The sequence below is a fragment of the Mesorhizobium sp. USDA 4132 genome, from assembly GCF_056279545.1.
The window spans coordinates 1-907731 of sequence record NZ_JBWCCP010000002.1; the positions used below are offsets into that span (position 1 = coordinate 1).

The following is a 907731-nucleotide window of genomic DNA, read 5'->3' on the forward strand; positions in this document are numbered from 1 at the left end:
CGACCTGCACGCTCTGGCGCAACACGCCGAGGCTGCCGGAGACGGAGACCGTGCCGGATGCGGGCGATAGTTCGCCAGTGATCAGCTTCAAGAGCGTCGTCTTGCCGACGCCGTTGCGCCCGACAAGGCCAGCGCGTTCGGGCCCGAAGCTGAGGTTCAGATTGGAAAAAAGCGGCCGGCCGTCAGGCGTGGACCACGAAAGATTGGCAAGCGTAATGGAAGGCATGGACGGTTCCCCGAATGGCAAGGCAAAGCGGCGTTGCGTTTCGGCTGAGGTCCATGGGTCACCGTCCTGTTGGTGCTGCAGATGGCGGCTCTCTAGGCGGAAAATGCGGCGCGTTCAAGACTGGCGATCCCGGCACGTCGTTCATCGGCCGATCGCCAATAGTGCCACGGTCGCGCCCATCACCTGCACAACGGCGCCAACGATCATCGCGGCGAAAAAGCCGTTTTCCGCGCCGGCCACCGCCGCAAAGATCGCCCCGAGGGCCGCAACGCCGATCGTCGCACCCACCATGCGCGCAACGTTGATGAGGGCACCCGCCGTTCCGCCGCGATTGCTCCCGACCGCCGACACGGCGACCGCGGTCAGCGGCCCGGTCGCAAGTCCCATGCCGATCCCGGTCAGCAGCAACCCGATTTCACTCATCATGAAGAGGTCGAGCATGAAGGCAACGCTCAGGATGCCGTTGCCGACTCCGATCGTTCCCAATCCGAGGGCAATCGTGACACGCTGTCCGAAACGCTGCACCACGGCGTCCGAAAAGGGCGAAACCAGCACGAAGCTCAGCGCCATGGGCAGCAGCGCCAGTCCGGTCGAAGTAGCATCGAGCCGACCGAGCGATTGCGTCGCGAGTGGAAACAGAAACAGCGTCCCGTACATGCCGAAAGTCATGGCCGCCGTGCCAGCCATGGCGCCGGTAAAGGATCTCGAACGGAACATCGTCAGCGGCACGAGCGCCGCCTGCCCTTGCCTATGCTCGACCGCGAGAAACAGGCCAAACAACACGAAACCCGTAACCCCGAAGGCGGCCGTGAGAGACATGGTGGAATGTGGTGATTCGATCGCGGCGAGTGTCACCGTCGCCAACGACAGGATCGCCAGCACCTGGCCGCTGATGTCGAAAGATCGACCTGCCGGATCGGCGCTTTCCTCAATCGTCGCGCGCGCACTGACGGCGCCGACAAGCGAAAACGGTACGACGACGTAAAAGACGGAACGCCAACCGAAGGCATGGATCAGCAGCCCGCCGAGCGTTGGCCCGATGGCGAGCGCCAGTCCGTTGCACCCGGCCCAGATGCCGAGCGCCCGCTGCCTGGCCTGCTGGTCTGGATAGATCACCCGAATGATCGAAAGTGAGGCGGGAAGCAAGAGGGCCGCGCCAACGCCCGTCAATGCACGTGCGGCGATCAATAGCGGGGCCGTGGGAGCGACCGCGCATCCGATGCTGGCGATGCCGAATACCACGGCGCCGGAGATCAGGATCCTGCGGCGGCCGGCGAGATCGGCCAGCAGCCCGCCGGTCAGCAGCAGCACCGCGTAGACGAGATTATAGGCGTCGACCACCCATTGCAGTTGAGACACCGTGGCATCCAGATCTTTGCCGATCGGATCCAGGGCGAGATTGACGACGGATGTATCCAATTGCGCCGTGATCACGGCAAGGCAAAGTGTCGCGAGCGCGGCATGGGGCCGCCGGGGTCGCGCTTGCGATGTTTTCGAGGGGCGATCCATGGGAATTCCACGCCGACTTGATTACACCAGTCTGGCGGAAAATGGTCTTCCATCCGTCGAGGACAATAGTGCCGTGCCGGGTTTTAGCGATCCCTCAGGCCCGCTCCTCCCAGAGTTTCGCAAGCTCCACCACCGTCTTCACGGCCAGTTCCATGTCCTGGCTGCTGACGAATTCCAGCGGGGAGTGGAAAGCGTGGCCGCCGGCGAAGAGGTTGGCGCAGGGCAGGCCCATGAAGGAGAGGCGCGAACCGTCCGTGCCGCCGCGGATACTGCCGCGCACCGGGATCATGCCGGCCCGGCTGATCGCCTCGACCGCGTAATCGACGATGCCCGGATGCTGGTCGAGCACCACCTTCATGTTGCGGTACTGTTCCTTGACGGTGAAGGTGTAGGTCGAGCCCGGATAGTCGGCGATCACCTGCCTGGTGATCTCCTCGAGCACGGTCTCCTTGGTCTTCAGGCCACTTTCGGTGAAATCGCGGATGATGAAGGAGAGGTTCGCCTTTTCCATCACGCCGGACATGCCGGTCGGGTGGATGAAGCCGTCGCGGCCCTTGGTGGTTTCAGGCGTCATGTCCTTCGGCAATCTGGCGACGATACCGCCGGCGATCTTGATGGCGTTTTCCATCTTGCCGAAGGCGAAGCCCGGATGCATGGCGACGCCCTTGATGGCGATCTCCACCGCATCGGCCGAAAACGTCTCGTCCTCGATCGTGCCGGCCGTCTCGCCGTCCAGCGTATAGCCGAAATCGGCGCCGAGCTTTGCGAGGTCCACCTTGTCGACGCCGCGGCCGATCTCCTCGTCGGTGGTGAAGAGGATGCGGATCGCGCCGTGCCTGACGTCCGGGTTGTTGATGAAAAATTCGGCCGCCGACATGATCTCGGCAATGCCGGCCTTGTCGTCGGCGCCGAGCAGCGTAGTGCCGTCGGAGGTGATGATGTCGTTGCCGATCTGGTCGTTCAGCACCGGATGTTCGGACACCCGGATCACCTGGCTTTTGTCGCCGACGAGCTGGATATCGCCGCCCTGATAGTTTTTCACGATCTGCGGTTTGACGTCGGTGCCGGAAAAATCGGGCGCGGTGTCCATGTGGGCGCAAAAACAGATCACCGGCACGTTGTTCTTCGACGTCGTCGCCGGGATCGTCCCGTAGATATAGCCGTGCTCGTCGAGATGCGCATCGGTAACGCCGATCGCCAGCATTTCCTCGACCAGCAGCCGGCCGAGATCCTTCTGCTTCATCGTCGACGGCTGGGAGGGCGACTTGGCGTCGGACTGGGTGTCGATGACGACATAACGGAGGAAACGATCGGTAACGCTATCGGCCATGGGGAAATCCAAAATTGTGGAACGGAAAAATGGAGTTGTAGCGGGAGGATGAGGGTGCGTGAAGGCGGGAAATGAAGATGTGCGGTTGGACGTGATCAAGCGTCCAGCCAGAACGCCCCCTCTGTCCTGCCGGACATCTCCCCCACGGGTGGGGAGATTGGATGGAGCCGACGTCTTGCCACAAATTATACCGACAAATGCCCAAATCCGTTCGGCGTGAAGCGATGAGCACTCATCTGGCCGATCTCCCCCCTTGAGGGGGAGATGCCCGGCAGGGCAGAGGGGGGTGTCGCTTCGGCAGCTGAGTTTGCCTCCGTGCGACGTCCCTCGGCTTCTCTACCGCTGCGCCCCGATATCCGAAGCCCCGACCGAAGGTGCTGCATTGCCCCAGCTGTTGCGGACATAGGTGAGCACCGCCGCGACCTGCTCATCCGACAGCTTCCAGCCCAGCGACGGCATGGCGGGTGTCGTTTTCGCCGCGGGCGTATGCACCGCCTGGCTGCCCTGCAACACGAGGCGCGTCAGCGTCTCCGCGCTCGGCTGCTGGACGATCGAGCTGCCGGCGAGTGCCGGGAAGAGCTGGCTCGCCCCCTTGCCGTCGCCGCCATGGCAGGCGGAACAGGTGTCGTGATAGATCGCCGCCCCCACCTTCATGCGCGCATCGCTCGCCGGGATCGGCTGCGGTTTCTGCGTCGGGCCGCCTTCGGTGCTCTTCAGGTAAGTGGCGATCGCGTGCACGTCCTCGTCGGTCATCAGCGAGGTCGAGGCCTGGATCGCTTCCGCCATCGGGCCGGACGCGATCGTATGCCCGTTGGTGCCGGTCTTCAGGTACCGGACGATCTGATCCTCGCTCCAGCTGCCAATGCCGATATAGCTGCTGCCGGTGATGTTGGGTGCATACCATCCCTGCAGCGAACCACCCTGCAACGCCTCGCGCGGTCTTGTCGGCGCCGAGCGCGGTTTTCGGCGAATGGCAGGTGCCGCAATGGCCCGGCCCCTGGACGATATAGGCGCCGCGGTTCCATTCGGCCGATTTCGACGGATCGGGCTGGAATTCGCCCGGCGTGAAGTTCAGCATGTTCCAGCCCATCATCGACAGCCGGATGTTGAACGGGAACGGCAACTGGTTGGATTCGACCGGGTTGAAGACCGGATCGACGGTCCGGAGATAGGACCAGAGGTTGCCGATATCCCTGTCGGTCATCCTGGTATAGGCCGGATAGGGCATGGCGGGGTAGAGCCGCTTGCCGTCATGGCCGATACCCTTTTTCAGGGCGCTACGGAAATCCGCCTCCGTCCAGTTGCCGATGCCGGTCGCCTTGTCGGGCGTGATGTTCGGCGGAATGATCTGGCCGAAGGGCGTTTCGAGCGGCAGCCCGCCGGAGAGCGGTTTTGCTCCCGGCGCGGTGTGACAGGCGGAGCAATCGCCGAGGATCGCCTGGTAACGACCGCGGATGATCTCGTCCGCCTGGTCGGGAGCCTGGGCGAGCGCCAGGCCTGCCGAGAAGGCCGTTGCGGCAAGGGTGAGGGAAAAGACGATCCTGCTCATGCCGACACCAGAGGTTGGCCGGGGTTGCGGAGATATTGCTGGCGGATGGCATCCGCCGCGTGGAATGCGAGCGCCCCGACGGTGCCGGTCGGGTTCTTGCCGGCATTGTGGGCGAAGGCGGAAGCGCCGATGACGAAGACGTTGGCGACGTCCCAGCTCTGCAGGTACTTGTTGACGGCGCTGGTCTTGGGGTCCGTGCCCATGATCGCCCCGCCGGTATTGTGGGTGCTCTGGTAGGGCACCGAATCCCAGCCCTTCTTGCGGCGGGTATTGGTGTATTGCTTGCCGCCGAAGGCCTTGGCGATCTCCTCCATCCGGTCCGAGACCCAGTTCGACATGCGGATGTCGTTATCGGGGAAATCGAACGTGAAGCGCAGCAGCGGCCGCCCGAACCGATCCGTATAGGTCGGATCGAGATCGAGATAGTTGCCGCGGGTCGGATAGCTCGAGCCTTGGGAGGAAAAGCCGAGCGTCGACTTGTAGGATTTGACGGTCGCCTTCTTCCAGTCGCTGCCCCAGCGCGGCGTGCCGGGCGGGGTCGGGCGGGTCTGGATCGGCCGGCCGTTCGAGGGAATGCAGTTGATGCCCGCGCCGCCGACGAAATCGAGCGGCCCGTGGTCGAAGGCATCACCGTTAAAGTCGTCCACCGTCTGGCCCAGCGCCCCGGCGGCGATGAACGGATTGAAGTTCTTGTCGTCGAAGAACACCTGCGCGCCGGCATTGGTCTGGTAGCAGTAGTTCCGCCCGACGGTCCCTTCGCCGGTATTCGGATCGTAGATCTCGCCGATGCCGGAGAGCATCATCAATCGGACATTGTGGAGTCCATAGGCGCAGAGCAGCACGATATCGGCCGGCTGGAAGAACTCCTCGCCCGAGGTGTTCACATAAGTGACGCCGCGGGCGTGTTTCTTCGAGGCGTCGAGATCCACATGCAGGACTTCCGACTCCGTGCGGACCTCGAAATTCTTCTTTTTCATCAGCACCGGCAGGATGGTCGTCTGGGCCGAGGATTTCGAATAGTTGGCGCAGCCGAACCGTTCGCAGAAACCGCACATGGTGCATTGGCCCATGGCGATGCCGAGTGGGTTGATATAGTCCTTGGAGAGGTTCGCCGCCGGCGTCGGGAACGGGTGGAGGTTCAGCGACTTGGTCACCTCGGCAAACAGCGTCGGCGCATAAGTCATCTGCATCGGCGGCAGCGGATAATCGCGCGAGCGTGGATCCTCGAACGGATTGCCACCCTCCTGGATCTGGCCGTTGATATTGCCCGCCTTGCCGGAAATGCCGGCGAGATATTCGAAGCGGTCGAAGGATTTTTCCATCTCGGCACCGGTCACGCCCCAGTTCTGCAATTGCAGGTCCTGGATCCGTGCTGCGCCGTAGCGGTCCCTCAGGTGGTCGGCGATCTGGAAGTCGCTGTCCCAGAACCGCCAGGTATGGCCGTTCCAGTGAACGCCGGCGCCGCCCACCCCGTTGCCGGGCAGGAAGGAGCCGTAATCGCGCATCGGCAGCGCCGTCTGCGAGGTGTTGTTGCGCATCGTCATCGCTTCGACGACCGGCTGCAGGAAGAGATCGCGGCGGATGCCGTAGCGAAGTTCGTCCTGGGCATAACCGATGTTGAAATCGGTGGCCGTATCGCGCCACGGACCGCGTTCGATCGCCACGACGTCGAGCCCGTTCTCCGTCAGTTCATGAGCGAGGATCGCGCCTGTCCATCCAAGGCCGACAATCACGGCGTCCTTGCGAGGTAGAATAGTGGTCATATTTTTCAGTCCCTACCTGGTCATCCATTCCGTCGAGCCTGCGATCGAAACCGGAGGCAGGGGATAGGGTTGGTTGTGTTTGGAAACGTGGTCGCGGTAGTCGTATCGCGCGCCGGGAAAGCCCAGCATCTTCCACGAGGCCATGTCCTTGTTGCCGCCATAGATCGGGTCGGCGAAGAAGCCTTCCATCACGTTGGCGAGCATCAGGTTGAAGAAGGACTTGGCATCCACCTTGTTCGGCAGGGTGATCTTTCCGGCTTCGAGATCCTTGAGGACCGCGTCCTGGTCGGCGGGCGCAAGTTCGGCGAAGCGCTTGCCGCCCTTGGTTTCGCGGGTGAACGCGTTCAGCGCGGCAATGCCGGAGCGGTAGCGCTGGGCCGGCGTGTCGGACGCCTGGTACCCTTGCGTCGGCAGGCCGGGCATGAACGGGCCCTTGGTATAGAGCCGGCTCGACGTGCCGTAGGATCCCACCAGCTGGCGGTCGAGATAGAGAACGCAGCCGGCATCCTTGCCGCCGAGCGACAGATCGTCCGCCGGCACCAGCCGGTCGGCGACCGCTTCCATGGTCTGCGCCTCTTCGAGCGTGAAGAACAGCCAGCCGCCGGGCTTGACCTGTACCGGCGGATCGGCGGAGCGCGCCTCCCAGGGAAGGCTGCCGGAAATGCTGCGCGCCATGACCGGCGCGGCACCGCCGGCGAGAATGGTAAAAGCAACGGAAGAAAGGAATTGGCGCCGCGTGGGGCGCTTAAGACAGTGGGTTTCCATAGAGGACCTCCCCGGAGAGAAAAGGTCGGTGACGCGCCGAAACGACGTGCGCCGATGAGATCGAACCGAGCGGTTCAATGATTTACCTAGAGCGCGTCCAATCCGCGGCAACCCTTCTGGAACATTAAATCGTCACGGCTGCCGCTCGTCAGAAATCGCCGGCACCGAGCGAACCGCGATGTCCGAGGCGGGCGGAAATTGCCCGTGCCGCGACGAGCAGCGGTTCGGCAAAACCGTTCAGGTTTTTCAGCGACAGGCGCTGAACGGGACCGGCGATCGCGATGGCGCCGACCACGTCCGACTGGGCGTCATGGATCGGGGCGGCGATGGCGCGCATGCCGAGTTCGTTCTCCTCGTCTTCCACCGCGTAACCGAGGCGACGGATAGTGCCGAGCAGTTTCAGCAGCTTATCGGGATCGGTGACGGTTTTCGGGGTTCGGAGCGACAGAGGCGCGCCGACAAGGGCCGCAATGCGGCTCTCCGGCTGGAAGGCGAGAATTGCGCGGCCGGCAGCCGTCGCATGATAAGGCGCGCGCATGCCGATCTCGGCGCTGATGCGCACCGCCTGCCGGGAAGGCTGGACGCGGATATACATGATCTCCGGCCCGGCCGGCACGCCTAGCAGCACCGTCTCGTCCGTTTCGCTGCGCAGGTCCATCAGCAGCGTGCGCGCTTCGGTGGAAAGATCCATGCGGTTGCGCACCAGCGAACCGAGCCTGAAAAGCTCGAGCCCCAGCCGGTAGCGGCCGGTCTCGCGATTCTGTTCGAGGAAATCTTCGGCCATCAGAGTCACGACCAGGCGATGCACGGTGCTCTTGGCGATGCCGAGACGGCGAGCGAGTTCGGTGACGCCGATCTCCGCGTCGTCGCCTTCGAAAGCCTTGAGGATGCGGATCGCCATCGAGACCGAAGAGAGGCGGCCCTTTTGCTGGTCCTCGTCCTGCACACCCGTGATCTTCATGTCCCCACCGTCTTCATCTCGGTTGCCGATCCCGTGACAATCAGCCGGCCTGCATCCGGACAACGGGCGCGGTCAACGCCGCAACTACAACGGCGCCGTTGACAGCCCCTTATCCAAGGGAATATTCTGCTTATGGACCGGCGTTCCATATAGAAGAACACATGACGACGACTGAAGCAAGCGGAAACACCATCGGTAGCCGCGCGGTTTGGTGGCCCGCCAGGAACCGGGCTTACCGAACAAGGGCTTGAACCGAAAGACTGCCAAATTGGATACCCGCAAGACCGTGCCGCTGATCGTCGCATCGGCCCTCATCATGCAGCAGATCGATTCAACGGCGATCGCCACGGCCCTGCCGACGATTGCCGACGCGCTAGGCGAACCGCCGCTGGCGCTGCATTCGACGATCACCGTTTATGTGTTGTCGCTCGGCGTGTTCCTGCCCTTGAGCGGCTGGCTTGCCGATCGTTTTGGCGCGCGACTGGTGTTCTGCTCAGCGATCGCGCTGTTCACCTTCGCCTCGCTGCTCTGCGCCGCCTCGACCAGCCTCACCATGCTGATCGCCGCGCGCGCCCTGCAAGGTTTCGGGGGTGCGCTGATGCTGCCGACGGCGCGGCTGATCCTGGTGCGTTCGGTGCCGCGCGAGGAACTGGTTTCCGCCATGGTGCTGATGAGCATGCCGGCCGTAGTCGGCCCGGCGATCGGACCGCTGCTCGGCGGCTTCATCACCGGCGTCAGTTCATGGCACTGGATCTTCTGGATCAACCTGCCGGTCGGCATCGTCGCAATCATCCTGACGCTCGCGCTGATCGACAAGATCCCGCCGGCCGAACGCACCTCTTTCGATTTCCCAGGCTTCGTCTTCACCGGCGCTGGCATCGGCGCGGTCATCTTCGGCTTCGATTCCTTCGCCCGCGGCATGAATTCCAGCGCGCTGATCCTGGCTGTGGTCGGCTTTTCGCTGCTCGGCCTTTACATCCGCCATGCGCGCAACACGCCGAACGCGATCCTCGACCTGAAACTCTTCCGGTATCCGACATTCCGCTCGAGCGTCACCGGCGGTTCGCTGTTCAGGATCAGCATGGGCGCCCTGCCCTTCATGCTGCCGCTGCTGATGCAGGAGGTTTTTCACTACACGCCGCTGCAATCCGGCGCGATCACCTTCGTATCGACGATCGGCGCCTTCGGCATGCGAACCATGACGAGACGCATCCTGCGCCGTTTCGGCTTCCGCAACGTACTCTTGTGGAATGCGCTGATCGCCAGCGTGTCGATGGCGCTGCTGGCCACTTTCACGCCCGCTACGGCGCCGGCCGTCATGGTCGCCATCATCCTGCTCGGCGGCTTTTTCAGGGCCTTGCAGTTCACATCGCTGAACACGCTGACGTTTGCCGAAACGGAAGACGCGGAGATGAGCCACGCGACATCGCTGTCGCAGATGGCGCAACGCATCGCCCAGAGCACCGGCGTTGCAATGTCGGCCATGCTTTTGCACTATTTTTCCGGCGGCTCCGGGACGCTCACCAACTTTGCCTTCGCGATGTCCTTCGTCATCATCGCGATCATTTCCGCATCCTCATGCTTCTCGTTCTTCCGCCTGTCCGAGACGGCGGGCGACGTGCTTTCGGGCCGGAACAAGAAGGTCAAGGAAGAGCCGATCGCCGCCGAACAGGCCGACGCGGCGGAGTAAGAGGCCGCCGAGGTAAAAACGGACATCGCTTGTGTTAAAGCTCGCCGACATATGCCGGCGAGCCCTCCGCGGCTGCGACCCCGTTTTGTGATCGGTTGCAGCCGACGTGAGCAGACGCGCGAACGAGCCCTCGGCCAGGCAGTCCAGCTAGGACGCGCGGGCGGGCGGTTCGCGGAAACGCAATCGTTCTCTCTTCGATCGTTCAGCCCGCGAGCGGACTATTGGACGAGGGAGGCGGCGTTTCGTGTCGTTGGAGCTTTGGTCGGCTTTGCGTCGACCGGAACGATATCGACTACCTCGGAGAGCAGGAACTGCTTCGGAGAACCACAGATGGTCGCGTAGACGATCCGGTCTAATATTTTCAGGCTTTCGGACACGAATGTCCTTTGGTCGCCATTGTCGAGCACCGATACAACGTACATGTTGATCCCATAGAGGTTAGGCGCGCAGGTCATTCGCGCACCGACATTTCTAAGCCAACCATGGTTAACGCGACGTTAATGATGGAGGGCGCGCCGTGCCTAAGTAAGCCTTTCGACTATCTCTCTCCGAAACCAGCGCCTTACATTGCATCTCTTGAAACGCACCAGCCGACATGCCACGTCTCGCACCAGAAACTTTAGCCCGTAAACCTCAAGCTCGCGATGAAACCTGATCCGATCGCATCCGAATTCTTCGAAGCGCTGACCAAGGTCAGCCGCAAGATCCGTACTGCCTTCAACCAGCAGGTCACGGCGCATGGGCTGACCTATCCGCGCGCCCGCGCCCTGTTCCGCCTTGCCAAGAAGCAGAACATGACGCAGAGCGAGCTTGCCTGCGAGCTGGAGCTCGAACAGGCGACCATGGTGCGCCTGCTCGACCGCATGGAGGAGAACGGCCTGATCGAACGCCGGCCGGACCCCAACGACCGCCGCGTCAAGCTTCTGTTCCTCACGGCCCATGGCGAAGAGCAGGCGGAACTCGTCCGCTCGATTGCAGACCGGATGCGCGAGCAGATCTTCAGCAACATCGACCCCGACCAGATGCATGGCGCCGTGGCGCTGTTCGAGCGCATCACCGCCAATATAAGCGAACTGGAGGACATCGATATCCTCGCGTGAGGCGGTCGCGCCTGTTCGGTATTCTTGCCGCGGGGCGTTTTGTTGTCAGCCGACCGGATCTTTGCGCCGACGCGCATGAAACGGGTGGGCGCCACTCGCTTTCGGCCTGTAATGCTGCGGACCTCATGAACACTCGAGCTCCAACATGGCGCCATTATCGGCACCGCACGCATCGCCGCCGGGCGTCGCAACAGTCTTCAATCCCAGCCCGTCGAAGCCCTGCGGCGGGGGAAACCGGCATTCGCCGTGGACTACGCCGAAAAGACCTGCGTGTTCGTCCGCTTCCCTGGCGAGGCGTCCTCCGGTGCACCACCATCCACACCACGCTCCCCATTCCTCATTTGACGCGCCGCAGCAATCGGCTAACATTGGTGGAAACTTCAGGTATCTCCCATGAGCGTCCGCCCTCCCCAGTCGTTCCATCAGCCAGGATTCGCCAATACCGGCTTCAACGTCCTCGAATACGAGCTGATGTCCGAGCGCGCGTCAGCGCTGGGGCGGCAGGGGCTGAAGGTGGAGGAAGCGCTCGGCGCGTTGAATGCCTGGAACCCGGAGCGCGACAGCGAAGTGCTGCGCGAGAGGCTTCGCGACGATGCGGCGGATGCCGTCTGGGGGCTGTTCATCCAGCGCGAAATCTGCGGTCTTCGGAACAATCGCGACATCATCAAGCGGTATGCGATCCCGAGCGAGGTGCTTGCGAGGGTGGGGGCAGTCCGCAAGTGAAATCCGTTTCCCACGTAAAATTCGAAGTGAAATTTGAAATTGCCGGCAGGCCGCTGATCGAAGCGCTGCGGCTGAATGATGGATTTGAGCAATGTCCAGACCGGTGATCGGCGTGATCGGCAATACCCATAATGTCGAAAACCGCTTTTCCGCGCAGCTCGTCGGTGAGCAGAATCTCAGGGCGATCGCGGACGTTACCGGCGCCCTGCCGCTGATGTTTGCCGGCAACCCGAATATCACCGACATTCCGACCTTGCTCGACACCGTCGACGGCATCCTCCTGACCGGAGGCCGCGCCAATGTCCATCCGAGCCACTTCAACACCGAGCCGCACGCCCGCCACGAACCCTATGACCAGAACCGCGATGCGGTCGCCCTGCCGCTGATCAGCGCCTGCGTTGCCGCCGGCATACCGGTCTTCGGCATCTGTCGCGGTTTTCAGGAAATGAACGTCGCGGCCGGCGGCTCGCTGCACCCGGAAATCCGCGAACTGCCCGGCCGCATGAACCACCGCATGCCGCGCCTGGAAAACGGCGAAATCCACCCGGACCTGACCGTCGTCTTTGCCGACCGGCACGACGTCCGGCTGACCCCGGACGGCACGTTCGCGCGCCTGCTCGGCCGCGAGATGATCCGGGTCAATTCCCTCCACGGCCAGGGGATCGACGAGCTGGGAAACCGCATCATCGTCGAAGGCGTGGCGGAAGACGGCACGATCGAGGCGATCCGGTTTAAGGAGGCGGAAGGGTTTGCGCTGGGCGTCCAGTGGCATGCGGAATACGACCCGCAGATCAATCCCATCAACCGCGCCCTGTTCGAGGCTTTTGGCGAAGCCGTCCGGGCACGCAAGTACGCCGGCTGATATCTGCCATTCAACTTGCCGATCCGACCGCGGCGCATATAGTGCCCATCGTATTTCGGGGGATTCGGCGATGCGGGCAAACGCAAGGTATCTGGCAATTCTACTGGGGGGCTTTACCGTCCTTGGTGCCGGAAACGTCCCGGCACGCGCCGATTTTTCAGGCCCGCTCAGCCCCGGCGCCTTCGAAGCGACGCTGAACATGGGGCCGATCGCCGAGACGCTGCGCCGGCAGATGCAGCGCAAGAGCAACCAGGGCCCGGCATCCGCCACCCCAGAGACTGCCCGGCCGGTGCGGCCGGACAGTTTCCGCTACGTCCCCTCGAAAGCCCGCCGCACGGCCAATCTCGCCGGTTTCGTCGCCAAGAGCCGGGCTGCAGATCCGAAGGGTGCGGACGACCTCGCCCAGCTGGTCGCCTCCCGCGACATCATCGAGGAAATGCGGACGCCGCTCGCCAAATACGGGTTGCGGATCGACAACCTGGCCGACGCCTATACGGTCTGGTGGATCGGTGCCTGGCAGGCGACGCGCGGTTCGACCGACGATCCGAGCGAGGCGGCAACGGCTGCCGTCAAGCAGCAAGTGATGCGCACCATGGCTTCGGTTCCCGAATTCGCCAACGCCAATGACAGCCTCAAGCAGTCCATGTCGGAAGCCCTGTTCATGCAGGCGCTGCTGCTCGGGGTCGGGCTCGAACAGGCCAAGGGCAATGCCGCTCAGACCAAGGCGATCGGTCGTGCCGCCGCCGAAGGTGCACGCGGCATGGGGCTCGACCTCGCCTCGATGACGCTGACCGATGAAGGTTTCAAGCCGGCGGAATGAACCGGCCCGGTATGAACTGACCCCCGAAAGTTGGACATCAACCTTCGGGGGTCAGTTCAGTCGTCGCGGGCTTCGATGCTCCGATGATCTGCGCCGGGCTCGATACGGCGGAGCCCTCGGCGGGGAGTTGACAGGTGTCAACAAAGTCTTAATGGCGCGGCGTGGCGGCGTCATCCTTTAACTCACGTACCCCGTTCAGCGGTCTTGGCAACCGGAGAAACCAGGAATAGCCTTGGTTTCGGAAGCTTGGAGGGCGACATGACATCGAGTTTCAATGTCCGCAACGCGGGCGGTTACGAGCAACTCATGGGGCGCTGGAGCCAGAGGCTGGCACCCCAGCTGATCGATTTCGCCGGTCTTGAAGACGGAGAAAAGGTTCTCGACGTCGGCTGCGGCACCGGAAGCCTGACATTCGCACTGCCGAAGGCAGCCAATCTTTCCGAGATCGCGGCAATCGACTATTCGCCCGTCTTCGTCGAGGAGGCAATCCGCCGCAACACCGATCCGAGGATCAGGATCAGCCAGGCGGATGCCTGCGCGCTGCCCTTCGAGGACGGTTATTTCGACCGGGCGATGGCGCTTCTTGTCCTGCATTTCGTGCCCGAAGCGGACAGAGCCGTCGCCGAAATGCGGCGCGTGGTGCGGCCGGGCGGCGTGGTGGCTGCCACCGTCTGGGATCATCTCGGTGGCATGCCCGCCATGCGGATGATGTGGGACACGGTCTCGATGCTGGACGACAATGCCCGGCAGATGCGAAGCCACCATTTCTTCCAGCCGATGATGCAGCCGGGCGAGATGAAGGACAGCTTCATCCGCCAGGGCCTCGTCGATGTGGCTGAAGTCTCGCTGATGATCCGGATGGATTTTCAATCCTTCGACGACTACTGGGCGCCGATCGCCGCCGGCGAAGGACCGCTCGGCAAATATGTGGCCTCGCTCGACCCGGCGCTTCGGGCGAAAACCGACGCCGCGGTCAGGGCCGCCTACGAGGCGGGCAGGCCGGATGGTCCGCGCTCGTTCGTCTCCGTCGCCTGGGCCTGCCGGGGTGTGGTTCCCTCCGCCTGATCGCCGGACGCTGAAAGCACACCGTCCTCCCGGCATTGCCACCGGGAGAGCGCTCGTCGTCCAATCCGGTTCGACCAATCAATGCGTCGTGTTCGCCTGACCACCCTTCTTCTTCGCATCATGGGTATGGTGGCTGTCGCGTTCGCCGCCGCCGCCCGAAACGCGGCTGGTGGAACGCAGATCGTCATCGGCCGGCGGCTTCTTCACATCCAGCGGCACACCCTTTTTCGCATTGGGGGCATTTTCATGGGACGCGCCTGGCCCGCCCTGGCGGATGCTTGCGGGTGTCTTCTGCGATGTCGACATGATGAACTCCCTATCGGTCCTGCTGATAACCCTGATGGGTCGTGTTGACCTTGGTATTGCCTTGCTGGCTCTGCTTGCCGGGATCATTCGCCGCCTGGGGTTTGCCGCGCTTGATGTCGGACGTATGGACCTGTTCGCCGGAGCCCTTGTGGCTCAAGTTTTCCGAGGGCGTCGGGGGAAGTTTGCTGCTCATGAAGGGTCTCCTTTTCCTGCGGTTTCCCACTGGTCTAACCCGCAGCGAGTCACGATGTTCCATCAGACGCGTTGTTGCCGCCGGGAGTGAGGAACTCCCGCCCGCGCTCTCGCGTTCGAACAGGTTAAAGAGACAGGGAGGGCATCGATGAACGACCTTCAGGATCAGCTTGCCGACGCGATCAAGCAGGCGGCACTGCCGATAGAACGCAAATGGTGGCACACCGCCACCGTCTATCAGGTCTATCCGCGCAGTTTCTGCGATCTCAACGGCGATGGCGTCGGCGATATTCCCGGCATCACCTCCAAGCTCGACTATCTGAAATCCCTCGGCATCGACGTGATCTGGCTGTCGCCGATCTACAAGTCGCCGATGGACGACAACGGCTATGACATTTCCGATTACCAGGACATCGCCCCGGAATTCGGCACACTTGCCGATTTCGACAGGCTGGTATCGGAGGCGCGGAACCGGGGTATCGGCATCGTCCTCGATCTCGTCGTCAACCACACGTCGGATGAACATCCGTGGTTCGTCGAGAGCCGCAAGGGCCCGGGCAACCCGTTCCGCGATTTCTACATATGGCGCAAACCCGCTGCGGATGGCGGGCCGCCGAACAGCCTCAAATCCTCCTTCGGCGGGCCGGCCTGGACGCTCGATCCTTTGAGCGGCGAATATTACCTGCATCTGTTTTCGACCCGCCAGCCGGATCTCAACTGGGAAAACCCGGCGGTCCGGGGCGAGATCTACAAGATGATGAACTGGTGGCTGGAGCACGGCATTGCCGGCTTCCGCATGGATGTCATCGACTATATCGGCAAGCAGGTGGACCAGGAGATCGTCCACGACGGTCCCCACCTGCACGACTACCTGCAGGAAATGAACCGCAAGACATTCGGCGGCCGCGATATCCTGACCGTCGGCGAAACCTGGAGCGCGACCCCCGGTTCGGCTCTCCTCTATTCCGGCCGCAACCGCCACGAGCTGTCGATGGTCTTCCAGTTCGAGCACGTCACCCAGCAATGGGACGAGGTGTTCGGCAAATGGCGCTCGAAACCGTTCGACCTGGTGAAGCTGAAATCGGTGCTCGGCAAATGGCAATATGCGCTGTCCGACGACGGCTGGAACTCGCTGTTCTGGGGCAATCACGACCTGCCACGCGCCGTCTCCAAATATGGCGATGCGACCGGTCATCCGGTAGAATCGGCCAAGATGCTGGCAACCGTGCTGCACCTGATGAAGGGCACGCCCTTCATCTACCAGGGAGAGGAGATCGGCATGACCAACGTACCGTTCACCACGATCGAGCAGTATCGCGACATCGAGACGCTCAACATGCATCGCCTTCATATCGAGGCCGGTCTGTCGCCGGAGGAATTCATCAAGGGCGCCAACGAAAACGCCCGCGACAACGCCCGCACCCCGATGCAATGGAGCGCCGCGCCCTATGGCGGCTTCTCGACCGGCGTACCCTGGATCGAGGTCAATCCCAATTACCCGACGATCAATGCGGAAGCGGAAATGACCGACGAGACGTCGATCTGGAACCATTACCGCAAGCTGATCGCACTCCGCAAAGCCCACGAAGTGATCGTCTACGGCACCTATCAGAGCTGGCTCGACAGCCATCCGGACGTGTTCGTCTATTCGCGAACGCTCGACGGGGAGCGGTTGGTGGTGGCGGCCAATTTCACGGCCAGGGACCTGACCGTCGAGCTGCCGGGAGAATTGAGGATATCAGGGGAAGGCCTGATTTCGAACTACGAACTGGTGGATGCGCTTGGCGAGAGCCTGACGCTGAAGCCCTATGAGGCTTTTGCGGTTCTGGCGCGGACGGTTTGAAAAGACGCGTCACTCATCCGTGGACCAGTCGGAGGGAAAATCCATGCCCCGCGGAAGAATACGCAGGATATTGACCCTGTCCTTCTCGACGACGAACGCTATGGCGGCACTGCGTTCAAATCCTATGACACGTAAGCCGGGGTGGATATGGCCCCGGACCGTTCCGCGGTGGGGAAATGCCGAGAGGCTCATGCAGGCCGCTTCAATTCGATCGATATAGTTTCCAGCGCGCTCATGCCCTGCCTCTTGGGCAATTCTCAGGTAGATCCGCCGGAGGTCAGTGACGGCTGCCGGTCGAAACTCGACATTATGAACCACGCTTGTCGGCTTTCGCCTGGCTGGCATGGAATTCGCGAAGTTCCGCGAATACTTTGGCGGCCGGAATACTGGGGCGCGGATCGTCCATGGCTTCCTGAACCTTCAGGCGAATGATTTCGTCCAGGGCTTCCCTTTCCCGCTCGAGTGCGCGCAGAGCAGCGCGCACCGCCTCGCTGGCGGAGTCATACTCCCCCGATTCCACCATGGCATCGAGAACTTGCTGCTGTTTACCGAGTGTCAGGGTGATGGATTTGTTGGTGCGCATGTCAGCCTATCCTTTTACGCTGCCCTATCTTGCAACACGACAATGTCTTGCGCAATCTCCCGCGGGCTGGTGCCTAGCTCCTCACCCGCAGCAGCCGCAACGCATTGATCGTCACCAGCACCGTCGCCCCGGTGTCCGCGAGGATCGCTGGCCACAATCCGGTGATGCCAAGGATGGTCGTCACCAGGAAGACCGCCTTCAGGCCGAGCGCGATCGAGATGTTCTGGTAGATGTTGCGCATCGTCCGCTTCGACAGCGCGATCATCGCGGCGATGTCGCCGACCCGGCCGTGCAGCGTTGCGGCATCGGCGGTTTCCAGTGCCACGTCGGTGCCGCCGCCCATCGCGATGCCGACATCGGCGGCAGCGAGTGCCGGGGCGTCGTTGATGCCGTCGCCAACCTTGCCGACCACGTAACCCTCGCTTTTCAGCTCGCCGACGATGCGGCTCTTGTCTTCCGGCATCAGCTCGGCACGCACCTCGATGCCGAGATCCTTGCCGATCGCGGTCGCGGTGCGGGCATTGTCGCCGGTCAGCATCACGGTCCTGATGCCGGCATCGGTCAGCGCCTTCAGACCGGCCCTAGCGTCGGGACGCGGTTCGTCGCGCATGGCGATGGCACCGGCCAGGACCCCGCCGACGATCAGCACCGAGACGGTCTTGCCCTCGTCGTTGAGGCCGGTGATCCGGCGGGAATGCGCCATCGGCAGCGAGACCCGCTCGGCCGCTGCCTTGGGCGAACCGAAAAACACCTCCTGGCCTTCGACCGTCGCCGTGACACCCTTGCCGCCGAGCGCCCTGGCATCCGTCGCGGTCGGAATCTCGACCTCATCATCGGCAGCCTTGGCAAGGATAGCGACGGCGAGCGGATGGCTGGAGCCCGTTTCGAGCGCGGCGGCAAAGCGCAGCACGTCTTCCGCATTGCGGCCGAAGGCGATTACATCGGTCACCTGGGGCCTGCCGGCCGTCAGCGTGCCGGTCTTGTCGAGCGCGACGGCTGTGATCTTGCCGAGCGTCTCCAGCACCGCGCCACCCTTCATCAGCAGGCCGCGGCGGGCGCCTGACGAGAGCGATGCGGCAATTGCGGCAGGCGTCGAGATGACCAGCGCGCAGGGGCAGCCGATCAACAGGATCGCCAGGCCCTTGTAGACCCACTCGCTCCAGGACGCACCGGCCATAAGCGGCGGCAGGATGGCGACCAGAGCCGCAACCACCACGACGCCCGGCGTGTAATACCGCGAGAACCGGTCGATGAAGCGCTCGGTCGGGGCCTTGCTCTCCTGCGCCTCCTCGACCAGCCGCACGACGCGGGCGATGGTGTTGTCCTCGGCAGCCGCGGTGACGCGAATCCGCAAGGCGGCATCGCCGTTGATCGTGCCGGCAAAAACCGCGTCGTCGATGCCCTTGGCAACCGGCGTGCTTTCGCCCGTCACCGGCGCTTCGTCGATCGCGCTCTCGCCGGCGATGATGACGCCGTCCGCCGAAATGCGGTCGCCGGGACGCACGAGGATGATCGCGCCGACGGCAAGGCGATCGGCCGGTACTTCGCGGGTCTGGCCGTTTTCTTCGAGCAGCGCGTTTTTCGGCACCAGCGCCGTCAGACTCTGGATGCTTTGGCGCGCCTTGCCGGCCGCGACCCCTTCCAGCAATTCGCCGATGAGGAAGAGGAAAACCACGGCGGCGGCCTCTTCCGACGCATTGATGACAACGGCGCCGACGGCGGCGATCGTCATCAGCATCTCGATCGAAAACGGCGTGCCAGCGAGTGCTGCCATAATGGCGCGGCGGGCGATCGGCACGAGGCCGATCAGCATTGCGGCGGTGAAGATATAGGTGTCATAGGCCGGGAGGAGATGGCCGATCCCGTAAGCCACCGCCAACGCAATGCCGACCAGGATGGTCAGGCGGCCCTTGGCGGATTTCCACCACGGCCCATCCATCGGCCCGTGATCATGGCCGTGCAGGCCTTCGATTTCCGTCGTGCCGCGGTCGTGGTGGGAATGATCGTGCCCGCCGTCGTGGGCGTGATGGTGGTCGTGCGGCTGGCCGATCTCCCCCCTTGAGGGGGAGATGCCCGGCAGGGCAGAGGGGGGTAAGCCCTCGACACCGCGCCGCCGCGCATCCTCACCGGCCTTCTGACCCAGCGCCCTGAGCGAATACCCAAGCCCCACGACCTTCTTCTCGATCGCGCCGAGATCGCCGGACCCGTCGTGCTTCACCGTCATCGTGCCCGACGCAACCGAAACGGACACGTCCTCGACGCCCGGCATGCGGCGAACCGCGGTGTCGATCTTCGTCGCGCAGCTGGCGCAATCCATGCCGCCAACCTTGTATCGTGCCTGCGTGGTGGTGCTCATCGTCTCATTCCCATTGGATCGAGCCCCGTCTCTACAACCTCTAGCGACTAGAGCTGCAAGGCCCAAAATCAGAAAAAATCACTGGCGAAGCGCATTATCTTTGCTGTAAGCCATGGTGAAGACAGGGGCGTCCGGCAAAACCGGGCTGAGAAGCACCCTTAGAACCTGAACCAGATCATGCTGGCGGAGGGAGTCGTCCGGGCGTTCAACATTGCGCCCTGCGCCTGCCCCGCCGAACGAGGCAGACATGCAGACGACAATGCCCCTTGGGACCCTTGCAGAGACCCCCGGCCAGCTGCTGACGGCAATGCGAGCGAAAAACCCGCTCGTCCAGAACATCACCAATTTCGTGGCGATGAATATCGCCGCCAATGTGATGCTGGCGGCCGGCGCCTCGCCCGCCATGGTGCATACCAAGGAAGAAGCCGGCGAGTTCGCCCGCATCGCTGCGGCCCTGACGGTCAATATCGGCACCCTGTCGCCGGACTTCCTGGCCGGCATGAAGGCCGCGGCCGCCTCCGCCACAAACGCCGGCAAGCCATGGGTGCTCGACCCCGTCGCCCATTACGCCACCGCCTATCGCCGCGCCGCACTCGCCGAGCTGATGGAACTGAGGCCCACGGTCATTCGCGGCAACGCCTCGGAAATCATCGCGCTGGCCGGCAGCCAGTCGAGCGGCCATGGCGTCGACAGCGGCGACAGCGTCGCGGCAGCCGAAAGCTCGGCCATCGCCATCGCCCGGCAGCAGGCCTGCGTGGTGGCTGTTACCGGCGAGGTGGATTTCGTCACCGACGGCCGGCGTTCGGTCCGCATCCTCGGCGGCTCCGCCCTGATGCCGCGGGTGACCGCGCTCGGCTGCTCGCTCACCTGCCTGGTCGGCGCCTTTGCGGCAAGCACGGACGATCCCTTCGAGGCGACGGTCGCCGCACTCGCGATGTTCGCGGTCGCGGGCGAGGAAGCGGCCTTCACCGCCTCCGGTCCCGGCTTCTTCTCGCCGATCTTCCTCGACCGCCTCGCGGCGCTGACCGGCGAGACGCTCGATGCCCAGGCAAGGGTCGTCGCAGCATGACCAAAACCTTCGACCTTTCCGTCTACCTCGTCCTCGATCCCGATCTCTGCCGCGAGATCGGCATGGTCGAGACGGCAAGGCTTGCCGTCGCCGGCGGCACCACCATGGTCCAGCTGCGCGACAAGCAGGCGGACACGGCAAAAATGATCGAAACCGGCCGGGCGCTGAAGGCGGTACTTTCCGGAACCGGCGTGCCCCTGATCATCAACGACGACGTGGAGGCAGCAATCGCGATCGGCGCCGAAGGCCTGCATGTCGGCCAGAGCGACATGGCGGCAGTGATAGCGCGGCAGCGTGCCGGCCATGGCATGATCCTCGGCCTTTCGGTCGAGACCGAGGACCTGGCGCGGCGAGTGGATTCGTCGATCGTCGATTATGTCGGCATCGGTCCGGTGTTTGCGACCAATACGAAGCCCGACCATAAACAACCGATCGGTTTCGACGGGCTTGCGCGCATCGTCACCATGGCGCCGGTTCCGGCAGTCGCGATCGGCGGCGTCAAGGCGCAACATGCCGGCCCGGCACTCGCCGCCGGCGCAAAGGGCCTCGCGGTCGTGTCCGCCATCTGCGGCCAGCCCGATCCGGAAGCCGCCGCCCGCCGAATTGCCGCGGAAATCGAAAGGGCACGCGCATGAGCATCAAAAACGTCCTGTCGATCGCCGGTTCGGACCCTTCCGGCGGCGCCGGCATCCAGGCGGATCTGAAAACCTTTGCGGCCCGCGGCACCTATGGCATGGCGGCGCTGACCGCGCTGACCGCCCAGAATACCCAAGGGGTCACCGGCGTGCATGCGGTGCCCGCCGCCTTCGTCGCAAACCAGATCCGCACCATCTTTCTCGACGTGCGCGTCGATGCGGTGAAGATCGGCATGATCGCCAATGCCGAGATCGCCGAGGCGGTTGCCGACGTGCTGCACCCTTATCGCGATACCGTGCCGATCGTGCTCGATCCGGTGATGATCGCCAAGGGCGGTTCGCCGCTGCTGGCGCTCGATGCGGTGGATGCCGTCACCTACAAGCTGATGCCGCTCGCCACCGTCGTCACCCCCAACCTGCCCGAAGCCGCGGCGCTGCTCGGCGAGACGGTCGCCACGACCCGCGAAGAGATGGCGGCCCAGGCTGAGCGGCTGCTGAAGATCGGGCCCAAGGCAGTCCTGGTGAAGGGCGGTCATCTGGAGAGCGAAGACAGCCCGGATGTGCTGGCGGACGCCACCGGCATCCACTGGTTCGAGGGCAGACGCACCGCGACCAGCAACACCCACGGCACCGGCTGCACGCTCTCGAGCGCAATTGCCGCCGAACTCGCCAAGGGCGCTTCGGCGGCTGACGCGGTTGCGATCGCCAAGACCTATCTCGCCGGCGCCATCGCCGCCGCCGACACCCTCACGGTCGGCACCGGCCACGGGCCGGTATCTCATTTTTACGCGTGGTGGTGAGGCGGCTGGCTATTCGGCAGTCTTCTCCGCCGCGGTGAAACGCGCCTTCGCATCTTCTGCAGAGGCCGCCTTCAGCAGAGCGGCCCAATCGTCGGGCGGGTTGCCCCCGGACAGCATTTTCCGGAACACCGCATAGGCATCGGTCTTTGCGCCGTAGGTGCGCAGCGTGTTTTCGTCATTCACCCAGGCGAAGATGATGATCCTCGCTTCGCTGCTGTAGCGGAAGAACAGCCGGAAACGCTGACCTCCGAATTTTGCCCGGAACCAGTGTTTCCGGCCTTCGCCGAGAGTGCCTCCCTGGCGATAGATCGCTTGTGTTGGATCGGCCGGAATGGTCTTGAAAACCAGTTCCGACAAGGCGGCGAGCAGCTTGGCATTGGCGGTAGCCTGATAGTGTTCGGGATCCTTGTCCCTTGAGCGCTCGACGGCGAGCGTCAGCTTTTCCAGCTGATCGAGGAAGAGCGGATGCGCCAGGATGGTCCAGCCGTCGACGACCAGCATAGGCTAGAGATCGACTTCGCCGTCGATCGGCGCGTCGAGGTCCACCTTGATGCCGTTGGTCAGGGCAGTCATGCGATCAACCAAAGCCGGCGGCAGCGTCGAAAGCGCCTCCGGCCGGGCCTCCATGTCTTTGGCGAGGAACGTAAGAAAGCTATCGATCACGGGATCAGGTGCATCTGCTGCCTCCCGTAGCACCGAAACGCCGCGTTCATCGTCGACATAGAAGGCGATCCGGTCTCCGTAATCCAGACCGAGCGCCTGCCGGACGGATTTGGGAACCGTCGTCTGGCCCTTGGCGGTGATCGTGCTGACTTCTTTGAACACATTGGTCATGACAATCTCCTTTCGGTCTATCGTAAGGAAAATTCCTTACCTGATCAAGGGAAACATTGCTCGACACAACTGGCGCCGGCTGCCGGCCTTCAGCCCTTCTGGGCGGTGATCTTCTCGAAGGCGATTGCGATTTCCTGGCTGCCATAGGGCTTCTTCAGAAGCACTGCTCCTTCTACTTCCGCCTCGGCGGGAATGCGGTCGTTGCCGGTCGCGAACACGATGCCGACATCGGGAGATAACTTGCGCGCCTGCTGCGCGAACTCGCCGCCGGAGAGACCCGGCAGGCCGAGATCGGTGACCACCACGTCGAAGCTACGCTCCTCTATCATGATGATCGCCTCCTCCGCCGTCGAGGCCTCGGAAACCTCGTGGCCCAGTTCGGTCAGAAGATCGGCGGTGCTCATGCGGATCAGGAAATCGTCCTCGACCAGCAGCACGGAATAACGCGGCATGACCGGTCGCTGCCCGATCACCGGGGCGGCGGGCTTGGCCGCGAACGACGCCCTCACCCGGTTGCGATGCTGCTGGCCGTTCAGCACATGGCGTATCTTCCGCGCCAAGGCTTCGCGGGTATAGGGTTTCGACAGCAGCTCGACGCCGGAATCGAGCCGGCCGCCATGCACGATCGAGTTTTCCGTATAACCTGAGGTGAACAGCACGGCGATATCCGGCATCCGCTCGCGGGCGTGCCTGGCAAGCTCGGTGCTCTTCAGCGGCCCCGGCATCACCACGTCGGTGAACAGAAGATCGACCGGCACGCCGCTTTCGATGATACTCAGCGCACCCGCCGCGTCCTTCGCCTTCAGCACTGCATAACCGAGATCGCCGAGCAGCTCGATGACGGTGGCGCGCACCTGCTCGTCGTCCTCCGCCACCAGAATGGTTTCCGTGCCGCCGGTCACCGGGCCGAAATCGGCGTCGGTCACCAGATCCTCACTGCGCTGGATGCGCGGGAAATAGATCTTGACGGTCGTGCCCTGGCCGACTTCGCTGTAGATCTTGACGTGCCCGCCGGACTGCTTGACGAAACCGTAGACCATGGAAAGACCGAGGCCCGTGCCCTTGCCTATTGGCTTGGTCGAGAAGAACGGCTCGAACACCTGTTCCATCACCTCCGGCGTCATGCCGGTGCCCGTGTCGGTCACCGCCATCATCACATATTGGCCGGCCGGCACGTCCGCATGCTGGCGCACGTAATTGTCATCGAGGAAGGCGTTGCCCGCCTCGATCGTCAGCTTGCCGCCGCCTTCCATCGCGTCGCGCGCATTGATCGCGAGATTGAGGAGCGCATTCTCGATCTGGGTCGGGTCGACCAGCACGTTCCAGAGGCCGCCGGATCGGATCGTCTCGACCTCGATATCCTCCCCGAGCGTGCGGCGCAGCAGTTCTTCCATGCCGGTCAGGAACCGGCCGATATTGACCACCTTCGGCTCCAGCGGCTGGCGGCGGCCGAAGGCGAGCAGCTGGCTGGCAAGCTTGGAACCGCGTTGCACGCCGGCAAGCGCATTTTCCACCCGGCGGCCGGCCCGCTGGTTGCCGGCGACGTCCTTGGCGAGAAGCTGAAGATTGCCGGAGATCACCTGCAGCAGGTTATTGAAATCGTGCGCGACACCGCCTGTCAACTGGCCGAGCGCTTCCATCTTCTGGCTCTGGCGCAGCGCCTCTTCCATCTTCATGCGCTCGGAGATTTCGGAGGCGATCTTCTGTTCGAGGCTGGCATTCAGCACCTGCAGCGCCTCCTCGGCGCGCTGGCGTTCGGCGAGGTCGCGTTCCGCGGCGCGGAAAAGCCGCGCATTGTCGATGGCGATCGCCACCTGGCCGGCAGCCCCCACAACCAGCCGCTCATGCTCCTCGCGGAACTGAGCCGATTCGGCATGTCCGAAGAACAGGCCGCCGATCACCTCGCCGGAGCGCGAGATCACCGGAACCGTCAGATAGCTGCGCACCGGCAGATGGTCCTTCGGCATGCCGAAATACGGATCGTTCCGGCCGTAGCGCGGATCCGCCATGATATCGTCGGAGCGAATGACGCCCTCGCCGCTGAATGTCGGCGCGAAAACGGCCGTGTTGCGCGGCATCGGAAAATTCTCGAATGCCGACCGGGGTACGCCAGACAGCGCATAGAGCATATAGCTTTCGCCGCGGTCGTTGACCACGTTGTAGAAGAAGGCTCCGAACTGCGCACCAGTCAGTTCGACGCCGGCGTCGGTGGTCATCTGCACCACCTTTTCGAGGTCGAGTTCGGCGGAAAGTTCGGCACCGAGCCGGTTCAGCACCTCCAGATGCCGGGTTTCCTTGAGAAGCGCGATCTCCGCCTTCTTCTGATCGGTGACGTCGCTGCCCTGGATGAATATCCCGGTCGCCTGGCCGGCATCGTCGACGATCGGCTGGTAGACGAAATCCACGAAACGCTCTTCCGGCGGCAGACCGGGCCGACGCGCCAGCTTCACGCTCACACCCTGGCCGAGATGGGGACGGCCGCTTCTGCGGACCTCATCGAGCAGGTCGGAAAAACCCTGCTCGGCCACTTCCGGCAGGGCTTCGCGGATGGGGCGCCCAAGCAGGTCCCGGCCGCCGACGAGGCGCATATAGGCGCCGTTCGCCATTTCGAAAACATGGTCCGGTCCGGTCACCATGGCCATGAAGCCCGGCGCCTGATCGAACATCAGCCGCAGACGCTCGCCCTCCCCCTGAAGCCGCCGCTCGGCGCGAACCTTGGCCGTGTTCTCGACGACGATCGCCACCACGCCGAAGGGCTTGCCGGCCTCGTCATAGACCGGAGAATAATAGAGGTTCATGAAGGCGGAGGCCGGCGTGCCGGAGCGGTCGAGGACCATTTCCTGGTCGGAATAGGCAAGCGTGCCACCGGCGAAACAGACCTTCATGACGTTGTCGTTGAAGTCCGCAACTTCAGGCCAGCCCTCGCGCACCTTGCCTCCGAGGATGCCGGGATGGCGCCTTCCGGCAAAATCGGAATAGGCGTCGTTATAAATCATCACGCCGTCCTCGTTCCACAGCGTGACGATCGGGACCGGCGAACGAAGCATGAGGGAAATCGTGGTCTTGAGGCTCTGCGGCCAGGTGGCGATCGGCCCGAGCGAAGTGGCTGCCCAATTGAAAGCCGCAATAAGACGGGCCATTTCGCCGCTGTGGGAAAGAAAGGCTGTCTCGGCAGTCGAATGATTCATCATCGGGCTTTCGGCGGCGATCGGCTATGCCGTCTTACATGACAACGATCACCTGGGACAGCCTTTTTGACAATCGTCAACTAGGGTGGTGCCACCAAAAAGCCATGGGAGAAACCAGCTATTTTTGACACGATCGGGGGACTTCAGGCCAGGTCCGTGCGTGCGAAATCGGCGCCCTTGTAGAGCAGCGACAGGCCGCGGTTTTTAGCGCAGGCATAAGAGAGACAGTCGGCCAGATTAAGCTGGGCTGGGTGTCCCCTGCCCTTGCCGTAATCCCGGAATGCCCGGATCGCCAGCTCGCCATCGGCTTCCTCGATAGGAACGATCTGGATTTTCGTCTCTTTGAAGAAATCAGATAGACCCTGCTCAATGACGAGGGGATCCTCGTCGAGCTTCGTCGACAGCCTCATGGCAGTCTCGAGCACGACCAAAGCACTGGTGCAGAGGCTCTCTGCCGCTTCGATCTTGCCTATCCACTGTTGCGCATCCTCCTCCTTGGAAAAGATCGCGACGATGACGGAGGTATCGACGAACACTAATGGCCCCACATCTCGTCGATTTCATCCTTGGTCATGTCCCGCCCCTCTCCGCCCTTGATGGCATGAAGGCGATCGACGATTTTCATCACGCGTTCCTGAAGCGGCGTTTCCGCCTGCTCCTCTTTTGAAAGCTTCTCCTCAAGCGCCTCGATGACCGCCTCGGTCATGCTAACATTACGTTTTTTGGCAAGCCGCTCCGCGAGCTCTCGGGCGCGGGGATCCCGTATCTGCAGGTTCATGGCAGTCGCTCCAATCGTTGTCATGACAGATAGCACATCCGCCATGACAACGCGAGCGAAACCCTGTCAGCCGCAGCGCTCCGCCTGGGTCAATGCCGCGCTTACGCCGGAAAGCGAGAACGTGTAGCTGGTCTGCGTGCCGCGCTGGGAGACCGCTTCGAGCGTCATGCTGCTTCCCGATTTCATCGCCGCGACAAGAGCGGCATCGGCGCTCTCCTGTTTCGTCCAGCCGGAATTGCCTTTCGGCTCCAGGGCAAAGGTTCGGCCGTCTACGGTGACCGTCATCTGCGATCCGCCCTTGAGGTCGTAACCCATGATCGCCTGCGGATAAAAGCCGGATCCGGAAGGCTTTGGCGCGACGAGGAAAAAGTTGTCGCCGTGATCGACATTGGCTGGCTGCATCTGCGTCGGCGTGGTCAGCACATAGCAGGTCGTGCCGCCGTCGCCCTTGTAGGAATAGAGACCCCAGGCATCGAATTTTTTCACCATGCTCGGGGTGGGCTGGGCAAGGGCGGGTGCTGCAATTACGGAAAGAGCGAGCGCGGAAAGGGCAAAAAGCTTGATGGACAATCTTGTCTCCATGGTCGGAAATGGCAAGGGAGCCGCGGCGGCGATGGCCGCGCGCAGAAGATAGCCCATTCAAAAATCGATCGGTTATCACAAGGTTAATTGCATTGGGTGCAGGTCCCGAAATGAGGCACGCGCGAGGCCCGGATGAGACCGGATCGTGATCCGCGTGACTTTGCGCTTCCCCCGGGTTTCGGGGAAAGCGGTCAAAGGTTAATGCCCGCAGTCACAGCCCGGTCACAATCATGTCAGGCGGCCATAAATGCTGTGCATATTTGCGGTGGGTCGAAGGTGGCCGCCACGGGCCGCCTTCGATCGGCAGCTTATTCCGGCTTCATCGCGCAGATGGCGAAGCGTTCCTGGACCATGCGCTCCAGGCCACGCAGGAACGGCATCTTGCGGGCCTGGGCCCAATGGATGTCGGACAGCTTGCGGTCGACCACGATGTTGACGAAACCGGCCTTGGTCAAAAGATCGACCACCGCTTCCGCCGGCATGGCGTCCGAGAAATAGACGCGCGAGCGGATGTTCTGGTGACGCGCCGCCATGGCCGGGGTCATGTGGCTTGCGGCCGGCTTGCCGGTGATCCTCGACCAGAATTTCTGCAGGCCCTTGACCCAGGTCTCCTTGCCCATGTTGCCGTCGAGGATCAGCACTTTGCCGCCCGGCTTCAGGACTGAGAACCATTCCGCGAAAGCGGCCGGCGGATCGACCAGCGTCCAGACCAGATGCCGATTGGTGATGACATCGTAGCTGTTCTTCGGCTCCATCGTGTTTTCCGCGTCGCCGGACACGAAACGGATATCGGCGCCGCGTTTCTTCGCCTTGGCGCGCGCCTGGCCCAGCATCGCATCCGACCAGTCGAGACCGGTGACCTTGAAACCGACGTCGTTCATCAGATGCGAGATGACGGCGGTGCCGCAGGCAAGATCCAGAGCGGCGCGGCCGGTGCCATCGCCCAGATGTTTGCGGATCAGCCGCTGCCAGCCCTTGCGTTCTTCCTCCGAGAAGATTTCGTGGCCGACACTCTCGTCGAACGTCGCCGCTCTCTCCGACCAGAAGTCGCGGATTTCATCTCGGATGGAATAGTTGGAGTTCATCGAATTCATAATAGGTGCCCCGATAGTCAGACTACTTTGGAAGAGCTCTAAAACATAGAACTTGATTCCAAAAGTCATATTTCATATGCATGCGGACATTATCAGACATCGGGGGAGTTTCCAGATGAATTTCGCGAAAATGCTTGCAACATCAACGGTTGTGCTTGCAAGCCTTCTACCGTTTTCCGTGCTGGCGCAGTCGTTCACCTTCAAGGACGTCGCCGGCCGTGAGGTGAAGTTCGACAAGCCGGTCGAGCGCGTTATTCTCGGCGAAGGCCGGATGCTCTATTCGGTCGCCCCGATCGAAAAGGAAGATCCCTTCGCCAGGATCGTCGGCTGGCGCAACGACCTGTTGACCACCGACAAGGATGGCTACGACACCTATCTCGCGAAATTCCCGAAGGGCAAGGAACTGCCGTTCCTCGGCAACCTGACCGACGGCACGCTGCAGACCGAGACCGTCGTCAAGCTGAACCCGGACGTCATGCTGCTGCCGATCGGCAACAAGAAGGCCGCGGACGAGGTGAAGCTCGAGGAGATGCTGAACAAGATCGGCGTGAAGATCGTCTATATCGACTTCCGCGAACACATTCTCGACAACACCGAACCGAGCCTCAAGGTTCTCGGCCAGATCTTCGGCCACGAGGATCGCGCCACAGCCGTCGCCGCCTATTGGAAGCAGCAGATGGCCCGCGTGACCGATAAGTTGAAGGCCGCCAACCCGAAGAAGCCGAATGTGTTCATGTATCGGGCGGCCGGCCTGGTCGAGTGCTGCGGCACCTTCGGCCCGGACAATTTCGGCTTGATGGTGGATTGGGCCGGCGGCCATAATCTCGGTTCGGATTTCCTTCCGGGCTATACCGGCTCGATCAACGCCGAACAGGTCGTCGCTTCCAATCCGGATGTCGTCGTCGTCACCGGCTCGAACTGGAGCCAGACCAAGGACGCCAAGGACTTCGTGAATGTCGGCCCGAACGCAGCCCCCGCATTCGACGGCAGCCGCAAGGCGCTGGACGCCCTGATGCAGAATGCGGCTTTCACCGGCTCCAAGGCTGTCGCAGGCGGCAATATCCACGCCATCTGGCATCAGTTCTACACCAGCCCATACCAGTTCGTCGCTGTCCAGCGGATGGCAAAATGGTTCCACCCGGAGCTGTTCGCCGATCTCGACCCGGATGCGACCTTCAAGGAATTCCACGAGAAATTCCTGCCGGTTCCGTATCAGCCGGGTTACTGGATCGACGCCAAGGCGGCGAAGTAACCCGATATGGCCGAGATCGCCGCATTGCCGATCGAAGCTGAAGCCGGGCGGGAGCGCTATCGCGCCCTTGCCCGCCGCAAGCTTGTGATCCTCGCTGCCATGACAGCCGCCCTTTGTCTGTCGTTCGCCGTCGATCTCGCCTGGGGGCCGGCCCGCTACAGCCTCGGCGAAGTCGTCGCCGCGCTGATCGACCCCTCCTCCGTCTCGGCCCAGATCCGCGCCGTGGTCTGGGATATCCGCATGCCGGTTGCAGTCATGGCGATCGTCGTCGGCGCCGCGCTGTCGGTTGCCGGTGCCCAGATGCAGACCATTCTTGCCAATCCGCTCGCCAGCCCGTTCACGCTCGGCATCTCGGCCGCCGCCAGCTTCGGCGCCGCGCTGGCGATCGTCACCAGCGTCTCCATCCTGCCGGTTGCCGCCACCCTGCTCGTGCCGGCCAATGCCTTCGTCATGGCGCTGATCGCCACGCTGTTCATCCATTTCATCTCGCAGATGCGCGGCGTCTCGGTGCAGACGGTCGTGCTGCTCGGCATCGCGCTGGTCTTCACCTTCAACGCGCTGCTCGCCTTCCTGCAATATCTGGCCTCCGAGCAGGCGCTGTCGGCCGTGGTCTTCTGGACCATGGGCAGCCTTACCAAGGCGACCTGGCCGAAAATCGGCATCACCCTTGCCGTCCTCTTGATCGCGCTGCCGCTGTTTGCCCGCCACGCATGGGCGCTGACCGCGATCCGGCTCGGCGAGGACAAGGCGGCGAGCTTCGGCGTCAACGTCCGGCGCATCCGGCTCGAAACCATGCTGATCATCTCGCTGCTTGCCGCCGTGCCGGTCAGCTTCGTCGGCACGATCGGTTTCGTCGGCCTGGTCGGCCCGCATATTGCCCGTATGATCCTCGGCGAAGACCAGCGCTTTTTCCTGCCGGGCTCGATCCTGTCGGGAGCGCTTTTGCTGTCGCTCACCTCGATCGTCTCGAAGTCGATCATTCCGGGCGTCGTTTTTCCGATCGGCATCATCACGGCGCTGGTCGGCGTTCCATTCTTCTTCTCGCTCATCCTCTCGAATCGGAGCCGGTCATGGTAGCGATGCAACTGCAATCGGTCGGCGCCTATCACGGCCGCAAGCTGTTCGTGGAAGACGTGACGACGCCGGTCATGAAGGCCGGCGAGTTGATCGCCGTCATCGGCCCCAACGCCGCCGGCAAGTCGACGCTGTTCAAGCGCATCACGGGCCTCCTGAAGGGGCCCGGCAATATCGTCATCGATGGCGCGAGGACGAAGAACGCCATCACCTACATGCCGCAGGACACCTCGGCCAATGCGGTGCTGACCGTCTACGAATCGATCCTTCTCGCCCGCAAGCAGGGCCAGTCCTGGAGCGTCAGCGACAGCGACCTCTCGTTCATCGACGAAATCATGCGGGCGCTCAACATCACCGCCATCGCGTTTCGGGATCTTGGTGCGCTCTCCGGCGGCCAGCGCCAGCTGGTGTCGATCGCCCAGGCACTCGTTCGCGAACCGGAAATCATGCTGATGGACGAGCCGACCAGCGCGCTCGATCTTCACCGGCAGGTCGAAGTGCTCGATTTCATGCAGCGGCGGGCGCGCTCGAAGGGCATGATCGTGATGATCGCCATACACGATCTCAACCAGGCGCTCCGCTTTGCCGACAAGGTTCTGGTGATCGCCAACGGCCGCATGCGGGCTTGCGGTTACCCGCGCGACGTGGTCACCGTGGACATGCTGCGCAACGTCTACAAGGTCCATGCCCGCATCGAGAAATGCTCGATGGACCACGACCACGTGATCGTCGACGGAACGGCGCACTAGGCGGCCGCTGAATGTAGCGCGGGCGCGGTGTGCTGTTTGAGAACCGTCAAGCGGCATAACCGCACAGCGCGTCGGCGACAAGAAGACGCCTGCGCTTTTCCGAACTAGTGCCGGACACCCTTTTCCACGGTCAGATGCCGACCGAGAATCTCCTCGTTGGCGAGCAGATCGGCGCTGGTCCCCTGATAGACGATCGCGCCGCGATCGAGGATGACGGCGTCGTCGGAGAGCGGCAGCACCTTGCGGGCCTTCTGCTCGATGATGATAGCCGACATGCCCTCGCCTTGCGTGATCCGCTGGATCGCCGCGAGCAACTCGTCGACGATGATCGGTGCAAGACCCTCCGTCGGCTCATCGAGAAGCAAGAGCTTCGGATTGACCATCAGCGCCCGCCCGACCGCCAGCATCTGCTGCTCGCCGCCGGAGAGCTGGTTGCCGAGGTTCTTGCGGCGCTCCTTGAGACGCGGGAACATCGTGTAGACCCGTTCCAGCGTCCAGACGCCGGGGCGCGCGATCGCCGTCATGTTTTCCTCGACGGTCAGCGACTTGAAGATGTTGCGCTCCTGCGGCACCCAGCCGATTCCCGCCGCGGCGCGGCGATCGGCGCGCAGTTTCGTGACGTCGCGCCCCATCAGGTGGATCGAGCCCGAATGATGGGTGGTGACGCCGGCGAGCGTATTGACGAAGGTCGTCTTGCCCGTGCCGTTGCGGCCGAGCAACGCCAGCGTGCGACCCTCGCGGATCGTCAGGCTGATACCGGCGAGAACGCTCGCCTCGCCGTAACCCGCGACCAGTTTTTCGGTGACCAGAACCGGGGCGCTCATGCGTTTTCTCCGAGATAGACCGCCTTGACGCGCGGATCGGCGGAGATTTCCGCAACCGTTCCCTCGACGAAGACGGCGCCCGCCACCAGAACCGAAATCCGGTTGGCGAACGAAAAGACCAGATCCATGTCGTGCTCGATCAGCAGCACGGTGACGTCGGCCGGAAGGTCGGAGACGATCTGCAGCACTTCGTGCCGTTCGTCTTCGGGCACGCCGGCCGCCGGTTCGTCGAGCAGCAGAACACGGGGCTTTGATGCAAAGGCGAGCGCGATCTCGAGCAGGCGCTGCTTGCCATAGGGCAGGATCACGGTGCGCTCGCCCATGACAGAGGCCAGGCCGAAACGGGCCAGCAGGGCTGCCGCCTCGTCGACCACCTTGCCGTAACCGGCGATCGACCGCCACAGATTGTGGCCGACGCCTTCGCGCTCGGCGATTGCCAGCGCCACGGTTTCGAGCGGGGTGAACTCGTTGAACAGCTGGTTGATCTGGAAGGTGCGGGTGAGCCCGCGCTTGACGCGCCGGAACGAGGCCATTGAGGTGATGTCCTCGCCTTCGAGGAAAACCTGGCCTTCCGAAGGCGGCAGCACGCCGGTCAGGAGGTTGATCAGCGTCGTCTTGCCGGCGCCGTTCGGGCCGATCAGCGCGTGGCGGGCGCCGCGCTCCACCTTCAGGCTGACGTCATTGGTGGCAAGGAAGGCACCGAAGCGGCGCACCAGATGCCTGGTTTCGAGAACGATCTCGCTCATCAGCGGTCCTCCTTCTTCGAGAGGCGCTCGGGCAGGTATTCGACCCAGCGCGACAGCCGGTCACGGCCGACCAGCACCAGGATGACGAGCAGCATGCCGATATAGAACATCCAGTATTGCGGGGTGATCACCGACAGCCAGTCCTTGACCAGCGTGAACAGGATCGCCCCGAAGATGCCGCCATAGAGATAGCCGGTACCGCCGATGACGAGCACCAGCAGGACGTCGGCCGAGCGATGGAAGGCGAGCACGTCGGGCGAGACGAAGGCGGTCGTCTGGGTGAGCAGTGCCCCCGCCATGCCGGCAAACACGGCCGCGACCGTATAGGCGGTGACGATGCGCTTGCGCGCCGGCACGGCGACCATGGCGGAGCGCATCGAATTGCCCTTGATCGCCTTCAGCGACAGGCCGAAAGGTGAAAAGGCAATGCGCCGCATGATCATCGTGCCGATGAAGAGCACGCCGACGCAATAGAGATAACCGACCTTGCCGAACAGGTCGAACTCGAACATGCCGAGGATCGGCCCGGGCGAAAAACCGCTGAGGCCATCGGCGCCGCCGGTCAGCCAGGCCATCTGGTTGGCGACTTCCGCCATCATCAGGCCGATGCCGAGCGTGGTCATCAGGCGGGTAAGGTCGGAGCCGCGCAGGATGAGGAAGCTGGTGAGCAGGCCGAGCACGCCGGAGGCAACGCCCGCGACGATCAATCCGGTCACCGGTTCGGCGAAATAGTGCTGCGCCATCAGGCCCGCCACATAGGCGCCGAGGCCGAAGAAGGCGGTGTGGCCGAGCGAGACGATGCCGGCGAAACCGAGCACCAGGTCGAGCGATACGGCAAACAACGCGAGGATGGCGATCTCGGTGAGGATCAGCATCTTCGACGGCAGCAGGAAATAAGCGGCGATCGCGGCGATCCAGACGATGATCTCGTAGAAGCGGATGCGGCTCCGTCGCTTCATCAGCTTGGCAGCACGGGTCTCGGCTGCAGCGGTGGAGGAATTTGCGGACACGGTGGTTTCCTGAGGAAGAACGCTCATCGGCCGCCCCTTGAGAACAGGCCGTTCGGCCGCACGATCAGCATGACGATCATCAGTCCGTAGATGACGAAGGGACCGATCGCCGGCACGTAATATTTGCCGGCCACGTCGGCAATGCCGAGCAGCAGAGCGGCGAGGAATGGGCCGGAGACAGTGGACGTGCCGCCGACGGAGACGACGATGAGGAAGTAGATCATGAATTTCAGCGGGAAGTTCGGATCGAGCCCGAGGATTTCAGCGCCCATCGCCCCGCCGAGGCCGGCAAGGCCCGAACCGAAGGCGAAGGTGAGCGCGAAGACGAGCGGCACGTTGATGCCGAGGCCCATGGCGACGCGCCGGTCGTCGACGGCTGCGCGCAGCCGGCTGCCGAAGCGGGTCTTCGAGAGGATCAGTTGCAGCGCCAGCGCAAGCGCGGCGCAGACGACGATGGTGAAGAGCCGGTAACGACCGACGCCGACGCCGAACACATCCATGCGGCCGGAGAGTTCCGGCGGCAGGTTGATCAGCTGCTGCTGGCCACCTATAAAATAGTCGGTCGCGGCGATCGCCATGAACACGATGCCGATCGAGAACAGAACCTGGTCCAGATGGCTTGCCTGGTAGAGCCACTGGTAGAGCGTCCGTTCCAGCACGAGGCCGATCAGCGCCGAAACGATGAAAGCCGCCGGCAGGCACCAGTAGAAGGAGATGCCGTAGCGGTTCATCATCACCACGGTCACGTAGCCGCCAGCCATGGCAAAGGCGCCATGCGCCAGGTTGATGAAGTTCATCAGACCGAGCGTCACCGTCAGCCCGCAGGCCAGAATGAAAAGCAGCATCCCATAAGCGATGCCGTCGAACAGGATTGTAAGCATTTGGCTCTTCTTTGAGAGCGACCGCCGGCGTTTTTTTCCACCCGCGGCCGCGCGCCCGTTTACCGATCAACAGATCCTAACATTCCCACTCGGGAGACTGTGGTCAAGAACAAGGATGCCAGGATATTTTTTGCACCGGAAGCGGCGGAAGCTGTCTACCGCCGTCCGTTTGCAAAGCGCCTTACTTGGCGTCGGCCTTTTCCGGATCCTTGAGATCCTTGAACGTCTGGAACTCGACGTTCTGCAGCTCGCCGTTCACGTCCTTGACCTCGCGGATGTAGATGTTCTGAATGATGTCGCGGGTTTCCGGATCGATCGAGACGGGACCACGCGGGCTCGTCCAGGAGAGGCCCTTGACAGCTGCCATGAAGGCCGGGCCGGTGACGTCGCCCTTAGTCTTTTCGAGCGCAGCGTAGATCAGCGCCATGCCGTCGAAACCGCCGACCGACATGAAGTTCGGGCGCATGTCGGCATTGGTCTTCTTGAAGGCTGCGACATAGGCCTTGTTTTCCGGGCTGTCATGCGCCGTGGCATAAAAATGGCCGGTGATGGTGCCGATTGCCGGCTTGCCCATCGAGTTGAGGATATCATCGTCGGTGACGTCGCCTGTCGCAATCAGCTTGATGCCGGCATCGGCGAGGCCGCGGTCTGCGAACTGCTTCATGAACAGCGAACCGGCACCCGACGGCAGGAACACGAAGACCGCATCGGGCTTGGCGTCTCGGACGCGCTGCAGGAAGGGCGCGAAATCGGGGTTGGCGAGCGGCACGCGCACGGCCTCGACGATCTCGCCGCCCTTGGCCTTGAATTCCTTGGTGAACCACTTCTCGGCATCGATGCCCGGACCGTAGTCGGAAACGAGCGTCACCACCTTCTTGATCTTGTTGGCGGCAGCCCAGGTGCCGACCGGCAGCGAATATTGCGGCAGGGTGCCGGAGGTGCGGGTGATGTATTCCGACGCCTTGGTGATCGAAGCCGTGCCGGCGGCCATCACCACCGACGGGATTTTCGCCTGGGTCGCGACGGGGGCGACCGCCATGGCGAGCGGCGTCAGGCCGAAGCCGGCCAGAACCTTGGCGCCGTCGTTGACAACCAATTCCTGGGCGATGCGGCGGGTCTGGTCGGCCGTGCCGGCGTCGTCGCGGATGACGAGTTCGATCTTCTTGCCGGCGACGGTGTCGCCCTTCATCGCCATGAAGGTCTTGGCGCCGGCCGAAACCTGGCGGCCGGTCGATGCGAACGGACCGGTCATCGGCAGGATGAGGCCGATCTTGATGGTTTCCTGGGCGGCCGCCGGAATGGCAGCCAGGCAACTGAGCGCCACGCCTGCCGCTGCGATGAGCGTTCTTCTATTGAGCATGTTTCCCTCCTCCTCAGAGCGCGATATTTTCTTATAGACGCCTTGCCGGACAGCATCCGGGCTTTGAGCTCGGCCCCTGTCATAACTGGTAGCCTATATCGTAGACGGTCGATATGTCAGTCAACGGGCCCGGGTGCCTTGGCGCCCCGCCATTCTCAACTTTTTGTTAACCTCCAGAGGACGGAACACCGCGGTGCTCGCCCCAAACGCCAATCTCTCCACCTGTCTGGCGCATTTGCACACTAGCCGGCCTGTGTCTTCAGGCTTAATCAGTTCATCTGCCGGACTTATAAGTTCTGGTTATAGCGATCGATCGGCCGGGCGCTCGGACCAGGTCGGCAGAAGCTCCAGAAACGCCTGCTGTGCCGCCGTCGGCAGCCAGTCCCTTCTCGTCGTCACCCCGATCGGCCGCGACGTGTGGCTGAGATCAAAGGGCAGCGCCCGCATCAGCCCGCGGGCGATCTCCGCTTCCGCCTGAAGGCGGGAGGTGCAGCCGAGATGGTCGCTGGAATCCAGAAGCTCGCGCATCAGGATCAGTGAGCCGGTTTCGACGATGCTCTTCGGCGGCCCGCTTGCCGAACCGGTAAAGACGCTGTCGAAATACCGGCGCATCGGTGTGCCGCTCTGGTTGACGACCCAGGGGAAAGCGGCAAGCTCCTCGACGGTCAGTTCCTCACGGCCGGCCAGCGGATGCGCCTGCCCCGAAACCATGACCACCGTGTCGTGAAACAGCACCTTCTGCTCCACATCGCCGATCGGCGCCGGCACCCGAAGCGCGCCGAGCATGAAATCCACCTCGCCGCGGCGAAGAGCGCCCAGCAGGTCCGGGTAAGGCCCTTCCTGGATCTGGATCGGCAGGTTCGGGCGGATCTTGCGGAAACCGGCGATCGCCTTCGGCAGCACATAGGATTTGGCAAGCGGCGTGGCGCCGATGACGATCTGGCCGATCTCGGCCGCCGTCAGTTCCGCAAGATCCGCATCCGCCTGTTCGAGCTCGATGAAGGCAAGCCTTGCCGCCTGGGCAAGAGCATGGGCCGCGCGCGTCGCAACGATGCCGTAGGACGTCCGTTCGAACAGCGGACGCGCCGCCTCCTCTTCGAGCTGGCTGACGGCGCGATAGACCGCCGGCTGGCTGAGGCCCAGCCGGGCCGCCGCGAGCGTAAAATTCTCGGTTTCGCGGACCGCGATCAGCGATTTCAGCTGCGCGGTCGTCGCCGTCACCCGCAGTCTCGGCGACAGTTCCGACAACGCGGGATCAAGGTATGCGAAGGCGCGCTTGATGCGCAGCGCCAGGATTTCACCGGCGCCGTTGGCAAAGATCCGCTGCGGCGTGCGGGAAAACAGCGGCAGGCCGGCGGTTTTTTCGATCTTCGACAACGCCTGGGTGACCGCCGGCTGGGAGACGAAGCAGAGTTCCGCCGCCTTGGTCACCGAGCCGGTATCGACGACCGCGAGGAACGCCCTCAGATGCCTGAGGCTGTGATGCAGGATCGTGGATGACGACGCGGGCTGCGAGAAACTCATGATGGGCTGTTCTAGCACATCTGGCAGAGGTCGGAAGCGGAAGCCCCGCCCTCGACCGCGCCTCCTTGGCTGCCGCCCGTTCCTTGTCGCCCCTACCTGGTCCCGTTGGAAACGGCTTCCCGGACCGCCAGCTCGGCCATGGCGAGCGCCGCCTCGCGGGTTCTGGCGGCCGCAATGAACCGGCCGTTATGGCAGAAGCTCGCGCCCTCGACGCCGCAGGCTGCCTCGAGATCGCGATCGGTCAGGCCGGCCCAGGCCGCCGGCAGATCGGCGCGCACCTCGAAACCTTCGTCCGCTCGGCGGATGGTCGTGAGGCACCAATCCTTGTCGCGCGGGTGAACGACGAACAACAGGTGATCGGCGCCCGCCTTGACGATTGCCGGGCGGAACGGCATTCCCGTCGGCAATTCGAGAATGCGCCCCTCGCCCGTATCCACGATTGCCTGATGCACGAGCGCCTCGGCCCGCAGTTTGGCAGAGCTCTGGGCAATCCGTGCCTCGACGAAACTGCCGGCGATCGCAAGTGCCGCGTGAAAGGTGCGGTTTTCTGCTTCCGGGTCTTTTTCGTCGAACACGGGTTTCAGGGTTTCCAGGAGAGATGGCAGAGTGAGCCCGGCCAGTGGTCCCGCAATCGAGGGGCTGAGCGCGCCATTGTCCATCAGATCGATCGGAAGCACGAAGCTCGCATCGAAAGAGGCGTGCAGAGCCTCGATATGGGCCTGCGGAAGGCTGAGGGCGGCGAGGTAATCGCGGCCGTAATGTTTCCAGACCAGCCCGAACGAGCTGAAAGGCTGGCCGTCGCCGCGCAACGGCGCACCGCGCTGGTGGTGATCGAAGATTTGGGCCGCAGCGTCATAGGCGCCGCCGACATCGTAGATGACGCGGTCGGCACCAGGCGTGATCCATTCCGGCGCGCGGCTGCGAACGATCCGAGCCTTTGGGAAAAGCCGGCTCAGGACGACGCTCGATAGCAGTTCGTCGGCATGGAAGCCACCCGAATGGGTGACGAGGAAATCTGGGGTCATGCCGGGATGCGCCTTGTGGTTCGCGGAAGGTTCGTTTGCGGTCAGCACCTGATAGCCATTGCGGAACGCCTGCTCAACCCGTCATTCGCCCGTTTGAACACGTATACAGCGGCTATATGAGCATTTCAGGAGATTGCAAGGATCTCCAACTCCTGACCGCCGGCCTCGACGACATCTCCGACAGCCTTGCCCATCAGCAGCCTTGCGACCGGCGAAACGAAGGAAATCGATCCGGCCTTGGGGTCCGCCTCATCCTCTCCGACGATCCGGTAGGTCTGGACGCGCCCATCGTCGCGGCTGAAGGTCACGGTGCTGCCAAAGGCGACACTGTCGGATGAGGTCGGATCCGGGACGAGCTGGGCCGTGTGAACTCTCGCTGCAAAATAGCGCGCGTCGCGCAACGGATTTGCCTGCTGGCGCCGCCGTTCATTGATGTCCTCGATCACGCTCGCCGCGCCATAGGCCTCGCGTGCCTGCGCGAGCTGCAGTTCCAGCGCCTTCAGCCCCGCTTCCGTCACAAGGTTCGGATGCGGCGAAATCGGACGATCCGGCAGCAGGGTTTCCGAAGCGGTTTCAGAACTCTCTTCCTTGGTGAAGGCAACGCTCAATCTTAAAACTCCGTCTGTTTGCAGGGCCTCCTGCGGTAGATGAGCGGTCGCCCGCTCTTTGTCGGAACCATGCATACGACGACAATGGACGAACCGCCAAACTCGATCCATGTTCTGCGGATCTGTATTTGGACCGACTGCAAGGATTATCTTGGGCAAAGGTGTCGGAATCCCGTTTAGCCGACCGTCTTCAAGACAAACACGCTACGGAGAGCACCAATGACCATTACCATTACCGCCTTTGAACAGTCGCCCGATCGCGGCAGAGGGCTGGCGCGCGACATGCGCGTTCGCTGGGCGCTCGAAGAAGCGGGCCAGCCTTACGACGTTCGTCTTCTGTCGTTCAAGGCAATGAAGGAACCCGCGCATCTGGCACTTCAGCCTTTCGGGCAGATTCCGACCTATGAAGACGGCGATCTCGTCCTGTTCGAATCCGGGGCGATCGTGTTCCATATCGCCGAACGCCACGGCGGCCTGCTGCCGGAAGACGTAAATGCCCGGGCGCGGGCGATCGCGTGGATGTTTGCCGCGCTCAACACGGTGGAGCCGCCGATCTTCGACCGCAGCCTCGTCCGGATCCTTGAGCGTGACGAACCCTGGTACGAGCAGCGTTTGCGCGCGCTCGACGGCACCATCCGCAACCGGCTGGTCGACCTTTCCCGCCACCTTGGCGACGCCGACTGGCTCGATGGTGCGTTCAGCGCCGGCGACCTGCTGATGGTGACGGTGCTGCTCAGGTTGCAAGCATCGTCGGACATGCTGGACGCCTTCCCAAACCTCTCCGCCTATACCGCCCGCGCGGAAGCACGGTCCGCCTACAAACGTGCTTTCGACGCTCAGCTTGCGGTGTTCAAAGCGACATCGGCCGTCTGACAAATGGGTTGCCTGGGAGCACCGGCACCCGCGTGCAACTGCGATCCCCACCGACGCACATCGTGACACTCATGCGTCCCATTGGCGTATTCACTCTCAAGAAACAGCGGACTTTTGTCTATCCGTCAGGATCGCGCTCGATATAACGTCGAAAAGATGATCCGCGCGCGGCACAAGCGGAGGCTGGTCGGCGAGCCACGCCAGGGCGCTGATCAGCGCGAACAGGTCATTGCCATCCATGTCGCCTCTCGCCACGCCTTCCGCCTGCGCCCGGACAAGAAGCCGCGTGCCGGCTGCGCGCAAGCTGACGCATGAGGCGTGGAGCGCGGAGCCTTCATCAACGATTGCCGCAACCATCGGCGCAATGGCGCCCCTATAGGTGTGGGTCATCGCGATGGCCTCTCGCAGCCATGTCACGAGGGCGTTTCCGGCATTGTCCCACATTTCAAGCTCACTCGCCCTTTGCGCCGACTCGTCGAACTTCGTGCGAAGCAAGGCCTCAAGCAGCGCTTCCCGGGTCGGGAAGTGGCGATAAAGCGTGCCAAGCCCTACGCCCGCCTTGCGAGCAACGTCGCGCAACGACGCGTCGGCGCCCTGTTCGGTGACGACCTGACGCGCGACGGCGAGTAGCTGATCGTAGTTCTTTTTGGCGTCGGCTCGCATCGCATCCCTTGACAATCGGAACAGTGCTCCGGATATCAAGCGGAACAGTGCTCCGCATTAGTTAGCACACCTGCCGCGACGGAGAAAGCGATGTCGACCGAAACAATGAAAGCCATCCGGATTCACGAATACGGCGGCCCTGAAGTGCTGCGCTACGAGGATGCGCCGAAGCCGGAATTGAATCCGGGGGAAGTCCTCGTTCGCGTCCATGCCATTGGGATCAACCCGCCCGACTGGTATCTGCGCGATGGCTACAAGGCGCTTCCTCCGGAATGGCGGCCGCAAGTGCCTTTCCCGATCATCCTCGGCACGGATGTGTCCGGCGTTGTCGAGGCGGTGGCTGATGACGTCAGGGGTTTTTCCGTCGGAGACGGCGTCTACTCCATGGTCCGCTTTTTCAGCGTCGGGGAAAGCAGGGCCTATGCCGAATATGTCAGCGTGCCGGCGTCGGAACTTGCGCTCAAGCCCGCCGGCATCGATCATGCGCATGCCGCCGGAGCGCCGATGTCGCTGCTGACAGCGTGGCAGTTCATGATCTCGCTGGGGCACGATGAACCGAACCCGCTTCAGCCACATAAACATCAGCCGGTGCCGCTCGAAGGCAAGACCGTCCTCGTCAACGGCGCGGCAGGCGGCGTCGGGCACTTCGCGGTGCAGATCGCGAAATTGAAAGGTGCGCATGTCATCGCCGTGGCATCCGGCAAGCATGAGGCGCTGTTACGGGAACTCGGGGCCGACGAATTCATCGATTACACAAAAACGCCGCCCGAAGAGGTTGCGCATGACATTGATCTTGTCGTCGACGCCCTCGGCGGGCCGACCACCGGCCGTTTCCTGCGCACACTGAAGCGCGGCGGTGCGTTGTTCCCGGTCTACCCATTAGGCTTTTCCGATGCCGAGGAGGCCGAAAAGCTCGGCGTCACCGTCTCGACCACCCAGGTTCGTTCGAGCGGAGTTCAGTTAGGCGAACTCGCGCGCTTGCTCGACGACGGGACGATCCGCGTCGTCCTCGACAGCACCTATCCGCTCGCCGACACTCGCAAGGCTCATGAACGAGCCGCCAGGGGGCATATCCAGGGCAAGGTCGTGCTCACGGTCGGCGCGTGACTACGAAACCGTAAACGCATCCCATATTCCAAACGAAAACGGCGGGCCGAAGCCCGCCATTCCTGTCTGAGTGAGATCAATCCGCTTACTTGGCGTTCGGGTCCTTGATCTTCGGGAAGGTCGCGAACTCGACGTTGTAGAGTTCGCCGTTCACTTCCTTGACTTCGCGCATGTAGATGTCCTGGACGATGTCGCGGGTGGCCGGATCGATGGTGATCGGGCCGCGCGGGCTTACCCAGGTGGCACCCTTCATGGCTTCGATCAGCTTGGTGCCGTCGGTATCGCCATTGGTCTTCTTCAGCGCCATATAGGCGAGCGTCATGGCGTCATACCCGCCGACACCCATGAAGTTCGGGCGCATGTTGTTGCTGGCCTTCTTCACCTGGGCGACGAAAGCCTTGTTTTCCGGGCTGTCGTGCAGGGTCGAGTAGAAATGGCCGGTGATCACGCCCTTGGCGGCCGGACCCATGCCGTTCAGCAGGTCGTCGTCGGTGACGTCGCCGGTGGCGATCAGCTTGATGCCGGCGTCGGCCAGGCCGCGGTCGACATATTGCTTCATGAACTGCGCGCCGATGCCGGCCGGCACGAAGGCGAAGACCGCGTCGGGCTTGGCGTCACGAACGCGCTGCAGGAAGGGCGCGAAATCCGGGTTCGCCAGCGGAACGCGGATCGCCTCGACGATCGTGCCGCCTTCCTTCTTGAACTGATTGGTGAAACCCTGCTCGATGTCGATCCCCGGACCGTAATCGGAGACCAGCGTCACGACCTTCTTCAGATTGTTCTGCACCGCCCAGGTGGCCACCGGAACGGCGGACTGCGGGCCGCCCATCGAGGTGCGGACGTAATATTGCGACTGCGGCATGATCGCCGAGGTCGTCGCCGAAGTGATGATCGCCGGGATCTTCGCCTGGTTGAGAACCGGTGCAACGGACATGGCAAGCGGCGTCAGGCCAAAGCCCATCAGCATCTTGGCGCCGTCATTGACGACGAGCTCCTGGGCGATGCGGCGGGTCTGGTCGGCAACACCGCCGTCGTCGCGCAGCACGACTTCGATCTTCTTGCCGGCGACCGTATCGCCGTTCAGCGCCATATAGGCCTTGACGCCCGCTTCGACCTGGCGGCCGGTGGACGCGAACGGGCCGGTCATCGGCAGGATGAGGCCAATCTTGACCGTTTCCTGCGCGGCTGCCGGAATGGCAACGAGACCGCCCATGGCGAGACCTGCCGCAGCCATCAATGTTCTTCTGGTAATCATTCTCTTTCCTCCTCTAGACGACCTGTTCTCAAAGCTCCTCGTGACAGGCCGCGTCCTCCTTGCGGCCCCCAGCCCATCACAGCCTGTGGGATATATCGGGGACATTGGAACCAACAGTCAACGGGTGACGATAGCCTCAAATCCCAATCGCTTCCGTTTTCGTCGACCGGACGTCCTGGCCAGAAATTCCAGCTCCAGTCCGGGTTACTTTACGGATCTATGTATACAATTTCGCCGTCAACAGCGTTTCTCACGGAAAACGGCCCCTCAAATCGATCGGCGCCGATCAAAATTTGCGCGCCTGAAGAAAACCCGCATGAAAAACGGAATTCCCCACCCGGCCAGGAAAGTCGCCGGCCAGCCCTATTTCCCTCCATACCCTTATACTAGCAATAGGTCTGTATACATTGCCTGTCAATATTAGCCTTTAGCGTGACGAGACGTCAGGCCTTGTCGGCTGACCGATCCGCGACAAACCGCTCGTAACGTTCAGCCAGCAGGGCCGCCGCCTCGTCGATGAACGCGGCGTCGACATCCGGCGAAAACTCGATACGCCGAACCCTGCCGTCGCGCCTGATGCGGGCGAAAACCTTGCCGCTCCCGTCCTTAAGCTCTTTCGGCTTCGGCGCCTCCGGTTTGATCCGGCGCAACAGCCGGTCGAACAGGAACTGGAAGCGCTGATCGCTGCCGGCCGCCTGGAACCGCTGGAAATGGATCTCGTCATGGGCGGCGTTCTGGGCAGCGCCCGATTGCAGCATTTCGCCGAGCTTCATCCACCGGTCACGGCCGGCCTTTGGTGCCGGGCCGATGATGCGGATGAAGTTTTCCGGAATGCCGTCCACCACCTGCATCAGGCGCGACAATTCGCTCTTCTGCACCGCGAGCGCATCGCCGATCACCTTGCGGTCGAAACCCCGGCTTGCGAGGTTTTTGGCAAACAATCCGCGCTCGATGAAGGTGAGGTTGCGGCGTTCGGCATTTTCCTTGCCCTGCGCCAGCACCAGTTCGTCGTCGGACAGCGGCCGGACGATCGCCTTGACCTCGATCCCCAGGCGGGCGGCGGCGCGCACGCGGCGGTGGCCGTAGGCGGTCTGGTAACGGCCGTTCTTGTCCGGATGCGGGCGCAGCAGCACCGGCACCTGCTGTCCGCTCTCGCGGATGCTGTCGATCAGGGCTGCGAAATCCTCGTCATCGCGATCGTCGAGCCGCAGCCGATCCTCGATGAAAGAGGAATCGATCTTGTCCGGATGGACATTGACGACGCGTTCGCCGTCACTGAGCGCCTGGCGCAGCGCCCGCGCCTCATCCGCATCGCGGGTCATGGTGCCAAGCGACAGGCCCATCGCCTTGACGGCCCCGGATGCGCTGCGGGGCGGCGGCGCCCCCTCCCCCGCCGCAACCGGGCCGGTTTCGGCTTCGGGCATGGATTTGGTTTCAGGCGCACGGGCCGGCTCGCTCGGTGCAAGTCCTCCCGCAAACAGCGCCCTCAACTCGTTCTTGCGGCTTCCAGCCATCGTCATCGCCTTCTCTTGATGTCCTGCTTGCGCCTCACCATCCCCAGGCGGAGTGGATCAGAGCCTCGACCTCGCCGTTGACGGCATTCATTGCTTCCACGGCCCGGTCATAAGTGGTGCGGGTGAAATTCTCGCGGCCGACCTCGTAGAGCGTCTGCTTGGTGAGGCCGGCATCCGATACCGCTGTCGATTTCAGCATCGGCGCGGTCAGCACCCGTTCGCCGAACAGCGAACGCATGAAACCGACGATCTGCGCCTGCGGCCCGTCGTTCGGCTCAAACCGGGTGACGAGATAGCGCAGGAAATCGAAATTCAGGGTGCCGCCCGCCTCGCGCACCACCGACAGCAGGTCGGAGGTCATGAACAGGAACTGGTTCATCGACGCGACGTCGAGCATCTGCGGATGCACGGTGACGACGACCGAGGTGGAGGCGCAGAGCGCCGACAGCGTCAGGTAACCGAGCTGCGGCGGGCAGTCGATCACCACCACGTCGTAATCGGCCTCAACCGTCTGGATGGCCGCCTGGATGCGGGCGAAGAACAGCGGCCCGGCGTCCTGGCCTTCCTGCCGGCGTGCCAGCGCCTGCGGCGTCACATGCTCGAATTCCTGCAGCTCGATATTGCCGGGGATGATATCGACGCCCGGGAAATAGGTGCCGCGGATGATGTCCGAAAGCGGACGCTGCTCGGCATCGTAGCGGATTGCGCCGTAAAGCGTGTCGTTGCCGGTGAGATCCAGCTCCGGCTGATAACCGAACAGTGCAGAGAGCGAAGCCTGCGGATCGAGATCGATCGCCAGCACCCGGTGGCCGGTCAGGCCGAGATATTGCGCCAGATGCACGGCGGACGTGGTCTTGCCGGAACCACCCTTAAAATTGGTGACCGAGATGACCTGCAGATGTTCGCCGCGGGCGCTGTCGCGATGCGGCAGATAGGAACGCGCCTTGGCATGGTTGCCTTTGGCGAGCGCCTGGTCGGCGAGATAGTGGCGGAGCGCATTGATATCGGCGAGCGAATAGAAGCGCCGTCCGCCGGCACCGGTTTCCGGCTGGGGCCCCTCCCCTGCCAAAGACAGCTGGCGCAGGTAACCGTCGGAGACGCCGATCAGCTTGGCGGCTTCGCCGGAAGAAAAGGCTCTCAGCGTTTTCATCGAGGCCGGTGGGAAAAGCCGCTCGCGCATCGCCTTCAGCTGTTCGGACAGCGCTCGCGCATCCCTGGCGATCGCCTCGTCGGCGAGCATCCGCGGCTTGGCCGCGACGTCCGCGCTGAGAGCGCCCGATTTTTTCGCCGATACCGCCATGGGTTCTTCCTCATTCGTGCCGACCATGCCCTGCTCCTTTTTGGACCACCGGAGACAGGATAGGCCTCCGATGTGAAGCCGGGTTGACCGGGCAGCGATTCTTTTACCGATTTCTACGGTAGGCGACCGAATTAACAGGCTGAGCGCCCGGTTACGCTTAAACGGAAATTCTTCGCCTCCCGCCGTTACCAACGTGGGCGACACGGCGATTCGCGTCAAGGATTTTTTGGTTAACAAGACATTAAGCGTGGTCATCCGTCGTTTTCCCCGGCATTTGCTGGATGCAAGCATAACCTGCCGGAAACGGGCGGGGACGAAACTATTTCATCGCTCGTGCTCTCAAATCCAGGGCAATAACATCAGGGATTATTCTCAACCCCATCATCAAGTTGACAGCTGTCAACTGCCGATCGCCTTCGGATATCTTGCGGCCGTTCGTCAACCAACTGCGACGTCCGGCATGGCCGCAAGAGCCTTCTTCCGCAGCAGGAACAGCCCATAGATCGGAAGGGGAACGACGAGGGCGATGAAGAGCAGTTGGCTCCAGAACACGCCCTCCCCGCTCAACCTCAGCAGCGTGAGGCAATAGCTCCAAACCGCATGCAGCAGGATGCCGGGATAAAGCGAGCCGGTTCTGACGCGGATTGCCGAGAACAGAATGCTCAGCAGGAAGCCGAGGATCGTATCGGCAACCCCTTGTTCCCAGGCGCCGTACCAGATCCAGACGGGGAACCAGGCGATGCCGGCGAAAATGCCCGATATCCACGTCGTCTTGAGGGCCGAATAGCGGGATCGCAATCCCGCAAACAGGATGCCCCGGAACATCAGTTCCTGCGAGGCCGCTCCAAGCGTCGTCGAGACAAGCAGCGAGGATGCCAGCGCGATCGAGGGAAGGCCGGACCAGGCCGCCAGCAGCAGGAAGCAGACGGCATAAAGACCTGGCAGCCATACCAGCAGCAGCGAACGCCCGGAAATCGGCGCGGTAAGGCCGACTTCCCGGCTGTCGAACAGAGCCGACATGCCGATCAGGAAAATGACGGCGTAGAGCAATGCCTTCGGAATGGAAATGCCGCCGAGATCGAAGGAAGGCTCACCGACAAGCGCCAGAAGCGCACCTGCAAGCCACCCGATCAGCGCCCAGCCGAACAGGATCAAAAGCGACAGCCTCAAACGGTTACCGGTTATGCGCTTCATGATCCCTCCCCAGGGCAGGCGTCCCCTGACGTTTCGGTTAGACCATCAATCGCCGGCAACGGCCATAGAGGCTCACCCGCCATCCCCAAGGATCATGCGGAGGCGAGTTGACAGCTGTCAACCTGCCCGTTGCTCAAGGACGTCTGTCGAGATGCAACGTCACGTCTCAGCCCTCAATTGCTAAAACTCGAGCGACCAGGGGAAGAGGATATAAGAACCGGGCCGCTATATTCGGCCATGAGCAAATTTCCGCTTCTGGTAGTCGCCGCCTCACACGCCGCTTTCACCACGACTGGCGGCTACGCAATTGCGCCCCGCGAGTGGTACGACCCCGCCTGCAACATCAAAGGTAATGTCTCCACCAACTCCCGGGAACGAATCTTTCATGTTCCCGGACAGCTGGATTACAACGCCACTATTATTAGCAGGCAATACGGAGAGCGATGGTTCTGCAGCGAAGATGAGGCACGGTCAGCGGGCTGGCGTAAGGCTACCCGCTAAAGGGTGGGCTCGAGTTGACAGCTGTCAACCTGGCTCCGCCGCTGCCGATAACCGCGCTTCACCTTGCTGCGGACAAGCGCGACCAGCCGGCGTTCCGCCTCCTGCCGCGAGCCGAACAGATCGATGCGGAAACGCCCCTTGGTGCCGATGCGGCCCCAGTTGCGGGTGAGCGCTGCGCCATCGAAAAGATCGGGCTCGACGGTAAGCACGTAGAAGCGGGCCATGTTGCGGGCGGGGTCGCGGCGCGTGAGGAGAAGCGGTTCGCTGGTCATGCCGGCAGAATCGCAAGTCCGGATTCTGCCGTCCAACGACATGATTGAATCGATCCGGCCTCATCGATTCACGGCGCTGATGGGTTCAGCGCAGCAGCGATTTCAGAAGCCTTGCAACGCCCTTCAGCGGCTCCAGGTAACGCTCGGCCATTTCGGCCGCGGGGACGCTGGCCGCCGGCGCGCCGATATTGATCGCGGCGACCACCCGGCCGCGATCGTTTTCGAGCGGCACCGCGATCGAACAGAGGCCGAGCTCCAGTTCCTGATCGATGACCGCAAAACCCCGTTCGCGGACGCGGGCAAGCTCCTCCATCAGCCGGATGGGGTCGGTCAGCGTGCGGGGCGTGAAGGATTTGAGGTTGCTCTGTTTCAGGAGCGCCAGGCTTTCGCCGTCGGGCATGGCCGCGAGCAGGACGCGGCCCATCGAGGCGCAATAGGCGGGGAGGCGGCTGCCGGGCATCAGGTTGATCGACATCACCCGCTTCTGCGAGGCGCGGGCGATATAAACGACCTCGGTGCCATCGAGCACGCTTGCGGATGCGCTCTGGTGAACCTCCTCGGCGAGCTTGTCGAGAAAAGGCTGGACAATGTGGGGCAGGGGGGTGGCGGAGAGATAGGCATGACCGAGCCGCAAAATCTTCGGCGTCAGCACGAAGAATTTTCCATCATAATCGGCATAACCAAGTTCGGCCAAGGTGAGCAGGCAGCGGCGGGCCGTCGCCCGATCGAGCCCCGTCGCCTTCGCCACATCGGCGATCGCCAGCCGCGGCGTGGTCTCGCCAAAAGCCTCGATGACCTTCAGGCCTCGCGCGAATCCGCTGACGAAATCCGTTTCCTGCATGGTTTCTCCCTGAACCTTGTCGAGGCAATGCAAAGCAACTGCCTCCGCATTCCCGGCCCGCACGATATGTGCGATATGCGAACAAAGATCAATTACCGCACATATTCCTTGCTGTCCATCCCGCGCTGATCTATCTCTTGCCCTGAGCAAGGCGGTCACCTCCGCCGAGTATAGCGAAGGAGATATCCCGTATGGACAAGACAATCGGGAGCACGGCGGAAGCCGTCTCCGAGATCGGTGATGGCGCGACCATCATGATCGGCGGTTTTGGCGGATCGGGGGCGCCGATCGAGCTGATCCACGCCCTGATCGACAAGGGTATCAAGGACGTGACCGTCATCAACAACAATGCCGGCAACGGCCGCATCGGCATTGCCGCGATGATCGACGCGGGCATGGTCAGGAAGATGATCTGCTCGTTTCCGAAATCCTCGGATCCGCGCGCCTTCACCGACCGTTATCTCGCGGGCCAGATCGAACTCGAACTGGTGCCCCAGGGCACGCTTGCCGAGCGCATCCGCGCCGGCGGCGCCGGCATCCCGGCCTTCTACACGCCGACCGCCTACGGCACCGAACTTGCCAACGGCAAGGTAATCGCCGAGTTCGACGGCCGCCATTATGTCCAGGAACGCTGGCTGAAGGCGGATTTCGCCATCGTCAAGGCTCAGCTCGGCGATCCACTGGGCAACCTCACCTACAACAAGGCCGGTCGCAACTTTAACCCGCTGATGTGCATGGCCGCCGCCAAGACGATCGTGCAGGTGTCGAAGATCGTGCCCCCAGGCGGCATCGATCCCGAACATGTCGTGACGCCCGGCATCTTCATCGACCGCGTCGTCGAGGTCGCAGACCCGCAGCAGGAAGAAGAGCTCATCCGAGCCGGAGTGGCCTACGCCCCAGGAGCCCAGGCATGACCGTCGATACGCGCGAAGACATCAAGCTTTCCAACGCCCAGATCGCCTGGCGCGCCGCCCAGGACATAAAGGATGGCGCCTATGTGAACCTCGGCATCGGTTTTCCGGAAATGGTCGCCCGCTACCAGCCGCCCGGCCGCGAGGCGATCTTCCACACCGAAAACGGCATCCTCAATTTCGGCGAAGCGCCGGCTGAAGGCGAGGAGGACTGGGACCTGATCAACGCCGGCAAGAAGGCCGTGACGCTGAAGCCGGGCGCCGCCTTCTTCCACCATGCCGACAGCTTTGCCATGGTGCGCGGCGGCCATCTCGACGTTGCTATATTGGGCGCGCTGCAGGTGGCCCAGAACGGCGACCTCGCCAACTGGCGGGTCGGCTCCAAGGGCGTACCGGCCGTCGGCGGCGCCATGGACCTCGTGCACGGCGCCAAGCAGGTCTGTGTCATCACCGAACACGTTACCAAGAACGGCGATCCGAAATTAGTTGAAGCTTGTACCTTTCCGCTGACCGGCGTTGCCTGTATCACTCGGGTCTATACGAGCCATGCCGTCGTCGACATCGTCGAGAAGCATTTCGTCCTGCGCGAAAAGCTGGCCGGCATGACAGTCGAGGAACTGCAGGCCATGACCGGCGCGCGCCTCCATATCGATGGACCGATCGCCGATCTCGTCGTGCCGAAACTGTGAGAGAGAAGATCATGACCGAAGCCTATATCTGCGATTATATCCGCACCCCGATCGGCCGTTTCGGCGGCTCGCTCTCTTCCGTTCGTGCCGACGATCTTGGCGCCATCCCCTTGAAAGCGTTGATGGAACGTAACGCGTCCGTCGATTGGGAAGGGGTTGCCGATGTCATCTACGGCTGCGCCAACCAGGCCGGCGAGGACAACCGTAACGTCGCGCGCATGTCGGCGCTGCTTGCCGGCCTGCCGGTCTCGCTCGGCGGCACCACCATGAACCGCCTCTGCGGTTCGGGCATGGATGCGGTCATCACCGCTGCCCGCGCCATCAAGGCCGGCGAGGCCGAACTGATGATCGCCGGCGGCGTCGAAAGCATGTCCAGGGCACCCTTCGTGATGCCGAAGGCCGATACCGCGTTCTCGCGCAATGCCGAGATCTACGACACCACGATCGGCTGGCGTTTCGTCAACCCGCTGATGAAGAAGCAGTATGGCGTCGATTCCATGCCGGAAACCGGCGACAACGTGGCGATCGACTACAAAGTTTCCCGCGAGGACCAGGACGCGTTTGCCGTGCGCAGCCAGGCGAAAGCCTCGGCAGCTCAGGAGAACGGCCGCCTCGCCAAGGAAATCACCTCGGTGACCATCCCGCAGCGGAAGGGCGATCCGGTGGTCGTTGCGAAGGACGAACATCCCCGCGCAACCAACATGGAGGCGCTCGCCAAGCTCCGGGTATTGAACAAGATCGAGGGCGCGACGGTGACCGCCGGCAACGCGTCGGGCGTCAACGACGGGGCCGCGGCCCTGATCATCGCGTCGGAAGTGGCGGCGAAGAAGTATGGATTGACCCCGATCGCTCGCATCATGGGCGGCGCCACTGCCGGTGTTCCGCCGCGCATCATGGGCATCGGCCCGGCGCCGGCCACCCAGAAGCTCTGCGCCCGTCTCGGCATCTCGCCGAAGGATTTTGACGTGATCGAGCTCAACGAAGCCTTTGCAAGCCAGGGCATCGCCGTCCTGCGCGAACTCGGCCTCCAGGAAGACGCCGAACATATCAACCCGAACGGCGGCGCGATCGCGCTTGGCCACCCGCTCGGCATGTCCGGCGCCCGCATTTCCGGCACCGCAGCGCTCGAACTGTCGCTCCGCAAGGGCAGATACGCACTCGCCACGATGTGCATCGGCGTCGGGCAGGGGATCGCGGTGGCGCTGGAGCGCGTGTAGCATCCGTTTCTCACCCTCTGTCATGAATCGCGGCTGGCATTGTTGCCGGCCTCTTTATTTTGGTACTATACAGTGGTACCATTCAGCATGAAGAAACGCCATCGCGCCACGCTTGAGCTGATCTATGCAAGGCCCGCGAGCGGTTCGATCCGATGGGTGGATATCGAGGCCATGTTCGTAGCGCTTGGTGCGGACGTGACCGAGCGGGAGGGATCCCGGATCGGCGTGGTGCTGTTCGGCGAGGTCAGGGTATTTCATCGCCCACATCCATCGCCCGATACGGACAAAGGCGCGGTCGCCAGCATTCGAAAATGGCTCGAAAGCCATGGAGTGAAACCATGAGGAACGTCATCGAAATCGAAGGCCATAAAGCGGTTGTCTCACTTGATCCGGAGATCGGCATGTTTCGCGGGGAGTTCCTCGGCCTGAATGGCGGCGCCGACTTCTACTCCGACAGTCTCGATGGCCTGATGTCGGAGGGTCAAAAGTCGCTCCAGACCTTCCTTGAAATCTGCAAGGAAAAGGGGATTGAGCCTTTTCGCTCGTTTTCGGGGCGATTTAACGTCCGGCTCGATCCGCGCACCCATGAAGCGGCCGTCATCGCCGCTACCGCCAACGATCAAAGCCTCAACGAATGGCTTGCCGAGACAATCGCGACCGCAGCACGGTCGTAGTGGCACCGCTCGCGCAAGTTTGACATTGCCGCCCATTTTCACCTGACACATCGTCGCAACCGGGCGTCAGGGCTTGGGTCCGGCATCCGCAGGGCCTATATGAGACGGGCCGCAAATGCGGCGGAACCCAAGGTTTTGAGATGAGTGACGAATTGCAGGGGCGCGCGGCGCATGTCGCGGCCATCCGTGAACGCGCAGAAGCGCAGATGAAGGCGATCGGTGTCGATGATACCTTCATCGACAAGCTGGTCGATACGTTTTACGGCCGCGTGCTGACGCATCCGGAACTGGGACCCGTCTTCGACGCGCGGCTTTCCGGACGCTGGCCGGAGCATATGGCGAAAATGAAGAGCTTCTGGTCCTCCGTCGCCTTCCGCAACGGTGCCTATGGCGGAAAGCCGGTCCAGGCGCATGCAGGCGTCGCCAACATGCGCCCTGAGCTTTTCCCGAAATGGCTGGAGCTGTTTGCCGCGACACTGGATGACATGGCTCCGAGCCCCGAGGCGAAAGCCTGGTTCATGACAACGGCCGAGCGCATCGCAAAAAGCCTGACGCTGTCGCTCTTCTACAATCCGGCGCTCGACGACCCGGCGCTCAAGCAGGCCTGACGGCCGGCGGCGCCCTGGCGCCTAGAGGTCGCGGCCCGCATCCAGCGCTTCCTCGGCCTCATCGAGTGACATCCCGAAGATTCTCTTGCCGATATCGAAGCTGAAACCGGCCCTGGCGAAGGCGGAGAACTCCTTTGCCTTGCGTTTTTCGTCGAGCTCGCCCCTGCGGAACGGCCCGAAGGCGCGTTTGCGGGCAAGGATGAGGGCCGCACGGAAATCGTCCGCCTCGGCAATCGCGGCCGCCACCGTGCTGCTCGCCACGCCCTTCTGCGACAGTTTCTGGGCAATGGCCCGTCTGGACCTGCCGCCGCGCATGCCCGAGCGAGTGCTCATCTCGGCAAAGGCGGCATCATCCAGCGCCTTGTTGTCATAGGCGAATTTCACCGCGAACTCGGCGACCGCCCTGACCTGGACCTCGCCGATATCCTCGAATTTCTCGCGTGCCTTGCGCGCTATGGCATCGAAGAGCTGCTTTTCCGTGTGCATGCGCCGGTTTATGCGATAGATCGTCGAATTGCGCGCCCATGACAGCATGCGCGGCGTCGGTGCATCGGATTGCTGCGTCTCGTCGTCCAGATCCAGTTTAAGCCTCCGCCCGCTTTTACCGCCGCTTCCCGCAATGCGGCGCCGGACCTCTTACATCATGCCGCCGCAGCGAAACAATATCGTCGCAGCCGCCGCGTCATACGACCGGAGCAGCCTTCAACACATCCTGATGCACGACGATCCGGGCGTGGTAGGGGACGCGCGCATAGAGATCCATGACGTCCTGGTTGACCAGGCGCACACAGCCCGACGACGAAGCCTTGCCGATGGAAGCCCATTCCGGCGAGCCATGCAGGCGGTAGAGCGTATCCTGGCCGTTCTGGAAGATGTAGAGCGCCCGCGCACCGAGCGGGTTCTTGACGCCCGGATCCATGCCGCCGTTCTCGATGGAGAATTTCTTGAGGCTCGGCTGGCGCGCGACCATCTCGTTCGGCGGTTTCCAGCGCGGCCAGGGCTGGCGCCAGTGGATGACGCCTTCGCCCTGCCAAGCAAAACCGTCCTTGCCGATGCCGACGCCGTAACGCATCGCCGTGCCGCCGGGCTCCACCACGTAGAGAAAACGGCCAGGCGTATCGACGACCACCGTGCCTGGTAGTTCTCCGGTCGGATCGACCACGCGCTGGCGATAATATTTCGGGTCGATCTGCTTGTAGGGGATCGCCGGCAGGAGATGGCCGCTGTCCTCGACGGCGGCGTATCGGGCCTGCAATTCAGCTTCGCTCGGAGGCTCGATCGGGCGGCGGGCCATTTCCGGAACCGGAGCCCGTTCAGTGGTGGTGGCGCAGCCGGCAAGCGTCGCGGCCATCGAGACGGAGCCAATTACGAAGGCGCGCCGCGACATCTGGTATTCGCTGGTCATGGACCCAAAGATCTTTCTGAAAATCAACGTATGTCAGCTAGTAGCGGTTTCGAGCCCGGACCAGCAAGGCGCGACGCATTCACATCACGGTGACCTTTCCGTCATCGAACAGCCGGCGAATTCAATCCGTCGCCCTGGCCTCGTAAAACGCCCTGACGTCGCCTGCAAAACTCCTGCGCGAATCCGGCCTGGTGTAGAACATGTGCCCGCCGCGATAGACCTTGAGTTCGGCACGGCCGGCAGCGAGTTCGGGCGGCAGGTGGTCGATGACGTAGCGGCTGGCGCCGTAAGGTGTCAGCGCGTCGCTATAGCCGTGGGCGATCATCAGCTTGAAGGTTGGGATGACCGAAAGCAGGTCGCGGATATCGGTGCTGGCGCTGGCGAGCGAGCGCGAATCTCCGCCACGGCTGCCGTTCCACTCCCAGCGGCGGTTCACCTCCTCGTTCAGCAGCGAATAGGTCATTTCGCTCGCAAACCCGAGCTCGTTGCGGGCATAGGCGGCAAAGGCCGCGCCATAGGCGCGCGTGTAACCTTCGAGGATCGGGTCGTCGTTGCGGGTGACGGCATCTTCCGGATAGGCATCCGGCACCGCGTAGGCAGCGTCATAGGGGCTGACGATCTTTCCCGGCCCCCCCATCTGCTTGGCATAAACATCGCCCACGAAACCGCGGGTGCGGACGACGATGTCCTTCGGAATGCCGGTGAGTTCGGAAACCCGGCCATAGAGCGTATCGGCCGCCTGGCCGGTAGGGGAGGGGCCGGCAAGCCCAACGAGATAGTCACCGATGGCAAAACGCTCGGCATCGGCAAGCTTTTCCGGCGTGAACTGGTTGCGGCGCTCCATCTCGGCTGCGGCGAGCGAGGGAAGCTGAAGCGCCGCACTCAGGGGATCATCCGAATTGGCAAGGAAGCGGCCTTCGACCAGCGGCGACAGCATGATGATGCCCGAAGCCAGCATCCCCTGACTGTTCTTCAAAGACACGGCGACCTTGGCGGCGCGAAAACCGCCATAACTCTCGCCGAGCAGGTATTTCGGCGCATCGAGCCGGTTGTTCTTCTGGACGTAGAGCGCGATCGCCTTGGAGAGGCTGTCGGCATCCTGCCGCACGCCGTAATAGCCGCCGGCCGCGTCGTTGCTGGCGGCGCGGCTCCAGCCGGTACCGACCGGATCGATCAGCACGAGATCGGTGAACGCGAGCCAGCTTTCGGGGTTATCCTTCAGCCGGGGCGTCGTGCCATTGTCACCGGTTGCGCCAAATTCCAGGATCTTCGGGCCGACCAGGCCGAGATGCAGATAAGCGGAGGCGGCGCCCGGGCCGCCGTTGAAGGCGAAGGTGAGCGGCCGGCCCGACGTTCTGTTCTTCGCGATATAGGCGGTGTAGAAGATCTTCGCCGAGCGGTTGCCGTCCTGGCCGAACAGATCGAGCGTGCCGGCTGTCGCGGTATAGGGGAGATCGCCGGAAGGCGCCTTGAAGACATGTTCGGTGGTGGAATCGGCCGGGATCAGGCTGAAGATGCCACCACCGGCACCCTGCTCCGTCTGGCGGCCGCGCTCGCGGTTCTCGTCACCGCCGCGCGGCTGTTGGGCCCAGGCCGGTCCCGAAAGCACCGGCGCTGAGAGGGCAAGGACTACGGCGAGAGATGCAATCATCCGATGGAACGTCAAACTGAAATCCTCCTTGGCCAGCCGCACCCTATGTAGGGCGGCGCGCCGATCCGCAAAATTCAACTCCTATTGATCGACGGGGGCAGGAGCCTCGGCTCGTCGATTTTCAGCGTTTTCGCAGCGCGTCCTGCAAATAACGGTGCAAATCCGCAGCCGACGGTGCGGATTGCTGCGCGATCGGTGGCCACAAGCGCACATAAAATTTACGCTCGCGCCCATGATTCCCAAGGCCGTATCACAGAAGACGCCGTTTCAGCCCATGCCGGCAGCTCGCTGGGCAGGTCCCCAGACCTTTGCCGCGGACACCGCGGATGCCGCATTCATGGCGGGTGGCGCGCTCTATCCGCTCGACCAGATCGTTCGGGCCGAACCGGATTGGGCGGGCGCCTGGCGGCAGCGGCTGGCGCTGAAATGCGCGGCGGCGGCTGTACGGCTTGCGGGGCGTTCGGAAGACGAGGCCGGGCTGCGCGATGCCTGGCTGCTGCGCAGGCCGGGAGATGATCCCGGTCCCGCCGGGCAGATCCTTTCGGCCTGGAAGCGGCTTGCCTCGCGTTCGTCCGCGCTCGATGCGGACATGCTGCAGACGGTAGCCGCCATGCTCGGCATCAAATGGGACGAGCCGCTGGCAACGCTCGCGCAGGTTTTTGACGACCTCGGCCTCGCCGGATCGGCCGCGCCGTTCGCGGCCGCCGCGATCATCCGCGAAACGCACGCGATCCGCCCGGATGCCGAAGCGCTGGGCTGGTGGCTTGCCGATCTCCTTCTGGCGCAGAAGCTGCGCTGGCCCGTGCCGGTGCCGCTGCTGATGAGCCAGCGCTTTTCTTCGGTGTTCCGCGCCGAAGGCGGGCGCGGCCGCCTCCGGCCCGGCGAAGAGGGGTTCGATCGGGCGATCTGCCTTGCCCTGGTGCATGCCGCGGCCGAAGCCGGCCGGCTGGCGGCAGACATTGCCCGGCGCGCCGAGCGGCTTGCCGTTGTCACGCCAAAGCTGCGTGCGAAAGGAGCGGAGGACGGGCTACGCCTGCTGCTCTCCGATGACGCCGTGTCGGGCTCGCTGCAAACGCCGAACCTTTCCCGTTTTGCGTCGCGCAGGCTGTTCGAGCGGCTGCAGCAGCTGGAAGCGGTGCGCGAGCTTTCCGGCCGCCCCACCTTCCGCATCTATGGGCTCTGAGCATGGCGAAGCGTGCGCGGCAAATCGTCATCGACAAGGAGCTTCTCCACCTGACGCAGGAGGAGCGGCATCGCCAATGGGCGGCGCGGGTGGAGGCGGTGATCTTTGCCTCTTCCGAGCCCGTCACCCGGAAAGCGTTGGAGCGGGTCGTCGGAAAGGACTGCGATATCGAAGCGATCATCGAGGAGATCCGCGAGTCGCTCGGCGGCCGGCCTTATGAACTCGTCGCAGTCGCCGGCGGCTGGCAGCACCGTACCCGGCCGGAATTTGCCGATGTTATCCATGCCTCCGGTGCCGCCAACGCACCGCCCGCGGATCTGACCGATCACCAGGCGCTGGTGCTGATGACGATCGGCTATTTCCAGCCGGTGACGCGCGCCGAGATCTCGAAGATTTTCGGCCGCGAGGTGAGCCGCGATACGATCGCGACGCTGCGGCAGCTCGGTTTCCTCGCCTCCGGCCCGCGCAGCCCGACCCCCGGTGCGCCCTATACCTATATCACCACGCCGGCCTTCCTCACCGCCTTCGGTTTCGACACCCTGCGCGACCTGCCGGATACGGAAATGCTGGAGGATGCCGGGTTGCTGACCCGCAAGCTGCCGGTCGACGATTTCGTCGAGCCCGAACTGGAAGAAGACGACGATTAGCGGCAGCGCTTGAAATGCGCGGAAATTGCGCTCATATTGAGCAATAGATGATCAAAATTGGATCAGGACTATTCTCATGGCTCATGCTTTTGAAATCGGCGCCGCCGCTTTCCGTGAACAGCAATCCGCGCTTCTGTCGGCGCGGCGGGTGTCCGATCTGCTCGGACTGACCCAGGCGGAACTTGCGAAACTGATCGGTGTCGCCCGCAACACGCTGACGGCCAAAAGCGGCGCCCGCAAGGTCGATCTGGCGCTCTCCCCGGTCGTGCGCATCCTGGCGATGGCGAGCGAGATGGCCGGCGACGAGAACCGCGCGGCGATCTGGTTCAAGCACCAGCCTATCCCGGGTTGGGCCGGCAAGACGGCTTACGACCTCGTCGGCGAAGGCAAGGCCGACAAGGTGCTCGCCTATCTGGAGGCGGTGCGCTCCGGCGTTTATGCCTGAATTGGCCCCGGAATCAGGCATCCTCTGGCGTGCCTATGTGCCGCGCTGGGCGCATGCGCCGCTTTCCGGCGACGGCGCTGCCCGTTTTGGCGGACGCTGGAACCCGGTTGGCGCAGCGACCATCTATGCGGCGCGCGAGCTCTCTACCGCCTGGGCGGAGTATAATCAGGGTTTCGTCCAGCATCCGGCCCTGATCGCCCAGCTTCGGCTCGACGGCGCGCGGCTCGCCGATCTGACCAGCCCTGAGGTTCTGTCCGGTCTCGGTGTCGACGAGACCATCCACCGCTGCGAATGGCGAGCCGATCTCGATGCCGGCCGGATACCGGCGACGCATCTCCTCGCAGAGAGGTTGCTCGATGATGGCCGGGACGGCGTCATCTATCCGTCATTCATGTCGCCGGGCGGAACCTGCGTCGCCCTCTGGCGCTGGAACGGCAAGGACCAGCCGAAACTCACGGTCACCGACCCCGACGGGCGGTTGCCGAAAAACCCGGCTTCCTGGTTGTAGTCGGGGAAAGGGAGGTCGTTTCTTTCCCGGAGTGTCGGTTCGACTACCGGGACGACCATCGCCGCCTGACGCCACACCCACAGCTGTATGGAAAATACTCCGTTCAACCTTGGCATTTAAAATTTAGCGGAATGTAATGTTTTGGATGCATGATGGGCCGAGAGAAAGCGGTGCCCATGCAGCAGAACATCCGTATCACATCGCACGTCACGATCGTGCTGACATTGCTGACGGCCCTGACAGCGCTGCTTCTCGCCGGGTTCATGTGGCTTGCCTCGGTCAAGGTGGACGATTTCTCCTTGACCCGGCAGAAGGGCTACGTCGAACAGGGCCTCGACGAGCAGGTAAAAGCCGTACAGCATGAACTGGAAAGCGTCACCGTCTGGAACGACGCGGTCCTGCTTGTCGCCAAGGACGATCACCCATGGATTGCCGAGAATATCGGTATGTGGATGCACAAATATTTCAGTCATGACCGCACTTACGTGTTCAACGAGCGGGACGAGCTGGTCTTTGCGATGCGGGACGGCGAGGATATTGCGGCCCCGACCTTTCTCGGCGATGAAAAGGCCGTGGCGGCCTTGCGGGAAGACATCCGGGCGGTGCTCCACAAACGGACCGCACCCGGCGATTCCAATCCCCCGGTGCTTGCCGAAATTTTCGCGGAAAAGATCCTCTCGATCGCCGGCCGGCCCGCTGTCGTCAGCGCAAGGCTGATCGTCCCGAGCAGCGACGAGATCTCGCTCGACCCCGGCAAGGAATTCATCACGGTTGCCGTGAGATTCCTGGATGCCAGCGCGGTCGAGAAAATCGCCCGTTACGCCCGGATCGAGACGCTGCATTTTACCACCGACACGGCCCAATCGACTGCAGCCATTCCAGTCATCGCCACTGATGGCTCGATGCTGGGATATATGGCTTGGCAGCCCATCCGGCCGGGCCTGATGCTTATCGAGCAGATCGCTCCGGTCGGCATTGCCTGTATCGTCGTGGCCATGGGCGTGGTGATCTTTCTGGGCCGGGGGCTGCGCAAGACAACCCTCGACCTGTCCGAGAGCCGTTTGGCACTGATGCGCCATCGCGACCAGCTCGAAGAGAGCGTCAGGCTGCGGACGACGGAGATCGAGCGCCAGCGGGAGGAACTCGACAGGCTTTTGGCGCAAGAGCGGCATGTGAACGCCCTGCAGCGTCAGTTCGTCACCATGGCTTCCCATGAGTTCCGCACGCCGCTTGCCATCATCGATGCCGCGGCACAGCGCCTGTCGCGCACGAAAACAACCCAGAAGCCCGAATATGTGGAAGAGAAGTCGGCCCAGATCCGCGCCGCCGTGCTGCGCATGGTCGACCTGATGGAGAGCATCCTGTCGGCGGGCCGGCTCGAGACGGGCAAGACGACGCTGAAGCCGGAACGCCTCTCGTTGGCGGAAATCATCGAATCCTGCTGCGCCCGACAGATGGACGTTCGCAAATCCCACAGGATTCACCGGGACCTCTCGCATCTGCCGCAGACGATCCTTGCCGATCGCACAACGATCGAACAGGTCTTCACCAACCTGCTTTCGAATGCCGTCAAATATGCCCCCCAGGCGCCGGACATCCATATCCGTACCTCGACGAAGAACGGCATGTCCTATGTATCGATCCAGGATGCCGGCATCGGCATGGATGCCGAGGACCTGCCGAAGCTTTTCCAGCCCTATTACCGGGCCCGCAGCGCGACCGGGATCGCCGGCACCGGCATCGGCCTCAACCTCGTCAAGCAGATCGTCGACCTGCATGGCGGTTCAATCTCGGTCGAGAGCGTGCTCGGCCGGGGAACAACATTCACGGTGGCGCTCCCGAACAAGGGACCGCTCGCAAATCTCATCAAACGTGCAGCTTAGGGAAGAGCAGGATGATTACCGTACTATGCATCGACGACGAAGCGGATATCCGCCAGCTCATCGTTGAAGAACTGACGGACGCCGGGTTTGCAACTCTGGAGGCCGCCAATGGGCAGGAGGGGCTGGAGGCCATCCTGTCCTATTGGCCGGACATCGTCATCTGCGACATTTCGATGCCCGTCATGGACGGTCACCAGCTCCTGGCAGAAATCCAGATGAACCACGCCGAGCTTTTCAACATCCCCTTCATCCTGCTGTCGGCCTTGACCGACAAGGACAATGTGTTGACCGGACTGCGGGCAGGGGCGGCGGACTATCTGACCAAGCCGATCGATTTCGACCTTCTGCTGGCCAAGCTCGCCGGCTGCATCGCGCGCCTCGAGAACGACCGGGCGGTCGGCCGGGCACTTTGATCTCAAGGCAAGGCCAGGAAGTTCCTCTCCCGGCCCGGCTCAGGACGTAACCGCGAGTCCCAACCGGCGACCTGCCAGGAATCGGCGGATCGCCGGGTCCGTTTCGAGACCGATGGCGCGCTCATAGGCGGCATCGGCTTCCTGTCTTCGGCCGCAGCGGGAAAGCAGGTCGGCGCGGGCGGCCCAATAGGGCTGGTAGTCGGCAAGGCGCTGGTCGCCGTTGACCGCATCGAGCACCGCGAGCCCTTTTTCCACGCTTCGGCCGCTTGCGATCACCACGGCGCGGTTGACGGCAACGACCGGCGAGCCGGTCAACGCCCCCAGATGGTCGTAAAGCGTTTCGAGGATCGCCCAATCGGGCTGACGGCCGAAACGGCGGATCGCATGGGCAGACTGTACAGCCGCTTCCAGTTGATAGCGACCTATCCTTCCGCGATGACTGGCGGTGAGCAGGATGTCTTCGGCCTCGTCGATCAGCGTCCTGTCCCAGGCGGTCGGGTCCTGTTCGTCGAGCGCTACATAATCGCCGGCCTCGGTCCGCCGCGCGCCGCGCCGGGCTTCAAGATGCAGCATCAGTGCCAGCAGGCCGAGCGCTTCCGGCTCGTCGGGCAGCATCACGGCCACCAGCCGGCCAAGCCAGATCGCCTCCTCCGCCAAAACGCGGCGACGGGACGGGGCGGCAGCCGGGTCGATCCAGCCTTCGGTGAAGGCCGCATAGATCGCCTCCAGAACCGCATCCAGCCGTTCGCTCATGTCGGCGCGTTCGGGCAGGCGGAAGGCGATACCGGCGTCGCGGATCTTGGTTTTGGCACGGACCAGCCGCTGCCCCATGGTGGCCGGCGGGACCAGGAAGGTGCTGGCGATCGTCGCCGCGTCGAAGCCGAGAATGGTCTGCAGGATCAGCGGCCCACGCATCCGGGCGTCGATCGCCGGATGGGCGCAGGCGAACATCAGCCGCAGCCGCTCATCCGGGATTTCCGCCTGCTGCTGATCGGAAAGCTCGTCGGACAGCAGTTTCAGATGCTCCGCAGCAGCGGCGCGCGTGCCCCCGCGCCTCATCGCATCGAGCTGCCTTCGGCGGGCGACGGTCAGCAGCCAGGCTTCGGGATTTTTCGGAATGCCTGCATGAGGCCAATCGGAAAGCGCCGAAGCGAAGGCTTCCGACAGCGCATCCTCCGCACCCGCCAGATCGCGGGTGCGGGCGGCGAGGAAGGCGACGAGCCGGCCGTAGGACTGGCGGGCGACGCGCTCGGCCTCGCCGGAAACCTCGTCCAAAACCTCGCCGCCGCCGACCATCGGCGTCACATCACCCACATCGGGCGCACTTCGATCGCGCCGTTGATCGCTCCCGGGCATTTCGCTGCCCATTCGAGCGCGGCGTCGAGATCCGGCACGTCGATGATGTAAAAGCCGCCCAGCTGTTCCTTGGTGTCGGCATAGGGCCCATCCAGCACCTCGGTCTTGTTGCCCGTGACCCGCACCGTGCTTGCGGTCTCGGAAACCTGCAGCCTGTCGCCGCCGACAAGCGCGCCGGATTTCTTCAGCGCTTCGGCATAAGCAATATAGGGGGCGGAATGGGCGCCGCTCTTGGCGTCGGCAGCGAACAATGCTTCGTCGCGATAGATCATCAGCATGTATTTCATGGCTTTTCTCCGTGTGTGCCGCAGCCCGTCATCGGCCTGCTACACCAATGTCGTTCGAGAATAAGCCCGTTCGACACAGCCTGCGAAAAATCTATCGCCGGCCGTGCATTTTGTCAGTCTCCCTTGGGGATCTCGTCGCGCTCGCGAAGATTGCGGGCGACCAGCCGACAAAGCTCGCGGAGCTGCTGGTAGCTTTCCTGGGGCAGGAAGGAAAAGACGTCCCGCTCGACGGCATCGGCTGCCGCGTCGCAGGCCTTGATCATCCGCTTGCCCTCGGTCGTCAGGCTCATGCGCAGGATGCGACGGTTGGCCGGGTCTTCCTTGCGGGTGATGAGATTGCGGCGCTGCAGGCCACCGATCAGCTCGTTCATCGTCTGCGGCGTCACGAAGAAGCGACGCGAAAGTTCCGCTGAGGACAGTCCTTCGCGGCTGCCGATAACGCTCAGCACCGTATATTGAATGCCGGTCATCTGCAGCGCCGAAAGCGCCACTTCCAGCCGGCTGCGGACGGCATGATTTGCCTGGTTCAGGAAGTAGATCGCCCGGGGCTGCTGCATCACCCAATCGCCGGTGCTTGCTTCTTCGGGCCTGACGTCTTCAGCCATCACGATGCGGTGACCTTCTTTAAACGGTTATATGAGCGGGGTAGCGGAGAAAGTGCAACGGCACAAGTCGCGTTGCACAAAACCCTCAACTTACTGAGGCGCCGAGCCGCAGCGACAGGGACCTGGCGGCACGCAATGTGGCGGTCAGCGGCGGGGCGGAAGGCGCGATATCGAAGCCATCCTGTCGACCGAGCACGGTAACGACCGCTTTCAGATGCGCGCGATGATCGAAGACGGGCGCGGCGACGGCCGAAAAGTCCGGAACCGTGGATGGCAGCGTCGCGGCATAACCTTGGCTGCGCACCGTTGCGAGATCGGTTATGAAACGGGAGATCGAGGCCTCCGTTTCGCCGCCCTGGTGCATCATCGCGCGCAGGTGATGTTCCCATTCGGCATTCGGCAGGTTGGCCATGAAGACCCGGCCGGTCGCCGTCGGCCACAGGCGGACCAGCGATCCGACCTTGATCTCGTAGACGCTGTCGGAGCGGCCCTCGATCTTGTCGACCACGACAGGCGCATCGCCGTTCCACACCGCCAGGGTCACCGTCTCGCCGAGTTCGGCGGCAAGCTGCGAGATCACCGCGCGCGCAAGGCTGAGGAAATCGGTGCGGGAAAGCGAGGCAAGCCCGAGCTGTAGCGCCGCATCGCCGAGATCATAAAGGCCGGACAGCCGGTCCTGCGCGACGAAGCCGGTGCGCACCAGGCTGACCAGATAACCATGCGCCATGCTCGGCGTCATGCCGGCAGCAGCGGCGATGTCGTTCAGCCGCATGGCACGGCCGGCATGCTGGATCGCCGTCAGCACCTTCAGCCCCTTTTCAAGCGACTGGATGCCCGCGCCCTTGATCTCCGGGTCCTTGCCCGTCGCTTTCTGATTTCCCGACGCGTCCATGACCTCTCCGCTTGACGTCTTCTTTCATCTTTATACAATATAGCTGAACGATTTCAAGAATATTGAAATTAGCGCGAAGGATAGGGAGGAGACCTTGGCGGAATATCTGGTTTGTTCGGAGGATGAGATCGCCGATGGCGGCCGCAAGGTCGTCGCCTGCGGAGAGCGGGAAATCGGCATTTTTCGGGTGAAGGGTGCGCTGCATGCCTGGCACAACATGTGCCCGCACCGGCAGGGGCCGATCTGTCAGGGCCGCATCTATCCTCAAGTCATCGAGCCAGTCGATGAAAGGCAGGAGGTGCGGACGCTTCAATACAATGAAGAGAACATGCACGTCGCCTGTCCGTGGCACGGCTGGGAATTCAACCTGGAAACCGGCCGCAATGCCGGGCCGGCCAAATACCGCCTGCACCGCGCCGAACTGGCGATCCGGGAGGGGCAGATCTATGTCGTCCTCTGAACCCACATTACGCAACGACCCCTATGGCTGGATCGAGGACGCCACCGCCGAGATCGAGAAGGCAACGGCCGAACTGCTGGAGAACGGCGAAACATCGCGCGTCTCCGACGAGGCGGTGGCGCGGATGATGACGGCGGCGATCCGGCTTTATGTCGCGAAAAGCGACGGCGAGGAACGCACGTTCCGGCCGCTGACCGGCACCCGCGACGAAACGGTGACCGCCACCGAGGCGCTCTCCGCCGTCTCCGAAATCCTGCGCGCCCTGCATCTCGGGCCGATGGAACTGGCGCTCTGGTACCGGCGCCGGCCGGATGAACTTTGAGGCATAAATCCACTCTTTCGCCTGAGGAGAGCGAACATGGATATTTCCAACAAGGATCGCGCCCGCGAATTGCCGGTGCAGCAGATCGACGTCTTCACCGATACGCGCGACATTCTAGCCCATGCCAACCGGGCCGCCAAAAAGCGCGGCTTCGAGGACTGGTTGATCTGCGACGTGGACGCCCACCACACCGAGACGATTTCCTGGCACGAACTGGTGCAATATATCGAGGACCCGGTCATCCGCCATCAGGCGATGCTCTTCCACGACGAGAAGATGGGCACCGCCTCCTACGGCTTGAACGGCGACATGGGCCTCAAATACCAGGATGTCGGCGGCCGCATTCCGCACCAGGCCGGCATCCGCGAAAAGGTCGATGACGGGGTTCATCGCGATGTCACCCTCTCGCGCCGGGCGATGAGCGCGCTCGGCGTCGACTATATGGTGCTGTTTCCGACGCCGATGCTGACGCTCGGCCTGCATCCGCAGCCGGAAATGGAAGTCTATCTCGGCCGCGCCTATAACCGCTGGCTGATCGACAAGGTGCTCTCCAAGGACGACCGGCTGAAGACGCTCGCCTACCTGCCGTTCAACGTACCCAAGGAAGCGGAACGCACCATCGAGGAATTTTCGGGCCGGCCAGGCGTCATCGGCTTCTGCGTTCCGTCCGTTCGCCACAAGGCGGTGCACCACAACGACTACATGCGCATCTATGCGATGCTCGAGGAGCGCAACCTGCCGATCGCCTTCCACGCCGCCTATCACTGGCAGGACCAGTCGCTTGCGACCATCAACCGGTTCCTCGGCATGCACGCGCTCGGCTTCGTCTGGTGCAACATGGTCCACATGACCAACTGGATCTTGAATGGCATTCCGGAACGTTTCCCGAAGCTGAAAAGCATCTGGGTGGAAAGCGGGCTCGCCTGGATCCCCTTCCTGATGCAGCGGCTCGACGACCAGTACCTGATGCGCCCTTCCGAGGCGCCGCAGCTGAAAAAGCTGCCGAGCGAATACATGCGGGAAAACTGCTGGTATACGACCCAGCCGATGGAAACGGTGAACATGAAGGCGCTGCAATTGACGCTGGAGATGATCAACGCCGAGAGCCAGCTGTTGTTTGCTTCCGACTGGCCGCATTTCGATTTCGACCTGCCGCAGGAGATCTACGACCTGCCGTTCCTGAGCGAACAGGCGAAACGGAATATCCTGGGGCTGAATGCGGCGAAGTTGTTCAACCTGGACCCGACGGTAAGGAAGAGTTTGTAGGGACGGGAAGATTGGGCGATCGCTTGCGGTGATGTTGAGCGGCGCGGCATGTTCCCTCTGATCTCCCCCCTTGAGGGGGAGATGTCACGAAAGTGACAGAGGGGGGTGGCGCCGCAAATTCACTACGAAGAGTATGCCGCTGCACCCCCCTCTGCCCTGCCGGGCATCTCCCCCTCAAGGGGGGAGATCGGCAAGAAGCACCGTCGTAACCGCTCCATGCGCCACACGCACCACAAAGTCCAAACATCCATTCACAGGGAATCTCTCACATGACCATCACCGGAGGCGATTCCATCGTCGCATCGCTGCGCGCTCACAATGTGGACACAGTCTTCGGCATACCGGGCGCCCAGCTCTATGGCCTGTTCGACGCCTTTCAGCGTGACGGCATGCGGGTGATCACGCCACGGCACGAGCAGACCTGCGCCTATATGGCCTTCGGTTACGCACGCGCCTCGGGCAATCCCGGCGTCTATTCCGTCGTGCCGGGGCCGGGGGTGCTCAACACGGGCGCTGCGCTGCTGACCGCCTGGGGCTGTAATGAGCCGGTTCTGTGCCTGACCGGGCAGGTTCCCACCGCGTTTCTCGGCAAGGGTCGCGGCCATCTGCACGAGATGCGCGACCAGCGCGCCGTGCTTGCCGGCATCGCCAAGTCCGCCGAACGCGCCGACAAAGCAGCTGACGTTTCCACCGCTATCGCCCACGCGTTTCGCGAGATGCGTTCGCTCAAACCCGGCCCGGCGACGGTCGAAATGCCCTGGGAGCAGTTCGTGGCGGAGGGCGAGTTCGAGATCACCCGGCCGCTCGAAAACCATCCGGATCCGATAGCCGACGTGGCGATCGGTGAGGCGGCTGCTGTGATCGGCAGGGCGGAGCGGCCGATGATCTTCGTCGGGCCCGGCGCATTCGAGGCCCGTGACGAGGTGCTGCGGCTTGCGGAAATGCTGCATGCGCCGGTGGTCGGCTTTCGCTCCGGGCGCGGCGTGGTCTCCAACCGCCACGAACTCGGCCTCACCATTGCCGAAGCGCGAAAGCTCTGGCCGGTGACCGATTGCGTCATCGGCATCGGCACCCGGCTCGAGGTGCCGAGCTGGCGTTGGAAGCCGAGACCGGACGTGCCGGTGGTACGGCTGGAAATTGACGCGGAGGAACTGACCCGCACGCCGGAAGCCCTCGGCGTACTCGGCCGGGCGAAGACTTCGCTCGCAGCGCTGCTCGGCGAGATCAAGCCGCGGACGCCTTCCGACGACTGGCAGGACGCGATCCGAAAGGCGCGCGCGGAGACGGCGCAAGCCATCCAGGAAATCTCGCCACATTACGACTATCTGCAAGCGATCCGCGCAGCCCTTCCGGACGACGGCATTCTCGTCGAAGAGGTCTGCCAGTCCGGTTTCGCCTCCTGGTACTGCTATCCGGTCTACGAACCGCGCACCTTCATCTCGACCGGCTTCCAGGGCACACTCGGTTTCGGCTTTCCGACCGCGCTTGGCGTCAAGGTTGCCCGGCCGGACGTGCCGGTTGTATCGATTGCGGGCGATGGCGGCTTCATGTTCGCCGCCCAGGAGCTGGCCACCGCCGCCCAATACGGCATCGACGTCATCACCGTCGTCTTCAACAATTCCGCCTTCGGCAACGTGAAGCGCGACCAGAGCGAAGCTTTTGGCGGGCGGCTGATCGGCTCGGAGCTCAAGAACCCGGATTTCGACAAGCTCGCCGCCGCCTTCCATGTGGATTTCGCCCGGGTGAGCGCGCCGGAGGCTCTCCGCACGGCAATCGAGACTGCCATCACGCGCGGCGGGCCGTGGCTGATCGAAGTGCCGCTGTCGCTCGAAAGCGAAGTCAGCCCCTGGAAGTTCATCCACGGGTAATCCGTCGATGACGAATTCCGTTCTACATGGACGAAAAGGCCTATCGTCATGGCAGGGAGCCGTATAAAGTCGGCTCCAAGATTTCGATCCGGGGAGGGCATCGTTTCCGTGACATCAGACCAGAAAACCATCCGTATCGTTGTGCTGACGGCGGTCCTGCCGGCTTCGGTGGTCTCGGCGCTCGAAGGCATGGGCGGGCGGCAAATGTCGCTCGCGGACGTCGCCGCGGGCGGCGAGATACCGGGCGTGCAGGTGCTGGTCACCGATCCCGGCGTCGGCGCCAATGCGGATGTACTCGCAAAATTCCCGGACCTGAAGCTCGTCGCCTGTTACGGCATCGGCATCGACTCGATCCATATGCCGACCGTCAAGGCACGCGGCATCGGTATTTCCAATACGCCGGGCCTGCTCACCGAGGATGTCGCCGACTTCGCCATGGCGCTGATGCTGGCTTCCGCCCGCGATATCGTGCCCCAGACCCAATATATCCGCGACGGCCGGTGGACGACGATTGCGGCAAAGGTCCCGCTCGGCCGGTCGCTCAAGAACAAGGCGATCGGCATCGTCGGGCTCGGCCATATCGGCGCGGCGATTGCAGAACGGGCCGCTGCTTTCCGCATGCGGGTTTCGTATCATGGTCCGCGACAGAAACCTGTCCCCTATACCTTTATGCCGGATCTCGTCGCGATGGCGAAGCAGAGCGATTTCCTCATTGTCGCCAGCCGCGGCGGCGAGGACACCAGGAAGATCGTCAACCGCGAAGTGCTGGAGGCGCTCGGACCCGAGGGTACGCTGGTCAACGTCTCGCGCGGTTCGATCGTCGACGAGGCGGCGCTGGTGGAGGCGCTCAGAACCGGCAAGCTCGGCTTTGCGGCACTGGACGTGTTCGCCAACGAGCCGAGGGTTTCGGAAAAGCTGCTGTGGATGCCGAATGTCATCATGACGCCGCACCAAGGCAGCGCCACCACGGAAACCCGCCTCGCCATGGCCCTTTTGCTGGTCGAGAATGTCCAAGCGTTTTTCAAGGGAACGCCGTTGCCGACGCCGGTGGTTCCGATCGCAATCTGGGCTTTTGAACTCTAGCTTTTGGACTCTAGGGAGGACGTCACATGGCATTTCAACGTCACGTCATCGGACTGGCAGGACAGGACCAATCCGGCGAAGTCATTACCGAATTCGACCGCGCCTCGGTCACCGACGAGGAATGGGCCGTCCGCGTCGATCTCGCCGCCGCCTATCGCCTCGCGGCATTCTACGGCTGGGACGACCTCATCTACACGCATATCTCCGCCCGCGTCCCGGGCACGGAAAACCACTTCCTGATCAATCCGTTCGGGATGGCCTTCGACGAGATCAAGGCGAGCAACCTTGTCAAGATCGACCACGAGGCGAAGATCATCGGCAAGTCGGACTATCCGGTGAACGGCGCCGGTTTCGTCATCCACCACGCGGTGCACAAGGCGCGCCACGAGCTCAACTGCGTCATGCACCTGCATACCGAGGCGGGCATGGCGCTTTCCATGCTCGATTGCGGCTTGCTGCCGCTCTCCCAGCATTCGATGTTCTTCTACAACCGCATCGGTTATCACGGTTATGAAGGCCTTGCCCTCAACATGGAAGAGCAGGAGCGGCTCATCCACGATCTTGGGGTCCACAAGAACATGATCCTCAAGAACCACGGAACGCTGACCTCGGGCGAAAGCGTCGGCGAGGCGTTCGTGTGGACCTTCTGGCTGGAAAAGGCTGCCCGCGCCCAGCTCGCCGCCATGGCGGCCCAGCCGCAGGGCCTTTCGATCCCGGAAGAGAAGATCGCCGAACTGACCGCACACATGTACGAGATGTCGCCGGCAAAGCCGGGGCTCAAGGAATGGCCGGCGATGCTGCGAAAGCTGGACAGGATCGATCCCAGCTATCGCGATTGACGTCCGAAATACCCGCTTGCCGGGAACTGGCGGATCTTCCTGTCATTCTCCGCAACGAAAAAAGCCGGCGTTTCCACCGGCTTTTTTTATCTGTTTCAGCAAGGCTTACTGCTGTGGGATCTGGGCGATCGCCACGTAGTCCTTCCACTCCGCGATCGTCTTGATCATCAGAGCCTGGGCTTCGGCCGGGGTGGAGATGTAGGGATCGCCGCCCTGGTCGGCCAGGAACTTCTGGGTTTCCGGCTGCTGCAGAACGGTGTTGAACCAGCCGTTGATCTTGGTGGTGATGTCTTCCGGCGTGCCCTTGGCAACCATGGCACCCCACCAGCCGAGCTGGTCGACGTCAAAGCCCTGTTCCTTCAGGGTCGGGATGCTGGGAGCGCCTTTCATGCGTTCCGGCGAGGCGACGCCGAGAAGACGAAAACGGCCTTCGCGCTGCTGGGAGAGGGCGAAGACCGGGTCGTAGGAACCGAAGTCCATTGCGCCGCTGGTGATGTCGTTAAGCGAGTCGGCAGCGGTCTTGTACTGGACCGAAACGGTCTCGAGTCCGGCCTTCTGCTTGTAGACTTCGGCCATGACCTTGCCGGACGTGGCGTTGACGGCATAGGAGCCGCCGTCGCCCTTTGCCTTCATGGCGGCGGTCAGTTCCTTCATGTCCTTGTAGGGCGCGTCCTTGGCGACGGCGATCATGAAGGCCTGCTTGTTGATCGTGGCGATCGTCATCAGGTCCTTGCCGACGTCGATCGGCGGCTTCTTCATGATCCACATGTTGCCGGCAATCGAGTTGCCGGAGTGAACGAAGATCGTGTAGCCATCCGGCTTGGAACGCGAGGTGTATTCAGCAGCGATGTTGCTGAGTGCGCCCGGCTTGTTTTCGACGATGATCGTGGCGCCCGCGATCTTGGACACCTTGTCCGCAAAATAGCGGACGAGAACGTCGGCGCCGGAACCTGCCGGGAAGGCGCAGACGAAGGTGACCGTCTGGTCCGGATAAGCGGCCTGAGCGGGCGTAACGTTTGCAATCTGTGCGACCGCCAGCATCGCCATGGCGGCGGTGGCTTGCGCGATCTTCTTAAGCCATTTTGTCACTTTTCATCTCCTATGGCGGTTCGTAAGGGTCCCTGCGAAAGGGCCTGCCGCACTATGGCGACAGGGTCTTTCGAATCGGTTGATTAATTTTGCGGAATCTTGGCCATGGCCACATACGTCTTCCACTCCTCGACCGTCTTGGCGAGCAGCGCCTGGCCCTCTTCCGGGGTGCCGACATAGACGTCGCCGCCGAATTTCGCGAGGAAGGCGACGGTATCGGGCTGGGCCAGGATTTCGTTGAACAGCGCGTTGATCTTGTCGACCACCGGCTTCGGCGTGGCTTTCGGAACGAAAGAACCCCACCAGCCGAGCTGGTCGATATCGTAGCCCTGTTCCTTGGCGGTCGGGATGTCGGGCAGCGACTTCAGCCGGATCGGCGAACCGGTCGCCAGGATCCGGATACGCTTTTCGTTGGCCTGCGACAGGGCGAAGACGGGATCGTGGACGCCGTAGTCGATGGAGCCGCTCAGCATGTCGTTGAGTGAGTCCTTGGCGTCCTTGAAACTGATCTCGACCGGGTCGACGCCGGCTTTCTGCTTGTAGATTTCGCCAAGCACCTTGCCGGAGGTCGCAGCCGTCGCGTAGCTGGCGTTGTTGCCCTTCTTTTTCAGGGATTCCGTCAGCGCCTTCATGTCCTTGATCGGGCTGTCGTAAGCCACGACGAACATGAAGGCCTGCTTGTTGATGAAGGACGTCGTCTGCAGTTCCTTGACGACATCGACCGGCGGCGCCTTGAACAGCGACATGTTGGCCGCCGTCGAGGTGCCGGAATGGACGTAGATCGTATACCCGTCCGGTTTGGCGCGGGCGGTGTACATGGCGGCGATGTTGCCGGCGGCTCCCGGCTTGTTTTCCACGATCACCATCTGACTGGAGACCTTGGCGAACTTTTCGGCAAAGAAACGGACCAGAACGTCCGCGCCGGAGCCGGCCGGGAAGGCGCAGACGAATGTGATCTGGCCGCTCGGATAAGCGCCCTGGGCGAATGCGCCAAAGGGTGCGAGCGCCGCGACGGCGGTGGTCGCCATCATCAGGTTTCTGCGTGAGATTTCAGTGGTCATCGGCACAAGTTCCTCCCTTGAACGCCCCAGTCATTCCCATAAAGGTTCCCGTGAAGCCTGTTGCACAAGCCTCAGTTTTGCGGAATCTTCGCGAGCGCCACATAGCCACGCCACTCCTCGACGGTCTTCACAAGAAGCTCGTCGACCTCCTTCGGCGTACCTTTGTAGACGTCTCCGCCGAACTTGTTCAGGAAGGCTTCCGTTTCCGGCTTGTCGAGCACTTCCTGGAACAGCGAATTCAGCTTCATGACGATATCGTCCGGGGTCTTGGCCGGCACGAATACACCCCACCATCCAAGCTGGTCGACATTGAGGCCGTATTCCTTGATGGCCGGAATCTCGGGCGTCGACTTCATGCGCTGCGGCGAACCGACCGCAAGCAGCCTCAAGCGCCCCTCGCGCTGCTGGCTGAGCGCGAAGACCGGGTCGAGCGCTGCGAAATCGAGCTGACCGCTGGTAATGTCGTTCAGGGAATCCGGACCGGTCTTGTAGGCGACTTCGGTTGCCGAGACCCCCGCGAGCTGCAGGTAGACTTCGGCGAGGACCTTGCCCGAGGTTGCCGTCGAGCCGTAGGTGGCATCGCCGCCCTTGGCCTTCAGATGCTCGGTAAGCTGCTTCATATCCTTGATCGGGCTGTCGGCCGCGACCGCGATCATGAAGGGTTGCTTGTTGATGAACTGGACGCCGCGCAACGCCTGGGTGACGTCGATCGACGGTTTCTTGAACAGCGACATGTTGGCCGCCGTCGACGTGCCGGAATGGACGTAGACCGTGTAGCCGTCGGGTTTGGCGCGGCTGACATATTCGGCGGCGATATTGCCGTTGGCGCCCGGCTTGTTCTCGACGATCACCGTTTGCTTGGAGACCGCCGCCACCTTCTCGGAAAAGAAGCGGACCAGAACATCGGCGCCGCTACCGGCCGGAAAGGCGCATACGAACGTGATCGTGGCGCTGGGATAGGTGGATTGTGCGAACGAGACACCCGGCAGAACGGCGGCCATCGTGGCCGCCGCAAGCAGTGTGCGTCTTGTCAGTTTCAGATGTCGTTCAGTCATTGGCTCCTCCTCCAAAACTGCTGCGGAATGTGTGTTATTCCTCCTGAAACGCCTCCTCGCGTGTCTTTCGGAACTGCGGCAAGACGATCAGGCCGATCATCAGAACCGTCGCGACCAGAAGCGTCGCGGAAATCGGTCGATCGATGAAGATCGACGGGTTGCCGCGCGAAATGACCAGAGAACGCCTGAGGTTCTCCTCCATCAGCGGACCGAGAATGAAACCGAGCACCATCGGTGCCGGCTCGCAGCCGAGCTTGTGAAGGACGTAACCAAACACCGTGAAGACGATCATCAGAACCATCATGAACGGCTCGGTGCTGGTCGAGTACACGCCGATGGCGCAAAACAGCAGGATCGCCGGGTAGAGCAGCCGGTAGGGAACCGACAGCAGCTTCACCCAGATGCCGATCATCGGCAGGTTGATGACCACGAGCATCAGGTTGCCGATCCACATCGAGGCGACCATGCCCCAGAAGAGGTCCGGACGGGTGGTCATGACGGCAGCGCCCGGCTGGATGCCCTGGATGATCATCGCACCCATCATGATTGCCATGATCGGGTTCGACGGAATGCCGAGCGTCAGGAGCGGGATGAACGATGTCTGGGCGGCGGCATTGTTGGCCGATTCCGGACCTGCGACGCCTTCCACGGCGCCGTGACCGAACTTACGGGGGTTCTTGGAGATCTTCTTTTCCAGCGTGTAGCTGGCAAAGGAGGCGAGAACCGCGCCCCCGCCCGGCAGGATGCCGAGGATCGAGCCGAGGCCCGTGCCGCGCAGGGCCGCCGGAATGGAGTCCCGGAATTCCTGCTTGTTGGGCCACAGATCGCGCATGCGGGTGCTGATCGTCTCGCGCGGCGGCGGCGGGTTTTCAAGGTTGCGGATGATTTCCACGATACCGAAGAGACCGAGAACCAGCGGCAGGAAGTCGATACCCTCCCAGAGACCCGACAGGCTGAACGTGTAGCGGGTGAGACCGGTGTTGATATCGGTGCCGACGAGGCCGAGCAGCAGCCCCATCAGGACCATGGCGACCGCCTTGAGGACGGAGCCGTGGGCAAGCACGATCGCCATGACGAGGCCGAGCAGCATCAGCGCGAAATAGTCCGGCGAGTTGAACTGCTGGGCAATCGAAGCGAGCGGCGGGCCGAAGGCGGCGATGAAGACCGTACCGATGGTACCGGCGAAGAACGAGCCAAGAGCGGCAATCGCCAGCGCTGCGCCGGCGCGGCCCTTGCGGGCCATCTGGTGGCCTTCAATACAGGTCACCACCGAAGACGCCTCGCCAGGCATGTTGACCAGGATCGAGGTGGTCGAGCCGCCGTACTGCGCACCATAGTAGATGCCGGCGAGCATGATCAGCGACGACAGCGGATCGAGGCCGAAGGTGATCGGCAGCAGGATGGCGAGCGCAGGGATGGGTCCGATGCCAGGGAGAACGCCGATCAGCGTGCCGAGAACGGTGCCGATCAGACAGAACATCAGATTTTCCAGCGAGCCCGCTGCCATGAAGCCAGTTGCGAGGTGTTCAAAAACTTCCATTGCTTACCTGCCCCACCAGACGGGCATCGGCTGCCCAAGGCCATAGACGAAGATGATGACGACCAATGCCGCGGTCGTGACCGCAAAGATCACTGTCTCGACGAGATTGACGCCGCGCCGCGCATAGGCAGCGAACATGATCAGCAGGATCGAGGAAATTACCGCGCCGATCTGGGCGATCAGCAGGCCGAAGGCGGCAATCGCCAGCAGGATGAAGATGATCGGACGGAACTGGATGCGTTCGATGGCCGGGCCTTCGATCGCCAACGACTTTACCGTGACGATCACGCCGATCAGGGCGATCAGGCCGCAGATGATCATCGGGAAATAACCAGGACCCATGTTGCGGGCGGAACCGAAGGTGAGGTCCGAGCCGACAAAGAGGCCGATCGCGCCGAAAAGGATGAACAAGATGCCCGCGCCGAAATCCTGCGGACTTTTGATTACCATGGTTTCCTCCCTGAAAACCTGACTGTTGAAGCGATCTGGCCACCCTTGGGCGTCAGCCAAACCGTCATTATGCATGCTCCTCGGACCGCGCCTCGACCTCGCCACCTTGAATTCGTCTATAGGCAACTAGATTTGACTATATACAAGAGTAATCCTCTTGTCAGTCAATCGAATTCCGCTGTCCTCTGTCCACCAGATACCACAGCTATCCGGCGTTTTCGATCTTATCGCAATAATATCAGGAAACCAGATATCGCAGGTGTAATTGGTGACATTCTTTCCTGTTTTTGAACCGGGTATTGAAACTCTGAGATGTGAGCATCTTCCTCCAAGGACCTGCCCGCATGCTTCAGCGTCGCAGATATGAAATTGGTTTTTAACAAAGTCAATTATACTTTATCAAAAATAGTTGACAGGCGCGGGCGCACCGGAGAGATTGGTCGCCAGCATTTCAAAGGATACAAAATGAAGATTTCTGTTGTGGGAGGCGGAATTGGTGGTCTGACAGCGGCATTGTCGCTGCTCCGCCAAGGATTTGACGTGGATGTGTACGAACAGGCGGTCGAGCTGAAAGAAGTCGGCGCCGGCGTTCAGATCAGCGCCAATGGTACGCGAATCCTGTTTTCGCTCGGGCTCGAGGACGACATCATGTCGATCGCCGCGCAGGCGGAGGGCAAGGAGATTCGCCTCTGGAACACCGGGCAGACCTGGAAACTGTTCGACCTCGGCCCGCTGTCGATCGAGCGTTATGGCTTCCCTTACATCACCATCCATCGCAACGACCTGCACCAGACGCTGGCAGCCGGCGTGCGCCGCATCAAGCCGGATGCGATCAAGCTCTCCAAGAAATGCGTCGGGATCACCCAGGACGACAAGGGCGCGACGATCACCTTCGCCGACGGCACCACCGCCACCTCCGACATCGTGGTCGGCGCCGACGGCGTGCATTCGAAGATCCGCGAGACGCTATTTGGCCGCGACGACCCGAAATTCACCGGCATCGTCGCCTGGCGCGGCGTCATTCCGGTCGAGCGCCTGCCGGAACGCATGCTGCGCCCGGTCGGCACCAACTGGATCGGCCCCGGCGGCCACGTCATCCAGTACCTGCTGCGCGGCGGCAAGCTGATGAATTACGTCTCGGTCGTCGAGCGCGCCGACTGGCAGGTTGAATCCTGGTCGGTCGCGGGCACCGTGGAAGAGTGCCTTGCCGACTATGAAGGCTGGCACGAAGACATCCACACGATGATCAAGGCAATCGACGTGCCCTATAAATGGGCCCTGATGCTGCGGCCGCCGATGGACGATTGGACCCGCGGCCGTGTGACGCTGCTCGGAGACGCCTGTCATCCGACCTTGCCCTTCCTCGCGCAAGGCGCGGTGATGGCGATCGAGGACGGTTTCGTGCTGGCCCGCGCGCTTGCCGAGAACAATGGCAATTACGAAGCGGCCTTCGCCGGGTACGAGGCGGCCCGCGTCGAGCGCACCGGCAAGATCGTCCGCGGCGCCGAAGGTAATCTCAGCCGTTTCCACAATGCCGCGCTGAAGGATCCGAAACTCGCCGAAGACTATGTCAATGCCGAATGGCAGGAGGACAAGGTCAAGCAGCGCTACGAATGGCTGTTCACCTACGACGCCACCTCGGTGCCGGTCGTGGCGGGAACCAGGTCGCCGGAGGCGGTTGCCTAGGGGCACATTCGCAGTTCAATCTCGAAAGCCTGCTCGCCGGTTCCACCGGCCGAGCGGGCGAAGCATAATGGGTAGGACACCATGACCACCAAGGCGGAATGGCAGCGGATCCCGCTGATCGTCTCCTTTCCGGAGACCGCAAAATATACCGAGACCTACGGCTTTGCCGGCAATTCTGGCAGGGTCAACCTCGAAGGCCAGCTTCTGCGCGGCGCCGGTGCGCCGTCGAAGACGGTCTATGTCTTCATGCATCCAACCTCGACGCTGCAGCTGCTGCCGATGCCGACGGCGCTGGCGGACGCCGGCCTGCACGTGCTCTGCGCCGCAAGCCGTTATCCGAAGAACGATACCGCTCTGATCATGGAAAAGGTGGCGATCGACCTCGGCAAGTGGCTCGATTATGCCCGCGGTGAGCTTGGTTACGAGAAGGTGGTGCTGGTCGGCTGGTCGGGCGGCGGTTCGCTATCGCTGTTCTACCAGGCGCAGGCCGAGAACCCGACGATCACCCACACGCCGGCCGGCGACGAGGTCAATCTCATCGAAGCGGGCCTGAAGCCCGCCGACGGCGTGATCTTCATCGCCGCCCATCTGTCGCGTGCGGAAACCTTAACCGAATGGCTCGACCCGTCGGTTCTCGACGAACTCGACCCGGATCTGCGCGACCCGGAATTCGATATCTATTCCCCGGATTGCCCGCACCAGCCACCCTATTCGGCGGGATTCATCCAGCGGTTCCGGGCCGCCCAGATCGCCCGCAACCGCAAGATCACCCATTGGGCGCTCGACATGCTTGCGGAGCTGAAGCGCCGCGGCTCGTTCGAACAGGAACGCGCCTTCATCGTCCACCGCACCATGTGCGACGTGCGCTGGTTCGACGGCACGATCGACCCGAACGACCGGCCGATCGGCAAGAGCTATATGGGTGATCCGCGCACGGTCAATGTCGGCCCGGTCGGGCTTGCCCGCTTCACGACGCTGCGCTCCTGGCTTTCCCAGTGGAGCTACGACCTGTCGAATGCCAAGGGTCCGATGAACGCGGCGCTGATTAAGCGCTCGCCGGTGCTGCAGATCGAGAACAATGCCGACGAGGCGGTTCCGGCAACGCACAATCCGACCATCCGGGCGGCGCTGGCCACCGAGAACAAGGAATACATGACGATCCCGCACGCGACCCACTATTACCTCAGCCAGCCGGAGCTCTTAAAGGCCTGCATCGACCGGGTGATCGACTGGAGCAGGCGGCAGGGGTTGCTGGCGTGAGGATCTTGGGGTTCGCGGAGAGCGGGCTCCGGACCATCGGGAGGTTTGACCGTGCGCTTTAATGAGAAGCACCACCGTCCAGGCTGGATCGGTGGTGTGGGTGTTTCGTCCGCTTCGAGGAGCGAGGCAATCGCCGATAAGGATGACGAGCGGTACCGCATGCTCCCTCTGATCTCCCCCCTTGAGGGGGAGATGTCACCGAAGGTGACAGAGGGGGGTAGCGACAGTGCCGCAGGCGAAAACGTTGCTGAAGTGCCTAGGCGACACCCCCCTCTGCCCTGCCGGGCATCTCCCCCTCAAGGAGGGAGATCGGCCAGCCGCGCGACTTCGCGTCCCATCAGCGGTCCCGTCATCAAACGGGTGAAGGCCTCAAGCCGCAGCCGACTTCGCCGCGATCATCCCGGCCTTCTTCTTCACCCATGCCTTCATGGCGTCATGGGCTTCGGAAGCGGCCTGTTCCAGATAACCAGGCTCTTCCGTGCGCGCGGTGATTTCCAGGCGCAGGCCGTTCGGGTCGAAGAAGTAGATCGAGTTGATGAACTCATGGTCGATGACGTCGGTCGTCTTCACGCCGGCGTCCTGCAGCCGCTTCTTGAACTTCAGGACCTCCTCGACGGAATCGACTTCCATTGCGAAGTGCTGGACCCAGTCCGGCGTGTTCGGCGAGGGAAGCGGCATGACGTTTTCGCCGAGGTCGAAGAAGGCCATGTAGGAACCGTCGCCCATTTCGAAGAAGAAATGCGCGTAGGGCTTTTCTTCGCCCGTCGACGGCACCTTGTCGGCGGTCATGCAGTTGACCAGCGGCAGGCCAAGCAGGTCCTCGTAGAACTTGCGGGTCTCCTCGCCATCGCGGCAGGGGTAGGAAAAGTGATAGAGTTTGCGAAGCTTTGGCGCGTCAACCATGGTGGTTCCTCCATATCCAGGCTTGTTGCATTGGCGGTAATGGTAGGCCCTTGCCGACCCTCCCATGTCCACCTTGCAGGTGGACATGCCCATGACGGATTTATTCTCAACCCTGGAGGCGTCAATGCCTGCGCTTGATGGAGACAACGTGACCGTCATGGCTGCCCTCGTGGACGAGGTCGGCGAGCCCGGCTTCCCCGAAAAACTGCTGGAAACCCTGCGCGGCATCGCCGGCACCGATTTCTGTTCCGCCTTCCAGGCCGAGGAAGACGGGTCGCTCACCTATCTCTTTGCCTGCGGTTATCACTCGACCATCCCGGGTTTTGCCGAGCGCGCCTCGCTCGACTATGCCCGCCGTTACTGGCAGCGCGACCGGGTGACCCGCCAGATGCTGAACGGAGGCCCCGGACTTGCCAAGGTGCAGGTGGTGCGCCAGGCCTGGAACGGCATCCGCGATCCCGAATACCGCCGCGACTGTTACGAGCGCGCCCATGTGCTCGAACGCCTGACTATCTATCATTCGGAGGAGCCACGGATCTTCGCCAGCCTCTATCGCACCCGCGAAAGCGGCCCGTTCCCGCTCTCCGCCGTCGAACGGCTGGAAGCCTCCGCGCCGCTCCTGATGGCCATGGTCATCAAGCATGTGCGACTGCAGGGCCGGCCGCAGACGGCGCCCTTGCATCCGCCGCAGCAGGAGATCGCCGGGCGGCTGCTGCAGGCGGGATTTGCGCTTTCGGGCCGTGAGGCAGAGGTTTCCGCCGGCCTGCTGCTCGGCCGCACACATCGGGAAATTTCCGAAAAGGTCGGGCTCGCGCTTTCGAGCATCGTCACCTACCGTCAGCGCGCCTACCGCAAGCTGGGGGTCAGCGACCGGCGCGGGCTCGAAGCGCTTTATGAAGGTATTTCGCGCGCTTAAGCGTATTGATCAGGGGAGAAGTTTCAGATGATTTCGATCAAGGACCGCATTGCCATCGTCACTGGCGCCAGCTCGGGCATCGGCTGGGGCATCGCCAAGGCGATTGCCGCTGAGGGCGCCGTCACCGTGCTTGCCGCCCGCAGCACCGACAAGCTCGAAAAACTGGCAGCCGAGATCGAGGCCGAAGGCGGCCGCGCGTTCGTCGTGCCGACCGACGTTACCGACGACGCGCAGGTCGAAAAGCTGTTCGCCACGGTGAAGGAAAAATACGGCCGGCTCGACATCCTGATCAACAATGCCGGCATCGCCGACCATACGCCGGTCGAAAAGCTCACCAATGAGCGCTGGCACGAGGTGATCGGGGCAAACCTGCACTCGGTCTTCTATTGCAGCCGCGCCGCCTTCGTCATCATGCAGGAACAGAAGCGCGGCCGGATCATCAACATGGGCAGCCTGTCGTCCAAGGTTCCGCGCGGCCATACCGCCGCCTATACGGCGAGCAAGTTCGCGCTCGAGGGCCTCACCCGTTCGCTCGCCGTCGACGGACGCGAGCACGGCATTGCGGTCTCCATGGTGCATCCGGGCTCGACGGTCAGCTCGCTGGTTCCCGGCGTCACCGACAAGGTCCGGCCCGCAACCATGATGCCTCTGGATGTGGCCCGGATCGTCGTGCTGATGGCGACGCTGCCGGATGACGTGAACCTTTACGAGAGCATCATCCTGCCGGTCGAAATGCCGTTTCTCGGCCGCGGTTAAGCATCGGTTCAGCACGACGTCAAACGGCTTCCTTTTCGCCAGGCCCGAAATTCAAAGCCGCTTGACGCATATTCGGGTCCCTGATATCCATTTCCCCAGTAGGGAGAATTTGCTATGGAAAACCAGACCGAATCCGCCGCCGGCCAGAACAATGGCAAGTGGGGCGAATATGTTACCGTGGATTTTGACGAGGGCATCGCCTGGGTGACGCTCAACCGTCCGAAGCAGCGCAACGCCATCAACCCGGGCATCGTCTGGGAAATGAACGCGATCATGGATGCGCTGGAAGAAGACGACCGCTGCAAGGTGATGGTCGTCACCGGCGCCGGCGAATCCTTCTCGGCCGGCATGGACCTGAAAGAATATTTCCGCGCCACCGACAAGGTGCCGCCGATCCAGCGCGAACGCCTGTTCCGGGCAAACGCCGCATGGCAGTGGCGCCGGATGATGTATTTCCCGAAGCCGACCATCTCGATGGTCAACGGCTGGTGTTTCGGCGGCGCCTTCCAGTTCCTGGTCGGCTGCGACCTGGCCATCGCCTCGGAAGACGCCATCTTCGGCCTTTCTGAAATCAACTGGGGCATCATCCCGGCCGGCATCGTCACCAAGTCGGTGCTGGAGACGATGAGCTTCCGCGACGCGATGTATTACATCATGACCGGGGAAACCTTCACCGGCCAGCAGGCTGCCGACATGAAGCTGGTCAACAAGGCCGTTTCGCCGGACGAGCTGAAGGCCGAGACCCGCAAGCTCGCCATGACGCTGATCGGCAAGAACCCCTTCGTGCTGCGCCAGGCCAAGACCGCTTGCCGTTTCACCCGCGACCTCACCTGGGAACAGGCCGGCGAATACCTGATGGCGAAGTCCGACCAGACGGAACTCCGCGACCCGGAAAATGGCCGCAATACCGGCATGAGTCAGTTCCTGGACGAGAAATCCTTCCGCCCGGGCCTCGGTGCCTACCGTCGCGACTAAGAAGTGGTTCCCATGGCTGATACGATGACCACAGCTCCCAAGACGCTCGATCCGGCCAAGCCGTTCGATCTTGACCGTCTGCTGCGCCCACGATCGATCGCGATCGTGGGCGCGTCGCCGGATCCCGCCTCGATCGGCGGCGGCGTGCTCGCCAATCTCGAACTCTTCAAATATGCCGGCGACCTGCATCTCGTCAGCCGTTCGCGCGACGAGATCAACGGCCGCCCCTGCGTGAAGACCATCGGCGACCTGCCAAAGGGCGTCGACGTGGTAATCCTCATCGTGCCCCAGGTGGCGATCAAGGACTCGGTTCTTGCCTGCGTCGAGCGGGATGTGGCAGGCGTCATCGTCTACTCTTCCGGTTTCGCCGAAGCCGGCGAGGAAGGCCGCCGACAGCAGGACGAGCTTGCCGAGATCTGCCGCAAGGCGGGCATGGCGATGCTCGGACCCAACTGCATGGGCTATACCAACTATGTCGACGGCATTCCGCTGACTTTCGAGCCGGTCGACCTGCGCGGCGTCGGCGAGCGCTCGCGCGTCGCCATCGTCGCCCAGAGCGGTGCGACGGCGGCCAATATCCGCTTCGCCATGCATTCGCGCGAAATCGCGGTCTCCTACGTCATCGCCACCGGCAACGAGGCGGTGATCGCCGCCGAGGACCTGGTCGGCTGGCTGATCGAGGACAAGGACAACGCCGCCGTCGCGGTCTATGTCGAACAGGTCAAGAACCCGCAAAAGTTCCTCACTGTGGCGCGGCGCGCCCGCGAACTCGGCAAGCCGATCGTCATGCTGCATCCGGGCTCCAGCGAGCGCGGCAAACAGGCGGCGCAATCGCATACCGGTGCGCTTGCCGGCGACCATGCGCTGATGCAGACGGCCGTGCGCAACGAGGCCGTTGCGCTAGTCGAGACCACCGACGAGCTGTTCGACGTCACCGCCATCCTGGCGCGTTATCCGTCACCGCCGCCGGGCGAGGCGGGCATCGTCACCAATTCCGGCGCCATCCGCGGCCTCTGCTTCGACTTTTGCGAACGCGTCGGCCTGCCGATCGCGACGCTGTCGGACGAGGTGCACGCCGAGCTTGCAACGCAAGTGCCACCTTACGTCCATGTCGACAACCCGTTCGACATCGGCACGACGGGCTTCTCCAATCCCGGCATTTTCGGAACGTCCACGGCATCCATGCTGAAGGATCCGAATGTGGGCATCGTCTTCCTGTCGCATGCGGGCGGCTCGCCGCCGATGCAGATCAAGAAGTCGGACGCCATCATCCCGGTCGCCGCAACCGCGACAAAGCCGGTCATCCTCAACATCGTCGGCGACGACTATCCGCTCGATCCGACCTTCATGAAGGCGGTGCGCAACAGCGGTATCCCGTTCTTCCGCTCGCCGGAACGCGCCATGCGCGCCATGGCAGTGGTGATGAATTATGCGGCTGCGCTCGCCGCCACCCAGGACCGCGCCCCGGAAGGCGAACGGATCGCCAAACTGCCACCGTCCGGCCTCGTGGTCGAGTATGAAGGTAAGCGTATACTTACCGATCTCGGCATCCACATCCCGAAGGGCGCTTTGGCGAAATCCGCCGACGAAGCCGCGACGATCGCAGCCGATGTCGGTTACCCGGTCGTCATGAAGGCGCAGGCGGCCGAACTCGCCCACAAGAGCGATGTCGGCGGCGTCATCGTCAATATCGCCGACGAGCCGGCGCTGCGGGCGGCGCATGAAAAGATGTATGCCAGCATTGCCAGGCACAAGCCGGGCCTCAAGCTCGACGGCGTGCTGATCGAGGGCATGGCGCGCCAAGGCCTCGAAATGGTGGTCGGCGCCAAGCGCGATCCGCAATGGGGTCCGGTCGTGCTCGTCGGCCTCGGCGGCGTCTGGATCGAGGCTCTCGCCGATGCCCGCCTGCTGCCGGCCGATATCAGCCGCGAGCGGGCGATCGCCGAAATCCGCAAGCTGAAGGCATCGAAGCTGCTCGGAGCCTTCCGCGGCCAGCCGGCGCGCGACGTCGAGGCGATTGCCGACGTGGTCGTCAAGCTCGGCGCGCTGATGCGCGCGGAGCCTCAGATCGTCGAAGTCGATATCAACCCGCTCGTTGTCTATGCCGAGGGGGACGGGGCTTTGGCTCTCGACGCGCTATTCGTGGTGCAGTGAGGGCGTAAGCCCTCGCTGAGATTTTGGGGTGTAGCCCCTCATCCGCCTGCCGGCACCTTCTCCCCTTCGGGAGAAGGTGAATTGCCGCAATGTCTCAGATCCTCCTCTCCCCACGGGGAGAGGGTGGCCGAGCGGAGCGGAGGCCGGGTGAGGGGGTGCGACGCCGCTATTTTATTTTGGCAGTCACGAGGGAGGAAACCGTGATGCAGACCCAATCCTATGGTGAGTTGAAGCTGTTTGTGGATGGCGAGTGGCTCGGCGCGGAAGGCCGGGTGACGGAAGACGTCATCAATCCGGCAACTGGCGAGCCGATCGGCGCCCTGCCGCATGCAACCGCGGCGGATCTTGAGCGAGCCGTGGCAGCGGCCACCCGTGAATTCAAGGCATGGAAGGCAACGACTGCCTTCGACCGCGCCAAGATCATCCGCAAGGCAGCCGATATCCTGCGCGAACGGGCGAACGAAATCGGCCGGCGCATGGTTCTCGACCAGGGCAAGCCGCTCGCCGAAGCGATCCCGGAAGTCCATATCTCGGCCGACATTCTCGACTGGACCGCCGACGAGGGCCGCCGTTCCTATGGCCGCATCGTGCCGGCCCGCGTGCCCGGCGTTAAGTGGATGGTCACCAGGGAACCCGTCGGCCCCGTCGCCGGCTTCACGCCCTGGAATTTTCCGGGCGTCATCCCGGCCCGCAAAATTTCGGCAGCGCTTGCGACCGGCTGCACCATGGTCATCAAACCCTCGGAAGAGACGCCGGCGACCGTGCTCGAAATTGCCCGGGCGCTGCAGGATGCGGGCCTGCCGAACGGCGTGCTGAACGTCGTGCACGGCAAGCCGGCGGACGTTTCCGAACACCTGATCGCCGCAGACGGCATCCGCAAGATCACCTTCACCGGCTCGACTGCCGTTGGCCAGCATCTTGCGGTCCTCGCCGCGAAAGCCGGCGTCAAGCGCGCCACGATGGAGCTCGGCGGCCACGCCCCCGTGCTGATCTTCGAGGATGCCGATATCGACCACGCGATCCGCGTCATGGTGCACGCCAAATACCGCAATGCCGGCCAGGTCTGCATCTCACCGACCCGGTTCTACGTGCATGACAGCGTCCACGACAAGTTCGTCGACGGCTTTGCCAAGGCGGCTTCGGCCCTGAAGGTCGGCGACGGCCTCGACCCGTCGAGCCAGATGGGACCGCTTGCCAACAGCCGCCGCGTGCCGGCGATGGAGCGCATGGTCGCCGATGCCGTGCAGCGTGGCGCCACGGTGAAGGCCGGCGGCGAGCGCGGCAGCAATCGCGGCTACTTTTTCCAGCCGACGGTGCTGGCCGACGTGCCTCAGGACGCGATCATCATGAATGACGAGCCCTTCGGCCCGGTCGCCGTCACGGCCCGCTTCACCTCCTTCGACGAGGTGATCGAACAGGCCAACCGGCTGCCCTACGGGCTTGCCTCCTATGCCTTCACCCGGTCCAGCCAGACCGCGGCGATGGTCAGCGACGCGCTCGAGGCCGGCATGGTCGGCATCAACAACAACTTCATCTCGATGGCCGAAACGCCGTTCGGCGGCGTCAAGCAGAGCGGTTACGGCTCCGAAGGCGGCACCGAGGGCATGGACGCCTATCTCGTCACCAAAATGACCAGCCTGTCATAAGGTCCCGGACCTTTTAGGAGAACATGATGACCATTGAAGCAAGCGATCTGGGCGGAGAGAACGTCAAGGTTGAATTCGAAGACGGCATTGCCTGGGTGAAACTGAACCGCCCGGACAAGCGCAACGCCATGAGCGTCGGCCTTGCCGAAGACATGATCCGGGTGCTCGACGCGCTTGAAATCGACGACCGCGCCGGCGTGATCATCCTCACCGGCGAGGGCGACGCCTTTTCCGCCGGCATGGACCTCAAGGACTTCTTCCGCGCCACCGACGGTGTGTCGGACGTCAAGCGGATGCGCGCCTATCGCTCCACCCGCGCCTGGCAATGGCGCCTGCTGATGCACTACGCCAAGCCGACCATCGCCATGGTCAACGGCTGGTGTTTTGGCGGGGCCTTCACGCCGCTGATCTGCTGCGATCTGGCGCTCGCCTCCGAAGATGCGGTGTTCGGCCTTTCGGAAATCAACTGGGGCGTCATCCCCGGCGGCGTCGTCTCCAAGGCGATCTCGACGCTGATGAACGACCGCAAGGCGATGTATTACGTCATGACCGGCGAAAAATTCGGCGGCAAGATGGCCGAACAGCTCGGCCTGGTGAACGAGGCGGTGCCGGCTGACAAGCTCCGCGAGCGCACCGTCGAGATCGCCCGCGTGCTCCTCGAAAAGAACCCGACCGTGCTCCGCCAGGCCCGCATGGCCTACAAGTATGTGAGCGAGATGACTTGGGAGGAGTCGGCCGAATACCTGACCGCCAAGGCCGACCAGACGACGTTCGTCGATCCTGAAAAGGGCCGCGAAAAGGGGCTTTCGCAGTTTCTTGACACGAAGACCTATCGTCCGGGGCATGGGGCGTATACGCGCGAGGAGTAGTCTACGCCTCTTTTGAGGGAAGCCCCCCTCATCCGCCTGCCGGCACCTTCTCCCCGAGGGGAGAAGAGGGATTGCCGCAACGCCTCCGCTCTTCCTCTCCCCTTGGGGAGAGGGTGGCCGAGCGAAGCAGAGGCCGGGTGAGGGGACGGCACCCGCTGCCTCCAAGACTAAAACGCGAGACCCAGTCATGGACCTGAACTATTCGGACGAGCAGCTTCTGTTGAAGGAAAGCGCCGAGCGGTTCCTGAAGGATCGCTACGACTTCGAGAAGCGCAACAAGATCATCGCGTCGGGGACCGGCTTCGATGCCGGCTTCTGGTCCGAGATGGCCGATCTCGGCTGGCTGGCGCTGCCGTTTGCCGAAGAGAACGGCGGTCTCGGCGGCAGCGCGGTGGAAATCTCGCTGATCATGGAAGCGATTGGCCGGGCGCTGGTGGTGGAACCCTATCTCGCGTCGGTCATTCTCGCTGGCGGGCTGGTCGAAAAGCTTGGCTCCGAAGGGCAAAAAGCCGAGATTCTCGGCGGCCTGATCGCTGGTACGTCGCATCCGGCGCTCGCCCATGCCGAGCGGCAAAGCGGTTTTGACCTCGGCAATATCGCCGCCACCGCAACCCGCAGGGGCGAGAACTATCTCATCTCCGGTGAAAAGCCGCTGGTGCCTGGCGGGTCGTTCGCGGATATCTTTCTTGTCTCGGCCAAGCTCGATGGGACAGTGAAGTTGTTCGTCGTGCCTGGGGATGCTGACGGCCTGACCTCGACACAAGTGAAACTCGTCGATGGCAGCCGCGCCAGCGATCTTGTCCTCGACAATGTCTCCGTGCCCGCTTCGGCGCTGCTCGATGCCGCGGCAGATACGCTCTGCGAAATCGAAGCGGCCCATGACCGCGTCAATGCGGCGCTTGCCTCGGAAGCGGTCGGCATCATGGATGCGCTGCTGGACGCGACCGTTGCCTATACCAAGGAACGCGTGCAGTTCGGCAAGCCGCTCGCTGCCTTCCAAGCCCTGCAGCACCGGATGGCCGAGATGGCGGTGAAATGCCAGGAGGCCCGCGGTTCGGCATTGCTCGCCACGCTTTCCGTCGACGCGCCGCGCCCGATGCGCATCCGCGGCGTTTCCGGCGCCCGTGCGAAGATCGGCAAGGTCTCCCGCTCCGTTGCGCAGGAGGCGATCCAGCTGCATGGCGCCATGGGCTTTTCGGAAGAGATGCCGATCGGCGCCTGGTTCCGCCGGCTCTACGCGATCGAAAACACGTTCGGCACCACTGCGGACCACCTGAATCGCTATGGCGAGATCATCCGCGATCCCTCCATGCTCTCCGGCAGCCTGCTGCGCGAACCCGTCTGAGGAGATGTCCATGGATCTGTTGATGACGGAAGAAGAGGTTCGATTCCGCAACGAGGTTCGGACATTCCTCGACGCCCATCTGGACGAGGAACTCAAGCGCGCCGAGCGGCTGAATCCTAGCTTCCTCGCCGACCCCGCCATCGGTCTCAAATGGCAGGCGAAGCTCAACGACAAGGGCTGGGTCGCCCCGTCCTGGCCGAAACAATATGGCGGCACCGGCTGGACGCTCGCCGAGCGTTACATCTTCGATCAGGAATGTGAACGGGCCGGCGAGCCGCATTTCCGCGGCGCCTCGATCAAGATGATCGCCCCGGTGATCATGCGCTACGGCAACGAGGCGCAGAAGAGTTTCTATCTGCCGCGCATCCTGAACGGCGAGGATGTCTGGGCGCAGGGTTATTCCGAGCCGGGCTCCGGCTCCGACCTCGCCTCGCTGAAGACCAGGGCGGTCCTCGAAGGCGACCACTATGTCGTCAACGGCTCGAAGATCTGGTCGACGCTGGCGCATCACGCCACGCGGATGTTCGCGCTGGTACGCACCGCCGACACGGGCAAGAAACAGGAAGGCATCACCTTCATCCTGATCGACCTGACATCGCCGGGCGTCACCATCCGGCCGATCCGCTCGATCTGCGGCACGCACGAGTTCAACCAGGTCTTCTTCGACGACGTGAAAGTGCCGGTCTCCGACCGCATCGGCGAGGAAGGCGAGGGCTGGGACATCGCAAAGTACCTGCTCGAATTCGAGCGGGGCGGCGCCTTCGCGGGCGGAGTCTTGCGGGCCATGCTGACGCGCCTGCACCGGCTCGCTTCCGAGCCACTGCCGGACGGTCGAACGATGATCGACGATCCGCTGTTCATGGCGCGCTTTGCCGAGATTGCCACGGATGTCGACGCCAACGACATGCTGGAGCTTTCGGCCACGTCCAAGGTCCAGGCGGGCGGCAATCCGGGGTCGGTGCCGTCCTCGACGATGAAGATCGAGCGCAGCCGCATCCGCCAGTCGATCGCCGAACTCGCGGCCTCGATCCTTGGCCCGAATGCGTTACGCTGGGAAGAGCACCGGCCGCTGCACGAGTTGCCGGAGGAGAGCGAGATCGACGAAGAGCGCAAGGTTGCCTCCGCCGTCTATTTCAACTCCCGCTCCCAGAGCATTTTCGGCGGCAGCAACGAGATTCAGCTGGAGATCATCGCAAAGATCCTGCTGAGATGAGCGGCTTCTGAAACCATATCCCATCCAGCGCGTTACCGGCCGGAACCACTCAACCCGGAGAACGCCCGTTGGATATCATCCGCATTCTGCTCGCCTTCATCCTGCCGCCGCTCGGGGTGTTCCTGCAGGTGGGGCTCGGCCTGCATTTCTGGCTGAACATCCTGCTCACCCTCTGCGGCTGGCTGCCCGGCATCGTGCATGCGTTGTGGGTGATCCTCCGCAAATAGCGGGATCGCGCGTGTATCGACGAGGATGAGGGCTAAAGCCTCTAAGCGGCGATATCGGCGATTTCGCCTGTCTGCCAGAGGATACGCGGATCGGACATGTCGCCGCTTTCCATATCGACCTGAACGGAATACGCCGCGACGCCGACGAAGCGGTCGGCCATGGCGCGGGCGATCTTCTCGGCCGAAGCGGCATTCGAGGCCACGCGCATCTCGCCAGGCGTCACGTTGCCCCGCACTTTCTTGAACGGCAGCACGATGAATTTTTCTGACCTGGACATGGCGGTTCCTTCTTCGGCGCCACTCTGTCGATATGCGCGCCGCGAAGTCAACAGCGGCTGCCGGAAATAGCCAGCAGCCCAAGTTGACACAGGTTTGCGGCGCCGGAATAGTGGCTCGGTTTCAACGGGTCCAGTTTATGAATATTCGCTTTTTCCAACCCGCCGACGCGGACGAACTGGCCTGCCTCTTTGAGGAGATGCAGGCCTATTACGGTGTCCTCTGCCCGCCGCGCCAGGCGGTCGTGATCGGAATTCTCAACCGTCCTCCGCAGACCGAAATCCTGGTTGCTGAGACTGACCGCATTGTCGCCGCGGCGGCCTTCGCCGCCATCTATCCCGGACCCGGGCTGCAGCCCGGTTTTTTCCTCAAGGAGCTTTATGTCGCCGGGTCCGAGCGCGGCCGCGATATCGGTACCGCGCTGATGAAGAGGCTGGCAGGGCTGGCAGTCGAGCGCGGTTTCGGCCGCATCGACTGGACGGCGGCTCGGGCCAATGAGCGGCTGTTGAAATTCTATGACGAACTTGGCGGCGACCGGAAGGAGGACCGGATTTTCTACCGGCTCGAAGGCGAGAAGCTGAAGGCGCTGGCCGGCCTGGAATAGCTATCCCTTATGGCCCTGATATTGCGGCAGATCGTCGGTGATCTCGTACCAGGGCGCTTTCGAACCGACGAAGATATGGTGCGTCGGCCGGATTGTCGGGGCATCGACCAGCGTGCCCATCGCCACATGCACCCAGGCCGCCTCCCGGACCCGCGAATAGAGAAGCGAACCGCAGGTCTTGCAATGGGCGTCATGAGTGTCGGCATCTCCGTAGATCAGCAAACCATCTTCGCCCTTTACCACCGCAAACTTCTGCCGTTCGATGCCGGCGAAGGGCTTGAAGGCAGAGCCGGTGGTGCGGCGGCAATCCGAACAATGGCAATTGGCCGCATAAACGAAGGCGTCCTCCACCTCGTAGGCGACTGCGCCGCAAAAACACTTGCCGTTTAACTTCGTCATCACGTGATCCCGCCCAGATACCCGTTGATAAGCGCACTCCCGGCGCCGTCGACGCGGCCGCGGCCGCCATGGCAGATTACGTGGAGTGGCTGCGGAATAAAGGCTTATCACCGAAAGTTGAAGGGAGGCACGCGGAGCGGAGTCGCCCTGCATCGGCGCTGTGTTACAGTTTTAACCAATCGATAACGCAGTGATTGGATTGCCAATGCTTACAACACTCGCGATGCTCATCAGCCTTTCCGCCGCTGCAACCGCTCCGATGGTCGCGCAGCAAAAGGGAGGCGAAGTCGATGTGGAGCTGGTTCTCGCGGTCGATACGTCCCGCTCCATGGATTACGAGGAAGTCAGCGTCCAGCGCGAGGGTTATGTCGAGGCGCTCAAGCACAAGGAATTCATCGAGGCGGTAAAGACCGGACTGAACGGCCGCATCGCTGTGAGCTATTTCGAATGGGCCGGCGACGTCGTACCGGAATCGGTCATCGACTGGACGATCATCGAAAACGAGCAGGACGCGATCAATTTCGCCGCCAAGCTCGAGGCCCGGCCGATCGTTACCCAGCGCCGCACCTCGATCTCTGCTGCGATCGCCCAAGGGGCAACGATGATCGTCGCCAATTCCTATCGCGGTGCTCGGCAGGTGATCGACATTTCCGGCGACGGGCCGAACAATTCCGGCAATCCCGTCGTCCCGGCCCGCAACAAGGCCATGGAAGCCGGCATCATCATCAACGGACTGGCGATCATGCTGCGGCCCTCGGGCGCACCCGGCGGGCTCGACAAATATTACGGCGACTGCGTCGTCGGCGGACCCGGCTCCTTCGTGCTGCCGGTTCACAAGATCGAGGATTTTGCCGTCGCGGTGCGCCGCAAGCTGGTCCTGGAGATCAGCGGGCTCATGCCGCCCGCAATCGTGCAGAAGGCCGCCAGCAGCCAACCTTCCAGCGACTGTCTGGTCGGCGAAAAACAGTGGCAGGACCTGTTCGACCGCTGAGCGCATTTATTGCGCCTCGACACCATCCCGTGTCGCGGGGGCGCATAGACAGCCAAAGGTGTCCAATTCGCCGGACTACTCCGGTACCGCCGAAATGTAGCGTCGCGCGATCATCCAGCACGCCAGCGCCCAGGTCGCGCCGGCGCACCAGCCGCCGAGGACGTCGGTCGGATAGTGGACACCGAGATAGACCCGGCTGAAACCGATGATGAACGTCAGGAAGATCGCCGCACTGATCAGGAAGATGCGCGTCGAGCGGTAAGGCTGGGCGCGCGACAGCAGCGCTCCGAGCGTCAGGTAGGTGACGGCAGACAGCATTGCATGGCCGCTCGGAAAACTGAGGTCGCTGACTTCGACCAGATGCGGCACGATATCCGGCCGCGGACGCGCCACGCCGAGCTTCAGCAAGGAACTCAAAAGCCAGCCGCCGGCGATCGACAGGAACATGAAGAGCGCGATCGCTCTTTGCCGCGACAGGATGAGGAAGACGGTTCCCATCACCGTCATCAGGGTCAGCACCGTGACGCCGCCGAGCGCGGTGATATCCCCCATCGCGTGATTGAGCCAATAGGGGCCGAGTGGCGTCGCAAGATCCGTGGCGTCGCGCAAGGCGAGCAGGATCTTTTCGTCGAAGGCATGCGTTTCGCCCTCCAGCACCTCGTCGGTCAGCCTGAAGAAGACGAAAAGCCCGCCTGCCAGAAAGGCGACCATCATCAGGCCGATCGGCTCGAAAGCCATGACCCTTTCGACCACTTTTCGTGTCACGCGCTGATGGAATGCCATCCAAGCTCCCTGTTCAATTTCAGTTCACGACCGACTATACGATCCGATACCGGGCCTCGATCGATCCGTAGAGACGGAAGGCGAAAAGTCCGATTGCCGCCAGCCTGGTTCGTATCGACAGCGAAGGCGGGCATAGATGAAGAACCCGCCGACAATGAGGAAAATAGCACTCCGCGCCAGCAGTCCAGCGTGCAGATGCCATTGAGGACGTCCGGCGCAGGAATCCGCCTTCGAGATAGCGAAGTTATCAGCCGTTGATGCCCTTCACCCGCCTGGGCGCAACCGGCGCAAGTCGCGGTTCCGGAAATGCCGGTGCGCAAGGTCATCTCACGCGTTATCTCACGCTTGGAACAATTCGGTGACAAATCGTGTGCGGCCGCGTTGGATCATTCTTCCGCCACATGCGTTCTCCAACGCTGCCTGACCCGCTTGCATGAGTCTCAACAAGGGCGGCTGAAGAATTACAAGGAGTACAGGGATGAAGAAGATTGTTGCCGTGGCGCTCGCCGCTCTGCCGGTCGTAACCAGCGCCGGAGCCGCCTTTTCCGCCGATTTGATCACCCGCCGGGACCGCGTTCCGGTTTATGAAGAGCCGGATCAGCGCGGCGGGGTACGCATCGGCTATCTCGATTGCTCGATCGGCGGCGGCGTCGGTTACGTGCTCGGCTCCGCCAAGGAAGCCGACTGCGTCTTTACAACGGCAATCGGCAGCGAACCCCTCGACCGCTATACCGGCACGGTGCGCAAGATGGGAGTCGATCTCGGCTTCACCACACGCTCGCGGCTGATCTGGGCGGTCTTTGCCCCGACCGCCGGTTATCACCACGGTTCGCTCGGTGGCCTCTACCAGGGCGCCACCGCCGAGGCCACCGTCGGTGCCGGCATCGGCGCCAACCTCCTCGTTGGCGGCACCGCCGGCTCCATCCATCTGCAGACGGTGAGCGTCACGGGCCAGCTCGGCCTCAACGTCGCCGCCACCGGCACTTCGGTGACGCTGACGCCGGCGGGCTGAGGTTTTAAAAGCGCATTCCCTTCCCCGGAAACGGGGAGGGGCTAAAATGAGGTAGAGCATTTCGCGAGCATGAGTTCTCTCCGGCCTCTTGCTCCACGCCGTTCACATTCATACCTTAAAGAAACGGTATGGTTAGCCTTTGCAGACCCTTGCGGGGTTCCGGACCGCGTATTGCCTCATCAGGATTTGCATCATGGATCTCGAGAAAAGTTTACGGTCGGTCGTGGCCGTGCGTGCTTCAATCCCGGACAACGCCTTTACGGCCAACACTCTCGGCACCCGCCGGGAAGGTAGCGGCGTGGTGATCCGCGAAAACGGGCTGGTCCTGACGATCGGTTACCTGATCACCGAAGCCGAAGACGTCTGGCTGACGCGCCAGGACGGCCGCGTCGTGCCGGCCCATGCGCTCGCCTACGATCAGGAAAGCGGCTTCGGCCTGGTGCAGGCCATGGCGCCGCTCGATCTGCCGGCGCTCCAGATCGGCGATTCCGCCACCGCAACGCTCGGCGATCCCGTTGTCTTCGCCGATGGGGAGGGAGAATATGTGCGCGGCAATATCGTCGCCAAGCAGGAATTCGCCGGATATTGGGAATATCTGCTGGACGAGGCGATCTTCATCGCGCCCGCCCATCCGTCCTGGGGCGGCGCGGCGCTGATCGACACGGAAGGCAAGCTGCTCGGCGTCGGATCGCTGCGCCTGCAGATGAGCAAGGGCGGAGAGATCGCCGACATCAACATGGTCGTCCCGATCAACCTCCTGAAGCCGATCCTCGACGATCTCCTCAATCGCGGCGAGTTCAACCGCCCACCGCGCCCCTGGCTCGGCGCCATGTCGGCGGAAAGCAACGGTGAAGTGGTGGTCATGAGCGTCACCGAAAACGGACCGGCGGCCCAGGCGGGCCTGAAGCGGGGCGACGTGATTTCGGAGATTCGCGACGGCGAGGTCGACGGGCTTGCGGATTTCTACCGCAAGATCTGGGACAGCGGGCCTCCGGGTGCCGAAATCCCGATGCGCATCCTGCGCGATGGACGGGAGGCCTGGCTCAGGGTGAAGTCGGCGGACCGGAACGATTTCTTGCGGAAGCCGCAGTTGCAGTGACCTCTTCTCCCCAGCTTGAGAGAGAAGAGATTGATGCCGCTACCGTACCACGATCGCCCGGAAATCGTTGACATTGGTCCCGGTCGGCCCGGTATCGAACACGTCGCCAATCGCCGAAAACCCTGAAAAACTGTCGTTCCGGTCGAGCAATTTGCGGCCATCCAGGCCGCCAGCCCGCAATCGCCTCGCCGTCGTGCCGTCGACAAAAGCGCCGGCATTGGTTTCCGATCCGTCGATACCGTCCGTGTCGGCGGCCAGTGCGGTGATCTCATGCCCGTCGATCGCCAGCGCCAAGGCCAGCGCGAATTCGCCGTTGCGGCCGCCCCGACCGCCCTTCGCGCGCATCGTCACCGTCGTCTCCCCACCGGACAGCAGGACCGCCGGTTTTGCGAACGGCCGGTCGCGGAGCGACACCTCGCGGGCAAGCGCCGCATGCACCAGCGCCACATCACGCGCTTCGCCTTCGACGGAATCGGAGAGGATATAAGGCGTCACCCCATGGGCGCGGGCGACTTCGGCGGCCGCCTCCAGCGAGACACCGGCCGAGGCAATGACGAAATGATCATGGCGAGCAAAGATGGGATCGTCCGGTTCCGGCGCGTCGGCAGCCGGCGAATTCAGATGAACGATCATCGCAGCCGGCAGTTCCAGCTTGTACTGCTCGACGATCGCCAGTGCATCGTGACGCGTCGTGGTATCCGGAATGGTCGGACCGGAGGCGACGAAGGCCGGATTGTCGCCGGGAATATCCGAGACGATCAGGCTGACGACACGGGCTCTGGTCGCCGCCGCAAGCCGGCCGCCCTTGATGGTGGAGAGATGTTTGCGAACGACATTCATCGCCGAGATCGGCGCTCCCGAGGCAAGCAGCGTCTCGTTCAGGGCGATCTCGTCTTCCAGCGTCAGCCCTTCGGGTGGGGCAGGCAGCAGGGCGGAACCGCCGCCGCAGACGAGCGCGATGACGAGGTCGTTTTCGGAGAGGCCGGAAATCGTCTCGACCAGCCGTTTTGCGCCGGCGAGGCCCGCCGCATCCGGCACCGGATGCGAGGCCTCGAGTATCTCGATCGACTTCGTTTCACAGCCATAACCGTATCGGGTCACGACCACGCCGGTCAGCGGCCCGGTCCACACGCTTTCGAGTGCCGCCGCCATCTGGGCCGCACCCTTGCCGGCGCCAACGACAACGGTGCGGCCGTTCGGAGGCGGGGCGGGCAGGTGTTTTATGATGCCGGTCAGCGGATCCGCGGCCTTCACGGCAGTCCTGAACAGCGCCTCCAGCAGTTCCCGGTCCGTCATCGCTTCTCCTCCACTTCTCCGTCGCTCGCGCTCTTTCGATCACGCTCGTCAACAACCGTCAACCGGGCTTGATCGCGCCGCCCCTTTGGCGCGGAACAAAGCGAGCGAGTGTCGGTTGTCCCATGGGCTCACCAAAACGAAGGAGCGAAAAGCATGCCTGAACATCTGAAAGAAGCCGGTTACCCAGGCCAGATCGACATTGGCGGCGATAGGTCACCCGTGACTTACAAATTGAAGGCCAGAAAAGAGGATGACGGCGCGTTCCATGTGGCGGTGAGCCTCAGCGCCCCGCGCGACTGGCTGCTGAAGCACGGCTTTCGCACGGAGGCCACGCTGGTGCGCCAGGGCGGCGCCGAAATGCCGGTGCATTTCGAGGAGACGCTCAACGTCGCCGACAATATCTCGGTGACGCTGCGCGCCGATGACGCGGTGCTAGCCTCGATGGACGAATTGCGCCGCACGTTTCCAGAGCTGCGACCGACCTGAAATCGTCGGCAACTGTTTGCGCGCAGGAACCGCAGAGTATAATCGCTGGTCCGGCCGGTCGTTCAGCCGGGCATTCTTTTGACGGTTAAGGCGGCGAGATCTTGGAGAGGCTTGAACAGAAGACAGCGGCGCGATCCTGCGGCACCTGCACGCTCTGCTGCCGGCTTCCCGAAATCTCGGCGCTGGACAAGCCGCCGGACGCCTGGTGCCGGCACTGTACGGAGGGGCAGGGCTGCGCAATATATACCGACCGGCCTCAGCTTTGCCGCGATTTCCTCTGTCTGTGGATGACGGACCCGGGTGTTCCAGAGGTTTGGCAGCCGCTGACATCGAAGATGCTCGTCTATGAGCAGGGCGCGCAACTGACGGTACTGGTCGATCCGGACCATCCGGATGTCTGGAAACAGGCGCCGTATCGTTCCGATCTCAACGATTGGGCCGAGGCTGCGCAGGCGCGCGGCCATTACGTCATCCTGTTTTGCGGCGACGACGTGATGAAGATAGAGCCGGGCGTCACCGCGCCGGCATGATCTCTGCGGCGGCCTGCCGGATGGTCTGCATCAGGATCGAGAGCGGCGTGGAGGGATTTGCATCGGCACGAATGGTGAGGCCGACCGGGCCTCGGGTCTCGCTCGTATCGATCGGCAGCGTCGCCAGAAGCCCGTCCTCGATGTCGGCGGCGACCACTCCGGCGGAGATGATCCAGATCGCATCGCTCGACCGTACGAAGGCACGGCCGAAAGCGTCGGAGACGGTCTCCACCTGGGTCGGCAGGCTGGCCACGCCGTTGGCGATCAGGAACTGTTCGACCGATGGCCGGATGATCGAGCCGCGCGTCGGCATCAGCACGGGATAGTCGGCAAACCCTTCGAAGATCGATTGCTTCCCATCGAGCAGCGGGTGCCCGGTGCGGACGGCGAACACCACCTGTTCCGAGTAAAGATGTTCGAAGGACAGGCCGGTCATTTTTTCCGGCAAGGCAAGCCGGCCGACCACCAGATCGAGATCGCCGACCCGAAGCTGTTCCATCAAAACGGCATTATCTCCCGTCACGATCTTAACTCGGCTGCCGGTCTTCTCGGCGAGGAAGAGCGTCATGGCGAGCGGCATCACCCGTGTGGAGACGGTTGGGAGCGCGCCGATCCGCACCGGGGGTGCGGAATCGAACAGTTCCTGCGAGACGGAATCGATGCCCTGGCGGAGGGCCGTCAGCGCCGCGCCCGCGTGGCGCAGAAAAACCTCGCCGTAGCGGGTGATGCGGATGCCGCGGCCTTCGCGCTCGAACACGGCGACGCCCAGCGCCTCCTCGAGCTCGCGGATGGTCTTGGTGACGGCCGGCTGGCTGACATGCAGAATTTCGGCTGCCTTGACCACGCTTTTTTGGCGCGCGACCTCGACAAATGTATGCAAGTGCCGAAACTTGACTCGGGAGTTGATCAAGATCAAATAACCCTGCGGTTAGGGGATCATGCTGAAATATCATTTTACCTAACCGGAAACTAGTGCAATCTATCAAAGCGAGAGGAGGCGCTGATGCAGTTTGTACACATCAACGACATTGTGATCCATTACGACATCCAGCGCGCGGGCGACGGAAAACCCGTTATCGTGTTCATTAATTCGCTCGGAACCGACAGCCGCATCTGGCATCACGAACTGCCGAAGCTTGCCGAAGATTATACGATCCTCACCTATGACAAGCGCGGCCACGGGCTGTCCGGCCTTGGCAATCCCCCCTATTCGATCGCCGACCACGCCGCCGATCTTGCCGGCCTGCTCGACCACCTGCAGCTCAGCCAGGTCATCGTCTGTGGCCTTTCGGTCGGCGGGCTGATCGCCCAGAGCTTGTATGCCACCCGGCCGGACCTCGTGAAGGCGCTGATCTTTTCCAACACCGCGCACAAGATCGGTACGGCCGAAAGCTGGGCGGCGCGCATTGCCGCCGTCGAGCAGAGCGGCATCGGCAGCATCCTCGACGCGATCATGGAGCGCTGGTTCACCGCACCGTTCCGCAAGCCGGACAATGCCGCCTACCAGGCCTATTGCAACATGCTGGTGCGCCAGCCGACCTCCGGTTACAGCGGCACCTGCGCCGCGATCCGCGATGCGGATTTCACCGAGGCCGCCAAAAGAATCGCGGTGCCCGTGCTCTGCATCGTCGGCCGCGAAGACGGCTCGACACCGCCCGAACTCGTCAGGTCGTTTGCAGACCTGATCCCCGGCGCGCGTTACGAAATCATCGAGGGTGCGGCGCATATTCCCTGCGTTGAGGCACCCGCCGCCCATGCCGCGCTGATCCGCGGCTTCATCGAACAACTCGAGGACTAGACATGGCCGATCCTGCCGCGCCATCGGAACGTTACGCTCAGGGCATGAAGACCCGCCGCGCGGTGCTGGGCGACGCCCATGTGGACCGCGCCCTGGCAAACCAGACACCGTTCGACGGACCGTTCCAGGAAATGATCACCGAAGGCGCCTGGGGCACGGTCTGGTCGCGCCCGAACTGGACGAAGCGCGAGCGCTCGATGGTGACGATCGCGCTTCTCGCCGCACTCGGCCATCACGACGAAGTCGCCATGCATATCCGCGCAACCGCCAATACGGGTGCGACAAAGGACGATATCTGCGAAGCCCTGATGCATGTGGCAATCTATGCCGGCGTACCGGCCGCCAATCATGCCTTCAAGATCGCCAAAGCCACTTATGCCGAAATGGACGCGGACAAGGCCGCGGGAGAGCAAAAATGAAGAACACACCCCCAGAAACCACACCCTTTTTCGCCCGTGACAGGGAATGGCATCCGCCGGCCTTCACGCCGGGCTACAAGACCTCGGTGCTGCGCTCGCCGCAGCGCGCGCTGATTTCGCTCGAAGGCACCAAGAGCGAGATCACCGGCCCGGTCTTCGGCCACAACATCCTCGGCGAGTTCGATAACGACCTGATCGTCAACTATGCGAAGCCCGGCGAGATGGCGCTTGGCGAACGCATCCTGGTCTACGGCCGCGTCATCGACGAGCGTGGCCGCGGCGTTCCGGGCGCGCTGGTGGAATTCTGGCAGGCCAATGCCGGCGGCCGATACCGCCACAAGAAGGAAACTTATCTCGCTCCGCTCGACCCGAACTTCGGCGGTTTCGGCCGCACGATCACCGACGAGGACGGTGGCTACGCGTTCAAGACCATCAAGCCCGGCCCCTATCCGTGGCCGAACGGCGTCAACGACTGGCGCCCGGCGCATATCCACTTCTCGGTCTTCGGCCATGGTTTTGCCCAGCGCCTGATCACCCAGATGTATTTCGAGGGCGATCCGATGATCTGGATTTGTCCGATCGTGAAGACCATTCCGGACGAGAACGCGATCAAGGGCCTGATCGCCGCGCTCGACATGCAGAACACCATCCCGCACGACATGCGGGCCTATAAATTCGATATCGTCCTGCGCGGCCGTCGCTCGACATTCTTCGAGAACCGTAAAGAGGGCAACTGAGATGGTCCAGCCGCTCACCTACTTCAAGGAATCCGCTTCGCAGACCGCGGGTCCGTATGTCCATATCGGCTGCACGCCGAACTTTTCCGGTATTACCGGCGTCTACGACACCGATCTCGGCTCCGGCCCGATGGTCAACGACCAGACGCGCGGCGAACGCATCACCATCCGCGGTTTCATCTATGACGGCGCCAACACGCCGCTCAAGGATGCGATGATCGAGATCTGGCAAGCGGACGCCGACGGCTATTACAACAGCCCGTCGGAAACCCGCGGCAAGGCCGATCCGAACTTCTTCGGCTGGGCCCGTCAGCCGGGCGACATGGCGACCGGCGAATTCGCCTTCGAAACGATCAAGCCCGGCAAGGTACCGTTCCGCGACGGCCGCCCGATGGCACCGCATGTCACCTTCTGGGTCGTCGCCCGCGGCATCAATCTCGGCCTTAACACCCGCATGTACTTCTCCGACGAGGAAGAGGCCAATGCGGCGGATCCCATCCTGTCGCGCATCGAGCACCGGGTTCGGGTTCCCACCCTGATCGGCAAGCGTGACGGTAATACCGTCACCTTCAACATCTATCTTCAGGGCGAAAATGAAACCATATTCTTCGATATCTGAGATCGAAGAATCAGGGTTCGCCCGGGAGTAGATATGAGCGTCTCGGCTTTCGAGCATCCATTTTTGTCCGGTCTCGTCGGTGACGACGAGACCGGACAGCTGTTTTCGGTGAAAGCCGAGATCGACGCCATGCTGGCCTTCGAAACGGGCCTTGCCAAGGCTGAGGCGTCCTGCGGCGTCATCCCCGCCGAGGCTGCGGAGCGCATTGCCGCAGCCTTGCAGACATTTGAGCCGGACATGGCTGGCTTGCGAAACGGCACCGCGCGCGACGGCGTCGTTGTCGCCGAACTCGTCAAGCAGCTTCGCGATGCCGTCAGTCAGCAGGCGGGTGGCGGCGAGGCCGCCAAGCACGTGCATTTCGGCGCGACCAGCCAGGACGTCATCGACACCGCGCTGATGATCCGCCTGAAGCAGGCCTGCTCTCTGTTCATCGAGCGGCTCGCCGCCCTCGAAAAGCATTTCGATGATATCGACCAGGCATTCGGCAGCCGGAGGCTGATGGGCCATACCCGCATGCAGGCGGCAATCCCGATCACCGTTTCGGACCGTATCCGCGCCTGGAAAGAACCGTTGACCCGGCATCACCAGCGGCTGGACAGGTTTTCCGAGGCCGGTTTTGCCGTGCAGTTCGGCGGCGCTGCGGGCAGCCTCGACAAGCTCGGCGACAAGGCCGCCGACGTGCGCAAGGCGCTGGCCTGGGAACTGTTTCTGACCGACGCACCGCAATGGCAGAGCCAGCGCGACCGGCTGGCGGAGTTCGCAAACATCCTCACAATGATTTCCGGCTCGCTCGGCAAATTCGGCCAGGACGTCGCGCTGCTCGCGCTGATGGGCGGCGAAATGGAACTCGCCGGCGGCGGCGGCTCCTCCGCCATGGCCCACAAGCAGAACCCGGTGGCCGCCGAAGTGCTGGTGTCGCTCGCACGTTTCAACGCGGTACAGCTCTCCGGCATGCAGCAATCGATGGTGCATGAGCAGGAACGCTCAGGTGCGGCCTGGACGCTCGAATGGCTGATCCTGCCATCCATGGTGATCGCGACCGGCGCTGCACTAAGGCTCGCAGCGGAACTTGCCGGCAATGTCAGGTCACTGGGCAAGGGCTGACGGCATCTGCATTGAAGGACGGGCAATTCTAGTATATTTTCGAAGAAAGATACTAGACGTGCTCCGGAGGTCGTAATGACCCTTTCCTACATGACCAGCGCCTCCTTCAACCAGAACCCGAGCAAGGCCCGACAGGCGGCAAACGAAAATCCGTTGGTCATCACTGATCACGGCAAGCCGACGCATGTGCTTGTCAGCTACGAGGAATTCGAGGCCAACTGGAAGAAGCCGAAGAGTCTTGCCGAGGCACTGTATGATCCTAACGGCTCGGACCAGGATTTTGACCCTCCGCGGCTCAGTTTCGAGAATCGCGAGATCGAATTCTGATGCCATTCCTGCTGGATACCAATGTCGTCTCGGCAGCACGACGTTTGAAGAAGCAGGCGGCCGAGTTTCAGAACTTCATGGAAACATTTCCCATGAACGACGCCTTTATCTCGGCTGTCACCGTCATGGAGGTGCAATTCGGGATCCAGCAGGAAAGCAAAAAGGATCCTGAATTCGCGGCCAACCTGGCGCGATGGCTCCGATCCCATCTGCTTGTCGATTTCAGCGACCGCATTCTTCCCTTCGACACGGCGATTGCTCTTCGCACCGGCACCCTCCCCACGCCGGACAAGCGGCCGTCACCGGATGCAATGATCGCCGCGACAGCGTTGCATCACGGGCTGACCGTCGTCACCCGTAACATCTCGGATTTCGAGCCGCTCGGCGTGCCCTGCCTCAATCCCTGGACTTTTCAAGGCTGAGCCGGCGAGGCTTGCGCTCCCCTACTCCGTGATCTCGACCGGATTGCCGTCGGGGTCCGATATCACCGCCTCGTAGAACCCGTCTCCGGTCATGCGGGCCGGGGAGACGAGGATGCCCATCACTGCCGCCCTGGCGGCCATCTCGTCGACCGCCTTTCGGCTGCCGAGCGAAATTGCCATATGTGCGTAACCGGCGCGCTCCCGCGGCGCTTCCGGCGCAATCCACGGGCCGCTCATGATCTCGATCGTAGCGCCTTCGGAAAGGGTGAGGAATTTCGAGGAGAAGCCGGGGCGCCGACGGCTCTCATAGAGCGGGCTGGCGGTGGCGCCGAACATGTCTTCGAAGAACGCGACGAGCCTGTCGAGTTCCGTTGTCCAAAGCGCGACATGCGCAAGTTTCATAACTCATCTCCCTCATGCCGGCTCCCGAACCGTCGCCGCCTGTCTTTCGTCAAACGCGGCCTCGGGCCCGAGCGAAAAGACGCAACGATGCCATCTCTGGTAGTGCTGTTAAACATATCCTCAGCATTTTCCGCAATCCTTAACCATAGCGGGCCAACAGGATTTGGCCATGACCTCAAATGCAGCAATGGATCTTTCCAATGACCATTAAATTCAAGCTTGTCGCCAGCGTCGTCGGCCTTGCGCTTGCACTGGCTGCGACGACGACTGCCGCATTCATCGGAATGGACACGCTTTCGGCCCGCACCCGCGTGATCGTAGAAGATCGAATCGAGCCCATGGCGCAGATCAAGATGGTCTCCGACGCATATGCGGTCACCATCGTGGACACCGCCCACAAGACGCGCAGCGGCGCATTCAGCTGGGAACTGGGCGAACAGACCGTCCGGGCAGCGCTTGTCACCGCCGACCGCGAATGGGCGGCCTACCAGGCAACCTACCTGACCGATCAGGAAAAAAGTCTTGTTCAGCGTTACCTCGGCGCTCATACCGAAACCACCAAGGCGGTCGGCGAGCTTCTGACGATCATGGGCAAGCGCGATCAGACGGCCCTGGATACCTATGTGACGAAGCGGCTCTACCCGGCGATCGAGCCGCTTGCCGAACCGCTGAACGCCTTGACCAAGCTGCAGCTCGACGTCGCGCATAAGAGTTTCGAGGACGCGCTGAAGGACAAGGTCAGCCTCTTCGTCTGGATGACCGTGATCGGCGTCATCTCGCTGATCGTGGTCGGCTTCTCGATCCGGGTCGTGCTGTCGGGCGTCGTCGGGCCGCTGCAGCGTCTGCAGGATTGCATGCGGCGCCTCGCCGGCGGCGAACTGACGCTGACCATTTTCGGCATGGACCGCAGGGACGAGATCGGCGGGATGGCGGCGGCAGTCGAGATCTTCCGTCAGGCGGCGCTCGACAACAAACGGCTGGAAGACGAGGCCATCGAAGTCCGCAACCGGTCGGAAGCCGAGCGCATCGCCGCGCAGGAACAAGCCGAGGCCGACGCATCCCAGAGGCTCCGCGTCGCGACATCAGGCCTTGGCGGCGGCCTGCGCCGGCTCGCCGCAGGCGATCTTTCCTTCCAGCTCGACGAAGCTTTCTCGGCGGATTTCGAGGCTCTGCGCCACGATTTCAATACCTCGATCGCCCAGCTCGCCAGCACGCTGGCGCAGATTGCTGGCAGCGCCGAGGCGATCGACGGGGGAACCCAGGAAATCAGCCAGTCCGCATCCGACCTGTCGCGCCGCTCGGAGCAGCAGGCAGCTTCGCTCGAAGAGACGGCTGCCGCACTCGATCAGATTACCGCGAATGTCAGTTCCGCGTCCAAAAAAGTCGACGAGACGCGGCAGATCGCTGCGGAAGCCAATTCGTCCGCCGCCCGTTCCGGCGAAGTTGTGGCCAATGCCGTCGAGGCGATGCGCCGCATCGAGGAGAGTTCCAGCCAGATCTCCAACATTATCGGGGTTATCGACGAGATCGCCTTCCAGACCAACCTTTTGGCGCTGAATGCCGGCGTCGAGGCAGCGCGCGCCGGTGAGGCTGGCAAGGGCTTTGCGGTCGTCGCACAGGAAGTCCGCGAACTCGCGCAGAGGTCGGCGAACGCTGCCAAGGAGATCAAGGCGCTGATCCAGAACTCGACAGTCGAAGTCGGCCATGGCGTGAAATATGTCCGGGATGCGGGTGAATCGCTGAAGTCGATCGAGGGCTATATCGTCACCATCAACGGCCATGTGGACGATATCGCCCGCTCGGCCCGTGAGCAGTCGACCGGGCTTTCGGAGATCAATTCGGCCGTCAACCAGATGGACCAGATGACCCAGCAGAATGCTGCCATGGTCGAGGAAACGACGGCAGCGAGCTCCGGTCTTGCCGAAGAGGCTTCGAAACTGCGCCAGATGGTCAGCCAGTTCCAGCTCGGCGCCGGCTCGCCCCAGGCCGGGCGGCGTCGCCGCGCCGCCTGAGGCGAAGCTTGCCTGGTTCGCAGCCAAACTGGTAAGCCGTACAAAGGCGATGGAGAGGCTGCATGGCTGCGGATATCGGGCAGGGACTTTGGGATTTCGCATTGCGGCTTTATGGTGCGCCGGGTGTCGGCGAAGCCTGCCTGCTGCTTCAGGACGAAAGCGGCGTCGACGTACCGGTGCTGTTGTTCTCCGCCTGGCTGGCGAAAAATTCCGTGGCGCTTTCGCCAACAGAGGTTGCCCGCATCGACGGCCTCGTCGCAGACTGGCGCAATGAGGTGGTGAAGCCGCTCCGCGCTGTGCGCCGGCGGTTGAAGAGCGGGCCGCATCCGGCCCCCACCAAAGAGACGGAAACCTTGCGCAACGGCGTGAAGGGTGTCGAACTCAGTTCGGAAAAGATCGAGCTGGCGATGCTGGAGTCCGAAGGACAGGCGCTGATGGCAGCCGATGGTTCAACGGGCGATGCAGCTGGCAATCTCAGAAACATCGTGAGGTTTTTCCGGGGAGCGGAGCCGGATGAGAAGACCGCCGCGGCGCTCGCGGTCATCGAAAATGCGCTCGCTGCCCTTTAGGGTCGATATTGGGAGCACAAAATCATTGCTGGCCGGGTGAACCAGGACCGTCCTTCCAGCGCTTGACCATCGGCAGGTGGATGTCGAAGAGATCGAGCGCGCGGCCGACCGTCTGGGTCACCATTTCATCCAATGAGTTGGGCTTCGAATAGAAGGCGGGCACCGGCGGCATGACGATTGCGCCGTTGCGGGTTGCCTGGTCCATCAGCGCGATATGGCCGGCATGCAGCGGCGTCTCGCGAAACAACAGCACGACGCGCCGGCGTTCCTTCAGACAGACGTCGGCCGCGCGCACGATCAGCTCGTCATTGTAGCAGTTGGCGATGCCGCTCAGCGTCTTCACCGAACAGGGTGCGACAAGCATTCCGGCAGTACGGAACGAGCCGGAGGAAAGCGCCGCGCCGATATCCTTGTGATTATAGAGCACGTCGGCCAGGCTCTTGATCTCTTCGGCACTCATGTCGATCTCGTCGACCGCCGTGCGGAAAGCGGAAGGCGAGATCACCGCATGGGTCTCGACATCCTCGACCTCCCTCAAAAGCTGCAGGGCGCGAACGCCATAAACGACACCGGAAGCTCCGGTGATGGCGATGATGATGCGGCGCATGGGACTTTTCCCTGAACAATCTATTGCGACGCCTTAACGCCACTTTCCGACGGGCGCAATGCGGCGATCGTCGATTGCTCGCACGTGTTCGGCCACGGCCTTTTCCACCGGGCGGGTGCCGGCTTCGACGCGCCGGCTTTCGATCGCCGCCGCAGGGAGGCTCACGATCTTGTTCCGCATGGGCGCCAACCCGCGGGCAAGCGGATCGGCCGATGCGTGGTCGGAAACGCGGGGCTCGTGGCCACTTGATTCCGCTGCGAAAAAACTCGTCGACGCGTTCTTCGAAAAGCTTGCGATGCGAGGCGTGATGGTTGATCATGTGGCCGATGCCGGATTAGCGGAGGCTATTGCGACGGCGGCTGTTGCCGCGCCAGTCATGTCAGCTGCACCATCGGCACCTATTTCCCCTGCGGCTCCCGAAGCTGCCGGACCGTCTGTCGCGTTTGCGGCAACGGCCGCGCGGCCTTTCAGCCATATGCCCCATATCGCGGCGGCATCGTCGTCGTTATTGCCATCGCGGCTCGCGCCGCCCGATTTTTAACAGGAGGGGCTGATGTCCCGCATCACTATCACCGTCAACGGCACGCCGCAGACGCGCGAGGTCGAAGACCGGACGCTGCTCGTGCAGTTCATCCGCGAACATCTCGGTCTCACCGGTACCCATGTCGGCTGCGACACCACCCAGTGCGGCGCCTGTACCATCCATCTCGATGGCGTGGCCGTGAAGAGCTGTACGGTGCTTGCCGTCGCCGCCGACGGTTCGAAGGTGACGACGATCGAGGGGCTGGCCGAGGGCCGCAAGCTGCACGACGTGCAGCAGGCTTTCCGCGAACATCACGGCTTGCAATGCGGTTATTGCACGCCAGGCATGATCATGGCCTCGGTGGACATGATCCGCCGCCATGACGGCATGCTCGACGAGCATACCGTGCGCCACGAACTCGAAGGCAATATCTGTCGCTGCACCGGCTACCACAACATCGTCAAGGCAGTGCTGGATGCCGCCGAGAAGCATCGCGCGGCACATGCCGTCGCGGCCGAATAAGCGGGGAGGATCACGCCATGTACGCAACGACCTACCACAAGCCGAAGACCCTTGCCGAAGCCGTCGATCTCTACGCCAATTCCGATGAGCCCTCCTACCTCTCCGGCGGGCACACGCTGATCCCGACGCTGAAGAGCCGGCTTGCCGCACCCGCGCACCTGATCGACGTGCGCAACATTCCGGAGCTGTCGGGCATCGAAGTCACCGCTGACAGGGTGATCATCGGCTCGGCCACCAAGCACGCCGTCGTCGCCGCGTCCAAGGAGATCAAGGCTGCGATCCCCGCGCTCTCTGGCCTAGCCGGATCGATCGGCGACGTTCAGGTGCGCCACATGGGCACGATCGGTGGCTCGACCGCCAATAACGACCCGGCAGCCGACTATCCGGCCGCCGTGCTGTCGCTTGATGCGATCGTCCATACGGACCGCCGCGAAATCCCTGCCGAGGAATATTTCCAGGGCCTCTACACGACCGCATTGGAACCCGGTGAAATTCTCGTCCGCGTCGGGTTCAAGACCCCGGAAATCGCCGGCTACGCAAAATTCCGCAACCCGGCCTCGCGTTATTCGATGGCCGCCGCCTTCGTCAGTAAACATCGCGACGGCCATATCCGCGTCGCGATCACCGGTGCGGGCAACGAGGGCGTGTTCCGCTGGACCGAAGCCGAGGAGCTGCTGACCGTGAATTTTTCGGCCGAAGCGCTGGAGGGCCTCACCATCGACCCGTCGCGGATGATGGGCGACATGCACGCGCCGGCCGACTACCGCGCCCATCTCGTGGCGGTGATGACCCGCCGCGCGGTGCAGAACCTCGGCGGCACGCATATCCTCTGAGGACAGATGCGCTGATAGCGAAAGGCCGGCGGAGCGACACGCCGGCCAGAAACCGTCGCAGCAAGCCGAGCGACCGCATTGGGCATCTTCAAGAATGCTGGGGCGTGCCGAAGGTCGCGGCGATCCGGCCGAGCACTGCGATCAGCACCGCCTTGTCCTGACCGGCGATCTCGTCAAGACGCCGATTGTAGACGACCGCGATCGCGTGCAGCTGCTCCTGCATCCGACGGCCATTTTCGGTGAGCCTGACGCTATAGCTGCGTTGGTCGTCGGGGTTCGACTGTCGTTCGATCAGTCCGCGATGGGACAATGCCTTGAGGCTGGAGGTGAGCGTTGAGCGGTCGCGGCCGCAGATGCGGCTGAGCTCTGACGGCGTCATGCTTTCCCGTTCGGCAAGCACTGTCAGAAGCGCATACCACCCGGGCTTCAGGTCCGCCTTGCCGGCCGCCTTGGCAAAGGCCTGGAAGGACGTCTCCTGCGCCACCCGCAGATGATAGCCGATCAGATTCTGGAACATGGCTGGGACAAGCATCTCGCTTTCCGCGGATGCCGCATGGGTGTCCGGCCGCGTCGATGTTTCCACCGCCATTTTTGCACTCCTCCCAATATGGAAACTAGTAGGAATGGAGGAGCGGGGCAAGATAGTTTGATATCAAATTACCTGGCTTTGATCAATTGTCCGACAAAAGCCGGCAGACGGCAAGCAAGCAATGGACATACGGCTGTCGCGGGAACGATCTGCGGCCGGGTCGAGGCTAAGCGGAACCCGCGCCGGATGACGGCGCGGGTGAGAGCAGATCTACTCGGCGGCCTGGTATCGATCGGCAGCGGGAGAAGGTTTCGGGCCGAGCGCCGCGATCAGGGTGATCAGCACGGCGAGCGTCGCGACGAAGGCGACAGCTGCGGAATAGGGCTCCCAGCCGAAGGTCGGAGCGCCGCTGAACACGGCAGACGTTGCCGCCAGCACCACCCCGCCGCCGATCTGGAAAGCGGCGAAGAACATGCCGGAGGCAAGCCCCGACTTGTCCTCCTCGATATCGGCCAGGGCCGCGACCTGGATGGACGGGAAGGTCATGGCATAGCCGAGGCCGAGCGGGATCTGCGACAGTATGACGAGCAGGATCGGGTCGACATGGCCGACCGACAGGACCCAGAAGATGTAGCTGATCGCCTGCAGTCCGACGCCTGCCGTCATGAAACCGGTTGTGCCGCGGTTCTGGGCAAGGGTCGCGAAACGAGGCGCCAGGAACATCACGAAGGCGCCGGCGCCGGCAAAGCAGAAGCCCGTCGCAAAAGCCGACCAGCCATAGACGTCCTGATAATAGAGCGTCGCGGTGAACTGGAAGCCGATATAGGCGCCCTGATAGAGAAAGCCGACGATATTGGCATGGGTGAGCCTGGCGCGGCGGAACATCGCCAGCGGCACCATCGGGTCTTTATGGCGGGCTTCGATGACGAGGAAGCCGAGGATCAGCACGATTGCTGCCACGAGCGAACCCCAGGTGAAGACATCGGCCCAACCCGCCGAGGCCGCATTGGTGATGCCGAACACGAAAAGCAGCAGACCGGGGGTGATGGTGATTGCGCCGGCCCAGTCGAAGCCGGGACGCGGCCCGGTTCGGCGCGCATCGAGCGGCAAGGCTATCGGTGCGAGAAGCAGGGTCAGGATTGCGACCGGCGCGCCCATCACCAGCGTTGCCCGCCAGCTGATCAACGTTGCAGCGCCGCCGAGCACCATGCCGAGCACAAAGCCGGCGGCCCCGGTGGAGGCGAAGAGGCCAAGCGCCTTGGCGCGCTGTGGGCCTTCGCCGAAGACCGCCAGCAGAAGTGCCAGCGCGGCCGGTGCCGTGAAGGCTGCGGCGATGCCCTTGACAAGCCGGGCCGCGATCAGCGTCGGGCCGCTGTCGACGAACCCACCGGCGATGCTGGCCGCCGCGAAGATCGCCAGCGACCAGAGGAAGACGCGGCGATGACCGAAAATGTCGGCCACCCGGCCGCCGAGCAGCAGGAAGCCGCCGTAACCGAGCACATAGGCACTGACCGCCCATTGCAGGGAGGTGGGCCGCATGCCGAGTTCGGCCTGAATGGCGGGAAGTGCGACGCCGATTGTGGAGACATCCATCGCGTCGAGAAAATTGGCGGTGCAGAGCAGCAGCAATGCGAGCCCCGCAGCCCCTCGGAATTGAGGATTGCTCATGGGATTCTGATCCTTGTTCATGCTGCCCCCGGAGCGGGGAGGTCGAACCGGGCCGGCAGAGGAACGAGAAATTGTCCATCTTCGTGACCTATTGCAAATTGATAATTGCCATGGCACGTATTACTGGCGATGATGAATGACGCTATCCTTCGAAAGATCGACCTCAACCTGCTTCTGGCCTTTGCGGTGCTGATGCAGGAACGCAATGTCAGCCGCGCCGCCGAGCGGTTGCTGCTCGGACAACCGGGCCTGTCGGCGGCCTTGAAGCGGTTGCGCGAGGCACTGGACGACGACCTGTTCGTACGTGTCGGACGTGGCCTGCAGCCGACGCCCCGGGCGCTGGCGATTGCGCCTGTGATCGAGGACGCCCTTTCGAACATCGAACGGGCGATCCGGCCGCCGGCCGCGTTCGACCCGAAAAGCTGGGAAGGCGAGTTCCGCATCGGCATGTGCGACAATCTCGAATCGGCTTTCTTCGGCCCGCTCGCCGCCCGTCTGCGGCAGCTCTCGCCTGGATCGCGGCTGATCGGTGTCGCCTCGGAACGGCGTGACGTTTCGCGCATGCTGGACGACGGCGCCTTCGATTTCAGCGTCGCGGTGCACGGCGAGCCGCCCTCCTGGCACGTCCGCGCGCCGCTGTTCACCCAGTCGTCCGTCTGCATCTACGACCCCGCGCAGATCAAGCTCAAGGCGCCGCTCGGCCTTGACGCCTATGCCGATGCGCCACATGTCGCCGTCTCCTTCGAGGGCAATTCTTCGACCAGCATCGACGTAGCACTCGCCGGTCACGGTAAAACCCGCAGTGTCGTGGCGACGGTGCCGCGGTTCTCGGCACTGCCGACGGCGCTACGGGCCATGCCGGCCATCGCCACCATTCCGGAATCGATCGCCCGCTGCATGGCCCAGCTTCACAATCTGGCGATCGACCTGCCGCCGATCGACCTACCGGCCGAGCCGGTGAGCATGCTCTACCGACGCGTCGACCATGCGGACAGCCGTGCCTCATGGTTTCGCACCCTCTTTGTGGAGGTCGCCGGCGCGGCGCTTGAAGCCTCCGGCTGCAAGATGGGAATTTCGCAGATCGCAGCTTGAGCCCGGCAAGCGGCCGGTTTTCGGAAATCAACACATGACGGCTTGATGCCGCTTGCCCGGCATGGTCTGTTGAGGATGAATATTGAGCCGCCACAGGGTCTTGAGCCCGATTTTTCAGTGATGAGAGTGACATGAGAGACTTCGAACTACCCGGCCGTTCGCTCGCAGTCGGCCGCACTGCGATGGCCGCCACCTCACAGCCGCTGGCGACGCTCACCGCCATCGACATGCTGCGCAATGGCGGCAATGCCGTGGATGCGGCGGTTGCCGCCTGCGCCGTGCAGTGCGTCGTCGAAGCCGGCTCGACTGGCATCGGCGGGGATTGTTTCGCTCTCCTCTCGCTCAGTGGCACGGACGAGGTTCTGGCCTATAACGGGTCAGGCCGGGCCCCGGCTGCCGCAACCGTCGAACATCTCCGTTCGCTCGGCGTCACCAGCCTCACCCGCACCTCGCCGCACACGATCACCGTGCCGGGGGCGGTGGATGCCTGGACGCGGCTGGTAACCGATCACGGCCGCATGAAAATGGCCGATATTCTCGCCCCGGCCGTCAAGCTGGCGCGCGACGGCTATGTTCTGCCGCCGCGCACCGCGCACGATCTTGCCGCACAGGCAGAGATCCTGAAGGACGACCCGGCCGCAAGCCGCGTCTTCCTCGTCGACGGCAAGGCGCCGCCGGCAGGTTCGATCCAGTATCAGAAGCAACTTGCCGATACGCTGGAAGCTGTCGGCCGGGAAGGCAGGGACGCTTTTTATCGAGGCCCGATCGCGGAAGGCATGGTGAGCTACCTGAACGGCATCGGCGCGCTGCATACGCTGGAGGATTTCGCCAATGCCAAGGGCGAATATGTAACGCCGATCAAGACGACATTCCGTGGCCACGAAATCCACGAATGCCCGCCCAACGGCCAGGGCATCATCGCGCTGATGATCCTCAACATCCTGTCGCATTTTCCGGGCGAGGGCGATCCGCTGGCGCCCGAGCGGCTGCATATCGAGGTCGAGGCAACGCGCCTGGCTTACGCGGCGCGAAACCGTTTCCTTGCCGATCCGGCCAAGGTCGACGTGCCGGTCGATTACCTGCTCTCGGACGAACTTGCCTGGCAGTTGGCCGGCATGATCGATCCCGACAAGGCGATCGCGGACCTGCCGCCGTTCGACGAGGTGCCGCACAAGGACACCATATATCTCTCCGTCGTCGACAGCGATCGCAATGCCATCAGCTTCATCAACTCGATCTTCTTCGTTTACGGCAGCGGCCACATGGATCCCAAGAGCGGGGTGATGTTCCACAACCGCGGCTTCAGCTTCTCGCTCGATCCGGACCATCCGAACGCAATTGCGCCGGGCAAGCGGCCGATGCACACGATCATTCCCGGCATGGTGACGAAGGGCGGCCGTGCCGTCATGCCCTTCGGCGTCATGGGCGGCCAGTACCAGGCCATGGGCCACGCCCATTTCCTCTCAAAAGTCTTCGACTACGGCATGGACCTGCAGAGCGCCATCGACCTGCCGCGCCTCTTCCCGCTGCCCGGCACCAATCAGGTCGAGATGGAAGCCCGGCTGCGCGACACAGTTGGCCCGGAATTCATCAAGCGCGGTTTCGAGGTGAAGGCGCCGGAATCGGCGATGGGCGGCGCCCAGGCGATCTGGATCGACTGGGAAACCGGGGTGTTGAGGGGCGGCTCCGATCCCCGCAAGGACGGCATGGCTCTCGGCATCTGAGCCTGCCTGCCAATCGCATCAAGATATTTGGCCGAATATAACGCTGGCCAAAACCTCCTCTCCGAGATATCCAATGGAATATCTCGGAGAGGGATTATAGAGAGGAAATCATGAACATTGATCGTCATTCCTGGATCAGGCTCGCGGTGACATCGGCGGCAGCCGCCTTCGTAATGCTTGCCTCCTTCGCCGCTCCCGCCGCCGCGCAGGAAAAAGTCACTGTTTTTGCGGCAGCCAGCATGAAGAACGCGCTCGACAACGCCAACAAGGCGTGGGGCGCCCAGGAGGGCAGGCAAGTCACGGTTTCCTACGCGGCAAGCTCGACGCTCGCCAAGCAGATCGAAAACGGCGCGCCGGCCGATATCTTCATTTCAGCCGATCGCGACTGGATGAAATACGTCTCCGACAAGAAACTCGTCAAGGACGATACCCGGTTCAACTGGCTGGGCAACCGCATCGTGCTGGTCGCCGCCAAGGATACCGCCAATCCGGTGGACATCAGGCCGGGATTCGATCTCGCGGGATTGCTTAAAGGCGGACGGCTCGCGATGGGTGAGCCGAATGCGGTTCCGGCCGGCAAATACGGCAAGGCAGCACTCGAAAAGTTGGGCGTCTGGTCGTCGGTCGAAAAGAGCGTCGCAAGTGCCGAAAGCGTACGCGCAGCACTCGCGCTCGTCTCGCGTGGCGAAGCGCCTTACGGCATCGTCTATCAGACGGACGCAGCGGCCGATCCGGGCGTTACCATCGTCGGCTTCTTCCCGGCCGACACCCATCCGCCGATCGTCTATCCAATCGCCATTCTGTCGGAATCGAAGTCCAGGGATGCGCCTGCCTATCTCGACTACCTGAAGTCGGCCAGGGCCGCGCCGTTTTTCGAAAAGGAAGGTTTCATCGTTCTGAAGTAATCCATAAGAGCTCCAGCGAACTCATCGAAACGGCCCATTTCAGGGCCGTTTTTCGTTTCCGACGAAGCCATTCTGGAGAGCGAGCTGGTGCGGCTCAGCCCGGCCGGATTCCGATTTCAACAGACTTCACGCAGTTGTTTGTTCTCGAATCCCGAACATTCCGTTTGGAAATCATGCCCTAGCGACCTTGGACCCGCTCCCCCATCTCAAGGCCCGGAAGCAAACAACGTGCTTCCGTGTACCGTTCGACGGAACCCGAATCCCAAGCGGCTCCGTTTCAGTCAAGGAATACGATAATGAAGACAGTACTTTCCACGCTTGCCGCAGCCATGATCGCTTCGGCTTCTTTCGCTGGCGTCGCTCTTGCAGAAGGCGATTATTATCAGGGTGCCTCCAAGGGACAGGCAGCCGCCCAGACCAATGATAAGGTCGACAATGTCAGGACCGGCAGCATCGATCGGGTCCGCACCTACGACAATCGCGGCGATCAGCCGATCTTCAAGCATGAAAGCCGCGACAATCGCTGACCGCAGCTCATCCAAGATACCGAATGTCGTCCGCCAGGCAGGTCGCAAACTTCAGCCCCGGACGAACTCTGAAAAGGACTAGGACAATGAAGACTTCCATCTCCGCTATCGCCGCCATGATCGCCGCCGCTTCCTTCGCAGGCTCGGCTCTCGCCGAAGGTGACTATTATGAAGGCACCTCGAAGACGCATGCTTCCGCCCAGATCAACGGCGGTAATGTAGACGGCGTCCGCACCGGCGGCATTCAGATCCGTGACAACGATCGCCAGGAAAACCCGTCGATCTTCGGCGATACGAGCCGCGACAACCGCTAACCAATCGCGCAAAGAGACAAAGGCTTAACGGCCTTCGTCCGAGGCAATCCATCTTGTGAATGCGATGGTGCAGGGAGAGCAGCGGTCAATCCGGCGCTCTCCCACCGCCTTTTTCAGAACGCTGCCGATAACTTTCCCGCGAAGACCTAGCCATCCGATCCGTCTCGATATATCCAAGGTGATATATTGCATCGCGGCTGCGGGTGGGACAGGCGTTTGGACTGGCTGGTGCTGAGTGACGAGGAATGGACCGCAATCAGGCTCAGCCTGAAGGTTTCCTCCGTCGCGATGATCGTCAGCCTGCCGTTCGGCCTTCTCGTCGCCTATCTGCTCGCCCGCGGAAAATTCTGGGGCAAGTCGATCCTGAACGGCGTCGTCCACCTGCCGCTCATCCTGCCACCGGTCGTCACCGGTTTCCTGCTGCTCGTCCTGTTCGGGCGACGCGGCGTCATCGGCGCCTTTCTCAACGAATATCTCGGTATCGTCCTCTCCTTCCGCTGGACCGGCGCGGCACTCGCTTGCGGCGTCATGGGCTTCCCGCTGATGGTGCGCTCCATCCGGCTCTCCATCGAGGCGGTCGACCGCAAGCTCGAAGAGGCCGCAGGTACGCTCGGTGCCGGTCCCGCCTGGGTTTTCATCACCGTGACCCTGCCGCTCATCCTGCCGGGTGTGATCGCCGGCATGATCCTCGCCTTCGCCAAGGCAATGGGCGAATTCGGCGCGACGATCACCTTCGTTTCCAATATTCCCGGTGAAACCCAGACCCTTTCGTCGGCGATCTACACGTTCACGCAGGTGCCAGGCGGCGATGCCGGCGCGATGCGGCTGACGCTGGTCGCAATCGTCATTTCCTTCGCCGCGCTGCTTGCCTCCGAGTTCATGGCCTATCTGGTCGGCAGGAGGGTCGATATCGAATGACCCTCATCGTCGAGGCACAGCAGACGCTGGGAGAATTCGTGCTCGATGCGAGCTTTACGTCGGCAGGCGGCGTCACCGCTCTGTTCGGGCGTTCGGGCTCGGGCAAGACCTCGCTGGTGCGGGTGATCGCCGGGCTCTCGAAGCCTGACCGTGGCCGGCTGATGGTCGATGGCGAAGTGCTGCTCGACACCGAGAACCGCGTCTTCGTGCCAAAGCACAGACGCCGCTTCGGCTACGTCTTTCAGGAGGGCCGGCTTTTTCCGCACCTCTCGGTGCGCCAGAACCTTGGTTACGGCCGCTGGTTCGCGCCGAAGACGACGCCGCCGGAGAATTTCGACCACATCGTCGAACTGCTCGGGATCGGCGCGCTGCTCGACCGGCGGCCGGGAAAGCTATCAGGCGGCGAAAAACAGCGCGTCGCGATCGGCCGGGCGCTGCTGTCTGCGCCGCGCCTGTTGTTGATGGACGAGCCGCTTGCCGCGCTCGACGACCATCGCAAGGCCGAGATCCTGCCGTATCTCGAACGCCTGCGCGACGAAACCTCGACGCCGATCGTCTATGTCAGCCATTCGGTCTCGGAAGTGGCGCGGCTCGCCGACAAGGTGGTGATAATGAAGGACGGCCGGGTCGAGGCGGTCGGTACGCCGTCCGAAGTCCTGTCGCTGCCGTCGGCCGACCGCCGCGATGCCGGCGCGGTGCTGACCGGCGTCGTCGAGGCAATCGACATCCCGCACCGTCTGGCGACGATCCGGTTGGCACAAGCGCAGATCGTCGTGCCGAATGCGCATGCCGAAGAAGGCCGGAGCGTCCGCGTGCATATCCCCGAACGGGACGTGATGGTCGCGACCCAGCGGCCGGAGGGCTTGAGCGCTCTCAATATTCTCGACGGCGTAATCACTGCGATCGAGCCCGAAGGCGACGGCATGGCCCGCATCCGCATCCGCTGCGGCGGAGATATCGTCCTCGCCCGCATCACCGCGCTTTCCGTCGAACGGCTCGACCTGAAGCTGGAAAAGCCGGTTTTTGCGGTGATCAAGACGGTAGCGCTGGAACGGTAGCGTGGATTGATCTTCAGCAGACTGTGAACTATAGATTACACATGATCGAAGTCCGCAAAACGGCAGCTTTCTCAAAGTGGTTCGGCGAACTTCGCGACCATAACGCCCGAATGCGGATAGTTACGCGGATTCGCCGTATGGAGATCGGCAATCTGGGGGATGTAAAACCTGTCGGCGAAGGCATCAGCGAAGCCCGTATCGCCTACGGCCCCGGCTACCGGCTCTATTTCATACAGCAAGGCCAGGAGATCATCATTCTGCTTTGCGGCGGTGACAAGAGCACCCAGAGCAAGGACATCGCTTCAGCAAAACAGATGGCGAAGGAGATATGACAGTGCCTATTGAAACGACGAAATGGGACGTTCAGGACTACCTGAAGACGCCCGAAGAGCGCGTTGCCTATCTCGAAGCGGCTTTCGAAGATGGCGATCCAAAGCTTATCTCGATCGCCCTTGGCGATGTTGCCCGCTCCATGGGCATGACCACCGTCGCCAAGGAAGCGGGCATTACCCGCGAGGCGCTCTACAAGGCGCTGAGCGATAAGGGAGATCCGAAGCTCTCCACACTGCTCGGCGTCTTGAAGGCCCTCGGGCTCCGGGTCACGGTCACTTCCGCGAACGAAGCGGCATAGGGTTCGGTCCAGCAGGCGGCAGAACTGTCCTTCGAAGAAATTTTGCACACGCGTACATTTTGTCATCCCGGTGTTAAGGAGCGCCGCTAGACCACTTCCTGTTGATGATCTTCAGCGCTTCCGCAAGCCCCGGCCGACAGGTCTTTCAGGGTTCGGAAGAAGCCATTTCGCTCTTCGGGGAGTAAACCATGACTGTTCTTCCGATACTCAAATCCGCCACGCTCGCGGCCGTTCTCTTCGCCTCGACCGCGGTCTTCGCATCCGCCAAGGATGTCACCATCTCCGTCTGGTCCGGCGGTTCCGGGCCGAACGACAACTACCGCACCGATGCGTTCGACATCGCTGCCGATATTCTCGAGCGCGAAGCGGCCATCCGCGGCGAACAGCTCAACATCATCGTCCAGAAGACGCCCTATTCCGGCTGGGAAGACTTCAAGCAGGCCCTGACGCTGGCCGCAGAAGCCAAAAAGGCTCCGAACATCGTCGCCACCGGCCATGAAGACATCGGCCCCTGGGCACAGGCCGGCCTCATCGTTCCAGTCGAGAAGTTCATCGACCTCGACAGCTGGCCGATCAGCGACATCTATCCGAACCTGATGGAGATCACCTCCTTCAACGGCACCGTTTACGGCATTCCGCAGGACGCCGAATCCCGCCCGTTCTTCTTCTGGAAGCCTTACATGAAGGCGATCGGCTATTCGGATGCCGATATCGAGGCTCTGCCGGCCAAGGTCGAAAAGGGCGAATATACCCTGAAGAACGTCCTCGAAGACGCCAAGAAGATGCAGGACAAGGGCCTCGTCCAGGCGGGCTATGGCTTTTATCCGCGCACCAATAACGGCCCGGACTACTGGCAGTTCTACACGTCCTTCGGCGGCGTGATAGAAGAGCAAGGCAAGCTCGTCTTCGACAAGGCCGCGATGAAGCGCACCTACCAGTATTTCGCCGATCTCGTGAAGGCCGGCGTCACCAAGAAGAACCATATCGGCATGCCGGGCGACCAGTGGTGGAAGGAAGTCGCCACCGGCAAGGCCGGCATCTGGCACGGCGGCACCTGGCATTATGCCCGCCTCGTCAACCAGGAAGGCCTGAAGGACTTTTTCGGCAACGTTCAGTTCACGCTGACGCCCGCCGGCGAAGGCGGCAAGCCCAACACGCTGACCCATCCGCTCGCCTACCTGCTGATGGCCGGCCATACGGACGAAGAGACCCAGATCGCCGCCGACCTGATCAAGATCGCCTCAGAACCGCGCATCAACGCGCTGCATGCGATCAAGTCGGCCCATCTCGGCATCTCGCCTTCCGAAGCCAAGGTCGACCTTTATTCCGCCGACCGTTGGGCTTCCGAGGCCACCGAGCGTCTGCTGCCGCACGCCAACGCCATGCCGAACAATGCTGATTTCGGCAAGTACTGGACGATCATGTGGAAGAACCTCGAAGCATCCTGGACCGGCGCCAAGACCGCCGATGCCGCGGTCAACGATGCCGAAACCGAGCTGAAGTCGACGCTCGGCGCAGCGATCATCATCCGCTGAAGCAAGGTGCCCTGTGCCTCCACCGGTTGACACAGGGCACCAACCGATCCGGGCGAAACTCCTCGCCCCGAACTGCGGGCGGCGCTCGCTCCGCCGCCCGCATCCCATCCGTTTCCCAAGGCTTCACCCATGCGAACGTCACGAACGCTTGGACTGGTGATGATCGCGCCCGCCGCGGTCATGATCCTCCTGTTTTTCCTGATGCCGGTCGTGTTGACCGCCATCTTCGCCATGACCAACATGACCACCGCGACCGGCATTTCCGGCGGGGCCTGGCAGGTCACGCAAGGTGCCGTCAACCGCCTGAAGACCGAGATGCCGGACCTTGCGGGCGGCATTGCCGAGCCGCGCTTCGTCATCGACGAAGAGGGTCTCGTTGCCCTGGAGGCACTGAAGCTCAAGGCCGGATTCACCGCCGAGCTGCGATCCAGCCACATGGGCGAGGTCTTTCCCTCGCGGCGCGAGGCGGAGCGGGTGATCAAGGCGCTGAAGGACAGGCCTTCGACCCGCGAGGTCAAGCAGATTTCCGACCTCTTCAACCGCTCGGTTCTCAATACCCGCTTCGAGACCCGCGACGAGCTGATGGCGAACCTCAAGAAGCTCGGCTTCACGCTGACGCCAGCCGAACAGGAGACAGTCGCCAAGGCCACCTATACCGGCTGGGTGTGGACGACGGAAAACTTCCGGATCATCGGCAATTCGCCGGACATGGCGTCGATCTTCCTCAACACCGCCTTCTACGTCGCCACCACGCTGCTCGTCTTCAACGTCAGCTATGCACTCTTCCTCGCCATCACCACCCATTATATGCCGGCTTCGACCGCATCCGTCTTCCGCGCCATCTGGTTGCTGCCGCGCATCACGCCGGTGGTCATCTACGTGTTGATGTGGAAATGGCTGACCTGGGACAGCGGCTTCATCTCGATGTTCATGGGCAAGTTCGGTTATCCGCCGAAGAACTACCTGCTCGACAGCGCCTATAATGCCTGGTTCTTCGTGATCCTGATCAACGGCTTCATCGGCGCTTCGATGGGCATGCTGGTCTTCTCGTCGGCCATCAAGGCGATCCCGCAGACGCAGTTCCATGCAAGCGAGGTCGATGGCGCCAGCCGTTGGCAGCAGGTTCGCCACATCATCCTGCCGCAGCTTCGCTGGCCGATCCTGTTCGTCACCTGCTATCAGACGCTGTCGCTGCTCGCCTCCTTCAACGAAATCCTCCTCTCGACCCGCGGCGGGCCGGGGCGGGCGACCGAAGTCTGGTCGCTCGCCGCCTACCACACCGCGCTCAACAACTATACCGGCAACCTGGAATATGGGCTGGGCGCTGCCATGGCGCTGGTGCTGGTGGTGGTCGGGATCGTGCTGTCGCTCATCTACCTGCGTATCTTCCGCTACGACACGCTGATCTCCAAGCCGCTGATCGAGGATTGAGCATGGCCGAAAAACCGCAAATTTCGTCAAACACGACCTCGGCGAATTTCTCGAGCCTGCCCGTGATCCTGCTGCTCGGCCTTTTCAGCCTGCCGCTGCTGGTGATGTATGCCTATCTCTTCATCGACACGATCAGCGACACGGAAGTCGGTTCGCTGATCCCGAACGAGTTCACGCTGCGCCACTGGAGTTTCCTCTGGGAGACCAAGACCGGCAAGCCGAATATCTGGCTCGTCACGCTCAACACCTTCATCTTCGCAAGCTGCATCACCGGCGTCATCCTCACGGTCTCGTCGATGGCGGGTTACGTGCTATCTCGCCTCAACGTGCCGGCGCGCGGCTTTTTCCTCGCCGGCGTCATGGTGCTGCACGCCTTTCCGTCGGTGACACTGATCATCGCCATCTTCATCGTGCTGCAGTGGATCGGCCTCTACAATTCGCTGATCGGGGTGATCCTGGTGAAGGCGGCGATCGACCTGCCGCTCGGCATCTGGCTGATGAAGGGTTTTTACGACACCGTGCCCTGGGAGATCGAGATGGCTGGCACCGTGGACGGCGCCTCGCGCTTCACGGTCTGGCGCCGGCTGGTGCTGCCGCAGATCAAGCCGGCGGTGATGGCGCTCGGGCTGTTTTCATTCCTCACCGGCTGGAGCGAATTCATCCTGCCGCAGGTGCTGGCGCCGGGCGCCAAGGTGCAGGTCCTGTCGGTCTATCTGGCGGGCCTGATCATCGACGACAATAATTTCGATTTCGGCACCTTCAAGGCCGTCGGCGTCTTCTACGCCGTGCCGGTGCTGATCCTCTATGTCTTCTTCCAGAAGCATCTCATGAACATCTATGGCGGAGGCACCAAGGGCTGATGCGTATACTGCTCGACAAGTTTTCCAAGAGTTTCGGCTCTACCAGGATCATCGAGGACATGGATCTCGAAGTGGGCTCCGGCGAAATGCTGGCACTGCTCGGACCTTCAGGCTGCGGCAAGTCGACGACGCTGTTTGCCGTCTGCGGCATCCACCGGCCGACCTCGGGCCGCATCCTGTTCGGCGACCGGGACGTCACCCATCTGCCGAGCCAGGAGCGCAATGTCGGCGTCGTCTTCCAATCCTATGCGCTTTATCCGCATATGACGGTGGAGGAGAATATCGGCTTCCCGCTGATGGTGAAGCGGGTTGCCTCCGCCGATATCAAGAAGCAGGTCGCGGATATCGCGGCACTTGTCCATATCGGCGATCTCCTCGGGCGGCGCCCGGCGCAGCTTTCGGGCGGTCAGCAGCAGCGCGTCGCGCTCGCCCGCGCCCTGATCCGCCGGCCGGACGTGCTGCTTCTCGACGAACCGCTCGCCAATCTCGACGCCAAGCTCCGACTCGAAATGCGCTCGGAAATCCGAAGGCTGCAGAAGGAAACCGGCATCACCGCCATCCTCGTCACCCATGACCAGGTCGAGGCGATGTCGATGTGCGACCGCATCGCCATCATGAAATCGGGCGAGATCGTCCAGATCGCCACGCCGTCGCAGATGTATAACGATCCGCGGACGTCCTTCGTCGCCAGCTTCCTCGGCAATCCGCCGATCTCCTTCCTCAAGGGCCGGGCTCAGCAGGGAGCATTCGTGCTGGGTGAAAACGGTTTGCGCCTGCCGCTCGCCGCGGTCTCTGGCATTGCGGACGGCACCGCGCTCAGCCTTGGCGTCCGCCCGGAACATTTCGGCACGGCGGGCGGTGTGCCCGTCGAAGGCAAGGTCGTGTTTGCGGAAACTCAAGGCCGCGAAAATCTATACGATGTCGTTCTGCCGGACGGCTCCGTGCTGCGCTCGATCCAGCCGGTGCGCGACGATGTGAAGCCGGGCGACTGCGTGCGCTGGAACCTGGACAGCGCCTCGACCTTTGTCTTTGCAGAAGACGGACAGAGATTGTGATGGAGACTCTGATGCGCGACTTCTCCGCCTTCTTCCAGAAATACGGCTGGCCCGAGAACAAAGGCCGGCTGCCGTTCTGCATTGGCCATCGCGGTGCGAGCGGCCACGAGCGGGAGAACACGCTCACCGCCTTTCGCCGCGCGGCCGAGCTCGGCGCCGAAATGTGGGAACTCGACACCCAGATGACCTCGGACGGCGTGGTCGTCGTTTCCCATGACGATCATCTGCAACGGGTCTTCCAGCAGGACCTCCATATCTCGCAGATGACTTTTGCGGAACTGCGCGAGGCGGTGCCGGATGTGCCGAGTTTCGCGGAAGTCGCCGCGCTCGGGGCGGGAGACCGGTTGCGGCCTCTATGTCGAACTGAAACGGCCGGGCACCGGTCCGCTCTGCTGGCAGCACCTGAAGGATATGGATCAGCGTTTCGCCTGTCTCGGTTCCTTCGATACCGCGCAGGTGCGTGAACTGCGCGACCTCGGCTGTGACTACCCGCTCTCCGTGCTGATCCGCGTCGGCCATGATCCGCATGCGGCAGGCGAGATGGCCGGCGCCGACATCCTGCATCTGTGCTGGGAAAAGGCGAGCGATACGCCGCAGGAATTCGTCACCGAGGACCTGATCGACAGGGCTTTTGCCGAGGGCAACGAAATCGTGCTCTGGCACGAGGAGCGGCCGGACGTCCTGAAGGATATCATGGTCCTGCCGGTGCTCGGCATCTGCACCGACCTGCCGGACCTGATGCGGCCGAGGGAAACGAGCGGCATGTCCCGCGAGCAGCGGCGCGTCACCTCCTTCGATGTCGCCCGTGCGGCGGGCGTCTCGCGCGCCGCCGTGTCGCGCGCCTTCACGCCGGATGCCAGCGTTTCGGAAAAGACCCGGCAGAAGGTGTATCAGGCAGCCAAGGAGCTCGGCTACCGGGTCAACTATCTCGCCCGCAGCCTCACCAACAAGCGGTCCGATTTCGTCGGCCTGGTGGCGGCCGGCCTCGACAACCCGTTCCGCACCCAGCAGCTCGAAAATCTGGCCCGCGCGCTGATCGCCCGCAATTACCGGCCGATCCTGCTGCCGACTTCCAAGGAAGCGGACAGCGCGACCGTCATCGGCCAATTGCTGCATTACGCCGTTTCCGGCGTCATCATCACCTCGGACGCGCCACCCTCGCACATCTTCGAGGAATGTGCGGTCGAAGGCGTGCCGATCGTCTTGGTCAACAAGGGCGAGGATTTTCCTTTCGTCGACCGGGTCGTTTCCGATGACCGGATGTCGGGTTACACCGCGGTCGACCATCTCGTCGAAGCGGGCGCCAAGAAGCTTGCCGTCATCGCCGGCACCGCCGTCTCCTATTCCTCGCGCCGCCGTGCCGAGGCTTTTCAGAGCCGCTGCCAGATGCTCGGGCTCGATGCGCCGCTCATCCCGGTTGCCATCAATGACTACGCCCATGGGCACGAAGCGGCACAGGCGCTGATTGACCTCGGCATCGACGGGGTGTTTTCGGTCAATGACTACATGGCCTGCGGCGTCCTTGATGGCCTCGCCAAGGCCGGCCGGAGCTACGGTTCGGTCAAGGTAATCGGCCATGACGACATCCCTCAGGCAAGCTGGTCGGCCTATGACCTCACCACCTTCGTACAGCCCTGCGACGTGCAGGCGGAACAGGTGATCGATCTCCTGACCAGCCGCATGTCCGAACCGGACGCGGTCGCGCGGGTGGAATTCACGCCGGTGACGCTGATCAAAAGAAGAAGTGCATAAATGGTATCTGCATTCGATCTCTCCTCCCTGCAATCCCGCGAAAAGATCGCAATCGAGGTCGCCCGCCGGGTCGGCATGGAGGCCGCTGCCTTCCGCGCCGAAGCGCTTCCCGAAACGCTCGGTGTCGAGAACAAGGGCCTGCAGGACTTCGTCACCGTCGCCGACAAACGGGCCGAAGAAGCGATCCGCGCAGCACTGCTCGGCGAATTCCCCGACGATTCCTTCATGGGCGAGGAGGGTGGGGGGCATTCCGGAGAACGCGGTACCTGGGTGGTCGATCCGATCGACGGCACAACCAATTTCATCCGGGGCTTTCGCCACTGGGGCGTCTCGATCGCGTTCGTCTCCGGCGGCGAAATCCTGGTGGGCGTGATCTACGACGCCGCGCAGGACCGGGTTTTCCACGCGATCCAGGGTGAGGGGGCCTTCAAGGAAGGCAGGCCGATCGCAGCCGCCAAGACCAGCGATCCCAACCACGCGATCGCCATTCTCGGCCATTCCCGCCGCACCGATTTCGAGGACTATCTCGCCATCTCGCGCAAACTCTACGAGCGCGGAATCGACTACCGCCGCATGGGAGCCGCAGCGATCGGCCTCGTCCGCGTCGCCGAAGGTGTTTCCGACCTCTATTACGAACGGCACCTTTCCTCCTGGGACATGCTCGCCGGCGTACTGATCGCTTCGGAAGCGGGTGCAACGGTCGGCGTGCCGCCGCTCGATGATCTGCTTTCACGGGGCGGGCCGGTGGTTGCCTGTTCGCCAGGGCTGCAAAGCGAATTCGCCTTCCTAATGGAGATGGAAGGCTTGGCTGCCGCCCGGCAGTAGGGCAGGCAGATAGCGGCAGGGGCATCGACGCGATATAGAGGATCCGCAGCGACAACCGTCCCCTTCGCCAATCCAAACGGGGCCGGGCCGCTCCCGCCGATGAGCGCTCAACCGCCTGGCTTCACCAGCCTATATCGGTCAAGGCGAAGTCGTTGCCCTTATAGGCAACCTTGGTCCTGTACGCCTTTGCGCAGGCATAGGAGAAGCAATCTCCCATATTGAGCTTTGCGGGGTGGTTGACGATCTTGCCGAAGTCCTGGGCGGCATCCAGGGCCTTTGTCCCCACGTCTCCGCTGATCATGATGTCCCGAGCCTCCAGATCGGCAATGAACTGGTCCACCAGACGGCGAGACTCCGCCAGCATTTCGGGGGTGGCGGGCTTGTCGCGGCCACTTACCCCAGCCTTGCGGCGTGTCAGCGAAAGCGAGGCCTCCATCCTCACCACGGATGACACATAGAACGGGCCAGGATCCTGGCCGATACGGTCCAGCAACTCATCACGGTCCTGCTCTTCCGCAAGGATAGCCACGATCACGGATGCGTCGATGAACAGCATCAGTCTTCGTCCCACATTTCTTCGGTCTCGCGCTTGTGGTCGCCGGGTGCGAATGGTCCCGCAGCGCGGGCCATCGCCAGAGATTTTGCCAACCGGTCGCGAATGGGCAAGCTGGCTTTGCGGCTGGCGATCTCGTGCTTCAACGCCGTCTTCACGGCGTCTACTTTGGACGTCTTGATGAGGCCCACAAGCTCCTCCGTGAGCTTGTCGACTTCTGGGTCCTTGATGTAGAGAGGCATCTGAGCATATCCTTTGGAGGATATTATAATATCCTCGTTTTTATATCCCTGCAAGCTGGTTGCTTTTCGGCGTTATCCGCAAGGGCTAACCTATTGTTTTTATTGTTCATGTGGTTCGCTGGTATTCGGATTTCACCTCTGCTAAATGACATCATGCCATTCGAAGACAAAAAGAAAAGTCGGGTGACGCTTGTCGACGTAGCGCGGCGCGCCAATGTGTCCCGCGCCACGGCCTCGCTCGTCATCCGCAAGAGCCCGCTGGTCGGTGCCGATACGCGGGCGCGCGTCGAGGAAGCGATGCGCGAGCTCGGCTATGTCTACAACATGGGGGCTGCGCGGCTCAGGGCCGAGCGCAGCCACACCGTCGGCGTCATCGTGCCCAATCTGACGAACCCGTTCTTCGCCGAACTGCTGTCCGGCATCGAGGCGGTGATCGATTCGGCCGGCATGGTGGTGATCCTGGCCAATAGCGGGGATCTCGTCGAACGGCAGGACATGGTGATGCGGCGGATGCGCGAGCACGGCGTCGATGGCGTCATCGTCTGCCCGGCGGCCGGCACCGAACCTGCGTTCCTTCACCAGCTCGCCGACTGGGATCTGCCCCTGGTGCAGGTGCTCCGCCAAATCTCCGAGGAAGTCGATTATGCCGGTTCCGATTATGCGGCTGGCATGCGCCAGGCGGTGGATTATCTGGCATCGCTCGGCCACCGGACGATCGCTTTTGCCGTCCACGGGCCGATCCATTCCGCCTATCGCGAGCGCATCGAGGGGTTTTGCGATGCCATGCAATCGCGCGGGCTCGATCCGAACATGATCGTCGGTCTGCCGATCCAGATCGGCGAGATCGCCGATGCCGCGCATCTCCTCTTCGGCGAGGGCGAACAGCCGACGGCGGTGATCTGCTTCAACGACGTGATCGCGCTCGGCCTTTCCGCCGGTCTTTACGACCGTGGCCTGAAGGTCGGCGAGAATTTTTCGCTGATCGGTTTCGACGACGTGACCGACGCGGAGGCGATGCGGCCGAGGCTTACATCCGTTTCCACCGGACCAGTGACGATCGGCGGGAATGCGGCCCGGCTTCTCCTCGACCGGTTGGCCGATCCCATCCGCCCACCTCGCAGGGTTGTGAACGAAACGGTTTTGCATATCCGTCAATCCTGCGGGCCGGTCGCCATTTCGGCCTTGCAACAATCCCGCTAGCTTTCGGTTGACGTCCGGACGGAAAGCTTTTAGATCGATCTAAATGAACAGACGCCGCAGAGGAGTGGCGTTCTTTCGACATCATTGGGGAGGTCCCAAGTTGTACAATTTCAATTTCGAGCCCGTATTTGCGGGTTTCGACCAGCTTCTGCTCGGCGCCTGGCTGACGATCCAGCTTTCGGTGGCGGCGATGATCATCGGCCTGATTGTTTCGATCGCCTGTGCCGCGGGTAAGACTTCGGGCATTGCGCCGCTGCGCTGGGTCATCGACGCCTATATCGAGATCATCCGCAACACGCCGTTCCTGGTGCAGATCTTCTTCATCTTCTTCGGCCTGCCGTCGCTTGGAATTTTTCTGACGCCGAACAGCGCGGCGTTGGTGGCGCTGGTCGTCAATTTCGGCGCCTACGGCACGGAAATCATCCGCGCCGGCATCGAGTCGATCCAGAAGGGGCAGATCGAGGCCGGCACCGCGCTCGGCCTCTCGAAGCTGCAGATCTTCCGCTACATCATCATGAAACCGGCGCTGCGCACCGTCTATCCGTCGCTGACCAGCCAGTTCATCTATTTGATGCTGACCTCCAGCGTCGTCTCGGCAATCTCGGCCGACGACCTTGCCGCCGCCGGCAACAATCTGCAGTCGCAGACCTTCGCGAGCTTCGAGGTCTATATCGTCATCACGGTGATGTATCTCGTCATGTCGGTCGGTTTCTCGACGATCTTCTCGGCGATCGAGAAAGCCGCCTTCAAATATCCGTTGAGCCGATAGGAGCCTGACCATGCCATTGATCAGACCCTTCGGCATCAACGAATTCTGGATCATCGTGCTTGCGGCGCAGTGGACGATCGCGCTGTCGGCGATTGCCTTTGCCGGCGGCGGCATCGGTGGCCTGCTGATCGCGCTCATGCGCGTCTCGGATGCGAAATGGCTACGGCTGATCGCCACCGGCTTCATCCGCGTCTTCCAGGGAACGCCGCTCTTGATGCAGCTCTTCCTGGTGTTCTTCGGCATGAACATCCTCGGTTTTGCCATCAATCCGTGGCTTGCCGCAACCGTCGCACTCACCCTGCATGCGAGCGCCTTCCTCGGCGAAATCTGGCGCGGCTGTATCGAGGCGGTGCCGCCGGGCCAGCGGGAAGCCGCGACCGCGCTCGGCCTGCGCTATTATAACCGGATGCGCTACATCGTCCTGCCGCAGGCCTCGAAGATCGCGGTGGCGCCGACGGTCGGCTTCCTGGTGCAGCTGATCAAGGGCACATCGCTTGCGGCGATCATCGGTTTTACCGAGCTCACCCGCCAGGGCCAGATCATCAATAACGCCACGTTCAGCCCGTTCATGGTGTTCGGCACGGTAGCCGCGGTCTATTTCGTCCTCTGCTGGCCGCTGTCGGTGCTGGCACGGCGCATGGAACTCAGATTCTCCCGCGCAACGGCACGTTGACGGGACCCGAGCCGGAGGGAGGAAAGCCGGCACAACAGAAAGGGTAGGAACATGAACTTTTCCAGACGCATGGTTATGGCCGTCATCGGCGCAGGCCTGATGATGGGCGCAGGCGCCTCCACCGCATCGGCGCAGACCGTCGAAAGCATCAAATCCGCAGGCACCGTCAAGATCGGCATGCTGGTCGACTTCCCGCCGTTCGGGATCATGAACACCTCGAACGAGCCGGACGGTTATGACGCCGACGTGGCAAAGCTGCTTGCCAAGGAATTCGGCGTGAAGGTGCAGATCGTTCCGGTCACCGGCCCGAACCGCATTCCCTACCTGCAGAGCAACCAGGTCGACCTGCTCGTCGCCTCGCTCGGCATCACCGAGGAGCGCGCCAAGAGCGTCGATTTCTCGCAGCCCTATGCCGGCATCTCGATCGGCGTGTTCGGCGCCAAGGCGACCGAGGTCTCCAAGCCGGAAGACCTGTCCGGCAAGACGATCGGCGTCGCCCGCGCCTCGACGCAGGATACCGGCATCACCAAGATCGCCCCGAAGGATGCCAAGATCCAGCGTTTCGATGACGATGCCAGCGCCGTGCAGGCCCTGCTGTCCGGCCAGGTTCAGCTGATCGGCGTCTCGAACGTTGTCGCCGCCCAGATCGAAAAGGCAGCTCCCGGCCGGTTCACCCAGAAGCTGCAGCTTAGCCAGCAGGTTCAGGGCATCGCTGTCCGCAAGGGTTCGACCGAGCTGTTGACGGCTGTCAACGCCTTCATCGCCAAGGTCAAGGCCAATGGCGAACTCGGCAAGATCCATGAAAAGTGGCTCGGCGCTCCGCTGCCGGACTTCGTCGCCAACGCCAAGTAAGACCAGACCACGCCCAGAACTGAGATCGAAAGGGAGTTCCTCGCAATGACTGAGGTAAACGCAAACGCATCGGCCGCGGCCACGCGAGGAACTTCCGAACTCGCCGTCAGGATGGAAGGCGTCAACAAGTGGTATGGCGGCTTTCACGCGCTGAAGGACGTCGAACTGTCGGTCAGCCGAGGGGAGCGGATCGTCATCTGCGGCCCTTCCGGCTCCGGCAAGTCGACGCTGATTCGCTGCATCAACCAGCTGGAGACGATCCAGAAGGGCAAAATCGTCGTCGACGGCCATGACCTGACCGCCGGCGGCAAGAACGTCGATATCGTCCGCCAGGAGACCGGCATGGTCTTCCAGCAGTTCAACCTCTTCCCGCACATGACGGTCCTGGAGAACTGTACGCTGGCGCCGATGAAGGTGCGTGGCATTTCGAAGGTCGAGGCGGAAAAGACCGCTCGCAAATACCTGGAACGGGTGCGCATTCCCGAACAGGCGGAAAAATATCCCGCCCAGCTTTCCGGCGGCCAGCAGCAGCGCGTCGCGATCGCCCGCGCACTGTGCATGAACCCGAAGATCATGCTGTTCGACGAGCCGACCTCGGCGCTCGACCCGGAAATGGTCAAGGAAGTGCTCGACACCATGATCGACCTTGCGAAAGAGGGCATGACCATGCTCTGCGTCACCCATGAAATGGGTTTTGCCCGGCAGGTCGCCGACCGGGTGATCTTCATGGACCGCGGCGAGATCCTCGAAACCGCCGCGCCGGAAGAATTCTTCGGCAATCCCAAGAACGAGCGCCTGAAGATCTTCCTCGGACAGATTTCTTGACCGTTGCTGTCACTCATTGAATTTAAGGAGTTCCGGACGTGAAACCAGACATCCTGCTTGTGGAACCGATGATGCAGTTCATCGAGGACCAGCTCGACGCAGCCTATACCGTGCATCGGCTGTATGACCCCGCGCAGAAGGCAACGCTGGAAGCAGCGTTGCCGAACATCCGCGCCGTCGCGACCGGCGGCGGCACCGGCCTTTCCAACGAATGGATCGAGAAGCTGCCGTCGCTCGGCGTCATCGCCATCAACGGCGTCGGCACCGACAAGGTCGATCTCAAATTCACCCGCAGCCGCAATATCGACGTCACCACCACGCCCGGCGTTTTAACCGATGATGTCGCCGACATGGGCATCGCGCTGATGCTCGGCGTGCTGCGCCATATCGCCAAGGGCGACGCATTCGTGCGTGCCGGCAAATGGGGCAAGGAAGGCTTTCCGCTTGGGCATAGCCCCAAGGGCAAGCGTCTCGGTATTCTCGGCCTCGGCCAGATCGGCAAGGCCTTTGGCCGCCGCGCCGAAGCCTTCGGCATGGACGTGCGCTTCTGGAACCGCTCGCCGGTCAAGGACACGACCTGGAAGGCCTGCGCCTCGCCGGTGGCATTGGCGCAAGACAGCGACGTGCTGTGCGTCATCGTCGCCGCGAATGCGCAGACGAAAGACATCGTCAATGCCGAGGTTCTGAAGGCGCTCGGACCGAAAGGCATCCTGATCAATATCGCCCGCGGCAGCGTCGTCGACGAAAACGCGCTGCTCGCCGCCCTCAACGACGGCACGATCGGCGCAGCCGGTCTCGATGTCTATCTCGACGAGCCGCGCATCCGCGAAGATTTCTTCACCGCGCCGAACACGGTGCTGATGCCGCACCAGGGCAGCGCCACGGTCGAGACCCGCGTCGCCATGGGGGAGTTGGTGCTTGCCAATATCGCCGCACATCTCGCCGGCGAAAGGCCGCCGACCACCGTCAATTGAGCAATTCCAGGAAAAGTGTGAAGCGGTTTTCCGTTCGGAATTGCGCAGCGCAAAAGTGAGCCGGAGAAACAAGATGATCATCCGTCAGGCCTTTTTCGAAGGCATGATCCATGCCGGCCAGGAAGAGGCGTTCAAGACCTATGTGGCCGAGAAGCTGATGCCGATGTGGCTGGCTTTTCCGGGCATCAGGGAAGTGCGCGTGCTCTACAATATCGAGCGCGATAACGGTGCGCCGTCCTACCCGATGGTGCTGTCGACCATGTACGAAAGCCGCGAGGTACTGGCCGCGGCCTTGGAATCGCCGGTGCGTTACGAAAGCCGGGACATGACCAAGGGGCTACTGGACATGTTCGACGGTCGCATCCATCACCACGTCTTCGATCTGGCGCTGTCCTGAGTTCATCGACCGCCGGTCAACCGCCGGCGGTCTTGGTGCCTGAGCCGGGCGCGCGATAAGCGGGCGTGTTCGGCTCGAACAATTCGATCAGGTTTCCGGACGGATCCTCCAGTAAAATCTGCTTGCCGCCCGTACCCTGGATGATCTCGTTGCGGAAGCCGCAGCCGGCCAGTTTCAGGCGTTCGACCATCCCATCCAGGTCGTCGACGGTCAGATGGATGCGGTTCCAGCCGCCGGGTGCCTGCTGCTCTCCGGACGGCATCGGCGCGCCGCCGCCACCCCGCGGGTTCGGCTGGGAGAGATAGAGATGCATGTCGCCACGTGAGATTTCCGCGAAAGGCGGGGCAGGGTGCATCTCGAGCTTGAAGCCCAGGTGTACGGTGTAGAAATCGATCGCTGCCTTTACATCGTGGACGATGTATCTGAAGCATGCGGCCATTGTCTGAGCCCTCCGGTGTCAGATGGATATCCGAAAGCAAAACCTAACATTCCCGCGACGGAGGACAAGCGTCATCCGCTTGTCCTCCGCGAAAGCTGCGATCAACGCACCGCAACCGCGTAGAGGCGTGGGGAAATCCCGAAACTGCGGGTGAAGATGCGTGTCATGTGACTCTGGTCGGCAAAGCCGCTGGCCAGCGCCGCCTCCGCAAGTCCCGCCCCGCCGGCGATCAGTTTTCGCGCCAGCTGGACACGTCGCTGGATCAGGTAGGCATGCGGGGTAAGCCCCATCACCCTGTCGAAAGCGCGCAGGAGCTGGAACTGGCTAAGGCCGGCAAGGCCTGCCAGATCGGCAAGGGTGACCGCTTTGGCCGGATCGTCATCAATCCGCTCGCGCGCTGCCCGGATCGCTTGCGGTACCGGTTTCGGCTCCGGTGCGTCCCGCATCACCTCGGCCAGCAGCGTCAGCAGCAATTCCTGGCGGCGGAGTTCGGCGCCGGCTTCCTCGACGGTCATCGCCGTGAACAGCTGCCGCATCGTCGCGGCCTGTGGCGGTTGCCGCAGCACCGGATCTGCAAATTCGAAATCGCCGGGCCTGCCCTGGCGGATGTCCGCGACGGCGACGGCCATCACACCCGGATCGAAATAGAGCATCTGCCAGAAACGCCCTTCGTCCCCGATCGGCGCGCCGTCATGCACTTCGCCGGGGTTGACGGTGATGACGTCGCCCGGTCCGGCCTCCACCGGACCGCGTCCGCTTGCAGATTTCTGGGCTCCGCTCTCGATCACGCCGATGCCGTACTGGTCATGGGTGTGACGGGCGAAATGGTGGTCGGAGCGGGCCACGACCGCCTGCACGCCAGCCGTGCCGCATCGAAACATCCGAAATCCGTTTCGTCCCTTCGCCCGCATCGGCTCCTCGCGTTTCAGCCAGCATAACCCGGCTCGAGAAGATCACCAACCGGCAGCTTTGGGCCTCACCCGGCTTATAGAACGGTGCGCACCCGCCAGAGTTCGGGAAACAGTTCGACCTCCAGCATCTTCTTCAGATACGACGTTCCCGACGTACCGCCGGTACCACGCTTGAAGCCGATGACCCGTTCCACCGTGGTGACGTGATTAAATCGCCAGCGGCGGAAATAATCCTCGAAATCGACCAGCTTTTCTGCGAGTTCGTAAAGCTCCCAATAGGTGCCGGGCGCGCCATAGACCTGTTTCCAGGCCTCCAGCACCAGCTCGTTCTCAGGTCGTTTTGTGCGCCAGTCGGTTCTTGCTGCGTCCTCGCCGATATCGAACCCGCGCCGGGAAAGCAGTATCAGCGCCTCGTCGTAAAGGCTCGGGCGGGCGAGGATGCCCTCCAGCTTCTCGATGATATCGGGCCGATGCGCATGCGGCCCGAGCATCGCCACGTTGCGGTTGCCTGCGAGGAACTCGATCGCCCGATACTGATAGGACTGGAAACCGGAAGACTGGCCGAGCGAGGCGCGGAATTCCGTATATTCGCTGGGCGTCATGGTGCGCAGCACGTCCCAGGCATTGTTGAGCTGTTCGAAAATCCGGGCGACGCGGGTGAGCATCTTGAAGGCCGGCTGCGGATCATCGTTGCGGATGGCTTCGATCGCCGAGGTGATCTCGTGGATCGCAAGCTTCATCCACAATTCGGACGTCTGGTGCTGGATGATGAACAGCAGTTCGTCATGCGCCGCCGAGATCGGCTCTTGCGCGTCGAGCACCTTTTCGAGATGCAGGTAATCGGAATAGGACATCTTCTCGCGAAAAGACATTTCCGCGCCGTCTTCGCCGGGATCGTAAGGTTTCGAGCTCATAATGTCCGATATGTCTTTCGCGGTCTAGAATTCCACTTCCAACTCGACGATTTCGTCCGGTTCCGCAAGCGCCCCTTCGGTCCATTCGAGCATCAGCGGCCAGGCGAGGACAGCGTCGGCGTAGGCCGCAAGCTTCGGTTCAAGCTCGACCGCATAGGTGCGGAAACGGCTGCAGACCGGCGCATACATGGCGTCCGCCACCGTCGGCTTTTCGCCGAAAAGCCACGGGCCACCGCTCGCTTCCAGGCACTCGGCCCAGATCGTCTTGACCCGTTCCACATCCGGCCGGGCGCCGGAAAAGATTTTGAAGCGTTCGTGCCGGGCCTTGAGGTTCATCGGCAGGGCCGAGCGAAGATTGTGAAAGCCGGAATGCATTTCCCCGGAGACCGCACGACAACGGGCGCGGTCGGCGATGTCGGCCGGCCAGAGACCGGCATCCGGCGTGATTTCGTTCAAATATTCGGCAATCGCCAGCGTATCCCAGACGTTGACGCCATCATGGGTCAGCCGCGGCACCAGCACGGAGGGCGACAGGAGCAGCAGTTCCTGGCGCGCATCGTCGTTCATCTCGACCAGCACTTCCTCGAAATCCAGCCCCGCCATGCGGCACAGCAGCCAACCGCGCAGCGACCAGGAGGAATAGTTTTTCGACGAAATCGTCAGTGCCGCCTGCGTCATCAGTTTCAATCCTTGCCGGACAATCATGCGTCCGGTGACAATCTTCTCGCATCGCGAGACATATTGCACTAGCATTTTTGCACTGCCGCATTTTTGCGGTGAGCGGGGACATGTTCATGCTCTATCAGGCCTATCAATTCCAGGACGACCTCCTCGCGCCGATGCGGGATATGGCCCGACGCCTGCAACTGATGTCCTCGACCCTGTTCTTCGGCGGCGGCACCGAAATGGGCCGGCATGCTGCCGCAGCACTCGAACTGATGTCCCGCTTCAAGATTTCTCACGAGCGGCCGGAATTCGAGATCACCTCGGTGACGATCGGCAATCGCGACGTGCCGATATCAGTCGAGACGACGCTCGACCTGCCCTTCGGCCGGCTCCTGCATTTTGTGGCCGATGTCGATACGCCGCGCCCGCGGGTGCTGGTGGTCGCGCCGCTCTCCGGCCATTTTGCGACGCTGCTGCGCGGCACCGTTCAGACGCTGCTGAAGGACCATGACGTCTACGTCACCGATTGGGCCAATGCGCGGGACGTCTCTACATCCGCCGGCCGCTTCGGCATGGACGACTATGTCGATTATGTTATCCGCTTCCTGGAAGAAATTGGTCCGCGCGGGCATATCCTCGCCGTCTGCCAGCCCTGCGTCCAGGCGCTCGTTGCCGTCGCGGTGATGTCGGAGGCGAAGAACCCTGCGACCCCGCGCACCATGACGCTGATGGCCGGACCGGTCGATACCCGCGAGAGCCCGACCAAGGTCAACGAACTCGCGGTCTCGAAGCCGCTGTCGTGGTTCAAGAGCGAACTGATAACCGGGGTACCCATGGGTTTTCCGGGCAGCGGCCGGCGCGTTTATCCCGGTTTCCTGCAGCTCGTCGCCTTCATGAGCATGAACATGGAGCGCCATGTCGAGGCACATCGCAAGCTCTACCGCCACCTAGCCAAGGGTGAGACCGCCGAGGCGGACAAGATCAAGCATTTCTACGACGAATATTTCGCCGTGCTCGACATGACCGAGGAATTCTACATCGAGACCATCGACCGGGTGTTCCAGAGGGCGGAGCTGGCGAGCGGCAACTACACCCACCATGGCCGCAAGGTAGACCCGAACCATATCCGCGCTACGGCACTGCTGACCGTCGAAGGCGGGCGCGATGATATCTGCGGGCTTGGCCAGACGTCAGCGGCCCATGACCTCTGTCATTCGCTGCGCCCGCACCTGCGCCGTCATCATCTGCAGGCCAATGTCGGGCACTATGGCGTTTTCAGCGGACGCCGCTGGGAGAAGGAAATCTATCCCGTCGTCCGCAACATGATCCTCGCGATGGAATAGCGCGACGGGCGCCAGCCTTGCACCTTCGCTTGCATACGATCACCCATCTGTTGTATGCAATGAAGGGGTAGGAGAAAAAAGATGAGCAGCAGGGATCCGGTTTTCGGCTGGTGGGATGCTCCTCCGTTTATCGGCGAGCTGATCCAGTCATTGTCCGGCCGCGGCCGGGCGTTGTTCGGCCTTTCATCGCCGCCGGTGCAGAACCGCGACCTCGCCGGCCTTGCCGAGATGATCCTGTCGCGCCGCGGCGAAGTCTCCGGCGCCATTCTTGCCGAAGCCTTCCTCGAAGCCTATCGCCAGGCAAGCGTCCCGGACCGCGACGCCTTCATGCGGGCACTGCTCGACCGTTTCGGCCCGGATCGCCCGGTCCTGGACGCCGCGGCGGCGGCCTATAACGCCGAGCCAAGCGCAGAGAATATCGCGAGGCTGCACGAGGCGGCGGAGCCGCGCCGGCAAGAGCTTTTCCGCCGCATCAATTTCGCCAAGCGCGGCACCGCAACGCTGGTCGAGATGCGCGAACACCTGATGGACATGTTGGCCAAAGAACCGGCGCTGCAGCCGGTCGACCTCGATTTCTGCCATCTCTTCTCCTCATGGTTCAACCGGGGTTTCCTGATGTTGCGATCGATCGACTGGACCACGCCCGCCAATATTCTGGAGGCGCTGATCCGCTACGAGGCCGTGCACGATATCGACGGCTGGGACGATCTGCGCCGACGGCTGGCGCCGGCCGACCGCCGCTGCTTCGGCTTCTTCCACCCGCAGTTGGAAGACGAGCCGCTGATCTTCGTCGAGGTGGCGCTGACCGACCATCTGCCGGCCTCGGTCGACGCGCTTCTGGCACGCGACCGCCAGCCGCTGGAAGTGCAGCAGGCGACGACGGCCGTATTCTATTCGATTTCCAACTGCCAGCGCGGCTTGGCTGGCATTTCGCTCGGCAACTTCCTCATCAAGCAGGTGGTGAACGACCTGAAGCGCGACCTGCCGCGGCTCGAAAATTTCGTGACGTTATCGCCCATTCCGGGCTTCGGCGCCTGGCTGCGCGGCGAGAGCCGCGTCACCGACAGCGCGGAGATCGTAGAGGAAAAACAGTGGCTTATGGCACGGCTCGAAGGAGATTGGGCATCGGCCGGCGAGCGCGAACTCGACCAGATCCAGCGCGCCATGCTGCCGCTCGGAGCGCATTACCTGCTGAACGTCCGGCGCGGCAACGGTCGGCCGGTCGATCCGGTCGCGCGATTCCACCTCGGCAACGGCGCACAGGCCGAGCGGCTCAACTTCCTCGGCGACCGTTCGCCGAAGGGCATGCGCCAGTCCTACGGCCTGATGGTCAACTATCGCTACCGGCTCGGCGAGATCGAGAAAAATCACGAGGCTTATGCCGAAAACGGCCATATCGCAGCGACGCCGGCGCTGCGCAAACTGGCCCAACCGGTTTCCCAGGAGGTGTTTTGATGGCTGGTAATCTCTATGACGCGCTGCTCGGCGGGCTCGACCGGGAGGACCGGCTGCTCCTGACCGACGAGACGGTTGGCACGATGAGCTACCGCACCTTCGCCGATCAATGCGCGCGGCTTGCCGGAGCGCTTCTTGAAGCCGGCCTGCAGCCGGGCGACCGGGTGGCCGTCCAGGCGGAAAAGTCGGTCGCAGCATTGGCGCTTTATCTGGCGACAGTCAGGGCAGGGGGCATCTACCTGCCGCTCAACATCGCCTATACGCCGGCGGAAATCGAATATTTCCTCACCGACGCCGAGCCCTCGATCTTCGTCTGCGATCCCTCGAAATTCGAGGCGCTGCAGCCGATCGCCAACGCGGCCGGCGCGAAGATCCTGACGCTCGACCCAACGGGCAAGGGGACGCTGACCTATGCCGCCGCCATCGCCACGCCGATAACCGAAACCTCAGAGCGGGGCGGAGCGGATATCGCCGCGATCCTCTATACGTCCGGCACGACGGGGCGTTCCAAGGGCGCCATGCTCAGCCATGACAATCTCCTGTCAAACGCGACGTCGCTGGTCGAAAGCTGGCGGTTCACGGACAAGGACGTGCTGATCCACGCGCTGCCGATCTTCCACACACACGGGCTTTTCGTCGCCACCAACGTCGTGCTCGCCTCGCGCGCCTCAATGATTTTCCAGCCGAAATTCGACCCGAACAAGATCATGGAGGCGATGCCGAAGGCGACCGTGCTGATGGGTGTGCCGACCTTCTATACCCGCCTGCTGCAACATCCGGGGCTCAACAAGGACAGCACCGCCCATATACGCCTGTTCGTCTCCGGCTCGGCGCCGCTTCTGGCCGAAACCCACGAGGAATGGCAGGCGCGCACCGGTCACGCCATCCTCGAGCGCTACGGCATGACCGAGACCAACATGAACACCTCGAACCCCTATGACGGCCGGCGGGTCGCCGGCACGGTCGGGTTCCCGTTGCCGGGGGTCCAGGTTCGGGTCACTGACGCCGAAACAGGCGCCTCCCTCGGCACCGAGGAGATCGGCATGATCGAGGTGCGCGGCCCGAACGTGTTTTCGGGTTACTGGCGCATGCCGGAAAAGACCGCCGCAGAATTCCGCAAGGACGGCTTCTTCATCACCGGCGACCTCGGAAAGATCGACAAGGACGGTTATGTCCATATCGTCGGGCGCGGCAAGGACCTCATCATCACCGGCGGCTACAATGTATACCCGAAAGAGGTGGAGATGGAAATCGACGCCATGCCGGGCGTTACCGAAAGTGCCGTGTTCGGTGTCAAGCATCCGGATTTCGGCGAGGGCATCATTGCCGCGATCGTCCTGAAATCAGGGGCCCAGCTGACCGAACAAGAGGTCATCAAGGCGCTGGATGGCCGTCTGGCGGGCTATAAACGCCCGAAAAAGGTGACGTTCATGGCCGAATTGCCGCGCAACACGATGGGCAAGGTGCAGAAGAATATACTCCGCAATCAGTTTTCCGGAACGTTCGAGCCGACAGCCGCCGCCGCAAAATAGCAAATCGCAATTTTGGGACTTGACGGTTCATGTATACGCGTGGACTATGATTGCATACGAGCACGGAACATTTCGGGAGGAAGTGGGATGTTGCAACAGGGAAAGCCGGACAGCGCTCAGCCGCTCGTCACCGTCCACAATCCGATGGGTTATCCGCCGAAGGTCAGCCGCAAGCAGCCGGCTGACCGCCCGACAAGCCTCGACGGCAAGGTCGTCTATCTTGTCGACAGCCGCTTTGACGATTCCCTCGAGCTCCTGAAGGAGGTCGAGGCCTGGTTTGCACGCAACATGCCCTCCGTGGACGTACGGATCCGCCAGATGGCGAATACCTATTCCAAGGATGACCCACAGCTCTGGGAAGAGATCAAGGCGAACGGCCATGCCGCGATCATCGGCGTCGGCCATTGCAGCACCTGTGCACCGGCCGTCACCACCCATGCGATCACGCTGGAAACCAAATATGGCGTACCGACCGCAGCCATCCACACCGAGAAATTCGACAAGGTCGTTCGCTCCGTCGCCAAGATGGGCGGGCTTTCGCAGCAGCCGCTGGTCTTCGTACCCCAGCCGGTGATGGGCAAGACGCCGGAAGAACTGCGCGCCTATGTGGAAGGCCCCGATCCGATCAGCGGCAAGCCGGTGATGAAGGAAATCATCGAAGCCTTGACTGTTGGCCTTTCGGCGAGCGCCGAGGATGCCCAGTTCGAGCGCAGCACGCCGCGCCTCGTTGAACCGGACACGGAAGATAATCTCCACGCCGCCTTCCTGCGTAACAACTGGACCGATAAGCTGCCGATCATCCTGCCGACCGACGCCCGCGTCGCCGACATGCTGGCCGCGACCTCCCGCAAGCCGGACGAGGTGGTCGGCCACATGCAGCCGACCACCAATCGCGGCCTGTGGGAATACACGGTCGAGAAGGTCGCCGTGAACGCCGTCATGGCCGGTGCCTCTCCCGAATATTTCCCGGTCATCCTGGCGCTGGCGGCGGCTCAGGTCTCCGCGCGCGGATCGACCTCTTCTTCGGCGGCGGCGATGGCCGTCGTCAACGGGCCTGTTCGCAACGAGATCGGCATGAACTGCGGCGTCGGCGCGCTCGGCCCCTACAGCCATGCCAATGCCACGATCGGCCGCGCCTTCGGGCTTTTGTCGCAGAACCTGCAGGGCGGCTCGGTCGTCGGCGAAACCTTCATGGGGTCGCTCGGCAACAACTACACGTACAATAACCTCACCTTTGCGGAAAACGAGGAGCGCAGCCCGTGGGAGCCACTGCATGTGCAGAAGGGTTTCGACGCCCGGACGAGCACCGTCAGCATTTTCCACGGCTGCCGCTCCACCACCTTCAGCCTCGGCCTGCGCAAGGAATATTGGCGCGAGCACGTACGCGACATGCTGCTCGGCACCGACGCGATCACCGCGCCGACCCTCGTTCTCGACCCGATCTGCGCCCGGCAGTTCATCGATCGCGGCGGGTTCGTGAACAAGCAGGATCTGCTCGACTTCATCTACGAGACGGCGCAGATGCCGGCCGGCCGTTACTGGGACCTGCAGCTCGTTCAGAACTACATCTATCCGCGCGCCACCTTCGGGGAGGAACCGATGGCCGGCAAGCTGAAGCCGGGCAAGGACGAACTCGTCCATATCTTCCGCCCGCAGGATATCAATGTCGTGGTCGTTGGCGGCGAGTCCAACGGCTACTGGCAGATCTACGGCGCGCATTACCGCACCACCGTTTCCGTCGACGATTGGCGCTGACGATGAGCCCGAACGATTACGACATTGTAGTCATCGGCGCCGGCGTGGCGGGGCTTAATGCCGCCATCGCCGCGGCCCGGCACGGCGCGCGCACGATGATCGTCGACATGCTCGGCGCCGGCGGCCAGGTGATCAATGTCGACCGCATCGACAATTTCCCGGGACCTGCCGAAGGCATGTCCGGTTTCGAACTCGGGCCTATGCTGCAGATGCAGGCGGACGAGGCAGGCGTCGAATTCGCGCTCGATACGATCGAGACCATCGCAAAGACAGATACCGGTTTCCGCATCGCGGGTAGCGATCTCGATCTGACGGCGGGCGCAGTGATCGTCGCCGCAGGCTCCGCCAAGCGGACGCTCGGCATTCCGGGCGAAGCGGAATTGGAAGGGCGCGGCGTTTCCCATTGCGCTTCCTGCGACGGCCCGCTGATGCGCGGCAAGGACGTCTGCATCATCGGCGGCGGGGATTCCGCACTGGATGAGGCGCTGGCGCTGGTCCCTCATGCTGCCCGCATCACGGTCATTCATCGCGGCTCGCGCCTCCGTGCCAGCGCCGCCTTGCAGGCAAAAGCCAACGAAGCCTCCAACATCGAAGTCAGACTGAACACGGTGGCCACCGCGATCCGCGGCGAAGGCGGCGTTAGCGCCATAACCGTCCGCGATCTTTCGACGGGCGCAGAGAGCGATCTCCCCTGCCATGGGGTCTTCGTTTATGTCGGACTTGAGCCCAATACGTCTTTCCTCAGCGACACGGTAACGCTCGCGGCCGATGGCCGGATCGTTGTCGATCTCGACATGCAGACATCTGTGCCGGGCATTTTCGCGGCCGGCGACATCCGAGCCCGGTCGGTCGCGTATCTGGCGGCCTCGGCAGGCGACGGCGTGACGGCAGCAATTTCCGCGGTGCGCCATCTGGCACAGCGTCAGGGTAATACCCAACAGGCAGGACCGCGTGATATCGCGGCCGCATCGGCAGGATAGGCCCATGAATGTGCTGCTCAAAGGCAAACAGGGCAAACCGAGCGTTCGCGACGCGATCGAGCAGGATATCGTCACCGGCTTCTATTCCCCCGGCGATCGGCTCGAAGAGGCAAGTCTCGCGGCCCGCCATCAGGTGTCCCGCACGCCGGTGCGCGAGGCGCTGATCCAGCTGAGCACTATGGGCCTCATCAGAATGGTGCCCAATCGCGGCGCCTTCGTCACCCAGCTGACGATCACCGAGCTTGTCGAGATGTTCGAGGTAATGGGCGAATTGGAAGCCATGTGCGCCCGGCTTGCCGCCCGCCGCATCCGCCCGGAACAGCTGAAATTGCTCGAAGAGGCGCAGGCTGCCTGCGCCACCGCCCAACAGGCCGGCAATTCGGACGATTATTATTACGCCAACGCGGAATTTCACCGGGTGATCTACGAGGCGAGCGGCAACGGCTTTCTGGCGGAAAACGCCCATGCGCTGCAGCGACGGCTGAAACCTTATCGGCGCCTGCAGCTGCGGGTGCCCGGGCGCGTCAACAGTTCGTTGTCCGAGCACGACGAGGTGCTTGCAGCGATCCGGGACCGCGACGACGCCCGCGCCCGCGATGCAATGCGCAACCATGTCGTCATCCAAGGCGAATATTTCAGCGACTTCCTGGCGCTGATGCGCCCGGTGGAGCGCCAGCTGATCCCCGGCGAATGATGAGGAACATCGCCACCGGGATCGATTGCGGCGGAAGGAAAACGTGAATTTCTAAGCTCGGGAGGGTCGAGCTTGTTGCCGGCAATGGGCCGGATCAAAGGGAGGAGAGATCATGAAGCATGCCATTACCTATGTGGCCGGCCTGGTTCCGGCATTCTTGCTGGCAGCCGGTCTTGCCGGCGCGGCTGAAATGACGGCCGGCGAAAAGCAGCTCTACGACGCCGCCAAAAAGGAAGGTTCGGTCACCTGGTACGTCTCGCAGACGACCACCGAGTTCGCCGACGGCATGTGCGGCCTGTTCAAGGCGAAATATGCCGGCGTCGGCTGCAATGTCGTGCGCGCCTCCGGCCAGGTCATCTTCCAGCGCCTCGTGCAGGAACTGCAGGCAAAAGCGGTGCAGGGCGACCTGATGTCGACCAATGACGACGGCCAGATGCTGCAGCTGAAGGAACAGGGCGCGCTTGCCCAGTTCGCCCCGGAAAACCTCAAGGACATGGTGCCGGAGCTTCGGGCGCTCGCCGACAAGGAGAACTACTGGATTACATCCGGCGTCTCGCCTCTCGTCATCGCCTACAACACCAAGCTGGTGACCGAGGCGGAAGCCCCGAAGAACTGGACCGACCTTGCCGATCCGAAGTGGAAGGGCCAGGTGGCCATTGGTCATCCGAGCTTTTCCGGCAGCGTCGGGCTCTGGACGATCCTGATGAACGACCTCTACGGCTGGGATTTTTTCACCAAGATCGAGAAGAACAAGCCACAGATCGGCCGTTCTGTGGCCGACGGCCATAACCTTGTCGCTTCGGGCGAACGCAAGGTCGCACTGGCGCCGCTGCCGCTGATCCTGTCGGACTCGATCCTCAAGAAGGTGCCGATTGGCGTCATCTACCCGACCGACGGCGCGCTGCTGCCGCCCTCGGCCACCGCGATCATGAAGGATGCGCCGCATCCGAATGCCGCGCGTTTGTTCGAGAACTTCCTGCTCGGACCGGAAATCGCCGAATATTTCGCCAAGGACTACCGTTACCCGCTTCGGGCCGGCGTGCCGCTTGCCGAAGGCATGCGTCCGCTCAACAGCTACAAGACGAAGTCGATCGCGACGGCTGACGGCATCAAGAAGCTGCCTGAGGTGCAGGAGAAGTTCCGCGACACGTTCGGGATCTGACCCGTAATCCGGAGGCCGGCAACATCTGGCCTCCGCCCATCACGCCTGGTGGCGTGACCTGTTTCCGACGCCTCCAGTGACAAAGCGAGCGCCGATCATGACGAGTGTTTCCCATCCCATAGCCACCACCTGGTCGGACGACCAGCCGGTGAAGGTGCGTGTGCCCTGGCACCAGCGGCTGCAGCCGGCCAATCTACTCTGGCTGTTCCTCGCCGGCATCCTGGTCGTGCTGATTGTCGCGCCGATGTGGACACTCGTCGTCTCCAGTTTCACCGATGCCAAGACCGGCGGCTGGACGCTTCACAACTATGTCGAGGCCTATGGCAAGGAACGTCACATCACGGCGCTCACCAATACGCTGAAAATGGGCGCCGTCGTCGTCGTGCTGAAACTGGCCTTCGGCGTGCCGCTCGCCTGGGCCTGCACCCGCACCGATATGCCGGGCCGCAATTTCGTACGCTACAGCGTGTTCGGCGCCTTCATCATGCCGCCCTATCTCGCCGGCGTCGGCTGGATCCTGCTGGCCGGCCCCAATACCGGCTGGATCAATCGCGTCTGGCACAGCCTCTCCGGTTCCACCGAACCGCTGGTCAACATCTTCTCCTTCGGCGGGCTGGTGCTGGTCACCGCGATCGGCGGCTTCTTCCTCGTCTTCGTGCTGGTGAGCTCGGCCTTCGAGATGATCAATTCGGAGATGGAGGATGCCGCCAACATCCTCGGCGCCGGGCCGTTCAAGACGGCGATGAAGGTGACGTTCCCGCTGGTCATGCCGGCGATCATCGGCGCAGCTCTTCTGTCCTTCCTCGGTGCGATTGCGCTCTACGGCGTGCCGGCGCTGATCTCGATCCCGGCGCGCTACCCGGTCGTGGTCATCCAGCTCACCGAGTTCTTCTCGTTCCCGCTGCGGATCCAGGTGGCGGCCGCCTATTCGATCCCGCTGCTGCTGATCACCGCCGTGATGCTCGGGCTGCAGAAGCTGATCCTGCGCCGCAAGGGTTATGTCTCGGTCAGCGGCAAGGGCGGCGAGCGCCGTATCGTCAAGCTCGGCAGATGGCGCTGGGTGCTGTTTGGCTATTGTTTCTGCGTCGTGGCGCTGTCGGTGCTGATGCCGATGTTCGTGCTGCTTCTCGCCGCCTTCTCGGACTCCTGGACGGCCGGCTTCTCGTTCAGCAACCTGACGCTTTCCAACTTCCACTATGTGCTCTTCGAGCATTCCAGTTCGCAAAAGGCACTGGTCGGCAGCATCGGGCTCGGCATCGTCGCGGCGACGGTGGCGATCACGCTGGCGCTGTTCATCGCCTATATCGTGCAACGCAAGCTGATCCCCTTCTCGGGCCTGCTCGCATTCCTCGCGGTCTCGCCTTATGTCGTGCCCGGCATCGTGCTCGCCATCGGCTTTTATGCGGCTTATGCCCTGCCGCCGATCGCGCTCTACGGCACCTATACGATCATGGCGCTCGCCTTCGTCACCCGCTTCCTGCCGATCGCCTTCACCACCAGTTCGGCCGGCGTGCGCAGCATTCATCCGGAAATGGAAGAGGCGGTGCGCATTCTCGGCGGCGGGCGGGTGACGGCGCTCAGGCATGTGGTCGGACCGCTCCTGAAGCGCACGCTGGCCGGGGGCTGGCTGCTGATCTTCGTGCCGGCGGCACAGGAACTCTCGACCGCCATCTTCCTGGTCGGTCCCACCACGCGCGTCGTTTCCGTCGTGCTGCTCGATCTCAGCGAGGAAGGCGAGCTCGAAAAGCTCGCGGCGCTGGGTTCACTCTTGTTGATCATCATTGTCGCAGTCGTCGCCATCGGGATGCGTTATCTCGGACGCGACTTCATGTTGAGGAGAAGCTAATGGACGGACTTATCCTCAGGAAACTCGGTCGCCGTTTCGGCGCCGTCGATGCGGTGCTCGAATTCGACCTGCATATCAAGCCCGGCGAATTCGTCTCGCTGCTCGGCCCGTCCGGCTGCGGCAAGACGACGACGCTGCGGATGATCGCCGGCTTCATCGACCCGACCTCCGGCTCGATCGAGCTCGACGGCAAGATATTGTCGGCGCCTTCGGGCTCCGTCCCGCCGGAAAAGCGCGGCATGTCGATGATCTTCCAGTCCTATGCGATCTGGCCGAACATGACGGTCTCGCAGAACGTCGCCTTCGGCCTCAACCTGCGCAAGCTGCCGAGCGATGAAGTCAAGAAACGCGTCGGCGCGGTGCTGGAAACCGTGCGGATGAGCCATCTCGCCGACCGCTATCCGGCCGAACTTTCCGGCGGCCAGCAGCAGCGCGTGGCGCTCGCCCGCGCCGTGGTTATCCGTCCTGCCGTGCTGCTGCTCGACGAGCCACTCTCGAACCTCGACGCCAACCTGCGCGAGGAAATGCGCTTCGAGATCAAGCGCATGCATGACGAGTTCAAGATCACCTCGGTCTATGTCACCCACGACCAGGGCGAGGCGATGGTGACTTCCGACCGTATCGCCGTGATGAACAACGGCCGCCTTGAACAGATCGACAGCCCTTATGCGCTCTACAGCCGGCCGAAGACCCGGTTCGTGGCGAGCTTCATCGGCCGCACGAATTTCCTTTCGGGCAATTGCGGTAACCACATGATCGACTTTGCGGGCTTCAGTGTGCCGCTGGCGATGATCGGCGAAGAGGTTTCTGGCGGCGGCCCGATCACCGTCTCCATCCGGCCGCAGGCGATGAAGCTGTCCGCGACCGAGGCTCCCCGGGAAAAGGCCATCAACCTGCAGGGCTCGGTGCGGCAATCCTCGTTCCTTGGCGAGACCTGGGACTACGTCTTCCAGTCGACGGACAGCGGGTTGCAGTTCCGTGTCGCCGCGCCGCCGGCGGACGTCTTCGAGGTCGGCGCGCCGGCCTGGCTGCAGATTGATCCCGCGCAGATCGTGCCAATCGCGGATTGAGGCTCGCCTCGCCCGCTATTTCACATTGAAACCCATCCGCCGCACCACATCGAGCAGCACGTGCCGGCCTTTCAAGGCCGGTGCGTCGGCAATGTCGCCCGTCCGTTCTGTGAGCGAACGGATTGAGGACTGGTCGACCTTGACGATATCGACTGGGAAACGGCTCATATAGCTCAGCGACGAATAACCGGTGCCGAGCTCGTCGAGCGCGATGCGGCAGCCGAAGCGGTGGTTCTGGAGAATGCGATGAGTGATATCGACCGCCGCCATGCAGAGCGCCTGATGGCGCAAGCCGGCCTCGACGCGCTGGTGATCTTCCAGCCTGAAGCCTTTCGGTACGCGATCGGCGCGCCGGCCGGTGTCGCGACCATGTGGGGCAGGGCGGGTGCCGCAATCGCGCTTGTGCCGGCCGATGCCTCGATTGGTCTCGCCGCAATCGCCAGCGACCACGCCGCCGGCTCAATCCGCAAGGCCGCGGCAGACGTGGACCTGCGCACCCATCGCATCTGGATCGACATGCTCGATCTAACGGGAGCCGAGAGCGTCGAGCAGGTCAACGAGGCCTATCGCCGGCTCGGGTCTTTCGGACCTCGGCCGGAAACGTTCGATCGGTCCGCCTGTTTCGACCTGCTCGGCGATCTGCTGAACGAGCGTGGCCTTGATCGCGCTCGGATCGGCGCCGACCTGGAATTCATGCCGACCGCCGATTTCGAGGCCCTGAAACTGGCTTTGCCGACGGTAACCTGGACCGACGGCTCGCACGTGCTGCGCCGTCTGCGGGCCATCAAGACGCCGCGCGAGATCGAACGGCTGCGTCGTGCCGCCAAGGCTGCGGAAGCCGGGCTCGCCCGCATGGCGGCGGCAGTGAAACCCGGCGCACGGCTCACCGAACTCTCTTGCGCCTGGAAGGCGGGCGCCCAGGAGGCCGCGGCGGAAGGCGGCTTCGGGCTGAGCGGCCACTGGGACTTCATCTCGATCGGCGCCGATCTTTCGGACATGGCGGCGGTCGTGACGCCGGGCGCGCTGATCAAGGCCGATGTCGGGACGCTGGTCGACGGCTATTCCTCGGACGGCGCACGCACCTTCACCCATGGCCTTGCATCGCCACTGCCGCGCGAAATCTTCAAAGCGCTGGAAAATGCTTTTGCAGCCGGGCTCGATGAACTTCGTCCCGGCAATATGTTCGGCGCGGTGCATGCGGCCATGCTCGCCTCTATGCGCAAGGACGGCTTCGCAGACTATGATCGTGGCCATTTCGGCCATTCGGTCGGCGGCAGCGTCGGCATCGAGGAATGGCCGTTCTTCTCCGCCGGCAATCCGGAAGTCATCCAGCCGGACATGGTGGTGGCGCTGGAGACGCCGTTCTACGGGCAGGGCATCGGCGCGCTGATGATCGAGGATCAGTTCCTGATCACCGAAACGGGAGCCGAATGCATGAACACGCTGCCGCGGACATTGCGCGATCTTTCGGCAGAATAGAGCAGACGAGTAAACCGACGTTGAACCTTTGGCGCCGGTCCTGTATCGGTGTCACATCCGCGGCGGGGACGCCGGGGAAAGGACACGGGCGAGGCGGAATTTCGATCTTCGATGCTGACGAAAAAGGGAAAATACGGACTGAAGGCGCTTGTCCACCTTGCGCAGCTTGAACCCGGCAAGACCGCCTTCGTCAGCGATATCGCCCAGCAGAACAATATTTCCAAGAAATTCCTCGATGCGATCCTGCTCGAACTGCGCAAGGGCGGCATGCTGCGTTCGAAAAAAGGGCCCGGCGGTGGGTACGCGCTGTCCAAGCCCGCTTCGCAGATCTATGTCGGCCAGGCGGTCCGCATCCTGGACGGTCCGCTGGCGCCGATCCGCTGTGCCAGCAAGACGGCGTTCGAGCCCTGCGACGATTGCGACCATCCGGAAGACTGTCAGATCCGTCATTCGATGACGGAAGTGCGCGACGCAATCGCTGCGGTCCTCGATAACATGACGCTGGAACAGATGGTCGCCAAACGCTCAAGCGGCGTTCTCGACGACGCGCAGGCCGGCGGCAAATAGAATTCAACCGGGTCGCCTGACGCCGCCGCAAACCGCTGCGCCTTTTGTGCGCGGTATTCCTTCAGAACTGTCCGTTCGGCCGCGGGACGTTGCCGTTCAAGTGAAAATCGCCGATCGCGTGATGTTTCCAGCGTACCGGATCGTGCACCGTATGGGTGCGGGCGTTGCGCCAATGGCGGTCGAGGTTCAGGTCCTCCTTGGTCGCAGAAGTTCCGGCAAGTTCGAACAGACCGTTGGTCGCGTCGAGTGCTGCCTCCGTCGTCAGGATCTTTGCGGCAGCGACGGAGAGCGAGGCCTCGATCGCAGTCTCCGAGGACGGGTTGATCTGGGCGACATCGACCTTGCGGCCGGCTCGTTCCAGAACCGCGCTCGCGGCTTCCAGTTTGACAGCGATCGAGCCGGTCCGCGCAATGGTCAGCGGATCGGTACTTGCCGTCTCGATGCCGACATTGCGGATGCCTCGGGATTTGCTGCGCACGAAGCCGACCATGTCGGCAAAGGCGGCGCGTGCAATCCCCAGGTCGACGGCGGCATGCAGCAGCTGGCCAAGCGAGCCGAGTGGCGCATGCCGTTCGAAACTCCGATAGTAGCTGATGACTGAATCCGGAGAAACGTAGACGTTGTCGATCAGCACGGTGCCGCTGGCCGTGGTGCGCTGGCCGAACCCGTCCCAATCGTCGACGATCGTCAGCCCTTCCGCATCGCGCGGCACGATCGCCATGACCGCTTTGCCTTCGGGATCGAGACCGAAGATGGCCACCCAATCGGCAAACAGCGCGCCCGTCGAATAATATTTGCGGCCGGTAATACGATAGCCGACGCCTTCCGGCACAAGCCGGGTTTCGATATCGCCCGCAGCCTTCGTTCCGGACTCGGCAAGGGCATTGCCGAAATGCTCGCCGGCGAGCGCCCGCCCGAAGAAATATTTCTTCTGCTCCTCGTTGCCGGAAAGACGTAAAGCTTCGAGAATGGAGAAATGGTTCTGCGGGATCTGCCCGACGGACGCATCGGCCTCCGACAGAATGGCGATCACCTCCGCCAGGAAGGCATTCGAAATGTCGGCGCCGCCATATTCGGCGGGCACGGTTATCCCCAGCAGGCCTGACTGGGCGACCAGTTCCATCTCGTCATGCGGAAGCAGTCGCTGCCGGTCGCGGTGGCTCGACCCTTCGGCAATCCGCGCCGAAAGCCCCTTTGCCACCTCGATCGCCTGGTCCTCTGTCGCGAGGTACGGAGCCACTGCTCTGATCTTTCCTGCCAAATGGAAAACCCTGCTCATGTGCGCCTCCCGGATCAAGTCCGTCATTGAGCCACGCCACGGAGGGCGGGAGAAGGAATAAAGCTTTAATTGCACGCGTCGGACGAACTGAATTTTCTCTTTTTGGTGGCCGAAGAGAGAGTTTTGCGGATTGTCACGCCAAGTTGAGCGGAAGGAGAGAGAATTTCTCCGGGACGATGCAATCGGCGCAACAACGTTGCTTAGCATGTGAAACGGGAATGCCTACTTTAAGCCGATCAGCCGTTTCTCACCCCACAAGAGCGTCGTCCCATGGCAAGATCACTCCACCTTACCGCCTTCATGCGTCCCGTCAGCCTGCATACCGGCGCCTGGCGATATCCCGGCGCCTATGCGGATGCCAATTTCAATTTCGGGCATATCAAGTCCTTTATCCAGAAGCTGGAGGCTGCCAAGTTCGACGCCTTCTTCATGGCCGATCATCTGGCGGTGCTGAACATGCCGGCCGAAGCGCTGAAGCGCAGCCATACCGTGACGTCGTTCGAGCCGTTCACGCTGCTCTCGGCGCTGGCTGCCGTCACCGAGAAGATCGGCCTTGCGGCGACCGCCTCGACCACGTTCGACGAACCCTATCACGTCGCCCGCCGGTTCGCCTCGCTCGACCATATCAGCAACGGCCGCGCCGCCTGGAACATCGTCACCACGTCCAACCCGGATTCCGCCCGTAATTTCGGTCTCGACGAACATGTGGAGCACGGCGAGCGCTACAAGCGGGCGCGCGAGTTCTACGACGTCGTCACCGGATTGTGGGACAGCTTTGCGGACGATGCCTTCATCCGCGATCAGCAAAGCGGCATTTTCTTCGATCCGGAGAAGATGCATGTGCTGGACCACAAGGGCGAGGAACTCAGCGTGCGCGGGCCGCTCAATATCGCCCGGCCGGTGCAAGGCTGGCCGGTGATCGTGCAGGCCGGGCAATCGGAACCGGGACGCCAGCTTGCGGCGGAGACCGCCGAACTGGTCTTCTGTTCGCCACGCGATCTCTCCGCTGCCAAGGCGCTTTATGGGGATATCAAGGGCCGCATGGTCGCCGCCTCGCGCAACCCTGACCATCTGAAGATCCTGCCGGCCGCCTTCATCGTCGTCGGCGATACGATCGAGGAAGCGAAGGCGAAGCGGTCGAAACTCGACAGCCTGGTGCATTACGATAGCGCCATCGCCTCGCTGTCGATCGCGCTTGGCCACGACGCCTCCGGTTTCGATCCGGACGGTCCACTGCCGGAAATTCCGGAGACCAACGCCAGCAAGTCCGGCCGCGCCCAGGTCCTCAAACTCGCCGAACAGGAAAAGCTGACGGTGCGCCAGCTCGCCCAGCGTTACGGCGGCTATTCGGGCCTCGCCTTTGTCGGCACGCCGCAAACCATTGCCGACGAGATGCAGACCTGGCTTTCGGAAGAGGCAAGCGACGGCTTTACGGTCGTTTTCCCCTACCTGCCGCAGGGCCTGGACGACGTGACGCAGCGGCTTATTCCGGAACTTCAGCGCCGCGGCATCTTCCGCACCGACTACGAGGGATCGACGCTTCGCGACCATCTCGGCCTGCCGCGACCGGCCAACCGTTTCTTCGCCTGAAGGGGACGCAAGGGCTCTTGCAAAGATCGGCATTTCGCCAACTGCCACATTTCGGACATAATAGTTTCCATCCCGTTGACGAATTAGTATAGGGTTTTGATAGACTACATTGACCCGAGCAGGGTTTGGCCCGAAAGTGAGTGGGCATGATGTTCAACCGACCGGAGGCTGACGATGATCGCTAGTGGCTTATCCCTGTTTGGGTTTGATCTGTTCGGACTAAGCCGGCGGGCGCCGGGCAGGGCAGACACAGAAAGCACCGAGCGCACGCCGCTTGAAAAGGTGCGCGAGGATGGTGACAAAAACCGCGATCCCGATCGCGAACATTCGGAAAGCTTTTTCTGGGGCATGTATCCCGTCTATTGAGACGGTTCGTCCCGCGCGAGGCGGTTTCCTGGAACGCGTCGAAAGGCCGGCGAAGCGATCCGCTCCGCCGGCCTTTTTGTCTGGATGAAACGATATCAGGCCGTGGGCTGCTTGGTCTTGCGCAGATAGGGCAGGACCGTATCGAACGAACCGAAGCGAGTGATCGCATCCTCGTTGGAAACGGCGGCGGTGATGATCACGTCCTCACCCTGCTGCCAATTGGCCGGCGTCGCCACCTGGTGTTTGGCGGTGAGCTGGATCGAGTCGATCGCCCGCAGGATTTCGTTGAAGTTACGGCCTGTGGTCATCGGATAGGTGAGGATCAGCTTGATCTTCTTGTCCGGGCCGATGACGTAAACCGAGCGCACCGTCGCATTGTCGGAGGGCGTGCGGCCTTCCGAGCTTTCGCCCGCACCGGCCGGCAGCATGTCATAGAGCTTGGCGATCTTGAGATCGCGGTCGCCGATCAGCGGATATTCGACGTCGAAACCAGTCGCCGTCTTGATATCATTCTTCCACTTGCCGTGGCTTTCGACCGGATCGACGGAGATGCCGATGATCTTGACGCCGCGCTTTTTAAATTCTCCCTCAAGGCCGGCCATGGCGCCGAGTTCGGTCGTGCAGACCGGCGTAAAGTTCTTCGGATGGGAAAACAGCACGGCCCAGCCGCTGCCGATCCAGTCATGGAAATGGATCGTGCCCTGGGTGGTTTCGGCGGTGAAATCCGGTGCGATGTCGTTGATACGAAGGCTCATGTCTTGGCTCCCTTGAATTGTTTCTATCGATTGCGCATTTTTTGGATGGCCGGGACTCTAGCAGCCGGCCGACTAATCGGCGACCGGTATTGCCCGTTGATTATAGAGGATCTTGCGGATTCGCTCCTGCTCCTCCGGCGGCAGTTTGGTATTGTCGACGGCGAGGTTCGCGCCGACAGCAAGCCCCCGCTGGACGCCGGGCCGTGCGCTCAGGTCGTCGAACCAGCGCTTGAAATGCTTGAACTCGTTGATGTCCTGGCCCTGTACCTGCCAGCCGACCGTCCACGGATAGCTGATGATGTCGGCGATCGTAAACTGGTCGCCGGCAAGATAGGGGCGGTCGCGCAGCCGCATATTCAGCACGCCATAGAGACGGTTGGCCTCATCAGTGAAGCGGCGCACCGCGTAGGACTGGTCGCCCTCGCGATCACCCAAACGGCGGAAATGCCCGGCTTCGCCGAGCTTCGGTCCCTGGTTGGCCATCTGCCAGATGACCCATTGGGCCACTTCGTATTTAGCACGCAAATCCTGCGGCCAGAGCTTGCCGGTCTTTTCGGCGAGGTAGAACAGGATCGCACCGGATTCGAACACGCTGATCGGCGCTCCGCCGTCGGCCGGCTGGTGATCGACGATTGCTGGCATGCGATGATTGGGATTGATCTTCAGGAACTCCGGCTTGAACTGATCGCCGCGAGAAATCTGTACCGGGATCAGCTTATAGGGCGTGCCGGTTTCCTCCAGAAAAATCGAGACCTTCTTGCCGTTGGGCGTCGGCCAATAATAAAGATCGATCATTCGAGCTCCCCAGCATTTCCAATCGCGATGACAGGATACTATCCGCTTCCAAAGCCGAGGCCGACCCCGTTTGTTCCAAAATGCCGGTGCGAGAGAGTGTAGCTTTCCAAAGCAGGTGGAATTTTTGGCGAGTTCCATCATCCGCGAGATCGAAGGCGTCGACAACGGTCGCCGGGGCGAAAACATTCCCTCGGCGTTAACCCGCAGTCATCAGCGCCGGCATCAGCTCGTCTCCGGCGATCCGCCAGGTGTTGCGCCCGCTCGACTTTGCCCGATAAAGTGCACGGTCTGCGGTCTGAACAAGCGTTTCACGATCGCCGCCGGCGACACTTGCGGCGGCGATGCCGATGCTGACGCCGATACCGATTCGAAAAACCCTTGATCTGGAAAGGTGCGCTGAAGGCCGATATGCACCGTTCCGCAAGGTCGGTATCTGCCTGGCCCGTGGTCTTCACGAGGATGGCAAATTCGTCGCCGCCGAGGCGGGCCACCAGATGTCCGGCTGCGGCCGAAAGCAGCCGCTCACCGGCCATCTTCAAAACCTCGTCGCCGGCGGCATGGCCGAACGTGTCGTTAACCGGCTTGAATCCGTCCAGATCGAGGCAGTAGACGACGACAACGCCATCCTCCGCCTGCGGTTTGAGTGCCTCGTCGAGAGCCTTGTAGAATTGCATCCGGTTCGGAAGGCCGGTCAGAACATCATGATGCGCCAACCGGTTGGCCTCGGCCTCCGCCAGCACCCGGTCGCTGACGTCGGCGATCGTCAGCAGCAGCCGCCGGTCGCCACCCTCGTGGAGCAGCCTGACATAGATGAGGACATGGTGTTCCCGGCCCTTCGCCGTTCGCTGGCGCCAGACGGTGCGGGCTTCGCAGTCCCCGTCGAGATTACGAAGCCTGGCGGCGAACTCCTCACCCTGGCCTTCGGCATGCATGTCGCAAACGGCTTTGGCCAGAAGGACCGATCTCTCGTAGCCATAAAATTGAAGCGCCGCGTGATTGGCTTCAAGGATCGCAAGGCTGTCGCCGTCGCAGAGCAGCATCGGCATCGGGTTTGCCTCGAACAATTGCCGAAGCCATTCCTCGCGCTGCTTGAGACTGGTGATGTCTATGCGCATTCCAATGGCACCGCCATCCGGCGTGCGGCGATCGTCGTAGCGCAACCATCGCCCATCCTTCATTTGCCGCTCTTCCTGGGATGCGACCTGACGAAACTTGGCCATGCGTTCGCTAAGCCAGGCGTTCTGGTCCAGCACGACTTCCTGGATGCTGCCGCCTGCTAGGCTGATCTTCAAAATCTCCTCGAACGGAATCCCCGGCGTCAGGTATTCGGCGATATCCGCATAGAGTTCGGCGTATTTCTGATTCCAAAGGACGTATCGGTCCTTGGCGTCGAAGACGCAGACGGCCTGCGGCAACATCTCGATGACATATCGCAGACGAAGATTGGCTTCCCGAACGGCAAACCCGGCGGATTTTTCCGACCCGCCGACTTCTATCCAGACCACGGTGATCGGTTCACTCGAACCGGAACATGACGAAACCCTGATGTTGCAGCTTCGTGTTTCTCCCGTCCTGCTGCGCAAGAGAACCAGTGAACCATCGGGCTTGTCGAGTGGCCATCCGGCCAAGAGTTCGGCAACGTTCGTGCCATTCAGCGTGTCTGCACCGTCAAAGAGTGCGCAGGCCTCGGCATTCGCAAACATGACAAAACCCGCTGCGTTCACGACGAGCGCGGCGAGTGGACAGGATTCCAGCAAGACCATTACTTCCGCACCAAGCATAGCTTCCTCAAGCACTGCCTTTTCGACCGGAACAATTTCAGATGGGAGGTTAGCGGGAAGGATAAAATAAATCGCTAAAGTTCAAGTAGCGCATATAGGCGCTTATAAATGACAGGCATCATCCACTCCGAGGTGCTGTTGCGAGACCGTGAAAGCAATCTTCTACGTCGAGATACCCAGACCGAAATCCGGACGTATTTTAGTTAATATTAAATTATCAATCTAGTGCGACATTTTGTTCTGACCGCAATCAGGTCAAAACCCCAAGAGCCTCTGATCGGAGAGCCGCAGCATGAAACGCCCAAGCATCAAGCAAGCCCTCGTCCTAAAGCTGTCGATCATCAGTATCTTCATGATAGGTCTATCCTATGTCTCGCTCAGCACCATCTCGACGCTCAGCGCCAACGCTGAACAGATCGGGACTTTTTGGCTACAGCGGTTGATGACGGCTCGTGAGATCAAAGGTAGTTTTCTCGACCTCAAACTCGTTTACGGCCAGTACATCCTCGACGATACGGCAGAGGAACTGGGCGTCGGGAAGCGAAAAATCGATGCTGCCGTTGCCGCCGTCGACAAGGTGGTTGCCGAATATGAAAACGGTGTTCGCACGGAACGCGGGCGAGAATTGATCAATCAGATCAAACCGGAGCTCGGCAAATATCGCCGCTTGGCGGAGCAGATGATCGCGCTTGATGACGCCGGAAAAACACCTGAAGCGGTCAGGTTATTCAAGACGGATATGGAATCGCAGGCCGAGCTGGTGAACAAGGGAATAACAAACCTGGTCACCTTCATTCTCAGCCAGGCTGAAGGTTTCGTGGCGGCCAGCGATGCCTCCGCGAAGTCCGCTTTTGCATTGACCGCGGCAATCGCCGTGCTCGCGGTGCTGATCGTTCTGGCCGGCATCGTATTTGCAATCTCCGGCGTAGCCAATCCGATCCGGAGGATCACCTCCGCCATGAAACAACTGTCGGATGGCGACCTCGAAAGCGATATTCCCTATGCCGGCCGCGCCGACGAAGTTGGCGAAATGGCGGGCGCCGTTGAAATCTTCCGGCAGAATGCCCTCAATGTCGTGAGGCTCGAGAACGAAGCGGCAGCATCGCGCAGCGAGATGGAAGCGTCACGCGCTGCAGCCCAGCAGCGCGCCGACCGGGAGGCCGAACAGTTGCGCTTCGCGACCACGACATTGGGTGGAGGTCTCCGGCGCCTTGCAGCGGGTGACATTTCATTCCAGCTTTCGGAGCAATTTGCGGCCGAATACGAGACATTGCGCGAAGACTTCAACGCTTCCCTTCGGCAATTGGGGACGACGATAGGCGCGGTGCTGCAGACGGTACACAGCATAGACAATGGCACCGGCGAGATTGCATCCGGCGCCCACGACCTTTCCAAACGCACGGAACAACAGGCAGCCTCGCTCGAGGAGACGGCCGCCGCATTGGACGAGATCACGTCCAATGTCGCGATGTCGACGAAACGGACGGACGAGGCACGTAACGTGGCTCTGGAAGCCAATGTCAGTGCCCAGCGGTCAGCAGCGGTCGTATCGGAAGCCGAAAAAGCCATGCGACGCATCGAAGACAGTTCGCAGCAGATCTCGAACATCATTGGTGTAATCGACGAGATTGCCTTCCAGACGAACCTTTTGGCACTCAACGCCGGCGTTGAAGCCGCCCGTGCGGGTGAAGCGGGCAAAGGTTTCGCGGTCGTCGCACAGGAAGTCCGCGAGCTTGCCCAGCGCGCCGCTCAAGCGGCCAAGGAAATCAAAGGGCTTATCCAGAAGTCATCGACCGAGGTGGAGAACGGCGTGAAACTGGTTCTCGAAACCGGGATTTCGCTGAAGTCGATCGGCGAATACGTGGTCCAGATCAATCAGGTCATGGACGCGATTGCCACGTCGGCGCGGGAGCAGTCGACCGGGCTTGCTGAGATCAATACCGCGGTTAATCACATGGACCAGGCGACGCAACAGAACGCGGCAATGGTCGAACAGTCGACAGCCGCTGTCGCTTCCTTGTCGTCCGAGGCGAGCCGTCTGCGAAACCTGGTCAATCAGTTTCAGCTGGAGAGCAACAAGGGTACGGTCACCCAATCGCACGCTCGTTCCTTGCAGAACAACTGGCCAGTCGAGGTCACCGCTCCGCGCCGTGTCGCGCAAAGATGATACGACGCGTGTCGGATCGAACGCGCGCGAATGCGCAGTCGGCGGCTGACGATTTCCTGCATGGATTTACCGGTCATTGCCCGCTCATCCTTAACCCGCGCGAGCGGTTTCGGCTCAATATCCCAGTGTAACCGCACATGATGTCGGCCAAAAGTTGCGACGAGTTTTGGAGGACGTCGTGTTCTCAGATGCCGGTAAGACGCTCATCCAGCCAGCCGCCCACCGGAGACGCCTGCGCGTGCAAGCGCCATCAGCATTGGACCAACCGCAAACTCGCCTCTTTCGGTTCGTCGGGTCAGATCGCGCAAATAGCCACCCGCCGAATTGATCTGCTCTCCCCTCTCGAGAATGCAGGCAAGAACAGTCGCTGCATTTTCCCGTCCCATCGCCGTGCACGCCTCTTCGTAGGCCGAAGACGTGATCCCCAGCATCGTTCGAACAACGACAGCGGCAGCTATCAGGTCGCGCCAGTTGTCGATCCTGCCGCCTGGTCCATAGTCCGCGATCTGCGGGCAGGACTGCAGCACGAGCCCAAGCGGGAAGGATTGCAGGGATTTGGCTGCTGCGACCTCCGTATGGGTCGACGTTTGCCTGTTTTGCTTGCCCCCGGCTAGTTCACTCAGCGGTTCGGGATCATCCGACGACGGCACGGCACGTTTCGTCTCGAAGCGAGGTTCAGATTCATAATTGTATTTAAGATTGGAATTCTGTTTGTGGCGCTCAATTTGAGACTCACTGGCGTCGATTTTTTCCGTTTTTAACCGCATTTCCAGAAGGTTGACGATCTTCGAGCGCAGGGTCGCCATGTCATCCAGAATGGGGGAAAGGTTTTTGACTGTGGCGACACGTGGAATCCGCGCGACCAGCGTTCGGAAGATATCCAGGATCGCCCCCCAGTCACCCGGGACGCCGTCTTGGGTGGCCGCTGTGATCAGCTTTGCGACATCGCGACGGCAGACAGTCAACCGGTCCCGGGTAATCCGCAACAGCTCCCGTTCGGCAATCACCTGGGCGGCAAGGCTCTCGATCTCGACAGCACGCGCCAGAAGCGGAGCGAGGCTGAAGCCGAACGCCTCATTGATCTCTCCGGCCCTGCTGCGACGCGCATAACGTTTCCCGTTGGGGCTATCCTTTCGCAGGATCAGGCCGGCCTCGATGAGAACGGCAAGGTGTCGCCTGAGGGTCGCAGCGGTCATGCCGCGGGCTCGGAGGGAAAGCTGCGCGTTTGAGGGAAAGACCACCAGGCCTCTCGCCTCGCAGAGCTCGTCGTCCGGGTAAAAGGTCAGGAGCGCGTCGAGCACCGTCAACGCGCGATCGGTCACGCCCAGTGATGGTCTCGCTTCGCAGACCGCCCTGAACAGTTTCCATTTGTTACGGCTAATTCCGGGTTCAATCCTCTCAGCGAGCTGCTGACTTGCCAGCATGCCAAGCGACATCGCCCGCCGCCCAAAGGGCGTCGTTACATACCTGTTCTCCATCTGCCTTCACTTTCGCTAAGGCAAAAGAAATCCACTCGCCCAAACGGCGCCTAAACTCTTGACAGTGATTCGAGGAAATGCGATTCTTGATTTGCTAAGATCTGAGAAGGGCTTCCACGACTTTGTCGCTTGGGGGCCTTTTTCTTTTGCGGTTTACGCTCCTTTGTTTTGTTGGAATTCTGCAAAGAGGGTTACGAGCCTCTCCTGCACGAATTGGTCGAACCCAGGCGCCGCCTTGTTGTCGAAGACAAAGGTCGCGCTCGATGCGGTCTTCTTGAACTGGACCGGTACTCCGGAAATTTGCGCCTTGGCAGCAGGGGCTGTTGTCAGTGCCGGCCTTTTCGAGGCAAAGGCTAGAGCCCGATGGAAGCGCTCGTCGCTTGACAGCTGTCCCGAGTTGTCCGCGGACAACTGCGCCAGAACGACATCAGGCTCCACAGTCTCAAGGCGCTCGCCCAACTCCAGCCAGCGCCTGCGGCCGATCTCCGGCGCAGCACCGATGGCTGTAACCAGGGCGATCGGCACCTGCCGCGTCACGATCAACATCTTGGAGAGTGCCGCCTTATCCACTCCGAGCGCCGCCATGATAATATCGCGGGTAAAACCTCGTTGTTCGAGCCGCAAGGCAAAAAGAGCCCGCTCAATATAGGATAAATTCGTCCGGGCACTGTTTTCCTGCCCTTGGCTGACCACCAGCTGGTCATCCGTGAGATCGCGGACCACCGCCCGCACACTGAGGCCGAGTTTCTTCGCCGCCGCCAGCCTGCGATGGCCGTAGGCGACCTGATAACGGCCTTTTGCCTGCGGATGAGGCCGCACAAGGATGGGTACCTGCTGACCATGCTCGCGGATCTGCTCCACCAGCTCATTCAGCTGAACGGGGTCTATCTCCAGTCGATCCTCGACGAAGGAAGCGTCAATCAGGACGGGATCGATCTCGACGACGATCTGACCCTTGGCCAGCTGCCGCTCAAGATCGTTCGCCCGTTCGACCTTTTCGGTGATATTGCCAAGCGTCCTGGTAATCCCGCCTACAGGCGCGGAATTGCGGGCTTGTGGCACAAAACCGGCAATAGGCCGGTTGTCCCTCGGAGCGACCGGTTCGGGGCGCGTTGCGCTGGAAGAGGAAATTTCGATGAGGTTCTTTCTGGCCATCTAGCTACTTCCTTCCCCATGTGGCTCGGATATGGGCCTCGATCTCTGAATTGACGAGATTGAGCGACTCCCAGGCCCGATCGTACGTGCCTCGCACGAATAGCGATCGTTCCACTTCATACAGCGTCTGTTTCGTCACCCCGGCATCGGCGATGGCGGTCGATTTCAGCATCGCGTTCTGAAGCATGCGGTTTCCGAAAATCGCACGCATGAAGCCGGTCATCTGGCTTTGCGGGCCGTCATTGGGTTCGAATCTCGTGACGAGATAGCGCATCCAATCGTAACTCGTTCTGCCTCCCGCCCTTTCGACCACGGACATGAGCTCGCTCGTCATGGTCAGGAACTGGGACATCGACATGACGTCGAGCATTTGCGGGTGCACGGTGATCAACACGGAGGTGGCCGCGCAGAGCGCCGACATCGTCAGAAACCCGAGCTGCGGCGGGCAATCGACGACCACGACATCGTAGAGGCTTTCGATCTCGGTCAGGGCCTCGCCTATCCGCGCGAAAAACATCGTCTCCGCGGTGCCGGATGCCATTGCCTTGGGCGTCTCATGTTCGAACTCCATGAGTTCGAGATTTCCGGGGATCAGATGCAGATTGGGCGTATAAGTGGCGCGCACGATATCGGCGATCGGCCGCGGATCTTCATAACGGATCGCCCCGTAGAGCGTCTCAGCTTCTCCGACATCCAATTCCGGCTGATGGCCGAACAAGGCGGAAAGAGAAGCCTGCGGATCGAGATCGACGGCCAAGACCCGGTAGCCTCTCAGGGCCAGATATTGCGCCAGATGCGCAGCCGTGGTGGTTTTCCCGGAGCCGCCCTTGAAGTTCATGACCGATACGATTTGAAGCTTGTCGGCGCTTTTCCGGGCCGGAACATATTTCGGAGTCCCGTTTCTCTCATCAAGAACCCGGCGGATCCGGTCCATATCATCCGCGCCGTAGAGGCGGCGCCCGTTGGCGAGAGGACTTGGGCCATGGCCTTCGGCAGCGACTTGCCGGAGATAACCTTCACCGATGCCTATGAAGCCCGCGGCTTCGGCAGGAGAGAAGAACCGCATCGTCTTTTGGGAAAGAGGCGGAAAGATCTTCGCTTGATGCTGTTGGAGCTGATAGGACAGCTCCTGCGCATCTGTTGCCAAAAGTGAAGGAAGATGCTCTTGATCGTCCTGGATGACAAGACTCGGTTGCATGTGGTTTTCCCGAATAACTGCGCAATTTTTACCGAAAGCGCTCTAACTGCGCAGTTATATTATGCGCCGATTCGTTACCGATTTACAAACGCTTAACCAAACTGTCATTTTCGCTGTTTTGCTGGCCAAATTGGCATTCGTGGGCGCTCATCAGGCCGGTTGGATTTCGGGCGAGGTGGGTATCTAGCGTCGGCTCTTTGAGGCGAGTTGTCCGCGGACTACCGCTCTTGCAGATCCGCTTCTGATTGATGCCGGGCAAGGGGATATGGCCATTGCAGTATGTTTCCGTGGTGACGGTAGTCCGCGGACAACTGCGATGCTTCCGGCAGATCGAACCACGCGATCTTCGGGAGAGGAGGGCTTTTCACCTAACGATACTCTCTCGCGTTTGGCTGCTTGTTGGCCACGAGAGTGAGTGCTGCGACTGGAGCAACGTATGAGCTCACGGTCGGTAAGGCCGGCGTGGGTTGGATCCAGTCATCCGCTGTTCTCAGCCTTTGCGAGAATATCCTCGACGGCTGTTTTATCCTGTAGTCGATCTTCTTCGTGTCCGGCTTGGATTTCTTGTCCGGCGGTCTTCGGATTGGTGGGGCCGGCCAACATGGCGCGCCGACGGAGGCCGCGAAGCAGCAGATCTTTCGACGAGACACACGAACCGAGGTCATGGCCGGTATGGCCATTGCTGTCGACGACCGTATGCGTGGCTTCAACTGCTGCGCATGACGGCGAACTGATGAGCGGCAACATCACAGCTCTCGTGGATAGGTCGCTCCAATCGGAGATCTATCGGAAGACATTCCTGGTCATCGCGCGCATAAAGTACTCCCGCGATCACTCAGTCCGGCTCGGCCGCATACTATACTGTCCTGGTCCAGCCCATAAAAACGCACCCAGCTTCCCCTGCTGCTGCCGCGGAGGGACTTTGCTCGGCAGCAACAGAAAACCTCGGCGGACGCTCGATCGATGCCGCACGATTACTCGCTTGCTTTGCCGCGTGATTTCCTTTCGTCGAAGATGCGAACGGGCGATCCGCTGCCGGTTCTGCTCTCAGGGCAGTCACGAGCTTCAAAAAGGGACTGAGTTGGCAAGCCGCTTGGCTCCAACTCACTGAGGCCGGCATTCGCTCCGTGATCGCCGGATGTGCTTTACGCATGTTTCCAGGCTCGCTTTCAATTCTATTCCTGCGGCGGACGGCAGGCGAGGGAGCTCGCTGGACATTGGTAAGAATGACGAAATGTCGACCTCCCGCGGCTTTTGACTCTACCTCTCGTGACATCTGAAGGTAACAAAACGTCGGCTGGATAGGTCGACGAATCCGTATCTCTCGGGTAGAGTGGCACAAATGCCGAGGGTTCTCTTCATGCGACGAGTTTCTCTTGGAAACAGATGAAATTGCTCGCCGACGGGCCGTGCGGTTTTAATCGAAATCTGGCCACAAACCGCACTCATGATCTGAGCTTGGGCGAAATTATCTCCTGAACAGAAGTTCAAGGAGCTTCTCCGATGCTGCGCCCGCGCGAACGTTCGCCCTGGAACAGAGCGCTTAGATATGCGCTGTCTGCGCCGCGTTGATCGATGAGATGAAGCTCTTGGTGCGTTCCTGCCTCGGATTACCGAAGATAGCTTCCGCCCTGCCGGACTCGACCACTTTCCCGCTCTCTAGGAAAACCACGTGATTAGCGATCCGCGAGGCAAGGCGCAGGTCGTGCGTCGCCATCACCATCGTCGTTCCTTCGGCAGCAAGCCGGCCGAGCACGTCGATGACCTCGGCGGAAAGTTCAGGATCGAGGGCCGAGGTCGGTTCGTCACAGAGAAGAACCCGCGGCGAAGGCGCAAGCGCCCGGGCGATCGCCACCCTTTGTTGTTGCCCACCGGAAAGCTCTGACGGGCCACGCATCGGTCTTATGCGCCATTCCTACCTTGGTGAGCAGTTCGCTGGCGCGGTCATGGGCCTTTTGGCGCGGCCATTTCAGAACCGTCGTCAGTCCCTCCATGACGTTCTCGATCGCCGTTCGATGCGGAAAGAGCTGGAAGTTCTGGAAGACCATGCCGGTCTGGCGGCGGATCTTCTGGATCGACTTCCAGCCGATCTTCAGGCCGGGCTCGAAGTCGAACTTTTCCTCGCCGATGCGGACGGAGCCGGCGGTCGGAATTTCCAGCAGGTTGATGCATCGCAGCAGCGTGCTCTTGCCACCGCCGGAGGGACCGATGAGCGCGGTCACGCTTCCCTCGGGAATGCCGAGGCTGATGTCCTTCAGGATGACCGCGTCGCCGAACCGCTTTTCGATGTTGGAAAGCTCGATCATCGGTTTGACTCCATCATGCCGCCATAACGGGCGAAACGCTTTTCAAGCCTGTTCTGCAACGATGACAGCACCGAGCTCAAGACCAGGTAGATCAAGGCCGCCTCGATATAGAGGATCAGCGGCTCATAGGTCGTCGCGACAATCCGCTGGGCTGCCTGGAAGAGTTCCGGCACCGTGATCGCCGCGGCAAGCGATGTATCCTTGACCAGCGAGATGAAGGTATTCGAAAGGGGCGGCACCGCGACACGCGCCGCCTGCGGCAGGATGGTGCGGCTCATCGCCTGGCGCCATGACATGCCGATCGAATAGGCCGCTTCCCACTGCCCCTTCGGCACCGAGGAAATGACCGCGCGGATAATTTCGGAACTGTAAGCACCGATATTCAGGGTAAAGCCGATCAATGCCGCGGGAAAGGCGTCGAGCAGGATGCCGACGCTCGGCAGGCCGTAGAAGATGACGAAGAGCTGCACGAGAAGCGGGGTACCGCGGATCACCCAGACGTAAAACCGTGCGATCAGCGCAAGCGACGCCGGGCCGAACAGCCGCGTCACCGCCGTTATCAGGCCGAGGATGAGCCCGAGCAGGAAGGACAGCAATGTCAGCGGAACCGTAAAACGGACGCCCGCCCATAGGAGGGTCGGAAGTGAATCCGACATCAATTGAAGCCAGTGCGGCACGATGTGATCCTCAAAAAATGACGTCCGGCGCGGGCGCCGGACGCTCTAACAATGTAGGTCAGGAATGGGAACTCGGCAGCCTATTTGGAGACGTCCTGCCCAAAATACTTGTCGGAGATCTTCTGATAGGTGCCGTCTGCCCTGATGTCCGCCAGTGCCTTGTTGATGGCACCGAGCAATTCCGGCTCGCCCTTGCGGATGATGATGCCGGAATAATCGGCATTGTCCTGCTGCGCGGCGATCTTTACCGGCGCGTCAGGTTTCTGCTTCTTGAAATCGAGGAACGAGAGGCTGTCATTGATCGTCGCGTCGGCGCGGCGTGTCAGCACGAGCTGGATCGACTGGTCGAAGCCATCCGTGCCCACGAGTTCGGCGCCTGCCTGTTCGGCGATCTTGCCGAAATTGCTGGTCAGGGACTGAGCGGATTTCTTACCCTTGAGGTCTGCGAAACCCTTGATGTCGCTGTTGTCCTGGCGGACGATCAGCACCGCCTTGGACGCGATGTAGGGGTCGGAGAAATCATATTTCTGCTTGCGGGCTTCGGTTATGCCCACCTGGTTGATGACGGTATCGTAACGCTTGGCATCGAGCCCTGCGATGAGGCCGTCCCACTTGCCTTCGACGAACTCAGCCTTGACGCCAAGTTTTGCGGCAACGGCTTGGCCGATCTCCACGTCGAAACCGACCAGTTTGCCGCTTGCGTCATGGAAGGTGAACGGCGCGTAGGTCCCCTCGGTGCCGATCTTGAAGACGCCCGCAGACTTGACGGCGGCGAGATTTTCGCCGGCGAGGGAAGGCGTAAGGGCTGCCGCATGAATAAGGGCCGCCGCGACAATGGTTTTCAACCGAAACATTTAGGTCATCCTTTCAGCAGTGCTTGCTGGCGACTAGATGACAGAAAATAGGACGTCGGGATTGAAAGAAAACCGCAAAAAAAGCCGGCAAATGCGAATATTTTACTCAGCCGCAGTCATGCCCCAATTCGCGGACGGCTTGTAGCCAAACAAGCCTGGGTCTCACGTGCCGTGGCCCGCATCGATGCAAGGTAAGGCTGTAGATTGAAAGTTTTCGCTCGTGGCTCCGACGGTGACGCAGCGAAATCCAGCGTAAAAAAATTCTGAACGCCTTGAGCGCCTTAGCCAGGTGAGGGCCAAATTTGCGCGCAAGCACGCTCCCGCGCGGTTGACATAAATCAATGACGGCGACATCATATTCAACATGGATACGACATATTCAAATAGAATACAAGAGGAAAGCGGTGGCGTCCGCCCGCTCTCGACGGTCCTGAAGACCATGGCGGTGCTCGACGTGCTGGCCTCCAGCGCTCGCGGCATGAAACTGCCGGAGATCGCGTCGGCGATGGAGCTCTCTCGCCCCACCGCTTATCAGCGGCTGTTGACGTTGATCGAAGCTGGCTGGGTCGAGCAGGATCACGAGATGCGCTATCGGCTCACGATGCACGCCTGTCGGCTTGCCGCGGCGGCCATGGAGCAGGCCAATCTTGGAGCGCGGGTTCAGCCGATCATCGAAATGCTGGTCCACCGGGTGAAGGAGACGGCTTCGCTGGCGGTGCTCGATCGCGGACTACCGTGCATCGTCTCGCGTGTCGAGTCCCAGAGCGTGCTGCGTGCGGAACAGAAGATCGGCACGACCATGTCGCTCGAGGGTTCCGCATCCGGCCGCATCCTGACCGCTTTCGCAGACGAAGTGACGCTCGCCCGCCTGGAGGAAAGCGGCGAGCAACTGGCCTCGGAAGAGCTCCTGGGCGAGGCGCGCGCCAACGGCTACGCGCTGTCGAGCGGCTATACCCATAGCGGCGTCGTCGCCATCGCCGCGCCGATCTTCGATCTCCACGGCAAATGCACGTCGACGATCTCGCTGGTCATGCCGGAGATGCGCTTCGACCCTCGAAAGCTTCCGCGAGCCGCTTCTCGAAACCGCCCGTACCATCACGAAAATGCAGCAGGGAGAACGTTGACGGTCATGACCGCGACTTCCGAACAGGTGGCAACGCCCCGACCGCGCCCAAGCCAAGAGGTGATGAAGACCTCACGGCTGGCGGCAATCCAGCCGAGCCGGCTCAGCGGCACCCGCGCCTTCATGAACAAGATGATCCGCGAGCGCTGGGACATCTCCAATGTCCTTTTCGACGTGGACGAAAACGCCGAAGGGACCGTCGTTTATTCCATCAAGGCGCCTGACCAGGAGTTCTCGTTCATCGGCTTTTCCCGTCCGCCGAGCCGGACGGCTCGTACCGGCCGTATCATTGGCCAGGCCTGGGACATGATGGGCGCGCTGATCGAAGGGCCGGCGACCGAAATCGAGATCGAAACGGCGCGGCGGGAAATCCCCAAGCTCTATACGGGCCGGGCGACTGCCGGCACGCTGATCTGGTGTCGGTCGAACCGCTCAATGCGGGTTTTCGACCAGACGCTCGAAGCGCTTGCCGAAGGTCGCCAGCCGTCCGTCGCCGATCTTTCGAAGGTCTGCTACCTGATGCGCAATACCGGCCTTGACGGCAACGGCACGTTCGGGACGCGTTCCTTCCCGTCGCTCGGCGCCCGCCATGCGCTCGGTGGTGTCCTGCAGGCGCAGTTGCTGACCGCCTACCTGATGCGGGAATTTTCCTGCGACCTCGTCGAGCATCTGGCGGCCAAGAAATCCGAGACCGCCGTGCGCCTCGACCCGCAGCTTCGCCGCTATATCGGCGTCGGCAATGGTTCGGCGCTTGGCCTTATCTTCTTCGTCCACAAACATCCGCGCCTGATCGACGGGCTTCTGTCCGCGCGCGAAGGTGCGATTGCGATGGCCCGCGCGCTGAAGCTCGATGCGTCGGATCCTCGCGTCGCCAGACTGCTCGAACTTCTCCGCCAGGCAATCGCGTTCCGCAAACAGGACCAGATGGTCTACGAGACATTTGCCTCCAGCGCCGACGTGGCAGCCGATATCGACAAGGTGGTGGCGGCGCTCGAAGAATTCCGGCGAAGCGGCACGGTGTTTGGTCGTACGACCGATTTCCCGTTTGATGTGCTTGCCGCCGAATTCGAAACCGACCTCCTGCCGGAAGCTTTCGAGACGTTCCTCTCGTTGCTGATCGAATTGGTGCCGGAAGAAGCCGACAGGCTGTTGGCAGCCATTGATGCTCCCGACGAATTCAGCATCTCGCCAGCCGAGACGGTCGAACAGCTAATGGCGCTCGTCCATGACGAATATCAGTGGGCGCTCGATACCGACATGGCCGGCCCAGAGGCCTATAAATATGTCTGGTACAAATCGGAGACGGCGGAGGAGCCGCGCCGCGGCGCCCGCGAGGAAGTCCCCGATGCGCTAGATCTCGGCCTCGATGTTTGCGGCGGGATCCAATCCCTTTTTGCCGATCTCGGCAGGGCCCAAGGTTCGCTCAGCATCGCCCGTTTCCTGATGAAACATCCTGAACACCGCTACATGGTGGCGCGCATTCAGAGCCTGCGCGGGCGGGACTATCACACGCCTCGCGCCAACATCAACGCCGAGGCTTTTGTGCCGATCGATCTCGTGCGGCTGATGAACGTAGGGGTCCACGGCATCGACAAGACCCGTGACTTCCTCAGCCGCAACCTGCGCGGCGTGCTCTATCACGGTGCACCGACCCCCGACGATCTGCGCGCCGGCTACACCCGCACCTGGTATTACCCGGCGGAGCCTGTTCTATGACATCCTTGCATTCATCTCCCTCCATGCGCGTCATGCCCCGCGAAATGCGGCTGATGTCCGAGCGGATCTTCTCGCTGAGCAGCCTGCCCAAGGGTTTCTTCCTGACTATCGGCGACATCCCGATGTATTCGCAAAAGCTTGGTCTTGGTGGCTTCAAACTGTTCGAGCAGCGGTTCGAGAGCTTCAAGTCGGCGGTTCCCACCCGTATCGCGATTGCCTCCGAAGCCGGCAACCGCTTGACGCTCGACGCTTGCGGCGAACACGCATGGTTCGTGCTGCCGACGGCGATCGATCTTCTCGGTGAGCTCGCGGCCCGGTTCGGGTCGGCGGAACTGACCGTGACAGGGACGATGGATGTCGAGGAACTTGCGGTTGCCGCGCGTTTCGGCGGTCGATCTGGGCTTTCGATCTCCGTGTCCGGCGATGTGCTGAAGGCGGTTCCGGCCGCGGTCACCGGCGACGTTCAAAAAGACGATCCTCTTCTCTGGTCGCTTCTGGAAAGCGGTGCTGAAATCGAGAGCGATCTCTGGTGGCGCATCTATCACCTGGCAAAACAGGCGCTTGCGACCGACAGCGTCGTCTCGCGCCGCCATGCAGGTCCGATGATCGTCAACGAGGACGGCACCGTCATCGGCCGCAAGGACAACGACGACGAGACGGACGTCTCCTTCCTGTCGTCCAGCATTTCCGAACGTATGAAAGAGAGCGCGAGATCATGATCATCGACGGTTTGCAATGCGGGCATTTCGATCGCGCCGCCTTTGAATCCTTGAGGGCAGGGAATGTCGGCGGGGTCGTCAACACCTGCGGATTCTGGGAGGGCACCGTCGAGTCGATGGATTCCATCGGCCGCTGGCGCGATCTCGTGCGCGAAAACTCCGATATCGCCGAGATCGCTCTTACCGCAGACGACATCAGCCGCATTTCAGACGCAGGCAAGCTCGCCGTCATTATGGGTTTCCAGAACGCCAATCTCTTCGAAGGGCGGATCCGCTTCGTGGAGATGTTTGCCGAACTCGGCGTGCGCGTCGTGCAGCTCACCTACAACAACCAGAACGAACTCGGCGGTTCCTGCTACGAGGCCGAGGATTCGGGCCTTGCTCGCTTCGGCAAGGAAGTGGTGCGCGAGATGAACGCCGCCGGCATTCTGGTCGATTGCAGCCATGTCGGCGATCGCACGACGCTCGATGCGATCAAGGTGTCCGAAAAGCCGATCGCCGTCACCCACGCCAACGCCCAATCGTTGTTCATGCACAAGCGCAACAAGTCGGACAACGTCATTCGGGCGCTGAAGGATACCGGCGGCGTGATCGGCTGCGCTGCCTATCGCAACATCACCGGCGACGACTTCTGCGCCTCGATCGAAGCCTGGTGCACGATGGTTGCCCGCACGGTGGATATTGCCGGCATCGACTGCGTCGCGATCGGCACCGACAAGAGCCACAATTTCACCGCCCCCGATTACGCCTGGATGCGCAAGGGTCGTTGGACCCGTGGCGAGGACTATGGCGCCAGCGCCGCGGGCAAGCCGCTCAAGGCCGCGCCGCCGGAATGGTTCCAGAAGGTCGAGGACATCCGAGTGATCCCGGGCGGTCTCAGCGCCGTGGGCTTCTCGGAAGAAGAAGTCGCGAAGATCACCCACAAGAACTGGCTGCGGCTCTACGAAGCCACCTTCAGAAAATCATAAAAGAGGAGAACTGCAATGACTGGAATGAAGACATTTCTCATGCCTGACCGCCGCCGTTTCCTGAAGACGGCCGGCGCTGCGGTGACCGCTTCGCTCGCCGCTCCCTATCTCGTTCGCGCGCAGGAGAAGGTCCTCTACGTGAACACTTGGGGCGGTCCCTGGGAGGCTGCCGCAAAGACGCATCTCATCGATCCGTTCACCGCCGAAACGGGCATCCAGGTGAAGACGGTTTCCCCCGTTTCCTTCGCCAAGCTCGCCCAGCAGGTGAAGACCGGCACCTACGAATTCGACGTCACCACGCTCGGCGGCGGCGAACTGGTGCGTGCGAACCAGGCCGGCATCATCGAAAAGCTCACCGAGCCCTACAAAGGCGGCCTCTTCGAAAACGGCGTCGCTTCACATGCGTTCGCCACCGTGATGGCCTGGCGCAAGGATAAATATAAGGACACTCCGAAGACCTGGGCCGATTTCTGGAACGTCGAGAAATTCCCCGGCGGGCGGTCGCTGCAGCGTTATGCGTCGCGCGTCATCCCGATCGCGCTTCTCGCCGATGGCGTCGCGGTCAAGGATCTCTATCCTCTCGATGTGGACCGGGCCTTCAAGTCGCTCGACAAGATCAAGCCGCATATCCGCGTCTGGTGGACTGCCGGCGCCCAGTCGACGCAGATACTGCGTGACGGGGAGATCGACATGATCGGCATCTGGCACGGCCGTTATTTCGAGGCCGAGAAGGCCGGCGCTCCGGTTGCCATGACCTGGAACCAGGGCGAGATCGAACGCGCCTACTGGGTTGTCGCCAAAAAGAGCCCGAACCTTGAGAACGCCAAGAAATTCGTGGAATTCGCGACCAGTGCGAAGCCGCTTGCCGGCTTCTCCAAGGCTGCGGACTACGGTGCGCTGAACCCGGCCTCCAACCAGTTCGTCGACGCGGCGGATGCCAAACGCATGCCGACCTCTCCGGACAACTACAAGCTAACCTTCGAGCAGGACATGTCGAACTTCGGCATCGACCCGGCGGAACTCGCCGAACGTTTCGAGGAGTGGGTCGCGAGCTGATCCGCTCTCCTGGATCAACCCGACCCGCTGGCCGGCATCGCGCGGAACGACCGCGCGATGCCGCAGCGACCCTGCCTGCCATAAAAAGGGAACGGCAATGGGCATCAGCCTTTCAAAACTGACGGAAAAGACGAATATATGGCCCTGGCTGCTGCTGGCGCCGCTCGGCATCTACATGCTCATCTTTTTCGTCGTGCCGCTCGCCGAAGTGGCGATCATGAGCTTTACGGAACCGAAGGTCTCGCTGGCGAACTACCAGAAGGTCCTGACCGGAGCGCTTTACCAGCGCGTCTTTCTGAACACGTTCGTGACGGCCGCTTTCGTGACGCTCTGCTGCCTTCTGGTCGGTTATCCGCTGGCCTATTTGATGGCGCATTCCAAGCCACGCACGGCAATGCTGATCTTGCTGCTCGTCACCATGAGCTTCTGGACCAGTTTTCTCGTCCGTACCTATTCGTGGATGGTTCTGCTCGGCAATAACGGTCCGCTGATCGCCTTCCTGCAGATGATCGGCGTCGACAAACCGCCGCAGCTTCTCTTCACGCGTTTTTCCTCGACGCTCGCCATGGTGCATATCCTGGCGCCCTACATGATCATGAACGTCTATTCGGTGATGAAGAAGATCGATCCGGCGCTGATCCGCTCGGCGGAAAGCCTGGGCGCCAAAGGCTGGTCGCTGTTCCGGCATGTCTACCTGCCGCTGACGGCGCCCGGTATCGCCAACGGTTCCGTCCTGGTCTTCGTCATCTGCCTCGGGTTCTATGTGACGCCGGTTCTGCTCGGCAGCCCGCGCGAGCAGATGGTCGCCGGTCTGATCGGCCACCAGATCGAGGAGTTTCTCGCCTTCGGTTTGGGCTCCGCCATGGCGATGATCCTGCTCGTGGTGACACTCATTATCCTCACCATCTATCACCGCCGTTTCGGCCTCGACAAACTCTGGGGGTGACCGAATATGAACACGTTCATGCGCTGGGCCGGTTTCATCGTGGTGCTCTTCATTGCAGCACCGCTCGTCATCGTCGTGCCGATGTCGTTTTCGAACGCAAGCTCGCTGCAATTCCCGCCGCCGGGTTACTGGCTCGGATACTACCGGGCTTATTTCACCAGCATGGATTGGCTGATACCGACCTGGAACAGCATCCTGATCGCGACCGCCACGACCATCCTCACCATGGCCCTGGTCGTGCCCGCGACCTTCGCCTTGGTGCGCCACAAGTTTCGCGGCAAGGGATTCGCCGACCTGATGATGCTGATGCCGATGGCGGTCCCCCATATCGTCATGGCGGTCGGCTATTATTCTTATCTCGGCGATCTCGGGCTGGTGCACAGCCATCTCGGCGTCATCCTGGCACATACCTGCCTGTCGGTCCCGATCGCCTTCCTTGTCCTTTCGGCGAACCTCAAGGGTTTTGACCGGAACCTTGAACGGGCCGCGCAGAGCCTCGGCGCCAGCCCGGCGAAGACCTTCCTGCACGTCACGCTGCCGATCCTGCGGCCGGGGCTGGTCATCAGCTCGCTTTTTGCCTTCATTCAGTCGTTCGACGAGACGGTGGTGGCGATCTTCATCTCGGGCCGCGACGCAGAGACCCTGCCGCGCAAGATGTTCGACAGCATCCGCCAGGAGGCCGACCCGGTAATCGCCGTCATCTCGACGCTGCTCTTCGTCGTCGTGCTGGTCGGCATCGCTGCTCCTTATTTCGCCAGCGCGCTGCGCAGCCGCGCTCCCAGGCCGAGCCGCCCGGCCGGCGCACACTGATCCTCCCAAGGACTCCCCCCCAAGGATTTCCCATGACGAACTACCTGCAACTCTCCAACATCACCAAGACCTACGGACATTTCACGGCGCTCGACGACGTGAGCCTGTCGGTCGAAAAGGGGGAGTTCGTGACCTTCCTGGGGCCGAGCGGCTCGGGCAAGACCACGACCCTGATGATCATTGCCGGTTTCGAAAAGGCGAGCGGCGGCAAGGTGGAAGTCGGTGGCCAGTCGATTTCCGAGCTTGCGCCGCATGAGCGCAATATCGGCATCGTGTTCCAGAACTATGCCTTGTTTCCGCACAAGACGGCGGTCGAAAATGTCTATTTCCCGCTGCAGATGCGTGGCGTCAGCCGCTCGCAGGGCTTGAGACAGGCAGAGGACATGCTGTCACTCGTCGGGCTCAAGGGTTTTGGCCATCGCCATCCCAAGGAATTGTCCGGCGGGCAGCAGCAGCGGGTCGCGCTTGCCCGCGCCCTGGTTTTCGAGCCTTCGCTGCTTCTGCTCGACGAGCCGCTCGGCGCGCTCGACAAGAACCTGCGTGAGCAGATGCAGATCGAGATCAAGCGCATCCAGCGCAGCCTTGGCGTGACGACCATCTTCGTGACCCACGACCAGTCGGAAGCCATGTCGATGTCCGATCGCATCGTGGTGTTCGAGAAGGGACGTATCGAGCAGGTCGCAGCACCCCTGGATATCTACCATCGCCCGCAGACCTCCTTCGTCGCCGCCTTCATCGGCGAAAGCAACCTGATCCCGGCAATCATTACCAGCGGGGCCGTCAGAACGGCCGAGAACCCGACGCTTGGAGCCTTCCAATACGCTGGCGAAGATGCTCTTGCGGACGGCCAGAAGGTGACGCTTCTGATCCGCCCGGAGCACATCAAGCTGTCGCGCAGCCCGGTCGAGGGCCGCAAGAACGTCCGCATGATCGTCGAGACGATCGTCAACTACGGCGACAACGCCCTCGTGATCGGCCGGGCAGGGGATATTCCCATGCGCGTCAGGGTGCTCGGCGCCGATGTGGTGATCATCAGGGAAGGCGAGGAATGCTGCATCAGCTGGGCGCCGGACGCGGTCTTCGTGATCACCAAATAGATTGCACTCGAACCGTCTCGTAAACCTTAGATCAGCGAACCCTACAGCAGCTCGTATTTTTTCAGGATTTCTCTTATTTCCTCGTCCTGAGCCTCGTCTGGAAGCAGGGCAGGTTGCCTGCTCGCGCCAACTGAGTTGTCCTGGAGGTAAAGCGAGCGCTTAACCATGGCGGGCGCAAACCCCAGCGCATAAAGGTCGGTGCGGAAGGCGGTATAGATCGCCTGCTGACGCTCCGCTTCCGCAATGTCGCCTGAGTTGAAGGCCGTAACGATGCCGGCGAGCACGTGCGGCAGGGCGTTTCCGAGCCCTGATATGCAGCCGGCCGCACCGTTCTGCAGCGACCACAGGACAAGATGGTCGGGGCCGGAATAGACCTCGAAGCCGGGGTTGTCTTTCGAGACCTGGAGGTAGGCCGCCAGGGTTTCCTGGGCGCCGCCGGAATCCTTGATGCCGGCGATATTGCCGTGCCCGGCAAGCTTTGCAGCCGTTGCCGGCTCGATATGGTTCTGGGTCCGGGCCGGTATGTCATAGAGATAGACCGGCGTCTTGACCGCATCCGCGACCGTCGAGAAGTGGCGGACCAGCCCGTCCTGAGTGCAGGCGATGAAGAAGGGAGTGATGACGGCGATGCCGTCGACGCCGATCCGGTCAAACTCTTTGGCCAGTTGCACCGTCTCGAATGTGGCTGGCATCCCGGCATTGACGATGACTTTGGCGCGCCCCGCCACCTCGTCGACCACGTGTTCGGTCAGCTGGATCTTCTCTTCGTGGGTGAGAGCAGTGAAATCACCATTGGTGCCGGCGCACATGATGTTGTTGCCCGCTGCCACCTGCCGGCGCACCTGGGCGCGGGTCGCCTCGAAATTGATCGTCTCGTCCTCGTTGAAGCAGGTCACGAGTGCGACAAAGGCATTTCTGGTCATTCAATCAACTCCGCTTATCCGCCGCTCGGCGGTTTGTCATGCACGTTTGAGACGGGCTGCCCGGTGTTCGGCCTGAACATCCGGGTCCGGATCGAGGCTCGCCGCCAGGAGCGCTCTTGTATAGGCTTCACGGGGCGTCTCGAAGATCTCCCGGACTGTTCCCATTTCCACCACCTCGCCCTTCTGCATGACCATGACGTAGTCCGCGAAGTCGCGAACGACGGGCAGGTCGTGGGCGATGAAGATGAAGGAGATGCCCATGTCCCGTCGCAGCTTGTCGAGAAGCGCGATGACCTGGGCCTGCACCGATACGTCGAGCGCCGACACCGCCTCGTCGCAGACGATCAGCTGTGGTTCGAGCGCAAGTGCGCGGGCAATTGCGATCCTCTGCCGCTGGCCGCCCGAGAACTGGTGCGGATAACGGCTCATGTGTTCGGCCGAGAGGCCCACCTGCACCAGCAGTTCCGCGACCCGTTCCCGCCATTGGCGTTTCGGCAGGATATCGGGATGGATGGCCCAGGCTTCGGATACGAGCTGGAACACCGTCATGCGGGGATTGAGCGACTGGGTGGGGTCCTGAAACACCATCTGAAGGTCGCGCCGGAGCTTGTAGAGTTCCGATGGCGAAAGCTGAAAAAGATCACGCCCCTTCCACTGCGCCGTGCCGGCGTCCGGCTCGTCCAGTCTCAAAAGAACGCGGGCGAGCGTCGATTTGCCCGAGCCGCTTTCGCCGACGATCGCCATGGTCTCGCCCGCCCTGAGGTCGAACGAGACACCCTTCAACGCATCGAAGGAGCCGTAGCGTTTGCGCACGTCCCGGACGCTGAGCAGCGGCTGGCCCGAAAGCTGTGCGACGTGCATCTCGCCCTTCCCGGGGGCGGCGCCGATCAGTTTTTTTGTATAGGGATGCGTCGGGTTCTTGTAGACGTCGCGGACGGTGCCGGTCTCGACCAGCTCGCCCTTTTCCATGACGACCACCCGATCGGCGATTTCGGCCACAACACCGAGGTCATGGGTGATGATCAGCACGCCCATGCCGGTTTCCCGCTGCAACTCCTTCAACAGCGCCAGCACCTCGGCCTGGACCGTTACGTCGAGTGCGGTGGTCGGCTCATCGGCGATCAGCAGATCGGGACGCAGCGCAAGCGCCATCGCAATCATCACGCGCTGGCGCTGGCCGCCAGAAAATTCGTGCGGATATTTGCCCATGGCGCCTTCCGGGTCCGGAATTCCAACGCGCGTCAACAGGCGCAGGGCTTCGCTTTTGGCCTGTCCGGTCGGCATGCCGTGGGTCGTCATCGCTTCGCGAATCTGCCATCCGACGGTATAGACCGGGTTCAGATGGCTGAGCGGGTCCTGAAAGATCATCGCGATCCGCCGTCCGTTTGCCTCGCGGCGCGCCTGGGGCGGCATGGTCAGCAGGTCTTTGCCGTCGAGCAGGATCTGCCCGGCACTGATCCGCCCGGGCGGCATGTCGATGAGGTTCATGATCGCCGCTGACGAAACCGACTTGCCCGATCCGCTTTCACCGAGGATCGCCAGCGTCTCGCCGCGGTCGAGATGGTAGGAGATGTTGCGCACGGCATGCACGACGCCTGCGGCCGTATGGAACTCGACCGAGAGGTTTCGGACTTCCAGCAGGTGCTCAGCCATTCTTTCGGCCTTTCATTTCCAGGCGCCAGCGCTGAACGGGGTCGAGCGCGATGCGCAGCCAGTTCGACAAAAGGTTGAGCGACAAGGTCGTCATGATGATCGCCAGCCCGGGCCAGAACGAGAGCCACCAGGCATTGGTGAGATACTGGCGCCCCTGGGAAATCATCAGCCCCCAGGTGATGGCGGGCGGCTGAATGCCGATGCCGAGAAAGGACAACGCGCTTTCGGCAAGCATGACATAGGCGAAGTCCAGCGTCGCCAGCGTGGTGAGCGTCGGGAAAACGACCGGCAGGATGTGACGGAACAGGATGCGCTTCTGCGAAGCGCCCATCACCCGCGCCGCCTGCACGAACATCCGCTCGCGGATCTCCAGCACCTCGGCGCGGGTGGTGCGCAGATAAACTGGGATGCGGGTGATCGACAGGACGGCGACCAGGTTCAGGATCGAGGAGCCCAGGAGATAAAGGACGATCACCGCGATCAGCAGCGAGGGAAAGGACATGATCACGTCTGCCAGGCGCATGATCACCTGCCCGACGCGGGGCGACGAAAAGCCGGCGACAAGGCCGAGCAGCGTGCCGATGACCGACGACAGGATCACCGCGCCGGCGGCGACCATGAGCGTGTTTTGGGTCGCGACGATGATGCGGGCGAGCAATGGCCGGCCGAGAGCGTCCGCCCCCATCCACCACACCCATTCACGGCTCCAGTCGAAAGGCGCGAGGTTGCGGCCGCGGAGATTCTGCTTGGTGGCAAGTTCGCCGAGCCAGGATGGCCCGATCAGGGCAAGCACGATGACGACGAGCAGGAAGATCACCGCGCAAAGCGCGAATTTGTCGGCCCAGAGCATTCGTGCCATGCGGATCGGGAAGGAGGGCTCGTGCGCGATCGTCGTATCGGAGGTGGAAACACTCATCGTTGCTGTCCTCAATGACGGATGCGCGGATCGAGAAGCGCATAGGCGAGATCGATCAGCAGGTTCATGAGGAAGATCGCCAGCGCGGTCACCAGGATCGCGGCCAGGACGACGTTGAAATCCCGCTGCAGGATCGAGTCGATCATCAGCTTACCGACACCGGGGAAACCAAAGATCGTCTCGACCACGACGGCGCCGTTCAGCAGGCTCGCCGCCTGGTCGCCGATGACGGTGATGACCGGCAGCATGGCGTTGCGCAGGGCGTGGATGAAGATGATCGGGCCGGCCTTGACGCCTTTTGCACGGGCCGTCTTCACATAAGCGGAGGATAAGGCGCCGATCATCGAGCCGCGCACGACCTGGACGATGATGCCGAAGGGACGGACGAACAGCACACCGATCGGCAGGATCCAGTGCAGGATCGACCCGGTGCCGGATGTCGGCAGCCATGCGAGGTTTACGGAGAACACGACGATCGCGACGATGGCCAGCCAGAAGTCCGGCACCGATGCGCCTACCAGCGAAATCATCGAGGAGAGCCGGTCGAAGAAGCCGCCGGAGCGAAAAGCGGCGAGCGAGCCGACGACGATGGCCGCGGCCGTGACGAGCGACATGGTGATCACCGCAAGCCAGAGCGTCCATACGAACGCTTCCGTCACCACATCCAGCGCCGGCCGCGCCTTGCGCAGCGATTCACCGAGATTTCCGGTCAGCACGTCGCCGACATAACGTCCGAACTGCACCATCAGCGGGTCGTTCAAGCCATGAAGCTCGCGGAACTGCTGCTTCATTTCGGCCGAAGCTTCGACGGGCAGGAAGAGAGCGGCCGGATCGCCCGTCAGGCGGGACAGGAAGAACACCAGCACAAGCAGCCCGACCAGTGAAATCAAGCTCGCCACGGAGCGCTTACGAATGAAACTGAGCATGTCGCCCTCGACTATTATGGCGGCGGATGGGTACCCGCCGCCTTTGGGTCGTGATTGGAAATCCGGGAGCCGGTTTCCGCTGACTATTTGATGCCGATTTCCGACAATTGCAGCATCGAATTTGTAGCGATGGTCGGTTTGAAGTCGATACGCGGCGAAACGCGCGAGAAGCCGACCATGTGGAAGAGAAGGGCGTCGGCAACCACGTCGTCATGCAGGTAGGCGATCAGCTGTGACCAGAGCTTTACACGTTCGTCACCGACTGCCGCCGAAGCGCGCTTGATCAGGTCGTCGACCTTCGGATCGGAGAAGCCCGACTGGGTCCCCTGCGAGGCATATTTGAAGAACATGGTGAAGGACGGGTCGCCCTTGGAGTTGTCGTGCATGGCGGCGACGATGATCGGGCCACGACCTTCCTTGAAGGGCTTGGAGTAGTAGCTCTCGTGCTCGGCCACTTCGACGAACTTCAGATCGACCTTGAAGCCGACTTCCTGGAGCTGCGACTGAACCGCTTCCATGATTTCGGTGACGTTCGGGAAGTTCGCCGTGCGGGCGATCAGCGTGATCGGCGTATCGACCTTTACGCCGGCGGCCTTTGCCTCGGCGAGAAGCTTCTTGGCGCCTTCGGGATCATAGGGGAACACCTTGACGTCCGGGTTCCAGCCTTGCGTGGTCGGCGGCACCAGCGCCGTCGCAAGCACGGCTCCTTGGGGCACCAGCGTGCCGATGAACGCCTGGCGATCGATGGCCAGATTGAGCGCCTTGCGAACCCGCACGTCGTTCAGCGGCTGAATGTTGTGGTCGAGGCGCAGATAGACCGTCTCGCTGTCGAGATAGGAAAAGTCGGTCTTGGGGTCGGTCGCATCGAGCTGCGAGATCGACGGAGAAAGGTCGGCTTCTCCGGCCTTCACCATCGCTGCGCGCACGGACGGATCGGCGCGGAACAGGTAGGTGGCCTCGGTCACCTGGGGTTTGGCACCCCAGTAATCGCTGCGGGCGGCAAGCACGATCTGCTGGCCCGGCGTCCAGTTCTTCAGCGCATAGGGACCGGTGCCGATCGGCTCGCGAATGAATGCGAGCGGGGTTTCTTCCGGGACGATCGTGACCAGCGACATCAGCAGCGGCAGGATCGGCTGGGCGGGGTCGGCCTTGAAGTCGATCGTGTAGGGGTCGACGACATTGGCGCTGATTTTCATTCCACCGAAATAGCGGCGGGATTCGCAGGCGTTCTTGTCGCTCATCACGCGGTCGAAGCTGTGCTTCACATCCTTGGCGTCGAACGTCGTCCCGTTGGAGAACTTTACGCCTTGGCGGAGATGGAACCGCCAGCTGCCGTCCTGGGTCTGCTCCCATTTTTCGGCCAGGCGCGGCATGACGCCCTTCTTGCCGCGAACATCGAGCTCGGTCAGCGTTTCGCTGACGTTCTCCATGATGATACGGCCGATATTGGAACGGGTCGCCATGCACGGCTCCAGCAGATCGGCTTCTTCAGGCAGCACGATCTTGATAGGGCCGGACCCTGCGTAAGCCGGGGCAAGCGCAGATCCGAGGATCAGCGCGGTCATCAGCATCTTCTTCATGTGGTTCACCTCCCAAGTGAATATAAATTGATCAGACACCGTTCCGATCGACCTGCCGTGGCCCGGTGGATGAACGGCTGATTTGGTGATTGGCGAGCCGACCCGTGAAGGAAGACCGATGGCGATTTAGAGGCTCTATCGTGGAGCATTCGGACCTTGGACCGAAAATTTCTCCCGACGGCAGGGCCACATATTTCGCTGCACCGCGATCGCCTACTCCTCCTGTGCTATTCTCCTCCAAACCATGTTCTGTCCCGCACACTTTGTCAAATTGTTTTGCGATGTAATTTTTCGAGAAAAATTCATTCGTAAAAATACCGTTATTTTCCAGATTGTTATGTTGAGTCCGATGCTAGAAACCTGCGGCTGATGCATATTATAAAACTTGACAACTTTGTGTTTCTGGCAATTCTCAGCGCCGAGAGGAGAGCTTTATGAGCCCTGATGAAATAGCGGCAGCAATGACCGGCAAGGTACGGATGACCGCCGGCAGGCACGAAGCCTTCCTGCCTTCCCCCATGGTGCAGAACCATGCAAGCTTCCTGCATCTCCTGGCCGATGGCGCGTTGATCTGCGCCTGGTTCGGTGGCTCGCTGGAAGGAAAGTCCGACATATCCATTTTCGCGTCCGTCCTCGTGCCGGACTCGGACCTCTGGGGTCCGCCGCAGAGGCTGAGCTTCGATGACGCCCGTTCCGAGCAGAACCCGGTTCTATTTACCGCGCCCGATGGCCGGCTCCGGCTTTTCCACACGTCGCAGCCTTCCGGCAACCAGGACGAATGCCGTATCCGCATGGCCGAGATCCGGCGCGATCAAAGCGACCCGACACGGCTGGCCGCGGAGGCGGGCAGTTATCTCGACCTGCCGAAAGGATGTTTTATCCGGGCTCCGCTGACGGTGCGGGATGACGGCGCATGGCTTCTGCCGATCTTCCGCTGCGTTCAGCGGCCGGGCCAGAAGTGGAATGGAAGCCATGATACGGCGGCAATCGGGATATCCACAGATGCCGGGAAAACCTGGCGCCTCGAAGAATTGCCGCAATCGACCGGCTGCGTCCACATGAGTCCCGTCGCCTTGCCAGCAGGCGGCCATGCGGCATTTTTTCGCCGGAGGCAGGCGGATTTCGTCTACCGGAGCGAAAGCGCCGATGGCGGTCGATCCTGGTCGGTGCCCGAGGCAACGGATGTGCCGAACAACAATTCCTCGATCGCAGTTATTCGCCTGACCGATGGCCGGCTGGCGATGATCTGCAATCCGGTAAGCGCGGCTCAGTCTGGCGATCGCCGTGCTTCGCTTTACGATGAACTCGGCGAGAGTGACGAAAGACCGGATGCCGATCCTACGGGCGGCTGCGTGCCCGTCTGGGGCGTGCCGCGCGCGCCGGTCTGTGTCTGTATTTCGAATGATGGTGGGCTTAGTTTTCCAGTCCGAATTCTGATCGAAGACGGGCCGGGTACCTGCCTGTCCAACGATTCCACCGATGGCCGGAACAAGGAAATGTCCTATCCGTGGCTTCTGGAAGCGCCGGACGGGACCCTGCACATCGCCTATACCTATCACAGGCGGGCAATCAAATACGTGAGCCTGGCTTCGGGCTGGGCAGACGCGACTGACGGGAGAGTTTGATGAGCAATATCATTGGTATCACCATGGGAGACCCCTGTGGCGTCGGTCCGGAAGTAACAGTCAAGGCGCTGGCCGAGATGTCCGACGCCGATCGCTCCGCAACGCGGGTCTACGGCAATCTTGCGACGCTGGAGGCGGCGCGCGATGCGGTGGGGGTCGCGCTCGATCTCACCCCTTATGTCGTCGACCTTCCGGTGGAGGGAGCGCCTTTGCCCTGGGGACAGCTGTCGTCGGTCGCCGGCGATGCGGCGTTCCGCTTCATCGAGCGCGCCGTGCGCGATGCCGAGGCCGGTTCGATCGGCTGCATCGTCACCGCGCCGATCAACAAGGAAGCGCTCAACCTCGCAGGTCATCATTACGATGGCCACACGGGCATGCTGCGCAGCCTCACCGGTTCGGCAGCGGCATACATGCTATTGGCGTCCGACCGTCTGAAGGTGATCCATGTCTCCACGCATGTTTCCCTGCAGGAGGCCATTCGGCGTGCCACAACGGAACGGGTTCTGGCGACGATCCGCGCCGGCAACGCGCATCTGAAGCGCATCGGTTATGAACGTCCGCGCATTGCGGTTGCCGGCATCAATCCCCATTGCGGCGAAAACGGCCTCTTCGGCACGGAAGATGACGATCAGATCGCGCCGGCCGTTGCGGCCGCCCGCGCCGAAGGCATCGAGGTTCACGGTCCGATCTCCGCCGATACGGTTTTCCACCGCGCCTATTCCGGCGCCTTCGATCTGGTCGTCGCGCAGTATCACGATCAGGGCCATATCCCGATCAAGCTCGTGGCCTTCGATACGGCCGTCAACGTTTCCGTCGATCTGCCGATCGATCGCACCTCCGTCGATCACGGCACCGCGTTCGATATCGCCGGCAAGGGGATCGCCAATCACGGCAACATGAATTCTGCCATCGCCTACGCGCGCAAGCTCGTGGCGGGGGTCCGGTAAGGAACGCGTCATGGCCATTGCACCCATCACACTCCACCAGCCGCTGCGCCTCGCCGTCGGTGCCGGCACGATCAGCCAGGTTGGCGTCTGGGCTGGCGACGTCGTCTCGACCCTGGTCATTGCCACGCCGATTACGGCTGGTTTTGCCGACCGTCTGCAGTTGCCCGGCCGATTTTCGGTATTCGACGCCATTCCAGGCGAGCCGGATACCGCAACGCTGGATGCTGCGCTGGAGGCCGCCCGAAAGGCCCGCCCGCAAATGATCGTCGGACTTGGTGGTGGATCGGTATTGGATGTCGCCAAGCTGGTTGCGGCGCTGTGGGATTCCGAGCAGACCCTCGAAGACGTTGCCGGTCCCAATCGCGTCGCCGGCCGCCGCACGCGGCTTGCCCAGGTCGCGACCACCGCGGGTACCGGCTCGGAGGCCGGGATCCGCTCGCTCATCACCGATCCGGTCAAACGGACCAAGATCGCGGTGGAGAGCCCGCACATGATCGCCGATTTCGCGGTGCTCGATCCTGAGCTGACCTATTCGGTGCCTCCGGCTGTGACGGCTGCGACAGGTGTCGACGCCATGGCGCATTGCGTCGAGGCCTTCACCAACCGCCGTGCCCACCCGATGATCGACGGTTTTGCCCGCATGGGTTTTGGGCTGGTCGGCCGGTACCTGGCGCGGGCGGTGAAGGACGGGCACGATACGGAGGCCCGCGAAGGGCTGATGCTTGCTTCCTATTACGGCGGCATTTGCCTCGGCCCGGTCAATACCGCGGCCGGCCACGCGATCGCCTATCCGCTGGGCACGCGTCTCAACCTGCCGCACGGCCTGGCGAATGCCATCGTTTTCCCGCATGTCCTGGCTTTCAATCAGCCGGTCGTTGCTGCAAAGACCGCGGAAGTGGCTGCAGCATTGGGCCTTGGCGATCACCTCTCCTCGGACGAATTGCGCTCTTCAGCCTACGATTTCTGCGGAGGGCTTGGCATCCAGATGTCGCTGGCGGCTCATGGCGCCAGGCAGGAGGAACTTTCCCTCTACGCTTCGGAGGCACATGCCATCCGCCGGCTGATGGATAACAACCCGGCCGAAATGAGTGTCCAGGATGTGCTGGGTATCTATGAGGCGGCGTTTTGAAATGACGGTCATCCGGCTGTAGGCTGCCGGATGACATCTAGAGGTTTCACCGGTGCGAGGACTGAAACAGTCGCTCGCGTGAACCTTTCAAGTGGTCCAGCATCAGTTGCCGCGATGCTTCCTGGTCACCGCGAGTGATCGCATCGGCGATTGCCTCGTGCTCGCCGAACACTTTCGCGAGTCCGGTGGCTTCTCTTTTCACGGAGGCGCCGTGGAATTTCATCCCCACTGCAATGTGATCTTTCAGGGCTTCCATCGCCGTCGAGAAGTAGTTGTTCTGAGCCGCACGGGCGATGGCCAGATGGAACTGGTAGTCGGCATCTTCACGATGGGCCTGGCGGTTCGTGGCATCGCGCAGCAATTCCAAGGCCCGCTTTATCGCCGCCAGGCTCTCCTTGTCGTGACGCACTGCCGCCGCAGCCGCGGCCGCCGGCTCAAGCGTCATGCGAAATTCATAACAGTTGAGGAGATCGGCGACGTTTTCCAGCTGGCCGAATCCGAGCGGTTCACGCAGGCCGAGCGCACGCACGAAGCTGCCGGCACCGCGCCTCGAATAGATCAGTCCCTGCTCGCGCAACCGTCTCAGCGCTTCCCGGATCACCGGTCGCGACACTTCGAATTCGTTGGCTAGCTCGTGTTCGGTCGGCAACCGTTCATCCGGCTTGTATGCTCCCGACTTGATCGCGCGCAACATCCGCTCAAAGACGATATCGGGAAGGCCCTTGCGGGCAGTACCGCTCTCAAGCCCCATCGTTCAACCCTTCTCGCCCATGGCTATTCTTGCTATCTCGCACAATGTGCCCGGCGTGCCGAATCCGCCGGATTTGGCGATGATGCATTGGCCATCGATATAAGCCAAGCCAAGGCCCGGCAGACATTCGCCGAGAAGCTGGAATCTCGAGACATTCATTGCCTTCAGGACAGCCTCGGCAGTCGCCCCGCCCGACAGAAGCAGAGTGGCGGCCGGCGCCGTCATGTCTGGGACTATGCCGGCCGCCATCCTGTCCGATACCAGAAGCGGCGGATCGTCCTTTCCAGCCGGCGTGGCCTGAACCAGCGTCACGCAATGCTGGGGCGGCGCGATCTTCTCCGGGCGTCCGTTCGGCGCGGCAATATAGTCAAGCACGACCGCCTGCCGCAGTTCCTCGACTTGCGCCAGAGTGATTGGATCTCTCGAGCCGATGACAAAAAGGGCGGGGCCCGGTTTGGGGAGGGCCGGTTCGGCGGTCTGACGGCCGGTCATATGACATGCCAGCGCCTCGGCGAGACCCCTGGCGCCGACAAAAAGATCGGTCCCGGCCTCGCGGCCAATTGCCAGAGCCGCGGACATGTCTTCCTGCGAAAGGGTATCGGGAATGATGGCCCGTTCGGCATGAACGCCAAGCGCATCGGCGACATTCAGCGGCTTGTCCAGGCCGAAACCTTCGACATGTCCGGTTCGGACATTCCGCCCGAAATCGGGTATCGCCGGAGCGACCAGCGCCAGGTGAAAAGGCGTGACGTCAAGCTCGGCGGCGATATTGCCCTTGAGGCGGGAATCGATCTTCTTGAACAGAACGATGTCCGATGGCAGGCACGACAGGGCCGCCGCAGTCGCCTGCCGCGCAGCCTCCGCCCCGACTTCACGAGATCCCAGGTTGATTGAAAGAACCGCGGGCCTCATTTGCAAGGCCCACTCGATAGCCTCGGCGCTCAGCGCGATTTCAGTATGCAAACCCCTGCCGGCAAACGGCGCTGCGCAATCAAGCGCGCCAGTCAGGTCGTCGGCGAGAATAACCAGCATATTAGACCACATGATCTGTTGTTATCTTTTTTGAGCGAAATATGCTCGTATTGTCAATCGTATAACTGCAGTATTTGACAAATTCAGCCGCGGCTCGTGTGCCGGATCGACCGGCCGGGCCGTATTTTTCCGGGCCTTCACTTGCCGCAATTAGCGTCCCTAAGCCGAGCGGAATTTGCTTGTCTGACGCGGGAGGTGGAGTGCGCCCGGCCAGTAGTCTTTTTGAAATCCTGCGCTAGATTAAAATGGCACTCTAAGGCAGGGGGCTTCGGTGGCTAGACAGGGCAATGACGTTCAGCGCAGTGGCGTGGATTCGAGCGACCTTTCAGACGTGAATGTCGCGGTGATGGCGGACGAAGATGCCCGCGCCCTGCTTGAAGCTCTCCTGGCGATGAGACGAGGAGACTTTTCGGTCCGGATGCGGTCCGATATGACCGGTGTCACCGGAAAAATCGCAGATACATTAAACGATATCATCGCCGCCAACCAGAAAATGGCGGCCCAGCTCGAGAATGTCGGCCAGGTGGTCGGGCGGGATGGGCGCACCAGCACGCGGGTCAGATTTGGACTTTCCGACGGAGCCTGGGCAGACATGGAAGGGTCGATCAATACACTGATCGACGACTTGCTGTGGCCGACGACGGCGGTCACCCGGACGATCACGGCGGTCGCCAAAGGCGACCTGCTGCAGACGGTTCCGCTTGACGTGGATGGGCGACCGCTGAAAGGCGAATTCCTGCGTTCAGCCGAGATCGTCAACACGATGATCAAACAGCTGAGCGTGTTCACATCCGAAGTGACGCGCGTCGCCCGCGAGGTCGGCACGGATGGTAAACTGGGTGGGCAGGCTCAGGTTCCGGAAGTCACCGGTGTGTGGAAGGACCTCACCGAGAGCGTCAACTCGATGGCTTCGAACCTGACCGCTCAGGTCCGCAATATCGCAGACGTCACGATTGCAGTCGCCAACGGCGATCTTTCCAAAAAGATCACCGTCGATGTTCGCGGCGAAATCCTGCAGCTGAAGGAAGCCATCAACACGATGGTCGACCAGCTCCGCTCCTTCGCGTCGGAAGTGACGCGCGTTGCCCGAGAAGTCGGCACGGAAGGAAAGCTGGGTGGCCAGGCTCTTGTGCCGGGCGTTGCGGGCACGTGGAAGGATTTGACCGACTCGGTCAACGCAATGTGTGGCAACCTGACGGCGCAGGTGCGAAATATCGCCCAGGTCACGACCGCCGTCGCCCGCGGTGACCTTTCGAGAAAGATCACCGTCGATGTGTCCGGCGAAATCCTTGAACTGAAGGAAACCATCAATACGATGGTCGACCAGCTCAATGGCTTTGCCGGCGAGGTGACGCGTGTTGCCCGCGAAGTCGGCACCGAGGGCCGACTGGGCGGCCAGGCTCAGGTGCCGGGCGTCGCCGGAACCTGGAAAGACTTGACCGACAACGTCAATTCCATGGCCTCCAATCTAACGGCCCAGGTCCGCAACATCGCCGAAGTGTCGACCGCAATCGCCAATGGCGACCTGTCGAAAAAGATCACGGTCACGGTTTCGGGTGAAATCCTGGAACTCAAGGAAACCATCAACACGATGGTCGATCAGCTGAATGCCTTCGCTTCGGAGGTGACGCGCGTCGCCCGCGAAGTGGGAACGGAAGGACGGCTCGGCGGGCAGGCAAACGTTCGCGGCGTCGCCGGCACCTGGAAGGACCTGACGGAGAACGTCAACTCCATGGCCGGGAACCTGACGGCACAGGTCCGCAATATTGCCGAGGTCTCGACGGCAATCGCCAACGGCGACTTGTCGAAGAAGATCACCGTCGACGTCAAGGGCGAAATCCTGGAGCTGAAGGAGACCATCAACACCATGGTCGACCAGCTCAACGCGTTTGCATCCGAAGTGACGCGCGTCGCGCGCGAAGTGGGGACCGAAGGCCGGCTTGGCGGACAGGCGAATGTGCGCGGCGTGGCCGGAACCTGGAAGGACCTGACGGACTCGGTCAACTCCATGGCCTCCAACCTGACCGGCCAGGTGCGAAACATCGCTGAAGTTGCAACCGCCGTGGCCCAGGGTGACCTGTCGAAGAAGATTACCGTGACGGTGTCGGGTGAAATTCTGGAGCTCAAGGAGACCACATCAACACGATGGTGGACCAGCTCAACGGCTTTGCCGGAGAGGTGACGCGTGTCGCCCGAGAGGTCGGGACTGAAGGGCGGCTCGGGGGCCAGGCGAACGTTTTGGGTGTTGCCGGAACGTGGAAGGATCTGACGGACTCGGTGAACTCTATGGCCGGCAACCTGACGGCGCAGGTCCGCAACATCGCCGAGGTCTCGACGGCGATCGCCAACGGCGACCTATCACGCAAGATCACCGTCGACGTGAAGGGGGAAATCCTTCAGCTGAAGGAAACCCTCAATACGATGGTGGACCAGCTCAACCGGTTCGCCTCTGAAGTGACCCGTGTGGCGCGCGAAGTGGGTACCGAAGGCAAGCTCGGCGGCCAAGCCCAGGTACCGGGCGTTGCCGGCACCTGGAAGGATCTGACCGAGAACGTCAACTCGATGGCCTCCAACCTCACCGGTCAGGTGCGTAACATCGCGGAAGTGACGACTGCGGTCGCAAGAGGAGATCTGTCGCGCAAGATCACGGTCGACGTGAAAGGCGAAATCCTGGAACTGAAAAACACCATCAACACGATGGTGGACCAGCTCAACGCCTTCGCCGGGGAAGTGACGCGCGTCGCACGCGAGGTGGGCACCGAAGGCAAGCTCGGCGGCCAGGCGCAGGTGTCGGGCGTCGCGGGTACCTGGAAGGACCTGACGGATTCGGTGAACTCGATGGCTGGCAACCTGACGGCCCAGGTGCGCAATATCGCGGAGGTCGCCACCGCGATCGCCAATGGCGACTTGTCGCGCAAGATCACCGTCGACGTTCGTGGTGAAATCCTGCTGTTGAAGGACACGCTCAACACGATGGTCGACCAGCTTCGGTCGTTCGCGGGCGAAGTGACGCGCGTGGCGCGCGAGGTCGGCACTGACGGCCGTCTTGGCGGTCAGGCGGTGGTGCCGGGCGTCGCCGGCACCTGGAAAGACCTGACCGACAACGTCAACCTGCTTGCCGCCAATCTCACCACGCAGGTCCGCAACATCGCCGAAGTCACGACCGCTGTCGCGCGAGGCGATCTGTCGCGAAAGATCACCGTCGACGTGAAGGGCGAAATTCTCGAACTGAAGAATACCATCAACACGATGGTCGATCAGCTGAACGCCTTTGCGGGCGAAGTGACGCGTGTGGCGCGCGAAGTCGGCACCGAGGGCAAGCTCGGCGGCCAGGCGCAGGTGCCGGGCGTCGCCGGGACGTGGAAAGATTTGACCGATACCGTCAACGTCATGGCCGCCAACCTGACGGAACAGGTGCGCGGCATCGTCAAGGTGGTGACGGCCGTCGCCAACGGCGACCTCAAGCAGAACCTCACCGTCGCATCCAAGGGCGAGGTCGCCGCACTTGCGGAAACCATCAACAACATGACCAATACGCTGGCGACCTTTGCCGACCAGGTCACCACGGTGGCTCGCGAAGTGGGCGTCGAAGGCCGCCTCGGCGGTCAGGCGAACGTGCCGGGCACCGCCGGTACATGGAAAGACCTGACCGGTAACGTCAATCTGCTGGCGGCCAACCTGACCACTCAGGTCCGGGCTATCGCGGAGGTCGCAACCGCCGTCACCAAGGGAGACCTGACGCGGTCGATCCAGGTGGAAGCGCGCGGTGAAGTCGCCGAGCTCAAAGACAACATCAATACGATGATCGGCAACCTGCGCCTGACGACGGAGCAGAATACCGAACAGGACTGGCTGAAGACGAACCTCGCGAGGTTCACGAACATGCTCCAGGGGCAGCGCGACCTGACGCTGGTCGGGAAAATGCTGCTTTCGGAACTCGCGCCTCTCGTCGGGGCACATCAAGGCGTTATCTATCAGGTGGACGCTGAGGATCACCAGCCAACCCTGTCCCTGCTGTCAAGTTACGCGGACGGGGTCGGTGCGGCACATCCGCGGCGTCTGGCGTTCGGCCAGGGGCTTGTGGGGCAGTGCGCCATCGATGCCCGGCGCATTCTGGTTACCAATCTTCCCGACAATGTCGTTCCCATCAGCTCTGGCGTTTTCTCGACCCTTCCCAAGAGCGCCATCGTTCTGCCGGTTCACTTTGAAGGGCAGGTCAAGGCGGTGATCGAGCTTGCGTCGGCCGGCGAATTTACCGAGTTGCAGCTTTCCTTCCTGGACCAGCTGACGACCTCGATCGGCATCGTACTCAACTCGATCGAGGCGACGATGCAGACGGAAGGCCTGCTCAAGCAATCCCAGCAGCTTGCGACAGAACTTCAGACGCAGCAGAGGGAGTTGCAGCAGACCAACGAGCAGCTTGAGCAAAAGGCGCAGCAGCTCGAAGAACGAAATGTCGAGGTCGAGGCGAAGAACCAGGAAATCGAGCAGGCCCGCCGCGCGCTGGAAGAAAAGGCAACCGAGCTGGCGCTGACGTCGAAATACAAGTCCGAGTTCCTCGCCAACATGTCGCACGAGCTGCGCACGCCGCTGAACTCGATCCTGATCCTCGGCCAGCAGCTCGGAGAAAACCCCGACGGCAACCTCTCCGGCAAGCAGGTGGAGTTCGCAAAGACGATCCACGGGGCTGGCACCGATCTCCTCAACCTGATCAGCGATATTCTCGACCTCTCCAAAATCGAGTCGGGGACCGTATCGGTTGATGCCGAAGAGATATTCATCACCAACCTGCTGGAGATGATGTCGCGGCCGTTCAGGCATGAGGCGGAAAATCGCGATCTCAGCTACATGGTCGAGATTGGCGAAGACGTGCCGAGAAGCATCATTACCGACTCCAAGCGGTTGCAGCAGATCCTCAAGAACCTGTTGTCGAACGCCTTCAAGTTCACCGCGCAAGGCGGTGTCACGCTGAAAGTCGCGCCGGTGACCGAAGGCTGGTCGCTGGATCATTCGTCTCTCAAACATGCGCCATCGGTGATCGCCTTCGAGGTCACCGATACCGGGATCGGAATACCGCCCGAAAAGCAGCGCATCATATTCGAGGCTTTCCAGCAGGCTGACGCTTCGACCAGCCGGAAATACGGCGGCACCGGGCTGGGCCTTGCGATCAGCCGTGAACTCGCGAACCTTCTTGGCGGCGAAATCCAGCTGCGCAGCACGCCCGGCGTCGGCAGCACGTTCGTGCTCTATTTGCCGCTGACTTATGTGGGCGCCTCCCCCGCTTCTAAGGCCCTGCCGGCCCACAGCAATGTCGTGCAGCTCGCAGAGGCTGCCGCCGCACGTCGCGCCGACAAGCCCGCGGAACAGGTCGAAGACGATCGTGGCGAAATACAGCCCGGGGATGCGGTTCTGCTGATCGTCGAGGACGATCCGCATTATGCCCGCGTCCTTGTCGATCTGGCCCATGACAGCGGGTTCAAGGTGCTGGTGGCGACGCGCGGTGGCGAAGCGCTGAATTTGGCGCAGGAATACAAACCTGCCGCGATATCCCTCGACATTTTCCTGCCGGACATGCTCGGCTGGACGGTGCTGAGCCAACTCAAGCAGAGCGCGGCGACGCGGCATATTCCCGTTCAGATCATCAGCCTTGACGAGGACCGTCAACATGGCCTCACACGCGGCGCCTTCGCATTCATGAGCAAGCCGACCACGACCGACAGTCTCGGTAAAGCATTCCTGCGGCTGAAGAATTATGCGGAGCCGCGCCGCAAACGGCTTCTCCTTGTTGAAGACAGCGAGGCTGAGCGGCTGAGCGTGACCGCTCTGCTCAGCCATGACGATATCGACATCGAAAGTGTAGGCTCGGGTGCCGAGGCGCTCGCCGCACTTAAAGAGGATCCGGCCGACTGCGTCGTTCTCGATCTCACCCTGCCTGACATGTCCGGCTTCGAAGTTCTGGAAAAGATCCGTGATGACGATGACATTGCCGAGGTTCCGGTCGTGGTCTTCACGGGGCGTGAGCTCTCACCCGAAGAGGACGCCCAGCTACACACCATGGCGCGCAGCGTCGTCGTGAAAGGCGTCGAGTCGCCTGAACGTCTCCTGGACGAGACTGCCCTGTTCCTCCACCGGGTGGTGGCCGATATGCCGGCCGCCAAGCAAGCGATGCTCGAGGAACTTCACAGCTCGGACGAGGATCTGATCGGAGAGACCGTTTTGTTGGTGGACGACGACGCCCGCAATATTTTCGCACTCAGCAGTGTTCTCGAACGTCGCGGAATGAGAGTTCTGACTGCGACCACAGGCAGCGAAGCCATCGACGTCATTCAGAAGGATCGGGCCATCGCCATCGTTCTGATGGATATCATGATGCCTGGAATGGACGGTTACGAAACGACGCAGGTGATCCGCTCGGACCCCAGATTCCGACGCCTGCCGATCCTTGCGCTGACCGCGAAAGCAATGAAAGGCGATCGCGAGAAGTGCCTGGAAGCGGGTGCGTCTGATTATCTGGCAAAGCCGGTCAATACCGAACAACTGCTATCCGCGCTCCGCATGTGGTTGCACCGCTAGGGGATATGGCCATGGACCCTGTCAACATCCTTCTCGTGGACGATCAGCCGGCAAAACTTCTAAGTTATGAGGTCGTGCTCCAGGAGCTTGGTGAAAATCTGATCAAGGCCCAGTCCGGTCGAGAGGCTTTGGAGCACCTCCTGCGCAACGATATTGCCGTCATTCTGGTGGATGTCTGCATGCCGGAGCAGGATGGTTTCGAGCTCGTCAGCATGATCCGGGAGCATCCCCGCTACCAGCATACGGCAATCATATTTGTATCGGCCGTCATGATGGCCGAACCGGACCGGCTGCGCGGTTATGCGGCGGGAGCCGTCGATTACGTCTCGGTACCCATCGTTCCCGAAGTTCTGCGGGCCAAGGTGCGAGTGTTCGCTGACTTGTACCGAAAGACGAGGGAACTTGAGCGGTTGAACGCTGACCTCGAGGATAGGGTTCGCGAACGTACCGCTGAGCTCGAAGCTTCCTCCAATCAATTGCGCCAGCTTAACGAAGAACTCGAGGAACGGATTGACCAGAGGACGCGCGAGCGGGAAGAGGCGATTGCTCAACTGTTCGAGGCGCAGAAGCTGGACACGATCGGCCAACTGACCGGCGGCGTCGCCCATGATTTCAACAATCTGCTGATGGCGGTGCTGGGAAGCCTGAACCTCCTGAAGAAGCGACTTCCCACCGATGAGAAGAGCGAGCGGCTGGTCGCCAATGCGATACAGGCGGCCGAGCGTGGCGCGGCTTTAACCCAAAGGTTGCTGGCATTCGCGCGCCGCCAGGAATTGAAGCCGCACGCGGTCGATTTCGCCGAGCTCTTCGAAAACATTCAGGACCTCCTGAGCAAGGCGCTCGGACCTGGGGTGGATATCAGGAAAGATATTCCGCCACGGCTGCCGCAGTTGCTGGTCGACAGCAATCAGCTCGAACTTGCCCTCCTCAACCTGTTCGTCAACGCCCGGGATGCGATGACCGGGAGCGGCACGATCATGGTGTCCGCAGAGGAAAAAGATGTCACGCGGGCCAGCAGCCTGACTGCCGGCCGTTACGTGCGGATTTCGGTTTCCGACACCGGAGAGGGCATGGACGAAGCTACGGTGACGCGTGCGGCCGAGCCCTTTTTCACGACGAAAGGACCTGGAAAGGGAACCGGTCTGGGTCTTTCGATGGTGCACGGTCTGGCGGCCCAATCGGGCGGTATTCTGGACCTGTCGAGCGTCAAGGGAGAGGGGACGACCGTGTCCCTGTGGTTGCCGATCGCCGAAGATATTGGTGGGACGGCTCCATCGCCGGAGGCCGCACCCCAGGATGCTGCTCCCAATATGCCGAACGCGCTGACGGTACTTGTGGTCGATGACGACGCGCTCGTCAGCATGGGAACCTCGGCCATGCTGGAAGATCTTGGCCATGTCACCACGGAGGCGCCTTCAGCCGCTGCCGCACTGGAAATCCTCAACTCCGGCCGGAGGTTCGACCTCGTCATCACGGACCATGCCATGCCCGGGATGACCGGGGCGGAGCTCGCGCGCCTGATCATCGGGTCCTATCCGGGTTTGCCGGTGATCCTGGCCTCCGGATATGTCGAACTACACGAAGATCACGGGCTTTCAGATCTCTTGCGCATGACCAAACCGTTCACTCAAGAGCAACTTCAGACGGCAGTCCATCGCGCGGTGGCCGAGCGGGCGTCGGCCGCCTGAGCGCCCCTTCCGGCTCTGTGATTTTTCGCAACCCGGATATCTGCCTTGTTCAGACCGGCAGCCAACCCGCGGCGAGGGGGTGATCTGTAGCAAGCGGCAGGCGTACGATCAGGCCTTCCCTTGCCGATGCGTAGATTGCCGTAACAAGCTCGATCGAGTGATAGCTTTCCTGAAGCGATGGCAGATAGAGGTCCGGCTTCCCGGTGAGACGCGCATGGACATCCACGAATAGTCCCGGAAACCGTGGAAGGACGTCGGGTATTTCTCGGGTTGCCGCATCGATCTCGGGCTGCCGCGACGGGTCGGTGGCTTCGAATTTCCACGGTCCCGCCCCTATCTGATAGGCCTCTGCGCCTGACGTGACCGTGACGTGCTCGAAACACATCCTTAACCGCGAACTGTTTCCGGCCGCACCCAAGGTGACCGACGACGTGATCAACGCGCCCTGCGCGGTGCGCATGGAAAGCACCGCGCAATCCTCGGTCTCGATCGGATTGACGCGGGTGTCGAGGAAGGCGGCGACCTCCACGACATCTCCGACGAGATGAGTCATGAGATTGTGGATATGGCATGCATGGCTGACAAGTACGCCGCCGAGTTCGCCTTTCCATGTGCCCCGCCAGCGCTCTGCGTAATAATCGGGTCCCCGCTGCCAATGTGTCTCCAAGGCCACCACGTAAGGCCGACCCAAAAGTCCCCGGTGCTTCAATTCGTGTGCCGCCCGGTAGCCGGCGCCATAACGATACTGAAATACGGGAAAGACCTGCCGCCCCGTTCGTTCGGAAAGCTCGGCAATCCGGCGCACTTCGGTTATCGAACCGGCAAGCGGTTTCTCGCAGACGACGTGCTTTCCTGCTTCCAGGGCTGCAAGCGTCATCGGCGCGTGCAGTTGTGGCGGCAGGCAGATGTCGACCAGATCCACGAGAGGATCGGCGAAGACCTGGTTGATGTCGGGGACAGCCTGGCTGCCCGGCGCCTGTCGCGCCGCGTCCTCGGCGCGAGACAGGTTGAGATCGCAGACGTAACGGACGTCGAACAGATCAGCCAATTCGGCATAAGCGGCGATGTGCGCCTTGCCTATACCCGCGCCGATGACGGCGACCCGGACACGCTCCGTCATCGGTCTGTTTTCTCTTCTGCGACAAGTTGCGCCTGCAGTCCCAACCGCGTCGCGAGGAACGCATGAGACTGGCGCATTGCCGTCTCGGTTCGCCTTTCCACGTCGGCGGCCAGGCGGGCGAAAAACGGCTTTCCGGCGCCGCTCGCCTCGAACCGCTGCACGCCCGACTTGTCGACCAGAAAGACGTGGTCCTGACCGTCCCGACCGGCGATATCGATGTATTTGCGAAGTTCGATATAACCTTCCGTTCCCAGGATGGTCATCCTGCCGTCGCCCCAGACGGGAAGACCGTCGGGCGTCAGCCAATCGACACGGGCATAACCCCGGCCGCCGTTACCCTCTAGCAGCGCCTCGCCGAAATCCTGGAATGCAGGCCGATCCGGATTTGCGACATTGGTCACATGGGCGGAAACAACACGTGCCTCAGTCGACCCGGTATAATGGAGGAACTGATCGAACTGATGGGCGCAGATATCGGCGAGAATTCCGCCGCAGCGAGCTCTGTCCCAGAACCAATCCGGCCTCAGATGCGCATTCAAGCGATGCGGTCCGAGACCGACCGTCTGAACCACCTTGCCGATCCGACCTTGGCCAATCAGCTGGTCCGCCAGGGTGGCGCTCTCGACGGAGACACGTTCGGAAAAGGACACGGTCCAGCGTCGCCCGGTATCCGCGACGGTGCGTTGGATGTCTGCCAGCTGTTCCAGGCTGGTGCAGCCGGGTTTGTCGACCAGAACGTCCTTGCCGTGCACCATTGCCGCCACCGCGATATCGGCGCGCTCGCTGTTGATCCCGGACGACAGGACAAGGACAATGCTTTCATCGTCGAGGATGGCTTGCATCGACCGGGCCGGCAGATCCGGATAGGTTTCCTGGAATGTCTTGCGGGCTGCCTCTGGGGTCTCCTCGCCCGTTGTCCACGCTACGAGCGTGGCGCCGGCATCCAACATGCCATTGATCATGCCATAGATATGTCCATGGTCTATGCCGATGACGCCGATGCGAAGGTTATAAGCCATGGGAACTACCTGTTCAGGTGGATGCCGCGAGCGCGGAGCATGGATTGTATGTTGACCAACGAGCCCGTTTCTATGGAAGCGTTGGCAGCGATGCCGGTGAGGATGGACCAGGCGCCGGCAACATGATCGGAGGCACGGCCATAAGGATCGGGCTGCATGTTTTCCGGATCAAAGATATAACCCAGCATGACCGGATCCGCGCCGCCGTGATCCCCCGTCGCCTTTGGAACGGCAAGCTGGCGCGGAGGCTCGCCGGCCAGGTGGAGTTCGGTGGTGATCGCATCTTCGTCCGCATGGGCGCGTTTGCCGCCGAAAACCCCATGGACCTCGACATGGCGATGAGTAATGTCGCCTTTGGTGCCCTGGAACTTGATTTCCAGCCCTTCCCAGGGCGAATAGGCAGTCAGGGTGTAATTGGCGGTGACGCCTGAAGCGTAGCGGATATGCGCCTGCATCGTATCTTCGATGCCGATCTCTTCGTCGAATACGCAGAGGTCGCGGAAATAACCGTCTTCCTGCTCAGCTTCCACATAGAGCTTGCGCAGGTTTTCGTCGGCTGCAAGGTCGAGGCGGAAATCGCACTTATAGGCGACGGGACAGTCGCTGCAGCGTGGCCCGCGGCCCGCGAGGCCAAGCTCCACTGCCATTTCCGGTCGATAAAAGACGCGTCGGCCGGAGGCCAGGACTTCCGTCGGCGCGGTCCCCAGCCACCAGTTGAGAAGATCGAAATGGTGGGTCGATTTATGGACCAGGAGCCCGCCGGAATTCTCTTTCTGGCGGTGCCAGCGGCGGAAATAATCGGCGCCGTGAACCCGATCGAGGTGCCAGCGGAAATCGACCGCCGTCACGGTGCCGATCGCTCCCGATGAAATCAGCTCCTTGATCTGGGTGCGCGCCGGCGAATAGCGGTAGTTGAAGGTCACGGTGACCTTTCGGCCCGTGCGCGCCTGGGCATCGACGATCTGCTTCAGACGGCTGAGATCGATCGTCAGCGGCTTTTCGCAAATGACGTCGCAGCCGGCCTCGAAGGCACGAACGATGTAGTCGGCGTGCAGGAAATCCGGCGTTGCGACGACGACCGTATCCGGCCTCTGTTCCGCGATCAGGCGATCGAAATCGGCGGCAAGATAAGTCGCGACGCCGTTCGTCCCGGGCTTTGAGGCCGCTTGCGCCGCTTCGCCAAGGCGATGGGCGTTGCTGTCGCAAAGGGCAACGATCTCATGTTTATCGGCATAATCTTCAACGACGGAATTGCGGAACATCTGATGCCGGGAGCCGCATCCAACAATGGCGATCTTCACTGTACCTGGCTTTCTTTCTGGATGGGTTCGATGCGTTTGCCTGCGCTATCGAAATAGTGGAGTTCGGAGAGGTCGAACCCGATGGTGACCGGATCGCCCATCCGGTAGGGCGTCCGTCCGTTGTCGCTGGCCAGCAGCACCTGGCCTGAAGACAGCGCGATATGCAGCAAGGTCTCGCTGCCGAGATATTCCACCAGCCGGATCGTGCCTTCGCCCGTGACATCGCCATTGCCGACACGCAGAGACGAAGGCCGCACGCACAAAGTCAGCGCCTGATCGGCGGTCGGAAGCTCGGCAATCGAAAAGTCGGGCATGCCGGCCACCGACACAGTGGTCTTTCCGGACCCGCGGGTTGCTCTTGCCTGCAGCATGTTGATCTTCGGAGAGCCGATGAAGCCCGCTACGAAGAGGTTCTGCGGCCGTGTATAGAGTTCCTGGGGCGTGCCGAGCTGCTCGATCTTGCCACCCCGCAGGACCACGATCCGGCTTGCCATGGTCATCGCTTCCACCTGGTCGTGGGTCACATAGATCATGGTGGTGCCGAGGCGGGCGTAGAGCGAGGCCAGTTCCGCGCGCATCTGCACGCGCAGTTCCGCGTCCAGATTGGAAAGCGGCTCGTCGAACAGGAAAAGCTGCGGCTCGCGCACGATCGACCTGCCGATGGCGACGCGTTGCTTCTGCCCGCCCGAAAGTTGGCGCGGCTTGCGGTCCATAAGCTGCTCGATTTGCAGGATGCGCGCGGCGTCCGCCACCCGCCGCTCCACCTCGGTGCGCGAAACCTTGAAGTTCTGAAGACCGAAAGCCAGGTTCTTTCGCACGCTCATATGCGGATAGAGAGCGTAGCTTTGAAAGACCATGGAAAGTTCGCGCTTGGAGGCGGGCAAGTCGTTGACGACCTTTCCGCCGATCGAGATCGTGCCTTCGCTGATGTCTTCGAGGCCTGCGACCATGCGCAGGAGCGTCGACTTTCCGCAGCCCGATGGACCGACGAGAACAAGAAACTCGCCGTCGTGGATGTCCAGATTCAGCCCCTGGATGATGGACAGCGCCCCATAGCGCTTGCCGACGTTTCGAAGCGTCAATCCTGCCATGCGTCTTGTTCCCTATTTCATTCCGGAGGTGGCGATGCCGCGCACGATGAGTCTCTGGAACAGGACGAAGAAGATGACGACCGGGACCAGCGAAAGGACCGACATCGCGAACATCTGGCCATAGGCGGACTGCCCTTCCTGATCGAGGAAGAGGCGAAGCGCCAGCGGCACGGTGTAGCTCTTGATGTCGTTGAGGTAGATGAGCGGGGCCAGGAAATCCTCCCAGACCCAGATCAGCGAAAAGATCGCCGCCGTGCCCATGGCCGGCAGCGAAAGCGGCAATATGATTGCCCAATAGATCTTGAAGGGCGAACAGCCGTCGATCATTGCGGCTTCGTCCAGCTCGCGGGGCAGTTGCCGAAAGAACTGCACCATCAGAAAGATGAAAAAGGCATCGGAGGCGAGGAAGCGCGGCACCACAAGGGGCAGATAGGTGTCGACCCAGCCGAGGTTCAGGAACTGAACATATTGGGGGATGAGAACCACGTGATAGGGGATCATCAGGGTCATCATCATCAGCGCGAAAAAGAAGCTGCGCCCGGTGAAACTCAGCCGTGCAAAGGCATAGGCCGCGAACGAGCAGGAGACCAGATTGCCGATCACCGACAGGCTCGTGACGATCGCCGAGTTCACGTAGAAGACCGTGAAGGATATCGGCAGCGCGTACCAGCCTTTCGTGTAGTTCTCGAACCGAAATTCGGAAGGCCAAAGCGTCAGGCTGCCGAAAATCTCGTTTTCCGGCTTCAACGAGGAAGCGAGCAGCCAGAACAGCGGATAGAGCATCACGCATGACACGGTGATCAGGAAGATGTGCTTGAGGATTCGGCCATTGCGATCGCGTTTGTCCCGCTTCAGCCGAAGCTCGTGAGCGACGCGCGCGGCCTCATCCACCTGGATGGCGATTTCCAGATCAGTCGCGCTCGTTTTCATAGTGCACCCAATATTTGGAAGTGAAGAAAGCGATCGCGGTGAAGGTCGCTATGATGACCAGCAGGAACCAGGCAAGCGCCGATGCATAACCCATGCGGAAGAACTTGAAGGCCTCGTTGAACAGGTAGACCGTGTAAAATAGGAGGCTGTCCGCCGGCGCGCCGGTGCCGTTGGAGATGATGAAGGCGCTGGAAAAGGTCTTGAAGGAATCGATGGTCTGCAGCACCAGATTGAAGAAGATCACCGGAGCAAGGAGCGGCAAAGTGATGCGGGTGAATTGCCGCCAGCGCGGCGTGCCGTCGATTTCCGCCGCCTCGTACAGATCCCGCGGAATGCCGCGAAGGCCAGCCAGAAAGATCAGCATCGGCGATCCGAACTGCCACATGGCGAGCACGACAATCGTGAAGAGCGACGTGTCGGGATCGGTGATCCAGGAGGCTCCCTGGATACCCACCATCGCCAGAACCTGATTGACGACACCGTCGGCGGCGAAAAGTTGACGCCACAATATCGCGATTGCAATCGAAGAGCCGAGCAGGGACGGCAGGTAGAAGATGGCTCGATACAGGCCGATCGTCCGCAAGCCCTTGTCGAGCAACATGGCGACACCGAGGGCCATGATCAGGCGGGCGGGCACAGCCAGCGCAACATAGGTAAAAGTGACCTGCAGCGCTTTCCAGAAGCGCCGATCCCGGGTGAACATGTATTCGTAATTGCCCCAACCGATCCATCGGGGGGCGCTCACCATGTCGTAGCGGGTGAAGGATAGATAAAGCGACGCAAGGATCGGCCCCAGGGCGAGCAGAAAAAATCCGATCAGCCATGGGAGAAGAAACACATAGGCCGGTGCATTGCGGGAAAAAAAACGTCTCATCGAAACGACCTTGTTGTCGGAAGAGAGGCCCCGGCGGCAGGAATTGCCGGGGCCCTGATATTCCCGCACCGATTACTGGGCGCGCTCGACGATCGACTGGGCGTCTTCGATGAAGGTGCCAGCGGCTTTCGCAACTTCCACCTTGCCAAGCACGACGTCGGTGCCGGCACGCATGAAGGCGTCTCGCACCTCTCCCGCTCCCTTTGGGGCAGGCAGCGGCAGAGGACCAACCTTGCTCTGAATCGCTGCGAAGTAGTCGACCGAGAGTTTTTCGACCTCCGTAAGCTTGGGGGTCAGCGCAGCACGGATTTTTGGCGAACAGGGAATGCCACGCTCGAGACCGAGAATGCCGGTGATTTCGGGATCGTTGACCCAGGCATTCATATAGGCAATTGCGGCCTCCGTGTCCTTGGCGTCCCGGCTGAGGGACAGGAACATCGAGGGCTTGATGAACTGGCCGGGCTTGCCGCCCGCCTTGTGGGGCACCATGGCGGCACCGATCTTGTCTTTTGCCACGGACTGGATGCCGACCAGCTGGTTGGACCAGTAGTGGGACATGGCGGTATCGCCGACGGCGACGCCCGATTCGGCAATCGGCGGATCGAGAATAACGGTCTTGTTCTTGTCGCGAACGACCCCTGCCTTGCGCAGGTCGGCCCACATCTGCCACCAGCTCGCAACATCCCCGGCTGTTGCCGTGACCTTGCCGTCGGGGCTGTAGAATTCGCGACCGTTCTGGCGAACCCAGGATTCGAAGGTCTCGATCATCAGGGACAGGTCGTCCGAGCCCTTCATCTTGCCCCCGGACTTGGCTGTAATCTTTTCGCATGCCTTGGCGAAATCGTCCCAGGTCCAGTTGATCAGGTCTGCGTCGATGCCCGCTTCCTGGAAGGCGCGCGTATTGTAGACCATGACCTGGCTGTTCGAGCCGATGTTGAGGGCATAAAGCTTTCCGTCGACCCTGCCGCCATCGAGCGGGCCCTTGTCGAAGTCGGCGATCATCAGGCTCTTGCCGGCGAATTCATCGAGAGGCTTCAGCGCCCCGCGATTGACATATTCAAACAGGAACCGGTAATCCATCTGCACCAGGTCGGCCATGTTCCGGCCTGCGGTCTGGGTCGCCATCTTGGTCCAGTAGTCACCCCAGCCGATCGTTTCGCCGGAGACGGCGATGCCGGCGTTCTTCTTCTGGAATGCGTCGATAACGGCAAAGGTGCGCTTGTCGCGCTCCGGATTGCCCCACCAATAGTGGCGGATAGTGCGCGTGGCAGCAAGCGCCGGCATAGCCGGAAGCGCAGAAGCGGCTGCCGCCGCTCCTATCGTGCCCAATAAAGTTCGCCTTGTCAGTTTGGTCATTTTGTCCTCCTCCTTCTAACTCCGGAGCGTCTCGTCGGCGCCGGATGCGTTGCGGTCGTTCCATGGTTTGCCGCGCGCCGGCTCCTCCTGCCGGATACGCAGCATTCTTCTCGGCGCAGTTCGCTACACGAAGCTGCGCAAAAGTTCAGTCAGGCAGAGCATCGCCATCGCCTGCCCGTAAGGCATGGATGTCAGCTTGATCTGCCGATAGAAATCGAGATCGCCACCCATCGCCGTGCCGAAAGAAACCTGCCGGAGCTCTCCCTCCGGGCTGATGTTATCGATCACGCCTTTCATGGCTTTCTCGGCGGTCTCCAGATACTCGATGCCCAGATACCGCTTGCGCACACCCTTCATCAGACCATAGGCAAAGCCGGCGGTCGCCGAAGCTTCAAGATAGCTCGACGTATCGTCGATCAGCGTATGCCACAGGCCCGATGGATGTTGGTGGAGTTTCAGCGTGGCCGCCTGCCGGCCGAGCAGGGACACGAGATGGCGGCGGACGGGATCGCTCTCAGCCAGGTCCAGGAGCTCGATGAATTCCGGAATGGCGATGGTGATCCAGCTATTGCCGCGTGCCCAGCGAGCGCGGGCAAAATTATGATTGCCGTCGAACGTCCAGCCATGGAACCAGAGGCCGGTTTGCGTGTCGCAGAGATATTGGGCGTGCACCAGGAATTGGTATTTTGCCTCCTCCACGAATTCCGGGCGCTTGAGCACAAGGCCGATCTTGGCAAGCGGCAGCACGCTCATCATCAGCGTGTCGTCCCACATCTGCTGATCATTGACGCTGTTATAGACGATATGCTGCAGCCCACCTTCGCGAGTGCGCGGCATTTCATGCATCACCCATTCGGCCCATGTTTCCAGGTAGGGCCGCCAACGGGGATCTCCCGTCAGCTCGTAGAGATGGGCAAGCGTCAGAAACGGTGCGACGGTGTTGATGTTCTTTGTGGGGGTTCCTTCAGCAAGCCGGGCTTCAAACCAATCGACGATGATATCCATCACCTTCTGGTTGCCGGTCAGCTGCCAATATTTGAGAAGGCCAAAAAGCGCGACGCCATGGGTCCATTCCCAGCCCGCCCAGCCTTTGGTGTCGATAACCCGGCCGTCGTCGAGGCGCAGGAGGAATTCGCCGGTGCGATCCTCGATATGGACAAGGTTGTCGATCAGCCGATCGATGAGGCCGCACACATCGTGGCGCTCGATAAGATGTTGCTTTTGCCGCAGCAGCGGATGCATGCCGGACGTCCTCCACAAATATTCGGAACGATATTCCGGATTTTAAGAAATCACACTCTCCATGGCTTTTCAACCGTGTTTTTCTGTTGCACTCTGTGCCTGTTCCGCATGCTCACCTGTATCTTGACACAGGTTTTTTCAAATTCCAGAATAAGATTTCGAAAAAAATAGAACGCGCTATGTCAGAGTTGAACCCAAAAACCGAAAATGTCGCCGCCGTCCTCAAGGTTTTCGCCGTGATGGAGGCCTTGGTCGAGGGAAAGAAGGTGAGCCTTGCCGATCTCGCTCAACGAGCCATGACGTCGAAGACCACAGCGCATCGCCTGCTGCAGACCATGGTGGAACTCGGTTATGTGGAGCAGGATGCTGAGACGGAAAAATACGGCCTGACGCTGAAACTCTTCAGCCTGGGCGCTCGCTCGCTGACCGAGCAGACGGATCTGCTGCGTGTTGCGGATCAGGCGATGGGAAAGCTCTCTCGGGTAACCGGTGAGTCCGTCAATCTCGGTATTCTCGATGACCGCGACCAGAAGGTCGTCTACATCCACAAATACGATTCCGCCTACAGTCTCTCGATGAAATCGACGCTCGGGCTCCGCAACCCGCTGCACAGCACCTCGCTTGGCAAGGCGCTTCTTGCATGGCGTGACGACGACGAGATCCGGGAGCGGATCAACAAGATGGAATTGACGAAGCTCGCGCCGCGCACCATCACCGATCCGCAGGAATTGTTTGCCCAATTGCAGGCGGCCCGCAGTCGCGGCTTTGCCGAGGAGGTGGAGGAGAGCGAAGCGGGTGTGCGATGCATGGCGGCACCGATCTTCAACTATCTTGGAAAACCGATCGCAGCGGTCTCGATTTCCTTTCCGATGTTCCGGTTCGACGAAAGCCGCAAATCTGAATATACCGATCTTTTGCGCACGGCAGGGCTCACGGTCTCCGCCGGGCTCGGCTACCAGCCCGCAAAGAACTAACGCCTGGCGCTTTCAACGCCGATCGGACATTGCGGAAGCGAAGCGGCTCAAAGAGCCGCCAAGATGCCGCCATCGACGTAGAGCACTTGGCCGTTGACGAAATCCGATGCCGGAGAAGCCAGAAAGATCGCTGCACCGGAAAGTTCCTCCGGCTGACCCCAGCGGGCGGCGGGGGTGCGGTTCTTCACAAAGGCGTCGAATACCGGATCGTCCATCAGCGCGTGGTTCATCTCGGTCGCGAAATAGCCCGGGCCGATGCCGTTGACCTGAATGTTGTGATGGGCCAGTTCCGTCGCCATGCCGCGGGTCAGCATTTTCAGCGCGCCTTTCATTGTCGTGTAGGGCACGACGGTCTTGCGGCCGACCTTGCTCATCAGCGAGCAGATGTTGATGATCTTGCCGCTGCCGCGTTCGATCATCCCAGGCAGCACGGCTTGCGAGGGAAGCACTGCGCCCATCACGTGGGTGTCGAACATCCGCCGCCAGGTTTCGGCGCTCTGCTCGAGGAAGGGCGCGCGGATCTGAATGCCGGCATTGTTGACGAGGATATCGACCGCGCCGATGCCGGCGAACGCCGCCTCCGTTTCGTCGGCCCTGGTGATGTCGCAGACCATCCCCGAGGCCTCGTAACCCTCCGTCTTCAATTGGTTCACTGCTGCCGAAAGCGTCGCCTCATCGCGCCCGTTCAGCGTGACCCGCGCTCCGGCGGAGGCGAGTCCGCGTGCCATGGCAAGGCCGAGGCCGCGGCTCGAACCGGTGAGGACGGCATGGCGTCCCCGCAGATCGAAAAGTGGATGTTGGACGTTCATCGAAATTTCTCCTGCATGGCCTGAATACCGGGAAAGGCATCCATAAGATAATCGTGACGAGGTCAAGGTGCTGGATCAGACCGCGGCAATATCCTTTGTCAAGAAGCAAGGTGTCGCCGGGGCGGGTCGGGTAGGCATCGAAGATGCGGACCTTTACTATCCGCCCGGAGGTTTTATATAGATGACTAGAATTATCATGTTATGAGGCGCGCCTGAGCAGTCCGTTGCGGCGCCTGATAGTGGATATGATATTTGCAATGGCAGATGGCGAAGGATTCCGGTGTTGAGTTATTGGCATTCCATGGCTTGGCATACGGAGGGGATAAGGGTTGTCGCTCCGGTCAAGTGGCGTCGTTTCGACGGATTGGTGAGTGTCTTCTGGGAAGCCGAAAGCCAGTCGGGTGCCACAGGCTACTATTTGGCGGATGACCCGCGCATCATGATTTTCTTCAACGACGTGTCGTCTCGAATTCGCGTGTCGAACCGAGACGGCTCGCAGGGCTACCGCCCGATGACCCGCGCCGTTTATGTCCCGGCCGGCGTTCCCATGTGGACCAGCAGCGAAACCAAGCACCGATTTTCCCACCTCAACCTGCACATGCACCGGGATCGGTTGCTGCGGTTCCTGTCGCCCTCGGTTGGGGCCTCCGCCGCCTTGGCCGCGGTGCGCCGGCCGGTGGAGCTTCAGGATGTCGGCGCCATAGAGACGCTGGCGGGCCTGCTGGTCGACGAGATATCGAGCCCGGCAAAGCACGCCGTCTATGCCGAAAGCCTGGTGGGCAGCATCGTCGCCGGCCTTCTCGACATACCCGACCATGAAGCCGAAAAGGCCAATGGCAGGCTTACTCAAGCGCAGATGAACAAGCTGGTATCGCGTTTCGACGGCTCGAACGACTGCCGCTTGACCGTTGCCGAAATGGCGGCGACCGTCGGTCTTTCCGAAAGCTGGTTCTCCAACGTCTTCAAGCAGACGACGGGCAAGACGCCACTGCAGTGGCAACTCGCCAGGCGCATCGATCTGGCCAAAAAACTGCTGGTCGACAGCGATCTGGCCGTCGCGGAGGTCGCGGCCCAGCTGGGTTTCACCGACCAGGCACATCTGACCAAGGCGTTCAGGCAGATTGCCGGCGATACGCCGGCTGCCTGGCGCCGGATGCGACAGATCTGCTGATCTTCAGGCACCGTAAAGTCAACTGACACCAGCCTCTTCCGCTAAGCGACTATCGCCGACGTGTCGAAAGACCGGTGTTCGACATCGCGGGAATTGACCATAGCCCCTGCCAGCTGCCGGAAACTCACGGTTCCAACCGGCTTACCTGACGGATCGACAACGGTCACGTCGCCGTCAGGTGCAGAGACGAGCGCGCGTATCGCTTCCTCGATCGTGACATTTGCTGGAATGGTGGGCTGCTCACCCCCAGTCCGGGAACGTAAGGGAGCCATGACCGCTTCGACCTGCACGACCCGTCCGCGGTTCACTTCTTTGACGAAATTGGCCACATATTGATCCGCTGGCCTCAGGACGATGTCCTGGCTTGTACCTTGCTGTATGACCTCGCCGTCGCGCAGGATGGCGATCTGGTCTCCCAGCCGGAGAGCCTCATCGAGATCATGTGTGATGAACACGATCGTTTTCTTGATCTCGTTCTGAATATCGAGAAGAACGGACTGCATGTCCATGCGGATGAGCGGGTCGAGTGCAGAATAGGCTTCGTCCATCAGGAGGACAGGCGCATCGTTCGACAAGGCGCGGGCAAGTCCGACGCGCTGCTGCATTCCCCCAGACAGTTGATTGGGGTACTTATGCTCGAACCCCTTCAGCCCGACGCGCTCCAGCCATCTCATTGCGACGTCGATCGCTTTGGAGCGGCCGATGCCCTGAACCTCAAGGCCGAAAACGGTGTTGTCGACCACGCTCCGGTGCGGCAGCAAGGCGAATTTCTGAAAGACCATTGCCGTCTGATGACGCCGAAAGTTTCGCAGTTCGTCCTTGTTCATCTTTACGACATCCACCCCGTCGACCAGCACCTCACCCGCGGTCGGATCGATGAGGCGGTTGATATGGCGGATGAGCGTGGACTTGCCGGAACCCGACAGGCCCATAATGACCTGAATACAGCCTGACTTGATGTCCAAATTGATATCGCACAGCCCCAGCACATGGCCATGTGCATCGTTAAGCTCTGTCTTCGTTAGACCGTTGCGGACAGCATCGACATAGGCGGCGGGGTTGGCGCCGAAGATTTTGTAGAGATTGCGGATTGCGATGCCGCCCAAACCTTGCTCAGCCATGAACGATCTCCCGATGCTTCTGGAGCCGCTTGCCATAGGCCTGGCTGACCCGATCGAAGATTATGGCGATCCCAACGATTGCGAGGCCGTTGAACACGCCGAGGGTAAAATACTGGTTGGCGATTGCCTTCAGCACCGGCTGGCCAAGCCCCTGAACGCCGATCATCGAGGCGACCACCACCATCGCCAGCGCCATCATGATCGTCTGGTTGATCCCCGCCATGATGGTTGGCAGGGCAAGCGGCAGCTGCACCTTGAAAAGCTTCTGGGTCTCCGAGGTGCCGAAGGCGTCGGCAGCCTCCAGAACATCCTTGTCGACGAGGCGGATACCGAGATCTGTCAGCCGGATCATTGGCGGTATGGCATAGATCACCACGGCGATGAGCCCGGGGACGCGGCCGATACCCAGCAGCATGACGACCGGAATGAGATAGACGAAGCTCGGCATGGTCTGCATCACGTCGAGGATCGGGTTGACGACCCGCTGGACGCCGTTCGAACGCGCCATGAGTATGCCGATCGGCAGGCCGACGGCAATCGACAGGACGGTGCAGACAAAGATCATCGCGACAGTACGCATCGTGTCGGTCCACATGTCGAAATAACCGATCAGCAGGAGCGTGATCAGACAGCTCAGTACGATTTTGACACTTCGGCTCGCAAACCATGCAATAGTGAGGATGATCGCCGTGATGATCGGCCACGGGGTCTGTGTCATGAAGCGATCGGCCGCCAGCAGAAAGCTCTGCAGAGGCGAAAACATGCTTTCGATCGTATCGCCATAGGCGCGGGTGAAAGCGCGAAATCCCTCGTCGATCGCTTTCTTCAAGTTGCGAAGTGCGTCGTCATCCATATGTGGAAATTTATAAAACCATTCCATTCGGTTCCCTTTCTCTGGAAAGAGCCGTGTGAGGTCTTTTTCTTCTTTTGACGGCAAGCGGAAGGGGCGATGCGTTTGGCGCATCGCCCCAAGGTCCTGTTAGAGCGCTGCCTCGATCTTCTTGGCGGCGTCCGTTGAAACCCACTTGGTCCAGATGTCCTTATTTTCCTTCAGAAAATGCTTGGCGCCATCCGCACCGCTGGCCTGATTGTCCGTCATCCATGCCATGAGCTTGCCGATGGTCTGGTTGCTCCAGGACCGCTTTTCGAGATAGGTCATCACCTCGGGTCCTGCTTTCTCCGAAAAGGGCTTGGCGACCAGGGTGACGATCGTGTCGATCGGCCAAGAATTCGGCTTCGGATCCGGGCAATCGGCAACCGTGTTGCAACGCTTCCATTCAGCCGGGTCGTTTTTCACGCCGGCCTCAAGTTTCACCATCGGGTATTTGCCGAGCAGCGCCGTCGGCGCCCAGTAGTAAGTGGCAAAACTCTTCTTCCGCTCATATGCCTTTGCGATAGCGCCGTCCAAACCGGCTGCCGATCCGGTGTCTATCAGCGTGAACTTGGCCTTTTCCCCGCCGAACGCCTTGAACAGCTGGGTTGTCACGACGGTGCCACCCCACCCCTGAGGACCGTTGAGGATTGCGCCTTTGCTTGGGTCTTCCTCACCCGGGAAGAGTTCGGGATGCTTCAGCAAATCCGGAATGGTCTTGATGTCCGGATGCGCGTCCGAGACATATTTCGGGATCCACCAGCCCTGATTGCCGCCGTCCGGCAATGGAGATCCAACCTTCACGATCCGGCCCTCCTGCGTGCCCTTCGCAACCACGTCGGGAAGCAGGTCGATCCAGGCCTCAGGAGCGATATCAGGCTGGCCCTTTTCCGCCATGGAGGTGATGGTCGGCACGGTATCTCCAACCGTGATCTCCGCCTGGCAGCCGTAACCTTCGTTTAAGATGAACTTATCCAGATTGGAGATGACCTCCGCGCTTTGCCAGTTCATGCTCGCGATCGTGACGCGGCCGCACCCGGCGGCACTTGCCGCCGATGCGCCGGCGAACACTCCGACTAGCACGCAACCCGAAGCCAAAAGCTTATTCATAGCACTGTTCCCTTTTTTTAGCGGCTTGACGTAGAATGCGGGACGCCGCGGATACCCGATTCACAAGTGCTTGGGAGCGTCTCCCAAACTCATCGATTTCTCGAACGCTGCCGTCAGTCCGCAAGCAATCGCTCTCTCGAAACCCGCAGCGCGCATTGTCTCGATCGCGACGGCCGTGGTGCCGCGGTAATCGAGGAAGGTCTGCACGATTTCGGTGGGACAGGTCTCACGCATTTCCATGAGACGCCCCGCGCCAATGATAATCGCGTTAACGGCACGCCTGGCCATCGCGACGGGGATGCCCCGGGAGAGGGCATCCCGCATCATTGCGTCGGCAAGAAGCGCCGGAAGGGCGGGGCCGGATCCGGACAGGCCGGTGAAATAATCCATATCGGTTTCGCTGTGCACTTCATCCTGAACACCGCAGGTCTCGAACAGGGCTCGGACAAATGTGCGTTCTTCTTCACTGACCTCCGGGGTCGCGATCCACGGCGTGTAGGACCGGCGGACCTCGACCGCTGCATTCGGCAACGAACGAACGACACAGGCGGTCTGATGATGGTCGCTCAGCGAGTCCAACGGAACGCCTGCCATGACGGAAATCAGCAGCTTGCCCTTCGCATCGACGTTAAGGTCACGCCAGTCAGCGGGGCGGACGCAGAGAATGATGACATCCGAGCGGTCGGCGAGGGCCTGATTGTCCAATGTCCAGAAAGCCTCTTCGAAACGATCCGGCCGCTTGTTGCGATAAGAGAGCGACAGGTCCCGAGGCTTGACGAAGCCGGCGTCCAGCACCGCGCCGGCAAGGGCGCTGCCCAGCCAGCCGTTGCCGCCGATCACGCCAATTCTCCAGCCCCTGCCAGCTTCCACCTTGCTCTCACCCTTGTTTATAGCCGTGCCGCGCGTAGAAGCGATCGAGTTCCCGCTGTTGCGGAATCTGACCGGTGTAGATTGCGATGTATTCGGGAATGCGCTTCATACGCAGTCCGATATCCTCGGTGGACTGCATGGAGATGTAGCCGATCTGGACCAAATACGTTGTTCTCGCGCGAACGTCCGCAGGCTCTTCGTCAAAGCCGAACCGCACGAACATACGGCTCAAAGCGTCTATTCGGGCCAGATCAGCCTGCTGAACTTCAACCTGAATTTCCGGAGATTGCAGTGCCCAACTGCGAATTGCAAACTCGAACTGGGAGTCGAAGAGATCTTTGTTGAGCCAGCAATCGAAGACATTCAGCATCGCTTCCGCAAGAGATTCCGCATATGCCTCGGACTGCTTCACCAGGTTGCCTGTGTTCTTGTCCCTCCAGCGCAGTATCAGCGTGCTCAGCAGTTCCTCCCGATCCTTGAAGAACCAATAGAAGCTTGTCCGCGATAGACCCAGCTTCTTGGCAAGCGGCAGGATCTTCACCGAATCTACGCCGGATTCGAGCAGCGCTTCGTAGGCGGCTTCAAGCCAACCCTCCTGAGAACCACGCCAGCCGCCGTCATTTACCGCCTGTTCCATAGGCACTTCTTAACAAATTCATAACCGCACTTCAAGTGAAATGTACATCAATGTCAACTGTAGGTACGGCGATGTTTTCAATATTGACACAACTGTACATTCCTGTTTAGCCTTATGCGCAAAGGCCAAAACCGGAGCCCGTCGCATGTCGAACGATCCCCTCCTTCAGCCCTACACACTGAAGCATCTGACCCTACGCAACCGTATCATCGTTACATCGCATGAGCCCGCCTATCCTGAGGATGGCATGCCGAAGGAACGTTACCGTGCCTACACCGTGGAGCGGGCGAGAGGCGGCGTGGCCCTGACAATGACGGCGGGGTCGGCAGCGGTGTCGAAAGACAGTCCACCGGTCTTCAATAACCTGCTCGCTTACAAGGACGAGATCGTTCCGTGGATCCGGGAAATGACCGATGCCGTGCACGAAGAGGGCGCGGCTATCATGATCCAGCTGACCCATCTCGGCCGGCGCACCCGTTGGGACAAGGGCGATTGGCTGCCGGTGGTCGCGCCGTCCCATCATCGTGAAGCGTCGCACCGCTCCTTCCCGAAGAAGATGGAGGATTGGGACATCGAGCGTATTATCAGAGATTTCGCAGACGCAGCCGAGCGCATGAAGGCGGGCGGCATGGACGGTGTCGAGTTGGAGGCTTACGGTCACCTGATCGATCAGTTCAATTCGCCGCTCACCAATGAACTGGACGGGCCATATGGGGGCTCGCTCGAAAATCGCATGCGTTTCTGTTTCGACGTCTTCAAGGCGATGCGCGAGCGCGTCGGAGACGACTTCATCCTCGGCGTTCGCTACACGGCCGACGAATGTCTCCCCGGAGGTACTGGAAAAGCTGACGGCATCGAGATTTCGCGACGGCTGCGCGACAGCGGTCTGATCGACTATCTGAATGTGATCCGAGGTCACATCGATACGGATGCCGGCCTGACGGACGTCATTCCGATCCAGGGCATGGCGAACTCGCCACATCTCGATTTTGCCGGTGAGATCCGCGCCGCAACCCAATTTCCGACCTTTCATGCGGCAAAAATCCCGGATGTGGCGACGGCACGGCACGCCATTGCCGCGGGCAAAGTGGACATGGTCGGGATGACGCGCGCCCACATGACGGATCCGCACATCGTTCGCAAGATTATCGAAAAGCGCGAGGAGGATATTCGCCCTTGCGTCGGCGCGAATTACTGTCTCGACCGCATTTATCAGGGCGGGATGGCCTTTTGCATCCACAATGCGGCAACTGGTCGCGAGCAGACCATGCCGCATACCATTGCAAAAGCCGACACCCGCAGGAAGGTGGTCATTGTCGGAGCCGGGCCGGCTGGCCTCGAAGCGGCGCGCGTGGCCGCCGAGCGGGGTCATGCGGTCGTGGTCTTCGAGGCGGCCAACAATCCCGGCGGGCAGATCCGCCTCACCGCGCAGAGCGAACGCCGCCGTGAGATGATCAGCATCATCGACTGGCGGATGAGCCAATGCGAGAAGCTTGGTGTCACGTTTCATTTCAACAACTGGGCGGATGCTGACATGATCGTAGCGGAAGAGCCCGACGTGGTCATCATCGCAACAGGTGGACTACCGCATACCGAGGTTCTGTCGAAGGGAAATGAGCTTGTCGTCTCCTCCTGGGATATCATTTCGGGCGACGTTAAGCCGGGCACCAATGTGCTGATCTTCGACGATGCCGGCGACCATGCCGGCTTGCAGGCCGCGGAATTCATCGCCAAGACAGAGGCCAAGGTCGAGATCATGACGCCCGACCGCTCCTTCGCGCCGGAGGTCATGGCGATGAACCTTGTTCCCTACATGCGCTCGCTGCAGAAACTCGACGTCACCTTTACCGTCACCTACAGGCTGCAATCAGCGGAAAAGAGCGGCAACCAGATCATTGCCCATGTCGGCAGCGACTATGGCGGCGTTGAAAAGCAACGGACCGTCGACCAGATCGTCATCAATCACGGTACGATCCCATTGGACGACCTTTATTTCGAGATGAAGCCCGGCTCGAAGAATCTCGGTGAAGTTTCTTACGACCAGCTGATTTCCGGCGCACCGCAGACGGCCGAGCGCAATCCCGCGGGCACCTATCAGCTCTTTCGGATTGGCGACGCTGTCGCTGCTCGCAACACGCATGCAGCGATCTATGACGCATTGCGGCTTGCCAAGGATATATGAACATGGCCCGCAGCCAGGCCTTGCAGGATTTTCTGAATGCCGCGATCGTCGCGTTCGACCGGTTTGTCGAGGATTCACGGGCCCGGCAGTCACAGACGCAGATATTTGCGCACCTGCAAACATCGCTGCCGGAGCGGGTGAATATCGCAAAGCGGCTTCCGGTTTGCGGCCTGTATTTGCAGAGTGTCTTGGCGGCAAAGGCGGAGCAACCCTCGTTGAACATCTTGCTCCGGCGCTTCGCAGCGTTGGAGGCGCAGCTCGAATGGAACTGTCGCTCGACCTATGACAATTCAGCCAGCGCAAATTTTCCGATGGGCCACGCCAATACCATGATTGTCGGGCCGGGCGGTCTCGAGGACCGTCCGGACGTGTGGCTTGGCGCGACCTTGATGGCGCCGAACGTGCGGTATCCGGATCACGATCATGCACCGGAGGAAATCTATCTCGTCCTGTCGGATGGCGAATTCATGCAGGGCGATTCCGGTTGGTTCACGCCGGGCATGGGTGGCTCTTTCTACAATCCACCTGGAATCCGGCATGCGATGCGCTCGGGCGAGAAGCCCCTCTTCGCATTCTGGGCACTTTTGCCCGACCAGCGGAAACATTGAAGCAAGGTGATCGATAGTTTCTTCGGTCATCCCTGCTAGTGTTTAAGGCCTTACCGATCGACCACGAGGTCACTGAGCGGCTTCGAACAGCAGGGCAGGAATAACCCGGCATCGATCTCCCGCTGGCGGATCCCGCCATTGTGGTTCATGTCGACGGATCCGGACACCAGTTTTGATTTGCAGGTGCCACACACCCCGTTGGAACATGAAGAGGGGAGTTTCACGCCAGCTTTTTTCGCGCAGGACAAGATGGTTTGCTCGCCTGAAACATCGATTTTACGGACTTGCTTGGCAAACTCCACCGTGAACATTCTCGTGGCTGCTTCCCGGACAACCGGAAGGTCGATGTCGTCGATGACCGCAGCGTCGAAGCTCTCCTCGATATAACGGGACGACGGAACGCCGAGCCCTGCGGCAATCCCGCGGGCAGCAGCCATGAATGGCGCCGGGCCGCAGCACATGACGACACGCTCTGCAATGTCAGGTACGGCCAGCTTCATGTAGTCTGCCGAGATGCGCCCGGTAAGGCCAGGCCAATGGGCTTCGCCGGCGGTGATCTCAGGTAGGAAATGCAGGCGGAGCTGCTTTCCTCTATTCGCCAGGCAGGCGAGCTCTTCCCGAAAGATCAAGTCTTTGGGGCTTCGCGCAGCATGCATGAATACGACGTCGATGGGTTCAAAGGTATCCGCCAGTTCGCGGACGATCGACATGACTGGCGTGATCCCCGACCCGCCAGACAGAAGCAGCAGTTTCTTGGCATTGGGCCGGATGAAATGCCCGAGCGGTCCATTGCCCTTCATCATTGAGCCAGCTGTGACGTTGTCATGAAACCAGTTGGAAATCTTACCCCCTGGCACGCGTTTCACGGTGACTGAAAACGCGTTGGTGCGCTGCGGCGAGGAGGATATGCTGTAACAGCGACTTTCGGGCTCTGCGTCAATTTCGAGATCGAACAGGAAATACTGGCCGGCTTTGAAGGCGAACCTTTTTCCAAGCGAAGAAGCGAATGTGAATGTTTTTACATCGTGCGTTTCCTGGTGGACGTCGATGCAAACCAGACCCTCGTCCAAATCCCGGTTCCAGAATTCAGTTTTCTCTATCCGATCGACAGATGCGAAAGCGCTCTTAATATCCATGCGCCCGCATCCGATCGATGTACCAGGTGGCGAATTTGTCGAGGTTCGTCTCCGAGAATGGCGAATAGGGACCGGGCACATAGGCAGGGTCTTCGACGCCGGCATGGGAGCGCGCGACGAGTTCCGCGTCCTGATCCGTGGTCGCCACCCAGACATTCGTCAACTTCTCAAGGTCGTAGTGCACGCCCTCGACGGCGTCCTTGTGAACGAGCCACTTCGTGCGCACCAGCGTCTTGTCGGGCGAAATTGGAATGACTATCGCCACGATGGCATGGTCACCCATGAAGTGGTTCCAGCTGTTATGGCCCCAGAGATGCATATCGCCGAGGTCCTTGCGGGTCATCGTTCCTAAAAGTTTGGATGATGCCGCCGTGGCGTCCGGGGTCTGGGATTCGCCCGCACCGGAAATGATAAGGCGCTGCGTCCTGAAATTGGTCTCACAATCGACGAGTTGTTCGATGGCGGCGGATGGGTAGCCGTCTGCTGTCCATTGAAGGATGCGCTCTTCATAGAGAGCAAGATGCTCTTCGGCCTGCGCCCTGTCTTCTGGGCTGAGTGTCTCGGGATCGAAACCGAAATCCAGATCGACGAAAGAGACGCAAAGCTCCGGGTGGTTTGCCGAGCAATGGTAACACTCACGATTGTTCTCCATCGTCAGCTTCCAGTTGCCGTGCTCGATCACATCGGTTTCGAATGCGACTTTGGAATTGCCAATATCGTAGGGCGCCAGGCGCTCGGTCATCGCCAACTCGAGCCGAGTAATGTCCTTTGGTGGATTGTCGGCAAGGCAAACATAGATGAGGCCGCTGATCGACTTGAAGGTCACAGGCTTCAGGCTGTGACACTCTTTGTTGAAGCTCTTGCCCATATGGGGTGCATAACTCAGCTCCCCGCTGAGTTCGTATGTCCAGGTGTGATAGGGACAGACCAGCTTCGAGACGATCGTCTTGCCGGGATTGAGGAGGCGCGAGCCCCTGTGGCGACAGACGTTGTGCACGACGCGGATTTCGCCGTCATCGTCGCGCAGCAGGATCAGGCTGGTTTTGCCGATGTCGATAACCGCAGCGTCGCCGGGCTCGGGCACGTCGCATTCAAGTCCGACGCAGATCCAGTGCCGACGAAAGAAGACGTCGATATCCGCTTCGAACACGTCTGACCGGGTATACAGGCCCGCTGGCAGAACATGGCCGTCAGCACGCGCGTCCAAAAGTGACGAGATCGAAGACGCAAGTTTGTTCAGCATGAAGACCTCTTTGCCAGCTTTCGGGCAAGAGTGACCTTGCCATGCAATTCGTTCAACGGCATAAATTGTTACGTTGGCATAATGAAAAGTAATGGATTGAGGGCGGGAGCATGCAGTTTCGTAAACGGCTGCCATCCTTGACCGCGCTGCTCACGCTTGAAGCAGTTTTGCGCAGAAAGAGCTTTACCGCGGCCGCGACCGAACTTGGCGTCACTCAGGCGGCCGTAAGCCGGCAGATTGCTTTGCTTGAGGAAGAATTGGGGCAGCCAATGTTTGTGCGTAAACATCGCGCAATCGAACCTACGCCTGCGTGTCGCATTCTGGGAGCGTCGCTGGCGCGGAGCCTTTCCGATATTGCGGAGACGGTCGATGCGATCAAAACGTCCGGTCAGGATGTCGTCACAATCGGCGCGACGATCGCGTTTTCGTCTTTCTGGCTGCTTCCGCGTCTGGCCGACTTCCGTTCCCAAAACCCCGGGATCCAGGTGCGTGTCGTATCCCAGGATGAAAAGATCGATCTCGATAGCGGTGAGATAAACATTGCCATTCGCTATGGAATACCGCCGTTTAACGATGGGACGGTCATTGCTTCAAAAGACGATTTCATAACGCCCGTATGTTCGCCCGATTATCTCAAACGCAGACAACCAGGCCCGCTATCCTCGACAGACGAGTATATCGAAACTCACAGTTCCGACCCGTTGTGGTTTTTCGTGGGCTCAATGGCTCGACCAGATCGGAGCATCCTTCGATTTCAAGCCATCCCTGAGATTCAGCCATTATACCGAAACGATATTCGCTGCGTGTAATGGCCAGGGGGTAGCACTCGGCTGGGGCGCGCTCGTTCAGGCTTTTCTTGATGCCGGAACGTTGGTCACGCTGCATGATCTGACTTACAAGGCTGACGGGCGATATAATATCCTGCTGCCACTCAGGGCACGACGAACGGCTGCCAGTGACAGAGCCGTTGCCTGGCTCACGGCAGCATTGCACGCATAACCAGAAGTATTGGCACCCGGACCAGTTCTCCATGTCGTCTGAGACCCGCCAAGGGTGATTTTTACCATCAACGGCATCTTGCTCTACGAGTTCTGCGCGAATGGTCGCCGCAGCGACGGTACTCCGGCCGGCCTGGTATTGATGAAGCTCTCCTAAGAGGCGGAAAGCCGGGCCGAGGGTTACCGCCGCAGTATGGTGTCAGCGCCCCTGCCGACGCTCGCATACATGCCGGTCGTGCGGAATTCGGTGGGGTTGGTGCCGTAGGCACGGCGAAAGACCTTGGAGAAGTAGTTTGCGTCCCGGAAGCCCGAGCGGATTGCCACTTCCTTCACCGGCATGCCGTCGGTCTTGGTCAAAAGCTTGATGGCGCGCTCCAGGCGTTTTTGCAGAACGAATTCGGCCGGCGGAACGCCTTCGCTGGCGGCGAAGATACGTGAGAAATGCGCTCGGCTGAGGCCCGCGACCTTGGCTAGCTCCTCGACCGGCAGCGGATGTTCAAGATTGCTCGTGATGTGGCCGATGACATGCTGCATCGTCCGGTATTCTTCGCTGAAGATGGGATGTGAACCGAAGACGTCGTCATAGAGCGCCATGGCCGCTTCGTAGGCGATGGCCGATGCGCGGCCCGGGGTCTCCGCGCCATTGATGAGACGCAGGCTGCAATCGGCCAGATGCTCGATGGTGCGCGGCTGCAGCGTGAGGATCGGGCCGGTCACCGCGAGGACGGAGCGGTGAATGCGAAGCGCTTCGTCGCCATTCATCGAGATCCAGAAGAACTCCCATCGGCCGCCATCCTCCAGCCAATAGCGATGGTTATGCGGGACGAGAACCAACAGGGTTTCGCCTTCCTTCACTCGCAGCTCCCGGTTGTCGTACCTGAGGTTGCCGGCGCCGCCAATCGTGTGCTGGAGCACGGTGAACGGCGTCTGGCCGCGCTTGCGTCCGTCCCAATCATAGGCTGCATCCGTGCGGATCTCGTAGCCGGTGCTGGTCGGCATCGTGTGCAAAGTCTGCCGGCCCCGCGGCAACGAAACGGTCCGCATGACCGGCCCCCGCTCGATTAAATCCCGCAGCATAGAATTACCCATGAAAGCATAATCCTTCTCTGGCGGCCCCGCCGAATTTGCGCATAATCTGCCCCCGAGAGAGAGAACACCGCCAGCATCGAGGAACGGCGGGGAGGGGAATAAGCCGGATTTCTGGCCTTTTTTGGCGCTGCGCGCAAGTCCGGCGGCTATTCTTCTTCTCATCCCCAACGCCGGCATTTTCATCGCATCGAGGTCAGGATCATGAGCTTCAAAATCGCTATCATTGGCGCAGGCAGCGTCGGCTTCACGAAAAAGCTGTTCACCGACATCCTGTGCGTTCCCGAATTCAGGGATATCGAATTCGCGCTCACCGACATGAACGAGCATAACCTCCAGATGATCAAGGCGATCCTCGACAAGATCGTCGAATCCAACCGGCTTCCGACCAGGGTGACGGCAACCACCAACCGTCGCGAGGCGCTGACGGGTGCCCGCTACATCATCAGCTGCGTTCGCGTCGGCGGCCTGGAAGCTTATGCCGACGATATCCGCATCCCGCTCAAATACGGTATCGACCAGTGCGTCGGGGATACGATCTGCGCCGGCGGCATTCTCTACGGCCAGCGCAACATCCCCGTGATCCTCGATTTCTGCAAGGACATCCGCGAAGTCGCCGAACCGGGCGCGAAATTCCTGAACTACGCGAACCCGATGGCGATGAACACCTGGGCTGCGATCGAATACGGGAAGGTCGATACCGTCGGCCTCTGCCATGGTGTCCAGCATGGGGCAGAACAGATCGCCGAGGTTCTCGGCGCCAAGTCGCGCTCCGAACTCGACTATATCTGCTCGGGCATCAATCATCAGACATGGTTCGTCGATCTGCGCCTCAACGGCCGAAAGATCGGCAAGGACGAACTCGTCGCAGCCTTCGAGGCGCATCCGGTTTTCTCGCAGCAGGAGAAGCTGCGTATCGACGTCCTGAAGCGCTTCGGCGTGTATTCGACGGAAAGCAACGGCCACCTGTCCGAATACCTGCCCTGGTATCGCAAGCGGCCGGAAGAGATCACCAGGTGGATCGACATGTCCGACTGGATCCATGGCGAGACCGGCGGTTACCTCAGGCACTCGACGGAAACCCGCAACTGGTTCGAAACGGAATTCCCGCAGTTCCTCGCCTCGGCCGAAAAGCCGATCGATCCAGCCAAGCGCTCGAACGAGCATGCGAGCCATATTCTCGAAGCGCTTGAAACCAACCGCGTCTATCGCGGCCACTTCAACGTCAAAAACAACGGTATCATCACCAACCTGCCGGCCGATGCGATTGTCGAGTCGCCCGGTTTTGTCGACCGCTTCGGTATCAATATGGTCTCCGGCATCACGATCCCGGAAGCCTGCGCAGCGACCTGCATCGCCTCGATCAACGTGCAGCGCATGTCGGTGCACGCAGCCATCAGCGGCGATATCGACCTCCTGAAGCTGGCGGTCCTGCACGACCCCTTGGTCGGCGCCATCTCGACGCCGGAGGAAGTCTGGCAGATGGTCGATGAGATGGTCGTCGCCCAGGCCGGTTGGTTGCCGCAATATGCCGATGCCATTCCTGCGGCCAAAGAGCGGCTGGCCAAATCGACGGTGAAGACCCGCGATTGGGCCGGGGCGGCACGCCGCAACGTCCGCTCGATCGACGAGTTGCGCGCCGAAAAGGCGGCGCTCAAGCAGGCTGTCTGAAATTTCGGAGGATGGGCGGCGATGGGGCTCCGGGAGGGAGCCTATTGCCGCAAGCCCGCATCCGGATCGTTTGAGGAGAACCGGGGTATTGCAAAGTGCTCCGCAACAAGAGGGAGAAACGATGACAAATTTCCGCAACCTTGGCAGTCTTGCCGGACTGGCGCTGAGCGTCTCGGTCTCGGCTTTGAGCGCCTATGCCTCCGAGCCCACTGCTCCGCCCGTTCCGGCGCAGTTCCCGGCGGAAGGCAAGATCAAATACGTGTCCAGGGATTCCATTGAGGAGTTCAAGGCGCTGCCCACCTATCATGAGCCCGATTGGGTGACGAAGAACTTTGTCGACAGCGGCAAGCTGCCGCCCGTTAAGGACCGCCTGCCCAAGGTGCCGCTCGTCTTCAAGACGGAGAACATGGTGGATGGCCCCGGCGTCTATGGCGATACCCTGCGGCATGTCATCGGCGGCCGGCCTGAAGGGTGGAACTATGGCGCCGGCCAGACCCAGGGCTGGGGCGGCATCGATATCGGCCTGTCCGAGTGCCTGACGCGCACCGCGCCGCTCTTCCAGGTGGAAGCCAAGGATACCGAGCCGCTGCCGAACCTTGCCAAGAGCTGGGACTGGTCCAAGGACGGTCATAAACTCACCATGCATCTGGTCGAAGGCGCGAAATGGTCCGACGGCGTTCCCTTCAATGCCGACGACATCATGTTTTACTGGGAAGACGAGGTCATCGACCCGAATGTCTCGCCGCTCGGCGGCGGCGCATCGCCTGAAGCGTTCGGCCAGGGGACAACACTTCAGAAGATCGATGACTATACCGTCGAGTGGACCTTCAAGGAGGCTTTCCCCAAACAATATCTCTACACGATGGCCTATCCGGGCTTCTGCCCGGGCCCGTCGCATATCCTGAAGCCGCAGCATCCGAAATATTCGAAAAATACCTACGATCAGTTCAAGAATGCGTTCCCGCCGGAATTTTTGAACATGCCGGTGATGGGCGGTTGGGTGCCGGTCGAATACCGTCCTGACGACATCATCGTGATGCGCCGCAATCCATACTACTGGAAGGTCGACGAGAAGGGCAATCAACTCCCTTATCTGAACGAACTGCATTACAAGCTGTCGACCTGGGCCGACCGCGACGTACAGGCCGTTGCCGGATCCGGCGACATTTCCAACCTCGAGCAGCCGGAAAATTTCGTGGCATCGCTGAAGCGCGCCGCCGAGAAGACCGCCCCGGCACGTCTTGCCTTCGGCCCGCGCCTGATTGGCTACAACATGCGCATGAACCTGTCCGGTAACGGCTGGGGCGAGCCAGACGCGCGCGGCCAGGCCGTTCGCGAGCTGAACCGCAACGAGGATTTCCGCAAGGCGATCACCATGGGCCTCGACCGCAAGGCGATTGGCGATTCGCTGGTCAAAGGTCCGTTCACCGCGATCTATCCGGGTGGCCTGTCCTCGGGCACCAGCTTCTACGACCGCAACTCGGTGGTCTATTACCCCTTCGATCTGAATGGCGCCAAGGCGCTGCTGGCGAAGGCCGGCCTCAAGGATACCGACGGCGACGGTTTCGTGAACTTCCCCGCCGGAACCGTCGGCGGCAAGGACGTCGAGATCGTCCTTCTGGTCAACAACGGCTACGCGACCGACAAGAGCCTCGCGGAAGGCGTCATCGGCCAGATGGAAAAGCTCGGGATCAAGGTCATCCTCAATGCGCTCGATGGTCCGAAGCGCGACGACGCTCACTATAGCGGCCGTTTCGACTGGCTGATCCAGCGCAACATGCCGGAACTTGCCTCCGTGGTTCAAAACACCGAGCAGCTTGCACCTGTCGGTCCGCGCACGAGCTGGCACCACCGCGCCGGAAAAGACGGCAAACTCGACCTGATGCCCTACGAAGAAAAGCTGGTGGCTATCGTCGCCAAGTTCCAGACCAGTCAGGACAACAACCAGCGCGTCGACCTGATGAAGCAGTACCAGAAGATCGCAACCGAGAATGTCGATACGATCGGACTGACGGAATATCCCGGTGCGCTGATCATCAACAAGCGCTTCTCGAATGTGCCGGAAGGAACACCGATCTTCATGTTCAACTGGGCCGAGGACTCCGTCATCCGTGAGCGCCTGTGGGTCGCTGCCGACAAGCAGGGCAAATATGAGCTGTTCCCCGAGAGGCTGCCCGGCAAGCCGGGCGAAAAGGGCCCGATCAACTAAGAGCTCCCCTCCCAACCGAGGACTCCGGCCGCGCGTGAAGCGCGGCCGGGCAAGATCAACAAGCCGGCCGCACCGACAGGCGCGACTGGCGGCAAGGAGAAGCGAACCGTCCGATGTTACGATTCCTGCTCGTGCGCATAGCGACCGCAATCCCCGTCCTGATCATTCTGAGCATCGTGACCTTCGCGATCATCCAGGCGCCACCCGGTGACTATGCCGATTACATCCGCTCGCAGCTGATCAACCAGAGCGGCGCGTCCTTCGCACAGGCCGACGAACAGGCTCGGGCCTACCGCATCGCCCACGGCCTCGATCAACCGATGGCCATCCAGTACTTCAACTGGATCAAGGGCATCGTTACACAGGGCGATTTCGGCTACAGCATGTTCTACAACAAGCCGGTGGCCGACGTCGTCGGCGAACGCCTGCCGCGCACGCTGCTCCTGGCGCTGGTCTGCCACATCCTTGCGTCGGTGCTCGGCATCGGCTTCGGCATATGGGCGGCAACCCGGCAATATTCCTGGATCGACAGCCTGCTCTCCGGCATCTCATTTCTCGGCATGACGGTGCCGCGCTTCCTGATGGCGCTGATCATCGTCTACCTGCTCGTCTTCCAGCTCAACGTTTCTGAAATCGGCAGCTTCTTCTCGCCGCAATATGGCGGCGCGCCGTGGTCCTGGGCGAAATTCGCCGACCTTGTCAAACACGTCTGGCCGGTCGTCGCGATCGCCACCTTCGGCGGGCTCGCCTACAACATGCGCGTCATGCGCGGCAACCTGCTCGATACGCTGAACGCCCAGTATGTCGAGACGGCAAGGGCCAAGGGGCTTTCGGGCGGTGCGGTCGTCATGCGCCATGCCGTGCCCAATGCCCTGCACCCGCTCGTCATGTATCAGGGCGTCGTGCTTCCCTACATGCTGACCGGCGAGATCGAGACGGCGATCATCTTTTCGCTGCCGACCGTCGGGCCGGCGATCGTCGGTTCGATGGCCGTCGGCGACGTCTATGTGACGGCGACCTTCATGATGGTGCTTTCGGCCACGCTCATTGTCGGCAACATCATCGCCGATATGCTTCTGGCGATGCTCGACCCGCGCGTCCGTGCCTACGGAGGAGCCTGATATGCTCGCCTTCGACTCCTCCCCGCCATTGCCCCACGGGCAGATGTCCCTCGAACAGACGGCCAAGAACGCGCCGCACGGCAATGAGAGCTACACGGCGCTCGTCTGGCGCCGGCTGCGGCGCTCCTGGACCGGAATGATCGGCCTCATCCTCGTCGGATTGCTGCTGATCATGGCGATCGTCGCTGAGTTCTTTGCGCCGATGGATCCGAAGGCAACGGATGTCGGCTTTGCCCCGCCGCAGATAATGAGCTTTCACGACAAGGACGGCAACATCGTCTTCCAGCCGCGCGTCTATGGACAGACCGAGTCCGCGGAGCTCGACCCCGTGACATTTCAGCCGGTCGTCGGTCCCGACTACGACAACCCGAACCGTCTCGGCTTCTTCGTGGCAGGCGCCGAGTACCGGCTGTTCGGACTGATCCCGGCGAACCGCCATTTCTTCGGTTCCACCACCGGCCAGCCGGTGCATTTCCTCGGCACCGACAAGTTCGGCCGCGATGTGCTGTCGCGCGCCATCGTCGGCTCGCGGATTTCGCTGACGATCGCGCTCACCGTCGTCTTCATCGTCACGGTGATCGGCACCACGGTCGGCATGGTATCCGGCTATTTCGGCGGTTCGTTCGATACCTGGGTGCAGCGCTTCGTCGAAGTCGTCCTCGCCTTTCCGCAGCTGCCGCTCTATCTGGCGCTGACCTCGCTCATCCCGGTGACGGCGCCGACCAACGTTTTCCTCGGCTTCGTCATCGTCGTGATGTCGGCGCTCGGCTGGGCGCAGATGTCGCGCGAGGTGCGCGGCAAGACACTGGCGCTCGCCCGCATCGATTATGTCCGGGCGGCCATGGCCGTCGGCGCGACCGACCGGCGGATCATCTTCCAGCACATCTTTCCGAACGTCATGAGCCACGTGATCGTCGCCGTCACGCTGCATATCCCGAGCGTCGTGCTGCTCGAGTCCTTCCTCGGCTTCCTCGGTTTCGCCGTGAAGCCGCCGCTGATCTCCTGGGGACTGATGCTGCAGGATACGGCAAACTATTCCGTGATCGGCACCTATCCCTGGATCCTGGCGCCGGTCGGCTTCGTGCTCATCACGGTTTTTGCGTTCAATGCGCTCGGCGACGGGCTGCGCGACGCAGTCGATCCTTATTGAGGTGGTCCAGATGGCTCTCGCACTCGTCAACAGCTTCGCCCCGCCCATCCGCCTCGACCATGCCGGCCGTACGGAACAGCCAATCATCGATGCCCGCAACGTCGCCGTGAACTTCAAGGTCGAGCACGGCACGGTAGAGGCCGTGAAGGATATCTCCTTCCAGCTCTACCGCGGCGAGACGATCGCCATCGTCGGCGAATCCGGATCGGGCAAATCGGTAACCGCGCGCACCGTCATGGGGCTGCTGTCGAAACGCGCCGTGGTGTCGCCGCAATCGACCGTCGCCTATGACGGCGCCAATATCCTGAAATTCTCCGAACGTGAGCGCCGCAAGCTGCGCGGCGATCGTATCTCGATGATCTTCCAGGAGCCGATGAGCTCGCTGAACCCGATCTACACGATCGGCAGCCAGATCATTGAAGCCATTCGCGTGCATCGCCGGATGAGCCGGAAACAGGCCGAGGCCCGTGCGCTTGAACTGCTGAGGCATGTGCAGATTCCCGATCCGGAAGCTCGCCTGCGGCAATATCCGCATCAGCTCTCCGGCGGCCAGCGTCAGCGCGTGATGATCGCCATGGCGCTGTCGAACAATCCGGACGTGCTGATCGCCGACGAGCCGACGACGGCACTCGACGTCACCGTGCAGGCGCAGATCCTCAACCTCATCCGCAACTTGCAGAAGGAATTGCGGATGGCGGTGATCCTGATCACCCACGACCTGACCGTCGTGCGGCAGTTCTCCGATTATGTCTATGTCATGCAGCATGGCGAGATGTGCGAGCACAACATCACCGAAAAGCTCTTCGCCAATCCGCAGCATGCCTACACCAAGCACCTGCTCGCCTCCGAGCCCCGCGGCCAGGCCAATCCGCTGCCGGAGGGCTCTGACGTCATTCTCGACGCCAAGGGGGTGCGCGTCTCCTTCATGCTGCGCCATGGCACCTTCTTCAAGCCGGAGCTGAAGGAGCTTGTCGCGGTCGACAGCCTCGATCTGACGCTTCGCCGCCATGAAACGCTGGGAATCGTCGGCGAGTCCGGTTCGGGCAAGACGACGTTCGGACAGGCGCTTCTGCGGCTGAATGACACCGACAGCGGCGAAATCTATTTCGACCGGCAGCCGATCCACGACCGTTCGCGCATCGAAATGCGGCCGTTGCGCTCGCGCATGCAGGTGGTCTTCCAGGATCCGTTCTCGTCGCTCAATCCGCGCATGACGATCGGCCAAATCATCGAGGAAGGGCTTGTCGTCAACAAGCTCGGCGCGACGAAGGCCGAACGGCTCGACCGCGTGCGCGAGGCGCTCATCGCAGCTGGCATGCCGAGCAACATCCTGTCGCGCTTCCCGCACGAGTTTTCGGGCGGCCAGCGGCAGCGTATCGCCATTGCCCGCGCCATCGCGCTCGAGCCTGAGTTCATCCTGCTCGACGAACCGACCTCGGCTCTTGATCTCTCGGTTCAGGCGCAGATCATCGAACTCTTGCGCAAGCTGCAGGACGAGCGGGGCCTCAGCTACCTTTTCATCTCGCACGATCTGAAGGTCGTGCGTGCCCTCTGCCACCGGGTCATTGTCATGCAGCACGGCAAGATCATCGAAGAGGGTCCCGTCGACGAAGTTCTATCCCACCCCAAGACCGCCTACACCGAACGGCTCGTCAAGGCCGCTTTCGAGGTAGCATAATGATTGCCGAATGCCGGAGGTTATAATGGCACGAAATCCCAGGATCGCATTTATCGGAGCAGGCTCGACCGTTTTCATGAAGAATATCATCGGCGACGTCCTGCAGCGCCCGGCGCTGTCGGGCGCCACCTTCGCCTTGATGGACATCAATCCGCAGCGTCTCGAAGAAAGCGCAATCGTCGTCAACAAGCTGATTTCAACACTCGGCGCCAAGGCGAAAGCCGAGACCTATTCCGACCAGCGAAAGGCGCTGGCGGGCGCGGACTTCGTCGTTGTGGCCTTCCAGATCGGCGGTTACGAACCCTGCACGGTGACCGACTTCGAGATCCCCAAGAAGTTCGGCCTGCGTCAGACGATCGCCGACACGCTCGGCATCGGCGGTATCATGCGTGGCCTGCGCACCGTGCCGCATCTGTGGAAGATCTGCGAGGACATGCTCGCCGTTTGCCCCGAGGCGATCATGCTGCAATATGTCAACCCGATGGCGATCAACATCTGGGCGATTTCGGAGAAATACCCCGCGATCAAGCAGGTCGGCCTCTGCCACTCGGTGCAGGGCACGGCAATGGAATTGGCGCATGACCTCGACATTCCCTATGAGGAGATCCGCTATCGCTCGGCCGGCATCAACCACATGGCCTTCTATCTGAAGTTCGAGCATCGCCAGGCGGATGGCTCCTACAAAGATCTCTATCCGGATCTGGTCCGTGCCTATCGCGAAGGCCGCGCGCCCAAGCCCGGCTGGAACCCGCGCTGCCCGAACAAGGTACGCTACGAGATGCTGACCCGCCTTGGCTATTTCGTCACCGAGAGCTCGGAGCATTTCGCCGAGTATACGCCTTACTTTATTAAGGAGGGCCGCGAGGACCTGATCGAGAAATTCGGCATCCCTCTCGACGAATATCCGAAGCGCTGCATCGAGCAGATCGCCCGCTGGAAGGGGCAGGCGGAAGCCTACCGTTCAGCCGACAAGATCGAGGTCGCGCAGTCGAAGGAATATGCCTCGTCGATCATCAATTCGGTCTGGACCGGCGAACCCTCCGTCATTTACGGCAACGTGCGCAACAATGGCTGCATCACTTCGCTGCCCGACAATTGCGCAGCCGAGGTTCCCTGCCTGGTCGACGCGTCGGGCATCCAGCCGACCTTCATCGGCGACCTGCCGCCGCAGCTCACGGCATTGATCCGCACCAACATCAACGTCCAGGAGTTGACGGTTCAGGCACTGATGACCGAGAACCGCGAGCACATCTACCACGCTGCAATGATGGACCCGCATACAGCGGCGGAACTCGATCTCGACCAGATCTGGGCGATGACAGACGAGCTGCGTGCCGCTCACGGCGACTGGCTGCCGGCCTGGGCCCGCGCCAGCCGCAAGGTTCAGGCTGCCTGACCAACTCCCTCCCGGTCCAGCGCCTCAAGAAGTCTCGCGGCCTTGCCGCGGGACTTTTTGTCCTAGGACCGGAGGATCACCACGTCTGGCGCAGCGTCGCGTAGATTGCGCGACCGGGATTATAATAATAGGCGCCGCCGTCATCGTTGGCGATATGCTTCTCGTCAAACAGATTGCTGGCATTCACCTGGAGTGTCGTGTTCTCCTGGATCTTATAGGTAAAGGCGGCATCGAAGACGATGGCACCGTCCGATTTTCGGCTATTTGCGTTGTCGAAGTAATACGAACCCGTATAACGAGCCCCGAGCCCGAACGTCATATCGCCGCGGCTTCCGTTGCCTTCTACCGTATAAGTGCCCCAGATCGAGGCCAGGTGCTGCGGAACCTGGGCGAAGCGCTTGCCATCGTAGGAGCCGCCGTTCTCGACGATCTTTGAGTCGATATAGGAATAGGATGCGATGAGGTTGATATTACTCGTCACCTCCGCCTTGGCCTCGAGATCGATACCACGATGCCGGATCTTGTCGACCGTCGCCGGCAGGTACGTCGGAGCTTCATAGGTCGTGATGTTCTCCATCGTCAGGTCGTAGACGGAAGCGGTGAACAGGGCGGGGAAGGCATCCGGGCGATATTTGATGCCGGCTTCATACTGCGTGCCGAGCGTAGGCTCGGTACCCGCGCTCGGCGGCGCGACGGATTCGGCATAGCTGACATAGGCCGCAAGTTCCCCGGTGAGCTTATAGCTCAGGCCGAAGCGCTTGGTGAATTCGCTAAAGTCGCCAGACGCCGAGGTGCCTGTAAGCCGGTCTGTTTCCTTGAGGTCAAGCCAATCGTTGCGCAGGCCGATGCTCGCCGTCAGCTTGTCGAAAAAGGTCAGATCCTGCTGCAGATAGATCGCCTTGGTCTTTTGGTCGCTGGCCACGCTGGCGTACGGCGACAGCGATCCGGGTCCGCCCGAATAGACCGGATTTTGCCAGTTTATGGCCGGAGCAGCGGTGTAGAAGCTGTCATTCTTCGACTCGAACTTGTTATACTCGACGCCGAGCAGCGTACGGCTTTCCACATCGTTAAAATTCGTCTCGTAGAGCAGATGCGCATCGACGATGAATTGTTCGGATGACTTGTCGCTGCCGAAGTAATTTCGGTCAACCATGCCCGTGGGATCGTTAGCACCCAGCGCATCGTAGATATAGGCATAACCGAATCCGGTATCCGACTTGCTGTAGCGCGCGTTGGCGTTGAAGGTCAGGCCATTCCCGAAATCGTGGTCGAGCGTGACACTGTAGGTGTTCCTGTTCGTCGTATCGTAGTTGTAGTCCGGCTCGCCGAAGAAGCGATCCCTGTCGAGATTCGTCCCCCTCGGATGGCCGCCGCTGCTGGGTGTGCCGTCCTTGTCGAGATGATCGAAGACGAATGAGAGGCTCGTCGCAGCCGTGGGGCGCCAGGTCAGGCCACCCATGATGAAGTTTTCGTCATCCTGCGAGTAGTCGTACTCGGCGTCCGACCGCTGCAACTTGCCGGTCAAGCGGTATGAGAGGGTATCATTCTCGGTGATATTGTCGCCGAAGTCGAAACCGGTCTCCTTGTGGCCGAAGGAACCGCCGGTGCCGTAAATCTCGCCGAAACGTTCGCTCTTCGGCCGCTTGGTGACATAGTTCACCGAACCGCCGGGATCGGAAACCCCGAAGCCCGTCGAGTTGGCGCCCTTCAGTACCTCGATGCGCTCGAAGGCAAAGGGTTCTTCCCGGATCCCGCTCCAGGTTCTGCCGATGACTAGCCCGTCGCGATATGTAAAGGGCGTGAAACCGCGGATCTTGAAATAGTCGTAACGGTCGTCCGAACCGTAATAGTCCGTGACCACGCCGGCGGTATATTGCACGACCTGCTCGATGCTGTCCGCACCGCGCTCCCGGACTTCCTTGGACGTGATGACGGAGACGGACGCGGGCGTTTCCAGAATATCCGCCGGCATCTTGCCGACGCCGGTCGTCTTCGTCGCGACGATCGACTTCGAATCGTTGTCGGTATCGAGGCTGGCGCCGCTGCCCTGGATGACGATCGGTGCGAGTGTCGTATCGGCGTTCGAGCTTTCCTGGCCAAGCGCTAAGGTCGGCGTGAAGGCGACAAGCGCCGTGCAACCCAGAAGGACCGCATTCCAGTAGCGGATAAGGGCCGGTCTCGAGCGAGCGCTTGTTCTTTCGTTGTCCATATTCACGTTCCAGAAGTTGATTAGGCGAGAGATCGCCGAGACTGATGCCAGATCTGGGGGAATCATCCCGAACGACATCCTGGTCCGGTACGCCCCCGGGCCGCTATTAACTTGAGCATGATTGTCCAGTATTGTAAATTCTTCAAGCTTTGTAGGATCCCACGGGAATCTCAGTGCTCTTGTCGGTGCAGGCCTGGAGGGCGGTTGACGTGGCTCTCTTAACCTGAAAGTGAAAGTCCACTTGAGGTCTGCGGAGTTTGACGATGCTGCGGTTACTGCTTTCGGCCGTGAAAATGGCGGCGATAGCCATCTGGATTGTTGCGTTCGGCAGCGCCGGGGCAGGCGCCCGGGCTGCCGAAGGAACAACCTATCCCGTCACCATCAAGCATGCGTTCGGCACGACGATCATTCCCCAAAAGCCTGCGCGGGTAGCGACCGTCGCCTGGGCGAACCATGAAGTACCGCTGGCGCTCGGTGTCGTGCCTGTCGGCTTCGCCAGGGCCAATTTCGGCGACGACGACGGCGATGGCGTGCTGCCCTGGGTCGCCGAAAGGCTGGCAGCGCTCCACGCCGCCAAGCCCGTGCTTTTCGATGAAGGGGACGGTATCGATTTCGAGGCGGTCGCCGCCACAAGGCCCGATGTGATCCTGGCGTCCTATTCCGGCTTGAGCCAATCGGACTACGACACGCTGAGCCAGATCGCCCCGGTCGTCGCCTATCCCGAGGCGCCCTGGTCGACCGACTGGCGTGACATGATCCGCCTGAACAGCGCTGGCATGGGCATGGCCTCCGAAGGCGAGGCGTCGATCGCAAGGATCGAAGCCGACATCGCCAAAGTGGTTGGCGGGCATCCTGAGCTCCGGGGTAAATCCGCGATGTTCATTACCCATCTCGATGCGACTGACCTGAGCACCGTCAACTTCTATACGACGAACGATACCCGGGTGAGGTTCTTCGCGGATCTTGGTCTGAAGTCCCCCGGAAGCGTCGTCGAGGCTTCGAAGTCGGGGAAATTCGCAGGCTCTGTCAGCGCCGAGCGCATCGACGTCTTCGACGACGTCGATATCGTCGTCACCTATGGAAACCGGAAACTGCTCGATGCGCTGGCGGCGAACCCCTTGATGTCCAGAATGCCGGCTGTGGACAAGGGCGCTCTCGTCATGCTCGGCCGCAACCCGATCGGCACCGCGGCAAATCCGACACCGCTTTCGATCTCATGGGTCTTGAAGGACTATGTGGATCTGCTGTCGGACGCGGCCAGAAAACCCAAATGACGGTCGGCAGCATACGATCGTTCTCTCGGTCGCTCGTCTCTCGACGTTCGAACCGGACCCGCGGTCTCTGGCTAGCCGGATTGGTCCTCACCCTTTCCGCTCTCTGTGCGCTCTCCGTCACGGTCGGCACCCGTGAGGTGGCCTGGAGCGATATCGTCGCGGCACTCGCGGGGCGGATCGACAGCATCGGGCAGGCAGCAGTGAGCGTGCGTATCCCGAGGACCGTGCTTGCCGTACTTGCTGGAGCCGCGCTCGGGCTTGCCGGGGCAATCATGCAGGGCGTCACCCGCAATCCTCTCGCCGATCCGGGCATTCTCGGCGTCAATATGGGGGCATCGCTGGCCGTCGTGACCGGCGTGGTCTTGTTCGATATGTCCTCCGCGCAGGGTTATATCTGGGCTGCGATCCTCGGAGCCGGGTGTTCGGCGGTTTTCGTCTACACGATAGGATCGCTCGGGCGCGGCGGGGCGACGCCGTTGAAGCTGGCGCTGGCCGGAGCCGCAACGTCGGTTGCCTTCTCCTCCATGGTGATTGCCGTGGTGTTGCCGCGCGCCGATATCGCGGGCGGCATCCGCTCCTGGCAGATCGGCGGCGTGGGCGGCGCGACCTTCGAGCGCATTGTTCCGGTCCTGCCGTTTCTTGCCGCCGGTTTCGTGGTTAGCCTTCTGTCGGCGCGAAAGCTGAATTCACTGGCTTTGGGCGATGATGTCGCGGCAGGGCTCGGGGAACACGTCGCCGTGGCCCGCGCTGTCGCCTCGCTTGGTGCCATTCTCCTGTGTGGGGCAACAACGGCAGTCTGCGGGCCAATCGGCTTTCTGGGACTGGTCGTACCGCATGCCTGCCGTCTGCTGGTCGGGATCGATCATCGGTGGTTGCTGCCGTTTTCCGCGCTTGGCGGCGCTTGCCTGCTGCTGGCGGCGGATGTCGTCGGGCGTATCGCCACCAGACCTGCCGAAATCGACGTTGGAATTATCACGGCCCTCGTCGGGGCTCCGTTCTTCATCTGGATCGTCAGGCGGCAGCGGGTTCGAGAACTGTGACAGTGCTTTCCCCAACTATTGGTCTCATCGTTGAAAATCGCCGCCGGCGCACGCGCCGGCATGTTCTCGTGACAACCATTTTATTGGCTGTCCTCGTCATTCTTTTTGCGGTGACCCTGTCGCTCGGCCAGTCCTTCACGCCGCCCGGTGACGTCATGCGCGTCCTGCTCGGGGAGGATGTCGCAGGTGCTGCCTTTACGGTCGGCAAGCTGCGGCTGCCGCGCTCGGTCCTTTCCGTTCTCGCCGGACTGGCCTTTGGGCTCGGCGGCGTCACGTTCCAGCTCATGCTGCGCAATCCGCTGGCCAGCCCGGACATCATTGGCATCACTTCGGGCGCAAGTGCTGTGGCCGTGTTTGCCATCGTTGTCCTGTCATTGAGCGGGCCGATCGTTTCGGTCCTGGCGGTTGGCGCCGGCCTTGCCGTGGCGCTGCTGATCTACGCATTGTCATTCCGCAACGGGGTTGCGGGGACCCGGCTCATTCTCGTCGGGATCGGCGTCTCGGCCATGCTGGAAAGCGTCGTCGCCTATATCCTCTCCAGCGCTCCCGCCTGGAACCTGCAGGAGGCCATGCGCTGGCTGACCGGCAGCGTCAACGGCGCGCAGCTCGGCCAGGCGCTTCCGCTTCTCCTAGTGCTGGTCACATTTGGCGGACTTCTGCTCAGCCGGGGGCGCGACCTGGAGGCACTTCGCCTGGGCGACGACATGGCTGCGGCCTTGGGGGTCAAGGTGGCAAGGACCCGAATGCTGGTCATGGTTGCGGCGGTCGGGATGATCGCATCCGCGACGGCGGTGGCGGGGCCGATCGCCTTTGTCGCCTTCCTGTCCGGACCGATCGCCGCCCGGGTCATCGGACGTAACGGATCGTTGCTGATACCGGCGGCATTGATCGGGGCGATACTCGTCCTGGGCGGGGACTATGTCGGTCAATTCCTTCTGCCAAGCCGTTATCCGGTGGGTGTGGTGACCGGAGCACTCGGCGCGCCCTATCTGATCTATCAGATCGTGCGCGCCAACCGGATGGGAGGCTCGCTATGACTGTTCATTCTCTGACCGCGAGCCGGCTTTCGGCCGGTTATAACGATGCCGAAATTTTGCACGCGCTGGATCTTACGGTGCCGTCCGGCAAGATTACCGCTGTCGTCGGCGCCAATGCCTGCGGCAAGTCCACGCTCTTGCGCACCATGTCCCGGCTCATCTCGCCCAGCCAGGGGCATGTGTTGCTGGACGGCAAATCGATCCATCGTATCCCATCCCGGGAGCTGGCCCGGACACTGGGGCTACTTCCCCAGTCGCCGATCGCGCCGGAGGGCATTACCGTCGTCGATCTCGTCAGCCGCGGGCGGCATCCGCATCAAGGCCTGCTTTCACGCTGGACGCGCAAGGACGACGAAGCCGTCGAGAGTGCGCTGACGGTGACCAGAACCGTCGAGCTTGCCGAGCGGCCGGTGGACGAGCTTTCAGGTGGGCAGCGCCAGCGCGTCTGGATCGCCATGGCGCTGGCGCAGCAGACGGAGGTTCTGCTGCTCGACGAACCGACGACCTTTCTCGACATCAATCACCAGGTCGAAGTTCTCGATCTGCTGACCGATCTCAACCAGACACGGGGAACCACCATCGTGATGGTCCTGCACGATCTCAATCTCGCGGCGCGTTATGCGGATTACCTCGTCGCGATCGCCGAGGGGCGGGTGCATGTCGCCGGCAGGCCCGAGGACGTATTGACGGAAAAGAACGTGCGGCAGGTCTTCGGGCTTGAGAGCCGCGTCATTACCGACCCCACATCGGGCCGGCCGATCATGCTGCCGATCGGCCGCCATCGGATGGCGGAGGGGCAGGATCTAAAGGAGAACCGGTCATGAATGCAGTTCATCCGCTCAAATTGTCCGGCGTCGCACTGCCAAAGGATGCCGAACGCATGCTCGACGAAATCTGCGAGCACTTCATCGAGCATGCCGACGTGCAGCGGAGCAAGGACCACGCTCTGCTGAAGAGCAAGAACAGCACGACGAGCATTCGGCTGGCAGACAGCAAGCTCCTGATCGAACTGGCATGCGAGTCGCAAGCGGCGTTGCAGCTGAATCAGACGATGATTGCAGAGCACCTGTTCTATTTTGCAGGAGAGGATTCTCTTGAATTGACGTGGTCCGAGCATTCGTCCCTCGCGGTGCTGCCGAATATCCACGAGGTGACGGTCGTCTCGGCGGAGGATGTCACCCCTCACATGCGGCGGGTGAAGTTTGCTTGCGCCGATATAGCGCCGTTCGTCGGTGGCGACATGCACGTCCGCCTTCTGGTTCCCCCGAAGGGCAGGCCGCCGGTGTGGCCGGGGATCCGCCAAGACGGCCGTGTCGCCTGGCCCGAGGGAGAAGACGAACTTCTGGTTCGCATTTACACGATCCGCGCCGTCGATATCGAACGCCGGGAATTGTGGATCGACTTCCTGCAACATCCGTCCTCCCATGTGGCGACACCTGGAGCCGAATTCGCCCGCGACGTGCAGCCCGGAGAAAAAGTAGCGCTGCTCGGGCCGGGAGGAGGAAGCCTTCCGGCGGCACAGTCCATTCTTCTGGTCGGCGACGAAAGTGCTCTTCCCGCCATCGCCCGAATTGCGGCCGAGGTGACGCCGGGCACCCGGATGCAGGCCATCATCGAAGTGCGGGATGAAGCGGAGGAACAGCCGCTTCCGTCGGCGGGTTCATTGGAAGTCCGCTGGCTGCATCGGCGGAGTTATCCGGCTGGAGCCAAAGGCATTCTTGCAGAGGAAGCCAAGAAGGCGATCGCCTCCGTCGATGACGAGACCTTCGTCTGGGTCGCCTGCGAAAAAGAGGACGTCCGTTCCATCCGCGCCCTCCTGAAAAGCCGCCGGCACGACAAAAAGATGATGTATGTGGCCTGGTACTGGGAACAACATTCCGCCTGATGCTTTGTGGGGCGGGCGAGCCTTTCGAAAGCCGTCCGGCATACCTCGGCGGCCCCTCTTGAGGCTTGTCCGCCGCAATCTATATGATCTTGTTCAAGGGTTTCCACTGCAAAGGTTGAACATGACAGAACGGTTCGAAGAGGCGGAGTTTGTCGACCCTCCGCGTATCTCGAGCGGCGTGCCCGGTCTCGATACCATCCTCGACGGGGGCCTCGATGAAAACCGGCTTTATCTCTACGAGGGCCGGCCTGGCACGGGCAAGACCACGATCGCCCTGCAATTTCTGCTCGAAGGTGTCCGCCAGGGAGAGCAGGTGCTTTACATCACCCTTTCCGAGACGGAACGCGAGCTGCAGCTTGTCGCCTCCCGTCACGGCTGGTCGCTCAAGGGTATCGAGGTCTTCGAACTCGTCCCTCCGGAGACCACGCTCGACCCCGACCGCGAGCTGACGGTCTTCCATCCGGCGGAAATGGAGCTCAACGAGACGACGAAGCTCATTCTCGATCGCGTCTCCGAACTCAACCCGAGGCGCGTGGTCATCGACAGCCTTTCCGAATTGCGCCTCCTCGCTCACAGTCCGCTGCGTTATCGGCGCCAGGTCCTGGCGCTGAAGCACTTCTTCGCCAGCCGGCAGTGCACCGTCATCCTTCTTGACGATCTGTCGTCTCAACAGAACGACCTGCAACTCCATTCGATTTCCCACGGGGTCGTGCTGCTGGAGCAGTTGGCGATCGACTTCGGCGCAGAACGGCGCCGCATGCGGGTCGTCAAGATGCGTGGCATCAAGTTTCGCGGCGGCTACCATGATTTCACGATCGAGAAGGGTGGTCTCCACATTTTTCCGCGCCTCATCGCTGCGGAGCATCATCAGGCTTTCGACGACGAGTTCACCTCCAGCGGGAACAAGGAAATCGACGACATGCTGGGCGGCGGGCTCGAGCGAGGTACCAACGTCCTGTTCCTGGGGGCCGCCGGGGTAGGAAAGTCGTCACTTGCCCTGACCTATGCCTTGGCGGCGGCAAACCGCGGCGAACATGCCGTCATTTATGCCTTCGATGAGGGGCGTGGAACGCTGCAGGCGCGGGCCAGGAACTTGGGTTTCGATCTTCAAACCCATCTGGACAGCGGGTTGATCCGGTTGCAGCAGATCGATCCTGCGGAACTATCTCCAGGGGAGTTTACCGCCAACGTCCAGAAAAGCGTGGAGGTCGACGGCGCGCGCGTCGTCGTCATCGACAGTTTGAATGGCTACATGAATGCGATGCCGGACGAGCGTTTTCTGGTCCTGCAGATGCACGAACTGCTGACCTACCTTGGCCAGCGTGGCGTACTGACCATCCTTGTCCTCGCACAGCATGGGCTCGTGGGCCCGCTCGAGGCTCCGCTCGACCTGAGCTATCTCAGCGATTCCGTCATCATGCTGCGGTATTTCGAAGTGCAGGGCACCGTGCGCCGAGCGATATCCGTCGTGAAAAAGCGAAGCGGCAGGCACGAGCACAGCGTGCGCGAGTTCAGGCTGTCCGACAATGGCATCAAACTCGGGCCGCCGACGCTCGAGTTCACCGGCGTGCTAGCCGGCTCGCCGTATTTTTCAGCCGCTCCTGTAACGAGTTCAGCAGACGGAAATGATGGCGCCAGGTGAAGACCAACCAGAACCCGTTATTGTCTTTGCTCCGGTCGGCAGAGATGCGGCCGCCTCAGTCGGCTTGCTCAATCGAAGCGGCATCGCGGCAAAGGCCTGTAACGATCTTCAAAACCTCACGGGAGCACTGCAGACCGGCGCTGCAGCCGCATTTATTGCCGAAGAGGCCCTGTTCGGAAAAGATGCGAGTTTGCTTTTCAAATGGGTTGCCGACCAGCCGCCATGGTCGGATCTTCCTTTTATCCTGCTGACCAGCCGCCAGGAGCAGACCGGCATCGAGGCATGGCGGCAGAAACTGATCGATTCCTTGCGCAACGTGTCCCTTCTGGAGCGCCCGATCCAGGCTCTGACCCTTGTCAGCACGATCCAATCGGCGCTTCGCGCGCGAGCCCGACAGTTGGAACTGCGTACGCTGCTGGAAGAGCGCGAGCAGGCCGCCCAGGAACTGGAGAAGCAGGTCATCGTGCGCACCCAGGAACTCAAAGCAGCAAACGAGGCCCTGCGCGACCAGATGACGGTGCGGGCGCATGTGGAGGAGAAGCTTCGGCAAGCCCAGAAGATCGAAGCGATCGGCCAATTGACTGGGGGCGTCGCTCACGATTTCAACAATCTGCTGATGGTGATTTCCGGAGGACTGGAAATGCTCGACCGCCAGACGGACCCGGCCAGGCGAAAACGCTTGATGGACGGCATGCGCCAAGCCGCCGAACGCGGATCGGGCCTGACACGGCAGCTTCTGGCTTTTTCCCGCCGGCAGGAACTCCGGCCGCAGACAGTCGATCTCGCCCGCCAGATCGGGGGGATGCGCGAACTGCTCGACCGCAGTCTGAGGGGCGATGTCCATGTCACCCTCGAGTTCTCACCTGATCTGTGGCCCGTCGAGGTTGACGCAAGCGAGCTGGAACTTGTTGTTCTCAATCTTGCAGTCAACGCCCGCGACGCGATGCCCAAAGGGGGCACGATAGAAATCCGCGCGGAAAACGTTCCTGTCTCGGATCAAGCCGGCCCCGCCAAGGACTTCGTCTGCCTTTCCGTCAGCGACAACGGCTCCGGAATGACCCGAGAGGTGCAGGCGCGCGTGTTCGAGCCGTTCTTTACCACCAAGGACATTGGCAAGGGATCCGGCCTTGGCCTTGCGCAGGTGCACGGTTTCGTCCAGCAGTCGGGCGGGAAGATAAAGATCGAAAGCGAAATCGGCCGGGGAACGAAAATAATCCTCTTGTTGCCGCGTTCTTCGAACCAGCCTGGACCGGATCAGCACAATCTGGTCGATCTGCACGTCGCGCGGCGACGCCCGGCTTCGGCGGGCAGCATCCTGCTGGTTGAAGACGACGACGAAGTCGCGGCTCTTGTCAGTGAAATGCTGGATGATCTTGGATTTCAGGTCGTCCGTGCCGCGACGGCTGCCGCTGCTCTCGGCGCGCTTGCGAACGGGCGGCGGGTGGACCTGGTATTTTCCGATATCATGATGCCTGGAGGAATGAACGGCGTGGAGTTGGCAAAGGAAATTCGCGCCCGCCGCACGGACCTGCCGATCCTGTTGACGAGTGGATATTCCGAGGTCGCCAAACAGGCGGCAGACGCGCAAGGCATCAAGATCCTGCGAAAACCTTACCAGCTTGCCGAACTGTCAGAGGCTCTTAAAGGAGCAATATTCAAGAACGACATCAACTGATGCCGCCAGACCGTGGATTGACAAACAATGCGAGGGGAGTTTTTCGTTCGGCCGAGCGAGGTGCGTCCGGCGACATACTTTTGCCGGCGCCGAATCTATCATTCTTCTGGCTAAACTAGAAGGAAGCACAACCGGGAATAACAAATCCTTTAATTATTTCTCCTAGGATCACGGAGTTGGAGGGGTAGATGAAGGATTTTCTGGAAAGCAAAGCCGGCAGGCAGCTGGCGCAAGTGACGGCAGTCGCGATGGTTTTGCTCATCGGCTGTATAGCTTATGACGACCTGCTGCTGGAGCTGGTTCAGTCGATCAGTGCGGGAAAAGCCCATCTCATCATTATCGTACTCATCGTTGCAGGGCTTGCGAGCTTCGCCTATTCGGTGCTGCGCATTCTCGATATGCGCAGTGAAATGATGAATCGCCGGAAGGCCTTCAATGAGGCTGACCATATCGCCACGCACGATCATCTGACGAAACTTCCCAACCGCTATGCCTTCGACAGGTTCGTCCTTTCGCACCCCGATGAAAGGCAGCAGGAAACGGACGAGGATAACGGGCGGCAGACCGCAACGGTGTTTTCGATCGATCTCGACGGCTTCAAGAAGGTCAATGACCTTCTCGGCCATCAGGGCGGCGACGTCCTGCTGAAGGAAGTGTCACGGCGCATCTGCGCATTGGCTGAATACGAATGCGTCTTCCGCTTCGGCGGCGACGAGTTCGTCGCCGTGGCTCGTAATCTCTTGCCGGAAAAGGAGGAGCTCTTCGCGCAGCTGCTCATCCACTCGGTTTCCCGACCGGTCCGCATCGGCACTCTGTTGACGCAAGTCGGTGCCAGCGTCGGTTATGCGCGCCTGCCGGACCACGGTAGCTCGCTCGAGGAAGTCTGCCATCGGTCGGACGTCGCGCTATACGAGGCGAAGAGCCGAGGTCACAATCAATATTCCCTGTTCCAGCCTGAAATGCAGGAAAAGGTCTCTGAGCGCGCCAAACTCGAAGGCGACCTTCGCCGGGCCATCGACGAGGGCAAGATCGAACCCTTCTACCAGCCGCTGATCAATCTCAGGACAGGTGAACTCTGCGGTTTCGAAGCGCTTGCCCGGTGGAACAAGGACGGCGTATTCGTCTCACCGCAACACTTCATTGCCGTGGCCGAAGAGACCGGCCTCATTACCACGCTCTTCGAGCAGCTTCTGTCGAAAGCCTGCCGCGATGCGCAGCTTTGGCCGGGAACATTGTCGCTCTCCTTCAACGTGTCGCCGGTCCAGATGGAAGACAGGCTGCTCGCAAGCCGTGTTCTCCACATCCTGCAGCAGACCGGCCTACAGGCGTCCAGGCTGGAAATCGAGATTACCGAAAATGCTCTGATCGACGACCCGGACCTTGCCGCCGCGACGATCGAGCAATTCCATGCCGCCGGCATCCAGGTGGCGCTGGATGATTTCGGAACCGGATATTCAAGCCTGGCGCAGTTGGCGCGCTTCAAGTTCGACAAGATCAAGATCGACAAGAGCTTTGTCTCAAGTTTTACCCACAACGACAAGAACGCCAAAATCATCGACGCCGTGCTTGGCTTAAGCCGCAGTCTCAACCTCAAGACCACGGTCGAAGGGATCGAGGAGAACGCCCAGCTCGCCTACTTCCTTGGCCAGGGCTGCGATATAGGGCAGGGCTATATCTTCGGCAAGGCAATGCCTCAATCGGAAGTAGCCGGCTTCGTCAACAACCGTAGGCAGGCATTGAGCGCCTGAGCGAAGCCTGTCCGAGAAGAGGCGAGCGGAAGGTCCTGGCCGAGAAGTATCGGCGGTGTCGCCATCTTCAGGGCCAGGGGATTTAATGTGGCGCGGGAGCTATACGGCTGCCCGTGCCTCCGGCTCAAGCTGTGAGCGAAGCACGAAGCCGTTCTGCGGGCGCTTGAGGCCGAGGTTCTCCCGCAGGGTCGTTCCTTCATATTCATGTCGGAAAAGGCCGCGCTTGCGCAGGATCGGCACGACCTGGTCGACGAAGTCCGTCAATCCGGCGGGCAGGATCGGTGGCATGATATTGAAAGCGTCGGCAGCGCCATTCTCGAACCATTCCTGCATCGCGTCGGCAATCTGTTCCGGCGTGCCGATCACCGTTCGATGGCCGCGAGCGGTCGCAACCGCCAGATAGAACTGGCGCAGCGTCAGATTGTTGCGCGATACCAGATCGGTGACCAGCTTGAGGCGGCTTTTGTTGAGTTCCGTATCCTGCGGCAGGGGCGGAGCGGGATCGTCCAGCGAATAACCGGAGAGGTCGACGCCCTTGTAGTGGCGGGCAAGGATGTTCCAGGCGATCGAGGGGTGAACGAGCGACTGGATATAGTCGTAGTTCTCCTGTGCTTGCCTTTCGGTGCCACCGAGAACGGGGAATATGCCGGGGCTGATCAACAAGTCGTCCTGGCTGCGTCCATAACGGGCAAGCCGCCCCTTGACGTCGGAATAAAATTCCTGGGCGTCCTCGAGCGTCTGGTTGGCAGTGAAGATCATCTCGGCGGTTCTGGCGGCCAGCTCGCGGCCGGGTTCCGATGCGCCGGCCTGGACAATCACCGGATAACCCTGCACCGGACGGCCGACATTGAGCGGACCGGTGACAGAGAAGAACTGACCCTTGTGGTCGACGAGATGCACCTTGTCCGGGTCGAGATAGACGCCGCTTTCCTTGTCGCGGATGAAGGCGTCGTCCTCGTAGCTGTCCCACAGCCCTTTCACCAGATCGACGAATTCCTCGGCGCGCGCGTAGCGGTAGGCATGGGCGGGATGACCGGGGATGGAGAAGTTTTTGGAAACATCCGCGCCTGTCGTCACCACATTCCAGGCCGCCCGGCCCTTGGAGATATAGTCGAGCGAGGCGAATTTGCGCGCCAGAAGGTAGGGGTCCTCATAGGTGGTGGATGCCGTGGCGACGAAGCCGATATGGCTCGTGGTCTGCGACAGCGCGGCCCACAGGGTCACCGGTTCGAAATGGGCACCCTGCGAGGAACGGCGAAGCGCCTCCGGGTCCTTGGCGCGCTCCCAGCCGGCCGGGCTGTCGGCCACGAAGACCAGATCGAACTTGCCCCGTTCCGCCGTCTGCGCCAGTTCGCGGTAGTGATCGATATTCAGTCCCGCGTCGGCCTGCGAAGCCGGATGGCGCCAGGCTGCCACATGATGGCCCGTCGCCATGATGAAGGCCCCTAGCCGCATCTGTCTCTTCTGTTTACTCATTGACGTGTCCTCCGTTCGAGGCGTTGAGATTGAGCTGACCCTTGCTGGTCATGATGACAACTTCCGTTGGATTTCAGGCGACCCGCCGTCCGGGCGTTTCAACCCCCAGCCGGCTCAAAAGCTGGGTGCGGATCTTTGCAAAGCGTGGATCGCCATGATCGCGCGGCGTCGGCAGATCGATCCGCAGGTCCTCGATCAGATGACCTTCGTCGATAACCAGTATCCGGTCGGCGAGCGAGATTGCCTCGTCGACGTCGTGGGTGACGAGCAACACGGCCGGCCGATGTCTTGCGCACAATTCCCGCAGCAGGTCGTGCATCTTCAGCCGGGTCAGTGCGTCGAGGGCGCCGAACGGCTCGTCGGCCAGAAGCAGGGACGGCTGGCGGACCAGCGAGCGGGCAAGAGCGACCCTCTGCTGTTCGCCGCCCGAGAGCTGGTTTGGCCAGGCCGCTTCGCGCCCCTCGAGCCCGACTTCGGCCAGTGCTTTTCTGCCTGCTTCCTGCCCGGCAGCCCCCGGCAGACCGAGAGTGACGTTCTGGATCACGGTGCGCCAAGGCAGAAGACGTGCATCCTGGAAAACCACGGAAAGGTTTTCCGGAGTTTCAAGCGTGCCGGTTCCCTGGACGTCGTGATCGAGGCCGGCGAGCGCCTTGAGGAAGGTGCTTTTGCCGGAGCCGCTCCTGCCGAGCAGGGCAACGAACTCCCCTTCGGCGATATCGAGATCCACGCGATCCAGGATCGTCTTGGTGGCGAACCGGCGCACGAGGTTGCGGACATGCACGGCTCTGGATGCGGACTTCAGTTGGCTAGAGTGCGGCGCCATGAGAGGACCCTCCGTTCGAGCAGGCGGACAAGACCGTCCGAGACAAGGCCGAGCAGTACATAGACGACCAGGCCGACGAGGATGACATCGGTTTGCCCATAGTTGCGGGCGAGGTCGATCATGTAACCGAGCCCGCTGGTGGCGTTGATCTGCTCGACCACGACAAGCGAAACCCAGCAGAGAGTGACGGCAAACCGCAGGCCCAGAAGAAAGCCGGGCAATGCGCCGGGCAGCACCACCTGAAAGATGAAATCCTTCTGGCTCATGCGCAGGGTCTCGGCCAGTTCGACGTAGCGGCTGTCGATGCCGCGCAGCGCATTATGGGTGTGGATGTAAATGGGTATGATGACCGCAAGGGCGATCGTGGTGACCTTCATGCCTTCGCCGATGCCGAACCACAGGATCAGCAGAGGGATCAGAGCCAGCGTGGGGATGGCGCGCTTGATCTGAACAGGGCCGTCGATCAGTGCTTCGCCGATCCGGGAAAGACCGGCGGTGACGGCCAGGATCGTGCCGATGACCAGACCGATGCTGAGCCCAAGCAAGGCACGCGTCGCCGATGTCACGAAGTTGTCCTGCAGCCGGCCTTGCTCGATGAGCCTTCCAAAAGCCTCGACGACCGTCCAGGGCGCAGAGAGGATGCGCGGATCGATCCACCCGAGAGCCGAGCCGCCTACCCATAGCAGCACCAGCAATGCCGGCCCGATTTGAAGCCCGAATGGTATCGCCGGTCCCGGCCCCAGTCTCCGGCGGCTCCGGGACGTGACGGGCCTCGCCACGGCTGGAACGATATATGCACTTTCACGGCTGGAAGACCGGGATGATTTCGCCTCATCCGCATCCCAAATGGTTGCCATGCTTCGGATCTCCTCTTGGATGATGCAGGGGGATTACTGGCTCTTCGCCAAGGCGGCGGAGGCGGTCTTTTCGAACCGGTTGTCGAAGATCTTTTCCACGTCGAAGGGCTTGTAGCCGAGCTCCGCCGCCAGCAGGTTGATCGTCTCCTGGTGCCGCTTTTTCACCTCGTTCCAATCTCCCGAAACAACCTGCTCCCCGGTCAGCTTGACCAGATATTCGCCGTCATCCTGGCTCAGACCCTGCTGGCCGACATAATATTCCTTGATCCAGATCTCCGGATTCTTGTTCACCCACTCGGTGGCGCGTGCCCAAAGCCCGACATATTCGGCGAGAGCCGCGGCCTTCGCCGGATCGTCGAGCACCCATTGCGGTGCATAGAGATGGCCCGGATCATCACGCAGTCCGTGTTCGACGAGCGTCGCGCCATCGCCGCCGTACTGGGCGATATAACGCCTTATATAGACGCCCCCGAGCGGCGCGACATCGACCTGCTTGCTGGCCAGCGCCTTCGGATAGACATCGCCGGTGCTCGGCAGTTCGACCAGGGTGACGTCGCTTTTCTTGAGGCCTGCGGCATGGAGGGCGCGCAGAACGAGTGCTCCCTGGGCCTGGCCGGGGCTGAAGGCGATGCGCTTGCCGCGGAAATCGGCCAGCGTCTTGATGCCAGCGCCGGGCGCCACTCCGAAGCGGTAGATGGGATTGGCAATCGGGTCGCGGCGTTCGCGATAGGCGATGTTGCGAACCGGCAGGTTGTTCCAGTTGGCGAAGATCGAAGGGATTTCGGCCACCGACCCGACGTCGAGCGCCTTGGCACGGAATGCTTCCGAGGTCTGCGGGCCGCCACTGATATTGGCCCATTTGACTTCAAACGACAGTTCCTTGATCAATCCGGAGACCTCCAGCGCCTTCTGCGTCACCGGATCGCCGACCGTCAGGACCGTTCCGGGCGGCACCTTCGGAAGAAGGGGCGCGTTCGTCTGGGCCGCGACCACCCCGCTCATGGTGCCGAAGGCAAGCAGGCCGAGCAGGACCGTTCTCACAGTTTTTACCAATGTCATCGTTGATCTTCCCCTCATCGGTTGCAGGACACGAAAGTCGATGCACGGAAGGGTGGGATATTTTCTATAAAAGAAATAGACTATTTAATTTAAGAATGCGGCGGATAGTGAAATATCATCCCAACATGTCGACCGAGGACACGAGAACCGGCGACCCGGTGCGGCATTTCGTTTTCTTGCTTGGACGCTACAGGGCCTGCCCATGATACGCCGAAAGCGCCGGCACATCATCTATAAGCCTCTGCGCCAGGGTCTGCTGCGTGGCGACGTCGCCGCGATAACGTGCCTCAAGAAATTCGCGATGGACGTTCCGTGCCGCCTCGGAAGTTTCACGAAGCACGGTGCAGACGGGAACCTCTTCCGTCTTGCCTTTAACCGTGATGCGGTCGAGTTCGAAGACTGCGAAAATATCGTCCACTGCCTGTGCGGTCCTCTCACCTAGCAGCAGTGGCACGCCATAAGCCTTTGATGCGGATTCAAGTCGAGCTGCCAGATTGACGGCGTCTCCAAGCGCGGAATAGTCGAAACGGCTCGTCGAGCCCATGTTACCGACCACGCATTCGCCAGTATTGATGCCGATTCCGATCGCCAGCGGATAATAAGTCCGTCCTGCCGCCTCCGCTTCGGCCTCCAGATCGTCGTTCAGCGCCTGCATCGAGTCGAGCATATCAAGCGCGGCGGCTACCGCATGGGCCGCATGTGCAGCGTCGTCGAGCGGCGCATTCCAGAAGGCCATCAGGCAGTCGCCGATATATTTGTCGATCGTGCCGCCATGCGAAAGCGCAATATCGGACAGCGGCGTCAGCAGCCGGTTAATCAGCATCGTCAACTGTTGCGGATCGTCCTTGAGTTGCTCGGCAATGGTGGTGAAGCCCCGTACATCGCAGAACAGGATCGAAAGCTCGCGCTTCTCGCCGCCGAGCTTCAGCTTGGATGGATCGCGAGCGAGTTGATCGACCAGGGCAGGCGCCAGATATTGCGAGAAAGCTCGGATGATCTGCCGGCGGCTCTTCCGCTCCTGGGCGTAGTCGAGCGCTGCCTGTGCCGCGGTCATGCCGGCAAAGGCGAGGGACGCCGCTATAGGTGACAGGAAGACGCGGCCGAAACGCAGGGTGACGTAGCTGCCGATGAACAGCACGACGATCACCACCGCGCCGCCCGCCACCGTGTGCCAGCCCGTACCCTTCCAGATGAGCACCGCCGCCGCCACGACCGCGACCAGAAGCAGCAATTGTCTCATCGGGCGACTGGCTTCGGTGATTGATTTCTTGAGCCGCAGGTTGTCGAAAATGGTCGCCTGAACTTCGGCGCCGGCCAACAGCTTGCCGTCGTGAATCGTATGGGAGGTCGGGAAGGCGTCGGCTCCGCCATTGTCGATCGACGGTGCATTCTGCAGGCTCAGCCCGACGATGGCGATCCGGTCCTTGAACAGCCCCGGCGGCAGGAAATTTTCAGGATCCAGAGCCTGATAATAGGACACCGTCGGATAGGCGCGGGGACCGCCGAACACCTGAATAAGGCTTCCAGGCTCCGGCTGATCCACCTCGATGCCCGCGGCCGTCGCGACCACGGCGGCAAAGCCGTCGACAAAGTCCGGCATGTCCCGCAGCACGCCGTCTCGATGCAGGCCGACCGAGGCGATGCCTGTTGGCGCTTGCCTGTCGGAGAACATCTGCAGCGGCATGACCCGGATGAACTGGTCGGCCTGGTTAGAGGTTACGAGCGTCTCGTCGCCCGCCAGCACGACATCCGGCCCGAGCGTGGCGGCAAGCGCCTCGTCCTCGGCCGGCGCAGACGGTTCGGAAAAAATGATGTCGAGGCCGATCACTTTGGCGCCGGCGGCGCGCAGCCGGGAGACCAGCTTTGCATGCAGGCCGCGTGGCCACGGCCACTGCACGTTGACCTCCGCGAGCGACGGCTCGTCGATCGCCACGACGATCGGCCCTCCCTGCGCAATCGGCTCAGCCGGGACGGTCGAAAGATAGTCGAATGCCCGATAGTCGATCAGCGGCCATCCCGGCAGGCGCGTGAGGAGCGCTGCCGCAGCGAAGAAGAATGCCGCCAGAATGGCAACCTGCACGCTGCGCGACGAGAAGAAGCGCAGCGTTGAAAAGGAGAAACCGCGCCGGCCGGCCATTAGAACCGAACTTTGAGCGTGCCCCGGAAGGACCGGCCCCAACCGGGTGTGTTGCCGTTGAGCTGAATGTTCTCATCCAGAAGGTTATAGGCGGCGAGTTCTAGTTCAAACAGCTTGTCAAACGGCTCCCAGGTAAGGCTTGCATCGAGCGTCCAGAAATCATCAAGATTGAGGCCGGCCTCGTTGACGCGTTCCCCCACATAGTTTGCCGCGATTGTCGCCTTGACGTTCGCTTCGTTCACCCAGGTGAGCGCAACCTGACCAGCCCATTCGGGAATATAAGGTATTTGCCCGCCGGCAAGGGGCACGCTGCTTCGGTCGTCGGTCTCAGAATAGGCGATGGTTGAAGACAATCCAAAACCATGACCAAGCAGAAAGTTGGCGCTCAAGCTGGTGCGATTGATTGTCCCTCTATCTATATCCGCTGTGGTAGCCAGCAGAGGTATGGAAATGCTCGCATCACGAACCTCTTGATGCTGGAATTCTGCTGCAGTGAAAACATTTGGCGTCCATTCTGCATCCCAACGGACCGCGTAGACATCGGAATACCCCGTCGGATTGATGCTGGCCTGGTTCTGTTGCAACCCCACAACTCCGATCGGCGACAGCGTCGGAGTTGTCGTATCCAAACTGTTGCGCATGAAGCCCCCGCGGAGCCATTGGCCTTCGCTGGGCGACCAAGCGGCACCTATACGTGGCCCCAACCGGAATTCGCTCGTCGCGTCGTTATCGAGATATGTTCCAAATAGAGCATACTCCAACTTCAGGTCGGGACCAACCTCATGAAGAAGATCAACATAGACGCGGCCGATAGTACTGCGGTTCGACGCTTCACCCTCCGCAAATCCTCCGAACAAAAGATCTTCATCTCGTTGGAACTGGCGCGCGTCCACCCATCCCCCCTCGATCCCATATCGCCAAGTGAAATCGCCAACCGCAACATTGTGGTTTGCTGCCGCAATGTAGCTGTTTTGCTCCAGTTCGCCTGTCGAACGTCGAATAGGCAGAGGGAGGCCGAAGACATCGGCCTCCTGATAGAATTCCGAATCCCGGCGGAAACCGCTGTACATGATCGCCAAATTCACCACATCCCGGTAGCCAAGCGTATGGCTCCAACCAATTCCGGCGTTCGTCCCCCTTGCGTTAAAATCCTGCCTGTCGATGGCCGGGAGACCGAAAAAGGGATCGATATCCGGGAACTCGATATTCAAGTCGGCTTTTGAGTGGTTGAAATAAGCCACTATCCGATCGTATGGGGTCGGGCTGGCGGTGAGATAGCCGTTGCCGCCGATGACCTTATTCTCGGTGTCGAGGTCCGATGGGCCTAAGAAATCCCGGCTGTCCGGCACCTTCTGCCATTGCAAATTCCCATAGAAGCTGATCGGGAACGGCAGGTTGCTGTATCCCTGGATCTCCCCCTCACCGATATATCCGAGTTCTCCGCCGGCAGTGTTGATCCCTCCGCCGATCGAACCTTCGAAGAACGGCCGTCTCATGATGTTGGCGGAGCGCGAGCGGCCGGAAATGATATGCGGCTCGAGCATCAGGCCCTGCAGGAAGGACGAGAACGCCTGCCCGTTCGGCGCGTTGGTGATGACGTTGTCGCCGTAGAAGTAGTTGTTGACGAAGGGGTTGGCGCTGCCGTGGATGCTCTGGTCGATATAGGCGGTGCCGGCGAACGGATCGAAGGCGGCGTCGCTGTAATATTCGCCCCAGGCGTTCATGCCCTGCAGTCGGAACGCATCGTTCAGCGTCGACCCGGCCTGCTGGTTGGCGCCGAGCGAGGTGAAATCGCCGCCGCGGGCTTTGGAGCGCTTGAGATATTCCTGCGCGTTGCGGATGGCGCCTTCCGAATCGTAATTGTCGATCGCGATTGCCGTGCGCAGGGCGGATATTATCGGATCGTTATCGTCGAGCCGTTCGGCATTTTCCGTCGCCTGCTCGGCCGGCACCCGGTCGCCTTTTTCGTAATTCGCGGCCGCAAGCAGCAATTGCGCTTGCGAATAGGCCGGATTGGCCACGCTTGCCGCGAGCAGGTCGTCGACGGCCTTGTCCAGCTCTCCGGTCTGCAGATAGTAGCGACCGCGCGCCACGAGCGTGATGTCGAAGGCCGGATCGATGGCGAGCGCTGTGTCGATCTCGCGCTTGGCATCCTCGATCCGGCCGATATCAAGATAGAAGATCGCCAGGTTGGAATGGGCGAGCGGGTCCTGCGGATCGAGCTCGATCGACTTCTTGAAGGCGGCTTCGGCCTCGCGGTTGGCGTTTCGTGCGGCCTGGATGTTGCCGATCGCGTTCCAGGTCGTCGAGCCCCCGGGTGCGACCTTGATGGCCGCTTCGAGGTCGGCGAGCGCGCCCTGATAATCGCCCTTGAAGCCCGCGCGGAAATGCGAACGAGCCTCGAGCGCCGTCGGCTCAGCGGGATCGATCGCAAGCGACCGGTTGAGCGCCTCCTCCGCCTGGGCGCGATCGTTCAGCAAGACCGCAAGCCAGCCGCGATAGGCAGGCAGTTCCGGATCGTCCGGATACTGGCGCTCAGCCTCCTTGAGGACCTTGATTGCCGCCCCCAGGTCCTGCAGGAAGCCGAGCGCGTAGGCGCGCAGAAATGCGCCGTCCGGTCCCCCCACCTGCGGCGGCAGTGCTTCGACCCGGTTGGGATCGGCAAGCGCCCGGGCATAATAGCCGCCGTAAAGTGCGATGCCCCGTCGTTTGGAATCCAGGCCGCGCTGCGCCTTCTCGAACAGCTTCGCGGCTTCCGCATAGCGGGTTTCGCTTGCGGCGAGGACTGCCTCGATCAATGTCACTCGGGCCTTCTGCGAGGCGGAAAGCCGCTGGCCCTTGGCCTTGGCAAGCGTCTGCCGCGCCCGCTGGCGACCCTCGAGCGAAAGCTGGGCCTCGGCAAGCGAGACCCAATCCTCCGCGCTGCGCCGTTCGGCGGGGATCGCCGTGATGCGATCGGCATTGCGGCGCATTTCGGCAACCGGTTGGGCTGACGGCGGCATCCGCTCGAATGCCTGGCGCGGCGGCAGGAAGAACAGCATCTGCTCGCGGTCGTCGGAATCGACGATGACGACCTTGTGCGGCGCCTGGCCGATCGAGGCGACGGCTCCCTCGCCCTGGCGCACTTCGACGCTGCCCTGCGGATTGCTGAGCTGCACGATGCCCTCGAGGACGTTGAGCGAGGTTTGGTCGCCCTTGACCGTCATCGTCCAGTCGGTGCCACGGATCGCCGCGGCCGCCGCCGGCGTCTCGACCCGGACACCAGGCCCGCCGCGTTCCGCGCGTGCCCAGATGGTACCGGACTGAAGCTCCAATATGGTGTCGGCGCTGGTGCTGGCGGTGATCTGCTTGACAACCAACGAGGAATTGCGGCCGAGCCGGACCTGCGTCCGATCGGAAAAGAGGATCGCCAGCTGGCCGGTCGCATTGGTACGCAGCACGTCGCCGGTGACGAGGTCTTGCTTCAGGTCGACGAACTGCCAGCTGGACACGTCGATAAAGCGGACTTCCTCGCCTGCCTTGCGCGCAATGACTGCCCCGGCAGGCTGCCCCGATCGTTGCACAGGCTCTGCCGCTGCCGGCGACGCTAGTCCGCCAGCAAGTATAGGCAGCGCGACCGCTGCAAGATAAAAACGATTGATCGCCCCCGACATGCTTCACCACTGCTTTTAAACCTGGCAAGTGTCAAGATAGCCTTTAGAAACGGCATTGCTTTTCGGCCAGAGTGTATTAACAGGGAAACAGTTCGGAACTGAGGAAAAGCAAGTTGAGCGACTTCGACAGCGCGCCGATCGAGATGCTCGAAATGCCGATGGCGTCCGGTGAGATCACTGAAGAGTATTTCAATCACGTCCGTAAGATAAACGACGTGTTTTATGACCAGATCAAAATATCCGATCAGAAGGCTGCCTATATTTTTACCTTCATGCTGGCATTTTTGATCTCTTCGAGCGAGGGGCGCGGCGTCTTCACCTTGGCGCGGTATACCGGGGGCACGTGGCTTGCGGTGGTTGTTTCCGCATTGCTCGCCATCGCGTCAGTTTCCTCAATTCTTTCAGCCATCCTCGTTGTGTTGCCTCGGCGGGTGGCGAAATCCACCTCGCTTTTTTGGGGGACATGGCCGCAGCACCGGGCAATATTCGAGCACGCGGCGCAGCGCAGCGACGTCGGTTATCTTTTCAAGGAATACCTGGACAATGCCGACGTGTTGTCCCTCATCGCCCGGCAGAAGTACCGATGTGTCTCCTATGCATTCCGCGGGATGCTCTTCACGGTAGTTTCATACGTCCTGCTTCTTCTGATCACCTGAAGGACGATGTCCAAGCCTGCCCCGAGCGCAAGCCCGATGGTTCCGGCCCCCGATTGCGGCCGCCACGATGAGGCCAGGCTTTGTGCCGCGCGGCAGTTCGCGCTCTTCAGGAAGAAGTCCCGTGTAGCGACTGGATTTCTCGCAGGCGCCAGGCGCGCGGTGTCTCCCCGGTCTGCTTCAGGAAAAAACGCGAGAAATAGGCGGGATCGGCAAAGCCGAGGCGATGACCGACTTCCTGTACGGATGCGAGCGAGAAGACGAGCTCGCGCTTCGACTCCTCGATCAGCTTGGCGGCGATCAGATCGTGCGCCGTACAGCCCGCCATCGACCGGACGATGCGGTTGAGATGGGTCAGCGAGATGCCGAGTTCGTCCGCGTAAAAGGATATCGGCTTATGCGAGCGGAAGTGCTGCCGGATCAGGCCGCCCAGCATCTCCATCCGCCGTTCGCCTTCGTTCGCCGGGAGCTGGTTGAGGTCGTCGGCGCGAGAGATGCGCGCCGTCAGCCTCAGCGCGAGCTTTACATAGGTAGCCAGAAGCTCATTGCGCCCGCTGTTGCGGTGGTCGAATTCCTCGCCAATTCGTTTCACTGTTTGCATCACGTAGGCAGCATCGGCGTTCGACGGGTCGAGCGGGGTGAGGTGCGGTGTGGCGAGCCATTCGCCGAAGCGGCTGCGCTCCCCCGGCGGATGGTCCAGATGAGAGCTCAGGATCGTGACGACCAACCCCTCGATATCGCGGGAGAACCGGAAGCCATGGTTGAGGGCAGGGGGAACAGTGACGATCGACGGCGGGCGGATGGCATGCGTCTCGGTGTCGAAGGTCGCGTCGCCCGATCCCGCCTCGATGTACAGTATCTGAAAGAATGACTCATGCCGATGCAGGCGGATTTCCCATTGGTGGCGGCTGCTTCTCGCCTTGATGGTTTCGCAATGCAGCCAGAAATCATGCCGCTTGCCCGGATCCTCTCCATATAGCTGGTAGGTCGGTATGTGCCTGTTCATCGGATGCCTCCGGTCGCAATGTTCGGTTTGTCCAATTTTTTGGCTTGAATGTCCATTGCCGCCAACGCGGAAGCCGAGCACAATTTACCAAAACAAAAACATTCGGGAGGAGACGCATGAGAACGCAGGTCGCCATTATCGGCTCTGGACCGTCGGGTCTCCTGCTCGGCCAGCTTCTGACGGAAGCGGGTGTCGACAACATCATCCTCGATCGTGTCGGCAAGGAGTACATCCTCGGCCGCGTCCGCGCCGGCGTGTTGGAGGAAGGCACGGTCGAGCTGATCGACCAGGCCGGGGCCGGTGCCCGGCTGCATGCCGAAGGTCTGCCGCACGAAGGTTTTTCGCTCGCCTTCGACGGGCGCGACCACCGGATCGATCTCCATGGGCTGACCGGCGGCAAGCGCGTCATGGTCTATGGCCAGACCGAAGTGACCCGCGACCTGATGGAACGTCGCGAGGCAGGCGGAGCCCAGACGATCTATGAAGCCGGCAATGTCACGCCCCATGATTTTGACACCCGCTTACCCTTCGTCACCTACGAAAAGGACGGCAGCACGCATCGCATCGACTGCGATTTCATCGCCGGCTGCGATGGTTCTCACGGCCCCAGCCGCAACGCCGTGCCGAAAAGCGCAATCCGCGTTTTCGAGAAGATCTATCCGTTCGGCTGGCTCGGCATCCTAGCGGAGGTCGCTCCGGTCAACCATGAACTGATCTATGCCAATCACCCACGCGGTTTCGCGCTCTGTTCGATGCGCTCTGCGACCCGCAGCCGTTATTATCTCCAGTGCGCGCTCGATGAGAAGATCGAGGACTGGAGCGACGACCGGTTCTGGGACGAGCTTCGCCGCCGCTTGCCGGTGCATCACGCCGAAGCGCTGATCACCGCGCCGTCCTTCGAGAAGTCGATCGCACCGCTGCGTTCGTTCGTTGCCGAGCCGATGCGGTTCGGCAACCTGTTCCTCGTCGGCGACGCAGCCCATATCGTGCCGCCGACAGGAGCCAAGGGGCTGAACCTTGCCGCAAGCGACGTGCATTACCTCTTCGACGGCCTGCGGGAGCATTATTTGGACCATTCCGATGCCGGCATCGACGCCTATTCCGAAAGAGCATTGGCCCGCGTCTGGAAGGCAGTGCGCTTCTCCTGGTGGATGACGACGATGATGCATCGTTTCCCCGATACGGGCGAATTCGATCAGAGGATCCAGGAAGCCGAGTTGGACTATCTGACGCATTCGCGGGCGGCCTCGACGGCCCTTGCAGAGAACTATGTGGGCCTGCCTTTTTAAGGACGCGCGCCCCACGAAATCGGCAATCAAGAGGCTTTGGTTTTTCGTGGCGGGCCTGCTTAAATTTTTTTCGGATTCCCTCTTGAATCGAAAATCGCTCAAAACCAGATCATTTTCGTCGGCAGCCTAAAAGGGGCCGATCGAACCGGAGGCGCAGGTTTCCGACGCGTCTCCATTCCATGTTGCTTTACGGAGGATATGGCTATGAGAAACGAACTTGATTTCGCACCACTCTACCGGTCCAGCATCGGCTTCGACCGCATCTTCAATCTCCTGAACAATGCGCAGCGCCTGCAGGCTATCGATACTTGGCCGCCCTACGACATCGTCAAAACCGGAGAAGACGACTATCGCATTCAGATGGCCGTCGCGGGTTTTGCCGAAGGCGACCTTGACATCACCCAGGAGCGCAACGTTCTTGTGGTAAAAGGGCAGAAAGCCGAGGAGAAGGACGGTGAATACCTGCACCGCGGCATTGCCGGACGGACATTCGAACGCCGCTTCGAGCTTGCCGACCATGTCAGGGTCGAGAACGCCTCGTTGACGAACGGCCTTCTCTCGATCGCGCTGAAGCGCGAAGTGCCCGAGGCCATGAAACCGCGCAGGATTGCGATCGGAGACAGTTCCTTTCAGCAGGCGCCTCTTCAGATCGAGGCCGAGCGCCAGGTGGCTTAAGGAGCACGTCTCGATGAAGTTTCTGACAAAGCCGTTCACGGTTCAGATCAAAAAACGTCGAGGCCTCAAGTCGAGGGATGCTCGAAAGAGCGTGTTCTCGAAGCTGCTGGACAAGGTCCGTTCCGAAACAGCGGCTCCGGCAGCACGATCCTGAAGCGACTTTTTCGACGCAGAAAAGGGGCCGGCATCTCAGGCCGGCCCTGCATCCGGCTTCGATCATCCTCGAACCCATCATGGATCAAGGATCATTCCGGCTCACATGCTCAGGCGCTTACCGCTTCCAGCGTCGAAAAGATGCAGCGCAGACGTGTTGCCTCGGACATGCATGACATCGCCCACACTCATCTCCTGGTCTCGAGGAAACTCTACCGCCAGCATCCTCGTGTGCCCAACCTCAATATAACCATAGGTCTGACTGCCGAGCTTCTCGGCCACCATCAATTCGCCGCTGAACCAGGCCTGTTCGGCCGGACATTGCATCAGGTCTTCCGGCCTTATCCCGAGGACGATGTCCTCGGCGCCATGGCCTGACAATTCAAGCCCGTCCAGCTTCACGGTTCTTCCAAGCACTTGAGCCTCGCCTCCCGATCTGGAGAGCTTGGCCGGGATGGTGTTCATGGTCGGACTGCCGATGAAGCGGGCGACGAACAGGCTCGACGGCTTGTGATAGAGGTCGAGCGGCTTGCCGACCTGCTCGACCACGCCTCCGTTCATCACCACGATGCGGTCCGCAAGCGTCATGGCCTCCACCTGGTCATGGGTCACGTAAACGGTGGTCGCCTTCATGCGGCGATGGAGCTTTGCAATTTCGAGGCGCATCTCCACGCGCAGGGCGGCGTCGAGGTTGGAAAGAGGCTCGTCGAAGAGAAATGCCGCGGGCTCGCGGACAATCGCGCGTCCCATCGCGACGCGCTGGCGTTGTCCGCCAGACAGTTGCGCAGGGCGCCGATCGAGGTAGTCCTGGATCTTCAGGATGTCCGCCGCCTGGTTGACGCGGTTGTCGATATCAGGCTGATCGCCGCCGCGCATCTTCAGGCCGAAAGACATGTTTTCCCGCACGCTCATATGGGGATAGAGCGCGTAGTCCTGAAACACCATGGCGATGTTACGCTCGGCCGGTGGTAGCAGGTTCACAGTCCGGCCTCCGATATCGAGTTCACCGCCGGAGATTTCCTCCAGTCCGGCAATCATGCGCAGCAGGGTCGATTTTCCGCAGCCGGAAGGGCCGACGAGGACCAGGAATTCGCCGCTTTCTATCTCGATATCGATGTCGTGGATGACCCGCAGAGCACCATAGGATTTCTGGATTTTCTTCAATGCAATGCCGGCCACGTTTTTCCTCCTCCACACGACTTTGGCGCTTGACGCCAATTATCGATATCAATATCAATAATGATAAGTTTAGAAATGCGCAACCGGCTGGATCGACTACATGGCGTATTTTTCGTCTCGACCGACATCGACCAAACCCCCCAAGGCAGGCGCCGCCTTCAACGCCTTGAAACGCGACATCATGCTTGGAACGCTGGCGCCGGGGACCGGGCTGACCGAACTGGAGTTGGCGGCGCATTTTCAGTGCAGCCAGGGAACGGTGCGTGAAGCGCTGCTTCAGCTCCAGGAGGAGGGACTTGTTCGTCGTCAGGGGCATCGGGGCACGCAGGTTTCGGAATGCACCGAGGACGAGGCGATCGAAATGTTCCGGCTGCGCCAGCAGATCGAAGGCAGCGGCATGGCGCGCGTGATGCGTGCGCCGAGCCGGACGCTGGTCAGGGAGCTCAATGGCCTTCTTGAGAAGATGCTTGTCGCGGCCGGAGCGGGAGACGAACTGGAACTCGCTTCGTTCGACCGCGACTTCCATCGCCGAATTTTCGAGGATGCCAATCTGCCGGCACTCGACCCGATCCTGCATCGCTGCCTGGTGCATAATCACCGCTTCAAGATTTCCCGCAGCCCGATGGCGCGGGATCTCGAGGCGACGGCGCTGCGCCATCGCAGCATCATCGACGCGATCGAGGACGGCGACGTAAGGCGCGCCACCGCCGCCATGCATCATCATATCGCGACCATCGTCGACTTCGGACCGGAAGTCTTCCCGGAGGTGATCCAGTGAGCAACGATGTCGAATTGTCGGGTGTCTTGTCGGACGAAATGGCGGCGCTCATGGAGCGGGTTCTCGCCGAACTGGGGCCATTACCGGATCCCACAATGCTGCCGCCTGCGGAAGGTCGGGCGCAATCGCTTGCCGCCAATGTCCGCTGCAACGTCAATCTGCCGGCGATGGAAAGTGTGACCGAGGTCATGGTGGCGGAAGACCCGGGCCTTGGTTCCGCGCGTTGTCGCCTCAAGGTGCTCGTGCCTCCCGGCGGCGGGGCAGGCGCCATCCTTTTCGTCCACGGCGGCGGTTTTGCCTTCTGTTCGCCCGAAACCCACGAACGTTGCGCCCGGGTCCTGGCACTCGAAAGCGGCTTGCCGGTGGTCATGCCTGATTATCGCCTGGCGCCGGAAAGCCCCTATCCGGCAGGCCTCAAGGACGTCGTTGCCAGCCTGCGCAACTTTTTCGAAGTGACGGCCGATGCTGGCGTCCGCCGCGGCCCGTTGCTGATTTCGGGCGACTCCGCGGGCGCGAACCTTGCTCTTGCGGCGATGCTGCATGAGCAAGCGGAAGGCCGCGCATTGCCGGATGCAGCGCTGCTCTTCTACGGCTGTTACGCACGGAGCTTCACGTCGCCGTCCTATGTCCGCTTCTCCGAAGGTCCCGCGCTGACGCGCGGAAAGATGCAGCGCTACTGGTCGTTCTATTCCGGCGAGTGCGCGATCGAGGAGGATCCGCTCGCCTGTCCTCTTGTGGCTTCCGATGCGGCCCTGGCCGCGCTGCCGCCGCTTTATCTGATGGCGGCCGCCGTGGATCCGCTGCTTTCCGACACATTGGGCCTGAGCCAGCGCCTCAAGGCTCTTGGCCGTGATGACGAGTTGCACATCGTGCCGGGCGTCATCCACGGTTTCCTGCAGAACACCAACGAACTTTCGGCCGCAAGGGAGGCTCTGGCGGCCGCGGGCAATGCAGCAAGGCGACTAACAAGACGTCCATGACGTAAACAATCAGGAGGAGGAGACTATGAAATTTCTGAAGACACTCGCGCTCGGGGCCGCTCTTGCGGCTTCGGCCGCTTTCAGCGAGGCCAAGGCGGAAACCGTCCGCTTCTGGTACCATTTCGACAATCCGGCGAACCCGATGTCGGATCTGGTCAAGAAATTCGAGACAGCCAATCCCGGCATCAAGATCGAAGCCGAGAACGTGCCGTGGAACAGCTACTACGACAACCTCTACACCGCGCTGGTCGGTGGCAACGCGCCTGACGCGGCCATGGTGAAGCTCTTCGCCCAGCCGCGGCTCGCCGAAATGGGCGCGCTGGAACCGATCGGCAAGCAGATCGACAGCTGGAAAGGCAAAGCAGACCTTCTGGATAACCTGCTCGAGCTGAACAAGGGTCCTGACGGCAAGCAATATTATCTGCCGATCCAATATGTCGTCCTCTATCTCTACTATCGAACCGACCTCTTCCAGGCAGCTGGCCTGCAGCCGCCGAAGACCTGTGAAGAATTCCGCAACGCGGCCATCAAGCTGACCAATGCGCCGCAGACCTATGGTTTCGGCTTGCGCGGCGGCAAGGGCGGCTGGGACCAGTGGGGTGCGTTCGTGCTCTCCCAGGGCGCCGAGCTGAAGCCGGGCGGCTTGACCAAGCCGGAGGCGATCGCCGCAAACCAGTGGCTGGTGGATCTCTTCCAGAAGGACAAGGTCATTCCGCCGTCCGCACCGAATGACGGTTTCCAGGAAATCGTCGCTGCCTTCAAGTCCGGCAAGACGGCGATGACCATCCACCATATCGGTTCGTCCAAGGATCTCGTCGCCGCACTCGGCGACAAGGTCTCGGCCGTGCCGGTTCCGAAATGTGGCAATGGCCAGTGGACTTCCTACGGCGACGAGTCGCTCGCGATCTTCTCTTCGTCCTCGGTGAAGGATGCGGCCTGGAAGTGGATTTCCTTCCTCGCAGAGGGCCAGAACAACGTTGCCTTCAACAGCGCGACGGGTCAGTTGACGGTCACGAAGAGTGGTTCCGCCGACTGGAAACTCCATGAACGCCGTTTCGTCGAAGCGACGGTCCAGTCCTTGCCATTCGCAAAGGTGCTGCCGCAGACCTCGGCGGTTTCGGAATTCGTCAACACGGCCTGGCAGACGAACATGCAGCAGGCGCTGACCGGTCAGATCACGGCGAAGAAAATGATGGAACAGCTGCAGACGCTGTTTGCTCAGTAAAATCTCCGGTCCCGGCAGTGATGTGCCGGGACCTCCTTCTCCGCCGCGGTCCACAGGCAGGATAAGCATGTCCCTATCGATCTCTTCCCCCACGCAGCGCCGCACAACGTCGATATGGCGTTCCGAGCGGCTGCTTCCCTACCTGCTGCTTGCCCCCGCCGTCGTGGTCACCGTCGTCATCGTCTTCATGCCGATGGTGCAGGCGGTGTTCACCAGCTTCTACGATCTCATCCTGTTTCGGCCGAACGCCAGCAGGTTCGTCGGTTTCGGAAACTACGTAAAACTGTTCAACGATCCGGTCTTCTGGACGGCGCTCTGGAACACGATCATCTGGATCGGGCTGACCGTGCCGCTGCAGATGGGGTTGGGGCTTGTCGCAGCGCTGCTTCTCAACCGCGAATTTCCCTGGCGCGGTCTTGCGCGCGCCCTCATCATCATTCCCTGGGCATTGCCGAGCGTTGTGATCGCGCTGATGTGGCGCTGGATCTATGACCCGAATACCGGCGTGCTCAACGACATCCTCATCTATCTTTCGATCGTTCGCTCGGCCGTGCCGTGGCTGGCCGATCCGAGTGTCGCGATCTACGCGATCATCGCGACGCTGACCTGGCAGGGTTTTCCTTTCTTCGCGGTGATGATCCTTGCCGGCCTGCAGGGCATTCCACGCAGCCAGTATGAGGCGGCCTCGATCGACGGCGCTTCTACATGGCGGCAATTCGTGCATATCACCTTGCCGGGGATCGCGCCGGTGCTGGCAACGGCCGGGCTGCTCCGGGTGATCTGGGTCGCCAATTCCATGGATGTCATCTTCGTCATGACCGGCGGCGGTCCGGGTTATGCAACGCACACGCTGCCGCTCTACGCCTTCGTCAAGGCGCGCCAGAATCTCGATTTCGGATACGGCACGTCGATCGCCGTCACCTTCACCATTCTTCTGGGCGCGTTCGTGGCCCTCTATCTCGCTCGCACCATGCGCGAGGTGGAACGATGAGACAGCAGAGCACGCTTCGCCGGATCCTCACAACGGACCTGCCCGTCCTGGTGATCGTCCTCTTTGCCATGGCGCCGTTCGCCTGGATGATCCTGACGTCGCTGACGCCGACCGCCGCGCTTTCTGCGACCGGTGTATCGCTCTCGCCGCGTGGCTGGAGCCTCGACAACTATGTGCGGCTGGTCGAGCAGACGTCCTTCCTCAAGAACATGCTCGACAGCCTGATCATCGCCGGCGGCACGGTCGTCGTCGGACTGATCGTCTCGGTTACGGCCGCCTATGCCTTCTCGCGGTTCCGCTTCCCGGGCCGCAAGCTGTTGATGCTGCAGTTCCTGCTGATCAACATGTTCCCGATCGTGCTGCTCATCCTGCCGCTCTTCGTGCTGATGCGGCGCTTCAACATTCTCGACACCCATTTCGGCTTGATCCTTGCCAATGCGACGGTGGCGATCCCCTTCGCGGTGTGGATGCTGACGAGCTATATCGGCGCCATCCCGAAGAGCCTCGACGAAGCAGCCATGACGGATGGGTGCTCGCGGCTGACGGCGCTGCGCAAGATAGTCCTGCCGCTGACCATGCCGGGCATCATCTCCACCGGCATCTACATCTTCATCACCGCCTGGAACGAATATCTCTACGCCCTGACGCTGGGCGGGCGAAACGTACGGCCGGTCACGGTGGCGATCCAGACGTTGATCGGCGAGTACCAGATCGAATGGGGCCTGCTGGCGGCCGGCGCCGTCGTCGGCGCCATGCCTGCAACCATCCTGTTCCTTCTCGTTCAGCGCCGCCTCGTCGGCGGCCTGACCCAGGGTGCGGTGAAAGGGTGAGAAATGGCCGGCGCTGAAAGAGTTCTGCCCTCATTCCTGTGCTCGTCACAGAGATGAGGGAAGCAAACATTCGCCAGAAAGAACAACAGAACTATCGAGGAATTTGAAAAGGAAATGACAATGAACCCCATCGGGTTGATTTCCATGCAATATGCGAGGCCTTTTACGGCCGAGCATTTCCCGCTGTTTGAGAAGATGCGTGAGCACGGTTTTGATTTTGTGGAGCTTCTGGTTCCGGAGGTCGGCGAACTCGACATCGGGAAAACAAAAAGGGCGCTCGACGATGCCGGCCTCGGCGTGGTGCTCGCCGCCCGCGTCAATCTGCAGCGCAATCTCGCATCGGCGGATGCCGAGGCCCATCGCGCCGGTATTGACTACCTGAAATACACGGTCGATTGCGCCGCCGGCCTGGGTGCGAAGATCGTCGGAGGCCCGCTGACCGGAAATCCGCTGGTTTTCGCCGGACGCCCCCCTCAGCCGGTCGACGAAACCGAAAGGCTGGCCCGGAAGGAACGCTGCGTCAGGGGTCTGAAGGAGGCTGGCGATTATGCGGGCAAGGCCGGCGTGCTGTTGGCCGTCGAACCGCTGAACCGTTTCGAAAGCGATGTGCTCTGCACAACGCAGCAAGCGATGGAATTGCTGGACGCGGTCGATAACCCGGCCGTCAAACTGATGCTCGATACCTTCCACATGCACATGGAAGAAAGCTCGATCGCCGAGGCGATCCTCCTTGCAGGTGACCGTCTCGTGCATTTCCAGGCCAATGAGAACCACCGCGGCTTCCCGGGAACGGGAATGACCAACTGGGTCGAAGTCTGCCGCGCCCTTCACGAGGTCGGTTACAAGGGACCGGTATCGCTCGAGCCGTTCCGGCGCAGTGACGACCGTTTCGGCGTGCCGTTTGCCCAGTGGCGCCCGCCGCACGAGGACGAAAGCAATCGCCTCGCAGCCTCCAGCGCATTCATGAAATCCCATCTCCTGCTTACGGAATATCGTCGATGACTTTGAAAATCGGTTGGATCGGTTGTGGTATCCACGCAACCCAGATGCTGCTTCCCCAGCTCGTGCGCCATGATGTCGAGCTCGTGGCGATGTGCGATATCGACGGCAAGCGTCTGAAGGATGCCGGCCGGCAATTCGGCGTCGCCAATCTGACGACAGATGCCCAGACGCTGCTTTCGACACCCGGAATCGATGCGGTCGGAATGGCCGTCGGGCCGGATCAGCACCTCGCTTTCGGCAAGGCGGCGCTCGAACGGGGCCTGTCGGTTTTCATGGAAAAACCGCCATCGGGTTCCGCCGCCGGTGCGCGGGAGCTTCTGGCCGCCTCGGAAAAGGCAAAGAAGCCGCTGCTCGTCGGGTTCATGAAGCGATATTCGATCGGCAACCGCATGGCGGCGAACATCGTGAAATCCGGACGCTTCGGGGACGTGCTGGGCCTGACCGGCTACTACATGACAGCCCCCGGCTATTTCGTCGGCAACGTCGATTACACCGGCTTCTTCCTGCACCACTGCGTCCACTACATGGACCTTGTGTCCTTCCTGGTTTCACCGGTTCGTTCGATCTCCACCCGCAAGGTCGAAAAGACCCCGGGACGCCTGCTTTTCCATGTGGCTTTCGAATTCGAATGCGGCGCGATCGGCAATATCGCCATGGGTACAGTCCAGTCGCGGGGCACGCCGGTCGAGCGGATCGAGCTGATGGGCGACCATCAGCGCATCGAGGTGGATGACGTGATCGAGATCCGCTGGCACCGCAACCCGCCCTTCAAGATCGACGACCTCGGCGCGACGCTGAAGGAGGATTGCGATACGCTGACCTGGAAGCCGAACTTTACCGCGGCCGCCAACGAGGACCCGAAAGGATATCACGCATTGCTGGCCGACGTCGTCCCGGCCCTGGGGGGAGCTTCGACGCCCGCTCCGACGATCGCCGAAGGCGTCATCGCCATGGAGCGGCTGGAAACGATGCGGCGCGAACTGGCACTTTGATCCGACGCGGCCGGCACGACGAGAATTTCCCCGCCCGACGGTTTGGGATCTGTGAAAGATTTCGGCGAAACCTCTACCGATGCCGCTTGTGCTGCCGGTGAAGGATAGCGTTGCCTGTCGTCTGCATGTGGTCGTCTCCTTAAATTGGACGCCCGGCTTTCAATCGAGGATCGCCGGGCGAAGCGTCGTTTCGCACCATTGGCGGAAGCTCGTGGGTGTGGTGTTGTCAGCACTTCGCGCGACGCCGAGGTCGAGGCCGCGGTTCTTCGCGTCTGCCATGTCTGTCATTCCCTGGGCCATTGCTTCGGAATACCCGAACTGCAAGAACTGGGCTTTATAGGCGTCGAGCGGAATCTGCTGGAACCGTATCGGCCTGCCGAGCACATCGGACATGATGTCCGCCATGTCATTGAAGGAGATGTTCTCTCGACCGAGGACCGCGACTTCTTCTTGACCTGTCCAGGTCTCGTCGAGCAGCAGTCGCGTTGCGACGGTCGCGATGTCGCGGGTAGCGCAGCTCGGCAATTTCAGGTCGCCGTCGATCGGCGAAAAGAACGCTCCTTGGGCCTTAATCACCGCAGCCTGCATGAGGGTGTTGTCCATGAACGACGGCATGGTCAGCGCCCTAAAATTCACACCAGTGGCAGCGATCAGGTCGTCCATCGCAAGCGAGGCCGTGACATAGCCGGCCTGGTTGGCGAGCGGGGTCGTTCGACCGAGCGCACTGACGCTGACGACGCGTTTGACGCCGCAGGCCTTCAACGCTTCGGCAGCCGGCTTACTAAAATCGACATAGGCGGCCGTGACGCTGTCTGCCTTCGAGTCGGCAGGCACCAGCCAAAAGACTGCGTCGGCGCCCTCGAATGCCTGGTTCACGACATTGGCATCGGCATGGGAACCCGAAACGATCTCAACCCGGTTGCGAATGGCATCGGATAGCCTGGATGGATCGCGGACGATGACGCGTACGGCGGCGCCGTTCTCAAGCAGATTCTCAACGAGCTGATGGCCGATATCGCCCGTAGGGGTCGTGACTACAATCATGGCAGGCTCCTTATGTCCTCGTGGGGTCGACATCGTTCCTGGTCCGGGACCAACGCCGTAGCTCGCCGAAACAAATAAGGCGTTGCTCGCAGACGATCCATGCTCCATGGTCTTGATTATCGTCGCGATCGTCCGGAAAACGTATGGATCCCCTGTCCGAGCTTCTCACCCTGCTAAAACCCAGCAGCACCATTTCGTCCGGCTTCGATGCCGGCGGGGATTGGTCGGTCTGGTTCGGCGACCAGCAACGCCAGATCAAATGTTATGTGATCCAGTCGGGCGGGTGCTGGTTGGCCGTGGATGGCGTCCGCGATCCGGTACGCCTCGAGCAGGGTGACTGCTTTGTGCTTCCGCGCGGATTGCCGTTCCGGCTTGCAAGCGACCTCAATCTGCCCTCGATCGATGCCTCCACGATCTTTCCGCCAGCCCGTGCCGGCGGAATGGTGACCATCAACGGAGGGGGTGGGTTTTCCCTGACGGGATCCCGCTTTGCGGTCGGTGGTCATCATGCCGAACTGCTGCTGGAAATGTTGCCGCCCATCGTGCACCTCAGCCAGGAAGCGGAGCGGGACGCCTTGCGCTGGTCGATCGAACGCATGATGCAGGAAGTTCGTTTAAACCAGCCTGGCGGCTACCTCATGGCGCAACATCTTGCGCATATGATGCTGCTCCAGGCGCTTCGCATGCATCTCGCAAACGGTCATCAAGGCACGGGATGGTTCTTTGCCTTGTCGGACAAGCGTTTGAGCAGCGCAATTCGGGCCATTCACGCCGATCCTGCAAGACATTGGACGCTGACGGAGCTTGGCGAGACAGCTGGCATGTCACGCTCGGTATTTGCGGAACGCTTCAGGGCAACTGTCGGCGAGACACCGATCGACTATCTGTCGCGATGGCGCATGCTTCTTGCCTGCGACCGGCTCGAAAAGGGAAATGATCCCATCTCCGTTGTCGCGCCGGCGCTCGGCTATCAGTCCGAGAGCGCCTTCAGCAAGGCATTCAAGCGAGTGGTCGGGTGCTCGCCGCGACAATATCGCGGACAGGTGGACACCTCTCCTGAAACACAGCTCGCACCCTGATCCGGATAGACAGCGTCTTTCGCTACGGCGGAGACGTCGTCGGCTCGGAGTGCACGGTGCTACAAAAAACTTGCGTCGAACAATTCGTGGGAATAGCTCGCGTGGGTCACGCCCGCCTGCAGATCCGCCTTGGTGAGTTCGTCGACGAACACGCCATTCTGCATGACGAGGACCCGATCGCACATATGGGAGATGACGGAGAGATCGTGACTGACGAGAATGAACGTCAGATTGCGCTCCTCCCGCTGGTCCGCCAGAAGATTGAGTACCTCCGCCTGGATCGAGACATCGAGCGCCGAAGTCGGCTCGTCGAGAAGCAGGATCGGCGGTGACAGGATCAGCGCCCGTGCAATCGCTACGCGCTGACGCTGGCCGCCGGAGAGTTCATGCGGGAAACGGCTGGCGAAATGCACCGGCAGGCCGACCTGTTGCAGTGCCTCCGCGACCCTTGTCCAACCGTCGCCAGCGCCCATCGACCTGATCGGTTCGGCGAGTGCGGTGCCGATGCGGTGGCGCGGATGCAGCGAGCCGTAGGGGTCCTGAAACACCATCTGGGCAAGCTTCAGCTCGTCGCGTGTCCGCACCTTGCCGACCGGTTTGCCGTCAAACGATATCGATCCCGTCCATGCGCCCTCGAGGCCGGCAAGCGAGCGCAGCACCGTCGATTTGCCGCAACCGGATTCACCGACGATGCCGAGCGCTTCGCCGCGGCTCACGGCGAAACTGACACCGCGAACGACATGATTGCTTTTATCCTTGGAGCCATAGACGACATCGAGGTTTTCGACCTTGATCATGGATTGGTCTCCACTTCGATCGATTTGCGATCGAGGACTTTCAGGCGTCTGACGGGATGTTTGGGATCAGGCATCGCAGCGATCAGGCCCCGGGTGTAGGGATGCGCTGCATCTTCGAGCTTGCTCAGCGTTTCGACGACGCGGCCAGAATACATGACCAGAATGCGCTCGCAAAAAGCAGCCACCATACGGATGTCGTGGCTGATGAGGATCAGGCCGGAATTGTTCTCCCGCACCAGTTCATCGAGCAGCGTCAGAACGTCCTTGCGTACGCTGACGTCGAGCGCAGAAGTCGGTTCATCGGCGATCACGAGCTTGGGGCGCGCCAGAAGCATCATTGCGATCATCACGCGCTGGCCCATGCCGCCGGATATCTGGTGCGGGTAAAGAGACAGGACACGATCGGGATCGTTGATGCGCACCCTCGCCAGCATGTCGCGGGCGTGCGCAACGGCAGCCTTGCCACCGACGCCAAGATGCAGCTTTGCAGCCTCGGCAACCTGTTTTCCGATGGTCAGGACAGGGTTCAACGAATAACGCGGATCCTGCATGATCAGGGCGATGTCCTTGCCGCGAAGAGCGCCCATCTGCCGTTCGGTCTTTTCCAGCAACGGGCTGCCGAGGAAATCCATTCGCTCGGCGGTCACGCCGGCGCGCTGCGGCAAGAGCCGCATGATAGCGCGGCCGGTGGTCGATTTGCCCGAACCGGATTCACCAACGATGCCGATGCGCTCCCGCCCTACGTCAAAGCTGACATTGGAGACCGCCGGAATGGAGTTTCGGCCGAAGCGGACGTTCAGGCCGCGAACGGACAGGACAGGCATTTCCTCAAGATCTGGCATGGCGCGGGTCCAATAGATCGCGAAGCGTGTCTCCGGCGATGTTGAAGGCAAGGCTGGTCAACAGAATGGCGACGCCGGGCATCACCGCGACCCACCAATAATCGAGCATGAATTTTCGCCCGCTGGAAATCATCGCACCCCATTCCGGCAGCGGCGGCTGCGCGCCGAGACCGAGGAAGCCGAGGGACGCGGCCGTCAGGATGATGCCTGCCATGTTGAGCGTCAGCCGCACGATCACCGAGGGGATACACATCGGGGCGATGTAGAGAAACAGGATGCGCAATGGCGAAGCGCCATAAAGCCTTGCGGCCGCCACGTAATCCGCATTGCGCACGACGAGTGCTTCCGCGCGTGCAAGTCGAGCGATCGGCGGCCAGGCCGTCAGCGAAATGGCAACGATCGCGGTTCCCAAGCCTGCCCCGAGAGCCGCGGCGAAGGCAAGCGCCAGGATCAGTGACGGAAACGACAGGACTATATCCGTGGCCCGCATCAGAATGGCATCGGTGCGTCCGCCGAAAAAGCCCGCGACGACGCCGATGACGAGGCCGATCGGGCCGACAATCACCGAAACGGAGAGGACGGTCTGGATGGTGATGCGCGTGCCGTAGACGAGACGGCTGAAGATATCACGTCCGAATTCGTCCGTGCCGGCGAGATGCGCGAGGCTCGGAGGCTGAAGCGCGTCGCCCAATGTCTGGGCCGCGGAATCGTAAGGTGCGATCCACGGCGCAAAGATTGCGACCACGACCAGAATGGCGAGGATGATGAAGCCCACCATGCCAAGTGGTTCGTCGGCGAGTTTGTGCAGAATGCGAGAGGTCGAGTTCCATATCCGGGTGCCGATTGCCGGCGGCTGAATGATGGCGTCGTCCTGAACGATATTGCTCATCGTGCGGCCTCCCGGGTGCGCGGATCAAGAAGCGCGTAGGCGATGTCTGCAATGAAATTCAGGAGCATGAAGATGAAACCAACAATGATCGTCGCCGCGAGAATTGCGTTCATGTCGCCGATCATGAGCGCATTGGTCATGTACTGACCGATGCCGGGCCATGAAAACACGATCTCGGTGACCACGGCGCCTTCCAGCAGGTTGCCGTAAGAGATCGCGAGGACCGTGATCAATTGAACCGCGATATTGGGCAGGACGTGGCTGATGACGGTGCGGACCGGGCCGACGCCCTTGGCGCGCGCGGCGATGACATAGTCCTGGTTGAGCTGCTCCAGCGTGAATGCCCGGGTCATGCGCGTGATATAGGCCATGGCCATATAGGCAAGGATGCAGGCCGGTAGGATGATATGCGACAGGGCGTTCCAGAATATGTCCGTCTCGCCTTCGAGCAGGCTATCGACGAGCATCAGTCCCGTAGTCGGTTCGATCAAGCCTTCATAGAAGACATCGACGCGACCGGGGCCGCCGACCAGATTGAGGCCAGCATAGAAGATAACCAACCCCACGATACCGAACCAGAAGACCGGGATCGAATGCCCGACCAGCGCAAAGACACGGGCAAACTTGTCGATCGCGCTATCCCTGAAAAGACCGGCGGCCAGGCCGAGAGGAACGCCGATCAGCGTGGAAATCAACACCGCGAGTGTTGCAAGTTCCAGCGTCGCCGGGAATGCCTGCGACAGGTCCTTGGTGACTGCGTTACCGGTCAGGATGGCTGTGCCCATATCGCCGTGCAGCAGTCCCCAGACATAGACGAAGAATTGCTGGTAGAGCGGCAAATCGAGGCCAAGCCTGACGCGCATGGCCTCGTAGGCTTTCGGATCGGCGAGTTCGCCGACAATGGCCCCGACCGGATCGGTCGGCATGACGCGACCGATCACGAAGGTGACGCACAACAGGATGAACAGGCTGACGATCAGATGGATAAGTCGTCGTCCCAGCTCGGCTAACGAAAGTTCCTTCATGATCGGCTGCCTGATCTGACGCTAAGTTACTTATCGGTCTTCGTGACGCCTTCGAGACGTGTCGTCTGGCTCGGATGCCCGACATAACCCTGCACACGGCTCGTCAGAACGATCGGCTCATATCGTTCGAAGAGCGGCAGAACAGCAGGCTTCTGGGCAACGAACATTTCCTGCATCTGAACGTAAAGGGCGCCGCGCTTCTTCGCATCCGGTTCCAGCGCAGCCTTGGCGGTGATGGCCGTCAGTTCGGGAATGTCCCAGCCGGAGCGCCATACGAAGTTGCCGGCATTGTTGGCCTTCAGCGAATTATCCGGGTTGCTCGAGAATTGCTCCATCGCGCCCAGGACGTTCGGCATATAGGCACCCGTCTGCGGGATCAGCAGATCGAAATCGCGCGCCCGGTGTGCGGCGATGATATCCGCACCATTACCCTGCATGATATTGACCTTGACGCCGATCTGGCCGAGCGACGCCTGGATCGCGGTCGCAAGATCGATGCGCGGCGTCTGGGCAATCGTCTTCAGGTTCACCGTGAAGCCGTCTTTGTATCCGGCTTCGGCCAACAGCGCCTTTGCCTTTGCCACGTCCAGCTTCCAATCCGGGCTCGGAATGGCAAATTCGAAGTTTTCCGGAACGGGAACCGTGCGTGCCCGGCCGTACGGCCCCATGATGGCCTTTTCCATGCCCTTGTAGTCGATGCCGTAGGCAATCGCTTCGCGGACCTTGGGGTTGGAAAGCGGCTCCTTGCTGGCGTTCATCGACAGGACGTAAAAGCCCCCTGTTGGGACGCGCTGGATTTCATAACCCTGCTTGCCGGTGAAGGTTGCAAGGTCGGTCGCGGTCAGCGCACTTGCGATGTCGATATCGCCACGCTCGAGCATCAGCCGCTCGACCTGGCTCTCAGGCACATGGCGCACGATGACGCGGCGCATCTTGGGCGGCCCTGCGACGTAATTCTTGTTCGCATCGAGGATGACGATCTCGTTCGGCGTCCACTTGTTCAGCGTGAAAGGGCCCGAGCCTGCCGAATTGGTGCGCAACCATGCATTACCCCAGTCGTCGTTGACGACGTGGCTCTTCAGTTCCTTGCTGTCGACAACGCTCGCGATGACCATTGCCAGGCGATAGAGCAGGAGCTCGGAGGTGACCTCGCCGGAAAGGTCAATGCGGACGGTCTTCTCGTCCGGCGCCGTTACCAGCTTTTCGACATTGCCGCCGTTGTAGCCGACGCGCTTGAGATTGGCGGCGGCGGCCTGGTCGAGTTTCAGGAGGCGGGTAATCGAGTAGACCACGTCCGCGGAGGTGACCGGGTTGCCCGAGGCGAATTCCGCCTTGCGCAGATGGAACGTGATGCCCTTGTCGTCGATCTCCCATTTTTCGGCGAGCTGCGGGGAAATCTTTCCCGAACCGTCGGTGGAAACCAGGCGATCGTAGAGGTTTGCCATGATCTCGTTGGCTTTGGCTTCCGTCGCCTGATGCGGATCCAGCGAGAGAACCTGGGCAAGCGAAGTCGCAATAACAAGCTGATTGGCCGGCGTCTCGGCAAAAGCTGCTGGCGTGCCGAACGACATGACAGCGAAAGCGGCGCCGACGAGCAATCGAGTGCAAAGATATTTCATTGTAACTCCTCCCAGAGCTGACCAAGGGCATCGCCGCTTGTTTTAAGCGTTGTATGATGACTTAGCGGACTTTATGGGGGATGGCAAGCATTGCCGAAATAGCCCATCAGGCTGACTTCCGGACCTTCGGCGAGCCTCCCCGAAGATCTTCAGGGCAAGCTATCCAAGGATAACCGTTTGATAATGCGCGTTATCACGCGATCTCTGGCGAAAAGCCTGAAAGACTATCTGCCGGTGGCGGGAAGTGGCCCCGTAATATGTCCGTCCGCCCGTCTGAACGCCGGACCGCACGAAGATGCTCGACAGTCGATAAAAATCATAATAGGTCGTATGATATGTGAGAGGCTCGGGAGGACGTTAAAATGTATGTTGGCACACAAGTTGGCGCGAGAGATGATGACGACTACCGTGTTTTCGCTCAATTGGGGTTGAAACACATCTGCGCAGACCCGCCCGGCGCGCCTTCGAGCTGGAAGCTGGAAGATCTCGAGCGTCATCGCGACAAGATCGAAAGCTTCGGGCTGATCCTCGACATGATCCAGCTTCCGCTTCCCTCGCAGCCCATCGAGAAGGCGTCCTATCCGGATATCCTCCTCAAGGGCCCTGATCGCGACCGGCAGATCGACGCCGTGTGCAGGTTGATCGAGGAAACGGCGAAGGCCGGAATCCCGTCGGTGAAATACAATCTCAACCTGATCGGCATCCCACGTACCCAGATGGAATCAGGGCGAGGCGGGTCGCTCAACGAAGCATTTCGATGGGACAAGGCCGACCAGCAGGCCGAGCCAGGCCTGGCGGGCGTGCTGTCCGAGGACGAAAACTGGGAGCGGATCGACTATTTTCTGGAACGCGTGGTGCCCGTTGCAGAGAGCAACAAGGTGCGGCTTGCCTGCCATCCGCATGATCCTTACACCCCGCCCGGTTACAAGGGCGTTACTCGTGTGCTCGGCACTGTCGAGGGTTTGAAAAAGTTCGTGCTGATGCGCGAGAGCCCCTATCACGGTCTCAATTTTTGCCAGGGCTCGATCGGCGAAATGCTCGACAATCCCGGGCAGGAAATCGACGATATCATTCGTTGGTTCGGGACACGCGGCAAGATCTTCAATGTCCACTTCCGTAACATCGCGGGCGGAAAGCTCTCCTTCATGGAGACCTTTCCGGACGAGGGCGACATGGACATGGTGCGCTCTCTCAAAGTTTATAAAGAGGTCGGCTATCGCTACATGATCATGCCGGATCACGTTCCCACGATAAGCGGCCGCGACCCCACGGGCGTAGCCTTTGCTTTTTGCTACGGTTATATTGTGGCCTTGCTCGAGGCGATGAAATAGCGACTTCGACGGCCACTCATGTGGCACGTCGTTGATCGAAGCTGCCGAGCTCAGCGGTTCTTCGGGCTCAGCCCGTCTTGCAACAGAGCTCGGACTTCCATGCCGGCAATCTAACCGGCTCCGTATGGAGCCGGACGGGACTGAGACGAATGCCCACTTGGGCGGCAGACTGGAATAACTGGCAGCCATTGCCAGGTTTAAGTGTGCAAAAGATGCTGCCTGAGCAGACGTTCGCCGGCCAGGCTGCTATTTCCAGCTTGTATAATCGCTTGCGACGCAGCCAAACGGCGCTCGATCATGGCCGAACCGTTTCTTCAGCTGGCCGCATCCCCATTCGTTCAACGGCGCCGGCATCAGGTTGTTGATGTCCATCCCCGGGCTTTGAAACTGCGTGCTCGAACTGGTCACATACCAAAGCCAGAAACCGAACACGCCGACCACGATCACCAGCAGCGTGCCGAAAAACATTTGCAGCCGCTTCCCGACTGAAATGGTGTTTTTTGCCTCGTCGAGCAACACCGATCTGCTCTGGCCGCCGTTAAACTGCGCGAATGGGGCAAGCGCAGCGTCACGCTCGTCTCCGGTCAGCCCGATACGCTGCAGACGATCATCCAGAAGTACCGGCAAGGCGGTATTACCGTGCCTGACGGCCAGCCCAACGGCCTTTCCATTCGCTTCGCCGACGATCAGCGGCTCTTCGCCGTCCCTCATCCGCGTGTAGACCGAGCGCCCCGTCTTATCGCCGGCGAGCTTGTCATTGTAGGTGATATTGAGGAGGTTTCGCTTCCGGTCGAAAGCGGTGATTTCGACCGGCACAGGCTTTAGGAGCGCTGGCCGTCGCAGCTGACGTTTGACATGCCAGATCCGCAGAGCCAGAAACAGCATTCCCAGGCTCATGCCGCCGACCAGCGCGGTGAACAGGCCAAGGGTGATGATCCGATTCCAGAGCTTGTCCAGGCCAAGGCTCATGGTCGCCAGTTCCGGGTGATCGATGGAGATCACAAGATCCGTCTCGTAGTCTCCCATATGAAAGTCTACGAACATGATCTCCACATCAGAGCTGTAGTTTCGTCCGTTGTAGCTGTAGACGAGCCGCGCCTCGCAATCGGTGAAGATGGCCCTGCGGGTCGTGCATCGCCCGTTTTGCACATCCCCATCGTCCATCACCAAGGGGTTCCGGCTGATCTGGAAATCGCGCAGGACCCCCGGCGCTTGCCAGAGGACCAGGAAAACAGCCAGTGCGAGAATGATGGGGGCCAACCAGAAGTAAGCTCCAGGTGTCGAGATAACGTTGCGGGCGATTGAGAGCGGGCGGTTCGGCAAAATGAGAGCGGGCATAATGGCGGCTTTCAACTATGTCGTTCGACGGTTGATCGGACTGATCTCTAGTGTCGCATCGGTGAAGCAATCTGCTTGTTATAGTGCCTCTTCAAAAATCCCGCCTTGGTTAGGACAATTCGTCGATTCGCGGAATAGATGTTTTCCCGCTTATTCGCCTATAGGTAGCCGCCGCCCGTCGGCACCACGAAGACCGACAACACGATTGTGGATGAAGGGATGCCGATCTTGCAAAGCTGGTGGTCATTGGAACGCCGGCTTGCCGTTGCTTTCGCACCGACCGGCCGGGCGGCCGAAGGCACTCGAATCGGAATTTGATTCGACGACCTCGTTATCGGCGTCAGTCAAGAATGTGCGGCTACGCGGCGGCAATGTCTCGCGCGCCGATGCCGGCGATCCGTTGCAGGTCTTCGATTGCGCCGGGACCGGCTGCAAGAACCGGAGCGCCCTTGGTCAGCCGTTCGCCCTCGACCGGAAACGGCAGGTGCCAGCCGCCCGCTTCCTTGACGATGCAGTAGCCGCCGAGGCAGTCCCAGGCGTGCATGTAGGGCTCGTAATAACCGACGAGACGACCAGCGGCGACATAGGCGAGCATCAGCGCGCCGGAGCCGAGCCGCACAAAGTTGCCGCCGGCGTCAAGCAGGTCGGAGACGATCTTGGCAACCGAAGCGGGGGTGACGTGATGGTTGGCGCCGATCCCTGTCAGCGCGTTGCGGACGGTCTTTTTCGGATCGAGCGACAGCGGCTTGCCATTGAGCGTGGCGCCCTGTCCGGTAGAGGCAGAATAGAGTTCGTTGTGACAGGGCACGTAGATCACGCCCACCACCGGCACCTTGTCGTGAACCACGGCGATCGAGACGCACCAGTTCGGCATGCCGCTGACGAAGGGGCTTGTGCCGTCGATCGGATCGACTACCCAGGTATAGCCGGAGCTTCCCCCGACCAGACCATATTCCTCCCCCAGAAATCCGTCTTCGGCGAAGTTTTGGGAAACGCGATCGCGAATGAGGTTCTCGACTTCCCGGTCGGCGATCGAGACGACATCCTGGGGATCGCCCTTGGTTTCGATGACCAGGGTCTCGCGCTTGCTGAAATAGTCGAAGGCGACCTTGCCGGCCGCCAATGCGATCTCTTCGGCCAACGCGTGTCGGTCCCTGATTTCCCGTTCATGTATATTCATGACAATATCCTTGTCGTCATTCCGCGATGATGGCGATCCCCCGGTTCTTCAAGCCGATCGCGACTTGAGTCCCGGGGGCAAGGGGACGGTCGACCGACGGGTCGACGATGAACAACGTCCCGCCGCTCGTTTCCGCCTCGTATTCGATATGATCACCGAGATAGGCCGCATGGCTGATCCGCCCGGAAAAGGCAGCGCTCTCGGCCGGCTCCAGGGTGATCGCGCTCGGTCGCACGGCGAGCTTGCCGCGACCTGTCTTTGCGCCGCGCGCCGGCACGACATGCCGCAAGCCCTCGATGCTGACCGTCGCGTGCGCGCCCGAAATGTCGATGATCTCGCACGGCAGGACATTCGCCTCGCCAATGAAGTCGGCGATGAAGGTCGAAGCCGGTGCTTCGTAAAGTTCGCGCGGGCTGCCGGCCTGGGCAATTTCTCCGTCTTTCATGACGATGATCTTGTCGGAGACGGCCAGCGCCTCGTCCTGATCGTGGGTCACGTAGACGGCGGTGAACTGCAGCCGCTGCTGCAGCTCGCGGATTTCCGTGCGGACGCGCCGGCGAAGGCGAGCGTCGAGATTGGACAGCGGCTCGTCGAGCAATAACACCTGCGGTTCGAGCACCAGCGCGCGGGCAACGGCGACGCGCTGTTGCTGGCCGCCGGAGAGCTCGGCCGGGAGGCGGCGACCCATGCCGGCAAGGCCGACGAGCTCGAGCCCGTGCTCGGCCTTCTGGCGTGCTTCCTTCTTGTTCAACCCGGAGGATTCCAGCCCGTAGGCGACGTTGTCGAGCGAGGTCATATGCGGAAACAGGGCATAGGACTGGAAGACCATGGAGACGTCGCGCTCGTTGGCCGGCAACATGGTCACGTCCTTGCCGCCGATCAGGATGCGACCGGAGGTCGGATGTTCGAGGCCCGCCAGCATGCGCAACGTCGTCGTCTTGCCGCAACCGGAAGGTCCGAGCAACGTCACCAGCGTGCCGGGCTCGACGGTCAGCGACAGGTCGTGGATGGCGGTAAAAGCGCCGAAGGTCTTGCGGACATTTTGAAAGACGACCGAACCAGGACTTTGCATCATGCGGCTTTCTCCTCGGAAAAGGCGGGGATTGTTTGGCTGGCAATGCCGGCGACGCGGTTTTCGCGCCTCAGCCGCCGTTCGCCGACGATCAGCTGGAAGCCGGCGATGACGCCGATCATCACCACGATCAGCATCGAGGAATAGGCGATCGCCACACCATATTCGCCGTTCTCGACCAGGCCGACGATATAGGACGTCGCCATGTTGTATTGGGCGCTGACGAGGAAGACGACGGCGCTGATCGAGGTGATGGCGCGCACGAAAGAATAAACCAGTGCCGCGGTGATAGCCGGCCGCAAGAGCGGCAGGATGACCTTGCGAATGGTACGAAAGCTGTTGGCGCCCAACGTCATCGAGGCCTCGTCCAGGCTCTTGTCCAGCTGGCTCATGGCAGCGATGCCGCCGCGCACGCCGACCGGCATGTTGCGGAACACGAAGCAGGCCACGAGAACCAGCGCCGTGCCGGTCATTTCGAGCGGCGGCAGGTTGAACGCCATGATGTAGCTGATGCCGATAACCGTGCCGGGAATGGCAAAACTCATCATCAGCGCGAATTCGAACAATTCACGGCCGGCGAATTTCTGCCGGACGATGACGTAGGCAGTCGCAAGTCCCACGGCGGCGGTGAGCGGAGCCGAGATGAGAGCGATTTCCATCGTCGTCCAGAACGAATTCCAGGCGACGCCCGTCCAGGCAATCGATCCGTCGCGCATGGTGACGGAGAAGGCCTTGGTGTAGTGGGCGAGCGTCAGCGTGTTGTCGAGACCCCAGGTCTTCACGAAGCCGCCGAAGATGATCATGCCGTAGACGACCAGCGTGAAGATCATCCACGGAATGACGATCGCATGGACGCCGATGGAAAGGCCGCGGGGTAGCGCAATGTGCGAGCCGCTATCGCCCTTGCCGGTGACGGTCGCGAAATTCTTGCCGGAAAGCCAGACACGTTGGGCAAGGAAAGCCGACAGCGTGAAGCAGAGCAGGATCATGGCAAGCACGGCGGCGCGGGACGGATCGTTCTGCGAGCCGACGACAGCGAAAAAGATTTCGGTCGAAAGCACGCCGTGGCTGCCGCCGAGGACCAGCGGGTTGCCGAAATCGGCCATGCTTTCGATGAAACCGATCAGGAATGCATTGGCGAGGCCCGGCTTCATCAGCGGCAGCGAGACCCGCCAGAAGGTGCGCCAGCGGTTGGCACGCAAGGTCTGCGAGGCTTCCTCCATCGACGGGCTGACACCCTCGACGACGCCAATCAGCACCAGGAAGGAGATCGGCGTGAAGGAGAGGACCTGGGCGATCCAGATGCCGGTAAGCCCATAGAGCCAGCGGCTCGGTTCGACGCCGAGGAGCGACGAAAGCTCCTGAGTGACCACGCCGGCGCGCCCGAAGAGCAGGGTGAGTGCGAGGCCGATCACGAAGGGCGGCGTGATGATCGGCAATACGGTCAGGAGCCGCAAGCCTTTCTTGAACGGAAAGCGGGTACGCGTCGCAACCAGCGCAAAGGCGAGCCCGAGGGTGGTCGAGCCGGCCGCGGTCAGGATCGCCAGAAACAGCGTACGCCAGGCAATCCCGCAGCGTGCCCCGCCAATCAGGCAATCGAGGCTCCAGATCGACGAGTCCGCGATATTGCGGCTGAAGCCGTCGAAGTTCGCCGAACCGTTGAAATCCTGGAAAGCGCCGATGAACATGCTGCCGATCGGGTAGAAGACGAAGACGGCGACGAGGAAGACAAGCATGGAAATGGTCGAAACGACGAATGCATCGCCACGCATGGCGCCGCGTTCCGCAAGGCCGAAGGAGAAGATCAGCACGAAGGAAATCGAAGCAAGAACCGCACCGGCGCCCATTGAGGACTGGCCACCCACAATCTGGCCGAACAACGTTTCGCTTATGGTCCAGGTCCATCCGGTGGCGCCGATCGCAAGGCCCTGCAAGGAGAGAAACAGCACGCCGAATCCGCCGGCCCAGGCGAGAATTGCGCCGCGCCCCATGGGATCGGCAACGAAACGTGCGACGAGCGCCACGGCGAGGGCGAAAAGCACGGCCAGCAACCACCAGCGGCCGTAGATGGTCATCTGCAGAATGCCCGGCGCGACCGCATCCGTGCGGGGAAAGTCAGGCAGCCACGAGAAGGAAAAGAACCCCTTCTCGATCCGGTACCATGGCAGGACAATCGTGGCCGCGATGGCAATGGCCAGCACGATGTCCAGTCTGCGGTTGCGATTGTCCATGGCCGACAGTGACCTTGCTTAACAGGAGAACAGGTCCGCCGCACCGGGACGAGCCCTGGCGCGGCGGAACGATTGACGTCAGTTGGCGTTCGCGCCGATTTCCTTGTCCCAGCGCTCCAGGAGCTTCTTGCGGGTGTTCGGATCGCCGTATTTGGTGAAGTCATAGTCGATCAGCTTGATGTCGGAGAACTTCGGCGATTCCTTCGGGACTTCTGCCTTGGAATTCGACGGCAGCTGGAACGACTTGGCTTCCTTCATATGCGACTGCACATCGGCCTTCAGCGCCCAGTCGTACCACTTCTTGGCGTTTTCCATGTTGCGGGCGCCCTTGACGATCGACATGGAGCCGATTTCGTAGCCGGTGCCTTCGCATGGCGCGACCGACTTTACGGGGAAGCCTTCCACGGCCACAGCCACGGCATCGTGCATGAAAACGATACCGATCGCGGTTTCGCCGCGGCCCGCGGCCTTGACCGGAGCCGAGCCGGACTTGGTGTATTGCGAGATGTTGGCGTTAAGCTTCTTCAGGTAGTCATAGGCCTTGTCCTCGCCCATGATCTGTACGAGCGTCGCCAGCGCGGTATAGGCGGTGCCGGACGAATTCGGATTTGCCATCTGGATCTCACCCTTGAAGGAAGGATCCAGCAGGTCGGCCCAGCACTTCGGCTCTTTGTAGTTCTTCTGCTTGAAGCGGTCGGTATTGTAGCCCCAGCCGAGCGCGCCGGCGTAAACGCCGACCGTGCGGAAGCCCGAGGCCTCCGCCTGCTTTTTCGCCCAGTCGTTGAGCTCTCCGAGCAGCGGCGATTTGTACTCCTGGGTCAGTCCCTCGGCGGCCGCCTGCAGATGCGGGTCGCCCGTGCCGGCCCACCAGATATCGGTTTTCGGGTTGCGCGCTTCGGCGCGTATCTTGGCATAGGTTTCGCCGGACGACAGGCGGACCATGTTCACCTGGATGCCGGTTTCTTTCTGGAACATCTGCTGCATCATTTCGCAGATGACGACATCCGCGGAACAGATGAGATTGAGTTCTTCAGCCGCACGGGATGCCGTGGCATTCGTCATAAGGCCAGCCGCGAGCGCAGTCGCAGCCATAAGAGCAAGGCGCATGATTTATCCTCCCAGATTTGGTGACGCCTCCACATCACCCGCTTTGCAAGCGTGTGCAATGGTTCCACGTACTTGCATCGCTTGTCAATAACCTATCGCTGAAGAATTCCAGCAGCATTGGTTGCCCCCATCATATATTTGTTGCACTCGTTTGCAAAAATAGGCATGAGATGGGCAAGGGAGGGGTGGCGATGAGCCGCAAGATTTTCGTCAGCGCCAAGGAGGTCGCCGATCGGGCAGGGGTGTCCCGGTCCGCTGTGTCGCGCACCTTTACGCCCGGCGCCAGCGTGTCGGACGAGACGCGCCGCCGCGTTACGGAGGCCGCCGAAGAACTTGGTTATCACGTCAACCACCTCGCGCGCGGGCTGATGCGCAATGAAAGCGGTATCGTCTGCCTGATCGTGTCGGAAATGGACACGCCCTATCGCGCCAGGCTCGTCCGCGCGCTGACCCAGCAGCTTCAGGTCACGTCGAAGATCGCCATGCTGATCAATACCGACCGTTCGGACGATAGCGTCGATCAGGCATTGCGGCAGGCGATTAGTTATCGCGCCGATGCCTCAATCATTCTCTCCGGGATGCCCGACAAATCGATCACCGACCTCTGCCTGAAGAGCGGCCAGCGCCTCGTGCTCATCAACCGTGACGAGGATCGGGAGGGCGCGCTGATGATCAACCTCAATGACCGGCAGGCGGCGCGACGCGCCTTCATCGCGCTGTTACGCGCCGGTTGTCGCAGTTTCGCCTTTGCCAATTCAGAGGCGATGACACCAAGCCTGATGGCGCGCGAGGAGGGGTTCTGCGCCGCCGGCCGCGAACATGGGTTCGAGGTTACGGTGGAGCGTTTCGGCCCGACGACCTACCAGAGCGGCGCTGTGCTGGCGCAGCGGCTTCTCACCCGCGAAAAGCGGCCGGATGCGATCTTCTGCGTCAACGACCTGCTGGCCTGTGGGCTGATGGATGCGGCCCGCCACCAGTTCAACCTCGTCATCCCCTCGGATGTCTGCGTCATCGGCTTCGACGACATCGAGCAGTCGTCCTGGTCTTCCTACAACCTCACCACATTTGCCCAGCCGATCGATCGAATAGCGACCGAAGCCGTAGCCTGGCTTGACCGCCTGCCCGCGGAACTTGGCAACTCTCAGAAGATGCACGCCGAACTGGTTTGGCGCGGATCGGTTCGGGGCGGCTGATTGCGATGCCGCGTTTAAGAGCAGAGCGAAAGATCGAAGCAATCAGACTGCAAGTTGGTTCGAGAGGCGATCCAGATCCTCCGAAATTGCTTTTGCCGCGGATTTCAGGATGGGGGCATACCGCTCGCAAGCTTCCTGCTCCGACTTGAATGCCGATTTGAAGTAGGTCAAACCGATGCTCGCCAGCACCCGATCGCCTTGACCGATGATGGGTACGGCAATCGTGTTGGAGTTTTTCGGCTCCACCAGCGATGACCTGACGGCATATCCATTTTCGTGCACCCTTCCCACGAGCCTCTTCAGCTCGTCGGGATGATGGCTAAGGGCGTTCTCCGGATCGTCCGAGCGCTTCAGGACACCGATGATCAGTTCGAATTCTTCCTTGTCCAGAAAAGCCAGATAGGCAAGGCCGAGGCCGCGGGTGAGAAGGTTCAACCGCTTGTTGACCGTGCTGTGGAACGGCGAAATGAAACTGTCCGGCACGGTGCTGAAACGTACCACCATCCTGTCATAGTCCGGCAACGCAATCGCCACCGGCCACTTGTGCTGCCGGGTCATTGCGATCGCCCATGCGCGCCCGGCTTCCACGACCAGAGGATCCTTGTGAAAACCGGAACTTAAGGAGGTTACCAGCGCGCTGACATGGTAGCCGCCCTGCCGGGGATCGTTCTCGACATATCCCGCATCTTCGAGAGTGCGCAGGATACGCACGAGAGTGGGCTTGGGGAGTTTCGTCCGGGCGTGCAGTTGCGCGATCGTGTTGATGGGCTGCAGGTTGAGTTCCTGCAGAACGGTCATCGCGCGTTCGACAGCTCGAATGCCCATGGATCCTCCTCCCGTAGCATCTTGGCGACCGTTTCGTAACGCGGAACGACAGCCAAGACAAGTTGTCGTTTCCCGGGGTCACGCTTTACCAGAGCCTAGTTGATTACAGGGGAAGATCATGGCTTCGGCAGACGATGCAAACCGCAATAGGGAACAAGTCCGGCAGCTTATCGCGGGCATAGACGACGGCGTGGCCAATGGTCTGTTGAAGGGTGCAATCGACCTTCACGTCCATTCCGGCCCGTCGACCATGCCGCGGAAGCTCGACCACATGGAGGCAGCCGACGAGGCGGCGGCGGCCGGGATGCGCGCTTTGTTGTTCAAGGATCACCACTATTCGGTGGCGCCCGTCATTCCGATGATGGAGCGTTTGTTCGGAGACCGCGGGCTGTCGATGTTCAGTGGCCTGGTTCTCAACAATTCGACGGGAGGACTGAACCCGTTCGTCGTCGACGCCCAGTTGAAGATGGGTGCCAAGCTGATCTGGATGCCGACGGCGCAGGCGGGCAACCATATCCGCAGCGCGCATCGCAAGACGCGGTTGGCAACCAATGTCGAGCTCCGGCCCTCTCCGGCGCTTACGGTTGTCGACCCCTATGGAAAAATCCTCGACGAGGTGAAGCAGATTCTCGACCTCATCGCCGAGTTCGATGTGATCCTCTCGTCGGGCCACCTGCATGTATGGGAAATCTGGAAGCTCTTCGACGAGGCGCGGTCACGCGGCGTCAAGCGGTTGCTCGTCAACCATCCCATGTACGGCCTGCATTTTACGTATGAAGACGTCCGCGACCTGGCCAAGCTCGGCGCATTGATCGAGCAGTCCGCCGGGCTTTATGTGGATTCCCGTTTCAACACCTACACGCCCGAGGAGTTCAGGGAGCATATTCTTGCGGCCGGCGTCGAACACTCCTCGATCGGGTCCGACCTCGGGCAGGTGGACAATCCGACGCCGGTGGAAGGCATGCGTCAGGCCATCAAGCTTTGCCTGGCGCTCGGTTTCAGCGAGGCGGAGGTGCGGACCATGGTCGCAGACAATCCCGCCCGCCTGCTTGGATTGACCGGCTGAACGTGGGTGCCGCGGTCGAAACCATGCAGGCTGTCCTGATCGAGAAGACCGGCGGGCCGGAAGTTCTTCAGATCGCTGAACAGCCGCGTCCGCGGCCAAAGCCGGGGGAGGTTCTGATACGGGTCTTCGCCGCCGGGGTTAATCGGCCCGACGTGCAGCAGCGGCGAGGGCTTTATCCAGCCCCGCCGGAAGCCTCCCCGATCATCGGCCTTGACGTCGCCGGCATGGTCGAAGACGTGGGCGACGGCGTTGATGCGCTCCAGATTGGAGACGCGGTCTGCGCACTGGTCAACGGCGGAGGCTATGCGCAATACTGCGTCGCTCCGGCGGTCCAGTGCATGCCGATTCCGCGTGGTTTCAGCTTTGTCGATGCGGCATCGCTGCCGGAGGCCTTTTTTACCGCCTGGAACAACTTGATATGGCTTGCCCGGCTCGGGAACGGGGAGACGCTGCTGGTCCACGGCGGGACGAGCGGAGTGGGAATGGCTGGCATCCAGATTGCTCGACACCTGCGCAATGCCACGCTTTTCGCCACGGCCGGCAGCGACGAGAAACGAGCCGTCTGCAGCGCTCTCGGTGCGCGGGCGGCATTGGATTACCGCGGCCGGTGGGACGAGGAAATCCGTGCGTTGACAGGAGGCGAGGGGGTCGATGTGATCCTCGATGGTCAGGCCGGACCTGACACGCAACGCCAGCTGAACCTGCTGAAAAACGACGGCCGCCTGGTTTTCATCGCAAGCCATCAGGGGCCGACCGCGGAGGTGGACATTCGTGCGCTTGTGCGTCGAAGGCTGACGATCACCGGTTCGACGCTGCGGCCAAGGCCCGCTTCCTACAAGGGGAAAATCGCCAGGGAATTGGTCGATCAGGTCTGGCCGTTGCTCGAGAGCGGGCTTATCGTGACCCGTATCCACGAGATCGTCCCGTTCTCGCAGGTTCAGGCCGCCCATACCATCCTCGACGAAAACCGGCAGATCGGCAAGGTTGTGCTGGTGGTCGATCCGGCGCTTGCCGAGACCATTCCTGTGCCCCGCGCAGGATCATGATGCTCCAGAGATTGGTCGGGCGGCAGTGGATGCCGCCGCCCGACCAATCTTCAGCTTTCGGGCAGCGGATAATCGTCTTCGTTCAGAACCCAGCCCGGCTTTGCCGAGAAATCCGCGCGCGGCGGTGCAAAGATATCCACCAGCTGATTGACGCCGGCAGATTCCGCCGTCGTCGTGTGGATGGCGGGTGGCGGGATGACGCAGATCGAAGGCGACTCGCAGTAGAGATGTTCGTCTTCGCGCCAGATATTCATGTTGGTCGCCCACGGCCAACGTAGATGATGGGTAAAGCTGCCGCTGAGCGCCAGAGAGCATTGTTCGAAATCATCGTGATGATGGGGCGAGACCTTGTCGCGCTCGCGGGGACCGATCCGCGGGGTAAGATAGTTGATCATGAAGGTCGTGCAGCGATAGATCCGCCCGAACCGCGACGGATCTTCGGGCACGTCCAGGGTATACCACTTCAACTTGAGTCCGCCGGGCGGTTCGGGCCAGGCTTCGAACGGCGGCACGTTGGGGTGCGGCCCGTTAAAGGCATCGGCGTTGGATGCCGCCTTTGCCAGGTCCTCCGACTTCGGAGTGAATAACCGGACGATCGTGCCGGAGGTCAGCAGTCGGATCGAGCTTGCCCCAGGCGGCACAAAGGCCACGGAATAACCCGGAACGATCGTGCTTCCTTCTGCCGTCGTAATCTCGACCGAGGTCTCCCTGTCCGGGATGATCAACGCATATTCGTCAGGCTGGGTTTCTCTTGAAAAGGTGCCGCCTTCCTTGCCGTTGCTATAGACGACGACGAAGTTCTGCCCGCGACTGATCCAGGTGTCGCCGTTGGCATCGCTGACCTGTGGGTCTTCCCGATAGAAAAGGCCGGTCTGAGAGCCGAAGTAGCTGGTACGCGCCACGGCATCCTTCTGCGCGGCACTGCCCTGCAGGCTCGACCGCGGGTCGCTTTGGACGTACATCTTTATCTCCCTTGCTTTGGATGTGTTTCAGATCGCCATTGGAAGCTGTTTTTTCAGCTTCAGGATCTCGCGCGTCTCACCGACCGTGGCGATCGTGCCTCCGAGTTCCTTCACGATTCGCACGGCCTTTTGGACAAGGACCGTGTTGCTCTCGGCCAGCACGCCTTTTTCGAGATAGATGTTGTCCTCCAGGCCGACGCGGACATGTCCACCCGCCAGCCACGCCTGCGCCAGCATCGGGAACTCGAAGCGCCCCACGCCGAAAGCGGCCCAATGCGATCCCGTCGGGAGAAGCGATTTCATATAAAGAAGGGTTTCCGGTGTGGCGATGGCGCCGTAACGAACGCCGAGCACGATCTGGAAAAGCGCCGGGCCATCGAGCCGCCCCTCCTGCAGGAAATGATTGGCAAGCTGTATGTCCCCTGTATCGAACACTTCGAGTTCGGGGAGGACGCCGGCATTTTGAATGATATCGGCCATGATCGCCAGATTGCGCGGCGTGTTGATGACCACCGATGTCCCGGAATACATCGTGTTGAAGTCGAGGCTGCAGATCTCCGGTCGCAATGCGGCGATATGTTCGACGCGAAGTTCCGGCCGCAGCAGGGTCGTCCCCGGCGCGGCAGTCTTCGGGTCGTCTTCGCTCGGGATGAAGCGACCGCCAGGACCCGTGGTGAGGTTGATGATGACGTCATCGTCGGCCGCCCGAAGGCGCTCGACGACCTCCCGGTAGTGGGAAAGCTCCATGCTCGGTCGGCCGTCGGGATGCCTGACATGGATATGGACGATGGCCGCGCCGGCGCGGGTCGCCTCCAGGCAGGCATTGGCGATTTGTTCCGGCGTGATCGGCAGGTAGGGCGTCTGCGAAGGGCTCGTTATATTGCCGGTAACGGCACAGGTGATGATTGTGGGATCGGCCAAGCGTCGCCTTCCTTGCTGAGTGCGGTCGTCTATCGACCATGAGGGTTCGCGTATTCGCTCGCACCGGAAGCCGCCGATCACAATTCTTATCGCCGGCCGTTTCGCGCCTAGAAACGTACAGGCGGCCGCAGCCGGCGTTCCGCAGCGAGAAACGGTACGGCTATTGGCTTCGTAGTTGCGTCCGCAGCGTATAGGCAGCAGCTATCGAAAGGCAGGCTCAATGACCAACCAACGTCCTCACTTCAGTTCCTTCCGCGATCGTTTGCTGGCGCGAGATCGGATGATCGGCACGTTCCTCAAGCTTCCGACCACCCAGGTGGTCGAGATCCTGGGGGCGGTTGGCTACGACTTCGTGGTCATCGATCAGGAGCATGCGCCGCTTGATCGCACCATTACGGATATGATGATCTTTGCGGCGAGGGCATCGAATATCGCGCCGATCGTGCGCGTCGGCGACTTCAGCGACGCGAATATCCTCTCCGCACTGGATTGCGGTGCCTCCGGCATCATGGTCCCGCATGTGACGACGGTCGAGAAGGCTCAGGCGATTGCCAGAGCCTGCCGGTATAGAGGCGGCAGCCGCGGGTTTGCGGGGCTCACGCGCGCCAGCGGTTGGGGCGTGGTTGGCGGTGTGCAGCATATGGCGATGCAGGATCGACGGGTGACATGCATTGCGATGATCGAGGATGCCGAAGCAGTCGAACATGCAGGCGATATTGCCAGGGTCGACGGCATTGACGCATTGTTCGTGGGACGAGGCGATCTTACCGCATCATTCGGCGACGATCCTGATGCCGGCGCCAAGGTGGCCGAAATCGCCACCACGGTGGCCGCGGCCGCTCGGGAGGCCGGCGTTCCCCTGATGCTGTTGCCGAATGGTAAGGCAGATCTGACCTTTGCCAAGGAGCTCGGCGCCAGCGCCATGTTGGTGTCGAGCGACCATGGCTTTATCCGATCGGCGGCCACCGCGGCGCTGAAGGACTATTGCGACTAATTGGCTGCCGCCGGCGAAACCCCGGCGAAACCGTTGTGGATCGCGATCCCGACACCGGCCGCTTTGGGGCGAGGGGCTTTTCGTGGGGGCGTCGACCGGGCAGATTAGCGACGTCCCTGCTTGATCGGGTTCGACCAGCGGGGGATGGCTGGATGGATACGCATTTTCATCAAGCTTTCGATAATGGGCAGGAACCGCAGAGGTCTTGCCGGGAGGGGAAATGACTGCCATCGAAATCCCGGAACTGAAAATTCCGAAAGTCGCGCTCGTCACCGGTGGAAACAGCGGGATCGGTCGGGCGACAGCGGCACGTCTCGCCAGCATGGGCAGCACCGTCATCGTCGGCTACAACAGCCGACGCGAGATGGCGGAGGAGGTCGTGAACGGCCTCCAGGGCAGCGGTCATGCTGCAATTCGCATCGCGATCGACGATCCGGCCTCGGTCACCGAGGCCGCCGCCGCCGTCGGCGAGAAATTCGGTAGCCTCGATGCCCTGGTGAATTGCGGAGGCGCCACCACACCCGTTGCGGCAAACGATTTCGACGCGTTGACGGATGATATCTTCGATCGAGCGTTGACGGTAAATCTGAGAGGCCCATTTGCCATGATCCGCGCATTTCGACCCTTGTTGGAACAGGCCGACAGCGCGACGATCGTCAACATCTCTTCCATTGCGGCGCGGACGGGGGTGGGAAGCAGTCTCGCATACCTGGCCGCCAAGGGCGGCCTGGATGCGCTCACCATTGCGCTTGCCAAGGTTCTGGCGCCCAAGATTCGCGTCTTTTCCGTTTCACCTGCCGGCGTGGACACGGATTTCGTTCCCAATCGGTCCCGAGACCAGCTGCAGAAGGTTGCGGAAAGGCTGCCTCTTGCGAGGATCACTGCCCCGGATGATGTTGCGCGAGCAGTTATCGCCTGTATCGTTCATCTCACCAGTTCGACCGGCATCGTCGTTCCTGTCGACGAGGGGCGCCATCTATAACGCAAGCATGCAAATTGCCCGAAACGTCGCGCGCTATTCTGCGACACGCCGCTTCGGCCGTCTTCGTCTGGTGAAACATCGTCATTGCCGCGTTGCCAGCCTTCACCAGCTTTGTATTGATCAACCATGTGAGCACGTTTCGTGGTGCGTTGATGATCATGGTCCATTCTCAAGAGATGGACCATGCATCGGGTATCTTACGATAGCGTGCCACTTCTTCTGAGGTGAGGAGCTCGGATGAAGCTTAGCCAGGACGTTTTACTGGGACTGTTTTTTACCACCATCGGTGTCGGGTCGGCAGTGATGGCGGCAAGCTATCCGTTCGGGACATCCAGTCGGATGGGGCCGGGTTATTTTCCTGTCATCGTATCGAGCCTGCTCGTTCTCACGGGCATTCTGGTTCTGTTCCGATCGCGGCTGACCCTTGGAGCGATACCGGAAATCGGCTGGAAGCCGATCGTCGTGGTTTCCCTCGCGATCCTGATTTTTGGCCTGGTCGTCGAACCGCTCGGTCTGCCGATCGCCGTCTTCTTGCTGACGGTCGTCAGCGCCACGACGAGCGAAAAATTCCGGCTCGACTGGAGAGCCTTCGCAGGGGCGGCTGCTTTTGCCGCGTTCTGTTCGGTCCTTTTCGTGGAACTGCTCGGCCTGCCTGTTCCGATTGTCGGAAACTGGCTGCAGGGCCTTGGCCTATAGACATCGCAGGAGTTTGACATGGATATATTCAACGGACTTCTGCTTGGATTTTCGACGGCGACCACGCCGGAGAACTTCCTCTACTGTTTTTTCGGCGTGTTTCTCGGCACGGCCGTCGGTGTGCTGCCTGGCCTTGGCCCCATCGCCACCATTTCGATGCTGCTGCCTTTCACGTTCGGACTGCCGATCGACACGGCGCTGATCATGCTGGCGGGCATCTTCTACGGTTCCCAGTATGGCGGCTCGACCACGGCCATCCTGATGAACATTCCCGGCGAGGCTTCGTCCGTCGTCACGACGCTGGACGGCCATGAAATGGCCAAGCAGGGAAAGGCTGGACGGGCATTGGCGGCGGCAGCGATCGGTAGCTTCTTCGCCGGTACGGTCGGCACGCTTTTCATCGCGATATCGGCGCCGCTTCTTGCAAGTTTCGCCCTGACGTTCGGACCTGCGGAATACTTCTCGCTGATCGTGCTCGGCCTGATCACGTCGATGGTGCTGACAAGTGGTTCCCTGCTCACGGCTTTTGGCATGGCGCTGTTCGGCGTTCTTCTCGGCATGATCGGAACCGACGTCAATTCCGGGGCCGCGCGCTACACATTCGATTCCGCCAACCTCCTGGACGGGCTGGATTTCGTGGTCGTCGCGACCGGCATATTCGGTCTGGGCGATGTTCTTGCAAATCTGGAGAATGAGCGGAACCGGGTCGCCAGCGTGGCGACGGTCAGCAGCCTGTTCCCGACTGCTGACGATTGGCGCCGAATGTCCGCGCCGATCCTGCGCGGCACCGGCATCGGCGTATTGCTCGGCGTGCTGCCGGGCGCTGGGGTCTTGCTCGCCTCCTTTTCAGCCTATGCGCTGGAGAAGAAGATTTCCCGGCATCCCGAGCAATTCGGCAAGGGAGCGATCGAAGGCGTTGCGGCACCCGAGGCTGCCAACAATGCCGCGGCGCAAACCTGTTTCATCCCGATGCTGACGCTCGGCCTTCCCGGAACCGCGACCATGGCGCTGATGATCGGTGCGCTGGTGGTTCAGGGCGTCCAGCCAGGGCCTGAAATCCTGACGCAACAGCCAGCCCTGTTCTGGGGCCTTGTCGTTTCCATGTGGCTCGGCAACCTCATGCTGCTGTTTCTCAACCTTCCGCTTGTCGGCATGTGGGCAAGGCTGATCTCGGTGCCTTACCATTTCCTGTTCCCGGTGATCTGCGTCTTCATCGCGATCGGCGTCTACAGCATCAACAACAGCGTCTTCGATGTCTACATGATGGCCCTGTTCGGCGTGCTCGGATACTTCTTCAAGAAAATTGGGGCAGAACCTGCGCCTCTCATTCTCGCGATGATCCTCGGCCCGATGGCGGAAGAGTATCTGCGACGGGCGCTTCTGATCTCCCATGGCGACGCGACGGTCTTTTTCACGAGCCCGCTCAGTCTCGGCACGCTGATCGTTGCCTTCCTGCTCCTCCTGTCGATTGTATCGCCGCGCTTCCGCAAGGTGCGTGAGGAGGGGCTGCAGGAGGCCGACTGATGGCAACAAATGAAGCGTCCGGCGCCTTCTGCCGGAAGCGCCTGACTCTGACCGAACCAATCGATCAACCTTCAGGGGGTTATGATGCAGCTGGACGATGACAAACGCCTTCGAGCTCTTCTCGATCGTGAAGAATTATTCGATCTCGTGCGCCGCGAGCGATTTGCCCGTGACCAACGTCGTTTCGACACCATGAGCGCATGTTTCCACAAGGACGCTTACATTCGTACAAGCTGGTATGACGCCCGCGGCGGAGAGGCCTATGTGGAGGCGACCCGCAAATGGATGGGCGCGACCGGCAACAGCAAGCACTGGGTGTTTCCGGCTTTCGCGCAGGTCAACGGTGATCGAGCAACCGTTGAAAGTCCGGCGATGATTTTCAACCGCGCACGCCCGGACGATATCGAAGTCGACGTTCACGTCTTCTGCCGCTTCTTTTCTCGGGCGGTCCGGGAAACGGGGACGTGGAAGCTGATGAGTTTCGAGGTGCTTTTCGAGAGGGACATCATGAAACCGGTCAATCCGTCGGATTTGCTGCCTGTCGATTGGTCGCTTCTGGCGACGATGCGGCCGTCCTACAAGTTCCTCACCTATATCCAGCACAAGCGGGGTGTGACGGTCAGTCCTGACCTTTTGGGGGACGATCGGCCCGACGAGCTCAGCGCTTTCCACGCCGGCGAAGAAAGCTGGCTTGCCGGCCATGAATGACGGCCGGCGCAGGAAGGCCATGCCGGCCGTTCCAAAGGGCGGAACGGCGATAGTCAGCAGTTCGCCCTGAAGAGCAGACAGGGTAGGGCTTTAGCCAAGGAACTCGATTTAACGAGTGGGAGGAGGAACAGAATGAACAGACGAGAATTCATCGTGCTGGGAGGCTCAGCTGTCGCGCTGGCTTCAGGCAGAATAGCAATTGCTGCCAATTGGCCAAGCAAGTCGGTGGTGGTGATCTCGGCTTACCCTCCGGGCGGCACGAGCGACATTATCGCCCGTCTCGTGGCAGACCTGCTGACGGCGAAATTCGGCCAGCAGTTCGTGATCGAAAACCTGGCCGGCGCGGCCGGTGCACTCGCAGGCGGAAAGCTCGCCCGCTCGGCGCCGGATGGCTACACGATCCTCATCAGCGGCAGCGCACCGATCGCCGCCAACAAGGTGGTGCAGACCAATCTCGCCTATGATCCTCAGGTCGACTTCACGCCCATCACGGTGGTTGCGGAAAGCCCGGCACTGCTGACCGCAAGCGCCAAGGCGCCGGCGAAATCGCTTCAGGAACTGATTGCCTACGCGAAAGCCAATCCCGGAAAGATAAATATCGGAAACCCGGGCGCCGGAACGAAAGGTCATATCTGTGCTGCCATCATCAGCCTGCAGACCGGCATTGAGATAAACCACATCCCTTACAAGGGCTCGCCACCTCTGCTCGCCGATTTGCTCGGCGGGCATATCGATTTCGCTCTCGACGCGCCGTCCAATTACCTGCCGCATATCAAGGATGGGAAAATCCACGGCGTTGCCGTGACGTCAGCACAGCGCATCGGCGAATTGCCGGATGTAAAGACGGTCGCCGAACAGGGGCTCAAGGACTATAATCAGACCCTTTGGTTTGGCGCGGTAGGCCCGAAGGGAATGTCTCCCGAGATCGTCAGTGCCATCCATAAGGCCATCAAGGAGTGGAGCGACACGCCCGCCGCCAAAGCCAAGCTGGCATCGCTCGGTCTAACGGCCGTGGTCAATACGCCGGACGAAATGCGCGGTTCGATCGAGCGCGAGATTGAATCACTCAAACCCTTGGTCAAGGCGGGCCTCGTGCAGCCGAGCTGATTTCGATTTGAAGGAGGGCGGCAAAGAGATTGCCGGGTGCTGAAGTTCAACGCCCGGCATTTTTCAGAGCAGGCTGGGCGGACTCGCCAGCTGCGGTCCTCAGCGACCGGATATCTCGTTAGGCAGGCAAAGAAGAGACTACATTGCATGAGCAAGCCCTTTACTCTGACCGTCAATGGTCGGGATCACGATCTGGATGTTCCTCCCACTATGCCTCTGCTGGACGTGCTGCGTAATCATCTGGGGCTGAAGGGCAGCCGATATGGCTGCGGGCTTGAACAATGCGGCGCGTGCATGGTGCTGATCGATGGTTCTGCAGAATATTCCTGCAGTCGTGAGGTCGGTACGCTTGGCGGCCGCAGCATCACCACCGTGGAAGGTTTGGGCTCGGCTGAAGCGCTGCATCCGCTTCAGCAAGCTTTTCTCGATGAGCAGGCAGGACAGTGCGGATATTGCCTGTCGGGTATTCTCATTTCGGCCAAGGCTCTTCTGGATCGTAATCCTGACCCCACGCGCGCCGAAGTCGCTGCGGCGCTCGATGCAAACCTCTGTCGCTGTGGATCGCATCCCCGCATCCTGCGCGCTGTGCTCAAGGCAGCAGCCGTGTTGCGCCATGAGGCTGCTTGATGACCGGGCTTGTCCACAGTCTGAAGGACAACCCGCGTCTGGACCGCTGGCTTCGCTTCCTCAGCGACCGCACGGTACGGATCGGCACTGGCAAGGTCGAGCTTGGCCAGGGGGTTCTGACGGCGCTCGCCCAAATCGCTGCGGAAGAGCTGGATCTGGGCATCGGCCAGATCAGCATGATGTCCGGCAACAGCGTGGAGGGGCCGGGGGAAGGCTATACCGCCTCCAGCTGGTCGATCGAGCATTCAGGCGCTGCAATTCGCCTCGTCGCGGCGGAGGTCCGCGCGCTTGTCTTGATGCATGCTGCCCTGCGTCTGAACGCCTCGCCGGATGAGCTCACCATCGTCGAAGGTTCCTTCTTCAGAAACGGCCTGCCGAGCGGGATCGACTATTGGACGATCGCAGGCGAGCTCGATCTTTCTGCCGAGGCGACAGGCATGGTTTCGCCGAAGCCTGCGGATGCCTATCGTCTCGTCGGCACTTCCGTTGCGCGGCTCGATCTTCCTGCAAAGCTGACCGGATCAGGCTTCATTCAGGACATGACGCTGCCCGGCATGCTGCATGCCCGCACCCTGCGCCAGCCCGGCCGCGGTGCTGTGCTGACGCTGCTCGACGAAGCGGCCGTGCGGCGCAAGGCCGGCGGCGATATCAACGTCGTCCGCATCGACAACTTCCTGGCGTTCGTGGGGGGCGACGAGACCGCCGTTCGCGCGGCGGCCGTCGCTGCGGCGGAATATTCCGTCTGGGCCAACGCTCGGACGCTGCATCCCGAACAGGCCACGGCTGAATGGGTGGCCGCACAGCCTTCTATTGACCGAGTGATCGGCGATCCTCCTGCTGACCCCTTATCCGATTGTATATCGGCAACCTTTTCCCGCCCATTTCTGTCTCATGGCTCGCTAGCCCCGTCCTGCGCGGTCGCAGTTTACCGCGATGGCATGCTGATCGTCTGGTCCCACGGCCAGGGCATGCATCCGTTGCGGGAAAACATTGCAAAAACGGTCGGCCTGGCCCTCGAAAAGGTCGCATGCCACCACGTGCAAGGCGCCGGTTGTTATGGCCATAACGGCGCCGATGATGCCGCGTTGGATGCCGCTCTTGTGGCATTGGCACTACCGGGTAAACCCATCCGGCTGATGTGGCGGCGGGAAGAGGAGTTCGGCTACGAACCGCTCTCCTCAGCAATGACCGTCACCGTCCACGCGGCAGTCGACGCCGCCGGGCGACCTGCCGATTGGACGACCGAGATATGGAGCGCCACGCATGGCCAGCGTCCCGGAGTTGGGGGCGCCTATCTTCTGGCCGCCGAGGCGATGAAGGAGCCACCGCCCGAACGCAATCCCTTCGACATTCCGCTCGAGCGGGGAGGAGGTGCGGTGCGTAACGGAATTCCGCTCTACGACATGGCCGCCAAGCGGATCAGCTACCACCTGATACACGACGTGCCGGTGCGCACCTCGTCGTTGCGCGGGCTCGGGGCGACTTTGAATGTCTTTGCCATCGAAGCCCTGATCGACGAACTTGCCGCCCGGGCCGGCGAGGATCCGGTGAGATACCGCCTGTCCAGCCTTTCCGACCCGCGGGCCCGCAGAACCCTTGAAAAGGCCGCGGCGATGGCCGGCTGGTCGTCACGTGACGCTGGCGGCGCCGGGAAGGGCTTGGGTATCGGCATCGCCCGCTATAAAAACGCGTCGGCCTATGCCGCGGTCGTTGCAGCCGTTGAGGTCGAGGAGGCGGTGCGCGTGACCGATATCTGGTGCGCCGTGGATGCGGGGCTCGTCATCAATCCCGATGGCGTCGTCAACCAGATCGAAGGCAATATCGTTCAGGCCATCAGCTGGGCCCTGATCGAAGAAGTAGGTTTTGGTCCGCAAGGGATCTCGACCGTTGATTGGCATAGCTATCCCGTCATTCGGTTTTCGGACATACCGGAAATTCGTGTCGAACTTATCGAAGCGGACCAGCATGAGGCGCTTGGAGTGGGCGAATGCGCCGGTGGGCCGACCGCCGCGGCCATTGGCAATGCCGTCGCCCATGCGTTGGGCATGCGCATCCACGACATGCCGATGACACGGGAACGGATCATGGCCGCCGCTTTGAGAGCTTAGGCGTCCGGCCGGCGACTTGGAGATCAATAGGGAGGAACGGGATATGGAGAATGTTGAGCGGCTTTCAGGCGGGCTCTCGGCTCTGAAAGGTGAAACGGTTCTTTTCTATAGTCCGGGAGCATGTTCGTTTGCTCCCCATATCGCTCTCGAGGAGACCGGCCGGCCGTTTCGACCGATCGAGACACTGCTCGGGAAGCAACAGCACCTCGCTCCCGAATATCTGGCGATCAATCCCCGGGGGAAAGTCCCATCCCTTGTGACGCCGGATGGCCAGGTGATCACGGAAAACACCGCGATACTGGCCTATATCGGCCTCATCAATCCCGAACTGCGCATGTTTCCGACAGATGTTGTCGAGCAGATGCAATGTATCGCGCAGATGGCGTGGTTTTCGAACACGCCGCATATATTTCAGAAAGCCAAATTCCGGCCCTATCATTTCGCCGATGAGGAAGAGGTTCACGACGCTATCCGGACGAAGGCAGCGGCAAGATATTGGGAGAGCATGGTAGAAATCGACAGGTTGATTGCCGATCACCATTGGATCATGGGCGAACAATATACGGTCGTGGACCCCTATGCGCTCGTCTTTTACGGCTGGGGCACGAGCAACGGCTTGCCGATGGAGACGCTCGAGCATTTCACCCGGCACAAAAACCAGATGCTCGAAAGAACAGCCGTGCGAACCGTGCTGGAGCGCGAGATGAATCCTCATTTTAGAACCGCTATCTCGACCAATGCCTAACCAAAGGCGGGCGACAGGCGGTTCAGCACATTATAGGGAAGCTCAGCGCAGCCGTGAAATGGCGGCGCTTCTGCCGATGTCCGCGTCTGCTTGGGGAAAGGGCAGTCCGTACCGCTCGCGGACAGTTTTTTCCTCGTACCGGGTACGGTAGACGCCGCGATCTTGTAGGATCGGAACGACCTTATCGACAAATTCCTCGATATCGTCTGGCGCGCGAGGCGGCTGCAGCGTATAGCCGTCGACGGTTCCATCCGCCCAAAGATCGATGATCCCGTCGGCCACCTCCTCGGGCGTACCGAGCAGGAGGCGGTGATGCCCTTCCGAACGCCGCACGACCTCTCTGGCGGTCAGCTTCTCGTGGGTGAGCAGATCGACAAGCCCAAGTCCCATGCCTACCGCCTGCAGGCGATTTGGATCGGGAATGAAACGCTCCGCATCCAGAACCGCGTCCGGATCGAAACCGTCAGGATCAATGCCGTTCTCCTTGACGAAGCGGGCGATCAGGCCGTCTTCCGAGCCGGCGCCGCTGAAGAGTTCGTGTTTGCGCAGTGCTTCCTCGCGGGTCTCGCCGAGAATGACGACGAGGCCGGGCACGATGCGAATGCCCAAGGGGTCGCGGCCGAACGCAATTGCCCGGTCCCTGACCTTCTTGCCGAAGGCTTGGCCGGCGGGACGCGAGAGGATGTTGCAATAGATGATCTCTCCATGACGGGCGGCGAGGTCGATGCCGCCTTCAGACGCGCCTGCCTGCGCGATGACCGGGTGGCCTTGCGGCCCGCGCGGAACATTGAGCGGGCCCTTGACGGTAAAATAGCTGCCCTGGTGATCGATCGCATGGGCGCTGGTCGCATCCCAGAAACGGTCTTCCGGCACTTTGCCTTCGCGAGAGGGGTCCCAGCTCGCCCAGAGCTTTTTGGCGACGTCGAGGAATTCCGATGCCTTCGCGTAACGTTGGTTGCGCGGCGGTAGCGGCTCCGAACCAAAATTGGCGGCGACGTTCGGATTGAAGGAAGAGACGATATTGATAATCAGTCTGCCGCCCGAAATGATGTCCGTCGATTGGGTGCGGCGTGCGAGGTTATAGGGCGAATTGTAGGTCGAGGACATGGTCGCCACGAAACCGATATCCGGCACTTGGGCGGCAAGCGCCGTGCAGAGGATCAGTGGATCGATTGTGTGGAAGGGGCGGCCATTCGGATCGGTCATCAGCGCCGGATGGTCGGAGAAGAACACCGCGTCGAACAGGCCCTTGTGGGCAAGCTCGGTCAGGCGCCGGTAATAGTCGGGATCGGTGATCTCGTGCCGGTTGCCCGTCCGGTATTTCCAGGCATTGCCGAGATAACCGGTCGTGTTGATGCCGACATTGAGGTTGAGCTTGCGCGGGGTGTTGGCCATGGGTCTGGGTATCCTGGTTGGGCGGGCCGGTCAGTAGGCGGCAGTGAAGCGCCGGCGGACGAACTGGCCCCTGTCGAGTTCGTCGAGAATGGCGATGGCGAAGTCGGCCTCCGAGATGCGGCTCTCGCCGGCTTCATCGCGCAGCAGACGGTCTTCGCCCAGTTGGAACTTGCCGGTGCGTTCGCCAGCCTTGATCGAAAGCGGTGGCGAGACATAGGTCCAGTCGAGATCGTGGTCACCGCGCTTGAGGCTCCTCAGGATCTCGCGGTTGCGCAGCGTATGGGCCTTGTGTTCGGCTGGGTAGAAATCGCTGTCGACCACATCGACACCCGGACTCGCCTCCAGACTGCCGACGCCGCCGACGATGATGAGGCGGCGGACGCCTGCGTGTTTGATCCCCGCAAACAGCGCGTCATGCGCTCTGTGGATGAGTTCGGCCGCTTCCTCCGCAGAATAGCGGCGCAGGCCGGGACTGTAGGCACTGATCACCGCATCATGGCCGGCGGCAATCTTTGCGACGTCGTCGGCATTGGCGATATCCGCCTTGAGGACAGCCAAGCGCTCAGCGGGTTCGATCTCTGTCGAGCGGGTGACGGCGGTGACGCGGTGGCCGCGGGATAGCGCTTCCTTTCGAATATTGCTGCCGATGTTTCCGGAGGCGCCGAAGACGACGATGGACATGAGATTATTTCCTTGAAGCTATTGGGGAGCGGCCACGGCCGAAATCGGCCGGCCGGCACCGACATTGCGTAACATTGCCGAAAGAGAGGAGCGCACGGCCTCGTAGCCGTGCTCGCGCATGGCATTTTCATAATCGTTGACGGCAGCCGCCTGGAGTTTGCCGTGGCGGCGGGCGGCGACGATCTGAGGCACGAGAAGGCCGGTATCGTAGAGCGCGGTATTGCCGCCCAGCGCGCGAAAATAGGTCATGGCGTGGATGGCGTCGCCAAGCAGGGTGACCGGTCCCGTCTGCCAAATGGCGCCGGGCGTCGAACTCTTCACCTTGAGGAAGGCGACGGTCGAGGGATCGGTATGCCGGATAAGCTTCAGGATGCGCTCGTCCCAATGTGCGATACGCGCGAGAAGCACCTCGAGCAATGCAGCGCCGTCCAGCTTTTCCAAGGCTTCGTCCGGTCCGAGCTCGCCGGTGTCGTAGGCCGTGTTCCACCAGGCATAGCTGGCGGTGTTGTTGAAGTGGAACCCGGGGATACCCCGATGGCTTGGGTCCTCGGTGCCAATCAGGCCATGGCGCGCGTAAGCAGCCGGATTGACCCGGTGGCTGGTGATCATCAGCGTGCGGCCGTCGCGCGGGCGGATATGGGTGTTGAAGTCGGTGAGCAACGGCGAGATGCCATGGCGTTCGGCATCCCTGAGCGTGATCTTTCCTGCGAGACGACGTACGCCGGTATCGATGCTGGTGAGATCAGGCAGGAGCTGGCGTCGCACCGCCGATCCCGCCCCGTCGGCACCGACCAGCAGATTGGCGCGCACTGCCGAGCCGTCGGCAAAATGAGCGATCACCGTGCCATCCGGCTGAAGAGCGTATCGTTCAAAACGTTTGCCGGTTTGAACGATATCGTCGAGGCCGGAAAGCAGGATCTGTCGCAGCGTGATGCGGCTTACGGATTTTTCGATATGCGTATCTTCCGGCTCCCCGCTGCCACGCCCCGTGTCCTCCAGCCGATTAAACTGCGCGTCGAGTACAAGATTTTCCGTTGGCGCAAGGCCGAGAGTATCGAGAAAGGCGTCGTACAGATGCGGCGGCAGGTTGGCCTGAAGCGCATCGATGCCGCGCTGGCGGATACGCATGCGAAAGCCCTGCACATAGTCGGCGCGGACCGGATCGCGCTCGAAGACGGCGGTATCGATGCCGTTTTTCTTGAGGCCCTGAGCCAGGGCGAGGCCTCCAGGGCCGCCGCCGATGATGGCGATGTCGACGAAGGGAATACTCATGGGTTCTATCCAACCAGGGCCGCTTCGGCGGCGAGATAATCTGACACGAAGGCCTCGACGCTTCGCGGTGGTCGCCCCAGGATCGAGGCGACGAGATCCGTCGTAACGGCCGCGCGGCCGGCGGCGATAAGGGTGGCGAATTGCGCGACGGCCCGATGTTCAAAATCAGTATCGGAAGGGCCGATGGCAGGCCGCTTCTCGATCGCCGTGACCCGTCGCCCAAGCGCTGTCGCGATGAGGCTTGCGATCTGCCGCGGCGTCCTCACGTCAGGGCCCGTCAGGTTGAACGCGCCGGCGTCGGCGATACGGTCGGCGAGAAGAAGATGGACGGCGACATCGGCTATGTCGCGGGCATCGATATATCCGACGCCGGCATCAAGGTTCGCGGCGGTGACGGGATTGCCGGCCAGGACGTGTTTGATGGTGTTGGCAAGCGACACTTGCATCCACGCATTTGGACGAAGGGAAACCGATTCAATCGAAAGGCGGCGGAGGTGTTGCTCGACGGCCGCGTGGGCGTCACCGGAAATCGAGACGCCGGGCGGATCGATCGTCCAGTCCGAACCGGAAATCTTGACGATGCGCTGCACGCCCGCGGCCTCGGCGGCGTTGGCGACGGCAATCTGGTCCGCTGCCAGCCTTTCACTGATCGGTGACAGGAGGAGAAGCCGCCCGACGCCCCGGATGGCGGCATCGAGCGAGTAGCGGTCGGCAAATTCGCCGGCGGCGATCTGGACGGCGGTGCCGAACAGGTTGCGTGCCGTTTCCGGCCGGCGGGTGAGGATCCGGACCGGCCGGTTCTGCGCGACGAGCCGTTCGACGATAAGCCGGCCCAGCCTCCCGGTCGCGCCGGTAACGAGGATCCGGCTCATGCGGCTGCCCGCCGGTTTGCAGCTTCCAATGGACCGCTGTCGATCCAGGCCGAAACATCGAAATCGGCGGGAATGAAGCCCCATTCGAGCAGGAAATTCTTGAAGTGGTCGAAAGCGGCGATCTGGTCTGCATCCAGCGAGAGCGTCAAGTGCTTGTGCACGTTGGGGCCATTTGCCGCCCAGACCGCATCTTCGCCAACGCCGATCTCATTGGCGATCAAGCGTACCGCATCTCCCGGATTGGCCTCAGCCCACGCCGCCACGCCGCGGATGGTTTCGACAAGCTCGGTAACGAGGTCGAAATGCTCGTCGAGGAAGCGCGCATCGACCGTCAGGGGCCGCGGCGTGCCATTGTTAATGCGAATCTTCGCGTCGGGATGGAAGCCGAATTCCGAGACGACGACGGCGCCGATCTGGTTGGCAAGCACGATGCCTTCCGCACCCTTGACGAAAAAGGCGTCGATGTCGCCGCGGGCAAGGGCCAGAAGTTCGTCGCCATAAGGGTAACGGCGCTTCAGGCCGAGAAAGGCGGTGTTGCCCCGCTCGATCAGGTCGGCCTCGGTGCTGTCGAGATAGACGAGTTTGACGTCATCGTGCGTCAGGCCATCGAGCGAAAGCGCCGAAACAATCCCTTTCAGAGCCGTGGCTCGCTGGAAATCGACGATCTTCTCGTCCGGCTTGCGCGGCACGCCGAGGCGACGGCCCTTCAAGTCGGCGCCGGTCTTTATGCCGGAGGAGGGGAGCGCGATGATCGCCTGGAACTCATCGGTGCTGGTGATGCCGATGACGCGGGTCTCGCGTCCGCCGGAGCGTGCCCAGATCGGCGGGATATTGCCCCCCTGCCGGAAAGAATAGTCGAGCGTATGGGTGAAATGGCTCTGACGAGCGACGGGATCCTTGCTGTCGCGGATCGAGCGGACAACGACCCCGGAGGATTCGAACTGCCGGTCGATCCAGCCGAGCTGGTGGGCGATGGAGAGGGGCGTCGGCGCCGGGCAGCGCGTGTACCAGACGGAGGAGAGAAAAGACATGATGGCTCCTAACCGCGGCCGACGACGGCGAGGCGGGGTTGCGGGTGAGGGCGCACCGGCACCGGTTCGAGCACGACCGCGGGTGCAGCGGCGTGCCGGCCGAGCGCGGCCTTGGCGAGCATGGTGCGGATAAGGTTGTTCTGGGGCGCATGGGCCTTGCCGGACAACGCATCCCGGTGATACCGCTCCAGTGGGTTGTCGCGGCTGATGCCGGGATTGCCGCCGAGTTCCAGTGCCAGCGTGGTGACGGCGATGGCGTTTTCCATGACGGTATGTTTGACCGCCGCCGCATCCGCACCGAACGGCCGTCCTGCATCGAAATCCTCGGCGATCGAGCGGAGCAGGCGGCGGTTCACCGTCAGCCAGACCTCGATCTGGCCGAGGCCGTCCTGAATTCGGGGTACTGTCGAGAGGGGAGCGCCAAGGCTTGCCGGCGCCCTTGATGTGGTGAATTCGATCAGCCAGTCGCGGGCGCCTCGGGCGGCCCCGTCATAGATCGCCGGGACGAGGCTGAAATACCAGGCGCCCAGGCGTTCGTCACGTTTGATGCCCTCACTGGCCGGCGCGATGTCGAGCACGTCCTCCAGCGGGATCGCCACATCGTCGAGGATCAGGTCGTCGCTGTTGGTGGCGCGCATGCCGGTGGCGTTCCAGGTCTTTTCCACCCGGATGCCATCGGCGCTGGTCGGCACCAGGAATGAACCGAGGCGCGGCTCCGGCTCGTCGGTAATGGCGAGCACGGAGACCCAGCGCAGAAGCGGAATCCCGGTCGCATAGGTCTTGTGGCCGGTGATCCGCCATTCGTTGCCGACCTTGCGGGCCACGGTTTCCGGCGGCGTGCCGTGCGAAGGCGAACCGACACGGGGCTCCACCTGCGCGGCATTGATCAATGCGACGCCTTCACGATTGGCTTTGGTTACCCGCTCGACCAGATGTTTCGGCCATTTGCCCGACGCGCGGATCGAATAGTGCTGGTTGTAGTGCATGGAGAGCACCAGCGCGGTGGAAGGCTCGCCGTGGGCGATGGCGGAAACGACCGCAAGCGCTTCGGTCAGGCCGCCGCCGCGGCCGCCATGTTCGACCGCCGTCACGAGGCCAAGAAGGCCGGTTTCGTAGAGAGCATCGAAATTGGCGAAAGGAAATTCGCCTGTCTCGTCATAATGACGGGCAGTCAACGCGAAGCGTTTTCCCAGTTCCTCAGCTTTGGCAATCAGCGACGCGAAATCGATCGAAGCGGTCATCATGTTCTCCGATCAGGCGACGGCACGGGTTTCGAGCAGTGCCCAGGGACGATGATCGACCCAGGCGTCGATATCGAAATTGGAGGCGAGGAAGCCCCATTCGTGCAGAAAATCCTTGTAGTGGCCGATCGCTTCGACCAGCTCAGGCTCGAGCCCGATACCCAGATGCTTGTGGAGGTCCGGTCCGTTGGCGGAGGCGACGACCTCTTCCGACGCGCCCACCTCGCGGGCAACGAAGCGGCGCACGTCGTCCGGATGGCTCTCCGCCCAGGCGCTGGCGCGCTTTAAGGTTTCGATGAGCTTCGCCACGAGATCCGGCCGGTCTTCGGCAAACCGTTCATCGACGGTGAGGATGCGCGGCGAGCCGGAATTGATGCGGATCTTCGGGTCGGGGTGGAAGCCGAATTCGGCGACCGTGTGGGTCGCGAAGAGGTTGGCGACACCGATGCCGGGCGTGCCTTTCACGTAGATCGCGTCCACCTCGCCGCGCAGCAGGGCGGCGATTTCCGGCCCGTAGGCCTGCCGGTTGCGCAGGCCGTAGAGCTGCGGGCCTTCACGATTGTCGAGTACCGAGTCGGGAAGCGCAAGATCGACAATCTCCACGTCCTGGTGGGCGAGGCCTTCCAGCGAAAGTGCGGAGACCAGGCCTTTCAGCGCGGTGGCGGCCATGAAATCGACGATGCCAGGCGGGCGGCGGGTGATGCCGAAACGGCGGCCGACGAGATCCTTCGTCGTTCTGATCCCGGTGCCGGGCAGGGTAATGATCGCCTGGAACTCGTCTGTCCAGGTAATGCCGACGAGGCGCGTCGGATTGCCCTCCGACCGGGCTCGGATCGGCGGGACATTGCCGCCGTGGCGGAAGGAATAGTCGAGGTGATGATCGAAATGGCTGGACCGGATGTTCCGGTCCTTGCTGTCGATGATCGAGTTGAGGGTGATTCCCTCCCTGGCGAAGGTTTCGTCCAGCAGACCGAGCTGGGTCGCGAGACCCACCGGAGTGGGCACCGGGCAGCGCGTGTACCAGATTTGAGAAATGGCGTTGCGAATGGTCATCGTATCCTCCTATGCCTCGTCCGCGTCTTCAGACCTGCGGAAGCCTTTTTCTCCCAATCGCAGCAAACGAGTGCGTTCTTGCCTCTCGCTCGCGAAACGTGGGAGATAATTGCGACTATCGACCAATATTGAGCATTAACGAAAACCTGATTTCGAATAATGATCGTTATCTGGTTTTATTTTGCGCAAACAGATTTGACAAAGCCTATAGAATTAGTCAACTATCAAAATTACCGGATACCAAAATCAGTGTTTCCGGAAGCTTTGAGCTGTTCTGTGCAGCTACCTTGAACCTGAAAGGCGGAGCACGATGCCGGCGCTGCTGAGAATTGCACGAACACTGCGACGCACGCTGTTGCAGGCGATCCCGACCGTGCTTGGGATCGTCATCCTGAATTTCTTTCTGCTGCAGCTGGCACCCGGTGACGCGGCCGACGTGATGGCCGGCGAGGCGGGATCGGCGACGGCGGAAAGCATGGCGGCACTGCGCTCGCGCTTCGGCCTCGACAATCCCGTCCTCGTGCAGCTCGGGCACTATCTCAACAATCTCGCGCATTTCAGCCTTGGGTTTTCGCCACGCTACGGCATGCCGGTCGCCGACCTGATCGCCCAGCGCCTGCCGGGTACGCTGACCTTGATGGCGCTCGCGCTGACCATCGCCATCCTGCTCGGCGTCGTCCTCGGTTCGCTGATGGCAAGCTTCGCCGGCCGTATTCCGGATCGCTTGCTGTCGATCTTTTCGCTGCTTTTCTATTCGATCCCGAGCTTCTGGATCGGCCTGATGCTGATCGTCTTCTTCTCGGTGAAGCTCGGCTGGTTGCCGAGCGGCGGCGCCGGGACGATCGGTTCGCGGCTGACCGGTCTGCCGGCAATCCTCGACAAGGCGCGCTACATGGTGCTGCCGGCGACGTCGCTCGCGCTGTTCTACGTGGCGATCTATGCCCGGCTGACGCGCGCTTCGATGCTGGAGGTCAAGAACCAGGATTTCGTGCGCACCGCCTATGCTAAGGGGCTGACGCCTTTCGGCGTCACCGCACGGCATATCCTGCGCAATGCGCTGATCCCGATCACCACCATGGCCGGCATGCATATCGGCGGCATGCTGGGTGGCGCGGTAGTGGTCGAGACGGTCTATAGCTGGCCGGGACTCGGTCGGCTCGCTTTCGAGGCTGTCATGGGCCGGGACTTCACAGTGTTGCTCGGCATCCTGCTTTTGTCTTCGCTTCTCGTCATCATCGCCAATGCCGCCGTGGATATCATCCACGCCTGGCTCGACCCCCGTATTGGAGCCCGCTGATGTCCACGACCGATGTCGGAAACTTTCGCAGCCTTGTGGCCGAACGCGAGGCGACCGCCGAGCCGGAAACGGTTGCCGCGAGTGCTGCGGCGAACGGGCCGGCTTGGTCCAACATGAAAGCACCCGATGCCCGCTCGCAGCAGAGCGCGGCGGTTGCGGTGACCAACGGGCGGCGGGCGCTGAAGGTCTTTCTGTCGAACCCGAACGCCTTGTTCGGCACGGGTTTCCTTGCCTTCGTCATCCTCGTCGCTCTTACCGCCCCGATCCTTTATCCGGACGATCCCCTGTCCATGGTGGGCCGCCCGTTCCTGTGGCCGGGGCAGAACTCCGCCTATCCGCTCGGCACGGATTCGCTCGGTCGCGACGTGCTTGCCGGTATCCTGCATGGTTCCCGTATCTCGCTGTTCGTCGGGCTCATGGCAACCGCACTGGGGCTGACGTTCGGCGTCCTGGTTGGCTCGACGGCGGGTTATTTCGGCGGCTGGATTGACGATCTCCTGGTTCGGCTTATCGAAATCTTCCAGACGCTGCCAAGCTTCGTGCTGCTGGTCGTGCTGGTGGCAATCGCGCAGCCCTCGGCGACGACGGTGACACTTGCGATTGCCGTCATCTCGTGGCCGACGGTCGCACGGTTGACCCGCGCCGAGTTCCGCGCCATCCGCGAGAAGGATTTCGTCATGGCGGCCCGCAGTCTCGGCTACGGCCATGCCCGCATCATCTTCCGGGAGATCCTGCCAAACGCGCTGCCGCCGATCATCGTCACCTCGTCGGTCATGGTGGCGACGGCAATTCTCATGGAATCAGCGCTTTCCTTCATGGGGCTCGGCGATCCGAACGTGGTGAGCTGGGGTTCCATGATCGGTACCGGTCGCGAGCTTGTCCGGACGGCATGGTATCTGACCGCGCTGCCGGGACTGGCAATCGTGTTCACCGTCCTCGCCCTCAATCTTATCGGCGACGGCTTGAACGACGCACTCAATCCCCGTTTCTCGCAGGATCGGTGAGACCATGGCCCCGCTGCTTCAAGTCGATAATCTGACCATCCGTTTTCCTCGTGCAGAACCGGTCCGCAATCTGTCATTCGAAATCGAGCAGGGGGAGACGCTGGCGATCGTCGGCGAATCCGGCTCTGGCAAATCGCTGACGGCGCTGGCGCTGATGCAGCTTCTTCCACGCGCCGCAAAGATCGCCAATGGCCGCATTACGTTCGGCGGGCGCGACCTCACCAAGCTCGATGCGCGCGAGATGCGGCATCTGCGTGGCCGTGAGATCGCCATGATCTTCCAGGAGCCGATGACCAGCCTCAATCCGGTCATGACCATCGGCCGGCAGATCGGCGAGGTGCTGAAGGTGCACGAAAAACTGTCGGGCAAAGCGGCGCGCGAACGGGCGATCGAGCTTTTGAGGCTGGTGCGCATTCCGGCGCCCGAAAAGCGGGTCGACGATTATCCGCATCAGCTCTCCGGCGGCATGCGCCAGCGTGTGATGATCGCAATCGCGGTTGCCTGCAAACCGAAGCTGCTGATCGCCGACGAACCGACCACGGCGCTCGACGTGACCATCCAGGCCCAGGTTCTCGACCTGCTCGACACGCTGCGGCGAGAGCTGCAGATGGCTGTCGTGCTGATCACCCATGACCTCGGCGTGGTAGCGCAATGGGCCGACAAGGTTGTGGTCATGTATGCCGGCCGCAAGGTGGAGCAGGCGCTGCCGGGCGATCTTTTCAACGATCCGCTGCATCCTTATACGCGCGGCCTGCTCGCCGCCTCACCGCGACTGAAGCACGATTTTCATTATCGTGACGGGGCGCTCGCCGAAATTCCCGGCTCGATCGTCTCGGCGGTCGGCGAAGCGGGATGTCCGTTCCGGCCACGATGCAATCAGGCGCGCGCCAGCTGCGGCCATCACGTGCCTCAGCTCATCGTTCCGGCCGCAGACCGGCTGGTTGCCTGCCCTTTCACGACATCCCTCAAGGCCGTGCCCCATGCCGCTGCTCTCAGTCTCTGATCTCAAGACCCACTACAAGAGCCGGGACGGCCTGTTGCGTGCCGTCGACGGTATCGATCTCGTCGTCGAACGTGGCGAGACAGTCGGGCTCGTCGGCGAGAGCGGCTGTGGCAAGTCCACGCTCGGCAAAACGGTGCTCAGACTGGTCGACCCGACGGCAGGCCGCATCGAGTTCAAGGGCGAGGATATCACCGTGCTCGACCAGCGAAACCTGCAGCGGGTTCGCAGATCGATCCAGATGATTTTCCAGGATCCGTATGCCTCTCTCAATCCGCGCCAGACCATCGGTGAAATCCTCGAAGCGCCGCTTGTCGTCCACAAGGTCGGCGATCGCACCGAACGGCGGCAGATCATCGCCAATATCGTTGCCAAGGTCGGGTTGCCTGCGGAATCCATCAATCGTTATCCTCACGAGTTTTCCGGCGGTCAACGTCAGCGCATCGGCATCGCACGGGCGCTGCTGCTCAATCCCGAACTGATCGTCTGCGACGAACCGGTCTCGGCGCTCGACCTCTCCATCCAGGCGCAGATCCTCAACCTGCTCGTCGAGATGAAGAAAGAATTCGGCCTTTCCTACCTCTTCATCAGCCATGACCTTTCGGTGGTGCGCTATTTCGCGGACCGGGTTATGGTCATGTATCTCGGGCGGATCGTGGAGAGCGCCGACAACGCGACACTCTGGTCCGATCCGCGGCATCCCTATACGCGGGCGCTGATGGAGGCAGTGCCGGATCCGTCGCGGCCACGCCAGGCAGCCCCTCTCGGCGGTGACCTGCCAAGCCCCAGCGACATTCCTTCGGGCTGTCGGTTCCACACCCGTTGCCCGCTCGCGACAGATCTCTGTCGCGCCGACGAACCCGAATTCCGCGCCATCGCACCCGGCCATCAAGTCGCGTGTCATTTCGCGGACCGCATCAACTGAAAACAAGGGAGTTTTTGAATGGTTGACTATCGCTATCTGGGGCGCAGTGCCCTCAAGGTATCGCCGCTGACGCTGGGAGCCATGATGTTCGGCAACCAGACGCCGGACGACGTCGCTTTCCGGATCATCGATAAGGCGCATGAACAGGGTATCAACTTCATCGATACCGCCGACGTCTATCATGACGGCAAGTCGGAGCAGGTGGTCGGGCGCGGCATCAAGAAGAACCGCGACAGCTGGGTGGTGGCGACCAAGTTCGTCAACTCCCACAACAAGGGTCCGAACCTCGGCGGTTATTCCCGCAAGTGGGTCTATCAGACGGTCGAGAATTCGCTACGCAATCTCGATACCGACTATATCGACATCCTCTACTTTCACCGCGCCGTCTTCGACGCACCCCTGGACGAGCCGGTTCGGGCGATCGCCGATCTGATCAAAGCCGGCAAGCTGCGTTATTTCGGCGTGTCGAACTTCCGCGGCTGGCGTATCGCGGAGGTCGCCCATCTTGCCGACCAGCTCGGCATCGACCGGCCGATCGCCAGCCAGCCGCTCTACAACATCGTCAACCGGACCGCTGAAGCCGAGCAACTGCCGGCCGCTGCCGCATATGGTCTTGGGGTCGTTTCCTACAGCCCGCTGGCGCGCGGTGTTCTCACCGGCAAATATAATGTCGGAGAAGCCCCGGCCGCCGATACCCGTGCAGGTCGCGGCGACAAACGCATGCATGACGTCGAGTTCCGAGAGGAATCGATCGGCATCGCCAAGCAGATCGCGGCGCATGCGCAGGCCAAGGGCATTTCGCCTGCCGATTTCGCGTTGGCCTGGGTGCTCAACAACACGTTGATCACTTCGGCGATCGCCGGCCCACGCACCGAGGAGCAGTGGGACGCCTATATCCGCGCACTCGACGTGAAGCTCGATGCGGAGGATGAAGCGCTCGTCGACCGGCTGGTCGCGACCGGCCATCCGTCCACGCCGGGCTTCACGGATCCGGGTCATCCGGTCGAAGGTCGCGTACCCCGCTCGGTCGCCGCATCCGGCGAAGTCGTTCCGCTCGCCCGTCCCCAGCGCGTTGCCTGATCGGGAACTGTGCCCAATTGACGGACACAATTCTTTAAAAGAAGCCCCGGATTCGGTCCGGGGCTTTGTCGTCGGCCAAGGTCTATTCGGCCGCTTGAGCTTGCGCCTCTCGAACCTCAAGCAGACGCCTGGCATTGCCGCCGGCCACAAGGCGTGCTTCCGCTTCGCTCAGACCTGCCTCGGTGAGGCTGGCGGTCAGGCTCTTTCTATCGAGTGCCGCCAGGATCGGCCAGTCGGTGCCCGCCAGCACCCTTTCTGCGCCAAAGAAACCGGTCAGCGTGCGGATGATGGCCGGGTCGTGCCCCATCGTGTCGAAATAGATGTTCGGGCGCTTGCCTGCCGCTCTTTCCGCGCGACCATAAATGCCGCCGCGTGCCGCCTGAACGATCGCGCCGAGGCCGAGGGTCGCAAAGATGAGGTGAAGGTCCGGCAGGTCGTCGAGCAGCGACGATTGAATGACCGACAGGAAGGCGACACCATTCATCAGGCCGCGGCCAAGGGAATTGCCGAGCGTACCGGCGCCTGCGATCAGCACCTGCGAATTCGGATGGGCGACCGGGTGTACGAAGACGGGCACCTTGTAGCGTGCGGCAACTTCGAGGGTGGGCCTGACAGACGGATCGCTCAGGAATTTGCCGTCGCGCGAGGAATCGATCACCAGGCCCGACAGGGCGAGTTCGCCGATTGCGCGTTCGGCTTCGCGCGCACCCTCTTCGCCGCTGAACGCGTCGGTGACGGCAAAGCCGACCAGCGACGGATCGTAATGGGAGACGGTGGCAAGCCAGTTATTTGCCTCGCGAACCGCGGCAGGATCGACGGCCCCCTCGGCACCGAACAGACTTTCGATCGTGGCAGTGACAATCGCGAGCGATATTCCAGCCGCCTGGAATTCGTCCACCAGCGCCTGCGGCGTGGTGATCTTGCGATAAAGATCGGGGGCAAAGCCGCCTGCGGGTTTGGCATATTGGCCGCCAGGTCCCCAGGCCGGCGGCCAGAGATGCGTATGAATATCGACGATATCGAGCGGCGTGGTCATTCTGCAGCTACCTTCCTGGCTTCGCGTTCGGCAATCCCCGCTTTCACGAGCGGCACCACATCGCGGCCGTAAGTGACGGTGTCTTCCGTCGGATAGAAGCCGCGCACGAGAAAGTTCGAGACGCCGGCGTCGTAATAGTCGAGGATCGCATCGGCCACCTGTTCGGGCGTCCCGACCAGTGCGGTAGAATTGCCGCCGGCGCCGCTTGCTTCTGCAACCTCGGTCCAAAGCCGCTTGTCGAGCACCTTGCCGCGTTTGGCTGCTTCGCGCAGACGCACCGAGCCGACATTCGAGGGCAGCTTTTCGCCATTGCCGCCGGCCACGCGGGCGACTTGCGATTTCACCTTTTGCAGGATATCGGCGGCTTTTTCCCAGGCCGTGTCCTCCGTCTTGGCAACAACGGTCCGGAAGGCGAGCGTGAAGCGGATGTCGCTCGCCGTGCGGCCGTTGGCAACGGCTGCGGCTCGCACCTTGGCGATCGTCTCGCGCGCGCCGTCCAGCGGTTCGCCCCAGAGAGCGTAGATATCGGCATGCTTTCCGGCGACCGCGATCGCGGCATCGGAGGAACCGCCGAAGGAGATCGGGATGCGCGGCTTCTGGTATGGCTTCACCTGGCTGAAGGCGCCCTTGAACTTATAGAAGCGGCCTTCGTGGTCGAAGGGCTGGTCGCTTTCCCAGACCTTCTTCAGCACCGTCAGATATTCGTCGGTGCGGGCGTAACGGGTATCGTGGTCCTCGAAATCGCCGTCGCGAGCCTGGTCGGCCTCCGAGCCGCCGGTGATGATATGGACCCAGACACGCCCTTCGGAAAACTGGTCGAGGGTGGCGAGCTGACGGGCGCCGAGCGTCGGCGCCATCAGGCCGGGTCGGTGGGCAAGGAGCGCGCCGATGCGTTCCGTCTGGCTGAAGACGTAAGACGCGATCTGGTTGTTGTCCGGCCATTGCGCGAACTGGCCAATCAGCAGCCGATCGATGCCGGCGGCTTCCGCAGCCTGAACGTGGTTGCGGATATAGGCCTTGTCGATGACCGGGCCGGAGGCGGGGACGATGTCGGACCCTTCCCGGTTGGACGTGTGGCCGATGAATTCGGGGTGCATCAATAAGCTCCTGAACGCGATCCAGTTTGGTGACCAAGCTGCGGCTGAACCGGAGTTCGAGCGGCTTGGTCGGTTCGCTTTAGTCTATTTCGTTGATAGACTTTGTCGATTGCGTTTTGCGAAGCTATCTTGGGAAGGATTTCCAATCGACGGGCGTTCCGTGGGATTTCCTTCGTGTGTTGAGCGGCAGGCTCGTTCAAGCCGGAACATCCGTCCTGTTTGGAGGACGGCATTCGTGCTGAGGTTAAATTTGCGGCGAGGGACGGCGTTTTGTCGGGCTCGCGCGAAAAATTCTCCAAAAGGCGGGAAAAACCTCCGCCTTTTTCCATTTCTCCATATCGCTTTAGAAATCCAGTATCTCGATAAAGTTAGTAGATTTTATATTCTCAAAGTAACCACGCTCGATCGGGTGTTGGACGAAATCCAGGTCGTTCCTGCTTGATGAATGGCTGCTTTGGGGGATATTTCATGACGATCAAAACCGCTCGTGTGCTGACGCCGACACGCCGCGCCTTCCTGCTTTCCACTGTGGCGCTTGCGGCTGCGGCCGCCGTTCCGCATATGTCCCAGGCACAGGACGAGACACCGCGCGGCGGCAGCGTTTCGATCAATATCGGCACCGAGCCTCCGGTTCTGGTGCTCATCGCCCATAGCGCGGGTGCCGCCTATTACATCAGCGGCAAGGCGACCGAGAGCCTCTTGACCTATGACCGCGGGTTCAATCCGCAGCCGCTTCTGGCGACCGAATGGAAAGTCAGCGAGGATGGCCTGCGCTACTGGTTCAAGCTCAGGCAGGGCGTGCGGTGGCACGACGGCAAGGATTTCACCGCCGAGGACGTGGCCTTTTCCATTCTCGCACTGAAGGAAAACCATCCACGCGGTCGGGCGACTTTCGCCTCTGTCCAGAAAGCCAACGTGCTCAACTCCCATGAGGTCGAGCTCCTTCTGTCCAAGCCGGCGCCCTATCTCCTCAGCGCCTTCGCCAGCTTCGAGGCGCCGATCGTGCCGAAGCATCTCTACGAAGGCACGAAGGTTGCCGAAAACCCGCACAACGTTGCGCCGGTCGGCACGGGACCCTACAAATTCGTCGAGTGGGTGCGCGGCAGCCATGCGCTCTTCGTCCGCAACGAAGATTACTGGGGCTCGCCGAAGCCTTATCTCGACCAGATCATCTTCCGCTTCATCATCGATCCGGCCGCTGCTGTGGCGGCGATCGAAACCGGTGAAGTGCAAGTCTCGACCGCCAATCTGCCGCTGACGGATATCGACCGCCTGAAGGCCAATCCGAACCTGGTCGTCGACACCACGCCGGCCGCCTATTCGCCGAGCATTGCCCGCGCCGAGTTCAACCTGGAAAACAAGTATCTCGCCGACATCAAAGTGCGTCACGCGATCGCCCATGCGGTGGACAAGGATTTCATCGTCAACACGGTCTATCTCGGTTACGCGACGCGGCTCGACGGGCCGGTGAGCCCGGACCTCGCGAAATTCTACAATCCCGATCTGCCGAAATACGAGTTCAATCCGGCAAAGGCGAACCAACTCCTGGATGAAGCCGGTTATAAGCGCGGCGCCGACGGGTTCCGCTTCAAGCTCTTCATCGATCCGACCCAGCCGTCTGGTCCTCCCAAGCAGACGGCTGAATATTTCGCCCAGGCGCTCGGTAAGGTCGGCATCAAGGTTGAGCTTCGCAGCCAGGACTTCGCGACCTTCGTGAAGCGGATCTTCACCGATCGCGATTTCGACATCGCCATCGAAGGTATGAGCAACCTTTACGATCCGACGGTCGGTGTCCAGCGGCTCTACTGGTCGAAGAATTTCAAGCCCGGCGTGCCCTTCACCAACGGCTCGAAATATTTCAACCCCGAGGTCGACCGTCTGCTCGAGACGGCCGCCGTTGAGGTCGATCCGAAGAAGCGGCAGCAACTGTTCAACGATTTCCAGAAGCTCGTCGTGCAGGATCTGCCGACGCTCGACATCGTCACGCCTTCGGTGATCACCGTCTACGACAAGCGGGTGAAGAACCTCAAGATCGGTGTCGAGGACCTCTGGAGCAACGGCGCCGACATCTATCTCGAGGGATGATCGATCATCGAGGCGGCCGGGTTTTCTCCCGGCCCCATGCCTTTTTCTGCGTTTTCGGAGACAATCGCTTGAGCATCGCCAAATTGCAGACCACCAGAAGCCCGACGCGCGCGGAGCTTCTCGCGCGCGTCGCCGCTTTCGCCGCCGAAATCGCCAGGGGCGCCGCGCAGCGTGATCTCGACCGCGAATTGCCCTTCGAAGCCTTCCGGCTGTTTCGCGAACTGGGTCTCGGCACCTTGCGCATTCCGGTAGCACTTGGCGGACCGGGCGGCTCGGTGGCCGACTATATCGAAATGATCGCGGCGATCGGTGCAGCCGATTCCAACGTGGCGCACGCTCTGCGCTCGCATTTCAACTATGTCGAGAACGTTATCCTCAGCGAACCACGGGAGCGGGATTCCGGTGCGGTCGAGCTGATCCTCGCCGGAAAACTGTTCGGCGGTGCCCATACGGAGCAGGGAACCGCACGACCGGGGCAGGTGACGACGACGATCGTGCGCCAAGGCGACACCTATCGCCTCAACGGCCGCAAATGGTATGCCACCGGCACAGCCTTTGCAGATTTTGCGTCTTTCAGCGCTCTGGACGAAGAGGGGCAGACGGTCGGTGTTCTCCTGCCGGTCGATCGCGAGGGTATCAAGATCCTCGACGACTGGGACGGCATGGGCCAGCGCCTGACGGCGAGTGGCGGCGTTCTTCTGGAAAATGTCGAAGTGTTCCCGCATGAGTTCGCGACGCGGGGCCTCGACAATCTCGTCGGCCGGCACTGTTCGGCGCTGCGTCAATTGCATCTGGCAGCAAGTGCGGCTGGAGCGGTTCGCAACGTGCTGACGGACGGGCTTGCCTATGTGCGCCGGCAGGCGCGTTCGGCGGCACACAGCGTGGCGGAAACAGCAAACCAGGATCCGTTCGTACAGCAGGTGATCGGCGAGATAGCCGCCAATTCCTTCGCGATCGATACGGCCGTCGCGGCCGCCGCCGTGGCTCTCGATCGGACCGTGGCTGCCTTCGGCAAAGGCGACGAAGCAGAGATCGAGGAGGCCCTGGTCGCAAGCGCGCTGGCGACGGCACGCACCCAGCTCGTGCTCGGCCAGCTCGGCCCCCGCAGCGCCGAACGCATGTTCGAACTCGGCGGCGGCTCGGCGACCTCCCGCAACAACAATTTCGACCGTCACTGGCGCAATATCCGCACTGTCCTCAACCACAATCCGCTGCTGCATAAGTCGAGGGTGGTCGGCGATTATCTCATCAACGGTACGACGACGCATCTCAAGGAAGGAAAGGTGTTCTGAAATTGACTTCGGCGCGGTTGCAATAAGTCCTGGAGGTTTACATGTTCCCGACCCTGATCTTGCCCGGTCTCAACGGCTCGCCCGAAGGACACTGGCAGCGCCATTGGGCAACGGAGCACTCCAGCGCCTCGATCGTCGAGCAGCAGGATTGGAACTGTCCCGTCATCGAGGATTGGCAGGCGGAGCTGGACAGGGCGCTTTCGGTGGTGGAAGGCGCCTTCCTCGTTGCGCATAGCCTCGGATGCCTGCTGGCGGCGAGCTATGCCGGACGCGGCAATGTGGAGAAGATACGCGGTGCCTTACTTGTCGCACCGTGCTCCCTGGAAGTGACTTTGCGGCGTCATCCCTGCATGATCGAGTTCGGGCACGAACCGCTTGCCCGGCTTCCCTTTCCAAGCCTCGTCATAGGCAGTCTGAACGATCCCTATATGAGCATGCCGGATCTCGAACGCCATGTCCGTGGCTGGGGCAGCGATCTGACAACGATCGGGTTTGCGGGACACATCAACATCGCAAGCGGTTTCGGGCGCTGGCCCGAGGCGTATTCCTTTTTCAACAGATTGAAAGGAGGAAGATCGGATGCCCACTCAAAGGGAACCAGCGCGGCGCATACCGATCGGGCCACGGTCAACACCGTCGATGGCGGCCGCCTGCCGGTGACTTAGGTTATCAAACTCCAGAAGCCGTGCTTTTTACCGTGCCGGTCCTTCAGTCCCGCGACATACGCGTGATGAGATTCGACGCTGCCGAAGTCGTCGACATGCGGCGCAAGCGATGCGCATGCCATAAGATGCTGCGCTGCATAGCGATTGCGGCTCGACCGCGCTCTATCGAGCGTGAAGTCGATCATCGAACGCAGAACGATCGTCGCCGCGAGCGGGTGTTTCTGAGCCAGAGCGTCCGCTGCCGCCGTCATCAGCTCATAGAGATCGCCATCGAGTTCCGCCTTGCGCTTCAACACGAGCCTGGCCGCCTCGCCGATCGCTGGCCAGCACAGGAAAAAAGTAAGGGCTCGATGGACCTCCGGAAAAGCCTGGGCATAAGCGAACGCCTTTTCCTCGGCCTCCATGTCGTCGAAGTCCGGCAGCCGGCGGATAAACGCGCGCAGGTGTACGTCGTTCAGCGAGTGCTCGAACCACTTCCATCGATCCGTCTGGGCTTCGTCCGCGCGTCCCAGGGTTTCGAGCACCTCGGTGCGGGCAAGCTGCCATTCGATCGGAGTGTCGGCATGGCCTCGTTCATCGATGGCGTCCAATATTTCGAGCGCTTCGGCGGCTCGTCCCGCGGAAAGCAGCCGGCGGGTGATGTCCGTTGCCACCAAGGGCGACCTGCGGGTCTTTTCCGGCTGCTGGGCGATATACGCATCCACGTCGCCCTGAGCATCAGCGATTTCCTGCAAGGCGATACGTACCAGCAGTTCCTGGTGATTGCCGTAGACCTGGTCTTCGTAGATCGGCCCATTGCTGCTCCAGCCGATGACGCGGCGATCGCTCTTGGCGACCTTGTCCTCAGGCTCCTTCGACCATTGCCCGAACAGGAGCTTGAGCCGTTCAAGACCGTCTCCGCCGAGCGCAGGCGCCATAACGGCAATCAGCGGGTCATACTGGCCATAGCCGTTGTTCAGCACCGCTGCGAAGATCTTGTCGGCAAGGGCGTCCTTCTCGACGCCTGAAGACTTCGCGATCGCGCCGGCATCCGCGCACGCGTCGTGAAAGCTCTCGATGATCGAGCCGCTGCCGTCGTCGGATCTCTCAAACACCGGATCGGCAAGCGCCAGGAATTGCCAGATAAGCTCCAACGCCTCCTTCGGATCGTCGCGGGCAACGACATCGACGATCGTCTTGCGCTGCGTTTCCAGGTCCGTCTTGAGCCCCTTCACCTTGCGCCAGTTTATGAAGGTTCGGGAACGGGCGATGCTTGCGAGCCGTTTGCGCACTTCGCGGGCGACCTCGGCGCTGCTGTGGTTGCCGGCAAGCTCCATGCGAAGCCGTCGTTTGTTTGCCGCGCTGCCGGTGCTGATCTCGATCAGCAATTCGGCCAGGCGCGGCGCGCCGAGTGCTTCCAGGTTCTTCGCATTGAGTGTGGTCTTGGCTGCCATCGATTTCCGCTGTCGTTTGTACCCAACACTAGCCTCGCGGTCGATTGGTGCAAGACGGCTTGGCGTGGCCGACAGATTTTTAGACACCTGAGAAAAGGCATGCGGCTGTTTAGCTCAGATGCAGGGATCACAGCACCATGGCTTACCCGGTCACTTGCCGCCGGCGAGGTCGAAGGCGGGGACCATGTCTCCTTTCGCGCGGAACAGCCGCTCCAGTTCCGCCAGATCCGGGCAGACCGGGACGGACTGCAGAAAGGCCGGGTCCATCTCGGTATTGGGGAGCGCGATGACCGCTGCGGCGAGCAGCGTCGTCCCCGCCTCGATCTGGCCGCGGAGTTGGGGAAGAAGCGTCTTTGCGTGAATGAGATTGGTATTGGCGATCGGGCTCATGGCATGGCCCTCCCGCCTGAAGGCAGGTGAGAGGTCGATGATTGCACTTGTGTCGGTTCGGCCGTGCCAAACGGCGAAACCTTCGCCCCGGCTGGCGAAGTCGGCCTGGAAATCCGCCTGTTCGATGGTAAAGCCGCCCTCCGTCGTTTGCAGGGCACGGGGCGTGACAATGCGGTGGATGCGGAGATGCCAGGGATTGGCCGGCACCAGCCAGGTCTCCACAGTGACATCGCTCCAGGGCTTCCAGCGGGAATAGAGCCTGTCGCCGGCGATCAGCGCCTGCTCGAGCGTCTCGCGCATGCGGAAATGCACGCCGTTGTCGGAAAGGCCCAGCATGCCGTCAAAACTTGCCGCCGCGAAATGCCGGTCGTTGGCCTCGATGTTGAAGGCGTAGCGCGTGGAATAGACGAATTTCGAGTACTTCTCGTTGGCGCCGCGCATCTTGTCGTGCTGCTGGCCGGAGGCGAGGACAACGATGTTGCCGGGCGTATGCATGGCGACCATGCCGGGTTCCTTGAGTGGTACAGGATCCGCAAAGGAGGGTGCTGGCGCTTCTTGCGCCAGCCAGAACGGATGGTCGGCGGGCAGAGCCAGGGGCAGAAAGAATTTCAGCGCCCAATAGGGCGAGCAGGCAGAGTTGTAGCTCTCGCTCATCAGGAGATTGGGATAACCGTAGCCGATCGACAGAACCCCGTCGCGGTCGGCGATCGGAAGCTTCGACCACCAGCGGATATGGCGCATGTAGTAGCCCTTGATCTCGGCCCAGGGCAGGGCCTCGACGCCGGCAAACGCCAATGCGCCCCAGAAGCCGCCTGCCGCAAACCGGTATGTCTGGCTGCGCCCGAAGGCGAGCGCGGCACCATCCGGACCGAACCAGTGGCGGATATCCTGTGCAAAGACACGGGCACGTTCGCGATAGGCATCACCCCGCGCAGTATCGGCCTTCGCCAGCACCGTATAGATCAGCGCATAAAAATGCAGGGCGAAGGGGATATAGTGATCGACGCGCTTGACCGGCCCGTCGCGATACCAGCCTTCGCCGAGCCGGAAGGCCTCGGTCTCGTCGAGATATTTCTCCGTCATGGATCGGTCGAAGCTTATGCCGACGCGTGTCAGGCCGAGATCGATGAGAACCCGGAAGAATTTCCAGTTGTTGTCGATGAATTCCTTGTCGCGGGCCGACAAAAGATAGGCTGCGACGGTTCTCTTCTCTCCCTCGCCAAGTGGATTCCAGATGTGTTCGGGAACCATGGCAAGCGCAAAACCCACCGCCGCCAGTTCCACCTGACGCTGGTCGCGGTCGGAAATGTCGCCCCAATATTCCGGATGAGACGGATCGGTGCCGTTTGCGAGGCCGCGGCGGTAGAGGTCCCAATGCGGGAAATCATGGCCTCCGGCTGCGAGCGGTACGATCCCCCAGAGCGGTCGGGCAAAACCTTCAAGATCAGCCGCAGCGCGATCGAAATGCGCGCCGGTCGCACTCAGGCGGACCCGTGCGCCGCCTTCGGAAAAATAGGGAAGAAGCGGTTTGAAGAGATCCAGCACCGCCTTGCCAAGATCATCTCGGGAAAGAAGAGGGTTCCCCCAAAGGGGATTGGCTCGGACTGGGTCGTAGATCACGGGCAAACCATTTATTTATCGAAAGAGGGACCCGCGGAGGACGTGGCCTCCGCGGGTCGGGCTGTTACTTGATGGCCTTCACGCCGTCGGTCATTTCCTTCAGGCCGTCGTCGATGGAGATGTTGTCGGTCATGATCGAGTCATGCGCACGGTTGAGAACAACCTCGATCTTCGCCGCATTCGGATTGACGGCCATCTCCAGGAAGGACTTGCCGGACTGCAGCGCGTCCTTGCTCGCCTGATCCTGGGGGAAGCCGGGCAGGGATGCGATCTTGGCGGTGACTTCCGGCGTACGGACGGTCGGGATCGTGCCGGTGCCGGCGATGATGGCCGCACCTTCCGGGCCGGTGACGAACTTGATGAAGTCGAGCACCTCGGCCTTGTGAGCGGAGTTGGTGTTGACCGCAAGACCGGAAATCTGCGCTGCGGTTGTGCCTGCTACGACGCCGTCCGGATGCGGGAACTTGACGATCCCCCAGTTCTTGCTCTTGGATTCGCCGGAAGCGACCTTGGCGATCTGGGTGCCGACGAACCAGGTACCCATCGGCAGCATGCCGATCGTGCCGTTGAAGAACAGCGCCGAATAGTGGGTATTGGAGGTCTTCAGCGACGCATAGGACGGAACGACGCCGGCCTTCTGCAGAGCAAGCGCGCGCTCATACCACGGCTTCAGGAAGGCGTAATCCGGCCCCGCCAGCGTCTTTTTGCCGTCGAGGATGCCCGGAAGCTGGACCGTGGAGCGCCATGTATGGAAGAGTGCCCCGTAGGTCTTGTTCGCGCCCATGCCGCCGGCGAGTTTTGTGGCGATCTGGTCGAACTGCGCCCAGGTCATGTCGTTGGTCGGGTAGGTAACCCCGGCCTTGTCGAAAATGTCCTTGTTGTAATAGACGACCCAGAAATCCGAACGGAACGGCAGGGCATAGATCTTGCCGTCGATCTTGAGTTCGTCGACGAGGCCGCCGAATGACGCGGGGTCGATCTTCTGTTCCGTCATGAAGCCCGAGAGGTCCGAGATCGAGCCGGCGCGAACGAGGTTCGTGTAGTTCGGAACGTCCTTGACGGTGACGATGTCGATATCCTTGGAGCCGCCGGCGAGCTGCGTGGCGATCATCTGCTGGTAGTCCTGCGAACCGAGGTCCACTGATTCGAACTTAACGTTCGGATTCTTGGCCTGGTATGCCGCTATGAGCGGCTTGTAATAAGCCACCTTGTCCCAATCCCACAGCGCCCATTTGAGCGTCACGGCATTGCCCGACTGTGCGTATGCCGATCCTGCGATCGACGTCGCCATGGCGAGACCCGCCATCGCGAACCTCACCGATCTCCCGAATTTCCCCAAATACATTTCCGTTCTCCTTCCCTGAAGTGTCTCTGGATTAGATATGTTTAGCGTCACCAGCCTGTGGTTCGCGATGCGCCTGTATTGCCATTGGCAGGGCTAGAACCATGACCGCTGCCCGATGGACGCCGAATGTGACGGCGAACATTCCGAGTGAAAAGTTGAGGGTGGCCGGCATGAACACGGACACCGGATAAAAGACGATATGCGCGAGCCAGAGCGCGGTCACGAATGCGAGCGCGCCGAGCGCCGGCAGCGGACGGACGACCGATGCGATGGCTGCCAACCGCAGCAGCACTGGCGCCGAAAGATCGCGCATCACCATCAGCACGACGAGGTGGCAGGCCACCACGACGATGAAAACCGTTGCGATCAGCGCGATCGTCAGCGGCAGGGCCAGGACGAGATTGTCTTTGGCGGCCGCCGCATAGGTGATTAGCGAATAGACGCCGAGTCCGATGGCAAGGGTGAAGGCCAGCCCCCATGCGGTCGCACGCCAGAAATATCGGAAAAACGCTTCGGCGAAATCCCGCAGGAGATAGGTGTTGCGGTCTTCGAGGAAGGCGACCGAAATGCGGGCGGTCGCAGCGATTGCAGCGGGGATGGTGACGACGAAGAGTGCGGCCAGAATGAACAGGATGTTCAATTTGACCATCTCCCACCACTCGCGCGCGAACGTGTCGGCGAAAAGGGCAAGACCGGTCTTCTTCGGCGCATTCTTTGGAATGCCCGGTCCCTCCTTCGTCCACATGTTGCGCAGCCACTGCATGGCCGTTTCCTCCCGCTCGCCTAATAAAGGATCGAGCGCTCCGTTTGCCTGTCGAACAACTGCATATTGGTCGTGTCGGCGACCAGCTTGACCTCGTCGCCGATCGCGCCCTTGAACCGGGGCGACACGCGCGCGATCAAGCTGCGTCCTCCCGCGATGATATTGAGATGGATTTCCGAGCCCATCGGTTCGGCGAGTTCCATGACGGCGCCGAAGGGCGCCAGGTTTTCCGGCGCGATATCGGCCGGCGGCAATTCGTGGAAATTCTCGGGCCGTATGCCGACGATCAGCTCGCGGCCTTCGTAGGGGGCGATGCGGCTTTTGTCGAAATGCGCCGGCAATGGCAGTTCCCGCCCGTCGAACGCGGCAAAATATCTGTCGCCGCGCCGCTCGATCACGGATGGCATCATGTTCATCTGCGGTGCGCCGATGAAGCCGGCGACGAACATGTTGACCGGCCGATCGTAGAGGTTCTGCGGCGTGTCAACCTGCTGGATATGCCCGTCCTTCATCACCACGATGCGATCCGCCATGGTCATCGCCTCGATCTGGTCGTGGGTGACGTAGATGAAGGTGGCATGCAGACGCTTGTGCAGCTTGGTGATCTCGGCGCGCATGGTGCCGCGAAGCTTGGCGTCGAGATTGGAGAGCGGTTCGTCCAGCAGGAAGACTGCCGGATTGCGCACCATGGCACGCCCGAGCGCGACGCGCTGGCGCTGGCCGCCGGACAGAGCCTTCGGCTTGCGGTTGAGAAGGTGCGTGATGTCGAGGATTTTTGCGGCGTCCTGAACCTGGCTGTCGATGAAATCCCGGGACACTTTCCGAAGCTGCAGGCCGAAAGCCATGTTCTTGTAGACGGTCATATGCGGATAAAGCGCATAGTTCTGGAAGACCATGGCGATGTCGCGGTCCTTCGACGGCACATCGTTCATCAGGTCGCCGCCGATCTGAAGCTCGCCGCCGGAGATCTCTTCCAGCCCGGCGATCATCCGGAGCGTCGTCGATTTGCCGCAACCCGAAGGCCCGACGAGAATGATGAATTCCTTGTCGGCGATCTCCAGATCGATGTCATGGACAACGGTGAGGGCGCCATAGGACTTGTTCAGTTTTTTCAGTGAAATGCTGGCCATCGGATTCTCTCACCAATAGGAAGACCAGGCGCGCGAGAGGCGCGTCAGGGCTTCCATGTAATAATAGTCGCCCCAGGAGACGCACTCGTCGACGCCTTCGCCGCGGCAGGTGTTGTAGGGCGATTTTTTCGAATAGGTTCCGTTAAGGACAAGGCCGTTGGACATGGCCGGGTCCTTGACCGCGTAGTGCTCGGTAAGGCTTTTCATCATGCGCCGCGCCAGCTCGCGATAACGCGCGGCGACATCGGCCTCGACAAGGTCGGCCATTTCGAGCAGTCCGCAGGCGACGATCGAGGCCGACGAACTATCGCGCGGCTCGCCATCTCCGTCGGAAAATACCAGGTCCCAGTAAGGCACCAAGTCGGCCGGCAGCTTTTTCAGATAGAAATCGAGAAGCCGGTCGAACGTGTCACGATACTCGTCGATCGGTTCGTAGCGATAGGAAAGGGCCATTCCGGCAATGCCCCAGGCCTGCCCGCGCGCCCAGAAGCTGTCGTCCTTGTAGCCCTGTTTCGTCGCGCCACGCACGGGCGCACCGGTAACCGGATCCATGTAGAACGTATGATAGGTGGAATTGTCCGGCCTGACCGAATTTGCCAGCGTCGTGCGGGCATGGATGAGCGCGATGTCGCGGTATTTCGCATCACCCGTCTCGCGGCTTGCCCAATAGAGCAACGGCAGGTTCAGCAGGCAGTCGATGATATATCTGTATTCGTCCGCGACACCCTTGCGGCCCCAGGCCTGGATGAACTGGCCGATCGGCTGGAAGCGCTCGATAAGCTGGTCCGCGGCCAGGATGGCGGCCTTGCGCCCGTCCTCATCGCCCACCAGCTTCCACGCCGCGATGCAGGAGGGCGAATAGAGAAAGCCCATGTCGTGGTGGTCGGTCTCGATGCGGTTCTCGATCCGGCGCAGGAAGCTCTGCACCTGGATCTGCGCCGCATGCTGAAAAACCTTGTCGCCCGTATGCTCGAACGCCAGCCAGATTTCTCCCGGCCAGAAACCGGCGGTCCACTGGGTATTCTCGACGGCGGGATAAAAATTGCCGACACTGGAATGGTTCTGGCACGCGTAGGTGAAGGCCGGCAGATTGCGCCGGATCTGGGCGACGGCGAGATCGAGCGCCGCCTTGACCTCGGCATCGGTGATCGGTTGGGGAGCGATCTGCGTTACAGCATTCATGACATTAACCCTTGAGGCCCGACGAGGCGACGCCTTCGACGAAGAAGCGCTGCAGCGACAGGAAGACGATCAAAACGGGAATGAGGGCGACGACCGATGCCGCCATGATCAGCCCGTATTCGGCGGAATATTGCGAGATGAACATGCGCAGGCCGATCTGGATCGTCTTCAGCTCCGTCTTGGTCAGGTAGATCATCGGACCGAGAAAGTCGTTCCAGGTGGTGACGAAAGTGAAGATGGTCAGCGTCGAAAGTGCGGGCTTCGACAGCGGCAGCATGATGCGCGCCCAGATCTGATATTCGTTCATGCCGTCGATGCGCGCCGCTTCGCAAAGCTCCGTCGGGATCGACATGTAGAACTGCCGCATGAGGAAAACGCCGAAAGCGGTGAAGGCCTGCAGGCAGATCAGCGCCAGATGGGTGTTGTTCAAGCCGAATTCGCGCATCAGCAGGAACTGCGGCACCATGTAGACCTGCCAGGGCATGGCAATGGTCGCGATATAGCCAAGGAAAAGCGTGTTCTTGTAGGGGAAATCGAGCTTGGCAAAGGCATAGGCCGCAAAACTCGACGTCAGCAGCTGAAGCAGGGTGACGATGATCGTCAGCTTCGATGTGTTGTAGATGAACAGCCCGAGCGGGATCTTCGTCCAGATGTCCACGTAGTTCTGCCACTGCGGTTGCGACGGAATCCACTCGATCGGGAATACGAAGACGTCGCGGCTGAGCTTCAGCGAAGCTGACAGCATCCAGGCGAAAGGCATCAGCATCACGGCGGTGATGACGATGACCGTCGCATAGACTGCAATGCTCTTGGCGGTGACCTTGCGACCGGCAATCTTCACGGATCAATCCTCCCTCTGTCGGCGGAACTGGACGACCGTGACCGCCAGTACGAGAAAGAAAAGAACGAGCGCAATCATGCTGGAGTAACCGAGGTCCCAGGAAATGAAGGCTTCGTTGTAGATGTGATAAACGAGGACCAGCGTCGAGGTGCCGGGGCCGCCCTGGGTGATCATGTAGATCTGATCGAAGACCTTGAACGACTGGATGGTCAGCATGACCGTGACGAAGAAGGTGGTCGGTCCGAGCTGCGGCACGGTGACATAGAGAAATTTCTGCCACGAGCTGGCGCCATCGAGATCAGCCGCCTCGTAGAGTTCGGAATTGATGCCCTGCAGCCCAGCGAGATAGATGACCATGTAATAACCCATGCTCTTCCAGACGCCGAAGAGGATGACTGTCACCATCGCCCAATGCCGGTCGGCTGCCCAGCCCGGCATGTCCTTGGGGTCCAGGCCAAGCGTATAGAGGATCATGTTCACCGGCCCCATTTCGGGATTGAAGATCATGTTCCAAACCACGGCGACGGCCACGAGCGAGGCGACGTAGGGAAAGAACATCGCGGTGCGGAAGAAGTCGCGCCCGAAGATCTTCTGGTTCAGCAGGATCGCCAGACCGAGCGCACAGGCGAGCGTCGCGGGAACCGATACGACCGTATAGATGATCGTGTTCCAGAATGCGGCAATGAAGACCTTGTCTTCGAACAGCCGCCAGAAATTGTCGAGACCGGCGAAGGTGATCGCATTCGAGCCGTCCCAGTGCATGAACGCCAGCACGAAGGCGAACAAGATCGGGCCGAGCGTGAAGACGGCAAAACCGAGGAAATTCGGGGCGATGAAGGAGTAGGCGACCAGCGCGCTCTGTATCTTGCGCCGGCGGCGCGACAACACCTTGCTCGACGGCCGGGACGCTACCGGCGCATCACCTGCGGCGATGGTCGAATTCGATATGGACACTTTATCCCTCCTCGAACCAGGATGCTCCGATCGACGCCCAAGGGCTATCCACGGCTCGCCATCGTGTCACGAGCGTGCCGCCTCCCTACCGAGGGGATAGCACATCTCTCACATTGGTCAAACAAATTTATGGATAAATCATATGAATTCTGTAGTCATCTTAAAATACGTATGATAGGTGGCGAATGAGGTCGTTTATCGGTCGCATGGAGGAAGGTTGATGTTCAGCGAGATCGCCGGGTCGTTGCCGCCGGTTTTGGCGGACTTCATGCCCGGCGCGCCGATCGGCAACCGGGCCGCCTGGGATGCCGTATCGGATGATATGCGCTCCGCGGTCATCCGGGATGCGGAGGCGGCGCTTGGCCGGCCGTGGTCGATAATCAAGGCGTCTGACTATCGCGAATATTCGCTGAACGGGAACCGCTCGCGCTTTGAAGCGCTGTATTTTTCGCGGCGACGGATGTTGAACGACCTAGTTCTCGCCGAGCTTCTCGAGGGCACGGGGCGTTTCATCGATGCGATCATCGACGGTGTCTTCCTGATCTGTGAGGAAAGCGGCTGGCAGCTACCGGCCCACAACGCGTACGAACGAGGCGGGCAGCGGTTTGCATTGCCGGATGCGGAGCAGCCGGTCATCGATCTGTTTGCTGCGGAGACCGCTGCCCTGCTGGCAACCGTGGCAGCTCTCATGAAAGATCGGCTCGACGAGGTCAGCCCGCAGATCGTCGCCCGGATCGAGCGGGAAATCCGGGTGCGCATATTGTCGCCCTATCTCGACCGGCATTTCTGGTGGATGGGCAACGGCACTGAACGAATGAACAACTGGACGGCGTGGATAACGCAGAACGTCCTGCTTTCGACCTTTGCCCTGAAGACGGAACAGGACCTGCGGCGGCAGATCGTCGGGAAAGCCCTTTCCAGCCTGGATGCCTTCATCAAGGATTACGCGGAGGACGGGGCCTGCGAGGAGGGAGTGGTCTATTATCGCCATGCGGCGCTTTGTATGGCCGGAGCGATGGCCATCCTCGACAAGGTTGCGCCGGCTTCCATGACACCGCTCTGGAAGGCTCCAAAAATCCGCAGCATGGCGGAATATATCGTCAACATGCATGTCGCCGGTCGCCGGTATTTCAATTTTGCCGATTCCGCCGCGGTCATAGAGCCGTGTACCGTGCGCGAATATTTGTTCGGCAGGGCCGTTGGGTCTGATGTCTTGGCGGCATTTGCCGCGCGCGACCGGCTGTCGTCGGAGCATAAACATCTGCCGGAGGAGTGGAACCTCTGGTACCGCGTGCAGGAACTGCTGGTAACGCCGGCAATCGGTGGACAACCGAAGCCGGCAGGCGATGTGTTCTATCCGGGAATTGGCCTGTTCGTTGCCCGCGACGACCACTTTGCGCTCGCCGTCAAAGGCGGCAACAACGGCGAAAGCCATAACCACAACGATGTCGGCAGCTTGACGGTCTATAAGGACGGCAAGCCGTTCCTGATCGACATTGGCGTCGAAACCTACACGGCAAAAACATTCTCTTCCGAGCGGTATGACATCTGGACCATGCAGTCCGGCTTCCACAACCTGCCGACTTTTGGCGATATCGGCCAGGCACATGGCGCGGATTTTTCGGCGCGGAATGTCCAGGCCGAGTTCGCCGAAAAAGAGGCGCGGATATCGCTGGACATAACGTCCGCCTATCCGGTCGAGGCCCGCGTCCAATCCTACCGGCGAACCGTCACGCTTCGGCGCGGGCAGGAGATCGAGGTCGTGGATATCCACGAGGGTGGCCTGCCGGCGGTGCTTTCTCTGATGACCTGCGTCGAGCCGTTCATCGGCCGTGCCGTTCATTTCGACGGTCTCGGCCGCATTGACCTTGAAGGAGCCGGCGAGATCGAGGTCGATGCAATCGATATCGACGATGCCCGCCTGCGTCTCTCCTGGCCCCCAAGAATTTATCGACTGCGCATCCCCTTTGCCGGGACCTGCCTGAAACTGCGGATCGTCTGAGGAGGACGAGCATGGAACTGACACTGAAAGTCGTGGATGTGGCGGGCGAGGTTCGCGCCAGGGCAACGGGCACGGACGAGGCGTATCTCGTTTATCGCGATAGCTACAATGAAGGCGATCAGGTTGTCGTCGAAGCGTCCGCGCCGGGGTATCTCGTGCTCGCCCTCGACGACGCGATGACGCCCGCGATCGTCTATATGAAGGGGCCGACCTATGCGCTCGCGGTCCCCTTCGGTTCCAAGCGCGTTCCCTATTCTCCGCGGGCCTTCGACGGCAAGATTCATAGATTATGCGTGCGCAAGGCGCGGCCGGACGAAATCGCGGCACGTCGGAACCTGGCATTCAATCCATGGGATGACCACGCCAATGCTTCCGTGTTCCCACACGCCAAGGCGAATGTGGAGACGCGCGGGGAGGCGGTCTTCGCCGCGCGCAACGCCATAGACGGCGAAAAGGCGAACGACGATCATGGCTTCTGGCCCTACACGAGCTGGGGGATCAATCGCGATCCCGAGGCGACGCTGACGCTCGATTTCGGCCGGCCGGTGAAAATCGACGAAATCGTCCTCTACCTGCGAGCGGACTTTCCGCACGACGCCTGGTGGGAAAAAGTAAGCGTCACCTTTTCCAACGCCGAGACCGCATGTTTCTCGCTGGTCAAGACGGGGGCGGCTCAGTGTTTCCCGGTAAGGGAGCAGACCGTGGAATGGATCAGACTGCACAGCCTGATCAAGGCCGACGACCCGTCGCCCTTTCCGGCGCTGACCCAGATCGAAGTCTGGGGACGCGAGGCGGATTATGTGAATTAGCGGCGAAGGTTGCTCCCTATGATCGGTCGCGTAAAGCCTTGATCTACGGAGATGAAATGCAGATCAGGTGGCTGACGATCGGTGCCGATGATGGCCCCGCCCTGGTTGCGAGTAAAGTCAGGCGCAGGCGAGCATCGGATCGATGCACATGAGAGAAAGTGCGCTCCCCTCCCCTGGACGTCCATCGGCGTTGCAGCGTGAGGAGGCCGGCGTGCAAGTGAGAAGGCCGCGTTGGATGCCGGAGCATCCGCCCCACTCGGTCCACGATAATTTCGGGAGGCAGGCGGAATGGCCTCTGCTTCTTTGCCAAACGGTCTCGCCACAGCCCTCATCTAGCCGGAACCAATATCCCGACTGGAGCTGGTGTCCTCTTTGAGACGGTGATGCCCGCTTATTTCTCTGTTCCCGCTGGCTTTGAAAATCGTACGCCAGCACCTCCACCGTTTTCGGCGATGAACTCGAGGCCCGCATCCTGGAAGACAGATCGAAGCGCGTCAATTGTCGATTGTTTGAGTTCCGCGCCGGTTTCGAAGCGAACGACGGTGTTAGTGGAGACACCGGCTAATTTTGCTAGGTCAGCAATAGCTAATCCAAGGGCTGCACGAGCCATCCTGCATTGAACCGGCAGCATTAAAATCGCCTATTTTAGGCGAATATTGTTGATCCGCCACGATTACACGATATAGTTGGGGCCTGCATTGATGCAGTCGGCCAAAGGAAATGCGGTAACATCCCCTCTGGCCTGACCACAATCTAGCTGTTTGGAGCTTGGATCATGGCTGATTCTGAGAATAGCAGAACTTTGTCTGCAATCACCCGCCGAAAATCACCTGCGCCGTACCCGGGGGCGATGCTCACGGACGTCGTTTTGATCGGAGGCGGTTCCAATGGCCTCCTCCGGGAATAAGGATGTCTCCCCCGAGACCATGCGCAGAAACTTTCTGTCCCGTGCTGCGGCTTCGATCGCAGCCGCGCCCGCCCCGGCAGGTGCGGTGGTGGGGACGGAGAGATCGGAGCAAGGCGATCCGGTGGTATCACTTTGGAGAGATTGGATGGTTGCCCATAGGCTCTGCGGAGAAGCCTGCCGCCGGCAGCAAAAGCTTGAAACGGAGTTAATTCGAGAATTCGGTAGTTTCCCCCGCGCCAAAGTCCCACTCTCCGAAGACTGTGGTTTCATATGGGCCTATTCCGGTCGGGAGATCGACCGTCTTTTGCCGAACACTGATCAGGATGAAATGCGGCGGCAAGCAAGGGCCGCGTTGGCGGCAAGCCGGAGCGAATGGAAGAAGGCGGACAGGCGGGTCGGATATACCCGGGCGAAAAAAGCAGAGGAGGAAATCGCAGATGTCGAGGAGGCTTTGGCAAAGGAATTGTGGAGTGCGGTGCCTCAATCTGTCGCCGGCGTCGCGGTGAGGCTGCATTCACTCCTGGAAACGGAGGATCCACGCTCTGCCCTAGAGGAAGCGCCGTGGCCGGAACTGCGGATGATCCTTGCCGATCTTGTGCGGGTTTGTGCAGGTCCGCCTGCGATGCAAGTAAAAGAATAAATAAGAGGGGGAAGATGACCCGGACCGGTTTCAGGCCTTAGAGGCGAGCCGCTCGTCGTCTGGTCGGGCCTCTGGCGCGTCAGTGATGAGCGAGGCACCAACACATCCCTGAGGGGCGGACGAAAGCCGACTGGCGCAGGGCGATCTCAGATGCTCGGCGCTCCTTCGATTCCAGACGCCTTCGAGCTTGAGCTTGGCGAAGGCGGATGATTTGCGGGAGCCGTTCGGCCCACCGAGGATAATGCACGACAGTTCCGGCATGAAGCGATTACTGCCTCATGGAAGCATGCGCCGGTTCTTCGTATTTCTGTTCCGCCCGATCCTTGGCCTCGGTTTCGAGATCCTTGGCAGAGATCGGCAGACCGAGGAGACGGCTCTCGGCAAGAGCTTCCCGACCGATCTGCATCAGGACTTCGTAGCGTCACCAGCATCCCTTGTCGAGGATGTTGATCCAGCCACGGCCGTCTTCGGTTAGGTCGCGGCCGCAGTCGAGCTCGACGATCTCCGAACGGCGTAGGCCGCCGGCAAAGCCGATCAGCAGCATGGCCCGGTCACGTAAGCCGCCCCATCACGTGCACCAAAGCTCATCGATCCACCGAAAGCCATCGCTATCGTCAGCATGGTCGGCGCCATTCCGGACCTGTTGTCATAGGCCACCGCATCGATGACCGCGAAGACCGATCTTTTCCAGCAATTGGTTCAAAGCCGGCTTATTGGATGGAAATGGATGGATTAATGGATGCCGTTGTGCCATACCCTTTGTGGATGGAAATGGATGGACTAATGGATGCCGGCGCTCGATCTATTCAAACTGCGCATCACGCCCGAAATCCTGTCGCTGATCGCCGAGATTGACGAGTTCAAAGGCGCCTGGCGAGCGTTGGGACGGATCGCGCCCGACCGACTGTCCAGCCTGCGCCGGGTTGCAACGATCGAGAGCATCGGATCGTCAACCCGTATCGAGGGAGCAAAACTGAACGACCGCGAGGTCGAGAGGCTACTCTCGAATCTGCGCATCGGCTTTTTCACCAGCCGTGACGAACAGGAAGTCGCAGGCTATGCCGAGGTGACGGAAACTATCTTTTCCGCTTTCGAAGAGATCTCCCTGAACGAAAACCATATCCGCCAACTCCATCGGGACCTGCTCATTCACTCGACCAAGGATGAGCGGCATCGGGGAAGTTGGAAGACGCTCTCCAACAATGTCGAAGCGTTCGACGAAGACGGCCATAGCCTTGGCATCGTCTTTACGACGGCATCGCCTTTCGATACGCCGGGCCGGATGGCCGACCTGATGGCCTGGCAACAGGCTCAGGAGAAGGATGGTACGTTTCATCCGTTGCTCATCGTGGCGGTTTTTGTCGTCGTTTTTCTGGAGATCCATCCATTTCAGGACGGCAATGGCCGGCTCTCGCGCGCCTTGACCACCTTGCTCCTGCTTCGGGCCGGTTATTCCTATGTGCCCTATAGCTCCCTCGAAAGCGTCATCGAGCAAAACAAGGAAGCGTATTATCTTGCTCTGCGACGGACACAGGGCACGATCCAAACCGATGAGCAGGATTGGAATCCGTGGGTCGAGTTCTTCCTGCGAAGCCTGCAGCGGCAGAAACAGCAGCTGGAGCGCAAGATCGAACGCGAGCGCATCCTTCTTGGTGATCTGCCGGAGCTGTCCATCGCAATTCTCGAATTGGCCCGCGAGCGTGGAAGAGTGACCGTGATGGACGCGGCCAAGGCCACAGGTGCAAGCAGAAATACCGTCAAGGATCATCTGCGCGCATTAAACGAGCAGGGACATCTAACCCTTCATGGAGCGGGCCGCGGTACCTGGTACGGCCTGAGCTGACCAAGAAAATGAATGGCGGACCGCCAGTGAGCTGAAATTGGCGTTAACGGGACCCCGGGGTGCGGTCCGATCGTCCCCCGGCCTTCGCTACTGCCATCGAGGCTGTGAATCAGCGTCGATGGTTGACCCCTATGATCGGTCCCGTAGAGCCTTGATCTACTGAGATGAAATGCAGATCGGGTGTGGTCACGATCGTCGCCGATGATGTCTCCGCCCTCGTTGCGAGTTTGCAAGTGAAGTCAGGCGCTTGCCGCATTTTCAAACGGTCAACCTTCGGTGCTGTTCACAGCGGATTGGGCCCCGAAAGCCGGGTCGGCCATGCGGCTGGCCTACTGGAGCATCAGCTTGAAAACGCTTTGAAATCCCTCAGTACATCCCGATAGCGGATCTGGCTTCCTCTCAGGTGGTCTCGCATGGCATTGCGCGCCGCCTCCTCGTTGCGATCCGAGATCGCCACGACGATCGCTTCATGTTCCGTATGGATCATGCGGCGGTAGGCGGTCTGTTCACCGGACCGTTCGCCGGGCGTCGCCCGCGATTGCGGAATGGCCGCAGTGCCGTGAAATTCCAGATGTTGCCGGAATAGCGGGTTGTTCGTGGCGTCGGCGATGGCAAAATGCAGCGCAAAATCCGCCTCACGGATCGATTCGTTCTGCTCGATGCATTGCAGAATATGCCGATGACAATCGAAAATTGCTTCTTCCTGCGCCGGAGACCGGCGCATCGCCGCCAGCCCGGCAGCTTCGATCTCCAGCGGAGCCCGCACCTCGAGCACCTCCAGGTCGGACGATACGCGCGCCCGGTCGATTTTTCGGCCGGAAGGGGCGGGGGCCTCCTGGCTGAGCACGTAAATTCCGGCGCCCTGCCTCACTTCGACAAGCCCGTCCGATCTGAGAGCCGCGACCGCTTCCCGGACCACCGTACGGCTTACGCCGTGGGTTTCCGTCAGTTCGACTTCGCTTGGGAGTTTGTCGCCGGGCGAATATTGACCGCTGGCAATTGCGGTCCGAAGACTTTCCCCGACCCGTGACACCAGCGACCCCGGTCCCTTGTTCCGATCCTTGATCTGGGTTGTCACGCTCAATCCCCGCTGCAACGACGCGACGCGTCTGCGCCGTATTCATCACACGTGTATGACAAATTCAGGCTCATATCAATGCGGGAGTGAATTCCATTTGTCTTTAGAGACATCGATCAGCGCCGAGGGAGGTCGAAAACAAAAGCTGGACGCTTAAATTCGTCTGCTATATTTCGTCAATATGGCGAATGTCAAAAATTGGTATGATGACATCGATCCACCGAATTCCGACCTGTCGGCATTTTTTCGAGCATGGAAACCGGCGTGCAAACGAGTGACGAGATGCGGACACATCAAGACGTTTCCGAATCCGAGATGGATCGGGAAGCCAGGCTGCAATTCCTCCCCTGGGAGCGCAGGCCTGCGGATATCCAAGGCGATCCTCAAAAGAGGCTGAAGGAAAAACTGGCGCGGTCCGCCGGGGCGCAGATCGCAGACAGCGCTTACATCGCAAGCGACGCCCGCATTTTCACATCATCGCTGATCCTCGGCGATCGTTCCTGGATTGCGGGGCACGCGCTCGTGCGTGGAGACGTGGAAATCGGCTCCAATTGTTCGGTCAACCCATACGCATGCATCTCCGGAAAGGTCCGGTGCGGAAACGGCGTGCGTATTGCGTCGCTGGTGTCGATCGTCGGCTTCAATCACGGCTTCGACAATCCGAACGTACCGATCAACGATCAGCCTCACGAGACACTCGGGATTACGATCGGCGATGATGTGTGGATCGGTGCCAATGCGGTCATCCTTGACGGCGTGACGATCGGGAGGGGTGCCGTTATCGCCGCCGGGGCCGTTGTAACCAAGGACATTCCAGATCTGGCGATCGCGGCGGGGGTGCCGGCCAAAGTCGTGCGCCGTCGTGGGGAAACGACAGCCGCTGGAAAATCGCGTCGTGCGGAGGTGAAGCAGGCGCTGCTGCGGATCAGCAAGGTGGCGGAAGCTGAGTGGCGGGATGTGCGGGAACAGCATCTGACACCGGACGGCTATCTGTCGATGGACGCCGACGGCATCGCGCGCATGAGCGTCAGGCATGAATGCGATGCGATCGAGATCGCCGCCGGTTTTGGAGAACAGCCTTCGGGGAATGAGGCGAAGGCGATCATCGCTCGTCTGCAGGCGTTACAGGACCCAGCGACCGGCTTTTTCCCCGATCCGTTTCGGTCCCCTGGTCCTGCGAAGAACATCCGCGATGATTCTCCTTCTCTCTATAACGTGCTGGCGGTCGGTTATGCGCTGGAGATACTCGGCGCCCATCCGTCTCACCCGATCTCCGGCGTCGAAATGGATGCCGTTGCGCTATGCGACTGGCTGGAAGCCTTGCCCTGGAGCACCCGCGCATGGTGGTGCGGCGACCGGGTGGACGCTATCGCCACTGCGCTCTATTTCAACGCGCGGTATTTCAGGAGCGGCAGGGGTAAGGAAATCCTCTTTGGCTGGCTGACGACCCGTGCGGATCGTTCGACCGGGTTATGGGGAAAACCGACCGCGGAACAAGGGCTGCTGCAACCGGTCAACGGCTTTTATCGCCTCACCCGTGGAGCCCATGCCCAGTTCGGCATTCCTGTTCCTTTTCCCGAAGCCGCGATCAACTCCGTTATTTTGCATTACCGAAACAATGGTGGTTTTTCCGGCCCAACCTATACGGCCTGCAATCTGCTCGACACGGTCCATCCGCTTTGGCTGTGCCTCAAACAAACGGATTTCATGCGCAGCCACGCGGAAACCGTGGCCGAGGACATTATCCTGCATTCGCCGGACCGGTGGCAGCCGAAACGAGGTTTTGCCTTCGCCGACGGTCAGGCAGGAAGCTTGCAGGGTACCGAGATGTGGCTTTCGGCGCTGCACCTTGCTGCGGACCTGTTGGGCATTGCCGAGCAATTCGCTTTCGTTCCAAAGGGGGTGCATCGGACGCGGCCGGCGGGAATGGGGCTGTAGCCATCTGAAGCGCCATTGCCGCTCGTTAACGGAACCGCGGTGGTCGCGGCGGAGAGTTCGAGTGGATCTCATGGGCAGGGGCGTGCTTTCCCAGCAGCCTCAGCATCTTCCTCTCGTCTTCCGGCCTCATCCCATTCTTGCGGCAGTGTTCTGCGACGTCGTGATCGCGCGGCCCAGGGATCCTGACCTGTCGATTGCTGTCCTTTTTCATGGCCGTTTCCTCCTGGCTACCCAACATTCCGAACCCGAAAATGTTCGTTAGGAATGGCTAAAATTCAATCCAATGAAAGCAGCCAACTCGACTTGTCGCGGGGGAGGAGGAACGTTGCGCGCGCCCTACGGTCTCGGAGACGTAATACCGGTCATCGCAGCCGGCGTGACCAAGAAAAAAGCCCCTCTGCAGAACAGAAGGGCCTTTTTCATTTCAACGCCAGTCCCGGCGATCGCGCCAGTAACCTCGGCCTTCCCAGCGCGGCGGTCCCCGGTCGTCCCATCGATCACGACGGTCCCACCGATGGCCATAATAGCGCGGTGGCGGTGGCGGGCGCCAGTGGTTGGGGCGGCAATCGCCCCACGGGTTCATGTGGTAACCACGGCCGCAAGCCCAATCGACTTTTTCGGCGATTGGCTTCGCGGGGACGACAATGTCGCCAATCGGCATGGCGTTTGCCGCGCCGCCGAACAGACAAGCTGCGGCCAGACTGGCCGCCAAGATAATCCTGCGCATCGGTTTCCTCCAGAGTGCACACGGTGACAGATTGCGGCAGGGTCGTTGAACCGTTGCTGAAGTCCGTATTCATCTGTGCTTCAGCTTCTCTGTGGTCGCTTCCGCGCCGCCTTAAGCTCAAACGCCTTGGAGAAGATCCGCTATCTTAGCCCGCTTCAGCGATCACGTGAGCGGTCCCGGCCGTAGTCGCGAGAGTCGGAATCGTATGAGGAGTTTCCTCGTTGCAGCCGGTCCAGCACCTGCAGGAGAAGATCCGCGCAATCCTTCGTCGGTTCGCCGTCGGCACAACGCAGGTCGATCGTGGTCCGGCCGTTCTCGATGCGGAACCGCGCTCCCCGCTCCCGCGGCGGCGAACGGTCTGCCATGGGTGCCATCCGCCATTCGTTTCCGTCCCTGTCTGCGTCAAGTTCTCGAGTGACAGGCGACGGCGCCTTCGGGGAGCGATCCGCCTCGGCCGGCGGTGGTGTGCCCGGAGACGCGTTGGGCGTCTCCTGCGCTGACGTGAGGTTAGCCGACAGCGAAAGAACGGCTGCGGCCGTGATGACCAGAAGTTTCATGTCGTGACCTCCGATTGCGGATGGCCAACAACAATCACCGGCTTGGTTTGTTCCAGACGCCCTTGGAACAGAGAAGCTGCAAAGCTTCGAACATCATCAGATGTCGGCATAGCTGTCTTGGGGCCCCGGTTCCAATGCCTTCACACGATCAGACCCTTTGCCGCCTGAACGCTTTCCGAGCCGGGGAAAACCACGTCGCGGAGATGGTTGGCGTTCGCGCCGAGGAGATCGCTTGCGACACCCTTGATGATCGCCCGGATGTCGGTGGTTGGCGCAAGGTCGCGGCCGTCGCGCAACTGCGCTTCCTTCAATCCGGGCCAGTCGGTGATGACCCGGCCGCCGCGGATCGCGCCGCCGGCCAGAAAGGCCGTCGTGCCCGTGCCGTGGTCGGTGCCCTCGGTTCCGTTGATGCGGGCCGTGCGGCCGAACTCCGTCGCGACCAGGATCGCGGTATCCTTCCAGACCGGGCCGAGTTCCTGCTCGAACGCGGCAAGCGAGTTGTCGAGGCCGGTCAGCAATTTTGCCAGCCGATCGGTTTCCTGAGCGTGGGTATCCCATCCTTCGAAAGCCAGAGCCGCGACGCGGGGGCCTTCAGGATGAGCAATCAGCCGGGCAGCGCCTCTTGCCATCTGTTCCATGCCGTTCGGGTCTCCCGGACCTCCGCGCGCCTTGATGTCGATGCCGGAAGCGATTTTCCCGGTGTCGATCCCTTCCTGGAGAAGGCGGGCGAGAACCGGATCCTTCTGTCCGTAGAGATCGGCCAGACGGGGAGCGAGATCGCCGTCGGCCGGTTTCAGGATGGAAGGCGCCCAACCGAGCACCGGCGCCTTGCCGCGGATGAGAAGTGCCGCAGTCGTTCCGACCGATAGCCCCCGCACGCGTTCGGTGGCGCCTGGCGCCACCCTTTCACCCGCCGGCAATCCTTCGAGCAATCTATTGAGCCAGCCGGTTTCAACATGGCCCGGCGACGGAAAGCCGGACTCGAGGACGTCCTGCCCGTCGAAATGCGAGCGGTCCCTGTAGGCGGTTGCACTGGCATGCACGACGGCCGCCTGCCCCGCACGGAAAAGACGCTGAAAATTGCGCATTGAGGGATGCAGGGCGAAGAAGCCGTCAAGCGGCAGTGCCGGATTGGCGCCATCAATCCGCATGGCGCTCTGTTGCCTCAACGCTTCATAGTCGGGATCGCCGATCGGCGGGACCGCCGTCAGGCCATCCAGCGCACCACGCAGGATGATCGTCACGAAACGCGGGTCTCGCCCTCCGGCGGCATGTGCGAAGCGGGGCATGAAGGCCCAGGCGAAGAGCGCGCCGGAAGCGCCCAGAACGGCACGACGGGTCGGGGAAATATGTTCGCACAACATGATCAACGCCTCTGAAATTCGGGGGAAAGGAATGCGATCGACAGGCCCTGCGCCTTGGTTTCGGCCCGGGCCACCGCCTGCAGCGTTTCGGCAGAAAGAAGCGGTCCCAACCGGTCCTTGACGAACTCTCTGGGATCCGTTGTCCCGCTCGCCTGATGGGCGAAAATGCTGGCGGCGTCGATCCGGGTGGCAAGACCTTCAGACGAAGCCCAGCCATCCGTGACATCCGAGAAACCGTTCGGGCCGGAAGGGTTCCAGAAGGGCTGGCCGAGTGCGTTGAGGGTGGACATGATCTGCTCTGGTTTTGGCCTGAGACCTGTTGCCCGGATCATCGCCACCACGTAGTCGAGCGGCGGTCGCATCTTGGACAATTCAGGGTTCCAGGCTTCCTCGCTGTCGATCAGCGCCTTGTAGACGGCAGAAAGGTCGCCGTGTGTCTTCGTGTAAGCCGCAGCGACTTTGCGGACGATACCGGCCGGTGGCTCGTCCGCGACGAAATGCCGAACGAGCTTGAAGGCGATGTGTTTGGCCGTGGCTGGGTGGCGGGCCAGGTCGCGAAGTGCGGAACGCCCCTGTTCCACGCCGTCCTCGGCATAGGTCATCCCCATCACCGGATGGTCGCCGGGCTCGTGCGCAGAGCTATTGAAGACGAAACTGCCCATCGGGCCGGGACGTTTTTCATCGCGGTAGATCGTCCAGCCGGTGATGATACGCGCAAGCGATGTCACGTCCGCCTGATCGTAACCGCCATTTACCCCCAGCGTGTGCAACTCCATGATCTCGCGGGCGAGGTTTTCGTTGAGCCCACGTTTTCCGTTCTTGTTGGCCTGCGAATTCGGGCCGATCGATTGATGGTTATCGAGGAAATACAGCATGGCCGGATGGCTCTCGACCGCAAGCAGCATGTCTTCGAAGCGGCCGAAGACATGCGGGCGTATCGCTTCGCGTTCGAAGGCTCCGGCCATGATATGCACGTCGCCGCCCTTGCCGGTGGCAATTGCGAAATGGTTTGCCCAAAACATCGCGAGCCGTTCGCCGAAACCGATCAACGGCTGGTGTATCGTGCCGTTGAACCGGGCATCAGCCTCGGCAATGAGGATCTGCTGGGGAAGATACGGGCGTTTCGAAGCCGGTGTTGCTTTCTTATCCGGTTGCGAGGATGGAGCTGCCATCGCCCCCGGATCCATCATGCCGCCGGTGGGGCGGGTTGCCTCCATGGCGTTGCCGGCGGCTGTTGCGACCGGCTGCGGACCGGGCATTGGCGCCGCGGCAGGACGGTCGCGCTCGGCCTGAATTTCCTTGTTGTACTCGATCAGGGACATCAGCAGATCGGCGCTGGAACGCAGTGCCGGCCCGACGGGCGTCGGCGTATAACATTCAACCACCTCCTGCCGCAGAAGATCGCGGGGGTCGTCCTTGATCGCCTGCAGATCGCCTTCGCGCGCGCCGAGGCCAAAGCGCCAAAGTGTCAGGGCGGCGTCAATGTCTTTGGAATTGGCCATAACCGATACGAACTCCGTTTCGTCATAGGCTCTTTAACGGCGGCAGGCGGCAAATCCGTCGCTTTCCAAATGCGGTCATTTCGTGGCTGGACGGGGAGCCTCGCGGGCCAGCAGCCCCTCGGCCAGCCGCCGGCGGGCTTCGAGAGGCAGTCCCTGCGCAAATTCCACGGCCCGGTCTTCGGTGGCGGCGCGCACGGCAATCTCCGCCCGGCGCGCGCGGTCCAGCGCACTTGCCAGAGCCTTTGCGTCGAGTTCCGGTTCGCCCATCAGCGCGGCAGCCTCTATACGGGCCTGGCGCGCTTCCAGTGAAGTCTGGCGTACCGTGCGGCGAGCATCGTTCATGGCGCGTTGAAAGGCCTCCCGATCATCCTTGGAGAGTTGCTCGCCAGCGAGCGGCATTCGGGTAACGGCGGGCGGCGGGTCTGTCCTCAGATAGACCAGCCCGGCACCTGCAAGCGCACAGATGAGGAACGTGTTGAGCGCAAGCAGTGAAATCACCAGCCTTCTGAATTGGATGTCGGTCATGGTGCCTCCTGCGTCCACTCACTGTCGGACTGCAATTCGCCGAACGCGGTCATGGTGCCGTTCAGGGAAAGAGCAGGCGGGGGCGTGACGACGACGACCGCGACGGCGCCCGTCAGGCCGCCGGCAAGCCCGACCCCGATCAATCCGGCGCTGATCGCCCAGCGACGCAATCTCGTCCTCCTGGCGAGCCATGTTTCGCCATCGGCGAGAATGCCGGCCGTCAGGCGGGTTGAAGGCGAGGGCGACTGCAGACGGGATAAGACCGCGTCGAGCTGATCGGCATCCGTCATCAGCACGCGGCCTTCCTCGGTTTCCATGAAAGAGACCGCGCCATCCCTGACAGTGTCGGGCCAACGATGGGGGCTCGATCCATAGGCATCGATCAGGGCCCGAAAGGCTTCGCGATCGATCGAAGGTGCTTTTTTCTCGGTCATGTCATTTCTCCGTTCAAGATCACCCGTAACGTTCGGCGTCCCCTTGCCAGCAAGCTCTCGAGCGCATCGACCTTGATTTGCATCACGTCCGCCGCATCGCGATTGGACATGTCCTGATAATACACCAGAATGATCGCTTCCCGCTGGCGTGGCGCCAGGCTTTGCAGTGCGCGCTGCACCGTTTCGCCATCCCGGTCGTCGGACAACAATCCGGCGTCGGGCAACGGGCCATGGTCAACCATCTCCGGAGCCTCCGCGACGAGGATATCCCTTCGGCGGCGAAGTCGGTCGTAGCATAAGTTGAGCACGACCCGATGAGCCCAGGTGTCAAACTTCGCTCTTCCCTGTCGCCAGCCACCTGCATGTTTCCATATGCGTAGAAAAGTTTCCTGAGCGACATCTTCCGCCTCGCCCTTGTCGCCCAGCATGCGCGTCGCGACCAGCAATATTCTTGGCAGTTTTGCCGCCACCATCTTGCGCATCGCCTGGGGGTCGCCCGAAGCTATGCCTTCGACCAGGTCTGCATCAGGGTCGTCCATCATCAGTCCGATTCTTTACGGTCGATCAGCACGCGAGAATCTATCCCACTATCCGATCGAAGGATGAACAACGTTCATGACAACCCTGTCGAGGCAATCCTTGGCTTCCATACCGCTTAAACGCACCGACCTGGCAAATCCGTCTCTGGAATTCTTGAAAATCTGCCAAGCATCCGGAGCGTGACAGAGGGGGCGGCGCATGCGCCTTCGCGATCGTTACGCTTTCGTCGCAAGGGAAATGATCAGACGAGGTAATGAATATGCGGCCGCGAATGATGCGGTGACGCCTCGACCCGCGCCTCGACGGAAAATACGTCCCTGAGCAGAGCTTCGGTCATCACCTCTTCCGGCGCCCCGCACGCGACGATCCTGCCATTTTGCATGATGATCAGTTGGTCGCAGAACATCGCTGCATGATTGAGGTCGTGAAGCGCGATGATGCTCGTCATCGGCAGGCCGGAAACCAGCCGCATCAGGCCGATCTGATGCTGGATATCCAAATGGTTGGTCGGCTCGTCGAGGATGAGTTCCTTCGGCGATTGCGCCAGCGCCCTGGCAATATGGGTCCGCTGCTTCTCGCCGCCCGAAAGCGATTGCCAGCGATCGTTGCGCTTGTGCGCCATCCCGGCACGCGCAAGCGCGGTCTCAACCGCTTCGTCATCGGTGAGCGTCCAGCCCGAAAATATCGACCGGTGCGGAAACCGCCCGAGCTTGACCACGTCGACGACCTTCAGATTGGCATTGGTGGTGGCATGCTGTTCGACGAAGGCGACCCGCTTTGCGATCGAACGCCGCCCGATCGTCTTGAGATCCTTGCCTTCGAGCAGGATTGAGCCTGAATGCGGCGGTTTCAACCCGGCGAGCAGACGCAGGAGCGAGGTCTTTCCCGAGCCGTTGGGTCCGAGCAAGCCGAGCGTCTTACCCGGCTGTGCCTCGAAGGAAACGCCGTCGAGGATGGTCTTCCTGCCAATTTTCCAGGTGAGGTTCTCGGTCTTGATGCTCATGACGCGCGTTGAAACCGGTAGAGGATGATCGAGAAGAAGGGCACGCCGACCAGCGCGGTGACGACGCCGATCGGCAGGACCTGCTGCGGGATGAGAGTGCGTGACGCAATGTCCGCCACCACCATGAAAACGGCACCGACAACCGCGCAGGCCGGCAGCAATCGGACATGCAGCGGCCCGACTAGGAAGCGCGCCACATGCGGTACGACAAGGCCGACGAAGCCGATCGAGCCGACCATGCTGACGATCGTCGCGGTCATCACCGCCGTCAGCGCGAAAAGAACGATGCGTGCCCGCCCGACATTGACGCCGAGCGACGCCGCCGCCTCGTCGCCGAAGGCGAACGCATCCAGCACCCGGGCATAGAGCAGGCAGGCCACAAGCGCGATGCCGACGACGATCGAGACCAGCGTCAATTCCGGCCAGCGTACACCGCCGAAACTGCCGAGCAACCAGAACATCACGTCGCGCGCCTGCTGGGCGTTACCCGATGTCGTGACGATGTAGGAGGTCGAGGCATTGAAGAGCTGCGACGCGGCCACGCCGGCAAGAATGGTGCGGTCCGCGCCGCCGCGGGTTCCATTCGAAAGCAGTGCGACGAAGAAGAAGGCGGCGAAGGCACCCGCAAAGGCCCCGGCCGAGAGTGAAACCGTGCCTGCGCCGACACCGAGGATGATGACCGCGACCGCGCCGGTGGACGAGCCGGCGGAGATACCGAGCACATAGGGTTCGGCCAGCGGGTTGCGCAGCAGCGATTGCATGATCGCTCCCGACAGCGCAAGGCCCGCGCCGCAGAACGCCGCGACCAATGCCCGGCTGAGGCGGTAATCCCAGATGACGGTTTCGTGGATACGGTTGAGCCCCACCGCGGTCCATCCCAGCCGATTGGTGACGGCTGAAAAGGTCGTTGCGAGCGGGATCGGCAGATCGCCGATCCCGACGCTTATGCCGACGGCAAGCCCGATAGCTGCAAGCGACGCCACCAGCACAGCCGCGAAGGCGGAAAACTGTCGAACTGGGTTGCGCCTCACGATCACTTCAGACGACCGAGGGCCTTCAGCTGTTCGGCCACCTGTTCGGCGCCATAGATCGTCCGCACGGTCGGGTTCATGGCCTGGCCGTCCATCACCACCATTGCCTTGTTCTTCACGGCGGTGATCTGGCTGACGGCCGGGTCGGTGGTCAGGAACTTGATCTTGGCTTCCGGCTTGTCGAGTTCCCAGCGGTTGCGGTCCAGGTTGGCGACGACGATCACGTCCGGATTGGCGGCGATGATGCTTTCCCAGCCGAGTGTCGGCCATTCGGCTTCGGCGGTGACGGCGTTCTTGCCCCCGAGAAGGTCGGCGATGAAGCCCGATGCGCCGTTCTTGCCTCCCAGATAGGCGTCGGATGAGGGCGACTGGCTTGAGAACCAGAAGACATAGGAAAGCTGCTTGCCATCCTTTGCCACGCTCGCACGCAATGCCGCTTCACGCTTCTTGAAGTCGGCGATCAGCGCTTGGCCGCGATCGGAGACATCGAAAATCTGCGAAAGCTCGTCGATCTCCTTGTAGAGCAGATCCATGTTCCAGAGTTGCGCGCGGCTGCCGTACTGGTCCTTGACCTCCTTGGTGCTGAGGCAGGTGCTGGGCGAGAGATAGGTCGGGACGCCGACCTTGTCGAAGTCCTCACGTTTGGCGACCTTGCTGCTTGGGCCGAGCAGGCTTGGCAAAGCGGCCGCTACGAAATCCGGGTTCTCCGCCAGGATCGATTCGAAGGTCGGGAATTCGACGCTCAGAAGCTTGACCTTCGTATTGGCCTCGGCAAGCTGCGGCAGCACCTTGCTCGGCCAGAAGGCAGTACCGGCCATCTTGTCCTGAAGGCCGAGCAGCAGCAGGATCTCCGCGCTGTTCTGACCAAGCCCGATCGCCCGCTCGGGAGCCTTCGGGAAACTGACCTGCGCCCCACAATTTTCGAGGGTCAGGGGGTATTTCGTCGACGCGAACGCCGGGGAAACGGTCAAGCTGGATGCTGCAGCGATCAGCAGCGCGGTCAAGGTGGATTTTAGCATGAGCATGGCAGGTCCTGGTTCAAGTCTGCCACGGCGAATAGCCGTTCTTGCTCGCTATAACAAGATAAACGCAGTCACCTTTAATGTCGCAAGCTCATATGCGGCCAAGGCGCGTCCTCGCCTGCGTTGCAGATATTGGCCGCAGCTGAACAGGCTTCGTCAGATCAGGTTGCGCCGTTTTGCCTTTATCAGTGCCGCCAGTTCGTCACCGCTGATGATCGGCTCGGGGACCTGTCCGCAATGCACGAAGACCTCGATGGCCGGGAGCTCGCCGATATTCTTTTTGCAGTAGGCCAGGGCCTTTTCCAACGAGACGAAGGTCTGGCTTGGGACATCTTCTGACCAGCAATGGACCGTGGCTGGCACACGCGCATTTCCCGGAATTCGGTCGGGCATTTTTGGGGTTTCCTCGGCGTCTCGTTCTGATGCGAATTTTGATCACAATTATCATATGACAAGAATATGCGATGGCTTAGCTGGTTGGGTGGTTACCGATCTCAAAGCCGGAACGGAGCAATTTGAACGGTCGGCTCCTGATGAACGATCAGGCGCAAACCCCAATCTGGCGGTGCTTAGGTGCTGGCATAGATCCCGTAGAGCGCGATGAGGACGTAAAGGCAGAAGGCTGCGACAGCCACGCCGGCGACGAAAATGGCCAAGCCGCGACCGACAACGACCTTGCGCTTCTTTTGAGGCTCGGGATCTGCCGAGGGCGACAAACCCGTCGGGGTTTCGCGTTGCTTCATGGTTCGTTAGTTCGTCTGATCAATGGCGTGGGGAGAGGGCTGTGTTTGCGGACCTGTCGGCTGTCCGGGTGTCAGCAAGAAGAAATAGATAGCACCTATGACAAGCGCCGCTGTCAGGATCGTGGCGACGAACTTCATCATGTTGTTGCCGGCTTTTCTGGACGTGTCGTTCATGAAGGCTCCAACAGGGGGATCGGCAAATAGTTCCTTCGCCAGCTGCCGTAAAACGAAGAGGACAATGCTCCTACAGCGCCGTCCGGCTCGACATCGATCGACGGCTTCTTGGAGCAAACCGAAGCTCAGATCGTTGCCGCGAGCAAGATGCTGGCTGCGATCAAACAGGCGAGGGCCGCGTTGAGCCCAATGTAGAACACCAGTTCGTGTTGATGGGCGGGTTTGCGGTGCATCTCGTTCTCCTCCTGCGTGCCCGAACCGGCCGCTGGGCTGAAAGTTCCGTTCCGGATTGGCGACGCGGTTGAAAAAGGCGGCGCGCACGAACGAGAGAAAGCGCGAAGCTAGTCTCCCGCTGCGCCAAGCCCCAGCGGGCCATTGATCCTGTTCAAGGCTTCCCCCAGGGATTTGACCGCTTCCATTGTCACGGCCTGCGCCGACATCAGCATCGCAAGATCGGCATCCTTTCCCTGGTGGGACAGCGCGAGGGCGCGTTTCTGCAGGTTCTGGCTCATCGAGCTGAGCTGCGCAAAAGTATCTTCGTCCATCTTCATCCTCCGAAGTCTGCGCGGTTCAAAGCTTCAAGCCGCCGTTCGGTTCCAATCAGCGAGCAGCGGACTGAACACGCGGGGATCATCCGCTTGCGCCGCCGGCGCCGGCTCCCGCTCTTTCGCGGGAGCCGATCCATCGATGACCAAATCACTGCTGCGGCAAAACGACATTGCTCTCGGTGTTGCTTTTGACCGGCTTCTGCCCCGGTACGTGGGACATGCTGCGCGTCTTGCTTTGCAGCTCGTCACCCTTAACCCGAGTCTTCGTCTGTGATTTGCTGAAGGTGCCTTGGTCCATGGCCTGCGCCCGCGACTGCGCCTTCAGCTGGTTCGGGTTCTCGTTGATCTTGGTCTGGCTTCGGGCTTTGCCATCGGCCGTCGCCGCACTGCCTCCGGAGCCGATCGAGGATGTCGTGCCGCTGTCGGTCCGACAGGCTCCGGCAGTGCCGAGGGTACTTGCCGATGTGCCGCCTGCGGCGGCGCTGCCGCCGGAGCCGACCGTGCCGGCAGCGTTGCAGTCCTGTGCAAGCACCGGTGTGGTAGCAACCGAGACGATCAGCGCCAGGCACGCCAGTGATAGTTTCTTCGACATGTCCATCTCCTTCATTTCTGCGGTTTGGTGACGTCACAGGTGCCGTCTGACCGACGGGTGATAACGGTTCCATCGGGGCGGGTGACGCTTGCCGTCGAGAAAGCCTGATTGCCGGCCGTTCCGGTTGTGACGGACGAACCGGCGCTGGACGAAGCCGAGCCGCCGCCCGAGTTCATCGTTGTTGTCTTGCCGTCGATTGTCGTCGAGGACGAAACGCTGCCGCCGCCTGCGGTGACCGATGTGGATGTCCCATTGCCGGTCGAGCCCGTGCTTTCGATGACGGTGCAGGTGGTGCCGTCGTCAAGCTTGATGGTTTCGGTGGCAAAGGCCGAGATCGCGATAAAGGTCGTCAGGATCAGCGGCAGCGCGAAGGTTCCCTTATATACGATTGATGCCGAGGTCATTTCGGCTCTCCTATTGATAGGGCGAAGGCGGAACGATCCGCCCTCGTCCGATGGATGGAACTAGCAGGAAGCGCCGTCTTTTTTGGCTTGGCCCGGAGGACATGCCTTCTTGCCCTGTCCGTGTTCCGAGCCGGCCGCGCCCGCCGAACTGCCGCCAGTTCCGACGGAGCTGGTCGACATGCCGTCCTTGGCCGACGTACCGCCGGTGCCGAGCGTCGAGGCGGAACCCGAGCCGCTACCCGAGCCAGCCGCAGATCCACCGGTGCCGACCGAGCTGCTGGACTGGCCATCGCCTGCGGACGTGCCACCGGTGCCGAGCGTCGACGCCGAGCCGGAGCCGCTGCCCGAGCCTGCCGCCGAACCGCCGGTGCCAACCGAGCTGCTCGACTGGCCGCCGCCTGCGGAAGACCCGCCGGTACCCAGGGTCGAGGCGGAACCGGAGTTGCAGTTGGTGGTGCCCGGCGCACAATTCGTTCCTCCGGCAGAACTGCCGCCGGTACCAATCGTGCTGCTGGACGTTCCGCCGCCGGCGCTGGTTCCTCCGGTTCCGACGGTGCTGCTGGTTTGCGCGAATGCGGACAGGGTTGTGCCCGCCAGAAGGGCCGCGGCAAAGGCCGCGCGCATGATCATGTTCATGTCTTTTATCTCCTTGAGTTTCCACATGCTTCTGACCGCGACCGCGTTCCCGAAGCTGTGGAGAAAACTGGCTTCCGACGGCGCATGTTCCCGCCTTGGGGCTTCAGTCCGATCCAGGCTTGGACCTTTGACCATGAGCGACATCGACCAAGGTCCGGTGCGACGAGGAAAAGGCCGCGAACGCGGAACTTGGGCCGCAATCGCGGCGTTCACGGCGGCTTCAAAAGGAGGTTCAGATGGAAGAGAGCGTGTATCAGGCGCGTTGGCTGCTGATCATCATGGCTTTGCTGGTGGTCGGCATGACCACTGTCGGTGCCGCAGCCGGGTGAGCCGGCCTGAGGGCGACTGGCGCGTGGCCCTTGGAAATTGATACCGGGGCGGGCCTTTAGCTGCCGGTCTGAGAGACAGGCAGCCGAGCACCTGTCACCCGATCGCAGCAGTTCTTACCTCAGGTCTTCGGTAAGGCATGCCGGGCTGCATCGCCACCCGGCATGCCTGATCGTCACTTTGCTGCCAGCGCCTCATTGATCTTGCCGGCGTCGGCCTCGAGATTCTTGTAGGTTTCCTCCAGGCTCAATTCGCCAACGATGAGCTGGCTCATGCGCTGGACGATCTGCTGGTAGATCGCCGTCCCGCCCTTCATGCGTTCGAAATCGCGCGCGGCCTGCGGAACGTTCTTCTTGTTGTCCAGAAACACCGCCATGGATGCCTTGGCGTCGTCGCTGGAGATCTTGTATTGCGGGTTCTTGATGTCCGCTCCGGTCAGGATGACATAGCTCTCGGCGATTTCGCGCTGCACCTTTTCGGAGCCGAGAAATTCGATGAACTGTGCTACCGCTTCGGGATGTTCGGTGCGCTTGAAGCCGACGATCGCGGTCGCGCCCGGCATTGCATAGCAACCCGCGTCGCCGCAGGGTGCATTGATGGCCGTCCACTGGAAGGCGTTGCCGATCTTCTTCTGGAAGGGGTTCACCATCCAGTTGCCGGCGAGATAGGTGACGACATTGCCGTTGACGAACTCGTCGCCCATGTTCTTGTACTGCGAGCCGCCGGCCGCGCCCCACATTTCCTTCGGGAAACTGCCGTTCTGGGTCCAGGAATAGAGGTCGGCGATATATTTGCGCGCGCCTGCATCCGGGAAGTTGAACTTGCCGTCCTTGACATAGACCGAACCGTAGGAATAGGCACCGCCGGAAAAGCGGTGGCCCGACCGGTCCATGGTGAAGGGGATCTGCGCGCCCGTCGCCTTTGCGACGCGGGCGGAGGCTTCCACGATCTCCTTGAGCGTGGCCTTCGGGCCGGGCAGCGGTTCGCCGGCCTGCTCGAACAAGGTCTTGTTGACGAACGGCAGGTTCAGTGTCTGGGACGCGACGTAGCCGTTGATCGACTTCGGATCGTTGATATTGGGCAGGCGGAGTTGGTTGAGGCTGTCCCCGTGGAGCTTGGCGAAGGCGTCCGGGTCCTTCATGTAGGAGCGCATGTCGAGATAATAGGGCGCGAGCTGCCAATCTGTGATCTTGGCGAGGTCCGGTCCCTTGCCTGCCGCCAGCTGGACCGGCAGCTGCTTGACCACCGCGTCATAGCCGGACGATACGAAATTGACCTTGACGTCGGGATGTGACGCCTCGAACTCCTTGCTCAAGGCGGCCATGCGCTCGACATAACCCTGGTCGTCGTCGGTGAACAGGAAAGTAATGGTCTTGGCGTCCGCCATGGCCGCGCCGGAAAGAGCGAAGGCCGAGAATACGAACGCACCTATCCCTGATAGAAGTCTCTGCATTTTTCATCCTCCCAATGAAAATATTTTCACAATTCGGAAGATTTCCTTTCGGATTTTCCTTCGAATTTTTCCTTTTTGAAGCTTGACAATCCAAACGTCAAGCTGTCTTGTCGCGTTAAATTCGAAACTGCTCACAAAGCTGACGTGCGAATTCAATTTATGAAAAGATTTTCATGATCTGAGGGAGGCAGTCATGGAGCACTCACCTGCAGCCGCAGGCCGTTCCGGCGGCGCCAGCTATCATGTCGCCCCGGGCGAAACCGTCACCGCATGGGTCGTCTCGGATTTGCGCCAGGTGTATTTTCCAGGTGAGCCGGCGCCGGCGGAAGATCGCGTCAATTACCGCTTCATCAACGGCTTCGTGGATGTCGGCGACCTGCCTTGCAGGAAGGCCTTCCAGGCGCAGATGGTCGGACGGGAAGTCCGTGCCGAGCACGACTGGAAGCCGGCCTCCCTGAACCTGCCGGGGCCGAACCGCCGCGTCGAGTTCACCGGCTTCTGGCACGTGCCCACCCATGTCGGCCGCTGGCTGCGCGGCAGTTTCTGCGCCGAGGCTGCCCGCCACGTCCCGATGCGGCTGCGAACCTGCGGCGGCGTGCGGATCTGGGTCAATGGCGAGGAACAGGTGCGGTTCGAGCCTTTTCGGCGCAACGTCGAGAGCGAGACCGGGATCGTCCTGAGGCTGAAGGCCGGCGACAATGACGTCCTTGTGCTGACCGAAGACCTGGCGGAGCGGGACACGATCTGGTTCTTCGAGCTGGAGTTGGCCGATACCCAGCCGCTGGACATCGCCCTGCCCACCGCACTGGACCGGCAGGAGGTCCGGGGGCTCGAGCTCCTCGCGCGCGCCATCCGGCCCGCCGCCGACGTTTTCGTCGACCGCCCGCTGGAAATTCTCTTCGACACCCCGCCGGGGGCCGATCTGCCGGTCGGCATCGAGGTCTACAGCCATGGTCATGACCGGGCGGTGCTGGCGAAGGCGGATCTGATATTAGGTGCCGTCGAGACGCGGCTTGTCGCTCCCGCAATCAAAGGCCTGCCGGACGGGTATCACGGCATCAGGCTGAAGATCGGTTCCGGCGCCGCGGCCGTCGCCCGCCACATTGACGCGGCCTTCATGAGCGGCCTCGTCCTGCCGCAAGCCGCCGCCACCCTTGCCGATCGCAAGCGTGAGGCGCTGATCTTCAGCGCCCGTTTCGGCGCCGAGCGGATCGGCCGCGTGCTCGCCATGGCTGCAGCGGGCGAGATCGAACGCGAGGCGATGGACAGGATCATCGCCGCCACGCTCGAGATCATCGACCGGCGGGAGGACTGCTCGGATTTCGTGATGGTGCCGCTCCTCTGGCTCCTCGGCGAATATGAGCATGTCTTGCCGCCGGAGACGGCGGCAGACATCCGCGCCTCCGTCGCCGGCTACCGCTACTGGGTGGACGAGCCCGGCAACGACGTCATGTGGTTCTGGAGCGAGAACCATGTCCTGTGCTTCCACACCAGCCAGCTGATCGCCGGCAAGTTGATGCCGGATACCGTGTTCTCCGCTTCCGGCAGGACGGGCCGCGAGCAAGCGCGGCTGGCGGAAGGCCGGCTTCGCCGCTGGTTCGACAGCGTCGAGGCGCACGGCCTCGCCGAGTGGAATTCCGCAGCCTATTATCCGGTGGATTTCATCGGTCTGCTCGCCCTCGAACGCTGGGGCGGGGACGATATCGCCCCGCGCGCTCGCCATCAGCTGGATCTGATCTTCCGGATGATCGCGCTGCATACGCTGGCGGGCGTTCCCGCCGGGTCGCAGGGGCGCGCCTACGACAAGGAGCTGCGGGCCGGGCCTCTGACGGAGCTGGCGCCATTCGCCCGCGTGGCGTTCGGCAGCGGCTGGCTGAACGGCGGCGTCGCTTCCCTGCCGATGTTCTGCGCCGGTTCCTACGCGCCGCCGGCCGACCTGCCGGAATTTGCCCAGCTGGCGCCCGGACGCTCGATAGAAGCGCGCTACGCCCAGGGGCTCGAAAGCGGCAAGCTCGTGCTTTTCAAGACGGAAGCTTCGCAGCTCTCGACCGTGGTCGATCACAAGACGGGCCGCCGGGGGCACCAGCAGCACGTCCTCGATATCCGGCTTGCCGGCCACCCGATGGCGAGGCTCTGGGTCAACCATCCCGGCGAAGACGACCCCTGGGGCACGCAGCGTCCGTCCTATTGGGCCGGCAACGGTATCCTGCCGCGCGTGATGCAATATCGCGACGTCGCCCTGCTGATCGCCGACACCGAAGGCACGCGCCATGCCTGGACCCATGCCTATCTTGGTCGCGACGGCCTGGATGAGGTCGTCATGGACGGAAACTGGCTCATCACCCGCTCGGGCCGCGGTTTCGCGGCGCTCTACGCCACGAACGGGCTTGATCTCGTCACCGACGGAGCGACCGCCGGGTGCGAGGTGCGCTCCGAGGGTGCGCTCACCGGCTGGGCGGCCGTCGTGGGCGCCGGCGACGAAGCCGCTTTCCGTCGTTTCGCCGAACGTATCCGCGCCACCTCCGTCTCGTTCGACATCGACGACAAGGTGCTGAGCCTTTCGCCGCCGGACCGCGAAATACTGACGCTCTCTTATGCCGGCGAATTCACCGTTGGCGGAGAGCCGCGGCCGTTCATTCACGACCAGCCCGTGCCGGTCCTGACCTATGACAGCACGACCGCCGGCGACGGCGACCATCCATTCTATGCATAAAGGACATTCCGACCGATGGATTCGATGACCCTCAACAAACCGGCCCTGCAGGAGACGATCGATCAGGTCGCGGTTGCGTTCAGCCGCCTCAAGGGCATCAAGGAAGGCCTTGCCGGTGCCGATGCGGACGGCGGTATCCAGTTCGACGAATGGGACTGGGAGGTCGGCGTCGGCCTCTACGGCTTCCTGCGCCGCGCGCTTGCCGCCGACGACCGGAAGGCCATCGACGACCTCGTCGCCTGGTACGGCCGGCAAATCGGCCGGGGCCTGCCGCCGCGGCAGATCAACAGCACGGCACCGATGTTACCGCTCGCCATCCTTATCGAACACGTCGACCGGCCGGATTTCCGTGCGCTCGTCGAGGATTGGGCGGACTGGCTCGTCCACCGGCTTCCGAAGACCGAGGACGGCGGCTTTCAGCACGTCGTCAAGGAACGGCTGAACGACGGCGAGCTCTGGGACGATACGCTGTTTATGGCCGGCCTGTTTCTGGCGCGGGCGGGCGTTGCCTGCGGACGTCGCGACTGGATCGACGAGGCCGTCTACCAGTTCATGGTGCACTCCCGCTATCTGTCCGACCCCGTCACCGGCCTGTGGTATCACGGCTGGACCTTCAACGGCCGGCACAATTTCGCCAGGGCCTTCTGGGCGCGCGGCAACGCCTGGATCACGGTTGCCATTCCCGAACTGTTCGAGCTCGTTCCCGACCTCGAGGAAAAGGACAAGCGTTTCCTGTCGAACGTGCTTGCGAGCCAGGTGCGCTCGCTGAAGCGACTGCAGCGCCCGGACGGCATGTTCCATACGCTGCTCGACGACCCGACATCTCCCCTCGAAACATCGGCGACGGCCGGGATCGCCTACGGCATTCTGCGCGGCATCGATGCAGGCATCCTCGATGCCTCCAACCGGGTGCATGCGGAGCGCGCGCTGGCGGCCGTGCTCTCACAGGTCGATGACGAGGGCGTTGTCCAGGGCGTTTCGGATGGCACCCCGATGGGGCACGATCTGGATTTCTATCGTCGGATCCCCAACCTGCCGACCCCTTATGGACAGGCGCTGACGATGCTGCTTCTGACGGAAGTCCTGCTCGAGGGCGAGGAGGGCGCATGAACAGGTTCCCGCCCCTTCTCATCGAGCCCATGCAGGAGGACGAGACGGCGCGCATTCAGGCGGCAATCGACCAGGTGGCCGCGCGCGGCGGCGGCTGCGTGGAACTTGCCGAAGGTATCCACAATACGCGCGGCCTGAGGCTGCAATCCGGCGTCGAGCTTCATCTGGCGATGGGCGCGATCCTGCGCCCTGCCGCCGACTACGGAGCTTACGCGCAGACATCGGTTTCGGTTGTCGCCGAGAAGTCGAACCGTGCCATGATCGTCGCAGGAAACGCGACGGACATAGCCTTGACCGGCCCAGGACGGATCGAGGCCGGAGGTGAACATTTCATCGCCGGCAGCGATGAGGCGATGGGCACCTTTGTCCCGGCGGAATACCGCCCGCGGGTGGTGGTCTTCGAATCCTGCCGCGGCGTCCGGATCGAGCGATTGGAAATCGTCGATTCGCCGATGTGGACGCTGCATTTGGTCAATTGCGACGACGTTTATGTCGGCGGCGTAAAGATCTTGAACAACCGGCGCATGCCGAATACCGACGGCCTCGTGCTCGACGCCTGCCGGCATACGGTTGTGGAGGACTGCGACATAGCGACCGCGGATGACGGCATCTGCCTGAAGACCAGCGCCGGACCCGACAGACAAGCGATCGGAGAATGCGAAAACGTGCTCGTGCGCCGCTGCCTGGTCGCAAGCAACAGCTGCGCGCTCAAGATCGGCACGGAATCCTACGGCGATTTCACCGGCGTCGTCTTCGAGGACTGCCGCGTCCACGATTCAAACCGGGGACTGGGGCTGTTTTCGCGCGACGGCGGCCATATGACCGATATCCGCTTCTCCCGGATAGAAGTCGATTGCCACGAGACGCTCGACGGCTTCTGGGGATCGGGCGAAGCGCTGACGGTGACGGTGGTGGATCGCATCCCCACCCGCCGGGCCGGCGCCGTTCGAAATCTCGTCGTCGAGGACCTGCGCGGCCAAATGGACGGCGCGATCGCGCTCGTTTCGACTTCCGCCGCGAAAATCCACGGCGTCAGGCTCTCGCGGCTGCGACTGCGGCAGCGGAAGGGCCCGCTCGGCACCGGACTTCGTTATGATCTGAGGCCGACCAACGCGGATATCGCACCGAGCGCGGACGCTGCCGGCCGGGCGAATGCATGGACGAAGGGCGCGGACGGGCGGGTGGTCGGCCTTATCGACTACCCGGGCGGCATGCCGGCGCTTTTTACCGCCGGCATAGAGGAGATTACGATCGAGGAGGCGCATTTCGAGAGGCCGCAACCGATACCGGAAGGCTGGAACGTCGAGAGCGTCGTCCATAAAGTGACTGAACCTGACGGGAGCAGGGAATGGGAAATCTGAAACTTACGAATGTCACCAAGGCGTTCGGCGCGCTGACCGTTCTGCACGGCATCGACCTGACGATCGACAACGGCAAGTTCGTCGTTTTCGTCGGTCCATCCGGCTGCGGCAAGTCGACCCTTCTGAGGATCATTGCGGGGCTGGAGGACATCAGCGCCGGCGGCATCGAGATCGGCGGGCGCGACGTGGTCCAGCTTTCGCCGGCAGAACGGAAGATCGCCATGGTCTTCCAGTCCTATGCGCTTTATCCCCATATGAGCGTGCGCAAGAACCTCGCCTTCGGGCTCGAAAACCTGAAATTCAAGCGCAGTGAAATCGAGACGCGGATCGGGGAGGCGGCGCGGATGCTGGCGATCGAGCCCTATCTGGATCGCAAGCCACGGCAGCTTTCCGGCGGCCAGCGCCAGCGGGTCGCGATCGGCCGCGCCATCGTGCGCAACCCGGACATCTTCCTCTTCGACGAGCCGCTCTCGAACCTCGACGCGGCGCTGCGCGTACAGACAAGGGCGGAAATCACCCGGCTGCATCGCCAGCTGAGAACGACGATGATCTACGTCACCCACGACCAGGTGGAGGCGATGACCATGGCCGACGAGATCGTCGTGCTCAATGCCGGCCGGATCGAGCAGGTCGGAACGCCGCTCGAACTCTTCGACAACCCGAGGAACCTCTTCGTGGCGGGCTTCCTGGGATCCCCACGGATGAACATGCTCAAGGGCCAGGTGACGGCGATGGGCGAAACCGGGGTGACGATCGACGCCGGCTACGGCGCTCCGCTCACCGCGTCGATCGACCCCACCGCGGCGAAGATAGGCCAGGCCGTGCTTGTCGGCATACGGCCCGCGCATTTTTCGGTCGGCGATGAAGGACTGCCGTTCGTCGTCCAGTATCACGAGAGCCTCGGGACCGAGACCTATGTCTACGGGACGCTCGAGGGACGGGACGAACAGATCATCGTCCACCAGACCGGCCATTTCGCGCCGCGGCCCGGCGACCTTCTGCGGATCATGCCGCTATCCGGCCGGGTGCACGTCTTCGATCCCGATAGCGGCCTGGCTCTGCCGCAATCCGTTCGCCAACGGAGTGATGTCCATGAGCACGCCTAAGGCGACCGATCTCGGCGGCCGTGCCCTCGACTTCGTCATGGGCATCGTCGAGGCGCCGATCAACGGGTTCGAGCGGCTGATGGGCAGGAAGCGGATGCCCTATCTGTTCCTCGCGCCGAACCTCATTCTTTTCGGCATCTTCACCTTCCTGCCCATCGCCATCGCGGTCGGCTACGCCTTTACCGGCGGCACCGGCCTTTTCGTGTCGGAGCGGCCTTTCGTCGGCTTCGACAATTTCCGCCAGCTCCTGCAGTGCGAAGACTACCTTCGTCCCGGGAGCTGCCGCGAATCCCTGTTCTGGACGGCGGTCTGGAACACGCTCTGGTTCGTCGGCTTCAACGTTGCCGCGACCCTCCTCGTGGCGTTGGTGACGGCTCTCATCCTCAACCGGGCGATGGCCGCGCGCGGTTTCTTCCGGGCCATGTTCTTTTATCCCGTCCTGCTGTCGCCGGTCGTCATCGGCCTCATCTGGAAGTGGTTCCTGGACCGCAACGGCCTGCTCAACGCCTTCCTGCAGATGCTCGGCGTTCCGCCGGAAATCTTCCTGCTGGACGTCGGCTGGTCGCGTTTCTTCGTAGTGGTGGTTTCGGTCTGGTTCCACATGGGCTTTTATACGCTGATCCTTCTGGCCGGCCTGCAGGCCATTCCGAAGGATCTCTACGAAGCGGCCTCGATCGACGCTGCCTCGCCCCGACGCACGCTGTTCCGGATCACGCTTCCGCTTCTCGGGCCGAACCTGCTCGTCGTGCTGATCCTTCTGATGATCCGCTCCGTCCAGATCTTCGATGAAGCTTGGGTGCTGACCAATGGCGGCGGGCCCGGCACCGCGAACAGCTTCATCGTGCAGTACATCTACCAGATGGCCTTCGGCAGCGACCTGCGCCTTTTCGGCCTCGCCTCGGCGGCGTCGGTGCTGATGGGCCTCGTGTTGCTGGCCCTGACGCTCATACAGCTGCGGCTTGGCCGCAAGATGGAGTCCTGACCATGTCGCAAGGCCTCTCACCCATCGCCTTCCTGACCCGCACCCGCCGGCCGGGCCGGATCGGCGCCACCGACATGCTCTCCTGGGCTTGGCTGATCCTGGGCACGCTTGCCGTGCTCATTCCGGTAGTCTGGGCGGGCCTTTCCTCGTTCAAGCCCGCCGCCGAGATCACCCGCTTTCCGCCGACGCTGCTGCCGCGTGCGGCGGTTCAGCAGACCGTACCGGGTTTCGACGCCCCGCTCAGCCTCTGGACCGTCGACGTCGACGGCCAACGGCGCGAGATGGCGATGGTGCGGCGCATCGGGCTGAAAGCCCAGATGGTCGATCCGAGCAATCCCGGACCGCCGGTCAGCGTCGACGTCAAAAGCATGTCGCCGGTCCAGCGGCTTACGATCGCGACCGAGAACTATACCGATCCGCTCACCAGGTTCGACTTCCTCACCTTTCTGAAAAATTCGGTCTTCGTCACCTTCGTCGCAACACTGCTGACGCTCGTCGTCAACGCGCTTGCGGCTTTCGCGCTGTCGAAATACCGCTTCCGGGGCGAGAAGGCGATCTTCGTGCTGATCATCTCGACGCTCATGATCCCCCTGACGGTAGTCATGGTCCCGGCCTATCTGGTCGTCGTCGGCGTCGGCCTGGTGGACAGTCTCTGGGGCATCATCATCCCGACGATCGCCTCGCCGACCGGCGTCTTCCTGCTGCGCCAGTATATGCTCACCATTCCCGACGAACTCATCGAGGCGGCCCGTGTCGACGCGGCAAGCGAGTTCCGGATCTTCTGGCGCATCGTCCTGCCGCTGACGGCGCCGGCCCTCGCGGTGCTGGCGATCTTTTCCGTCCTGTGGCGGTGGAACGACTTCCTCTGGCCACTGATCGTCTTGAGCAGCCGCGAAAATTTCACCCTGCAGGTCGGGCTCAACGCCTTCCAGGGGGAGTTCTCCGTGCAGTGGAACTACATCCTCGCCATGACCTTCCTGAGCCTGGCGCCGGTGACCGTCGTCTTCCTGTTCCTGCAGAAATACATCACCACCGGCATTGCCGGCACCGGAATGAAGTGAGCTTCACCTGCGGGGCGGCGCGACGCTGCCCCGCAGCACCAGCTTGCAGCCGAGCTCCAGCCGGTAGGCCGGCCGCAGTGGATCGTTGGCGACGAGCCGCTGTTCCAGAAGGCTGATTGCGGCCGCCCCCAGCCGGTCGGTCGGCAACTGGACCGTCGAGAGCGACGGCGTGCTGAACTCCCCGGGCACGATATCGTCGAAGCCGAGCACGGACATTTCCTCCGGCACGCGCATGCCGAATGCCGCCAGCGCCCTCAGGCAGCCGAGCGCCAGGTTGTCGGCGGCGCAGAAGATCGCCGTCGCGCCGCGCAGCCTGCTATCTTCGGAAAGCAATTGGCGGATCGCCTGCTCGCCCTGGTGGGGCTCGTATCCCTCCGCCTCGACGATCATCTCCGGCGATACGGCAAGGCCGGCCGCAAGATGCGCATCGGCGTAGCCATCATACCGGCGGCGGATGGTGGTCCTGCCCTTCCAGGTCAAATGCAGGATACGGCGATGGCCGAGCGAAAGCAGGTGCTCGGTTCCCTGGCGGGCGCCGAAGCGGTTTTCACCGGTGACCGTATCGACCAGCATCGAAGGGTCCTCGCCATTCAGGATGACGAGCGGTATGCGACCTGCGGCAAGGACACGGATCAATTCCGGCTGGTCGTCGTTGAGGATGACGATGCCGTCGACGTTTTCGGCCTGCGCCATGCGGCGCACCTCGCTCGCGTCGATCCGGCTGCCGGCGCTGACGAAAGGGACGATACGGATGCTGAGGCGGTCGCATTCCTGGCGCAGGCTGTTGAGCATCGTCCAGCTGACGAGATTGACGTCGCTGTGAGGCGCCGCTTCGCTGGTGATCGCCAGGAGGATCGTGCGAAGCGTGGCGATCGTCGCCCGGCTTCGGCGCTTTTCCAGATATCCCAGCCTTTGCGCGGATTTAAGCACCCGCTCCCGAACTTCTATGGATATGGGCGCTGTTCCGTTGAGAACATGGGACGCGGTACTGAGCGAAACACCGGCATCCAGAGCCACATCTTTCAAGCCTATCGTGGCTTTCAACCGAATTTCTTTCAATTAAGCCGGATTTTGAAGCGCCAATACGAGCAACCAACGTCTCACATTGTTCGTGTCGGCCATTTGGATATCTCCGCGCAGGACCCGTTGCCGGAGCGATGCCTCATCCCCGCTGATGCAATGAACTTCTCCATCATGCATGTTTGCAGCGGTCCAACGCAAGACAATCTTGACGCTGCCTTCCGCCGAAAATCTGCGTCGGGTTGTTGTGGAATCGCTTCGTCTCCACCCTAAGCACCGTCTTTCTATAGGTGGCTCGTCGGTCCGCGTGTGATGGGAGCTCAATTAATTATAGCAGCTTTCTGGCCGTCGATGATTACCAACGGTGCGGAGCCTGGAGGTCAACAGTGACATCGTGACCGTATCGCACGGAAGTGTCGAACGCTCTGCACTTTTTCCTTCCGTCCGCGCGCCGGTGCTTTATCTGATGACGGCGAGTGAATATACAGGTTTTAACGGTGCCGTTCAAAGCTAGGAGCAACCGCGATGATCGCAACCTATATCGACGAGTTCATCATGTTTTGCGCCGGGCTGTGGATGACGTCCCTGGGCTTTGGCTATCTGTCCTTGTCGCGAAATCCGGCGCACAAGTTGCCGGTGGTTCGTCATTTCAGGTGGATGGGGCCCTTGCTGCTCGTCATCGCCGTTATCCTGGCGATCGCCTCATGACCTCATGATCAGAAGCAATGTGCGCGGTTAAATTTGGGCCATGAATAGTATGTTACTCTGTAGGGCTTGCGGATTGGAGAAAACGGAATCGGTCGTCCACGGCGGCTCGTATATCCTGCGATGCGCTGCCTGCGGAGAAATGATTGTCGCGACATCGTTCATAGCAATGCTGGAGTTGGATCACGAATGTTCGGCCTTCATTGATCCGGGTCCGGGAAAACACCCGCCGCCGGAGATGCTCATCGCCCGCGGACCTCTCCGGCAGATCGCAGCGGCGATCATTGCTGCGGCGATGGACGGAACTTTGATACGGTTGTCTCCCTAGCGCACAGGATTGACGCCGCCCGGGTTCGATAGCTTTCCCCTCGGCTTTCAAGCCTGCGGCGTCGTTGCTTCCGGATCCGGCCGCGGTCTTTCGGGCCGTTGTTCCTGGATCAGCTGCAGGGTGCCGTCATTGGGGCACGGTTGCCGAGTGCCCACAGCCTGCTGATCATCTAGCGTTAGATGTCCAGTCTCCTGGCAGCGTCAGGTTCGGATGTTCAGCAATGTCATCAAGGATTTGGAAGCCAGGCAGGCCCCACCAGGACACTGTCTACATCTCGGTTCGGGAGTTGGGGCGTCCACATTGGAACTCCCACAGCGGTGGCGTAGTTCGGCGTCTTCAGTGATCACAGCATTGGAAACGGCATGGAAACGCGGAAAACGAGTCGTGGCAGTGACCGTTCGAAAGCATAGTTCGGAGCTGGTACGATGATCTGATCGGATGCTGCGTCGCATTGGCGATAGCAGGGCTCTTCATTGGAGCCATCGTCATTTATGGCGGGATCCACGCTTGTTAGCGGTCTTGTCGCGAGGGCAGGGGTCGCCTGCTGCGCCAAGGCTATAGATTGCCGGCGCGAAAGTGGCTATTTGCAAGCCTTGCTGCGATACCGAACGCGTCGCCGAACACATCACCGCAGACACCCGAGGCCTCTCAAAGTGAAAAAAGTCCAGCGCAGCTTTGCCGTCGAGTACAGATCGGGTCGGCGAAAACTCAATTCCAATCCGAACTCGATCTGGGGAGACATGGACCTCAAATCCGTGGCGCAGGATCTGCGGGACGAGGCAATGCCATTTATGTCTTCAACTCCTCAGACCAGAAGCAGCGAAATGCTTGTACCCGCAGAACAACAGGCGGCAGTGTTGTTGACACTGCCGAACGAGCAGGAGACAAATGCATCGGCTTTACAGGAGACCATAATGGCCGACGATATTGACACGATAAGCGATGCTGACACGCCGGCCGTAGCGGCGCCCGCGCCGAAGAAAGAGCGCAAACCTCGCGCCAAAAAGGCGGCGCTTGAGACGGCCTCAGCTGCAGTTTCGGCGCAACCGGCAGCGGCTTCGAATGCCGTAGCTGCAAAGCCGAAGAGAGGACGCAAGGCAAAGTCCGACGAAGGTGCGCCAAGCGCCAAACGTGCGCCTGTCAAACGTGCTCCGAAGGTTGTGCAGGTGGCGGCTACTCCTTCGACGGCGGTCGTTGACGAGTTTGCGGATCTCCTGCAGCTGGAAGAGGAAAACCAGAGACTGCGCAAGCAGCTGGCCGAGAAGCTGCGTGCTGAAAATGCCGATCTGCGAAAGCGGCTCAACCTCGGTTGATCGACAGCCGTCGGTCAAGCGCCGGCCGCATTCTCATGTTTATCGAAATGAACATTTTGGCGGCGGTTCGTTCTGCCGCCAAGGCTTTTGGCCGCAGCCTGGCTGTGGGGTAGAATACGAGGTCGAATAAAATGGCGTCTCCATGGAAACTTCTTGCCCGGCTGGTGTCGCCGCGACGTCAGCAGAGGCAAGAACAGGGGCCGGCCGATGACGTGAAGCCGAACGTCTTGGCTATCGCCAAACCGACAGAAACCGCTGCTGAAAACGGATTGAACACAGCGGATCCTCCGATCAACGAAGAGCCGGTCGCTTACGGTCGATCGGAGGCGGTGTCGGCGGACCCGGATCATTCCAAAGAAACGGCAGGCGGTGTTCACGGCACGGCAGATATCGAAGGCGCCAAGCCCGTGGAGGCGGCTGATCCGGCCTTATCCGATAACGCCAACCCGGCCGCACGCGACGCACCGAAACCCTCGCAGACTGGCGAAGGTGCAACGCGAAAGCGCAAAAGCCGGGGCAAGACAGCGGCAGGGGGTGAAGCCGTTCCGCCAGCCTCTCCTGGCCTTCCCACCGTTTCTGGTGACGCAATCCGCCTTGATGAGGAGATCAGGCTGCTGCGCGACCAGCTGACGCGCAAGCTTCAGCTGCAGAATGCACAACTGAAGAGGATGCTGGAACGGTTCGACCGCTGAATATGTCACCGGATCCACCTTTCCGTACTAATTCCAATCCGACCGCCGTGCCAGTCTAAGCTTGTAAATCCAGACCGGGGAGATCTGTGTGTCCGCTAAACCAAGGCAATGTAAATTCTTCAATCGACCGGATCTCCAGCGTTTGTTGAATGGTTTTTCGCTTGCGATCATCCGATAGGAGCTACTTGGCGCCCTGCGATTGCAATTCATCCAGTATGCTGTAGCGGCCAACTAAGATCCCCAGTGGCAGTATCGTGAACGCTTGTGTTCCGTCCTGGACACGGACAAGGCGCTCAACGATTAGCGACCTCAGTCGGTCGTGGCGGAAGTTCGGCGGCATGGTACTGCCCTTGGCCGCGATCTCCTCAGCGAGGGTAGCAAGCCCGTTCACGAGCGTCTTGTTGCTCCGCCACCCTTCCTAAGCTGCAGTGCGGTATTCATTCTGGGCGGCCTCCCAGACTTCCCTCGCTGCATCCATGTTCACTGCAGCGATGCCCAGGCCGACGATTAGGTCGGGCCATCCCGAGTTCCAGACAAAGTTTATGACGAAGCCCGCCCCCATGATGGCAATGTTGGCGAGGGCATCATTGCGTGCGGAAAGGAAAGCCGCCTTTGTGAGACTGCCGCTCTCGTGACGGAACGCTGCCAGCATGAGGGCACAGGACAGGTTGATCGCGAGTGCTCCTGCACCGGTAATGGTCAAAAGGAAGGGCTGTGGAGGGGCTGGATCGACGAAGCTCTGGTAGGCGGCCAACAGCGTTGCAATGCCGGGAACCATTAGTGTCAGCGATAGCGCGATCCCAACGCGAGCCCGGTTCTTGAGCGACCATCCAAGCGCGAGTAGGATCAGCAGGTTGACTGAAGCATCTTCAAGGAAATCAACGCTGTCCGCAAACAGCGACACGGAGCCGATTTTGAGCGCTACAGCGAACTCGATCCCGAAGTATCCCAGATTCAAGAGCGCCACAAGGGCGGCGATCTTGCGTAGTGGAGTGTCGAGGTATCGGTTCAGCACTGGCCTGGCTCCGCAGCAATTGACTTGTAACTTTATCCCGCAACCATTGAGCCCGCGATACCGTGGACATCGCCTCTAGAATCCTTGATTGTCCCCGCTCATGTCATGAGTGAGGATCTGCTCGAGTTGGGTTTGGGTGAGGCCGCGGCTTCGCCTGATATTCGCAGCCAAGCCGAGCGCCTTCTGTCCGATTTCGCTGTCAAGCGTCTTCTCGTTCTTCCGGCACCAGTTTTCAACAGCTCCCATCACGTCCTCCAGTTGATCGTCGGTCAGGTTGAGAAGCGATTGCACGAGCATCGTTTGCTGCCAATCAGAGGAAATCGCATCACGTAAACGAGGATTCAGGTGACGCCTGGCGGATGGCTCTGCTCTGCAGCAATTCGCCCTGCCGTTCGAGGATCGGATAGGCGGTCGCTGCCACAAGATGTGAGTTGATCTGCTTGAAGTCGCGGAGCAGGTCGAGGTGGAGCGAGCTTGTTTCGGTGGTATCTAGATCGCCCGTTCGCATGCGCCTGAAATGGTCGCTCATCCCTTCGCGTTCCGCCTTGCGGAAGACGATCTTTTCATCCGCAAGCATTCTGGCCACACGTTCGTCCTGAGACATAAACAATGCGGAGGCGGTCCTGAGATTTGTGGAGAGGCGGTCAATCAGATCTGACAGTTCGCGCTGCCCCTCTTTCGAAAACTTAAGGCCGCGGCGCAGCCTTTTGGCCAAATGGGGAAGGACGTTCTGGTCAAGCACATCGCCCGCGTTTTCGAGGCCGGTAGAAAAAATCAAAATTTCATCGAGCCGATGTTGATCGGACTCACTGAGTTCATCTCGATCAATCGAGGTTAGATATTGTTTCACTGCCCTGTTAAGTCGGTCCAGGATCGTGTCCATCTTTCGCAAGGAAGAAAGTGCACGTCGATCGTTGCTTGTCAGAGCTGCTTTCGTTCCCGCCAACATGTCGCCGAGTATGTCCACAAGCCGCAGCACTTCTCTAGCGGCAGCTTGCAACGCGACGACCGGCGTCTCTTTGGCAGATGCGTCGAGATAACGGGGACGGCCAGGATCGGTCGCGTCGATCTTCTGCGGCAATAGTCTGACCAAAAGGTTGGCGAAAGGCGTAAGGAATGGCATGACTGCGACGGCGACGATGAGATTGAATGCAGTATGAAAATTCGCGACTATCCGAGCGCCGTCGGTATCGATTGCCGTCATCCAACTGACGACAGGTGAGAGTGCTGCGAAGACGATACCAATCCCTGCAAGACGCGTTGCGAGGTTTCCCAAAGGCAGCCGTTTGGCGGAATAATCACCCGTGGTATTGCCTTCCACAACCGGATTTATCGCTGTGCCGAGATTGGCCCCGAGAGTGAGTGCGAAGGCCTGATAAGGATCGATCAATCCTTTGCTGCATAAAGACATGACGAGCAAGACTACGGCAACGCTCGAATGTGCTGCCCAGGTCAGAATGGCGGCGAGTATCACGCTTGATGCGGGCGTCTTGGAAATTGCCGAAAGCACGGCTTCGAAAGCCGGCGTGTCCGCGTATTCAGTCAGCACCGCAAGCAATTGGTGTAGCGCAAGCAGCATAAAGCCGAGACCGACAAAAACACGCCCCAGGTCGTGGATTTGCGGGTTTTGACCACGGCGAAACATCAGCGCACCCAGGAGAATGAGCGCGGGCGACATAGCGCGCGACGTCGAAGGACAGGGCCTGAACGATCAAGGTCGTTCCAACGTTCGCGCCAAGCATAACAGCGAGCGCCGGCACGAGATCGACTAGCCCGCCAGCAGCAAAGCCCGATGCCATCAAGCCTGTGGCCGTGCTGCTTTGCAAGATCGCGGTCACACCCAGTCCGGCCAGAAATGCTTTGAAGCGGTTGCTCAGGGCATGACCCAAGAACGACCTCAGGCTGGGACCAAAGGCTCGCTGGATCCCGGTCTGGACCATTCTCGTGCCCCAGAGAAGAAGGGCGATGTGTCCTGCAAGTGCGAGGATGGCGATGATGAAGGTCATTTTGGAGGCACCGGCCACGAATTTCCCTCGATATCCAGAATCCACGTAGCCGCATGCCTGGCGGCCTCAATGAGCACCGGCTTCGGCGCCTTGTACCACTCTTTTTCGGGAAGCCTTCGCTGTGTCCGGACAAACGCGATGGCACTTTCGAGCGTGGGGAATTCCTGCGGCAAAGTCGCGTGCAGGAAAAGCGAGACGACGACGACGGAGCGGGATCTCCCCCCTCGGCAATTGATAAGCACGCCGCCTTGTTCGCGGCGCGGATAGGATGGCTTTTCGGGCAAAACTTGCTCGAGCGCCGCTTTCAGAATGTAATAGGCGGCGAGCATCTGTGTGTCGGGATTTCCGCTGCCGTCAATGAGGCCGATTTTGTAGTAACGGATTTCCCCCGGCCCGTAGACACTACCCTCATGGTCCGCAACCAGTGTCGCTGGCTGCACGTAGTTGAAGTCAAGATTGACTGCGCAGTTGACGACAGTGGTGATGCCGTGCTCGCGCAGCATGGGTAGATCGCTCGCACCTTCCTTGCCGGAGATGTAGAGGTCCACACCATAGGCCGGATGCTTTTCATAGATGAGGCTCAGCTTTTCGAGCGATTGCGCTTCATCTTTTTCGGCAATGAATTCGTTCTTTGTGCTCAACATGTCCGTCACGCCGCCCCGTTGCTCCCCGAAACCTTGCCGTTGCGAGCGTTAGAGATTTCCCGCGCGATCCGATTGAGGGTGGGGTAGTCTCCTCCATTGCCGGTAGCGACATAACCTGGGCACATGAAGTCAGCGCTGCCTGGCGGCACCTTTCCTAACGTCATGGGCTCGTAACGACCACCCGCGTTCTTCAGGATCAGGATTGCGGCCGCCACATCCCAGGCGTTGACGCCGAAACCTGCCGCCGCGTCGATAAAACCGGCCGCCACATGTGCGATGCTAAGTGCCGCGCTACCCGGCCGGCGCACGGTTGAGAATGTGTCAACGAGATCGCCAAGATGGGCCAGAGCAATGTCTCGTCCGTCGAGATGAAAATCGCGCGACACGGGATAGCCGGTGATCAGCGTCGCACGCCGCTCGTCGTCTGCGGCTTTTGATTGTATGAGCCGGCCGTTCAGGTAGGAATGCTCGAGATCGGCTGAGAACAGTGCGTTCGCAACCGGATCGAACACCACTCCGGCCATGAGGGTGCCATCCCGAACCGCCGCAATAGATACGCACCAGAAAGCAAAACCGCTGGCGAAGTTCGCCGTGCCATCGATGGGATCGACATACCATTGGATGTCGCCATCGCCGATCTGTCCGCCTTCTTCCCCAAGGATGGCCGAATTTGGCTCGTTGTCGAGAATGATGTTGCGGATGGTAGTTTCAGCGTTCTTGTCGTGCACGGTGACGACATCGTGCAGGTCGCGTTTGTAGCCTATCTCCATATCCGATCTGAAAGCAGCCATGAGCGGCGCCTGCACCGCGCTGGCAGCCATCATCGCCACAGCCATGAGGCGCTTTGCCTCCGCCACGCGCTGTTCTCGAGTTTCTGGAAAATCGTCCGAAGCTTTCTGCAAACTGGTCATGTCATCTTTCCATCATCAAGGTCCCGACACGCGGACAGGGTCGACCGCGTGCCGGCATGGGTCATTTGCTGTAGTTCAAGCGCCAGAAGTCCTGCCATTCCTCACGGCGTTCGAAATCCGTCAAGCCGGTCGATGCTTCATAGGCAAAGAGACGGTTGGAGACAGCCGCCAATCCCGACGGCTCGTTGGCAAGCATTTTTACATCGATATTGGTAGGCAGCTTGCCATCCTTCATCTGTGGGGCGATGCCCTCTTCCGTCAGAGCGTAACGAATGAAGAGCTTCGCCATATTGGGGCTCTTCGTCTTGGAGGCGATCAGACCGAGTTTGGTATAGGTCCAACCCACCCAAGGCTGCAGATCCTTGCAAAGACCGAGCTTGTAGCCTTTGTCCTTGTTGTCCCTGAACTTGGCGGAACTCAGGAGCCCGAAGAATGGTGTCCTCTGCCCCGGCGCACCGATCGCTTCCGAAGCAGGATCGTCACCATCGACCAGCAATGGCGCATTTGCCGCGACCGCCTTGATCCAGGCTGCGGATGCGCTTTTTTCCTTGGTCTCGAACGGCTTACCATAAAGCATCTTATAGGCGTCTGAGACCTTGCCGTCGGCATGCTTCTCCATCTGGCTGAACCAGTCCGTGTAGGTGCTCTTGGTCAGCGGATCGACAAGCACGACCTTGCCCTTCCATTTCGGACCAGTAATCTCCCAGATGTTTTCGACCGGGCATTTATCATAGACCTCCGTATTGTAAGCCCAGACGTTGGCATTGGTGGAGATCGCCAGCGGATTCTGGAACTCCGTGGGAATCTTCGCCTTCATGTCATCCGGCAGGTAGCTCTGCGCGAAGCCCTGCGGCAGCAACTGCGCGAGCGCTGCCGGAGTGTCGGTGATTAGCGCGACGTCGCCCTGAACATTGCCGGCCTGGCTTTCGCGGATGATCATTTCGAGCTGGTTGTTTGCCGAAACTTTCACCCCAGTCGCCTTGAGCCCGTATTTTTTGGTAAAGCCTTCCGCCATTTCGACAATCTTGCCGGTGCTGTCATAGACGTTGATCGGCTTTTCCGTCTTCGCGGCTTCGATCAACGCGTTGAGATCGTCTGCAGCGCGTGCGTGCGGAACACCGAGCCCCACTGCAAGAGCAAAGACCGAAATTTTCATGCGTTTTTTTGCAATCACTTCGTTCACCTTCCCCTCCCAAGGAATGGCGCGAACAGGGGTTCGCGCTTGTTCATTTCCTGTAGTTGACGCGCCAGAGGTCCTGCCAGCTTTCGCGCCTGTCGAGATCGTCGTCTGACGTTGTGGATTCGAAAGTCATCAGCCGGCCGAGATATGCCGAGACCCCTGACGGCTCATCCGCAGACAGGCTGATCTTGGAATTGCCGGAGAGCTTTCCGTCCACTGTCTGTGGCGCGACGCCTTCCTCCGTCATCAGATAGCGGATGAACAGCTTGGCTGCGTTGGGGCTCTTCGTCTTTGCAGCAATCAGGCCGAAGCCCGGATAAAGAAAACCTGCAAACGGCTTGATATCGGTACACATACCGAGCTTGAGACCGCTCGTGATATTGTCACGGTATTTGGCCGTGGAGGTGATAACGAAGAAGGGGTTCGGCTGATTGGGCGCACCAGCGGCATTGGCAACCGTGGCGGAGTCCGACAGCAAAGGGCCGTTCTTGGCAAAGGCTTTTACCCAGGTAGCGGTTGCGCTTTCCTTGCCTGTATCGAGCTTCTTGCCGTAGCGGAGTTCATAGGCACGCGCCATGTCTCCGTCATGATGCTTTTCCATCTGGTTGAACCAGTCGGCATAGAGCGGCTTGTCGAACAGGTCGAGCATGGCAACCTTGCTCTTCCACTCCGGTTCGGTCAATTGCCAGACGTTGTCGATGGGGCATTTGGCATATCTCTGGGTGTTGTAGGTCCAGACATGCGGGTCAGAGACGACCACGAGCGGGTTGCGGTATTTTTCCGGGATGTCGGCGGCAATATCGGGCGGCGTCCAGCTTGTGGCGATGCCCTCCGGCAAGAGCTGCCCCATGGCCGAGGCGACATCGGTCGCGACGCTGATGTCGCCAACGACGTTCCCCGCCTGATGCTCGCGGATCATAAGTTCGATCTGCGTGGCCTCATTGACCTTCTTGCCGGTCGCCTTCACTCCATATTTCTCGGAAAATGCCTTCGCCGTCTCGACGATCTTTCCGGTTACGGCATAGACCGTGATGGGCTGTTCCTTGCGTGCCGCCTCAATGAGGGTATCGAGATTGAATCTATCGTCTTGCGCCGCCGCGATGCCGGCAGGCAGCAAGGCAGCCAATGCCCAACCCGCCACACCGGGAGTCCTATGCTTTCTCCACGTCTTCATTTGTCCCTCCCGTTACTTTCGATAGTTCAAGCGCCAGAAATCCTGCCATGCGTCCCGTTCATCCCAGTCGTTAAGGCTTGTCGCCATCTGGTAAGGAAGAACCTGGCTAAGCAGGGCACCGACCCCTGACGGTTCGCCCGCAGGCAGGGAGACGTCACGGTTGGTGGATATCTTACCGTCTTCTGCCTGGGGTGCGATGCCTTCGGCAGTCATGATGTAGTGGATGAACAGCCTTGCGGCATTAGGGCTCTTGGTGCCCTTGGCGATCAGGCCGATCCCTGGATACATCCATCCCAGCCACGGCTTCAGATCCTTGCAAAGACCGAGCTTCATGCCCTTGTCCTTGTTGTCACGAAACTTCGCCGAACTGATCATTCCCATGAAAGGCTGGGTCTGTCCCGGTGCGGCGACGGCATCGGCCGCGCCGGCGTCGGCGTCGGTGAGAAGCGGACTGTTGGCGGCGAGTGCTTTGACCCATGCAGCGGTGGCACTGCTTTCGTCCGGAGCCAGATCTTTGCCGTAAAGCTCCTTGTAGGCAGCGGCGATCTTATCGTCGCCGTGCTTCGACATCTGGTTAAACCAATCGATGTAGGATGACTTTCCCAGCGGATCCTGCATCGCCACTTTGCCCTTCCACTTGGGCTCGGTAAGCTGCCAAATGTTGGTCACGGGGCACTTGTCAAAAAGAGCGGTGTTGTAAGCCCAGACGTTGGCGCTCGTGACGACTGTCAGAGGGGCCTGATATTCCGCCGGGATTTTGGAAGCCATGTCCGGCGGCAGCCAGCTTTCCGCGAAACCCTGCGGCAGAAGTTGAGCCATGGCCGCTGGAGCGTCGCTTACGATCGAGACGTCGCCCTGAACGTTCTTCGCCTGGGCCTCACGGATCATCATTTCTAGCTGGGCCGCTGCCTTGACCTTCGCTCCCTCTGCGCGAAGCCCGTATTTGGCCGAAAAGGCTTTCGCCATGTCTACGATCTTGCCGGTGCTGTCGTAGACAGTGATCGGGGCCTCCTTTTTGGCCGCTTCGACCAGGGCCTGCAGATCAAAGGCGTCTGCTGCGATCGATCCTCCAGCCGTTCCAGTCAGAAATGCCGCCGAGAGAAGCATCGCCTGCGCCCTTCGGTAAAATGTGTTGTTCATGCGAGAAATCATCGACCTTTCCTCCCTTGAGTCGTCGTTTTCCTTGCAGTGATTCAGTTAATGGCTGCGTCTCTAAGGAGGCTGTCCGCTTCGGCGATCCTCCTGCCGGCCTTGTCAAAAACGTGCAGCGCGCCCGTTTCCGCATAGAAATGTGTTTTTGTGCCAAGCTCTACCCGAGGCAGTACCGACGTCGTCAGAAAGAGCGTGTTGTTGTCGCTTCTGAGCTCGAGGATCCAGCTTCCGCCTGTCGGCAGCACGCCCGTCACGATCATCTCGCCGCTGAAACTGCCGGACGGGATCTGCACCTTGTCGGCAGTATAGCCGATTGCCTCTGGGCGGAGACCGATCGCACCGATTCCCTTCAGCGACGGATGTCGCGCGGAGAGGAATACGGCCGCCTCCCGGGCGACGTCGGTCATGTCGGCGGTGTCCAGATCGAGGATGTTGATCGGGGGACTGCCGACAAATTCCGCAACGAAACGATTGGCCGGGCGATCGTAGATCTCGTTCGGAGTGCCCATCTGCTGAAGAGTGCCATTGTTCATGACGGCGATCGTGGTCGCGAGCGTCATTGCCTCCCATTGATCATGGGTGACGAAGACGATCGTCGTCTTGAATTCCTTGTGAATACGTTTGAGCTCCGCGCGCATTTCAAGGCGCAAGCGGGCATCAAGGTTGGAAAGCGGCTCGTCGAGCAAGAGAACACCGGGATTGACCGCGAGCATTCGGGCGAGAGCCACGCGCTGCTGCTGGCCCCCCGAAAGCTGGGACGGATAGCGGTCCCGATATTTGGCGATGTCGAGCGCCTGCATGACCTGTTCAACCCGCGCTTCGCGCTCGGCCTTCGGCAGCTTGCGCAGACGCAGGCCGAAATCCGTATTGCGTTCGATCGTCATGTGCGGCCAGAGTGCATAGCTCTGGAAGACGAGGCCCATTTCACGCTTTTCCGGCGGTACGAAGACACCCTCCTGAACTGAGTCCACAACCCTCTCGCCGATCCTGATTTCGCCACCGGATAGGTTCTCCAATCCGGCGATCATCCGCAGCGTCGTTGTCTTTCCGCAGCCCGATGGTCCCAGAAGGCACATGAACTCGCCATCGCCGATTTCGAGATCCAGATCGGAGACTGCATTGGCTGAATTGACGCCGTAATTTTTCTGTGCGCCGTTGAGATTGATAGTCGGCATCAGCTTCCGAGTCCTTCTGCGAGATTGGTTTTGGTGAGTTTTTGGGCCGCCAGCGTTCCGAGATAGGCGATCGTCGCGATCATGAGCACGACAGCATTGGCCGCCTGCGTGTAGTGGTAGTCGACGAGGCGCAGCGAATAGGTCGTCAAAACGTCGGTGCTTGGCACGGCGAGGATGACGAACAGGCTCAACCCCTTGATGCCGGAGATGAACGGCAGCAGAACGCCGGTGACGAGCGACCCCTTCTGGATCGGGATGACAATCAAAATCATGCGGCGGAGCCACCCTGCGCCAGCGATCTGCGCAGCCTCTTCAGGCTCCTTGCCAAGCTGAGTCATGGCGGAGATGCCCGCACGGGAGGCGTAAGGCATCTGGTCGGCGATCAGCGCCAGCACCAGGATGGTCACCGTGCCGTAGAGAGCCGGCATGGGACCGCGCGGGACGGCAAATAGCGACAGATAAGCAGCAGCAAATGCGATGCCGGGAACAAGATAGGGCAAAAAGGTGACCTGCCGCAGATATATCGACAACGCGCGGACCGGCGTGCGGATGACGACATATCCCACCAGCAGGCCGAGAATACCGGAGGTGAGCGATGCAAGACCGACGATCGTCAGGGTGTTCTTGGCGGCAGACCAGAGGTCCGGGCTCAGGAGCACGCCTGTCTGCAGCGCGACGGTATTGAGGTTGGTGCCAATCCAGTAGTCGAGTGTGAAATTGTCGAGCGTGAAGCGCGCCGGCATCTTCATGACCGTCGACAGAAACAGGGTCACGAGCGGCAAGCCGACACTCAGAACAAAAATAGCCGCCGCGAATACCGTCGCAGGAAGTCGCATCTTGCCAAGGCGGTTCTGCCGGTTCATCGACCCCTTGGAGCCGACTGTGACGAAGCGGCGCGCTTCCCGCACAAGCCGCGCATCGATTATCAACGTTATGATGCCGATGATCATGATCGATGCGGCGACGACGCCAGCGACACCCGTCTGACGGGAGGCAATGCTGCGGAACAGCGATGTGGAAAGGACTTCGAATTTTACCGGCAGGCCGAGTACGTAAGGCACACCGAATTCGCCGAGGCATTTTGCAAAAATCAGAACCATCGACGAGAGGAGTGCCGGGCGCATCAGCGGCAGGATGATCTTGAGAGCGACCTGATATCGCCGGGCGCCCAGAATTCGAGCGGAGTCCTCGAGCTGCGAATCGAAGCGACGAAGAGCCGAGCCAAATAGCAGAAGGACGAACGGCGTATAGTGGAGGGCCAGGATAATGGTGATCGGGAAGCGGCCATAAGCGACCCAATCCGGCGGCGTGAAGCCCGTGGCCTCGAACCATCCCGGCTGGCCGCCGACGGTACGGTTCTTGAAAAGGGTCGTCCAAGCAAGCGCAAACGTCCACGCAGGCAGCATGTAGGGAACGATCAGGGCGGTTGCGAACCAGCGTCGGCCAAACATATCCGTCCGGCTGATCAGCCAGGCGAGAATCCCGCCAATGACGAGAGACAGCAATATGGCGCCGACCGCCACCGTCAATGTATTGAACAACGGCCGCCAGAAGAGATCCACCGAAACAGGCGACATGAAGACGCGGTCGAGATAATAGCTCGTTAGATCACCGATATCCTTGCCGAGCCGCCGTTCATGCCCGAACTGTACGCGAACGGCGTCCAGTACGATCGAGACGATCGGTACGGCGATAAGGTAGGTGAATAGAAGTGCGGTCAGCACGCCGATCAGCGTTGTGGGTTCGCGTGATGCGACCTTCGCCCGGTAACGCCACCCCTGCCAGGCGGTAGGCTGGCGCGTGCCGCCACTGGCGGGCGACGCCTTCGCTGCTTCACTGAATAAGGCCATTCTCTTCCCCTTTGGAATTCGGAATGCGACGATCGGGTAGCGAGCGGCGACATTGCGTGCAGGGAAGTGGCGCGAGACTGTCGTCCGATATACCGGGCAGGACCGGCATCTGCAGGACAGAAGTCGCGTTGATCTATACCAATCCTCCCTGCTCGCATCCATCGTCGGCATCGCTGCCCACCTGGATATCGATCTTCGCAAACTCCCCAAGCGAAGGCCGACCATCGCGAACCTGCGCAGAACAAAAATTCTATTTAAGTCCCGCTCATGGAATGCATAATCTGCTCGCGTGGAATTTTTGTCAATAAAAAAATGCACACGTGATCATCGAGTTAAGCCACTGGTTTTTATTGATTTTTTTTTAATGTCTGACAAGATTTTTGTACGCCTCCGTCCTGACGCAGACAAATTTGCTGCGATGGGCTTTCGTATGCCGAGTGCCGATAAGCAGGCTTGTTGTGAGCGCTTGCAGACATCTTGATTTCCGGACACTTATGTAAGCGCCGCCACGCAGGTGGCGCAGGATGAACGAAACGGGAAGTTCGGCGACAGGAGGGTGTATGGCGCGAGCGTTCGTGACGGCTGAAGAAGTGGCAAGGCGGGCCGGGGTCTCCCGTTCCGCAGTCTCGCGGACGTTCACCGAAGGCGGAAGTGTTTCGCCCGCGGTCAAGCGCAAGGTCCTTAAGGCAGCTCGGGAACTCGGTTATCGGGTGAACCGGTTGGCGCAGGGCCTGAACAATGACCGGTCGAACTTGATCGGCGTCGTCGGTGCCAATCTATCTTCGCCCTTTATCGCGAAACAGCTGGATCTCCTGAGCATCGCGCTTTTGCGAAAGGGCATGCAATGTCTTCTTCTCAATGCAGCCGATGCCCGCAGGGACATTGCGCCGCTGATCGAGCTTCTGTTCGAATTTCGGGCCAGGGCAATTGTCGTTCTCTCCGGCGAGCCACCCTCAACCATCATTGATCAATGCACGGCAAACGGCGTCAGGCTCGTTCTTATCAACCAGATGCTCGAACGCACTGACACGAGCCTGGTGCTGACGGATGATTCTCGCGGCGCGGATCTCGCGGCGCAACGCCTGCTGCAGGCGAAATGTACGAAAGTCGCGCTGGTGACAAGCGGTAGCAACACGCCCGCTCAGGTCCGCCGCGCGACGGCATTCAGCCAGCGGATGAAAGCCTCAGGCGCCGAGGTCATCCCGTGGTCGGAAGGACCGACGAGCTATGACAGCGGTTACCGGGCCGGCTGCGCGCTTCTCGAAGATCGCTCGATTAATGGCGCATTCTGCGTAACTGATCTTCTGGCGCTCGGATTTATGGACGCGGCCCGCAAGGAAGCGGGACGCAAGGTGCCCGAGGACCTGTCAGTCATCGGTTTCGATGACATTCCACAGGCCGCATGGAAGAGCTATGAATTGACGACTGTGGCGCAATCGTTCTCGGTCCTTACCGAGAGCGTGGTTGCGGCGCTCGAATCCGACGATCAGGAAACACGTCTTCAGGTCGTGCCGGTCGCAATGGTTGAGCGCAAGACAGTGCGGTAATGCCTGGCGATTGGCACCATTCGGTCATGCTGCAGAGCGGATTCAGGTTAACACGTCGTCTCGAATTCCTGCTTCAGAGAAATCTCGAAAGACTTGGCACCGCGCTCGGCACGATCCAGAAAATCGGCAAATGCACCGAGGAAAATAGCCAGAAATGTTTCGACCGTTCCGTCGCTGCCTTGAGCGGGGTCACGACCATAGGATTGCGCCAGCTTACGGTAAACATCACGCCTTTGCGCCGTGACGTCGCCCAAGGCCAGCACGGCCGCCTGCCTCAGGCAATACCAATCGACGATCGCGTCGATTATGCCGATTGCTGCCAGACCGTCATCCGCAGGCGCTTTGCCATCAATGATCCGGCAAACCTCTAGCAGATTCAGGTCCGATACCGCGTCGACGACATCCTCCGGCCATTCCTTGGGAAAGTAACGGTGATGGATGAGGGCCTCCTTATGTGCCCGTAAGTAGGCGCCGTAGTTCTTCGTGTCGAAAGCCGCATCCTGTGATGTGCCCGATCGATTGCTTTCCTGCCGATATGCGGCGAAGATGTTTTGATCAAGCGTCAGGCCAGAGAGTTCCACGGTTTCGACTTCGATGCTGTCGGGGCTGAGCCGCGCAACCTTGAAAGCGGCCGGATAGGCGACTATCGAGGGAACGGCAATGTTGACGATCTCACGCTCGCCGCGGCTCCGGCGGGTAATGCCCTCGACATGCAGGTGTCCGCTGAAATGCACGACCAGTCCAGCGTCCAGAAGTCCGTCGGCTACGGCGGCGCGCGGTGTTCTGCGAGCCACGTTTGTTTCTCCGAAAAGCACCCGTTCCGCGGCGGTCGCACCATCGAACGGATCGAGCGCAGGATAATGTGAAAACGCAAGGAGCGTCTTGCCCAGGGCTTTTGCTCGCGAAGAGACGTCAGCGATCCAATCGATGATGAAAGGCTTGCAGCGCAGAAGCGCGTTCCACCCCGCTGCGGTACTATCGACGAAGGCCGCTTCTTCCCCTGCAACGTAGGATCCGTCACGCGGCTCGAAAACGTTTGCGTCTATCATCAAAAGCCAGAGTCCGTCCTCCGGCTCGACGAGATAGGAGGCATCCATGAGGTGATAATGGTTGCGGCCATCAGGCGAAACGGCATCATATCGCCGAGCCTCGATCGCATCGGACGCGCCGAAGGGCGTTTCCCAATGCAGATAATGCAGTTGGCGAAAGTAGCCGAACTCAGCCATCGCGTCCAGCCCAGCGGGATAACCTTCGCAAAACATGCCAGCGCTGAAAATGGTGCCAGGTGCCATATTTTGGCTATCACTGGTCACCTGCACGGCGTCGGCATTTTGCCCGACAAATTCCTTGGTGTGATGGCGGCCGGCGGGGCCGAAAATATCATGATTGCCGGGTAGGGCGTAGAAGTTCGTCCCGTTTTCGCGAACATGCCTGGTCAAGATCTTTCGAAGGCTTGCGAGCGTTTCACGCTGGCCATCGTCCGAATAGTCTCCGAGCAATACGACATGTCTTATCTCGCGCCGTTTCACCTCATCCAATGCGGCGAAGAGGGCCTGCGTACTTTCATTGAATACGCGCGTGGACTGGCGTGTGTCGACCCAGGTGCGAAGAGCCATCCGATCGCCTTCGATCGTGATGCCGGGAAAATCAAACCCGGCTTTGACATCATGAAAGTGCGCATCGGCGATGATGGCGATGGAAGGCAATTTAGGCATTGGAGATCGCATTGTCCGATGGAGCCGTCGTGATCAGGTCAATCCATTTCGATGCAAGACGAGCAGCCTCGTAAAGCATAGGCTTTGGCGTTTCGAACCACTCGTCGGGACGCAGTTGGCGATGCTCACGAATATGGGCAACCGCCGCGTCCAATGTCGGATAAAGGTGCGGCTGCTGTTTGTGAAGGAACAGTGCCACAAGCGAAACAGAGCGACTGCGACCGCTGCGGCAATTGACGAGAATATTGCCGCCGTCGGGAAACGGATAGGTGTGCCGCTTCGGCATGCTCTGGCGCAGGGCGCCGTCGAGAATATAATAGGCGCCCAGCATCATCGTGTCCGGGCTGCCCTGGCCATCAATCAGTCCGAGCTTGTAGTAGCGGATACCTGCGTAGCCGCTCCCGTAAATCTCGTCGGATGCGGGCTCGTCCGGTGCCGTGACAAGATTGATGTCGAGATTGACGGCGCAGTTGACGACGACCGTGATGCCATGGCGGTTCAGCAATTCGCGATTGCTGGCGCCTTCCCTGCCGCCGATGTAAAGATCGGCGCCGTGTGGCCCGAGACCACGGCCGATTAGGCTGATATCCGGGCGAGTATAGATTGGGGCATCCATATCGTTTCCTTTCCGCCGGCAGCTTCAAGCCTCCCGACGCTTTATTGTTATCCTCTGGCGCGATGCAGGTCAGTGGTGAGGAGATGCGGCGCGGCGAGCGGAATTCGGCTTGCCTGGCTTACGCCAACGGCAATAGCCCTGGTCGAGGCGAGTACCGGACCGCCCTCGGCGAGAGTGCCAATTTCCATGAACGGGCAAACGGCACCGCCGGCTTCTTCAACCAGCAAAAGCCCGGCAGCACAGTCCCAGGAGTTCATGTGCAACTCGACATAGGCATCGGAACGTCCATCGGCCACATAGGCGAGTGCCATAGCGCCGGATCCGGTTCGCCGGACGTTCGTGCCAAGTGCGAGAAGTTCGCCAATGGTCCGGATGTAGATTTCGTTCGGCACGCGGCCGGACCAACCCAATTCGACCGAAGCCGAATCGAAGCTTCTGGTGGCCGAAACGCTGATTTGCTTCTCATTCAGCGTCGCGCCGGCGCCACGGCAAGCGAAATAGAGCTCGTCTTGGGCCGGATTGTAGATCGCACCGATTTTCCAGTCGTAGTTCTCCACATAGGCAATCGAAATGCAAAAATGCGGAATGCCTCTGGCAAAATTGGCAGTACCGTCGATCGGGTCGACGACCCAAAGCCGATCGGTAACCTTCCCGCCTCCTTCTTCTCCGAGAAAGCCATCCACCGGAAAATGCTCGGAAATCGTGCTCCGGATCAGTGCTTCGGAGGCCGCATCTGTTTCGGTAAGAAAGTCCTGCGGACCCTTCATGGAAGTGGCGCGCCCGGTATTATCCTGAAAGCCCTTCAACACGAGCGCGCCGGCAGCCTTGATCACGTCCTTGCACAACAAGGCGCGACCCGACAGATCATTTGAATAGGAGGATTTGGCTGGCAATTGGGTTGTCCACTTGGTGCACACGTGTGCATTTACACGCAAGGTTAGAATTACCGTCACTCGTGAGCGGACGGAGGCCGGAAAATGATTTCATCGGCCTCGAGCGTTTTGCCGAGGCCGACATTGAGCGGACTATCCGCCGATTACGATGGTCTTGCTTTCCTTGACTGCGCGCAATGCCGCGTCGGCAAGCGCCAGTGCAATCAAGCCGTCCTCAGCCGAAGGCGAGGGCCCCGAGCCGCTTTCGAGGCTGTCGATGAAGGCGGAGATCTCCGCCGCATAAGCCTCGGTATAACGGGTCATGAAGAAATCATGCAGCGGCGGGCGGATATAGCCGTCCTTGTTGGCGACCTCAATCGAGACCGGCCGCTGGTTTTCGGCGGCCACGGACCCGAGCGATCCGTGCACCTCAATGCGCTGGTCATAACCGTAGCTCGCCCGGCGGGAGTTGGAGATGATGGCCTGCCTGCCGCTTTTCGTGGTCAGGATGAGGCTTGCGCTGTCATAATCGCCGAGCTCGCCGATTTTTGGGTCGACCAGGACGGCGCCGGACGCCATGACGCTGTGGATTTCCTCACCGAGCAGGAAACGCGCCATGTCGAAGTCGTGGATCGTCATGTCGCGGAAAATGCCACCTGAAACCTTGATATATTCGGCCGGCGGCGGGCCTGGATCGCGGCTGGTGATAGTCACCATTTCCACCTTGCCGATCCTGCCGTCGTCGATCGCCTTACGAACTGCAAGGAAATGTGGATCGAAGCGGCGGTTGAAGCCGAGCATCACCTTGGCGCCGGTCTTGCGCACCGTTTCCAGGCAGGCTTTGGCGCGGTCCACGTCGAGATCGATCGGCTTTTCGCAGAAAATCGCCTTGCCAGCCTTGGCGAAGCGCTCGATCAGGTCGGCATGAGTATTGGTCGGCGTGCAGATAATGACCGCGTCGATATCCTTGTCCGTCTCGACGGCTTCGATCGTGCTAACGGCGCAGCCGGCGCTATCGGCGATCGCCTTTGCCGCATCCGCCATGGCGTCGACGACCGCGACTAGGTTCGCACGCTTGTCTTGCGTGATGGCACGCGCATGCACTTTGCCGATACGGCCTGCGCCGACAAGCGCCAGTTTCGTGACCATGATGTCCTCCCATTGTAGCTCGACGGATCCCATCGCAAGCGTCCGGCCCGAGTCATTTCGGCCTTTTCCTTGGTCGCTGCGAAGATCATTATCGCTTGTCCAAAGCAGATTTGGAACATATATTCTATTTTGCTAGATCGTCATTGTGTTTATGTCAAGCGGGATCAAGGAGGAAAGCGTGGCGAATTTCTCACCACCGGCCAATGTAAAGGCTTTCGAGGAGCGGCTTCTCGAGGTTTCGGAAAACCTGCCGAAACGCTTACGCCAATGTGCCGACTACGTCGCGGCAAACAAGGATAGGATCGCCGTCTCAACCGTTGCCGAAATGGCCGAAGGTGCAGGGGTGCAGCCTTCAGCTTTCATGCGCTTTTGCCAAATTTTAGGGTTCTCCGGCTTTTCCGAAATGCAGCGGCTGTTTCGCGAAACCTATGTGGGTGGGTGGCCGGACTATTCCACCCGGCTACTGCATCTGAGGGAAAAACCAGAAGGAAGCCCGTCCGCTCTGCTGGGCGAATTTGTCGAGGCCGGCAGGGCATCGATTGAAAGTCTGCTGAGCACGGTGGACCCGGTCGCTCTCAACGAAGGCGCCAATCTGCTTGTGGCTGCGGGAATGATCCATATCATTGGTCTCGGACGTTCGTTCTCGGTGGCGACATACGTTGCCTATCTCTTTGAGAAAATGGAAGTTCCTGCGGTTCTGCATACTTCGCTAGGTAAACTGGACAATCGGCATGCGATTCGAGAAGGCGATGCGCTGTTGGCGTTCACCTTTGCGCCTTATTCGGCGCCGACACTTGAACTTGTCGAAGACGTGGCTGCACGCAAGATTCCAATTGTAGCCGTAACTGACTCTGCGATTGGCCCGCTTGCGAAATTTCGCCCAACGACGCTTCTGGTTTCCGAGATTGATTTTGGGGCTTTCCGATCGCCCGCCGCAACGCTCTGTCTGGCAACTGCGCTCGCCGTCATCGTCGGTACGGCAAAATCGCAGAGGGCTTGAATTTTTATGTTGTGCTCTCTTAAAATGGAATTTATGATCCATTTTAAGTCTCGATAAAATGCCGCGGAGGGTGGCGCTATCTTGAGAGGGAGGAAATCTTGGCGTCACTGGATCTCATCACGATCGGCCGCTCGTCCGTTGATCTCTACGGCGTGCAGGTTGGCGGGCGTCTGGAGGATATGGCCTCCTTCAACAAATATATCGGCGGCTCGCCGACGAACATCGCCGCGGGTGCGGCAAGGCTCGGGCTGAAATCGGCGCTGATCACCCGCGTCGGCGCCGAGCATATGGGCCGGTTCATCCGCGAGCAGCTCGTCCGCGAGAAGGTCGACGTGCGCGGCGTCAAGACCGATCCGGAGCGGCTGACGGCACTCGTTTTGCTCGGCATCCGCGACCAGCATCAGTTTCCGCTGATCTTTTATCGCGAGAACTGCGCCGATATGGCGCTTTGCGAGGACGATATCGATCCCGGCTTTATTGCAGAAGCGGGCTGCGTCTGCGTCACGGGCACCCATCTTTCCCATCCGAACACCGAGGCTGCCGTCTTGAAGGCGCTGCGGCTCGCCCGCGAGAATGGCGCCCGCACGGCCCTCGATATCGACTATCGTCCGAACCTGTGGGGCCTTGCGGGCCACGAGGCGGGCGAAAGCCGCTTTATCGAGTCCGGCAAGGTGACTGCCAAGCTGCAGTCCAGTCTGCATCTGTTCGACCTGCTGGTCGGGACGGAAGAGGAATTTCATATCGCCGGCGGTTCGACCGACACGCTCGAGGCGCTGAGAGCGGTTCGCGCCGTTTCCAAGGCGACTCTGGTCTGCAAGCGCGGCCCGATGGGCGCCGTCGTCTTTGAAGGCGAGATTCCCGACAGTCTCGACGAGGGCCAGACGGGGCAGGGTTTTCCCATCGAGGTCTTCAACGTGCTCGGCGCCGGCGACGGCTTCATGGCAGGCCTGCTGAAGGGCTGGCTCACCGGCGAGGACTGGCCGACCGCGCTGAAATACGCCAACGCCTGCGGCGCCTTCGCCGTCTCGCGCCACGGCTGCACGCCGGCCTATCCGAGCTGGGAAGAGCTGCAATATTTCTTCCGCACCGGCATCCGGGACAAGGCGCTGCGCAAGGACGGCGCGCTGGAGCAGGTGCACTGGTCGACCAACCGGACCGGCGAGTGGCCGCAATTGCGGGTCTTCGCCTTCGATCACCGCATGCAACTCGAAGCGATCGCCGATGAGGCGGGACAAAGTTCGGAGCGGATCGACGAGTTCAAGGCACTGTGCCTGAAGGCCGCGCTCGACGTCTCGGACGGCAGGCAGGGCTACGGCATTCTTTGCGACGGGCGGCTCGGACGCGAGACGCTTTACAAGGCGACGGGCACGGGATTGTGGATCGGCCGGCCGGTGGAATGGCCAGGCTCGCGCCCGCTGACCCTGGAGCCAGAGCTTGGTCCCGATCTCGGTGGCATCACAGAATGGCCGGTCGAGAATGTTGCCAAGGTTCTTTGCTTCTACCATCCCGATGACCCGGCAGAGATGCGGGAGAAACAGGAAGAGGTGATCCAGCGCCTGTTTGCCGCCACCCGCCGCAACCGGCTGGAAATGCTGCTGGAGGTGATCCCCTCCAAGGTCGGACCGGTCAACGATCGAACCGTTGCCGATATCATCGAGCGTTTCTACGAGATCGGCGTTTACCCCGACTGGTGGAAGCTCGAACCGATGACGAGCGAGGCCGCCTGGGCGAATGCTTGCGCCGCGATCGAGAAGCACGATCCCTATGTGCGCGGTATCGTCGTGCTCGGGCTCGATGCGCCGATGGCGGAGCTGGAGGAAAGTTTTGCCACCGCGGCAGGCTTCGACCTTGTGAAGGGTTTTGCCGTTGGCCGGACGATTTTCGGCGATGCGGCGCGGCGGTGGTTTGCCGGCGCGATCGGTGATGACGAGGCGGTGGCCGACATGGTGCGAAAATACCGCGAACTCTGCACGGCCTGGGACACGGCACGCGCAAGAGCCGGCAGCGGAGGAGGAAACGGCCAATGACAACAGTGAGACTGACCGCCGCGCAGGCGATGGTGCGCTATCTCGCAAACCAGATGACGGAGGAGGGGGTGCCCTTCATCGCCGGTGTCTGGGCGATCTTCGGGCACGGCAATGTCGCCGGCATGGGCGAGGCGTTGGCGGGCATCCGGCCGGACCTGCCCACCTATCGCGGCCAGAACGAGCAGTCGATGGCCCATGCGGCGATCGCCTATTCTAAACAGCTTCGCCGCAGCCGAGCGATGGCGGTGACCTCTTCGATCGGACCGGGCGCGCTCAACATGGTCACGGCGGCAGCACTTGCGCATGTGAACCGCCTGCCGGTGCTCTTCATCCCAGGCGATGTCTTCGCCAATCGCGGGCCCGATCCCGTCCTGCAGCAGATCGAGAATTTCGGCGACGGCCTTGCAAGCGTCAACGACTGCTTCCGGCCGGTCAGCCGTTATTTCGACCGCATCAGTCGGCCGGAACACCTTCTGACCGCGCTGCCGCGCGCCATGCGAACCCTGACGGATACTGCCGATTGCGGCCCAGTGACATTGGCTTTCTGCCAGGACACCCAGGCCGAGGCCTATGATTATCCGGAAAGTTTCTTCGAGTCGAAGACCTGGCATTGGCGCCGGCCGCGGCCGGATGAGAACGAGCTTGAGCGTGCCATCGAGGCGATCCGGGGCGCAAAAAATCCAGTCATCGTCGCCGGCGGCGGCGTGCATTTTTCCGGCGCGACCGGGACGCTCGCGGCATTTGCGAGCCGGCACAATATCCCGGTCGTTGAGACGCAGGCGGGTAAGTCAGCGCTGCCCTGGGACCATGTTTCGAATTTCGGCCCGGTCGGCGTGACGGGTGCTTCGAGCGCCAATGCCGTTTGCGAAAATGCCGATCTGGTGATTGGCGTCGGCACCCGGTTCCAGGATTTCACCACCGGCTCCTGGGCGCTCTTCAAGAATCCGACGCGCCGTATCCTGTCGCTCAATGTCCAGCCCTATGACAGCGCCAAGCACGAAGCGATCCCGCTCGTCTCGGACGCGAAGGTCGGGCTGGAGCTGGTGAGTGCGGCGCTCGGCGATCATCGTTTCCGAGGAGTGGATGCCGGCCTCAAGGAGGACTGGTTCGCCAAGGCGGATGCCATCACCGCTGCCCCCGAGGATGGCAATCTGCTGCCGACCGACATGCAGGTGATCGGCGCAGTCCAGCGCGCCTCGCGCGACAATACGGTCGTCATGTGCGCCGCCGGCACCATGCCGGGCGAGCTTCATCAGCTCTGGAAGGCAGGCAAGCCGCTCTCCTACCATATGGAATACGGCTTCTCCTGCATGGGCTACGAGATCGCCGGCGGGCTCGGCATCAAGATGGCGGAGCCGGATCGCGACGTGATCGTCATGATCGGCGACGGCTCCTACATGATGATGAACTCCGAGCTTGCGACGGCCGTTGCGATGGGCGTCAAGATCACCGTCGTGATCACCGACAACCGCGGTTACGGCTGCATCAACCGGCTGCAGATGGCGACCGGCGGTGAGCAGTTCAACAATCTCTACGCGCACACCAACCAGGCGAATCCGATGCAGATCGATTTCGCCGCCCATGCTGCCGCAATGGGCGCCGATGCCCGCAAGGTCTCCTCGATCGCCGATCTGGAAGCGGCATTGAACGGTGCGCGGGAAGCGAAGGTCGCAACCGTTATTGTCATCGACACCGATCCTTATCCGACGCCTGAAGGCGGGGGATACTGGTGGGACGTCGCGGTGCCGGAGGTCTCGACCCGCGCTGAAGTCACGCAAGCTCGCGCCGCCTACGAAGCCGCACTTAAGGAAAGACGCTGACATGATCCTCTACGGTACCAATCCCATCGCCTGGTCGAACGACGACGACCGTTCGCTTGGCGCCCATATCAGCCTCGACCAGTGCCTGGACGAGACCGCCAAGATCGGTTTTGACGGCATCGAGAAGGGCCACAAGTTTCCGCAGGAGCCGGCGGCGCTCAAGGCCGTGCTGGAGCCGCGCGGGCTGCGCTATGTTTCCGGCTGGCATTCGCTGAACCTGCTCGTCAACTCCGTCGAGGACGAGAAACGAGCGATGCAGCCGGCGCTCGATCTCCTCAAGGCGATGGGTTCGAAAGTCATCATCGTCTGCGAGACGTCGAATGCCATCCATGGCGATGACGGCAAGGCCGTCAACGACCGTCCGAAACTCCCCGACAGCGAGTGGAAATCCTTCGGCGCCGGCGTCGAGGCGCTGGCGGAGTTTGCGGCAGGGCAGGGCATCAGCCTCGTCTATCACCACCACATGGGCACGATCGTCGAAAGCGAAGACGAGATCGACAGGTTGATGGCCCATACCGGCCCGCATGCGAAACTTCTGCTCGATACGGGCCATTGCCTGTTCGGTGGCGGCAATCCCGAGCGCGCCGCAAGCAATCACATGGCCCGCGTCGGGCATATCCACGCCAAGAACGTGCGGCCCGACATCGCCGCGCAGGTGCGGAGCGAAGGTCTCTCTTTCCTTGAAGGCGTGCGCCGTGGCGTCTTCACCGTCCCGGGCGACAAGGACGGCGGCGTGAGTTTTCCCCCGGTGCTGAAGGTCGCCGCCGACCATGGTTATGAAGGCTGGCTGGTGATCGAGGCCGAGCAGGACCCGGACGTGCGCAATCCCTTCGAATACCAGAGCATGGGTCTTTCCTCGCTGAAGGCGATGGCGCAGGCAGCCGGCATCGACAAGGGGAGGGGCGACGCATGACGAACCTGCTGCGCAAGCCGAAGGGCGTATCCGGCAAGGTGCATGACGTCACGCCGAAGGATGCCGGCTGGGGTTATGTCGGCTTTGGCCTCTACCGCCTCAAGCCGGGCGAAAGTGCTGCCGAAACGACCGGCGAGACGGAAGTCATCCTCGTGCTGGTCGAGGGCAGGGCGGATATCTCCGGAGGCGGCAAGGCTTTCGGCGAGCTCGGCGACCGGATGAATGTCTTCGAGCGCAAGCCACCGCACTGCGTCTATGTGCCCGCTGGTTCCGACTGGAGCGCCAAGGCGACCACCGAATGCACGCTCGCGGTCTGCACCGCGCCGGCCAAGCCCGGACGCGAAGCGGCAGTGATCGGGCCGGAAGGGCTTTCCCTTAATACCCGCGGCAGGGATGCCAATACCCGCTACATCTTCCCGATCGCCATGGAAGAGCGGGACGTCGCCGACAGCCTTCTGGTCACCGAGGTGTTCACCCCGGCCGGCAACTGGTCCTCCTATCCGCCCCACCGGCACGACGAGGATAATTTCCCCGACATGACCTATCTGGAAGAGACCTATTACCACCGGTTGAACCCGGCGCAGGGGTTCGGCTTCCAGCGGGTCTTCACCGAAGACGGCTCGCTTGACGAGACCATGGCCGTTTCGGACCACGATCTCGTGCTGGTGCCGAAGGGCCATCATCCCTGCGGCGCGCCTTATGGCTACGAGATGTATTATCTGAACGTCATGGCCGGCCCGATCCGCAAATGGCGGTTCAAGAACCACCCGGACCATGACTGGATCTTCAGAAGGGACAATCCTTAAGCCGGTTGCCTAAATCAGTTCTCTGGGATGCTCGGCGATGTCGCCGATCTCGGCCATATAGGTGTCGAGCTTGTCGAGCATCTCGCGGAAAATTCCCGCATAGGCCGGATCGTCCGCAACGTTTCTCAATTCGTGCGGATCTTCCACGCAATCGAATAATTCCCATTCCGGGGGGGCGCCATTCGGTCTGGCGCCTGGCTGTCCCAGATCGTCATTGTACCAGTAGATGAGCTTGTAGCGGGCGTCGCGCACCCCGTAATGCGCCCAGGCGCCGTGGATGGCATCGTTGTGCATCCAATAGCGATGGTACACCAATTGCTGCCAGTCACTCGGGGTCCGCCCCTCCAGCACAGGTCGCATCGACCGCCCTTGCATGAAGGAAGGCGTCCGCACCCCGGCATAGTCCAGGAAGGTGGGCGCAAAGTCGACGTTGCAGGCGAGATCACGACTGGTCGTGCCACCCGGAATCGCCGCCGGATAACGCGCCAAAAACGGCATCTGCAGACTTTCCTCATACATGAAACGCTTGTCGAACCAGCCGTGCTCACCAAGGAAGAAGCCCTGGTCGGATGTGTAGATCACCAGCGTGTTCTCGGTCAGGCCTTTTTCGTCGAGGTAGTCGAGGAGGCGGCCGACATTGTCGTCGATCGATTGAACCGTCCGGAGGTAGCGCTTCATGTAGCGCTGATATTTGAATTCTGCGAAAGCCTGTGGATCGGTGAAGGTGTAATTCCGGCCGGTCGAAGCGCATACCACAGTGATGCTTTCGCCACTTTTAAGTTCCGGCACGCGGCGAATCGGGATCTGATCCAGCATCAGTTCTCCCGTGACGGTGGCAGGCCCCTCCGGCTGCACGAGCCCGAGATCCTCCCAGTTGAGATCGGAACGAACGCGCATGCGGGCGGCGGCGGCCGCTGCCGCACGGCCGGAATAATCGTCGTTGAACGTCGACGGCAGCGGAAGATCCTCTTCCGCCCAGAGATGATTGTGTTTGTGGTCGGGCACGAAATTACGATGGGGCGCCTTGTGGTGGCACATCAGAAAGAAGGGCCGGTCGTCGCCTTGTTCGATGAAATCGATCGATTTGTCGGTAATGATATCGGTGACATAGCCCGGAATTCGGCGCCGGCCATCACGATCGATGAAGGCCGGATCCCAATAATCACCCTGCCCTGGAACGACAGCCCAGTCATCGAACCCCTTCGGCTCGTGGAGAGGCCCTTCGCCGAGATGCCATTTGCCGAAGATGCCGGTGCGGTATCCTGCCGCTTTCAAAAGCTTGGCCACGTTGGGGATACGATTGTTCATGTGCGTCACGAGCGTCGTGACGCCATTGACGTGGTTATGCGTGCCGGTCAGGATCGCGGCCCTCGACGGCGTGCAGATCGAGTTCGTGACATAGGTCGCGTCATGTCTCACACCCTCCTTCGCCAGCCGATCGATATTGGGGGTGTGGTTGAGACCTGCGCCATAGGCCGAGATTGCCCGCGCGGCATGGTCATCCGACATGACGAAAAGGATATTCGGTCGCAAGTCTTCCTCCCTCGCACGCGGCAGGAATACGTATGATCGCAACCATCGAACCCGTCCGCCTTGGTCAAGGATACAGCGTCAGGTCATGCGCAAATAATGCAATTTCAGAAGCAAGCGATGCGAAAAACTGATCACTGCTGACCGCTTCGCCCGGTCTCCGGTGACTTCTCGAGATGAAACCGCTCCTTGCAGAGTGCGATCAGCTGGCGCACCGGAGCCCAGTCACCGAGTTCTTCGCGATAGATCACCCCCGTCCGCGTATGCCTGTAATTGAGGTTGACCGGCACCGGGACGATGCGTGGGCAGGAGGTCGCAAGAACGGCCGCGTCGGGCAGCAGGCAGAGGCAATCGCTCCGCTGAAGGATGGACAATGTCGAATGCAGGCTCTCGCAGCTCAACCGGATATCGGGCTCCCGCCCCAGCCGCTCGAAAAGGCCGTGCTGCGTAGTGGCCTGATAGATCGGAAGCTCGGAATGAACGAGCCAGGGATAATCGAGCAGGCGCTCCGGCGGAACCGCTCCTGCCGCATCACGGGCGGCGAAGATCGGATGATCCTCGCGCGCCATGACATTGTTGATCACCTTCGTCAGCGGAAGCGCAACGAGGCGGAAGTCTTGCGGATCATCGACCGTCATTCCCGTGAACAGCATATCGAGGCGCCCCTCCAGGAGATCGGTGATCGAGGTCGCATAACGGCTGTTCCTGAGCTCGAAGACGATCTTGGGGAACCGTCGCTGCATGTCGACGAGCAGCTCCGGCAGGATTGCGGGGCGCCACATCGGTCCGGCGCCGATCCGCAGATAGGCCTTGCCTATTGCCCTGTCGGACATGAGTTCCTGCTCGGCCACTTCCCAGTGACGCATCATCCGCAGCGATTCCGACAAGACCCTCTCGCCGAACAGCGTCGGACGGACACCACGTGCATGCCGCTCCAGAAGCGGCCGCCCGAAATGGGCCTCCAATTGGGCGAGAGATCGAGACAAGGCGGGCTGCGTGAGGTTCAGCCGTTCGGCGGCACGACGGAGACTGCCTTCCTCCACGATCGCCTGGAGACGGAAGAGGTGGGTGATCTGATCCAGCATGGCAGTGATAAGCTTCGTTTATCGGTCACGCCGTTAATTGCATTTTTCCTGCATTGCCTCAACTGCTATGGCATTCGGAATGCCAGGAATGCGTATTTGGCAGGATCTTATTCGCTACATGCAGCCTGTCTGGCCGGGGAGCGGGCAAGTCAGGCTCTCGGGGAGGAGAGCATGCGAAACCGATTGATTTTGTCCGCCTTGACGGCGGTTTTTTTATCCGTGCCGCCAGTCGCCAAAGCAGAAGTCGGGAACAACCCCGAGACGCTTGCGCTCGCCGGCATTCTGGATAACGACACCTTCGACCGTGCCGGCCTTTCCATCGGCCATCGCGCCCAGTACTGGATGCCGGTCTTCGACACGCTGCTCTATACCGCACCGGACGGCAAGACGATGCCAAACCTGGCCACGGAATGGCACTTTAACGGCGATGGTACGGAGCTGACGCTCAAGCTGCGCGAAGGCGTCAAATTCACCGACGGAACGCCTTTCAACGCCGAGGCGGTGAAGGCAAACCTCGAATATCTGCGCGATGGCGTCGGGCAGAACACCTGGATGGCTGGCGCCGTCCAGAATGTCGAGATCGTAGGCCCGGCAGAGCTGAAGCTGCACCTCAAGGAACCAGATCCGGGCATGCTCTTCAACCTGGCGACCGTGGGCGGCGCGATGGCGAGCCCCGCGACGCTCGGCAAGGCTGATTCCAAGATGCTCCCGATCGGCTCCGGGCCTTACATCTACGACACGGCGCGCTCGGTGACCGGGCGGCAATACGTCTACAAGCGCAATCCGGATTATTGGAATGCCGGCGCCTTTCCGTTCGAAACCATGACGATCACGCCGATCAACGATCTCAGCGCGCGGATGAATGCGCTGAAATCCGGTCAGGTGGATGCCGCCGCGGGTGAAGGACAGGTTGTCCCCGAGGCCGAGGCGAGCAAGCTGACGGTCTCCAGATTGCCGGTGGACTGGCTGGGTCTGTTTCTCTCCGACCGCGACGGCAAAATGGTAAAGGCGCTGTCCGACGTCCGCGTCCGGCGCGCGCTCAATATGGCATTCGATGAAAAAGCGATCCTGAAGTTCGTCGCTAGGGGTTATGGCGAAGTCACGGATCAACCTTTCGTTCCGCCAAGCGAAGCTTTTGATCCATCGCTCGACGGGACCTATCACTATGACCCGAAGGCGGCCCGTGCCCTGCTTGCCGAAGCGGGTTATCCAAACGGCTTCAGCGTCACGATGCCGGATATCGGCACGCTTGCTGCCTATACGCCGATCATCACGCAGCAGCTCAAGGATATCGGCGTCACCGTCAACTGGGTGAAAGTCCCGCCGAACGTCACGATCGCCGAGTTGCTGTCGGGCAAATATCCGATGTTCCTCTTTCGTCTGGGGAGCCAGTCGCCCTGGGCCGACTTCAACAAATTCGCCTTCGCAAACTCCCCCTGGAACACCTCCAAGGCAAAGGACGAAAAACTGGAGGCTCTCCTGAAGACAGCCCAGTATACGCCTCCAGGCAAGGAGCAGAATGCCGCGATGCAGGCCGCCAATCGATATATGGTCGAGAATGCTTTCTTTGCGCCGTGGTTCCGGATCGACAGCATTTACATTTCCAACGCTGAGGTGAAGGTCCAGATGCAGGCGCAGAACATCGTGCCTTGGCCGCGCAATTATGCGCCCGCAAAGTGAGCTCGGATGCCGATGGTACGTTATCTTCTGAGACGGGTGGCTTCCGGCATCGCGCTGCTTTGCCTGGTCTCGACCGTAACCTTCATGATGGTTTTCGGCGCCACGGGCAACGTCGCCCGTAACATCCTCGGTGAGAACGCGACGGTCGACCAGCTGAAGGCGCTGAACAGCCGGCTGGGGCTCGACCGACCGCTGATGGTCCAGTTCGGCGATTGGGTGAGCCATGCCGTCCGCGGCGATCTCGGCCCGTCATGGACGATGAGCGAGAGCGTGGCGTCGGCACTTGCGAGCCGGCTGCCCGTCACCCTGTCAATGGTGACCATCGCCGTGGCGCTGATGGCGCTCCTTTCGGCGATGCTCGGCATTGCCGCGGCCGTCCGCGGCGGCTGGGCCGACCGCGCGATCCAGATCGTCAGCGTCGCAGGTTTCGCCATGCCGAATTTCTGGCTCGGCCTGCTGCTGGTCCTCACCTTCTCGGTCAAGTTCGGCTGGCTGCCGGCGACGGGTTATGTTTCGTTCAGTGCCTCGCCGTCCGCATGGGCGGCTTCCCTGGTACTTCCCGTAACGGCGCTGGTGCTTTCGGGGATAGCCTCGGCCTCCCAGCAGATCCGGGGCGCAGTCATCGATGCGCTCAAGCAGGATTACGTGCGCACACTCCGCGCCCGCGGCGTCAGCCCCCGTTCGGTGCTCTACCGCCATGCGCTGCGCAATGCGATGCCGGCGGCGCTGACGGTCCTTTCGGTTCAGTTCATCGCCCTTCTCGGTGGTGCCGCCGTCATCGAGCGCGTGTTCGCCATTCCCGGCATGGGTTCGTTGACGGTCTCGGCTGCGCTGATCGGCGACGTTCCCGTGCTCATGGGAGTGGTGGTGACCCTCATCATCGTGGTCGTCCTGGTGAACATACTGGTCGACCTCCTCAACGCATGGGCAAATCCGAAGGTGAGGATGTCATGAGCGATATCAACACCGCCCAGCCGCCAATCCCCGCCGCTTCGCAGCGCCGTCATTTCGTCCGTTCGGTGCTCACCAATCCGACAGGCCTTGTCGCTGCGCTGGCGCTGCTGATCGTCATCGCATCGGCGATCTTCGCGCCTCTGCTTGCCCCCAACGATCCGTCCGCCGTCCAGATATTCAAGGTCAATGCCGTCGCCGGTGACGGTTATCTCCTCGGCGGCGACGGTTCGGGACGCGACATATGGAGCCGTCTCCTCCATGGTGGCCGCAACACATTCCTCGGTGCCCTGATCACGGTTGTCATCGCCGCATCCATCGGGGTGACAGCGGGGCTCTTCGCCGGCTTTTACGGCAGGAAACTCGATCTGGTCGCCCGCTGGATTTCCGACGGAATCATGGCACTGCCGGCGCTGATCGTATTGCTCGCCTTCTATCAGGCGCTTGGGGCCTCGATCTACCTGTCGATGGCGGTTTTCGGAGTGATGCTGTCACCGGGTTTCTTCCGGCTTACGCGCAATCTCGTCAACGGGGTCAAACACGAGCTCTATATCGACGCCGCGCGCGTCTCGGGCCTCAGCGATCTCAGGATCATCACGAAGCACATCCTGCTTTCGGTACGGGCACCGGTGGTGATCCAGACCTCAATCGTCGCCGGGATTGCCATCGTCGTCCAGTCCGGTCTCGAATTCCTCGGGCTGGGCGACCCCAGCACGCCGACCTGGGGCGGAATGCTGCAGGATGCCTTCTCCAACATCTATGTCACTCCGCAGGCTATTCTCTGGCCGGGGCTTGCAATCACGGCAACGGTCGCTTCGCTGGTGTTGCTTGCGAATGCCATTCGCGACCGCATGCAGCAGGGCGGCGTTCAGGTGAGAGCGCCCAAGATTCTCCCCCTGGCGGTGAGCGAATCGCTGCCGCAAACCGCATCCGACGTGCTCCTCGACGTGCGGGATCTGGTTGTTGCCTATCCCGCGAACGACGGTTGGCGCGAAGTCGTCAAGGGCGTGAGCCTCAGCCTCAGGCGCGGCGAAGTTCTGGGGCTTGTCGGCGAAAGCGGATCAGGCAAGAGCCAGACGGCGTTTTCCATCCTCGGACTTTTGTCGCCCGGGGGCCGTGTGCTTTCCGGTTCCATCCAGTTCGACGGTATCGAACTGGGGAAGTCTTCCGAAGATGAGCTGCGTACCCTTCGCGGCAAGCGCATCGCCTATGTCCCCCAGGAGCCGATGGCCAATCTCGATCCGGCGTTCCGGATCGGGTTCCAGCTCGTCGAGCCGATGATGACGGTGCTCGGAATCTCTCGGGCGGAAGCGACGCGGCGGGCGCTGAAACTGCTTGCCCGCGTGAAGCTGCCGGACCCCGAACGGGTATTTCGCGCCTATCCACACGAGATTTCGGGGGGCATGGCCCAGCGCGTCCTCATTGCCGGCGCCGTCGCCTGCAGTCCCGACCTTCTGATCGCCGACGAACCGACGACGGCGCTCGACGTAACCGTGCAGGCGGAGGTGCTCGACCTTCTGCGCGACCTGCAAAAGGAGTTCAACATGGCGGTCATGCTGGTGACCCACAATTTCGGTGTCGTGGCGGATAGCTGCGACCGGGTAGCCGTCATGAAGGACGGCAGGATCGTGGAAATCAACACCGTTGCTGACCTCTTCGCCGCGCCGGCGCACGACTACACTCGCATGCTTCTCGGATCTGTCCTCGAAGATGGCAGGACGCGCACATATCGACCACCGACGTCGGAAGGAATGCGGGCATGAACGATCAGATCCTTGTCGATTGCCGCAACGTCAACGTCCATTTCGGCGCCCACCATGTCCTGAAGCACGTCAATCTGACCATCCGCCCCGGTGAAACCGTAGGGCTGGTGGGCGAGAGCGGATCGGGCAAGACGACGCTCGGACGCGCCATTCTCGGCATCGGCCCGGTCAGCTCCGGCGAGATAGTGTTCGACGGCGAGAATATCGCCGGAGTTCCGCCCCGCGCCCGCAAAGGCCAGGCCGCCATCCAGGCGGTCTTCCAGGATCCCTACAGTTCGCTCAACTCGTCGATGACGATCGACGACATCCTGACGGAACCGATTGTTGCGCGCCGCCTCGCCTCGCGTGCCGATGCCTCCCGGCAGGTTCGCAAGCTGCTCGATCAGGTCGCCCTGCCAAGCGACGCGGCGGACCGGTTCGCCCGCGAGTTTTCCGGCGGCCAGCGTCAGCGCATCGCCATTGCCCGTGCGCTGGCGCTGTCCCCGCGCCTCATCGTCTGCGATGAACCGGTCTCGGCACTCGATCTTTCCACCCAGTCGCGGGTCATGGACCTGTTTATCGAGATCCAGGAGCGGACGGGCGTCGCCTATCTTTTCGTTTCCCACGATCTGGCGGCGGTGCGTCACATCTCGCATCGTGTTGCGGTCATGCGTTTCGGCGAGATCGTCGAATTCGGAGAATGCGATCAGGTGACGGCGCGCCCCGCTCACGACTACACCAAGCGCCTGCTTCTCGCCGCGCCCGTCGCCGATCCCGCAAGGCAGGCGGAACGGCGCGCGGCGTTCCGCGCCCTCGCAATGACGGCTTAAACCATGCGCGCCATCGTCCTGATGTTCGACAGCCTCAACCGCCGCCTTCTGCCGCCCTATGGCGACAGGACGGCCCATGCCCCGAATTTCGGGCGGCTTGCGGAAAAGACGGCCACGTTCGACCGCTGTTATGCCGGTTCCATGCCCTGCATGCCGGCCCGGCGCGAAATGCATACCGGCAGGTATAACTTTCTCCACCGGTCCTGGTCACCGATCGAGCCGTTCGACGACAGCGTGCCGGAATTGCTGAGAAACGCCGGTATCTACACCCACCTGGTCACCGACCATCAGCATTATTGGGAGGATGGGGGCGCGACCTATCACACGCGCTTTTCTTCGCACGAGTTCTTTCGCGGCCAGGAAGGCGACCTCTGGAAAGGCATTGTCGAAGGTGTGGATCGCACGCGTCTTGTCGACTTCCTCTACCAGATGAAGCGGCAGGACCCGATCAACCGGACCTATCTCAGAGACGAGCGAGACCACCCGCAAACCCGGACATTCGATGCCGGGCTGCAATTCATCGAAACCAATGCCGGCCAGGACGATTGGATGCTGCAGCTCGAGACCTTCGATCCGCACGAGCCGTTTTTCAGCTATGCCGAATATCACGCGCTCTACCCGGATACCGGCGAGGATTTCGACTGGCCGCCCTATGATCGCGTCACCGAGGCGGAAGAACAGGTCCTCCAGGCGCGGCATCGCTATCTGGCACTGCTTTCGATGTGCGACCGCAATCTCGGCCGGCTGCTTGACATGATGGACGAGAAGAACATGTGGGACGATACGATGCTGATCGTCTGCACGGACCATGGTTATATGCTCGGCGAAAAGGGCTGGTGGGGTAAATCCGTTATGCCGTGGTACGACGATACGATCCACACGCCTTTCTTCGTCTGGGATCCGCGGGCCAGGGTTGCCGGCGAACGGCGCTCCGCGCTCGTTCAGACCATAGACATTGCGCCGACGCTCCTCGACCTGTTCGGCCTCCGGCCGACGCCCGATATGCAGGGAAAACCGCTTCTTGAGACGGTCAGAAACGATGTTCCGGTTCGCAAGGCCGGACTGTTCGGGAATTTCGGGGGGCACGTGTGTGTCACCGATGGCCGTTACGTCTACATGCGATGCTGCGCCACGGAGGACAATTCGCCGCTCCATGAATATACGCTGATGCCGACCCACATGCGCGCCCGCTTCTCCCCGGACGAACTGTCGAAGGCGGAGCTCGCGCCGCCTTTCTCTTTCACCAAGGGAGCCCCCGTCCTGCGCATGCCGGGATGGACGATCCGGGGCCCCTGGGTTTTCGGGACCCTGCTCTACGATCTTGAGACGGATCCCGAGCAGAAAAATCCGCTCAGAGATGATAGAATTGAAATGCGGATGGCCGAGCTGCTCGTCAATCTGATGCGTGCCTCCGATGCACCCTCCGATCAGTTCGAACGGCTCGGCCTTCCCGAGACGGGACCGGTGCGCGGCGAACACCTGCTCATCGAAAAACAATGGGCGCAGGTCGTTTCCAGCCAGCGCAGCGTGGCGCGGGCAAGTGATTTCCCACAAGGGGCTCGGGTGGCGAATATCCCCATCGCGAAGCTTATGGCCGACGAAACGACCCGCCGCATCCTGATTGCGGAGGTTCCTCGTCTTGCGTCCAAGCCGCTGCCCGCGCCACTCGCCGCAAAGACGCTGGTGCAGGCAGCAACGGTTTGGCAGGAACTGGACCTGGAAAAGCTCGAGGCGCTTGAGCGTGCACTCACCGAGCAGGTTTGAACGGAGAGATCGATGCCATCGACACTGGATCATCTGACGAAATCGCCCTTCAACCTCGATCGTGAAGCCCTCGACTGGGTGACCCGGACGTTCCAGGCCCTGGACGATACCGGGCGCGCAGCCCAGCTTTTTAATCTCAATTCGCGCGGTGACGACCGCGAGACGGAGATCGTCCGCCTCGGCGAGCTGCAGCCTGGCGGCATCACCCGTTATTTCGGCGCGGATGGCACGAGGGAACGCGCGCATATGGCAGCGGTTCAGGCCGGGGCCACGGTCCCTCTGCTCGTTTCCGCCGATCTTGAAGGCTCACGCATGAGCCTCTCCTTCGGCACGGCCGTTCCCAACCCGCTGGCCCTGGCCGCCGTCGACGATGTCGAACTGACCGAGGCGATCTCCGACCTGATGGCGCGCGAAGCCCGTTCCGTCGGGATCAACTGGTCCTTCACACCGGTGCTGGATATCAACGCGGCCTTTCGCAGCCCAATCGTCGCAACGCGGGGATACGGCTCGGATCCGGCGCTGATCGAACGTCATGCACTGGCGCAGATGCGCGTCTTCCAGCGCCTTGGCCTTGCCGCGACCGTGAAACATTGGCCGGGCGAAGGGTATGACGAACGCGACCAGCACCTGGTCACCACCATCAATCCACTGTCGATGGAAGAATGGCGAGCCACCTTCGGTCTGCTCTACAAGGCCGCCATCGATCAGGGGGTCAAGTCGGTCATGTCGGCGCATATCGCGCTGCCGGCTTATGTCCTGGAATGCGATCCCGATGCGGGCGAAGAAGCCTATCTGCCGGCTTCGGTCTCCGCGCCGCTCAATACCGCGCTCCTGCGGGGCGAGTTCGGCTTCAACGGCCTGATCGTCTCCGACGCCAGCGAGATGGCAGGCCTTTCGGGCGTGATGCCGGCGCATGACGCGAAGATCGAGATCATCGCGAGCGGCTGCGACATGGTTCTTTTCTCCTCCAAACCGGAGGCGGAAATCGCTGCGGTGCGTGACGCCGCCCATTCCGGGCGCATTCCAGCGGAGCGTTTCCACGACGCGGTCACACGCGTCCTCGCCCTGAAGGCCTCGCTCGGCCTGCATCGCGGCGTCGCGATGCCGGTCCATGTGAGTGAACCGTCTGCCCAGGAAGTGGCCAGCGAGGCTTTTGCTCGCGCGCCCACGCTGGTGAAGGACAGGAACGGTACGCTGCCGCTCGATCCTGAAAAGCATCGCCGTATCCTTGTCGTTTCCGGCGGTATCGTTGAGCCGATGCAGAATGCGAGGCTGGATTTCAAGCTGCCGGAAATGCTGGCCGCCGAGGGCTTCGAGGTGACCCTTAACCCCTATGGCACGCCGCTCGATACGGACGGGCACGACCTCGTCTTCTATCTGTTCGGCGAAGAGACGCTTCTGACGCGCGGGCGTATTTTTCTGGATTGGCGGGCACTTCACGGGGACTTCAGGGCCGCCATGAAACGGCCTTGGACGAGCCTGCCGACGGTGATGATTTCCTTCGGTTTTCCCTATTATCTCTACGATGCCCCACGGGTGCCGACCTATATCAATGCCTATTCCACCCATGAGGCGATGCAGGCCGCTGTGGTGGAGGCGCTGATGGGGCGCAGGCCGTGGAACCGGAGGAGCCCCGTCGATCCCTTCGCTGGAGCGTTTGACGCGCGATATTGATCGGCTTGGAATGCATGTGGGGCTCAGCGATCGACGAGGCGCCATCTGCGATCAAGGACTATTGTCCTTTCCAGCTACGACGTCATAGGCAACCCGAAAGCCTGTATTGCTCGAGGCGCTATCCGGGGAAAGGCCCATCCGCGCCGCGATGCGGTACCGATAGCAGTAGCTTTTGTGGCAGAGGAACGAGCCGCCCTTCAGCACCTTGTCGGAAAAGCGCTTGGCATGCTCGTTTCGCGCCTTTGCCTGTTTCGACAGTGAGCGCACCTTGAAAGGGTCGGCGGTCCATTCCCAGACATTGCCGGCGAGATTATAGAAACCGGCCTCGTTGGGGGCGAAGCTGCGCGCCGGCGCGGTGCCGAAATATCCGTCCTGCAGCGTGTTGGTGTCGGGAAAGCGGCCCTGCCAGATATTGCAGAAGATCGCCTCGTCGGTCGGCTCCTCCTCGCCCCAGGGATACCGCCGGCGGCGGTTGCCGCCGCGTGCGGCATGCTCCCATTCCGCTTCTGTCGGCAGACGGCCGCCGACCCATCGCGCGAATGCGAGCGCATCGTTCCAGGAGACGTGGGTGACCGGATGGTCAAGCCGATCGTCGATCGAACTGCCGCGGCCTTCCGGTTGCCGCCAGGTGGCCCCGTCGACGCGCGTCCACCACGGGGTTCCCACGACACCACCCGTCGCAAGACTGCTGTCACCGAGCAGCGATGCGAACACGGCCGACGAGCCGAACCGCTCCGATTCCGTCACATGGCCGGTCGCCTCGACGAACTGGGCAAACCGACGGATGGTGACCGTCTCGACCTCGAGGTGAAAATCCTGCAACGAAATCCTGCGCTCCGGCCCCTCGCCATCGGCGGAGATTACCGGGTCATGGGTTCCAACGAATGTCTCGCCCCCCTTGATGGCAATCGCTTCCCCTCGGATGCCGGCAGAGACCGTGTTTGCCGGTGCGACAGATATTGCCTGCTCCGTCTCCCGCCTTGATCCTGAACAGCATCCACTCATTGCGTCTTCCTGATGTATCTTATTTCGTCTTGCGGATTTTTCAGGCCGCCAACCTTCTGATCTTCGGTGGTCCACGACTTCGCTTTGGCAAACATATAAACGCTCCATTGCGGGAATGCCAAAAGCATTTGGGCGATCGAATGATAGACGGACTTTCGTCCTTTCAGCGGGCCATTGTTCCTTGAGGGAGCTCTGTTGACTAATTGATCAACTCGGCTGACAAAGACGGCGATAAAGAGAGGGAACATTCATGGCCGACGAAGAAAACATCGAGCTTTCTACCGTGTCTGCGACGGCTGAATCCGCGCCGGCGCCGTCCGTTGCCAAGAAGGCGGCCTCTCGACGAAAAAAAGCTTCGGTCGAACCTGTTCGCGCCACATCGAAGGCGGCTTCATCAACGAGGTCTAAAAGGCATACGGACGAAGGCAAGCTTGAAAAGCTGGGACAGATCGACGCCCAGCTGGCAAACGGGGTAACGCTCAAGGACGCAGTCAAGACCGTCGGTATTTCGGACCAAACATATTACCAATGGAAGAAGGCCGTAAAGTCCGAGGGCGCCGTTCGGAAAGCGCCTGTTTCTGTTCCCGTTACCGACGATCTTGCCGAGTTCACCCAGCTCGAAGAGGAGAACCAACGGCTTCGCAAGCTGTTGGCGGAAAAGTTGCGCACCGAGAATGCAGAACTGCGCAGACGACTCGGTCTTGAGTGAAGCCGACACCGGAATCTCGCGTCATGTGCCCAATTTGACTACAAGGTTCATTGGCTAGCCGATAAAGACAAAAGGCTTGTGGGACCCGCTCGATAGCGCAGGACTCGGCAATCGACATATCCACGCTGAGAGACAGATGAAGACCACACGGCGCAACTTTGTTGTCGAGTACAAAACCAATCGACGGCAGCCGAAGACCCCAGCAAACTCGATCTGGGGTGATACGGATTTGAGGGCACTGGCCCGGGCGGTGGAAAGCGACACGTCGCTGCCACATCGCATCCAGCCGATTGAGGAGCGCCCGCGAACCTCCGCCAATGCCGCGGTCACGTCCGAACGAGTGAAGCTGGAGCCGAGCATTGAAAACGGCCATCGCGCCGACGATCCAGGAACAATCCTTTCATTGGACGGCGAAGCCGGTTCATCGCCGCCGCCTCAAATCGAATTGCCGGCGGCAATTGATGCTCAGCCATCCCCCGAAATGGTAGCGGTAGTAAGAGATCACGTACCGTTGTCGAGCGCCGAGAAGCCGCACGTAAACGTTCAGACCATCGAAATTGTCACGCCGTCCGGAAAGGACCATCCTCAGCGATGGAGTGTCCATCTGCCGGACGTGGTTTCGGATGACGATCTGGCGGCGCTCGACGCCGAGAACAGGCGGCTCAAAAAGCTGCTGGCCGACAAACTTCGGACCGAGAATGCTCGCCTGACGAACATGCTTCAGCGGCTCGGCAGCTTATAGTCGGCTTGAGAAGTCGGACCCAGCCAACCGGACATCGCCAACACAGGTTCCGAACTACCGTCAATCGGGAACCACGACCAGTTTGCCGACGAAATTCTTGGCCATGAAGTCCGTTTGGGCGTTGTGGAATTTCGACAACGGATAGACGCCGCCGACGAGCGGTCGGACCTTTCCGCTTTCGATATAGCCGACGAGGCGGCGAAAATCGGCGCGGCTTCCCTGGCTGGAACCGTGCAGCTCCAGCTGCTTCAGATACATCGTCCTGAGATCGAGCTGGACGACCGGACCTGCGATTGCCCCCGCGGTCGTGTAACGGCCCTCGGGGCGCAGGATTTTCAGAAGATCGTTGAACATCGGGCCGGCCACGAGATCCGCGACCACGTCGATCGGCGCCCCGCCCGTAGCTTCGGTCACCGCCTCGGCAAGGTCGCCTTCCCCGCGCGTCACCACGGCCTCGGCGCCGATCTCGAGTACGGCGGTTTCCTTGCCAGGGCCGGCGACGGCGATCGGGATCGCGCCGCGCGCCCGCGCAAGCTGAATGATTGCCGAGCCGACGCCCCCCGAGGCACCGGTGACGAGTACCCGTTCCCCGACCGAAAGCCTGGCTCTTTCCAGCATTCTCTCGCCGGTCAGATAGGCGCAGCAGAAAGTCGCAAGCTCGATGTCGGTCATGGTGGTGTTGATCACGTGGGCGTTTTCTGCCGGCAGCGCCATGTATTCGGCATAACCGCCGTCGCGTCCGTGGCCCATGTAGTCGATGTAGGCAAGGCTATCGTCCTCGCGGTTGTAGATGGAGAAATCGACCATCACCCGCTCGCCGATCCGTGTCGGATCGACACCCTCTCCGACGGCAACCACGTGACCGACGGTATCGGCGCCCTGGATGCGCGGAAAGGTGAGCGTATTGCCCTGCCGTCGCCATGTGGAAACGGCGCCGGGATCCTCCTCCGTACCGTAGGCGCCCTGGCGCACCCAGACATCGGTATTGTTCATGCCGCAGGCCGCCACGCGGATGAGGACCTCGCCGGCGGCAGGTCTGGGCACCGGGACGTCTCGGCTATAGACGAGTTTGTCGAGCCCACCATGGCCGGTCAGCAGGACAGCTGCCATCGTTTCGGGGATAGAGGCCATGTGTCTTCTCCCGTCAGCGGTTGGGGAAGACACTGTCGATCGCCTCGGCCGTCGTCTTGACGACGATATCCGCTTCCTCGCGGGTGAGGCAAAGCGGTGGCGCAAAACCGAGAATGTCGCCCTGGGGCATGGCACGGCCGATGACGCCGCGTTCCAGAAGCGCTGCTGCGATTTGTGGGCCGATCTTCTGGGAAGGATCGAAGAACCTGCGATCGTCCTTGTCCTCCACGAATTCCACGGCCGCCATGAGGCCATCGCCCCGGACGTCGCCGACATGCTTGTGGCCGGCAACGGCCTTGGCCAGTTCGGAGCGGAAATAGGCTCCGGTCTCGGCAGCATTCTGCACCAATCCCATCTCGTCGATCAGTTCGAGGTTGGCGATGCCGGCCGCCGCGCAGATCGGGTGCGAGGAATAGGTCCAGCCGTGGCCGATCGCGCCGAGCTGGTCCGAACCCTGCACCAGGACCTGCCAGAAACGGTCGGAGACGATCGTGCCGGACAGCGGCGCATAGGCGGAGGTCAGGCCTTTGGCGATGGTGATGAGATCCGGTTTCATGCCGTAATGGTCGGAGCCGAACATCGTGCCGAGGCGGCCGAAACCGGTCACCACCTCGTCGGCGACGAGCAAGATGTCGTATTTCTGGAGTACGGCCTGGATCTTTTCCCAATAGCCCCTGGGCGGCGGCACGATGCCGCCGGTGCCGAGGATGGGCTCTCCGATGAAGGCTGCGATTGTCTCCGGGCCCTCCGACAGGATCATCTCCTCCAGCTTGTCGGCACAATATTGCGAGAACTGTTCCTCGCTCATCGAGCGGTCCGGGCGGCGGAAGTAATAGGGCGCTTCGGTATGCAGGATCGGCACGCGCGGCAGGTCGAAGGCCTTGTGGAAGAGTTCGAGGCCGGTGAGACTGCCGGTCATGACGCCGGAGCCGTGATAGCCGCGCCAGCGCGAGATGATCTTCTTCTTTTCCGGCCGCCCGAGGACGTTGTTGTAATACCAGATCAGCTTGATGTTGGTCTCGTTGGCATCGGAGCCGGAAAGACCGAAATAGACCCTGGACATGCCTTCCGGGGCCCGGTCGATGATCATCTTCGAAAGCGTGATCGACGCTTCCGTGCCGTGCCCGACATAGGCATGGTAATAGGCCAGGTTCCGGGCCTGTTCGGCGATTGCATCGGCGATTTTCTGTCGGCCGTAGCCGACATTGACGCAGTAGAGACCAGCAAAGGCATCGAGGCTGGTGCGGCCGTCGCGGTCAGTGATGTAGACGCCTTCGCCGCTGCCGATCACCCGCGTCGGCGTTTCGCCGCGCGCATGCATGCCCATATGGGTCGACGGATGGAAGAAATGATCGCGGTCCCAGGCGGTGAGTTCGTTGTTTCTTTCGAGCATTGGCTTTTCCTTCAAGATTATGGGATCGGTCAGCAGGCGGTGTCGATGCAGAGGTATTTGAGCTCCGTGAAAGCCTCGATGCCGTGGCGGGAGCCCTCGCGCCCGAGGCCGGATTGTTTCCAGCCGCCGAAGGGAACCGGCCCGCCGGTGATCTTCACGCGGTTGATCGCCACCATTCCATATTCGAGCGACCGCCCGAGGCGCATCTGCCGTGCGCCGTTTTCAGTGACAACGTAAGCGACGAGCCCGTATTCGGTGTCATTGGCGCGGGCGACGACCTCGTCTTCCGTGTCGAAGACGGCGACGGCGGCAACCGGCCCGAAAGTCTCCTCGCGCATGATGACCGCATCGTCCGGTACATTGGTGATGAGTGTCGGCTCGAAGAAAAGCGGACCAGCCTTGTGGCGTCTGCCGCCGGCAAGCAGCCTGGCGCCCTTGTCGAGCGCATCCTTCACCTGTGCCTCGATCTTCATTACGGCTCGTTCGTGCATCAGCGGGCCTATGTCGACGCCATCAGCCAATCCGTTGCCGACCGTGAGGGCGGCGATCCGTTTGGCAAAGGCCGCGTTGAAGGCTTCGAATATGGATCGCTGCACGAAAATCCGGTTGGCTGCGAGGCAGTCCTGGCCGGAGGTCGCGAATTTGGCGGCGACCGCGATATCGGCGGCGCGATCGATGTCGGCGTCGTCGAACACGATCAGCGGCGCATGGCCGCCGAGTTCCATCACCAGCCGCTTCATCGTCGGCGCACATTGCGCGGCGATCAGGCGACCGATCTCGGTGGAGCCGGTAAAGCTCATCGCCCGCACCCGCGCATCTTGGCAGAGCCGGCCGACGATGCTGGCGGCATTGCCGGTCACGACGTTGAACACGCCCGCTGGCATTCCCGCCCGTTCGCCGAGCTCGGCCAGCGCCAGCGCCGAAAGCGGCGTTTCGCAAGAGGGGTGCGCGACGACCGTACAGCCGGCGGCAAGTGCCGCAGCCGCCTTGCGGGTGACCATGGCGGAGGGAAAATTCCAGGGCGTGACGATGCCGGCAACGCCGAGCGCTTCCCGCCGCACGATCATTTCGACGCCCGGAAGATGGCTGGTGACGCTCTCGGCGTTAACCCGTTTGCCTTCCTCGGCATACCATTCGATGAAGGAGGCGGCGTAGTCGATCTCCCCGCGGGACTCGGCAAGCGGCTTGCCCTGCTCCAGCGTCATCAAGAGAGCCAGATCCTCCCTGGCTTCGAGCATCAGCCGATGCCATTCCTTCAGGATTGCGGCCCGCTCCTGCGGCAACTTGGCCCGCCAGACGGGAAAGGCGGTCGCGGCAGCATCGATCGCTGCATCGGTTTCCTCAGCGCTAAGACTCGCGACCCACGCGAGGGTTGCGGAGGAAGCGGGGTCGGTGACCTGGAAGCTTTGGCCGTTGGCGCCGGCAACCCAGCGCCCATCCACATAGGCAAGGTCGCGCAGCAGGTGGCGGTCGGCGAGCCGCGTCAGGGCCTCGTGATAGGCGGGGCGTGCAAAAATTGCAGTCATGGCCAGATCCTCGTTCGGTCGTGGCGCAAGTATCGCCTTGCCGATGCGAGAGATTGTCCATTCGCGAGGGGAAAAAGAGAGAGATGGTCTAAACTGGCCGGGCCTTGCGGAGAGATTGTCTACGACCGCTGGTCGATATCCGGCTCGAACAGGGCGGTAACGGGCACGCCCGTTTCCTCCTTCACCGTCTTGGTGACGATATAGGTGAAATAACGTTCGATACCGAGTTCGCGATCGAGCAGGTCGTCGATCAGGCGTTGATAGGCGTCGATGTCGAGGGCCACGATCTTGGCGATATAATCGACGCCGCCGCCGACCGACCAGCAGGCGGTGATCTCAGGGATAGCAGCGATCACCCGTTCGAAGCGCTCGAAATCGCCCTGGCGATGGTTGGCGAGCGTGATCTCCACCATGACGCTGGCGATCGGCGCGATCTTCCTTGGCACGAGCCGGGCATGATAGCCGGCGATGATGCCTGCCTTTTCCAGCTTTCGAAGACGCATCCAGCAGGGCGTCGGCGAAAGGCCGACCTTTTCGGCGAGCGCTAGCTTGGTGATCCGGCCATCACCTTGGACCGCCTCGAGAATGCGCAGATCGATGGCGTCGAGTTTCATATGGTTTCCTGTCGTGCGGTTGTTGAGGAAGACAATGAAAATTCGTTTTGCCATTGTCAATTGAACTGATTTTAAGCACAGTAAAATCATGACAAATTGGCGCCCCGATCCCTCCCAGCTCCGCCGACCGGCCTATCTTTCGCTCGCCGAGCAGATCGCCCGCGCCGTCCAGGAAGGAAAGCTCGTCAACGGGACCAAGCTGCCGACCCACCGCCGTATGGCGGATGATCTCGGACTGTCGATCCAGACGGTCAGCCGGGCCTATGACGATCTTATCCGCCGAGGGCTGATTTCCGGCGAAATCGGGCGGGGCAGCTTCGTGCAGACGCAGGCGCGGGAGCCCGAACCGCCTTACCTGCCCGAACGGCTGGGTGAGGTCATTGACCTTTCGATCCTGAAGCCGGTCTGCGAGCAGATCCATGTCGAAAAATTCCGGCAGGCCTTCGCCTGGCTTTCTGAAAACCTGCCGGCGAGTTCGGCCCTGTCGTTCCGGCCGAATATGGTGTTCCCCCGCCATCGGGCTATCGCGACCGAATGGCTGGCACGCTGCGGCCTGGATGTTTCGCCGCTGAATGTCAGCGTGACCAACGGCGCAACATCGGGAATGACGGTGGCCCTGATGAGCGTCGCACCGCCCGGCTCGACCATCGCCACGGAAGTGGTCAGCCATCATACCCTCGTTCCGCTTTCCACCTATCTCGGCCTGCATCTGGAAGGGCTGGCGATCGACGAGGAGGGCATGATCCCCGAGGCGCTCGACGAGGCCTGCCGCAAAGGTCCGATCCGGGCGATCTTCCTGCAGCCATCCGTCATCAATCCCATGGCGGCTCTGATGAGCGCCGGTCGCCGCGAGGCGCTTGCAGCCGTGGCCGCCAAGCATGACATAGCGATCATCGAGAACGACGTCCTCGGGCCCATGGTGGAGGGCCGCGCGCCGCCGATGGCCGCCTTCGCTCCGGAACGGACGCTCTACGTGACGAGCTTCACGAAAATCACCGTTCCTGGCCTGCGCATCGGTTATCTCGTCGCGCCGGACCGTTATGTGGCGGCGGTTGCCAACCGGCATCTAGTCTCCAACTGGATGGCAACGCCCGCAATGGCCGAGATCGCCACCCGCTGGGTCAGCGACGGCACCGCCATGGAACTCGTCAACTGGCAGCGCCGCGCCCTCGTCAGCCGTCATGCCATCGCCGCCGAGACGCTGGCAGGTCTGTCCTACCGAGCGCATCCACAGAGCCTGCACGTTTGGTTGCCGCTTTCCGGCAGTCACACCGAAGATGCTTTCGTGGCGCAGGCGCGGCTACGCGGCGTCGGCATTGCACCGGGCAAGTCGTTCCATACGACGGATCACGGATGGACGCCGGCCCTGCGCATCTCGCTGGGGTCGACAACGGAAAGCGAATTGCGCACTGGGCTCGCAATCGTCGCGTCGCTGGCGCAGGGAAACCCCGAAGAGCTGCTGCTTGCGATTTGATGCAAGCGCCTGCCGTTTGTGCAGGCGGAGAAATATTGTCATGATATTATTTTCCGAATTGACATGATTTCGTGAGGCCGTCATCGTTGACGCATTGCTTGTCTCAACAGGGAGAGACATGAATGCCATCGCCCATCATCCGCATCGACAGCATCGTCAAGAGATACGGCCCACTGACCGTTCTCGATGGTCTGTCGATGAATGTGATGCCGGGCGAGAAGCTGGCGCTGATCGGCCCTTCCGGCTCAGGCAAGACGACGATCCTGCGCATTCTGATGACGCTGGAATCGATCAGCGGCGGCCATATCGAGGTCGACGGCGAGCAGCTTTATCACATGAAGAAGGGCGCCGATCTGGTTGCCGCAGACGAGCGCCATCTGCATCGCATGCGCAAGAAGATCGGCATGGTCTTCCAGCACTTCAATCTGTTTCCGCACAAATGCGTCCTCGACAATGTCACGCTCGCGCCGATGCTCACCCAGGGTGCGACACGTGCCGATGCCGAAAAACGGGCCATGGATCTGCTGGACATGGTCGGCATGGCGGACAAGGCGAAGGCGGTGCCGGCACAGCTTTCCGGCGGCCAGAAACAGCGTGTCGCAATCGCCCGGGCGCTCGCGCTCTCTCCGAAGATCATGCTGTTCGACGAAGTGACATCAGCACTCGATCCGGAACTCGTCGAGGAGGTGCTGAATGTCATGCGGCGGCTCGCGGCCGAGACCGACATGACCATGCTGCTGGTGACCCACGAGATGGGTTTTGCCCATGATTTCGCAGACCGCGTGTTGTTTTTCGATCGCGGCAAGATCGTCGAGGAGGGCGGACCGGATGAGATTTTCCGGAACCCCAAGCAGGAGCGCACCCAGACCTTCCTGCGCAAGATCATAGCGGCCGGGCACCGCGTCTGACCGCCAAAGGCAGCGATATAGCCCGAAGACATCGGGAAAAAACCAGAGGAGTAGGGAACAATGAAAACGAGAATTTTAGCATCGGCCGTCAGCATTTCGGTCCTCGCCGCCATCGCGGGCGGTATTTCTGCATCCGCAGCGGACCTGAAGCAGTTGAAGGAACAGGGCTTTGCCCGCATCGCCATCGCCAACGAGCCGCCCTATACGGCAGTCGGCGCCGACGGCAAGGTTTCGGGTGCCGCGCCCGATGTTGCCCGCGTCATCTTCGAGCGTCTCGGCATCAAGGAGGTGGTGGCTTCGATCTCCGAATATGGTGCGATGATCCCAGGCCTGCAGGCCGGCCGCCACGATGCGATTACCGCAGGCCTGTTCATGAAGCCGGAACGCTGCAACGCGGTGGCCTATTCCGAGCCGATCCTTTGCGATGCGGAAGCATTCGCCCTCAGGAAAGGCAACCCGCTGAAGCTGACGAGCTACAAGGACATTGCCAACAATACGAATGCCAAGATCGGCGCCCCGGGTGGCGGCACCGAGGAGAAGCTGGCCCTGCAGGCTGGCGTGCCGCGTGAGCGCGTCATCGTCGTGCCGGATGGGCAGAGCGGCATCAAGATGCTCCAGGATGGCCGCATCGACGTCTATTCTCTTCCGGTCCTGTCGATCCACGATCTTCTGGACAAAGCGAAGGATCCGAATCTCGAAGTCGTCGCACCGGTGGTCGGCGCGCCGGTGTATTGCGATGGCGCGGCCTTCCGAAAGCAGGACGTCGCCCTCCGCGATGCGTTTGATGGGGAGCTCAAGAAGCTGAAGGAATCGGGTGAGTTTGCCAAGCTTATCGAACCCTATGGTTTCTCCGCCAAGGCAGCCATGTCGACCACTCGCGACAAGCAATGCACTGCCGCCCAGTAAACGGCCGAACTGAGGTGGACGGAGCGGCTCATGTGCCGTTCCGCCACCGATCGCGATGGCCTTGGGCCGTCTCTGCACTGTCTCGGATGATGGGAAGTTTCCGCTGATGTCGGTCTGGTCCGGCTATTTGACGCTGATCCTCGAGGGGGCGCTGGTAACGCTGCAGCTGACCGTTATGGGTTCGGCTCTGGCGCTGGTGATGGCTTTCCTGGCCGGCCTCGGGCGGCTTTCGCGCTTCTTTGCCGTGCGGGCGCTTGCGACGACCTATATCGAGTTCTTCCGGGGCACCTCGATCTTCGTCCAGCTCTTCTGGGTCTATTTCGTCCTTCCCTTCGCGGGCCTCACCCTCACGCCGCTTCAGGCGGGCGTTCTGGCTTTGGGGCTGAATGTCGGGGCTTACGGGGCAGAAGTTGTGCGCGGTGCCGTGAAGGCGGTCGGGCGAGAACAGACCGAGGCCTGCATCGCCCTCAATCTCTCCCGCTTTCAGCGGATGCGCCATGTCATCCTGCCGCAGGCGCTGCCGCTGATGCTGCCCACCTTCTGCAACAACGCCATCGAGCTTTTGAAGGGCACGGCCGTAGTCTCGCTGATCTCGCTGACGGATCTCACCTTCCAGGCGCAGGTCGTCCGTGCCCAGACCGGCAATACGCTCATTCCCTTCGCGACGATCCTCTTTCTCTACTTCGCCATGGCCTGGGCGATTTCCACGGTGATGCGCTGGCTGGAGCGGCGGGTGACGCGCAGCCTCGACGGCGTGAGGACCTGACCATGGAGTGGGATTGGGATTTCGTCTGGCAGATCATGCCGACCCTTCTCGAAGGGTTTAAGATCACTCTCCTGGCAACTGTTCTCGGTGCGGCGGTGGCGGCGGTGGTCGGTCTCGGTCTGGCCATCGTGCGACGCTCGTCGATCACCGCTGTCTCGCGTACGGTCGGCTTCGTTTCGGAATTCATCCGCGGCACGCCGCTTCTCGTGCAACTCTATTTCATTTTCTACGTGCTGCCGGATATCGGCATCCGCCTCTCGCCGCTGGTCGCCGGCGTCATCGGAATCGGCGTCCACTATGCCACCTATACCGCCGAGGTCTATCGCGCCGGCATCGAGAATGTGCCGCGTGGCCAGTGGGAAGCGGCAAAGGCGGCCAATCTCACGACAAGGCAGGCCTGGATCCACGTCATCCTGCCCCAGGCGGTGCCGCCGATGATCCCGGCGCTCGCCAACTATTTCATCGCGATGTTCAAGGAAACGCCGCTGCTTTCGGCCATCACCGTGCTGGAGCTGATGAACCAGGCAAAGAGCATCGCCAACAGCAACTATCGCTATATCGAGCCGATGACGCTCGTCGGCGTCTTCTTCCTCGTGGTCAGCCTGATCTCGGTCCTGGGGCTGCGCTGGCTGGAGGAACGTTATGCCAGGATGGACGACTGAGATGACTTGCGCTGAGATAAGCCTCGCCGGCCGAAAGCCGCGACTGGACGATCGCCCGCTTCAGAAACGCATCGGTCTGGTGATCCTGGCCACCGACCATACGACGGAGGTCGACTTCCAGCGCATGGTCGCGAGCGACCGCATCGGCGTTTATGTCAACCGCATCCCGTATGCCAATCCGACGACGCCTGAAAATCTCCTCAGGATGCAGCCGGTGCTGACCGAGGGCGCCTCGTTGATCTTGCCGGGCGAGACGCTGGATGCGGTCATGTATTCCTGCACGTCCGCCTCCGTGGTCATCGGCGATGCCCGCATCGAGGAGGCGATCCGCGCCGCCAAACCCGGCGTTCGCGTGGTGACGCCGACGGCTGCGGCCGTAAAAGGCCTGCGGGCTATCGGTGCAAGCCGAATTTCGATCCTGACGCCCTATACCGTGGAGACGAGCCGGCCGATGGCCGATTATTTCGCCGGTCTTGGCTTCACGATCGACAGGTTTACCTGCCTGGGTTTCGACGACGACCGCGAAATGGCGCGCATTGCACCGGACGAGATCGTTTCGCTCGCCCGCGATGCAATCGCACCGGTTTCGCAGGCGCTTTTCATCTCCTGTACGGCGGTGCGCGCCGCCCAGGTCGTCGCCCGTATCGAAGCCGAGATTGGCAGGCCTGTCGTCAGCAGCAACCTCGCCACCGGTTGGGCCTGCCTGCGGCTTTGCGGGGAAACAGCATCGCGTCCTGAACTGGGAACGCTGATGACCAAGCCCTATCCGGAAGGCTGAGACCATGAGCGGGAAGACCTTGCCGATTCAACTTGACGATATCCGCGCCGCTGCAGTCCGCATCGATGGCCGCGTGTGCCGGACGCCGATGGTGGCATCGGTCGTCCTGAGCGAGCGGACGGGCGTACCGGTTCATCTGAAGTTCGAACACCATCAGACCACCGGCAGCTTCAAGCTGCGCGGTGCGACGAACGCCATCCTTTCGCTGACGCCGGAGGAGCGGACGCGCGGTGTGGTGGCGGCCTCCACAGGCAATCATGGGCGGGCGCTCGCGTTTGCCGCGAGAGCGGAAGGTGCCGTCGCAACCATCTGCATGTCGTCGCTCGTGCCGGAAAACAAGGTCGCGGAAATCCGCCGCCTCGGTGCGCGCGTGCGCATCATCGGACGTTCGCAGGACGAAGCGCAGGAAGAGGTGGACAGGCTGGTGGCAGAAGAGGGGCTGGTCATGGTGCCGCCTTTCGATCATCCGGCCGTCGTGGCGGGGCAGGGTACCCTCGGCCTTGAGATCGTCGAACAGGTGCCGGAGATCGGAACAGTTCTGGTGCCGCTGTCCGGCGGCGGGCTTGCCGCCGGCATCGCTGCCGCGGTGAAGGGACTGAGGCCGCAGGCGCGGGTCATCGGCCTGACGATGGAGCGCGGCGCGGCAATGAAGGCGAGCCTGGATGCGGGCAGGCCGGTTCTGGTCGAGGAAGTGCCGAGCCTTGCGGATTCGCTCGGCGGCGGCATCGGGCTTGATAACCGCGTGACGTTCGCGATGTGCCGGGATCTCCTCGATGGCGTCGTCCTTCTCTCCGAAGCGGAAATTGCAGCCGGCATCGCACATGCCTATTCGGCCGAGCGCGAGGTGGTCGAAGGCGCCGCCGCTGTCGGCATCGGGGCGCTGCTTGCCGGAAAGGTCAAAAGCCTTGGGCCCATCGTCGCACTCCTCTCCGGCCGCAATATCGACATGGAACAGCACCGGCGGGTGATCAACGGTGACGCCATCCATGGAAAGGACGCCGCATGAGCCGGATCGTCATTCTCACCGAAAAGGATCTGCGCAAGCTTGTTCCGCTCGACGGCGAAGCGGTCGTCTGCATCGAGGACGCTTTCCATGCGCTCGCCACCAAGCCGGTCGCCATGCCGCCGATCCTACGCCTCGATATTCCCGAGCATCGTGGGGAAGTGGATGTGAAGACGGCCTATGTGCCGGGTATCGAAGGGTTCGCCATCAAGATCAGCCCCGGCTTCTTCGACAATCCGAAGATCGGCCTGCCGAGCACGAACGGCATGATGGTCCTGCTGTCCAGCCGCACGGGCCTCGTGCAGGCGCTGTTGCTCGACAACGGGTATCTGACCGATGTCCGGACGGCTGCGGCGGGCGCAGTTGCGGCAAAACATCTTTCGCGTCCGGACTCGACCGTTGCGGCGATTTTTGGCGCAGGCATGCAGGCGCGGTTGCAACTGGAGGCTTTGGCGCTGGTCCGGCCGATTCGTGAGGCGCACATCTGGGCGCGCGACCTCGGGAAAGCCAAAACCGTTGCCGCGGAATTGACGGCCAGGCTTGGCATCACAGTAACGGCCGAGGCCGATCCTGTGATCGCCGTCGCCGGTGCCGATATCGTTGTCACGACGACCCCATCTGAAATCCCGATCCTGAAGGCGGAATGGCTCCAGCCCGGCCAGCATGTGACCGCCATGGGTTCGGATGCCGAACACAAGAACGAGATCGACCCGGCAGCCATCGCCAAGGTCGATGTCTACGTCGCCGACAGTCTGAAACAGACGCGCCGGCTCGGGGAACTGCATCATGCCGTCAAGGCCGGGCTCATTTCACCGGATGCCGAATTTTCCGAGCTTGGGCAAGTCATCGCCGGCATCCGCCCCGGACGCGAAAACGCAGGACAGATCACACTCGCCGACCTCACCGGGACCGGCATCCAGGATACCGCCATCGCCACGCTCGCCTTCGCGCGGGCGGATGCCGCCGGCGCTGGCACCGCATTTGAAAGCTGAGCCGGCCTTGCGCCGGATAAGAAGGGAAGAAACATGACCCAGCCCAATCTCAAATTCTCGCGTGGGGAATATGCCGCGCGGCTGGAAAAGACCCGGCATGCCATGGAGGCGAAGGGGGTCGACCTCCTGATCGTCAGCGATCCATCAAACATGGCCTGGCTGACGGGTTATGACGGCTGGTCGTTTTATGTGCATCAGGCCGTCATCGTGCCGCCGTCCGGCGAACCGGTCTGGTTCGGCCGCGGCCAGGACGCCAACGGTGCCAAGCTGACTTCCTATCTCAGCCAGGAAAATATCGTCGGCTATCCCGATCATTACGTGCAGTCGACCGAGCGACACCCGATGGATTATCTCTCCGGTATCCTGACGGATCGCGGTTTCGGCACGCTGACGATCGGCGTCGAGATGGACAATTACTGGTTCTCCGCGGCCGCCTTCGCCTCGCTGCAGAAACATCTGCCGAACGCCCGCTTCGTGGACGCGACCGCGCTCGTGAACTGGCAGCGTGCGGTGAAAAGCGAAACCGAGATCAAATACATGCGCAACGCCGCGCGGATCGTCGAGGCGATGCATGCCCGTATCTTCGACAAGATCGAGGTCGGCATGCGCAAATGCGATCTGGTCGCCGAAATCTACGACGCAGGCACCCGCGGCGTCGACGGCATCGGCGGCGACTATCCGGCGATCGTGCCGCTCTTGCCGTCAGGTGTCGAAGCCTCCGCGCCGCACCTGACCTGGGACGACCGGCCGATGAAGAGGGGCGAGGGCACCTTCTTCGAGATCGCGGGCTGCTATAATCGCTATCACGTGCCGCTGTCGCGCACGGTTTTCCTCGGTAAGCCGACGCAGGCCTTCCTCGACGCGGAAAAGGCGACGCTAGAGGGCATGGAGGCAGGTCTTGCGGTGGCCAAGCCTGGCAATACCTGTGAGGACATCGCCAATGCCTTCTTCGCGGTGCTCAAGAAATACGGAATCGTCAAGGACAACCGCACCGGCTATCCGATCGGCCTGTCCTATCCGCCGGACTGGGGCGAGCGCACCATGAGCCTGCGCCCAGGCGACCGCACCGAGCTGAAGCCTGGCATGACCTTCCATTTCATGACCGGCCTCTGGCTCGAGGACATGGGTTTCGAGACAACCGAGAGCATCCTCATCACCGATACCGGGGTCGAATGCTTTGCCAACGTACCGCGCAAGCTGATGGTCAAGGATTGAGACTGCCATGAGCGAGAGCGCCTTGCGACCGTCGCCGATCAGCCCGACGGTGGACTTCGACGCCGACGGCGTGCAGCACGGTTTCCTGCGGCTGCCCTATAGCCGCGACGATTCCGCCTGGGGATCGGTGATGATCCCGCTTACGGTTATCCGCAGCGGCAAAGGGCCCGTGGCCCTCCTGACCGGCGGCAACCACGGCGACGAATACGAAGGGCCGATTGCGCTCTTCGATCTGGCCCGCAGCCTCAAACCGGAGGATGTCAGCGGCACGGTGATCATCGTTCCGGCGATGAACTACCCGGCATTCCTAGCCGGAACGCGAACGTCGCCGATCGACAAGGGCAACCTGAACCGCAGCTTTCCGGGTCGCCCGGACGGCACGGTAACGCAGAAGATCGCCGATTATTTCCAGCGCGATTTGCTGCCCCGCGCCGACGTCGTCCTCGACTTTCACTCCGGCGGCAGGACACTCGATTTCCTGCCCTTCTGCGCTGCCCATATCCTGCCCGACAAGGAACAGGAGGCCCGCGCCTTCGATCTGGTCAAGGCGTTTTCGGCGCCCTATTCGATGAAGATGCTCGAGATCGACGCGGTCGGCATGTACGACACGGCCGCCGAGGAGATGGGCAAGGTCTTTATCACTACGGAGCTCGGCGGTGGCGGCACCGCGACGGCGAAAAGCGCGGGGATCGCCAAGCGCGGCGTCATCAACGTGCTGCGCCGTGCGGGCATCGTCGCGGGCAGCGCCGATGTCACGCCGACGACCTGGCTCGACATGCCGGACGGCAATTGCTTTTCCTTCGCCGAGGAAGACGGACTGATCGAGCCCGTCTTCGATCTTGGAGAGGAGGTTGGCGAAGGCGCCATTGTGGCCCGCATCTACCCAACCGGACGGACCGGTGCAGCTCCCCGTGAAATCCGCGCGAAGATGGGTGGCATCCTGTGCGCCCGGCATTTCCCGGGATTGGTCAAGGCCGGCGACTGTGTGGTCGTCATCGCCGTCGTCGTCAGCTGACGTAATCGAAAACTGTCTTTTCTGCTCCGCCGCTTCGTTATGAAGGCGGCGGAGCCAATATATTCCGAGCTTGGATCAAAGCCCGGATGCGCGCAAATTGCAGGTGATGCCGCCCCGGATGGCGGCCGTGCGCGCAGGTTCTTTCGCACTTGCGAAGGGCACCACAAAACCAACATCATTTCCCGCCAACTAGATCGTCAGCGGTCTTAGGCCTTGGCCATGGCTTCCGGATCGCGCCGCTGAACGAGGTAGACGACAAGGGAAAAATTGCATGGAGAACTCGATGACCGAAGTGTCCAGCAGATAGCCCGCCCTTCGAATGCGGCAAGGAGATCTCACGCGTCATGTGCGCGAAACCCGCGCTTGCGGCAAGACGGCACAGCCTTCTCGCGGCTTGAAAAGGGGCCGAAACTCCACGAAAAAGGGTAGCTATGGAATGATGTCGCTCACATACGATCGGTATTTGTTGCGAAGAGGTCGGCCATGAGCATTGCTGATCGCCTGGTAACGGGAAGTCTCTGGGTCTCCCTCTCGAGGATCATCGTCAACGGGTTGTCGACCCTCAGCACCATCGTTCTGGCGTGGTATCTCTTGCCGTCGGATTTTGGCTTGGTTGCGCTTGCGACGACGATGCTCGCCATCGTGACGACGATAACCGAGCTTTCCTTGAACGAGGCCCTGATCCGCCACGAGGCTCCCGGGGAATCCCATTTCAGCGCCGCATGGACACTGGCTGCAACGCGCGGTCTGATATTGTGCGTCCTATTCGCCGCCTTCGCCTATCCGGCTTCCCTCATCTACGACGAGCCGCGCCTTTTCGGCGTTCTTCTTGTTCTGAGCCTTAGCCTCCTCATAAACGGGTTCGCCAATCCGCGACGGATCATGCTCCAGCGGGAGCTGATTTTCTGGCAGGAATTCGTGCTCAACGTTGCCCAGAAGGTTGCCGGATTTGTGGCGACCGTCGCCATCGCCGTCATCTATCAAACCTATTGGGCGCTTGTGGTCGGCACGCTGGTGATGCAGGTCACCAACGTTGTGGCATCCTATTTCATCCTGCCGTTCCGCCCCCGGGTCACCTTTTCCCATATGCGTGAATTCTTTTCGTTCTCGATCTGGATTACCGCCGGGCAGATCGTCAACACCCTCAATTGGCGTTTCGATTACCTGCTTATCGGCAAGCTGCTGACGGGTTCGGCCCTTGGATATTATTCGCTTGGCGGGCAGCTTGCGATGACGCCCACGCGCGAAGCGACGGCGCCTCTGACCGCCACCATCTACCCGGCGTTTGCCAATGTCCGCCATGATCCTGCGCGTCTCGCCGCAGCCTATCAGCGAACGCAGGCCTTGCTGACGGCGGTCGCGTTACCCGCGGGTATAGGGATGGCGGTCATCGCAGATCCCCTGGTCAGGCTGGTGCTTGGTGAAAAATGGCTTCCGGTGATTTTCATCATCCAGGCGCTGGCCTCTGTTTATGCGCTGCAGACACTGGGATCTCTCAATCAGCCTCTCGGCATGGCGCTGGGGCAAACCCGGAACCTGTTCATCCGCGACGCGCAGATGCTTCTTGTCCGGATCCCGGTGATCACGATCGGCCTGGTGTTCTGGGGGCTTCCGGGACTGATCTTCAGCCGGGTGCTCACCGGCCTCTTCAGCGCGTTTGTGAACATGGTGATCGTGAAGCGCTTCATAAATGTCTCGGTCACCGCCCAGCTATGGGCAAATTTCAGAGCGCTTGCCAGCTCGGCGGTCATGGCTGCCGGCGTGTCGCTCGCTGATCGCTACATGGGAATTGAGACCACGCATACCGGACTTGTTCTACAACTTGCCGCCCTTATTTGCCTTGGAGGCGTTCTCTATTGCGGTTCCAGCCTCTTTCTCTGGCTGGTTATGGATCGTCCAAATGGCCCGGAGACTGAAGTCAGAAAGATCGCTTCCAAGGTGTTGTCCAAAGTCAGTCACGCCTGATCGCGGGACTTGTTGTTCTAACTTTTGAAAGAGAGGCATAATGTCACCCGTTCAGCAATCCGAACTGATCACCAAACTTCAGGACAGGACCCACGATTGCCTTAAACAGTTCATCCGCCCTGATGAACCGATAGCGATACTGGACTTTCCCGATATCAGGAATTGCGGAGATTCCGCGATCTGGCTGGGAGAAATGGCCTATTTGCAGCAGCGCTACGCAAAGCGGCCTTCCTACGTCTGCACGACCGACGATTTTTCACCGGATGAACTCAAAAGCTCTGCCCCGAACGGTCCGATCTTCATCCATGGGGGCGGAAATTTTGGCGATATCTGGGTGTTTCACCAGGATTTCCGGGAGCGCGTGATGGGGCTGTTTCCCGATCGCCAGATCGTCCAGTTTCCGCAGTCGATTCACTACAAGTCTCCGGAGCGGTTGGAGCAGAGCAAGCGCGCGATCGGCAAGCACAAGAATTTCGTGCTGCTGGTGCGCGACGAGGAATCGTTTCAGTTTGCCAAGGAAAATTTTGATTGCCAGGTCAATCTGTGCCCGGACATGGCCTTCTGCATCGGCAGCATAGAGCCCGCTGCGCCGGAATTTCCCGTGCTTGCGATGCTCCGCCAGGACAAGGAGCAGGTCGGGACCGTTGACTTTTCCGCCTATCCGGACATCCCGAAGGAGGATTGGATTACCGAGAACCGGTCGAAGGTACGCGTTGCGAAAGCACTCGGAGCAGCCTCGGCATTGCTGCATTTCACCCCTTCCGAAATGCGGTTGCGTAAGCTGGACGCCGCGGCCAACAACCGCTTCCAGCGCGGCATACGGCAGATTTCCCGTGGCGGGGCCATCGTGACCGACCGCCTGCATGTCCATATCTGCTCGCTTCTCATCGGCCGCCGCCATGCGGTGCTCGACAACAATTACGGTAAAATCCGGCGTTTCATGAATGCCTTTTCGGGAGGCACCGATCTTTCCTACAAGGCGACGTCGCTCGACGACGGCATCAGATGGGCAAAAGAACAGGCGGGTGTCGCGGCATGATCGCGCCTGAGATCAACGACTGGAGGCTGTCATGAGTGTTATCACCTTCATCATTCCCGTCAGGCACCAGGACAACGCACGCGACTGGAGCATTCTGAAGCGAAATCTGACGCAGACGGTGGCGTCCATCGCCAACCAGACCAATCCCGACTGGCGGGGGGTGATTGTCGCCAATCGGGGCGCCGATCTTCCGGTCCTGCCGGAGAAATTTTCGGTGGCATGGGTGGACTTTCCGCCGAACGACATCCACGAGCGCGGCGATGCCACGGAAGAGGATTTTCTCGATTCATTCCGCGCCGACAAAGGCCGCCGCGTGCTTGCGGGCATGCTCACGGCCCGCGATTGTCGCTTCTTCATGATCGTCGACGACGACGATTTTGTCAGCGCTAGAATTACCGAATACGCCGCCCGGCACCAGAACGAGAACGGCTGGACGATCGACAAGGGCTATATCTGGGACGACGGCGGCAGCATTCTGTTGTGCCGCGACCAGTTCAACCACTATTGCGGAACCTCGCTGATCATCCGCTCTGACCTCTACGGACTGCCATCCAAGGCGGAAGACGTTTCACTCCAATGGGTCAAGGACATGCTTGGCAGCCATGTCCGCATAGAATCGGTTTTGGCCGAACGCGGTACGCCCTTGAACGCGCTACCCTTCCGGGGCGCCGTCTACCGCGTCGCCCACAAGGGATCACACAGCAAGGCGCCCAGCCTGATCCATATGTATTTCCTGAACAGGAACGTTCTCAGGCAACCTGTCCGGATTCTCAAAAATTTGACGAAGCTCCGACCGCTGTCGGCGGGGTACAGAAAAGAGTTTTTTGGGCTTTCCGCCGGAAAGACGGAGTAGATATCGCGGCGTCCCGGTCGACAGACACCGGTCTCGCTACCACTTCATGCTGAACCCGACTTTGGCGCCGATGGCGTTGCTGTCGCCGAAGTCCTTGAGGCTGGTGCGGGCGAAGGCTTCTGCGTGGACTGCATATCGATCGTCGGACCAGCTGAGCGAACCGCCCAGGCTGAGGCCGCCCCAGAGCGGCTGGTTTTCGCTGGCGACGCTGATCCCGGAGACATCGACGTTCGAGCCGTCGAGAAAGTCGTAATAGAGATTGGCGATGCCGTAGACCTTCGCGCGGCTGATCTGTCCGGTGGCGTCCTTCCAGTCGCGGTCATAGTCGGCCGAGATGCCGAGGCGTCCGGTCAGACTGTCGGCGTCGTCCAGTGAGACGGCGGCGCCATAAGCGTCGGTAAAACGGTCGAAGCGCACGGAGGAATAGGCCAGTTGCGCCTGCGGCGTCAGCGACCACTGGCGTGTCAGGGCGATCTTCTGTCCGGCTTCGACGCTGAGGCCATAACCGAAGCCGTCATTGCCGCTGGCAAGCGTGGCGTTAAGGGTCGAGGATTTGAGACTGCTGTCATACCAGGTCAAAGCAGCCTGAGTATCGACGTAGAAGCCGCTATTGCCGTACCAGGTCAGGGTGCCGTCGAAACCACAGCCCGTTGTATCGATATTGCCTTTGCCGAAGCGCGAGGAGACGTCCGCAGAGGCCGTATCGAAGTGAAAACTGACGCCGCCGATCAGTGCGCCGGCGGCGTTTTCACGCAACATTCCGTCGATGCCCGCCTGCATCGTCCAGCTGTCCACGTCGTATTCGGTGCCGGTGGTCGAGGTTTTCGGATTGAAATGCGCATGCGTGCCGTCGATGCGGGTCCAGATCGCCTTGGCAGGATCGTTCTCCGCTTGTCCCTCGTCGATCGCCCGCCCGCTGGTGCGCTGGCGCAGCGTGCCGAATTCGTTGAGCGTCTGCAGCACGCCGGCATAGCTCTCGTAGAGCGGAACACCCGGCGCATAGACCATCCCGATCGCGGCGCCGGCGGGATTGAGCAGGGCCGAACGGAGATACCAGTCGCCGTCGGCAGGCGTGCTGACGCCGCCCTGGTAGAGCCGATAGGCATAGGCTCCGCCGACCACGGCCTGATCGCCTTCGAACACATAGTTGCCGAGCAGCGAAAAAGTGCCCGCGGACGTGCCCCCGACATCGACGATCTTGATGCCCTCGACGGTCTGGGCGCCGCCGCCGCCGAGATTGGCGACCGTGACGTTGGTCGTGCCTGCGGTATTGCCCGTCACCACGAGCCGGTCGGTCGGCGAGGCGTCGCCGCCGAGCACGGTTTCGATCGCGAGTGTTCCGCCTGTGCCGGTATAGTTGCCGGCAATCGTCAGCGTGCCGATCGAATTGCCGGGCGCCACCACGCCGGCATTGGTCACATCGCCGAAGATCGTGCCGGTGCCGCCGAGAATGCCGGCCCCCGAGGTCGCGACCGGGCTGGTGATCGAGCCGTTGACGGCGAGCCGGCCACCGCTCACCGTCGTCGCGCCGGTATAGGTGTTGACGCCCGAAAGCGTCTGGCTGCCGCCGGTAACGGTCAGTCCGCCCGTGCCGCCGATGACGCCGGCGAACGTGTCGTTGGCATTGGTGATCGTCAGAGTTTGAGCCCCGAGCAGCACGGTGCCGCCGCCGGCGAGGCTGCGGATGGCTGGGGTCGCGGCTGCCGAAACGTCAAAGGCACCGTCTGCGACAACTCGGCTGGAATTGGCGACGGCACCGGCGCCGGTAAGGGCGAGGCTGCTGCCGAAGTCGATCTGCGTCTCGCCTGAGTAAATGCTGTTTGCCAGTAGGTTGAAAATCCCGCCGGCGCCGGTGACGGTCAGGCCGCCGACGCCGCTGAAGCCCGACGTTGCGTCGGTTCCCACGGCAAAGCCGCCGGTATCGATCGTCAGCCCGCCGGCGAGCAGGTTGAGTTCGGTGCCGGAAAATCCGTTGATAAAGGTCGCGTTCGCGGCGGTGGCGCGCAGAATGCCATTGTCGAAATTGGCCTGGCTTGCGCCGGGGCCGCCCCGCAAGGCTTGAGCCTGGAGGATGCCGCCGCTGCTGATGTTGAGCGTGCCGGAAGAGCCGGCGATGTTACCCAAGACTGCGGTGCCAACGCTCAATTGCCCGCCATTCTCAATGTTGAGAATGCCCGTACCAAGAAAGCCGATATAAAAACTGGTGCCGGTGATGTTCCACTGCGATCCTGGTCCGGTGACGGTGGCGATACCGGTTGTATTGGCTGCACCGCCCAGCCGGGAGTTGGTAGCGCTGGTCAAGGTGCTGCCGTTCTGGATCGTTAAAACGCCGGGAACGACACCCCCTTGTCCGACAGTTGTCACCCCTACCGAAACGCTGGCCGGCCCCGTGACGCCGAGAACGACCGGCGTATTTCCTGGTGCACCCGCCGTACTGATGTTGACGGATGCTCCGGGTGCGGGCGCAACGCCGCCTGCCCAGTTGCTCCCGTCCGTCCAGTCACTGCTCGTCAACCCGCGCCAGTCAACGGCGTGGGCCGCAACCGGCATTGCGAGGCAGAAGCCCAGAAGCAGCGCAGTGCCGCAGACCCCCGAAAGCAGCGCCGGTTTTCTGGTCCCGTGAAGCACACAGCCAGTCCGCATGATGCTGCCCCCGTAATATGCACTCTAAGATTGATTTCGGATAATTTGATCAAGATTCGCAATTAGCTTGATAAGAAATGACGAATGTTAAGAAAACATGAACGACCCGGGCAAATAGGGGGGTCTGAAGGAAGGAGCGGCGGCGATGCGGCGCCCGGTACCGCAAGGCGCCTAGCCTGCGAAAACGGCCGGACCTGACGGCCGGCCGCTTCGGATTTCGTCGCGGTGATTAAACGGCGCCGCGGGTTTCCACGTAGATCGCGTAGACCGAGTGGCTGCTCGCCATATAGAGGCGGTTCTTCTTCGGGCCGCCGAAGACAAGGTTCGGGCACCGCTCCGGAAGCTTGATGAAGCCGATTGCCTTGCCGGCCGGGCTGAATATCTTGACGCCGTTCAGATCCTCGGGCTTGGCGCCTGCAGCGCCGTTCGATCCCCAGCCGCACCAGAGATTGCCATCGACATCGATCTTGAAGCCATCGAGACCCCCGTTGTCGTCGGCCGTCACCAGCGCCGTCTTGTTCGAAAGCTTCACGCCGTCCGCGCCGACATCGTAGCTCCAGATGATGCGGAAGGGCGATGCGCGACCTTCAACAATGTAGAGCTTCTTTTCATCCGGCGAAAATGCAAGGCCGTTCGGGCCTTTCAGCTCATCGGTGACGAGGCCAAGCTTGCCGTCCGGCGAGATGCGATAGACCGAATGTGGCAGTTCCGCTGTTGCCTTGTCTCCTTCCCACTCGCCGGCAATGCCGAAGGGCGGATCAGTGAACCAGATGGAGCCGTCCGATTTGCAGACGATATCGTTCGGGGAGTTGAGCCTCTTGCCGTTGTAGTTGTCCGCGAGCACGGTGATCGATCCGTCATATTCGGTGCGGGTGACCCGGCGTGTCAGATGTTCACAGGAAAGCAACCGGCCCTGGCGGTCGCGGGCGTGGCCGTTGGCATAGTTGGCGTTGGCGTTGTAGACGCTCCAGCTCTCGTTAGCCTCGTCGTAGCGCATGACCCGATTGTTCGGAATGTCGCTGACAAGAAGATAACGCCCGTCGCCGAACCAGACCGGGCCTTCCAGCCAGCGAGCGCCGGTTGCGACTTGTTCGAGTGAGCTGCTGGCGACGCGATATTTCGCAAAGCTCGGATCGAGGATTTGGATAGCCGGATCGGGATATATGGGGCTCGGGGTAAAGCCGATCGCCTGCGCGGATGCCATTTTCGGGAAGGTGGTTGCCAGGGCGGCCGCTGAAAGCGTCATGATGTTGCGGCGTGAAAAATTCACGTTGAAGTCCTTTGATTATGGATAGTTGATTTCATATCAATTTGCCCGGTTTGACGGGGAACCGAGACCATGGTCCGCCTCCCAATTAAAGGCAGTCCATTGTGCGTCGCAACAAACAAGATTGCCTTCTGCAGCCTTTGGTTAAGCAGTGGTGAAAACCACCTGAAAGTTCGAATGTGCCTTTGCCGCGCTGCGGCAAGAGTAAGATTTTATTATGAAAAAGCGCTTATGAAAAACGGAGGATCAAGTTCGATCACCATGCGCATGATGTGCACCGTCCGGCACGGCTCCGGCATTTCTCACTTTTCGATGCACTGTCGCTCTTTCAGCGTTTTTTGAGGTATCTGATGCTCAAGAATTTAAAGATCAAAACGAAATTTCTGATGGCGATTGCCATCCTCGCGGTCATTTCCCTTGCAGGCCTGATGTATGTCACCAGCAGGTTCAGCGCCGCCAACGAGGCTTATTCCGGCTTCCTGCAGAAGGAAAGTAACGCGGCGACCTTCGGACCCCGCGGCGCTGCCGGCATGTGGACCGCGACGACATGGCTGAGCCGCGCGCTGGCCCAGGACCCGGCAAGCGCGGCGTTCCAGGATCTGTCCGGCCGGTTTTCCAAGGAATTTGCCGGCGCCCGTGACCGGTTGACCCAGATCCCGGCGCTGGTGCCGAGCCGCAAGGCTGCGATCGACGAACTGCTTGCCGGTGCGGATGCGCTGAAGGCAGTCGGCGACGATCTTCTCAAGGCCCATACCGCAGGCGACCAGGAAAAGGTCCGTACCCTTTCCGCCAAGCTCGACCAGGCCATCGTCGATCTCTCGCCGAAATTCGGCGCCAATAACGGCGCCATGGCCGAAATCCTCAACAATGGCGCCAAGATGTTGAGCCAATCGGTCTCCAGCACGATCACCTATGCGATCTGCGGCATGCTTTTAGGCATCGCGATCGCCGCCGTTCTGTCCATGACCATCGCCCACAAGGGCATCACCGCGCCGATGGCCCGCCTGCGTGAGCGCATGGCTTCGCTGGCCGCCAGCCAGACGGAAGCTGCCATCGACGGCCTCGACCGCAAGGACGAAATCGGCGAGATGGCCAAGGCCGTCGCCATCTTCCGCGACAACGCTCTGGAGCGTGCTCGCCTGGAACGGGAAGCTGAAGACAATCGCGGCCTGTCGGAGCGCGACCGCATGGAGCGCGAAGCCCAGAAGACGCGCGAAGCCGCCGAGATCAAGTTTGCCGTCGACAACCTGGCAGAGGGCCTGAGCCATCTGTCCGATGGCAACGTCTCCTATCGCATCGAAAGGCAGTTCACCGCGACGTTGGACGGTGTCCGCAACGATTTCAACGTCTCGGCCACAAAGCTGCAGACGGCCCTGGAGCAGGTGGCGGAGAATGCCCGCAGCATCCAGGCCGGTTCGGCAGAGATCAAGGCCGCCGCCGACGATCTGGCCAAGCGCACCGAGCAGCAGGCAGCTTCCGTCGAGGAAACCGCCGCAGCTCTCGAAGAGATCACCACTACCGTCAAGGACGCCACCAAGCGTGCTCAGGAGGCCGGCGCGCTGGTTGCCCGCACCCGCAGCGGCGCCGAAAACTCCGGCGAGGTCGTCCAGCGTGCCGTCAAGGCGATGGAACAGATCGAGAAGTCCTCAGGCGAGATTTCCAACATCATTGGCGTCATCGACGATATCGCCTTCCAGACCAATCTTCTGGCACTCAACGCCGGCGTCGAAGCGGCCCGCGCAGGCGATGCCGGCAAGGGCTTTGCCGTCGTTGCCCAGGAAGTGCGCGAACTCGCCCAGCGTTCCGCCAAGGCCGCCAAGGAGATCAAGGCGCTGATCACGACGTCGAATGAACAGGTCAATGCCGGAGTGCAGCTGGTGGGTCAGACCGGACAGGCGCTGGTAACGATCGTTGCGGAAGTGCAGGAAATCAACCGGCACGTCAACGCAATCGTGGAGTCGGCCCAGGAACAGTCTTCGGGCCTTCAGCAGATCAACACGGCCGTCAACCAGATGGACCAGGATACCCAGAAGAATGCCGCGATGGTCGAGGAATCGACCGCCGCAAGCCATGGTCTTGCCCGGGATGCTGCATCGCTCAACGAACTGCTGGCCCAGTTCAAGCTGCCCGGTCAGCGCCACGTTCCGCGCCCGGCTGATCGCCGCGACGTGCCGGCTGCCTCGCCTGCCCGCAATCTGGGCCGCAGGGTTGCCACCGCCTTCTCCGGCGGCTCCTCGGCCGCTGCGGTCAGCAACGACTGGCAGGAGTTCTAGGCGCGTCTTTGACCGGCGATCTGCGTCCGAGCGCTACTTGTAGCCGCGCCTGAGCGCTTGCGGAGGCTGTCCCAGGCTTCTCAGGAACGCTCGCCGCATTCGGCCGGCGTCGCCGAAACCGGAAGCCTCGGCAATGTGCTCGAGTGGCAGGTGGCCGGTTTCGACCGCCATCCGCGCCGTTTCGAGACGCAGTCGCTCGACGGCCTTGGCCGGTGTCGTGCCGGTTTCGGCCGCAAATGCCCTGGCAAAGTTGCGCGGGCTCATCGCCGCCTGGTCGGCGAGGCGCTCGACGGTCAGCTGGTCGGCCAGATGCTCGCGCATCCAGCCGATCAAGGCCGAGAACCTGCCCGTGTGCCCTCCAAGATCGACAAGCGCTGAAAACTGGGACTGGCCACCGGGCCGGCGTTGATGAACGACGAGCTGTTGGGCGGTTCTGCGCGCGATATCCGCGCCCAGATCGTCTTCGATAAGGGCAAGCGCCAGGTCGATACCGGCAGATATTCCGGCTGACGTCCAGACATGACCGTCCTGGATATAGATACGCTCCGCATCGAGCTCTATCTTCGGGTAGCGGCGAGAAAAGTCGTGCGAACTGCCCCAATGCGTCGTGGCCCGACGTCCATCGAGGAGCCCGGCTTCGGCGAGCAGATAGGCCCCGGAACACACGCTCGTCACGCGCCTTGCGCTCGTGCGTTTCAGCCATTCGAGAATTTCGCGCACTGCCTCCATGGAGCGGATGATCTCGCCGCCCGAGATCATCACCGTGTCGAAAGGCCCATCCCGGAGCGGGGCAGCCGACAGCTTGAGGCCCGACGAGCTCTCGATTTCGCCGCCGCCCGGCGCCATCAGGATCAGGTCGTAGCTGCCCGGCCGGAATCGCTCCGCCATCTCGAAAGCCGACGTCGGCCCGGCCGCATCGAGAAGCTGGAAACCCGGATGCACCACGAGAGCAACTGTGCGAGCCATGGCAGTTTTTGCCCGATTAATGTCATTTCAGTCAGACGATAGCAGCGGTAACTTTCCCTGCAAACAGGGCAACCGATCGATCGGGCGAAACTATCATGACGTGGCGGTTTGTTCTTACAGGCGGGTTGGGGCTTGCTGCGGTCTTCCTGGTGGTCGCCGGGGGCTGGATAGTCTCTCTGCCGTCTGCGTCCTCGGCCGGGACCGTCAAGCCTATTCCCGGCGAGGAGACACGCGCCACAATCGAGGCTTTGAAGCCGTCCAAACGCGTCCGCCCGGTGATCGCGATCGTCGGCATCAACGACGGGACGGAGATCACCGACTACCTGATGCCCTACGGTATCCTGCGCCGCGCTGATGTCGCGGATGTCGTGGCGCTGGCGACACAGCCCGGGCCGATGGTTCTCTATCCGGCGCTGAAGGTTGAGCCGCAGGCGACGATCGCGGATTTCGATGCGCAGCATCCGGAAGGCGCCGATTACGTCATCGTCCCGGCGATGGTCCGCGAGGACGATCCGGCGGCATTGCGCTGGATCAGGAGCCAGGCGGAAAAAGGCGCGCTGATCGTCGGCGTCTGCGTCGGTGCCAAAGTGGTTGCGGCCACCGGCCTTCTCGACGGCCGGAAAGCGACGACCCACTGGTATTCGCTGGAGGCCATGCTGAAGGAACATCCGAGCATCCGCCATGTCGCCGACCGCCGCTTCCTCGTTGACGGTCGCGTTGCGACGACGACGGGGATCAGTGCCTCCATGCCGATGTCGCTGACGCTGATTGAGGCGATCGCCGGGCGGGAGAAAGCCGAGGCTGTCGCCGCCGATCTGGGCGTCGCGAATTGGGATGCGCGACACGACAGCGGCGCCTTCACGTTCACGCGTCCTTTCGCATTGACGGCGATCGGCAATTCGCTCGCCTTCTGGCGCCGCGAAACGCTCGGCATCGAACTGTCGAAAGGCGTGGACGAGGTGTCGCTTGCGCTTGTCGCGGATGCCTGGTCGCGGACCTACCGCTCGCGCGTGATGACCTTCGCAGCCAGCGCGGATGCGGTGGAGAGCCGCAACGGCATCCGCATCATTCCCGACAAGGTGAGCGCGTCGACAACGCGCGCGCCCGCAGCGCCGCTGGGCAGCAAACCGGCGGAGGCGCTGGACGATACGCTGAAGGCCATCGCCGACCGCTATCGGGAAAACACGGCCGATTTCGTGGCCATGCAGCTCGAATACAGGAGACGAGTGACGCCGCAATAGATCGTCGCGGCTTACATCCTGCCGCTCGTCCCGCAAACGAGAAAGGACCAGTCATGAAAGCTCTCATCGCAGGCGCCGGCATCGGCGGATTGACGACCGCGCTTCAACTCCACGAGGCCGGGATCGAGGTCGAGATCTTCGAACGCGTCGGCGAGATTCGTGAACTCGGGGTCGGCATCAACATGCTGTCGCATGCCGTGGCGGTGCTGGCCGATCTCGGACTGCAGGCTGGTCTCGACGCTGCAGGGATCCGTATGCGGGAACTGATTTATACCAACCGTTTCGGTCAGGCCGTGTGGCAGGAATTGCGCGGCCTGGACGCCGGTCAAGAGGCGCCGCAGGTCAGCATCCATCGCGGCAAGCTGCTCGGCGTGATCCATAGGGCGGTGATCGCTCGTCTCGGACCCGACGTCATCAGAATGGGTTGCCGGGTGGAGGGCTTCGAGCAGACCGAAGATGGGGTCGCGGTTCATCTCTGCGGAACGGATGGATGGCGCGGCACGGCCCGCGGGGATCTGCTGATCGGCGCCGACGGCATCCATTCCGCGATCCGGGCGCAGCTCTATCCCGATGAAGGGCCGCCGATCTGGAGCGGGATCATGTTATGGCGCGGCGCCACACGCTGGCCGATCTGGCGCGATGGCCGGACGATGGTGATATCAGGCGGCAATTTCGCAAAATTCGTCTATTATCCGATCGGAGCGGATCCTGCGGAGCCTGAAATGCGGCTGACGAACTGGGCCGTGATGGCCAAGGTGGGCGAGCCCGGCACATCGCCGCTACGCCGCGAGGACTGGAGCCGGTTCGGCCTGTCGGACGAGGTGTTGCCCTTCGTGCGTGACCGTTTTCACCTCGATTTCGTTGATCCTGCCTCCATCATCCAGGCCACCGAAAATTTCTACGAATACCCGAATTGCGATCGGGATCCCTTGCGCCGCTGGTCGTTCGAGCGAGTCACGCTGCTCGGGGATGCCGCGCATGCCATGTATCCGGTCGGTTCCAACGGAGCGAGCCAGGCAATCCTCGATGCACGCTGCCTAGCACGACATCTCCAATCCGGGGACGGTATCGAGGCGGCCCTTTCTCGCTACGATGCCGAACGGCGGCCGGTCACGTCGCAAATCGTTCTCTCTAACCGCCTGGGCGGTCCCGAAGGGGTCATCGACATGATCGAGGCCCGTGCGCCCGACGGTTTCGACGACATCGATATGGTGGCTTCGTTCGAAGAACGTAAAGCAATGGTTCGTGGTTACGCTTCGCTCGCTCGCGGGCGGACACGGTGAGGATGGTTGCATGATTGCCACCGCCGCAATGCTTTTTCTCGCCGAAACGTGTCTCTACGCGATTGCATCGCTGACCCACGCGGGCCTCCTCGTCGAGGGTCATGAGCACAGGCAAGCAATGATCGCCGAAGCCGTGATCGCGGCGATCCTGCTGCTCGGGTTGTTATCCGTCAGGCTCCGCCGGCCCTGGAGCCGCGTGGCGGCAATTTCCGCGCAGTCGCTGGCTCTGCTGGGCACGCTTGTCGGCGCATTCACCATCGCGGTCGGCGTCGGTCCGCAGACCACGCTCGATTACGTCACACATGTTGTGATGATCCTGATCCTGGTCTGTGGTCTCGTCTGGTTGGCGAGGAGCCGAATTGTGTGGTGACCTACTTAATCCTGTTCTGCATCCGCTGAGCCGCATTGGGAAGGGACGACGTCGCCCGCGGTGCCGCCGCGGCGGCTTCCGCCTGCAGGAACGCAGCGATTTCGCCAAGCAGCATGAGTTCGGTTGAGGCGTGGGCGGGGTTTCCCGAAAGATTGACAGTCTCCTGCGGGTCGGTCTGAAGGTCGAACAACTCCCGCTCGCTCGATCCTCCACTCGTATAGAGCGTCAGCTTGAAGCGCTGGTCCCGTGCCATGGTTGCCCGCATCGGCGGGTCCCAGAAACTGCCGTTGTCGTTGACACCGGAGTTGCGGTAGGCGCAGATCGCGCTGCTGCGCCGCGTCGCGTTCCGCGATGCCATGGCCACCAGATCCTCGCTTTCCGGGCAGGATTGCGTATCGAGGCCTGCTGCTGCGAGGCACGTGGCCGCCACGTCGCGACCTTGCGCAAGCGCGGTGCATCGGGTGCCGGCGTTGACGTGGCCCGGCCAACGCAGCAGTAGCGGCACTCCGACGGTAGGTTCGTAGAGTGCAACTCCCTTGACGAAAAGCCCGTGATCGCCAAGCTGGTCGCCATGGTCGGATATGAATACGACCAGCGTTTCGTCGGCCATCTCGGCTTCGTCCAGTGCCGCCAGAACGCGACCGACCTGTTTATCGAGAAAGGTTATGGAAGCGGCATAACCGAGACGAATCCTGCGGATCTCCTCCGAAGAGAAGTCTGAGAAACGTCCGAGATAGGAACCCTGCTGCTCCTGGCGGACGCATTCGGGTTGTATCGTGCGCGAAACGACCGGCTCCGGAATCTTCGCCGCATCTATACAGTTTCCGAAGGTGAGGGGGTAATCCTCATAGGGGTCGTGAGGGTCGAACAGGCTCATCAGGCAAAAAAAGGGCTGTGTTTCTGCTTTCATCGACTGGATGAAGGCAATGGTCCGGTCGGCCGCCCACTTGCTCATGTGTTGCGCTTCGGGGTGATGAAGTTCCTTTCGGCCGTTGCGCTGGAGGGCGGCGAGGAAATCCGGCGCCGTCTCGCGAAGCCAGGCCGCATAACCGTTGAAGGGGCTGCCGATCGAAACCGATGGCTCGAGGCACCATTCGTAGATATCGAAACCGTCATGTGGATGCCGTTGCCGTTCTTCCTGAATGCGGCTGCTGACATGCAGCTTGCCGAAAAGTGCGGTCCGATAACCGGCCTCCCGTCGCAGCCGTTCGGTGAACAGCACTTCGTCCGGTGGCAAGTTGTCATGCACCCGCTGGACCGCATGATCCGGCACGGGTTTGCCGGTGAAGATGCTCGCCCGGGAAGGCGTGCAGATCGGATTGTCGACCGTGCAGTGCTCGAATACCGCTCCGGCTTCACCTAGACGGTCGAGGTGAGGTGTCGGAATCCAGTCGCAGCCATAGATGCCGAGCGTATCCCGACGCTGCTGGTCCGTCATGATCATCAGGATGTTGGGTCGTGTCACGATGCCTTACCTCTTTGCAAGGCGCCCATGTGGATGAGAAGCTGTTTGGGCGCAGGTGATGCGGGTATGGTTGTCATGCTTGCTGCCGTTGATGGTTCAGGTGGCTGGGCCGCCCGCATCACCGCCCTTGATCGACCGCTGATTACGCGCTGCCGTTGATGGCTATGTAAGGCGATGCAGGCGAGACGGGGCGAGCGGTAAAGCCGCAACGAGAGGGAGGCATCATGCGCGTTTCTGTAGGAATTGACGTTGCCAAGGTGGTGCACTGGGCGTGCGCCGTCGATGACGCGGGACGGGTCATGCTTGACCGGGCGGTAGACAACCGCCCGGATCAGATCGCGTCCTTCATCGTCGATCTTCGCGCACTCGGGGGTGACCCCGTCATCGGTCTCGATATTGTCGGTTCTTTCGCCAGTTTCCTCGAAGCCTCTTTGCTGACCGAAGGGTTCAGTCTCGTCCATGCGCCGGGCATCGCGGTCAACCGTGCTGGACAAGGCTTTGCCGGCGGAGAGCGGAAATCCGATCCACGCGATGCCCGCACGATTGCCGATCTTGTTCGCACCCGTGACCTGCGCCCGATCCTGCCGGATGACGCGACGGTTACGGCGATCCGTCTGAAGGTGGGCCGGAGACGCGATTTGACCGAGGAACAGACCCGGCGCCTGGCGCGGCTGCGTGCCCTGCTCTGCGGCGTTCATCCAGGGCTGGAACGTGAGCTCGACGTGACCTGCAAAGGGCCACTCACCCTGCTGACCCGTTACGTCACCCCGGCAGAGATCAGACAGGCCGGTAAACGCCGGATCGTGGCGTATCTGGCCAAGACGCCTCACCTGCGCGCCGTCGAGCGGCTGGCAGATCAGGCGCTTGCCGCCGCACACGCCCAATCCCTGGCCGTGACGGGCGAAACGGCAATCGCCGAACTGGTCCGCGAGCTGGCCATCGAGGCCTTGGAAAGCAAGGCAAAGATCGCCCGTATCGATCACGACCTCGCCGCGCTTCTCGCTACCCACCCTGATAGCGCCCTCATCCAGTCCCTGCCGGGGATGGGGGCGGTGCTCGTGGCGGAGTTCATCGCGTGCATCGGCGACATCAGGCGCTTTCCCTCGGCCGATGCGCTGGCTGCTGCGGCTGGCCTTGCGCCGGTGATCCGACAGTCGGGGAAAAAGGCTGGCTGGCGAAGAACCATCGGTGGAGACAAAGCTCTCAAACGGGTCTTCTTCCAGGGAGCGTTCTGCGCCGTCTGTACCAAAGACCCTCTGTCCAAGGCCTTCTACGACCGCAAACGCCGCGAGGGGAAACATCACACTCAAGCCCTCATCGCCCTCGCACGCAGGCGGGTGACCGTACTCTGGACCATGATCCAGCGCCGACAAACTTTCGACCCGCTCAAAAATGCTGCTTGACTTCCGCATTACGCAGCCACCTCGACGTTTTAGAGCATGATCTCGGGAAGGGCGATCCTGGCCTTCTCACGCAGTGTGGAAACGACCGATGGATCAATCCAGCGATAAGGCCGACGTAGCCGGGTGCCGATCTCCGCCCATCCCCCGATTGCAGCCAGGAGCTTGTCCAACGCGGCGTTGGAATATCCGTGCACCCTGGCAAAGGGCGCTATGTGGTCATCCAGGAAGGTGCGCAGCCGCTGCTCGATATCAAGCGATCGGTCGATGTCATCGGCCATCGACGCGGTCCACCGCTGTGCACCGGACGGGCTCAGGCAGGCAACGTTGGAGAATGCCCCGACCGCAACGCCCTGCTGGACGCCTGTCGCAAGATGATGCCCCGGGACATAAATTCCCCACGCATCGAGATGCTTGCGGGCCTGATCGTACCAGGACGCATCTCCATCCCCAAGCTTGATGCCCACGACTTGCGGCACGCCCACAAGGATTGCCGCCAGTTCCTCCGGGGTAAAGACGCGCTTGGCATGCGGCGGCTGGTAGAGCACCAGCGGAACCGGGCCGACAGCGTCAGCGGCCATCTGCAGAAAATCGGTCGCCTCCGAGGCCGTCACCGGCCACCAGTCGGGAAGGATCACCTGGATTGCCTCCGGTTCGAGCGCCGCCGCCCGGCGCACCCGGTCCAGAGATATGCGGGGATCGGGCTGACACGCACCGATGACGAATGGCATCGCTGCAGGGCTGCAGCGGTCTGCCAACACTTGTTGAATCTGGTCGAATTCCGCTTCTGTCTGATTGTGGAATTCGCCGGCGGTGCCGTTTGAGTAGATGCCGTCCACCTTGGCGGCAACCAGCCGGTCGATCGCATCGGCCAGACGCGGGAAATCGATTGAATCGTCTTCATTGATCGGCAGCAGGAGCGTTGCCCAATTTCCGCGAATGCGGCCCCAGCGGCCATTCCGCCGTTCGAACTTTGTGATTATCACACCCCACCTCCCGTTTACCGCAGCCGGATCCCGGACTTGTTCAGCTGCTTTCTGCATTTATCGACTTGCTAGATATCCTACAAGTCGATATACCTCAATTATGTTGATTGTCGAAATGTGCATGGAGCAGCATTGGCCAAGCCCATAAAACCTCTGGAGCGTCCGCCGCTTCTGCATGTCAGCGTGCAGGAAAGCCTGCGCAGCTATATCGAGGATAATGACCTGACGGCCGGCGCGGCTCTGCCGCCGGAGACTTTCCTGGCGCACCAATTGGGCGTGGGGCGCAATTCGGTTCGTGAAGCGATCAAGGCGCTGGAATCCGTCGGCATCCTCGAAACGCGGCGCGGCATTGGCGTTTTCGTCAAGGAATTCTCGTTCGCGCCGCTTCTGGACAATCTCGCCTATGGGCTGCAGGCGTCGCTGCGTGATGTGGAGGAATTGCTGGAGATTCGTCGCGTATTGGAGACGGGCCTCATCGACAAGACCATCGAGATGATCAGTGACGATGACGTGGCCGAGCTTCGACGCCTTACCGATCGCATGCGCCAGCGCGCTGAGCGCGGCGAAAGTTTCGCCGAGGAGGACCAGCAATTTCATCAGCTTCTGTTCCGTTGCCAGAACAACAAGATGCTGAGCGCGCTGATCGATATCTTCTGGTCCGCCTTCTACAAAGCCTCGGGCTTCGCAAACCTGGCAAGTCCCACGCCCCTGGCGACCTGGCAGGATCACCACGAGATCGCGGAAGCCGTGGCGGCGAGAGATGTCGAAGCGGGCCGCAAGCGCCTGAGCGCACACTATTCCGGCATCCGGAAAGTCATCGCGATCAACCGGCCCGAGGAGGTCGATCCGGTTTAGCGATAGTCGAAATATAAAAGAGGAGGAGAGCATGCATCGACGGAATTTCGGTCGCCTTCTGGCGGCGGGAGCTTTGCTTTTTGCCACGACTGCCGCAATGGTGCCCGCGACGGCCCAGGCGCAGACGGGCAAGACCATTGTCGGCGGGTTCGACGTGGGTCCAGGCGGTTTCCAGGGCAATTTCAACCCGCTGACTGCCACGGCCGGCTTCACCTGGCTCAATACCTATTTCGAGCCGCTGGTCATCTACACGTCCGATCTGTCGAAGCTTACCGGCGCGCTGGCTTCAGAGTTCACCCTCGGCCAGGACAACCTGACATATACGTTCAAGCTCGCCGAGACGAATTGGCATGATGGCAAGCCTTTTACCTCGGCGGACGTCAAGTTCACCCTGGAGCTTGCCAAGAATGCCGAGAGCGGCAGCATTTTTGCCGCGCGACTTGCCGATATCGCATCGGTCGAGACACCGGATGCGCACACGGCAGTCGTCAAGCTCAGCAAGCCGAACTCGGCGTTCCTCTCCGTTCTGTCGCAGGTGATGATGCTGCCGCAGCATGCATTGTCGTCGGTGAACGTCAAGGAGGTTGCCAAGAGCCCGTGGTGGTCCACCATGCCGGTCGGAACCGGTCCATTCAAGTTCGTGAAGCATGTCAGCGACCAGTATGTCGAATTGGCTGCCTATGACGGCTATCGGGGCGGAAAGCCGAAAGCGGATCGCCTGATCAACCGCTATTTCGCCAATCCGGCCGCAGCCGTCGCGGCCCTCAGGGCGGGAGAGATCCAGTTCACCTTTGCCGAACCCGACGACGCCAAGACCTTCAAGGGCAATGGCGGTTTCCGGGTCATCGAGGGCGATTCCTATGTGGTGAACTATATCGGCTTCAACCACCGCGCCGGAATCTGGGACGACCTTCGCGTCCGTCAGGCGGTCATGTACGCCATCGACCGGAATGCCATCGTCTCCAGCCTGTTCGGCGGTGCGGCCAAACTCGCCAACTGCGGCTATGTCGCGCCGCAGCTTCTTACGAAGGATCTGGCCGGCTATGCCTACAATCCGCAAAAGGCAAAGGACCTGCTGGCGGAGGCGGGCTGGGAGAAGATCAACGGCGGCAAGCCGATTCCGTGGCTGACCTACTACAATACGCCGCAGGTCGCCAACGTCATGGCGGCGGTGCAGGCGATGCTGGCGCAGGTCGGCGTCAACGTGGTTCCGCGCGCGCTCGACGTTCCGAGCTATAACGGCATCGTGCGAAGCGAAAAGTGGCAGGATTTCCCGCTGGTCTATGCGGGGCTGCAGAACGGTCCCAATCCCGGATCGCTCAATGTCGGGCTGAATGCCGCACAGATACCTCCGTCCGGCAACAACATCATGCGCGTCGAAATGCCTCCGCTGACCGATGCGTTGAATGCGGCGATGGCGGAAACCGACCCGGCCAAGGCCGACGGCAGATGGCAGAAGGTCTGCAAGGAAATGAACGCTGCGCTTCCCTGGGCACCGATGTGGGTGGCGAGCCGCTATGGGGTCGTGTCCAGCAAGCTCAAGGACTTCTTCTGGACGCCCGCTCCAGGCGGTGGCCCCTACGTCTCCCATCCGGAAAAATGGGATCTTGCTCCTTGATGTGCCCGTGAGCCGGGATGCGGTCCGGCGAGCAAGCCGGACTGCATCCTCTGCGGACCCTGTTGGTGAAAACATGCTGCAATACATCCTTCGCCGTACGGCTGTCGGTCTGCTGATGCTGCTGGCCCTGACGGTTCTCATCTTCACGTTGCTGCGGCTGACGCCGGGCGATCCGATCGATGCCTATGTCAATCCGTCTGTGCCGATTTCCGCGTCCGATCTCGAGATGCTTCGTACCCGGCTCGGTCTCGAGCGGCCGCTGCCGGTGCAATATTTCGCCTGGCTGGGTGCGGCGCTGATGGGGGATTTCGGCTATTCCATCCAGTATAATGGCGAAGGGGTGCTGGCGCTTGTCCTCAGCCGCATCGGCCCGACGATCCTGCTGATGTTCAGCGGGCTTGTCATCGCCGTGGTCGTCGGCATCTCAACCGGCATCTTTGCGGCCGTCCGCCGCAACAAGCTGGCCGATCTTTCACTTTCGACCGTGGCTTTCGTCGGAATTTCAAGTCCGGCTTTCCTGACCGCCCTGCTGGGGCTCTACGTATTTGCGGTCAATCTGCGCTGGGTGCCGGCCGGCGGCATGTCGACGCCGGGCGCGCCTTTCTCCGTCGGTGACTTGCTGGCCCACCTCATCCTGCCCGCCACCCTGCTTTCGATCGGCCATGGCGCATTGATCATGCGATACATGCGCTCGTCGCTGCTCGAAGTGCTGTCGCAGGACTATGTGCGCACGGCGCGCGCCAAGGGTGTCCGGGAATTCTGGGTCATCGTCAAACATGCCGTCCGCAACGCCCTGCTGCCGGTGATCACGCTGATCGGCTCCACCATCGGCATCGCGATCGGGGGCGCGATCTTCATCGAGAGCGTGTTCGACTGGCCGGGCATGGGTCTGCTGATGGTCAATGCAGTCGTCCGGCGCGATTACCCGGTCATCATGTGCGCTACGCTGCTGACTGGCGCCTGCGTCATCCTGGTCAACCTGCTGACCGACATCGCCTATGCCGCTGTCGATCCGCGCATCAAGGTGGCATAAGATGGCGAGCTTGACACATGCCAGCTCCGCCGGTCCCATCCGACGCGCACTTTCCCGCTTTTTCGAGAACGGTGCAGCCGTGGTCGGCTTGGCCATCCTGATCCCGATCCTTGTCCTGACCCTCACCTACGATCTCTGGTGGCTCTACAAGCCCAACGACATCGACCTTTTGGCGATGAACCAGGGGCCGTCGTCGGCCCATTGGCTCGGCAGCGACGGGGTGGGGCGGGATATCATGGCGCGGCTGCTGCAGGGCGGGCGAATTTCGCTGCTGGTGGCGACGGTATCGATGGCGATCTCCACGTTCCTCGGTTTCTTCATCGGAGCCATCGCCGGCTTTGCCGGACGTTTCGTGGATGGTGCCACGATGCGGTTCGTCGATCTCGCAATGACCTTGCCGCCGGTCATTTTCCTTCTGGTCCTTGCCTCGATCGTCGGCAGCGGCATAGTCCCCACGATCTTCGTGATTTCTCTGCTGTCGTGGCCGGTTCTCTCCCGCATGGTCCGGGCCCGGCTGCTGGAACTGCGCGAACGTGACTTCGTCGTGGCGTCCCGGGGCATGGGCGCAGGGCTCTGGCACCTGCTGATCCGGCATGGTCTGCCCAATACGATCGATATTCTCGTGGTCTACGCCACCCTGCAGGTGGCAAATGGGATCCTGCTGGAGGCCGGTCTCTCATTCCTGGGGCTTGGGGTCACGCCCCCGGAAGCGAGCTGGGGCAATATGCTGAACGCTGCCCGCGCCACGCATGTGCTCGAAAATTATCCCTGGCAATGGATGTTTCCGGGCGGCGCGCTCGTCGTGACCGTTCTTGCCATCAACTTCGTGGGCGATGGGCTTCGCGATGCCTTCGATCCGCGCTCCGAACTCAAGTGAAAGGTTGCACATGCCCCTCTTTACCGGCGTCATTCCGCCCGTCGTCACTCCGCTCACCACGACTTTCGCGGTGGATTATCCTTCCTTCGCGCGCGTCATAGACCATCTGCTCGATGGCGGTGTGCACGGCCTGTTCGTTCTCGGCTCGACCAGCGAAGTCGTGTTCCATGACGAAGCCACGCGCCGCCACATCATCGAACATGCGGTCGAGCAGGTGCGCGGCCGGGTGCCCATCCTGGTCGGCGTGATCGACCCCACAACCGAGCGCGTGATCGCCCATGCAAAGGTGGCGCAGTCGGCGGGCGCCGACGCGGTTGTCGTCACGGCGCCGTTCTATGCCCGGACAAACCAGGCCGAAACCATCGATCACTTCCGCTATATCCGGGCGGCGATCGACATACCGGTCATCGCCTACGACATCCCTGTCTGCGTCCACACCAAGCTCGAACGCCGGACCACCGTGACGCTTGCCCGCGAAGGCACGATCGCGGGCGTCAAGGATTCGAGCGGCGATGACGGCAATCTTCGTTATGTCATGGCAGACACGGCCGATCTGCCGGATTTCTTCGTCATGACAGGATCCGAGATCGTCGCCGACAGCGTCGTGAACATGGGCGCGCACGGCATCGTGCCGGGCCTCGGGAATGTCGATCCGCACGGTTATGTCCGCTTGTGGAACCTCTGCCAGGCGGGCGATTTTGCCGGTGCACGACAGGAGCAGGAACGCCTGTGCCGGCTTTTCGAGATGGTCTGGGTCAGCTTGGGCCGGACCAGTGCGGGTTCGGCCGGAGTGGGAGCCTTCAAGACCGCCATGCGCAGGCTTGGGGTTATCGACACCAATGTCATGGCTCGTCCGCAGCGATCCCTGAACGACGAAGAGGCGGCCGTCATCGACGGCATCCTGCGGCAAACCGGGCTTCTGGATTGACGATGAGCGCTGAGCCGATCCTCGAAATTTCCGGGCTCAAGACGGTGTTCCGCATCGGCGATCGGGAGATCGTCGCCGTGCGGGACCTCAGCCTTGCCGTGGCGACGGGAGAAACCGTGGCGCTGGTGGGCGAATCCGGCTCGGGGAAGTCGGTGACGAGTTTGTCGATCATGGGTCTTCTGCCGCGTGGCGTGGGCCGTATCGCTGCGGGTACGCTGCGGCTGAAGCGCAAGACGGGCGAAGTCGTCGAACTGCAGACCCTTGGCAGCGACACCCTGCGCCGGGTGCGCGGCAATGATATCGGCATGGTCTTTCAGGAGCCGCTGACCAGCCTCAATCCGGTTTTTACGATCGGCGAACAGATTGCCGAACCGATCCGCATCCATATGGGCAAATCCCATCGGGAGGCCATGTCGGATGCCATCCAGCGGCTGGAGGATGTCGGCATTCCCGATCCGCGCCGACGTGCCCGGCAATATCCGCACGAACTTTCCGGCGGCATGCGGCAACGAGCGACCATTGCGATGGCGCTCGCTTGCAATCCAACGCTGTTGATTGCCGACGAACCAACGACGGCCCTCGATGTCACCATCCAGGCGCAGATCCTCGACCTGCTCGGGCGGCTGCAGAAGGAACGCGGCATGGGCATGTTGTTCGTCACCCACAATCTCGGGGTCGTTGCCGAGATCGCCGACCGCGTGGCCGTCATGTATGCCGGTTCGCTCGTCGAGACCGGTAGCGTGGCGCGGGTCTTCTCCCATCCGCGTCATCCCTATACCAAGGGGCTGATGCGTTCGGTGCCGCAGCTTGGAACCGCGACGCTTCTCAGGGAGGCGGGCACCCCGCTGCCGACCATCGCAGGATCGGTTCCGAGCCTCATGGACCTGCCGTCAGGCTGTCCTTTCGCTCCCCGCTGCCCCTACCGCATAGAGGCCTGTTCAGAAGCCTACCCGGCGCTGGCAGACGCCGGCGAGGGACAGTTCAGCCGCTGCATCCGATGGCAGGAGATCTGATCGATGTCACAGGAATTTCTCCTCGAAGTAAGCCGGCTGGGCAAGGATTTTGCCCCGGTGGCATTTGCCCGCGGACCGGTCGTCCGCGCCGTCCAGGATGTCTCCTTCAACATCAAGCGCGGCGAAGTCGTCGGCCTGGTTGGAGAATCCGGCAGCGGCAAGACCACCATCGGCCGCATGGTCGCGCAACTGATCGAACCCACCTCCGGCAGTATCCGTTTTGAAGGCTCGGAAACGACGAGCCTGACGCGCCGCGAGCTCCGCGGCCTGCATGCGCGGGTCCAGTATATTTTCCAGGATCCCTTCGCCAGCCTCTCGCCGCGGATGACGATCGGCGAAATCCTCACGGAAGGGCTGGATATCCAGCGGATCGGCAGCAGATCGGAGCGGGCCGCAAAAGCTGCCCAGGCCCTCGCCTCGGTAGATCTGCCGCCAGATGCGATTTCCCGCTACCCGCACGAGTTTTCCGGCGGCCAGCGCCAGCGCATCGGCATCGCCCGGGCGCTGACGCTTGCGCCCGAGCTGATTGTCGCCGATGAACCGGTGTCGGCGCTCGACGTGTCGATCCAGGCGCAGATCGTCAACCTGCTGCGCGACCTGCAGACGCGGCTCGGCCTGACCATGCTGTTCATCGCCCACGATCTCGCGGTGGTCGAATATGTCGCCGATACGGTGATCGTGCTCTATCTCGGGCGGATCATGGAGATGGCGCCGAGCCGCGAGCTTTATGCCAGCCCGCAGCATCCGTATACGCGCGCCCTGCTTTCGGCTGTTCCGTCGCCCGACCCTTCACGGCATGCGAACCGGCAGATACTCAAAGGGGATATCCCAAGTCCCGCCAATCCCCCAAGCGGTTGCGTCTTCCGGACTCGTTGCCCGGTTGCGATTGAAGCCTGTGCGAGCGTCGTGCCGCCACTCAGGGAAGGGGGGAAAGGACACTTCAAGGCCTGCATCCGCGACGATCTCGGCTGATCCGGCAAGGCAGGCAAATCATTGGTCATGAAAACGGGCCCCTGTCGGCGTCTGGCTTGTCCGACGCGGTCCAGGCCTCGGCGTAAGTTTACGTCATTGGGCGTAGTACATCATCACAAAGAGTTTCTTCCTTCCCGGTGCGATTTGCTGTTGGCTTCCAATTCCGAAGCGGAGCCGTGTTCTCGTGTTGTCTCATTGAAGGGCGGAAGCGGTGAAGCCTTGAACCGTCGATGGCCCGAATAGCGTGTTGGTGCACATTAGGAAGGCCAGCGAAGCGAGTGGCGCGCATGAGCTTGCTCTTGAGAAAATCGGTGAAATCGATGGCGCCAGCAGCGTTGGCGCAGATGACCATTGCCTCGATTGTCTTTGGTATAATTACATATGATTACCAAGGAAATTTCCTGAATTCATTGGTTTATACTTCGTTGTGCTTTATTTTGATGCAAGCTGGCTATTTCGCAGGTATCTTCTACATGGTGTGGTCCGAGTTTAAGCGGAAATCACCGTAGGTCGATTCTTTGGGAATGACGGATTTTATCCTGATCGAAGGGTGAGTTATGACGAGCGACATCTGGATATCCATCAGGCTGCGGCTTGAAAGAGAGTGGCGGTTGCTTGATCCGGAGCGGATGACCTCTCCGCTGCTGTTGGAAGGAAACCAGGACGATCACATGCCGGCTTTGCCCAGACGGCGTCTGCGCATCGGAAGGGTCGATTGAGCCTCGGCCGTCGGCCCGCCCCGTTGTCGCCGGATGGCGTCAATAGCGGGGAGCAGGGCAATTTCAGCCAAGTCAGCTCGTTTTCCGAGTGATCCTGTTGATCGCCTGACCCTGGTGTTTCCTGATGTGTTCCAGGACAGAATCGCGTGCTGCTACGGAGCCTGCCATGTCTTATCTCAGCAATGCCAAACAGTGGCTGTCTGCGCTATCGGATGGGGATGTTCGTGGCATCGCTCATGAAATCAACAAAGACGGAATTTTTTGCGCCCCCAACTTCCTGGCAGCCGAAGATCTCAGCCAGATGCAAAATTTTGTCTCCACCACGATCACGCGCGAGGGTCGCCAGACGATTTCGCTGAAAAGCGATGAGCTCGCGGGATCAGGCCTCGACGACCTCGGCAATTCCCCGGAATTCAAGGCCCTCTTTTCCCGCCTCTATTCCATCGGTCTAGGCCGGCCAGCGCCTGACGTTAAATTCTATCAGATTCTTCGCTGCCTCACGGGTAAAAGCGTCACGGAACATTCCTTGATATTTCACTACGATTCCTACGCGATCACGGCACTTCTACCGATCGAAATCCCGAAATTCGGCAAGCGCGGCGACTTCTTGATTATCCCCAATACCCGTGGAATCCGATCGAATTACCTCTTCAATCTCGCCGACAAAGCGATCCTCGACAATGCGCTCACCCAGCGGATCCTGCGCAGTCGCGCATCCGGCGGAAAGGGCGTGAAGCATGTGTCGTTGGTTCCCGGCAATCTCTATCTCTTCTGGGGTTACCGCAGCATTCACACGAATGAGCCTGTCGATGAAGGCGCTGTGCGGGCGACGGCGCTGTTCCATTATGCCGATCCACACGCCGACAGTTACCTGAAGCGGCAGCTCGGCCGCGGTTAATCCGATGCGTCCCCCGACGACTAGGCCGGGACGACCTCTGCTCCAGGTGATAAGGCGGACTTGTAGACGCTGAGCGTCTCGCGGGCGACGCGCTCGATCGTCAGATTGTTGATATGCAGCTGACTTCTTGCCTTCCACATATCCAGCCGCTCGGGATCCGCCAGCAGGTCGCAGAGAACGGCTGCCAAGGCTTGCGGATCGCGCGGTGGGACAAGGATCCCGGCCTCTCCGAAACCGAGCAGCTGCGGGATGCCATCGACGTCCGCGCCGATCACCGCACAGGCCGCCTCACGCGCTTCCGACAGGACGAGCGGGGCAGGATCGGCATGGGAGGGAAGGACGAAGATGTCGGCGCCTAACATGTAGGGAAACGGTTCGTCGATGGCGCCGACGAATGTGATGGCGCTTGCGCAGCCCGTTTCGCTGGCCAATTGCCGGTAGGCGTCCTCAAAGGGCCCGCCGCCGGCGATATAAAGGTGGCTGTCGGGATATTGCTTGTGCGCCAGGCGGAAGGCTTCCAGGAGGTCGGGTAACCCTTTTCTGGGATGCAGCCCTCCGACGAAAAGTATGCTTGGGTTGTGAAGGGACGCGGGCGTCCTGTCGCGCCCTTCGAACCGTGCTGATCCGATTGTGCCGTTGAGAACGACGCGAAGTTTCGATGCCGATATGCCGCGCTCCTGCATCGATTTCCCGACGGCGTCGCTAACGGCAATCACGCATGTGCCAAGCCCCATCAGCACGGCGCTTTTTTCAAACGCATTGTGAACGGTGGTAATGAGCGGCGTCGACGATAAACGACAGGCAGGAATCGAAAGAACGGCGCTCGTCATCATATGCGCATGCACGATATCCGGCTTCCAGTCGCGGACGAGGCGTCGCAGCGCCCAAAGCGACTTGAGCACGGTGAGAGGCTTTCTCTGCTGATCGACGAAAACCGTTTCCACCCTGTTGCGTGCAAGCAATCCGCCGAAATCGCCTCCACCGCTTGCCATGCAGACAGTGTGGCCGAGCTTTACCTGAGCGCAGGCAAGGTCGACAGCCGCATGCACATTGCCGTTCAATCGCCGGGTGTGGTTCAGAACATGCATGATCCGCATATTGGGCTCACGGGGTTGTGGGAGAGGATATCAGAAGCGGCGAGGGTGCCGGCTCCGTCTGGGGAGAAGTCTCGACCGCTCCCGGCGGCTGAGAGACCTTCCGTTCGAATCCGAGAGCGGCTTCCGCATCGAGGGTGGAGACACGGGCTGTCGGCTGGTAGTTGAACCCGCCGTGGCGTCCGTAGGACTGGATTCCAAACGCACGCAGTGCAGCGATGGCTTCATCCGCCTGGCGCGCGGCGTCCCGGCTGTAGACCGGATAGGCATTGGTCAGGACTTGGGCGCCTTCGAGTTTCAGATCCCCTCGAAACAGCCCGTTCGCCGCAACGTGCGCCCGAAAATCCAATTCGGCCATTTCAACCGGGCTGTCCGGTCGGTCGGCAACGACTTCGACGGCGAAATATTCCCGCCCATGGGCCTGGCCGTAGAAGTCGGAATAGACCGTCAAGCGCTTCCATGCACCATCATGTGAGAAATTGTAGATGATCGGCTGCTGAAAGCCACGCTCTCCGCTGAAGCTGAAATAGAGGCTGATGAGGGTGGTGGTATTGAGAACGTGGCGCCGCTCGATGGCACACAGGGCCTGCACCCGTTCGATCGGGATCGTCGAGAACAGCCGGCCTGCAGTAATCACCCGGTCCTCCAGCCTCAATTGAAAGCCGTTCTCCAATCGGTCGATTGCGACTGGTTTGACGCCCAGGGCGAATTGCACCCCTCGGTTCTCCAGGTTTTGTTGAGCGAGCCGGTAAAGGGGCGCAAATCCGGATTTGGGGCGGGCGAGCTGCTTGTTGGTCGGACCCTGGCGTCGGCGACGAAAAAGGCGATGGGCGAGGTTGCCCAGCGAGGCATGTTCGCTGATCCACAGCATCCTTTTTTTCGCCAGATCGATATCGATCTGATCAAGCGCGATCCCGTAAAACCTCCGCATATAGGATTCCAGGCCCGACCGCCGGAGAAGCTCGGCGCCAATCCAGTAGCGTGAAAAGTCTCTTGCGTTGCGCATTTCGCGCTGGAACAGCCGCGCATAGAACACCGACCCGAAGATGCGCATCATCCCCTTGGCGCCGGCCCGCAAAATGTCGTCGCGCAGCGAAATCGGATAATCCGTGACCATCTTCTGGGGATTCAACCGTCCCCAGCGAGGCTCGATCGGCACATAGAGAGGGAGGAGTTCGGGAAAATGCGTCAGCAGAGGGGAATCGTCCTGGAAAATCAGGCTTCCGATGTCGAATGTATATCCATTCGTCGACCAGTCCATGTGGTTCCCGCCGATGTGGCCGTATTCATCGACGACCAGGATTTGCTGACATCCCTGGTTGGCCAGCACGGCAGCTGAAACGAGACCGCTAACCCCCGCTCCCAAAACAATGGCATCATACTCCAGATCGGCCGCCTTTTGAGGGGTGGGGAACGTCGCCTCCTGCATGCAGGTCTCCATCGTTTGATCTAGTACTTCCGAGTTATTACAGAACGGGAAATCCAATATATATTACGTTTGCCTCGTTATTGTTCAAATAAATACCGGAGTGGTGATATTTTTGGCAGATATACTAATTGGTATATAGTAATTTAACTTGAAGGCATTTGTCTATGTCTGTTACACTCTGCCATCGGCACGAATGCGTTCTTCTTCTTCGGATGCGTTCGGGGGAAATTTTCTATCAGGGATTTGGATTGGCGCTGGCCCGTCAAGGCGCGCTGGTTCCGGTAATTTGCGAGGGGTATGCTGGATGCCGCGACGGAGCCTCGACGATCTCAATCGGCCCCTTCATTCCATAGATCTGATTGCGACAGACGTGTTCGATACCCTTTTGTTGCGCAACGGCCTGTCCCGGCGGTCGCGCATCATTGCGGGTGAAAAGATGTTTGCCCGTTTTCTGCAGGGCCAGGGTTCGCCCATGTGTCCCGACGAACTGATCCGGGCCAGGCTGCTTGCCGAAAAGATGGCATATCGTGCCTTGAACATGGGAGGCGGTCGGGGCGAGGTGTGCCTTTGCGATGTCATCAGTCGCCAAGTCGCCATTCTAGGGCTGCCGCGTTCCGTGATAGAGAAGCGGATCGCTATCGAGATTGAAGTCGAAAAGCGGGCGCTTTTTGCGAATGGTGATTTTGCCATGCTGTTGCGGCGTCATCGTCAAGCCGGTGTGAGGGTCGTGGCAATCACCGATACGGGGCTGTCCGGTGAAAAAGTCGGCGAGCTCATCGACCATTTTCACGGCCCGGGCCTCCTGGACGAGATCTATTCAAGCGCGGATCTGAAGGCCAGCAAGCGGCAGGGCGACCTGTTTTCTCTGGTTCTAAAGGCTGAAAGCGTGGATGCTTCGCGCGCCCTGCACATCGGTGATGACCTCCTCGCCGATTGCCTCGTCCCAAAGAGCATGGGGATACAGACCATCCATATGCCGAAGAACCGCCTCAAGCGGCTCGTTTCACGGGGCAACGGAGCCCTGGCGGAAGGGCTGCGGCAAGTCAAAAGTGGATCGGGCTCCCGCGGGGCCATACCGCCAATCGGCGATCAGGTTCACTTCGGCGAACATGTATTCGGTCCGATCGTCGCAGAATTTTGTCTCTTTTTATGGCTATATGGTCAGCAGGCGAGTTCGGACCGTGATGCGACAATGCTCTTTTGCGCGCGCGGGGGACTTGGCATACGGGAAGCTTTCGAACGCCTCCAATCCGTGCTCGACCTGCCTCTTTCGTTGAAGCGCGAGAACATCCTGATTTCGCGTCTGATTGCTGCCCGCTCAGCGGTGGCGGCCAGAAGCCCGGCTGTCCTCGACGAACTGGCGCGCGAATTCGAATGCGCAAGTTTCGCCGCCGTTGCCCATGCGCTCGGCAACGGTTCTTATAATCTACCTGACGAGTGGCAGCAGGTTTTTGATGCGAGCCGCTTTTTCGGCATGCTCGATACGACAGCCGGCAGCGCCGTCGCGCAAGACATCGACAGTCAGAATGACTGCTTCAAGATCCATATCGCGCAAATCGCAGGTGGTGCCAAACGTATTATCCTCTGCGACACCGGGCTCTACGGCAGCACCCAGAGGCTTCTGTCTGCCGGGCTGCCGGAGCATCGTTTCGAAACGGTGCAGTTTGCGCGATGCAATTACAAGGGGCTTAGCGAAGACCATTTCCCCAATGTGGCGGGTCTCGTGGTGGAGGATCGCTTCTACAGTCCCTTCAAGACGAGGACAGTGGTCCTGCGGTACTGGCACATCATCGAGAGCCTTTTTGAGCCGGCCATACCTTCCGTCAAAACGCTCAGCATGGGACATGACGGCACGGTGATCGGCAATTCGGGAGAGATTCGCTTCGGCAGGCTCGATCCGGCCGTTGGCAATCCGCTTCTCACCGGCGCGCTACGCTATATCGATGGTCTCTCCAGCGGCGCTCAGGTTTTGGGCGATGCGGATCGGGCCTGGTTGAGACTTAAGCAAGCGATCATAAACCCGTCCAAGGCGGATGTGATCGCCTTGGGTGTCGCTCCCCGATCGGTTGATTTCGGGCGAGGTGAGTTCATAGCGACTGTCGCGCCGGCGACACGGGCCGGAATGGCACGAAAGTTGATGGCCGTGAAATCTCAGCTGTGGCGCGAAGGAGCGATTGCGCAGGAGTTTCCGCGGTTGAAGCCAGCCTTGCTCCGCGCCGTCGGAATGGCGCATGTCCTTCGAGGCTTCTCGGCCAAACTGAACCGTTGAAGAGCATTCGAGGACAATACCAACGACGGAAAAGAAGCCGGGCCTCCTTGTTCGTGGAGCCGGCGGTGAGACAGGGGCGTGGTGAAGAATGCTTGCGTTCGCAGCTCTCAAAGGTGCCAGTTGGCTCGTCTTTTCCCGCTTCGTCGGGCGGTTTATCGACTTTTTCAACGTACTCATTCTCGCCCGCCTGTTGTCCCCGACGGATTTTGGACTGGCGGCACTCGCAATGGCGCTGGTCGTCGTCATCGATACGGTTCTGGAGGTTCCGGTCACCCAGGCACTGGTGCGACTGCCGGTGCTCGATAAGAGCCACCTTGATACCGGCTTCACACTCGGCGTGTTGAGAAGTTCGGCGATCGCCGCGATCTTCCTTGTTGGGACCTGGCCGTATTCTCTGGTCAATGGAAATCCATTGCTCGTCCCGGTGATCGCCGCCATGGCGCTCGGCCCTATCGCGAAGGGATTCATGAGCCCCGCCATGGTGCATTTTGCCCGCGCGCTCGAATTCCGTCCGACATTCGCGATCGAAACGATCAGCAAGCTCTGCGCTTTTGTGGCCGCTGTCATCACCGTGGTTGCCGGAGGCGGTTATTGGGCGATCGTCGTCAATTTCGTGACCACCGCATTTGTCGCCACCATGGCCTCTTATGCTGTGGCCCCTTACAGACCTGCCTTCTCGCTGAAGCGGCTCCCGGATTTTGCCGGCTTTATCGGCTGGTTCAGTTCGGCGCAATTGGTGTCCGCCTTGAATTGGCAGTTTGATCGTTTCCTGATCGGCTCTGCCGGAAACAGCGCCATGCTCGGCCGCTACGCCGTTGCAAGTGACATCGCCGTCATCCCGACCCAGAGCATAATCGGTCCGGCGCTGCAGCCGGTCATGGCAGCTTTTTCGCAGATTAGTTCGAATGCAGACCGAATGAGGACGGCCTTCCTCAAGGCAAGTCGTTTCGCGATGCTGATTTCGCTTCCCGTTTGCGTCGGCCTCTCCCTGACGGCAGATCTCGTGACCGCTATCCTGCTCGGAGCGCAATGGAGCGACGCGGCTCCCTATCTCAGCCTGCTCGCCCTTTCAGTCATTCCGATACCGTATTTCCAGACGCTCTATTCGGCGAGCCTCGCTCTCGATCGACCCTCCGTCATTTTCAGGCTCAATACGATAGACCTGTGCTTCCGGGTCGTTCTGATCTCCATTGGCTTCTATCTGTTTGCCGCCCATGGAGCGAGCATTGCCCGAATTCTGGTCGCTTCCGTCATGGCTGTTTTCTACATTGCCGAGGCACGGCGGCTGTTCGGGCTGGGGCCATGGCAGCAGATCCGGAACCTTTGGAAAGTTCTGGCTTCCGCTACTGTCATGGCAATTGTCGTCATCTGGTTGCGAACGGGAATGCCGGCGTCCGGTCTGCCCGTTGTGATACAGCTTGTCGTGGTAGCGGGCGCGGGCGCAGCCACTTATATCGCGACACTGTTCGGGCTGGGCATGCGGATTGCCCTTGCATCTGGAAGACCTGACCTGGTCGATCGCTAATCCGCTCAGGTCAGCGCCCGAATGAGCCCGCGCGTCGAGCGGGTCCCGGCGCCCAGACGATAGGCAAGCGCCTTTCGGGCGCGATCTCTGGGAAGCAGACTGACGGCCGTGAAAAACAGTGTCATGGAAACCTTCATCCGCAGCGGGTTTTTGTCCCGCCACAGCCGCCCAACAAGTCCAGACAGGCTGGCAAAGGAAATCTGTTCATCCTCCGCCACGGCTAGATAAAAGCGCCGCTCGCGATAGAAATAGGCGTGCTCGGTGGATACGAGACCGGACCGATAGCCATAGCCTGGCAGGATCCGGCGCAGATGCTCCGTCCTGGCGACGAATCTCTGAAGATCCCGATGCAAAGCCTGCGTATTCAATTCGTCACCGAAGCCGGAATCGTTGCGGTCATGGACCCGGTAAAGACCCAGCGGCTGCGGCAGGCTCACCACGTCGCCGATGAATGGAGCAGCGAACAGGATAATGCCATCGACTGCCCTGTCATAGTCGGCGTCCTTCAGGAGCTCGCACACGTCGCGTCTAAAGACGTTGCCCGAGGTCGGGGGCGTCGCGTAGACACCGGTGCGTAAGACGCGCCCGGCCAGTTCACGCCCTCTGAACGCCTGGAGTTCGGGTATCGGGCCGCTGATGACATTGCCGTCGACATCGATCCTCTTCAAAGGAAACTGAAGTTTTGCAACGCCATCGTCCAGGTTGGCGATGATCACTTCCAATGCCTCGGGAAGGAGCTCATCATCGGCATCGAGGAATAGGACGAAGGGTGCCTGTGTCTGCTCAAGGCCAAAAAGACAGGCCTTGCGTTGACCGCCATTTGCAAGCCGAAACGCACGCACTCCCAATCCGCGGATTACCTCCCACGAACCATCGGTGGAACCATCATCGATCACGAGGATCTGGCACTGCCTACACTTTTGCGAAAGGACGCTTTCAACCGCGCGCCGGATGAATTGCGAATAGTTGAAGCAGGTGATGATGATCGCGAGCTTGCAGATACTGCCTTCCGGATCATCCGCGGATCGGTGAGCTTCGAAGGAATCCTGCACTTGTGGAGGCGGTTCTCGGGAAACCACGGGGTCTGCGGTCATGACCTGACCCTGTTGACTACAGTGCCGATCACCGGCGCGCCAGCGCGCCGCAGCTGATTGTGAACGTCCTTCACCTCGTCAATCGTCGTGCGTCCACTTTTTGCGACGATCAAGACGGCATCGGCATGAAATGCCAGTGCCAGCGCATCCAGGGAGTTATCAAGGGCCGGAAGATCGAAGATGACATCTCCCTTCAATCGAGCAGTTTCCAGAATCCGCAACACGCTGGAATGACGGAAATCTGCAAAAATGTTGATATGCGGTTCTATCGAGTGGATCGGCAGAGTGGCAATGCCATCGAGATTGCCGAACGACAGCTGATCCGCCTTCAGACCTGAGATTGCGACGTCGGCCAGGGAAGTTGAAGAACTGGATGTCTCTTCGACCATGGACGGTAGCCCCGAATAGAAGAACGTCACATGGTGGCCGCTTCGGCTCAGAAGCTGCGCCATGCTGAGAGACAGGGTCGAAACGCCGGTCGCAGCGGTTGCCCCGATAAACGCGATCACGATGTTTCTTTCCCGCCGTTGTGATGCGCAAGCGACATCGACGGAGGTTTTCAAGTCACGAATGACGCTGGCGTATCGTTGAAGCGCCGGGCTATCGAAACGCCACCCGATGCCTGCCGTTTTTCCGGTGTCCGGAACCATCGCCAAGCATGGAATGCCAGATTCCTGCGAGAGTTCCTTCGCATCGCGTACCCGGCGATCAAAGGCCACGTTGATGGCTATGGTCGACATACCGATCAGGAACCCCAACAGCCCACCCAATGCGGCGATCAGTGTCTTGCGCGGACCGGAGGGATCGAGTGGCGGAAGTGCGGCGCCGATGATCCGGGCATCGGCATCCGGTGTGGCCACCGCCGGCAACGTGCCGTTCCTCATTGCCTCCCGGGCAGCATTGACCTGGATAGCCAGCGCGTCCAGTCGTCCTTGCAGCGTGTCCGTGCCAGCTCGGGCCATTTGTTCTTTTGAGGCAATCGATTGCAGGATATATCCCGACACCATGGCGTTTGCGACGCGGGCAGGGAGGTTCTGATTGTATGACCAGAATTCGATTTCGACGACGTAAGATTGCCCCACCCGCCGCGCGCTCAGCCGTTTGACGAAATTAGCAAAAGCAATGCGGCGTGCGTTTTCGCGGGGATCTGCGGTCGGATCCAGTGAATCCTCGGCCCGCCTCGACGTCTTCCCAAGCGTCGTCAACCCATTGTCCACGAGCGTCGACATCGTGTCCTGCACCTGAACCGCCAGGCCGCTGAATTCCTTGGGCGGCCGGGGGCCGAGTTCGGCGTCGCCTTGAAGGACAAGGCTTTCGAACACGGCGGATAGAAGCCGCTCCGAACGAATAATCTGCAATTCGCTCTCGGCGCTGTTCAGGTCCAGGTTCTGCTGCCCGCTGATGTCACGGCCTGCGGAAGCAAATTGCCGCGGCTCCAGCAGAAGCGTTGCCGTGGCATTGTACACCCGGGGAAGAGAGTTCGCATAAAGAAAGGCGAGCAGGAACCCCGCCGCCGTACACGCGATAAGCCGTATCTTGTTGCGCCACGCAAGCGCGATCATCAGGCGCAACAGCGCGAGTGGGCCCTCTCCGGCATCGCCCATCGGTTCGCGATCCATGCGCCACAGACGGGAAGCGTCCTCCAGAGGGCCGGGCCTGTTGAAAGTCATTTGGCCTTTCCTCCGGTCCGCAGCGCAAGAGCGTCGAAAACTGGCAATCGAGCAGCACGCTCAGGCTCCAGGCGTCCCCGCAAAACATCGGCAAAGCCCATGAGATTGCCTTTGACCCTCCCGCGTCGATCGATAAACGGTTCCGCCCATAGCAGCCGGCCGAAATTGCTGGCGATGTTGCGCAGAACCTGGTCGGCGACCTGCGCAAGCGTCATGGTGCCCTTGCGCATCATGTAAAGCGGGTTGACGATCTGAGAATATCCCAGCCGCTCACCGCTCACGCGGCCGCTCTTGACGCCCATATGTACGCCACAGGCCTCGTCCGATTTGACGAAGCGTCCACCCTGCCTGGCAAGTGCGGCCGCGAAGTCACGATCCTCCAGCCAGCCGTACAGGACCAGCCGTTCGTCGAACCTTGCGTCGCCGATGGCCGATATGCGGAAGGCCATGTTGCAGCCATAGGGACTGTAGGGCTCATGCCACCTCGAACCAGGGGATGGCGCGCGATCCAGAAGGCGAAGGGCCTCATCGAAGGGGATGCCGGGGCCTTTGATTCCGTCGGCGATCACGTGCCCCGTCAGCCCGACGAGGCGGCTTTCATCGCGAAACGCGCAAAGGGCGGACGCCAGCCAATTCCTATGGGCGACGAAATCGTCGTCGAAAAAGACGACCACCTCCGTTCCGGCGGGCAGGTTGGCGAGCGCTCGGTTGCGTTGGGCTGCAAGGCCGGCCTTTCCCGTGACGATCGTCACTTTGGGATCGGAAACCAGATCGCCGACGTCGGACGTATCGACGCAGGACACCACCAACGTATCCGGCCGAACCGTCTGGGTTGCGAGAAGATGGCGCACCGTCGCGCTGACGATGGCCGGGCGGCCGCGCGTGGCGATGACAACCGCCAGGCTGAGTTCCGTCGAATTGGGGGATTTACCGGGAACGAGGCCTTTCGCAGGGTCCTGGAGCAGTTCTCGATAACCCGCTGCGGTGTTCGTCCAGGAGAAGTTGCGAACCTGCTCCAAGCCCCGGCCGCGCAACTCGCCTTTGAGCAGATCCGAGCCCTTCAGGGCCGCTATATGCCTGATCCACGCCTCCGGCTGGAAGGGAGAGGCCATCAGCGCCGCCGCGCCGCATACTTCGGGCATGCTGGCGCAGTCGGACGCCACGACGGGGCAACCCAAGGCCATGGCTTCGACAATCGGCAGCCCAAAACCCTCGGTGATGGAGGGGAATGCCAGACAGAGTGCGTGTTTCAGGAAATAGGCAAGGTCGTCGTCCGACACCCGCCCCACGAGGAGGAGATTCGGCCGTTTTTCGAAAAGGTCGGAGGCAAAAATGCCGGCACTTCCGCCGGCGACGACAATGTCGATATCCAGGTCGTCCAGAGCCTCCGCAGCTTTCATCAGCAAACCAAGGTTCTTGTGCGGGGCACGGGAGGCGAGCGCCAGGACGAACTGGCGGCCTCTTGCGCTTATGGCACCGACGATTTGCGGGGCGACCTTCGCCAGCCCGGCGTCCCACTCGAGAGCGTGTTCATGGCCATTGGGAAGGACGGCAATGTCCTGCTGCCGGACAGGCAGGTAGCGGGCAAGTTGCCGCGCTGATGTGTGGGAGACCGTGGCGATGCGAGCGGACCGTCGAACCAGAAGCGGATGCAGCCGCGAGTAGGCTATACGGAAGGCGCGGCTATAACTTTCGGGGGCGGCAAAAATGTTGGCGTCATGGATGCAGACGATCTGATCCTTCTTAACAACGGGTGCCGAATTGCAAAGATTGAGCAGCGGCCCCCGGCAAGTCCGGGCAAGCACGGTCTGCTCCCACGCGTGCCCGCCGAAATCACCGGAGGTGACCAGCGGAAGTCGGGCAAAACCTGGGTCCGGCGTGCCGACGGGCGCGATTATCGGCAGGCGCTCATCATGACCGAAGGTGCGGTCGAGAGCCTTGACGACATTCATCGCATAACGTTGAACGCCGGTCGCACTTTGCGTCAGGAACCGCCCGTTGATGGCGCAGTGCTCGATTGAGCTCACGACTGCCCCCCATCATCGTTCGCGCGGAAAGGGGGGGCAATGTGCGGGTACCAAGGGCGATGGACGAGGAGGCCCCGCTCATCTGCCAATTTTCCGGTTTGCGAAAAACGAGGCCGCAGCGAGAAGCAGATGGCGGTCTCTTTTTGCTGAAAGTTTATGCTTACGATCTCAAAACTGGCTTGCAAGATGTGCTGATCCCTCGATGCTATTGCATTGCGTCTGCCGTATGCGCTCGATCCCGCGGAACGTCCGCCGTGTCTTAACCGCCCCCGCGGGATCGGGTGATTGATCAATAGCTGCCGTGTGCGCGCAGGACCGCCGGGACGGTCTTGGCCATGATGACGATATCCCCCCAGATGCTTTGTTCCCGGACATAACGCATGTCGAGTTCGACGCGCGCGTTGTAACTGATGTCGTTGCGGCCGCTGATCTGCCAAAGCCCAGTCAGGCCCGGCCGAACCCGGATGTAATCCACGAAGTGGCGACCATAGAACTCCGCCTCGCTCGGTACGATCGGGCGCGGGCCGACGATGCTCATCTGCCCGAGTACCACGTTCAGGAGCTGTGGTATCTCGTCGGCACTGCTCTTGCGCAGCAAGGCGCCGAGCGGCGTAATCCTGGGGTCGTTCTTCAGTTTGCGCGTGGCGGCCCATTCCGCCCCGTCCGATGGATTGGCGGAGAGATGCCGAAGCAGAGCCTCGTCGGCATTGGGTACCATTGTCCTGAACTTGAGACAGGGGAACATCACCCCATTCTTGCCAATCCGGCGGTGCCCAACGAAGATCGGGCGACCCTGAACGGCATAAAGCAGGGCGATCAGCATCACGATCATCGGCGTGAGAACGATAAGGGCGATAAGGGAAATGACCGTGTCGAGAGCCCGTTTCAGATAGACTGAGAGGCGATGAGAAGCCTCGTTTCCGATCCTCGGGAAAGCGAATTGTTCGGGTGCCTGAAGATGCGTGCCGTTCATCGCATTCAAATTACCACTGACATTCATGTCATTCATCTGCGGGCTCCGTACTCTAGGAAAAAGACGAAAGGGTATGGGCAGACAATCTATAGCGGCATCCACACCACGTTAGCTCTTGGTATTTCATTTGACAATACTTTTATTGCGGCGCACTATTTAGGCAATCATGGAATGTATCGTAATATTTACCGATATATGTGCGAATTAAACTGCACATTCTGGGGTAGATAATTATATTTACTTCTTTCGATCTAGAGCGTGAGCCAAATTGCTGCAATGGCTAAAGAACTTGGCCTATTGCTCGGTCATTGGGGAGACTTCATGCGGGTGGCAATCATCCATTACTGGTTGGTCGGAATGCGGGGCGGTGAAAAGGTCCTGGAGGCGCTCTGCCGGATTTATCCGGGCGCCGATATCTACACCCATGTGTATGATCCTGCTGTAATTTCAGCAGAAATCCGGAAGCATCGCATCCAGACGACCTTCATCGATTCCCTGCCCTACGCGAAGCGGATGTACAAAAAATATCTGCCGCTGATGCCCATGGCATTGGAGCAGCTGGACCTCAGCGGGTATGACCTCGTCATTAGTAGCGAGTCGGGACCCTCAAAAGGAGTAATACCTACCTCGCCGGCTATCCATATTTGTTACTGTCATTCTCCGATGCGATACATTTGGAACATGTACAATAAGTACTATGAAACCTCCGGCAGGTTGACGCGAATAATGATGCCGCCGCTGGCCCATTATTTGCGGACCTGGGATGTCGCGGCGGCCAGCCGTGTCGATCAATTCATCGCCAATTCCACGACGGTGGCGCAGCGGGTGAAGAGCTACTACCGCAGGGATGCGCAGATCATCCATCCGCCCGTCGATACCCAGGCTTTTCGACCGGTCGCCACCTGCGACCTCGAGGATTATTATCTGATGGCCGGGGAACTGGTGAGTTACAAACGCCCGGATCTTGCCGTGGAAGCGTTCAACCAGATGAAGGCGAAGCTGGTGGTCATCGGCGGCGGCGAAATGCTGGCTCGCCTGCGCAAGATCGCCGGGCCGACCGTGACGATCATGGGTGCCCAGCCATTCGATGTCCTTCAGCACCACTACGCACGCTGCAGGGCACTGGTATTTCCGGGCGAGGAAGATTTCGGCATCGTGCCTGTTGAAGCGATGGCAAGCGGTCGCCCTGTCATCGCTTATGGACGGGGCGGAGCGACAGAAACCGTCGTCGCCGGCAAGACCGGTGTATTTTTCCCCATCCAGTCGGTCGAGGCCGTCATCGATGCCGTGGAACGTCTCGATAAAATGGATCTCAATCCCGCCGATGCCGTGGCGCGGGCGCAGGATTTCAGGACGTCGGTTTTCATCGACAAATTCAGGTCTTACGCCAATCATCTTACCGGGCAGGGGCCGATCTGGGATGACGTGCGAATAGCGTAAAGCCAACCGGAGAAGCAGGAGTGACCGGATGCAGCAACTGAGTTTCTTGCAGTGCCCGTTTGCGACGGATGTCAGTGCATCAGCCGCACCAACCTCCCGGCTCTGTTACCTGGCCAAGCTTCTCCTGGTGCTGATGGCCTGGTTTGCGGTTTTTTTCCCGGGCATTCCGGCAGGTGCGGCCGACTACACGCTCGGGCCGCAGGACGTTCTTAAAATTCGCGTTTTCGAATGGCGGCCGAATGCCGGAGTGGCGTTCGAATGGGTGCCGTTGACCGGCGAATTCGCCGTTTCCGCTGCAGGCACGTTATCGCTTCCGATCATCGGCACCGTTCAGGTCGCCGGCAAGACGCTGGATGACGTATCAGGCCTGATCGGGGAACAGCTTCAGAAACAGGTCGGCTTGCAGAAGCGGCCCAATGCTTCCGTGGAGGTCTCGGTCTATCGGCCATTCTTCGTCACCGGCTTGGTGTCCAAGCCGGGGAAATACGGCTACGTCCCCGGCCTGACGGTGATCCAGGCAATCAGCATGGCTGGCGGGCTTGGGCAGGGAGATCCTGAAATGCTCGCTCTTCAGCGCGATGCGCTGGTCAGTCATGGAGACCTCGGCCAACTGGAATTCGAACATTATGGCCTTCTGGCGCGTCAAGCGCGTGTCGAGGCGCTTTTGGCCGGCGCCACCACGGTCTCGTTTCCGCAGGATCTGACATCGCAAGCCTCCCGACCGGCACTGGCGCGCGTGATGCAGGATGAGCAGGCCTTGTTCGAGACCCGGCAGCATCTGATGAACACGGAGCTCGACAGGCTTGGCCAGGCCAAGATTCTGGCCACGAACCAGCTCGAAACCCTGCGGCTCAAGGAAAGCTCGCTCGCCAGGCAGACCGAAATGGCGGCAAAGGATCTGAATGCCATCAACAAGATGGTGTCCCAGGGTTTGACGGTATCGTCTCGGCAGCTTGGCGCAAACCAAAGCGTCGCGGATCTCGAAAGCCGCAGCCTGGATGTCTCGCTTGCAATTCTCAAGACGCAGCAGGATATCGCCAAGCTCGATCAGGAAATGGGCGATTTTCGCCAGAAATACAGAGGTGACGCGCTCACCGAGGCCGTGGATCTGCGCGATCGATTGGCGGCCAACTCCGAAAAGGCGAAAACGGCGCGTGCGCTTCTGGCGAACATCGAGTCGCGCGCTCCCGCCGCCCTTGCCGCGCTGGAAGCCGACGGCGAGCCGGCGTTTGTCATCAAGGTCAATCGGACAATCAATGGAGCGATGCAGACCCTGGTCGTCAGTGACAATGACGAGGTAGGCCCCGGCGACGTCGTGCGGGTGGAAAGACGAGCGAGAGATACTCGGCCAAAGAATTTCTAGACCGCAGCCGGAGCTGATAGCACAAAATCGCCGTCCGGCCCGAAGCTGGAAGCTAGCCGATTCCCGCTTGCTAGGGACATTCAGCACATGTTAGAATAAAATTCTCAAATACCGGAGACGAAACTGGTCAAAGGACGCTGATGACTTGGGACTTGGTCATTGCATTCATCGTCGGCTTGCTTTGCGCAGCCCGATTGCCAATTTTGATCTTCACGCTTGTCGTTCTGGCAGTCGTCATCATTCTGGCGACAGCCGCAATTGTCCTCGATTATTCGGTATCCGATGCGCTGACCTGGGCGTCCCTGGTGGCAGTGGCGCTTGAGGCGGGTTGTGTCGCCATGAATGGAATCTTCTATTTTCTCTATGTCCGGAGACGGGTAAACGAGCGGGAGCAATCCTCTTTGGGCGTGAATTCGAAATACTCGGGAGAATGAGAAGCTCAAGACCCCGCATATGAGCGCAGCCACGCGATGCTTCGTCACCCGGCTTCTCAATTTTCGACGTCCTTTTCGAGGGCGGAAAGCGCAAGCCGTTGGGCCTCTGCCATGCCGTAACGAAAGCGATAGCCGGCCTCCTTCAGGCGCTGGTTGGAAAAGCGCATTCGCCACAGAGGGTTTCTCAAAGGCAGGGTTCTGAATCTCAGGAAATCGTGAAGCCAGTCGGCGACTGCCGGTATTGGCATGCTTCTGTAGCGTCGGTCACGGCTGACGGCGAAAGCCTTTCGCATAAAATCGATATGCCGTGGGTCGGGGCAATCGTCCTCCGCGAGGTTATAGACCTCGACCTGACCCGGCTGGCCGTGTCCCGCCAGGCTACGCACGATAAGCCAGATCATCGCATCGGAGACGTCGCGAACATAGATGTGATGCGCATGGCGGTGGGCGCCGAGCAGTCGCTTGATCGGGTTCCAGTCACGAATCCCGATGATCTGGTTGATGTCGACGACCACGGCAGGCCGCACGATCGTAAAGCGGGTCTGTCTTGCAACGGCGCGCAATGCAAGCTCGCCTGCCAGTTTGGTCCGCCCATACATTCGAACATAATCGAGAGCCCAGTATTGCGAGGGGATATCCCGATCAGCGGTCAATACCGGCGAGGCCTCCTCGATCTGGCGCTTTCGTCCACTCCCGTAAACCGAAACGGTGCTGACGTAACAGAAGGCGGCGATACCCTGACGCTCGCAGGCTTGCGCAAGTTGCCGGGTGGCCTCCACATTGACCCGCTGCATGCGCTCCATCTTGCCGAGCTCGGCCGCAAGGTGCAGAACCGCGCAGCAGCCCTTGACGAGCCCGTCCCAATTGTCATCCGTCATGAAGTCGAACCGCCGCCACTCCAGGAGATCGTCAACCTCGCCCCTATCCGTCGCCAATGGCTTCGATGTGGTGGCGCGTACGGCATAACCGCGTTCAATCAGATCCGTGACGACGATCCTGCCGATCCTGCCGGTCGCGCCAGTCACCAGAACTGGCTTTGCCTTAAGCAAATCTGGCATCGGCCGCCACCGGAACTGGTTCTCGATATGTGTGCTTCATCTTGATGTGATCGGCGAGGCGAACAGCCAGTGCGACGATCATCTGGGTGGGATTGCAATGCCCGGCCGTTGGGAAGACAGAACTGCCCTGCACGAAGAGACCGCTGACGCCATGTACTTCGCAGTTGGCGTCGACGACGCCATGGCTGGGCTCCGTGGACATGCGCGTTGTTCCGGTCGGATGAGCGACATCGACGAATGTCGAGGGAATTTCGGCGCCGTCCTTGACCCATTCCTCCAGCTTCGGCGCGGGCAGGCCGGCTTTTGGCAGTTCCTGGACAGCCAATTCCGCCATTCTGCGCATCGTGCGGGACTCGTCGCTGTGGCTGCGCCAGTCCACTCGCGGCAAGCGCATGCCCAGCCGATCGCGTCGTTCCGACAAGGTCACGCGGCTATCAGGATTGGGCACCTGCTCGCACATGCATTGCAGGTCGAGTTCGGTCAGCTTGCGCGGGACCCCATTCTTGGCGCCCAAAAAGTCCTTCACCCCCCTGACGATCAAATTGCTGTTCGCGATGATATGGAACAGGTCCTGCGGCAGTCTCGGAGTGCGCCCCGCTACGCGCCGCAAGGCATCCCAGGGATCATCCTTTGCCAACACCTCGCCGAGCCAGCCGGCGCAGTTGAGCAGCTGTTCGCGCCGTTGGATATCGGGACTCAGCCGAAATCCGGCGCGAAAGAAATGGCGACTGACATTGTATCGGCCAAAGCGTTTTTGAAGAACATCGGAACCCGGCAGCGAAAAGGTCGCCACCGAACCCCTGAGATGGTCCATGAGATAGCGTCCCACCTGGTCATGGTCGTTTCCCACTCCATGAGGTTTCGTCTCGTCGGAGTTCATCAGTATGCGGGCGTTTTCTATGCCTCCGCAGCACAGGATCACGATGGATGCGGTCAATACCTGCTGGCTGCCATCGGCCGCCGCAAATCGCACGCCGCGCACGGCATCCCCCGACGCCGATACCTGGACGCTCTGCACGGTCGCCCCGGTAACGAGTGTGACATCGGGGCCGATCCGTTTGGCCACATGACGACCGAAGCGCATATATTCATAAGGGTAAGCTTCTTCCGTGTCCCGGCTGAACTGCCAGAAGAAAGGGATCAGGATTGCCGGATCGAGGTCCGGTGCCGGCCGCTGGCGGTTGGCAATCACCCAGAACCGTTCATCATTGTAGCCATTGCCGAGAGCCAGGCCGAGATGGGAGGCAGTGCGCGCCAGATAAGGTTCGAGATCCGCGCCATCGATCGGCCAGCCGGAATACGGAACCCAAGGCCGTTCTTGATAATCGATGGCGTCGAAGGGGCCGCAACGTCCACCCCAGGTGTGGGAGCTTCCGCCGACGATACGATTGCGAACGGACCACTGGTCACCCGCCCGCGGACGACCGACATTGTCGATCTCGTCAAGCGCATCCATCAGGGGATCACGGGCCATGCCGCCGCTCTCCAGAAGAGTGACGCGCAGGTTCGTATTCGACAATTCCTGCGCAAGCGTCGTGCCGGCAGGTCCTGACCCGACAATGCAGATGTTGCAGGCTGGTAGCGGAAGTACAGTTTTCCCCGAAATCGCGTTTAATTCGATGACGGACATCTAGAAAACCTTTGCTGTTGCAATCTCATCGACATTGTATCAATGTTATTGCGCTAGGCGGTGAAGAGTTTCTTTGTATTCCGCCAGTTTTAACTTAATGTTTCAGCAGGGATGTTTCCGACGTTTTTTGTAGGAGATTTTCCTTACTATACATGGTCTTCGGAAAATTCAAAGAGGTTAGGTATATGCAAATAGCAACCATGCCCTACTCCGAAAGACTTAGTGCCCATACACCTTTGAAGATCCTCTACGTCCAACCGGGTACGAGCGCTTTCGCCGGTATCGAAAGGGTCGTGGATACGATCTGCTCCGGCCTGACGGATCAGTACGGGAGCGACTTCGAAGTGGACGTCCTCTACACGTCGGTTCACAAAAATCGCCCGGAGGGCAGGAACTACACGATTATCGACCGCGTGGCTTCGAGCCGGATCGAGCTGATGCGCAACTTCCGGAAGGTCATTGCGAGCAAGGATTATGACCTTATCGTCGTGCCGCAGATCGAGCCGACGGTGATCTGCATGGCCTCCTGCATCGGCATCCGGCGCCGGTTTGCCGTCCATCTTCACGGCAATCCGAAGCTGGAGCGCAGCCACATCAAGGCCAAGATACTCTTCCTGTTGATGAAGACACTTTTCCTGCCGAAGATCGCCTCGGTTTTCGGAACCTCGCCGCGGCAGCTCACCTCATTCAATGTGATGTTCAAGAGCAAGCGCCCGCATTATTGGGTGCCGAACCCGGTGCGAAAGTTTGACCTTTCCGATGCCGGCCAAGCACGCGTCGACGATAACGTCACGTTCATCAATATCGGTCGCTTCTCCTTTCAGAAAGGCCAGGACATTCTTTTGGCCGCGTTTTCCGAGCTGAGGAAAAAACGCAGCAATGTCCTGCTGAAAATCGTCGGTTATGGAGACGGGGAGGCGGCCCTGCGCGCCGAGATCGACCGTCGCGGCCTCGCGGACGTGGTAAGCCTGGAGCATCATCCCGAAAATCCCCAGCCCGCGCTGGCGGCAAGTGACGTCTACGTCTCCACGTCCCGATGGGAGGGATGGTCGCTGGCAATCTGTGAAGCCTTGCGGTTCGGCCTGCCGGTCATCGCGACGGATTGCGAATTCGGCCCGAGCGACATCCTCGTCGACAGCAGGCTTGGCCTGCTCGTGCCGGTGGATCGTCTCCAGGAGCTCGTGAACGCGATGATCTATTATTGCGACAATCTGCGTGCCGAGCAGGCCCACGCCGGCTTCCGGCAGGAGTTCATTGACTGCTACAGCCCGGAGCGGGTGCTTGAGGTGCATGCCAACGCGTTGCGGCGTGCGGCAGCGGCATAGGTCTTTGCGGGCCAGCCTGAATGAAACGACGTGAGGTGGATCATGACGACGTTATTGTCCCGCCGCTCATTCGCCGTCGGCGCCCTGGCCTCGGCGGGCCTCGCCGGCGGTCTCGTTTGGCGGTCGGCGGCATCTGCGCGCCTGGAAGACCCCACCAGCGGGCGAGCCCTGATATTCGAGGACAATTTCACCAGGCTCGATTGGTCGACCTGGAGCGCCGGTCCGAAGCCGACGACCTCCGATCCGGGCTTTTACGGCCGTTCGGCTTTCGCGAGAGATCGCGGCGAAGAGGGGTTCAACCCCTATGCGATCGTCGACGACCCGAACGCGAGCGATGGCAAGGCGTTGGAAGTGGCCGCAAAACACATCGGACAGCCGATGAAGGTCCCCAATTATTACGGCAACGACCTCGCCGAATTTCAGTGGATATCGGGCAATATTCAGACGGCCAAGCGCGACGGCACGGTCCTCAAAGGCTGGCGGCGCGGCTATTTCGAGGCGCGGATGCTGTTTCCGAGACACCCGCTGAGCTGGCCGGCTTTCTGGATGATGAACGGACGCAGCATCCTTCGTCCTCAGACGAGCATCGAAATCGACGTCGTCGAGCACAAGGGCTGGGAGCCGACGCTCTACGGGGCCTATCTGCACGAATGGGGGCAACCCGGCGAGCATAATGAAGGAACCGGCGTGCCCACTCCAATCGACATGACCGCCGGTTATTGCCGATACGGGGTGCTGGTCACCGACACCGAATGCACCATCTATTTCGAGCGGCAGCCCATCGTTGATACCAAGACCGGAATGCCGGCGGTCTGGACGATCAACCGCTCCGCGCAACTCGATGCCGATCAGGACGTGTTCTGGCCGGTCCTCACGCTTGCCTTGCGTTCGGATGTCCCTTATCCGCAGCCGCTCTTGCCCGCGGACACGCTCACCCGCATGCGGGTCGATTATTTCCGGGTCTATGCCTGACGGACAAGCTTTCGGTGCGCAATCAACTCACCTTTGCCGTCATGTAGCGGGTCGATGGAGCGGTCAGCGTTTCGCCATCCGGCTCGGCGCTCGAAAGGCCAGCCAGGATGAAGAACACAAGGCCGAGATCGACGGTCGGTCCCGCAACCATGGCCCCGATCATCAGGCAGGCGCAGCCGTTGCGCGCGGCAAGCCGGATATCCGAGGTGAAGGTGCGCGGCGTCCCGCGCCGTTTCGAGAATGCCGAAATCGCAAAGAGCGAAAACATGATCGTTCCGGGTATTCCCACATTGGAGAGCAGAGCGAACAGGAAGCTCGACGTGCGGGAGGTACCGAGGCCAACCCCGAGACCGTAGGAATCGAGAAAATTCTGGTATCCATAGGTGTTCCAGGAGCCGCGTTCGACCGCGGAAGACGAGGTGGACTTGCTGAAGATGAGCAGGTCAAAATAGTCGTAGAGCTGCCGGAAAAGCGCATCGTTGAGGGCAATCACCAAAGCGACGAGACAAATCAGCGGCAGTGTAAACAGCACGATCGCCGAACTGTTCCGGGTTCCGGATTGCCCGCCGGAACGGAAGAAGGCGGTGATATACAGGATCACGAAACATAGCGGCAAAGCCAACAGGCCCGCCGACGACGTGGACCGTATCACCAGCAGGGTCGTGACAAGGAAAAGTGCGCCGCTCCATCTCAGGTCGCGCCCGCAGAGCCACAGCGTGCCGGTAAACCCGACTGAGGCGAGGCTGATGCCGGCAAATGCCGACGCCTCCGGCCATGAGCCGACGATACGCTTGACACCGGCGACGACGTCATCATCGTGAAATGTGTATTGCGCGTTGCGGATGTAGAGAAAGACGTCCTGAGCCCCAGTGCCATAGGTCGCGATGTCGAGCAGGGCAAAGAAGGCATTCGCGCCGGCGAATACCAGAACCCCGACGGTAATCGCCCTGAAGCCGGCCATGGTGGATCCGATTGCCAGGATCAGGACATAGGCAAGAAGATCTGCGGAAACGTAGACCGCCTGGGTAAAATTGCTGGAGACCGGCCCCAAAGGCACAGTGCGGCCGGTGGATGGATATTCGGAAACGCCGAGCGGGATGATGTCCGTCATGCGGGCAAACAGGCGCGGCGCGAAAAAACCCAACGCTGTTCCGTAGATCAGCAGACACGCCAGCCAGAATCCGGGCTTGGGGAAGGACAGTGCCTTGAGCGCGATGTTGAACTTGTCTCGATAGGTCAGGACGCTGAGGGCAAGGAATGCGAGAAAAAGGTGCGCCGGCTGGATGTTTGCGGATCCGATCAGGATCGCGGCTGCGGCACCGAAAACGGAAAGGCCGATGAACACGACGATGCTCGTATGGTATCCTGCAAACAGGCAATAGAGCCCCAGAACGAGCGTGAATATTCCGATGGGCTCCAAACTCATGCGCGATACCTGTCGTTGCCAGCGCCCATCAGCCGATCGTTCCGCTATTTGATGCCGGCGAAGGAGATCGTGGGCCGATGGCGGCCGGAGCCGAACCGGCCGTATCGGCGCCTTGCTCCGCCCTCTTCTGCGTTTCGATGATGAAAGTCGGCGTGTCCCTTTTGGCGCCAGGCTTGGCACGGGCGTCGGGGCGCACCTGCGCGACAATCGCCTTCCAGCTCCTCAGGACCGGATCGAAATAGGCTCCCTTGAACGTATTGAATTTCTGCAATGAGGCGTCGCTGTAGCCGGAGATGCCGAACACCGCCTTTTCTCCCCTTTCAGGCCGGTAGCCGGTTCCAAACATCCAGTCGAAGATCGAAAGGTTGGTTCCGAAATTTTTGTCCCAATGGCGCTCGACCTTGCTGTGGTGGATCTGGTGCATGTGGGGGCTGATCAGGAATCGGTCGAACCAACCCAGACTGACCGGAATATGCGAGTGCTTGAGGGGATCGAGCGTCCAGATGGTGAATATCTTGCTCGCCACGGCCCGCAGGGCGACGGCTTCGACGAGGCTGATGCCGAACAGGAACATGAACAGCCCGGCAAATGTGCCGGTGATCACACCGGCGGCGATCCCACCATAGACCAGCGGGAACGAGTGGCCGCGCTTGGATGTCAGGGGGTTGAGGAAGTCGGCCGAGTGATGGACTTTATGCAGCTCCCACAGGGCGGGCACCTTGTGTTCGAGGTAATGCACCAGATAATCGGCGAACTCGGCGGCAATCAGCATCACGATCGTGCACGAGAACGTCACGACGTAATTGATACCCAGCGGCGAAAAATCTGCAAAGACGGATTGCAGGCCAAAATCCGTCGCGCTGGATACCAGAGCCGTGACCGCGAGCCCTGGGGCGACGAAAACGAGATCCGTCAGCTTTCTCCAGACATAGATGATGACATCCATGTGGAAACTCTTCGATGTGAGCACATTGAAAGGCACGCAGTGTTCGAACATTTCCCTGAATGAAAAGTCCGAGCGGTCTCTCCACAGCAGGAAGAAGAAGCTCAGCAAGCCCGCCCCGAAGAAAATCCCCCACGTGACGGCGAACTGCGGAAAATTCAGAAAATATGCCTGTAGATTTTCCATCGTGATCCCTTTCACTCGTTGCGTGGAGCCGAACGTGCTTCACGTCAGGACGCATTGGGGGACTGTGTATGGTCGCTATGGGTGGCAAGGCATGCAACGCAGCGACGAACTGCCGGACGATCCGTTCCAAGGCTCGTGCCCTATCCGCCCCAAGGCTCGAGCCTTCGCCATGCTTCGTAAGTTACGGCAAAACCCAAGGTCGGTCGTTTTCCGAGCCGAGCCCTAGGTTATCTCCGTATCGCCGGTGGATCGTATCGCGTTGAGCCGTCCTGGCAACAGGATCAAAAGGTTTAAGCCTTGAGCGGCTTTCCATGGGTTTCTTGGGCAAATGGCAGACGATCCTGCCGGCGGTCTGCGGAAGCCAGCCTGTCCATCCTCCGAAAGGCGTATTTTGCAGAATTGCGGAAGGATCGGCTACTTTCGCGCGATCGGGAACAGTGGTTCTGTGAAGCTACTCGGGCTGGCGTCTGTAAAACGCCTAGATCATCCGCTGACCAAGAGTATCGCCCGGTCTTCGAAAAATTTGCTCTTAGTAAATCAAAATCTCTGATACAAAGGGAGGGCAACTGCATGATCATGAAGCATGAAGCCCAATTTTCTCACCGTCTCGGCCAATACCGGCAGCTTGGTTCTCAAGGGCCTGGCTTCACCTATTCGGGTCAACATTCTTCAGCTCCTCCATGATCGCGGCAAGCTCAACGTCAATGAAATCAGCGCGGCCTTGTCGCTGCCGCAGTCGACGGTTGCCGTGAACATTCTGACCCTTGAAGAGGCCGGTCTCATCGAGACCTATTCTGTCAAGGCGACCAAGGGCAATCAGAAGGTCTGCAGCGCCAAATACGACGAAATCATCGTTCGTTTCGATACCGCCGAGAAAGCAACGAGAAACAACCAGATCGAAGTTGCGATGCCTCTGGGCCTCTACACGAGCTGCGAAGTTTCCGCGCCCTGCGGACTTTGCTCGCCAGACGGCGTCATCGGGCTGCTGGATGTTCCAGATTTCTTCCTCGATCCCGGCCGGGTGCAAGCGGCATTGATCTGGTTCGGCCGCGGCAATGTCGAATACAAATTTCCGAACAATGCCAAGCTTGTTAACTCGGCGGTCGAGGCCATCGAATTTTCGATGGAACTTTCGTCGGAAGTGCCCGGCACGAACGTCAACTGGCCTTCCGACATAACGCTGTGGATCAACGAGCATCGCATCGGGACCTGGACGTCACCCGGTGACTATGGCGACAAGCGTGGGGTCTATACGCCTCACTGGTGGAAGCTTGAAGGCTCTCAATACGGCAAGCTGAAGACTTGGCGCGTCACCAAGCAGGGATCATTTATCGACGGCGTATCGATCTCCAATATCACTATCGGCGACATCGGTTTGGCCGAGCATCATTCGATCAGGATGAAAATCGGCATAGAAGAGAACGCCCCCCATCCGGGGGGCATCAACATCTTCGGTCGCGGCTTCGGCAACTACGACCAGGACATCATCATGCGGCTCTATCTTGCCTGACGGCGGATGGGGCCTGTACGGGCCGTCTTCGACTTCGGCTTCACAGGGAAGCGCTGAACCGAACGACGCTCCATGACGCCGGAGGGACGGTGATCGTGACACTGTCACTCGTCACCTCTATGTCCTTCAGATCGCGAGGCGCCACGGTGTTCGGCGCATTTTTGGTGTTGCTCGCCTTGAGATCATGGTGATGCAGCGAATGTGCTCGCTGCAGCTTTAGCCCGCCGAAGCCGGTTGCCGCGATATCAACCTGCATATCGTCGGAAAGATGCCGGTTCAGGATGAAGAGGGTGACCGTCTTGTTCTCTTCCGAATGCACCGCCGAGAACTTGAGGTACGGAACCGAGTCGATCTTGTCGTACAGGTCTTCCGTGTGAGTGGGGTCGTAGTAGCGGGTGGCATAGGTCGGCGTATCGACGCGGGTTCTGAGGACGCTGCCCCTGCCGAGATTGCTGAAGTCCGAGAAGGGCCAAAAGATCGTTTGCCGCCAGGCCGGTCCACCGGTTTCCGTCATGATGGGGGCGATGGCGTTTACGAGTTGGGCGAGGCATCCGGCCTTGACGCGATCGGCGTGATTGAGGAGTGAGATGCATGCGCCGCCGAAGGCAAGCGCATCCTGCATGTCGTATTCCTCCTCCAGGATGGGTGGGGCGACGGGCCAGCCTTCCTTCACGCGGTTATGTTCGCCGCGCCGAGTGCGATACCAGACGTTCCATTCATCGAAGCTCAGCATGATGCGCTTGTGGGAGCGACGTCGCGCCGCGACGGCATCGGCAATCGAAACCACCTCTTCGATAAAGCTGTCCATCAGGTCGGGACTTGCCAGGAACGATGGCGTGTCGTCGGCATAGTTGTTGAGATAGGTGTGCAGCGATATGAACTCGACGTGATCGAACGTGTGCTCGAGGACGATCCTCTCCCATTCGCCATAGGTCGCCATTTTTCGTCCGGAGGATCCGCAGGCCGCCAGTTCGATGGTTGGATCGGTCATCCGCATCATCTTTGCGGTTTCCACCGCGATGCGGCCGTATTCGTCGGCCGTTTTCGCCCCCATCTGCCAGCCGCCGTCCATTTCGTTGCCCAGGCACCAGAATTTGATGTCGTGCGGTTTTTCCCAGCCGTGCTGTTTCCGAAGCTCAGAAAGATGGGTGCCGGAAGGATGGTTGCAGTATTCGAGCAGATGGCGGGCTTCGTCTGGCCCGCGCGTGCCGAGGTTGACGGCCAACATCGGTTCGATACCGGCCACCCGGCACCAGTCCATGAATTCGTTGGTTCCGAAATGATTGGTGTCGACGGATTTCCATGCCAGGTCGAGGCGGCGCGGGCGCTGCTCCACCGGCCCCACTCCATCCTCCCAATTATAACCGGAAACGAAGTTGCCGCCGGGGTAACGCATGATGGTGGGATTGAGCTCGCGCACGAGCTCCAGAACATCCCGCCTGAACCCCTTTTCGTCGGCCGTCGGATGGCCGGGCTCGAAAATACCGCCATAGACGCAGCGGCCAAGATGTTCGACAAACGCGCCGAACAGGCGGTTGTCGGTGTCACCAATGATAAAGTCCCGGTCGAACCGGGCTTGGGCCTTGATCATCTCTCAAATCTCACTTTGCTTCAGGAAACGGTAATTCGCCGCTAATGCGACTGCAGCTCTGTCTCTTCGATCGACGAATCCGGCGATGCGCGCGCTTGCTGAGATGCGGCGCTGTCGCCGGTCAGCACGCCGCGACCGTTCGGGTCGGGAGACAGGATGGCGGACTTCAGGAGCTGCGAGTACGGATGCTGGGGGTTATCAAGGACCGAGCGTGCGTCGCCGCTTTCGACGATTTCACCCTTGCGCATGATGATGATCCTGTCGCTCACGTAATAGGCCGTCGCAAGATCGTGCGTGATGTAGATGATCGAAACCTTGAGGTCATCGCGCAGTGCACGAAACAGATTGACGATCGACATTCTCAGCGAGGCATCGACCATCGAAACCGGCTCGTCGGCGACAAGCATCGAAGGGCCGGGGATCAGCGCCCGGGCAATCGCCACCCGCTGGAGCTGACCACCGGAGAGCTCGTGAGGAAACCGCCCGCGCACTTCGGCAATCGAAAGGCCGACATTGTTCAGCGCCTTGTCGGCCACGGCTTCCAGCTGTGCGGATGAACGGGCGTCGGTGAAGTTTCTTGCCGTCATGAACAGATAGCGATCGACGCGTTTCAAGGGATTGAACGCCTCGAAGGGATTCTGGAAGATCGGCTGGACCTCTTTCATGAACCTTCGCCGCGCTCCGGTCCCGCGGATCGAAACCAGGTCGCGGCCCTTGAAAAAGATCGTCCCGGCGCTTGGCCGGACCATGTTGAGGATCATCCTTGCGAGCGTCGTCTTGCCGCTTCCGGATTCGCCGATGATCGTGAAGACTTGAGGTTCATCGCCCTCCAGGCAGAACGATACATTGTCGACGGCCCGGAATTCCTGGCGGCCAAGCAGGCCTCCTCGTTTGTAGAGCCTGGAGACGCCGTCGAGCTGCAGAAGAGGAGCCGTCATCGCTCGGTCTCCAATTCCTCGGGCTGGTTCGGCTTCTCGTCAGGTGTTGGCAGGACGTCCGAACTCGCCGCGAAACATGCCACCCTATGATCTTCCGCGAGGGTGGTAAGGGCGGGGTTCTTGTGTCGGCAGATCTCCATCGCCAGTGGACATCGCGGATGGAAACGGCACCCTTTCGGAGGATCGGCCAGGTTCGGCGGGGTTCCATGAAGCCCATCGCGTGTATGTCTGTCGCCGATCGTCGGCAAGCTGGCGATCAGATGGGCCGTATACGGATGCAAGGGATTGGCAAAAACGTCAGCGGTTCGCCCTTCTTCGACAAGACGGCCGGCATACATGATGCCGAGCCTGTCCGTGATGTTTGCATGAACAGTCAGGTCGTGGGTAACGAAGATCATTGACGAGCTGAATTCATGCTGTGTTTCCCGGATCATCGCCAGGACGTCTTTCTGGACGACGACATCGAGCGCGGTCGTTGGTTCGTCGGCGATGATGAATTCCGGCCTGCAAAGCGTAGCGAGGGCAATGCAAACGCGCTGCCGCATCCCGCCCGAGAGTTCGTGCGGATAGGACCGGAGTATCTCGGGAGGAAGGCGCAGCCGCTCCAGATGGCGCCGCACCTCCTGGTCGAATTCGGCGCGTGGCAAATGCATGTGCCGGAACGCGAAGTCCTCAAACGTCTTGTGAACGCGACGAACGGGATTGAGCACGTTCATCGACCCTTGCAGGATGTAGGAGAGGTGGCGCCAGCGAATGGCTGCACGTCGTGCCGGGGGCAGTGCATAGAGATCATCGTCGATGAAGCTGTATTTCACGTGCCCGCCAACAATTTCCAACGGGGGCCTGATCGCAGCCGCGATCGCTTTGATGAACGTGGTCTTGCCGCAACTGGATTCGCCCGCAATGCCATAGATCTCGTGCTTGCGCACATGCATCGAGATCCCGTCGACAGCTCTTACTTCGCGGTCGATCCCGAAATATTTCATCCGGTAGTAGGCGCGGAGATTACTCGTTTCCAGGACGTGCGCGTGTCCGTTGCCGGCTGAGACGGGGATCTGCGTCATCAGGAATTCCCCATCCGATCGAGCCGGCTGCGCGGATCGATGTATTCATTCATCGAGATGGCCAGAAGGAAGAGGCCGATGAACGTCAACGTCACGAAGAGGGTGGGAAAGAAGTACCACCACCAGACTCCGGACACCATTGCACTGTGCTGGTTGGCCCAGAAGATCATGCCGCCGACGGTCGGTGTGTCGACATCGGTAAAGCCCAGGACTGCAAGCGTGACTTCGAGCCCGATCGACCAGTTCATGTTATTCATGAAAGTCGAGAAGACGATCGGCAGCACATAGGGCAGATGTTCCTGCGTGACGATCCTCGGCATCGACATGCCGGAAAAAACGCTGGTGTTGGTGAATTCACGGGTTCTGAGGCTTATCATGACCGATCGAATAAGCCGCGCATCATAGGCCCATCCGAGGCCCGCCATGACGAGTGCCAGCACGAGCCAGGTCATGTCGTCACGCAACACGAAATAGAGCAGGACCAGAAGCGGGAACAGTGGAATGACGATAAACGTGTCGTTGATCGACATCAGGATGCGATCGACGATCCCGCCGACATAACCGGAGATCAGTCCGATCGTCAGGGAGAGTATGCGACTGATGAGCGCTACGATGAAGCCGAAGGCGAGGGTATTGCGGATCGCAAAGGTCAGTTGCCAGAAGATGTCCTGACCGCGCGAATTGGTTCCGAATATATATTCCAGCGACGGTGGCGCATCCAAGGCCACAACGTAGGAGTCGATCGGTTCGTATGGCGAGAAAAAGGAAGCTACGGCAAGGCCGAGGATGATCGCCATGATCACGCATCCGATTGCGAACTCGCCGTTATAGCGGAACAGGTCTCTCAGGACGGCAATCATTGGCTCACCTGTACGCGCGGGTCGATCAGCGGATAGATGATGTCGATGATGAAGACGGCCGCCGAAACTGCGATGATGGCAATCGAGGTGATGCCCAAAACGAGCGAATAATCGGCAGCATGGACGGCCTCAACCAGAAGGCGGCCGATCCCCGGATATCCGAAGACCTGTTCGGTGATCACCGCGCCGTTGAAGATCGCGCCGATTGACATTGCAAGGCCAGTGATCTGCGGCAGGAATGCATTGCGCATGACGTAGGACGTTACGAGCTTTTTGTCCGGTACGCCGGCGAGCGCAGCATAGGTGACGTAGTCGTCGGTCACGATATTCGAGACCAGCGCCCGCATTCCCATGAACCAGCTTCCGACACCGACAAGGATGAGGGAGAGCGAAGGCAGAATGGAGTGGATCAGGACACTGCCCACGAATTGGGGCGTCCAGCCAGTCCGAAGGTTCATCTCGTAGCCGCCGCTGCTCGGCAGGATCGGCAAGAGGAATGTGAAGACGATCAACAGAACGAAGGCAACAATATAGTAGGGTACCGGATGGAGCCCCATCATGATCATGCCAAGGACCCGAAGGATGCGATTGCGGCTGTAGTAGCCTGCCAGTCCGCCAAGGACATTACCAATAAACCAGCTCAATATCGTCGACACTGTAAGCAGACCGATCGTCCATGGGATGGCTCTTCCAATCAATTCACTTACGGGCGTCGGAAATGCCGATAGCGAGGGGCCGAAGTCGAGCATGGCCAGTCGTCGCCAGAATATGAGATACTCCTCCCACAGATTGTCGCCGACGCCGTAGAGTTCCTTGAGGGACTGCCGAAGAAGTTCGATGGATTCGGGGCTGGAAAAGCCAAATGTACTCACTTGTGCGACGGCATGCTCGACCGGATCTATCGGCGTGAGATGCGTGATCAGAAACGTGATGCTGATGCCGACAAAAACGACCAGCGCGAACTGCAGGATGCGCTTGGCCACATAGATGGCGTAGGATCGCATTGATGCCTCGTATATCGGGATGAGGTCTCCGCCCGGTGCCTTGGAGGCTCCGGGCGGCAGTTTCTCACTTTGCCGGCTTGGTCGGCTTCAAATTGACCATCATATATTTAGTGTTGCCCCAGTTGGGGACCGGGTCCGTGTAAGGCTTTGTTGCGAGGCTTGGGAAGCCGGTCCAGTACGTCGTGTCCATGGTCGTGAAGACGTTGTAGGCCATGAGCGGAATGATCGGCATCTCTTCGGTGGCCAACTTCAGATAGTCGAGACCGAGCTCGACCCCGCGCGGATCGTCGAAGTCGATGGTGCGGATCTCCTCGATGATCTTGTCCAGCCTCGGTTCAGCCCATCGTTGCCAGTTTCTCGGTGGTTGCACCTTGCCGACGTCGACGACAAACTGGGAATGCCAGCTGTCGAGGAAGAACGACAGGTCCGGGTGACCGCCCCAGGTCTCGACGCTCCAGCCTATGAAGGTGTCGAAGTCGCCGACACCTCGCCGGTCAATCATCGTTCCCTGGGCGACGTCGATAACCGCATCGATGCCAAAACGCCGCCATTGCTGCGCGATGATCGATCCGGCACGCGTCATGACCGGCCGGAGATCGCCTTCGACCATGACCTTTACGGAAAACGGCTGCCCGTTCGGCTGGAACCAGCGCTCGCCCTGTTTGGTGAAGCCGGCTTTCTGGAGAAGTTCGGTTGCCGCCTCCGGATCAGGTTTCCACCATCCCTTGCCAAACGCGGTGGCAATATCTGCCGGGTCCGATGGTATCTGGTCCTTGAGGGACGGGCGCAGCATGTCTGCGATCTGCTTGCCCGTCGTCGGGTCGTAGGGCTTGATCTTCCGCTTGCCCGTGTCGAGTTCGAAACCCGTCAGCCACTGCTCCATCGGTTCGAAATAGTATTTCGGATAAAGACCGGTGGGCGGCACGCCGATTGCGGAGATGGTGGCGGCGCCTCGATAGGAAGCCATGCTGACAGCCTTGATGTCGATCAGCAGCGCCAGCGCCCAGCGGACGTCCTTGTTCTGGAATTTTTCCAGCCGATGGTTGAAGATGACCGCAGGCAGGGTCGGGTCAGGATGCGCATAGGGAAACCCCTTGAACCAGCTGACCGAGGACGGCGAATCCTTGGCAAGCGTGAACATGCCTTCGGGGGACAGGTCGTGGATGACGTCGAGGCGATGATTGAGCTGCTCGATAACCCGTTTTTCGGGTGGTCCCGGGTCAATATAGGCTAGGTAGCCAGGGCCAGGTTCACCGAACCGGGCGACCGTGGTCCGCTTCCAATCCTCGCGTTTCTTCCAGATGAACCACTTGCCGCCGCGGTCGAAATTGTGGAGCGTATAGGCACCGAGCCCAACCGGCGGGTTGAAGTCGAACTTGAGAACGTCGCCGACTTTCTCAAAGACGTGCTTCGGCATCATCCACATGGCGTTCCAGCGAACCGTGAACAGTGCATGGAAGCGCGAATTGGGCTTTTTGAGCTTGAAGAGCACTTCTGTCGGGCTCTTCTTCTCGATCGCCGCGACGTTGATCTGAACCGGTGCACTCCAGCGCAGGCCGCTGGTCTTCATGTGGGTCTCGATCGTGAACACCACGTCGTCCGCAGTGAACTCCACGCCGTCGCTCCAGAAGATGCCGGAGCGGAGCTTCACGGTCATCTCCGTGAAATTCTTGTTATAGATCGGCTTTTCTGTTGCGAGCGAATTGTCCCAGACACCATCGACACCGTGGTCGGGATCGATGTACCAGAAGGTGTCCATCATGTTCTGGTGGAGACCCGTCGTCTGCCCGCCGGCATTGATGGCCCAAATGTTAAACCATCCGGCGTTTTTGATCGTTCCTTCAGGGTTTTCGAGAATCAGCAGCTGTTCTCGGGGTAAATCGTTGCTTGGCACTTGCCCAAGCGCCGGCCTGGTCGCGAGAAATGTCCCCGCGAGCCACATAAATGTCCTTCTCGAAAGCATGCCGTATTCCTCCCAGTTTCCAGCGTGCTGATCGGCTACCCGACTAAACGAATACTGCCTGGGCGGTGCGGAAAGTCAACCGTTTTCGTGATTTGTATCAAGTTTCGTGATATATTCGGTCGTCCGCCGATGAGCTCGAGACCCGGGAGTTGGCTCGCGAGCGTGGTACGCTGTGCAAAAATCGGCTGCCCCCGACTGTCGGTCGCTGGTTACCTTCGGCGATGCCGCGAGGTCTGTCGCCGACTATTCTTATGAAACGCCGGTCGAACCCCGCTTGATGAGCTCGCCGGAAATGCGGCGGATGACCGGCGGTTGGCCCGGAGCGCATGAACCGTTCTCCAGCATCGTCACCGCCACATCGACGATCGTATCGATCGGCTGACGGAACGTAGTTAGATCGTAATGCGGCCAGGCGGCCATGCTTATATCGTCGAAGCCTGCGACAGCGATATCTTCGGGCACGCGTACACCGCTTTCCTTAAGCGCGTCGAGGCCACCGGCCGCAAGTATGTCGTTGGCAAAAAAGATCGCGTCAGTTTCTCCTCGCGCAAGAATGTCGAGTGCAGCGGACCTTCCGGCATAGTAGCTGTATTCATTGCCATCGATCAGGGCGGAAAGCGTCATGCCATGCTCGGCGACGCGGGTGATAAAGGCGTTCTGCCGCTCCCGATTGGTTGTTGTGTGCGAAAGGCCTGCGACATAGGCGACGCGACGGCGGCCGATAGCATGAAAATGGTCGGCGATGGCCCGCGCACCCTCGGCATTGTTGCAGATCACACAACTGAGTTCGGTGTCTTCCGCCACGCGGTTGATCAGGATCGCGGCCCTGCCGTCGGTTGCCCATTGCAGCGTCGGGCCGGACAGGATGGTCGCGGAGATGATGATGACCGCATCGACATTGTAGCGCCTCAGCGCCGAAAGCTGCTCCTCGAGATCGGTGCCCCTGGTGATGTTGAACATCAGGCTCTGCAGCCCGATGCGCTGCAGGGCGCGCGATAGCTGCTCGATCAGCGCCGGATAGAACGGGTTCTGCATATCGGAGATGACGATGCCGACGATATTCGTGCGGCTCTTCGACAGCATGCTTGCAATCGCATTGGGATGGTAATCCACGTTCTCGGCAAAACGGACGATCTTTTCCCGTAACTCGGGGGCGATGCTCGCGCCCGGCGTAAAGGCGCGTGAGACCGCCGATTGGCTGACGCCGAGCATGCGGGCGAGTTCACGCGCCGTCATCGGCTTGCGTCTGCTTTTTTCGCTGGCGGTCTCATTCCTGCTCAATGACGGCTCCCCTTGGTTTGGCTGCAACCGATGCGCGCTTCTCACTATGCCTCAAACAGCCGGCCATCAATATGAAAAATTGAGACAGTTCCAGATCTTGCATCCGTATGCAACGCGCGTTAGGTTCGGCATCGTTCGGGAGAACACCCGACCAGACAATCGGATGGTGGAGACGCGGATGTCCAAAGCCCTGGACGGCCTGCGGGTCGTCGATTTTTCGGATACCCTGGCGGGACAGTTTTGCGCGCGGCTGCTGGCGGATTTCGGCGCAGAGGTAATGCTGATCGAACCTCCGGAAGGCTCACCTATCCGGCATATGCCGCCGTTTTCCTTGACCGATCCGACCCTCTCGCTGCGATTTTGGCATCTGAACACCGGCAAAAATTCCGTCGTCATCGATCGGACAGGCACTGGTGGGCAGGAGGTGTTGGACGCCATGCTTTGCGGGGCGGACATCGCCATCCTGCCGGAGGATTTCGATCCTGAGAAGGTCATGCGCCTCAATCCCGCCTGCATCGCGGTCTGTGTCACCGCCTTTGGTTGCGACGGGCCGCTGAAGGAGTGGCGCGCGCCGGAGATCGTTCTTCAGGCCCTGTCCGGGATGATGAACAACAATGGCGCCTACGGGCGGGAACCTCTCTATGGCGTCGGCGAGCGTGCATCCTTTGCCGCAGGGCAGGCGGCCTATATCGGCATCATGACGGCGTTGCACGAACGCCATTCCAGCGGTCTCGGCCAGATCGTGGCGATCGATGCCGCCGAAACCGCTGCGGCCATGTGTTTCCCTTATGTCATGCGTCACATCTATAACGGTTCGATCCATACGAGGCAGGACCAGACGATCCCGGCAGGGCAAGTGAAGTGCCGCGATGGTTGGGTTTGCATCTGGATCTACAATCACCGTTGGCGCGCGGTCTGCACCGCGCTCGATCTGCTCCCTCTGGAAACCGACCCGCGCTTTTCCGAACCCCAGGTGCGGCGGGCAAATTGGGATACCCTTTACGAGATCATCCAGGACAAGGTCGAGAACTGGTCTGCTGAGGACCTGGTGGATCGGCTGCAGAAAGCCCAGGTCATTGCCGCAAAAGCCTATCGTCCATCCGAGCAGATCCATAACCGTCACCTGAACGGCCGACACTATTGGGAAAAGGTCGAGGACCGGCTGATCCTTGGCCCGCCGTTCCGCTTGAGCGCCACGCCGCGCGTGGTCAGATCCGGCGCGCCCGCACTTGGGGAGCTGAAGATCGATCCTGCGGTCTGGGAGGCCAAAAGCCGGCAGCCGCGGCAATCGTCGCGATCTTCAAAAGTGCCGCCGCTCGATGGTCTGAGAGTGATTGAGATCACCACGGCCTGGGCGGGCCCGATGGCGGGCCGGGTCCTTGCCTATTTCGGTGCGCAGTCAATCCATGTGGAATCACCGAACCGGGTGAATTCCTGGCGGCTCAACAAGGAGAGGCCGAACCCGATTAATTTTCCGGATGGCGAACCGGGCGCCCGCCCGTTCGACCGGTCCTTTCTCTTCAACTCCCAGAATGTCAACAAACTCTCCTGCATCCTCAACCTGAAGACGGAGGAGGGGCGCAGTACGCTGCGCCGGCTCGTCGCCGTCGCCGATATATTGATCTGCAATTTCAGGCCCGGCACGCTCGCAAAACTCGGGCTCGATTACGAAAGCCTCACAGCAATCAAGCCGGACATCATCGTTGCGGAGCTCCCTGCTTTCGGAGGCAGCGGCCCGATGTCGGGATACGCGGCGCTTGGCCCAACCATGGAGATGGCAACCGGCATGTCGGCAATGATGGCCTATCCGGGTGGGCAGCCGGAAAACAGCGGGCCTTCCTACCTCGATCCGATCGGCGGCTTCAACGCGGCTGCGGCGATCCTGACGGCGCTTCATTATCGGGACCGGACGGGCAGGGGCCAGTATGTCGAGGTGCCCCAGGTCGAAGCGGCGATGCAGTTCATCGGCGCGGAACTCCTGCTGGCGGCCGAGAGCGGGGTCGACCCCCTCCCGGATGGCAACCGCGTTGCGAACATGTCGCCGCATGACGCTTTTCCGGCAAGGGGCGAAGACCAATGGGTGGTCATCGCTGCCGAAAACCAGGCGCAATGGCAGGCGCTCTGTTCCGCCATCGGGCATCCTGGGCTCGCAACCGACCCACGGTTCTCCGATCTTGCGGCACGCAAGCGCCACGAAACGGAACTGACTGCGATACTGTCCGAGTGGACTGCTGTGCGAAACAAGCACGCGGTCGCAAGGCTTCTTCAATATGCCGGGGTCGCCGCCGCCCCGGTTGCCAATGCCGCCGATGTCGCCTCCAGCACCTATCTTGCCCATCGGGGGTTCTTCACGGAGCTTGATCATCCGGATGCCGGGCGGCATCGTCATCCGGGCCTGCCGATCCACCTCAGCCGGACGCCGGGCAGCCAGCGCCGCCCGGCCCCGCAGTTCGGCGGAGACAATCGGTATGTCCTCGAAGATATCCTCGCCCTGCCTGCCCTTGAAATCGCCCGCGTTTCGGCAGGCGATGTTATGGCCACGGTCCCTTTTCCGGATAGTTGATGGATGGATCAGGACGATATGCCCCCAGTTTTCCCCAGAGATCTGACTGTCGATATCAAGCTCGACAACGACCCGCGTTATATCGGCACGATCCACGATGATGCCGTCGCCCGGACGCGGGGTTACAAGGCTGCGCTCATTCCGGGGGCTTTCGTTTACGGTCACATAAGTCGCGTTGCACTGCAGGCCTGGGGAGAGGCTTGGACGAGACGCGGCGGCATGGGTGCACGCTTTCGCCGGCCCGTCTATAACGGCGATCGTCTCCTCATCCGTGCCGGAATCCTGGAGGGCGACGCAGCCATGCGCCGTGCGCAGGTTTTGGTGACCAACGAGGAGGGCGAAGAGGTGGCCAGCGGCTGGGTCGGCCTGCCTGACGAGGCTCCGGTCGTGCCCGATATATCGGCGTTTGCGCCCATTCCGAGACCGGCGGTTCCCTCGAAAGGCGACGTGGGAAGCCTCCGTCCGGGCATGTCACTGACCACGGCCAACCGGGTGCTGACCCAGGGTGATTTCGAGGCATCTCTGCGCGCTTTCGGAGAGGGCGAACCTTTCTACAAGCGTGAGGGCATCGTCCACTCCGGCTGCGCCATGCGTCTTGCGATGGGAGATGCGCATAATAGTTTCCGGTTTCCCTCGCCGGTCGTCTTGACGGAGATCGAGACCCAGCACTTTGCGCAGGTCAGGCCCGGCCAGCGGCTTGCAACGGTAGGGCAGGTCGCCCAGGTCTATCAGCGCAAGGGCAAGCATTATCTTGGGACCGAGGAATTCCTGCTGGCGGATGGGCTTCTCGTCGCGCGCTTTCGGCGCACCCAGATCTATGCCTATGACACTCCCGGCCCATGACTGCCTCAACCATATTTTTCGGAAAGCAGCGCTTGCATACGGATGCAAACTGCGCAATGCTGCAACGACGGAAGAGGGTGACGGCATCAAGTCGGTCACATGATCGATGCGGCCGGGGAGGGGCGTACGATGTCAGCGAACTGCATGTCGGCATCGGGCTAACGGCCATTATGGACGGACATGGCTCCTATCGAGATTTTGGGACCGGCTTCGACCGGGTGATTTCGTTTTAATGAGGTGCGCAGTGGCGACGGCGACGACGATCAAATCCATCGAGGCTTTCCAGGTTAGCTGGGAACCGAACGAGCCGCCGGGTCGCCGTAGCGCCATCGTCCGCGTGACGACCACCGACGGCATTGTCGGGCATGGAGAGGCCTCGCCGATGATGGGTGGCGAGCACTCGCTCGGGGTGGTTCGTGATTTTGCGTCTTCGCTGGTTGGCGTTGACGCTCTGGACCATGCGGTCCTCTACGACAAGCTGCTGCATAAATATGTGAAGCTTGGCCCGGAAGGGGCCGTCACCGGTGCGCTCGCGGCTCTCGATATTGCGCTCTGGGACATCAAGGGCAAATATTTCGGCCAGCCGGTCTTCAAGCTGCTCGGCGGTGGTTGGCGCACGGAAATACCGTTCTATGCCTCGATCGGGGGAAATGCCGGACGCACCGTCGACGAGACCGTGAAGGCGGTCGAGGCGCGCTGGAAATCCGAGACGCCCGCTGCCATCAAGATCCGCTGGGACGGCGACCGCACTCGGCAGGACTATGACATTCCGGGCGATATCGCCAAGGCCAAGGCAGTGCGCAAGCTGGTCGGCGACGATTTCCCGCTCGCCTTCGACGCCAACAATCAATATTCGGTCGGTGGAGCGATCCGGGTGGGCCGGGCTTTGGAGGAGCTCGGTTACCTCTGGTTCGAGGAACCGGTCCAACACTATAACGTGCGCGCGATGGGAGAGGTCGCGCAGCGTCTGGACATCACCGTGTCGGCGGCGGAGCAGACCTACACCACCCAGGCACTGATCGACATCATCAATGCCGGTGTCCGCATGGTGCAGCCGGACATCATCAAGATGGGCGGCATCACCGGGCTGATGCAATGTGCTGCGATCTGCTACGCATACGGCGTCGAACTGGTGCCGCATCAGACCCAGCCGACCATCGCACACGCTGCCAACCTGCACGTTCTGGCAACCATCATGCATCTGACGAAGCCGGCGGAATTCGCCGATCCGTCGACGCGCATGCATGGCGCGTTTGCCAATCCGCCAAAACCGTCAAATGGAAAATTCGAAGTTCCGAGCGGTCCGGGTCTCGGTCTGGTGATCCACGACGCCGAATTGGACAAACGGCGAAGCTGAAAAGCGAAGCTTGTCTTTGGGAGGAGATAATGAGCTTGAACAGAAGAGAATTTCTTGAACTGGCGGCAGCCGCCACGGCGCTGAGCGCGACGGGTATCCCCAGCACCGCCAATGCCCAGAAGAGCACCGATGTCATTCGCATCGGCATTGCTGCGGGCGGCCCCCGCACCAGCGACCCCAACTTCACCACACAGGGTTCCGACAACTGGGCGACGGAGCAGATGTACGAACAACTCGTCCGGCCGGAAGATGGCGATTTCGCCACGACGCCCGACAAGTACGTGCCGACGCTCGCGACCGAATGGAAATCGTCGTCGGACGCCAAGACCTGGACCTTCAAGCTGCGTCAGGGCGTGCAGTTCCACAAGGGTTACGGTGAGATGACGTCGGAGGATGTTGTCTTTTCCTACAAGCGCGCTATGGCCGATGGTACCAATAAGACCATCATGTCGAATGTCGCGGATGTGGTCGCCAAGGGGCCGTACGAGGTCGACGTCGTCCTGAAGACGCCGGACGTGAACCTGCTGGGTACGACGATCTTTTCCAACAATACATCGATCGTTTCGAAGAAAGCCTTCGACAAGATCGGTGCCGAGAAATTCATGACGGATGCGGTGGGAACCGGTCCCTATGAACTCACCCGTTTTGACAGCGAGTGGGGCGAAGCCATGAAGCGCCACGAGGGCTATTGGGGAACCAAGGCGAAGATCACCGGCGTCGAATGTGTTTTCATTGCCGATACCACTGCCCGGACACTGGCGCTTCTCTCCGGCAATGTCGACATGATCGAGGCCGTCCGCGCGCCTGGCTGGGTGGATTCCATGCTTCAGCGTGACCCGACCCTGCAATTCGACATGACGCAGCCGGGGTCGTTCAACACGCTCCACATCAACCTGAAACGCAAGCCTTTCGACAACATCAAGGTCCGCCAGGCGTTGATGTATGCGATCGACCGTCACGCTGTCGCCGACGCGCTGAAGCCGATGGGCGGGTTCATGGCCGGTCTGCAGCCGGACTTTTTCCCGGCCGGTTTCAAGACGGAGGACCTGCCGCCGGAATTGCAGTACAAGCCCGATCCGGCAAAGGCGAAGGCGCTGCTGGCGGAAGCGGGCTTCCCCAACGGCTTCGATTTCGACAGCAATTGCAGCCAGCGCGAAGACTATGCGTCGACGATGCTGATCGTGCAGGAACAGCTGCGCGGTGTTGGCATGCGCATGAACCTGAAGATCGGCGATCATACCGCCTATCACGCCGACAATCGCAGCGACAAGAATACGCTTGCGATGCACTCGTCCAGTTATCCGCCGATCCCGACTCAGCTCTATTTCCAGCAGCTTTCGTCGAAATCGGAAGCCAAGCCGGATGGCAAGGGCGGCGGTGCCTATAGCCACTACGGTGTGGTGATGCCGGGTATCGATGATCTGCTGAGCCAGGCCCTGCAGGCGACCGACTACAACACCTATCTCGAACTCTGCAAGAAGATCGAGCTGCAGGTCCTGCGAGATCTGCCGCTGATCGCGCTATCGAGCCTTTCCTTCACCGTGGCTCGCAACAAGCGCGTCAACCTCGGCTATCCGGTCAAGAGCGGTTACGCCCGCTGGCGTTTCCATCGCGCCACCAAGACCGCCTGACCTCGTCGATCGGGTTCCAAATCCGCCATCCCCCGCAAGCGCGTCGCACTTGCGGGGGATGGCTTTTTGCTGCTCGGAACATGACGGCAATCCTGAGGCTTGCCGTGACGCGCCGTCAGCCCGGGATGGCCGGAGACGGCCTGGTGAGCGGGATGGGAAACGGCTTTGCGAAATGACAGGCCGCCAATTGGCCCGGTGCGACTTCGCGCAGTGGCGGTCGCTCGATGCTGCAGATCTCCTGCCGGATCGGGCATCGGGTATGGAAACTGCAGCCCGGTGGCACGCGTTTGGGGCTCGGGACGTCGCCTTCCAGAATGATGCGCTTGCCCTTGCGTTCGGGATCCGGTTCAGGCGCTGCCGATAACAGCGCCTGCGTATAGGGATGCTGCGGCATCCCGTAGATCTGTTTCTTCGGTCCGATCTCGACGATCCGGCCAAGATACATGACCGCTACGCGATCGGCGATGTGGCGAACGACAGCAAGGTCATGGGCGATGAACAGGAAGGAGAAGTTCTTCTTCCTTTGAAGGTCCTGCATCAGGTTGATGATCTGCGCCTGGACGGAGACATCCAGAGCGGAGACGGGTTCGTCGGCCACAATGAATTTCGGATCGACCGCGATGGCGCGCGCGATGCCGATGCGCTGGCGCTGGCCGCCGGAAAACTGCCGCGGGTTGCGGTCCATGAAGCTCGGGGAAAGCCCCACCTGGTTCATCAGGTCTGCAACGCGTTCCCGCCGGTCGCGCCGGGACCTGACCAGGCCAAACACATCCAGCGGCTCGGCAATGATCTGGGCCACCGTGCGACGGGGGCTGAGCGAGCCGTAAGGGTCCTGAAAGATCATCTGCAGGTGGCGGCGCATGTCGCGCATCTGTGCAGGCGCCAGCCCGGTCAGCTCGGTATTGTCGAAATGGACCCTGCCGGCTGTGGGATCGATCAGCCGCAGCAGAAGGCGGCCGAGGGTGGATTTCCCGCAACCGGATTCGCCGACAAGCGCCAGCGTTTCGCTGTGATTGACCGAGAAGGAACAGCCGTCGACGGCACGCACCTCGTCGGACCGCTTCCCGAGGCTGAAGCCGAGGCCGGAACCGAACGTCTTGCCGAGGTCTTCGACGCGAAGGATGGGATCGGTCATTGCAGGGATGCCTCCTCCTTTTTTGCATCCGCCTGTCCGGCGGTCACCCAGCATGCCGCCCGTTGGTCCGGTCCGAAGGAGAACATCGGCGGCATTTCCCTGGCGCATTTTTCAATGCGCAAGGAACATCGCTCGTAGAAAGGACAGCCTGTCTTGATCGATCCGGCCAGCGGCACCGATCCCGGGATCTGGTAGAGACGATCGCGGTCGTCGTCGAGCCGCGGGATCGATTGCAACAATCCCCGCGTATAGGGGTGACTGGGCGTGCGGAAAATCGAAAGGACATCCGCTTCCTCGACAACCCTGCCGGCATACATCACCACCACCCGCTCGCAGACATCCGCAATAACGCCGAGATCGTGCGAAATCAGCAGCACCGCGGTGTTCAGCGTGCGACGCAGCTTGTGCATCAGGTCGAGAACCTGTGCCTGGATGGTTACGTCGAGCGCCGTCGTCGGTTCGTCGGCGATCAGTAGTTTCGGATTGCACGCCAATGCCATGGCGATCATCACGCGTTGACGCATTCCGCCGGAGAACTGATGCGGATAGGAATCCACGCGCCCGGCCGGATCCGGTATGCCGACCAGTCCCAGCATTTCGATGACACGCGCGCGCCTTTGCTCGCTGGTCATTGCTTCGTGGAGCATGACCGCCTCGCCGATCTGGTCGCCGATCTTCATGACCGGGTTCAGCGAACTCATCGGCTCCTGGAAGATCATCGCGATGTCCCGACCGCGGATTTCGGGCATTTTCGAGCGCGGGAGGTCGAGCAGGTTGACCCCGTTGAATTCGATACGGCCTTGCACGATGCGTCCCGGCGGTTCGGAGATCAGCCGCAGGATGGAGAGCGAGGTGATCGACTTGCCGGATCCGGATTCCCCGACGATTCCGACCGCCCCTCCGGGTGGGATTTCGAAACTCACGCCATCGACCACCCGGATCGGGTTGGCCTTCGGGCCGAATTCGACGGCAAGATTGTCGACCTTCAGGAGGGGCACCGTCATTCGGAGATCTCCGGATCGAGCACGTCTCGCACAACGTCGCCCAGAAGGTTGAACGAGAGGACGACGCAGGTGATAGCGAAGCCGGCGCCGATAATCGGCCATGGCGAACCGAAGAGATTGTTGAGGCCGTCGCGGATAATATTGCCCCAACTCGGGTTCGGCGGTTGGGTGCCGATGCCAAGGAAGCTCAGCGACGCCTCAAGGCGGATCGCGGAGGCGACCCAGAGCGTCATCAGGACCACGATCGGTGCTGCGATATTGGGAATGACGTGACGGAAGATGATGACCGGTGTGCGCAGGCCGATCGCCGTGGCCGCCTCGATATAGGGCTCCTGCTTGACCGCGAGCGTCGAAGCGCGCGCCACGCGGGCGAAGCCGGGAATGAAGGCGACGGTGATGACTGCTATGACGTTCCAGAAGCCGCCACCCAGCACCGCCGCAATCATGATGGCGAGCAGCAGTTCGGGAAAAGCCAGCAGCAGGTCGATCAGGCGCGAGATCACCCGATCGATAATGCCGCCGAAATACCCTGCGACGACGCCGAGGACAGTCCCGCAGATCGCCGCCAGTACCGGAGAAATCAGGCCGAAAATCAACGAATTGCGGGAGCCGTGGATCATTCTCGAGAGCACGTCGCGTCCGAACTGGTCGGTGCCGAGCCAGTTGCTGGCAGAGGGGAGCCGGTTGATCTTGAGGATACTCTGGGCAAGCGGATCATATGGCGCGAGGAGCGGCGCGAAGATCGCCACTACAATAAAGATCAGCACGACCATGAACGCTATGATGGTCGAGGGGCGCGAGAACAACGTATAGCCGATCTGGCTGAGCGGCTTCGGTTCCGGGGCAAGCAAGGGTGAGGAGAGCTGGGAGTTTTCGGTGGTGACGACCATTTACTGCACCCGGATTCTGGGATCGACGACGATGTAAACGAGATCCATCAGGAGGTTGATGAGCACGACAAACAGCGCGAAAATCACAACACCGCCCTGGATGACCGCGTAGTCACGTTCAGCAATAGCGCTGATGAGCAGCTTGCCGATCCCCGGCCGGTTGAAAACCAGTTCGATCGCGACCGACCCGGACAGGGTCGCAAGCATGCTGAGGCCGATACCTGTGGTGAGCGGAAGCATCGCATTGCGCAGGCCGTGCCGGTAGATGACCCGACGTTCCCGTGCGCCCTTGGCACGTGCGGTGCGAATATAGTCCTTGCCGAACACCTCCAGCAGGGAGGTTCGCGTCAGTCGTCCGATGAACGCGGCCTTGACCATGGCGAGCGTTAAGGCCGGCAGGAAGACGTGATGCATGCGGTCGACAAAACCTTCGCCGCCGCCATTGATCGGAAATAACCCCATGTTCAGTGAAAAGGTGATCAGCAGCAGGGCGCCGAGGTAAAAGTCCGGCACGGCATAGCCCAGTAGCGAGAAACCGCGAACGGCGGCGTCCGGTGCCTTGTTCCTGTGTGTCGCGGCCAGCACGCCGAGTGGAATCCCGACGCCGACCCCCATGATCATGGCGACGATCGTCAGCTCGATCGTGTAGGGCAGGTTATAGGCAATCAGCCTGAGCACCGACTGGTTGTTCATCAACGACGTGCCGAAGTCGAGCGTCAGCATCCCCCACAGGAAGCTGAAATATTGCATCCACAGCGGGGCGTTGAGCCCCATCCGCTCGCGGAAGATTTCCAGCTGTTCGGGTGTTGCCATGTCCCCCAGGGCCGCGATCGCCGGGTCGCCGGGCAAGATGCGCATGGCGATGAAGACGAGCGTCAGCACAAGCAGAACCGTGGGAATGGCATCGGCCAGTCTCAGCAGCAAATATCGCGCCATGGTGTGTTCCTCCTCCCTGGTCGCGGTTCCGATCCTGCCTCCTCGCATTCCGGAACACGCTATTTTCACGCAGCAAACCGCCGACAGCCAGCCTCAATTTTGTAACGACGTGAAATAAGGCTCGTTGGACAGGTTCGGCTGCAATCCCGGCGACAGACAAGAGCGCCCATTTTGCCGAAAGCTGACGAAATATTGCAGATGATATCGCGATTGCGTGTAGGTGCCCGGCACGGTGGCGGCAAAACCTCCGGCCTGGTCCTTCATCGGAAGCGACTTCCACCGTTCTGCCTGGTTGATGTGACGGTAGTGCAGGGTCGGTTCACCTTCCGCCTTTCCATCGAACCGGACTTCGAAATCGGCGCCCGGCTTGAAGGTCGGCGCACCGGTCACGCCGGAGGGGCGGGACAGAACCGGAAAACGTGCTTCCAGCGCGGCGATTGCCGCTGCGGCCTTCGGGCTCGCCTCAACGCTCTCATAGCAACCGCCGCCGCGGAGCGACTCCAGATCGGCCACTTCCGCCTGCATTTCCGGCAACCTCGAATGCCAGGATCCACGCAGCCATGATTGCGGACCATAGGTAAGGTCATCGGCGTAAAGATCGCGCGAGATATCGGCAATCTTTTCCCATGCCATCAGCGAACGTCTTGCATGGTCGATAACGCGGTCCATCAACGGCGTGACCTTGGTGGCGACGAACAGTTCAGCCCAGCATGCTGCCCGGAAGCGTTCTGCAAAAAACCGCGCCAGTCCGGCGCAGATCCGGATATCGACGAGCATTCTCTGGACGGCAATCCTGCCGAAGCTGGATGTGCTGTTGGCCTTCAGGACTTCGCTTTCGCAGCCATTTGCCATCTCGTCCAGCCAATCGGCGACATCCAGCGGCGTAAAGCGATGCGACGGTTCTCCGGCGAGCAGCAATTCGGCATATTCACGCGCATTGGCAAACAGCGTTGGATCGAATGTCGGTGCATTGCCGAACCGAACCGGACCTTCCATGTCGAACCCATAGGCGCGTCGACCGGAGCCTTCGACGAGCGCAAGGTTGGTGTAGACCTCCGGCCAGTAGTGGTTGTTCGAGGCGGATGGCCCATGCGCGAGAGTGACCAGCGGCAGAACACGGCTTGCCCAGGACATGCCTTTTTCGCATTCCTCGGCGGCATCGCCGCAGACCTGCTGGAGATAACGCATCCAGCTTTCGCGCGGCGCATCGGGGTTGTAGAGCAACCGGCCCCAGACCCGATACTGATAGTCGTATTTCTGCCAATCGTACCGCGTGGCATAACCCTGTTTCTGGTAGTTGAAGCGTCCGCCCGGAATGCCTGTCCCCATGCGGCCCTTGAAGCCCAGCGGCTCGCACCATTCCACGCCGTCCGACCCGGCAAACATCGAGCTGCGGCCGTAACCCGCTGCAAATTCGGGATCTCCCCACAGGAGCACGCGCTGCGTGCCCGGCCAGATGCGGTAGATGACCTTATAGTCCTTGTCGACCGTCAGCAGATCGCCATACGAGTAACGCAGGAATTTTCGCGACCCCTCGCTCAGTTGCTCCCGTTCGCTGCGAGCAACCTCCGGCGGGTATTCCTTCTCGCGGATTGCCGATTGGTGGTAGGGCGGTCCCATATGCTCCGCGAGATATTTTGGCGAGGCGGCGATCGGCATGCCGCTGTCACGGGCAATCCCGATCATCTTGTGGTCGAGACCCTTGCCGTGCATGTCGATTTCGACGGGCCGGCCGGCAGCCGCAACGCCGGCGAACGCGTCCTCCCAAAAACCGTATTCGCCCTCGGCGATGCCACCTTCCACATGCACCCGGAAAGTAAGGCCGGTGATTTCCGGTACTTCCTTCAGAAGCGTGGTGATCGCGTCGCGGCAATAGGGTGCGAGATTGTCTTTGGTGACGCCGCGGACGGTATAGTTGGCGCGTGGTACGTCATCGAAATCATATCGCTGGGTCCACAGCGCAAGCTGGAATTCAAGGCCGCGCCTGGCGGCTTCCCGGCCGATGAATTTGAGCATGTCGAGGTTCCGCTCGCGCTCGTCCTCCGGCAGTTCCACCACCTTCACGTCATGGCCTGGAAGGTCGAGCAGATATGGATAGGGGAAATAGAAGTAGACGTCGGTGATCCAGGGGTTGTGATAAGGGTAGTTGTATCCGAATCCGAGCGCGAGCGAGAAGCGGTTGAAACGATTTGTCGCGAGCATCGAGAGATAATCGCGCCACTGCTGGCGGTCGTAAAACCAGACCTTGTCTTCCTGTTCGCTGCAAAACATCCGGCTCATGCTGCGCACGCGGGCGGATGGCCGCTCGACAAGGGGATAGGTTCCCTCGAAGAGATCCACTCCGGACGCAAACTGCACACGGTCGGCGAGTTCGGTCAAAGCGAAGACCAGTCCGCGGATGTCGGAGCCCCAGGCCGAGATGCGATCACCTTGCCGGGTAAGAACGAAGCTCTCCGGTGTCTCCGGCAGGTCGACCGCCATGTCGGGGCTCCCGGGGAGGCCGGCTCCGGAGACGGTGATGCTCGTTCCCGATTGTGCGACGCTTGCGATTTGAGCCTGCACATTGCGGCGGGCAAGGGCTGCCTGCAGTTCGGTCGCTGCCCAACGGACCGGATGAAACGCGGCGTCATCCGCATCTGGCAGAACAATGGTGACCGAAGTCGGTGCAGTCATAACGTCATCCTTAGAATATGAAACCATTCGGCGTTGCATGCGGCGGCGATTGCCTGCGCTCCGCGGCCTTCGCCGTCCCGGCAAACGAATGTCTTGAACTGGCCATGGTCGGACCAGCCGGGAAGGGTTCCCGGCCGGCGTCGTCGTTTGGAAGTCACGCGGCGTCGATCAGCCGATTTTCGCTCTTGTCAGACGCCAGTGGGCGTAACCCGACTTGAGTTCGTAACCGAGGTCGACATTGGCCGCGCGCACGACCAGATAACCGTTGTCGCTGATCGGCAGGAGCGGCATGTCGGTCAGGAACTTGACCTCGATCTCCTGGACCAGCTTCACACGCTTCTCGAGATTGGGCTCCTGCATCGCTTTCTTCAGCATCTCGTCGATGCCGGGAATGGCAACGCCGTAGTGGCTGAAGTTCGGACCGCCCGAGCCGTCGGACTTGACCTCAGCGGCGGCCGTCAGCTGCTCGATGATCGCCTGGGTCGGGACCGGAGGATAGGCTGCCGAGCGCTGGAACATCGTATTGGTGCCCTTCGCCTGGTCGGCATGGAAGGCCGTGTGGTCCTTGATGTCCAGCTTCATCTCCACGCCGCCGGCGCGAAGCTGTTCCTGGATGATCAGCATCACCGAGGAATAGTCTTCTCGCTGCGAGGTATAGGCGTTGAAAGACAGCCCGTTCGGAAAGCCTGCTTCGGCCAGCAGTTGCTTGGCCTTTTTCGGATCGTGGTCGTAGCGCACGGCCGCCGGTATGGTATCGGCGGTGAACCCGCCGAGAAACGACGGCGGATTAAGGCCATACGTGCGCTGGCTGACCGGTGCCATGGCGCTCGCGAGTTCGTCGCGATTGATCAGATAGGCAATGGCCTGCCGAACGCGGATATCGTCGAAAGGTTTGACAGTCAGGTTCATGGACACTGTGAAGAAGCTGCCCGGTGAAGCCACATCGAAATGCAGCTTGGCATTCCGCTGCTGGATCGACGGCACCCAGCCCGGCGCGCGCACCCCTTCGATCATGTGGACGTCGCCGGACAACAGGGCCAGCGTCCGGGCCGTGGTATCGGCGATATAGCGGATCTGAAGATTGGGAGTTGCCGGCGCGTCTCCGAAATAGTCCTTGTTGACGGTCAGCTTCACGCCCTGTGAGGGATCGCTTTCGACACTGGCGAGCTGGTAAGGCCCGGTTCCGATCGGATCCTTTTCGAAGGCCGGCGCCCCCTTTTCCTCAAGCGCCTTGCGGGAAATGATGCTCGACGAATAATGGCTGAGCGGGCCCATGATGAACAGCGGGTCCGGCTGGTTGAGGGTGAAGATCACTGTCGCCGGACCGTCCACCTTGACGTCCGCGATATTGTCGAACAGGACGCGGTTGCCGCCCAGTGCCTTGTCGTTGCGCAGGCGATCGAACGTGAATTTCACATCGTCTGACGTCAGGTTGCCGTAGCCCTTGTGGAATTTCACGCCCTGGCGAAGCTGGAATGTCCAGCTCTTGGCGTCCGGTGTCACCGACCAGCTGGTCGCAAGGCTTGGCTGGACCTCGGCGACGCTGGTCGGGAAATGCCCGAGCGGCACTTCGACCAGTTTGTCGAAGATATGAATGATGGCCCATTCGTCGGCGCCCTGAATCGAACGTGCCGGATCTATGGTGCGTACGCCGCGGGCGGCAAAGGCCAGCCGCAGCGTGTCTGATGCCTGTGCGAAAGCAAATCCGCCCAAACTGGTCGCTATGCTTGCACCAGCAATAGTTGCAGCCGTGCGGCCGATAAACATGCGCCGAGATATTGCCATGTCACTCCCTCCCTGGGCGTACCGAACCCTGTTCCGCCTCCACGGCACAAGACGGTTGACGAACAATGCAATCCGATGGTAGCGCTGCCATCGACGGATCGTCAAGCACTGAAGAGCGATTTTTTAGCATGCGCGGAGACAAAGGCCGAAAGGTCCGGCAGGGCAAATGGATTACCTCGGGCAACGCGGATAACATCCCGGCCATCGCAAACATGGCCGTGCGGCAAACATCTCTGCAGATGCGACGCCGTCGGACATTCACTTGATGGAGCCTTAGATGTCGAAACGCCGGACTGACGGTAGACCCACGATAGCCGACGTCGCCGCACTGGCAGGTGTGGGAGCGATTACGGTCTCCCGGGCCCTGCGTGATCCATCGCTGGTGTCCGAAATGCTTCGGGAAAAGATCGATACCGCCGTCCGCGAGCTTGGCTATGTTCCCAATCTCAATGCGAGGGCCCTGGCATCCACCCGCAGCGATGTGGTCGGCGTTCTCGTTCCCTCACTGACCCAGCACATCTTCGCGGATGTCCTGCGCGGCATCTATGACGGGATAGGCCATACGAGGCTGCACATCCAGGTCGGCAACACGCGTTACGATCTGGACGAGGAGGAGCGACTTCTGGCTGAACTTCTCCGGCACAAGCCGGCCGGCCTGATCGTCTCGGGCATTGACCAGAATGCCGCTTCCCGGCGGATGCTGGAAAAAGCCAACTGCCCGGTGATCCAAATCATGGATCTGTCCGACAATCCGGTCAACAAGATCATCGGATTTTCCCATCACAACGCCGCCAAGGCGATGACCCAACATCTCATCGAAGTCGGATATCGCCGTATCGGTTTTCTCAGCGGTTGGATGAACAGCCGTTCGAAGGGGCGTCTGTCGGGTTACGTCGAAGCGCTCGAGGAGGCCGGGATATTCGATCCGCGATTGACGAACGCAGCCGGTGATCTTGGTGCGCTGGCGCTGCGGGGCAGTTGGGACAAGCATCAATATTCGACACCTGCAATGGGTCGGGAACTGCTTAGCGAGCTTTGGAACAGGGAGCCCCGTATGGATGCGGTTTTCTGCAACAACGACGTGCTGGCGCTTGGCGCTCTCTTCGAGTGCCAGGCCCGCGGTTTGTCGGTTCCGAATGATTTCGGCATCGCCGGGTTCAACGACGAGGATTTCATGGAGGCGGCGTCGCCCGCCATGTCGAGTGTCAGAACACATCGCTGGACCGTCGGACACGACGCGGTGGTTGCCCTGCGCCGACAGCTGGACGGCGAGCCGGACGATGAGCGCATCGTTGACGTCGGGTTCGACATCGTCAAGCGCGCCAGCACCGATCGCAAGGCGCAACCGGTGCGGGATGACGATGCTGCGGCTCCCCAACAGACGCGTACTGCAGGCGACGATCGCTGAACCCTTGCCGCGCGAAAGACCTGCTGGGTGGACGAATATGATCTGAGCAAGCGCGTCGAGGAGGCGCCGCGCGGATCGGCAGACAAGAGGTTGATCGCAGAGGAAGCCGGCAGGCCAAGGGAGGATATTTAATGGCTGAAGAACCCTGGTACAGAACCACAACACGTTGGGGACAGACCAACCTGGTCGAGATCGATCCGGATCGCTACGATGGCGCCTGGTGGCGGGCCCACTGGAAAAACACGCGCATCCAAGGCGTGATCGTCAATGCCGGCGGCATTGTTGCCTATTATCCTTCCGCTTTCCCGCTTCATCATCGCGCTCACACGCTTGGGGAAAGGGACCTCTACGGCGAAATCGTCAAGGATGCACGGGAAGCGGGGCTGAAGGTGATAGCCCGCATGGATTCGAACCGGGTCGCGGAAGACTTTTACCGCGCTCATCCGGATTGGATCTGCGTCGACGCAACCGGAAAGCCATATCGTCAGGCGGACAAATACATCACCTGCATCAATTCGCCCTACTACTGGGAATATCTGCCGCAGGTCATGCGGGAGATTATCGAACACAGCAATCCGGACGGTTTTGCCGACAACAGCTGGGCCGGCATTCCGCGCAAGAACATCTGCCATTGCCGGCATTGCGCAGAGCAGTTCCGCGCCCATGCCGGCATCGACCTGCCGTCTGCTCAAGACTGGTCCGACGAGCGTTATCGGCGATGGGTGCGCTGGAACTATCAGCGCCGCACCGACATCTGGGAACTCAACAACTCCGTCACGATGAAAGCCGGCGGCAAACATTGCCGGTGGATGGGCATGATCAGCGGCGACGTGCTGAACAACAGTTCGCGCTTCATCGATCTGAAAGCCATTCTCGCGCGCACCGAAATCGTCATGCTCGACCACCAGCGCCGCAATCCCGTGGATGGGTTTGCCGACAATACGGAAGCGGGCAAGCGGCTGCATGAAGTGGGCGGTTGGGAGAAGCTCATTCCGGAAAGCATGCCGCAATACCAGCTCGGAAGCCCGGCCTTCCGGCTCGCAAGCATGCCCGCGGCAGAGGTGAGGTTATGGTCGTCGGCCGGCTTTGCCGGGGGCATCCAGCCGTGGTGGCACCATATCGGCTCACTCCACGAAGACCGGCGCCAGTACAAAAGCGCAGAGCCGATCTTTTCCTGGCATGAAGCCAATGAGGATATTCTTCTCAATCGCAGGCCGCTGGCCGACGTGGGCGTGGTGTGGTCGCAGGACAACCACGACTTCCACGGCCAGGACAAAGCCAACGACCGCACGATGAATCCCTACAGGGGAGCGATCCGTGCCCTCGATCGCGCCGGGATCACCTATTTGCCGATCCACGCTGATGACGTGGCTGGTGCGATCGGCCGCGTCGGCGTCCTCATTCTGCCCAATCTCGGCGCGATGTCAGACGATCAGGTGAACGCCGTAAAGGCATTCGCGCAAGCGGGTGGCTCGGTAATCGCCACGTCGGAAACCAGCCTCTATGATGTTTCAGGCGATCAGAGGCGAGATTTTGCACTGGCGGATCTTTTTGGCGTGCGCCGTGGCAGCGGGTCACGGGGCGGGCAGGAGCTCGCCAACCCGGATATCGAGGTCGCCGCAAGACATACCTATCTCCGCCTTGTCCCCGAACTGCGGGCTGCCCTCTATGGCCCGATGGATAACGCCGCACCGGCTGCCGTCGGAATACGTCATCCGCTGTTGAGCGGTCTGGAAGGAACGGACACGATTCCGTTCGGCGGCTTCCTTCCCGTCGTCGGCGTCGATGATGACGTGGCGGTCCTGGCGACCTTCGTTCCCGAATTCCCGATCTATCCGCCGGAAACCTCCTGGATGCGCCAGCCCCGGTCGGATCTGCCGATGATCACGCTCCGCGAACCGGCCAGCGGCAGCAAGCTGATCTGGTTGGTTGGCGATCTCGACCGGTGTTTTGCCCGCGACGAGCATCCGGAACATGCGACGATCATCGCCAACGCTGTTCGTTGGGCTCTCCGTGATCGGCAACTGGTGTCGCTCGAAGGTGGGCACGGTGTCATAAGCCCGGCGCTTTACGAGCAGCAAGGTCGCTATATCCTGCATCTCAACAACCGCCTGATCATGGCCAAGATGCCGGGACGACAGGACGAACTTCTACCCGTTGGTCCGATCACGGTCCGCCTGCGCATCAGCTCGAGAATAATATCCTCTAACATCCGCCTGACCGTAAGCGGCCGCTCTGTTCCGGCCATAAAGCAGGGCACCGAGCTTGTTTTCGAGGTGCCGGCCATCGCGGATCACGAAGTCGCGGTTATCGACTTTGATCCGGCATAGCCAAATCCGGAACCGCAGGCTGCCGTCGGGGCGGCGCCAATCGTCCTTCAGGCAGGTCAATCGGAGGCCTGGCCGGTCTCTGGAGAATGGACCACCAGGCAGTTGCGGCCGGCCTTTTTGGCAAGGTAGAGGGCCGCATCCGCCTGGCGCTGAAGATGTTCCGCCGACACCAGCCCGCAATCTTGCATCAATATCGCCACTCCAATGCTGACGGTGACATAAGGAACGACGCGAGAGGTGGGGTTTGGAAGAGACGCAGCTTCTACTCTGTTGCGGATTCTCTCGGCGATCACCCTGGCCTCCTGTTCGTCGGCGCCCGGGAGGAAGACGAGAAATTCTTCGCCTCCATAACGGGCGACCTGGTCTCGCTCGTCTCTCATACTGCTTTGGATGATGCCGGCGACTTTCACAAGGCATCGATCGCCTTCGGCATGCCCGAGATTATCGTTGAGGCGTTTGAAGTCGTCGACATCGCACATCAGCATCGCCGCACCGCTCGTTTGTTTAAGGTCGGCATTCCAGAACTGATGGAGCGTCTCCATCATCGAACGCCGGTTGGCGACGCCGGTCAGCGGGTCGGTTCGTGCCAGCAGTTCGAGCTGGGAATTGGCGTCGGTTAATTCCGCGAGGCGACTTCGATCTCGTAACTCGAGCAGGAAAGTCTTGTGAGCCAGGATCGTTGCGGTGCGTCGGGCAACGATGGTTGCTACGACACCGCTCGCGAAAAACAGCGTTCCGGCGAGAGCACTTCCCACCTGGATGTTCGGATTGTGCAGTTGAAAAACAAAATAGATACCGAGGGCAAAAGCACTGATCGCCATCGCCCAACCAAGCGGAATGGGAAATATAATGATGGCGGTGACCGCCACAAAAAGCATGATGGTCAGATGGCGTTCGTAGAACTCGCCACCGGCGTGAACACCTACCAAAGCGACGGACAGGAGGATGAGAAAGACCGCCGAGAGAATGATAACTCCCTGCAGCCACAAAGCATGCGGTCGCAGGAAGACCATCGCGGCGACAAGAGCTGCGGGCGGAAGGAGGGATGCCGGCCACAGCATCGTCATCACGGTTTGGATCGGGAGCAGGATTGCGTAGAGGCCCAACGTCAGGACGTCGAGCACGATAACCCAGATCATCCACGCGCGGATGATCTTGGCAGTCTGCGGCCAGGAACGTTCGCGAAAAAGCCGGGCCAGATCCCCATTGAGCCGGATATCCCGCGTGCGTCCGCCCAGGAGGCGCTCGACCTGTTCCACTATGGCCGGACTCAGCCTCGGCAGAGGTTTCCGCGAAGACGCTGTTGCCGATTTGGTAGAACCTATAATTCGCTTGGCGTCCATGTGCCGGATCTAGGGTGCAGATGACTGGGGACAAGACGGGCTAGCGAGCCGACCGGACTCGGGTCGCCAGTTTTACTTTTACGCCTGGGCCTCGATCGGCAGGTTTGTCCGGTCGATCGTCCCGGCCATGTCCACCTCCATCTGCTCGGGCCGCGCGATCGGCAGATTGACTGTAAACACCGTTCCTTCGCCCTTCACGCTGTCGACGTGAATTTCGCCGCCGTGCAACTGGACCACCTGCTTCACCAGGTTCAGGCCGATACCCGTGCCAGCGATGCCGGACGAACTTCTCGCTCGGAAATAACGTCCAAACATCTTCGGCAAGTCATCCGCATCGATGCCAATGCCTTCGTCGCGAACGGTAATCTGGACACAGTCGTTTTGCTGCCACCCCGTGACATGGACGTTCGGAGAGTCCGGCGCGTATTTCACGGCGTTTGAGAAGAGATTGGTGAACACTTGCTCCAGCGCCGCACCGTCGCCATAAATAGTCGAGGGAAGCTGCTCCAGATCGAGCAGGAACCGGTGCGATTTGCGTATGCTCTCTTGCCGCGCACTGCAGGTCCTGATGATATCGCCCAGTGCGCATGGCTTGCGAACGATATCGATATAACCGTGATCCAAGCGCCCGACCGCCAGAATGCTTTCCATCAACTCAAGCATTCGCGAAACTGCGCCGCGGATCTGCTCCGTCTTCTCACCGATAAACTCCGGTGTGACCGCGTTCTTGCGGCGGACGAGACGCTGCGCCGCGCCGTCGATGATCGAAAGCGGAGTCCGGAATTCGTGAGACGCCATCGAAACGAATTGCCGCTGCAACTCGTTGACCTGCCGTTCTTGATCAAGCATCCGTTCGAGTTCCGCAGCCTGGCGCGCGATTTCCGCGGTTCTGCTGCGCACTGTTTCCTCGAGATCATCGCGGTGCTGAAGCAGCGCCCGTTCCGCCCGTTTCCGCTCGGTGACGTCGACAGCGGCAATCAGCGACGCCGGACGACTGTCGAAGGCGAGTTGGCTTGAGTAGATAAAGACCTCGATTTCGGCTCCGCGAGCGGTCCGATGCCGCTGAGACCGATTGGCTTCGCGGCCATGCTCTGCGGCGGTGGCCGCGACCCTCATTCTTTCCCAATCCTCCGGCGGAAGGATGTCCAAGAGTGTCATGGAAAGAAAAAGGTCACGATCATAGCCGTAATGATCAAGAGCCGCCTGGTTGACGTCGAGAAACTGGAGGCTCTCCCGGTCTTGAACCCACATTGGCAAAGGGTTTCCTTCGAACAATAGCCGGAAGGAAGCCTCGCGCATCTTGAGATCGGTGATGTCGACGCGAATCCCCACGCTTCCGCCACCCGAGACGCGTCTTTCCTCGATCCGCACCCAGCGATTCCCCGGCAGGCGCTGCTCATGAGCACTCTTCGGCTCTGCGTGACGGGCCAACCGATCGGTCAGCCATTCTTCCTCACGGCCGATCGCCTCGGGATATTGGCCACGCTGCAGCCCGCTGCGAAGTCTGTCCTCGAAACCCATGCCTTTGACGAGGGGGGCGCCGCTATCGGCGTAAAGTTGCTCGTAGCGGCGATTCCACATCACAAATCGATCGTCTTCATCGAACAGTGCCAAGCCTTCGGGGACGACTTCGAAGGCGGCCAGCAAGCGCGCATGCGCTGCCCGCGCCTCCTGCTCTGCGTGTTCGGCCTGGGCATGAGCCTGAGCAAGGGATTGTTCGGCTAGTCGCGCCTCGGTAACGTCCTCATGCGTCGACACCCATCCCCCGTCGGCGGTGCGCTGATGGCAGCCTCGGATGACTTTGCCCGATCTAAGTTCTTTTACCCAGACCTGCGACGACCCCGCGGCGTTCGTGTCTTCCGCCCATGCGAGATATTCCTCCGTGGACATCGTCGGGACGGCGCCGACTTCGTTCCGCAGCTTTAGGATGTCTTCGAGCGACTGCCCAGGGTGGATCATCGCTGGGTCCACGCCGTAAACCTCGGCGTAGCGACTGTTGGACAGCGCCAGCGTGCCGTCGGCGTTGAAGAGGCAAACCCCCTGGCTCATGCTGGCGAGTGCGATGCGGAGCTGTTGGTCGTGGCCAAGAATCTGCTTGCGGCCGCGGCTTGATGCCAGCTGTGCATTCACGCGCGCGCCAAGTTCCCTGCTGTCGATCATGCTTGAGACACAGTCAACCGCACCCGCCTCAAACCCGGCGATCCGTCCTTCGATATCGCCCTCAGGAGTGACCAGGATCACCGGTATTTCAGACGTCCCCGAACTAAGCTTCAGGCTGCGGCAGGTCTGGACGCCGCACAAATCTGCAAATGTGATGTCGAGCAGGATAAGGTGAGGGTGTGACGCCTCCACGACTGTTTGTAGGTTCTCCAGGGTGTCGCATGGGGAGACAACCGAGAATCTCAATGTTTTCCACCGGCAGCTGACTGAGATCCAGCTTGACTGCATCTGCGCCGATGACAAGAACTGTCGTCCGTCGATGAGCGGTGTTTTGGGCAATTGCCATCGAAACCGCATCTCCATCCGGAGCCGCGGGCAGTGAAGACGAGTGTAACCGAAGGGGAAATGCTGTCGCCAATGAAGATCGCCTACCATTCCGCCGCTGATCTGTCGCAGGCCTACAATACGTATCGACTATTAAGGAGAGCTTATAGAGGCGTGTCGCGATATCCTTAGGCTTAACAGCCTATTGCCGAAATCCGCCGCATCCGCGCGCGGTTTCCGTCGGGGCTGAGATCGATATGGCAAGCTCGAAAATCAGGCCGAAGATTTCTATACGTCAGTCCGATTGAAGCGCCGATCGATATACCTTATCCAATCACCGAGGTTCCCGAAGAGAACGGCGAGATCGTATTGCCATTCGAGCAGAAGCAGTCTCCAGCTCATGCGTTCTGAAGCCAGACCTCGCTGAGCAAGTTGGGCACGAAGGAAATCCATCTTTGCGGTCGGCGAAGATAGGACGGTGGAGCCGTAGCCGGCCTCAACATCTTCAGTCATTCGTTGCAAAACACTGGGCACATTCCTGTGGTCGCTCATACCTTATGCTCCTCATCAATGGATGCCGGGGAGGAGGAGGAGGATGCTAAAACATGGCGTTCTCCTCACCCATCGAATGTATGTCGTGAGGCGATGTATATCAAGAAATTCACGAGCGGACATGTACACGAACGCGGCATTGATCGGGCCGAAGTGGCCAACGGTTCAATCAATTTCTTTTCGTTGCGCGGCTTGTCCAACGCCGGCGTCTTTGCCCATGCTCGCGTGATTTCGCGTCGTCGTCGAAAGATATGGCCGTCGTTCGAATTCCGAGGTTCGCAGCAAACTTCTCAGGCGCAGAAGATCTTTTCGCGCAACGAGCCCGCACAATTTTCCGCTGACGGGATCGACGATCGGAACCCGTCCGGTATCGGTTGAAAGCATTACATCTGCGACGAAACCGACCGTGTCTTCCGGATGGCAAACCGGGACCGAAGCGTCCGAAACCCGTTCGGCAAGCGTTTGCTCCGCCAGTTCGGCTTTCCCCTGCCAGCCAAGTACGTCGCCTCGGGACACAACCCCCGCCAAGCGCCCGGCGCTGTCGATCACGGGGTAAATGCGGTGGGTTTTTTGCGGAGACGCAAAGAGGTCACAGGCGTCCCTTACCGTCATTGTCGCCGGCAGCGTGTCCACCTCCTTGATCATGATCTCACCGGCCCTTGTGAATTCGAACGGATCGATGCCGTATTCGCGGGTGATGTGTTGCCCCCGTCGCGCAATCTTCTCGGTCAGGATCGAACGGCGCAGGAGCAGGACCGTCACGGCATAGGCGACCACTGTCGCTGCCAGAAGCGGCACCAAGGTGTTTATATCCCCCGTGATCTCGACCGCGAAGAACGTGCCCGTCAGCGGCGCGCGCATCGTCCCGCCCATCATCGCCGCCATGCCCAGCAAGGCCCAGAAGCCAGGATCGTGACCCGGCATAACCAGACCGACAAGCCAGCCAAGGGCGCCGCCGAAAATCAGGAGAGGGGCGAGGACCCCGCCGGAGGTCCCGGAAGACAGCGCGAATAGCCAGATACAGGTCTTGACCACGAGGATGGTCAGGACGGTCGAGGCGAGCAACTTGTTGTTGAGCAGGCCGTCGATAATGTCGTAGCCGACGCCCAAGGCGCGAGGTTCGATCAACCCCCCGACGCCAATCACGATGCCGCCGAGCATCGGCCACCACATCCAGTGTATCGGAAGCTCTTCGAAGAGGTCCTCGATCTTGTAGAGCAGAGTGGTGAGCAGCCCGGATTGCAGACCCGATACGATGCCGATCGCGGCACAGGCCAAAATGCCCCACCATGGCAGAGCGATGTCATAGTGCGTGGGGAACAGCGGCCCCGTGCCGAACAACATCGGCCGCCAGCATATCGAGACGCACGCTGCGACGGCAACGGGGATGAAGCTGCGAGGTTTCCATTCAAACAGAAGGAGTTCGACGGCGAGCATGACTGCTGCGATCGGCGAACCGAAGATAGCCGTCATGCCAGCCGCTGCCCCCGCCACCAGCAGCGTCTTGCGCTCGGCGGCGCTCATATGGAAGAATTGCGCGAACAACGATCCGATTGCTCCGCCCGTCATGATGATAGGGCCTTCCGCACCGAAGGGGCCACCCGTGCCGATCGAAATCGCCGACGACAGCGGCTTCAGCACCGCGACCTTGGGCGACATCCGGCTGCCACCGATGAGGATCGCCTCGATCGCCTCGGGAATGCCGTGACCTCGGATCTTCTCTGATCCGAAGCGGGCCATCAGACCGATGACAAATCCTCCCAAGGGAGGAATCAGCAAGATCCACGGGGACCGCGGCACGCCTGCGAGCGAGGCCGGTTCTATACCGATATGGCCGAACCAGACGATGTTGGTGACCAGCGCAATCAGGCTCACAAGACACCATGCCGCGAACGCGCCGCCGGTGCCCACGACAATCGACATCCCGACTAGGATGAGAACGCGCTTGTCGGTGGTGAAGTCTCCTGCCTCGCGCCTCGAAAGTCCTCCTGTGAAGTCGTGCGGTCGGTTGCCGGGTTGATGCTGCGACATGGCTTTCCTTTGGCGGGTCGGAAACGGGCGTGGCTTGAGCATGTCGAATATATCGTGATACGATGTAAATCAAGCCGTAAATCCGGGAGCAGCATGGCCGTGAAACATCAGGAACGTCTCACTGCGGGAGACTACGAAGCACTCGCCGACTTGCGTTATAGCATCCGCCGGTTCCGCCAGTTCAGCGCGAAAGAGGCGGACAAGCTTGGTCTTAAGCCGCAGCAGCATCAGGCGCTGCTGGCGATTAAGGGCTTGCCGAGCGGCAGACAGATGACCGCGCGGATGCTGGCCGAGCGTCTTTTCATGACAGGTAGACTGGTGGATGACCTTATTCAGCAACTGATCGACGAAGGTTATGTCGAGGCAGGGCCGTCAACAGTGGGGCGCGCCAAACACGTCATTCGTCTCACGCCCAAGGCGGAGGATGCCCTTGACCGACTGGCAAGTGCCCATCTATTCGAGATCCGGAAGATGGCGCCGGAATTGATGCAGGCGCTTCGGGTCCTGCAGGACCGCCAGAAGATGCAGCGCATGACATGGATGCTTTGATTACTGCTGACGAAAACGGAGAGCAGATGAAGAAGCTCAGTAGGCTCAGGCAGGTAGACTACGAAACGCTCGCCGACCTTCGTTATGCGCTTCGGCAGTTCATGGATTTCAGTGCATCCGCCGCACAGGTAGAAGGATTGCCGCCCCAGCAGCACCAGGCGCTTCTGGCGATAAAAGGCAATCGCAACGGCAAGCCGATGACGGTCGGAATGCTCGCCGAACGGCTCATCATCGCCCCTCATACCGCGACGGAACTGATCAACCGGCTTGTGGATGGGGGGCTCGCAGCGCGACAAGTGGATCAGGAAGACCGACGGCGCCAGACCGTTCGGCTAACGGACAAGGCCGAGGAACTGCTAGGCCGCCTAAGCGAAGCGCATATCGTGGAAATCCGCGAGATGACACCGAAGCTGGTGGCGCTGCTCTCTCAACTCGAAAAGATGCCATTGGCATCTGCCGACGACGAGTAGGCAGAAATTGGCCTGAACGCACTTGGTGTTCGGTAATGGCGGGAGACAGCGGCTCAGACTGAGGCCGTTCAGCCGCTTGTGCCCTCGATCAACGTCATAGGCCAGATCACGCGGGATGTCTGTCCAACGTAATGGGACTGATAGTCGGGTATGACTGACAGCAGATGCTCGGCCAGGCTGATCCCCAGATCACGAAGAGACAACGTAAAGCAGGTCAAGGCCGGAGAGAGGTACTGAGCCTGGGGACTGTAGCGACCGATGATCGCAATGTCCTTGCCCGGCTTAACGCCAGCGTCCTCGAACCCCTTGTAGAGCCCTGTAACCAGGATCTCATTGACCAGTACGATCGCCGACGGGCGTGGAGATCTGGAGGCGATCTCATGGGCTACTGCATAGCCCCCCGCTTCGCTCGGTTTTGCCCGGAAGATATGATCCTCGTTAAGGGTAAGCCCATGTTCTGCCAGCACCTCGCGGCATCGCTCGGCGAACACGTAACCCAGGTTGAGATCGCCATGGGGCCAGATGATCCCGATATCTCTGTGGCCCGCCTTGACCAGCCGCTCGATCGCGACCTCCGCCATTCCTTCGAAGTCCAGATCGATCCAGGGTTGGCCGACATCGGTCAGGCTGCGGCCAAGCGAAATGAACGGAATGTTGTGCCGGTGCAGCAGCTCGAACCGCGCATCGTTGCGCCGAGTGGCCGAGAGGATGATGGCATCGGCAAAGCCGCGCGCCACGGTGCGTTGCAGATAGGCATAGGGATCTTCGTTGGAAGAGCAGAGCAGGGCGACGAGATCGAGCTTGTGGCGGCTAAGCACGGTCTGCACCCCGTCGAAAACGCTCATGAAGAAGGCGTCTCCCTGGCTGTTGATTTCCGGCCCGGTCTGCATCATGAAACCCACGACGCCGGTCGAGCCCTTGCGCAGAGAGCGGCCCGACTGGTTAGGGACATAACCCAGCTTCTCCGCCGCCTCGAGCACGCGCCTGCGGGTTTCCGCATTGACATCCGCCTTTCCATTGAGAGCGCGGGACACGGTGCCAATGGAAATATCCAGATAATCGGCAAGTTGGCGGATGCCTGTCACAGGGAGCCTCTTGAGGGTTCGGTATAAGACCGTAATCGTTTTCGGAAGCAGTATTGACAAAAAAATCGATGCGTTCATAGTACCGTAAACGTTTACGGATGCACAGGAGGTGTCGTGCCGTAAACATTGCATGGGAGGAAATTGGTGACATACAAGGTCGTTTTGTGTGGCTGCGGAGCAATGGCCAAAGGATGGCTGCGCGCACTTCAGTCCACGCCGGCGCTGAAGCAGGCGCTGACCGTCGTGGGTCTGGTCGATCTCGACCTCTCGGTTGCGCAGGCGCTGGCCGTCGAATTTTCGCTTCAGCCGGTCTCTATCGGATCCGATCTCGCCGCGGTGCTGAGCGAAACCGGAGCGGACATTGTATTTGACGTCGTCATTCCCCCCGCCCGCCATTCTGTCGTCAAGGCAGCACTTTCCCGCGGATGCCATGTGTTGAGCGAAAAACCCATGGCGACCTCGATGGAAGAGGCGGAAGACCTGATCCGCGCCGCAGAGGCTGCCGGGCGCATTCATTCCATCGTGCAGAACCGGCGGTTTATTTCGGGTGTGCGACGCATGCGGCGGTTTGTCGAAAGCGGCGCGATTGGCGCGATCACCGCGATCCATTGCGATTTCTTCATTGCCCCGCATTTCGGCGGCTTCCGGGAGCAGATGGACAATGTCCTGCTTCTGGACATGGCGATCCACACTTTCGATGCGGCCCGTTTCGTCTCCGGCAAGACGCCGCTTTCCGTCTACTGCCTGGAAACAAATCCACCCGGCTCCTGGTATGCCCATGGCGCCAGCGCCAATGCGGTGTTTCAGCTCACCGACGACGTGGTTTTCACCTATCGCGGCTCCTGGTGTGCGGAAGGCCAGCGCACGAGTTGGGAAAGCGAATGGCGCATCGTCGGCTCGAATGGAATGCTGACTTGGGACGGAGAAGACACCTTCCGCGCCTCCGTTGCGGGAAGCGAGAGCGGACTGCTGCGCGGCGCGACGCCGATCGAGGTTCTGCCGCCCGCCCGTGAGGAGGAAACCCACGGCCATGCCAGCGTCATCGCCGATTTCCTCTCAGCCATCGAAACCGGCGGCGTGCCGGAAACAGTGGGGCGGGACAACATCAAGAGCCTTGCCATGGTGTTTGGTGCGATCGAAAGCGCCAGATCCCGACAAACCATCGACCTTGCAGCATAAGGGCCAGCACTATGACCGGACAGCGAAACCATTCCATCCGCATCGGCACCATGATCAGCGCCACCAAGGGCCAGGCGGCCGAGCGGATTTCCCAGATCGCCGATATGGGCTTTGAAAGTTTCCAGCCCTTTTTCTGGCAGACCACCAACGGCCAGGACATCGCCGAGCTTGGCAAACGTTGCCGCGAGGCGATCGGCGAGCGGGACATTACCATTTCGACCGTCGGCATGTTCGGCAATCCCCTGGAAGAAACGGAACTCGATCTCCAGACGCTCCAGGGCTGGAAGGACTGCATCGACAATGCCCATCACTTCGGCGCCACCTGCGTTGCCGGCTTCACCGGGCGCATCCGCAATAGGCCGCTGACGGAAAGCCTGCCGCGTTACCGGCAAATCTGGAGCGAGCTTGCCCGCCGCGCGGCCGACAAGGGCATCCGCATCGCCTTTGAAAATTGCGCCATGGACGGCAACTGGGCAACCGGCGACTGGAATATCGCCCATAATCCGGATGCCTGGGAACTGATTTTCAACGAGACGCCGGACGAGCATATCGGGCTTGAATGGGAACCTTGCCACCAGATGGTCTATCTCATCGAGCCCTTACCGCAGATCCGCAAATGGGCGCAGCGGATTTTCCACGTCCACGGCAAGGATGCCACCATCCGCTGGGACGTGATCCGCGAGCACGGCATCTTCGGAAAACATCCCTTCGTTTTCATGCGCACGCCAGGTTTCGGCGACAGCAACTGGACCGACATTATTTCGGAACTTCGGCTGGCCGGCTGGTCGGGCTCCATCGACATCGAGGGATGGCATGATCCCGTCTATCGGGATGCGCTGGAAATGACAGGGCAGATCCACGCCCTGAACCATCTGAAACAGGCAAGGGGCGGCACATTCGTCGTCGATCCGGTCTGATGCGCAGGCCGGCTGGCCATAGAAGGAGCTCTGCGCCAGCCGGATGAGAATTGAGGATAACCAAGAAGGAGGAGAACCATGGGTATCCGCAGGACTATGATTTCCATTGCATTGGCTCTAGCCAGTGTCTCACTTGCCGGCATAAGCGCCAGAGCGGAGGACGTGAAACTCGTCCTCTGGTCGCTGGACCGCGATATCCAGCCCGCGCCAAGCCTCATCAAGGAATTCAACGCGCAGAATAACGGCATCCAGATCGAATATCGCCAGCTTCAGTTCGACGACGTGGTGAGCGAGGCGATGCGCGCCTATTCCACGGGCAAGGCACCCGACATCATTGCCATCGACAATCCCAACCATGCGATGTTCGCCTCCCGCAAGGCCTTTCTGGATCTCACCGACATGATCCAGCAATCCAAGGTCATCAAGCCGGAGAACTATTTTCCCGGCCCGCTGAAATCGGTGATGTGGGACAACAAATATTACGGGGTGCCGAAGGCGACCAACACGATTGCGCTTTATTACAACAAGGATCTGTTCAAGGCCGTGGGCCTCGATCCCGAAAAGCCGCCGCAGACCTGGACAGACCTGGTGGCGACGGCGAAAAAGCTCACCAATCCTTCAAAGAACATCTACGGCATCACCTTTTCCGCCAAGGCCAACGAGGAGGGCACTTTCCAGTTCCTGCCCTGGGCGCAGATGGGCGGCGCCACCTATAAATCGATCAACAGCGAAGGTGCCGTCAACGCGCTTACCATCTGGAAGCAGATGCTGGATGAAAAGCTGGCCTCGCCGGATACGCTCACCCGAAGCCAATGGGATTCGACCGCCACCTTCAATGCCGGAAATGCGGCCATGGCGATTTCCGGTCCATGGGAAATCGACCGGATGTTGAGCGATGCCAAATTCCAATGGGGCACCGCTCTTCTGCCGGTGCCGGGCGAGGGCGCTCAGCGTTCATCCGCCATGGGTGATTTCAACTGGGCGATCTTTTCGAGCACCAAACATCCGAAAGAGGCCTTCAAGGCATTGGAATTCTTCGCTTCCAAGGATGCCACCATGTACAAGAATTTCGGCCAGCTTCCGGCCCGGTCCGACCTTCCTGTTCCGCCCACGGGCAATGCCCTGAAGGATTCAGCGCTCAAGACCTTCGTGGAACAGCTGAAATATGCGCAACCCCGTGGCCCTTCGCCGGAATGGCCGAAAATCTCGAAAGCCATCCAGGACGCGATACAGGCGGCCCTGACAGGCCAGATGGCGCCGAAGGCCGCGCTCGATCAGGCGGCTGCGAAGATCAAGTCGATCGACGGCTGAGACAGCCACCCTCCCGCGACGACGGCCCGGCACCCATCCGCCGGGCCGTCCTGCAGGCTCCAGCGAGGTTTCGATGAAAAGAGTGTTTTCCAGCGTAACGGATGGCCGTGGTTTCGACCTTGTTCTGGTCGGGGTGCCCTTCACGTTCCTCCTGGCACTGGCAGGGCTTCCGCTGCTCTACAACATCCTGATGAGCTTTCAGGAAGTGGACATGTTCAGCCTGGCCAGCGTCATCCGGCCTTTTGTCGGCTTCAAAAACTATGTCGACCTGTTCACCGAGCCTGAAACCATATCCATCCTCAAGAACACGGTCATCTTCGTGGTGGGGTCGATCGCCGGGCAGTTTCTGGTCGGCTTCTCATTGGCCCTGTTCTTCTGGATCAATTTTCCCGGAGCATCCTGGCTGCGCGGCCTCTTTCTGGTTTCCTGGGTCATGCCCGGTCTCGTCGTCGGCGCCATCTGGAACTGGATCCTGTCCGGGGATTTCGGCGTGCTCAATTTTCTGTTGCAGCAAATCGGCCTCGTCGGCGGCAATATCTTTTGGAGGTCCGATCCGAATTTCTCGCTCTGGGCAGTTATTCTGGCCAATATCTGGCTCGGCACTTCTTTCAACATGATCCTGCTCGCCACCGGTCTTGCCGCCATTCCTGCAGATCTCTACGAGGCGGCGGAAATGGATGGCGCCAATGCCTGGCAGCGCTTCTGGACCATCACCCTGCCGATGATGCGCTCCACCATCGGCGCGATCATCGCGCTCGGGCTGATCTTCACCCTGCAGCAATTCGACCTGTTTGCCGCGATTACCGATGGCGGACCGAACAATTCCTCCAATGTCGCGCAATACTGGGCCTGGGATCTTTCCTTCCGGCAGTACGACTTCGGCAAGGGCGCCACCATTTCCGTCATCATGACCGTCTTCGTGATGTTTGCCGCAACCGTTTATGTCCGTTCCACACGCCATGAGGTGCGCGGATGAGTGAAATCGCACGAAACCGGCTGTTGCTGGCCCTGTCGGTCGTCATGGCGGCTATTTATCTCTTCCCGCTCTACTGGATGTATCTGACGGCGCTGAAAAGCGGCTCGGAAATGTTCGCCACACCGCCGACATTCTGGCCCTCCTCTGCCCAATGGCAGACCTTCACCTATGTCTGGGAAAGCCGGAACATGGGCCGCTACCTGTGGAACTCAACGGTCATTGCCTTCGGTGCGGTGGCCCTGATCGCGTTTCTGGGCACCGGCTGTGCCTATGTGCTGGCGCGCTACCGCAATGTCTGGGTGGATATCGGGCTTTTCCTCATCCTGATGTTTCAGGTTCTGCCGGCCTCGCTGATGATAACGCCGATCTTCGTGGGTTTTTCGCAAGTGGGCCTGCTCGAATATCCGCGCTTTGCCGTTATCCTGGCTATTACCGCCAAAAGCATGCCCTTTTTCGTTGTGCTCGTGCGTGCAACCTTCATGGCCGTGCCGATGGAGCTGGAGGAGGCGGCGCTGGTCGATGGCAATTCCCGCATCGGCGCCTTCTTCAACATCGTTCTGCCACTGGCGCGCAACGGCATCCTGGTCAGTGCCATCCTCATCTTCATGCAGGCCTTCGGCGAATTCGTCTATTCCAAGTCGATAATCCAGGACATCCAGCTGCAGCCGGCCAGCGTCGGGCTCAATTCCTTCATGGGGCCGAACACCAGCGAGTGGAACAACATCATGGCCTACGCCACCATGTATGTGACGCCCATCCTCGCCATCTTCGTTCTGTTGCAGCGCCGTATCGTGTCCGGGCTCACATCGGGAGCATTGAAATGACCCACCAAATCGAACTCTCGGCCGTCAACAAATATTACGGCGCCTATCATGCCCTGAAGGATATCGATCTTTCCATTCGCAAGGGCTCGTTCGTCGCGCTGGTCGGCCCGTCCGGCTGCGGCAAGTCCACGCTGCTGCGCTCGCTGGCGGGGCTCGAGACCATATCGAGCGGCGATCTCGTCATCGCCGGAAAACGCATGAACGGGGTGCCGCCCCGAAAGCGCGATCTTGCCATGGTGTTCCAGTCCTATGCGCTCTACCCGCATATGACGGTCGAACAAAACCTGACCTACAGCCTGAAGATCAACGGCGTCAGGAAGGCAGAGAGGCAAAAGGCGGCGGCCGACGTGGCGGCCATCACCGGATTGTCGAACCTGCTCCACCGGTATCCCCGGGAACTGTCTGGGGGGCAACGTCAGCGCGTCGCGATGAGCCGAGCCATCATCCGCAATCCGCAAGCCTTCCTTTTCGACGAACCGCTCTCGAACCTCGACGCAGCCCTGCGTGTTCACATGCGCAAGGAGATCAGGGCGCTCCACGATCGCCTCGGCGCGACCTCGGTCTATGTAACCCATGACCAGGTCGAGGCCATGACGATGGCGGATCATGTCGTCGTCATGCGCAATGGCATTATCGAGCAACAGGGCAAGCCGCTCGATTTATACGACCGCCCGGCCAATCGCTTCGTCGCCGGCTTCATCGGATCGCCGGCGATGAACTTCATTCCGGCGCGATCGACGCCTGACGGAAGAGCCCTGGTTCTCGATCTTGCCGAGCCGCAAACCGTCGATCTCGGTTGTCCGCTTCCAGCTGGACGTGCCCTGATCGTCGGCATCCGCCCGGAGCATCTCACTCTCGCCGCGGCCGATGCCGTCGGCTTCAAGGTGGATGTCGCGACAGTTGAAACGACCGGCGCGGCAACGTTCATTACCACCGCCACCACGCCTGAGATTGTCATCGCCTTGAACGGCAGGAGCGTAGTGGCGGCGGGCGAAACCGTTCGGCTGACATTTGCTGCAAGCAACGTCCATCTGTTCGACGCCGCGACCGAACAGAGCCTCAAATGATCGTGCCGGCTCGCTATCGGGTGCGTCGATTGCCGCTGGGTACCGACTGCCGGTTCATGGGATGTGTAGCCAAGTATTGAAGGCTGACTGAGCTGAGCGCAAATGAGAACGCATCCATCGCCCTGCCCACTTCGATCAGGAGAGCTCGGCATCTTGTTCTTGCCCCGATAAAGCCTCGAACTCCTCATGCAGGATCTCCGGAACCCTGCTGAGCTCTCGCTGCGCGGAGGTATAATCGGGCGCCAGTGGCGGAAAATTCCCAGAGGCGGTCCGGATTCGAGCAAGTTCAATCGCGCACACCGCTGATTGCTCCTTCCACGAAGGCAAGGTGTCTCGTGGATGGCACGCCGGCATCTGCCATCTTGATGGCAGCACGCGATGAGCTTATATTTCCCGCAAAGGAGACTGTAATGGCCGCACCACAACTCTCTGTTCGAAGCTCCAAGGCAAGGGATCTGGCTCATCGGCTCGCGCGCCGTGAGAATCGTTCGATTGCCGAAGTGGTCGAACGCGCGCTTGAAGCCTACGAGATACGCGAGGCGGGTCGCGAACCGGCGGCGACCTTTTACCCGCGGGTCAACGCGCAAGCTGCCACCGATATTGACCTGGATACCCTCATCCGTGAAAGCCGTAGTCCTCACCAAGGCATCGAGCTTTGATATTTCTCGATACCAACGTTGTCTCGGAGACCTTGCGGAAGGATCCTCACCAAGCCGTCATGGCCTGGCTGGTTCGGTTCGACGCGGAATTGGCATTGCCCACTGTGACAATTGCCGAGATTGCTTTCGGCATTCAAAAGATTAGGCCGGACCAGCGGGCCGAGCGTTTGGAACAAGGGCTGGCGGAATGGCGTCGTCGGTTTGCCGATCGGATGTTTGGTCTCACAGAAGAAGCGGCGCTCGCTTATGGTGAGATCATGGGGCAGGCGGCTCGTCGGGGGCACGCAATGTCAGCACCCGACGCAATGATCGCTGCAATAGCTCGTGTTAACGGAGGGCGCTTGGCCACGCGCAATCTTAAGGACTTTGAAACGACAGGTCTCGTACTCCTCAACCCTTGGGATTTTTAACCCGTTCGAGCGGGTGAGCCTTCATAATCAACCTTGCCGCGCGGGTCATTTGATCACCGCCAGATAAAGTGGCAACTTCGAAGGCCGGCTTCGTTTGTTCCAAAATGCTCGGACGAAAGAGTGTAGCTTTCCAAATGATGCAGGATTTCAGCGCTTTCCATCATCCCCGGTGGAATAAACGTCAGCGGCGATAACCGAGCGCCCGGCTGATATCGTCCGCCGCACTGCGCACCATCAGCAGAAAGCCTTCGCGTCGCTCATTGTAGCGCACGGTCGGAACGCCGAGATTAAGCGCTGCGGCGACCGCGCCGGTGCCGTCAAAGATCGGCGCGGCAATGCCGGTCGAGCCGGTGACGAATTCCTGGTCGTTCAGTGCGTAGCCATCCCGGCGGATCTTCACGAGCATCTCGCGGATGCGCTCGATATCGGTCACCGTATAGCGGGTATAGGAGAGGAGCTGGACGCGGGAGAGATAGTGCTCCAGCGCCTCCTTCGGCGTGAAGGCGAGCAGCACGCGGCCGGTCGCGGTGCAATAGGCGGCGATTGCTGCGTCAAGATTGACGTCATAGCGAACCCGATGCCGGCTGACGCATTTCGCCAGCCGGCGGATATCGCAATGAGCGTTCATCGTCGCGAGCAGGATGGTCTCGCCGGATTCGTCGCGCAGTTTTTCCATGAACGGTTTTGCCACCACGACCAACGGCTCTTCATGGCGTCTGAACGGAAAGCCGTGCCGGCTCGCCTCGACGAGCATATAGCGGCCGGCATCGTCCTGGACCACATGACCACGGGCAGCCAGCGTCTGGACAAGGCCGTGGGCGCTGCTCTTCGGGAAAGAAAGATCGCGCACGATCTGGGCCAGTGGCACCGCTTCCCGGCGGGACGCCATATATTCCAGGAGATCGAGAATCCGGCCGGCACTTTTGATTTCAGAGTTCATATATGTGAACAAGACCCCCATTGATGGTTATCGGATCGGCTCATAACAATTCTGCCTAGAAAGCAGCCACTCACGGTTTCGAGTGTCGCGCTGATAAGGATGAACGATCTCATGAATGCGCCGAATAAGCAAAACGATGCCTCCGAACCCTGGACCTGGCCGGATAGTGTCTGGCAGCAAAAGGTTCAGAAGGTACGTGCCGGGCGCAGCCTGAGACCGGCGAAATGGAAAAACGGCGCGCGCATGGCAGTGGCATTGTCTTTCGATTCCGATCACGAGACGATGGAACTGCGCCATGGCGGAGCCTCCTTCGGCACAATGAGCCGCGGCCAGTACGGCGCCCGCGCCGGCATGCCGCGCATCCTTCGCCTGCTGGAAAAATATTCGGTGCCGGCCTCCTTCTTCATGCCGGCCGTCTCGGCGATGATCAATGCGGACGAGGTGAAGACCGTGGTTTCGGCCGGCCATGAACTCGGCATCCACAGCTGGATCCACGAGTTCAATTCCCGGCTCGACGAGGTGACCGAACGCGATCTGGCGCTCCGTGCCTCGGACACGCTCGAACGCCTGTCCGGCATCCGCCCGGTCGGCATGCGCACCGCATCCTGGGATTTCAGCCCCTATACGCTGAAGATCGCCCGCGAGATGGGATTGCTCTACGATTCCTCGCTGATGGCCGACGAGGAGCCCTACGAGCTTCTGGAGGACGGCGAGCCGACCGGTGTGGTCGAAATTCCGGTCGAATGGATCCGCGACGACGCGCCTTATGTGGCGATGGACCGGATGACCGGAGCGCGACCCTATGGCGGCCCTGCCATGGTCCTCGATATCTTCGCCCGCGAACTCGAAGTCGCCTGGGAAGAGAGCGGGTTGTTCCAGCTCACCATGCACCCGCATCACGTCGGACACCGTTCACGCATCTTCATTCTGGAAGAGATCATTCGGCTCGCCAAGTCGAAGGGCGACGTCTGGTTCTGCACCCATGCAGAACTGGCGCGCTACTGTGCCGACGAGGCCGGGCTAAAGACCGCAGAGAAGGCGGCGTAAGCAGTTCTTGAATACAGCAGCAACAACAATGAGGGTAAGGGAATGTCTGCCAAATTCGCATCCATAGCCGCCATGCTACTGGCGCTCACCGCGTCGACTGCACTTGCGCAAACCAAGGATACGCTGACCATCGACCTGCCGAACGATGCGGCAACGCTCGATCCGCATCTGCAGTGGAACACCGACAGCTACTCGATCTACCGCAATATCTTCGACAACCTTCTGACGCGCGACGTGAAGGGCGAGATCGTGCCGCAGATCGCCAAGTCGTGGAAATATCTCGACGACAAGACGATCGAATTCCAGATCCGCGACGACGTGACCTTCCAGGACGGTACGAAACTCACTGCCGAGGACGTCGCCTTCTCGATCAACCGCATCATCGATCCAAAGCTGAAGAGCCCGCAGCTTTCGCAGTTCGACCAGATCGCCAAGGCCGAGGCGGTGAGCCCGACCGTGGTCAAGATGACGACCAAGTCACCTTATCCCGCGCTGCTCGCCCAGCTGGTCAAACTGTCGATTGTGCCCAAGGCCTATGTCGAGAAGGTCGGCGACCAGGAATTCAACCTGAAGCCGCTCGGTTCCGGCCCCTACAAGATGGCAAAGTGGCAGAAGGGCGTTCAGACCGAACTCGAAGCCTATGGCAGCTACTGGCGCGCCAAGCCGCCGTTCCAGAAGGTGGTCTTTCGCACGGTGCCCGACGTCTCCACTCGCATCGCCGACCTGAAGACCGGCAAGGCTGACCTCATCCGCGACGTGCCGCCGGATCAGGCCGAAAGCATCAAGAACGACAGCAATTCGCAGGTCCTCTCGGTTCCGACCGAGCGCATCGGCTACCTGTTCATCAATGCCCAGGGCGGCGTTACCAAGGACGTTCGCGTCCGCCAGGCGATCGCCTATGCGATCGACCGTCAGGCGCTCGTCGAAGCCCTGCTCGAAGGCTACGGCAAACCGGTGGAAGTGCTCGGTGCCGAACCGGTCTTCGGTTACACCGACAAGGTCAAGGGATACGAATACAATCTCGACAAGGCGAAGGAACTGGTGAAGGCCGCCGGTGCCGAAGGTGCGACAGTCGAATTCCTAACCTCGCCTGCCTATAGCCGCGCCACCGTCGAAGCCATTCAGCAGATGGTCAACGAGGCCGGCCTCAAGGTGGAGATCTCCTCCAGCGACCAGGCGACCTTCCTGAAGCGCCGCCAGGGCGATCCGGCCAATGCCGGCGGCCTTGCCTTCGGCGCCTGGTCCTGCGCCTGCCAGGACGTCGACGGGGTGATCTTCCCGCTGTTCCGCACCGGCAGCATCTGGGCCAAGTACTCGAACCCGAAGTTCGATGAAGCTGTCGACAAGGCGCGCGTCATCCTCGACCAGAAGGAGCGTCTAAAGCTCTACGAACAGGCCTACCAGGTCCTGAAGGACGACGTTCCGGGCATGGGCCTCTATCAGGCCTATGCACTCTATGGAGCCGCCAAGAAGCTGAAGTGGCAGCCGACCGCCAACGAAGCCATGTTCGTCATGGACATGAGCTGGCAGCAGTAAAAGACAGGTAACAAGATCATGTTGAGATACGCCGTCGAGCGTTTGATACAGGCGATCATTGCGATCTTCGGCGTTCTCACCATCGTCTTCGTCGTCATGCATCTCTCGGGCGACCCCACCCTGTTGCTGGTGCCGCAGGACGCATCGGCCGAGATGATCGCCCAACTGCGCAGTCAGCTCGGTTTCGACCGGCCGATCTGGGTGCAATATCTCGAATATCTGGGCGGTCTTGCCCATTTCGATTTCGGCATTTCCGTCGTCCAGCGGGTGCCGGCATTCGATATCGTCGTTTCGCGTGTGCCCTATACGGCGATGCTTGCCGCCGGCGCGCTGGTGGTGGCGATCGGCATGGGCATTCCGGCCGGCATCATCATGGCGACCAGACGCGGCGGCTGGCTCGAACGGCTTCTGACGGCGATCGTGGTCACCGGCCAGAGCGTGCCGACCTTCCTGTCGGGCATCGTGCTGATCTTCCTCTTCGGCGTGACGCTGCGCTGGCTGCCCACCTCCGGTTCCGGCGACTTCGCCTCGCTGATCATGCCCTCCATCGCTCTCGGGGCGATCTCGATGTCGACCTTTGCCCGCATGACCCGGATTTCGATCATCGACGAGCTCGGCAAGGACTATGTGCGGGCAGGGCGTGCCCGGGGCCTGTCGCTCGGCTCCGTGGTGTTCCGCCACGTGCTGCGCAATGCCGCGATCCCGGTGATCACCATCGCCGCGCTCGAGATCGGCAACCTGCTCGCCGGTGCGGTCATCGTCGAGACGGTGTTCGCCTGGCCAGGCATCGGCCAACTCGCCATCCAATCCATCCAGTCGCGCGACTTCCTGGTCGTCCAGGTGATCGTGCTTTTGATTTCCTTCGTTTATGTGCTGACCAGCGTGATTGCGGATTTCGTCTACGCGCTCGTCGATCCGCGCATCCGCCTGGTCCGATAAGGAGAAGGCTTTGAGCATCGCCGTCCTCGCCCTCCGCCAACGCCTTCGCCGGGTCCCTGTCTCGGTCGTCATCGTATCGATCATTTTCCTGGTGATCGTGCTTCTGGCGGTCTTCGCACCCTGGGTAGCGCCAGCCGACCCCAACCGGCAGAACCTGCTCGGCCGCCTGAAGCCGCCGGGCTTCGAGATGCGCGGTATCACCTACTGGCTCGGCACCGACGATCTCGGCCGCGATCTGCTGTCGCGTACGCTCTACGGCGCCGGCGTCTCGCTCTCGGTCGCCGTGCTGTCCGTGGTCGTCTCGTCGCTGGTCGGCGTCACTCTCGGCATGATTGCCGGCTGGTTCCGTGGCAAGATCGAGATCCTCATCATGCGCCTCGTCGACATCATGATGTCGATCCCGGCGATCCTGCTGGCGGTGCTGACCGTCGCGGTGCTCGGCCCCGGTTTTCTGAAGCTGGTGCTGGTGCTCGGCCTGACACGCTGGCCACGTTATACCCGCGTCGCCTATGCCCAGACGCTGCAGGTGGCGAACCTGCCGTTCATCAAGGCTTCGGAACTTGCGGGAGCCGGGGCGGCGCGCATTCTTATCCATCACATCCTCCCGAATATCGCAGGCCCGGTGCTGATCGTCGTCACCGCAGAATTCGGCCTGATGATCCTGATGGAAGCCGGCCTTTCCTTCCTCGGCCTCGGCATCCAGCCGCCGGCCTCGAGCTGGGGCTCGATTATGAGCGTCGGCCGTCAATATATCGAGCGGGCCTGGTGGATCGTCGCCTTTCCGGGCGCCTGTCTCTTCCTGCTCGTCTTTTCCGTCAACGTGCTTGGCGACTGGTTGCGCGACCAGCTCGACCCACGTTCCCGCAGCCGTTGAGTCTTTTGGCGCTTTGAGGTTTTAAGTCATGGAATTCGAAAACAAGACCATCGTCATCACCGGCGCCGCCGGCATTTTCGGCCGCTGGATCGCCGCCTATTTCGCCCGGGAGGGCGCACGCCTTTGCCTGAGCGACGTCCGCATGGATGGCCTTGAAAAGGCGGTCTCCGAGCTTGGGCTCGACCGCTCCAAAGTGCTGCTGCATGCGACCGAGCTGACCAGCGACGCCTCGATGCTCGAACTCGTCGATCTCGTGAAGCGCGAATGGAAGGCGCCGGACATTCTCGTCAACAACGCCGGCATCTATACCCGTTTCAGCCTGCTGGAGATGGAATTCTCCGACTGGGACCGCGTCTTCGGCGTCAACCTGCGGGCGCCCTTCGTGCTGTCGCGCGAATTCGCCAAGCTGATGATCGCGGAAGGCAAGGCCGGCTCGATCGTCAACATCTCCTCGGGTGCCGCACGCAAAATGAACCAGAATTCCGTCCCCTATTGCACGTCGAAGACGGCGATTGAACGGCTTTCCAAGGGTTTTGCTCTGGAGCTTGCCGAATACGGCATTCGCGTCAACGTCGTCGAGCCAGGCTTTGCGCCGGGCAGCGAAGTGAGCGAGCTTTCCGACGAATACGTCACCAACATGCTGAAGAACATTCCGCTCGGCCGCGCCAGCGGTCCCGAGGATGCGCCGGGCGCGATCGCCTATCTCTGCTCCGACAAGGCCGCCTTCATCACCGGCGCCGTGATCAGCGTCGATGGCGGCAATTCGATCGGCAATTACAAGCGCCCCGAACGGGCGAAGACGGCAGGCTGAGGAGAGATCATGGACGCCGCCAACCCGCTGCTTTCCGTCGACAGGCTGACCATCGATATCGGTGGCGCCAACGTCGTCGACGACATCTCCTTCACCGTCGCGCCCGGGAAGGTCATGGCGTTGGTGGGGGAGTCGGGCTGCGGCAAGTCGCTGACCTCCTATGCCATGCTCGGGCTGCTGCCGCCGGCCGCCAGACGCACAGCCGGCCGGATCATGTTTGAAAACACCGATCTCGCCGCCCTGTCCGAGCGGCAATTCCGCAAGGCACGCGGCAAGGACATCTCGATCATCTTTCAGGAGCCGAGCGCCTCGCTCGACCCGCTGACCACGGTCGGCTCGCAGATTGCCGAGGCCTATCGGGTCCACCATGGCGTCTCGAAGGCAGAGGCCTACGGGAAGGCGCGGCAGATGCTGGTCGATGTCGGCATTCCCGACCCGACCCGCCGGCTGGATCAATATCCGTTCGAACTCTCCGGCGGCATGTGCCAGCGCATCATGATCTCGATTGCGCTGATCTGCGGCCCGCGCGTGCTGGTCGCCGACGAACCGACGACCGCGCTCGACGTGACCATCCAGGCGCAGATCCTCGACCTGATGAAGAAGCTGGTCGCTGATCGCGGCACGGCGATCGTGCTGATCACCCATGATATGGGCGTGGTCGCCGACATCGCCGACGACGTGGCGGTCATGTATGCCGGCCGCATCGCTGAAATCGCGCCGGTGCACGATCTCTTCCGGCAGCCGAAGCATCCGTACACAGCCCTGCTGCTTGCCAGCGTTCCCAAGCTTGATGATGCGCCGAAGGCGGATTTGGCGACGATCGAGGGGACGGTGCCGACGCCGAACGAATTCGGCGTCGGTTGCCGTTTCGTCGAACGCTGTCCGCTGGCGACCGACAAATGTCGCACCGAACAGCCGCCGCTTTTCGATTGCGGCGGCGGCCATCGTTCCGCCTGCTGGCATATCGACCGCATGGCGGAAATCCACGAGGTGGCTGCGTAATGCGGAAGTCAAGCAGCATTTTTGAGCGGGTCGAAAGTTTGTCGGCGCTGGATCATGGTCCAGAGTACGGTCACCCGCCTGCGTGCGAGGGCGATGAGGGCTTGAGTGTGATGTTTCCCCTCGCGGCGTTTGCGGTCGTAGAAGGCCTTGGACAGAGGGTCTTTGGTACAGACGGCGCAGAACGCTCCCTGGAAGAAGACCCGTTTGAGAGCTTTGTCTCCACCGATGGTTCTTCGCCAGCCAGCCTTTTTCCCCGACTGTCGGATCACCGGCGCAAGGCCAGCCGCAGCAGCCAGCGCATCGGCCGAGGGAAAGCGCCTGATGTCGCCGATGCACGCGATGAACTCCGCCACGAGCACCGCCCCCATCCCCGGCAGGGACTGGATGAGGGCGCTATCAGGGTGGGTAGCGAGAAGCGCGGCGAGGTCGTGATCGATACGGGCGATCTTTGCCTTGCTTTCCAAGGCCTCGATGGCCAGCTCGCGGACCAGTTCGGCGATTGCCGTTTCGCCCGTCACGGCCAGGGATTGGGCGTGTGCGGCGGCAAGCGCCTGATCTGCCAGCCGCTCGACGGCGCGCAGGTGAGGCGTCTTGGCCAGATACGCCACGATCCGGCGTTTACCGGCCTGTCTGATCTCTGCCGGGGTGACGTAACGGGTCAGCAGGGTGAGTGGCCCTTTGCAGGTCACGTCGAGCTCACGTTCCAGCCCTGGATGAACGCCGCAGAGCAGGGCACGCAGCCGCGCCAGGCGCCGGGTCTGTTCCTCGGTCAAATCGCGTCTCCGGCCCACCTTCAGACGGATCGCCGTAACCGTCGCGTCATCCGGCAGGATCGGGCGCAGGTCACGGGTGCGAACAAGATCGGCAATCGTGCGGGCATCGCGTGGATCGGATTTCCGCTCTCCGCCGGCAAAGCCTTGTCCAGCACGGTTGACCGCGATGCCCGGCGCATGGACGAGACTGAACCCTTCGGTCAGCAAAGAGGCTTCGAGGAAACTGGCGAAAGAACCGACAATATCGAGACCGATGACGGGGTCACCCCCGAGTGCGCGAAGATCGACGATGAAGGACGCGATCTGATCCGGGCGGTTGTCTACCGCCCGGTCAAGCATGACCCGTCCCGCGTCATCGACGGCGCACGCCCAGTGCACCACCTTGGCAACGTCAATTCCTACAGAAACGCGCATGATGCCTCCCTCTCGTTGCGGCTTTACCGCTCGCCCCGTCTCGCCTGCATCGCCTTACATAGCCATCAACGGCAGCGCGTAATCAGCGGTCGATCAAGGGCGGTGATGCGGGCGGCCCAGCCACCTGAACCATCAACGGCAGCAAGCATGACAACCATACCCGCATCACCTGCGCCCAAACAGCTTCTCATCCACATGGGCGCCTTGCAAAGAGGTAAGGCGGCATGAGCGATCATAAGAACGTTCTCGAAATCCGCGACGTCGCGGTGCATTTTGGCGGCCGAGGTGGCCTGCTCGGCAAGTCCGGCCCGGTGGTCAAGGCCGTCAATGGCGTCGACCTCGATATCGCCCGCGGCGAGACCGTGGCGCTGGTCGGCGAATCCGGCTGCGGCAAGTCGACGCTTTCCAACACCATCGTCGGCCTGCAAGCGCCGATCTCCGGCAGCGTCCGCATCAGTGGTGACGAAGTGGTCGGCGCCAATCGCCGCCAGCTCAATGATATCCGCCGCAAGGTGCAGATGATTTTTCAGGATCCGGCGCTGTCTCTCGATCCGCGCTCGACCGTCGGGGCCACGATCGGCGAACCGCTGATTGTCCGCGGCGTCGCCAGGGGGAGGGCACTGAAGGAACGGGTCGCGACGCTGCTGCAGCAGGTGGGCTTGCGGCCCGAACATGCGGACCGCTATCCGCACCAGTTCTCCGGCGGCCAGCGCCAACGCGTGGTGATCGCCCGCGCACTTGCCCTCGAGCCGGATCTCCTGATCTGCGACGAGCCGGTTTCGGCGCTCGACGTCTCGGTACGGGCCCAGATCCTCAACTTGCTGGTGGCGCTGCAGAAGCGCACCGGCGTTTCCTATCTCTTCGTCAGCCATGACCTCGGCGTGGTGCGGCATATCTGCGACCGGGTCGTCGTCATGTATCTCGGCCGCTTCGTGGAAATGGCCGACCGTGATACCTTTTTCGCCAATCCGAAACATCCCTATACCAAGGCGCTGATGTCGGCCGTGCCGGAGGCCGATCCGGAGGTGCAGCGCGCCAAGCAGCGCTTTATCCTCAGCGGCGAACTGCCAAGTCCTTCAAACATCCCGTCCGGCTGCGCATTCCATACGCGCTGCCCGCTGGCGACCGAAATCTGCTTGAAAGAACGGCCGGAACTGACGCCGCGTGCCGATGGCGCGCGCGTCGCTTGTCACCACGCCTAAGAAGCCATCGCGCATGAGAGACTGACATGACTGACGCCAAGGCACACGAAACCCTCCGGCTGGCTGGCCTCGATGTCCAGGCAGAAATCCGCATCGACCGCTGGGGCGTCCCGCATATCAAGGCGGCAAGCGACAAGGACCTGTTCTTCGTCCAGGGTTTCAACGCCGCCCGCGACCGGCTCTGGCAGCTTGACCTGTGGCGCAAGCGCGGCCTCGGTCTTCTCGCCGCCGACTTCGGGCCCGGATACCTGGCGCAGGACCACGCCGCCCGGCATTTCCTCTATCGCGGCGACATGGCGCCGGAGTGGACCTCCTATGCGCCGGATACGCAAGCGATCTGCACCGCCTTTGTCGCCGGCATCAATGCCTATGTCGCGCTTTGCGAAGCGGAGCCGGCCCGGTTGCCGCCAGAATTCGCCATCTTCGGCACCAGGCCGTCACGCTGGCAGGCGGCCGATGTGGTGCGGATCCGCAGCCATGCGCTGACCCGCAACGGCATTTCCGAAATCCTGCGCGCCAATATCATGGCGCTTGCGGATGCGGAGACCGACCTGCTGCGCTTCGAGCTCGATCCGCCGGTCTCGCCGAAGCCGGAGGAGGGGATTTCGCTCGCCGATATTCCGCTTTCCGCGACCCGCCTCTTCAAGCTCGCCACGGTGGCCGTCACTTTTGACAAGGCCCGGCTTGCGGCAGGGCTGGACGACGTCTGGAAATGGACTGAGGTCACCGATCTCGGCGATATCGTCCAGGCGATCGCGGAGGAGGGATCCAACAACTGGGCTGTCCACGGTTCGCGCACCGAAAGCGGCCGGCCGATCCTCGCAAGTGATCCGCACCGAGCGCACGCAGTGCCGTCGCTGCGTTATCTCGTTCACCTCCAAGCGCCGGGCCTCAATGCCATCGGCACCGGCGAGCCGACCGCGCCCGGCATCTCGCTCGGCCATAACGACCGCACCGCCTTCGGCCTCACCATCTTCGGCGCCGACCAGGAAGACGTCTATGTCTACGCGACCAAGGACGGCGATCCGGAACAATATCGTTACGCCGACGGCTGGGAGAAGATCACCCGCATCGAGGAGAGTTTCGCGGTCAAGGGCCATCCCGACCAGACGATGACGCTGTCTTTCACCCGCCACGGCCCGATCCTCCACGAAAACCGGAAGATCCGTCAGGTCATCGCCATCCGCTCCGTCTGGCTGTCGCCCGGTTCGGCCGCCTATCTCGGCAGCCTGTCTTATATGCGCAGCGGTTCGGTGCAGGCGTTTTCGCAGACGCTCGGGTCCTGGGGTACGCCCTCGGTCAACCATGTCAGCGCCGATGTGGACGGGAATATCGGCTGGTTCACCGCCGGTTTCACACCGGTGCGCCGCAACTGGGAAGGGTTGCTGCCCGCGCCGGGCCATGGCAGCCACGAATGGGACGGCTTCCTGCCCGCCGGCGAACTGCCGCGCGCTTATAATCCGGCCGATGGTTTCGTCGCTTCGGCCAACGAGATGAACCTGCCGGCCGGCCGCGATCCAAACGCTCCATCGATCGGCCACGAATGGGCGGAAGTGAGCCGCGCCCAGCGCATCAAATCGGTCCTGCGGTCCGATCCCAAGCATACGCTGAAGGCCTCAATGGCGCTGCAGACCGACGTCTATTCCCGCCCGGCCGCAACCATCTGCGCCGTGCTTCAACAAGTTGCCAGCCGTCAACCGCTGGATGACCGGCAGGAACATGCCATAAAGCTTTTCAACGGCTGGGATTATCGTCTCGAAGCGGGGAGTGCGGCAGCAGCGCTGTTCGAAGTCTGGTGGATGAAGCACCTGCGACCCGCACTGCTGGCAAGGTTCGCACCGAACCCGACCGTCCGCCAGTTGCTGCTGCCCGGCGATGTCGACCGCATGCTGGTACTTCTCAGCGAACCCGGCGCGCTCTGGGACGCCGCCGACCGCGACACGATGTTGCTTTCGACACTTTCCGCCGGCTTTGCCGATTGCGAAATCCGGCTTGGTCCTAATCCGTCGGCCTGGCGCTGGGGCGACCTGCACCGCGCGCTCTTCGAACACGCGACCAGCCGCATCAAGACCGAAGAGGACCCCGACTGGAACGTCGGCCCGCTGTCCGTCGGCGGCAGCCGTTCGACGCCCATGCATGCCGGCTACCGGATGGGTGATTTTGGCGTCAATGCGGGCGCGTCCGTCCGACTTGTCATGGATGTCGGCGACTGGGACAATAGCGTCTGCATCAACACACCCGGTCAGTCCGGTGATCCCCGTTCGCCGCATTACGGCGACCTTGCCCACGCCTGGTCGAAAGGTGAATACGTGCCGCTCCTCTATAGCGACGCCCGCATCGAGCCGGAAACCACCCACCGCATCACACTTCTGCCGGCTTAAGTCGGCGGGAGGGAGCTGGGGAGCTTCCCGGTTAGTGAGGCTTGTACAGCTCACCGCGATCAAGCCTGGATCGCCCGTCCTAATGTATAAAGACGATGCGATCGTAGATTTCGGTGGCGTCGTTTGGCAGTTAATTTGAGCCATCGCTGCCTCCTAAAAGCAGCCTTGAATCAGACCCCAACTGATTTGAGAAGGCACTTTGTCAACATGGCCTCGGCAATTTGGGTGAAGGCGCTCATATGTGAGCAGATCGCTGGTTCAGCTCCCATCAAGACCTGGGCTTGGCAGACGATTTTCGGGGTATGAGGGTCGGAGCCGAAATACGGATTCGCTCGTCAGCTGAAATGGTGCCGCTTGTGAGCAGGTCCAAAGCGTTTGAGGCAATCTGCTCGAAGGGCACCCGCAGTGTCGTGAGCGGCGTCGGAAGATGATTGACGATCGGGATGTCGTTGTATCCGACGACTGAAACATCGTTGGGTACGGATATCCCGAGGCGTGACAGGCCGGAAAGAGCACCGATTGCGGTGTTGTCGTTCACGGCAAAGATCGCCGTCGGGCGATCTTTGAGGCGCATGAGCTGCAGGGCCGCATCCGCTCCGGCGTCGATCCCGAAGGTCGACGGCACAATGCAATCCGGGCGGAGCGAGATGGCGGCCTCTTGCAGTGCCTGCCTGTAGCCTTCGACGCGCCCGCGCGAGCTGGAGGCATATGAAGGACCGGCGATCACTCCGATACGACGATGACCGAGATCCAGGAGGTGGCGCGTCGCCAGATATCCGCCCAGCCTGTCGTCGCCCACCGAAGAAAGGCTCCGTCCATCGGTACGCAACGCCAGGACAAAAGGTACCCCCCGGGCCGCGAGCTCGTCAGGAAAATCGTCATCCTCGCGGGCAGTCGAAAGGATCAAGCCGTCGACGCCTCGTTTCAGAAGAGACTCCGCAGCAAGTCTGTCGGCCTTGGGCTTGTCATCCGTCGTTGCGACAATCGCAAAGCGCCCACTTTTGCTGCATGCTTTTGCCAGGGCTTCATAAAGCATTGCCATGACGGTATCGGTCAGCCGGGGCACGATCACGCCGACCGTCATCGTGTTGCCGCGTCGGAGGCTCGCTGCGGAGACGTCTCGGACATAACCCATGTCTTCGGCGATTTTCCGGACGCGGCGCGAAGTTTCGTTGTCGGATCGGGGAAGTCGTTCATCGAGGATGCGCGATACCGTCGATTTCGAAACGCCAGCTGCCGACGCGACATCAAGGATGGTCACCCGTGTCTGGCGGCTCGCTTCTTCGGGCTTTGAATCCATTTCGGTTTTTTCCATCTGCGGCGTTCTCGCGGTCAACGCGCCAACCATGCAACAAAAAAAATGTTGACTCCAGCAAAATCGGAAACGATAGTGGGAACGTTCCCATTAACGATCCCATCGCTGATCGCAAAGGCGGACAGCGGCTATCTAGGAGGAGAAAAACCTATGCCACCGATGGATCTGAGAGGTCTGAGCCCGGCACCCGTTACCGCGTTTACCCGCGACGGAGAGGTCGATTATCCGGCCAATGCCCGTATTGCCAAATGGCTTGCAGGCATGGACGGCGTCAAGAGCCTCGTTATCCTTGGCCATGCCGGCGAAGGCACGTTCCTGACCGAGGAAGAGCGCCTGAAGCTCATCCGCACCTATGTCGAAGCCGTCGATGGTCAGGTTCCGATCATTGCTGGCATCACCGGCGAGGGCACCAAGGTTGCCGCTGAAGAAGCCAAGAAGTGCAAGTCTGCCGGCGCGACGGGTGCTCTTGTCTATCCGAACCATGGCTGGCTGCGTTTCGGCTTCCAGAAAGGCGCCCCGCAGGATCGCTACAAGGCGATCTGGCAGGAATCGGGCCTGCAGTGCATCCTGTTCCAGTACCCGGATGCCACCAAGGCTTCCTACGACCTGGACACCCAGCTTGCTATCGCGACGCAGGATGGCGTCGTCGCCACCAAAAATGGCGTTCGAAACATGAAGCGCTGGTACGTCGAGATCCCGGAACTCAAGAAGGCCAACCCGAACCTGCAGATCCTGAGCTGCCATGACGAATGGCTGTTGCCGACCATGTTCGATGTCGATGGCCTGCTTGTGGGCTACGGCAATATCACACCGGAGTTGCTGATCGACCTGATCAAGGCAGGAAAGGCGCAGAACTATCCGGAAGCCCGCCGGATCTTCGAACGTCTCCTTCCAGTCACCCGTGCCGTCTACCACCGTGGTTCCCATATGGAAGGCACCGTCGCCCTCAAGCTTGGGCTTGTCCATCGTGGCGTGCTTGATCATGCCACGATCCGCGAGCCCCTGAAGAACCTCGGCGAAAAGGCCGAAGCGGAGATCTTTGCAGCCTTTGATGCTGCCGGCATCGGCCGGGTTGAGCAGCTTCTGGCAGCCGAGTGACTGAGGACGCCCCCGCCTCTCGAGCGGGGGCTCCTAGCAGGGAGGGGATTGCGGCCGCATGGGGAGTGATGGGCCGCGGTCGCACCGTCTGTCACGCTGGTGCCTGATTAGCCGATGAGAGAGCCATGCCTTCCGGATCCACAGCGACACCATGCCAAAGGGTCCCGAAGTTTAAGACATCCAACGCGTAGGTTCGACGCCAGGCTGGGAGAGTAGGCCGGGCAGAGGGAGGAAACATGAATATCGAACAACGGATGGCCGCGCCGTCGCCGGCCGTCGATACCCAAGCTGAAATCAGCGCCCGCCTAGAACGGCTGCCAGTGACCCGGGAGGTCTTCTGGGCTCGAAATATCGTCGGCGCAGCGACATTCTTTGACGGCTACACCGTCATTGCCATAGCCTATGCCATGCCGGTTCTTGTCCGCGAATGGGGTTTGACCCCGGGACAGACGGGCATGATCCTGTCGATGGGTTACCTGGGGCAGTTGATCGGCGCCATTTGCTTTGGCTGGCTTGCCGAGCGGATCGGTCGTCTCAAAGTGCTGCTATTCACCATCCTGCTCTTCGTCAGCATGGACGTCGCATGCCTTTTTGCGGCCGGTGCCGGCATGATGATGGCATTGCGTTTCATTCAAGGCATCGGAACCGGTGGAGAAGTTCCGGTCGCGAGTGCATATATCAACGAGTTGATCAGCTCGAAGGGGCGGGGCCGCTTCTTCCTGCTGTATGAGGTCATGTTTCTGCTCGGCCTCGTCGGCGCAGGCTTGATCGGCTATTTCATGGTCCCAGCCTATGGCTGGAAGGCGATGTTCGTCGTCGGCCTGATCCCGGCCGTCCTCATGATCCCGCTGCGCTGGTTCCTCAATGAATCACCTCGCTGGCTCGCCGCCAACGGGCGCTATGAGGAAGCCGACCGCATCGTCACCACGCTGGAGAACAGCGCTCGTGCCGCCGGCAAGGAACTGCCGGAGCCGAAAATCATAGCCGCCCCCGTAGGTCGTCGATCGGACTGGCGCGAACTTTTCCAGGGCATCTATCTCAAGCGCACACTGTCAATCTGGGCGATGTGGTTCTGTGCCTATATGGTCGCCAATGGGACGATCACCTGGCTTCCGACCCTCTATCGCCAGACATTCAACCTGCCGCTGGAAACTAGTATCCTATACGGGTTTATCACCTCGGTCGGTGGCGTGATCGCGGCCGTTATCTGCGCATTGCTCATCGACAAGGTCGGTCGCAAGCGCTGGTACACCGGTGCCCTTCTGATCGCACCGGTCCCGCTTGTCATCCTCGCTTGGCTGGGTGCGACGTCGGCAACACAGGTCCTGATCCTGGCCGGTCTCGCCTACGCCATCGTCCAAACCGTGACTTTCTCGCTCTACCTCTATTCCGCGGAAATCTACCCGACCCGCCTTCGTGCCATTGGCACGGGAACAGGCAGCGCCTGGCTTCGTCTCGGATCCTCCGCGGGCCCTATCGCGGTGGGTTGGGTCATGTCGTCGATGGGCATCCAATATGTCTTCGGCGCGTTCGCAGCGATCCTTCTCGTTGGCGCCCTGGTGACGGCCTTCTTCGCGGTCGAGACCAAGGGTCAGGTCCTGGAGGAACTTTCGCCATGATGCCCTGATGCGCTAGCCATGAATAAGCGTAGGGATCAAAGGCTCGGTGATACGCCCCATAATAGTTGCGTCGGAAGCGCGGCCACTGCCGCCTGCCGAGCCGGTCATCTTTTCGAAATAGGCGACGACGAGGTCATCCTTGGACGGAAAATGATTGTCGAACGTCGATTTGGCCAACGCCGGCTTCCGCGATGTTGCTGTCAGTGCCGACAGCGCGGATGGCTCCTTCGTAAAAGAGCCGGGTCACGGCGTCGAGCACACGGCGACGCGTCGAAGAGAAACTAGTGACGCTCGATCATTCAATGCGGGTTAGTTTTTCGCGAGTGAGAGCGACCTGGAAAGTTCCATCCGACAGAAGCTCAACGAGATACCCATTGGACGTATAGTAAATAACCGCTGGGGGCGCTTGGTCGCCGGCAGAGGGGTCAGCCTCCCGTGTAGCCTCTATAACCATCACCATGGAACCTCTTTCGTTCAAGCAGCTAATCAGTTGCTCCCGTGGGCCCATCATGTCGTCCGTCCTGTTGTCCACCCGGAATGAGCTTAGAGAGCGAACCGGCGGGGAACAAGTACAGGCTTGGAAGAGACGGCTATATTGTCCGTTAGAACACCTCGGCTTCGACAGGCGATGCTTCCTGCGCCGGTTACGCTCGTGATGCTGGCTTGAAATAGGCGGTGAACTTAACCATCAGAATGGTTCGACGGATCGGCCTTGGGCGGCAATTCTCCCGGGCGGATGACGCGCGAGTTGCTGGGATCCGGGGTTGGAGGCTGGAAAACACAGTTCTCACAGCATTTTCCGGCCGTATTCTACCGTTGGACGAGGCGGCAGCCGTCAAGGCCGCCCAATGGCATGTGCCCAATCTCAGACCGATCAATGCCGCCTATATTGCAGCGACAGCCTTCACCCGACGTATGAAGCTGGTGACTCACAACATCAAGGACTTCAAGGATATGGAAGTGGCACTCGTGAACCCGTGGGACACGCCGGCCTAGACCCATCTTCTGCGGTGGTCAGCATTGCTATCGCATCTGAGCTCGTTACGCGGTGCATATAAGAGTAGGGACCGGTCGCAGCGATCAGGCCCCGGTGTCGACGAGGGCGCTCACAAACGAGCTTCGCAACGACCTCTTCTGGGCTGACCACGGCGCAATCCGGAGTCACCGTGCGATGTCTCGCTCCCGCTTTACCCGCTGGCTGATCTGCAGAACTTCCTGAAGACCCAAGGCACCAGGCAGCCTTTCAGCGTGACAGGCGCGGAGCGAGACCTGGTTTGCGGTGGCCAGAAGTCTCGAGCTTCGTCTCTGCAGAGGTTTCTGCTCCGATCACCAAGGACGCCGCCCTTCCGTCGACGACAATGGTCATGTTACCCCATCCGCTCGGAGGCATAGGAACCCGGGCTTGCCGGGAAGACGACGGTACGATGTCCGTTGATGAAGGTGCGGTGGTGGATATGGGCGTGGATGGCGCGCGCCAGCACCTGGCTTTCGACGTCGCGGCCGAGAGAGACATAGTCTTCCGGAGACTGCGCATGGGTGACGCGCACGGTGTCCTGCTCGATGATCGGACCTTCGTCGAGATCGGCGGTGACGTAATGCGCGGTGGCGCCGATCAGCTTCACACCACGTTCGAAAGCCTGCTTATAGGGATTGGCGCCCTTGAACGACGGCAGGAAGGAGTGGTGGATGTTGATGATCTTGCCGGACATCTTCTGGCACATCTGATCGGACAGGATCTGCATGTAGCGAGCAAGCACGATGAGTTCGGTGCCGGTCTGCTTGACGAGGTCCATGATGCGCGCTTCGGCCTCAGGCTTGTTGGCCTCGGTCACCGGAATATGATGGAAGGGGATATCGTGATTGACCACGACCTTCTGGTAGTCGAAATGGTTGGAGACGACGCCGACGATCTCGATCGGCAGGGCGCCGATCTTCCAGCGGTAGAGGAGGTCGTTGAGGCAGTGGCCGAAGCGCGAGACCATCAGCAGGACCTTCTCCCGCCTGGCGGCATCATGCAGGCTCCAGTTCATGCCGAAACGCTCGGCGATAGCGGGGAAGCCCTGTGCGAGCTTCGCTTCATTGGCCTCCTTCTCGGAGATGAAGGAGACGCGCATGAAGAACTTGCCCGTGTCGAGGTCGTCGAACTGGGAAGAATCCACGATGTTGCAGCCTTGATCGGCGAGATAGCCGGAGACTGCAGCGACGATGCCGCGGGTCGACTGACAGGAAATGGTCAAAACATAGGTCTTCATGGTCATCTCGTGAATGGCCTGTGACGGCGTCATCTCAGTTGCAAGACGGGTGCATAAGGTGAGGCGGTGCAGGTTGCTCGGAACCAGCACCGCCTCGGCGCCTGGGGAGGTCCTTCAGGCGCGGGATTTCTTGCGTTGGCGGTGCACGTCAATGACGACTGCCGCGACGATGATCGCGCCCTTGACGATCTCCTGGTAATAGGCGCCGACCTTGAGGAAGGTGAAGCCGGAGGTCACCACACCGAGAATAATCGTGCCGATTACCGTCCCGGTGATCCGGCCGACGCCGCCGGAGAGCGAAGCGCCGCCGATGACGGCCGCGGCGATGGCGTCGAGTTCGAAGGAGACGCCCATGTTCGGTTGGCCGGACTGGGCGCGGGCAGCGAGCATGACGCCGGCGAGGCCGGAGAGAAGGCCGGCGACCGCATAGACCTTGATCAGGTGCTTGCCGATATCGATCCCCGAGACGCGCGCAGCCTGGCTGTTGGCGCCGATGGCATAGGTGAACTTGCCGTAGCGGGTATAGGACAATCCGATGTGGAAGATGATTGCCACGACGAAAAAGACGATGACCGTTCGCGGGACGGGAAAGCCCCAGAGATTGAAGCTCTGGCCGAGCCAGGCGAAGTTTTCGTTGAGCAAAGCGACGGGCTGGCCTTCGGTATACCATTTGGCCAGGCCGCGGACTGAGACCATCATGCCAAGCGTGGCAATGAAGGGCGGAATGCCCGTCTTGGCGATGAGAAGGCCGTTCAGAAACCCCAGGAATGCGCCGAGCAGCACGCCGACCAGAAGCGGCCAGAACGGGCTGGAATCGATGAACCAGTCCAGGCCGAAAGCGGCGTATTCGGATTGCAGGAAGACGGCGCGGGCATTCAACGAGGTCTGGGCGAAGCTTGCAGCCACCATGGCGATAAACCCAACCATGGAGCCGGACGAGAGATCGACGCCGCCGGTGATGATGACCTGTGTCACGCCGACCGCGATGATCCCCGTGACGGCGACCTGAAGGACGATGATGGACAAGCGCTGCTTGTTCGCCAGAAAGCTTTCGCCCACGACGTACCAGCCGATCACTTCAAAGATAAGGGCGATCCCGATCAGGACTGCCAGGATCGAGAATTCCGGCGGAAGTCGCCGAATTTTCTTCAAGCCCGTCTTGGAGGTCTCCCCCAGTTCGTTGATGGCATCAGACATGATATCCTCCCGACTGTGTCGTCAGCGCGACGCCAGCTCCATTATCTTGACTTGATCGGCTTCGGCCCTGTCCAGGATGCCCGTGACCCGCCCCTCGTGCAGCACGACGATGCGATCACTCATGCCGAGCACCTCCGGCATCTCCGACGAGATCATGATGATCGCCACACCTTGGCCCGCGAGCTGCGAGACCAGCCGGTGGATTTCGGCCTTGGCGCCGACGTCTATGCCGCGGGTGGGTTCGTCGAGAATCAGGATCTTCGGATTGGTCATCAGCCAGCGACAGATCAGCACCTTCTGCTGGTTGCCACCCGACAGGTTGATGATCGGCTCCCGCATGTCGGGCGTGCGGACCCTGAGGCGGTTGGCCATGTCGGTGGCCGCCTTCCGCAGCTTGTCTTGCTGCACGAAACCGAGCTGCACATAACGCTGTTGCAGCACCGCCATCTGCGCGTTTTCCTGGATGTCGAGCAGCAGGAAACAACCGGTCTCCTTTCGATCCTCCGTCAGAAACGCCATGCCATTAGCCATGGCGACGGACGGCGATGAGACGGTCAATTGCTTGCCGAAGAGTTCGATCGTCCCGGAACTTGCAGGCGTCACGCCGAAGATCGTCTCCGCGACGTTGGACCGGCCCGAACCGACGAGGCCGGCAAAGCCGAGGATTTCGCCGGCCCGGAGATCGAAGGACACGTCGCGGAAGACGCCGTTCAGCGTCAGCCCTTTTACCGACAGCACGACGTCGCCGATCTGCGCCGGTTCTTTTGGGAACATCTGGGTGATCTCGCGCCCGACCATCATGCGGATGATGTCTTCGCGGGTTACCTCCGAGGAATTGCAGGTCGCAACGTACTTGCCGTCGCGAAAGACGGAGAATTCGTCGGCGATCTCGAAGAGTTCGTTCATCTTGTGGGTGATGTAGATGATGCCCTTTCCTTCTCCGCGAAGGGAGCGGATAATCCGGAAGAGGTGGTTCACCTCCCTCTCGGTGAGGGCTGATGTCGGTTCGTCCATGATGAGGACATCGGAATCGAAGGATACGGCCTTGGCGATCTCGACCATCTGGCGGTTGGCCACGCTGAGCTTGCCAACCTTGATTTGTGGATCGATTTCGATCCCGAGGCGCTCAAACAGCGCGTCCGTTCGACGGTTCATTTCGGCATGGTCCACGATACCGAAACGCCCGAGCGGCTCTCGGCCGATCCAGATGTTTTCCGACACGGTCATGGGCGCCATCAGATTCAGTTCCTGATGGATCATCGCGATTCCGTTCTGGAGCGCGTCGAGCGGATTCTTGAGACGGATGTCTATGCCACGCAGTTTGAATGAGCCGCTGTCGGGCGTGTAGATGCCGGCGAGGATCTTCATCAGCGTGGACTTGCCGGCGCCGTTCTCGCCCAGGAGGGCATGCACCGTCCCGCGTTTCAGCTTCAGCTGCACATTGTCCAGAGCAACGACACCTGGAAATTCCTTGCGCACGTCCTCGACTTCAAGAAGATATTTGCTGCCCGGGACAGCGCCGCTCCTGCGAACGGCCTCCATGGTCTGCGGACTGATGATGCGTTCAGCCGACATGGCGGTCCTCCTCCACGAGAGTGATCCGCTGCCCCGCAAGGCAGCGGATCGGCCTATCCTCGGTTAATTCTTCGTCGTGAACTTGGCCATGTTTTCGGGCGTCACGAGCTGGAACGGGATCCAGACCTTGGCGTCCACTTTCTCACCCTTGGCGAGCTTTATGGCAGCGGCGACCGCGCCCGAGCCCTGACCGAAGGCATCCTGGAAGACCGATACGTCCAGATTGCCCGCCTTCATATAAGCGAGCGCTTCCTGCGTGGCATCGATACCCGCAACGACCACGTCCTTCATATCCCAGCCGGCAGATTTCATGGCGTTGATCGCACCGATCGCCATGTTGTCGTTGTTGGCGATGACAGCAGCCGGCTTGCGACCGGCCGCGATCCAGTTGGTCATCAGGTCCTGCGCCTTGACCGGATCCCATACGGCGGTCTGCTCGTCGAGAATCTTGATGCCCTTGCAGTCCGGCGTCGCGATCACGTCGTGGATGTCCTTCGTGCGCTGGACGGCAGCCTGGTTGGCAAGATCACCGACCATGACAAGGATATCGCCCTTGCCGCCCAGGATGCGACATACTTCCTTGGTCTGCAGCGTGCCTGACTGAACTTCGTCAGAGGCGACGAATGCCCCCTTGGCACCAAGCTTGTCCACGTCTGCCGGCATCCGGTTGACGTAGACGATCGGGATGCCGGCATCGTTCGCCAGCTTCGTCATCGGCGCCGTCGCCGTGGTATCGACGGCATTGACGATGATCGCATCGACCTTCGAGGCGATGAAGTTCTGGATCTGGGAAAGCTGCTTCTGAACGTCATCATCAGCGATTTCGATCTGGACAGGCTGCTTCGCATCGGCTGCAGACTTCTCGATACCCTTGCGCAGAACTGTCAGGAACGTATCGGAATTGGCCATGGACACGCCAATATTGCCTGCATAAGCACTCGATGCCATCAGGACGCCGAACACGGCACTCGCTAAAAGTTTCTTCATCTCTTCCTCCTCTGAAACGGTGCCCGGCGAACACCTCAAAAAGCCGGTCGCCTCCTCCCCGAAGGCAATCTCACGAACCGGTCCGGTCACTCCCACCGCATCGGTGAAGACATCAAAGTCTGTCCCGGATCAGCTCCATGCTGCTGCGGATCATCGTTTGCGGATCGCTCGATGCGTGAACGGATGACGCGAACGGTTCGAACGACAGCGGGCCGGAATAACCAGCGTCGATGAGCGCACGGATTTGACCGATATTGTCCAGCCGGTCCCGTGCCGTCACCATCACGCGATGCGGGTCTCGCATGGCGTCGATGCTGACTTCCTGATCATCGACGCCTGAAATGTGGACCAGCCCCGTCAAGTCCGGAAATATGTCCGGCTCGCCAGCGAGCACGTGGTGAAACGTGTCATGAACCAGCTTGAAGCTCTCGCGGCCATCGATCGCGACAATCGTTTCCGCTGCTTCTTTCTTGGAGCGAAGCGAGCAGATCTGGAAGCCGAGCGGCTCCACGAGGCCGATGAGGTTATTGGCCCGCAGGATAGGTTTCAGCGCCTTGAGCGCAACGCGTAAATTCCCCTGACGCTCACCCTCCAGCCTACCGCTTTCATCGTTGACGGGCACGAGGACCAGGGCTTTTGCGCCGCAGGCAGCGGCATAGGCGGCCAGTTCCCTGGCTTCCGCTTCCCGTTCCGGCGTCCATTCGTTGAAGCGCTGCAGGGCATTGATCGAAATGATTTCGGTTCCGTGCGCCTTTGCAAGGTTGCGGACCGTTTCAGGTGAAGTCCCGTCGAGTATGGCATTCCCGACAAGGTCGTTGCGGATCTCGAATTGCCGAACACCGAGCGATATGCCCAGTTCGAAAAAAACGCCGAGCGGCATGTGTGGCGCAACCATGTGGTTGAGCGCGAAGGTAAGCGCGGCCATGAGTTCTCCCGAAGTTTGGCGCGGCCGGCTTTCCTCCTCCGTCCCGCTGAATGAAGTCATCAGGTTTCGTGGCGTTGGTCAAAGAGGAAATAGCAATATTCCGTTTCATTCATGAAAGAATTTGCGGATTGATATGATGGATTTCCATCATCGCAGCTCAGATGTTTTCCGGCACGTAAATTTCGAGCGGCAGGAAAGTCTGGCCTGGCGCCGTCGCGGGACCGGTATCCACCGCCTCGACCATTAGCTGGACCAGTTCGCGGCACAGATTGGCAAGCGGTGTCGCGATCGCCAGGGTCACGATCTCGTCGGCCAGCGCTGCGCGGGAAATTGGCGTCAGTTCGTTGACGACGATAACATGCTTACCGCCGAGCTTTTCTTCTCGGATGGCGGAGATGGCGCCCTCCATTCCGCCGCCGGCAACATAAAAACCCACCAGATCCGGATGGCGGTGCAGCAGATCCAGCGTTGCTTCGTGGGTGATTTCGACCGTTTCCAGGTTCACCAGCGTGTCCAGAACCTCGAAATCGGGAGCGTGTTCGCGAAAGTAAGACCGAAAGCCGATCTCGCGCAGTTCGTGACCATGAAAGCGGTGACTGCCGACGAAAACAGCCACCTTCCCAGGGCTTTTCGCAGCCTTCGTGATCATCCAGGCTGCCGTCCGACCGGCCTTGCGGTTGTTGAGCCCGACATAGCCCTCGCGGATGCCGGAGGCGAAATCGGACAGGAGTGAGAATACCGGGATGCCTCTTGCCTTCAGTTCCTCCGCGGCCACCGTCAGGGCCGGATAGTCCGGGGATGTCATGGCGACCGCCTGATTCCTGGCGCCAACCTCTTTCAGCTTGTCGGCCAGTTCGCTCGGTGTCTGATTGGCGCAGAATTCGATCTGTGCCACGCCGCGAATGCCGGGATGGTTTTGGACGGCGATCTCCAACTCCCGCTTGAAGCTCTGGTAGAAATGGTGGTTGGGCTTCTGCAGGATGAAGCCCAACCGGTATTGCGGCAGGCCCTCGAACACGCGCTGCCGTAGCAATCCGACGGCATGGAAGCCAATCTCGTTTGCCGCGTCATAGACGCGCCGCGCCGTGTCCTCGCGCACCTTGTGGCGCCCGTTCAACACGCGGTCCACGGTTGCGACACTCACTCCCGCAGCCTTGGCCAGGTCCGCGATCGTTGGTCTCGATCCCATTTGCTCCTCCCTCAAGTGAGATCTTTCTATCATGAAGTAAGTCAAGAATGATAGAGTTTGATAGAATATATCATACGTGGATTGTGATCCGTCAGAACAACGATAATCCTCAAGATCAGATTCCATGCGGCGCCTTTGATGGCAACGCTTCGAAACCGATGGAGGAGATCGATGGCGAGGACAGCGGCAAAGCGTGACTATAGCCTGCTTGGACGCGATGCGCAGGCAGCGGTGGCCAACGGGCTCGCGGCGGCGCAGTGGTATCATACCGAGGTCCCGCGCAAGCAGATGAAGGAATTGATGAAGCGGGAGGATGGGCCAGCCCTCCGGGACACGGCGATCTGGCTCGGCTGTATGGCCGTCTTTGCAGGGCTTGGCATCTATTTCTGGGGCAGCCTCTGGGCGATCCCTTTCTTCCTCGCCTACGGCGTGTTCTACGGGTCCGCCTCGGATAGCCGCTGGCATGAATGTGGTCATGGCACGGCGTTCAAGACGATGTGGATGAACAACATTGTCTACCAGATCGCCTGTTTCATGATCATGCGCAATCCGGTGACCTGGCGCTGGAGCCATACTCGGCACCACACCGATACGGTCATTGTCGGCCGGGATCCGGAAATCGCGGTGATGCGTCCGCCGGATCTCCTGCGGCTGATCCTCAATCTGTTCGGCCTGCTGGATGCCTGGCATGCGGTGATCGACATGGTCCGCAATGCGTTTGGGGTCATCAGCGCCGAAGAGAAGATCATCATTCCGGAGACGGAGCAGCCGAAGGCGATCCGCGTCGCGCGCATCTGGCTCGCGATCTATGTGGCGACCGTTGCGCTTTCGATCGCCGTGAATTCGATCCTGCCGTTGATGCTGATCGGCATGCCGCGCCTTTATGGTGCCTGGCACCATGTTATGACCGGCCTGCTGCAGCATGGTGGCCTTGCCGACAACGTCACCGACCACCGGCTAAACAGCCGCACGGTCTACATGAACCCGATCAGCCGCTTCATCTACTGGAACATGAACTATCACGTGGAGCATCACATGTTCCCGATGGTGCCCTATCACGCGCTGCCGAAGCTGCACGCGATGATCAAGGACGATCTGCCGGTACCGAACCCGTCGATCCTCGACGGTTATCGCGAGATGATCCCGGCCTTCCTGTACCAACTCCGAAACGAGGATTACTTCCTGAAGCGCGAGTTGCCGCCAACGGCAAAGCCCTATCGCGAAGACTTCCACAGCGACGCCATGGCGCCGGCGGCGGAATGACGCCGGCGTCCGAGAAGACAAGTCATAAAGGGGAGGAGAACCCGATGAGCACCTGGATCGACGTCTGCGACAAGGACGAGATCGACGAAGAGGATGTCATCCGCTTCGACCACGACGGCAAGAGTTACGCCGTCTTTCGCAGCCCGGAAGACAGTTTCCACGCGACCGACGGACATTGCACGCACGAGAATGTCCATTTGGCCGATGGACTGGTGATGGATGACATCATCGAATGTCCGAAGCACAACGGCCGCTTCAACTACAAGACCGGCCAAGCCAAGGGCGCCCCTGTCTGCGTCAACCTCAAGACCTATGCGGTCAAGGTCGATGGTGGCCGCGTCTTCATCCAGGTCGGCTGAGATGGGTGACAAAGGCATGGTGATCGTCGGTGCCGGCGAAGCGGGCGTGCGGGCGGCCTTTGCCCTGCGGGAGCGAGGCTACCGGGGGACCGTCACGCTGATCGGTGATGAGCCGCATCTCCCCTACGAGCGTCCGCCCCTGTCGAAGGCAGGCGAGGAAGCCGAGACCGTTCGGCCGATCGTGGCAAACGAACGTTTTACCGAGGCGGGGATTGCCTTTCTGCGAGGACAGCGGGCTATCTTGGTCGAGCCGGCATGCCATGCGCTGCTGCTGGAAACCGGCGAAATGCTATCCTACGAGCGGCTGCTGCTCGCAACCGGCGCCGCTCCGCGCCAATTCCCAGGCCTTGCCACAAGCGATCGCGTCCATGTGCTGCGGACCCTCGAGGACGCATCCGCCATTCGTCGCCACATGCGGGAGGATGGCCGCCTGGCCATTCTCGGCGGTGGCTTCATCGGGCTCGAACTGGCCGCGATGGGCCGGAAACTCGGCACGGCCGTCACCCTGATTGAGGCGCAACCGCGTGTGTTGATGCGCGGCGTTCCCGAAAAGCTTGCGCTCGCCTTGCAGGCACGGCACGCGGCAGAAGGCGTGGAACTGCTCTGCGGCGTGGGCATCGGGACCATCGCCGATGGCGAGAGCGGTGTTGCCATCGGGTTAGCCGATGGTCGCCAGATCAAGGTCGATGCGCTTGTGGTCGGGATCGGCGCCCAGCCCAACACCCGTCTTGCCGCAGAAGCAGGGCTTGCGATCGACAACGGCATCGCCGTCGACCGCTATCTGGCGACCAGCGATCCGCACGTCTTCGCGGCCGGCGACTGCTGCTCCTTTCCCGTCGCCGCCTATGGCGGCCGGCGCGTCAGGCTCGAATCCTGGCGCAACGCGCAGGAACAGGGCAGCGTCGCGGCGGCCAACATGCTAGGAGAGGTCGCACCCTTCGACGCGGTGCCGTGGTTCTGGTCGGACCAATGCGACCTGACGCTGCAGGTAGCCGGCCTGTCCGACGGCGCAACATCGACCGTCGGTCGGACGCTGTCGCCGGAGGCCGAGATCCTGTTTCATCTCGATGCGGACGGGCGATTGCTGGCCGCCAGCGGACTTGGCCCCGGCGGTGCCGTTGCCCGCGACATTCGGCTTGCCGAGATGCTGATCGCCAGGGGCACGCGCCCCGATCGCGCTGCACTCGCCGATCCTTCGGTCAAACTGAAATCCCTTCTGTGAGCGCCTGGCGCCAAAGGATGCACCGATGAAATCCAACCGTCCCACCGTTGCCGATATCCTGGCGCTCAAGGGCAAGCGCCAGCTCAGCATGCTTCGTGTCGTCACGCTCGAGGAGGCGGAAGCCGCCGAGAAGGCTGGGATTGAAATGGTCTCCGTGCCGCCGGCGCTCCTTGGGCCTGCCTTCCGCGAGGTGGCGCCAAGCGTCTTTGCCGTGCCGGGCCTCGAATATGGCGACTTCGTCACCACGGAGGAATATCTGCGGGCGGCCTTCAAAGCGATGCGCGCCGGTGGCGACGCCGTCTATTGCGCGGCAAGCCTCCGGATCATCCGGGGGCTCAGGGACGAGGGTATTCCCGTCTGCAGCCATGTCGGCCTCATTCCCTCGAAGGCAACCTGGACCGGTGGCTTCAAGGCGGTCGGCAAGACGGCCGACAGCGCGATGGCGATCTGGAATGCCGTCAAGGCCCTCGAGGAGGCTGGTGCCTTCGCCGCCGAAATCGAGGTGGTTCCGGCCGAAATTGCCTCGCTGATCAGCGCCCGGACGTCTCTCTTCATGATCTCGATGGGGGCGGGCGCCGGTTGCGATGCGCAATATCTTTTTGCCGATGACGTGCTCGGACAGAACCGCGGGCACGTGCCCCGACATGCGAAGACCTATCGCAACTTTGCTGCCGAGTTCGACCGCCTGCAGCACGAGCGCATCGCAGCCTTCCGGGAATTCCGCCGGGATGTCGAGAGCGGAGCCTATCCGGCAGAGCCGCACAATGTCGGTGTGGCAGGCGAGGAACTTGCCCGTTTCCGCGATATGATCGACGGCTGATCGAGCCACAGGAGGTGGCATGAAAGAGGCCGCGCCCGCTGAGAGAACGGATCACTCCGCGACGATGTTGTTGAACCTGTCAATCTCGTGCTGGGTGAGCGGCATACAGATCAACCGGAAGAAAACGCTGCGTCGCCGAAGAATTCGGCCAGCACCTTCGTCGTTTCGATGGGATACTCTTCAGGAAAAAAGTGGCCGCCCGGCATCGAATGACCGACGACATCGCCTGCGAATTGTTGCCACAACGCCAACGGCCCTCCGTCATTGGTATACCAGGTGGCTAATGCACCGGTTCCGCTCCAGAGGGCCATGAGTGGGCAACGAATACGGCGTCCGGCGATTTGATCTTGGACGTCATGCTGGCGATCGACGCTTGCTGCAGCACGATACTCCTCGCAGATCGCGTGAACATGGTCTGCATTTCTGAGCGCCTCGACATAGGCCTCTCTGATCTGTGGCGGGAACACCGCGGCGGAAGATCCCCAGCCTGTGAGCGCATCGTCGATAACGGCCTCCGGTGCACCTGCGATCAGCCTCTCCGGCAAAGGCTCGGCTTGCGCCAGTAAGACCCACGGCCAAAAGCCTAACGCAAATCGGTCATCAGCTTGATCCCAGACGGTGGAGGTCGGGACAATATCCAGAACGGCAAGCTTTCTTATCACCGCCGGATGATCGAGCGCCATGCGGTAAGCGACACGGCCGCCCCGGTCATGGCCACCGATCATGAACTCGCTGAAGCCGAACTTTTCCATAAGCTCGACCATCTCGGCCGCCATCGCGCGTTTGGAATAGGGGAGGTGATCGGGGGTGGAAGGAGGGCAAGCGCTGGCGCCATATCCACGCAGATCGGCACAGATGACGGTGAACTCGGAGGCAAGCAGAGGAGCGACGTCGCGCCACATGAGATGGGTCTGTGGGAAGCCATGCAGCAGGAGAAGCGGCGGGCCGCTCCCGGCAACGGTGGTGAATATCGATCCACCCGACACGGAAATTATTTGTGCATGGCTGTGGTTCGGCATGTTGCTTCTCCTTGCAGCGTCATCGTCACTCGTGCGCTCAGTTGAACGGCCAGCCGGGTCCCGGCATTGGTTACTTCGATGGAAACGATTTGACCGGTGCCGGCCATCTGATTCATCTTGTCCATACCGAGCCACTGCGCGGTGGTGATGAAGAGGGTCGATCGATCCTCGCCGCCGAGCATACAGGCGAAAGCGCGCCGATCGGCCTTGACCTCGTCAAGCATTTCACCGCCTTCTCGTACTCGGTGGCAATACCCCTAGACGCGATCGATTTTTCCGACCTTGCGAACAGCACGATCGGTTTTCCTCGGCGGTCGCCCGCCTCTTCATAGGCGAGATTAAGATGGGGGCGTTTTGATGTATTTCGTCATGAGCATGAAACCAAAGTCGTCCAACACGTGTTTTAAATCTTTCCCAGGTGAGCCGCAGTGCATCGCTGGTCAGCGATCAGCAATGCCACTCCGCATGTTGGCCCACCTGCCGAAGTCGCAATTCGCTACAACGATCAGGGGAGAGGCTGGTTCCCCTCTCGCCGCGGCGACGCGTTGAAGGGCGAGAGGGAGACGATCATCGATGACACGTGTCGGTGAATGTCGATTGGCGCCAGTGCGCGCTCACCTGGGCGCGAAGCGAGCAAGATTATTCTTCGACCTGTGTGGCCAACGTATTTCAGCGGGCGCCTGAACGCGTTGCGGAAAGGATAAAGGGAATGGCAACACCGTTCAAAGTCGACTGGTCAGATGAGGCCTTCGATGCATTGAAGGCGCGGGTGCGATCATATCGTTTGCCTGACCAGCCGGATGATTCCGATTGGTCCTATGGCTGTGATCCCCAAACCCTGCGCGAACTCTGTGCCTATTGGGTTGACCGCTACGATGTTGATGCGATGGTCAGAGATCTCAACTGCTTTCCGCAGTTCACGATGGAGATTGATGGGCTGAGGCTTCATTTCGTTCACGTTCGAGGCGAGGCTGAGGGCAAGCGGCCACTGCTCCTGATCCATGGCTGGCCCGGCTCGACTTACGAATTCTGGCCGGCGGTGGAAGCCTTGGCGTTCCCATCCCGTAACGGTGGACGTGCCGAAGATGCTTTCGACCTCGTCGTCCCATCGCTGCCGGGCTACGGCTTTTCTGCGAAGCCCAACCAGCCGATCAGCCCGCGGCGCATCGGTGCATTGTTCAACGCGCTGATGCGCGAGGTCCTGGGGTACGATCGCTACCTCGTTCATGGGACTGACTGGGGTGTAGTGATCGGTCCATGGATGGCGCTGGATCAGGCCAATTCGATCCGCGGCTTGCATATTGATTATCTCGGCACTGTCCCTGAGGACGCGCCGCAGGATGACACCGAGCGACGATGGATGCAGCAGTTTGCGGACTATGAGAAGCGGCTGGGTGCCTATTCACACCTTCAGTCCACGCGGGTACAGTCACTCGCCTATGCGATGCATAACAATCCCGTGGCCCAAGCCGCCTGGCTCCTCGAGCGCTTTCACGATTGGGCCGACCTGGGCGAACGATCGATCATCGACGTGTTCGGTCACGACCGATTGATCACCAGCATCATGCTTTATGTCATGACCGACACGTTCGCGACATCGACGTGGATCTACACCGCCTCGGAGCGAGAGAAGAGCAAGATGCTACCGAAAGGCCGCCGGATCGAGGTGCCTACCGGTTATGCCTCCTGGCCCGATCCGAGGCACCCAGCGCCGCCACGGTCCCTCGTCGAGCGCACCTGCAATCTAGTCCACTGGAGCGAACAACCGCGCGGCGGCCACTTCCCACCCACCGAACAACCGGAGGCGTTCGTCGCCGATCTGCGCGCCTGGGTACGCGGGATCGCCGCGTGACCTCCTGTGCCAAGCACAATGCTTCCACGACGCGAAAGCGCGTCAGGACGTTACTCACTACAGAGGAGTTCGTGATAAAATGCGTATCCGTGTTGTCACCCTGAATGTGTGGAATACACAAGGCGATGCGCGCAGGATTTCTCTGATTAATCAGGAATTGCGGGCGCTTCAACCGGATATCATTTCGTTGCAGGAAGTCGTCCAGTCCGAAAATATCCGGATGCTTGACGAAATCCTGGAAGGATTGGACATCGGGTCGATCCATCAAGTGGACCTTCAACGATTTCTTCCGCCCTTTGCCGATCAATATGGTGGGACAGCGATTGCGAGCAAGTGGCCGATGCGGCCGCTAGAGGCGCTGGACCTTCGGCTCGCTGAAGCACCCGATGTGCCTTGGGCGACGCTGGCTGCCGCCGTCGATGTTCCCAATGAGGGCGAAATGCTTTTCATCGCTGCGACGACCGCGTGGCGTCCGAGCGCAGAAGCGGCTCGCGAACGGCAGGTACAGGCGATCGTTGATCTTGATCTCCGCCATCGCCGGGCGCTCCCGACCATTATTGCCGGAGATTTCAATGCCGATCCAGATTCGTCAAGTATGAGATTTCTGACTGGTCGTCAGTCATTGGGCGGCCGAAGTGTGCTCTACCACGATGCCTGGGAAATTGCGGGGGAGGGAGTGGGGTTCACGTGGACCAGTGACAATCCCAATGCAAAGGCAGGCATCGATCAGATCATTCGACAGTCGGAATATCATCGCCGGTTCGACTACGTCCTTGTTGGCTCCTGGGATGGTCACCCGAAAGCCCATGCGCTTGTGCATTCCGCGCAGGTCGCCTTTGACAAACCACGGGATGGAATTTGGTTAAGCGATCATTTTGGTGTGGTCGCCGAAATTGACGTGGGCCTTTGATGGGATGGACGGCAAGGCCGTGACCTTCTCATCGATCTCTTCGCAAATCCGAGATACCTGGCTCTTGAAGATACCACTCATGATACCACTCATGCCCACCGCCTTGACCAGATCGCGCGACACAAGCCCCTTTGAGGCCGCCGGATTGAAAGTGATCAATCCATGGTCCCAATGAAGGTGATATTCAGCTAGGTGTCCTTGAGTCCGATTTCCACCGCGACCGCCGAAGAGGAAATGTCCGAAAACCGTTCGGAAGTCCTACTCATCGCCGCGGAGGATCCAGCGTTGGAAGAGACTTCGCGTGAGCGGCCGCTTCGCCGGAGTAGGGGAAATCCTCACCGAGCTGGCGGTCGCCGTCATAAACTTTGAAGGTCGGTCCCTCGAGCTCAACAATCCTATAACCGTTGACGTACTCGACCTTTGGCGTTTTCCATCCCATTATCAGCTTCCTTCTTAGAATCTTTACAGCCGCAGCTCGGGCTCGCCGGCAGGCTACAGCATTCTTTGTCCCGGAATCGCCAAGACAACTTGCACCCGCCCATGTTTATCAGGAGGGGTGCTGAACGGCTTCGATCTCATCGACCTGGTTGCGAAGTGCGGCCGGCGGATTGCGATCAGCGTCACGCCCGGCCGCCGTACCGACCGCGAACTCCGCTCCCCGCACCTAGTCAGTCTCTCCCGAAACTTTATCAGATCTCGCAGGGCATCGTAGCCCTGTCCTGGACCCTACCCGTCGGGACCTCGCTGGCAAGCTAACGGCTCGCTTGTCCACCCTACATCCAATCTCAGCAGGCTTGCTATTCCGGCGCGCTGATCTCGTCGATGTACCATATGGATCAGCTGGCTCGTTGACGAGACTGCCAGCTTAAGCTGAACAGCGCTTCCTGGCAGAGCCCTGTATTTCGCGAAGCCGAGTTCTTAGTCAAAGAACCGAAACGTTCTCTGCTTTTGATTTCCCGGTCTTGCGATCTTGCCCCAGTTCGAAGCTGACCTTGTCGCCTTCACGGAGCGATCCGCCGCGCTCGAGTGCGGAGACGTGGACGAAAACGTCCTGTCCGCCATTCTCGGGCGTGATGAAACCAAAACCCTTGTCGTCGTTGAAAAATTTCACTGTACCAGTCGCCATGAATACCTATTCCCGTGTTCGCAGAGTTGTGAGCGCACTCTATAGCGGGATCACCGCCATGGATACAATGATCGTCGCGAATATCTCCGCGCGCAGGCGTGCGAGCGACCTGTTCGTCGCCCTGTAGATAAAGCCAGTTTCGAACGGGTGCTCTAGTAGGCAGTCCTGATGAAGCCGCTCAATCGACCGATCGCGCAGCTTCATCCCTGCGTTAACTCGCCCTTTCCTGAACCGCTGGCCGTCCCGTCCGTTCAATGGGGATCGGTATCGTGTCTGCAACTCACAAGTTATGGCTTCCGCCACTTGCTAACTCTCCTAAGCAATCATGGACGGGAGTGCGGGTCGGAGAAGAAGTCCAGCTGGTGTGCCTTCCTGTGTAAAAGTGAGACGCAATTAACCTCTCAGTAACGAAGCCGGAGCATGAGTCTGGGGCTCAATCGCTGAGAGGTTTTGTTATGCGTGTTCCCGGTGGTGCTGTGCTTTTGGTTATCCCGATTATTGCGGTGCTGCTGTTTGGCGCGTCGCTCGCTTGGGACCAGCTCGACAAACTTGATCCCATCGTGACTGGCACGATCCGGTAGAAAGACATTTTCCTCACGTGCTGTTCTTGACACGGCTACGCCGCTGCCGGCGCTCGGTCGAAAGGTCGGGCAGATTGCCATCCAACTGCAGGCCGGTGTGGTCGCGGTCATCCGCCGAGAATTCTCTTTCGATTTCCTTGATCGCCTCGTCGAGCCTGTGCAGTTGGATCAGCAGAGAACCATCCCCAGCAGGCATGTCTGCGCGTGTAAGAAGCCGTTCTACTGCGCGGCGGGCGGAAGCATAGATACGTTGCCGCCCTTCGACCGTGGCGTCGCTGGAGCGCTGGATGGCTTGGCGGAGTACGGAAATAAGTGCTGACATAGGATCCTGGCCGCGATGAGAGCACGAAGCTAGGGCCAGATTGTCAGTCGTCAATCGTGCGAATTCGCGCTAAATCCAACTGTTTACTATTTCCAAGCCCCGATCGACGCATAACTGGCTCGAGGGGCTATTTCCTGAACCAGACATCCCGCATAGGTTTCCGCCGGGCGCTTCGCCGTTCAACCTTTCCTGTTCAGAAAAGCTCGCGGCCTAAAGCGGCAGCCGCAGCTGCGATTCCGCGGCCGGTGCTCGCCGTTCCAGAGAGGACAGGGTGACGCTGAGCAGGCGGATCCCTTTTCGCGGTGGGAAGATTGGGTGCGAGCAGCAGGCCGACCACGTTCCCACCGATCAGGAAGAGATCAGCTCCGGCATGGGGCGGTCACCTCGCGGGATGTATCGCCCCATGCGACGATCAGAGACCGACCCTGAAATCAGCTCTGGTCTTTGCCTTGATTTCTTCCAAGGTCACTCCGTCTGCCATTTCGATCAGCACCATTTCCGGAGCGCCCGTTCTTGCGATCGTGAAAACGCCGAGGTCGGTGATGACGAGATCCACGACGCGCTTGCCTGTCAGCGGAAGATCGCATTCCGGCAAAAGCTTCGACTCGCCCTTGGCCTCATGCTCCATCAGTACCACGACGCGTTTGACGCCGGCGACGAGGTCCATCGCGCCGCCCATGCCCTTGGCCATCTTGCCCGGGATCATCCAGTTCGCGAGGTCGCCGTTGCTGGCCACCTGCATGGCGCCCAGGATCGACAGGTCGATGTGACCGCCGCGGATCATCGCAAAACTGTCGGCCGACGAAAAGAAGCTCGTCATCGGCAGTTCGCTGACCGTCTGCTTGCCGGCATTGATGAGGTCGGCGTCGACTTCATTGTCGAGCGGGAAAGGGCCGATGCCGAGCATGCCGTTTTCGCTCTGCAGCACGACATTGATCCCGTCGGGAATGTGGTTGGCCACCAGCGTCGGAATGCCGATGCCAAGGTTGACGTAGAAGCCGTCCTGAAGCTCACGCGCTGCGCGCGCGGCCATCTGGTCGCGTGTCCAAGCCATTACATCGCCTCCGTCTGTACGGATCTCACGGTCCGCTGTTCGATATGTTTCTTCGCATCGGGAACATGGAGAATTTTCGAGACGAAGATGCCCGGCGTATGGATATGGTCGGCGTCGATCTGGCCGACGTCGACGAGATGTTCGACCTCGGCGACCGTGAACTTGCCCGCGGTCGCCATCATCGGATTGAAGTTCCGGGCCGTCTTGCGATAGACGAGATTGCCTTCGGTGTCGCCCTTCCAGGCATGGACAAGCGATACGTCCGCGGTCAGCGCCATTTCCATGACATGTTGCTCGCCGCCGAACTCCCGGATCTCCTTGCCCTCCGAAATGATCGTTCCGACACCCGTCTTTGTGAAGAATGCCGGGATGCCTGCGCCGCCTGCGCGTATCCGTTCGGCAAGCGTGCCCTGCGGATTGAACTCGAGCTCGAGTTCGCCGGACAAAAACTGTTGGGCGAAGAGCTTGTTCTCCCCGACATAGGACGAGATCATTTTCCGAATCTGTCGCGTTTCCAGCAACAAGCCGAGGCCTATCCCATCGACGCCAGCATTGTTGGAGATGACCGTGAGATCCTTTACGCCGGACAGCTTGACGGCCTCGATCAGCGTTTCCGGTATTCCGCAAAGCCCGAAGCCTCCCGACATGATCACCATGCCGTCCTTCAACACGCCTGCCAGCGCCTCAGTGGCGCTCGATACTATCTTTCGCATCCCGACCCTCCCACGAAATTAGGTTACTGCGAAACTAAGGCTTGATCAGCCCCGGCGACTAGCCGTATTTATACTGCATGCCTGAAGCTCCAGCATCAATCGCGGATCCGGATCAGAGCCATCGGTTTCTGCTGGCCGATATGCCGGTGCCGATGGTTTATGCAAGGCATCGCATTATTCGCGATTGTAACGTCGAATTCGCGACGCTTTTTGGGCTTCGCCGGGAAGAGATCCTGGACACCAGTTTTGCACGGCTCTACCCGAAGATCGCAGACTTTGTCCGCATTGGTCATTTGTGGCGCAGTCATCTGCCTGCCGGGCAGGTTTTTTATGACGAACGGATCATGACGAGGGGAGATGGCGGACGCTTCTGGTGCAGGGTGAACGGCCGTAGCCACCATTTTGCCGATCCGTTCGCCGAAGCACTCTATTGTTTCCAAGCGATCAACCGGCCGATCAAAAGCTCCGATCCTACCTTTACCGACCGGCAGCACCAGATCATCACCCTGGTTGCCCAGGGAAAGAGTAACGCAATGATCGCTGACGAACTCGGACTTTCGAAACGTACCATCGAATCTCATCGCGCCCGGCTTATGCAAGCCGTAGGCGTACGCAATTCGGCCGAGCTGGTAGCCTGGTTTACGGCAGGTCATAAACGGCAAGGATGAGTTCATTCAATCTGGCCGAGTAGAGGTCATATCCTCAGTCAGGCTTCTTTCCCAAACAACAAGGTCGGCGCCATCATCTGCCCAGGATGAGCGCCGAGTTATGCTGGCGGGGCGGTTTTCGTGCGGGACGGTATCAAACGCCATTTTGCCGCTGCCAAATTGACCGGTGTGGACTGCGGTGCCAAGCTTGATGACGGCCCCACAAATCCTCATGCTCCCAAAAATTGCACTTGATGGCCCCCGTCGGTCCGCTACAAAACGACGACGATAGCCGCGAAGCAAAGAATTTGGGATGTATGGTGAAAAAGGCAGATAACGGAACGTCCAGCGTCAATCGTGCGGATGAGCCGCGAGAGCGTATTGTCGCGGCCGCGCGCGAAGTGTTTATCGAGCAGGGATTTGATCTGGCGACCGTTCGCGACATCACGAGGCGGGCCGATGTGAATGTTGCTGCCGTCAATTATTATTTCGGCTCCAAGGAGGATCTCATCAGCGAGGTGCTTAACCTGATGATGGAGCCCTATACCCATGCCCGGATAGAGGCTTTGGAAAAATGCGAGGCCGCAGCTCGGCCGGGATTCCCGGTCTTGGAGGAAGTCGTCGGGGCTCTTGTCCGACCGATGGTACAGTTCAGCCGCGACGCCTCGGGCGCACGCCCTCTGACGCGGCTGATCCTGCAGGTCCGTTCGCGGCCGCGTGAATCGACCAACCGTTTTTTCATACGCCGCGTCGATCCAGCCGTGTTCCGCTTTATTGATGCCTTCAGTCGAGCACTCCCGGATATGCAGCGCCGCGATATTTTCTGGCGTTATAATTTTTCGATTGGCGCCATCATGCAGGTCCTGATCGATTCGGACCCAGCATCGTACCGCCTCAAGCAACTGTCCGGCGGCCTTTGCGATACCGATGATGATGAAGAGATTATCCGTCAGCTCTCGCGGTTTATCTGCATCGGGTTCCAGGCGCCTGCCATCGGGTGATGATCTCGGATCTCGACCTACAGCTGAAAGTTGCGCACGATGAGGTATGCTTCAGTTTCTATTCAAAATCGGATCTACGCTGGATGATAATCTTTTTTATTGCCTTTTGAGAAAAACGTCAGGGCATATATTTCAAGGTTAGACTGTTTTTCCAATTATTCCTTCAATCGCATTCTGGTTTTTCCAAAGTCACCGGCTGCTGCTTGATTCTTGGGCGGTTTGACCGATTAAAATCATTGACTCCAGCTCGTCTCAAATTATGTTTCAAACATTGTTTAACATTCACGGAGTCCTGCAATGACTGCTGCTGCCCCGAAGATCACCGGATCCTTCGTTGCCTTGATCACCCCATTTGACAAGTCAGGCGCCGTCGATATGGGTGCATTCCGCGAATTGCTTTCCTTCCATGAGGCGAACGGCACCTCAGCCGTCTTGATCATGGGTTCGACCGGCGAGGTATCCATGCTGTCGGCCGAGGAGAAGAAGAAAATCATCGTCGAGACGTCGAAAATGAAATCGGCCAAGATGCCGATCTTCTTTGGCTGCACTGGCAACAACACCGACGTTACGATTGAAAATGTGAAGTTCGCCAAGGATAACGGCGCGGACGGTGCCATCCTCGCGGCTCCAGCCTATATCTGCGCCCCGGAAGCCGACATCGAAGGTTATTTCTTGGAGGTAGCCGACGCAACCGACCTGCCCCTCGGGCTCTACAACAACCCGCCGCGCGTCAAGAGCGACCTACACTGGGACCACCTGCTGCGCATCTTCAAGCATCCGAACTACGTCATTCACAAGGAATCTACTGCCCGTGTCGGCCAGGTTGCCCAGGTTCTCGCCGCGCGTCCGGATATTTCGGTCATGTGCTGCGACAGCCCCAATCTCGGCCTCGTCGTTCCAACAATGAGCCTTGGCGGCCATGGCACCGCCAATATGGGCGGTAATATTGCCCCGGCCGAAGTGGCGGTGATGTCGCGTCCGTGGACGAGTTATGTCGAGGCGGAAGGGTTCCGCGACACCTATTTGAACCTTCTGCCGCTGCTGCACTACAATTACTCGGCGATCAATCCGGTGGCCGTGAAATCGCTGATGAAGGCCGTCGGGCTGCCGGCTGGCGAACTGCGGCGGCCATTGACCGGCCTCGAAGGCGAAGCGCTCGCAAAGGGTATCCGCATCGTCCAGGACCTCGGCCTCGACAAGAAATATGGCTGGAAGCTGCAGCCCGCTTCCGCCTTGGCAGCCTGAGGCCCGGCCGATGGATCTCGGGATTTCCGGTCGGAATGCCATCGTTACCGGCGCAAGCCGAGGCATGGGCAAGGCCGCCGCAATGGCTCTCGCGCGGGAGAACGTGGATCTGGCCATCATCGCCCGCACGCCCGAAACACTGCAGGCGACAGCCGCAGAAATCCGAGCGGCTACCGGCGCCCGCGTCACCGCCGTCGTTGGCGATATTACCACGCTTGCCGGTCGTGAGGCCGTTCTGTCCGTCTGCCCAAAACCGGACATCCTGGTCAACAACGCCGATGGCGAACTGCCCGGTGATTTCCGCAACTGGTCTCGTGAGGACTGGTTGCGGGGCATCGATCGGATGATGCTCACGCCGATCGACATGATGCGTCTGACCGTCGACGGAATGATGGCCCGCGAGTTCGGCCGTATCGTCAACATCGTGTCGCGCAGCGTCAAGATTGCCCAGGCCGAGCTTGGCATGTCGAATGCGGCGCGCTCCGGCCTCGTCGGTTTCGTCGCGGGTCTGGCTCGGCAGACGATCGCCCACAACGTGACGATCAACAATGTGCTCCCGGGCATCGTCGCTTCCGACGGCCAGCGCCAGCATGTCGAGGTACTTGCGCAGGAAAGCGGCCGCTCTTTCGATGAAATCTGGGCCGCACGTGCGGCACAGAATCCGGCCGGCCGCTACGGGCGCCCCGAAGAAATTGGCGCCTACATTGCCTTCCTCTGCTCGGCGAATGCCGGCTTCGTCACCGCTCAGAACCTGCTGATCGATGGCGGACAATATCCCGGAACATTCTGACAACCAGAACCAGGCAGATGACCTCCGCCACTGACCGCAGTGAAATATCTGACGATGCATACAATGACTTTCGACTGCATACATCTCTCTTGGAGCCAGAAGGAAATCTATCTATGAACCGCTTCGGAACAGCATTGCTTTCTCTGTCGATGACGCTGCCGGCTGCCGGCCTCGCCAAGGCGGATGACTATCCCAGCCGGCCTGTGTCCATTGTCGTGCCTTATCCGCCGGGCGGTGCAGTCGATGGCGTTGCACGCGTTCTTGCCGCCACGCTTTCGGTCAAGACCGGCAAGACCTTCGTGGTCGATAACCGTGCGGGCGGTGCCGGCGGCGTGGTTGGTTCGTCCGATGTGGTCAAGGCTGCTCCCGATGGCTACACCCTGCTGCTGAATGCGTCGATCCATGTGGTCACGCCGCTGATCAACAAGAACGTGCCTTTCGATGTCGTCAACGACTTCACGCATATCAGCGGCATCGCGGCTGGCCCGCTGCTGATCACCACCAATCCGTCGGACAAGGCGAACACGCTGAAGGAATTCTTCGCGGAGGTGAAGGCGGCTCCGGATTCCTACAACTTCGCCACGTCGGGTTATGGCTCGGCTGGTCATTTGGCTGTGGAAGTCCTGAAGGGCGAAGCTGGCGTCGATACTGAAGTAGTTACCTACAAGGGAGCCGGTCCGGCCCTTACCGACATGATTGGCGGCCAGGTGCAACTGATCGCCGACCCGATCCTGTCGTCCCTGCCGCATGTCAAGGCAGGCAGGCTGAAGCCGCTTGCGGTGACCAGCCTGACCCGTTCGCCCCTGGCACCGGATGTCCCGACCGTTGCCGAAAGCGGCATGCCTGCATTGGAAATGCTCTCCTGGTACGGTGTCTGGGCGCCGAAAAATCTTGATTCAAAAGCGGCGGAATATCTCGGCAAGGTCCTGCAGGACGTTGTCACCTCCACCGAATTCAAGGACAAGCTGACCGTCTTCGGCTTTGAGCCGATGTACAAGAACAGCACCGATCTGAGGGCCTTCGTGGTTGACGAGACACAGCGTTACAGCAAGATCGTCAAGACAGCCGGCATCAAGGTAGAATGAAGATGACGAAGGCTCCGAAAACCACGCAATATTCGGAGCCTTCGGCAGACCGGCGCCATGTCGGAACCCATTGGGGGTTCTACAGCCATGATGGCTTGGACGGCGCCATTCGTCCGATGGCGGGCGATCCCGATCCCGTTCGATTCGGCGGGGAGCTTCCAGCCGACAGGCTCGCGCCGTGCCGCATCCTCAGGCCGGCGGTCAGGCGATCCTTTCTGGAAAAGGGACCGGGTAATCGTGCCGGCCGGCGGGGAGCCGAGGCATTTGTCGAAGTTTCCTGGGATGAAGCACTCGAACTGGTCGCCGGCGAAATTCGCCGCGTCAGGGACGAGCACGGCAACGGCGCGATTTTTTCCGGCTCCTACGGCTGGTCGAGCGCCGGGCGATTTCATCATGCGCAAAGCCAGCTGAAACGCTTTTTCAACATGAACGGCGGTTCCGTTCGTTCCGTCCAGAGCTATAGTTATGCCGCCGGCGAAATCATCCTGCCGCACGTCATCGGCTCCACCGATGGGCTGATTACCGGCCATAGCCCATGGAGCCAGATCGTCGGCCATGCGGATCTGATCGTGATGTTCGGCGGCACGCCGCTTCGCAACGCTCAGGTCAATGCCGGCGGCGTTTCGCGGCATGAAACCCGCCAGGGTCTGCTTGATTGCAAGGAGGCCGGCGCCCACTTCATCAACGTCGGACCCGTCCGGGATGACGCCGCCGGCGAGCTCGATGCCCAGTGGATGGCTCTCAGGCCCGGGACGGACGCCGCCCTGCTGCTGGCCATCGCCCATGTGCTGATCCAGGAGGATCGCTACGACGCCGGGTTCATCGGGCGCTACACCGTTGGCTTCCAGACATTGCGGGACTATCTGTTTGGCAAGGCGGACGGCGTCATCAAGGATGTCGCCTGGGCAGCCGGCATTACGGGTCTTGAAGCGCAGGACATCCTCACCCTTGCCCGGACCATGGCCTCGCGGAAAACCTTCATCATGATGGCATGGGCGCTGCAACGCGCCGACCATGGCGAACAGGCCTATTGGGCGGCAATCGCGGTGGCATCGCTGCTCGGTCGCATCGGTCTGCCCGGTGGAGGATTTGGTTTCGGTTATGCATCCGTATCGGGCATTGGCCAGCCGGCGCCGGCCGTGAAATGGCCGGCGCTACCGCAGGGGCAGAATGCGATTTCCGACTACATTCCGGTCGCCCGAATTGCCGACATGCTGCTTTCGCCGGGAGCGGAATACGACCATGACGGCAAAAAACGGATCTACCCGGACATAAGGCTGATCTATTGGGCTGGCGGCAATCCCTTTCACCATCATCAGGATCTCAATCGACTGGTTGAAGCTTGGCAGAAGCCTGAAACGATCATCGTTCACGAGCACTGGTGGAATGCCCACGCCCGGCATGCCGACATCGTGCTGCCGGCCTCGACATTCCTGGAACGCGACGATCTGGTTGCCAGCGGCCGCGACAGCTTTCTCGGATATTCGACACGAATAACGGCGCCACCTGCGGACGTATTCTCGGATCACGAGATCCTGCGTCGCGTTGCGGCAAAGCTTGGGACTGAAGCGGCATTCACCGGTGGATTGAGCGAATCCGAATGGCTGGAGAAGCTTTATGCCGACGCGCAGGCGAACGCCGTGTCAGGCGACATTTCCCTGCCTGATTTTTCTACGTTTCGGAATGTGGGACTGATTGAAGTGGAAAGCCAAAACGCCGACAGGCCTTTGCTTGCCGCGTTTCGCGGGGACCCGGTCGCCCATCCGCTGCACACGCCGTCCGGTCTGATCGAGCTTTCCTCGGAACTCATTGCCGGCTTCGACCATGTCGATTGCCCTGGCCATCCGGCGTGGGTGGAACCGGCCGAATGGCTGGGGGGCAAACTGGCGGCAGTCTATCCACTGCATCTCCTGTCCTGCCAACCGCATGACAAGCTACACAGCCAGTGGGATCATGCGGCACCGTCGCGCCGGACCAAAAGCGGTGGTCGACAGCCGGTGCGCATTCATCCCGACGACGCCGCGGCTCGTGGACTGGCGCAAGGCGAGGTGGTGACCATTTCCAACGCCCGCGGTGCATGCCTGGCAGTCGTTGCCATCACCGATGCCGTCATGCCCGGCGTCGTGCAGTTGGCGACGGGCGCCTGGTTCGATCCGGCGGATCCCTCGACGCCGGGTTCGCTGGAACTGAACGGCAATCCGAATGTCCTGACGCCGGATCATGGAACCTCCCGCCTCACGCAGGGGCCAAGCCCGAACTCATGCCTTGTCGAGATTTCCCGTTTCATCGGCACACCGCCGCAGGTGCGAGCCTACCGCCCGCCGGATCTGGTCCCCGACCCGCGATTGAATGACGCTCACGGAAAGGAATGCGCATGACCTCACGTTTCAATCCGCAATTGATCGCAGGGCTCGTGTTCGTATTGATCGGCGCCGCTTTTCTGTTGAGCAGTCTCGATCTCTCCTATGGTACCTGGCGCAAAATCGGTCCCGGCGCATTTCCGGGTCTGGTCGCCTCGGCGCTGATTGCCATGGGCCTTATCGTCGCCTTCACGGCCGAGAAACATGACACCAGCAAAGAACAACCGAGCCTTTATTCCTCGAAGGTCACGTTCATCATTGCAGCGATAGTGGTGTTTGGGCTGGTCATTCGTGGAGGAGGGTTGCTGCCGGCGGTCTTCTGTTGCTGCGTCATCTCCTCGTTGGCGTCGCGCCCTTTGCGGCCGGTGAAATCGATGTTGTACGGGCTCGGGCTCGGCACGGCCTGCAGCCTGGCCTTCGTCAAGGGGCTTGGCATGCCGGTTGCCATCATTGGTCCCTGGTTCGGGCTTTAGGACGATCACATGGACACGCTGAACGCGCTGCTACTCGGCTTTGACCAGGCAATCCTGCCGACGAACCTGTTCTGGTGCCTGATCGGCACGCTGCTCGGGACCCTTGTCGGCGTCCTGCCGGGCCTCGGGCCAGCCGCCACAATGGCCATCCTCCTGCCTTTCACTATCGGACTTGAACCGGTGACGTCGCTGATCATGATGGCAGGCATCTATTACGGTGCGCAATATGGCGGTTCGACAACGGCCATCCTCCTCAATCTGCCCGGTGAAGCATCGTCCGTGGTGACAGCGATCGACGGCTACAAGATGGCCCGCAACGGACGCGCGGGCGTGGCATTGTCGACGGCGGCGATCGGCTCTTTTTTCGCCGGCACCGTCGCCACGCTGTTGCTGGCGCTGTTTGCGCCCTCGCTTGCCGAAATTGGATTGCTGTTCGGCCCCGCGGAGTACTTCTCCCTGATGATCCTCGGGCTTGTCGCCTCGGTGGTGCTTTCGCGCGGATCGCTGCCGAAGGCACTTGCCATGGTCTTCATCGGCATTCTGGTCGGCCTTGTCGGCCAGGATGTGCAAACTGCCGTGCCGCGCTTCACGCTCGGTTTTGAAGAGATGTCGAGCGGTATCAATTTCGTCGTGGTGGCGATGGGATTATTCGGCATTGGCGAGTTGATCAAGGATCTGGAAAACCCGGAAAGCCGCACGGCCATCAACGCACCATTCTTCTCGATGATCCCGTCGCGGGAAGACTGGCGCAGGATGGTTGCGCCGATCCTTCGGGGCACCGGGATCGGTTCCGTGCTGGGACTTCTGCCGGGTGGAGGCGCGCTTCTCGCTGCCTTCGCCGCCTACGCCATAGAGAAGCGCGTTGCCAATCCGCCCGAAGGTTTCGGCGGTGGCGCGATCGAAGGCGTGGCATCGCCCGAGAGCGCCAACAATGCCGGTGCGCAGACCTCGTTCGTCCCGCTGCTCACGCTCGGCCTGCCGGCCAACGCCGTCATGGCCTTGATGTTCGGCGCCCTGATCATGCAAGGTATCGCACCCGGGCCGACGCTGATTTCCGAACATCCCGACGTGTTCTGGGGCGTCATCGTGTCGATGTGGGTCGGCAACCTCATGCTGCTGGTCTTGAACCTGCCACTGATCGGCATCTGGACCCGCTTGCTGACGATGCCTTTCCACTATCTCTTTCCGGCTATCGTGGTGTTCTGCTCGATCGGCGCATTCTCGCTCAGCAACTCGGTCTTCGATCTTTGGCTGCTTGGAGCCTTCGGCGTCGCCGGCTACATCTTCGCCAAGCTTGATTGCGATCCGGCACCACTGGTGATGGGCCTCATTCTTGGGCCGATGATGGAAGAGAATTTCCGTAGGGCCATGTTCCTCGCCCGCGGCAATCCCGGCATTTTTGTCGATCGTCCGATTTCGGCGGGTCTGCTTGTCCTTGCTGTGCTCGCCGTCCTCGCGGTCGCACTGCCGAAGATCAAGGCCGTCCGCGAAGAGGCATTTCAGGAATGAACCGGCTTATTTTGGACGCGCAGAGTGAAACACCATGCATGTAGTGGTCATTGGAGCGGGTATCGTCGGCGCAGCGACGGCACTCGAGTTGTTGAGAGACGGGCACCAGGTCACCATCGTCGAACCCGAACAGCCCGGCGGTCGCCACGCCGCAAGTTATGGCAACAGCGGCTGGCTGAGCCCTGCCTCGATCATCCCGATGTCGATGCCCGGCCTCTGGAGGAAGGTGCCCGGCTATCTTGCCGACCCTTCCGGACCGCTGACCATCCGCTGGCGGCATCTGGCGCGTCTCGCGCCCTGGCTGCTGCGCTTCGTGCTCGCCGGTTCGACGGAAGCCAAGGTCGAACGGACCGCGCAAATTCTGGCGAGCCTCCTGCACGATGCTCCATCCCGGCATGCGGCGCTGGCAGAGGAAATCGGACGGCCGGATCTCATCCGGCGCAGGGGCCTGCTCTACGTGTACCAGGACCGAGCGGCTTTCGAGGCAGAGACTTTTGCGTGGCGCCTGCGACGCGACAACGGCGTTTCCTATCGAGAACTATCTTCGGCAGAATTGCATGAACTCGAGCCGAATCTTTCATCCCGCTATTCCTTTGCTGCCTTCGTTGAGGATGGTGGTCATTGTGTGGATCCGGGAGGTTATGTCGCAGCAATGGTCGATCATGCGGTGGATCTTGGCGCCCACCACATCAATGCTAGGGCGACCGGTTTCGATCTTTCCGGCAACCGGCTTTCCGGTATCCGGACAGAGGCGGGCACCGTGACGTGCGACAAGGCCGTCATCGCTGCCGGTATACACTCAAAAAAGCTTGCGGCGTTGGCCGGTGACACAATCCCGATGCAGAGCGAGCGCGGTTACCACGTCGTCATTCCCTATCATCTGGCGAAGGGGGAGATGCCGATCATGCCGAGCGACGGCAAGATGGGCAACAATCCGACGCTTGCCGGACTTCGCATTGCCGGACAGGTCGAGCTGGCAAGCGTTGAGGAAAGACCGGACTGGACCCGCGCCGAAATCCTGCTGAAACACGCCAGAGGAACCTATCCGGCACTATCGGATCTATCCGAAGGCAAGACTATCGATCGGTGGATGGGGCATCGGCCCTCGACTGCGGACGGCCTTCCGGTGATCGGTTTTTCGAAGTCTTCCGAAGATATCGTTCACGCGTTTGGCCACGGTCACGTCGGCCTTGCAGCCGGACCGGTCAGCGGCGCGCTTGTTGCAGGCCTGATCGCTGGGCGCCAATGTGCCATCGATCTATCCGCGCTGTCCGCCGCCCGTTTTCGCTAATCCGCAATCTGCAGGATCGAGTCGGAGAACATCATGCGGCTGAAATGGCCCTAATCCCTGCTTTCATGCGCTTCGACGGCATCCGGCGATCCCCCAGTTCGAAAATCTATGCGGCTGGGCGATCCATATTCGTTGCCGAGAGGATTGGCCGGTCGTATAAGGCGCGATGACGTCTGATTCAAAGATATTTGTTGGCCTGCGGTCGACCCGCAAAAAACCGGCCCCGGACCACGAACCAAGCCGTGCAAAATGCCAATGGGACGGATGCGAAAAGAATGGCACCCATCGCGCTCCCGTCGGGCGAGATGCTGAAGGGCTGTATCTGCTGTTCTGTCCCGAGCATGTAAGGGAATACGGCAAAGGTTATAACTTTGCGCCAAATCTGTCTGACCCTTTAATTAGGCGCTATCAGACGGAAGCGGCAAACGGCAGCCGCCCGACTTGGGGTACTGGTATCAATCGCGCGTCGGAAATGCCGCTCCCCTCGACGGCTCGCTCCGGTTCTGCAAAGGCAACGAACGCACGTAAAAGCGCTGCAGAACGCCAGGCGGCACAGGTGGATCTTCAGCGACGCAAGCTCAAGGTATTGGAGGCCAAGGCTTTCGAGACCCTCGATCTTTCGCCGGATGCGACACCGGAGGAGATCAGAAGCCGCTACAAGCAGAGGCTCAAGATGCACCATCCGGACGCAAACCATGGAGAGCGCAACTCTGAGGACGAGCTTCGGGCGTCGATTGACGCCCATAAGATCCTCAAGCTCAACGGCTTCTGCTAGGGGCGTGGCAAGGGATCTGCGGTAGTCTCGGTGGCAGCGGCGTGTACCTCCGACAAAGGGAGGTGCCACGGATGGCGGATCACAACTAAGGCACGAATCGCTCTAGCACTCTCAGCATAAGAGTGCTAAGGATATCCGATCGGGAACCCGCCATTGGGCTGCGCTCTCGCCAAGGAACCCAAATGAATAATACCATTTTTCGGCCGTTGCACGACCGCGTCGTCGTGCGCCGTATCGAGGCTGAAGCCAAGACCAAGGGCGGGATCATCATTCCCGATACCGCCAAGGAAAAGCCGCAGGAAGGCGAGATCGTCGCCGTCGGCACCGGAGCACGTGACGAGAGCGGCAAGATCGTTCCCCTCGACGTCAAGGCTGGCGACCGCATCCTGTTCGGCAAATGGTCCGGCACCGAGATCAAGTTCAACGGCGAAGACCTGTTGATCATGAAGGAAGCAGACGTCATGGGCGTCATCGCCTGATTTTCGGGCGCTTCTTTATTTCCTTTTGATGACGACTATGGGGCCAATGGCCCGGGAGTTATTGCCATGTCTGCCAAACAGATCAAATTCGGCCGTGATGCACGCGAAAAGTTGCTGCGCGGCGTCGACATTCTTGCCGATGCAGTCAAGGTCACGCTCGGTCCGAAGGGCCGCAACGTGGTGATCGACAAATCCTACGGCGCACCGCGCATCACCAAGGACGGCGTTGCCGTCGCCAAGGAAATCGAACTTGACGACAAGTTCGAAAACATGGGCGCCCAGATGGTCCGCGAGGTCGCTTCGAAGACCAACGACGTCGCCGGCGACGGCACCACGACTGCAACCGTTCTCGCCCAGGCGATCGTTCGCGAAGGCGGCAAGGCTGTTGCAGCCGGCATGAACCCGATGGACCTGAAGCGTGGCATCGATCTTGCTGTCACCGCCGTCGTCAAGGACCTGCTTGCCAAGGCCAAGAAGATTAACACGTCGGAAGAGATTGCCCAGGTCGGCACCATCTCGGCCAATGGCGAGAAGGAAATAGGCCAGTATATTGCCGACGCGATGCAGAAGGTCGGCAACGAAGGCGTCATCACGGTTGAAGAAGCCAAGACCGCCGAAACCGAACTCGAAGTCGTCGAAGGCATGCAGTTCGACCGCGGCTACCTCAGCCCTTACTTCGTCACCAACGCCGAAAAGATGGTGGCTGAGTTGGAAGATGCCTATGTGCTGCTGCACGAAAAGAAGCTCTCCAACCTGCAGGCCATGCTTCCTATCCTGGAAGCCGTCGTCCAGAGCGGCAAGCCGCTGCTGATCATTTCCGAGGACGTCGAAGGCGAAGCTCTTGCGACGCTCGTCGTCAACAAGCTGCGTGGCGGCCTCAAGATCGCTGCCGTCAAGGCTCCGGGTTTCGGCGACCGCCGCAAGGCCATGCTGGAGGATCTGGCGATCCTGACCGGCGGCACCGTCATCTCCGAGGACCTCGGCATCAAGCTTGAAAACGTGACGCTCGAGATGCTCGGCCGCGCCAAGAAGGTCTCGATCACCAAGGAGAACACCACTGTCGTCGATGGTGCGGGCACCAAGGCGGATATTGACGGACGCATCGGCCAGATCAAGGCTCAGATCGAGGAAACCACCTCGGACTACGACCGTGAAAAGCTGCAGGAGCGTCTGGCCAAGCTGGCCGGCGGCGTCGCCGTGATCCGCGTCGGCGGCTCGACGGAAGTCGAAGTCAAGGAAAAGAAGGACCGTATCGACGACGCCCTCAACGCGACGCGTGCGGCGGTCGAAGAAGGTATCGTGCCTGGCGGGGGGACAGCCCTTCTTCGCGCCTCCATCCTTCTGAACATCAAGGGCGAGAATGAGGATCAGAATGCCGGGATCAGCATCATCCGCAAGGCCTTGCAGTCGCTGGTTCGCCAGATTGCTGAAAATGCCGGTGACGAAGGCTCGATCGTGGTTGGCAAGATCCTGGAAAGCAACACCGACAACTACGGCTATAACGCCCAGACGTCTGAATATGGCGACATGATCGCCATGGGCATCGTCGATCCGGTCAAGGTCGTTCGCACGGCTCTGCAGAACGCGGCTTCGGTGGCCGGTCTGCTGGTGACGACGGAAGCCATGATCGCCGACCTGCCGAAGAAGGATGCTGCCGGTGGCGGCATGCCTGACATGGGCGGCATGGGCGGTATGATGTAAACGGTTCCCAATCGGGAACTCGAATAAGCCGTTCGCGGTGAAGGGCTCCGATCGATCGGGGCCCTTTTGTCATATGCTCGCTACGTCTCGCTCCCACGATTGCCCGCTATCTGAGGTTCTGTGATCATCTTGTCCAAGGCAGTGCGGCGTAGCTTCGCCACAGGACGTAGAGGCTGACGGAAAAGATGATCCATCGGAAGATCTGCGACAGCGTATTGCGATGCGTGGAGAGCCGCGTGGCGGTTATGGTGCCGAGCGTCCCGCCACCGACGCCGCCGGCAATAAAATATCCCGCGACCTGCCAGTCCACCAGTCCGGACAAGGCGTAGTTGGCCGCTGTCGTGAGGCCGAACGTGCCGACGGCGAGGAGAGACGAACCGACCGCGTTGATCAACGGCATGCCGGTGGAGAACAGCAGTCCCGGCACGATAAGGAAGCCACCGCCGATGCCGAAGAAACCGGAACAGACGCCGGTCAGCAAGGCAACCAGGCTGGTCTTTCCATGGGTACGGACCGTCAGAGATTGCGGTGTGACGCCGATCTGGCTGCGTGTCTTGCTCATCACGAAGCTGACGAACATCATCAGCAGTCCGAACATGAAGAGGAGGTCTTGGCCCTCGACGACTTTGCCGAGACTGGAGCCGAAATAGGCGCCGAGCGACCCGGCGATGGTGAAGATCAAGGCGCATCGCCACCAGACATGGCCGCGAACCGCATGACCCACGAGATTGAGATAGGCATTGACGGAGACAGCGAGTGCGCCGGTGCCGATCGCGGTATGCACGTCCTTGACGCCAACGACATAGATCAGCAGCGGCGTCGCGAGGATCGAGCCGCCTCCGCCGATCAGGCCGAGGGTGAAACCGATCAGCGATCCTGAGCCGATCGCAAGCAAGACCTGCTCGATTGATCCATCCATGCAGCCGTCAATTCCAGACCGAATGGGGAAACGCGTCGAGCGGAATCTTCAGGTAACGGCACCCATTGTCTTCGGCCGGCGGCAACTCGCCACCGCGAATATTCACCTGCAGCGCGTGCAGGATCAGCTTCGGCATCGGCAAGGTCCTGTCGCGGGCCTCCCTCAGATCGACAAAATCCAGCTGCGACCTGCCGGCGACATGCGGGTTATCGGCTTTCTGCTGCGCGACCGAACTTTGCCACAAGGCTTCGCGGCCACCCTGCCGGTAGTCATGACCCGTGAAGAGGCGAGTTTCGTCGGGCAGCGACAGGATTGCCTGGATCGACGTCCAGAGGTCAGCGGCGCTACCGCCGGGGAAATCGGCGCGGGCGGAGCCGGTGTCGGGCATGAACAGCGTATCATGAATGAAGGCGGCATCGCCGACGACATAGGTGATCGAGGCGAGCGTGTGTCCGGGCGAATACATCACCCGTGCTTCGAGCTCGCCGATCGCGAAGGTCTCTCCGTCCCGCAATAGCCGGTCCCATTGGGAGCCGTCGCAGGCGAGATCCGGCCAGTTGTAGATCTGTCGCCAGATTTTCTGCACCGCCATCACATGCTCGCCGATCGCGGTCGGCGCGCCGGTCCTCGCCTTGAGGTAACGTGCTGCCGAGAAATGATCGGCGTGCGGATGCGTGTCGAGGATCCATTCCACCGTCAGCCCGCGAGAGGCGACGTGGTCGAGGATCGCATCGGCATTCAACGTTGCTGTGGAGCCGGATTTCTCGTCGAAATCGAGGACCGGATCGACGATCGCGCATTTGCGCGTCATCGGGTCCGATACGACATATTGAATGCTGCCCGTCCGCGCATCGTAGAAAGCGGCAACATCAGGCTTGTGCATAGGTCAGGCCCTCTTCGGTCTCCATGCGCGGAAAGAAGATCGCTCGTGCCGGGTCGAAATCGTAGTCGGCTTCGAACATCGGCGCGTCTGCCGCAAGCTGCGCCACGGACTCGATGATGAACCGCACCTTATCATCCGAAAGCAGGACACTGAAGTTCAACCGCGTGAAACCCGGCTTTCTGATTTCGTCGCCGGCGAGAATGGCCTGGCGCATCTCTTCGGATTGCTTGGCATCGATTGACAACAGCCGGTGCACGTAAGGTCCGGCGCAGGCACAGCCGCCGCGCGCCTGAATGCCGAAGCGGTCGCTCAGCATGCGCGTGACAAGCTGCTGATGGACATAACCGCCCTTGCCGTTGCGAATGCGAAAGGAAAAGATCGGCAGCCGATCCGCGCCGGGCAATCCGAGCAATTCCAGTTGCGGCACCTGCCTCCACGCGGCAAATGCCTGCCGGGTCAGCTCTCGGTTGCGCCCAGCCATCTCCTCAAGGCCGATTGCGTGTTTGACGATGAAGGCGAGAGCGGCACGGATGTCGCCGACGACGTTCGGCGTGCCCGCTTCCTCGCGCGCTTCCAGGCTGCTGCTGTAATCGTGGGTCTCCGGAGAGACGAACTTTACCGTGCCGCCGCCCGGCCAAGAAGGTTTGTTCGTCGCCACGCCCTCGCGACGGACGATAAGGATGCCCGAAGCACCAGGGCCGCCGATGAACTTGTGCGGCGAAATGACGATGGCGTCGATCGGTGCATCCGCACCAGGCGACATGGAAATCGGCACATAGGGGCCGGCGCCCGCATAATCCCAGATCATCCTTGCGCCCGCGGCTTTGACCATTCTGGTAATCACGGCGATATCGCTGGTAATCCCGGTAATGTTCGATCCGGCAGACAATGTGCAGACTGTCAGGTCCGGCGATCCGTCATGTAGCGCCTTGTCGAGAAGGGACAGATCGGGCCCGCCGGACGGACACTCGGAAAGCTCGACGATTTCCGCGCCGCTTTCACGCCAGGGGAGAATGTTCGAGTGATGTTCATAGGGCCCGATGATGACGCGGACGGTCTTCCCCGCCGCGACCGCTTCCGTGACGCCAAACAGTTTGACGAGGCGATTGAGGCCGGACGTCGCGCCGGAGCCGGTGAAGATGACGGCATGCTCTTCGGTCGCGCCACAGAATTCGGCGATCAGCGACCGCGCTTCCCGCCGCATCCGGGTCATGAAGCCGCCGCAATAGGAAGCTTCCGTATGGCTGTTGGCGTAATAGGGCAGGATTTCGTCCATCACGAAGTGTTCGATCGCGCGCAACGCCCGGCCGGAGGCGACATAATCCGCATAGACCAGGTTCTTCACGCCGTACGGACCTTCGATCTGTGCCGTCGCGCCGACGAGATCGTCGCGAAGATCGGCGATCAGCCCGGGATGGTTCAAGGCATTGCGAAAACGAGCAAGAGGCGTGAGGGCCTGATTGGTTTCACGACGAATGGCTTGCACGGTCATCTCGCTGTCATCCTCTTCAGTCTCGAAGTTGACAGCGATTGTATTCTGCTTCAGGCTCGAAGAACTCACCTATTTTATGCGAATTTTCCCCCAGGTTGTGTCGTATGATCGAATCTACAGCAAAGATCGATGTGTTTGATCTGAAAATCCTCACTGTTTTGCAAAAAGACGCTAGCCTTTCGCAGCGTGATCTGGCGGAGAAGGTCGGCCTGTCGCAAAACGCTTGCTGGCGGCGGCTTCAGCGGCTCCAGACGATCGGAATGATCCGCGGTTCACACAGCGATATCGACCTCAGCGCGCTGGGGCTGGATCTCACCGTCTTCGTGATGATCCGCACCCGCCATCATTCCAAAGAATGGATCGACGGTTTTCGCAGCCATGTCGAGCGTCTTCCCGAGGTCATCGATTTCTACCGGATCGGCGGGGACTGGGACTATCTGATCAAGGTCGTGACCAGAGGCATGTCCGGCTACGATACATTTTATCAGAAGCTGATCACCAATTTCGACCTTGCGACGGTCACCGGTTTCTTCTCCATGGAAGCCATCATCAACAATCGTCCGGTGGACCTGAGCCGGTTGCGGTAACGACCCTGACCGAGGCGCCCGTTCGCGCTGGTAGCTATCAATGCTTCTTTTGCTGTGTTCGCACCGCGGGTTTTTCAGCGGCATGGGAATTTGTACGTTTGACTCAGAACGTCGCCTCAGGACCACAACTCCCTATCCTGGACCTTGCTCCAACACCTCCTTCAACGTCCCAACGAACGTCTGTGCGGCAAGCGAGAGGGGGCGGCGCTTCGGGATGATCATTCCAACGGAAACCGGGATGCGGGGCTCGAACTGGCGCACGGCGATGTGGTCGAACTCATTGGCATCCCAAACCGAGAAATGATCGACGAGGGCCACTCCGCGCCCTCGCTCGACGAGGCGCCGGATAAGCTGACTCTGGTTCGAGATCAGGCTGTTCGAAGGCCGTACGCCTTCGTCGGAAAGCGATCGGAAGATCGCCGCGCCAAACGGAACCGAGCGCGGATAGGTCACGAACGGCTGGTCGGCGATGTCGCTGGCGAGGATGATGCGATGTTTCGCAAGCTCGTGATCGGTCGGCATGATGCAGACCATCGAAGAGGTCTTGAGTGTCTGCGTCATCAGGTCGGCCTCATGCTCGGGATGATGCACCAAGCCGAAATCGTAATTTCCGCGACTGACATAGGTGTGGATCTTGTCGGAGTCGAGAAGGTCCACCTGGACCTGGATTCCGGGGTATAGATTGTTGAAACGCTCGACAGCCATCGGGATCAGCGCGGTGCTGAACGCCGAAAGTATGCCGATATTCACATAGCCCTGCGACATGGTGGTGAGGTCGAGAGACAGGTTCTCGAACAGCATCAGCTCGTCCATCAGCAGCGTCGCATGCGAAAAAAGCAGCTCCGCCTCGGGCGTCGGACGCAGTCGGCCGGCGCTGCGCTCAAACAGTTTGACGCCGGCAAAATCCTCCAGCTGCTTCAACGACTTGCTCGCGTTGGGCTGCGTCGTGTGCAGCACAAGCGCCGCCTCCGTGACGGAGCCTGTTTTCATGAAGGCGGCCAAGGTGTCGAGATGGCGCAACTTGATCCGGCGCATGATGGATATCTCCAGAGTATTCCAAAATTGAATGGAAAGCTCGAATAATTGAATTTTACAAGATGCGCCATGCCTTTCTAGATTGCTGGTCATTACGGGACAGGCGGACGCGGAAGCCGACGCACAAGCACGAAGATCATCATGGGCAACATCAGGGTTGGCATCGATGTCGGCGGAACCTTCACGGATTTCACCGTACTCGACGACGAAACGGGCGGCATGCGCCACTTCAAGGTGTCCTCGACACCGCATGATCCTTCCGAGGCAATCGAGATCGGCATCGCCAGCTTCGAAGGACGCAGCCTGAGAGCCTCCGACGTCGTCCATTTCGGTCATGGCACGACGGTTGCCACGAACATGGTCATCGAGCGTCGCGGCGGCAAGACTGGCCTCCTCACCACCGAAGGCTTTCGGGACGTTCTTGAAATCGGTCGCCAGACCCGTCCCGACCTGTTCGACATGAGTGTCCGCAAGCCCGATCCGCTGGTCGTGCGGCCGTTGCGCCTGGAAGTCGCCGAGCGCCTCGGTCCCCACGGCGAAGTCATCGTTCCTCTCGATGAAGCCGGCGTGGAAGACGCTGCAAAACGGTTCAGGGCAGAGGGCGTCGAAGCCATCGCCATCGGCTTTCTACATTCGTATCGCAATGCCGCTCACGAGCGGCGCGCAGCCGAGATTGTCCGCAAGCATCTGCCGGATGTCTTCGTCAGCCTGTCGAGCGACGTATTGCCGGAGTTCCGCGAATACGAGCGCATCTCCACCACGGTGATGAACGCCTATCTGATGCCGCGCATGGACGGCTATCTCGATCGCTTCATGAAACGATCGCGCCAGGCCGGCATCGATGCCAAGCCTTATACCATCCATTCCAATGGCGGCTTGATGTCCACCGAGACGGCGCGCAACTACCCGGTGCGGACCTGCCTGTCGGGTCCAGCGGCCGGTGTCGTCGGTGCAGCGCTCGTCGGCAAGGCGGCATCCTTTCCCGACATCATTACCTATGACGTGGGCGGCACCTCTACCGACGTCGCTCTCATCGCCGGCGGCAAGCCCGCCTATTCGGCCGACCGCGACGTGGCCGGCTATTCCATCCGTTGCGCGATGGTCGATGTCAGCGTCATCGGGGCAGGCGGCGGCTCCATCGCATGGCTTGACGATGCAGGCGGCCTGAAGGTCGGCCCGCAGAGCGCGGCTGCGGTTCCGGGTCCGGCTGCCTACGGCAAGGGCGGAACGGATGCCACGATCACCGACGCCAACATCGTCCTGCAGCGCCTGAACCCGATTGCGCTACTTGATGGCGCCATGCCGGTCGATCGCGAGGCGGCACTGAGTGCGATCAGCGCGGTTGCCGAAAAGATCGATCGCAGCGTCGAAGACACCGCCTGGGGCATTATCCGCATCGCCGTGGCCAACATGGCGCGCGCCATTCGTGCCGTGTCGATGGACAAGGGTCACGACCTCAAGCAGTTCGCGCTGATGGCCTTCGGCGGCGCAGGCCCCCTGCATGCCTCGCTGGTTGCGGCCGAGACCGGTCTTAACACGGTCATCATCCCGGAATCGCCCGGCACCATGTGCGCCCGCGGCGTTCTCCTTTCCGACGTTACCCGAGATTTCGTCTCCACTCAGATCAAACGGGCACAGGGCGAAGGCTGGACCGAGATCACGACAGCCGTCGCAGGTCTTGAAAAGCAGGCGAGAAAATGGCTCGAGGCGGAGACCATCCCCGACGACAGGCGCGCATTGCAGCACATCGCCGAAGCGCGCTATGCGGGCCAGAACCACGAAATTCGTGTCGAAGGCATCTTGTCGAGCGCGGAGGATTTCGCGGTTCGTTTCGCCGAAGCCCACCGCGTCGTCTATGGTTATGCACTGGACAATCATCCGGTTGAAATCGTCAACCTGCGTGTCCAGGCGATCGGCCACGCCGGGCGACCGCTGCAGACGGTGGAAAGCGCTTCCGGCACCATGGCGGATGCCAGGGTTGGCGAGCGCGATGTGTATGTCGGCCCCGAAGGCGGCTGGAAAACTGTGCCAGTCTACAAGCGTGCGCTGATGCCGCAGGGGGAAAAATTCGCCGGCCCAGCCATTATCGAGGAACTCACCTCGACCGCCTACGTGCTTCCCGACCAGATCGGCATCATCGACGCCTATGGCAACATCATCCTCAGCTTTGTGAAGGACCGTGTGTGATGCAGCAGCACGTCAAACCACCGCGCGAGTTCGACGCCATCGAAATGGAGGTCTATTCCAACCGGTTCATGTCGATCACAGACGAGATGGGGCTCAGCCTCGTGCGTTCGTCCTTCTCCACCAACATCAAGGAGCGCAAGGACTGCTCCGTTGGCCTGTTCGATGGTAAAGGACGCCTCGTCGTCCAGGCATCGCACATTCCGGTGCATCTGGGGTCACTGCAGGGCGGCGTAGCGGCCGTACTCGAGAACTACAGGCTCGAGCACATCAAGCCGGGCGATGCGTTCATCTGCAACGATCCCTATCTGGCGGGCGGCTCGCACACGCCGGATATTTCCATCCTCACGCCGGTCTTTTATCAAGGCCGCCTTTGTTTCTTCGCCGCCAATCTGGGTCACCATTCCGACGTCGGAGGCGGCGTGCCCGGCTCCTGCGATCCGAGCCAGACCAGCATCTTTGCCGAGGGCCTGCGTATTCCCGTGCTGAAGATCGCGCGCGAGGGCGTGCTCGATGAGCAGATCGTCAAACTCATCAGCACCAACAGCCGCGATCCGCTGGAGCGCATCCTCGATCTCAAGGTGCAGATAGCCACCAACGAAATTGGGCAGCGGAAGCTCGTGGCCCTTGCCGACCAATTCGGCATCGCCACGGTCGAGAAGGCGATCGAGGACCTGATCGCGTATTCGGAAAGCCGGCTGCGCAAGCGCATCAAGGAAATGCCTGACGGCGTCTACAAAGGCGAAGCCTTCATCGACGGCGATGGCGTCGGTTTCGAGCCCTGCCGTATCCAGGTCGCCATCAAAGTGGAAGGTGAGGGGATTACCTTCGACTTCACAGGCACCGACAGTCAGGCGCGAGGCGCGGTCAACATTCCCAAGACCGCCCTCGACGCCACTTGCTACTACACTATCAAGGCGCTTCTGGACCCGTCGCTTCCGCCGAATGAAGGCATGGCGTTGCCAGTCTCGATCATTGCCGAGGAGGGCACACTGGTGCGGCCGAAGTTTCCCGCCGCCGTCGGCATCCGCTCGACGAGTTGCCAGCGGGTAGTGCGCGCTATCTTCCAGGCCTTCTCCGACGTTCTGCCCCGGGAAAAGGTGTTCGCTTCTTCCGCCGACATGAACGCGACGATGATCTTCTTCGGGCCACACAAGACCCGTGAGGGCAGCTTCGTCTATCTCGAAACGGTCGGCGGTGGTGCCGGCGCAAGCCTCGATCATGATGGCATGAACGGCATTCAGGTTCACATCACCAACACGTCGAACCTGCCGGCCGAAGCACTCGAGATCGAATATCCGCTGATGGTCCGTCGTTATGCGCTGGCCGACGGGTCGGGCGGCGAGGGGCACACCACGGGCGGCATGGGCATCGTCCGCGAGGTCGTCGCCATGACGGATGGCATACGCGCCAACGCTTCCTGCGAGGGACTGCGTACTCCAGCCGACGGGGTCTTCGGCGGCGGACGGGGCGAGGTTGCGCGCCTGAAATTCGGCACTGCCGACGGCACTATCACCGAATACGACATCTCGATCACCAATATCCTCATGAACCGTGGCGACAGCCTGTTCCTGCAAACGCCGGGCGGCGGCGGCTTCGGTCGCGCGTCCTGAACTGATTGGAGAATAAAACTATCATGGCTCTCGAAAACCTGACGCCAAGCGACGAAGAGATCAAATCCGCCCCGAACCCGAATTATCTGGAAGGTGACTACCTGAAGGGCGTCCTGGAGATGACCTTCCGTGACGGCAACCCGCTGGCCGAAAAGCTGGTGGAGGACATCTTCTCGTCGCGTGAAATCAACACCGTCTATCTGGTCGGCGCCGGCGGCTCGAATTCCTACATCGAACCGATCAAGTACATCCTCGACAAGTATTGCGACCTGCGCATCGAGCGTATCAACTCGACCGAGTTCGAAACGCGCCGCCCGAAGCCTGTAAACGAGAAGGCTGTCGTGCTTCTCACCTCACATAACGGCGAGACCGAAGACACCGTGGTTGCCGCCCGCTGGGCCAAGACTACCGGCGCGGTTACCGTCGCGCTCACTTCCGGCCACGAAAGCGGTCTGGCAAAGATCTGCGATTACCTTCTGCCCTACAGCAAGGAGCTGCCGGGCATGCCGAAGACGATGATCGCTTATCTGTTCGCCGCCTACCTGCTAAAGCACCTCCGCAGCCCGGTCGGCCCGCAACTGCTGCGTGACCTCGAAGCGATGCCGGCCAAGCTGCACGACATCAAGGATGCCGAGCGCGAGCGTGGCATGGAGCTCGCCCGCCGTTACAAAGACGAGAACATCTACTACGTGCTCTCCAGCGGTATCCTCTCGGGTCTCAATTACCAGTATTCGATCTGCATCTTCAACGAAATGTTATGGCTTGATGCATCCGACATTCATTCGGGCGAATTTCGCCATGGTCCCTTCGAAGTTGCCGATCCGGAGATGGCCTATGTCTTCCTCATGGACAATGGCGAGAACCGCAAGATCGACCAGCGCGCGCTGAAGTTCACCCGCCGGGTTACCGACAAGATCATCACTTTCGACGCCGGCCGCTACGAAGACATCTCACCGCTGCTGTCGCCCTTCGTGATCGGCGTCACCTGGTACTGGTTCGCCCACACGCTGTCGGTATTGCGCGAGCATCCGCTGTCCGTGCGCCGCTACATGTGGAAGGTCGACTACTGATGATCAGGCGCCCACCCGCATGGTTGTTTCTGCCTCGCGCGAGTTCGTCGCGGTTCGGCACGGCATCGCCTCCGCGGGCGGGCGGTTTCTCCGTCGCGCCCTATGTCTCGCATGAAAAGAAGGCGGCCGAAAAATGATCACGCCCGACACGTCTTTCAACACGTTCAAGGTGCTCGGGCTCGGCGATAACGTTGTCGACCGCTATCTCAACACCGGCAAGATGTATCCTGGCGGAAATGCCCTGAACTTTGCTGTCTATGCCAAGATGCTTGGCGCCGATGCGGCATTTCTGGGTACCTTCGGTACGGATCCCGCCGCGCGGCATGTTCGGGCCACGCTTGAAGCGCTTTGCGTGCCGGCAACGCACAGCCGTATTATCGAAGGCGAAAACGGCCATGCGGATGTGCGTGTCGTCGACGGAAACCGGGAATTCGTGTTCTCCAATAGAGGTGGCGTCGCGCGGGAAAATCCGTTCACGCCGGGTCAGGGCGATATCGACTACCTCTCCGCATTCGCACTGGTGCACACGAGTTGCTACAGTCACCTCAACCAGCATCTCGCGACGCTGAAGAATGGCAGCCATCTGCTGTCCTATGATTTCTCCTATCGCTGGCAGGTGGAGGACCTGATCGCGCCGGTGGCGCCGCACCTCGATTTCGCCGCCCTGTCGGCAGGCGATGTCGGGCGTGGCCGTGCATTGGAAGTCCTGCGCGAGGTCGTCGGGCATGGCTGCGGCCTGGCGCTCGCGACCCTCGGGCCGGAGGGCGCTGTTGCCTATAATGGCAAGGACTTCGTGTCCGTTGCGCCCGTACCCACCGATGTCGTCGATACGCTTGGCGCTGGCGATGCATTCATCACCGCGACGCTGCTGACGCTGGTTGCCCGTGGCTGGAAGCGCGGCGAGCATGTAGGGCCGCAGGCCATCCACGCCGCGATGGAAAAGGGCTCGCAGTTTGCCGCCGAGATCTGCCGGATCGAGGGTGCGTTCGGTTATCCGGCACCCATCCACTCGCAAGTCACGGCTTGATCGGAGGCGCGATGCTGGAAGTCAGGAACCTCTCGATTGCTTTCAAGACCCGCGACGGACTGAAGTCCGCGGTGCGCAATATCGACTTCACCATCGGGCCGGGCGAAATACTCGGTCTGGTCGGGGAGAGCGGTAGCGGCAAGACGATCACCTCGCTTGCGGTGATGGGCTTGCTCCCGCCGAATGCGGTAGTCACGAGCGGCGAGGTTCTGGTCGACGGCATCGACATGCTTCAACTCGGACCCGGTGAACTGCGCAAGCTGCGCGGCAGGCATATTGCGATGATCTTCCAGGATCCGATGGCGTCGCTCGACCCGATCTTCCCCTGCGGCGACCAGATCATCGAGGCGATCCGGCTTCACGAAACGGTTGGCAAGGCGCAGGCGTGCCAGAAGGCGATAGAACTTCTTGAGAAGGTCAGGATTCCTGATCCCGAGCGCGCCATGCGTGCCTATCCGCACGAGCTTTCCGGCGGCCAATGTCAACGCATCATGATCGCCATGGCGGTCGCCTGCAAACCCCGCATCATCATTGCCGACGAACCGACCACGGCGCTCGACGTGACCGTGCAGAAACAGGTTCTGGACCTGTTGCGCGGCCTTAACGAGGAGGTGGGGGCAGCCATCCTGCTGATCACGCATGACCTTGGCGTTATCTACGAAGTCGCGGACCGGGTCGTGGTCATGTATTCCGGGGACAGAATAGAGGAGGCGACCACCGCCGATCTCTTCAATAATCCCAAGAGCAGTTATGCCAAGGCGCTGATAGACTCGATGCCGACGCCCGGCGGCCAGCATGACCGCCTGCCAGTGATCGAGCGTGACGCGCTTGGCAACGTTTTCAGCGTCCGACCCGAACCGCGCGTCCGTTCAAGCAATGTCGCGGCGGCACCGGACGCGAACGCTACGCCGCTGCTCGAGATCAGGGATCTCGTCAAGTCCTACTGGATCAAGCCTGCACCGCTTGCGGTGCCGGTCGAAATGCGGGCTGTGGACCGTGTCAGCCTGAGCATTGCACCGCGCTCGACACTTGGGCTGGTTGGCGAATCCGGTTGCGGTAAAAGCACCCTTTCCCGCGCCGTCATGCGGCTCTATCGCCCCGACGCCGGCGAAATCCTGCTCAAGGGACGAGATATCGCCAGACTTTCGGAAGGCGAGATGCGGCCGTTCCGGCGTGAGATCGCCATGGTCTTCCAGAACCCTTATGGCTCCCTCAATCCGCGCCAGACCGTCGCCGAGCTTGTCGAAGCGCCGTTGGTTATCTTCGGGGAAGGCACTGCGCCCATGCGTCGCCGCCGCGTCGCTGGCCTGCTCGAAGCGGTCGGTCTGCCGGCCGCCGCGGCGGCGAAATATCCACATGAGTTTTCCGGCGGACAACGACAGCGGATTGCCATCGCCCGGGCTCTCGCACTCAATCCGTCGCTCGTGATCTGCGATGAGGCTGTCTCAGCCCTCGACGTTTCCGTACAGGCGCAGGTGCTCAACCTGCTCAAGGATCTGCAGGTGGAGTTCGACCTGACCTATCTCTTCATTTCCCACGACCTTTCCGTGGTCGAACATATCAGTGACACGGTCGCCGTCATGCAGAAGGGCCGCATCGTCGAATACGGGTCGGCGAAGGCAATCTTCGCCAATCCGAAGGAAGCCTATACCCGGATGCTGCTCGATGCGGTGCCGACCATCGGTTCGGACCGTGTCGGAAAGGGGGTCGCATGAACGCCTCTGTTGCCGGAGCTTTGCTGCTCGTTGGACGAAAGCTGCTGACGGCCTTTATCCAACTGCTGGTAATCGCCACACTGATATTCTCGGTCATGTACATCATGCCGGGTGATCCGGTGCTGCTGTTGCTCGGCGCTGACAGCAATCCCTCGCCGGAAGCCGTTGCCTCCATGCGCAGCCAGCTTGGCTTGGATCAGCCGGTCATGTCTCAGTATTTCGTCTGGCTGTGGAAGGCGCTGCATCTTGATTTCGGGGCGTCGCTCGCCAACGGCTATCCGGTTTCGCGATATGTGCTTTCCAACCTGCCGCGCACGCTGGAACTGGCCTTCGCGGCGATCATCATCGCGACGCTGATCGGCGTCCCGCTCGGCATCGCCGCTGCCCTCAAACGTGGCAGTCTGCGCGATACGATCCTGACGTCCGTCGCCACGATCGGGATTTCTGTGCCTGTCTACATCCTGGGCACAATGCTGGTTCTGTTCTTCAGCCTTAAACTCGGTTGGTTGCCCGCCAGCAGCTATACCGACATCTCACGGAACGCGCTTGAGCATTTCCGCAAGCTCACCCTCCCGGCCCTGGCACTCGGATTCGGCCTTGCCGCCTCGATCGCACGCATGACGCGCTCGTCGATGCTGGAAATCCTTGGACGGGATTTCGTGCGGGCGCTGCGGGCGAAGGGCATGTCGGAGCGACGCATCATCTGGCAGCACGTGCTGCGCAATGCGGCAATCCCGATCGTCACCATCATCGGGCTGCAGCTCGGCAACCTGATGGGCGGCACGGTGCTCGTCGAAGCGATGTTCAATTGGCCGGGGCTCAGCACACTGCTGGTCGGCGCGGTATCGGCCCGCAACTATCCGCTGGTCCAGGGCGCGATGCTTGCCATTGCTGCGCTTTTCATCTGCATCAATCTGCTGGTCGAACTGCTGTATAGCCTGCTCGACCCGCGCATCAGGAGGAAACGCGCGTGACCTCCCGCACCCTTGGCGTCGCTCGCAGTCAGACGGCATTCGTCGCAAGTCTTGCCGTATTGGCGATCGTCCTTCTGATGGCGATCTTCGGCGGCTGGCTCGCGCCCCACGACCCATTCATGCTCAACCCGCAGGCCGTCAACCAGGGCAGCTCCGCCAGCCACTGGCTGGGAACCGACGAATTCGGCCGCGATCTGCTGAGCCGCCTTCTTATCGGCATCCGTCCGACCCTCATGGTAGCGCTTGGCGCCACGGTGATCGCCGCCGTGTTCGGTAGCCTCCTTGGAATTGCCGGTGCCTACGGACGTTCGTGGCTGTCCTTTCTGATCATGCGCGCCGTCGACATCATGTTGAGCTTTCCGCCAATTCTGCTTGCGCTGCTCGCGGTCGGGTTCTGGGAAAGCGGCGTTCTCAGCCTGACCGTTGTGATCGGCGTGCTCTATATCCCGCACTTTGCCCGTGTCGCTCATTCTGCCACGCTTCAGGTGACACGCCAGGAGTTCATGGAAGCCGAGCATGCCATGGGAGCTTCCACGGGGCGTGTCGTCTTCACGGCGATCCTGCCGAACATCCTGTCGCCGCTGGTCGTCCAGGCGACGCTGACGGTTGCCGCGGCCATTCTCCTTGAATCGGGCCTGAGCTTCCTTGGCCTAGGCATTGTGCCGCCGGAGCCGTCCTGGGGCCAGATGATCGGGACCGCACGCGGCTATCTCGGCCAGAACCCGATGTATGTCATCTGGCCATCCCTTCTTCTCGCGCTGACAGTGCTCGCCATCAACGTGGTGGGCGACCGGTTGCGCGACATTCTCGATCCACGTCTCAGGGAGGAATAGCCGACATGGAAAAGACGAATAAACAAGCACAAGCAAAAAAGGGGTACAGCATGAAGAAATCAGTTCTCGGGCTTATCTTCGCCCTCGCATCCAGCGTTTCCGCGCATCAGGCCCTGGCGGCTGAGGGCGGTACTCTCTATTTCGGTCTCTCCGGTGAGCCTTCCACGCTCGACAGCACCATCAACGCGGGAACGCCGGCCCGCACGATCCGGCTCGCCATTCACCGTGGCCTCGTCAACTATGGCGCTGACGGAAAGCTGGCGCAGGAACTTGCGCAGTCCTATGAGGTCTCCACAGACGCACTGACCTATACGTTCAAGCTGCGGGACGCCAAATTTCACGACGGGTCGCCGGTGACTGCGCAGGATGTGAAAGCGTCCATCGAGCGCATCACCGCAGCAGACAGCAAGGCCACTTATCGAAACGAGCTGGGTGTGATCAAAGCGATCGATACGCCCGATGCCAAGACAGTCAAGCTGACGCTTTCCAAGCCATTCGTTCCGCTCATCCACTACCTGGCGCTTCCGGAATCGGCCATCGTGCCCGCCGCCTGGATCAGGGATCATGGCAAGGATCCGAATGCAACGCCGATTGGCGCCGGGCCTTTCAAGTTTTCTACTTGGGAACGTGGTCGCGAATTGACCGTCGAAAAGTTCGACGGATATTACAAGCAGGGCAGGCCTCACCTCGATGACGTCCACTACGTCTTTTATGCCGACGAAAATACCCGCGTGAATGCGCTGAAATCGAGCGACGTCGACATCATCGACTACGTTCCGTGGAAGGACGCCGCCTCGATCGAAGCCGATTCCAATCTGAAGCTGGCAAGCACGACCGGCCCTTTCATGATGCTGCAGTTCAACACCAAATTCGAGCCGTTTTCGAAGCCGGAGGTGCGGCAGGCCGTATCTTACGCCATCGATCGCGCCACGGTCATCAACACGGCCTTCAATGGTCGGGGCACGCCGATTTACGGAATTGCGGTTCCGGAAGGATACATGGGCTATTCCAAGGAGAAGGCCAACTACTTCAGCTACGACATTACCAAGGCGAAGGCACTGCTGGCGAAGGCGGGTTATCCGAACGGCTTCGAGGCACGGCTGTTGTCGACCGCCCAATACGGCTTCCATAACAATACCGCGATCGCGGTGCAGGCGGAGCTCGCCAAGATCGGCATCAAGGCGAAGCTTGATCTTCCGGACTGGTCCGGCCGCATCGCCAAGAACAACGCCGGCGACTATGATTTTCTTGTCGCGGGCACCGCAGGCGACATCGCCGACCCCGATTGGCTCAGCAACTTCTTCTACGGTGGGCAGCAACTGGTCCGGCTTAACAACTCGGCCTACTTCAACGATCCGGCCATCAACGATCTCCTGGACAAGGGTCGCGTCACGCTCGACACGGCCGAGCGTGGGAAGATCTACGGCCAGTTTGTCGACCGTGCTCTGGAGCAGTCGCCTTTTGTTTATCTGATGTGGCGCGACCAGAGTTTCGGCCTTCGCAAGAACGTCAAGGGCTTTACCAACATTCCCGGCTTTCTGACATTCCAGTCCGGCATCACGGTGGAAGACACCGAACTGGAATAGGCAGTTGAGAATGGCTGATTTATTCCCCCGATCTTTCAGATCGGGGGAACGCACATATTTGCTTGTCGAAGGAGTGACCGTGGTGATGATGATGAACGGTGCTGGTGCAAAATTTAAGGTACCCGCGAGCGTGGGTACCTTCTGCGTCTGCATGGCTCTGTTGCAAATATTACCGACGGCTGGGGAGGAACCGATAGTCTCCGCCTTTAGGCAGCCTGCTGTTTGAGATGTCGAGCGAGTAATGCTGTCGCTTCCGTCAGTGCGCTTGGTCCAATGCCGAAGGCGCGTTCGACAATGCGTGCTTCTCCACGGACGTCGCCCGTCAGGTTGAAAATAGCCGCCTGCCCCTTCCGTAAGGCGCGCATGACCTCAAAACCTTTGATCGTCGCATAGGCGGTTTTCAACGTCTTGAATCCTCGCACCGGCTTGATCAGTTGCTTGAGCTTGCCATGATCGGCTTCGACGACATTATTCAGATATTTGACCTGCCGGTGCACGAGTTCCTCAGGGCATTTGCCTTCGGCCTTCAGTTCCGCAATAGCAACGCTGTAGATCGCAGCCTTGTCGGTGTTGATGACAGTTGGCTTCTCCCAGTCCTTCAGGCCATTCAGGGCCTTGCCCAGAAAGCGCTTTGCCGCTTTGGCATTGCGGGTCGGGGACAGATAGAAGTCGATCGTGTCGCCGAATTTATCGACCGCCCTATACAAATAGGTCCATTGGCCGCGTACCTTCACGTAGGTTTCATCGACGCGCCAGTTCGTTGATTGTGGCCGACGCCAGTGCCAGCGCAGCCGCTTTTCGATCTCCGGCGCGTACTTTTGAACCCAGCGATAAATCGTGGAATGATCGACCGGCACGCCCAGCTCGCCCATCATTTGCTCGAGATCACGGTAGCTGACGCCATAGCGGCAATACCATCGCACCGCCCAAAGGATAATCTCGCCCTCAAAATGACGCCATTTGAACTCGTTCATCAAAAGTCTCGCTGAATATCTTTGTCGCTCTTTCCGACATCAACGCGATTTTTGCAACAGAGCCCGCAATCTTGGCGCGGCAACCCTGAGGATTGCCGCATGGGCCGCTTATCCTCCGCTCAGCGTCAATTCGACGAGCATCGAACGCTCGCGAGCGGGCCGGAGCCCGGCGCGATGCCATTCTGGTTTTGGGCCACGCATGACGTCGACGCCTCGCTGGAGCCGGGGGTAGCCGGCGTGCCATCCTGTCCCTGCGTCGTCGTTCCGGTCGACAGCAGATTGTTGAAGATGAAGGGGTAGGGCGTTACGGGATTGCCGATGATCGGCATGACGACCGAATAAACCAGCGGCTGCTGGGGCGTTGTCGTCGGCGAGGTTGGTGTCGTGGGCGGCGTCGAGGTCCCGACGATTGTCAACGTGCCGGTGCTGGCGTAGGTGATCACGTAATCCAGCATGGAAATTCCACTCACCCCCGAGGGGGTAATCGCGTAGGTCCCGGCGGCGGTCGTCGCCGTCGTTGCTGTAAGCAGCGTGCCACCGATATTGATGGTCTCGGTCAGACCGGTAATGCTGTCGCTGCCTTGCAAACCGCTAACCGTGTAGCCGGTCGATGCCGACGTATCGAGCGCCTGAGCGGTGCCAAAGTTTGTGGTCTGGTCCTGGGCGGCGATCGTCAATGCGACGGGTGTCACGGTGACCTCGCCGCTGCCACCGACGACCGTGTAATTGCTGTTCGACAGCGTCAGGCCGGAGAGCGACGCGATCGCCTCGGTGCCACCGGCAACGACATGGCTGCTCGCCATCGTCGCCGCGCCGCCGACCGTCACGCTGTCACCGGCGATGAGATTGACAATGCCGAGGTTACCGATGTCGACGGCGGTCGATGCGTTGTAGCTCTGGCTGCCGGTCAGGACGACCGCGAGCGGGTTGATCGTAAAGGTGCCTGATGTTGCATAGGTGATTGAGTAGTCGGACGTCGAGAAGCCCTGCACGGCCGAGGGGGTGATCGTATAGGCGCCGGCATCGGTATGGGTTGCCGACGATGAGACCGGTGTGCCGCCGATGCTGATGGTCTCGGTCAGGCCCGTGACGCTGTCGCCGCTCTGCAGTCCGCTGACGGTGTAACCCGTTGTTGCCGCGGTATTGAGCACCTGCGCCGTGCCGTAGGTGGCGGTCTGGTTCGCCGCCGTGATCGTCAAGGAGGCCGGTATGATCGACACTGTGCCCGGCGCATAGGAGATCAGATAGTTGAGATCATTGCTGTTGAGCCCGCCGGGGGTCAGCACGAAATCGCCGACGTGCCGGCTGGAGGTCGTCAACCCGGTCGCCGTGCCAGCGAGCGCCTGCGCCTGCGTATCGCCGTTGAGCAACCCGCCGACGGAATAGCTGCCGGATTGCGTCTGTCCACTATAGACGAGCGACTGCGTGGCGGCCGTGACGGTAAGCGTCGGTTGATAGCCGTAGACGAAACGGTTGCCGCTGTTCGCGGTGCCGGCGAAGGCTCCCGTCGTGAAGTTATAGGCATCGCCGTAATAGCTGAGGCCGGTCAGCCCGGTAAAGACGTTGCCGGTCGCGGCAGCGCCCGATGAGCCCGTCGCCTGCGTATAGATCAGCCAGCGGCCGTTGGCGGTCGAGATCGGCGCGGTGCCGGCATTGTTGACGAAGGCTCCGTTCACCGCGAGCACGACGGCATCGCCACTGGCTGCCGACGACAGCGAGCCACCGGTGCCGAACGTCATCGCGCCCACCGCCTGGATCTGAATGCCGCCGGTCTGGCTGAGGGCCGTATCGATCGTGAATCCGCCCGATGCGATCGACAGGATGCTGAGCGGATCGGCCGTGAGGCTCGTCTCGATCGCGGTTTCGACCAATGATCCGAAGGTCGACGCGAGATTGGCGTCGAGAACGGAAAGGCTGGCGGCCGAGGTCGTCAGGCTGTCCTCGCCGGACGTGATATTCGGCAATACGACATTGCCCGAAGTCAATGTTCGCTGGTCGCTGTAGATCCGAGCGCTGACCGCGGCGTCGCCGGACGGCGTCAGGGTCGTGCCGATCCCGCTCGTGGTGGTCACGGCGCCACCGGTGACCAGTTGATAATATGAGCCGTCGGCGCCGACCGAGGCCGTGCCATAGCCGAGCAACGCGCCAGACTTGTAGAGACCGACCTGACCGCCGACAGCGGCGTTCCCGGCGCTCGTGTAGGCGTAGCCGGAAATGGACTGCACCGGCGTCGAGAAAATCGCCGTCAGGTACGGATAGAGCCCGGTTCCCGTGGCCCAGGCGGAGGTGTCAAAGCCAGTCGGAAGCGCGCCGATCAACTGGCTCGTGGTCTCGCCGGTAACCCCGGCGTAGGAGCCGCTATAGATACCGTTGGATGGGCCGACGCCTGCGGTCTGGCCCGTTGTCTGGGTATTCCAGATGCCGTTGGTGACGGTGTCATTGATGTTGTCGACGCTACCGACGAGGCCACCGACATTGCCGGTCGAAGCAGTCACATTGCCAATGGCAAAAGCATTCGTCAGCGTCGCGTTCTGCATGTAGCCCGCCAGGCCGCCGACCTGATCGTTGCCGGTGACAGACCCCATCGCATAGACATTCGCCGTGGTGTTCTCATTGAGCAACCAGCCCGCGAAGCCGCCGACCTGATTGACGCCGACCACTGCGCCCGTCGCGAAATCGGAAGTCACGTTGCCGCCCTCGATCCGGCCTGCGAAGCCGCCGACTTCGTTGCCCAGGCTTTTGACCGAGCCAGCCGCGAAGTTGCCGGTCATCGTGGCGTAATATTCATAGCCGACGAAGCCGCCGACGAGATTGCTCGTCCCGTAGACCGCGCCCGTCGCATAAGAGTTTGTGGTGGTACCCTGGCTCTGCCCGGCATAGCCGCCGACTGACGAATTGCCGGTGACCGCACCCGTGGCGTAGTTCTGATTTTCCTGGCCGTATTGCAGGCCGGCAAATCCGCCCGTGTAATTGGCGCCGGTGACGGTACCGGTCGCATAGGAATTATTGATCGAGTTGCTGCTGTGCTGCCCGACGAAGCCGCCTGTACCGTCATTCGTGCCGGTGACATTGCCGGACGCATAGCTGTTGGAAATCGCCCCGTCGCTATAGCCGACGAGACCGCCTGTGCGGCTGCTGCCGGTCACATTGCCGGTCGCCCAGACATTGGCCAGCCCATTGCCCTGTTCGACGCCGACGAAGCCACCGGTATAGTTGCCGGTGTTGATGACGGTAGCCGTCGAATATTGCCCCGAGCCGATCGTGCCATAGTCCCAGCCGACGAAACCGCCGACGCCGTCGCCGGAGCCGGTAACGGTCGCGCCGGTCGTATGACTGTTGGTAATGGTGCTCTGGTTCTGGCCGACGAGACCGCCGACGCGGCTGTTGCCGGTGACGGTGCCCGTTGCCCAGACATCGTTCAGGGCGCCGCCCTGTGCAATCCCGACGAAACCGCCAGTGTAGTTGCCGGTGTTGATGACGGTAGCCGTCGAATATTGCCCCGAGCCGATCGAGCCATAATCCCAGCCGACGAAGCCGCCGACGCCGTCACTGTTGCCGGTGACGGTCCCGCCCGAGGAATAACTGTTGGTGATCGTGCCCTGGTTCTGACCGACGAGCCCGCCGACGCGGCTGCTGCCGGTCACATTGCCCGTCGCGAAACTATGGTCAATAGTGTCGTTCTGCGCGATACCGACGAGGCCGCCGGTATAGTTGACGCCGATGACGGTGCCGGATGTGCTGGACTGGCTGATCGAGCCGCCGGTCATGTTGCCGATGAGGCCGCCGACCGCATCGCCGAACCCGGTAACGGCGCCCGACACCATCGCGTTCGTGATCCCGCCATTCGACCAGCCGGCAAGACCGCCGATCTGCGAGTTGCCGGAGACCGCGACGCTGGAGGTTACATTGCTGATCGTATTGCCGCTCGTCGTATAGAAGATGCCGGCTAGGCCGCCAATATAGTTTTCAGCCGTGACGCCACCGGACCATGCCGACGCTGTGACAGAGCCGCTGATGGTGAGGTTGGAGATATTGGCATTGTTGACGACGCCGAAGAGGCCAAGGTTCGCCGAGAACTGATCGAGCGCAAGATTGCTGATCGTATGGCCGCCGCCATCGAACGAGGTGCCGCCGAAATAAGGCGTGAAGAGACCCGGCGTCGATGTCAGGTCGAGATTGTTGGTCAGCTTCCAGCTGAGGCCGGCCGTCTCGGCAAACCCTTGGAAATTGATCAGGTCCTGCACAGAGGCGATACTGTAGAAGCCATTGCTGTCAGGCGTGAACCCATAGGCGGCCGGTGACAGCGTGCGGCCATTGTTGATCCATGACGTATATTGGCTGTCGCTGATGCCGCCGATGCTCCAGAGCGCGGCAGAGTTGATCAGGACCGTGCCTTCGTCGTAGTGCGAATTGGTGACCTGCGCGCCGTTGGTAAGATACCCGATCATGCCGCCGAGCGAAAATGTGCCGGTGACGTCACCCGCGGAATAGCTGTCGGTCAGCGTCGCGCTGCCGTCCATATGGCCGATCAACCCGGCTACCTGCGAACTGCCGGCAGTTGTGGCCGAGACGTCGCCGGTCGCATAGACAGTCGTCATGGCGCCATTGCTGCCGCCGGCGAAACCGCCGATCTGGCTGCCGCCCGCCGTGACATTGCCGGTGCTGTGCGAGGTGGTAATCGTGCCGTCGTTATAACCGACGAAACCGCCGACATTGTTCTGGCCGCTGACGGTCCCGGTTGAGTGCGAGCCGGCCACGCTCGCATAATTATGTCCGATCAGTCCGCCGACCTCGTCGGCTGTCGCGGTGACAGTCTCGGTGGAATAGGAATTGGTCAGCGTCGATGAGTTCTGCCCGATCAGGCCGCCGATGCGATAGCCGCCGCTGATCGAACCGATCGCGTAGCTCTGGTCGATCGTGCCGCCGCAATTGCAGCCGACCAGCCCGCCGGCATAGCCGCCGGCATAGACCGCGCTCGACGACCATGACGAGGTGATGGAATTGTCGGAATAGCCGACGAGGCCGCCGGTCCAGTTGCCATTGGTCTCGGTGACGGTTCCGGATGCCCAGGTGTTGACGAGAGCCGTGCTGCTATGGCCGATGAGGCCGCCGGTCTGGTCGCCATGGGCCGTTACGCTGCCTGTCGCACTCGCGTCGGTGATCGTTCCGTTGAGGCTGTAGCCGATGAGGCCGCCGGTATTTTGCTGTCCGCCGGTGATCGTCCCGCTCGCCGCTACTGTCGTTGCCGAGCCCATGAAATAGCCGGCCAGTCCACCGGTGTAAAAGCCGCTGCCGGTCTGCGTGCCGCCATATTGCTGGCTGGTGACGTTGACGCCGGAGGCCACATTCGAGGCAGCTATTGCGGTGCTGGACGGGTTATACATCGCACCGATGACGCCGCCGACATAGTCGAGCCCCTCAACCGAACCGGTGACCATCAGATTGGCGATCGTCGCGCCGCGCGCATAGCCGAACAGGCCGAGATCGCTGTTCAGCTGATCGATAGAAAGATCGCTGATCGTGAAATTGCCGCCGTCGAACGTGCCGGCGAAATAGGGGATCACCTGGCCCGGCATGGAGGCGAGGCTGATATCGTTCACGAGCTTCCACTTCAGCGTGGAATCCTCGGCGAAGCCCAGAAAATCCTTGAGGCTCTGGATCGTCGACAGTGAATAATAGCCGTTTGCGTCGGCCGCGCCGAAATAGGTCGATGCCGTCAATGTTTTGCTGGGCAGCCAGCTCTGGAACTGCGCGTCGTAGAGGCCGCCGGCGGTGACCATGCTGGCGCCGTTGATCGCCGTCTGATCAATATCGTAATGCGAATTGGTGATCGTTGCGCCGGGGATCATATAGCCGGCGAGGCCGCCGACATTGGTGAGGCCTGCGACCGACGTGCCGGTATAATAGCTGTTGGTGAGCGAACCGTTACCTTCCAAGCGACCGACGAGGCCACCGAACTGATCGCCGCCATTGCCGAATGCAGACGAGTAGCTGACCGTGCCCGTGGCATAGGCCGAGGAGATGGCGCCGTTGGAATAGCCGGCGATGCCGCCGACAAAGTTCATGCCGCTGACATTGCCGGTCGCATAGACCGTGTTCGCGGCGTTGTAGTTTACGCCGATCAGAGCGCCGATATAGTTGTAACGGCCCGTCACCAGTCCTGTCGCATGGGCCGTGTTGACCGTGCCTTCGTTGATGCCGATGAGGCCGCCGACATTGCTGTTGCCGGTGACCGCGCCCGTCGCATATGCGTTGCTGATGTTCGAATAATTATGGCCGACCAATCCGCCGATTTCATCGCTGCCGCTGCTGTAGACCGAGCCAGTGGCATAGACGTTCGAGAGCGTTGACCGATTGTCGGCGACCAATCCACCGAGCCGAAAGCCGCCGGTGACTGCCCCGGTCGCGTAGCTGTTGGTGGTGAACTGGCCCCAGTTCGCGCCGACGAGGCCACCAGCGTAATTCGCGCCATTCACGGTACTCGTCGAATAGGACTGGTCGATCGATCCGTTGCCTTCCGAGAACCCGACGAGACCCCCGGTCCAATCGCTGTAGCCGGTGATCGTCCCCGTCGAATAGGATCCGGTGATCGTGGCCTGACTGTTGCCGACGATGCCGCCTGTGCGGTAATTGCCCGTGACAGCCTGGCTGCTGAACACATTGGCGATGCGACCCGACGATGCCGCAAAGCCGACGAGACCACCGACATAGTTCTGACCGGTGACGCTACCGCCCGTCAGCCCCAGATTTTCCAGCGTTGCATTGTTGGTATAGCCAAACAGGCCGACGAACTGGTTGTTGGGATTGTTGATCGTCAGATTGCTGATCGTGTGGCCGAGGCCTTCGAAAGAACCGCTGAAGCCGCTGGAATTCAGGACGAGATTGCCATTGCCGTCGGTGCCGATCGGTACCCAGTTCGTGGTCGACGAGGCATCTGCGATGGAATCGGCGAGCGCATAGTGGCCGGTGAGGGTGGAGGCCGAGGTATTGATGGAGGCGATATCGGCCATCGAGCGAACGAGCGTATAGTTCGTGCCGTTGATCGTCAGCGCGCCGCCCGATCCGGTATAGCTGAGCGATCCGCTATAGCCACTCGACCCCAGACCGAAACCGAGCGATCCGCCCGTGCCGCCGTCGTTCGTCGTCAGGATCACGCCACCGTTCCCGCTCACGGTAATCGGAGCGGTGATGGCGATGCCGTGGTAGGCGTCGAGGGTCAGCGTGTTGCCGCTCGACCACGTGATCGCCGAGCCAATCGTGATATCGCCGGCGCCGGCCGAGTTGGCGATTCCTGGGCCCGTCGTGCTGTTTGCCGTCGTCTTCAGTGTAACGTTGGTGGTTGCAAGGTTGCTGGCAATCGTCGCCGCGTCGCCCGAGCCGATGGTCAGATCATATGGGTCGGTCAGCCAGAGCCCGGTGGTTCCCGCCGCAGCCGACGTGTCGATGCGCAACCCGGTGAAATCCACGCTCTCTCCCGACGTCTCGATAGTGCCGCCATTGCCTGAGACCGATCCACCTTCGGCCGTCATCATGCCCTGGGCTTGCGTCAGGCCGTCCGACCATAGGACGATCTGGCCACCGCTGCCGGTGCCGATCCCATTCGCCGTGATGGTCGAAGTCGCGTCCATCGTGACGGACTGGGCGTGCGCCAACGTGCCCAGACCCATCGGGCCGCCGCCGATCAGCACCGTGCCGCCGGTCGTACCGGACGCATCGATCGTCGCGCCAGTGAGGTCGACGCTGGTCGCTGCCGTGGCCGTCACGGTGCCGCCGGCTTTTTTCTTCGAGGCCGTGCTGACGCGCGCATTGGTCAGCGCAACGCTATTGCCCGAGACTGCAATGCCGCCCGAGGCTGATTTGAGCTGGCCGGAGACCGTGACATTGCCGCCGTCTCCGCCACTGAGGACGATCGTGCCATTTTGACCGGAGATCGACGAGGCCTGAATCGAGCCGGGGATATTGATGGCATCGCGCACGGCGTTGCGTGCGGTCGCGGTAGTCAGCACGACCTGCCCGCCACGGGCATTGATCTTGCCGGAATTGCCGATGAGCGGCGTGCCGTCCGCATCCGTGGCATTCGTCGGGACCGCAACCTGCAGGAATTGGTCGCCGGTGAAATCGAACGTCGCCTGTTCGCCCGAACCAAGGCCGATCTTGCCGAGCGGCGCGGAAATCAGGCCGGAATTGTCGACCATGCCGCCGAGGAGCGCGACGAAACCGCCGGATGCCGTGGTGATCGTCCCGGCATTGCTGACCGAAGCCGAGGCGCCGGTTCCCAGCAACGACGTCTTGCCGGCCATGAAGTCTTCGTCGCTGATATCGAGCGTCGAGGCGGCGAAACCGCGCGCGACCGAGACGGTGCCGGTCGGCGTGATCTGGATGCCGTTCGGGTTGATGAGGAAGACGCTGCCGTTCGACGTCAGCGATCCCGCGATCGTCGAGGTCGTTGATCCCGTCACCCGGTTCAACGTTGCCGAAGACGCATCGGGCTGGACGAACCGGACCGAATTTCCGGCCCCGATGCTGAAGGATCCCCAGTCGAGTACGGCGCGGCCGGATTGTTGCTGGACCGTCAATGCGCCGTTTGCCGGGGTGCCGATCGTCGCGCTGCCGGCGGCGACAGTGCCGTTGGTCGGCAGGATATCGCCAGCCCTCGACGTGCACGGCGCAGCTACCGCCAGATAGGCCATCAGGCTCGCCGATCCGAGCAATCTATCCTTCCGAAAAACGCTAATCATGCTGAATCCTGAACGTCATTCGAGTGTTCTTGTAAGGAGGCGCGCCTGCAGTCAGGCGAATTCGGCGAGATCTGCCGGTAGGTTCGCGAACGGGCCGATTGCTCTTCTAACGCATGCGTGGGCATGCGTCTTCGGATCGTCGCCCCGATCAGTATTTGAGGATCCAACTTGCCGTTATCCGGGTGCCATCATTGCCGGGCAGGGAGGCGTGCGCCCGGCCCACTTCGATCGTGGCGAGCGACATAATTCCGGTCTCGGCGGGGTCGAAATTGAAGCGAAGGCCGACGCCGAATGACGTCGCCGTCAGACGGGATGCCTCGACCGCAGTCGGGGCATCAATCTTTCCGAGCCCGGTAGCGCCGAAGAGATAGGGCGCAGCAGTCACGGTCGAACCCATATCGGCCAGGCTGAACACGTGACCAAGCTCGCCTCGCAAACTGATGCCGCTGTCGACCGAGAGAGTTCCCGCGTCGAATGCCGACAGCGCGTCGTCACCTTGCAGCGAAAACTGGCCCGCGCCGGGCATCGGGCCGGAGATCGCCTGTTGCGCGTGCAGGATCGCCGCACCGGTGAAATCACCCGGCAGCAGCTGCTCATACCTGAGGCTCGCCTCGATCTTGGTATAATCGGGGCGCGAACCTTGCCGTGACAGCGGAATGCCCGATGCGGCGGCATCGGCTGCTGTCCGCGCGCCGAACCAGTCGGTGCCCTGCGTGACTAGGATGCTGCCGGAGACAGTCGCACTCCAGTCGAGACTGCGCGATCCCTCAAGGCCGGCGGTGAAGACGCGCAGGCGATCGAGGCTCGTCATCACTCCGAAATCAGGGGCCGTCTGTTTCTCGTCGGTGATCTCGAACGAGCCGGTCACCGTGAGTGTCGTCTTGCGCGTCTTGATGAGCGGATAGTGCGAGCGCAACGCCCAGTGATCGAGTACGCCGGTGGTCCGCACGGCGGCCGGCCCCAGCACAGGATTGGTGACCGAGCGGGCGTATTCCGGATTGATCGTCCAGCCGTCGACACCGATTGGCAGGATGACGCCGGCCGCGGCGATCTGGCGGGATGGCGCGCCTGAAAACACGGTATCGGGGTCCGGCCCAGGGATCAGCGAGCCATAAATCGTCTCGCCGAAGCCGAAAACGCTGTTGAGCGAAACCGTTACGGGAAACTCGACGCCGCGGTAGAGATTGCCGATCTTGTTGTCGACGCCGATCGAGGCCGAGACCGGACGCCAGTCCGCCTGAACCAACAGCTTCGCCCCGCCGACCCTCTCGCCGCGCATGACGGCGCTCGCCAGCCGCACGCCCGGCACTTCACCTGCCAGCAACAGCCGCCGCTCGATCTCGCCGATCGTCAGGCCGCGCGCCCCGATGAGCGACGCGACGCGGTCGCGCACGACATCGCGCACGCGCTCCGGTACGGCTGAAACGTCGATGGACTCGATGAAGCCGTCGAGCACGATAAGCTTGAGCCCACCACCATTGACCAATGTCTGCGGCGGGACGATCACACGGGCCAGAACGAGGCCTGCGCGAGCATAGGCCGCCTCGATCTCCGTTGCCGCCGCATAGAGCGTCTTGACGCTGACCGTCTTGCCCTTGATCCGGGCGAGCACGGTGTCGGTCTCCGATTTCAGCTGCGGCAGGCCGCCTTCGACCGAAGACGAGGCGATTAAGACGGTAAATGTTTCAGCGCCGGCCGGCACATTGCCCGGCTCGGTCGCCCCGAGCGTCAGCCCGCCGCTCGGATGTGGCTGAGCCGGCGCGAAGGATTTCGGCATGACATGGCTCGGATCCGTCGATTGGGCGAACGCGGGCGATCCGGTGCAGACGACAGCTGCCCAAAACGCGATCCACCCTCTACACGACATCATCGATCGCTCTCTCGGCGTGAACTGATAATCCACATAGGCTGATTCGCACATCCTTCTCGAGGGCCTGCGGCCTCAAACTTGAAATCCTGTTGATGAGCAGCGCGCCGTTGTATTTTTGCCCCAATTGCTTGTCGGCCGCGGTGCGGCGGCGAATAAGCGCGTTTGTTGATTTGATTGGTTACCTGCGTTCCTGCACTGTATTTGACGTCCGCTTAGTCGAGACGGGTCCGCTTAGGGATAACGCCGGGAAGCCGAGCCTCGGCTTCGTGACGCAAGACATTGAGCCACTTCGGCAGATGGATATTGATATTCCCTCATATGGCACTCTACGCCAACGGAAGTGTTCCGAGCGTCACAATCCCCGACGATCCAAAAAATCATATCTTCCGAAGCTTATCAGAGGCTGAAGTGTTGATATCGTCACAGATTGGGGGGCCACCTTCTCGAGCCTGCCGGATCGAGTCATGGTATCGGTCCTTGTCCCGCAACGACATCCGCATCATGCCTGAAGCTATTTTGATGTGGAGGTCTTCCAGCATCGACCGGAAGCGCGGGTTGCGGACAGCCACGTTCCCCATCAGCAGCATGACGGATGTGAAGTGGTCGCCCGTCGGGAAGCTTTTCGTCTCGATCACTTCAGCCAGTCGCGGGGCGATCTCGCCTTCGATCTCTGCCATGCCGTCTTCGACATGGTTCGGATCGAAGCCCTCGGCCTCGATGCGGAGGAAATTCCGACGGGCACCGATGTTTCGGAACAGTGTCCGGAAAGACCTCTTTGTCGACTGATCGAACACGAAGACCTGTGCCTTCCACTTATCGGCCGCGTCGCTGAAGCTCCGGAGGTAGAACTGGGGAATGAAGTGGTGATTTACGGTATCTGACATTACTGCCCGCAGTGTTTGCAAAACCCTCGTGGGCTGCCACGGGACTAATTAGCATCTCGGCTCATTGTGCGACGAGCGGCTTATGCTGAGACCGACGTTCAATTTTATCAAGTGAATAATTATCAATAGCTTAGAAAATCCAGAGGCTCACGTCTAGGCCGATTTAACGCCTGCTAGAACCGCATCTTCATCGAAGGAGGCGCGCTGCACGGAGGGAAGTTCGGTCTTCGGAGAGATCCCTGCAGCAGGTCGAAATATTGCGCCCAGGCGAACTTGTTGACGATGTCGGCGGGCCGCTCAAAAGTGTAGATCTCTATGCCATCGATGTTGCCGGTCGCTTGGTAGCGTGCTTTGGCAACCGGGGTGACGTAGAGCCGAATCGCGTATCTGATGTTGTTCAGAAACTCAGCGATCGTGCTGGGAGGCCAGTGTCGATGACGGCCTTCAGGAAGAGCTGTTCCATAGCCTCAACCATTCATATAACTTCGCGAAACACTCATCGGCCGGCATGAGTGTTAAAACAGCTTCCCCGTCGACCACATCGTGATAAACATCTGGACCGCAGTTCACAGCTACAAGGTCTCTTTGGCAACATCAGCCCGGAGATGAAGGTTTTTTACGGGATCGTTCAGTCTTGGCGGGTTCAATGGTGGGAAGGCGAATCGGATTTCGAGGAGAGGCTCCTGGTCGCCCACCGCTTTCCCCTGGTCGGCGCCTCGCGTGAGCTGTTTTGTGAATTCGGCCGCGAATTGCTTCAGAAAACTTGGAATGCCCAAAGCCTGTGAAGTTAGTAGCGGCGTTGAAGATCGCCTCTTCAGAAGTTGCCACTGGAATGACACGAGCCAAATCGTAGCGTTTTTCCCCCGCATTTTTTGAAGGTCGGAAGGGGTCTGGGCATGAGAGGAATTCGCGAGATTGCTGTTCAGCGCTGTATTCCATAGATGTGCCCCACTCCATGCCTATATCTTTCGTAACGATTGCATGATCAAGTCAAACGAATTATCGGCCTGTCCGAACAGAGGTGAAAGGTGCCAAACGTCAATCCATTGATCCTGCGATGGGCGCGCGAGACCGCGGGGCTCAGTGTAGAAGATGCTGCCGACAAGCTCGGTATCGGCGATGCTCGCGGTGTTGCGGGCAGCGAGCGCCTTGCCATGCTTGAAGACGGCCAGGTTGAGCCGACCCGTCCGCAGTTGATCAAGATGTCCACACAATACCGGCGCCCGCTACTCACCTTCTATCTTGCCGATCCGCCGGTAGCCGCGGCGCGCGGAGAGGATTTCCGGACTCTTCCCGATGAATATGCGCGGCGCGATGCAGCGCTGGTAGATACGCTGTTGCGCGAAGTTCGGGCTCGTCAGGAAATGGTGCGCTCATTGCTCGAGAGCGAGGAAGAGGCCGAACTACTCGATTTCGTGGCATCTTATGACATTCGCCGCGGACCGGAAGGTCTGGCCACGGTGATCAGCGAGCGTCTGGGTTTCAGCCTCCAGTCTTTCCGATCCGGCAATGGTCGAGGCACGTCCAAAGGGTTTGCCTATCTGCGCGAACGCGCAGAGGCCGTAGGGATTTTCGTGCTGTTGATCGGCAATCTGGGAAGTCACCACAGCGCTCTCAATGTCGAGCTGTTCAGAGGTTTCGCGCTTTCCGACAAGGTCGCACCCTTCGTTGTGATCAACGACCAGGACAGCGAGCGGGCTTGGTCGTTCACTTTGCTGCACGAACTTGCCCATATCTGGCTCGGCCAGACAGGTGTGAGTGGCGGCCGACCGACATCGGCTATCGAAACCTTCTGCAATGATGTGGCGGGGCGTATTCTGCTGCCTTCGGCCGAGATCGCCGGCGAGCTCGCGTTGCGCGGAGCGCGCCAGGACGTCGTGATTGCGCGTATCGGCGAAATCGCGGAGCTACGACAGATCAGCCATTCGATGGTCGCCTACAAGCTCTACCGCGAAGGGATCATCGACCAAGCCATGTGGTCGTCTGTGACGGCTGTCTTCCGGCAGCAGTGGCTGAATAATAAGGCAGCTCAAAGAGCACGCGCGCGTGAAAACGACGGTGGGCCGAGCTACTATCTCGTTCGTCGCCACAGGCTTGGCAATCGCCTTCTGAGCCTTTCGAAACGGATGCTTGCAGACGGAGCCCTGTCGCCTTCCAAGGCGGCGGCGATCCTCGGCGTGAAACCGAACAACGTCTTCTCGCTGACCGACGGCGTGGCTTAAGAGGGCGGTGTGCATCTTCTCGACGCGAACGTTCTCATTACGGCGCATAATCTTTACTACCCGATTCAGCGCGTTCCCGAGTTCTGGGATTGGCTCGTCCATATGGGCGAGACCAGCGCGCTGAAAATCCCGGTCGAAATCCTCGAGGAGATCACCGAAGGTTCGGAACTGGGGCAATGGTTGAATGAGGGGGATAATTATGACGCCCTCAAGCTGGATCAGGATGTCGAACCGGCTCTCGTGCAGACAGTCATCGAAAAATATGCGCCCGACCTCAACGACGCCGAGATTATCGAGGTCGGTCGCGATCCATTCCTGATTGCCCATGCCCTGGCACATCGTGCTGACCGGATCGTCGTGACGGTCGAGGCGTCCAAGCCGAGTACCAAACGGGCAAATCGCAGGATACCGGATGTCTGCAACGATCTCGAAGTGCGCTGGTGCAGCAGCTTCCAAATGCTGACGGATTTGAATTTCAGGACCGGCTGGCGTTCGCAGCTCTGAGCGCAAATAAGAGGAGATATTCGGCCATTCGCGGTAATCGTCGAATCTCCAAGAAAGTGTTGTGGATTCAGCTATTTGAAGGTCTTGTGGATAGTGGCCGTAGGTTCGATTCCTTTCAAGGCGGGAGATGGTCTTGTCCGGGTGATTTTGCGCAAAGTGCTTCCAGTTCCTTGGCGAATGACATCACCACGGGCCGCAAAACGCTCCGGCGCCGGTAGGCTATGCCGATATTGCGGGTCCACGTCCGGCTGTCGAGTTTCAGGGCCACGAACTGCGCGTCGCGTCCCTGCACGAACACGCTTGTTCGGGTGAGATAGCTGAGCCATTTCGAGCCGGCGATCATCGACATCTGGAAGGTCGACGACGTTGTTTCGCAGATTGCAAGAGGGCGGGGAAGCTGCGCGGTAGCAAACAGGGCCTCGAGCGCCAACCGGTCCGGTTCAGGCCGGGCAGGGATCACCCAGCGATATTCCATCAGGTCGGCAAGGCTCACTTTGGGAAGCTTCACCAACTCATGATCGCGGTCAGCGACGATGTCGACTGGAATTTCAAGCAAATTGAGAAACTCGACCTCTTCGGAAATCTCTTTCGGCCGGGCCATCACGGCGATGTCGATGGCCCCGTTGAGCAGGGAAGCGTAAAGCGCTGAGCTGAGTTCCTCGTTGAGTGAAACATCGACTTCCGGCTGGGCTTTAAGAAATCGCTTGATGGCGGTCGGTACGATTTCCCGCATTGCGGTCGTGACCGCACCGATGCGCAGCCGGCCTCGACGGGCACCGCGCATGGCGTCCAATTCGTTCCGCGCCTCGTCCGTCAGGGAGAGCACGAGCTCTCCATATTCGATCAGCCGCAGACCATAATCAGTTGGTTTGACGCCCCAGGGTCCACGATCCAGGAGGCGAACACCCAAGGACTCTTCCAGCGCGCGAATGCTCTTGCTGAGCGCGGGCTGTGTCACATTCAATCTCTCGGCTGCGACCCCGAAGCTGGCGTAACGCGCCACCAGAACCAGATTCCTCAGCTGTCTCAGATCCACTGTTTCTCCGATCGCATGTCCAATAACTTTCGGTTATCAAGGGAGCTTCTGCCATCGCCTCTGCTCTCCCCGGCGGCAGCTTTTTGTCTCTGTCCGATCCCGCGACGCGAGCTTCAAAGCCCCTCCGCGGCTATTCTATTATAACTAAAATTCATCATGGGCGACTAGTTAGTTTCTTGCCGATGCCTGTCCCTTTGGCCATCATCGACCGCAATAACCGGCAACAATGTCGGGTGGGAACGACGATGCACTCGGTGACGGCGCAAAGAGCCTCTCAAATGGGCGACGAAGGAAAACCAGCATTTCGGGCATTGTCCGAATGGGCCGCCGGCGCTTGCCATTTCGGTTCGTCTGCCTACCTCCGCGGTGAAGACGCGTTCGCGGATATCTCTGCGTGTATGATCGCCGGGATGAATGACGTTTCCACTGTTTCCGTCATCAACGCGGTGGCCGAAGGTGGCTTGGGGCAATGCTTCGCGTTCGGAGCGCCTGCCCGGGTGAGCGCGCCCTGGGCGGCCCTGATCAACGGAACCGCGGCGCATGCGCTCGATTTCGACGACAATTTCGCGCCCGCTTTTACTCATGCGACGGCGGTCCTCGCTCCCGCGCTTTTATCTCTGGTGAATGATTGCAGGGTCGATGGGAGTGCGCTGATCGATGCATTCATCGTCGGGTTGGAGCTCCAGGGGCGCATTGGCCGGCTGATGCAGCCTGCCCACTATGAGCGCGGCTGGCATTCGACCTCGACGATCGGAGCTATCGGCGCCGCCGGTGCTTGCGCCCGGCTGCTTGGGGCTATGCCGGATCAGGTGCTTGCCGCAATGAGCGCGGCAACGAGCATGGCAGCAGGTTCGAAGCTGCAGTTCGGTTCGATGATGAAGCCGATCCATGCAGGGCTTGCCGCGAAGAATGCCGTTCTTGCGGCCCGGTTCGCCATGGCTGGTATCGTCGCAAATCACGACCCTCTTGCCGGCGACTGGGGTTTCGCGGCGCTGACCGGGGCGGGCAACATCGATGCCGAAGTCATGATCGAGGGTCTCGGTGAGGCGCTGGAAATCGAGGCGAGCGGATTGTTCGCAAAGCGATTCCCCTGCTGCGGGGCAGCCCATCGTAGCGTCGATGCCTTGGAAATCCTGCAGAGAGAGCCGGGGTTTTCGCCAGAGGCGATCGACCGGATCGAGACGTCTCTGCCCGAGATGGCAAAACGGAACCTTCGCTTCGACCGTCCCGCCGATGAAATGGAAGCGCGGTTCAGCGGCACCTATTGCATGGCGCGAATGCTGGTCGACGGAGCGCTGGAACTCAAGCACTTCACGCCGGAAAGCGTCAGGGATGAGCGGATTGTCGCGTGGCTGCCTCGCATCCGCCTGATCGCTTACGACAATGCTCTGATGGTCGATGGCGCGAATTTCGAGGCGACCACACGGGTCTATCTGAAGGACGGCGGGGTCATGGAGGCGACGGTCAGCCATCCGAAAGGTTCGCCGGAGAACCCGCTGAACGAGGACGATCTGCTGGCAAAATTTCAGACCTGCTGCGCCTGGAGTGGTCACGCGGCAGCGGCGGAGCCGCTTTTCAAACTTACGAGATCGTTGGGAGCGGCAATCGACGTCGGTGAAGTCATGACCGGCGTCGAAACCACCCTTCGTATCCAATAACCGGCCCATCCGGGCCCATCGGTAAAAGGGAACGTCTTCGAAGAAATAAAAAACCGAAGACAGAAAATGGAGTGGAAATCATGAATTTCGTGACAACCGGGCTGGCCACTTCGGCAGCTTTCCTGTTGGCGGGCGCATTGTCTCTTTCTGCGGCGGATCTGAAGATCGGTGTCAAATCGGAACCGTCTTCGCTCGATCCGCAGTTCCACGTTCTCGTGCCGAACGTGCAAGTGACCTTCGCCATGTTCGATCCGCTTGTGATGATGGACGCGAAACTGGTGCCGCAGCCTGCACTGGCCGAGAGCTGGAAGCCGACCAGCGACACGGTTTGGGAATTCGCGTTGCGGAAGGATGCAAAGTTCTCCGACGGCTCGCCGCTGACCGCCGATGACGTGGTTTTCACGTTCGACCGGATCCCGAAGGTTCCGAACAGCCCGACGGCTTTCACGCTGTTCACCCGCCAGATCGCCAAGGTGGAAGCAGCGGATGCGCACACGGTGCGCATTACTACCAAACAGCCCTATCCGCTGCTGGTCACCGACATTGCCAACCTGCCGATCCTTTCGAAGGCAGCTGCATCCGGCCCGGCTCCGGAAGGCAAAACGACCGTCGAGTTCAACCGCGGCGAAGGACTTGTCGGCACCGGCCCGTTCAAGTTCGTTTCCTGGCAAAAGGGCGCGGATCTGGTTCTGGAGCGCAATCCGAACTATTGGGGCAAGCCGGCAACATGGGACAGGGTGATCTATCGCCCGATGACCAATCCGGCGGCCCGCGCTGCGGCCCTCCTGTCCGGCGACATTGACATGATGGAAGACCCGCCGACGACGGACCTGGAGCAGTTCAAGGCGAACCCCAGGCTCTCGGTCGCGGAAGCTCCCGGTACCCGTATCGTCTATATCGCTCTCGACCAGAAGGGCGAACCAAGCCCCGGCATCCCCGGCCAGGGCAACAAGAACCCGTTGATGGACAAGCGGGTCCGCGAAGCGCTTTCGCTTTCCATCGATCGCAAGGCGATCGCCGAACGGGTGATGGGCGGCGTCGCCGTCGCAACAGGCGACCTGCTGCCCGAGCCGATGTTCGGCGCGGTCAAGGCGCGGCAGGCCGCACCGGTAGTCGACACTGCCAAGGCCAAGGCCCTGCTCGCCGAAGCAGGCTATCCAAACGGCTTCCAGATCACGCTTGGCACTCCGAACGGCCGCTACGTCAACGACGCCCGCGTCGCCCAGACGATTGCCGCCATGTGGACGCGTGCCGGCGTCAAAGCCGAAGTTGCAGCCGCCGCTCCGCCGGTGTTCTTCAAGAGCCGCGACAATTTCGAATACAGCGCCTATCTCGCCGCCTGGGGAAATTCCACTGGGGAGATGTCCACGACGCTGCGGTCACTGGTCGGAACCCGTGAGCCGTCCAAGGGGTCGGGCACGTCGAACGGCGGGCGTTATTCCAATCCGGACCTCGATGCGCTTCTCGACAAGGCATCCGCCACGATGGACGACAAAGCCCGCAAAGAGCTGCTGCAGAAGGCCGACGAGATGGTTCTGTCCGACTACGGCATCATTCCGGTACATTTCGAAGTGCCGGTCTGGGCGCTGCGCAAGGGCCTGAGCTACGCTGCTCGCGCCGATCAGTATACCCTGCCTCAGGACGTCACGTCCGCGAAGTAATCAAGTTTCCGGCCTGCTTCGCGATGCGCAGCAGACCGGAACACGCGAAAGAAGGACAGGCGAGTGCCCGTTTTTATCATCAACCGACTGTTTCAGGCGCTCGGCGTGATCCTTGTCATGTCGGTCCTGGTCTTCGTCGGCCTTTACCTGATCGGTGATCCGACTTCGATGCTGGTCAGCCCCGAGGCAACGGAGATCGAACGGCAGGCGCTGCGCAAGGCGCTTGGCCTCGATCAATCGATATGGGTTCAATACCTGACGTTTCTTGGAAATGCCGCGCAGGGTGATTTCGGTCGCAGCTTTCTCACCGGTCAGCCGGCGCTGCAACTGATCATCGAGCGCATGCCCGCCACCGTCGAACTCGTGATCGTTGCCATGACATTTTCCGTCGTCGTCGGCGTTCCCCTGGGAATACTGGCCGGGTTGCGGCCGAAGGCGCCGTCCAGCAAGGCGATCATGACGGGCTCGATTCTCGGCTTCAGCCTGCCGAATTTCTGGATCGGCCTCATGCTGATCATGCTGTTTGCGGTCTATCTCGGTGTCCTGCCGGCCTCGGCACGTGGAGAAACCGTCAATGTCGGTCCGGTCGCACTCAGCATATTGACGATCGATGGCTGGCAGCATCTGGCGCTGCCGGCGCTCACGCTCGGCTTGGCCAAGGCCGCGCTGATGATCCGCGTCACTCGAGCGGCCACCCGCGAAATCCTGCCGATGGATTACATCAAATTCGCCCGCGCCAAAGGTCTGCGCCCCTCTCGCATTCTCAACGTCCACCTGCTGAAGAACATCCTCATCCCGATCATCACTGTCGCAGGTTTGGAATTCGGCCAGGCGATCGCGTTTGCGGTCGTCACCGAGAGCGTCTTCTCCTGGCCCGGAATGGGCAAGCTGCTGATCGATTCCATCATCACCCTCGATCGCCCCGTGGTCGTCGCCTACCTCATCATGATGGTGTTTTTCCTGGTGATCCTGAACCTCGTCGTCGACATTCTCTACATGGCGATCGATCCGAGTGCCCGCGAAAAGGTGCGCGACTGATGAGCACGCCAACCACCGTTTTACCCACGACAACCGTCGAGGATTCGCCTTTCCACCGCTTTGTGGTCCAGTTCAGGGAAAACAAACTAGCTGTGGCCGGACTGATCCTGATGATCCTGCTTGCCATTCCAGCCTTTGCGGCGCCGTGGATCGCGCCTCAAAACCCTTACGATATCGGTGCGCTTGATATTCTGGATTCGCAGATGTCGCCCGGCAGCGTCGCCGAGGTCAGCGGCATCACCTACTGGCTGGGTACGGACAGCCAGGCCCGTGACGTGCTCTCCGCCGTTCTCTACGGCATGCGGACGAGCCTGCTGGTTGCCTTCCTGTCCGTCACGGTTTCACTTCTGATCGGCTCGACGGTCGGCCTTTGCGCTGCCTATTTCGGCGGCTGGCTGGACGCCCTGTTGATGCGCATCGTCGATATCCAGCTTTCCTTTCCGGCGATCCTCGTGGCGCTGGTGATGCTTTCGGTCCTCGGCCAGGGGCTGGACAAGGTGATCATCGCGCTCATCATCGTGCAATGGGCTTATTTTGCCCGGACCGTGCGCGGCACCGCCCTTGTGGAGCGCAATCGCGAATACATTCTCGCGGCCCGCTGTCTTTCCCTCGGTTGGCGGCGCATCATCGCCCGGCACCTGTTGCCGAACTGTCTTCCGCCACTGATCGTCATCGCAACGATCGATCTTGCGAACGCCATTGCGCTGGAGGCGACCCTTTCCTTCCTCGGCGTCGGTGTTCCGGTCACGCAGCCGTCGCTCGGCATGCTGATCGCCAACGGTTTCGAATTCATGCTGTCCGGTCAGTATTGGATTTCGTTCTTTCCGGGTATCGCGCTCGCTCTCGGGATCGTCGGTATCAATCTCGTGGGCGATCACCTTCGCGACATTCTCAATCCGAGGAATGCCCTGTGATGGACGTTAACGGCATGCAAGCAGCGCTGACGGCCAAACAGAAGCCGCTGCTCTCGATCAAGGGGCTGAAAACTCATTTCGCCACGAGGGCAGGCGTCGTGAAAGCGGTCGACGGGGTCGATATCGAACTCGGTCGCGGTGAAATCCTCGGGCTTGTCGGCGAGTCCGGTTCCGGCAAGTCGATCACCGGTTTCTCCATTCTGGGTCTGATCGATCCGCCCGGCCGTATCGTAGACGGGAGCATCGACTATGACGGTTCCGATCTGGTCTTGATGGGCGAGGAGGCACGCCGGCAACTGCGCGGCAACGACATCGCGATGATCTTCCAGGATCCGTCGATGACGCTCAATCCGGTCCTGCGCATCGACACGCAGCTGATCGAAACGGTCCAGGCGCATGCGCAGGTCAGCACGGCCGAAGCCCGGCGGCGGGCCAGGGATGTGCTCGTGCAGGTCGGCATTCCATCTCCCGATGAACGCCTGAAAGCCTATCCATACGAGCTTTCCGGCGGCATGCGGCAGCGTATCGCCATTGCCATCGCGCTCATCAACAAGCCGAAGCTCATCATCGCGGATGAGCCGACGACCGCGCTCGACGTGTCGATCCAGGGCCAGATCATCTATGAGGTGAAGCAGCTTTGCCGCAAGACTGGCACCGCGCTTATCTGGATCACCCACGACCTCGCTGTCGTTGCCGGTCTCGCCGACCGTATCTCGGTCATGTATGCCGGCCGCATCGTCGAGACGGGTACGACTGCCGACGTAATCAAGAGGCCTTTGCACCCCTACACGCAAGGGCTGATCGATTCCGTCCCATCGCATGCCACGCGTGGCCACCGACTTCACCAGATCAAGGGCATGACCCCGTCGCTGCTCAACCTGCCACAGGGCTGCGCCTTTCGCGAACGATGCGAAAGGGCGACACCCGAATGTCTGGTCGCACCCGAACCGACGCTGTTGCCGGGCGGAAAATCGGTGCGTTGCTGGAACCCAGCCTTATGAGACAGGACATGACGACAGAAAAAAACCAGCAGGAACCGATGCTGGAACTACGTTCCCTCGCCAAGACGTTCACGAAGCCGGTCGGCGTGGCCGGGCATATCGCCAACCTCTTTGGCGCCAGGGTCAAGAGGATCGACGTGCGCGCCGTCGCAGGCATCGATCTTTTCATCGGAAGGGGAGAGGTCGTCGGGATCGTCGGCGAGTCAGGCTGTGGCAAGTCCACCGTGGCCCGGATGATCGCCGGCATCAGCAGTATCAGCGCCGGCACCATCAGCTACAAAGGGGTTTCGTCCTCGGCGATGACGCCCGAGCAGCGTCGGGATTTTGCGCTCAGCGTCCAGATGATCTTTCAGGACCCGTTCGCCTCGCTCAATCCGCGCATGCGCGTGGTCGATATCATCGGTGAAGCACCAGTCGCCCACGGGTTGATCCGCAAGGCCGAGCAGCGGGCCTACGTCGTCGACCTGATGGAGAAGGTCGGACTTTCCGGCGCCTATGCCAGCCGTTACCCGCACCAGTTTTCCGGCGGGCAGCGGCAGCGCATCGGCATTGCCCGTGCTCTTGCGGTCAAGCCATCGTTGATTATCTGCGATGAGGCGGTCGCCGCGCTCGACGTATCGATCCAGGCGCAGGTGCTGAACCTCTTCATGGATCTGCGCGACGAGCTAGACCTGACCTATCTGTTCATTTCGCACAATCTGGGCGTCGTCGAACATATCTCCGACCGGGTGGTCATCATGTATCTCGGCCGCGTGGTGGAAATCGCGCCGACCGAGGCGCTGTTTTCCACGCCCAATCATCCCTATACGCGGCTGCTGCTGGAACAGTTGCCGGTGCTCGAAGCCGCCGAGCGCGACTACAAACCGATCCAGGGCGAGCTGCCGTCGCCGCTCGATCCTCCGTCGGGTTGTCCGTTCCATCCGCGCTGCCCGAGCGCGACGGATCGCTGCAGGCGAGATGTTCCCGAACTCAAAGCGATTGGCCCTAGACGCCTTTCGGCCTGTCATCTCAACCAAGCGGCCTGACCATGCAAACCTTTAAAACCACCTCGCTCGCCGGACACACTGCGATCCCGACGCTCCTCGCCAGCGCGTCTTTCAGGGCTGCAACGAACTCTCTCTCACAGACGCATGAGCGTTTCATCAGCGAGCTCGTGACGCTCACCGAAATTCCGGCGCCTCCCTTCAAGGAAGAGGTCCGCGGGCAGGCATACCGGGGCATGCTGGAAGCGGCCGGTCTGGAGGACGTCGCGATCGATTCCATCGGCAATGTCACGGGACTTCGCCGGGGCAAGGCTTTCGGAGGGCGCATGATCGCGGTTTCGGCTCATCTCGATACCGTGTTTCCCGAGGGGACGGATGTTACCGTCCGGCGCGAAGGCTTTCGTCTGTCCGCCCCGGGCGTCGGCGACAACACCCGTGGCCTCGCCACTATCCTGGCCTATCTCCGCGCACTCGATGCTGCCGGAATAGAGACTCGGGACGACATTCTCGTCTTGGCGAGTGTTGGCGAGGAAGGCGAGGGCGATCTGCGTGGCATGCGGCACTTCTTTGCCAACAGCAGCTATCGCAACCGCATTGCGGCTCTCATATGCCTCGACGGCCCGACGCCCGCCAATACCGTCGTTTCCGCAGGAACGGGATCGAAGCGCTACCGGGTGACGTTCCGAGGGCCAGGTGGCCATAGCTTTGCTGACCATGGCATCGTCAATCCGATGATTGCGGCCGCCCGCGCGGTTGTCGAACTGGGGCGTCTTTCCCTGCCGGATGATCCGAAGACGACGTGCAGTTCCACCGTGATCAAAGGCGGCAGTTCCGTCAATGCAATCCCCTCGGAAGTTTCGCTGATGGTGGATCTGCGTTCCAATTCGGCGTCGCAGCTGGCGGATCTTGATACCCGCTTTCGCGATATCGTGCTGCAGTCGTGTCACGTCGAGAACGACAGCCGCTCGATCGACAAGGGCGCAATTGCAGTCGAGATCGTCTTGATTGGTGATCGGCCTGCCGGCGTCACCGCCGAGGGTGAGTTGACACAGTCCGCGGCCGCCGCCATCGCAGCGATTGGGCAGACGCCGGTGTTCAGCTCGTTTTCGACGGATGCCAATGTCGCCATGAGCCTCGGCGTTCCAGCCGTTACCTTTTCGTGGGGAGGGAAGGGTGGCGACGCCCATACGCTGAACGAGTGGACGGACGTGGATCCGGCGACGACCCTTCCGGAAATGTCTGTGGGACTGGCCGTGATGCTCGCCTGCGCAGGCGCCGATATTCTGAAGTGATCAGGGAATAACCGATATGCGGGACGACAAGGCTGAAGCGACATGGCGCAATGACGTTCTCGACGCCGACCATATTTCACGCTGCGCCGACGCCAAGGCTCAGGCCTTCATCGATCTCAGCGATCGCGTCTGGGGTACGCCGGAGCTGCGTTTCGAGGAATTCCGCTCGGTCGAGGAGCATATTGCCGCCATGGAAGCTGAAGGCTTCCGCGTCACCCGCGGCATTGCGGGAATGAAGACCGCCTTCGTGGCCGAGGCTGGTCAAGGTGAGGTCGCGATCGGGTTCCTTGGAGAGTTCGATGCTCTGGCCGGGCTTTCCCAGGAAGCCGGCATCACGGAGCAGCGGGCTGCCGAGCCGGGCGCCAATGGCCACGGATGCCATCACAATCTCCTGGGGGCGGCTTCCCTTCTTGCGGCGGTCGCCCTGCGTGACGCCTTGGCCGAAAGCGGTGTGAAGGCACGGGTCCGGTATTATGGCTGCCCTGCCGAAGAGGGGGGATCGGGCAAGACATACATGGTGCGCGCAGGCGCATTTGATGATCTTGATGCCGCCGTCTGCTGGCACCCTTGCGTCTACAACGCCGTCATGTCCTCTTCAACTCTTGCCAATATCCAGGCCTATTTCCGCTTCAGCGGTCGTGCGGCGCATGCTGCGATGAGCCCGCAGGTCGGTCGCAGCGCTCTCGACGCGGTCGAGCTGATGAATGTCGGCATCAACTATATGCGCGAGCACATGCCCTCGGATGCCCGTGTGCATTATGCGATTACCCAGACCGGCGGCATTTCTCCCAATGTCGTCCAGGCTTCCGCAGAAGGTCTCTACCTGGTCCGTGCGCCAAGGCTAAGCGATGTCCGCAACCTTTTCGAGCGGGTGCGCAAGATCGCCGAGGGTGCTGCGCTCATGACCGAGACGAAGGTCGAGATGGTGTTCGACCGCGCCACTTCAAATATCCTCCCCAACCGTACCCTGGAGGAGGCGATGCATGAGCAGTTTACGAGGCTGGGTGCCCCCGATTTCGATAATACAGACTTCGATTTTGCTGACAGGTTACGCGCCGCCGCATTGACGGATGACGACGTCCGAGCGAGCGCTGAAGCCTTCGGCGGGCCGACCGACTATCCGAAATCCCTGCATGATGGTATTCTGCCGCTGCCGGCACAGCCCGGCCTGCTCTTTGGTTCGACGGATGTGGGTGATGTGAGCTGGGTCGTCCCCACCGCGCAGTGCCTGACGGCGACCGCGGCGATCGGCACGCCGTTCCATGCCTGGCAGACCGTGACGCAAGGCAAGCTGCCAGCTGCCCATAAGGCCATGGTCACGGCCGCCAAGGTGATGGCGGCAACCGGTGCAAGGGCGATTGCCGATCCGGAATTGCTGTCGCGCGCCAAGAAAGAATTGCACGGACGGCGCGGTGGCCGGGCGTATCAGAGCCCGCTCCCGGAAGGCAGCGAGCCGCCAACCGGAGCCGGGAGATAGCCAGTTCGAACAAAGACGGGGCTCACCCGGGGGCTCGGCAGCTGGTCGATCTCAAGCCTTGCCGAGCGCAAGGCCATTCAGGCCGCCGACCGGCCGCGGCGACGAGTTCGCGCACGTTCACCGGGACTCCGGATCCCCACGAACGGCTGAGTGTCCGCGCTTCGGCGGCAGACAAGAAGATGCGTTCGACCTCGTCATCCCTTCGCTGCCCGGCTATGGAACGTACCGTGCGTGGGGCTGTAGTTGATGTCGGGTTTTCCTTGCCAAGCTGCGAGGCTGGGAGCACGTCAATCTTGTAGTGGCCTTTTGGTGCGCTTGGGCGAAGCGGGAGGTGTCAGCCGCAGCCTAAAATGTTGAAAGCAACGCTATGACTGTTGCCAGCGTGACGATGCTGAAAAGGTGCTTGCTATGACCATCGATCCGGTTGCCGCGTAGTCAAGGCGATAATGCACGCTAAAGAGAATGCCGAAAAAAAACTACGGCACAGCGGAGATCAGGATGGTAATCTTCGCCGTCTCGGGGGAGATCGACAACGCAAATATGACTGCCGCAGCCAAGATGGGTCGACCAATATCGGCAAGCCCCGTCGCGGCGGCCACCTTCCAAGGGTGATGTCAGGTTAACTGCAGCTGAAAGATATAGCGGCTATCTGGCTGTCATGAACCAGAACCCTGTCAGCTACTAACGGCATCGTTTTCCACCTGCTGTGATCGCCCATGTGGGTCTGGCTCTACTTCCGATTTCCGTTAAGCCTGCGCCTGGTGGAGGAAATGCTATTGGAGCGCGGCGTCATCGTTTCCTATGAGACAGTCCGTTGTTGGGCGAAGAAATTCGGCTCGAACTATGCCGGTCGCTTGCGTCGGAAGCCGCCAAGCCCGAGCGACATCTGGCATCTGGACGAGGTGGTTGTGACGATCGGTGGCCGGAAACACTGGCTCTGGCGCCTGGTTGATCAGGACGGCTACGTTCTCGACGAGATCGTCCAGACCCGCCGCACGCTCACATCGCCGATCTTCGAGATGCGGCTGCTATAGTCGGTCTCACCCGATTGATACTTCTTCGGCGTCAATCCGAAATGCGGCCCCACCGCTCGGGATGATCGGAAACGCTCGGGAGCGTCGACGGCCGACACGAATGTCAGTGCTACAGGACACCAACGCCGGGTGTCGTCATCAGCCGCCGTGCGTTATCGTCTTGACGGGCGATGGCACGCAGCTTGCGCTCAACCCTGCAAATTCGTCCGCGAGCGCATCGCGCACCTTCAACAGCGACGCGGCAATCGCCTCCAGTGTCGGATGACCTTCAATAAGCTCGCGGATCCGTGCCGCATAGGTGCGCCGCGTCGCCGGCCCGGCTTGAGGCCAAAGCCGCGCAGAATGCCCCGGATGCTCATCTCGATGTCGTGGAGCCTGCCCCGGATGAGCATGCGGGCGGTCAGCAGGGCACGCACCTCCTGGGCCGGAACAGATTTGCAGTGGACCGATCTGAACCAACCAAGCCGCATCAACTGCGCGATGCCCCGTGCATCCTTCTTGTCGGTCTTCACAGGCATCGTCTTGAAGGCCGCACGCACGTGTCGTGTCTCGATCAGTTCGACCGCCAGACCCCTTCGCCATCCCGGCATGGAGCCATTGCGACAAGGGACCGGCCTCCAGACCGATTCGTTCCATTGCCACGCCGTGATTGGCAAACCAGGCGATCAGCGCATCGGGCTCGCTCAGCACCTTTGCTTCACGCACGATGCGTCACGCACGATGCGGCCATCCGCATCCACCACGCACACACTTGAATATTCCAACGGGACATCGATTCCGGCATGCTGTTTCATGGTCGCCTCTCCGTGATGTTATGCAGCAGGCCAATCCTGACTCCGCGACGCCATCATTGTGAGGGACCACCAAACCTTCAAACCCGGCTGGCTGGGCACCGCCCGTTACACCATCTATGGTTCCGGCGCGGTCGTCTTGTCATGATCTCTCCTGTTCCCGGCATCTAAGCCGAAGTCAGGCAAAAATTCCATTTATCCCCGCTGTGCAGATTTTCCCGAGCCAGTTTTGTTCGATTCTTTTCAAGCCGAAACTCTATTTTTCAGACGGCCTCATACGTTGAGATAACGCTCGGCCAGGCGTGCCCACATCGCAGCGCCAGTGGTCAGGCTGCCATCGTTGAAGTCGTATTTTGATGAATGCAGGATCTGCGAATTTTTGCCGTTGCCAAGCCGCAGGAAGCTGCCGGGACGATGGTGAAGGAAATAGGCAAAGTCTTCGCTGCCGGGCAGAGGCGGGCAGGTCGAGACATGGTCGGTGCCAACCAGTTCCTCGGCGACCTCGCGTGCGAAGGCCGTCTCCTCCTCGGAATTTACTACAACGGGATAACCGTATTCGTATTCGATCTCGGCGGTGGCGCCGTGCCCTTCGGCAACGCTTGCCGTCAATTTGCGAATGCGCTCCTCGAGGAAAACGCGGATCGCCGGATCGAAGCAGCGCACGCTCATCGAAATCCTGGCATTATTAGGGATGACGTTCGATGCCTCTCCGGCATGAATGGTGCTTACCGTGACGACCGCCGTCTGGGTCGGATCGACATTGCGCGAGACGATCGATTGCAACGTCATCACGAGATTGCAGGCGACAAGGACCGGATCGACGGTCAGGTGCGGACGCGAGGCATGTCCGCCCTTGCCGGTGACGGTGATCTTGACGGTGTCGCCGGCGGCCATCATCGGGCCGGCTCGGGTGAGCAGCGTGCCGGCCGGCATGCCGGGATGGTTGTGCAGGCCAAAAATAGCGTCGATCGGAAAGCGTTCGAACAGGCCGTCAGCGATCATCCGTTGCGCGCCGCTGAATTGGCCTGCTTCCTCAGCAGGCTGGAAGATCAGCGTCACTGTGCCGTTGAAGCGCTTGGTGCGCGCCAAATATTCAGCGGCCCCGAGCAGAACCGTGGTGTGGCCGTCGTGGCCACACGCATGCATCTTGCCGGGCACGGTGCTGGCATAGGCGACGCCAGTCTCTTCTTCGATCGGCAACGCATCCATGTCGGCGCGGATACCGATGCTCCGGGTGCCTTCGCCATTCTTGAGCGTCGCCACAACCCCATGACCGCCGACATTGCGAGTTACCGTGTAACCCCAGCTTTCGAGTTTTTCGGCTACGTATCGGGCAGTTTCGGCCTCTTCGAAAGAGAGTTCCGGATGAGCATGGAGATGCTGGCGGGTCGCCTTCAGCTCGGCTTCCATAGAGTCGAAATCGGCGATGCGGGCGTAGAGATTGTCTTGGCTAGGCATGGAATATCCAGACTTTCAGATTTTGAACAAAAGACCCCGGCCTTTCGGCCGGGGCTAGTCGGGGAGGATTTACAGGAAGCGCGACAGAAAAGCCTGTGTGCGCGTATGCCGTGGATTGCCGATCACGTCTTCCGGTTTTCCCTGTTCGACGACCACCCCTCCGTCCATGAACACCACCCGGTCGGCCGCTTCACGCGCAAAGCTGATCTCGTGGGTGACGACGATCATGGTAAGACCCTGCTTTGCCAGGTCCCGCATCGTCGCCAGCACTTCGCCGACCAGTTCCGGATCGAGCGCCGAGGTTGGCTCATCGAACAGCATCAGCTTTGGCTTGATCGCCAGCGCGCGGGCAATTGCGACGCGTTGTTGCTGGCCGCCGGAAAGCTGCCGCGGGTAGGCATGTGCCTTCTCCGACAGACCGACCCGCTCCAAAAGGCGCTTGGCGTTCTCGATGGCATCCTTGCGGCTCTGACCGTGAACGCCGACCGGCGCCTCGATAATGTTCTGCAAGACCGTCATGTGCGGGTAGAGATTGAACTGCTGGAACACCATGCCGATCTTTCGACGCTGTCTGGCAATGCCGTTGGGCGACAGCCTTTCCAGCCGGTCGTTCTTGACGCGGTAACCGATCTGCTCGCCATCCACCTCGATATACCCCTTCTGGATATCTTCGAGGTGATTGATACAGCGCAGGAAGGTGGATTTGCCCGAGCCGGACGGCCCCAGAACGGCCACGACTTCCCCCGGCATAATGTCGAGGTCGATGCCCTTCAACACTTCGAGCCGGTCGAAGGACTTGTGGACATTACGAGCCTGGACGAGGGGCCTGGTGGTATCGACGATGGTCAATGGCTTGCCTCCTCTGTGACAGCTGCTGGCTTGGGCGTGGCGCCATTGCGGCGGTCGCTGCGACCATAATAGGCTTCGATATAGCCCTGACCGATATTCAGCACCGAGGTGATGAGCAGGTACCAGAGGACCGCGACCAGCAGCATCGGGATGATCTCGAAGGTGCGGTTATAGATCGATTGCACCGAGTAAAGCAGATCGGCCATGGCGATGACGCTGACGATCGACGTCGCCTTGATCATGCTGATCAGCTGATTGCCGGTCGGGGGCACAATCGAACGCATCGCCTGCGGAATAATGATCCGCCGCAGGGCTCGCGCCTTGGTCATGCCGAAGGCTTCCGCCGTTTCGGTCTGACCGCGGTCAACCGACAGAAGGCCGCCGCGGATGACTTCTGCCATATAAGCAGCCTCGTTGAGTGCGAGGCCGACAATCGCCGCCGTCATCGGGGTAATCACCGAGTTGGTGTCCCAACTGATGAGTGTCGGACCGAAGGGAATGGAAATCGAAATCGCCGGAAACAACGTCGACATGTTGTACCAGAAAATCAGCTGGACAAGGAGCGGCGTGCCGCGGAAGAACCAGATGAACAGCGACGCGAACGAGCTTGCCAGCTTGTCGGACGACATACGCGCGATCGCGATCACCAAGCCGAGCGCGACGCCGAGGATCATGGCGATCACGGTGAGGCCAAGACTGACGTAAAGACCGTTCAAAACCGTCGGATCGAAGAAATACTGGGCAACAACCGGCCAGCCGAAGTTTTCATTAGCGGCAACGATCCAGCCGAAGTCGATGACGACCAGCGCAATCACGATCCGGAGGGCAAGAGGGCCCGCCCGGAAAGGCGTGTGAGCCGTCGCCACATCGCGGAAGTCCGCGGCGCCCGAAGGCGCTGCGTTGTTGTTGTTGGTGGTGCTCATTTGGGAAGTTGCCCACCAAGGTTGAGGCCAGGCTGCTTGATCATGTTGTTCTCGAGGCCCCATTTCTTCATGATCGCGGCATAGGTGCCATTGTCCATGAGCACCTTGATGGCATCGACGAACAGCGGGCCGAGCGGTGAGCCCTTCGGCACGACGGCGCCCTGGAAGATGTCTTCAAAGCCGTTTTTCTGGCCGACCCCGGTCAGTTCCAGCTGGCCGTTCGCCTGGGAGACGAAATAGGTCAGCGGCGCCTGTGAGGAGAAGAAGGCATCGGCGCGCTTGGAACGGACGGCCAGGATCGATGCCGGCTGGTCGGTATAGGACTGGACCTCCACCGGTTCCTTGCCGTCAGCCTTGCACTTGTCCGACTGTGCCTTGATCACCCGTTCGGCGGATCCGCCGGCCATGACCGAGATGCGCTGGCCGCAGGACGTGTCCAGCGAGCCAATGCCCTTGGGATTGCCCTTGAGGGTGGCGAAGACGACGAATTCCTGCACCCAATCGACGAAGTCGCTTGCTGCTTCGCGATCCTTGTAGTCGCCGATCGGGCCGAAGGCGAACTGGTAACGGCCCGCGTTGACGCCGGCCAGCAGGGCCGGCAGACCACCGACAGTCGCATGCTCGATCTTGACGCCGAGAACCTGTCCGAGCGCATCGGTCAAGTCGGCACTGGCGCCTGTCATATCGGTGCCGGTGACGATTTCGTAGGGAGGGAACGAACCGTTGTTGACGGAGATCATCTTGCCAGCGGACTTGATGTCTTCCGGCAGGCGATCGTGGAGCGCCTTGTTGACGTCCAGCTTGATGGATGCGTCCTGCGCCCTGGCGACGCCCGCAAGTGCTACGCCGGCGAGGGCGAGAGCGATGAGTTTCTTATGCGACATGGTCATTCCCCTTTTTTACAAAGCTACGTTTCTTGAGAGAGTAACGTTACAGCTGCCGGTCAGATCCGGCTGCCATCCGTATCGAATGCGAAAAGCTCTTCCGGCGCCATGTGGCGCTTCATGATGCCCTGCGCGTGCAGTTCACTGGCAAAATCGTCGATCATCTTGCGGTTGGCGGCAAATCCGCTGGCATCCCAGCCTTTGGGCAGCTCGCGCGAGGTTTTCAGGACCTCGTCGAACATCCATGGCGTGGTTTCGGCATATTTGCGACGCTTGGTGGTCCACATGCGCTGTGATTCGTCGATGAGCCGGCTCACTTCGGCAATTACCCACGGGTTCTCGGCAACGATGTCAGCCTTGATGCCGATCAGGTGCATGCCAGGAACGTATCCCACATCGTCGAAATACCGGCGCTCTTCTGTGCGGAAATCGGCCAGCACCTGACGGAACGGTGAGCCAGGCTCGAAATAGCCATCGGGCATGAAGGGCGTAAAGATCGCATCCAGCCCACCTTCGCGCAAAAGGTCTACCATCGGGCGTTCGCCGGGGCAGGCTTCGATCAGGCCGGGCTGGCCAAAGCCGTCGAGGCGATCGGTGACTGGGTGGGCCTCTGTCAGGCGGCCAGCATACCACGTCGCATCCTTGACCTCGACGCCTTGGCGGCGGATAGCCGCACGCGTCCACGTGTTGCCGCTGTCGCGCCATCCGGTGACGCCGATGCGTTTGCCGGCCAGCTGGCCGAGCGTTGTCAGATCGCTGTCGCGAGTGGTCATGATGCAGCGATGGCGGAAGCCGCGCATGATGAAGTTGGGAATGCCAACGACGCTGTCATCGCCGTCGTGGCGAAGCTGGGTATAGCGGCTGAACGAAATCTCGGCAGCCTCGTGGTCGGGGCTCTTGCCGAGATGGGACACAAGCGTTCCGATCCGGTCCACCCGTAAGTCGAGCTTGTCGGAAGCGACATCGCCGAGGATCAGCGGGGTCATGTAGTCCCAGTCACGCAGTGCAATTCGAAGGCCCAGTGTCATTCTACATACTCATGTCAGAAAGTGCTTATGAAGGGAGATTAAAATGTTCACATCGTAATGATCAAATGTTATTACGTTATTGAACATTTAATTTGGTGAGCAAATGAGCGACACCTACGATTCGATCTGGTTTGCCGAAAAATTAAGCGATCGAACAATTCGCGGAATCGCGTTGGAAACCAGTGCCTTGATCAGGGCAGGGGCGCTTCCCGTAGGCGCCAAGCTGCCTCCGATCCGTGATCTCGCTTTTTCGCTCGGTGTCAGCCCGGCGACGATTTCGGAAGCCTGGAGCGAACTCAGACGGCAAAAGATCATTTCAGGAAGGGGCCGAAACGGCACCTGGGTCAGTGGTGACCGCTTCATCGCAAAGCCAGAGCGCCTTGCGAGTTCCGGCCACTACGGTGCAGATGTGCTCGACCTGACGATGGCCGTTCCCGACCCAAGGCTGCTGCCGCCTTTGGAGAAGGCGCTGGCATACGGGTCTTCCGCAGAGAACCTCAACAGCTATGAGCGCAGCCGTATTCTGCCGGAACTGGAGGCCGAAGTACGCAAGACATGGCCCTATGACCCGGAAGCGATGCTTGCGACCAACGGCGGTTATAATGCTGTGTATACCGCCATTCATGCGCTGGTGACGCCCGGCGCGCCTGTCGCCATCGAAGAACCGACGGCGATGCGGCTCCTCGATATTCTTGAGCATCAGGGTGCACGTATACTACCTGTGAAATGTGACGAGTACGGCCCGCTGCCCTCATCGCTCCAGGATGCGATGCGCTACAAACCGGTCGTTTTCCTGTTTCAGCCGCGGCTGCATTCAGTGACTGGCCGGACAGTGACGCCGCAACGTCTGGGCGAACTGACTGAAGTACTACGTGACAGCGACACCCTCATAATTGAGGATGATGGCATGTCCGATATTTCGGGGGTTGAGCGTCATTCGCTTGGCACCCAGTTTCCCGATAGGGTCATTCACATTACCTCGTTTTCCAAGACGCTCGGCCCCGATCTCCGTTTGGCCGTATTGTCAGGCACAGCGGCAATCGTTGAACAGATCCAGTCTTATCGTAGTTTTAGTGCCGCCTGGACCAGCCGCGTTCTTCAAGCCGCCGGTGCATGGTTGTTGCGCCAACCGGAAACTTGGGAAGGCATCGCATCTGCCCGGGCTATCTATAAAAAACGACGCGATATGCTCGCTAGCGCTCTGCGCGTGCGCGGCCTAACCATCGAAGATGGAGACGGGTTATCTTTGTGGGTGCCGGTGGTCTCTGAGCCCTTTGCAATGGTTACGCTCGCTGCCCGGAATATTGCGGTCAACTCGGGAAGCAAATTCTGCATTGCTCACAGCAATAACATTCGGGTGGCAACGTCGATGTTGGATGAGCGCTCCGAGGATGTAGCTGATGCGATTGCACTCGCCCACATTATGTAGCTGCACACGCTGCGCGTTGACAGCTCTGGTGCATGCGGTGTCACAATGTTCCATTGCCGCCCCGAACGCGGTGTTTGTTGATGACGTAGGTACGCGCGGTCGTCACAACGTTCCAATGCGCCTTTGCGCGGATATCGTGGTTTTGGCACCTAAAAGGTCTTCCACAATTCATGTGGTTCGCTGGCCGGTAGCAGTAACGCAGCTTTCTAAGGTCGCTCCGGGTTGTATCTGGTGGCCGTCAGCCGCTCAGACACAGCACAGGACTTGGAGTCGCGATACCCTGCGTCGCGCAGCGCGGCCCTTATAGGCCCATCTCCATAGCGGACATTCTTTCCTTTTGGATAAATCGCCCAGACCGGAAGGTCCGGACATTTTGCCTGCGCCGCCTGAGCCGCCGCCAGATCATCGGGCCCGTCGATGCGGGCGACTATGCCCCTGCGTCCCTTTCCAGCCCCAGTTTAGCGCGCAGGCTCGGCGGTGGAGTGGCAATCGCGTTCCTCCATTTCTCTGCCCCGATGGCGCCCATATGCAGGGAAACAGATTCGCCATTGCATGTGAAGCAAAGCGCCGACCCATCCACGTGGACATTCACAAGCCGGTCGCGCGGGAACCGTCGGCGGATGTCGCCACGCAAGACCAGTTCTGTGCTTTCGAGCAGAGCGAGGACATCACCTGCCTCGCCGCCTATCTCCACACGTGTGATTGCCTCGCGTCCCATGTCATCTCCTTCTATTGTGGGCAGCCTTGGAATACGGTCACCGGAGACAAATCCGACAATGTGGCCAGATCGCCAGCAACTTCGAAAAGACCGATGACGCGGAAAGTTCGCTATTGGTATCTGGCTGACCCAGATGCAAAGCCGTCCTCCATCGTTCCGCAATTTTGGTCGAGGAAACGGACAATGTCATTCCTCCAAATGACCACGCCTCGATAGGGAAACGCGTGGCCATCGCGTGAGGAATCTCCGAATGGAGGATATATCTTGATCTCCGCCGGACGCCCAACCGCCCTCCGATGAAACCAACATCGTCGATTCCGCGCGAAGCCATTTGCGTTCCATGTGCTTATCCGGTCGTTTTTCGGTCGTCTTTTGCGGGAGGTTCTGCGTTCCTGAGCGCCATCATGAGATAGTCCTGCAATATCGATTGAAGTCCTGCGGTTTTGGTTCGGACCCGGGCCATCGCGGCGCGCATGGTCACCTCATCGACCGGATGCTGCCTGGCAAGAGCCTCCTGGGCGTCACGCGCCGTCCTCAGTTCAGCCAATGCCGCGCGCACGGTTGATCTGTTTTCTCGCAAAACCTCGCGGAATGCACGCTGGACCTCGGGAGAATAGCGCGCTGCGAGAGCCATGGAAAGAACATTGGGGCCGGATTGCCATCGATGCGCGAGGTAGCCGATCGTGAAGAAGTTGCCGGCAAGCGACATGGCGAGCAGCACGAAAACAGCGGTTCGTAACATGCCGGAACGTGTCATAGGCTGCTCTCCGGACGATCGAATTCATCGCCAAACAGGAATGTCGTCGGCGCGCCGGCCGCAACCGCGAACAAGGACGCTTCGACGGAACGTCCCTCTACCCTGGCGAACTGGTATCCACCCATCAGCGCCGCTCCTGTCAGTATGAGCGCAGCAGTGGCCACCAGGCGGGGCGATGCAAAAGCCGACCACAGCCATTTCGATCTCGGGTTCCGGTGCCCGCCGAGCCCGTCGAGCACCTTCCGGGCCAGAAGGTTGTCATCGACCTTATTGATGGCAGCTTCGCGGACTAGGCTGTCGACCGGGTTCTCATCCAGGCGGTTCTCCGCCAGCCGGCGGTATGGCGCCGGCCAGGTCGATACGTCGTCGCCGAAACGGCGTTTCAGTTTCTTGAATTTCTCGTCAGTCATTGTCGTAGCCTTACTCCGCTGCCTGCCTTTGCCATATGCTCCCGCAACGCGCGTCGCGCGCGAACCAGAAGCTGTTCGACCGAGCCGCCGGTCGTTCCCATCACCTGTGCGATTTCCGCAACGTCGAGATCGGCGACCGCGCGCAGGAGCAGCGCCATGCGCTGGCGCCGCGGCAAGTCGAGTATGCCTTTGCGGGCCAGGCTCAGCTCCGACCGTCCGGAGACTCTCACCTCGGCGTCGGGCTCGTCTAAGCTCGGGTCGGCGGGCATCGCATCCAGTCCGACGAAGCGCAGCAGCGCGTTTCGTCGTCCAATATCGATACAGCGGTTCGCGGCGATCCTGTACAGCCATGTCGTGACCTGTGCCCTGTCCGGATCGAAATGGGCCGCCTTGCGCCATACGGTCCAGAATACTTCCTGGACGACATCCTCGGCATCCTCACGCGAGCTGCCCAGGTAACGCCGGGCAAAGGCCGTCAGGCCCTCGCCGTGGCGCTCGACGAGTTGTGCAAGCGCGTGCTGACGCCCCGCCGCGATCGCCAGCATGAGCGATCGATCGATATCGGCGGCGGCTTTGTCGCCTGTTCGCTTAGCGCCCTCCAAGTTTGACTAGCGTACGATACGGCGTAGCGTCAGAAGCCGACTACCCTCCGGGCCGGTGATGCTGCTTGCCGTACGGACACGCCAGGGTCCGACCGCGGTCGCCCGCTTGCCCGTCACGGTGGTTCCTTTCGGTCCGGTTGCCGAGTAGCTCCGGGCGCAGCGGTCGACGATGCCTGAAGCACATTGGCCGCTCGATGTGTATGTCGCGCCATTGGCGCCCGTGCGGGTTGTGGTTCCCGAATATCGACCGTCCTCACCGCTGACGGTGCGGGTGATTTGCCCGCCGCGGGCCGTCGAGCGTGTCCATTCCTCGGCATTGCCAGGACCAGCGATCGCCAGCAGTGGGGCTGTGACAATCAGCATGATTGCAAGTCGTGATACATATTTCATCTTGAATCGTCCTTGGTTTCATCAGGGTAGCCGAGCGAAGCATATCGTTGCTATACGCCCAGCTATGCTGCTCATACGAACGAAGCGGCACGCTCCTACGCTGAGCACTGATTGATGGCTCGCTCCGTGGCTTTTCTTCGTCACCGCGTAGGAGGGCAGCTTGCCATACGTATAAATCGGAAAGGTCATTGTCGGCGGAGCCGGGTATGCGAAATTTAACATGGGCTATGATTGTTTTTTCTGTTGGAGCCCTTTTCGGCTTTGCTGGTCCTGAAGCGCAATCTCAGGAACTGGGTAGGGGAGAACGCCGGGCACTGGTGCAGGCCTGCCGCGCAGACGTTGCGAGAGTGTGCCCTGGGGCCAGGCCCGGCGGAGGCGCCATCGCCCAATGCCTTCGCCAAAACGTGACGCAATTATCTGACGGCTGCCGGTCGGCCATCGCCGTAGCAGCGCAGGATTCAGGGCAGCCTGCGGGTGCGCAAGCCGCGCTTCCTGCGCAAACCAGGGTCTACCGTGATATCGCCTATGGAAGTCATTCGAAGCAGCGGATGGACATCTACGTGCCGGACGGTGCCGCAAACGCTCCCGTCATATTCATGGTGCACGGCGGAGCATGGGCCATCGGTTCCAAATCGGCTTCCCGCGTTGTCGACAACAAAGTCGCCTACTGGCTTCCGAAAGGCTTCATCTTCGTCTCGGTCGACAACCGCCTGCTGCCGGAAGCTGATCCGCTCGTGCAGGCTCAGGATGTGGTCAAGGCTCTTGCCACGGCCCAGGAAAAGGTGCGGAGCCTCGGCGGCGATCCCCGCCGCTTCGTTCTGATGGGGCATTCGGCCGGCGCGCATCTGGTGATGTTGCTTTCCGCCGATCCCAATATGGCAACGCGTGTCGGTGCGCAACTATGGCGCGGTACGGTCGCGTTAGACAGCGCGGCCTACGACGTGACGGGAATCATGAAGGGTTCGCATCCGCGGCTGTACGACAGGGCATTCGGCAACGATCCGGCTTTCTGGCTGCGCGCATCCCCGAGCGCCCAACTCCGGCCCGCAGCGCGACCGATGCTGCTTGTATGTTCGTCAACACGTCGCACATCCTGTGCTCAGGCAGAAGGCTTTGAAGCCAGGGCCGGAACGGTCGGAGTTCGCACCGGAGTTTTGCCGGTGGCCAAAAGCCATTCCGCGATTAACGAGGATCTCGGCAAACCAGGGAGCTACACCCAGACAGTCGATCGGTTCATCCAGGGGTTGGTCCAATAGGCAGTCACCGTCGTCGCGGAGGGCCCGCAAGGTCGCGAGCGCCGCTGGGTCGTCGAACGGACGTTTGCGTGGCTGGGCCGATGCCGCAGGCTGGCCAAGGATTTCGAGAAATCCATCGCTTCAGCAGAAGCCTGAATAACCATCGCTCACATCCGCATGCTTATCAGACGAGCCCGACGAATATGCGCTTGCAAGTGGCCAACCACTTGCTGACCCTCCCGTCCAACGTCCCGAGGGAATCCATGAGGGAGAATTCCTGTCAGGAGGATCCGGAAACGACGCCCTCACGGGGGAGCGGGCGCCGACACCTTCATCTTCAGCATCGATAGTGACCAGGACACGATTACCGATTTCGGTACCGGGAATGCTTGCACAGCTCGCCGGCGACAGCGACGAGTATGCAGGCGACCGACAGGATAGGGCCAAGCCAACGGAACGACATTCTCTCTAGATCAAAGAGGAACCGATCAAATCGACTACGCCGCATTGCCGACCTCGTTTCTCGGATCCAGGCGAGACGTGCTGAGCCGCGCGCCCGCGTCGATGTCTTTTAAGATGATGATACTCGCTCGGTTGCCGGAATTCTCGTCCGTCTGATTTCCCCGGTCTCATCGGAGTGCCTCCGAGGGAGCATGTTCAGCGGCGATTTACCTGATGCGGCTCGGACGACGAGCATTGGCGAGCAGTTCCTGCTTGGTTGCACGAGACCCGAACAGGATTCTCAGGTCCCGGATCGCACTGGCGTCGAGGGCGTAGCGCATTCCAAATTCATCGATATCGATAAACACCCCTGCTGGTAGGCTCGCAACTGCGAGGACCTGATCTCCAGATCGGTACCGGTGTCGCGCAGGTCGGTGAAAGCGAACCGTTTGGATTTGCAGGTGATGAGCGTCAATACGCACAGTAATGCCTCCGCCCGGCCCAAATCGATGTCCAGTGTCATACGCTTGAGGTTGCATTCTCATGATCCCGGAAACTCACCCCGGCGATACCGGCCACACTCTCGGCCACCACCCGTATCGCACGCTTTTGCGCAGCAGACGGAACAGGAGCGAGAATTTCGACAATCGAATCTTTGACGTCCATTTTAAGCCGACCAGCTTCAAGGCCAAGTCCTGCTCGCAGTCGGGTCGCAACAGCCAGGCGCAGCGCATCATCCCCTTTCGCCACGACATCGCGGTCCGTTTTTATCGCTCGCAGGATATCGCGCCGGCTGATGATCCCGACGAGCTTGCCCGATTGAATCACCGGCAAACGTTTGATGTTGTGGCTTCGCGCGAGAACAGCGGCGTCGGCAAGCGGTTGTTCTGGCGATATGCAAATGAGCTCTCTTGTCATGCAATCGCCTACGGTCGTTCCATGTGTCCGAACATAATTTTCAAAGAAGGCACCGTCAGAACCTTCCGGGAGAGGCTCCGAGCCGACATTAAACGCACTCCGGCTCAATAGGTCGCCTTCGGTGAGCATGCCGACAACACGATCGTCATCGCCGACCACCGGAAGCCCGCTGACGTGGTGGTCGAGCATCAACTGAATGGCGTGGTTGATACTCGTGTCCGGCGACACGCGGATCGGTGTCAGCGTCATGAAATCCTGCACAAGCATTATGCTTTCCCTTTTTCGGAACTTGACCCAGTCTCGCAGGGTGGGCCGCCGATGCCTTGATTCAACTCAACCTAAATGATCCTCAGGATGGGAATTCTGAAACACCCGGCGAGCGGCGGCTTTGGGCTGTTGTTTATCTGTAGAGCGGGGGCATGTGAGAGCTCACCACGGTGGAGCGGAGAATTGGGCAACTATCGCTTCGCGATTGAGACTTGCAGCTTTATTCAGTCGATCTGGTTGCCGACCAGATCAACACGCTCACGGCCATCGTCAACGGTCAGGAGCAGGGCCGGATCGACGAGTTACTTCCATGGATTAGCTCGGCATCCGGCAGCCAGGCCCTCACATTAAATGCCAGGCCCGCGAAGCTCACTATTTCATCGGAAGTCCAACTCGAAGATGTGTCCGGAATTCGACCGTGATTTAGAGAATGTCGCCTGATGTATTTCTACTATGCGTTCGACAATCTTCAGTCCGATACCAAGGCTATCACTAGACCCCGATACCGTTTCGTTACGCAGCAGGATTTCGGGGGACTGATCTTCGACCGCAATGATGCCGTTGCCCACACGGACGATGACTGCTGTGCGATCAACTGTGTGCCTGACTGCGTTCTCGATCAAATTCCGAAGCGCGTCTCTTAGAAGCGAAGGCGCGCCCCTGAGCATGCTGCTTTCCACTTGGCTGAAGAACTCTAGCGAATGATTGTTTTCGTAGACCCAAGGGGCGAGCTGCGCTACCACGGACGACGATAGCTCCACGAGGTCGATCTCCTCGAACATGCCGTGATCGACGCTTTCAAGCCGAGCGAGCGCGGTGATCTGAGCGACGAAGTTCACCAGGTCCTCAAGGTCGGCTTCGGCCCTCCTCGCGCGGGGATGATCGATCTGGGCGAGTTCCAGCTTCAACGCTGCAAGTGGTGTTCGGATTTCGTGGGCGATCCCGGATGTCAGGACCTTCTGCGACCTCATCAAAGCGCCGACGCGCTCGAAGGCGCGATTGACGGCGGCCGCAAGATGGGCGACCTCCCGCGGCATTTGATCGAAGTCCAAATGCGAGCGCGAATCCATTGGATCAACCTGGTCAGCAGCGTCGGCGGCAGCTCGGACTGGCCGCAGTGCCTGGCGGACGGATAGCAAGGTTCCACCAAGTACGAGAACCAGGAGGATGCTCATGGGTACGATCAGGTGTCCGATTATCTCATTCCAGAGGACGTCGGACATGACGTCAGAGGGATCACCGATCGTCGCAATATCGACGAGGAAACGCTGGGTGCCAATAGCGAATGCTTGACCGCCGACGAGCGACAAAGGCTTTCCCGGTGCCAAAGACCTCAACCAGAAGTCTGGCGGGTTCACATCCTTAGGAAGGAAGCGATCCTCACAGGCAGCGTCGCATGATTGGAACACCAGCGTACCGTTCGCCGCACGAATGCGGGCAACGTAACCTGTGTCATCTTTTCGGTAACGCTGCTGTACAGTGTCGGGAAGGCGGTAATGCACGCTAGCACCTTCCACTGCGATCCCGGCCGCCAATCGTTCTGTTTCCTGCTCAACGAACAATCGCGACAGCTCACCAACATCCCAGTAGTAATCCGAAAAGACGAGGGCGAGTTGCAGGAGCATGGCGAAGATCGCGAAGAAAGTGATTCGGCGAGCGAGAATCGCTCCGAGCGTCGGTTGCGACTGGCTCAATCATGCACCTCGCGCATCATATAGCCCACACCTCTGATCGTCTCGATTGACGAGTGGGTATTGTGGCTCTCGAGTTTCTTCCGAAGACGGGATATCGCCAACTCAACGGCATTACTGCTTCTCTCGTCGCCAAACTCGGAGAACGCATGCTCGATCTTTGCTTTGGGGACAACCTTTCCACCGTTGCGCATCAGCAGTTCGAGCAAGCCCTTTTCTGACGGGGCGAGAGCGACTTCATTGCCCGCGCAGATCACCTGACGCGACGCTACATCGAGTTTCAGCGCGGCGTATTCCAGCACGGGCATAGAGGTGACGGGTGATCGCCGGATAAGTGCGCGTATCCGGGCCGTCAGTTCGCCATTGTGGAACGGCTTGGCCAGATAGTCGTCAGCGCCCGCATCAAGTCCGGCTATCCGCTCGTCGATCGCAGCTCTTGCAGTCAGAACGAGCACTGGCGTCTGACTGCCAGCCTCCCGGAGCGATTTGAGGACGTCGATGCCATCCTCCTCAGGAAGACCAAGGTCTAGGAGAAGCAGGTCGTACTCCCCCTCTCGAAGGGCTATACGTCCATCCTGTGCAGTCGCGAACGCGTCTATCTTCCAGCCCTCATTCCGGATGGCCTCGCAAACAAGCCCACGAAGCCGGGCGCTGTCCTCGATGAGCAGAATTCTCATGCCTTCTTTCGACCTGTAATCATCGACCAGACGAGATTCTCTCGATATCTCCAGCTTTCCACGATAGCAGCGCCAGCATGGATGAAGACGAGGATCATAATGCTGTTGGCAATCGTTCCGTGCAATCGCTCAAGCCATTTTTCGCCCCAAAAGGCATCCAATGTCGTCATCCATCCGGTCACGGCCGTTGCCGCAAGAAGAGCGATGAGCAAGAATATCATGATCGAAGCGAGCGGATTGTGTCCAAGGTATCGCTTTTCCTGGCTCTCGATGATGCCGCCAATTTGCTCCTTCAGCCTCCGCGGCGTCGGGAAGAAATCGTCGAATCGCGCATGCTTTGTACCAACGAAGCCCCAAAAAAGTCGAATTATGATCGCCCCTGCGACCACGTATCCCGTGACGCGATGCCAGTATTTCCCTTCCTCCAGGATAAAGAAGTTGAGCGCGCAAGCTGCGACAATGGTCCAATGAAAAATTCGGACGATGGGGTCCCAGACTTTGACGCTCCTTGGCGCGGCGTCGGAGGGCGATAAGCCCTCCTTCCTCGGTGAGATCGCCGTCATCGTTTAATCGCCCTTCTGGACGATGTCACCGGATACCGGATTGAAATAGACCTCGGCTCGCTTGCCGTCCTTATCCTTGCCGTAGATTTCGTAGCAGTTGCCGGTGATTTCGAAAGTCTTGACCTTATAGCCAAGGGTATCGATCTTCGCCTTCATGGCGTCCTCCGACATCCACTTCGACTTCGGCTCTTTGGTGCAACTCGGGCTGGCGAGCGCCAGCGCCGGTACGGAAGCGGCAATTGCGACTGCGGTAATCAGTTTCAGCATAATCATTTGGTCCTTTGCTCTAAGCCCAACCGGGCGACGAACCGAGCAATAAAATCCCCTAGCTGTCCGTTTGCTGTCAGGGGAAACGAAACGCGCTCCCAGCGCCTCATTCAGTCGTCAATATGTACCGTATGCATCCAGGCCGGGTGAGAAGGCCTATCAATCGGGCGCTGCCATGCGGCGAGGGGCGCCGTCTGTCATTTGGCGCACGCACCAGTTCGCATAGAGGTCACCGAGCATCCTGCCTAGTAATTTGCCGACAAAACCGTCGGGAAAGTTGTATTCGATCTTCACGGTCACCCTGCTTCCTCTAGGAAAGGGTTCGATCCTGAAGCCCATCCTGTATTGACCGATGACCAGCAGACGCGTCGCGCCAAGCGTTTCCCATGTCTTGAGAAGAGGTGGCGATCGCTCGGTTACCACCTCTTCGAGACTTAGCCCGATCCCCAGGATCGAGCCACTCATTTTGATGACGGAGCCGACCTGCCGTCCCTCCGCATCGTCGAGTTCATATGTCATCACCGAGCCCAGCATCATGATCGACCGCTTATCCATGTGGCTTCCGAGCGCCCTCGGATCGTCCAGGAACGCAAATACTTGCTGTGCTGGCGCTGGAATTTCAACGGTACTCGAAGCTGAGCGGCGGTAGATCATTGCGGGTGATCTCCATGATCATGCCCACCGTGCCCATGGAACAGGTGCAGGAGCGGGCAAGCGAGAAGCAGCAGATATGGAGCGAGCCCGAGCGCGTGGGCCCAATGCTCCCGAAGCACGAAGAAAATGACGATGACGGCTAGTGACGCTCCGACCAGGAGCCACGTGCGGGACGTGCTCATAGGTTGATGCTCCTCAGTCTGAGGGAATTGCCGATCACGCTTACGGATGACAGAGCCATCGCGGCTGCGGCGATGATCGGGGAAAGCAGGATGCCGAAGGTCGGGTACAGCAAACCGGCGGCAACCGGGATGCCTGCGGCATTGTAGATGAATGCGAAGAACAGGTTTTGCCGGATGTTGGCCATCGTCGCCCGGCTGAGCTGCCGAGCTCGTACGATGCCCTGAAGGTCGCCCTTCAATAGGGTGACGCCGGCGCTTTCGATGGCGACATCCGTGCCGGTGCCCATTGCGATGCCGACGTCGGCGGCCGCAAGCGCAGGGGCATCGTTGACGCCGTCGCCAGCCATGGCGACGATCTTGCCTTCGCTGCGAAGCCTTGACACGATCTTGCTCTTGTCCTCCGGAAGCACCTCGGCTTCGACCTCCGAAATACCGAGCCGCCGCGCGACGGCATGCGCAGTGGTTTTGTTGTCGCCCGTCAGCATCACGACCCTGATGCCTTCGGAAACGAGCGCCTTCACAGCCGGCGGCGTCGTCGCCTTGACCGGGTCTGCAATGGCGAACAACCCGGCGACCTGCCCATCCGAAGCCATGAAGATGACCGTCGCCCCTTCGTTTCTGAGCTCCTCGGCTTTGACCGTCATCGCAGATACGTCGATCCCGCTTTCCTCCATGATCCGATGGCTTCCCAGGATGAGCTTCCTGCCGTCGACCATTCCGGTCACGCCCTTGCCGACGGGGCTGTCGAAGTCCCGGGCGTCGCCGACCTGGAGGTTGCGTTCGGTGGCGGCGTTGACGATAGCGAGAGCGAGCGGGTGCTCGCTCGAACGTTCAAGTGTCGCCGCGGCCTGCAGCAGTTCGGTCTCCGAAAGGCCTTCCATCGGTAAAATCGCGGTGACCTTCGGCCGCCCTTCGGTAAGGGTGCCCGTTTTGTCGACAACGAGGGTGTCGACCCTTTCGAAGCGTTCCAGGGCCTCCGCGTTCTTGATCAGGACGCCAAGTCTTGCACCACGGCCCACGCCGACCATGATGGACATTGGCGTTGCAAGGCCGAGGGCGCAGGGGCAGGCAATAATGAGAACGGCGACGGCGGCGACTAGCCCATGCGCGAAGCGTGGTTCAGGTCCGATGAGCAGCCAGACGAAGAACGCAACAATGGCCACGGCGATGACCACCGGTACAAACCACCGGAGACCTGGTCGGCCAGGCGCTGAATCGGAGCGCGGGAACGCTGGGCTTCAGCGACCATTTTCACGATCTGCGAGAGCATGGTATCTTTGCCGACCTTGCCGGCTTCCATGACAAAGCCGCCGGTCTTGTTCATCGTGCCGCCGATCAGCTTCGAACCGACGTCTTTCGTCACGGGCATGGATTCGCCGGTGATCATCGACTCGTCAATCGAACTGCGCCCTTCAAGGAGTGTCCCGTCGACCGGGACTTTCTCGCCGGGACGAACACGCAGCCGGTCTCCGACGGCGACGGCATCAAGACCGATGTCCTCGTCGGTACCATCGGCCTTCACACGGCGCGCGATCTTTGGTGCAAGGTCGAGCAAGGCTCTTATCGCGCCGCCCGTCTGCTCGCGTGCCCGGAGTTCCAGGACCTGGCCAAGAAGAACGAGGACGATGATCACGGCTGCCGCTTCGAAATAGACCGCGACCGCGCCTTCGCCGGATCGCAGCGTTTCCGGGAAGGTGCCAGGCACGACGGTGGCAACCACGCTGTAGATCCAGGCGACACCGGTGCCCATCGCAATCAGCGTGAACATGTTGAGACTGCGGGTAACCAGTGATCGCCAACCACGTTCGAAGAACGGCCAGCCCGCCCAAAGGACCACGGGAGTCGCCAGCGCCATCTGGATCCAGTTCGAAGCCTGCGGTCCGATCATCATATGCAGGTTCGTCAGGTGCCCGCCCATCTCCAGCGCCAGGACGGGAAGGGACAGCACGAGGCCGATCCAGAAGCGGCGGGTCATATCGACCAGCTCTGCGCTTGGCCCTTCTGCGATCACGGGAGTTTCGGGCTCCAGCGTCATTCCGCAAATCGGGCAGTTGCCAGGGGCTATCTGCCGGATCTGCGGATGCATCGGGCAGGTATAGAAAACAGTTTGCCCTTCGGCGACGGGCGCTGTTTCCTGCGGCGGCACGGCATTGCTGCTGTGATCGTGATGGTGGTGATCATTGCGATGATGAGCGTGTCCGTGATGTTCGTCAGTCATGTCAGCCCCTTCAGATCGCGCCGTCGTAGGTGATGAAGGACATCATCCCCGCGGCCATATGATAGAGATGGTGGCAATGAAGCGGCCACCGGCCCGGATTTTCGGCGTCGAACTCCACCGCGACCTCTGCCATTGGCGGTAAAAGAACGGTGTCCCGCACTGCGCCCGCGAATGTTCTCCCATTGACGGCGACCACCTGGAAATGATGCCCATGCAAGTGCATCGGATGGGCCATCATCGACATGTTGCGCATCAGTATCCGGACACGCTGCCCCCGAGAGACGTTCAAGGCCTCTGCCGCTTCGATCGCCCATGTGTATCCGGCCATGCCGCCGGTCAGTGCAAGGTCATAGCGATGGTCGGGTGAGCGGGCCGGAAGCGGCTCGACACCTCGCAACTGCTGCTCAAGCGCGAGGTCGAGGACCGGCCCCCGTTCCGGCGCAACCGAGGCGAGCCTGGTCACGGGAGCCCCCGTCGTCGCAAGAATGATGCCCGTCCTTTCCCCAGCTCCCTCGCGCAGTGCCAGGATCGGTAACGTGCCTGATCCGGAAGGAAGCTGCAGCCGGATATCGAGCCGCTGTCCCATGGATATCGGGAAACGTTTGCCGGCGACTGGCACCACCTCCATGCCGTCAACTGCAATCAGGCTGCCGGTTACGCTACCAGTGTCGATGGTGAATGCGGTTGCGGTTGCTCCGTTGATAATCCGCAGGCGGACCCTGCCACCTTTCTCAACAGTGACGATTTCCGGGTCGTCCAGGGTGCGATCGTTGGCAAGATAGGCGTCATATTCGATGTCGTTCAGGTCCATGCCCTGCATGCCCGTCATCGACGCAGCCGTGCTTGAACCGCCGCTCATCGGCATCTGATGCTGGGCGTGCATCTTCGACATCATCGGCGTCATGCTCTGACCGCCCATCGGCATGTTGCCGTGTCCGGACCCGCCCGCCTTGAGTTCCGCCAGCAGTTCTTCAGGCGACTTGAAGGAAAAGTCATGAAGAAGGACGACGATCTCCTGCTCGTCGCGAGAGCGATCCTCGGCCGTGCGCACGATGAGCGGGGCCGCTAGGAGAGCCTGTTCCTGCAAGGTGTGGGCGTGCATCCAGTGTGTGCCGCCTCTGCCGATCGGAAAGTCGTAGTCCCTGATCTCCTTGGCCTTCAGCAGTGCAGCCGGATTGCCGGGAACGCCGTCCATGGCCCAAGGAGGCGTCAATCCGTGCCAGTGGATCAGCGTGTCTTCCGGCGTATCGTTGCCAAGCCGGAGATTGAACTGCGTCTGCGCATCCCAGACAAGTCCGGGCCGACCTTTTCGGTCTGTCAGGCCGAACACGGTTGCCGGCCTGCCTTTTACCTCAAGGGTCCGTTTCCCGATCACGAGGTCAGAGGACGATGCATCCGCTCTGCCGGTGGAGGCGCTTAATAGAGGTGAGACTGCTGCCGCGCCGACGGCGAGCGTCTTGAGGAATTCTCGACGGTACATGATAGTTCTCTCGATCCTGGCCGGCATTCCGACCGTGCTGATGATGATTTACCCGCACGGGGCGGGTGTCTCGTCACGCGAAGGATCGGGGCGGCTCCAGTCCCGGCGAAGGGTCTGTCCCGGCAAGATCTGTCGGCATGTCGGCAACCGGGCCAAGCGGGGTCAGCGAAAGAACCGGCTGGCTCGCATCGGAAACTACCGCCAGGCAAGCGGCGCAAGTGGCGCTGCAGCAGGCCTTGTCGTCCAAACTAGATGTCGTCCTCGGATGATCGTGGCCATGACCGCCATGGCTGTCGGACGCGCTCTGCTCGGTTGGGCAGAAATGAGGGGCGACGTGAGAAACTGGCGCAGCGAAAAGAACGACGGCGGCAAAAACGACCGCTATCATCCTCCAGATCACGCTTTTCCGCTCGCGCAGGTTCATGTTCAGCTCGCTTCGTCCGGAACGAGGAATACCGGATGCGGGTTTATCGGCCTTGATCTCCGTCAACCTTCCAACGGCGGCGTCGATATATAGTATGCCATAATACTAAATTAAGCATGATCTGAAATTATGGCGCTCTCTGCACCCGCGTTGCTACCCATTCCCCTGCAACCTTTCGACATTTCTTCGAGGTCCTCATGACAGGCACAAGCAAGACCACCGATCTCCAGGACAGACTTCAGTTCGTAGGCCTCGACGCAGCCCAGCTGCGCAGCCTGTCAGGGATCCACACGATTATACGAGGTACTATCGGTGAGACCCTTGATGCCTTCTACCGGAAGATCACTTAGCATCCGCAGACCGCGCGATTCTTCTCCAATGAGGCCCATGTTGCGCACGCGAAAGATCGGCAAGCGAAGCATTGGGACATCATCGCCTCCGGACAATACAACGAGAATTACGTCGAAGGCGTCACAACTGTAGGCCGTGTGCATGCTCGGATCGGGCTTGAGCCTCGCTGGTATATCGGTGGCTATGCGATGATCCTGGAGGGGATCATCCGGGCAGTGATCAAGGAGGAGTTGAAGGGTTTCCTTCATGGGCGAAAGGCTGAGAAGCTCTCGAACGATCTTGTCGCGGTCACCAAAGCTGCCCTGATCGATATGGATTATGCCATTTCCGTTTATCTCGATACCTTGGCCGAGGAACGAGCGCGCCTTGAAACACAGCGTGCAGTGGAGAAGGCAGAACAGGATGCTGCGTTGTCCGCATTGGCCGGTGGGCTTTCGCGCCTCGCAGAAGGAGATCTAACTGCCCAACTTCGCGAGCCCCTTGCGCCGAGCTTCGATGCACTGAAGCAGAACTTCAATTCATCGGTGGCGGCACTGGACGGTGCCATGCTGGAAATACACCGATCGGTCGAAGATGTCCGTGCGGAAGTGGAGGGCATCGCATCCGCAGCCAATGACATGGCCAAACGCACCGAACATCAGGCCTCTGCGTTGGAAGAAAGTGCTGCGGCCCTGGAAGAGATCACCACGATTTCGGGACAATCCGCGAACCGGGTGCGAGACGTTCAGACAGTTGTTCAGGAATCTGCTGCAGAGACTGCCAAGTCGGGCCAGATCGTCGACCAGGCGATTGCTGCGATGGGCGACATCGAAACGTCTTCGCAGAAAATGAACCAGATCATCGGCGTCATCGATGAAATCGCTTTCCAGACGAACCTCCTGGCGCTCAATGCCGGAGTTGAAGCCGCGCGCGCTGGCGAACAGGGCAAAGGCTTTGCTGTCGTGGCACAGGAGGTTCGCGAACTGGCGCAACGATCTGCCGCGGCAGCGAAGGAGATCAAGGAGCTGATCTCTCGTTCATCGGCCGACGTAAGGAGGGGCGTAGAACTTGTGAACCTTACAGGTGAATCCTTGAACACCATCGGAGACAGGGTTGGCTCCATCAAGGAGAATATCAACTCCGTTGCACAATCAGCGCAGGAGCAGGCTTCCGGCATTCAGGAGATCAATACTGCTGTGCGCAACATGGACCAGATCACGCAGCAGAATGCCGCGCTGATGGAGGAGACTAACGCCTCAACGCAGAGCCTCTCGCAGATCAGTCAGCGGCTTGCATCCCTGATCGGGCGTTTCCGGATTGGAGGTTCAGCAAGCCCCATGTCGGCAAACCCGCAACCCAAGCGCACTGCGGCGTAGCTTTTCACTGGCAAGCTACTTCAGACGATCCGGCGCTGGGGATGCAAATTTGGCTCGGCATATGCGAAGCGGTTGCGCAGAAAGGAGCCTTCCCGAAAGGATATCTGGCATCTGGACGAAGTGGTGATCTCCATCGGCGGTCGACAACACTGGCTTTGGCGCGCCGTCGACCAGGACGGCTATGTTCTTGACGAAATCGTACAGACCCGTCGCGACACCAAGGCTGCCAAGCGATTGCTGGTCAGGCTACAGAAGCAGCAAGGCCTCACGCCGAAGCGGATCATCACCGACAAACTGCGCTCATGTGGAGCGGCAAAGCGGGATGTGATGCCTACCGTCGAACACCGATCGCACAAGGGGCTGAACAATCGCGCGGAGAATTCACACCTGCCACTGCGAAAACGAGAGCGGGTGATGCAAGGCTTCCGATCCGCCGGCGGCTTGCGACGATTTATCTCGGTGTTTTCAGCGGTCAGAAATCTTTTCGTCCCGCCGCACCAGACGCACTCCGCCCTCGCCATTCACCTTCATCGGATCCAGGCAATCGCGCAGTGGAAGGCCGTAACCGGCACAGCTACCTGAGATCAACGGCAAGCGCTTCGTCCGGCTTCAGCCAAACAACGTGACATCACCGTTTCTCCAAATACAAAACTCGGCTAAGGTACGGGCATGTCTCAGATCACCGTAACACCCGCCAGAAAAGAGAAACTCGCTGATACCGTGTATGGACAAATCCTTTCTGAGATTACGTCCGGAAAATTCACGGAGGGCGACAAGCTTCCTTCAGAAGCGGAACTGTCGCTCGCCTTCGATGTGTCGCGACCCGTGGTCCGCGAGGCGCTTTTACGCCTATCTACAGATGGGTTGGTCCAATCGCGGCGGGGTATCGGCACGTTCGTTTCGACGAAGCCGTCCATGAGGCTGACGGAGTTGGCCGATGCGGCTAGCCTATCCAGTTATGTACGTTCTTTCGAGCCGAGAATCGTCATTGAAGTCGAGGCTGCGCGGCTTGCGGCGCTGCGACGTTCGCGCGGACATCTTGAGGCAATCCGGCAGACGATCGACGATCTGAACGAAGCGATCATGCGGGGTGAACTGGGCCAGTCACAGGACATTGCCTTTCACGACGCAATCGCGATTGCCGCCGGCAATGAATATTTTCCCGTCTTGCTGAGAGACCTTCGCCGGCCAGTTCTGGAAACCATGAATATCGGGCTAGAGCTTGCAAGGGAACGCGCACCGGCGCGGCGTCTGCGTGTCGTAGAAGAGCATACGCGGATATTCAACGCGATCAGCATCGAAGATAGTGATTCCGCGGCGAGCTACATGAAATATCACCTGCTCCAGGCGCGGGCAGCTATACTCGATGCGCAACATCTGGAGGCCGGGCGCCTGAATGGCGCCCGGCCGAAACACGACGAATAACGGACGGCAGGAAAGGCACCCGTCATTCTTTTCGGTATAGGCCCCGGCGCTTCAGTGCAGGATCTGGGCCAGGAATTCCTGAGCTCTTGCCGTCTTCGGATTTGAGAAGAAGTCATCCGGCTTGCCTGTCTCGACGATCGCACCGGCATCCATGAAGATGATGCGATCGGCGACCTGACGCGCGAAATGCATCTCGTGCGTCACGCAGATCATCGTGCCGCCTTCCTTGGCAAGCTCGACCATCGTATCGAGCACTTCGCGGACCATTTCCGGATCCAGTGCCGATGTCGGCTCGTCGAACAACATCAGTTCGGGGCTCATGGAGAGTGCTCGTGCGATCGCGACGCGCTGCTGCTGTCCGCCCGAAAGTTGCGATGGATATTTGCCGGCCTGTTCCGGAATCCGGACCCGTTCGAGGAAACGTTGTGCGGTCGCCCGGGCTTCCTCGCCCGACGCGCCTTTTACCTTCATCGGCGCGATCATGCAGTTTTCCAGCACGGTCATATGCGGGAAAAGATTGAAATTCTGGAAGACCATGCCGGTGCGCCGCCGCACCGCATCGATCGACTGGCGTGTATCCGTTACATCGATGCCACAGACGTGCAGAGAGCCGGATTGATATTGCTCCAGCGCGTTGAGGCAGCGGATCAGGGTCGATTTACCGGATCCGGATGGACCGCAGATCACGATTGTTTCGCCGCGGCTGACGGTCAGATCGATGTTCCGCAGCGCCCGGAAGGCTCCGAAGGACTTCGACACCTGCCTCGCCTCCACGACCGCTCCATCGGATTTTCCGTTCGAATGATTTGCGCTCACAGTCTTTTCCTTGTGGCCGTCAGACAATCTTCGGGTCGAATTCGCCGGAAGCGTATCGGCCCGCCATATCCGCCAACGGGATGACCTTGATCTTCGCAGCGTGCCCAGCCGTGCCAAACTCTTCAAGCCGCTGCTTGCAGAGCTTGGTAATGGCGTCCATTCCGGGCTTCATCATGTTGCGGATGTCGAATTCTTTGGGGTCTTCGTGCATCACCCGGCGGATCTGGCCGACCAGCGCCATCCGGTTATCGGTATCGATATTGATCTTGCGGACGCCATGCTTGATGCCGCGCTGGATTTCTTCGATCGGTACGCCCCAGGTCTGCTTTATGTCCGCACCGTACTTGTTCATGATGTCCTGTAATTCCTGCGGAACCGAGGAGGAGCCGTGCATCACGAGATGGGTGTTGGGCAGGCGCCGGTGAATTTCCTCCAGCCGGTCCATGGCCAGGACTTCGCCATCCGGCTTGCGGCTGAATTTGTAGGCGCCGTGTGAAGTGCCCATCGCGATGGCGAGGGCATCGACCTTGGTCGCCTTAACAAAATTCACTGCTTCGTCCGGGTCGGTCAGCATACGTTCGTCGGTCCGCGACTGGAGCTTCCCCAGAACGCCGATCTCGCCTTCGACCGACGCACCCATGTAATGCGCGACTTCGGATACGCGCGCGGTCACGCGGGCATTGTAGTCGTAGTCGGAGGGCGTCTTGGCGTCTTCGAGCAGCGATCCGTCCATCATCACCGATGTGAACTTGTGCTGAAGGGCGGTCGCGCACGTCGCCTCGCTATTGCCGTGGTCCTGGTGCACCACCATCGGGATATCCGGGTAGATCTTTTCCAGCGCCGCAAACAGGTGCTCGATCATGATGTCGCCCGCATAGGAGCGGGCCTTGGTGCCGACCTGCAGAATGACGGGCGCATCAACCGCACTGGCGGCGTTCATGACCGCCAGCATCTGTTCCATGCAAGTGACACTGAACGCGGGCACGCCATAGTGATGTTCGGCGGCGTGGTCGAGCAATTGTCTGAGCGTTATTTTGGGCATATAGGCAGCTTTCTCGTGAGGATTGGCCTGCAGCCCGGCTGCAGGCCATGAAATGAAATTAGAAGCGCGGAACGTCTTCGTTGACGATGCCCAGCCATTGTTTCTGGGCAGCCTGCAGCTCGCCACCGCTCCACAGCATCATGATCTCGGTGTTGAGCCACTGGTGGAGGTCGTAATCGCCGCGGCGGACGCCTATACCCATCGGGGACTGGCGGACGGCGAATTTGCGCGCGAACTTGTCCGTCTGCGCGTTAATGGCATTGGCAGCAGCGGCGCCGGAAACGATCGCATCGACTTGGCCTGTGAACAGTGCCTGATTGGTCGAGGCGTCATCTTCGAAACGCTGGATGTTGGTGCCCTGCACGGCCTTCTGGGTGATGATCGTGTCGTTGGTGCTGGCGCGGGTCACGCCAACGCGCTTGCCGACCAGAGCTTCGAGGTTGTCGAGCTTGGAGGCGGTCGGCGCGATGACCATCTGCTCGTCGACATAGATCGAGTTGCTGTACATGATGGCCTTAGCGCGTTCCGCCGTGATGCCGAGAGAGGAGATGACGATATCGACCTTGCCGGTCGTCAGGTTGGGGATTCGGGCCTGCGAAACCTGGTCGACGATTTCAAGCTTCACACCGAGATCCCGGGAGATCAGGTTTGCGATTGCAACGTCGAAACCGGACGGCTTCATGCTGGTGTCCGTCATGCCGTAAGGCGGCGTCGACAGCGAGATGCCGACGACGATCTTGCCACGCTTGATGATCTCGTCGAAGGTATTCGTGGTTTGCTGTGCGACAGCGACGGATGAAAGGCAAGCCGCGGCAACTACGCCGACGACAGCTTTCCTTATAAATGCGAGCATCGTTTTCTCCTCCGTTACGATGTTAGGATTTCAGACGTTTCTCGAGGCTGCGGCTGAACAGCGTCAGCGGGAAGCAGACAAGGAAATAGAAAGCCGCGGCGGTCAGATAAACCTCAAGCGGCTTGAACGTGGCGTTGCTGACGATCTGGGACGTGCGCGTCAGCTCGACGATGCCGACGACGGAAGCCAGCGAGGTGTTCTTTATGAGCTGGACGAAAAAGCCGACTGTAGGCGGAATGGCGATCCGGATTGCTTGCGGCACAATGATGTGGATCATCGCGTCGGCGCGACCAAGGCCGAGCGCATGCGCGCCTTCCCGTTGTCCCTTCGGGACGGACTGGATGGCGCCGCGCCAGATTTCTCCAAGAAATGCCGCTGCGTAGAGCGAAAAGGCGACGGCGATCGCGACGATCGGCTGCACCGAAATGCCGATATAGGTGACGCCGAAATAGGCGATGAACAGGGTTACGAGCAGCGGTGTGCCCTGCACCACGAAAATGTAGAACTGTGCGAGCCGACCGACGACAGGATTGGCTGAAATGCGCATCAGGGCTATCGCGGACCCGGCAATCGAACCGCCGACCAGCGCGATGAGCGCCAGACCGATGGTCCAGCCGAGACCGGTCAGCATGAACTGGACATGGGTGAGGCTGAATTGCTGAAACATCTTATCGCCCCAGGAACTTGAATGGAAACAGGACGCGTTCAAGGACCGTCATCACGCCTTTCAGCACAGCGACGAGAACGACGTACACGACCGCGATGACGAGGTAGATTTCCATGTTTCGCAGTGTGATGCCCTGAATGTCATTGCCGATGCCGGTAAGCTCGGGGACCGAGATCGCGGAGACGACGCTGGACGACAGAAGAAGCAGAATGAACTGCGCAGCGAGTGACGGAAAAACGGCCGCAAGCGCGGGCTTGAAGATCACATGCTTGAAAATGGTCAGCGGAGACATGCCGAGCGCGCGGCCGGCTTCGATCTGCCCCTTGGTGATGCTCTGGATACCGGCACGAATGACTTCGCTGCAATAGGCGCCTCCATAGATCGACATAGCGAGGATGGCGGCGACCGTGGGGTCGAGCCGGATGCCGAAGCTTGGCAGGCCGAAATAGATCAGGAAGACCTGCACGATGAACGGCGTATTGCGGATCGCCTCCACATAGACGACGGCCGGCAGCCGGACGAACCGACTGCTGCTGAGGGAGACACTTGCGACCAGAACGGCAATCATCAGCGCGAACACCATCGAGATGACCGAAATCTGTGCGGTCAGCAACATGCCCTTCAGCAGAAGGTCGCTGCGTGATAGCACTCCGGTAAAATCGAGATATCCCACTAAAAGTCTCCAGATGGCTGCGGATCAGGCTACGAGGTTGCCCGTTCTTGCAAAATCGGCATAGCGCGGTGCGAAATCCTCGCCCGCAGGCGATGCAGTGACGCTGTTTTCCCAGTTGCGGTTCTCGCGCCACGGGGTCGCCATCCTGTCGGTCAGTGCGTTCAGGTCATCCATGATGCGCGGGGCCTGATCTGCCAAGGCCTTTTCCATAGCCGCCATATCGGGGAAGTTCGAAAAGGCCTTGGACCATATGGCGCGGCCGGCGAGGTATCCGCTTGCGCCTGCGCGGTATGCATAGGTGAGGAGCCTCAGGAAGTCTTCTGGTGTGGAGCCTGCGCTTAGAAGCACCCACGGGCGACCCAGACCCTTCGCCATGTCATCGAACCGCTTCTGGATGCGGGCTGCATCGGGGGCGTCCGGATCGGGCACATCGACGGTTTCGGTCGGCGGTTCGAGCTTGTAGACGTCCACGCCTTCCGGATTCATGATGTCCGTGTCTGCAAGTGAACCGGCCACGAGTTCGACACGACGCGCATTGAACGCTTCCTGTGTCTCATCCGGGAAGGGGTATACGAGGAACTCGAGGATGAAAGGAATATCGTTCTCGCGGCAATCCCGCTTTACGCTGTTGAGATAGGCGAGTTGATGTTCCTTCACGTCATCGCTGACATCGGCGCGAAACCAGAGGTTCACCTTGACCCCGTCGCCGCCGATCTTGCGGATGACGCCCGGATTCCATCCGGGAATGTTTTGTGACTTGCGCCCGTTCTTCGTCACTTCCCAGGTCGCCCATTCCGTTGCAACCAGCAGCCCTTTGCGCGCGGAAATGCCATCGACCGTGGCCGAATAGCCGAGTGGCGGATCGATCAGCACCGCCGAAGCCTTCGGCGCCAGGTAGGTCCCGAGCAGCCGCTTCACCGCAGCAATATGATGGTAAGGTGCGTGAGCGACATTGAGGGCGGCCTTGATCGGGTTGACGATCGGCCCGGTCTGATCCATCGCCAGCATCTTGAAGCGGCCGTTTTCGTCCGCCAGCCGGCGCAGACCCCAAAGTTTGCCGGGGGTAATATTCATCACGCACTCCTCTTGAGAAAATCTTCGACGGCGCTGCGATCGGGGATGCTTTCCCAGCCGCTGCCCTTGGCGCATTTCAGCGCGGCAGTGGCGCTCGCAAAACGGGCTGCATTTTCGACATCGAGGTCTTCCGCGACGGCCAGCGTATAGGCGCCGTGGAAAATGTCGCCCGCACCATTGGTATCGATCGCCTTGATGGGAAAGGCCGGCACATTTCGGACGCCCGAGTCATCCAGCCAGAAGAAACCATGCTCGCCATCCGTGACGGCAACCACGCCCCGACACAGGCCGCGCGCGTGGCGAAGACCGGTTTCGATGTCGTCGCTACCAGAAAGGCGGCGAAGGCAGGCCGCAGAGAAGACGACGTGGTCGGGGAGATGCAGGAGCTTGTGAACCGCATCCATGTCGCCGACATCGGCATCGAGGACGCTGACGATGTTGCGCTTGCGGGCAGCCTCGAACATTGCCGCAGCGCCTTCCCACCAACTGTAGTCGGCAAGCACGCCGGTCACGCCATCAAGCTGGCTCAAAGGAAGCCATTCTGCCTCATTGCCAAGGTTCCGGCCGATGAAACCGAATGCCATGCGGTCGCCATCCGGAGATACGAGGATCGTACCTATCGGGCTGACCCCGCCATCCACACGCCGGACCGAGCGGGTATCAACACCGACGGCCGCGAGGCGGGCCAAAATCTGGTCGCCGGTCTCGTCATTGCCGAGGCGGCCCCAATAGACGGTCTCTGCGCCCAATAGCGCCGTGGTATAGGCAGCCGTCGCGGCAATTCCGCCGCCGGTCTTCAACACGTCAAGCGCCCGGATCTTGCTCGGCTGCGTCGGCAGCGTCGGCAGATAGACGATCGTGTCGAGAAACGCGTTTCCCAGATGCACGATCCGCTGCTTGCTTAAACCCACCCGGAACCTCCAATTCAAAACGACAGGGGGCGTTCTTGCCTTGCTGCAAGCCTTTCGCCTCCCATTGCCGGCACCATAAAAATTCGCGGACATGTAGTCAATAAAATTTACATGATGGCATGATTTTTTCATGCGTAACGTAAGGAGAGCCCTCGAAGGTTAGGGTAAATATTTTTTAAACGTAGATATATCGTTAAAATTCAGATGTTTGCAGATATTGCGAGGAAAATCAGATCCGGTGCGAACGGGAAGACAAGGTCGTTCCCTTGACATGTCGTTGTCAAATTTTACAAGTGATCTCAATGCCATCATGGCCAACACGGTCTTCGCACCGCCAAGCTCCGGAACACTCTAGTGAAACCGATCGACACGATACTCCACGTCACCGACAGAATCCGAAACCGCTCCGCGCAGACCCGCGCGGAATATGAGGCCATGGTCGAAGAAGCGCTCAATCGCGACGGGCCGCGGCGAAACACGATGCCCTGCGCGAATGCGGCGCATGTCGCCGCAGCCTGTCCCATTGCAGACAAGACTGCGCTGCTGGCTGCGAAAGCGTCAAATCTGGCGATCGTGACGGCCTATAACGACATGGTGTCGGCTCACCAGCCGTTCGAGCGCTTTCCTGACATCATCCGCCGCGAGGCAAACTGTCTCGGCGCGATCGCGCAGGTGGCCGGAGGCGTGCCGGCCATGTGCGACGGCATCACGCAGGGTAGGGAGGGCATGGAACTGTCCCTGTTCTCGCGGGACGTCATTGCCATGTCCACGGCGATCGCGCTCAGCCATGACGCTTTCGATGCGGCGCTCTATCTGGGGGTCTGCGACAAGATCGTACCAGGGCTTGTCATGGGTGCACTGGCCTTCGGCCATCTTCCGGCAGTCTTCGTTCCCGGAGGACCGATGCCGACCGGTCTGTCGAACTCGGAAAAGGTCAGGGTCCGGCAGTTGCATGCGGAAGGCAAGGTGGGGCAGCAAGAACTGCTGGAATCCGAAGCTCGCTCCTATCACGCGCCCGGAACCTGCACATTCTACGGCACGGCAAATTCCAACCAGATGCTCATGGAGATCATGGGGCTGCATCTTCCCGGCTCCAGTTTCGTCAATCCGAACACGCCGCTGCGAGATGCGCTGACGCGGGCTGCGGTCAGATGCGCGCTGGAAATCTCCAGGCCCGGCCCAAAGTTTACGCCGATATCGCGGATCGTCGGTGTGGAGACGATCGTCAACGGCATCATTGGCCTGCTTGCAACGGGCGGATCCACAAACCATACGATCCATTTGGTTGCCATGGCTCGTGTGGCCGGCATCATCATCACCTGGGACGACTTCTCCAACCTCTCGGAGGTGATACCGCTTGTCGCGCGGGCCTATCCGAACGGGCCTGCCGACATCAACCTGTTTCATGCGGCCGGCGGCATGCGATCGCTGATCGCGACGTTGCTCGATCATGGGCTTCTTCATGCGGATGTGAATACGATCGCCGGCGAAGGTCTAGACCGATACCGGCAGGTACCGGTACTTGTGAATGATGCCGTCGAATGGTGCGATCACCACGGTACTTCATCGGATGAAAGCGTTCTGCGTTCTGCCGGAAAACCGTTTCAGCCGACGGGCGGTCTCCGGGTGCTGACCGGCAATCTCGGTCGCTCCGTCATCAAGGTTTCGGCGGTGAAGGGAGGTCGCGGTGCTGTGACGGCTCCCGCGAAAATCTTCGAAACGCAGGAGCAGCTCATGCTGGCCTTCAAAGCGGGGGAGTTGGACCGAGATTTCGTCGCGGTCCTGCCCTTTCAAGGACCGAAGGCCTGCGGCATGCCGGAACTTCACAAGCTCAGTTCCGCCCTTGGCGTTCTGCAGGATCGCGGCTTCAAGGTGGCTCTGGTGACCGACGGGCGCATGTCCGGCGCTTCCGGCAAGATCCCGGCGGCCATCCATGTCTCGCCCGAGGCAGCCGATGGAGGACCGCTTGCGCTCGTGCGGGATGGTGACATGGTCAGGATCGACCCGGTGACAGGCACTCTGGAAATGCTCGTCGATGAGGCGACGATCGCCGGCCGCAAGCGGCTTGCAATGCCACACCGCGCCAAGCGCGGCATCGGCCGGGAGCTTTTCGCCAATGCCCGCCGCGCCGTCTCAAGTTCCGAAGACGGAGCGAGCTTCCTTTTTTGAAGGTTCAATCATAGGGCATCGGCATGTCGGAAAACAAAATTCGCTGGGGGCTGCTGGGCGCATCGACGATCGCGCGTGAAAGGCTCGTCAATGCGATCCGCTCAAATGGTGGTCATGTCGCCTCGGTCTATTCGTCCGACCGTGGGCGGGCCGATGCGTTTGCCGACGCCCTCGGCATATCCGCTCGCACGACGGATCTGGGCGAGTTCTTTGACCACTGCGATGCGGTTTATGTTTCGAGCGTCAACAGGCTGCACCATGCGCATGTGCTTGCAGCAGCCTCCGCCGGCAAACATGTCCTGTGCGAAAAGCCTCTTGCGACGAGCCTCGAGGAAGCCGCCGAGATGATCGAGGGCTGCCGGAGCGCGGGAGTCATCCTGGGCGTCAACCACCACTTGCGCGGCTCGACGGTCAATCGCGAGATGGCCGCGCTTGTCCAAAGCGGCGCGATCGGCCAGCCGCTTTTCGCGCGCGTTATCAATGCAGGCGTGCTGCCAAGCCATCTTTATCGTGGCCGGCTGACGGATGAACCCGGAAGCGGGATCATTTTCGACAAAGCGACGCATGATATCGATCTTCTGCGGTACCTGCTTGCGGAAACCCCGCTAGAGGTGACGGCCATGACGAGCGATGTTGCAGTCGAATCGTCGTCGATCGCCCAGGCCGTCATGAGCACGATGCGCTTTCCGTCCGGCCTCGTCGCGCAAACCTTCGATGCGTTCAACGTGCCCGGCAGCGCGACGGAGGTCGTCATTAATGGAACCGAAGGCAGCCTTTATGCCAGCGATTGCCTTTCCGGCCGGCCAGCCGGTGCGCTCAAGCTTGTAATGGCCGCAGGCGAAAGGCCGATTCCGCTTTCGCATGTCGATCCCTATACGGAGGTTATTCGATACCTACACCGGGCGATGACAACTGGCACTCGCCCGCTCGCTATCGGGGAAGATGGAAGAATCGCAATCTCTGTTGCAATTGCAATGTCGATCGCCGCACGTTCCAGCAACGTCGGACCGAAGATCGCGATATCTTTTTGAGTTCAAACATGATTTGGCGTCGCGGCTAGCAGCTATCTTATTCCACAAAGAGCGGGTCAAGGTTCGAATCCATTCAAGGCGATCGTGACGCTGCCCGTGCAGGTGATGCCGGGAATCGGAGTTCGAGTTCCTCGTTTCGGCTTCACCTGAGGAGGGATCCACTCGACGTCACCCGGGTGGGGTGTCTCAATACGGCCACCTTCCTTTTTGAGCAACACTGTGGCGGAGACAGTGACCAAGGTCTGCCCAAGCGGGTGCATGTGCCGGCCGAAACGACACCCTCGTGCCGCCGGTCTGTGCTGGGGCGCCGTTCTATAGAAGCCAGACGTCTCGACGGTCCCGGTACTCGGTTCTCACACCGCCACGAAGCCGCCGTCGACAAATAGTTCTTCGCCGCCAACGAAGCTACTATCGTTCGATGCCAGAAACAGCACCGCCTTGGCGACCTCTTCAGTCTGGGCAAGCCTGCCGAACGGAATAGCCTGCTGCATCCACTCCTCAGCGTCGGCATTGTTCTGCAGATAGGTCTGCATTGCCGGTGTCAGGACCATGCCGGGCGAAACGACGTTCACACGAATACCCTGGCTTTTCAGATCGATCGTCCAAGTTCGTGCGAACGAGCGAATCGCTGCCTTGGTGGCGCTATAGATGGATAGGTTGGCAAAGCCCTTGCTGCCCGCCCCCGATCCGGTCAACACGACAGCGCCGCCGGAAGGCATCAGCGGTAGAGCCTTCTGCACCGTAAAGACCATACCTTTGACGTTGATATTGAAGACCCGGTCGAAATGATCTTCTTCAATCGCGCCAATCGGGGCGGACTCGGACACGCCGGCATTGGCGAATACCACGTCAACGCGGCCGTGATCACGCTTTACTTCTGCATAGAGTTTGTCGAGGTCCGCGAGATCGCTGACATCGCCTTGAACGCCAATGGCGCCGTTGCCGATTTCCTCTAGGGCCTCATCTAGACGTTCCTGCCGGCGGCCGGTGACATACGTATAGGCACCTTCTGCTGCAAACAACTTGGCCGCTGCCAAGCCTATGCCGTCCGTCCCGCCCGTGATCACCACGACCTTGTCCTCAAATCGCTTCGTCATGCCATTCGCTCGCTTTTGCAGTAAGTGGAGGATTGCTCCATTTACTATATGGAGATATTCTCCACTTACAAGTCACAGTGAGGTCGATTTTTTGGCGGACGAAACTCCATTGCGAGTCGATGCGCGGCTGAACAAGGAGCGGATCCTTGCCGCAGCGGAGGAGGTCTTTCTGGAGCGAGGCGCGGGCGTTTCATTGGACGACGTCGCAAAGCGCGCCGGGGTCGGGATCGGGACGCTTTATCGCCGCTTTCCGACGAGAGAAGACCTCTTGGCCGCCACATACAGCGCCCGATTTCTGGCTTTTGCGGAGGCGAGCCGTGCCAGAGCATCCAAACTTGATCCTTTGGACGCTTTACGCGCATATTTGGAAGGCCTCGTTCAGCACACAAACGTCTATCGTGGTCTGGCAGCATCGCTCGGGATGGTTATGAGAATCGGGACGCCCGGATGTCTCGCAACCACGGCCGAAGGCGTTCGCCTGTTGAACAGTGCGCAGAAGGCAGGGGCAGTTCGATCAGACATCAGCTTCGATGATCTTGTGTGCGTAGCGACCGCAATCTCGCTCGCCACAGAGCAGGACAATTTGCCTGAAGCGCATATAGCGCATTTGGTTAGCGTCTTTACAAGTGGCGTCGCCTCACGCGGTGGATCTCCACAATAGCCTCTTCGGCGCATCCCGGTCCAGCATTGGCTGTTTGATTGGATCTTTCTTCGGCTTGCCTATGGAGAAGTCGTTCCGACCGTAATTGCGATGGTCACTTATGATGTCAGTGCTCCCGCGCGACTATACGGGCGTGGCGCAACTTGGCCCGCCACTGCCCGGCGACTTGTGCGTCCGACCGTCAGTGGTCTTGCCGCCTCGCGTGGCCCCGCCGGTCTCGGTCCGGAAGAAAGTGTCGCCGCCAGCAGATCGAGGACGCGCGACGGGGGAACGCTCCTCAGGCCCGAACTATCAACCGGGACCGCATACGGCCAGCGCGCCAATAGAAGCGGTTGCTTCGAAGCAGCATAATCGGGCGCCTGCAGGACACGCATTATTGCCCTACAGTATTTTTTCCTGCGCAGCCTGGTACACCGTCCTCACGACCGGCCGGAAACCAAGACTCCGCGCGAGCGATGCATCAACATGGAGGTACCATGGATTTTGCATTGCCTCGGCCGAGGGTTCCATTTCTTGCCCCACGATTCCCGCCAATTCATAGACCGTCGTCGGCGCTTCATCGGATATGTTAACGATCCGGCCATCGAAGGCGCCTGCCAGCGCCAATCTCATCGCCGTTGCAATATCGCGATGGTGTATCGTGCTCATGCGATTGGCGGGATGGAAGCCGAAGGCGACCAGGTGCTTTGGCAGCATCTCCAGGTGACCGTCGCCGTCGCCATAAACAAACGGGAACCGTAAGATCGACCAGTTCAAGCCACTCTCGCGCAGCAGTTTCTCGGCTGCGACCTTGCTGGCGGGGTAGGCTTGTTCCGGCTCAACACTATCTGTCTCCCGGCCGGGCTGGGTCGAGTTCTTGTTATAGACATTCGACGTGCTCGCCATAATGAAGCGAGCATCAGGCGCATCAGCTTTTACAGCGGCGATCAAATTGCGGGTGCCCTCTAGGTTGCTCTTCCAGATCAAATCTGTATCCGAGGTGCGAAAGATGGCCGCCAGATGCACGATTGCCGAAACACCCCAAACAGCCTCCGAAAGCGTCAAAGGGTCAAGAATATCGCCGGTCACGGCCGTTGCTCCCGGGGGGCAGGTTTTCCCTGCCCGCAGCAGCAACCGGCAAGCAAGGCCTGTTTCTACCAGCCGCGGAACAAGGCGCTCGCCAACAAGGCGCTCGCCAACAAGGCCCGTCGCTCCAGTTATCAGTATTGTCATTAGCTCATACCTTTCGTGAGAGGGTCTGTAGCCGCTCGGTCGCCAATCGAAGGACGCGCATCGTCGTGGCCAGATCGGCCTCATCGATACCGTCAAAAGCAGCTTGGTGAATAAACGAGAGGTCTGGGATCTCCCGCCACAGGGCCTCGCCAGAACTCGTGAGTGTCAGAAGACGCTGGCGCTGGTCTTCTCCATCCGAGGTCTGCCGGACCAGCCCTTTGCGAACGAGCGTGGCGATGATCCCGCTCAAAGTCGCCCGTTCGAGCTCAAGCGCACGTCCGAGATCGCGCTGCACCATCGGACCAGCGTTTGCCAGATGCCAGAGAACGTACCACTGCGTCGAACCCAGATCGTATGGTCGCAGCGTCGCGTCCATGAGGGCCCGTCCCGCAAAATAGCATCGCTTTGTCCATGCCCCCACAGTCAGATGTTCGACGTCTCGTTCGTCCCGCATGAGGACAAGGTCCCTCCAATTGTTTGGTAGCTTGCGAATATTGCAAGGTACCAAACGAACTGTCAAGTGTCGTGTGGTGCTGCTCCGACGAAGGTGATGTGGCTGCGAACAAGCCCGGGCACGCGCCGATACGAGAAATTCCGCATCCAGCGGCATCGCTTCAACGCTGAAGCTCGAGCACCGCTCCTCAGTCCTGTGCGGTCGGCCGAATGACGATGCTGCCGACATTGACTTCGGGCGGCTGCTCCAGTGCGAAGAGAATGCCCCGTGCGACTGCACCGGGAGGGATCGCGATATTTCCTAAGCGCTTACCGATGGCCTCCTTGACTGCCTGGTCTGTAATCGAGTCTCCGAAGTTCGTGGCGACCATTCCCGGTGATATCTCCGTGACGCGAAGCTTCGGTCCCGCCTCCTGCCTCAGGGCTTCCGTCACCGTCCGGACTGCATTCTTGGTCGCGGGTGGGGGCGTAAACGCCCATCGTCGGTAGTATCTTGATACCCGCGGTGGAGATGACGTTGATTATGTGGCCGCTTCCCTGCCGCGTGAACACCGGCAGCGCGGCGGCGATCCCGTAGAGAGTGCCACGCAGATTAACGTCTATCATTGCGTCCCAATCCTCGACACGCAGCGCGTCGAATCGCGAGATCGGCCCAATTCCGGCGTTGTTAACGATGGCATCAAGTTTGCCGCCTCGTTCGACCGCCAATCCAACAAGCGCTTCAAGATCGCGCCGGCGGCGGACATCGGTCGCTAGGAACGCAGCCTTGCCGCCCGCAGCGGTCATCTCGGCCGTGATCGCTGCGAGGGCCTTCTCGTTGCGGGCGCCGAGCACAACGTAAGCGCCATGTTTCGCCAGCAATTTCGCCGTCGCGCATCCAATGCCACTGCTTGCCCCTGTGATCGCGACGACTTTGCCTTCGACGCTCATTGCCGATCTCCATCGCCGAGTTCTTCCGAAGAAAATAGCCAAGCGCGGCAAGATGATCTATGCTTCGTAGGCTATGAAGTTGTCGCAATCGTCCAAACTGGTGGCCGACCCACTATCGAATGTGCTCGATGTCCTTGGTGCGAGGGTGACGCGGCGCACCCGAATGGAGGCCGCGGGTGAATGGGCTCTCGCGTTTCCCGCAATGGATCGGCTCAAGTTCGTCGCGGTGTTGCGCGGCACGAGCTGGATGCTGCTGCCTTCACGCGAGCCTCAGTTCATGCAGGCGGGTGACGTCGGTCTGCTAGGACGCACTCCCTATGTAGTGGCAAGCGATCCGGGCCAAACGCCGATCGATGGACAGGTCTTTTATGGGGCTTCTGGTTGCGACGTGGCCCGCTTCGGAGGCAATGACACAATAGGGATTGGAGGAACGGTCAGCTTTGCCGCTGACAATGCAGACTTCCTGCTCGACATGCTGCCGGACTTTTTGCTCGTCCCCCGCGGCACGCCTGCGTCGGGAGCAATAGCAACGATCCTCAATCTGATGAACGACGAGATCCAGCGAGACAGAATTGGCGGAGAAGTCGTCAGTTCACGCCTGGCCGACATCTTGTTGGTAGAAGCGATCCGCGCCTACGCAAGCCAGCCCGAGCAAGTCGGAATTGGATGGTTTGGCGCGCTCTCAGACCCCCGGCTAGGTCGGGTTCTCCAAGCGATCCACGAGGATGTCTCGCGGCCTTGGACGGTGGCCGGGCTCGCGAGCGTCGCCGGTATGTCGCGCGCCGCTTTTTCCGCCGCCTTCGCCCGCCGCGTAGGTCAACCGCCGCTCACCTACTTGCGGGCGTGGCGCCTAACCATTGCTCGTGCGGCGCTGGCTAGGGGGGATGCGAATGTTGCCACTATAGCAAGGAGCGTTGGCTACGAGTCCCAGAGCGCGTTCGGTCACGCTTTTAAGCGCGAGTTCGGAAGCCCTCCGAAAGCTGGCCCGGCATCGTGACGCAAGCAGACGCGCGACGCGAGTGCCAAATTCAATTCGCAGAAATTAATTCGGATCTTTTACAGACGGCGCAAAGGTCGTTATTTTAGAGATCTGTCCGTTGCTACCGACTGTGATTTGATCACCTCCGCGAGCAAACTCCTTGCCATCGGCCTGGATGATAACCCAAGTCAATAGAGCCACATTGTGGTGCGAAGAGATATCGCCGATTTCGAAATGTCCGCCCGGGAATCTCTCATGGAACGTGGCCATGTCTTCGATGACTAGCGAGCGACCGGTGGTCAGGTCATGTCTTGCAGTGTGGTATTCGATGTTCTCGCTCAAAACCTCGTTGGCGATCTTCAAACGCTCTTCGATCGAGGTTGTATTCCAAGCGCTTAGATATTTTTTGTAGATCTTCCAGGCTTCTTGATTCGTCATAGCTGATCCTTCTCTTTTCGCCGGACCCGGAACTGCCTGTGCTGAAGCCGGGATTGGTAAAACCACCAAACTCACTAGGATAACTGCGTAACGCAGGACTGCGCTGCCCCACTGTTGCGCCGCGATCGGGTTCGAACCGGGCAAGGCCATCTATCTTTCCTTTCACAGGGTGCGTGGAGCGATTGCACCCGTCGATTGATAGCCCCTCGACGTGTCAGAAACCGTCATCATCGAACGCCAATCACGATCCTGCTGCCGCCACCGCGCCGCGAGGGATTGGCGTCGACCGGGGTAGCGCTCCTCCGAAACCGTCCGTAGTTGCAGACGATCGACGCGGAAGTGGCGGAAAGCCGATCTATGTTCGCACCAGGCCGCCAATACGCGCACATCATCGAAATAGACGATGGCGATCGGCCAGACGGTCCGATCCGACAACCTGCCGTGGGTGTCCCCATAGCTGATCGCGACTTTGTGTTGCCGGCGGATGGCATCTCGCAACAAAGCGACCTGCGGAGGGTCCTTGCGCTCCGACGCCGAGGCCGCGGTTACGAGAGCAGGTGGCGCATCATTTGTCGCTGGGCCGTTTTTTCTGGCGGAAAGTATCTTCGCAAGAGCCCTCTCGCTGCCTTGTGCCAAGGCGGGATCGGCGCGCTGCCGCACCCAGCCTAAACCGAGGATTACCGCGTCCAGTTCATCCGATGAAAACGCGAATTCTGGGAGAAAGAAGCCTTCTCCCAGACGATAGCCGATACCCGCCTGTCCATCGAGAGGCGCTCCGAGCGAGCGTAGCGTCTCAATGTCCCGGTATACGCTCCGCCGCGAGATACCTAGTTCACGCGCCAAATATTGCGCCGTAACGGGCATCCTGCGTGCTCGTAGCAGGCTTATTAGTTCAAATAGACGCCCCGTTCTCGACATATACAGGCTCTTTCTCGACAAATGCCGTTTTCTTAGGAGATTATCTAAGTTGACCCTCGATACCAGCCTTGTCGATGACTGACCAAACCTCTTGGATTCGGCCTCCTCGGAATTCGTAGAAGACGTTCTCCGCGAAGGCCACCTTCCGACCGTTCACAGGAACGCCAAGAAATTGCCCTTTCGGCGTAACGTCGAACCACAGCCGGGCCGCGATATGGGGCGGTTCAGCGACAAGGATCTGGATGTCGAAATGGAGGTCCGGCATCTGCTCGAAATTATCCTCGAGCATTCGCCGGTATCCACTCAGGCCAAGCATAGTGCTGTTGCGACGAACATCATCCTGGACGAAGCGTCCGAGATTTTCCCAATCTTGGCTGTTCAGGCAGGCGATATACCCGAGGTAGACGTTTGCAAGATCAATTGTGGTCATTGTCGGTCCTCGCACAGATGTCTCGCGAATGGTGCGGCGGGCTAGTGGCAAAAATCCCGATCTCAACGGTGATGTCCCTGAGTACTAGCGATGAAGGCACGCAGATCCGCGAGCAGCAGTTCCGGCTCTTCCATCGCTGCGAAATGACCGCCCTTGGTCATCTCAGTCCAACGCACGATATTGTACGTCTTCTCCGCGTACGATCGCGGCGGAGGTATGAAGACGGGGTCAGGGAACGCGGCGACGCCTGTAGGCACGTCCACACGCGTCCCGGCGGGCACCTTGTCTGCACCCTCTTCCCGTTGGCCTTGATAGATCCAGGTCGCAGTCACGACCGCAGCGGGCGCCACGTAAAGCATAATGTTGGTCAGCAATTGCTCTTCGGAAAAGCGCTCCCATAGGTCAGGGCTGCCATCATCGCGCTTCGGCAAGTCGGACCAGACACCGAACTTCTCAAGGATCCAGGCCGCCGCACCAACGGGACTGTCTGCCATCGCGACGCCTAGCGTTTGGGGCCGCGTACCCTGCTCATGGCTGTAACCTCTCTCTCGATCGGAATTGGCAGCGAAACGGGCCTGCCAGTCCTCCTCAGCGGACGTCGTCGGACGCACATCAGCGGCCGTGATCGGGACCATGTTGAGGTGGATGCCAAGCAATGCTTGCGGACGACCATAGGCCATTCGGGTAGCGATGCCCGCGCCCCAATCGCCGCCCTGCACAAAGTAGCGCCGCTCGCCGAATAGCTCGGTCATGAACCTGTGCAGTAGCTCCGCAATCCGGATCGGACCAAGGATGCCTGTGGTCGGGTTGGAGAAGGCGAAGCCCGGGAGGGACGGTATGACCACGTCATGGCCGTCTGCGATGAGCGGATCGATCATCTGCTCGAACTCAATGAAGGACCCCGGCCAGCCGTGTAGAAGAAGGATGGGCGGTTTGGTCCCGTCGCCTACTTCGTGGATAAAATGAAGGCGCTGGCCGTCAACCTCAGCGGTGAAATGAGGACGCCGATTTAGCCTACGCTCGACCTCGCGCCAGTCGAATCCGTCAAGCCAGAACCTGACCAGGCGCTGAAGATCCGCTTTGCCTATTCCGGATCGCCAGCCCCCGGCGTCTGGCAGCTGATCCCAGTCATAAGCTTCGACTTTGCGCCTGATCTCATTAAGGCGTTGATCGGGAATATGGATGGTAAATGGCGTCGCCATTTTTCCCTCCTTGAATTAGTGCTCCAGTATTGGGCGGATCGCCCTCGTTGATGGCTTCGCGCACACCGTGAGTCTCATCGGACAATAGCTAGGCCGCGGGGACTTAGCCTCAATCGCGCAGCGTACATTTCGTCACGCGCGCCGGTTCGACCTTATTCGACCTGCTTGGCGGGTAAAACAGTGCAGGCGCGGGAATCGGTCAGTCAGCTCGTCTTTTATTTTGTCGTGAGCGTCCACTTCAGCAAACGGTATGCCGATCAGCCGCTGCGGATCGAGCGGAACGCCTTGCGCATCTCATCAGCGAAGATCGCGGGCTGCTCGACGGCCGCGAAGTGGCCACCACGATCAACCTTGTTCCAGTAGAACAGGTTCGGCCACAGCGCCTCAGCCCAGGCCTTCGTCGTCGTGAAAATCTCATGCGGGAACACCGTCGCCGCCATCGGCAGTTCGATTCGGCCGGCATTAGCACCGCGACCGTTCCGCGCGTTCTCCCAGTAGAACCTAGCGGAGGACGCCGCCGTGCCCGTGAACCAGTAAATCGAGATGTCGTCGAGCATCCGGTCGATGCTCAGGGCATCCTCGGGGTTTCCCCGGTTATCGGTCCAGGCCTGGAACTTCTCGTAGATCCAGGTCGCTTGTCCGACAGGCGAATCTGCCAGGCCGTAGGCGATGGTCTGCGGGCGCGTTGCCTGTTCGCGGAAGTAGCCGTAGCCGTCGCCGGTGAAGCGCCTGACGCCGTCGATGGCAAGCTGCTCCTCAGGGGTCGGATGATCGGGAAGCTTATCGGGAACCACCAACTGCCAGTTCACGTGGGCAGCGACGAGCCCGGCTGGCCGCAGATGGCCCAGCGCATGGGTCACGCCGGCTCCCCAGTCGCCGCCTTGGGCGACCCAGCGGGTGTAGCCCAGCCGCTGCATGAGTGTCGCCCAGGCACGCGCCGTCCGCTCGACCGTCCAACCGCCCTCGCGCGGCTTGTCGGACCAGGCGAAGCCGGGCAGCGAGGGGATCACGACGTCGAACGCGTCCTCAGCGCGAGCGCCGTGTGCGGTTGGGTCGGTCAGCGGCCCGATCACGTCCAAGAACTCGGCGACCGACCCCGGCCAGCCATGCGTCAGGATCATCGGCAGCGCGCCCGGATGCTTCGACCGTACATGTATGAAATGAAACCCGAGCCCATCGATCTCGGTGCGGAACTGCGGGATCGTGTTGATCCGACGCTCAAAGCGCCTCCAGTCGTAATGGTCACGCCAATGGGCGATCAGCGCCTTGGCCTTGGCCAGCGGGACGCCCTGCGACCAGTCGGCCACTGTCTCCCGCTCGGGAAGGCGTGCTGTGACCAAGCGCCGCTTCAGGTCGTCTAGCGCAGCCTGCGGGACGGCCACCCGGAAGGGTATGATCGCGGAGCTGGCAGGAGCGAGAACGGGCGTCGCATCTTCAGCAAACGCTTCGGTCGACAAGTCCCCAAGCGTTGCGACTGTGATGCCTTTGACCAGGCCGCGCAGAACCAGCCTGCGCGACGGCGATTTCAGATTATTGAAAGACGATTGCCGGATCATCGGATGGCTCCTTCGAAATAAAGCAGCGTTCGCGGAACGGTCGGGATTCGGACCATTGGGCTAGCTCGCGATCTGGCCGCCACTCCAACGGAGCTCTTCCGAGTTCTCGTCGAGGAAGACGTAGAGGGCCGTGATCCCGCCATCGCGGACGGTTATCACATCGCATCCCGTGTATGCCGGCGCTTCGCCGCGCGGCCCCGAACCCCAGGCGAGCCGACCTGCGTTGTGGAGCACCTGCGGCGCGCCACGCGGCGTGTAGGCGAAGTGTGGTTGTTTCTTGCGGAGATCGCCAGCGAACTTGTCGATCGCCTCTCGTCCGACGATCACGCCCGGCGGGACATAGAGGACGCCGTCCTTCGCCCAGAGTTCGCCGATCGCCGCGCGGCGGCGCTCATCGTTGTTCTCACCGAAAACCTCCTGCAGGTTCTGGTCGAGCAGCTCACGAATCCGGTCTGCGGACTCAGATGACTTTTTCATAATGAGATCTCCTCGGAAGATGGCCCAGGGGGCTGGCCGCACCTAGGTTTACCCGGCGGCGAATTCGTCCGTCCGTTGTTGCCTTCAGCGAAGCCCGAGTTGCTGCATGACAACGGTGCCCGAGGGGTAGCAGTTGAACGACTGGATCTTGCCGTCCCGGATTTGGAAGACATCGCAGCAAGGTGCGTCCATTCGCTTGCCCGTCGGCTGAACGGTTCCCGACGGGAGGTCGAGTGGCCCCTTGTGGGTGCCCTGTAGCGCCAGCTCCACAACGATCGTGTCGCCGACCTCGAACATGCGAAACAGTTCGCGATGCATGTCGGGAAAGGCCTTCGCATAGACTGCTACCGTCTTGGCCACATCACGGCCTTGGTAGGTGACAGCGATGGATTGGTCAGTCAGCGTACCATCGGGTGTGAAACAGTTGATAAATGCCTCAAGATCCTGGCGCTCGGCGGTCTCGTAGGCCGCGCGGACAATCTTCTCATTCTCAGTCATGTGCTTATCTCCTCTACTGCTCTTCAGACGAGATAGGACTGCACCAGACTGATGTTCAGGCCTCCAATTGCAATGGATTTTTGCTCCCAGTAGAATAATGACCATCATGCGATCCGTCACCGACCTCAATGATCTCTACTATTTTGCCCGGGTCGTGGACTCGGGTTCCTATACGGCTGCGGCAAAAGCATTGGATCTTCAGACTTCGAAACTCAGCCGGCGGGTTACCCGGCTTGAGGAAGAACTGGGCGTGCGCCTGATCAATCGCACGACCCGTCATTTGTCGCTGACCGAAGCCGGTCAGATCTTCCACCGACACTGTGTGGCACTGCTCCAAGAAGCGCAGGCGGCAAGGGATGCGATCGACCACATCCTTGCCAGGCCTCAGGGGCTGGTGCGGATGTCTTGCCCGATCGGGTTGCTGCAGGGGGGGCTCGGCGCCTTGCTCGGTCGTTTCCTGGGCGATTATCCTGAGGTACGCATTGCGCTTAATGCGACCAACCGGCGCGTGGATGTAATCGAAGAAGGTCTCGACCTTGCCATCCGCGTGAGATTGCCGCCGATCGAGGATACCGAACTGGCCATGCGCCAGTTTGGAATTTCAGAGATGATCCTGGTCGCCACGCCCGACCTGGTTCGCACCTATGGGGAACCTGCGGCTATTGGAGACATGGCGGGCATGCCATTGCTGTCAATGGCGGCGCCGGATGGCAGGACCATGTGGCGGCTGACCCACCTGTCCGGGCAGAAGTCAGAACTCGCCATCATGCCCCGGCTTGCGACAGATGATCTTCTGACCCTAAAGGGCGCGGCTTTGGACGGCCTCGGCGCCGCGCTCATACCGGCCCACCTGGTCGCCATGGAAGTCGAGGCCGGAGCCCTCACTTGGCTGCTGCCAGAATGGAAGACGCCCGGCGGCGTCGTGCATGCGGTATTCCCATCCAGACGTGGGATGATACCGTCCGTCCGCGCCCTGCTCGATTACCTGGTGGCTGGCTTCGCGTTACCAAAAGTCGGGACAAGTCCATGAACCGACCTGGCGCGCGTCCGAGCTTCGCTATCAGATGCAGTCAGTTTTGGCCACGGTTCGACGTCGCTGGGTCGCCTTCGGTCAGGCGAACCCAGTTGCCATAAACGAACGCGGCCTGATCGGTTTCGCCCAGCCCGCAGTCCGCCAGAAATCGCCGCGCATCGCCGCCCGGACGATATTGGTAGGGAAAGTCCGTGGAAAACAGCAGCCGGTCCGCTCCGACGATCGCGGCGGCCCTCGCCAGATAGTCGGGCAGGAACATGCCGCTCGCAGTGACGTATAAGTTGCGGCGCAGGTAAGTCGCAATAGGGTGATTCAGTCCCGAGAAGCGGTCCAATGCCGCCAGCCGTTCGGCATAGAACCGCACGACCTCGCCCCAATGGCCGAGGATCACTTGCAAGCCGGGCAACCGATCGAACGTGCCGCTCAGCACCAAACGCAGGAACTGGATGCCCGCATCATAATGCCAGCCGAGACCGAACATGGCGAATACGGCATCGACTTCTACTGAGAAGCCGGAATAATAGGCGGCTCGAACCTCTGGGGGGCGTGCGGGGATGAAGCAGCAAAGGAACGTTCAGCGCGGCTGCGCTCTCGAATAGAGGACGAAGTTCCGGATAGTCGAGATTTCGATGTCCGACCCGACCGCACAGGATGGCTCCCTTGAAGCCAAGGGTTCGGACGCAGCGCTCCAGTTCCAGCGCGGCCTCGTCCGGCATCGCCACCGGCAGCGTCGCCGATGCCTGCAGACGATCGGGTCGCCGCGCGACCGCCTCCGCTACTGCATCGTTGGCGCTTCGTGCGAGACCGACGCTTTCCAGCCCCAGATCGTGCAGCGCCGGCGTGGTCAGCGACAGAACCTGAACGTCGAGCCCGGTCTCGTCCATCAGGGCGATGCGTCTGTCGGCAAGATCAAGCAAACGCCGTTCGAGCTCTCCTGAGTGAATGGAAACGCAAGGATCCGCCGAAGCCAGATCAATCGCATTCCAGGCCTCGCGCACTTCCGCCGTCAGATAGTGCTCCTCGATGCCGGTTAGCTTCATAGGTCTCTTCCCGTCCCTTGAGCGATCACCACGGCACGGTCTCGCCAAACCGGTCGATGAAGCGCAGCCCCGATTTCCCCCGCTGCACGAGCAGCGTTTCGACCAGGGTCGGAATGGTCTCCTCAATGCTGAACGGCGCGTTTGGTCCGCCCAGCGCGGTGCGGATCCAGCCTGGTGCCATCAACACCATCGCACGTGGATCGTCGGCATGGCGGGCGGCATAGCTCCGCATCAGTTGATTGAGGGCGGCTTTGCTTGCGCGATAGACCTCGAAGCCGCCATTGGTGTTGTTGGCGATGCTGCCCTGTCCGGACGACATGACTCCGATGAGACCATCGGCAGCTACCAAATCCTGGAGGCCGTCGACGGCGCGCATCACCCCCAGCGCGTTGGTCAGCATCACGTGCATGAATTCGTCGGTCGAAACCTGGGCGATCGGCGCGGATGCGTCTCTATTGGCTATACCAGAGTTGACAAACAGGATGTCCAAGACGCGGTTTGACAGTTGCTCGTGCAACGCTGAAATCTGCTCAGGCTCGGTGATGTCGAGCGGCGCGATCGTTACCTGATCGGGATGGGCATCGGCGAGCGTGTGTAAATCGGTCCGGCCGCTTTCGCGGACCGTGCCCACGACCTGCCATCCCTGCTTGACGAACTCGATCGCCATCGCATGTCCAAGGCCGCGCGATGCGCCGACAAGCAGTATTGTCCTGGGATGCTCACCCGAAAATCTATTCATGTGGCCGGCCTTTCATCGTTGCCGCCCAATTATGCGTTTGACCACGGGATGCACCAGACGCATAAGACGCAAAGTATGATTGCGCCGAACGCTATGCATTGCGCGAAGCCGCGGTATAATGCTGCTATGAACGCTGTCGACCTGAACCTCCTTACGGCACTGGACGTGTTGCTGACGGAGCGCAGCGTGACGTCCGCTGCCAGACTCTCGGCCTCAGCCCTTCCGCTATGAGTCGGACGCTGGCGCGGCTGCGTTCGGCCACGGGCGACCCGCTGTTGGTACAAGCCGGGCGCTCACTCGTCCCCACCCCCCTATGCCGCGCAACTGGTAGAACGCGTTCACGTCCTCGCCCGCGATGCGCGTGCGGTGCTGACGCCAACCGTAGGGTCACTGGACCTGGCTTCGCTCGACCGAACCTTCACGATTCGCGCCAACGAAGGTTTCGTCACGCTATTCGCTGCGGCGATCGTCACGGCGATTACGCGCGAGGCCCCGCTTGTTCGCCTTCGCTTCGCGCCTAAACCCGACAAGGATGCGACCCCGTTACGGGAGGGAACGATCGACATCGAAGTTGGCACTCAGGGTGTGTCCGCGCCTGAAGTGCGCACCCTGCGGCTCTTTCGCGACCGCTTCATCGGTGTGGCCCGCCTTGGACACCCCTTGCTCGACGGAGCGATGACGCCGCAGCGTTACGCCGCTTGTGGGCATGTCGTCGCATCGCGCCGGGGCGCGTTAACGGGTCCAGTGGACAACGCGCTTCAGGAACTGGGCCTGGAACGCAAAGTCATCGCGGTTGTCCCAGGTTTCCTCGATGCGTTAACGATCGCGCGCCAGTCCGACCTCATCGCGTTGGTGCCGCGCTCCTGTCTTCGCAATGGGGAAGTGGCAGCGCAAGGCCTGGAAGACTTCGGCCTTCCCGTGTCCACGCCCGAACTGACAATCAGCGTGATGTGGCCCCCCCCGCCTCAATGCAGACCCGGCCCACCGATGGTTTCGGCAGAAACTCGCCGCGATCTGTCAGGCGATGCCCTGACGCGAGCCAGACGCAGGCTGCGATTTCAACACGGGCATGGGCATCATCGTCCGGAAAGGCGGAAACCATTTGAGCTTACGAGGGAAGGCGTCTCCGTAGCGATGTTCGTACTAAAACCGACATTGCTTTCGGACCGTACCGCAAGGTAGCAGGCTTCGATAGGCTCTGTTTTTCCGCTGGCCTGGCAGCCTGGGGGTTGGTCCATCAGCTATCCTCACCCAGTACTGTAGACGATGATCCGAATGTCGGGCCTGTCTTCATAAACGAGCACGCTGAGGTGAAAGGTCCGCCAGCCAAAGTTTGCCGAATGCAATTCCTTTCGGCTGTCGCCAATTCGGACGATTTCCGGGTCGCTCCACCATTTCTTCGCAAGCGGAAACGCATCCACTATCTCATCCAGCAAACCGCGAAGGATCGGATCCGAGCCGCCGGTAAGGTAGTCATGACGGGCTTTGAGGAACATAAGTCGGGCTGTCGATTGCCAGTCACGCACGCTTTTCCGGTAAGCGTCGGAAAAAAACACGATGCGAAGAATGTTCGGGTTTTGCTCACCGAACATCGGAAACTGCTCAGACGCCGCCTTGTTGAAGGCCAAGACATCCCACCTTTTGTCGAGAATGTAGGCGGGGTCGGAAAGAGCGTTGATCATGGTCAAAAGCCCGGCGGGCAACTCTGAAACCTGCGCTTGAGACCGCCGGGCCACCCGACCAGCCAAAGCGTAAAGATGCTCCTGCTCGGCACGGTCGAGCCGAAGACCGCGGACCAGGCGATTGAGGAAATCATCGGAAACCTGAATATCGCGCCCTTGCTCGAACCACGTGTACCAAGTGATGCCAACGCCAGCTAAGGTCGCGACCTCCTCGCGGCGAAGACCCTTTGTCCGTCTGCGGGGACCGGGACTTATGCCAAGTTCTTCGGGTGAGGCTTGCTCGCGACAATACCGAACGAACTCCGACAGCTCGTTTCGCGCCGCTGGTCGTGCCAATCGCTCCGCCGTCATCCAAGCATCCCCAGCTATTACTTTAGTAACAGGATAAAAGTCATATAGTAACAGTCTAAACCTCCCGATATTGTCTTGGCAACAGGGAGAAGTTCATGTCGGTTTCGGTTGTCGGCCTTGGGAGAATCGGGACCGCCGTTGTCCCCCACCTTCTCACTCTCGGCGAAGAGGTGCGGGTTTGGAACCGGTCGCCTGCCGCTGTCGAAAAGATGGTGGCGTTGGGCGCAACTCCGCTGAATGACGTCCGCGCCGCGTTCGCTTCCGAACTGGTCTTGTCCATCCTGTTCGACGATGCCGCCGTTCGCGAGGTCATCACGCACGAGGCAATTGCTTCGGCGACTGGTCGAGAGACTCTGCACGTCTGTCTGTCAACGCTGAGCCCAAATCTCGCCGATGAGCTTACCTTGGCGCATCAGAATGCGGGCATGGGCTATCTCGCTGCTCCGCTGTTCGGACGACCCGAAGCTGTTGAGCAAAAGGCCGCCAATATATGCGTCGCCGGCGACCCCGCGCTGCTTGAAAAGGCGCGTCCTTATCTCGAGAGTTTTGGTCGCGTCTGGGCACTAGGCAATGAGCCTCGTCAAGCGAACGTCGCGAAGCTCTGCGGCAACTTCCTGATCGGCGCCGCGGTCGCAGCCATGGCGGAAACGACGGGAATACTGAAGGCCGAGAAAGCAGATGCCGACGCCTTCATGACCCTGATGACAGAAACCATATTTGCGTCGCCAATCTACAAAAACTACGCGCGATCCATCACCGGTGCTCGACCGCTTCCTGCGAGCGGACTTGCGATGCCGATCAAGGATATGGGGCTGCTGGCGGCGATCTCCGCAGAAAATCAATTGAGCAACCGAGTTCTGAAGGCCCTCCGCGAAAGCCTGTCCCGAGCGCAAGACATGGGCTTTGGAGCAGAGGACTGGTCTACCGCATTGGGGCGTTCGGCTCGAATGGCCAGCGCGGTTGCATAGATGATCATCCCTAGAAGTGAGGGCACACCATGCTAGCAGCCTATTATGATCGGCAAGGGACCGCCGACGACGTTCTTGTGGTTGGGGAACTTGCCGATCCCGAACCCGGTTTCGGCGAGGTCCGCGTGAGGGTCGCGATTTCCAGTGTCAATCCGACCGATATCAAAGCCAGGACTGGCTTTGCCGGTGCGCCGATGGCGTTCCCCCGCATCGTTCCCCATCACGATGGCGCAGGCACGATCGACAAGATCGGCCCCGGTGTCCCCGAAGCACGGCTCGGAGAACGGGTTTGGCTTTACCGCGCGCAATACGGCCGGCCCTATGGAACCGCTGCAGAGTTCGTGGTGCTTCCAAGCAACCTGGCAGTCCCTTTGCCGGACAACACCTCGTTCGAGACCGGCGCCTGTTTGGGCGTGGCGGCGATTACCGCGCATCGATGCCTGTTTGCCGATGGAGATGTCCGCGGGCGGCGAGTTCTTGTCCAGGGCGGCGGCGGCGCTGTCGGCACTGCCGCGATCCTTCTCGCAAAGTGGGCCGGGGCATGGGTCGCGGCGACCGTCAGCCGCCCGGAACAGGAGAAGGTGGCACTCGACGCTGGCGCCGACCTCGTCATCAACAGGCATTCCGAAGATGTTGCTGCGGCCATCAGGAACGCTACCGGAGATGCCGGCGTCGATCGGATTGTTGACGTTGATCTCGCCAACAATGTCGACGTCGACATCGCATGTCTGGCGCCAGGCGGGGTTGTCACGGCCTATGCGACAGAAGATCCCACAGCCAAGCTGACGATGCCGTTCCGGACAGCGATGTTCGGGAGCTATGTGTTTCGCTTCGTGTTTTTCACCACCATTCCGGACGCGGCCTTTCAGTTGGCCGTTAAGGAGGTGACGGCATGCGTTGCGGCAGGTCGCTATCGGCCTCACATCGGCCTCGAAGTTCCAATGCAGCACATTGCCCAAGCGCATGCAGCCCAGGAATCCGGAAAGATCGTCGGCAAAATTCTTGTCCGGGTCGGTGATTGAAAGTGCCGGGCAAGAACGTGCTCATCGGCAGTCAACCGGTCAGGACAATTCCGGTCGGCGTGGTCGCGGTAGGCAGCCCCCGCAATCAAATAACTTCTAAACATCGGGGAGAAAACATGGACCATTCTATCGCTGCCTGGCAGCCCGATCTCGGTCAACCACTTCAGTTGGCCCCCATTGAAGCGCCGCAACCCGGTCCGAACGAAATCCTTGTCCGAAACAGGGCAATCGCCATCAATCCAGTGGACTGGTTGCTGCAGGACACCGCGCTGTTCCCATGGCTGGACTATCCCGCGATCCTCGGCAGCGATGTCGCAGGAGATGTCGTTGCGGTCGGCACCAATGTCGTGAGATTCAAGGTTGGCGACCGCGTCCTTGGGCAAGCGGTTGGGGCGACCACAAATCGGCCTGCGCACGGCGCTTTTCAGAGCTTTACCCTAGTCCTCTCAAACATGGCTTCGAAAATACCGTCGAATATTTCCTATGTGAATGCCGCCGTCCTGCCTCTCGGCCTCGGTACCGCGGCTTGCGGCTTGTTCGAAAAGAACCACCTTGGCTTGGAACACCCGTCGTTGACGCCGAAAGCGACAGGAAAGACCATCCTGGTCTGGGGCGGCTCATCGAGTGTCGGGTGCAATGCAATCCAGCTCGCTGTTGCTGCAGGCTACGAATGCATCACTACGGCATCGCCGCATAACATGGACATGGTGAAGAGCCTGGGCGCTACGCTCATGTTCGACCATGCCGATAAGTACGTGGTAGATCAGGTGGTGGAAGCTCTGCGCGGAAGAGAGTTCGTTGGCGCCCTCCATGCGACAGGAAATATCCAGGATTGCTTTTCTGCAGTCAGCGTTTGCGACGGGAGACGGTTCGTGTCGACAACGCTGCCTCCTCCAACGGACTTAGCTGCCGGCGTTGAAACCAGACTAATCTTTGGGACCAGCCTCAAAGATAACGAGGTCAGCAAAATCGTGTATGTCGACTTTCTCGCCGATGCGCTTGCCGGAGGTAAATTCCAGCCCGCGCCACCGGCGCAGATCGCTGGCCACGGCTTGGAAAGCCTCCAGACCGCCCTGCACACTCAGAAAAGTGGGATGTCAGGCGCAAAAATAGTGGTGAGTCTGGAGGCATAGGCGAACGGCTCCGGCATACGGTGGAAATGCCGCGTGAGCTAGTTCCGGCATGGGCGCCATCCCGTTGAATCAGGGCATACTTGAATCGCGGGGCCAATGTCAGACGCAGTTGAAATGATGCAGTAGCTCGTCAGATTTTCCAAACCCGCCGTTCGTGGGCACCTTCATCAAGCCGCATACAAGAGATGTCTCTTTCAAGAACGGGCCGATCAATCGCCCAACAATGAATGAGATTGATCGTGCCACGGATCGAAGCCACGAAAATTGAAAGAACGATCCGGAACCGCCAGCTTCGAGAGATTGTGCCTCTGGCCGGCAGCATATCGAGATGGAGGCACGTGGCGAGTTCCTCGCCGGTCCGTGACCTGTCCAGTTCTGCAGTGCCACGGCCTCAAAATATCAGCTTCCCCCGAGTGATGATCTCGGTAGCCTTCATGACAATTCCCTCAATGAATACCCCCCATTGAGTAGGCGGTGCCGTCTTGGCATTCCTCTTCTCTGCCGCCTCACCAAGGATGCGGGCCTCCTGACCTCGGGTTCTCTGGAATTCCTCCTTGTTATTTTCGGTAAAGCCGTGCGCGATGACGTCGCACAGCGCCCTGGCATCCTTCAGCGCCATGCTGATTCCTTGTCCGCCAGGTCCATAGGGATGTGCGGCATCCCCGCATAAGATAGTCCGGTCGCTGAACCATCGGACCGGGGACGTTCCATTATAGACAGGGCCGTAGGCCAATATGGCGTCGGCGTCCTTGGTGAACTGGTCGAATTTGCTGCGAAGCTCAGGGCTCCATCGTTCAGCGCGTCTCGCCAGTTCTGCCTCGACACCCGCTCGCGTTGCCAGGCCGGCCTCCGCTTCGGGCATGGGAATATGCGTCCACAGGAATACGCTCGGCTTCGTGGCTGTCTCGTGCGCCTTCCCGCAGGAGGCGATTCCGACCTGTTGGCCGGGATAGTGGTAGAGCGTCATTTCGACGTTGGCATCGTCACGGATAATGAGCCCGATCCCCAGATATCCGGCATAGGTCTTGGTTGACCCCTGGCCGGGGTTCAGGAACTGCCGGACCGTTGAACCCACGCCATCTGCCCCGACGAGCAGGGTGCCGGTAACGGTTTCCCGCGAGTGCGACGTCACTTCGACCCCGCCGTCCCGTTCGGTTAGACTGGCGACCTTGAACCCGGTTGTCACCGGAATGCCGAGGGCCTGTGCGCGCTTCATCAGTTTTTCATGGAGCGCCAGCCGCGTGACGATGATTGCGGAGGGAGCAATCTCCCGAGCGGAGAAGCTGGCGGACAGGCAGCCAAAGCGCATGTCCACTCTCTTTGTGGCCTCGCCCACAGGGGGCAGTTTTATCAGGTTCAGGATGGCGACACCCTCGGCGGATACGCGCACGCCGCTCGTCGGCCCATCGAACCGTTCCCTCGCTTCGAGAACCTGACAATCGATATTCTGTTCGGCAAGCATGATGGCGAGGCTGAGACCAGCCACCCCCGCGCCGATGATGATCACTTTTGGACTGTGCATTTGAATTCCGGACAGGAGGGACGATTTTCGAGGCTATCCAATAGCAGAGCCCGGCCGAAGAATCGATACATTGTATCGTTCGATGCAATGTATCGAAACATACGTCGCATTGGTCGAATTTGGATGCTATCCTGCCGGTATGTCGAAGAATGCATCCAGCATGCCCTGGGAGCGTCCGGAGCCCCGGCCGCGTCCCGCCCCTGTGCCGCTCAGCCGCGACGCCATAGTCCGTACCGCCATCGCGTTGGCGGATGCCGAAGGGCTTTCGGCGGTGACCCTGCGCAACGTGGCAACCGCGCTGGGTGCAGGTCCCATGCGGCTTTATGGCTACATCGCCACCAAGGAGGATCTGCTTGCGCTAATGATCGACGCGGTCTACGCGGAAATGCTCGCCGAAAAAGAGACACCCGCGGATGAATGGCGCCTGCAAATCGCTACACTTGCATGTGCCTTGCGGGGTGCCGCATTCCGCCACCCCTGGTTCATCGCCTTGTTGGGCGGAAGGCCGCATCAAGGCCCCAATGCCCTGGCGTTCACCGAGGCTATGTTGGCAGCAGTCGCAGATGCGCCTAGCCTCGACGGGATTGATGCGATTTTCCAGGCGGCGAAGGTTATCGGCGCCTATGTCCTCGGTGCGGTCCGCGACGAGACTGCCGAAGCGGTCGCAGTTTTGGAAAGCGAGATGACCAAAGCGGAATGGCAAGCCGAAAACTGGCCGTATATGCAAAGAATGATCGCGACTGGACGCTTCCCGATGCTCGCCAGGGTCATCAGTGAAATGGATCATCCCACGCCTGAGGCAGTTTTTTACGAGGGCCTCGAGTGCGTCCTCGACGGGATTGCGCGAAGATCTCCGAACTGAGGGGTGGGCTAGGCCTCGAGGACGGATCAGGCTCGCGGCACAGCTTCTATTTTGCGTCACCCTTTCAGTTCGCTTTCAGCACTAGGACTCAAAAACACCACATGACGCTCGCGACGAGATGGATCCTGCCGAGGAAGATGGCGGCGGGGCGGTGATAGCGTGTGGCGAGGTGTCGGCAGGGTGATGTCACGTTGTTTGGCTGAAGCCGGACGAAGCGCTTGCCGTTGAGCTCAGGTAGCTGTGCCGATTGCGAGCGCCGATATGACCGATCGGCCGTCGGCTCGAGACATCGATCCAAGAACCGGCTCGCCTCCGGCGAAGGCACAGGCGAAGTGCGGCCGCGTGCACGATTCTCTCGTGGCCGCTCAACGCGTTGTGGATCCAGCGGTACACCATGTTCTTGCCCGCGGATGCCTATGTGGCCTCGCTAGCTGCGTACGATCGCGATTTCTCTCACGGGCAAGCGACGCCGCATAGGCAGAAGATCAACGGAGCGCGTTCGCCGGAGGTAGTCGGTCCCGCCTTACGCATTGCGGCGCTTCTCTAATCGGCGGGGTGAGGTCAAGCTCCTTTCGAGCTTTTTCCTGGGCGGGACGAGGCAAGATCATCGTCCGCAGTCGGCCCATCGCGGTCATGGCACACGCAGCAAAGGCCGACCAGTGGTGCCGAATTTGGCCATTCGGCAAATCAACTCGCGAAGTAGCGCGTTGGCGTTGTGCCCAATGCCTTCTTGAACATGACGATAAAGGCGGTAGCCGATTCGTATCCCAAGTCGCTCGACACCCTCTGGACCGTCGCGCCGCTGGCCAGTTCGCGCAACGCGATGATCAGGTGCAGTTGCCGCCGCCATCGGCCGAAGGTCAGCCCCGTTTCCTGGACCATCAGCCGCTTTAAGGATCGCTCACTCATGGCAACGTGTGCCGCCCAATCGACCAGGGTGCGACGGTCGCTCGGCTCCGCCATCAGGGCAGCAGTGATCGCGGCGATTTTGGGATGGCTGGACGCGGGTAAGTCCAGCCCCTGTATCGGCATTTGCGCGAGTTCATCCAGCAAGACCCGCACCATGCGGCCGACATGGTCGTCTGGAGCATAGTTGACCGATACATCTGCCAGTCGGAGGATCATCTCGCGGAGCATCGGCGACACAGACAAAGTGCAGCACTCCTGCGGCAGCGTCGCCGCGTCTGGTTGAACGAACAGATAGGACAGGCGTGCGTTGGACGTGACCTGGTTGCTGTGGGGCACGCCGCCGGGTATCCAGACTCCGCAGTCCGGTGGGACAATCCAGAGGCCATTTTCCGTCTTGCAGGTGACCGCCCCGTGCAGGGCCAAAATGAGCTGCCCTTGCTTGTGCCGGTGCTGGGGCACCTCAGCTTCATAGTCACTGAAGTCGAGGCGGACAGCGAAGGCCGGGCGATCTGACCAGTCGGGATCGAAGTCGTCGTAGCAGGAGCGCAGCAGCTTTGCGGATTGGCCCGATTTGGAGATCATTTGGCATTATCTCCAAATTCGTGCGCCCTGCAATAGTCTACTATCGGGCGATCAACCACCGAAAGGAGACTGTTATGCGAATTTCTGTCGTCGGCGCAACGGGACGAGTTGGCGCCAAGCTGACCCGGACCCTGCTGAGCGCCGGGCATCAGGTCAGAGTGTTGTCGAGAGGTGGCCCCGCGCTCGACGCACTGGTCGAGCTCGGAGCAGAGCCATTCCTGGGAAGCTTTGACACTGGAGCGGGAGACCTTGACCAATTTTTCCAGGATGCGGATGCCGCCTTTCTCATGGTGAAGACCGATTGGAACAACATCGAGGGACACTACCCCGCTGTTGCCCAGCGCTTCGTCGATACGCTCGAAAAATCCTCCGTCAAACTGGCCGTAAGCCTGACGGCCATGGGGTCGGACGTGAAGGGGAAGACGGGTCATTTCGAGTGCTTTCACGATCTGGACCAAAAGCTCAACGAACTCGGCAATATCAATTTGGTCCACCTGCGCGCCGCATGGTTCATGGAAGATCTGCAGGCGTGGACGGCACCGGTTGCCAAATACGGTCGAATTGCCTGGTTCTGCAAACCTGATTTGAAGATGCCTTGGGTAGCGACCGATGACATCGCATGGCTGGCAGCGAAGGAACTGACCAATCCGACGGGCAGACACCGCGTCTATCTCGAAGTCGGCTCGGAAGATGTCTCGATGAACGAACTGGCCGTGATCATTGGCAAGGAGATCGGCAGGCCGGTGGAGTACCGATACATCGAGACGACCCGCAAAGACGTGGAAGCCGAATTTCTGGCGCGGTTCGGGACGCCGGAGAAATGGCAGGACGACACTCTGAGTGCTGACGCTTTGAACAATGGCATCGTAAGGTTCCATGGGGAGCACGAGGATCGTCCGAAATTGCCCACAACGATGGAGCGGTTCATTGGTGATGTTTGGAAGCCGCGTTACTTGGAGGCGGTCAGAGCGGGAGACCAACGAGAGACGTTTCCCATGTGGACCGCCAGAGACTAGCTGGATGTCATGCTGGTTCTTTTGAATTGTCCCAGCAATTTTCAGTCCTTACTGGATGCTGTCGCAAATTATTGCGGTAGCTATATGACCGCAATTGGCGCTCCAGCCGAAATCGCGGCATCGTCAACTTAACGGAATGTGGAATTCGATGTGCGATGACGGGCCATGAAAGACCGTGTCCACTCTATCGCCGCCATCGCTTTCCCGCTGAAATCATTGCCCACGCGGTGTGGCTCTATTTCCGGTTTCCCTCTCAGCCTGCGAATGGTCGAGGGTTTGCTGGCTGCCCGTGGGATCATCGTCTCGCATCAAACGGTCCGGCTTTGGGCCGAGAAATTCGGACATGCCTTCGCCAACGAGATTCGCCGCCACTCAGCCGGCCGGCTCGGCGACAAGTGGCACCTCGACAAGGCCGGCATTTCGATCCGGGGCAAGAAGCGCTGGCTGTGGCGTGCCGTGGATCAGGACGGGTTTGTTCTGGAGGTGTTGGTGCAAAGCCGCCGCAATGCAAAGGCGGCCAAACGCCTTATGCGTAGGCTCTCAAAGAGCCAGGGCCGAGCGCCGCGGAGACCGTGCTGGCAATCGATCATCAATTGCTCAGGTTTGCCCCGCTTTGCAGTCAGTTCGGCCAGGATACGATTGAACACGCCAAGCCTGCTCCATCTGATGAAGCGGTTGTAGATCGTCTTATGCGGGCCGTATTCCTTCGGAGCGTCGCGCCATCGCAGCCCGTTGCGCAAAACGAAGATAATACCGCTCAAAATCAGCCGGTCATCAACGCGCGGAACGCCGTGAGACAGCGGGAAATACGGCTCGATCCGGCGCATTTGCGCCTCCGACAACAACAGCAGATTACTCATTGCAACGGCCTCCTTTCGATCCCAATGAATCAAAGGCAGTAGGCCACCGCAAGCTATTTAATAGGTCCTGAGCCTAGCTTGCTTTTCGGACGATTATGCTCAGCGCGATGTCGATCATCGTCGTCGTGGCGATGATCGTCGGCATCGTTATCATCAGTGCGATTGATGCTGACATGCCGATCATTGTCGTCGGCTTCATCTTCGATGAGCGGCGTGAGAAACATCCACATCCATGTCGGAAGCGCCGTAATCCCCGTTGCTAAATCGGCTTTGATAGCCGCTCCCACAGCGGGATTCTTAAAAAGCTTGGCAAGTTTGCTCTTCACGTGTTCACTCTCTCCTTCGCGGCCTAAAAGATCGCGAAGCCAGTGCAGCGCTTGAACGACGCGCATCGCAGGGCGCCCAGCCCAGAATAACTTGCTGGCGGCGGTCGGACGAAAGGTGATCGTGACATTACCAAGCTTAATTGGCCGCCGACGTGCATCAGTATGAACAACGATTTTTGCCGGGACAGCGTCAATCAACCCAAGGTTGTTTGTTGCTGTCATGCCATCTACAAGCATCCGAGTCTGGTCGCGACGCCCGACGACCGCCTTGCTGGCGAGTGATGTGAAGCGAGAATATCAAAAGCGTCCGTAGCCGTTCAGAGTTCTATGGCTGACGGCTCTCATCCCGTCGACCACATATAGCGTACCAGACGCGATCTATGACCATCATCTGAGAAGCGACATAAACGCCGGCGCCTGCGGCTGAAGAGCGGTGGTCCTGAGCTCCATCGTTAGGTGCAACCTCATTGTTTTTGCCAAAACTGAGAACGACCACGTTATTCCGATAATTTTGATGGCACAAATGCCTTCAAGCGAAACAATCGGCCGTTCCCCTGGTCAGGCGGCTTTCTGAGCCTCGATCTGGGGCGTGGTCACCTGTTTTGGGATGGACGTGTTCGTCTGGATCTCGATTTTGCGGGGCTCCAGGGCCTCGGGGATTTCGCGAACGAGGTCAACTGACAACAGTCCGTTCGTCAGATCGGCACCAGAGACGCGAACGTGATCAGCGAGTTCAAAACGGTGCTCGAAGGGCCGACCGGCGATGCCACGGTGCAGAGAGCCTTCTACCCTGCGCTTCGGGTAATTGGATTATAGTCGCTCTGGCAAGCGCCGCCTGAGATTGTGCCTCAACGTGCCAACTGAACCATCCAATCTGCTCCAACGGCCCGCCTTTCGTCCGAGGGTAACGCGTCGGTCGATCTGTTGCGAACGTATTGCCTGGGCGAAGCATGCATGACCCGTTTGAAAGCCGCGCTGAAGGCGCTTTCTGATTCATAACCCAGTGATTGCGCAATGGTCGACACCGGATCGCTGGAGGCGGCGAGCCGGTCTGCCGCCAACAGCATCCGCCAGCGCGTTAAGTAGTCTATCGGCGTCAGTCCAACCGTTCCGCGGAATTTCATCGCAAATCTTGAACGAGACATACCGGCACATTTTGCGAGCGATTGGAGGTCCCAGCGATGGGAGGGATCCCGATGCATCGCATTGATAGCCAAACTTATCTGAGGATCCGACAGCGCGAACAGCCAGCCTATCCTGGGGCCGGACTGGTCCGTTATGTGCAGTCTCAGCGCTTGCACGAGCATCATGCTAGCGAGATTTTGGGCGACGAGATAGCCGCCTGGCTGGGGATTTGACAGCTCTTCCATCATGCGCTGAACCGACCAACGAAGAGTAGCTTGATCGGATTTCTCCCGCAGATGTAAGATGGGAGGAAGCATATCCAGGAGCAGGTCTGCCGAGCCGCTCGCCAAGGTAAAATAGCTACCGACAAGGAAGAAATCACCGCCGCCATTGTAAGTCAGGACGCCGTCTTGGCGCTTTTCAGCGTAGAGTGCCGCGGCGTCAATTGGCGCGAGTTTGGTGTCGCTAGCCAGCCGAAAAGCCCGCCCGTTCGGTAACAGGAAGCCGTCGCCTGATTTCAGGAAGACCGGATCGAGAACGCCATCCACTACCAGCCAGCACGCGCCAGAAGTGACCGCGTAACATTTGATGCCATTGTTGCGCGGGAACTGGATGGACCAGTCACCCCCGGCGGCGAAACCACCGGACACATGGCTTCGAGGTTTTAGCAGTGAGAGCATATCGGAGAGCGGGTCTGTGAGCATCGGATACGATCGCGACAATAATAGCTACTTTCCAGCATAGCACGTATCGCGGCGACATGTATAACTTTGGCTAATGAAGAACCGCACGCATGACGCGAGCCTCAGAAAATCTCGAAGCCTAGCGAGAGGATAACTGCGAAATGAAAGCAATTATATTCGATGCGACACAACCGCGTGGGATTGGTTTCGGCGAAGTGCCAGACCCAATGCCGACGCAGGCCCAAGCCCTTATCGAGGTCCATGCTTTCTCGCTCAACTTCGGCGATGTTGCTACGCTGGCTCGGGGAAAGCCCGGCGACATACCGGGGTGGGATGCGGCTGGCGTGGTCGTTCGTCCCGCTGCTGACGGGTCGGGACCAAAGGCAGGCGCTCGCGTAAGCAGTTTCGGTTGGGGCGGCGCATGGGCGGAACTTCGGGCGGTTAACACCGGCGAACTCGGCGTGGCAACACAGGACGTTGACTTCGCCGCCGCAAGTGCGCTGCCGGTCGCCGGGGTTACGGCGCTGCGAGTCGTGCGTACATTCGGCACTTTGATCGGCAAGCGCATTCTTGTTACCGGCGCTTCTGGTGGGGTCGGTCGCTTCGCTGTCCAACTCGCGCATCTGGCTGGCGCCCACGTCATCGCCAGCGTCGGGTCAGTGGGACGAGGCGTAGGGCTCGTTGAGCTTGGTGCCGATGAAGTCGTCGTGGGGCTCGATGGCATAGCGGCACCTGTAGACGGAGTGATCGATAATGTGGGCGGCGCGCTTTTGACTGGTGCGATGCAATTGCTGGCCAGGGGCGGCGCTTTGCAGAGCGTGGGCGTATCGTCAATCGAGCCGAGCACGATCGATTTCGCCCAACAACGTTTACCAGATGGCCGCAGGGCTGCAGGGAGACGGATCGAGGTTTTCGGCGTCGGCTCCGGCTTTGGTCAAGATCTCGGCTACCTTCTGACACTGGTGGCGCAGCGGCGGCTCAACGCCTGTATTGGCTGGCGTGGCGATTGGCAGCAGGTTGCTGAAGCTGTGGACGCGCTGCTTGGCCGCCAGGTCAATGGCAAAGCGGTTCTAGACATTCGCAGGAGTGGTCAGTGAGCCTCCCTATTCACCATTGGCCGGAACAGTGGGTAAGTTTGAACAATAGGCTTCACGCCCAAATGCCGGTTTCACGGCGTCAAGTTTTTAGTGGCGGCGGCCCATTTGGCTTCTCCTGTTACGTTTGATCTCCGATGGCATCAAGTTCAGATAATGTGTCTTCGTCGAGCTCGATCGAAGCAGAAGCGATGTTCTCTTCGAGATGCGAAAGGCGCCCTGCGCCTCTCATCCCGGCGGTGCGACGAAGGCCTTCTCCGGGAACGCCCTGCCAACCACCTCCAGGAATGCGCGCACCTTGGCGCCGACCAGGCGGCGTGAACTTTGCAGCGCCCAGATCTCCACGGGCGGCCCGGCTTGTTTCCCCCAATAGGCAAGCCTGCCGGCCTCGATGTCTTCGGCAACAAGGAGCTTGGGCAGCATGGCTGCACCGGCGCGTGCCAGCACGGCATCGCGGACCATCAGTAGCGACGAGAGGCGGAGAACCGGGGCCGGCCGCAGGACAATGTCCGCCTCCGTTCCGGACTTGATACGCCAGAGGGTCCCGGGCGGTGTTGCGGAGAGCAGAACGGCCTTTACCGTCGCTTCCTCGCCATCCACGCTGGGGGCGGGGCGGGGCATGCCGGGTGGTGCAACGATCAGCCGTTCATCGTTGAGGAAACGGCGGCCGACGAGGCGTTCGTCCGGCGATGGGTCGATCCGGATGATCAGATCGTAACCATCCTCAACCGGATCGACCCTGCGGTCTTCCGCAACGATTTCGAGCTGGACCTCCGGAAAGGCCAGCGCAAATCGCGCACCGATGCGGGGCAGCGCGACATGCGCGAAGACGACCGGCGCGCTCACCCGCAGCCTGCCTCTCGGCGTGGATGCGCCAAGCACGACCGCTTCTCCGGCCTCGGCGATTTCGCTCAGCAGCCCGTGCGTGCGCTCATGCAGCGCCCGTCCCTCGTCCGTCAGTCGCAGATTTTGGGGTCCGCGCTCGATCAGCCTCACCCCGAGGCTCTCCTCCAGTTCGGCGACCCGCCGCGACAAGGTGGCTTTCGAGCGGCCGGAGACGCGGGCGGCGCGGCCGAACCCACTATTTGCAGCGACAAGGTCGAAGTCGGACAAAGCCTGAAGATCCATCATCGTGTTCCGTATTTGAGACAAGCAATATCGATATTGGCACCTTCTCAACGACAATGAAACGGCTACCTTCTCCCTCATCAGATGCAGACACACCAACACCAGGAGATTTCGACATGAGCATTCTCGTGACAGGCAGCACAGGAACCATCGGGGCGCAGGTCTTGGCCCATCTTCAAACGCGCAACGCCGATGTTCGCGCTCTGACGCGCTCGCCCGAGACGGCGCAGTTTTCTGCTGGTGTGACGGCGGTCCGCGGCGACCTCGCCGATCCGGATTCGGTGCGCGCAGCGCTCGAAGGCGTCAGCACGCTGTTCGTACTGGCCCCAAATGTCGCGGACGAACTGACGCAGGCGATGCTGACGCTGACAGTCGCCCATGAGGCCGGCATCAAGGGCATCGTCTATCTCTCGGTGTTCGGCGGCGACGCCTATGCCGACGTGCCGCATTTTGCGGGTAAGTACACGGTGGAACGTATGATCGAGGCGCTTGATCTGCCCGCGACGGTTCTGCGGCCCGCCTATTTCATCCAGAACGATCTTCGTCAGAAGGACGGGCTGCTGAAGGCCGGCGTTTATGCCTCGCCGATCGGCGCGAAAGGTGTGTCGATGGTCGATATCCGTGACATCGGCGAGGCCGCCGCGATCGAACTGGTTCGCCGTGAACAGGCCGTAACGCCGCTCGGCCGCGAAACCTACGCCCTAGTTGGTCCCGACAGCCTGACCGGCGAAGGCATCGCCACAATCTGGAGCGAAGCCCTTGGCAAAGCGATCCGTTATGGCGGTGACGATCTCGTCGCTATGGAGCAGCGCACCAAGACCATGCTGCCCGCTTGGCACGCGCTTGACCTGCGCCTGATGTTCAGCCGCTATCAGACGGAAGGCGCTGTGGCGAGCGCCGACGACCTGGCACGTCTGGCCAAGCTGCTCGGTCGCGCCCCACGCTCCTATGCCGCTTTTGCCAAGGATGCCGCGACCCAATGGTCGAAGGGCTGAGCCCGTATACCATCCACGACTGAACAAAGGAAACCTGCCATGATCACCATCCAACCCCTGTTGGCCGAAGATGCTCCGGCCGTGGCCGCGATGCGTCAGGCCGCCTCGGCTCATAAGGGCGATGCACTTGGCCCCGAGGCGCGTCCGATGTTCGACGCCATGTTTGCCGCAACACCGGCTGCGGCGGATGTCCGGGTCGAGGCAGCGACGGTCGGCGGCATTGCCGGCTTCTGGGTCCGGCCAGCGAATGCAAGGCCGAGTGCGCGCATCCTTTATCTTCACGGTGGCGGCTATGTGCTCGGCTCGGCCCAGGCATTGGCCCATTTCGCGGGGCAAATCGCCGTACGCGTCGGCGCCGATGCCTTCGTCCCGGACTACCGGCTGGCCCCCGAGCACCCGTTCCCGGCCGCTATCGACGATGCGGTTGCCGCCTATCGCGGTCTTGTCGCGGAGGGAGAGGAAGGGATCGCGGTCGTTGGCGACTCGGCGGGTGGCGGTCTGACGCTGACGCTGCTGTCGATCCTCGCCGCCGACAAGACCGGGGGCATGGTGCAGCCGGTCGGCGCGGCAGTTATGTCGCCCTGGACCGACCTGGCACTGACCGGCGACAGCTTCGAAACCAGGGCCGAGGCAGACCCGATCTTCACGCGCGGCGTCCTCCAGGGTTTTTCCGACATGTACCTCCAAGGCGAGGATGCCACCCAGCCCAAGGCATCGCCGCTTTACGCCCCACTGGCCGGCCTCCCGCCCGTTCGCATCGATGTCGGCGACAACGAAGTACTGCTCTCCGATTCCATCCGCTACACTGAGCAGGCACAAGCGGCGGGCGTGGAGGTCACGCTTGCGGTCTGGGAGGGCATGCCGCATGTCTTCCAATCTTCGCTCGGCCAGTTTCTCGCGGCCGAGCAGTCTCTGAATGCCATCGGTGATTTCCTACGCCAGCGGCTCGAAGCCTTGGCCAAAGCCGCCGTCCCTTCCAACCCGCTCAAAGGAGCTTGATCATGACGCGCGTATTGTTTGTAGGCCAGAAGCCTGAAACCGTAGACTTCTCCGATCCCTCTTTGCCACCGGGATTCAATGCTGAAAAAATCCAGGCGGGCATCGACATCGCCGAGACGACTATGACCGAGCGCGGTTGGGACGCCGACATCTGCATGATCGCTCCCGACGACAGTGGCATCGCCACATTGGCATCGCAGCTGGCGAAAGTGGGCTACAATTGCGTCGTGGTCGGCGGCGGTCTGCGCATCCCGCCAAAGGGATTGCCGTTCTTCGAGAAGGTCGTCAACGCGATCCACCAGGGCGCACCGAAGGCAGCGATCGCATTCAACACCCGTCCCGAAGATACGGCAGAGGTCGCGGCGCGGTGGATCGGCGCGGATTGAGTGCAAGATCAGGTTGTCGATGTGGGAGGGCATGCAGCTGTCTTCCAATCTTCCCTCGGCCGGTTTCCCGCGGCCGAGCGGGCCGTTACCGCCATAGCTGATTTTACTCCGCCAGGGGCTCAGCAATGCTTCCCGTCCATCAGCACAACTTCGCAGGTTTGACATGAAAATTCTGGTATTGGGCGCGACCGGCGCCACCGGCCTGCTCATCGTCGGCAAGGCCGTCGCAGAGGGATACGCGGTCGTCGCTCTCGTTCGCTCGAAGGTGAAGGCCGCGGATCTCGCCGGCGCCGAACTGATCGAAGGCGATGCCCGCGATCCCGCTGCTTTGACCGGCGCCATCGCTGGTTGCGATGCCGTCGTCAGTTCGTTGGGTACGGCCATGAGCCCGTTCAAGGAAGTGACCCTGCTCTCGACGGCGACCCGCGCACTGGTCGGCGTCATGGAGCAGCAGAATGTTCGTCGTCTGGTGTGCATCACCGGGCTGGGCGCCGGCGACAGCCGCGGTCATGGCGGCTTCTTCTTCGACCGGCTGTTTTTGCCCCTGATATTGCGAAAGGTCTATGAAGACAAGGACCGCCAGGAAGATGCGATTCGGACCAGCAAGCTCGACTGGACCATCGTCCGGCCGATGGTGCTCAACGACAAGCCGGCGCGCGGCGGCGTCAAGGCGTTGACCGACCTGTCCGGCGTCCATGGTGGTTCTATCGCCCGAGCCGATGTTGCCGAGTTTGTTGTGCAGCAACTCACCGCCGATACCTGGCTGCGCAAGGCGCCGCTGATCACCTGGTAGCCTCTGGAGCGAGGTCGGGATCAGGGCTTGAAAACCAGATTCTATGGCCGACAGACGAAAAAAGCCAGTTGCCCTTCTCGTCTAGCGGATCGTTGAACTTGGCCTTCTTTAGTCATTTGTAACGGGCTGCCCGAGGCGACATCCTTGTGGCAGTCTCTCCAGTTTGTGGGGTGATGCCTTCTTCAGCCATTCTCGACAGCCGACGCCGCCCGCCGGATCACGTCAACGACGACTGTGGGCTGAGAAAGCATCGGTACGTGGCTGCGTGCCACCTCCGTGACAGTCGCTCCCATGCGCTTCGAAACCCAGCATTGAAGATCAGGGTGCACTGTATGATGTTTCGTCGCCAGTACATACCAACTCGGCTTCGATTTCCAGGCAATGCGGTGGGCAGTTAGGCTCTGCTGGTTGAACAGATCAAAGACGGGCGCATAATGGGTGGCCCAGATGAGCTTGTGCTCTTCCGCCGATAATCGCCTGCAAAGAATTCCGTACCGTTTGGAAGCATCCAGGCCCATCTGCGACCTCGACGCCGGAGAAGATGTCGGATGGATACTTCTCCAGCTGGTCTTGCACGGTTTCACCGATGTCCGGGGCGACGGCGGCGACGTAGACAAGACCGATCACACGCTCATCGACGCCCTTAGCGGTGATCGTTGCGCCACCGTAGGAATGGCCGACGCGGTTGAGCGTGCGCTTGACCGTCGCCACATCCTCTTCGAACGAGTCCAGGCCATATTGGACGGCAATCACCTCGTGTCCGTCTGCCTGGAGCGCTGGGTCACCTTGCTGAAGCATGAGCCGTCGGCCCAAACACCATGGCAGAAAATTATGGTAAGCTTGGATGAAGTTGCCATTTTTGTTTCTCCTTCGTTGATATCAGCCGAAGCTAGATTTCCCTTCCATAGGTGACAAAGACTTTGCACGCTCGACCTATGCCTTGAAGGTATAGCGAGGGATCGGATGGAACTCCGCCATTTGCGTTATTTCATTGCCGTTGCTGAAGAAGGCAACTTTCTGACCGCTGCCCAGCGGCGACTAAATATCTGTCAGCCGTCATTGAGCCGGCAGATCCGCGATCTTGAACTTGAAGTCGGCGTAGAGCTGTTCGAGCGGCAGGCGCGCGGCGTTGTGCTGACCCCTGCTGGGCGTGTCTTTTTGGATCACGCTCGGCTGGCGCTTCCGCAGGTCGAGGCGGCGAGCGAAGGCGCCCGGCAAACAGCGCGACCGAAAAGGCCCGTGCTTACTATGGGGTTTCTGGTTGGGCTTGAGGTCACGTGGCTACCTCACCTGTTGCGCATGATCCGCGAGGAAGCACCTGAGACCGAAATTACACTATCTGCTCAGTCCTCCCCAGACCTGGCTCTTGCGTTGATGCGCGGAAAGCTGGATGTAGCCTTTCTTCGTCCCGAGCAGAAAAGCTTGGGCGTTGCAGCAGAGGGGACTCAAGCGTGACGTCGCCGTATCGGTAACACATCAGCCGTTTTTTGGCGTTTTGGCCAGCTCTTGGTTCGGGTTTTCAGGCTGCGGGAACCTGCGGGAGCATCTGATGAATGAGCCATCCCTGACGCCATTGGTCCTACTGGTCGAAGATCAGCCGCTGCTTCGCGTCGAGGCCGAGGATATCCTCAAGGGGCGGGGCTTTCAGGTAATTTCCGCGATGAGTGGCAGCGAAGGGCTGTCGCGGCTGGATCAAGACGCGACCCGGTTTAGCGCCGTGATCACCGACGTGCGGCTTGGCGATGGTCCAAAGGGTTGAGACATTGCCCGCCGTGCCCGCGAGTTGGTGCCGACCATGCCGTTGGTCTATGTGACATCCGACAGTGGGGATGAATGGGCGGCGAACGGGGTGCCTGGCAGGCTGGCCCCTAGTCGGTCGTCTCGAGCCCCAACGCAACCCTTGCGTCGCGCAAGCCGCGGGCAGCATCGCGGTTTCCAGTCTCAGCCACAGCTTCAAATATACGCATGGCGTCACTGGCACGGTTCAGGTTGATGAAGGCATAGCCTCTCAGCACAAGTAAATCGGTGGTTTCCGGTTGCAGAAGTGCGCGTTGGTCCAAATAGATGAGAGCCTCGCGATAGCGCCCGGCGTCAAAGGCCAGATTGGCGCGATTGGCAAGGATCGCCACCTGGAGTTCGGACGAGCGCTGCATGCTCTGCGGCGCCTTGGTTGCGGCAACGGCGGCCTTGTCGATGAGGCCGAGCCTCAAATAGGCGAGGCTCTGACCATAAGCGGCGTCCTCACGCGTGGCGTGCACGGAGGAGCCTAGCGCCGCCTGAAAGGCCTCAGCTGCCTCTAGGGGCCGGTTCAGATCCATCAGGCACCATCCGCGCTGCAGTGCTGCCTGAGGTAAAAGATTTTCCACTCCGCTACGGACATCACACGTTGTCCGACCAGCGGATGTTGTCGGGCGGGACTGGCGGGATACCGCCACAGATGCTGCGGCGTTCGTCTGTCGTGATCGGGTTGCATCCCCCTTTCCGCTTTGCTGCGCGGGCTCTGGTGCGAGTTGTGGAGACTTGGCAGCTGAGATGATGCCGAGATCGGCGATGCGTTGTGAACGCCCCGCCCAGGCTGATCGGATCGCTTCTGTTCCGGCGCGGTCATTCAACTGCTGTCGGGTTATGGCAAGTCCATAGGCGGACGGCTCGTCTGCCTTCCACTGGAGCGCGGTCTCGAACCACCGTGCTGCCGTGTGTGGCTGATTGAACGCGCGCGCATACCAGCCAAGCTGCTGGGCGGTCGGCACATATTTCGCTTGTAGGGCCGTTCTGGCGATGCGTTGGAGAATCTCGGTCGCAATTTGCAGCGGAGGATCGCTCGCCAACAGATTGGATGTGGCTGCCAGATATGTCGCGCTTGCCTCTTCGGAGCTGTCGCGCCAAGGGTACATGACGTCCTCCGCTCGTGCCGCCTGTCCGCTTTTGAGGAGCGAGAGGGCAAGACCTTGCGACGCCGACACACTCTTCTCGATCTGTCCTGCCTTCGAGAACCATTGCTCAGCCTGCTTGGCCTCGTCATGACGCAGTGCGTACCATCCCAAGAGCAAAGCGTCCGAGGCTTTTCCTTCAGCCTCAGCCATCCGGCGCAGGCGCTCCAGATAGTCCGGGGCTACGTCGCTGCCGGGGGTCCCGTTTGCCGTCGCAACCAGCCGGCGTGCAAGATCGTTGCGGATGGGCTCGAATTCCTTTTCCCGCTCCAGGGCGAGGAGCGGAGTGAGTGATGACGAGGAGAGAAGGGCAGCGGCTTTCTGGATCGTGGCAACCCGTTGCGGTTCGACCGTACAATTTTCCAGGACGTAGCGATACACGTCCACGCCCCGCGTCTCGCGATCCGTGCGGATGAAGGCTTCTGCCAGGCGCCACAGAACATCGACGTCACTACAGGTGCGCAGGGCTGGAATTTCTGCCGCCAGGGTGATGACTGTCTGATATTGTTTCAAATCGGAGGCGTTGATCAGCCGCACGCGGTTTTCCGCCAGATTCAAGCGTTCCAGAAGATCCTGTGGCGGCTGCCACGTTCTGTCCGTCGCCTGACGTTCCGCAATGGCCTTGCGGACTTCGCTGTAGCGCCCCTCGGCATATTGTCGCCACACCTCCTCAAGCCGTTCATCCCGTTCCATCGGTATTTCGAGCGGATTGGCAGGCGGTGTCCAGTCGGGATAGAGGGCTCGCAACCGTGCAATCTCTGCCTGTAGACGTGCATTGTCGCCACGAGCAGCGAAGTAGCGAAGTGCAGAGAGGTCAGGCTCCGGCTTTGGTTCTGCCGCCGGAGGCGCCGGATCTCCAGCTTGGTCGGGTTCTCTTGTCTTGGGCTGAAGCTGCGCCTGTTCTTGCATTGCCGCGGGGGGAACGGCAGTATCGGGCGCGCCCTGGCCCGCGGGCTGAACCGTGAGGATCTGCTGAGCCAAGGCCTGCGGATCGGCAGGCACGGCTTGTTGCGCGACGCGCTCTTGTTCCGACCTGACCGTGGCCGCCACGTTTGCAGGTAGGCCAGGAAGGCTTACCTTGTCGCGCAGGCTTGCGGCGAAGCCTCCGCCAATCAGGGTGGCCGTGAGAAGGACAAGCGGGAGCTTCATAGACATGAGGGATATTTCTCCCGAATGCCCGCCAGGACCAGCAATTGCAGCGTCGCGGGATAATAGAGATCAGGTTGGAACTGGATCGACGACGGCGGGAGGGGCGTGCCGTCGACGCGGCATGCCAGGAAATCACGGATGGCGCGATAGCCCGGATCACGCAGGGTCTCGACCGGCCGTCCCGTCAGCAAGTCGATCACAGCCGGGATGCCATGCTCATCCACCATGGCGTCCATCAGGCCGCGCATGAGTCCCGGATCATTGATATTACTTCTGGCAAGATACAGCGGAATACGGATGGCATTGTAGGAGAACTGTGCCTCGAAACCCTTGGCAGGGACAGGATGCTGCTTGAGGCTGACCCATTCCGGGGGAAGCCGAGCTCGGTCTATCTGCAGCGTGCGGATCAGTTCCAGTCCGTCGTCTGACAGTGCCTGCCACCGGTCGGATGGCGCAAGAATACCCATCACGGGCAGCGCTTCGAAAATCCAGTAGGACGGATTGACGACGGGTCCGTCTTGGCGGTCCTCAGCCCGAAATCCGATTGCTCCCGGCAAAAGAATGGTCCGCCCGCCCGCCGAAATGACCGTCTTCGACAGAATGCTCTGCGCCATCCGTGCCGCGGCCTGAATGAAGTCCATTCGCTTCCATCTTGAGCCTGCAAGGCCCAGTGCGTAAGCGATCAACAGGTCTCCGTCCGTCGCATTGTTGATATCTTGGACATGAGGAGACGCGTCGGGTTCCCATTTCCAAGCCGAAAGCCCATCGTCCCGCAATAGCAATTCGGTGCGGGTAAAGGACCAGATCTGCTCGAAGTCCGACGGACTGTCGGCAAGATAGGCAAGCAACAGGCCGTAACCCTGGCCTTCGCTGTGGCTGACGGCGCCATTGCCATTGTCGACGATGCGGCCGTTGGGTTCGAGGAACTTTTCCTTGTAGGCTGACCATTCCCGGCCCAGGACCAGCGGCTCCTTGGCCTGGGTGAAGCCGGCAGAGCTGAGAAGTGTCAGGCAAACCGCCAGCGTGATCAGGCGTAGCATCATTTCCGCCTCCCAAGACGACTAAGGACGGATGCAGTGGCAAGCCCGAAGATCACCGCAAACACGACCAGAAGGATGGTGTAGGCGAGGACATTGGTAGACAACCAGTTGGTGAGAACCAGTCGATAATTGTTCAACGAGACGCCGCCTGTCGATCGGTAATCAATTTGGCTCTCCGCAAGCACGGTGACGGTATCGGTCTTGCTTGCATAGGCGCTCAACCGACCGCCAACATCACCCCACCGATCCAGCCTGGTTATCATCTCGACAGAGGTTTTCAGTTCGGCCGACGTCGGACTGGTGACCAGCGTCCAGCTGGCCTCACCTGCGGGGCTTGCGCCTTGCGCAATCAGCAGGCTGTGCGTCGGAGATGGACGAAACGGGGGGGCCGTACTGGGCAGGATCCGCAGAGACGCGGCGGAAATGTCAAAGTTGCGTTGCAGCCACGCCTGGAACGCGCTCACTTGTCCGCTCCAGATTCCGCCGCTGACACGCGTGCGCCATTGCTCGAATGCCGCAGATGTTGCAGCAGCGGGGGCTGCTAGCGGCGATGCCGGCCTCCAGGACGTTGCACCATCGGCAGCGATGGCTGTCTGCGCAAGAAGCCTGGCAGGCATCTGGGAAAGGCTACCAAAAAAGATGGCGTTGCGATCGCCCACGGCCGTGGGCGTTGCCACAAGCTCAGTTGCAATCACGTGCCCCGCCGCCAGTGCCAGCTTTCCCATGAAGGTCGATACCGCCGACATCGTGTCAGCGTCGAAACGATCGACGAAAAGTTGAAGTGGCTCTTCGTCGCGTGCGTAGGGATACCCGGTGGCGGCCAGCGCCGCCAGGTTGGGAGTACGTCCAATCCGGCCAAAGGCTGGCATCTGCCATTCGGACGTATTGAAGATGGCGAGGCGCGGTTCGGCAGCCGCCGTCGAACCTGGAGCACAGAGCGTATCGGCTTCCGTGGTGATGATCGCCTCCAAGCCGATCGTGTTGAGGCCAGGCCTGATGTGACGCAGGGCGACCTTGATGGGAAGGTGCCGCAGGATCCCGCCCTTCGAGGAGGTGATCGGAACGGTCGAGGCTATGTTTCCGTTCACATAGACGTCGATATGGCTGCCCGGCAAGACGGCGTCGGTGAACGCCGCGTCCAAAAGCAACTGCCCTTCTCCAAAGGCGTTGGCGTAGAAGTCCGACGGGACCGCAAGATTGAAGTTGGTGCGTACACGGCGTCCCGGAAATTCAATCGTCTCCATACCAAGCTGCGACAGGGCAAGGGTCTCACCACCAAACAGGAGCGGTGCATCCGGCGTGCTCCACCGCTGGGTGGTGATGACGTCACGACGCGTCGCGAGAGAGCGATCCAGCGGGGTCACGAATGTATCGATCGCCGCGCGAATGTCGGTCCAACGCGGGCCGGTGATAAGAAGAACCGGCTGATCCGTCTGCGGATCAACGGCCCAAGTCAACAAGCTGCCGTTTTGAGCTGCGGCGGGCAATCCCGGAAAGACCGGCTGCAGTTCAGCCGCAGTACCGATCACAATGCCCAAATGTCCCGGCCTGGGTGCTGGCAATCGCTGCGAATGGAACGAGAAGCTCTGGCTTGGCATGCCGGCGAGCAGCGACAGTCCCTGTGCAAGCCGAAGGAGGGGAACTGTCGCGCCTGGCTGCCCGAGGGTTGGAAGCAGTACCTCGAACGATGTCGCGCCCTTGGCATCGGCACCGATGGCCCGGATGGCCTCGGCGATGGAGGGTGCCGTACCGGTCTGTCCTCCAAGCGTGAGAAAGGTTTCGGCGGGATCAATCCTCGTCCAGAGCTCATAGGTGGAGCGGATGTCGCAATCAGTCCTGTGCCGCTGGTTGGCCCGAAATTCGATCTGGTTGGAGCCGGCCTGCAGAATGCCCGCTGGCACCTCCAACGACACAGTGCGCGGCCTGTCCGCAGCGCTGATGGCTTCATCTGCAACTTGACGTCCGTTGAGCAGAACCGTCAAGCGCGATGCTTCCGGGGCGACCACGATGGCGTTGCGAAAGCTGAATGCGAGGCTGATTGGACCGGAAACCTGCTGTTCGGTCAGGTAGATCGACCATGATCGGCGGTCGAGCTCGCCCGTCAGGGCCAGTTCCGGCACGGGAAGGATATAGCGGCGGTTCTGCCGCTCCGGCGGTTGAGCCGAGGGAGTGGTGTCGGATCGCCGGTCGTTGTTCGGCGCAGGTTGCGCCGCCGGGCCGCGCGGGAGCAGCTCAGGCAGTTGGGGTGCTGGCGCAACGGGAACGGATGGCCTTTCCGGCCCCATGTCGAACGGCGCCGCCTGGGCGAGGACGGGCCCGGTTGCAGCAAGCCAGATGACGAAGATCGAGAATAGGAAAAAAGGACGGCGTGTCATGTACCCTTCCCCATGCCCCGGAAGAGATAGATCAGCCCACGGCTTGTCTGGTAGAGCGACAGCCCGAGAAACCAGAGCGTGCCGCGGACAAGGCCCGGATTGCGCCTGCGGCTCGTCTGGAACTCTTCCCATTGCGTGGAATTGGCAAACAGGAGATCGGCGATCCAACGGTGGTCGAGCGCATCGCGCGGCCGGTATTGGCAGCCGACCTGAACGGTGTCGCCGGACGATTGCGCCCCACGAACGACGATCGGCAACAGGGCAAGCTCCTGCTGTTCATCATGCGGCCTGAACCGCAGCACGGCTTCCGCGCCGGGGCGGATGGCCGACAATTGTTTGCCGAACACCTGCAGGCCCGCTCCGCCCACCGAGACATCCTCGATCGAGGCGGGATACCACCTGTCCTCGACGCCAAACTCGCAACGTCGCCGGACCCTTATGCGTCGCGAGGAGGATTTTTCGCCGCGCTCCGAGACCACTCCCAGCGCGCATCCGGCGAGAATGAGGTTGATAATGTTCCAGCCGCCGACGACGAGGGTCACGTCCGCCTTGTAGGGCTCGGTGTAGATTTTAAAGATCGTCATGATGACGGCGATGACCTGCACCGCAAAGATCACGAAGAACGGTCTGCTGATTTCCGAAAGCCGATTGACGGAGACGGATTCATCCTTGGCGGTGACCTGGAATGTCGGCTTCCTCGGATTGACCATGACCGACACGACCGCCGGAAGAAGATGGACTGTCTGCACGAATTCATAGAGCTCGGAGATCCAGGGCCAGCGGAACGAGCCGTACAGATAGTTCTGCATCATTAGGTTCACCAACATGTAGGCCAGCGTGTAGGCGAGGAACTCGCCGCCGGACGCGGTGAAGATCTCCAGGTCGAAGAAGATATAGAAGAGCGGCGCGATGAGAAAAATCGTGCGCGGGAAAGGAAACAGCCAGAACAGCGTCGACGACATGTAGCAGAACCTCTGTGGGATAGAGAGGCCGCTTTTCAGGAAGGGCATGCGAAAACGCAGGATCTGCATCATTCCCTGCGCCCAGCGGCTTCGCTGGCCGATGAAGCTGGCAAAGGTCGCAGGTTGAAGGCCGGCGATCAGAGGCTTGTCGACGTAGATGCTGTTCCAGCCCGTACTGTGCAGTTCGAGCGCAGTCTCGCAGTCTTCCGTGATGCTCATGCCGCTGAAGCCGTTGGTCGTCTCCAGCGCGCGGCGGCTCAAGACGGCGGCAGAACCGCAGAAGAAGGAGGCGTTCCACTTGTCCAGACCGCGTTGGATGATGCCGTAGAACATCTCGTTCTCGCTCGGCATGCGCTCGAAGGTGCGCAGGTTCCTCTCAAGAGGATCCGGATTGAGGAAGAAGTGCGGCGTCTGGACCAGGAACAGCTTCGGGTCTTCCTCGAAATAGCCGACTGTCTCGAGCAGGAAGTCGCGTGCCGGCGCATGGTCGGCATCGAAGACGGCGATTAGCTGGCCTTGCGAGTGGGCAAGGCCGTTGTTGAGGTTGCCGGCCTTGGCATGCTCGTTGCGCTCACGCGTAAGGTAGTTTGCGCCCAGCTGCCGACAGAGGTCAGTCAGTAGGGCGTGACGCGCGACGGCCGTCTCCGACTCGCGAACATCGGCCGAATTGCGCTTTTGCAATGTTCCGCCGTCATCCAGCAACCAAACCCTCAGCCTGTCTGCCGGATAGTCCATCGACTTTGCTGCGGCGATGGTGTTGGCCAGCAGCATCGCATCCTCGTTGTAGGAAGGAATAAACACGTCGACCGCCGGAAAGGTTTTCTGTTGGCCTGCCCGCGACGGGCGCGACGCAAGCGGCATCGCCACGATGAACAGGCTGAGAAACAGCATCAGAATGTTGTACATCTCCGCCAGGTACAACAGCATTCCCGGGATAAAGTTCTCCGGCTGATTGATGGGGGGCAGAGTTTCGGTGGTGCGCCAGTAGGCATAGCGCAGAACAATGGAAACGCCGAACGCGAGCGCCACAAGCCGCCAGCGCCCTTCTGACTTGAGAAGCTTCAGTCCGCCCATGATAATGACGACCGTCACGCTTACGATCAGTTGGGTCTGCAGATTGACAGGCAGGGTGATCACGCTGACCACACAGGCTGCCATGATCGTCCACAAGATGATGCCCAAGGCCTTATGCATGGTCATTCCTTTGGCACGTGGCGCTAAGCGCTAGTGCGCCGCTTCACGATCGCCTGGGTTGGAGCAGGCGGGCGACATGGGCGCGGCATCAATGCAATCGGGGGAGGGCACGGCAACCTGTGCCCTTCCCGTGTTCTCGGCTGTGTGAGAGGCAGGCGGTGGTACTGGAACGACCATGGCGTCATCAGACTGCGCGCTCGAAGCCGCGGGAGCGACGGTCGTCGCGACCGGCAAGGCAGGAGCCGCAGCCGGTGCTGCCGGCGCGCGCCGCGTTATGGCAGAAGTGGTGCTCCGGTCGACCTGGGAACGCGAGTAGCTGAATGGGAACGTCTGCGCGGACGGTTGGGCCGCAGGATAGATCGGTTGACCGGTCTGGCCGATCCTCGGATCACCGGAGGATGGGCTGCCGAAGGGGTTCCAGATTTCGCCGTGGAAGGTGCCGATCAGCGTGTAGCCGTACATGACGCTCAGAAGTTCACTTTCGTTCGCGCGCTTGTCGCACAGGCGCAGCCTCATCTGGACCATGCCGAAATCCCGGCCGATGCCGCTTCCGCTGCTGCGCGAACGGATCTGCTGCCAGCCGAAGAGACAGGCATCTCCGCCAGCGCTGCGGCCGGATGCATAGGCAAACGGGCCATAGGCGTTCTGCAGGTAGATATTCGAACGCGTCATACGCACACCAGGCACCGCCGCCGCATATTCACGCCGGAGACCTGCCTCGTTGACGGTTCGATAGTGCCCCATGCTGGTGTTGCTGCCCTGCGACCCGCCGATAAAGCTGACCTTCAGGTAGTTCTGGCCAGGGATGCTGGAGTTGGTCGCCAAGGACACTGTCTGCTCGGTCGCGTTGGTGTGTTGTGTCTGGACAACACCCAATACGGTGGGCCCACCGGGCGGCGGCATGATCAGCGCTTTGTCGGCGGATAGAAGCTCTGGGCCCACGGGGGCTTTGACGGTACCTGCAGTGCCACAGCCGGTCAGCATTGATACGAGCAACAGAGTTGTCAAGCGAGCCTCGATCACCGTAAATTCCGTTCAGTCCTAGGTTATACACGTGAGAGGAATCTCAAGACGATTTGCGGTAGAGGGCAACTTACTCACAATGGTGGTTAACAGATCGTAAATGCTTAATGCTCGATTAAGGATTTTTGGGCTTGCACAGAGCTTCGGCGCAGCCGCGGTACATAGGAACAAGGCGGCCAAAGCGGTCGCGGTCGGTTCCTCTTACGCTGCGGATCGCGCAAATAACGCATAGCTCCATATCAGCCGTGGAAGGCGGTTCGATCTTTTCCACCTAGTTTGACCTGGTAAAGAAGGGTAGGTGTCCGCCTGCTTGATCAGCGCGGTGGCCGCGTCGCTCCCGGCCGAAGCAGTCGTGCAGCCGTCGCCCGTTTTCTTACCAACCATTCGCCTTGTAGACCACTGGGGCCTCGAAGGGCTCCCTTCGCCATCGCCGATGGTCTGGCCTCAACCGCGATAGGATCGTCGATTGGCGTAAACGCCATGGCCAGGTCTGCTGCCAGTGAAGCCAATTCTTCATTTCGTGCGTTCAACATCGTTGCTTCGAACTTTGGCCCTTCTCGCAATCAACGGGAGACGTACATATGTTCGAAAAGGCGATGGGGGTATACGCGTCGAATGGCATTGCAAAATCAGATGTCAGAGGGTCTAGGACTCCCCTATGCGGTTGCGCTCTCGTTCTGCACGATTGTCAGCGGCTTGGTTTACTGGCCGATCCGGAGCGCGACCAAAGATCTCAAGGGCTCGATCACGATCATTACAGAGAAGATGGTGACGCAAAAGGAGATGGAATGGCGCACGACCCGCGGATCGGAGGACCGGGCGCGGGCAGATGCAGCATTGAAGGAAGTCCGCACAGCTCAGGTCCCGCGCGAGGAGCTCGACCATGGGTTGGCAAACTACGACCAGAGGTTCCAAAACAGCAGCGCCAGATCGACGAGGGGAAGACCGCCCAGGACAGCGTCTACGGCCAGCGCGACATCTCCTCGATCTTCGGAGCGTCTCGACCGGGTCGAAAGGCAGCGCAACGCGCCAGGGGGTAGTCTACGCCCTAAGTTTCACGCGCTTGCCGATCATTGGCATTGTCGCGGCTACTGGCTGGCTGATACCAAGCCCAAGGTCAAGGCGTAGAGCGGAACAATCCAGAGCAGAGTGGCAAAAAAGCCTGAGAACCAAAACCGCCTCGGTATATCATCGTCCGCCAGTCGCCGTATTGGCCGTCGCGGTTTCCGCGCCTCGGACATCCTCCAGAGCAGGCCGGTGAAAAACAGCCAGCTTGCAATGCCGGCAATCAATGTCGCGGTGCAGAACATCACGACGCCTAAACCGATTGCCAGTGATACGAGAAGCCCGCTGAATTCGTAGTTTAGGAACGCGATGACCGCGGTGGCGATCGCCAGGCTGACCACCAATAGGGGCCAGTGGCCCCGAGCGTTGATGATGGCCTCTCTAGCTTCAGATGGCACGGCGCGCATTGCAGCCGAAATGTTGGCGTTCAACTCATCCTCCCGATGGCATCATCTTTCCGCCGTTGGCGGAGCGCCACATTTCCAATCACCATGAGTGGCAAAAGGTTCCGGCTGATGAAGATCGCTTGAGAAGTCCGAAGCTTTAGAACGTACTCCACCCGCCATGGCGCCATGAGCAGGGATCGGCTTTCGTTTCGGCGGCGGGGACGTTCATCATTCGTTTCGGCAGCGCTAAATTCGCCAGACGGAGGAAAATCAGAGAGATAGGCAAATCAGCCCACATTTGATCGTTTAATATCCCCATCGACCGACGCCCCTTTATTCTCAGTGGAGTGTGTTGCTCGTTGGACAATTGGAAAATGACAAAGACGGAATGGGTAATGTTGGTGGCAGTGGCAATCCCGGTTTTGCCGCCCCTGTTGAAGGAGGCCGACTTTGGTGGGAAACCTTGCGGAAGTATCAGCGAAGCGATCGCCGGCGGATCGGCCGGCCCCATGGCTAGTGCGCAGGCGAACTTGCTGGCCCCTCGATTTCATGAGTATATTCCATCCGCGCATTTCATGGCGGACCTTGAGCCCCGCAGCCTCAATTGGCTGCCGGGCTTTTTTCGTTCCGGCGGGTTGTCGCGATGGGGTCTTCAGGGTGAAGCAAGCATAGAAAGCCCGACCAGCAGGACTGATTGGCAGGGCTCCATGTCGGGAGTAGAGCGCGGTCGCACTGCGTCCCGTTCTCCCGGAAAAGTTCTCGGCCGCCCAATGGTCCTCGGCGACGTGGGCTTTCCCGGTCTCCTTATGCTGACCTAACCGGCCAGATCGGGAACTGTTCCCCGCATCTGGTCATAACGGAGGTAAGCGAGATAGTTGGGAGCCCTGTTCCTCAAATCATAGAATAAGTTGGTTTGCGGTGCCGGCTGAGATCTCTCAATGTATCGGGTCTCGGCCGATCTGAATTTCAGTGCCTGTATCCAGCACGATATGCAAGTCACGTATCATGCCTGCTGCATTGAACGCTTGTAGGTTTGCTCGTCTCAGCCGAGCGAAAGCGGGTTTATGCTTTTACAAAGATCAGGGGGATGATAATTCATGGCCCTAGATCGCATTCTGACGGCGTTAGCTCAGGTAGTTTTGGCCGGTCTCACTCGGGTGAAGCCACTTGAGCCTCTCAATAATCGATCCGCAGAACGAGCGGCTCCGCCGTCATGATTTGCAACACCTGGTGACGATGGCCAACGACGAGAATTTGGCGACATTCAACAACCCGAAAGCAAAAAAAGCATGATAGCAGCGTACATTGACGAATTCATCATGTTTTGCGCTGGCCTTTGGATGACGGGGATCGGATTCGATTATCTCTCGCTGTCACGCAATCCGGCCCGTCAACCGTCGGTCGTTCGTCATTTCAAGTGGATGGGTCCGCTGCTGCTCGCTATTGCGATCATTCTAGCCGCCGCCTCGTGACTCATCACAGACGCAACCTCCTCGGGTACAATTGATGCAGTGAACGGTATTTTGGCCTGCGAGTCGTGCGGATGGGATCACACAGAATCAATTGTCCCTTTCGGCTCGTACATTCTCCGATGCGCCGCTTGCGGCGAAACTGTCGTCGCAACATCCTTCATCGCCGTGCTCGACACCGATCATCAATGCTCTGCCTTCGTTGACGCCGGTCCCGGACAACACCCTCAGCCGAAAGCGCTTGTCGCGCGGGGACCGCTCCGGCTGATCGCAACGACAATCAATGCCGCGGCAAGCGATGGAACTTTGATCCGCCTGATTTTCGAGCCGACGGGCTAAACGAGCGCGGCTTGAGGCGCCTGAGGACGTCATTGGACCGGCACTTTCCGCATTCCCTGGTTTTGTCCCGCCGAGGCCAGCGGCCGAAGCACCATTAGGACGGCAAGATCAAATATCAACTCCGTTGGATACAGCTTCGCCTCCCATATTTTAGATCTGATTTTTAATCCCAAGGAGATTTAGGTTTGAGTCCCTATCTCTGCAATCCCGCGATATGAAGTGCGTCGCCAAGCGACTTCGACAGCGCAGGTTCGCAGTCGACGCCTGAAAAATGCATTCTGTATTGAAAGTTGGGCTGCAATTCCAAAACGCGGGCCGCAGCACTCTGGGCGTCGAGATTACGTCCGAGTTTCGCGAGCGACGCTGCCAACAACATATGTGAGATGCTGTGGCGGGGGTTGAGTTGAACAGCCTTTTGCGCCGCCATGACGGCCTTGCCGAAGTCTTCCAACCGAAAGTGACCAAGTGCCAGGGCGTGAAATGCGGACCATGCCCACGGATCAAACGGGCTAAGGCGCAAAGCTCGCTCGCCCCAGTCGATGGCGCGACCGGCATCTCCGGCCCACCCGAACATCACGCCGCCAACAATATAGGTGATTGCGGAGGATGGGCTGATGGCGAGCGCAGCCTCGGCTGCGGCGAAGGCGGCATCGCGATCATGTTCGTCCATTCCAATCGAAAACGCAGCGAACGTGAGCGCAAGCGAGTCGTCCGATCCGTGCTGAAGTGCTTTTCGCGCGTATCGAATGGACGCCATTCGATTTTCTTCCAGAAGTCCAGCACGTAGGAAAAGACAATGGTGACACATAGCCGCAAACGCGTGCGCCAACGCGTAGTCCGGCTCAAGAAGCAATGCCCGATCAAGGAGCACCAACGCCGTCGTGACCTCTGTCGGCATACCGCAATAAACATCAGGTTGAGCCTGCAGGACGAGATCATAGGCGTCGAAGCTATCGGGACGCTTACGTCTGACGCGCTCAAATTCCGCCCGACGCAGGCGCGGCTCGATGGAGCCGACGACGTTGAGGGCGATTTCGTCCTGGAGATCGAAGATGTCGACGATTGGGCGGTCGAACCGTTCCGTCCACAATAGGCTTCCCGTCCTCGCCTCGACCATTTCGACAAATACCCGGACACGATCACCGGACCTGCGTACGCTGCCTTGCAGGATATAGCGCACATCCAGTTCCTCACTAATCCGACGCAGGTCAAGGGACTGGGTCTCGTAGGTAAAGCTGGATTTCGGCGCAATCACCGTCAGCCATTTTATCCGCGACAGCCCCGCCGCGATGTCTTCAGCGACGCCGTCGGCGAAATACGCATTGTTAACATCGCTTGGTGCAGAGAACCGGAGGATCGCGACCGACGGCCGTGATGAGCCAACAGGCGAGGATAGCGACGGTTCATCGGGCTTGCCGGATGGAGCCGCCCCGGTTTTCACGTCGGGGCCGACATAGCGGTAGCCTCGTCGCTGCAGCGTTTCGATCCAGTCCGAACCTGCTTCACTGGACAAGGCGCGTCGGAGAGCCGCCACTTGAACCGTGAGATTACTGTCTTCGACGGCAAGTCCGGGCCATGCGGCGTCCATGAGTGCTTCCTTGCCAACCGGCGTTCCCGCCCGCTCAAGGAGTACACGCAACAGCGCCACTGCGCGTCGTCCAAGGCCGAGCGGCTCGGCTCGGCAGAACAGAATTTGGGCGTCCACGTCGAGGCGAAACGAGCCGAATGTTAGGATCGTCGCCATGACGAAAAGAAATAACATCCGCGGACAATTTGCAAGAATTTCGCAAGTCCTTCGCGACTTCCATCAGCCGTTTCTCCATCATCTGCTCTCCGCGAACCAGACAAACAAGATGGGAGAGGATGAGATGAGCAAAAAAGCAGTCGTCCGAATGCCGGAGGAAGGCAGAGAATTGAGTTTGGCCGGAAAGCCGCTGAGGTTCCTGGTGACCGGCGATGACGCGAAACATACTTCGATGTTCGATTGGACCTTGCCCCCAAGCTTTTCCACGGGGCTACACGTCCACCACGTCCTGGAAGAGACGTTCTTCGTCCTTGAAGGTGAATGCGAGTGGCAGATCGGGGATCAAAGGATCGTCGCCAAACCCGGTGCCTACGTCTTCATCCCGCCAGGAGTACCCCATAATATCGCCAACCATAGCGGCAAAACGGCGAGGATGATTATGACGGTCTCACCCCCCGGACATGAACATTATTTCGAAGAACTCACGACTCTTGTCGCAAGCGGCGGGCCGCCAGACGCGGCGGCCATTGCTGACTTGAGGGAGCGCTACGACACGACGCAGTTGTCTATCCTGCAAACGTGAGACGAGCGCGGAATTTGGGGCATCAGAGACCTGAATGTTTCGGCTCCTGTTGGCCCCATAGGGGACACCACGACGATGGGAAAACAGCGAGTTCGACAGTTCGAATCTCCTTCAGGCGACCAGCGCTCACCGGCATCCCTACATCTCGGAGAGCCGCTGGACCGCCCCTTGCGAAGCCCGATGACATCGGAATGTGGAGTCTGAGGTGTGACACCGTTTCGTTGGCCCGTTAACGAGGTCAGACACTTCTGATCAGCCGTTCCCGGCTGACGCTGATCAACCGGAAGAAAACGCTGCGTCACTGAAGAATTCGGCCAGTGCCTTCGCCGTTTCGATGGGAAACTCTTCAGGAAAGAAGTGCCCGCCCGGCATCGAATGACCGACGACGTCGCCTGCGAATTGTTGCCATAACGCCAACGGCCCTCCGTCATTGGTATACCAGGTGGCCAATGCACCGGTCCCGCTCCAGAGGACCATGAGTGGGCAACGAATCCGGTGCCCAGCGATTTGATCTTGGACGTCATGCTGGCGATCGACGCTTGCTGCAGCACGATACTCCTCGCAGATCGCGTGAACATGGTCTGCACTTCTAAGCGCCTCGACATAGGCCTCTCTGATCTGTGGCGGGAACACCGCGGCGGAAGATCCCCAGCCTGTGAGCGCATCGTCGATAACGGCCTCCGGTGCACCTGCGATCAGCCTCTCCGGCAAAGGCTCGGCTTGCGCCAGTAAGACCCACGGCCAAAAGCCTAACGCAAATCGGTCATCAGCTTGATCCCAGACGGTGGAGGTCGGGACGACATCCAGAACGGCAAGCTTTCTTATCGCCGCCGGATGATCGAGCGCCATGCGGTAAGCGACACGGCCGCCCCGGTCATGGCCACCGATCATGAACTCGCTGAAGCCGAACTTTTCCATAAGCTCGACCATCTCGGCCGCCATCGCGCGTTTGGAATAGGGGAGGTGATCGGGGGTGGAAGGAGGGCAAGCGCTGGCGCCATATCCACGCAGATCGGCACAGATGACGGTGAACTCAGAGGCAAGCAGAGGAGCGATGTCGCGCCACATGAGATGGGTCTGTGGGAAGCCATGCAGCAAGAGAAGCGGCGGGCCGCTCCCGGCAACGGTGGTGAATATCGATCCACCCGACACGGAAATTATTTGCGCATGGCTGTGGTTCGGCATGTTGCTTCTCCTTGCAGCGTCATCGTCACTCGTGCGCTCAGTTGAACGGCCAGCCGGGTCCCGGCAGTGGTTACTTCGATGGAAACGATTTGACCGGTGCCGGCCATCTGATTCATCTTGTCCATACCGAGCCACAGCGCAGTGGTGATGAAGAGGGTCGATCGGTCCTCGCCGCCGAGCATACAGGCGAAAGCGCGCCGGTCGGACTTGACCTCGTCAAGCAGTTCGCCGCCTTCTAGTACTCGGCGACAATAGCCATTGAGCACGTCCGCGTACCAGATGGCGCCCTGGCTGTCGAAACATATCCCGTCTGGCGGACCGGGAAGCTCTGCCCAGATCGGCCGGCTGGAAAGGCGGCCGTCAGCGGCCACATCGAATGCGGCCAGGTGCTTCCCCCACTTTCTGCGCAGACCAGAGTATGGCCATCACTAGATAGAGCCATACCGTTTGGAAACTGAAGTCCTTCGGCCTGCTTTTCCGCGCTGCCATCTGGCAGGATCAGCATAATCGCCGGACCACTGACATAGATCCTGCCTGCAGCGTCGATGACGATTTCGTTCCACGCTCCCGAGCCGAGCGTCGTGAATTCTTCCAAGCTCTTGCCATTGAAACGCATGAGTGACGACGAACCGGACGGGACCACGAAAAAGGTCATTCTCCGGGCTGAAATCGAATGACAGCCGCGGGGGCTTTCGCCGGAATGACAGTCCGGGATTGATTTGCCTCTTCGAGGACCCGGATTTCGCTACTGGCCCAATCTGCAAACCAGAGCCCGCCTTGATGCCAACGGGGACATTCGACAAGGCCTCTTCCCTTCAACAAGACATTTGCGGAGATGTTCGTCTCCTCGGTCGTCCGCACGTACCAAGGACGCATGACTTCCCGTCGCGCCGACACTCTGGAGCGGAAACCCTCGAAGTTGGATCTCGCGCATTCCCGCCAAGCCAGGCGACCAGACAACCGAGGGAGACCGCCAAACCCTCGAGAAAACAGCAGACAGTCCTTGAGGCGTTTCGTAGCGGAGCGCGGCACCCCAGCGTCTCCGAATGTTCGGACGCGCAAATGTCGCGCAAGCGTGGCCGAAGCGACTTGGAGCCGTGCGCTTTGTCGCTCGACCGGTGCACAAATAGTCGCAACGAAAACTTAAGCACTTTGTAATAATTCTAATCAACGGCCTCGTCGCAGAGTGTGTGACGGCGTGTCTGAGTTCCGCATCCATGTGCCGCTGGAACACGCTTGTCCAGCTTGTTGACCGATTGAATCGGCCCGGAGCCTTGGCGGCCCCGAGCGACAGGAGTGAGACTATGCCATCCAAAATTTTCACCCGCATCAGTGCTAAACTGACCGCCATGTCAGCGGTCGGCATCTTCATGGTTTTAGCCTTGCTGGCGGCGGTCTGGGTTGGCGACGCCTCGGCCGGTAGAAGCTCCGATTTTGGACGCATACAATTGATCATTTCCCGGGATTTGGTGGACGCAAAAGCATCGCTGCGCGGCATGATGATGGGAATGTTGGAATTGCGCCTGGCGGAGACGTTGACGGATTCAACGAAAGCGCGCGAGTATGTTGGCAAGCGGCATGAATCGCTGACCAAATACCTGACGAGCGCAAGCGCTCACGTCACGCTGCAGGCCAACAAAGATCGAATAGCCAAAGTTATTGAGCTGACGAGCCAGTGGATGACCGAATACGAAGGTCTGTCCAAGTCGATAGGCGCCAGATTAAGCAGTGCTAACAACGATTCGGAAGCGTCTGCTGAGGAAAAAGCTGCACAGGGCAAGCTTTTGAAGATTGCCGATCAGATCGGGTCGTTACTCGATGAATGCGTGGATGCGGCCAAAAGCAAAGCGGACGAAGCGGGAGTCCAGATGTCGTCTGCATCGAGCCTGGCGTTGCAAATCAGCCTTGGGATGGGGTTCCTCGTGGTTGCGACGCTCGTCGCCTCGGCAATCTTTGGTTCGAAGGCGATCGCCCGCCCCATCGGCCACTTGACAGCAAGCATGAAACACCTCGCCAACGGCGACCTCGAGACCGCAGTGCCGTTCGCAGGTCGAACCGACGAGATTGGTGAAATGGCTGGCGCTGTGGACGTGTTCAAGCAGAACGGCATTCGGATCCGCCAGCTTAATGCCCAGGAGCGTGCCCTGCAGGAAAAGAATGCGGATTTGTCCTCGAGTATCTCGACGGTCGTCGCTGCGGCCGTTGCTGGAGACTTTACCCAGCGAATTCAGAAAACCTATGACAGTCCCGATCTCGATCGTTTCGCGGCGAGCGTCAATGAGCTTGTGGCCTCCGTGCACCGTGGTGTCGGCGAGGCCCAGCGCGTCATCGCGGCATTAGCGCGCGGGGATCTCACCGACGAGATGCGGGGCGAATTTCAAGGCTCATTCGCAGAACTCAAGCGCGACGTGAATGCAACAATGGACGGTTTGAGAACCGTAATGGCAGAAGTCCGCACGGCGATAGACACGATCAATTCGGGCACCGGCGAGCTCAGCAACGCGTCTGGCGACCTGTCCAAACGTACCGAACAGCAGGCGGCTGCATTGGAGGAAACTGCCGCAAGTCTGGAGGAAATCACATCGGCGGTTAAGAGTTCGACGAACCGCGCGGCCGAAGCCAGTCACATGGTCAGCGAGGCGCGCAGAAGCACGGATCAATCGAGCGCAGTGGTCACCGATGCCGTCGCGGCCATGGGACGTATCGAGAAAGCCTCCGGCGAGATCAGCCAGATCATCAACGTGATCGACGAGATTGCGTTTCAAACGAACCTGCTTGCGCTTAACGCCGGGGTGGAGGCAGCGCGGGCCGGAGAGGCCGGCAAAGGCTTTGCGGTCGTCGCCCAGGAAGTCCGCGAACTTGCGCAGCGTTCCGCTCGCGCCGCCAAGGACATAAAGGATCTCATCACGCGCTCAGGCAGCGAAGTGCAGAGCGGCGTGAGACTTGTGACCGCCACCGGCGAGGCACTGAGCCTGATCCAGGGTCAGGTAACCAGGATCAACGAACATGTCCAGTCAATCGCTACGGCGGCAAAAGAACAGACGATCGGCCTGTCAGAAGTCAATACAGCCATCAATCAGATGGATCAGGTAACGCAGCAGAATGCGGCCATGGTCGAGGAGGCCACCGCAAGCACCAGCCGGCTGGCGGAAGAAGTCATTTCCCTTTCGCGTTTGATTTCGCGGTTCAAGGTGCAGGCTGACGGGCGGCCTACCCTTTCGCTCGCCGGTGCGGTCAACCATCATTCGCCCTCGGCGTCTCCAGCGCATGCGCTGCGTCAGACGTTCGTAAACGCGGTGGGCGCCAAGGCAGTCTAATCATAAAGAGTACCAAGGAGAGCATTCGTGGCTCTCGTTTGCTTCCAGTCAGCCGACCTCTTCCACCGCCAACGCCCCTTTCGGGAGGGGCCTGATGAGCGACTTCGCAGAGAGTGTCAGGTCGAGCCAATCAGCCCACGCGTTGCGCTCGAGGATAACGATCTGCCGGTCGTGGTAAGGGGCAATGTCCGGCCCCGGTTCCATCGTCAGCATGGTGAAGGCTTGGCCCACTTCCGCGATGTCGCGCCAGATGCCGGCGATGCAGAAGATCAGCTCGCCCGTCTTGGTGAACAGCCACTTGTCCTTCCGCTTCTTTTTCGGGTCCTTTGGATCGGTGAACTCGTAAAAGCCATCCCCGATGATCAGGCTTCGATTGGAGTTGAACTCTCGGCCCTCCGACCGGAAATTATAGACAGGCCGCTTGTTCGGCCCGGGCCAGCTCCAGCGCCGCTGCACGAGTTCAGCCTCATCGCGCCCGTCGTCTATCGTCCTGATGATGGGGCCGACATCAGTGATCTTGATGTCCTCGCGTGGCTGCAGGCTCGGCGCTCCTTCGCCGAAACGGATCTTGATCTTGAGGTCGGCGAAGTCCTCGACGGTCGAGGCGACATCCACCATCAGCCGATAATCATTGCACATGCGTCCTCCGTTTTGGCTCTGGTCGTTTCAGGATATCGTTCCTGCTATGTTCCGATCATGATGAGCGCGAAGATTTCCCAGTCCGACGCCCCGCTCGACGAGCGCCACGTCATCATAAGACGCGATGACGGCGATGTGGAGATGGTGGAGCTGCCGTGGGGGCTGCGCCCTCGTGACGGCGGTCCGCGCGCCGTGAACGTCGTCCGGTCGGAACCAAGGATGTTCCCGACCCACCGCTGCCTGGTGCCGGCCTCGGAGTTTCGTAAAGGCTATTGAAATTCAGCTTTCGATCTTGCGGCGGGGCCTCCTCCTGGGCTGTCGGAACCTCACCGTAGGATCCGCGTTGACAGGACACGAGGCGCAGAGAGCACGATATGGGAATTTGGCAAGGCACTTGGCGCAATCAATACGGCTCGACCGTCGTGAACACTGGTCGAGTGGTCTGAACAAAAACCTGGCGGAGAGAAATCATTTCCCCTCGGCGAGAATGCCGTCGGCCAGCTCATCTATACTGCAGACGGCCACGTGGCCGCGCAGCTCGCCCGTCATGGGCGACGTACCTTCCCATCAGGCGACTGGCGCGCGGCCAGCACAGAAGATGGCGCGCGCGCATTCAAGGAGTATTTCGGCTATTTCGGCACGTTCTCCATCGATACCGAAAGGCGGACGGTCACGCACCATATCGAGGGCGCGTGGTTCCCCAATCTGGAAGGCGGAGACCAGAAGCGCCATTACCGGTTCGAGAGCGATCTCCTGGTGCTCGACGCCGACACGGACTGGGGAAGAGTGAGGATCGTCTGGCGGAAGGCAGGAGCGCGCGACGCGAACAGGGAGAAGGCAAAATGACTAAGGTCGTCGAAACCAGACGGGTCGCTGAGGATGCCGACGCGCTCTGGGCCAATATCGGCAAATTCGGCGCGGTGGGCGAGTGGCATCCGATGCTGGCTGGGGTCGACAGCGAAGGTGAGCGCGAAGGCTGTCTGCGTGTCGCCAAGGGCCAGGACGGTAGTCGCCAGACCGAGCGCCTCCTCGAAACGGAGCCAGAGCACCATCTTTATCGCTATCGCATGGAAGAGACAGCTATGCCCGTTCGTCACTACAGCGCCGAATTCCGGGTTGATGACAATGGAGATGGCACGAGCACGGTCGTCTGGTCGGCAGTGTTCGAACCGATGCCGGACGGTTCAAAGGCCGTGGAAGTAATAAGACAATTTCTTAAGGCGGGCCTCGACAACATTTCGAGCATGCACGGCGGAGCGACGGCTTAACTTCGGCGGCGCTGATGATCGGACGGCTTATTTACCGCACGAAAAAGCTTCGGTTGACCGGCTTCGTTGATAGCCAGCGAGAGCGGATACCGTTCGATCACCGGCTCGAACGTCGACTCCGACAGCAAGCGAGAGCACATCGATATGACTGCGGGCGTGACGATTGCCCCTTTCGATAAGGCTACCGACTTTGGTCGGTCAAAAATCTAGGCCAAGGAGAGAATCATGGATTGGCAGTTGTCCGAGCGGTTCAACTTCGAAGGCAATGAGATCGCCTGGGACGTCATTGGCGCAGGGCCGCCTGCGGTGGTGATGCATGGTTCTCCGTTCTCTTCGCTCGAATGGCGGCGGGTCGCGCCATGGCTCGCGCAGCATCGACGGATTTTCTATTACGACATGCTCGGCTATGGCCGCTCGAGCAAGCCCGAGGGCGATGTCCTGCATGGTGTTCAGAACAGTCTGTTTGCGGCACTCGTGAACCACTGGGGCGTCCAACGACCCGACATCGTTGCGCATGACTTCGGCGGCTCGGCAGCTCTGCGCGCGCACCTGCTTAACGATGTCGATTATCGCAGTCTCGTACTGATCGACCCAGTGGCGATCAGCCCGCAGGGCTCAGCGCTTGTACGGGCCGCGAAGGCCCATGGAGAAGTATTCGCCGCCCTGCCTGCCTACGTCCATGAAGCCATGCTGCACGCCTACATCGGGGCGACGGTCAAGCGTGCGCTGGATGAGGAGGCGATGCGGCTCTATCTCGATCCCTGGCTTGGCGATGAAGGGCAGAAGGCGTTCTGGCGCCAGATAGCCCAAATGGATGATAAATACAGCGAGGAGGTGGAATGGCGCTATGGTGAGATCCGCTGCCCCGTGACCATCCTGTGGGGGGCTGAAGACGAGTTTATACCGTTGAAGGACGGCGAGGAACTCGCGCGGCGCATCCCAGGCGCGTTATTCACGGTCATCCCCTATGCCAAGCATCTCGTCCAGGAGGACGCGCCCGAGGCGATCGTCGCTGCGGTGCTCGACGTCTGGCGTCAGTAAACAGGGTGAGACATTCGTTAGGCCCAACATGGAAGAGTCACTCGGCCAAAAGGTTCACGCGACACCGTTGCGCCAAGGACAAGAAAATCGAGGCCCGCGCGCCACGTCAGAAGAATGTCTCAATTGCTCCAACCACATTATAGCTTTCGTCGATTTCATAGATCAGGCGCCATTTGTCGAAAGTGGTGCACGGGTGTGACGGGCTCATCGCGACCGTGTCGCCGATCTTCAATCCATGGTCGGCAGGACCCCTGATCGTCGTATGTTGATCGTTGATGATGACGATCTCGTATCGCTCGGCATCAAGAAGTCGGGGAAGGGCGCCGTCCCGGGATGCTTTTGTAACCGCGGGCGGGCCGGCATCGTGGCCGAAATCTCGCTGCCCGACGCCCACGACAATACGATCCGGCTCTGGAATCGACAGCACGTGGCCCCATACTTCCAGCGCCTGGTCAAAGGAGAGATCTGTTTGCTGTGCAATATCGCTGCGTTGCCTCAGATCCTCGAACAGCCGCCGATACAGTCCCGAATCATGTGTCAGGTAACAGCCGCTCCGGATGACGACTTGCAGCGGCTTGCTGAGCTGAAGATGGCGAGGCATCTCGGCAACTAGATCGTAGAAGGAGCTGCCGCCAGCGCTAAGGATGATTTTCTCGCATGCGCTGAAGAGACCCTCTCTGTCACAAGCGCGGATCATCTCGGTGAGGCTGTGAAGAAATGCTGGTACGGCCGCTAACCCTTCTTTTTTCGACCTTGTTTGCAGGACGCCCTCATATCCCTCCACCCCGACGAGACGAAGGTGAGGAGAACTTGCTTGAACCGCTTGCGCGACGTCGACGGCGGATTCAACGGTTCGAACGCCGCAGCGGCCGCCGGGAAAGCCTCCTTCCACAAGCACCTGCAGCGGCCGGCCGGGCGAGAATTCCTCCGCGCTTGCGCGCAGCCGTTCAACGCCGTCAATCGAGTCGACCAGACAATAGAAATCAAACGCAGGATCCGCGGCGAGTTCCTGCAGGACAAAGACAATCTCCTGAAGCCCAACGAGTTCGCTCGCATAGAAGATACGGTCGAAACCAAGGCGTCGCGCGGCGCGGACCTGGTGAAAGGTAGCAAGGCTGATACCCCAGCAGCCGTCGGCAAGCTGCCTCTGGAACAACTGCGGACTCATTGTGGTCTTGCCGTGAGGACAAAGAACGATGTTGGGCGCAAACGCTTCGAGGAAGCGAAGCATGCGTTTGCTATTGTGCTCAAGCGCCTTCCGGCGCAGCGTGCATACGGGCAGCGGAAGGTCGCCGCGCAGGAGATTCCAGCCGGCGTCTGCGATGGACGAAAGATCCAGCGCATCATTGCCCGGACAAGGCAGCCCCTTCTCCAAACCCGTCAGCCGACCGGTCGGCCCTGTTCCCAGCTTTGTTATCTCAGCTTCGCCTGACATCGCTTGCCGCCGCGTCCGATAACAATTGTCGAATGGCAGTCAGCACCGCATGCGGAGCCTCCCGCGGAATGAAGTGTCCGACGCCCGGCAGGACGACTCTCTGATAAGAGCTGGCAAAGTACTGTTCCTTGTCCTCGGATGTCTCCGGGAAGTTGTCGGCATCGTCGGCGCCTTGCAACATTATCGTGGGAACCCGGACCGGCGGATTTTCGAGCAGCTTCTTTTCCAGCTCCTCATGCTCTGGCGCGCCTGCGGCCTCTCCCCAGCGCTGCAGGTAGGCGTGAATGCTGATCGGCGCCCAGTCGCCGTTCTCCCAGGATGCGGCTGTAGCCTCGAACTCCGCATCATCGAACGTCCAGCCGGGCGACCACGTTTGCCAGAGATAGCGGCAGAGGCGGCGCCTGTCCTTGTCCATCGCCTCGCGGCCTTGCTTGGTGGCCACCAGCCATTCATACCAATAGGCCTTCGCCAGATCGTAGGACATTTCGCCGACCGGTTTCGAGGTGGCGTAGCCTGCCGCCATCGCAAGGAGCCCACACACACGCTCGGAGAACAACGCGCCGACGACGTAGCCGGCTCGAGCGCCCCAGTCGTAGCCCACCACGAGAACGTCGCGGAGCTCGAGACCGTCGATGAAATCCGCCAGGTCCTGACCCAGCGCCGCAATAGCGCCGCTCCTCATTGTCCCAGCCGAATGGATGGTCGTCGGCGTGCAGCCGCGCAGGTAGGGAGCGAGAACCCGGTAACCCGATCCGGCGAGTTCAGGCGTGATCTTGTCCCAGCACCGCACGTCGTCCGGCCAGCCGTGAACCAGCACGATCGGTTTTCCTCGACGATCGCCCGCCTCTTCATAAGCGAGATTAAGATGGGGCGTTTTGATGTATTTCGTCATGAGCATGAAACCAAAGTCGTCCAACACGTGTTTTAAATCTTTCCCAGGTGAGCCGCAGCGCATCGCTGGTCAGCGATGCCGCTCCGCATGTTGGCCCACCCGCCGAAGTCGCAATTCGCTACAACGATCAGGGGAGAGGCTGGTTCCCCTCTCGCCGCGGCGACGCGTTGAAGGGCGAGAGGGAGACGATCATCGATGACACGTGTCGGTGAATGTCGATTGGCGCCAGTGCGCGCTCACCTGGGCACGAAGCGAGCAAGATTATTCTTCGACCTGTGTGGCCAACGTATTTCAGCGGGCGCCTGAACGCGTTGCGGAAAGGATAAAGGGAATGGCAACACCGTTCAAAGTCGACTGGTCAGATGAGGCCTTCGATGCATTGAAGGCGCGGGTGCGATCATATCGTTTGCCTGACCAGCCGGATGATTCCGATTGGTCCTATGGCTGTGATCCCCAAACCCTGCGCGAACTCTGTGCCTATTGGGTTGACCGCTACGATGTTGATGCGATGGTCAGAGATCTCAACTGCTTTCCGCAGTTCACGATGGAGATTGATGGGCTGAGGCTTCATTTCGTTCACGTTCGAGGCGAGGCTGAGGGCAAGCGGCCACTGCTCCTGATCCATGGCTGGCCCGGCTCGACTTACGAATTCTGGCCGGCGGTGGAAGCCTTGGCGTTCCCATCCCGTAACGGTGGACGTGCCGAAGATGCTTTCGACCTCGTCGTCCCATCGCTGCCGGGCTACGGCTTTTCTGCGAAGCCCAACCAGCCGATCAGCCCGCGGCGCATCGGTGCATTGTTCAACGCGCTGATGCGCGAGGTCCTGGGGTACGATCGCTACCTCGTTCATGGGACTGACTGGGGTGTAGTGATCGGTCCATGGATGGCGCTGGATCAGGCCAATTCGATCCGCGGCTTGCATATTGATTATCTCGGCACTGTCCCTGAGGACGCGCCGCAGGATGACACCGAGCGACGATGGATGCAGCAGTTTGCGGACTATGAGAAGCGGCTGGGTGCCTATTCACACCTTCAGTCCACGCGGGTACAGTCACTCGCCTATGCGATGCATAACAATCCCGTGGCCCAAGCCGCCTGGCTCCTCGAGCGCTTTCACGATTGGGCCGACCTGGGCGAACGTTACGGTGGAAGACACCGAGCTGGAATAGGTCTCCCCGCAATATCGACCTGCTTGCCCTCGATCGTTCAGGTCGAGGGCAATTCGCGTCAGATCTGCCGGTTTTGGGGCGGCATCAGCCGTCAGTTTGCAGCGCTGGAATCAACGGCAATGACGGCGAGGTGCATCAACCGATTTTCGCGGCATCGTCCTGGAGAACCGCGCCGCTATCCTCAAGCTCCGGCGGTGCCCCTATCGATTGTCGTTTGATGAGCGTGGTTGCGAGTACCCGGCAGCGTGGCGTATCGCCCATACCGGTAATACGCCGGACAAGGATCTGCGCGCTTTCAAATCCCAGCTCGTAGACCGGCTGAGCGATGACCGTAATCGGCGGGCTGGTCACGCTTGTCCAGTCGGCATCGTGGAAAGCGACGAGCGACAGATCGCCGGGGATGGACATTCCCAATCTGCGGAGGGTTTTGAACACTTCAAGCGCCACCACGGTATCAGACGCCAGTATGGCAGTCGGCCTGTCGGCGCCCTGAAGCAATTCGGCAATGATCTTGTCACCCAGACCGCGACGGTGGGCACCGAGCCGGATATAACGTTCCGGATGCTGGATGCCGGCTGAGCGGCTTGCCGCGACGACGCCCTCTATTCTCTCCATCACCGTGCTGAGGTTGATCTGGTGCGGTCCCCGGTAGATCGGGTCCTCCGATTCCGTGGCAGAGATGTAGGCGATACGGCGATGGCCAGCCTCGATCAAGGCTCTTGTAGCGGCCTCGGCCGCCTGCCGGTCGTCCGTGACGACGGCATCGACCACAAGGTCCGGGATGGTCCGGTCCAGAAGGACGAGAGGTCGGCCCGATCGTTGGACCTCGTGCAGATGCTGGGTCTCGAATACCGAAGCTGGCGTAACGATCAATCCGTCCACCCGCTTGCCCATCAGCACGCGTACGGCAGCCTTTTCCTTGGCGGCATCCTCGCCGGAATTGGACAGGATGACATCGAATCCGGCAGCGTGCGCCGCATCGCTGATCCCGCGCACGGCCTGACCGAAATAAGGGTTTTCGATATCGCCGACGACGACGCCTATCGTCTTCGACTTTCCAGTCGTCATACTGCGCGCAAGCTCGTTGGCCTGATAACCGAGCCTCTTTGCGGCTTCGCGAACCTTCTCCTTCACGACAGGGCTTGCCGTGCCGTAGCTGCCCAGGACACGCGCGGCCGTCGCCTTGGACACGCCCGCGCTCTGGGCAACGTCCGAGATGGTTACCAGCCGCTTTGACGCCGTTCTCTTCATCATGGGTCCGTGACATAGGCTGAGAAAAAAACGGCGTCAAGAAAATCACACCATTGACATGTGAGACCGGTCTCAAATACGCTTGATACCGGTCTCATTTCGAAATACCGGCGCTTTTATGCCTTGGATAGACGAGGCCCTGCGGCAATCAAAGACGAAGGAATATGCATTTGACAGCCCCATCCTCAGCCAAGCGGGTCGCCGTGATCGGTAGCGGTATTTTTGGTGTCTCCTCGGCGGTTCATCTGGCCCGACTGGGCGTGCACGTCACTCTTGTCACGGAAGGCTCGCTCGCCAGCGGCGCGTCCGGCCGGTCCCTGGCATGGCTCAACTCGGCGCGTTTCCGTTCCGCCGAATATCACCGTCTTCGGGTCGTCGGCATCGATCGCTACCGGACGCTGGCGAGCCGCAATGAAGGCGCTGCATGGCTGCGCTTCGAGGGCGGCCTGACATGGGATGCGGACGACGCGTCGAACCGGATTGCGGAAGCCTACGCTCACGAGCAGGCGATTGGTTATGACTGCCAGCTTCTTGACGCAGCAGACGTGGCGAAGGTCACGCCCGGCATCAACGCGGCCGCGATTTCGCGTCAGGGCGCGATTTTCAATCCGGGTGAGGGCTGGGTGGATCTACCTTCCCTGATCGACATCCTGGTGCAGGAATTCAAAACCCTCGGCGGCCAGGTGGTAACCCATGCCGGCAAAGCCGTCGTCAATATCAAAGCCGGACGTGCGGCAGGGGTCTCGACTGCAAACGGCATGCATATAGAGGCGGATGCGGTTCTCGTCGCCACCGGTGCGGCCGTGCCTGACATGGCAAAACAGGCAGGCCATATCATTGCCGATGACACGCCGATCGCGCTTCTTGTCAAATCGAAGCCTTTCAAGCTCGCAGTTCGCGCCGTTCTCAATACACCGAACGTGGCGCTGCGCCCCACGCCGGACGGCGCCATCGTCTGCGATTCCGCATGGTCGGAGGAGGAACTCAATCGTGGACCCGATGGGACTTACGAGGTGAAGGATGAGACGCTTCGTCGCCTTCTTTCGGAAGCCTCGAACGTGCTCGAAGGCAACCCCGCGCTGGAACTGGAGAGCTATCATTGCGGACCGAAGCCCGTGCCAGGCGACGGGGAGTCGGTGATCGGCCCGCTCGAGGGCATCCCGGGCTATTTCGTCGCATTCAGCCATAGCGGCGCGACGCTGGGGCTGATTACCGGCGAGCTCATCGCCCGTGAAATCGTGACCGGTGAGATGAGCCCTCTGCTTGCAAGTTTCCGGCCGGCCCGTTTCGCGCAGAAAAGTCAGGCTTTGGCCTCGTAAGCCGCGCGTTAGGGAGGAGATCGCAGATGACGGCGAAGGAGAAGGGTTTGGAGATGACCGATCCGGAAATTGCCGTCGAATTGTCCGGCGTCGACAAATGGTTTTCCATCCTCCAGGTGTTGCATGACGTCAACCTCACCGTCAGGCGTGGCGAAAAAGTGGTGGTTTGCGGTCCCTCGGGTTCTGGCAAGTCCACCATGATCCGCTGCATCAACTATCTGGAAAGTCACCAGAAGGGCCGTATCATTGTCAACGGTACGGAGCTGACCGACAATAGGAAGATCATCGACCGCGTCCGGCAGGATGTCGGCATGGTGTTTCAGAACTTCAATCTCTATCCGCATCTTACCGTGCTCGAGAACTGCACGCTGGCTCCCCGCTGGGTAAAGGGCGTTGGGAGAAAGGATGCTGAGGCTGTGGCGCGCGCCTATCTGGAACGGGTGCGAATTCCCGACAAAGCCGATTTTTATCCAAGCCAGCTGTCGGGCGGACAACAGCAGCGCGCGGCGATCGCCCGATCGCTCTGCATGAACCCGAAGATCATGCTGTTCGATGAACCGACCTCGGCACTCGATCCGGAACTCGTGCGCGAGGTGCTGGACACGATGGCGCAGCTGGCGAGCGACGGTATGACCATGGTGTGCGTCACGCATGAAATGGGTTTCGCGCGGCAGGTGGCGGACAGGGTCGTTTTCATGGATGCGGGACGGATCGTCGAAACCGCGCCTCCGGAGGAGTTCTTCAGCAATCCACGGGAAAGCCGGACAAAGGCGTTTCTCAACCAGATACTGCACTAGCGGGTTATTTCCGCAGCCGGCGCGGTTTGCGGCAAAAAGCATACGGACGGGAAAACGTTCGGTGGACAAAACAATGATACAAAGGGAACAACAGCCATGTACATATCCATCAGCATGCTTCGCCGTTCGGCCATAGCGCTCGGCACCCTTGCCGCCTTCGTGGTTCCGGCGCTGTCCGCCTCGGCTCAGGCCCTGCCGAAGGCGATCAAGGACGCCGGCGTGGTCCGGATCGGCGTCAAATGCGATTCTCCTCCATTTGGAGCATCCGGCACCGACGGCAAGCCGGCCGGCATCGAGATCGAAATGGCAAAGCAAATCGGCATTGCCGCCTTCGGGGCCGCCGAAAAGGCGGAACTGAGCTGCGTGGCGACGGACGCCCGCATTCCTTCCCTGACTGGTGGGAAGATCGACCTGATCATTGCCACGCTCGGCAAGACTCCGTCTCGCGAACAGGTGATCGATTACTCCGATATCTACTATTGGGGCAGCAGCCGGGTGATCGTGCCGAAGGACAGCAAGGTTCAGAAGCTGGCCGACCTCGACGGCAAGTCGATGCTCATCATCAAGGGCGGCTCGCAGCTGAAGTGGTTGAAGGAACGCTTTCCGAGCCTGGAATTCGTCCAACTCAACACCAATGCCGACAATCTGCAGGCCCTGCAGCAGGGCCGTGCCGACGGATATGTGGGCGATGCGATCACCATCGCGACGCTTGCGGCCAACTATCCTGAATTCCGAACGCTGGAAGAGCCTGTCGATCTCGGCTTCAATGGTGTTGGCGTCCGCAAGGGTGAAGACGAGCTCAAGGCTTTCGTCAATGGCGTCCTCAAGAAACTGAAGAACGAGAAATTTTACTCAAAGACGGTGCCGACCTTCGTCAAGGATCCGATTGTCGCGGCGGAAATGGTAAAATCCTTCGAAACGGATCCGCCGGCCGCAAAGTGAACGAACATGGGTCCTGACGGTTCGACCGTCAGGACCCATGTTCACCGGTATTTTCGAGCAGGATGACGGCCATGGATTTTGCTTATATTCTCGAGGCCCTGCCGGATCTGATGACCGGCCTGAAAATGACGCTGATCGTCAGCTTTCTGGCAATATTCCTGTCTTGCCTTATCGGCCTGTTAGGCGCGGTTTTGCGGACAAGCGGGATTAAGCAGCTGCAATATGCTGTCACTGCCTATGTCGAATTCATCCGAGGCACGCCTTACCTCGTGCAGATCTTCTTTATCTTCTATGGCCTTCCGAGCCTGGGGATGCGGTTCAGCATCTTCTGGTCCGGGGTCATTGCGCTGACGGCCTGGGCAAGTGCCTTTCAGATCGAAAATTTCCGGGCCGGTCTCGCGGCTGTCGGCAGAGGAATGCATGATGCGTCGGCGTCGCTCGGTCTCAAGCGATGGCAACATTCGGTATTCGTCATCCTGCCTCTGGCGACCCGCGCCGCTCTGCCGTCGGCTATGAATACGATCGTGGCAACGGTGAAGAATTCCGCATACCTGCAGGCGATCGGCCTGGTGGAGCTGACTTTTGTCGCGGTCGACCGGATCGCCTACGATTTCCGGGCGATCGAGATGTTCGCTTCGATTTGCGTGATTTATCTGCTCTGCGTCTTCACCATCTCCGGCCTCGGCTACATGGTCGAACGGCGTCTCAGCCGACCATTCGGCGGGAGGTAGACGATGCTGCTTCTGGAATTCCAGTCCTTCCTGTTGGACGGTCTCTTGAATACCGTGTTTCTCTCGTCGGTCATGATCGCGGGCGGTACGCTTTTCGCGGTGATCTTCGCAGCCGGCCTTTCCGCCCAATCGGCGTGGTTGAGACGACCTGTCTACGGTCTCGTCGAATGCCTTCGCGACATTCCGCTGATGGTCACGGTCCTGATGGTCTATTTCGTGCTGCCGCATGCGGGGCTATCGTTCAATCCGTTCTGGTCGAGCGCCCTCAGCGTGTCGGTCTGGGGCGGGGCGAACGGCGCGCATATTATTCGCGCCGGCTTGCTGTCCGTGCCGAGCGGCCAGCGGGAAGCTGCGCTGTCATCCGGCCTGCGCGGCTGGAAAGGACTGTTTCTGGTCATCCTCCCACAGGCGATGCCTGTCATCCTGCCCCCTTACGTCAGCCTTATCACCAGCCTCACCCAGGCGAGTTCTCTGGGTGCGGTCCTCGGTGTCAATGAACTGCTGCGCTCGGCGCAGATCCTGATCGAGCAGACAACCATCGCGCGCGGAGGAAGCCCGGCCTATCTGGTCTATGGTTCCATTCTGATCGTGTATTTCGCTCTCTGCTGGTCGATATCTGCCTTGGGCGCGAAGCTCGAGCGGCATTTCGCGAAACCATACCTGCGGGCGAATGGCAAGACTCAGCCAGCGGCGCCTACGGTTGCCCTGCAAGCCACCATGACCTGAGCTGCAGTCCGAACGATATCGAGCGGGCCGGTTCGCCCTCGCTCACGAAATTGCCGCAGAATGGCGGCAGCCGTCACAGCTGCCGCACGATTTTACTCGCCTTTAGAACTTGTATCCGACTGCCAGCATTGCAAAGGGTTGAACGTCGTCCTTGACGATCGGGCTGTCCTTGGCATCCCCGAGCAGGAAACCCGCGCCGCCGGCGCCCGTGACGCTCCAGTTCTCGGTCATCATGTAGGTGATCGAGCCCTTGAGATCGACGCGCTTGATCCCCGCCTTCGCTTCGTATTCCGCCAGGCCGGACCGAGCTGACTGGATCGACGTCACGCCGAAATACGACTCCATGTGTTTGTCGTCGGCCCATGTGCCGGACACATCGGCGGAGAAGATGAAGCGTTCGTAGCGATGGGAAACTTTCGCGCCGAAAGTGCCGGTCAGTCCCTCGCTGCCGCCTATGGTCTTGTCCAACTTGGCGTAGACGCCGAATGGACCGACGTCATAGCTGACAATCCCTCCGATGACGCCGCCCATGTCGATGTCGCCCAGACCACGCAGATGGTCCGAGTCGTCCTCCTTGCGCCCCATCTCGACGCCACCGGTAACACCTACCCTGAAACCGTTTGTTTCGAAAAGATCGACAGTGAGGCCACTGGTATCGAGGTGCACGCGCTCCCCAAATTGGGCGGAGATAAGCGGAAACGGCTGCACCTCGAATTCGTCGGATCCTTCGTATTCGGGCATATAAATTGCTCCGACGCCGATCGTCACCTTCCAGTCATGCAGTTTGCCGCGAATTCCGCCGTAGCGTCCGTTATCGAACTGCTGGGGAGGGGCAATCGCCGCGTCCGTTGCTTCAAGGTCGGCAGCAAACGCCGTGACCGAGAAAAGTGCCGAGGCTGCGGCCAATGCCGCGATCGAGATTTTTATCGTCCACCTTCGCTGAATGATGTCGGAAGCCCCAACTCCGCTTAAGACCGTTTTGCGGTGCCGGTCTTCCGGATGATGTTGATCGTGCTGGCTCACCAAATTAACTCCTGATTATAAAAGCTAAAGAAACCGGGGTATGGTTTCGGGGAGAAGTTGCGGTTGAAGAATTGCCGCAGCATTACAAGTCGAGATGAAAATCAGCCGGCGATGTCGGTGCGCCAGGGCCAAGCGATAGCCACTAATCCTGCTGCGAATGCCGGCGAGCAGCGGACGAACGGAGCAAGGCTTTGGGGGTGCTGGCCATTGCTCCGTCCGTCCATGCCGCCTTACGGAGCCGCCGGTCGCTGGAGGGCTCGACCGCCGTTCCTCCGTAAAAAGTGCGAACGGCTTCGCTGACGCGTATGCCGCCCCCCTTGGATGATATGTCAGTGTGTAATGATCGGTTTTGGCTTCTTGTCGATCCATTCCGGCGGCGCGCCATACTTGGCCGCCACGACTCCCACCAATCCAGGCGCGCGCCCGAAGGTGTCACACGCCGGGTATTTCGGTTTTCCGCCGAGCCAGGACCGCATCCTTTGCCCTGAAGGAAGGGAGACGTTCAATCCTTTCGGCTCCTTGCCGGAAATGAGCATTCGCGAAAAGTCGGACGCGAACTTCGAGGCGAGGCCGTATGCGTCCCCGACTTCAGAAACGCGGGGCTTGTCCTGGATCGAATTTGCGCCGCGGGCCCACACCATCGCCGCGCTCTGAATGCCGCCGCCATCGACAGCCTCCGCTTCGACGGCCAATCCTCCGAGGCCGAAGGGCAGGCGTGGCACGCTGACGGGCAGGACAAAGCCGGTGCCGACGGTTACGGCGGTTGCAACCCCGGCCATCGCCTTGTTTGTCGGTACGATATCGGTGACGACGGACCGTATTGTCAGATCCGCCGGTTGGCCGGCCGAGACCATCTGGTATTTGTCGCTGAGGGCGACGCAGAGCGCCCGGTCCAGAACGTTCGACACCAGCGAGCGGTCGGCTTCCGTTTTGATGCGGGATGCGGCGCTGAAAGAGAAAGTCGTCGGCATGATGCTGACGGTCTTCACCGCGGCCATATGTCCACCATCAATGTAGAGACGTTTCTTGGCCAGCGTTCCTTTCGGTGCGCCGAGATTGCCGTAGGAGGTCAAGGTGCCTCCTTCCTTCAGAGGCACCGAAGTGCATCCACTTGCCGCAAGGGTCAGAGACAAAGCGAGACCCAGAGATCTGAAAGCAGGAATTGGTGAAGGGCCGACACGTCGAGGAAACAATTGAATGGATGGATTGCTGCGCACGCTTTCTGGCCTCCGTCAGGGATGTTCTGGGATGACAGTGAGGGCAAAGGATTGCGGCGGCATTACAGAGGAGCGGTCACGGGCGAGCACGGTGCCGTCTGTCAGAGTTCGATTGCAACCTGCGTTCCGGTCGAGCCGCTTTGGAGACTGACTTGTCCGCGATGGTTTGCGACGATCTGTTTCACCAGGCTTAAACCAAGCCCTGCGCCTCTGCTTTTGGGGGTAACGCGGTAGAAGGGCTCGAAAACCAGCTCCTGATGTTCGGCCGGTATGCCTGACCCTTCGTCGGCCACGGTGATCCGCCCACCGGCCGAGACGGAAACAGTGATCATTCCCCTATCGCCACCGTGATCGATCGCATTGCGGACCAGATTGCTGATCGCTCTTGGCAGAGCGGAAGAGCTGCCGCGCCGCTCAACGCTTTCCACCTCGCTTTGAAAAGAGATCTGGTAGCCGGCGGCGATCGCCTGAGGGGCCAGATCGGCAACCACCGTCCGTGCGATCTCGACGAGATCGACCGCTTCATGGAGATCGGTCGCCTGGTCGTTGCGCTCAAAGTCGAGCAGCTGTTCGGCGGTCTCGGCCAAACGCGCAACGTCGTTCAGCAATCGCCTGCGTTCTTGACCCTCGGGCATCCCGTCGATCCGGGTCTGCATGATGGCGATCGGCGTTCTGAGCTCATGCGCCGCGTCGATCAGGAAGCGCTGGCGTTTCTTCAATTCGTTCTCAAGCCGCTCCAGCGTACCGTTGAATGCAATCACCAGCGGAGCAACTTCTTTGGGAATACCTTCGACCGGCAGGCGTGCTCCATGCTGGCGCGGTTGGATCTGCGATGCTTTGTCAGCGACATCGCTCATTCTTGCAAGCGCACGGCCGACGATTCGCGGGACGGCGAGGAAGATCGCAGGCAAGGCGACCGCGAGCAGAGAGACGTAGATCGGGTAGGCCTTTGCCAGAAGGGCGAAGACCGGCGAGCCTTTGTCAGCCACGCCGCCAGACAGAATCCGAACCTCGCCGACGGCTGCTTCGGCATTGTCAATCGTCGCGGCCTCCTTCGTCGCAGCGGATCCCCGTATGTCCGCGTCGTCGAACAGATGGACCAGATGGGCGAGCTCAGCATAAGGTGGAGGGATGGTGCCATAGGACACGGACGCACCATCTATCGTGGCCACCACATACCAAAGCGAGCTGTTCTGCTCCTTGAGTGCCCTTAGCCTCGGCGTTTCTCGTAGCTCCAAACGTCCTTGGCTGTCGCGTGTCGCGGCCGCGGCTATCGCAGAGCCGATCTTCTCCTCCATGGCAATGTTAGGCGACATGATCGTAGCAGCCCATACGCAAAGCCCGAGGATTACCGCAGCAATAACTGCGACGATGACCAGGCTGAGTTGCCAACTCAGCTTCCACCAAAGCGAGGGGGTAGCCTTGTCGTGCATCATTCCTCCCTCAGGAGATACCCGACGCCGCGGATATTGTGGACCGCGACGCCGGCACCGGCATCCAGCAGTCGTTTGCGCAATCTTGAAATATGCGCATCGAGCGCGTTCGACTGGATTTCTTCTTCGTAATTGTAGACCGCCGCCTCCAGGGTCGATCGAAGGACGGTTTTGTCTTTCCGCTTGGCCAGCGCCACTAGGACGAGAAGTTCGCGCCGGGGCAGGTCGAGCGGGGTCGACGCCACGGTTACGCTCAAATGCAGGGGATCGATCACCATCCGGCCCACCGTGATTTGAAGTTCCGCCAGACTTGGCGGTCGGCGCAGAACCGCCCGCAATCGCGCCGTCAGCTCGTCCACAAGAAACGGCTTGCCCAGATAATCGTCCGCGCCGACATCCAGCCCTTCGACACGCTCCAACGGCTCATTGCGCGCCGTCAGCACAATGACCGGTGTGTCGGTGCCTGTCCGCCTCAACATCGGAATGAAGGTCAGCCCTTCGCCATCAGGCAACCGCCGATCGAGAAGGATTGCATCGTAGGTATTCTGGCGCGTCAATTCGAAAGCATCCGCAAGATGCGTGGTGTGATCGGTGACAATGCCGTGTTTGCTCAGCGCCGCTGAAAGAGCGTCAGCCAGCTCTCTCTCGTCCTCTATCAATAGAAGTCTCATCGTCCCTTGGCTCTCCTGTCCCGTTGTTCTCTGCCGCGAAGATTGCGGCAGCATGACGGGGACAAAGGAACCATCAGGTAATGTTGCTGCAATTCTCAAAGCCTAGCAACCGGAACCATCCAGTCGCGAAAACGCGAGGCGCCGCCCGCAGGTGGCCGTGCTTTAAATCCAGGGAATGTCGCTATGGCTTTGAAATGGACAATGAGATTGACCAAGGCGGGGATGCTTCTGGGAGGCGTCTACCTCGCCGTCGTGTTTATCGATCCCGCACGCGGAACGGTCGATGCGAATGAACGGGTGAAAGAGGTTGTCGCGGCGGTCGCGGCGAACCAACGCGATAAACCGCTGGAACTGGCTCCTTCGGAAATTGCTGACATCCGGCCCACGTCGATCGTGGAACGGCTGCGCGTCAGCGGGGACCTCGAGCCGATCAATCGTGCCGTCCTGCACGCCAAGGATGGAGGCAGGATCATCGAGGTTCGCGCCGTTGCGGGACAGGCGGTCAAGGCGGGGGACGTGCTGGCTCGTTTCGAGACGGACGATCTCCAGTCATTCCTCAAGCAGCGTGAAGGGGATCGCGATGTCGCGGCGGCGGAGATGCTGCTTGCCATGCAGTCGCTCAACAGGATCGAACAACTCGCGGATAAGAACATCGCGAGCCAGGAGCAGCTCGACAAGGCACGAAGCGAAGTTGCCGCTTCGACTGCCAGACAAAAAAGCCTTTCAGCCCAGGCGGATATCGCACGCACCGCTTTGCGGGAGGCCGAAGTTCTGGCGCCGTTCGACGGGGTCGTCTCAAGCCGGGCGATCAATCAGGGCTCCCGCGTCGGCGCCGGCGCCGAACTTTTCACGATCGTCGATACGAGCATTCTGGAAGCAAAAGTCCTGGTCTCGACGCGCGACGTGCACCGCGTTGCGATCGCCCAACGGGCAGAATTGCACATCGACGGGCTTGACGGGCAAACCGTTGTCGGAAGCGTGGATCGTATCGGTCCCGTCGCCGACCAGGGCACGCGCTTCATTGCGGTCTATATCCGGCTCTCCAACGGTGGCGCCCGCCTGCGAGGCGGATCGTTCGCGACGGGCGCGATCCTGGTCCGGCAAAATGAAGACGCGATCGTGATACCGGCTATCTCGCTGCGCAAGGACGAGACGGGAGACTATGTCCTGAAGCTGAAAAAAGGCCGTCTCGTCCGCCAGCCCGTGACCGTCAGATCGGGTTCAGGCGGGAGTGACAGCCTGGAGATTTCCGAAGGCCTGGCCTACGGCGACACGATCGTGACCGTACCGCTGCCTGAGTTGCGACCGGACGTCACCGTCACGATCCCGAAGGCGGGCTGACATGTTTCTCACCCGCATTTCGATCGGTCATCCCGTCTTCGCCACCATGATGATGGTTGCGCTGCTTGTGCTTGGCGCGTTTTCCTACCAGCGCCTCGGCGTCGACCAGTTTCCGAATGTCGACGTCCCGGTTGTCGTGGTCACGACGACCTATCCAGGTGCGACGCCCGAAACCATCGAGACGGAGGTGACCAGGCCCGTCGAGGAGGCGCTGAATACGATCAGCGGCCTCGATGAGATCACGTCGACCTCCTACGAAGGACGGTCGATCGTCATCGCCCAGTTCAAGCTGGAGGTGGAGAGCACGACGGCAGCGCAGGACGTCCGCGACAAGATAGCAGCCCTCGAAGCAGAGCTTCCGGAGGAAGCCGACAAGCCGGTCGTGGCGCGGTTCAATCCATCGGACGAACCGATACTTTCGATGGCGATCAGTTCACCCTCTCTTGGAATGCCGGAACTCACAACGATCGCCGACCAGCGCGTGTTGCGCCAACTGACGACGATAGCCGGGGTCGGGCAGGCGACGCTGATCGGCGGGCAGAAACGGCAGGTCGACATCAGCATCGATGAGACGCGGCTGAGCGCATTGGGTATCGGCATCGACGAGGTCATCAAGGCCCTCCGGGCCGCCAATCAGAACAAGCCTGCGGGAAGCATGCTCAGTGGTCTGACGGACCGCACTATTCAGGTACAAGGGCGGATTGCGGAACCCAAGGATCTCCTGGACATGATCGTCGCTCGCCGCGGCGGTGGAGCTGTCTATCTCCGCGATGTTGCCACCGTGAAGGACGGTGCCGCGGATCCGGAAAGTCGTGCGATCTACAACGGCGAAGCCGCGCTCGCCGTCGCCATCGTCAAGGTTCGGGATGCAAATACCGTGCAGGTGGTGAGCGATGTTCGCAAGCGGCTCGATCAACTGAATGCCGAACTCAGCGCCCAAAACATGCGGCTTCAAATCATCACGGATGCCTCGACCTCCATTCAGGAGTCGCTTGGCCAGGTGCAATCGACATTGATCGAGGGAGCGGCACTGGCGGTCGTCATCGTTTTCCTGTTCCTCAACTCATGGCGAAGCACGGTCATCACGGGGCTGACGCTTCCAATCGCCATGATCGGCACGCTCGCTGTCATCGATTTTCTCGGCTTCACGCTCAACATGCTCAGCCTGCTGGCATTGACGCTCTCGATCGGCATTCTTGTCGATGATGCGATCGTGGTGCGCGAGAACATCATGCGCCATCTTCACATGGGCAAATCGCATCTCAAGGCGGCTCTCGATGGCACGAGCGAAATCGGCCTCGCGGTGACGGCGACGACCGCCACGATCGTCGCCGTCTTCCTGCCTGTCGCGTTCATGGAAGGCATGGTTGGGCGCTTCTTCTACGAGTTCGGGGTTACAGTTTCCGCTGCCGTGCTGATCTCGCTGTTCGTCGCCTTCACCCTCGACCCTATGCTTTCCAGCGTCTGGCATGATCCCGACGCCGAGCCCGGCGCAAGGCGCGGACCGGTTGGACGATCGATCGCTCACTTCGATGCCGGGTTCGAAAAGCTCGCCGAGCGCTATCGGCAGATCATCCGCTGGACCCTGCGACATCGTTTGATCACGCTCGCACTGACTGGCGGCATCCTCGTCGGCAGCATTTTGATGGTTCCCCTGGTGGGTGTCGAATTCGTTCCCAATGCGGACGAAGGTCGATTCCAGATCAACGTGACGACGCCGGCAGGTTCTTCGTTGGACTACACGCGCACCAAGGTTGGGCAGATCGAGAAGGCGCTGCATGAGTTTCCGGAAGTTGCTTCGATCTACTCGACGATCAACACCGGCAGCACCATGGGCAAACATAAAGCCGCCATTCTCGTCAGCCTCGTGCCGTTGGAGCAACGCAAACGGACGCCTGCCACCATCGCGGGTCCCATCCGAGAACGCCTTTCCGTCATACCGGGAACAAAGATCGCCATCATCCAAGAGGGCTTGGGCGGAGACGCCAGTCCGATCCAACTAAGCGTTCTGGGTGACGATCAGCGGGTACTGGAAAAGATCGCGGCGGATCTGACCACAGGCATGCGCGGGATGCCTGGCATGGTGGACATCAATTCAAGCGCTGGCGAGGAAAATTCCATCCTTTCCGTTCGGCTCAAGCGTGAGCAGGCGAGTGATTTGGGCATCGGTATCTCCGAGTTGGCCGGAATGCTCTCGCCGCTGATCGGCGGCGAAGACGTTTCCACCTGGACCGATACGCGCGGACAGACCTACGACGTTGTCGTCCGGCTTCCCCGCGACCAGCGTTCCAATGCCGCCGCTCTCGGGGAGTTGATGATCAAAGTCGCAGGCGACGACGCAAGCGGTAGCCCGCGCATGGTCCGGCTGGATCAGGTCGCGGACATCGCGGTCGTCCCGGCGGCCTCCGAAATCCGTCGTCTCGACATCTCCAGAGAGATCCTGATCTCGGCGGATATATCTAGCCGAGCCGCGGGGGATGTCACAGCCGAACTGGAAGCCATGGTAGCCAAGCAGGATCTTCCGACGGGCTACCGCATAAAATTCGGTGGCGATTCCGAGGACATAGAGAAAGCGACAGGCGGCATGTTCAAGGCGCTGACGATGGCGGTGATCTTCATCTATGTCGTGTTGGCGTCGCAGTTTGGCAGCTTCACCCAGCCGATCGCGATCATGGCTGCACTTCCGCTGTCGCTGGTCGGCGTGCTTATTGGCCTCATGGTCGCGGGAAGCACCATCAACATGTTCTCGATGATCGGCTTCATCATGCTGATGGGGCTTGTTACCAAGAACGGCATCCTGTTGGTCGATTTCGCCAACCGGGAGCGCCGGCAGGGTTCGACCCTCAGCGAGGCGCTCGTCAATGCAGGCGCGGTACGGTTCCGGCCGATCATCATGACATCGCTCGCGATGATCGCCGGCATGATCCCGCTCGCGATGGCGGCCGGCGGCGGTGGCGTGCAACGGGCTCCGATGGCGCATGCCGTCATCGGCGGCCTTGTCAGCTCTACCCTCCTGACCTTGATCGTGGTGCCTGTCATCCTCTCCTGCATCGACAGTCTGACGCAGTGGATTGCGGGGAGGGTGCGGACGCATTCGACCAGCGAAAACGAACTCCAATCGCCGAAATCGGCAAAGCAATGACCCGTAAAACCGTTCTCCGCCTCTTCGGCAGGTTTCTCTTCTCCGCCATCATGATGGCGGCCCTTTTTGGAGGGCCGCTTGTACTCCTGGTTCTTCTCTCCAGGCGGTTCACCATGTAGCGGACTTGCTCGGTTAGAGGTAGGTCGGCTGGCAGGCCAAGGGATTGTGCCGACCCCTTTTAGGCGGGATTGAGGGCGGCAAATATGTTGTCATAAGTCCCGTCGCGTTCAGCCCAGCGGCGGGCCTGATCGCGTTCGAGGAGCAACTCGCCGCGAGGGTGGTTGCCTTGCTCGAGCATCGCAATCACCTCCGAAATATAAGAGCCCAGAGGCATCGCGCGAGGATCGGCAGCCTGTGCCGTACCGGTCAATTCGGTCTGGACATAGGGCGGCGACAATTCGAGAACCTCGACAGGCAAGGTGCGAAGCTGGTGGCGCAGCGAGACCAGCCATGAATGCAGGAACGCTTTGCTCGCGCAATATGTGGCAAAGTCGGCGCGAGGCACGAAGGCGAGCGCCGAACTGGTCGCCATGATAGTTGCGTGACGTTGCTTCCTCAATGTCGGCAAGAAGGCGGCAATCACGCGCAGCACGCCGAGGATATTCGTCTGTACAATCGTTTCGGCCTCGGCCACCTTCCAATCACCAGACGCGATATCCTCAGTTCGAGAAATCCCGGCGTTGGCTATCAATACATTAAGGTCGGGGAACCGCACGCGGACGTCGCTTGCAAGGCGCGTCAGGGAGTGAGGATCGTCCAAGTCGAGGTGCATCCCGACAATGCCGGGGCGACCGGCCGCGATGCTTTCAAGCAGGTCCTGCCGCCGTCCCGTTACGATGACGCGGTTGCCTCGATCATGAAGAGCTTCGGCAAGCGCACGGCCAATCCCGCTCATGCCGCCAGTGATCAGTATAGTGTTGTCGGTCATTCTCATTGTTGGAACCTTTCCGAAATTCTGCGTTCAAGGAAAGGCCACGGCGTAGTCATCGAAACCTATACGGGCACCCCTCATCGAAGACCAGGTTTCCTTGGTCTTGGCGAAAGATCGGCCTTGGGTGATGATATAAATCCATACCGCGCGCCTTCAAAGTCGAGTCCTCCCTGCTGGGACCTTCTCGACAAAGGACGCGTTGGATGACGGTAACGCCTACGACAGCGCGGGCTTCATCGCTGCAGCCAAACAACTAACCGAGCCAGCACCCGCGGTCAACGCCGTTGCCCGAGCGGTGTCTGCTTTTGGGAATATCAAAAAGCCCCATAGCCGGTAAGGGTTACGGGGCTTGAGGCAACGAAATGTCGCGAGATCGGGATCAGCACGAGTTTGCCCGGTTCGTCGGGCTGTTCGGGTCGGAGGTAGACGCGTTGGTGCCGTTTGCCCCCGCGGTGGTCGGGCTCTGGCCGCAATTAGCGTTCGTGCTGCCTGAATTGCCCGCGCCTTGCGCGTTGGTGCTGCCCGTCGTTGTCGTGTCGGGCACTATCGCGCCTCCGGCTCCAGTTCCCGGGGTTCCAGTGCCGGTGGCGTCGGTCGATGTGCCGGTGCCTGAAGTGCCGGTCGAGCCCGAACCGGCCGAACCGGTGCCGCCGCCAGTACCCTGTGCAAATGCAGAAGTAGCAAGACCAAGTGCAAGAGCGCTCACAGTGAGAAGCTTTACGATCATGAAGTGTTTCCTCTCAGTTATCTCAACGACATCCAAACCGCGGGTAGCATCTAAAGTTCCCGCTGTATTAAAAACAATCGAAACCGCCGAATGTTGAACGACCGCCACGTCGCCGCTGGTCATTGCGGCATTGGTCATGCCGTCGTGACAACCCGAATATCGCCTTTGCGATCGACAACGAGGACGACGACCTCTCGTCCCGAGCGCCGGACAGTCACGTCGACCGAACCATGTCCGACCAGCAGATGCCGTAGGGTGACCTCGTCGAGGAAAGGCGGGAGCCGAGGCTCGTTGAAGCTGACCTGCAACGCGTTCGGATCGAAGTCGAGGCCGAGGCACGATTGCAACAGCGAGAGTGGCGCTGCCGCGGCCCAGGCCTGCGGCGAGCATGCGACCGGATAGAAAGTCGGCCCTTGTGCTCGCTGGCGCGCCAGTCCGCAGAAAAGTTCGGGAAGCCGGCGCAGATCGATATAGGTCGAAGCCGTAAACAGCCCTTCGAATATTCGAGCCGCCTCCACTCTAAACCCGTAACGAGCGAGGCCGCTGGCGATCAGGGCATTGTCATGTGGCCAAATCGAGCCGTTGTGGTAACTCATTGGATTGTAACGCGCCTCGGTCGATGGAATGGTGCGGATGCCCCAACCGCAGAAGGATGAGGCGCTCATCATCGTGCGGACGACCCGTTCGGCCCGGTCCGGATAGGCGAGCCCGGTAAAGAGCGCGTGGCCGGCGTTCGAGGACCGGACCCGGCAAGGCCGCTTGTCCCGGTCGAGTGCCAGCACGTAGGTGCCAAGCTCTTCGTCGAAGAAGGTGGAATCGAACGCCCGGCGAAAGCCCTCCGCTCTTGCCATAAAGCTTGTTGCCTGTTCCGGCCGGTCCAGCCGGCGGAAGATCTCCGCTGCCGCTTGCCAGGCGCCGTAAACGTAGGCCTGCACTTCAGCGATCGCGATTGGCCCGTTGGCCAGTGTACCGTCGGTGTGGAAAACGGAGTCGTGGCTGTCCTTCCATGCCTGGTTGATCAAGCCTTCTTCCGTCTGCCGCCCATATTCAACGAAGCCGTCGCCGTCGCGGTCTCCGTGCTCGTCGATCCATGTCAACGCCGCCTCTATGTGCGGCAGGAGGGGATAGATGGTCGCGAGATCACCGGTTCGCTTCAGGTATTCCCCGGCCAGCATCACGAAAAGCGGAGTCGAGTCGATACTGCCGTAGTACTGCCGGAAAGGCACTTCGCCCAGTTCAGCCATCTCTCCGGAACGGATTTCGTGCAGGATTTTCCCCGGTTCGGCGTCCGATGCCGGGTCAATCTCCGTCGCCTGGTTAGCCGCAAGGTGTCCGAGGACGCCGCGGGCGATGTTCGGATCGAGCCAGAGCGTTTCAAGCGCGGTGATAAGGGCGTCGCGGCCAAAGACGGTGCTGAACCAAGGTATGCCGGCGTAGGGATAAGGGCCTTCCGGTTTATCGGTCATCAGCATGTAGAGATCTGAAACACTGCGGCGTGCAGCCTCGTTGAAGATCTCGTTCGACGTCGTGATCGACGCCGCGCGCGAAGACGCGGCGCGCAAGGCCCGGCGGGCATCCCGCAAGGCAAAAAAGAAGGAACGGTAGCCGGGCTTGTCGGTTTGCGCCGCCGGGTCACAGCCGATCTCGATGAACAGCGAGCGGATTTCATGCTGCGCCAGCTCGAGGTCATAGACGACAAGGTCACTGCCAAACTTATCCGGCTGCGGGTCGAAGGAAAGCCGTGTCAGTCGTTTCTTGCTGTCCAGACCGACATAGGAGAGGAGGATGGAACCCTGCTCGATGACAGCCGGAAGATGGCGCCCTTTTCTTCCCCTCACGGTACCGCGGACCTCGAAAAGATCGGCAAAGTCTGCTGCGAATGCGATCTCTATGCGAATGTGCTGCGGCCGCTCGTCATAATTTTTGACGGTCAGCCGCTCGTAGCAGGTTGCCTTCCACAGGAAGCGCGACCTGCGCAGATGGATGAGGTCATGCTCCAGAATGAGCTTGCCCTTCTCGTCGAAGAGATCGGGGTTGGTTAGGTCGCAGGTGAGCGTTGCGTTGTCGTCCCGCAATGTCGACGACAGCAACATCGGGCGCCGGCCGTTGATCGACAGGTAGAGGTGAGAAAGATAGCGCGTGTCGCGGTGGAAGAGGCCTTCGGGGCTGCCCGGGCCGCAGAGCGCGTCGCCGTTGTGATCGAAGACGGCGAAGGTATCGCCGTGTTTCAGGGTGCGTGGCCGCCGCTCCTGCAGCGATGCGGCAGCGGGAATGAAGAATTGCGCGACCGGTGCGCCTGGGCCGGCCAGCACCCCGGTCGGGTTGTCCGCAGAGGTGATCGACATGGCTTCTCCTCAAGATTCAGGCGACCACCTGGAGGTCGAGCGCCTGGCCGGTTGACCGACGGATACGTGCGGCCTTGGTGCGGACGCCGGGCAGATTGCGATAGAGCTCAAGATAGTCCCGCGCCATTCTTTCTGAGGTGAAACGCTTCTCGAATGTGCCGCGCACTTGTCTCCGATCCATCCGCAACGCCCATTCGACATTTTCGGCCGCCTCGGTCACGCTCTCGACCAGAACGCCGGAGACCCGGTCGTCGATCACCTCCGGAACGGAGCCGCAGCGGAAGGCGATCACCGGTGTGCCGCAGGCCATGGCCTCGATCATGACGAGTCCAAAGGGCTCGGGCCAGTCGATCGGGAAAAGCAGCGCGCCGGCATTGCCGAGGAAACCGGCCTTCTGGTGCTCGTTTATCTCGCCGATGAATTCGACATTCGGATGGCTCTTGACCATCGGCTCGATCACCGTCTCCCAATAGGCCTTGTCGGCATTGTCGATCTTGGCCGCGATTTTCAGCGGCATGCCGACCTTTGCCGCGATCGCGATTGCGCGATCCGGCCGCTTCTCCGGCGAAATACGTCCGAGGAAGGCAAGGTAATTGCCTTTCGGCGTTGCAGTGAAGGGGAGGAGATCGGCGGGCAGACCATGGTAGACGGTTCCGGACCAGTTGACCGGCGGCATCGGGCGGCGCTGGTCGTTGGAGATCGAGACCAGCGGAATTTCGGGAAAGGCCTGATAAAAGGGATGCAGGTCCGGCAGGTCGAGGCGACCATGCAAGGTGGTCACCGTGCGGTCGGCAAAATCTCGGACCAGCGGGAAATGCAACAGGTCGATATGGAAATGCAGGACATCGAATTCGTGCGCCCGGCGGCGGATTTCCTCCAGCATGACGATCTGATGCGGCAGGTGGTCCCTGACGGCCGGGTTGAGCCGCAATGCGACCTGCGAACACGCCACCAGCTTGGCATCGGTGACGGAATCACCGCTTGCAAAGAGAGTGACGTCATGGCCCTGGGCGACAAGCTCTTCGGTGAGATAAGAAACAATGCGTTCGGTTCCCCCGTAGAGCTTGGGCGGAACACTTTCAGCAAGCGGTGCGATCTGAGCGATCTTCATCGGCAAAACCTCCTCGTGAGAGCAAAGAGTCGTCGGCAAAAATCATGTCCGCGCCCGTCAGGACAGCACGCGGGGTCGAAGTCCTCAGGTTTCAAACAACTGGCGGCGACGTCCGTTCCAGTCGCTGCACAGGCCGAAACGGTCGCGAAGCCGTCGGTTTCGTCGCTTTCTGCGGTCGCTTCTGCCCGTTTCCACTAAAACTGGCAGGGTCGGCGCGGGGAGAGGATCGCTGCCGCCGTCGAGCGCTTTCAGAGCCTCCAGGATTTCGTCATAAGTGACGATGTTGTCCATGCCCGGATAACGGCGCAAGGCCGGCATGGATTCAATAGCGGATATGTCGGAAGCCCATGAGGCGAGGATCGCCCGCTTCTCGTCCCTGCCGATATGTTCGGCCGCCAGCACGTCCCGCGGGTGATTAAAATGCGAAGCCGGGTGCAGCAGATGCGCGGCGCTGATTGCTTCTACGGCCTGCTCTGGTGCGGTATTGTCGATATTTTCCTTTCTCATCCTGTGACCCCATTGCTGGAGATGGACATTTCGCCCGGTTGTCGATTTGTTGGTTGAATGGGTTGGCCCGCCCTTTGAAAAGGGCGGGCCGGACCATCACTCAGAAATCCATGCCCGCCCCTGCGGGCATGGCAGGAGCGGTTTCCTTCTTCGGCTTTTCCGCAATCATGGCTTCCGTCGTCACGAGCAGGCCAGCCACGGAGGCGGCGTCCTGCAGTGCAGCACGGACGACCTTGGCCGGATCGATGACGCCCTGCGCATAAAGGTCGCCATATTCGCCGGTCTGAGCGTTCCAGCCGTAGGAGAACTCGCTCTTCTCGCGCAGCTTGCCGACGATTACCGAACCTTCGGCGCCGGCGTTTTGGGCGATCTGGCGAACGGGAGCCTCGATGGCGCGGCGGACGATCTCGACGCCGACCCGCTGATCCTGATTGGCCGTGCCGAGGTTATCGAGTGCCTTGACGGAGCGCAGCAGCGCGACACCGCCGCCGGGCAGGATGCCTTCTTCGACGGCGGCCCGCGTCGCATGCAGTGCGTCGTCAACCCGGTCCTTCTTTTCCTTCACCTCCACGTCCGTCGAGCCGCCGACGCGGATCACGGCAACGCCGCCGGCCAGCTTGGCCAGACGTTCCTGCAGCTTTTCTCGGTCGTAATCGGAGATCGTCTCGTCGATCTGGGCGCGGATCTGGGTGGTCCGACCGTCAATCTCTGCCTTGGAACCGGCGCCGTCGATGATGGTGGTATTCTCCTTCTCGATCGACACTTTCTTCGCCCGTCCCAGCATGTTCAGTGTGACGTTCTCCAGTTTGATGCCGAGATCCTCGGAGATGACGGTGCCGCCCGTCAGGATGGCGATGTCTTCGAGCATGGCCTTGCGGCGGTCGCCGAAACCCGGGGCCTTGACGGCTGCGATCTTGAGGCCGCCACGCAGCTTGTTAACGACGAGGGTAGCGAGAGCTTCGCCTTCGACGTCTTCAGCGATGATCAGCAGCGGCTTGCCGGACTGCACGACGGCTTCCAGCACCGGCAGCATGGATTGCAGGTTGGAGAGCTTCTTCTCGTGGATCAGGATATAGGGCTCTTCGAGCTCCACTCGCATCTTGTCCTGGTTGGTGACGAAATAGGGGCTGAGATAACCGCGGTCGAACTGCATGCCTTCGACGACTTCGAGTTCGGTTTCGGCGGTCTTGGCTTCCTCGACGGTGATCACGCCTTCGTTGCCGACCTTTTCCATGGCTTCGGCAAGATAGCGGCCGATCTCGGCATCGCCATTGGCCGAAATGGTGCCCACCTGGGCGATTTCGGAATTGTTCGAGATCTTGCGGGCATTGGCTTTCAGCTCCTTGACGACCGCATCGACGGCAAGGTCGATTTCCACGCTTCAGGTCCATCGGGTTCATGCCGGAAGCGACGGCCTTTGCGCCCTCCTTGACGATCGCCTGGGCAAGCACGGTGGCGGTCGTCGTGCCGTCGCCGGCTAGATCGTTGGTCTTCGATGCCACCTCACGCAGCATTTGGGCGCCCATGTTTTCGAACTTGTCGTCCAGTTCGATCTCCTTGGCGACCGACACGCCGTCCTTGGTGATGCGGGGCGCTCCGAAGGACTTGTCGATGACGACGTTGCGGCCCTTGGGCCCAAGCGTTACCTTCACGGCATTGGCCAGGATATCGACCCCACGCAGCATGCGTTCACGGGCATCGGTGTTGAACTTGACTTCTTTCGCAGCCATTTTTCACTCCTCGATTAGGCAGCTTGCTTGATTGATGGATGGTGTTCTCAGGCGGCTTTCTTCTGCTCGGCCTGGGCCTCGATGATGCCCATGACGTCGCTTTCCTTCATGATCAGCAGGTCCTCGCCGTTGATCTTGATCTCGGTGCCGGACCACTTGCCAAACAGGATGCGGTCGCCAACCTTGACATCGAGGGCCTGAACCTGGCCGGCGTCGTTGCGCGCGCCAGGGCCGACGGCGATGACCTCGCCTTCCTGTGGCTTTTCCTTGGCAGTGTCGGGAATGATGATGCCACCCTTGGTCTTTTCCTCGGATTCGACCCGGCGGACGAGAATGCGATCGTGAAGCGGTCGGAACGACATGTTTTCCTCCAATGGACAAACAATGATGACGTTGTTCCCCCTGGCCGGACCGGATGACCAGTCCGGGCGGGTGCAAAACCTCGCGCGAGCGTTTTGCGCGAAATGATCTGGTTTGCAGATTTCGGGATTTCAAGAGAGCCCGCGCAAAAAATCAGCACTCTTTCAAGCTGGCTGCCAAGGCGCTGGAAAGGAACAACAAACGTGGGCTTGGCGTTTTGAAAATGTTGATGGGCCGCAAAAAAAGCACCCGCTTCAGACGGCATGAAACGGAGACGAAGCATGCGATTTTCATCAGATATGGAACGTCAGCTCCACGGCTACGGCCTTACCACTGCTCACATCCTCTACCATATCCCCGATTTCGAATCCGTCCTGCAGACATATGTTTGGCAGGACTACGATCTGGCACCTGATTTCCCGGAGATGCACAGGTTTCTTGATTTCTGGCAGGTCAACCTTGACGGCCCGCTTCACTCCGTGCGTTACACCCACCAGCGCCTGATCGGCCCGCACGAATGGCGCCGCGTGGACGGCGAGTTCAAGCTGCACTAACGACAGCACTTGAACAGAGATTTTTCGCTTCCTAACTCATCGCCAGCCGAGGCTCTCATGAGCTCGTCACCGTCACATTGGCTTTTGAGTGAGTGGCAAAACGGAAGCACAACAAGAAACGATCCGTGATCTCCACGTCGAGGAGCGCGAGGAGATTTTCATCAACCTTGCGCAGGCTCTCCAAGGAACGGCGCGGGAGGCCTGGGCCGAGGGCATCAGGCATTTTGCGATGCTGTCAAACAATATGGCCGAGGCAATCCGGACGAATGCCGATGAGCTCGCGCGTGATGATCCTGACGGCGCGGAGCGCGTGCTCAAGCAGGCAAAGGCGATGATTTCGCAGTTCAATGCCCAACATCCCTATAGAATGTCAAGCATGGCAGTCCACTGAGCGTGCCGCGATCGGCGACGGGTTCAAATCCTGAAACGGTGGACGGGTGTGCCGCGGACGCCGGCTTCGAAGGCAAAGAGCGTCCCGTGTTCGAACGTGCCGTTGTTGTCGGTGGAGAGGGTGGTGACGTAGATCGTCGCGAGATCCGGCCCGCCGAAACAGGGCATGGTCGGTGATTTCGCCGGCATTTTGTAAATCTCGACGACCTCGCCCTCCGGCGACAGCCGGTTGACACCGCCCGAGAGGATGCCGGCGATCCAGTAAAAACCATTCGCATCCATGGCGGCGCCATCCGGCCGGCCTTCTTCCGGGGCGAAGTCGTGCAGCCGGCGAGGGGGGGCCGGTGACGCCCTTCTGCGGATCGAAATCGAAGACCTGGGCAAAAAGGCCGCTGCTGTCCGAGTGATACATGGTTCGGCCGTCCGGGCTCCAGGCAAGGCCATTGGAGGTCAGCAGCCCGCCATCGATGATCGTGGTGAAGGAGCCGTCGGGCATGACGCGATAAAGGCGGGCATTGCCGGTCTGCGGGATAGCCTCGTCACGGGTGCCGACCCAGAAGCAGCCGTCGGGGCCGACCTTGCCGTCGTTGAGCCGGCTGTCGGGGCGCCCGCCGTCGGGATTGCAGAGCAGCTTCATCGCGCCGGTTTTCGGGTTGAGGATGTGAACGCCGTTTTCGAGCGCGACGGCGATATCACCGCTTTCGCAGAGTGCCAGGCAGCCGATCTTGTGCGGCATGTCGTACCGGTCGATATGCCCGTTGGCGCGCAGGCAGATTGCTGCCGGCGCCAGGATGTCGACCAGCCAGAGATCTCCGGTGCGGTCGTCCCAGGTGGGCGATTCGCCGACCTTCAGCGGAAAGTCGATGACCCGTCGCACCTTCGGGGTGATGATGTCCGGTTTGCTCATGCCCCAGCCTTTCCAGGAACGACCAGGCCATTTCTGTCGCGCTGCCTGACTTGCCCGTCATGTTCAGTTTCGCAGAAGCTGCCGCCCTGAAAGAATGCGGCTACTGCACTTTCGGCTATCTGCTCGATACGCAGATGATCGCGACTATGGTCCTGCGGGCGATAACCGAGGCGCTCGGCAGTTTCGTCGCGCCACCAGCCGGAATCGTTGCGCGAAACGCCGTAAACGACAGCGGCAGCGATTTCCGGGTGGGTAAGGCCGATCCAGACAAGCTGGTAAAGGTCGCGAGGACTGATCCAGATGGCAGCCGTGCGTTCGCTGTTTGGATAGGCGGCAGCGTTGCCGATGCGGATCGACAGCGTTGAGATGCCAGCCTTGTCGTAATAAAAACCCGCCACCATCTCGCCCCAGCATTTTGACAGGCCGTAACGCGTGTCGGGGCGGGGAACATCGAACGGGGTAATCGTTTCGGACCGCGGATAAAAGCCAGTCGTGTGATTGCTGGAGGCAAAAACAACGCGGTTCACGCCGGTTGCGCGCGCTGCATCGTAGAGATTGTAGGTACCGAGGATATTTGTCTGCAACATGTCGTCGATGCCTGCCTCGTTAGGCAGACCGCCAAGATGGATGACACCGTCCATCCCGTCGAGGGCGGCGCGCATCGCATCTGCATCCGCGAGATTGCCTTCGAAAAAACTTTCACTCGATGCAAGCTCTTTCGCCGGTCTGACATCGATCAGCCTGATATGCTGCACGACAGGGCGCAGAAAATCCCTGAGCTGCGTGGCAATGCGGCCCGCCCCGCCGGTTATTGCGATCCGTTTCAAAATGCGTCTCCCTGCGGCCGCCATCAGGCGTCGATAGATTGAGCCTCGACGCCTTGGAACATGCGGGCGCGCGCATTCAGGATATGCGTTTTCATGGCGTTGTGCGCATCCGTTTCCCGACGGGCGAGGATGGCTTCCACGATTGCCGCATGTTCGTCCTGCACATGGCGGACATGCAGCGGCGTCCGCTTGAGGCTGAGGCTACGCGTCACCGACATGCCGATCGAAAAATGCGGCTTGAACCACTCCCGGACGATCGTGTGGAACTGGTTGCCGGTCGCCATGGCGATGGCATCATGCAGCCTTTGATCCTCCTCGGCACCCAGTTCTCCGACCTCCAGACAGTGCTCGAGTGCCGCGAGCGCCGCCATGATGCGGACCTTGTCATTAACCTGCCAGTTGCGCGCCGCGAGTGCCGCGGCTTCCGCCTCGAGGCCTGCCCGGAACTCAAAAAACCGCTGCACGTCGGCCAGTGAACCGACCGGGACCTGGTTGAGGACTGAAGAGTCCGGCCGCTGCCGCACGTAGGAACCGGAGCCTTTGCGCGAGACGATCAACTGGTCGGCACGAAGACGCTCCAGGGCCTCGCGCACGACCGGCCGTGACGCGCCGAACATCACGGAGAGATTGGGCTCCGACGGAAGCCTTTCATTGACTGGAAAGCGGCCATCAGCAATCATTTCCACGATCCTCTCGTAGATGATGTCGCTGAAGCGAGGCTCGGCCTTGGCTGCCGCTATCACGCCGGCCTGGTTCATCAACGTCCCTTTTCACGTCCCCATTCGGGGAACTCGGGCTGCGCTTCCTTTTCCGGAGAATAGAGACCAGAAATCCTGCGGCCCGCCGTGAGCCTTTGATCGACGAAGGCTTCCTCCGCCACGTCTTGAGGATTGGCCACGTCTTGAGGATTGTAAGTCATGCGTCTCCTCCCGTTCGGCATGCTTTTGGGAGGTAGGACTATTGAGCCTGTCAAAATCTGTCAATACTTGTAATCATCTGAAAACCGGTTATGGTCCCGTTTGCCGATGGGATGGAGGTCCATGGCGGTCTGTTGGCTGGGAACCCGGCCAGATCGCCAACCAGGTCGGCACGGTCTGAATTGGGAGGAGATCTATGCGCGACGATGAAATCATGTCTTCCGGCGTAACCCGCCGGACATTCCTGGCGGGTGTCAGCGGGGCAGTGGCCCTGTCCATGGCGGGCGGCAGCGCGAGCGCTGCCGGGGCCAAGGAAGCACCGCAACTGGCAGCCCTGGTGAAGGACGGAAAGCTTCCGCCGCTGGCCGAACGGCTGCCGCAAACCCCCATGGTGGTGAAGCCCTGGGAAAAGATCGGCACGTATGGCGGCACGTTGCGGCGCGGCCTGCGCGGCTCGTCCGACCACAACGGCATCCTGCGCATGGTCGGCAACCAGGGCCTTGTCCGCTGGAATATGGACTTTACCGCAGTCCTGCCGAACCTTGCCGAGAAGTGGGAAGTCAATGCCGACGCCTCGCAATTCACCTTTCATCTGCTGAAGGGTGCGAAATGGTCGGACGGTCATCCGTTCACGGCCGACGACGTGGTGTTCGCGATCGAGGATGTCGTCAAGAACAAGGAGCTTTACAGCTCCACGCCGGCCCAGCTTGCCGTCGCCGGCAAGCCGGTGATCGTCGAGAAAATTGACGACTACACCGTCAAGTTCACCTTCGCTGCCGCCAACGCGCTCTATCTGGAAAACCTGGCGACCCCGCTCGGTCAGCATCCGACGCTGTTTGCCAAGCACTACTGCAGCAAGTTCCTTCCGAAATATAACCCGAATCTCGATGCGGACGCGAAGGCGGCCGGAGCGGCAGGATGGACGGAACTTTTCCGTTCCAAGTGCGGCGATATCGAAATCCCTTCTCGCTGGTCGAATGTCGAAAAGCCGACAATGGATCCCTGGGTCGTCAAGGAGCCCTATTCGGGCGGTGCAACCCGCGTCGTCATGACCCGCAATCCCTACTTCTGGCAGGTCGATACGGAAGGCAACCAGCTTCCCTATATCGACGAGTTGAATTTTGGCATCTCTCAGGACGTCGAATCCCTGATGCTGAACGTCATCTCCGGCAAGATCGACATCCAGGAGCGCCATATCAGCGTGCTCGCCAACAAGCCGACCCTGTCGCAGAACATGAAGAAGGGCGACTATCGCCTGATGACGCTGGTGCCGTCCGCGGCACAGCAATGCTCGCTCTATCTGAACATGACCCACAAAGACCCGGTGTTGCGCAAGATCTTCGCCGACAAGTCCTTCCGTCAGGCTCTGTCGACGGGCATCAATCGCCAGGAAATCATCGACATCGTCTATTTCGGCCAGAGCGAAGGTTACCAGACCGGTCCGCGGCCCGGTCATCCCTGGTACCATGAGAAGCTTGCGCGGCAGTTCACCGAATACGCCCCGGACAAAGCCAATGCCCTCCTGGACAAGGCGGGCCTGGACAAGAAGAACGGCAACGGGATCCGCCTGCGGCCGGATGGCCAGCCGATCTTCTTTGCGGTGGACGTCATCCCGACGCTTTATCCGGACCTCGTGGATACGCTGGAACTGGTGAAGGCGCATTGGGCCAAGATCGGCATCGACATGAAGGTCAATACGATCGAGCGCGCGCTGTATTACACCCGCGGCGACGACAATGCGCACGACGCGCAGGTCTGGCCGGGCCCGGGCGGTCTCGATCCGATGCTCGATCCGCGCGACTACTTCGCGTTCCACCCACAGGGTTCGCGCTACGCGATCCCGTGGACGCTCTGGTACACGTCGAACGGCCAGAAGGGCGAGGAACCGCCGGAAAGCCAGAAGAAGCGTATGAAGCTCTTCGACGCCGCCCGCTCGACGGCCGATCTCGCCAAGCGCGGGGAAGTCATGAAGCAGATCTTCGATCTGGCTGCCGAGGACTTCGAAGTGATGGGGATCTGCCTTGCCGTCGGTGGCTTCGGCATCATCCGCAACAATCTGCGCAACGTGCCTGAGAAGGAGCCGGACAGCTGGTCCTGGCCGAATCCGGGTCCCGCTCTGCCACAGCAGTTCACCTTCACGAGCTGATCTGGGTTTATCTCGCCGGTGCCGCCGTCTGATCGGCGGCGGCACTCCTCCAGCCCCGTTGCATGGACGTTGAAGCGACAGCCTTTGGCCTCGCGTCGGCATGCCGTGCAATCCGTATTGCGAGCGTTCGATGCTGAAATTCATCGTCAAGCGACTTTTCTGGATGATCCCATCGCTGTTTGCGGTGAGTTTCCTGGCCTTCGTCCTGATCCAGCTCCCGCCCGGCGACTTCGTCACCACCTACATTGCCACTCTCGCGTCTTCCAACGAGGTGGTCGACCAGAATACTGCCGCGCAGCTGCGCGAGCGGTTCGGCCTCGACCAACCGATGTTGATACAATATTTGAAATGGATCTGGGGCATCCTCACCCGCGGTGATTTCGGCATCTCGTTCGAATGGCAACAGCCGGTCTCCGGTCTGATCTGGGAGCGCATGGCGCTCACTCTTGTGCTGGCCCTGGTCAGCCTGATCGCCACCTGGGCGCTGGCGCTGCCGATCGGCGTCTATTCCGCGGTGAAGAAATACTCGATCGGCGACTATGCCTTCACGGCCTTCACCTTCTTCGGCCTGTCTATCCCGTCCTTCCTGCTGGCGCTGGTGCTGATGTATGTCGCGGCGGTCGAATTCGGCGCGGACGTCGGCGGGCTTTTCTCTCCGGAATACGAGATGGCCTCCTGGAGCCTTGCCAAGATGTACGACCTGCTGACACATCTGTGGCTGCCGGTTGCGATCCTTGCGATCTCGTCTACCGCAAGCCTGATCCGCGTCATGCGCGCCAACATGCTGGACGAGTTGCCGAAGCCTTATGTGACGACGGCGCGTGCCAAGGGTCTTTCCGAGTTCCGGCTGCTGATCAAATATCCGCTGCGCATCGCACTCAACCCATTCATCTCGACGATCGCCTGGCTGCTGCCGAACCTGATTTCCGGCTCCGTCGTGGTTGCGATCGTCCTCAACCTGCCGACCGCCGCCCCACTGCTCCTGCAGTCACTGATGGCGCAGGACATGTATCTCGCCGGCGCCTTCGTGCTTTTGATCTGCGCGCTCACCCTGATCGGCTCGCTGATCAGCGACATCCTGCTTGCGCTGGTCGATCCGCGCATTCGGCTAGAATAGGAGAACACCCATGGTCGATGTCTCCATCACCAATGTCAGGCCGGACCGCGCCGCCGTTGCCTCGCAATGGCAGCTCATCTGGTGGGCTTTCAAGCGGCACAAGCTCGCCATGGCGGCGCTCGTCGTCACGCTTGCCATGTATATCGTTGCGCTCGTACCGGGCTTCTTCGCGATCAACGACCCGTTCATGCAGAATGCCCGCTCGACGTTTCACCCGCCGCAGGGCCTTCACCTGTTCGATACCACCAACGGCTTCCAGATCGGACCGCATTATTATGGGATGAAGCTGACGCGGGACCCGAACACGCTGGCAGCCGTCTTCGTGGAGGATACGGGCGTGAAGGTGCCGATCGCCTTCTTTGGCCGAGGCTACACCTATTCGGTACTCGGTCTTTTCGAGACCGACATTCACCTGATCGCCACCACCGACAAGAGCAAGCCGCTTTATCTGTTCGGCGCCGATCGCCTCGGCCGCGACGTCTATAGCCGCACGGTGCAAGGTGCCCAGATATCGCTGTCGATCGGTCTGGTCGGGGTCTTCCTGTCGCTGCTGCTCGGCATCGTTCTCGGCGGCATCTCCGGTTATTATGGCGGCCGGATCGATTTCGTCATGCAGCGCGTCATCGATTTCGTGCTGTCGCTGCCGACCATTCCGATCTGGCTGGCGCTGGCGGCCGCATTGCCGCAGGGCTGGCCGGCGACACTCCAGTACATGATGATCACCATCATCCTGTCGTTCACGGGCTGGGCGCAGCTCGCCCGCGTCGTGCGCGGCCGCTTTCTGTCGCTTCGCACCGAAGAGTTCGTCGCCGCAGCACGCCTCGACGGCGTCTCGGAAGGCCGCATCATCTTCCGCCACATGTTGCCGAGCTTCTCAAGCCACATCATCGCCTCGATGACTTTGGCGGTGCCTGCGATGATCCTCGCGGAGACCTCGCTGTCGTTCCTCGGTCTCGGCCTGCAGCCACCGACGATCTCCTGGGGCGTGCTGCTGCGTGAAGCGCAGAACATCCGCTCCATCGCCACCGCTCCATGGCTCTTCATGCCGGGGCTCGCGGTCGTCGTCGCCGTCATGGCGCTCAACCTCTTCGGCGACGGCCTGCGTGATGCGGCCGATCCCTACAACAAGTGAGGCGCCGATGACCGATGTCCTTTCCATCGTCCCCCGCCCCTCGATTGCAGCGGGCAAGCCGTTGCTCGAAGTCAAGAACCTGGTGACCGAGTTTGCGCTCCGCACCGGCGTCTTCAGGGCCGTGGATGATCTTTCCTTCTCGATCGAGCCTGGCAAAACGCTCTGCGTCGTCGGCGAGAGCGGATCGGGGAAATCCGTGACCGCGCGCTCGATCCTGCAGATCGTAGACTCGCCCGGCGAGATTGCCTCCGGATCGATTTTACTGCACCGCCCGGACGGCACGTCGCTCGACCTCGCCAAGCTCAACCCGCGCAGCCGGGCGATCCGTTCGGTGCGCGGCCGCGACATCGCGATGATCTTCCAGGAGCCGATGTCGTCGCTCTCGCCGGTGCACACGGTTGGCGACCAGATCACCGAAGTGCTGCGGTTGCACCTCAACATGAGCAAGGCGCAGGCAAGGACCGAGGCAATCTCGCTGTTGCGGCAGGTGGAAATTCCCGATCCGGAAAAGGCGCTCGACCGCTACGCCTTCCAGTATTCCGGCGGCATGCGCCAGCGCGCCATGATCGCCATGGCGCTTGCTTGCAAACCGCAGCTGCTGATTGCCGACGAGCCGACCACGGCGCTCGACGTGACGACCCAGGCCGAGATCCTCGACCTGATCAAACGGCTGCAGCAGTCGACCGGCATGGCCGTGCTGTTCATCACCCACGACATGGGCGTCGTCGCCCAGATCGCCGACGACGTGCTGGTCATGCATCATGGCGTCGCCAAGGAATACGGGCCGGTCGAGCAGATCTTCCATTCGCCGCAGGATCCTTACACGCGCATGCTGATCGGCTCGGTGCTGAAGCTGGAGCAGAAGGCCGAGATCAGGCTTGCCCGTCCGCCGCTCGACACGACAGCCGAGCCGATCCTCACCATCCGCAACCTTTCCATGCATTTCGGCGACATGAAGGCGCTGAACGACGTCTCGATCGCGCTGCTTCCCGGCGAGACGCTCGGCATCGTGGGAGAGAGCGGCTCCGGCAAGACGACGATGGGCCGCTCGATCATGCGTCTCTACGATCCGACGGGTGGCGAGATGCTTTATCGCCGAGCCGACGGCAAGGTCGTCGATCTTGCCAAACTCGAAGGTGCCGAGCTGAAGGCCGCGCGGCGCGAACTGCGCATGGTCTTCCAGGACCCGTTCGGGTCGCTCAATCCGCGCATGACCGTCGCGCAGGTGATCGGCGAACCCCTGCTGGTCAACGGCATCGCCCGTGGCAAGGAACTCGACGAGCGGGTCTGCCACCTGATGGATCAGGTCGGCCTCGATCCCGCCGGACGCGAGCGTTACCCGCATGCGTTTTCGGGCGGCCAGCGCCAGCGCATCGGCATTGCCCGGGCGATCACGCTGAACCCGCGCATCATCGTCGCCGACGAGGCGACCTCGGCGCTCGACGTTTCCGTGCGCTTCCAGGTGCTCGATCTTCTGATGCGGCTGCAGGACGAGCTTGGTCTCGCCTACATCTTCATCAGCCATGACATTGGCGTCATTCGTTACATGTGCGACCGGGTAGGCGTCATGTATCGCGGCAAGCTTGTCGAAGTGGGTGAGGCCGACAAGGTCTGCAACGCGCCGGATCACCCTTATACCCAAGCGCTCATCTCGGCCATTCCGCGACCGGATCCGCGCGACCGCGATCGCTCCAGGCGATTCCGCTATACCGAACCCAGCCAGGTCAAGAATGGGAGCACGGCAGGATGAAGATCACCGGTATTCGCACCTTCCTTATGCAGGTAGGCTCACCCGACCTTGAGGCGCGGCAGACGGTGCCGGTGCCAAAGTCGGCCCAGCCTTTCGGCGGAACCCGCAACTGGCTCTTCCTGAAAATCGATACCGACGAGGGCATTACCGGCATCGGCGAATGCTCCGGCTGGCCGCGTGTCGTCGAAACCGCGATCAAGGATCTCGCCCCGCTTCTGATCGGGGAAGATCCGACTCATATCGAAAAGCTGTGGCAAAAGATGGCGATCGCCATGATGGGTCACGGCATGCTCGGCACGGTCGGTGGCGGCGCTGCGACCGGCATCGACATGGCGCTGTGGGACATCAAGGGCAAGGTGCTGGGCGTGCCGGTATGGAACCTGCTCGGAGGCAAGCTGCGTGACCGAATTCCGATCTATTCGCATGCCAACACGGTCGAAAAGGCGCTTTCCCTCAAGAACCGCGGCATCAAGGCGCTCAAATGCGGCGGCGTTTCCGATCCGGTTCGCAAGGTCGCCATGCTGCGCGATGCCGTCGGCGACGAAATGGACATCGCGATCGATCTGCACGGCCCGCCGTGGATGACGCCGGCCGATGCCTGCCGCCTGGTGCGCAAGCTCGAACCCTACGAACTGCTTTGGGTTGAAGATCCGATCGCCCCGGACAATGTCGAAGGGTACCGGCGTATCCGCGACGCGGCCCATATCCCGCTCGCAGCCGGCGAACGCACTGCGACCATCTTCGGCGAACGGCAGTTGATCGAGGAAGAACTGGTCGACGTGATCCAGCCGGATACGGGACGCGCCGGCGGCATTACCCAGATGAAGAAGATCGCCGCGATGGCGGAAGCGCATCACATCCAGATGGCGCCGCATTCTGGCTCGCTCGGCCCGGTCGCGGAATATGCGGCACTTCATCTGCTCGCCTCGATCCCGAATGCACTCATCCTCGAACGGATCGACGACGACTGGGAGGGCCGTAAGCACACGATCGTGCCGCACCCTGTCCAGGAAGGCGGTTCGCTTGCGGTCCCGAATGGGCCGGGTCTCGGCTGCGATATCGACGAGGAATTCGTCGCCCGCTTCCCGAGCGACGGCAATGTTTCGATCCCGGTGCAGGAAAGCGGCGGTGCCTACGCGCCGGGGACTCACGGCGAACGCCTCTATGTGCAGACGCGCCTGTCGCGCCGGCATTACTTCAACACCTGAGGGCGGCCCAGCCATGAAAAATTGATCGGGACACCGTTCGCGGCGGCGATGAATATTGTGGGAATAGACGCTGTCCATCATTGCCGAGGCGATATAGGAAGGCTGCTCCAGCAACAGGCAGACCGCAATGGATGACTCGATCAAGATAGATAATCGCGGCGACTTCGGGCTGTGGGCTATCGAAGTGGCCAAGCAGATCGTCGCCGAAGAGGGTTTCGAACTGGCCAAAGCCTCACGAGACGGCACCGAGGACGACGTCCGAATAGCCGGCAATGCGCTGGGACAGGCGATCACCAATGCACTCATCGAAGTGTATGACGGCCTGCTCGACGGTGTGCCTGAAGAATAGAGCCGCGCTGATTCCTCGACAAGAGCACGTCTGTTCTGTGGAAACGACAAAGGCCGCCGGCTGGCCGGCGGCCTTTGTTCGGCTGCGATAGCAGCAGACGATTATTCGGCAGGCTGGGCTGAGGGTATCAGCACAGCGTTTTCGGCATCGACATTGCCCGCCATGGCGGCAGCGAACTGCGTCGGGTCCAGCTCGTTTTCCCAGCGGGCGACGACGACGGTCGCGACCGCATTGCCGACCAGATTGGTGAGCGCCCGGCATTCCGACATGAAGCGATCGATGCCGAGGATCAGCGCCATGCCGGCGACCGGCACGGATGGGACCACCGAAAGGGTCGCCGCCAGGGTGATGAAGCCGGCCCCGGTAATGCCTGCAGCTCCCTTCGAGCTCAACATCGCGACGAGCAGCAGCAGGATCTGGTCGCCAAGCGTGATCGGCGTGTCAGTCGCCTGGGCAATGAAGAGTGCGGCCAGCGTCATGTAGATGTTGGTACCGTCGAGATTGAAGGAATAGCCGGTCGGAATGACAAGACCGACCACCGAGCGCTTGCAGCCGGCGCGTTCCATCTTCGCCATCAAGCCGGGCAATGCCGCTTCCGACGAGGAAGTGCCGAGCACAAGAAGCAGTTCTTCCTTGATGTAGCGGATGAGTGAGATGATCGAAAAGCCGTTGTAGCGTGCGACGGCCCCGAGGACGACCAGCACGAAGAGGAGCGAGGTGAGATAGAAAGTGCCGATCAGCATCGCAAGGTTGGCAATCGAACCGATGCCGTACTTGCCGATGGTAAAGGCCATGGCGCCGAAGGCGCCGATCGGCGCAGCCTTCATCAGGATGGTTACGAGACGGAAGATCGGCGCGGTCAATGCCTGCAGGAAGTCAATAACTGGACGACCGCGTTCGCCGACCATGCCAAGCGCGATGCCGAAGAGAACCGAGAAGAACAGCACCTGCAGGATATCGCCCTGTGCAAAGGCACCGACGATCGTATCCGGAATGATGTTCATCAAGAAGCCGGTGATCGTGGTGTCATGCGCCTTCGCCGTATAGGTCGCGACCGCCTTGGCGTCGAGCGTGGCCGGATCGATGTGCATGCCGGCACCCGGCTGAACGATATTCGAGACGAGCAGGCCAACGGCGAGCGCGAGCGTCGAAAACACCAGAAAGTAGATCATCGCCTTGCCAGCGACTCGCCCGACCTTTTGCAGATCGGCCATGCCGGCGATACCGGTTGCGACGGTCAGGAAAATCACTGGCGCGATGATCATCTTCACCAGCTTGATGAAGGCATCGCCGAGCGGCTTCAGGGAAGCGCCGGTGTCCGGATAGAAATGACCGAGCAGGATGCCAGCGGCGATCGCCACGAGAACCTGGAAATAAAGGTGGCGGTAGAAAGGAAGCTTGCCGTGCGTTGGCGCATCGGAAATCGTTGCGTTCATCATATCCTCCATGGCGTCCCAACCAAATTGGCCTCCCGGGGCGCGGCGTTACTGTTGCTGCAGGCTTTCTCGGAGCAACATGCGTGCCAAAAGGGCGGATATTTCCAACCGTTTGATTTATCTCGTTTAAATTCGGATGTGGAAGGCGAGTTTCAGGATGGCGCGTGCGGATTTCCGCATTGGCCTTTGCATTTCATGCGGATTTATGCACACATTCACCGATGCTTGAGCAGCGTCATCGAGAGAAATCGGTCAAGGTTCCCCCGTTCGCACGGTCAACCTGGCCCGTCTTTGGCCTGGCAGCCACCGCGCTCCTGATATCCGCTCTTTATGCGGCCGGTCACTACGGCCGCAGTTCCGCAGTCGCAGCGCTCATTGCACAGGGCCACGCCGATGCAAATCTGAAGGTTGCGCTGTTGCGTGCGGTGCTCGAAAGACCGCGCGCGCTTCCTCTGCTTCTGGCCGAGGACCAACAGGTGGTCGGCGCGCTCGCATCGAGAGACGCAGAAGCGGTCGATGCCCTGGACCGAAAACTGGAAGGGCTCGTGGCCGGCACCCACGCCTCCGTTCTCTACGTCACAGGCAGGGATGGTATCGCGGTGGCGTCCAGCAACTGGCGCGAACCCTTGAGCTTCGTCGGCAACGACTATTCGTTCCGCGAATATTTTCAACGGGCGATGGAGAACGGAACGGCAGAGCACTTCGCCTTGGGTAGCGTCAGCAAGCGCCCCGGACTCTATATCTCGCGGCGCGCCGAAAACCAGGCCGGCGCGCTCGGTGTCGTTGTGGTGAAGATGGAATTCGACCAGCTTGAAAGCGATTGGCGGGATGCAAACCGTCCCGTCTATGTCACCGACGCCAATGGTGTCGTTTTGATCACCAGCATTCCCTCCTGGCGCTTCACGACGGCTGCGCCATTGCCGGCAGAGCGGCTCGGCGCCATCCGCCAGAGCCTGCAATTCGGCGACGCCCCTTTGACGCCTCTGCCGATCGTGCGGCAGCAACCTCTCTCCGACGACGCATCGATCGTTTCGGCGGTTTTGCCGGGAACAAGCGAGGGCGAATATCTTCGCCTTCTGACGCCGGTCGCCTCGACATCCTGGCGCCTTGAATATCTGGTGCCGACCGAGCCGTCGGTCGCGGCTGCGGTACGCGAAGCGCGGCTGCTTGCACTTGCCGTGCTCGTTCCGATTCTGGCGCTGATCGCATTCCTTCTGAGGCGGCGGCAGATGATCACCATTCGCATCGCCGCGGAGAAAACCCTGCGCGAAGAGCTCGAACGTCGTGTCACGGAACGAACCGTCGATCTGAGCCGCGCCCGGGACCTCCTGCAGGAGGAGATTGCCGATCACCGCAGTACTGAGTCAAAACTACAGGTGGTGCAGCAGGAGCTCGTGCAGGCAAACCGCCTGGCGATCCTTGGCCAGGTTGCGGCCGGGGTCGCCCATGAGATCAACCAGCCGGTCGCGACAATCCGCGCCTATGCGGACAATGCCCGTATCTTCCTGCAGCGGAATCGGAAAGCCTCGGCGGAGGAAAATCTCGGCGAGATCGCAGCGCTGACGGAGCGGATCGGCATGATCACCGAGGAGCTCAAGGCCTTCGGACGCAAGGGACGAACGCCGCCCGAAGCCGTCGATCTGCGGAGTGCCATCGAAGGCGCGGTCGTTCTTTTGCGGAGCCGCTTCGCCGGACGGCTCGACATACTCGCGATCGATCTGCCGCCGCCTGGCCTTGCCGTCACCGGCAATCGCATCCGGCTCGAACAGGTACTGATCAATCTTTTCCAGAATGCCTTGGAAGCGCTGGAAGGCCGGACCGATGCAAGCGTCAATGTCTCCGTGGAGACGCTGTCGGACGAGGTTGTGATCCGCGTCTCGGACAATGGCCCCGGCATTGATCCGGCAATCAGAAGCTCGCTCTTTTCACCATTCAACACGTCCAAGGAAAAGGGTCTTGGACTTGGTCTGGTCATTTCGAAGGATATCGTCGCCGACTACGGCGGTCGCATCGAGGTCGAAAGCGGCGAAACCGGCACGACTTTCATTGTCTATCTACGCAAGGCGGTATCATGAGCAATCCAACGCCCGTCATTCTAGTTGACGACGATGCCGATCTTCTCAAGGCTACCGCCCAGACGATCGAGCTTGCGGGCTTTACGGTCTCTCGATTTTCGAAGGCTTCCGACGCGCTCGTCCGGATCGACGATAGTTTCGCGGGCGTCATCGTTTCCGACATCCGCATGCCCGAGATCGACGGGCTGCAGCTCTTCGACCGCGTCCGCAAGCTCGATCCGGACCTTCCCGTCATCCTGATGACCGGCCATGGCGACATACCGATGGCCGTCAAGGCGATGCAGGATGGCGCTTACGACTTCATCACCAAACCTTTCCCCGCGGACCGTCTGGTGCAGGCCATTCGCCGGGCTGCAGAAAAACGGCGGCTGATTCTGGAGAACAGGACACTCCGCGATGTGGCCGAACAGGCACGCGACGACCTGCCGCTCATCGGCCAGACCGTCGCCATGGAGCGGCTGCGCAGAACGCTTCGCCAGATTGCCGATACCGACGTCGACGTTCTGGTGACCGGAGAGACGGGCAGCGGCAAGGAAGTCGTTGCCAATCTGATCCATCGATGGAGCCGGCGGTCGAAGGGCAGTTTTGTCGCGCTCAATTGCGGCGCGCTTCCCGAAACCATCATCGAAAGCGAATTGTTCGGCCACGAGCCCGGCGCTTTTACCGGAGCGCAAAAGAAGCGGATCGGCAGGATCGAATATTCGAGCGGCGGCACGCTTTTCCTCGACGAGATCGAAAGCATGCCGCCCGCCACGCAGATCCACATGCTGCGCGTCCTGGAAGCGCGTGAAGTGGCACCTCTCGGCACCAATGAGACACGGCCGATCGATCTGAGGGTCGTGGCCGCCGCCAAGGTTGATCTCGGCGATCCCTCGCAACGCGGCGCATTCCGTGAAGACCTCTATTACCGGCTCAACGTCGTCACCATCTCCATCCCGCCGCTGCGTGAACGGCGCGACGACATCCTCCTCCTGTTCGGATTCTTCTGCGAACGGGCCGCCAAGCGGTTCAACCGCCAAACGCCCGCGCTGTCATCTTCTACCCGCCATCACCTCGAAACCCATCATTGGCCCGGCAACGTCCGCGAACTGTCTCACTTCGCGGAGCGTTTCGTCCTCGGGCTTGCAGGTGACGACGACAGGGTGGCGGTGTCACCTGATGTGGGCACCCTCACATTGCCCCAACGCCTCAATCAGCATGAAGCGGAAATCCTCCGGGAGACGCTGGCCAGCAACGGAGGCGATGTCCGCCGTACGATCGAGGCGCTCGGAATTCCGCGAAAGACCTTCTACGACAAGCTCCAACGGCACGGGATAGAGCGCGCCTCCTTCGACCAGGGTGTCAAGCCGGCCCGATAGGGTTCAAGCCGCAGGCAGGCTCTATCGGTTCGCGCGGTACGCACGGGGCCACGTCAGCGATAGACCGCGGCACAAAAATAGGCCAACTTGCTGCCATCAAGCAGAAGCATGGCCATCCTTCATCAGCCGGAGAACAAGAGGCGCGAAAGAGCCCTACTCAGCTACTGATCGGCGGTCATCAACGATGGTGGAGGATGAATGGCTGGTCGTCTGGACGGTAAGGTCGCGCTCATCAGTGGCGGCGCGGGCGGATGCGGGCTTGCCGCGAGCGAGCTTTTTGCCCGGGAAGGTGCTGCGGTCGGGATCGTTGATCTCCCGCATAGCAAGGGGGCGGCCGTCGCCGCTCGCCTGCGTGAACAGGGTATGAAGGTTGCGTTTGCACCCGCCGACGTTTCCGACGAATTGCAGGTGAAACAGGCGGTAGACGCGATTTCCGGCGAACTCGGACCGATCACCGTGTTGTTCAATCATGCCGGAACGATCATCGTCCGGCCGTTCCTCGAAACCTCGGTGGAGGACTGGGATCGGCTGATGGCCATCAATGTCCGCAGCATGTTCCTGATGACGCGTGCCGTCCTGCCGCACATGATCAAGGCTGGCGGCGGGTCCATCGTCTGCACGTCGTCGATCTCGGCGGTCGCCGCCACACCGATGGAAGTTCTCTACGATACGACCAAGGGCGCGTGTCACATGTTTGCCCGGGCGATCGCGGTCGAGTTTCGCGACCGCAACATCCGCTGCAACGCCGTCTGCCCCGGCTTCATCCAGACGCCGCATGGTCAGAAGGAGGTCAAGGAACTGACCCGTTACGGGGTGGACGTCTCGGATGCGGCGATTGCGGCCCAGCAGGGCAGGATGTGCCGGCCGGACGAGGTGGCCAAGGCGGCTCTCTACCTTGCAAGCGACGATGCCAGCTTTGTCAGCGGCACCCATCTGTTTGTCGACAACTGTTTTACAGCGATGTGAGGGGAAAATGGCTCTGGAAAAAGGCGGCCTGTGGCGTAACTGGGTCGGCAATCAATACTGCGTTTCGCAATTCAAGGCATCGCCGGAAACGGAAGCCGAAGTGGCAGAGCTTGTCCACGAAGCCGACAGGCGTGACCTGGCGGTGCGTGTTTCGGGCTCGGGGCATTCCTTCACGCCCGTCGTCGGCACCAATGGCCTGCTGCTGTCGCTCGCAAACCTGCGCGGCGTGCAGAATATCGACCGCGAGCGAAAGCAGATCACCGTCGCCGGCGGCACGCGCATCAACGAAATCGGCGGGACGCTGAAGGAGCACGGTCTTTCGCTGGTCAACCAGGGCGACATCGACAGCCAGGCTGTCGCCGGCGCGTTTACGACCGGAACCCACGGTACGGGGATCAAGCTCGGAAACCTGGCCTCGTCGATTGCCGGCATGCGTATCGTCACCGCCACCGGAGACATCCTCGATATCGACGGTCGCGACAGGGACAGGCTGCATGCGGCCCAGGTTTCGGTTGGTACACTCGGCGTTATCTCTTCGCTGACGCTCAACGTCATGGACACCTATAATCTGCACGAACGTCTCTGGCGGGACGATTTCGAGACCTGTATGGAACGCCACGATGAGCTGGCTTCCAGGCATCGCCATTTCGGTTTCTTCTGGTGCCCGACGCCGGAAAGCCGCCATCTCTATTGCCTTGCCGACACGTCTGCGGTGTCGAGCACGAACAAGCTGGCCGATGTCTGCGAGATGAAGGTCATGGACATGACCGACGCAGCACCGATGGAAAGCGAATTCGAGAAAATTGCCTATAGTTCGGAAGTTTATCCCATCGAATACGTGCCGAATTTCGTCGAACTGGAATACGCGGTTCCGCTCGAGCACGGCAAGGCCGCGGTGAGGGCTGTCCGGGATCTGATGCTCAACAAGCACACCAACTGCATCTATCCGATCGAATACCGGTTTACCGCGGGCGATCCGGCCTGGATGAGCCCCTTTCATCACCAGGACAGTATCACCCTGTCGGTGTCGGGTGGTCCGGGTATCGATTACTGGCCCTTCCTGAGGGACGTCGACCAAATTCTTGGCAGGTACAATTCTCGGCCGCATTGGGGAAAGATGCATTTCCTCGACACCGACGACGTCACAAGGCTTTACCCCCGCGCCAAGGAATTTCGAGCGCTCCGACGGGATTTGGATCCGAAAGGCCGGTTCCTGAACGACCACTTGAAGATGTTGTTTGGATAAGGATCAAGCGCCTAGGCAGCGGCAGCCTTGGACGGTTTGAGGCCGAGAATGCGCACTGCGTTATCGTGGAAGACCTTTTGCTTCGTGGCGGCACTCATCTCGATCTCATCGAGAAGTTTCAGGCAGACGGCCGGATCCCAGCAGGGATAGTCCGTACCGTACATGACGTTGTCGGCGCCGAAATAGTCGATCGCGAACTTCTGGCCGGCGGAATGCGGCGAAACCGTATCGGTGAACATCTGGTGCAGGTAATGGCTGACCGGCTTGGTCAGGCCGGCGGTCTTTGAATTTTTGTCCATGCGGCCGGATTGGTATGGCAGCGCGCCGCCCGTATGCGACATGACGATCTTGAGGCCCGGGTGACGCTCCATCATGCCGGAAAGGATGAGCCGCGACGCTGCCGCGCTCACTTCGACCACGCGGCCGAGGCTCAGGTGCAGGGCATCATTATAGCCCTGCATCACGTCGGCGAAAACCGCATCGGTCGGATGCAGGAACATCGGCAGGCCAAGTTCCGCGACCCGCTGGTAGAAGGGTTCCAGCCGGACATCGTCGATCATGCCCTCCTTGCCGACGCTGCCGGGCAGGTTGACCCCCATCAGACCAAGCCGGTTGACCGCATCGTCGAGCACTTCGATCGCAACTCGCGTATCGACCAGCGGAATCGCCGCAGAGGCCCAGACGCGGCCGGGATAACGCCGCTGCGCCCAGGCCATTTCCTCGTTCCAGGCCAGCGCCGCGTCGCGGCCTTCCTCGACCGGCAGTTCCGAAAAGTAGATCGACAGCGGGCCGATCGAGCAGACCACCGAAATGTCATGGCCGAGACTGTCCATATATGCGAGCTGCTCGTCGAGATCGAACCATTCCTTCCAGCTCGCCACCGTGCCGCGGCGCCCATTGGCGCCGTGATAGGTATAGCCGCCGCGCGCATTGACGACGGCCCTTGGAAAACCTTCGCGCTTCAGAAGCGGTTCGAAAATCGACCGCGGCCACCAGTGGAAATGGGAATCGATGATTTTCATGAGACTATCCTTGGATGTTCTTCAACGGTTGCTATCGACGCGCCAGGAATCGGTCCTGCTTTCCAGGAACGACAGGATCTGCGTCAGCAGCACACCGAGCACGACGACGATGACGATCGACACCATCATCTTGGTCGTCTGCATCAGCTGGCCGTAATAGGTGATGGCGTAGCCAAGGCCGGCATTGGCGCCGAAGAGTTCGGCGACCACGACACCGGTCAGCGCCCGGCCGACGCCGAGGCGAAGGCCGGCCATCATTACCGGCACGGATCCCGGCAATGCAACACGCAGGAAAATGTCGAGCGGCTTCGCCCCGAAGGAACGGGCCGCGCGGGCAAGGTCGCGATCGGTATTCTTGATGCCGGACAGGGTGTTGGCATAGATCGGCGTCAGCGCGAAAAGGAAGGCGATCGCGATGATCGTCGGCCGGCCGTATCCGAGCCAGGCGACGAAAAGCGGATAGAAGGCGACGGTCGGCGCCGAATATTTGAACCAGATGAACGGTTCGAGCGCCGATTCCACATCCGCAAACCAGCCGGCCAGCATGCCGAGGACAATACCGACCACGGCGGCAAGACCGAGCGACCAAGCGAAGCAATAAAGCGTCGCCGCCACATTGGTGGCGACCGAACCATCTTCGAACTGAGCCATGAATTCCACGGCAACTTGGCTCGGCGTCGAGATGAAGAACGGATTGATGAAGCCGGTGTCGACGGCGATCTGCCAGAAAACCACGATGCCGATCATCGAGAGGGTGCCGAGCACGAGCGCCTGACGGCGATAGAAAAGTTCGGCGATCATTTCGACCTCCAGTCGCGGACCTTGTTCTCCACGGAGCGGACGATGACGGTCAGCGTGTAGCCGAAGGCGCTGACGATCAATGCATAGACGAGCAGGCGGTCGATACGCATGGCGGAACCGTAGAGATTGAGCTGGTAGCCAATGCCGGCCTGCGACACGAAGAGTTCGCCGACGATGACGCCGAGCACGGCACGACCGACGGCGAGCCTGAGACCCGTCAACAGCGCCGGCAGCGAACCCGGCACCAGGACGCGGGTGAAGATGTCGAACCTGGTCGCACCGAACGAACGCGCCATCCGGATGAACCGCGGATCGGCTTCGCTCATGCCGGCCATGGTGTTAAGGACGATCGGGAAAACCGCGCCGAGGAAAACGACGGCGATCTTCGGGGCCATATCGATGCCGAGCCAGATCACCATGATCGGCAGCAGCACCAGCGTCGGGGCGATATAAAGCGCCATCAGCGGCGGATCGATCAGGTAGCGGGCGATCTTCGAGGTGCCGAGCAGCACGCCGAGCGGAATGGACACCACGATCGCCAGCGCGAAACCGGCGACGAACTCTGTCAGGCTGATGCGGGCGTGATAGAGGAAATTGTCATTCCGGAAGATATCGATCGCCGCGAAGAAAACCTCAGTCGGGCGGCTGGTGAAACGGCCATTCACCCAGCCCATGGTCGGGGCGATCTGCCACAGGACAAGAAATGCAAGGACGGCAAGCGTCCCGATGATCGCCGAGCGGGACGGACACAGGAAGGAGAGGGAAAGCTGTCGGGTTTCCGCCGGTCCAGCGGTTATTTCTGCCGATCTCATGCGACCTCCTGCACCAGCTGCATGCTGGACATGTCTTCCGCCAGATGGGCGCGCAGCCGCTTGCGCAATTCGTGGAAGTCCTCGCTGTCGAGGATTGCCTCGTTGCGCGGGCGCGGCAGGTCGACCTTGATCACTTCCTTGATATGACCCGGATTGCGGCCCATGACGACGATCTTGTCGGCAAGGAAGATTGCTTCGTCGATATCGTGGGTGACGAACAAAGCCGTTTTCTTGGCGCGCTCCCAGATGCGCAAAAGCTCGGTGCCCATGATCTCGCGGGTCTGGGCGTCGAGCGCCCCGAACGGCTCGTCCATGAGCAGCACTTCGGGATCGACGGCAAGCGCGCGGGCGATGTTGACACGCTGGCGCATGCCACCGGAAAGCTGGTGGGGATGATAGTCGGAGAAGCGGCCGAGGCCGACGAGGCGGATCATCTGCATGGCCCGCTCGTTGAGGTCGCCGCCGCTCCAGCGCTGCATTTCGAGCCCGAACTTGACGTTGCCACGCACCGAACGCCAGGGAAGAAGAGAGGCTTCCTGAAACACCACCGCGCGGTCAGGCCCCGGACCATCAACCGGCTTGCCGTCGATCTCAATCGAACCACGCGTCAGGCCGACGAGCCCCGCGACTGCCATCAGCAGTGTGCTCTTGCCGCAACCGCTGGAGCCGACGATGGTGACGAACTCGCCCTTTTCGACCGACAAGGCGACACCGTCGACGGCAGAGAACACCTCATTGCTCTTTGGTTTGCGATAGTCGATTCCGAGATCGCGGATTTCAATCTGCGCCACTGCTTTCTCCTCCTGGAGCGGGCCTCCGCCCGCTCTCGTTATATTGTCATGCAGATGGAAGGCTCACTTCGGCTTCCACTCGTTGTAGGTATCGTGGAACGTGCCGATCCAATACTTGTCGACCGGCATGGGCTGCTTATAGGTGCCGTTCATGATGCCGACATCCCAGAAGGCCTTCATACCCGCATCGCTCGCCAGACGGCCGTCTTCGAAGATCTCGTCGATGAAGTCGTCATAACCGCGGTTGAGGTAGGTTTCCTCGAGACCGAGCTTGGAGGCCAGGAGCTTGACCGATTCTTCCTTGTGGGCCTTGGACCACCGGACAGCCTTGGCAAAGCCGCGCAATACGGCCTTGATGGCATTCGGATCGTTCTTGATGAAATCCTCACGCGCATAGAAGCAGTGGAACGGGAAATCCGGCGCAATCGACTTCTGTTGCAGGATCAGGTTGAAGCCACGATCGGCCGCCATGAACTTTTCCGGCGTCGCGAAGATGTTGACTTCGAGCTGGCCGGCTTCCATCGCAGCGAGACGCGGCACGGAGCCGCCGCCCTGGACGATCTGCACTTCGCTCTTCGGATCGATGCCCTTGGTCTTCAGCGCATAACGGGTCAGGAAGTCGGTCGAGGAACCGAAGGTCGAGATACCGAAACGCTTGCCCTTGGCGTCTTCGAGCGTCTTGATCGACGGCACTGAATACCAGTCGAAGACGGCCATGTTGAAGCCGCCGTAGAAGATCTTCACGCCCTGGCCGGTTTCGACCCCGACAAGCGCTTCCGAGAACGCGCCAACGCCGATATCCACGGCGCCGGCGACCATGCCGCGCACCAGGTCCGTGCCGCCCTTGAAGGCGACGATCTTGACGTTGATACCCTCTTCCTTGAAGAAGCCCTGTGCATCGGCAACATAGATCGGCAACAGGGTCGAGGTATTGAGCGGCAGGCCGATCGTAATGTCCTTCTTCTCGATCGCCTGGGCGCTCGCCGCCTGAAAGGACAGCGCGGCAAATGCCGCCGCTGTCGCCATGGTTTTCAGAAATTTCAACATTCTCTCCTCCTTGTGACGCCGACACTCCCTGCGGCATCTGCTTTTCGTTAATTCCAGTGTCCCTTCAGGTCGCTTCGCTCCTCGGGAAAGAGGCGTCCGTAAACTTCAGCAGGAGGCTGCGGGCCTCCTGAACGGCAGCCGCGCCGGCTTCGGCAAGCGTGGCTTGGAGCCGCTGCAATTGCCCCACCGTGGTCGCGGGAAGGCTGTCGATCTTGCGGTCGAGCATCACCTGAGCGTCCTCACGGGTAGTCTGCGGCCAGACGGCCTCGTGTGTCTGTCCCTTTGCCGAGACGACAACCCGCGCTGGCCAACCTTTGCCGGCGAGCGTGTCGTCGGCCGCGATCGTCACGCGCTTGGCAAAAGCCATGACTTCCGCATTGAAGGGACGAGTGCGGTCGACATCCATCATCCGTGCGGGCTCGAAAGCGGCAATGCCGAGCTGCAGGCCGAGATGAGCGATGGTCGACAAACGATCTTCGGCAACAAGCGGCCGGCTGACGACCGGAGCCGCGACCGGTGGCAGAAAAACTTCGATACTGTCGACGGTATTGGGGTCGACACCCTTCTCCAGCAGATAACGGAAAGCCTGGATCGCATTGACGCCCTGGCGGGCGGAGACGAAGGGCTTCATCCCGACCCCTGTGATCGCCAGCGGATCGACATGGTTAGGCTCCAGGGCAACCGCTGCCGCCGCTTGTCCTTTCATCCAGCTTGGAGACAGCAGTTCGAGATCGCCCTTGATGCCGGCCTTCGCGGCAAGCGCTGCCCGGATACCCTTCAATGTGGCTTCGCCGATCACCAGCCAGCGGGCCGACGGCATGCCGGAAGGGCGACCGCTGCGTCCCGAACTGCCGGCCATGGACAGCACCAACGCCTGGGCAACCTGTTCGTCCGAAAGACCAAGCGCAATCGCCGCGCTCACAGCCGCGACGGGCCGGCGCTGCGAACAGGCCCGGCCAGGTTTCCGGCAAGGCCGAAACGCCGCCGACGGCCTCCGACAGCGCCAAACCGACGGCATGGCCAGCGGCAACGGCCTTCGCATAGGTCTCATGGTCCTGCGCGAAGATCAGCCCAGCCGGCACCGCCATGGCACCGGGCGTCGCACAGGAAGGCACGTGGATCGCGTCCCATTCGGTAAAACGGATAACCGCCGACGCGCCCGCAGCAGAGGAGACTGCGTCGCCGGCACCGGTCTCGCGATAGAAGGCGAGGAGTGAAGAACCTTCGGTCGCACCGGCACCGGCCGCCAGGCATGCCAGCGCGTCGACGGTATGGAGGTTGACGGGATCGCGGAGTTTCTGATCTCCGCCATCGATCGTCAGGAGAAGGGAAACGAGGTCGCGTGCGTTCATTCAGCCGCCTCCCGCATTGAACTATTGCCAAGCCCGACTGGACGCGACGCGACGATCGTCTCGCCATCGAGGGTGAAGGCCGTCGTTAGGATGCCGTAGGGGACCGGCGCGGCAAGCGGCGTTTGCGCATCCGCCACGACCTTCAGCGGCCGGGTGCCGTGCGGCGCTTCGAGATGCCAGTCGATCAGCTCGGCGCCATCCGGCAGACAGAAAGCCGAAATCGAGCCATTGGCCGGAAAGGCGGGAGACACCCTGTCCAGCTCGGCGCTCACGGAGGCAAGGCGCGCGGCGATTTCGGAAACGGCGGAGAATGTTTCGATCCGGCGAACCCAGACGCCGTTATAGGCGATCGACAGGCGCACCGCAAAGGTGCGGCCGAGTTCTTGCCTGCCGGTGCGGATGAAACGGCGATCCTTGGAAAGATCGGGCGCGACGGCGACGTAACATTCCTCGGCACCGGCAAGCCGCACGGCTCGCTCGACCGGGCCGGTGAAATCGCCGGCATATCTGCCCTTGATATCCCCCGCCTTGAACGCCTCGCGGGCGATTTCGTCCGTGCGGCGCACGAGATCGAGCTCGGCGCGATCCGCCTGGCCGCGAACCGCCGTGAAGAGCTCCGCCGCATCGGAGAGTTCGACGGGCAGGACGGAGAGAATTTCATCGACCACGCCGCCGGGCATGCGGTCGAGTTCGACCACACCGAGGCGCTTGGCACCGACCTTTGCGAGCCGTTCCCCGGCGAGCTTGCCCGGGAACGGCGAGTGAGCGACTTCGAAAGTCGGGGCCACGGATTTGACCCACTCGCCGACGCGCTTCGACAGGGCGGTCAGGAAGATCGGCAGGCCGTCGCGCAGCACCAGGACAAGGCCATCCGACCAGTAGGGCGTGAAGCCGGAAACATAGGTGACACCGGCCGAACGCACATGGTTGGTATAGATCAGCACACCGTCGAGACCGGCAGCGGCGATCGCCTGCTGCAGGCGCATCTGCCGGGCTTTTACATCGGCGAGGGAGAGTTCTTCCTCGCGCCACAGGATCAGACCGTGTCTCATGCCGCTACCCTCCGGGCGCCGACCGAGAAGAGAGCTCGCGCGGCGTCTTCGTCAGGATTTCCGGACCGTCGGCACGGACGATCAGCGAGTCGCCGTGCACGAAATAACCGATCTCGGGATTATATGTGTTCGGATGCACGATCATCGACATGCCTTCCTCGATCACCGTGTTCACATCTTCGAGGATATGCGGCTTGGTATCCGGGAAAAGGCCAAGCCCGTGGCCGCGCACGCGGGTATATTCGCTGGTCACGTATTCGCCCAAATCATGGGCGCGAAAAATGTCGTTCTCTGCCCGGGCGATATCGGCCGCGGTCACGCCGGGCCTGACCACCGCAAGGCCGGCCTCCAACGCGTCGTTATAGATGCCAAACACCTTGCGCTGCGCCTCATTCGGCTCACCGATGACCAGCGTGCGGCAGATCTGGACGTAATAGCCGTTGACACAAGGGGTAAGCTCGGTCGTCACCAGGTCGCCGGGCTTCAGGATCTTGCCGAGCGGCGGCGCCATGCCGCGTACTTCCGGACCGCCGACGCCGATGATCATGAAATTGTCATCGACGCCTTCATTGCGGAAGAAGGACTCGATCTCGGCAATCAGCTCATAGTCCTTCTTGCCGACGGCGGCGGCATTGCGGAACACGGTGTAGCCTTCATCCGCCAGCCGTGCAGCGCTGCGCACGGCATTCAGCTCATCAGCAGATTTCACCATCAGCAGGCGATCGACCAGAGCCGTCGCGTCTTCGAAGCGCAGGTCGCCGCGCTGGGCGGCAAGCCCGTAGGGCAGATGCCGCTTCGGGCCGGCGGCGATGCGGCTATTGCCGAGTCGACCGATGACGCCGGACACCGTGCCGATCAGGTCGTCCGCAACGACGGTCTTGACCTCGGGGCATTCGACCGCGGCGCGTTCGCCTTCCAGTTCGTCATCGAGATAAAGGGTCACGTCACCGTCACGGGTGACGACCGCCAGGCCCTCGCCTTCGAGAATGCCGAAATCGGCGGCATAACGCAGGTAGTCGTTCTGCCAGGCATTGCCGTAGAGCACGAGGCCGTCGAGCCCCGCCTCCAGCATCGCCTCGATCAACCGTTTCTTGCGGATTTCGCCGATCATCGCCATGTCCTCAACCGTTCACTGCGAGACGCCGCGGCATCTGCGGTTCGGCATAGCCGTAGTCGCGGACTGCCGCTTCTCTGGAGACCAGACCATTGGCGATATCGTCTTCCAGATCGGTGCGTGAACGCTTGGCCGGATCGCCGTAACCGCCACCGCCGGCGGTGAGGAAGGTGATGCGATCACCCGGTGTGAAGTGAACATCGGTCGCCTTGTTGACCCGCAGCTGTGTGCCGTCGGCGCGATCGATGATCGCCACGCTGACCTCGCCGGTATGGCCGCCATGCAGACCCCAGGGTGGGGTGACGGTGCGGTCGAAATTGATATTGCCGCGGCAGGCGCGCAGGCAGCGATAGGTGAGCTCGATGCCGAGGCCGCCGCGATGCTCGCCGGCGCCACCGGAGTCCGGACGCAGCGCATGTCGTTCAACGATGAACGGATACTTGATCTCCTGCAACTCGACCGGCGTGTTGCGCACGTCGCCCTGGCAGACCGAGACGGCCGCGGATTCGCCGTCCTCATGCGGGCGACCGCCCCAGCCACCGCCAAAAATGTTCATCAGCAGGAAGCGCGAACCGTCGTCGTAGAAGCCGAAGAAGGAACAGCCGCCCATGTCGCCCTTGTGGGCGGCCGGGATCAGTTCCGGCACGGCCGGCGCCAGCGCCTTGAGGATCGTGTCGATGACCGTCGGCAGCGCGATGCTCCACTGGCCGAGTGCTGCCGGCGGACGGGCCGAGAGAATCGTGCCGTCCGGCAGGTCGACGTTGAGGGCGCGGAAGCAGCCTTCGTTGACGTCGAGCTCAGGCGAGGTGAGCGCCTTAAAGGCGACGCGGGCCGCTGCAATGCCGCCCGAACGGCCGGAATTCAGGGGGCCGTTCACCTGCGGGTGCATGCCATGGAAATCGACGGTGATGGTCGAGCCGGACACGATCACCTTGACGGCGATCCTGAGCGGCGTCGCGAGATCGCGGCCATCGTTGTCGAGGAAGCTTTCAGCCGAATAGGTGCCGTCCGGAATGCGTTCGATCACCTGCCGGGCGGCTTTGTCGGTCTGGTCCCAGATGGTCTCGACGCAGCTTTCCACGACGCCGCGGCCATAACGGGCGACCAGTTCGGCATAACGCTTGGCGCCGATCTGGCAGGACGCGACCTGGGCACGCAGGTCGCCGAGGCTGGCATCCGGATAGCGGATATTGTCCTGGATGATCTGGTAGAGCGTGTCGTTGAGCTCGCCGGCCTTGTAGATCTTCAGGGACCGCATCTGCAGGCCTTCGGAGTAGATGTCGGTGGTCGCGTTGGAGCCGAAACCCTGGCGGCCGCCGCCGATATCCACCCAGTGAGCGCGGTTGGCCGCAAAGCCGATCAGTTCACCGTCATGGAAGCAGGGCGCGTAGACGACGACATTGTTCAGGTGCTGGCCGCAGATATGGCCATGGTTCATGACGAGGACGTCGCCCTCTTCGAAACCCTTCAGCCCGTATTTCTTGATCCCGTCCTCGACGGCGATGCCGAGGTCGGCGAGGAAGATCGGCAGGCCGCCGCGGTTCTGGGAAATCATCCGGCCGGTCGTGTCGATCAGGCCGCAGCAATAGTCGCGAACTTCGTAGATCATCATGTTGTAGGCGGATTTGCAGAGCGCCTCGGCCATCTCGTCGGCATAGGCGACGATCGCATTGCGGACGACTTCAACGGTGATCGGATCGTTCTTGGTCGGGGTCATGTTCTTATTCCTCGCTCTGCCTGGCGAGCGTCACCAGCAGATGGCCTGCCTCGTGGACAACCACTTCGTCGCCGGGATGGATCAGGATGGTGGAATTCGGTTCTTCGATGACGGCAGGTCCGGTAAGCTTGAAGCCAGCCGGCAACGCCGGGCGCCAATAGATCGCCGTCTTCAGCGGCTTTGCCGGATCGTCGAACACCACGTCGCGGCTGCCGACTTCGGCTTCCGCTTCCGGCTCCCATGGACGGGACAGCCATTCCTCGGCAACGTTGTCGGTGCGGGCGGCGGTCAGGACCAGGCGCAGGCTGACGATTTCGAGTGCTTCGGTCGGCGCCGACTGGCTGTAGCGGCGGTCGTGCTCGGTATCGAAACGGCGGCGGACCTCACTGGTATCGCCAGACAGCATGCCGGTATTCTCGATCGGGATCGAGATCGCATGTTCCTGGCCGACATAACGCAGATCGGCGAAGAAGCGGTGATCCGCCTCGTTTTCGACGATGCCGTCGCGCTTCATCTGCTCACGGCCGCTGGCGACGAGTTCGGCATAGACCTTTTCGACGCCGGCCTCGGAAAGTTCGCCGACGCGGCCGATGAAAGTCTGCACGAAATCCTGGCGCCAAGAGGCCATCAGCATGCCGAGCGCCGAGAAGGTGCCGGGCAGTTTCGGGATGATCACCAGCGGAATGTAGATCTCGCGGGCGATGGCGATCGCATGCAGGGGGCCGGCGCCACCGAAGGCGATCATTGCCGTATCGCGCGGGTCGATACCCTTGTTGATCGAGACGGCGCGCACCGACAGCGACATGGAGCTATCGGCGATCTTCGCCACGCCGAGCGCTGCCTCGACCGGATTGAGCTTCAGCGTGTTGCCGACCTTGTTCAGCATTGCCTGTTCGGAAGCCGCCTTGTCGAGCGGCATGCCGCCGTTCAGGAACCGCTGCGGATTGATGCGGCCGAGGATCAGGTCGGCGTCGGTGACGACCGGCAAGTCGGCTCCCTTGCCATAACAGGCAGGGCCAGGATCGGCGCCGACGCTCTGGGGACCGACGTGCAGACCGCCCGCATTGTCGACCCAGGCGATCGAACCGCCGCCGGCACCGACTTCGACAATGTTGACAACTGGCAACTGCATCGGCTGGCCGTCAGCCTCTTCGCCGATCACGTAACCGGTTTCGATAGCAGGCGCTCCATCGGTGATCAGGCTCGACTTTGCGGTCGTGCCGCCCATGTCGAAACCGATACAGCGCTTGAGGCCGAGCAGCTTGGCCAGACGTCCGGCGCCGATCATGCCGGCAACCGGGCCGGATTCCATCATCGATACGGGCTGTTCCTGCGCCTGGCCGATCGACATCACGCCGCCGTTCGATCGCATGATATGGATCTTTCCGTCGAAGGCGCCGGAGCGGAGATAGGTTTCGAGACGCTTCAGGTAACCTTCGACGCGGGGGCCGACAAAGGCGTTGAGCGCAGTGGTCGAGGACCGCTCGTATTCGCGATATTCGCGCAGGATTTCGTGCGAGAGAGTCACGAAGATATTCGGCAGCGCCTTGCGCAGCATGTCACCGACGCGACGCTCGTGGTCCGGATTGGCCCAGGAATGCAGCAGGCAGATGGCAACGGATTCAACACCGGCGGCCTCGATCTCGGCGATGACGGCGGCGACCGCCTTCTCGTCCAGCGGGTCCTGAACCTCGCCGGAAGCAAGGATACGTTCCGGAATTTCGAAGGTCAGGCTGCGCGGCACCAGAGGCTGCGGACGCTTGAAAAACAGGTTGAAAGCCTGGATGCGGTTCGAGCGGCCGATCGCATAGACATCGCGGAAACCGCTCGTAGTGATCAGCGCGGTACGGGCGCCCTTGCGCTCCAGCACCGTGTTGATGGCGATCGTCGAGCCGTGAAGAATCTCGTTAAGCTGGTCGGGATCGCAGTTCGCAAGCTCGAGGCTGCGGGCGATGCCCTGGGTCGGATCGGCAGGCACGGTCGAGGTCTTCGACGTTACGATCTTGCCGTCGACATAACCGACGAGATCGGTAAACGTGCCGCCAATATCAATTCCGACAATATTCATGCGTCCTCCTGTCCGCATGGAACCCATGCGGAATGCTTTAATCTTTGCGGATTGGGCCGAGACCTCGGCAGCGGTGGCAGGAACACTCCGGCTGACGTTAAAGCGCCAGGCTCCCAGTGAGATTGTTCATGTCATTCCTCATCCTCGAACAGCATTTGATCCATTCGAACGGTAACTAGCAACGGGTTTGGGGGCTTTAGGTTTGATAGCCTATAGGCTATAGGTTATCACCATGTTCAATATCACGCTCCGACGCATGGAAGTCCTGGTTGCAGTGGTCGAGGAGGGGAGCTTCGCGGCTGCCGCCGACCGTTTCGGTATCGCACAGCCATCGGTCAGCGCGCATATCATGGCGATCGAGAAGGAAATCGGCGGGCAGATTTTCGTGCGGCGCCGGGGCCGCAAGCCGCTGCTGACCGAGATCGGCCAAAGCGTGCTGCAACATGCGCGCGAATTCCTGGCCGAGGCCGACGACATGCGCGCGGATGTCGTGAAAATCCGAGGCGAGACCGGTCAGCAGGTGATTCTATCTTGCCAGCGAAGCCTCGCCAATTTTGTTCTGCGAAAAGATCTGACGGACTTTGCTATCGCGCGGCCGGATATCCAGCTCGTTCTGAGGATCGGCAAACAGGAGGATGTTTTTTCCGAGGTTCGCGATGGCGTGGCCGACGTCGGCTGCTTTCTGGGCAATGAAGACCTTCGCGGCGTCCGGGCTGAAACCATCGGCCGGGAGAAACTGGTTCTCATCGCCGCGCCAAACCACCCCCTTGCCCACCGTAAGCGCGTCAAGCCGCAGGACGTGGCACGTTATGACTTCGTAGGCCCTCCGCCCTCTTCGCTGTTTGGACGCGGCGTCTCGAAGCTCCTGGCGAACGCTGGTATCAGCCACGTGAAGGTCGCGGCGCAGGCGACCGAGTACCAGTTCCTGCGCGAGTTCGTTGTTGCCGGTGTCGGCATTGCCTGTTCGCTGGAACGAAGCGTAGCGGCTGATCTCGAGCGCGGCGAGCTGGTCAAGGTCGATCTGGCCGGAGATGAATTGGGCTTCGATGTACGACAGATCGCTTCAATCCGCCGCCCTTTGTCCAAGCCTGCCAGTGACTTGATGGATTTCCTTCGCTCAAGACACCAGGCGCCCGGTTAACGGGACGTGTTTTGCCGCAAACCTCTAAATCCCCGACCCGTCGAACTGCTGTCCGTCGGTGCCTTCCCAAGGCGAGGGCATTGAAAACCGGTTGAGGTTGGCCGAGGGCATCGGCATCCAACACTTCAATTCCGGCTCGGCATATTCGATGATGTGCCCGGGCGAGGAATCAGAAGCGCGCCAGCCTTCTCCACCGAACTGATCGCCATTCGACCAATAGGCGAGGTCAACTTCTGCCGGCCCCTGTTCGGAGGGGCGGATCGTAACCAGGATCCGACTACCGTCCTTCGGTGCGCTTGCCATGTGGCGCCAACGGTCCGTTTCGTCCATCCTTCTTCTCCTGCCTTGCTGTCAGTTGCAACTGTCGCCTCGCCATCGAAAGCCGTCAACTCAAACTTTGCAGAACCAAGGACGGAATTGCGGAGCTGCGAAAATTGTGGGCCTGTGCAGCGAACTTCCTGTCCTCCCCACAGTTTGCGGCGGTAGAACGGGGTTGCACGGGGCGACACGTAAAGCGGGATAACAGGTGAGCCAGTACACAATGATCGTCATCGGCAACAAGAACCTTGTTTCTTCCGACACTCGCGATGCCTGGGAACGAGCAGGAATTGAGTTGCAGGGACCCGTGCTGCCGCCCGCTTTCGAAATGCGGCTTGTGCATGCCGCCCATGGCGTGCTGATCGATGCCACCGAAGACGCCGATCTGATGTTCCGGATATCGGAGCAGCTTGAAGCTGCTTCGGTTCCTTTTCTTTTTGTCGTGACGGAGCAGCAGGGACCGGAGTGTAAAGGCTCTTATGTGCTCGGTCCCGAGCCAAAGCATATCAAAGAGATTGTCGAGGAACTGCTTCAGCAATACGACAGCGGCGTCAGACATTAAGTTTCCGGCCTCGCGACGCTGCAACGTCGGCGATGAATATTTCACACATTATCCTGAACACCTGAAGCCTAAGAACGTCTCGGTCCTGCCCTGAAGGAAGCTCGCATTTCGCTCGCAAGATGACCCGTTTGGCAAGATCTCCTGCCCCCTTCTTCGAGTGAAGAAATCGGCGCGCCATGCGGCGGACATCCGGGGCAAGGTCATTGATCCGAGGACTTCCGTCTTCCTGCATGTTCCGGTTCGGCAGGTTCGGGATAATAGTCATTCGCAGCTCCCTCCTGCGCAGAATAATCCGATCGTCGGACATGTCGTTCCCGTACGGTAGCGGACAAAGGGATGTGCTGCCGATATGGCATCCCGCTCTTCCAAGGGCCGCATTTCGGGCTCTCGGTACGTCAACGTAGCGAGCTTGCCCGGCACGCATCAAAGGAGTAACTTCGACCCATCGTCCGCTAGCTGAACAGGGCGCGAACGACTGAGGGTTACCATGTGCTCTTGCCCCGGCGGATGGGAAGCGGAAGCGCATCGTGACAACTCCTCTTCAGGCAACCATGCCGAACAAGCTTCTGGCATTGCTTCCGTCAGCCGACTACGAGTTGATCGCGCCGGACCTGGTCCATGTCGTTCTTCCGAGAGGCACCCCACTGGGCGTAATGGGAAAGCCCATCGAATATGTCTATTTTCTCACAGCCGGGATAGGTTCGATCGTCGCGACGACGCCTGAAGGTCACCGTGCCGAAGCAGGCCTGTTCGGGTTCGATGGTTACGTTCCGACCTCGGCCGTCGCGGGCGTGGAAATCAACGCGCACGACGTCGGCATCCAGCTGGACGCGGAAGCGTACAGGATGGACTATGATGTGTTCCGAGGCTGGATGGACCGGAATAGAAGTCTTTCCAAGGTGATGCTGCGCTCAGGCGAGGCATTTTCGATCCAGCTGGCGTACACGGCGGTATCGAACGCCATTCACGAAGTCACCGAAAGATTGGCGCGCTGGCTGCTGATGTGTCACGATCGGGTTCCCGGCAACGAGATCAACCTCACCCATGATTTTATCTCGCTGATGCTGGCGGTCCGGCGGCCAAGCGTGACGACCTCTCTGCATTTGCTGGAAGGCAACGGGTTCATCAAGTCCGAGAGAGGCATTATCACGATCCGCAACCGACCGGCTCTCGAAGAGTTTGCGCATGACGCCTACGGGAGACCGGAGGAGGAATATCGACGTTTGATGAGAGACCTTTTCTGACGCGTAACCGCGTCAGACCGATTTCAGGCGAGTTCCAGCACGAGACGACAAAGCAGCCACCGAACGGACCGGCATGACACGCTACTTCTTCCATATCAGCCAGAGTGGCCAGACCGTCCTGGATCAGGAAGGGGACGAATTTACCAGCCTCGATGACGCTCGGGCCAATGCAGTCAAGGCAGTCCGCGAACTGGTGGCAGCCAAGATCAAAGGCGGATTGATGATACTGAACGAGCACATGGAAGTGCGTGACGAAGCAGACGCGCTACGATTGATCATCTCTTTCCACGAGGTGATCGAAGGTCAGCTCAAACGTTGACCGGGCTCAGAACTCGCCGATAAGGCGACGGTATTCCTCTTCGGGCTTGCCATAGGCATTGCCCGCGAATTCCTCCATTCCCTTACGGTCTCGGATGGTGATGCGGCCGCGTTCTGCGCGAATGAGTTTCCTGCCTTCGAGGACATGCAACGCGGTGGTGACGCTGGGCCTGCGGACACCGAGCATCAGGGAGATGAAATCATGTGTAATGGCGATCTCGTCTCCGTCCACCCGGTCGTGGCACATCAGCAGCCAGCGCGCCAGACGTTCGTCGACCTGATAGGTCACGTTGCAAAGGGCCGTGTAGGATATCTGCGAGGCAAATGTCTGGATAAATCGAGCCAGCAGGTTGGCGAAAACGGGATTCTCCGGGAGTGCTTCGGTGAGGCCCTGCAGAGGCATGCGAAAGCCGTGCCCCTCCACCTGCATCAGCACCTCGTGCACGCTGATCGTGCCGCCGACACCGGCCGAAGTTGGTGAAAAGCCTTCCCGGCCAAACATGCCGGCCTCAGCCCGCTGGCCGTCCGACGAGATTGTGATGACCGAACCTATGCCACGAGAGAGGAAATAGACATAGTCGATGGGCCTGTCCGCCTCGACGATGATGAAGCCTCTTGTCAGATCGACCGGTTCGAGATCGTTGCGAACACTTCGGAACTCGTTCTCCGGCAACAAAGCCAGCAGTCGGTTTCGCTTTTCTGAGGGTTCTGCGGCGGACATGGCTCTCGCTGACGTCGGGCGAAAGTGCAGAACCTTCGGCCGCCATGCCCTGAATTCCATCAGACGGTTGCCGATTCTATAGCATCCTGTTGTTCCCGGTGTTTTTGGGTACGCTGGCAGACCCTTCAACCAATTTTATTCGAAAAGGCTAATTTAAATACTCTTCATTCAGGAGGAGAAAAAATGAAAAACGGGGGACACGAGCCGGTTCTGCTGCTGGAAGACCAGGCTCTGATTGCGATGTATATGGAGGAATTGCTTCACGAGGCCGGATTTGACAGCATCAGCACCCATTCATCATGCGCTGCAGCGATCGCGTGGCTTCAGGAGAACACACCCGAGCTTGCCATAATCGAAACCCGGCTGCGGGACGAGCCATGCGATGGCATTGCTGAAATTCTCGCAAAGCGCGGCGTCCCCTATATCGTGCACTCCGTAGAACGGGACGAGGGCAGAAACCGTCCATTGATGGGGACCAAATGCAAATGGCTCGACAAGCCCTGCGATCCGGACGAGTTCGTCAAAGCGGTGAAGGAATGCACATTCCCGGCCACCGAAATGCATTTCTCAAACACTGGGTGATGATCTGAACAGTTCTTCATACTCGCGCCCGCCCAATTCGCCGGTGAACGGGCCGGGCCTTTGACCTATTCAAGCGATAGGATTACGCCGTCTGCTCCGCAGGATTGCCTGAAGCAAATCCGGCACGTCATCCTCGGCTCCATCAATCAACTGATGTCGGTGGGAACCAATATCGGAAGGGATGAAAGCGCGGGAACTTGCCAGAAAAACGGCGATGTCGCTCAGCTTTTCAGGATCGGCCAGTCCGCGGCGATAAAACCAGAATACGATCCTCGCAATAACGTCCGGCTCGACATCCGCCGTTTCGGGTGAAGAAACGGCCATGCTGACCGCCTCGCGCATGACGTCGACGTCATGCATGGTCATCACATTCCTGTCGAATTCTCGGGCTTGCATTGCAATCCTCCTGCAGCCGACAGACGAATTCTATGCCCGTTCAGACACACCTGAAACAAAAAATGAGGCATCGGGGACTTTGGTCAAATAGCGTACAGAGGAGGTTGATTTCGCCCCGGATGGCGCAACCGTGACACATGTGCCGAAGCACGCGCCAGAATGGTATTTCCAACGAAAATGGCGGCCAACCCGGAATGGCTAGGATGGGGAGGCTGCGGAAACCAGCCGCCCCATCCCGGATGGCTGGTTAGGCGGAAACAGGCATCGGGGCCGCTTTGGCCGAAGACGACGTTCCAGCTGCAACCGCCACCATCGGCATGCCGGCTTCAAGGCATGCGGCAATGAAGGCTTCGCGCGCGATCTCGACTGGCGCTATTCTCTTCAGTGCCGCCCGGCATCTGTGGACGGCGCGGTCGTACCGCTCCCCATGTTTGAGCGGCCATTCGTTCTCGAGAAAGTCCAAGGCGTCATAGACGTTGTGGAAAGTATGATCCAGGCCGTTTGGCAGCCGGATGTTCACCGGGGCGCGGAATGGCATTTCCGGAATGTTCATGATCTCCTCCTTTCACATGCCGGATGAAAAAGAAGCAGACTCGATCTGGTTATTGGCCGCCGAGATTCAAGAGGTCATGCGGATCGCCTGACCTCCTCGCTGGTTTCCAGGATCTTGTCGATCGTCATCGGGAAGTAACGGATGCGTTTGCCGGTCGCGTGGAAGATCGCGTTTGAGACCGCTGCGGCAACGCCGATGATGCCGATCTCGCCGAGGCCCTTGGCGCCGATGGGGCTCACCTTGTCATCCTCCTCATGGACGAAGATCACTTCGATGTCCTCGACATCCGCATGGGCCGGCATGTGATATTCGGCCATGTTGTGGTTCATGATACGACCGGTGCGATGATCGACCATCCCTTCCTCGTGCAGCGCCATGCCGATACCCATTACCACGCCGCCAAGGATTTGGCTGCGGGCCGTCTTGGGATTGAGGACGCGGCCGCCGGCGACGGCCGAGACAACCCGGGTCACGCGTGGGACACCAAGTTCCTCATCCACCTTCACCTCCACGAATACGGCGGAGTGGGTGTAGCTGATAAATTTCTTGGCCTGTTCCTGATCGGGAGCGACCTTGCCGTGCTCCTCAATGAAGGAAACGCCCGCAGCGTCCATGATATCGCCGATCGAGACGCCCACCTGGTGATTTCGATCGAGCACGAGGCGGCCTTCCGCAAGGGTGACCTCATCCTGCGAAGCTTGTCCGAAGGGTGAATTCGGCATCGACTTCGCGTGCTTCAACAACGTGTTGCGCACGGCATCCGAGGCAGCCTGAACAGCGGAACCGCTGGAGGCTGCGGTCCATGAGCCTCCTTCGACGCCGGTTTTCGGCAGGCTGGAATCACCTATCAGGACGGTCACATCGTCGAGCGGCACCCCGAGTGCCTCGGCGGCGACCTGGCCGAGAACTGTATAGGTGCCGGTGCCGATGTCCGATGCAGCTGCAGAAACAGCCGCCTTGCCGTCTGCCGACAGCCGGACCTTGGCCTCCGCGGGCATGATCGTCGCCTCCCAGATGCCGGTCGCCATGCCCCAACCGACGAGGTCGTTGCCGTCGCGCATCGAGCGCGGGGCGAAGGATCGGCTGTTCCAGCCGAAGCGCGCGGCGCCCTCGCGATAACACGCGTCCAGCGCTTTGGAGGTGAACTGCTTGTCCCGGTTCTGGTCTCGAGTGGCGAAATTGCGCAGTCGAAGTTCGACGGGATCGATGCCGACTTCATAGGCGAGCTCATCCATCGCCATCTCGAGGGCGGTAACCCCGGTCGCGGCTCCCGGAGCGCGCATATCGCCCGGCGTCGAGACATCGAGTTCGGCCAGCCCGTAGGAGAGCCTGACATTGTCGCATCTGTAGGCGAGGCCGGACCAGTTGACGACGTTCTCCTGATAGTCCTCGTAACGAGACGTCGCCTGCAGCGCATGATGCATGACCGACAAAAGCCGGCCCTCCCGGTCCGCGGCCAGCGAGACGGTCTGGACCGTCGCAGGGCGCCAGGTAAGATAAAACATCTCGCGCCGGCTCATCTCCACCTTGACGGACTGCTTCAGATCCAGAGCCGCCATGACGGCGAGGAAAAGCTGATGCTTCGGGCGCAGGCCAGAGCCAAAAGCGCCGCCGACGAAACTGTTCTTCACCGTCACCTTTTCCGGATCGAGCTCAAAGACGTTGCAGATGTAATCGCGCGAGTTCTGCGAGCCCTGCGTCTTGTCGTGGACGGTGAGAAAACCGTCCTTCTCCCACAGCACGGTCGAGGCGAAGAGTTCCATCGGGTTATGATATTCGCCTTCCAGCCTATATTCGCTGGAGATCTTGAAAGGAGCGTCGGCAAAGGCGCCCTGCGGGTCGCCGCGCGGTTCGGGCGGAACGAACTCCTCCCTGCGTGGCTGAGGGGGAACGTAGCTGCGCGTCTGTTCCCGGCCGAGATCCGTATGCGGTTGCTCGGCAATGTAGCGCACCCGCACCAGTGAAGCCGCGTCGCGTGCGGCCTCGAAGCTCTCGGCGACGACCATGGCGATCGGCTGGCCGTCATAGAGGATACGGTCGTTTTCAAGCGGCCGGAAGGGATGACCCGGAAGGGCGACCGCGTCCTTCCATTTGTCGTCGTCCTCGGCGGCCCTCGGCCGGTTTTCGTGGGTATAGATCTTGATGACGCCGGGGAAGCGTTCCGCCAGGCCGGTTTCAATGTCGACAATACGGCCGGTCGCGACGGTCGCGGGGACTGCGTAGCCATGGAGCATGCCGTGACCACCATGATCGGCGGCGTATTTGGCGCTGCCGCTGACTTTCAGCGGGCCGTCGATACGCGAAAGCGGAAGCCCGACGACTTTGGTTTCGTTCAGCATTGGTCCTGCCTCCTCACTGTACGGCTTTGACGATCTGGTCCTGCGGCGTGCCGGAGGCGGCCTGTCTCAGGGCTCGGACGATCGCCTTTTCCGCGAGCGGAATTTTGAAATCATTGCCGCCCTGGCCCTTGGCTGCAGCAAGGAGCCGCCCGGCGACGCCGCGGAAAGTATCCTCGTTCGCCGGCTGTCCGGCGAACTCCGCCTCCGCCAACGTATCGCGCCAAGGTTTATGGGCGACCCCGCCCAGTGCCACGCGCAGGTCGACGATTTTACCCTCGGCGATATCGATGGCGGCCGCGACCGAAACGAGCGCGAACGCGTAGGAAAGACGGTCGCGCAGTTTCAGATAGGTATGGTGGCGGGCGAAATGATTGCCTTCGAGGCGGATGGCCGTCACCATCTCACCCGGGGCCAAGGTATTGTCGCGCTCAGGTTGATCGCCGGGAAGCCGGTGGAAGTCTGTCATGGCAAGATCACGCCGTCCTTCCGGTCCCTCGATTTCCACCGTCGCGCCCAGCGCCGCAAGCGCCACACACATATCCGAGGGGTGGGTCGCGATGCACTTGTCGCTTGCGCCGAGGATGGCGTGAATGCGGTTGGTTCCGCCAATCGCGGAACAGCCGGAGCCGGGTTCGCGCTTGTTGCAGGGCGTGGAGGGGTCATAGAAATAGTAGCAACGGGTGCGCTGCAGCAGGTTTCCGCCAGTGGTGGCGGCATTGCGTAGCTGTGGCGAGGCGCCGGCCAAAATGGCGCTGGAGAGCAGTGGATAACGCTCCTGAACACGTCTGTCATAAGCGACAGCCGAATTGCTGGCGAGCGCTCCGATGCGCAAGCCGCCGCCGGGCAGATCCTCGATCTCCTTCAGGGGCAGCCGGTTGATATCGACGATCGCAGTCGGGTGCGCGACGTCATATTTCATCAGATCGACCAGATTGGTGCCGCCGGCGAGAAGCTGCGCGCCCGGATCCGCCGCAAGCGCGATAACGGCATCCTGAACGGTTTCGGCGCGGGTATAGGAAAATGGTCTCATTCCGCAGCCTCCCGCAGAGGTGTTACACCTTCCTGATCGAGGACATGCTCGATCGCATCGGCGATATTGGTATAGGCGCCGCAGCGACAGAGATTGCCGCTCATCAGCTCCCGAATCTCGGCGCGGCCATGAGCGTGGCCTTCGGCGACAAGACCGACGGCGGAACAGATCTGGCCGGCCGTGCAGTAACCACATTGAAAGGCGTCGTGCTCGACGAAGGCCCTTTGCATCGGATGCATGTCCTGCGGCGTTCCCAGCCCTTCGATCGTGGTGATCTCGGTGCCGTCGATCGACACGGCGAGCTTCAGGCATGCGTTGACCCGTTCGCCGTCGATGAGGACCGTACAGGCGCCACACTGGCCGTGGTCGCAGCCTTTCTTGGTGCCCGTCAACTCCATCGGACCACGCAGCAGATCGAGCAACGTGACCCAGGGATGAATATCGAGCACCCGGTTCGTGCCGTTGATGTTGAGCGAGATTGCGCAAGTCGGAAGGGCGGAGCTTGAGGTCCCTTTGTCCATCGGGGCTGCCTTTCGTTGGGAGATCCGGCGGTTGAATAGGCGCCTAACGGCAGCCGGTAGGGGATTGTTCCTATCGTTCTTGCGGCCAATCTCTCGGCGTCTCCTTCCGCGACGGGCGCGCGGATATTGGACTAGATATTTTCTCCGAGCTGGGCGGCAAGATGGATGCGGGCACGGTTCACCCGGCTCTTGATGGTCCCGAGCGGGCAGTCGCAACGTTGTGCCGCAACCTCGTAGCTCTCCCCCTGGATCAGGACGATATCCAGAGCCTGCCGATAGTGAGCGGGCAACTCCGAAAATGCTTTCTCGAGTTCCCGGGCGCGAACCGACCACTCTTGAGGTGCCTGGACCGAAGGCTGTGGCGAAATACCTTCTCCCAGGCCGATCACCTCCCGCTTGGCAAGGCCGAACTTCGTGCAGAACGTGTTCCGCATGATGGTGAACAGCCAGGATTTCAGGCTGGTCCCCGGTTGAAATTTGTCGATATTCGCCAGCGCTCTGAGAAGGGTCTCCTGCACGAGATCATCGACGTCGGTCGATGTCCGGTGAAATCGCCGCGCGAAGGATCTGAGCGCTGGTATCAGATCCACGACCTCCGAACGGATGTGCGAGTTGGAACGATCGACCGCCATAGGGCCTCCTGACAAGACAACCGACGGAACTGCCGTGAGAACCAAATGTTCCGACGTTTTATCGGAAACCCACGCCTCTAATCAGCTTTGGCAGATGGTCCAGCGAAAATTCGGCGACCCGGCGCAAGCAGGTCACCGGAGCGAATATCCGCTCAACGGCGAAGGTTCGTGACAAGATCAGGCGCTGGGAAACAGAACCGGCAGTCTTTGTTCTGCAGTCATCCAGTTCCGGACGTGATAACGCCGCATGACGGCAACGTTTATTGCGAAAATGGCGACCCCCAGAACAACTGCGATGGTAACGCTCGAGCCGGCGGCCGTCTTGACGACTACACCGGCAAAGACCCCGGCAATCGCACCGGCGATGACGCTCACTAGGCCCGCCGTGCTCATGAATGATTGCCAGCGCGACTGCCTCAGGGCCTTGTCGCTCAACACGGCCTGGTCGTCGTCATGAGTGGAATGGATCAGATATTTTTCCATCGGCGGCGCGACCTCGACATAAAAGTGGCGGATTCGCGCGATGCCGCGTGCATGCACCATGTCTTCGATAGCGACCTGAACGGTCCGCACGAATGTTACAAGACCGATGAAATAGAGGCATGGCAGCAGGATTAGGCTGAACAAGACAAACGGCTGCCCCATCTGTGTGACTTGCGCGACGAAGGCAAGGGCGATCGTCGCACTCGAAACTGATGTCAGAAACAGATTGGCACGTTGATTCGCCTCCTGGATTGTTGCCGCACGGGCGGTCTGCAGCACGAAATGTTCGGTGGTCATGAATTGCAGGATCTGCTGCGGGGTCTTGGCTTCGCCCGGCTCAGCACCAATCGCTTCCTTCGCGTGCCGCTCTTTCATCGCTCCGTCGCAATCCCGGCAGCTTGAGGCTTTCCGGCAGAGTGCCGGCAGCATGTTCTCGAGCTTGCCGATTTCCTCGATACAGTTCGCCGCTGCCGGCCGCGACAGCGGCCAAATCATGTGGCATGCGTCCGCGGGGCACATGTTGGCGCATCTTGCGACGAAGAACACGCCAACGTCGATAGTGTTCCAATAAGCGGCTTGGCACTCTCAACCTTGCAGGGGACGGAATTTCAGCCGGCCAAGGAGCGTGCGATCAATACGAGCCAGTGCCGGACCTGCGTAAAAATCAGGAAGTTGTCGTGAACGCGTTGCTGAGCGCGCTGGCCGAGCACTTCACGCTTCCACTGGTCCCGTAGCAAATCATCGAGCGCAGCCGTGATTTCGCGGGGGTCCTCCGGATTTGCCAACAGATATCCATCCAGGCCTGGGCGGATTTGCTGCCGCAGCCCCGCGGCCTGCGACCCGATAACGGCGGCGTGCTTCCACATGGCTTCCGTCGCGGTCAACCCGAACCCCTCCTGCAAGGAGTTCTGCACCACGATATCCGAGCAACGCTGCAGCGCATTGACGAGCAGCGCGTTGTGCTTCTTCGAATTCATCGGCAGGACGATGATTGCGACGTCGGCCTGGAACTCCGGCGTCAAGCCTGCATAGGCATTGCGGAGCTCCGCAAGCACCTCCTTGCCCTCCGGATCATCCTCGATCGACCCTGGATCGGGGCCTGCCAGGACCAGCCGCGCCAATTGCAGGGACCGCCGATGGCGCTCATCGAGGCCGGTTCTGCTTCCCAGCTCGCGCTTGAGGGCGACGAAACCCTCCATCAGCGGAAGGAAGCCCTTCAGCCGATCCCATCGCGAAATCTGTGTCACGATAGGTCGATGGAGAAGTCCGATATCTTCGTGCTCGGTAGCGGGTGCCCATGTCCCGTCGCGCTGAAGCCGTCTCGCGGGGTCAGGGAATGGTGGCGTCAGCATCGGGCCGGGCGCCCGGATCAGGCCGCCGTTGGCAAGAATGCCGACCAGCTTATGGACCGATAGATCCCTGTTCTTGTGGCTGAGCGGATCGATGGCGGGATGAATGATCGCTGACCGACCGGCGAGACAGCGGGGGATATATTCCGGAGCCGTGAACACCGCATGATCATAGGCAGATGCGGCTTCCTCAAGAAATGCCCAGGCGGCTTGGGTTTCGGGTGTCTCTCGATCAAGGCCGATATGGCAGCGCCAGATCGCCGTGATGTCCATTTTCTTTCTCAGGATAGCGCCTGCTCCCAGCGGTTGAGGGTCGTGGACGACCAGCACGTCTCCCGGCGAGACATGGCGCGCAATTGCCTCCGCCGTGTCGCGACTGACCCGGCCGTAGAGATCGCGCTCGGCTTGGCCAAGGTTCGGATCATCGTGGCCATGGATCAGGTTGTGCAGCCGCTTGGTCAGTCGAAAGAAGCCTGGATCATCGGTGTCCATCACGAGCCAGTTGGCATCGACGCAGAGTTCGCGCAGCAGCGCGAGGAGGGGTGGCAGCAGCTCGGCCACGCCGCCGCCGTGATGAGTGCTGTTGACCATCCACACCCGGTGTCCCTTGAGCGTCGGAAGCAGGCTCTTTGCCTCATGGCGCAGCTCGCGCACCATCGTGCTGAGATACGCAACGCCCTCGTAATCGTCGAGCGAGACATGATGCTGTGGTTCGACCAGATGTGTCATGAAAAAGCTCCTGCATCATCTTCGACGACACCTTCGCACGGAGCGCCGGATGAGACGCCTGTTCCGACAGCGATACGCTTACGCCGTCTTTTAAAACGACCTAACGCGCTCGTGATCCGACTGATCCATCAGGCCGTTCGAGCCATCCTCAATTGTTTTGGAACTTCGGGCAGCCGTCTCGGTTTACAAAATTCGGCGTGACGGTCCAGTCAAAGCCGACGCGCGGCCTGTCGCGTGCCATGACGGCCAAGGAAACAAGCCAATCTCGGGGGCAAACTGGAACGGAGATCCAAATGAAGAAGTTCATGGTCATCGGCTGTGTCGGGTTGTGCCTGACAGCTTGCACGTCAACAGAGAAGGGTGCCGGGATTGGCGCTGCCACGGGTGCCGTCGTCGGCGGCGTAGCAACGGGCAATGTTCGCGGCGCCGCGGTTGGTGCGGCCGTGGGTGGCGTGTCCGGCGCTCTGATCGGAAATGTCGCCGGGCAACCCGGCCGCTGCTACTACCGCGACAGCAACGGAAACCGCTATGTCGATCGATGCTGAGCGCTTCCCGATCTTTGTTGGCTAGCGCCTGAACCGGTCCTGTGACAGGAGGTGACAGGTTCGGCGTCCGACAGGGAAAGGTGGAAAAAGGAGAGGCCGGGATGGCCGACTACCAGCGCGTGCGCGATCACATGGTCGAGGTCCACATAAAGCGGCGCGGGATACGGGATGCGCATGTCCTCAACGCGATGCGCACCGTGCCGAGGGAACATTTCGTTGCCGACGGCATGGCAGAATTCGCCTATGAGGACACCCCGCTGTCGATCGAGGCGGGGCAAACCATCTCCCAGCCCTATATCGTTGCTGCGATGATCGAGGCGGCGGAGGTGCATCCGGGTGACCGCGTGCTCGAGGTCGGCGCCGGTTCCGGATATGCGGCGGCGGTGATCGGTCAAATCGCCGAGCGCGTCTATGCAATCGAACGGCATGGAGCTCTGGTCGCATCCGCAAAACAGCGGCTGACGGATCTCGGCTACGACAATATCGACGTGATCGCCGGCGACGGTACACGCGGACTGCCGGAGCACGCACCCTTTGACGCTATCCTGGTGGCCGCAGGCGGTCCGGCGGTGCCGCCGGCATTGAAGGAGCAGCTCGCGGTGGGCGGGCGGCTGGTAATCCCGGTGGGAAAGGAGTCTGGCCAGACCCTCTGCAAGGTCGTCCGGCGCACGGCGACGAGCTATGAAGAATCGAACCTCGGGGCGGTGATGTTCGTGCCGCTGATCGGGGAACAGGGATGGTCCGAGGATGGTCGGCGCGCCGCGAGCAATCACAAGCCCGGCGCGTCGCGCAAGCAGAGCCTGCCGGAGATGATTGCGCAAGCGGCCGAGGACCTGCCGGATTTCGACGACGCCGCCTTCGGCCGCCTGTTCGGCCGCTTCGGCGACCGACGTGTGGTTTTGCTGGGCGAAGCCAGCCACGGGACGGCTGAATTTTATCGAGCCCGTGCCGCAATCACGCGCCACCTGATCGTCCATCGGGGATACACGATTGTCGCAGTCGAGGCGGATTGGCCGGATGCGGCGAGAGTTGACCGATACGTCCGACACCGGACCGCGTCCGAACGTGAGGAGCCTCCGTTCCAACGTTTCCCGACCTGGATGTGGCGCAACACGGAAGTTCGGGCACTGACCGAATGGATGCGGGAGCGCAATGCGGGCCTCGATGCCATGGAGGATCGGGCCGGCTTCTACGGGCTCGACATCTACAACATGTCCGGCTCGATCGGGGCCGTGCTGGACTATCTGGATCGGGTCGATCCGGAGGCGGCGGCTGTGGCGCGCGAGCGTTATGGCTGTCTGACGCCCTGGCAGAAGAACCCGGCCACCTACGGCCGGGCGGCGCTCAGCCGGGGTTATGTGGAATGCGAGCAGGAGGTGATCGAGCAGTGCCAGGCGCTGCTGCGCAAGCGGCTCGACTATGCGAACAACGACGGCGACGCCTTTCTCGATGCCACCCAGAACGCCCGGCTGATCGCATCCGCGGAGCGCTATTACCGCATCATGTATTATGGCGGAGCGGAAAGCTGGAACCTGCGTGACACCCACATGTTCGAAACGTTGCGGCACCTGCTCGACGCGAAGGGACCGGATGCCAAGGCGGTCGTCTGGGCGCATAACAGCCACGTCGGCGACGCACGCTTTACCGATATGGGCGCAACGCGTGATGAGCTCAACATCGGTCAGCTCTGCCGAGAGGCTTTCGCAGGCGAGACGGCCCTCATCGGTTTCGGCACCCATACCGGCACGGTGGCAGCCGCGAATGACTGGGATGGCGACATGCAAATCATGCGTGTCAATCCCTCTCGCCACGATAGCTACGAGCGCCTGTGCCATGAGGCGGATAAGCACCGCTTTCTCCTCGACCTTTCGCCTGGCAAACACGAGCCTTTGAGACGCCGCCTCTCGGAGCCGCGGCTCGAGCGCTTCATCGGCGTCATCTACCGACCCGACACGGAACTGTGGAGCCACTACAGTCAGGCGGTCCTTCCCGAGCAGTTCGATGCCTATGTCTGGTTCGACGAGACCCAAGCGGTGACGCCGCTCGGCCCCGAGCATCATCGTGGCATGCCGGAAACCTATCCGTTCGGTGAATAGAGCGATGCTCTACTTCGCGATGAGCCTGGGCGACAGCAATGAACCCTGCATCGTTCGCGGAACGCGTCAGTGCGCCCCACCGCCGCCACCGGTCTTCAAATCTATATTGCGCAGGATGAGCGCCAGCGGGATCGCGCAGGCAGAGATGACCGCAAGCACATGGAAGACATCGATATAGGCGAGATAACTCGCCTGCGTCCGTACCTGTTCGCCGATAAGGCCGATTGCCTGGTTTTGCGCGTCCGCCATGGACGAGCCGCGCTCCGTAAGGAAATGCTGCAGGTTCCGCATCGTCTCGATAAAGGCCGGGTCGGAGGGCACGATGTGCTCCACCAGCCGGCTCTGGTGCCACTGTTCGCGATGGGCAAGCACGTTGGAGGCGATCGATACGCCGATCGAACCACCGGTGTTGCGCGCCGCATTGATGAGCGCGGAAGCCTGGTCCGTCTGGTCCGGCCTGAGCCCGGCATAGGACGCCGAGGTGATCGGAATGAAGATGAGCGGCAGGCCGAGCCCCAGATAGAGCCTCGACCAGACGAAGAAACCGAAGTTCAGGTCGGGGTTCAAACGGGTCACATCATACATCGCGAAGGCAATAATGCCGGCGCCGATGGCGATCAGGTATTTTGGCTGGACTTTCGAACTCAACTGCCCGGCGACGAACATCATGACCATGGTCACGAAACCGCCCGGAGACAGCGCCAGGCCGGCCCAAGTGGCGGTGTACCCGTAGTTTTGCTGCAGCACTTGCGGCACGAACTGCGTCGTGGCAATCAGAATTGCGCCGGTTGCCAGCATGACGATAAAGCAGGAGCTGAACTGCCGGGTGGCGAGCAGCCTGATATCGGCGGCAGGATTTTTCGCCGTCAGAAGCCATGGGATCGAGGCCAGCAAGGCAGAGACGCAGATCACGGAGGTGACGATGATGAAGGTCGAGTCGAACCAGTCTTCCACCTGACCGCGGTCAAGCACCAGCTCCAGCGCCCCGAGGAAAGTCGCGACCAGGAGAAACCCGATTACGTCGAAACGAATACCCTGGCGCCGCATTTCCTCGCGTTTCCTGCGCAGCGCTTCCGGCTCCTGCACCAGGAGATAGACGAGCACAAGGGCGAAGGCGCCGACAGGCCCGTTGATCAGGAAACACCAGTGCCAGGAGAAGTTGTCGGAGATGTAGCCGCCGAGCGTTGGGCCGATCACCGGAGCAACGACCACTGCGATGCCGAACACCGCAAAACCCTGACCGCGTTTTTCCGGCGGAAAGGAATCGCTGAGGATCGATTGCGACACCGGTACCATGCCGCCGCCGGCAAAACCCTGGATCATCCGGAAAATCAGGAGCGAGGGCAGGTTCCAGGCGAGCCCGCAGAGAATCGACGCGACCGTAAAAAGCGCAAGGCAGATGAGATAGAAGCGCTTGCGGCCGTAACGCTGGGCGACGAAACTCGAAGCGATCAGAGCGATTGCATTGGAAATGAGATAAGTCGTGACGACCCAGGAAGCTTCGTCGGAACTGATAGCCAGGCCGCCGGAAATATAGCGTAGCGCGACATTGGCGATCGTCGTGTCCAATACTTCCATGAAGACGGCGAGAGCAACGACCACCGCCACCAGCCATGGATTGGTGCTGCGGTCCGCACGTTCTTCGCCAGCGCCGCCTGTCGTCGCTGCATTGGCCATGTCAGTTCCTTGGTCTCACGGTCACGGTCGGTACGACCGACATGCCGGGACCGATCCCCACATCCGTCGGCCATTGGTCGACGACGATTTTCACCGGCACGCGCTGAATTACCTTCACGTAGTTGCCGGTCGCGTTTTCTGCGGGCAACAGAGAGAAGGCCGTGCCCGAACCCGGCTGGACCGAGTCCACCTTGCCGTGCAGGACGTGGTCCGGATAAGCGTCGATCGTCAGATCGACCGGCTGGCCGGGCCGCATGTCGGCGAGTTGCGTTTCCTTGAAATTCGCGGTCACCCAGATTTCGTCTGGAACGAACATGGCGATCGCCTGGCCGGCTTCGACGAACTGGCCCTTCGAGCCGCTCAGTTTCACGACGCGCCCGGGCTGAGCTGCGGTCAGCGTGGTATAATTAAGATTCTGCTCAGCGCTTTCCCGCTGGGTTTCTGCCTGCTTGAGGCTGGCGGCGGCGCTATTGCGCTGGGCCTCGGCAGCCACTTTGTTCTTCATTGCCGACGTGACGCGTGCCTGCGCCTGATTATAGGCGGCCTGAGCCTGCCGCAGGTTCGCCTCAGCCTGCTGCGAGGCCTGTTGGCTGCCGGCTCCGCCCTGGACAAGCCGGCGCTCGCGGGTCGCCTCGTCCTGGGCAAATTGCAGTGCAGCCACGGTGGAGGCTTCTTGCGCACGCGCTTCGTCCACGGCCGCGGTTGCGACCTCGATCTGGGCGGCGGCATTGGCGATCGCAGCGTTTGCGTATTCGATCTGGGCCTCGGCCTGATCGACGGCAATCTGATAGTCGCGCGGGTTGATCCTGGCGATCACCGCGCCAGCAGCGACGTGCTGGTTGTCACGGACGGCAACCTCATCGATATAACCGGAAACCTTGGCTGCCAGCGAGAAGCTGCGGGCGTCCACAAAGGCATCGTCGGTGGTCTCGTAGGGATGGAAATAGATCAGCCAGACGAAATACGCCGCGAACACCAGCGCGATCAGCGCAATGGCCGCTAAAATGATCCTCCAGGGATGCCGGCGGATGAGTGAGGGTTTCTTTTCGTCTTCCTTCTGATCGGATGCCTGCGCTTCCCTTTCCCGGTTCTCGTCTTCGGGATCGGTTGGGCGGTTCGCTTCGTCATCAGGAACGGCGCGCTGAGCTTGAGCCAAGGGATGCCTCCGAAGATTGCTGCGCAAGCACCCGAAACTTGGGAAGCCGGCTTAGGTTCCTGACGAGAAGCGGAGTTGCCGCAACTTCAGGTTCGAAGATGGTCGTCCGCAGTCATTGCCACGCGGCCTCGTTTTTTTGCTCATAGTCGGAGAATGCCTTCTTCAGACCGCCCAGCACTTCCGCGGATGTCTCGAACATCGCCTTCAACTGAGGTTCATCGACTTTTTCGATATCTTCCCGGAGATGGTCCATTGTCTCCTGAAGATGCCGTTGCATCTTCTGCGTATGGTGACGCGGATCATGATCGGCTCGGTTAGCCATGGGGTCTCTCCTATGGTGGACGTTTCGATCAACTCGCCAGTTCTTGGCCGGTTCAGGGTTTAACTCTTTGCCTCTATTCTCGGTTCCCGATATCGGATTTCGAGAGTGCGCGGACTGTGAATTCCTGCGGAGTAGCCGCCTATTTCCGCAACGAGCTGGTCATCCGCCGGAAATGGATTGACGCGTCGGGGTATGCAGACCTCGTCGCGCTCTGTCAGTTTCTGCCAAGTCCGGCTTCCAGCCAAGTTGGTTTTGCTCTGGGCTTGCTGCGCGGAGGGCCGCTGGAGGCGCTTGCCGCCTGGGCAGCATTCACGCCTCCATCCGCGCTTCGGCAACAGGAAGGACGGCCCGTCGTCCAGAATGGTCGTTGCCCGATGCGGCCGAATCCTCGCGAGGCAACTGGAAGCCATGCAACTTCGTTGTTGGTGTACGGGGAACGTCATCGCCGGCAAAAAGAGAACGGAAGGGAGTGCCTGATGGGTTGGTCCTTCAAGATCGGGACGGTCGGCGGCACGGCAGTGCGCATGCACATCACCTTTGCGCTCCTGCTTGTCTGGGTATGGCTCGCGCATTATCGGATGGGCGGCGCGCCGGCTGCGTGGGAGGGCATTGCCTTCATCCTATCCGTCTTTGCCTGCGTCGTATTGCACGAGTTCGGTCATATCGCCGTTGCGCGCTACTTCGGGATCAAAACGCCGGATATTACCTTGTTGCCGATTGGTGGTGTCGCTCGTCTTGAGCGCATGCCCGAAGAGCCATATCAGGAACTGCTGATTGCCATCGCCGGTCCGCTGGTCAATGTGGCGATCGCAGGGCTGATCGTTCTTGTGCTCGGCACATCGGTGGGAGTGGAGCAGATCGTCAAAGTCGATGATCCGGGTATCGGCTTCTTGACGAGGCTCGCCGGCGTCAACATCTTTCTTGTCTTCTTCAACATGATCCCCGCCTTTCCGATGGATGGAGGCCGGGTGCTGCGCGCCGCTCTCGCCTCGCGTCTTACCTGGTCGCGTGCCACACAGATTGCCGCGGCGACCGGCCAAGGGCTCGCCTTCGTTTTTGTTTTCGCGGGCCTCTTCTATAACCCGCTGCTGATTTTCATCGGCATCTTCGTTTATCTCGCAGCGGCGGCAGAAGCGCAGAACGCGCAGATCCGCGAGGTCTCCGGCAGCATTCTGATCAGCGATGTCATGGTCACCAAATTCGCAAGGCTTGATCGTTCGGCGAGTATCGACGAGGCAATTGAAATGCTGCTTGCGACAACACAACGCGAATTTCCGGTGGTCGATTCAGACGGCCGTTTTGAAGGTCTTCTGACGCGTGACGACATGATCCGCAGCTTGAAGGACAAGGGTCCGGACACGCCTGTCGCAAGCGCGATGCGCGTCGATATTCCAAAAATCCATTATCGCAAAAGCCTGGAAGAGAGCTTGCGATTGATGCAGCAGGGAAATGTGCCGGCCATCGCCGTTGTAGACGGTACGGATCATCTCATAGGCCTCATGACGCATGAGACGATCGGAGAAATGATGATGGTTCGTGCCGCCGTATCAGGCGGTTTTCGCTTTGGCCACCTGCGCAGACAGCAATGAGCTCCTCCGCACTGGAACCCAATTACAGAATCTCGGTTTGGGCCAGAAAGGAGATTTGCAATGGCTCAAGATCCTGTCGAACCCATTCCCCATCCTGTACCTCCGGTGCCACCACCAGTCACGCCTATACCTCCCATCAAGGAGCCTGAACCAGACCGTCTGCCCGACGAAGAGCCGAATCCCAATCCGGATGAGAATGACGAGCCGCCCAAAACCGCAATCCTGAAGACATGAAGATCGGGCATGCCCCACCTTCGACCACGCTTGCTGCACAATCGGGATGGCGATCATCCTTTTGCAGAAAACGCAGTGGTCGAAAGTGAGGGGACGAGGGCAGGGGAGGTGGGCCACCTCAAAGGAACAGTCCGGTCAGTGTGATGGGGCGGCCCTCCTCCCCGCGGGGGCCTGGGAAAATTCTATGTCATCTGTCCAGACAAAAGGCATGCCCGCCTCAAGGCAAGCGGATACGAAAGCTTCCTGGGCGATATCGGAGGGCGCGGAACTTTCCACCGCGGCACGGCATTTGCGAACTGCTCTGTGCCAAAGTTCCCCGCGACGCGATGGCCATTCGTTCTCAAGAAAATCCAAAGCGTCGTATGCATTCTGAAACGTGTGCTCAAGGCCTGATTGCAGACGCGTAGTCACAGGACACGAGAATGGGCTATCTGGAATTTCCATGACGACTTCCTTTCATGTTCACCGGATGAAAAGACAGCCGCGATTGTTATTGGCAAATGTGGCGAGGGAATGCCCTCGGCGGCAGTTTATGGGGCGATCGGCGCATCAGGATGAAAGCCGCCGGCATTCTCATGGGTTCATCCGCCAGTGCCGGATCGATCGCCTGCGACCGCCTGCGCACGGATATAAAGGGCAACCGTCCTCGCGCTGACTGTTGCCCCGAAGTGGCAATAGCAGACGAGTTTATGCAGCTGGCGGCGATGCGTTCAGGCTGCCGAGTTCTGCGACTGCGGGCCTGCCGCGAAAGCGAAAAGCCAGGGAGAGAAGAACAATATCGCTCCAAGGATCAGGTTGGCTACGTCGCAGAGCTTGGCGTTTGTCCACTGGTTCATTTCAGCCTCCATTTAGAGAGCGTTTGAACGACGTGCGGAGCGGCCGGTTAGGCGACTACCGCGTCCGGATTTATTTCGCGTTTGGCCATTTGGGTCAGCAGATCGTTTCGTTGCAAGGCGTAGTCTCGTCAGGGAACTTTTCCGGAGGGATCTGGTTACGGATACGACCGAAAGGGCGCTGCCTCGTCGCCCGTTAACCGATAATATTTGCCGGCAGACTCCGTGAAGTCGACGGCTCAAATCCGCGATCAGTTCCGAACACTCCGTGTCCGTACCGCCGGTTTGATAAGGCCTTTCGGATCAATACCGGACAGGTTTGAAGCATGGGCCAGCGTTTGGAGCGCGGCAGCCGCGAATTCGATGCTTGAATAATAGCGGAAGCAGTCGGGGAAACTTTAACCGGTTGCGCCATCGAAATTATTGAAACGGGAGTGATAAACCATGTTTCCAGGTTCGAAAAAGCGAATATATGTCAGCATGATTGCTGGCATTCTGATGCTCTCGGCCGCCGGTATTGCTCCGGTCGCAGCGCAGGAAATCCCCAACGACTTCACCGCTATCGTACGCCAGAAGATACCGGCCGTCGTTGCAATCACGACCAGGCAGATTATCGAGGATCAGCCAACGAACGATTTCCTCAGTCCTCTCGATGGCCGCGGCTCCGCACCGGTCCAGCCACAGGTGCGAGAGGCCCTTGGCTCCGGTTTTGTGATCAGCAAGGATGGCTATATCGTCACGAACAACCATGTTGTTGCTGATGCCAATGAAATTCATGTCGTCTTCACCGACAAGCGGACTGCGCCCGCTCGGCTCGTCGGCCATGATTCGGCAACCGACATTGCGGTGCTGGAAATAGATCCGCGGCCCGATATGGCGGCGACCGTCTGGGGTGACTCGGACGCCTTGCAGCCGGGGGCCTGGACCATCGCGATCGGCAGCCCCTTCGGGCTCGGGGGAACCGTCACTGTCGGAGTGCTTTCTGCTCGTTCGCGCGACATTCAAGCCGGCCCCTATGACGACTTTCTTCAGACTGACGCCTCAGTCAACCAGGGCAATTCCGGCGGCCCCCTGTTCAATGCGCGGGGCGAAGTGATCGGCGTCAATACCGCCATTGTCTCGCCATCGGGCGGCAGCATCGGCATTGGTTTTGCAGTACCATCCCGCACCGCCCGGCCCGTCGTCGAACAGTTGATCCGGACCGGCCGGATCGAGCGCGGCTTTATCGGGGTGCATCTCCAGGAGGTCACCCCATCGATTGCCCGGGCGCTTGGAATACCGGACAGCAAGGGGGCGTTGGTCGCTTCCGTCGATCCGGGCAGCCCCGCTGGAAAGGCAGACGTACAGTCGGGTGATGTGATCACGCGTTTTAACGACAGGGATATCCAGAGCCCCCGTGACCTGACGCTTGCGGTGACGAACCAAAAGCCCGGGACGACAGCAACACTCGCAAGCAACCGTGGCGGCTCTGCGCAGGAGGTCACGGTAACCATTGGCGAGCGCACCGATGACGAGACACCGACGAGTGCCATTGCGCCAACGCCGGAAGCGGGCGACCAGCTTGGACTATCGCTCGGCCCTATCCCGGAGGAAGCGCTTCAGCAGCTAGGTGTCCCGCCGGGCACCACCGGAGTGTTTGTGCAAGACGTGGCACCTGATAGTCTCGCCGCTGACAACGGTCTTGAGGCCGGCGACGTGATCGTGTCGGCCAACAACCTGAGCGTAACCCAACCATCCGATATCGAAGAGCAGTGGGCGAAGTCCCGTCAGCAGAACAAACCCATACTGTTTCGCATCAGCAGGCAGGGACAATTCCTTTTTGTTGCCGTGGCCCGATCGTGATCTTAAAGGCAAGTCATTTGTCCCCTCTCGGCAAAGCTGTGATAGGCCGGCGCCTCGTTCTGCCAACGTCTTGACGATGCCAGCGCCAATCCCGCAGCTTCCTCTCGTTACCAGTGTCTGCATTTGTGTGAGAGCCGGCATGACAGATCTCCTGGACGATCAGCCAAAATTGACGGGCGTCTGACGATCAAGGCTCTTCATCATCGATCTCCAGCAGATCGACCAGCTCCGCTACCTTTCCCGTTGGCAGTTTTCGTCCTTCGTTCATCAGCGCTTCGTCAGCATTCACCCAAGCCCAGGCTTCGGCCAGATCGCGAACCGAAGCTCCTGTCGCCAGGATATCGGCAACCAGGGTTTCGTCGACGGGTCCGAGAACGGCAATTATGTTTTCAGAAGATAGATCCATGGGACTGCCTCCTTTCGGCTTCTTCCGGGAAGATAGCGGCCAAAACTGCAGATCAACCGGCTCCCTACAGAATTGTGATCTCCAACGTGAACGGCATCAGGATTAGCGTTCGATAGCGACGTGAAGAATGATGCCCGAACGCTTAGTCTGGAACATCCCCGACTCCGATATGTTTTATCGGAAGTGACACAAAGGAGGGACAGATGCTCTCCGTTGAGACAATGGTTTTCGATCGGGCCAAGCGGATATGCGTACTATGTGCCATCGGGCTTCTGCCGGCATCGGCTTTTGCCCAGGCACCCGCCAAACAGCCGGATCGCTGCCAGGCGCCGGATCGGCAGCAGAACCAGAATATGACGACGACAGAAGACAATTCACGACCGGCAAATAAATCCGGCACAGAAAAATTGTCCGACTGCAATGGCGTTTTAAAGCCACCTTCGACGGGCGATAGCGATTTCGTCGAGCCGGCCCCGCCGGTCGGCAATACACCTGTAATCCGGCCGGACGAGGTCCCGCAAAGGCAGCGGTAAGCATGGCTGACTGGAGTTGGCGATGAGTTCCGGCGATAAGAAAGCCGCGTCGGACGTTCCTCCAGCAAGCCGAAGTGATCCCGAGCAGCCATGCGATCATTGCCCGCTCAGCGAACGGGCAAGTTGTAGGTGCTGTTGCAACGTCGGCAACATTTTCTTTGCAAGTTCCGGCACCGGCCTGCCACCCTCACCGGCCTTTTCCTTGAATTCGGAAATATCTTTCTCGTGGGTCGAGACGATATAGTTCACAAACTCCTTATCGAATTCGGGGCCACTTAGGCTTTGAAGCTTTTCGATCTCGTTTTGCGCCTCGGTCGTTACAATGCCGGTTATCTTTACATCAAGATCCGTGGCGAGAGCCGTAGCATCGTCCTTGGCTCTGCGATGGTCGTCGATCAATGTCTGGGCGAATGAGCGTACACCGTCGCTGCCGCCCTTTTTCGTAGCGAGGTCACCGAGTCTGATTTCAGAATTGTCGGTTTTGATCGCGTCGCTCAGAAATTCCTTATCGCTCTTGGCCATGGCGGCGACCGCCGTCGTACAGCCGATCGCTAATATCAGGCCGGCAAACATGAATTTATATGGCATCGCTGCACCTCATGTTTCTTGACAAGGCACCACGCCCCTTAACTCAATTGAGAGAAGAGTTGTTCCGATCCGATTACATCATTGTGGAGGCCTGGCAGCCGAGGCGCTCATCTGGAGGCGACCGGAAAAACGGTCGCGTTCCGATTTGAGTGCCCTGAAGACTATGCAAAGCGACATCGAGGTCACAGTCGCCCGATCCGGCAAGTGGTGAGCACGGTCTTGGAAACAGCGCTAGACGGATTTTAGGATGAGCGCGCGAGGTTGATCAAAGCGCGCTAACGTTTTCGGCTTTTGATTTTCCGGTCTTGCGGTCCTGGCCTATCTCGTAGCTTACCTTTTGTCCCTCTTTCAGAGAACCGCCCCGTTCCAGAGCAGAAACGTGCACAAATACATCCGCCCCTCCGTTCTCCGGAGTGATGAAGCCAAACCCCTTGTCGTCGTTGAAAAATTTGACAGTGCCAGTCGGCATGAGAACTCCTGATCGCTTGCGCGGCCGCTTGCCGCGGCGCAAATCTATAGCGCAATCGCCGAGCGATCAATGGGCGCAGGAGCTCTAAGCCGCAGAACCTGCCAACGCCCGGGAGGTCAGCAGGCGGAGGCGAGAAGCGCCTGGCGCCTAAGCAGCATCCCGAACAGATCGCGCGGCTCGTCCGGATCGGCGAGCAGATCGAGCTGGTTTATGGAAGTCGAGCCGCTCACCCGGTCGCGGACATAGCGGAGCGCGGAAAAATCCTCGATCGCGAAACCGACGCTATCGAACAGCGTGATCTGCTTTTCCGATGAGCGCCCCGGCTTTTCGCCGGTGATGACCTGCCAGAGTTCCGTCACCGGATGGTCGAATGAAAGCTGCTGGATTTCGCCCTCAACCCGTGTCTGTGGCGGAAACTCCACAAATATGTCCGCGCGAAGCAGGACGTCGCGGTGCATTTCCGTTTTCCCGGGGCAGTCGCCGCCGACACCGTTGATATGCACGCCGGGGCCGATCATGTTGTCGGTCAGGATCGTGGCATTGTGCTTGTCGGCGGTCGCGGTGGTGATGATGTCGGCTGTCTCGACGGCCTGCTCGGCGGAGGTACAGGCTTCGATGTCGAAGCCAAATCTCTCGAGATTGCGGCGGCATCGGGCGGTCGCACCGGGATCGATGTCGTAAAGCCGCAGCCTGTCGATACCGAGCAAGGATTTGAAGGCGAGCGCCTGGAACTCGCTCTGGGCGCCGTTGCCGATCAAGGCCATGGTGCGCGCCTCCTTGCGCGCCAGGTATTTTGCCGCGGTCGCCGAGGTGGCGGCGGTGCGCAGCGCCGTCAGGATAGTCATTTCCGATAAAAGCAGGGGATAACCGCTGTCGACATCAGAGAGAACCCCGAAGGCCGTGACCGTCTGGCGGCCGGAGCTCGTGTTTTTCGGGTGGCCGTTGACATATTTGAAGCCGTAGAGCGTTCCGTCGCTGGTCGGCATCAGCTCGATCACGCCGTCCCTCGAATGGGAGGCGACGCGCGGGATCTTGTCAAAACTTTCCCAGCGGCGAAAATCGTCTTCGATGTAACCCGCCAACTCGACCAGAAACCTTTCGACGCCGGTTGCGACGACGAGATCCATCATGTTCTCGACGCTGATGAACGGCACGATGTTCAGGTGGGCGGTTACGGGCATCAAAAACTCCTTGTCGGGCGGTCCATGACCTTGCGGCCCATCAGGCTGGCAGTGAGATCGACCAGCAGCGTTGCGGTGCGACCGCGCTCGTCGAGGAACGGGTTGAGTTCGACCAGGTCCAGGCTGGTGACCAGGCCGCTGTCGTGCAGCATCTCCATAACCAGATGCGCCTCGCGGAAGGTTGCACCGCCTGGAACCGTCGTGCCGACGGCCGGAGCAAACGTGGGTTCAAGAAAGTCGACATCGAGGCTGACATGCAGCAAGCCGTTGGCCGCCGCGACCTTTTCAAGGAAAGCACGCAACAGCGCCGCGACCCCATGCTCGTCGATCACGCGCATGTCGTGAACCGTCACCGCGCTCTGGCGCAGCGCGGCGCGCTCGGCCGGATCGACGCTGCGGATGCCGATCATGCAGACCTGGGCCAGATCGACGGGATGCGAGAGTTTCGGCAGATAACCTTCGAAACCCGGCTGACCGGTGAAGTAAGCGACAGGCACGCCATGCAGGTTGCCGCTTGTCGTGGTGTCGAGCGTGTGGAAATCAGTGTGTGCATCGAGCCACAGAACGAAGAGCGGCCGATCGGCTTCGGCGGCCCGGCGGGCAAGGCCCGCCACTGTCCCGGCGGAGACGGCGTGATCGCCGCCCAGGAAAATTGGCATGCCTTCGCCGCTTTCGCGATAGGCGAGTTCCGTCAGCAGTTCGATCCAGGCGACAATCTGCGGCAGGCGTCGGATCGCGGCGTTCGGATGCGTGACATCGGACAGTTTCGAAATGCCGACATTGCCGAGGTCGGTCACCTCATGGCCAAGTTCCCTCAGCGCCGTTTCGAGACCGGCGGTCCTGAGCGCGCTTGGGCCCATTTCGCAGCCGAGTTGCACCGCGCCGTCCTGCAGGGGGATGCCAATGAGTTTGCAATGCATGTCTTGATCTCCGTTATGATGATTGGACCACGAAGGCGCGGCAGATTGAACAACTCAATTTGCCAAATTATTCGAACTGGCTTATCAAAATGGTATCTTCGATAGGCGCTTTGAGCATGGACGATTTTGACAGCAAACTTGTGACGCTATTGCGTCACAACGCAAGGCGGAGCATTTCCGACCTTGCGACGGATCTCGGGGCCTCGCGCGCCACCGTTCGTTCGCGCATGGAGAAGCTCGAAAAGGCCGGCAGCATTCTCGGCTACACTGTCATTTTGCGGGCTGACGCTGTCGAACTGCCGGTGCGCGGGATCATGATGGTGGAGATCGAGGGTAGGGCGGCGGACCAGGTCATCAAGGCGCTTGGGGGATTTCCGGAGATTTCGGAAATCCACACGACCAACGGTCGCTGGGATCTGATCGTTGAACTCGGTACCACGACATTGGCCGAATTCGACACCGTGCTGCGGCGGGTCCGTCTGGTGCCGGGGATTACGGCGACGGAAACCAGCCTCGTGCTCGCGACGCCCCGTAGCACCAAGGCTCGGTTATAGAAAAGGCCGCAGCACCGGATGCCGCGGCCTTCTGATATTTGGATAATTTAAAGATTATTGCGGGGTCATGTCGAAGCCGAACCACTTCGTGGACAGCTTTTTCGTCGTCCCGTCCGCCTTGGCGGCCGCGATCGCCTCGTCGAATTTCTGCTTGAGCGCAGTATCCGCCTTGCGAAGGCCGACCGAGCTGCCGGCGCCGAGGAAGCCACCCTGGAAGCGAGGGCCGACGATCGTCATGTCGCTATTGGTCGGCTTCTGCGCGGCGGTCATGAGGTAGCCCATCGACGCCATGACGAAATCGACACGGCCCGAAATGAGATCGAGGTCATGCTGTTCCGTGGTCTTGTACTCGCGAACCTGCACCACGTCCTTCAGGTATTCGTCGACGAAGCGTGCGGCGATGGAAGCCGTCTGGACGCCGACCGTCTTGCCCTGCAGCAGCGGCTTCAGCTCTTCGACAGCCTTGCGAGCGCCGGCTTCGTTGGAGGCGAGCGAGAAAAGCTGGTCCTTCATCGGCATTTTTGCCAGGGGGCCATCCTTCAGTGTGGCAAAGGACTGCCCGGTGCTGCCGTAGGACATGGAGAAGTCGATGACTTCCTTGCGCTTTTCGGTGGCCGACATGCCGGCCATGATGGCATCGAACTTGCCGGCATTGAGGGCCGGGATGATGCCGTCGAAGGCTTGAGCGACGAACGTGCACTTGATTTTCATGCGCTCGCAGAGGTTCTTGCCGAGTTCGATGTCGTAGCCGTCCAGTGTGCCATCCGGACGGGTCAGGTTATAGGGCGGGAAGGCGCCCTCCGTGGCGATGACGATTTCCGTTTTGTCTTGCGCCGCAGCGGCCGCCATCAGCGTCATGGCGGTGAAAGCGACGGTGATTGCCGTCTTGATGAATTTCATCTGTCAGTTCCCTCTCTTTGTCTGGGTAGAATGGTGGAGCGGCTCAGCCGCTGATGAATTTCCGGAAGCGCTCGGATTTCGCGTTGGTGAACATGTCCTGCGGCCGGCCTTCCTCTTCGATGGCGCCCTGGTGCAGGAAGATGACCCGGCTCGAGACATCGCGGGCAAAGCCCATTTCATGCGTGACGACCAGCATGGTGCGGCCTTCTTCGGCAAGCGCCCGCATGACGCGCAGCACTTCGCCGACGAGTTCCGGGTCGAGCGCCGAGGTCGGCTCGTCGAACAGCATCACCTTCGGCCGCATGGCAAGCGCGCGGGCGATGGCGGCACGTTGCTGCTGGCCGCCGGAAAGATGCGCCGGGTAATGATTGCGCTTGTCGGCAATACCCACCTTGGCCAGCAGAGCTTCCGCCTCTTCCAGGCATTCGGCGCGCGAACGCTTCTGCACGTGTAGCGGCGCCTCCATGACGTTTTCGAGCACGGTCTTGTGGGACCAGAGATTGAAGCTCTGGAACACCATGCCGAGTTCGGAACGGATACGCTCCACCTGGCGGCGGTCGGCAATGCGGCTCTTGCCGGAGCCGGTCGGCTTCATGCGGATGGTTTCGCCGGCAACGGTGATTTCGCCGGCATCGGGCGTCTCGAGCATATTGATGCAGCGGAGCATGGTCGACTTGCCGGAACCGGAGGAGCCGAGGATCGAGACGACCTCGCCCTCGCGCGCCTCCATGTCGATGCCCTTCAGCACTTCGACCGGACCGAAACTCTTGCGAAGCCCGCGCAGGGTGATGGCCGCCGGTGCGGGTGGATTGGTCGAAGGCGTCATCTAGCGGCTCCCGTGGATGTGCTGGGCAAGGCCGCAGGCTGGCGCAGGTGCGGGCTCAGTTGATACTCGGCGAGGGCAACAAGCCGGGTGAGGATGAAGTTGATGGCAAGATAGATGGCACCGGCGACGACGAAGACTTCGATCGCCCGATAGGTCTCGGAGATCAGCTTGGCGGCGACGCCGGTCACTTCCATGATGGTGATGATCGAGGCAAGCGACGTCGCCTTCACCATCGAGATCATCTCGTTGGAATAACCGGGCAGCGCCTGGCGGATTGCGAGCGGCAGGGCAATGCGCCGGAAGGTCATGAAACGGGACATGCCGCAGGCGCGCGCCGCTTCGATCTGGCCGAACGGGACCGAGAGCAGTCCGCCGCGGATGATCTCGGCGGAATAGGCAGCGGTGTTCAGCATCAGGGCAATGACGGCGCACCAGTAGGGGTCGCGCAGCACCACCCACACCATGCTCTGGCGGACCTCACGAAACTGGCCGAGGCCGTAATAGATCAGGAAGATCTGGACGAGCAGCGGTGTTCCGCGGAAGACGAAGATATAGGCCCTCGCGAACCAGTCGAGCGGCAGGATGCCGGACAGCCGGCAGAGCGCCAGGCCGAGGGCCAGGAACGCGCCGAGTACGATCGCACTCGCGGCAAGCTGCAGCGTCAGCGGCACCGCGGCAACGAGGCTCAGGAAGGTTTCGTAGAGAAACGGCAGATCCATCAACCCCTCCTGACGCCGCGCGTGAAGCGCTTTTCGCTGAGTTGCAGGAAACCGCCGGAAATCGTCGAGATAGCCAGGTAGATGGCAGCGGCGATGACGTAGAAATCGAAGGGCAGGCCGGTGGAGCCGGCGCCGATCTGCGACTGCCGAAGGAGTTCGACAACGCCCGTGACCGAAACCAGCGCGGACTCCTTCAGCACGACCTGCCAGACATTGCCCATGCCGGGAATTGCGTGGCGAAGCGTCAACGGCGCCAGGATCCTGCGAAACCGCAGGGAGCGCGACATGCCGCAGGCGATCGCCGCCTCCAGCTCGCCGGAATGCACCGCCCGAAAGGCGCCGCGAAAGACCTCCGTCTGCTGTGCGCCGGAGGTGATGCCGACGGCGAGCGCGCCGGCCAGGAAGCCCGGAAAGCCGATGAAGCCTTCAGCGCCGAACAACCTGCCGATCGCGGTCACGGCAGCGCTGCCGCCGAAATAGAAGAGATAGATGACCAGAAGATCGGGTATGCCGCGCAGAACCGTGGTGTAGAAACCCGCGATCCCGCGCGTCACCGGACCGCCCGAGACCTTCGCCCAGGCACCGAAGACGCCGATCACGCCACCGATCGCAAAACCGGCGATGGCGATCAGGACCGTCATGACGGTGGCTGCGGCAAGGGCCATGCCCCAGCCATTCGGGCCGGTTCCGATCAGATCCAGTATTGTCGGCTGGTTCATGGAGACCTCATCCACATGGAGGTTTGTTCGTGTCCAGATCCCGGCGTCACGGCACGAGAGCGCGACTTGCGCACCTCGCGCCGGGTCCGCCGGGTTAGAACGATGGCGTCAGGTCCAGCTTGCTCCACTTTTCGGAGAGCTTTTTGATGACGCCGTCCGCAGCCGCCGACTTGATGGCCGTGTCGAACTTCTCCTTCAGATCGGTCTCGCCCTTGCGCATGCCTATGGCGACTTCCGTCGCCAGCATGGCACCCTTCATCAGCGGTCCGACCATCGCCAGATCCTCGTTCCCAGGTTTGGCAAGTGCGGTGGTGCCATAGACGCCACTATCGAAACCGGCATCGATGCGGCCGGCCTTGAGGTCGAGATCGCGCTCGCCGGAATTCTTGTAGGTGCGGACGGTGACGCTTTTGCCGAAATAGGCGTTGATCAGCTGCTCCTGGCTTGTCGATTGCACGACGCCGATCGTCTTGCCGGAAAGAACACCGCCGATCGTCTTCATCACGGGATCGGCCTTGTCCTTGTCGTTGAGGTTCAGCCGTTCGCCGGTCATCGGCAGCTTGCTGACCGGGCTGTCCTTCAGTGTGATGAAGGTCGCCACGCCGCTCGCATAAGGCACCGTGAAATCAACGACTTCCTTTCGCTTTTCATTGATGCCGAGCGTCATGATAAGGTCGAACTTGCCGGCGTTGACGCTGGGGATCATGGCACTCCACTCACCGGCGATCAGCTCGCACTCCACCTTGGCGCGCTGGCACAGGTCGTTGATGAGGTCGATATCGAGGCCGGTCAGGTTCCCCTTGGAATCCAGCGCGTTCCATGGGGGGAAGGCACCTTCGATGCCGACCTTCACATGCGTCCAATCCTTGGCTTCTGCGCTAGGCAGCATGACGGTGAGAGTGGCGGCCAGCGCGGCCGCCCAGAGTTTCCCGGTCTTCATGTCGTGTTCCCTTATTTATTCGTTGCGTTGGAGAGGACGGTTGGGATGTCATATTCCGTCGAGGGCAAGCACCGTGCAGGCCTGTTTCAAGACGGAGAGAATGCGGTTGCGCGTCTGGCGCGCATGAACCGCGAAGAACGGGATATCGGCATGCCCTTGCGGCAAGGCGGCCAGTTCGCGAAGCCCTGATAGAGACGGCCGGGCCGGATGCGGAAGCGCATTGTCGTGATGGAAACGGTCACCGAACGTGTAGTTCAATGGAACGAGTAGGCGGGAGGCCTGCCGAAGGCGGTCGTTGATGATCTCGGCGCGAACCGGATCGACTTCCTGCTGCGCGACACCGTTGATCGCTTCGGCACACTGGCGCAGTTCATCCACCACCGAGATCAGGGCATTCAGATCTATCCGTCCCGCCAGATCCGCGGCCAGGCCGCCGAGTTCATGTTTGAGAGACGCTGCGTAGGCGGTGTAGTCGAGCGGCAGAACGCGGGCATCGAGCAGTTCACCGAGCACACGCAACACGATCTCGGTGTCGCGCTGAAGATTGGCCGAATCGATATGCTCTTCCGTATCGTGCGGCGTGTGCCACCACCACCCGAGCGCCGTCAGCATCTTCACCGGCCCTGGGGGCTGATGGCTGAGGCTGCCGAACATCGAGGGAATGCCTACGCCCCAGAAGGACTGGTCGGCAGCGCGCCCGTGACGACGACCTCCATGCGCCTGTCCGGTCACCGTTTCGACGGCCCTTGCCGCGACCGCCTTCAATTCGTCGATGACGGCCGAGTTCGTCAGGATGTCGGCGCCTGCACCGCCGGTGGAATCGACATTCACATGCGCAACGCAACGCTGTTCCAGTTCGTCCCAATATTCGTCCGCATACCAGGCGGACCCGGAATAACGGCCGTGGGAATGGCCGGACCAGAAGCAGATGCGCAGGCCCCGCCGCCAGCTCTCACGTCGCTCGGCCAGGAGGCGCGCGGCTTCCAGCATGGTGGCATTGGCTCCGCCATTGTCCATCACGCCGTAGTGCCAGGTATCGTGATGGCCGGAAAACAGGACGAAAGGTGCATCCGGTCGACCGTCCGGGGAAAGCTCCGCAACCAGGATGGGCGTCTTGCGCCAGCCCGTATCGACCTCCGTCGTCAGGCGAACCACTGGCGCCTTGCCGGCGCGGCAGGCCTGACGGAGCCGCTCGCCGTCGTCGCGGGAGATGGTGCAGATCGCCGTCTTTGGCAGCTGCGTGCGCGTATGTTGTGAGGGGCTGCCCCAGACGGGCGACACGCACATTTCGTAGAGGTGTTCGTTGGGGCTGACGTGGAGCTGCCCGATCGCGCCGCGGGCACTTGCAAGGGCCGCGACGTCTTCGGTCGCAATGCCATCGACAAGGATGATGCGCCCCTTAACGTCGATGCCCTCGAAATCGGCTTCGGTGCCTTCAGCGACATAGATGACGTCCGCCGAGATGCCTTCACCAGGCGTCGAGACCGACATGGAATGGGTAATGCAGCGGATGGCGTCGCCATCGATTTCGACAGCAGCCTTGCCCGGCAGGCTGATATAGGCGTCGTGCGAGAGAAGCTGCGTCCGATAACCGTAAGAGCCTATCTGCCTTTCCAGATATCGAAAGCTTTCCAGCTCTTCCGCCGTGCCCGAAAGTTTCACCCGTTTGCCAAACTCGTGGATGTGGCCCATCAGGATCTGGCGGTCGGGCTGGAGGGGCGCCTCAGACATCCCGCTTCTCCCGAATGTCTGGCTGGACGTCATCGGGGATCGGATTGACGAAGGGAGTGCCTTCGAGCCGTGCCGCAAAATCGGCTTTCGCTTCCGCGATCAGTTCCGGCTTCAGGATGAGGTCGACCGCGGTCGATGCCATTACCTTGGCCGCATGCGTCATGCCCTTGTGCGCGGCGGGCAGCTTGCCCTGGGCGACGAGCTGCCAGGAATGGCCGGGCGTGCCGATCGCATAGGTGGCGCCGCGCATCTGGACGGTCGGCACGACCCAGCTCACTGTCCCGACATCGGTGGAGCCGACGAGCGTTCCGTCGCCGCTTTCCGGCGGGAAGATGACATCGCAGAGGGACACGCCCTTGCGGACCTTCAACCCGAACCGTCCGAAGGACGCAGCGATATCGGCCTGACTGAAGGTTTCCTGGAATTTTGCGGCGGTCGCCTTGTCCGCCTCGTCGAAAGGCGGCAGGCCGACGCGCTCGATGTGGTTGTGCATCAGCGTTTCGAGCGGCGTATTGCCGACCAGGTTCGCATCGCCACTGACGATCTGGCTGCGCACGGAGGTACCGGTCATCAGGGCCGCGCCGGCCGCCACATCCTTCACGCGGGCCACGAGTTCCAGAAGTTCCGGAAGCGTGCGCGACCGGACGAGATAACGCACCGATGCCTTCGCCTGCACGACGTTCGGTGCATGGCCGCCGGTGTCGGTAATGGCATAGTGGACACGTGCCGTGGACGGCATATGCTCGCGCAGATAATTGACGCCGACATTCATCAGCTCGACTGCGTCGAGCGCGCTGCGTCCCAGATGCGGCGACGCCGCCGCGTGCGACGCACGGCCGGAGAAGTGGAAATTGAGTTCGTTGCAGGCGAGCGAGATCGGATTGTTGACGCCGACGAATGCGGCCGGGTGCCAGGAAATGGCAATGTCGACATCGTCAAAAACGCCGGCACGGACCATGAAGCCCTTTGAGGAGCCGCCCTCTTCGGCCGGGCAGCCATAATAGCGAACGCGGCCCGGAAGATTGTTCGCCTTGAGGTAATCCTTGACGGCAGCGGCCGCCAGCATGGAGCCGGAACCGAGAAGGTTATGCCCGCAGCCATGGCCATGGCCGCCCTCGACCACCGCCTTTTCCTCGGCAAGGCCCGCGACCTGGCTGAGGCCGGGCAGGGCGTCATATTCGCCGAGAATGGCGATGACCGGACCGCCTTCGCCGGCCTCGCCCATCACGGCCGTCGGGATGTTCGCGACATTGCGCATGACCCTGAAGCCCTCGGCTTCCAGCAGTTCGGCATGCGCCGCGGAGGAGCGGAACTCTTCGTAATTGGTCTCCGGAACTTCCCAGATATAGTCGCTAAGCTCGGCAAACCTGGGTGCCTTGCCGTCAACGATCTCCCAGACGTTGTCGAAATTTTTCATTTTGCCTACACATTTCATCCAAAATTGGTACCAATTTATGGGAAGATTCCTCTTTCGGCAAATGAAATTTGTGGCTAGTGATTAGGCAAATCGCCTCCCGGCCGCTTGAGGTCAAACGGATGAACACCCTGCTCGACGAACCCATCGCAGACGGCGAACCAGATGCCACCCAGCTTATCCTTACGGATATCCAGTCCGGAATACTTCAGCCGGGCACATGGCTGAAGCAGGTCGATCTCGAAACGCGCTACGGGCGCGGGCGCAACGAGATTCGCCGCGCGCTCGATCGCCTGGCGCAGAAGCGTGTCGTCGAGCACGTGCCGAACCGCGGCTATCACGTTTACAAGGCTGACGGAAAACAAGCCGAGGACATTGCCGAGATTCGCATCCTACTGGAAACCGGGGTGGTCCCCAAAGCTGTGGCCGCGGCGACGGCCGACGATATCAGCAACTTGCGCGTCCTGGCCGAGCGGTTCGAAAACCTTATCCTGCACGGCACCGTGCTGGAGCAATATGAAGCCAACTTGAATTTCCATCGTGCCTTCGTCCAGCTGTCCGGTAACGACGAACTGGATGGGATCATTGCGGAACTTCGCCAGCGCACGTCTTCCGCTCCGGTTTCCCAGTGGAAGACGCGGGCGCGAATAGAGCAATCGGCTCGGGAGCATCACGAAATGGTCGATCTTCTGGAGGCGGGCAATGTCAGCAAGCTGAGAGCGCTGATTGAAAGGCATATCCGACAGAGATAAAGGTGTTCGGTCGATCCTACACTGCGCCGGCGTCGGGTAACCTTCATCCGCGTTGAAAGGATGCGGCGCAACTTCTCAGCAAGCGGATGCGACTCGGCCTCAAACCGCGCGACATCAGAGAGCGCGGCCTTCAGCGAAGCATCTTATCCGCCGGTAATGATCAAGACCGCAATCTGCATGACGGTAGCAAATCTGATTGGGCAGGCGCCTGTGCGTGCAACCGTGAAGCTCGATGCGCCGCTGATGAGCGTCAAGCGAGGTATGGCAAACGAGGGTTTGTCGGGGCCGCACCAAGTTCCGATCGGTCGAGGCGCTTGGGACGAGACCAATCCTTGCGGGCCGCTTCGCTGAGAACAAGTCCATGGCCCGGACGGTTTGGTGCGAATGCAAAACCGTCCTTGATCTCGATAGGCTGCTCCACCAGGTGATCGAAATTCTGGAACGAATATTCGAGCCATTCGACTTCCGGAAGTGCGACAGCCATGTGCACTCCGACTTCCAGGAACGTATTGCCCAGGCTGATCGGGACGCCAAGCTCGGCTGCAAGCCAACCGATCCGCATGACGTCTGTCACCTGGCCATGGACGTTCAGCAGATCGGTCCCGAAATTTTCCATAAGGATCCGTTTTCCCGTTGCGTCGAGATACTCTCCACTGTTGATCTGGGTCCAGTTGACCGCGTGACGGAGTGTCCGGAGCCCCTCGAAGTCATGGCGCAGAATTGGATCTTCAACCCATAACAGAGCATGGCCGGCGTCGCGGATCGCCGTAAGCTTCACCAGGGCTTCCTTCGAATTCCAGGCCTCGTTGGGATCGATCATGATATGTGAACCGGCAGGCACGACTTCCTTCAACAAATCGAGACGACGCATATCCCGTTTGAAGTCCTGATGGCCCACCTTAATCTTGAATGCCGTGTATCTAAGGCTCGCGGCATGTGAGAACAACGCGCAGAACGCTTCGTCACCGAGGTGGAAGTCGAGACCGCTGGCATAGGCGCGAACACGGTCACGACGGCTGCCGAGCAGGGTGTGGAGCGGTAATCCGACTTCCTTGGCGGCAAGGTCCCACAACGCGACCTGCAGCGCCTCGTGAAATGGCAGCGAAAAGGCGCGCTGGTTGCCGCCCCGCGGGCGATGGACCCGATGGACCAGCGCGATGGCTTCCTGGCCCTCGATGCCGGGCCAAACCTCGTTTGCAAAAACCGCCTCGATCTCGGTTTGATCCGGGAGGGGATGAAAGAGAGTCTGGATAAAGCCCAGCCCGATCTTTCCGCTTTCGCCCACAAGTTCGAGAGCAGCGACGTTGACGTCGTCGGCTCGGACCTGACTGTCTCCGATTACCCTGTCGCGGGCGAACTGAAATCGGGTTATACGGAATTCTGATAGGGGCATAACAGCGCTCTCTGATCGTTTTAATTTGTCAACTGATCTATCAATGGTATTATCGGACGTATGAAAAAATCGCAAGCGCGTAAGGGAAGATCAGCCGGCGTCGAACCCGCCGCGCCGCGGCTCAGCGACGTAGCCTATGAGCGGATCCTCGAGAGTCTGTTCGAACGAAAGGTTCCTGTGGGCGCATTCATCTCCCAGAGCGAGCTTTCGGAAATCGTCGGCGTGCCGGTCGCGCCGCTCCGCGACGCCCTGCGAATGCTTGAGGCCGAAGGCATTCTGACGATCCATCCGCGCTCCGGAATCCAGTTCGTTCGACCGGGTCTCGACCTGACGCGTGCGACATATCAGTTCCGCTCGATCATCGAGAGGTCGGCCGTGCGAGTCTTTGCCGAACAGGCCGAAGAGGAGTTGATGAACAGTCTGGAAGTCCGCCATTCCAGGCTTATGCGTAAACTGGAGAGAGATGGACTTACCGTCGATCATCTCGCGGAGATGGATCTCCTCGAGCTCGAGCTTCACGGCCAGATCGTCGCGGCACTGCGTAATCCGCTGATCGATACGGCCTATCGTAGAATGCACAACTACCTGCGTTTGCTGCGATTGGAACGGAAGGTGACGCCTCCGATCCTCATTAGGACATTGAAGGAGCATCTGGATATTCTGGAGGCATGTTCCACCAGGGATGCCGATGCCGCAGAGAAGGCGCTTCAGGCGCATTTCCAGGCAGCGATTCATCGAAATATGGGACTGGTTTGACCGGAACCGCGCGTCCAGTCGTCTTGGCCTTGCCGAGCCTTCGAAAGATTGCTATCTCTATCTGATCGATCAGATTTGCAATCTGATATGTGGGAGGATGGATTAGATGCAGATCACCAAACGTGAGTTTCTCGCCGCGACGGCCGCCCTGGCGCTGGCCGGCAACATTCGCTCCGCCAATGCGGCGACCGCGATAAATTACTGGCACCATTTCACGAGCCAATCGGAGATGGCCGGCCTGTTGAAAATCATCGAGCTGTTCGCCAAAACTCATCCGGGCGTCACGGTCACGCAGGAAAGCATCCCGAACTCTGAATACATGGCGAAGGTTTCGTCCGCGGTGGTGGCCGGCGGACGGCCGGATACCGGTATGGTCATCGCGGAACGCTTCGCCGACCTGACGGCGATGGGCGCATTGACGGACATCACCAAGCGGGTGAGTGCATGGAAGGGCAAGGCCAATCTGCCGGAAAACCGGTGGACCGGCATGTCCCAGGGCGGCGCCGTATATGCCGTTCCAGCTTATGCCTTCGTCGACTGGATGTATTACCGAAAGGACTATTTCGAGGAAGCGGGCCTTGCGGGCCCGCCGAAGACCTTGGACGAGTTCGTTACCGCCTGCAGGAAACTGACTAACCCCACGAAAGGTCGCTACGCGTTCGGCATGCGAGGTGGCGCGGGAGCATTCAAATACGTCATCGACATGATGGAGTCCTTCGGCTCTCCGATCGTGAAGGACGGGCAGGCGGCGATCGACAAGGCAGCCGCAGTCGAGGCCATCAGCTTCTATTCGAGCCTCTTTCTCAAGGAGAAGGTCGTTCCACCAAGCGCGCCCAACGACAGCTATCGCCAGATCATGGAAGGATTCCGCACCGGTCAGACCGCCATGGTCTGGCATCATACGGGATCGCTGATCGAAATCTCCGCTGCTCTCAAAGCGGGCGAACAGTTCGCCACGGCTCCCATGCCGGCGGGCCCGAAGGCCCATATTGCGCGTGTTGCGTATGCCGGCAACGGCATCATGAAGGACGACAATATCGACGCTGCCTGGGACTGGATCAGTTTCTGGGGTGAAACGGACGCGGCGGTCGCCCTGCTGGAAGCAACGGGCTATTTCCCCGCGTCGACGGCGGCGCTTGAGGATAAGCGGATCAAGTCCAATCCGGTCTATCAGGCCGCTTCAAAAACACTCGAGTTCGGGCGGCTGCCCAACAGTTTCGTCGGCGCTGCCGGGTGGTCGGAAAATGTCGTCAATCCCGCCTTCCAGTCGGTTCTGACTGGGCAGTTGACACCCGTGCAGGCCGTCGACCGCATGATCCAAGGGCTCGAAGCCGCGCTTCGTTAGTCAACCAGACGCGATGACCGTAACGTCGTCGCGTCCCAGAGGACGGCATGCGCCGCGATCACATGAAGTCAATCTTGCCACGTGGACCAATCACGCTGCTCGGAAACCTTTCCGAAACGCGGTATTGGGTCTACCTCCTGCTGTTTCCGAGCCTTGTCCTGCTTCTGCTGGTGGTCGCCTATCCGACGCTCTACGGCTTCGTCATCAGCGTGCGGGAAATGCGCCTCACCCGGCCCGGCCTTAACGGCTGGGTTGGGATGAAGCACTACGTCGCGATGATGTCGGATCGGGTCTTCTGGATCTCGTTGAAAAATACAGCGATCTGGGTAACGGCAGCTATCGCCATCGAAGTGACGCTCGGCTTCGTCGCAGCCGTGGCGCTCAACCGCAACCTTCCAGGTACGAAGTTATTCGGCGTGCTGATCCTGCTTCCCTATTTCCTGCCGAACGTGGTGGCCGGACATATGTGGGCTCTCTTGCTGGATCCACGGCTGGGCGTCATCAACGACCTGCTGGTAGGGATTGGGATATTGAGCACCTACAAGGCGTGGTTTGCCGATCCGGCCACCGCGTTGGCCGCGACTATTCTGGTCGAGGCGTGGCACGGTTTTCCGTTCTTCGCACTTCTGTTTCTCGCCGGATTGAAGGGCATCCCGGAGGACCTGTACAAAGCTGCGGCGGTCGATGGCGCAGGCCCCGTCCGTCAGTTTCGTCTGATCACGGTGCCCATGCTGAAGACGGTGATCGCCGCGGCCGTCATCCTGCGCGTGATCAGCCTCGTCAACTCGCCGGACCTGCTGCTCGTCTTGACCGGCGGAGGCCCCGGCAACGCCACGCAAGTCCTGTCGCTCTACGCGTTCCAGACTGCCTATCGCGAGTTCAATTTCGGGTATGCGGGCGCGCTTTCGGTCGTCATGTTCATCCTCCTCATGCTGTTTGCGACCATCTACATCAGGCTAACGCGCGTCACGAAGGAATGAGAATGCTCAAGACCAGCCGCAGCCGGCGCCTTGCGGGAGACATCCTGACCTATGCCGTGCTGACAACTCTGACGACGTTCTGCCTCGGGCCGATCCTCTGGATGTTTCTCACGTCCCTCAAGACGGAGGCGGACATCGTCACCTCGCATATGCAGTACATCCCCCGAACGGTCACCTTTCAAAACTATGTCGCCATCTGGACGCAATCGAACTTTCCGGTGCTGATTGCAAACAGCTTGGTGGTAACCACAATTACAGTGGTGATCTGCGTTCTGACCGGGACGCTCGCGGCTTATGCATTCGCGCGGCTGCCGTTCAAAGGCCGAGACAAAATCATGCTCGGCTATCTGCTGGTGCGGATGTTCCCGGCCGTTATGGTGATCATCCCGCTCTACGTCATGATGCGGACAGTGGGCCTGGTCGACAGCCGCTTTGGATTGGCGCTTGCTTATACCAGCTTTCTGTTGCCGCTATTTGCTTGGATGCTCAAGGGCTTTTTCGATGCCGCGCCGAAGGAGCTGGAAAGCGCTGCTCGGATCGATGGCTCCACACGACTTGGAGCCATGGTGCGCATCGTATTGCCATTGGCGCGAAATGGTCTCGTCGCCAGTTCGGTATTCATCGCGATCGCTGCGTGGAACGAGTTCATTTTTGCGCTCATGTTGACGACAGGGCAGGGTTCCCGAACGTGGCCTGTCGGATTGCAACTGATGGTCGGCGAATTCCAGCTGCCGTGGGGGGTGCTTGCCGCCGGCGGCATACTCAGCATCCTGCCGGTGGTCGTCCTCTTCGCGATCGTTCAGCGCGCGATGGTCCAGGGTCTTACCGCAGGCGCGATCAAGGGTTGAGGAGAAAACGATGGCCACCCTTTCCATAAGCGGTATCCGAAAATCCTATGGGGCGCTCGATGTCCTCCACGGAATAGACGTCGATCTGGAAGACGGCGGCTTTCTGGTGCTGCTTGGACCCTCCGGATGCGGCAAGTCCACCTTGTTGAACATCATCGCCGGGCTCGACGAACCGTCGGCCGGGGATATCGCCATCGCGGGCCGGTCGGTCACGGCCCTGCCGCCGAAAGATCGGAACATCGCAATGGTGTTTCAGTCCTACGCGCTGTACCCGACGATGTCGGTCGAACGAAACATCGGCTTCGGGCTCGAAATGCGGGGCGTGCCCGAGCAAGAGCGCAAGGCGGAAATTCGCAAAGCGGCGGAGATGCTTCAGATCGGGCATCTTCTCGATCGCCTTCCCGCAAATTTGTCCGGCGGCCAGAGGCAACGTGTTGCCATGGGGCGCGCAATCGTGCGCAATCCCGATCTTTTTCTCTTCGACGAACCGCTCTCGAACCTGGACGCGAAACTGCGCGTCGAGATGAGAACCGAGATAAAACGTCTTCATGAACGTCTTGGCACCAGCATTGTCTACGTCACCCACGACCAGATCGAAGCGATGACGCTGGCGACGAAGGTGGCCGTAATGAAGGGCGGTTATGTTCAGCAGCTTGCCGATCCTCGAACCATCTACGAACGCCCAGCCAACATGTTCGTCGCAGGGTTCATCGGTTCTCCGGCAATGAACTTCATTCGGGGGAAACTTCTTTCGGATGCTGACGGAACCCGGTTCACGAGCGAGGGGGTGCTCGTCGCGCTCAGCGGTCCCGGGATCGCGAATGGAACGCGAGAGTGCGTGTTCGGCGTCAGACCGGAGGAGCTCAAGGTCGTCGAGACGGAGGACGCTTTTCTTGAGGGAGTGATCGACGTCGTGGAGCCGACGGGTCCAGACACCATGGTCACTGCCATTATCGGCAACCAGGCTGTCATAGCCAGAGCTGAACCGCGGTTCAAGGGTCGAAGAGGCGACCAAATTCGGTTCAAAGTCGATCCTTCAAGCATCAATCTTTTCGACGCCGAAACTGAGGTTAGAATAGATACTGGCGATGGGCCTCCAGTCCGTATCGCGTCGGTCTAATCGGTTTTATCGAAAGGCCTGCATTGACGTGTAGCCGCGCTTGCTCTCTCTATCCGCGCCGATGTGATCGTGGCCAGGGAGGGCAACATGCGGGTCCTATCGAGCATTGAGGCGCTGCGCGCGGCACTTGCCGCAGCCAAGGCGAAAGGCGGGACGGTCGGCTTCGTTCCGACCATGGGCTATCTCCATGCCGGACATATGGAACTTGTCTCGCGAGCACGCGCTGAGAACGAAACGGTCGTTGCCTCGATTTTCGTGAACCCGCTTCAGTTTGGTCCGACGGAAGACCTCAGTCGATATCCGCGCGATCTGGAGCGCGACAGGGCAATGCTGGAGACAGCAGGCGTCGATATCCTGTTTGCGCCGGGCGTCGAGGATATGTACCCGCGGCCCATGAAGACGGTCGTTGATGTGCCGGAGCTTGGATGCGAGCTCGAAGGCGCGGTTCGACCCGGGCATTTTGCGGGCGTGGCGACCGTGGTCAACAAGCTCTTCAATATCGTCCAGCCGAGGAACGCCTATTTCGGCGAAAAGGATTACCAGCAGGTCGTCATCATCAAACAGATGGTCGACGATCTCGCATTGCCGGTGCGCGTCGTTTCCGTGCCGACGGTTCGGGATGCGGATGGTCTCGCCCTGTCATCCCGCAACGTCTATCTCAGCGAGGAAGAAAGACGCGCTGCGGTCGTCGTCCCCCGCGCCTTGGACGAGGCGGAGCGTCTCGTCGCTCAGGGTCTCACGGACCCGCAGGTCCTTGAAGAAAAGCTTGTCGGCTTCATCAGCCGCGAGCCGCTCGCAAAACCGGAAGTCGTCGCGGTCAGGGATGCCTCCACGTTGCAGGCTATCGCGAAGATCGAGGATCCGGTGGTTGTTGCGCTGTTCGTGCGGGTCGGCACGACCAAGCTTCTCGACAACCGGGTGATTGCGAAAAAAACGATGTCTGGGACAGGAGAAGCGCGATGAGTGCCGCGGGCTCCTTAAAGCGCCTGACGCCCAGTCGGATCCGGGCGATGAAGGGTGGAGCGCCGATCGTCTGCCTGACCGCCTACACAACGCCGATGGCGCGGCTGCTGGATGAACACTGCGATCTTCTGCTTGTCGGGGATTCGCTCGGCATGGTCCTCTACGGCATGGAGAGCACCGTTTCGGTGACGCTCGACATGATGATCGCGCACGGCAAGGCGGTGATGCGCGGTGTCACGAGATCCTGCGTGGTCGTCGACATGCCCTTTGGCAGTTATCAGGAAACCAGGGAATTGGCCTATCGCAATGCCGTGCGCATTCTGCAGGAAACCGGCTGCGACGCGGTCAAACTCGAAGGTGGTGAAGAGATGGCCGAGACCATCGCTTTCCTGACCGCTCGCGGCATCCCGGTCCTTGGCCACATCGGCCTGATGCCGCAGCAGGTTCATACCGCAGGTGGCTACCGATCCGTCGGCCATTCGGAAGAAGAAGTGGCGAAGATCCGGCGTGATGCCGAAGCGGTCGGCAACTCCGGAGCCTTTGCGGTGGTTATCGAGGGCACGGTCGAGACATTGGCTCGCGAGATGACGGCCGCTATCGCCGTTCCAACCATCGGAATCGGCGCATCGGTTGCCTGTGACGGCCAAATCCTCGTTTCGGACGACATGCTTGGGCTTTTCAACGACTTCACGCCGCGCTTCGTCAAGCGCTATGACGAGCTGGGCAAGAGGGTGGAAGCGGCGGCCGCAGCTTATGCGGGCGATGTTCGCTCCCGAGCGTTTCCCACGAAGGAGCATACGTTCAAGCGCCGGTCGTGATGGCGCTCTTTGTTGAACTGGAGAGCAAGGGAGCGGAGACGTATGGCGGTGGCTAACTTAGTTCCTGCCCCTCGTCCCGCCTGTGAAATCGTTCAATCCGGAAGTCATCGATGGGCGTCTCGGTCGCGCCGGTCGAGATTAAATCCGCCATCACGTCGCCGACGCCGGGGCCGAGCTGAAAGCCGTGGCCGCAAAACCCGAAGGCATGGAACAGCCCCGGCGTGGTCGCCGATCGTCCCATGACCGGAAGGCCGTCGCCGACATAACCCTCGCAGCCGGACCAGGTGCGGATCACCGAGACATTGGCAAGCGCCGGCAGGATCGGCAGCAGGGCACGCAACTGGCCGGGAAGCCGGGCGGGGTCGGCCTTGGCATGGCCGGTGTCGAGCGAAACATCGGTACGTTCCGCCCCGCCACCGAAGACGATGTTTCCGCGCTCCACCTGGCGCAGATACCCACCGCCGTGGTCATGAGCCCAGACGCCGACGACCGGCAGGATGCGATGCGGCAGCGGCTCGGTTACTCCCATCTGCGGCCCCTTCGCGACGATCGGGACGGCTTCGCCGAACTGTGCGGAGATCCGGGCGCCCCAGGCGCCGGCGGTGTTGAGTAGGCAGGCAGCGGCATGAATGCCGTTCGAGGTCTCCACCTCGAAGCCATAGGCGCTTCGCCGGATCGCTTTCACCTCCACGTTCTCGATGATCTCGGCACCGATACGTCTCGCGGCATCCGCGAAAGCAGGGGCGATCAGGCGCGGATTGCCGCTTCCGTCCTCCGGGGAAAAGGAGGCGGCGATCGCTTCGGGCCCGAGCCCCGGAAAACGTGCATGGAGCTCCGCCGCGGTAAGCTCCTCAAGGTTAAGACCCCAAGGTCTGGCGGCTGTCGCGAAGCTGCGCATCTCCTCGAGACCCGCCTGGCTGAACGTCAGCCGGACATGGCCGGTCGCCCGAAACTCGACGTCCCGGTCCAGCATCTCCGCCGCCTTGCCCCAAAGCGTCAGGGATCGCCGGGCGAGGGGAAGTTGTGGCAGGTAGCGGCCGCTGCGGCGGATATTGCCGAAGGAAGCGACCGTCGCGCCGCTGCCCACCCGGTTCCGCTCGATGAGCGTCACGCGCACCCCGCGCCGGGCAAGAAAATAGGTCGATGCGGCGCCCATCAGGCCACCACCCAGCACGATCACATCCATAAGGCCGTTTCCGCAATGTCTTTCATCCCTGCCACCATTCCGGTGCGGCCGGCCGGTGTCAAAGTCGAGGTTTTCATCGTCCCATAAGCCGGACCTATGGGACGTCGAGGCATAAGCGGCACTTATGGGCAGCGGCTTTTTCGCTCTTGGACCGGCTTTGCCCATTCGTGCCAGCTTCATGACAAGCAGCAGGAAAGGACTTAACGACATGGACAGTGCGGCCGCGCCAGGCAAAGGCTCCCACGATCAGCAGGACTGGAAGATCGGCGTCGACATCGGCGGGACCTTCATCGATTTCTGTGCGCTGGAAACGCGATCGGGCCGGGTTGCCTCGCTCAAGGTTCTGACGACACCGGACGATCCGGGTGCGGAACTGATGACGGGACTGTCGCTTTTGGCCGAACGGGAAGGGCTCGAACCGGCAGCCGTCAGCCGTTTTGTCCATGGAACGACCGTCGGCATCAACACCGTGATCCAGCGTCGCGGCGTGTCGCTGGCGCTGATGACCAATGCCGGCTTCGAAGACGTCATCGAGCTGGCGCGGTTGCGGATGCCGGACGTCTATTCGCTGTTCTGCTCCCGGCCGGACCAGCTCATCGCCCGCGACATGATCTTCGGCATCCCCGCTCGCTTGCGGGCGGATGGCAGCGAGATCGAGACGCCGAATCTGGAGGCGGTTGCGGCAGCGGTGAGCAAGGCGAAGGCCAATGGCGCCGCCGGCATCATCGTCTCCTTCCTGCATTCTTGGCGCAACGACGCCCATGAAGCAGCGGTCAGCCGGGAAATCGCCCGGCTCGCCCCGGAGCTCTTCGTCTTCACGTCCTGCGAAGTCTGGCCGGTCATCCGTGAATACGAGCGAACCACCACCGCTATCCTCAACGGTTACGTCCATCCGCGTGTCTCCGGTTATCTGACCGCACTCGAGGAAAAGCTGTTGTCGCGTGGCGTCACGACGCCGGCGCTGCTGACCAAGTCGAACGGTGGCGTGATGAATGCCGACGAAGGCAAGCGGTCGTGCGTGCAGATGCTGTTGTCCGGCACGGCCTCCGGTGTCATAGGCGCTGCCTGGCTCGCCCGTCGTGCCGGCGAAAAGCATATCCTTACCCTCGATATCGGCGGCACCTCGGCCGACTTTGCCCTGATCATCGACGGCGAACCGCAATTCGGCACCGGCGAGCTGGTCGGCGAGTTCCCGCTGCATATCCCGTCCGTCTCGGTCAGCTCGATCGGCATCGGCGGCGGTTCTATCGCCAGCGTCGACGCACAGGGCGTGTTGCGGGTCGGGCCGGAATCAGCCGGCTCGACACCTGGACCAGCCTGCTACGGACGCGGCGGAGAACAGACGACCGTGACCGATGCCATGGCCGTCTGCGGCTGGCTCGGTCACAGCCAGATGGCCTACGGGCAGCTACAGATCGACGTCGGGCTTGCCCGCGCGGCCGTCACGCGGCTGGCGGAAAAGATCGGCCGGACCGCGGAGGAGGCCGCCCAGGCCATCCTCGACGTCGCCATCTCGGAAATGTTCGTGGAGGTTGAGAAACTCGCATCACGCGCCGGCGTCGATCTCAGGGAATTCACGCTGATGCCGTTCGGCGGCGGCGGCCCGATGCTCGGCGCGTTCCTCGCCCGCGAATTTCGCATGGCGAAGGTGATCGGCGCACCGCGTCCGGGTGTTGTCTCGGCGCTCGGGGGCCTGGTCGCAGATCTGCGCGGCGACTTCATCCGCACGGTGTTTACCCATCTCTCCGACGAGGCGGCACCACAAATGCGCGAGGCGCTGGACGCGCTTGCCGTCGAGGGGCGCAACTGGCTCGCCAAGCAGGGGCATGCCGGCGCCGCGACGCTCAATGTCTCCGCCGACATGCGTTATGTCGGCCAAAGCTTCGAGATCGAAGTGCCGATCCAGCCAGTCTGGATCGCCGAGGGCAAGCTCGGTTCGATCGAGAAAGCCTTTCATGCCATGCATGCCCGGCTCTACGACTTCCATGATCCGGACGGAGCGATCGAGATCGTCAACCTGCGTCTCTCGGCAATCGGGGCCGGCCCGGCACTGGAAATCCCCGTCAATGCCCAAGAGGACGGTGGGGCGGTGAACCCCGAGCGCGAGATCCCGGTCTTTACTGGCAAGAGCTTCGAGTGGATCGGCCTCTATCGGCGTGATCGCCTGCGTCCCGGCAGCCGCTTCGCCGGCCCGGCGGTCGTTGCCCAGGAAGATACGACCTTTGCAATCCCGAGCGGCACACATGTCGAGGTCGATCGTCACTTGAACCTGCATCTCACCTTTTCGGAGTAATGGCCCATGTTCGATCCCTTGAACCTTCAGGTGTTTGCCAATCACACCCGCGCTGCTGCCGAAAACATGGCTTATACGCTGCAGCGGACCGCGCATTCCGCCTTCGTCAAGGAGACGGAAGACTTCACGGTCATGCTGGTCAATCGCAGAGGCGAGACGTTCGGCGTGCCGATGGGATTGGGCGCGACCTGGTATCCGGGTCTCACCTATAGCCGCGCGATCGCGATGATCGACGACTACAAGCCCGGCGACGTGGCATTCACCAATGATCCCTATTCCTGCTTCGTGGCGACGCACGCGCCGGACACCCATCTGTGGAAACCGGTCTTCTGCGATGGCGAGATCATCGCCTGGACCGGCGGTCACATCCACAATACCGACATGGGTGGCGCGGTGCCGGCCTCCCTGTCGCGAGCGTTGACGGAAATCCATCAGGAGGGCATCCGCTTCCCGCCGATGAAACTGGTCAACGAAGGTGTCTTCGACGAAGACATCCTCAAGATCATGACCACCAATGTCCGCAAGCCCGATCTCAATATCGGCGACATGAAAGCCCTGGTCGGGGCGCTCAACACGGGCGAACGCAAGATCCTCGCCATGGTCGAGAAATTCGGCAAGCAAGCCTTTCTCGAAGGTACCGAGGTCCTGCTCGACCACGCCGAAGCGCAGGCGCGCGATCTTCTGCGCGCGATGCCGGACGGAACCTGGGAATTCGTCGATTATGCCGACGAGGATTCGGTCGAAGCCAACCCGTGCCGCCTGAAGCTGACGCTGACGATCCGCGGCGACGAGGCGATCCTCGATTTCACCGGTTCCGATCCGCAGCTCGGCTCTTCGCTCAATGTCCCCTCGGGCGGCGACCCGCGCCATACGATGCTTCTGGTCGGTGTCTATTACGTACTTTACACGTTGAACCCGAAGATCCTCCTCAATACCGGCCTGACGAGACCGTTCACCTGCATCACGCCAAAGGGCAGCGTGCTCAATCCGATCGCGCCGGCTGCCGTCGGCATGCGCTCGCTGACCTGCGCGCGGCTGCGCTCCGTCATATTCGGCGCCTTCTGCCAGGCCGTGCCTGAAAAGCTGCCGGCAGCACCGGCAGGCAACAATTGCATCGTCAATGTCATGACGACCGACGAACGGAACGGCCGCACCGTGATCGCCGCCGTCAATCCGGTGGTCGGCGGCGGCGGCGGCATGCCCCACCGCGATGGCACCAACGGCTCCGGCGCTGATGCCGCCTATCTCAAGAATACCCCGATCGAGATCACCGAGACGGAAGTGCCGATCGAGTTCGTCAAATATGGCCTGGCAAAGGACAGTGGCGGAGCCGGACGCTGGCGCGGTGGGCTGGCGACCGAAATGGCCTTCCGGGTTTTCTCGCCTGGCAGCCGTATCACCGCCCGGAACCGCGACCGCAGCTTCTTCCGCCCCTGGGGCACACTGGGCGGCAGGGCCGCCGGTCTGTCCGACATGGTGCTGAACCCGGGGCGTGACGACTTCCAGCGGCTCGGCAATATCGATACCGCGGTTCTGCAGCCAGGCGACGTCCTGGAGATCCGCTCAGCCGGCGGAGGCGGGCGCGGCAACCCTGTCGAGCGCGAGACCTGGCGCGTGGCGCGGGACGTCGCACGCGGCTACGTTTCCTCCGAGGCTGCCGAACGTGATTACGGCGTCGTCATCCGCGACGGCATGGTGGACGAGACTGAAACCGAAAAGGTGAGAGCCGCTCGGACCGCGCCGACCGGACACTTTCACTATGGCCCCGAGCGCGAAGGTTACGAGGCGCAATGGACGCCGGAGGCCTACGACCTGCTGACCGACCTGCTGCAGGGCCTTCCCATCCATTGGCGCTTCTTCACCAAGACGGAGATCTTCCGTCGGATGAAGGGGCGGGTCGGAGCCGAAGGCGTGGCCGCCGCGTTCGCGGATGTGCGCGCTCGCTTCACGAACATGCCAAGCCCCGCCGAGGCGCGGAAAGAGGCTGCCGAATGACATCCGGATTGCCGCCTGCCGCTCTCGGGGGCCGAATTGTGCGCCTTGCCGAAAAGGGCAGGCCGCAGGTTCGGTTCCGGCTGGATGGCGCCGATTGCCAGGCACTGGCCGGCGACACGGTGCTCACCGCCGTCCTGGTCTGCGGACCTGCCGTGCGGCAGTCGGAATTCGGCCGGGAGAAACGGGCGGGCTTCTGTCTGATGGGAGCCTGCCAGGATTGCTGGATATGGCAGGAGGACGGCTGCCGGCTGCGGGCCTGTTCGACAATGGTCGCCGAGGGCATGCAATTGCGGACCGTGCCGCCGGAAACATGGCCATGACGGCACCGGGCGCTGAAAAGGTGGTGATCGTCGGCGCCGGCCCGGCCGGTATCCGCGCCGCAGAGCGTCTGGTGCAGGCCGGGGTCAAACCGATAGTCATTGACGAGGGCATCAAAGCGGGTGGCCAGATCTATCGACGCCCGCCACACGGTTTCGCGCGACCGCCGGAACAGCTCTACGGATCGGAAGCCCGCAAGGCCGTGGCAATTCATACGGTGTTCGACCGCATGGTTGCCGCCGGGCAGATCGACTATCATCCGCAAAGTTCGGTCATGACGATCGCCGACAATTTCCTGCAGGCGCTGACGCCCGCCGGCCGCAAGGATTTCACCTACGACCGCCTGATCCTTGCCACCGGCGCCATGGATCGCCTGGCGCCGATCCCCGGCTGGCAGGCACCAGGTGTCTACAGCTTGGGGGCGGCACAGATCGCCCTGAAGGCGCAGGGCGTCGCCCTCGGCAGCCGGATCGTTCTTGCCGGTTCGGGACCGCTGCTGACACTCGTCGCGACCCAGTTGCTGAAAACCGGCGCCAAAATCGCCGCGATCCTCGACACCTCCTCGATCAGCGACCAGGCAGCAGGTCTTCCGGGCATGCTGGCAAGGCCGGTCCTTGTCCTGCGTGGCCTGCTGATGCGGGCAAAGCTCGGTCGGCTTTATCATGCCGGCGTGACCTTGGACCGGATCGAAACCGACGAACGCGGCCCCGCCGGCCTGGGTTGGCGGGATGCTCGCGGCCGGTCGCATGTGACGGCTTGCGACATGGTCGGCCTCGGCTGGCATCTGCGCGCCGAAACGCAGCTCGCGGGCCTGGCAGGCTGCATGTTCGACTACGACGAAAGCTGGTCGCAATGGCTGCCGCGGACCGACCGGATGGGCAGGGCGGCCGAGGGGCTTTATCTCGCCGGTGATGGTCTGAGAATTCTCGGCGCCGACGCGGCGGAGGTAGCCGGTCGGCTTGCCGCGACCGCCTGCCTTGCCGATATGGGTCTTCCTTCGGCGGACGCAACGTCGGATCTGCGCCGATTGCGCCGCTACGAACGTTTTGGCCGCGCCATTGCCCGCGCCTTTCCCTGGCCGGGCGAAATGGTCCGCGCCGTTCCGGACGATACCATCGTCTGCCGCTGCGAAGGGGTGACGGCAGGCCAGTTGCGCGAGAGCGTCGTTTACGGCGGGGGCGAAGCCAACCGGGTCAAATCGCTGGCGCGCGTCGGAATGGGCCGCTGCCAGGGGCGTTACTGTCAGCTCGCCGGTGCCGAGCTGATCGCCGAAAAGGCCGGCATCAAGGTTTGCGACGCGGGACGGCTCCGCGAACAGGCGCCGGCCAGGCCGCTGCCGATCGGCCTCTGGGTTCGCGATGCGTGATCGGTTTGGCTAGAGGTTTACGATTCCAGGCCGCTTGCCTTCAGGACGCTGGCACAGGCTTCGCGCAGATCGTCGCGCATGGCGAGATGGCTTCCCGTCAACGGGCGGTCTCGGCTGGTGAGCAAGGCGATCGGCACGGAAATCTTCTGCTGCAGCGGCCGAAGGACAAGCCCCGGAAACTGCTGCCATGGCAGGAGCCGATCGACGATTGCGACACCAAAGCCGTCGCGAACGAAGGGCAGGGCGGTAATCGAGATATCGATCTCGATCGCCGGGTTGAATATTTGCTTTTCCGCGGCCGCGGCGCTGATCAGAAGCCGGCCCGGCAGTGTGCCGGCCCGGTAGGAGATCAAAGTCTCGTTCTGTAGGTCAGCAAAACCGATCCGATCCAGTTTGGTCAGCCGATGGTGCTCAGGGACGATGCAGACAAGTTGCGTGTGCCCGAGTGTCTCCACGTCGATACCCGGACGGGCCGTGTTGTTCATCACGATTCCGAGCGGCGCGTCCCCGTCGCGGATCATGTCGACGACGTTGACCAGCGGGGCGATCAGCGAGCGCACGACGATATCAGGATGGGCCGCACGGAACGACAGAAGCGCCTTGGGTACGATCGACATCGCCGGCGGTGCTGACGCGGCGATCCGGATCAGCCCGGTGCGGCCGAAACGCATGTCCGTGGTGCGTCGGCGAAGGGCGCTGAGCTCGGAAAAAATCCGCTCGCATTCCGGATAAAGCTCCTCGGCTTCCCGGGTCGGAACCAGCTTTCCGCGGAGCCGGTTGAAAAGCTTGAAGCCCAGCTGGTCCTCGGCATGCAGCAGGATCTGGCTGAGTGCCGGCTGCGATATGTTGAGCATCGCCGCAGCACCGGTCACCGTCCCGGTCCGCATGAGCATGCAGAATACCTCGAGCTGGCGTGCCTGCATCCGGGTCACCGTGTCCTTTGGTTCGCGGGTTTCACTCTAGTCCATAGGCCCCAAGATCAGAAATCCGCCACCTTGCCCCAGGCGGAGGTTTGAAAACGTTTGGGATGATAGGGTAGCGGATCGACGATCGGGGTGGCGGCGGTGACGATATCAGCGATCAGGTGGCCGGCGCCGGGTCCGATACCAAAACCGTGGCCGCTGAACCCCGCAGCCAGGATGAAACCCGGAACGCTCGCGACTTCGCCGATCGCCGGAACTCCGTCCGGGGTCGAATCGATATAACCGGCCCAACTCGCAGTGATGCGGCGCCCGCCGATCGCCGGCAGCAGTTCGACGGCGCGCTCATATGTCAGCTTGATCGTGCTCGCGTCGACGGCCGGATCGAGGATGCGCATATGCTCCATCGGCGTCGGTCGGTCCAGCCGCCAGCGGGCCAGGCTTTCATGGCCGCTGCGCAGACCTTCGAGGCCGCCGGGCGACAGGCTGCGCCAGCGGCGCATGAACATCGGCAGGAACTGCGCCGCGAAACGCGTGTTCTGGGCCGTCGGGTCGATCCGACCGCGTCCGCTGATGGCGAGCGTGTGGCCGCCGTCACCCCGGCGGGTCACCGAGACGCGGGCGGTATGGAGCGCGTCCGGCAGGTTTCCCTCACCGGGACCGACGGAGAGAATGGAGGAGCGGATCGAGGCTTGCGGGAAACGAATGCCGAGCTGGCGGCAGAAGGACGACGCCCAGGCGCCGCCAGCCAGGATGGCGACCTTGGTTCGGATCGTGCCGTGTTCGGTTACGACAGCCGAAAGCTTGCCGCCTTCCATCTCGATGCCGCGCGCCGCGCAATTCTGGAGCACTGTCCCGCCCAGTTTTACGATGGCGCGGGCGACTGCTGGGGCCGCGTTGGCGGGGTCGGCGGTCCCGTCCGTCGGCGAGTACACGCCGCCTTTCCAGCTGCGTCGCGTCGCCTTGCCGCGCTCGGTTGCCTCGGCACTGTCGAGCATGTGGGTGGTGACGCCCACCGTGCGGGCGAAATCCCGCCAGCGGGCCCAGCCTGCCAGTTCTTCTTCGTCGTCGCTGAGATAGAGGAGACCGCAGCGCCGGAAGCCGGTCTCCTCGCCGGTCTCGGCGGCAAAACGTTCCCACAGGTCGAGGCTTTTGGTCGCCATCGGAAGTTCGCGCGCATCGCGGTTCTGCTGCCGGCACCAGCCCCAATTGCGGCTCGATTGCTCGGCGCCGATCCGCCCCTTTTCGATGAGCGCCACCTTCAGGCCGCGTCTGGCGAGATAATAAGCCGTGAAGACGCCGACGATACCGGCACCGATCACGACAGCGTCGGCGGAACGCGGCAATCCGGCATCGGTTTCGACGAGCGTGAGCGGTGCTGGCATGATATTCAATCTCCTGGGCGCAACCGGATCGATGCCTCAGCATAATGGCGCGGTCCGCGCCGAGGTTACCGCACACAGCCTTCGAACAGCACAAGATTCCGCCCTTAACCGATAATGCGATTTATTGTGCTGGCCGTCCCTGCGCAGAATGAAATAGACAAGAGAAGCCATAGTGTTAAAGTCGATCTCGAACTTTCGCGGCATAAAATGCTGCTGGCCTTGGGAGATGTCCACACGTGAAGCTTGATCGTATCGACATCAAGATCCTCTATGAGCTGCAGAAGAACGGCCGCATCACCAATGTCGAGCTTGCCGAACTGGTCAATCTTTCACCCAGCCCTTGCCTGATGCGCGTCAAGAAGCTTCAGCAGGAAGGTTATATCCAGGGCTATTCGGCCCAGATCAATATCGGCAAGCTTGGCCAGACCCTGACGGTCTTCACCGAGGTCACGCTCAAAAACCATCGCCAGATCGACTTCGCGCGGTTTCTCGCAGCCGTGGAGAAAGTCGACCAGGTGATCGAATGCCACCTGGTGTCGGGGGGATACGACTATATGCTCAAGTTCGTCACCGCCGGTATCGGCGAATATCAGACGATCATGGAACGGCTGACCGATATGGATATCGGCATCGACAAATATTTCAGCTTCGTTGTCCTGAAGTCGCCGATCGTCAAAGCGCATATGCCGCTTACCAGCCTGTTTCTGGTATAGCCGTACATGCTCCCAGCCAATAATTATTGTCCGCGGAAATGAGACGGCAATTGCCGCCTCAGCCGTGCACATAGGTTTTAACGAGCTCGGGATCACGCTCCAGGCCATCGAGCCAGCCTGGATCGAGCTTCGGCACGGACGAGAACAGCAGTTTCGAATAGGGGTGCTGCGGGATCCTTGAGATTGCAGGCGTGATTGCCTCGACCTTGCGGCCGTTATACATCACGACGATCTCGTCGCAGATCGCTTCGACAACCGACAGATCGTGGCTGATGAAGATGTAAGAGAGGGAAAGCTCCCGCTGCATTTCCTTCAGGAGATCGATGACAGCCGCAGCAACGACGGTGTCGAGGGCGGAGGTGATCTCGTCGCAGACGATCAGTTTCGGCTCGGCGGCGAGCGCCCGGGCAAAATTGACGCGCTGTTTCTGACCGCCCGAAAGCTCGGCGGGGGTTCGGCTGCGAAGCGTTTTCGGCAGGCGGACCATGTCGAGAAGCGCGTCGATCCGGGCGTCCCGCACCTTTCCTTTCATGCCGTGGTAGAATTTCAGCGGCCGCCCGAGAATTTCCTCGACCGTCTTTGCCGGATTGAGCGAGGTGTCCGCATGCTGGAAGACGATCTGCAGCTCGCGCAATTGCTCCCGGCTTCTCTGACCGACGGAGCGGGCAAGTTCGCGCCCGTCGAGGGTCAGTTGGCCGGCCGATGCGGGCAGGATACCGGCAATCGAGCGTGCAAGCGTCGACTTCCCGCAGCCGGATTCACCGATGATGCCGAGATTGCGGCCGCGTTCCAGGGAAAGGCTTGCCTCTTGCACGGCCTTGACGAGCGGCAGACCGTCGGCTTGGAGCGGGCCATACCCGGCAATCAGGCCGTTGACCTTCAGGAGCGGCGCGTGATCCGTCGCTGCGACAACGACGCTTTCGCCGCGAGACTTCGGTTCAAAGGCTGAAAGCAGCTCGCGCGTATAGGGATGCTTAGCATCGGACAGGATATCGGCGGTGCTGCCGACTTCCTGCACATCACCGCCCCGCAGCACGACGATGCGGTCGGCAATCTGTGCGACGACCGCGAGATCGTGGGATACATAGACGCCGGCGATGCCGCTTCTCTTCATCACGGCCTTGAAGGCGCGCAATACTTCGATCTGGGTCGTCACGTCGAGCGCGGTGGTCGGCTCGTCGAATATGACGAGCTTCGGATCGGCGATAAGCGCCATCGCGGCGGCAAGCCGCTGCAACTGGCCACCGGAAACCTGATGCGGGTAACGGTTGCCGATTTCCTCGGGATTGGGCAGCGAAAGCGCCCGAAACAGCGAAATAGCCTTCGCTTTGGCCTGCGCGAGCGGCATCAGCCGATGGATACGCGTGACTTCGACAACTTGGTCGATGATGCGCTTCGACGGGTTGAATGCGGCCGCGGCAGACTGCGGCACATAGGAGACCTCAAGGCCACGCACATGTGCGCGCTGACGTTCGCTCAGCGTCATCATGTCCTTGCCGGCCACCGTGATGCTGCCGCTCGATATCCGACAGCCGGGACGGGCATAGCCCATGATCGTCAGCGCGATCGTCGTCTTGCCTGATCCGCTTTCTCCGATCAGGGCGACGATTTCTCCGGGCGCGACATCGAGGTCGACGCCTTTGATAATCTCGATGCGGCGGCCCGCATCGGTCGTCGCCTCTACCTTCAGATCGCGGATTTCAACGAGATTTTCCATTCACGCACTCCGATCGCGAATCTTCTTGGGCAGATTGTCGATCAGCAGGTTGACGCTGATGGTGAGGCTCGCAATCGCCAGCGAGGGAACGATGACGGCCGGCGCTCCGAATGGCAGGCCGCCGATATTTTCGTGAACCAGCGCTCCCCAATCCGCATAAGGTGGCTGGACGCCGAGACCGAGGAAGGAAAGCCCGGAGAGAAGGAGGACGATGAACACGAAGCGGATGCCGAAATCGGCAAGCAGCGGTCCCGTGATGTTCGGCAAGATTTCCGAAAAGACGACATAAGGAATGCCCTCGCCACGGGTCCGGGCAACCGTGATGTAATCCATCGTATTGACGTTTACGGCAAGCGACCGCGCAAACCGGTAGGCGCCGGGGGTGTAGATCACCGCGAGCATGATGATCAGCACGGGAAGCGAAGACCCGACAGCGGCAGCGACGACCAGACCGGAAAGCTTGCTCGGAATTGAGTTGAGCGCGTCGAGCAACCGGCTCAGCAGCGTATCGAACCAGCCACCGATAACGGCAGCCGCCATGCCGAGTGCCGCACCGCTGAAACACGCGAGGCAGACGGCGGCAAGCGAGATGCCGACCGTGTAGCGGGCGCCCATGATGATGCGCGAGAACATGTCCCGGCCCAGATAGTCGGAGCCGAGAAGCAGTTTGCTGCCGATCGGGCCGAAATAGTCGTCGTCGATGATCTCGCCAACGGGATACGGAATGATATGGGGCGCGAGAAGGGCGATGACCGCCCAGAAGAGAATGATCGTAAAGCCGATCATCCCAACCCAGCTGAAACGATAACTCACTCTGCGGCCCAGTGTCGTGGACGTGGTCATGGTCAGCGCACCCTCGGATTGGCAAGGATTGCAACAATGTCGGCGAATGTGATGAGTGCGAGGTAGCCGACGCAGAAAATGATGGCGCAGGATTGGATCAGCGGGAGATCCCGGGTGGAAACGCCATCAACCATCAGCTTCGCGACGCCGGGATAGTTGAAGATCGTCTCGACGATGATGACGCCGCCGACCAGGTAGGAGAGCGAAAGCGCAATCGCATTGGCGATCGGGCCGACCGCGTTCGGTAGCGCGTGTAGCAGGACTGCACGCCAGCGTGACGCCCCTTTGAGGATCGCGGCCTCCACATAGGGCGTGTTGATCGTATCGATGACGGCAGCGCGGGTCATGCGGATCATCTGGGCCGAGACGACGAAGGTGAGCGTGATGACCGGCATGGCGTAGATCCTCAGCACCTGCCAGAAGGACGTGACATCGCTGGCGAAAGAAAGCGCCGGCAACCATTTGAGATAGACGGAGAACAGGAGCACGGCCGAGGTCGCGATCATGAACTCGGGCACTGAGATGATGCCGATCGTCAGGATTGTGACGATGCGGTCGTAGACCGAGCCGCGAAACATCGCGGCGGTGATGCCAAGGGTCAGCGACAGGGGAACCGCAAAAAGAGTGACGATGCCGGCAAGCCGCATCGTGTTGACGAACCGCGCCCCGATCAGCTGTGCGACTGGTAAATTATTGACATAGGATGTCCCCAGATCTCCCTGCAGCAGGCCGATGAGCCATCGCCCGAAACGGAGGAAGGCAGGTTCGTCGAGATGCATTGCAGCCCTGAGGCCGGCAACGGCTTCCGGCGTCGCGGCCTGACCGAGCAGGATCGTGGCGGTATCGCCCGGAAGCATTGCCGTTGCGAAAAAGACCGCGAAGGACACGATCAGCAGCGTCAGGGCGGAACTGCCGAGCCGGTTCGTGATGAGTCCAAGGACATAGGTGCGCAATAGGGTTTCCTTGCCTGAAAAATTCGAGATAGCCGGCACCATCCATGGACGAACCAGGACAGCGCTATCAGGCGCAACCACGGCGGCAGAAGAAGCTTCCCCTGCCGCCAAGGGTCAAGCCTCAGGCGTCGAGCCAGACGTATTCGGCAAAGGCGTAACCCATCATGCCGCCGAGCGGGTTGGCTTCAAGGCCCTTCAATTTCCCCGAGATCGCATCCACGTTCGAAATGTAGACCGGGATGACCGTACCGGCTTCCTCGGAAATCATCACCTGCATCTGGCCGTAGATTTCCTTGCGCTTGGCCTCGTCGAGAAGACCGCGCGCCTCGATGAGCATATTATCGAATTTTTCCGACTTGTACTGGCTTTCATTCCACGGTGCGTTGGAGGCGTAAAGAAGCGAAAACAGGATGTCCGGGGTTGGCCGCGGATTGATGTTGCCGAAGTGAACCGGTGCCTTCAGCCAATAGTTCGACCAGTAGCCGTCGGACGGAACGCGCTGAACGTCGAACTTCATGCCAATCTCCGAGCCCGATTGCTGGACGATCGTCGCCATTTCCACCGCCGAGGTCGGCGCTTCCGACGTGATCATCGGGATGGACTGGCCGAGCAGGCCGGCCTTCTGGAAATGGAACTTCGCCTTGTCCGGATCGTAGGCTTTCGGTTTCAGTTCCGCATTATGATAGACGCTGGCCGGGGAGACGGGCTGGTCGTTTGCGATTTCGGCGAGGCCGCGCAAAACGGATTTCTGAATCTGCTGCCGGTTGATCAGATATTTCATGCCGGCCGCGAAATCGGCCTTGTCGCCGGGGGCGAGATCGAGACGGATGTTGAGGTCGGTATAATTGCCCGAGGTCGTCTGCGACAGCACGAAGCCGGGCTGGCTTTCCACCAGCTTCATCGAGCGTGGCTTGATCGAGGCAGCCAGATGGATGTCTCCCGAAAGCAGAGCATTGACGCGTGCATTGTCATCGCTGATGGCGAAGAACTCGAACGAATCGACGTGGGCGCCGCCTGCCTTGAAATAGTTTGGGTTCTTGGTGAAGATCGATTTGACGCCCGGCTGGAAGGTTTCCATCTTGAACGCGCCGGTACCGATGCCCTTCGAAAAATCGGTCGTGCCGTCCTGCACGATCATGAAATGGTGCTGCGACAGGATGGTCGGCAGGTCGGCATTCGGGTTGGCCAGGGTAATCTCGACCGTCAGCGGATCGACGTCCTTGACGTCGGTGATCTGCTTGGCGATCGCGTTGACCTTGGAGCCGACGGCAGGATCGAGATGCCGCTTCAGCGAGAAGACGACGTCTTTCGACGACAGCGACTTGCCGTCGTGGAAGGTGACGCCGGAGCGAAGCTTGACGGTCCAGACCTTGGCGTCTCCACTCTTGATGCTTTCGGCGAGTTCCATCTGAACGCTGCCAGCCTTATCAAGGAAGGTCAGGCGATTGTAGATTGCGCAGCAGCGGACATAGTCGGTCGACAACGATGCCTTGGCTGGGTCAAGTGTATCGGCAGTCGACGACGACCAGCCTGCCGCCTTCAAATGCCCGCCTGACTTCGGGGTGGCCGCCACCGCGCTGGAAGCCCGGCCGAGGGTCAAGCCACCTGCGGAAAGTGCGACGCCACCCGCCAACAGCATCGTCAGCAGTTCGCGGCGGCTTGCGCCCCGGCGGATGGCGTTCTCGATCATTGCGTCGTCGGACGTGGTCCAGTTCGTGATCTTGTCGTTCATGTCATTCCCCTTTTCGCTGGTTGGCGGGCAACCCATCTTCCGTGGTTTGGCCCGATGCTTGAAAAATCGTGAATTCCGTCAGTTGCCGTGCGCGGTCCTCACGGCTTCGGCCAATCCGGCCATGGACGTGAAATGATAGTCGGGTTCGGTGAACTGCGACGGCTCGATCGTGCCGCCGTAGCCGGGCTGCGCATGTCGGCGCTGGATCCAACAGTTCGTCATGCCGAGATCGCGGGAAACACCAATGTCGTGATACTGGCTCTGGGCGACATGCAGGACGTCACTCTTGTCGGCGCCATCCTTGGCAACGAAGTCGAAGACCTTGTGGAAGAAGGCCGGATCGGGCTTTTCGGTACCGGTGTCGTCGGCGGTGAACGCGGCATAAAATGGATTGCCGAGCGCTGCTGCGAAATAGTCGAAAGCCCAGCGGCGCGCATTGGTCATGGCGATCAGGCGATAGTGCCTGCCAAGTTCTGCCATCGCCGCGGCACTGTCGGGGAAAGCCTTCCAGATCTTGGCGGAATCCCGCAGGCGAATGCCATAGGCCTCCTCAGCCGGCAGTCCGAGCCTCGGCGCAATCGCAAGATAGACGCGCACCAAATCATCGGGGAAAAGATCGGCATCTGCGGAATATCGGGCGGCGCGATAGAGAGAAAGCGCCTCTTCGCTGTCGATGGCGACATTGGCTTCGGCGGCGATGTCCTGCAGGCAGGACGTCAGACCGCTCTCGAAATCGATGAGCGTGCCGACTACGTCGAAGGTCATGTACTTGAATTCCGGAAAAGCTTTCGTCAATTCCATATCCCCAGTTGATGCTGCTGGCATAAACGCCACCTGCGAAAGAATATGCTGTTCCCGGCCTAGACGTTCTTCTATCGAAAATGCTGGATTTTCGGGGGCCTGAGGCCCTCATTGACTGCAATAGTGACAGTTCGGTGGAACGGTTTTCGCCGAATCGGCAGGGCAGCTCGGCACAAAATTTCGAAATCGAGCTGCCGACGATATTTCAGCCGGCAGCCCCAAGGCCGGGTCAGCCCTTCACCGCGCGGCGGACATCGGGATCTTCCAGGGTCTGATCCAGTGTCTTTGCGGTGCGTTCGATAATCGCGTCGATATCCGCCTCCGTGCAGCAGAGCGGCGGCGCATATCCGATGACGCCGTTGGCGAAGGCCCGGATTACCAGGCCATTGTCCCAGGCGCGGTCGAATACCCGGCGGGCCGGCGCGGCTTCGGCCGGAAGCGGCGTTTTGGCTGCCTTATCGGTAACCAGCTCGATGGCCGCCAGCATGCCGCGACCCCGGACATCGCCGACCAGCGGGTGGGACTTGAGGCTTTCGAGACCTGCCATAAGCCGCGCACCGGCTTTGATGCCGTTTTCGAGCAGCCCGCCTTCGTAGAGCCTCAGCACTTCCAGACCCACGGCGGCGCTGACGGGGTGGGCCGAATAAGTGTAACCATGCCCGACCGCCGAGGCACCGGCGCCATCGGCGATCACCTGGTAGACATGATCCGCCATGAAAACGGCGCCCATCGGAACATAACCCGAGGTCAGGCCCTTGGCCGTCGTCATGAAATCGGGGACGATGTCATCCTCGCTGCAGGCAAACAGCGGTCCGGTGCGCCCGAAGCCGGTAATCACCTCGTCGGCGACGAACAGGATGCCGTATTCCTTGCAGAGGTTGCGGATCGCCTTCATCCAGCCCCTGGGCGGAACGATGACGCCGCCGGAGCCCTGGATCGGCTCTGCATAGAAGGCCGCCACGCGATCGGCGCCGACCGCCTCGATCTTCGCTCTCAGCGCAGCAAGCGACGCGTCGATGATCGATTTCGGGTCCTCGCCAACCGGGTTACGATAGGGATAAGGCGACGGAATCTTGTGCTGCCAGTCGAAGGGAATGCCGAAGCCCGCATGGAAGTTCGGCAGCGCCGTCAGGCCGGCGCCGACCGTGGAGGAGCCATGATAACCCTGCTCGATCGAGATGAACTGATCGCGCTGTGGCTGACCCCTGGCAATCCAGTAATAACGGATGAAGCGGATCGTGCTGTCGACGGCGTCCGAGCCGCCGAGCGTGAAATAGACATGATCGAGATCACCCGGCGCACGGTCGGCAAGCTCGGCGGCAAGCCGGATGGCCGGCTCGGAACCAAGGCCGAAATAGGCGGTCGCGTAGGGAAGCTCCCGCATCTGACGGGCGGCAGCCTCGACGATCGACTCATGTCCGTAACCGGCATTGACGCACCAGAGACCGGCAAAACCGTCTATCAACTGGTGCCCTTGCGCGTCGGTGACGGTCGCGCCCTTGCCCGAGGCGAGCACCCGCACGCCCTGCTTTTCATGGCCGCGATAAGACGCGACGGGGTGGACGAGATGGGCGCGATCGAGTTCGATGAGGGAATTGCTGAGCATGGTTGTCTCCGGATCAGCCGAGGGCTTGGTTGGCCAGGGCAAAGGTGGTGAATGTCGAGGTAGCGGGACGGGCAACGACCGGGCGTGCCATTGCGATGCCGCCGCCCGCATGGGCGAGCGAATGCTCGGCCAGCCACGCGGCGAGGCCGGCATCGCCGGTATCGACCCTGAGGAAGGCACCGGTCCGGCGGCTCATGAAATGGCTGACGAGCGCCTTGGCATCCTCGAGATCCGTCGCGACGACGGGTCCGATGACCTCGCCGCGACCGAACGCCCTGATGCAGGCAAACCCTGCGATCTTGCCATTGCGGCGGATCACGGCGAACTCGCCGATTTCGGCAAATTTTGCGATCAGCGCCGAACGGGCGACGCCAAAGGCGTCGCGATCGATGGCGGTAATCTCGGCGAGATCGGCAGCCATGGCGGTCTCGGTGTCGGTGGGCGCCGGCACTTCGCCGACGGTGCCCTGATGCTGGAAAACCGCGCCGGTCTTCCGGAAACCCAGCTTTTCATAAAGCGGCAAGCCATCGGAGGTGGCGATCAGCCGAAGCGGTCGCTCGCCACCAAGTCTGAGGACGGCGTCCATCAAGCGTCGTCCGACGCCACGGCCACGCAGGTTGGCGCCGACGATTACCATGTTGATGGTGGCGCAGTCATCGCCGTAGGGGGTCATCAATGCCGTGCCGACTACTTCGCCGGTCTCGTCCAACGCGACCATGCCCTCGCTCAGATGCAGGGCGACCTGCCAGTCCTGCAGGCGGTGCGGCCAGCCGGCTTCGCGCGAAAGGTGGATGGCGCGATCCAGGTGCTCGATGCCGAAAGGTATGGTTTCGATGTCCCCGACGGGCATGGACGATGCTCTCCGTTTTGAGCTTCGAGTTTCGAGGGGAAGGGGCCGGACGATTATCCGAAGGCGGGGCCGGCGGCGGTATCTTTCGCCAAACCGGCGGCTCGGGACCGCATCTTATGCCGCGCGTCCGCAATCAGGGTCGAAAAAAGCCTGGTCGTCGGCCGCCACGCCGGCCACGATCTGCAACCAAATGCCAAACCGGCGCCACGATACGAAACTTTCTGCTTCGGATAGGGGGAAATCAGTCGGCTCGGCTGCCCGAAGCGGCTTTATGATCATGTCGTCAACCGAAAGGCTCGATGGGCCATTACGCAAGGACCAAGCGCATGACGACGTTCCGCCCGAAATACATCACCTTCGACTGCTACGGCACGCTGACCAACTTCCAGATGGCCGAAGCTGCGCGTGACCTCTATGGTGATCGTCTCGACGAGCCGCGCATGGTGAAGTTCATCAAGAATTTCGCAGCCTATCGGTTGGACGAGATCCTGGGCGACTGGAAACCCTATGCAGACGTCGTCCACAACGCGCTGGAGCGCAGCTGCAAGGCGAACGGCGTCGCTTTCAAGGATGAAGACGCCAGGATGGTCTATGAGCGCGTGCCGACATGGGGTCCCCATGCGGATGTTCCTGCCGGTCTTGCCAAGGTCGCCAGAGAAATCCCGCTCGTCATCCTCTCGAACGCGATGAACGACCAGATCCACTCAAACGTCGCAAAGCTCGGCGCGCCGTTCCACGCCGTTTACACGGCGGAACAAGCAAATGCCTACAAACCGCGCTTTCAGGCCTTCGAATACATGTTCGATATGCTCGGCTGCGGCCCGGAGGACATTCTTCATTGCTCGTCGTCCTTCCGTTACGACCTGATGTCGGCGCATGACCTCGGCATCAAGAACAAGGTCTGGGTCAACCGTGGTCACGAGCCGGCCAACCCCTTCTATGGCTATGTGGAAATCTCCGACATTTCCGGCCTGCCGGGCGTGGTCGGTCTCTAAGGAAGGCCGAAGCCAATGAAATATGTCTCCTACTGGCATGATACGGCGCCCCGTTTTACGGACGCCGTGGAAGGGCCGATCGAAGGTCACTACGACGTTGCCGTGGTCGGTGGCGGCTTTACCGGGCTCGGCGCGGCGCGTCAGCTCGCCATGGCCGGCGCGAAGGTTATCGTGCTGGAGGCGGTGACGGTCGGTTTCGGAGCGTCCGGCCGTAACGGTGGCCACCTGAACAACGGCCTTGCCCACAGCTACCTTTCGGCCAAGCAGGAGCTCGGCAAGGAGCGGGCGATTGCACTTTACAAGGCGCTCGACAGCTCGATCGACACCTTGGAAGCAATCATCGCCGAGGAAGGCATCGACTGCAACTTCCGCCGCGCCGGCAAACTGAAGCTTGCTTCCAAGCCGCAGCATTTCGAAGGGCTCGCCAGGAATTTCGAGGCGGTTCACGCGGAGGTCGATCCGGATACGGCATTGCTGTCGCCGCAAGACCTCGCCCAAGAGATCGGTTCAGCTTTCCACGGCGCCATGCTGTCGAAGAAGAGCGCCATGATGCATATGGGACGCTACGTCGTCGGCCTCGCTGAGGCGGCAAAAAGGCACGGTGCCATCATCGTCGAGAAGGCGACGGTCACCGATATCTCGAAATCGGGCGGGCGACATCTGCTGACGACGGCCAAAGGCTCGGTTACCGCCGACAATGTCCTGATGGCAAGCGGCGCTTACACGACGCCGAATTTCGGTTATTTCCGCCGGCGGATCATGGCCGTCGGCAGCTTCATCATCGCCACACGGCCGCTGACGGAGCAGGAAGTCGCCTCGACGATGCCGGGCAACCGCACCTGCGTCAGCAGCATGAATATCGGCAACTACTGGCGCCTGTCGCCGGACAACCGGCTGATCTTCGGCGGCCGCGCTCGATTTTCGGCGACCTCCGACCAGCGTTCCGATGCCAGGAGCGGCGCAATTCTTCGCGATAGCCTGACCCGTATCTTTCCGCAGCTGTCCCATGTCGAGATCGACTATTGCTGGGGCGGTCTGGTGGACATCACCAAGGATCGTTACCCGCGGGCGGGCTTCCATGACGGGGTGTGGTACGCGATGGGTTATTCCGGCCACGGTGCGCAGCTGGCAACCCATCTCGGCATGACGGTCGCCGATGCAATCCTCGGCCGGCCTGACAGAAACCCCGTCACGGGGCTCGACTGGCCGGCAGTTCCGGGTCATTTCGGCAAGCCGTGGTTCCTGCCGCTGGTCGGGCTTTATTACAAGATGCTCGACAAGGTCCAGTAACGGAACCTTGCCATTGTCGAGAACAAGAAAGGTGGGGTTGCGATCGCAACCCCACCTTTTTTGGATAAGCGTTCCGGGCGCGGAAACGGGCTCAGTTGAGCCCGCCGATATGGAAGGCCTTCACTTCCAGATATTCCTCGATCCCGAGCTGCGAACCCTCGCGCCCCAGGCCCGACTGCTTGACGCCGCCGAACGGGGCGACCTCGGTCGAAATCAGGCCGGTATTCAGCCCGACCATCCCGAATTCCAGCGCCTCGCCGACCCGCCAAGCCCGCTTGAGGCTTTCCGTATAGAAATAGGCGGCGAGCCCGAAGGGCGTGCCATTGGCAATGGCAATCGCTTCCTCCTCGGTCTCGAAGCGGAAGAGCGGCGCGATCGGGCCAAACGTCTCTTCGCTAGCAAGCTGCATATCGGTGGTGGCTCCGGTCAGCACGATCGGAGCCGTGTATTGGCCACCGGCCGGCAGATCGGCCTTGGCCGTGGCGATCGTCGCGCCTTTGGCGAGCGCATCCTCGACATGGCGGTTGATCTTGGCGATTGCGGCATCGTTGATCATTGGGCCGATCGAAACGCCTGGCTCGGTTCCGGGGCCGACCTTCATGGCATTCACCCGGGCGGTGAGCTTTTCGGCGAAGCTATCGTAGATGCCCGCCTGCACGAGAATGCGGTTGGCGCAGACGCAGGTCTGGCCGCCATTGCGGAATTTCGAAATGATTGCCCCTTCGATGGCAAGGTCGATATCCGCATCGTCGAAGACGATGAAGGGAGCATTCCCGCCCAGTTCGAGCGACAGCCGCTTGATGCTGTCGGCCGCGCCGCGCATCAGCAGCGAACCGACCGGCGTGGAGCCGGTAAACGAGATTTTCCGCACGGTCGTGTTGGCCATGATCTCGTTGCCGATTTCCTTCGGCATGCCGGTAACGATGTTGACGACGCCTGCCGGAATGCCGGCCATTTCCGCGAGAACCCCGAGCGCAAGTGCCGAATAAGGGGTGAATTCCGAAGGTTTCACCACGACGGTACAACCGGCTGCGAGCGCCGGCGCGATCTTGCGGGTGATCATCGCGTTCGGAAAATTCCAGGGCGTGATGATGCCGCAGACGCCGACCGGCTCCTTCAGGACGATGATGCGGCGATCGGACGTCGGCGAGGGAATGGTCTGGCCGCCGATGCGGCGCGCCTCTTCCGCAAACCACTTGACGAAGGAGGCGCCGTAACGGATTTCGCCACGCGCCTCGTCGAGCGGTTTGCCCTGTTCGGTGGTCAGCATCAGCGCCAGATCTTCGAGATGTTCGATCATCAGGCCGTACCAGGTTTCAAGCAAGGCGGCGCGCTCTGCATGGGTACGCTTCTTCCAGGCCGGATAGGCCTTCTCGGCAGCCTCGATCGCCGCGCGCGTCTCGTCGCCTCCCATGTCGGGAACGGTGCCGATTACCTCTTGGCTCGCCGGATCGAAGACGTCGACGGTCTTGCCGGAGCGGGCACCAACCCAGGTGCCGCCGATCAGACCTTCTTGCCGAAACAGGGAGGGGAGTTTCAAATTCCGCATATGTCCAATCCTCGATACGATGTTCAGAGTGCGGCGAGCAGTGCCGCAGTGATGATGTCCGTCCGGTCCTTGCCGGGAACCGTGCCGATCCCGCTTTCCGTGACCGCTTCGATCGCCGTCATGACGGCGATCGCCGCATCCTTTTCGCCCAGATGATCGAGCATCATTGCGCCGGACCAGACCGTGGCGATCGGGTTGGCGATCCCGAGATGGGCGATGTCGGGCGCCGAGCCATGCACCGGTTCGAACATCGAAGGCGCATTGCGCTCGGGGTTGATATTGGCCGAGGCGGCAAAACCGAGGCCGCCCTGAATGGCAGCACCGAGATCGGTCAGGATATCGCCGAACAGGTTGGAAGCGACCACGACGTCGAGCGTTTCCGGGGCCATCACCATGCGCGCCGCCATGGCGTCGATGTGATAGCTGGTGACCTCGACGTCAGGATATTCCGCTGAAAGCTGCCGGGTGACGTCGTCCCAGAACACCATCGAATATTTCTGGGCGTTCGACTTGGTCACCGAGGCCAGCTTGCCGCGCCGCGATCGGGCCTGTTCGAAGGCAAAACGCAGGATGCGCTCAACGCCCTTGCGGGTAAAGATCGACGTCTCGACGGCAACTTCATCCGCCGTGCCCTGATGGATACGGCCGCCTGCGCCGGAATATTCGCCCTCGGTGTTCTCGCGGATGCAGAGAATGTCGAAGGCGGTCGTTTTCAGCGGTCCTTCGACACCGGCCAGCAGGCGGTGAGGGCGGATGTTGGCATATTGCACGAAACTCTTGCGGATTGGCAGCAGCAGGCCATGCAGCGACACCGAATCCGGCACTTCTGCCGGCCAGCCGACGGCACCAAGCAGGATCGCGTTAAAGCTGCGCAACGTTTCGATCCCGTCTGCCGGCATCATTGCGCCGGTTTGCTTGTAGAAGGCGCAGGACCAGGGAAATTCCGTGCCCTCAAGCGCAAAGCCGCGCCCGTTGGCAGCCTTCTGCAGCACCGACCATGCGGCCGCTGTCATGTCGCGGCCGATGCCGTCGCCGGGGATCAGGGCAATCCGGTATGATTTCATGTTCTTCGTCCTCAAAGACTGATCAAGACGCTCTTGCTCTTGCGATTGGCGTGGAAAGCTTCCCGGCCGAGATCCTTGCCGATGCCGGACTGCTTGTAACCGCCGGTCGGCAGGATATGGTCGCGCGAGCGGCCGTAGCGGTTGACCCAGATGGTGCCTGCCTGCAGCCGGCGGGTAAGGCGGATCGCCCGCGAGAGGTCGCTGGTAAACAGGCCGGCGGCAAGCCCGTAGCTCGGATGATCGGCAAGCATCATGGCTTCTTCCTCATCCTCGAACGTCTGCAGTGTCAGAACGGGGCCGAAGATTTCCTCGATCACTGCCGGCGACGCCTGGTCGACGCCGGTGATCAGGGTCGGAGAGTAGAAATATCCCGCCCCGTCCATGGGCCGCCCACCCGTCAGGCATTCCGCCCCGGCTGCGACGGAGACCGCGATGATGTCGTCGATGCGCCGGCGCTGCCTGTCGGAGATGATCGGCGAATACTGGCTCGCCGCATCCCAGGTCGGGCCGGGCACGATCCCTTTCATTTTCTTCAAAATGGCCTCGATCAGCGGCGCAGCGACGCTTTTTTCGACGATCAGGCGCGATCCGGCGACACATGCCTGGCCGGCATTGCTGGTGATGCTGGTGGTTACCGCCGCCGCGGCACGGTCGATATCGGCATCCGCGAAAACTAGCTGCGGGCTCTTGCCGCCGAGTTCCAGCGTCATCGGCTTGATGCCGGTGCGGGCGATGTTTTCCATGATCGCCGAGCCGGCGCGGGTGGAGCCTGTAAAGCTTATCTTGGCGATATCGGGATGGCCGGTGATGGCGTTGCCGGTGGTCATACCGTCGCCGAGCACGATGTTGATCAACCCGGCCGGTATGCCGGCACGCACGGCGAGCTCCGCTAGGCGGATTGTCGAGAACGGCGTCATCTCGGACGGTTTCAGCACGACGGCATTGCCGGCGGCAAGCGCCGGACCGAGTTTTCCATGCGGCCATGTTGATCGGGAAGTTCCAGGGCGTGATGGCGCCAACGACGCCATAGGGTTCCGTCATGATCATGCCGAGATTGCCATCGTCGGTCGGCACCAGGTCGCCGCCTTCCTTGTCGGCGAATTCGGCGAAGAAGCGGATCTGCTCGGCCGATACGGCGATGTCACCTTCGACCAGGTGGCCGACCGGACGGGTGGAAGAGACGGCTTCCAGCCTTGCAAGCGCCACGGCGTCCTGTTCGATGAGATCGGCCCAGCGATGCAGCACCTTCACACGCTCGCGCGGGCGAATGCCGCCCCAATTGCTTTGCTTCAGCGCCGTCTTCGCCGTCTGCACAGCCTGGTCGACGAGATCGGCATCGGCGACGGGGCAATCGGCATAAGCCTTGCCGTCGGAGGGTCGGTGCATTGCAATGACGCCTTCGGCCGCCACGAGGCGATCGCCGATAAAATGTCCCATCGGCAGGGCCAGGTTGTCGGGATCGAAACTCAGGCTCATCGGCTTATCTCCGGTCACTGGACGACAATATTACCGGATCGGTGGAACGGCTTGATCCGGTAGAGCGAAGGGCCGCAGCGGAAAAATCCGTTTTGGCGGTCAATCACGGCGTATTCTGCGGAGCGGCCCGAAAGCGGTTGCCGTGCCGCGGCCGCACCTATCAAGGGGTGACGGTGACGTAGATCTTGCGAACGGTCTCGATGGTCTTCCAGACGCCGACGAAACCCGGCTTCATGACGAAACTGTCGCCCGCCTTGTAGACAACGGGCTGGCCGCCTTCGGGAGTGAGTTCGACGACGCCGGACAGGATGTGGCAGAATTCGAAGGTCTGGCCCTTGATCGAATGTGTGACGCCGGGGGTCGCTTCCCAGACGCCGGTATGCACCAGTTCGCCATGGGCTACGTCCTGCGCCCAGGTCTTGAACTGCGGATCGCCGGAGATCAGCCGGTCCGGTGCAGGAACGTTTTCGCGCGGCGCAAAGGACGGCTGAGGCTCGATGGTCTTGAGAAGCGACATGAGATTCCTTTCGAGGTTGAAGATTCAGTAACCGCGTTGCCGATCGATCAAGCCGACCGGGTCGAGCCCGGCGCGAAGCCGCTTGATATTGTCGATGACGGCGCGCGCGGCGGTATGCGGCTGGGTGATGCTGGCAATATGCGGGGTCAGCAGGATGCGTGGGTGATGCCAGATGGGATGGCCGGGCGGCAGGGGTTCCGGATCGGTGACGTCGATCACGGCGCCGGATAGGTGCCCGCTGTCGAGGGCAGCGAGAAGCGCGTCCTGGTCGAGCTGAGGACCACGTCCGACATGAACCAGTCCGGCGCCCGCCGGCAACCTAGCGAAAAGTTCCGCGTCGAGAAAACCGCGGGTCTCGTCGGTCAGCGGCAGGAGGCAGATCAGCACATCGGTCTCGGCAACCATGGTCGTCAGTCCATCCTCGCCGGAGAAACACCTGACACCTTCAATCTCTCGCGCGGACCGACTCCAGCCGGACAAGGGAAAGCCGAAGGGTTTCAGCCGCTCAAGCACGGCCTGGCCGAGATTGCCAAGCCCCAGGACGCCGATCCGGCGCTCTCCGGCCTGAGCCTGCGGCAGGACCTTCCAGACCTCCGCCTGCTGCTGTGCCAGGTAGGCCGCCAGGTTGCGGTGGAGCGACAGGACGCCGAGGACCACATATTCCTGCATCATCCGCACGATGCCTTGTTCGACCATGCGCACGATCTTCACGTGGTCGGGCACGCTCGCGGTTCGGAACTGGTCGATACCGGCGCCGGTCGAAAACAGCACTTCGAGATTGCGGTAACGCGCCAGGTTTTCCGGCACTGTCCAGGTGATGAGATAGCGCACCCGTTCGGGATCCACCGTCGCCGGATCCATGGAGAATGGCAGGTCCGGGATTTCCCGAGCAAAGGCATCCTGGAAAATCCGGCCGCGGGCCGCATCGGAATTGAAGAGGAATGTCATGGTCCGGATACGTTCCTGCTCATTGGAGTTCTGCGCGGCAATGCCGGCCAAGCGCTTCAATCATGGCCTGGCAGTCGTCGAGTTCGCTCGCCAGAATGAATTCATTGGGTTTATGGGCGCGGGCAATGTCGCCGGGCCCGCAGATGATCGCATCTACGCCGGCGCGCTGGTAGAGACCTGCCTCCGTTCCGTAGCTGACCGCCGCCAGCGGTTCGATCCCCGTCAGATCTTGCAGAAGACCGGCGAGGGGAGAGGTTGGCGCCAGCAGCAGCGCCGGATAGGTGCTGAGAACCTGCCAGTCGACATCGAAGCCCTTCATTGCCAAGGCTTCGGCGACCGACCGCACCGGAGCGAGCAGCACTTCGGGATCTACCGAAGAAATGGCGCGGGCCTCAAGTTCAAGGCTGCAGATTTCGGGAATGATGTTGACCGCCTGACCGCCGCTGATCGTGCCGATCGACAGAGAGGAATAGGGTGGCTCGAATTCAGCCTCGAACGGTCCGCGGGAAAGATCGACGGCGGCGGCAACCGCAGCCTGCTGCACGTCCGTCATGGCATGGATCGCGTTGAGGCCGAGATCCGGCCGGGATGAGTGGCCCGAACGGCCCTTGAGTGTCACCCGGGCTGCCGCCTTTCCCTTGTGAGCCAGAATGGCGCGCATCCCGCTCGGCTCCCCGATGATCGCGCCTAGCGGCGGGGCACACAGGTCCTGCAACCGTGCGAGAAGATGCGACACGCCCCGGCAACCGGCTTCCTCGTCGTAGGAGAAGGCAAGATGGATCGGGCGGGAAAGCGGACTTGCGAGAAGCGCGGGCACGGCTGCCAGGGCGGCCGACAAGAACCCCTTCATATCGCTTGTTCCGCGTCCGTAGAGCCGGCCTTTCTCGTTCCTCAACGAAAAGGGATCGCTGCCCCAGCCGGCCTCGGTGGCCGGAACCACGTCCATATGTCCGGACAGGATGTAGCCCGGCTGGTCGGCAGGACCGATCGTGGCAAAAAGATTGGCCCGGTCACCTTCAGGCCCCGGCAGGATATGCGCGGCGATCCCGAAGGATCTGAGATAGTCGGCAATCCATCCGACGATATTGCCGTTGGGCGTGCCGACGACCGAGGGAAAGCCGACCAGCTTCTCCAGGATGTCCAAAGCGCGCATCGACTGTTCCCGCCTTCCAAAGCCATGACCTCATGGCCGCCACACCTTGCTTTTGCAGAGCATGCGAACCAATCCTGGCAGGCAAGGTTAGAGGCAGAAGAAACCAATGGCTGCCGAAAGTGGACGCGATACGGTCAAATCTTGTGTTCGGCTTCGCTTCAGCAGTGAAATGTTTCGCGGGATCTCGACTAACGTGACCTCCGGGATATCCGATCGGTGCGACCCGCAGGAGGATATTTCAACTCGGCTGGAAGAATGATGGATAGCGAATTACCAGGAACCTTGACTGTCGATAATTTCGAGATGTGCCTTGCCGACGTCTCGAATGTCGAAATCTCCAAGCTGCAGTCATTGTCAATTTCGGTGGGCTGGCCCCACCGTGCAGCTGACTGGCAGCATCTGCTCGACATCGGGAAAGGGTATGTCGCGCTTGACGAGATCGGCCGTGTGGGAGCCTCAGGCATGTGGTTTCCTCATGGCGAGGGTTTTGCCACGTTCGGGATGCTGATTACCTCGCCGAGGCTGCAGACCAACGGGGCGGCCAGGTGGCTGATGAAACGGATCATGGCAGACTGTGGCCGCAACCGTATTCGTCTTAACTCGACGCGGGAAGCTCGGCGACTTTATGCTTCGCTGGGGTTCAAGCCAAAGCAGACGGTTTATCAGTGCCAGGGTACGGTGATCGCGCCGATACCGCCTCAGCCGCTGGAGGAAGGACTCGTTTTGAGACGGCTGGACCGCGGCGATCTGGAGGCGGTCATCACCTTCGATACTCCGGCCTTCGGGACTGAACGCCGCCTGCATCTCCAGCGATTGTTCGAGAGTTCGATCTGCTACGGTCTATACCAAGGCGCGCGGCTGCGTGCCTTTTCGATGCGTCGGCGCTTCGGACGAGGACATGTTGTCGGGCCGGTGGTCGCCGGCAACGACGAGGACGCCATCACCGTCACCCACCCGCATATCGCGGCCCATGCCGACGGGTTCCTGCGCCTCGATACGCATATCGACACTGGCCCGTTTGCAGCACTCGTCCAGCAGTGCGGGCTCGGTATCTACGCTACCCTCACGACGATGGTGACTGAAGGGACAGCCGGCTATGGTACCGGACAAAATGACAGCCCGAAAGTCTATGCCCTGGCCTCGCATTCGCTCGGGTGAGACTTCTTCTGATATCAGACATCACGCTGTGCGCTGCCAACACCATGTCGGATAGGCGGCCTGCCTCGCCGCAGCCGTTCCGCTGGGCCAGCGCTGCCGCACGACCCTGACGACTCTTCGTCGGTTCTCTGCTATCGGGTCTGTGTCGGAGGTTGTTTGTCGGTCCAGGATGGCGGCATCCCGACCTGAGACGCCGCAAAGTCCACCAGACCGGGCGATCGGCCAAATTTTTCACACGCAGGATATTTCGGCTTTCCACCAAGTCCGGACTTGATTCTCTGCCCAGACGGGATCTTTGGGAGGCCCTTGAAGGGTGTCTTGCCGCTGACGAGCATCTTGGAAAAATCACTGCCGAAGCTCGCCGCGAGCGAATAGGCGTCCCCGATCTGCGACACGCGCGCACTGGTAGTCACGAAGTTTGCTCCCTTTGCCCATACCATCGCACCCACCTGCCTGCCGTCCCGTGTGGTTGCCTCGGCCTCTACGGAAAGGCCTCCAAGCCCCAAGGGCAGCCTCGGGACGGGCACCGGAACGACGAAGTTGGCTCCAAGCGACGTTGCCGTCGACAGGGCGGCCACCGTGGCATTGGTCGGCACGATGCGGGTGATGGTTGCGTGAACGACGAGGTCAGCATCCTCTTTTCGCTCCACGACGACGAAACGATCGCTGACGCCAACACAGAGGGCGCGGCTGATCACATTCGCGACCAGGGCCCGATCGGAAGCTTTCCTGACGGATAGTTCAGCGCTGCCTGAAACCTTCGTTGGCTCGATATAAACCGTTCTGTTGGACGCAAGATCAGTTGAAGCGACCCGATAACTCGCTTTGGTCATTCGCCCGTTGTTCGATGTCAAACTGTCGTAGGAGGCGAGCGAATTTGCCCGCTCGAGCGGCACGGCGGCGCACCCCCCAAGCGACAAAGCAAGGAGAGCGGGCGCAATCAGTCGATGACACGGCTTGATGCCTGCCAAGCCAGGGCGGGGATGTAACATTTGTTCTCCTGATGGGTGAGGAAACGGCCTGCACATACGGCTACCGCCACTGTGTTGTCTGTGTGGCTGTGAGCGTGTCGGCGAACGAAGGCCTGTCTTTCCACAGGCTGCCGTTCTCCATTTCTGCATATCCAAGGTTGTAGACCGCGCGCATATAGTTGGTGTTGAATGGATCGGTCATGTTGTAGGCAACCTGCGTATCGATCGAGGCCACACGGAACCGAATGCCGTTCTTTTGGGCGTAGACGTAAGTGGCCACCAGCGCGCTACGTGTCTGTGCCTTGATGAGGGAGGAATTCGCCCGAGCCATGACTGTAAACGTGTTGTTCGTGGTGGTTGAAAATTCAGGCATCAGCGCGTTGTTGATGATAATGTACATGTTTAGCTTCACGCCCTTGGGCCACGCGACCTTGTCCGAATTGGCCATCCATCCCTCCGGAATCGTCAGGATTTGGGAGGCTGAGCCTCCGTCAGAGTGCATTTCCTCGAACGATTGGTCGCCTGAATTTGCTTTGATGAGCACCGCTGGATAAAGGCCGGGGATGCTTGCCGATGCGATGACAATATCGCGGAAAAGTTGTAGCGCGTCGGGCCGAGCGCTGTCGGCGATGGCGCCCATGTTCCAGACCACCGCTCTTTGGGAATCGAGGTTCGAGGTCAAAACAAGCAGGCGGCGTCCCTTGCGATGCTCCGCGGCGATTTTCGCCAATACATCCTGCGTCAGGTATCGTTCGACCATCGTCCTAAGCGGCTTCTGCTTCAGGAGGCTTGCGCCGAGAAGTCCCTGTGGCAGGAAATCGGCATCGACCAATTTCTTGGCGACGCCGCTTGTATATAAGTCGACGAGGATGTTGTCGTAGGCGGAACCGAGGAAGGCGTAGGGCGCGATCAGTGCGCCCGTGCTGACGCCGCTGACAATGTCGAATTCGGGTCGCTGTCCCCTATCCGACCAGGCCTTCAGCGCCCCGACGCTGAACGCACCTCCGGCGCCTCCGCCTGACAACACAAGGTAGTTGACCTCCTTGTGTCTCGGAACCGGGAACCAGGCGCGTGTTTCAGGCAGGTTCCGGCTTGTATCCGCATAAATGCGGATATCGCCAAACCCGTGGATCCCGGCGGTCGCGGCAGCCTTCGGCCCATAGGGAATGCGGTCCGGTGCCATGCAGCCGGCAAGAAAAGCCAGCATGAAGATGGCTATCACTCGATGCACGGTTATAGCCTTATACCGGGCGACTGTTTGGAGACGCTGAAATCTCTATCGACCATACCGCAGACATCATCCGCGGATGCGGCTTGCGGACGCCGTGATGCTCCGATCGTCCAATGCAGTGACCTCACCAGATAATCTCTGAATTTCACTATAATCTTCCTTCGCACTCGTATCTGGCTGTATTAATTCAGAATTTGTCGTTGCCTTTGGTTTTGTAATGTTAAGAGTTGTTGGCCGCGGCGATCGGGTATCCGCCATCGGGTCGCCAGCAAGTTCATGGCGTGGCGGAGACCGGAATCCCGCAACAAAACTTCATCGAGCGCCTTGGTTTCGTCCCTGTTTTGACATCGCCAGGTTGCTTGCCGCGGTTATCGATCGCGACAGCAAAACGGGAGGTCGCTATGACCCATGATGAGATGACGATTGCCGAGGTTCTGAAGGATCCTCTGATCCGGCAAATGATGCGGGCAGACCGGGTGTCTTTGAGAGAGATGAAAAAACTGCTTCGGGAAGCGGAAGGCGGGCAGAGGCTTCTGAAGAAAATCCGTCCCTTATCCGAGGCCGCCGGATCGGCATGCGCGACTCCATCTGGCCGGCAATCCTTGCCGATGTTGCCGTCAATATCGTCAGCGGCCACAGGCTGATCGGAAACGCACCGAATTGGATCTTCGAGCGGTCTTTGTGATGATCAATCGCGAAGGCGAGGGCACCCACGGCATGACCATCATGAAGGGTTTTGCCAACATGTGGTCGATTACCTCTACTTGACGGGAACCTCGTGAGCCAGCGTCTGCTCTTTTGCAACTGGCCCCTGGCTCCTCTGATGCGAAACAGCTTGCATCGGCGGCAATTGTATCGTCACTCGCAGACCATGCGGCACTATGTTTTCAAGTAGCAGCGAGCCACCGTGGCCTTTTACGATTTCGTCCGCAATCGAAAGGCCCAGTCCAAAGCCGCTGTTGGAATTGAGCGACCGGGCCTCGTCAACCTTGAAGAAGGGCTCCAGAACCTTGTCCTCGAGCCCTTCTTCAAGGCCTGGGCCGTTGTCGTTCACAATTATGACCGCTCCACCCTGCGGGCTATTGCGCAACTCGACAGCTACCTTCGTGCCGAACCTTACCGCGTTCTCCACGATGTTGGTGATCGCGCGTATGAGAGCCTTTTGTTGACAGACGTATCCAAACCGCTCAGGTCCGCAGTAAATTACGTCATGCCCGAGGTCACAAAATTCCGAGGCGATCGTCCGCAGAAGGCTGGAAATATCAACCTTTCGAGGCGGTTCGGCTGTAACGGTGCTGCTTAAATACTGAAGGCTTTCCTCAATCATGGTGGTAAGGTTGTCAATATCCGCCAGCATCGCTTCCCTGGACGCGGGGTCCTTCGAACGCTCCACGCGCATTCGCAGTCGTGTCAGAGGCGTCCTTAGATCGTGGCTCACCGCCGTCAGCATCCGCGTGCGATCATCGACCATTTTACGGATACGGTGACGCATGTTGTTGAGAGCGGTCGCAAGCGTGCGAAGTTCCCTGGCGCCTTCGGCGGTGAATTGCTCTCCTTCGTTACCGTCGAGGCGCAGTCTCCTTGCCGCGTCGGCAAAGCGGACGAGAGGCGACGTGATCATGCGGCTTATATAGAGCACCAGGAGGAGCATCGGCAGCATCAGGATGCTGGCCTTGGCGATGAACTCGACGACTGCGCTGAGAGACGAGGGGGAAACATCGGCACCGGTAAACCCGATAACGAGAGCACGTTGCGCGTCAAGGCGCACCGCAATCGTGCTGTGTCCCTCGCCGTCCGACGTGTTCTCAAGAACCACCGCCTCAAAATCGGCAGGCAATACGTCCTGAAGCGCGTCCGAGCTGAGGTGATCATCCGTTTGGCGGGCCAATTCGCCACTGACGTCGCTCCATGGCAGAACCTTCAATTCGAGACTGCTTGAGGCGCTTGCGCTCACCAGATGCTCGATTTCGTCGTCATTTCTGGCGCTTCTGACCTGATGCACAAGCAGCTCGATTTGAGCGCCTTTGCCCATAAGCATTTTTTCATTCTGGAAAATGAATGGCTCAGGGAGAACAGCGATAAGAAAGATAACGAGCAGCGGAACAATAGATGCGAACACCATGAATTGGGTTCGTATGGATGCCCTGCGCAAGCGGCCAATCATAGTGCTATCGCAACCTCCGGAGTGAAAACATATCCGCCCAGGCGCACAGTTTTAATGAATGTCGGCTCCTTGTAATTCGGTTCGATTTTCTGCCGGACACGACTGACATGGACATCAATGCTGCGTTCGACAGGTCCTGCAGAGCCTGCATGGGTACGGGCCAGTATTTCCTGGCGGTTCATGACCTGCCGGGGGTTTTGGCAAAACACCAGCAGCACATCAAATTCCGCCGTCGTGAGCGACACATGGAAACCGTCGCGGTCGGTCAATTCTCGCGTGACCGGGTCGATCCGCCAGCCCGCAAACGTCATGGGTGCCTGCTGTGGCTTGACCTGCGCTGAATACGACGACCGCCGCAGAAGCGCCTTTATCCTCGCCAGAAGTTCCCTGGATTTAAACGGTTTCGTGACGTAGTCATCGGCGCCCAGCTCCAGTCCGACAACCCTGTCTATTTCTTTCGTTCGCGCTGTCAGCATGAGGATGGGTATCGTATCGGACGACCTGATTCTTCTGCATATGCTGAAACCGTCCTCACCCGGCAGCATTCCATCCAGCACTATAAGGTCGAATTCCTTCTTCTTCAGGACACCGTCCATTTCAACGGCAGACCCGACCGCCTCTGCGGTATAACCCGCCTCCTTGATCAGATCGATCAGCATGCTGGCGATATCCCGATCATCCTCGACGACCAGGATTCGGGCTGACCCTTGTACAAGAACATTGGATGCGACGTTATTCATAGGCTTGGCCATTTGTGGCGGAATCCCGATTATCAGTTAGCCCGTTTCGCAGCATGGTTGTCAGCAACAATTATGTTTAATTTTGTTTCTGCGATTCCGCCACGGACCCTGAATCCACGGGTTCGTCAGCACTGGCGGCCAGCCTCAATCTTCAATTCGGGGAGCGCCCCGCGGCGGTCGTCCTTCCCGAAGCGTCGCTTTAGAAGCAGCAGGAAATCGTCGACAAAGGTGAAGATGACGGGGATAACGACGAGGCTGAGGACGGTGGAAGTCATCAGGCCGCCGATGACGACGATCGCCATTGGTTGACGGAAGCTCGCATCGCCACCGCTGAGGCTCAGGGCCACGGGGAGCATGCCACCGCCCATGGCAATCGTCGTCATGACGATCGGGCGGGCGCGCTTATGGCAGGCGTCGACCAGGGCGTCGAAGCGCGAGAGGCCGGCGCGTCGCGACATGATCGCGTACTCGACCAGCAGAATCGAATTCTTCGTCACCACGCCCATCAGCATGAGCAGGCCGATCAACACGGGCATGGAGAAGCTGGTTCCGGTCAGCACCAGCGGCAGCAGCGCGCCGCCAAGCGAAAGGGGAAGCGCCATCAGGATCGTCAACGGCTGGAAGAAGTCCTGGAAGAGCAATACCAGAACGGCATAGATGCAGAACACGCCGATCCCCATGGCGATGGCGAAGTTGTCGAAGAGTTCCGAGCTGCGCTCCAGTTCGCCCTGTTCGACGAGCCTGACGTCGTCCGGAAGGTTTTGCAGGGCGGGCAGCGCCTGCGCTTCACGATAGACGTCGCCGAGGATACGGCCGTTGAGTTCGACCGATAGCGTAACGTTTCGCGAGCGGTCGATGCGGCTGATCTCGGACGGACTGCCCCCGATGCGGATGTCGGCGACCGAACCGAGATCGACGCTGCCCCTGGCACCGGCAACGCGGAGATCTGCAATATCGTCAAGCGTCGTTCGGTTGCCGGGATCGAACCGGACGCGGATGGGAAGCTGGCGCTGGGGCAGGTTGAGCTTGGCAAGCGAGGAGGAATAATCCCCGCTCGTGGCCACGCGAACCGCTTCGGAAATCGCTTCTGCCGTGACGCCGAGGGCGGCGGCGCGATTGAGGTCCGGGACGATCTGGACTTCCGGGGCCTGTAGGGAGGCGCTGGAGGTCACTGCGCCGATGCCTCGAAGGCCTCGCAGCTGTTCTTCGAGTGCTCCCGCCACGCGGTCGAGCGCTCCGGAATCGTCGCTGGCGAGTGTTATTTCCAGCGTCGTACCGTTGCCGCCCGTACCCACTTCGATCCTGACACCCGGGAGAACCGCGAGCGCTTGCCGGATGTCGTTTTCGATCTCGGCCTGCTTGCGGCTGCGTTCGCCGATCTTCTTCAAATCGGCGACAAGCGAGGCGGTCGCCGTATCGGCGGTCGTCGAGGAATCGATCATGTCATCCGACGAGGCGCTTCCGACGGCGGAAAACACCCGCGTGACGTCCGGCAGACCGGAGACGATATCTGCCGCCCGCCGCGTCATGGCGTCCGTTTGTTCAATCGGGCTGCCGGGCTGAAGCGTCAGAGTGACCTTGGTCTGCGAATCGTCGGATGCGGGCAGGAAGCCGGCGCTGAGCATGGTAATCGTCGAAAGCGAGAGCCCGAGAAATATGCAGACGCCGAGGACCGTCAGCTTGCGATGGCGCAGGCAGGTTTTGACGACGGCCATGTAGGCGCACATGATCCGGCCATCCCTCTGCGCGACGGGATGCGCCTTCATCAGATAAGCGGCCATCATCGGCGTCAGCAGGCGTGCGACGACCAGTGAAGCGAGAACCGCTACCGCCGCTGTTATGCCGAACTGGCGGAAGATCAGGCCGGGAATACCGCTCATGAAAGCGGTCGGCAAAAAGACCGCGACGAGCGTCAAGGTCGTGGCGACAACGGCAAGGCCGATTTCATCGGCGGCCTCGAGCGCCGCTCCCTTCGGAGTTTTTCCCATTTGCAGGTGGCGCGCGATATTCTCGATCTCGACGATCGCATCGTCGATGAGGATGCCGACCACGAGCGAGAGGGCGAGCAGCGTCACTGTATTGAGGCTGAAATCCGCCAGATACATCACGAGAAAAGCCGGGACGACCGAGAGCGGCAGCGCCACCGCCGAAAGCAGGGTCGCCCGCCAGTCGCGCAGGAAGAGCCAAACCACCACGACCGCCAGGATTGCACCTTCATAGAGCATGCGCAGGGAGCCGTCGTAGTTTTCGATGATCGGCCCGACCGTGCTGTAGGCCTGGACGATCTCGACATCGGGGTTGGCTGCGCCAAAGTCCTGCATGGCCGCTTCGATGGCGGCCGCGACGCCCGTATCCGAAAAGCCGTTGGATCGTTTCACCTCGACAGCGATCACGGGTTCGCCATCGAGATGAGCGATCGACGAGCGGTCGGCAAAGCTGTCCGTCACCGAGCCAATCTCGGCCAGCTGCACCAGCTCTCCGCTCGGAAGCGGGATTGCGAGCGCCTTCAGTTCTTCGACGGAGGATACCGCCCCAAGTGTGCGAATCCCCTGCTTGCCGCCGCCGATCTCAGCCCGGCCGCCCGATGTGTCCGACTGCACGGACTTGAGCTGCGAGGAAACGGTCGCGGCGCTGAGGCCGAGCGCGCTCATGATCTGGGGGTTGAGGTCGATATGAACTTCGCGCTCGATGCCACCGATCCGGCTGACCTCGCCGACGCCGGACACCGAAAGCAGGGCCTTCGTCATGTCGTTGTCGACGAACCAGGAAAGTTCCGTCTCGTTGAGGCGGACGGAGCGCACCGCGTAGGTGAGGAGGGTGGAGCCCTGCACCGTCACCTTGGTCACGCCCGGCGCCTGCATCTCGGAAGGCAGGTCCCCGCTCGCACTATCGACGGCATTGCGCACCTCGTTCAGTGCTTCCTCGCTGTCCTTTCCCAACTGGAACGAAACATTGATGATGACCGAGCCGTCCGTGACCGTCGTCGTGATGTGGTCGAGGAGGCTCAGCGATGCGAGCCTGTCTTCGATCTTGCGCGCGACTTCCGTTTCGAGCTGCGCCGGCGCGGCTCCTTCAAGCGAGGCGCTGATCTTGATCGTCGGCAGATCCATGTCGGGAAAGTTCTGTACCGCGAGCCGGTCGAATGCAATCAGGCCGCCGACGGTCAGCAGGATAAACAGCAGGATGGCGGGAACCGGATTGCGGATCGACCAGGCGGAGAAGTTCATCGCGATTCTCCCTTTTCGAGCTGGACGAGAGCATCACCCGTCACCCGGACGAAGGACTTGTCCGAAAGAAAAGCACCACCCGTCATCACGACGCCGGTCGAGCGGTTAAGGCCAGAGAGGATTTCCACTTCGCTGCCATTGCGGCGGCCGGTTTCCACACGAACGCGTGACGCGCGGTTGTCTGCATCCACGGTGAAGACGTAAGCGATGCCGTCGCGCAGGACGAGCGCCGTCTCGGGCACGGTGAGCGCCGCAGTTGTCTCAAGCTCGATCTGGCCGGTGACGTAAAGGCCGATGGGCGGACGCGCCGCCGCCGGCAGCGCCACATAGGCGAGCGCCCGCCCGGTATCGGTGCTGACCGTCGGTGCGACAAGCCTAACGGTTCCTTTGACGCGTCGGTCACCTGGACCGACGATCGTGGCTGTCAGGCCTTGCCTGATGCGAGGCAAATAGCGTGCGGACACTTCCGCCTGCCATTCGACACGCTGTTGGCGGATCATGCGGAACAGTTCCGTGCCCGAGGAGACGACGGCGCCGAGTTGGGCCGAGCGGGACGTGATCAGTCCATCGTCCACGGCCAGAATAGTCGCCTTGGCCAGTTTGATCTTCTGGCTTTCCAGCAAGGCTTCGGCGGATTCCACCCCTGCCATCGCCGTCTGTTCGGCGATCAGGTATTCGTTGATCTTTTCATCCGACAGCACGCCGCTCCCTTGCACCTTGCGTGCCCGGTCGGCATTCGCCGTCGCCTTGGCGAGGTCCGCCCTGGCACTTGCCAAGGCGGCCTCCTGGCTACGCAGTTCTGCACGCACGGTTTCGTCGGCAAGCCGGACGAGGGGCTGACCCTTCGAAACGACCGATCCGACATCGACAAGGACGGCGGTCACACGCAGGCTATCGGTTTCCGCAGCGATGACCGCTTCATGCCAGGGTTTCAGCCAGCCGCTGGCCGGTACCGTTTCAGGCCATCGGCGTTCTGCGGGATGGGCCACGGCGACAGTAAGCGCTGCCGCCTTGTTCTGTTGCCCAAGCACAGGCTCCGCCGCGGAAGCAAGGTTCACGCTCACGAAGAGGGCGAGAAGAAGAGTTGTCGGTCGCATCGGTTGAATCTGCTTTGCTGCACCCTGCCGGACGCTTAGAACTTGTACCCGACCATCAGCATCGCTGACGGCTGTACGTCGTTCTGAACGATCGGACTATCCTTCGCATCGCCGGTCAGGAAACCGACCGCTGCCTGGCCACGGATAACCCAGTGTTCGGTCGCCATATATGTGACAGACGCCTCGATATCGAAGCGTTTCAGGCCAGCGCTTGCCTCATATTGCCGCAATCCCGATCTCGCAGACTGGGCAGCGGTTACCCCAAAATAGCTTTTCATGTAGTTGTCGTCGGCAAACGTTGCAGAAGCGCCAGCGGAAAGAATGAAACGATCGTAGTGATGCGAGACATTCGCACCGACCTGACCGAGAAGTCCGTCGCTCCCGCCGATCGTCTTGTCGACAGACGCATAAAATTCCATCGGTCCCCATTCATACGAGAGCTTCGTTCCGACGACAGCCCCAGCGTCGATGTCGCCAAGCCCTCTCAGGTGAGAGGAATCGTCTTCATCCCGCCCACCCCCGATGTCGTAACCGCCCTTCACCGTGAGCTTAAAACCGTTGGACTTCAGCACATCGACTTCCAGCCCGCCCGGATCGATCGTGACGCGATCACCGAAGGTCGCGGAAATCATGGGAATGGGGACCAGCTCGAACTCGTCCGATCCTTCGAATTTCGGTGCATACATGGCTCCGGCGCCGACCATAACGTTCCAGTCGGAAAGCTTCTGGCGTATCCCGCCAAACCGTCCCTTGTCGAAGCTCGCGGTCGCGGGGATAGCAGCCTCTTCACCCTCGTAAGGGTCGGCAGCGCGTGCCTCGGCAAGGGGGCAAGCGACAACTGCGAGCCCCGCAGCGATGGCGACACGCCGCGGTCGGCTTAAAAAGGACTTGGTCAATGACATTCAAATTGGCTCCTGGGATCCGGTAGAGAGTTTTCGGCATGCAGGCGTGAAAGCCCGACGCACCGGCCTCTTGCGGAGCGCACTGTCCCAGACGACGCCGTTAACTTGGGTTTTGTGATGTTAAGAAATGTTGTCCCGGTCGATGCCGCTGGCCTGCAGGAGGCGGCGGCTGCAACAAAATCAAATAAAACCAAACACACGCTTGCACCGGCAAGGGCTAGATTTTCTCATCTCCGTATGAGGAACTCGCTATGTCTATCGAAACAACTCACCCCAAGAGAATTCTTGTGTTTCTGCCCGTGGCGGCGGCCAATGCGATCGTCGCGAAACTGGCGAGCCATGGGCATGACTCCGTGGCGGTATCGACGTTTCCGGAGGCTTTTATTGCACTCCGTTCGGATCATTATTCCTTCGCCATAACGACACGACCGGAGATCGATCTCCTGCGCAATATCCGCTCCATACCAGTGGTCAATCTCGAGGTTTTCTTCCACACGGAGCCTTCCGGCGATGGTCCGCTGGTAACGTCAAAACGGTTCGACAGCAGCGCATTCATGAAACGGATCGAGTTTCTTGTTCAGCCTATGGCGACAAGAGTTGAACCCGCAGGCGCCGAGCGGGCAAAGAACGAAGCGGTGCGAGAACCTAAGACGCCCCGATGGTGGGTGGCGGTAAAATCCATGTTGGGTTTGCCGCGCCGGCGAGAAGGATTGAAGGATGTTCGATCCTAAGAGGCATCCAACCCGTCAGTGCAAATCAACACATTGACGGATTTGTCTTCGCGAGGTTTTTTCGCATCGGTAGCGCCTTCGACTTAAATCGGACGCAATCCCCTCGGCATTCGCAGAACATGACATCGTTCCGCCAGTTGGTCTCCGTCAGTCTTTCGGTTCTCGCGGGGTTAGCCGCCGCCGGTGCTCCGACAGGGGCCGAGGCCCATCCTCATATTTTCGTCGATGCGAAGTTCGAGGCGGTGGCGGGCGCGGATGGCAGCCTCGCGGAGGTGCGAGACACCTGGCGCTTCGATGAAGTCTTCTCCTCTTCGGTGCTCCTCGACTACGACAAGAACCGCAACAACACTCTCGATCCCGCGGAGGTGGCTGCGGTGGCCAAGACGGTTCAGGAATCCCTTGATCGGTACAACTACTACACAAACGTGACGATCAACGGCAAACCGTTGGCGCTGGCCAAGCCAGATGCCTTGCACGGCACCTACGAGAACGGCTACCTCACCCTGTCATTCAGTCAAAAGCCAGTGCAAAAGACGCCGTTGAAGGGATTGATCGTGTTCGGCGTCTTCGATCCGACCCTCTATACCGCGCTGGACTTTTCAGACGACGCGGCCCTGAAGACGTCAGGCAACAGTTTCGGCCACTGCGCGCGCAAAGTCGTCAGGCCGGATTCGAAGGAGATCCTGGCAGAAAACCAGGCGATGCTGACGACCATGTTCTTCAGCGACCCGATGGGAAGCGACTATTCGCAGATCGTTGCGACGAGGCTGGAGGTCCGCTGTTAAGTCTTCCTCAACCATGATGGCCGACCTTCACAAATGTCATTCCCGGAGAGTGTTCGTGCACCCGAAGCTCATACTTCTCAAATATCTTGGATTTTTATCCGCTGTCGCCTGTCTATCTGCGCCTTCCGCATCCTTCGCCTCGGAAGGCGCGTCCCGGCTCCCGAATTGGCTGAACGCCCATGTCGGCGCCGGAAACGGCCAGATCGCGCCGATGGTGCTGGAAAGGGCACGTGCGCTTTATCAGGAAAAGCTGTCGCAAGGTAAGATCAGGAACGCCTGCTACTTCGCCATGGACGCCACGCGGCCGAACGACCTGACCGAAGCGCCTGCAGGGGGGCGGTTCTACATCATCTGTGAGGCTGAGCAGTCCTTTCGCGTAATTTCGTCGGGGCACGGCGGGGGGCGCAACCTGCCGGGCGTCGCAAACTTCACCAATGGACGGCAGTGCGCGAAGAACTTCGGCAATGCCCTCAACTCCAATCTGACCGCAGGCGGGGCCTATCTGACCAGCGAGATCAAGACCTCCTTCAAGGGCTACTACGGCGTTTCCCCAAAGCAGGAGACGGTCCTGACCAGGTCGTTCGTGCAGTTCGACGGCGTCGGAGAGACTGCGAACGCCAGGCAGCGCGCGATAGGCGGACATGCCTCCGCACTCGTCTCCGGCATCTGCATGATGAAGAAGCCGGATAGTCCATACGCCAACCGCGACGGATATGTTCCCCGTGGCAAGCTGGTAACCTATGCGGGCGGCCGCAGTGATGGCTGCACCAGCTGGTCGCCATCGGAGACGCCCCAGGTGCTGTCGATGGTCAACGACAATCCGACGACCCTCTACGTCTATCCGGAGTCAAAAGACATCGCGGCTGTCTCCAAGGCACTGGCGACGGGCAAGGCACCGGAGAAATCAGGACTTTACTGGAACGCCACGTGCCTGCAGGAGATCGGCGCGCCGAAGTTCTGGGCGAAGGAGACGCTGGAGCCGATCATCACCAAATACACCCAGGATCATCCCGCACCGCCGCCAAGGCCGGTTCCGATATGTGAAGGCTTCCTTTGAGGTTCGACTGGACTGACCACACGAAAACTCTGACCTCGCGCCCTCAACCTTGGCTTTGACCCAAGTGGATAAATAGGGCTAACATCCACGTCAGCAGTGGCCTCTCTCTTGCGAGAGCGCTGCGCTCATGGAGATGCAGATGAGGCGCGCGCTTTTCCTCCTGAAACTGACGACGATCCTGATCGGGATGACCTATTCGGCGTCCGGCGCCTATGCAGGTCCCCAGTCGGTTCTTTGGAGCGCCTTGCGGCCTGCGGATCAATCGAGATTAGATGTCGCGTTACCAGGCATGGCGTCCAGTCGCTCCCAGGGCGAAACACTCGCGTGGCGTGACGAAAGCCGTGCAGTAGAGCTGACCGGGTTCATCCTGCCCGTCGATCAGGACGGCGATCTCGTCTACGAGTTCATGCTGGTGCCCTGGGCTGGAGCCTGCAGCCACAGCGCGGCTCCACCGCCCAACCAACTGGTCCATGTCGTAGCAGACGAGCCATTCCATCTTTCGAGGGTTTACGAGGTCGTCACCGTGACGGGGAACCTGCGACCCGGCTTGGACAAGGCCCAACTCTTCATCATGGACGGTGTGCGCGTCCTCGACTACGGCTACAGCATGAGCCATGCTGAGGTCGCGAGAGCGACCGATATCGCGGATCCCGACCTGAAGTCGATTTCACCGTTCGGCGTGCTTGCGCGATAAACGTTCGATCGGCTGGTGGTTCACGGCGCTGGTAATCGATCATCAGGAAACCAGACGAAAACGCAGTCACTCCTGGCCGTCGTCAAAAACCCGGTTCATCACGGAGACAGTCAATGCAACCGCTGTCCCCGGCCAGATCATCAGCATCGGGTGATCGAAGATGAACACACGATACTCGAACAGCATCGATCCCCAATCCGGCTTCGACGGGTCGGCCCCGAGACCGATGAAGGCGAGCGAGGCGTAGGCGACTGCGGCAAGTCCCGCTTGGTTGCCGACATAGGCGAACATCAGCGGCAGAGTATTCGGCAGAAGATGCCCGGTAATCATCCGTGCCGGCGCAACGCCGAGGCTCCTCGCTGCCAGCATGAACGGCTGGCCGAGCACCCGCTGACTGAGCGAATGCGCAAGCAGCGCATGCGGCCCGACGCCAGCCAAGCCGAGCGCCAGTCCGGCGCTGAGCGGCGACAGGCCGAAAATCGCCGCCGCCGTCAGTGCGACGATGAGCGTCGGCATCATGATGAAGAACTCGCAGAAGCGCAGGATCACCTTCTCGCGCCAGCCACCAAGGACGGCGGCGGCGGTGCCCAGCAGGGTGCCAAACAAAAAACCGATGGCGCCGACCGAGAGGATGACGCAGGCAGTCCGCCATCCGCCGGCCATGATCCGCGACAGAAGATCGCGACCGAGATGATCGGTACCGAGCAGATGGCTGGCGGTCATGCCGGAATGACGGGCAAGCATGTCAACCATATCGGGATCATAGGGCTGCCAGAAACCACCGACACAGAAAAAGACGGCGAGCGCCGCAAGCACGATCAACCGGGGCATCAGGCGAGACGCGGATCGAGAAGGCGCATGGCGAGATTGGCGCTGGCATTCAATACAAGCATCCAGACGGCAACGACCATGACATAGGCCTGCAGCACCATCTGGTCGCGCGCCGCGATGCTTTGAACCAGAAACTGACTAATACCGGCAAGGCCAAAGAGGATTTCCATGGTCGCGGTGCTGCCAATCACCCAACCCGCTTCGGAACGGACCGCCGACAAGAGGGCATAGAGAGCGCTGCGGTGGCCGTGCCGCCAGAGCGCCTGGCGTTCCGAAAGGCCTTTGGCAAGTGCCGTGCGGAAATGCGCCTGCCCGGCGGTCTCCTTCAGATCGCGCCGATAGATGCGGGAAAGCACCGCGACGGAATGCAGCGCGATCAGCAGGACGGGCAGGACGATCGCGGTCCAATCATTGGCGAAGGGTCTGACCCAGCGCAACTGCACACCAAGGACCCAGAGAAGGACAAGGCCTAGCCAAAAGGCCGGCACTGCCTGGACGAAGACCGACAAAGCCCGGCTCATCCGATCGACAATACCCCCAGGATAGGCCGCTGAGAAGAACCCGAGCGGAATTGCCAGCGCGATCGCCAGCGCCAGGCCGGCGAGACCGAGCGACAGCGAAACCGGCAGCCGTTCAACGAATTCGGCAAATACCGGCTCTCCAGTCCGAAACGAACGGCCCCAATCTCCGCCGAGGAAATCTGTCAGCCATTGGAGATAGCGAAGCAGCATAGGTTGATCGAGGCCCCACTCCGCCCTCAATGCCGCGACGGTCTCATCCGTCGCCGGCAGGCTCCAGACGCGAATGGCGATCGCAACCGGATCGGCCGGCATCAAGGTGATGACCGAGAAAGAGGCGAGCGAAATCGCCAGCAGCCCCGCTATCGATTGCATGCCGAACCTGACCAGTCGCATCACGTGGCCTTACTCCGCCTCGCCGATATCGGCGCGCAGCACGTGGTAGTCGGATCCCCACGGCTCGTAGTTCTTCAGCCGCTTCGACAGGCCGACATACCAGACGGGCGATACCAGGAAAGAGGCGGGCGCATCGTCGAACAGCTTCTGCTGGGCATCCAGCGCAATCGCCACCCGCTTTTCCGGATTGCCTTCGGTCGCAAATCGATCGAGGATCGCGTCGAAGCCACGCGAGGCATATTTCGCATAGTTCAGCGAAGCGCCGCTTCTCAGCATCGAGTTCAGGAAGAAGGCGGCATCGCCGCTCGGGGCAGTGTGCTGCGCCCAGAGCGCGATGTCGAAGTCCCCGGCCGCAGCCATCTGCTGGATGTTTTCCACCACCTGCGTATCGATGGCGATGCCGATCTTTGCGAGTTCCGCCTTGACCACCGGCAGCATGGTGACGAGATCAGGACGCTGCGGATAGGTTATGACCAGCAGACGCAGCGGCTTGCCGCCTTTTTCGCGCATGCCGCCGCTGCCTTTTGCCCAGCCGGCTTCGTCGAGGAGCGCTGCGGCCTTGGCAGGGTCGATCGGGCGTGCCTCTCTGCCCGCAAAGGGGAAATAGGAGGCGTAGGCGCCGGTGGCGGGGTCGCCACCGTTGATCGCGGTGGCAAGCTCCTTGCGGTCGAAGGCCAGATCGATCGCCTGGCGCACCTTCACATCATCCATCGGCGGCCGGGCAGTGTTGAAAAAAGCGAGATACTGGTATCCGACCGGGAACGACTTGATTGCCAGATCAGGGTTTGTCTGGAGCCGGCTCACGACTTCCGACGGCAAGCCGAAAGCCAAATCGAGCTCGCCGGCCTCCAGCGCCAGCGTCAGGGTCTGGGCATCACCGAACTTGCGGAAATTAACCGGCGAACGCTTGTCGGCGCCGGCGAAATGCACGTTGGGCTCCAGCGTGATCGAGGCATCCGTCTTGAAGGCGGAGATCCGGTAAGGACCGCTGAAGACGGCGTTGCCGGCCGAGGTGGGTTTGTAGGCGATCAGCGGCCATTCGGCGAAGAGCGCCTGGATGAAAGGCACCGGCTTTTCGGTTGTCACCTTCAGCGTCAGGTCATCGGCCGCCTCGAATGTCAGCTTGCCACCGGTGGCGAGCGCCGCCTTGTTGCTGGCGAATGTGTTGTCGAAGCCCGCCGCCAGCGCTTTGGCTGTCATCGGCGTGCCGTCGGAAAACAGGCGGCCGTGTTTCAGGGTCACGGTCCAGGTCAGGTCGCCGGTGCGCTGCGCCTTTTCGGCCAGTTCAGGCACGAGCTTGCCGTCCCGATCGACGGTGAAGAGGTTCTCGCCGACCCCGTGGCTGACCAGCGCCCAGCCGTTCGAGCCCTTGGCCGGATCCGTGCCATTGGTGATGTAGGTGGCGCCGACGCGAACCGGCTCGGCAGCGAAGACAGTGCCTGCGGTGACAAAGATGGCGGCACTGAGCCAGGCGGCGGCCAGGCGCGATAGAGTGTGCGACGTCAATTCTCTTTCCTCTTGTTCTGTTCGGATGGGGTGCGAAGCCGCTGCTTGCGGCCCGTTGGGTGATAGGCGAAGTCCTCGACGATCCCACCGCCGAGCAGGTGCTCGCCGATGATCCGGTCGATCGCATCTTCGTTGACGCCGCCGTAATAGGTTCCTTCCGGAAATACCTGCAGCACGGGCGCCAGATTGCAGGGGCCGAGACAGGTGGATTTTGCGGTCATCGTGCCGTCGCCGGCAGTGCGCAGTTTCTGCCGCTCCTGCTGGTTGCGCAGATGTCCCCAGATCACATCGGCTCCAGCCGCGTTGCAGGGACCGCCCTGGCAGACGAGCACGCGACGTTTCTGGGCCGGCACGAGCGATCCCTCGGCAACGGGCGGCGTGTCGGTCTGCGGCACGTCCAGTGCTTCGGCGGTTTCGAGCAGTTCGCCTATCAGCCGCGCCATCAACGTGCTCGAGGCGATATCCCGGGTGATCGAAAGGGCCGGCCAGCGCCGGCTATCGACCGCTTTCCAGCGCTTCAGCGATTTCGTCAGCCAGATAAGGAAACTCGGCTCCATGGGCAGGACGAGCGGCACGATAACGACGGTTTCGACATCCTCGTCGAGCAGATCGGACAGCGCGTCGCGCAGGGAGGGGGTACCCTGTTCGGTAAAGGCGACCCGAACCGTTCCGGCTCCGGTCACGCCGGCTGCAAGTTTCGCGAGCCGTTGCATTTCCAGATGCGGCGATGCCGCAAAGGCGGATTTCGCAATCAGCAGGACGGCGCGCCCGGATACGTTCTGGGAAGATAATCCCTGTGTTTTCACTGCCTTCGTCTCACTCAAGGAGGAGGCAGCAAAAATGAAGGTTGCGGCAGGCACGATGGCCCGACGGAACCGTCATTCCTGTGGCACACCCCGACCACGGAACTTCTATCGTCAGGCAGGTCTCCTGGCTCGCGGGTCAAAGCCTTCATCGTCCGTCTTCCCGGCATTGACTGCCAGTGACATGTTGGACGAACGGCTCACCGCTCACAGTTGCGGGACAGCTCCGGTTTTTACCGGATTCCCTCTTAGCTTCCATCGCGGGATGGAAGAACCTTGACGCCGCCAACCTACACTCCCTCTGCCGACTGTCAACGGCGCCGCTTCATGCCGCATCATCGCATCAATGCGATGCCCCGGAGCCGCCGACGGCAACGATCGTAAAGGGTTTTCCTTCGACGGGAATCGTACGGACCTCCTTCAGGCTTTCCGCATCGACGACGCGAACCAGCGAGTGCCGCGGATCGGTAATGACGATATGACCGTCCGCAACGGCAAGGCGCGGACGCGGATCACGCCAATGGCCGTCCTTGCTGTAGGGCTCGGTGACCTTGGCTTTGCGAACGATCTCGCCCTTGATCACGTCCAGCACATGAAGATCACCGTCCTCCGTCAGGATGTAGGCACTGCGCGGCGTTGCTGGGTCCAGCAGGAAGTCGACGCGGCGGGTGGGCAGGGCGATCAGCCGGAAGTGCTTCTCGCTGTCCGGATCGATCAGGACGATTTTGTCCTCGCCGTAGTTGCCGAGGAAGAACTGCATTGCCTTACCGCCAAGCAAGGTACCAGTCGAACCTTTCGGCATGTCAGATGGGGTAAGCGAGCATTTCCAGTTTCGGTCCATCAAGTCCGCCAGGACGGGCGACAAGAACGCCTTCCTTGCAACCGAAAGCAACCAGCAGGGACGAAGTGGCCTCGCCGTGAAGATCGGTGCATTTCGCGACGTCACCGAGCTGCTTGCCCGCTTCATCGACGACGCGAAGACCGACCCTCGGCGGCAGTTCGTCGGGCTTGGTTTCGACTTCAGTGTTTGGGACCGACACCAGCACGAAACGACCCATCGTCACCGCTACGCCGTGATGCGGCTTCGTCGTGTCGACTGTCTTCACGTCAGCCCTGCCTTCGAGAAGAGCCGTTTCGTCGATGATATCCGCCTTGCCGCCTCGATCGTAAAAGAGGATCGCATGGTCGTCATGTGGAACGACGTGGAAAGGACGCTTGCCCTCGAAAGTCACGGGCAACAGCCCCACCTCGGAAACCTCCAGGTCCCGATGCTCCCCGTGATCGGAGAAATCGATGCCAGTCTTGAGGACGTGCACGATGTCATGATCCGACTGCGTGGCGAATACGCTCCGGCCGGACGCGCTGGCGGTCAGCGCCGCAGGACCCTTGACGTCGTAGCGGCCGAGTTCCTTGCCGTTCTCGAAGTCGATGGCGCGGACGACTGGATTCGTATGATCGCCGACAAACAGGCGCCATGCCTCTTTCGTCTCATGATCATCATCGGCAAACGCTCCGGAAGCAGCAAAGATGAGGCCTGACGCGACAGCTGTCAGCAGACGGTTTCGAGTGAGAAAAGACGAGGCGGGTGACGGCCCTCGCTTGTCGATCCCGATCTCATCGACGGCGAACTTCTTTCCGTGCGGCTCCGTCAGGATGCGGTTGAGAAGCTTGGTTTTGCCAGCACCGAGATAGCCGGTCAAAACGGTCACCGGAGTTGGTTGAGATTTCTGCCGTGACATGACTTGTCTCCAGATTGACGGTAGCTTCGATCATTAGTTATTATGTTATAACATAACAAACGCGATCGTTGTCAATCCCCGAGAATGCGATGATCGACATTTGCCGGATCGCGATGCAGATCGAAACAAGACTGGCGGAGATGGACCGAGAGTGGGATGTCGAACGAACGCTGGAGACGAACGCTTCAACCGCCTTGGATGGCCGGGAGCTATCGAACTGTACTTTCCCGGACGATAAGCTCCCATTCGACGGGTGCGGTGTATGATTTGGCATCGTTGATCCGTGCGACGATCGCCTCGGCCGTCAGCTTGCCAATACGCTCGCGATCAGGGCGAACCGTCGTTAGGGAGGGACTAACGCAGCTCGCCGCCTCGTTGTCTCCAAATCCAACAACGCCGATATCTTGGGGAACGCGCCGGCCGAGTTTCCGCAGTGCCCGAAGCACGCCAAACGCAACGACATCGCTGTTGCAGGCGATTGCGTCGATCTCGGGATGGCGTTCCAGAAGCTCGGTTGCAAGCCGCTCCCCGAGTTCGGGGCTGCCGCCTTGCTGCGCCGTATGCTTGACGATGTCGGGGAGGCCGGCCGTCGCTGCCGCAGCTTCCAGCCCGCTCAAACGCTTCTGGGCGCGTTTATCGTTTTCGCGAACGCTGCCAACGAAAGCCAGGCGCCGATAACCCTGACCTATGAGATGGTTGGCTTGCGCTGCGCCGACACGTGCATGATCGAACCCAACGGCGGTATCAATCACTTCACCGCCCGTGTCCCACATCTCGATGATCGGGATGTCGGCTGCCTTGAGAAGCTCGACGACTTTCGGGGGATGGTCGACGCCGATGATGGCAACGGCCGCCGGCCGCCAGCTCAGGATGGACCGGACGAGACGCAGCTCCTGGTCGGCATTGTACCTTGTATTGGCGAGCATGACCTGCAGGTCATGCTCCAGCAAAGCTGATTGCAGCGTATCGATGATGTTGGCGAATTCGGAATAGTAGAGTGAGGTGACGACAACGCCAACAATGTCCGAGCGCGTGCCCGAAAGCCCGCCGGCGAGCCGGTTCGGCACGTAATTCAGCTCCTCCATCGCAGCATTGATCTGGCGGCGAAGTTCGATGCGGACCGTGTGCGGGGCGCGCAAGGCGCGCGAGACGGTATTGACTGAAACGCCCACCCGTTCGGCGATCGAAGCAAGGGTCGGGACGTTGCGGGCTACCTTGTCGGAAAGTTCAATCGTCATCTCAGCTCAAAAAAATCCCATGAGTGATCGTTGCGTTAACGGTAACTTTATGCCATCTTTTTGAAATGGAGGCAAGCGAAAGAGGGACCGAAGTCGTTCTTTCGCCTGACACGGCAGGCGAAAGCCAGCTATCGGCGACGCGGAGGAGCAGTATATGGCTGAAAGGCCAAACATCATTCTGATCATGACGGACCAGCAGCGCTACGACTCGATATCGGCGCTCGGGTTCCCCTATGCCGTGACCCCCAATATTGATGGACTTGTCGAAAAAGGCGTGGCGCTTACCAATTGCCACGTCAATGCGCCAAGCTGCGTTCCCTCGCGCGCAAGCCTGTTTACCGGCTACTACCCGCATACGACGGGCGTTCTGGCCAACGGCCAGGCATGGCAGCGGACATGGGTCGAGCAGCTACGTGACGCCGGCTATCGCTGCGTCAACGTCGGCAAGATGCATACAATCCCCTACAATTCGGATTCCGGTTTCCACGAGCGCTACGTCGTGGAAAACAAGGATCGCTATATGGAAGGCCGCTGGTATTTCGACGAGTGGGACAAGGCGCTGGCCGCCAATGGCCTCGTCAAACAGCAGCGCGAACACTACCGTAAGCTCGACGACTATCGCGACAGGCTGGGCTGCTTCGACTGGAAACTGCCCGAGGCGCTGCATTCCGACGCCTTCGTCGGCAATATGGCGAAGTGGTGGGTCGAGACCTATCCGACGACCGAGCCGCTGTTCCTGCAGGTCGGTTTCCCCGGGCCGCATCCACCGTTCGATCCGCCGGCGCGCTATACCGAGCCGTATCTCAGGCGCAACGATCTGCCGCTGCCAAGGCCGACGAAAGAAGAGCTGCGCTCCCTCCATCAGGAGCTGAAGGACAAGCGCCAGCACGACGTGGAGGTCGATCACGACTCCGTCGTCTGGAGCCTCGACCCGTCTGAAGATCAGATGCAGCGGCTCTGGGCGCATTATCTCGGCAATGTCACGCTGATCGATGAAAAGGTCGGCGAACTGCTCGGTTCACTTCAGGAGCGCGGCTATCTCGAAGATGCCATCGTCATCTTCACCTCGGATCACGGCGAATGCCTGGGCGAGCATGGCCTGATCCAGAAATGGTCGATGTATGACGTCGTCACCCGCGTGCCGACCGTGATCTGGTCGACGGCCGGCCGGTTCGAAGGCGGCCGCACGGTCGACGGTCTCTGCCAGCTCTTCGACCTCGGCCCGACCATCCTCGAATATGCCGGCATTATGCCGCCGAAAACCTTCGAAGCAAAAAGCCTTAAGCCGGCGCTCGAAGGCAAGGACTGGACGCCGCGCGACCACGTGTTCTGCGAACAGATCGGCGACGTGGCGATGGCCGGTGGCGTCGAGTTCATGACCGGCGTGAGGAGCGATCGGTGGAAGCTCGTCCACTTCAAGGGCTCTGAGGATGGACAACTGTTCGACCTCGAGAACGATCCGAAGGAGGTGAGGAACCTCTGGAGCGATCCGGCCCATACGGAACGGAAGCACGAGCTTCTGGATGTTATGCGCGACTGGCTGATCGAATCCAACTTCAAGACGCGTGACGTCATGGCGGGTGCGCGATGAGCCATCGATATTGCCGGGACAGATCAGCTTCCCGGAGGGAGACATGACCTTGTCCATCACAACGAGCGAAGAAAAGCCCGAGCCGGCCAGCCGGCCGTCTCTCATGTCCGGTTCGATCGCAATGTTGGCGGTCAACATCGCCGCCGTGGCCGTCGGCATCATTCTCTGGGCCGTCGTGACGTCACAGGGGGTGGTCGGCCTGCCGACGCCTCTTGCCGTGGCGAAGCAGGCGGTGATCCAGGCGCAGAACGGGCTTTTGTGGTCGGATGCGATTTCGAGCCTTGGCCGTGTCTTTACCGGCTTTGCGCTCGGCATCGCGGTGGCAATCCCTGTGGGCTTCCTGATGGGCTGGTATCGCATTGCCCGCGGCATCATTGAGCCTTACGTGCAGTTCTTCCGCACCATCCCGCCGCTTGCCATCATCCCCCTGGCGATCGTCACCATGGGCATCGATGAAACACCGAAGATCTTCGTCATTTTCCTGGCGTCCTTCCTGTCGAGCGTCGTGGCGACGTATCAGGGCGTCGTCAACGTCGATAGAACGCTGATCAACGCCGCACGCGTGCTTGGTGCCAACGACTTCACCATCTTCCGGCGAGTTATCGTGCCCGCCTCGTTGCCCTACATCATGGTCGGCGTCCGCATCGGCCTCGGGTCGTCCTGGGCAACCGTCGTCGCGGCCGAACTGATCGCCGCGCAATCGGGCCTTGGCTTCCGCATGCAGCAGGCGCAGCTCTACTACGATCTTCCGACGATTTTCGTCAGCCTCATCGCGATCGGCGTGCTCGGTCTCATCATGGACCGCATCGTTCAGACGACCGATAGCGTGCTGACCGCCTGGCAGGAAAAGCTATGAACACAAAAATCTCGTTCCAAAGCGTCACCAAGACTTTCAGCATTGCGGGGCAGACCTCCTTCAACGCGTTGCAGGGGCTCAACCTCGATATCGAGGATGGCGAGTTCATCACCGTGGTCGGCCCGTCCGGTTGCGGCAAGTCGACAGCCATGAATATCGCGGCAGGCCTTACCAACCCGTCGTCCGGACAGGTGCTGGTGGATAACGTGCCGGTCAAGGGACCGGGGCCTGAACGTGGCGTGATCTTCCAGCAATACGCGCTCTTTCCGTGGCTGACTGTTCGTCAGAACGTCGAGTTCGGCCTGCAGATTGCAGGTCACCCGAAGGCGGAGCGCGGCAAGATCGCGGACCATTTCATCGGCCTCGTGGGCTTGAGCGACTTCTCGAACTCCTTGCCGAAGACGCTTTCCGGCGGCATGAAGCAGCGCTGCGCGATTGCGCGGGCCTATGCGGTCAATCCGAAGATATTGCTGATGGACGAGCCCTTCGGCGCGCTGGATGCTTTGACCCGCGTGCAGCTTCAGGATCAGTTGTTGGCCACCTGGAGCAAGGAGCGGCGCACGGTGATGTTCATTACCCACGACGTCGACGAGGCTGTTTATCTGGGGAGCCGCGTCGTCGTCATGGCTGCCCGCCCAGGCCGGCTTCACAAAATAATTCCGGTTGATCTGCCCTATCCGCGCACCGAGGAGATGCGCCTTTCGCCCGAATTCTCGACATTGCGCAACGAGGTGTGGCGGTCGGTCTACCATCCGGCCGCGGCCTGAAGCTTTCAAAAACATCGGCTGTTACAGGGAGGAAATGAACATGCTGACGAGACGTAATCTGATGAAGACGACGGCGGTCGCCGCCGCGGCGAGCGCATTTTCCATCGGCGGAAAGGCAAGCGCCCAATCCGCTGACATGACCATCGGCTACATTGCCGACTTTCCCAATGCCAGTGTCCTGGCAATCGCTCAGGACCAGAAGCTCTGGGAGGCGGAAGGTATCACGCCGTCGGTCAAAGTTTTCACCAACGGTCCGATCCAGATCCAGGCGATGGGCGCCGGCAGCTTGAATTTCGGCACGATCGGCCCCGGAGCGCTCTGGCTGCCAGCGAGCGGTCGAGCCAAAGTGGTCGGCGTGAACGATATCGGATTTTCCGACCGCGTCATCGTGCAGGGCAATATCGGCACGATCAAGGATCTGAAAGGCAAGAAGGTCGGAGTGCCGCAGGGCACGTCCGGCGATATGATCCTCCGCATGACGCTCACCAAGGCAGGCATGACGGTCGGCGACATTCAGGTCGTGCCGATGGATCCTGCAACGATCGTTTCCGCGTTCACGTCAAAGCAGATTGATGGTGCCGGTATCTGGTATCCACTGATCGACACGATCAAACCGCGCGTTCCGGATATGAAGGAGCTGGCGTCCAACCAGGATTTCTATCCGCAGACGTCGTTCATCAACACCTTCGTCGCCCGCAACGAAATCGTCCAGCAGAACCCGGATCTCGTGAAGAAATTCCTGCGTGTCATGAAAAAGGCGATGGATTACCGCGCCGCGAATATCGACCGGTCCATTCAGATTACGACGGCCTTCCTCAATGCCCCGGCAGATGCGACCGAGAAGGTCGCCCGCAGCCGCAAGATGCTGACAAGCAGAGAACTGGACGCCTTCACAAGGGACGGCACAGTCAACAAGTGGCTGGCGGATTTCAACAAGATGTTTCAGGAGTTCGGCACGGTGAAGGATCCGTTGCCCCCGGAACAGTTCTATACGGGCGATCTGTTCACCAGCGCTTGAGCCTCATCTGCTCCTCTGTTGGTTGACCGGCCGCAATGTCGTGAAAAGGCGGCTCGTGGCCGCCTGATCGGATCAAGGAGGGATCAGCGCCTTTACGCAGTGGCTCCCTCGTAGCTGTCGATGTCATCGATGGACCATCCCGAAAGATGCATGTTGTGATGGTTTCACACCGCTTTCGGGATGGACGTCGGCGGACGGGCGAAAATCGGGTTGGGCTGGATCAGAACACCAGCTCCGCATCATCGACAATGTAAGGAGCGTAGCGATAATCGCGGATAAAACTGATCCGTTCGCCACTCCATTCCAACCACATGAGGTGGGTCGGTTTTGGGTCGCCTTGGGCGCTGAAAACGGCGATGACCTGCCGGCCCTCCAGCCAGGCCGGGACAAGCCATATTCCGTCGCACTTGGCGTAGATCGTGAAGAACAGACCGACGTCTGCAGCGCCGGAGCGCAGCGGATGCGAGGATTGCCGGAGTTTCACGTCCTCGGCGAGGAGCGCGCGCAGACCATTCCAGTCCCGCTGGTTGAACAACGTAACGTAGCGCACCACGGCAGGGGAGGGGGCCGTCCGGTTCGGAAGGGGGATGCTTTGCGCATTGATCTCCCGGAGCCGCGCACGTCCCCGCGCCAGATGCCCCTTCACCCCGTCAATTGTGATGCCGAGCAAACAGGCAATCTCTGCCAAAGGTTCGTCGAGCACGTCTTTCAATATAACGGCGCTGCGCTGCAGGACAGGGAGTTCATGGAACCGCGACACCGCAGTGTGCATCGCTTCTTCATGCATGAGACTCTCCAAGGGATCGAGATTGATTTCGTCGACGACGTTTTCCGCGGCCTCGACGGGCTCCGCGGCACGGATCGCCCGGCCGCGCAACAAATCCAAGGCGCGATTATGGGCGATCTTGAACAACCAAGCCCGCAGGTGCGGCGCCTCGTGCAGGTCTTCAAGGGCAACAAGAGCTTTGGCAAAGGTGTCTTGAACGACATCCTCGCCATCGATCACCGATCCCATGAGGCGGGCGCAATAGCGATGTAACTCCGGCCGCAATGCCTCGGCCAAGACTGCGAACTCAGCTCGTGTGCCGCGGTCCGGTTCCGACAATCCAGCACTCAATCCGCAAACCTTTCCATTACGTCCACACCCTTGTCGCCAGACAATCCGAATGCGAACCCATCAGAATAAGCTGGATTGTCAAGCACGGCCACCACGTTTTCGCCGAAGAGCCTCGGTGGCATCGGCGCCCCGAAACGCGCCACGAATGCTTCGGGTTCGGTGTCCATGGCCCGGGCATAGGCGCTGGCGGCGATGTCACCGATGCCGGTGCCTAAAATCACTTGCCGAGGCAGGATTGCCTGGAAACGGATACCAAGCTGCCTCTGCTCGGAAACCCGATTGGCATATTTGGCCATGAACCAAAGCATGCGTTTGGCGCCGCCATAGCCGCCTGACATCGGGGATCCATCGACGGCCGCGCCACTCGACACGACGACAACCCGGGTCCCGGGTTCGAGCGGCAGGTTCAGCGCGCCTTGCAGCCAGTGTAGCCCGGCTTTGACGTCGTGCTCCCAGGTCGCGGTGAAATCGGCCCAACTGATCTTGTCCAATCGCTCCATCGGCGGTTTCGCTCCGGCGTTCAGCACAAGTATATCCGGCCGAACGTCCGCAAGGATACGGTGTGCGGCGGCCTCGTCCCTGGCATCGGCGGCAATCGTCGAAACGCCCAGTCGGGTTCGGACAGCCTCGAGCGCATCGGATTGACGCGCCACAACCGTGACCCTTGCCTCCTGATCAACAAGTGCCTCCACCAGCCCCAGGCCGAGCCCGCGGCTTCCACCGGTGACGACGACATTCTTACCCTTGAGACTCATCAGTCCTGCTCCTTTGCTTCGATATTGCAAAGACGATCGAGGCTCTGGAAAAGAGTCAGCCGCTGATAGAATTCGGGATCACGGAGACTTCCACGTCCACACGGCAGCGCCTATGGCAAAAGTTCATCACCCCCGAGCTTGCGCATATAAGCTTCGAACATGTCGGCCATTGCATTGGCGAACCCCTCGATCTCCGCCGCGTCATGCTGTGCCTCGGAAAACTCTTTCCCGACGGTGCTCATTGCCGTGAAAATCAGGTCACCAGCCATGTTACGGACTGCCTCCGAAGACCGTGGCAGCGCCTCTGTCATGAAAGCGTCAATGTTACGGCTGCCCGCCTCGCGTGCTTCCAAAGCCTCCGGCGCATCTCTGTAGAGCGGTGCAGCGTCGTCCAGCGCAACGCGAACCGCAGCCTCGTCGCATTCTGACTGAATGAACATGTGGACAAGCCTGCGGAGCCTGGCGAGCGGCGGCATCGAGCGGTCGCCCAGGATATCGCCCAGCAGGCTGGTGGTCTGCCGCCATTCGTCGCTCTGCAGACGAAACAGAATAGCGGCCTTGTTGGGGAAGTACTGGTAAAGCGAGCCGACGCTGACGCCGGCCTTCTCAGCCACCCGCGCGGTGGTGAAGCGATGCGCGCCCTCCTCAGCCAAAACGCGAACGGCAGCCTCGAGAATTGCCTTCACCAACTCTTCCGAGCGGGACTGCTTCGGCAATTTTCTCGAGGAAATTGAATAGCTTGCCCGGTCGTTCATGTCTCAGCCCCGTAAAGCGATTAGCAAACGCGACTAATTAATCGTATTTTCTGGCTCAACGCAATCATAAGCAAACACGAACGGTTCTGATCATGAATTCCACCCTTTTGAGCGCTCCGCTCGCTCCCTTGCTGGACCGCCTCTTCAAGCAGGCCGACGCCGCTACCAGCCCCGCCATGGCAGCAATGTCGGAGGAAGAACGCGACCGCCTGCTGACAAGCAAGACCGAATATCTCGACCTCTATAGCCGGCTGAAAGACCTCTGGCTGCCCGTATCCAGGGAGACGGGCGAGCTTCTCTATATGCTTGCGAGGAGCATGAAAGCAAAAACCATCGTCGAATTCGGCACCTCTTTCGGTGTCTCGACGCTGTTCCTCGGAGCCGCGCTCCGCGACAACGGCGGAGGTCGCATCATCACCACCGAGTTCGAGCCGTCCAAGGTGGCGCGCGCCCGCCGGAACATTGCCGAAGCAGGGCTTTCGGATCTTGTCGAGGTGCGCGAAGGCGACGCGCTTCAGACGCTTGCAAGCGATCTGCCGGAAGGCATCGACCTGCTCGTGCTCGACGGCGCCAAGGCCCTCTATGAAGACGTACTCGCCCTGGTCGAGGATCGGTTGAGGCCCGGCGCGCTTGTCCTTGCCGACGACGTCGACTTCAGCCCGGAATACCTGAAACACGTCCGCTCGCAGACCGCCTCTTACCTCTCGATCCAGGTCGCCGAGGGCATCGAGCTTTCCATCCGCCTGGGCTGATGCCGAGACCCACGCCAACAAACCACCCATAGGAGAATGAAAATGCATGTATTCGTTACAGGCGCCACCGGCTGGGTCGGCTCTGCGGTTGTCGAGGACCTGATCGGTGCCGGCCATGTGGTGAGCGGTCTTTGCCGTTCAAGCGGAAAGGCAGCCACGCTCTCCGCCATCGGCGCGACCCCCGTCGAAGGTTCGCTGGACGACCTTGGGCTCCTGCGCGCAACGGCCTCAAAGGCCGACGCCGTCATCCATACCGCCTTCAATCACGACGATTTGTCCAAGTTCCTCGAGAATGTCGAGCAGGACCGGCGCGTGATCGAAACCCTCGGCGAGGCGTTGGTGGGAAGCAGCCGCCCGCTGATCGTCACCTCCGGTCTGATGGGCCTGCCCCGCGGGGCGACGGAAGCCGATCTTCCAAACCCGGCCTTTCCGCGCAAATCGGAGGTCGCGGCGCGATCTGTCGCGGAGCGCGGCGTGCGCGGGCGGCCACGGTGCGCCTTGCGCCTTCGGTGCATGGAATTGGCGATCATGGTTTCGTCCCGACCCTGATCCGTTTCGCCCGTCAGACAGGCGTCTCCGCCTATGTCGACGACGGCACCAATTGCTGGTCGGGCACTCATCGTCGTGACGCCGCCCGCGTCTATCGCCTTGCACTGGAAACAGGCGTCACGGAGGCGGTCTATCACGCGGTCGCAGAAGAGAGCGTGCCCTTCAGGCAGATCGCCGAAGCGATCGGAGCCGCGCTTGGTCTTCCGGTCGAGTCCCGGCCGCGCAAGCATTTCGGCTGGTTCGCCCATTTCGCGGGAAGCGACATGGCGGCTTCCAGCGCGAGGACGCGCGCACTCCTCGGCTGGCAGCCGCGGGAGGTGAGCCTTCTCAGCGACCTCGGTCGCCCGGAATATTACGCAGGCTGACTGAAATGCAGAACCCGCGCCTCGAAGGCGGGTTCTGCACCGTAAGCGTTCACGTCAGCCAACGCGGTCCAAGTCAAAGAAGGAAAGACGATGAACGACACGATCACACAATTGGCTACGGTCGGCGCGTATGACCTGCGGATCTATGACGTCCTCGAGGGCGAGATGGAGACCCTGTTGCAGGTCCTTGCCGAACTCGCCCTTCCCATGATGCCGGAATTCGGCATCGAGCCGGTAGGCTTCTGGACGGAGGAAACCACTGACAGGCTTTTCCAGATATCGAGCCATTCGAGGCTCGAAGATGTCCAGAGCAACTGGGATAGCTTTCATGCGGATCCACGGTGGCAGGAAGGGCTTGCACGGATCCGACAGGACCGCGTCATCGTGAAGAAGGTCGAGACCGTTCTTCTGCGCGGGCTCGACGGCCTGCCTTCAGCGGGAGGATATCTGTGATGTCACTCGAAGGAAAGACTGCCGTCGTGACCGGCGGCGCCCGCGGTATAGGCCGGGCTTATTGCGAACGCCTTGCGGCGGACGGAGCCAACGTCGTGGTCATCGACAGGGACGACGCAACTCCACTCCTGCGGTCGCTTTCCGGCAACGGACAGAAATATGCACTCGTCTGCGATGTCAGCGAACCTTGGAACGTTGAAGGCGCTGCATCGACCGTTCTCGACCTGTTCGGTTGCTGCGATATCTTTGTAAATAACGCCGCCTATATGCCTATCACGACGCTCGAGACCGTCACTTCCGAGGTCTGGCGACGCGTTCACGCCATCAATGTCGAATCCATTGTCCACTTCGCCCGAGAATTTGTCCCGGCGATGGCTGCTGCCGGTTGGGGAAGAATCGTAACGACGGGATCTGCCGTGACGCTTCACCCTCAGACGCGCGACCTCGCCTACATTGCCAGCAAGGGCGCCGTTCACGCTGTCACGAAGGCACTCGCCAACGAACTTGCAGACAGGGGCATCACGGTGAATTCGCTCGCTCCGACCGTCGTTCTCACGGAGGGTTTCGCCGGGCGCCTGCCCCTGGATGGGCCGTCCGCCGACGAAATGATGGAGCGGATCATATCCCAACAGACCATCAAGCGCGCCTGCGTGCCCAGGGACGTGGCAGACGCTCTGGCTTTTTTGGTCTCCGATGAAGCGGGCTTTATTACCGGGCAGATCATTCATGTGGATGGCGGCCGAACGAGAAGCGGCGCGTAATTCTTTCCCTCAAAGGCGGACCTGGCGCCGGAGCCCGTGTCGGCGATCAAGCGATCGCCGGGAGCCAGTGTTTTCGTGGCGGATGCACCTTTCGCGGATATCGTTGCCAAAACGCCATAATTGTTGCACCAAGATCCCAACACTATAGTCTCGACGTTGCAAATGGGATCAAAGTCGAATGCGCATTCACTACGGTTTCCTCGGCATATTCCTTGCAATTGCGCCATCGGCATATGCGCTGGAAGTTGGGCCGCCGCCGGCTTTGTCGCCGCTGCAGGGCCAAGCGCAAGCCGCTCATTTGAGCGCGCAATTGCTGACGCGATATGCCTATAAGCCGGTTCCGCTCAACGATGCGCTATCTGTCAAGATCATAAATCGGTTCATCAAGTCCCTGGATCCGGACCGCATGCTCTTCCTGCAAGCCGACATCGACAAGTTCATGGCTGGCAGCGCCAAGATCGATGATGCCATCGTCCAGGAAGACCTGGATATTCCGTTTTCGATTTTTAATGTCTATGCGCAGCGCGTTGTCGATCGCATGACCTATGCGCGCAGCTTGCTCAAGCAGAACTTCGATTTCAGCGTGCGGGAAAGCTACTCTTTTCTCCGCGACGAAGAACCCTGGCCGCAGTCGGAGCAGGAAAGGAACGAGCTGTGGCGTAAACGCGTCAAAGGCGATTGGCTGCGTTTGAAACTGGCCGGCAAAGCCGATGCGGCAATTCGCGAGACGCTCGACAAGCGCTATCAGAACATCCTCGAGCGTGCTTACACATACAAGAGCGACGACGTTTTCCAGTCATTCATGGGCGCCTACACCACGTCGGTTGATCCGCACACGGATTATTTCGGTGCTGCCGCTTCGGCCAACTTCGACATTTCGATGAAGCTTTCGCTGGTTGGTATCGGCGCGGTATTGCAGGAACGCGATGGCTATACGACGGTCCGTGAGCTCGTACCGGGCGGGCCCGCGCAACTGTCCGGAAAGCTGGCGGTCGGGGATCGTATTATCGGGGTCGGTCAGGGCGAGGATGGCACCGTAAAAGAAGTCGTGGGCACCCGCCTCGATGAAGTCGTGCAAATGATACGCGGGACCAAAGATTCCGTCGTGCGCCTGGACGTCCTGCCGGCAGACGCCGGCGAGAGCCACCGCGTCATCAGCCTGGTGCGGGACAAAATAAGCCTCGAAAAACAGGCCGCGAAAAAGGCCATCCTATCCGTGGAGGACCGCGGTGCGGCGCGCAGAATTGGGGTGATTACCCTGCCGGTCTTCTATGAGGACTTCGACGCGCGGCGCAAGGGCGACAAGGACTATAGAAGCGCAAGCCGCGACGTTGCCAAGCTTCTTGGCGAACTCAAGCGGGAAAATGTCGACGGCGTTTTGATCGATTTGCGCGATAATGGAGGAGGATCATTGGCCGAGGCGATCGATTTGACAGGCCTGTTCGTCGGCAAAGGCCCGGTGGTTCAGCAACGCGACGCCGAAGGGAAGGTCGAGGTAGAAAGCGATGATTTATCCGCGCCCGCCTGGACAGGTCCGGTCGGTGTGCTGATCAATCGCGGTTCAGCGTCGGCCTCCGAGATTTTTGCTGCAGCGATACAGGATTACGGTCGCGGTGTGATTGTCGGCGAGCCTAGTTTCGGCAAGGGCACCGTGCAAACCGTCATCAATCTCGACAATGTCGCCCACAACAGCAAGCCGAAATTCGGCGAGCTGAAATTGACGATTGCACAGTTTTTCCGCGTCGACGGTGGGACGACACAGTTGCGGGGTGTGACACCCGATATCAGCTTGCCGGGCCTTTCGGACCCTAAGACCCTTGGCGAGGCGAGTTATGACAACGCGCTGCCATGGGCCCAGATCAAGCCTGCGAAGTATACGGCCGCGGGCAATATGGCGGCACTGCTGCCGCAGCTAAAAAGCCGCCACGATGCTCGGGTGCAAAACGATCGGAATTTCCAGCATTTTGTCGAGGACGCCGCCGAATTGAAGGCGCAGCGCGAAAAGCGCGTCATTTCTCTCAATGAATCCGAACGTCAAAACGAATTGACTGCCTTGGCAGCCCGTCTCAAGGCGCGCGAGCAAACAAACGACGGTTTGGCTCGCAGTGGAGACGATGGCCTGGAAGCAAACGAGCGTAGCCTGAGTGCTGATCTTGCTATTGAAAACGCCCGCAAGAACGCCAAAGACGTCCTGCAGAACGAAGCTGCCTCGATTGTAGCCGATGAAGCGGATTTGCTGCAGGGCACGTCAAAGCCCGGCACTCGGTGAAAGGCGGGCCGCCGCCTCGCCACTTAATTCCCGCCTGAATTGCGCAATTCGCGTTCGGCCCTTTCGAGCGCGCTGGCGTTCAGCACCTTACGAAGCAGCGCCACGGCAACGGCCCGCATGCGGAGATTGTACCAGCCCTCCGGTCCGTCGCCCGGCACTTCGTACACATCCAGCTTTTCATAAAGCTGCTGGAGACGGTTCTGGACGCTCCGCAGCGAGAGCCTTTTGCGCTGGGAGATCGCTTTATCGGTCAGGCCGAGCGCCACATCCACCAGGATTTCGTATTCCGCATCGCTTAAACCATGCGCATTGCCGAGGCTCTTCTGCTGGATGCCACGCACCTCGCGGTCGATAACGCATTGCGACTCCATGAAGACGCCGCGTAGCGCCAGTTTTAGCCGCTCGTCGGAGGTTGATTTCAGCACATACCCATAGGTCGCACCTTCCGGAACGATGCGTGCCACCCCGCGGACATAGGCTTCATCGGAATAGTTCGACCAGAACAGGATCTTGGTGTCCGGCCGCTCGCGCCAGATGGTGCGGGCCGCCTCGATGCCGTTCCGCTCGCTCATCTGCAGGTCCATGACCACATGTTCGGCCCGCGATTGGCGCGCCTGCACCTCGCCGGTGTGGCCGTTGTCCGCCTCCAGGACCGTGTCGCATTCCGGCAGTGCTGCCCGCACCGCCTCGTGCAGATAGGACCGGTGCAGCGGGTCGTCCTCAATGATCAGGACCCTCATGTCGACGCCTCCACCAGGCGCTTCGGCCCGACGGGGAGGGTGACCTTCACGGATGTGCCGCGACGGTCGGCATGACCGCCCATCTCGAACCGCGCGGAGATGAGCCGCGACCGTGTCTTCATGTTGTCGATCCCATGGCCCGCCTTGTCCTGCGGGCTGCAGATGCCATTGCCGTCGTCGTCCACCTCGATCGAAAGCATCCGCTTGCGGCTCGCAAGACGCACCAGGATGGTTTTCGGCTGGCCGTGCCTGATGGCGTTGTTGACGGCTTCCTGGACGATGCGGAACAGGGCCGTCGCCACGGTTTGGTCGAGGTCAACAAGTGCTCCGTCGCTTTCGTCAATCATCCGCCATTCGATTGGCTGCCCGCTTTCGCGCACCGAGCGCTCGAGATGGTTCTCGATCGCCTCGGCGACGCCGAACAGCTGCAGCACGGTCGGCTTGGCCTCCTCGATGATCTCACGAAGATCGTGCATGCATTGCTGCAGGGTGCGACAGAGCGGTTCGAGCGCGTCGCCATGCATGTCCGCCAGCCTCGACAGCCGCTCCATGCGCCGTGAGAGTCGCGTCAGGTCGGCAAGCGTCTGGTCGTGCAGGTCCATGCCGATCCTCTGGCGTTCAGCCTCCAGCGCCTCCGTCAGTTTCAGCGCTCCCAGCCGCAGCCCTTCCTCGCGGGCGCGTGCCTCCGTCTCGACGATCGCCGAGCGCTTGGCCTGCTCGGCCGCCCTCAATGCAAAGAAATAGGGTGCCAAGAGGTCGGCGATCGAACGGGCGTTCTCGACATCCTCCATCGAATAGCTGTCACGTTCATGACTGGAACAGCTCAAGGCACCTATGATATCTCCTTGGACCTTGAGCGGCACATGCAGCCTGCTCCTCAAGGAAAGCGCGATAATCGGGCTCGAAAAGGCGCCTTCGAAGTGGAAGCGCGGGTCGGCACAGGCGTCGGGCGACAAAAGGAAATCCACCTCTCCGGCCAAAAGCGTGCGGATCGGGCTGCCGGTCAAAAGCGCCGGCGGCTGCTGGCTCCAGGCAGTCGCAAGTCCGCTTTCGTAAGCGATGTGATATTTGCCATCCACCATCTTGATGCAGACGTCGAGATGGTCGTGCGGAATGATGTGGCTGATCTCGGCGGCCACTGCCTGGATGATAGCATTAAAATCGAGCTGGCCGGCAAGAAGCCGGGAGATGCCGAGATAGCGGTCGAACAACGCGTTTCGCGCCCGATTGAGCATGACGGACCTCCTCCAGTCCTTGAAACCATTAGACGCTTCGTTGTGGTTCTTGTCTTGCGGGAACCCGCATATTTTGCGCGAGTACCCGCAGAAAGGTTGCTTGTATGCGCCTATACAACATCTGATTTCTCCTCCATTCTCCTCCTACTGAGCAAACGGGGCTCAGCGCAAACACTATCTTCGGCCACCGTTGAGGAGCGGCCCGAGGAGAACCCCGTTGGGAACTCTAGGGAGGAAATCATGATCATCAGAAAGATGCTTTTCGCATCTGTCGCTATCGCTTGCGTTGCCGGGCCGTTCTCTGCCCTGGCCGAAACTTCGGGCAAGAAGATTGCCCTTTCCAACAACTATGCCGGCAATTCCTGGCGGCAGGCGATGCTGACCAGCTGGGACAAGATCACCAAGGACGCCGTCGCAAAGAAGATCGTCGCCGCTGCCGATCCGTTCACGACCGCAGAAAATCAGGCGACCGAGCAGGCCGCGCAGATCCAGAACATGATCCTGCAGGGCTATGATGCGATCGTCATCAATGCCGCCTCGCCGACCGCCCTCAACGGCGCCATCAAGGAGGCCTGCAACGCCGGTATCACGGTCGTCTCGTTCGACGGCATCGTAACCGAACCTTGCGCCTGGCGCATCGCGGTCGACTTCAAGGGGATGGGCGAAAGCCAGGTCGAATACCTCGCCAAGAAGATGCCGAAGGGTGGGAACCTTCTGGAGATCCGAGGCCTCGCCGGCGTTTCGGTCGACGATGAAATCCACGCTGGCATCCAGGCGGGCGCTCAGAAAAACCCGCAGTTCAAGATCGTCGGTGCCGTCAACGGCGACTGGGCTCAGGATGTCGCGCAACGCGCAGTCGCGGGCATCCTTCCGAGCCTGCCGGAAATCACGGCAGTCGTGACCCAGGGTGGCGACGGTTATGGTGCGGCACAGGCCTTCGCCGCAGCGAACCGACCGACCCCCACCATCGTTATGGGCAACCGCGAGGACGAACTCGTCTGGTGGAAACAGCAGAAAGACAAGAACGGCTACGAGACCATGTCGGTCTCGATCGCGCCCGGCGTCTCGACGCTCGCCTTCTGGGTGGCGCAGCAGATCCTTGACGGCAAGCAGGTGAAGAAGGACCTGGTTGTTCCTTTCCTGCGCATCGACCAGGCCAATCTCGAAACGAACCTCGCCAGTACCCAAAAGGGCGGCGTCGCCAATGTCGAATATTCGCTGGAAGACGCCCAGAAAGTCATCAGCAGCGCCAAGTGAGCTGATCCTCCCACACAACAGGGCACGGCGCCAGCAGGTGCCGTGCCTCCGCATTGCCCTGCCCAGATCATCGATGACGTGTTCCGCATGAATGAAATAACAGCAAGACGAGAGATGGTCGCGGCGCGCGGCGTCAAGGTGACCTTCGGCGCCGTCAAGGCGCTGGACGGAGCGGATCTCGTCATCCACTGCGGGGAATGCGTTGGCCTCGTGGGCCACAACGGCGCCGGCAAGTCCACCATCGTCAACGTTATCAACGGCAGCCTGAACCCGCATGCGGGCGAAGTCAGCTATGGCGGTGCTACGGCCCAACATGGCATCTCGACTGCGCGAGCCAAAGGCGTTCGCTGCGTCTTCCAGGAATTGTCGCTCTGCCCCAACCTTACCGTCAACGAGAACGCCCGCGTCATGCACGCGGAACTCGCCGGCTGGAACTGGCGCACCAGGGCAGTCGCCCTCGTCAAACAGCAATTGGGGGAAATTTTCCCCGGCCACGGCATCGATTGCGACAGCACGATCGACGACCTTTCGATCGCCGAGCGACAGATGGTCGAGATCGCCATCAGCTTCGCCGGCCTGAACGAAAAGCCAAAGCTCGTCATTCTCGACGAGCCGACCTCTTCGCTCGACGCAGGGCTGGCGGCGCAGCTCATGGCCTATATTCGGAAGTTCGTCGGGGAAGGGGGATCTGTGCTGCTGATCTCGCATATCCTCGGCGAAATCCTCTCCACCTCGGACCGCATCGTGGTGATGAAGGACGGCCGCGTCGTCGCCGACCGCTCCGCTTCGGAGTTCAGTACCCGTAGCCTCGTCGAAGCCATGGGCAACGTGGTACGCGAGCAGGAATGGCAGCGCGCGGTGGACAAGCGTGATGGTGCGCCGGTGCTTGCCATGCCGCCGCGACGGGGTCACGGTCTTGCCTTTCAAGCCCATCGCGGCGAGATGATCGGTCTTGCCGGTCTCGCAGGACATGGCCAGACGGAAACGCTTCTTGATCTCTATCTCTCGCGCAACAGCAACTGGTGGCCGGCACGCCGGAAGGACATCGCCTTCGTTGCAGGCGACCGCAGCCTGAACGGAATATTCCCGCTCTGGAGCATCCTGAACAATCTCAGCATCGCCTCGCTTGGTGATATTTGTTCCCGGAGCATCGTGGACCATGACCGCGAAGGCGTGCTCGGCAACGGCTGGAAGAAGCGTATCGAGATCCGTACGCCGGATATGGAAAACCGCATCCTGTCGCTTTCCGGCGGCAATCAGCAAAAAGTGCTGTTCGCCCGTGCATTGGCGACGACCGCGAGGATCGTGCTGATGGACGATCCGATGCGCGGCGTCGATGTCGGCACCAAGCAGGAAGTCTATGACATTCTGCGCTCTGAGGCTGCCACCGGCCGCACCTTCATATGGTATTCGACGGAAATGGACGAAATTCGCCTCTGCGACCGGGTCTACGTTTTTCGAGAAGGCGCCATCGTCGCGGAACTCGCGGGCGACGAGATCACCGAGAAAAACGTGCTCGAGGCTTCCTTCAGCGCAGGCGAGGCGGCATGAAGATATCCTCCGGCACGATCCGCCTTATCATCCCTGCCGCGTCGCTGGCGCTGCTGCTCGCCGCCGTCTTCTACATGCAGCCGCGCGCCATGAGCTATACAGGCCTCAACCTGCTCTTCAATCTCGCCGTGCCGATCGCGCTCGCGACGGTGGCGCAAATGCTGATCATGGCGGTTAACGATCTCGACCTGTCGATGGGCGCCTTCGTCAGCTTCTGCGCCTGCGTGACGGCGACGTTCCTGCAGGCGTCCCCGGCAATCGGCGTGTTGATTTTCCTGGGCGCCATTGCGGCCTATGCCGTGATCGGCGTTGTCATCCATGTTCGAGAATTGCCCTCGATCGTCGTGACGCTGGGTATGAGCTTCGTCTGGGGCGGGCTTGCGGTCCTTATGCTGCCGTCTCCCGGTGGCGAGGCTCCGATCTGGGCCCGCTGGCTGATGACCTCCCGGCCTCCTTTTGTGCCGATGGCGATCGTCGCCAGCATCGTCATCGCGGCGGTCACCCATTTCGTCATCATGCGCTCCTCCGTCGGTGTGCTGATCCGCGGCATTGGCGGCAATGTCCGCTCGGTCGAGCGCGCCGGCTGGTCGGTTATCCGCATCCGCGCCGGAACCTATGCGTTGGCCGGCTTCTTCGCCGTTCTATCCGGCATCACGCTCGTCGGCCTTACGACCTCGGCGGATGCGAATATCGCGCTGCGCTACACGCTGCTGTCGATCGCGGGCGTCATCCTCGGCGGCGGCGAATTCGTCGGCGGCAAGGTCTCGCCGATCGGCGCCGTTATCGGCGCATTGACCCTCACGCTCGCCGGCTCCTTCCTCTCCTTCATGCGCATATCGCCCGACTGGCAGATCGGTGCGCAGGGCGCGATCCTGATCGTCGTGCTGGCGCTTCGCCTTTTCCTGAACCGGTTGGAAAAGCGGGAGAAGGGCCGATGACCGCCGCACGCCTCTTGTTTACCAAGCCCTGGATCTGGTCTTTCGCGGCCACGGTTATCGTCTGGGTCGTCACCGTTCTTTTTACCGGCGGCGCAAGCTCGCTTGGCTTGTCGCAGGCAGCCTTAACCTTCGCGGCCTTCTCGGTCATCGTCGGCATCGGCCAGATGTTCGTCATCACCCTCGGTCCCGACAATATCGATCTTTCCGTGCCCGCCACGATGACGCTTTCCGGAACCCTGGCGCTGAAGCTGATGGACGTGCAGGATGGCATGATCCTCGTCGGCCTGCTGACGTCGATCCTGCTGGGTTTCGCAATCGGCATCGGCAACTATGCGCTGATAAAACTGCTGCGCATCCCGCCGATCATCGCGACCCTCTCCATAAGTTTCATCGTGCAATCGACAGCCATCTGGGCGAACCGCGGCCTACGCATCAAACCGCCGGAAGTGCTGGCGAGCTTCACGACCTCAAGCCTGTTCGGCATCCCCAACATTGCGATCGTCGCCCTGATCCTCTCGGTCGTCGCGTGGGTTCTGCTGAAAAAGACCATTTATGGCCGCTGGATCTCGGCGATCGGCCAAAGCACATTCGCCGCCCGGATGACCGGCATTCCAGTCGACGGCACGCGGCTCGTCACCTACATCCTCTGTGCCGTGCTGGCCTCGATCTGCGGTTATCTGCTCGCGAGCTTCTCCGGCGGGGCTGCGCTGAACATGGGTTCGGAATACTTGCTGATGTCGATCGCCGTCGTGGTGATCGGCGGAACGGCGGTCGCGGGCGGCAACTCCAACATCCCCGGCATCTGGGGCGCGTCGCTCTTCATGTTCCTTGTCGTGTCGATGTTGAACACCTATGGCTTCGGTGCCGGGTTCCGCCTCATCCTGACCGGCCTCATCATCATCGCCGTCATCCTGGTTGCCGGCGGCCGTCAATCCAACCGATGAACAAACTCAAATCGGACCCTCTCCCATGCCGCAAATCCCTTCCATCTACGAAATCCACGACGACCGCTTTCGGCACCTGATCGTTGGCAGCGCGGCCCTCGAAGAGCTTTATTCCGATTGCCGCTGGGCCGAAGGTCCGGTCTGGTTTGCGGATCTGAACTGCCTGATCTGGAGCGACATACCCAACCAGCGCATGCTGCGCTGGGCGCCGGACGGCGGCGTCTCGATCTTCCGTTCGCCGTCGAATTTCGTCAACGGCAATACACGTGACCGGCAAGGCCGGCTGGTGTCGTGCGAACACGGCGGCCGGCGTGTCATCCGGACCGAGATCGACGGCACGATCACCGTTCTTGCCGACCGTTATCAGGGCAAACGGCTCAACTCGCCGAACGATGTCGTCGTGCGCTCGGACGGCAGCGTCTGGTTCACCGACCCGACCTACGGCATCAAGTCCGATTATGAAGGTTATCGGGCCGAGCCGGAGCAGGATACACGTAATGTCTACCGCCTCGATCCGGTGAGCGGCGACCTCGAGGCGGCCGTCACCGATTTCGGCCAGCCGAACGGCCTCGCGTTCTCACCGGATGAAACGAAGCTCTACGTCGCCGACTCCGCCTCCAGCCATGATGTCAGCGCGCCGCGTCACATCCGCGTCTTCGACGTGGTCGACGGCAAGCGTCTTGCCAAGGGCAAGATCTTCTGCAGTCTCGACAACGGCCTGCCCGACGGTTTCCGCGTCGATGTCCAGGGCAACGTCTGGACGAGCGCCGGCGATGGCGTGCATTGCTTCTGCCCGAAAGGCGAACTTCTCGGCAAGATCCTGGTGCCGCAGACCGTCGCAAACGTCACGTTCGGCGGCCCACGCAAAAATCGGCTTTTCATCACCGCCACCAAGTCGCTTTACTCGGTTTTCCTGGCGACCAGCGGCGCGGCGCTGGGCTGACCTTCGAGGCGCGCGATCAACGTCCTTGAGCGGCGGATTGCTGTGAGGGCCGCGCCGAGGGCGACTATTCCGAGACCCATCATCAGGATCTGGTTGTACCCGCCCCACAACGGTTCAAGGATCGATGCCAATCCTGCTGCGGTGATCGTTGCCATCCGGTGCTGCTTGGCCATCGGGCCTGAGAAATCACTCGGATTGCCTGTGGCGCGGCCGAGTTCTCGGACATAGGCCGTCAAGACGGCAAAGGCACCCGCGGCCCAGCCGAGACCTGGCATGCCGATCCCGTATCCAACGCCCGCAAAGATCAGAAGATCGGCGACGCGATCCGGGAACTCGTTCCAGAACGGGCCGTCCGGCTCTCCTTTTCCGCCTTCGACGGCGACCATGCCGTCGAACAGATTGCAAAGCAGCCGGCCCTGGCAGAATAGGGCGGCGAGCAGAAGGCAGGCAATACGCGCCCATCCGACCGTTTGTCCCGCCAGATAGAAGGCGCCGCCGCCAAGCGCTGCCGCGATCATGCTGGCCTGGGATATCTGGTTGGGCGTGATGGTTTTCGACGCCATCCACCGCGCGATCGCGCCGGCCCAGCGGGTGTTGCGGCTTGCCAGAGGCCGCCTGTCGCCTGTCTCGGTCATGTCTTGGCACCTCGTGCGGAGATCGAATAATTGTAGATCGTGGCGTAGCTCGTCGATACCAGAAGCGGAACCGCGACGGTCTTGAGGATTTCCGGTGTGCCGCTCGCCGCGTGGATGGCGACGAGAACAGCGGCCGAGCCGAGGCAGGCAATGAGTGGCGGCGCCCAAAACCGCGTCAGGCCGTCAAAGCGCTTCGAAAGCCCGTCGATCACCGATTTCAGGAAAAGCGTCAAGCAGGCGGACATCACGCCCTGTACCGCACCGGAATAAAGCGGCCTTGGCATTTCATAAGCGCGGTTGGCAAAAACGGCCCAGCCGCCCATGGCAAGAAACGCAAACAGCACATGCACCGTCCCGCTGCGCGCCAGCCGCTTCAGCGCGTCCGACATCACAACGACCACCAGTAGCGTACGATATGAAAGAAGATCGGTGCGGAGAAGACGACGGAATCCAGCCTGTCGATCAGGCCGCCATGTCCTTCGATGAGATTGCCCCAATCCTTGATGCCGCGATCCCGCTTGATCGCCGACATCACCAGGCCGCCGAAGAAACCCATCAATGTGATGACGAAGGCGAGAAGTCCCGCCTGAACCGGGGTGAACGGCGTAATCCACCAAAGGGCCGCACCGATCAGAGTGGCGCTGATGACGCCGCCGACAAAACCTTCGACCGTTTTCGATGGCGACAATTTCGGAGCGATCTTGGTGCGCCCGAACAACTTGCCCCAGACGTATTGCAGCACGTCACTCAACTGGACGACGATCACCAGGAAGGCGATCAGCAGCACGTTGCGGCCCTCGTAGCCCGGGATGTTCAAGGTCAGCAGTGCCGGGACATGCGAGGCGCAGAAGACGCAAATCATCAGTGCCCATTGCACTTCGGCGATGCGGATCAGAAAGCGCTCCGTATCGCCCCTGAGCACGGATATGATCGGCATCAGCAGGAATGCATAGACCGGAATGAAGATCGAGAAGATGCCGTATTGTTCCGCCCAGAGCAGATAGTATTGAAGCGGCACCACCACGAAGAAGGCCGCCGCCAGTGCCCAGTGGTCGGCCCTGCGGGTGTTGATGAGGGTGACAAATTCCCGAAGCGCGGCAAAGGAGCAGAACCCGAATAGAACGAGAACGCCGATGCGGCCCGCCACGAAGGCAATGCCGATCAGGATGACCATGATCCACCAAGCCTTGATCCGGGCATTGAGGTTTTCGATCGACGCGTTCGAGCCGGTCGGCGAGAGGCGCTGCTGCAGCACGTAACCGATGGCCGAGGCGAGAATGAGCACGCCGAAGATACCCGCCACCAGCGTCAAGAGATCGGAACTCGCGGCACTCATTCGCCACTCCCTGCAGGTTTAGGAGACAAAGCTAAAAGAGCGCTTCGCATTCGCTCAAGGAAAGCGTCCTTGGTTTCACCCGGAGTGAACTGCAGGGCACTACCGAAGGTGACGGTGCAGATCAGCGGTATCGGGACGATCTCGCCCTTCGGCATGACGCGATTGAGATTGTTGATCCAGACCGGAACGAGATCGATGTCGGGCCGCGCCGTGACCAGATGAAAAATGCCGCTCTTGAACGGAAGAAGAGGGGCCTCGGACTGGTTTCGCGTGCCTTCCGGAAAGAGGATCAGCGATGAACCGGCGTCGATCGCCGAGGCCATTTGCGCGATGGGATCCTCCGTCCTCTTGTCCCGCTCCCTTTCGATGAGGACCGCATTGAAGACGTCGCTGCCGATGAAGCGGTTGAGCGGCGATTTCAGCCAGTATTCAGCCCCGGCAACCGGACGAGCCTGATGACGGAGCCTTGGCGGCAACACCGCCCAGACGAGCACGAAGTCGCCATGGCTGGAGTGATTGGCAAAATAGACACAGGGGCGGGAAGGCAGCCCCTCCTCGGGCCATATGGCGCGAACCGCCGTGACCGCCCGAGCAAACAGGACGATTACCGCCGCCGCGGCCTTTGCAATAAAACTTTTCATCCATCCCCCGGCCGAAGCTTGCGATCGCGCCGCCCAAACTCTAGCACCGTCGCCGCGGGAAGAAAGGAACTTCGCAGACGTCCAGCTGAAAATCGCAGAGATGCTGCTCTGCCACTTTATAAAGGGCTCATACGTCCTCCACTGCCGGAGCAAGACAAGTTCTTTAGGTGGCACATCGCTTGCATCGCGTCCTGCGATCCGCCTGCAAGAGGAAACGGCCGTGTACGCGAACATAAATCCCTCGATCGACGTCAGGTTGCTGCGCACCACTTATCTGCTGCTGAGGGAGCGCAATGTCTCCAAGGTCGCGGTGCTGCTCGGACACAGTCAGCCGGCCGTCAGTGCCTGCCTGAAGAAGGCGCGGGAGATATTTTCGGATCCGCTTCTCGTGCGCAGCGGCCAGAAACTGGTGCTGACCGAGCGCGGCGAAGAGGTGATGGCCTCGATCGCGGCCATGCTCGAAGGCCTTCTGGACACACTGAACCGCAGCAGCCAGTTCGATCCCGGCATGGTCCACAGCCGGATGCGGATCGCCGCGGTCAACTGCTTCGGCACCTTCCTCATTCCGCCGATCGCCACCAGCATCCGAAGCGAAGCGCCCGGCATATCGGTCGACTTTTTCGCACCCTCGGAACAGAGCGACCTGATCGAAGATCTGGGGTCGGGCCGGGTGGACATGGTAATCGGCAATTGGCCGGCGCCGCAGCAGAGCCTGAAATCGAGCACACTCCTGCATTGCGACATCGCCTGCGTGGTGCAGAAATCGAACCCGCTGGCGAAGCGCGGACGCCTACTGCTCGACGATTATATGGATGCCGACCATGTGTCGCCGACACCCGGCTCCAACGCCGTCTATAGCCCGGATCGACGGCCGGCTTGCGCAGCTTGGAATGCGCCGCCGCATCGCCATGTCGGTTCCGGAATACGCGCTGATCCCTGCAATCCTTGCCGAAACAGACCTGATCTTCACCACGGCGCGGCCCTATGCGGAATATATCGTCGCCAACGCCCCGGCCAATCATTTGCAGCTCGTCGAGGCGCCGAGGGAGTTCGACCAGATGAACCTCTATCTGTTGTGGCACGAGCGGGCTCACAACAGCGGCGCCAACCGGTGGCTGCGCAATGTCATCCGCACCGTCGCGCGCCGTTTCGACCAGACGCTGCACCCCGCGCCATCCGCAATCCCGCTGCGGGCCGTCTCTTGAGGCCGGCAGGTATAAGCAAACGGATATACCCGCTATCGACGGTCGTGGCATTCACCCGCGGACAAAATTTGCCCATGCTGCAGGCAGGATTTACATCTGCCAAAGAATTGAGCAGGCAGATTTAGCGCCGGGAATTTCGAATGCTGATGCACACTCTTCTCGTGGATGGCGCCAATCGCGATCCGGACCATGCCTGTTTCCACTGGGTCGATCGCGACAAGAGCCTGACCTATGCGCAGGCCGTCGAAGCCATGGAGCGGGCTGCCGGCGCGCTGCACAGTTTCGGGGTTAAGCCGGGCGATCGGGTGACGATCTTTGCGCATAACGGCATGGACTATCTGACGACGATGCTGGGCTGCTGGCGGCTCGGGGCGATTTCAGCTCTCGTAAACGTCAAGTTCGCCGATGAACTTGCCTATTATTTCGGCGATCACCAGCCGACGGTGGTCGTTTATACTCATGACAAGCATGAACAGGTGAGGGCGGCAGCCGCCGGCGTGCCGACAATCCGGGCATTGATCTGCATGGATGGGCCGCAACCGGGCGCTCATTCCCTGCCCGACCTGATGGCGGCTGCCCTGCCGGCGCCTGTCGATCCGGGCAATGAAGATGCGATTGCCCATCTTTCCTATACGTCCGGGACGACCGGCAAGCCGAAGGGCGCCTGCCTGAAGCACGAGCCGACAGTGCGGGCGACCCGCTGCATCGCCGAGCGGCTGCAGATCACCGCGGCCGACGTTTCGTTCGGCCCAAGCGCTCTGTCGAGCTCCTACCAGCTGGTCGGCAATCTCCTGCCGCAGCTGTCCCGCGGCGCGGCGATCAACGTGATGGGCCGTTGGACTCAGGAGACCGGTTTCGATGCACTCGAAGCTCGCGGCGCGACCATGCTCATCGCCAATCCGCCGATCCTGGCCGATCTCCTCAACGAGGCCACCATCCGCAGCCGGGTGCCGGCGGCACTGCGCATGAGCATGTCCGGCGGCGGTCCGGTTCCACCAGTTCTAAAGGCTGGCTGGCACGAGAAGCTGAGGCTGCCGCTAGTCGAAAGCTATGGTCAGTCCGAGCTCGGCGGTTTCGTGGCGCTGGGCTTTCCGAAGCTCGATGCCGCCGACATCGAGACCCGCCGCGCCGGAATGCCGCTGCCGGACAAGGAAGTGCGCATTCTCGATTCCGACGGCAGCGAACTTCCCTGCGGTTCGGTCGGCGAGATCGCGCTTCGCGGCGGTTTCATGTGGGGTTACTGGGGCAAGCCCGAAAAGACCGCCGAGACACTGCGCGACGGTTGGCTGTGGACCGGCGATATCGGCACGATGGACCGGCACGGTTTTGTCACCATGATGGGACGTCGCTCCGAGCTTATCGAGGTCGGCGGCAAGACCTGGTATCCGCGCGATGTGGAAGAGGCGCTTTCGACGGTCGCCGGCATCGAGCAGGCGGCGGTGGTCGGTGTTCCCGATGCGGTGATGAAGACAAGGCCGGTCGCCTTTGTGCAGGCCGCCGCACCCGTCGATGGCGATGCCGCCAAGGCGCAGATCGCCGCCACGCTTCCCTACGACCTCTCCGTCATGACGGTGATCTCGCTCGCAGAGCTGCCCATGACCCCCACCGGCAAGATCGCCAAGGCGGAGCTGGCGGCACGCGCCGCCGCTACCTGAGCGACAATCAAGGAAAATGACCATGAAACTGAAATCGCATTGGTGGTGGGATCATACCGCAAAAGACTTCTCCGAATTCGAGATGGAGAAGTTCGTGGCGATCCTGCCGATCGCCGCCGTCGAGCAGCACGGGCCGCATCTGCCGGTTCGCGTCGATGCCGCGATCAATGCCGGCGTCGTTGCCCGCACCGTCGAACTGATGGATGACGACCTGCCAGTTCTGGTCCTGCCGATGATGCCGGTCGGCAAGTCGGTCGAGCATACCGCCTATCCGGGCACGCTCACCTTCAACTACGACACGCTTGCCAAGATGTGGTTCGAACTCGGAGAGAGCGTCAATCGCGCCGGCTGCCGCAAGATCATCTTCGTCAATTCGCATGGCGGCCAGCCGCAGGTGATGGACATCGTCTGCCGCGAGTTGCGCATCAAGCTCGACATGTTCGCCGTGAGCGCCTGGGCGAGTGCCGGCGCCGATTTCTCTGACCTGTTCAGCACCCATGAGATGAAGCACGGGATCCATGGCGGCGAGGCAGAAACCAGCGTGATGTTGCATCTGCATCGCGAGCTGATCGACATGCAGTATGCCGAGGATTTTGTTCCCGTCTCCGTCGAGCTGGAGGCGGCCGGCGGGTTGCTGATGCCGGAAGGCCGGATCGGTTACGGCTGGCAGACCCAGGACGTGCAGCCTTCCGGCGCCTGCGGCAATGCCGCTGCCGGCGATGCCGAGCGCGGCCGGCTTTATGTCGAGCGCAGCGCCACCAATCTCCTGAAGCTGATCAGGGAAGTACTGGATTTCCCGCTCGACCGGATCACTTCCAAAACCATGTACAAGGGCTGATGATTTGACGATGTCACCCGCACCATACGGCGTTTCCGGCCCCGAAAGGGGCGAGCTTCTGCTCGATGACGGCGTCGTGCTGGTGTCCGACATCTATCGTCCGATCGGGGAGGGCACATTTCCGGTCCTCCTGATGCGGCAGCCCTACGGGAGGGCCATCGCCTCCACCCTCGTGCTGGCGCACCCCTCGTGGTATGCCTCGCGCGGCTATATCGTCGTCATCCAGGACGTGCGCGGTTGCGGCGATTCCGGTGGTGTTTTCGAGGCTTTCGTCAGCGAGATGGCCGACGGCGCGCGCACGCTGGAATGGGCGGCTAAATTGCCCGGAAGCAGCGGCAAGCTCGGTCTCTACGGCTTCAGTTATCAGGCCGTGACACAATATTTCGCCATTGCCGGCAAGGGGAGGGTGCGGCCGGATGCGATTGCGCCTGCCATGGGTTCGTGGATGCCCCGTGACGACTGGGCCTATGAGGGCAATGCCTTCCGACTCGGGCTCAATGCCGGCTGGGCAGCACAGATGGCGCGGCTGACCGCTGCACGGCGCGAGGATGCCAGGACCTATGCGGAGATCGGCGGTGCCGGAGACGATGCAGCCCTTCGCGACCTGCTCGTCTTAAGGCCCGACATATCGCATCTCGGCAAATGGGTGGCGGACGAAAAGGACTATTGGGATGCGGTTTCGCCGGGTGCGCTGCTGGCCGACGATCCGCTCGATATTCCGGTCCTTCACACCGGCGGTTGGGCGGACTTCCTGCTTCAGGGCACCTGGGCTGCAGACGCCGCGTTCAGGGCCAAGCATCCGGACGGCACCCATCTGGTGATCGGCCCCTGGACGCATGCACCCTGGAACCGTGCAGGCGGCGCCTCCGACATGGGAGCTAATGCGGAACTCTCGATCGACGGCGCGCAGCTGGCCTTCTTTGATTTCTATCTCAAGGGCTTTGGCGAAAAGCCGCAGCCGGTGAGGTTGTTCGACATGGGGCGTCGGTCCTGGTGCGATTTCGCAGATCGCCCCGTCAGCTCCGAAGCCGAGTTTTTCCTCTCCTCCTCAGGCCTTGGCGCGGCCATGGTCAGCGACGGTAGCCTGTTGACGGAGAGTGGCGCGCAAGCCCGCGACACGTTCGTGCACGATCCGACTCGGCCGACGCCGCTTGTCGGTGGGCATCTCGGCACGCCTGTCGGCTTTGCCGATCGCAGCAACCACGATAACCGCGCCGATGTCGCCGTCTATACCAGTGCGCCCTTCGACGCGGCGCGTTTCTTCGTTGGCGAGGCCTCGGCCGAGATCGAGGTGGAGACGCAATCCGAAGGTTTCGACCTCTGCGCGACGTTATCGCTCGTAGGGTCGTCCGGAGAGGCGAGGGTGCTGAGCACCGGTTATGCCCGCTTCGCAGGCGGCGGCAGGGTTTCGGCGCGCATCAGTCTGCGCCCTATCTGCGTCACCGTTTCCGAAGGTTGCGCCTTGCGGCTTTCCCTGCAGGGCGCCGGCGCGCCGGTCTTCGAAGTCCATCCCGGCGACGGGCCGTTCGCCTCCGTGCCCGAAATGGCGCGGCGACCGATTACCATTTCCATCTGCCATGGCGGGACGACCCGTTCCCGCCTGATCATGCCCGAGGCTCCCGACAATGTCGCATAAGCACTACCTGACGCTCGACAACATCACGGCCACCTACGGCGATTCCGTCGCCGTCAGCGGCCTCACGATCGAGGTCGCCAAGGGCGAGCTTCTGTCGCTGCTCGGGCCGTCCGGCTGCGGCAAGACGACGACGCTCCGGATGATCGCCGGTTTCGTGCAGCCATCGGAAGGGCGCGTCATCCTCAACGGCGAGGACATCAGCAAGCGCCCGGTCCATACCCGCAATATCGGCGTCGTCTTCCAGTCCTACGCGCTGTTTCCGCATCTGACGGCGCTCGACAATGTCGGTTTTGGCCTGCGCATGCGCCATGTCGGCAAGGCGGAATGCCGCGCCCGCGCCGCCGCCGCCCTCGATACGGTCGGGCTCGGCGCCTATTACGATCGGTATCCCGGCCAGCTTTCCGGCGGCCAGCAGCAGCGCGTGGCGCTTGCCCGCGCGCTGGTGATCGAACCGGACGTGCTCCTCCTCGACGAACCGCTGTCCAACCTCGATGCCCATCTTCGTGCCGACATGCGCGCCGAAATCCGCACGCTGCAGCAGCGGCTTGGCATCACCACCGTCTTCGTCACCCATGACCAGCAGGAAGCGCTTGCGATGTCGGACCGCGTCGCGGTGATGAACAAGGGCCTGCTGGCCGAAATCGGCACGCCGGTCGCGCTCTGCGACCGGCCGCATTCGCCATTTACCGCCTCCTTCCTCGGTGCCCGCACGGTGATCGAGGGCAAGACCGAGAACGGCCTGTTCACCGCGCCGGGGCTGACATGCGAAGGGGCGCCTGCCGGTGCCACCCGTCTCGTGCTGCGCGCATCTCGCCTAAGACTGTCCGGCGAGACAGGCCCGCTGCATGTCTCAGGCACGCTCGTCAATGCAGCCTTCCTCGGCGACACCTACGAAGCCGATATCCAATCCGCATGCGGCACGATCCGCCTGATCGTGCCTTCGGATATGCCGCCTCCGCCCCTTGGGACGCCGTGCAGCATCCAGACCCAGCCGGGTGGCGCCACATTCATCTGACCGAAAAAAGGGGAACCAAGACATGAACGTCTCGCGTCGTACATTCAACAAGCTGATTGCCGGTGCCGGCCTTGCCGCACCGTTCCACATCATCCGTCCCGCCTCCGCGCAGGAGCCGAAAAAAGGCGACGAACTGGTCGTCGGCATCTGGGGCGGCGCGCAGGAAAAGATCGTCAAGGAATATGTCGAGAAGCCGCTGGTCGAGAAATACGGCTGCAAGATCAGCTACGTTCTCGGCGGCACCGGTGACCGTCGCGCCCGCGCCTATGCGGAACGCGGCCGTCCGAGCTTCGACGTTCTCTACCTCAACATCTTCGAAAGCCGTCAGGCGGTGAAGGACGGCGTGACCCAGGCGCCGACGCCTGCCGTCAAGAATTTCGAAGCGCTCTATCCGAGCGCTCGCAAGGGCGGTTACGGAGTTGCCTTCAACCCCTGCACGATCGTCTACGACAAGACCAAGGCGTCGAAGCCGATCACCTCCTGGAAGGACATGTGGAACCCGGAATGGAAGGGCCGCATCGCCTGGCCGGATGGTCTGGGCGCCGAAGGCATTTCCGCGCTGATGATGGCCGCCCGGGTCTGGGGCGGCGACGAGAAGAACGCCGACATCGCGTTCGAAAAGGTCAAGGAACTGAAGCCTTTCGCGGCGATCCAAGGCAGCCAGGCGCAGCTTTTCGAAATGTTCGACCAGAAGCTCGCCGATCTTTCGGTCGAATTCGGCAGCTTCACCCAGTCCTATGTCGAAACGCGCAATCCCAATATTGCGATCGCCACCCCGGTCGAGGGACAGGCGCTTTCGATGAACGTCGCCTGCATCACCGAAGGCACCAAGAACCAGAAGCTCGCCGAAGAGTGGATCAACCTGCATCTCTCCGAACCCTGCATGCTCGCCTACGCACGCCAGATCTACTACTCGCCGACCGTCAGCAACATCACCGTGCCGGACGACATCAAGTCGAAGCTCGTGCTCGGCGATGCCAATGTCGCCAAGCTCGTCGATTTCGATTGGGACGTGATCAATGCCAGCCGCGCCAAATGGCAGGCGAAATACGATCGGGAGATCGCCGGATGAACCGTTGGATCGGGCCAGCGCTTGCAGCGCCGGTCACCCTTTGGCTGCTTTTATCCTTCGCGGCGCCAATGTTCGTGGTACTCGTGCTTTCCCTGCACGAGTATCCCGATCCTTTCGGCCCGCTGTTTTTGGCACCGTCGATCGCGCAGTTCCGGGATATCGTATCGGATGGCTTCTATTTCGGCGTCGTCTCCGAAACCATCCTGCTCGGCCTCGGCGTCACCGTGATCACCGCGCTTCTCGGATATCCGCTCGCCCACTGGCTGGCGCGGATGCCGGTGAAATACCGCGCGGCCGCGTTTGCGGTCATCCTCATTCCGCTGCTGACCAATGTCGTGGTGCGCTCGCTCGGCATCATCCTGCTGCTGGCACCCGAAGGGCTGGTCAATTCGGTCACCGGCCTCATCGGCATTCCGCCGGCCCGGTTCATGCTGTTCACCCATGGTGCGGTCGCGGTTGCACTGGCGCAGGTCTTCCTGCCGTTCATGGTGCTGGCGCTCTACGACAACCTGCAGAATACCTCGCCACGGGTGCATGAAGCGGCCCAGAGTCTTGGCGCATCTCCGGCGGTCCGGTTCCTCACCGTCGACCTGCCACTCTCCCTGCCGGGCCTGCGTTCCGGCACCGTGATCGTTTTCCTGATGGCGACCACGGCCTATGTGTCCGCCTCGCTGCTCGGCGGAAAGAAGGTCTGGACCACCGGCATGCTGGTGCTGCAGGAGGCGATCAAGAACCTCAATGCGCCGCTTGCTGCCGCACTTGCGATCATCATGACCGTCACCGGTCTCGCCTTTGCGGCGCTCTGCGCCTACGCGCTCAACCGGCTGATGCCGTGGCTGAAGGGCAAGCCCAGCAATCCGTGGAGCATTCCGCGCTGGCTGGTGCCGATCATCGACATCCTCGGGCCGATCGTGTCGAAGCTGCTGCTTGCAACCTCGTTGCTGCTCCTGCTGCTGCCGCTGGTGCTCGTCTGCGTCCAGAGTTTCAACGACGTGCCGCAGGCAACCGCTTCCGGCTTCCGCGGCTTCACGCTGAAATGGTACGAGGCGGTATTCTTTGCCGGAACCTATGCGGATGCCTTCTGGGTGTCGGTGCAGCTCGCGGTCACCTCCATGCTGGTGGCACTGGCGCTCTCGCTGCCTGCCGCATTCGCGCTTGCTCGCTATCCCTTCAAGGGCCGGTCCGCGCTGCTGACCTTCTGGCTTTTACCGATGTCGCTGCCGCATGTGGCGATCGGCGTCGGCATGCTAAGGCTGCTCCAGATCTACCTGATCGTCCCGCCTTTCCTCGGCCTCGTGGCGATCCACGTGATCGTCATCCTGCCGTTTGCGATCACGCTCCTGACCACCTCGGTCATGGGGCTCGATCGGGCGCAGGAGGAGGCGGCGGCGAGCCTCGGGGCAAGCCCGGTGCGACGCTTCTTCCTGATCATCATGCCGGGACTGGCGCCGGGGCTGTTCGCGGCCGGCATCGTCGGCTTCCTGCTGAGTTTCGGCGAGGTGACGGTGACGAGCTTCCTCACCACCGCCCGGCTGACGACTCTGCCGGTCAGGATCTACGCGGAATCAACCTTCAGCCTCGAGCCGACCGCGCATGCAATCTCAGCGGTGTTGATACTGTTTACCGTGATCGCGCTGACCGTACTGGGCAAGGTCGTGCGTCTTGATCGCCTCTATGCCAGATAGACAAGGTGGAACAACGGGTGGAGATCCGGAATCAAGCTGGATATCCAGGAGGTTCGGACCAATCGCCACTCTATGTCAGTAGATAGACAAGGATCGCCGCTCCCAATATCCAAAGCGCACTCAGAAAGGCTAGAGAAACAGCAACCGTTCTGCGGTCAAGTTGAACCCACGGCCGTGGACCGCGCAGGCTCATGGCCGACGTGTTATTGCGGGCGGCTGGAACTCCGAAGACCGATATACTTTCTTCAGCAGAAGCAGTTTTTGACAGTCTCGCTTTCATGCCAGTCTTATCCGATTTGTCCAAATCCATTTAATTTTGAAGGCATTCTGCCGGAGTTGATTGCCGGCGCGGCGACAAGATGATGCACCTGCAAAAGTTGTCCCGGTAACTCGTCGGTTGCGGTGGAAATTTGCCGAAGATACGCTACATTTCCTGATTGAGCTGGACGACAGCGACAGCTGTATGGAGGTTCCACTGCCGCAGGGCCGCCCCCAGCGGTTACCCCCACTGCGGCGAGGGCTCGACGTGCTTCCATACCGCCCGTCGAGCCCTTCGTGCCGCCCCCACTGCACCGTTCGACGACATCAACCGTCGCTCACTATCCGATCGCGGTTCCCGCCTATTGATAGGTTTGACTTGGTGTTTTGCGTGAGTGCTTGGCCGCCGTAACATCCAGATCACCGGTAAGCTCCTTGGTGATCGCTTCAAGCGTCACGGAAAGTCCAGCCTCGACCTCGATTGATTTGAGGCCCTTTGCGATCTCTCTCGCGTAGATCACCAGCCTCGCCAGAGCGACGAGTTCTGCTTCCATATCAATTTGCAAATCCGAGCATGCCATGCACCAACCCCCAACCTGTGCGGGCAATCTAAAACTCTTTGAGGGCGTCGGGCGTGACATCGGCGTGACACAACGCATGGCTGATGACGCTAGTCGTCGCGCCAGAGAGATGTTCGGTTAAATTCAAAGTGGGTGGGGGGAGAATAGGCGTCGGCGTGCCGCAGGGCATCGATCAGGGCCATGGCGTCCGCGTTTTTTTGGTCCACATAGTTGTGGCGAAGAATTCGCAGCAATTCGTTGGCGCGCCCACTCGCAATCTCCGAGCAGTTTGCCACGACCGCGTTCCAGCTGCGGGCCTTGAAGAACAAAGATCGCGCGCTTTCCTTGAGATGCCGCGCTTCCCGGGCGGAGATCAGACCGCGCGTGCAACAGCCGGCGATCGTTGCGTCGACGTTGACCATCGGAACGGTGATAGCAATATATCCAAGCTCTTTCGGTCCATGCAGCAGTGCGACATCCGCATCATCGACACGGATTTCGCTCGCATAGGCCGCAAAGATTTCCCCAATGCCGATCATGCCGAAGGCGTGACATTCTGCCGCCCGCAAGGCACCCATGCTCGCCGCTCCAAAGACCGCCACGCCTTTCGAGAGACCGTAGAGAATTTCCTTGTGCCAGACGGGGGCGACATATTCGAAGGCGCCGTCGATCAATCCGATGGCCCGCGCGCCCTGGTCGACCGCCAGCCGCACGTCTCCCTGCATCGCCGGCGGCCTCACACTCATATCGTCGGAGGCGAAACGTCCTGCCTCCGGCAGGCTTGGACCGACAAAAAGTACTTTCATGAGGTAAACGATGCTGTCATCGCCCTGCCGCCCAATCTGTGCCGTCGCTCTCCCTCGGGGCTTTCCAGTCCGGGCACCAATATCTTGACGACCGCGAAGGGCAATGCCGGCTCGCTCAATCGGACGGCGATTGCTTGCGTGATACCCGACCGCTCCAAGTTCCCCAGGATTCCTGCGAGGTCGCCTGGACCGGGCAAAGGCGCGCCGCGTGAAGGATCCGCAGAAAACAACTTTAGCAACCGCTCGGGCAGCGGTCGCCGATAGGTTTCATGGAATACGTCATCGCGTGCGCCGCTAATATAAGTGACCCGGGACTGCGCGGCCTCCGTCAGCGCGCGTATGGCAGCGCGTTCGGGGGATGGATGAGCACCGCAGCCGAACGTCACGTCGACATATCGCGGGGCACGGGACGCGAGCGCGGTTTTCGCCGCAAGGAAGGCGCCGATACACGGTACGCCGATATCGCTTGTCATGTCGAACATGCGCAGCAGGATGCCCGCATCCTCGATCTTCACGATGAGGGACCTAACGTCCTCATCGCTGAATGCGTCGGGTTCCAGACACCTGGAATGCTGACTGGATTGAGGAAGAACCTGCCACAAGACATGAGCGTCGCGTTCGACGCGCTCGAGAAGACCGTGGAAAATTGCCTCGTCATATGTGTTGCCCGATGCAAGGCCATCCGAAGATTGCCAGTATCGGCAGTTCGACAGGGTCCGATCGAGTGACACGGCTTCGGCCGGAACGTAGACGCGATCAAAACTGAAGAGGTCTTCTCCCGCCGCAAATGCCATAATGTCGGTTGCTCGGGGAGGGGACTGGTTTCGGCCAAGAAACGGCACAAGCAGGTCGACACGCTCGTCGGCATCCGAAAGAGCCGACGCGGAGACATTCCTGATCGACAGGAACGGGTCGCAAGCGGCCGCCCGCTCTATGGCCTCCATGACCGCGGATGTTCTCGCATCGGCATCGGTAAGTCCTTTGCCTTGAGCAACCACTATCGATTTTGCGTTTGGAGTATAGGCGCACCAGACCGGAATGCCGATATGATCGAGTCCGGTCTGGCGGCCGATACGGGTTATTCCAAGCGTCTTCAGAAAAGGACGCACCCGCTCGTAGGTCTCCTCGGGTAAGCAGATGCGGTCCATCGCTTACGCCGTCGGCAGCTTAGCCATCGAAGACACCGGAGAAAGCCTGTTCGGAGGAGGAGACTGCAACCGCCAGGTTGACGTCTTTGACAATTGTTCCCCCTGCATTTCTAAGATCGTTTGCCGCGGCCAGCGGTCCGGAAACGGGCGGCTGCATCGGCAGGACCGTTCCTGCGTCGATGTCCGCCAGATAAAGCTGATCGTCTCCGGGCAGCCCGATTATCACAACTCTTGCCATATTTACCCCTCAGGTTGTTGGCACGAAAAATCTAAAATCCGGCTTTCATCAGGCCCTCTCGGTAGAGTTCCTTCTGCCATTGTTCTTTCACCGGAAGCACCGAAAGCCATTTGTCGAGATCGAATTGCGGGTTGAGCTCCTGAGCCCTGCGGCGATGGACGCGTGCCTTCGCGGTATCGCCGGCCATAGCATAACTCGCCGCAAGCAATCTCCGGGCCGACGAGGAGTCCCCCATTTGATCTATGTAGCTGACAGCCTGATGGAATTCACCCAGGAAATAGCTGGCGCCGGCCGCAATCCAGAAATAATCGTCGGGGCATATCGGATTTAAGCGGATAGCTTTGCTGATCTTCGCCAACCCATCGGCAGGCTTCGATGCATGAACCAAAGCGTCGGCATACCCGCATATTGCGTCGGCAAGGTGCGGGCTCAATCTCTCCGCCCGATCGAATGCCTCCAGGCTTCCGTCGACATCACCGCGGTAAAGCCTCGATAGCCCAAGCTCCCTGTGCGCCGATGCCAGTTCCGGCTCCAAGGCCACCGCTTTTCTTGCCGTTTCTTCCGCCTGAACCAGCAGCTCTGTCTCTCCCCGCGCCGTCAAGACCCATTCCCAGGAGTAGGTACGGGACAAACCCGCCAACGCCGGCGCGAAATCTCCGCGCATTCTCAGCGTTTCTCGAAAGGCATTTCTGGCCCGGCGCACGTCAGGGAGCGTGAACTTGTTGAGATGCTGGGCGCTTGCGAGATAGGACCTATAGACGTCCGGATGAGCACAGTAATCAGCGAGCACAATTTCGGTGCGCTGCAGGTGGTCGCTGATGGCCATCACGATCATCTGCGCCACTTGTCTGCGGTGTGAAGCAAGTGAGCTGGCGTTGAGGCGGAAACGCTCCGCCCACAAAACGCTATCCGAGGGAAGGAACACCATCTGTACGAAGAGGCCTTCGCTGCTGATGTTGGTGTCAAGGACGTAGGAGATGGAATGTCTCTCCAGCTGGGCCATCTTATCCGCATCCTGCCGGATGCGGGCTGCCGTATATGGAGCAACGACCGCCACCGTCCTCAAGGAACAAAGACTTATCGTGATATCTTCCATCAACGCGCGAGCTGGATAAGCAGAGTTTTGCTGCGCTTCCTGGGGGGGTAGCAATACCAGCCGGGGGAGTTCCATGGGCATTTGGGGGACGATTGCTGTCCCCATGGGCAACGTGAACTCGGCTCGACCGATCGATGATGTAGAGGATCCGATTTGGTCTTCATGACGATGCGCCCCAAACAGCACCTCGCGTACGGCGGAATCGCCCGGATCGTGTTCGAGGAGTTGTTTTGCGCTATCCTTGACATCGGCCCATTCCGACCGACTTGCCGCGGCTGCTTGTGCCTCGAAGAGCCCCGCGCGAAAACGTTGCCACTGGACCGAACGTTGTTTCTCGACCCATGGTTTCAGACCGACGGGTAAATTGGCTTCGTCCATAAACTGCCGCGTCATCAATTTCGACATCGCGTTCAATCGCGGCAGCGCTTCAAGATCGTTGGAGAAGACGGAGAAATCCGCCTCAAGCGGCTCGGCGGATCGCTGTACGGTCGAAGCCGTGAAATCGAGTGGAGCGGGCCAGCCGTCCATGGCGCATTTGCGCACGCGCTCGGTCATCTTTCGAAAGTTGATTTTGGCTGCGTCTTGATCGCCTGCCCAAAGCAGCCGCGCCAGATAATCTCGCGGCAGCTCAAATTCATCGCTGGCCAACATATAGGCGAGGCCGAACAGTGCCTTCTGTGGCAGTGGCACTGTCCCTCGTTCCTCGTCAGCAAGCCAAAGGCCGCCGAATGTCACAAGGCGGAGCATCGGAATGATCCGTTAAGGCGTTGCGCCGGGATCCGCGTGATCGCGATCCAGACCTGACGGGGCACCCAAGGATTTGACCAGTTGAACGATGTTTTGGCGCAGCTTCGCATTTGCCACCCTCTGGAATGCCAGATTGAGTTCCACCCCCTCGCGGGTTGCCAGAAAGGAGGTCACCGCATCTTCCTCGTGCACGACAGGCTTGCTATCGGTTGCCGATGACGGGGTTGGCGCATCGGCAAAGAAATAGCCGACAGGCGCGTTCAGTATAGTTGCAATCATCTGAAGACGACTGGCGCCAACCCGATTGGTCCCCTTTTCGTATTTCTGCACTTGCTGGAAGGTAATCCCAAGCCCGTCGGCCAGTTTCTCCTGGGACATCTTCAGCATGGCCCGTCTCAATCGGATCCTTGATCCAACATGTACATCAATCGGGTTCGGCTTTTTCTGATCCATCACTGTACCCTCCGTCACGGCTACACAGTGGTATAAACCGAGACTTCGTGCAACTAGGACCTGTCGGCAAAGGTGCGCGCCCGGTGGAGAATCTACGCAAGGAGCATCATGCCAGGTCGCAGGAAGTGGGTAAGGACCTCTCTGACGAGGCTTCATCCGTCGGTTCAGTTTCCCTCGCCATGGCGGACCCACTGGCTGGATCGATCTCGGGACCGGAAGTTCGCTCACGTCCAGCTTTAAAGGGTTCTGCTAATTTACGGCTGTCCGGAAGCAGTCGCCTAACCTCACCCACTTGCTGGTCGCCGCACTCTGCACCGCGTGGGCGGGAGAGGGGCTGCGCCCCTCTCAGGGTAGTTGGTGGCTTTAGCCCATTCGGTTTCCTCCTTTCGGTTCAGAGTTAGAGGGCTGTGCTTGGCGCACTGACGGATTGAGAGGGTTGGAGAGAGGCTCCGGCCGGTCCGTCATGGAGAAACCGACATGGCCCAGGCCATCGAAAAGATCACCCTCAGTGCAGCCCGCGATATTCCCTTCAACAAACTGGTGTTGAGCCAGCAGAACGTCCGTAGGATAAAGTCCGGTGTTTCGATCGAGGAGCTCGCGGAAGACATCGCCCATCGCGGTCTTCTGACCAGCCTCAACGTCCGTCCTGAGCTTGACGAGAACGGCGACGAGACTGGCATCTACCGCATTCCCGCCGGTGGCCGCCGCTACCGTGCGCTTGAACGGCTGGTTTCCCAGAAGCGGCTGGCAAAAACCGCAGGCGTTCCCTGCATCGTCAGCCGCGGCGAGACGCTTGAGGTCGAGGACTCGCTTGCAGAGAATGTCCAGCGCGTCAGCCTGCATCCGCTCGACCAGTTCCGCGCCTTCCAGACGCTTCGGGAGCAGGGGCTTGGCGAGGAGGAGATCGCTGCACGGTTCTTCGTCTCGGTCGCAACCGTTAAACAGCGCCTGCGGCTTGCGTCCGTCTCCCCACGGCTCCTCGATTTCTATGCCGAAGACGAGATGACGCTTGAGCAAATCACGGCGTTTTCGATTGCCGACGATCACCTTCGCCAGGAGCAGGTCTGGGATGCGATCTCGGGCTCGCATAGCCGCGAGCCCTACTATATCCGACGCCTGCTGACGGAAACCGCAGTCCGCGCCGCCGATCGTCGCGCCGTTTATGTCGGCATCGATGTCTACGAAGCAGCCGGCGGTGTGGTGATGCGCGACCTGTTCGAGCAGGATCAGGGCGGATGGTTGCAGGATCCTGCATTGCTGGAACGGCTTGCCACGGAAAAACTCAAGGCTGACGCCGAGGCAATCCGGTCGGCCGAGGGCTGGAAATGGGTCGAGACGGCGTTCGACTTCCCGTATGGCCACACATCCGGCCTTCGCCGCGTCTACGGCACCCAGGCCGAGATGACCGAGGAGGAACTGGCGCGCCACGACGCCATCCGCGCTGAATACGACAGGCTCGATGCCGAATATGCCGAGGCCAGCGATTATTCGGAGGCAACTGAACAGAAGCTCGAAGAGCTTGGCGCCGAATTCGATCGGCTGAACGACCGACCGTATGTGTTCGACCCTGAAGATGTTCTCCGCGGTGGCGTCTTCATCTCGCTCGCCGCCAGTGGCGAACTCAAGATCGAACGCGGTTTCGTGCGACCGGAAGACGAGCTACGGGCAGATTTCGCTTCAAGCGATGCCGACGGCAGTGGAGACAGCAACTCGTCCGCAGCCGCAGCCGCGGCACCGAGCGAGGTGGTCGATCAAGCCGACGACGATGACGAGGCAATCAAGCCGCTTCCCGATCGTCTTGTTCTCGACTTGACCGCAGCACGGACCATCGCGTTGCGCAACGCGCTCGCCAACGATCCGCTCATGGCCTTTATCGCCGTGCTGCATGCCTTTGTGCTGAAGACCTTCTATCTCAATGGCTCGGATTCGTGCCTGGAACTGACATTGCAAAGTGCTCGGTTCAGCCAGACCCCCGGGCTTGGCGACACTGTTTGGGCCAAGGAAATCGACCAGCGGCAGGAGGCCTGGGGACATGATCTTCCCAAGGACCCGAACGACCTCTGGGCGTTTCTGATCGCGCTTGACGAAGTGAGTCGTCAGGCGCTGTTCGCGCATTGCGCCTCGCTGTCGATCAACGCGGTCATCGAGCCGTGGAACAAACGCACTCGCGCACTCGCGCATGCCGATCTCCTGGCCCGCTCGATCGGCTTCGGCATGGTAGAGGCCGGCTGGGTGCCGACGGCCGACAACTATCTCGGACGCGTCACCAAGGCTCGCATTCTGCAGGCGGTCCGCGAGGCCAAAGGCGATCAATCGGCGGAGCTGATCGGCCATCTCAAGAAGGCCGATATGGCCCGCGAGGCCGAACGGCTGATGACCGGCAGCGGCTGGCTCCCCGAGCCTTTCCGTCTCGCCACAGACGTCGCTTCCGTCGACGAAGCGACCAGCGCAACCGGCGAGGTTTCCAGTGAGGGTGCCGACGAGCCCGGGAATCCCAATCTTCCGGCATTCCTGACCGATGATGCCGATGATGTGTCCACGCAGAAGGACGAGCTCGACGAGCAGCAGCACCCCGACGCAGCCGAATAGTCGTTTTTTGCGATCAACCCACGGCCCGGCTCCGCAAGGAGACCGGACCGTTTCCAGTTTCAGGAGTAGTCCAATGCCCGACTTTACGATCGAAACCACCTACCATTTGCCGATTTTCCGGCATCGCACCTACGCCGCCGAAACGCTCGAGGCGGCCTGCCGCGCGGCCATCGAGGACGACAATTGGGATATCGTCGAGAAAGATCACGAATCGCCCGGCGAAGTCCATGTCAGTGGCATCTGGGGAGGCACGCATAGCGCTTATACCGGCCCGTCGATCCCGGTGCCCTCGCAATTCGATGAAGCCGTCGAGCGACGTGCACGTTATTTCGAGATCCTGCTCGGCCTGCTGAAGATCTTCTTCGATGACGCGCATGCAGCGCGGCCGCCATCACCCGACTGGCTGACGCGTTCGGCTTGGGAGATTGCGCGGGGCGACGCCATTCTCGGCCGCGCGCCGGACCCTGATCAGCCTGTCGATCCACCGAAGGCAAGCCATATCCTCGCTCGCCTACAGGAAGATCAGGTTCGCAATGCGATCGCGGCCGTGCTGGATGTCGACCGCAGTTTCGGTGCGCTATCGCCGGCCGCGGTGACCGACGACGAAATCCATGCGGCGTGCCTCAACATCGCGATAACGATTGACCTCTCCGACGTCGTCGGCAACGCCGAATTCCAGTCAGCACTTGCAGCGATCCGGGCAGCGCATCGGCGCCTTTATCCAGACTGACTGAAGACCATCCACTTCGCTTCCCCTCAACCCAGCCTGGCCACAGCGCCGGGCGCTTGTTTTTCAGGAGACACTCCAATGAACACTTTAGTCCCCAGCACGCGGCCGGTGTCCTCCGGCTTCAAGGTCGATATCTCGCGCGGCGAACGTATCGGCCGGGTCTCGTCCGAATGGTTTTCCCGTCCAGACGACGAGCGGTTCCTGTCGTTGACAGAGCTTTACGAAACCGTCCGGTCCCGGGCCGAGCGCGCGCATGCCCGAACCGTCGAAAGCGCTGCGATCCGGGTCGAGGCCACACGTGACAATACCGAGCGGCTCGAACTCGTCGTTCCCGGCCGGCATCAGCCGATCGCGCCGACCCATTGGAGCTACGGCCAGCTCTGCGGCTTGGTCGGCGCGCCGGCGACCTATATGCGTCAGCTGCCCGCGCCGCTCGCGGCGATCAACCTGCAGCACGGCCTGCTTAATCATCGTGCGGAATTGGTGAAGACGCTCGAAATGGAGGACGGCCGTGTCGAGCTACGAGCGGTAACGGGCCTGGAATACGGGCGGATCTGGGACCATGAACTTGTGTCAGCGATCATGAAGATTGCCGGCAATGGAACCGGCGATACGATCTGGAAGGTGCCCGGCCTTCTCGACTGGGCCAGCATGACCCACAATCCATTCGTCGATATCTCCAAGGATACGACCACGCTCTATGCCTCGGATCGAGACGTGTTCGTGTTTCTCGTCGACGATACCCATCCCATCGAGGCCGGGCGGCTTCGCAACGGAGAGCCTGATCTGTATTTCAGGGGCTTTTATGCCTGGAACAGCGAAGTCGGATCGAAGACGCTCGGCATCGCCTCATTCTACCTTCGGGCCGTGTGTGCCAACCGAAACATTTGGGGCAGCGAAAATTTTGAGGAAATCACCATCCGGCACTCGAAATTCGCGGCCGATCGTTTCGCCCACGAAGCAGCACCCGCACTGACGAGCTTTGCCAATTCCTCTCCCGCGTCGTTCGTTGCAGGCATCAAGGCGGCTCGCGAGCGCAGTGTTGCGCGAGATGATGAGGACCGCCAGGCGTTCTTGCGCCGGCGCGGCTTCTCGAAAACGGAGACCGCCAAGATCATCGAAACAGTTCTTTCCGAAGAAGGCCGGCCGCCCGAGTCGATCTTCGATTTTGTGCAGGGCATCACCGCGCTCGCCCGCGGCAAGACCAATCAGGACACGCGCCTGGAGCTTGAGGGCAAGGCGAAAAAACTGCTCGAGAGCGCCGCCTGACGATTTCCATACGCGGTTGGGCTCCGAACTCCAGGCGCGTCTCAAAATCCCGTCATCGTCATCCCAGAGCCCGGCCAAGCACCGGGCATCTTTATGTCTGGAGCACCCCAATGGCCATCCCCGATCATGCCCGCACAAACTTCGACACGCTGCTGCGCACCGCGTCCGAGGGCAATCTTGCTCTCTTGGAATGCCTGGATGCCGCGACGCGCGAGCCGCGTTACGTGCTTTGCGCCGTCAGCCGCAGTGAGGACGAATACGTTTTCACGCCGTTCGGCCATCTCGCCGACGGCAATCCTTACGAAGCCTATCTGCCGCCCGGCCCCGACGATCCGACCGGCTTCATTGCGAGTTCGGCAACCTAAGCGCTGATGATCGCTGGCTGAGTTTCAGTCGGCGATCCCGCAATTCCTCACTGGCTACCCCCCGTTTTGCTCATCCAAACCTTCGGCAGGACGCTTGGGGTGCGCCGCTCTTTCCTCAATTTTGGAGCATCGTCCGATGAGTATCATCTCGCATCCTCAAACCGTCTCCACCTCTCCACGACCTCATGTCAGAAGCAGCGCTGAAGCACTTTTGGATGCTGCCGCTCAAATCACGTCGCTTCTTGAACGGGGTAAAGCCGTCGGCACCGCTGATTTGCGGCAAATCATGACGGAGGTTTTCGGCGGCAGCGACGCCGCGGGCCTCTGGCTCTGGAAGGATGCCTTTGAGGCGACCGAAATCGCCCAGGTGCTGTTTCTGCGCAAATTTCGCGCGGTCGTATCTCGAACCCAGTCGCCCCAGTCGACGCTCGCGATGCTGACGAAGCTGGCAAACCTCTTGCCGACCCATAGCCGACGGTCCGAGGAGAGCCAGGCCCTGCAGCAATTCTCGACTCCGATCCCTCTTGCGTACGTCGCATCGCGTGCTGCAGGCATCATAGCCGCAGACGTGGCGCTCGAGCCGTCGGCTGGGACCGGCATGATGGCGATCTTTGCGGAACTCGCGGGCGCTCGCTTGGCGCTCAACGAATATGCGGTCGTCCGGCACTCGCTGCTGCAGCGGCTTTTCCCTCATGTTCCGGTATCGCAGCACGACGCCGCACATATCGACGATTACCTCGACCGTTCAATTCGGCCGACCGTGGTGCTGATGAATCCACCTTTCTCGGCCGGGGTCCATGTCGAAGGTCGCGTCGCCGACGCCGCTTGGCGGCATCTGACCTCCGCATTCGCTCGTCTGGCCCCCGGCGGCCGATTGGTCGCGATCACCGGCTCAGGCCTTTCCCCCGATAACCGCTCATGGCGCGACGCCTTCGTCCGGCTCCAAGGGGAGGGCACCGTCCTGTTCAGTGCAGCGATGGATGGCGGAATCTACGCCCGCCATGGCACCACGACGGAGACGCGGCTCACCGTCATCGACAAGATTCCCGCCGATGATCCGGCCAAGGTGGTGGCGTCGAAGGGCACCGCGCCCGATCTGGAAACGCTGCTCGCCTGGATCAGCGGCCTTCCAACGCGTTCGCCATCGCCGACGTCCATCGGCACGCTCTCCGACGGAACCCACCGTCATGTCGTAGCGAAGACGGCGGCGCGCAAGGCCGCCGGCGCCGTGCAGCCTGTGGCGGTCATCGCTCCTCCGCATCGGCCAACTGCTGCCGCCCGGATTCCCCGCGCAACGGTCGAGCATCTCGCGCCTGTGAGCGATGAAATCATCGAACTCTCCTACGAACTGCACGATGCTGCTGCGCCGGACCATATTGGCGCCGCCGATGGTCTCTACGAGCCCTATCGGCTGCAGTCGATCCACATCCCCGACGCAAGGCCCCATCCCGACACGCTGGTCGAATCCCTTGCCATGGCATCCGTCGCACCGCCGAAACCGACCTATCGTCCGCACCTGCCGAAGCGCACCGTCACCAGCGGCGATCTCTCGGACGCCCAGCTCGAGAGCGTCATCTATGCCGGCGAAGCCCATTCCGGTTATCTCGCCGGCTACTGGAATGTCGATGCCTCCTTCGACAACCTGAAGGCTGTCGCGCCTGACATCGACCACGCCGTTCGCTTCCGTCGCGGCTGGTTCCTCGGCGATGGCACGGGCGCGGGCAAGGGCCGCCAGGCCGCCGGCATCATCCTGGACAATTGGCTCAAAGGCCGCCGTCGCCATGTCTGGATTTCGAAGTCCGACAAGCTGATCGAGGACGCCCAGCGTGACTGGGGCGCGCTGGGCCAGGAAAAGCTGCTGGTGACCCCGCTGTCGCGGTTCCGCCAGGGCAGGTCGATCAAGCTGGAAGAGGGCATCCTGTTCACCACCTTTGCGACGTTGCGCAGCGATGAGCGCGAGGGCAAGCGCTCGCGGGTTCAGCAGATCGTCGACTGGCTCGGCGACGATTTCGACGGCGTGATCGTCTTCGACGAAGGCCATGCGATGGCAAACGCAGCCGGCGGCAAGTCCGAGCGCGGCGACAAGGCGGCGTCGCAGCAGGGCAGGGCAGGCCTTCGCCTGCAACGTGCCCTTCCGGACGCCCGTATTGTCTACGTCTCGGCGACCGGCGCATCGGAAGTCGAATCGCTGGCCTATGCCGAGCGCCTCGGTCTCTGGGGCAGCAGCGACTTTCCTTTTCCCACACGCTCGGAGTTCATTGCCGCGATCGAAGACGGCGGTGTCGCCGCCATGGAAGTTCTCGCAAGAGACCTGAAAGCCATGGGCCTCTACGCATCGCGCTCACTGTCCTTCGAGGGCGTCGAATACGAGATCCTCGAGCACGAGCTGACCGAGGAACAGGTCCGCATCTACGATTCCTATGCCGAGGCATTCCAGGTGATCCACAATCATCTGGATGCGGCGATGGAGGCCTCCGGTATTACCGGCAAAAGCGGTACGCTGAACAACAATGCCAAGGCCGCGGCGCGTTCTGCCTTCGAAAGCTCGAAGCAGCGCTTCTTCAACCATCTGCTGATCAGCATGAAGACTCCGGCCCTGCTTGCAGCGACCGCCAAGGATCTGGAAGATGGCCACGCCGCCATTGTCCAGATCGTTTCCACGGGGGCAGCACTGACCGAACGCCGTCTGTCGCAAATCCCGACCGAGGAATGGGGCGATCTGCAGGTCGACGTGACGCCGCGGGAATATGTCATAGACTACCTCATGCACTCCTTCCCGGTGCAGCTCTTCGAGGAATTCTCCGACGCCGAGGGCAATCTCAGTTCCCGGCCGGTCCATGACGTGGATGGCAACCCTGTCATCTGCCGGGAGGCCGAACGGCGTCGCGACGAACTGCTCGAAACACTCGGCAGCCTGCCGGCCATCCCGACGGCGCTCGACCAGATCGTCCAGCACTTCGGAACCGAGCGCGTTGCCGAAATCACCGGCCGCTCGCGCCGCATCGTTCGCCGCGAGGACGGCAGCACGATCGCCCGCTATGGGGTGGAGAGCCGGCCGGGCAGCGCCAATCTCGACGAAGCGCGTGCCTTCATGGATGACGAGAAAGCCATTCTCGTCTTCAGCGATGCCGGTGGAACCGGGAGATCCTATCACGCGGATCTCGCCGCCCGGAACCAGCGCCTGCGTCTTCACAATCTCCTAGAAGCCGGCTGGCGTGCCGACGTGGCGATCCAGGGCCTCGGGCGCAGCCATCGCACCAATCAGAAGCAGCCGCCCCGGTTCCGGATGATCGCCACCAACGTCAAGGCCGAACGGCGCTTCCTCTCGACCATCGCCCGGCGTCTCGACACGCTCGGCGCCATCACCCGTGGCCAGCGTCAGACCGGCGGGCAGGGCATGTTTCGAAGCGAGGACAATCTCGAATCCCAATATGCCCGCGACGCGCTGCGGCAATTCTACGGACTGCTGCATGCCGGCAGGATCGAAGGCTGCTCGCTGGAGAAGTTCGAGAGTATCACCGGCCTATCGCTCATCTCGGAGGAGGGCGGATTGAAGGATGAGCTGCCACCCATACTGACCTTCCTCAATCGCATGCTGGCGCTGACGATCACCATGCAGAACCTGCTGTTCGAGGCCTTCGAGCAGTTGCTGGCCGCCCGTATCGAAGGCGCGATCGCCACCGGCATCTATGACAAGGGGCTCGAGACGATTACCGCCGACAGCATGACGATCACCGACCGCCGGCTGATCTACACCCATCCGGTCACCGGCGCGCAGTCGCACCTCTTGACCATCGAGCGCAGGGATCGCAATGCACCGATGCAGCTCAAGGATGTTGAGAGCCTCGTCAGCCAGGACCCGCGCGCGAAGTTGATGGTCAACGGCAAGTCGGACCGGCCGGCGGTGATGGTGCCGACCCGCTCGATCATGCTGGACGACGGCTCCATTCAGCCGCGCGTGTCGCTGATCCGGCCGATGGACGAACTGCGCTTCGAAGTCCGGCAGCTCGAGGAGACGAATTGGGAGGAGGCTGACGAACAGGCTTTCGTCCTCGCCTGGAATACCGAAGTCGCTTCCGTGCCGGAATTCTCGACGTCGGTGATGCATATCGTCAGCGGGTTGTTGCTGCCGATCTGGAAATTGCTGCCGCAGGATTTCTGCCGCATTCGTCGTCTGCAGACTGATGACGGCGAGCGGATCGTCGGCCGTGTCATTGCGCCGGACCGGCTGGCCGGCTTTTGCCGCAACTTCGGGATCGCTCAGACGGAAGTGCTGACCGGCGACCAAGCCTGGACGGCGCTGGTCGATGGATCCTCGATCGTCGGGCTTGCCGGCGACATGACGCTCCGCCGCGTGCGGGTGATGAACGAGTACCGCGTCGAACTGACCGGCTTTACCGATGGCATGCGTGACTGGCTGCGGTCGATCGGCCTGTTCTCCGAGATGATCAATTGGAAGCTGCGCTTCTTCGTGCCGGTGACAGATGAGGGCGCGGAGATCCTGTCGAAGCTGATGCAGCGTCATCGCCTCGTCGATGTCGCGCGCCGGTCGTGACGGAGGCCCGCCATGCTGTCCGCCGCTGATCTGGCGGGCCGTCTCGCTCAAGACGCCGAGGCGGTCTGCCGCCACTATCTTTCCGCCGGCCGCCGGGCCGGCAACTACTGGCTCGTCGGCGACGTCGCCAACAGCAAGGGCCGATCGCTCTACGTGCATCTGGCCGGCCCGCGCGCCGGCAGGTGGACTGATGCGGCAACAGGCCAGTTCGGTGACCTGCTCGATCTCGTCCGCGAGGCCTGCGGTCTCGTGGACTTCCGTGACGTTGCCGAGGAGGCGCGTCATTTTCTCAGTCTGCCCCAGCCCGAACCGGTGTCGGACCTCAGGGGCGACGTAAGTGACGCCTCTCCGGTCGAGCGGCCGGCGACAGAGCGGGCACGACGGCTGTTTCGAATGACGCAGCCGTTGGCGGGTACGCTCGCCGACATCTATCTGCGCGAACGCGGCATTCTGCGGGCGTCCACCCATGCGGCGCTCCGTTTCCATCCGTCCTGCTATTATCGCGATCTCGTCACTGCTCGGACGACCAGCTATCCGGCCCTTATTGCGGCAGTGACCGATGCGGCCGGAGCCATCACCGGCGTGCACCGCAGCTGGCTCGATCCCGCTGGCGTCGGCAAGGCCAAGGTGGATGATCCGCGCCGTGCTCTCGGTGGGTTGCTCGGTAATGGCGTCCGTTTCCGCTATCCCGTCACCGATCCTGTACCGGTCCTGGCAGCGGGCGAGGGCATCGAGACCATGCTGTCCTTGTCACATGTGATGCCAGGCATGCCGATGGTCGCTGCCCTGACGGCCAATCATCTCGCGGCCTTCAACTTCCCGCCCGGATGCCGGCGTATCTATATCGCGGCCGACGCGGATGCCGCCGGCCGGCATGGGATCGAGGGATTGAGCCGTCGGGCACAGGAGGAGGGAATCCTGCCGCTGGTGCTGTCGCCGGAGCTCGGCGACTTCAACGAGGATCTTCGCTGGCTGGGCCCCGACCGGCTGACCGCCGGTCTACGGGCGCAACTCATTCCGGAAGACGCGATGGCCTTTCTGCCCTAATGAGCTTCGCAGGAATCAGGGGGCGGGGGCGCCAGCCGCGTGGGCGAGAGGACGGTCCGGGTGCCGGCCCCCCTTGTGGATGCGCGCCCGCGGGCCTGTCGAGAGGCGACCCTTACCACGCGGGCCTCCGGACCTTCAGCGGGTCGGTCGGGTTTCTTCCCCTGCCGGGCCATTTTCGCGCATCGGCCCGAAAAACGGTTCCCACTTTTCGGGCCGATGCGATGGCCCGTCATTCCTCGCGGATCAAGAAACCCTTCCTCCGCCGCCCGGCGCTTCGCTGGGCCGCTGCGCTTCGCTTGCGGTTCCGGCCTCGGCCCGCGTGACCGGGTTCGCCGTCAGGCCGCGAGAGGCGCGGCCCACCGAACGGAGACCACCATGGACCTGATCCTTTCCGCCGACGCCGGCTTCGAGCCCAACCACGCTTCCTCCCCGACAGACCGCTTCATCTACGAAATGCAGGTCTTCGGCTATCGTCCCTTCCAGGGCGAGCCCGACCCGCGGCCATTGCCCGAAGAGCCGATCGTCCAGGCTTCGCTCACCGCCGTCTTCGACGCCCTCGCCGAGATGCTCGGCGATACCCGGCTGGAGCCCGATCTCGAAGATCTGTTCTGGTCGATCCCCAATCTCTTCCATCGCGCCGGCGAGCGCATCCAGCGCGAGCTCGACCGAAACGAGGAGGCGCAGCGCACCGGACAGCGCGAACAGGACGGCTCCGAGGTGAAAAGTGTCGAGCTCGAGCGTCTGATCGCCGAGGGCATCACGCTGTTGGAACGCCGCAATGCCTTCGAGTTCATGCGCGATTTTTCCGCCGACCTGTTCGAGGCGCAGACCGGATCGTCCTGGCGACCGCGCACCGGCTCCAAGGTCAATCACGCCCATATGACCGCGGCGATGATCGACTCCAGAGATTTCCTTTCGGCTCGCCGTCGCGCCGAGACCGAGGTGTTGATCCCCGCCGGCACCAAGATCGCGTTCTCTGGCGGCATGGACTATAACGATCATGAGCGGATCTGGGCGAAGCTCGATCAGGCGCATGCGAAACATCCCGACATGGTCCTGTTGCATGGCGGCTCGCCAAAAGGCGCCGAACGTATCGCCGCCTGCTGGGCTGAAGCCCGCAAGGTGACGCAGATCACTTTCAAGCCCAACTGGACCAGGCATGCCAAGGCTGCGCCGTTCCGGCGCAATGACGAGATGCTTTCGGTCATGCCCGTCGGATTGATCGTCTTTCCCGGAAACGGCATCACCGGCAATCTCGCCGACAAGGCACGCCGGCTCGGCATTCCGGTCTGGCAGGCTTCAGGAGACGGCGCGTAAGCGCCGTCTCCCCGGATACATGGAAAAGATGGAAAATATGGGAAAAATGGAGTATATGGGAATCGAAGTGGAGATCTTTGCGATGAAGCAGTTCACGACAGGCGACCTCAACAAGCAGATCGGCGATATCACCGATGCGGCGAGCCGCGAGCCGGTCATGCTCACCCGGCACAAGAAGCCGCGTTTCGTGCTGATGAGCTACGAGCACTATGAGCGCATGCGCAGCGGTGGCGACCCGCGCCGCGCCTTTCATATCTCGGAAATGCCCGCCGAGCATGCGGAACTGTTCGACGAGGCGCTCGATCGGCTAGCACGCGGCGAAGGCTACGACGATGAGCCGTGAATTCCGCCCCGGCGAGGTCATCTCCTATCCGTACCTGTGGGCCTGGCAGCAGCAGCGCGGCGAAACCGAGGGCCGCAAACAGCGCCCCGTCTGCGTTGTCATCGCTATCCGAAGTGCAACCGATGGAAATACCCATCTCGCGCTTCTCGCCATCGCCACGCAGCCACAGACGGCTCGCATCGCTCTGGAGATCCCGGAGATCGAGCGCAAGCGTGCGGGCTTAAGTGATCTAAAGCAGTGCTGGATCATGGTCGACGAATACAATTACGATATCCTCGAACGCTCCTGGTACATTGAGCCCGATCAGGACATCCTCGGCCGCTTCAGCAAACCCTTCATGGTGAAGATCGCCAGACTGTTTGCCGAGGCGCGCGGCCGAACCGGCCGGGTCAGCCGCCTCGACTAAGGCGTGCCGCCGCTTCATGCCGCTTCTTACGCGTCTTGTTTCCCACCGCCCTCCCGAAGTCGTCTCCGCCACGGCGCATCTCTGACGCTATCTGATTGATGCGGCCACGATTGCGTAATTGGCCGGCCCATCGCGGGCGGTTCTCGATCGATCTCGATGCCTGACCGTCGCGGCACTCCGGGGCGACATCCCTTGAAATCAGGTCTGTTACTCGGTTTCGCTCCGCAGAACTGCAGTCGCGTCAGGGAAAGGCCGACAGTTCGAGTGTCATGCCGACCGAAGCCGTCTTCGATGATGAGGATGGATAAGGACGGTGCTGATCACTCGCGTCGCGTCGGACTGGTTGACGGCTAGCGTCCTTTGACCCGAACACCACCGACGCATGTCACGAGCGCGGCACTCCGCGCGGCAGCAAACGGCCGCCACGGCGAGGTCTCCTGCCGACGTCGCAATCAAAGACCATTCCCGTTCTTTTGTCGCCTTTCTAAGGGACCGGCCGCGATCAGCGTCAACCCGCAAGGGGTTTCCCTTCGCTACGCTGCGGTGACGCCTGCGGCGCGGCCCCTTCTTCGGGCGCCATCGGGAATGGTCCCGATGCAACGAAGGAGACAATCCCATGGCTACCACGATCGCAACCCTCACCGAAAAGACCGACGGCACACTCGAAGGCATCTTCGCCACCATCCGGGTCAACGCCCCGATCGCCATCGTCCCGAACGCCAACAAGGCGAGCGAGGAAGCACCCGACTACCGCATCATCCACCGCAAGACCGGTTTCGAAATCGGCGCCGCATGGAACCGCATCTCCCGCCAGACCGGCGAGGAATACATCTCCACGAAACTGGAAGCGCCCGAGATCGGCGTGATCTTCGGCAACGTCGCCCCGGCGCCCGGCGGGGAGCCCGGCAAGAAGGTCATCCTCTGGAACAGCCCGGCCTGACTGGGACTGCCGGCCTCCTAGCGGGGCCGGCTTCTTCTCCCAGCCAGCAACCGGCAACAAAGGATCTCCCCATGAGCCGCTATACCACCACCGTTACGAAAATCGCCTCATGTCACGTCGACCCAGACGCCACTATCGGCTATGATCGCCCTCTGCAGACGTTCTTCCTTCAGGCTTTCGCAACTCCCGATGGCGCGGATCTCGAACTTTGGCTTGGTACGGAATATCAGGAATTCGAAACACTTGCAGCCTTGCGCGCTGCAGCTGTCAATCAAGGCTTTGATTTCGTGCCGCTCGCATCTGGCACTCTTCACCGGCTGCTGGACGATCATAGCCGTGAAGCAGTCCGACCGGTCAGTGAAACGATCGTTCAGGATCTGCTGAACAATGCTGCTCCCTGCTGAGCGGCGTATTTCAAAAAACAAACAGCCCGGCCACAAGCCGGGCTGTTTTTATGCCTGCTCACAAGATCACTTGTTCAGCGCGTCCTTGAGAGCCTTGGCCGGCGTGAAGGCTAGCTTTTTAGCAGCTGCCACCTTGATAGTCGCGCCGGTTGCTGGATTGCGAGCTTCGCGCTCCGGCGTATTTTTGATTTTAAACTTGCCGAACCCCGGAAGGCTCGTTTCGTTGCCGGCAATAGCTGCTTCGGTGATCGATGCAATCACCGCTTCGACAATCGCCTTGCCCTGTGCTTTGGTTACGCTGTGTTCGCCGGCGATCTTGTCGGCGATTTCGTTTGTGGTCGTCATTTCTTCTCTCCGCATCGAAGTTGATCCGAAATCCCTGACAGGCGGAAGTCGGCCTGTCATTGACGCGATGCCGAAGAAGTATTCCGCAACCCCGGATTTCCACAGTTTCCAACGGGTCGATAGCCCTTCTGGCGTTTCCTGCGGGCGAGATCCAGGAAATGCATCGCAGCCTCACGCTCCGTCGCGAACACCTCGGTCTTTTCGCCGCCGCGCGATCCGATCCGGCCCCAGCGGCGTACGACGGCCATCTCTGCGAACAGGGTCGGCTGCATGGACAGGGCATAAGAGCGTGCCATGTTTTTCGTCGCGTCGATGCGCTGGCAATAGAGCCGGAAGGTGTAATTCGCCATGGGCAAACGATGATGAAGAGACGCCAGCGTGTCCGACGACAGTTTTGAATCGATGGAGGCGCTTGGATTCACGACTTTGATGAATGCTGGCGATCATCGAGGAGTCACGATAGAAGTCGCTTTTCATCAACGGGTAGACGGCGATGGACGACGCACTCACGATCGACAGCCGTGGAGATTTCGGCCTATGGGCGATCGAGGCCGCCAAGCAGATCGTCGGCGAACAGCGGTTCGAGCTGGCGAAAGCCGCGCGGGACGGCACCGAGGGAGAACTTCGTGACGCGGGAAGCAGGCCTCGGGCAGGCAATCACCAATGCGCTCCTGGAAGTTTATGACGGGTTGCTGGACGGTGCCCAGGACGAATAGGCTGACGACCTAGGCCGGCAGCGGCGGCATCTCACCCTCGGTGACCCGCCAGATCCAGGATTCAAGATCCGGCCGCGCATCGATCATCTCGCCCAAGGCAGCCTGGAAGTCATCACCGGCATCCGGTGGGACGATATAGAGCGCGCAGGGCAGGGGCATTGCTTCGGGTAGGACCGCATTTGCTAACGGGTGAATGCGCGGGAGATTGAACCTCAACCCCTTTACCGACTTGGAGCGCAGGCGCCCGAGTCGATCGACAAGCAGCTGTTCATAGGCGCTCTCGATCGGCAGCCATTGTTCGGTAACAGCCATCAGGGCAATCTCGTTGATGGTGGTAATGCCGGCTGGCGTGCCCCCTATCGTCATGATCGCCATCAGATGCGATGTCTCGGTGCTCTGCCAAAGCATCAGCTCCGTTTCGAACCGCCGTTGCAGGGACCGCCATGCAGGCTCTTCGAGATAGAGCCGGAAGCCCGGCATGTGTTTGATCACCACCTGACGGCCGTTGCGCGCCTCTGCGAACTCCTTGATCTCCCCAATCAGCACCATCAGCTTTTTCGCCCCGGTCGCCACCTGGAATAGAACGCCAAGTTTCTGCGTTCGCCGCTGTTCGATCGCCGCCTTGTCGTCGGTGCGAAACGGTTCGGGGATGAACAGCCGGTCGGCCAGCGCCTCCCCACGGACCTCCATCAGCCGGGCGGCTTCGCTCAGGTGATGATAGACCTGCCACCAATGTCGCTTCCCAGACCAGTGCGCCGTCCATTCCGTCAGCCCGCTTTCGTGCCAGAGAAAATGCAGCAGTCCACGCAAAGACATTTTTTTCGTCTCGTTCCTCACACTGTCGGCTGACGCGACGCTCCCGTCTGATCTTGCGACCGCGCCGCGCTTCGACAGTGAGAAGTCCAGCTTCAGCGATGCGGTACCGGCGGTCGGATCGAACTTGATCGCGCGCCCCATCAACGGCCCAAGGCCTGACAATTCGTAGGGCGGTTCGTATGAAGGGCAGGCCGGATCGTGTTTGCCGCCCGAGAGCGGCATGCGCTTGATCACCAGCTGGTCGCCGATATCGGCCACATACATCGGGACCGGCGGTTGGCAGCAGAGGCAAAGCGGACGAACCTTTTCACGATAGGCGTCGGTCAGCAGATCCTGAAAGCCTTCATCACCCTCTTCAAGGACTGTGCCATCGAGCAGGAAGCGCCTCATGCGAACAGCTCCGGCCGCGCGTGAGGTGACGGCGAATATGGGTGCCACACGCGAGGAAAACCTGTCTGTTCAGATCGGCCGATTGTGCCGGACGGGCAAAGCCAGCTCAAGGCCGCGCGGCCCCTCCAAATTTCTCGTCCCTGCGTTTCACTCCGCTCCGATAAATTCGGCTCCTCCGCGCGCCGGCTCTGCCGGTCGTTCCGAGCCTTGACCTGTCCTTCCCCGCCCTGCGTGCCGTCGTCATCTTCCTCAAACGTCAAGGAGACGACGATGTCTATCGAAGACCACATCGAAGAACTGCGCGCCGAAGCCCGCAATGCCGCCACCATCAAAGAGCGCCGCCAGATCGAAGCCGAACTTGACCTGGCCCGTGCCGAACTTGCCATCATCGAAGCCGAGCGCGATGGCACCCTGGACGCTGAGCCGCCTTTCTGAGACGGCTTTCTTTCTACGTATCCCACTGCGGCCCATCCAAGGCTTGGGCCGCGCCTCAATAGCTGTTCTCCTTCAGATAAAAGTCGAGCGCCGCCTTCACCACCTGCGTCATCTTCAGATCGTTCTCGTGCGAAGCTTTTTGAAGGCGCGCTTTCAACTCGTAATCCAAGGCGATGTTGATGAAGAATTTCACGCTGCGCTGTTTTGATCGTTTCAGGTTTTTCAAGCTGTAGCGGACATCCTCCTGCGCGATTGCCCGCGCCTCGGCCGTCTCTCGCCGCTGCTCTTCAGTCGGTTTGGGCAGCATCTGAGCCGGTGGTTTGTCGACTGGCAGGGTCGGCTCGCTGCTCGGCGAATTGGACCTCTTATCCGATTTTGATTCAGGCTTGCGAGATGCGATAGAGAAATCCTGGATGTCGAGAACGGATTTGCTCATGCGGCGCCCTCGAGTTCGGCCGCCGCCCTACGCTGCTCGATCTCATCTACGAGTTGATGAACTTCAAGCCGGGCCTTGCGAACAGGATCAGTGAGATCCTGCATTTGCAAGGTCCCGAGGCCGTTCTGGATTTCGCGGTATATATTGCGCTCGAAGAGTTCTGTGTCGAGGAGGCCTGTCCGGTACTCGGCCGCAACCAAGCCGGCCACAAACGGTCGGATGTACCGATAGGCTTCGAGATTTCGGCCCGGCACGGAAATCCGCGTCCTGACATTGAAATGGGTGATCGAAAGGCCGTATCGGTCGTTGATCTCATTGACGGCCGCCACGGCTTGGCCCGCCGCCTCCAGTTCCTTGATTGCCGGCTGGATTGGTGAAATCACCAGTTCGGCCGAGCGGATGATGGCTGTCTGCAATGAACTGTCGATGCCCGGTGCATCGATGACGACGAGATCGAATGCCTTACCTAGATTGTCGATGGCCTGCTCGATCGAGCGTTGCGTCGATGCCTGGGTGAGTTCGATATTATCCGGGACATTGGCTTTCTCGGCGCATAGCCGCCACCAGCCTGACAGGTTTTGACGGTTGTCTGCATCTACAAGAAGAACCCGCTCGCCGCGAAGGGCATATTCCCCCGCGATCAACGTGACGAGCGTGGTTTTTCCAGCCCCGCCTTTGTTACTCACTGCCGCATAGGTTCTCGGCATCTGGCCGCCTCCGCACGTGGTGAAGATGGCCGCATCATGGACCGCGAGCAGGGAGTGAGGCAAGCAAAAAATGAACACATCATATTCATATCTTAAAACTGTCGCTGTCCAAGCTATAAGCGCTTGGTACGATGCGGAATATATTCCGCATCCCATCGATCGACAGCGCATCTGTAGCGATGCAAGATACGTTACGGACCTAAAAACAGTTGCTACATTCTTAAATAACATTGTTTTCCAATTGCTGTGTAGATGTGGACCACACAAGCGCGCTTCAAATGAGGGTTGAATGTGTTGGCGGGCGCAGCATCAGCGCAACACTTCCGAGGCCACTCCAAGGGAAATCATTTGAGGGGCATTGGGCTGAAATAATGTTACCGATACAGTAAAAAAAATTGGCAGGATACGCAATTTTGTGATACAAATTTGCTGACGATCGACGGACGAGCCGTCGATGGGCCTGCGGCCTGTTTCGAGGAGGTGCCGATGAGCCCGTCTTCAGCGTCCCAGATCGTGCCGGTGATCGGCCCCGAGCGGAAGTCAAGGGTGGTCCATGCACGGTTTGGCGCGACCGAGATCAGCATGATCGAGGCGGCGGCAAAAGCAGCCGGCCTGACCGTTTCGGCTTTCGTGCGGTCGCTCACATTGGAAGGGGCCGGCGTACGTCCGTTCCTGACTGACGCCGATCGAGCCGTGCTTGGCCTGCTCTTATCAGAGGTGAGGGCGGTTGGAGTAAACCTCAATCGGCTGGCGCGAACTGCAAACCGCCGGGGGTCCCCTGTCGGGGAGGAAACGAGATTTGTCGGTGATGATGTTCACCGGGTGCTTGCCGCGGTGCTGCTCGAACTGAAGTCCTATGCAGAGCGAGGTGCACGTTTCCGCAGCGGTAAACGCTGATGGAGATCTTTCTCGGAGCATTCACGGCAGAATGGGAACAACGCAAAGCCGCCTTCCTTCACGACCTGTCGCTCGGCCGGCGCCCGTTCGAAGACGATGACGAACGGCGCCGCCGGAGCGGCTCCGTCGCAGCGGCTCAAGGGGCAAGAGGGTTGAAGGTCAGGGGGTTCCTGCTTGGGCACACGTATTCCAACTTTTCTTGCCGGAGCGGCGCTCGCCGCCCGGCCGACCGGCCAATGCGGGCACGATTTGCTGGACTTGCCGCGGGTAGCCAGCCGGCGGTTGTGAAGATGGCATCGTTCGGTGGCGGCGCACGGCTCGGCGCCATGATCAACTACGTCTCTCGCAACGGAGAGGTCGTGGTAGAGAACGAACGCGGCGACCAGCTTCGCGGCAGGGATCAGCTCTCTGCGGTCGGCGGTGAGTGGGATCATCTTATGAAGAACCGAGCCGAAAGCCGCGACATCGGCCTGTTCAAGATCTCTATCGGGCACGCCGCCGGCGCCGACGGTGAATTCTTCGAACGAGGTCGCGAGATCGTCAGCTACGCTCTGGGCGGCCGAGCATTCGCTTTTGCCGTTGCCGAACAAACCGATGCCACAGGCTTCGAAATCCAGGGTGTCGCCGTGCTCCGCGACCGGCACGGCGAACGGCTGACAGGCGACGACAAAGCGACGACCATCGTGCAGAAGCGGTTGGAGGCGGCGCGGAGTGGAGAGCGCGACATCCGGTTCCAGTTCACCGGTTATGGTAATGGCACAGACTACGGAGCCAGCCGTGTTCGCAGGCTTGTCGAAAACTATCCAGGAAGGGTACAGGACGAGCAGGGGCGGCCGGTCATGGACGCTAGGCGGGCCGGCGAACTTGTCCAGCAGGAATGGCGAGACCAGCTTCACAGCCGAAAACCGCGCGACGTGATGCACCTGATCATATCGGCACGGGCAAGCACCGATACCGTTGCGTTTCAGGATGCTGCGCGGGACTTTCTCGGCAGCCAATTTGGCGGGCATCGTTACGTATTTTCGCTGCACGATGCGTCCAGCGATCCAAAGGCTGAGGCCGCGGGCGGCAAGCGTCCGCATGTGCACGTGCACGCGATTGTCGCGATGCGATCGGATGCCGGCGACAGGATCGAGACTACGATTCCCGCCTTTCGGCAATGGCGACTGGTTATGGCCGAGAAAGCGCGTGCACACGGCATCGACATGGAAATGACCGATCGCCGTGATCGCGCGAGCCCACCGAGCTATACCAAAAACCAGGTTCGCCCACTGAATACAGTCGGTCGCACCGTATATGAGGGAACGACCCAAGCTGCGGATTTCCGTTATAGGTCGAAACGTGCCGATGTCCCCTTCCGAGCTTCCACCGCGCGCAGCCAGATCTACATGCAAGCTGCCCGGGAAGAGTGGAGCAATATATTGAATTACGGTGCTTTTCACGCTCATTCTGATTTTGTCAACGCTCAGATAACGCGCCTTGAGGATCGAAGAAGGCCTATCGGAGTGTCGAGTCGCAGCGACAGGGACGCCACAAATTCTGCTTCGCAATTTCGAATACAGGTGGTAAAGTTGTCTGAGCTTGTTTCGGAGGGTGAAGATATGCACCATATGACAAGGTCGGAGTTCGTGACCTACGAGAAGCGCGTCGAGACGTCGCTTTTCCAGGCCGAACGCGCCATGTCGTCGGATAACCGAAAGGACTTCGAGGAGATCGCTGCGGCAGCACGGGAACACGTGGCTGCGCGGCGTGAACTGATGGAGTTTACCGAAGAGCAGACGTCAAAACGGCCTGCGTCGAGAGAGAGTTTATCTCGAACGGCTGATCGTGAAGACGAGCAACGGCGATGGAGTGACGCCGTTGAGCGGCATGGCCTTGATGCTGCTGCAGCGGCCAACAAGGCTCTGGTCGATATCGAACGGGTTCGAGGCGCCATTGAACAGCTGCAAGGGCGCGAGCAAATTGATGACGGTGCGCGGACCTTGAAGGAGGAGTTGCGCCTACAACTGTCCAAGGCAGCGGAGCTCGGGGCGAGCGGCAATGCGTTGATCCGCGACGCCGCAGAAAGAGACGTTGAACTCAAGACGGCAATTCTGAACGCCGAGCGAGAGCGCCGATTTGCAGAGCGAGACAAACGCGAGGGGTCCGGGGCGGCCGATGCCGTCGCGAGGCCTGGTCGCGATGCCGCGAACGATAAGGTAGTCCAGGATCCCGCTACAGTCGGGAGGACATCGTCATCGCAGAAGGGAAGCGTAAGGACAGACGCCGAACCAAGCGGTGACACGACGAAGGACGATCCCGCCAAACAGCACGTGCCCCGCCTTGAGGAGGTGCAGCGACAGGCGGACCACGATCGGGATGACCGTGAAAGGTGAGGTGATCATGTGTGACCGTGATAAGCGAATTTTCGTTGAAGAGCCTTCCCGCTCTAACGAAGGTTGGGCTAAGGCCTGTGGATTAATATTTGTTGCGATCATGGCCATTGGCATTGTGGACCACGCGCTCACGTCTGCATGGCTTATGATAGCGAGATGGGTTCAGTGACCTGCGGATTCCGGAGCGATCAGCGGATTGGTGCTCCCGTACGGGAGCGCACCCCCTTAATTTCCGTTCAAGCCTCGGTTATGTTCCCGCTCGGGAGCGCGACATGGCACGCAAGCAGAGCATCAAAAGACGAGATAGTACAGAATGAGTTGCGAGCGGGCGCGACCGCCGCGCAAGATCTCGCACGACTTCTCGCAACTGTCCCCGCGCCTGTAGAGGCCCTCAAAAACATAAGTGAAAACATCCCGACCGACAGCAGTCTCGCCAAGTCGGCTCCGTCGGCTGCCGAGATCGCCAGCGGTTTCGCAGGCGAGCGCCGTGGGCGAGGTCAGCGGTTCTCTCTCAAAGATCGATGTCAAACTGCCCGATATTTCGCAGCGAATTCAGGCGTCACTGCCGCTCACTCTTGACGACCTGCTATCCCAAGTAGGGCCATCAGCCGAAGAGAAGCAGATCAACACACCCGAAGATCTCGGACGGATGGTGCGCCGCGCCCGTGAAGAACGCCGGCTTACCCAGCAGGCCCGCGCAGATCTCGCCGGCGTCGGTCGCCGGTTCATTCCCGAACTCGAAAACGGCAAGACGACACTGGAATTCGACAAGGTCCTGAAAGTGGCCCGCGCCGCCGGCATTTCGTTGTTCGCGCGAGAACGCTGGCGCCGATGGTAGGAATGGGCTGGAAGCGTTCGGACCGGCTTCATGCCTTGGGCATAGAGGGCGCTCCGCTCAACGAGCGGATGGCCCGAACGGCGCGGACGATCTTTGCGACAGACATTCGTGGTGAAACGGTCGCATCCGCGCGGCCTCAAAAAGGTCGGATCGCCTACCTGATCACGGTCCAGAACAAGAAGCGAAGATCTGGATGGCGCTATGCCGGCGTGTCCCACGGGTTCACGAGCGCCACTTCCATATCCTTGAAGTGCTTGATGTTGCGAGTAACCAGCGTCATATGTCGGGTGAAGGCTGTCGCTGCAATATAGGCGGCATTGATCGGTCTGGGATCGGGCACATGCCATTGGGCGGCCTTGACGGCTGCCGCCTCGTCCAGCGGCAGGATGCGGCCGGAAAATGCTGTGAGGACTGTTTTTTCCAGCCAGTTGCGCAACACCTTCCCGGCGGCGGCATCTTTGTGCTCCACCAGCCGGACGCCAATCTCCAGCTCATGCAGAACCACGGACGAAATAAATGTTTCGGCCGGATCGACGGTCTCGCTCCAGACCACGACACTGGGATCAGCCCGGCCGGTAGCCACCTTGCGCAGCTCGGACACGACGTTCGTATCAAGCAGCAACATCAGAACAGATCGACCGGCTGGGCATGTTCCGCACGGGACGGCAGCGGCAAGTCGACGTCTTCCGCGCCCGGCGCTGCCAGCATGTCACCCAGCGTCCGATTTTTACCGGTAAGCCTCTTGTACTCCTCGAAAGATAAGAGGACGTGCGCCGGACGACCTCTGTCGGTAATGATTACCGGCCCGTCCTTGGCGGCGCGCTTTGCGCGACCGAGATCGTGATTGAGTTCACGGCCTGAAAGTGTGGTGATGGTCACGACAAGCCTCGACGCATGTGGTTACGTAGCTACATCTAGTCCACGGAAACCGAAATTGCAAGAAGCGGGCCCACGCGCTCCGGCGACATGACGAAAAAGGGACGGCTGGCCAGCTCGTGTGTCGCGAGGACGAAGCCCCCTGTCCGGAGGAGTTCAGGAGCAGGTTCGGAAAGACCAATCGGCCGCTTCAGCGGGCTCAGACATCGCATCCGACCGGAATGGAGGTGCGAAACCTCGCATCCGGACGGAATGGTTTCTCACATGCCATGGCGTCGCTGTCTTCCAGGATCAGCACGAAGATTACGTCCCCGGCTTAGGCTCGTCCAGAGCGTCGTCTTCATCATGGGCTGGTGCTCGCGCGGCGGCGATGGCAGATCTTACCACCTTCTCCAGTATTGATATCTCATCTTCCGAAAGCTCCTTGAACAGGTCTTTCTTTTTGTTCGATATGCCACCATTCTGAAGACATAGGCGTACGAACAATGATGCCTTTCGGTTTGGCATATCAATGATCTTGTTCAGCGCCTTGTAACCAGCGTCAAACTCAGTGATGTACGTGATCTCTTCTTTGAGGTCCTTTTGAACGGTGTCCTCGATCTTTTTGTAAATGAACTCGACGTGCTCGGTGGCATCGAAATAACGGAACAAGTGGTCGGTCTGGTTCTTGACCACAATGTTATAGTCTTGATCCCACGCCCACGCCGTTCTTTCCATTACAGGCTTGGACAGATTTTCGAGCGTCGCATCGTAGCCGCGAACATCTCGCACGATGGCAGCAGAAATGGGGAACAGAAAATTGGGAGGAGTGAAGCCTTCGCGTGAAAGGATATTATGCATCAGGAAACGGTGAATTCGACCGTTCCCGTCTTCGAATGGATGAAGATAGACAAAAGCGAAGGCTATTACGGTAGCAGCAACGACGGGGTCTGGGCACCCACGAAGCTTTTTCGTCACCTCACTCCACTGGGCCATAAGGTCGTTGATGTCCTCAGGCTTCGGGCAAATGAAATGTACTTTCTCCTGATCTGGGCCTATGTCTTCGCCGACGAAGTTCTGAAAGTCCCTGAAGCCGTTGGCCGCGTAGCGCTGGTCGACAATGACGTTTTGCAGACTGACTATGTCGTTGACTTTTGCGGGATCGAACGATGCAGTCCCACGCAGCGCCGCCAGAAACCGCTCCGCCTTCTGTGCTGTCGGTTCTTCCCGTTCGATCTCAAAAGACGATTTCGTCTCTTTCGTGAAGAGGTACTGTATGGCGCGTTCCAGGACTTCAGGTTGCGCGTTGTTAACGATGTCCTGGGCGCGGGCGTTCAAGGCAGAAGACCGATAATCTTCTATCAGTTGGGTGGGTTTGACGGTGAAGCACATACCAGGCACTCCCAGCATGTTATCAACCACGCGGTGGCGAGATGAATTACTTCCGTCTGATGCGACGTTCAGTTCCTTGTTCAGGGCGTCTACGTAGCTGCCAGCCGTCGTATCGGGCAGGTCCAACCTCTTGCCAGTGAACCACTCATAAAGGAACCAGGCACGTCTCGAAAAAGCTCCGGTTGGCTCGTCCCGCACCCAATCTTCGATTTCGTGTGGGTCTACTACCTGCATTGTCGCGGCAATGGTCCCCATATCGAGTGTTTCGTTTTTGAGTGCAAACTTCAGGTGCCCGACGGGATTGTCCGGCGGTGCATATATCATTGGGTATTTTTCGGTAGCTCGCCGCCCGTCGATGATTGTTCTTCTGGACGTCGGTCCACACCAAGACTCTACAGAGGGCGGAATTCCATCGATACCGAGGTGATGATATAGTGCGTTTTGGCCTACGCGGATTTCTGTCATATGCACACCTAAGCCAAAAATGGCTAATTTTGATCGACTAAGTATGCCGAGCGGCGTGAAAAAACGCAACAAAATAGCCGAAATCATCCCAATACGCCGAAAAACGGTAACTCGTGCCGAAAAACGTTGAGAAATACCTCCTTTTGTCAAAAAATAAAACTCGGCTGAAGGCGGTGGAAATTATATCGGTGATTGTATTTATCTCTGTTGGACGGAATAGCGCTTTTGTTTATGGCTTTGCGATTGGCATCGACAGCTGGAAAGCTCTTTTACAAAGATAAAACGGAGACCGAGAGGTAGAACGGAAAAGAGAGGCCTTTCGACCTCCCTTCCCGTATTTCGTCAGCTGATCCCTGACTGGTAGTATTCGCCGCTTATCGGCAGGCCCTACCAAGCGCTCGCTCAGACCTGTGCAGTTATGTGCCACACCTGATATTTAGAGACCGTGAGGCGTAAGCACGGTCTCGGTATCTCTACCGCTGATACTTAAGCGGCTCCATGGCGTGAATTTATCAAGGGTTAGATGCCACTCAAGACGCAGTACGCCCCAGCAATATCGGCTCCCGTTCGTGGAAATCACGTCAGCAGCGGTCGAAATGGACACGCCAGACGACGTAATATCGTCCACAATCACTATCGACGCGTTCTGCAGATTCGGGGCGCCTTAGCACAAGGCTTCGAGTTGTGCTTTCACTGTCAGCCAAGTGCCGCGTTTGTCGCACCATGCAGCACGTACAGCGGCCTGAAATGGCTTCTTCCAACCGGGGATGAACCGTTCAATGGCATTGCCACCTGGTGGAAGCGGTGCCACTGCGAGAACACGATCAATGTCACGATTGTCCCGCAGCTTGCCCACGGCCTCATAAAGCGAGGTTTTACCCAGCGGCTTCTCGTTGCGGCGCTCGCCGACTTCCTTACGGGCACGGTCGAGTAGGGTCACGCTTGGCCAACCGCCGTCCCGGCACAGCTGATTGTAGTGGTGGTGTATTCCAGCATCCAGTGAGCCTTTCCCACCTGGTAGGCGGTCAAGCTCATCGCGCTTCCCGGAAGCACGACCTCGGAATGTTTGCGGGGCTCCAGATGCACGGGACGAAGGCGGCCGACGCTGCAGAGCCAATCGATCTGACAGGAGGACAGCCACAGAGGTGTCTGGTAGCGCGTATCCAGCCGCGTCAGGCGTCGCGATGTTTGCGGAGCCCCGTTCTTCGTCCAAGCCTCGGCCGCATAGACGCTGTAGGTGCTATGATCGCCGTCTGTATAAATTGCGAACTGGTCCCCCGGGATGATGTCCTGGGCGGGAGCATCGGCATGATGGACCGGCGTCTGGGCAATGTTCCACTGTTTCGCCGTCAGCAGGCGCATCGATCCCTGCAGTAAGAATTCGAAATTCTTCGAACTGATCGTCATGCCATCCCCTCATAGACCATCGCGTCCAGCGTCAGAGGCATGCCGAGATCGAGGCGAACCTCGCCGCGCATCGCCAACTGCATGACCGCCGTGAAGATCAGGTTCGTTTCCTCAAGCAGCACCGGATCGTCATCATCCGACCAGCGTACGGCCTGACGTGCGAATGTGGTCTGGTCGGAGATCGTACGGATGGTGGTCGGAAGCTTAGAATTGCGAATGGTCTCACGGGCATGCGCGAGCGACATCGGCAACGTGCCTTGTGGGTCCACATCAGGCGAAGGTTCGACAGACGAGGCTCGATCCGGATGGAACGTTCGTCATGGAAGGCATAAGCGCAACCCAGTTCTCCCTCGAAATGGCGTTTCCGCTCGGCAACACGCCGCCAGAACGGGGTATCCGCCTGTTCATTCAGCGTGACGTAGTCGATGAACAGGACGCGGTCATCGCGCAGCATGATGGCTATATCCGGGATATGGTTACGTTTGACCGGCATCTTCCCGTCATGGGTAGACCAGCACGCGACCTCCATGGGGTAGGGCGACAGCTCAGGCGAGCGCTCATTGGCGGTCCATTGGGTTGATGTAGGCCAGCCTTGAACTTAACGACAACAAGGCGACGACCGCGATGGGCTAAGCGGACCAAGCGCCTCGTTCGGTAGTACAGCATTCCAGGAGGTACTCCAAAAGCCGCAATAAAAGCCGCGAGATAGTCTCTCCGGTAAGTCTGAAGTCCGCATGCAAACAGATCGAGCGTCCGTTGAGGCCGCTTATCTTAGGTGACGCCAACACCTTCGACGAACCCAACGCCAAGTCCGCCAACTTCTAAATTGAAAGCGATCCGCCCGGGTCTCAGGTGACAGAGGCGATGCCGAGATCGGCAGGATCAGGAACGGTCTGTCGCAGTATTTCGTCGACGCTGGCGCGACTGCGCACCGATCCGCCGGCTCCTGCAATCTTGGCTGCCACAGTGAACGTCAAGCGTTCTGCCGAGGCTTTGACCGCGGATTCCATTTCGGCGATACGGCTGTCGTGTGCATCCTGACGCGGACCCGGTGGCCGTTTCGGTTCGTCCAGCCTGCCATCCTCGATCGACTGCGATAATGACCTGGCAATCGAGAGCGGGATATCAGACGCGGGCAGCGGGTTTCTATCTGGCGGATTGGTTCCAAGCTCAAGCAATGCCGGATCTTTCGTGGCCAGGGCGGGCACCGGCCGTGGCGCAACGAAATCGACTTCAGGCACTGGGGGCGGGTGCCTCAGAGAAAATTCCGCCGCGTTTTTGAACGCTGCAATTTCGTGAAAACGTAGCTTTCCTGCGTATATCGACGGCTGTCCCTCGATCAACAGGATCATTCGTTCTGAAGGCAATTGCCGAACTTCCTGCGGCATCATCAGATCGCGTTCGCGGATCTGCTCGACTTTCGTTCGACGCGGTAGGCCCATCAGTTCGATTGTCCGCGATTCCGACTTGTAGCGGATCGTTTTCTTTCCCAGTGCACGCGACACATATTCGGCCGTCGCCTGGTCGTTGGCACCAAGGATAAGTTGGACGCCGCAATTGCCAAGCAGGGAGTGCCGTGCGGTCTCGCCGTATATTTCGTCGAGATTTTTCAGATCTTGAACGATGAAGGCCATCTTGATGTTGTAGCCCGCCACGTAAGGCAGCTTGTTCATGATCTCGTCCATCCGCTTCAATTGGCGGAACTCGTCAAGCAGGAAATAGGCGGGCAGGGCGCTCGGATCGAAGTCACGGGTGAGGAGGTCCATCGTCTGTTGGACGAACAGCGTCAGGAGAGGGCGCAGAATGGTGACGTCGCTGATGTTCGGCGCAAGGTAAATCGTCACCGGGCGCCGGCGCATCGACGCCAGATCGATATCTGTGACGGTGGTCGCAGCGATGACGCGCTCGTTTCGAAATGGCTGCATCGCCTTCTGGATGTCGAGCAGTGCCGATCGCGCCGCCCGCTCGTTCAACGAAATATAGGCATTGAAGCTATCGGTCGTGAAGCGCGACAGGTCCGGTTCGTTTTCCTTGATCAGCTTCATCAGCACCTGAAGATCGACGCCGGCATTGAAGATCGCGTTGACCTCGCCGAGGTTCCGGCGGTTCTTGTAGTGCTGGCTTTCGAGCACATAGCTGATGACGCCGGCAATCACCTGCTGCGCCGTTCCCTGCCAGACCGCATTTTCCGAGCCGATGGTCTCGGGGATGAGGGTGCTTGCCATGTTCTGGATGTCGATCGTGCGACTGCCGCGGTCCTGCCGGACGAAGTCCAGCGGGTTCCAGCGGTGGGTCTTCTGCGCCCCGGGCGAGAACAGAAAAACCTGGTTTCCGGTCGATTTGCGGTAGCCCGCCGTATGTTGGTAGATCTCACCTTTGAGATCCGTGACGATCATCGAACCGGGAAACATCAACGCGTTTGGAATGACGTAACCGACGCCCTTGCCGGATCGGGTCGGGCCAATGATCAGATGATGCCGGTCGTCCAGGCGGCGCAGGATCTTGCCGCCGATCCGTCCGAAGATGTGCCCGTCTTTGCGAAACCACTTTCCACGCCGGATCATAGCAACATCCTGGAAGGCGGCATCGCCGAGTGGGTTCGATGGTCGTCGCAGGCCGAACACTCCGGCTGCCACCGATATGGCGACGGCGGAAAGCAGCGCGCCAAATGCCGCGATCTGCAAAGGCCGACTGTCGGAATAGAGCATCAGCTGTTGGATCGGCGCGAAGGGATTTTCGCTGACCGTCAGCTTGAGGATGCGGCTGTCCTTGAACACGAACTGCAGGATCAGCGCGTAGCCGATCATCCAGACGGCCAGCGCGATCAGGCAGCAGAAGAAAAGATAGGCTGCAAGGTAAGCGCGACTCATGTCGCCCGCCTTGCGAAATAGATCTCGGAGACGCCCCGGCGGCCTCCGTCCCGGCGCAGTTGGATGACGATCGGGATGACCATCTGGATATACGTCATCAGGTCCTGTTTCGAATACCCCGACGACATCCCCGCCTGCTGCATCATCATCGCCAACTGCTCGTAAGCGCCGAGCGGCGTGTCGGCATGCACGGTCGACATGCTGCCGGGATGGCCAGTATTGATGGCCCGCAGAAAAGCGAACGCTTCCGAACCCCTGATCTCGCCGACGAACAGGCGGTCGGGCCGCATCCGCAGCGAGGCCTCCAGCAAGGACTGGATTGTCACCTGCGCCGTTCCCTGGTCGCCGCGGGAGGCGAGCAAGTGAACGGCGTTCGGCTGCGGCGGAAACAGTTCGCGGGTGTCCTCCAATGTCAGGATCCGCTCGGATGGATCGATCGTTTTCAGGCAAGCGTTGAGGAAGGTCGTCTTTCCCGTCGACGTGCCGCCGCTGATCAGGATCGACACACGTTCGCGAATGGCGGTCTGGATGAAGTCGTAGATTTGTTCTCCCTCAAGCAGATCGATCAAGCGGCGTTCAACGGCGCTCAGGCCGCCCATCGCGACGGAAACCTTGTCGAGCGATCCGCTGTCGCGATAATGCTCGAGGGTAAAATCGCTGGTGACCTGTTTGCGAATCGATATCGCGCCACCGTTGGCGGCCGCCGGCGGCAGCACGATCTGGATGCGCTCGCCGGTCGGCAGGGCGGCGCTGAGGATCGGATTGGCACGGCTGATAAACTGGTGGGTGACGCCAGCGACGCGCTCGCCGATATTTTCGATCTCATGGGCGGTCAGTGCCGGAATATGATGGTACTGCATGGCCTCAGTGCCAAGACGCTCGATATAGACCTCGCCCGGGCGATTGACGGATATTTCCACGACCGCGGGATCATCGAGGAAGACGCGCAGCGGCTCCAACGCGCGCTCTAGGAAATAGTAGGGGCTGATCTCAGCGGCTCTGATCTTGGCGAAGGCCTCGCTCATGCTTGATCTCCTTGAGGGCTTCCTGGACGGGGTCCGGATACATGGCTGAGAAGTCCAGATCCTGCCGAACGTAGACGAAGATCCGCTCGCCCTGATGGACGCTGATGGTCGGCGGGATTTTCAGGTTTTCCGCCAGCGCCTGGTTGGCCATGTCCGAAAAGGTCTGAGCGATGGTTTCGCGCGCAAGCTCGGCGGCACGGTCGGAATCGGACGAGCCGTTGCCGTTTCCGCCGCTCGAATATTGGCCGCTGCCGTAACCCGTAAGATAGCTTGATCCGGCGCCGACGATCGACAGCAGGATTGCCGAGCCGAAGCGTTCCCGCCATTTGTTGTCGACCAGGCCTGTCAGGCCCGAACGGCCGAGGCCGTCGGTGCCGATGCTGTTCAGCCGTACCGACACGCCATCGTCGCGCAGAAGACGCGTCCAGATGACGAAGATGCGCTTCTGGCCGCGGGTGACCTCCGATTGATATTCGCCGATCAATCGCGTGCCCGTCGGGATCAAGACGCGCCGGCCATCGAATGAATAGACGTCATGTGAGGTAATGGCACGGATCTGACCGGGCAGGTCGCTATTGATGGCGGTTTCCAAGATCCCGGGAATGAGCGTGCCTTCCGGGATCATCGCATCGATCCGATCGATCTGCCGCGCTTTCGCGGATCGGTCTCCGATCGCCGAAGCGGAGGCAAGGAACTTGCTGTTGCGGTCCTGACCCGCGACAGTCGGCCGATCGCCGTCCTCTCCGGACCCGAGCGCACCCTGAGAATTATCTGGTTTGGCCGAATCGACGACGATCTGTTTCGACAGAAAGCGCTTGGGGAATTCTTCGGGTTTTTCGGGCTGCAGTTGTTGCTGAGGCGTCGCAATGACCGCGCCGGGCGGCGGAGGCACGTCGAACGTCGTGGCATCCGGCGGCGCAGGCTTCGGCGGATCAGGTGGAGGATCCGGCAACTTGATCACCGGCGCAGGGGGCTGTTCTGGCGGTTTTTGATTGTCGCGCAGAAACGACGGCGGTCGGAACGTCGTCGTCGTGAACTCCTCGTCGCCTTTGACGCTCTCGGGAAGGCGCCTTGTGGGTGAGAAGACAACAACATAGGCGAGGGCGGCGCCCCCGAGCAGAAGTGCCGCGCTGCCGAGGAATTGCCGACGCCGGGCGCGACTGTCCCTGACTGCGGTCTCGTCGCTGGTGAGCATCGCTTCGAGTTCGGGAGACCGCTGCATCAGTTTCCGCTCCTCCTGCGTGTCGTCGCCTGTTCGTCATGCGCCGGCCCCATGATCGCCGGATCAGGTGCTCCGAAATCGGGCTTGCGGAGATTGAAGATGCAGGTCCAGGCGTTACCGTCGCGCAGCGTGTACTGGGTCGCTGTGCCATCGACGACGATGTAGTCGCCCTCGCGACGAAAATTACGCAATGTCTCGCTGAAGTCGGAATTCACCGCGAAGATCGCCGGCACTTTATGACCGAATTTGAAGAACGTCTTTTTCCCGTCGTCGAACACCATCAAGGGCTTAAGGCCTCCGTCGCCGGAAAACGAATAGTCGATATTGACGTTCGCCTTGTCGATCCCGGCGATGTTGGGATTGGCGGCGCGCGCCTCGGCCTCTCTGCGCAGCGACGCATTGAGGTCTTTTTCCAGATAGATGAAGCGGATGCCGAAGATCTTCTTCCCGTCTTCGGGCGCATAGTCGTTGAGTTCGAGATAGTAGATCCGCTTGGTGGTCACGACGTTCATATTGGTGGTGACCTGTTTCGCCTTCGGCTTGACGAACAGGATGTTGCCCTTGTCCGTTGGCACCACGTCCCAGCTCTCGGTATCTCCAAGTGCCACCGTCTCGAACTTCTCGTCTTCGTCGAAGATAATCATCGTCGAAATGCCATAGGTGGCGTAGACGCGGACCACGTTGTTCGGTTGATAAACGACGCTGGTCACCCGCGGATCGAGACGGCCGGCGGCCGGTGTCTGCGCGGCAAAAGATCCAATGGGTGTGACCAATGTCATAAACATCGCAAGGGCGACGGCACGCTTCAGCATCATCGGCCGCCCTCGGTCACGGTTTCCTGGTCGCGCCGGTAGTCGTAGACCTGAAAGCCAAGGGGGTTTTCGAAGCGCCATTCGTTGGTGGCCGGCGTGTCCGTATATCGGTAGCGCACGACCGCGATCCAGTGGCGCGGGATGGTCTCGGCTTCCGATTGTTCGACGGTCGTGAACCTGACGATGCCGGTGCTGGCATTCGGAAAAGTCACCGAAGCAATCTCTGTCGTGACCCGCTTGTCGCGACCATAGACGCGGGCCGGGTTCTGCAGGTTGGCAGCGCTGTAGAGATCCTGCAGTTCGCGTGCGGCATTGCCGGTCGACAGCAGCGCCGCGATCCCGAAATTCTGCTCGATGGCATAAGGATCGTAGCCCTCGCGCGAGCGGATATAACGGACGATGTTGGCCTGGGTAATGGCCTGTTGTTCGGTTAGATTGGTCGGCCGTGTCAACCCGGTCTTGACCTCGACATAACCGGTATTCCTGTCGACCTCGACGATATAGGGCTCGAAACTCTTGAGGGGCACGAGCATGGCGAGCGTCGCCAGGCTGACGAGGGTGATGGCCCCGAAGATCGAGGTGACGAACCAGGCGAGGGCCCGTGACCGTTTCGCCCGCTTGACGATCTCCTGCTCCCAGATGTCTCCGCTCTGATAATATGTTCGAAGGCGATCGTCGTTTGTCCCTGCCATTGGCCTTGTTGCCCTTTGTCTGTCGTTCTCGGCTCAGGCCGGCGTGCTGTTCTGGGTGATCTTGGTCTGCATCGCGGCCTTCGTACCTGACGGATCGTCGTCGCCACCGCGGTCGCGCCGTTGGGACTGCAGCGCCCGTCCAGCGCGATAGGTCGAGCGTCCGGCCGCTGTAGTTCCGCGAAGGGCGCCAAATCCCGCCCAGCGGATAACCCTCGACGCCGTGTCGCCGACCCCGGCGCTGATGCCGCCGGCAATGCCCTGGCCGATCGACTGAATGTAGAGCATCACGAAAGCGCCTGCCGCGCACAGAAGCAGGAAGCCGGCGATGTCAGCGAGCGTCAAAGTTCTCGAGCCGCTGGCGGCATCGATCTTCGAAAGCTCGGGGTTCATCGCGGCGATCAGGAAGGCTGCCACGACATAGATGAACAGCGGGATCAGCGCATAGGTAAGCACCTGGTTGAACCAGCCGACACCGTAGTTGCGGGTTTTCTCGAACAGCATACAGGCTATGAAGATCGGCGCGGTGCCGATCAGCACCCAGAGCATGACCTTTGCCAGAATGAGGATAGCGAGTGCGACGGCGATGAATATCCCGGCGCCCACCATGATCAACACGCCGATCATGCTCGGCAAGATCGAGAAATAGCCGGATTGCTCGGCGAATGCCGAGGCGGCCTGGTTGGCGGTCTTCCAGATCTGCGAAAGCCCGTTGGTGGGCTCGGTAATGCCGGTGCCGGATGCAGCGAGAATCGCCCGGCCGACATCCTCGGGAGTATCGTTGATCCAGTGGTAGAACAGGTTATTGAAGTTTGTCCACGAGCCGACAAGAGCCAGGATGATCATCATCCGGGCGAGGCGGCCGACGATCTCGCCGACACCGATCCGCGCGGTCCCGAGGAAAAGCTGCAGCCCGTAATAGGCGACGTAGATCACCAGCATGACCTGCAGTAGCGGCATGATCTCCTGCCCGACGACCGTATAGGCCTGCTCGGAAAACGAACTGCCGGAATCCTCGATGCGCTGCAGGAGATCGCCAAGGAAATCTTCCATAGGAACTCACTCCAGCCCAAGAGCCGCAAAGGCGGCCGCAGGATCGTTGACGGCGTGCATCGGTCCACAATCGGGGCGCGGATCATTTGCATAGGCTGAGAGATCCGACGGCCGCTTGCACGGCGCCGCCTTTTCCTTGACCGTCCCGCATCCGCCCAATAACGCCGAAACCGCAATGATGCCGATCGCGACGCTCACTCGAATGCCGTCAATTGCCATAGGCGAGGGCTTTTTTGCTGTTGGAGATATCGGTGAGGCGGCGCTGGTTTTCGGCCTGCAAGGATGTCACCGCGCCGTTCATCACGCCGATCATTTCGTTGAGCGTCAGGCCGGACTGAACCTGCAACTGCGTGTTCTGGTCGATCGAACCCTTGATGTCTTGCGACTTGCCGATCTGCTGGCCGGCAGCTTCGAAAGCCCTACGTCGTGTCTCGGTCGCCTTTTGCGCGCCGTTGATAAGGGCGGAAACGCCGAGCACGGTATTCACCAGTTGCTCATAGGATTTGTCGCTGGCGAGGTCGCTATTGTCCTTGCCCGACAGCGATTTCACCAGTTGCAACCCGTTGATGAACGTGGTGGCGACCTTCGAGACGTCGCCGCTCATGCTACCGAAATCGGGAACGCCGCCCTTGATCAGGCTGTCTAGCGACGGCATGGAAGAGACACTGAACCCTTGGCCGATCGCGAGATCCTGCAGCGGCCCCGCCGTGCTGCCACGATCACCGGTCACCGCCTTCAGGGTGTCCTCGACCGTGGTCAGGATGTTCTTGTTGGTGTCGAGGATCTTGTCGGTCGTGTCCGCCGTCTGTTTGGCGATCTTGTAATTCTGCTTGTCGATCACCGGCACGTCGGCATGGGCGAGGGACGACGACAGGACGGTGAGGGCAGCTATGAAGGACGTACGCTTCATGACGGGCTCCTATTGGGGTTGCAGCATGAGCTGGATGTCGGCTGTTTCTTCGCGTTTTGCGATGCAGGCCTTTTGCTCGGGGTCCCACACAAGACCTTGCCGTGGATCGCAGAGGCCGGTGGTATCGCGTGGAGGATCGTCGCCGTTAACGCCCGCAGTCGATCGCGAAGTGCTGGAGACATCCGACGTCGTGACAGCGTTGCGGGAATTGATGAGGTCTGCCATCGCGGCGCCGAGCCTGATGACGTTGTTCATCATTTCGAGATTGGCATTGCGCGCGGTCGAATTGTGGTCCCAGCTGTCCTGGATCGTGCCCGTCTGCAGGCCCGCCAGCTGCTGGTACCAACTCGCCACGTTGCCGAGGCTTTCGGAGGTGGCCCTCGAGGTGCCCATGGCGTTCAGGGTCGAATCGCGCATGCCGGAATAGGCAGTCCCACCGCCGCCGTAGTTCAGCGGGATGCCGGACTTGTCGGATCCACCAAAGGCGGGAAGCCAGTCCCGGGTAATGCTGCGAACGTAGCCTTGGGTTTCCTTGAACGGCGGAATGCCGCCATATTTGCTGACATTGCCTGGCCCGGAATTATAAGCCGCAAGTGCGAGGTTGGTGTCGCCGCCGAATTTGCGCAGCTGTTGGTTCAGGTAGCGCGCACCGCCGCGCAGATTGTCCTCGATGTTGTTTTCGTCGACTCCAAGCTGATCTGCCGTGCCGGGCATCAGCTGAGTCAGGCCGGTCGCGCCGGCGGAGGACTTGGCACACGGATTAAATCTGCTTTCCTGGTAGATGAGCGCCAGAAAGAGGCTTTCATCGACACCTTCCTCCTGGGCGATACGACGTGCGAGCCCTGAGATCTCGGCATTCTGCTCGGCAGCGCCGACGGGATCGTTCCGTCGCGCGGGGCGGTAGATCGAGCAGGTGACGGATGTGTGGATCGTATGGCGATCCTTGTCCGTTGTCTCGATTTTGCTGGTCGCTTTGTCACGCGCCGTGTCCGCATTGAGGATCGTGTTGTCAATCACGGGAACATCGGCAAGTGCAATTTTGGGTATCGCTGCGACCAAGGCGGCGAAGGCGACAGGGGCGAAGACGCGAAGCGTTCTCATGCTCAAGCCTCCCAACCACAGAAGCGGGGCAGCCAGGCCGATGGATCGTCTCCGAGTTCCTCCCGCAGCCGGGCGCATTCCTCGATGGTGTCCTTGCGGCCGGAAAGAACCTTGATCACGTCGGGCATGGTGCCGAGATCGAGACGAGCGATGACGCTGTCATTGCCATGCTTGATCAGGAAGGCGCGCTTTTCCGGCGGCGTGGTTCGGATGAAGTTGAACTCCTTCACCGTCAGGCCGAAGCGCCGAATGTAGCTTTCCTCGTCGGCGCGGGGATTGGGGAAGTGGATATTCGTCGCCGACTGCTCGATCAGCGTATGTGAGGCCGGCGCCCGGGCGATATCGGCGGCCGACTGCGTTCCGAAACCGACGATGCCGTTCAGCTTGCGGATGGTCTTCATCTTGTCGACGATGAAGTCGCTGAAGGTCGGATCCCGCAGCAGCCGCCAGCCCTCGTCCATGAAGATCATCACCGGCGTGCCGTCGAGGAGTTCGTCGAGCCGATGGAAAATATACATCAGTGCCGGCGTTCTAAGCTCCTCATTGTCGAGGATACTGGTCATGTCGAAGCCGAAGACCTGTCGATCGGAGAAAGAGAGAACGTCATGGGTCGCGTTGAACAGCCAGGCCTTCTCGCCATCGATCCATGGGCGCAGGCGCGCGCTGAGATCGTTCGGCCCGGCCCGCGAGCGACCGATCAACAGCCCCGACAGGTTGGCGAGGTTGCGCTGGGCGGTCGGCTCCTGCATCAACCGGAGAAGGGCTCGCTCCAGGATGTCTTCCTCTTCCTGATCGAACCCTGCCGCCTCGCCGCGCTGGAGCATCACCTTCAGGAGGCGAAGCAGGAACTCGCGGTTTGGGCCGGTGTTCTCGATCTGCAGCGGATTGAAACCGGCCGATGTTCCCGGCATCAATACTTCGTAAGCGCCGTTCATCGCCCGCACGAATATTTCGCCGCCGCGATCCTTGTCGAAGAACACCGCCCTCGGTGTCGGAGAAACCCGAAACGCTTGCGCCAGAAGGAAGGTGAGGGCGACGGTCTTGCCCGAGCCCGTCGGACCGGTGACCAGGAAATGCCCGATGTCGCGCCGATGGAAGTTGAACCAGTAAGGGGTCTGGCTGGTGGTCTCAAGGATCGTGATCGGCGTCTTCCAATGGGTGCCGTCCGTCTGGCCGGTCGCGAAATTGTGCATCGACGACAGGCCGGCGAAGTTGGCGCTCGAAAGCAGCGCCTTGCGCGCGATGTAGGAATGGTTGCCGGGCAGTTGTGCCCAGAACCCGGCCTCAAGGTTGAGGTCCTCGCGCAGCCAGTTCACGTTCATGTCCGTGAGGCAGGCGCCCAGATCGGATACCGCTTTGTTGACACCCTCGACGTCACGCGACAGGCACAGCAGTGTCAGATGATGAAGGCCGAACACCGCCTCCTGGTTCATCAGGCTGTTGAGGGCGAAATCGATATCGTTCTCGACATCGCTGCCGGCTTCGTCGGATGCCGCAATCTGGCGTTTCAGACGTGATATCCGCTCCTGCGCGATCGGCTTGTCGGTGATCGTGAAGGATTGCGTCAGGATGAACTCATGATTCATCTGCAGGAGGCCGTCGAGCATGCCTGGCCCAGTGAACGGCGGGTACTCCTTGATCGAGAGCATTGCCCCGAAGCGGTCGTCTTCGCGAGCTGCTCCTTGAGCCTGCAGTGTGCGCCGGGAAAAATGCAGTCGGGAGCTGCCGACGTAGCCGGCGATGCTCATGCGAGGCAGGCGCATCCTGCGCGGAATGCCGCAGGTGAGCACGGAGTGGAAAAATTCGCAGGGCTCGGAATAGGGTTCATCGTCGCGATAGACGATCTCAAGCGGACGCGCACCATACTTCTGAAGGTCGCGGCAGAGATTGCCGACCAGTTCTTCAAGTTCGCTGACGGACTCTCGGAGTTGACTGTCAACCGCATCACGTGTTCCGGCTTTGTCGAAAAGTCGGCGCACCGTGTCCCCAGCGGCGAGTGCGCCGCGCATGCCTGAGCGCAAGACGCTGAGGTAGAGCTCGTTCGTGAACATGCGCTTGTCGCCAAGCTCAGCCAGGTAACGACGATTGAGGAGGTCGGCGAAGGGAGCATCGAAATTGCCGTCGAGACCCGCCTCCACCTGCCTACGGATGACGGTCGACCAAAGCGAGAAACGGCTGGAGCCGAGTGCGCGGATCATCGTATTCTGGACCACCGAGCGCATATTGAGCTCGGCCTGGTCCTCGGTCTGGAAAAACAGACCGTTCAGTCGGATGATCGAAAGAAGCGCACCGTTTTCGAGTTTGATCACGGTATCGGCCACATGTCGAAGATAAGGGATATGTTTCGACATCGATCGCTCGCGAGCGGCCGCGGCTCCAAAACCCAGTTCTTCCTGGATGAGCTTCAGCATGGTCAGGGTCCGTAGGAGTTTGCACCCCAGAAAGACTTGTTCGGGGTTTTTGGCGTCATGCGCGTTGCGACCTGCAACACGTCGAGGATACGGCTGTCCCAGGTGCACAGGGTGAAGAGGACGAGATAGGCGAGCGGGGCGGTCATCAGCGCCCAGACCGTGTTGGTCGCGAGCCAAGCAATGATCGTCAGGCCGATCACCACGACCACTGCCATGTAGGGGACGCCCCACAAGGTCGGCGACCGGGTCAGCCCGATGATCAGCGGCGTGAGCGTCGGCTTGTCGTCCGAGAACTCGGTCATCGCTCAGTTTCCGACCGTGGACATCAGTTGGTCGACGATCGCGGGCGCGCCAAACACCAGACCGATACCGAGAACGACCGCGCCAGCCGTGAACCAGCTCAGACGCCCGGCAAAGGCGAGAAACCCGAGTCCGATCACCGCGATGATCGCGACCAAACGTCCAAATGGGCCGGTGATGAAGTCGACGACTGCCTGGACCACAGTCTGCAGCGGTGCGAAGGCCTGGTTTGTTGCCTGTGCCATCGCACTGTCGGCGGAGAGCGCGTGCGAGGTGGCAACCACGGCGATCATCGTCGTCAGACGGATTGCGCGTTTCTGTCGGGCAGACAGGGTGATGCTCATTTTAAATCTCCTTTGTTTCAGAAATGCATGACGCCGTTCACGAACCGGCTGCCTTTGGCGCCGAGCACGTCGCTGACCTGGTCGCTGGAAATGGCAGGGCGCGCTCCGGCAGGACCGCGTCGGTCGGGCGCCTTCGCGTGGGGCAACCCCAGGCCGAGTTGCCGATTGATGACCGAGGCCACATAGCGGACCGTTTCCGGATAGGGTGGCACGCCGCCATTGTCGTAGATTGCCTGGACGCCGGCATTGTAAGCGGCCGCGGCAAGCAGCGGATTTCGGAATTCGTCGAGAAGTGCCTTCAAACGACGGACGCCGGCATCAATATTGGATGCGGGATCGCAGGCATCGGTGACACCTAACTCGCGCGCTGTATCCGGCATCAATTGCATCGGCCCACGAGCGCCGGTGGGGCTGTTGCGAGTTTGATCGAAACGGCTCTCGGTCCACGTGATCGCCTTAGCGAAATCAGCATCGACGCCATATGCATCGGCTGCGCGCCCCACCAGAGCTTCGATTTGCGCAGGGCTGAGAGGGGAGGGTCCGCAGTCTTCCCATGCGTTCTCTTGTCCTGGAGATGAATATAATGTGTTCACAACGGGGTGGGAATTTTCGGTGAGTCCTGGATATGACCGGCCGGAGTTCCCCGTTGCAAAGTCACCTGATAGAGAACCTGATGTATTCGGTTCTGATCCGCCTGCTGACCGGTTAAGCCTTCCCGATCGATCGAGGAGAAATTCGACAGGCGGTGACGGGGAGGGGCGGTCCTTCGGATAGGCGGGTACGCCGCCAGTCTGAGCAACTTCTGACGAAAATCTCGTCGAATCGAACGCATGAGCCGATTGCGGCGAGAGTATAAGCAGTGGCAGGGACGCCAAGGTCGCGATCGTCTTCAAAGCGA

The 907731-nt window shown here is 60.9% G+C and carries 819 protein-coding genes, 32 pseudogenes and 2 riboswitches; of the genes and pseudogenes, 421 read left to right on the forward strand and 430 right to left on the reverse strand.

Features of this window, described 5'->3' with window-relative positions; translation table 11 throughout:
* The 8 genes and pseudogenes from ACZ9IU_RS22740 to ACZ9IU_RS22775 form a co-directional block, all read right to left on the reverse strand.
* The coding region (locus ACZ9IU_RS22740; protein ID WP_498957802.1) for an ATP-binding cassette domain-containing protein at positions 1 to 226 on the reverse strand (226 nt) is incomplete at its 3' end.
* Between the two features lie 141 nt (positions 227 to 367).
* Positions 368 to 1735, reverse strand: coding sequence for an MFS transporter (locus ACZ9IU_RS22745; protein WP_040124045.1), 1368 nt, complete (start codon positions 1733 to 1735; stop codon positions 368 to 370).
* 94 nt (positions 1736 to 1829) lie between these two features.
* A complete protein-coding gene (gene pepT, locus ACZ9IU_RS22750; RefSeq protein ID WP_040124043.1) occupies positions 1830 to 3065 on the reverse strand; it encodes a peptidase T in 1236 nt (411 codons plus the stop codon).
* Between the two features lie 336 nt (positions 3066 to 3401).
* Positions 3402 to 3851, reverse strand: coding sequence for a c-type cytochrome (locus tag ACZ9IU_RS22755; RefSeq protein ID WP_498957844.1), 450 nt, complete (start codon positions 3849 to 3851; stop codon positions 3402 to 3404).
* A 430-nt stretch (positions 3852 to 4281) separates the two neighbouring features.
* Positions 4282 to 4614 (reverse strand): annotated as a pseudogene (locus ACZ9IU_RS22760) (cytochrome c); the annotation flags it as partial.
* A complete protein-coding gene (locus tag ACZ9IU_RS22765; RefSeq protein WP_040124040.1) occupies positions 4611 to 6377 on the reverse strand; it encodes a GMC family oxidoreductase in 1767 nt (588 codons plus the stop codon). The gene ACZ9IU_RS22765 and the pseudogene ACZ9IU_RS22760, both read right to left, overlap by 4 nt.
* A 12-nt stretch (positions 6378 to 6389) precedes the next feature.
* The gene (locus tag ACZ9IU_RS22770; RefSeq protein ID WP_040124039.1) at positions 6390 to 7142 is read right to left on the reverse strand and encodes a gluconate 2-dehydrogenase subunit 3 family protein; all 753 of its coding nucleotides are present in this window, start codon (positions 7140 to 7142) and stop codon (positions 6390 to 6392) included.
* A 148-nt stretch (positions 7143 to 7290) separates the two neighbouring features.
* A complete protein-coding gene (locus tag ACZ9IU_RS22775) occupies positions 7291 to 8103 on the reverse strand; it encodes an IclR family transcriptional regulator (protein WP_040124038.1) in 813 nt (270 codons plus the stop codon).
* Between the two features lie 247 nt (positions 8104 to 8350).
* Between ACZ9IU_RS22775 and ACZ9IU_RS22780 the strand changes: the two genes are divergently transcribed.
* On the forward strand, positions 8351 to 9793 hold the full coding sequence (locus tag ACZ9IU_RS22780) for a DHA2 family efflux MFS transporter permease subunit (protein WP_157885279.1): 1443 nt from the start codon (positions 8351 to 8353) through the stop codon (positions 9791 to 9793).
* 218 nt (positions 9794 to 10011) lie between these two features.
* Here the strand turns inward: ACZ9IU_RS22780 and ACZ9IU_RS22785 are convergent, their stop codons facing one another.
* Positions 10012 to 10215 carry a hypothetical protein gene (locus ACZ9IU_RS22785; protein WP_157885278.1) on the reverse strand — a complete coding sequence of 68 codons (204 nt, stop codon included), beginning with the start codon at positions 10213 to 10215 and terminating at the stop codon, positions 10012 to 10014.
* A gap of 222 nt (positions 10216 to 10437) precedes the next feature.
* On the opposite strand from ACZ9IU_RS22785, the gene ACZ9IU_RS22790 reads away from it, so the two are divergent.
* The 5 genes from ACZ9IU_RS22790 to ACZ9IU_RS22810 all read left to right on the forward strand — a co-directional run bounded on the left by ACZ9IU_RS22790 (position 10438) and on the right by ACZ9IU_RS22810 (position 14363).
* Positions 10438 to 10893 (forward strand): MarR family winged helix-turn-helix transcriptional regulator, encoded by a 456-nt coding sequence (locus ACZ9IU_RS22790; RefSeq protein WP_040124033.1) that lies wholly within the window; start codon positions 10438 to 10440, stop codon positions 10891 to 10893.
* Positions 10894 to 11286: 393 nt separating this feature from the next.
* Entirely contained in the window at positions 11287 to 11616 is a 330-nt protein-coding gene (locus ACZ9IU_RS22795; protein ID WP_040124031.1) for a DUF6665 family protein, read from the forward strand.
* A gap of 91 nt (positions 11617 to 11707) precedes the next feature.
* Complete coding sequence (locus ACZ9IU_RS22800; RefSeq protein WP_040124029.1) at positions 11708 to 12478, forward strand: gamma-glutamyl-gamma-aminobutyrate hydrolase family protein; 771 nt, start codon at positions 11708 to 11710, stop codon at positions 12476 to 12478.
* 70 nt (positions 12479 to 12548) lie between these two features.
* Positions 12549 to 13298: a DUF6683 family protein gene (locus ACZ9IU_RS22805; protein ID WP_040124028.1), complete on the forward strand. Its 750-nt coding sequence runs from the start codon at positions 12549 to 12551 to the stop codon at positions 13296 to 13298.
* A gap of 258 nt (positions 13299 to 13556) precedes the next feature.
* Positions 13557 to 14363 (forward strand): class I SAM-dependent methyltransferase, encoded by an 807-nt coding sequence (locus tag ACZ9IU_RS22810; protein ID WP_040125674.1) that lies wholly within the window; start codon positions 13557 to 13559, stop codon positions 14361 to 14363.
* Positions 14364 to 14441: 78 nt separating this feature from the next.
* On the opposite strand, the gene ACZ9IU_RS22815 is transcribed toward ACZ9IU_RS22810, so the two are convergent.
* Both ACZ9IU_RS22815 and ACZ9IU_RS22820 read right to left on the reverse strand, forming a co-directional pair.
* Positions 14442 to 14669: a hypothetical protein gene (locus tag ACZ9IU_RS22815; protein ID WP_040124026.1), complete on the reverse strand. Its 228-nt coding sequence runs from the start codon at positions 14667 to 14669 to the stop codon at positions 14442 to 14444.
* Positions 14670 to 14679: 10 nt separating this feature from the next.
* Positions 14680 to 14862 carry a hypothetical protein gene (locus ACZ9IU_RS22820; RefSeq protein WP_040124024.1) on the reverse strand — a complete coding sequence of 61 codons (183 nt, stop codon included), beginning with the start codon at positions 14860 to 14862 and terminating at the stop codon, positions 14680 to 14682.
* Positions 14863 to 15009: 147 nt separating this feature from the next.
* Here ACZ9IU_RS22820 and ACZ9IU_RS22825 point away from each other — a divergent pair, with 147 nt between their 5' ends.
* On the forward strand, positions 15010 to 16704 hold the full coding sequence (locus ACZ9IU_RS22825; RefSeq protein ID WP_051900283.1) for a glycoside hydrolase family 13 protein: 1695 nt from the start codon (positions 15010 to 15012) through the stop codon (positions 16702 to 16704).
* Positions 16705 to 16713: 9 nt separating this feature from the next.
* Here ACZ9IU_RS22825 and ACZ9IU_RS22830 read toward each other — a convergent pair whose 3' ends face one another.
* The 3 genes from ACZ9IU_RS22830 to ACZ9IU_RS22840 all read right to left on the reverse strand — a co-directional run bounded on the left by ACZ9IU_RS22830 (position 16714) and on the right by ACZ9IU_RS22840 (position 19643).
* Positions 16714 to 17049, reverse strand: coding sequence for a type II toxin-antitoxin system RelE/ParE family toxin (locus ACZ9IU_RS22830; RefSeq protein WP_051900282.1), 336 nt, complete (start codon positions 17047 to 17049; stop codon positions 16714 to 16716).
* Positions 17012 to 17287, reverse strand: a complete 276-nt coding sequence (locus ACZ9IU_RS22835; RefSeq protein ID WP_040124021.1) for a ribbon-helix-helix domain-containing protein — start codon at positions 17285 to 17287, stop codon at positions 17012 to 17014. The genes ACZ9IU_RS22830 and ACZ9IU_RS22835 overlap by 38 nt, the downstream gene beginning before the upstream one ends.
* Before the next feature lie 73 nt (positions 17288 to 17360).
* Positions 17361 to 19643, reverse strand: a complete 2283-nt coding sequence (locus tag ACZ9IU_RS22840) for a heavy metal translocating P-type ATPase (RefSeq protein ID WP_040124019.1) — start codon at positions 19641 to 19643, stop codon at positions 17361 to 17363.
* Positions 19644 to 19756: 113 nt separating this feature from the next.
* Positions 19757 to 19852, forward strand: a riboswitch (TPP riboswitch).
* Between the two features lie 38 nt (positions 19853 to 19890).
* Between ACZ9IU_RS22840 and thiM the strand changes: the two genes are divergently transcribed.
* The 3 genes from thiM to thiD are packed head-to-tail and all read left to right on the forward strand — an operon-like array spanning position 19891 to position 22147.
* On the forward strand, positions 19891 to 20712 hold the full coding sequence (thiM, locus tag ACZ9IU_RS22845) for a hydroxyethylthiazole kinase (protein WP_051900278.1): 822 nt from the start codon (positions 19891 to 19893) through the stop codon (positions 20710 to 20712).
* Positions 20709 to 21347 carry a thiamine phosphate synthase gene (gene thiE, locus ACZ9IU_RS22850; protein WP_040124018.1) on the forward strand — a complete coding sequence of 213 codons (639 nt, stop codon included), beginning with the start codon at positions 20709 to 20711 and terminating at the stop codon, positions 21345 to 21347. The genes thiM and thiE overlap by 4 nt, the downstream gene beginning before the upstream one ends.
* Positions 21344 to 22147, forward strand: a complete 804-nt coding sequence (thiD, locus tag ACZ9IU_RS22855) for a bifunctional hydroxymethylpyrimidine kinase/phosphomethylpyrimidine kinase (RefSeq protein WP_040124015.1) — start codon at positions 21344 to 21346, stop codon at positions 22145 to 22147. Before thiE ends, thiD begins: the two co-directional genes overlap by 4 nt.
* Positions 22148 to 22156: 9 nt before the next feature.
* Here thiD and ACZ9IU_RS22860 read toward each other — a convergent pair whose 3' ends face one another.
* From ACZ9IU_RS22860 to ACZ9IU_RS22890, 7 genes are all read right to left on the reverse strand, one after another.
* A complete protein-coding gene (locus ACZ9IU_RS22860) occupies positions 22157 to 22648 on the reverse strand; it encodes a type II toxin-antitoxin system YhaV family toxin (protein WP_040124014.1) in 492 nt (163 codons plus the stop codon).
* Positions 22649 to 22651: 3 nt separating this feature from the next.
* Positions 22652 to 22981 carry a type II toxin-antitoxin system PrlF family antitoxin gene (locus tag ACZ9IU_RS22865; RefSeq protein WP_040124013.1) on the reverse strand — a complete coding sequence of 110 codons (330 nt, stop codon included), beginning with the start codon at positions 22979 to 22981 and terminating at the stop codon, positions 22652 to 22654.
* Positions 22982 to 23070: 89 nt separating this feature from the next.
* Positions 23071 to 25647: a response regulator gene (locus tag ACZ9IU_RS22870; RefSeq protein WP_367396531.1), complete on the reverse strand. Its 2577-nt coding sequence runs from the start codon at positions 25645 to 25647 to the stop codon at positions 23071 to 23073.
* A gap of 665 nt (positions 25648 to 26312) precedes the next feature.
* Positions 26313 to 26705, reverse strand: coding sequence for a type II toxin-antitoxin system VapC family toxin (locus ACZ9IU_RS22875; protein ID WP_040124012.1), 393 nt, complete (start codon positions 26703 to 26705; stop codon positions 26313 to 26315).
* Positions 26705 to 26992: a type II toxin-antitoxin system VapB family antitoxin gene (locus ACZ9IU_RS22880; protein ID WP_247037184.1), complete on the reverse strand. Its 288-nt coding sequence runs from the start codon at positions 26990 to 26992 to the stop codon at positions 26705 to 26707. Before ACZ9IU_RS22880 ends, ACZ9IU_RS22875 begins: the two co-directional genes overlap by 1 nt.
* Positions 26993 to 27013: 21 nt before the next feature.
* Positions 27014 to 27529 (reverse strand): invasion associated locus B family protein, encoded by a 516-nt coding sequence (locus tag ACZ9IU_RS22885; RefSeq protein WP_040125669.1) that lies wholly within the window; start codon positions 27527 to 27529, stop codon positions 27014 to 27016.
* A 308-nt stretch (positions 27530 to 27837) separates the two neighbouring features.
* Positions 27838 to 28623, reverse strand: coding sequence for a class I SAM-dependent methyltransferase (locus tag ACZ9IU_RS22890; RefSeq protein WP_040124011.1), 786 nt, complete (start codon positions 28621 to 28623; stop codon positions 27838 to 27840).
* Between the two features lie 115 nt (positions 28624 to 28738).
* Between ACZ9IU_RS22890 and ACZ9IU_RS22895 the strand changes: the two genes are divergently transcribed.
* The 3 genes from ACZ9IU_RS22895 to ACZ9IU_RS22905 are packed head-to-tail and all read left to right on the forward strand — an operon-like array spanning position 28739 to position 31698.
* On the forward strand, positions 28739 to 29875 hold the full coding sequence (locus ACZ9IU_RS22895; RefSeq protein ID WP_040124010.1) for an ABC transporter substrate-binding protein: 1137 nt from the start codon (positions 28739 to 28741) through the stop codon (positions 29873 to 29875).
* A 6-nt stretch (positions 29876 to 29881) separates the two neighbouring features.
* The gene (locus tag ACZ9IU_RS22900) at positions 29882 to 30952 is read left to right on the forward strand and encodes a FecCD family ABC transporter permease (protein WP_040124008.1); all 1071 of its coding nucleotides are present in this window, start codon (positions 29882 to 29884) and stop codon (positions 30950 to 30952) included.
* Positions 30946 to 31698, forward strand: a complete 753-nt coding sequence (locus ACZ9IU_RS22905) for an ABC transporter ATP-binding protein (protein ID WP_040124006.1) — start codon at positions 30946 to 30948, stop codon at positions 31696 to 31698. The genes ACZ9IU_RS22900 and ACZ9IU_RS22905 overlap by 7 nt, the downstream gene beginning before the upstream one ends.
* Positions 31699 to 31802: 104 nt before the next feature.
* Here ACZ9IU_RS22905 and ACZ9IU_RS22910 read toward each other — a convergent pair whose 3' ends face one another.
* The 8 genes from ACZ9IU_RS22910 to greA all read right to left on the reverse strand — a co-directional run bounded on the left by ACZ9IU_RS22910 (position 31803) and on the right by greA (position 39676).
* Positions 31803 to 32522: an ABC transporter ATP-binding protein gene (locus tag ACZ9IU_RS22910; RefSeq protein ID WP_040124005.1), complete on the reverse strand. Its 720-nt coding sequence runs from the start codon at positions 32520 to 32522 to the stop codon at positions 31803 to 31805.
* Positions 32519 to 33268 (reverse strand): ABC transporter ATP-binding protein, encoded by a 750-nt coding sequence (locus tag ACZ9IU_RS22915; protein WP_040124003.1) that lies wholly within the window; start codon positions 33266 to 33268, stop codon positions 32519 to 32521. The genes ACZ9IU_RS22910 and ACZ9IU_RS22915 overlap by 4 nt, the downstream gene beginning before the upstream one ends.
* Positions 33268 to 34305 (reverse strand): branched-chain amino acid ABC transporter permease, encoded by a 1038-nt coding sequence (locus ACZ9IU_RS22920; protein WP_040124002.1) that lies wholly within the window; start codon positions 34303 to 34305, stop codon positions 33268 to 33270. The genes ACZ9IU_RS22915 and ACZ9IU_RS22920 overlap by 1 nt, the downstream gene beginning before the upstream one ends.
* A complete protein-coding gene (locus ACZ9IU_RS22925) occupies positions 34302 to 35159 on the reverse strand; it encodes a branched-chain amino acid ABC transporter permease (RefSeq protein WP_040124000.1) in 858 nt (285 codons plus the stop codon). Before ACZ9IU_RS22925 ends, ACZ9IU_RS22920 begins: the two co-directional genes overlap by 4 nt.
* Before the next feature lie 181 nt (positions 35160 to 35340).
* Entirely contained in the window at positions 35341 to 36519 is a 1179-nt protein-coding gene (locus ACZ9IU_RS22930) for an ABC transporter substrate-binding protein (protein WP_040123999.1), read from the reverse strand.
* 300 nt (positions 36520 to 36819) lie between these two features.
* Positions 36820 to 38043: a LysR family transcriptional regulator gene (locus ACZ9IU_RS22935; protein ID WP_040123997.1), complete on the reverse strand. Its 1224-nt coding sequence runs from the start codon at positions 38041 to 38043 to the stop codon at positions 36820 to 36822.
* 92 nt (positions 38044 to 38135) lie between these two features.
* The gene (locus ACZ9IU_RS22940) at positions 38136 to 39068 is read right to left on the reverse strand and encodes an MYG1 family protein (RefSeq protein ID WP_040125668.1); all 933 of its coding nucleotides are present in this window, start codon (positions 39066 to 39068) and stop codon (positions 38136 to 38138) included.
* Positions 39069 to 39193: 125 nt separating this feature from the next.
* A complete protein-coding gene (gene greA, locus ACZ9IU_RS22945) occupies positions 39194 to 39676 on the reverse strand; it encodes a transcription elongation factor GreA (protein ID WP_040123995.1) in 483 nt (160 codons plus the stop codon).
* Between the two features lie 219 nt (positions 39677 to 39895).
* On the opposite strand from greA, the gene ACZ9IU_RS22950 reads away from it, so the two are divergent.
* Complete coding sequence (locus tag ACZ9IU_RS22950; RefSeq protein WP_040123993.1) at positions 39896 to 40549, forward strand: glutathione S-transferase family protein; 654 nt, start codon at positions 39896 to 39898, stop codon at positions 40547 to 40549.
* Between the two features lie 96 nt (positions 40550 to 40645).
* Here the strand turns inward: ACZ9IU_RS22950 and ACZ9IU_RS22955 are convergent, their stop codons facing one another.
* The gene (locus ACZ9IU_RS22955) at positions 40646 to 41212 is read right to left on the reverse strand and encodes a TetR/AcrR family transcriptional regulator (RefSeq protein ID WP_040123992.1); all 567 of its coding nucleotides are present in this window, start codon (positions 41210 to 41212) and stop codon (positions 40646 to 40648) included.
* Positions 41213 to 41302: 90 nt separating this feature from the next.
* Here ACZ9IU_RS22955 and ACZ9IU_RS22960 point away from each other — a divergent pair, with 90 nt between their 5' ends.
* Entirely contained in the window at positions 41303 to 42319 is a 1017-nt protein-coding gene (locus ACZ9IU_RS22960; RefSeq protein WP_040123990.1) for an NADP-dependent oxidoreductase, read from the forward strand.
* 85 nt (positions 42320 to 42404) lie between these two features.
* Here ACZ9IU_RS22960 and ACZ9IU_RS22965 read toward each other — a convergent pair whose 3' ends face one another.
* The 4 genes from ACZ9IU_RS22965 to ACZ9IU_RS22980 all read right to left on the reverse strand — a co-directional run bounded on the left by ACZ9IU_RS22965 (position 42405) and on the right by ACZ9IU_RS22980 (position 47582).
* Entirely contained in the window at positions 42405 to 43574 is a 1170-nt protein-coding gene (locus ACZ9IU_RS22965) for an ABC transporter substrate-binding protein (protein WP_040123989.1), read from the reverse strand.
* A gap of 443 nt (positions 43575 to 44017) precedes the next feature.
* Positions 44018 to 45088 (reverse strand): plasmid partitioning protein RepB, encoded by a 1071-nt coding sequence (gene repB / locus ACZ9IU_RS22970; protein WP_040125667.1) that lies wholly within the window; start codon positions 45086 to 45088, stop codon positions 44018 to 44020.
* A gap of 34 nt (positions 45089 to 45122) precedes the next feature.
* Entirely contained in the window at positions 45123 to 46388 is a 1266-nt protein-coding gene (gene repA, locus ACZ9IU_RS22975; protein WP_040125666.1) for a plasmid partitioning protein RepA, read from the reverse strand.
* A gap of 438 nt (positions 46389 to 46826) precedes the next feature.
* On the reverse strand, positions 46827 to 47582 hold the full coding sequence (locus ACZ9IU_RS22980) for a CPBP family intramembrane glutamic endopeptidase (RefSeq protein ID WP_040123987.1): 756 nt from the start codon (positions 47580 to 47582) through the stop codon (positions 46827 to 46829).
* A gap of 237 nt (positions 47583 to 47819) precedes the next feature.
* Here ACZ9IU_RS22980 and ACZ9IU_RS22985 point away from each other — a divergent pair, with 237 nt between their 5' ends.
* Positions 47820 to 48083 carry a sunset domain-containing protein gene (locus tag ACZ9IU_RS22985; protein WP_040123986.1) on the forward strand — a complete coding sequence of 88 codons (264 nt, stop codon included), beginning with the start codon at positions 47820 to 47822 and terminating at the stop codon, positions 48081 to 48083.
* On the opposite strand, the gene ACZ9IU_RS22990 is transcribed toward ACZ9IU_RS22985, so the two are convergent.
* Together ACZ9IU_RS22990 and ACZ9IU_RS22995 are read right to left on the reverse strand one after the other, a co-directional pair.
* Positions 48080 to 48355 (reverse strand): WGR domain-containing protein, encoded by a 276-nt coding sequence (locus ACZ9IU_RS22990; RefSeq protein WP_051900277.1) that lies wholly within the window; start codon positions 48353 to 48355, stop codon positions 48080 to 48082. The genes ACZ9IU_RS22985 and ACZ9IU_RS22990 overlap by 4 nt on opposite strands.
* Positions 48356 to 48440: 85 nt before the next feature.
* Positions 48441 to 49196, reverse strand: coding sequence for an IclR family transcriptional regulator (locus tag ACZ9IU_RS22995; protein WP_040123984.1), 756 nt, complete (start codon positions 49194 to 49196; stop codon positions 48441 to 48443).
* A gap of 191 nt (positions 49197 to 49387) precedes the next feature.
* On the opposite strand from ACZ9IU_RS22995, the gene ACZ9IU_RS23000 reads away from it, so the two are divergent.
* The 6 genes from ACZ9IU_RS23000 to ACZ9IU_RS23025 all read left to right on the forward strand — a co-directional run bounded on the left by ACZ9IU_RS23000 (position 49388) and on the right by ACZ9IU_RS23025 (position 53295).
* A complete protein-coding gene (locus ACZ9IU_RS23000; protein WP_040123983.1) occupies positions 49388 to 50110 on the forward strand; it encodes a 3-oxoacid CoA-transferase subunit A in 723 nt (240 codons plus the stop codon).
* Positions 50107 to 50796 carry a CoA transferase subunit B gene (locus ACZ9IU_RS23005; RefSeq protein WP_040123981.1) on the forward strand — a complete coding sequence of 230 codons (690 nt, stop codon included), beginning with the start codon at positions 50107 to 50109 and terminating at the stop codon, positions 50794 to 50796. The genes ACZ9IU_RS23000 and ACZ9IU_RS23005 overlap by 4 nt, the downstream gene beginning before the upstream one ends.
* An 11-nt stretch (positions 50797 to 50807) precedes the next feature.
* Entirely contained in the window at positions 50808 to 52013 is a 1206-nt protein-coding gene (gene pcaF, locus ACZ9IU_RS23010) for a 3-oxoadipyl-CoA thiolase (RefSeq protein WP_040123979.1), read from the forward strand.
* Between the two features lie 87 nt (positions 52014 to 52100).
* Positions 52101 to 52355 carry a type II toxin-antitoxin system HicA family toxin gene (locus tag ACZ9IU_RS23015; RefSeq protein ID WP_040123978.1) on the forward strand — a complete coding sequence of 85 codons (255 nt, stop codon included), beginning with the start codon at positions 52101 to 52103 and terminating at the stop codon, positions 52353 to 52355.
* On the forward strand, positions 52352 to 52687 hold the full coding sequence (locus ACZ9IU_RS23020; protein ID WP_040123976.1) for a type II toxin-antitoxin system HicB family antitoxin: 336 nt from the start codon (positions 52352 to 52354) through the stop codon (positions 52685 to 52687). Before ACZ9IU_RS23015 ends, ACZ9IU_RS23020 begins: the two co-directional genes overlap by 4 nt.
* A gap of 140 nt (positions 52688 to 52827) precedes the next feature.
* A complete protein-coding gene (locus ACZ9IU_RS23025) occupies positions 52828 to 53295 on the forward strand; it encodes a group III truncated hemoglobin (protein WP_040123974.1) in 468 nt (155 codons plus the stop codon).
* A 21-nt stretch (positions 53296 to 53316) separates the two neighbouring features.
* On the opposite strand, the gene recX is transcribed toward ACZ9IU_RS23025, so the two are convergent.
* The 3 genes from recX to ACZ9IU_RS23040 all read right to left on the reverse strand — a co-directional run bounded on the left by recX (position 53317) and on the right by ACZ9IU_RS23040 (position 56351).
* Complete coding sequence (gene recX, locus ACZ9IU_RS23030) at positions 53317 to 53871, reverse strand: recombination regulator RecX (protein ID WP_040123972.1); 555 nt, start codon at positions 53869 to 53871, stop codon at positions 53317 to 53319.
* A 106-nt stretch (positions 53872 to 53977) separates the two neighbouring features.
* A complete protein-coding gene (locus tag ACZ9IU_RS23035) occupies positions 53978 to 54700 on the reverse strand; it encodes a L,D-transpeptidase (RefSeq protein ID WP_040123970.1) in 723 nt (240 codons plus the stop codon).
* Positions 54701 to 54821: 121 nt separating this feature from the next.
* Complete coding sequence (locus ACZ9IU_RS23040) at positions 54822 to 56351, reverse strand: S10 family peptidase (RefSeq protein ID WP_040123968.1); 1530 nt, start codon at positions 56349 to 56351, stop codon at positions 54822 to 54824.
* Positions 56352 to 56625: 274 nt separating this feature from the next.
* Here ACZ9IU_RS23040 and ACZ9IU_RS23045 point away from each other — a divergent pair, with 274 nt between their 5' ends.
* The 6 genes from ACZ9IU_RS23045 (at position 56626) to ACZ9IU_RS23070 (ending at position 61430) form a co-directional block, all read left to right on the forward strand.
* A complete protein-coding gene (locus tag ACZ9IU_RS23045) occupies positions 56626 to 57534 on the forward strand; it encodes a DUF1403 family protein (RefSeq protein WP_051900276.1) in 909 nt (302 codons plus the stop codon).
* A gap of 2 nt (positions 57535 to 57536) precedes the next feature.
* Positions 57537 to 58181, forward strand: a complete 645-nt coding sequence (gene scpB, locus ACZ9IU_RS23050; RefSeq protein ID WP_040123964.1) for an SMC-Scp complex subunit ScpB — start codon at positions 57537 to 57539, stop codon at positions 58179 to 58181.
* Between the two features lie 76 nt (positions 58182 to 58257).
* A complete protein-coding gene (locus ACZ9IU_RS23055; protein ID WP_040123962.1) occupies positions 58258 to 58626 on the forward strand; it encodes an antitoxin Xre/MbcA/ParS toxin-binding domain-containing protein in 369 nt (122 codons plus the stop codon).
* Positions 58619 to 59134 carry an RES family NAD+ phosphorylase gene (locus ACZ9IU_RS23060; protein ID WP_040123961.1) on the forward strand — a complete coding sequence of 172 codons (516 nt, stop codon included), beginning with the start codon at positions 58619 to 58621 and terminating at the stop codon, positions 59132 to 59134. Before ACZ9IU_RS23055 ends, ACZ9IU_RS23060 begins: the two co-directional genes overlap by 8 nt.
* A gap of 176 nt (positions 59135 to 59310) precedes the next feature.
* Positions 59311 to 61017, forward strand: coding sequence for a sensor histidine kinase (locus ACZ9IU_RS23065; protein WP_040123960.1), 1707 nt, complete (start codon positions 59311 to 59313; stop codon positions 61015 to 61017).
* Between the two features lie 11 nt (positions 61018 to 61028).
* The gene (locus ACZ9IU_RS23070; protein WP_040123958.1) at positions 61029 to 61430 is read left to right on the forward strand and encodes a response regulator; all 402 of its coding nucleotides are present in this window, start codon (positions 61029 to 61031) and stop codon (positions 61428 to 61430) included.
* A gap of 39 nt (positions 61431 to 61469) precedes the next feature.
* On the opposite strand, the gene ACZ9IU_RS23075 is transcribed toward ACZ9IU_RS23070, so the two are convergent.
* From ACZ9IU_RS23075 to ACZ9IU_RS23090, 4 genes are all read right to left on the reverse strand, one after another.
* Positions 61470 to 62726 carry an RNA polymerase sigma factor gene (locus tag ACZ9IU_RS23075; RefSeq protein ID WP_040123957.1) on the reverse strand — a complete coding sequence of 419 codons (1257 nt, stop codon included), beginning with the start codon at positions 62724 to 62726 and terminating at the stop codon, positions 61470 to 61472.
* 5 nt (positions 62727 to 62731) lie between these two features.
* Entirely contained in the window at positions 62732 to 63073 is a 342-nt protein-coding gene (locus ACZ9IU_RS23080) for a YciI family protein (protein ID WP_040123956.1), read from the reverse strand.
* A gap of 113 nt (positions 63074 to 63186) precedes the next feature.
* On the reverse strand, positions 63187 to 63678 hold the full coding sequence (locus ACZ9IU_RS23085; protein WP_040123955.1) for a MarR family winged helix-turn-helix transcriptional regulator: 492 nt from the start codon (positions 63676 to 63678) through the stop codon (positions 63187 to 63189).
* An 85-nt stretch (positions 63679 to 63763) separates the two neighbouring features.
* On the reverse strand, positions 63764 to 64570 hold the full coding sequence (locus ACZ9IU_RS23090) for an IclR family transcriptional regulator (RefSeq protein ID WP_051900275.1): 807 nt from the start codon (positions 64568 to 64570) through the stop codon (positions 63764 to 63766).
* Between the two features lie 94 nt (positions 64571 to 64664).
* Here ACZ9IU_RS23090 and ACZ9IU_RS23095 point away from each other — a divergent pair, with 94 nt between their 5' ends.
* From ACZ9IU_RS23095 to ACZ9IU_RS23120, 6 genes are all read left to right on the forward strand, one after another.
* The gene (locus ACZ9IU_RS23095) at positions 64665 to 65030 is read left to right on the forward strand and encodes a Rieske (2Fe-2S) protein (RefSeq protein ID WP_037084914.1); all 366 of its coding nucleotides are present in this window, start codon (positions 64665 to 64667) and stop codon (positions 65028 to 65030) included.
* Positions 65017 to 65352 (forward strand): hypothetical protein, encoded by a 336-nt coding sequence (locus ACZ9IU_RS23100; protein WP_040123953.1) that lies wholly within the window; start codon positions 65017 to 65019, stop codon positions 65350 to 65352. The genes ACZ9IU_RS23095 and ACZ9IU_RS23100 overlap by 14 nt, the downstream gene beginning before the upstream one ends.
* A gap of 36 nt (positions 65353 to 65388) precedes the next feature.
* Positions 65389 to 66618, forward strand: coding sequence for an amidohydrolase family protein (locus ACZ9IU_RS23105; protein ID WP_051900273.1), 1230 nt, complete (start codon positions 65389 to 65391; stop codon positions 66616 to 66618).
* 269 nt (positions 66619 to 66887) lie between these two features.
* Complete coding sequence (locus tag ACZ9IU_RS23110; protein ID WP_040123951.1) at positions 66888 to 68486, forward strand: thiamine pyrophosphate-dependent enzyme; 1599 nt, start codon at positions 66888 to 66890, stop codon at positions 68484 to 68486.
* 108 nt (positions 68487 to 68594) lie between these two features.
* The gene (locus tag ACZ9IU_RS23115; protein ID WP_051900271.1) at positions 68595 to 69569 is read left to right on the forward strand and encodes a 2-hydroxyacid dehydrogenase; all 975 of its coding nucleotides are present in this window, start codon (positions 68595 to 68597) and stop codon (positions 69567 to 69569) included.
* A 26-nt stretch (positions 69570 to 69595) separates the two neighbouring features.
* Positions 69596 to 70408, forward strand: coding sequence for a class II aldolase/adducin family protein (locus tag ACZ9IU_RS23120; protein ID WP_080719311.1), 813 nt, complete (start codon positions 69596 to 69598; stop codon positions 70406 to 70408).
* 105 nt (positions 70409 to 70513) lie between these two features.
* Here ACZ9IU_RS23120 and ACZ9IU_RS23125 read toward each other — a convergent pair whose 3' ends face one another.
* The 5 genes from ACZ9IU_RS23125 to ACZ9IU_RS23145 all read right to left on the reverse strand — a co-directional run bounded on the left by ACZ9IU_RS23125 (position 70514) and on the right by ACZ9IU_RS23145 (position 75603).
* Complete coding sequence (locus ACZ9IU_RS23125; protein WP_040123949.1) at positions 70514 to 71497, reverse strand: Bug family tripartite tricarboxylate transporter substrate binding protein; 984 nt, start codon at positions 71495 to 71497, stop codon at positions 70514 to 70516.
* An 83-nt stretch (positions 71498 to 71580) separates the two neighbouring features.
* The gene (locus ACZ9IU_RS23130) at positions 71581 to 72558 is read right to left on the reverse strand and encodes a Bug family tripartite tricarboxylate transporter substrate binding protein (protein ID WP_040123948.1); all 978 of its coding nucleotides are present in this window, start codon (positions 72556 to 72558) and stop codon (positions 71581 to 71583) included.
* Positions 72559 to 72629: 71 nt separating this feature from the next.
* Positions 72630 to 73613 carry a Bug family tripartite tricarboxylate transporter substrate binding protein gene (locus ACZ9IU_RS23135; RefSeq protein WP_040123947.1) on the reverse strand — a complete coding sequence of 328 codons (984 nt, stop codon included), beginning with the start codon at positions 73611 to 73613 and terminating at the stop codon, positions 72630 to 72632.
* 34 nt (positions 73614 to 73647) lie between these two features.
* A complete protein-coding gene (locus ACZ9IU_RS23140; RefSeq protein ID WP_040123946.1) occupies positions 73648 to 75153 on the reverse strand; it encodes a tripartite tricarboxylate transporter permease in 1506 nt (501 codons plus the stop codon).
* Between the two features lie 3 nt (positions 75154 to 75156).
* Complete coding sequence (locus ACZ9IU_RS23145) at positions 75157 to 75603, reverse strand: tripartite tricarboxylate transporter TctB family protein (protein ID WP_051900268.1); 447 nt, start codon at positions 75601 to 75603, stop codon at positions 75157 to 75159.
* Between the two features lie 465 nt (positions 75604 to 76068).
* Between ACZ9IU_RS23145 and ACZ9IU_RS23150 the strand changes: the two genes are divergently transcribed.
* Both ACZ9IU_RS23150 and ACZ9IU_RS23155 read left to right on the forward strand, forming a co-directional pair.
* Complete coding sequence (locus tag ACZ9IU_RS23150; protein ID WP_040123945.1) at positions 76069 to 77289, forward strand: FAD-dependent monooxygenase; 1221 nt, start codon at positions 76069 to 76071, stop codon at positions 77287 to 77289.
* An 81-nt stretch (positions 77290 to 77370) separates the two neighbouring features.
* A complete protein-coding gene (locus tag ACZ9IU_RS23155; protein ID WP_040123943.1) occupies positions 77371 to 78549 on the forward strand; it encodes an alpha/beta hydrolase family protein in 1179 nt (392 codons plus the stop codon).
* 369 nt (positions 78550 to 78918) lie between these two features.
* Here ACZ9IU_RS23155 and ACZ9IU_RS23160 read toward each other — a convergent pair whose 3' ends face one another.
* Complete coding sequence (locus tag ACZ9IU_RS23160) at positions 78919 to 79452, reverse strand: VOC family protein (protein WP_040123941.1); 534 nt, start codon at positions 79450 to 79452, stop codon at positions 78919 to 78921.
* Positions 79453 to 79576: 124 nt separating this feature from the next.
* Between ACZ9IU_RS23160 and ACZ9IU_RS23165 the strand changes: the two genes are divergently transcribed.
* The 9 genes from ACZ9IU_RS23165 (at position 79577) to ACZ9IU_RS23205 (ending at position 89553) form a co-directional block, all read left to right on the forward strand.
* Positions 79577 to 80368, forward strand: a complete 792-nt coding sequence (locus ACZ9IU_RS23165; protein ID WP_051900265.1) for a helix-turn-helix transcriptional regulator — start codon at positions 79577 to 79579, stop codon at positions 80366 to 80368.
* Positions 80369 to 80395: 27 nt separating this feature from the next.
* The gene (locus ACZ9IU_RS23170) at positions 80396 to 81124 is read left to right on the forward strand and encodes an SDR family oxidoreductase (RefSeq protein WP_040123940.1); all 729 of its coding nucleotides are present in this window, start codon (positions 80396 to 80398) and stop codon (positions 81122 to 81124) included.
* 114 nt (positions 81125 to 81238) lie between these two features.
* Positions 81239 to 82099 carry a p-hydroxycinnamoyl CoA hydratase/lyase gene (locus ACZ9IU_RS23175; RefSeq protein WP_040123939.1) on the forward strand — a complete coding sequence of 287 codons (861 nt, stop codon included), beginning with the start codon at positions 81239 to 81241 and terminating at the stop codon, positions 82097 to 82099.
* Positions 82100 to 82111: 12 nt separating this feature from the next.
* A complete protein-coding gene (locus ACZ9IU_RS23180) occupies positions 82112 to 84253 on the forward strand; it encodes an acetate--CoA ligase family protein (protein WP_244447590.1) in 2142 nt (713 codons plus the stop codon).
* A 203-nt stretch (positions 84254 to 84456) separates the two neighbouring features.
* Positions 84457 to 85899: an NAD-dependent succinate-semialdehyde dehydrogenase gene (locus tag ACZ9IU_RS23185; RefSeq protein ID WP_040123938.1), complete on the forward strand. Its 1443-nt coding sequence runs from the start codon at positions 84457 to 84459 to the stop codon at positions 85897 to 85899.
* A 26-nt stretch (positions 85900 to 85925) separates the two neighbouring features.
* A complete protein-coding gene (locus ACZ9IU_RS23190) occupies positions 85926 to 86768 on the forward strand; it encodes a p-hydroxycinnamoyl CoA hydratase/lyase (protein ID WP_040123937.1) in 843 nt (280 codons plus the stop codon).
* Between the two features lie 187 nt (positions 86769 to 86955).
* Positions 86956 to 88113, forward strand: coding sequence for an acyl-CoA dehydrogenase family protein (locus ACZ9IU_RS23195; protein ID WP_040123936.1), 1158 nt, complete (start codon positions 86956 to 86958; stop codon positions 88111 to 88113).
* 10 nt (positions 88114 to 88123) lie between these two features.
* Positions 88124 to 89326 carry an acyl-CoA dehydrogenase family protein gene (locus tag ACZ9IU_RS23200; RefSeq protein ID WP_040123935.1) on the forward strand — a complete coding sequence of 401 codons (1203 nt, stop codon included), beginning with the start codon at positions 88124 to 88126 and terminating at the stop codon, positions 89324 to 89326.
* A 68-nt stretch (positions 89327 to 89394) separates the two neighbouring features.
* Positions 89395 to 89553, forward strand: coding sequence for a YqaE/Pmp3 family membrane protein (locus tag ACZ9IU_RS23205; RefSeq protein WP_007771448.1), 159 nt, complete (start codon positions 89395 to 89397; stop codon positions 89551 to 89553).
* A gap of 41 nt (positions 89554 to 89594) precedes the next feature.
* Here the strand turns inward: ACZ9IU_RS23205 and ACZ9IU_RS23210 are convergent, their stop codons facing one another.
* Positions 89595 to 89831 carry a hypothetical protein gene (locus ACZ9IU_RS23210; RefSeq protein ID WP_040123933.1) on the reverse strand — a complete coding sequence of 79 codons (237 nt, stop codon included), beginning with the start codon at positions 89829 to 89831 and terminating at the stop codon, positions 89595 to 89597.
* A 137-nt stretch (positions 89832 to 89968) separates the two neighbouring features.
* On the opposite strand from ACZ9IU_RS23210, the gene ACZ9IU_RS23215 reads away from it, so the two are divergent.
* Positions 89969 to 90433 carry a GNAT family N-acetyltransferase gene (locus ACZ9IU_RS23215; RefSeq protein WP_051900261.1) on the forward strand — a complete coding sequence of 155 codons (465 nt, stop codon included), beginning with the start codon at positions 89969 to 89971 and terminating at the stop codon, positions 90431 to 90433.
* Here ACZ9IU_RS23215 and ACZ9IU_RS23220 read toward each other — a convergent pair whose 3' ends face one another.
* Positions 90434 to 90832: a GFA family protein gene (locus tag ACZ9IU_RS23220; RefSeq protein WP_040123932.1), complete on the reverse strand. Its 399-nt coding sequence runs from the start codon at positions 90830 to 90832 to the stop codon at positions 90434 to 90436.
* Between the two features lie 205 nt (positions 90833 to 91037).
* On the opposite strand from ACZ9IU_RS23220, the gene ACZ9IU_RS23225 reads away from it, so the two are divergent.
* Positions 91038 to 91823 carry a DUF1194 domain-containing protein gene (locus tag ACZ9IU_RS23225; RefSeq protein WP_040123930.1) on the forward strand — a complete coding sequence of 262 codons (786 nt, stop codon included), beginning with the start codon at positions 91038 to 91040 and terminating at the stop codon, positions 91821 to 91823.
* A 75-nt stretch (positions 91824 to 91898) separates the two neighbouring features.
* On the opposite strand, the gene ACZ9IU_RS23230 is transcribed toward ACZ9IU_RS23225, so the two are convergent.
* Entirely contained in the window at positions 91899 to 92606 is a 708-nt protein-coding gene (locus ACZ9IU_RS23230; RefSeq protein WP_040123929.1) for a phosphatase PAP2 family protein, read from the reverse strand.
* Positions 92607 to 93084: 478 nt separating this feature from the next.
* On the opposite strand from ACZ9IU_RS23230, the gene ACZ9IU_RS23235 reads away from it, so the two are divergent.
* Entirely contained in the window at positions 93085 to 93618 is a 534-nt protein-coding gene (locus tag ACZ9IU_RS23235) for a DUF992 domain-containing protein (RefSeq protein ID WP_040123928.1), read from the forward strand.
* Between the two features lie 193 nt (positions 93619 to 93811).
* Complete coding sequence (locus tag ACZ9IU_RS23240) at positions 93812 to 94717, forward strand: S1C family serine protease (protein ID WP_040123927.1); 906 nt, start codon at positions 93812 to 93814, stop codon at positions 94715 to 94717.
* A 39-nt stretch (positions 94718 to 94756) separates the two neighbouring features.
* Here ACZ9IU_RS23240 and ACZ9IU_RS23245 read toward each other — a convergent pair whose 3' ends face one another.
* Positions 94757 to 96013 (reverse strand): glycerate kinase type-2 family protein, encoded by a 1257-nt coding sequence (locus tag ACZ9IU_RS23245; RefSeq protein WP_040123926.1) that lies wholly within the window; start codon positions 96011 to 96013, stop codon positions 94757 to 94759.
* A 153-nt stretch (positions 96014 to 96166) separates the two neighbouring features.
* Between ACZ9IU_RS23245 and ACZ9IU_RS23250 the strand changes: the two genes are divergently transcribed.
* Together ACZ9IU_RS23250 and ACZ9IU_RS23255 are read left to right on the forward strand one after the other, a co-directional pair.
* A complete protein-coding gene (locus ACZ9IU_RS23250; RefSeq protein WP_040123925.1) occupies positions 96167 to 96499 on the forward strand; it encodes a hypothetical protein in 333 nt (110 codons plus the stop codon).
* 101 nt (positions 96500 to 96600) lie between these two features.
* A complete protein-coding gene (locus tag ACZ9IU_RS23255) occupies positions 96601 to 97029 on the forward strand; it encodes a hypothetical protein (RefSeq protein WP_040123924.1) in 429 nt (142 codons plus the stop codon).
* Here the strand turns inward: ACZ9IU_RS23255 and pcaQ are convergent.
* A complete protein-coding gene (gene pcaQ / locus ACZ9IU_RS23260) occupies positions 97013 to 97939 on the reverse strand; it encodes a pca operon transcription factor PcaQ (RefSeq protein WP_040125656.1) in 927 nt (308 codons plus the stop codon). The two genes, ACZ9IU_RS23255 and pcaQ, sit on opposite strands and share 17 nt — an antisense overlap.
* Positions 97940 to 98032: 93 nt before the next feature.
* Between pcaQ and pcaD the strand changes: the two genes are divergently transcribed.
* The 7 genes from pcaD to ACZ9IU_RS23295 all read left to right on the forward strand — a co-directional run bounded on the left by pcaD (position 98033) and on the right by ACZ9IU_RS23295 (position 102455).
* Positions 98033 to 98827 (forward strand): 3-oxoadipate enol-lactonase, encoded by a 795-nt coding sequence (pcaD, locus tag ACZ9IU_RS23265; RefSeq protein ID WP_040123923.1) that lies wholly within the window; start codon positions 98033 to 98035, stop codon positions 98825 to 98827.
* Between the two features lie 2 nt (positions 98828 to 98829).
* On the forward strand, positions 98830 to 99246 hold the full coding sequence (gene pcaC, locus ACZ9IU_RS23270) for a 4-carboxymuconolactone decarboxylase (protein ID WP_040123922.1): 417 nt from the start codon (positions 98830 to 98832) through the stop codon (positions 99244 to 99246).
* The gene (gene pcaH / locus ACZ9IU_RS23275; protein WP_024163715.1) at positions 99243 to 99983 is read left to right on the forward strand and encodes a protocatechuate 3,4-dioxygenase subunit beta; all 741 of its coding nucleotides are present in this window, start codon (positions 99243 to 99245) and stop codon (positions 99981 to 99983) included. The genes pcaC and pcaH overlap by 4 nt, the downstream gene beginning before the upstream one ends.
* Position 99984: 1 nt before the next feature.
* Entirely contained in the window at positions 99985 to 100602 is a 618-nt protein-coding gene (pcaG, locus tag ACZ9IU_RS23280; RefSeq protein WP_040123921.1) for a protocatechuate 3,4-dioxygenase subunit alpha, read from the forward strand.
* A 33-nt stretch (positions 100603 to 100635) separates the two neighbouring features.
* Positions 100636 to 101706, forward strand: a complete 1071-nt coding sequence (locus ACZ9IU_RS23285) for a 3-carboxy-cis,cis-muconate cycloisomerase (protein ID WP_040123920.1) — start codon at positions 100636 to 100638, stop codon at positions 101704 to 101706.
* Between the two features lie 75 nt (positions 101707 to 101781).
* Positions 101782 to 102033, forward strand: coding sequence for a type II toxin-antitoxin system Phd/YefM family antitoxin (locus ACZ9IU_RS23290; RefSeq protein ID WP_040123919.1), 252 nt, complete (start codon positions 101782 to 101784; stop codon positions 102031 to 102033).
* Positions 102033 to 102455: a type II toxin-antitoxin system VapC family toxin gene (locus ACZ9IU_RS23295; RefSeq protein ID WP_040123918.1), complete on the forward strand. Its 423-nt coding sequence runs from the start codon at positions 102033 to 102035 to the stop codon at positions 102453 to 102455. The genes ACZ9IU_RS23290 and ACZ9IU_RS23295 overlap by 1 nt, the downstream gene beginning before the upstream one ends.
* Before the next feature lie 21 nt (positions 102456 to 102476).
* Here the strand turns inward: ACZ9IU_RS23295 and ACZ9IU_RS23300 are convergent, their stop codons facing one another.
* The gene (locus ACZ9IU_RS23300; protein WP_040123917.1) at positions 102477 to 102857 is read right to left on the reverse strand and encodes a VOC family protein; all 381 of its coding nucleotides are present in this window, start codon (positions 102855 to 102857) and stop codon (positions 102477 to 102479) included.
* A gap of 200 nt (positions 102858 to 103057) precedes the next feature.
* Between ACZ9IU_RS23300 and ACZ9IU_RS23305 the strand changes: the two genes are divergently transcribed.
* Positions 103058 to 104869, forward strand: coding sequence for a methyl-accepting chemotaxis protein (locus ACZ9IU_RS23305; RefSeq protein ID WP_080719393.1), 1812 nt, complete (start codon positions 103058 to 103060; stop codon positions 104867 to 104869).
* A gap of 62 nt (positions 104870 to 104931) precedes the next feature.
* On the forward strand, positions 104932 to 105438 hold the full coding sequence (locus ACZ9IU_RS23310) for a TIGR02444 family protein (RefSeq protein WP_040123916.1): 507 nt from the start codon (positions 104932 to 104934) through the stop codon (positions 105436 to 105438).
* A 22-nt stretch (positions 105439 to 105460) separates the two neighbouring features.
* Here ACZ9IU_RS23310 and ACZ9IU_RS23315 read toward each other — a convergent pair whose 3' ends face one another.
* Together ACZ9IU_RS23315 and ACZ9IU_RS23320 are read right to left on the reverse strand one after the other, a co-directional pair.
* Positions 105461 to 106045 carry a UbiX family flavin prenyltransferase gene (locus tag ACZ9IU_RS23315; RefSeq protein WP_040123915.1) on the reverse strand — a complete coding sequence of 195 codons (585 nt, stop codon included), beginning with the start codon at positions 106043 to 106045 and terminating at the stop codon, positions 105461 to 105463.
* 33 nt (positions 106046 to 106078) lie between these two features.
* Entirely contained in the window at positions 106079 to 106210 is a 132-nt protein-coding gene (locus ACZ9IU_RS23320) for a hypothetical protein (RefSeq protein ID WP_275452120.1), read from the reverse strand.
* Positions 106211 to 106214: 4 nt separating this feature from the next.
* Here ACZ9IU_RS23320 and ACZ9IU_RS23325 point away from each other — a divergent pair, with 4 nt between their 5' ends.
* Genes ACZ9IU_RS23325 through ACZ9IU_RS23335 form a run of 3 tightly spaced genes read left to right on the forward strand, consistent with a single transcriptional unit; the run spans position 106215 to position 107923 of the window.
* Positions 106215 to 106586, forward strand: a complete 372-nt coding sequence (locus tag ACZ9IU_RS23325; RefSeq protein ID WP_157885275.1) for a hypothetical protein — start codon at positions 106215 to 106217, stop codon at positions 106584 to 106586.
* 12 nt (positions 106587 to 106598) lie between these two features.
* Positions 106599 to 107090 carry a (2Fe-2S)-binding protein gene (locus ACZ9IU_RS23330; protein WP_040123914.1) on the forward strand — a complete coding sequence of 164 codons (492 nt, stop codon included), beginning with the start codon at positions 106599 to 106601 and terminating at the stop codon, positions 107088 to 107090.
* A gap of 17 nt (positions 107091 to 107107) precedes the next feature.
* Positions 107108 to 107923, forward strand: coding sequence for an FAD binding domain-containing protein (locus tag ACZ9IU_RS23335; protein WP_040123913.1), 816 nt, complete (start codon positions 107108 to 107110; stop codon positions 107921 to 107923).
* Between the two features lie 88 nt (positions 107924 to 108011).
* On the opposite strand, the gene ACZ9IU_RS23340 is transcribed toward ACZ9IU_RS23335, so the two are convergent.
* Complete coding sequence (locus tag ACZ9IU_RS23340; RefSeq protein WP_051900255.1) at positions 108012 to 108512, reverse strand: MarR family winged helix-turn-helix transcriptional regulator; 501 nt, start codon at positions 108510 to 108512, stop codon at positions 108012 to 108014.
* 210 nt (positions 108513 to 108722) lie between these two features.
* Positions 108723 to 110120, reverse strand: coding sequence for an MFS transporter (locus tag ACZ9IU_RS23345; RefSeq protein WP_040123912.1), 1398 nt, complete (start codon positions 110118 to 110120; stop codon positions 108723 to 108725).
* Between the two features lie 129 nt (positions 110121 to 110249).
* On the opposite strand from ACZ9IU_RS23345, the gene ACZ9IU_RS23350 reads away from it, so the two are divergent.
* The 16 genes and pseudogenes from ACZ9IU_RS23350 to ACZ9IU_RS23425 all read left to right on the forward strand — a co-directional run bounded on the left by ACZ9IU_RS23350 (position 110250) and on the right by ACZ9IU_RS23425 (position 124747).
* Positions 110250 to 111212, forward strand: coding sequence for a LysR family transcriptional regulator (locus ACZ9IU_RS23350; protein WP_040123911.1), 963 nt, complete (start codon positions 110250 to 110252; stop codon positions 111210 to 111212).
* Positions 111213 to 111343: 131 nt separating this feature from the next.
* Complete coding sequence (gene ggt / locus ACZ9IU_RS23355) at positions 111344 to 112936, forward strand: gamma-glutamyltransferase (RefSeq protein WP_040123910.1); 1593 nt, start codon at positions 111344 to 111346, stop codon at positions 112934 to 112936.
* 110 nt (positions 112937 to 113046) lie between these two features.
* Positions 113047 to 113841: a molybdate ABC transporter substrate-binding protein gene (gene modA / locus ACZ9IU_RS23360; protein ID WP_040123909.1), complete on the forward strand. Its 795-nt coding sequence runs from the start codon at positions 113047 to 113049 to the stop codon at positions 113839 to 113841.
* Between the two features lie 296 nt (positions 113842 to 114137).
* A complete protein-coding gene (locus ACZ9IU_RS23365; protein WP_040123908.1) occupies positions 114138 to 114368 on the forward strand; it encodes a hypothetical protein in 231 nt (76 codons plus the stop codon).
* 86 nt (positions 114369 to 114454) lie between these two features.
* Positions 114455 to 114682, forward strand: a complete 228-nt coding sequence (locus ACZ9IU_RS23370; RefSeq protein ID WP_157885274.1) for a hypothetical protein — start codon at positions 114455 to 114457, stop codon at positions 114680 to 114682.
* 216 nt (positions 114683 to 114898) lie between these two features.
* The gene (gene modB / locus ACZ9IU_RS23375) at positions 114899 to 115600 is read left to right on the forward strand and encodes a molybdate ABC transporter permease subunit (RefSeq protein ID WP_040123906.1); all 702 of its coding nucleotides are present in this window, start codon (positions 114899 to 114901) and stop codon (positions 115598 to 115600) included.
* Positions 115597 to 116658, forward strand: a complete 1062-nt coding sequence (gene modC / locus ACZ9IU_RS23380; protein WP_040123905.1) for a molybdenum ABC transporter ATP-binding protein — start codon at positions 115597 to 115599, stop codon at positions 116656 to 116658. The genes modB and modC overlap by 4 nt, the downstream gene beginning before the upstream one ends.
* 41 nt (positions 116659 to 116699) lie before the next feature.
* Complete coding sequence (locus ACZ9IU_RS23385) at positions 116700 to 116990, forward strand: type II toxin-antitoxin system RelE/ParE family toxin (protein ID WP_040123904.1); 291 nt, start codon at positions 116700 to 116702, stop codon at positions 116988 to 116990.
* 2 nt (positions 116991 to 116992) lie between these two features.
* A complete protein-coding gene (locus tag ACZ9IU_RS23390) occupies positions 116993 to 117289 on the forward strand; it encodes an addiction module antidote protein (protein ID WP_040125653.1) in 297 nt (98 codons plus the stop codon).
* A gap of 188 nt (positions 117290 to 117477) precedes the next feature.
* The gene (locus ACZ9IU_RS23395) at positions 117478 to 118824 is read left to right on the forward strand and encodes an extracellular solute-binding protein (RefSeq protein ID WP_040123903.1); all 1347 of its coding nucleotides are present in this window, start codon (positions 117478 to 117480) and stop codon (positions 118822 to 118824) included.
* A gap of 129 nt (positions 118825 to 118953) precedes the next feature.
* A complete protein-coding gene (locus ACZ9IU_RS23400; RefSeq protein WP_040123902.1) occupies positions 118954 to 120255 on the forward strand; it encodes a carbohydrate ABC transporter permease in 1302 nt (433 codons plus the stop codon).
* A 2-nt stretch (positions 120256 to 120257) separates the two neighbouring features.
* Positions 120258 to 121115, forward strand: a complete 858-nt coding sequence (locus ACZ9IU_RS23405; RefSeq protein WP_040123901.1) for a carbohydrate ABC transporter permease — start codon at positions 120258 to 120260, stop codon at positions 121113 to 121115.
* Positions 121115 to 122170: an ABC transporter ATP-binding protein gene (locus ACZ9IU_RS23410; protein WP_040123900.1), complete on the forward strand. Its 1056-nt coding sequence runs from the start codon at positions 121115 to 121117 to the stop codon at positions 122168 to 122170. Before ACZ9IU_RS23405 ends, ACZ9IU_RS23410 begins: the two co-directional genes overlap by 1 nt.
* A gap of 8 nt (positions 122171 to 122178) precedes the next feature.
* Positions 122179 to 122917, forward strand: a pseudogene (locus ACZ9IU_RS23415) (glycerophosphodiester phosphodiesterase); the annotation flags it as partial.
* A 15-nt stretch (positions 122918 to 122932) separates the two neighbouring features.
* Positions 122933 to 123922: a LacI family DNA-binding transcriptional regulator gene (locus ACZ9IU_RS23420; protein WP_040125651.1), complete on the forward strand. Its 990-nt coding sequence runs from the start codon at positions 122933 to 122935 to the stop codon at positions 123920 to 123922.
* Positions 123923 to 124747, forward strand: coding sequence for an inositol monophosphatase family protein (locus ACZ9IU_RS23425; RefSeq protein ID WP_040123899.1), 825 nt, complete (start codon positions 123923 to 123925; stop codon positions 124745 to 124747). It begins immediately after the preceding gene.
* Positions 124748 to 124868: 121 nt separating this feature from the next.
* On the opposite strand, the gene ACZ9IU_RS23430 is transcribed toward ACZ9IU_RS23425, so the two are convergent.
* Positions 124869 to 125303, reverse strand: coding sequence for a type II toxin-antitoxin system VapC family toxin (locus ACZ9IU_RS23430; protein ID WP_040123898.1), 435 nt, complete (start codon positions 125301 to 125303; stop codon positions 124869 to 124871).
* Complete coding sequence (locus ACZ9IU_RS23435) at positions 125303 to 125542, reverse strand: type II toxin-antitoxin system VapB family antitoxin (RefSeq protein ID WP_040123897.1); 240 nt, start codon at positions 125540 to 125542, stop codon at positions 125303 to 125305. Before ACZ9IU_RS23435 ends, ACZ9IU_RS23430 begins: the two co-directional genes overlap by 1 nt.
* Before the next feature lie 153 nt (positions 125543 to 125695).
* Between ACZ9IU_RS23435 and ACZ9IU_RS23440 the strand changes: the two genes are divergently transcribed.
* The 7 genes from ACZ9IU_RS23440 to ACZ9IU_RS23470 all read left to right on the forward strand — a co-directional run bounded on the left by ACZ9IU_RS23440 (position 125696) and on the right by ACZ9IU_RS23470 (position 131232).
* Positions 125696 to 126742 carry a LacI family DNA-binding transcriptional regulator gene (locus ACZ9IU_RS23440; protein WP_040123896.1) on the forward strand — a complete coding sequence of 349 codons (1047 nt, stop codon included), beginning with the start codon at positions 125696 to 125698 and terminating at the stop codon, positions 126740 to 126742.
* Between the two features lie 100 nt (positions 126743 to 126842).
* Positions 126843 to 127511 carry an amino acid ABC transporter permease gene (locus tag ACZ9IU_RS23445; RefSeq protein ID WP_040123895.1) on the forward strand — a complete coding sequence of 223 codons (669 nt, stop codon included), beginning with the start codon at positions 126843 to 126845 and terminating at the stop codon, positions 127509 to 127511.
* Positions 127512 to 127527: 16 nt separating this feature from the next.
* Positions 127528 to 128184 carry an amino acid ABC transporter permease gene (locus ACZ9IU_RS23450; RefSeq protein WP_080719391.1) on the forward strand — a complete coding sequence of 219 codons (657 nt, stop codon included), beginning with the start codon at positions 127528 to 127530 and terminating at the stop codon, positions 128182 to 128184.
* Between the two features lie 51 nt (positions 128185 to 128235).
* Complete coding sequence (locus tag ACZ9IU_RS23455) at positions 128236 to 129036, forward strand: transporter substrate-binding domain-containing protein (RefSeq protein ID WP_040123894.1); 801 nt, start codon at positions 128236 to 128238, stop codon at positions 129034 to 129036.
* A gap of 111 nt (positions 129037 to 129147) precedes the next feature.
* Positions 129148 to 129861, forward strand: coding sequence for an amino acid ABC transporter ATP-binding protein (locus ACZ9IU_RS23460; protein WP_040123893.1), 714 nt, complete (start codon positions 129148 to 129150; stop codon positions 129859 to 129861).
* Positions 129862 to 129929: 68 nt separating this feature from the next.
* The gene (locus ACZ9IU_RS23465) at positions 129930 to 130835 is read left to right on the forward strand and encodes a 2-hydroxyacid dehydrogenase (protein WP_051900673.1); all 906 of its coding nucleotides are present in this window, start codon (positions 129930 to 129932) and stop codon (positions 130833 to 130835) included.
* Between the two features lie 73 nt (positions 130836 to 130908).
* The gene (locus tag ACZ9IU_RS23470) at positions 130909 to 131232 is read left to right on the forward strand and encodes a hypothetical protein (RefSeq protein ID WP_040123891.1); all 324 of its coding nucleotides are present in this window, start codon (positions 130909 to 130911) and stop codon (positions 131230 to 131232) included.
* Between the two features lie 16 nt (positions 131233 to 131248).
* On the opposite strand, the gene ACZ9IU_RS23475 is transcribed toward ACZ9IU_RS23470, so the two are convergent.
* The 4 genes from ACZ9IU_RS23475 to ACZ9IU_RS23490 all read right to left on the reverse strand — a co-directional run bounded on the left by ACZ9IU_RS23475 (position 131249) and on the right by ACZ9IU_RS23490 (position 134174).
* Positions 131249 to 131671: a VOC family protein gene (locus tag ACZ9IU_RS23475; protein WP_040123890.1), complete on the reverse strand. Its 423-nt coding sequence runs from the start codon at positions 131669 to 131671 to the stop codon at positions 131249 to 131251.
* A gap of 101 nt (positions 131672 to 131772) precedes the next feature.
* Positions 131773 to 132552, reverse strand: coding sequence for an AraC family transcriptional regulator (locus tag ACZ9IU_RS23480; protein WP_437179069.1), 780 nt, complete (start codon positions 132550 to 132552; stop codon positions 131773 to 131775).
* 104 nt (positions 132553 to 132656) lie between these two features.
* On the reverse strand, positions 132657 to 133496 hold the full coding sequence (gene kynA / locus ACZ9IU_RS23485) for a tryptophan 2,3-dioxygenase (RefSeq protein ID WP_040123888.1): 840 nt from the start codon (positions 133494 to 133496) through the stop codon (positions 132657 to 132659).
* A gap of 24 nt (positions 133497 to 133520) precedes the next feature.
* On the reverse strand, positions 133521 to 134174 hold the full coding sequence (locus ACZ9IU_RS23490; RefSeq protein WP_040125649.1) for a glutathione S-transferase: 654 nt from the start codon (positions 134172 to 134174) through the stop codon (positions 133521 to 133523).
* 116 nt (positions 134175 to 134290) lie between these two features.
* Between ACZ9IU_RS23490 and ACZ9IU_RS23495 the strand changes: the two genes are divergently transcribed.
* The 9 genes from ACZ9IU_RS23495 to ACZ9IU_RS23535 all read left to right on the forward strand — a co-directional run bounded on the left by ACZ9IU_RS23495 (position 134291) and on the right by ACZ9IU_RS23535 (position 145999).
* A complete protein-coding gene (locus tag ACZ9IU_RS23495) occupies positions 134291 to 135505 on the forward strand; it encodes a polyhydroxyalkanoate depolymerase (protein WP_040125648.1) in 1215 nt (404 codons plus the stop codon).
* An 81-nt stretch (positions 135506 to 135586) separates the two neighbouring features.
* Positions 135587 to 136960, forward strand: a complete 1374-nt coding sequence (locus ACZ9IU_RS23500) for a malonyl-CoA decarboxylase (protein WP_051900249.1) — start codon at positions 135587 to 135589, stop codon at positions 136958 to 136960.
* A complete protein-coding gene (locus ACZ9IU_RS23505) occupies positions 136960 to 138492 on the forward strand; it encodes a malonate--CoA ligase (RefSeq protein ID WP_040123887.1) in 1533 nt (510 codons plus the stop codon). The genes ACZ9IU_RS23500 and ACZ9IU_RS23505 overlap by 1 nt, the downstream gene beginning before the upstream one ends.
* An 87-nt stretch (positions 138493 to 138579) precedes the next feature.
* Positions 138580 to 140247, forward strand: coding sequence for a UGSC family (seleno)protein (locus ACZ9IU_RS23510; RefSeq protein WP_051900247.1), 1668 nt, complete (start codon positions 138580 to 138582; stop codon positions 140245 to 140247).
* Between the two features lie 2 nt (positions 140248 to 140249).
* Positions 140250 to 141227, forward strand: coding sequence for an NAD(P)/FAD-dependent oxidoreductase (locus tag ACZ9IU_RS23515; protein ID WP_051900245.1), 978 nt, complete (start codon positions 140250 to 140252; stop codon positions 141225 to 141227).
* Between the two features lie 4 nt (positions 141228 to 141231).
* Positions 141232 to 141921: a GntR family transcriptional regulator gene (locus tag ACZ9IU_RS23520; protein WP_051900240.1), complete on the forward strand. Its 690-nt coding sequence runs from the start codon at positions 141232 to 141234 to the stop codon at positions 141919 to 141921.
* A 112-nt stretch (positions 141922 to 142033) separates the two neighbouring features.
* Entirely contained in the window at positions 142034 to 143083 is a 1050-nt protein-coding gene (locus tag ACZ9IU_RS23525; RefSeq protein WP_051900239.1) for an ABC transporter substrate-binding protein, read from the forward strand.
* A 97-nt stretch (positions 143084 to 143180) separates the two neighbouring features.
* Positions 143181 to 144929, forward strand: a complete 1749-nt coding sequence (locus tag ACZ9IU_RS23530) for an ABC transporter permease (protein ID WP_051900237.1) — start codon at positions 143181 to 143183, stop codon at positions 144927 to 144929.
* A complete protein-coding gene (locus ACZ9IU_RS23535; RefSeq protein WP_040123886.1) occupies positions 144929 to 145999 on the forward strand; it encodes an ABC transporter ATP-binding protein in 1071 nt (356 codons plus the stop codon). The genes ACZ9IU_RS23530 and ACZ9IU_RS23535 overlap by 1 nt, the downstream gene beginning before the upstream one ends.
* Before the next feature lie 90 nt (positions 146000 to 146089).
* Here ACZ9IU_RS23535 and ACZ9IU_RS23540 read toward each other — a convergent pair.
* Positions 146090 to 146230 (reverse strand): annotated as a pseudogene (locus tag ACZ9IU_RS23540) (EAL domain-containing protein); the annotation flags it as partial.
* Positions 146231 to 146245: 15 nt separating this feature from the next.
* Here ACZ9IU_RS23540 and ACZ9IU_RS23545 point away from each other — a divergent pair.
* Both ACZ9IU_RS23545 and ACZ9IU_RS23550 read left to right on the forward strand, forming a co-directional pair.
* Positions 146246 to 147478: a M24 family metallopeptidase gene (locus ACZ9IU_RS23545; protein ID WP_040123885.1), complete on the forward strand. Its 1233-nt coding sequence runs from the start codon at positions 146246 to 146248 to the stop codon at positions 147476 to 147478.
* A gap of 111 nt (positions 147479 to 147589) precedes the next feature.
* Positions 147590 to 148045 carry an RrF2 family transcriptional regulator gene (locus tag ACZ9IU_RS23550; RefSeq protein WP_040123884.1) on the forward strand — a complete coding sequence of 152 codons (456 nt, stop codon included), beginning with the start codon at positions 147590 to 147592 and terminating at the stop codon, positions 148043 to 148045.
* 61 nt (positions 148046 to 148106) lie between these two features.
* On the opposite strand, the gene ACZ9IU_RS23555 is transcribed toward ACZ9IU_RS23550, so the two are convergent.
* Positions 148107 to 149324, reverse strand: a complete 1218-nt coding sequence (locus tag ACZ9IU_RS23555) for an SfnB family sulfur acquisition oxidoreductase (RefSeq protein ID WP_040123883.1) — start codon at positions 149322 to 149324, stop codon at positions 148107 to 148109.
* Between the two features lie 270 nt (positions 149325 to 149594).
* Here ACZ9IU_RS23555 and ACZ9IU_RS23560 point away from each other — a divergent pair, with 270 nt between their 5' ends.
* Both ACZ9IU_RS23560 and ACZ9IU_RS23565 read left to right on the forward strand, forming a co-directional pair.
* On the forward strand, positions 149595 to 150914 hold the full coding sequence (locus tag ACZ9IU_RS23560) for an LLM class flavin-dependent oxidoreductase (RefSeq protein ID WP_040123882.1): 1320 nt from the start codon (positions 149595 to 149597) through the stop codon (positions 150912 to 150914).
* A gap of 174 nt (positions 150915 to 151088) precedes the next feature.
* On the forward strand, positions 151089 to 151280 hold the full coding sequence (locus ACZ9IU_RS23565; RefSeq protein WP_040123881.1) for a hypothetical protein: 192 nt from the start codon (positions 151089 to 151091) through the stop codon (positions 151278 to 151280).
* A gap of 95 nt (positions 151281 to 151375) precedes the next feature.
* On the opposite strand, the gene ACZ9IU_RS23570 is transcribed toward ACZ9IU_RS23565, so the two are convergent.
* From ACZ9IU_RS23570 to ACZ9IU_RS23585, 4 genes are all read right to left on the reverse strand, one after another.
* Positions 151376 to 152035 (reverse strand): peroxiredoxin, encoded by a 660-nt coding sequence (locus ACZ9IU_RS23570; protein ID WP_040123880.1) that lies wholly within the window; start codon positions 152033 to 152035, stop codon positions 151376 to 151378.
* 72 nt (positions 152036 to 152107) lie between these two features.
* Positions 152108 to 152830, reverse strand: coding sequence for a glutathione binding-like protein (locus ACZ9IU_RS23575; RefSeq protein WP_040123879.1), 723 nt, complete (start codon positions 152828 to 152830; stop codon positions 152108 to 152110).
* Between the two features lie 196 nt (positions 152831 to 153026).
* Entirely contained in the window at positions 153027 to 153197 is a 171-nt protein-coding gene (locus ACZ9IU_RS23580; protein ID WP_498957845.1) for a diguanylate cyclase domain-containing protein, read from the reverse strand.
* Positions 153139 to 154587: a diguanylate cyclase domain-containing protein gene (locus ACZ9IU_RS23585; RefSeq protein WP_275452119.1), complete on the reverse strand. Its 1449-nt coding sequence runs from the start codon at positions 154585 to 154587 to the stop codon at positions 153139 to 153141. The genes ACZ9IU_RS23580 and ACZ9IU_RS23585 overlap by 59 nt, the downstream gene beginning before the upstream one ends.
* Before the next feature lie 316 nt (positions 154588 to 154903).
* On the opposite strand from ACZ9IU_RS23585, the gene ACZ9IU_RS23590 reads away from it, so the two are divergent.
* A complete protein-coding gene (locus ACZ9IU_RS23590) occupies positions 154904 to 156778 on the forward strand; it encodes a methyl-accepting chemotaxis protein (protein WP_040123878.1) in 1875 nt (624 codons plus the stop codon).
* 203 nt (positions 156779 to 156981) lie between these two features.
* On the opposite strand, the gene repC is transcribed toward ACZ9IU_RS23590, so the two are convergent.
* The 7 genes and pseudogenes from repC to ACZ9IU_RS23625 form a co-directional block, all read right to left on the reverse strand.
* Positions 156982 to 158256, reverse strand: coding sequence for a plasmid replication protein RepC (gene repC / locus ACZ9IU_RS23595; RefSeq protein WP_040123877.1), 1275 nt, complete (start codon positions 158254 to 158256; stop codon positions 156982 to 156984).
* 153 nt (positions 158257 to 158409) lie between these two features.
* The gene (repB, locus tag ACZ9IU_RS23600) at positions 158410 to 159411 is read right to left on the reverse strand and encodes a plasmid partitioning protein RepB (RefSeq protein ID WP_040123876.1); all 1002 of its coding nucleotides are present in this window, start codon (positions 159409 to 159411) and stop codon (positions 158410 to 158412) included.
* A 4-nt stretch (positions 159412 to 159415) separates the two neighbouring features.
* Positions 159416 to 160609 carry a plasmid partitioning protein RepA gene (repA, locus tag ACZ9IU_RS23605; RefSeq protein WP_040123875.1) on the reverse strand — a complete coding sequence of 398 codons (1194 nt, stop codon included), beginning with the start codon at positions 160607 to 160609 and terminating at the stop codon, positions 159416 to 159418.
* Between the two features lie 477 nt (positions 160610 to 161086).
* On the reverse strand, positions 161087 to 161356 hold the full coding sequence (locus tag ACZ9IU_RS23610) for a hypothetical protein (protein WP_040125641.1): 270 nt from the start codon (positions 161354 to 161356) through the stop codon (positions 161087 to 161089).
* Between the two features lie 796 nt (positions 161357 to 162152).
* Positions 162153 to 162915 (reverse strand): annotated as a pseudogene (locus ACZ9IU_RS23615) (amino acid ABC transporter ATP-binding protein).
* Positions 162912 to 163592 (reverse strand): ABC transporter permease subunit, encoded by a 681-nt coding sequence (locus ACZ9IU_RS23620; protein ID WP_040125639.1) that lies wholly within the window; start codon positions 163590 to 163592, stop codon positions 162912 to 162914. The pseudogene ACZ9IU_RS23615 and the gene ACZ9IU_RS23620 overlap by 4 nt, the downstream one beginning before the upstream one ends.
* An 80-nt stretch (positions 163593 to 163672) precedes the next feature.
* Complete coding sequence (locus ACZ9IU_RS23625; protein WP_040125638.1) at positions 163673 to 164446, reverse strand: amino acid ABC transporter substrate-binding protein; 774 nt, start codon at positions 164444 to 164446, stop codon at positions 163673 to 163675.
* A 364-nt stretch (positions 164447 to 164810) separates the two neighbouring features.
* Between ACZ9IU_RS23625 and ACZ9IU_RS23630 the strand changes: the two genes are divergently transcribed.
* The 7 genes from ACZ9IU_RS23630 to ACZ9IU_RS23660 all read left to right on the forward strand — a co-directional run bounded on the left by ACZ9IU_RS23630 (position 164811) and on the right by ACZ9IU_RS23660 (position 172881).
* Complete coding sequence (locus ACZ9IU_RS23630; protein ID WP_498957803.1) at positions 164811 to 167285, forward strand: IclR family transcriptional regulator; 2475 nt, start codon at positions 164811 to 164813, stop codon at positions 167283 to 167285.
* Positions 167282 to 168004 (forward strand): hypothetical protein, encoded by a 723-nt coding sequence (locus ACZ9IU_RS23635; protein ID WP_040125636.1) that lies wholly within the window; start codon positions 167282 to 167284, stop codon positions 168002 to 168004. The genes ACZ9IU_RS23630 and ACZ9IU_RS23635 overlap by 4 nt, the downstream gene beginning before the upstream one ends.
* Positions 168001 to 168972: a dipeptidase gene (locus ACZ9IU_RS23640; protein ID WP_040125635.1), complete on the forward strand. Its 972-nt coding sequence runs from the start codon at positions 168001 to 168003 to the stop codon at positions 168970 to 168972. Before ACZ9IU_RS23635 ends, ACZ9IU_RS23640 begins: the two co-directional genes overlap by 4 nt.
* Positions 168973 to 168987: 15 nt before the next feature.
* The gene (locus ACZ9IU_RS23645) at positions 168988 to 170028 is read left to right on the forward strand and encodes an ABC transporter substrate-binding protein (protein ID WP_051900670.1); all 1041 of its coding nucleotides are present in this window, start codon (positions 168988 to 168990) and stop codon (positions 170026 to 170028) included.
* A gap of 97 nt (positions 170029 to 170125) precedes the next feature.
* Entirely contained in the window at positions 170126 to 170974 is an 849-nt protein-coding gene (locus ACZ9IU_RS23650; protein ID WP_051900668.1) for an ABC transporter permease, read from the forward strand.
* A 6-nt stretch (positions 170975 to 170980) separates the two neighbouring features.
* Positions 170981 to 171784 carry an ABC transporter permease gene (locus ACZ9IU_RS23655; RefSeq protein WP_040125633.1) on the forward strand — a complete coding sequence of 268 codons (804 nt, stop codon included), beginning with the start codon at positions 170981 to 170983 and terminating at the stop codon, positions 171782 to 171784.
* A gap of 32 nt (positions 171785 to 171816) precedes the next feature.
* Complete coding sequence (locus ACZ9IU_RS23660) at positions 171817 to 172881, forward strand: ABC transporter ATP-binding protein (RefSeq protein WP_040125632.1); 1065 nt, start codon at positions 171817 to 171819, stop codon at positions 172879 to 172881.
* Positions 172882 to 172922: 41 nt separating this feature from the next.
* Here the strand turns inward: ACZ9IU_RS23660 and ACZ9IU_RS23665 are convergent, their stop codons facing one another.
* The 5 genes from ACZ9IU_RS23665 to ACZ9IU_RS23685 all read right to left on the reverse strand — a co-directional run bounded on the left by ACZ9IU_RS23665 (position 172923) and on the right by ACZ9IU_RS23685 (position 178879).
* On the reverse strand, positions 172923 to 173804 hold the full coding sequence (locus ACZ9IU_RS23665) for a dihydrodipicolinate synthase family protein (protein WP_040125631.1): 882 nt from the start codon (positions 173802 to 173804) through the stop codon (positions 172923 to 172925).
* Between the two features lie 36 nt (positions 173805 to 173840).
* On the reverse strand, positions 173841 to 175457 hold the full coding sequence (locus ACZ9IU_RS23670) for an ABC transporter ATP-binding protein (RefSeq protein WP_040125630.1): 1617 nt from the start codon (positions 175455 to 175457) through the stop codon (positions 173841 to 173843).
* Positions 175450 to 176373 carry an ABC transporter permease gene (locus tag ACZ9IU_RS23675; protein WP_040125629.1) on the reverse strand — a complete coding sequence of 308 codons (924 nt, stop codon included), beginning with the start codon at positions 176371 to 176373 and terminating at the stop codon, positions 175450 to 175452. The genes ACZ9IU_RS23670 and ACZ9IU_RS23675 overlap by 8 nt, the downstream gene beginning before the upstream one ends.
* Positions 176374 to 176384: 11 nt before the next feature.
* Positions 176385 to 177299, reverse strand: coding sequence for an ABC transporter permease (locus ACZ9IU_RS23680; RefSeq protein WP_040125628.1), 915 nt, complete (start codon positions 177297 to 177299; stop codon positions 176385 to 176387).
* Between the two features lie 83 nt (positions 177300 to 177382).
* On the reverse strand, positions 177383 to 178879 hold the full coding sequence (locus ACZ9IU_RS23685) for an ABC transporter substrate-binding protein (RefSeq protein WP_040125627.1): 1497 nt from the start codon (positions 178877 to 178879) through the stop codon (positions 177383 to 177385).
* A 434-nt stretch (positions 178880 to 179313) separates the two neighbouring features.
* Here ACZ9IU_RS23685 and ACZ9IU_RS23690 point away from each other — a divergent pair, with 434 nt between their 5' ends.
* The 3 genes from ACZ9IU_RS23690 to ACZ9IU_RS23700 are packed head-to-tail and all read left to right on the forward strand — an operon-like array spanning position 179314 to position 182580.
* Positions 179314 to 180504 (forward strand): sialidase family protein, encoded by a 1191-nt coding sequence (locus ACZ9IU_RS23690; RefSeq protein ID WP_040125626.1) that lies wholly within the window; start codon positions 179314 to 179316, stop codon positions 180502 to 180504.
* Complete coding sequence (gene pdxA, locus ACZ9IU_RS23695; protein ID WP_040125625.1) at positions 180504 to 181451, forward strand: 4-hydroxythreonine-4-phosphate dehydrogenase PdxA; 948 nt, start codon at positions 180504 to 180506, stop codon at positions 181449 to 181451. Before ACZ9IU_RS23690 ends, pdxA begins: the two co-directional genes overlap by 1 nt.
* 10 nt (positions 181452 to 181461) lie before the next feature.
* A complete protein-coding gene (locus ACZ9IU_RS23700; protein ID WP_040125624.1) occupies positions 181462 to 182580 on the forward strand; it encodes an iron-containing alcohol dehydrogenase in 1119 nt (372 codons plus the stop codon).
* Between the two features lie 46 nt (positions 182581 to 182626).
* Here ACZ9IU_RS23700 and ACZ9IU_RS23705 read toward each other — a convergent pair whose 3' ends face one another.
* Together ACZ9IU_RS23705 and ACZ9IU_RS23710 are read right to left on the reverse strand one after the other, a co-directional pair.
* Positions 182627 to 183331, reverse strand: coding sequence for a FadR/GntR family transcriptional regulator (locus ACZ9IU_RS23705; protein WP_040125623.1), 705 nt, complete (start codon positions 183329 to 183331; stop codon positions 182627 to 182629).
* Between the two features lie 3 nt (positions 183332 to 183334).
* Complete coding sequence (locus ACZ9IU_RS23710; protein WP_040125622.1) at positions 183335 to 184363, reverse strand: four-carbon acid sugar kinase family protein; 1029 nt, start codon at positions 184361 to 184363, stop codon at positions 183335 to 183337.
* Positions 184364 to 184670: 307 nt separating this feature from the next.
* Between ACZ9IU_RS23710 and ACZ9IU_RS23715 the strand changes: the two are divergent.
* Both ACZ9IU_RS23715 and ACZ9IU_RS23720 read left to right on the forward strand, forming a co-directional pair.
* A pseudogene (locus ACZ9IU_RS23715) lies at positions 184671 to 190936 on the forward strand (HAMP domain-containing protein).
* 11 nt (positions 190937 to 190947) lie between these two features.
* The gene (locus ACZ9IU_RS23720; RefSeq protein WP_040125620.1) at positions 190948 to 192624 is read left to right on the forward strand and encodes a response regulator; all 1677 of its coding nucleotides are present in this window, start codon (positions 190948 to 190950) and stop codon (positions 192622 to 192624) included.
* 49 nt (positions 192625 to 192673) lie between these two features.
* On the opposite strand, the gene ACZ9IU_RS23725 is transcribed toward ACZ9IU_RS23720, so the two are convergent.
* The 8 genes from ACZ9IU_RS23725 to bglB (ACZ9IU_RS23760) all read right to left on the reverse strand — a co-directional run bounded on the left by ACZ9IU_RS23725 (position 192674) and on the right by bglB (ACZ9IU_RS23760) (position 201557).
* The gene (locus tag ACZ9IU_RS23725) at positions 192674 to 193744 is read right to left on the reverse strand and encodes a Gfo/Idh/MocA family protein (RefSeq protein ID WP_040125619.1); all 1071 of its coding nucleotides are present in this window, start codon (positions 193742 to 193744) and stop codon (positions 192674 to 192676) included.
* Positions 193741 to 194763 carry a Gfo/Idh/MocA family protein gene (locus tag ACZ9IU_RS23730; protein WP_040125618.1) on the reverse strand — a complete coding sequence of 341 codons (1023 nt, stop codon included), beginning with the start codon at positions 194761 to 194763 and terminating at the stop codon, positions 193741 to 193743. Before ACZ9IU_RS23730 ends, ACZ9IU_RS23725 begins: the two co-directional genes overlap by 4 nt.
* Before the next feature lie 5 nt (positions 194764 to 194768).
* Positions 194769 to 196064, reverse strand: a complete 1296-nt coding sequence (locus ACZ9IU_RS23735) for a Gfo/Idh/MocA family protein (RefSeq protein ID WP_040125617.1) — start codon at positions 196062 to 196064, stop codon at positions 194769 to 194771.
* Positions 196061 to 197155, reverse strand: a complete 1095-nt coding sequence (locus tag ACZ9IU_RS23740; RefSeq protein WP_040125616.1) for an ABC transporter ATP-binding protein — start codon at positions 197153 to 197155, stop codon at positions 196061 to 196063. Before ACZ9IU_RS23740 ends, ACZ9IU_RS23735 begins: the two co-directional genes overlap by 4 nt.
* A gap of 12 nt (positions 197156 to 197167) precedes the next feature.
* A complete protein-coding gene (locus ACZ9IU_RS23745; RefSeq protein WP_040125615.1) occupies positions 197168 to 198085 on the reverse strand; it encodes a carbohydrate ABC transporter permease in 918 nt (305 codons plus the stop codon).
* The gene (locus ACZ9IU_RS23750; protein ID WP_040125931.1) at positions 198066 to 198959 is read right to left on the reverse strand and encodes a carbohydrate ABC transporter permease; all 894 of its coding nucleotides are present in this window, start codon (positions 198957 to 198959) and stop codon (positions 198066 to 198068) included. The genes ACZ9IU_RS23745 and ACZ9IU_RS23750 overlap by 20 nt, the downstream gene beginning before the upstream one ends.
* A 72-nt stretch (positions 198960 to 199031) precedes the next feature.
* Positions 199032 to 200315, reverse strand: a complete 1284-nt coding sequence (locus ACZ9IU_RS23755) for an ABC transporter substrate-binding protein (RefSeq protein WP_040125614.1) — start codon at positions 200313 to 200315, stop codon at positions 199032 to 199034.
* Between the two features lie 123 nt (positions 200316 to 200438).
* Positions 200439 to 201557 (reverse strand): beta-galactosidase BglB, encoded by a 1119-nt coding sequence (gene bglB, locus ACZ9IU_RS23760; RefSeq protein WP_040125613.1) that lies wholly within the window; start codon positions 201555 to 201557, stop codon positions 200439 to 200441.
* Between the two features lie 179 nt (positions 201558 to 201736).
* On the opposite strand from bglB (ACZ9IU_RS23760), the gene kdgR reads away from it, so the two are divergent.
* Complete coding sequence (gene kdgR / locus ACZ9IU_RS23765) at positions 201737 to 202531, forward strand: DNA-binding transcriptional regulator KdgR (protein WP_040125612.1); 795 nt, start codon at positions 201737 to 201739, stop codon at positions 202529 to 202531.
* 47 nt (positions 202532 to 202578) lie between these two features.
* Here the strand turns inward: kdgR and ACZ9IU_RS23770 are convergent, their stop codons facing one another.
* Positions 202579 to 203340, reverse strand: a complete 762-nt coding sequence (locus ACZ9IU_RS23770) for an SDR family oxidoreductase (RefSeq protein WP_040125611.1) — start codon at positions 203338 to 203340, stop codon at positions 202579 to 202581.
* 283 nt (positions 203341 to 203623) lie between these two features.
* On the opposite strand from ACZ9IU_RS23770, the gene ACZ9IU_RS23775 reads away from it, so the two are divergent.
* Entirely contained in the window at positions 203624 to 204511 is an 888-nt protein-coding gene (locus ACZ9IU_RS23775) for a helix-turn-helix domain-containing protein (RefSeq protein ID WP_173426784.1), read from the forward strand.
* A gap of 41 nt (positions 204512 to 204552) precedes the next feature.
* Here ACZ9IU_RS23775 and ACZ9IU_RS23780 read toward each other — a convergent pair whose 3' ends face one another.
* The 5 genes from ACZ9IU_RS23780 to ACZ9IU_RS23800 all read right to left on the reverse strand — a co-directional run bounded on the left by ACZ9IU_RS23780 (position 204553) and on the right by ACZ9IU_RS23800 (position 209120).
* Positions 204553 to 205632, reverse strand: coding sequence for a quaternary amine ABC transporter ATP-binding protein (locus ACZ9IU_RS23780; RefSeq protein ID WP_040125609.1), 1080 nt, complete (start codon positions 205630 to 205632; stop codon positions 204553 to 204555).
* On the reverse strand, positions 205625 to 206512 hold the full coding sequence (locus ACZ9IU_RS23785) for an ABC transporter permease (RefSeq protein WP_040125608.1): 888 nt from the start codon (positions 206510 to 206512) through the stop codon (positions 205625 to 205627). Before ACZ9IU_RS23785 ends, ACZ9IU_RS23780 begins: the two co-directional genes overlap by 8 nt.
* A gap of 99 nt (positions 206513 to 206611) precedes the next feature.
* A complete protein-coding gene (locus tag ACZ9IU_RS23790) occupies positions 206612 to 207613 on the reverse strand; it encodes an ABC transporter substrate-binding protein (RefSeq protein ID WP_040125607.1) in 1002 nt (333 codons plus the stop codon).
* A gap of 60 nt (positions 207614 to 207673) precedes the next feature.
* On the reverse strand, positions 207674 to 208453 hold the full coding sequence (locus tag ACZ9IU_RS23795) for a pyrroline-5-carboxylate reductase family protein (RefSeq protein WP_080719389.1): 780 nt from the start codon (positions 208451 to 208453) through the stop codon (positions 207674 to 207676).
* A 37-nt stretch (positions 208454 to 208490) separates the two neighbouring features.
* Positions 208491 to 209120: a TetR/AcrR family transcriptional regulator gene (locus tag ACZ9IU_RS23800; RefSeq protein WP_040125605.1), complete on the reverse strand. Its 630-nt coding sequence runs from the start codon at positions 209118 to 209120 to the stop codon at positions 208491 to 208493.
* 145 nt (positions 209121 to 209265) lie between these two features.
* Between ACZ9IU_RS23800 and ACZ9IU_RS23805 the strand changes: the two genes are divergently transcribed.
* Entirely contained in the window at positions 209266 to 211302 is a 2037-nt protein-coding gene (locus ACZ9IU_RS23805; RefSeq protein ID WP_040125604.1) for an NADH:flavin oxidoreductase, read from the forward strand.
* 2 nt (positions 211303 to 211304) lie between these two features.
* Positions 211305 to 211910, forward strand: a complete 606-nt coding sequence (locus tag ACZ9IU_RS23810; RefSeq protein ID WP_157885345.1) for a dimethylsulfoniopropionate lyase — start codon at positions 211305 to 211307, stop codon at positions 211908 to 211910.
* Positions 211911 to 211960: 50 nt separating this feature from the next.
* Here the strand turns inward: ACZ9IU_RS23810 and ACZ9IU_RS23815 are convergent, their stop codons facing one another.
* The gene (locus ACZ9IU_RS23815; RefSeq protein WP_040125602.1) at positions 211961 to 213046 is read right to left on the reverse strand and encodes an FAD-binding oxidoreductase; all 1086 of its coding nucleotides are present in this window, start codon (positions 213044 to 213046) and stop codon (positions 211961 to 211963) included.
* Positions 213036 to 214289: an aromatic ring-hydroxylating oxygenase subunit alpha gene (locus ACZ9IU_RS23820; RefSeq protein WP_040125601.1), complete on the reverse strand. Its 1254-nt coding sequence runs from the start codon at positions 214287 to 214289 to the stop codon at positions 213036 to 213038. Before ACZ9IU_RS23820 ends, ACZ9IU_RS23815 begins: the two co-directional genes overlap by 11 nt.
* 110 nt (positions 214290 to 214399) lie before the next feature.
* Between ACZ9IU_RS23820 and ACZ9IU_RS23825 the strand changes: the two are divergent.
* A pseudogene (locus ACZ9IU_RS23825) lies at positions 214400 to 215288 on the forward strand (LysR substrate-binding domain-containing protein).
* A 179-nt stretch (positions 215289 to 215467) separates the two neighbouring features.
* On the opposite strand, the gene ACZ9IU_RS23830 reads toward ACZ9IU_RS23825, so the two are convergent.
* Positions 215468 to 216376 carry an AraC family transcriptional regulator gene (locus tag ACZ9IU_RS23830; RefSeq protein WP_040125599.1) on the reverse strand — a complete coding sequence of 303 codons (909 nt, stop codon included), beginning with the start codon at positions 216374 to 216376 and terminating at the stop codon, positions 215468 to 215470.
* Positions 216377 to 216577: 201 nt separating this feature from the next.
* Between ACZ9IU_RS23830 and ACZ9IU_RS23835 the strand changes: the two genes are divergently transcribed.
* From ACZ9IU_RS23835 to ACZ9IU_RS23860, 6 genes are all read left to right on the forward strand, one after another.
* A complete protein-coding gene (locus ACZ9IU_RS23835) occupies positions 216578 to 218044 on the forward strand; it encodes an alpha-glucosidase/alpha-galactosidase (protein ID WP_040125598.1) in 1467 nt (488 codons plus the stop codon).
* A 121-nt stretch (positions 218045 to 218165) separates the two neighbouring features.
* The gene (locus tag ACZ9IU_RS23840) at positions 218166 to 220253 is read left to right on the forward strand and encodes an ABC transporter substrate-binding protein (RefSeq protein WP_040125597.1); all 2088 of its coding nucleotides are present in this window, start codon (positions 218166 to 218168) and stop codon (positions 220251 to 220253) included.
* A 113-nt stretch (positions 220254 to 220366) separates the two neighbouring features.
* Positions 220367 to 221374 carry an ABC transporter permease gene (locus ACZ9IU_RS23845; RefSeq protein WP_040125596.1) on the forward strand — a complete coding sequence of 336 codons (1008 nt, stop codon included), beginning with the start codon at positions 220367 to 220369 and terminating at the stop codon, positions 221372 to 221374.
* 1 nt (position 221375) lies between these two features.
* The gene (locus tag ACZ9IU_RS23850; RefSeq protein ID WP_040125595.1) at positions 221376 to 222524 is read left to right on the forward strand and encodes an ABC transporter permease; all 1149 of its coding nucleotides are present in this window, start codon (positions 221376 to 221378) and stop codon (positions 222522 to 222524) included.
* Between the two features lie 10 nt (positions 222525 to 222534).
* Entirely contained in the window at positions 222535 to 224202 is a 1668-nt protein-coding gene (locus tag ACZ9IU_RS23855) for an ABC transporter ATP-binding protein (RefSeq protein WP_040125930.1), read from the forward strand.
* A gap of 25 nt (positions 224203 to 224227) precedes the next feature.
* The gene (locus tag ACZ9IU_RS23860; protein ID WP_040125594.1) at positions 224228 to 225598 is read left to right on the forward strand and encodes an alpha-glucosidase/alpha-galactosidase; all 1371 of its coding nucleotides are present in this window, start codon (positions 224228 to 224230) and stop codon (positions 225596 to 225598) included.
* A 76-nt stretch (positions 225599 to 225674) separates the two neighbouring features.
* Here ACZ9IU_RS23860 and ACZ9IU_RS23865 read toward each other — a convergent pair whose 3' ends face one another.
* Positions 225675 to 227807, reverse strand: coding sequence for a TonB-dependent siderophore receptor (locus tag ACZ9IU_RS23865; protein ID WP_040125593.1), 2133 nt, complete (start codon positions 227805 to 227807; stop codon positions 225675 to 225677).
* 293 nt (positions 227808 to 228100) lie between these two features.
* Between ACZ9IU_RS23865 and ACZ9IU_RS23870 the strand changes: the two genes are divergently transcribed.
* From ACZ9IU_RS23870 to ACZ9IU_RS23910, 9 genes and pseudogenes are all read left to right on the forward strand, one after another.
* Entirely contained in the window at positions 228101 to 229081 is a 981-nt protein-coding gene (locus ACZ9IU_RS23870; protein WP_437179081.1) for an ABC transporter substrate-binding protein, read from the forward strand.
* Positions 229078 to 230121, forward strand: coding sequence for a FecCD family ABC transporter permease (locus tag ACZ9IU_RS23875; RefSeq protein WP_040125591.1), 1044 nt, complete (start codon positions 229078 to 229080; stop codon positions 230119 to 230121). Before ACZ9IU_RS23870 ends, ACZ9IU_RS23875 begins: the two co-directional genes overlap by 4 nt.
* A 2-nt stretch (positions 230122 to 230123) precedes the next feature.
* Positions 230124 to 231158 (forward strand): FecCD family ABC transporter permease, encoded by a 1035-nt coding sequence (locus tag ACZ9IU_RS23880; protein ID WP_040125590.1) that lies wholly within the window; start codon positions 230124 to 230126, stop codon positions 231156 to 231158.
* Positions 231155 to 231982: an ABC transporter ATP-binding protein gene (locus tag ACZ9IU_RS23885; RefSeq protein ID WP_040125589.1), complete on the forward strand. Its 828-nt coding sequence runs from the start codon at positions 231155 to 231157 to the stop codon at positions 231980 to 231982. Before ACZ9IU_RS23880 ends, ACZ9IU_RS23885 begins: the two co-directional genes overlap by 4 nt.
* Positions 231979 to 233043, forward strand: a complete 1065-nt coding sequence (locus ACZ9IU_RS23890) for a DUF2218 domain-containing protein (RefSeq protein WP_040125588.1) — start codon at positions 231979 to 231981, stop codon at positions 233041 to 233043. The genes ACZ9IU_RS23885 and ACZ9IU_RS23890 overlap by 4 nt, the downstream gene beginning before the upstream one ends.
* Before the next feature lie 121 nt (positions 233044 to 233164).
* Entirely contained in the window at positions 233165 to 234685 is a 1521-nt protein-coding gene (locus ACZ9IU_RS23895; protein ID WP_051900666.1) for an ATPase domain-containing protein, read from the forward strand.
* 616 nt (positions 234686 to 235301) lie between these two features.
* Positions 235302 to 235385 (forward strand): annotated as a pseudogene (locus ACZ9IU_RS23900) (hypothetical protein); the annotation flags it as partial.
* 102 nt (positions 235386 to 235487) lie between these two features.
* Entirely contained in the window at positions 235488 to 236360 is an 873-nt protein-coding gene (locus ACZ9IU_RS23905; protein ID WP_309500811.1) for an ATP-binding protein, read from the forward strand.
* Positions 236361 to 236548: 188 nt separating this feature from the next.
* Positions 236549 to 238108: a putative bifunctional diguanylate cyclase/phosphodiesterase gene (locus tag ACZ9IU_RS23910; RefSeq protein ID WP_040125586.1), complete on the forward strand. Its 1560-nt coding sequence runs from the start codon at positions 236549 to 236551 to the stop codon at positions 238106 to 238108.
* 99 nt (positions 238109 to 238207) lie between these two features.
* Here ACZ9IU_RS23910 and ACZ9IU_RS23915 read toward each other — a convergent pair whose 3' ends face one another.
* The 6 genes from ACZ9IU_RS23915 to ACZ9IU_RS23940 form a co-directional block, all read right to left on the reverse strand.
* Positions 238208 to 239584 carry an LLM class flavin-dependent oxidoreductase gene (locus ACZ9IU_RS23915; protein ID WP_040125585.1) on the reverse strand — a complete coding sequence of 459 codons (1377 nt, stop codon included), beginning with the start codon at positions 239582 to 239584 and terminating at the stop codon, positions 238208 to 238210.
* A 73-nt stretch (positions 239585 to 239657) separates the two neighbouring features.
* Complete coding sequence (locus ACZ9IU_RS23920; protein ID WP_040125584.1) at positions 239658 to 240407, reverse strand: ABC transporter ATP-binding protein; 750 nt, start codon at positions 240405 to 240407, stop codon at positions 239658 to 239660.
* Complete coding sequence (locus tag ACZ9IU_RS23925; protein WP_040125928.1) at positions 240383 to 241264, reverse strand: ABC transporter permease; 882 nt, start codon at positions 241262 to 241264, stop codon at positions 240383 to 240385. Before ACZ9IU_RS23925 ends, ACZ9IU_RS23920 begins: the two co-directional genes overlap by 25 nt.
* 33 nt (positions 241265 to 241297) lie before the next feature.
* On the reverse strand, positions 241298 to 242323 hold the full coding sequence (locus ACZ9IU_RS23930; RefSeq protein WP_040125583.1) for an ABC transporter substrate-binding protein: 1026 nt from the start codon (positions 242321 to 242323) through the stop codon (positions 241298 to 241300).
* Between the two features lie 187 nt (positions 242324 to 242510).
* Positions 242511 to 244460 carry an adenylate/guanylate cyclase domain-containing protein gene (locus ACZ9IU_RS23935; protein WP_051900663.1) on the reverse strand — a complete coding sequence of 650 codons (1950 nt, stop codon included), beginning with the start codon at positions 244458 to 244460 and terminating at the stop codon, positions 242511 to 242513.
* Positions 244460 to 248113 (reverse strand): FecR domain-containing protein, encoded by a 3654-nt coding sequence (locus tag ACZ9IU_RS23940; RefSeq protein ID WP_051900661.1) that lies wholly within the window; start codon positions 248111 to 248113, stop codon positions 244460 to 244462. The genes ACZ9IU_RS23935 and ACZ9IU_RS23940 overlap by 1 nt, the downstream gene beginning before the upstream one ends.
* A gap of 113 nt (positions 248114 to 248226) precedes the next feature.
* Between ACZ9IU_RS23940 and ACZ9IU_RS23945 the strand changes: the two genes are divergently transcribed.
* Positions 248227 to 248769, forward strand: a complete 543-nt coding sequence (locus ACZ9IU_RS23945) for a Pycsar system effector family protein (protein ID WP_040125582.1) — start codon at positions 248227 to 248229, stop codon at positions 248767 to 248769.
* 106 nt (positions 248770 to 248875) lie between these two features.
* On the opposite strand, the gene ACZ9IU_RS23950 is transcribed toward ACZ9IU_RS23945, so the two are convergent.
* Positions 248876 to 249772, reverse strand: a complete 897-nt coding sequence (locus tag ACZ9IU_RS23950; RefSeq protein WP_040125581.1) for a helix-turn-helix domain-containing protein — start codon at positions 249770 to 249772, stop codon at positions 248876 to 248878.
* 116 nt (positions 249773 to 249888) lie between these two features.
* Between ACZ9IU_RS23950 and pobA the strand changes: the two genes are divergently transcribed.
* Positions 249889 to 251061 (forward strand): 4-hydroxybenzoate 3-monooxygenase, encoded by a 1173-nt coding sequence (pobA, locus tag ACZ9IU_RS23955; RefSeq protein ID WP_040125580.1) that lies wholly within the window; start codon positions 249889 to 249891, stop codon positions 251059 to 251061.
* Between the two features lie 204 nt (positions 251062 to 251265).
* Entirely contained in the window at positions 251266 to 251736 is a 471-nt protein-coding gene (locus tag ACZ9IU_RS23960; RefSeq protein WP_040125579.1) for an Hsp20 family protein, read from the forward strand.
* Positions 251737 to 251991: 255 nt separating this feature from the next.
* Here ACZ9IU_RS23960 and ACZ9IU_RS23965 read toward each other — a convergent pair whose 3' ends face one another.
* A complete protein-coding gene (locus ACZ9IU_RS23965; protein ID WP_040125578.1) occupies positions 251992 to 253068 on the reverse strand; it encodes an ABC transporter ATP-binding protein in 1077 nt (358 codons plus the stop codon).
* A gap of 100 nt (positions 253069 to 253168) precedes the next feature.
* Here ACZ9IU_RS23965 and ACZ9IU_RS23970 point away from each other — a divergent pair, with 100 nt between their 5' ends.
* The 7 genes from ACZ9IU_RS23970 (at position 253169) to ACZ9IU_RS24000 (ending at position 259866) form a co-directional block, all read left to right on the forward strand.
* Positions 253169 to 253846, forward strand: coding sequence for a GntR family transcriptional regulator (locus tag ACZ9IU_RS23970; protein WP_040125577.1), 678 nt, complete (start codon positions 253169 to 253171; stop codon positions 253844 to 253846).
* On the forward strand, positions 253843 to 254826 hold the full coding sequence (locus tag ACZ9IU_RS23975) for an alpha/beta hydrolase (protein WP_051900660.1): 984 nt from the start codon (positions 253843 to 253845) through the stop codon (positions 254824 to 254826). Before ACZ9IU_RS23970 ends, ACZ9IU_RS23975 begins: the two co-directional genes overlap by 4 nt.
* A gap of 25 nt (positions 254827 to 254851) precedes the next feature.
* The gene (locus ACZ9IU_RS23980; RefSeq protein WP_040125576.1) at positions 254852 to 256051 is read left to right on the forward strand and encodes an ABC transporter substrate-binding protein; all 1200 of its coding nucleotides are present in this window, start codon (positions 254852 to 254854) and stop codon (positions 256049 to 256051) included.
* Positions 256052 to 256118: 67 nt separating this feature from the next.
* Positions 256119 to 257042 carry a carbohydrate ABC transporter permease gene (locus ACZ9IU_RS23985; protein WP_051900658.1) on the forward strand — a complete coding sequence of 308 codons (924 nt, stop codon included), beginning with the start codon at positions 256119 to 256121 and terminating at the stop codon, positions 257040 to 257042.
* Positions 257039 to 257872 (forward strand): carbohydrate ABC transporter permease, encoded by an 834-nt coding sequence (locus ACZ9IU_RS23990; RefSeq protein ID WP_040125575.1) that lies wholly within the window; start codon positions 257039 to 257041, stop codon positions 257870 to 257872. Before ACZ9IU_RS23985 ends, ACZ9IU_RS23990 begins: the two co-directional genes overlap by 4 nt.
* 120 nt (positions 257873 to 257992) lie before the next feature.
* A complete protein-coding gene (locus ACZ9IU_RS23995; protein ID WP_040125574.1) occupies positions 257993 to 258874 on the forward strand; it encodes a sugar phosphate isomerase/epimerase family protein in 882 nt (293 codons plus the stop codon).
* Positions 258871 to 259866, forward strand: coding sequence for a Gfo/Idh/MocA family protein (locus tag ACZ9IU_RS24000; RefSeq protein WP_040125573.1), 996 nt, complete (start codon positions 258871 to 258873; stop codon positions 259864 to 259866). Before ACZ9IU_RS23995 ends, ACZ9IU_RS24000 begins: the two co-directional genes overlap by 4 nt.
* Before the next feature lie 159 nt (positions 259867 to 260025).
* On the opposite strand, the gene ACZ9IU_RS24005 is transcribed toward ACZ9IU_RS24000, so the two are convergent.
* Entirely contained in the window at positions 260026 to 260910 is an 885-nt protein-coding gene (locus tag ACZ9IU_RS24005; protein WP_040125572.1) for an NmrA family NAD(P)-binding protein, read from the reverse strand.
* Between the two features lie 143 nt (positions 260911 to 261053).
* Here ACZ9IU_RS24005 and ACZ9IU_RS24010 point away from each other — a divergent pair, with 143 nt between their 5' ends.
* Entirely contained in the window at positions 261054 to 261989 is a 936-nt protein-coding gene (locus ACZ9IU_RS24010) for an AraC family transcriptional regulator (RefSeq protein ID WP_040125571.1), read from the forward strand.
* 59 nt (positions 261990 to 262048) lie between these two features.
* On the opposite strand, the gene ACZ9IU_RS24015 is transcribed toward ACZ9IU_RS24010, so the two are convergent.
* Genes ACZ9IU_RS24015 through ACZ9IU_RS24035 form a run of 5 tightly spaced genes read right to left on the reverse strand, consistent with a single transcriptional unit; the run spans position 262049 to position 267113 of the window.
* Positions 262049 to 262786: an ABC transporter ATP-binding protein gene (locus ACZ9IU_RS24015; protein WP_040125570.1), complete on the reverse strand. Its 738-nt coding sequence runs from the start codon at positions 262784 to 262786 to the stop codon at positions 262049 to 262051.
* A complete protein-coding gene (locus ACZ9IU_RS24020; RefSeq protein WP_040125569.1) occupies positions 262783 to 263628 on the reverse strand; it encodes an ABC transporter ATP-binding protein in 846 nt (281 codons plus the stop codon). Before ACZ9IU_RS24020 ends, ACZ9IU_RS24015 begins: the two co-directional genes overlap by 4 nt.
* Positions 263615 to 264517: an ABC transporter permease gene (locus ACZ9IU_RS24025; protein WP_040125568.1), complete on the reverse strand. Its 903-nt coding sequence runs from the start codon at positions 264515 to 264517 to the stop codon at positions 263615 to 263617. Before ACZ9IU_RS24025 ends, ACZ9IU_RS24020 begins: the two co-directional genes overlap by 14 nt.
* Positions 264514 to 265542, reverse strand: coding sequence for an ABC transporter permease (locus tag ACZ9IU_RS24030; RefSeq protein WP_040125567.1), 1029 nt, complete (start codon positions 265540 to 265542; stop codon positions 264514 to 264516). Before ACZ9IU_RS24030 ends, ACZ9IU_RS24025 begins: the two co-directional genes overlap by 4 nt.
* 26 nt (positions 265543 to 265568) lie before the next feature.
* The gene (locus ACZ9IU_RS24035) at positions 265569 to 267113 is read right to left on the reverse strand and encodes an ABC transporter substrate-binding protein (protein WP_437179079.1); all 1545 of its coding nucleotides are present in this window, start codon (positions 267111 to 267113) and stop codon (positions 265569 to 265571) included.
* Positions 267114 to 267523: 410 nt separating this feature from the next.
* Here ACZ9IU_RS24035 and ACZ9IU_RS24040 point away from each other — a divergent pair, with 410 nt between their 5' ends.
* Positions 267524 to 268492, forward strand: coding sequence for a mannonate dehydratase (locus ACZ9IU_RS24040; protein WP_040125565.1), 969 nt, complete (start codon positions 267524 to 267526; stop codon positions 268490 to 268492).
* A 246-nt stretch (positions 268493 to 268738) separates the two neighbouring features.
* Here the strand turns inward: ACZ9IU_RS24040 and ACZ9IU_RS24045 are convergent, their stop codons facing one another.
* From ACZ9IU_RS24045 to ACZ9IU_RS24065, 5 genes are all read right to left on the reverse strand, one after another.
* Positions 268739 to 269830 (reverse strand): hypothetical protein, encoded by a 1092-nt coding sequence (locus ACZ9IU_RS24045; protein WP_040125564.1) that lies wholly within the window; start codon positions 269828 to 269830, stop codon positions 268739 to 268741.
* Between the two features lie 358 nt (positions 269831 to 270188).
* Positions 270189 to 271010: an inositol monophosphatase family protein gene (locus ACZ9IU_RS24050; protein ID WP_040125563.1), complete on the reverse strand. Its 822-nt coding sequence runs from the start codon at positions 271008 to 271010 to the stop codon at positions 270189 to 270191.
* Between the two features lie 16 nt (positions 271011 to 271026).
* A complete protein-coding gene (locus ACZ9IU_RS24055) occupies positions 271027 to 272085 on the reverse strand; it encodes an ABC transporter ATP-binding protein (RefSeq protein WP_040125562.1) in 1059 nt (352 codons plus the stop codon).
* Positions 272082 to 274313, reverse strand: a complete 2232-nt coding sequence (locus tag ACZ9IU_RS24060) for an ABC transporter permease (RefSeq protein WP_040125561.1) — start codon at positions 274311 to 274313, stop codon at positions 272082 to 272084. Before ACZ9IU_RS24060 ends, ACZ9IU_RS24055 begins: the two co-directional genes overlap by 4 nt.
* 78 nt (positions 274314 to 274391) lie before the next feature.
* Positions 274392 to 275420 carry an ABC transporter substrate-binding protein gene (locus ACZ9IU_RS24065; protein ID WP_040125560.1) on the reverse strand — a complete coding sequence of 343 codons (1029 nt, stop codon included), beginning with the start codon at positions 275418 to 275420 and terminating at the stop codon, positions 274392 to 274394.
* Between the two features lie 191 nt (positions 275421 to 275611).
* Between ACZ9IU_RS24065 and ACZ9IU_RS24070 the strand changes: the two genes are divergently transcribed.
* Positions 275612 to 276613: a LacI family DNA-binding transcriptional regulator gene (locus ACZ9IU_RS24070; protein WP_040125923.1), complete on the forward strand. Its 1002-nt coding sequence runs from the start codon at positions 275612 to 275614 to the stop codon at positions 276611 to 276613.
* A 42-nt stretch (positions 276614 to 276655) separates the two neighbouring features.
* On the opposite strand, the gene ACZ9IU_RS24075 is transcribed toward ACZ9IU_RS24070, so the two are convergent.
* The gene (locus ACZ9IU_RS24075; RefSeq protein ID WP_040125559.1) at positions 276656 to 277438 is read right to left on the reverse strand and encodes a helix-turn-helix domain-containing protein; all 783 of its coding nucleotides are present in this window, start codon (positions 277436 to 277438) and stop codon (positions 276656 to 276658) included.
* 118 nt (positions 277439 to 277556) lie between these two features.
* Here ACZ9IU_RS24075 and ACZ9IU_RS24080 point away from each other — a divergent pair, with 118 nt between their 5' ends.
* Complete coding sequence (locus ACZ9IU_RS24080; protein WP_051900656.1) at positions 277557 to 278504, forward strand: DUF6282 family protein; 948 nt, start codon at positions 277557 to 277559, stop codon at positions 278502 to 278504.
* A gap of 23 nt (positions 278505 to 278527) precedes the next feature.
* Positions 278528 to 279550, forward strand: coding sequence for an NAD(P)H-quinone oxidoreductase (locus tag ACZ9IU_RS24085; RefSeq protein ID WP_040125921.1), 1023 nt, complete (start codon positions 278528 to 278530; stop codon positions 279548 to 279550).
* Positions 279551 to 279600: 50 nt separating this feature from the next.
* Here the strand turns inward: ACZ9IU_RS24085 and ACZ9IU_RS24090 are convergent, their stop codons facing one another.
* Together ACZ9IU_RS24090 and ACZ9IU_RS24095 are read right to left on the reverse strand one after the other, a co-directional pair.
* Complete coding sequence (locus tag ACZ9IU_RS24090) at positions 279601 to 280512, reverse strand: cupin domain-containing protein (RefSeq protein WP_040125558.1); 912 nt, start codon at positions 280510 to 280512, stop codon at positions 279601 to 279603.
* A gap of 27 nt (positions 280513 to 280539) precedes the next feature.
* Positions 280540 to 281433, reverse strand: a complete 894-nt coding sequence (locus tag ACZ9IU_RS24095; protein ID WP_040125557.1) for a beta-keto acid cleavage family enzyme — start codon at positions 281431 to 281433, stop codon at positions 280540 to 280542.
* Between the two features lie 220 nt (positions 281434 to 281653).
* Between ACZ9IU_RS24095 and ACZ9IU_RS24100 the strand changes: the two genes are divergently transcribed.
* The 9 genes from ACZ9IU_RS24100 to ACZ9IU_RS24140 all read left to right on the forward strand — a co-directional run bounded on the left by ACZ9IU_RS24100 (position 281654) and on the right by ACZ9IU_RS24140 (position 290924).
* Positions 281654 to 282427 carry an HpcH/HpaI aldolase family protein gene (locus tag ACZ9IU_RS24100; protein WP_040125556.1) on the forward strand — a complete coding sequence of 258 codons (774 nt, stop codon included), beginning with the start codon at positions 281654 to 281656 and terminating at the stop codon, positions 282425 to 282427.
* Between the two features lie 220 nt (positions 282428 to 282647).
* The gene (locus ACZ9IU_RS24105) at positions 282648 to 283409 is read left to right on the forward strand and encodes an SDR family NAD(P)-dependent oxidoreductase (RefSeq protein ID WP_051900655.1); all 762 of its coding nucleotides are present in this window, start codon (positions 282648 to 282650) and stop codon (positions 283407 to 283409) included.
* A 237-nt stretch (positions 283410 to 283646) separates the two neighbouring features.
* On the forward strand, positions 283647 to 284105 hold the full coding sequence (locus ACZ9IU_RS24110) for a tripartite tricarboxylate transporter TctB family protein (RefSeq protein ID WP_040125555.1): 459 nt from the start codon (positions 283647 to 283649) through the stop codon (positions 284103 to 284105).
* Between the two features lie 18 nt (positions 284106 to 284123).
* Complete coding sequence (locus ACZ9IU_RS24115; protein ID WP_040125554.1) at positions 284124 to 285629, forward strand: tripartite tricarboxylate transporter permease; 1506 nt, start codon at positions 284124 to 284126, stop codon at positions 285627 to 285629.
* A gap of 84 nt (positions 285630 to 285713) precedes the next feature.
* Entirely contained in the window at positions 285714 to 286337 is a 624-nt protein-coding gene (locus ACZ9IU_RS24120) for a nuclear transport factor 2 family protein (RefSeq protein WP_040125919.1), read from the forward strand.
* Between the two features lie 132 nt (positions 286338 to 286469).
* Entirely contained in the window at positions 286470 to 287444 is a 975-nt protein-coding gene (locus ACZ9IU_RS24125) for a Bug family tripartite tricarboxylate transporter substrate binding protein (RefSeq protein ID WP_051900653.1), read from the forward strand.
* A 147-nt stretch (positions 287445 to 287591) separates the two neighbouring features.
* A complete protein-coding gene (locus ACZ9IU_RS24130; RefSeq protein WP_080719388.1) occupies positions 287592 to 288071 on the forward strand; it encodes a (2Fe-2S)-binding protein in 480 nt (159 codons plus the stop codon).
* Entirely contained in the window at positions 288071 to 290179 is a 2109-nt protein-coding gene (locus tag ACZ9IU_RS24135; RefSeq protein WP_051900651.1) for a molybdopterin cofactor-binding domain-containing protein, read from the forward strand. Before ACZ9IU_RS24130 ends, ACZ9IU_RS24135 begins: the two co-directional genes overlap by 1 nt.
* A gap of 43 nt (positions 290180 to 290222) precedes the next feature.
* Positions 290223 to 290924, forward strand: coding sequence for a glutathione S-transferase family protein (locus ACZ9IU_RS24140; protein WP_051900650.1), 702 nt, complete (start codon positions 290223 to 290225; stop codon positions 290922 to 290924).
* 42 nt (positions 290925 to 290966) lie between these two features.
* Here the strand turns inward: ACZ9IU_RS24140 and ACZ9IU_RS24145 are convergent, their stop codons facing one another.
* From ACZ9IU_RS24145 to ACZ9IU_RS24175, 7 genes are read right to left on the reverse strand one after another with little or no spacing between them, the layout of a single operon-like run.
* Entirely contained in the window at positions 290967 to 292319 is a 1353-nt protein-coding gene (locus ACZ9IU_RS24145) for an NtaA/DmoA family FMN-dependent monooxygenase (protein ID WP_040125552.1), read from the reverse strand.
* A gap of 30 nt (positions 292320 to 292349) precedes the next feature.
* Positions 292350 to 293000 (reverse strand): NAD(P)-dependent oxidoreductase, encoded by a 651-nt coding sequence (locus ACZ9IU_RS24150; protein ID WP_040125551.1) that lies wholly within the window; start codon positions 292998 to 293000, stop codon positions 292350 to 292352.
* Positions 293001 to 293018: 18 nt separating this feature from the next.
* Positions 293019 to 294272, reverse strand: a complete 1254-nt coding sequence (locus ACZ9IU_RS24155) for an FAD-dependent oxidoreductase (protein WP_040125550.1) — start codon at positions 294270 to 294272, stop codon at positions 293019 to 293021.
* A 5-nt stretch (positions 294273 to 294277) separates the two neighbouring features.
* The gene (locus tag ACZ9IU_RS24160) at positions 294278 to 295144 is read right to left on the reverse strand and encodes an NmrA family NAD(P)-binding protein (protein WP_040125549.1); all 867 of its coding nucleotides are present in this window, start codon (positions 295142 to 295144) and stop codon (positions 294278 to 294280) included.
* Complete coding sequence (locus tag ACZ9IU_RS24165) at positions 295141 to 296175, reverse strand: ABC transporter substrate-binding protein (RefSeq protein WP_040125548.1); 1035 nt, start codon at positions 296173 to 296175, stop codon at positions 295141 to 295143. Before ACZ9IU_RS24165 ends, ACZ9IU_RS24160 begins: the two co-directional genes overlap by 4 nt.
* An 8-nt stretch (positions 296176 to 296183) precedes the next feature.
* Positions 296184 to 297416 carry an acyl-CoA dehydrogenase family protein gene (locus ACZ9IU_RS24170; RefSeq protein WP_040125547.1) on the reverse strand — a complete coding sequence of 411 codons (1233 nt, stop codon included), beginning with the start codon at positions 297414 to 297416 and terminating at the stop codon, positions 296184 to 296186.
* A gap of 12 nt (positions 297417 to 297428) precedes the next feature.
* Positions 297429 to 298469, reverse strand: coding sequence for an ABC transporter substrate-binding protein (locus tag ACZ9IU_RS24175; RefSeq protein ID WP_040125546.1), 1041 nt, complete (start codon positions 298467 to 298469; stop codon positions 297429 to 297431).
* 310 nt (positions 298470 to 298779) lie between these two features.
* Here ACZ9IU_RS24175 and ACZ9IU_RS24180 point away from each other — a divergent pair, with 310 nt between their 5' ends.
* The 5 genes from ACZ9IU_RS24180 to ACZ9IU_RS24200 are packed head-to-tail and all read left to right on the forward strand — an operon-like array spanning position 298780 to position 303775.
* On the forward strand, positions 298780 to 299766 hold the full coding sequence (locus ACZ9IU_RS24180; RefSeq protein WP_040125545.1) for an ABC transporter permease: 987 nt from the start codon (positions 298780 to 298782) through the stop codon (positions 299764 to 299766).
* Complete coding sequence (locus ACZ9IU_RS24185) at positions 299766 to 300770, forward strand: ABC transporter permease (protein ID WP_040125544.1); 1005 nt, start codon at positions 299766 to 299768, stop codon at positions 300768 to 300770. The genes ACZ9IU_RS24180 and ACZ9IU_RS24185 overlap by 1 nt, the downstream gene beginning before the upstream one ends.
* A gap of 4 nt (positions 300771 to 300774) precedes the next feature.
* Positions 300775 to 301773 (forward strand): ABC transporter ATP-binding protein, encoded by a 999-nt coding sequence (locus tag ACZ9IU_RS24190; RefSeq protein ID WP_040125543.1) that lies wholly within the window; start codon positions 300775 to 300777, stop codon positions 301771 to 301773.
* The gene (locus tag ACZ9IU_RS24195; RefSeq protein WP_040125542.1) at positions 301751 to 302695 is read left to right on the forward strand and encodes an ABC transporter ATP-binding protein; all 945 of its coding nucleotides are present in this window, start codon (positions 301751 to 301753) and stop codon (positions 302693 to 302695) included. The genes ACZ9IU_RS24190 and ACZ9IU_RS24195 overlap by 23 nt, the downstream gene beginning before the upstream one ends.
* Before the next feature lie 18 nt (positions 302696 to 302713).
* A complete protein-coding gene (locus tag ACZ9IU_RS24200; RefSeq protein WP_040125541.1) occupies positions 302714 to 303775 on the forward strand; it encodes an aldo/keto reductase in 1062 nt (353 codons plus the stop codon).
* Positions 303776 to 303857: 82 nt separating this feature from the next.
* Here the strand turns inward: ACZ9IU_RS24200 and ACZ9IU_RS24205 are convergent, their stop codons facing one another.
* Both ACZ9IU_RS24205 and ACZ9IU_RS24210 read right to left on the reverse strand, forming a co-directional pair.
* Positions 303858 to 304811 carry an amidohydrolase family protein gene (locus ACZ9IU_RS24205; RefSeq protein ID WP_040125540.1) on the reverse strand — a complete coding sequence of 318 codons (954 nt, stop codon included), beginning with the start codon at positions 304809 to 304811 and terminating at the stop codon, positions 303858 to 303860.
* Positions 304808 to 305908: an LLM class flavin-dependent oxidoreductase gene (locus ACZ9IU_RS24210; protein WP_040125539.1), complete on the reverse strand. Its 1101-nt coding sequence runs from the start codon at positions 305906 to 305908 to the stop codon at positions 304808 to 304810. The genes ACZ9IU_RS24205 and ACZ9IU_RS24210 overlap by 4 nt, the downstream gene beginning before the upstream one ends.
* Positions 305909 to 306376: 468 nt before the next feature.
* On the opposite strand from ACZ9IU_RS24210, the gene ACZ9IU_RS24215 reads away from it, so the two are divergent.
* The 3 genes from ACZ9IU_RS24215 to ACZ9IU_RS24225 all read left to right on the forward strand — a co-directional run bounded on the left by ACZ9IU_RS24215 (position 306377) and on the right by ACZ9IU_RS24225 (position 309950).
* Positions 306377 to 307993 (forward strand): ABC transporter substrate-binding protein, encoded by a 1617-nt coding sequence (locus ACZ9IU_RS24215; RefSeq protein WP_040125538.1) that lies wholly within the window; start codon positions 306377 to 306379, stop codon positions 307991 to 307993.
* A 68-nt stretch (positions 307994 to 308061) separates the two neighbouring features.
* Positions 308062 to 309285, forward strand: a complete 1224-nt coding sequence (locus ACZ9IU_RS24220; protein WP_040125915.1) for an acyl-CoA dehydrogenase family protein — start codon at positions 308062 to 308064, stop codon at positions 309283 to 309285.
* Between the two features lie 41 nt (positions 309286 to 309326).
* The gene (locus ACZ9IU_RS24225) at positions 309327 to 309950 is read left to right on the forward strand and encodes an RBBP9/YdeN family alpha/beta hydrolase (protein WP_051900648.1); all 624 of its coding nucleotides are present in this window, start codon (positions 309327 to 309329) and stop codon (positions 309948 to 309950) included.
* Here ACZ9IU_RS24225 and ACZ9IU_RS24230 read toward each other — a convergent pair.
* The 8 genes from ACZ9IU_RS24230 to ACZ9IU_RS24265 form a co-directional block, all read right to left on the reverse strand.
* Positions 309947 to 311383 carry a DUF6880 family protein gene (locus tag ACZ9IU_RS24230; protein WP_040125537.1) on the reverse strand — a complete coding sequence of 479 codons (1437 nt, stop codon included), beginning with the start codon at positions 311381 to 311383 and terminating at the stop codon, positions 309947 to 309949. The two genes, ACZ9IU_RS24225 and ACZ9IU_RS24230, sit on opposite strands and share 4 nt — an antisense overlap.
* 150 nt (positions 311384 to 311533) lie before the next feature.
* Positions 311534 to 313393, reverse strand: coding sequence for a DUF2264 domain-containing protein (locus ACZ9IU_RS24235; RefSeq protein ID WP_040125913.1), 1860 nt, complete (start codon positions 313391 to 313393; stop codon positions 311534 to 311536).
* Between the two features lie 64 nt (positions 313394 to 313457).
* Positions 313458 to 314738 (reverse strand): ABC transporter substrate-binding protein, encoded by a 1281-nt coding sequence (locus tag ACZ9IU_RS24240; RefSeq protein WP_040125536.1) that lies wholly within the window; start codon positions 314736 to 314738, stop codon positions 313458 to 313460.
* A gap of 31 nt (positions 314739 to 314769) precedes the next feature.
* Positions 314770 to 315501 carry a DUF624 domain-containing protein gene (locus tag ACZ9IU_RS24245; RefSeq protein ID WP_040125535.1) on the reverse strand — a complete coding sequence of 244 codons (732 nt, stop codon included), beginning with the start codon at positions 315499 to 315501 and terminating at the stop codon, positions 314770 to 314772.
* A 20-nt stretch (positions 315502 to 315521) separates the two neighbouring features.
* On the reverse strand, positions 315522 to 316631 hold the full coding sequence (locus tag ACZ9IU_RS24250) for an ABC transporter ATP-binding protein (RefSeq protein ID WP_040125534.1): 1110 nt from the start codon (positions 316629 to 316631) through the stop codon (positions 315522 to 315524).
* A gap of 9 nt (positions 316632 to 316640) precedes the next feature.
* Complete coding sequence (locus ACZ9IU_RS24255) at positions 316641 to 317813, reverse strand: glycoside hydrolase family 88 protein (protein ID WP_040125533.1); 1173 nt, start codon at positions 317811 to 317813, stop codon at positions 316641 to 316643.
* Positions 317814 to 317817: 4 nt separating this feature from the next.
* Entirely contained in the window at positions 317818 to 318654 is an 837-nt protein-coding gene (locus tag ACZ9IU_RS24260; RefSeq protein ID WP_040125532.1) for a carbohydrate ABC transporter permease, read from the reverse strand.
* Positions 318655 to 318657: 3 nt separating this feature from the next.
* Positions 318658 to 319608, reverse strand: coding sequence for a carbohydrate ABC transporter permease (locus tag ACZ9IU_RS24265; RefSeq protein WP_040125531.1), 951 nt, complete (start codon positions 319606 to 319608; stop codon positions 318658 to 318660).
* Between the two features lie 220 nt (positions 319609 to 319828).
* Between ACZ9IU_RS24265 and ACZ9IU_RS24270 the strand changes: the two genes are divergently transcribed.
* Both ACZ9IU_RS24270 and ACZ9IU_RS24275 read left to right on the forward strand, forming a co-directional pair.
* Positions 319829 to 321610 (forward strand): heparinase II/III domain-containing protein, encoded by a 1782-nt coding sequence (locus tag ACZ9IU_RS24270; RefSeq protein ID WP_040125530.1) that lies wholly within the window; start codon positions 319829 to 319831, stop codon positions 321608 to 321610.
* Positions 321611 to 321621: 11 nt separating this feature from the next.
* Positions 321622 to 322419 carry a discoidin domain-containing protein gene (locus ACZ9IU_RS24275; protein ID WP_040125529.1) on the forward strand — a complete coding sequence of 266 codons (798 nt, stop codon included), beginning with the start codon at positions 321622 to 321624 and terminating at the stop codon, positions 322417 to 322419.
* 391 nt (positions 322420 to 322810) lie between these two features.
* Here ACZ9IU_RS24275 and ACZ9IU_RS24280 read toward each other — a convergent pair whose 3' ends face one another.
* Positions 322811 to 323050 carry a helix-turn-helix domain-containing protein gene (locus ACZ9IU_RS24280; RefSeq protein ID WP_080719386.1) on the reverse strand — a complete coding sequence of 80 codons (240 nt, stop codon included), beginning with the start codon at positions 323048 to 323050 and terminating at the stop codon, positions 322811 to 322813.
* Positions 323051 to 323471: 421 nt separating this feature from the next.
* Between ACZ9IU_RS24280 and ACZ9IU_RS24285 the strand changes: the two genes are divergently transcribed.
* On the forward strand, positions 323472 to 323966 hold the full coding sequence (locus ACZ9IU_RS24285) for a hypothetical protein (RefSeq protein WP_157885342.1): 495 nt from the start codon (positions 323472 to 323474) through the stop codon (positions 323964 to 323966).
* 268 nt (positions 323967 to 324234) lie between these two features.
* On the opposite strand, the gene ACZ9IU_RS24290 is transcribed toward ACZ9IU_RS24285, so the two are convergent.
* Both ACZ9IU_RS24290 and ACZ9IU_RS24295 read right to left on the reverse strand, forming a co-directional pair.
* Complete coding sequence (locus ACZ9IU_RS24290) at positions 324235 to 324372, reverse strand: hypothetical protein (protein ID WP_173426782.1); 138 nt, start codon at positions 324370 to 324372, stop codon at positions 324235 to 324237.
* 24 nt (positions 324373 to 324396) lie between these two features.
* Positions 324397 to 324528 (reverse strand): annotated as a pseudogene (locus ACZ9IU_RS24295) (integrase); the annotation flags it as partial.
* A 225-nt stretch (positions 324529 to 324753) separates the two neighbouring features.
* Here ACZ9IU_RS24295 and ACZ9IU_RS24300 point away from each other — a divergent pair.
* On the forward strand, positions 324754 to 325809 hold the full coding sequence (locus ACZ9IU_RS24300) for a Fic family protein (RefSeq protein WP_040125528.1): 1056 nt from the start codon (positions 324754 to 324756) through the stop codon (positions 325807 to 325809).
* 340 nt (positions 325810 to 326149) lie between these two features.
* On the opposite strand, the gene ACZ9IU_RS24305 is transcribed toward ACZ9IU_RS24300, so the two are convergent.
* The gene (locus ACZ9IU_RS24305; protein ID WP_080719407.1) at positions 326150 to 326887 is read right to left on the reverse strand and encodes a FadR/GntR family transcriptional regulator; all 738 of its coding nucleotides are present in this window, start codon (positions 326885 to 326887) and stop codon (positions 326150 to 326152) included.
* Between the two features lie 252 nt (positions 326888 to 327139).
* On the opposite strand from ACZ9IU_RS24305, the gene ACZ9IU_RS24310 reads away from it, so the two are divergent.
* Positions 327140 to 328825, forward strand: coding sequence for an acyltransferase (locus ACZ9IU_RS24310; protein ID WP_477490369.1), 1686 nt, complete (start codon positions 327140 to 327142; stop codon positions 328823 to 328825).
* Between the two features lie 25 nt (positions 328826 to 328850).
* Here the strand turns inward: ACZ9IU_RS24310 and ACZ9IU_RS24315 are convergent, their stop codons facing one another.
* The 19 genes from ACZ9IU_RS24315 to ACZ9IU_RS24405 all read right to left on the reverse strand — a co-directional run bounded on the left by ACZ9IU_RS24315 (position 328851) and on the right by ACZ9IU_RS24405 (position 342407).
* Entirely contained in the window at positions 328851 to 329036 is a 186-nt protein-coding gene (locus ACZ9IU_RS24315) for a hypothetical protein (protein WP_040125526.1), read from the reverse strand.
* 213 nt (positions 329037 to 329249) lie between these two features.
* Positions 329250 to 329552: a GCG_CRPN prefix-to-repeats domain-containing protein gene (locus ACZ9IU_RS24320; protein WP_080719385.1), complete on the reverse strand. Its 303-nt coding sequence runs from the start codon at positions 329550 to 329552 to the stop codon at positions 329250 to 329252.
* 155 nt (positions 329553 to 329707) lie between these two features.
* Positions 329708 to 330109, reverse strand: a complete 402-nt coding sequence (locus ACZ9IU_RS24325) for a hypothetical protein (protein ID WP_040125524.1) — start codon at positions 330107 to 330109, stop codon at positions 329708 to 329710.
* A 140-nt stretch (positions 330110 to 330249) separates the two neighbouring features.
* Positions 330250 to 331473 carry a DUF1501 domain-containing protein gene (locus ACZ9IU_RS24330; protein WP_040125523.1) on the reverse strand — a complete coding sequence of 408 codons (1224 nt, stop codon included), beginning with the start codon at positions 331471 to 331473 and terminating at the stop codon, positions 330250 to 330252.
* A 2-nt stretch (positions 331474 to 331475) separates the two neighbouring features.
* Positions 331476 to 332975 (reverse strand): DUF1800 domain-containing protein, encoded by a 1500-nt coding sequence (locus ACZ9IU_RS24335; protein WP_040125522.1) that lies wholly within the window; start codon positions 332973 to 332975, stop codon positions 331476 to 331478.
* Between the two features lie 75 nt (positions 332976 to 333050).
* Positions 333051 to 333500 carry a periplasmic heavy metal sensor gene (locus ACZ9IU_RS24340; protein WP_040125521.1) on the reverse strand — a complete coding sequence of 150 codons (450 nt, stop codon included), beginning with the start codon at positions 333498 to 333500 and terminating at the stop codon, positions 333051 to 333053.
* A complete protein-coding gene (locus tag ACZ9IU_RS24345) occupies positions 333497 to 333934 on the reverse strand; it encodes a hypothetical protein (protein WP_040125520.1) in 438 nt (145 codons plus the stop codon). The genes ACZ9IU_RS24340 and ACZ9IU_RS24345 overlap by 4 nt, the downstream gene beginning before the upstream one ends.
* Entirely contained in the window at positions 333931 to 334476 is a 546-nt protein-coding gene (locus ACZ9IU_RS24350; RefSeq protein ID WP_040125519.1) for an RNA polymerase sigma factor, read from the reverse strand. Before ACZ9IU_RS24350 ends, ACZ9IU_RS24345 begins: the two co-directional genes overlap by 4 nt.
* 239 nt (positions 334477 to 334715) lie before the next feature.
* Positions 334716 to 335477: an ABC transporter ATP-binding protein gene (locus ACZ9IU_RS24355; protein WP_040125518.1), complete on the reverse strand. Its 762-nt coding sequence runs from the start codon at positions 335475 to 335477 to the stop codon at positions 334716 to 334718.
* A complete protein-coding gene (locus ACZ9IU_RS24360) occupies positions 335474 to 336508 on the reverse strand; it encodes a FecCD family ABC transporter permease (protein ID WP_244447587.1) in 1035 nt (344 codons plus the stop codon). Before ACZ9IU_RS24360 ends, ACZ9IU_RS24355 begins: the two co-directional genes overlap by 4 nt.
* A gap of 2 nt (positions 336509 to 336510) precedes the next feature.
* Positions 336511 to 337533 (reverse strand): ABC transporter substrate-binding protein, encoded by a 1023-nt coding sequence (locus ACZ9IU_RS24365; protein WP_040125516.1) that lies wholly within the window; start codon positions 337531 to 337533, stop codon positions 336511 to 336513.
* 153 nt (positions 337534 to 337686) lie between these two features.
* A complete protein-coding gene (locus tag ACZ9IU_RS24370; RefSeq protein ID WP_157885341.1) occupies positions 337687 to 337923 on the reverse strand; it encodes a hypothetical protein in 237 nt (78 codons plus the stop codon).
* Positions 337924 to 338099: 176 nt separating this feature from the next.
* Positions 338100 to 338273: a hypothetical protein gene (locus ACZ9IU_RS24375; protein WP_157885340.1), complete on the reverse strand. Its 174-nt coding sequence runs from the start codon at positions 338271 to 338273 to the stop codon at positions 338100 to 338102.
* Positions 338274 to 338279: 6 nt separating this feature from the next.
* Positions 338280 to 338447 (reverse strand): hypothetical protein, encoded by a 168-nt coding sequence (locus tag ACZ9IU_RS24380; protein ID WP_157885339.1) that lies wholly within the window; start codon positions 338445 to 338447, stop codon positions 338280 to 338282.
* 341 nt (positions 338448 to 338788) lie between these two features.
* Positions 338789 to 338992 (reverse strand): hypothetical protein, encoded by a 204-nt coding sequence (locus ACZ9IU_RS24385; protein ID WP_040125515.1) that lies wholly within the window; start codon positions 338990 to 338992, stop codon positions 338789 to 338791.
* Positions 338993 to 339143: 151 nt separating this feature from the next.
* Entirely contained in the window at positions 339144 to 339587 is a 444-nt protein-coding gene (locus ACZ9IU_RS24390; RefSeq protein ID WP_157885338.1) for a hypothetical protein, read from the reverse strand.
* An 11-nt stretch (positions 339588 to 339598) separates the two neighbouring features.
* The gene (locus ACZ9IU_RS24395; protein ID WP_051900641.1) at positions 339599 to 339991 is read right to left on the reverse strand and encodes a hypothetical protein; all 393 of its coding nucleotides are present in this window, start codon (positions 339989 to 339991) and stop codon (positions 339599 to 339601) included.
* 60 nt (positions 339992 to 340051) lie between these two features.
* A complete protein-coding gene (locus tag ACZ9IU_RS24400; protein ID WP_040125909.1) occupies positions 340052 to 340627 on the reverse strand; it encodes a hypothetical protein in 576 nt (191 codons plus the stop codon).
* A 502-nt stretch (positions 340628 to 341129) separates the two neighbouring features.
* The gene (locus ACZ9IU_RS24405) at positions 341130 to 342407 is read right to left on the reverse strand and encodes an ABC transporter substrate-binding protein (protein ID WP_040125513.1); all 1278 of its coding nucleotides are present in this window, start codon (positions 342405 to 342407) and stop codon (positions 341130 to 341132) included.
* A 193-nt stretch (positions 342408 to 342600) separates the two neighbouring features.
* Between ACZ9IU_RS24405 and ACZ9IU_RS24410 the strand changes: the two genes are divergently transcribed.
* From ACZ9IU_RS24410 to ACZ9IU_RS24435, 6 genes are read left to right on the forward strand one after another with little or no spacing between them, the layout of a single operon-like run.
* Positions 342601 to 345120 (forward strand): hypothetical protein, encoded by a 2520-nt coding sequence (locus ACZ9IU_RS24410; protein WP_040125512.1) that lies wholly within the window; start codon positions 342601 to 342603, stop codon positions 345118 to 345120.
* A 15-nt stretch (positions 345121 to 345135) separates the two neighbouring features.
* Positions 345136 to 346230, forward strand: a complete 1095-nt coding sequence (gene bglB / locus ACZ9IU_RS24415) for a beta-galactosidase BglB (protein ID WP_040125511.1) — start codon at positions 345136 to 345138, stop codon at positions 346228 to 346230.
* A complete protein-coding gene (pglB, locus tag ACZ9IU_RS24420; protein ID WP_040125510.1) occupies positions 346227 to 347591 on the forward strand; it encodes a polygalacturonase PglB in 1365 nt (454 codons plus the stop codon). Before bglB (ACZ9IU_RS24415) ends, pglB begins: the two co-directional genes overlap by 4 nt.
* Positions 347579 to 348697, forward strand: a complete 1119-nt coding sequence (locus tag ACZ9IU_RS24425; RefSeq protein WP_040125509.1) for an ABC transporter ATP-binding protein — start codon at positions 347579 to 347581, stop codon at positions 348695 to 348697. The genes pglB and ACZ9IU_RS24425 overlap by 13 nt, the downstream gene beginning before the upstream one ends.
* The gene (locus ACZ9IU_RS24430; RefSeq protein ID WP_040125508.1) at positions 348684 to 349679 is read left to right on the forward strand and encodes a carbohydrate ABC transporter permease; all 996 of its coding nucleotides are present in this window, start codon (positions 348684 to 348686) and stop codon (positions 349677 to 349679) included. Before ACZ9IU_RS24425 ends, ACZ9IU_RS24430 begins: the two co-directional genes overlap by 14 nt.
* A gap of 2 nt (positions 349680 to 349681) precedes the next feature.
* The gene (locus tag ACZ9IU_RS24435) at positions 349682 to 350740 is read left to right on the forward strand and encodes a carbohydrate ABC transporter permease (RefSeq protein WP_040125507.1); all 1059 of its coding nucleotides are present in this window, start codon (positions 349682 to 349684) and stop codon (positions 350738 to 350740) included.
* A 3-nt stretch (positions 350741 to 350743) separates the two neighbouring features.
* Here ACZ9IU_RS24435 and ACZ9IU_RS24440 read toward each other — a convergent pair whose 3' ends face one another.
* Entirely contained in the window at positions 350744 to 351799 is a 1056-nt protein-coding gene (locus tag ACZ9IU_RS24440) for a LacI family DNA-binding transcriptional regulator (protein ID WP_040125506.1), read from the reverse strand.
* A 486-nt stretch (positions 351800 to 352285) separates the two neighbouring features.
* On the opposite strand from ACZ9IU_RS24440, the gene ACZ9IU_RS24445 reads away from it, so the two are divergent.
* From ACZ9IU_RS24445 to ACZ9IU_RS24460, 4 genes are all read left to right on the forward strand, one after another.
* Positions 352286 to 352468 (forward strand): hypothetical protein, encoded by a 183-nt coding sequence (locus tag ACZ9IU_RS24445; protein ID WP_040125505.1) that lies wholly within the window; start codon positions 352286 to 352288, stop codon positions 352466 to 352468.
* A 40-nt stretch (positions 352469 to 352508) separates the two neighbouring features.
* Entirely contained in the window at positions 352509 to 352793 is a 285-nt protein-coding gene (locus ACZ9IU_RS24450; protein ID WP_040125504.1) for a eukaryotic translation initiation factor eIF-2-beta/eIF-5 family protein, read from the forward strand.
* 653 nt (positions 352794 to 353446) lie between these two features.
* On the forward strand, positions 353447 to 354106 hold the full coding sequence (locus ACZ9IU_RS24455; RefSeq protein WP_040125503.1) for a transcriptional regulator: 660 nt from the start codon (positions 353447 to 353449) through the stop codon (positions 354104 to 354106).
* 131 nt (positions 354107 to 354237) lie between these two features.
* The gene (locus ACZ9IU_RS24460; RefSeq protein ID WP_040125502.1) at positions 354238 to 354798 is read left to right on the forward strand and encodes a hypothetical protein; all 561 of its coding nucleotides are present in this window, start codon (positions 354238 to 354240) and stop codon (positions 354796 to 354798) included.
* 418 nt (positions 354799 to 355216) lie between these two features.
* Here the strand turns inward: ACZ9IU_RS24460 and ACZ9IU_RS24465 are convergent, their stop codons facing one another.
* The 10 genes and pseudogenes from ACZ9IU_RS24465 to ACZ9IU_RS24510 all read right to left on the reverse strand — a co-directional run bounded on the left by ACZ9IU_RS24465 (position 355217) and on the right by ACZ9IU_RS24510 (position 365905).
* A complete protein-coding gene (locus tag ACZ9IU_RS24465; protein WP_040125500.1) occupies positions 355217 to 355813 on the reverse strand; it encodes a cation efflux transmembrane domain-containing protein in 597 nt (198 codons plus the stop codon).
* Between the two features lie 75 nt (positions 355814 to 355888).
* Positions 355889 to 356110: a hypothetical protein gene (locus ACZ9IU_RS24470; protein WP_040125499.1), complete on the reverse strand. Its 222-nt coding sequence runs from the start codon at positions 356108 to 356110 to the stop codon at positions 355889 to 355891.
* A gap of 28 nt (positions 356111 to 356138) precedes the next feature.
* A pseudogene (locus ACZ9IU_RS24475) lies at positions 356139 to 357819 on the reverse strand (Na/Pi cotransporter family protein).
* Complete coding sequence (locus tag ACZ9IU_RS24480; RefSeq protein WP_051900634.1) at positions 357816 to 358463, reverse strand: dual specificity protein phosphatase family protein; 648 nt, start codon at positions 358461 to 358463, stop codon at positions 357816 to 357818. The pseudogene ACZ9IU_RS24475 and the gene ACZ9IU_RS24480 overlap by 4 nt, the downstream one beginning before the upstream one ends.
* A 5-nt stretch (positions 358464 to 358468) precedes the next feature.
* Positions 358469 to 359374, reverse strand: coding sequence for an inositol monophosphatase family protein (locus ACZ9IU_RS24485; RefSeq protein ID WP_051900628.1), 906 nt, complete (start codon positions 359372 to 359374; stop codon positions 358469 to 358471).
* 61 nt (positions 359375 to 359435) lie between these two features.
* Positions 359436 to 360530 carry an ABC transporter substrate-binding protein gene (locus ACZ9IU_RS24490; protein WP_051900627.1) on the reverse strand — a complete coding sequence of 365 codons (1095 nt, stop codon included), beginning with the start codon at positions 360528 to 360530 and terminating at the stop codon, positions 359436 to 359438.
* Between the two features lie 70 nt (positions 360531 to 360600).
* Complete coding sequence (locus tag ACZ9IU_RS24495; RefSeq protein ID WP_080719384.1) at positions 360601 to 361728, reverse strand: ABC transporter substrate-binding protein; 1128 nt, start codon at positions 361726 to 361728, stop codon at positions 360601 to 360603.
* Between the two features lie 12 nt (positions 361729 to 361740).
* A complete protein-coding gene (locus tag ACZ9IU_RS24500; RefSeq protein ID WP_040125905.1) occupies positions 361741 to 362835 on the reverse strand; it encodes an ABC transporter substrate-binding protein in 1095 nt (364 codons plus the stop codon).
* Between the two features lie 86 nt (positions 362836 to 362921).
* The gene (locus ACZ9IU_RS24505) at positions 362922 to 364055 is read right to left on the reverse strand and encodes an ABC transporter ATP-binding protein (protein WP_040125496.1); all 1134 of its coding nucleotides are present in this window, start codon (positions 364053 to 364055) and stop codon (positions 362922 to 362924) included.
* On the reverse strand, positions 364055 to 365905 hold the full coding sequence (locus ACZ9IU_RS24510) for an ABC transporter permease (protein ID WP_040125495.1): 1851 nt from the start codon (positions 365903 to 365905) through the stop codon (positions 364055 to 364057). Before ACZ9IU_RS24510 ends, ACZ9IU_RS24505 begins: the two co-directional genes overlap by 1 nt.
* A gap of 560 nt (positions 365906 to 366465) precedes the next feature.
* Here ACZ9IU_RS24510 and ACZ9IU_RS24515 point away from each other — a divergent pair.
* Complete coding sequence (locus ACZ9IU_RS24515) at positions 366466 to 367452, forward strand: LacI family DNA-binding transcriptional regulator (RefSeq protein WP_040125494.1); 987 nt, start codon at positions 366466 to 366468, stop codon at positions 367450 to 367452.
* A gap of 47 nt (positions 367453 to 367499) precedes the next feature.
* On the opposite strand, the gene ACZ9IU_RS24520 is transcribed toward ACZ9IU_RS24515, so the two are convergent.
* From ACZ9IU_RS24520 to iolG, 4 genes are all read right to left on the reverse strand, one after another.
* The gene (locus ACZ9IU_RS24520) at positions 367500 to 369167 is read right to left on the reverse strand and encodes a metallophosphoesterase family protein (RefSeq protein ID WP_040125493.1); all 1668 of its coding nucleotides are present in this window, start codon (positions 369165 to 369167) and stop codon (positions 367500 to 367502) included.
* Positions 369160 to 369783: a dual specificity protein phosphatase family protein gene (locus ACZ9IU_RS24525; protein ID WP_051900625.1), complete on the reverse strand. Its 624-nt coding sequence runs from the start codon at positions 369781 to 369783 to the stop codon at positions 369160 to 369162. Before ACZ9IU_RS24525 ends, ACZ9IU_RS24520 begins: the two co-directional genes overlap by 8 nt.
* A 47-nt stretch (positions 369784 to 369830) precedes the next feature.
* Positions 369831 to 370676, reverse strand: coding sequence for an inositol monophosphatase family protein (locus tag ACZ9IU_RS24530; RefSeq protein ID WP_040125492.1), 846 nt, complete (start codon positions 370674 to 370676; stop codon positions 369831 to 369833).
* Between the two features lie 132 nt (positions 370677 to 370808).
* Positions 370809 to 371804, reverse strand: a complete 996-nt coding sequence (iolG, locus tag ACZ9IU_RS24535) for an inositol 2-dehydrogenase (RefSeq protein WP_040125491.1) — start codon at positions 371802 to 371804, stop codon at positions 370809 to 370811.
* A 151-nt stretch (positions 371805 to 371955) separates the two neighbouring features.
* Between iolG and ACZ9IU_RS24540 the strand changes: the two genes are divergently transcribed.
* From ACZ9IU_RS24540 to iolB, 5 genes are all read left to right on the forward strand, one after another.
* Positions 371956 to 372804 (forward strand): MurR/RpiR family transcriptional regulator, encoded by an 849-nt coding sequence (locus tag ACZ9IU_RS24540; protein ID WP_051900623.1) that lies wholly within the window; start codon positions 371956 to 371958, stop codon positions 372802 to 372804.
* A gap of 98 nt (positions 372805 to 372902) precedes the next feature.
* Positions 372903 to 374831 (forward strand): bifunctional 5-dehydro-2-deoxygluconokinase/5-dehydro-2-deoxyphosphogluconate aldolase, encoded by a 1929-nt coding sequence (locus ACZ9IU_RS24545; protein WP_040125490.1) that lies wholly within the window; start codon positions 372903 to 372905, stop codon positions 374829 to 374831.
* Entirely contained in the window at positions 374828 to 376651 is a 1824-nt protein-coding gene (gene iolD / locus ACZ9IU_RS24550) for a 3D-(3,5/4)-trihydroxycyclohexane-1,2-dione acylhydrolase (decyclizing) (protein WP_040125489.1), read from the forward strand. The genes ACZ9IU_RS24545 and iolD overlap by 4 nt, the downstream gene beginning before the upstream one ends.
* A 1-nt stretch (position 376652) precedes the next feature.
* Entirely contained in the window at positions 376653 to 377564 is a 912-nt protein-coding gene (iolE, locus tag ACZ9IU_RS24555; RefSeq protein WP_040125488.1) for a myo-inosose-2 dehydratase, read from the forward strand.
* Entirely contained in the window at positions 377561 to 378370 is an 810-nt protein-coding gene (gene iolB / locus ACZ9IU_RS24560) for a 5-deoxy-glucuronate isomerase (RefSeq protein ID WP_040125487.1), read from the forward strand. Before iolE ends, iolB begins: the two co-directional genes overlap by 4 nt.
* Positions 378371 to 378379: 9 nt before the next feature.
* Here the strand turns inward: iolB and ACZ9IU_RS24565 are convergent, their stop codons facing one another.
* Complete coding sequence (locus ACZ9IU_RS24565) at positions 378380 to 379903, reverse strand: sulfatase family protein (protein ID WP_080719383.1); 1524 nt, start codon at positions 379901 to 379903, stop codon at positions 378380 to 378382.
* Between the two features lie 131 nt (positions 379904 to 380034).
* A complete protein-coding gene (locus ACZ9IU_RS24570; protein WP_040125486.1) occupies positions 380035 to 380985 on the reverse strand; it encodes a LysR family transcriptional regulator in 951 nt (316 codons plus the stop codon).
* A gap of 171 nt (positions 380986 to 381156) precedes the next feature.
* Here ACZ9IU_RS24570 and ACZ9IU_RS24575 point away from each other — a divergent pair, with 171 nt between their 5' ends.
* The 6 genes from ACZ9IU_RS24575 to ACZ9IU_RS24600 are packed head-to-tail and all read left to right on the forward strand — an operon-like array spanning position 381157 to position 389626.
* Positions 381157 to 382665 carry an ABC transporter substrate-binding protein gene (locus ACZ9IU_RS24575; protein ID WP_040125485.1) on the forward strand — a complete coding sequence of 503 codons (1509 nt, stop codon included), beginning with the start codon at positions 381157 to 381159 and terminating at the stop codon, positions 382663 to 382665.
* A gap of 6 nt (positions 382666 to 382671) precedes the next feature.
* The gene (locus ACZ9IU_RS24580) at positions 382672 to 383619 is read left to right on the forward strand and encodes an ABC transporter permease (protein ID WP_498957805.1); all 948 of its coding nucleotides are present in this window, start codon (positions 382672 to 382674) and stop codon (positions 383617 to 383619) included.
* Positions 383616 to 385379 (forward strand): dipeptide/oligopeptide/nickel ABC transporter permease/ATP-binding protein, encoded by a 1764-nt coding sequence (locus tag ACZ9IU_RS24585; protein WP_040125484.1) that lies wholly within the window; start codon positions 383616 to 383618, stop codon positions 385377 to 385379. Before ACZ9IU_RS24580 ends, ACZ9IU_RS24585 begins: the two co-directional genes overlap by 4 nt.
* Positions 385376 to 386188 (forward strand): ATP-binding cassette domain-containing protein, encoded by an 813-nt coding sequence (locus ACZ9IU_RS24590; RefSeq protein ID WP_040125483.1) that lies wholly within the window; start codon positions 385376 to 385378, stop codon positions 386186 to 386188. Before ACZ9IU_RS24585 ends, ACZ9IU_RS24590 begins: the two co-directional genes overlap by 4 nt.
* A gap of 3 nt (positions 386189 to 386191) precedes the next feature.
* Complete coding sequence (locus tag ACZ9IU_RS24595; RefSeq protein WP_040125482.1) at positions 386192 to 387952, forward strand: sulfatase family protein; 1761 nt, start codon at positions 386192 to 386194, stop codon at positions 387950 to 387952.
* Positions 387953 to 387964: 12 nt separating this feature from the next.
* Positions 387965 to 389626 carry a glycoside hydrolase family 3 protein gene (locus tag ACZ9IU_RS24600; protein ID WP_040125481.1) on the forward strand — a complete coding sequence of 554 codons (1662 nt, stop codon included), beginning with the start codon at positions 387965 to 387967 and terminating at the stop codon, positions 389624 to 389626.
* 51 nt (positions 389627 to 389677) lie between these two features.
* On the opposite strand, the gene ACZ9IU_RS24605 is transcribed toward ACZ9IU_RS24600, so the two are convergent.
* Positions 389678 to 390631: a formylglycine-generating enzyme family protein gene (locus ACZ9IU_RS24605; RefSeq protein ID WP_040125480.1), complete on the reverse strand. Its 954-nt coding sequence runs from the start codon at positions 390629 to 390631 to the stop codon at positions 389678 to 389680.
* A gap of 250 nt (positions 390632 to 390881) precedes the next feature.
* On the opposite strand from ACZ9IU_RS24605, the gene ACZ9IU_RS24610 reads away from it, so the two are divergent.
* Both ACZ9IU_RS24610 and ACZ9IU_RS24615 read left to right on the forward strand, forming a co-directional pair.
* A complete protein-coding gene (locus ACZ9IU_RS24610) occupies positions 390882 to 391340 on the forward strand; it encodes a transposase (RefSeq protein WP_040125478.1) in 459 nt (152 codons plus the stop codon).
* A gap of 136 nt (positions 391341 to 391476) precedes the next feature.
* Positions 391477 to 392082, forward strand: a complete 606-nt coding sequence (locus tag ACZ9IU_RS24615) for a hypothetical protein (RefSeq protein WP_040125477.1) — start codon at positions 391477 to 391479, stop codon at positions 392080 to 392082.
* A 60-nt stretch (positions 392083 to 392142) separates the two neighbouring features.
* Here the strand turns inward: ACZ9IU_RS24615 and ACZ9IU_RS24620 are convergent, their stop codons facing one another.
* The 4 genes from ACZ9IU_RS24620 to ACZ9IU_RS24635 form a co-directional block, all read right to left on the reverse strand.
* A complete protein-coding gene (locus ACZ9IU_RS24620; RefSeq protein ID WP_040125476.1) occupies positions 392143 to 393213 on the reverse strand; it encodes an alcohol dehydrogenase family protein in 1071 nt (356 codons plus the stop codon).
* Positions 393214 to 393226: 13 nt separating this feature from the next.
* Entirely contained in the window at positions 393227 to 394606 is a 1380-nt protein-coding gene (locus ACZ9IU_RS24625; protein WP_040125475.1) for an aspartate aminotransferase family protein, read from the reverse strand.
* A 29-nt stretch (positions 394607 to 394635) separates the two neighbouring features.
* A complete protein-coding gene (locus ACZ9IU_RS24630; protein WP_040125474.1) occupies positions 394636 to 396132 on the reverse strand; it encodes an NAD-dependent succinate-semialdehyde dehydrogenase in 1497 nt (498 codons plus the stop codon).
* Positions 396133 to 396251: 119 nt separating this feature from the next.
* Entirely contained in the window at positions 396252 to 396746 is a 495-nt protein-coding gene (locus ACZ9IU_RS24635; RefSeq protein WP_040125900.1) for an Lrp/AsnC family transcriptional regulator, read from the reverse strand.
* 88 nt (positions 396747 to 396834) lie between these two features.
* Between ACZ9IU_RS24635 and ehuR the strand changes: the two genes are divergently transcribed.
* From ehuR to ACZ9IU_RS24700, 13 genes are all read left to right on the forward strand, one after another.
* On the forward strand, positions 396835 to 398220 hold the full coding sequence (ehuR, locus tag ACZ9IU_RS24640; RefSeq protein ID WP_040125473.1) for a MocR-like ectoine utilization transcription factor EhuR: 1386 nt from the start codon (positions 396835 to 396837) through the stop codon (positions 398218 to 398220).
* Between the two features lie 122 nt (positions 398221 to 398342).
* Positions 398343 to 399128: an ectoine/hydroxyectoine ABC transporter ATP-binding protein EhuA gene (ehuA, locus tag ACZ9IU_RS24645; protein WP_040125472.1), complete on the forward strand. Its 786-nt coding sequence runs from the start codon at positions 398343 to 398345 to the stop codon at positions 399126 to 399128.
* A 60-nt stretch (positions 399129 to 399188) separates the two neighbouring features.
* On the forward strand, positions 399189 to 400034 hold the full coding sequence (ehuB, locus tag ACZ9IU_RS24650; protein ID WP_040125471.1) for an ectoine/hydroxyectoine ABC transporter substrate-binding protein EhuB: 846 nt from the start codon (positions 399189 to 399191) through the stop codon (positions 400032 to 400034).
* Between the two features lie 106 nt (positions 400035 to 400140).
* A complete protein-coding gene (gene ehuC / locus ACZ9IU_RS24655) occupies positions 400141 to 400800 on the forward strand; it encodes an ectoine/hydroxyectoine ABC transporter permease subunit EhuC (RefSeq protein WP_040125899.1) in 660 nt (219 codons plus the stop codon).
* A gap of 2 nt (positions 400801 to 400802) precedes the next feature.
* Positions 400803 to 401462, forward strand: coding sequence for an ectoine/hydroxyectoine ABC transporter permease subunit EhuD (ehuD, locus tag ACZ9IU_RS24660; RefSeq protein ID WP_040125470.1), 660 nt, complete (start codon positions 400803 to 400805; stop codon positions 401460 to 401462).
* Position 401463: 1 nt separating this feature from the next.
* On the forward strand, positions 401464 to 402240 hold the full coding sequence (gene eutA / locus ACZ9IU_RS24665) for an ectoine utilization protein EutA (protein WP_040125469.1): 777 nt from the start codon (positions 401464 to 401466) through the stop codon (positions 402238 to 402240).
* Positions 402241 to 402244: 4 nt separating this feature from the next.
* Positions 402245 to 403246, forward strand: a complete 1002-nt coding sequence (gene eutB, locus ACZ9IU_RS24670) for a hydroxyectoine utilization dehydratase EutB (protein ID WP_040125468.1) — start codon at positions 402245 to 402247, stop codon at positions 403244 to 403246.
* Complete coding sequence (gene eutC, locus ACZ9IU_RS24675; protein ID WP_040125467.1) at positions 403243 to 404235, forward strand: ectoine utilization protein EutC; 993 nt, start codon at positions 403243 to 403245, stop codon at positions 404233 to 404235. Before eutB ends, eutC begins: the two co-directional genes overlap by 4 nt.
* A gap of 33 nt (positions 404236 to 404268) precedes the next feature.
* Complete coding sequence (gene doeA / locus ACZ9IU_RS24680) at positions 404269 to 405450, forward strand: ectoine hydrolase DoeA (protein WP_040125466.1); 1182 nt, start codon at positions 404269 to 404271, stop codon at positions 405448 to 405450.
* A 7-nt stretch (positions 405451 to 405457) separates the two neighbouring features.
* Complete coding sequence (doeB, locus tag ACZ9IU_RS24685) at positions 405458 to 406465, forward strand: N(2)-acetyl-L-2,4-diaminobutanoate deacetylase DoeB (protein ID WP_040125465.1); 1008 nt, start codon at positions 405458 to 405460, stop codon at positions 406463 to 406465.
* 483 nt (positions 406466 to 406948) lie between these two features.
* On the forward strand, positions 406949 to 408430 hold the full coding sequence (locus ACZ9IU_RS24690; protein WP_040125464.1) for a lipopolysaccharide biosynthesis protein: 1482 nt from the start codon (positions 406949 to 406951) through the stop codon (positions 408428 to 408430).
* Positions 408431 to 408470: 40 nt separating this feature from the next.
* Positions 408471 to 409469 carry a polysaccharide pyruvyl transferase family protein gene (locus ACZ9IU_RS24695; protein ID WP_040125463.1) on the forward strand — a complete coding sequence of 333 codons (999 nt, stop codon included), beginning with the start codon at positions 408471 to 408473 and terminating at the stop codon, positions 409467 to 409469.
* Positions 409470 to 409500: 31 nt separating this feature from the next.
* A complete protein-coding gene (locus ACZ9IU_RS24700) occupies positions 409501 to 410322 on the forward strand; it encodes a hypothetical protein (RefSeq protein ID WP_040125462.1) in 822 nt (273 codons plus the stop codon).
* Between the two features lie 36 nt (positions 410323 to 410358).
* Here the strand turns inward: ACZ9IU_RS24700 and ACZ9IU_RS24705 are convergent, their stop codons facing one another.
* Together ACZ9IU_RS24705 and ACZ9IU_RS24710 are read right to left on the reverse strand one after the other, a co-directional pair.
* Entirely contained in the window at positions 410359 to 412965 is a 2607-nt protein-coding gene (locus ACZ9IU_RS24705) for an autotransporter family protein (protein WP_244447586.1), read from the reverse strand.
* A 229-nt stretch (positions 412966 to 413194) separates the two neighbouring features.
* Positions 413195 to 414235: an SMP-30/gluconolactonase/LRE family protein gene (locus tag ACZ9IU_RS24710; RefSeq protein ID WP_040125461.1), complete on the reverse strand. Its 1041-nt coding sequence runs from the start codon at positions 414233 to 414235 to the stop codon at positions 413195 to 413197.
* 347 nt (positions 414236 to 414582) lie between these two features.
* Between ACZ9IU_RS24710 and ACZ9IU_RS24715 the strand changes: the two genes are divergently transcribed.
* Positions 414583 to 416505, forward strand: coding sequence for a methyl-accepting chemotaxis protein (locus ACZ9IU_RS24715; protein ID WP_040125897.1), 1923 nt, complete (start codon positions 414583 to 414585; stop codon positions 416503 to 416505).
* A 33-nt stretch (positions 416506 to 416538) separates the two neighbouring features.
* Here ACZ9IU_RS24715 and ACZ9IU_RS24720 read toward each other — a convergent pair whose 3' ends face one another.
* On the reverse strand, positions 416539 to 417471 hold the full coding sequence (locus ACZ9IU_RS24720; RefSeq protein ID WP_040125460.1) for a GlxA family transcriptional regulator: 933 nt from the start codon (positions 417469 to 417471) through the stop codon (positions 416539 to 416541).
* Between the two features lie 95 nt (positions 417472 to 417566).
* On the opposite strand from ACZ9IU_RS24720, the gene ACZ9IU_RS24725 reads away from it, so the two are divergent.
* The 3 genes from ACZ9IU_RS24725 to ACZ9IU_RS24735 are packed head-to-tail and all read left to right on the forward strand — an operon-like array spanning position 417567 to position 420365.
* The gene (locus ACZ9IU_RS24725) at positions 417567 to 418712 is read left to right on the forward strand and encodes a DJ-1/PfpI family protein (protein ID WP_040125459.1); all 1146 of its coding nucleotides are present in this window, start codon (positions 417567 to 417569) and stop codon (positions 418710 to 418712) included.
* 53 nt (positions 418713 to 418765) lie between these two features.
* Entirely contained in the window at positions 418766 to 419995 is a 1230-nt protein-coding gene (locus ACZ9IU_RS24730; protein ID WP_040125458.1) for a flavin-dependent oxidoreductase, read from the forward strand.
* Between the two features lie 10 nt (positions 419996 to 420005).
* Positions 420006 to 420365, forward strand: coding sequence for a hypothetical protein (locus ACZ9IU_RS24735; protein ID WP_040125457.1), 360 nt, complete (start codon positions 420006 to 420008; stop codon positions 420363 to 420365).
* Between the two features lies 1 nt (position 420366).
* Here the strand turns inward: ACZ9IU_RS24735 and ACZ9IU_RS24740 are convergent, their stop codons facing one another.
* Positions 420367 to 421830 (reverse strand): sulfatase family protein, encoded by a 1464-nt coding sequence (locus ACZ9IU_RS24740; protein WP_157885337.1) that lies wholly within the window; start codon positions 421828 to 421830, stop codon positions 420367 to 420369.
* 224 nt (positions 421831 to 422054) lie between these two features.
* On the opposite strand from ACZ9IU_RS24740, the gene ACZ9IU_RS24745 reads away from it, so the two are divergent.
* The gene (locus ACZ9IU_RS24745) at positions 422055 to 423233 is read left to right on the forward strand and encodes an IS110 family RNA-guided transposase (RefSeq protein ID WP_051900592.1); all 1179 of its coding nucleotides are present in this window, start codon (positions 422055 to 422057) and stop codon (positions 423231 to 423233) included.
* A 29-nt stretch (positions 423234 to 423262) separates the two neighbouring features.
* On the opposite strand, the gene ACZ9IU_RS24750 is transcribed toward ACZ9IU_RS24745, so the two are convergent.
* A complete protein-coding gene (locus ACZ9IU_RS24750; RefSeq protein WP_244447585.1) occupies positions 423263 to 424216 on the reverse strand; it encodes a dihydrodipicolinate synthase family protein in 954 nt (317 codons plus the stop codon).
* Between the two features lie 132 nt (positions 424217 to 424348).
* On the opposite strand from ACZ9IU_RS24750, the gene ACZ9IU_RS24755 reads away from it, so the two are divergent.
* The 10 genes from ACZ9IU_RS24755 to ACZ9IU_RS24800 all read left to right on the forward strand — a co-directional run bounded on the left by ACZ9IU_RS24755 (position 424349) and on the right by ACZ9IU_RS24800 (position 433129).
* Positions 424349 to 425071, forward strand: a complete 723-nt coding sequence (locus ACZ9IU_RS24755) for a FadR/GntR family transcriptional regulator (RefSeq protein WP_040125455.1) — start codon at positions 424349 to 424351, stop codon at positions 425069 to 425071.
* 31 nt (positions 425072 to 425102) lie between these two features.
* Entirely contained in the window at positions 425103 to 426689 is a 1587-nt protein-coding gene (locus tag ACZ9IU_RS24760) for an ABC transporter substrate-binding protein (RefSeq protein WP_040125454.1), read from the forward strand.
* A 73-nt stretch (positions 426690 to 426762) separates the two neighbouring features.
* Positions 426763 to 427722, forward strand: a complete 960-nt coding sequence (locus ACZ9IU_RS24765) for an ABC transporter permease (protein WP_040125453.1) — start codon at positions 426763 to 426765, stop codon at positions 427720 to 427722.
* Positions 427688 to 428599 (forward strand): ABC transporter permease, encoded by a 912-nt coding sequence (locus tag ACZ9IU_RS24770; protein WP_173426780.1) that lies wholly within the window; start codon positions 427688 to 427690, stop codon positions 428597 to 428599. The genes ACZ9IU_RS24765 and ACZ9IU_RS24770 overlap by 35 nt, the downstream gene beginning before the upstream one ends.
* A 10-nt stretch (positions 428600 to 428609) precedes the next feature.
* A complete protein-coding gene (locus tag ACZ9IU_RS24775) occupies positions 428610 to 429527 on the forward strand; it encodes a dihydrodipicolinate synthase family protein (RefSeq protein WP_040125451.1) in 918 nt (305 codons plus the stop codon).
* A 2-nt stretch (positions 429528 to 429529) separates the two neighbouring features.
* The gene (locus tag ACZ9IU_RS24780; RefSeq protein ID WP_040125450.1) at positions 429530 to 430540 is read left to right on the forward strand and encodes an ABC transporter ATP-binding protein; all 1011 of its coding nucleotides are present in this window, start codon (positions 429530 to 429532) and stop codon (positions 430538 to 430540) included.
* 3 nt (positions 430541 to 430543) lie between these two features.
* A complete protein-coding gene (locus ACZ9IU_RS24785; RefSeq protein WP_040125449.1) occupies positions 430544 to 431512 on the forward strand; it encodes an ABC transporter ATP-binding protein in 969 nt (322 codons plus the stop codon).
* Positions 431513 to 431856: 344 nt separating this feature from the next.
* The gene (locus ACZ9IU_RS24790; protein WP_498957846.1) at positions 431857 to 432021 is read left to right on the forward strand and encodes an exopolysaccharide production repressor protein; all 165 of its coding nucleotides are present in this window, start codon (positions 431857 to 431859) and stop codon (positions 432019 to 432021) included.
* Between the two features lie 48 nt (positions 432022 to 432069).
* Positions 432070 to 432231: a hypothetical protein gene (locus ACZ9IU_RS24795; protein WP_157885335.1), complete on the forward strand. Its 162-nt coding sequence runs from the start codon at positions 432070 to 432072 to the stop codon at positions 432229 to 432231.
* A 166-nt stretch (positions 432232 to 432397) separates the two neighbouring features.
* The gene (locus ACZ9IU_RS24800; protein WP_051900622.1) at positions 432398 to 433129 is read left to right on the forward strand and encodes a hypothetical protein; all 732 of its coding nucleotides are present in this window, start codon (positions 432398 to 432400) and stop codon (positions 433127 to 433129) included.
* Positions 433130 to 433149: 20 nt separating this feature from the next.
* On the opposite strand, the gene ACZ9IU_RS24805 is transcribed toward ACZ9IU_RS24800, so the two are convergent.
* Together ACZ9IU_RS24805 and ACZ9IU_RS24810 are read right to left on the reverse strand one after the other, a co-directional pair.
* The gene (locus tag ACZ9IU_RS24805) at positions 433150 to 434226 is read right to left on the reverse strand and encodes a glycosyltransferase family 4 protein (RefSeq protein ID WP_040125446.1); all 1077 of its coding nucleotides are present in this window, start codon (positions 434224 to 434226) and stop codon (positions 433150 to 433152) included.
* 7 nt (positions 434227 to 434233) lie between these two features.
* Positions 434234 to 435652 carry an NAD(P)-binding protein gene (locus tag ACZ9IU_RS24810; RefSeq protein ID WP_080719406.1) on the reverse strand — a complete coding sequence of 473 codons (1419 nt, stop codon included), beginning with the start codon at positions 435650 to 435652 and terminating at the stop codon, positions 434234 to 434236.
* Between the two features lie 304 nt (positions 435653 to 435956).
* Between ACZ9IU_RS24810 and ACZ9IU_RS24815 the strand changes: the two genes are divergently transcribed.
* Together ACZ9IU_RS24815 and ACZ9IU_RS24820 are read left to right on the forward strand one after the other, a co-directional pair.
* Positions 435957 to 437921 (forward strand): hydrolase, encoded by a 1965-nt coding sequence (locus ACZ9IU_RS24815; protein ID WP_040125444.1) that lies wholly within the window; start codon positions 435957 to 435959, stop codon positions 437919 to 437921.
* An 88-nt stretch (positions 437922 to 438009) separates the two neighbouring features.
* Entirely contained in the window at positions 438010 to 439446 is a 1437-nt protein-coding gene (locus tag ACZ9IU_RS24820) for a lipopolysaccharide biosynthesis protein (RefSeq protein ID WP_040125442.1), read from the forward strand.
* A 5-nt stretch (positions 439447 to 439451) separates the two neighbouring features.
* Here the strand turns inward: ACZ9IU_RS24820 and ACZ9IU_RS24825 are convergent, their stop codons facing one another.
* From ACZ9IU_RS24825 to ACZ9IU_RS24840, 4 genes are all read right to left on the reverse strand, one after another.
* Positions 439452 to 440540 (reverse strand): glycosyltransferase family 2 protein, encoded by a 1089-nt coding sequence (locus tag ACZ9IU_RS24825; protein ID WP_080719379.1) that lies wholly within the window; start codon positions 440538 to 440540, stop codon positions 439452 to 439454.
* Positions 440537 to 442210, reverse strand: a complete 1674-nt coding sequence (locus tag ACZ9IU_RS24830; RefSeq protein ID WP_040125441.1) for a Wzz/FepE/Etk N-terminal domain-containing protein — start codon at positions 442208 to 442210, stop codon at positions 440537 to 440539. Before ACZ9IU_RS24830 ends, ACZ9IU_RS24825 begins: the two co-directional genes overlap by 4 nt.
* A complete protein-coding gene (locus tag ACZ9IU_RS24835) occupies positions 442207 to 444237 on the reverse strand; it encodes a glycosyltransferase family 4 protein (protein ID WP_040125439.1) in 2031 nt (676 codons plus the stop codon). The genes ACZ9IU_RS24830 and ACZ9IU_RS24835 overlap by 4 nt, the downstream gene beginning before the upstream one ends.
* 289 nt (positions 444238 to 444526) lie before the next feature.
* A complete protein-coding gene (locus ACZ9IU_RS24840; protein ID WP_080719378.1) occupies positions 444527 to 445246 on the reverse strand; it encodes a sugar transferase in 720 nt (239 codons plus the stop codon).
* A gap of 285 nt (positions 445247 to 445531) precedes the next feature.
* On the opposite strand from ACZ9IU_RS24840, the gene ACZ9IU_RS24845 reads away from it, so the two are divergent.
* The 3 genes from ACZ9IU_RS24845 (at position 445532) to ACZ9IU_RS24855 (ending at position 448447) form a co-directional block, all read left to right on the forward strand.
* The gene (locus tag ACZ9IU_RS24845; RefSeq protein WP_244447584.1) at positions 445532 to 446650 is read left to right on the forward strand and encodes a glycosyltransferase; all 1119 of its coding nucleotides are present in this window, start codon (positions 445532 to 445534) and stop codon (positions 446648 to 446650) included.
* 28 nt (positions 446651 to 446678) lie between these two features.
* The gene (locus ACZ9IU_RS24850; RefSeq protein WP_367396529.1) at positions 446679 to 448013 is read left to right on the forward strand and encodes a polysaccharide biosynthesis/export family protein; all 1335 of its coding nucleotides are present in this window, start codon (positions 446679 to 446681) and stop codon (positions 448011 to 448013) included.
* Positions 448014 to 448153: 140 nt separating this feature from the next.
* Positions 448154 to 448447 carry a hypothetical protein gene (locus tag ACZ9IU_RS24855; protein ID WP_040125437.1) on the forward strand — a complete coding sequence of 98 codons (294 nt, stop codon included), beginning with the start codon at positions 448154 to 448156 and terminating at the stop codon, positions 448445 to 448447.
* Positions 448448 to 448503: 56 nt separating this feature from the next.
* On the opposite strand, the gene ACZ9IU_RS24860 is transcribed toward ACZ9IU_RS24855, so the two are convergent.
* Complete coding sequence (locus tag ACZ9IU_RS24860; protein WP_051900621.1) at positions 448504 to 449505, reverse strand: NAD-dependent epimerase/dehydratase family protein; 1002 nt, start codon at positions 449503 to 449505, stop codon at positions 448504 to 448506.
* Positions 449489 to 451135 (reverse strand): GMC oxidoreductase, encoded by a 1647-nt coding sequence (locus ACZ9IU_RS24865; protein ID WP_051900619.1) that lies wholly within the window; start codon positions 451133 to 451135, stop codon positions 449489 to 449491. Before ACZ9IU_RS24865 ends, ACZ9IU_RS24860 begins: the two co-directional genes overlap by 17 nt.
* 185 nt (positions 451136 to 451320) lie before the next feature.
* Here ACZ9IU_RS24865 and ACZ9IU_RS24870 point away from each other — a divergent pair, with 185 nt between their 5' ends.
* Both ACZ9IU_RS24870 and ACZ9IU_RS24875 read left to right on the forward strand, forming a co-directional pair.
* Entirely contained in the window at positions 451321 to 452460 is a 1140-nt protein-coding gene (locus ACZ9IU_RS24870; protein ID WP_040125435.1) for a glycosyltransferase, read from the forward strand.
* 42 nt (positions 452461 to 452502) lie between these two features.
* Positions 452503 to 453432, forward strand: coding sequence for a glycoside hydrolase family 16 protein (locus ACZ9IU_RS24875; RefSeq protein WP_040125433.1), 930 nt, complete (start codon positions 452503 to 452505; stop codon positions 453430 to 453432).
* Between the two features lie 22 nt (positions 453433 to 453454).
* Here ACZ9IU_RS24875 and ACZ9IU_RS24880 read toward each other — a convergent pair whose 3' ends face one another.
* Positions 453455 to 454858: a hypothetical protein gene (locus ACZ9IU_RS24880; RefSeq protein WP_040125431.1), complete on the reverse strand. Its 1404-nt coding sequence runs from the start codon at positions 454856 to 454858 to the stop codon at positions 453455 to 453457.
* A 28-nt stretch (positions 454859 to 454886) separates the two neighbouring features.
* Positions 454887 to 455804 (reverse strand): sterol desaturase family protein, encoded by a 918-nt coding sequence (locus ACZ9IU_RS24885; RefSeq protein WP_157885334.1) that lies wholly within the window; start codon positions 455802 to 455804, stop codon positions 454887 to 454889.
* A gap of 766 nt (positions 455805 to 456570) precedes the next feature.
* On the opposite strand from ACZ9IU_RS24885, the gene ACZ9IU_RS24890 reads away from it, so the two are divergent.
* The gene (locus tag ACZ9IU_RS24890) at positions 456571 to 457497 is read left to right on the forward strand and encodes an ArsR/SmtB family transcription factor (RefSeq protein ID WP_040125428.1); all 927 of its coding nucleotides are present in this window, start codon (positions 456571 to 456573) and stop codon (positions 457495 to 457497) included.
* A 40-nt stretch (positions 457498 to 457537) separates the two neighbouring features.
* Here ACZ9IU_RS24890 and arfA read toward each other — a convergent pair whose 3' ends face one another.
* The 7 genes from arfA to ACZ9IU_RS24925 all read right to left on the reverse strand — a co-directional run bounded on the left by arfA (position 457538) and on the right by ACZ9IU_RS24925 (position 466198).
* Complete coding sequence (gene arfA, locus ACZ9IU_RS24895; protein WP_405029304.1) at positions 457538 to 459085, reverse strand: arabinosylfuranosidase ArfA; 1548 nt, start codon at positions 459083 to 459085, stop codon at positions 457538 to 457540.
* Between the two features lie 44 nt (positions 459086 to 459129).
* On the reverse strand, positions 459130 to 460026 hold the full coding sequence (locus ACZ9IU_RS24900) for an ABC transporter ATP-binding protein (RefSeq protein ID WP_051900617.1): 897 nt from the start codon (positions 460024 to 460026) through the stop codon (positions 459130 to 459132).
* Complete coding sequence (locus ACZ9IU_RS24905; protein ID WP_051900611.1) at positions 460023 to 461090, reverse strand: ABC transporter ATP-binding protein; 1068 nt, start codon at positions 461088 to 461090, stop codon at positions 460023 to 460025. Before ACZ9IU_RS24905 ends, ACZ9IU_RS24900 begins: the two co-directional genes overlap by 4 nt.
* On the reverse strand, positions 461090 to 461950 hold the full coding sequence (locus ACZ9IU_RS24910; RefSeq protein ID WP_040125424.1) for an ABC transporter permease: 861 nt from the start codon (positions 461948 to 461950) through the stop codon (positions 461090 to 461092). Before ACZ9IU_RS24910 ends, ACZ9IU_RS24905 begins: the two co-directional genes overlap by 1 nt.
* Positions 461947 to 462954: an ABC transporter permease gene (locus ACZ9IU_RS24915; protein WP_040125422.1), complete on the reverse strand. Its 1008-nt coding sequence runs from the start codon at positions 462952 to 462954 to the stop codon at positions 461947 to 461949. Before ACZ9IU_RS24915 ends, ACZ9IU_RS24910 begins: the two co-directional genes overlap by 4 nt.
* A 64-nt stretch (positions 462955 to 463018) precedes the next feature.
* A complete protein-coding gene (locus ACZ9IU_RS24920; protein WP_040125420.1) occupies positions 463019 to 464917 on the reverse strand; it encodes an ABC transporter substrate-binding protein in 1899 nt (632 codons plus the stop codon).
* Positions 464918 to 465166: 249 nt separating this feature from the next.
* Positions 465167 to 466198 carry a LacI family DNA-binding transcriptional regulator gene (locus ACZ9IU_RS24925; RefSeq protein WP_162182364.1) on the reverse strand — a complete coding sequence of 344 codons (1032 nt, stop codon included), beginning with the start codon at positions 466196 to 466198 and terminating at the stop codon, positions 465167 to 465169.
* A gap of 178 nt (positions 466199 to 466376) precedes the next feature.
* Here ACZ9IU_RS24925 and ACZ9IU_RS24930 point away from each other — a divergent pair, with 178 nt between their 5' ends.
* The 4 genes from ACZ9IU_RS24930 to ACZ9IU_RS24945 all read left to right on the forward strand — a co-directional run bounded on the left by ACZ9IU_RS24930 (position 466377) and on the right by ACZ9IU_RS24945 (position 472592).
* Complete coding sequence (locus ACZ9IU_RS24930) at positions 466377 to 468761, forward strand: CaiB/BaiF CoA transferase family protein (RefSeq protein WP_162182363.1); 2385 nt, start codon at positions 466377 to 466379, stop codon at positions 468759 to 468761.
* Between the two features lie 3 nt (positions 468762 to 468764).
* The gene (locus tag ACZ9IU_RS24935) at positions 468765 to 469604 is read left to right on the forward strand and encodes a hotdog family protein (protein WP_040125417.1); all 840 of its coding nucleotides are present in this window, start codon (positions 468765 to 468767) and stop codon (positions 469602 to 469604) included.
* Positions 469605 to 469848: 244 nt separating this feature from the next.
* Positions 469849 to 470961: a mandelate racemase/muconate lactonizing enzyme family protein gene (locus ACZ9IU_RS24940; protein ID WP_040125415.1), complete on the forward strand. Its 1113-nt coding sequence runs from the start codon at positions 469849 to 469851 to the stop codon at positions 470959 to 470961.
* Positions 470962 to 470996: 35 nt separating this feature from the next.
* A complete protein-coding gene (locus ACZ9IU_RS24945; RefSeq protein WP_157885333.1) occupies positions 470997 to 472592 on the forward strand; it encodes an ABC transporter substrate-binding protein in 1596 nt (531 codons plus the stop codon).
* A 115-nt stretch (positions 472593 to 472707) separates the two neighbouring features.
* Here the strand turns inward: ACZ9IU_RS24945 and ACZ9IU_RS24950 are convergent, their stop codons facing one another.
* The 6 genes from ACZ9IU_RS24950 to ACZ9IU_RS24975 all read right to left on the reverse strand — a co-directional run bounded on the left by ACZ9IU_RS24950 (position 472708) and on the right by ACZ9IU_RS24975 (position 481015).
* Positions 472708 to 473727 carry an ABC transporter ATP-binding protein gene (locus ACZ9IU_RS24950; protein ID WP_040125411.1) on the reverse strand — a complete coding sequence of 340 codons (1020 nt, stop codon included), beginning with the start codon at positions 473725 to 473727 and terminating at the stop codon, positions 472708 to 472710.
* On the reverse strand, positions 473724 to 474731 hold the full coding sequence (locus tag ACZ9IU_RS24955) for an ABC transporter ATP-binding protein (RefSeq protein WP_040125409.1): 1008 nt from the start codon (positions 474729 to 474731) through the stop codon (positions 473724 to 473726). Before ACZ9IU_RS24955 ends, ACZ9IU_RS24950 begins: the two co-directional genes overlap by 4 nt.
* Positions 474728 to 475621 (reverse strand): ABC transporter permease, encoded by an 894-nt coding sequence (locus ACZ9IU_RS24960; RefSeq protein WP_040125407.1) that lies wholly within the window; start codon positions 475619 to 475621, stop codon positions 474728 to 474730. Before ACZ9IU_RS24960 ends, ACZ9IU_RS24955 begins: the two co-directional genes overlap by 4 nt.
* Complete coding sequence (locus ACZ9IU_RS24965) at positions 475622 to 476557, reverse strand: ABC transporter permease (RefSeq protein WP_040125405.1); 936 nt, start codon at positions 476555 to 476557, stop codon at positions 475622 to 475624. It lies immediately after the preceding gene.
* A gap of 93 nt (positions 476558 to 476650) precedes the next feature.
* Positions 476651 to 479230, reverse strand: coding sequence for a hypothetical protein (locus ACZ9IU_RS24970; protein WP_051900607.1), 2580 nt, complete (start codon positions 479228 to 479230; stop codon positions 476651 to 476653).
* A 168-nt stretch (positions 479231 to 479398) separates the two neighbouring features.
* Complete coding sequence (locus ACZ9IU_RS24975) at positions 479399 to 481015, reverse strand: ABC transporter substrate-binding protein (protein ID WP_040125403.1); 1617 nt, start codon at positions 481013 to 481015, stop codon at positions 479399 to 479401.
* Positions 481016 to 481292: 277 nt separating this feature from the next.
* On the opposite strand from ACZ9IU_RS24975, the gene ACZ9IU_RS24980 reads away from it, so the two are divergent.
* Both ACZ9IU_RS24980 and ACZ9IU_RS24985 read left to right on the forward strand, forming a co-directional pair.
* Entirely contained in the window at positions 481293 to 482423 is a 1131-nt protein-coding gene (locus ACZ9IU_RS24980; protein WP_080719375.1) for a LacI family DNA-binding transcriptional regulator, read from the forward strand.
* Between the two features lie 131 nt (positions 482424 to 482554).
* A complete protein-coding gene (locus ACZ9IU_RS24985) occupies positions 482555 to 484753 on the forward strand; it encodes an alpha-amylase family protein (protein WP_051900604.1) in 2199 nt (732 codons plus the stop codon).
* A gap of 56 nt (positions 484754 to 484809) precedes the next feature.
* Here ACZ9IU_RS24985 and ACZ9IU_RS24990 read toward each other — a convergent pair whose 3' ends face one another.
* From ACZ9IU_RS24990 to ACZ9IU_RS25000, 3 genes are all read right to left on the reverse strand, one after another.
* Positions 484810 to 486027: a GGDEF domain-containing protein gene (locus ACZ9IU_RS24990; protein ID WP_040125881.1), complete on the reverse strand. Its 1218-nt coding sequence runs from the start codon at positions 486025 to 486027 to the stop codon at positions 484810 to 484812.
* A 147-nt stretch (positions 486028 to 486174) separates the two neighbouring features.
* On the reverse strand, positions 486175 to 488619 hold the full coding sequence (locus ACZ9IU_RS24995; protein WP_498957806.1) for a PAS-domain containing protein: 2445 nt from the start codon (positions 488617 to 488619) through the stop codon (positions 486175 to 486177).
* Positions 488620 to 489297: 678 nt separating this feature from the next.
* Positions 489298 to 491163 (reverse strand): chloride channel protein, encoded by a 1866-nt coding sequence (locus tag ACZ9IU_RS25000; protein WP_051900596.1) that lies wholly within the window; start codon positions 491161 to 491163, stop codon positions 489298 to 489300.
* 93 nt (positions 491164 to 491256) lie between these two features.
* On the opposite strand from ACZ9IU_RS25000, the gene ACZ9IU_RS25005 reads away from it, so the two are divergent.
* The gene (locus ACZ9IU_RS25005) at positions 491257 to 491712 is read left to right on the forward strand and encodes a MarR family winged helix-turn-helix transcriptional regulator (protein WP_040125399.1); all 456 of its coding nucleotides are present in this window, start codon (positions 491257 to 491259) and stop codon (positions 491710 to 491712) included.
* 26 nt (positions 491713 to 491738) lie between these two features.
* Positions 491739 to 492182 (forward strand): MarR family winged helix-turn-helix transcriptional regulator, encoded by a 444-nt coding sequence (locus ACZ9IU_RS25010; RefSeq protein ID WP_040125877.1) that lies wholly within the window; start codon positions 491739 to 491741, stop codon positions 492180 to 492182.
* Positions 492183 to 492250: 68 nt separating this feature from the next.
* Here ACZ9IU_RS25010 and ACZ9IU_RS25015 read toward each other — a convergent pair whose 3' ends face one another.
* On the reverse strand, positions 492251 to 493267 hold the full coding sequence (locus ACZ9IU_RS25015; RefSeq protein ID WP_040125397.1) for a LacI family DNA-binding transcriptional regulator: 1017 nt from the start codon (positions 493265 to 493267) through the stop codon (positions 492251 to 492253).
* Positions 493268 to 493411: 144 nt separating this feature from the next.
* Between ACZ9IU_RS25015 and ACZ9IU_RS25020 the strand changes: the two genes are divergently transcribed.
* The 8 genes from ACZ9IU_RS25020 (at position 493412) to ACZ9IU_RS25055 (ending at position 500610) form a co-directional block, all read left to right on the forward strand.
* Positions 493412 to 494446, forward strand: a complete 1035-nt coding sequence (locus tag ACZ9IU_RS25020) for a Gfo/Idh/MocA family protein (RefSeq protein WP_040125395.1) — start codon at positions 493412 to 493414, stop codon at positions 494444 to 494446.
* Positions 494447 to 494457: 11 nt separating this feature from the next.
* Positions 494458 to 495363 carry a sugar phosphate isomerase/epimerase family protein gene (locus ACZ9IU_RS25025; protein ID WP_040125394.1) on the forward strand — a complete coding sequence of 302 codons (906 nt, stop codon included), beginning with the start codon at positions 494458 to 494460 and terminating at the stop codon, positions 495361 to 495363.
* A gap of 78 nt (positions 495364 to 495441) precedes the next feature.
* Complete coding sequence (locus tag ACZ9IU_RS25030; RefSeq protein WP_040125392.1) at positions 495442 to 496674, forward strand: ABC transporter substrate-binding protein; 1233 nt, start codon at positions 495442 to 495444, stop codon at positions 496672 to 496674.
* A gap of 73 nt (positions 496675 to 496747) precedes the next feature.
* On the forward strand, positions 496748 to 497650 hold the full coding sequence (locus ACZ9IU_RS25035) for a carbohydrate ABC transporter permease (protein ID WP_040125390.1): 903 nt from the start codon (positions 496748 to 496750) through the stop codon (positions 497648 to 497650).
* A complete protein-coding gene (locus tag ACZ9IU_RS25040; protein ID WP_040125388.1) occupies positions 497647 to 498474 on the forward strand; it encodes a carbohydrate ABC transporter permease in 828 nt (275 codons plus the stop codon). The genes ACZ9IU_RS25035 and ACZ9IU_RS25040 overlap by 4 nt, the downstream gene beginning before the upstream one ends.
* On the forward strand, positions 498471 to 499541 hold the full coding sequence (locus ACZ9IU_RS25045; protein ID WP_040125386.1) for an ABC transporter ATP-binding protein: 1071 nt from the start codon (positions 498471 to 498473) through the stop codon (positions 499539 to 499541). Before ACZ9IU_RS25040 ends, ACZ9IU_RS25045 begins: the two co-directional genes overlap by 4 nt.
* Positions 499542 to 499951: 410 nt before the next feature.
* The gene (locus ACZ9IU_RS25050) at positions 499952 to 500200 is read left to right on the forward strand and encodes a type II toxin-antitoxin system VapB family antitoxin (RefSeq protein ID WP_040125382.1); all 249 of its coding nucleotides are present in this window, start codon (positions 499952 to 499954) and stop codon (positions 500198 to 500200) included.
* On the forward strand, positions 500197 to 500610 hold the full coding sequence (locus ACZ9IU_RS25055) for a type II toxin-antitoxin system VapC family toxin (RefSeq protein ID WP_040125380.1): 414 nt from the start codon (positions 500197 to 500199) through the stop codon (positions 500608 to 500610). Before ACZ9IU_RS25050 ends, ACZ9IU_RS25055 begins: the two co-directional genes overlap by 4 nt.
* 181 nt (positions 500611 to 500791) lie before the next feature.
* On the opposite strand, the gene ACZ9IU_RS25060 is transcribed toward ACZ9IU_RS25055, so the two are convergent.
* Positions 500792 to 501550: an IclR family transcriptional regulator gene (locus ACZ9IU_RS25060; protein WP_040125876.1), complete on the reverse strand. Its 759-nt coding sequence runs from the start codon at positions 501548 to 501550 to the stop codon at positions 500792 to 500794.
* Positions 501551 to 501661: 111 nt separating this feature from the next.
* On the opposite strand from ACZ9IU_RS25060, the gene ACZ9IU_RS25065 reads away from it, so the two are divergent.
* From ACZ9IU_RS25065 to ACZ9IU_RS25090, 6 genes are read left to right on the forward strand one after another with little or no spacing between them, the layout of a single operon-like run.
* Complete coding sequence (locus tag ACZ9IU_RS25065; protein ID WP_040125875.1) at positions 501662 to 502597, forward strand: polysaccharide deacetylase family protein; 936 nt, start codon at positions 501662 to 501664, stop codon at positions 502595 to 502597.
* 42 nt (positions 502598 to 502639) lie between these two features.
* Entirely contained in the window at positions 502640 to 504133 is a 1494-nt protein-coding gene (locus tag ACZ9IU_RS25070) for an ABC transporter substrate-binding protein (RefSeq protein ID WP_040125378.1), read from the forward strand.
* Positions 504134 to 504151: 18 nt separating this feature from the next.
* Positions 504152 to 505072, forward strand: a complete 921-nt coding sequence (locus ACZ9IU_RS25075) for an ABC transporter permease (RefSeq protein WP_040125377.1) — start codon at positions 504152 to 504154, stop codon at positions 505070 to 505072.
* Between the two features lie 10 nt (positions 505073 to 505082).
* Positions 505083 to 505946, forward strand: a complete 864-nt coding sequence (locus tag ACZ9IU_RS25080; RefSeq protein WP_040125375.1) for an ABC transporter permease — start codon at positions 505083 to 505085, stop codon at positions 505944 to 505946.
* 28 nt (positions 505947 to 505974) lie between these two features.
* Positions 505975 to 506757 carry an SDR family NAD(P)-dependent oxidoreductase gene (locus ACZ9IU_RS25085; RefSeq protein ID WP_040125373.1) on the forward strand — a complete coding sequence of 261 codons (783 nt, stop codon included), beginning with the start codon at positions 505975 to 505977 and terminating at the stop codon, positions 506755 to 506757.
* A gap of 9 nt (positions 506758 to 506766) precedes the next feature.
* Positions 506767 to 507759, forward strand: a complete 993-nt coding sequence (locus ACZ9IU_RS25090; RefSeq protein WP_040125371.1) for an ABC transporter ATP-binding protein — start codon at positions 506767 to 506769, stop codon at positions 507757 to 507759.
* Between the two features lie 8 nt (positions 507760 to 507767).
* Here ACZ9IU_RS25090 and ACZ9IU_RS25095 read toward each other — a convergent pair whose 3' ends face one another.
* Complete coding sequence (locus ACZ9IU_RS25095) at positions 507768 to 508946, reverse strand: IS110 family RNA-guided transposase (protein WP_051900592.1); 1179 nt, start codon at positions 508944 to 508946, stop codon at positions 507768 to 507770.
* A 224-nt stretch (positions 508947 to 509170) separates the two neighbouring features.
* Here ACZ9IU_RS25095 and ACZ9IU_RS25100 point away from each other — a divergent pair, with 224 nt between their 5' ends.
* Both ACZ9IU_RS25100 and ACZ9IU_RS25105 read left to right on the forward strand, forming a co-directional pair.
* On the forward strand, positions 509171 to 510148 hold the full coding sequence (locus tag ACZ9IU_RS25100; protein ID WP_040125367.1) for an ABC transporter ATP-binding protein: 978 nt from the start codon (positions 509171 to 509173) through the stop codon (positions 510146 to 510148).
* Between the two features lie 26 nt (positions 510149 to 510174).
* Positions 510175 to 512529, forward strand: coding sequence for a penicillin acylase family protein (locus tag ACZ9IU_RS25105; RefSeq protein ID WP_040125365.1), 2355 nt, complete (start codon positions 510175 to 510177; stop codon positions 512527 to 512529).
* Between the two features lie 268 nt (positions 512530 to 512797).
* Here the strand turns inward: ACZ9IU_RS25105 and ACZ9IU_RS25110 are convergent, their stop codons facing one another.
* On the reverse strand, positions 512798 to 513829 hold the full coding sequence (locus tag ACZ9IU_RS25110; RefSeq protein WP_040125874.1) for a LacI family DNA-binding transcriptional regulator: 1032 nt from the start codon (positions 513827 to 513829) through the stop codon (positions 512798 to 512800).
* 165 nt (positions 513830 to 513994) lie between these two features.
* Between ACZ9IU_RS25110 and ACZ9IU_RS25115 the strand changes: the two genes are divergently transcribed.
* Complete coding sequence (locus tag ACZ9IU_RS25115; protein WP_040125364.1) at positions 513995 to 514942, forward strand: dihydrodipicolinate synthase family protein; 948 nt, start codon at positions 513995 to 513997, stop codon at positions 514940 to 514942.
* Positions 514943 to 515178: 236 nt separating this feature from the next.
* Positions 515179 to 516561 (forward strand): MFS transporter, encoded by a 1383-nt coding sequence (locus ACZ9IU_RS25120; RefSeq protein ID WP_040125362.1) that lies wholly within the window; start codon positions 515179 to 515181, stop codon positions 516559 to 516561.
* 12 nt (positions 516562 to 516573) lie between these two features.
* Here the strand turns inward: ACZ9IU_RS25120 and ACZ9IU_RS25125 are convergent, their stop codons facing one another.
* Positions 516574 to 516738, reverse strand: coding sequence for a hypothetical protein (locus ACZ9IU_RS25125; RefSeq protein WP_197569353.1), 165 nt, complete (start codon positions 516736 to 516738; stop codon positions 516574 to 516576).
* A gap of 582 nt (positions 516739 to 517320) precedes the next feature.
* Between ACZ9IU_RS25125 and ACZ9IU_RS25130 the strand changes: the two are divergent.
* A pseudogene (locus ACZ9IU_RS25130) lies at positions 517321 to 517557 on the forward strand (PIN domain-containing protein); the annotation flags it as partial.
* Between the two features lie 371 nt (positions 517558 to 517928).
* Here ACZ9IU_RS25130 and purU read toward each other — a convergent pair.
* The 6 genes from purU to ACZ9IU_RS25160 all read right to left on the reverse strand — a co-directional run bounded on the left by purU (position 517929) and on the right by ACZ9IU_RS25160 (position 524686).
* The gene (gene purU, locus ACZ9IU_RS25135; protein WP_040125873.1) at positions 517929 to 518813 is read right to left on the reverse strand and encodes a formyltetrahydrofolate deformylase; all 885 of its coding nucleotides are present in this window, start codon (positions 518811 to 518813) and stop codon (positions 517929 to 517931) included.
* A gap of 114 nt (positions 518814 to 518927) precedes the next feature.
* The gene (locus ACZ9IU_RS25140; RefSeq protein ID WP_065814816.1) at positions 518928 to 520010 is read right to left on the reverse strand and encodes an ABC transporter permease; all 1083 of its coding nucleotides are present in this window, start codon (positions 520008 to 520010) and stop codon (positions 518928 to 518930) included.
* 21 nt (positions 520011 to 520031) lie between these two features.
* Positions 520032 to 521585, reverse strand: a complete 1554-nt coding sequence (locus ACZ9IU_RS25145) for a sugar ABC transporter ATP-binding protein (protein ID WP_157885332.1) — start codon at positions 521583 to 521585, stop codon at positions 520032 to 520034.
* A 63-nt stretch (positions 521586 to 521648) separates the two neighbouring features.
* Positions 521649 to 522572, reverse strand: a complete 924-nt coding sequence (locus tag ACZ9IU_RS25150; RefSeq protein ID WP_040125355.1) for a sugar ABC transporter substrate-binding protein — start codon at positions 522570 to 522572, stop codon at positions 521649 to 521651.
* Positions 522573 to 522684: 112 nt separating this feature from the next.
* On the reverse strand, positions 522685 to 523497 hold the full coding sequence (locus ACZ9IU_RS25155; RefSeq protein ID WP_040125353.1) for a TIM barrel protein: 813 nt from the start codon (positions 523495 to 523497) through the stop codon (positions 522685 to 522687).
* A gap of 157 nt (positions 523498 to 523654) precedes the next feature.
* Positions 523655 to 524686 carry a LacI family DNA-binding transcriptional regulator gene (locus ACZ9IU_RS25160; protein ID WP_040125351.1) on the reverse strand — a complete coding sequence of 344 codons (1032 nt, stop codon included), beginning with the start codon at positions 524684 to 524686 and terminating at the stop codon, positions 523655 to 523657.
* 171 nt (positions 524687 to 524857) lie between these two features.
* On the opposite strand from ACZ9IU_RS25160, the gene ACZ9IU_RS25165 reads away from it, so the two are divergent.
* Genes ACZ9IU_RS25165 through ACZ9IU_RS25180 form a run of 4 tightly spaced genes read left to right on the forward strand, consistent with a single transcriptional unit; the run spans position 524858 to position 528350 of the window.
* Positions 524858 to 525949: a fatty acid desaturase family protein gene (locus ACZ9IU_RS25165; protein WP_040125349.1), complete on the forward strand. Its 1092-nt coding sequence runs from the start codon at positions 524858 to 524860 to the stop codon at positions 525947 to 525949.
* A 44-nt stretch (positions 525950 to 525993) separates the two neighbouring features.
* Positions 525994 to 526308: a MocE family 2Fe-2S type ferredoxin gene (locus ACZ9IU_RS25170; protein WP_040125347.1), complete on the forward strand. Its 315-nt coding sequence runs from the start codon at positions 525994 to 525996 to the stop codon at positions 526306 to 526308.
* A gap of 1 nt (position 526309) precedes the next feature.
* Positions 526310 to 527530: an NAD(P)/FAD-dependent oxidoreductase gene (locus ACZ9IU_RS25175; protein ID WP_244447583.1), complete on the forward strand. Its 1221-nt coding sequence runs from the start codon at positions 526310 to 526312 to the stop codon at positions 527528 to 527530.
* Positions 527531 to 527555: 25 nt separating this feature from the next.
* Complete coding sequence (locus tag ACZ9IU_RS25180) at positions 527556 to 528350, forward strand: 3-methyl-2-oxobutanoate hydroxymethyltransferase (RefSeq protein WP_040125345.1); 795 nt, start codon at positions 527556 to 527558, stop codon at positions 528348 to 528350.
* A 110-nt stretch (positions 528351 to 528460) separates the two neighbouring features.
* Here ACZ9IU_RS25180 and ACZ9IU_RS25185 read toward each other — a convergent pair whose 3' ends face one another.
* Together ACZ9IU_RS25185 and ACZ9IU_RS25190 are read right to left on the reverse strand one after the other, a co-directional pair.
* Positions 528461 to 529369 (reverse strand): alpha/beta hydrolase, encoded by a 909-nt coding sequence (locus tag ACZ9IU_RS25185; protein WP_051900588.1) that lies wholly within the window; start codon positions 529367 to 529369, stop codon positions 528461 to 528463.
* Positions 529342 to 529593 carry a hypothetical protein gene (locus tag ACZ9IU_RS25190; RefSeq protein ID WP_040125343.1) on the reverse strand — a complete coding sequence of 84 codons (252 nt, stop codon included), beginning with the start codon at positions 529591 to 529593 and terminating at the stop codon, positions 529342 to 529344. Before ACZ9IU_RS25190 ends, ACZ9IU_RS25185 begins: the two co-directional genes overlap by 28 nt.
* Before the next feature lie 485 nt (positions 529594 to 530078).
* On the opposite strand from ACZ9IU_RS25190, the gene ACZ9IU_RS25195 reads away from it, so the two are divergent.
* Positions 530079 to 531221 (forward strand): epoxide hydrolase family protein, encoded by a 1143-nt coding sequence (locus ACZ9IU_RS25195; RefSeq protein ID WP_040125341.1) that lies wholly within the window; start codon positions 530079 to 530081, stop codon positions 531219 to 531221.
* Between the two features lie 79 nt (positions 531222 to 531300).
* Positions 531301 to 532131 (forward strand): endonuclease/exonuclease/phosphatase family protein, encoded by an 831-nt coding sequence (locus tag ACZ9IU_RS25200; RefSeq protein WP_040125339.1) that lies wholly within the window; start codon positions 531301 to 531303, stop codon positions 532129 to 532131.
* Between the two features lie 922 nt (positions 532132 to 533053).
* On the opposite strand, the gene ACZ9IU_RS25205 is transcribed toward ACZ9IU_RS25200, so the two are convergent.
* Positions 533054 to 533257 (reverse strand): cold-shock protein, encoded by a 204-nt coding sequence (locus tag ACZ9IU_RS25205; protein WP_040125337.1) that lies wholly within the window; start codon positions 533255 to 533257, stop codon positions 533054 to 533056.
* A gap of 455 nt (positions 533258 to 533712) precedes the next feature.
* On the opposite strand from ACZ9IU_RS25205, the gene ACZ9IU_RS25210 reads away from it, so the two are divergent.
* Positions 533713 to 533838 carry a hypothetical protein gene (locus ACZ9IU_RS25210; protein ID WP_258718730.1) on the forward strand — a complete coding sequence of 42 codons (126 nt, stop codon included), beginning with the start codon at positions 533713 to 533715 and terminating at the stop codon, positions 533836 to 533838.
* 13 nt (positions 533839 to 533851) lie between these two features.
* Here ACZ9IU_RS25210 and ACZ9IU_RS25215 read toward each other — a convergent pair whose 3' ends face one another.
* The 4 genes and pseudogenes from ACZ9IU_RS25215 to ACZ9IU_RS25230 all read right to left on the reverse strand — a co-directional run bounded on the left by ACZ9IU_RS25215 (position 533852) and on the right by ACZ9IU_RS25230 (position 535927).
* A complete protein-coding gene (locus ACZ9IU_RS25215) occupies positions 533852 to 534160 on the reverse strand; it encodes a hypothetical protein (RefSeq protein WP_040125335.1) in 309 nt (102 codons plus the stop codon).
* Between the two features lie 210 nt (positions 534161 to 534370).
* A pseudogene (locus ACZ9IU_RS25220) lies at positions 534371 to 534475 on the reverse strand (DNA polymerase IV); the annotation flags it as partial.
* 97 nt (positions 534476 to 534572) lie between these two features.
* Positions 534573 to 535214: a 3-oxoacid CoA-transferase subunit B gene (locus ACZ9IU_RS25225; protein ID WP_040125333.1), complete on the reverse strand. Its 642-nt coding sequence runs from the start codon at positions 535212 to 535214 to the stop codon at positions 534573 to 534575.
* Positions 535214 to 535927, reverse strand: a complete 714-nt coding sequence (locus tag ACZ9IU_RS25230; RefSeq protein WP_040125332.1) for a CoA transferase subunit A — start codon at positions 535925 to 535927, stop codon at positions 535214 to 535216. Before ACZ9IU_RS25230 ends, ACZ9IU_RS25225 begins: the two co-directional genes overlap by 1 nt.
* A gap of 77 nt (positions 535928 to 536004) precedes the next feature.
* On the opposite strand from ACZ9IU_RS25230, the gene ACZ9IU_RS25235 reads away from it, so the two are divergent.
* From ACZ9IU_RS25235 to groL (ACZ9IU_RS25290), 12 genes are all read left to right on the forward strand, one after another.
* Entirely contained in the window at positions 536005 to 536595 is a 591-nt protein-coding gene (locus ACZ9IU_RS25235; protein ID WP_244447582.1) for a helix-turn-helix transcriptional regulator, read from the forward strand.
* 233 nt (positions 536596 to 536828) lie between these two features.
* On the forward strand, positions 536829 to 537575 hold the full coding sequence (locus tag ACZ9IU_RS25240) for a TetR/AcrR family transcriptional regulator (protein WP_244447581.1): 747 nt from the start codon (positions 536829 to 536831) through the stop codon (positions 537573 to 537575).
* A gap of 297 nt (positions 537576 to 537872) precedes the next feature.
* Positions 537873 to 538820 carry a 4-hydroxy-tetrahydrodipicolinate synthase family protein gene (locus ACZ9IU_RS25245; RefSeq protein WP_040125328.1) on the forward strand — a complete coding sequence of 316 codons (948 nt, stop codon included), beginning with the start codon at positions 537873 to 537875 and terminating at the stop codon, positions 538818 to 538820.
* Positions 538821 to 538830: 10 nt separating this feature from the next.
* Positions 538831 to 539610 carry an SDR family NAD(P)-dependent oxidoreductase gene (locus ACZ9IU_RS25250; RefSeq protein WP_040125326.1) on the forward strand — a complete coding sequence of 260 codons (780 nt, stop codon included), beginning with the start codon at positions 538831 to 538833 and terminating at the stop codon, positions 539608 to 539610.
* A gap of 113 nt (positions 539611 to 539723) precedes the next feature.
* Positions 539724 to 540695 (forward strand): Bug family tripartite tricarboxylate transporter substrate binding protein, encoded by a 972-nt coding sequence (locus ACZ9IU_RS25255; protein ID WP_040125324.1) that lies wholly within the window; start codon positions 539724 to 539726, stop codon positions 540693 to 540695.
* 2 nt (positions 540696 to 540697) lie between these two features.
* The gene (locus tag ACZ9IU_RS25260) at positions 540698 to 543073 is read left to right on the forward strand and encodes a molybdopterin-dependent oxidoreductase (RefSeq protein ID WP_040125868.1); all 2376 of its coding nucleotides are present in this window, start codon (positions 540698 to 540700) and stop codon (positions 543071 to 543073) included.
* The gene (locus ACZ9IU_RS25265; protein WP_040125322.1) at positions 543070 to 543528 is read left to right on the forward strand and encodes a tripartite tricarboxylate transporter TctB family protein; all 459 of its coding nucleotides are present in this window, start codon (positions 543070 to 543072) and stop codon (positions 543526 to 543528) included. Before ACZ9IU_RS25260 ends, ACZ9IU_RS25265 begins: the two co-directional genes overlap by 4 nt.
* 9 nt (positions 543529 to 543537) lie before the next feature.
* Entirely contained in the window at positions 543538 to 545037 is a 1500-nt protein-coding gene (locus tag ACZ9IU_RS25270) for a tripartite tricarboxylate transporter permease (protein ID WP_040125320.1), read from the forward strand.
* Positions 545038 to 545071: 34 nt separating this feature from the next.
* Entirely contained in the window at positions 545072 to 546328 is a 1257-nt protein-coding gene (locus ACZ9IU_RS25275) for an NAD(P)/FAD-dependent oxidoreductase (protein ID WP_040125318.1), read from the forward strand.
* Between the two features lie 166 nt (positions 546329 to 546494).
* A complete protein-coding gene (locus ACZ9IU_RS25280) occupies positions 546495 to 547103 on the forward strand; it encodes a J domain-containing protein (RefSeq protein ID WP_040125316.1) in 609 nt (202 codons plus the stop codon).
* A gap of 182 nt (positions 547104 to 547285) precedes the next feature.
* Positions 547286 to 547582, forward strand: coding sequence for a co-chaperone GroES (gene groES / locus ACZ9IU_RS25285; RefSeq protein WP_040125314.1), 297 nt, complete (start codon positions 547286 to 547288; stop codon positions 547580 to 547582).
* Between the two features lie 66 nt (positions 547583 to 547648).
* On the forward strand, positions 547649 to 549283 hold the full coding sequence (gene groL / locus ACZ9IU_RS25290; protein WP_040125312.1) for a chaperonin GroEL: 1635 nt from the start codon (positions 547649 to 547651) through the stop codon (positions 549281 to 549283).
* Between the two features lie 124 nt (positions 549284 to 549407).
* Here groL (ACZ9IU_RS25290) and ACZ9IU_RS25295 read toward each other — a convergent pair whose 3' ends face one another.
* Genes ACZ9IU_RS25295 through ACZ9IU_RS25305 form a run of 3 tightly spaced genes read right to left on the reverse strand, consistent with a single transcriptional unit; the run spans position 549408 to position 552646 of the window.
* Positions 549408 to 550202, reverse strand: a complete 795-nt coding sequence (locus tag ACZ9IU_RS25295) for a sulfite exporter TauE/SafE family protein (RefSeq protein WP_040125310.1) — start codon at positions 550200 to 550202, stop codon at positions 549408 to 549410.
* A gap of 7 nt (positions 550203 to 550209) precedes the next feature.
* Positions 550210 to 551085: an MBL fold metallo-hydrolase gene (locus tag ACZ9IU_RS25300; RefSeq protein ID WP_040125308.1), complete on the reverse strand. Its 876-nt coding sequence runs from the start codon at positions 551083 to 551085 to the stop codon at positions 550210 to 550212.
* Positions 551072 to 552646 carry an aminotransferase class V-fold PLP-dependent enzyme gene (locus tag ACZ9IU_RS25305; RefSeq protein ID WP_040125306.1) on the reverse strand — a complete coding sequence of 525 codons (1575 nt, stop codon included), beginning with the start codon at positions 552644 to 552646 and terminating at the stop codon, positions 551072 to 551074. Before ACZ9IU_RS25305 ends, ACZ9IU_RS25300 begins: the two co-directional genes overlap by 14 nt.
* Before the next feature lie 35 nt (positions 552647 to 552681).
* On the opposite strand from ACZ9IU_RS25305, the gene ACZ9IU_RS25310 reads away from it, so the two are divergent.
* Positions 552682 to 553164 carry an Lrp/AsnC family transcriptional regulator gene (locus tag ACZ9IU_RS25310; RefSeq protein ID WP_040125304.1) on the forward strand — a complete coding sequence of 161 codons (483 nt, stop codon included), beginning with the start codon at positions 552682 to 552684 and terminating at the stop codon, positions 553162 to 553164.
* 132 nt (positions 553165 to 553296) lie between these two features.
* Here ACZ9IU_RS25310 and ACZ9IU_RS25315 read toward each other — a convergent pair whose 3' ends face one another.
* Complete coding sequence (locus ACZ9IU_RS25315) at positions 553297 to 554427, reverse strand: LysR family transcriptional regulator (RefSeq protein WP_162182362.1); 1131 nt, start codon at positions 554425 to 554427, stop codon at positions 553297 to 553299.
* On the opposite strand from ACZ9IU_RS25315, the gene ACZ9IU_RS25320 reads away from it, so the two are divergent.
* The 8 genes from ACZ9IU_RS25320 (at position 554341) to ACZ9IU_RS25355 (ending at position 565201) form a co-directional block, all read left to right on the forward strand.
* Positions 554341 to 556386 carry a hydantoinase/oxoprolinase family protein gene (locus ACZ9IU_RS25320; protein WP_040125301.1) on the forward strand — a complete coding sequence of 682 codons (2046 nt, stop codon included), beginning with the start codon at positions 554341 to 554343 and terminating at the stop codon, positions 556384 to 556386. The two genes, ACZ9IU_RS25315 and ACZ9IU_RS25320, sit on opposite strands and share 87 nt — an antisense overlap.
* Positions 556386 to 557996, forward strand: a complete 1611-nt coding sequence (locus ACZ9IU_RS25325) for a hydantoinase B/oxoprolinase family protein (protein WP_040125299.1) — start codon at positions 556386 to 556388, stop codon at positions 557994 to 557996. The genes ACZ9IU_RS25320 and ACZ9IU_RS25325 overlap by 1 nt, the downstream gene beginning before the upstream one ends.
* A 23-nt stretch (positions 557997 to 558019) precedes the next feature.
* Positions 558020 to 559066, forward strand: a complete 1047-nt coding sequence (locus tag ACZ9IU_RS25330; RefSeq protein WP_040125298.1) for an SIS domain-containing protein — start codon at positions 558020 to 558022, stop codon at positions 559064 to 559066.
* A 133-nt stretch (positions 559067 to 559199) separates the two neighbouring features.
* Positions 559200 to 560093 (forward strand): fructoselysine 6-kinase, encoded by an 894-nt coding sequence (locus tag ACZ9IU_RS25335; protein WP_040125296.1) that lies wholly within the window; start codon positions 559200 to 559202, stop codon positions 560091 to 560093.
* Positions 560094 to 560104: 11 nt separating this feature from the next.
* Positions 560105 to 561808 carry an ABC transporter ATP-binding protein gene (locus ACZ9IU_RS25340; protein WP_040125295.1) on the forward strand — a complete coding sequence of 568 codons (1704 nt, stop codon included), beginning with the start codon at positions 560105 to 560107 and terminating at the stop codon, positions 561806 to 561808.
* Entirely contained in the window at positions 561805 to 562782 is a 978-nt protein-coding gene (locus tag ACZ9IU_RS25345) for an ABC transporter permease (protein ID WP_040125293.1), read from the forward strand. The genes ACZ9IU_RS25340 and ACZ9IU_RS25345 overlap by 4 nt, the downstream gene beginning before the upstream one ends.
* Positions 562779 to 563615, forward strand: a complete 837-nt coding sequence (locus tag ACZ9IU_RS25350; protein WP_040125291.1) for an ABC transporter permease — start codon at positions 562779 to 562781, stop codon at positions 563613 to 563615. Before ACZ9IU_RS25345 ends, ACZ9IU_RS25350 begins: the two co-directional genes overlap by 4 nt.
* 50 nt (positions 563616 to 563665) lie before the next feature.
* Entirely contained in the window at positions 563666 to 565201 is a 1536-nt protein-coding gene (locus tag ACZ9IU_RS25355; RefSeq protein WP_244447580.1) for an ABC transporter substrate-binding protein, read from the forward strand.
* Positions 565202 to 565407: 206 nt separating this feature from the next.
* Here ACZ9IU_RS25355 and ACZ9IU_RS25360 read toward each other — a convergent pair whose 3' ends face one another.
* The 4 genes from ACZ9IU_RS25360 to ACZ9IU_RS25375 form a co-directional block, all read right to left on the reverse strand.
* Positions 565408 to 566175, reverse strand: coding sequence for an IS6 family transposase (locus ACZ9IU_RS25360; RefSeq protein ID WP_040125287.1), 768 nt, complete (start codon positions 566173 to 566175; stop codon positions 565408 to 565410).
* A 125-nt stretch (positions 566176 to 566300) separates the two neighbouring features.
* The gene (locus ACZ9IU_RS25365) at positions 566301 to 574913 is read right to left on the reverse strand and encodes a GLUG motif-containing protein (RefSeq protein WP_080719371.1); all 8613 of its coding nucleotides are present in this window, start codon (positions 574911 to 574913) and stop codon (positions 566301 to 566303) included.
* A 148-nt stretch (positions 574914 to 575061) separates the two neighbouring features.
* On the reverse strand, positions 575062 to 576690 hold the full coding sequence (locus ACZ9IU_RS25370) for a ShlB/FhaC/HecB family hemolysin secretion/activation protein (protein WP_040125283.1): 1629 nt from the start codon (positions 576688 to 576690) through the stop codon (positions 575062 to 575064).
* Between the two features lie 470 nt (positions 576691 to 577160).
* Complete coding sequence (locus tag ACZ9IU_RS25375) at positions 577161 to 577688, reverse strand: DUF4238 domain-containing protein (protein WP_157885330.1); 528 nt, start codon at positions 577686 to 577688, stop codon at positions 577161 to 577163.
* Between the two features lie 491 nt (positions 577689 to 578179).
* Between ACZ9IU_RS25375 and ACZ9IU_RS25380 the strand changes: the two genes are divergently transcribed.
* The 3 genes from ACZ9IU_RS25380 to ACZ9IU_RS25390 all read left to right on the forward strand — a co-directional run bounded on the left by ACZ9IU_RS25380 (position 578180) and on the right by ACZ9IU_RS25390 (position 580393).
* A complete protein-coding gene (locus ACZ9IU_RS25380) occupies positions 578180 to 578452 on the forward strand; it encodes a hypothetical protein (protein WP_157885329.1) in 273 nt (90 codons plus the stop codon).
* Between the two features lie 243 nt (positions 578453 to 578695).
* Positions 578696 to 579889 (forward strand): XRE family transcriptional regulator, encoded by a 1194-nt coding sequence (locus ACZ9IU_RS25385; protein WP_040125280.1) that lies wholly within the window; start codon positions 578696 to 578698, stop codon positions 579887 to 579889.
* Positions 579890 to 579898: 9 nt separating this feature from the next.
* Positions 579899 to 580393, forward strand: a complete 495-nt coding sequence (locus tag ACZ9IU_RS25390; protein WP_040125278.1) for a DUF4411 family protein — start codon at positions 579899 to 579901, stop codon at positions 580391 to 580393.
* Positions 580394 to 580508: 115 nt separating this feature from the next.
* Here the strand turns inward: ACZ9IU_RS25390 and ACZ9IU_RS25395 are convergent, their stop codons facing one another.
* The gene (locus ACZ9IU_RS25395; RefSeq protein ID WP_040125276.1) at positions 580509 to 581429 is read right to left on the reverse strand and encodes a LysR family transcriptional regulator; all 921 of its coding nucleotides are present in this window, start codon (positions 581427 to 581429) and stop codon (positions 580509 to 580511) included.
* Between the two features lie 278 nt (positions 581430 to 581707).
* On the opposite strand from ACZ9IU_RS25395, the gene ACZ9IU_RS25400 reads away from it, so the two are divergent.
* The 9 genes and pseudogenes from ACZ9IU_RS25400 to ACZ9IU_RS25440 form a co-directional block, all read left to right on the forward strand.
* The gene (locus tag ACZ9IU_RS25400) at positions 581708 to 583087 is read left to right on the forward strand and encodes an MmgE/PrpD family protein (RefSeq protein WP_157885328.1); all 1380 of its coding nucleotides are present in this window, start codon (positions 581708 to 581710) and stop codon (positions 583085 to 583087) included.
* Between the two features lie 80 nt (positions 583088 to 583167).
* Complete coding sequence (locus ACZ9IU_RS25405) at positions 583168 to 584748, forward strand: ABC transporter substrate-binding protein (RefSeq protein ID WP_040125865.1); 1581 nt, start codon at positions 583168 to 583170, stop codon at positions 584746 to 584748.
* A gap of 63 nt (positions 584749 to 584811) precedes the next feature.
* Complete coding sequence (locus ACZ9IU_RS25410; RefSeq protein ID WP_040125273.1) at positions 584812 to 585786, forward strand: ABC transporter permease; 975 nt, start codon at positions 584812 to 584814, stop codon at positions 585784 to 585786.
* A complete protein-coding gene (locus tag ACZ9IU_RS25415) occupies positions 585786 to 586700 on the forward strand; it encodes an ABC transporter permease (protein WP_040125271.1) in 915 nt (304 codons plus the stop codon). Before ACZ9IU_RS25410 ends, ACZ9IU_RS25415 begins: the two co-directional genes overlap by 1 nt.
* Positions 586700 to 587701: an ABC transporter ATP-binding protein gene (locus tag ACZ9IU_RS25420; protein ID WP_477482359.1), complete on the forward strand. Its 1002-nt coding sequence runs from the start codon at positions 586700 to 586702 to the stop codon at positions 587699 to 587701. Before ACZ9IU_RS25415 ends, ACZ9IU_RS25420 begins: the two co-directional genes overlap by 1 nt.
* 8 nt (positions 587702 to 587709) lie before the next feature.
* Entirely contained in the window at positions 587710 to 588726 is a 1017-nt protein-coding gene (locus ACZ9IU_RS25425) for an ABC transporter ATP-binding protein (RefSeq protein ID WP_040125863.1), read from the forward strand.
* 2 nt (positions 588727 to 588728) lie between these two features.
* Complete coding sequence (locus ACZ9IU_RS25430) at positions 588729 to 589976, forward strand: M20/M25/M40 family metallo-hydrolase (RefSeq protein ID WP_040125270.1); 1248 nt, start codon at positions 588729 to 588731, stop codon at positions 589974 to 589976.
* 16 nt (positions 589977 to 589992) lie between these two features.
* Positions 589993 to 591453, forward strand: a complete 1461-nt coding sequence (locus ACZ9IU_RS25435) for a M20 family metallopeptidase (protein ID WP_051900579.1) — start codon at positions 589993 to 589995, stop codon at positions 591451 to 591453.
* Positions 591454 to 592159: 706 nt separating this feature from the next.
* Positions 592160 to 592448 (forward strand): annotated as a pseudogene (locus tag ACZ9IU_RS25440) (IS6 family transposase); the annotation flags it as partial.
* On the opposite strand, the pseudogene ACZ9IU_RS25445 reads toward ACZ9IU_RS25440, so the two are convergent.
* From ACZ9IU_RS25445 to ACZ9IU_RS25470, 6 genes and pseudogenes are all read right to left on the reverse strand, one after another.
* Positions 592445 to 593281 (reverse strand): annotated as a pseudogene (locus ACZ9IU_RS25445) (IS110 family RNA-guided transposase); the annotation flags it as partial. The pseudogenes ACZ9IU_RS25440 and ACZ9IU_RS25445 overlap by 4 nt on opposite strands.
* A gap of 270 nt (positions 593282 to 593551) precedes the next feature.
* Positions 593552 to 594736, reverse strand: coding sequence for a M20 aminoacylase family protein (locus ACZ9IU_RS25450; protein WP_040125267.1), 1185 nt, complete (start codon positions 594734 to 594736; stop codon positions 593552 to 593554).
* Between the two features lie 69 nt (positions 594737 to 594805).
* A complete protein-coding gene (locus ACZ9IU_RS25455; RefSeq protein ID WP_040125265.1) occupies positions 594806 to 595585 on the reverse strand; it encodes an amino acid ABC transporter ATP-binding protein in 780 nt (259 codons plus the stop codon).
* Complete coding sequence (locus tag ACZ9IU_RS25460; RefSeq protein WP_040125263.1) at positions 595582 to 596508, reverse strand: amino acid ABC transporter permease; 927 nt, start codon at positions 596506 to 596508, stop codon at positions 595582 to 595584. Before ACZ9IU_RS25460 ends, ACZ9IU_RS25455 begins: the two co-directional genes overlap by 4 nt.
* Complete coding sequence (locus tag ACZ9IU_RS25465; RefSeq protein ID WP_040125861.1) at positions 596505 to 597392, reverse strand: ABC transporter substrate-binding protein; 888 nt, start codon at positions 597390 to 597392, stop codon at positions 596505 to 596507. The genes ACZ9IU_RS25460 and ACZ9IU_RS25465 overlap by 4 nt, the downstream gene beginning before the upstream one ends.
* Positions 597393 to 597451: 59 nt before the next feature.
* Complete coding sequence (locus ACZ9IU_RS25470; RefSeq protein ID WP_040125262.1) at positions 597452 to 598420, reverse strand: substrate-binding domain-containing protein; 969 nt, start codon at positions 598418 to 598420, stop codon at positions 597452 to 597454.
* Between the two features lie 103 nt (positions 598421 to 598523).
* Between ACZ9IU_RS25470 and ACZ9IU_RS25475 the strand changes: the two genes are divergently transcribed.
* Positions 598524 to 599849, forward strand: coding sequence for an aminotransferase-like domain-containing protein (locus tag ACZ9IU_RS25475; RefSeq protein WP_040125260.1), 1326 nt, complete (start codon positions 598524 to 598526; stop codon positions 599847 to 599849).
* Positions 599850 to 600913: 1064 nt separating this feature from the next.
* On the opposite strand, the gene ACZ9IU_RS25480 is transcribed toward ACZ9IU_RS25475, so the two are convergent.
* The 4 genes from ACZ9IU_RS25480 to ACZ9IU_RS25495 form a co-directional block, all read right to left on the reverse strand.
* On the reverse strand, positions 600914 to 601324 hold the full coding sequence (locus ACZ9IU_RS25480; protein ID WP_040125257.1) for a periplasmic heavy metal sensor: 411 nt from the start codon (positions 601322 to 601324) through the stop codon (positions 600914 to 600916).
* The gene (locus ACZ9IU_RS25485) at positions 601321 to 601734 is read right to left on the reverse strand and encodes a hypothetical protein (RefSeq protein ID WP_040125255.1); all 414 of its coding nucleotides are present in this window, start codon (positions 601732 to 601734) and stop codon (positions 601321 to 601323) included. The genes ACZ9IU_RS25480 and ACZ9IU_RS25485 overlap by 4 nt, the downstream gene beginning before the upstream one ends.
* Complete coding sequence (locus ACZ9IU_RS25490) at positions 601731 to 602279, reverse strand: RNA polymerase sigma factor (RefSeq protein WP_080719368.1); 549 nt, start codon at positions 602277 to 602279, stop codon at positions 601731 to 601733. The genes ACZ9IU_RS25485 and ACZ9IU_RS25490 overlap by 4 nt, the downstream gene beginning before the upstream one ends.
* A 63-nt stretch (positions 602280 to 602342) precedes the next feature.
* Positions 602343 to 602726, reverse strand: a complete 384-nt coding sequence (locus tag ACZ9IU_RS25495; protein ID WP_244447577.1) for a hypothetical protein — start codon at positions 602724 to 602726, stop codon at positions 602343 to 602345.
* Positions 602727 to 602953: 227 nt separating this feature from the next.
* On the opposite strand from ACZ9IU_RS25495, the pseudogene ACZ9IU_RS25500 reads away from it, so the two are divergent.
* From ACZ9IU_RS25500 to ACZ9IU_RS25510, 3 genes and pseudogenes are all read left to right on the forward strand, one after another.
* Positions 602954 to 603130: pseudogene (locus tag ACZ9IU_RS25500) on the forward strand (cysteine rich repeat-containing protein); the annotation flags it as partial.
* Positions 603131 to 603274: 144 nt separating this feature from the next.
* Entirely contained in the window at positions 603275 to 603982 is a 708-nt protein-coding gene (locus tag ACZ9IU_RS25505; protein ID WP_157885327.1) for an alpha/beta hydrolase, read from the forward strand.
* 39 nt (positions 603983 to 604021) lie between these two features.
* Positions 604022 to 604117, forward strand: a pseudogene (locus ACZ9IU_RS25510) (transposase); the annotation flags it as partial.
* Positions 604118 to 604921: 804 nt separating this feature from the next.
* Here ACZ9IU_RS25510 and ACZ9IU_RS25515 read toward each other — a convergent pair.
* Positions 604922 to 605587 (reverse strand): CBS domain-containing protein, encoded by a 666-nt coding sequence (locus ACZ9IU_RS25515; RefSeq protein ID WP_040125247.1) that lies wholly within the window; start codon positions 605585 to 605587, stop codon positions 604922 to 604924.
* Between the two features lie 163 nt (positions 605588 to 605750).
* Between ACZ9IU_RS25515 and ACZ9IU_RS25520 the strand changes: the two are divergent.
* Positions 605751 to 605901: pseudogene (locus tag ACZ9IU_RS25520) on the forward strand (IS66 family transposase); the annotation flags it as partial.
* A 63-nt stretch (positions 605902 to 605964) separates the two neighbouring features.
* On the opposite strand, the gene ACZ9IU_RS25525 reads toward ACZ9IU_RS25520, so the two are convergent.
* The 8 genes and pseudogenes from ACZ9IU_RS25525 to ACZ9IU_RS25560 form a co-directional block, all read right to left on the reverse strand.
* Positions 605965 to 607281 (reverse strand): sensor histidine kinase, encoded by a 1317-nt coding sequence (locus tag ACZ9IU_RS25525; protein WP_040125245.1) that lies wholly within the window; start codon positions 607279 to 607281, stop codon positions 605965 to 605967.
* Positions 607278 to 607955 carry a response regulator gene (locus tag ACZ9IU_RS25530; protein WP_040125243.1) on the reverse strand — a complete coding sequence of 226 codons (678 nt, stop codon included), beginning with the start codon at positions 607953 to 607955 and terminating at the stop codon, positions 607278 to 607280. Before ACZ9IU_RS25530 ends, ACZ9IU_RS25525 begins: the two co-directional genes overlap by 4 nt.
* A complete protein-coding gene (locus ACZ9IU_RS25535; protein WP_040125241.1) occupies positions 607952 to 608518 on the reverse strand; it encodes a cytochrome b/b6 domain-containing protein in 567 nt (188 codons plus the stop codon). Before ACZ9IU_RS25535 ends, ACZ9IU_RS25530 begins: the two co-directional genes overlap by 4 nt.
* 3 nt (positions 608519 to 608521) lie before the next feature.
* Positions 608522 to 608788 (reverse strand): PepSY domain-containing protein, encoded by a 267-nt coding sequence (locus ACZ9IU_RS25540; protein WP_040125860.1) that lies wholly within the window; start codon positions 608786 to 608788, stop codon positions 608522 to 608524.
* Between the two features lie 156 nt (positions 608789 to 608944).
* Complete coding sequence (locus tag ACZ9IU_RS25545) at positions 608945 to 609439, reverse strand: SRPBCC family protein (protein ID WP_040125239.1); 495 nt, start codon at positions 609437 to 609439, stop codon at positions 608945 to 608947.
* Positions 609436 to 609621, reverse strand: a complete 186-nt coding sequence (locus ACZ9IU_RS25550) for a DUF2933 domain-containing protein (protein ID WP_080719367.1) — start codon at positions 609619 to 609621, stop codon at positions 609436 to 609438. The genes ACZ9IU_RS25545 and ACZ9IU_RS25550 overlap by 4 nt, the downstream gene beginning before the upstream one ends.
* Positions 609618 to 611839, reverse strand: a pseudogene (locus ACZ9IU_RS25555) (copper-transporting P-type ATPase). Before ACZ9IU_RS25555 ends, ACZ9IU_RS25550 begins: the two are co-directional and overlap by 4 nt.
* A 10-nt stretch (positions 611840 to 611849) precedes the next feature.
* The gene (locus tag ACZ9IU_RS25560) at positions 611850 to 613319 is read right to left on the reverse strand and encodes a multicopper oxidase family protein (protein WP_040125238.1); all 1470 of its coding nucleotides are present in this window, start codon (positions 613317 to 613319) and stop codon (positions 611850 to 611852) included.
* 277 nt (positions 613320 to 613596) lie between these two features.
* On the opposite strand from ACZ9IU_RS25560, the gene ACZ9IU_RS25565 reads away from it, so the two are divergent.
* From ACZ9IU_RS25565 to ACZ9IU_RS25580, 4 genes and pseudogenes are all read left to right on the forward strand, one after another.
* Positions 613597 to 613836: a hypothetical protein gene (locus ACZ9IU_RS25565; protein WP_157885326.1), complete on the forward strand. Its 240-nt coding sequence runs from the start codon at positions 613597 to 613599 to the stop codon at positions 613834 to 613836.
* 104 nt (positions 613837 to 613940) lie between these two features.
* Positions 613941 to 615449, forward strand: a pseudogene (locus tag ACZ9IU_RS25570) (methyl-accepting chemotaxis protein).
* A 21-nt stretch (positions 615450 to 615470) separates the two neighbouring features.
* Positions 615471 to 616031: pseudogene (locus tag ACZ9IU_RS25575) on the forward strand (IS6 family transposase); the annotation flags it as partial.
* 87 nt (positions 616032 to 616118) lie between these two features.
* The gene (locus ACZ9IU_RS25580) at positions 616119 to 616874 is read left to right on the forward strand and encodes a FadR/GntR family transcriptional regulator (protein ID WP_065814815.1); all 756 of its coding nucleotides are present in this window, start codon (positions 616119 to 616121) and stop codon (positions 616872 to 616874) included.
* Between the two features lie 51 nt (positions 616875 to 616925).
* On the opposite strand, the gene ACZ9IU_RS25585 is transcribed toward ACZ9IU_RS25580, so the two are convergent.
* From ACZ9IU_RS25585 to ACZ9IU_RS25615, 7 genes are read right to left on the reverse strand one after another with little or no spacing between them, the layout of a single operon-like run.
* On the reverse strand, positions 616926 to 617690 hold the full coding sequence (locus ACZ9IU_RS25585; protein ID WP_040125857.1) for an amino acid ABC transporter ATP-binding protein: 765 nt from the start codon (positions 617688 to 617690) through the stop codon (positions 616926 to 616928).
* Between the two features lie 19 nt (positions 617691 to 617709).
* Positions 617710 to 618732 (reverse strand): class II fructose-bisphosphate aldolase, encoded by a 1023-nt coding sequence (fba, locus tag ACZ9IU_RS25590; RefSeq protein ID WP_040125234.1) that lies wholly within the window; start codon positions 618730 to 618732, stop codon positions 617710 to 617712.
* 58 nt (positions 618733 to 618790) lie between these two features.
* The gene (locus tag ACZ9IU_RS25595; protein ID WP_051900578.1) at positions 618791 to 619585 is read right to left on the reverse strand and encodes a transporter substrate-binding domain-containing protein; all 795 of its coding nucleotides are present in this window, start codon (positions 619583 to 619585) and stop codon (positions 618791 to 618793) included.
* A gap of 22 nt (positions 619586 to 619607) precedes the next feature.
* Entirely contained in the window at positions 619608 to 620252 is a 645-nt protein-coding gene (locus ACZ9IU_RS25600) for an amino acid ABC transporter permease (protein ID WP_040125232.1), read from the reverse strand.
* Between the two features lies 1 nt (position 620253).
* Positions 620254 to 620925: an amino acid ABC transporter permease gene (locus tag ACZ9IU_RS25605; RefSeq protein WP_051900577.1), complete on the reverse strand. Its 672-nt coding sequence runs from the start codon at positions 620923 to 620925 to the stop codon at positions 620254 to 620256.
* Between the two features lie 24 nt (positions 620926 to 620949).
* The gene (locus ACZ9IU_RS25610; RefSeq protein WP_080719366.1) at positions 620950 to 622074 is read right to left on the reverse strand and encodes a tagatose 1,6-diphosphate aldolase; all 1125 of its coding nucleotides are present in this window, start codon (positions 622072 to 622074) and stop codon (positions 620950 to 620952) included.
* The gene (locus ACZ9IU_RS25615; protein WP_040125228.1) at positions 621999 to 622910 is read right to left on the reverse strand and encodes a PfkB family carbohydrate kinase; all 912 of its coding nucleotides are present in this window, start codon (positions 622908 to 622910) and stop codon (positions 621999 to 622001) included. Before ACZ9IU_RS25615 ends, ACZ9IU_RS25610 begins: the two co-directional genes overlap by 76 nt.
* 354 nt (positions 622911 to 623264) lie before the next feature.
* Between ACZ9IU_RS25615 and edd the strand changes: the two genes are divergently transcribed.
* Together edd and ACZ9IU_RS25625 are read left to right on the forward strand one after the other, a co-directional pair.
* Positions 623265 to 625079 (forward strand): phosphogluconate dehydratase, encoded by a 1815-nt coding sequence (edd, locus tag ACZ9IU_RS25620; RefSeq protein ID WP_040125226.1) that lies wholly within the window; start codon positions 623265 to 623267, stop codon positions 625077 to 625079.
* Positions 625080 to 625102: 23 nt separating this feature from the next.
* Positions 625103 to 626110, forward strand: coding sequence for a Gfo/Idh/MocA family protein (locus ACZ9IU_RS25625; RefSeq protein WP_040125224.1), 1008 nt, complete (start codon positions 625103 to 625105; stop codon positions 626108 to 626110).
* Between the two features lie 353 nt (positions 626111 to 626463).
* Here the strand turns inward: ACZ9IU_RS25625 and ACZ9IU_RS25630 are convergent, their stop codons facing one another.
* The gene (locus tag ACZ9IU_RS25630; RefSeq protein WP_040125223.1) at positions 626464 to 627207 is read right to left on the reverse strand and encodes an SDR family NAD(P)-dependent oxidoreductase; all 744 of its coding nucleotides are present in this window, start codon (positions 627205 to 627207) and stop codon (positions 626464 to 626466) included.
* Between the two features lie 91 nt (positions 627208 to 627298).
* Here ACZ9IU_RS25630 and ACZ9IU_RS25635 point away from each other — a divergent pair, with 91 nt between their 5' ends.
* Positions 627299 to 627868: a TetR/AcrR family transcriptional regulator gene (locus ACZ9IU_RS25635; RefSeq protein ID WP_040125220.1), complete on the forward strand. Its 570-nt coding sequence runs from the start codon at positions 627299 to 627301 to the stop codon at positions 627866 to 627868.
* A 381-nt stretch (positions 627869 to 628249) separates the two neighbouring features.
* Here ACZ9IU_RS25635 and ACZ9IU_RS25640 read toward each other — a convergent pair whose 3' ends face one another.
* From ACZ9IU_RS25640 to ACZ9IU_RS25650, 3 genes and pseudogenes are all read right to left on the reverse strand, one after another.
* On the reverse strand, positions 628250 to 629080 hold the full coding sequence (locus ACZ9IU_RS25640) for an NAD-dependent epimerase/dehydratase family protein (RefSeq protein WP_040125218.1): 831 nt from the start codon (positions 629078 to 629080) through the stop codon (positions 628250 to 628252).
* 4 nt (positions 629081 to 629084) lie between these two features.
* The gene (locus ACZ9IU_RS25645; protein WP_040125216.1) at positions 629085 to 629534 is read right to left on the reverse strand and encodes a MarR family winged helix-turn-helix transcriptional regulator; all 450 of its coding nucleotides are present in this window, start codon (positions 629532 to 629534) and stop codon (positions 629085 to 629087) included.
* A 187-nt stretch (positions 629535 to 629721) separates the two neighbouring features.
* Positions 629722 to 630463: pseudogene (locus tag ACZ9IU_RS25650) on the reverse strand (SDR family oxidoreductase).
* A gap of 73 nt (positions 630464 to 630536) precedes the next feature.
* Here ACZ9IU_RS25650 and ACZ9IU_RS25655 point away from each other — a divergent pair.
* Positions 630537 to 631460 (forward strand): AraC family transcriptional regulator, encoded by a 924-nt coding sequence (locus ACZ9IU_RS25655; RefSeq protein ID WP_040125213.1) that lies wholly within the window; start codon positions 630537 to 630539, stop codon positions 631458 to 631460.
* Between the two features lie 45 nt (positions 631461 to 631505).
* On the opposite strand, the gene ACZ9IU_RS25660 is transcribed toward ACZ9IU_RS25655, so the two are convergent.
* The 7 genes from ACZ9IU_RS25660 to ACZ9IU_RS25690 form a co-directional block, all read right to left on the reverse strand.
* A complete protein-coding gene (locus ACZ9IU_RS25660) occupies positions 631506 to 632030 on the reverse strand; it encodes a nuclear transport factor 2 family protein (protein ID WP_157885325.1) in 525 nt (174 codons plus the stop codon).
* Between the two features lie 12 nt (positions 632031 to 632042).
* On the reverse strand, positions 632043 to 632798 hold the full coding sequence (locus ACZ9IU_RS25665) for a helix-turn-helix transcriptional regulator (protein WP_040125209.1): 756 nt from the start codon (positions 632796 to 632798) through the stop codon (positions 632043 to 632045).
* A 40-nt stretch (positions 632799 to 632838) separates the two neighbouring features.
* On the reverse strand, positions 632839 to 633228 hold the full coding sequence (locus ACZ9IU_RS25670; RefSeq protein ID WP_040125208.1) for an ester cyclase: 390 nt from the start codon (positions 633226 to 633228) through the stop codon (positions 632839 to 632841).
* Between the two features lie 62 nt (positions 633229 to 633290).
* The gene (locus ACZ9IU_RS25675; protein ID WP_040125206.1) at positions 633291 to 634430 is read right to left on the reverse strand and encodes an epoxide hydrolase family protein; all 1140 of its coding nucleotides are present in this window, start codon (positions 634428 to 634430) and stop codon (positions 633291 to 633293) included.
* A 257-nt stretch (positions 634431 to 634687) separates the two neighbouring features.
* The gene (locus tag ACZ9IU_RS25680; RefSeq protein WP_040125204.1) at positions 634688 to 635986 is read right to left on the reverse strand and encodes an epoxide hydrolase family protein; all 1299 of its coding nucleotides are present in this window, start codon (positions 635984 to 635986) and stop codon (positions 634688 to 634690) included.
* A gap of 60 nt (positions 635987 to 636046) precedes the next feature.
* Positions 636047 to 636463 (reverse strand): nuclear transport factor 2 family protein, encoded by a 417-nt coding sequence (locus ACZ9IU_RS25685; protein ID WP_051900573.1) that lies wholly within the window; start codon positions 636461 to 636463, stop codon positions 636047 to 636049.
* An 84-nt stretch (positions 636464 to 636547) separates the two neighbouring features.
* Entirely contained in the window at positions 636548 to 636961 is a 414-nt protein-coding gene (locus ACZ9IU_RS25690; protein WP_040125202.1) for a nuclear transport factor 2 family protein, read from the reverse strand.
* 106 nt (positions 636962 to 637067) lie between these two features.
* On the opposite strand from ACZ9IU_RS25690, the gene ACZ9IU_RS25695 reads away from it, so the two are divergent.
* Positions 637068 to 637991, forward strand: coding sequence for a LysR substrate-binding domain-containing protein (locus ACZ9IU_RS25695; RefSeq protein WP_040125200.1), 924 nt, complete (start codon positions 637068 to 637070; stop codon positions 637989 to 637991).
* A gap of 40 nt (positions 637992 to 638031) precedes the next feature.
* Here the strand turns inward: ACZ9IU_RS25695 and ACZ9IU_RS25700 are convergent, their stop codons facing one another.
* The 3 genes from ACZ9IU_RS25700 to ACZ9IU_RS25710 are packed head-to-tail and all read right to left on the reverse strand — an operon-like array spanning position 638032 to position 639773.
* Positions 638032 to 638475, reverse strand: coding sequence for an amidohydrolase family protein (locus ACZ9IU_RS25700; RefSeq protein WP_477482108.1), 444 nt, complete (start codon positions 638473 to 638475; stop codon positions 638032 to 638034).
* Positions 638450 to 639034 carry an amidohydrolase family protein gene (locus tag ACZ9IU_RS25705; RefSeq protein WP_477482109.1) on the reverse strand — a complete coding sequence of 195 codons (585 nt, stop codon included), beginning with the start codon at positions 639032 to 639034 and terminating at the stop codon, positions 638450 to 638452. The genes ACZ9IU_RS25700 and ACZ9IU_RS25705 overlap by 26 nt, the downstream gene beginning before the upstream one ends.
* 25 nt (positions 639035 to 639059) lie before the next feature.
* The gene (locus ACZ9IU_RS25710; protein WP_040125197.1) at positions 639060 to 639773 is read right to left on the reverse strand and encodes an SDR family NAD(P)-dependent oxidoreductase; all 714 of its coding nucleotides are present in this window, start codon (positions 639771 to 639773) and stop codon (positions 639060 to 639062) included.
* Positions 639774 to 639899: 126 nt separating this feature from the next.
* Between ACZ9IU_RS25710 and ACZ9IU_RS25715 the strand changes: the two are divergent.
* Positions 639900 to 640806 (forward strand): annotated as a pseudogene (locus ACZ9IU_RS25715) (LysR family transcriptional regulator).
* A 214-nt stretch (positions 640807 to 641020) separates the two neighbouring features.
* Here ACZ9IU_RS25715 and ACZ9IU_RS25720 read toward each other — a convergent pair.
* The gene (locus ACZ9IU_RS25720) at positions 641021 to 641806 is read right to left on the reverse strand and encodes a helix-turn-helix transcriptional regulator (RefSeq protein ID WP_051900571.1); all 786 of its coding nucleotides are present in this window, start codon (positions 641804 to 641806) and stop codon (positions 641021 to 641023) included.
* A 95-nt stretch (positions 641807 to 641901) separates the two neighbouring features.
* On the opposite strand from ACZ9IU_RS25720, the gene ACZ9IU_RS25725 reads away from it, so the two are divergent.
* Genes ACZ9IU_RS25725 through ACZ9IU_RS25735 form a run of 3 tightly spaced genes read left to right on the forward strand, consistent with a single transcriptional unit; the run spans position 641902 to position 644929 of the window.
* Positions 641902 to 642774, forward strand: coding sequence for an NAD(P)-dependent oxidoreductase (locus ACZ9IU_RS25725; RefSeq protein ID WP_040125195.1), 873 nt, complete (start codon positions 641902 to 641904; stop codon positions 642772 to 642774).
* A 29-nt stretch (positions 642775 to 642803) separates the two neighbouring features.
* Positions 642804 to 643796 (forward strand): NADPH:quinone reductase, encoded by a 993-nt coding sequence (locus ACZ9IU_RS25730; RefSeq protein WP_040125193.1) that lies wholly within the window; start codon positions 642804 to 642806, stop codon positions 643794 to 643796.
* 2 nt (positions 643797 to 643798) lie between these two features.
* Positions 643799 to 644929, forward strand: coding sequence for a zinc-binding alcohol dehydrogenase family protein (locus ACZ9IU_RS25735; RefSeq protein WP_244447630.1), 1131 nt, complete (start codon positions 643799 to 643801; stop codon positions 644927 to 644929).
* Positions 644930 to 645320: 391 nt separating this feature from the next.
* On the opposite strand, the gene ACZ9IU_RS25740 is transcribed toward ACZ9IU_RS25735, so the two are convergent.
* On the reverse strand, positions 645321 to 646451 hold the full coding sequence (locus ACZ9IU_RS25740; RefSeq protein WP_040125189.1) for an FAD-dependent oxidoreductase: 1131 nt from the start codon (positions 646449 to 646451) through the stop codon (positions 645321 to 645323).
* Positions 646452 to 646590: 139 nt separating this feature from the next.
* Here ACZ9IU_RS25740 and ACZ9IU_RS25745 point away from each other — a divergent pair, with 139 nt between their 5' ends.
* Positions 646591 to 647313: a TetR/AcrR family transcriptional regulator gene (locus tag ACZ9IU_RS25745; protein ID WP_040125852.1), complete on the forward strand. Its 723-nt coding sequence runs from the start codon at positions 646591 to 646593 to the stop codon at positions 647311 to 647313.
* A 687-nt stretch (positions 647314 to 648000) separates the two neighbouring features.
* Here the strand turns inward: ACZ9IU_RS25745 and ACZ9IU_RS25750 are convergent.
* Positions 648001 to 648804: an AraC family transcriptional regulator gene (locus tag ACZ9IU_RS25750; protein ID WP_040125187.1), complete on the reverse strand. Its 804-nt coding sequence runs from the start codon at positions 648802 to 648804 to the stop codon at positions 648001 to 648003.
* Positions 648805 to 648878: 74 nt separating this feature from the next.
* Here ACZ9IU_RS25750 and ACZ9IU_RS25755 point away from each other — a divergent pair, with 74 nt between their 5' ends.
* Positions 648879 to 649820 carry an NmrA family NAD(P)-binding protein gene (locus ACZ9IU_RS25755; RefSeq protein ID WP_040125186.1) on the forward strand — a complete coding sequence of 314 codons (942 nt, stop codon included), beginning with the start codon at positions 648879 to 648881 and terminating at the stop codon, positions 649818 to 649820.
* 155 nt (positions 649821 to 649975) lie between these two features.
* Positions 649976 to 650387, forward strand: a pseudogene (locus ACZ9IU_RS25760) (IS6 family transposase); the annotation flags it as partial.
* A gap of 5 nt (positions 650388 to 650392) precedes the next feature.
* Here ACZ9IU_RS25760 and ACZ9IU_RS25765 read toward each other — a convergent pair.
* From ACZ9IU_RS25765 to ACZ9IU_RS25780, 4 genes and pseudogenes are all read right to left on the reverse strand, one after another.
* Positions 650393 to 650680 (reverse strand): annotated as a pseudogene (locus ACZ9IU_RS25765) (transposase); the annotation flags it as partial.
* A 53-nt stretch (positions 650681 to 650733) separates the two neighbouring features.
* Positions 650734 to 651228 carry a DUF6088 family protein gene (locus ACZ9IU_RS25770; RefSeq protein ID WP_244447575.1) on the reverse strand — a complete coding sequence of 165 codons (495 nt, stop codon included), beginning with the start codon at positions 651226 to 651228 and terminating at the stop codon, positions 650734 to 650736.
* Between the two features lie 336 nt (positions 651229 to 651564).
* A pseudogene (locus ACZ9IU_RS25775) lies at positions 651565 to 651792 on the reverse strand (Hsp20 family protein); the annotation flags it as partial.
* A gap of 62 nt (positions 651793 to 651854) precedes the next feature.
* Positions 651855 to 652835: an AraC family transcriptional regulator gene (locus ACZ9IU_RS25780; RefSeq protein ID WP_040125184.1), complete on the reverse strand. Its 981-nt coding sequence runs from the start codon at positions 652833 to 652835 to the stop codon at positions 651855 to 651857.
* 140 nt (positions 652836 to 652975) lie between these two features.
* Between ACZ9IU_RS25780 and ACZ9IU_RS25785 the strand changes: the two genes are divergently transcribed.
* Positions 652976 to 653911, forward strand: a complete 936-nt coding sequence (locus ACZ9IU_RS25785) for a zinc-binding dehydrogenase (RefSeq protein ID WP_040125182.1) — start codon at positions 652976 to 652978, stop codon at positions 653909 to 653911.
* Positions 653912 to 654136: 225 nt separating this feature from the next.
* Here ACZ9IU_RS25785 and ACZ9IU_RS25790 read toward each other — a convergent pair whose 3' ends face one another.
* The gene (locus ACZ9IU_RS25790) at positions 654137 to 655036 is read right to left on the reverse strand and encodes a LysR family transcriptional regulator (RefSeq protein ID WP_040125850.1); all 900 of its coding nucleotides are present in this window, start codon (positions 655034 to 655036) and stop codon (positions 654137 to 654139) included.
* A 116-nt stretch (positions 655037 to 655152) separates the two neighbouring features.
* Between ACZ9IU_RS25790 and ACZ9IU_RS25795 the strand changes: the two genes are divergently transcribed.
* The 4 genes from ACZ9IU_RS25795 (at position 655153) to ACZ9IU_RS25810 (ending at position 658209) form a co-directional block, all read left to right on the forward strand.
* Positions 655153 to 656031 (forward strand): NmrA/HSCARG family protein, encoded by an 879-nt coding sequence (locus tag ACZ9IU_RS25795; RefSeq protein ID WP_040125181.1) that lies wholly within the window; start codon positions 655153 to 655155, stop codon positions 656029 to 656031.
* Positions 656032 to 656070: 39 nt separating this feature from the next.
* Positions 656071 to 657030 (forward strand): alpha/beta hydrolase, encoded by a 960-nt coding sequence (locus tag ACZ9IU_RS25800; protein ID WP_040125179.1) that lies wholly within the window; start codon positions 656071 to 656073, stop codon positions 657028 to 657030.
* 2 nt (positions 657031 to 657032) lie between these two features.
* Entirely contained in the window at positions 657033 to 657416 is a 384-nt protein-coding gene (locus tag ACZ9IU_RS25805) for a hypothetical protein (protein WP_040125177.1), read from the forward strand.
* A 163-nt stretch (positions 657417 to 657579) separates the two neighbouring features.
* Entirely contained in the window at positions 657580 to 658209 is a 630-nt protein-coding gene (locus ACZ9IU_RS25810; protein WP_051900569.1) for an SDR family oxidoreductase, read from the forward strand.
* A 182-nt stretch (positions 658210 to 658391) separates the two neighbouring features.
* Here ACZ9IU_RS25810 and ACZ9IU_RS25815 read toward each other — a convergent pair.
* Positions 658392 to 659066, reverse strand: a pseudogene (locus ACZ9IU_RS25815) (alpha/beta hydrolase).
* A gap of 106 nt (positions 659067 to 659172) precedes the next feature.
* Between ACZ9IU_RS25815 and ACZ9IU_RS25820 the strand changes: the two are divergent.
* Together ACZ9IU_RS25820 and ACZ9IU_RS25825 are read left to right on the forward strand one after the other, a co-directional pair.
* A pseudogene (locus ACZ9IU_RS25820) lies at positions 659173 to 659643 on the forward strand (LysR family transcriptional regulator); the annotation flags it as partial.
* Positions 659644 to 659758: 115 nt separating this feature from the next.
* Positions 659759 to 659968 carry a response regulator gene (locus tag ACZ9IU_RS25825; protein ID WP_157885324.1) on the forward strand — a complete coding sequence of 70 codons (210 nt, stop codon included), beginning with the start codon at positions 659759 to 659761 and terminating at the stop codon, positions 659966 to 659968.
* 109 nt (positions 659969 to 660077) lie between these two features.
* Here the strand turns inward: ACZ9IU_RS25825 and ACZ9IU_RS25830 are convergent, their stop codons facing one another.
* The 6 genes from ACZ9IU_RS25830 to ACZ9IU_RS25855 all read right to left on the reverse strand — a co-directional run bounded on the left by ACZ9IU_RS25830 (position 660078) and on the right by ACZ9IU_RS25855 (position 670378).
* Positions 660078 to 662294 carry a tetratricopeptide repeat protein gene (locus tag ACZ9IU_RS25830; RefSeq protein ID WP_244447574.1) on the reverse strand — a complete coding sequence of 739 codons (2217 nt, stop codon included), beginning with the start codon at positions 662292 to 662294 and terminating at the stop codon, positions 660078 to 660080.
* Positions 662285 to 663328 carry a family 8 glycosyl hydrolase gene (locus ACZ9IU_RS25835; protein WP_040125848.1) on the reverse strand — a complete coding sequence of 348 codons (1044 nt, stop codon included), beginning with the start codon at positions 663326 to 663328 and terminating at the stop codon, positions 662285 to 662287. Before ACZ9IU_RS25835 ends, ACZ9IU_RS25830 begins: the two co-directional genes overlap by 10 nt.
* Positions 663328 to 665703, reverse strand: coding sequence for a cellulose biosynthesis cyclic di-GMP-binding regulatory protein BcsB (locus tag ACZ9IU_RS25840; protein ID WP_040125172.1), 2376 nt, complete (start codon positions 665701 to 665703; stop codon positions 663328 to 663330). Before ACZ9IU_RS25840 ends, ACZ9IU_RS25835 begins: the two co-directional genes overlap by 1 nt.
* Positions 665700 to 667859, reverse strand: a complete 2160-nt coding sequence (gene bcsA / locus ACZ9IU_RS25845) for a UDP-forming cellulose synthase catalytic subunit (protein WP_040125847.1) — start codon at positions 667857 to 667859, stop codon at positions 665700 to 665702. Before bcsA ends, ACZ9IU_RS25840 begins: the two co-directional genes overlap by 4 nt.
* Before the next feature lie 30 nt (positions 667860 to 667889).
* Positions 667890 to 668843 carry a cellulose biosynthesis protein BcsN gene (gene bcsN, locus ACZ9IU_RS25850; RefSeq protein WP_065814814.1) on the reverse strand — a complete coding sequence of 318 codons (954 nt, stop codon included), beginning with the start codon at positions 668841 to 668843 and terminating at the stop codon, positions 667890 to 667892.
* Positions 668844 to 669970: 1127 nt separating this feature from the next.
* Positions 669971 to 670378, reverse strand: a complete 408-nt coding sequence (locus ACZ9IU_RS25855; RefSeq protein ID WP_157885321.1) for a hypothetical protein — start codon at positions 670376 to 670378, stop codon at positions 669971 to 669973.
* 1244 nt (positions 670379 to 671622) lie between these two features.
* Here ACZ9IU_RS25855 and ACZ9IU_RS25860 point away from each other — a divergent pair.
* Together ACZ9IU_RS25860 and ACZ9IU_RS25865 are read left to right on the forward strand one after the other, a co-directional pair.
* Positions 671623 to 671805, forward strand: coding sequence for a hypothetical protein (locus ACZ9IU_RS25860; protein WP_040125166.1), 183 nt, complete (start codon positions 671623 to 671625; stop codon positions 671803 to 671805).
* A 39-nt stretch (positions 671806 to 671844) separates the two neighbouring features.
* Positions 671845 to 672141: a hypothetical protein gene (locus ACZ9IU_RS25865; RefSeq protein WP_040125164.1), complete on the forward strand. Its 297-nt coding sequence runs from the start codon at positions 671845 to 671847 to the stop codon at positions 672139 to 672141.
* 193 nt (positions 672142 to 672334) lie between these two features.
* Here the strand turns inward: ACZ9IU_RS25865 and ACZ9IU_RS25870 are convergent, their stop codons facing one another.
* Positions 672335 to 673903, reverse strand: coding sequence for a winged helix-turn-helix domain-containing tetratricopeptide repeat protein (locus ACZ9IU_RS25870; protein ID WP_244447573.1), 1569 nt, complete (start codon positions 673901 to 673903; stop codon positions 672335 to 672337).
* Here ACZ9IU_RS25870 and ACZ9IU_RS25875 point away from each other — a divergent pair.
* Positions 673884 to 674468, forward strand: coding sequence for a cupin domain-containing protein (locus ACZ9IU_RS25875; RefSeq protein ID WP_367396528.1), 585 nt, complete (start codon positions 673884 to 673886; stop codon positions 674466 to 674468). The genes ACZ9IU_RS25870 and ACZ9IU_RS25875 overlap by 20 nt on opposite strands.
* 276 nt (positions 674469 to 674744) lie before the next feature.
* Here ACZ9IU_RS25875 and ACZ9IU_RS25880 read toward each other — a convergent pair whose 3' ends face one another.
* Together ACZ9IU_RS25880 and ACZ9IU_RS25885 are read right to left on the reverse strand one after the other, a co-directional pair.
* Positions 674745 to 675653, reverse strand: a complete 909-nt coding sequence (locus tag ACZ9IU_RS25880; RefSeq protein ID WP_051900555.1) for an alpha/beta hydrolase — start codon at positions 675651 to 675653, stop codon at positions 674745 to 674747.
* Positions 675626 to 676024, reverse strand: a complete 399-nt coding sequence (locus ACZ9IU_RS25885; RefSeq protein ID WP_244447572.1) for an SMP-30/gluconolactonase/LRE family protein — start codon at positions 676022 to 676024, stop codon at positions 675626 to 675628. Before ACZ9IU_RS25885 ends, ACZ9IU_RS25880 begins: the two co-directional genes overlap by 28 nt.
* A 933-nt stretch (positions 676025 to 676957) precedes the next feature.
* Here ACZ9IU_RS25885 and ACZ9IU_RS25890 point away from each other — a divergent pair.
* The gene (locus ACZ9IU_RS25890) at positions 676958 to 678970 is read left to right on the forward strand and encodes a methyl-accepting chemotaxis protein (protein ID WP_040125163.1); all 2013 of its coding nucleotides are present in this window, start codon (positions 676958 to 676960) and stop codon (positions 678968 to 678970) included.
* 48 nt (positions 678971 to 679018) lie between these two features.
* Here ACZ9IU_RS25890 and ACZ9IU_RS25895 read toward each other — a convergent pair whose 3' ends face one another.
* On the reverse strand, positions 679019 to 679609 hold the full coding sequence (locus ACZ9IU_RS25895; protein ID WP_040125161.1) for an SOS response-associated peptidase family protein: 591 nt from the start codon (positions 679607 to 679609) through the stop codon (positions 679019 to 679021).
* 57 nt (positions 679610 to 679666) lie between these two features.
* On the opposite strand from ACZ9IU_RS25895, the pseudogene ACZ9IU_RS25900 reads away from it, so the two are divergent.
* The 4 genes and pseudogenes from ACZ9IU_RS25900 to ACZ9IU_RS25915 form a co-directional block, all read left to right on the forward strand.
* Positions 679667 to 679873, forward strand: a pseudogene (locus ACZ9IU_RS25900) (SOS response-associated peptidase family protein); the annotation flags it as partial.
* Positions 679874 to 680038: 165 nt separating this feature from the next.
* Complete coding sequence (locus tag ACZ9IU_RS25905) at positions 680039 to 680455, forward strand: lipocalin-like domain-containing protein (RefSeq protein WP_065814813.1); 417 nt, start codon at positions 680039 to 680041, stop codon at positions 680453 to 680455.
* On the forward strand, positions 680452 to 680877 hold the full coding sequence (locus ACZ9IU_RS25910) for an SRPBCC family protein (protein ID WP_040125160.1): 426 nt from the start codon (positions 680452 to 680454) through the stop codon (positions 680875 to 680877). Before ACZ9IU_RS25905 ends, ACZ9IU_RS25910 begins: the two co-directional genes overlap by 4 nt.
* Positions 680878 to 681102: 225 nt before the next feature.
* A complete protein-coding gene (locus ACZ9IU_RS25915; RefSeq protein ID WP_040125158.1) occupies positions 681103 to 681918 on the forward strand; it encodes an alpha/beta fold hydrolase in 816 nt (271 codons plus the stop codon).
* Between the two features lie 106 nt (positions 681919 to 682024).
* Here ACZ9IU_RS25915 and ACZ9IU_RS25920 read toward each other — a convergent pair whose 3' ends face one another.
* Entirely contained in the window at positions 682025 to 683353 is a 1329-nt protein-coding gene (locus ACZ9IU_RS25920) for a type III PLP-dependent enzyme domain-containing protein (RefSeq protein ID WP_065814812.1), read from the reverse strand.
* Positions 683337 to 684269: an alpha/beta fold hydrolase gene (locus ACZ9IU_RS25925; protein ID WP_244447571.1), complete on the reverse strand. Its 933-nt coding sequence runs from the start codon at positions 684267 to 684269 to the stop codon at positions 683337 to 683339. Before ACZ9IU_RS25925 ends, ACZ9IU_RS25920 begins: the two co-directional genes overlap by 17 nt.
* A 307-nt stretch (positions 684270 to 684576) precedes the next feature.
* On the opposite strand from ACZ9IU_RS25925, the gene ACZ9IU_RS25930 reads away from it, so the two are divergent.
* Positions 684577 to 685632 carry an epoxide hydrolase family protein gene (locus ACZ9IU_RS25930; protein ID WP_080719363.1) on the forward strand — a complete coding sequence of 352 codons (1056 nt, stop codon included), beginning with the start codon at positions 684577 to 684579 and terminating at the stop codon, positions 685630 to 685632.
* Here the strand turns inward: ACZ9IU_RS25930 and ACZ9IU_RS25935 are convergent.
* Positions 685550 to 686668, reverse strand: a complete 1119-nt coding sequence (locus ACZ9IU_RS25935; protein WP_051900548.1) for a LacI family DNA-binding transcriptional regulator — start codon at positions 686666 to 686668, stop codon at positions 685550 to 685552. The genes ACZ9IU_RS25930 and ACZ9IU_RS25935 overlap by 83 nt on opposite strands.
* A gap of 167 nt (positions 686669 to 686835) precedes the next feature.
* On the opposite strand from ACZ9IU_RS25935, the gene ACZ9IU_RS25940 reads away from it, so the two are divergent.
* From ACZ9IU_RS25940 to ACZ9IU_RS25960, 5 genes are all read left to right on the forward strand, one after another.
* Positions 686836 to 687984: an NAD(P)/FAD-dependent oxidoreductase gene (locus ACZ9IU_RS25940; RefSeq protein WP_437179067.1), complete on the forward strand. Its 1149-nt coding sequence runs from the start codon at positions 686836 to 686838 to the stop codon at positions 687982 to 687984.
* Positions 687985 to 688010: 26 nt separating this feature from the next.
* On the forward strand, positions 688011 to 688781 hold the full coding sequence (locus tag ACZ9IU_RS25945; protein ID WP_040125152.1) for an amino acid ABC transporter ATP-binding protein: 771 nt from the start codon (positions 688011 to 688013) through the stop codon (positions 688779 to 688781).
* 96 nt (positions 688782 to 688877) lie between these two features.
* Entirely contained in the window at positions 688878 to 689723 is an 846-nt protein-coding gene (locus ACZ9IU_RS25950) for a transporter substrate-binding domain-containing protein (RefSeq protein ID WP_080719362.1), read from the forward strand.
* A 71-nt stretch (positions 689724 to 689794) separates the two neighbouring features.
* Positions 689795 to 690454, forward strand: coding sequence for an amino acid ABC transporter permease (locus ACZ9IU_RS25955; protein WP_477482115.1), 660 nt, complete (start codon positions 689795 to 689797; stop codon positions 690452 to 690454).
* 3 nt (positions 690455 to 690457) lie between these two features.
* On the forward strand, positions 690458 to 691180 hold the full coding sequence (locus ACZ9IU_RS25960; RefSeq protein ID WP_040125149.1) for an amino acid ABC transporter permease: 723 nt from the start codon (positions 690458 to 690460) through the stop codon (positions 691178 to 691180).
* A gap of 102 nt (positions 691181 to 691282) precedes the next feature.
* Here ACZ9IU_RS25960 and ACZ9IU_RS25965 read toward each other — a convergent pair whose 3' ends face one another.
* The 4 genes from ACZ9IU_RS25965 to ACZ9IU_RS25980 form a co-directional block, all read right to left on the reverse strand.
* Positions 691283 to 692107: a MipA/OmpV family protein gene (locus ACZ9IU_RS25965; RefSeq protein ID WP_244447628.1), complete on the reverse strand. Its 825-nt coding sequence runs from the start codon at positions 692105 to 692107 to the stop codon at positions 691283 to 691285.
* 425 nt (positions 692108 to 692532) lie between these two features.
* A complete protein-coding gene (locus ACZ9IU_RS25970; RefSeq protein WP_040125147.1) occupies positions 692533 to 693420 on the reverse strand; it encodes a DUF3313 domain-containing protein in 888 nt (295 codons plus the stop codon).
* A gap of 101 nt (positions 693421 to 693521) precedes the next feature.
* Positions 693522 to 694853, reverse strand: a complete 1332-nt coding sequence (locus ACZ9IU_RS25975) for a sensor histidine kinase (RefSeq protein WP_040125145.1) — start codon at positions 694851 to 694853, stop codon at positions 693522 to 693524.
* On the reverse strand, positions 694853 to 695524 hold the full coding sequence (locus ACZ9IU_RS25980) for a response regulator transcription factor (protein WP_040125143.1): 672 nt from the start codon (positions 695522 to 695524) through the stop codon (positions 694853 to 694855). Before ACZ9IU_RS25980 ends, ACZ9IU_RS25975 begins: the two co-directional genes overlap by 1 nt.
* Positions 695525 to 695725: 201 nt before the next feature.
* Here ACZ9IU_RS25980 and ACZ9IU_RS25985 point away from each other — a divergent pair, with 201 nt between their 5' ends.
* Positions 695726 to 696865 (forward strand): efflux RND transporter periplasmic adaptor subunit, encoded by a 1140-nt coding sequence (locus ACZ9IU_RS25985; RefSeq protein WP_040125141.1) that lies wholly within the window; start codon positions 695726 to 695728, stop codon positions 696863 to 696865.
* Between the two features lies 1 nt (position 696866).
* Positions 696867 to 700007, forward strand: coding sequence for an efflux RND transporter permease subunit (locus ACZ9IU_RS25990; RefSeq protein ID WP_051900525.1), 3141 nt, complete (start codon positions 696867 to 696869; stop codon positions 700005 to 700007).
* Between the two features lie 178 nt (positions 700008 to 700185).
* Here the strand turns inward: ACZ9IU_RS25990 and ACZ9IU_RS25995 are convergent, their stop codons facing one another.
* From ACZ9IU_RS25995 to groES (ACZ9IU_RS26025), 7 genes and pseudogenes are all read right to left on the reverse strand, one after another.
* Positions 700186 to 700941, reverse strand: coding sequence for an SDR family oxidoreductase (locus tag ACZ9IU_RS25995; protein ID WP_040125139.1), 756 nt, complete (start codon positions 700939 to 700941; stop codon positions 700186 to 700188).
* Positions 700942 to 701317: 376 nt separating this feature from the next.
* Positions 701318 to 701803: a hypothetical protein gene (locus ACZ9IU_RS26000; RefSeq protein ID WP_157885320.1), complete on the reverse strand. Its 486-nt coding sequence runs from the start codon at positions 701801 to 701803 to the stop codon at positions 701318 to 701320.
* Positions 701800 to 704010 (reverse strand): amylo-alpha-1,6-glucosidase, encoded by a 2211-nt coding sequence (locus tag ACZ9IU_RS26005; protein WP_040125137.1) that lies wholly within the window; start codon positions 704008 to 704010, stop codon positions 701800 to 701802. The genes ACZ9IU_RS26000 and ACZ9IU_RS26005 overlap by 4 nt, the downstream gene beginning before the upstream one ends.
* Positions 704011 to 704026: 16 nt before the next feature.
* On the reverse strand, positions 704027 to 705121 hold the full coding sequence (locus ACZ9IU_RS26010) for a glycosyltransferase family 4 protein (protein ID WP_040125136.1): 1095 nt from the start codon (positions 705119 to 705121) through the stop codon (positions 704027 to 704029).
* 84 nt (positions 705122 to 705205) lie between these two features.
* Positions 705206 to 705628: a hypothetical protein gene (locus tag ACZ9IU_RS26015; protein ID WP_040125134.1), complete on the reverse strand. Its 423-nt coding sequence runs from the start codon at positions 705626 to 705628 to the stop codon at positions 705206 to 705208.
* Between the two features lie 100 nt (positions 705629 to 705728).
* Positions 705729 to 707358 (reverse strand): annotated as a pseudogene (groL, locus tag ACZ9IU_RS26020) (chaperonin GroEL).
* 47 nt (positions 707359 to 707405) lie between these two features.
* Complete coding sequence (groES, locus tag ACZ9IU_RS26025; RefSeq protein WP_040125129.1) at positions 707406 to 707720, reverse strand: co-chaperone GroES; 315 nt, start codon at positions 707718 to 707720, stop codon at positions 707406 to 707408.
* A 279-nt stretch (positions 707721 to 707999) separates the two neighbouring features.
* Here groES (ACZ9IU_RS26025) and ACZ9IU_RS26030 point away from each other — a divergent pair, with 279 nt between their 5' ends.
* The gene (locus tag ACZ9IU_RS26030; RefSeq protein WP_040125127.1) at positions 708000 to 708272 is read left to right on the forward strand and encodes an usg protein; all 273 of its coding nucleotides are present in this window, start codon (positions 708000 to 708002) and stop codon (positions 708270 to 708272) included.
* 88 nt (positions 708273 to 708360) lie between these two features.
* Positions 708361 to 708663, forward strand: coding sequence for a hypothetical protein (locus tag ACZ9IU_RS26035; RefSeq protein ID WP_157885319.1), 303 nt, complete (start codon positions 708361 to 708363; stop codon positions 708661 to 708663).
* A gap of 23 nt (positions 708664 to 708686) precedes the next feature.
* On the opposite strand, the pseudogene ACZ9IU_RS26040 reads toward ACZ9IU_RS26035, so the two are convergent.
* From ACZ9IU_RS26040 to ACZ9IU_RS26055, 4 genes and pseudogenes are all read right to left on the reverse strand, one after another.
* Positions 708687 to 709569: pseudogene (locus tag ACZ9IU_RS26040) on the reverse strand (SMP-30/gluconolactonase/LRE family protein).
* Positions 709566 to 710396, reverse strand: a complete 831-nt coding sequence (locus ACZ9IU_RS26045) for an NAD-dependent epimerase/dehydratase family protein (protein WP_040125123.1) — start codon at positions 710394 to 710396, stop codon at positions 709566 to 709568. Before ACZ9IU_RS26045 ends, ACZ9IU_RS26040 begins: the two are co-directional and overlap by 4 nt.
* Positions 710397 to 710419: 23 nt before the next feature.
* A complete protein-coding gene (locus ACZ9IU_RS26050) occupies positions 710420 to 711154 on the reverse strand; it encodes a FadR/GntR family transcriptional regulator (protein ID WP_040125121.1) in 735 nt (244 codons plus the stop codon).
* Positions 711154 to 711315, reverse strand: a complete 162-nt coding sequence (locus tag ACZ9IU_RS26055; protein WP_157885318.1) for a hypothetical protein — start codon at positions 711313 to 711315, stop codon at positions 711154 to 711156. Before ACZ9IU_RS26055 ends, ACZ9IU_RS26050 begins: the two co-directional genes overlap by 1 nt.
* 194 nt (positions 711316 to 711509) lie before the next feature.
* Here ACZ9IU_RS26055 and ACZ9IU_RS26060 point away from each other — a divergent pair, with 194 nt between their 5' ends.
* The 6 genes from ACZ9IU_RS26060 (at position 711510) to ACZ9IU_RS26085 (ending at position 719015) form a co-directional block, all read left to right on the forward strand.
* The gene (locus ACZ9IU_RS26060) at positions 711510 to 713459 is read left to right on the forward strand and encodes an ABC transporter substrate-binding protein (protein ID WP_040125119.1); all 1950 of its coding nucleotides are present in this window, start codon (positions 711510 to 711512) and stop codon (positions 713457 to 713459) included.
* Positions 713460 to 713589: 130 nt separating this feature from the next.
* Positions 713590 to 714576, forward strand: a complete 987-nt coding sequence (locus ACZ9IU_RS26065; RefSeq protein WP_040125117.1) for an ABC transporter permease — start codon at positions 713590 to 713592, stop codon at positions 714574 to 714576.
* Positions 714577 to 714586: 10 nt separating this feature from the next.
* Positions 714587 to 715708 carry an ABC transporter permease gene (locus tag ACZ9IU_RS26070; RefSeq protein ID WP_040125115.1) on the forward strand — a complete coding sequence of 374 codons (1122 nt, stop codon included), beginning with the start codon at positions 714587 to 714589 and terminating at the stop codon, positions 715706 to 715708.
* 7 nt (positions 715709 to 715715) lie between these two features.
* Positions 715716 to 717458 carry an ABC transporter ATP-binding protein gene (locus tag ACZ9IU_RS26075; protein WP_040125112.1) on the forward strand — a complete coding sequence of 581 codons (1743 nt, stop codon included), beginning with the start codon at positions 715716 to 715718 and terminating at the stop codon, positions 717456 to 717458.
* On the forward strand, positions 717455 to 718666 hold the full coding sequence (locus ACZ9IU_RS26080) for a mandelate racemase/muconate lactonizing enzyme family protein (protein ID WP_040125110.1): 1212 nt from the start codon (positions 717455 to 717457) through the stop codon (positions 718664 to 718666). Before ACZ9IU_RS26075 ends, ACZ9IU_RS26080 begins: the two co-directional genes overlap by 4 nt.
* Positions 718667 to 718793: 127 nt before the next feature.
* The gene (locus ACZ9IU_RS26085) at positions 718794 to 719015 is read left to right on the forward strand and encodes a hypothetical protein (protein WP_040125107.1); all 222 of its coding nucleotides are present in this window, start codon (positions 718794 to 718796) and stop codon (positions 719013 to 719015) included.
* A 101-nt stretch (positions 719016 to 719116) separates the two neighbouring features.
* On the opposite strand, the gene ACZ9IU_RS26090 is transcribed toward ACZ9IU_RS26085, so the two are convergent.
* On the reverse strand, positions 719117 to 720451 hold the full coding sequence (locus ACZ9IU_RS26090; RefSeq protein WP_040125833.1) for a dicarboxylate/amino acid:cation symporter: 1335 nt from the start codon (positions 720449 to 720451) through the stop codon (positions 719117 to 719119).
* A 221-nt stretch (positions 720452 to 720672) separates the two neighbouring features.
* On the opposite strand from ACZ9IU_RS26090, the gene ACZ9IU_RS26095 reads away from it, so the two are divergent.
* From ACZ9IU_RS26095 to ACZ9IU_RS26110, 4 genes are all read left to right on the forward strand, one after another.
* Positions 720673 to 722526, forward strand: coding sequence for a sensor histidine kinase (locus tag ACZ9IU_RS26095; RefSeq protein WP_040125105.1), 1854 nt, complete (start codon positions 720673 to 720675; stop codon positions 722524 to 722526).
* The gene (locus ACZ9IU_RS26100) at positions 722523 to 723884 is read left to right on the forward strand and encodes a sigma-54-dependent transcriptional regulator (protein ID WP_040125103.1); all 1362 of its coding nucleotides are present in this window, start codon (positions 722523 to 722525) and stop codon (positions 723882 to 723884) included. The genes ACZ9IU_RS26095 and ACZ9IU_RS26100 overlap by 4 nt, the downstream gene beginning before the upstream one ends.
* A gap of 198 nt (positions 723885 to 724082) precedes the next feature.
* Positions 724083 to 724850, forward strand: a complete 768-nt coding sequence (locus ACZ9IU_RS26105) for an SDR family NAD(P)-dependent oxidoreductase (protein WP_040125100.1) — start codon at positions 724083 to 724085, stop codon at positions 724848 to 724850.
* Positions 724851 to 724857: 7 nt separating this feature from the next.
* On the forward strand, positions 724858 to 726096 hold the full coding sequence (locus ACZ9IU_RS26110) for a D-arabinono-1,4-lactone oxidase (RefSeq protein WP_040125098.1): 1239 nt from the start codon (positions 724858 to 724860) through the stop codon (positions 726094 to 726096).
* Between the two features lie 11 nt (positions 726097 to 726107).
* Here ACZ9IU_RS26110 and ACZ9IU_RS26115 read toward each other — a convergent pair whose 3' ends face one another.
* The 10 genes from ACZ9IU_RS26115 to ACZ9IU_RS26160 all read right to left on the reverse strand — a co-directional run bounded on the left by ACZ9IU_RS26115 (position 726108) and on the right by ACZ9IU_RS26160 (position 737872).
* Positions 726108 to 727118 carry an amidohydrolase family protein gene (locus ACZ9IU_RS26115; protein WP_040125096.1) on the reverse strand — a complete coding sequence of 337 codons (1011 nt, stop codon included), beginning with the start codon at positions 727116 to 727118 and terminating at the stop codon, positions 726108 to 726110.
* A 21-nt stretch (positions 727119 to 727139) separates the two neighbouring features.
* A complete protein-coding gene (locus tag ACZ9IU_RS26120) occupies positions 727140 to 727919 on the reverse strand; it encodes an ABC transporter permease (RefSeq protein WP_040125094.1) in 780 nt (259 codons plus the stop codon).
* Positions 727916 to 728731 (reverse strand): ABC transporter permease, encoded by an 816-nt coding sequence (locus ACZ9IU_RS26125; protein WP_040125092.1) that lies wholly within the window; start codon positions 728729 to 728731, stop codon positions 727916 to 727918. Before ACZ9IU_RS26125 ends, ACZ9IU_RS26120 begins: the two co-directional genes overlap by 4 nt.
* Positions 728728 to 729522, reverse strand: a complete 795-nt coding sequence (locus tag ACZ9IU_RS26130) for an ABC transporter ATP-binding protein (RefSeq protein WP_040125090.1) — start codon at positions 729520 to 729522, stop codon at positions 728728 to 728730. The genes ACZ9IU_RS26125 and ACZ9IU_RS26130 overlap by 4 nt, the downstream gene beginning before the upstream one ends.
* 63 nt (positions 729523 to 729585) lie before the next feature.
* Entirely contained in the window at positions 729586 to 730569 is a 984-nt protein-coding gene (locus ACZ9IU_RS26135) for an ABC transporter substrate-binding protein (protein WP_040125088.1), read from the reverse strand.
* A 64-nt stretch (positions 730570 to 730633) separates the two neighbouring features.
* On the reverse strand, positions 730634 to 731389 hold the full coding sequence (locus ACZ9IU_RS26140) for a hypothetical protein (RefSeq protein ID WP_498957809.1): 756 nt from the start codon (positions 731387 to 731389) through the stop codon (positions 730634 to 730636).
* Positions 731390 to 731917: 528 nt separating this feature from the next.
* Complete coding sequence (locus tag ACZ9IU_RS26145; protein WP_040125083.1) at positions 731918 to 732973, reverse strand: aminopeptidase P family N-terminal domain-containing protein; 1056 nt, start codon at positions 732971 to 732973, stop codon at positions 731918 to 731920.
* Between the two features lie 4 nt (positions 732974 to 732977).
* The gene (locus ACZ9IU_RS26150; protein WP_498957810.1) at positions 732978 to 734084 is read right to left on the reverse strand and encodes a M24 family metallopeptidase; all 1107 of its coding nucleotides are present in this window, start codon (positions 734082 to 734084) and stop codon (positions 732978 to 732980) included.
* 10 nt (positions 734085 to 734094) lie between these two features.
* Complete coding sequence (locus tag ACZ9IU_RS26155) at positions 734095 to 735804, reverse strand: hydantoinase B/oxoprolinase family protein (RefSeq protein WP_051900524.1); 1710 nt, start codon at positions 735802 to 735804, stop codon at positions 734095 to 734097.
* Positions 735805 to 735808: 4 nt separating this feature from the next.
* On the reverse strand, positions 735809 to 737872 hold the full coding sequence (locus ACZ9IU_RS26160) for a hydantoinase/oxoprolinase family protein (protein ID WP_051900523.1): 2064 nt from the start codon (positions 737870 to 737872) through the stop codon (positions 735809 to 735811).
* 232 nt (positions 737873 to 738104) lie between these two features.
* On the opposite strand from ACZ9IU_RS26160, the gene ACZ9IU_RS26165 reads away from it, so the two are divergent.
* Entirely contained in the window at positions 738105 to 739013 is a 909-nt protein-coding gene (locus tag ACZ9IU_RS26165; protein ID WP_040125078.1) for a LysR family transcriptional regulator, read from the forward strand.
* Between the two features lie 24 nt (positions 739014 to 739037).
* Here the strand turns inward: ACZ9IU_RS26165 and ACZ9IU_RS26170 are convergent, their stop codons facing one another.
* Positions 739038 to 739343 carry a hypothetical protein gene (locus ACZ9IU_RS26170; RefSeq protein WP_040125076.1) on the reverse strand — a complete coding sequence of 102 codons (306 nt, stop codon included), beginning with the start codon at positions 739341 to 739343 and terminating at the stop codon, positions 739038 to 739040.
* Between the two features lie 196 nt (positions 739344 to 739539).
* Between ACZ9IU_RS26170 and ACZ9IU_RS26175 the strand changes: the two genes are divergently transcribed.
* The 3 genes from ACZ9IU_RS26175 (at position 739540) to ACZ9IU_RS26185 (ending at position 741456) form a co-directional block, all read left to right on the forward strand.
* Entirely contained in the window at positions 739540 to 739893 is a 354-nt protein-coding gene (locus ACZ9IU_RS26175) for a hypothetical protein (protein ID WP_157885316.1), read from the forward strand.
* 527 nt (positions 739894 to 740420) lie between these two features.
* Complete coding sequence (locus ACZ9IU_RS26180) at positions 740421 to 741137, forward strand: Crp/Fnr family transcriptional regulator (RefSeq protein WP_157885315.1); 717 nt, start codon at positions 740421 to 740423, stop codon at positions 741135 to 741137.
* 73 nt (positions 741138 to 741210) lie between these two features.
* Entirely contained in the window at positions 741211 to 741456 is a 246-nt protein-coding gene (locus ACZ9IU_RS26185) for a DUF6894 family protein (RefSeq protein ID WP_051900521.1), read from the forward strand.
* Between the two features lie 6 nt (positions 741457 to 741462).
* Here the strand turns inward: ACZ9IU_RS26185 and ACZ9IU_RS26190 are convergent, their stop codons facing one another.
* On the reverse strand, positions 741463 to 742176 hold the full coding sequence (locus tag ACZ9IU_RS26190) for a Crp/Fnr family transcriptional regulator (protein ID WP_040125067.1): 714 nt from the start codon (positions 742174 to 742176) through the stop codon (positions 741463 to 741465).
* 183 nt (positions 742177 to 742359) lie between these two features.
* On the opposite strand from ACZ9IU_RS26190, the gene ACZ9IU_RS26195 reads away from it, so the two are divergent.
* Positions 742360 to 742758: a response regulator gene (locus tag ACZ9IU_RS26195; protein WP_051900519.1), complete on the forward strand. Its 399-nt coding sequence runs from the start codon at positions 742360 to 742362 to the stop codon at positions 742756 to 742758.
* 69 nt (positions 742759 to 742827) lie between these two features.
* Here ACZ9IU_RS26195 and ACZ9IU_RS26200 read toward each other — a convergent pair whose 3' ends face one another.
* The 8 genes from ACZ9IU_RS26200 to ACZ9IU_RS26235 form a co-directional block, all read right to left on the reverse strand.
* Entirely contained in the window at positions 742828 to 743118 is a 291-nt protein-coding gene (locus ACZ9IU_RS26200) for a hypothetical protein (protein ID WP_498957811.1), read from the reverse strand.
* A 283-nt stretch (positions 743119 to 743401) separates the two neighbouring features.
* A complete protein-coding gene (locus ACZ9IU_RS26205) occupies positions 743402 to 743707 on the reverse strand; it encodes a DUF982 domain-containing protein (protein ID WP_040125063.1) in 306 nt (101 codons plus the stop codon).
* A gap of 74 nt (positions 743708 to 743781) precedes the next feature.
* Positions 743782 to 746046 carry a xanthine dehydrogenase family protein molybdopterin-binding subunit gene (locus ACZ9IU_RS26210; RefSeq protein ID WP_040125061.1) on the reverse strand — a complete coding sequence of 755 codons (2265 nt, stop codon included), beginning with the start codon at positions 746044 to 746046 and terminating at the stop codon, positions 743782 to 743784.
* Between the two features lie 13 nt (positions 746047 to 746059).
* Positions 746060 to 747076 (reverse strand): FAD binding domain-containing protein, encoded by a 1017-nt coding sequence (locus ACZ9IU_RS26215; RefSeq protein ID WP_040125060.1) that lies wholly within the window; start codon positions 747074 to 747076, stop codon positions 746060 to 746062.
* Positions 747073 to 747597, reverse strand: coding sequence for a (2Fe-2S)-binding protein (locus ACZ9IU_RS26220; protein ID WP_040125058.1), 525 nt, complete (start codon positions 747595 to 747597; stop codon positions 747073 to 747075). The genes ACZ9IU_RS26215 and ACZ9IU_RS26220 overlap by 4 nt, the downstream gene beginning before the upstream one ends.
* Before the next feature lie 131 nt (positions 747598 to 747728).
* Positions 747729 to 748229, reverse strand: a complete 501-nt coding sequence (locus tag ACZ9IU_RS26225) for a sigma-70 family RNA polymerase sigma factor (RefSeq protein WP_051900518.1) — start codon at positions 748227 to 748229, stop codon at positions 747729 to 747731.
* A 177-nt stretch (positions 748230 to 748406) separates the two neighbouring features.
* A complete protein-coding gene (locus ACZ9IU_RS26230) occupies positions 748407 to 749141 on the reverse strand; it encodes a hypothetical protein (protein ID WP_244447570.1) in 735 nt (244 codons plus the stop codon).
* A gap of 179 nt (positions 749142 to 749320) precedes the next feature.
* A complete protein-coding gene (locus tag ACZ9IU_RS26235; protein WP_244447569.1) occupies positions 749321 to 750718 on the reverse strand; it encodes a glycosyltransferase in 1398 nt (465 codons plus the stop codon).
* A gap of 365 nt (positions 750719 to 751083) precedes the next feature.
* On the opposite strand from ACZ9IU_RS26235, the gene ACZ9IU_RS26240 reads away from it, so the two are divergent.
* Both ACZ9IU_RS26240 and ACZ9IU_RS26245 read left to right on the forward strand, forming a co-directional pair.
* Entirely contained in the window at positions 751084 to 751335 is a 252-nt protein-coding gene (locus ACZ9IU_RS26240) for a YMGG-like glycine zipper-containing protein (RefSeq protein WP_040125054.1), read from the forward strand.
* Between the two features lie 101 nt (positions 751336 to 751436).
* Positions 751437 to 753431, forward strand: coding sequence for a protein-L-isoaspartate(D-aspartate) O-methyltransferase (locus tag ACZ9IU_RS26245; protein ID WP_040125052.1), 1995 nt, complete (start codon positions 751437 to 751439; stop codon positions 753429 to 753431).
* Positions 753432 to 753497: 66 nt separating this feature from the next.
* Here ACZ9IU_RS26245 and ACZ9IU_RS26250 read toward each other — a convergent pair whose 3' ends face one another.
* The 3 genes from ACZ9IU_RS26250 to ACZ9IU_RS26260 form a co-directional block, all read right to left on the reverse strand.
* On the reverse strand, positions 753498 to 755108 hold the full coding sequence (locus ACZ9IU_RS26250; protein ID WP_040125050.1) for a DHA2 family efflux MFS transporter permease subunit: 1611 nt from the start codon (positions 755106 to 755108) through the stop codon (positions 753498 to 753500).
* A gap of 1 nt (position 755109) precedes the next feature.
* The gene (locus tag ACZ9IU_RS26255; protein WP_080719361.1) at positions 755110 to 756264 is read right to left on the reverse strand and encodes an HlyD family secretion protein; all 1155 of its coding nucleotides are present in this window, start codon (positions 756262 to 756264) and stop codon (positions 755110 to 755112) included.
* A 112-nt stretch (positions 756265 to 756376) separates the two neighbouring features.
* Positions 756377 to 756586 (reverse strand): hypothetical protein, encoded by a 210-nt coding sequence (locus ACZ9IU_RS26260; protein ID WP_040125048.1) that lies wholly within the window; start codon positions 756584 to 756586, stop codon positions 756377 to 756379.
* Positions 756587 to 756702: 116 nt separating this feature from the next.
* Here ACZ9IU_RS26260 and ACZ9IU_RS26265 point away from each other — a divergent pair, with 116 nt between their 5' ends.
* Entirely contained in the window at positions 756703 to 758175 is a 1473-nt protein-coding gene (locus ACZ9IU_RS26265; protein ID WP_080719360.1) for a site-2 protease family protein, read from the forward strand.
* Between the two features lie 369 nt (positions 758176 to 758544).
* Here ACZ9IU_RS26265 and ACZ9IU_RS26270 read toward each other — a convergent pair whose 3' ends face one another.
* Together ACZ9IU_RS26270 and ACZ9IU_RS26275 are read right to left on the reverse strand one after the other, a co-directional pair.
* Positions 758545 to 758853: a DUF982 domain-containing protein gene (locus ACZ9IU_RS26270; protein ID WP_080719359.1), complete on the reverse strand. Its 309-nt coding sequence runs from the start codon at positions 758851 to 758853 to the stop codon at positions 758545 to 758547.
* Positions 758854 to 759119: 266 nt separating this feature from the next.
* Positions 759120 to 759245: a hypothetical protein gene (locus ACZ9IU_RS26275; protein WP_275452114.1), complete on the reverse strand. Its 126-nt coding sequence runs from the start codon at positions 759243 to 759245 to the stop codon at positions 759120 to 759122.
* 441 nt (positions 759246 to 759686) lie between these two features.
* On the opposite strand from ACZ9IU_RS26275, the gene ACZ9IU_RS26280 reads away from it, so the two are divergent.
* The gene (locus tag ACZ9IU_RS26280; RefSeq protein ID WP_040125044.1) at positions 759687 to 761084 is read left to right on the forward strand and encodes a Do family serine endopeptidase; all 1398 of its coding nucleotides are present in this window, start codon (positions 759687 to 759689) and stop codon (positions 761082 to 761084) included.
* A gap of 187 nt (positions 761085 to 761271) precedes the next feature.
* Here ACZ9IU_RS26280 and ACZ9IU_RS26285 read toward each other — a convergent pair whose 3' ends face one another.
* The 5 genes from ACZ9IU_RS26285 to rocF all read right to left on the reverse strand — a co-directional run bounded on the left by ACZ9IU_RS26285 (position 761272) and on the right by rocF (position 765181).
* The gene (locus ACZ9IU_RS26285; protein ID WP_040125042.1) at positions 761272 to 761490 is read right to left on the reverse strand and encodes a hypothetical protein; all 219 of its coding nucleotides are present in this window, start codon (positions 761488 to 761490) and stop codon (positions 761272 to 761274) included.
* 629 nt (positions 761491 to 762119) lie between these two features.
* Positions 762120 to 762611, reverse strand: a complete 492-nt coding sequence (locus tag ACZ9IU_RS26290) for a DUF4142 domain-containing protein (protein WP_040125040.1) — start codon at positions 762609 to 762611, stop codon at positions 762120 to 762122.
* A 265-nt stretch (positions 762612 to 762876) separates the two neighbouring features.
* Positions 762877 to 763080, reverse strand: a complete 204-nt coding sequence (locus ACZ9IU_RS26295; RefSeq protein ID WP_040125038.1) for a cold-shock protein — start codon at positions 763078 to 763080, stop codon at positions 762877 to 762879.
* A gap of 116 nt (positions 763081 to 763196) precedes the next feature.
* Positions 763197 to 764261: an ornithine cyclodeaminase gene (gene ocd, locus ACZ9IU_RS26300; protein ID WP_040125036.1), complete on the reverse strand. Its 1065-nt coding sequence runs from the start codon at positions 764259 to 764261 to the stop codon at positions 763197 to 763199.
* Positions 764261 to 765181: an arginase gene (gene rocF / locus ACZ9IU_RS26305; protein WP_040125034.1), complete on the reverse strand. Its 921-nt coding sequence runs from the start codon at positions 765179 to 765181 to the stop codon at positions 764261 to 764263. The genes ocd and rocF overlap by 1 nt, the downstream gene beginning before the upstream one ends.
* Positions 765182 to 765297: 116 nt before the next feature.
* Between rocF and ACZ9IU_RS26310 the strand changes: the two genes are divergently transcribed.
* A complete protein-coding gene (locus tag ACZ9IU_RS26310) occupies positions 765298 to 765735 on the forward strand; it encodes an Lrp/AsnC family transcriptional regulator (RefSeq protein WP_040125033.1) in 438 nt (145 codons plus the stop codon).
* A gap of 54 nt (positions 765736 to 765789) precedes the next feature.
* Here the strand turns inward: ACZ9IU_RS26310 and ACZ9IU_RS26315 are convergent, their stop codons facing one another.
* The 7 genes from ACZ9IU_RS26315 to ACZ9IU_RS26345 all read right to left on the reverse strand — a co-directional run bounded on the left by ACZ9IU_RS26315 (position 765790) and on the right by ACZ9IU_RS26345 (position 772987).
* A complete protein-coding gene (locus tag ACZ9IU_RS26315) occupies positions 765790 to 766635 on the reverse strand; it encodes a transporter substrate-binding domain-containing protein (protein ID WP_040125031.1) in 846 nt (281 codons plus the stop codon).
* A 43-nt stretch (positions 766636 to 766678) separates the two neighbouring features.
* Complete coding sequence (locus ACZ9IU_RS26320) at positions 766679 to 767461, reverse strand: ABC transporter ATP-binding protein (RefSeq protein WP_040125029.1); 783 nt, start codon at positions 767459 to 767461, stop codon at positions 766679 to 766681.
* Complete coding sequence (locus tag ACZ9IU_RS26325) at positions 767458 to 768180, reverse strand: ABC transporter permease (protein ID WP_040125028.1); 723 nt, start codon at positions 768178 to 768180, stop codon at positions 767458 to 767460. The genes ACZ9IU_RS26320 and ACZ9IU_RS26325 overlap by 4 nt, the downstream gene beginning before the upstream one ends.
* Positions 768180 to 768899 carry an ABC transporter permease gene (locus ACZ9IU_RS26330; RefSeq protein ID WP_040125026.1) on the reverse strand — a complete coding sequence of 240 codons (720 nt, stop codon included), beginning with the start codon at positions 768897 to 768899 and terminating at the stop codon, positions 768180 to 768182. The genes ACZ9IU_RS26325 and ACZ9IU_RS26330 overlap by 1 nt, the downstream gene beginning before the upstream one ends.
* A 94-nt stretch (positions 768900 to 768993) precedes the next feature.
* Entirely contained in the window at positions 768994 to 769839 is an 846-nt protein-coding gene (locus tag ACZ9IU_RS26335; protein ID WP_040125024.1) for a transporter substrate-binding domain-containing protein, read from the reverse strand.
* A 48-nt stretch (positions 769840 to 769887) separates the two neighbouring features.
* Positions 769888 to 771570: a M28 family peptidase gene (locus ACZ9IU_RS26340; RefSeq protein WP_040125022.1), complete on the reverse strand. Its 1683-nt coding sequence runs from the start codon at positions 771568 to 771570 to the stop codon at positions 769888 to 769890.
* A complete protein-coding gene (locus ACZ9IU_RS26345) occupies positions 771563 to 772987 on the reverse strand; it encodes a M20 family metallopeptidase (RefSeq protein WP_157885313.1) in 1425 nt (474 codons plus the stop codon). The genes ACZ9IU_RS26340 and ACZ9IU_RS26345 overlap by 8 nt, the downstream gene beginning before the upstream one ends.
* Before the next feature lie 119 nt (positions 772988 to 773106).
* Here ACZ9IU_RS26345 and ACZ9IU_RS26350 point away from each other — a divergent pair, with 119 nt between their 5' ends.
* Positions 773107 to 773736 (forward strand): GntR family transcriptional regulator, encoded by a 630-nt coding sequence (locus ACZ9IU_RS26350; protein WP_040125019.1) that lies wholly within the window; start codon positions 773107 to 773109, stop codon positions 773734 to 773736.
* Between the two features lie 250 nt (positions 773737 to 773986).
* Here the strand turns inward: ACZ9IU_RS26350 and ACZ9IU_RS26355 are convergent, their stop codons facing one another.
* Complete coding sequence (locus ACZ9IU_RS26355; protein WP_040125017.1) at positions 773987 to 775129, reverse strand: mandelate racemase/muconate lactonizing enzyme family protein; 1143 nt, start codon at positions 775127 to 775129, stop codon at positions 773987 to 773989.
* A 60-nt stretch (positions 775130 to 775189) separates the two neighbouring features.
* On the opposite strand from ACZ9IU_RS26355, the gene ACZ9IU_RS26360 reads away from it, so the two are divergent.
* The 7 genes from ACZ9IU_RS26360 to panB all read left to right on the forward strand — a co-directional run bounded on the left by ACZ9IU_RS26360 (position 775190) and on the right by panB (position 781959).
* A complete protein-coding gene (locus ACZ9IU_RS26360) occupies positions 775190 to 775885 on the forward strand; it encodes a GntR family transcriptional regulator (protein ID WP_040125015.1) in 696 nt (231 codons plus the stop codon).
* 106 nt (positions 775886 to 775991) lie between these two features.
* Positions 775992 to 777230 carry an ABC transporter substrate-binding protein gene (locus tag ACZ9IU_RS26365; protein ID WP_040125014.1) on the forward strand — a complete coding sequence of 413 codons (1239 nt, stop codon included), beginning with the start codon at positions 775992 to 775994 and terminating at the stop codon, positions 777228 to 777230.
* 74 nt (positions 777231 to 777304) lie between these two features.
* Positions 777305 to 778210, forward strand: coding sequence for a carbohydrate ABC transporter permease (locus ACZ9IU_RS26370; RefSeq protein ID WP_244447568.1), 906 nt, complete (start codon positions 777305 to 777307; stop codon positions 778208 to 778210).
* The gene (locus ACZ9IU_RS26375; RefSeq protein ID WP_405029357.1) at positions 778207 to 779058 is read left to right on the forward strand and encodes a carbohydrate ABC transporter permease; all 852 of its coding nucleotides are present in this window, start codon (positions 778207 to 778209) and stop codon (positions 779056 to 779058) included. The genes ACZ9IU_RS26370 and ACZ9IU_RS26375 overlap by 4 nt, the downstream gene beginning before the upstream one ends.
* 10 nt (positions 779059 to 779068) lie before the next feature.
* Complete coding sequence (locus ACZ9IU_RS26380; protein WP_051900515.1) at positions 779069 to 780178, forward strand: ABC transporter ATP-binding protein; 1110 nt, start codon at positions 779069 to 779071, stop codon at positions 780176 to 780178.
* Positions 780179 to 780265: 87 nt separating this feature from the next.
* A complete protein-coding gene (gene panC / locus ACZ9IU_RS26385) occupies positions 780266 to 781141 on the forward strand; it encodes a pantoate--beta-alanine ligase (protein ID WP_040125010.1) in 876 nt (291 codons plus the stop codon).
* Positions 781138 to 781959, forward strand: a complete 822-nt coding sequence (gene panB / locus ACZ9IU_RS26390) for a 3-methyl-2-oxobutanoate hydroxymethyltransferase (RefSeq protein ID WP_040125009.1) — start codon at positions 781138 to 781140, stop codon at positions 781957 to 781959. The genes panC and panB overlap by 4 nt, the downstream gene beginning before the upstream one ends.
* A gap of 52 nt (positions 781960 to 782011) precedes the next feature.
* On the opposite strand, the gene ACZ9IU_RS26395 is transcribed toward panB, so the two are convergent.
* Positions 782012 to 783145 carry an NAD(P)/FAD-dependent oxidoreductase gene (locus ACZ9IU_RS26395; protein WP_040125007.1) on the reverse strand — a complete coding sequence of 378 codons (1134 nt, stop codon included), beginning with the start codon at positions 783143 to 783145 and terminating at the stop codon, positions 782012 to 782014.
* Between the two features lie 208 nt (positions 783146 to 783353).
* Between ACZ9IU_RS26395 and ACZ9IU_RS26400 the strand changes: the two genes are divergently transcribed.
* From ACZ9IU_RS26400 to ACZ9IU_RS26415, 4 genes are read left to right on the forward strand one after another with little or no spacing between them, the layout of a single operon-like run.
* The gene (locus tag ACZ9IU_RS26400; protein ID WP_040125005.1) at positions 783354 to 785438 is read left to right on the forward strand and encodes a hydantoinase/oxoprolinase family protein; all 2085 of its coding nucleotides are present in this window, start codon (positions 783354 to 783356) and stop codon (positions 785436 to 785438) included.
* Between the two features lie 6 nt (positions 785439 to 785444).
* Positions 785445 to 787433: a hydantoinase B/oxoprolinase family protein gene (locus ACZ9IU_RS26405; RefSeq protein ID WP_040125003.1), complete on the forward strand. Its 1989-nt coding sequence runs from the start codon at positions 785445 to 785447 to the stop codon at positions 787431 to 787433.
* Entirely contained in the window at positions 787430 to 787753 is a 324-nt protein-coding gene (locus ACZ9IU_RS26410; protein WP_040125001.1) for a (2Fe-2S)-binding protein, read from the forward strand. The genes ACZ9IU_RS26405 and ACZ9IU_RS26410 overlap by 4 nt, the downstream gene beginning before the upstream one ends.
* Entirely contained in the window at positions 787750 to 789117 is a 1368-nt protein-coding gene (locus ACZ9IU_RS26415) for an FAD/NAD(P)-dependent oxidoreductase (protein ID WP_040125822.1), read from the forward strand. The genes ACZ9IU_RS26410 and ACZ9IU_RS26415 overlap by 4 nt, the downstream gene beginning before the upstream one ends.
* Before the next feature lie 17 nt (positions 789118 to 789134).
* Here the strand turns inward: ACZ9IU_RS26415 and ACZ9IU_RS26420 are convergent, their stop codons facing one another.
* Positions 789135 to 790040, reverse strand: a complete 906-nt coding sequence (locus tag ACZ9IU_RS26420; RefSeq protein ID WP_040124999.1) for a LysR family transcriptional regulator — start codon at positions 790038 to 790040, stop codon at positions 789135 to 789137.
* A 56-nt stretch (positions 790041 to 790096) separates the two neighbouring features.
* Positions 790097 to 791422 (reverse strand): NAD(P)/FAD-dependent oxidoreductase, encoded by a 1326-nt coding sequence (locus ACZ9IU_RS26425; RefSeq protein ID WP_040124998.1) that lies wholly within the window; start codon positions 791420 to 791422, stop codon positions 790097 to 790099.
* A 236-nt stretch (positions 791423 to 791658) separates the two neighbouring features.
* On the opposite strand from ACZ9IU_RS26425, the gene ACZ9IU_RS26430 reads away from it, so the two are divergent.
* Positions 791659 to 792135 carry an Lrp/AsnC family transcriptional regulator gene (locus tag ACZ9IU_RS26430; RefSeq protein WP_040124996.1) on the forward strand — a complete coding sequence of 159 codons (477 nt, stop codon included), beginning with the start codon at positions 791659 to 791661 and terminating at the stop codon, positions 792133 to 792135.
* Positions 792136 to 792193: 58 nt separating this feature from the next.
* Here ACZ9IU_RS26430 and ACZ9IU_RS26435 read toward each other — a convergent pair whose 3' ends face one another.
* The 7 genes from ACZ9IU_RS26435 to ACZ9IU_RS26465 form a co-directional block, all read right to left on the reverse strand.
* Positions 792194 to 793852 (reverse strand): ABC transporter ATP-binding protein, encoded by a 1659-nt coding sequence (locus tag ACZ9IU_RS26435; RefSeq protein WP_040124994.1) that lies wholly within the window; start codon positions 793850 to 793852, stop codon positions 792194 to 792196.
* The gene (locus ACZ9IU_RS26440; RefSeq protein WP_080719357.1) at positions 793853 to 794701 is read right to left on the reverse strand and encodes an ABC transporter permease; all 849 of its coding nucleotides are present in this window, start codon (positions 794699 to 794701) and stop codon (positions 793853 to 793855) included. It lies immediately after the preceding gene.
* Entirely contained in the window at positions 794698 to 795648 is a 951-nt protein-coding gene (locus tag ACZ9IU_RS26445; protein ID WP_040124989.1) for an ABC transporter permease, read from the reverse strand. The genes ACZ9IU_RS26440 and ACZ9IU_RS26445 overlap by 4 nt, the downstream gene beginning before the upstream one ends.
* A 121-nt stretch (positions 795649 to 795769) precedes the next feature.
* Positions 795770 to 797380 carry an ABC transporter substrate-binding protein gene (locus ACZ9IU_RS26450; RefSeq protein WP_040124988.1) on the reverse strand — a complete coding sequence of 537 codons (1611 nt, stop codon included), beginning with the start codon at positions 797378 to 797380 and terminating at the stop codon, positions 795770 to 795772.
* A 78-nt stretch (positions 797381 to 797458) separates the two neighbouring features.
* Positions 797459 to 798181, reverse strand: coding sequence for an HAD-IA family hydrolase (locus ACZ9IU_RS26455; RefSeq protein ID WP_437179077.1), 723 nt, complete (start codon positions 798179 to 798181; stop codon positions 797459 to 797461).
* A gap of 229 nt (positions 798182 to 798410) precedes the next feature.
* The gene (locus ACZ9IU_RS26460) at positions 798411 to 799787 is read right to left on the reverse strand and encodes an aspartate aminotransferase family protein (protein WP_040124986.1); all 1377 of its coding nucleotides are present in this window, start codon (positions 799785 to 799787) and stop codon (positions 798411 to 798413) included.
* A 13-nt stretch (positions 799788 to 799800) separates the two neighbouring features.
* On the reverse strand, positions 799801 to 800637 hold the full coding sequence (locus ACZ9IU_RS26465; RefSeq protein ID WP_040124984.1) for a GNAT family N-acetyltransferase: 837 nt from the start codon (positions 800635 to 800637) through the stop codon (positions 799801 to 799803).
* A 326-nt stretch (positions 800638 to 800963) separates the two neighbouring features.
* Here ACZ9IU_RS26465 and ACZ9IU_RS26470 point away from each other — a divergent pair, with 326 nt between their 5' ends.
* A complete protein-coding gene (locus ACZ9IU_RS26470; protein WP_040125820.1) occupies positions 800964 to 801632 on the forward strand; it encodes a haloacid dehalogenase type II in 669 nt (222 codons plus the stop codon).
* Positions 801633 to 801647: 15 nt separating this feature from the next.
* Positions 801648 to 802922 carry an NAD(P)/FAD-dependent oxidoreductase gene (locus ACZ9IU_RS26475; protein ID WP_040124982.1) on the forward strand — a complete coding sequence of 425 codons (1275 nt, stop codon included), beginning with the start codon at positions 801648 to 801650 and terminating at the stop codon, positions 802920 to 802922.
* 91 nt (positions 802923 to 803013) lie between these two features.
* On the opposite strand, the gene ACZ9IU_RS26480 is transcribed toward ACZ9IU_RS26475, so the two are convergent.
* The 6 genes and pseudogenes from ACZ9IU_RS26480 to argE all read right to left on the reverse strand — a co-directional run bounded on the left by ACZ9IU_RS26480 (position 803014) and on the right by argE (position 809629).
* Positions 803014 to 804471 (reverse strand): NAD-dependent succinate-semialdehyde dehydrogenase, encoded by a 1458-nt coding sequence (locus ACZ9IU_RS26480; RefSeq protein ID WP_040124980.1) that lies wholly within the window; start codon positions 804469 to 804471, stop codon positions 803014 to 803016.
* A gap of 23 nt (positions 804472 to 804494) precedes the next feature.
* Positions 804495 to 805535 (reverse strand): tartrate dehydrogenase, encoded by a 1041-nt coding sequence (locus tag ACZ9IU_RS26485; protein WP_040124979.1) that lies wholly within the window; start codon positions 805533 to 805535, stop codon positions 804495 to 804497.
* Between the two features lie 11 nt (positions 805536 to 805546).
* Positions 805547 to 807011 (reverse strand): annotated as a pseudogene (locus ACZ9IU_RS26490) (aldehyde dehydrogenase family protein).
* Between the two features lie 160 nt (positions 807012 to 807171).
* Positions 807172 to 807528, reverse strand: a complete 357-nt coding sequence (locus tag ACZ9IU_RS26495) for a cupin domain-containing protein (RefSeq protein ID WP_040124975.1) — start codon at positions 807526 to 807528, stop codon at positions 807172 to 807174.
* Between the two features lie 24 nt (positions 807529 to 807552).
* On the reverse strand, positions 807553 to 808476 hold the full coding sequence (locus ACZ9IU_RS26500) for a 2-hydroxyacid dehydrogenase (protein WP_040125819.1): 924 nt from the start codon (positions 808474 to 808476) through the stop codon (positions 807553 to 807555).
* A gap of 19 nt (positions 808477 to 808495) precedes the next feature.
* Positions 808496 to 809629, reverse strand: coding sequence for an acetylornithine deacetylase (argE, locus tag ACZ9IU_RS26505; protein ID WP_040124974.1), 1134 nt, complete (start codon positions 809627 to 809629; stop codon positions 808496 to 808498).
* 255 nt (positions 809630 to 809884) lie between these two features.
* Between argE and ACZ9IU_RS26510 the strand changes: the two genes are divergently transcribed.
* Positions 809885 to 810787, forward strand: coding sequence for a GNAT family N-acetyltransferase (locus ACZ9IU_RS26510; RefSeq protein ID WP_244447567.1), 903 nt, complete (start codon positions 809885 to 809887; stop codon positions 810785 to 810787).
* 131 nt (positions 810788 to 810918) lie between these two features.
* Here the strand turns inward: ACZ9IU_RS26510 and ACZ9IU_RS26515 are convergent, their stop codons facing one another.
* Complete coding sequence (locus tag ACZ9IU_RS26515; RefSeq protein ID WP_080719356.1) at positions 810919 to 811779, reverse strand: DUF3313 domain-containing protein; 861 nt, start codon at positions 811777 to 811779, stop codon at positions 810919 to 810921.
* Between the two features lie 40 nt (positions 811780 to 811819).
* The gene (locus ACZ9IU_RS26520) at positions 811820 to 812965 is read right to left on the reverse strand and encodes a patatin-like phospholipase family protein (protein WP_051900514.1); all 1146 of its coding nucleotides are present in this window, start codon (positions 812963 to 812965) and stop codon (positions 811820 to 811822) included.
* Between the two features lie 254 nt (positions 812966 to 813219).
* Here ACZ9IU_RS26520 and ACZ9IU_RS26525 point away from each other — a divergent pair, with 254 nt between their 5' ends.
* Entirely contained in the window at positions 813220 to 813633 is a 414-nt protein-coding gene (locus ACZ9IU_RS26525) for a hypothetical protein (RefSeq protein WP_244447566.1), read from the forward strand.
* 116 nt (positions 813634 to 813749) lie between these two features.
* On the opposite strand, the gene ACZ9IU_RS26530 is transcribed toward ACZ9IU_RS26525, so the two are convergent.
* The 5 genes from ACZ9IU_RS26530 to ACZ9IU_RS26550 all read right to left on the reverse strand — a co-directional run bounded on the left by ACZ9IU_RS26530 (position 813750) and on the right by ACZ9IU_RS26550 (position 821119).
* On the reverse strand, positions 813750 to 815111 hold the full coding sequence (locus ACZ9IU_RS26530) for a sensor histidine kinase (protein WP_244447565.1): 1362 nt from the start codon (positions 815109 to 815111) through the stop codon (positions 813750 to 813752).
* A 38-nt stretch (positions 815112 to 815149) separates the two neighbouring features.
* Entirely contained in the window at positions 815150 to 815905 is a 756-nt protein-coding gene (locus ACZ9IU_RS26535; protein ID WP_040124968.1) for a response regulator, read from the reverse strand.
* 113 nt (positions 815906 to 816018) lie between these two features.
* Positions 816019 to 819120, reverse strand: coding sequence for an efflux RND transporter permease subunit (locus ACZ9IU_RS26540; protein ID WP_040124966.1), 3102 nt, complete (start codon positions 819118 to 819120; stop codon positions 816019 to 816021).
* The gene (locus ACZ9IU_RS26545) at positions 819117 to 820217 is read right to left on the reverse strand and encodes an efflux RND transporter periplasmic adaptor subunit (protein ID WP_040124965.1); all 1101 of its coding nucleotides are present in this window, start codon (positions 820215 to 820217) and stop codon (positions 819117 to 819119) included. The genes ACZ9IU_RS26540 and ACZ9IU_RS26545 overlap by 4 nt, the downstream gene beginning before the upstream one ends.
* 35 nt (positions 820218 to 820252) lie before the next feature.
* Positions 820253 to 821119, reverse strand: coding sequence for a MipA/OmpV family protein (locus ACZ9IU_RS26550; protein ID WP_040124963.1), 867 nt, complete (start codon positions 821117 to 821119; stop codon positions 820253 to 820255).
* Between the two features lie 251 nt (positions 821120 to 821370).
* On the opposite strand from ACZ9IU_RS26550, the gene ACZ9IU_RS26555 reads away from it, so the two are divergent.
* The 4 genes from ACZ9IU_RS26555 (at position 821371) to ACZ9IU_RS26570 (ending at position 824386) form a co-directional block, all read left to right on the forward strand.
* Positions 821371 to 821850: a hypothetical protein gene (locus tag ACZ9IU_RS26555; RefSeq protein WP_040124961.1), complete on the forward strand. Its 480-nt coding sequence runs from the start codon at positions 821371 to 821373 to the stop codon at positions 821848 to 821850.
* A gap of 119 nt (positions 821851 to 821969) precedes the next feature.
* Entirely contained in the window at positions 821970 to 822635 is a 666-nt protein-coding gene (locus tag ACZ9IU_RS26560) for a DUF1007 family protein (RefSeq protein WP_040124959.1), read from the forward strand.
* Between the two features lie 55 nt (positions 822636 to 822690).
* Complete coding sequence (locus ACZ9IU_RS26565; RefSeq protein ID WP_051900512.1) at positions 822691 to 823692, forward strand: hypothetical protein; 1002 nt, start codon at positions 822691 to 822693, stop codon at positions 823690 to 823692.
* 139 nt (positions 823693 to 823831) lie between these two features.
* Positions 823832 to 824386, forward strand: coding sequence for a DUF3299 domain-containing protein (locus ACZ9IU_RS26570; protein WP_040125815.1), 555 nt, complete (start codon positions 823832 to 823834; stop codon positions 824384 to 824386).
* A gap of 66 nt (positions 824387 to 824452) precedes the next feature.
* Here the strand turns inward: ACZ9IU_RS26570 and ACZ9IU_RS26575 are convergent, their stop codons facing one another.
* The 7 genes from ACZ9IU_RS26575 to ACZ9IU_RS26605 form a co-directional block, all read right to left on the reverse strand.
* On the reverse strand, positions 824453 to 825217 hold the full coding sequence (locus ACZ9IU_RS26575; RefSeq protein ID WP_040124958.1) for an ABC transporter permease: 765 nt from the start codon (positions 825215 to 825217) through the stop codon (positions 824453 to 824455).
* On the reverse strand, positions 825217 to 826131 hold the full coding sequence (locus ACZ9IU_RS26580) for an ABC transporter permease (RefSeq protein WP_244447626.1): 915 nt from the start codon (positions 826129 to 826131) through the stop codon (positions 825217 to 825219). Before ACZ9IU_RS26580 ends, ACZ9IU_RS26575 begins: the two co-directional genes overlap by 1 nt.
* Before the next feature lie 9 nt (positions 826132 to 826140).
* A complete protein-coding gene (locus ACZ9IU_RS26585; protein WP_040124956.1) occupies positions 826141 to 827637 on the reverse strand; it encodes an ABC transporter substrate-binding protein in 1497 nt (498 codons plus the stop codon).
* On the reverse strand, positions 827634 to 828443 hold the full coding sequence (locus tag ACZ9IU_RS26590) for a (2Fe-2S) ferredoxin domain-containing protein (protein WP_244447564.1): 810 nt from the start codon (positions 828441 to 828443) through the stop codon (positions 827634 to 827636). Before ACZ9IU_RS26590 ends, ACZ9IU_RS26585 begins: the two co-directional genes overlap by 4 nt.
* Before the next feature lie 97 nt (positions 828444 to 828540).
* A riboswitch (cobalamin riboswitch) is annotated at positions 828541 to 828735 on the reverse strand.
* 48 nt (positions 828736 to 828783) lie between these two features.
* Positions 828784 to 829200, reverse strand: a complete 417-nt coding sequence (locus tag ACZ9IU_RS26595; RefSeq protein ID WP_498957812.1) for a hypothetical protein — start codon at positions 829198 to 829200, stop codon at positions 828784 to 828786.
* A 43-nt stretch (positions 829201 to 829243) separates the two neighbouring features.
* A complete protein-coding gene (locus ACZ9IU_RS26600; RefSeq protein ID WP_498957813.1) occupies positions 829244 to 830179 on the reverse strand; it encodes a YncE family protein in 936 nt (311 codons plus the stop codon).
* 209 nt (positions 830180 to 830388) lie between these two features.
* Positions 830389 to 831417, reverse strand: coding sequence for a LacI family DNA-binding transcriptional regulator (locus ACZ9IU_RS26605; RefSeq protein ID WP_040124955.1), 1029 nt, complete (start codon positions 831415 to 831417; stop codon positions 830389 to 830391).
* A gap of 154 nt (positions 831418 to 831571) precedes the next feature.
* On the opposite strand from ACZ9IU_RS26605, the gene ACZ9IU_RS26610 reads away from it, so the two are divergent.
* The 4 genes from ACZ9IU_RS26610 to ACZ9IU_RS26625 all read left to right on the forward strand — a co-directional run bounded on the left by ACZ9IU_RS26610 (position 831572) and on the right by ACZ9IU_RS26625 (position 835649).
* Entirely contained in the window at positions 831572 to 833008 is a 1437-nt protein-coding gene (locus ACZ9IU_RS26610; protein WP_040124953.1) for a sulfatase family protein, read from the forward strand.
* 103 nt (positions 833009 to 833111) lie between these two features.
* Positions 833112 to 833864 (forward strand): ABC transporter permease, encoded by a 753-nt coding sequence (locus ACZ9IU_RS26615; protein WP_040125812.1) that lies wholly within the window; start codon positions 833112 to 833114, stop codon positions 833862 to 833864.
* Positions 833861 to 834631 (forward strand): ABC transporter ATP-binding protein, encoded by a 771-nt coding sequence (locus ACZ9IU_RS26620; RefSeq protein WP_040124951.1) that lies wholly within the window; start codon positions 833861 to 833863, stop codon positions 834629 to 834631. Before ACZ9IU_RS26615 ends, ACZ9IU_RS26620 begins: the two co-directional genes overlap by 4 nt.
* Positions 834632 to 834689: 58 nt before the next feature.
* Positions 834690 to 835649: an aliphatic sulfonate ABC transporter substrate-binding protein gene (locus ACZ9IU_RS26625; RefSeq protein WP_040125811.1), complete on the forward strand. Its 960-nt coding sequence runs from the start codon at positions 834690 to 834692 to the stop codon at positions 835647 to 835649.
* Between the two features lie 220 nt (positions 835650 to 835869).
* Here the strand turns inward: ACZ9IU_RS26625 and ACZ9IU_RS26630 are convergent, their stop codons facing one another.
* The 3 genes from ACZ9IU_RS26630 to ACZ9IU_RS26640 form a co-directional block, all read right to left on the reverse strand.
* Complete coding sequence (locus tag ACZ9IU_RS26630) at positions 835870 to 836712, reverse strand: sigma-70 family RNA polymerase sigma factor (RefSeq protein WP_437179066.1); 843 nt, start codon at positions 836710 to 836712, stop codon at positions 835870 to 835872.
* A 50-nt stretch (positions 836713 to 836762) separates the two neighbouring features.
* Positions 836763 to 837521 (reverse strand): SDR family NAD(P)-dependent oxidoreductase, encoded by a 759-nt coding sequence (locus ACZ9IU_RS26635; RefSeq protein WP_040124947.1) that lies wholly within the window; start codon positions 837519 to 837521, stop codon positions 836763 to 836765.
* A gap of 110 nt (positions 837522 to 837631) precedes the next feature.
* Complete coding sequence (locus tag ACZ9IU_RS26640) at positions 837632 to 838276, reverse strand: TetR/AcrR family transcriptional regulator (protein WP_040124946.1); 645 nt, start codon at positions 838274 to 838276, stop codon at positions 837632 to 837634.
* A 92-nt stretch (positions 838277 to 838368) separates the two neighbouring features.
* Between ACZ9IU_RS26640 and ACZ9IU_RS26645 the strand changes: the two genes are divergently transcribed.
* The 5 genes and pseudogenes from ACZ9IU_RS26645 (at position 838369) to ACZ9IU_RS26665 (ending at position 843425) form a co-directional block, all read left to right on the forward strand.
* Positions 838369 to 839028, forward strand: a complete 660-nt coding sequence (locus ACZ9IU_RS26645) for an O-methyltransferase (protein WP_040124944.1) — start codon at positions 838369 to 838371, stop codon at positions 839026 to 839028.
* 42 nt (positions 839029 to 839070) lie between these two features.
* Positions 839071 to 839942, forward strand: a pseudogene (locus tag ACZ9IU_RS26650) (SDR family oxidoreductase).
* Between the two features lie 90 nt (positions 839943 to 840032).
* Positions 840033 to 840395, forward strand: a complete 363-nt coding sequence (locus ACZ9IU_RS26655) for an NIPSNAP family protein (RefSeq protein WP_040124940.1) — start codon at positions 840033 to 840035, stop codon at positions 840393 to 840395.
* A gap of 26 nt (positions 840396 to 840421) precedes the next feature.
* Complete coding sequence (locus tag ACZ9IU_RS26660) at positions 840422 to 841156, forward strand: SDR family NAD(P)-dependent oxidoreductase (RefSeq protein WP_157885311.1); 735 nt, start codon at positions 840422 to 840424, stop codon at positions 841154 to 841156.
* A 178-nt stretch (positions 841157 to 841334) separates the two neighbouring features.
* A complete protein-coding gene (locus ACZ9IU_RS26665) occupies positions 841335 to 843425 on the forward strand; it encodes a carboxy terminal-processing peptidase (RefSeq protein ID WP_040124936.1) in 2091 nt (696 codons plus the stop codon).
* Between the two features lie 23 nt (positions 843426 to 843448).
* Here the strand turns inward: ACZ9IU_RS26665 and ACZ9IU_RS26670 are convergent, their stop codons facing one another.
* The gene (locus ACZ9IU_RS26670; RefSeq protein WP_040124935.1) at positions 843449 to 844165 is read right to left on the reverse strand and encodes a response regulator transcription factor; all 717 of its coding nucleotides are present in this window, start codon (positions 844163 to 844165) and stop codon (positions 843449 to 843451) included.
* Positions 844162 to 845400 (reverse strand): GAF domain-containing sensor histidine kinase, encoded by a 1239-nt coding sequence (locus tag ACZ9IU_RS26675; protein WP_040124932.1) that lies wholly within the window; start codon positions 845398 to 845400, stop codon positions 844162 to 844164. Before ACZ9IU_RS26675 ends, ACZ9IU_RS26670 begins: the two co-directional genes overlap by 4 nt.
* Positions 845401 to 845640: 240 nt before the next feature.
* Between ACZ9IU_RS26675 and ACZ9IU_RS26680 the strand changes: the two genes are divergently transcribed.
* The 5 genes from ACZ9IU_RS26680 to ACZ9IU_RS26700 all read left to right on the forward strand — a co-directional run bounded on the left by ACZ9IU_RS26680 (position 845641) and on the right by ACZ9IU_RS26700 (position 851033).
* Complete coding sequence (locus tag ACZ9IU_RS26680; RefSeq protein WP_040124930.1) at positions 845641 to 846657, forward strand: ABC transporter substrate-binding protein; 1017 nt, start codon at positions 845641 to 845643, stop codon at positions 846655 to 846657.
* An 87-nt stretch (positions 846658 to 846744) separates the two neighbouring features.
* Complete coding sequence (locus ACZ9IU_RS26685; RefSeq protein ID WP_040125810.1) at positions 846745 to 848208, forward strand: sugar ABC transporter ATP-binding protein; 1464 nt, start codon at positions 846745 to 846747, stop codon at positions 848206 to 848208.
* Complete coding sequence (locus ACZ9IU_RS26690; protein WP_040124928.1) at positions 848205 to 849146, forward strand: ABC transporter permease; 942 nt, start codon at positions 848205 to 848207, stop codon at positions 849144 to 849146. Before ACZ9IU_RS26685 ends, ACZ9IU_RS26690 begins: the two co-directional genes overlap by 4 nt.
* The gene (locus ACZ9IU_RS26695; protein WP_040124927.1) at positions 849143 to 850090 is read left to right on the forward strand and encodes an ABC transporter permease; all 948 of its coding nucleotides are present in this window, start codon (positions 849143 to 849145) and stop codon (positions 850088 to 850090) included. The genes ACZ9IU_RS26690 and ACZ9IU_RS26695 overlap by 4 nt, the downstream gene beginning before the upstream one ends.
* Positions 850091 to 850115: 25 nt before the next feature.
* Positions 850116 to 851033, forward strand: coding sequence for an SMP-30/gluconolactonase/LRE family protein (locus tag ACZ9IU_RS26700; protein WP_040124925.1), 918 nt, complete (start codon positions 850116 to 850118; stop codon positions 851031 to 851033).
* On the opposite strand, the gene ACZ9IU_RS26705 is transcribed toward ACZ9IU_RS26700, so the two are convergent.
* The 4 genes from ACZ9IU_RS26705 to ACZ9IU_RS26720 are packed head-to-tail and all read right to left on the reverse strand — an operon-like array spanning position 850991 to position 853645.
* Entirely contained in the window at positions 850991 to 851668 is a 678-nt protein-coding gene (locus tag ACZ9IU_RS26705; protein WP_051900509.1) for a CDP-alcohol phosphatidyltransferase family protein, read from the reverse strand. The genes ACZ9IU_RS26700 and ACZ9IU_RS26705 overlap by 43 nt on opposite strands.
* A complete protein-coding gene (locus ACZ9IU_RS26710; protein WP_040124923.1) occupies positions 851665 to 852057 on the reverse strand; it encodes a hypothetical protein in 393 nt (130 codons plus the stop codon). The genes ACZ9IU_RS26705 and ACZ9IU_RS26710 overlap by 4 nt, the downstream gene beginning before the upstream one ends.
* On the reverse strand, positions 852057 to 853004 hold the full coding sequence (locus tag ACZ9IU_RS26715; protein ID WP_040124922.1) for a phosphatidate cytidylyltransferase: 948 nt from the start codon (positions 853002 to 853004) through the stop codon (positions 852057 to 852059). The genes ACZ9IU_RS26710 and ACZ9IU_RS26715 overlap by 1 nt, the downstream gene beginning before the upstream one ends.
* Positions 853001 to 853645 carry a lysophospholipid acyltransferase family protein gene (locus ACZ9IU_RS26720; protein ID WP_040124920.1) on the reverse strand — a complete coding sequence of 215 codons (645 nt, stop codon included), beginning with the start codon at positions 853643 to 853645 and terminating at the stop codon, positions 853001 to 853003. The genes ACZ9IU_RS26715 and ACZ9IU_RS26720 overlap by 4 nt, the downstream gene beginning before the upstream one ends.
* 100 nt (positions 853646 to 853745) lie before the next feature.
* On the opposite strand from ACZ9IU_RS26720, the gene ACZ9IU_RS26725 reads away from it, so the two are divergent.
* The 7 genes from ACZ9IU_RS26725 to ACZ9IU_RS26755 are packed head-to-tail and all read left to right on the forward strand — an operon-like array spanning position 853746 to position 862751.
* A complete protein-coding gene (locus ACZ9IU_RS26725; protein ID WP_498957814.1) occupies positions 853746 to 854975 on the forward strand; it encodes a LysR family transcriptional regulator in 1230 nt (409 codons plus the stop codon).
* A gap of 15 nt (positions 854976 to 854990) precedes the next feature.
* Entirely contained in the window at positions 854991 to 856505 is a 1515-nt protein-coding gene (locus tag ACZ9IU_RS26730; RefSeq protein ID WP_040124918.1) for a class I adenylate-forming enzyme family protein, read from the forward strand.
* A 22-nt stretch (positions 856506 to 856527) separates the two neighbouring features.
* Entirely contained in the window at positions 856528 to 857343 is an 816-nt protein-coding gene (locus ACZ9IU_RS26735; protein WP_040124916.1) for a creatininase family protein, read from the forward strand.
* A gap of 10 nt (positions 857344 to 857353) precedes the next feature.
* Positions 857354 to 858979: a CocE/NonD family hydrolase gene (locus ACZ9IU_RS26740; protein ID WP_040124915.1), complete on the forward strand. Its 1626-nt coding sequence runs from the start codon at positions 857354 to 857356 to the stop codon at positions 858977 to 858979.
* The gene (locus ACZ9IU_RS26745; protein ID WP_040124913.1) at positions 858969 to 859994 is read left to right on the forward strand and encodes an ABC transporter ATP-binding protein; all 1026 of its coding nucleotides are present in this window, start codon (positions 858969 to 858971) and stop codon (positions 859992 to 859994) included. The genes ACZ9IU_RS26740 and ACZ9IU_RS26745 overlap by 11 nt, the downstream gene beginning before the upstream one ends.
* A 22-nt stretch (positions 859995 to 860016) precedes the next feature.
* On the forward strand, positions 860017 to 861066 hold the full coding sequence (locus tag ACZ9IU_RS26750; protein ID WP_040124912.1) for an ABC transporter substrate-binding protein: 1050 nt from the start codon (positions 860017 to 860019) through the stop codon (positions 861064 to 861066).
* A complete protein-coding gene (locus tag ACZ9IU_RS26755; RefSeq protein ID WP_040124910.1) occupies positions 861063 to 862751 on the forward strand; it encodes an ABC transporter permease subunit in 1689 nt (562 codons plus the stop codon). Before ACZ9IU_RS26750 ends, ACZ9IU_RS26755 begins: the two co-directional genes overlap by 4 nt.
* A gap of 620 nt (positions 862752 to 863371) precedes the next feature.
* On the opposite strand, the gene ACZ9IU_RS26760 is transcribed toward ACZ9IU_RS26755, so the two are convergent.
* The 6 genes from ACZ9IU_RS26760 to ACZ9IU_RS26785 all read right to left on the reverse strand — a co-directional run bounded on the left by ACZ9IU_RS26760 (position 863372) and on the right by ACZ9IU_RS26785 (position 868057).
* Positions 863372 to 863590, reverse strand: a complete 219-nt coding sequence (locus tag ACZ9IU_RS26760) for a hypothetical protein (RefSeq protein WP_157885310.1) — start codon at positions 863588 to 863590, stop codon at positions 863372 to 863374.
* 89 nt (positions 863591 to 863679) lie between these two features.
* Complete coding sequence (locus ACZ9IU_RS26765) at positions 863680 to 864282, reverse strand: TfuA-like protein (RefSeq protein ID WP_367396527.1); 603 nt, start codon at positions 864280 to 864282, stop codon at positions 863680 to 863682.
* An 89-nt stretch (positions 864283 to 864371) separates the two neighbouring features.
* Positions 864372 to 865523, reverse strand: a complete 1152-nt coding sequence (locus ACZ9IU_RS26770) for a YcaO-like family protein (RefSeq protein WP_040124905.1) — start codon at positions 865521 to 865523, stop codon at positions 864372 to 864374.
* 19 nt (positions 865524 to 865542) lie between these two features.
* The gene (locus ACZ9IU_RS26775) at positions 865543 to 865761 is read right to left on the reverse strand and encodes a hypothetical protein (RefSeq protein WP_040124903.1); all 219 of its coding nucleotides are present in this window, start codon (positions 865759 to 865761) and stop codon (positions 865543 to 865545) included.
* 31 nt (positions 865762 to 865792) lie between these two features.
* On the reverse strand, positions 865793 to 867604 hold the full coding sequence (locus ACZ9IU_RS26780; protein ID WP_040124901.1) for a tetratricopeptide repeat protein: 1812 nt from the start codon (positions 867602 to 867604) through the stop codon (positions 865793 to 865795).
* A 12-nt stretch (positions 867605 to 867616) separates the two neighbouring features.
* On the reverse strand, positions 867617 to 868057 hold the full coding sequence (locus tag ACZ9IU_RS26785; RefSeq protein ID WP_040124900.1) for a helix-turn-helix domain-containing protein: 441 nt from the start codon (positions 868055 to 868057) through the stop codon (positions 867617 to 867619).
* Positions 868058 to 868534: 477 nt separating this feature from the next.
* On the opposite strand from ACZ9IU_RS26785, the gene ACZ9IU_RS26790 reads away from it, so the two are divergent.
* The 11 genes from ACZ9IU_RS26790 (at position 868535) to ACZ9IU_RS26840 (ending at position 882022) form a co-directional block, all read left to right on the forward strand.
* Positions 868535 to 870646, forward strand: a complete 2112-nt coding sequence (locus tag ACZ9IU_RS26790; protein ID WP_040124898.1) for a ParB/RepB/Spo0J family partition protein — start codon at positions 868535 to 868537, stop codon at positions 870644 to 870646.
* Positions 870647 to 870719: 73 nt separating this feature from the next.
* Positions 870720 to 871376: a hypothetical protein gene (locus tag ACZ9IU_RS26795; RefSeq protein WP_040124896.1), complete on the forward strand. Its 657-nt coding sequence runs from the start codon at positions 870720 to 870722 to the stop codon at positions 871374 to 871376.
* A gap of 78 nt (positions 871377 to 871454) precedes the next feature.
* A complete protein-coding gene (locus ACZ9IU_RS26800) occupies positions 871455 to 872645 on the forward strand; it encodes a hypothetical protein (RefSeq protein WP_040124895.1) in 1191 nt (396 codons plus the stop codon).
* A gap of 110 nt (positions 872646 to 872755) precedes the next feature.
* Positions 872756 to 873010 (forward strand): DUF6117 family protein, encoded by a 255-nt coding sequence (locus tag ACZ9IU_RS26805; RefSeq protein ID WP_040124893.1) that lies wholly within the window; start codon positions 872756 to 872758, stop codon positions 873008 to 873010.
* A 136-nt stretch (positions 873011 to 873146) separates the two neighbouring features.
* Entirely contained in the window at positions 873147 to 877565 is a 4419-nt protein-coding gene (locus ACZ9IU_RS26810; RefSeq protein ID WP_040124891.1) for a strawberry notch-like NTP hydrolase domain-containing protein, read from the forward strand.
* A 12-nt stretch (positions 877566 to 877577) separates the two neighbouring features.
* Positions 877578 to 878612, forward strand: a complete 1035-nt coding sequence (locus ACZ9IU_RS26815) for a DUF7146 domain-containing protein (RefSeq protein ID WP_040124890.1) — start codon at positions 877578 to 877580, stop codon at positions 878610 to 878612.
* Positions 878613 to 878987: 375 nt separating this feature from the next.
* The gene (locus tag ACZ9IU_RS26820; protein WP_040124889.1) at positions 878988 to 879929 is read left to right on the forward strand and encodes a DUF2493 domain-containing protein; all 942 of its coding nucleotides are present in this window, start codon (positions 878988 to 878990) and stop codon (positions 879927 to 879929) included.
* 82 nt (positions 879930 to 880011) lie between these two features.
* Complete coding sequence (locus ACZ9IU_RS26825) at positions 880012 to 880272, forward strand: type II toxin-antitoxin system Phd/YefM family antitoxin (protein WP_040125807.1); 261 nt, start codon at positions 880012 to 880014, stop codon at positions 880270 to 880272.
* The gene (locus tag ACZ9IU_RS26830; RefSeq protein WP_040124888.1) at positions 880262 to 880678 is read left to right on the forward strand and encodes a hypothetical protein; all 417 of its coding nucleotides are present in this window, start codon (positions 880262 to 880264) and stop codon (positions 880676 to 880678) included. Before ACZ9IU_RS26825 ends, ACZ9IU_RS26830 begins: the two co-directional genes overlap by 11 nt.
* Before the next feature lie 616 nt (positions 880679 to 881294).
* Positions 881295 to 881618: a DUF736 domain-containing protein gene (locus ACZ9IU_RS26835; protein ID WP_040124887.1), complete on the forward strand. Its 324-nt coding sequence runs from the start codon at positions 881295 to 881297 to the stop codon at positions 881616 to 881618.
* 71 nt (positions 881619 to 881689) lie between these two features.
* A complete protein-coding gene (locus ACZ9IU_RS26840; RefSeq protein ID WP_040124886.1) occupies positions 881690 to 882022 on the forward strand; it encodes a hypothetical protein in 333 nt (110 codons plus the stop codon).
* A gap of 66 nt (positions 882023 to 882088) precedes the next feature.
* On the opposite strand, the gene ACZ9IU_RS26845 is transcribed toward ACZ9IU_RS26840, so the two are convergent.
* Together ACZ9IU_RS26845 and ACZ9IU_RS26850 are read right to left on the reverse strand one after the other, a co-directional pair.
* Positions 882089 to 882367, reverse strand: a complete 279-nt coding sequence (locus tag ACZ9IU_RS26845) for an HU family DNA-binding protein (protein WP_040124885.1) — start codon at positions 882365 to 882367, stop codon at positions 882089 to 882091.
* Positions 882368 to 882423: 56 nt separating this feature from the next.
* Entirely contained in the window at positions 882424 to 882717 is a 294-nt protein-coding gene (locus ACZ9IU_RS26850; RefSeq protein WP_040125806.1) for a WGR domain-containing protein, read from the reverse strand.
* A gap of 143 nt (positions 882718 to 882860) precedes the next feature.
* On the opposite strand from ACZ9IU_RS26850, the pseudogene ACZ9IU_RS26855 reads away from it, so the two are divergent.
* Positions 882861 to 883083 (forward strand): annotated as a pseudogene (locus ACZ9IU_RS26855) (hypothetical protein).
* Between the two features lie 9 nt (positions 883084 to 883092).
* Here the strand turns inward: ACZ9IU_RS26855 and ACZ9IU_RS26860 are convergent.
* Entirely contained in the window at positions 883093 to 884289 is a 1197-nt protein-coding gene (locus ACZ9IU_RS26860; protein WP_040124882.1) for a DUF1173 domain-containing protein, read from the reverse strand.
* A gap of 270 nt (positions 884290 to 884559) precedes the next feature.
* Here ACZ9IU_RS26860 and ACZ9IU_RS26865 point away from each other — a divergent pair, with 270 nt between their 5' ends.
* Positions 884560 to 884724, forward strand: a complete 165-nt coding sequence (locus ACZ9IU_RS26865; RefSeq protein WP_173426779.1) for a hypothetical protein — start codon at positions 884560 to 884562, stop codon at positions 884722 to 884724.
* 55 nt (positions 884725 to 884779) lie between these two features.
* On the opposite strand, the gene ACZ9IU_RS26870 is transcribed toward ACZ9IU_RS26865, so the two are convergent.
* Positions 884780 to 885160 carry a hypothetical protein gene (locus ACZ9IU_RS26870; RefSeq protein ID WP_244447563.1) on the reverse strand — a complete coding sequence of 127 codons (381 nt, stop codon included), beginning with the start codon at positions 885158 to 885160 and terminating at the stop codon, positions 884780 to 884782.
* Entirely contained in the window at positions 885157 to 885867 is a 711-nt protein-coding gene (locus ACZ9IU_RS26875) for a ParA family protein (RefSeq protein ID WP_040124881.1), read from the reverse strand. The genes ACZ9IU_RS26870 and ACZ9IU_RS26875 overlap by 4 nt, the downstream gene beginning before the upstream one ends.
* Positions 885868 to 886353: 486 nt before the next feature.
* On the opposite strand from ACZ9IU_RS26875, the gene ACZ9IU_RS26880 reads away from it, so the two are divergent.
* The 3 genes from ACZ9IU_RS26880 (at position 886354) to ACZ9IU_RS26890 (ending at position 889977) form a co-directional block, all read left to right on the forward strand.
* A complete protein-coding gene (locus ACZ9IU_RS26880) occupies positions 886354 to 886764 on the forward strand; it encodes a plasmid mobilization protein (protein WP_040125804.1) in 411 nt (136 codons plus the stop codon).
* A complete protein-coding gene (locus tag ACZ9IU_RS26885; RefSeq protein ID WP_040124880.1) occupies positions 886764 to 889139 on the forward strand; it encodes a hypothetical protein in 2376 nt (791 codons plus the stop codon). Before ACZ9IU_RS26880 ends, ACZ9IU_RS26885 begins: the two co-directional genes overlap by 1 nt.
* 487 nt (positions 889140 to 889626) lie before the next feature.
* Complete coding sequence (locus ACZ9IU_RS26890; RefSeq protein ID WP_244447562.1) at positions 889627 to 889977, forward strand: helix-turn-helix transcriptional regulator; 351 nt, start codon at positions 889627 to 889629, stop codon at positions 889975 to 889977.
* Positions 889978 to 890176: 199 nt separating this feature from the next.
* On the opposite strand, the gene ACZ9IU_RS26895 is transcribed toward ACZ9IU_RS26890, so the two are convergent.
* The 6 genes from ACZ9IU_RS26895 to ACZ9IU_RS26920 all read right to left on the reverse strand — a co-directional run bounded on the left by ACZ9IU_RS26895 (position 890177) and on the right by ACZ9IU_RS26920 (position 894341).
* Positions 890177 to 890602 (reverse strand): type II toxin-antitoxin system VapC family toxin, encoded by a 426-nt coding sequence (locus tag ACZ9IU_RS26895; protein ID WP_040124877.1) that lies wholly within the window; start codon positions 890600 to 890602, stop codon positions 890177 to 890179.
* Positions 890602 to 890856, reverse strand: coding sequence for a type II toxin-antitoxin system Phd/YefM family antitoxin (locus ACZ9IU_RS26900; RefSeq protein ID WP_040124875.1), 255 nt, complete (start codon positions 890854 to 890856; stop codon positions 890602 to 890604). Before ACZ9IU_RS26900 ends, ACZ9IU_RS26895 begins: the two co-directional genes overlap by 1 nt.
* 300 nt (positions 890857 to 891156) lie before the next feature.
* Entirely contained in the window at positions 891157 to 892776 is a 1620-nt protein-coding gene (locus ACZ9IU_RS26905) for a Fic family protein (RefSeq protein WP_080719352.1), read from the reverse strand.
* Positions 892777 to 893353: 577 nt separating this feature from the next.
* Positions 893354 to 893629, reverse strand: coding sequence for a hypothetical protein (locus tag ACZ9IU_RS26910; protein ID WP_157885309.1), 276 nt, complete (start codon positions 893627 to 893629; stop codon positions 893354 to 893356).
* The gene (locus tag ACZ9IU_RS26915; protein WP_040124872.1) at positions 893626 to 894096 is read right to left on the reverse strand and encodes a hypothetical protein; all 471 of its coding nucleotides are present in this window, start codon (positions 894094 to 894096) and stop codon (positions 893626 to 893628) included. The genes ACZ9IU_RS26910 and ACZ9IU_RS26915 overlap by 4 nt, the downstream gene beginning before the upstream one ends.
* Positions 894093 to 894341 carry a hypothetical protein gene (locus tag ACZ9IU_RS26920; RefSeq protein WP_040124871.1) on the reverse strand — a complete coding sequence of 83 codons (249 nt, stop codon included), beginning with the start codon at positions 894339 to 894341 and terminating at the stop codon, positions 894093 to 894095. The genes ACZ9IU_RS26915 and ACZ9IU_RS26920 overlap by 4 nt, the downstream gene beginning before the upstream one ends.
* Before the next feature lie 74 nt (positions 894342 to 894415).
* On the opposite strand from ACZ9IU_RS26920, the gene ACZ9IU_RS26925 reads away from it, so the two are divergent.
* Positions 894416 to 894676, forward strand: a complete 261-nt coding sequence (locus ACZ9IU_RS26925) for a hypothetical protein (protein WP_040124869.1) — start codon at positions 894416 to 894418, stop codon at positions 894674 to 894676.
* A gap of 268 nt (positions 894677 to 894944) precedes the next feature.
* Here the strand turns inward: ACZ9IU_RS26925 and ACZ9IU_RS26930 are convergent, their stop codons facing one another.
* Genes ACZ9IU_RS26930 through ACZ9IU_RS26990 form a run of 13 tightly spaced genes read right to left on the reverse strand, consistent with a single transcriptional unit; the run spans position 894945 to position 907426 of the window.
* On the reverse strand, positions 894945 to 896966 hold the full coding sequence (locus ACZ9IU_RS26930) for a type IV secretory system conjugative DNA transfer family protein (RefSeq protein WP_040124868.1): 2022 nt from the start codon (positions 896964 to 896966) through the stop codon (positions 894945 to 894947).
* The gene (gene virB11 / locus ACZ9IU_RS26935) at positions 896963 to 897991 is read right to left on the reverse strand and encodes a P-type DNA transfer ATPase VirB11 (protein WP_051900499.1); all 1029 of its coding nucleotides are present in this window, start codon (positions 897989 to 897991) and stop codon (positions 896963 to 896965) included. The genes ACZ9IU_RS26930 and virB11 overlap by 4 nt, the downstream gene beginning before the upstream one ends.
* A complete protein-coding gene (gene virB10 / locus ACZ9IU_RS26940; protein ID WP_040124867.1) occupies positions 897957 to 899213 on the reverse strand; it encodes a type IV secretion system protein VirB10 in 1257 nt (418 codons plus the stop codon). Before virB10 ends, virB11 begins: the two co-directional genes overlap by 35 nt.
* The gene (locus ACZ9IU_RS26945) at positions 899213 to 899992 is read right to left on the reverse strand and encodes a TrbG/VirB9 family P-type conjugative transfer protein (RefSeq protein ID WP_437179076.1); all 780 of its coding nucleotides are present in this window, start codon (positions 899990 to 899992) and stop codon (positions 899213 to 899215) included. Before ACZ9IU_RS26945 ends, virB10 begins: the two co-directional genes overlap by 1 nt.
* Before the next feature lie 32 nt (positions 899993 to 900024).
* Positions 900025 to 900717 carry a VirB8 family type IV secretion system protein gene (locus ACZ9IU_RS26950; RefSeq protein ID WP_040124865.1) on the reverse strand — a complete coding sequence of 231 codons (693 nt, stop codon included), beginning with the start codon at positions 900715 to 900717 and terminating at the stop codon, positions 900025 to 900027.
* A gap of 33 nt (positions 900718 to 900750) precedes the next feature.
* Complete coding sequence (locus ACZ9IU_RS26955) at positions 900751 to 901767, reverse strand: TrbL/VirB6 family protein (RefSeq protein ID WP_040124864.1); 1017 nt, start codon at positions 901765 to 901767, stop codon at positions 900751 to 900753.
* Between the two features lie 6 nt (positions 901768 to 901773).
* Positions 901774 to 901986 (reverse strand): hypothetical protein, encoded by a 213-nt coding sequence (locus ACZ9IU_RS26960; protein WP_040124863.1) that lies wholly within the window; start codon positions 901984 to 901986, stop codon positions 901774 to 901776.
* Complete coding sequence (locus ACZ9IU_RS26965; protein ID WP_040124862.1) at positions 901976 to 902677, reverse strand: type IV secretion system protein; 702 nt, start codon at positions 902675 to 902677, stop codon at positions 901976 to 901978. Before ACZ9IU_RS26965 ends, ACZ9IU_RS26960 begins: the two co-directional genes overlap by 11 nt.
* Positions 902678 to 902686: 9 nt before the next feature.
* Positions 902687 to 903778, reverse strand: coding sequence for a lytic transglycosylase domain-containing protein (locus ACZ9IU_RS26970; protein ID WP_040124861.1), 1092 nt, complete (start codon positions 903776 to 903778; stop codon positions 902687 to 902689).
* 2 nt (positions 903779 to 903780) lie between these two features.
* Positions 903781 to 906189 carry a VirB4 family type IV secretion/conjugal transfer ATPase gene (locus ACZ9IU_RS26975; RefSeq protein ID WP_040124859.1) on the reverse strand — a complete coding sequence of 803 codons (2409 nt, stop codon included), beginning with the start codon at positions 906187 to 906189 and terminating at the stop codon, positions 903781 to 903783.
* A gap of 2 nt (positions 906190 to 906191) precedes the next feature.
* On the reverse strand, positions 906192 to 906491 hold the full coding sequence (locus ACZ9IU_RS26980) for a VirB3 family type IV secretion system protein (RefSeq protein WP_040124857.1): 300 nt from the start codon (positions 906489 to 906491) through the stop codon (positions 906192 to 906194).
* Positions 906492 to 906494: 3 nt separating this feature from the next.
* Complete coding sequence (locus ACZ9IU_RS26985) at positions 906495 to 906833, reverse strand: TrbC/VirB2 family type IV secretion system protein (protein WP_040124856.1); 339 nt, start codon at positions 906831 to 906833, stop codon at positions 906495 to 906497.
* A 17-nt stretch (positions 906834 to 906850) separates the two neighbouring features.
* Positions 906851 to 907426 carry a lytic transglycosylase domain-containing protein gene (locus ACZ9IU_RS26990; RefSeq protein WP_498957847.1) on the reverse strand — a complete coding sequence of 192 codons (576 nt, stop codon included), beginning with the start codon at positions 907424 to 907426 and terminating at the stop codon, positions 906851 to 906853.
* Positions 907427 to 907731: the final 305 nt, after the last annotated feature.

Coding starts and splice junctions, on each gene's coding strand:
- ACZ9IU_RS24045 (WP_040125564.1), bottom strand. CDS start 269,830: ATGCCCGCTCTCATTTTGCCGAACCGCCCGCTCTCAATCGCCCGCAAC.
- ACZ9IU_RS23910 (WP_040125586.1), top strand. CDS start 236,549: ATGAAGGATTTTCTGGAAAGCAAAGCCGGCAGGCAGCTGGCGCAAGTG.
- ACZ9IU_RS26665 (WP_040124936.1), top strand. CDS start 841,335: ATGCGCATTCACTACGGTTTCCTCGGCATATTCCTTGCAATTGCGCCA.
- ACZ9IU_RS24330 (WP_040125523.1), bottom strand. CDS start 331,473: ATGTTGTGCGAACATATTTCCCCGACCCGTCGTGCCGTTCTGGGCGCT.
- ACZ9IU_RS26285 (WP_040125042.1), bottom strand. CDS start 761,490: ATGGATCTATCTTCTGAAAACATAATTGCCGTTCTCGGACCCGTCGAC.
- fba (WP_040125234.1), bottom strand. CDS start 618,732: ATGCCCAAAATAACGCTCAGACAATTGCTCGACCACGCCGCCGAACAT.
- ACZ9IU_RS25005 (WP_040125399.1), top strand. CDS start 491,257: ATGGCCGTGAAACATCAGGAACGTCTCACTGCGGGAGACTACGAAGCA.
- ACZ9IU_RS24070 (WP_040125923.1), top strand. CDS start 275,612: ATGAGCCGCAAGATTTTCGTCAGCGCCAAGGAGGTCGCCGATCGGGCA.
- ACZ9IU_RS26170 (WP_040125076.1), bottom strand. CDS start 739,343: ATGGACGAAACGGACCGTTGGCGCCACATGGCAAGCGCACCGAAGGAC.
- ACZ9IU_RS23100 (WP_040123953.1), top strand. CDS start 65,017: ATGTCGTCCTCTGAACCCACATTACGCAACGACCCCTATGGCTGGATC.
- ACZ9IU_RS26805 (WP_040124893.1), top strand. CDS start 872,756: ATGGCCATCCCCGATCATGCCCGCACAAACTTCGACACGCTGCTGCGC.
- ACZ9IU_RS24245 (WP_040125535.1), bottom strand. CDS start 315,501: ATGCAGTGGCTGCGCAACATGTGGACGAAGGAGGGACCGGGCATTCCA.
- ACZ9IU_RS23935 (WP_051900663.1), bottom strand. CDS start 244,460: ATGGCCGGCCGGCGCGGTTTCTCCTTTTCAACGCTGCGCTTCTTCTCG.
- ACZ9IU_RS23920 (WP_040125584.1), bottom strand. CDS start 240,407: ATGGCGCCGCACTCTAGCCAACTGAAGTCCGCATCCAGAGCCGTGCAT.
- ACZ9IU_RS24935 (WP_040125417.1), top strand. CDS start 468,765: ATGGATCAGGACGATATGCCCCCAGTTTTCCCCAGAGATCTGACTGTC.
- ACZ9IU_RS23525 (WP_051900239.1), top strand. CDS start 142,034: ATGAAGCATGCCATTACCTATGTGGCCGGCCTGGTTCCGGCATTCTTG.
- ACZ9IU_RS26945 (WP_437179076.1), bottom strand. CDS start 899,992: ATGACATTGGTCACACCCATTGGATCTTTTGCCGCGCAGACACCGGCC.
- ACZ9IU_RS25655 (WP_040125213.1), top strand. CDS start 630,537: ATGAAGTTGTCGCAATCGTCCAAACTGGTGGCCGACCCACTATCGAAT.
- ACZ9IU_RS24165 (WP_040125548.1), bottom strand. CDS start 296,175: ATGTCTTTTCTCTCCTCCGTCTGGTACACGCGCTGCCCGGCGCCGACG.
- ACZ9IU_RS24880 (WP_040125431.1), bottom strand. CDS start 454,858: ATGAGTTTGGAGCCCATCGGAATATTCACGCTCGTTCTGGGGCTCTAT.
- ACZ9IU_RS26595 (WP_498957812.1), bottom strand. CDS start 829,200: ATGCAGTTCTTCCTCGGCAACTACGGCGAGGACAAAATCGTCCTGATC.
- ACZ9IU_RS25985 (WP_040125141.1), top strand. CDS start 695,726: ATGAGATTGACCAAGGCGGGGATGCTTCTGGGAGGCGTCTACCTCGCC.
- ACZ9IU_RS24435 (WP_040125507.1), top strand. CDS start 349,682: ATGTCGCAAGGCCTCTCACCCATCGCCTTCCTGACCCGCACCCGCCGG.
- ACZ9IU_RS25370 (WP_040125283.1), bottom strand. CDS start 576,690: ATGCCGAAATCCTTCGCGCCGGCTCAGCCACATCCGAGCGGCGGGCTG.
- ACZ9IU_RS23550 (WP_040123884.1), top strand. CDS start 147,590: ATGCTGACGAAAAAGGGAAAATACGGACTGAAGGCGCTTGTCCACCTT.
- ACZ9IU_RS23500 (WP_051900249.1), top strand. CDS start 135,587: ATGAGCAGCAGGGATCCGGTTTTCGGCTGGTGGGATGCTCCTCCGTTT.
- ACZ9IU_RS24205 (WP_040125540.1), bottom strand. CDS start 304,811: ATGACCACGCCGCTCGATATCGTCGATATTCATACGCATCTCTGGCCG.
- ACZ9IU_RS24040 (WP_040125565.1), top strand. CDS start 267,524: ATGTATGTTGGCACACAAGTTGGCGCGAGAGATGATGACGACTACCGT.
- ACZ9IU_RS24190 (WP_040125543.1), top strand. CDS start 300,775: ATGGCCCCGCTGCTTCAAGTCGATAATCTGACCATCCGTTTTCCTCGT.
- ACZ9IU_RS25670 (WP_040125208.1), bottom strand. CDS start 633,228: ATGACCACAATTGATCTTGCAAACGTCTACCTCGGGTATATCGCCTGC.
- ACZ9IU_RS23315 (WP_040123915.1), bottom strand. CDS start 106,045: ATGCGCCGCATCATCATCGCCATCACCGGAGCTTCCGGTGTCGTTTAT.
- ACZ9IU_RS26540 (WP_040124966.1), bottom strand. CDS start 819,120: ATGAACTTCTCCGCCTGGTCGATCCGCAATCCGGTTCCCGCCATCCTG.
- ACZ9IU_RS26205 (WP_040125063.1), bottom strand. CDS start 743,707: ATGAACATTCCGGAAATGCCATTCCGCGCCCCGGTGAACATCCGGCTG.
- ACZ9IU_RS23980 (WP_040125576.1), top strand. CDS start 254,852: ATGAAATTTCTGAAGACACTCGCGCTCGGGGCCGCTCTTGCGGCTTCG.
- ACZ9IU_RS25175 (WP_244447583.1), top strand. CDS start 526,310: ATGGGTGACAAAGGCATGGTGATCGTCGGTGCCGGCGAAGCGGGCGTG.
- ACZ9IU_RS23045 (WP_051900276.1), top strand. CDS start 56,626: ATGCCGGCAGCTCGCTGGGCAGGTCCCCAGACCTTTGCCGCGGACACC.
- ACZ9IU_RS25745 (WP_040125852.1), top strand. CDS start 646,591: ATGTCGAAGAATGCATCCAGCATGCCCTGGGAGCGTCCGGAGCCCCGG.
- ACZ9IU_RS22935 (WP_040123997.1), bottom strand. CDS start 38,043: ATGAGTTTCTCGCAGCCCGCGTCGTCATCCACGATCCTGCATCACAGC.
- ACZ9IU_RS24920 (WP_040125420.1), bottom strand. CDS start 464,917: ATGCTTTCGAGAAGGACATTTATGTGGCTCGCGGGGACATTTCTCGCG.
- ACZ9IU_RS23835 (WP_040125598.1), top strand. CDS start 216,578: ATGAGCTTCAAAATCGCTATCATTGGCGCAGGCAGCGTCGGCTTCACG.
- ACZ9IU_RS23560 (WP_040123882.1), top strand. CDS start 149,595: ATGGCAAGATCACTCCACCTTACCGCCTTCATGCGTCCCGTCAGCCTG.
- ACZ9IU_RS23165 (WP_051900265.1), top strand. CDS start 79,577: ATGCCTGCGCTTGATGGAGACAACGTGACCGTCATGGCTGCCCTCGTG.
- ACZ9IU_RS26395 (WP_040125007.1), bottom strand. CDS start 783,145: ATGGATGTGATCGTGCTGGGTGGTGGCCTGATGGGCGCCGCATCGACC.
- ACZ9IU_RS25235 (WP_244447582.1), top strand. CDS start 536,005: ATGCCTGAAGCTCCAGCATCAATCGCGGATCCGGATCAGAGCCATCGG.
- ACZ9IU_RS24315 (WP_040125526.1), bottom strand. CDS start 329,036: ATGAAAAAGGACAGCAATCGACAGGTCAGGATCCCTGGGCCGCGCGAT.
- ACZ9IU_RS24630 (WP_040125474.1), bottom strand. CDS start 396,132: ATGACTGCAATTTTTGCACGCCCCGCCTATCACGAGGCCCTGACGCGG.
- ACZ9IU_RS25150 (WP_040125355.1), bottom strand. CDS start 522,572: ATGAAGAAACTTTTAGCGAGTGCCGTGTTCGGCGTCCTGATGGCATCG.
- ACZ9IU_RS23020 (WP_040123976.1), top strand. CDS start 52,352: ATGAGGAACGTCATCGAAATCGAAGGCCATAAAGCGGTTGTCTCACTT.
- ACZ9IU_RS23895 (WP_051900666.1), top strand. CDS start 233,165: ATGACAGAACGGTTCGAAGAGGCGGAGTTTGTCGACCCTCCGCGTATC.
- ACZ9IU_RS22870 (WP_367396531.1), bottom strand. CDS start 25,647: ATGTTCGATCAGGCGCCGGGCTTCATGGCCATGGTGACCGGACCGGAC.
- ACZ9IU_RS24720 (WP_040125460.1), bottom strand. CDS start 417,471: ATGGCTCGCACAGTTGCTCTCGTGGTGCATCCGGGTTTCCAGCTTCTC.
- ACZ9IU_RS23685 (WP_040125627.1), bottom strand. CDS start 178,879: ATGAAGAAGATGCTGATGACCGCGCTGATCCTCGGATCTGCGCTTGCC.
- ACZ9IU_RS23455 (WP_040123894.1), top strand. CDS start 128,236: ATGAACTTTTCCAGACGCATGGTTATGGCCGTCATCGGCGCAGGCCTG.
- ACZ9IU_RS26705 (WP_051900509.1), bottom strand. CDS start 851,668: ATGACCGAGACAGGCGACAGGCGGCCTCTGGCAAGCCGCAACACCCGC.
- ACZ9IU_RS26195 (WP_051900519.1), top strand. CDS start 742,360: ATGAAAAACGGGGGACACGAGCCGGTTCTGCTGCTGGAAGACCAGGCT.
- ACZ9IU_RS26010 (WP_040125136.1), bottom strand. CDS start 705,121: ATGAAGATCGCTCAGATCGCACCGCTTGCTGAAAGTGTTCCGCCCAAG.
- ACZ9IU_RS24055 (WP_040125562.1), bottom strand. CDS start 272,085: ATGATGCAAAGTCCTGGTTCGGTCGTCTTTCAAAATGTCCGCAAGACC.
- ACZ9IU_RS25840 (WP_040125172.1), bottom strand. CDS start 665,703: ATGACACGCCGTCCTTTTTTCCTATTCTCGATCTTCGTCATCTGGCTT.
- ACZ9IU_RS26245 (WP_040125052.1), top strand. CDS start 751,437: ATGGCCGACTACCAGCGCGTGCGCGATCACATGGTCGAGGTCCACATA.
- ACZ9IU_RS24815 (WP_040125444.1), top strand. CDS start 435,957: ATGCCGCGACGGAGCCTCGACGATCTCAATCGGCCCCTTCATTCCATA.
- ACZ9IU_RS26105 (WP_040125100.1), top strand. CDS start 724,083: ATGGCTGGTCGTCTGGACGGTAAGGTCGCGCTCATCAGTGGCGGCGCG.
- ACZ9IU_RS22960 (WP_040123990.1), top strand. CDS start 41,303: ATGTCGACCGAAACAATGAAAGCCATCCGGATTCACGAATACGGCGGC.
- ACZ9IU_RS24350 (WP_040125519.1), bottom strand. CDS start 334,476: ATGATGGACGACCCTGATGCAGACCTGGTCGAAGGCATAGCTTCGGGC.
- ACZ9IU_RS24125 (WP_051900653.1), top strand. CDS start 286,470: ATGAACAGACGAGAATTCATCGTGCTGGGAGGCTCAGCTGTCGCGCTG.
- ACZ9IU_RS24795 (WP_157885335.1), top strand. CDS start 432,070: ATGACGAGCGACATCTGGATATCCATCAGGCTGCGGCTTGAAAGAGAG.
- ACZ9IU_RS25895 (WP_040125161.1), bottom strand. CDS start 679,609: ATGTGCAATGATTATCGGCTGATGGTGGATGTCGCCTCGACCGTCGAG.
- ACZ9IU_RS24845 (WP_244447584.1), top strand. CDS start 445,532: ATGCGGGTGGCAATCATCCATTACTGGTTGGTCGGAATGCGGGGCGGT.
- ACZ9IU_RS23290 (WP_040123919.1), top strand. CDS start 101,782: ATGACCCTTTCCTACATGACCAGCGCCTCCTTCAACCAGAACCCGAGC.
- ACZ9IU_RS25680 (WP_040125204.1), bottom strand. CDS start 635,986: ATGATCCGGCAATCGTCTTTCAATAATCTGAAATCGCCGTCGCGCAGG.
- bcsA (WP_040125847.1), bottom strand. CDS start 667,859: ATGCATAAGGCCTTGGGCATCATCTTGTGGACGATCATGGCAGCCTGT.
- ACZ9IU_RS24635 (WP_040125900.1), bottom strand. CDS start 396,746: ATGAAACTCGACGCCATCGATCTGCGCATTCTCGAGGCGGTCCAAGGT.
- ACZ9IU_RS22820 (WP_040124024.1), bottom strand. CDS start 14,862: ATGAGCAGCAAACTTCCCCCGACGCCCTCGGAAAACTTGAGCCACAAG.
- ACZ9IU_RS23705 (WP_040125623.1), bottom strand. CDS start 183,331: ATGGGGCTTGAGAGCGGTACTGCCCGCAAGGGCCTTCCCGATATCGTC.
- ACZ9IU_RS23820 (WP_040125601.1), bottom strand. CDS start 214,289: ATGCTGAACAAACTTGCGTCTTCGATCTCGTCACTTTTGGACGCGCGT.
- ACZ9IU_RS26320 (WP_040125029.1), bottom strand. CDS start 767,461: ATGACGCCTTCGACCAATCCACCCGCACCGGCGGCCATCACCCTGCGC.
- ACZ9IU_RS25000 (WP_051900596.1), bottom strand. CDS start 491,163: ATGTCGCAGCATCAACCCGGCAACCGACCGCACGACTTCACAGGAGGA.
- ACZ9IU_RS24025 (WP_040125568.1), bottom strand. CDS start 264,517: ATGAGCAATATCGTTCAGGACGACGCCATCATTCAGCCGCCGGCAATC.
- ACZ9IU_RS26735 (WP_040124916.1), top strand. CDS start 856,528: ATGAAACTGAAATCGCATTGGTGGTGGGATCATACCGCAAAAGACTTC.
- ACZ9IU_RS24780 (WP_040125450.1), top strand. CDS start 429,530: ATGAGCGCTGAGCCGATCCTCGAAATTTCCGGGCTCAAGACGGTGTTC.
- ACZ9IU_RS22790 (WP_040124033.1), top strand. CDS start 10,438: ATGAAACCTGATCCGATCGCATCCGAATTCTTCGAAGCGCTGACCAAG.
- ACZ9IU_RS25515 (WP_040125247.1), bottom strand. CDS start 605,587: ATGCTTGTGCAGGATTTCATGACGCTGACACCGATCCGCGTGTCGCCG.
- ACZ9IU_RS24745 (WP_051900592.1), top strand. CDS start 422,055: ATGCGCGTTTCTGTAGGAATTGACGTTGCCAAGGTGGTGCACTGGGCG.
- ACZ9IU_RS24160 (WP_040125549.1), bottom strand. CDS start 295,144: ATGAGCCGGATCCTCGTTACCGGCGCGACCGGGAGGCTGGGCCGGCTT.
- ACZ9IU_RS22765 (WP_040124040.1), bottom strand. CDS start 6,377: ATGACCACTATTCTACCTCGCAAGGACGCCGTGATTGTCGGCCTTGGA.
- ACZ9IU_RS25045 (WP_040125386.1), top strand. CDS start 498,471: ATGACCCACCAAATCGAACTCTCGGCCGTCAACAAATATTACGGCGCC.
- ACZ9IU_RS26240 (WP_040125054.1), top strand. CDS start 751,084: ATGAAGAAGTTCATGGTCATCGGCTGTGTCGGGTTGTGCCTGACAGCT.
- ACZ9IU_RS23785 (WP_040125608.1), bottom strand. CDS start 206,512: ATGGAATGGTTTTATAAATTTCCACATATGGATGACGACGCACTTCGC.
- ACZ9IU_RS25960 (WP_040125149.1), top strand. CDS start 690,458: ATGCTGCTTCTGGAATTCCAGTCCTTCCTGTTGGACGGTCTCTTGAAT.
- ACZ9IU_RS25160 (WP_040125351.1), bottom strand. CDS start 524,686: ATGGGATCGAGACCAACGATCGCGGACCTGGCCAAGGCTGCGGGAGTG.
- ACZ9IU_RS24825 (WP_080719379.1), bottom strand. CDS start 440,540: ATGACCGCAGACCCCGTGGTTTCCCGAGAACCGCCTCCACAAGTGCAG.
- ACZ9IU_RS24930 (WP_162182363.1), top strand. CDS start 466,377: ATGTCCAAAGCCCTGGACGGCCTGCGGGTCGTCGATTTTTCGGATACC.
- ACZ9IU_RS25425 (WP_040125863.1), top strand. CDS start 587,710: ATGACGACAGAAAAAAACCAGCAGGAACCGATGCTGGAACTACGTTCC.
- ACZ9IU_RS25035 (WP_040125390.1), top strand. CDS start 496,748: ATGAAAAGAGTGTTTTCCAGCGTAACGGATGGCCGTGGTTTCGACCTT.
- ACZ9IU_RS23665 (WP_040125631.1), bottom strand. CDS start 173,804: ATGACCAGAAATGCCTTTGTCGCACTCGTGACCTGCTTCAACGAGGAC.
- ACZ9IU_RS25535 (WP_040125241.1), bottom strand. CDS start 608,518: ATGACGGCGATCTCACCGAGGAAGGAGGGCTTATCGCCCTCCGACGCC.
- ACZ9IU_RS25365 (WP_080719371.1), bottom strand. CDS start 574,913: ATGATTAGCGTTTTTCGGAAGGATAGATTGCTCGGATCGGCGAGCCTG.
- ACZ9IU_RS24280 (WP_080719386.1), bottom strand. CDS start 323,050: ATGCTGCCGGTTCAATGCAGGATGGCTCGTGCAGCCCTTGGATTAGCT.
- ACZ9IU_RS26030 (WP_040125127.1), top strand. CDS start 708,000: ATGCGATTTTCATCAGATATGGAACGTCAGCTCCACGGCTACGGCCTT.
- ACZ9IU_RS24850 (WP_367396529.1), top strand. CDS start 446,679: ATGCAGCAACTGAGTTTCTTGCAGTGCCCGTTTGCGACGGATGTCAGT.
- ACZ9IU_RS25430 (WP_040125270.1), top strand. CDS start 588,729: ATGCAAACCTTTAAAACCACCTCGCTCGCCGGACACACTGCGATCCCG.
- ACZ9IU_RS24600 (WP_040125481.1), top strand. CDS start 387,965: ATGCCATCGACACTGGATCATCTGACGAAATCGCCCTTCAACCTCGAT.
- ACZ9IU_RS24215 (WP_040125538.1), top strand. CDS start 306,377: ATGACGATCAAAACCGCTCGTGTGCTGACGCCGACACGCCGCGCCTTC.
- ACZ9IU_RS23670 (WP_040125630.1), bottom strand. CDS start 175,457: ATGGCTGAGCACCTGCTGGAAGTCCGAAACCTCTCGGTCGAGTTCCAT.
- ACZ9IU_RS26340 (WP_040125022.1), bottom strand. CDS start 771,570: ATGTCTGAGGCGCCCCTCCAGCCCGACCGCCAGATCCTGATGGGCCAC.
- ACZ9IU_RS25920 (WP_065814812.1), bottom strand. CDS start 683,353: ATGTCAGGCGAAGCTGAGATAACAAAGCTGGGAACAGGGCCGACCGGT.
- ACZ9IU_RS24960 (WP_040125407.1), bottom strand. CDS start 475,621: ATGGTCGTCACCACCGAAAACTCCCAGCTCTCCTCACCCTTGCTTGCC.
- ACZ9IU_RS24115 (WP_040125554.1), top strand. CDS start 284,124: ATGGATATATTCAACGGACTTCTGCTTGGATTTTCGACGGCGACCACG.
- ACZ9IU_RS26140 (WP_498957809.1), bottom strand. CDS start 731,389: ATGCCGTCGGCCCGCTGGCTGGTGATCGGCGAAGCCACATTGAAGGGT.
- ACZ9IU_RS24005 (WP_040125572.1), bottom strand. CDS start 260,910: ATGATTGTAGTCACGACCCCTACGGGCGATATCGGCCATCAGCTCGTT.
- ACZ9IU_RS25360 (WP_040125287.1), bottom strand. CDS start 566,175: ATGAACGAGTTCAAATGGCGTCATTTTGAGGGCGAGATTATCCTTTGG.
- ACZ9IU_RS26355 (WP_040125017.1), bottom strand. CDS start 775,129: ATGCCCCTATCAGAATTCCGTATAACCCGATTTCAGTTCGCCCGCGAC.
- ACZ9IU_RS26510 (WP_244447567.1), top strand. CDS start 809,885: ATGATGGATAGCGAATTACCAGGAACCTTGACTGTCGATAATTTCGAG.
- ACZ9IU_RS22770 (WP_040124039.1), bottom strand. CDS start 7,142: ATGGAAACCCACTGTCTTAAGCGCCCCACGCGGCGCCAATTCCTTTCT.
- ACZ9IU_RS23680 (WP_040125628.1), bottom strand. CDS start 177,299: ATGCTCAGTTTCATTCGTAAGCGCTCCGTGGCGAGCTTGATTTCACTG.
- ACZ9IU_RS26780 (WP_040124901.1), bottom strand. CDS start 867,604: ATGCTCCGCCTTGTGACATTCGGCGGCCTTTGGCTTGCTGACGAGGAA.
- ACZ9IU_RS25040 (WP_040125388.1), top strand. CDS start 497,647: ATGAGTGAAATCGCACGAAACCGGCTGTTGCTGGCCCTGTCGGTCGTC.
- ACZ9IU_RS24955 (WP_040125409.1), bottom strand. CDS start 474,731: ATGACGGTGCCCCTCCTGAAGGTCGACAATCTTGCCGTCGAATTCGGC.
- ACZ9IU_RS24105 (WP_051900655.1), top strand. CDS start 282,648: ATGACTGCCATCGAAATCCCGGAACTGAAAATTCCGAAAGTCGCGCTC.
- ACZ9IU_RS25030 (WP_040125392.1), top strand. CDS start 495,442: ATGGGTATCCGCAGGACTATGATTTCCATTGCATTGGCTCTAGCCAGT.
- ACZ9IU_RS25275 (WP_040125318.1), top strand. CDS start 545,072: ATGCATGTAGTGGTCATTGGAGCGGGTATCGTCGGCGCAGCGACGGCA.
- ACZ9IU_RS25435 (WP_051900579.1), top strand. CDS start 589,993: ATGCGGGACGACAAGGCTGAAGCGACATGGCGCAATGACGTTCTCGAC.
- ACZ9IU_RS24270 (WP_040125530.1), top strand. CDS start 319,829: ATGTTCAGCGAGATCGCCGGGTCGTTGCCGCCGGTTTTGGCGGACTTC.
- ACZ9IU_RS23960 (WP_040125579.1), top strand. CDS start 251,266: ATGAGAAACGAACTTGATTTCGCACCACTCTACCGGTCCAGCATCGGC.
- ACZ9IU_RS22795 (WP_040124031.1), top strand. CDS start 11,287: ATGAGCGTCCGCCCTCCCCAGTCGTTCCATCAGCCAGGATTCGCCAAT.
- ACZ9IU_RS23285 (WP_040123920.1), top strand. CDS start 100,636: ATGAGCGTCTCGGCTTTCGAGCATCCATTTTTGTCCGGTCTCGTCGGT.
- ACZ9IU_RS23870 (WP_437179081.1), top strand. CDS start 228,101: ATGGCGGCGATAGCCATCTGGATTGTTGCGTTCGGCAGCGCCGGGGCA.
- ACZ9IU_RS25060 (WP_040125876.1), bottom strand. CDS start 501,550: ATGAACTCTGAAATCAAAAGTGCCGGCCGGATTCTCGATCTCCTGGAA.
- ACZ9IU_RS25345 (WP_040125293.1), top strand. CDS start 561,805: ATGAACGCCTCTGTTGCCGGAGCTTTGCTGCTCGTTGGACGAAAGCTG.
- ACZ9IU_RS24375 (WP_157885340.1), bottom strand. CDS start 338,273: ATGAAGCAACGCGAAACCCCGACGGGTTTGTCGCCCTCGGCAGATCCC.
- ACZ9IU_RS22860 (WP_040124014.1), bottom strand. CDS start 22,648: ATGCTGGTCGTCGACGGCTGGACCATCCTGGCGCATCCGCTCTTCCTC.
- ehuC (WP_040125899.1), top strand. CDS start 400,141: ATGTCGGTCTGGTCCGGCTATTTGACGCTGATCCTCGAGGGGGCGCTG.
- thiD (WP_040124015.1), top strand. CDS start 21,344: ATGAGCATCAAAAACGTCCTGTCGATCGCCGGTTCGGACCCTTCCGGC.
- ACZ9IU_RS24075 (WP_040125559.1), bottom strand. CDS start 277,438: ATGGGCATTCGAGCTGTCGAACGCGCGATGACCGTTCTGCAGGAACTC.
- ACZ9IU_RS26785 (WP_040124900.1), bottom strand. CDS start 868,057: ATGGATCAGAAAAAGCCGAACCCGATTGATGTACATGTTGGATCAAGG.
- ACZ9IU_RS26825 (WP_040125807.1), top strand. CDS start 880,012: ATGAAGCAGTTCACGACAGGCGACCTCAACAAGCAGATCGGCGATATC.
- ACZ9IU_RS25100 (WP_040125367.1), top strand. CDS start 509,171: ATGAGCGATCATAAGAACGTTCTCGAAATCCGCGACGTCGCGGTGCAT.
- ACZ9IU_RS24445 (WP_040125505.1), top strand. CDS start 352,286: ATGATCGCAACCTATATCGACGAGTTCATCATGTTTTGCGCCGGGCTG.
- ACZ9IU_RS26400 (WP_040125005.1), top strand. CDS start 783,354: ATGGACAGTGCGGCCGCGCCAGGCAAAGGCTCCCACGATCAGCAGGAC.
- argE (WP_040124974.1), bottom strand. CDS start 809,629: ATGCGCGCTTTGGACATCCTGGAGAAGCTGGTCGGCTTTCCCTCGGTC.
- ACZ9IU_RS23535 (WP_040123886.1), top strand. CDS start 144,929: ATGGACGGACTTATCCTCAGGAAACTCGGTCGCCGTTTCGGCGCCGTC.
- ACZ9IU_RS24345 (WP_040125520.1), bottom strand. CDS start 333,934: ATGACCGAGAAAAAAGCACCTTCGATCGATCGCGAAGCCTTTCGGGCC.
- ACZ9IU_RS23240 (WP_040123927.1), top strand. CDS start 93,812: ATGGATCTCGAGAAAAGTTTACGGTCGGTCGTGGCCGTGCGTGCTTCA.
- ACZ9IU_RS23085 (WP_040123955.1), bottom strand. CDS start 63,678: ATGGCTGAAGACGTCAGGCCCGAAGAAGCAAGCACCGGCGATTGGGTG.
- ACZ9IU_RS26410 (WP_040125001.1), top strand. CDS start 787,430: ATGACATCCGGATTGCCGCCTGCCGCTCTCGGGGGCCGAATTGTGCGC.
- ACZ9IU_RS23740 (WP_040125616.1), bottom strand. CDS start 197,155: ATGGCAGGATTGACGCTTCGAAACGTCGGCAAGCGCTATGGGGCGCTG.
- ACZ9IU_RS23860 (WP_040125594.1), top strand. CDS start 224,228: ATGGCACGAAATCCCAGGATCGCATTTATCGGAGCAGGCTCGACCGTT.
- ACZ9IU_RS23660 (WP_040125632.1), top strand. CDS start 171,817: ATGACGAACTACCTGCAACTCTCCAACATCACCAAGACCTACGGACAT.
- ACZ9IU_RS24240 (WP_040125536.1), bottom strand. CDS start 314,738: ATGTATTTGGGGAAATTCGGGAGATCGGTGAGGTTCGCGATGGCGGGT.
- ACZ9IU_RS25780 (WP_040125184.1), bottom strand. CDS start 652,835: ATGCTCACAGACCCGCTCTCCGATATGCTCTCACTGCTAAAACCTCGA.
- ACZ9IU_RS23730 (WP_040125618.1), bottom strand. CDS start 194,763: ATGGCTTATAACCTTCGCATCGGCGTCATCGGCATAGACCATGGACAT.
- ACZ9IU_RS24495 (WP_080719384.1), bottom strand. CDS start 361,728: ATGAAGACGTGGAGAAAGCATAGGACTCCCGGTGTGGCGGGTTGGGCA.
- iolE (WP_040125488.1), top strand. CDS start 376,653: ATGATCCTCTACGGTACCAATCCCATCGCCTGGTCGAACGACGACGAC.
- ACZ9IU_RS26495 (WP_040124975.1), bottom strand. CDS start 807,528: ATGTCGCTTCTCAAGACCATCGAGCCTCAGCCGTCCTTTGCGCCGCGC.
- ACZ9IU_RS23460 (WP_040123893.1), top strand. CDS start 129,148: ATGGAAGGCGTCAACAAGTGGTATGGCGGCTTTCACGCGCTGAAGGAC.
- ACZ9IU_RS26480 (WP_040124980.1), bottom strand. CDS start 804,471: ATGCGGAATTTGAAACTCCCCTCCCTGTTTCGGCAAGAAGGTCTGATC.
- ACZ9IU_RS26545 (WP_040124965.1), bottom strand. CDS start 820,217: ATGCGACCGACAACTCTTCTTCTCGCCCTCTTCGTGAGCGTGAACCTT.
- ACZ9IU_RS22840 (WP_040124019.1), bottom strand. CDS start 19,643: ATGAGCACCACCACGCAGGCACGATACAAGGTTGGCGGCATGGATTGC.
- ACZ9IU_RS23850 (WP_040125595.1), top strand. CDS start 221,376: ATGCTCGCCTTCGACTCCTCCCCGCCATTGCCCCACGGGCAGATGTCC.
- ACZ9IU_RS24700 (WP_040125462.1), top strand. CDS start 409,501: ATGAGTGTTATCACCTTCATCATTCCCGTCAGGCACCAGGACAACGCA.
- ACZ9IU_RS23180 (WP_244447590.1), top strand. CDS start 82,112: ATGGCTGATACGATGACCACAGCTCCCAAGACGCTCGATCCGGCCAAG.
- ACZ9IU_RS25475 (WP_040125260.1), top strand. CDS start 598,524: ATGAGCGACACCTACGATTCGATCTGGTTTGCCGAAAAATTAAGCGAT.
- ACZ9IU_RS23435 (WP_040123897.1), bottom strand. CDS start 125,542: ATGCCTCTCTACATCAAGGACCCAGAAGTCGACAAGCTCACGGAGGAG.
- ACZ9IU_RS26095 (WP_040125105.1), top strand. CDS start 720,673: ATGCTTGAGCAGCGTCATCGAGAGAAATCGGTCAAGGTTCCCCCGTTC.
- modC (WP_040123905.1), top strand. CDS start 115,597: ATGACCCTCATCGTCGAGGCACAGCAGACGCTGGGAGAATTCGTGCTC.
- ACZ9IU_RS24335 (WP_040125522.1), bottom strand. CDS start 332,975: ATGGCCAATTCCAAAGACATTGACGCCGCCCTGACACTTTGGCGCTTT.
- ACZ9IU_RS22830 (WP_051900282.1), bottom strand. CDS start 17,049: ATGCCAGCCAGGCGAAAGCCGACAAGCGTGGTTCATAATGTCGAGTTT.
- ACZ9IU_RS23770 (WP_040125611.1), bottom strand. CDS start 203,340: ATGAACGTCCAACATCCACTTTTCGATCTGCGGGGACGCCATGCCGTC.
- eutA (WP_040125469.1), top strand. CDS start 401,464: ATGACTTGCGCTGAGATAAGCCTCGCCGGCCGAAAGCCGCGACTGGAC.
- ACZ9IU_RS25260 (WP_040125868.1), top strand. CDS start 540,698: ATGACGAAGGCTCCGAAAACCACGCAATATTCGGAGCCTTCGGCAGAC.
- ACZ9IU_RS24730 (WP_040125458.1), top strand. CDS start 418,766: ATGAAAGCTCTCATCGCAGGCGCCGGCATCGGCGGATTGACGACCGCG.
- ACZ9IU_RS25405 (WP_040125865.1), top strand. CDS start 583,168: ATGAATTTCGTGACAACCGGGCTGGCCACTTCGGCAGCTTTCCTGTTG.
- ACZ9IU_RS24500 (WP_040125905.1), bottom strand. CDS start 362,835: ATGCTTCTCTCGGCGGCATTTCTGACTGGAACGGCTGGAGGATCGATC.
- ACZ9IU_RS26815 (WP_040124890.1), top strand. CDS start 877,578: ATGCTGTCCGCCGCTGATCTGGCGGGCCGTCTCGCTCAAGACGCCGAG.
- ACZ9IU_RS22785 (WP_157885278.1), bottom strand. CDS start 10,215: ATGTACGTTGTATCGGTGCTCGACAATGGCGACCAAAGGACATTCGTG.
- ACZ9IU_RS25340 (WP_040125295.1), top strand. CDS start 560,105: ATGCTGGAAGTCAGGAACCTCTCGATTGCTTTCAAGACCCGCGACGGA.
- ACZ9IU_RS24355 (WP_040125518.1), bottom strand. CDS start 335,477: ATGAGCATCAAGACCGAGAACCTCACCTGGAAAATTGGCAGGAAGACC.
- ACZ9IU_RS24480 (WP_051900634.1), bottom strand. CDS start 358,463: ATGTTGAGCACAAAGAACGAATTCATTGCCGAAAAAGATGAAGCGCAA.
- ACZ9IU_RS26295 (WP_040125038.1), bottom strand. CDS start 763,080: ATGCCGACTGGCACTGTCAAATTTTTCAACGACGACAAGGGGTTTGGC.
- ACZ9IU_RS24785 (WP_040125449.1), top strand. CDS start 430,544: ATGTCACAGGAATTTCTCCTCGAAGTAAGCCGGCTGGGCAAGGATTTT.
- ACZ9IU_RS23225 (WP_040123930.1), top strand. CDS start 91,038: ATGCTTACAACACTCGCGATGCTCATCAGCCTTTCCGCCGCTGCAACC.
- ACZ9IU_RS23990 (WP_040125575.1), top strand. CDS start 257,039: ATGAGACAGCAGAGCACGCTTCGCCGGATCCTCACAACGGACCTGCCC.
- iolD (WP_040125489.1), top strand. CDS start 374,828: ATGACAACAGTGAGACTGACCGCCGCGCAGGCGATGGTGCGCTATCTC.
- ACZ9IU_RS23200 (WP_040123935.1), top strand. CDS start 88,124: ATGGATCTGTTGATGACGGAAGAAGAGGTTCGATTCCGCAACGAGGTT.
- ACZ9IU_RS26820 (WP_040124889.1), top strand. CDS start 878,988: ATGGACCTGATCCTTTCCGCCGACGCCGGCTTCGAGCCCAACCACGCT.
- ACZ9IU_RS25835 (WP_040125848.1), bottom strand. CDS start 663,328: ATGCTACGCCTGATCACGCTGGCGGTTTGCCTGACACTTCTCAGCTCT.
- ACZ9IU_RS23545 (WP_040123885.1), top strand. CDS start 146,246: ATGAGTGATATCGACCGCCGCCATGCAGAGCGCCTGATGGCGCAAGCC.
- ACZ9IU_RS25810 (WP_051900569.1), top strand. CDS start 657,580: ATGAAAATTCTGGTATTGGGCGCGACCGGCGCCACCGGCCTGCTCATC.
- ACZ9IU_RS23520 (WP_051900240.1), top strand. CDS start 141,232: ATGAATGTGCTGCTCAAAGGCAAACAGGGCAAACCGAGCGTTCGCGAC.
- ACZ9IU_RS26970 (WP_040124861.1), bottom strand. CDS start 903,778: ATGAGAACGCTTCGCGTCTTCGCCCCTGTCGCCTTCGCCGCCTTGGTC.
- ACZ9IU_RS24370 (WP_157885341.1), bottom strand. CDS start 337,923: ATGCCCGACCGAATTCCGGGAAATGCGCGTGTGCCAGCCACGGTCCAT.
- ACZ9IU_RS26360 (WP_040125015.1), top strand. CDS start 775,190: ATGAAAAAATCGCAAGCGCGTAAGGGAAGATCAGCCGGCGTCGAACCC.
- ACZ9IU_RS26710 (WP_040124923.1), bottom strand. CDS start 852,057: ATGTCGGACGCGCTGAAGCGGCTGGCGCGCAGCGGGACGGTGCATGTG.
- ACZ9IU_RS24140 (WP_051900650.1), top strand. CDS start 290,223: ATGGAGAATGTTGAGCGGCTTTCAGGCGGGCTCTCGGCTCTGAAAGGT.
- ACZ9IU_RS25200 (WP_040125339.1), top strand. CDS start 531,301: ATGCGTATCCGTGTTGTCACCCTGAATGTGTGGAATACACAAGGCGAT.
- ACZ9IU_RS23215 (WP_051900261.1), top strand. CDS start 89,969: ATGAATATTCGCTTTTTCCAACCCGCCGACGCGGACGAACTGGCCTGC.
- ACZ9IU_RS23815 (WP_040125602.1), bottom strand. CDS start 213,046: ATGGATATTAAGAGCGCTTTCGCATCTGTCGATCGGATAGAGAAAACT.
- ACZ9IU_RS25120 (WP_040125362.1), top strand. CDS start 515,179: ATGAATATCGAACAACGGATGGCCGCGCCGTCGCCGGCCGTCGATACC.
- ACZ9IU_RS23130 (WP_040123948.1), bottom strand. CDS start 72,558: ATGACCACTGAAATCTCACGCAGAAACCTGATGATGGCGACCACCGCC.
- ACZ9IU_RS26070 (WP_040125115.1), top strand. CDS start 714,587: ATGGTCGATGTCTCCATCACCAATGTCAGGCCGGACCGCGCCGCCGTT.
- ACZ9IU_RS24575 (WP_040125485.1), top strand. CDS start 381,157: ATGCGAAACCGATTGATTTTGTCCGCCTTGACGGCGGTTTTTTTATCC.
- ACZ9IU_RS25205 (WP_040125337.1), bottom strand. CDS start 533,257: ATGGCGACTGGTACAGTGAAATTTTTCAACGACGACAAGGGTTTTGGT.
- scpB (WP_040123964.1), top strand. CDS start 57,537: ATGGCGAAGCGTGCGCGGCAAATCGTCATCGACAAGGAGCTTCTCCAC.
- ACZ9IU_RS22910 (WP_040124005.1), bottom strand. CDS start 32,522: ATGAGCGCCCCGGTTCTGGTCACCGAAAAACTGGTCGCGGGTTACGGC.
- ACZ9IU_RS25945 (WP_040125152.1), top strand. CDS start 688,011: ATGACGGCGAAGGAGAAGGGTTTGGAGATGACCGATCCGGAAATTGCC.
- ACZ9IU_RS23490 (WP_040125649.1), bottom strand. CDS start 134,174: ATGACGCAGGCGGCACTGACGATTTCGTCGAAAAACTATTCCTCCTGG.
- ACZ9IU_RS26090 (WP_040125833.1), bottom strand. CDS start 720,451: ATGAACGCAACGATTTCCGATGCGCCAACGCACGGCAAGCTTCCTTTC.
- ACZ9IU_RS23400 (WP_040123902.1), top strand. CDS start 118,954: ATGCGAACGTCACGAACGCTTGGACTGGTGATGATCGCGCCCGCCGCG.
- bglB (WP_040125613.1), bottom strand. CDS start 201,557: ATGCATCCGCTGCTGCGGCAAAAGCAACATCTTATCGAGCGCCACGAT.
- ACZ9IU_RS23855 (WP_040125930.1), top strand. CDS start 222,535: ATGGCTCTCGCACTCGTCAACAGCTTCGCCCCGCCCATCCGCCTCGAC.
- ACZ9IU_RS23190 (WP_040123937.1), top strand. CDS start 85,926: ATGACCATTGAAGCAAGCGATCTGGGCGGAGAGAACGTCAAGGTTGAA.
- ACZ9IU_RS24450 (WP_040125504.1), top strand. CDS start 352,509: ATGAATAGTATGTTACTCTGTAGGGCTTGCGGATTGGAGAAAACGGAA.
- ACZ9IU_RS26225 (WP_051900518.1), bottom strand. CDS start 748,229: ATGGCGGTCGATCGTTCCAACTCGCACATCCGTTCGGAGGTCGTGGAT.
- ACZ9IU_RS24390 (WP_157885338.1), bottom strand. CDS start 339,587: ATGTCGAAGAAACTATCACTGGCGTGCCTGGCGCTGATCGTCTCGGTT.
- ACZ9IU_RS25465 (WP_040125861.1), bottom strand. CDS start 597,392: ATGTCGCATAAGAAACTCATCGCTCTCGCCCTCGCCGGCGTAGCACTT.
- ACZ9IU_RS23410 (WP_040123900.1), top strand. CDS start 121,115: ATGCGTATACTGCTCGACAAGTTTTCCAAGAGTTTCGGCTCTACCAGG.
- ACZ9IU_RS23810 (WP_157885345.1), top strand. CDS start 211,305: ATGGCCCGCAGCCAGGCCTTGCAGGATTTTCTGAATGCCGCGATCGTC.
- ACZ9IU_RS26450 (WP_040124988.1), bottom strand. CDS start 797,380: ATGAACGACAAGATCACGAACTGGACCACGTCCGACGACGCAATGATC.
- ACZ9IU_RS24855 (WP_040125437.1), top strand. CDS start 448,154: ATGACTTGGGACTTGGTCATTGCATTCATCGTCGGCTTGCTTTGCGCA.
- ACZ9IU_RS24905 (WP_051900611.1), bottom strand. CDS start 461,090: ATGACGCAGATCCCCGTCTCAGCCGGCAACGGACACGCGCACGTCCTG.
- ACZ9IU_RS26915 (WP_040124872.1), bottom strand. CDS start 894,096: ATGACGATCAGTTCGAAGAATTTCGAATTCTTACTGCAGGGATCGATG.
- ACZ9IU_RS26420 (WP_040124999.1), bottom strand. CDS start 790,040: ATGCAGGCACGCCAGCTCGAGGTATTCTGCATGCTCATGCGGACCGGG.
- ACZ9IU_RS23105 (WP_051900273.1), top strand. CDS start 65,389: ATGGATATTTCCAACAAGGATCGCGCCCGCGAATTGCCGGTGCAGCAG.
- ACZ9IU_RS26955 (WP_040124864.1), bottom strand. CDS start 901,767: ATGGAAGATTTCCTTGGCGATCTCCTGCAGCGCATCGAGGATTCCGGC.
- ACZ9IU_RS24515 (WP_040125494.1), top strand. CDS start 366,466: ATGGCGCGAGCGTTCGTGACGGCTGAAGAAGTGGCAAGGCGGGCCGGG.
- ACZ9IU_RS25975 (WP_040125145.1), bottom strand. CDS start 694,853: ATGCACGACAAGGCTACCCCCTCGCTTTGGTGGAAGCTGAGTTGGCAA.
- ACZ9IU_RS24900 (WP_051900617.1), bottom strand. CDS start 460,026: ATGACGGCTCCTCTTCTGCAGCTCGACGGCGTCTCCAGGCTCTACAAA.
- ACZ9IU_RS23000 (WP_040123983.1), top strand. CDS start 49,388: ATGGACAAGACAATCGGGAGCACGGCGGAAGCCGTCTCCGAGATCGGT.
- ACZ9IU_RS24250 (WP_040125534.1), bottom strand. CDS start 316,631: ATGGCCAGCATTTCACTGAAAAAACTGAACAAGTCCTATGGCGCCCTC.
- ACZ9IU_RS24870 (WP_040125435.1), top strand. CDS start 451,321: ATGCAAATAGCAACCATGCCCTACTCCGAAAGACTTAGTGCCCATACA.
- ACZ9IU_RS25050 (WP_040125382.1), top strand. CDS start 499,952: ATGGCCGCACCACAACTCTCTGTTCGAAGCTCCAAGGCAAGGGATCTG.
- ACZ9IU_RS25600 (WP_040125232.1), bottom strand. CDS start 620,252: ATGTTTCAGCAATTCAGCCTCACCCATGTCCAGTTCATGCTGACCGGT.
- ACZ9IU_RS25215 (WP_040125335.1), bottom strand. CDS start 534,160: ATGTCAGCACTTATTTCCGTACTCCGCCAAGCCATCCAGCGCTCCAGC.
- ACZ9IU_RS26770 (WP_040124905.1), bottom strand. CDS start 865,523: ATGGACCGCATCTGCTTACCCGAGGAGACCTACGAGCGGGTGCGTCCT.
- ACZ9IU_RS24340 (WP_040125521.1), bottom strand. CDS start 333,500: ATGACCGACATCCAATTCAGAAGGCTGGTGATTTCACTGCTTGCGCTC.
- ocd (WP_040125036.1), bottom strand. CDS start 764,261: ATGCCCGTAACCGCCCACCTGAACATCGTGCCGTTCATCAGCGTCGAG.
- pobA (WP_040125580.1), top strand. CDS start 249,889: ATGAGAACGCAGGTCGCCATTATCGGCTCTGGACCGTCGGGTCTCCTG.
- ACZ9IU_RS24770 (WP_173426780.1), top strand. CDS start 427,688: ATGCCGCTGTCGATCCGCGCATCAAGGTGGCATAAGATGGCGAGCTTG.
- ACZ9IU_RS26670 (WP_040124935.1), bottom strand. CDS start 844,165: ATGAGGGTCCTGATCATTGAGGACGACCCGCTGCACCGGTCCTATCTG.
- ACZ9IU_RS26345 (WP_157885313.1), bottom strand. CDS start 772,987: ATGAAAAATTTCGACAACGTCTGGGAGATCGTTGACGGCAAGGCACCC.
- ACZ9IU_RS23640 (WP_040125635.1), top strand. CDS start 168,001: ATGATCATCGACGGTTTGCAATGCGGGCATTTCGATCGCGCCGCCTTT.
- ACZ9IU_RS26160 (WP_051900523.1), bottom strand. CDS start 737,872: ATGAATATTGTCGGAATTGATATTGGCGGCACGTTTACCGATCTCGTC.
- ACZ9IU_RS23630 (WP_498957803.1), top strand. CDS start 164,811: ATGGATACGACATATTCAAATAGAATACAAGAGGAAAGCGGTGGCGTC.
- thiE (WP_040124018.1), top strand. CDS start 20,709: ATGACCAAAACCTTCGACCTTTCCGTCTACCTCGTCCTCGATCCCGAT.
- groES (WP_040125314.1), top strand. CDS start 547,286: ATGAATAATACCATTTTTCGGCCGTTGCACGACCGCGTCGTCGTGCGC.
- ACZ9IU_RS26520 (WP_051900514.1), bottom strand. CDS start 812,965: ATGCTGGCTTTTCTTGCCGGCTGCATGGCACCGGACCGCATTCCCTAT.
- ACZ9IU_RS23940 (WP_051900661.1), bottom strand. CDS start 248,113: ATGTCGGGGGCGATCAATCGTTTTTATCTTGCAGCGGTCGCGCTGCCT.
- ACZ9IU_RS25790 (WP_040125850.1), bottom strand. CDS start 655,036: ATGGATCTTCAGGCTTTGTCCGACTTCGACCTTGTCGCTGCAAATAGT.
- ACZ9IU_RS24425 (WP_040125509.1), top strand. CDS start 347,579: ATGGGAAATCTGAAACTTACGAATGTCACCAAGGCGTTCGGCGCGCTG.
- ACZ9IU_RS23565 (WP_040123881.1), top strand. CDS start 151,089: ATGATCGCTAGTGGCTTATCCCTGTTTGGGTTTGATCTGTTCGGACTA.
- ACZ9IU_RS25485 (WP_040125255.1), bottom strand. CDS start 601,734: ATGACTGACGAGAAATTCAAGAAACTGAAACGCCGTTTCGGCGACGAC.
- ACZ9IU_RS26315 (WP_040125031.1), bottom strand. CDS start 766,635: ATGAAATTCATCAAGACGGCAATCACCGTCGCTTTCACCGCCATGACG.
- ACZ9IU_RS23570 (WP_040123880.1), bottom strand. CDS start 152,035: ATGAGCCTTCGTATCAACGACATCGCACCGGATTTCACCGCCGAAACC.
- ACZ9IU_RS24860 (WP_051900621.1), bottom strand. CDS start 449,505: ATGCCAGATTTGCTTAAGGCAAAGCCAGTTCTGGTGACTGGCGCGACC.
- ACZ9IU_RS23175 (WP_040123939.1), top strand. CDS start 81,239: ATGGAAAACCAGACCGAATCCGCCGCCGGCCAGAACAATGGCAAGTGG.
- ACZ9IU_RS23110 (WP_040123951.1), top strand. CDS start 66,888: ATGACCATCACCGGAGGCGATTCCATCGTCGCATCGCTGCGCGCTCAC.
- ACZ9IU_RS24290 (WP_173426782.1), bottom strand. CDS start 324,372: ATGCAGATCGGTCGGGAAGCTCTTGCCGAGAGCCGTCTCCTCGGTCTG.
- ACZ9IU_RS23040 (WP_040123968.1), bottom strand. CDS start 56,351: ATGATTGCATCTCTCGCCGTAGTCCTTGCCCTCTCAGCGCCGGTGCTT.
- ACZ9IU_RS26560 (WP_040124959.1), top strand. CDS start 821,970: ATGACATCGTTCCGCCAGTTGGTCTCCGTCAGTCTTTCGGTTCTCGCG.
- ACZ9IU_RS25300 (WP_040125308.1), bottom strand. CDS start 551,085: ATGCACAAGCCTGATGTTGCCGCTTTCTACGATGCGCGGACGGGCAGC.
- ACZ9IU_RS24015 (WP_040125570.1), bottom strand. CDS start 262,786: ATGATCAAGGTCGAAAACCTCGATGTCGTCTATGGCTCCAAGGATAAA.
- ACZ9IU_RS26415 (WP_040125822.1), top strand. CDS start 787,750: ATGACGGCACCGGGCGCTGAAAAGGTGGTGATCGTCGGCGCCGGCCCG.
- ACZ9IU_RS26485 (WP_040124979.1), bottom strand. CDS start 805,535: ATGAAATCATACCGGATTGCCCTGATCCCCGGCGACGGCATCGGCCGC.
- ACZ9IU_RS26845 (WP_040124885.1), bottom strand. CDS start 882,367: ATGACGACCACAAACGAAATCGCCGACAAGATCGCCGGCGAACACAGC.
- ACZ9IU_RS23700 (WP_040125624.1), top strand. CDS start 181,462: ATGGCCATTGCACCCATCACACTCCACCAGCCGCTGCGCCTCGCCGTC.
- ACZ9IU_RS23790 (WP_040125607.1), bottom strand. CDS start 207,613: ATGAATAAGCTTTTGGCTTCGGGTTGCGTGCTAGTCGGAGTGTTCGCC.
- ACZ9IU_RS23430 (WP_040123898.1), bottom strand. CDS start 125,303: ATGCTGTTCATCGACGCATCCGTGATCGTGGCTATCCTTGCGGAAGAG.
- ACZ9IU_RS26235 (WP_244447569.1), bottom strand. CDS start 750,718: ATGGTGCGCGAGCTGCGCCATGAGGCAAAGAGCCTGCTTCCGACGCTC.
- ACZ9IU_RS25610 (WP_080719366.1), bottom strand. CDS start 622,074: ATGCGCCAAGGGCAGCGGCTGGGAAAGCATCCCCGATCGCAGCGCCGT.
- ACZ9IU_RS25310 (WP_040125304.1), top strand. CDS start 552,682: ATGATCGAATCTACAGCAAAGATCGATGTGTTTGATCTGAAAATCCTC.
- panC (WP_040125010.1), top strand. CDS start 780,266: ATGCGGGTCCTATCGAGCATTGAGGCGCTGCGCGCGGCACTTGCCGCA.
- ACZ9IU_RS22800 (WP_040124029.1), top strand. CDS start 11,708: ATGTCCAGACCGGTGATCGGCGTGATCGGCAATACCCATAATGTCGAA.
- ACZ9IU_RS23495 (WP_040125648.1), top strand. CDS start 134,291: ATGCTCTATCAGGCCTATCAATTCCAGGACGACCTCCTCGCGCCGATG.
- ACZ9IU_RS25740 (WP_040125189.1), bottom strand. CDS start 646,451: ATGCACAGTCCAAAAGTGATCATCATCGGCGCGGGGGTGGCTGGTCTC.
- ACZ9IU_RS23465 (WP_051900673.1), top strand. CDS start 129,930: ATGATGCAGTTCATCGAGGACCAGCTCGACGCAGCCTATACCGTGCAT.
- ACZ9IU_RS25335 (WP_040125296.1), top strand. CDS start 559,200: ATGATCACGCCCGACACGTCTTTCAACACGTTCAAGGTGCTCGGGCTC.
- ACZ9IU_RS25070 (WP_040125378.1), top strand. CDS start 502,640: ATGTCTGCCAAATTCGCATCCATAGCCGCCATGCTACTGGCGCTCACC.
- ACZ9IU_RS23135 (WP_040123947.1), bottom strand. CDS start 73,613: ATGACTGAACGACATCTGAAACTGACAAGACGCACACTGCTTGCGGCG.
- ACZ9IU_RS22810 (WP_040125674.1), top strand. CDS start 13,557: ATGACATCGAGTTTCAATGTCCGCAACGCGGGCGGTTACGAGCAACTC.
- ACZ9IU_RS25910 (WP_040125160.1), top strand. CDS start 680,452: ATGACTAAGGTCGTCGAAACCAGACGGGTCGCTGAGGATGCCGACGCG.
- ACZ9IU_RS24865 (WP_051900619.1), bottom strand. CDS start 451,135: ATGTCCGTCATCGAATTAAACGCGATTTCGGGGAAAACTGTACTTCCG.
- ACZ9IU_RS25875 (WP_367396528.1), top strand. CDS start 673,884: ATGACGAAAAGAAATAACATCCGCGGACAATTTGCAAGAATTTCGCAA.
- ACZ9IU_RS24985 (WP_051900604.1), top strand. CDS start 482,555: ATGGCTGAAGAACCCTGGTACAGAACCACAACACGTTGGGGACAGACC.
- ACZ9IU_RS23800 (WP_040125605.1), bottom strand. CDS start 209,120: ATGGAACAGGCGGTAAATGACGGCGGCTGGCGTGGTTCTCAGGAGGGT.
- ACZ9IU_RS25860 (WP_040125166.1), top strand. CDS start 671,623: ATGATAGCAGCGTACATTGACGAATTCATCATGTTTTGCGCTGGCCTT.
- ACZ9IU_RS26715 (WP_040124922.1), bottom strand. CDS start 853,004: ATGAGTGCCGCGAGTTCCGATCTCTTGACGCTGGTGGCGGGTATCTTC.
- ACZ9IU_RS25250 (WP_040125326.1), top strand. CDS start 538,831: ATGGATCTCGGGATTTCCGGTCGGAATGCCATCGTTACCGGCGCAAGC.
- ACZ9IU_RS23150 (WP_040123945.1), top strand. CDS start 76,069: ATGAAGATTTCTGTTGTGGGAGGCGGAATTGGTGGTCTGACAGCGGCA.
- ACZ9IU_RS24175 (WP_040125546.1), bottom strand. CDS start 298,469: ATGACCATTCGCAACGCCATTTCTCAAATCTGGTACACGCGCTGCCCG.
- ACZ9IU_RS26615 (WP_040125812.1), top strand. CDS start 833,112: ATGTCCGGTTCGATCGCAATGTTGGCGGTCAACATCGCCGCCGTGGCC.
- ACZ9IU_RS26740 (WP_040124915.1), top strand. CDS start 857,354: ATGTCACCCGCACCATACGGCGTTTCCGGCCCCGAAAGGGGCGAGCTT.
- ACZ9IU_RS26745 (WP_040124913.1), top strand. CDS start 858,969: ATGTCGCATAAGCACTACCTGACGCTCGACAACATCACGGCCACCTAC.
- ACZ9IU_RS23220 (WP_040123932.1), bottom strand. CDS start 90,832: ATGACGAAGTTAAACGGCAAGTGTTTTTGCGGCGCAGTCGCCTACGAG.
- ACZ9IU_RS26790 (WP_040124898.1), top strand. CDS start 868,535: ATGGCCCAGGCCATCGAAAAGATCACCCTCAGTGCAGCCCGCGATATT.
- ACZ9IU_RS24150 (WP_040125551.1), bottom strand. CDS start 293,000: ATGTCCATCGTCGTCTTCGGCGCCTCCGGAAACATCGGCAGCAATATT.
- ACZ9IU_RS24135 (WP_051900651.1), top strand. CDS start 288,071: ATGACCGGGCTTGTCCACAGTCTGAAGGACAACCCGCGTCTGGACCGC.
- ACZ9IU_RS25155 (WP_040125353.1), bottom strand. CDS start 523,497: ATGGCCGCGCTTACCTTCGCGCTCAACCACATGGTTGCGCCACACATG.
- ACZ9IU_RS22955 (WP_040123992.1), bottom strand. CDS start 41,212: ATGCGAGCCGACGCCAAAAAGAACTACGATCAGCTACTCGCCGTCGCG.
- ACZ9IU_RS25935 (WP_051900548.1), bottom strand. CDS start 686,668: ATGATGAAGAGAACGGCGTCAAAGCGGCTGGTAACCATCTCGGACGTT.
- ACZ9IU_RS25770 (WP_244447575.1), bottom strand. CDS start 651,228: ATGACAGCAACAAACAACCTTGGGTTGATTGACGCTGTCCCGGCAAAA.
- ACZ9IU_RS26570 (WP_040125815.1), top strand. CDS start 823,832: ATGAGGCGCGCGCTTTTCCTCCTGAAACTGACGACGATCCTGATCGGG.
- ACZ9IU_RS25595 (WP_051900578.1), bottom strand. CDS start 619,585: ATGCTCGCATTTATAAGGAAAGCTGTCGTCGGCGTAGTTGCCGCGGCT.
- ACZ9IU_RS26470 (WP_040125820.1), top strand. CDS start 800,964: ATGACGACGTTCCGCCCGAAATACATCACCTTCGACTGCTACGGCACG.
- ACZ9IU_RS24505 (WP_040125496.1), bottom strand. CDS start 364,055: ATGCCGACTATCAATCTCAACGGCGCACAGAAAAATTACGGCGTCAAT.
- ACZ9IU_RS25755 (WP_040125186.1), top strand. CDS start 648,879: ATGCGAATTTCTGTCGTCGGCGCAACGGGACGAGTTGGCGCCAAGCTG.
- ACZ9IU_RS23405 (WP_040123901.1), top strand. CDS start 120,258: ATGGCCGAAAAACCGCAAATTTCGTCAAACACGACCTCGGCGAATTTC.
- ACZ9IU_RS22950 (WP_040123993.1), top strand. CDS start 39,896: ATGACCATTACCATTACCGCCTTTGAACAGTCGCCCGATCGCGGCAGA.
- ACZ9IU_RS24490 (WP_051900627.1), bottom strand. CDS start 360,530: ATGAAAATTTCGGTCTTTGCTCTTGCAGTGGGGCTCGGTGTTCCGCAC.
- ACZ9IU_RS26875 (WP_040124881.1), bottom strand. CDS start 885,867: ATGCCGAGAACCTATGCGGCAGTGAGTAACAAAGGCGGGGCTGGAAAA.
- ACZ9IU_RS24100 (WP_040125556.1), top strand. CDS start 281,654: ATGACCAACCAACGTCCTCACTTCAGTTCCTTCCGCGATCGTTTGCTG.
- pcaG (WP_040123921.1), top strand. CDS start 99,985: ATGGTCCAGCCGCTCACCTACTTCAAGGAATCCGCTTCGCAGACCGCG.
- ACZ9IU_RS25460 (WP_040125263.1), bottom strand. CDS start 596,508: ATGAGCACCACCAACAACAACAACGCAGCGCCTTCGGGCGCCGCGGAC.
- ACZ9IU_RS25795 (WP_040125181.1), top strand. CDS start 655,153: ATGAGCATTCTCGTGACAGGCAGCACAGGAACCATCGGGGCGCAGGTC.
- ACZ9IU_RS24885 (WP_157885334.1), bottom strand. CDS start 455,804: ATGGATGTCATCATCTATGTCTGGAGAAAGCTGACGGATCTCGTTTTC.
- rocF (WP_040125034.1), bottom strand. CDS start 765,181: ATGCATTGCAAACTCATTGGCATCCCCCTGCAGGACGGCGCGGTGCAA.
- ACZ9IU_RS26750 (WP_040124912.1), top strand. CDS start 860,017: ATGAACGTCTCGCGTCGTACATTCAACAAGCTGATTGCCGGTGCCGGC.
- ACZ9IU_RS23015 (WP_040123978.1), top strand. CDS start 52,101: ATGAAGAAACGCCATCGCGCCACGCTTGAGCTGATCTATGCAAGGCCC.
- ACZ9IU_RS26840 (WP_040124886.1), top strand. CDS start 881,690: ATGAGCCGCTATACCACCACCGTTACGAAAATCGCCTCATGTCACGTC.
- ACZ9IU_RS26645 (WP_040124944.1), top strand. CDS start 838,369: ATGAATTCCACCCTTTTGAGCGCTCCGCTCGCTCCCTTGCTGGACCGC.
- ACZ9IU_RS22885 (WP_040125669.1), bottom strand. CDS start 27,529: ATGGAGACAAGATTGTCCATCAAGCTTTTTGCCCTTTCCGCGCTCGCT.
- ACZ9IU_RS26975 (WP_040124859.1), bottom strand. CDS start 906,189: ATGCTGAAGCTCATCCAGGAAGAACTGGGTTTTGGAGCCGCGGCCGCT.
- ACZ9IU_RS25720 (WP_051900571.1), bottom strand. CDS start 641,806: ATGACGGCGGAGCGATTGGCACGACCAGCGGCGCGAAACGAGCTGTCG.
- ACZ9IU_RS24810 (WP_080719406.1), bottom strand. CDS start 435,652: ATGCAGGAGGCGACGTTCCCCACCCCTCAAAAGGCGGCCGATCTGGAG.
- ACZ9IU_RS24715 (WP_040125897.1), top strand. CDS start 414,583: ATGCTCAAGAATTTAAAGATCAAAACGAAATTTCTGATGGCGATTGCC.
- ACZ9IU_RS25295 (WP_040125310.1), bottom strand. CDS start 550,202: ATGGATGGATCAATCGAGCAGGTCTTGCTTGCGATCGGCTCAGGATCG.
- ACZ9IU_RS24690 (WP_040125464.1), top strand. CDS start 406,949: ATGAGCATTGCTGATCGCCTGGTAACGGGAAGTCTCTGGGTCTCCCTC.
- ACZ9IU_RS26810 (WP_040124891.1), top strand. CDS start 873,147: ATGAGTATCATCTCGCATCCTCAAACCGTCTCCACCTCTCCACGACCT.
- ACZ9IU_RS26145 (WP_040125083.1), bottom strand. CDS start 732,973: ATGAGACACGGTCTGATCCTGTGGCGCGAGGAAGAACTCTCCCTCGCC.
- ACZ9IU_RS26220 (WP_040125058.1), bottom strand. CDS start 747,597: ATGGACAAAGGGACCTCAAGCTCCGCCCTTCCGACTTGCGCAATCTCG.
- ACZ9IU_RS23090 (WP_051900275.1), bottom strand. CDS start 64,570: ATGGACGCGTCGGGAAATCAGAAAGCGACGGGCAAGGACCCGGAGATC.
- ACZ9IU_RS25870 (WP_244447573.1), bottom strand. CDS start 673,903: ATGTTATTTCTTTTCGTCATGGCGACGATCCTAACATTCGGCTCGTTT.
- ACZ9IU_RS23745 (WP_040125615.1), bottom strand. CDS start 198,085: ATGAAAACGAGCGCGACTGATCTGGAAATCGCCATCCAGGTGGATGAG.
- ACZ9IU_RS22775 (WP_040124038.1), bottom strand. CDS start 8,103: ATGAAGATCACGGGTGTGCAGGACGAGGACCAGCAAAAGGGCCGCCTC.
- bcsN (WP_065814814.1), bottom strand. CDS start 668,843: ATGCTGACCGGCTGTGGCACTGCAGGTACCGTCAAAGCCCCCGTGGGC.
- ACZ9IU_RS24975 (WP_040125403.1), bottom strand. CDS start 481,015: ATGGCAATATCTCGGCGCATGTTTATCGGCCGCACGGCTGCAACTATT.
- ACZ9IU_RS26600 (WP_498957813.1), bottom strand. CDS start 830,179: ATGTCACGGCAGAAATCTCAACCAACTCCGGTGACCGTTTTGACCGGC.
- ACZ9IU_RS24395 (WP_051900641.1), bottom strand. CDS start 339,991: ATGACCTCGGCATCAATCGTATATAAGGGAACCTTCGCGCTGCCGCTG.
- ACZ9IU_RS26860 (WP_040124882.1), bottom strand. CDS start 884,289: ATGAGGCGCTTCCTGCTCGATGGCACAGTCCTTGAAGAGGGTGATGAA.
- ACZ9IU_RS24605 (WP_040125480.1), bottom strand. CDS start 390,631: ATGAGTGGATGCTGTTCAGGATCAAGGCGGGAGACGGAGCAGGCAATA.
- ACZ9IU_RS24875 (WP_040125433.1), top strand. CDS start 452,503: ATGACGACGTTATTGTCCCGCCGCTCATTCGCCGTCGGCGCCCTGGCC.
- ACZ9IU_RS26515 (WP_080719356.1), bottom strand. CDS start 811,779: ATGTTACATCCCCGCCCTGGCTTGGCAGGCATCAAGCCGTGTCATCGA.
- ACZ9IU_RS23845 (WP_040125596.1), top strand. CDS start 220,367: ATGTTACGATTCCTGCTCGTGCGCATAGCGACCGCAATCCCCGTCCTG.
- ACZ9IU_RS26775 (WP_040124903.1), bottom strand. CDS start 865,761: ATGGCAAGAGTTGTGATAATCGGGCTGCCCGGAGACGATCAGCTTTAT.
- ACZ9IU_RS24000 (WP_040125573.1), top strand. CDS start 258,871: ATGACTTTGAAAATCGGTTGGATCGGTTGTGGTATCCACGCAACCCAG.
- ACZ9IU_RS25665 (WP_040125209.1), bottom strand. CDS start 632,798: ATGTCGAGAACGGGGCGTCTATTTGAACTAATAAGCCTGCTACGAGCA.
- ACZ9IU_RS24380 (WP_157885339.1), bottom strand. CDS start 338,447: ATGAACGACACGTCCAGAAAAGCCGGCAACAACATGATGAAGTTCGTC.
- ACZ9IU_RS26250 (WP_040125050.1), bottom strand. CDS start 755,108: ATGGCCAATGCAGCGACGACAGGCGGCGCTGGCGAAGAACGTGCGGAC.
- ACZ9IU_RS26895 (WP_040124877.1), bottom strand. CDS start 890,602: ATGTTGCTGCTTGATACGAACGTCGTGTCCGAGCTGCGCAAGGTGGCT.
- ACZ9IU_RS22990 (WP_051900277.1), bottom strand. CDS start 48,355: ATGACCAGCGAACCGCTTCTCCTCACGCGCCGCGACCCCGCCCGCAAC.
- ACZ9IU_RS25800 (WP_040125179.1), top strand. CDS start 656,071: ATGATCACCATCCAACCCCTGTTGGCCGAAGATGCTCCGGCCGTGGCC.
- ACZ9IU_RS23725 (WP_040125619.1), bottom strand. CDS start 193,744: ATGACGGAGCGTGTCCGGGTCGCCGTCATCGGCGCGGGTATAGGCAAG.
- ACZ9IU_RS23805 (WP_040125604.1), top strand. CDS start 209,266: ATGTCGAACGATCCCCTCCTTCAGCCCTACACACTGAAGCATCTGACC.
- ACZ9IU_RS24300 (WP_040125528.1), top strand. CDS start 324,754: ATGCCGGCGCTCGATCTATTCAAACTGCGCATCACGCCCGAAATCCTG.
- ACZ9IU_RS24615 (WP_040125477.1), top strand. CDS start 391,477: ATGAAGACCACACGGCGCAACTTTGTTGTCGAGTACAAAACCAATCGA.
- ACZ9IU_RS25490 (WP_080719368.1), bottom strand. CDS start 602,279: ATGCTGGCGATCGCGGCGGGGCGTCAGCACGCGCTTGCACAACTCGTC.
- ACZ9IU_RS24775 (WP_040125451.1), top strand. CDS start 428,610: ATGCCCCTCTTTACCGGCGTCATTCCGCCCGTCGTCACTCCGCTCACC.
- panB (WP_040125009.1), top strand. CDS start 781,138: ATGAGTGCCGCGGGCTCCTTAAAGCGCCTGACGCCCAGTCGGATCCGG.
- ACZ9IU_RS23295 (WP_040123918.1), top strand. CDS start 102,033: ATGCCATTCCTGCTGGATACCAATGTCGTCTCGGCAGCACGACGTTTG.
- ACZ9IU_RS26270 (WP_080719359.1), bottom strand. CDS start 758,853: ATGGAAATTCCAGATAGCCCATTCTCGTGTCCTGTGACTACGCGTCTG.
- ACZ9IU_RS24365 (WP_040125516.1), bottom strand. CDS start 337,533: ATGCTCATGCTAAAATCCACCTTGACCGCGCTGCTGATCGCTGCAGCA.
- ACZ9IU_RS23865 (WP_040125593.1), bottom strand. CDS start 227,807: ATGGACAACGAAAGAACAAGCGCTCGCTCGAGACCGGCCCTTATCCGC.
- ACZ9IU_RS23120 (WP_080719311.1), top strand. CDS start 69,596: ATGGCATTTCAACGTCACGTCATCGGACTGGCAGGACAGGACCAATCC.
- iolG (WP_040125491.1), bottom strand. CDS start 371,804: ATGGTCACGAAACTGGCGCTTGTCGGCGCAGGCCGTATCGGCAAAGTG.
- ACZ9IU_RS26405 (WP_040125003.1), top strand. CDS start 785,445: ATGTTCGATCCCTTGAACCTTCAGGTGTTTGCCAATCACACCCGCGCT.
- ACZ9IU_RS24705 (WP_244447586.1), bottom strand. CDS start 412,965: ATGCGGACTGGCTGTGTGCTTCACGGGACCAGAAAACCGGCGCTGCTT.
- ACZ9IU_RS26335 (WP_040125024.1), bottom strand. CDS start 769,839: ATGAAGACCGGGAAACTCTGGGCGGCCGCGCTGGCCGCCACTCTCACC.
- ACZ9IU_RS23655 (WP_040125633.1), top strand. CDS start 170,981: ATGAACACGTTCATGCGCTGGGCCGGTTTCATCGTGGTGCTCTTCATT.
- ACZ9IU_RS26350 (WP_040125019.1), top strand. CDS start 773,107: ATGAACACCCTGCTCGACGAACCCATCGCAGACGGCGAACCAGATGCC.
- ACZ9IU_RS24170 (WP_040125547.1), bottom strand. CDS start 297,416: ATGACCGCTTCGATCGATTTCGCGTCGCTGATTGCCAAAGCTGAGGAA.
- ACZ9IU_RS25280 (WP_040125316.1), top strand. CDS start 546,495: ATGACGTCTGATTCAAAGATATTTGTTGGCCTGCGGTCGACCCGCAAA.
- ACZ9IU_RS26690 (WP_040124928.1), top strand. CDS start 848,205: ATGAAGATATCCTCCGGCACGATCCGCCTTATCATCCCTGCCGCGTCG.
- ACZ9IU_RS25830 (WP_244447574.1), bottom strand. CDS start 662,294: ATGTCTATGAAGCTCCCGCTTGTCCTTCTCACGGCCACCCTGATTGGC.
- ACZ9IU_RS25630 (WP_040125223.1), bottom strand. CDS start 627,207: ATGACGAAGCGATTTGAGGACAAGGTCGTGGTGATCACGGGCGGGACG.
- ACZ9IU_RS25180 (WP_040125345.1), top strand. CDS start 527,556: ATGAAATCCAACCGTCCCACCGTTGCCGATATCCTGGCGCTCAAGGGC.
- ACZ9IU_RS22895 (WP_040124010.1), top strand. CDS start 28,739: ATGAATTTCGCGAAAATGCTTGCAACATCAACGGTTGTGCTTGCAAGC.
- ACZ9IU_RS24830 (WP_040125441.1), bottom strand. CDS start 442,210: ATGACTTTCAACAGGCCCGGCCCTCTGGAGGACGCTTCCCGTCTGTGG.
- ACZ9IU_RS24695 (WP_040125463.1), top strand. CDS start 408,471: ATGTCACCCGTTCAGCAATCCGAACTGATCACCAAACTTCAGGACAGG.
- ACZ9IU_RS22985 (WP_040123986.1), top strand. CDS start 47,820: ATGAGCAAATTTCCGCTTCTGGTAGTCGCCGCCTCACACGCCGCTTTC.
- groL (WP_040125312.1), top strand. CDS start 547,649: ATGTCTGCCAAACAGATCAAATTCGGCCGTGATGCACGCGAAAAGTTG.
- ACZ9IU_RS23300 (WP_040123917.1), bottom strand. CDS start 102,857: ATGAAACTTGCGCATGTCGCGCTTTGGACAACGGAACTCGACAGGCTC.
- ACZ9IU_RS26050 (WP_040125121.1), bottom strand. CDS start 711,154: ATGAACCAGGCCGGCGTGATAGCGGCAGCCAAGGCCGAGCCTCGCTTC.
- ACZ9IU_RS25075 (WP_040125377.1), top strand. CDS start 504,152: ATGTTGAGATACGCCGTCGAGCGTTTGATACAGGCGATCATTGCGATC.
- ACZ9IU_RS25265 (WP_040125322.1), top strand. CDS start 543,070: ATGACCTCACGTTTCAATCCGCAATTGATCGCAGGGCTCGTGTTCGTA.
- ACZ9IU_RS25545 (WP_040125239.1), bottom strand. CDS start 609,439: ATGATCTACCGCCGCTCAGCTTCGAGTACCGTTGAAATTCCAGCGCCA.
- ACZ9IU_RS26930 (WP_040124868.1), bottom strand. CDS start 896,966: ATGAGTCGCGCTTACCTTGCAGCCTATCTTTTCTTCTGCTGCCTGATC.
- ACZ9IU_RS23590 (WP_040123878.1), top strand. CDS start 154,904: ATGAAACGCCCAAGCATCAAGCAAGCCCTCGTCCTAAAGCTGTCGATC.
- ACZ9IU_RS24385 (WP_040125515.1), bottom strand. CDS start 338,992: ATGGACGAAGATACTTTTGCGCAGCTCAGCTCGATGAGCCAGAACCTG.
- ACZ9IU_RS26985 (WP_040124856.1), bottom strand. CDS start 906,833: ATGAGCATCACCCTGTCTGCCCGACAGAAACGCGCAATCCGTCTGACG.
- ACZ9IU_RS24130 (WP_080719388.1), top strand. CDS start 287,592: ATGAGCAAGCCCTTTACTCTGACCGTCAATGGTCGGGATCACGATCTG.
- ACZ9IU_RS26135 (WP_040125088.1), bottom strand. CDS start 730,569: ATGTTGAAATTTCTGAAAACCATGGCGACAGCGGCGGCATTTGCCGCG.
- ACZ9IU_RS23065 (WP_040123960.1), top strand. CDS start 59,311: ATGCAGCAGAACATCCGTATCACATCGCACGTCACGATCGTGCTGACA.
- ACZ9IU_RS24085 (WP_040125921.1), top strand. CDS start 278,528: ATGCAGGCTGTCCTGATCGAGAAGACCGGCGGGCCGGAAGTTCTTCAG.
- ACZ9IU_RS22920 (WP_040124002.1), bottom strand. CDS start 34,305: ATGAGCGTTCTTCCTCAGGAAACCACCGTGTCCGCAAATTCCTCCACC.
- ACZ9IU_RS24285 (WP_157885342.1), top strand. CDS start 323,472: ATGGTTGCCCATAGGCTCTGCGGAGAAGCCTGCCGCCGGCAGCAAAAG.
- kdgR (WP_040125612.1), top strand. CDS start 201,737: ATGTCAGAGTTGAACCCAAAAACCGAAAATGTCGCCGCCGTCCTCAAG.
- ACZ9IU_RS26695 (WP_040124927.1), top strand. CDS start 849,143: ATGACCGCCGCACGCCTCTTGTTTACCAAGCCCTGGATCTGGTCTTTC.
- ACZ9IU_RS25495 (WP_244447577.1), bottom strand. CDS start 602,726: ATGAAATATGTATCACGACTTGCAATCATGCTGATTGTCACAGCCCCA.
- doeA (WP_040125466.1), top strand. CDS start 404,269: ATGACCCAGCCCAATCTCAAATTCTCGCGTGGGGAATATGCCGCGCGG.
- ACZ9IU_RS25165 (WP_040125349.1), top strand. CDS start 524,858: ATGGCGAGGACAGCGGCAAAGCGTGACTATAGCCTGCTTGGACGCGAT.
- modA (WP_040123909.1), top strand. CDS start 113,047: ATGAACATTGATCGTCATTCCTGGATCAGGCTCGCGGTGACATCGGCG.
- ACZ9IU_RS26100 (WP_040125103.1), top strand. CDS start 722,523: ATGAGCAATCCAACGCCCGTCATTCTAGTTGACGACGATGCCGATCTT.
- ACZ9IU_RS24145 (WP_040125552.1), bottom strand. CDS start 292,319: ATGGCCAACACCCCGCGCAAGCTCAACCTCAATGTCGGCATCAACACG.
- ACZ9IU_RS24995 (WP_498957806.1), bottom strand. CDS start 488,619: ATGGAGATGCGGTTTCGATGGCAATTGCCCAAAACACCGCTCATCGAC.
- ACZ9IU_RS23710 (WP_040125622.1), bottom strand. CDS start 184,363: ATGCTGGTTATTCTCGCCGACGACCTGACTGGCGCGCTTGATTGCGCA.
- ACZ9IU_RS26080 (WP_040125110.1), top strand. CDS start 717,455: ATGAAGATCACCGGTATTCGCACCTTCCTTATGCAGGTAGGCTCACCC.
- ACZ9IU_RS24970 (WP_051900607.1), bottom strand. CDS start 479,230: ATGACTGCACCGACTTCGGTCACCATTGTTCTGCCAGATGCGGATGAC.
- ACZ9IU_RS26200 (WP_498957811.1), bottom strand. CDS start 743,118: ATGCATGACGTCGACGTCATGCGCGAGGCGGTCAGCATGGCCGTTTCT.
- ACZ9IU_RS23035 (WP_040123970.1), bottom strand. CDS start 54,700: ATGACCAGCGAATACCAGATGTCGCGGCGCGCCTTCGTAATTGGCTCC.
- ACZ9IU_RS22900 (WP_040124008.1), top strand. CDS start 29,882: ATGGCCGAGATCGCCGCATTGCCGATCGAAGCTGAAGCCGGGCGGGAG.
- ACZ9IU_RS23060 (WP_040123961.1), top strand. CDS start 58,619: ATGCCTGAATTGGCCCCGGAATCAGGCATCCTCTGGCGTGCCTATGTG.
- ACZ9IU_RS26155 (WP_051900524.1), bottom strand. CDS start 735,804: ATGACCCCGACCAAGAACGATCCGATCACCGTTGAAGTCGTCCGCAAT.
- ACZ9IU_RS25675 (WP_040125206.1), bottom strand. CDS start 634,430: ATGGCGACGCCATTTACCATCCATATTCCCGATCAACGCCTTAATGAG.
- ACZ9IU_RS23350 (WP_040123911.1), top strand. CDS start 110,250: ATGATGAATGACGCTATCCTTCGAAAGATCGACCTCAACCTGCTTCTG.
- ACZ9IU_RS25950 (WP_080719362.1), top strand. CDS start 688,878: ATGTACATATCCATCAGCATGCTTCGCCGTTCGGCCATAGCGCTCGGC.
- ACZ9IU_RS24820 (WP_040125442.1), top strand. CDS start 438,010: ATGCTTGCGTTCGCAGCTCTCAAAGGTGCCAGTTGGCTCGTCTTTTCC.
- ACZ9IU_RS25010 (WP_040125877.1), top strand. CDS start 491,739: ATGAAGAAGCTCAGTAGGCTCAGGCAGGTAGACTACGAAACGCTCGCC.
- repB (WP_040125667.1), bottom strand. CDS start 45,088: ATGGCTGGAAGCCGCAAGAACGAGTTGAGGGCGCTGTTTGCGGGAGGA.
- ggt (WP_040123910.1), top strand. CDS start 111,344: ATGAGAGACTTCGAACTACCCGGCCGTTCGCTCGCAGTCGGCCGCACT.
- ACZ9IU_RS23470 (WP_040123891.1), top strand. CDS start 130,909: ATGATCATCCGTCAGGCCTTTTTCGAAGGCATGATCCATGCCGGCCAG.
- ACZ9IU_RS23235 (WP_040123928.1), top strand. CDS start 93,085: ATGAAGAAGATTGTTGCCGTGGCGCTCGCCGCTCTGCCGGTCGTAACC.
- ACZ9IU_RS25185 (WP_051900588.1), bottom strand. CDS start 529,369: ATGCCGAACCACAGCCATGCACAAATAATTTCCGTGTCGGGTGGATCG.
- ACZ9IU_RS23055 (WP_040123962.1), top strand. CDS start 58,258: ATGGCTCATGCTTTTGAAATCGGCGCCGCCGCTTTCCGTGAACAGCAA.
- ACZ9IU_RS26905 (WP_080719352.1), bottom strand. CDS start 892,776: ATGATTTCGGCTATTTTGTTGCGTTTTTTCACGCCGCTCGGCATACTT.
- ACZ9IU_RS25190 (WP_040125343.1), bottom strand. CDS start 529,593: ATGCTTGACGAGGTCAAGGCCGATCGGCGCGCTTTCGCCTGTATGCTC.
- ACZ9IU_RS26110 (WP_040125098.1), top strand. CDS start 724,858: ATGGCTCTGGAAAAAGGCGGCCTGTGGCGTAACTGGGTCGGCAATCAA.
- ACZ9IU_RS25355 (WP_244447580.1), top strand. CDS start 563,666: ATGAAGAAATCAGTTCTCGGGCTTATCTTCGCCCTCGCATCCAGCGTT.
- ACZ9IU_RS25420 (WP_477482359.1), top strand. CDS start 586,700: ATGGACGTTAACGGCATGCAAGCAGCGCTGACGGCCAAACAGAAGCCG.
- ACZ9IU_RS24010 (WP_040125571.1), top strand. CDS start 261,054: ATGGATCCCCTGTCCGAGCTTCTCACCCTGCTAAAACCCAGCAGCACC.
- ACZ9IU_RS26185 (WP_051900521.1), top strand. CDS start 741,211: ATGACACGCTACTTCTTCCATATCAGCCAGAGTGGCCAGACCGTCCTG.
- ACZ9IU_RS24060 (WP_040125561.1), bottom strand. CDS start 274,313: ATGGACAATCGCAACCGCAGACTGGACATCGTGCTGGCCATTGCCATC.
- ACZ9IU_RS26830 (WP_040124888.1), top strand. CDS start 880,262: ATGAGCCGTGAATTCCGCCCCGGCGAGGTCATCTCCTATCCGTACCTG.
- ACZ9IU_RS23985 (WP_051900658.1), top strand. CDS start 256,119: ATGTCCCTATCGATCTCTTCCCCCACGCAGCGCCGCACAACGTCGATA.
- ACZ9IU_RS26980 (WP_040124857.1), bottom strand. CDS start 906,491: ATGACCGAGTTCTCGGACGACAAGCCGACGCTCACGCCGCTGATCATC.
- ACZ9IU_RS24200 (WP_040125541.1), top strand. CDS start 302,714: ATGGTTGACTATCGCTATCTGGGGCGCAGTGCCCTCAAGGTATCGCCG.
- ACZ9IU_RS25695 (WP_040125200.1), top strand. CDS start 637,068: ATGCGATCCGTCACCGACCTCAATGATCTCTACTATTTTGCCCGGGTC.
- bglB (WP_040125511.1), top strand. CDS start 345,136: ATGGATTCGATGACCCTCAACAAACCGGCCCTGCAGGAGACGATCGAT.
- ACZ9IU_RS23230 (WP_040123929.1), bottom strand. CDS start 92,606: ATGGCATTCCATCAGCGCGTGACACGAAAAGTGGTCGAAAGGGTCATG.
- ACZ9IU_RS23475 (WP_040123890.1), bottom strand. CDS start 131,671: ATGGCCGCATGCTTCAGATACATCGTCCACGATGTAAAGGCAGCGATC.
- ACZ9IU_RS23305 (WP_080719393.1), top strand. CDS start 103,058: ATGACCATTAAATTCAAGCTTGTCGCCAGCGTCGTCGGCCTTGCGCTT.
- ACZ9IU_RS23345 (WP_040123912.1), bottom strand. CDS start 110,120: ATGAGCAATCCTCAATTCCGAGGGGCTGCGGGGCTCGCATTGCTGCTG.
- ACZ9IU_RS26870 (WP_244447563.1), bottom strand. CDS start 885,160: ATGAGCAAATCCGTTCTCGACATCCAGGATTTCTCTATCGCATCTCGC.
- ACZ9IU_RS23625 (WP_040125638.1), bottom strand. CDS start 164,446: ATGTTTCGGTTGAAAACCATTGTCGCGGCGGCCCTTATTCATGCGGCA.
- ACZ9IU_RS24325 (WP_040125524.1), bottom strand. CDS start 330,109: ATGAAACTTCTGGTCATCACGGCCGCAGCCGTTCTTTCGCTGTCGGCT.
- ACZ9IU_RS24620 (WP_040125476.1), bottom strand. CDS start 393,213: ATGGCCTCTATCCCCGAAACGATGGCAGCTGTCCTGCTGACCGGCCAT.
- ACZ9IU_RS26675 (WP_040124932.1), bottom strand. CDS start 845,400: ATGCTCAATCGGGCGCGAAACGCGTTGTTCGACCGCTATCTCGGCATC.
- eutC (WP_040125467.1), top strand. CDS start 403,243: ATGAGCCGGATCGTCATTCTCACCGAAAAGGATCTGCGCAAGCTTGTT.
- ACZ9IU_RS23425 (WP_040123899.1), top strand. CDS start 123,923: ATGGTATCTGCATTCGATCTCTCCTCCCTGCAATCCCGCGAAAAGATC.
- ACZ9IU_RS26500 (WP_040125819.1), bottom strand. CDS start 808,476: ATGACATTCCTCTTCAATTCCGATGCGGCCCGCGGCCGGATTTTCCAG.
- ACZ9IU_RS25105 (WP_040125365.1), top strand. CDS start 510,175: ATGACTGACGCCAAGGCACACGAAACCCTCCGGCTGGCTGGCCTCGAT.
- ACZ9IU_RS25415 (WP_040125271.1), top strand. CDS start 585,786: ATGAGCACGCCAACCACCGTTTTACCCACGACAACCGTCGAGGATTCG.
- ACZ9IU_RS23675 (WP_040125629.1), bottom strand. CDS start 176,373: ATGAGTGTTTCCACCTCCGATACGACGATCGCGCACGAGCCCTCCTTC.
- ACZ9IU_RS24915 (WP_040125422.1), bottom strand. CDS start 462,954: ATGCGATCCTACGCCATCTATGTGGCCAAGCGCATCCTGCAGTTCGCG.
- ACZ9IU_RS26435 (WP_040124994.1), bottom strand. CDS start 793,852: ATGGAAAATCTCGTTGAAATCCGCGATCTGAAGGTAGAGGCGACGACC.
- ACZ9IU_RS23840 (WP_040125597.1), top strand. CDS start 218,166: ATGACAAATTTCCGCAACCTTGGCAGTCTTGCCGGACTGGCGCTGAGC.
- ACZ9IU_RS23755 (WP_040125614.1), bottom strand. CDS start 200,315: ATGACCAAACTGACAAGGCGAACTTTATTGGGCACGATAGGAGCGGCG.
- ACZ9IU_RS24410 (WP_040125512.1), top strand. CDS start 342,601: ATGGAGCACTCACCTGCAGCCGCAGGCCGTTCCGGCGGCGCCAGCTAT.
- pglB (WP_040125510.1), top strand. CDS start 346,227: ATGAACAGGTTCCCGCCCCTTCTCATCGAGCCCATGCAGGAGGACGAG.
- ACZ9IU_RS25195 (WP_040125341.1), top strand. CDS start 530,079: ATGGCAACACCGTTCAAAGTCGACTGGTCAGATGAGGCCTTCGATGCA.
- ACZ9IU_RS23610 (WP_040125641.1), bottom strand. CDS start 161,356: ATGTTGCCGCTCATCAGTTCGCCGTCATGCGCAGCAGTTGAAGCCACG.
- ACZ9IU_RS24735 (WP_040125457.1), top strand. CDS start 420,006: ATGATTGCCACCGCCGCAATGCTTTTTCTCGCCGAAACGTGTCTCTAC.
- ACZ9IU_RS25750 (WP_040125187.1), bottom strand. CDS start 648,804: ATGATCTCCAAATCGGGCCAATCCGCAAAGCTGCTGCGCTCCTGCTAC.
- ACZ9IU_RS26555 (WP_040124961.1), top strand. CDS start 821,371: ATGTCTATCGAAACAACTCACCCCAAGAGAATTCTTGTGTTTCTGCCC.
- ACZ9IU_RS24065 (WP_040125560.1), bottom strand. CDS start 275,420: ATGCGCCTTGCTCTTATGGCTGCGACTGCGCTCGCGGCTGGCCTTATG.
- ACZ9IU_RS25090 (WP_040125371.1), top strand. CDS start 506,767: ATGGACGCCGCCAACCCGCTGCTTTCCGTCGACAGGCTGACCATCGAT.
- ACZ9IU_RS24625 (WP_040125475.1), bottom strand. CDS start 394,606: ATGCTCGAAAGAAACAACGAACTCACCGCCTGGGACCGCGATCATTTC.
- ACZ9IU_RS26950 (WP_040124865.1), bottom strand. CDS start 900,717: ATGGCAGGGACAAACGACGATCGCCTTCGAACATATTATCAGAGCGGA.
- ACZ9IU_RS23170 (WP_040123940.1), top strand. CDS start 80,396: ATGATTTCGATCAAGGACCGCATTGCCATCGTCACTGGCGCCAGCTCG.
- ACZ9IU_RS23875 (WP_040125591.1), top strand. CDS start 229,078: ATGACGGTCGGCAGCATACGATCGTTCTCTCGGTCGCTCGTCTCTCGA.
- ACZ9IU_RS25320 (WP_040125301.1), top strand. CDS start 554,341: ATGGGCAACATCAGGGTTGGCATCGATGTCGGCGGAACCTTCACGGAT.
- ACZ9IU_RS23970 (WP_040125577.1), top strand. CDS start 253,169: ATGGCGTATTTTTCGTCTCGACCGACATCGACCAAACCCCCCAAGGCA.
- ACZ9IU_RS26015 (WP_040125134.1), bottom strand. CDS start 705,628: ATGAGAAAGGAAAATATCGACAATACCGCACCAGAGCAGGCCGTAGAA.
- doeB (WP_040125465.1), top strand. CDS start 405,458: ATGAGCGAGAGCGCCTTGCGACCGTCGCCGATCAGCCCGACGGTGGAC.
- ACZ9IU_RS24485 (WP_051900628.1), bottom strand. CDS start 359,374: ATGACCAGTTTGCAGAAAGCTTCGGACGATTTTCCAGAAACTCGAGAA.
- ACZ9IU_RS22815 (WP_040124026.1), bottom strand. CDS start 14,669: ATGTCGACATCGCAGAAGACACCCGCAAGCATCCGCCAGGGCGGGCCA.
- pcaF (WP_040123979.1), top strand. CDS start 50,808: ATGACCGAAGCCTATATCTGCGATTATATCCGCACCCCGATCGGCCGT.
- repA (WP_040125666.1), bottom strand. CDS start 46,388: ATGGCGGTATCGGCGAAAAAATCGGGCGCTCTCAGCGCGGACGTCGCG.
- ACZ9IU_RS26535 (WP_040124968.1), bottom strand. CDS start 815,905: ATGGCCAAGCCTATGAATAACGTCGCATCCAATGTTCTTGTACAAGGG.
- ACZ9IU_RS26190 (WP_040125067.1), bottom strand. CDS start 742,176: ATGTCCGCCGCAGAACCCTCAGAAAAGCGAAACCGACTGCTGGCTTTG.
- ACZ9IU_RS26465 (WP_040124984.1), bottom strand. CDS start 800,637: ATGCCCGTCGGGGACATCGAAACCATACCTTTCGGCATCGAGCACCTG.
- ACZ9IU_RS24510 (WP_040125495.1), bottom strand. CDS start 365,905: ATGGCCTTATTCAGTGAAGCAGCGAAGGCGTCGCCCGCCAGTGGCGGC.
- ACZ9IU_RS26085 (WP_040125107.1), top strand. CDS start 718,794: ATGGATGACTCGATCAAGATAGATAATCGCGGCGACTTCGGGCTGTGG.
- ACZ9IU_RS26210 (WP_040125061.1), bottom strand. CDS start 746,046: ATGCTGAACGAAACCAAAGTCGTCGGGCTTCCGCTTTCGCGTATCGAC.
- ACZ9IU_RS26165 (WP_040125078.1), top strand. CDS start 738,105: ATGTTCAATATCACGCTCCGACGCATGGAAGTCCTGGTTGCAGTGGTC.
- ACZ9IU_RS25915 (WP_040125158.1), top strand. CDS start 681,103: ATGGATTGGCAGTTGTCCGAGCGGTTCAACTTCGAAGGCAATGAGATC.
- ACZ9IU_RS25930 (WP_080719363.1), top strand. CDS start 684,577: ATGGCAACACCGTTCAAAGTCGACTGGTCAGATGAGGCCTTCGATGCA.
- ACZ9IU_RS22940 (WP_040125668.1), bottom strand. CDS start 39,068: ATGACCCCAGATTTCCTCGTCACCCATTCGGGTGGCTTCCATGCCGAC.
- ACZ9IU_RS25955 (WP_477482115.1), top strand. CDS start 689,795: ATGGATTTTGCTTATATTCTCGAGGCCCTGCCGGATCTGATGACCGGC.
- ACZ9IU_RS26380 (WP_051900515.1), top strand. CDS start 779,069: ATGGCCACCCTTTCCATAAGCGGTATCCGAAAATCCTATGGGGCGCTC.
- ACZ9IU_RS24155 (WP_040125550.1), bottom strand. CDS start 294,272: ATGAGTATTCCCTTCGTCGACATCGCCATCATCGGCGGCGGCCCTGGA.
- ACZ9IU_RS24400 (WP_040125909.1), bottom strand. CDS start 340,627: ATGAACATGATCATGCGCGCGGCCTTTGCCGCGGCCCTTCTGGCGGGC.
- ACZ9IU_RS24525 (WP_051900625.1), bottom strand. CDS start 369,783: ATGGATGCCCCAATCTATACTCGCCCGGATATCAGCCTAATCGGCCGT.
- ACZ9IU_RS24950 (WP_040125411.1), bottom strand. CDS start 473,727: ATGACCGATCCCATCCTTCGCGTCGAAGACCTCGGCAAGACGTTCGGT.
- ACZ9IU_RS26865 (WP_173426779.1), top strand. CDS start 884,560: ATGTCTATCGAAGACCACATCGAAGAACTGCGCGCCGAAGCCCGCAAT.
- ACZ9IU_RS24230 (WP_040125537.1), bottom strand. CDS start 311,383: ATGGCAGCCAAGACCACACTCAATGCGAAGAACCTGGAAGCACTCGGC.
- ehuD (WP_040125470.1), top strand. CDS start 400,803: ATGGAGTGGGATTGGGATTTCGTCTGGCAGATCATGCCGACCCTTCTC.
- ACZ9IU_RS23385 (WP_040123904.1), top strand. CDS start 116,700: ATGATCGAAGTCCGCAAAACGGCAGCTTTCTCAAAGTGGTTCGGCGAA.
- ACZ9IU_RS24590 (WP_040125483.1), top strand. CDS start 385,376: ATGAACGATCAGATCCTTGTCGATTGCCGCAACGTCAACGTCCATTTC.
- ACZ9IU_RS23505 (WP_040123887.1), top strand. CDS start 136,960: ATGGCTGGTAATCTCTATGACGCGCTGCTCGGCGGGCTCGACCGGGAG.
- pcaC (WP_040123922.1), top strand. CDS start 98,830: ATGGCCGATCCTGCCGCGCCATCGGAACGTTACGCTCAGGGCATGAAG.
- ACZ9IU_RS25530 (WP_040125243.1), bottom strand. CDS start 607,955: ATGAGAATTCTGCTCATCGAGGACAGCGCCCGGCTTCGTGGGCTTGTT.
- ACZ9IU_RS25170 (WP_040125347.1), top strand. CDS start 525,994: ATGAGCACCTGGATCGACGTCTGCGACAAGGACGAGATCGACGAAGAG.
- ACZ9IU_RS22745 (WP_040124045.1), bottom strand. CDS start 1,735: ATGGATCGCCCCTCGAAAACATCGCAAGCGCGACCCCGGCGGCCCCAT.
- ACZ9IU_RS23160 (WP_040123941.1), bottom strand. CDS start 79,452: ATGGTTGACGCGCCAAAGCTTCGCAAACTCTATCACTTTTCCTACCCC.
- ACZ9IU_RS25725 (WP_040125195.1), top strand. CDS start 641,902: ATGTCGGTTTCGGTTGTCGGCCTTGGGAGAATCGGGACCGCCGTTGTC.
- eutB (WP_040125468.1), top strand. CDS start 402,245: ATGAGCGGGAAGACCTTGCCGATTCAACTTGACGATATCCGCGCCGCT.
- ACZ9IU_RS24540 (WP_051900623.1), top strand. CDS start 371,956: ATGTCAAGCGGGATCAAGGAGGAAAGCGTGGCGAATTTCTCACCACCG.
- ehuA (WP_040125472.1), top strand. CDS start 398,343: ATGCCATCGCCCATCATCCGCATCGACAGCATCGTCAAGAGATACGGC.
- ACZ9IU_RS23185 (WP_040123938.1), top strand. CDS start 84,457: ATGCAGACCCAATCCTATGGTGAGTTGAAGCTGTTTGTGGATGGCGAG.
- ACZ9IU_RS24185 (WP_040125544.1), top strand. CDS start 299,766: ATGTCCACGACCGATGTCGGAAACTTTCGCAGCCTTGTGGCCGAACGC.
- ACZ9IU_RS24805 (WP_040125446.1), bottom strand. CDS start 434,226: ATGCGGATCATGCATGTTCTGAACCACACCCGGCGATTGAACGGCAAT.
- ACZ9IU_RS23830 (WP_040125599.1), bottom strand. CDS start 216,376: ATGGGTAATTCTATGCTGCGGGATTTAATCGAGCGGGGGCCGGTCATG.
- ACZ9IU_RS26605 (WP_040124955.1), bottom strand. CDS start 831,417: ATGACGATTGAACTTTCCGACAAGGTAGCCCGCAACGTCCCGACCCTT.
- ACZ9IU_RS24610 (WP_040125478.1), top strand. CDS start 390,882: ATGGCCGACGAAGAAAACATCGAGCTTTCTACCGTGTCTGCGACGGCT.
- ACZ9IU_RS24965 (WP_040125405.1), bottom strand. CDS start 476,557: ATGGCGCGATATTTGCTGCTGAGACTGGCCGATGCCATTCCCACGGTT.
- ACZ9IU_RS24470 (WP_040125499.1), bottom strand. CDS start 356,110: ATGCTCGTGCAATCGCTTCTCAACCTGACCGACGATCAACTGGAGGAC.
- ACZ9IU_RS25825 (WP_157885324.1), top strand. CDS start 659,759: ATGAATGAGCCATCCCTGACGCCATTGGTCCTACTGGTCGAAGATCAG.
- ACZ9IU_RS24765 (WP_040125453.1), top strand. CDS start 426,763: ATGCTGCAATACATCCTTCGCCGTACGGCTGTCGGTCTGCTGATGCTG.
- virB10 (WP_040124867.1), bottom strand. CDS start 899,213: ATGCAGCGGTCTCCCGAACTCGAAGCGATGCTCACCAGCGACGAGACC.
- pcaH (WP_024163715.1), top strand. CDS start 99,243: ATGAAGAACACACCCCCAGAAACCACACCCTTTTTCGCCCGTGACAGG.
- ACZ9IU_RS26290 (WP_040125040.1), bottom strand. CDS start 762,611: ATGCCATATAAATTCATGTTTGCCGGCCTGATATTAGCGATCGGCTGT.
- ACZ9IU_RS23330 (WP_040123914.1), top strand. CDS start 106,599: ATGTCCCGCATCACTATCACCGTCAACGGCACGCCGCAGACGCGCGAG.
- pcaD (WP_040123923.1), top strand. CDS start 98,033: ATGCAGTTTGTACACATCAACGACATTGTGATCCATTACGACATCCAG.
- ACZ9IU_RS26655 (WP_040124940.1), top strand. CDS start 840,033: ATGAACGACACGATCACACAATTGGCTACGGTCGGCGCGTATGACCTG.
- ACZ9IU_RS26635 (WP_040124947.1), bottom strand. CDS start 837,521: ATGAGTCTCAAGGGTAAGAATGTCGTCGTCACCGGTGGAAGCCGCGGG.
- ACZ9IU_RS25640 (WP_040125218.1), bottom strand. CDS start 629,080: ATGACAATACTGATAACTGGAGCGACGGGCCTTGTTGGCGAGCGCCTT.
- ACZ9IU_RS25330 (WP_040125298.1), top strand. CDS start 558,020: ATGGCTCTCGAAAACCTGACGCCAAGCGACGAAGAGATCAAATCCGCC.
- ACZ9IU_RS25025 (WP_040125394.1), top strand. CDS start 494,458: ATGACCGGACAGCGAAACCATTCCATCCGCATCGGCACCATGATCAGC.
- ACZ9IU_RS23005 (WP_040123981.1), top strand. CDS start 50,107: ATGACCGTCGATACGCGCGAAGACATCAAGCTTTCCAACGCCCAGATC.
- ACZ9IU_RS24035 (WP_437179079.1), bottom strand. CDS start 267,113: ATGTCGTTCGGCACGCCAGCAGCTTTTGCCGAGACGCCGGCCAATCAG.
- ACZ9IU_RS23310 (WP_040123916.1), top strand. CDS start 104,932: ATGGCTGCGGATATCGGGCAGGGACTTTGGGATTTCGCATTGCGGCTT.
- ACZ9IU_RS23210 (WP_040123933.1), bottom strand. CDS start 89,831: ATGTCCAGGTCAGAAAAATTCATCGTGCTGCCGTTCAAGAAAGTGCGG.
- ACZ9IU_RS24310 (WP_477490369.1), top strand. CDS start 327,140: ATGGAAACCGGCGTGCAAACGAGTGACGAGATGCGGACACATCAAGAC.
- ACZ9IU_RS26880 (WP_040125804.1), top strand. CDS start 886,354: ATGAGCCCGTCTTCAGCGTCCCAGATCGTGCCGGTGATCGGCCCCGAG.
- ACZ9IU_RS26965 (WP_040124862.1), bottom strand. CDS start 902,677: ATGAAGCGTACGTCCTTCATAGCTGCCCTCACCGTCCTGTCGTCGTCC.
- ACZ9IU_RS26055 (WP_157885318.1), bottom strand. CDS start 711,315: ATGACTTACAATCCTCAAGACGTGGCCAATCCTCAAGACGTGGCGGAG.
- ACZ9IU_RS26455 (WP_437179077.1), bottom strand. CDS start 798,181: ATGGAATTGACGAAAGCTTTTCCGGAATTCAAGTACATGACCTTCGAC.
- ACZ9IU_RS23515 (WP_051900245.1), top strand. CDS start 140,250: ATGAGCCCGAACGATTACGACATTGTAGTCATCGGCGCCGGCGTGGCG.
- ACZ9IU_RS25085 (WP_040125373.1), top strand. CDS start 505,975: ATGGAATTCGAAAACAAGACCATCGTCATCACCGGCGCCGCCGGCATT.
- ACZ9IU_RS25065 (WP_040125875.1), top strand. CDS start 501,662: ATGAATGCGCCGAATAAGCAAAACGATGCCTCCGAACCCTGGACCTGG.
- ACZ9IU_RS23335 (WP_040123913.1), top strand. CDS start 107,108: ATGTACGCAACGACCTACCACAAGCCGAAGACCCTTGCCGAAGCCGTC.
- ACZ9IU_RS24585 (WP_040125484.1), top strand. CDS start 383,616: ATGAGCGATATCAACACCGCCCAGCCGCCAATCCCCGCCGCTTCGCAG.
- ACZ9IU_RS25805 (WP_040125177.1), top strand. CDS start 657,033: ATGACGCGCGTATTGTTTGTAGGCCAGAAGCCTGAAACCGTAGACTTC.
- ACZ9IU_RS23245 (WP_040123926.1), bottom strand. CDS start 96,013: ATGACGGACCGGGAACTGCTGGAGGCGCTGTTCAGGACTGCCGTGAAG.
- ACZ9IU_RS25095 (WP_051900592.1), bottom strand. CDS start 508,946: ATGCGCGTTTCTGTAGGAATTGACGTTGCCAAGGTGGTGCACTGGGCG.
- ACZ9IU_RS24275 (WP_040125529.1), top strand. CDS start 321,622: ATGGAACTGACACTGAAAGTCGTGGATGTGGCGGGCGAGGTTCGCGCC.
- ehuB (WP_040125471.1), top strand. CDS start 399,189: ATGAAAACGAGAATTTTAGCATCGGCCGTCAGCATTTCGGTCCTCGCC.
- ACZ9IU_RS26835 (WP_040124887.1), top strand. CDS start 881,295: ATGGCTACCACGATCGCAACCCTCACCGAAAAGACCGACGGCACACTC.
- purU (WP_040125873.1), bottom strand. CDS start 518,813: ATGAAGACCTATGTTTTGACCATTTCCTGTCAGTCGACCCGCGGCATC.
- ACZ9IU_RS24080 (WP_051900656.1), top strand. CDS start 277,557: ATGGCTTCGGCAGACGATGCAAACCGCAATAGGGAACAAGTCCGGCAG.
- ACZ9IU_RS26800 (WP_040124895.1), top strand. CDS start 871,455: ATGAACACTTTAGTCCCCAGCACGCGGCCGGTGTCCTCCGGCTTCAAG.
- ACZ9IU_RS24580 (WP_498957805.1), top strand. CDS start 382,672: ATGCCGATGGTACGTTATCTTCTGAGACGGGTGGCTTCCGGCATCGCG.
- ACZ9IU_RS24020 (WP_040125569.1), bottom strand. CDS start 263,628: ATGCCAGATCTTGAGGAAATGCCTGTCCTGTCCGTTCGCGGCCTGAAC.
- ACZ9IU_RS25325 (WP_040125299.1), top strand. CDS start 556,386: ATGCAGCAGCACGTCAAACCACCGCGCGAGTTCGACGCCATCGAAATG.
- ACZ9IU_RS22835 (WP_040124021.1), bottom strand. CDS start 17,287: ATGCGCACCAACAAATCCATCACCCTGACACTCGGTAAACAGCAGCAA.
- ACZ9IU_RS24980 (WP_080719375.1), top strand. CDS start 481,293: ATGTCGAAACGCCGGACTGACGGTAGACCCACGATAGCCGACGTCGCC.
- ACZ9IU_RS23650 (WP_051900668.1), top strand. CDS start 170,126: ATGGGCATCAGCCTTTCAAAACTGACGGAAAAGACGAATATATGGCCC.
- ACZ9IU_RS23915 (WP_040125585.1), bottom strand. CDS start 239,584: ATGAGTAAACAGAAGAGACAGATGCGGCTAGGGGCCTTCATCATGGCG.
- ACZ9IU_RS23070 (WP_040123958.1), top strand. CDS start 61,029: ATGATTACCGTACTATGCATCGACGACGAAGCGGATATCCGCCAGCTC.
- ACZ9IU_RS24790 (WP_498957846.1), top strand. CDS start 431,857: ATGACCATTGCCTCGATTGTCTTTGGTATAATTACATATGATTACCAA.
- ACZ9IU_RS26000 (WP_157885320.1), bottom strand. CDS start 701,803: ATGACCAATGCCGCAATGACCAGCGGCGACGTGGCGGTCGTTCAACAT.
- ACZ9IU_RS25580 (WP_065814815.1), top strand. CDS start 616,119: ATGTCTCAGATCACCGTAACACCCGCCAGAAAAGAGAAACTCGCTGAT.
- ACZ9IU_RS22930 (WP_040123999.1), bottom strand. CDS start 36,519: ATGCTCAATAGAAGAACGCTCATCGCAGCGGCAGGCGTGGCGCTCAGT.
- ACZ9IU_RS26125 (WP_040125092.1), bottom strand. CDS start 728,731: ATGAGATCGGCAGAAATAACCGCTGGACCGGCGGAAACCCGACAGCTT.
- ACZ9IU_RS23250 (WP_040123925.1), top strand. CDS start 96,167: ATGCCTGAACATCTGAAAGAAGCCGGTTACCCAGGCCAGATCGACATT.
- ACZ9IU_RS24430 (WP_040125508.1), top strand. CDS start 348,684: ATGAGCACGCCTAAGGCGACCGATCTCGGCGGCCGTGCCCTCGACTTC.
- ACZ9IU_RS26730 (WP_040124918.1), top strand. CDS start 854,991: ATGCTGATGCACACTCTTCTCGTGGATGGCGCCAATCGCGATCCGGAC.
- ACZ9IU_RS24110 (WP_040125555.1), top strand. CDS start 283,647: ATGAAGCTTAGCCAGGACGTTTTACTGGGACTGTTTTTTACCACCATC.
- ACZ9IU_RS26005 (WP_040125137.1), bottom strand. CDS start 704,010: ATGTCGATCACCTCTGCGGACAACCCGACCGGGGTGCTGGCCGGCCCA.
- ACZ9IU_RS25470 (WP_040125262.1), bottom strand. CDS start 598,420: ATGACACTGGGCCTTCGAATTGCACTGCGTGACTGGGACTACATGACC.
- virB11 (WP_051900499.1), bottom strand. CDS start 897,991: ATGAGCGAGGCCTTCGCCAAGATCAGAGCCGCTGAGATCAGCCCCTAC.
- ACZ9IU_RS25685 (WP_051900573.1), bottom strand. CDS start 636,463: ATGAAAAAGTCATCTGAGTCCGCAGACCGGATTCGTGAGCTGCTCGAC.
- ACZ9IU_RS25705 (WP_477482109.1), bottom strand. CDS start 639,034: ATGAAGCTAACCGGCATCGAGGAGCACTATCTGACGGCGGAAGTGCGC.
- ACZ9IU_RS26610 (WP_040124953.1), top strand. CDS start 831,572: ATGGCTGAAAGGCCAAACATCATTCTGATCATGACGGACCAGCAGCGC.
- ACZ9IU_RS23365 (WP_040123908.1), top strand. CDS start 114,138: ATGAAGACAGTACTTTCCACGCTTGCCGCAGCCATGATCGCTTCGGCT.
- ACZ9IU_RS25225 (WP_040125333.1), bottom strand. CDS start 535,214: ATGGCTTGGACACGCGACCAGATGGCCGCGCGCGCAGCGCGTGAGCTT.
- ACZ9IU_RS25550 (WP_080719367.1), bottom strand. CDS start 609,621: ATGAGCACGTCCCGCACGTGGCTCCTGGTCGGAGCGTCACTAGCCGTC.
- ACZ9IU_RS24225 (WP_051900648.1), top strand. CDS start 309,327: ATGTTCCCGACCCTGATCTTGCCCGGTCTCAACGGCTCGCCCGAAGGA.
- ACZ9IU_RS22825 (WP_051900283.1), top strand. CDS start 15,010: ATGAACGACCTTCAGGATCAGCTTGCCGACGCGATCAAGCAGGCGGCA.
- ACZ9IU_RS23530 (WP_051900237.1), top strand. CDS start 143,181: ATGACGAGTGTTTCCCATCCCATAGCCACCACCTGGTCGGACGACCAG.
- ACZ9IU_RS24405 (WP_040125513.1), bottom strand. CDS start 342,407: ATGCAGAGACTTCTATCAGGGATAGGTGCGTTCGTATTCTCGGCCTTC.
- ACZ9IU_RS25480 (WP_040125257.1), bottom strand. CDS start 601,324: ATGACACGTTCCGGCATGTTACGAACCGCTGTTTTCGTGCTGCTCGCC.
- thiM (WP_051900278.1), top strand. CDS start 19,891: ATGCAGACGACAATGCCCCTTGGGACCCTTGCAGAGACCCCCGGCCAG.
- ACZ9IU_RS23890 (WP_040125588.1), top strand. CDS start 231,979: ATGAATGCAGTTCATCCGCTCAAATTGTCCGGCGTCGCACTGCCAAAG.
- ACZ9IU_RS26580 (WP_244447626.1), bottom strand. CDS start 826,131: ATGCGACTGGTCAGGTTCGGCATGCAATCGATAGCGGGGCTGCTGGCG.
- ACZ9IU_RS26365 (WP_040125014.1), top strand. CDS start 775,992: ATGCAGATCACCAAACGTGAGTTTCTCGCCGCGACGGCCGCCCTGGCG.
- ACZ9IU_RS24460 (WP_040125502.1), top strand. CDS start 354,238: ATGGCGTCTCCATGGAAACTTCTTGCCCGGCTGGTGTCGCCGCGACGT.
- repC (WP_040123877.1), bottom strand. CDS start 158,256: ATGGAGAACAGGTATGTAACGACGCCCTTTGGGCGGCGGGCGATGTCG.
- ACZ9IU_RS22915 (WP_040124003.1), bottom strand. CDS start 33,268: ATGAGCGAGATCGTTCTCGAAACCAGGCATCTGGTGCGCCGCTTCGGT.
- ACZ9IU_RS25890 (WP_040125163.1), top strand. CDS start 676,958: ATGCCATCCAAAATTTTCACCCGCATCAGTGCTAAACTGACCGCCATG.
- ACZ9IU_RS26755 (WP_040124910.1), top strand. CDS start 861,063: ATGAACCGTTGGATCGGGCCAGCGCTTGCAGCGCCGGTCACCCTTTGG.
- ACZ9IU_RS26215 (WP_040125060.1), bottom strand. CDS start 747,076: ATGAGACCATTTTCCTATACCCGCGCCGAAACCGTTCAGGATGCCGTT.
- ACZ9IU_RS26725 (WP_498957814.1), top strand. CDS start 853,746: ATGCTGCTCTGCCACTTTATAAAGGGCTCATACGTCCTCCACTGCCGG.
- ACZ9IU_RS26475 (WP_040124982.1), top strand. CDS start 801,648: ATGAAATATGTCTCCTACTGGCATGATACGGCGCCCCGTTTTACGGAC.
- ACZ9IU_RS23440 (WP_040123896.1), top strand. CDS start 125,696: ATGCCATTCGAAGACAAAAAGAAAAGTCGGGTGACGCTTGTCGACGTA.
- ACZ9IU_RS22865 (WP_040124013.1), bottom strand. CDS start 22,981: ATGACCAATGTGTTCAAAGAAGTCAGCACGATCACCGCCAAGGGCCAG.
- ACZ9IU_RS22995 (WP_040123984.1), bottom strand. CDS start 49,196: ATGCAGGAAACGGATTTCGTCAGCGGATTCGCGCGAGGCCTGAAGGTC.
- ACZ9IU_RS25980 (WP_040125143.1), bottom strand. CDS start 695,524: ATGAGACTTCTATTGATAGAGGACGAGAGAGAGCTGGCTGACGCTCTT.
- ACZ9IU_RS23420 (WP_040125651.1), top strand. CDS start 122,933: ATGTCCCGCGAGCAGCGGCGCGTCACCTCCTTCGATGTCGCCCGTGCG.
- ACZ9IU_RS23340 (WP_051900255.1), bottom strand. CDS start 108,512: ATGGCGGTGGAAACATCGACGCGGCCGGACACCCATGCGGCATCCGCG.
- ACZ9IU_RS25240 (WP_244447581.1), top strand. CDS start 536,829: ATGGCCCCCGTCGGTCCGCTACAAAACGACGACGATAGCCGCGAAGCA.
- ACZ9IU_RS23925 (WP_040125928.1), bottom strand. CDS start 241,264: ATGGCAACCATTTGGGATGCGGATGAGGCGAAATCATCCCGGTCTTCC.
- ACZ9IU_RS24195 (WP_040125542.1), top strand. CDS start 301,751: ATGCCGCTGCTCTCAGTCTCTGATCTCAAGACCCACTACAAGAGCCGG.
- ACZ9IU_RS25145 (WP_157885332.1), bottom strand. CDS start 521,585: ATGTCGGCTGAACGCATCATCAGTCCGCAGACCATGGAGGCCGTTCGC.
- iolB (WP_040125487.1), top strand. CDS start 377,561: ATGACGAACCTGCTGCGCAAGCCGAAGGGCGTATCCGGCAAGGTGCAT.
- ACZ9IU_RS23750 (WP_040125931.1), bottom strand. CDS start 198,959: ATGAGACGTTTTTTTTCCCGCAATGCACCGGCCTATGTGTTTCTTCTC.
- ACZ9IU_RS26530 (WP_244447565.1), bottom strand. CDS start 815,111: ATGGTGTTCGCATCTATTGTTCCGCTGCTCGTTATCTTTCTTATCGCT.
- ACZ9IU_RS26310 (WP_040125033.1), top strand. CDS start 765,298: ATGGACGATTTTGACAGCAAACTTGTGACGCTATTGCGTCACAACGCA.
- ACZ9IU_RS25710 (WP_040125197.1), bottom strand. CDS start 639,773: ATGAATAGATTTTCGGGTGAGCATCCCAGGACAATACTGCTTGTCGGC.
- ACZ9IU_RS23995 (WP_040125574.1), top strand. CDS start 257,993: ATGAACCCCATCGGGTTGATTTCCATGCAATATGCGAGGCCTTTTACG.
- ACZ9IU_RS26150 (WP_498957810.1), bottom strand. CDS start 734,084: ATGATCGGCGAAATCCGCAAGAAACGGTTGATCGAGGCGATGCTGGAG.
- ACZ9IU_RS26575 (WP_040124958.1), bottom strand. CDS start 825,217: ATGCCCCGGTTGATCGTGCTTGCGGCGCTCGCCGTCTTTTTCTGTGTC.
- ACZ9IU_RS26700 (WP_040124925.1), top strand. CDS start 850,116: ATGCCGCAAATCCCTTCCATCTACGAAATCCACGACGACCGCTTTCGG.
- ACZ9IU_RS26280 (WP_040125044.1), top strand. CDS start 759,687: ATGTTTCCAGGTTCGAAAAAGCGAATATATGTCAGCATGATTGCTGGC.
- ACZ9IU_RS24840 (WP_080719378.1), bottom strand. CDS start 445,246: ATGAATGACATGAATGTCAGTGGTAATTTGAATGCGATGAACGGCACG.
- ACZ9IU_RS24090 (WP_040125558.1), bottom strand. CDS start 280,512: ATGTACGTCCAAAGCGACCCGCGGTCGAGCCTGCAGGGCAGTGCCGCG.
- ACZ9IU_RS22890 (WP_040124011.1), bottom strand. CDS start 28,623: ATGAATTCGATGAACTCCAACTATTCCATCCGAGATGAAATCCGCGAC.
- ACZ9IU_RS26425 (WP_040124998.1), bottom strand. CDS start 791,422: ATGCCAGCACCGCTCACGCTCGTCGAAACCGATGCCGGATTGCCGCGT.
- ACZ9IU_RS22880 (WP_247037184.1), bottom strand. CDS start 26,992: ATGGCGGATGTGCTATCTGTCATGACAACGATTGGAGCGACTGCCATG.
- ACZ9IU_RS23885 (WP_040125589.1), top strand. CDS start 231,155: ATGACTGTTCATTCTCTGACCGCGAGCCGGCTTTCGGCCGGTTATAAC.
- ACZ9IU_RS25990 (WP_051900525.1), top strand. CDS start 696,867: ATGTTTCTCACCCGCATTTCGATCGGTCATCCCGTCTTCGCCACCATG.
- ACZ9IU_RS22925 (WP_040124000.1), bottom strand. CDS start 35,159: ATGCTTACAATCCTGTTCGACGGCATCGCTTATGGGATGCTGCTTTTC.
- ACZ9IU_RS26260 (WP_040125048.1), bottom strand. CDS start 756,586: ATGGCTAACCGAGCCGATCATGATCCGCGTCACCATACGCAGAAGATG.
- ACZ9IU_RS23480 (WP_437179069.1), bottom strand. CDS start 132,552: ATGTTTCGATGCGGCACGGCTGGCGTGCAGGCGGTCGTGGCCCGCTCC.
- ACZ9IU_RS26685 (WP_040125810.1), top strand. CDS start 846,745: ATGAATGAAATAACAGCAAGACGAGAGATGGTCGCGGCGCGCGGCGTC.
- ACZ9IU_RS26620 (WP_040124951.1), top strand. CDS start 833,861: ATGAACACAAAAATCTCGTTCCAAAGCGTCACCAAGACTTTCAGCATT.
- ACZ9IU_RS24320 (WP_080719385.1), bottom strand. CDS start 329,552: ATGCGCAGGATTATCTTGGCGGCCAGTCTGGCCGCAGCTTGTCTGTTC.
- ACZ9IU_RS26760 (WP_157885310.1), bottom strand. CDS start 863,590: ATGGCATGCTCGGATTTGCAAATTGATATGGAAGCAGAACTCGTCGCT.
- ACZ9IU_RS26065 (WP_040125117.1), top strand. CDS start 713,590: ATGCTGAAATTCATCGTCAAGCGACTTTTCTGGATGATCCCATCGCTG.
- ACZ9IU_RS26920 (WP_040124871.1), bottom strand. CDS start 894,341: ATGTCGCTCGCGCATGCCCGTGAGACCATTCGCAATTCTAAGCTTCCG.
- ACZ9IU_RS24520 (WP_040125493.1), bottom strand. CDS start 369,167: ATGCCTAAATTGCCTTCCATCGCCATCATCGCCGATGCGCACTTTCAT.
- ACZ9IU_RS23780 (WP_040125609.1), bottom strand. CDS start 205,632: ATGGCTGAGCAAGGTTTGGGCGGCATCGCAATCCGCAATCTCTACAAA.
- ACZ9IU_RS26885 (WP_040124880.1), top strand. CDS start 886,764: ATGGAGATCTTTCTCGGAGCATTCACGGCAGAATGGGAACAACGCAAA.
- ACZ9IU_RS26075 (WP_040125112.1), top strand. CDS start 715,716: ATGACCGATGTCCTTTCCATCGTCCCCCGCCCCTCGATTGCAGCGGGC.
- ACZ9IU_RS26795 (WP_040124896.1), top strand. CDS start 870,720: ATGCCCGACTTTACGATCGAAACCACCTACCATTTGCCGATTTTCCGG.
- ACZ9IU_RS23690 (WP_040125626.1), top strand. CDS start 179,314: ATGAGCCCTGATGAAATAGCGGCAGCAATGACCGGCAAGGTACGGATG.
- ehuR (WP_040125473.1), top strand. CDS start 396,835: ATGACAAATTGGCGCCCCGATCCCTCCCAGCTCCGCCGACCGGCCTAT.
- ACZ9IU_RS24570 (WP_040125486.1), bottom strand. CDS start 380,985: ATGCTGGATCAGATCACCCACCTCTTCCGTCTCCAGGCGATCGTGGAG.
- ACZ9IU_RS24890 (WP_040125428.1), top strand. CDS start 456,571: ATGAAGCCCAATTTTCTCACCGTCTCGGCCAATACCGGCAGCTTGGTT.
- ACZ9IU_RS25660 (WP_157885325.1), bottom strand. CDS start 632,030: ATGGCCTTGCCCGGTTCGAACCCGATCGCGGCGCAACAGTGGGGCAGC.
- ACZ9IU_RS23075 (WP_040123957.1), bottom strand. CDS start 62,726: ATGGTCGGCGGCGGCGAGGTTTTGGACGAGGTTTCCGGCGAGGCCGAG.
- groES (WP_040125129.1), bottom strand. CDS start 707,720: ATGTCGTTCCGACCGCTTCACGATCGCATTCTCGTCCGCCGGGTCGAA.
- ACZ9IU_RS23575 (WP_040123879.1), bottom strand. CDS start 152,830: ATGATCGATCTTTATTATTGGCCGACGCCCAACGGCAAGAAGGTCTCG.
- ACZ9IU_RS23905 (WP_309500811.1), top strand. CDS start 235,488: ATGCGCGAACTGCTCGACCGCAGTCTGAGGGGCGATGTCCATGTCACC.
- ACZ9IU_RS25110 (WP_040125874.1), bottom strand. CDS start 513,829: ATGGATTCAAAGCCCGAAGAAGCGAGCCGCCAGACACGGGTGACCATC.
- ACZ9IU_RS24725 (WP_040125459.1), top strand. CDS start 417,567: ATGACGTGGCGGTTTGTTCTTACAGGCGGGTTGGGGCTTGCTGCGGTC.
- ACZ9IU_RS26275 (WP_275452114.1), bottom strand. CDS start 759,245: ATGAACCAGTGGACAAACGCCAAGCTCTGCGACGTAGCCAACCTGATC.
- ACZ9IU_RS23145 (WP_051900268.1), bottom strand. CDS start 75,603: ATGGTAATCAAAAGTCCGCAGGATTTCGGCGCGGGCATCTTGTTCATC.
- ACZ9IU_RS22980 (WP_040123987.1), bottom strand. CDS start 47,582: ATGAAGCGCATAACCGGTAACCGTTTGAGGCTGTCGCTTTTGATCCTG.
- ACZ9IU_RS23395 (WP_040123903.1), top strand. CDS start 117,478: ATGACTGTTCTTCCGATACTCAAATCCGCCACGCTCGCGGCCGTTCTC.
- ACZ9IU_RS24910 (WP_040125424.1), bottom strand. CDS start 461,950: ATGATTGCCGTCCTGAGAGACCTGTTCCGCTATAACGGCGAGTTCGCA.
- ACZ9IU_RS23645 (WP_051900670.1), top strand. CDS start 168,988: ATGACTGGAATGAAGACATTTCTCATGCCTGACCGCCGCCGTTTCCTG.
- ACZ9IU_RS25880 (WP_051900555.1), bottom strand. CDS start 675,653: ATGCCGAACCACAGCCATGCGCAAATAATTTCCGTGTCGGGTGGATCG.
- ACZ9IU_RS25270 (WP_040125320.1), top strand. CDS start 543,538: ATGGACACGCTGAACGCGCTGCTACTCGGCTTTGACCAGGCAATCCTG.
- ACZ9IU_RS26640 (WP_040124946.1), bottom strand. CDS start 838,276: ATGAACGACCGGGCAAGCTATTCAATTTCCTCGAGAAAATTGCCGAAG.
- ACZ9IU_RS23635 (WP_040125636.1), top strand. CDS start 167,282: ATGACATCCTTGCATTCATCTCCCTCCATGCGCGTCATGCCCCGCGAA.
- ACZ9IU_RS25140 (WP_065814816.1), bottom strand. CDS start 520,010: ATGTCTGATGCCATCAACGAACTGGGGGAGACCTCCAAGACGGGCTTG.
- ACZ9IU_RS26550 (WP_040124963.1), bottom strand. CDS start 821,119: ATGTCATTGACCAAGTCCTTTTTAAGCCGACCGCGGCGTGTCGCCATC.
- ACZ9IU_RS24180 (WP_040125545.1), top strand. CDS start 298,780: ATGCCGGCGCTGCTGAGAATTGCACGAACACTGCGACGCACGCTGTTG.
- ACZ9IU_RS25505 (WP_157885327.1), top strand. CDS start 603,275: ATGGACATCTACGTGCCGGACGGTGCCGCAAACGCTCCCGTCATATTC.
- ACZ9IU_RS23140 (WP_040123946.1), bottom strand. CDS start 75,153: ATGGAAGTTTTTGAACACCTCGCAACTGGCTTCATGGCAGCGGGCTCG.
- ACZ9IU_RS24030 (WP_040125567.1), bottom strand. CDS start 265,542: ATGAAGGAACTTTCGTTAGCCGAGCTGGGACGACGACTTATCCATCTG.
- ACZ9IU_RS23025 (WP_040123974.1), top strand. CDS start 52,828: ATGAGTGACGAATTGCAGGGGCGCGCGGCGCATGTCGCGGCCATCCGT.
- ACZ9IU_RS23195 (WP_040123936.1), top strand. CDS start 86,956: ATGGACCTGAACTATTCGGACGAGCAGCTTCTGTTGAAGGAAAGCGCC.
- ACZ9IU_RS26460 (WP_040124986.1), bottom strand. CDS start 799,787: ATGCTCAGCAATTCCCTCATCGAACTCGATCGCGCCCATCTCGTCCAC.
- ACZ9IU_RS26120 (WP_040125094.1), bottom strand. CDS start 727,919: ATGATCGCCGAACTTTTCTATCGCCGTCAGGCGCTCGTGCTCGGCACC.
- ACZ9IU_RS24120 (WP_040125919.1), top strand. CDS start 285,714: ATGCAGCTGGACGATGACAAACGCCTTCGAGCTCTTCTCGATCGTGAA.
- ACZ9IU_RS26115 (WP_040125096.1), bottom strand. CDS start 727,118: ATGAAAATCATCGATTCCCATTTCCACTGGTGGCCGCGGTCGATTTTC.
- ACZ9IU_RS26925 (WP_040124869.1), top strand. CDS start 894,416: ATGGAAGGCATAAGCGCAACCCAGTTCTCCCTCGAAATGGCGTTTCCG.
- ACZ9IU_RS25565 (WP_157885326.1), top strand. CDS start 613,597: ATGACCGCCATGGCTGTCGGACGCGCTCTGCTCGGTTGGGCAGAAATG.
- ACZ9IU_RS25785 (WP_040125182.1), top strand. CDS start 652,976: ATGAAAGCAATTATATTCGATGCGACACAACCGCGTGGGATTGGTTTC.
- ACZ9IU_RS26720 (WP_040124920.1), bottom strand. CDS start 853,645: ATGAAAAGTTTTATTGCAAAGGCCGCGGCGGCGGTAATCGTCCTGTTT.
- ACZ9IU_RS25700 (WP_477482108.1), bottom strand. CDS start 638,475: ATGTTCGGTCTCGGCTGGCATTATGATGCGGGCATCCAGTTCCTGCGT.
- ACZ9IU_RS22805 (WP_040124028.1), top strand. CDS start 12,549: ATGCGGGCAAACGCAAGGTATCTGGCAATTCTACTGGGGGGCTTTACC.
- ACZ9IU_RS24210 (WP_040125539.1), bottom strand. CDS start 305,908: ATGCACCCCGAATTCATCGGCCACACGTCCAACCGGGAAGGGTCCGAC.
- ACZ9IU_RS25230 (WP_040125332.1), bottom strand. CDS start 535,927: ATGCGAAAGATAGTATCGAGCGCCACTGAGGCGCTGGCAGGCGTGTTG.
- ACZ9IU_RS23950 (WP_040125581.1), bottom strand. CDS start 249,772: ATGAACAGGCACATACCGACCTACCAGCTATATGGAGAGGATCCGGGC.
- ACZ9IU_RS25625 (WP_040125224.1), top strand. CDS start 625,103: ATGTCGGAAAACAAAATTCGCTGGGGGCTGCTGGGCGCATCGACGATC.
- ACZ9IU_RS25245 (WP_040125328.1), top strand. CDS start 537,873: ATGACTGCTGCTGCCCCGAAGATCACCGGATCCTTCGTTGCCTTGATC.
- ACZ9IU_RS25210 (WP_258718730.1), top strand. CDS start 533,713: ATGCGTGTTCCCGGTGGTGCTGTGCTTTTGGTTATCCCGATTATTGCG.
- pdxA (WP_040125625.1), top strand. CDS start 180,504: ATGAGCAATATCATTGGTATCACCATGGGAGACCCCTGTGGCGTCGGT.
- ACZ9IU_RS24050 (WP_040125563.1), bottom strand. CDS start 271,010: ATGAATATACATGAACGGGAAATCAGGGACCGACACGCGTTGGCCGAA.
- ACZ9IU_RS22905 (WP_040124006.1), top strand. CDS start 30,946: ATGGTAGCGATGCAACTGCAATCGGTCGGCGCCTATCACGGCCGCAAG.
- ACZ9IU_RS22755 (WP_498957844.1), bottom strand. CDS start 3,851: ATGGCGGAAGCGATCCAGGCCTCGACCTCGCTGATGACCGACGAGGAC.
- ACZ9IU_RS25995 (WP_040125139.1), bottom strand. CDS start 700,941: ATGAGAATGACCGACAACACTATACTGATCACTGGCGGCATGAGCGGG.
- ACZ9IU_RS25645 (WP_040125216.1), bottom strand. CDS start 629,534: ATGCGGGACGAACGAGACGTCGAACATCTGACTGTGGGGGCATGGACA.
- ACZ9IU_RS23510 (WP_051900247.1), top strand. CDS start 138,580: ATGTTGCAACAGGGAAAGCCGGACAGCGCTCAGCCGCTCGTCACCGTC.
- ACZ9IU_RS23555 (WP_040123883.1), bottom strand. CDS start 149,324: ATGAGCAGGGTTTTCCATTTGGCAGGAAAGATCAGAGCAGTGGCTCCG.
- ACZ9IU_RS23155 (WP_040123943.1), top strand. CDS start 77,371: ATGACCACCAAGGCGGAATGGCAGCGGATCCCGCTGATCGTCTCCTTT.
- ACZ9IU_RS24595 (WP_040125482.1), top strand. CDS start 386,192: ATGCGCGCCATCGTCCTGATGTTCGACAGCCTCAACCGCCGCCTTCTG.
- repA (WP_040123875.1), bottom strand. CDS start 160,609: ATGCAACCGAGTCTTGTCATCCAGGACGATCAAGAGCATCTTCCTTCA.
- ACZ9IU_RS25450 (WP_040125267.1), bottom strand. CDS start 594,736: ATGCCTAGCCAAGACAATCTCTACGCCCGCATCGCCGATTTCGACTCT.
- ACZ9IU_RS23720 (WP_040125620.1), top strand. CDS start 190,948: ATGGACCCTGTCAACATCCTTCTCGTGGACGATCAGCCGGCAAAACTT.
- ACZ9IU_RS25400 (WP_157885328.1), top strand. CDS start 581,708: ATGGGCGACGAAGGAAAACCAGCATTTCGGGCATTGTCCGAATGGGCC.
- ACZ9IU_RS26060 (WP_040125119.1), top strand. CDS start 711,510: ATGCGCGACGATGAAATCATGTCTTCCGGCGTAACCCGCCGGACATTC.
- ACZ9IU_RS26960 (WP_040124863.1), bottom strand. CDS start 901,986: ATGGCAATTGACGGCATTCGAGTGAGCGTCGCGATCGGCATCATTGCG.
- ACZ9IU_RS23930 (WP_040125583.1), bottom strand. CDS start 242,323: ATGACATTGGTAAAAACTGTGAGAACGGTCCTGCTCGGCCTGCTTGCC.
- ACZ9IU_RS23080 (WP_040123956.1), bottom strand. CDS start 63,073: ATGAAATACATGCTGATGATCTATCGCGACGAAGCATTGTTCGCTGCC.
- ACZ9IU_RS26680 (WP_040124930.1), top strand. CDS start 845,641: ATGATCATCAGAAAGATGCTTTTCGCATCTGTCGCTATCGCTTGCGTT.
- ACZ9IU_RS26850 (WP_040125806.1), bottom strand. CDS start 882,717: ATGGCGAATTACACCTTCCGGCTCTATTGCCAGCGCATCGACGCGACG.
- ACZ9IU_RS23370 (WP_157885274.1), top strand. CDS start 114,455: ATGAAGACTTCCATCTCCGCTATCGCCGCCATGATCGCCGCCGCTTCC.
- ACZ9IU_RS26375 (WP_405029357.1), top strand. CDS start 778,207: ATGAGAATGCTCAAGACCAGCCGCAGCCGGCGCCTTGCGGGAGACATC.
- repB (WP_040123876.1), bottom strand. CDS start 159,411: ATGGCCAGAAAGAACCTCATCGAAATTTCCTCTTCCAGCGCAACGCGC.
- ACZ9IU_RS25560 (WP_040125238.1), bottom strand. CDS start 613,319: ATGTACCGTCGAGAATTCCTCAAGACGCTCGCCGTCGGCGCGGCAGCA.
- ACZ9IU_RS22965 (WP_040123989.1), bottom strand. CDS start 43,574: ATGATTACCAGAAGAACATTGATGGCTGCGGCAGGTCTCGCCATGGGC.
- ACZ9IU_RS24760 (WP_040125454.1), top strand. CDS start 425,103: ATGCATCGACGGAATTTCGGTCGCCTTCTGGCGGCGGGAGCTTTGCTT.
- ACZ9IU_RS26230 (WP_244447570.1), bottom strand. CDS start 749,141: ATGCTGCCGGCACTCTGCCGGAAAGCCTCAAGCTGCCGGGATTGCGAC.
- ACZ9IU_RS24800 (WP_051900622.1), top strand. CDS start 432,398: ATGTCTTATCTCAGCAATGCCAAACAGTGGCTGTCTGCGCTATCGGAT.
- ACZ9IU_RS25115 (WP_040125364.1), top strand. CDS start 513,995: ATGCCACCGATGGATCTGAGAGGTCTGAGCCCGGCACCCGTTACCGCG.
- ACZ9IU_RS25730 (WP_040125193.1), top strand. CDS start 642,804: ATGCTAGCAGCCTATTATGATCGGCAAGGGACCGCCGACGACGTTCTT.
- ACZ9IU_RS26325 (WP_040125028.1), bottom strand. CDS start 768,180: ATGGATCTGCCGTTTCTCTACGAAACCTTCCTGAGCCTCGTTGCCGCG.
- pepT (WP_040124043.1), bottom strand. CDS start 3,065: ATGGCCGATAGCGTTACCGATCGTTTCCTCCGTTATGTCGTCATCGAC.
- ACZ9IU_RS26330 (WP_040125026.1), bottom strand. CDS start 768,899: ATGAACCAGCCGACAATACTGGATCTGATCGGAACCGGCCCGAATGGC.
- kynA (WP_040123888.1), bottom strand. CDS start 133,496: ATGAGCTCGAAACCTTACGATCCCGGCGAAGACGGCGCGGAAATGTCT.
- ACZ9IU_RS25690 (WP_040125202.1), bottom strand. CDS start 636,961: ATGACTGAGAATGAGAAGATTGTCCGCGCGGCCTACGAGACCGCCGAG.
- ACZ9IU_RS25255 (WP_040125324.1), top strand. CDS start 539,724: ATGAACCGCTTCGGAACAGCATTGCTTTCTCTGTCGATGACGCTGCCG.
- ACZ9IU_RS24255 (WP_040125533.1), bottom strand. CDS start 317,813: ATGAATGCTGTAACGCAGATCGCTCCCCAACCGATCACCGATGCCGAG.